The sequence below is a fragment of the Rhizomicrobium sp. genome (assembly GCA_037200985.1).
Lineage (GTDB): Bacteria > Pseudomonadota > Alphaproteobacteria > Micropepsales > Micropepsaceae > Rhizomicrobium.
On sequence record JBBCGJ010000001.1, the window covers coordinates 2,313,218 to 3,210,933 of the forward strand.

Sequence of the window (897,716 nt, forward strand, 5' to 3'; positions counted from 1 at the left end):
CGACCAGGCGCTTCGATCCTGGTGCGCGAGGTGAAACACCTCGTCGGCGATGGCGGCCGGCTTGATGAAGAAATCGTCGGGCCTGTCCTTGAAGCGCTCCCGCGTCCAGGAAACGTCGATCACCGCGTCGATCACGACATAAGCGACATGCACGCCCTTAGGGCCGGCATCGCGCGCGATCGACTCTGCCAGGATGCGCTGCGCCGCCTTGGTCGGCGCAAAGCCCGCGAAAGCGGCGCGGCCGCGCTGGGCCGCGGTGTTGCCGGTCGCGATCAGGGCGCCCTCCCCCTTCGCGATCATCGCCGGCACGAAGGCGCGGGCGAGATAGAGAAGACCCATCGCGTTCACCTGGAAGTTGCGGTTGAGGACCTCCGGCTCGATGTCGAGGAAGCCGCCGAAGGCGCCGCCGACCGCGTTGTGGATCACGACCGAGGGTTCGCCCAGATCGCGCCGGATGGCATCGGCGGCGTCCGCAACCTGTTCGGGCACGGAGACATCGCAGGGAAAGGCCTTGGCGCCCGCGACCTCTTTCTCCAGCGCGGCGAGGCGTTCGGCGTTGCGCGCCAGCATCGCGACGCGGTAGCCGCCGGCGGCGAAGCGCCGGGTCAGCGCCGCGCCCGTGCCCGGGCCGACGCCGGTGACGACGCAGATTTTGGAGGACATTCCGTTTGCTCCTTGCGTGGCGGTCCCGGCGGAACGGCTGCTCGGCCCGAAAAATCGCTGCGCGATTTTTCGACCTCCCCGCGCGCGGGGAGGTGATAGGTTACGCCATGTCGCGAGCGCTTCCCATCATCGACGTTTCGCCCCTGTTCGGCACCGATGCCGCCGCGCGCGGCGCGGTCGCCGATGCCATCGGACGGGCGTGCCGCGACAACGGCTTCTTCTATGCGACCGGACATGGCGTCGACCCCGCGAGCCTCGACCGCCTGGCGCGCGAGTTCTTCGCGCTGCCCGAGGACGAGAAGCTCAGGATCGCCATGGCGCGCGGCGGGCGGGCCTGGCGCGGGTTCTTTCCCGTGGGCGGCGAACTGACCTCGGGCAAGCCCGACCGCAAGGAAGGAATCTATTTCGGCAGCGAATTGCCGGAGCACGACAGCCGCATACGGGCCGGCGTGCCAATGCACGGCGCAAACCAATTTCCGGCGCGGCCCTCCGGGATGCGCGCGGCGGTGCTCGATTATCTCGACGCCAATACGCGCGCTGCGCATGCGATCCTGGAAGGGATCGCGCTCAGCCTCGGGCTGGGTGCGCAATATTTCCGCGACCATTACACCGCCGATCCGACCGTGCTGTTCCGCATCTTCCACTATCCGCCGGACGCGCCGGGATCGCTGCAATGGGGCGTCGGCGAGCACACGGACTACGGCCTGCTCACCCTCCTGGCGCAGGACGATTGCGGCGGCCTCCAGGTGCGCGCGCCCGGGGGCTGGATCGAGGCGCCGCCGATCGCGGGCACGCTGGTGTGCAATATCGGCGACATGCTCGACCGGCTGACCGGCGGGCTCTACCGCTCGACGCCGCATCGGGCGAAGAACACCAGCGGACGCGGCAGGCTATCGTTCCCGTTCTTCTTCGATCCGGCGTTCGAGGCGGAGATCCTGCCGCTGCCGGCGCACGCGGTCGCCGCCGACGACCGCGAGACGCGCTGGGACAAGGAAAGCGTGCACGAATTCACGGGGACCTATGGCGCGTATCTCCTCGGCAAGGTCGGCAAGGTGTTTCCGGACTTGAAGAAGGACGTGATCGCTTCGTAGCGGCGCCGTTCGCGGGCCGCGATGCAAGATGCAATTGTCGGGATGTGTGAGATTTGGTGCGTGGACCGACTCGGTTCAAGACGCGCGAGAAAATTTTTCCCGATGCCGCTTTCAAGGCGGTTATCCAACAGGGGATTCACGCGGAGCCGCGGAAGATGCGGAGATTTTCAATTTGCTGCGTGGATCGATTTTCCTGCCGCGTTGCGGTGGACGATATTTTCTTTCGCTAAATTTATTTCGATGCGTCGCCACCATCCCGTTTGTCATGCCCGCGCAGCCGGGCATCCAGAGTCGCTTGCGGCCACTGGATTCCCGCCTATGCGGGAATGACGGTCTGGAATGATTTCATAGAGCGGCCTCGCCTCACGTCGTCCAGCCGCCGTCGAGCACCAGGGTCTGGCCGGTGAGGAAGCCGGCCTCGTCGCTCGCCAGATAGACGGCCGCCGCCGCCACTTCCTCGGCCCGGCCGAAGCGGCCCATGGGCTGGCGGGCGAGGAAGGCCGTCAGCGCCGCGTCCGGATCGGGCTGCGCCGCGATGCGGCCGCGCAGCGACGGCGTATCCACCGTGCCGGGACAGATCGCGTTGCAGCGGATGCCGCGCCCGACGAAATCGGCGGCGACCGATTTGGTGAGGCCGATCACGGCGGCCTTGGTCGTGCCATAGGCGCTGCGGTTGGGAACGCCGGTGATGCTGGAGGCGACCGAGGCGACGTTGACGATCGCGCCGCCGCCCCGTGCCAGCATGCCGGGCAGCGCGGCGCGCAGGGTGCGCACCATCGAGAGCACGTTGAGGTCGAAAGCGGCGGCGAAGGTCGCTGGCTGCGAGTCGAGCACCGTACCGTCCGGCACCATGCCGGCGCAGTTGAACAGCACGTCGCAGCGCGGGAGCCTTTCGAAGAAGGCATCCACCGCCGCGTCGTCGCGCACGTCCAGCCGCGCGACGCGGACGGTTCCGGACGCCAGCGTTTCGAGCGCCGCCGTGTCGATATCCGTCGCCCAGACCGTCGCACCTTCCGCGGCGAAAGCCAGCGCGGTGGCGCGGCCGATGCCGGCGCCCGCCGCGGTGACGACGGCGGTCTTGTCCTTCAGACGCAAGGCGGCACCTCTCCTGTTCGGGAAAAGAGTCGGCGGGAAGGCCGGACGAGAGTCAACCGGCCCGCGCGGAAATCAGCCGCGGTTGGCCATCATGAACTGGGCGAGCTTGAAGCGAAGCTCCTTGCGCCCGTAGTCGATGGTGACGGACGAGGTTTGGCGCAGGAAGTTCATGCCGATGAACAGGGCCGGCTTGTCGGCCAGATTCCAGACGTCGAACACCGGAAGATCGGCGATCAGGAGCACGCTGTTGACGAAGCTGACCGGGCCGAGCTTGATCCGGTCGACGAAGGTCAGGCGCCCCGCGACCGAGCCGCCGGTGACGCCGAGGAGCTGCACGACCTCCTCGTTCATGTATTTGGCGCCGTTGCGCTGCAGCGCCTGGAACAGCCGGTTGTTGCCGATGGAAATCTCCGCGCCGGAATCCACGAAGGCGAAGGCCTGGCTGCCGTCGACGGTGCAATTGACCGCGGTCAGCTTGCCGTTGGAGCCGTTGACGCGCACCAGCGTCTGGCCGCTCGGCAGCCAGTCGCTGATGAGGTCGGACGGCCGGATCAGCAGCTTGTGGTTCTGGAAATCGAAGGTGACGGCCTGGCGGTCGATCACGTCGAGGCCGAGATAGCCGTCGGCGGCGAGCCAGCTGCGCGGCAGCACGGGCACGGGGAGCGTCTGGATCCCGACGCGGCCGACGCGGAGATTGTCGAGCCGCACCGACGGCGCCAGCAGCGCGCGGGCGATGCCCTGGACGTTGACGTCGCTGCCGATGCGAAGGCCGAGCTTCTGGGCGAGCTCGTCGGCGATGACGCTGCGGTCGGCGCCGGTGTCGACCACGAAGGCGAAGGGACCCTCGCCGTTGACGAAGGTGTCGACCGTCAGGCGGTTCTGCGCGTCGGGGGCGCCCTGGATGTTCTGGGTCTGGGGGACGGGCTCCGGCGCGAGGCGCGTGCCGGTGGCGGCGCGGGCCAGGGAGGGCGCGAGCGCGAAAGCGGCACCCTGGCCGAGAAGACCTCTGCGCGAAAAGCCGGACATGGGCGCCCCCCGTGCCGGACGTCCTGCTTGGGACGACCGTCTCGTTATTCTGCCACCGCGCGCGGGCGGCGGCCGATCACACTCGCGTCAATTAGCGTCCGCAATAAGGGCCGAATCGCGGCGAAGGCCGGATTTTCGGGCGCGAATATGCGGTCCGACTGGGCTAGGCTCGGCGCAAAAGACATCCGGAGGAACAGAATGCGCCTGACCACGCCCCGCATCGCGCCGCTCGCCGACGCGGACTTGGACGACGAGCAGAAGGCGGTGCTGAAGCCGTTCGGCAGCCCGGTGTTCAACATCTTCCGCACGCTGGCGCGGGCGCCCAAGGCGCTCGACCGCTTCAACCAATGGGGCGGCTATGTGCTGTCGCGGCGCAACGACCTGTCGCCTCGCGAGCGGGAGATCGTGATCCTGCGCACCGGGTTCCTGTGCAAGTCCGGCTATGAGTGGGCCCAGCATGTGCGCATCGGCAAGCGCGAGGGGCTGAGCGACGACGAGGTCGCGCGCATCAAGCAGGGCGCGGGCGCCGGCTGGGGCGCGGCCGACGCAGCGCTGATCCGCGCGAGCGACGAGCTGCACGCCGACCAGTTCATCGGCGATGCGACGTGGAAGGCGCTCGGCGAACACTTCAGCCAGAAGCAGTGCATGGACGTGGTGTTCACAGCGGCGCAGTACACCCAGGTCTCCATGCTGCTGAACACGTTCGGCGTGCAGCTCGATGCCGGGCTGACGCTCGATCCCGATCTCAAGGCCTTCTGATGCGGCTCGCGGGCAAGACGGCGGTGGTGGTGGGGGCCGGGCAGACGCCGGGCACGACCATCGGCAATGGCCGCGCCATGGCCGTGCTGTTCGCGCGGCAAGGCGCCGACGTGCTCTGCGTCGACCGCGACGGGGCGCGCGCCGAGGACACCGCGGCGGCCATCCGCGGCGAAGGCGGGATCGCCGGCGCGATGGCGGCGGACATCGCCCGGCCCGGCGCGGCCGATGCCATCGTCGCGGCGGCCCTGGCGCGCTTCGGGCGGATCGACATCCTGGTCAACAATGTCGGGATCGGCGGCGGCGGCGATGCACCGGCGCACAGGCTCGAGGAAGCGGCCTTCGACCGCATCATGGCGGTGAACCTGAAGGCGATGTGGCTGACCGTCAAGGCCGCCCTCCCGGCGATGCGCGCGGCCGGAAAGGGCGCGATCGTCAACATCTCCTCCCTCGCCTCGATCGCGGGCGGCAATATGCTGGCCTATGAGCTTTCCAAGGCCGGCGTGAACCGGCTGACCGCGCATGTCGCGCAGTCGAACGCGCGCCACGGCATCCGCTGCAACGCGGTGCTGCCCGGCCTGATGGACACGCCGATGGCGGTCGCCGGCGTCGCGATGGAGCGCGGCACCGACGAAGCCGCGGTGCGCGCGGCGCGCGACGCGCGCGTGCCGCTGGGGGCCAAGATGGGCACGGCCTGGGACACCGCCCATGCCGCGCTGTTCCTGGCGAGCGACGAGGCAAGGTTCATCACCGGCGTGCTGCTGCCGGTCGACGGCGGCATGTCGAGCCGGATCGGCTGACGGACCTCGAGCGGTTCCGGACGGCGCATATCGGGCAGTAGCGGAAGGTTCGCGGACGTTGCGGCGCCTTCGCGCGGCGGCCTAGCATGGCGCCATCCAGAGGGATCGACGTCATGGATTTCGAGCTTTCCGAAGAACACCGCATGCTGAAGGACCTGGTGCATCGCTTCGTCGCGGACGAGCTGATGCCGCTGGAGGCCGGCGTGCTGGAGCGCGAGGCGAAGGGCCAGGGGCTTTCCATCGGGGCGAAGGAGACGGCGCGGATCGACAAGGTGTCGAAAGAACTGGGGCTGTGGGGCCTGGACGCGCCGGAGGACATCGGCGGCTCCGACCTGCCGGCCGTGGCGCTGATCGGCGTCAACGAGGAGCTGGGGCGGACCGTGACGCCCTATACGCTGCCGCCGGACTCGCCGAATCTGCGCATGCTGATGGCGACGGTGACGCCGCGCCAGCGCGAGGCCTATCTGGCGCCCTATGTGCGCGGCGAGACGGTGTCGGCCATCGGCATCTCCGAGCCCGGCGCCGGCGCCGATCCGGCGGGGATGATCACCCGCGCGGTGCGCGACGGCGAGGACTGGGTGCTGAACGGTCGGAAGATCTGGATCTCCCGCGCCGACCACGCCGACTTCACCATCGTGATGGCGGTGACCGACAGGCAAAAGGGCGCGCGCGGCGGCATTTCCGCCTTTCTCGTGGACAAGGGAACGCCGGGCTTCAATGTGCTCAGGCGCATCCCGATGATCGGCGGCGCGGCGACCTACGAGATCGCGCTGGAGGATTGCCGGGTCGAGGGCTGGAAGCTGCTCGGCGCCGAGGGCGCGGGCTTCGCGCCGATGCAGATCAGGCTCGGCACAAGGCGGCTGGAGATGGCGGCGTGGTCGATCGGCATGGCGCAGCGCGCCCTCGACATGATCTGCGCCTTCGCGCCGACGCGGGTGACCTTCGGCCAGCCCCTGTCGGAGCGCCAGGCGATCCAATGGTGGGTGGCGGACGCGGCCACCAAGATTCATGCGGCGCGGCTGATGACCTATGATTGCGCCTGGAAGCTGGACCAGGGCCGCGACGTCAGGCTCGAAATCTCCATGATCAAGGCCTTCGCGACCGAGATGGCCTACGAGATCGTCGACCGCGCGATGCAGGCGCATGGCGCGATGGGCATGACCAAGGAATTGCCGCTGCAGTTGATGCAGGCCAAGCTGCGCACCATGCGCATCTATGACGGGCCGACCGAGGTGCACAAATGGGTCGTCGCGCGCAACCTTCTGGGGGCGAAACGATGAAGGACCGCTATGGCGAGATCGCGGTGGCGCGCGACTTGACCGATGCCGCGCATCCGCGCGGGGGGCACGTCGCGGTGCTCACCATCGACCGGCCGCCGCACAATCACGTCACGGTGGACCTGATGCGCGACCTGGCCGACGCGCTCGACCATATCGACGCGGAGCCGGAGCTGCGGGCCAGCGTGCTGACCTCGGCGGGCAAGAGCTTCTGCGCCGGCGCCGATCTGGTTTCGCCGTCCGGCCTCGCCAATCCCAACGCCAAGCAGGGCATCAACGCCTTGTATGTCGAGGCGGTCCGGCTGTTCTCGGTGCGCAAGCCCATCGTGGCCGCGGTGCAGGGCGCGGCGGTGGGCGCCGGGCTGGGGCTCGCCCTGGTCGCCGATTTCCGCGTCGCGGCGCCGGAGGCGCGGTTCAGCGCGAATTTCGTCAAGCTCGGCTTTCATCCCGGCTTCGGCATCACGCATACCCTGCCGCGCATCGTCGGGGCGCAGCGTGCCGCGCTGATGTGCCTGACGGGGCGGCGGATCAAGGCGGAAGAGGCGCTCGCCTGGGGCCTCGTGGACGAGGTCGTGCCGCTGGATGAGCTGCGCGCGGCGGCGCTCCGGCTGGCGCGCGAGATCGCGGAGGCGGCGCCGCTGGCGGTGCAGGCGACGCGCGCGACGCTGCGCCGCGAACTGGCGGAGCATGTGAAGGCGCAGACCGACCACGAATTCGCCGAGCAATCGGTGCTGCGCAGGACCGCCGACTTCGCCGAAGGGGTGCGCGCGGTGGCGGAGCGGCGGGCGGGGCGGTTCACGGGGACGTAGACAAACAGCGATGCAACTCGGCTATGGTCTTGTCATGCCCGCGAAGGCGGGCATCCAGCGACCGGGCGCGTTGCCAAACCTGGATTCCCGCTTCCGCGGGAATGACAGTCTGGAATTATACCGCCCTTATTCGGTGCAGCGATGAGCGAAACGGACGTCATCGTCGTCGGCGGCGGGCATAATGGGCTGGTGTGCGCCTTCTATCTCGCGCGGGCCGGGCTCAAGGTCACGGTGCTGGAGCGGCGCGGCGTCGTCGGCGGCGCCGCGGTCACGGAGGAATTCTTCCCCGGCTTCCGCAATTCGGTCGCGAGCTACACGGTCTCGCTGCTCAATCCCAAGGTCGTGCGCGACCTGGAGCTGGCGCGCCACGGATTGAGGATCGTCAACCGGCAGGTCTCCAATTTCCTGCCCGTGAACGACCGCGACTATCTCGCGGGCACGGGCGCGGCGGAGATCGCCAAGTTCTCGGCCAAGGATGCGGAGCGGTTCGGCGCTTACAGCGCGCGGCTGGAGGCCATCGCCGACATATTGCGCGAACTGGTGCTGACGACGCCGCCCAACCTGACCGCGGACGGATGGACGGCGGCGCTGCCGGAGCTTTTGAAGAGCGCCAGCCTCGGGCGGCGGCTCACCCGTCTCGACCTGACGGGGCGGCGCGACCTGCTGTCGCTGTTCACGCAGTCCGGCGGCGACTGGCTCGACGGCTGGTTCGAGAGCGATCCGATCAAGGCGGTGCTCGGCTTCGATGCCATCGTCGGCAATTATGCCAGCCCCTATACGCCGGGCTCGGCCTATGTGCTGCTGCACCATGTGTTCGGCGAAGTGAACGGCATCAAGGGCGCCTGGGGCCATGCGGTCGGCGGCATGGGCGCCATCACCCAGGCGATGGCGGCGGCCTGCCGCGAACAGGGCGTCGATCTCCGCGTCGATTGCGCGGTGCGCGAGATCGTCGTGAAGGCCGGACGCGCCGCCGGCGTGGTGACGGAGAACGGCGAGACGCTGGGCGCGGCGCGGATCGTGTCCAACCTCAACCCCAAGCTCCTGTTCGGCAAGATGATCGATCCGGCGGTCCTGCCGGCGGATTTCCGCGAACGGATCGGACGCTATCGCAACGGCTCGGGGACCTTCCGCATGAATGTCGCGCTGGCGGGACTGCCGCGCTTTACCTGCCTGCCGGAGAACGGGCCGCATCTGACGGCGGGGATCATCATGGCGCCGAGCCTCGGCTATATGGACCGGGCCTATGCGGATGCGCGGGCTTTCGGATGGTCGAAGGCGCCCATCGTCGAGATGCTGATCCCGTCGGTGGTGGACGACAGCCTCGCGCCGCCGGGGCGGCATGTCGCGAGCCTGTTCTGCCAGCATGTCGCGCCGGAGGTGCCCGGCGGCTGGGACGCCCAGCGCGACGCGGTCGCCAAGCTGATGATCGATACGGTCGACGGTTATGCGCCGGGTTTCGCGAATTCGGTTCTCGGTTTTTCGGCGCTGAGCCCGCTCGATCTCGAACGCGTTTTCGGGCTCGTCGGCGGCGATATCATGCATGGCAGGCTCGAACTCGATCAGATGTTCTCGGCGCGGCCGGTGCTGGGGCACGGCAATTATCGGAGCCCGGTTGGCGGGCTCTATATGTGCGGCTCCGGCACGCATCCGGGCGGCGGCGTGACCGGCGCGCCGGGACACAACGCGGCGCGGGAGATCCTGAAGGATATGGGCAAGCGCCGCTAGAATCCGGGCCGCATTGGAATTCAAAAAAAAATATTGTCATGGCCCGCGAATGCGGCCACCCAGCTGAAACACACACCATCGCGATAATTCTTGAGAGCCCTCAATCGGCGGGCTCGCGCCGTCGTCACCTGGATGGCTCGCATTCGCGGGCCATGACACCTATTTCAATTTATCGAGCACAGCCTAAACCGCGACGGAATGCATGCCGGCCTTGCCCAGATAGGCATCGAACGCGGCGCAGACGATGCGGATGGCGGCCGCGTCCGGCACGCGGACATGCCAGCCCTCGACCGTCACCAGACCGTCGCGGGCGAGATTTTGCAGCTCGGCCAGCGTATCGGCGAACAGCGCGGGGGCGCGGCCGTGGCGGCGCGCGATGGCCGCGAGGTCGGCTTCGAGATCGCACATCAGCCGCTCGATCGCCTCGCGGCGGATGCGGTCGTCGTCGGTCAGCGCGATGCCGCGCGCAGCGGGAAGCGCGCCCGTCAGGAGCGCGGCGCGCCAGGCGGGCACCTCGGCGTGGTTCTGGACATAGCCCTGGGGCAGCGAGCCGATGGCGGAGGCGCCGAAGCCGATCAGGGCCGGCGCGGTGTCGGTGGTGTAGCCCTGGAAATTGCGCGCCAGCGTGCCCTGGGCCTTGGCGATCGCCATCGGATCGCCGGGCTTGGCGAAATGGTCGAGGCCGATCGCGGCATAGCCGGCGGCGAGCAATTGCGCACGTGCGGCCGCCGCCTGCGCGAAGCGTTCGTCCAGGCCGGGCAGCGCGGATTGCGGGATCAGCGCCTGATGCTTCTTGAAGCCGGGCACATGGGCATAGCCGAAGATCGCCAGCCTTCCGGGATCGAGCGCGAGCACCTGGTCTATCGTGTTCGACAGGCCTTCGACCGTCTGGTGCGGCAGACCGTAGATCAGATCGACGCTGAGCTCTTCGATGCCGTCGCGGCGCAGCAGGCGCACGCATTCGGCGGTGGTGTCGAAATCCTGCAGGCGGTTGATGGCGCGCTGCACGGCCGGATCGAAATCCTGCACGCCGACGCTGGCACGCGTGACGCCGATCTCGGCCAGGGTGCGCGAGAGCTCCGGCGTGAAGCCGCGCGGGTCGATCTCGATGGCGAATTCGGCGCCGGGCACGATATCGAAACGCGCGCGCAAGGCGGCGGCCAGGCGGCGCATGTCGCCGGGGCGAAGCATGGTCGGCGAGCCGCCGCCCCAATGGATATGCGTGGCGCGGCGTCGCGGGCCCAGGACGTCCGAGACGAGATCGATCTCGCGCAGCAGCAGATCGAGATAGCCGGCCAGCGGCGAATAGGCGTTCACCACCTTGGTATGGCAGCCGCAGAACCAGCACAGCGTGTCGCAGAACGGGATGTGGACATAGAGCGACAGCGGCGCGTCCGGATCGAGCGCCCGAAGCCAGCCGCGATAGACCGCGGCGTCGATGCCGGCATGGAAATGCGGCGCGGTGGGATAGCTCGTGTAGCGCGGCACGCGGGCGGCGAAAATCTCTTCGGCGTTCCTCATGGGGCCGACTGTGGCCCGGCGCGCCGCGGCGACCTTGATCGAGCGCAACCGCGACATCGCGCCCCATCCACAATGTGCCCGCCGTGCAACGCGGCGATGCGAAGCGGTGCGAAGGCGCGCGCCTATTGATCGCGATCAACCGGGCGCGGGCGCCGGCGCCTACCAACGAGGCCGCTGTATCAAGGAGCTGTCCTCATGCGTATCACCCTCCGCCTCGCCGCGGCCCTGCTGGCCTGCGCCGCCGCCGTTTCGCCCGCCCTCGCCGACGACGATCTCGGCGTCGCCGGTCATTTCCAGGTCCGCCTGCGCGGCCTCGCCGTCCTTCCCGATGCGAGCGCCAAGGTCACGGTCGGCGGCGTGCCGCTCGCCAGCAAGACCGACGTCACCGATTCGTTCATCCCCGAGATCGACGGCACCTATTTCATCACCGATCACATCGGCGTCGAGCTGATCGCGGGGACGACCAAGCATTCCGTGCACAATTCGGTCGCGGGCAATGTCGGCAGCGTGTGGCTGCTGCCGCCGACGCTGACCGTGCAATATCACTTCGACCCGACGGGTCCGATCCGCCTCTATGTCGGGGCCGGCGTGAACTACACGTTCTTCTATTCGGCGCACAGCGCGGGCTTTCCGCCGATCAGCTTCTCCAACAATGCGGGCTTCGCGCTGCAGGCCGGCGTCGACGTGCCGATCGGCGACGGGCCGTATTTCGTGAATTTCGACGCCAAGAAGCTGTTCCTCTCGACGACCATGAAGGCCGCGGGCGGCGCGATCCGCGCCAGCGCGGACCTCGATCCGTGGATCGTGGGTACGGGAATCGGCATCCGCTTCTGATAGGATCGCCCGGCCATGCCCTGCTGCACGCTCATCGCCTTCGTCTTGAGCCAGTGCGGCATGGCGGCCGGCGCGGTGCGGACGAGACTGTTCGGCTGGACCGCGCCCATGGCGTCGGCCGGTCTCGCGCGATTCCGCTGGCCCATACTCGCAGTTGCGCTCGTCTTCGAGATGACGATCGGCGCCGCGGCGGCGCCCTACATCTTCACCGGTTCCGGCCGGGCGGAAGCCGCGCGCTCCATCGGCGCGACCTGGCATATCTGCAAGGCGATAATCGGCGCCGGCTAGCCCAGGGCGAAGCGGGCGGCGCCCACCGCCGCCCATACCGTGCTGCCGGTGACGGCGAGCGAGGCGATGCCGGATACCGCCGCGAGGGCGAGCAGGATGCCGCTGGTCTCCAGATAGGACACCGCGATCATCGCGATGGCGAGCGCCGGCGGCACGTTGCTGAACGGCAGCGGCACCAGGAGCGTGACGGCCAGGACGACGATGAGCAGCGCGCCCAAGGGACGGCTGAGGCCGACCAGACGCTGCGCGACAGGATGGATCATCCGCTCCTGCCAGCGCAGGACGGGAAGCACGCGCTCGACCAGGCGCACGAGGTGCGGCAGCGAGATCGAGCGCGCCGCGACGTAGCGCGGCAGCCAGACGCCTTCCTGGGCGAACAGCATGGGGACGGCGAGCAGGATGAGCATCAAGCCGGCCGGCAGCGAGGCCCCGGGGATGAGCGCCGTGAGGGCCAGCATCAGCATCAGCGTCTCGCGCGCCGCGACGGGGGATTGCTTGAGCAGCCATTCGACGGTGACGACCTCGTCCGTGCCGCCGCGCACGACGCCTTCGATGATGGCCGAGGCGGGCATTCTGCCCGCAGCGGCTTGGCGTATGGAGATCTGCGTCATGATGCGGAGCCTAGGCGGGGGGCGTTAGTGGAGCGTTGCGCAGTGTCAAGAAGTTCCATGCGTATCTTTACGGATGCCGAGAGCGGCCCGGGCGCGGTTTAACCATCGCGGCGGCGATAACACGCCGACAATCCGGGCTTTCCGGGACGGCGGTTCATCGTAAACGACCGGCCCCGCGCCGGCGTTGAATCTCGCTCCCGGCTCCCATAGGTTCCCGCGCGATGCGCGCGCCCGAACCCGACCACCGCTTCTGCGTGGCACCCCTGATGGAGTGCACGGACACGCATTGCCGCGTGCTCCACCGGACGCTGTCGAAGAGCGCCCTGCTCTATACCGAGATGGTGACGGCCGAGGCCGTGCTGCGCGGCAAGCGCGAGCGGCTTTTGGGCTTCGATCCGGCCGAGCATCCCGTCGCGCTGCAGCTCGGCGGGGCGGAGCCGGCGCGGCTGGCCGAAGCGGCGCGGATCGGCGCCGAGTTCGAGTATGACGAGATCAACCTCAATGTCGGCTGCCCGTCGGACCGCGTGCAGTCGGGGCGCTTCGGCGCCTGCCTGATGCGCGAGCCGGCGCTGGTGGGCGACTGCGTCGCGGCGATGCGCGCCGCCGTGGACGTTCCGGTGACGGTCAAGTGCCGCATCGGGGTCGACGAGCAGGAGCCGGAAGAGTCGCTGCGCGCGACCGTCGCGGCCTGCGCGGCGGCGGGCGTGACGACCTTCGCGGTACATGCGCGCAAGGCGTGGCTCGAAGGGCTGTCGCCGAAGGAGAACCGCGAGGTGCCGCCGCTCGACTACGATCTCGTCTACTGCGTGAAGCGGGAGAATCCGCACCTGACCATCGTCCTCAATGGCGGGATCGGGACGCTGGACGAGGCGGAGGCGCATCTGGCGCATGTCGACGGCGTGATGCTGGGGCGCGCGGCCTATCACGCGCCGGCGATCCTGGCCGAGGCCGATGCGCGACTGTTCGGCGGCGCGCCGCGCGATGTCGATGCCGCGGTCGAGGCCTATGTCGCCTATGTGGAGCGCAAGCTCGGCGAGGGCGTGCCGCTCAACGCCATGACGCGGCACATGCTGGGGCTGTTCCATGGCCGGCCCGGGGCGCGGCTGTTCCGCCGCCACTTGAGCGAGAACGCGACGAAGAAAGGCGCCGGGGTGCAGACGCTCCGCGATGCGCTGGGCTTCCTCGGCCGCGCCGAGCGGGTGGCGGCGTAACTTGCGCGCGCCGGCGAATGCCGGTTCACTCGCGCGAGACATCGGGGACAGCATGGATTTCTTCGTGGCCGCTTCGGGCGGCGAAGTGGGCACTTTCGCGCTCGGGCTGGTGATCGCGGGCGTGGTGGGCGGACTGCTCGCCGGCCTGCTCGGCGTCGGCGGCGGCATCGTGATCGTGCCGGTGCTCTATCACGTCCTGGACCTGATGGGCGTCGATCCCGATGTGCGGATGCACATCGCGGTCGGCACCTCGCTCGCCACCATCATCCCGACCTCGCTGTCCTCGCTGCGCTCGCACAACAAGAGGGGCGCGGTGGACTGGGCCTTGCTGCGCCGCTGGGTCGTGCCGATGCTGGCGGGCGTGGTGATCGGCAGCGTGCTCGCCGGCTGGGCCAAAGGCCAGTGGCTGGCGCTGTTCTTCGCCGCCGTCGCCCTGCCGGTCGCGGTGCATATGGCATTCTGGGGCGAGACGCGGAAGATCGCCGACGGGCTGCCGGCCGGGATCGGCGGATTCCTGCTGCCCGCCGGCATATCCGGCGTCTCCACCATGATGGGGATCGGCGGCGGCACGGTCGGCGTGCCGGCGATGACGCTGTTCGGCGTGCCGATCCACCGCGCGGTGGGGACCGCGAGCGCCTTCGGCGGGATCATCTCCATTCCCGGCACCATCGGCGCGATCATCGCGGGATGGGCCGCGCCGCACCTGCCGCCCTATTCGCTGGGCTATGTGAACCTTCTGGGCTTCATCCTGATCGCGCCGGCGAGCTATCTCGTGGCGCCGCTCGGCGCGCAGCTCGCGCATACGACCGACAAGCGCAGCCTGCGCATGGTGTTCGCGTTCTTCATCGCGATTACGGCGGCGCGCATGCTGTACGACGCGCTGGGGCTGCGCTGGATTTAGTCCAGTCGAAAACCGCCAGCATCGGGCTTGGACATACCGCCTGGGTCCCCTTCCCTTCGCGATGCTGACGCATCGCTCAGCCGGGGATGACAGGCGGGGTTCAGATCTTCTGATCGTATTCGCCGACTTCGGGGTGCTTCTTCAGGCGCGCGTCGATGTCGGCGAACATGCCGCGCATGTTGGCTTCCGACTTCGGGCTCTCCACCACCACCACGAGGCTCGGCTTGTTGGACGAGGCGCGGACCAGGCCCCAGGTGCCGTCCTCCAGCGTCACGCGCACGCCGTTCACCGTCACGAGCTTGGCGATCTTCTGGCCGAGGATCGTCTCGCCCTTCTCCTTCGCCGCCTCATACTCCTTCACCATCGCGTCGACGATGCCGTATTTCTTGTCGTCGGGGCAGAACGGGGCCATGGTCGGCGAGCCCCAGGTCACGGGCAGCGAGTGCACGAGGTCCGACATCTTCTTGCCCTTGGCGCGGTCGAGCATCTCCAGCACCGCGATGCCGGCGACGATGCCGTCGTCATAGCCGCGGCCGTAAGGCGCGCAGAGATAGTAGTGGCCGCTCTTCTCGAAGCCGGCCAGCGCGCCGATCTGCTGGCAGCGGCGCTTCATGTAGGAATGGCCGGTGATCCAGTAATCGGCGGTGGCGCCGTTCGCCTTCAGCACCGGATCGATGTCGAAGATGCCCGTCGACTTCACGTCGACGACGAATTTTGCGTTCTTGTGGGCCGAAGACATGTCGCGCGCGAGCAGGACGCCGATCTTGTCGGCGAAGGTCTCCTCGCCCTTGTCGTCCACCACGCCGCAGCGGTCGCCGTCGGCGTCGAAGCCGAGCGCGATCTCCGAGCCGTTCTCCTTCAGCGCCTTGGCCATGGCGTCCAGCATGTGGAGGTCTTCGGTGTTGGGATTGTAGTTGGGGAAATTGTAGTCGGGATCGCACTGCGCCTCGGTCACCTCGGCACCGATGCGGCGGAAGGCTTCCGGCGCGAACAGGCCGGCGGTGCCGTTGCCGCAGGCGATGGTCACCTTGATCGGGCGCGACAGCTTATGGCCCTTGGTCAGTTCGTCGAGATAGACGGCGCCGAAATTCTCCACCGCGCGGTAGCTGCCGCCGGGGCGCGGCTTGAATTCCTCGCCGAGCACGATGGCCTTCAGCCGGTTGATCTCGTCGGGGCCGAAGGTCAGCGGCCTCTGGGCGCCCATCTTCACGCCGGTCCAGCCGTTCTCGTTGTGGCTCGCCGTCACCATGGCCAGGCCCGGGCAATCCAGCGCGAACTGCGCGAAATAGCCCATCGGCGTGGTGCCCAGGCCGATGTCGACGACCTCGCACCCGGCCTGCATCAGGCCGATGATCAGCGCCTGCTTGATCGACATTTCATAGGAGCGGTAGTCGTGCCCGGTCACGACCTTGGGCTTTATGCCGACCTCGTGGAAATAGGTGCCGAGCCCCAGGCCGACCGCCTGCACGCCGAGCAGGTTGAGCTCCTTCCCGAACAGCCAGCGCGCGTCGTATTCGCGGAAGCCGTTGGGCGTGATCAGCCGCTGCATCTCGTATTCGAAGGTGTTGGGCTTGAGGTCGGTGCGGATGGTCATGGCTGCTCGCGGGGGCTGGACGTGGACGGGGCGGCGGAGGGCTTCGCGGTCAGGTGCCGTCCGGCTCCGGCTCGTGCGGGCCGAGGGTGCCGTCCTTGCGCTCGAAGCGCGGATTGGCGATGTCGAAAGTGTCGAAGCCGCAATGGGGGCAGAGGCCGAAAACGTCGTCGCGCACGAAATGCGTGGTCTTGTGGCAGCGCTCGCAGCGATAGTCGCCGTCGGCGCGCACGATTTCTCCGACTTTTTCGGTCATGGCCGGCCTTCCGTTGGGAGTTGCATGTCTAACGCCCTCTGGCGATAGGACGTTGCGTGACCGTTCGGCAATAGAATTGTTCCCGGCGCGACCGTGTGACTTGCGTCACGCCCGTCCTACTTATTTCCAGGAATGCACTGTGATAGGATAATTATTACAGAATTGTGATGTGAAATGCCGAGCCCGAAAGCCCTGCACAGCGAGACGACCGCCCTGGCGGCGGCGCTGAACCTGCCCCGGTTCGAGCGTGGCTGGGTGTGGCTGGCCGGCGCGGGGCCGGGCGATCCGGGGCTGGTCACGGTGCTGGGCGCCCATGCGATCCAGAGCGCCGACGTCATTCTTTATGACGCGCTGATCGACCAGGCGCTGCTCAAGCTGGCGCGGCCGGGCGCGGAGCTGGTCTATGCCGGCAAGCGGGCCGGGGTGAAGTCGTGCCGCCAGTCCGACATCTCGCGCACGCTGGTCAGCCTCGCGAAGAAGGCCAAGCGGGTGCTCCGCCTGAAAGGCGGCGATCCCTTCGTGTTCGGGCGCGGCGGCGAAGAAGCGCTGGCGCTGGTGCGGGCGGGCGTGCCGTTCCGTATCGTGCCGGGCGTGACGGCGGGGATCGGCGGGCTGGCCTATGCCGGCATTCCCGTGACCCACCGCGACACCAACCATGCGGTGACCTTCCTCACCGGGCATGGCGCGGACGGACGGCTTCCGAAGCACGACTGGGCGGCGCTGGCCAAGGGCTCGCCGACATTGGTCCTGTTCATGGCGCGCAAACATGCGGGCGCGATCGCGGATCGGCTGATCGCGGCGGGGCGGGCGGCGGACGAGCCGGCGGCGCTGGTGAGCGATGCGGCGCGGGACGGCCAGGCCGTCGCGGTCACGACGCTGGCTGGCCTCGGCGCCGCGGCGGCGGGCGGCACGGCGCCGGCGATCATCGTGATCGGCGAGAATGTGCGGCTGCGGGACGGCCTGGACTGGATCGGCGCCTTGGCCGGAAGGCGGCTCGAACCCTGGCCGCTGGGCCGCGCGGCGCTGCGCGACGCCGGTTAAGCATAGCGTGCGGTAGCCAAGCCGGAACGCGGGGTCCAGACTTGGCCGCGCGAGGGGGCGGCCATGAACATCGTCGAGGCGACGAAGCGCTACGAGGCGTGGCTCGAAGAGGCCGTGCCGCTGGTGCCGCGCGACCTGAAGCTCAAGCACGAGACGATGCGGGGGAGCGCGTTCGGATTTCTCCGCGCCACGTATTACCGCTGGGCGCAGCAATTCGCGGGCGTGTGTCCCGCGGCGGCCAAGGCGCCGTCGATCCTGATCATCGGCGACCTGCATCTGGAGAATTTCGGCACCTGGCGCGACGGCGAGGCGCGACTTTGCTGGGGCATCAACGATTTCGACGAGGCGCATCGCGGGCCTTACGCCAACGACCTGGTGCGGCTGGCCGCGAGCGCGCTGATCGCCATCGAGGAGGGCAAGCTCTATATCGGCGCGGAACGCGCGGCGGCGGAGATCCTGACCGGCTATGCGCAGGCGATGGCGCAGAAGCTCGCGCGGCCCTTCGTGCTCGAGGAGGACAACACCGCGCTGCGGGCGCTGGCGATGAGCGATGCGCGCAGCCCGAAGAAATTCTGGAAGAAGATCCTGGCCGAGAAGGACGCCGCGCCGCCCGCGGACGCCAAAGCGCTGCTGGAGGCGCATCTGCCCCAGGGCGAGCCGGACACCGTCTTCAAGCGGCGCACCGCCGGCGCCGGGAGCCTCGGCCTGCCGCGCTTCGTCGCGATCAGGCTGGCGAATGGCGGCCATGTGGCGCGCGAGGCCAAGGCGCGGGCGCCCTCGGCCCAGGCATGGGCGAGCGGCGGCGGCCACGATCCCAGCCATACGCCGGCGCTGCTGGCGCGTGCGATCCGGCCGCAGGATCCGTTCCTGCATGTCGGCGACGGATGGATCGTGCGCCGGCTGGCGCCGCATTGCGAGACCATCGCGCTTGCCGACATCGCCGACGCGGCGGAGCGGCGCGCGGTGCTGAACGCGATGGGCCGAGAGACGGCGAACATCCATCGCGGCACGCCGGGGGCGCGGGCGCGGATATTGAAGCATCTCGACAAGCAGAAGGACGGCTGGCTCTACGACGCGGCCGCCGCGATGGCGGAGAGCGTACGCAAGGATTGGAAGGTGTGGAAGAAGCGGGGATAGAGTTCGACCTGCTTCGATGGAAATCCACCTGTCATGCCCGCGCAGGCGGGCATCCAGAGCACCAGGCACCATGCCGTTTGCCCTGGATTCCCGCCTACGCGGGAATGACAGTCCGGAATTGTGGTCGCTACGACCAGCCGCTCTCTAAACCGCCGGCTTCGGCGGCACGATGCCCTTGACCTTCATCCGCTCCGGCAGCGTCGCCATGATGGCGAGGCGCTCCTCTTCGCTCAGCCGGCCCCACTTTGCGATCTCGGGCAGCGTGCGGCCGCAGCCGAAGCAGATGTCGGTGGCGCCATCGACGACGCAGACCTTGAGGCAGGGGGAAGATGTCATGGGGACGCGCTGCTCCTTACCTCTCCCGCTTGCGGGAGAAGTCGGCGAGCGACGCGAGCCGGGTGAGGGACCGGCCGCCGGCGGGCGGCCCCTCACCCGAAATGTCCTCGCTGCGCTCGAACATTTCGACCTCTCCCGCAAGCGGGAGAGGTTGTCTTCTACCGCCCCGTCGGGATCTTGTTGAAGGGGACGTCCTTGTCGACGCGGATGTCGCCGGGGAGGCCCAGGACGCGCTCGGCGATGATGTTGCGCAAAATCTCGTCCGTGCCGCCCGCGATGCGCAGGCCCGGCGCGGAGAGCCAGCCGCCCTGGAACAGGCCGTGCATCGGCGCCGCGGCGCCCTGCAGGACGCCCGCCTCGCCTTCGAGCTCCATCGCGAAGGCCGAAAGGTCCTGGAGCTTGGTGGCGACGACGATCTTGGCGATCGAGGCCTCCGGCCCCGGCTGCTTGCCCTGGCTGAGCGCCGTCATGGTGCGGAAGGTCGTGTAGCGCAGGCCGGCGGAGCGGACATACCAGTCGGCGATCTTCTCGCGCACCGCGGCGTTCCTGATCGCCGGGCCGTCCTCCAGCTCGAGCTCGCGCGCAAGCTGCATGAGCTGCGGCACGTCGAGGCCGCCGCCGGCGCCGCCGCCGACCGCGAGACGCTCATGCATCAGCGTGGTCAGCGCCACCGTCCAGCCCTGGCCGACCTCGCCCAGGCGCTGGCTGTCCTTCACCTTCACGTCGGTGAAGAAAATCTCGTTGAAGCCCGCCCCGCCGCTCGCCTGCTTGATCGGGCGGATGTCGACGCCGGGGTCCTTCATGTCGATGTAGAACATCGTCAGGCCCTTGTGCTTGGGCACGCCCGGATCGGTGCGGGTCAGGATTATTCCGTAGTCGGAGAATTGCGCGCCGGTGGTCCAGATCTTCGAGCCGTTGATCGTCCATGTGTCGCCGTCCTTCTCCGCCTTGGTGCGCAGGTTCGCGACGTCGGAGCCGCCGGCCGGCTCGGAGAAGAGCTGGCACCAGATCTCGTCGCCCTGCACCGCGGGCCACACGAAGCGCTTCTTGGCCGCCTCGTCGCCATAGGCCATCAGGGTCGGGATGCACATGCCGAGGCCGATGGCGAAGGGCGCGCCGCTCGCGACATCGTATTTGGATTCCTCCTGGCCGAAGATGATCGACTGCATCGGCGTGCCGCCGATGCCGCCCATGCCCTTGGGCCAGGTGATGCGGGCATAGCCGGCTTTCGCCTTGGTCTTCTGCCAGGCTTTCGACGCGACCATCTCGCCTTCGGCGCCGTTCTCCATGTCCTCGGCGCTGATCTCGCGCTTGCCGGCGCGCTTTTTCGCATTGGCGTCGAGCCAGGCGCGCACTTCGGTGCGGAACGCGGCTTCTTCGGGGCTGTCTTCGAAGTCCATTGTGTTCTCCCAGTTCTGTTGTGCGTCTATCCGTTCTTTCTTCTGTCATCCCCGCGAAGGCGGGGATCCAGTGCCGCTTGCTCTGGATGCCCGCCTCCGCGGGCATGACAATGGAGCGGACTTAAGCGTTCGAGGTTTCGAGTTCGGTGACGAGCTTGTCCTTCCAGGCGCGCTGGGGGCCGAGCACCAGGCCGGTCTCCTTCGCGCGCTTGTAATAGAAGTGGCAATCCATCGCCCAGGTGAAGCCGATACCGCCATGGGTCTGGATGTTCTCCTTCGACGCATAGTCGAAGGCTTGCGTCGCGGAAACACGGGCGGCGGCGGCGGCCAAGGGAAGCTCGCGCGCGCCGGTCGAGAGCGCCCAGGCGCCGTAATAGGCGTTGGAGCGGGCGAGCTCGTTGTTGACGTACATGTCGGCGAGCTTGTGCTTGATCGCCTGGAAGGAGGCGATGGGACGACCGAAGGCGTAACGGCCCAGCGCATAGTCCTTCGCCTGCGCGAGGCAGACATCGGCGCCGCCCACCTGCTCGAAGGCCAGCAGGATCGCTGCGCGGTCGAGCACGCGGCTCGCGTCGCTCCAGCCTTCGCCGATCTTGCCGAGCGGTTCGGCGCTCGCGTTCTCGAACACGATATCGGAATGGCCGCGGCTGGCGTCGAGCGTCTCGCAGGTCTTGCGCTTGACGCCCGCGCCCTTGAGATCGACCAGCGCAAGCTGAAGCCCGCGCTCGCCGGAGCCTTCGGATGTCTGCGCCAGCACGACGGCGTAGTCGGCGATCGGCCCGTCGATCACGGCGATCTTCTTGCCGTTCAGCTTGCCGCCCTTGAGCGTGGCGCGGATGTTCTTCGGCAGGACCGCGCCCGGGCCTTCGGCGCGCGCGAAGGTTCCGACGATCTCGCCGGACGCCACCTTCGGCAGCAGGCGCTTCTTCTGCTCGTCGGTTCCCGCGATCAGCAGCGCCTCGGCGAAGAGATAGACGGTCGAGGAGAACGGCACCGGCGCGAGCGCGCGGCCCAATTCCTCGGCGATGACGCAGAGTTCCAGATAGCCGAGGCCGAGGCCGCCGAATTCCTCGGGGATCGCGGTGCCGGTCCAGCCCATCTCCGCGACCTGCTTCCACAGCGCGGCGTCGTGATGCGCATCGCCTTCGAACACGGCGCGCACGGTTTTCGTCGTGCATTTCTCGGACAGGAACTTCCGCGCCTGGTCCTTCAGCATCTTCTGGTCGTCTGAGAAATCGAAATTCATTTTGTCCTGCAGGCTCCCTGCCTCGTTGTCACGTCGCGTTAACCGACGATAGAACACGGCGCGTACTCAAAGCGAGTCCATCGTCTTAACGTCGGTTTAATCGCGATGTGTCAGCCTTACCTTGGGTAAGCGCGGATCGATCATGGCAAAGGCACAATTTCACAAGAGCCAACGAGTCTATGTGAAGCCGGTCGGCACATGGGCGCTTATCGAACATGTCGTGCCGCATTGGGCGAAGGGGCTCGATGAGCCGATCCGCGTGCACTACGACGTCGGCCTCGGGCGCGAGTTCACCGCCGACGAATTGCAGGCCGAAGAGCCGGTGACCGGCCAGAAGAAGGCCGAAGGCGATTTCTGGCGCGTCGTGCGCGCGCGCAACAAGTGGCAGCCGTCGGAAGACTGCGCCCGCCATCCGGTGCCGGGCACCTATCCGGTGGTCGTGACCGGCCAGGCGGAATGGGGCGGCTGGCGCGTGCCGGGCGCCGAATACGATCTCGACCCCGCCCGCATCGAGCGCCAGGCGCGGATGATCGCGCTCTCGCCCAAGCTGATGTCCTTCGCGGAAGGGCTGATCGACTGGGCGCGCAAGTCCGGCGAGGACATGCCGAACGCGCTGGTGGAACTGGCGCATGAGGCGCAGGACGTGCTGGCGTCCATCGAAGGCCAGAATTAACGACGTTCCCTAACCTTGCTTCCAGAGCGGCGGTGGAAACCGCCGCACAACCCCCGCATAGTGCCGCCGAGTGGGGGAGCAAAGGCGATGTCGGATCTGCCCGCGCAGCCGGACGGCGCGCCGACAATCCATACTGTCGAATTTCGCGGCCGGGGCGGAGAGTATTTCCGCATCTGGATCGTGAACATCGCGCTGTCGGTGCTGACGCTCGGCATCTATACCGCCTGGGCGAAGGTGCGCACGCAGCGCTATTTCTACGGCAACACCTATCTCGCCGGACAGTCCTTCGAATACCACGCCAGCGCCTGGCGCATCCTGGTCGGACGCGCCATCGCGCTCGTCCTGTTCCTCGGCTATTCGCTGAGCGTGGTGTTCCTGCCGCTGACCTTCGGCATCTGGTTCCTGATCCTGGGCGCGGCGCTGCCCTGGCTCGCCAACGCCTCGATCCGCTTCAACGCGCGCAACACCTCGTGGCGCAATGTGCGGTTCAACTTCAACGCCACCTATTTCGAGGCCTTCATCGCCTATGTGGTGTGGAGCGCGGCGGCGCTCGCCTTCTTTCCGCTGATCCCCTATGCGCGGCGGGTCCACGACTATTTCTACATCAACCATCACCGCTTCGGCGGGCGCGGCTTTCAGACCGCGTTCCCGGCGCGGTGCATCTATTTCGTCTATCTCTCCGGTTTCGTGCTGATCGTCGTCCTTCTGCTCGGCGTGATCGCCATCGCCGGCGCGGCGGTCGAGATCGCGACCCATGCCCGCAACGTGTTCGGCAAATTCGCCATCCCGCTGGGGCCGGAGAATTTCTCCCTGATCGTGTTCGTGCTGTTCGGCATCGGGGCCGCGTTCGTCGCGAGCTTCGTCACCACGAAAGTGACCAATCTGTCGATCGGCAACACGACGCTGGAGGGCGGCTTCCGGTTGTCGTCCAAGGCCTCGGGCCTGCGCGTCGCCTGGATCGTGGTGACGAACGCGCTGCTGACCCTGGTCACGCTGGGCCTCTTCTATCCCTTCGGCCGCATAAGGCTGGCGCGCTACCGCATGCGCAAATACGCGCTGATCGCGGGCGGCGACCTCGACGACTTCACCTCCGAGGCGCTGGAGGCGCAGAGCGCCATCGGCCAGGAGATCGCCGGCTTCTTCGATTTCGGGTTCGGCCTATGAACTGGACGATCGAGGGGCGCTATTTCTATCCCGGCGCGGCGCGCCATGTGCCGGCGCGGGCCAGCGCGGAAGCGGACCGCACGCTGCGCATCGCCGACGAGGAGGGCCAGGTGCTGGCGGAGGCGCCGGCCAGGCGCGTCACGGTGACGTCGCGGCTGGCGCGGCTGATGCGCCGCTTCGACCTGCCCGACGGATCGCGCTTCGAGACCGACGACAATGACGGCGCCGACGCGCTGCTGCGGAGCCTGCGCAAGCGCCGCCGGGGCCGCTTCACCGACCGGCTGGAGCGCGCCTGGCCGGCGGTCGGCGTCTCGCTGATCGTGTCGCTGCTGTTCGGCTATTATGTCGTGGTGCAGGCGGTGCCCGTCGCGGCGGAATGGCTGGCGCTGAAGGCGCTGCCGACGGTCGGCCATGCGATGACCGAGCAGACCCTGCTGGCGCTCGACCGCTTCGCGCTGACGCCGAGCAAGCTGGCGCCGGCCGACCGGGCGAAGGCGACGGCGCTGTTCCACCGGGTCGCGGCGCATGCCAGGGGCGGAGCCAGCGGCTACCGCCTGATCTTCCGCGGCGGCGGCAGGATCGGTCCCAACGCCTTCGCCCTGCCCGACGGCACCATCGTGATGACCGATCCGCTCTGGGCGCTGGTCAAACAGGACGCGGAGATCGAGGGCGTGTTCGCGCATGAGATGAGCCATGTCGACCATGCCCATCAGCTCCAGCGCGTCTTCGAGGCCTCGCTCATCCCGGCGACGCTCGCGATCTTCACCGGCGACATGAGCCAGATGAGCCAGATCTCGGCGATCCTGCCCGGCATCGTCGTGCAGTCGGCCTATTCGCGCGGCTTCGAGAGCCAAGCCGACGACGACGGCGCGGCGACGCTGCGCCGCATGGGGGAGAAGCCGTCGCGCATGGCCGACCTGCTGGAGCGGATGGACAAGAAGCTGTGCGGCAAGCAGGGCTGCCCGCCGAGCTGGATCGGGGATCATCCCAACACCGCGATCCGCGCCGCGCGGCTCAGGGCCGAGGACAAGGGGCCGATCGCGGCGGCGCAAGATTGCCTGAGACCGTGGCAGAGCGGAATTTCGTTGCGCTGTCTGGGGTGGGATTGAACCAAGCACGGTGTCATGGCCCGCGAATGCGGGCCACCCAGTTGGTGCGCCACCGAAATCGCAGAACAATCCGCGCTCAAATCTTCGCGACAATGCCGTCGTCACCTGTCATGGCCCGCATTCGCGGGCCATGACAGGTGTGTTTGTGGTGGGTAAGGTGCCCTGCCCCTGTCAAGGAAACGTCATGCGCACCGAGGAACCGCGCGCGATCCGTCTCAAGGATTATCGCGCGCCGGACTATCACATCGCCGAGATTTCGCTCGACTTCCAGCTCGATCCGCCGGCGACGCGGGTGACCGCGACATCGAAAGTGACGCGCACCGGTACGGCCGGTGCGCCGCTGATGCTGGACGGCGAGGAATTGAAGCTGCTCTCGGTCGCGATCGACGGGCGCAAGCTCGGGGCGGACGAATATGTGCTGGGCGAGACGTCGCTGACGCTGTCGAAATTGCCCGACGCCTTCACGCTGGAGATCGTCACGGAGATTTCGCCGGAGCACAACACGACGCTGAACGGGCTTTATACGTCGAAGGGCATGTTCTGCACGCAATGCGAGGCGGAGGGCTTCCGCCGCATCACCTATTTCCTCGACCGGCCGGACAACCTCGCCGTCTATACGACGCGGATCGAGGCCGACAAGGCGGCTTATCCGATCCTTCTGTCGAACGGCAATCCGATCGGAAGCGGCGATCTTCCCGGCGGGCGGCACTTCGCGGTGTGGAACGATCCCTTCCCCAAGCCCTGCTATCTCTTCGCGCTGGTGGCGGGCGATCTGGGCGTCCTGAAGGACAGCTATACGCGCGGCTCGGGCAAGCCGGTCGATCTGCGCATCTATTGCGAGCACGGCAACGAGGACAAGGTCGCCTACGCGATGGACTCGCTCAAGCGCGCGATGCGCTGGGACGAGGAGAAATACGGCTGCGAATACGATCTCGACATCTTCATGATCGTCGCCGTCAGCGCCTTCAATTTCGGCGCGATGGAGAACAAGGGCCTCAACATCTTCAACGACAAGCTGCTGCTGGCCTCGCCGGAAACGGCGACCGACGACGATTATGCGCGGATCGAGAGCGTTGTCGCGCACGAGTATTTCCACAACTGGACCGGCGACCGCATCACCTGCCGCGACTGGTTCCAGCTTTCGCTGAAGGAGGGCCTGACCGTCTTCCGCGATCAGAGCTTCTCGGGCGACATGCGGTCCCACGGCGTGTGCCGCATCAACGACGTGAAGGCGCTGCGCATGCGCCAATTCGTGGAGGATGCCGGGCCGCTGGCCCATCCGGTGCAGCCGCAGAGCTACATCACCATCGACAATTTCTATACCGCGACGGTCTATGAGAAGGGCAGCGAGGTCATCCGCATGCTCCAGACGCTGGTCGGGCCGGAGGGCTATCGCAAGGCGACCGACCTTTATTTCAAGCGGCATGACGGGCAGGCGGCGACGGTCGAGGACTGGGTCAAGTGCTTCGAGGATTCGAGCGGCCGCGACCTGACGCAATTCCGCCGCTGGTACCGCCAGGCGGGCACGCCGACGATCACGACCGAGGGCGTCTATGACGCCGCGAAGAAGACCTTCGCGCTGACGCTGACGCAAGCGCTCGCGCCGACGCCCGGGCAACCGACCAAGGAGCCGATGCATATTCCGGTGCGGCTGGGCTTCATCGGCCAGAACGGCAATCCGATGCCGCTGACGCTGGAAGGCGAGAAGACCACCGGACCCGACGAGCGCGTGGTCGAATTGATGACGGCCGCGCATACGTTCCATTTCGTCGACGTGGCGCAGAAGCCGCTGGTGTCGGTCGGGCGGCACTTCTCGGCGCCGGCCAATTTCGTCACCGGCTATTCGGCGGACGAACTCGCCTTCCAGATGAAGGCCGATGCGGACGATTTCAACCGCTGGGAAGCGGCGCAGAAGCTGGCGACGCAGATCCTGCTGGCCGCGGCCGCGAAGGGCGGCGTGCTGGCGAACGAAAAGCCCTATGTCGACGCCATCGGCGCGGTGCTGGCGGATGCGGAGGCCGATCCGGCCTATGCCGCCTTCATGATGCTGCCGCCGCTCGACACCGAGCTGGCGCAGGCGATGAAGACGCCCGATCCCGACGGCATCTTCGCGGCGCGCGTGGCGATGGTGCGCGCGGTGGCGGCGGCGCATGGCGGGCGCATAAAGGCGCTCTACGACAAGATGACGACGCCCGGCGCCTTCGATCCCGGCGCGGGACCGGCCGGCCGGCGCGCGCTGCGCAATGCCTGCCTGCGCTACCTGACGGCGGCGGACGACGAGGCGGCGGCGGCGCTGGCCGAAGCGCATTACCGCGCCGCGACCAACATGACCGACATGATCGCCGGGCTCGGCGCCCTGACGCGGATGGAGTCGCCGCGGCGCGACGCGGCCTTCGCGCATTTCCACGACCGCTTCAAAGCCGACCCGCTGGTGCTCGACAAATGGATGAGCCTGCAGGCCGGCTCCTGCCTGCCGGGCACGGCCGACGCGGTGCGCCGGCTGATGACGAACCCGGCTTTCGACATCAAGAATCCCAACCGCGTGCGCTCCCTCGTCGGCGCCTTCGCCGGCAATCATCTGCGCTTCCATGCCAAGGACGGCGGCGGCTATCGCCTGGTCGGCGAGACCATCGCCACGCTGGACCGGATCAATCCGCAGGTCGCGGCGCGGATGGCCGGCGCGTTCGAGGCCTGGCGGCGCTACGATGCGGCGCGGCAGGGATTGATGAAGGCGCAGCTCCAGGCGCTGACCAAGCTGGACGGGCTGTCGGCCAACCTGTTCGAGGTCGCCACGAAGATGCTCGAGTAACCACTCGTTAACTTTCGTGACAGCGAGTCCCCGATTCGCATAATGACTTGAAGGCAAGTGATTCGCCTTCAGGGGTTCGCCATCCGATGGCGCAAGCGCGTACAGCCGAACATGTACCGTTGACGGTGGGCTTCGCCCGGTTGACCGGGAAGAACATCCGCGTGACGGTGCTCGTCTGCGTGGCGCTGATCTGCGGCTCCTTCGCGGCGGCCGCCGTGCTTCAAATGCGCAACGACCGCGTCCATGCCCTGGCGCAGGCACGCGTGTTCGAGGCCGAGCGCGCCGCCGACATCGCCGCGACCGCCGCCGCGACACTCGACCGGCTGGCGGCGGAAGGCCGCGCCTTCGCCGACGGCAAGCCGGTCGACGGCGCGGCGAACGGCATCGGCAACATCACCGTGTTCGACGCGAGCGGCCTGGCGCTGGCGACGCGGGACAGTCTCGCCGACCAGGCGCTGCCGGCCGACACCGTCACCGCCGGCGTGCCGCGCGTGCTGGCGCCGGGCACGCTGATCTTCCCCTATGGCATCAAGACCGTGGCGCTGAGCTTCGATCCCCATGTGCTGGTGCCGGCGCGGCTGCTGGCGCGCGCGGCGATCGTTTTGAAAGATGGAAAGGTGCTGCTGCGCGATGCGGCCTGGTCCGGCGGCGGGCCGGCGACCGCCATTGCCGGCTGGCCCGTGACGGTGCGCGCCTCGGTCGACGAGGACGCGGCGCTGGCGGCGTGGCAGGGATCGCTGCCGCTCTATCTGTTCGTGATCCTGGGGCCGGCGCTGGCGGGCGCCGCGCTGGCCGCGGTGTTCGTGCGGGAGTTCGAGCGCCGGGCGCGGGCATCGGAGGCGATCCGCACGCTGCGCGCGATGCGGCCGGTGGAGGCCAAGCTGCTCGTCCGCCTGGCGACGGCCGAGCGCGAGGCGGCGGAGGACGCGCGGGCCAAGTCGGAATTCATCGCCCATATGAGCCACGAGCTGCGCACGCCGCTGAACGCGATCATCGGTTTCTCGGAAGTCATCGAGCGCGGCTTCTACGGCACGGTCGGCCACGCGAAATATGTCGAATACGCGCACGACATCAACGAGGCGGGCCGCGCGCTGCACAACAAGATCGGCGACATATTGGAGTTCGCCAATGTCGAGGCCGGGCGCTATCCGATAAAGCTGCAAGGCGTCGATGCCTGCGCCGCCGCCAACGATTGCGTGAACGAGCATGCGGGGCGCGCCTTCTCGCGGCGCATCGCACTGGAGATAGGCTTCGCCCATGCGGCGCAGGCGCTGGCCGATCCCCTGGCGGTGAGCCGCATCCTGACCAGCCTGATCGGCAACGCGCTCGCCTATACGCAGGAGGGCGGCCTGGTGCGCGTCGACGTGCGCGACGAGGAGGCCGCGGTGGTGGTCCGCGTCATCGACAACGGCCATGGCTTCACGCGGGACGAGGTGGCGAAGGCGGGTGTGCCGTTCCGCCGCTTCGACCGGCCGGGCGCGGCGACCGGCGCGGGCATGGGGCTCGCCATCGCGATGTCGCTGGCGCGGCGGATGGGCGGCGCGATCCGCCTGGACGGCACGCCGGGCGGCGGCAGCGTGGCGGAGCTGCGGCTGCCGAAGGCGTGACGACCTCTCCCGCTCGCGGGAGAGGAAATTAACCCTTCGTTAACCTCGGTTAACCGACGATTAACCGACTGCTTCGGGTTGGGGACATGGTGGCGCTGGCGCCGCGGAAAATGGGTCGTTGGGCCGCGCTCGCGGCCGCAATCCTGTTTGGCGCCGGCGCGGCCCTCGCGCAGGACGCGCCGCCCGCAGGCTCCTCGCTCACCGTCGTGTCGCAAGGGCCCGAAGCGGAATTCCGCATCCGCGGCGTGTCGGTGAAATCGGTGCGCGCCGACGACGCGCAGAACACCGTCGCCTTCGACTTCAACGGGCCGGTGAGCGACGAGGCGTTCGCGCAGCTCGAGGCCGAACTGCCCGACTGGATCGAGATGGCCTATGCCGGCTACGACAACGCGGTGATCCGCGCCAGGCGGCCGGTCTCCTTCCTGACCAAGATCGAGAGCGACGGATTCTCGATGAAGATGGTGCCGCGCGACGCGGGCGAGAGCGCGCCGCTGCGCGGGCCGGACGATACGGACGCAGCGCCGCCGCAACCCGAGCCCTTCCGTTCGAACCGCGGCTGGCACGCCGTCGCCCCGGCCTATGGGCGCGCCGCCGCCGAGCGGCCGTTCGACGTCGCGCTGCGCGCCGGCTACGACACGCTGAGGCTGGGCGGCGCCAATGTCGTCATCGTCGCCGGCGACTGGCGGCACACCAAGGACGCCACGCTCTATGCCGCGAACGGCCATGCCGATGCCCAGGTCGCCGAGAACATCCGGCTGCTCGCCGATGTGCGCGACGTGGTGGTGAACGGCAAGGCGGTGCGGCTGCTCGGCGGCGCGGTGGCGCCGTTCAACGTCAACGACGTGTCGGGCTCGGCGGGGCTGAGCGTCGCGTTCGACGCGGCGAAGATTTCGTTCGAAGGGCTCTATGGCCGCTCCGGCTTCGGCGGGCGCGTCGGCGTCGCGGCGGATGCGGGCGACTGGCAGTTCGGCATGCGCGCCGCGTGGCACGAGCCTTATACCGATACGGCGGAGGCGATCGCGCTGAAGGGCTCGCGGGATTATTCCGCGCTGTTCGCGGCGGGGCAGATCTTCGACGGGCTGTGGGCGACCGGCGAGGCCTACGCCGCGCGCTACGGCATCAAGGGCGACCAGAACGTCGCGCGCACGGCGGGCTGGCATGCCGGGCTGCGCTACGACATCGACGGCTGGCCGCTCAGCATCAATTACGACGGCGACGGCGAGTACATCATCGATGCGCGCAAGGTGCCGGGGCCGGCGCCCTCGCCTTTCATTCCGCTGTCGATCCGCACGCGCGAGCTGCACCAGTTCGGCGGATCGTTCAGCGACGATCTCTCGCCGTCGCTGTGGTTCGATCTCTATGGCGGCTATGCGATCGACCGGTATGGCAAGGACGGGCCCTATGGCGGGGCGGCGCTGCGCTATGAGCCGGCGCCGGGATGGGATCTCGCGCTCGACGGGCGCTATTCGACGGCGGCGGAGCGGCAGGGCGAGACGGGCAATGTGCTGAGCGCGGGATTCCGGCTGACCTATGCCTGGGGCGCGGCGGACGCGCCGATATTCAAGAGCTTATAAGTCTATCCATTGCGCGAAGCGCTGTATGACTCACGCGGAGCCGCGGCTCCGCGTGAATCTATTTGCGCTTCGCGCGATGGGATGGGCGGGGTCGCAGCGACAGCGTCGCGACGCCCGCCCATGACGGGCGAGAGAGCGTCACAAATACCAGTCGTATTCCGCGGCGGAGACGATCTTGCGGAAGCGCTCGGCTTCCAGGCGCTTGGTCTCGCCGTAGAGCGCCACCGTCTCCTCGCCCAGATAGTTCGAGATCGTGATGCCGTCCTTCAGCCGCGCCAGCGCGTCGTCCAGCGTGAAGGGCAGCGCGCGGTCCGGCTCGCGCGAGACGTTGCGGGTGGCCGGCGGGCCGGGATCGAGCTTGCGTTCCAGTCCGTAGTGCAAGCCCGCCAGCACGGCGGCGGCGGCGAAATAGGGATTGGCGTCGGCGCCCGATGCGCGATGCTCGACCCGGCGCCCCGAACCCGGACCCACGGGAACGCGCAAGCCCGCCGAGCGGTTGTTGACGCCCCAGCGGCGGTTCACCGGCGCGAACATGTCGGGCTCGAAGCGGCGGTAGGAATTGATCGCGGGCGCGAACAGCGCCATCGATTCCGGCATCAGCGCCTGCAGGCCCGCGATGGCGTGACGCAGGCGCTCCGAGCCTTCGGCGCTGCCGTCGTCGAAAATGTTGCGGCCGTCGGCGTCCAGGACGCTGGCATGGATGTGCAGGCCGCTGCCGATGCGGTCGGGATAGGGCTTGGCCATGAAGGTGGCCTCGAAGCCGCTGGCGCGGGCGGCGGCCTTCACGATCTGCTTCAGGAACACCGCATGATCGGCGGCGCGGCGGGCATCGGCCTGGTGATGCAGGTTGATCTCGAACTGCCCGGGCGCGTATTCGGAACTGGCACCGCTGACGGGGATGCCCTGCAGCCGCGCCGCTTCGCCCAGCGCGGTGTGGAAGGCGGCATAGCGGTCGAGATCGTCGATCGAATAGACCGCGTTGTCCTTCTCGCGCCGGCCGCTGCGCGGGCAGAGCGGCGGCAGGGGTGCGCCGCTCGCGTCGCGGGCGCGGTCGATCAGGTAGAATTCGAGCTCGAGCGCGATCACCGGCGTCAGATGACGGTCGGCGAACTGCTCGAGCACGCGCTCCAGCGCGGCGCGCGGCTCGCCGCCGGTCGGCGCGCCGTCCTCGTTGCGCATGGTGGCGAGCAATTGAAGCCGCCTGGCGCCTTCGCCCCAGACGCGGGAGAGCGTGCCGGGCACCGGCCAGGCGGTGCCGTCCGGATCGCCGTCGCCGACGCCGCGGTCGAAGGGGTTCACCATCTCGCCCTTCACGTCCATCAGATAGACCGAGCGCGGGAGCTGCATGCCGGTGTCGAACAGCCGCGCGGCCTCGGCCAGGGGCAGGCGCTTGCCGCGCATCGTGCCGGCGATGTCGACCACCACGGCGTCGACGCATTCGATGTCCGGATGGGCGGCCACCGCCGCCGCGAATTCCGCCTTTGCGGGATCGACGAAGGCCGGCCGCGCGAAGGCGGGAAGGGGCGTTGCCTTGTTCATAGGCACATCATAGGCCGGCCCGGCGCGGCGACCAACTGACACGACCGCGCCTCACGTGATTGCGCGGAAGGGCCCGCCGCCCTAGCTTTCCTGTCGGCTTTACGGGGGGAGGGGACAATGAAATTTCCGGTCACGTTGGCGATCGCGGCGGCGCTGGCGCTGAGCGTCGCGGCGTGCGGCCCGAGCGGGAACAAGGGCGCCGGCGCCCCTTCGGGCAAGCCGGTGTCGCTGTTCCAGTGGGAAGACTACATGGACGCGCCGTTCCTCGCCGACTACCAGAAGACGTATAACGAGAAGCCGAACATCACGATCTTCGCCGACGAGGACGAGGCATTCGCCAAGATGCGCGCCGGCTACAAGCCGGACGTGATGGGGCCCTGCTATTACGAATTCCCGCGCTGGCAGGAAGCGGGGCTGCTGCAGCCGATCGACACGACCAAGCTCAAGAACTGGAACAAGATCTCGCCGACCCTGCGCGACCTGCCGGGCATCTGGGCGGACAAGACCCATGTCTGGTTCGTGCCGCACTATTGGGGCAACACCTCGATCACCTTCCGCACCGACCTCGCGCCGGAATACGTCAAGTCGCAGAGCTGGGACATCCTGTTCGATCCCAAATACAAGGGCCGCGTCTCGGTGCTCGACGGCGTGGACGACACCGTGCCGTTCATCGCCCATATGATCGGCGTCGACGCCTACAACATGACGCCGGCGCAGTACGAGCAGGTGAAGGCCAAGCTGCGCGCGCTGATCAAGCAGACGCGCGTCGTGTCGAGCGACAACACCACGCTGACGCAGGGGCTGGGCTCGGGCGAGCTCGTGGCGGCGATGTCGTGGCGCATCATCTACAAGACGCTGCACGACGAGGGTAAGCCGGTCGAATACATGAACCCGCCGGGCGGCATGTTCACCTATGTCTGCGGGCTGACGATGCACAAGGATCCGTCGGACGAGGCCAAGGCGCTGGCGCTGATCGATTCCTCGCTGTCGGACGGCGCGGCCGCCTACACGATCGAGAAGATCGGCGACGAGCCCGCGAACGAGGAGGCGCTGAAGAACGTGTCGAACGAGACCTTCGCCAAGCTCGGGCTGACGCGCGACGTGGAGACGTTCCTCAAGAGCGGCATCTTCCAGCGGCGGCTGAAGAACAAGGACCAGATCGTCAACGACTGGACGGAGATCCGCGCGGGGCTCTGATGAACGACCCTCCCTCAAGGGGAGGGCAGGACCTATCGTGCGCCTCGTCGGAACAGGCGGAAGAACCAGGAATGGCTGCGGGTCTCGATGCGGGCGACCAGCGCCTGGCGCTGGGCCGGCGACAGCGTCGCGAGACTCTCCGCCGCGAGATCGACCGCTTCGCGTTCGACGGCGGCGTCCGCCGCGGCGACGGATTGCAGGGCGGCCGCCGTCTTCTGCGGCGTGGCGTCCGGCGCGCCGAATTCGCGGAAGGCCGCGAGGCGGGCCTGCGCGGCATCGCGGCGCAGGGCGACGATGCGGCCGCGATGCGCCTCGACGATCGCCCGGATGGCGTCCCGGCGGTCGGGGAATTGCGCCATGACGGCGCGTGGCGACATCGGGCCGCCGCTTCCCACCGCGATGTCGAACTGGGCGATGCGCCAGGCGACGACGGCGACGCCGGCGATCAGCGCCACGTTCAGGCACAGCGACGCGATGAGCAGCCAGTTGCGGCGGGGCCGAGTCTCGTCCATCTCAGACGCCTGGCGCGCCGTCGATGTCGATGCCGGCGTCGAAGGTGAAGAGGCCGTCGTCCGGAGACGGTCCGAGCGGCGCGAAGGCGGCGACGCCGAGGCCGATCATCAGCGAGACGGCGAAGGCCATGGCCGGCTGCCACACCGGCGCGCCGGGCCACACCAGATCGGCGGCGCGGCGCAATGCCGTCGCGACACGCCCGCGCGCCGCGAGGCGGTCGAAATCGTCGAGGATGCGCCGCTCCAGCGCGGCGGGCACCGCCGGTGCCGGCACCATCGCCAGCAGCCGGTCGAGCCTGGCATCGTCCGCATCGTCTTCCATCTTCGTCATGCCGGAGCCGTCCTAATCGTCCTTCAAGTGTCCGAGCGTCGCGCGGAGCGCGCGGCGCCCGCGCGCCAGCAGCGATTCCAGGGCTTCAACGCTGATGCCGAGAATATCCGCCGCTTCAATATTGCCGCAGCCCTCGAAATGGCAAAGCTGGATGGCGGCGCGCTGGCGCTCCGGCAGGGCGGCCAGCGCCGCCTCGATCTGCACGGCAACCGCCGCGTTCTGCAGGCTGGCCTCGGGGCCGGGCGCCGGATCGACGACCTCCGCCGCCGCTTCCAGCCGCACCGTCGGGCGGCGGCGCAGCCGGTCGTAGCACTTGTTCAACGTCACCCGGTAAAGCCAGGTGCCGATCTTGGCGCGGCCGGGCTCCCAGCGCGACGCGTGGGTCCAGAGCTGGATGAAGGCATCCTGCACCGCGTCCTCGGCCTCGATGGGATCGGAGAGCATGCGGCGCGAGAGCGCCAGCATGCGAGGCAGATGCCGCGCCATCAGGACCGCAGCCGCGGCGCGATCGCCCCGGCCGACGCGGGCAACAAGGTCGGCGTCCGGATCGATCGTCATGCCGGAGCGGACTGTCGCGAACGCATGCACCGGTTTCAACGGGGCCTGGGCGGTTTTCCGTCGGCGAGTGCCTGGGCGGTCCGGCGGAGGATCGCCCTGTGCTGGGTTTTCGTCAGGGCCGGCAGGCGCTCGAAATCCTCGCCGAGGCCGATATCGGCATAGAGCTCGCCGTCGCCATGCTCGTGAAAGTGCAGGAAGCCCTTGCCGCCCAGATAGAAGCAGCCGCGCGATTTCTCCTTCAGCGCGCCGTGGCGGCGGAGCTGTTCGAGCAGGGGCTCGAGCCGGTCGAGCGCCAGGGGTCCGGCATGCTTCATGGCGCGATGGGATCGGGCGGCGCCAGGAAAGGCAAGTCCGCGATGCGCGCTGCTGCCACGGTTGGCAGGAGGAGGCGCGAAGCGGGCAGCATGACCTCGACGGCGGTGCCGGGCGCGGCGTGGGCTTCCTCGATCTGCGCGAGCGCGATGGCGCGGCGCAGCAGCGGCGAATAGCACGAGGACAAGGTGCGGCCGATCGCCTTGCCGCCGGCGATCACCGGCGTGAACGGCGCGGGCACGGCGCTGTCGATGACAAGACCGGTGAGAGTGAGCCGCGGCTTGGCCGCGAGCGCGCCCTTGGCGCCGTTGAAGCCGGCATGTCCGGCGTCGATCAGCTTGGCGAGGCGGAGCTCGCCGGCCAGCGGCTCGGCCGCGCTGGGGTCGGTCGCGCCGTCATAATCGCGGCCGGGCCGGGGCACGCCGCTTTCAATGTCGAGCACATCCATCGCGTCCAGGCCGGCGGGCAGGATCGCGAAGGGCTCGCCGGCGCGCGCGACGCGGTCCCAGACCAGCGGCGCATCCTCGGCGGCGCACCAGATCTCGTAGCCGCCCAATTCGCCGAAGCGCGACAGGGTGATGTCGAGGCCCTTCCAGGTCTCCTTGCGGAAGGCCGACAGGTCGAGCACGGGATCGAGGCCGAGCGCGGCGACCAGCCTGGCGGCATAGGGACCGGCGATGGCGAGACCGCCCTCCTCTTCCGTCACATCGCGGAACGCGACGCCGAAGCGCGCAGCGGCGTCGGCGATCCAGTCGGCGTCCTGCGCCGCGGAGACGAGAAGGTAGGACTGGCGGCCCTGGCGGGCGACGACGCCCGCGCCGCGCACGCCGCCGCCGTCGCTCAGCCACAGCGCCTTCAGCGCCTGGCCGGGTGCGAGGCCGGACGGATCGCGGGTGAAGAGCCGCTGCACCAGCTCGCGCGCCCGCGCGCCTTCGAGCAGCACGCGCCAGCGCCAGGAGATATCGGCCATCGCGACGCCGACGCGCGCGGCTGCGGCTTCGGCGTCGGCGCCCGAATAGGCCGCAGCGAGCGTGAAGCCGCCCCGCGGCATCCACAGATTGCCGGTGTTGGCGTCGGCGGCGCGGGCATGGAAGGGCGTGGCGCGGACGGGGCTCATGCGAGGCGCGCCCTGATGTGCCGTGCGACGGCCATGCCGGCCGCCTGGCGCGCGGCGCGGCCGGACAGCGCATGCGCGGGCTCGGCATCGATGCCGCAGAGCAGAAGGCCGCGCACCGGCGTCTCGATCCGCTCCGCCGCGCCGGCGAACAGGCGCGCGACGGCGAAGGGCTCGCCGTCCGGCGGCTCCAGCACATCGGTATTCGTTATCGCCTGGGCAAAGCCGGCCGCGTGGCGCTCGATCATCGCCGTCACCGTTCGCACCAAAGCGTTACGGTCGTAAGACGGCGCGACGGGCCAGGCGCGCACGGTGAGGGTGCGTCCGGCTGGAAACATCACGAGCTCCAGCACCGGTTCGCGCGGGACGAGGCCGAGGCGGATGGCGGCGAGCGCGGTCTCGTAGGTCTCGAGCCGCTCGGCGATGACCATGCGCGTGCCGGCGGCGAGGCCGGTGTCGAAGCCGGGCGACAGCGCGAAGACGAGCGTCGCCGCGCCGAAGGCTTCCGTCGGACGGCCGAGCGCGCGCGCCGCGCCGAGGCCGACCTCGCCCGACGGCAACAGGTCGAGCAGGGTGCGGCGGCGCGACAGCGCGGACAGCACCAGCGGCGCCGTCACGATCTCTCCGGTCGCCAGTTCGACACCGGTCGCCGCGCCGCCGGCAACCGTGAGGCGCGCGACGGCGGCGCCGGTGCGGATCGCCGCGCCCGAGGCCTGCGCCGCCTCGGACAGGGCGCGCAGCAGGCCGACCACGCCGCCCTCCGGGATGGCGACCGCGCCTTGCAGGCCGCTCATCTCCTGCGACGCGGCCCAGAGCAGCGCCAGCGCCGAGCCGGCTTCCGGCGGCGCGGCGCCGCAATCGGCCGCGGCGAAGACGAGCGCGCCACGCAGGGCATCCGACTCGAACGCGGCGGCGACGAAAGCGCAGGCGCTGGAGACGCTGAGGCGTTCGAACAGAGCGCGCGGACGCGGCTTGAGGCCGGCGAGCGTGTCCGCCACCGGCCTGTCCTCCCACCAGGAGGGGCGCAGCGCGCGGGCGAGCGCGAAGAGATCGCGGCGGAAGCCGGCATAGGCGAGCGCATCGGCCGGCGAGAGGGCGGCGAGGCTTCTGGCGGTGGCGTGGCGGTCGCGGCCGATCACCGCATTGGCGCCGCCCTGGCGCAGCGCGGTGAGGCTGAGATCGCGCATCGCGAACTTCAAGCCGTGCCGGGCGAGCCTGAGCTCCCGGACGACGAGCGGATCGAGCGCGCTCAGCGTCGCGGCGCCGGCATGGCCGTAGAGGATCGCGGAGCGCTCCAGCAATTGCGCGCGCAGGCCCGCCTTGGCGAGGAGCGAGACGGCGATCAGCCCCTCGACCCCGCCGCCGACCACCAGTGCGTCGAATTCCTCGCTCATGCGAGCCTGCCCGCGCGCAGATCGGCGATCAGGGCCGCGGCGGCGATGGCGCCGGCGCTGCCGGTCGCCAGCGGGCCGGCGGCGGAAGACGGACCGGCGAGATAGAGCCCGTCGACCGGCGTGTACGGACAGCCGCGCTCGAAGCCGGGCCGGAAGGCGAACATCTGGTCGGGCGCGATCTCGCCGCCCAAGGGATCGCCCGCGGTGGCGCTCAGCGCTTCTTCCAGGTCGGGCGGGACCAGCAGCTCGAATCCCAGGACGCTTTTCTGGACGCCGGGCAGGACCTCCTCGATGGCGGCGAAGACGCGCCTGGCGAGCAGGTCGCGCTTCTCCCGCGTCCAGGCGCCGTCGAACGGCGTAAAGGGGACGCAGCCGATCGTCGCCGTCAGCGTCGCCGCGCCGATCGGCGCCAGCGCCGGATCGGACGCCGAGCAGACGCGCAGCGTCGCCGGCAGGCGCTCCGCCAACACGCCGCCGCGCCAGGCGGCGTGTGCTTCGACCAGGCCGCGGATGTCCGGCGTGACGTGCACCGGACCGCGCGGCAGGCGCTCCGGCCGCTCGCCGAGCGCCAGGAGCAGGCGCGCGGTGGAGCCGGCGGTGCGGAAATGCGCGATCCGGCCGATCGCCGGCTTGGGCAGTTCGTTCCACGGAAACATGGAGAGGAAGGTGCGCTTGAGATCGAGGGTGGAGATCACCGCGCGGGCCGCGACCTCGCTGCCGTCGGCATGGCCGACGCCGGCGACGCGGCCCTTGTGACAGCGGATATCGCTGACCTCCAAGCCGCAGGCGATCTCGGCCCCCGCCTCGCGCGCCGCCGCCGCGAAGGCCGTGCCGAGCCCGCCGAGCGCGCCGCGCCACACGCCGCCCGCCGGGCGGACGAGCAGATGGAGCGCCGTGCCGGCGGCGAGCGGATCGGCGGCGCGGCCCTCCAGCGCGCCGGCGGCGGCGAGCGCCGCCTGCTCTTCGCTGGGCGCGAATTCGGACAGGAGATCGGCGAGCGCGCGATGGTTCCAGCTTTCGGCCGGCCAGTCCGCCCGCGCCTCTTTCGCGAACGGATTCCAGCGCGACGACGGCGGCGGCGCGGGCAGCCGCGCCCGCGCCAGCGCCGCGGCGCGGCGCGCGCCGACGGCGGCGTCCAGCTCCCGCAGCGGCACGGCGATCGCCCTCTTGTCCGGCCAGACCGCCATCGCCGGCGCGGGCGGCGTCGCCCAGGCGCCGTGGCGCGCCAGATCGAGCGACCAGAACAGCCCATCGTCGATCGGCGCGACGTCGTCGGCGAAGGGCGCGGCGAAGAAGCCGGGATGGAATTGCCGCGTGGCGAGCAGCCCGCCGGGATGCGGCTGGCGCTCGAGCACGACGGCGCGCAGGCCGGCGCGGCCGAGCAAGGCGGCCGCCGCCAGCCCATCCGCGCCGGCGCCGATGATCGCCGCGTCATACCGCTCCGCCACTCGCCACTCCCACGAGGGGCCCTTTGGGCCCCACGGATAGTAACCCTGAAACGGAACAATATCGGCGCAATGACAAAGGGCGGAAACAGATGTTTCCGCCCTTTGGTTAACGATATTCCGCGAAGCTTAGACGACGCCGCGCTTATGTTCGCCGATCACGATACGGCCGGGATTGAACGCCCGCTTGAAAACGCCCATCGCCTTGCGAGGCTCGGCGTCGCCGCACATGAATACGTCGAAGGCCGCATAACCCTTCTCCGGCCAGGTATGGACGGAGATGTGGCTTTCGGCCAGCACCGCGACGCCGGAGATCCCGCCGCCATCGGTGAAGGTGTGCAGGTGAATATGAAGCAGGGTTGCGCCCGCTTCCTTCACCGCGTCGATCAGCGCCTGTTCGATACGGTCGCGGTCGCCGAGGCCTTCCGCTTCCCACAGGTCGATGATCAGGTGCGAGCCCGCATAGGTCAGCCCATTGCGGGTAATGAAGTGATCCTTCTGCTGATCGTCGTTGTCCGCGACGGGCACAACGGGAGCAACATGGGGACGAACGGTCTTCGCGGAAGTGCGGACTCGGGGAGCCCTGGCTTCTTTGGTCGCCGCAACAAGTTCGAGTCTAGCCATTTCGGGCACCTACCCAGTTAAGAGTTGACACCTGCGCCTTGGCCTTACGGACTTCCGGACGCGTCTCAAGAAGAAAGCGGCGGACGGTAACGCCGTCGCGCCGCTTCAGTCCCCTTTCGGAGACTGAGGGGGAATATAGGTACGCCGTCCCCGCATGCAAGAACTTTTGTCACTCAAGTGTAAAGTTTTTGCCGGCGCGTGGCGCGCGCGACGCGCGGCGACGCGCTCTCGACTCCGTTTCCGGCGCGCCTTAGAAGGCACTCTCCTTCCCGTCACGCTGTCACATTTCCCGCGGAGCAGAGTCATGGCGAACAGTTTCAAGGAGCGTCTCCACAAGGGTTACGCGCAGTCCATCGAGCTGGCGGGCAAGCCGCTCGTCGAGGAAAAGAGCCAGTTCCAGCGCATCCGCATCTTCGACAGCGTCGCCAACGGACGCGTCATGACGCTCGACGACATCGTCCAGATCACCACGCGCGACGAAAGCGCCTACGCAGAAATGCTTACGCATCTGCCGATCTTCGAGCACGGCAAAGTCGAGCGGGTGATGATCGTGGGCGGCGGCGACCTCTCCATCGCCGACGAGGCGCTGAAGCACAAATCCGTGAAAGAGGTCGTTCTCGTGGACATCGACGGGCGCGTGGTGGAGCTCTGCCGGGAACATTTTGCGCAGATCAACGCTAAAGCGTTCAAGGACAGGCGGCTCAAGATCGAGATCGCCGACGCGTTCGAATATCTGGGGCGGCCTTCGAGCAAGGGCCGCTTCGACCTCGTCGTCGCCGACCGGCCCGATCCGGTCGGTCCCGGCAAGGCGCTGTTCGGCGAGACCTTCTACGACCGCGTGCTGGGCGCCCTGAAGCGGAACGGCTTCGCGACGTTCCAGACCGGCGTGCCGTTCTACCAGCCCTGGGAGATCACCGAGGCGCTGGAGGAGCTCGCCGAATTCTTTCCACAGTCGGGTCTCTATCTCAGCGTCGTGCCGACCTATATCGGCGGCTTCATGGCGCTCAGCTGGGCGTGCAAGGGCGCCAAGCGGCTCGGAACGCCCACCGGCATCCGCAAAGCGGCAGCCGCGTACAAGAAATCACGCATCAAGACGGACTATTACAACGATGCCATCCATGCCGCGTCCTTCGCGCTGCCGGAATGGATCCGGCGGCTGGTGCCGTGACTTACCCTCCCCTTGGGGGCGGGAAAGAAGACGCAAATGAGCGGACTACCATCACCCGACGAACGCGAGGCGGCGCTCTATGCGCGCTTCGAAGGCCTCGGCATCGCGTGGACGACTTACGCGCACGCGCCGGTGTTCACCGTCGAGGACGCGGCCGCGCTGTACGACAGCCAGCCGGGCGGGCACACCAAGAACCTGTTCCTCAAGGACAAGAAGGACGGGCTGTGGCTCGTAACGCTGCGCGACGATCTCAAGGTCGACCTCAACGCACTGGCGAAGGCGCTGGCGAGCCCGCGCTTCTCGTTCGGTTCGCCCGACCTTCTGATCGCGACGCTCGGGATCGAGCCCGGATCGGTGACTCCCTTCGCGGTGATGAACGATGCGCAAGGCAAAGTCCGGCTGGTGCTGGATGCGGGGATGCTGGCGCTCGCGCCCTTGAACTTCCATCCCCTGCGCAACGACCGCACGACGGCGGTGACGGCGGAGGATCTGCTGAAATTCGCGCGCGCGACGGGACACGCGCCGACGATCGTCGAGATACCGGTAAGAGCCTGACGACGTTCCGCGCCTGAACGACGAAGGGGGAGGTCCGTTGCAGCGGACGTCCCCCCTCGCGTCGCTTCGCGCCACCTTCCCCGCTTTGCGGGGAGGAAAACTAGTTCAGGTGCCCGGTCAGCTCGACGCCGATCACGCGGGGATCGTTGACGAAGCCGGTCAGGTTGTCGAAGTCGATGCCGCCCTGCAGGTTCGCCTTGTCGGTGATGTTGCGGGCGTAGACCGCGACCTCCCATTGCTTGTTCGGCTCGATATAGCCGATGCGCAGGCCGCCTTCGTAATTGCCGTTCGATTTGAACTCGGCCGAGCGGTACAGGAACAGGTTCGTGTAGCCCTGCAGGTACCAGTCGGTGAAGGCGTAGATCTGCGCGCCGCTGTCGAGCGGATAGGTGTAGCGCGCCGTCATGCTGCCGAAGAATTCCGGCGCGTTCGGGAACGGGTTGCCGTTGATGAAGGCGTTGCCGAGGCCGCTCATCGGATTGAGGATGGTGCACGCCGCGCAGACCCCGACGGTCAGCGACGGATCGTGGATCTCGGTGTGGTTCCAGCTTGCGCCGGCGGTGAACGCCCAGTTCTCGGTCGGGGTGTATTCGGCGTCCGCCTCGATGCCGTAGGCGAGACCGCCATGGGCGTTGAGCAGGATGGCCGAGTTGGACGCGCCGCCGATCGCGGTGAGCTGCATATGGGCGATCCAGTAGGTGAAGCCGTCGACGTTCAGCCGGAGCCGGTTGTCGTCCAGCACCGTTTTGACGCCGGCCTCGTAGGACGTGATCGTCTCGGACCGCGCCGTCGAGAAGCCCGTGCCGAAGGCCAGGTTGCGGCCCTGGATCGAGGGCGCCCGGAAGCCGGTGGCGATGCGGGCATAGAGATTGGTCGTGTCGGTCAGCTTGTAGAGGCCGCTGACGTCCCAGCTCACATTGCTGCCCGAGAGCTGCACCGGCGTCACGATCGGCGCGGTGAGCGGGCCGTTGGCGGTGAGGCCCTTGGAGTCCGAAGTCCAGCGCACGCCGGCGGTCAGCTTGAAGTCGTCGGTAATCTCGTAGCTCGACTGGCCGAACACCGCCCAGGAGGTGTTGGACTGGCGCACGAAGGTGGTCGGCACGAAGAACGGGTTGGTCGCGTCCTCGTACTTGGTGGAGAAGTAGAAGGCGCCGACCTGCCAGAACAGGGGACCGGAATCGGCGGTCGCCAGATGCAGCTCCTGGGTGAACTGGTGCAGATAGGTCAGGCCGTCCTGGGTGTCGGACTGGAACGGGATGAAGCCCGGGCCGCCGGGATTGCCGCCGTCGATGTCGCCGCGGCTGAAGCCGTGGGTCGATTCATAGGCGGTCGTGGAGGTCAGCTTCATGTCGTAGAAGTCGTATTCGATGTCGGTGCTGGCGCCGATGCCGTCGTATTTCTGCGGGTTCTCGTTCTTCGGATCGACGAAGCCGCCGTCGAAGAACACCGTGTCGGGGATGTAGTTGGCGTTCAGGTGGTCGCTGCCCTTGGTCAGGATATTGGCGCGGAACACCGCCGCCGTGCCGTCGAGCGAGCGGCCATGGACGTTGACCAGGATGGTCAGATCGTCGGTCGGCTTCCACAGCGCCTGGATGCGGCCGGCGCGTTCGTCATAGCCGCCGAGCGCGTCGTTGACGTGCAGGAAGGCGTTGCTGATGTAGTCGTCGCGATGCTGGTAGAGGCCGCTGGCGCGCACCGAGAAAGTGTCGGTGATGCCGCCGCCGATCGCCGCCTCGACATTGGCGGTGCCGAGCTCGCCATAGGAGGCCGAGGCGTCGGCGGTGAATTCGTCGGTCGGCTTGTTGGTCGTGAACTTCACGATGCCGGCCGTCGTGTTGCGGCCGAACAGCGTGCCCTGCGGGCCGCGGTCGACTTCGACGCTGGCGATGTCGTAGAGCGGCTGGCTCTTCAGCACGACGTTCTCTTCCACCACATTGTCCTCGATGATCGAGACGGGCTGCGAGGCGGCGAGATCGAAATCGGCATTGCCGAGGCCGCGGATGTAGAAGCGCGGCGCGACGCGGCCGTTCGAGGATTCGGCGTAGAGGCTCGGCACGCGGCCCGCGATGGCGCGGATGTCGGCGCCCGCCTCGAACAGCGAATGGAGCTGATCCTGCGGAATGGTCGCGACCGATTCGGGAACGTCCTGGAGGTTTTCGGCGTGGCGCTCGACCGTCACCACGACGGTCTCGATCTGCTGGGCGGCGGCGGGCACGGCGGCGGAACTGGCAAAGACAAGGGCGCCGATGGCGCTGGAGGCGCGGCAAACGGACTTCAGGCGAGTCGAAATCATGGATATTCCCCTTAGACGGCCAGAATCCCGGTGGCCGCAAACATGTTGCAAGCCCCCCGGTTGTTCCGTCCCAATGTTATTGTATTTGTCGCCATCGTGACGGCCCTGCGAAATTATTGTCAATAAGTTCACCGCGGAATGCCTGAGGATTAGTCAGGCCTGTGGTGCGCGGGTCACGCAAATTGTCACAAATCGTCGCGGACGCAGGGCTGGCATTCGCGCGCCGCGCTACCCCGCGCGGCGCGCGGCGGCGAGCATGACGCCTCGCCAATGACCGGAGAATCACCGTGCCAAGAGTCGAACCACTGGGCGGCGCCACGCTGACGGGACGCTTCATCGCGCTCGAGCCGCTGGGCGAGCGCCATCATGCGGGTTTGATCGCGGCGGCGGGCGCGCCGGACATCTTCACCTACATGCCGTTGGACACGCGCGGCGGGCTCGCCTCGCGGCTGCCGGGGGTCGCGGCGGAGAATGCGAGCGGCGCGATGATCAGCTATGCCGTGCGGCGCCTGGCCGACGACGCGATCGTCGGCTCGACGTCGTATCTGGCGATCGTGCCGGAGCACGCGCGGGTCGAGATCGGCTGGACCTGGTATGCGCCCGCGGCGCAGGCGAGCGCGGTCAACCCGGAAGCGAAATACCTGCTGCTGCAAAACGCCTTCGCGAAGGGATGGAACCGGGTCGAGTTCAAGACGGATTCCAGAAACGCACGATCGCGTGCGGCGCTGAAGAAGCTGGGCGCGGCGGAGGAAGGCATCTTCCGCGGACATATGTGGATGCCGCAAGGCTATTGGCGGGATTCAGTGTACTTCTCGATCCTGGCGAGCGACTGGCCGAGGGTGAAGGCAGGGCTGGAGGAGCGGCTGGCGGGCTTCGCGTAAATTAAATATTGCCATCCGCGGCGAGGCGCGCGTAAGCGCGCCGAGGTGGAAAATGCGCGCGCGATGTCGCCGGATTGGCGACGGTGCAAGATGCCGAGACCATACGCGATGCGGCGCCTGGGTCCCCTTCCCTCGCGCGCGCTGCGCGCGCGAGGGAAGGGGATGACAGCGGGGCTTAACTTCGCAACCACCCCGGCTTCTTCAATCCGAAATGCCTTTGCAGCATCGTCTCGGCGCGTTCCAGCGCGCCTTCGACCCAGCCTTGCGCCAGGGAATATGCCTCGCCGCAGACATAGAGTTCGCTGCCCGGCAGCGGCTTCAGCATCGCGGCGGAATCGGCCAGGCTGTCATGGCCGACCGCAAAATAATGCCAGCCGCCGCCATAGGGATCGACGCTCCAGTCCTGGAACACCGCGGCGAGCGGCAGCGCATCGGTCTTGCCGAGCACCAGCGCGGCCTCGCGGTGGACTTCGCGCGCCAGGGCGGCGTCGCCGGCGAGCTTGGTGAAGCCCGACGGATCGGGCCTGGCCACGAGATGGCGCCAGGTCGCGACATTGTGCATGTCGCTATAGGCCATCAGCACGCCATAGCCGTTGGTGTCCTCGCCCGGCAGCCGGGTCGTCTCGGAGCCCAGGCAGTAGAATTGCCGCGCCGGCATGTCGGTGATCGAGCGGCCTTCGACGATGCCGTGGTCGCGCCACCAGGGATGCTTGTAAAGCAGGAGACTCTTGCAGGCGGGGATCGGCGTCACCGCGGCGATGAGATCGGCGAAACGGCGGTCGGACCGCGCCTGCGGGAAATCCTCGATGCGCTCCAGCGCGCGGCGCGGCAGGGCGAGGATCACGCGGGCGGCGGTGAGCGCGGTCTGCCGGCCCGCGGCGTCGCGCAGCGTGAGGCGGTAGCGTCCGCCTTCCGGCGCAAGGCCGACGAGACGCGTCTTCGTCGCGATGCCGGCGCCGGCTTTCGCCGCCTGCTCGGCCAGCGTCAGCGGCAGGCGCTGATAGCCGCCGGCGACGGTGCGGTAGGGCTTGCTCTCGTCGTCATGGACGAAAAAATAATCGAGCTCGTCGAGCCCGCTCTCGCCGCTGGTCCAATCGTCATAGCCGGACCGATCGGTCGCGAGCGCCAGCTCCTCTGCTGTCATGCCCTGCAGCAGCAGGTCCCTGCCCCGCCAGTCGCGCAGCAGCCGGTTCTTGTAGCGAAAGCCGCCACGCAGCTTCCGCCACTCGGCCGGCGTCATGTGCGTCGCGTTCGGCACCACCTTGGCGATGGCGCGCGCGAAATAGTCGGCATGCGGCCCCTGGTCGGCGTCCGGCACGCGGTAGGCAAAGCGCGCGCGGCCGGCGGCGACCTCGGAGAGAGGAACGTTCTTGCCGCGCAGCATCATGCGGTTTGCCGGTTCGTCGATCGGATAACCGCGCGACGGCAGGCCGAGAGCGGCGACGAGTCCGACGACATGGGCATGCGCTTCGAGGAAGCGCATGCCGCCGGCCTCGGCGACGAGATGCGGCGCCTGCGGGAAGGCGACGGAGTGCAGGCGCCCACCGATGCGTTCCGATGCCTCGAACAGGCGGAGGCTGAGATGCGGGCGCTCCCGCCGCAGCCGCCAGGCGGCATAGGCGCCGGCCGCGCCGCCGCCGACGATGGCGACGTCGAGATCGGGCGCCGGCGCGGCGCGGGCCGCGAGCGGCGCGGCGGTGAGCGCGGCGGCGCCGCCCAGAATATCGCGGCGGGAAAGATGCATCAGCCGGGTGCCTTGTTCAGCGCGACCAGACGGCCGCGATAGAGCTTCGTCAGGCAGGGCACGAGAGCCCCGCCGGTGCAGAGCTTGCCGCGCGCGGCGAGCCAATCGCGCTGGTCCTGGCGCAGCCGGTCGTTGGCGCCGGCGTCCGAAGACGCATGCTTGCTGCGATAGAGATCCGCGACATCGCGGTCGAGCCGCGACAGGGCGAGGTCGGAACACAGCGCGTGCTCGACCGGCGTCGCCGCCTTCTTGCAGTCGAACGAGGGCTGCGGCGCGCGCCAGTCGGGGCGGATATAGCCCTTGAGCGCCGCGAGCGGGATCGAGACCTCCTGCGGGCCGGCGGCATAGGCCGCGACCTGATAGGGCGGGAAGTGGATGTGCAGCGCGGTCGGCAGCCACAGGAAATATTTCAGGCTGAGCGCGTCGGGGCCGGCGCCGCTTGCGATGTCCTCTTTCGTCGTGAGCGAATCCGGACCGCCGATGGTCCGGACGAGCTCGGCGATGGCGAGGTCGCTGACGCGCTTGAGGCCGCGCGCGCCGTCCACGATCTCCGGCAGGAAGACCTGCTCGCCCGACGGCAGCAGGAAGTCGAAGGCGGCGAAATCGGTGTTGGGATGCGCCCCGCCGGTATCGGCGAATTCGGTGAACAGGACGCCGAACATCGTCCTGTCATTGCGTTCGACGTCATAGGTGATGTCGAGCGTGAACGGGTGCTCGCCGGCGACGAGATCGGGCTCGAATTTCTTGAAGTCCGCAACCTGCGCGCGGGCATAGTCGGCCAGCACGGCATCGAGGGCCTTGTTGCCGGTTTGCGGATATTGCACCGAAATGTCGAGCGCCTTGCTCCGGAAGGCGAGGGTTTTCTTGGCCAGCGGCAGGCCGGCGGCCGAGGCGGCGCCCGCCGCCAGCGCCAGGCAGGCGGCAAGGTAAAGAGATATAAAGCGAATCGGCATCCGACGCTCCCTCGACGGTGCGATGGTGGAACCGGGACGCGACGGCTTCAAGGCGGCGCAGGGGCCTTTTCTTTCCCCACCCGAGCGCCCATCTTGAGCGGGACAGAGCGAGAAAGTCAGCATCATGGCATTGATCGGACCGAGCGGCAGGCCCGTGACCTCGGTGAAGCCCGCCAGCGCGGCGCCTTCGCCGGCAAGCCCCCATATCAAGGACAGCGGGCTCGAGACCTTCGCGGCCGACGTGATCGCGGCGAGCCGCGAAGTGCCGGTGATCGTCGATTTCTGGGCGCCGTGGTGCGGGCCGTGCAAGACGCTCGGCCCGATCCTGGAAAAGGTCGTCGCCGAGGCCAATGGCGCGGTGAAGCTCGTCAAGGTGAACATCGACGAGAACCAGGAGATCGCGCGGCAGCTTCGGATTCAGTCCATTCCAGCAGTCTTCGCGTTCAAGGACGGACAGCCGGTCGACGGCTTCATGGGCGCCATTCCCGAAAGCCAGGTGCGCCAGTTCATCGCCGGCCTCGCCGGCGACGGCCATGGCGGCCACGATCATGCCGAGGAAGTCCTCGCCATGGCGGAGGAAGCCTTCGCGGCGGGCGATGTCGGCCAGGCGGCGCAGGCTTACGCCCATGTGCTGCAGGACGAGCCGGGACATCCCAAGGCGGTGGCGGGGCTCGCGCGCTGCTATCTGAAAAGCGGCGATCTGGAGCGGGCGAAGCAGACCCTGCAGCTCGTGCGGCCCGACGGCACCGGCGACGAGGCGGTGCGCGCGGTCGAGGCCGAGCTCAAGCTGCGCGAGCAGGCGGCGGCCGCGGCCAGCGGCCTCGAAGCCGCCAAGGCGAAGATCGAGGCGGATCCCAAGGACCATCAGGCGCGCTTCGACTATGCGCTGGCGCTCGACGGCGCGGGCGACCGCGAGGGCGCGATCGACCAGCTTCTCGACATCGTGCGGCGCGACCGCAAATGGAACGAGGATGGGGCGCGCAAGCACCTCGTGACGCTGTTCGAGGCGATGGGCCCGACCGATCCGCGCACCATCGACGCGCGGCGCCGGCTTTCCTCCATTCTCTTCTCGTGAGGCCGACATGGCTGGGCGCTATCATTCGACCGACGACCTGCCGCGCACGCTGGGCATCTTTCCGCTGACCGGCGTGCTGCTTCTGCCGCGCGGGCATCTGCCGCTCAACGTATTCGAGCCGCGCTACCTGGCGCTGGTGGAATCGGCGATCTCGGGCAGCCGGCTGATCGGCCTGATCCAGCCGACCGAGCACGAGGACAAGGCACTGAAGCCCGCGCTGACGCAGATCGGCTGCGCCGGGCGCATCACCGCCTATCGCGAGACCGAGGACGGGCGCTATCTCATCACCCTGACCGGCATCTGCCGCTTCCGCGTGGCGGAGGAGCTGGACACGCCGGCCTCGTTCCGCGCCGTGAAGCCCGACTTCGCGCCCTTCGCCGGCGACCTTGCCGAGCGCGACGACCAGGACTTCCCGCGCGAGCGCCTGCTGGCGGCGCTCAACGAATATCTGTCGCGCCGCGAGCTGAAGGCGGATTGGAAAAGCGTGATGAACGCGCCGGCGGAAACGCTGGTCAACGCGCTCGCCATGCTCTGCCCGTTCGAGCCGAACGAGAAGCAGGCGCTGCTGGAAGCGCCGGAATGGACCGACCGGGTCAGCACGCTCCTGGCGCTGCTCGAAATGGCGGGGACCTCGACCGGTTCGAACACGGTCAATTGAGGCGATGCAGACCGATCCCAAGCTGCTCGAAATCCTGGTCTGTCCGGTGACCAAGGGGCCGCTAACCTATGACCGCGAACGCCAAGAGCTGGTGAGCCGGCAGGCGGGCCTCGCCTATCCGATCCGCGCGGGGGTGCCGATCATGCTGGCCTCCGAGGCGCGCGAGCTTTCCGACGCCGAGCGCGACGCGCGATGACGGCGGCGGCGACCAGGCCCTGGCCGGTCGAGCTTCGGCTCAATCCGGCGAAGACCCAGCTCACAGTCGAGTTCGACACCGGCGAGCGCTTCGTGCTGCCGGCGGAATATCTGCGGGTGGAATCGCCCAGCGCCGAGGTGCAGGGCCATGGCCAGGGGCAGAAGCAGATCGTGACCGGCAAGGCCGGCGTGACGATCCGGGCGCTGGAGCCGGTCGGCAATTACGCGGTGCGGATCGTGTTCGACGACGGCCACGACACCGGGCTGTTCTCCTGGGACTACCTGCACGAGCTGGGACGCGAGCAGCGCGCCAAATGGGTGGCGTATCTGAAGGCGAGCGGCAGGGCGTAGAGGCTTGCTCGCGCCTGGCGAGCCGGGTGTCCGCCAAGCCGGTACCCCTCACCTAGCAAAATCCAAGCGCTTAGCTTCGCTGTGCTACGCTAAGCGCAGGATTTTGCGTCCTCTCCCGCTCGCGGGAGAGGAAAACTCATCGTACCCGCGCGCCGGCTTTCGGGTCCCAGTGGAGCGGATGCGCGGATTTCGGCAGCGGTGCGTCGCCTCGTCCCGGCGTGTCGCCGTATTTCCACGAACTCGGACAGATCGCGATGTAGCGGGCGTAGCCGCCGGTGCCGCCCTTCAGCTTCGGAAAACCGAAGGCGAGGAGACAACCCGTCGCCGCCACCTTGTCGAGATTGGCCACGCCCTCCGCCTGCGCGTAGCCGTGATGCATCAGCCAGGATTCGCCTTCCAGCGTCGGCGTCGTGTCGGTGTCGAGCGCCTCATGGCCGTGGAACAGGATGTGCCGCTGCAGATGCAGGAACTGAAGCGCCGCCAGCGTCACGCCGGGGAATTGCGTCTCGGCGGCGAGCTTGGGGTCCGGCCAGCGCTTCGACCAGTCGGAGCGGATGAAGACCACCGAGCCGGCGGGAATGCGGCCATGCATCTTCTCCCAGGCCAGGACGTCGCCGACCTGCATCTGATAGCCGAAATTCTTCTTCACCTGCGGCACGATGGAGATCACGACCAGAGGGCGCAGCGAATAGCTCGCGGGCAATTCGTCGATCGCGGGATATTCCGGCGCCCAATGCGCCGGCGGATCGAGCTGGGTGCCGAGCTGGTCGGTCTGCAGATCGTAGTGCGAGGCCTCGAAGCCGTCCGCCTTGTAGGTGTAGGGCTTGCCGGTCAGGGGATCGACCGTCGGCGCGAAGGCCGAAGGCGCGAAACCGTGCCACACCGGAATGCCCGGCGCGATGGTATGGGTGAGATCGATGTATTTCGCGTGCGCGAAATTTTTCTCGTAAATGTCCCAGAGCCCCTCGGCGCGGGCGGAACCCGCCAGCAGGAGCAGGGTTGTTGCCGTCAGGACGGTAAACCGCATATCTCTCCCTCCAGGAACGGTTCAGCGTATGCCACAGGAACGGGCCGTAGCGTGAGCATAGAACGCGAAAATCCCGACGGCGGCGCGGGCGAGCCGATCGCGCCGTCGCGCTGGGCGCCCAACCTGATGTTCGCCCCGCCGGGCGCGCGCGTCGCCATCGTGAAGGGCCAGGACCATACGCGGTGGAAGGATTTCTACCACACGGCGCTGACCGCGCCGTGGTGGCTGTTCTTCCTGGGCCTGTTCGCGTTCTTCGTCGCCGTCACCGCGTTCTTCGCCCTGCTCTATCTCGCCGATCCGACGCCGCTGGCGCATGCCCGCCACGGCAATTTCTGGGACGTCTATCTGTTCGCGATCGAGACCATCACCTCGATCAACTATTCCGGCTTCGCGCCGCAGACCACCTATGCCCGGATCGTGGTGAGCGTGGAGGGTTTCTTCGGCCTGCTCATGACGGCGCTGTTCACCGGCTCGATGTTCGCGCGGTTCTCGCGGCCCTTCGCGCGGATCGTGTTCTCGCGCTGCGCCGTGGTCATGCCCTATGACGGCGTGCCGACGCTGATGTTCCGCGCCGCCAACCAGCGCGGCAATTCCATCGTCGACGCCGAGATCCGCGTGACGCTGGCGCGCCAGCAGGCGTCGCGCGAGGGGATCGTGATGCGGCGGTTCGAGGACCTGCGCCCGGCGCGGCCGCGCAGCTCGCTGTTCGCGCTGTCCTGGACCATCATGCACCGGGTGGACCGCCACAGCCCGCTCTACGGCGTCACGCGGGAGACGATGATCGAGCAGGACATGGAGATCATCGTGATGCTGAGCGGGCTGGACGAGGCGCTGGCCGACCGGGTCTATGCCCGCCATTCCTATTCCGCCATCGACATCGTGTGGGGGCACAAATTCGTCGACGTGCTGTCGTCGGACAAGCACGGCCGCCGGGTGGTGGACCTGACGCGGTTCCACGATACGCAGCCGGTGTAGAGCGCCGGAGTCAAATGCAAAGAAAAAGTCGTCATCGCCCGCTTTATGCGGGCGACCCAATTTTTCTTCATGCGGCCAAAATGGGTTGCCCGGACAAGCCGGGCAATGACGAATTTGGGGATAGTGGGCGAGTCCTGATCTAACTTCGCCCCATCGCCCGCTTCTCCATCGCGATGATCGGGCCGTCGGTGAAGAGGTATTCGCGCAGCTCCTTGTCGAAGCGCGCGTCGGCGCGGCGCAGCCATTCCAGGATCATCGAGGCGTGCTCGATCTCCTCGTCCGCGTTGTGCAGGAGGATCGCCTTCAACTCCTCGTCGTCGGTGTCCTCGGCGCGCTGGCGGTACCAGTCGACCGCCTCCAGCTCCTCGCGGATCGAGTTGATCGCGTAGTGCATGTGCAGCGTCTTCTGCGACAGCTTGGCGCGCGGGATGTGGAGGTCCCCGCCGCTCAGGGGCGGCGGCGCGGGCGGCGCGGGGGCGGGCTTGGGCGGCTCGGGCGCCGGAGCGGCTTCGATTTTCGGCGGTGCCGCAGCCTGACGCCTGCCACGCAAGAACCCGAACATGCCACCACCCCATCACTGCCCCGAGGTCAAGCCTAGCGCGTCGGCGGGCGGATTGGAACAATTCCAGCTTGAGGGCATGTGGTCGCATCGCTATGGTCGCGCCGCCATGGAACCATTCAAGAAACTCGAAGGCGTCGCGGCGCCCCTGCCGATGATCAATGTCGACACCGACATGATCATCCCCAAGCAATTCCTGAAAACCATCAAGCGCACCGGCCTCGGCTCGGCGCTGTTCCACGAAATGCGCACGCGTCCCGACGGGAGCCTGAACCCCGACTTCGTGCTGAACAAGCCGGCCAACAAGAAGGCGCAGATCCTCGTCACGGGCGAGAATTTCGGCTGCGGCTCGAGCCGCGAGCACGCGCCCTGGGCACTGCTCGACTACGGCATACGCTGCGTGCTGGCGCCGAGCTTCGCGGACATCTTCTACAACAACTGCTTCAAGAACGGCATCCTGCCGATCGCGCTGCCGCAAGCGGAGATCGACAAGCTGATGGACGACGCCGAGCGCGGCGCCAATGCGGTGCTCTCCATCGACCTGGAGAAACAGGAAATCCGCGGGCCGGACGGCGGCTGCATCAAATTCGACATCGACCCGTTCCGCAAGCAATGCCTGCTGAACGGCTGGGACGATATCGGGCTGACGCTGCGCGCCGAGCAGAAGATCTCCGACTTCGAGGCCAAGCGCGCCCGCGACATGCCGTGGGCGTGAGACCATGACCTATAAACTGCTGCTGACCCCCGGCGACGGCATCGGGCCGGAAGTGATCGCCGATACGCGCCGCGTGCTCGGCTGGTTCGAGCGGAACCGCAACGTCGCCTTCGAGACCGAAGAGGCGCCGATCGGCGGCATCGCCTATGAGACGCTGGGCACGCCGGAGCCGGACGCGACCATCGCGAAGGCGAAGGCGGCGGACGCCGTGCTGTTCGGCGCGGTCGGCGGACCCAAATGGGACACGCTGCCCTTCGACAAGAAGCCGGAGCGCGGGCTGCTCAGGCTGCGCAAGGATCTCGGCCTGTTCGCCAATCTGCGGCCGGCGATTTGCTTCGATGCGCTCAAGGATGCCTCGAGCCTGAAGCCCGAGCTTGTTGCCGGGCTCGATATTCTCATCGTGCGCGAGTTGACGGGCGGGGTCTATTTCGGCGAGCCGAAAGAGATCACGACGCTGCCGGACGGCCAGCAGCGCGCGGTGGATACGCAGGTCTACACCACGCACGAGATCGAGCGCATCGCACGGGTGGCGTTCGAGCTGGCGCGGCTGCGGGGCGGCAAGGTGTGCTCCGCCGAGAAGAACAATGTGATGGTGTCGGGCGTGCTGTGGAAGCAGGTCGTGCAGAAGGTGCATGACGCGGAATTCCCCGACGTGGCGTTGTCGCACATGCTGGCGGACGCGATGGCGATGCAACTGGTGCGCAATCCCAAGCAGTTCGACGTGATCGTGACCGACAATCTGTTCGGCGATATTCTTTCGGACGAGGCGGCGCAGCTCACCGGCTCGCTCGGCATGCTGCCGTCGGCCTCGCTGGGCGCGAAGGACGCGAACGGCAGGCAGCTCGCGCTCTACGAGCCGATCCACGGCAGCGCGCCGGACATCGCCGGCAAGGGCGTGGCCAATCCGATCGCCTGCATTTTGTCGTTCGCGATGGCGCTGCGCTATTCCTTCGGGCGCGGCGAGGACGCAACGCTGCTGGAGAAGGCGGTGGAGCGCGCGCTGGCGGAGGGCTACCGCACGCCGGATATCCTGCAGCCGGGCATGACCAAGGTCGGCACGAGCGAAATGACCGCGGCGATCCTGAAGGCGCTGGACAAGCTGGCGGGTTGAGCTTCCGTTCCAGAAATTGGAAGATGTGCTTCCATTTTTGGGAAATTCGGTCTATCTTGCTGTGACATGATCGGCGTCGGCACCGATCTGGTGGAGCGGTATTTCGCGAAGCGCGCGGGAAGCCGCGGCATCAAAGCGGCGCGCGCACAATATGATGCATGGCTGAGCATCGCGCGGGCCGCGGACTGGAAATTGCCCGCCGATGTGAAGGCGTCTCACCCGAAGGCGAGCATTCTCAAGGGCGGGCGCGTGGTGTTCAACATCAAGGCCAACGATTTTCGCCTGATCGCATTGGTTCAATACCGGGACGGCGTGCTGATGACCCGGTTTTTCGGAACGCATGCGGAGTATGACGAGATCGACGCGGAGACCGTGTGATGAAAGCGACATTGATCATCGTTCAGAACGATGCCGACCACCGCGAAGCGCTTGGCTTGATCGAGAAGCTGATGGCGTCGGACGATCCGGCCGATCGCGCCCGGATGGCGGCGCAGGCGCGGCTGGTCGAAGCCTATGAAAAATCGCGTTGGCCGCGCCGGGACGCGCGCTTGCCCGAACTCCTGACCTATCTGATGGACCAGCACGGCTTAACGCGCGCCGATCTGGTGCCGCTGCTCGGGACGCCCAGCCGCGTCAGCGAAGTCCTGGCCGGCAAGCGCGAGTTGAGCATGACGATGGTCAAGCGGCTGCGGGATCGGTTTCACGTACCGGCTGATCTGTTCATCTCAATCGGAACGCCTTCGGTCGCGGCGTAGTCGCGTGCGGCCGCGTTCCGTGACAGCGACATCGAGGGCACGCGACAAGCTGGCCACGGCCTGACCGAGGCCATAAGCTCGCGGGAACGCAACCGCGCGGGGCCCGTTGGCACGGCATGAATTGGGCGAACCTCGTAAACCCGTTCGACGGACAGCTCGTGCTGCGGCTGCTGGTCGCCGCCCTGCTGGGCAGCGTGATCGGCGCGGATCGCGAGCGCCTGGTCTGGGCCGCCGGCCTACGCACGCACATGCTGGTCTGCGTCGGCGCCTGCCTGTTCATGATCGTGTCGGCCTTCGGCTTCGCCGACATCCTGGGCACGCAGCACGTCATCCTCGATCCCTCGCGCATCGCGGCGCAGGTCGTGTCGGGCATCGGCTTTCTCGGGGCCGGCTCGATCCTCCTGCGCGGCGACGTCATCCGGGGCCTCACCACCGCGGCAAGCCTGTGGAGCGTCGCGGCCATCGGGCTGGCGGTCGGCGGCGGCCTCTATGTCGAGGCCGTGGCGGCCACGATCGTGATCCTGATCATCCTGACGGGGATCAAGCCGCTGGAGGAAAGGCTGCAGCGCCGCAATCGCAGCCACGAAATCCGCTTCACGGCCGAAGAAGGCACGATGTCGATGGCGGCGCTGGAGGCGGCGCTCGGCTATCGCGCGCGGCGCATTGCGCGCTATGTCGCGACGCCCGGCGACGAGCCCGGCAGCGAGAGCGTGACGATCACACTGATCCGGCTGACAGCGGACGACGTCGACGAGATCGTCCGCCAACTCGGCGCCCTGCCGCACATCAAGGACGTAAGCCGAAGGGGATGACAGTGGGGGTTACTGTTCGACCACGAGCTGTCCGAAGTGCTGGACGAAGCGGCGCTTGATGCGGCGGATCCAGCGGATCTCGTCTTCGGGGTCCTCGTAGCCGTCGGCCTTGAGCACGTCGAGCGCGAATTGCCTGGCGTCGATCCGCTTGGCCGTCACGATGGCGCGGACCTTGGCGTCCGAGAGATTGAACCCCCAGTCGTCGCACAGGCTGCGCAGCAGGAGCTCGAGCTGCGCCTCCACCGTCTCTTCCTGTTTCCAGCGCGCCATCTAGGGTTCGATCACCACTTTGCCGATCACGCTGCGGTCCTGGAGCGTGCGCATCGCATCGACGGCCTGCGCGAGCGGAAACCGCGCATGGATGTGCGGACGGATTTTCTTTTCGGCCAGAAGTTTCGTGATCGCGAACATGTTCTGGCGGCCCTTCTCGGGGAATTTGCGGCCGTATTCGCCGGCGCGCACGCCCAGGATCGAATAGCCCTTGATCAGCGGCATGTTCACGCCGATGGAGGGGATGCGGCCGCTGGTGAAGCCGATGATCAGGATACGGCCGTCGAAGGCGATGCAGCGCGTGCTCTCGTCGAACACGTCGCCGCCGACGGGATCGTAGATCACATTGGCGCCCTCGCCGCCGGTCAGCGCCTTCACCTGCTCGCGGAAGCCGGATGAGGGAAAGACATGGTCGGCGCCGTAGTCCTTGAGGAAGGCCCGCTTGGTCCCGGTCGAGGCGGTGGCGATGACCTTGGCGCCCAGATGCTTGCCGAGATCGACCGCCGCGAGGCCGACGCCGCCGGCGGCGCCGTGCACCAGAAGCCATTCGCCGGCCTCCAGCCGGGCGCGGCGGACCAGCGCGACGTAAGCCGTGAGATAGGCGACGGTGAAGCTCGCCGCCTCGGCATAGGCGATGCCCTTGGGGATCGGACGCAGGCCCACCGCCGGGACCTGGATCTCCTCGGCGTAGCAGCCGAGACCGCCGACGATCACGCGGTCACCGATCCCGACATTCGACACGCCCTCGCTCACCGCGACGACGTCGCCGGCGGCTTCGGTGCCGGGGATGAAGGGCAGGTCCGGCTTGTGCTGGTACTTGCCCTGGACGGTCAGGATATCGGGGAAGTTCACCGCCGCGGCGCGGATGCGCACCCGCGCCTGGCCCGGCCCAGAGGGCGGCAGGTCGACGTCTTCGAGCGTCAACGCGCCGATGTCGTCGCCGAGCGCGCGGCAGAGGATGGCCTTCACGCCGTGCCCGTCTCGGTCGCCGGGCGATCGGCGTTGGGCAGGGTGCGGATGCCGCCGATGAACAGCGCGGTGGCGAAATTGGCGGCCGCCACGGGATCGCGCTTCTCGCGCTGGACCATGCGCTCGCCGACCTCGAAGGCGACGCCGACGATGGCGGCCATCAGGTAGTCGGCGTCGATCGGCGGGAACAGGCCCTCCTGGATCGCCTTCTCGATGTCCTCGCGCAGCTCCTCGAAGCCGGCGACGATCTCGGGCGTGTGGACGCGGAACCTCGTGGTGTCGGCGCTGTGGCGGATGGTGCGGACGGCCATGTGGTCTTCGGCCATGAACTCCAGGAAGGTGCGGAAGGTCGAGGAGATGAACTCCTCCACCGTCCTGGCCTTGCGGCGCTCGTCGCGCAGGCGCGGCCGGATCGTCAGCGCCAGCTCGTCCTGGATCGCCTGGAACACTTCCTCCTTGGATTTGAAGTAGTTGTAGAAGGTCCCCGAGGCGAGCGGGGTGGCGCGGATGATGTCGCGCACCGTGGTGGCGCCGAAGCCGAGCTCGGCGAAGACCTTGCGGGCGGCGTCCAGGATCAGCTCCCGGTTCTGCACCTTGGTCTGCTCGCGCTTGCCGAGCGGCTCGGGACGGAGGACGGGCTTCAGGAGTGACGAATCCATGACGGTCTCGCTAAGTGACCGGCGGATTCTAACGATTAGTGACACCTCGTCAATTTTTCCGCGGAGGCGCCTGCCAGGGAACCACAAGATGTAGTAGGTTGAGCAGCCCGGACCACATCGTACTGTTTTCGCGATCTCGTGAGCGGATCCTTCCGCCCATTTGAACCGCGGAAATCCGAGGGGTACCCCCTCTCGGCCTCCCCGGCTTTGCACGACGGGGCCATCCGGCGAATCTAAGTTGGGGGCTTTCCGAAGGGTTGCAAGGCCGCGCGGTCGGACTTTCCCCCCAGTCGCTGGATGCCCGCCCGCGCGGGCATGACATAGTGGGATCGGTGATAGACGATCCGGGCATGAGCGATACCCCCAGCGAGCGGTTCCAGCAGGCGATCTCCGCGCAGGGCGGGACGGCTTTCCTGAACGCGCTGGGCGCGATCGTGGTCGAGGCGGTGCCGGGCCGCAGCGTCATGCGCCTGCCCTATGCGCCGCACCTTGTCGGCAATCCGGAGACCGGCGTGGTCCATGGCGGGGCGATCACCGGCCTGCTCGACCAGGCCTGCGGCATGGCGGTCGGCTCGGCGCTCAGCCTGCGCCCGCCGGAGGATGGCGGGATGCGGAGCATCGCGACGCTCGATCTTCGGATCGACTACCTCAAGGCGGCAAAGCCCGGCGCCGACATCACGGTGGAGGCCGAATGCGTGAAGATCACGCGCCAGATCGTGTTCGCGCGCGGCCGCGCCTTCCAGGAAAGCGAAGGCGAGCCCATCGCGCTCGCCACCGCGGCCTTCATGATCACCGACCTCAAGCCGGGCTGACGACGATGGAGCTTCTCGCCAAAGCGGCGCGCGAAGGCGTCGCCCCCGATGTGAGCGCCCTGATCGCGGCGGTGCCCTATTGCGCCTTCCTCGGCCTGGCCGCGCGACTCGACGGGACGCGGGTGATCCTGGAAATGCCGTTCGACGAGAAGCTGATCGGCAATCCGGTGCTGCCGGCGATCCATGGCGGGGTGATCGGCTCGCTCCTGGAGACCGCGGCCATCGTGCAGACGGTGTGGGCGACCAAGAGCGCGGCGCTGCCCAAGCCGGTGGACATCACCATCGACTATCTGCGGACCGGCCGGCCGGTCGCGAGCCATGCGAGCGCGACGCTGGCGCGCCAGGGGCGCCGCGTGGTGAACGTCCACGCCACGATGTGGCAGGAGGACGAGGCGAAGCCCATCGCGGGACTGCGGGGGCATTTCTTGCTGAAATGAGGACCTCCCCTCGAGGGCACGAAAAATCGCAGCGACGCGTCGCGACAGCGCATGTGCGCGCGCTTTTTCGGGGAGAGGTTGGCCGATCCGCCGGCCCCCTCCCCGAAATTCGCTTCGCGAATTTCGACCCTCTCGCAAGGGGAGGGTGGATTCTCAGTTCCAGTTGCCGCCGATGTTCAGGCCGATCCGGCCGGCACCGAGCAGCGCGACCGACAGGCCGCCGAGCAGGTAGAAGGTCTCCAGCTCCAGCGCATAGCCGCCATAGGCGTTGAGCTGAAAGAGCATCGCGGTGCCGGCCAGGACGATGGCGACGATCATGTTGGCCGTGATGAGCAGGCCGCCCAGCCGCGCGAACAGGCCGAGGATCACCAGGATCGGGCCGACGATCTCGCCCGCATAGACGCCATAGGCGACCGCGTCGGGCAGATGGTGCGCCACCACCATCGTCTTGATGTCCGCGATGCCGGTCAGAAGCTTGTGAATGCCGTGAAACAAAAGCAGCCCGCCGACGCCGAGCCGGACCACCAGTTTGCCGATGTCTTCCTGCATGCCGTTCCCCCTCAAGGTGCGTGGCGGGAACTATACGCCTTCATGTTGCAGGACGGTGTCTGCCGAAAAATGGGGCATTTCGCCGGCCGAAGCGAAGTCGAGCATCGGATGACGCCGGATTGTGGGGCGCGGACTGCGGAATTGGCGGGCCGCCACGGTTAACGGCTTGCGTTTTCGCGCGCTGGTTGCTGCGGCACGCGGGACACTGCGGACGGAAAAAGCGCGCGTGGCCGGCGCGTCCGCCGCGGCGGCGGGCGCGGCAAGCGCCACCGGCTCGTTCTTGACCGGCGCCGGGACCGGCGGCGCGCGATGGGCGCGCCAGATCGCGGCGAGGCTGGTGCGCAGGCCCTCCACCGCCATCACGGCGATAAAAACCACGCCTGTCGCGCACATGATCTGAACGAAGGGCGGCTGGCGCGACATGATCGCGACCACCAAATGCCACACATCCACCCACCCGGCCTTGTTCATCCGCCGTCTGCCCCAACACCACCCCTGTGGACCATTGTGCATGAAATGCGTCGCCTTTCCATGCGGCGATGACGGCGCGACGATGCGCCTTGGCGAACTGGTTGATGCACAGGGCGTAAGCAGCGCGGGCGGATTTTGTGCGTTCGACATGCCGCGGGCAATTGCGCGCCAATTCTGGCAACCTCGCGCCATGCACATCGTCGCGCATCTCTTCGGCCTGCTCGTCCTGCTCGCGGTTTTCCTCGGCGGGTTCGCGCTGTTCTGGATTGCCCGGCAGGACGACAGCCGCGCCGGACGGCTGATCGGCCTCATCGCCATGGCGGCGAGCGCGTTTACCATCGCCTGGCTCGGCCACCGCCTGTTCTGAGGTTGCCGGCGCGGCGTTTCCCTCTTGTCCTGCCAGTTAGCGCTCACATGGGCGGGAGGCCGTGATGGCGAAAGGCTATATTCTACTGCTCGCGCTGTTCGCGACCGCCGCCGTCGCGGCGCCGGTGCCCATCACGGCGGTGCCGTCGGCTATATCGTGCACGACCGCGACAGGGAGGATGCGTTCTATCGCACGCTGCTCGGCTTCCGGCCCTATTGGTGGGGCGGCGCGGAGGGCAAGGGCGCGGAGTGGATCTCGCTGCTGGTGCCGGACGGCACCGACTGGCTCGAATACATGGTGCAGCAGGGCCCGCCCGACCATGGCATCCCGGACGCGATGAGTGGGACGATCGCCGGCGTACTCGATCACTTCTCGCTCGGCGTGGCGAATATCCGCGATGCGGTGACGCTGCTGACGGCGACGGAGCGTCCGGGCCGGAATGACGGGCCGAAGACCGGGCGCGACGGCACGTGGCAATACAACCTCTACGACCCGGACGGCACCCGCGCCGAGATCATGGAGTTCCATGCGGTGGCCAAGCCGTGCTGCTCGCCGTTCACGGCGGGGGACCCGTAACGCCGGCGCGTTCGCGCCGATGATTCACGCGGAGCCGCGGCGTTCTCCGCGGCTCCGCGTGCGAATATGGGATGGCCGCCCAAGGGGCGGCCGGCAAGATGTTGGGAGTTGCGCGGTTTCGCCGTCCCGCCAGGGGTGAAATCGCCGCCCACAAGTTCTACATTGGTTCATGCTCTCAGAATCGCGTGCGACGCCATGAGCGGTTTCGGCAACCGCTACAACGATCCCCTGGACGACGCTTTCGGCGGCGACGACGACCGCGCGCCCGAAACCCAGCCGGTTCCGCGCGAGCCGCCTTATTTCGCGGGTCTCAACAAGGAACAGCGCGAAGCCGTCGAGGCGATCGACGGACCCGTGCTGGTGCTGGCCGGCGCCGGCACCGGCAAGACCCGGGTCCTGACCACGCGCCTCGCCCATATCCTCGCGACGCGCAAGGCATGGCCGGGGCAGATCCTCAGCGTGACCTTCACCAACAAGGCGGCGCGCGAGATGAAGGAGCGCATCGGTACCCTCATCGGCGGCGTGGTCGAGGGCATGCAATGGCTCGGCACCTTCCATTCCATCGGGGCGCGGATGCTGCGGCGGCATGCCGAGCTCGTGGGGCTCAAGTCCAACTTCACCATCCTCGACACCGACGACCAGCTCCGCCTGATGAAGCAGCTCATCGAGGCCGTCGGCATCGACGAGAAGCGCTGGCCGGCGCGGACGCTCGCCTCGACCATCGACGACTGGAAGAACCGCGGCCTGTCGCCCGGCGACGTGCCGGAGGGCGAAGGGCACGGCTATGCCTTCGGCAAGGGGCGCGAGCTCTATGCGCAATACCAGCAGCGGCTGAAGGACCTGAACGCGGCGGATTTCGGCGACCTCTTGCTGCACACGCTGAACATCCTGAAGGGCCATGCGGACATCCTGGCCGATTATCGCGAGCGCTTCCGCTACATGCTGGTCGACGAGTACCAGGACACCAACGCGGTGCAGTATCTTTGGCTGAAGATCCTCGCGACCGCGTCCGGCAATGTCTGCGTCGTGGGCGACGACGACCAGTCGATCTATGGCTGGCGCGGCGCGGAGGTCGAGAACATCCTGCGCTTCGAGCGCGACTTTCCGGGCGCGAAAGTGATCCGGCTGGAGCGCAATTACCGCTCGACCCCGGCGATCCTGGGCGCCGCCTCGGGGCTGATCGCGGCGAACAAGGGACGGCTCGGCAAGACGCTGTGGACCGAGGGCGATGCCGGGGAGAAGATCAAGGTCCAGGGCGTGTGGGACGCCGAGGAAGAGGCGCGGACCATCGCGAGCGACGCGGAGGACCTGCACCGCCAGGGCCAGGCCTTCGGGCAGATGGCCATCCTGGTGCGCGCCTCGTTCCAGATGCGCGAATTCGAGGACCGCTTCATCGCGCTCGGCCTGCCCTATCGGGTGATCGGCGGCCCGCGCTTCTATGAGCGCGCGGAAATCCGCGACGCGATGGCTTATCTGCGGCTGATCGCGCAGGGCGACGACGATCTCGCCTTCGAGCGCATCGTCAACAAGCCCAAGCGCGGCATCGGCGACGCCTCGGTGCAGGCGCTGCACACCTATGCGCGGGCGCGGGCGATGCCGCTGCTGTCGGCGGCGCGCGAGATCGCCGGCACCGACGAGCTGCCGCCCAAGGCACGCAAGGCGCTCGGCGAGCTGGCGGCGAATTTTTCGCGCTGGACCGACACGGCGCGGGTCATTCCGCATACGGAGCTTGCCGAGATGGTGCTCGACGAGTCGGGCTATACCGACATGCTGAAGGCCGACAAGTCGGCGGAGGCGCCGGGGCGGCTGGAGAATCTGAAGGAATTCGTCCGCTCGATGGAGAGTTTCGAGTCGCTGGCGGCGTTCCTGGAGCATGTCTCGCTGGTGATGGAGATCGCGCAGGACGAGACCGGCGACCGCATCAACCTGATGACGCTGCATGCGGCGAAGGGGCTGGAGTTCAACACCGTGTTCCTGCCGGGCTGGGAGGAAGGGCTGTTCCCTTCGCAGCGGACCATGGACGAGAACGGGCTGGCGGGGCTGGAGGAGGAGCGGCGGCTCGCCTATGTCGGGCTGACGCGGGCGCGCCAGCGCATCCGGGTGTCGTTCGCGGCGAACCGTCGGGTGCATGGGAGCTGGCAGAGCGCCCTGCCCTCGCGCTTCATCACCGAGCTGCCGGAGGAGCATGTCGAGACCACGGTGGACGAAGGTTTTTACGGCGGCAGCGTGGGCTTCCGCGACAACATGAATGCCGGCGGCTTCGCCTCGACCTATGACAGCCCGGGGTGGAAGCGGGCGCAGGCCAATCGCGCCGCGAGCGGCGGGGCGCGGACGCGGCCGCCGCTGATCGAGGCGCAGGCGCACACGATCCAGACCTCCGATCCGGAGTCGTCGCACTACGCGCGCGGCGACCGCATCTTCCACCAGAAATTCGGGTACGGCATCGTGAACGCGGTGGAAGGCAACAAGCTCACGGTGGATTTCGACAAGGCCGGCGAGAAGAAGGTGATCGATACGTTTGTGACAAGGGGATAGTGCGCCGCTCTTCCAACCAACAGGTGTCATCCGCCGCGAATGCGGCGGACCCAGGTAATACCGGTACGCGCTGGCAGTGCTACGAGAATGGGTTTGCAAAGTTGTAGGTTGCGTTCAGAACCCAACTGGGTCCGCCTTTCATACGCTGTCGCTACGAACTCGCGGCGGATGACAGTGGGGCTTATTAGAACAGCGTCTCGTATAGATCACACCACTCGACATTGCCTTGCTGGATCAGATTTATCTTCCATTCGCGCTTGTATCTCTTGAGACGCTTCTCGCGCGCGATCGCCTGAGCGATGTCGCCGTGCATTTCGAAGTAGACCAGCGTCTTCACGCCGTACGTCTTCGTAAACCCATCAACCAAACCTTCGCGGTGTTCCCAGACGCGGCGAACGAGATCGTTCGTCACGCCGACATAGAGCGTGCCGTTGCGCTGGCTCGCCAGGATGTAGATGTAATAGGTCTTCGACATCACGCAGGCGTCACCTGGGTCCGCCTCAGTCGCGGCGGATGACACCTCCTTTTTGCGCAATACTGCAGTGCATGTCGCCCCCACGAATGAGGGGACATGACAGCGCGCCCGCGCCGAGCCGGATAAATGCTGCTGCTGCGATAGCCGCAGCTTTCGCCGAGCGTGACTATTGTCCTCGACAGCGCCAGACCCGCCTGCTTTTAGCGGGAAGAGTGTCGCTATTTCGGCATCGCCAGTTCGCGCGGCCAGAAGCGCAGTTTGCGGCAGGCGTCCACGAACGACGCCGCGTCCTTCGGCTTGGCGAGCGGGATGCAGCCCTCGTCCAGCGCGGCGGCGATGCCGGCCTTCTCCAGCAGGGGGCCGGTGGCGGTGCCATAGGCGATGAATTTGCAATGCGCGAAGGCGTCCGCCACGAAATCGCGGGCCGGCGGCAGCGCCGCGAGCGCGGCGACGCCGTCTTCCGACGGCAACAGGACAACCGCATCGAACACCACGGAGGGGCCGCCGTCGATCTTCTCGTCGGCCGGCACGAGCTCGCCGGCGCTGTCGGTCACGCCGCCGATCTTGGGCGCCACGATCTTGAGCAGCGCGCCTTCCTTCTTCAAGACCACGCGCAGCGCCTTGAGCAGGCCGGCATCGACGCCATCGGTGACGAGCGCGCCGACCTTGCGGCCCTTGAAGGAGGGCGCACCGCGCTTGACGATGCTGAGCGCGTCGGAGGGTTCGAGATCGTCACGCGGCGCGACGGCGGCATCGGCGGCGTCGGGCAATTCGGCGAGGCCGAGGCCGTCCGCCACCGTCTGCGCCAGGCCTTCGTCGATATTGAGGAGATGCGCCACCATCCGCGCGCGGATCTCGACGCGGTCGACCTTGGACAGCTCGAACACCAGCGCCTTGCCGATATGGACCTGCTCGATCTCCGTCTGGCTGGCATAGAACTGGCGCGCCTGGCTGTAATGGTCGGCGAAGCTTTCGCTGCGCAGACGCTCCTTGGATCCGGTCATGGGTTCGCTCACGGTGCGAAAGCCGGTGGCGGGCGCTTCGCGCGGGCCGGCGCCCCAGGAATTCGGCTCATAGTTCACGCGGCCCACCGGATTGCGCATCGCCATGTGTCCGTCCTGCTGGAAATTGGCGAAGGGGCATTTGGGCGCGTTGATGGGCAGGTGGGTGAAGTTGGGGCTGCCCAGGCGCTTTATCTGGGTGTCGAGATAGGAGAAGTTGCGCCCCTGCAGCAGCGGATCGTTCGAGAAATCGACGCCCGGCACAATGTTCTGGGTGCAGAACGCGACCTGCTCGGTCTCGGCGAAGAAATTGTCGACGCAGCGGTTGAGCACGAGGCGGCCGACGATGCGCACCGGCACCTCCTCCTCCGGGATGAGCTTGGTGGCGTCGAGCACGTCGAAGCCGAATTTGTCCGTGAAATCCTCGTCGAACAGCTGCAGGCCGAGCTCCCATTCGGGGAAGTCGCGCATCTGGATCGCGTCCCACATGTCGCGGCGGTGGAAATCGGGATCGGCGCCGTTGATCTTGACCGCCTCGTTCCACACCACCGATTGCAGGCCGAGCTTCGGCTTCCAGTGGAATTTCACGAAGGTGGATTTTCCATCGGCGTCGACCAGCCGGAAAGTGTGCACGCCGAAGCCTTCCATGAAGCGGAAGGCGCGCGGGATGGTGCGGTCCGACATGATCCACATGACCATGTGCATGGACTCGGGGGATAGCGAGATAAAATCCCAGAAATTGTCATGCGCGGTCTGCGCCTGCGGGAAGCCGCGATCCGGCTCATCCTTGGCGGCGTGGATCAGGTCGGGGAATTTCATCGCGTCCTGGATGAAGAACACCGGGATGTTGTTGCCGACGATGTCCCAGTTTCCCTCCTTGGTGTAGAGCTTCACCGCGAAGCCGCGTACGTCGCGCGCCAGATCGGCCGAGCCCTTGTTGCCGGCGACAGTGGAGAAGCGCACAAAGGCCGGGGTCTTCTCGCCGGCGCGCTGGAAGATGTCGGCGCGGGTGATGTCGGCGAGCGATTCATAAGTCTCGAAGAAGCCATGGGCGCCGAAGCCGCGCGCGTGCACCACGCGCTCCGGAATGCGTTCGTGATCGAAATGGAATACTTTCTCGCGCAGGACGAAATCTTCGAGCAGCGCCGGGCCGCGCAAGCCGGCTTTCAGCGAATTCTGGTCGTCGGAGATCGGCGCGCCCTGCGCCGTGGTCAGGACCTCCCCGTCCTCGCCCGCCGTCTGGTGCGTCTCGCCGCCGGCGCCGCGTGCGACCTCGATCTCGCCATAGCGGGCCGTTCCGCCTGTCGCCTTCACTTTGGCCGTGCGCTTGGACGCCTTCGCCATGATCCGCTCCTGTCATTGAAACAGGCGCGAAAACGCGCGCCGTCAGCGTTGATGACGTGCGGGGTTCGGAATCGTTCCACGCAATGGCCAGCGGCGGACCGCAATAAATATTTCGGGTACGCTATCCCACCGGCGTCCGCTATACCGCCCGGATGAGCAATCCCCCGCTTTGGAAGGCCAGCGTCACGCTGGCGAAGGAATTGGCCGGCGACGTCTGCGCGGCGCTCGAACTCAGCCCGCCGACGCCGCAGGCGGTGCTGATCGCCGAAGAGCCTTTCGCGGCGGATGCCACGGTGGAGGCGCTCTATACCGAGGCGCCGGACGCGGCGCTGCTCTCGGCCATCACCGGCCACACGATCGCGGTGGCGCCGCTGCCGGACCAGGACTGGATCCGGCTGAGCCAGGAGGGCCTGCCGCCGGTCCGGGCGGGGCGGTTCTTCGTCTATGGCGCGCATGATGCGGGGACGGTGCCGCCGGGAGTCGTGGCGCTGAAGATCGAGGCCGGGATGGCGTTCGGCACCGGCCATCACGAGACCACGGCGCTGTGCCTCGCGGCGCTCAGCGATCTGGCCAAGCGGCGCCGGTTTGCGCGGGTGCTCGACCTCGGCTGCGGCACGGGGCTGCTCGCCATCGCGGCGGCCAAGTTGTGGCGGCGACGGGTGCTGGCGACCGATATCGATCCGGACGCCATCGCGGTGACGCGGGAGAATGCGGCGGCCAATGGCGCGGCACCGCTGGTCCGCGCGGCGCTGGCCGACGGACTGACCAATCCCACCATCGCGGCAGGGGCGCCTTACGACCTGATCGTCGCCAATATCCTGGCGAGCCCGCTGACCCAGCTCGCGCCCTCCATCGCCCGGGCGCTGGGCAAGGGCGGAACGCTGGTGCTGTCCGGATTGCTGAAATGGCAGGAGAATCTTGTGGTCTCGTTCTACCTGCCCCATGGCCTGGTCTTGCGCGCACGCCATCGCGACGGGCCGTGGAGCGCGCTGGTTTTGGAGCGGCCGCGCGCTTAATGTTCGGGGGCTAGCAGAGGCCGCCCCATGGACAAGACCGGACCCTTCCAGACTTACGAGAACGAAACCGATGCCGCGACCGTCGCGCCGCGGCTGGCCGCGCTGCGCGCCGAATTGAAGCGGCGCGGGCTGGACGGCTTCATCGTGCCGCGCTCCGATGCGCATCAGGGCGAATACGTTCCGAAGCGGGATGAAAGACTCGCCTGGCTGACCGCCTTCACCGGCTCGGCCGGCGCGGCGGTCGCGTTGGCGGACAAGGCGGCGGTGTTCGTCGACGGACGCTACACGCTGCAGATCCGCCAGCAGACGGACACCTCGCTGTTCGAGCCGCGCGATCTCGTGGAGGAAGGCCCCGCCGCCTGGATCGCCGCCAATCTGCCGAAAGGCGCCAGGCTCGGCTACGATCCGTGGCTGCACACCGCCGCCGCCGTGCAGGCGCTGCGCGCCGCCGCCGAGAAGGCCGGCGGCGCGCTGGTCGCGGTCGACGGCAATCCCATCGACGCGGTGTGGGAGGGCCAGCCCGAAGCGCCGACCGCCAAGGCCACCATCCAGGACATGAATCTCGCCGGCGAGGCCGCCGAGTCCAAGCGCATGCGCATCGCCGAGGACGTGAAGGCGCTGGGCGCCGACGCGGCGGTGATCACCATGCCGGATTCGATCTGCTGGCTGCTCAACATCCGCGGCGGCGACGTCCCCCATACGCCGTTTGCGCTGAGCTTCGCGATCCAGAACGCCGATGGCTCGACCGACCTGTTCATGGATGCGCGCAAATCCTCTCCCGAGCTGGAAAAGCATCTCGGCAATGCGGTGCGGCTGCGGCCGCCGTCGGAGTTCGCGCCGGCGCTGGACGCGCTGAAGGGCAAGACCGTGGTCGCCGACCCGATGACGGCGTCGGCGGCGATCTTCGACCGGCTGAACGCGGCGGGCGCCAAGATCCGCAACGCGGCCGATCCGGTGCAGCTGCCCAAGGCGTGCAAGAACCCGGTGGAGATCGAGGGCACGCGCAAGGCGCATATCCGCGACGGCGCGGCGCTGTCGAACTTCCTCGCCTGGCTGGCGCGCGAGGCGCCGGACGGCCACCTGACCGAGATCGATGCCTCCAAGGCGCTGGAGGGCTACCGCGCCCGCACCGGCTCGCTGCGCGACCTGTCGTTCGATTCGATCTCCGGCGCCGGCGCGAACGGCGCGGTGGTGCATTATCGCGTGACGCAATCGACCAACCGGCCGATCGCCAAGAACGAGATCTTCCTGATCGATTCCGGCGGGCAATATCCCGACGGCACGACCGACGTGACGCGCACCGTGATCGTCGGCGCCGCGACGGGCGAGATGAAGGACCGCTTCACCCGCGTGCTGAAGGGCCATATCGCGCTCGCCACGGCGCGGTTTCCGGCCGGCACGCCCGGCGCGGCGCTCGACGCCTTCGCGCGGCGCGCGCTGTGGGATGCGGGGCTGGATTACGATCACGGCACCGGGCACGGCGTCGGCAGCTTCCTGTCGGTGCATGAGGGACCGCAGAGCATCTCCAAGCGCTACACCGTCACCCAGCCGCTGATGCCGGGGATGATCTGCTCCAACGAGCCGGGCTACTACAAGGCCGGCGAGTACGGCATCCGCATCGAGAACCTGGTCGTGGTGAGCGACGCCGCGCCGGTGCCGGGCGGCGATCCGCAGCGAAAGTTCATGAGTTTCGAGACCATCACGCTGGCGCCGATCGACCTCGGACTGGTCGAGCCTTCGCTGCTGAACGCGGAGGAACGGGCGTGGCTCAACGCCTATCACACGCGTGTGCTCCAGACGGTCGGGCCGCTGGTCGACGAGGAGACCCGGCCCTGGCTGGAGACCGCGACCAGGGCGATCTGACCACCTTGTCATCCCCGGCCGAACATCGCGCAAGCGATGCGAGGGGAAGGGGACCCAGGCGGCGCAGCGCCACGGATGTTGGACCGCCTGGGTCCCCTTCCCTCCGCGATGCTTCGCATCGCTCAGCCGGGGATGACAGTTATTTTTGGATGAGATGACATGCGCAAAGACCCCAACACCCCGGCCGGGACGATCCATCGCCTGCATCTCGACAGCGCGGTCCTGAAGGACAACCTGCTCGGCGATCCGACGCTGCGCGAGATCGATGTCTATGTACCGCATGGGCATGACGGGCGCGGGCTGCCGCTGCTGGTCGACGTCGTCGGCTTCACCGCGGGCGGGCCGGTGCATGTGAACTGGAAGAATTTCGGCGAGAATGTGCCGGAGCGGCTGGACCGGCTGATCGCGAGCGGCGCGATGCCGCCGGTGGTGGTGGCGTTTCCCGATTGCTTCACGCGGCTGGGCGGCAACCAGTATGTGAACTCGGTCGCGATGGGGCGCTGGGACGATTTCCTGCGCGACGAGGCGGTGCCGTTCGTCGAGGCGAAATTCGGCTGCGGCGGCGCAGGGCGGCGCGGCATCTTCGGCAAGTCGAGCGGCGGCTACGGCGCGATGGTGCATGCCCTGCTGCATCCCGATTTCTGGTCGGCGGCGGCGGTGCATTCGGGCGACATGGGGATGGAACTGATGTACCGGCACGAATTCGTGCCCGTGCTGCGGGCGCTGGCGAAGCAGCCCGACATCGGCAAATGGGTCGACGATTTCTGGGCGGCGAAGAAGCCGAAGGACAGCGACGTCCATATCATCATGATCCTGGCGCAGGCGGCGAGCTTCGATCCCGACCCGGGCGCGCCTTACGGCGTGCGCCTGCCGGTGACGCTCGACACCTGCGAGATCATTCCGGAGCGCTGGGCCAACTGGATCAAATGGGATCCGCTGACGCTGGTGGAAGAATACGGGCCGGGGATGAAGCGGCTGAAGGCGCTGTACATCGATTGCGGCGACGTCGACCAGTACAATCTGGTCTATGGCGCGCGGCGGATGCACAAGCGCCTGACCGCGATGGAGGTGCCGCACATCTATGAGGAGTTTCCCGACAACCACTCGTCGGTGGACTACCGGATGGATGTGAGCTTGCCGGTGCTGGCGACGGCGTTGACGAGCTGATCAGGGCGTCAGCGGCTTGACGACGGCGTCAAACGCGGTGCCGCGTGTCTTCGCGAACAAGCGGCGGTCGGCGGTGACGAGCGGAACGCCTTCCCGCTCGGCGAGCGCGATGTAGAAACAGCCATAGGCGGGGTGATCGAGCGCAATGGCGATCTCGCCTGCACGCGCGGCGAGGTCGAGCATCGGCACGAACTGCGCAAATAGAATCGGCAATCTGGCGGCAACGACGGGCATGAAAGACGCCGCGACCCTTCCCGTCCGAACATTGCGCCAAATGGCGTTGATGACCTCTGGTACAATCAGTTCGGGCGCGATCAGGTCGTCTCGATGTTGCAGCGCCATACCGCTGCACGATCCGGCTCAACGAGAAACCATTTGGCCGCGACGCTGGCGTCTACGACCAGCATCAGCGCGCGTCGCGGTCTTCACGAATGAAATCTTCGCTGAAGGGCGGTTCGGTAATCGGAGGATTCATGGCCGCGATGCGATTGAGGTCGGCAATGATCTCGTCTCTCGACGGGCGCAAGGCATCGATCAGAAAACGCCGCGCCGACTCCTCGGGAGACAATCCCTGCTGCTGCGCACACTGCTTCAAACGCGAGACGAATACATCGTCCAGATTCTTGATGAGAATATCACCCATGGCATACTCCTATCCGGTTGGAGCATAGCACACGCCAAACGGGCGTCTAAAGCCCTTCGATCATCTTGAGCCAGGCGTCTTCGTCGATCACTTGGACATTGTGCTTCTGCGCGTCGGCGAGTTTTGAGCCGGCGCCGGGGCCGGCCACGACGAGATCGGTCTTCGCCGAAGCCGAGCCGGACACTTTGGCGCCCAGCGATTCCGCGCGGGCTTTCGCCTCTTGCCGCGTCATCTTTTCGAGCGTGCCGGTGAAGACCACCGTCTTGCCGGCGACGGGCGAACCCTCGACCTTGCGCGCCTCCAGCGGCACGACCGTCACCTCATCCAGGAGGTGATCGACCACCTTCCTGTTGTGCGGCTCGTCGAAGAAATCCTTGATCGCCTGCGCCAGGACCTCGCCGATGCCTTGGATCTCGTCCAGCTCGGCGACGGCGCCCTCGCCTTCCATCGCCGCGACGAACGCCTCGATGCTCGGATAGTTGCGGGCGATCAGCCGCGCGTTGGTTTCGCCGACATGGCGGATGCCGAGCGCGTTCAGGAAACGGTCCATCGCGATCGTCCGCCGCGCATCGATCGCGCCGACGAGGTTCTCGACCAGCTTGCTTTCCTCATCGTCGTCCTTTTTGGACTTCTTGACATCCTCCTTGCCTTCCTTGGCGCGGCGTTCGGCGGAGAGTTCGGCGCGGCGCTCGGCCAGGGCGCGGTTCAGCACGTCCGGTTTTCTGGCGAGGCGGAAGATGTCGGCCGGCTCTTTCAGCAGGCCCTTCTCGAACAGGGTTTCGATATAGATGCCGCCGAAGCCTTCGATGTCGAAGGCCTGGCGCGAGACGAAATGGCGGAGGCGCTCCACCGCCTGGGCCGGGCAGATCAGGCCGCCGGTGCAGCGGCGGTCGACGTCTTCCTTGCCGGTCTTCTCGTCCACCTCGCGCACCGCGTGGCTGCCGCAGGCCGGGCAGATGTGCGGGAATTCGTATTTCCTCGCGCCGCGCTTGCGCTTCTCCAGGACGACACGCACGATCTGCGGGATGACGTCGCCGGCGCGCTGGATCACCACCGTGTCGCCGATCCGCACATCGAGGCGGGCGATCTCGTCCTCGTTGTGCAGCGTCGCGTTCTGCACCACGACGCCGCCCACCGTGATCGGCCTCAGCCGCGCCACCGGCGCGAGCTTGCCGGTGCGGCCGACCTGGATGTCGATGCCTTCGAGGATGGTCTCGGCCTGCTCGGCGGGGAATTTGTGCGCGATGGCCCAGCGCGGGCTGCGCGAAACAAATCCGAGACGCTCCTGCAGGTCGAGGCGGTCGACCTTGTAGACCACGCCGTCGATGTCGTAGCCGAGCGCGGCGCGTTTCTCTTCGATGGTGCGGTAGAATTTGAGCACCGCGTCGACGGTCTGGACGCGCCTGGTGAGCTTGTTGATCTTGAAGCCATAGGCTTCGAACGCCTGCAGCATGCCCCATTGGGTGTCGGCGGGCAGCGCGCTGACCTCGCCCCAGGCATAGGCGAAGAAATTGAGCGCGCGCGACGCGGTGATGGCGGGATCGAGCTGGCGCACCGAGCCCGCGGCGGAGTTGCGCGGATTGGCGTAGGTGGGCTTGCCCTCCTTCTCCTGGCGCTTGTTCAACGCGGCGAACTCGCGGTGGCTCATATAGACCTCGCCGCGCACCTCGAACACTTTCGGCGCCTTGCCGTGCAAGCGCAGCGGAATGTCCTTGATGGTCTTGAGGTTGGCGGTGATGTCCTCGCCTTCGGTGCCGTCGCCGCGCGTCGCGCCCTGGACGAAGACGCCGTTCTCGTAGCGCAACGCGGCGGAGAGGCCGTCGATCTTCGGCTCGGCGGTGAAGGCGAGCGGGTCCTCCTCTTTCAGGCCGAGGAAGCGGCGGACGCGGACGGCGAACTCATGGACGTCCTCGTCGCCGAAGGCGTTGTCGAGCGACAGCATCGGCCTGGCGTGGACGACCTTGGCGAATTTCGCCGAGACGGCGGCGCCGACGCGGTGCGACGGCGAGTCGGCGCGCACCAGGAGGGGGAAGCGTTTCTCGATCGCGTCGTTGCGGCGGCGGAGCGCGTCGTAGTCGGCGTCGGATATCGTCGGCGCGTCCTCGGCGTGATAGCGCCGGTCGTTCTCGGCGATCGCTTCGGCGAGGCGGTCGAGTTCCTTTTCGGCCTCGGTCGAGGTGAGCTTTTCCACCGGCTTTTTCGGGAGGGCCGTGGTCACGGACGGACGATCCTTTCCTCCCCCGCTGTTGCGGGGGAGGTGCCGAGCAACGCGAGGCGGAGGGGGCTTGCGACGCAGCGGCGGGCCCCCTCCGTCACGCCTTCGCTTCGCTTCGGCGTGCCACCTCCCCCGCAACAGCGGGGGAGGAGAAGTGTAGCGCTCTCGCTCATGCGCGTTTGCGCTTCTTCGGCGGGGAGACACGCGCCTCGTCGAGCAGGCGGCGGGCGGCGGCGCGGGCTTCCTCGGTCACGGTCGCGCCGGAGAGCATCCGGGCCACTTCCTCCAGCCGCGCCGCGTCGTCCAGCAGCACCACCCTGGTCTTGTCGCCGGTTCGGACAATGCGGAAATGCCGTTCGGCGCGCGCGGCGACCTGCGGCGCGTGGGTCACGAGCAGGACCTGCGTGGTCTGGGCCAGGCGCTGGAGACGCTCGCCGACCGCGTCGGCCACGGCGCCGCCGACGCCGCGGTCGACTTCGTCGAACACCAGAGCGGCGGGCGGCGCGGCTTCGGCCAGCGCGACCTTCAGCGCCAGCGAGAACCGGGCGAGCTCGCCGCCGGATGCGATCTTCGCGAGCGAGCCGAACGCCGCGCCTTCGACGGTGGCGACTTCCAGCGCGACGCGTTCCAGGCCGTGGCCGCCGGCGGCGTCTTCGTCCAGGGTTTCGAGCGCGACGCGGAATTTCGCATGTCCCAGCTTCAGCGGCGCCAGTTCGCCGGCGACGGCGGTTTCGAGGCGGCGGGCGGCGTCGCTGCGCGATTTGGAGAGGGACTTCGCGGCGGTCCGATAGGCGGCGCGGGCGGCGGCGAGCGCGGCCTCCGCCGTCTTGATCCGGTTGCCGCCGCCGCCCAGCGCATCGCGCTTGAAGCGGAAATCGGCGGCGAGCTTGCCCAGCGCGTCGGTCGAGACGCCGTATTTGCGGGCGGCGGCGCGCAGATCGTGGATGCGATCCTCGACCTTTTCGAGCTGGCCGGGCTCGATATCGAGGCGGCTTTGCAGCGTTTCGAGCTCGCGGCGCGCGTCTTCCACCGCGTTGTAGGCCTGATCGAGCGCGGTCTCGGCCGACTGGGCGGCCTTGCGCGCCTCCTCGTTCATGCGCGACAGGCGCTTCAGAGCGCCGGAAATCGCGTTGGCGGCGCCGCGGTCGCCGGCCAGAAGGTCGGCGGCGGCGTTGACGTCCTCCGCGATGCGGGTCGCGTTCGTGAGAAGCGCGCGTTCGGAGGCCAGGCGCGGTTCCTCGCCCTCTTCGGGCGCGAGCGCGGTCAATTCCTCGGCGGCGTGGCGGATGAAATCGGCGTCGGCGGCGGCCGCGGCTGCTTCCGCCTTCAGGTCGGCGAGCGCCTTGCGGGCGCCGTCGAAGCCGGCGAAGGCGAGCGCGGTTTCGCGCAAGAGCCCGTCATGGCCGGCGAAGCCGTCGAGCAGGCCGCGATGGGTCGCGATGTCGAACAAGCCGCGGTCGTCGGCCTGGCCGTGCACTTCCAGGAGCGCGGCCCCGACGTCGCGCAGCAGCGCCACACCGACCGGCTCGTCATTGACGAAGGCGCGGGTGCGGCCGTCCTGCGACAGGGTCCGGCGCAGCACGATCTCGGTCTCGGCGGGGATGGCCTGCTCGGCGAGGAGCGCGAAGGCGGGATTGGATTTGGGCGGCTCGAACACCGCGGTGGCGGAGCCCTGGCCCGCGCCCGGGCGCACGCCGGCCCTGCCGCCGCCGCGTCCGCCGGCGGCGAGGCCCAAGGCATCGAGCAGGATGGATTTGCCCGCGCCGGTCTCGCCGGTGAGCACGTTGAGGCCCGGCGCGAATTCGAGCGCCGCGGTTTCGATCAGCACGATGTCCCGCACGGTGAGCGCCGCGAGCATCGCCGTCCTTTCAGAGAATCCGCCCGAAAGTCTTGCTCAACCAGGAGCGGTCGTCCACCTGCGGCCGCATGCCGTGCTCGGTCAGGAGCTTATAGGCGTCCTGGTACCACGGGCTGCCGGGATAGTTGGCGCCCAGCACGGCGGCGGCGTTCTGCGCCTCATTGTAGATGCCGAGCGCGTAATAGGCCTCGGTCAGGCGTTCCAGCGCCTCGGCGATCTGCGAGGTCTTCTGGTACTGCCCGACCACGACCTTGAAGCGGTTGATGGCGCCGATGTAGTCCTGCTGGCGCAGATAGTAGCGGCCGACCGCCATTTCCTTGCCGGCGAGATGGTCGAGGGTCAGGTCGATCTTCAGCGTGGCGTCGCGGGCATATTCGGTGTCGGGGAAGCGCTGGACGACGTCCTGCAGCGCGGTCAGCGCGTCTTCCGTGTTGGACTGGTCGCGGCCGACATCGACGATCTGCTCGTAGAGCGAGACCGCCTTCAGATAGAAGGCATAGGCGACTTCCCGGCTGCCGGGATGGAGCTGGATGTAGCTGTCGGCGGCGGCGATCGCGTCGGTGTAGTGGTTGGCCTTGTAGTAGCAATAGGCCGACATCAGCATCGCGCGGCGCGCCCAGATCGAATAGGGATGCTGGCGCTCGACCTCGTCGAACTGCTTGGCGGCGCCGACGAAATCGTCCTGGTTGATCTTCTTCCAGGCGTCGGCATAGATCTGGTCGACCGGGCGATCGACATATTCGACCGGCTTGTCGGCGTCGCGCCCCTTGCCCCCGATCAGATCGTTCAGCGACTCGCAGCCGGCGAGGCCCAAGCCGGCCACCAGAACGACCGCCGCCAGGCGCGCCGCGCGGGAAGGGTTCACAAATCCAAGCGCCATGAAAGCGTTCCGTGCCTGTCTGTTTTTCGTGTGGGGCCAAGCCCTTATGCCATCCCCGTCCCAGCCGGGTCCAGCCTATTCCGGGCCAAAGTTAAGGCCCGGAGCGGGCGTTTATAGCATGGCCGGCGGGCGATCAGCCTAAATCGATTGTCACGTAATTGGCGGGGTCGGCGAAGAGGGCGCGGAGCACGGCGTTGTTGGTTCCGTGGCCGGATTTGACGCCCTCGAACCGGGCGATCAGGGGAGCCCCCGCCAGCGCCATGTCGCCGATGGCGTCGAGGATCTTGTGGCGCACGAACTCGTCGGGGAAGCGCATCAGGTCCTTGTTGAGCACCTCGTCGCCCTGGATCGCCAGGGTGTTCTCCAGCGAGGCGCCATGGCCGCGGTCGATGCTTTTGAGATAGTCGAGCTCGTGGACGAAGCCGAAGGTGCGGGCCGGCGCGATCTCGCGCGCGAAGGCCTCGCGGGTCAGCGCCACGCGGTAGAACTGTTTGCCGATGGCCTTGGTGTTGGAATAGTCGAGCGCGTAGGAATAGTCCGGCGCGTCGGACGGGCTGAGCGTGACGCGGGCGTCCTTGATCGCGATTTCGACCGGGCGAGTCACCTTGATCGCGTGCTTCGCGCCCGGCTGCGTCGCCGTGCCGGCGGCGTCCAGCAGCCTCAGATAGCCGAGCGCGTCGCCGTCCAGGATCGGCGGCTCGCCGCCGTCCAGCGTGGCCAGCATGTCGTCGATGCCGGCGCCGGCCACGGCGGCCATCAGGTGCTCGATGACGCCGATCGTCACCCCGTTCGCGGCGATCACGGTGCCCAGATTGGTCTCGGCGACGGCGTCGTAGCGCGCCGGAACCTCGGCATTGTCCCGGTCGGAGCGGCGGAAGACGACGCCGCGGCCGGACGGCGCCGGCGACAGGGTCATGTGGACCTCGGCGCCGGAGTGCAGCGCGATGCCTTCGGCCCGGATTTCGCGGGCCAGCGTGGTGCGAGTGCTCATGGACGGCAATATAGAGCCTTCATGCCCAAATTGAATGCGCGGTTTTCCGCGCTTCCCATGGTCAACAAAAGGTTGCGTGGAACGCACACGGAATTTCGCACGTTCACATGCGCATGGGACGCCATGACACATCGAAGGCTGGGGAAATAAGGCTTCTGGCGGAGCGGCTGCGCCGCCGCGCCCGCGAAATGAAGCTGCCCAACTATGTCGAGATGATGGAGCGCGCCGCGCAGGACCTGGACGCCGAGGCGCGGAGCCTCGAGGAAGCCGGCCAGCAGCGGCCGCGGCTGGGGCGGCACCTGGACATCATCGTTTAGCGGCGAGCGCGGCCTTCTGCGGGACGGTGAGGCCGGCACAGATGAGGTTGTAGGACTGCTTCGCCAGCCGCGCGACGTCGCGGGCCGGCACATCGGAATCGAGCGCGACGGCGATCCAGTGGCGCGGATCGAGATGCGAGCGGTGGCCGATGCCGTCGCAGCGCTCGCGCAGCAGGGGCACGCGATCGGGATCGGCTTTCAGGATCACGAACGCGTCGGCGCGGACGGAGAGGATCGCGAAGGTCTTGTTCATCACCTTATAGATGAGGACGAGCGGCGTGGTGCCGCGCGACGCGGCCATCGGGCCGGCGACCGCGCCGGGAAAGGCGTCGAGGCGGGTTTTCAGCGCGGCGGTTTTCTTGGGCAGAGTCGGCGTGGGTGCGCGCGGCATGGCACGACGGCTCTGCTTCGCCGCACCGGATTGGGGCACGCGGCCCGAGCGAACGTTCACCACGGAACGATCTGCCCTTCCCGATCCAGATATTGCAGACCGGGCTTTCCCTGCTGCGCGAGAAGCACATTCACGACCTTCGGGATGGCATCCTCCAGGCTGGCCGGCGCGTTGGGGCCGCCCAACTCGGTGCGGATCCAGCCGGGAGCCATCAACACCAATGCGCGGGCCTCCCCCGCATGACGGGCGGCGTAGCTTCGCATGTACATATTCAGGGCGGCTTTGGAGCCGCGATAGACGTCGTGGCGTCCGTTCGTGTTGTTGCTCACGCTGCCCTGTCCCGACGACATGACACCGATCAAGCCTGTCGGCGATACGAGGTCCCGCAACCCTTCAATCACGCGCATCGGGCTCAGCGCATTGGTGACCATCACGCGTACGAACTCCTCCGTCGATACCTCCCCGGCGGGCTCGTCTTGGGCGTTGGCGGTGCCCGCGTTCACGAACAGAATATCGAAGCCGCGGCCGGAGAGGCGGCCGTGCAGCGCCGCGATCCGATCCGGTTCGGTTATGTCGAGGGACTCGATCTCGACACGGCCGCCATATTCGTCCGCCAGGTCGTGCAGCCCGGTTCGGGCGGTGCCGCGCACCGTGCCGACAACGCTCCATCCCCTCTTCAGGAACTCGGCGGCCATGGCGAGGCCAAGACCGCGCGATGCGCCGACGAGAAGCAGATTCTTGCCAGTCATGGAACGCTCCCTTCGCCCCGCGCGGGCACGAAACAGCGGAGCCATGAAGCACCCGCCCGCGAACAGACTACAGCAATTGTTCGCGGCCGGGCCCGCTGGGCGCGGAGGCGCCCCAGAAACAAAAGAGCCCCGCCGGGGGCGAGGCTCTTTGATGTCCAGCAAGGGGGGATTCCCGGAACCAGCGAGGCTCGATCCCGCGGCCCCCCTCCACCATTCGCGGGTTCGCTGTCGCTCGCCCGGCCTTTGTACGCTGCCGTTACAAAGCCCCCGCAACAGCGGGAGGGAAACCGCGCCTCAGTTCGACTGGCGCCTCAGGAACGCCGGGATCTCGAACTGCTCGTCGCGCTTGTGGTCCGGGAACAGATCGTCGGCCAGCGTCGTCGGCTTGGGGGGCTCGGCGGCCGGCTGCCGCGCGATCGGCTGCGCCGTCGCGCGCGGCGCCGGACGCTGCTGCACCGGCTCGATGCGCGGCTCGTCCTTCTTCTTCGCACGCCCCAGGAAGCCCCAGCCGCGACGCTCTTCCCTCGGCGCCGCGGGCGGCGCGCGCAGCGGCTCGATCCGCTGCACCGGCGGAGCGGCCGGCGCGATGTTGCGCAGCGAGGCCGGCATCGGCGGGATGTCGTCGTCCTCCGCGACGATCGGCGCATCGGCGCCGCCGAGGATCATCTCCTCGGCCGGCGAGGCGACGCGCGCCGCCATCTGGGCGCCGAGCTCGTCCGCCAGCGCTTCGTGCTGGCGGTGCACGGCGTTGGTGACGCCCATGGCGACGGCCGGACGCAGCGGCTCGACCTTCGGCTCGGGCCGGGCCGGATCGGCCTTCACCACCATCGGCTTGATGCCCGGGCGGATCGGCTGGACCTTGGGCTCGGGCATGCGCAGCTGCTCGGCGTCGATGCCGGTCGCCACCACGCTGACGCGGATGCGGCCTTCCATGTTGTCGAGGATGGTGTTGCCGAAGATGATGTTGGCGTCGGGATCGACCTCGGCGCGGATGCGGTTGGCCGCCTGCTCCACCTCGAACAGCATCAGGTCGGGGCCGCCGGTGATGTTGATGAGCACGCCGCGGGCGCCCTTCATCGACACGTCGTCGAGCAAGGGGTTGGAGATCGCCATGTCGGCGGCCTTGGCGGCGCGGTCCTCGCCCTCCGCCTCGCCGGTGCCCATCATCGCCTTGCCCATCTCGGTGATCACCGACTTGATGTCGGCGAAGTCGAGATTGATCAGGCCCGGCATCACGATCAGGTCGGTGACGCCGCGCACGCCGGCATGCAGCACCTCGTCCGCCATGGCGAAGGCCTGGGCGAAGGTGGTGCGGTCGTTGGCGACGCGGAACAGGTTCTGGTTCGGGATGACGATCAGCGTGTGGACGTATTGCTGAAGCTCCACGATGCCGCGCTCGGCGGCGCGCATGCGCTTGTCACCCTCGAAGGCGAAGGGCTTGGTGACGACGCCGACGGTCAGGATGCCCATCTCGCGCACCGCGCGGGCGATGACCGGCGCGGCGCCGGTGCCGGTGCCGCCGCCCATGCCGGCGGTGATGAACACCATGTGGGAGCCGGCAAGCTCTTCCATGACGCGGTCGAGCGTATCTTCGGCGCAGGTCTTGCCGACATCGGGCATGGCGCCGGCGCCATGGCCCTGCTCGCCGAGCTGGATGCGCCGCTCCGCCCTGGACTGCGCCAGCGCCTGGGCGTCGGTGTTGGCCACGACGAATTCGACGCCTTCGAGCTTGGCGGCGATCATGTTGTTGACCGCGTTGCCGCCGGCGCCGCCGACGCCGAGCACGGTGATTCGCGGACGCAACACCGTCAGTTCGGGTGCCTTGAGGTTGATCGCCATATTTATTCTCCTTGGCCTTTTTCCTTCATCACCATGTCACCCACGCAAGCCCAACTGATTCGTGTTGTTATTGTTGAATCACTCGAACAGCCCGGCGGTCAACCGGGCGAGCCATCCTTTGCCCTGTCCCGACGGCGCTTCGCGGCCGATTTCGGGATTGAGAACCTCGGGCGGCAGGGTCGCGCCGGCCATCAGAAGGCCGATGGCCGTCGCGTAGTCCGGGCCCGTCGACGCGGCGGGAAGACCCGGGAAGCTTTGCGGGCGGCCGATGCGCACCTGCTTGTTGAGGACGCGGCCGGCGAGCTCGCGCACCCCGGCGAGCTGGCAGGCGCCGCCGGTGAGCACCGCGCGGCGGCCCGCCGCCACGTCGAAGCCGCTCGCGCGCAGCCGCGACTGGACGAGGCCGAAAGTCTCCTCCAGCCGGGCCTGGATGATGCGGGTGAGCATGGAGCGCGGCACGCGGATGGATGCGTCCTCGCCCTCCTCGCCCATCTGGGCGAGCGGGATGACGTCGGCGCCGGCCTCCATGTCGCCCAGGGCGGCGCCATACAAGGTCTTGGCGCGCTCGGCGGCCGAGATCGGCGCCGCCAGCATGCGGGCGAGGTCGGTGGTGACGTGCTGGCCGCCCATCGGCACGACATCGGCATGCACCAGATGGCCTTCCAGGAAGACCGCGATGGAGGTGACGCCGCCGCCCATGTCGATGACGGTGACGCCGAGCTGCTTCTCGTCGTCGGTCAGGGTGGCAAGGCCGCTGGCATAGGGGGCGAACTGGGTGCCGACGACGTTCAGGTGGCAGCGCTCGACCGCGAGCTTGAGATTGTTGAGCGGCGACGGCTTGACCGCGACGGCGTGCATGGCGACGCCGATGCGCTGGCAGAACATGCCGAGCGGATTGCGCACGCCCCGCGCCTCGTCCACGACATAGGTGGTGGGGGCGCTCTGGATCAGCTCATGGCCTTCGGCCACGCAGCGCGAGCGGCCGTCCTGCAGCAGGGCGCGCAGATGGGCGTCGCTGACGAGGGCGCCGTCCAGCGCCATGGCGGCGCGGCTGGTGACGCTGACGGGCTGGCCGCAATTGACCGAGATGATGACGTTCTGGATGCGCAGATCGGCGTGGTTCTCGGCCGCGGCGACGGCGTCGCGGATGGATTCCTCGGCATGCTCCATGCCGACCACGGTGCCGGCGCGGATGCCCTGGCTCTCGCGCAGCGCGGCGCCGACGACGCGCAAGCTGCCCGGCTCGGCGCGGCCGATCAGGCACACCGTCTTCGACGAGCCGACGTCGAGGACGGCGACGAGGCCCGCGCGGTAGGCCGGCATTTCGTTGCCCGTTCGCAATTTCACGGTCTCACCCATCAGGCGGCGTTCCCCCTCGTCTCGGTCTTCTTCTCGCCGCTCTTCAGCACGAAGAAGTATTGCGTCGGCGAGCGCAGATCGATCTCGACCAGGTCGCGCTCCAGGATGCCCTTGTCGATGATAAGGTGCTCGAGGGCGTCGAGTTCCTTCGGCCAGCCGAGCTCGGGCAGCTTGACCGTCACGCCGTCGTCCAGGATCAGATTCCAGCGGCGCTGCGAGACGCGCTGATAGGCGCGGACGCGGGCGGAGATCGCGCGGTGCTGCGAGACCGCGTCGACGACGTCGGAGGCGGCCGCGCCGCCGGCGCCGGCGAGCAGCGGCAGGCCGCGGAATTGCTCGATGCCGTCGGTGGTGATGAGGCCGCCGTCGCGCTCGACCACCCAGAGCTTGCCGTCGTCGGCCTGCCACAGCGCGAAGGGCAGCTTCTCCACGATGCGGACCGAGATGTCGTCGGGATAGCGGCGGCGGACATCGGCCTCGGCGACCCAGTCGAGCTTCTTGAGCTTGAGGCGCGCGGTGGCGATGTCGGCGCCGAAGATCGACTGGCCGGGCGCGAAGCCCAGCGCGGCGACGATCTGCTCGCCGGGGGTGCGGGCATTGCCGGTGATGTGGACCTGGGAGATGCCGAAGCCGGCGTCGTCGAGGGTCGCCGCGGTGGCGGTGTCGATCGCCTGGACGCTGCGCGAGACATAGCCGCCGGCGAACAGGGCGCCGATGAAGGCGAGGCCGAGCAGGACCGCGGCAAGCGTCAGCATCGGGCGGCGGAAGGCGATGAAGCCGGTGACGGCGCGCCAGGCGCGGGCGATGGCGTTCGGCTGCTTGCGGCGGCCGAAGGGCTTGGCCGCCGCCGGGGCGCCGCGCGGCGCGCGCGCCGAGCCGCGCCCTTTGCGCGGACGCGGCTGCGAGGCCTTGCGGTCGATCTTCACCTGTCGCAAGACGCGTCCTCCACGATCCAGCGGCAGAGCTTGGGATAGGACATGCCGTTGAAGGCCGCCTGTTCGGGCACCAGCGAGGTCGGCGTCATGCCGGGCTGGGTGTTGGTCTCCAGCAGCACGAGACGGTGCCTGCCCTTGGCCGTGTCGTCGTAGCGGATGTCGGTGCGCGACACGCCGCGGCAGCCCAGCGCCGCATGGGCGCGCTCGGCCAGCGCGAGGGCTTCCTTCGCGACCGCGTCGGGGATCTTGGCCGGCAGGACGTGGAGCGAGCCGCCTTCGGAATATTTCGCCTCGAAATCGTAGAATTCGAGAGCGGTCGTGATCTCGGTGACGCCGAGGCCCTTGCCGCCCATCACCGCGACGGTGAGCTCGCGGCCGGGGACGAACTCCTCGACCATCATCTCGCTGGAGAGAGTCCAGGTGTCGCTGCCGAGCGCTTCCGGCGGGCGGTTGTCGCCCTTCCTGATGATGAAGACGCCGACGGAGGAGCCTTCGTTGACCGGTTTCACCACATAAGGCGGCTCCATCAAATGCCGCTCGGCCGCTTCGCGGCGGTCGACCACGAGGGAGTTCACCACGGGAAGGCCGGCGGCGCGGTAGACGTCTTTGGTGCGCTGCTTGTGCATGGCGAGCGCCGAGGCGAGCACGCCGGAATGGGTGTAGGGGATGCCGTAGAGCTCCAGCAGGCCCTGGACCGTGCCGTCCTCGCCGAAGCGGCCGTGCAGCGCGTTGAACACCGCGTCGGGCTTGGCGCCCAGAAGCTGGCGCGCCAGGTCTTCGCCGGGATCGATCTCGACGACGTCGAAACCCTCCTCGCGCAAGGCGGCGGCGCAGCCCTTGCCGGACGAGAGGCTCACAGGGCGTTCGGCGGAACGCCCGCCGAGCAGGACGGCCACTCTCTTATATGCGGTCATGCGATGCCCACCCGCTTGATTTCCCATTCGAGTTCGATGCCGGAGGTCTGCTTGACGCGGGCGCGGACCTCTTCGCCAAGTGCTTCGATATCCGCGGCGGTTGCGTCGCCGGTATTGATCAGGAAGTTGCAATGGAGCGGGCTGACCTGCGCCGGGCCGTGCATCAGGCCGCGGCAGCCGGCCTCGTCGATCAGCCTCCAGGCGTTCTTGCCGGGCGGGTTCTTGAAGGTCGAGCCGCCGGTCCTGGTCTTCACGGGCTGCGACGCTTCGCGGTCGGCCATCAGCTTGTCCATGCGGGCGCGGACGGCGGCGGGATCGTCGGCCAGGCCTTCGAAGACGGCGGACACGAAGATCAGATCGTCGGGCGCGGCGGTGTGGCGATAGGTGAAGCCCATGTCGGCGGGCGAGAGCCGGATGACATGGCCTCGCGCATCGATGGCGGTGGCTTCGACGAGGATGTCCTTGATCTCGCGGCCGTAGCAGCCGGCGTTCATGCGCAGGGCACCGCCGACCGTGCCCGGGATACCGCGCAGGAATTCGAGGCCGGCGATGCCGGCATCGGCGGCGGTCTTGGCGACATTGGCATCCAGCGCCGCGGCCCCGGCGGTGAGGCGGGTGCCGTCGACCGTCACCTTGCCCATCGTGCCGGGCAGCCGCACGACGACTCCGGGGATGCCGCCGTCGCGGATGAGGAGATTCGAGCCGACGCCGATCACGCTGACACGGGTGTCGGCGGGCTTGGCGGCGAGGAAGGTCGCGAGGTCGTCGGCATCGGCGGGGCGGAACAGGATCTCCGCCGGGCCACCGGCGCGGAACCAGACGAGGTCCTTCAGCGGGGCACCCATCGTATAGGTGCCGCGCACGGGAGGAAGGGCGTCGCAGGGACGGGTCATCATCACGTTCGACCCTCCGTCGCTTCCATCACGACTTCGAGACCGTTCGCCCATTGCGTGATCGAGCCGGCGCCGAGGAAAACGATGGCGCCGTTCTCCAGCGTGCTTTCGAGCGAGCGCAACATCGCCGGCAGATCCTCGGCGCCGTCAATCACGCGGACGTCGCGATGGCCGTGGGCGCGCAGGGCCTCGGCGTAGGAGTCGCGGCTGATGCCTTCGATAGGCTGTTCGCCGGCGGCGTAGACCGGCGCGACGATGGCGACGTCCGCGTCGTTCAGGCATTTGGCGAACTGCTCGAAGGTGTCGCGCAGGCGGGTGTAGCGGTGCGGCTGGACGATGGCGATCACCGGGCCGGCATAGGCCTGGCGCGCGGCCTTGAGCGCGGCGGCGATCTTGAAGGGGTTGTGGGCGTAGTCGTCGATGATCGCGGCGCCGGCCCATTCGCCGACCTTGGTGAAACGGCGTCCGACGCCGCCGAACTTCGCCAGCGCGGTGCGGATCGTGTCGTCGGCGACGCCGAGCTCGCGCGCCACGGTGATCGCGGCCAGGGCGTTCTGGACGTTGTGCTCGCCCGGCATGGGCAGGCACATATCCTCGAGCCGGATCTGGCCGCTGGTGCGGCGGTCGGTGATGACGACGTCGAAATGCGACACACCCTTCTCGAAGCGCACGCCGGTGGCGCGGACATCGGCCTGGGGGCTGAAGCCATAGGTGATGAGGCGGCGGTCCTCGATCCGGCCGACCATGGCCTGGACCTCGGGATGATCGAGACAGAGCACGGCGAAACCGTAGAACGGAATGTTCTCGATGAAGCGCTGGAACGCATCGCGCATCCTGTCGAAGGTGCCGTAGAAATCGAGATGATCGGGATCGGCGTTGGTGACGACGGCGACGGTGGCGGGGAGCTTCAGGAAGGTGCCGTCGCTCTCGTCGGCCTCGACCACGACCCATTCGCCGGCGCCGAGCCGCGCATTGGTGCCATAGGCGTTGATGATGCCGCCGTTGACCACGGTGGGGTCGAGCCCGCCGGCGTCGAGCAGGGCGGCGATCATCGTCGTGGTCGTGGTCTTGCCGTTGGTGCCGGCGACGGCGACGCAGGAGCGCAGGCGCATGATCTCGGCCAGCATCTCGGCGCGGCGGACGAGCGGCAGGCTCTGGGCGCGGGCGGCGTCGAACTCCGGATTGCCGGGCTTGACGGCGGAGGAATAGACCACGGCGTGGGCGTCGGCCAGGTTCGCCGGATCGTGGCCGAGCATCACGGGGATGCCCATCTTCTTCAGGCGCCGGACATTGGCGTTGTCGGCGACGTCGCTGCCCTGAACCTTGTAACCCAGATTGTGCATGATCTCGGCGATGCCGCTCATGCCGATACCGCCGATCCCGATGAAATGGATGGTGCCGACGTCGAGGGGGACGCGGGTGTGCGCGGGGACGCTCATGCGGCCCTCGCGATTTTGAGAACCGCGTCGGCGAAGCGCTGGGTGCCGTCGGATTTGGCGATGGCGCGGGCGGCCGCGGCACGCTGGGCGAGATCGCCCGGCGTCGCGAACGCCTCGGTCAGCATGTCGGCGAGTTTCTTCGGCGTGAGTTCGGACTGGCGCACCCGCCAGCCGCCGCCGGCCTTGGCCAGCGCGTCGGCATTGGGCGTCTGGTTGTCGTCGAGGGCGTGCGGCAGCGGGACCATGATGGCGGGGCGGCCGATGACGGCGAGCTCGCTGACCGTGCCGGCGCCGGAGCGGCAGATGACGAGATGGGCGGCGGCCATGCGCTGCGGCAGATCGCCGAAGAACGGCGCAAGCTCGGCCTTCACGCCGGCCTTGGCGTAGACGGCTTTGACGCCGTCGAGGTCTTCAGGGCGGCATTGCTGCACGATGTCGAGACGGGTGCGGAGCGCGTCGGGCAGGAGCGTGACGGCGGCGGGGACAATCTCGCTGAAGACGCGGGCGCCCTGGCTGCCGCCGAAGACCAGCAGCTTGAGCGGGCCGGCCGCGCTCGGCGTTTCATAGGTCGCGCCGGCCAGCGCCACGACTTCGGGGCGCAGCGTGTTGCCGGTGTAGACGACCTTGGCCATGTCCTTCGGGACGAAGCGCACCAGCGGGAAATTCGCGGCGATCAGGTTCACGCTGTTCATCACGAGGCGGTTGGCGCGGCCCATCAGGGCGTCCGGCGTGAGGATGGCGGTGGGCACGCGCGTGACGATGGCGGCCAGCATCACCGGCACGCTCGGATAGCCGCCGAAGCCGACCACGGCCGCGGGCCGAAGGCGCGCCAGCTTGATCAGCGACATCACGATGCCGCCGACGATCTCGAAGGGCGATGCCATCAGGCCCAGGATCGAGCGGTCGGAGAAGGCGGCCGAGGGCACGGTCTCGATCCGGGCGCCGGGGAAGGCGGTGGCGTAGTTCTTGAAGCGGGCATCGGTCATCACGACGATGGCATTGCCGCGCTTCTGGAGCTCGCCGGCGAGCGCCTGCGCCGGGAAAAGATGGCCGCCGGTACCGCCGGCCGAGAGCACGATCAGGCTCATGCGCGCGCCCCGAACAGTTCGAACAGCGAGGGATCGCGGGTGGGAAGCTGCGGGCGCTGGCGCGTCACCGCGAGCGCGAAGCCCATGGTCAGCGCCACCGCGAACAGCGAGGAGCCGCCATAGGAGATGAACGGCAGCGTCATGCCCTTGGCCGGCAACAGGCTGACCGCGACGCCCATGTTGATGAAGGCCTGGAGCGCCGTGACGGTGGCGAGCGCGGCGCCGGCGAGCTGGGAGAAGCGGTCGCGCTGGTCGGCGGAGCGGAGCAGGAGACGCACCGTCAACAGGCAGAACAGGAGCGCGATGACGCCGCAGAGGATCAGGCCGAACTCCTCCCCCGCGACGGCGAAGACGAAATCGGAATGGGCCTCGGGGATGCGGTATTTCACCGTGCCGGCGCCGGGGCCGACGCCGGTGAGCCCGCCATGCGCGAAGGCCTTGAGCGCGAGGCCGGTCTGGTAGCCCTGCTCCGTCGGATCGAAATACTGGTCGATACGGTGATGCACATGCGGGAAGAGCAGATAGGCCATGAGGCCGAGCACCACGCCACCGCCGGCCAGGCCGCCCATCCATTTCAGCGGCGCGCCCGAGAAGAACAGCAGCGCCGCCCACAGCGCGATCAGGAGCGTGGTCTGGCCGACATCGGGCTGCTTCAGGAGAAGGCCGATGGCGGGCAGGATCAGCAGCAGGGTGATGAGCGGCTTGGGCAGCGGCATGGGCTGGCGGTCGGCGATGATCGCGGCGGCGAGCACCGCGAAGCCGGGCTTGAGGAATTCCGAAGGCTGGAGCGAGAAGAAGCCGAACTCGATGGAACGTTTGGCGCCCAGCACGTCGGAGCCGATGACGAGGACGAGCGCGGTGGCGATCAGCGCGCCGGCGAAGACGATGGCGGCGACGACCTTGACCTGCTGCAGCGACAAGAGCGAGGCGCCGGCCAGGATGCCGAAGGCGATGGCGGCGAACAGGATCTGCTTGGCGGTGTAGCGGAAATCGCCGGCGGTCAGCGGCCCGCCGGTCGCGGCGGGGCTGGCGGCGAAGGCCAGCATCAGGCCGATGGTGATGAGCATCAGCATGAGGATCAGCGCGGGGCGGTCGATGGTCCACCACCAGGTCGCGTAGGAGCTGCGGTCGGCGCGGGAGTTCATGACGCCTCCCGGACGGGATGGGTGCGAAGATCCGCGACCAGGGCGCGGAAGGCATCGCCGCGCTGCTCGAAGTCCCGGAACTGGTCGAAGGAGGCGCAGGCGGGCGAGAGCAGAACCACCGGCGACGGCACGCCCGATTGCGCGGCGGCGGAGGCGGCGGCGCGGGTCGCGGCGTCCAGCGTGCCACACATTTCATAAGCGACCTTACCGTCCAGCGTGGCGGCGAAGGTGGGCGCGGCGTCGCCGATCAGGAAGGCCTTGCGGATGCGCGGGAAGAAGGCGCCGAGACTTTCGATGCCGCCGTCCTTCGCCTTGCCGCCGGCGATCCAGAAGATGTCGGGATAGCAGGCGAGCGCGCGGGCGGCGGCGTCGGCATTGGTCGCCTTGGAATCGTTGACGAAGCGAACGGCGCCGATGCGGCCGACGTCTTCCATGCGATGGCTGAGGCCGGGGAAGTCGGCGATGGCCTGCGCAATGGCGCGGCTGTCCTTCGCATAGGGCTTGGCCGCGGCATAGGCGAGCGCCGCGTTCTGCCAATTGTGCGCGCCGGGAAGATGCGCCGCGGAGGCGAGGTCCATCACTTTCGTCGCGCGCTGGCCCTGGGCGTCGTAGAGCGCGCCGTCGACCACGAAGACGCCGCGGCCGAGCACCTTGCCGACCGAGACCGGCACGGCCGGCGGGCCGCCATTCGAGGCATGGCGCGTGAAGATCGCGGAGGCGTAGGGGTCGTCGACGCCGATCACGATCTGGCCGGCCTTGGAGGTCTGCTTCAAGAGGCGCGCCTTTACTGCGGCGTAGTGCTCGAAACTGCCATGGCGGTCGATGTGGTCCGGCGTGATGTTGGAGAGGACGCTGACGTCCGGCACCAGGCCGGGCGCGAGATCGATCTGGTAGGACGAGAGCTCCAGCACATAGATCGTCTTCGCGGCCGGCGGGTCGAGGTCGAGCACCGCCTTGCCGATATTGCCGCCGACCTGCGCGTCGTAACCCGACGCCGCGAGGATGTGGCCGATCAGGGCGGTGGTGGTGGACTTGCCGTTGGTGCCGGTGATCGCGATCACGGGGGCGCGGCCGGGCACGGCGGGATCGGCCGCCATCTCGCGCGCGAACAGCTCCATGTCGCCGATCACTTCGACATCGGCGGCGCGGGCGCGTTCGACGACGGCGTGGGGCTTGGGATGGGTCAGCGGCACGCCGGGCGACAGCACCAGCGCCTTCAGCCTGTCCCACGGCCAGTCGGCGAAGGGCACGATGACGGCGCCGAGGCGGGCGGCTTCGCGGCGGGTCTCGTCCCTGTCGTCCCAGGCATAGACCTGCGCGCCGCCGGCCTTGAGCGAGGCGATCGACGCCATGCCGCTGCGCGCCAGCCCGAAGACGCCGACATCCTGCTTTGCGAAGGAGCGCGCCGCGATCATCGCTACCGCAGCTTCAGGGTTGCGAGGCCGACCAGGGCGAGAACCACCGCGACGATCCAGAAGCGGATGACGATGGTGGGCTCCTTCCAGCCGAGCTGTTCGTAGTGATGGTGGATCGGCGCCATGCGGAAGACGCGCTTGCCGGTCAGCTTGAACGAGGCGACCTGGACCATCACCGAGATGGTCTCGAACACGAAGAGCCCGCCGACGATGGCGAGCACGATTTCGTGCTTGACGGCGACCGCCACCGCGCCGAGCGCGCCGCCCAGCGGCAGCGAGCCGGTGTCGCCCATGAACACCATGGCGGGCGGGGCGTTGTACCAGAGGAAGCCGAGCCCGGCGCCGACCAGGGCGGCGAGGAACACCGCGAGCTCGCCGGTGCCGGCGACGTAGATCAGCTCGAGATATTTGGCGAAATTCACATTGCCGACGAGATAGGCGATCAGGATGAAGGTCGACGCGGCGATCATCACCGGCACGATGGCGAGGCCGTCGAGACCGTCGGTGAAGTTCACCGCATTGGCGGCGCCGGCGATCACGATGCCGCCGACCACGACGAAGCCGATGCCGAACGGGATGACGAAGGATTTGAAGAACGGCACCGCCAGCGTGCCCTGCAGCGGCGCCTCCTCGAGCTGCATCAGCGCCCAGGTGGCGATGAAGGCGACGCCGAACTCGACGCCGAGCCGGACATAGCCGCTGACGCCGCCGGAGCTGCGCTTGGTGACCTTCTGGTAGTCGTCGGCGAAGCCGAGCGCGCCATAGGCGACCGTGACGAAGAGGACGATCCAGACATATTCGTTGGCGAGATTGGCCCAGAGCAGCGTGGCGATCACCCAGGGCAGCAGGATCAGAAGCCCGCCCATGGTCGGCGTGCCGGCCTTCTCGACGATATGGCGCTGCGGCCCGTCGCTGCGGATCGGCTGGCCCTTGCCCTGTTTCAGCTTCAGCCAGCGGATCAGCGAGCCGTTGACGATGAAGGCGAAGATCAGCGCCGTGATCACCGCGCCGCCGGAGCGGAAGGTGAGATATTTGAACAGCCGGAAGAAGGCGAGCTGGTCGGTGTGGGTGAGGAGCGAGAGATAATAGAGCATCGTTACGCAACCCTCGCTTTCAACGCATCGATGACGACGGACATCTTGCTGCCGTTCGAGCCTTTGACCAGGACCGTGTCACCGGCCTGGAGCGCGGCGGTCAGCGGCGCGACGAGCTCGGCGGAAGTTTCGGCCCAGGCGCCGCGGCGCGCGGCCGGCAGGACGTCCCACAGCGCCTTCATCTGCGGCCCGCAGAGGAAGACGAGATCGGTGCGCGCGGTCTCGATGGGCGCGGCGAGGCCGGCGTGATGCGCGGCGCCGTCCGGACCCATCTCCAGCATGTCGCCGAGCACGGCGATGCGGCGGCCCCCGGCGCCGGCGAGCAGCGCGAGCGCGGCGGCCATCGAGGCGGTGTTGGCGTTGTAGCTCTCGTCGATGACGTCGATGCCGGCGGCGGCGAAGCGGGCGCCCCTGCCCTTCAGCGCGACGAAGCCCTTCAGCGCGGCAGCGGCGTTGAGCACGTCGCCGTCGAGCAGCGCGACGGCGAGGAGCGCCGCGACCGCGTTGCCGGCGATATGCCGGCCCGGCGCGCCGAGGCGGAATTCGACCGGCGTGCCGAAGATGTCGGCCTTCACGCTCGCGCCCTCGGCGGTTTCGGCATAGGCGAGAAGGCGCGCGTCGCTGCCGGCTTTCTCGCCGAAGGAGAGAATGCGCGCGACATGGGCCTGCCGGGCGCGGGCCTTGAGGCGGTCGGCATAAGGGCTGTCGGCGGGGAGGATCGCGGCGCCGCCGGGCGCTAGGCCTTCGAAGATCTCCGACTTGGCGTCGGCGATGGCGTCGCAATTGCCGAAGAATTCCAGATGCGCCGGCGCGATGGTGGTGACCAGCGCGACATGCGGCTGCACGAAGCTGACGAGGTTCCGAATCTCGCCGAAATGGTTCATGCCGATCTCGAACACGCCATATTGCGCGTCGCGCGGCAGCGAGGCGAGGCTGAGCGGCACGCCCCAATGGTTGTTGTAGGACGCGGCCGAGCAATGCGTGCTTCCGAGGGCGCCGAGCGCCAAGCGCAGCAATTCCTTCGTCGTGGTCTTGCCGGCGCTGCCGGTGACGCCGAGGATTTTCGCGGACGACCGCGCGCGCGCGGCACGGGCGAGGTCTTCGAGGCCGCGCTGGGTGTGGGCGACGGTGAGCAGCGCCGAGCCGGGCGCAAGGCCGGGCGGCTCGCGACTGACCAGCGCGGCGCCGGCTTTCGCCTCGAACGCCGCCTGCACGAAATCATGGCCGTCGCGGCTGTCGCCTTTCAGCGCGACGAAGAGATCGCCGGGCTTCAACGTGCGGGTGTCGATGGAAAGACCGTTGACCTCGAACGGGCGGCCGGGGATGGCAAGGGTCGCACCTTGCGCTTCCTCGGAGGTCCAGAGCGGCATGGTCATGCGGCGCACCCTCCGAGCGAGAGGGCGGCGGCGATGGCGACGGCGCGGTCGGAGAAGGGCAGTGTCTGGGTACCGACGATCTGGCCGGTCTCGTGGCCCTTGCCGGCGATGACGAGGATGTCGCCGGAGCCGAGCGCGGCGATGCCTTCGCGGATGGCGGTGGCGCGGTCGCCGATCTCGCGCGCGCCCGGCGCGCCGGCGAGGGCTTGCCTGCGGATCGTGGCGGCGTCTTCGGTGCGGGGGTTGTCGTCGGTGACGATGACGGCATCGGCGTTGCGGGTCGCGGCTTCGCCCATCAGCGGGCGCTTGCCCTTGTCGCGGTCGCCGCCGCAGCCGAACACGACATGCAGCCGGCCGGCGACGTGCGGGCGGATTGCGGCCAGGACCTTCTCCAGCGAATCCGGGGTGTGGGCGTAATCGACATAGATCAGCGCGCCGGAGGCGGCGATAGCGACCTTCTCCAGGCGCCCGGGTGCGCCCTTCAGATGTTCGAGCGCGGCGAAGACCTTCGCGGGATCGTCGCCCAGGCCGATCACCAGCGCGGCGGCGACGAGGGCGTTGGACGCCTGGAAGCTGCCGGCGAGCGGGAGCGAGACCGTGTAATCGCGCCCGTCATAGCGGAGCGTCAGCGTCTGGCCGTCGAGACGGCCTTCGCGCGACAGCAGCCGGATCGCTTCGCCATGTTCGCCGACCGCCATGATGGCGAGGCCGCGCTTGCGCGCGGCGGCGATGAAACGGTCGGCGTATTCGGCGTCGGCATTGACCACGGCGAGGGCGTCGTCGCGCGCGACTTCGGTGAAGAGGCGCAGCTTGGCGTGGAGATAGTTCTCGACCGAGCCGTGATAGTCGAAATGGTCGCGGCTGAGATTGGTGAAGGCGCAGGCGGCGATCTCGACTCCATCCAGGCGGAATTGATCGAGCCCGTGGCTGGAAGCTTCCAGCGCGAGATGGTCGATGCCATCCGTCTTCAGCTGCGCCAGCAGGCGGTGGATCTCGATCGGGTCGGGCGTGGTGTGCTTGAGCGGAAATTCGCCCTTGGGCGTGACGACGCCGACGGTACCGAGGCTGGCGGCCGGCTTGCCCAGCGCGGTCCAGATCTCGCGCACGAAGGCGACGATGGAGGATTTGCCCTTGGTGCCGGTGACGGCGGCGACGGTCTTCGGCTGGGCGCCGAAGAAGCGCGCGGCGAGACGCGCGAGGCCGAGGCGGGGATTGTCGTCGGAAATGAAACGCACGCCGAGCGCCGCGGCGGCGGGCGCGATCTCGGGGCGGCCGAGCACGGCTATGGCGCCGCGTGCCACGGCATCCTTCACGAATTCCGCGCCGTCGGCCTTGGTGCCGGGCAGCGCCGCGAACAGATAGCCGGGCTTGACCGCGCGGCTGTCGCTCGCGAGCCCGGTGAAATCTCCGGCGATGGAATCCGGGGGCGCCTTCATGGCGTCCATACCCACTCTACCCGACGTGATACTGGCTCCCCATTGTGGTCCCATTATGTGTTCCCACGCGGGGCGGGCCTCTGCGGCACGCCCAGGATCGGCGCGATGCGCGAGATCACGCGGCCCGCGAGCGGCGCCGCCGTCGCACCGGCGAGCGCGATGCCGCCCGTTTCCTTGGTCCCGTGCGGCGTGTCCAGGAGAACGAAGACAATGTAGCGCGGATTGTCGACCGGGAAAACGGCGAGGAAGGAGGTCACCAGCACATGGGACTGGTAACCATGGCCGTTCGGGATCGGCTTTTCCGCCGAGCCGGTCTTGCCGCCGACGTCATAGCCCGGGATATCGGCCTTGCGGCCGGTGCCGCTGGTGACGACATAGCGCAGCAATTCGCGCATTTTCAGGCTGGTTTCGGGCTTGAGCACCTGCTCGCCGCGCCCATCGGCTGCATGCTTCAGGAAGGTCGGGGTCACCTTGCGCCCGCCGTTCACGACGATCGCCGCGGCGGCGACATAGGACAGCGGCGCCACCGAGATGCCGTGGCCGAAGCCGATGGTCGCGGTCTCGATCGTTCCCCAGTTATTCGCCGCGGGATAGAGCGGGCGGGCGAACTCCGACAGTTCCGTGTGAAGGATGTGCAACATCCCCATGCTGTCGAGGAACTGGCGCTGGCGCACGCCGCCGGAGCGCAGCGCGATCTGGGCCGTGCCGATATTGGAGGAGTGGGCGAGAATGTCGCGCGCCGCATAGGTGGCCGGCATGTGCTCGGCCTCGTGGATCGTGTACTTGCCGATCTTCAGGCCGTTGCCGATGGGGAAGACCTCGTCGGGCGTGGTGGTGTGATCCTCCATCGCCAGCGCGAAGGACAGCACCTTGAACACCGAGCCGAGCTCGTAGCGGTCGGCGGCCATGATGTTGTGGTCGGAATCGCCGCCGGCGAGATGGCGCCAGTTCGGATCGAAATCCGGCATCGAGACCATGGCGAGCACCTCGCCGGTGTTCACGTCCATCACCACGCCGCCGGCGGCCAGCGCCCGGAAGGTCTTGCGCGCCGCCTCGACCTCGTTGGCGAGGATGTATTGCACGCGCATGTCGACGGAGAGCTGGACGGGAATGGTGGGCGCGGTGCGGAGCTGGACGTCGAGCCCGCCTTCCAGGCCCGACTGGCCGTTGCCGTCGGGATCGGTGACGCCCAGGAGCTGCGCCGTGGCGCGGCCGTCGGGATAGTAGCGCTTGGTGTTGGGCTCGAATTCCAGGCCCGGAAGGCCGAGCCGCATCGCCTTGTCCTGGAGATCGGGCGTGAGCTGGCGGGCGACGAGGACGTAAGGGCTCCTGGTCTTGTCGAAGGCGAGGCGGAGCCGGCGGGCATCGGTGCCGGCGATCGCGGCGAGATCGCGCGCCGCCTGGTCCTTGTCGTAGAGCGCGTGCGGGCGGACATAGAGGTCCATCACGGGAAGATCGCGCGCCAGGAGCTCGCCATTGCGGTCGACGATGTCGGCGCGGGCGAACAGGCCGTCGCCGGCGGCCGTCGCGGCCTGGCCGTGGCGGAACAGGGTGACGTCGACCAGCCGCACGCCGACCAGCACGAAGGCCGCGACGCACAGGGCCGCGCCGATCACGATGCGCCGCTGATAGATCGTGGGGCCCTGGTTTTTCATCGGTCGCAATACGACCAAATTGTCATTCCCGCGAAAGCGGGAATCCAGGGCAAGCGGCACAGCGCCCAGTCCTCTGGATGCCCGCCTTCGCGGGCATGACAATTGTATTTTTGGAAAAGAGAACGCATCGCCTGTCCCTATTCCGCCGGCCGCTGGACGCTGGCCTGGCGGATCGGCGTGTCGCTGAGCGGGGCTTCCTCGCCGCGGCGCGGCAGGGCCTCGAAGGAGGAGAGCTGCACCGTCGGCGCGCCGCTGAGGCCGAGACTGGTCTGCGCCAGCGCCTGGATCTTGGCGGGACCGGCGACGCGCTCCCATTCGGTTTCGAGCACGCTCATGCTCGCCTGCTCGCGGGCGATCTCGCGGTTGACGTTCGAAAGCTCGACGCCGGCGACACGGGTCTTCTCCGACACGTGGTAGAGCGCGAGGATGGCGAGGCCCATCAGGGCGACGCAGAAGGTGTTGAAGACGCGCACCATGGTTTGCTCCTAAGCCGCCAAACGTTCAGCCGCGCGCAGGCGGGCGGAGCGCGCGCGAGGGTTGCCTTCGACTTCGGTCGCGCCCGGCATGAGCGGGCGGTGGGTGAGGAGCCGGAACGCGGCCGGCTGGGCGCGGCGCGCCACGGGCGCGTGGCGCGAGCCGAGCGGCGCGATGGTCGCGCGCGCGGTCAGGAAGCGCTTCACGATGCGGTCCTCAAGCGAATGGAAGGAGACGACGACCAGGCGCCCGAGCGGCGCCAGCGCGCCGGCGGCGGCTTCGAGGCCGCGTTCCAGCTCGCCGAGCTCGTCGTTCACATGGATGCGCAGCGCCTGGAAGGTGCGCGTCGCGGGATGGATGGCGAGGCGCGCGGCGGCGGGGCCCTGCGCGTCCTTCACGATCTGCGCGAGTTCGCCCGTGGTCGCGACCGGACGGCGGGCGACGATGGCGCGGGCGATGCGGTGGGCATTGTGCTCCTCGCCGAGCTGGGCGATGACGCGGGCGATATCGCGCGCGTCGGCGCTGTTCACGAAATCGGCGGCGGAGGGACCTTGCCGGCTCATGCGCATGTCGAGCGGGCCGCTGTCGCGGAACGAGAAGCCGCGCGCCGGCTCGTCGAATTGGAAAGACGATGCGCCAAGATCGAGCACGACGCCGTCGGTCTGCGCGCCGTCGAGATAGGTCTCGAGATTGGAGAACTCGCCATGGACCAGGGTGAGGCGGCCGGCGAAATGGCGGACCAGCTCCTGGCCGCGCGCGATGGCGTCGGGATCGCGGTCGATGCCGAGGACGCGGCAGTCGGCGGCCTCCAGGATGGCGCGGGTGTAGCCGCCGCCGCCGAACGTGCCGTCGACATAGTGCTCGCCGTCCTTAGGGCTGAGCATCCGCAGCACTTCGGCGAGCATCACGGGAAGATGGCCGCTCATGCGCCGCCCTCCTTCGCCGCTTCGAACTTCTTGGCGTCGAATTGGGCCTTCATGCGCGCGACGCTTTCGGCCTCGACAGCGGCATAAGCGGTCGCGTCCCAGATCTTGAACTTCTGGCCCATGCCGACGAAGGCGACTTTGTCCTTGAGGCCGGCATGCGCGATCATCGCGTCGGGCAGGCGCACGCGGCCGCCATCGTCGGCGGGCAGGAGCTGGATGCGCGCCATGATCGCGGTGGCCATGTCGTCATGGGCGGGCGAGAGAAACGGATCGAGCGCGGCGAGACGCGCGGTCAGCCCGTCGACCGCCTCCTGGCCGAAGCCTTCGAGCGAAGCGTCGACGAAGGAGGGATAGACGTAGACGCCGGCCGTGTTCTGGGCGGCGAGGACCTGCCGGAAGCTCGCGGGGATGCAGACGCGCCCCTTGCTATCGAGCGACCCCGTCACCGTCGAAAGGAACGGCAGGCTGGTCATCGGTCGGCGGTTCCCCCTCGGGTCCGAGGGGCTGGCCTGCCGCGGGAGGGCTCTGGATCAAAGTCCCTGGGACAGTCTGGGATAGCATGGGACAGAGCTTAAGGTCAATCAAAAAGCCAGTGTTTTGAGGGGCTTGGTACATCTACCTATGGAATCGACTCATCTACCCGTGGTGGTCGCGGAACAAACACGAAACACATAAATATTGCAGTTACCCAGGTAAACGCCAGGTTAACCGAGGTTCCGCGGTTTTCAGTCCTATTGGCGAAAATAGGATTATCCACCCATGCGATTCGGGCATGGCCGGCGATGAAGGGCGACGCCGATATGGCGAAGTCGCCCGCGACAGGGCATGAGCGGCGCGCAATCCCGACGCGGCGTCCCCATGCGCGACGCAATCGTCCTCACACCCATCGGCTTGGTGCGCGGCGGGCGGAGCGAACCGATCGACGACGCCTGGGACGCGGTCGAGGCAACCGTCGAACTCGACGCCGCGCAGTTCACGCCGGACGCCGCCGCGAGCCTGGGCGATTTTTCGCATATCGAGGTCGTGTTCCACTTCAACCGCGTGCCGGACGACGAGGTGAGCGCCGGCGCGCGCCATCCGCGCGGGCGCAGGGACTGGCCGCTGGTCGGCATCTTCGCGCGAGCCACGGCAAGGGGCGGCCGAACCGCATCGGCGTGACGGCGTGCCGGCTGCTGTCCGTCGACGGCTTGACGCTTCGTGTGCGCGGGCTCGACGCCATCGACGGAACGCCGGTGCTCGACATCAAGCCGGTCATGACCGGCTTCCTGCCGCGCGGCGCGGTCAGGGAACCGGACTGGGCGCGCGCGCTGATGGCCGGATATTGGTGAGGACCCGCCTCGGCGTCGGCGGAAATCTGCGACGCGCGAACGCGCGCGGGATTGCCGCAGAATCCTGGCGTCCCGCCCGCGCGTTTCTATGTCTCCCGTGGAACTCTCCGGAGAAGCGGACATGGATCGCGCGACGTCATCGGATGCGGCGATGGAATTCGCCGAGATCGAGGGCACCGGCATCGCGATGTCGCGCATCGGCCTGGGCACCTGGGCCATCGGCGGCTGGATGTGGGGCGGCAGCGACGAGGCGGAGGCGATCCGCACCATCCGCGGCGCCTTCGAGCGCGGCATCGACCTGATCGACACGGCGCCGGTCTATGGCTTCGGGCGCTCCGAGGAGATCGTCGGCAAGGCGCTGCTGGGCCTGCGGCCGCGCGCGGTGATCGCGACCAAGGTCGGGCTCGACTGGAAGGACGGCAAGCCGTTCCGTCATGCGAGCCGCGCGCGCATCCGCCAGGAGTGCGAGGATTCGCTGCGCCGGCTCCAGACCGACCATATCGACATCTACCAAGTGCACTGGCCGGATCCGAAGACGCCGATCGCGGAAACCGCTGAGGCGATGCGTTCGCTTTACGAGGACGGAAAGATCGCCGCCATCGGCGTCTCCAACTTTTCCGTGGCGCAGATGGAGGAATTCCGCCGCCACGCGCCGCTGCATGTGCTGCAGCCGCCCTACAATCTGTTCGAGCGCGCGATCGAGGACGAGATCCTGCCCTATGCGCGGGCGAACGGCATCGCGACGCTGGGCTATGGCGTGCTGTGCCGCGGTCTGCTGTCGGGCACGATGCGCGCGGACGCGAAATTCGAAGGCGACGACCTGCGCCGCACCGATCCGAAATTCCGCCAGCCGCGCCTTGGGCAATATCTCGCGGCGGTGGCGCGGCTCGACAAGCTCGCCCGCGCGCGGTTCGGCCGCACGGTGATCGACCTGGCGGTGCGCTTCAGCCTCGACAGGGGCATAAGCGCGGCGCTGTGGGGGGCGCGGCGGCCGGACCAGCTTGCGCCCGTCGCCGGCGCGACCGGCTGGACGCTGGACGACGCGGCGATGGCCGAGATCGGGACCATCCTGCGCGACGAGGTGACCGATCCGGTCGGGCCGGACTTCATGGCGCCGCCGGCGGGCGTGAAGTGGTCCGCCCGGGCGCTGGATGCCCGCCTTCGCGGGCATGACAAATGGGTTTACATCTGAGCGGCCGCGCGCATCGGAGAGAGACCATGAAGATCGGATTCATCGGATTGGGCGCGATGGGATCGGGCATCGCGGCAAGCCTGCTGCGCGCCGGGCACGACGTGACCGTGTGGAACCGCTCGCCCGAGCCGGTGGCGGCGCTCGTCGCGCAGGGCGCGCACGCCGCGAAGACGCCGGCCGAGACGCTGACGGGCGAGGTGCTGTTCTCGATGCTCGCCAACGACGCGGCGCTGCACGATGTCGGGCTCGACGGGCACGCGCTCGACGGCGCGGCCAAGGGCCTCGTCCACTGCAACATGGCGACGGTGTCGCTCGATACGGCGCGCGCGCTGGCGGCGGCGCATGCGGCGCGCGGGCTCGGCTATGTCGCGGCGCCGGTGTTCGGGCGGCCGAATGTGGCGGCCGAGGGCCATCTGCTCGTCGTCGCCGCCGGCGCGGCGGATGCCCTGGACAAGATCAAGCCGCTGCTGGGCGCAGTGGGGCGGCGCGTCGAGATCGTCGGCGACAGGCCGGAGCAGGCCAACCTGTTCAAGATCGCCGGCAATTTCATGATCGTGTCGGTGGTGGAGACGCTGGGCGAGGCCTTCGCGCTTCTGCGCAAGGGCGGCGTCGATCACGGGCGCTTCCAGGAGATCATGGCCTCCACCCTGTTCGCAGCCCCGCTCTATCAGGGCTACGGCAAGCTGATCGTGGAGGAGGCGTTCGATCCGCCGGGGTTCCGGCTGGTGCTGGGCCTGAAGGACGTGAACCTGGCGCGCGGCGCGGCGGCGGGGCTCGGCAGCTTCCTGCCGCTCGGCGATCTGATGCGGGACACGCTCGAAGCCGCGATCGCGGGCGGACTGGGCGAGAAGGACCTGACGGCGGCAACCGCGCTGATCGCCCGGAAATCGGGGCTTTAGCGCCGGGCTTGCGGAATCTACCTAGGCAGGAACTTCGTCGGCGTAAACCCGCGGTTAGCCTGTGTTGCCTAGAACGGTCGCGTTGCGAGGATCAACGTGAACGGCTTCGACAGGCAGGCGGCGGAACGGACGATCGGGGCGCTGCATCTCGCGCGCTCGAACGACGGATTGGCCGCGCGCTGGCTGGCGCTGTGGCAGGGCGATGCGCTGCCGCCGCGCGCGGCGTTCCGGCCGGCGCATTTCAAATCCTTTCTTCCGACCATCGTCCTCTTCAACGTCGTTGCGGGGGAGAGCGTGACCGTCCGGCTCGCCGGCACGCGCTATGCGCACATCCTGGGCCAGGAGATGACCGGCATGGACTGGGTCGCGGCGGCGCCGCCGGGCCATCGCGCCACGCGGCTGGGCCTTTATTCGCAGATCGCGCGCGGCGCGATCCTGGTGGGCCATCGCCGCCTCGCCACCACGGACGGCGAGGATTATGTCTGCGAGGAGATCGTGCTGCCCTTCGCGCCCGACGCGAACGGCGTGACGCCGGTCCTGGCGCATGCGCATCTGCCGGTCGACCGCTATCTGAAGATCAAATCGGTCGCCCAGACGCTGGGCGAGCCGCTCGACTATGCGGTGATCGCGCTGGAGCGGGTGGAAAACCTGGACGCGTCCGAAGACGTCAAAGTGGCTTGAGCGGCAGCAGCGGGACGCTCGCACCGCCTGGGTCCCGGCTCTGCGCTCGCTGTGCTCGCTTGGCCGGGATGACAGAGTTTACGGTGCGTCAGATGGCCTGTAAGCCGGGTTCTGTCTCTCGTTGCCGAGAGGATGGCCATTCCTCTGGGATGCGCATTGCTGCACACCTCGCGCGACCTACCCGGACGGCGATCCGGAAACGGATCAGGTGCCGTCCCTATTTGGTCTTGCTCCCGGTGGGGCTTGCCTTGCCGCTCCTGTCGCCAGGACCGCGGTGCGCTCTTACCGCACCATTTCAACCTTGCGGCTCCCTACGCGGGAGGTTCGCGGTGTCATTTCTGTGGCGCTGTCCCTGGGGTCGCCCCCGCCGGCCGTTAGCCGGCACCGTGTCTCCGTGGAGCCCGGACTTTCCTCTCCTCTCCTTGCGGAGAAGAGCGGCCATCCGGCCATCTGACGCGGGCGGAACCTACGCCGTCGCGCGCGCGCGGTCGAGTCGGCGGCCACCGAAGGCGATTGCCGGCGCGGCGGGCGGCGGCGATACTCGCCGCCATGACGCTGACAATCCGCCCTGCCCGGCCGGACGAAGCCGAGGCGCTGAGCGCCTTGTGCAAGCGCGCCAAGGCGCATTGGGGCTATGACGCGCAGTTCATGCGCCTGTCGGACGCCGCGCTGACCATCGCGCCGGCGCTGATCGAGACCGGGCGCGTGCTGGTGGCGGAAGACGACGGCGGCGGGCTGGCGGGCATGACCTCGCTCGCGCCGCTGCACGGCGATGTGTGGGACCTGCTGCACATGTTCGTGGAACCGGCGGCGATCGGGACCGGCGCGGGACGGCTCCTGTTCGGCGCGATCGCCAAGAAGGCGCGCGGTTTCGGCGGAACCGTGCTGTCGATCCAATCCGATCCGCATGCGGAGGGTTTCTACCTGCGCCTCGGCGCGCGGCGCTGCGGCGAGGCGCCGTCCGAGTCCGTTCCGGGACGCATGCTGCCGATGCTGGAATACGACCTGCGGCGCGACTAGCGCAGTTTTACGGGAACGCTTTGCCGTCCGTTAACGCAGTATCGCGAGGACGCGGAGTTCCACGGAACGTGTCGGGTAGTTCCGCACTCTCAGAAACAAGAAACTGGGAGCAACAGAACATGGCATCCATCCACCGCATCGCCGACAAGAGCCACCCCTCGCCCGTGACGATGGCGGCGTTCGAGCTGCCGGAACCCAGAACCAAGCGCTGGGTGCCGCGGCGCAAGGCGCAGGTCGTGGCCGCGGTGCAGGGCGGCGCGCTCAGCCTCGACGAAGCATGCAGCCGCTACGCCCTGACGGTGGAGGAATTCCTGTCCTGGCAGCGCGCGATCGACAAATTCGGCCTCGCCGGCCTGCGCGCGACGCATGCGCAGGATTACCGCTCCGGCGGGCGCTAGGCGAGCGCGCGGTCGACCGCCGCCATGGCGTGCAGCGTCGTGGTGTCGAACAGCGGAACGGCGGAATCCTCCGGCAGGACGAGCATCGGCAGCTCGGTGCAGCCCAGGATCACGCCTTCCGCGCCCCGCGCCACCAGCCGCGCGATGATTTCACGGTATGTCGCGCGCGATGCTTCCAGAAAACGGCCGCGTACGAGCTCGTCATAGATCACGCGGCTGACTTCGGCGGCGTCTTCGCCTTCGGGCACGATGACGTCGAGGCCGTAGCGGCCCTTCAGGCGCCCGAGCAGGATGCCGTCCTGCTCCATCGTATGGCTGGAACCCAGAAGCGCGACGCGGCGCATGCGGGCGCGGTCGATCGCGGCGCCGAGCGGATCGGCGATGTGCAGGAAGGGAACGCGGACCACCCGTTCGATGGCGTCCGTGGCACAGTGCATGGTGTTGCAGCACATGATGACGAAGTCGGCGCCGGCGCGCTCGAGCCCCTGCGCGGCCTCCGCCATGCGCCGGTTGGCGTCGTCCCAGGCGCCGGTCCGCTGCAGGACGGCGATCTCGCCGAAATCGAAGGAGTGCAGGATGGTCTTCGCGGAGGCGACGCCGCCGACGCGGGCCTGCACTTCGCGGTTGAGGAGCCGGTAGTAGACGGCGGAGGACTCCCAGCTCATCCCGCCGAGCATGCCGATGGTTTTCATGGGGCAAGGCTAGCAGGCGCAGGAGCGCGGGGAAGCGCCGCTTTTTGCATGGCAGTTAACCTCTCCCGCTTGCGGGAGAGGTCGCGAGCGAAGCGAGGGCCCACGCGTGGCCCTACCCCTCACCTAGCAAAATCCAAGCACTTAGCTCCGCTGATGGGGTGGACGGCCCCTCCTTACGACATCGATGTGCCAAGGTGTGGCCGTTTCAGGACCCACACGGGAAGGAGCCGCCCCATGCAAGTTAGCACGATCGGATTGGATATTGCGAAGTCGGTGTTTCAGGTACACGGCGTTGATGGCGCCGGCGCCGTGGTCGTTCGTCAGCGCCTGGCGCGCAGCCGGGTTCTCGCGTTCTTCGAGCGGCTCCCGCCCTGCCTGATAGGGATCGAAGCGTGCGGCACGGCCCACCATTGGGCACGGCAGCTCACGGCGCTGGGCCACGAGGTGCGGCTGATGCCGGCGCACTATGTGAAGCCTTATGTGAAGCGGCAGAAGAACGACGCCGCCGATGCCGAGGCGATCTGCGAGGCGGTGACGCGGCCGACCATGCGGTTCGTGCCGATCAAGACGCCGCAGGCCCAGGCTTTGGCATTGGTCCATCGGGTCCGCACCCAGCTGGTGGGCCAGCGTACCGCCATGCTCAATGCCCTTCGAGCCGGTCTGGCCGAGTTCGGCATCGTGTCCGCGCAAGGGCAACGCGGCGCCAACGAGATCCTCAAGATCGCCCAGGCCGGCGACGCCCGCATTCCGGAGCTTGCGCGCGATGTCTACGCCATGATGGCCGCTGCCATCCGAGCCGTCGAGGCGCGCCTCGTCGGCCTCGACCGCAAGATCGCCGCCGACACCGAGACGAACGAAGCCTGCAAACGCTTGCGCACGATCCCGGGCGTCGGACCGATCACCGCCAGCACGGTCACGGCGTTGGCAGGCGATGTCTCGCGCTTCGCCTCGGGCCGCGATTTCGCCGCCTGGGTCGGGTTGACGCCCAAACAGGACTCCTCCGGCGGAAAGACCAGGCTCGGCCGCATCACCAAGGCCGGCGACCGGACCTTGAGGACCCTCTTCGTGATGGGTGCCTTTGCCATGATCCGGCGCGCACGGACCGATCCCGAAAAGGCCTCGCCCTGGCTGCTCTCGCTGCTCGGCCGCAGGCCGGCACTCGTCGCCGCCGTCGCCCTCGCCAACAAAATGGCCCGTATCGTCTGGGCGATCCTGGTCAAAGGCGGAACCTACCGCAGGCCCCTCACCGCATAGGGCACACGCAATTCCCGGGGCGCAAACCGCTCCGGGAAGGCAGGGAAATGCTTGAGCCATGACGACGAACCGGTCGAGCCGGGGACCGCTCAATTCGCAAAGCGCAAGGAGCCTTCGAGCCCGCTTCGCTGATGGAATGGCGCGTCCGCGGATTTCATCAGGGCCAGCGGTCCGCGTACCGCACCAAAAGGCCGTACACATGACCGCATCCACCGCTCCCGTCACAGCCCAAAATCTCCTTGCCAAACCGGGGCCGTCCACACATGCGCTACGGCGTGCCACCTCCCCCGCAAATGCGGGGGAGGAAAGGACTTTCGAAAAATTCGAAAACCGGTTTGTGGTGTCGGATGCGGACTGATAATCTGTCAGTGAGAGCCTGAACGGCCGCGTGGAGGGACCATGGATCGCCTGAAAGACAAGATCGCCATCGTCACCGGCGCCGCCTCCGGCATCGGGCGCGGGACCGTCGAGCTGTTCGTCGCCGAAGGCGCCCGCGTGCTCGCCGCCGACATTTCGGACGAGCAGGGCCGCGAACTGGAGCGCCGCTTCAACGGCCAAGTGAAGTTCCACCATTGCGACGTCACCAGCGAGGACGACATCAAGTCGACCATGCAGGCGGCCAAGGACCATTTCGGCGGCATCGACATCCTGTTCAACAATGCCGGCGCGGGCGGCAGTCCCAACACCATCGAGGACATGACGGGCGAGGCCTGGGACCGCTCGATGAACCTTCTGCTGCGCTCGGTCGCGCTCGGCACCCGCTATGCCATCCCGTTCCTCAAAGCGCGCGGCGGCGGATCGGTCATCAACACCGCCTCGGTCGCGGCGCTCCAGGCCGGATACGGGCCGCTGGCCTATTCCGTCGCCAAGGCGGGCGTCATCCATCTCACCACGGTGAGCGCGGCGCAGCTCGGGCGCGCCAAGATCCGCGTCAACGCGATCTGTCCGGGGCTGATCCTGACCGGCATCTTCAGCGCCGGTGCCCGTGCGATGGGCGCCGACGAGCAGGCGGTCGCGGCGATCAACGAAGGCCTGAAGGCACAGGCACCCGACACGCAGCCAATCCCGAAGGCCGGCCTTCCCGCCGACATCGCGAGGGCCTGCCTCTATTTCGCGTCGGACGATTCCGAATTCGTCACCGGCACGCATATCGTGGTCGATGGCGGGCTGACGACCGGGCCGCGCCAGGCCTGGGACCCGGAGGAACAGGCGCGGCGGATGGCGCAGCGCGCCGCGTCGCAGAAGGCGAATTAGAACGAGACTGTCCTTCCCGCGAAAGCGGGAAGCCAGGTCTGGCAATACGCCCAGTCCGCCGGATGCCCGCCTTCGCGCGCATGACAGGGCCTTTTTTTTGCAGATGACGTTTGGTTTGCAAGGAGGCCACCATGCGGTTCGGCATCTTCTACGAACATCAATTGCCGCGGCCCTGAAAGGACGGCGACGAGTTGAAGCTGTTCCAGGACGCGCTCGACCAGGTCGAACTCGCGGGCAGGCTCGGCATCACGCTGATGCCGCCGAATGGGCCAAGGAGCAGGCCAAGATCGAGGCGGGGGGAGACGCGGTAGCGCGGCGCCATCTCCGGGGGCCACGGCGGTGCCGACGTTTTGCGGCGCGCCCCGCCATTGATTTACCACGTCCGCAGGCGCCTATGGGCGCTCGCGGCGGACTTGTACTATCGACCGTCGGGATTTGGGAGGGCCGCGATGCTCTGGATATTGCTGGTCTATGTCGTCGCCTCGAACGGCTATTCCGGCGCCCCGGCGCTGGCGTCGAGCTATCGCGGCGCGACCTTCGCGACCAAGGAAGAATGCGTCGCCGCGGCGCGCCAGGTCGTATCTTTCGTGTCGCCGGGCACCGACGACGTCGCCAAGACCGGCCTGGTCATGGTCTGCGCCCCGACGCAGCCGCCGCCGCCCGAGCCCCCGCCACCTGTCGAGGTGATCGCGCCGGTGCCGCCGCCGGCGCCGCAGCCGGCCTTTCCGCCCTATCCGCCGCCGCCCAAGCGCCCCCGTCACTGAGGCCTCGCACCAGGATTGTCGCGGCGGGGGCAATGCTGCGACAATCGCCGGCTTGGGGATACAGCGCATCGGCACCCGAAGATGATGTCGTTTGGAGACCTGCGAGCGTTCGGCAGCGGCGCCGCCCCCCGCCTTGCGGCGGTCGTGCTGGCGGCCGCCGCCTCGTCGTCGTCGATCGGCGGCGACGGACGATCACCGCCGCGCGCGCCCGTCGCGCCCCTTCGCGTCGTGCTCCAGGCCAAGCCTGCCGGACCCGCCAAGCCCGTCGCGCCGGCACGCCCGCCCTCGGCTTTCGCGCGAGAATCCGCGCTGAGCTACAAGGAGCTGATGGACCGCTGGGATCCGGACATCCGGCGCGCTTCGCGGCGCTTTGCCGTTCCCGACCTCTGGATCCGGGCCGTGATGACGATCGAGAGCGGCGGCCGCACCATGATGGCCGAGAATGCCCCGATCACGTCGAGCGCCGGCGCCATGGGCCTGATGCAGATCATGCCCAAGACCTGGCATCGGATGCGGCGCCAATACGGCCTGGGCAACGATCCCTACGACCCGCACGACAACATCATGGCCGGCGCGGCCTATCTGCACGAGCTCGACGAGATCTACGGCTATCCGGGGCTGTTCGCGGCCTATAATGACGGGCCGGGCATGCTGGAGGCGCATCGCCGGCTGCGCCAGATGATGCCGGAGGAAACGACGGCCTATGTCTGGAACATCGCGAGCATCCTCAGCACGGGCGCGCGGTTGCCGCCGCGCAGGGCGGAGGACGCGGTCGATCCTGCGCCCGCCGACCCCGCGCCCGGCCCGGTCGCCTCGATCCGGATAAAGCGGCAGCGCCCCCCGGCGGACGAGAACGACGAGGATTATGACGAGCATTAGGCTCTAGCGGTCGCCGCGCCAATCGGCGCGCTGCTGCTTGGTCCGGCCGCGGTGCTTCTTCGATTCGATGCGGCGTTCCTTGGCGGCGCGGCTGGGCTTGGTGGGCTTGCGCTTCTTCGGCACGACGGTGGCGCGGCGGATCAGTTCGGCGAGGCGCTGCCGCGCGATCTCGCGGTTGCGGATTTGGTCGCGGGATTCGCGCGCGGTGACGATCAGCACGCCGTCCTTGGTCAGCCGATGGCCGGCGAGCTTCAAGAGGCGCACGCGCACATCGTCGGGCAGGCTCGGGCTGTGGAGCGCGTCGAAGCGGAGCTGCACGGCGCTCGCCACCTTGTTGACGTTCTGCCCGCCCGCGCCGGAGGACAGGATGAATTGCTCCTCCAGTTCGGATTCGGGGATCGCGATCGCGCCGGTGACTTTGAGTTCGGTGGCCATGGGTTCACGCGGAGCCGCGGAGACGCGGAGGAAAAGTTCGGCAGCGATCTTTACATCAAAAAAGCTGTCATGGCCCGCGAATGCTCGTCGCGAACCCGCTAGCAAGGCGCAGAACCCAACTGGATGGCCCGCAGTCGCGGGCCATGACAGCAGATGGGTTTGGTAGAGCGAGAAGAGAACTCCGCGTTCTCCGCGGCTCCGCGTGAGACCTATTTCCTCGCCATGCGCACCCTATTGCGGGTTGGCGAAGATCTTCTTGAGCTCGGTCTTCAGGATTTTGCCGTTGGCGTTGCGCGGCAGGGTTTCGGGCCAGAACACCACCTTCACCGGCACCTTGAACGCCGCGAGCTTGCCGGCGACGAACTGGCGAAGCTCCTCCTCCGTCGTGTGCATGCCGGGCTTCAGATGCACCACCGCGCCGGGCTCCTCGCCGAGCTGCTTGTGCGGCACCGGCACCAGCGCCGCGTCCATCACGGCGGGATGGTCGTAGAGCACGTTCTCGACCTCGATGCAGTAGATGTTCTCGCCGCCGCGGATCAGCATGTCCTTGGCGCGGTCGATGATGTAGCAGAAGCCTTCCTCGTCGAGGCGCGCCAGATCGCCGGTCTTTACCCAGCCGTCGACGAAGGTCGCCGCCGTCGCTTCCGGCTTGTTCCAGTAGCACTTCACGATGTTGGGGCCGCGCGCCCACAATTCGCCGACCTCGCCGGCCGGCAGGTCCTCGGTGCCTTCGACGTTCATGATCTTGAGATCGCACACCGCGACCGGCGGGCCGCAGGAGGTCGGGCGGTTCTCGTAATCCTCGCCCGAATGGGTGGTGCAGGTGGCCGAGGTCTCGGTCATGCCCCAGCCATTGCCGGCCGCCGATTTCGGCCAGTTCTGCTTGATCTGTTTCACCAACTCGGGCGCCGAGGGCGCGCCGCCATAGGCCATCGCCTCCAGCGAGGAGAGATCGTATTTGTGCCGGTTGGGGTGTTCGAGAATCTGCCAGGCGATGGTCGGCACGCCGCCGGCGCTGTTGATCTTCTCCTTCTCGATCAGCGCCATCGCCTTCTCGGCGTCGAAGCGGCGCATCAGCACGATCTTGCCGCCGCTGACCACCGTCGGTCCGAGCACGGCGAAGCAGCCCGTCGCGTGGAAGAACGGCACGGAGAGCAGCGTGGCGCGCTGCGGCGCGTCAAGCGGGTTGGCGAACACCGGCGGCGCCTCGCCCCGGCGCAGGAAGCTGCGCGCGGCGGCGAAGCCGGCCGCCATGATGTTGGAGCACATGTTGCGATGGGTGCCGAGCGCGCCCTTCGGGCGCCCCGTGGTGCCCGAAGTGTAGAGGATCGTCGCGTCGTCGTCGGGATGAAGCTCGACCTTGGGCATTTCGCCGGGCGGCAGGCTGCCCCAGTCGTTGACGCGGCCGATCGTGTCTTCCAGGCGCACGACGATGGTGTGCGGCAGGTCGTCGGCATAGCGGCTGACATAGATCTTCTTGAGGTCCGGGCAGTTCACCAGATGCTCGGAGATGCGCTCGAGGCGCTCGGCGTCGACGAAGGCGATCTTCGTTCCGGAATCGACCAGGCCGTATTCCAGCTCGGGTCCGGTCCACCACGCGTTGAGCGGCGTGACGATCGCGCCGACCAGCTCGGCGGCGTAGAACGCGACCGTCCATTCGGGCAGGTTGCGCATGATGATGGCGACGCGGTCGCCCTTCTTGACGCCGTCCTTCTCGAGCTGCGCCGCCAGCGCCAGCGCGGCGCGCGCGAAGGTCTCGTAGGTGCAGCGGTCGTCTTCGTAAATGAGGAATTCGCGGTCGCCATACATCCGGCCGGCGAGGAAGACCTCCTTGTTGGTCGGCGGGCAGTTCTTCCATACGCGGGTGGGAATGCCGCGGATGGTGACGGTGTCCATCTCGAAGCGGGCGCCCGGCGCGGTGAGCGCGGCGGTGGCGTCCTTGAGGGACATGGCGGGCCAGTTGGGCGGAAGGGTCATGAAAGGATTCCCGGGCTATCGAGCCATGGGCGGGTTTCCCGTCTCCATGGCGTGTTCAACGTCGACCGCACTGACAACATGTCAGTCGCGGCGCCCGACCTTATATAAAGCCCGGCGGCGACGGCAAGCGGCGTTCGCGTCGCTAACGCGGCAGGCGGCGGGCTTCGCGGAAGGTGATCAGCCGCTGCTGGCAATCGTCCCACAGCGCAAGCCGGGCGCAGCGCACGCTCTCCAGGAGCGAGACCCGGCTGACCTCGGCCAGCCTTATCTGGTCGCGCAGCACCTGCGGCAACCGGTAGAACGGGATGCGCGCGTAGAGATGGTGCACGTGGTGGATGCCGATATTCGCCGTGAACCAGTTCAGCACACGCGGCAGCACATAGTAGGAACTGCCGCGCAGCGCCGCCTCGTGCACGTTCCACCGGCCGTTTTCGGCCCACACCGTGTCGTCGAACTGGTGCTGGATGAAAAACAGCCAGATGCCGATGGAGCCGGCGATCAGGGTGATGGGGACCTGGGTCAGGAGGAAGGTCTTCCAGCCGACCAGCCACATCGCGCCGACCACCACCGCGGCGATGCCGAGATTGGTCGCCATCGGGCTGATCCAGCCGCGCCAATTGGCGAGCTTGGTGCCGATCGGGAAACGATGGCGCCAGCCGAACATGTAGATCGGGCCGAAGCCGAACAGGATGACGGGGTTGCGGTAGAGCCGGTAGCCGAGCCGGCGGAACGGCGTCAGGGCGCGGTATTCGCCGACCGTCAGCGTCTGCAGGTCGCCGATGCCGCGCTTGTCGAGATTGCCCGAGGTGCCGTGATGGATCGAATGCGAGCGCTTCCAGGCGTCGTAGGGCGTCAGCGTGAGCACGCCGATGACGCGCCCGACCCAATCATTGGCGAGCCGGTGACGGAAGAAAGCGCCATGGCCGCAATCGTGCTGGATCATGAACAGCCGCACCAGGAAGGCGGCGGTCGGCACGGCGAGCAGGAGCGAAACGAAGCCGAAACCGTATTCCCAGGCGGCCCAGGCCAGCGCCCACAACGCCACGAAGGGCACGGCGGTGACGATCAATTCGAAGGTGCTGCGCAGGCCGTTGGGCTCGCGATAGCGCGCGAGGATGCAAATCCATTCCGCCGCGGCCGGCTCGGCAGCGGGATTTTCGGTGTCTGACAAGAAGCAGCGCCCTTACGCAAGGTTATGATCGCGGGACCTATACCCCAATTCGGGCGAAAAAGGGATGGGACGGCGAAATCGCGGTTGCCGCCGACAACCCGCATCGTCCCGTCTAGGCCGCGCGCGCGGCCTCTGACATGCTGGGACCAGCCAGAAACGGGAGAAGCACATGGCCAAACCGGAAAGCGTGGGACTGTCGTCGAAGCGGCTCGAGACGCTGCACAGCCGCATGAAGGAAATCTATGTCGACACCGGCCTCTTGTCCGGTTTCCAGACGCAGATCTGGCGGCGCGGCACGCTGGCGCATGAAAGCGTGGCCGGATCGATGGATCTGGAGCGGAACAAGCCGTGGCGCGAGGACGCCATCGTGCGCATCTATTCCATGACCAAGCCGATCACCGCCGTGGCGCTGATGATGCTGGTCGAGGAGGGGCGCATCGGCCTGGACGACGCGGTGCACACGCACATCCCGTCCTGGAAGAACCTGCGCGTCTATGCGAGCGGCATTCCGAGCCTGGTCGCCGACACTTCGGGCCAGTTCATCACCCTGCCCTGCGAGCGGCCGATGAAGGTGGTGGACCTCGTCACCCACACCTCGGGGCTGACCTACGGCTTCATGTCGCGCACCGCGGTGGACGCGGAATACCGCCGCCAGAGGATCGGCGATCCGAAGACGCCGGGCGGGCTCGACGGCTTCATCGAGCAGCTTTCCAAGATCCCGCTCGATTTCTCGCCCGGCAAGGCCTGGAACTATTCCGTGGCGATCGACGTCATGGGCTATCTGGTCCAGAAGCTGTCGGGCGTGACGTTCGGGGAATTTCTCCGTACACGGATTTTTGAGCCGCTCGGGATGCACGACACCGCGTTCTCGGTGCCGGGCGCCAAGATCGACCGCTTCGCGTCCTGCTACATGCCCAAACAGGGCGGCGGCCTGCGCCTGCAGGACGATGCCGGCAAATCGACCTATGCCGAGCCGCCCAAATTCGAAGGCGGCGGCGGCGGCCTCGTCTCCACGGCGCACGACTACATGCGTTTCTGCCGCATGATGCTGGGCGGCGGCACGCTGGACGGCGTGCAGATTCTTTCCCCAAAGACGGTCGAGATGTTCTCGCTCAATCTTCTGCCGGGCGGCAAGCAGCTGACCGACCTCGCGGCGGGCGAAGGCCTCTTCACCGAGGCCGGCTATAACGGCATCGGCTTCTCCATCGGCTGCGGCGTGACGCTGAACCCGGCGCTGACCCGCATCCCCGGCTCGGTCGGCGAATATTTCTGGGGCGGCGCCGCCTCGACCGCGTTCTGGATCGATCCCAAGGAGGACCTTGCGGTTGTGTTCATGACCCAGGTGATGGGCACCGACGCGCGGCTGACGCTCAGGCGGGACCTTCGGACGCTGGCCTATTCGGCGATGACGGAGCGCAGTGCCTAGCCGTCCTTGACCGGACCGGGCCGTCTGCTATGACCGGGCGGACGCCATAAAATGGCGCGCCTGGAAGAGGAAACGGCCGAAAGATGCCCGCGAAAAAGCCGCTCGTCATCGTCACGCGCAAGCTGCCCGACGCGATCGAGACGCGCATGCGCGAGCTGTTCGACGCGCGGCTGAACCTCGACGACAAGCCGATGGGCCAGGCCGAGCTGATCGAGGCGGTGCAGAAGGCCGACGTGCTGGTGCCGACCGTCACCGACCGGATCGATTCCAAGGTCATCGTGCGGGCCGGCCCCAATCTGAAGCTGATCGCCAATTTCGGCACCGGCGTCGACAATATCGACGTCAAGACCGCGCTCGACAAAGGCATCGTCGTCACCAACACGCCGGGCGTGCTGACCGAAGATACCGCCGACATGACCATGGCGCTGATCCTCGCCGTGCCGCGCCGGCTGGTGGAGGGCGTCAAGGAGCTGGAGGACGACCACTTCAAGGGCTGGTCGCCGAACTGGATGCTCGGCCACCGCATCTACGGCAAAAGGCTGGGCATCGTCGGCATGGGGCGGATCGGCCAGGCGGTGGCGCGGCGGGCGCGCGCCTTCGGGCTGCAGATCCATTATCACAACCGCAAGCCCGTTCATCCCGACATCGAGCACGAGCTGGAGGCGACCTATTGGGAGAGCCTCGACCAGATGCTGGCGCGGATGGACATCGTGTCGATCAACTGCCCGCACACGCCGGCGACCTATCACCTCCTGAGCGCGCGGCGGCTGAAGCTGATGAAGCCGCAGGCCTATATCGTCAACACCGCGCGCGGCGAGGTGATCGACGAGAACACGCTGGCGCGGATGCTGGAGGCGGGGCAGCTCTCCGGCGCCGGCCTCGACGTGTTCGAGCACGAGCCGGCGGTGAACCCGAAGCTGCTCAAGCTGAAGAACGTGGTGCTCCTGCCGCATATGGGCTCGGCGACGATGGAGGGCCGCATCGACATGGGCGAGAAGGTCATCATCAACATCAAGACCTTCGTCGACGGGCACAAGCCGCCGGACCGCGTGATCCCGGCGATGCTGTAGCGCCGTTCGGCCCGGCGGAGATCGTTCCGGTCGGGAACCTTTCCTTTCGATTGTAAAAGCCGCGCCGCGCGTCAAGATGACGGCGGGGGCGTGGCTTATGAATTTGGCGACCGGGATGTTCGCGGGCAAGTCGCTGCCGCGCAATGCGCGCGCGGTGCTGCGCGCCGACGACGACTTCCTGAGCCGCAAGATGGACTTCGTCTGCGGCCGCATCATGGGCGGCGATTTCCGGCGCGCCTTCATCTGGAACACGATCTGCGTGCTGAACGTCCGCCACCTGACGCAGGGCGCCGACACCGCCCGATACGCCGCGCTGTTCGATTTTCCGCCCGACGAGGAGCGCATTCCCGTCAATATCCGCAAGCTCGCACAGGCGCTGCTCCTGCCCTACGAGACGGTGCGCCGCCAGGTCCTGCTGCTGGAGCGCGACGGGCTCTGCGTCCGCGTCCCCGGCAAGGGGATTTTCGTCCCGACCCGAATCTTCCGCCATCCGGACCATGTCGAGGGCACCAAGCTGGTCATCGCGGCCGTGCAGCGGCTGATCGCCGACCTGAAGCGCGCCGGCTTCGATTTCTCGCAGATCGCGCGCTCGCCCCGCGCCGGACTGGCCGATCCGACGCCCATCGCGCGCGCCGTGGTGCGGCTGGACGCCGGCTATACGCTCGACGTGATCGCGATCATCCGCGCGCCGCATGACGACGATCCCGTCGAAGCCGTCATCTTCACGGCCATCGCGACCGAGAACACGCGCCATCTGTCGCCCGCCGATCACGCCGCGGCCGACGCGCCGGCGCCCGATGCGTTGCGCCGGCCAGTCTCGGTGCTCGCCGTCGCGACATCGCTCAACATCCCCTATGAAACGCTGCGGCGCATGTTCGCCCGCATGGTCCGCTCCGGGCGGCTGGCGCGGGTCAAGGACGGCTTCATCGTCCCGCAGGCGGCACAGCGGCGCATCGAGACCGACGACGTCCTGCGGCGGCGCCATGCGCGGCTGGTGCGCTTCCTCGCCGACCTGCAATATACCGGCATGGCGATGCCGGCGTGACGTCCCAACCGTCCTCTAATCGCTGCGCCGAAGGCGATAGGTCAGTGCCATGGCGATGCAATCCGCCAGAGGCGCTCGCGGCAATCTGCCGGAGACAGGAAGGACGATAGCCCTGTTCTTCTCGAACGCGAACGCATCGGGAAACCGCGCGCGAAACGTCTCGACCAGACTGGTCCGGCAATGGAAGAGAACGGCGCAAGATTCGTCCGACGATCCGAACCGTCCCAGCCTGACGGTGCTTCCGCTTGCCGTGGCCAGCGTGAGATAGGCGGGCTCGCCCCATTTCAGGGTTTCCGTCAGCGGAACGACACCGTCGAGACCCGCGGCCGTTTCGAAGATCAGCCGCCGCACGGCCAGCAGCCGCCGACGGACCGCCCCGGGAAATGCATCGAAGGCGCGGGCGACGTCCGCGGGCATCGCGGGCGGTCCGGGCCGGCGGCGCTTCGCGGCCGTCAAGGCAGCTCGTAGGTCACCGCGTTCCAGTATTTCACGCGGTGGGCGCCCGAGCGGCGGAAGCCGCGATGGCGCAGTTCGCGGCCGATCATCAGGTTGAAATAGCCGTGCGCCACCAGCGCCGTCCGGCCCTCGGCCCCGGCGCGCTTCATCAGGATATCGGCGGCCTCGGCGGCGCGGTGCTTGGCCTTGCGGTAGTTCTCGATCTCCGGGTGATAGCCGGCATGCCACAGGATGCGCGCCATCACCGCCCAGGTCGGCACCCGCATGCGCAGGAGCGGGATGCGCGGGCTGGCCAGCGGCGCCTCGGCGAAGAGCGGGTCGGCGATCAACTCGGCGTTCGGCGCCAGCGCCTTGGCGCTGCCGGTCGAGCGCGGCCGGTCGGAGGTGAAGATCGCGCCGATCTCCTTCAAGAGGTCCTGCAATTCCTCCGGCGGCGCGCTGGCGGGATCCAGGCCCGCCGCCTCGTAGTCGTCGATATAGGAACGGAATTCGGCGTGGGAGGCGCGCGGGTTGGTCGCGATGGCGGGCCGGCCGTGGCGGATGAGCACGATGCGCATCGGCGTGGCGACATGGGCGTGACGGCGCGCGCGGCGCGGCAGGGCTGGCGCGATCTCGGGCATCACGTCGGCGGAGGTGGTAATGGCAGCTCCTTGGCGCGATAGCGGCGCCAGCTTACGATCCGGCGCAGTTCAGCACCACAACATGACGGGGAAATGGCACATGGAACAAGGCGATCTTCTGGGCAAAGTCGCAATTGTCACAGGTTCCGCGACCGGAATCGGGGCCGCGGCGGCGGAAGGCCTGGCCCGGCGGGGCGCCAATGTGGTGGTCAACTACACCAAGAGCGAGGCGGAGGCCCGCCAGACGGCCGCCGCGGTGGAGAAGGCCGGCGCCCAGGTCCGGCTCGTCCAGGGCGACGTGGCGCAGGACGAGGATTGCCGGAAGCTCGCCCAGGCCGCGACCGAGGCCTGGGGCCGCATCGACATCCTGGTCAACAATGCCGGGACGACGAAATTCGTCATCAACCACGCCGATCTCGATTCGCTGAGCGCCGAGGATTTCCAGCGCCTCTATGCAGTCAACGTCATCGGCCCGTTCCAGATGATCCGCGCCTGCCTGCCCGGCTTGCGCGCCCATGGCTCGGGTTCGGTGGTCAACATCTCGTCCATCGCCGGCGTCGCGGGAATCGGCTCCTCCGTCGCCTATGCCGCGTCGAAGGGCGCGCTCAACACGATGACGATCTCGCTGGCGCGCGCGCTGGCGCCGCAGGTCCGCGTCAATGCGGTGTGTCCGGGCCATGTCGACACCAACTGGTTCGTCAAGCAGTTCGGCAAGGAAACCGCGGATCGGATCGCGGAAGCCGAAGGCAAGCGCAATCCCCTCCAGCGCGTCGCGGACGGGGCGGAAATCGCCAAGACGGTGCTGTTCTTCGCCGGCCCCGAGTCGGGGAACATCACCGGCGAGACGCTGCTCACCGATGGCGGCCTCCATCTGGCGATGGCGGGTGCCCGCCGATAGCGTGAAAGCCCAATTGGGCGGCTTTCTGCTTAGCTTTCGTGCACTTATGTGTTGCGCCGCAACAACGGGCCCCCGAAACCGGCGATTCAACGCACGAAACGTGCGTAGATGTCCTCACTTCGTATTGAGTTTTTACGCGCCGGTCACAAAAGTCGGTTTCGGCGCGGCGTGTGGCGTTGCGTGCGCGGGATTTGCCGTAAACGAGAGGGCTGACTATGAAAAATCTTTCCACGAAACTGATGCTGGGCGCCGTGAGCCTGGCGGGCCTTGCCGCGACGACCGCGCCGGCCTTCGCCGACGACACGGACTGGGGCACGGTGTCGGCCTATGTCGACGTGCAGAGCGACTACCGCTTCCGCGGCATCAGCCAGAACAACCGCGATTTCGCGCCGCAGGCCTCGATCAATTGGAGCGGCCCGGACGGTTTCTATGCCGGCGTCTGGGCATCGAAGATCGACTGGCTGGGCGCATCGCCCTTCGGCGGCACGCCCTCGCTAGAGACAGACTTTTACGGCGGCAAGCATTTCGATCTCGGCGGCACCGACCTGAACGTCGAGGCTTATTATTACGGCTATCCGGAGTTCAACAAGGCCAAGTTCGGCGCCCTCACGGGCGTCTTCGGCGAGGCGAGCTTCCTGGAAGGCATCGTCCAGCTCTCGCACAGCTTCGGCGACCTGGCGGTCACGGCCACCGGCGCGTTTTCGCCGCAATTCACCCTGAGCGGCGGCGTCAGCGAATATGTCGAGGGCTCGGCGTCCTATCCGCTTCTCGACTGGCTGTCGATCAGCGCCAATGTCGGCCACCAATGGGTCGACGCGGCGACGAGCGACTACACCCATTTCGACATCGGCCTTACCGCGACCTGGCATAGCTGGGCCCTCGACGTCCGCGCCAACGGCACCGACCTGAACACGGCCAATTGCGGCTTCTACATGGTGACGAAGAACGCCTGCACGACCGGCGTGGTCGCGACGCTGACCTACAACATCGCCGACGTTCTCAAGTAAGCGTTCGGATTTTTCGAAACGAAAGAAGCCCGCGGGGGAAACCCTGCGGGCTTCTTCTTTGCCCCGACGGCGAAGCGATCGGCCGCTCAGCCGGCGTCGGGCTTCTTCGCGAACACCGCGCGCAGCTTGTTGTCCTGGATCAGGCTGGAGAAGCCGGAAATCGTGTCGAAGCCCAGGCCGCGCGGCAGGCCGGTTTCGGGATCGGGCTCGACGGCGCCATAGGCGACGCTCTTGATCTTCTCCCATTTGCCGGCGGGCTTCTTGATCTCGAGCTGGACCACCGTGCCCTTGAGCACCAGCCGCACGATCGCCTCCGACGGCCGGGAGGGCTTGGTCAGGCTGAGATGGCCGGCGAGCGTCTGCCAGCCATTGGCGAGCGCCCAGGCGCTCAATTCGTCCTTGGTCATGGGGCCTTGTCCTCGGCTGCCGGCCGGTTCTACACGCTTTCCAGCGCACGCTTGAGGGCGCCGAGGTCGAAGGGCTTGGTGAGGATGACGGCGCCGGCGGGATTACCCTCGGTCTCGGTTTCGGTCGAATAGCCGCTGGCGATGACGATCCTGAGGTCGGGGCGCAGGCGCCGGGCCGTCGCCATCAACTCGTGGCCGCTCATGCCGGGAAGGCCGAGATCGGTCAGCAGGATTTCGATCGACGGGTCGCTGCGCAGCACCTCCAGCGCCTGGGGACCGTCGCCGGCCTCGGCGGTGTCGAAGCCGAGCTCCTGCGCCATGTCGACCGTCGTCATCCGGATCAGGCCGACATCCTCGACCACGAGCACACGGCGCCGTTGCGGGGACGCAGCGGCGGCGGGATCGGCGGCGGGCGGCGACGCCTCGTCGAGCAGGCTGCGGACCTTCCGGGCCAGATCGTCCTTGCGGTAGGGCTTGGACAAAAGGTGCGCGTCGTCGTCGAGGCGGCCGTTATGGACGATGGCGTTCTGCGTGTAGCCGGAAGTATAGAGCACTTTGAGGCCGGGGCGCAGCTCCTGCGCGCGGCGGGCGAATTCGCGGGTATTGAGCGGGCCGGGCATCACCACATCGGTGAAGAGCAGGTCGACGCGAGCACCGCTCGAGATCACCGCCAGACCCTGCTCGGCGCTTTCGGCCTTGAGCACCGCGTAACCGAGATCGCTCAGGATATCGACGACGGCGGCGCGCACGCCGGCATCGTCCTCCACCACAAGGATGGTCTCGTCGCCGCCCGCGGTCTGCGCGGTCGATACCGGATCGAGGCCTTCCTGCGGCTTTCGCGTGCGCGGCAGGTAGATCTTGACCGTCGTGCCCTGCCCCGGCTCGCTGTAGATCTTCACATGGCCGCCGGACTGCTTGACGAAGCCGTAGACCTGGCTGAGGCCGAGGCCCGTGCCCTTGCCTTCCGGCTTGGTGGTGAAGAAGGGGTCGAACACCCGCGCCACGACCTCCGGCGGCATGCCGGTGCCGGTGTCGCTGACGCCGAGCATGACGTATTGGCCGGCCGTGACCTCGGCGTGCTGGGCGGCATAGCTGTCGTCGAGATAGGCGTTGGCGAGCTCGATGGTGAGCTTGCCGCCGTCGGGCATCGCGTCGCGCGCGTTGATCGAGAGGTTGAGGATCGCGTTCTCCACCTGGCTGGGATCGACCAGGGTGTTCCAGAGGCCGCCCGAGACGATCGACTCGATCTCGACGCGCTCGCCCAGCGTGCGGCGGAGCAGGTCCGTCATGTCGTTGAGCAGCCGCCCCAGATTGGTCGAGCGCGGATCGAGCGCCTGGCGCCGCGCGAAGGCGAGGAGCTGGGCGGTCAGGCGCGAGCCGCGCTCGACGGCGGAGATCGCGTTCTGCAGCCGCTCGGCGGTCTTGGGATTGGCGCGCGCGTCGGCCGCGGCGAGGTCGAGATTGGCGCTGATGATCTGCAGGAGATTGTTGAAATCGTGCGCCACACCGCCGGTGAGCTGGCCCACGGCCTCCATCTTCTGCGATTGGCGCACGGCGGCTTCAGCGCGGACGCGGGCGGTGACGTCGGCCGCAGCGACCAGGAAGCCGGCGCCCGGAACGACGGCGCGATAGACGTCGAGCTCGCGCTCGGCGCGCGCAAAGCGCTCATAGCGGCTCTCGCCGCCGCCGGTGACCGCGACATCGGAGAAGGCGCGCCGCGATTGGCCGGCATCGAACTGCTTGAAGGTGTCGAGCGTGGCGCCGATGGCGGCGAGGCGCTCGGGAAAGTCCATCAGGCGGAAGAACACGTTGTTGAAGGCGGCGACCCGGTCGGCCTCGTCGAACACCAGGATGCCGTCGCGGATGTTGTCGAGGGTCGCCTGCAGGATGCTGGCCTGGCGGCGACGGATCGCCTCGCTGACCGCCAGCCGCGCATTGTTGCGCACGAGCATCCCGGCGGCCGCCAGGAGCCCGACGAGCGCCAGGATGCCCGCGAGAACGGCGCTCGCGATCTCGGCCCGCTCGACGTCGCGCCGCGTCTGGATGCGCTGGGCGAGCAGGCGGTCTTCCTCGGCAAGGCCGGCGGAAATGACGAGGCGCACCGCATCCATCGTGGCTTTGCCCCGGTCCATCAGCGCCATCAGGGCGGGCGACACCGCCTCGGTGGCATTGAGGGCGATCACGCGGTCGAGCAGGCGCAGCCGCCCCAGGACAAGGCCGCGCAGGGTGCGGGCGCGCGCCTGCTGATCGGGATTGTCGCGCGTCAGCGCCTCGAAGCGGTCCAGGTCGCGCGCGGTCCGCAATTTGGCGGCGCGGAACGGCAGGAGATAACTCGCTTTGTGGGTCAGCAGATAGCCGCGCTCGCCAGTCTCGGCATCGGCGGCGTCGGCGAGGACGGCGCGCAGCGAATCGATCGCCTGATAGGTGTGGACGATCCAGCCCTGCTCCTGCCGCTCGTTTTCGGCAAAGGCGGCGGTCAGATAGACGACGCCGGCGAGCACCAGAAACAATGGCACTGCCGCCAACAAAACCCACCGATTGGCGGCCACACCTTCCCCCAAGCCCATCACGCCGCTAGCACAACGCCGGTGAACTTAATCGGTTCCAAGATCGCTTCTCCGGTCTTGCTCGGCCACAATCCTACGAATTGGGGTGGCTTGCCAACCGGAGCCGCGCGGGACTGTACAGGCCCTCCTTCGCGAACGCTTCGGAGGGCAACCAACCTCCGCTGCGCGGCGAAGGCGGATGGTCGGAGAGAGAGGATTCGAACCTCCGGCCCCTAGCTCCCGAAGCTAGTGCTCTACCAGGCTGAGCTACTCTCCGATGCCGAACAGGCGCCGGGCAGCGCCTCTATCGTCCGCCGGCCCCAGGGGGCCCGGCGCGGGAGGCGACCTTATATAGAGGGCATTTGGGCGCCGCAACCGGCCTTCCAATCCGGCCGGAAGGTCTATTTGCCGGTCACCCGCCAGATCGTGTCGCCGACATCGTCGGCCACCAGAAGCGCGCCGGATTTGTCGATGACGACGCCGACCGGCCGCCCCTGGGCCTCGCCGCCCGGCGACAGGAAGCCGGTCAGGACCTCCTTCGGCTCGCCGCTCGGCTTGTCGCCCGCGAAGGGCACGAAGATCACGCGGTAGCCGGCGCGGGGGTTCCTGTTCCACGAGCCGTGCTGGCCGATGAAGATGCCGTGGGCGTAGTCCGGCCCGAGCTTCGCCGGATCGGAGAAGACCAGGCCCAGCGACGCCGTGTGGGCGCCCAGCGCGTAGTCGGGCGCGGTCGCCTTCGCCACCAGGTCGGGGCGCTGGGGCTGCATCCGCACGTCGACATGCTGGCCGTAATAGCTGTAGGGCCAGCCATAGAAGCCGCCGTCCTTCACGCTCGTCATGTAGTCGGGGACGAGGTCACTGCCGATCTCGTCGCGCTCATTGACCGTCACCCACAGCGTGTCGGTGCCGGGCAGCCAGTCCATGCCGTTGGGATTGCGGATGCCGGAGGCGAAGATGCGGTGCCGGCCGGTCTTGAGGTCGATCTCCCAGATCGCGGCGCGGCCGGCCTCGGCTGCGATGCCGTTTTCTCCGACATTGGAGTTCGAGCCGACCGTGACATAGAGCCTGGTGCCGTCGCGGCCGGCGATGACGTTCTTGGTCCAGTGATGGTTGATCGTGCCGGCCGGCAAATCGACGATCCTGGTGCCCGCGCCGGAAATCGACGTCTCGCCGTCGTGATAGGCAAAGCGCAGCACGGCATCGGTGTCGGCGACATAGAAATCGTTGCCGACCAGCGTCATTCCGAAGGGCGAGTTGAGGCCGGAGAGGAAGACGAAGCGCTTGTCGGCGACGCCGTCGCCGTCGGTGTCGCGCAGCAGGAGGATGCGGTTGGGGCTATCGGTGGACGCGCCGGCGCCGCCCATGATGATGCCGGCGACAAAGCCGCGGATGCCTTTCATGTCGTCCGGCTTGGGCGGGGAATTGGTCTCGGCCACCAGCACGTCGCCGTTCGGCAGCACATAGAGCCAGCGCGGATGGGTGAGCTTGTCGGCGAAGGCGGCGACGGCAAGGCCTGTGGCGGGTGTGGGCTTGGTGCCCGCCGGCCAGCCGACGCCCTTGGCCTGGTTGATGGTGGGGATGAGCGTCGGGTTGGGCGCGGGAAGCTCGGGCCGGGGGCCGTAGCCGGCCAGGGCGGGCAGCTTCGCCGTGTCGCCGGCCGTCCACAGCAGCGCGGCGCCGGCCGCGACGGCGACGACCGCGAGAATTCCGATCCATTTCAGGATGCGCATGTCTTCACCGTTCGTTGCGCCGCTCCGGGCGGGAACGTGAGCCTATACCTTTCGTTCCGGCTCAGACACGGGCGCGCCGGGCCGCGGCGTCGATCGCATCGACGATGGCCGGGAAGAGCGGCGCCGGCAGGTCGTGGCCCATGCCCGGAATCTCGCGCAGCTCCGCGCCCGCGATACTGGCGGCGGTGTCGCGGCCGCCCTCCACCGGCACCAGCGGATCGTCGGTGCCGTGCACGACGACGGTCGGCGCCGCGATGTTCTTCAGCGCGGCGCGGCGATCGCCGCAGGCGACCACCGCCGCCATCTGGCGCGTGATGCCGACGGGATAGATCGCGCGGTTGAGATCGGCCTTGATCTGGTGCTTCAGCATGCCCTCGTCCGGCGGATAGCCGGGGCTGGCGATCAGCGTCTGGGTCTTGAGCGTGTGTTCGAGCAGCGTCTTGAAATCATCGCCCTGCGGCACCGACATCAGCGCGGCCAGGATCTCGGGCTTGGCGGGCGGCAGGCCGGGATTGCCGGTCGAGGACATGATCGAGGTCAGCGACAGAACGCGGTCCGGATGATTGGCGGCGACGAGCTGCGCTATCATGCCGCCCATCGAGGCGCCGACGATATGGGCGCGTTGGACCTTCAGCGCGTCGAGCAGGCCGACGGCATCGTCCGCCATGTCGTCCAGCGTGTAGGCGGCGTCCGGCTTCCTGCCGGCCATCATGGCGGCGACGATGGCCTGGAGATCGGCGGGCCCGGCCGCGTCGAATTTCTCGCTGAGGCCGACGTCGCGATTGTCGAACGTCACCACGCGATAGCCCTTGGCGACCAGCAGCTGGATGAAGGCGAGCGGCCAACGCGTCATCTGCGCGCCCAGCCCCATGATCAGAAGGACGGTCTGCGCACTTTCCGGCCCGTAGGAGAGATATTCGATCCGGATACCGTTGGCGGTGGTCTGCGGCATGGCGATCCTCGCGCTGGGACGGGCAATTCGAACCAAGCCCGCGCCCTAGGTCAAGCAAGGGCGCGAAAACGGTTGGGTTTGCGCGGACCTTGGGGCAAAAGGGGCCCGGCAACCAGAACCGGGTCCGTCATGCGCGAACTCTTCGTCATCTTCTCGACCGTCTTCCTGGCGGAGCTCGGCGACAAGACGCAGCTCGCGACGCTGCTGTTCGCCAGCGACGAGAAGAACTCCGCCTGGCCGGTGTTCTTCGCGGCGGCGGCGGCGCTGGTGCTCTCAACCGCCATCGCGGTGGTGCTGGGCACGATGGCGGAGCGCTATCTGACGTTCGTTCCCTTAAAGCTGATCGCCGGCCTCGGCTTCATCGCCATCGGCGTGTGGACGGTGGCGTCGCACTTCCGCGGGGCGTGATCACTCCGCCGCAGCCGGCAGGCGGCGCAGCGGCCTGATCCGCGCCACATCGGCGGCGATCCGCCGCTTGGCCTCCATCGTGTCGTAGGCATTCTGGAGGCGGAGGAAAAAACCCTCCGAAAGGCCGAAGAACCGAGAGAGCCTGAGATCGGTGTCGGCGGTGACGGCGCGCGATCCCTTGACGATGGCGTGGATGCGGTTCGCCGGTACGCGGATGGACGACGCCAGCGCGTTCTGGCTGAGGCCGGTTTCGTCGAGGAATTCGGTCTTCAAAATCTCGCCGGGATGCGGATTGCGCAGCAATTTCATCTTCGCCTCAATGATAGTCCACGATCTCGACGTCATGCGCGTCGCCGTCCTGCCAGCGAAAGCAGATGCGCCATTGGTCGTTGATCCGCACGCTGTACTGGCCTCGCCGGTCGCCGCGTAACGCCTCCAGCCGGTTGCCCGGCGGATTGCGCAGGTCAGTCACCGTGGCGGCCGCGTCGATCAGGCGGAGCTTGACCAGCGCCCGCTGCTGAATGTCGGGCGGAAACCGTCCCGCCGGCCGACCCGACCAAATCCGCTCGGTATGCCTGCAGCGGAAAGACCGGATCATGCCGGCATGCTATCCCGGTACGCGGTACGTATCAAGGATAAGCGGGGGCTATTTGTAGATCAGGCTGATCGTCTCGGCGATGCAGGCGGGGCGGGTCTGGCCTTCGATCTCGATCGTCACCTCGTTCGTGAGCTGCATGCCGCCGGCCTTGGGCTCGGCACCGAGCAGCTTCTGGCGGGCGCGGACCTTCGAGCCCACCGGCACCATGTTGGTGAAGCGCACCTTGTTGGAGCCGTAATTGATGCCGCGCGTCACCCCGTCGATGCGCAGCATGCCGCCGGTCAGCCACGGGATCAGCGACAGCGTCAGATAGCCGTGCGCGATGGTCTTGCCGCCGGGCATGAACTGCTTGGCGCGCTCGACATCGACATGGATCCATTGATGGTCGCCGGTCGCGTCGGCGAAGGCGTTGATGCGCTCCTGGGTGATCTCCACCCAGTCGGACACGCCGATCTCCCGGCCGGCGAGCGCGGCGACGGTTTCGAAGGTTGCGGTTTGCATGGTTCTGTCTCCTATGGAAATTGAATTTTCCCGACTGTCATTCCCGCGTAGGCGGGAATCCAGTCTTGGCCATCCGCCCAGTCGCTGGATGCCCGCCTTCGCGGGCATGACAAACCCGGATCATGGATCGAGCTCTCCGGCGATTTCGCGCACGCGGGCTTCGAGGCTCCTGATCGGGCCGTCTTCGATCCCGCGTTCGGCCAGGTGCCGCGCCGTGCGGTAGAGATAGGCGCGGTTGGTGCCGAGCGGACCTTGCGCCTTCGCGATGCGCCACGCCGCGACGTCCTGCGCCAGCGCGCCCTCATAGCGCGGATGATAGCGGTTGACGACGAAGGTCAAGGCGCGCGTGCGGCCCTCGCCCTCGATGTCGGCACCGACCCAGCGCGGCTCGTAGACGCCGGACAGCATCTCGCGCATCCACAGGATCGACAGCTCGCTCTCGACGTCGGAAGCGGCGATGCGATGGGCGATGCCGGTCACCGAGCCGCCGCGGTCGATGCCGAGCAGCAGGCCGGGCCGCTCCATCGTGCCGCGCCCGACGCGCTGGGCGATGCAGAACAGACGGTGATAGCCGCGCACATGCGCCTTGGCGCTTTGCGCGACCTTGATCGCCGGATTCCACATCAGCGAGCCATAGCCGAACACCCAGGCGTCGCCGCCTTCCGGCACGCTGCGGCGGATGAGGCTCAGCGAGGCGCGGCGCGCCTCCTCCGACATCAGGGGAATGCCGCCGCGCGCGATGGCGGCGTCGGCGATGCGGCGCACGCGCTCGGGCGTGAAGTCCTCGCGCCTGAGTTCGCGGCCGAGCGGCTGGAACGGGTCTTCGGGTTTCTGCTCTTCGTCAGACAATGCGCGACTCGCGTTTTCCCCAATAGCGGTCCCGGATCAGCCTCTTGTAGAGCTTGCCGGTCGGATGGCGCGGCAGCTCCGGGTCGAAATCGACGGACCTCGGACATTTGATCGGGGAAAGCCGCTCGCGGCAATAGGCGATGAGCTCCTGCGCGAATTCCGGCGTCGCGTCCTTCCAGTCGAGCGGCTGGACCACGGCCTTAACCTCCTCGCCGAAATCCTCGTTCGGCACGCCGATCACCGCGACGTCGGCGACCCTGGGATGGGTGATCAGGAGATTCTCCGCTTCCTGCGGATAGATGTTGACGCCGCCGGAAATGATCATGAACGCCTTGCGGTCGGTCAGATAGAGATAGCCGTCGGCGTCGAGCTTGCCGACATCGCCCAGCGTCGACCAGTCGGGATGCAGCGGATGGCGGCTCTCGGCCGTCTTCTTCGGATCGTTGTGATAGCTGAACTGCGCGGCGGAGGCGAAATAGATCGTGCCTTCCTCGCCGGCGGCAAGCTCGTTGCCGTCCTCGTCGCAGATATGGACCGGCGCGAGCAACGGCTTGCCGACGGTGCCGGGATGGGTGAGCCAGTCGGCGGAGTTGACGTAGCACATGCCGTTGCCCTCGGTACCGGCATAGTATTCGTGCAGCACCGGTCCCCACCAGTCGATCATCCTGCGCTTGACCTCGATCGGGATGGGAGCCGCGGCATGGATCGCCGACTTCATCGAGGAGACGTCGTATTTGAGGCGCTGCTCGTCGGGCATCTTCAGCATACGGACGAACATGGTCGGCACCCACTGGCTGGCGGAGGCCTTGTAGCGCGCGATGGCGGCGAGCGCGGCCTCGGCGTCGAAATGCTCCATCACCACGACGGTGGCGCCGAGGCGCTGCACCGCCATCGAATAGTGCAAGGGGGCGGCGTGATAGAGCGGCGCGGGCGACAGATAGATCGAATTCTCGTCGATGCCGTAGAGCATCGTGACGAGGCCGACCAGCGGCGCCGGCGTATCGATGGGAAGACCCGACAGCGGCTGGCGCACGCCCTTCGGCCGTCCCGTGGTGCCGGAGGAGTAGAGCATCGCGGCGCCGGCGGTCTCGTCGGCGATGCGCGCGGCCGGCATCTTCGCGGTCTCGTCCTCATACGAGGCGTAGCCGTGGATCGTGCCGCCGACCATCAGCAGCGTCACGCCGGGGATCAGCGGGGCGACTTCGGCGGCGACCTTGGCGAGGCTGTGGCCGGCGATGAGGACCGTCGCATTCGCGTCCTTGACGATGTACTCGACCTCGCCGGCGGTGAGGCGCGAGGATATCGCGGTGAAATAGAGGCCGGCGCGCTGGGCGGCCCAGCAGAGCTCGTGATAGCGGGCATTGTTCTCCATGAAGATGCAGACGCCGTCGCCGGCTTTCAGGCCGAGGGCGCGGAAAAGCTGCGCGCCGCGGTTGGAGCGCTCCTCGAGCTCGCGATAGGTAACGGTCTCGCCCGTCGCGGCCATGATGACGGCGGGCTTGTCGGGCGTCTTCTGGGCGGCAATCGTCGGATGCATGCGCGTTTCCCGGTGATTTCTGAATATCGTTGCGAGATTTGTAGGGCGCGGCGGGCGGGCGCGTAAAGGACACTGACGCAGCCGTCAGGTTGACAGGCGCCGCCGCGCCCGCCACATCGGGGCATGTCCGAATTCGTGCGCAAGAAAATGGCGCTCGCCGATGGCGAGGTCTCGTATCTGGACGGCGCGGCCGACGCGCCGCTGCTGCACTTCGCGCATGCGACGGGGTTCAATGCCGAGACCTGTCGAGGCTTGTTGACGCCGCTGCAGGGCCGCTTTCGCGTCGCCGCCGCCGATCTGCGCGGACATGGATTTACGACGTTGCCGGCGCCACCGGGGCCGCTGGCCGGCTGGTTCACCTTCGGGAACGATCTGGCCGCCATCCTCGATGTGCTCGCGGCCGGTCCGGCGGTGCTCGCCGGTCATTCCATGGGCGCGATCACCAGCCTGATGGTCGCTGCGGCGCGGCCGGACCTGGTGCGCGGTCTTGTCCTCGTGGAGCCGGTGCTGGTGCCGCGCTTCAGCCGGCAGATCGCCGCCGCGATGCGCCTGCTCGGGCGGACGCCGCCCGCCAACACGAACCTCGCGGCGCTGGCGGCGAAGCGGCGCGCGATCTTTCCGTCGTTCGAAGCGGCGCTGTCGGCCTATCGCAGCCGGGGGGCGTTCAAGACCTGGCCGGACGAGACGCTCGCCGATTATCTGCGCGGGGGGCTTCTCCCGACCGGCAACGGGACGGAGATGCGGCTCGCCTGCGAGCCGGCATGGGAGTCGTCGGTGTTCCAGCACGCGCCGCCGGGCATCGCGCGGCTGGCGCGACAGGTGCGCTGTCCGCTGACGCTGCTCTATGCGGGAGACGGCACGGCGCGCGAGCACGAGGTGCGGATGGTGGCGCGGCTTCACGGCGATGCGCGGACGATCAAGGTGCCGGGCACGACGCATTTCCTGCCGATGGAACGGCCCGACGTGGTGCAGGACGAGATCGCGCGCATGGGGCGGATAACGGGATAGATCGCGCGAAGCGCAAACAAAGAGGATTCACGCGGAGCCGCGGAGTCGCGGAGGTCTTCATGAGCCTCCGCGACTCCGCGGCTCCGCGTGAATCTTTATATTGGCGCGCAAGCGCGCCGAGCAGTCTCGTGCGCCCGCAGATGCGGGCGCGATGGGTCCCGGGCCTCGCTACGCTCGCCCGGGATGACATTTCTTTCTTATGGATCGACGAGGGTTCAACCCGCCACGTCGCTCATCGTCGGCGCAACGTTTGCTTTCGGATCGAGAGGCTGCGGGCGGAAGGCCTCGGCGGCCTTCTGCGCCGCCGCCTTGTCGTCCGGCGAAAGCTGCGAACCCAGCGCGTCGATGCGCGAACGGGACTCGGCGTCGCCGCTCGCCGCCGCGATCGCGTACCACTTGTAGGCGTCGAGCAGGCTCTGCGGCACGCCCATGCCGCGCTCGTAGAGGACAGCGAGGTTGAACTCCGAATCGGCGAGGCCGAGCGCCGCGGCCTTGGAGAACCAGCGCGCCGCCTCGGCGAGGTTCTTCGCCGTGCCCGTGCCGGAGGAATAGGCGACGGCGAGGTTGTGCATCGCCTTGCGGTTGCCCGCCTGCGCGGCAAGCTGATACCAGTGCACCGCGCGCGCCGGATCGGCCTTCACGCCGCGGCCGCGCTCATACATCGTGCCCAGGCGATATTGCGCGACCGCCAGGCCCTGTTCGGCGGCGCGCTCCAGCCATTTGGCGGCGTCGGGCTCGCTCACCGCGACGCCGTCGCCGTCGAGATATTTGAGGCCGACGATCAATTCCGCCCGGCCGTTGCCGGCATTCGCCTGCGCGGTCAGATTGTCGAGCGGCGTCAGGGCAGCGGCTTGTGCCGGCTTGGGCAAGGTCGCGGCGGGAGCGGGCGCCGGGGCGGCCGGGGCCGGCGCGGCGGGAACGGCCCGGACCGGCGCCGGCTTGACCGTCTGGGGCGGGGCAAGCGGCTTGACCGTCGCGGCCGCGACATCACCGCCATCGGCCAGGGGAGTCGTATCGCTGGTGGCACGGATCGGCGCGTCGGCCTTCGGGAAGAGCATGCTGACGCTGTGCGAGGAATTCGAGGACAGTTTCTGGCTGAGGAGCGCGCCGGCGGCGATGGCGATCACCGCCAGCAACACGATGAGCGCGATCCAGACGAGGGTCTTGCGCGAGCCGGCCTTGGCCGGCGCGGGCGACGCGGCCGCAGCCCCCCAGGAGAAGCCGCTCATGCGGCCGCCGCGTTCGGTCTCGGCCTGGGCGGCGGCGGCGCGCGCCGAGCGGCGCGCGGCGGACAGATAGTTCGCGGGATCCTCGGCCACCGGCGGAGGCGGCGCGGCGGAGAACGGATCGGCGCCGAAGCCGCCGCCGAAGCTCGCATCGGCCGTGCCGAAGGCGGCGGCCGTGGCGGTCTGCTCGAAGCCCTGCGGCGCGAAGGGGTCGGCGCCGGCCTGGAAGGGATGGGCGGCGTCGGCGAAGGGCGGCGCCTCGAAGTTCTGCTGCGGGGCGAAGGCCGGCGGCGGCGCGAAAGCGGGCTGCGGTGCCGCGAAGGGATGCGCCGTCTCGGCCGGGGCGAAGGGGCTGGGCTTGTCGATCGCAGCGCGCAGTTCGGCGACCTGGTCGCGCTGACGGGCCTCGGTCGCATCGATGCGCTGGGCGAGGCGCTTGAGATTGTCCTCGAGCGCGTCGTTGTGCGACGGCGATTCGAAGCGGCTGACGATGTCGGACAGGCTGCGCTCGATGCTCGACAGCCGGCGGTCGATCGCGGGATCCGGTCCGCGCGCTTCGACGCGCGCGAAATTGTCTTCGAGGCGGGCAATGGCGCTCGCGGTCTCGCTGTCGCGGCGCAGCGCGGCGGCTTCCTCGTCCTTGCGCGCCTCGATGCTCTGCACGGCATGGGCGAGGACGTCGTTGCTGGCCTGGGCGGCGCGTTCGACCGCGCGCAGGCGCTCGTCGATCGCCGACACATGGGACACGCGCTGGTCGATCTGCGCGACCTTGTAGTCGATCTGCCCGACGCGTTCGTCGATGCCGCGCGTCGCCTGCTCGCTCTCCTGGCGGGCCTGGGCGAGGCGGGCGGCGAGCGCTTCGAGATTGGTCGCGAGCGCGCCGATCTGCGTGGCGGACTGGTTGGCGGTGGCGGAGATCTGGTCGGCGAGGCGGGAGAGGCCCTGGTGCAGGCCCTTGATCGCGTCGCGGGTGCCTTCGCTGGCATTGGCGCGCTCGACGCGTTCCATGCGGTCGGCCAGGCCCATGACGCTGCCGCCGAGCTGGTCGAAGGCCTGGGCCTGCTCGCGCGCGGCGACGTTGATCTCGGCCGCGGCCTTGCTCATGGCGCGGTTGTTTTCGGTCTGGTTGCGCTCGGCGGATTCGAGGCGGCGCGCGACGCTGCGCAACTGCTCCTCGATGCGGCGATAGACGTCGTTGCTCTCGGTCTCGCTGCGCGCGACGCGAGCCAGCATGTCCTCGGTATCGCGGCGCTGCGCGCTGACGCGCGGCTCCGGCGCGATGGCGTAGCCGCCATTGCTCGGCGGGGCGACATAGCAGCCGCCATTGGAGGACCATTGTTCGCGGGCTGGGGTCATATCGTCCGGTGTGTCGGAAAAGCTGCGGAGGATTCTCCGGGTCATCCATTCGCCGACGGACAGGCCTTCCCGGCGCGCTGCGGCTCTCGCGGCTTCGCGGGCCTCGGACGGTATGCCCGCCACGTTCCAGGGTATGTCAGGCCGCATGTCGACTCACTTAGCACCGCACCCACGACAATAAGTACCGGTGTCAAGATGTGGTGTAAAGAATGGTTAGTCACCCGATTTGCAGAGGTCACTCCGATGGACCGATGCAAAACGGACAATCCGCTATCAGCGTTAATGTGAAGTTAGCGACCTACGCCCGCCCGGTGCAGCTCATCCTCGAGATGACCGGTGGCCCAGAGCCAGGCCATGCGGAAATCCGAGACCAGCGACCACAAGGGATAGGTGAAGGTCGCGGGGCGGTTCTTCTCCACGAAGAAATGGGCGACCCATGCCGGGCCGTAGCCGGCCAGGAGCGCGACGAGGCCGAGCCAGGACTTGCCGGACGCCAGCGCCGCAAAGAGGCAAGCCAGCGCGAGGCCGGTGCCGAGGAAATGCAGGTTGCGGGTCGCGGGCCTGGCGTGTTCCTGAAGATAGTAGGGCCAGAAATCGCGATAGGTCGAGATCGGACGGTTGGTGATGGCCGACATCAATGTCCTCCTTCGCTGCCGCGCAAGGCGGCCGCCGGCGGCTTGGGCGGCGCCAAGGAGTCCTTGCCGGCCTTCGCGTCCGGCATCGGCGTCACGACGGGCGGCGGCGCGCCGTCCTCGTGCGGGCCGAGGCCGAGATCGGTCGAGAAGAGCTGCGTAACATAGATCGTGTCGCCGTTCACCGCCGCGCCGACGCCGGTGCGGTTGTAGTCGGCGAAGGAGAGGTTCTCCTTGTGCGGCTTGCTGGCGAGCCAGCTATCGACGAAGCGCTGCGCCATCGCGTTCACGTCGATCGCGACCGCCGGCGTGTAGTGCTGCGCCGCCATGTTTTCCCCGAGAAGCCCCTGGAAACGCGCATCTTCCGCCATCAGCAGGCTGGCCGAGGTGTCGCCGTTGGGCGCGGTGTGCGCGAAATAATTCTTCGTCGCCATATCGGCGGCGCGCTTGCGCGCGATGTCCGACAATTCGGGATCGATCATCAGCGAGCGGGCGTTGGGATCGATGCGCGAGCGCTGATCGGCGACGAGAATGGCGATGCGCTCCTCGAGCGCCGGCATCAGCGTCTTGGGATCGGGCGGCGGCGGCACCACCGCGGTCTCGAAGGTCGAACATCCCGCGAGCAACAGCAGCAGGAACGCGGGAGCAAGCCGGCGCATGCCTATTGCAGGATCTCGAACAGCCCGGCCGCGCCCATGCCGCCGCCGATGCACATGGTGACGACGCCGAGCTTGGCCTTGCGTCGCCGCCCTTCGAGCAGAAGATGGCCCGTCATGCGCGCGCCCGACATGCCGTAGGGATGGCCGATGGAGATCGCGCCGCCGTCGACATTGCACTTCTCGTGCGGAATGCCGAGCACGTCCATGCAGTAGACGGTCTGGCTGGCGAAGGCCTCGTTGAGCTCCCACAGGTCGATGTCCGCGACGGTGAGGCCGTGGCGCTTGAGCAGGCGCGGCACGGCATAGATCGGGCCGACGCCCATCTCGTCCGGCTCGCAGCCGGCGATCGCGAACCCCCGGAAAATACCTAGCGGTGCGATGCCGCGCCTGGACGCCTCGGCGCCGTCCATCACGACCACGGCGGCCGCGCCGTCGGCGAACTGGGAGGCGTTGCCGGCGGTGATGTATTTGCCCTGGGCGACCTGCCGGCCGCCGCTGAACACCGGCTTGAGGGCTTTCAGGCCTTCGAGCGTGGTATCGGGGCGGTTGCCCTCGTCGCGGTCGACGGTGACGTCGACGATGCTTTCCGTGCCGGTCGCCCGGTCGACCTTCTTCATCTTGGTCTTCAGGGGGACGATCTCGTCCTTGAACTTGCCGGCCTGCTGGGCGGCGGCGGTGCGGCGCTGGCTTTCCAGGGAATATTCGTCCTGGCGGTCGCGGGAAATCTTATAGCGCTCGGCGACGATCTCGGCGGTCTCGATCATCGACATCCACAGCGCCGGCTTCACCTGCATCAGGTGTTCCTCGGTGAAATGGTTGAGGTTCATGCTGCCGCCCATCTGGACCAGCGAGATCGATTCGACGCCCGAGCCGATGGCGACCGCCGTGCCCTCGGTCATGATCTGCTGCGCCGCCATGGCGATGGCGTTGAGGCCGGAAGAACAGAAGCGGTTGATCGTGACGCCCGCCGTGGTGACCGGGCAGCCGGCCCAGATCGCGCTGGCGCGGGCGATGTTGTTGCCGGTGGCGCCCTCGGGCAGGGCGCAGCCCATATAGACGTCCTCGACCTCCGCCGGGTCGATCTTCGCGTTGGCGATGGCGCTCTTGATCGCGTGGCCGCCCATGGTGGCGCCATGGGTGATGTTGAAGCCGCCGCGCACGGATTTGGCGAGACCGGTGCGCGCGGTCGAAACGATGACGGCGTCTTTCATGGGAGGCTCCGAAGGGGGCGGGCGGAAACTAGCCCACCGCGCCGCCCGGAGCAAAGATACTAAGGCGTCGCCTGCCGGTCCGGGTCCCGCCGCCAATAGACATAGGACATCGCGACCGCGACCACGCTGCTTCCCAAGATCGAGCCGATCAGAACGAAGAACGCCAGTCGCGCCGGGAGCGCTAAGAGCGCCGCGAGCGAGGCCGCGCCGCTCGCCATGAAGAGGCGGCCGGCGAGGCGGTTGGCGTGCTCCCAGGCATATTCGCTCGACAGCGTCCAAGGGGTGCGGATGCCGGCGAAGAAGTTCGAACGGCTCTTGCCGATGAAGTTGCCCAGCACGATGAAAAGGATCGCGACCGCGGCGAGAATGACCGCCCCGACATCGAAGACCGCGTGCAAAGCCGTGGCCACGATGGCGCCATGCGCCACGGCCAGGACGGCAATCCCGCCGGTCCAGGCCACGGCGAAGAACTTCGCGCTGGCCGCAAGGTTGGACAGGCGCGGCTCGATCAGCGTGACGACCGCGAGCACAAGGCTCAGCCCGATCGCGAAGACGGGCCCCCACAGGAGCGCGAAGGGCTTGTGCGCGAAGCCGTCGGCATGGCCGTCCACGCCCCAATGCACGGCGATCCGCGCGTCGGCCGGGAGCACCGTCCAGGCATAGGCGCTGGCGGCCAGCATCGCGAGAACAAGCAGAAGCGAAATGAAGAGCGGTGTGCGGACGGTCATGGCTTCGGCTCCTTTGCGCCCTTGATTCCGGCGAGGTCCATGAGCGCGGCGGTGGCCTCTTCCAGCACGCTCATATTGACACGGTAGATGATGGTGGTGCCCCGGCGCTCGGTGGTGACGAGATCGGCGGCCTTCAGCACGGCGAAATGGCCCGACAGCGTGGGCTTGGCGAGATCGAAATGGTCGGCCAGTTCGCCCGCACTGGTGGCGCGGCGCCGCAGCAATTTGAGGATTTTCCGTCGCACGGGATGGGCCAGCGCATCGAACACATCTCCCATATTCGGTATTTAGGAAAATACCGAAATATAGTCAAGCGTTGCGTGGGGCCGCGGGCGCGGCGACTCAGCCGGCCGAGGAAAGCCCCGGCGCCGCGGCCATCTTGGCCCGGATGTTGCGGCCGATCAGGATGCGGAAGACGGCGTATTGCACGGCGAAGGCGCCGATCTGCACCACGGCCGGCACCACCGCGGTATAGGCGGTCCATACCGCGAGGCTGAACATCAGTGCGACGACGGCGTTGACGACGGCCAGGCCCAGGACCAGCACGCCCCAGCCGAGGCTGGCCCAGCGGATGACTTTCGCGTCGAGGTTTTCGGTGACGATGGGCGGCAGGTAGGGCGCCATCCAGTTGGTCGTCAGCATCACGGCCGCGACCGCCGCGGCGACCAGCGAGGACTTGATCTGCATGAAATGCGGATCGCTGGTATAGATCGTGGCGGCGCCGCTGACGATCACGAGGACGACGCTGACATATTGCAGCGGCCCGACGGGTTGGCCCTTCAGCTTCATCCAGGCGAACCGCGCCAGGCCCGCGACGACGCCGACGACGGTCGCCAGGACGATATCGTTCGCGGCCCACAGGATGGCGACGAAGACGATGGTGGCGAGAAGATCGAGCGCGATCGGCCTGAAAGCCCGGAAGAATCCCATCGTCCCGCCCTCCTACTCCGCCGCCGCGCCGCCCTCGCCGCGCAGATAGGCCGGATATCTGAGGCTGAACGTAAGCGCCAAAGCGAGCGCTACAAGGCCCGCCACCGCGGCGTCCGCCAGCGAAACCGTTGGGACCAGCAGCGCCGCCGCGTCGGCCGCGGTCATGATCAGGAGCGCCGCCGTCCACACCGCGCTGACGACATAATTGGCGCGCAGGAAGGAAGGCGCCTCCCACTGCTCGGGCGCCACCTGTTCACGGGCATATTGCAGGGTGAACGGCTCATGCAGCACGAGCGAGAGCACCACGATGGCGAGCAGGCCGCCGTCGACGACGACGAGCACCGTGCCGTAGGCGAGACCCGGCTGGATGAAGCCCTTGTAGAGCGCGAGCACGCCGAACAGCGCGGTGTTGCCGGCGTCCAGCGTCTTGAGCACGCGGGTGTCGAGGAAGGAGCGCATGCCCAGCGTGAAGGCGACCGCGAAGGCCGCCCACAGCGCCAGATCGGCCGACAGACGCATCAGCACGTCGAACAGGATGAACGGCAGGAAGCCGAGCACCAGATTCATGCCGTCCTCCGGCGGCCGGGCCGGCGCGAGGCCGCCCCGGCCGGTCGCATTACGGCGTGGCCGTCGAAGCCGTCGCGTATTTGCTGTTGGCGTAGAGCAGCCACAGATGCTGCGCCTTGGCATAGCCCGGCGAGGGGTTCGACACGGCGTTGAACGCCGCGACCGCGTCGGCGACCTTGCCCTGCTTGATCAGCGATTCGCCGATCAGCATGTTCGCCTCGGCGACGTCCAGCTTGGGGCCGCCCTTGGCGAGCGCGGCCCGCGCCGTGGCCTCGGCATCGGCGTAGCGGCCATAGCCGTAATAGGTCTCGGCCAGCTTGAGCAGGATGTCCGCGCCGCTCTTCTTGGCCAAGGTCTCGAAGGCGGGAAGCACGGCGCGGTCGCGCGCCGCCGCGGCCTGGGCCTTCGCGAGATCCGCGCCGCCGACATGGCCGGCGTCGAGGAACGCGACCGCTTCGGCCGGCATGCTCACGCTCGGCGCCAGGCACAGATTGGCGGGCAGCGTGTAGTCGGAGGGCTGGCCGCTCGCATGCACGACCAGACGCAGGCGATAGATATGGAGGGCCTCCATGTCCTTGATGCCCTTCACGGCGAAGCTGGTGTCGATGATCTGGCCCCAGTCGTCGGGATCGTTGTAGTAGGTGACGACGGTCTCCAGCGTCGCGACCGCCTCGGCCTCTCTCTTGGCCTTGATCAGCGCGCCGAGCTTGATCTCCAACGCGCCGCGGTTCGGCGGTTGGCCGGGGGGCGTCGCGTCGAGCGACTTCTGCGCGAAGGCCGCCGCGTTGGTGAAATCGTTGGCGAAGTAATAGGCCTGGGCCAGCGTGCCGATGACGGTCGGATCCGGCGCGCCGCCGAGCGCCAGATAAGCGGTGCCGTATTTGATCGCCTTGTCGTAGTGCTTGGCCTGGGTCGCGAGCAGCATCGCATTGTGAAGCGTGGCCTGCTTCTCGGCATCGGGCATCGCCGGCGAATCCGCCATCGCTTCATAGGCGGTGTCGGCGGTGTCGTAGTCGGCGGCGCCGATCGCGGCGCTGGCGAGGAAATTGTTGACCGTGTACTTGTCGAATTCGGTCAGGTCGGGCAGCGCCTGAGCCTGCTTGATCAGCTCCATCGCGCCCTTGTAGTCCTTGGCCTCGAGCAGCTTCTGCGCCGGCTGGAGCAGCTTGGCGACGGGCGCGCTGACGGACGGGCCGCTGGCCTTCGCGGCGAAGGCGGGCGCGGTCGATGCAGTCAGCACGAAGGCCGAGGCCGTTCCCATCAGGCAGGCGAACAAGGCGGCGCGGGCGAAACGCATGGTCATCAAATATCCTCACTTGGGCTGGAGCGACGTGCGCTTTAGCGACCCCTCGCATCGCGCATCTTGATTGGGTTTGCAACTTTAGTGTGGCGGGCGGATGAATCCAATGTGGCGACGGCAGTAATATTGCGGTGCAGCGAAAAACCGCCTATCCCGGTCGCCCCATGAGCCAGGTTCCAGACGGATTGCCGGCGACGGCTGAAAACATTTCGCGCGGCGGCTTCAACCTGCACGCGGGACCGATCTGGCGCCTGCCCGCGGAGGGCGAGGCGCGGCGTTTCGCTTTGCCGGTGGCCGACAAGCACATGAACAGCGCGGGCAGCGTGCATGGCGGGCTGCTGATGACCTTTGCCGATATCGCGATGAGCCAGACCGCGCGCGCCGTGTCGGGCGCGCCGGCGTGCAGCACCGTATCGCTGACCTGCGATTTCGTCGGGCCGGGCAAGCCGGGCGACATTCTGGAAGCGCGCGTGCGGGTGACGCGCCAGACGCGGACCATGGTGTTCCTGTCCGCCGATATCGTGGCCGGCGACCGCACCGTCGCGGTCGCCACCGGTCTGTGGAAGATCGCGTGAGCGCGCCGCCGGGGTTCACGGAGACGCGGCTGATCGATCCGTTCGAACTCCATATCGGGCCGGTCTATGAGCAGGGCGAGAAGGGCGCCAAGCGCTTCGGCTTCCGCGTCGACAAGCACCACGTCAACATGAACGGCGTCGTCCATGGCGGCATGCTGATGACCTTCGCCGATGCCGCGTTCGGCCAGGCGGCGTGGGATGCCACCGATCGCGCCTCTTGCGTGACGCTGAACATGCAGAGCCAGTTCCTCGGCCCGGCGCGGGAAGGCGACTGGATCGAGGTCGCGCCGGTGCTGACGCGGCGGACGCGCTCGCTGCTCTTCCTGCGCGGCGATTTCACGGTCGACGGCGCGGCGGTCTATTCGGTGTCGAGCGTGTGGAAGATATTGGGCATCGACTGACATCCACCGGGAGAGGCGTTCGGGCACTTGAACCACCCATTAACGCTCTGTTCACGCTAACGCCACGTTTACCCATCTAGCCTAGGTTCCCTGCATCTGGGGACGGAGGCTTTGCATGGGCCGGCATGACGCCGCCCTTTCTTCGACGTTCGACGGGCCGCGCCTCGACGGACGCGTCGCGTTCTTATCGGCGGCGCCGGGACATCTCGGCAGCGCGATGGCGCGCGCGCTTTGCTGCGCCGGCGCGCATGTGATCATCAATGCGCGCGACGATGCGAAGCTCGCCGACTTCGAAGCCGCGCTTCTGGGCGAAGGCCATTCGGTCGAACGCGCCGCATTCGACGTCGCCGATATCGCCCGCGTGAAGGATTTCTTCGCGTCGCTGCCCAGGCTCGACATCCTCGTCAACAATGCCATCGCGATGACGCCGAAACCCTTCGCCGCACTCGATGCGTCCGACTTCGCGTCGACCTATGCCTCGAGCGTGACCGCCAGCTTCGAGGCGGTGCGCGCCGCCCTCCCCGCCCTGCGCGGCGCCGCGTCGGCGTGCGGCGGGGCGAGCGTGATCAATGTCGCCTCGATGTACGGAATTGTCGCGCCGGATGCGCGGCTCTACGACGAGCCTGGCCAGCAGAGCCCGTTCCACTACGGTCCCGCCAAGGCCGCGCTGCTCCAGCTTACCCGCCACCTTGCTGCCGGGCTGGGCCCCGAAAACATTCGCGTGAACGCGCTGGTCCCCGGCCCCTTCCCGCGCGAGGCCGTCCAGGCCGTGAACCCCGCTTTCGCCGCCCGGCTGGCCGCCAAGACCATGCTGGGCCGCCTCGGCAAGGCCGGGGAGATCGCCGGACCCCTGCTCTTCCTGGCTTCCCCGGCGTCGTCCTTCATGACCGGCCAGGCGCTGACCGTCGATGGCGGTTGGACCGCCTGGTGAGATAGAAGGAAGGAGCAACCCAAGCCGATGAATATGGCGTTCCTCTCCTCCTTCAAATCCGGGCCGGACACGGTGTATCCCGAGGCGCTGCGCCAGCGCCTCAGGAATTTCCCGCTGCTGGAGGATGTGAGCGACGCGGCGCTGAAGAAGCTTCTGTCGGAGGCCAACTGGTTCGGCTTGCCGGGCGGCATGCTGCTCAAGCGCGACGGCGAGAACGACCACGCCGTGTTCCTCGTCATCACCGGCAGCCTCGGCGTCTTCGCCGAGGACGAGCACGGCAAACGCCGCTTCGTGGCGCATGTCCCGGCCGGCGAGACGGTCGGCGAGATGTCGCTGATCTCGGGCAGCACGGAGCACTCCGCCCAGCTCGTGGCGATGCGCGACAGCGAGCTCCTGCGCGTGCCGCCGGCCGCCTTCGACGCGCTGATCGGGCGCCATCCGCGCGTCATGCTCAACATGATGCGCATCCTGGTGAAGCGGCTTCAGGACACCACGAAGAGTTCGAGCGACACGGCGCGGCCCAAGACCTTCGCCATCGTGCCGCTGCAGCCGGGCCTCGACCAGTCGCCGATCGCCCATCGCATCGCCGGCGCGCTGGTGAACATGGGCTCGAAGGCGGCGGTGCTCGATTCGTCCTGCGCCGACCAGTCGGGCGAGTGGTTCGCCAATTTCGAGGCCGGGCACGACATCGTGTTCTATCGCGGCGACGCGCCGGACAGCGCCTGGACGCATCAATGCCTGCGCCAGGCCGACCGCATCTTCCTCCTGGCGCGCATCGACCAGCCCTTGCCGGATCACGCGATGGACGTGCCGGCGTTCAAGGAACGCGCCGCCGGACTGCCGCAGCTCCTGCTGCTGCATCCTACCGACAAGAACGAAAACATGCCCGAGCACCTGGCGGTGCGCGCCGGGCTGTTCGAGTCGCACCATCACGTGCGCACCGGCCGGCCCGACGACATCAAGCGGCTGGCGCGGTTCATCTCCGGCCGCGCGGTCGGCATCGTGCTGGCCGGCGGCGGGGCGCGCGGCTTCGCCCATATCGGGGTGGTGAAGGCGCTGGTCGAAGCGGGCGTCCCGTTCGACAATATCGGCGGCACCTCGATGGGGGCGCTGATCGCGGCGGGGCTGGCCTGCGAATGGGGCATCGAGGAACTGACCGACCGGATGCGCGCGGCCTTCGTCGACGGCAATCCGCTCAACGACTACACGATACCGCTGATCGCGCTGGTGCGCGGGCGCAAGGTTTCCGACCTGCTCAAGCGCAACTACGGCGATCTGCGGATCGAGGAACTGGCCAAGCCGTTCTTCTGCGTCTCCTCCGACCTGACGACGGGGCGGGTGCACATCCACCGCGCCGGCACGCTGTGGCGGGCGCTGCGCGCCAGCGTCGCGCTGCCGGGCATCCTGCCGCCGGTGACGCATAACGGGCACCTCCTGGTCGACGGCGGGCTGATGAACAACCTGCCGGTCGACGTGATGGCGGAGCGCGCGAGCGGGCCGATCATCGCCTCCGACGTCACCGGCGAGATCGACCTCAAGGCGCGCGACAGCCAGTACGGCGAGCGGCCCTGGTGGTGGCTGATCGCCCAGCGCATGGCGGGGACGCCGTCCATCGTGTCGATCCTGATGCGCTCGGGCACGGTGGGCTCGGAGGCGCAGCGAAGGCTGGCGCGCGAGCAGGCGAACTACATGTTCGAGCCGCCGCTGAACGGCGTGGGCCTGCGCGACTGGCGCGCCTTCGACCGCTGCATCGCGGAAGGCTATGAGCACGCGCTGCGCATGATCGAGATGCACGGCGTGCCGCTGACCGAGGTGTGGAGCGAGGGACCGGCGGTCGCCATCGAGCACCACGTGCACGCGGCGGAGTGATGGATTTTCCTCCCCCGCTGTCGCGGGGAGGGAAAGCGGGGCAGCTATTCCCCGCTCAGCGCCCGCCGCCGGATCGGCAGCAGATCGTCGAACTTGCCGGCGCGCTTCTCGTTCCTGGCTTGGAACGCCTCCATCATGTCGGCCTCGGGGTGGTACATGCCGGCCTGCCAGGTCGCGATGTAGTCCAGCCCGTCGGCGATCGTGTGGTCGCGCGCGTAGTTGATCATCACCTTGGAGCCGTAGACCGCCAGCGGCGATTTCTCCGCGATGTCCTTGGCGATGCCCATGACATGCTCCAGCATCGCCTCCTGCGTCGGGAAGACCGCGTTGACGAGGCCGAGCTCCGCCGCCTTCTTCGCCGGCAGGCGGCGACCCGCATAAGCGAGCTCGCGCACCATGCCCTCGGGCATCAGCTTGCACAGGCGCGGGAAGGTGCCGACATCGGCGGTCATGCCGATATTGATCTCCTGGATGACGAAGAACGCGTCCTCGGTCGCGTAGCGGCAGTCGCACGCGCTCGCCATGTCGACCGCGCCGCCGACGCAGCCGCCCTGGATCGCGATCAGGATCGGCATGCGCGCCTTTTCGAGGCAGTTGAACGTCTCCTGGATGTCGAGCACGGAGAGGCGCAGGCTCGCGCGGGTGCGGCCGCGCTCGGTCTGCGCCCGCGCCGCCGCGGTGCCGGCGGAGCCGCCGCCGGTAAACACCGCCAGGTCCATGCCGCCGGAAAAATGCTTGCCTGTCGACGAGATCACGATGACGCGCGCTTTCGCCTGGTCGTCGATGTCCTTCACGATGGACGGCAGCTCGGTCCAGAACTCGGGCACCATGGTGTTGAGCTCGGCGGGGCGCTTGAGCTGGATATGCGCGATGCCGTTCGCGATTTCGACGGCGAAGCAACGATAGGTCATGCGCGGTTTCCTCTAGATCGAATTGTTCGGCGTTTGCGGCGGTCCGTTCAGGTCGTAGCGCCGGCCGCTCGGCCCGGTGAGGACCAGCGACGTCACATGGCTCACATTGTCGTGCGTGACGACGCTGGCTTCCAGCGTGCCTTCGGCCCTGCTGCCCTTCAGATGCACGATGTAGCTCGCCGTGGTGCCGGAGCCCGCGACGGTCGAGACGGTCGTGCTTGACACGCCCGTGACCTCGATATTGTCGCCGAGCATGGAACGGGCGAACTGATTCTCGTTCACCGCGGCGACCACGACTTTGAGCGTCGCGTCGTTCTTGAAGCCGTTGGTGAGATACCAGCCGAAATAGCTGAACGTGCCGACGAGCGCGACGACGGCGATGAGCGCCGCGGTCAGGCAGCCCCAGAGGCAACCATGGCCCGAGCGGGCCGGCGGCGGCGGGAGCGGTCCTGGTGTCGCAACGTCGGTCAAACTGCCCTCAAGGCAACATTGCAGAGGCGGCAAGCAAATCACACGCGCGCTGTTGGCGCAAAGCGGCCGGCTAACCTATTGTCGCCGTCGGGAAGAACGGACGAGGAAACGGCCATGCCGATCGACTATGACGAGATGATGCAATCCAAATCGGTCGGGCTCGAGGCGAGCTATGGCGACCGCGAGGTGATGCTCTATGCGCTCGGCGTCGGCTTCCAGCGCGATCCGATGAACGAGGCGGAGCTGCCCTTCACCTATGAGAACGACCTGCAGGTCGTGCCGACCTTCGCCACCGTCATCCCGCGCGGCCGGCCACGCCCCGGCGGCAGCGAAGGCACGATGCTGTCCGGCATCAATTACCTGATGGTGGTGCATGGCGAGCAGCGCCTGACCATCCACAAGCCCTTGCCGCCGGCCGCCCAGGTGACGAGCGACGAGCGCATCCTCGGCGTCTATGACAAGGGCAAGGACAAGGGCGCCATCATCCTGGTCGAGCGGGTCGTGTCGAACAAGGAAAACGGCGACAAGCTGGCGACGCTGGTCTCCACCATTTTCGCGCGCGGCGACGGCGGGTTCGGCGGACCGAAGGAGGGCGCGCCCGAGCCGCATGCGCTGCCGACGCGCGCGCCCGATCTCGTGCAGGAATGCGACACGCGGCCGGACCAGGCGTTCCTCTATGCGCTGTCGGGCGACCGCAATCCGCTGCACCGCGACCCCAAGGTCGCGAAGATGGCGGGCTTCCCGCGCCCCATCCTGCACGGGCTGTGCTCCTACGGCACGGCGTGCCGCGCGGTGATCACGACGCTGGCGAAATACGATCCCAAGCGGATCGCGAGCTTCGACGTGCGGTTCTCCGCCCCGGTGTTCCCAGGCGAGACCATCGTCACCGAGATGTGGGTCGACGGCGGCACGGTCTCCTTCCGCTCCAAGCTGAAGGAGCGCGACGTCGTGGTGCTCAACAACGGCAAATGCACGCTTGCAGCCTGACGGCGACCCGCTCGAATACGCCGAGGGCCTGATCCGCGGCGGACGGGCAGGCGAGGCCGCCCGGTTCCTGCGCGACCGCATCGCTTCGGGGCGCGGCGGCGTCTTGGCTCGCACGCTGCTGGTCGAGGCCGCATTGGCCTACGGCGACACCGAGGCCGCGCTGGCGGCGGCGCGCGAAGCGGCGGCGCTCAATCCCAACGTGCCGCAGACGCTGATCGCGCTCGGCGACGCGCTGCGCGCGGCGGGGCATCTGCCGGCGGCGATTTCGGAATTGCACCGGGCGCTGCGCCTCGATCCCGCTTCGGTCGCGGCGCGGTTCAAGCTCGGCCTGGCCTGGCTCGAAGCCGGCGAGGCGGAGAAGGCGCTGGAGCAGTTCGGCGCACTCGAAGCCGCGGACGTTCCCGAACTCGCCGCGCAGATCGCCCGCGCCGAGGCGATCCGCGCGCAGCCGCGCTCGGACGCCGGCTATGTGCGCCACCTGTTCGACCAGTTCTCGTCCGACTACGACGCGCGGATGCGCGGGCAGCTTTCCTATCAGGCACCGGAGATCCTGCGGGCGCTGGCGGACCTCGTGATGCCGGGCGCACACGATCTCGAGATTCTCGATCTGGGTTGCGGCACAGGTCTCGCGGGCGCGGCCTTCGCCGATCTCGCCGCGGCGCTGGACGGCATCGACCTCAGCCCGGCGATGATCGCCAAGGCGGGCGCGCGCAAGCTCTACCGCGCGCTCGCCGTCGGCGACATCGAGACGGCGCCGGGCGGCGAAGTCTACGATCTGGTGCTGGCCGCCGACACGCTGGTCTATCTCGGCGATCTTCGTGCCGTGTTTCGCGCCACGGCAGAGCGCCTAAAGCCGGGCGGCTTCTTTCTGTTCACCGTCGAGCGTACGGAAAGAGACGGTTTCGACCTCGGTCCCAAGCGCCGCTGGCGGCATTCCGAAACGTACTTAAGAGAAGCCGCGTCCGAATCGGGCTTCGACGTGGCGGGACTTGTGGCCGCTTCGCCACGCGCCGAAGCAAACGTGCCGGTCGAGGGCCTTGCGGTGGCGCTGACGAAGCCTGCCTAGGCACGATTTGTACATTCCTGCGTTCTCTTGGTGCACCGCAACCGGCTCTCCCATGATCGCCCTCGAAAATACGCTCGCCGCTCCGCAGCTCCGGGACGACGCCATTCCCCATGCCGGGCAGATCGTCCTGTTCTCCGTTCTGATCTCGGCGCTGATCGCCGCTGCGTCCCTGACCCTGGGCGCGGGCGACGGCAATCTCTGGCCGCTGGCAGCCGAAATGGTTGCGCGCTTCTCCCTGCTGATCTTCGTCGCCGCGATGATCGTCGAGCCGATGGCGCGGCTGATCCCGAGCGGCGCGACGCGGGCGGCGGGGCGCGAGCGCACCAGCCTGATCCTCGGCTTCGTCGCGGCGTCGGCGATCTCGCTGGCCTGCGTCGCGGCGCCGTCGCAGCTCGGCGGCGAGCCCATGACGCTTCCGGCCATCGCCTATTGCCTGCTGACCGGCGCGATCCTGGTGGTGATGCTGTTCAGCGCCCATCCGGCCACCATCCGCTTCCTCGGCGCCCCGGCCTGGCGCTCGCTCCAGCGCATCGCCACCGCCTATTTCTGGCTCTCCTTCGCGCTCATCGGCATCAGCCATCTCATCGGGCCGCATCGCCCGGACAATTGGCACGGCTTTTCGCTGCTGCTGCTGCTGGCCGCGCTGATGATCCGCTTCGCCGACACCCTGGTGGCGCATTATCGCGGCACGCCAATGGCGGAAAAAGTGGGCTGATTGTCGTTTCCGCCAGGCCCCGCCCGCGGCTAGTCTCGCGGGCATGGCCCGGACTTCTCCCCGACGGATCGTGATGCTGGCGTTCGAGGACGCGCAGATCCTCGACATCACCGGACCGTTGCAAATTCTCGGCGCCGCCAATCGCGGGCCGCGCCGCGTCTACGACATCGCGCTGGGGGCGAAACGGCCCGGCCCGTTCCGCACCAGCGAGGGTCTCAGCCTCGTCGCCGATGCCCGCTTCGACGCGGCGCTGCTGAAAGACGTGGACACGCTGATGATCGCCGGCGGCGAAGGCATCGACCGGGTGCGGCACGACAAGGCGCTCGTCCGCCTCGTCGCGGAGGGCGCAAGGCGGGCGCGGCGTGTCGTATCGGTGTGCTCCGGCGCGTTCCTTTTGGGCGAGGCCGGGCTGCTGGACGGCCGGCGCGCCACGACGCATTGGAGCCGCGCGGGGCAATTGGCGCGCGAATTCCCCAAGGTGACGCTGGAGCCCGACGCGATCTTCGTGCGCGACGGGCGCGTCTGGACCTCGGCCGGCGTCACCGCCGGCATGGACCTGGCCCTGGCCCTGGTGCGCGAGGATTTGGGCGACGAGGCCGCGCTCGCCATCGCGCGCCAGCATGTGATCTTCCTGATGCGCCCCGGCGGGCAATCGCAGTTCAGCGCCCATCTGGCGCCCGAGGCCTATCCGAAGGGCAAGCTTGCGGGATTGTTGCGCTGGATTCCGGAGCACGCCGGCGAGGACCTCGACGTCGCGGGCCTGGCGGCGAAGGCCAACATGTCCGAGCGCAGCTTCGCGCGGAATTTCCGGCGCGAGACCGGCGAGACGCCGGCCCGCTATCTCGAACGCGCGCGCATCGACGCGGCGCGGCGGCTGCTGACGGCGTCCGACCTGCCGGTCGGCAGCGTCGCCATGCGCGCCGGCTTCGGCTCGGAGGAGCGCATGCGGCGCGCCTTCCAGCGCCGGCTCAAGACCAGCCCCGGCGCCTTCCGCGCCCGCTTCCAAGCCCAAGGAGACGCGTCATGAAGCTTCGCATCGGGATCCTCATCTTCGACGACGCGGAGGAACTGGATTTCGTCGGACCCTATGAGGTCTTCACCATGGCGAAGTCGATAAAGCCCGACGAGATCGAGGTGCTTCTGGTGGCCGAGCGCGACGCGCCCATCCGCTGCGCCAAGGCGATGCGCGTGCTGCCCGATGCGACGATCGCGACCTGCGGGGTGCTCGACGTGCTGCTGGTGCCGGGCGGCCAGGGAACCCGCCGCGAGGTCGACAACAAGCCCCTGCTGGACTGGATCGCGGGCGTCGCCGGGACCGCGCGCTGGACGACCAGCGTTTGTACCGGCGCGATGCTGCTGACGGCGGCGGGACCGGCGCGCGGCAAGCGCGTCACCACGCACTGGGCCTTCATCGAGGCGTTGCGCGCGCGCGGCGAGGCGCCGGAAGTCCTCGAAAATTATCGTTATGTCCAGGACGGCAATGTTGTCACCTCGGCCGGCGTTTCGGCCGGGATCGACATGGCGCTCTGGCTGGTCGGACAATTATACGGCGTTCCGTTCGCGCGCGAGGTGCAGAAGCGCATGGAATACGATCCCGCGCCGCCCTATGCCGCGCTTGTCGGATGACCCTACGCCCTTCCGTCCGCCCCGGTTGATGTGCTTGTATCGCCCCGGTTTTGCGAGGGGTCGCAACCGCAAGGGGAGTAGGAATTCCATGATGTTGAAGACTTTGGTACTGGCCGCGGCTCTGGCCATCGGCACGGCGGCGCCGGCGCTGGCCGAGAGCGCCTGCCAGGAACCGATCGCCCCCGCGGCGGTGGACGGCAACACGGCGACCTCGGCGCAATTGCACGCCGCGGTGGTCGACGTGAAGACCTTCATCAAGCAGTCCGACGATTATCAGGAATGCCTCTATCGCGACCTGAAGGCCCAGGCGGACCAGGCCAAGAAGGACAAGAAGGACCTCGACCCGTCGGTCGCGGCGGATGTCGACGCCAAGGTCAAGGCGAACCAGGCGCTCAAGGAGCGCGTCGGCGCGGAATACAACGCCGCCGCCCTCGCCTATAAGGCCAAGCATCCCGGCGAGTGACGGGCAGCGCCGAAACGGAAGACGGGGGCCGCGCGCGTCGCGGCCCTTTTTCGTTGCGCGAATCGCGTATCCTGCCGTCATGATTCGAGCGGCCCTTGCCGAACAACGGACGCTGCGGCGGGCGCAGGCGCATGCCGCGACGCGCGGCGCGATCCTGGACGCGGCGCGGCGCGTGGCGGTGCGCGACGGCGAGCTTTCGCTGCGCGGCGTCGCGGCCGAGGCGGGCTTCGCGCCGGCCGCGCTCTACGGCTATTTCTCGGGCAAGGACGACCTTCTGCTGGCGCTGGCGGCGGAAGACCTCGCGCAACTGGCGCGCGCCATGCGCGAGGCGGCGGCGCATGAGACCGGACCCGGACGGCTGGCGGCGGCGGCGAAGGCCGCGCTGTCGCAACTGAGCGAGACCGACTCGCTCGGCGCCGCGCTGACGGCCTTGCCCGCGCAACCCGGCGCGCGCGACGCGGAGCGGCTGTTCAACGGACGGCTGATCGCGGCGCTGAAAGTGCTGTCCGAGGCCTCGGGCAAGCCGGCCGCGACGCGTGACGATCAATGCGACATCGTCCTTCTGGCCGCGGCGGTCGGCGGGCTCGCGCTGCTCGCGCGCTCGGGGCGTCTCGATGCCCTGGGCTTCTCGCACGACGAAGTCCTCGCGCGGCTCGCGGCGCATTTCGCGGCGTAGGACAAGCATAAAGTCTCACGAAGGTTGACCCCACCGCTTCGCGCGAGCACATTCGCCCGCAGTTCGGGGCTGGCCGATTCGCGAGTCCCTTCGCCTCCTTTCTGCGATCAAACGCGTTCGATGGAAATCTATCTCCCCATCGCCGAGATGTCGGTCCATTGGCTGATCGTGCTCGGCATGGGAGGGGCGATCGGTTTCCTCTCGGGCCTGTTCGGCGTCGGCGGCGGCTTCCTGCTCACGCCGCTCCTCATCTTCTACGGCATCCCGGCCGAGGTCGCGGTGGCGACGACGTCGAGCCACATCACGGCCTCGTCGATCTCGGGCGCGCTGGCGCAATGGCGCCGCCGCGCCGTCGACCTGAAAATGGGCGCGGTGATGGCGGCGGGCGGCCTGGTCGGCACGAGCTTCGGCGTCTGGCTGTTCACCGTGATGCGCCGCTACGGCCAGATGGATCTGCTGGTCTCGGCGAGCTATGTGATCCTGCTCGGCACGGTCGGCGCGCTCATGCTGAACGAGAGCCTGGGCGCGCTGCGCGCGTCGCGCGGCGGGGCGCCTCCGGCGCGGCGGGCGCCGCATCTGTGGATGCACGGCCTGCCGTTCAAGATGCGCTTCCGCGAGTCGCGGCTCTATATCAGTGTCATCCCGCCCGTGGTGATCGGCTTCTTCGTCGGCGTGCTGTCGGCGATCATGGGCGTCGGCGGCGGCTTCGTCATCGTGCCGGCGATGATCTATCTCCTGCGCATGCCGACCAACGTCGTGATGGGCACGTCTCTGTTCCAGATCATCATCGTCACGGCGGCGACCACGATCCTGCAATCCACCTCCAACTACTCGGTCGACATCGTGCTCGCCCTGTTCCTGATCCTGGGCGGGGTGATCGGCGCGCAGCTCGGCGTGCGGGCGGGCGAGCGGCTGCGCGGCGAGCAGCTTCGGCTTCTCCTCGCGCTGCTGGTGCTGGCGGTGGCGCTCCGGCTGTTTATCGGCCTCGTCGTCAAGCCGGACGATCTGTTCTCCGTCTCGATCGGCGCGCCATGAGAGGCCGGGCGCTCGCCGTTTGCCTGCTGCTCGCCGCGACGCCCGCGGGGGCGAGCGAGGACCTCGTCTCGGGCCTGTCGCAGGACACGGTCGAGATCACCTCCAACTACACCGGCACCGACATCGTGGTGTTCGGCGCGATCGAGCATCCGGAGGAAACGGGCGTCAACGACGTGGTCGTGGTGGTGCGCGGACCGGGCGCCAACATGACGGTGCGCGAGAAGCAATGGGTGGGCGGCATCTGGATCAACCGCGACCAGGCGAAGCTGCTCGCCATGCCGACCTATTACTTCCTCGCGAGCACGCGGCCGGTCGACCGGATCGCGCCGGCCTTCACGCTGGAGCGCTATGCCATCGGGCTCGCCAATGTCGTGCCGGCGCGGATCGTCAGCCATCACGATCCCGAACCGTTCCGCCAGGCGCTGATCCGCCACCGCCAGGCGGACGGGCTCTATGGCGAGGAGCCGAGCGGCGTGATCTTCAACAGCCCGACGCTGTTTCATGCCCGCGTCCCGATTCCGGCGACGGTCACGCGCGGGCTTTTCAACGTCGAGGTCTATCTGTTCCGCGACGGTACGGTGATAGCCGCGCAATCGACGCCGCTGTTCATCGACCAGACGGGGCTGGAGCGGCGGCTGTTCAACTTCGCCCATGACGAGCCGTTCTCCTACGGCGTGGTGACGGTGGTGATGGCGAGCCTGCTGGGATGGCTGAGCTCGGTGCTGTTCCGGCGGAACGAATGACACCCTCTTACCCTTCCCTTGAGGGAGGGTAAATACGGAACTTATATAGATGAGTCCCTTTAACCTTTGGAAGGTGATCCTCCACCAAAAGCTCAACAAAAACCACCGCTGGCGAGCAGCCAAGATGGCGATTTGGCTGCTGTGGGAAGCTATTTGCCCATGGTCTTTAGAAATGTCTGAATCTGAGATGAAAGCTCGACGACAGATTCCATGGTCAAATGAATCTCCAATATGGCTTCAGATGGAGGTTTTGCGAGGGCGCGTTCTAAGTCTGGCGGACTTGCAAAGACTAAAGAGAGCTTGGCAGGTGATGTGCTGCCGGGAATGCAGGAAACCTCCGGACGTACCCCCAACATAGAATACACGTCATGAAATACATCGTTTGTCATTTTCGTCTCCGGTTAGAGAATTAGTCAGTGTACTGATTATTCAATGAACCTCGTGATAGTTGGGATCGGCACATTTCGCCCATAGCTGCCAAGCGAAATCTTCTCCTATTCCTCGCGCAACGGCGCGGCCGACGCAACGCTGCACGCGAACGGTTTTCAAGTCTGGCGTGAAGAGCGGCGTCGGTACGCGGCGATCATTGTCGGCGAGATTGGACGCGATCTCGGCGTCCGATATCCATTGCACTTGAATCGGCGCGTAGTCGCCGGGGTTAGAAACACTCAGGACTCCGGCGTCAGCGGTATTGTCCTCAAAGACGACCGTCGCTTGGCAAGAAACGGAACCGGCATCTGACGGCAGTCGAATGCTGACGCTGGAAAGCGCGACCGGATCAGCGGAGGACAGATCGTAGATAGCGCGTGCTCTTTTAGGAATGCCATTGGTCTTTCCAACAGACGCGTTCAACCATTGAAGCGCGCCGGCACTCGTCATTTCTACTCGTTGGCATGGATCATTCGGCGTCGTTGAAAAGAACTGCCCGGGTTCGTAATGGCGACCAGGGCCGGCGCACGCCATCAAAAGAAAATAGACTGCGACTAACAAGACCGAGCGCATTCAACCCCTCCATTGATCGGGGAGTTGATAAGGCCTCGTCTAAAAGGTCCGCACCGGCCTTTAGGCTTTCGCCCTGAACATGCGCCGGTGCCTCCTCGACCATAAGGTGAGGAGTGCGGATCACGGACGCACAACGCCGTTAGACGAAGGAGTTATCAAGCTCCGGGAGCGACTGCGCCGCTCTTGCCGAAGTTATAGCAAAGACCATTGATTCGCGCGAGATGTTCACGTACACATTCGATCCGCCTTCGCTTCGGAAACGGAGCATGCAGGCGAGATAACCGGAGACGATAAAAAGCAAACAGGCCCCAGCGCAAACTGGAGCCTGTCTTTCGTCAACCTGTTCCGGCTAGACCCGGAGACTGGAGGTGCTCAATGCGTTTCGTCGAACGCGTGATAATACTACTAAGTCTTTGTTCGGATGGGAAGTTTTTTCTTCTTGGGTTTTCGCCCGGGTTTTTCCTTCGCGACGGCCTTCTTCGAGCGGCCGTATGCAAGAACCTTGTCGAGGATGCCTTCTATCGCCTTCAAAAGATCAGCTCCTCGTAAGTCAGGCGCTTGCCGACCGCCGCGTCGAACAGGCTGTCGAGGCGATCCATCGTGTGGCGCTTAACGTCGCCATCGTTGAGCCTGAACGCGAACTCGTCGACGTAGCGATGCAAATGCTTTGCGCTGGTGTGATGGTAAACCCCGTAAATACCGCGCTTCAAGACCGCCCATGCGCTCTCGACGCCATTGGTCGTCACGCCGTCGCGAACGTATTCGTTCGCGCTGTGGTTGACCGTCTCGTGCTTGTAGTCGGGACGAAGCCCGATGTAGCTGCTGAATTCGTCCGTGTGGATCGTCGAGCCGACCTCGATGTTGTTTCGGATAGCGCGCTGGAGCGCGAACGCCGTCGTCTTGCCGACGGGAAGCGCTTTCATCCTTCCGCCGCGTTCCCTTATTCCGATCACGGCGACCTTGCCGCCGGCGCCGTTCGCACCAAGCTTCTTGTGCTGGTGACGGTTCTTTTCCTTGCCGCCGACGTAGGTCTCGTCGACCTCGACGATCCCGCGAAGCATCGTCAGATCGTTGCCACAGGCTTCGCGCAAGCGACCGAGAACGAACCAGGCGGTCTTCTGCGTCACGCCGATCTGCTTAGCGAGTTGGACGCTGGAGATGCCCTTGCGCGCGGTCACGAGCATGTACATCGCGTACAGCCACTTATGCAGGGGGACGTGGCTGCGCTCGAAGACAGTGCCGGTCCGAACCGTGAAGTCCGTCTTGCAGGCGTTGCAGCGGTAAAAGCCGTTCTTGCGCGCGGTGATCCGGCTCGCCTCCCGGCACTCTGGGCACTTCGCGCCGCTAGGCCAGCGCCGGGCCTCTATGTAAGCTCGGGCGGCGGCTTCGTCGGGGAACCGTTGGAAAAGCTCGAAGGTCGAAATGGTCGAACGGGACATCGGTCTTATCTCGAAATGACTTCTATCCTATAGCGGACAAGATCGAGGGAGTCAAGTATATAAGTCCCGTAAATACACGCCCGCGTGCTAAGCCCGCAGCGCCACTCTCGGCTTGCCGCGTGCCGCCACCGCGTACACCCGCCGTCCGCCCAGCATGTAGGCCGCGAAGGCGCCTTCGAAGAGCGTCGCGATCGCCGCGTCCCGCACATCGAGTCCGCCGGCATAGGCGCCGAAGGCCGGCATTACGAGACGCGTGCCGTCCGACGCGAAGCAGCGGCGGCGCAGGCTCTTGCCGCGCAACGTGACGGTGGCGCAGGGATGCAGATGGCCGGCGATCTCGCCCGGCTGCGGCTCGGCCGAGGGCTCATGGCGGAAGACGAGGCCGCCGATGGCGATCTCTTCGGCGATCGCGCCGCCGAGCCAGGCGGGCGGCTCGGGATCGTGGTTGCCCTCGATCCAGATCCAGTCGCGGCCGCCGACGAAGGCGGCGAGGAGGGCGCGCTCTTCCGCGTCGAGACGGTCGGCGGCGTCGCGGTCGTGGAAGGAATCGCCCAGCGCGATCACCCGCAGCGGCGCATAGCGCGCGATCAGCGCCGCCATGCGCTTCAAGGCCGTGCGCGTGTCATAGGGCGGCAGGAACTGGCCGCGCCGCGCGAAGGACGAGCCTTTTTCGAGATGGATGTCGGAGAAGACCAGCGTGCGCTCCGCCGGCCACCAGGCCGCGCCGGCGCAATCGAGCACCAGGTGCTCGCCGTTCACTTCGGCGTAGAGTTCGTCGGACATGTCTCTCACGTATAACCCTCCCGTTCACGGGAGGGTCGAAAAATTCGAAGCGCAGCGAAGAATTTTTCGGGGGAGGCTACGCAGTCCGTTCTCCATCTGAGAGACTTTCCCCTCCCCGAAATCTGCTTCGCAGATTTCGACCCTCCCGTGAACGGGAGGATAGTTTCACATTCGCATCGCATCCTCGATCAGGCGTTCCTCGGCTTCGTGCAGGATGTCCTCGTGCGCTTCGCCGGCCACCATCTCCTTGGATATCTCCAGGAGCGCCGGCACAGCCAGCGGTGAGACGCGTTCGAGGCGCCGCACGATTATTCGATTCCGGATGCGCTTCAGCATATCGGCCAGACGCGCGATGTCGAGCAGGCCGCTGCCGGCATCCTCATATGTCGCACGCAGCAGGACATGATCGGGCTCGTGCTCGCGCAGCACGTCGTAGATCAGGTCGGAAGAGAAGGTCACCTGCCGGCCCGTCTTCTCGCCGCGCGGATGGCGCCGCTCGATCAGGCCAGAGATGATCGCGCAGTTGCGGAAGGTACGCTTGTAGAGGCTCGATTCCGCCAGCCAGGCGTCGAGATCGTCGCCCAGCATGTCTTCGCTGAACAGCGCGTCCATGTCGGCGCCCCCCATATCGCGCAAGGCCCAGACGGCAAGTGCGTATTCGTTGGCGACGAAACCCAGCGGGCGCAGACGCAGGCGTTCGAGCCGGCGCGTGAGCAGCATGCCGAGCGTTTGATGCGCCAGGCGCCCCTCGAACGGATAGCAGACAAGGTACTCTTTCGAACCGCGCGGGAAGGTTTCCACGAGAAGCTGGCCGGGCTGCGGCACGACGGAACGGAACTCCTGCATGCGAAGCCACTCGCCGACCGGATCGGGCAGATGCGCCCAGCTCTCGGGCCGCGACACCATCTCGCGCACGCGTTGCGCGAGGAACGTCGAGAGCGGGAACTTGCCGCCGTTGTAGGAGGGGATCTGCGCCTCGGCTTCCTGGGTGCGGCTGACATAGGCGCCGTCCTCGCGCATGCCTTCGAAGCGCAGGACATGGCCCGAGAAGATGAAGGTGTCGCCGGAGGTGAGCTGCTCGACGAAATATTCCTCGAGCTGGCCGAGCACGCGGCCGCCGGCGCCGGTCGGCTTGCCGCGCGCCTGGAGGCGGATGTCGACCATCGGCTCCTCCACGATGACGCCGGCATTCATCCGGTAATGCTGGGCGAGACGCGGATGGGAGAGCCGCCACAAGCCTTCCGGCGTTCGGCGGAGCCGGGCATAACGGTCGTAGCGCTTGAGGGCGTAGCCGCCGGTGGCGACGAAATCGACCACCTTGTCGAAATCCTCGCGGGTCAGATGCGCATAGGGCGAGGCGGAACGGACTTCGGCATAGAGCGCCCCGGCATCGAACGGTTTCGAACAGGCGATACAGAGCACGTGCTGCGCGAGCACGTCGAGGCCGCCGCGCTTGAGGCGCTCGCCGTCGAGCTCGCCCGCCAGCACTGCGTCGCGCGCCGCGTTGCATTCGAGCACTTCGAAACGGTTGGCGGGCACGAGCAGCGCCTGGCTCGGCTCGTCCAGCCGGTGATTGGCGCGGCCGATGCGCTGCACCAGCCGCGCGGCGCCTTTCGGTGCGCCGATGCAGATCACCTTGTCCACCGCGCCCCAGTCGATGCCGAGATCCAGCGTCGAGGTGCAGACCACGGCGCGCAAGTCGCCGCGCATCATTGCGGCCTCTACCTTGCGGCGCTGCTGCGGCGCGAGGCTGCCGTGATGCAGCGCGATGGCGAGGTTGTCGGCGTTGATGCGCCACAGTTCCTGGAACGTCCGCTCCGCCTGGCTGCGGGTGTTGACGAAGACGAGCGCGGTCTTCGCCTCCTTGATCGCCGTCATCACGTCGGCCATGGCGTGGCGCGCCAGATGGCCGGCCCAGGGGACATAGGAATCCGAGGCGCTGATCGAAATCTCAGGCTTCGCGCCTGGCCGGCCCAGCACCAGTGCCGATCTCGCCTCGCCTTCGGCGGGCTGCGGCATCAGATAGCGCTGCAGAGGCGCGGGGTCCGCGACGGTCGCGGAGAGCCCGACGCGGCGATGGCCCGGCGCCAGCGTGCGCAGCCGCGCGAGGCCGAGCGCGAGCAGATCGCCGCGCTTGGAATTGTGCATGGCGTGAAGCTCATCGAGCACCACGGCCTTCAGGTCCGCGAACATCAGGCCGGCGCCGGGATTGGACAGCAGCAGCGCGAGCTGCTCCGGCGTGGTGAGCAGGATGTCGGGCGGACGATGGCGCTGGCGCTGGCGCTTGGAGACCGAGGTGTCGCCGGTGCGGGTTTCGACCCGGATGGGCAGGCCCATCTCGGCGACCGGCGCTTCGAGATTGCGCGCCACGTCGACGGCGAGGGCCTTCAGCGGCGAGATATAGAGCGTGTGCAGGCGAGCGGCGCGCCGGGCAGGGAGTTTCGCGAGGTCGATCAGGCTGGGCAGGAAGCCGGCCAGCGTCTTGCCGCCACCGGTCGGCGCGACCAGCAGCACGGATTCGCCGCGCGACGCGTGCGCGATCAGCGCGGACTGGTGCGGACGGATCGACCAGCCGCGCGACGCGAACCAGGCGGAAAAGGTGGCGGGGAGTGCGAGAGCGTTTTCCTCCCCCGCGTTTGCGGGGGAGGGGGACCGCGAAGCGGTGGAGGGGGCCGACTGGGCGGGCCCCCTCCGGCTCGCTACGCTCGCCACCTCCCCCGCAACAGCGGGGGAGGAAACTAATGTGCCGTCATTTTTGCCTGTCGCCGTCATCGCTCCTACTGTGCCCCAAAGAGCCGCGGAGGAACAGATCATGTACAACTTGATGCTCAAGGATGGCATTCTCAAGGGCAAGCGCATCCTGGTGACGGGCGGCGGTACGGGCCTCGGCGAGGTCATGACCGAGGCCTATGCCCAGCTCGGCGCCACGGTCTACATCTGCGGCCGGCGCAAGCCCGTCCTCGACGAGACGGCCAAGAAGATTTCCGACGACACCGGTTCCACGGTCAAAGGCATCGCCTGCGACATCCGTGTGGCCGAAGCGGTCGACGACATGATCGCGCAGATCTGGGCCGATGGCGGGGCACTCACCGGTCTGGTCAACAATGCGGCGGGCAATTTCATCTCGCGGACCAAGGACCTCAGCCCGCGCGGCTTCAACGCCATCGCCGACATCGTGTTCCGCGGCTCGTTCTACGTCACCCTGGCCTGCGGCAAGCGCTGGATCGAAGAGGAAAAGAAGGCGAGCGTGATCTCCATCCTCACGACCTGGATCTGGAACGGCGGGCCATTCACCGTGCCGAGCGCGATGAGCAAGGCCGGCCTCAACATCATGACCAAATCGCTGGCGCAGGAATGGGGGCCGAACGGCATCCGCCTCAACGCCATCGCGCCGGGTCCCTTCCCGACCAAGGGCGCGTGGGAGCGGCTGAACCCGGCGGCGAGCGGCAACACCGAAGCCTCGGCGCGGCAGACCGCCGGCATGGCGCGCAACGGCGAGATGGTGGAACTGGCGAACCTCGCCTCGTTCCTGATGGCGGACGGCTGCGAATATCTCACGGGCCAGACGCTGGCGATCGACGGTGCGCTGCACCTGGCGAGCGGCGGGAACTTCGCGCGGCTGGCGGCGCTGGGCGACGCGGAATGGGAGGCGATCCGCGGCCAGATCCGCTCGGCCAACGACAAGGACAAGGCGCAACGCAGCGTCTAGCGAAGCGTTCCGGTTTCCATCCGTATACGGACCGATTCTTCGCTGTTGACACGCAATCGTCACGGGCGGAGGATTTCGCGTGGCCTCCGAGACGGGCGTCACCGCGCGCAAGGGCGCAGAGATTGCGGTCAGGACCGGCAATCCAGCGGAACCCGCCGAGAGAGACCGTGGAACCGCTGCCAAAGGGAGATTCCGCATGGAAGAAACTCCACCGGGCATAGAACCGGGGCTCCGCCCAGCGCGGAGCCACGACCGGCCGAGGCGAAACGCCGGTCGCCGCCCAAAATCGACGTGGACGTCGCGAGCTTAGGCTCGCCTGCAAAGGCCGCTTTTGCGGCAATGGGAAAGCTCCGGACACGCTCCGGAGCTTTTCGTTTTTCCTCTACCGCGGTTGCGGGAAGGTGCCGAACGGAGTGAGGCGGAAGGGGGGCAGCGCCGAAACGATCGGCCCAGTCCGGCCCCCTCCGTCACGGCTACGCTACGCTTCGCCATGCCGCCTCCCCCGCAACAGCGGGGGCGGAAATTAGGTGCGCCATGCCACACGCTTGCCCGGTTCATACGCCGGCAGATCAAATTTCGGTTCGGCCGGGTCGTTCTTGAACTTGATCGCCGGGCCGATATGCGGATTGCCGGCCGCGTCGCGCAGCAGCAGGCCGCGCGCCGCCGCGTTCGCGTCGCCGAACGCGTCCTTCAGCGTGCGCACCGGCGCCCAGCAAAGATCGATCGGTTCCAGGAACGCTTCCCATTCGGCGCGCGTCTTCGTCGCGAAGAGCGCGGTGAAGAAATCGGTCAGCGGCTTCTGCGACGGCCCGGGCTCGCCCTTCGCGATATCGAGGAAATCGAGACGGCCGAGCGCCCGCAGCAGGTTCTCGCAGAATTTCGGCTCCGAGCCCGCGAGCACGATGAAGCCGCCGTCCTTCGTCTCGTAAATCCGGTTCATCGCCTGGCCGCCGTAATTGCGCATGGCGAGCGGCTGCGGCGCCCTGCCCTCGCCAAGCACCGTGCCGGTGATGTTCGGCGTCCAGGCGAGCAGCGCGTCGTACATCGCGATGTCGATATGGTCGCCCAGGCCCGTCTTCTCGCGCGCCAGGAGCGCCATCAGGATTGCCGACAGCGCGGTCAGCGACGAGGCCATGTCGGCCGCGACCAGGTTCGGCATGTTGGGCTTGCCGTCCGAAAATCCGCGCGACAGTTCCAGCGTGCCCGCCAGCGCCTGGACGCCGAGATCGTGCGACGGCTTCTGCGCCCAAGGCCCCGCCTGCCCGAAGGCGCTGATCGAGCAATAGACGATGCGCGGATTGCGCGCCGCGACCGCGCCGTAGCCGATGCCGAGCCGCTGCACGACGCCGGGGCGGAACGCCTCGACGATCACATCGGCATCGGCGGCCAGATCGAGGAACGCCGCGCGGTCGGACGCGTCCTTGAGGTCGAGCGCCAGCGCGCGTTTGCCGCGCGCGATGTTGCGGAACCACGCCGCCATGCCGTCGGGCGCCCGCGTGCCCATCGCCCGCACCGGCTCGCCGACGCCGTTCTTCGGCTCGACCATGATCACGTCGGCGCCGTGATCGGCCATGGTCATGGTCAGGTGCGGCCCGGGAAGATATTGGGACAGATCCAGGACGCGCACGCCGCCAAGCTTCATTGCCGTATCCGTTCGAAAAGTGCTTCTATCGGCGCCCGCCGCCCACTCCCCGAGGATATCCCATGTCCAGCGAAAATCTTCACGCCCCCCGCGAACGCCTGTCCAAGGAGACGCTCGCGATGCATCAGGCCATCGTTTCGCTGATGGAGGAGCTCGAGGCCGCGGACTGGTATCGCCAGCGGGCCGACGATTGCGACGCGCCCTCGCTCAAGGAGATCCTGCTGCACAACATGCGCGAGGAGATCGAGCATGCCGCGATGATCATCGAATGGCTCAGGCGCAACAATCCGCATTTCGCCAAGGAGCTGAAGGAATATCTCTTCACCGAGAAGGACATCATCGAGGTCGAGCACGAGGCGGAGAAGCCGTAGGGCTTTCCTCCCCGCTGTTGCGGGGCTTTGTAGCGACAGCGAACCCGGCAGGGTGGCATGCCGCAGCGAAGCGGAGGCATGACGGAGGGGGACCGCCCCGCGCCGCCGTTCAAACACTTCCCCCTCCGCCGCGCTCGCTTCGCGCGTGCGGCACCTCCCCCGCTTTGCGGGGGAGAAAAATTCAACTGAACGCCTGAATCCCGGTCTGCGCCCGTCCCAGGATCAGGGCGTGGACGTCGTGCGTGCCTTCATAGGTGTTCACCGCTTCCAGATTCAGCACATGGCGGATCACCGGATATTCGTCGGACACGCCGTTGCCGCCGTGCATGTCGCGGGCCTCGCGCGCGATGGCGAGCGCCTTGCCGCAATTGTTGCGCTTCATCAGCGAGACCGCCGGCGCCGCCGCGTCGCCTGAATCGATCAGCCGGCCCAGGCGCAGCGCGCCCAGAAGGCCGAGCGTGATCTCGGTCTGCATGTCGGCGAGCTTCTTCTGAACGAGCTGCGTCGCGGCCAGCGGGCGGCCGAACTGTTTGCGGTCGAGCGTATACTGCCGCGCCGCGTGCCAGCAGGCTTCCGCAGCGCCCATCGCGCCCCAGGCGATGCCGTAACGCGCGCGGTTGAGGCAGCCGAACGGCCCGCCCAGTCCCTTCGCGTTCGGCAGCAGATTGGCTTCGGGCACCAGCACGTCCTCCAGCACGATCTCGCCGGTCACGCTGGCGCGCAGCGAGAACTTGCCTTCGATCTTCGGCGTCGAGAACCCCTTCATGCCGCGCTCGACCACGAAGCCGCGGATAACGTCGTCGAGCTTGGCCCACACCACCGCGACGTCGGCGATCGGCGCATTGGTGATCCACATCTTGGCGCCGTTGAGGCGATAGCCGTTCGCTTCCTTTACCGCGCGGGTCGTCATGCCGCCGGGATCGGAGCCGTGATCGGGCTCGGTCAGGCCGAAGCAGCCGACGAACTCCCCGCTCGCGAGCTTGGGCAGGTATTTGCGCCGCGTCTCTTCCGAGCCATAGGCGTAGATCGGATGCATGACGAGCGAGGATTGCACGCTCATCGCCGAGCGATAGCCGCTGTCGACCCGCTCGACCTCGCGCGCCACGAGGCCGTAGCAGACATAGTTGAGGCCGGCGCAGCCATACTCTTCGGGAAGGGTGCTGCCGAGCAGGCCGAGCGCGCCCATCTCGGTCATGATGGCGCGGTCGAAGGTCTCGTTGCGGAAGGCGAGCTTCACGCGGCTCGCCAGCCTGTCCTGGCAGTAGGCGCGCGCGCTGTCGCGCACCATGCGCTCTTCGGACGACAAGTCCTGCTCGATCAGCAGCGGATCGGCCCAGTCGAACGCATTGCGGTCGAGCCGGGCGGACGGCTTGTGGGATTTGTCTTCCGGAATGGCCATGCGAAGGCGCTCCGTCGTTGCGGGCGCCTTCTACTCCGGCATGCGCGTGCCTGTCACGAGGCCGGGTGCGGGGCGTTGGCCGGCGCCGGCGAAGGCGATCCGGCCGTGATGTAGATCTTCTTTTCGGCGTAGGCGATGTAGACGTGCAGGTGGCGCAGGATATCCATGCCGATCCGCAGGGCCTGATCGGTCTCGTCGATCCGCTTGTCGGAGAGGCGCGTCCCGAGCGGCGGCGCCCCGGCCTTGGCGCGCATGTTGCGCGTAACGTCGGGGACGATGAGCAGGCCGGGATTGGCGATGACGACGCCGCCGATGTCCAGCGTCTTGAAGACATGCCGGTACTGCGGCGGGTTGCCCGCGGCGGGCGTGGCGGCGTCGCCGACCTCGACGCTGAAATCGCGCGACGCGACCCCGCGTGTCAGGGTGGTGGCGCGGGCGCCGGTATCCAGGTCGGCGACGACCGCCTTGCCGTCCAACTGGACCGGGAATTGGATATGTCCGGTCGGCATTTTCTCGAACGGCACGATCGCGACCGCATCGGCGTTCCAATAGACGACCTTGCCTTCGCAATGGTCCTGCGACAGCAGGTTGAGCTTGCGGGCGCCGAAATCCATCTCGACATCGTAATTGCCGAGGACGTCCGGCGCGATCAGGCCCGCGACGGTTGCGTCGTCGGCCGGCAGGTCGTCGTCCGACGTGACGCGGAATTCCATGTTCCGGGCGACGAGATTGCCGAGCTTCATCGATGCGTGCACGAGCACGGTCGGCGCATCGTGCACGATATTGGCGGCCTCGTACGTCCTCCACCTGACGCTATGCGCGTCCGCCCCATGGCCCGGCTTCAGGCCGAGCGCGTCGGCAACCGAGGGGAGCATTTCGGTCAGGGTGCCGCCGGTATCGACCAGCATCGTCTTGCGCGTATCGCCGAAGGTCACGGGAACGAAGGGCCGGATGTCCGCCGTCGGCGCCAGATCGACGGACGCGACGATCGAGAGCGGCTTGCAGTCGGCAAAGGCCGGACCGGCCAGCAGGCAGGATGCGGCGAGCAAGGCGGCGCTGGTAAGCTTCGACGACATGTTCCCCCCGGTCGGTGTATCTCGAAATGTCGGGCTGCAACTTATCATATTGGCGCCGGTCCCGGAATGGGGACCTGCACCCGTCGGTCACGGCGTCGCGTGCGGAGACGGGGCGGCCGGCGGCGGTCCGGCCGCCGTGATGTAGATTTTCTGTTCGTTGTAGGCGATGTAAATATGAAGGTGGCGCAGGATATTCATGCCGAGCAGCATGGCCTGGTCGGCTTCGTCGCCGCGCTTGTCCGAAAGACGATATCCGACCGGAGGCGCCGCCGCCCTGCGGCGCACGGTGCGCGTCATATCGGGAATGATGACGACATTGAGATTGGAGACGGCGACGCCGCCGAGGTCCAGGCTCTTGAACACATGCGTGTAGACGGCCGCGTCGGCGCTGTCGGTGAGACTGCCGACCCGGGGCGTGTCAGCGCCGCCGACCGTGATCCCTAAATCGTCCACCGCGACGGACCGGGTCAAGGTCGTGACGTAGGCGCCGGTGTCGAAATCGGCGACGACGTCCTTGCCGTCCAGCATCACCTTGAACTGGATGTGCCCCGAATTCATCTTCAGGAAGGGTATGATCGCCACGAACTCGGTCGGCCAATAGACCACCTTGCCCTCGCAATGGTCCTGCGAAAGCAGATTGAACTTGCGGCTGCCGAAATCGATCTCGACGTCGTAGTTGCTGAGAACGTCCGGCGCGATGATGCCCGCGGTGTTCGGTTCGTCGATGGCGTGATCGTCCGGCAGGACGTAGAAGGACATGTTCTGCGCGCTGAGCCGGCCCAGCGTCAGAGGGCTGTGCACCAGCTTGCTCGTTTTCCTGCCGGCGATGTCCGACAGTTCGAGCATTCCCTGCGTCGGCTTGAGGCCGAGTTCGTCGGCCGCCTGCTGAGTCAACACGGTCGCGACGCCGCCGGTATCGATCAGCATCAGTTTCGGCCTGCCGGACAGCGTCACGGGCACGAAGGGGCGCAGGTCGTCCGTCGGCGCCAGGTCCACGGACGCGACCAGCGACAGCGGCTTGCAATCGGCGACGGCCGGACCGGCCGCAAGCCACAACGCGGCGAACGCAAAAACGCCCAGCAATTTCGACGACATGTTTCCCCCGTATTCGTCGGCCCATCCCCGGCCCGATGCGACCCGCTACGCGGTCAGAAACGCGATGACGGCATCCTTGTAGACTTTATCGCCCACCGCCGTCATGTGGTCGCGGTTGGGAACGACCGCGGCGCGGCCGTCGGCGAAGGCCTGCGCGAGCGGCCCGGGCGATCCGGCCTGGATGTCCTTGGCGCCGTCGACCACCAGCACCGGCACGGTGCAGGTCCCAAGCTGCTCGCGCGTGTACAGCGTCCGGTCGGCCCCCATGCAGGCGGCGAGCGCCTCCCTGTCCTTGCCGGGCTGCGAGGCGAAGGCGCGGAACGCCTTCTGGATCGGATCGGCGATCGTGGAGGGATCGGCGGCGCGCAGCGCCTTCGCGATGCCCGGACGGTGGGAATCGCGGTTGAAATAGGTCTCGCCGACGCCGGCGCAGACCGCGCGCCGGATCCGCTCCGGCCGCGTCATCAGGAGGCCGATGGTCAGGAAGGCGCCCATCGAATAGCCCATCACATCGGCGCGCGGCACCTCGGCGGCATCCATCACCGTCAGGATGTCGCCCACCATCTTGTCGCCATACGAGATCTCGTCATGCGGCTTGTCGCTCAGGCCGTGGCCGCGGCAGTCCATCGCCACGATGCGGCGGCCGGCGCCGGTCAGCGTTTCGTACCAGCCGACATTCTTCCAGTTCTGCGCCCGGTCCGACGCGAAGCCATGGACCAGGACGATGGGCTCGCCCTCGCCGACGGTTTCATAGGCGAGCCGGATACCGTCCGGCGCGGTTGCAAAGCGTGTCATGCGGCGACCTTCGCAAAGCGGCGCGGGACTGTCTATGATGACCCTGTCGTTGCGAAAGCCTGCGCTATGTCTTTGGAAAAGTTGAAGAAAGATGTCTGCGCGGCGGTCGACGGGCTGGCCGGGGAACTGCTCGCGCTGAGCCATGCGATCCATGGCGAGCCGGAGCTCGCGCTGGAGGAATTCAAGGCGGCGAAGCGGCTGACCGACGCGGTCGAGAGCCACGGCATCCCGGTCCAGCGCGAGGCCTTCGGCCTCGCGACCGGCTATGCCGCGCAGTTCGGCCGGGACGGCGGACCGAACATCGCGATCCTGTCGGAATACGACGCGCTGCCGGGCATCGGCCATGCCTGCGGCCACAACATCATCGCGGCCAGCGGCTATGGCGCGGCGATCGCGCTGTCGAAGCTGAACGGGCGGCTGCCCGGGCGCGTGCGCTATCTGGGCACGCCGGCGGAGGAACGGTTCGGCGGCAAGGAGATCATGGCGCGCGAGGGCGCCTTCGACGGCACCGACGCGGCGATGATGATCCATCCCTCCAACCAGAACCTCGTCACCATGCCCTGCATCGCCATCTCGGAGGTCGAGGCGATCTTCCACGGCCGCTCGGCGCACGCCTCGGCCATACCCTATCGCGGGCTGAACGCGCTCGACGCCGTGGTGACCGCCTATCAGGCCATCGCGCAGCTTCGCCAGCACATCCGCAACACCGACCGCATCCACGGCATCATCACCGAGGGGGGCCTCGCGCCCAACATCGTGCCGGAGCGGGCGGCATGCTGCTTTTATGTCCGCGCGGCCGACGTGCATGAGCTCGTGCCGCTGAAAGCCCGTGTGCAGAAATGCTTCGAGGCCGGCGCGCTCGCCACCGGCTGCACGCTGGAGGCGCATTGGGGCGACACCGACTATCTCGACCTCAAGACCAACTGGCCGATGGCGGAGATGTACGAGAAGAACGCGATCCGGCTGGGGCGCGAATTCTCCCCCGTGAAGGACCTGCCGCCGGGCTATGCCGGCTCGACCGACATGGGCAATGTCAGCCATCGCGTGCCCTCGATCCATCCGATGCTGGGCGTCGCGCCCGGCAACGTCATCATCCACAACCAGGAATTCGCCCGCTATGCCGCGTCGCCGGCGGGCGACGCGGCGGTGATCGACGGCGCCAAATCGCTCGCCATGACGGCGCTCGACCTGATGGCGGATGCCGGACAGCTCGCGGCGGCGCGCGCGGATTTCGCGGCGACGGCGGAGCTTTCGCATGCCGCAATCGCCAGGTCGCGCGAGCCCATGACGCACAGCCATCACGGCGGCTGCGGCTGCGCATGAGCGGCTGGCTTGTCGTCGCGGCAATCAACGGGGCGCTTGCCGTAGCGTTCGGCGCTTTCGCGGCGCATGGGCTGCAGGGCCGGCTGGACGCGCATGCGATGCAGATCTTCGAGACGGCGGCGCGCTATCACATGTATCACGCGCTGGCGATCGGGCTGGCGGCCTTCGCGATACGTGACGCAGCGGCAGGCGCGTCTGCAACAGCCTGCGCATTTTTCCTCGGCGGGATATTGCTCTTCAGCGGTTCGCTCTATCTTCTGGCCCTGACGGGCGCGCGGCTTTTCGCGTTCGTTACGCCGTTCGGCGGCCTTGGTTTCATCATCGGATGGTGCGCGCTGGCACTCGCCGCCACGCGGTTGCCAAAGTGATCGAAAGAGTGTGATGGGTAAGGACGAGCATATCCTGGTCGCCGGCAGCGGCATCGCCGGGCTCGGCGCCGCGCTGGCCTTCGGCGGCGGCGCGCGCCGCATCACCATCCTCGACCGCGATCCGCCGCCGCCCGCCGGCTCGGCGGAGGAGGCATTCTACGAATGGGAGCGGCGCGGCGCGACGCAGCTTCGTCATAGCCATGCCTTCCTCGGACGGCTGACCTCGCTGATCCGCGACCGCTATCCCGAGCTGATGGCCGAACTGCTGGCCGAAGGCACCCGCCTGTTCGGCTTCGAGGACGGACTGCCGCCCGCGCTCGCGAAGGATTACCGCCCGGCGAAGGGCGACGAGGACCTGAAGCTGCTGTTCAGCCGGCGCACGACGCTGGAACTGATCCTGCGGCGCTATGCGGCCAGGCTGCCCGGCGTGTCGTTCATTCCCGATGCCGGCGTGCGCGGCCTCCTCACGCGGCGCGAGAACGGGCGCGTCGTGGTCGAGGGCCTGAAGGTCGAGCGCAACGGCGCCGTGGAGGAGATGCGCGCCGCCATCGTGGTCGATGCGTCGGGCCGCAACACGCTGTTTCCCGAATGGCTGCGCGCCGAAGGCGCGACGGTGCGCGAGGAATCGAGCCCCTGCGGCATCCTCTATTACACGCGGCATTACAAGCTGCGCGACGGCCAGGACGAGCCGCCGCGCGATCCCAAGGCCGCTGCCGGCGGCGCCGATCTCGGCTACATCAAGTTCGGCGTGTTCATCGCCGACAATCGCCACTTCTCCGTCACGCTGGCGGTGCCGGAAATCGAAAGCCATCTGCGCACCGCGGTGATGAAGCCGGAGACCTTCGACGCCGCCTGCCTGGCGATGCCGGGCGCGGCGCGCTGGATCGATCCGGCGCGGGCCGAACCGGTCAGCCGGGTGTTCTCGATGGGCGAACTGCACAATGTCTGGCGCCACTACATGAAGGACGGCGAGCCGCAGGTGCTGAACTTCTTCGCGCTGGGCGACGCGGCGATCCGCACCAATCCGCTCTACGGGCGCGGCTGTTCCTCCGGCGTGGTCGAGGCGCATCTGTTGCGCGCGGCGCTGGACGCCGGCACCGATCCGGTGGAGCGCGCCAGGAAATACGAGCGCGACCTCGTGACCGCCATCCGGCCGTTCTTCGATTCCATGGTCGACCTCGACCTCAACGCGATCCGCCGCGCCCAGCATGAGCGCGATCCCGACTATCGCCCGGGCTATCGCGCGCGGCTCGCCAAGAGCTTCACCGAGGACGGGTTGATGCCGGCCCAGCGCGGCGACGTGGAGGTGAGCCGCGCGCTCTCCCGCGTCTTCCACATGCTCGACGAGCCGACCGCGTTCATGAAACGCCCGGCGATCATGGCGCGCATCCTGAGCCATTGGGCGATGTCGAAGGCGGAGAAGGAACGGCGCGGTCTCTATCCGCCCAAGGCCGGACCGGATCGCGCGGGGATGCTGAAGCTGTTGAACATCGCGGCGTAACAACAATTGTCATGCCCGCGCAGGCGGGCATCCAGCACGGTGACGGCAGACCTGGATGCCCGCCTGCGCGGGCATCACAAAAAAAGAATGGAGGAACGCATGGCATCCTTTCCCGAGCCCACCATGGTCAAGACCAACGGCATCGACATGGCGGTCTACGAGGCCGGGCCGAAGGACGGCGTGCCGGTCGTGCTGTGCCACGGCTTTCCCGAACTCGCCTATTCCTGGCGGCATCAATTGCCGGCGCTCGCGGCGGCGGGCTTTCGCGCCATCGCGCCCGACCAGCGCGGCTATGGCCGCACCTCCCGCCCCGAGGCCGTCGCCGACTACGACATGGAGCACCTGACCGGCGATCTGGCCGGCATGCTCGATGCGCTCGGCCTGAAGGACGCGGTGTTCTGCGGCCATGACTGGGGCGGGATGGTGGTGTGGAACATGCCGTTGCTGCACCCCAGCCGCGTGCGCGGCGTCATCGGCGTGAACACGCCGTTCCTGCCGCGCGGGCCGATGGACCCGATCGCGATGATGCGCGCGGTGTTCGGCGAGGACATGTACATCGTCTATTTCCAGAAGCCGGGCCTCGCCGACGCGGCACTGGCCAAGGATGTCGGCAAGTCGATGCGCTTCTTCATGCGCAAATCGGGGATGAAGGCGGCGGACTACGCCAAGCTGCCGGCCGGGCAGCGCAACCTCGCCCTCGTCAAGGCGCTGGAGGCCGACGAGACGAGCTGGGCGGGCGCCGGCACGCAGCTCCTCAACCCGGAGGAGCTGAAATATTTCGTCGACACCTTCACCCGGACCGGCTTCACCGGCGGCATCAACTGGTACCGCAATTTCACCCGCAACTGGGAGCGCAGCGCGGACCTCGTGCAGAAGGTGCCGATGCCGAGCCTGATGATCATGGCGGAGGACGACATCGTGCTCTCGCCGGCCATGGCCGAGGGCATGGAGCAGTTCGTGCCGGACCTCGAGAAGGCGCTGATCAAGGATTGCGGCCACTGGACCCAGCAGGAACACCCCGACCAGGTGAACGCGATCATGGTGGACTGGTTGAAGCGGCGGTTCGGGTAGGGCCGCTTCCGGCATATGGCTCGCCGCGGTGCGGCGAAACCGTGGCGCCGCCGCCCCAAATCCGCCCGTTTGAGGCTGTGGCTTGCGTCCGCCGCCCGTGACAAAATCCCGCCATGGCTGAATCGACCGCCGACATCGATACCTTCTCCTATGCCGATCCGGCCGACCCGCGGCTGAAGCGCTTCTTCATCCGGCTGGTGGAGCGCATCACCGGCCAGCCCTATCTGAAATGGCTCTATGAGGAGAACCGCGCCCATCCGGTGCCGGGCGAGGATTTCTGGGACGCGGCGATCCGCAAGCTGGAGCTCAAGGTCCGGATCAACGAGGAGGCGCTGGCGCAATGGCCGCGCACCGGGCCGCTGGTGGTGGTCGCCAACCATCCCTTCGGGGTGCTGGACGGGCTCATCATCTGCCACATCATCTCGAAGGTGCGGAAGGATTTCCGCGTGCTGACCAATGCGGTGCTGCTGCGCGCGGAAGAGGTGAAGACCTTCCTGCTGCCGGTCGATTTCGCGGAGACCGAGGAGGCGCTGAAGACCAATCTGCGCACCCGTGCCGAGGCCAAGAACCATCTGATGAAGGGCGGCTGCCTGGTGGTGTTCCCGGCCGGCGGCGTCTCCACCACGCCGACCATCTGGCACAAGCGGGCCGTCGACACCGAATGGAAGAACCTGACGGCGCGGCTGATCGCGCAGTCCAAGGCGGCGGTAGCGCCGGTCTATTTCGCGGGCCAGAACAGCCGGCTGTTCCAGGTGGCGAGCCATATCAGCGTGACGCTGCGCCTGTCGCTGCTGTTCAAGGAGGTGCACGACCGCATCGGCAGCGAGGTCTATGTGCGGCTCGGCGACGTGCTGCCTTATGAGCGCATCGCCGGCATCAACGACCGGCAATCGGTAATGGATCGGCTGAAGGAGATCACCTATTCGCTGGGCGAGACGATGCCGCAGAAACTGCCGCGGACGCGCGTGAAACGCCCCAAGCGGGCGCCCGGTGCATGAGCACGGCAGCGCGGCCCCGGGTCGGGCTTTTCGTCACCTGCCTCGTCGACCTGGTGCGGCCGCAAATCGGCTTCGCGGCGGTCAAGCTCTTGGAGCAGGCCGGGTGCGACGTCGAGGTGCCGGCGGCGCAGACCTGCTGCGGCCAGCCGGCCTGGAACGCCGGCGCCGACCGCGACGCCAAGGACATCGCGCGAAACGTCATAATGGCGTTCGAGGGCTTCGACCATGTCGTGGCGCCGTCCGGCTCCTGCGGCGGGATGATCAAGCGGCACTATCCCGAAATATTCGAGAAGGATGCCGAATGGCTGCCGCGCGCCCGGGCGCTGGCGGCGAAGACGCATGAGCTGCTGTCGTTCCTGGCCAGGGTGCGCGGGATGACGGGCGTGACGGCGGCCTTCGCCAAGCGCGTCTGCTATCACGATTCCTGTTCCTCGCTGCGCGAGATGGGCGTGAAGGCGGAGCCGCGCGCGCTGCTGTCGACGGTGACGGGCCTTTCGATAAACGAATTGACCGATCCGCAGGTGTGCTGCGGCTTCGGCGGATTGTTCAGCGTGAAATATCCCGACATCTCCGAGCGCATGGCGGACGACAAGATCGCCGATGCCTGCGCTACCGGCGCCGACGCGCTTCTGGGCGGCGATCTCGGCTGCCTCTTGCATCTGAAGGGCCGCATGGCGCGGCAGGGCAAGAGAATCGACGTGCGCCACGTCGCCGAAGTGCTGGCCGGCATGGGCGGCGGCAAGGCGCTGGGCGAGCCGTGAACGCCGATCCCAAAGAGTTCATCGCGAATGCGCGGGCGGCGCTGGGCGATCCCAAGCTGCGGCCGGCGCTCGGCCGCCTCAAGACGCATTTCGGTGCCGGCCGCGCCATTGCCGTGCAGCGCTATGGCGATTTCGAGGGCCTGCGCGAAGCCGGCAAGGCGATCCGCAACCATGCGGTGACGCATCTGGACGAATTGCTCGTGCAATTCGAGGCCAGCGTCGCGGCGCGCGGCGGCACGGTGCGTTGGGCGCGCGATGCGGGCGAGGCGCGGCGCGTTATCCTCTCCATCCTGCAGGATGTGGGCGCCAAGACCGTCACCAAGGGCAAGTCCATGGTGACGGAGGAGATCCTGCTCAACCCGTTCCTCGAAGCCAACGGCATCGAGCCGGTCGAGACCGATCTGGGCGAATACATCATCCAGCTTCGCCATGAGCCGCCGAGCCATATCATCGCGCCGGCCTTCCATCTCTCCAAGGAACAGGTGGCCGAGACGTTCTTTGCCGCGCACACGGAGCTCGATCCTAAGCGCTCGCTGGAAGAGCGCAATTCCCTGGTGCAGGAGGCGCGCGCCATCCTGCGCCGCCGGTTCGAGGCCGCCGACGCCGGCATCACCGGCGCCAATTTCCTGAGCGCCAAGGACGGCGCGGCGGTGATCGTCACCAATGAGGGCAATGGCGATCTCACGCGGCTTCTGCCCAGGACCCATATCGTCGTCACCGGCATCGAGAAGGTCGTCGCCGATATGAACGACGTGGCGGTGCTGCTGCGCCTTTTGACGCGCTCGGCGACTGGCCAGCCGATCTCGACCTATGTCAGCGTCATGGCGGGGCCGCGCGGGCCGGACGAGACCGACGGGCCCGAGAATTTCCATGTCGTGCTGATCGACAACGGACGCTCCAGGCTGATCGGCACCGAGGCGCAGGACGTGCTGCGCTGCATCCGCTGCAGCGCCTGCATCAATCATTGCCCGATCTATGGCGCGGTCGGCGGCCATGCCTATGGCGCGACCTATATGGGGCCGATCGGCGCGGCGCTGAACCCCGCCACGATGGGGGTGGAGAACGCGGCCCATCACGCCAACGCCTCGACCTTTTGCGGCCGCTGTGCGGAGGTCTGCCCGGTGATGATCCCGCTGCCCAAGATCATGCGGCATTGGCGCGCCATCGAATACGGCCAGGGCCTGGCGCCGAAAGCGATCACGCGCGGGCTGACGCTGTGGGCCTTCGCGGCGAAGCGGCCGGCGCTCTATCGGCTGGGGGCGAGCATCGCGGCGCGGGTGCTGAAGATGCTTGGCCGCCGCGGCACTATTCACGCGGTGCCATTCAAGAATGGCTGGTTCGCGGTGCGCGATTTTCCGGTGCCGGAAGGGCAGACGTTCCAGCAGCAATGGCGGGCACGCAAATGAACGACGCGGCCGAGCGAATTGGGTTGGCGGGCGGCAATTCGCGAGGCCGCCATCAAAAATGAGCGCGCGGGACGAAATCCTTGAGTCGATCCGCGCACGGCAGCTCACGCGGACGCCGAAGCCTGCCGTCTATCGCGCGCCGGCGAGCGAGGGCGATCTCATCGAGGCCTTCGCGAAAAAGCTTTCGGCGCAATACGCGGACGTTCGCATGCTGGACGGCATGGCCGACGTGCCGGCCGCCATCGCCGACATTCTGCGCGGCCGCAACATGGCGCCGATGGTGCACATCGCGCCGGACAGCGAATTGACGCTCGACCTGCCGAATGTCGAGATCCTGCGCGAGCCGCCCGGCCAGTTCGACGCCGCGGTGACCGTGGCACCGTTCGCCATCGCGGAGACCGGCACGCTGGCTTATCCCTCCGCGAAGGGGGCGCCGGCCTCGTGGCATTTCCGTCCCGTGCTGGAGATCGCCATCGTGCGCGCGGCGTCGGTGGTCGCCGGACTGGAGGACGTATTGGCGGCGCTGCCGGACGGGTTGCCGTCGACGCTCAATCTCGTCAGCGGTCCCTCGCGCACCGGCGACATCGAGCAGACCATGGAGCTGGGCGCGCACGGCCCGAAAGCTCTGGCGGTGCTGGTAATACCAACGGCCTCAGTGGTTGACACATTTGGCCCATGATCTTTGGGTTATCGAGGCGATATTGTCTGGGTTTCTGAGGAAGCTTCGCCAAGCGTCGCAACAAGCATCGAGGATGGCGTCGTAGTCTTTGAAGACGCGGTTTGCGAGATGGTTCTGGCGCAGGAACTGCCAGACATTCTCGACCGGGTTGAGTTCGGGGGCGTATGCCGGCAACGTCAGCAGCGAGATGTTGGACGGCAGGTGGGTGATGGCTTTCTCGTGATAGCCAGCGCCGTCCATGACCAGGACAGCATGGGCGCCTGGCCTGACGGCCCGGCTGATCTCCTTGAGGTGCGCCGTCATCGCCCTGGTATTGGCGCAAGGAAGAACCAGACCGGCGGCACAGGCGCGCTCGGGACAGACCGCGCCGAAGAGGTAGGCCCACTTGTAGCGCTGATCGCGCGGCGCGGTGGGGCGTGTCCCGCGCCGCGCCCACATTCTGGTCAAGCTTCCCTTCTGGCCGATCCGGGCTTCATCCTGGAACCAGATCTCGACCGGCTTGGTTTTGGCGGCATCCGGCAAGGCGCGATCGACAAGCTGCGCGAAGTTTTTTTGAACGCCTCTTGGGCATCGGCGTCTGCTTTGGGATGGCGCGGGCGAACCGACATATGGCTGAAGTTGAGACGATCCAGCACCTTGCCCACGGTGCGCTCGTGAAGCGCAACGCCAAAGCGCGCGGCGATCACGTCGCGAAGATCGACGCGGCGCCAGCGCACCATACCGTCGTTCGCAAGATCGGGACCTTGCTCCACAATCTGGACAAGTTCAGCCTCCTGCTGCTCCGTCAGCCGGGGCGTTGGGCCTGGAGCCTTGCGGTCGACAAGACCATCGATGCCTGACGCATTATAGCGATGCACCCAGTCGCGCAGCGTCTGGCGATCCATGCCGCACGCCGTTGCCGCGTCCGTGCGAGACGTGCCTTCCAGCACCAGTGCCAGCGCCAGCAACCGGCGAGCCTGATCGGCGTGCCGCGTCTTGGCCGCCTCCCGCCGCAAATCCGAAGCACTGTGTTCCGAACGCAAAATCTTGATCGCCATCGCCGATCCCCTTCGCGAATCACCTCGCAAAGCGAATCACAGACAGCGGCCGCGTTGAATCCTCACGAGTCAGAAACTAAGGCCGTTGGTATAATAAGGACATGATTTCTTCCCCCGCTGTTGCGGGGGAGGAAAACTAAGATGCGATCCCCAATTCCCGCCGTGCGAACTCGGCCGCGCTCTTGTAATCCGCCTTGCCGTTCGGCGCGCGGAGCGGCACGCCGGCGAGGATCACGCGCTTGGGCGTCTTGTAGCCGGCGAGCGAGGCGCGGACATGGGCGCGCAGGCCCGCCTCGTCGAAATCCCCGCCCGGCGCGAGCTTCACCAGACCGGTTACCGCTTGGCCCCATTGCTCGTCGGGCACGCCCAGCACCAGCGCGTCCTCGATGGACGGATGGGTCTTCAGCGTCTCCTCGACTTCCTCGGGAAACACCTTCTCGCCGGCCGTGTTGATGCAGTTGCTGCCGCGGCCGAGCAGTGTGATGCGGCCATCGGCCTCCACGATCGCGTAGTCGCCGGGGATCGAGAAGCGGCGGCCGTCGATGACCTTGAACAGCCGGTCGGTTTTCTCCGCGTCCTTGTAATAGCCGACGGGCAGCACGCCGCCGACGGCGAGGCGGCCCGTCCTGCCGCTGCCCGGCACGATGGGGCGGTCCTCGTCGTCCAGCACCATGGCGTTCGGGCCCATCAGGAAGCCGGCGGTGCGCGTCTCCCCGCCGCGCTGCGCCACCGACACGCCCATGCCGAGCGCCTCGGTCGAGGAGAAGGCATCCGTCAGCGCGGCCTGTAGCGGCAGGTGCTCCAGCAGGCCCTGCTTCACCTCGGCGCTCCACATCGCGCCGGACGAGCCGATCCCGACGATGGACGACAGATCGTATCTCGCCGGATTCTCGTCGAGGGCGCGCAGCAGCGGCTTGGCGAAGGGATCGCCGACGATCGCCATGTTGGTGACGCGGTGCGTCTCCACCGCGCCCCAGATCGCGTGCGGATCGAGCGAGGCATTGTCCACCGTCACGACGCAGCCCCCGGTCAGGAGCGAGGTCATCGTGCCGAAGAAGCCTGTGCCGTGCATCTGCGGACAGGCCGGAAGGTAGCGGGTATTCGCCGCGCCCAGCGGCTTCACGAACGCCACGACCTCCTCCACGGTTTCCGGCAGCTTGCCGGTGGCGATCAGGACGCGCGCGAGGAGCGTGTTGGCAAGATCGCCCTGCGCGTACATCACGCCCTTGGGCATGCCGGTGGTGCCGCCGGTGTAGACCATGACGAGGTCCGTGGGCGAACGGTCGATGCCGAGCCTGGCGCCGCTGCCGCGCGTCGCCAGCGCCTCGTAGGGCGTGGCGAAGGATGCGACGTCGGACGGGCCGACCTCGACGAACACCTTCACCTTGTCGAGCTGGTTGTGGATTTGCGCCACCGCGTCGCGGAACTCGCGGGCGTAGCACACGACTGCCGCGTCGGAATTGTCGACGATGTAGCGTACCTCGTCGGGCTTGTAGCGGTAGTTGACGTTCACATGGGTGAGGCGTCCGACGAAGCAGGCGCCGGTCAGCTCGCCGTATTCGATGCCGTTGCGCATGTAGAAGGCGACCTTGTCGCCGGGCGCCACGCCGTTGGCGTGGAGGTTGCGCGCGATGTTGTTCATGCGCCGCGCCGCCTCGCTCCAGGGGATCGTGCGTTCGCCGTGCACGAAGGCGGGCGAATCCGGCGGAACGACCGCGCTCACCGCGTCGATGATGTCGCCGAAATTCAGCGCCGTGCTCGGCGGAGGCGGTTCTGTCGTCAGCATGTCCCACCCTTGATGGATTTCAATTCGTTCTTTCGACCGCCGGGATACGGCTGACCGAGATGTTGTCCGCCCAGTGCGAATGCTCGCGACGGCGGAAATGGCCGGGCCGGTCCGTCAGATGGCGCGTCGCCAGCCACAGCCGCTTCAGATGGCGCCTGAAGCCGTTCGCCGGATCGTCGCGATATTCCTGGCGGCCGTGCAGCACATGGTAGTTGTTGATGAACTGCATCTCGCCCGGCGCCAGGTCCATATAGACGTTGTAGCGCGGGTCGCGCGCCATCTCGGTGACGGTCTTGAGCGCCTCCTGCGCGATGGGCGACAGGCGCGGCGCCTCGGCGTGCTTCTGCGAGGCCAGCACATATTGCGGGATGAAGCGGGTGAAGAGCCGCCCGCCATGCTCGGTGAAAACCGGCATCAGGTAATAGGGCTTCTGCCCTTTGGCCTGCTCCTGCCGCGCGTCGAAGGGCAAGGGTTCGTGGAGCGCGGCGACGAGGTCGGGCCGCGTCTTCACCAATTCGTTGTAGATCGCCACGACGTTCGCGACGCAGGAGAGCCCGCCCTCCCGCGCCTTGCGCAGGCACATCAGGCCGATGATGTCGGCGCCGTCGGTGTGGTAGTCGAGCCCGACCTGGCCGATCTCGTTGCCGCGCAGGGTCGGATCGTCGAGCCGCTTGCCCTGGTCGGTCACGTCGCCCATCACATGGCCGTAATGGTTCTGCGGCCAGGGATCGCCCAGATGGATGCCGATGCCCCAATATAGCATGGTCAGGTCGTCGTCAGAGTATTTCGCCGTGTCGAGGGTGCGGATGCGCACGAAGCCGCGGGGACCGTCGATCAGGTCGCGCGCGATGGCTTCGAGCTTGCGACCGAGACCGTCGAGCGGAAATTGCGCAAGGCCGATATCGAGCAGGCTGTCCGAATGGGCCTTGGCGACGCCGAGCGCGGCATCGAGTTCGCGGCGGTCGGTCTCGCTCAGCTCGACCGTCCAGGCGGCTTCGTCGGCGACGTCTTCGTGCCGCCAGTCGACATGGGTCTCGAGCGGTCGCGGGAATGGACTCATGCTCATGACAAACCTGCCACTCTTCTTGCGGTGATTTGGTCAAAGAAAAGATTGTCACCCCCGGCCGAGCGCCCGAAGGGCGCGAGGGAAAGGGGACCCAGGCGGTTCCGTGCCGCACCTGTTGCCGAATGCAAAGAATGTCGGCGAGACCGTCCGAACGGCAGCGCCTGGGTCCCCTTACCCTCGCTTCGCTCGGCCGGGGATGACAATCGTGTTTGGTTCGTCGGCATCGCGCGCGTCTAGTTGCGCGCGGCTTGCGGGCCGCGGACGAGCCTGCCGGGCAGGGCTCCGGTGGGTTCGCCGTGACGGTAGATCACCCGGCCGGAGACGATGGTCGCGTCATAGCCGCGCGCGCCCTGCAGCAGGCGCTTGCCGCCGGCCGGCAGGTCGTAGGCCATGCTGGGCGCCTCGACCGCCAGCCTATCCATGTCGATGACGTTGAGATCGGCCTTCAGGCCCGGCGCGATCGCGCCGCGATCGTTCAGCCCCACGGCGCGCGCGGTGTCGAGGGTCTGGCGCTTGACCAGATAGCCGAGATCGAACCGGCCCTTGGCGCGGTCGCGGCCCCAATGGGTGAGCAGATAGGTCGCGAAGCTCGCGTCGGAGATGATGCCGACATGGGCGCCGCCGTCGCCCAGGCCCATGACGCAATCCTTGTGCGCGATCATCTCGCCGCAGCAATCCAGATTGTAGTCGGCGTAGTTGGCGAAGGGCGAGAACAGGAAGGCGCGGCCTTCGTCCTCCAGCAGAAGATCGTAGGCGATGTCGGCGGCCGCGCGATTGGAGCGGTCCGCCATGGCCTGGATCGAGGTCTCTCGCGGCGGCTCGTAGTCCGGCGGATCGCCGAGCAGGAACATACGCTCGAATGCCATGATGCCGCGCGCCAGCGGATGGGCCTTTTCGCGCGCGGCGCTCTCTTCGATCACCCTGGCGCGGAAGGACGGATCGCGCATCGCGGCGACGCGCTCGGCGAGCGGCCTGTCCTTGATCGCCTGATAGGCCGCATGGCCGATGAACGGGTTGATCGTGCCTTGCAGGCCGAGCAGCACGCCGATGGGGCGCGGCGCCACCTGCGCCTTGACCGGCAGGCCGGCGTCGGAGGCGCTTTCGATCAGCTCCAATATCCGCCGCCAGCCTTCGGCATGGGAATGGCCCTGGGCGAGCGACAGCGTCAGCGGGCGGCCCGACGTCTCCACAACGCGCCGGATCATGGCGAATTCGGTCGCGAGATCGGGCTGGTTGAAGTCCGAGATCATCTCGATGACGCCGCTGCCGGCATCCTTCAGGCCGAGCGCGATACCGGTGAGCTCGGCTTCGGTGGCGCGCAGGCTGGGCGTCGGATCGCCTTTCACCGTCTTGTGGTTCAGCGTGCGCGAGGTGGAAAAGCCGAGCGCGCCCGCACGCATCGCCTCCGCCGCGAGACGGCGCATCCGCGCGATGTCGTCATCCGTCGCCGCATCGAGATTGGCGCCGCGCGCGCCCATCACATAGACCCGGAGCGCGCCGTGCGGGAGCTGGGCGCCGATGTCGATATCGTGCGGCGTGCTTTCCACCGCGTTGAGATATTCGGCAAAACTTTCCCAATTCCATTTGAGCCCTTCGTGCAGGGCGACGCCGGGGATATCCTCGACGCCCTCCATCAGCTCGATCAGCCGGTCGTGGTCGGCGGCGCGCACCGGGGCGAAGCCGACGCCGCAATTTCCCATCACCACCGTGGTCACGCCATGCCAGCTCGACGGCGCGAGTCGCGCGTCCCAGGTCGCCTGGCCGTCGTAATGGGTGTGGATGTCGACGAATCCGGGCGTGACGAGCCGGGATTTCGCATCGATTTCCGTGATGCCGCGTCCCAGACCCGGCGCCGCCGCCGCGATGGTACCGTTTCGTACACCGACATCGGCATCGCGCAAGGCGCCGCCGAATCCGTCCGCGACCGTGCCGCCCCTGATGACAAGATCGTATTCGGCTTCCATGGCGTTCCCCGGATCGATTGTCTGTTTTGCCAAACGGTTTGCCTCCACTGACATAAAGTCAAGTTGGGGAACCCGCCTGCTCCTAAGTTTCCAAGGCTTGCTTAAGGACGCCGGGATTACGCTATCATCCGACCTCCGGGGGCGGCATCGTGCGCTCTCGCGGTGCGTGGCGCGTCGCCAGTTCCAAGAACGCAGTTGGGCCGGGGATTTTTGCGCGTGCAAACGATGCTTCGACGAGCCTGGACAGGGCTGCGCGATCGCTTTTCCGCGAACGTGCTGGGGACGACGTCGTCCTCGGTTCCGCGCCTCGACGGCGGGTTGTCGCGCCAAGTGCGCCTCCTGATCACCGCGGTCTTCCTGGCGCTCGCGATGCTCGCGGCCTGGCTCGCAGGCGGGCCCTGGGGCGCGCAGTTCTTCTTCCCGGCGCTGATGATCGCCGGCATTTTCGGCGGCGTGGAGCTGGCGGCCCTCGCCTATGCTGCCAGCCTGCTCGCCGCCGCGCGACTCGATTCCGGGACCGATCTGTGGCTGTTCGCCGGCGCTGCCGCGGTGCAAACGGCGGTCGCGCTGATCCTGCGGCAGTTCTTCCGCGAAAGCCGGCGCTGGGGCGTGCGCTATCGCCGGCTGCTTTCGGCTACATCCGCGGCGGTCACGGTGTCGGACGATCGCGGGCGCATCGAGCGGCCGCACCCCGATCTCGAAAGGCTGATCGGCATGACATGGCCGAGCTATGCGGGCACCAGCTGGCTCGCCTCGGTCCATCCGGACGATCACGCCAAGCTGTGGCCGGCGGGACCCTACAAGGACGTGACGGCGCACCGCGCCGAGATACGGCTCAAGGATCCGGCCAGCGGCGACTGGCGCTGGCATGCGATGCGCGCCGTGCCGCTGCCGGGCGAGAGCGGCGAGGTCGAGGAATGGATTTCCACCCTCACCGACGTGCATGAGCGCAAGCTGAGCGGCGAGCAGCAGGACATGATGGTGGGCGAGGCGCGCCACCGGCTGAAGAACCTGATGACGATCATCGATTCGCTGGTGAAGAGCTCGCGGCCGCGCGGCGCCGACGCCAATGTCGACGCCTACCAGAAGAAGCTGGTCGGCCGGCTGCATGCCTTGAGCGCGGCCGGAGACCTGGCGCTGGCGGGCAACTACACGACGATGAACGCCAAGGAGATCGTCGCGGCCACACTGGCGCCGTTCCTGGAGACCGAGTCCGACCGGCTGTTCTTCGAGGGGCCCGATCTCGAACTCAGCCAGGCGACGGGCGGAAGCCTTGCGCTCGGGGTGCACGAGCTCACCACCAATGCGATCAAGCACGGCGCGCTGTCCGTGCCGGAGGGACGCGTCGAATTCCACTGGTGGGTGGCGCCGAACGGCAATGGCAGCCGGGTCGAGATGCTGTGGAAGGAATCCGGCGGCCCGCCGCCCAAAAAGCCTGAACGCGACGGTTACGGGGCGCGGGTGATCGCGTTTATTCCGTCGCGCGAGAAGAACGGCCAGGTGACGATGGACTATCCGCCGGACGGCTATGTCTGCCGCATCGCGTTCACGCTTGCGGCCGAGACGCGCGTGGCGGAGGAGATCACGTAGAGCCTGAGGCGATCCGGCCGATTGCCTGCACGACCCGATCGGTCTTTTCCAGCGTCACCATGTGGCCGGCCTCCGGGATCGAAACCAACTCCGCGCCCGCGATGCCCTTCTTGAAGCCGTGCGCATAGGCCGGCGGGATCAGCCTGTCGCTGTCGCCCCAGATCAGCACCGTCTTCGCCTTGATGCGGTAGAGGCGCGTCGAGAGCCCGCGCTCCGGAATCGGAAACAGGATCTTGCCCGCCATGCCGAGCTGGCGCGCATTGGTGACGAGATAGGTCTGCAGGAATTTCGGATCGCCGAAGGAAAGGCCCGCCGTCAGCAGCTTGGTCCCCGCCTCCACATCGTGGAACAGGAGCGCGGGCATCTCGAAGGGCAGCGTCGCGAAGATGTCGGGGATCGGATAGGCGTCGAGCCACAGGCCCGCCGGACAGATCAGCGCCAGCCGCGTCACGTCGTGCGGCGCCACCGCCGCCATCTCGGCGGCGATCATGCCGCCCATCGAATGGCCGACCAGGATCGGGTCTTTGAGGCCGAGTGCTTCGACCACGTCCCAGCTGTGGAGGGTGAAGTCGAGCATGTCGCGCAGCTCGGGACATTCCTCGCTGTCGCCATAGCCGGGCAGCAGCGGCGCGTAGACGTGGTACTTCTCCGCGAGCCGGTTCAGGAACGCGTCGTTCGCCAGCGCGCCGCCGGCGCCGTGCAGGAAGACGAGCGGCGCGCCGGAGCCGCCTTCGAGATAGCGGACGGGAACGTGCGGCGTGGCGACGGTTTTGAGGTCCAGAGGCATATTGATCGTTCCTTTCGTCTACCCTCCCTCAAGGGAAGGGTGGAGTCTCACCTTGCGGCGCCCACGGCCTCCATCGCTTTCGCTTCGCTCGGCAGGCTGCCGGGCTTCACCTGTTTGATCGGGTGGCACCAGAAGCGGTCGTCGTCCGCGTATTCCGGGAAGACGTTGCGCAGTTTGGGCATCACCTTCTCGGCGAACAGCTTGGTCGAGTACATGCACTTCTCCTTCGGCATGTTTCCGACATGGAGCAGGCAGAACAGATTGCCGACATGGAGCGACTTGGCGAGCTCCTCCAGCCGCTGGCGCACCGTCTCGGGCGAGCCGGCGATGACATGGCCCTGCTCGGTCAGATCCTTCCAGGTCAGCTTCGAGAAGCCGACCGGCGGAGCGTATTGCGACAGGGCGCCGGTCTGGATCGTCCGAATCGTGCGGTAGCCCGGCGCGTCGGCAAAGCCGCCATAGACATGCAGGCAGCGATTGTAGAAATAGTCGATATGCTCCTTGTACAGACGTTCCGCCTCGGCGTCGGTGTCGGCGACGCAGATGGTCTGGGCGAAGCCGGCGCGGTAGGGCGATTTGTCGGGCGCGCCGCGCTCCTCCACCCGGCGCCAATAGCCGTCGAGCAGCGCCTTGCCGCGGATATAGCCGCTGAACGACAGGTAGGAATAGGAGTAGGTGTTGTCGATGCAGAAATCATAGGTCTCGACGCTGCCGCCGCCCGGGATGTGGATCGGCGGATGCGGCTGCTGGATCGGGCGCGGCCAGATGTTGACGTGCCGCAGCTTGTTGTAGCGGCCGTTGAAGGCGAAGGGATCGCGCGTCGTCCAGGCCTTGATGATGAGGTCGTGCGCCTCCTGGTATTTCTCGCGGGTCAGCGCCGGGATCTGGCCATAGCAGAAATTCGTGTCCATCGAGGTGCCGACCGGGAAACCCGCGATGAGGCGGCCGCCCGAGATGCAGTCGAGCATCGCGAATTCCTCCGCGACCCGGACCGGCGGATTGTAGAGCGCGATGGAATTGCCCAGCACGACGAGCGCGACGTCCTTCGTGCGCCGCGCCAGCGCCGCGGCGATGATGTTCGGCGACGGCATGATGCCGTAGCCGTTCTGGTGATGCTCGTTGCAGCCGATCGCGTCGAAGCCGCAATCGGCGGCGTATTCGAGCAGGTCGAGATAGGTATTGTAGACCTCGTGGCTCTTCACCGGGTCGAACAGGCGCTGGTCGATGTCGACCCAGACCGAGCGGTTCTTCTCCCGGAAATCGTCCGGCAGGTACGGCCACGGCATGAGGTTGAACCAGGTGAATTTCATGAGCGTCTCCCGGTTTATCGTTGTTGCCGGCAATCCTGACGAAATGTCAGGAGCTTGGCAATTCGGGCTGAGACCCGGTCTGGCACGGGCGCGGACGCGCTCTACCGGGCCGCCTGCCAAACCTGCCGCCGACCGTAATCGATCGCGAATGGCCGAGTCCCGATCCAATCCATTCCGACGATCGCAAGGGCCTCGTTTGCGCCACCCAGCCGTCCGAACACGGGGAGGTTCGCGACATTCGCCGTCGGATGCACGAAGCGCCATCTGCCGATCGTCGCCTCGGGCAAGACGAATGCGGATAGCGCGGTCTCGCGGCCATCGACGCCGGTAACGGTTCCGCCGCCGCCGCCATCGCGAAGCCCTGCCAGGCGCGCGAAGGCCGGAGACAGTATCGTCCGCTGCGAACCCGTATCCAGAAGTCCCCAGCCCGCCGCCCGTCCGATGCGGACGGGGACCAGGATTTTCCATGGCTTGAGCCATCGGGATTCGATGCGCCGCCAACCCCGGCCGCCGGGGCGGGCGCCGCTCGGCCGTACCTGCACACAACCCCGCTCCAAGCGCCATACCGCCAACCGGCTGCCGAACAGATCGACACCGCCAAGGCCGGCGATGTCGCGACCCTCGATCTGCGGCGCGGCGACGCCCGGCACATCGAGATCGCGGACGACCAGCGATCCGGTGGCGACGCTGTGCAAGCGAAAGACGCGAACGTCTACGGCGCCGCCCATACCCTGGCCCTGCTCCGGCGCCGGGTTGGGCACGAGCCCGAGTTGCTTTGTCCGAAGCTCGTCGAGGGTCGTGCTGCTCGATCCGGTGTCGAGGACAAACCCAAACGGACCCCGGCCGTTTACCCGGGCCGCGATGATGGGGCTGCCGCCCTCGGCGGCCTCGACCACAATGCAAGCAGACGGCAACCGACCTTCGGCGGATGCCGCGTACGGCAAAACGGATATGCCGACCATCGCCGCGAACAGCGGCGGAAGGCGACGACGGAGAATGGATGGAGACATGCACGTTTGCCTAGCACACGACGCCGTCGCGGCATCGGCAAAATACACGGCATCGCGCACGACCGTGTAACGACAGGGTTCCTTTCCGTGCAACCGAGGGGCCGGTCGCCCAAACCGTCAGCCGATCTTAAAGCCGTGCGCCGGCGCCGGCGGGAGCGGTGCGGACAACGTCAGCAGCAGACCGCCTTCGACGCGGCGTGCCGTAGCGGCAACGCCGGTCGCCAGATGGACGGCGACGGTCGCGTCCGGCAGATCGTCGCCCGCGATCAGGACGTCGGTTCCCGGCGGCGTGCCGAGAAGATGGACGAAGAGGTTCCCGTCCGCCTGCGCGAAGCGGACCTGCGTGCCGTCCGCCGTCCGGCCGTCGAAGCGCGTCCAGGGGCGCGTGCCGTAGATGCCTTCGCCATTGGCGCGCAGCCAGGCGCCGAAGCCTTTCAGGCGCGCAAGCTGCTCGCGCGGAATCTGCGCGTCCACGCCGCGCGGCCCGACATTGAGCAGCAAGTTTCCGTTCTTCGCCACCGCGTCGATGAAGCTCGTCACCAGCGACTCGATGCTTTCATAGTCCGCATCCGTGTCGTTGCGGTTGTAGCCGAAGGAATGGCTCATGCCGCGCGTCGCTTCCCATTTCTTTTCGGAGATCGCGTCGAAGGCGGCGTATTCCGGCGTGCGGAAATCGCAATGCGGCGGCAATTGGGGGATGACGCCCTTGGTCGTTTCCCTGGCCATGCGCTCCTTAAGCATCGCATCGAGCCCGCGGCGAACCTGCGGATCGCGCAGGGCCGCGCGTTCCGGCGTCATGGGCAGCCAGCGGTCGTTTACCACGCCCTCCGGAACGGCGTTGTAATAGTCGGCGAACAGCTTCAGCTCATCGTCGAGCGGCGTCGGCCAGGAAATGTCGTTCCACAGGATGGACGGCCGATAGCGCTCGATCAGTTCGCGGGTCTGCGCATCGGCATAGGCGGGATAGTCGCCGCCCGGCGTCGAGCCGACGAAATCGCCCAGCGTGCGCAAGGGCTCGCGGTTGAACGTCCAGTCGATGCCACCGGAATAGTAGACGCCGAAGCGAAGGCCTTTGGCGCGGACCGCATCCGCCAGCACGCCGACGATATCGCGCGGGCTGGTCCAGTCCTTCTGGTGCGGATTGGCGACCGAAGACGGCCACAGGCAGAAGCCGTCGTGATGCTTTGTGACGAGGACGACATAGCGGGCGCCCGCATCGGCAAACGCGCCGGCCCAATCGGCCGGGTCCCATTTTTCGAGCCCCTCCAGGAACGCGGCGCGGAAGTTTTCGTAAGGCGCGTTGTTGTAGGTCGCGGCGTGGAATTTCGCGCTGTCGCTCTCCGGCACCTTGATCGCGTTCCAGTACCATTCGCAGTACGGCGTCTGGGCGACGGCGATGTCGTATTGGTTGCGGAAGGATTCCGCGATCGATCCGGATTTCGCCGCGAAGGCGGGGATCGAGAACAGCCCCCAATGGATGAAGATGCCGAATTTGGCGTCCTCGAACCATTGCGGCACGGCGTGGGCATTGAGCGAGTCGAGCGTCGGTTCGTAGGTCATGCCCGACCTTACCAGCCGGGCCGCGCCGCTCAACGGTGCCGCACGGGAACGTTCAGCGGGCGACCGCCGCGATCACCTGCACCAGGATCAGCCCCGCGGCCATGACGGCCGGAAAGACGCCGAAGAACACGATGGTACTGGCGAGCGCCATGTCGGTGCCGGCGCGGTGCGCGGCGGGCCGTGCGGCGCGCTTGGCGTTCAGTCTCTGTTGGCGAAGCATGAAAGTCCTCCCTCATTCGATGAGAGGAGCTTGCGCCCGCGCCCTTCAACCGGCCCTGAAGGGCGCGTTCATCCGCCGTTCACCCGTGCGGCGCCGCGCATGCTTGACCGAAAACGCGCGGACCCGCGATAACTGCCGCGGAGGGTCCCATGCGCCTGCCGTTGTCCCGCTCGGCCGCCATCAGCCTCGCGCTCTGCGCGATGGTGCTGCGCGCGCTTCTGCCGGACGGTTGGATGCCGGCCGCGGCCGGTTCGCCCTTCGTCATCTGCTCGGTGGACGGCACCCATACCGGCGGCAAGGCACCCGCCGCGCCGGCGCGCGAGCACAGCCACGCGCCCTGCGCCTTCGCCGCCGCGGCCCCGCTGGCGCCGCCGCAAATCACGGCTTTCGCCGGGCCGATCGTCTCAAAGGCCCCAACCCTCGCCTTTGCCGGGCGTGCCGAACCCTTCGATTCGCGCGCCTTCCATCGACCCAATGCGCCCCGCGCACCGCCGTCCTTCTCCTGAGTGATGCGTAAGCCGCGTCCGCGCTGCCGCGCGGGCGTCCCTTTCCGTTCATTCGAGAGACATTCCATGACAATCGCATCCGCGAGACTTCGCGCCGCTGGCTTCGCCGCCGGCTTTCTGCTCTTCCCGCAACTCGTCCACGCCCATGGCGTGGTCGGAGACCGCTTCTTTCCCGCCAGCATCGCGAGCGACGATCCCTTCGCTGCCGACGAGCTGGCCTTGCCAACGATCTCGCTCGGCAATCACGAGGAGGACTACGATTTCGAATACACCAAGACGATCCTGCCGCATGTCTCGCTGTCGCTGGAAGGCGGCTATGTCGACGCGCATCCCCCCGGCGGCGGCGCATCGGGCTGGGACAATTTCGAGATCACGCCGACCTGGCAGTTCCTGACCGATCCGAAAGCCGAGTTCGTGATGTCGGCCGCAATGAGCTTCGAGATCGGCGGCAGCGGATCGAAATCGGTGGCCGACACCTTCACGACCTACACGCCGAAACTCCTGTTCGGCAAGGGCTTCGGCGACCTGCCGGACTCGATGGCGCTGCTGAGGCCCCTCGCGGTGACGGGAGTGGTGGGCTATGCGATCCCCGGCACCAGCGGCGAGTCGAAGGCGATCGAATGGAGCGGCGCGGTGGAATACAGCCTGCTCTATCTGCAGAACGACGTCCGCGACCAGGGGTTCTCGAAATTCGTCGCGCATCTGACGCCGCTGGTCGAGTTCGCGATGACCTCGTCGACCGATGCGGGCGGCGGCGGCACGACGGGGACGATCAATCCGGGTATCCTGTGGTCCGGCCAGTACACCCAGCTCGGCATCGAGGCGGTGATCCCGGTCAACCATGCGTCGGGCGACACGGTCGGGGCGCTCTTGCAGCTTCACTTCTATGTGGACGATATCTTCCCCCACTCCCTGGGCACACCGATCTTCGGAGGCAACAAGTGAGACATGTGATCCTCGTCGCGTTCGCCGTCGCCGGGCTTTGCGGTCCGGCGATGGCGCACGCCTTTCTCGATGCGGCGGCCCCGGCCGCCGGCGAAAACCTCAAATCGCCGCCGCGCGCGGTCGATCTGCATTTCACCGAAGCGCTCGAACCGGCCTTCAGCGGAATCGGCGTCACCGACGAAGCGGGCCGGGATGTCACGGCGGGGGCCGTCGCGGCCGACGGCGCGGAAATGAAGGTCGCGCTCAAGCCTCTCGCGCCCGGCCGCTATCGCGTAAGCTGGCATGCCGTGTCGGTCGACACCCACCGGACCGACGGCCGCTACAATTTCCTGGTGCTGCCATGACGAAACCCTTTCTCGCGGCCCTGGCGCTGGTTCTCGCCGCCGGCACCGCCGAGGCCGAGCCGCTGACGGTCACGGACGCCTGGATCCGGGCGCTGCCGGGCGGGCTTCCGGCCGCCGGTTATTTCACGCTGCACAATGCGACGGCGAAGACCGTGGTCCTGACCGGCGCCGGCGCGGCCGATTGCGCGGAGTTCATGCTGCATCGTTCGGACACATCGAACGGCATGGCGATGATGGAGGATACGACCGCCATTCCGGTGCCGCCGGGAAAAGGCATTGCCTTCGCGCCGGGCGGCTACCACCTCATGTGCCTGACGCCGTCGGCGCGGGTGAAGGCCGGGGGACACATTCCGGTCACGCTGTATTTCGCCGGCGGCGCCAGGCTGGAGACCGTCTTCGCGGTGCGCGGGGCGACCGGGCGGTGACGGCGCTGTTCGCGATCGTGCGGGCGCTCCACTTCGCCTGCCTGATGAGCGTGTTCGGCGCGAGCGCGCTGCAGGCACAAGCCGCGCGGCTTGGCCTGTCGCGCGCGCCGTTGCGGCAGCCGCTCGCTTTCGCGGCGTTCGGCGCGCTCGCGACCGCGATCCTGTCGGTGGGCTTCGTCGGCGGCGAGATGGCCGGCGATCCCGTCCAGGGCTTTCGCCCCGACGTGTTCGCCGCCGTCGCCGCCGATACGCAATACGGCCACGTCTTCCTCGTTCGCCTCATCCTGCTGCTAGGTCTAAGCCTGCTCTGCGCCGCCGGCGGCGAGGCGCGGTTCGTCGCCCTGACCGCCGGCGCGGCGCTGGCGCTGGTCTCGCTCACCAGTCATGCCGCGGCGGCCCGCACGCCGTCCCTCGCCGGCGCGGCGAGCGACGCGCTGCACCTGCTCACGGCGGGATTTTGGCTGGGTGGTCTGGTCGCCCTGCTGCCCGAGATCGTGCCGCGCATCCGCGACACGGCGCGGCTCGTGGCGCTGCTCACGCTGTTCTCCCGCTGGGGCGCGATCTCGGTCGCGGTGCTGATCGCGGCGGGAACGGCCAATGCCGTCTTCATCCTCGACATGCCGGGCATGGCGTGGTCGACGGCCTATGCGACATGGCTCGCGGTCAAGATCGTGCTGGCGGGGCTGATGGTGGCGCTGGCGCTGACCAACCGCTTCGGCGTGCTGCCGGCGCTGGCGCGCGGCGACAAGGAGGCGCAGGACACGATCCCGCTCACCGTGCTCGCGGAACTGGGCGCCGGCTTGGCGATCCTGCTGATCGTAGGCATTCTCGGCCTGACGGCACCGATGCGGATGTGAGGACTCGCAATTAGTTTCATTTGAAACTATATTCCGCTCGCACCCTTTGGATCGTGGAGACGGCCATGCCCGCGCTATGGGACAACCCGATGGGGACCGACGGCTTCGAGTTCGTCGAATACACCGCGCCCGATGTGAGCCAGCTTTACGCCCTGTTCGCATGCATGGGCTTTCGCGCCGTGGCGCGGCATCGTTCCAAGGACGTCACGCTGTTCCGCCAGGGCAATGTGAACTTCGTCGTCAATGCCGAGCCGGGCAGCCACGGCGCGCGTTTCGCGCTGGAGCACGGGCCGTCGGCCTGCGCCATGGCGTTCCGCGTGCACGACGCGGCCAAGGCCTATGCGAAGCTGATCGCGCTGGGCGCCACGCCGTTCCACAACCCGGTGGGGCCGATGGAGCTGAACATCCCGGCGATCGAGGGGATCGGCGGCAGCGTGATCTATCTCGTCGACCGCTACGGCGACCGCACGATCTACGACGTCGATTTCATACCGACCGACGCGAAACTGGGCTGGGAACATGCCGGCGCCGGCCTGACCGAGATCGACCACGTCACCCATAACGTCTTCCGCGGCAACATGGACAAATGGGCCGGCTTCTATGAGCGCTTCTTCAACTTCCGCGAGGTGCGCTATTTCGACATCGAGGGCAAGCTGACGGGGCTGAAAAGCCGCGCGATGACGAGCCCGGACGGGCAGATCCGCATCCCGATCAACGAATCCTCCGACGACAAATCGCAGATCGAGGAATATCTCCACGCCTATCACGGCGAGGGCATCCAGCACATCGCGCTCGGCACCGACGACATCTATGCGAGCGTCGAGACGCTGAAGGCGCGGGGCGCCGCGTTCCAGGAGACGCCCGAGACCTATTACGAGCGGCTCGACAACCGTATCAAGGGCCATGGCGAGGACGTGCCGCGGCTGAAGAAGAACAGCATCCTGATGGACGGCGAGCGCAACTCCGAGGTCGGCCTGCTGCTGCAGATCTTCACCCAGAACGCCATCGGCCCGATCTTCTTCGAACTTATCCAGCGCAAGGGCAATCAGGGCTTCGGCGAGGGCAATTTCCGCGCCCTGTTCGAATCCATCGAGGCCGACCAGGTCCGCCGCGGCGTCCTCAAGGACACGACCGCATGAGCAGCCGCAACTGGATCGAATTCCCGCGCATCGAGGGAGAGACCTCGAAACAGGCGCATGCCGACCTGCCCGCCGGCACCTATGAGCGCGAGATCGGGCGGGACGGCTTCTTCGGGCCGGCGACGCACATCTATCACCGGCACCCGCCGACCGGTTGGTCGTCGTTCGAGGGACCGCTGCGGCCCCGCGCCTTCGATGCGGTGAAGGCCGCGGCGAAGCCCGCTGCCGAACCTTACAAGGGCGCCCTGCTGCTGTCGAACGCCCATTGTCGGATCGCGCTGTGGCGCGTGGCCGAGCCGATGCCGCGCCTGCAGCGCAATGCCGATGGCGACGTGCTGCTGTTCATCCACCAGGGCGCGGGCGATCTGTTCTGCGATTTCGGCCATCTCGCCTATGGCGAAGGCGATTATCTTCTCCTGCCGCGCGGCACGATGTGGCGGCTGGAGCCGCTCGCGCCCACCGCCGCCCTGCTGATCGAGGCGACAAACGGCAGCTACAGGCTGCCGGATCGCGGCATCCTCGGGCCGCATGCGATCTTCGATCCCGCCGCGCTCGACACGCCCAAGCTCGACGCGGCGTTCAAGGCGCAGCGCGACGGCGAATGGACGGTCGAGGTCAAGCGCCGCGCCGCCATCTCCACCATCACCTATCCGTTCAACCCGCTGGACGCGGTGGGCTGGAAGGGCAACCTGTCGGTCGTGAAGCTGAACTGGCGCGACATCCGCCCGGTGGTGAGCCACCGCTATCATATCCCGCCATCCGTGCATTCGACCTTCGTCGCCGACCGTTTCGTGGTCTGCACCTTCGTGCCGCGCCCGATCGAGAGCGATCCCGGCGCGCTCAAAGTCCCGTTCTTCCACTCCAACGACGATTTCGACGAGGTGATCTTCTATCACGCCGGCGAGTTCTTCAGCCGCGACAACATCCATCCCGGCATGGTGACCTGGCATCCCAACGGCTTCACCCATGGGCCGCATCCCAAGGCCTTCGCGGCGGGCGCCAAGGCGGCCAAGACGATGACCGACGAGGTCGCGGTGATGATCGACGCACGCGATCCCTTGGATATGGCGCCGGCCGCGGAGGCAACCGAAGACCGCGGCTATGCCGATAGCTGGAAGACCGGATGAAGCTCGCCTCGCTCCGCCACGGCCGCGACGGCCGCCTCGCCGTCGTCTCGCGCGACCTGAAGACCTGCGTCGCCGTTCCCGGCATCGCGCCGACGCTGCAAGCGGCGCTGGATGGCTGGAGCGAGATCGCGCCGCAGCTCGAAGAGGTCTATGCGCTGCTGAACAGCCGCGAAGCGGACGGCAGTCATCCGTTCGAGGCAAAGAACTGCGTGTCGCCCCTGCCGCGGGCCTATCAATGGGCCGACGGCTCGGCCTATGTCACCCATGTCGAGCTGGTGCGAAAGGCGCGCGGCGCGCAGATGCCGCCCTCTTTCTGGACCGATCCCCTGATGTATCAGGGCGGCTCGGATTCTTTCATCGCGCCGACCGATCCGATCCTCGCCGCCGACGAGGCCTGGGGCATCGATTTCGAGGCCGAGGTCGCGGTCGTCACGGACGACGTGCCCTACGGCACCGGCGCGGCGGAGGCGGCGGGACACATCAAGCTCCTGATGCTGGTGAATGACGTTTCGCTGCGCAATCTCATCCCCGGCGAGCTCGCGAAGAATTTCGGTTTCTTCCAGTCCAAGCCGGCCAGCGCGTTCTCGCCCGTGGCGGTGACGCCGGACGAGATCGGCGCGGCGTGGAAGGACGCCAAGGTCCATCTGCCGCTGCATGTGTGGCTCAATGGCGAGACGTTCGGTGCGCCCAATGCCGGCATCGACATGACGTTCAGCTTCGTCGATCTCATCGCCCATGCCGCCAGGACGCGGGCGCTTGGCGCCGGCTCCATCGTCGGCTCGGGCACGGTGTCGAACAAATCCGGCGATGCCGGTTCCTGCTGCATCGCGGAGCGCCGCACGCTGGAGACCCTCGCCGGCGGCGAGCCCGTCACGCCCTTCCTGAAATTCGGCGACCGCGTCCGCATCGAGATGTTCGGCGCCGACGGACATTCCCTTTTCGGAGCGATCGACCAGCATGTCGTCCCACACGCAAAGTGACTTCGCGCTCTACGGCTATTTCCGCTCCTCCGCCGCGTTCCGCGCGCGCATCGCGCTGAACCTGAAAGGCATCGTGCCGGAGCTGCGCTTCGTCCACCTGCTGCGCAATGGCGGCGAGCAGCACACGCCCGAATACAAGGCGGTCAACCCGCAGGCGCTGATCCCGGCGCTGGCGCATGACGGGCATCTGATCACCCAGTCGCTGGCGATCATCGAATATCTCGACGAACTGGTGCCGGAGCCGCCGCTGCTGCCGAAGGATCCGTACGGCCGCGCCCGCGCCCGCGAGATCGCCTATGTCGTCGCCTGCGACATCCATCCGGTGAACAATCTGCGCGTCGGGCGCCATCTGAAGCACAAGCTGAACATCTCCGACGACGACATCGTGCGCTGGCAGCGCCACTGGATCCGCGTCGGGTTCGACGCGCTGGAGATCATGCTGGCGACCAGCGGCGACACCGGTGCCTATTGTCACGGCGATGCGCCGACCATCGCCGATATCTGCCTGATCCCGCAGGTCGCCAATGCGCGGCGCGTCAAGCTCGAGCTCGATCCGTGGCCGACGATCGCGCGGATCGAGGCGCAGGCGCTGACGCATCCGGCCTTCGACGCGGCGCTGCCCAAGAACCAGCCCGATGCCGAGTAGCGACGCCGCCAAGATCCGGCTCGATCTCGAGCGTTTCCTGCCCTACCGGCTGTCGGTCCTGTCGAACCGCGTGTCGGACGCGATCGCGCGGCAATATTCCGACCGCTTCGGGCTTTCGATTCCGGAATGGCGCGCCATGGCGGTGCTGGGCGGAGCGCCGGGACTCTCGGCGCGCGAGGTCGCCGAGCGCACCGCGATGGACAAGGTCCAGGTCTCCCGCGCCATCGAGAGCCTGGTACGGGCGCGCCGCGTCGCCCGCGTAGCCGACGCCGAAGACGGCCGCATCCTGCGCCTGTCGCTGACGCCAAAGGGGCGCGCGATCTATGACGAGGTCGTGCCGCTGGCGCTGCACCTGGAAGAAATCTTTCTCTCCGCGCTCGATCCGCAAGAGCGCCGCCAGTTCGACATGCTGATGGCGAAGCTGGCGCGCCAGGCGCATCTGTTGGGCGGCGGCGGCAAATAGGGCAGACTGCGTCTCGCAATTCTCGGGGCACGGCATGGCCATTCGCATCGGCATTCTGGGCGCGGCGCGGATCGCGCCGCCCGTCGTCATCCTTCCCTCGCGCGACAATCCCGATTTCGAAGTGGTCGCGGTGGCGGCGCGCGACGGCGACCGCGCCCGGGCTTACGCCGCGGAACACAAGATCCCGCTCGTGCTGAAGGACTACGATGCTCTGGTGCGCCACGCGGATGTCGATCTCGTCTACAACGCCCTGCCGCCGTCGGGGCATGCGCACTGGACCATCGCCGCGCTGGAAGCCGGCAAGGACGTGCTGTGCGAGAAGCCCTTCGCGATGAACGCGACCCAGGTGCGCCGGATGAACGACGCCGCGGTGCGGACGGGCAAGCGCCTGGTGGAGGCCTTCCATTATCGCCACCATGTCGTCATGCAGCGCGCCGTCGCCATCGCGCGCGCGGGCGAGCTCGGCGGGCTTGTCCGCGCGGAAGCGTTCTTCGAGGTGCCGATTCCATACCGCGAAGGCGAATTGCGCTGGACCCGCGGACAGGGCGGCGGCGCGCTGATGGATCTGGGCTGCTATCCGGTGCATGCGCTGCGTTCGGTTTTGGGGAGCGAGCCTGAAGTCCTTTCGGCAAGCTGCGTCCTGGAACATGAGGTCGATGTCTCGACCAGGACATCGCTCGAATTCGCCGGCGTGCCGGCGACGTTCTCCTGCTCGATGAAGCCGGATCGGTTCGGCGCGACGCTGCGCCTGGCCGGCGACAAGGGCTCGCTCGAAATCCTGAATTTCGTCGCGCCGCAACTCGGCTGCCGCTTCACCATGACGGTCGGCGGCACGACGCGAGAGGAACCGACGGCGGGACCCGCGACCTATGTCGCCCAGCTCGCCGAACTCGGCGATGTGCTGCTCCGGGGCAAGGCGCCGCTGATCACGAATGCGGATTCGCTCGCGAACATGGCGGCAATCGACGCGATCTACGCCAAGGCGGGCGTCGACCGGACGTTTGCGTGAACGGTCAGATCAGCGCCGTCGCCAGGATCGTGCCGACGCAGATCGCCGCCGCGTAGCCGCTGAGCTCTCCCCACGGACGAATCGGCTTCAGCCGGCGCCCCCAAGGCGTATCGCGCATTGTGTGGGATTGGGTGCGCGCAAAAACGAAATCCGTCCTGCGGTAGTCCGCGTGCGCGCTGATAATGTGTCTCTGTGCCGCAAATTTGGGCCCTTGGGCCAGTCCTGCTGCCGACATTGGTTTGCTTCCGTTCTTAACCACCCTCCAGACGAGCGCAAACGCGCGAAGAATTCCGCCGGTTCCTTTGCCCGTTGACGCAGGGCCACAGCTGTTGCGCCAAAGCCGCGCGCGCGGCGAACAAGTCGGCAGCCAGGGTTAACGGCGTGTTGTTGGCGCTTCGTCCGCCATCGTCCTAAAGTGGCACGTGACGGATCACAGAAGGTGAACCCATGCGCAGAACGCGCTTCGTTGTCTTGGCACTCCTCGCACTCTGCGGAGCCGCATCAGCGCATGAGCGCTGCGACTGCGATCGGCCGCTCGTTCTCAACGGCAGACTGAGCACCGGCGATTTCGACGGCGGAGTGGGCGATCGGTTCGGCGACGGCGGAACGGCGTATGGCGGTGGATACGCTATCGCCTATGGCGGTGCAGGCGCCTTCGCCGGCGGCGCGGCGAGCGCCGGCGCGTCGGCACGGGCCTCGGCATCGGTGTCGATCTCGACGCATTTCGGCGGGTCGTTCCACGGCGGCGGCCATGGCATGCATGGCGGTGGAATGCACGGCGGCTTTGGCGGTCATCACTGACCGCCTGCCGCGTCCGATGCGAAGTTTGGATGGTAGGCCGGGAGGGGATCGAACCCACGACCATTCGATTAAGAGTCGAACGCTCTACCAACTGAGCTACCGGCCCATCCAGGAAGGGGCGGGGCTATAGCAGAGCGGTTTTGGCCTGTCCAGCAGGCGTGCCCAACCGCGACCCTCACGCGAAAAGCGCGGCAATTCGGCGGTCTTTCACCAGCGCGAATAGCGGTGCCCGTTGCGATAATAATAGCGGCTGCGCTCATAGCGGGCCCGATGATAGCGATGATCGCAATCGGCGCCGCGCGACACCGCGTTGCCGGCCAAGCCGCCGAGCACCGCGCCGCCAAGCACGCCGACGATGCTGCCGTGACTGACCGCGCTGCCGATCGCCCCGCCGCCGACGGCGCCCAGCACCGTCCCGGTGGTGTGGCGATGGCCGCTGCAGGCGTCGGCCAGCGCGCCGGTGGTTCCCGCGCCCAGCGCGAGCGCCGCGGCGGCGAATATGCGTGTGGTGCGCGTGAGCATCGTCGTCTCCGTTTGAAATCCCTCGGCCGCGCGTCGCGGCATGAGAAGAAAACGGAGGCGCGGACGGATCGTTCCGGCGGGTTCCCGATGCTCAGATGATGCCGCCGGAGTGGCGCGGGATTTCGACCTGGCGATGGACATGCACGCTCATCAGAAGGCCGAAGCCGAACATCACCGAGAACATCGCCGAACCGCCATAGGAGATCAGCGGCATCGGAATGCCGACCACCGGGATGAGGCCCATGACCATCGAGGCGTTGATCATGATGTAGAAGAAGAAGTTGAGCGTCAGGCCCATGGCGAGGAGGCGGCCGAACTGGCTGCGCGCGCTGCCGGCGATCTGCACGCCATAGCCGATGATCACCGCGAAGAGGATCAGCAGCGCCACCGAGCCGACGAAGCCGAACTCCTCCGCGAAATTCGTGAAGATGAAATCGGTGTGCTTCTCGGGCAGGAAGTTCAGCTTGCTCTGCGTGCCGCCGAGGAAGCCCTTGCCGGTGGCGCCGCCCGAGCCGATCGCGATCTTGGCCTGGGTGATGTTCCAGCCGGCGCCCAGCGCGTCGGATGCCGGATCGAGGAAGGTCAGCACGCGGCGCTTCTGGTAATCGTGCAGCACGAACTGCCAGGCGGTCGGCACCGCGACCGCGACCGCGGAGAGCGCCGGCAGGATCCACCACCAGGACAGCCCCGCCAGGAACAGCAGCGACGCGCCGTCGGCTAGGATGATCAGCGTGGTGCCGAGATTGGGCTGCAGCACCACGAACACCGCCGGGATGCCGATCATCGCCAGCGCCAGGGCGAGATTGGCGGGCTTGGAGATATCCTCCACGCTCTTGCCGTGCAGGAAACGCGCCAGCGCCAGCACCAGCGAGATCTTCATGAGCTCCGACGGCTGCAATCCCAGGGGGCCAAGCGTGATCCAGCGTTCGGCGCCCTTGCCGACATGGCCCGCGATCACGACGCCGATCAAAAGCACGAGGGAGACGCCATAGGCCGGATAGGCGAGGCTCAGCCAGGTGCGGATGTCGACCACCGACACCGCGACCAGGATCGCGAAGCCGGCGAGGAAGCGGATGATCTGCGTCGTCGCCCAGGGAGAGAAATTGCCGCCCGCCACCGAATAGAGCATAGCGAAGCCGATGCAGGCGACGATGGTGATCAGGAGCACCATGCCCCAGTTCACTTCGTAGAGCTTGTCGACGACGCTGAGCGTGCGCCGCATCGCGGCATAGGGGCGGGTGGTCATCCGTGCCCTCCCAGCGGCACCGGCGGCGTCGCCAGCGCGGCATTGGTCGGATAGGCGGTGCGCATCCCGAGCGGATTGCGCTTCTGCGCGAACAGCAGCACGTCGTGCGCGATCTGCACCTGGGGATGGCCGAGCGCGCCGTGCTCCACGATGCAGGCCAGCGCATAGCGCGGCGCCGCGACGGGCGCGAAGGCGATGAACAGGCCGTGGTCGCGCATCTTCCAGGGCAGCGCGGTGTCGTTGAGCACGCCGGTGGAGCGCTCCTGCTTGGTGATGACGCGGACCTGCGCGGTGCCGGTCTTGCCCGCCATCTCCATGCCCGGCTCGGCGATGCGCCAGCGGCTGGCCGTGCCCCCCTCATTGCACACCGCGTTCATGCCGTCGCGGATCGCGGCGAACGCCTCGTCGGTGAAGGGCAGCGGATCGGCCAGCGGCCTGGGCTGCGCGATGGTGCCCACGGTATGGGCGATGCGCGGCACCACGGCGCGGCCGCTCGCGATGCGCGCGGCGAGCGTCGCGAGCTGGAGCGGCGTCGCCAGCACATAGCCCTGGCCGATGCCGGTGTTCAGCGTCTCGCCCATCTGCCAGGGGATGCCGAAGCGGGCTTCCTTCCAGGCGGCGCTGGGGATGAAGCCGGAATTCTCGCCGGGGATCTCGATGCCGCTGGTGGCGCCCATCCCCATGGCGCGGGCGGCGGCCTCCATCTTGTCGATGCCGAGGCGGCGGGCGACTTCGTAGAAGAACACATCGCAGGATTGCGCGATGCCGCGCTTGAGGTCGACGCCGCCATGGCCGCCGCGCTTCCAGCAATGGAATTGGTGGTTGCCCAGCGTGACCGCGCCGGTGCAGTTGACGTGCAGGTCCTTCAGACCGTTCTGCACCGCCGCCAGCGCCATCGCCGGCTTGAAGGTGGAACCGGGCGGATAGGCGCCGCTGAGCGCCTTGTTGACCAGCGGCTTGTGATCGTCGGTGATGAGGCCTTTCCACTGGTCGGGCGTGATGCCCACATTGAAGAGGTTCGGGTCGTAGCCGGGCGTCGAGGCCAGCGCGAGCACGTCGCCGGTCTGGCAATCGAGCACGACGCAGGCGGCGCTCTCCGCGCCCATGCGTTGGGCGGTGAAGGTCTGCAGCTCCTTGTCGATGGTGAGCCAGATGTCCTGGCCGGGCACGCCGGGATCGCGACTGAGCTCGCGGATGACGCGGCCATAGGCGTTGACCTCCACCCGGCTGGCGCCGGCGGTGCCGCGCACCTCCGAATCGAACGCCTTCTCGATGCCACGCTTGCCGATGCGGAAGCCCGGCAGGGAAAGCAGCGGATCGTCGGCGTCCTTCTTGTCGTCCGGGCTGACCGAGGCGACATAGCCCAGCACGGGCGACAGCTCGACACCGAAAGGATAGTCGCGGGTCTGCCCGACATCGGGCTGCACGCCCGCCAGATAGGGCAAATGCATGTTGATGCGCGCGAACTCTTCCCAGGTGAGATTCTCCGCCACCGGCACGGGGACGAATTTCTTGTTCATCTGGATGTCGTGCAGCACGCGCTTCTTCTGCGCATCGGTGAGCTCGATGACCTTGCCGATCGTGTCGAGCGCCGCCTCGACGCCCTCGGTCGCCTGTTCGGAGACCAGGAGGACGCGGTAGTTGCGCCGGTTGTTGGCGAGCTCGACGCCGAAGCGGTCGAGGACGCGTCCGCGCGGCGGCGCCAGGAGGCGCTGGTTGACGCGGTTCTCCTCGGCTTCCGTCATGTACTGGTTGCCGTTGCGGATCTGCAATTGGTAGAGCCGCCCGCCCAGCACCGCGAACACCGCCGCCATGCCGGCGCTCATGCCCAGCGAGCGGCGGGTGAAGCTGGCGTAACGGCTCTTGTCCTTGCGGTCGAACAGCGGCATCAGAACTCGCTCCGGAGCGGTCCGACGACGCGGCGATGGATGGCGCCGAGCACGAAGACGGCGGCGGTGTATTCGATGACGGTGATGGCGAGCTCCGCCATCGAGGGCGCCAGCGGCTGAAGCCGCCAATGATAGATATCGACGATCACATAGGCGCTGGCGCAGGCCGTCAGCGCCGCCACGCCGAAACCGACCAGGGCGCCGACGCCGGAAAGCCCCGCCAGCATATCGCGCTGGTTGTCCACGAAGGCATAAGCCGCAAGATAGGACGCCGCCCACACGCCGGGCGGTCCGCCCGACAGGAAATCCTCCAGCAGCCCCAGCATGAAGGCCCAGAAGGGCGTCATCAGGTCGGGCCGCACGATCGCCCAGAAATAGAGCGGCATGAAGGAGAGCAGCGGTGGCGGCACGAGGTTGCCGAGGAACGAGACCGGGAAATTCGCGATCAGCGCGCCCAGGATTCCGAGCACGACCGGGATCGTCGAGGAGAATATCCGTCCGCTCATCAGGCTGCCCATGCGCTCCATGGGGTCACTCGTTCCCGCTGTCGGCCGCGGCCGGCGGCACGATATCGGGTTTGGCGGCGGAAGGTTTGGCGACAGCGGGCGCAGCCTGCGTCAAGGCCGGCGCGGTCGCGGGTGTCGGTCCCGGCGTCGCGCCGGGGACGGGCAGCGGCGGGGGCGGCGGCGCGGGCGGCAGGCCGGCGGCGGTGGCCGGCAGGTCGGACGGCGAGACGGAGGGCGGAAGCTCCGCCTTCTGCTTGAAGTCGACGATATTCACGTCCTCGCTGGACGACGGATCGGCCAGGAGCACGACGCGCGAGCCGCCGGCCGGGTCGGCGATCACGGAGCCGATGGCGAGGCCCGGCGGCAGCAAGCCGCCGTCGCCGGAGCTGACGACCTGCATGCCGGGGCGCAGGACCACGTTCTGCGACAGAAGGTCGATCTGCGGCGCGGCGGAATTGTCGCCGGCCATGATCGCCTGGATGTTGCCCGGCTCGATCACCACCGGGATGCGGCTGTTCAGGTCGGTGAGCAGGATGACCCAGGAAGTATGGTCGCCGGCCAGGAAGATGCGGCCGATCATGCCGCGGGCGTCGATCACGCCCTGCCCCGGCTTGACGCCCTGGGCCTTGCCGGCGTCGAGGATCATGGTCTGCAGGAACGGCCGGTTGGCGCGACCGATGACGCGCGCCATCACCGAGGACAGGCTCGGATCGGGCACCGCGTGGAGCAGCAGCTGGTAGCGTTTGACGCGGGTGTCGAGCACCACCGCCGCGTTCTGCCATTGGCGCAGCCGCGCGTTCTCTTCCTTGAGCTTGAGGTTTTCCCTGTAGACCTGGAAGACCTCGCCGATGGAACCGATCCAGCGGTCGATCCCGCTCAACGGCGTCTGCACGACCTGGATCGCCGGGGCGGCCCAGTCCGTCACATTGGCGCGCGCCCGGTCGAACAGGTTCGACTGCGCCTTGCCGATCAGGATGAGGGCGATGGCGAGAGCGGCGAGCAGCGCCAGAGGGAGCTGTGCCCCGCTCCTGCTACGCGCAATCTTCCACCCGCCGTTCGCCATGACCTGTCGTTCCGGCTCCTAGCGCCGGTCCACGTTAGAACGCCGTCGAAAGAACGTGCCGCATGCCCTTCGTGTTCTCCAGGACCCGCCCGGTGCCGAGCGCGACGCAGGAGAGCGGATCGTCGGCGATCGAGACCGGCAGGCCGGTTTCCTCGCGCAGCACCTGGTCGAGATTGGCGAGCAGCGAGCCGCCGCCCGTCAGCACGATGCCCTTGTCCACGATGTCGGCCGCGAGTTCCGGCGGCGTCGCTTCCAGCGCGACCTTGACCGCCTCGACGATGGCGCCGACCGGTTCGGCCAGGGCTTCGGCGATGTGGCGCTGGGTGATCGTGATCTCCTTGGGCACGCCGTTCAAAAGGTCGCGGCCCTTGATGTCCATCGTGACGCCGTTCCCGTCCGAGGGCGGTGCCGCCGACCCGATCTCCTTCTTGATGCGTTCCGAGCTGGCTTCACCGATCAGCAGGTTCTGGTGACGGCGGATGAAGGCGATGATCGCCTCGTCCATCTTGTCGCCGCCGACCCGCACCGAGCGCGAATAGACGATGCCGCCCAGGCTGAGCACGGCCACCTCGGTCGTGCCGCCGCCGATATCGACCACCATGGAGCCGGTCGGCTCGGAGACCGGAAGGCCGGCGCCGATCGCCGCCGCCATGGGTTCCTCGATCAGGTAGACCCGGCGGGCGCCGGCGGAGAGCGCCGATTCCTGGATGGCGCGCCGCTCGACCGCGGTGGAGCCCGAGGGCACGCAGACGATGATCATCGGATTGGCGAAGGAACGGCGGTTATGCACCTTGCGGATGAAATGCTTGATCATCTCCTCCGCGATCTCGAAATCGGCGATGACGCCATCGCGCATCGGGCGGATCGCCTCGATGTTGCCGGGGGTCCGGCCCAGCATCATCTTGGCGTCGTTGCCGACGGCCCGGACCTGCTTCTTGCCGCCGCGATTGATCGTGGCCACGACCGACGGCTCGTTCAGCACGATGCCGCGACCCTTCACGTACACAAGGGTATTGGCCGTGCCGAGGTCGATCGCCATGTCGCTGGAAAGGGCGCCGAGAAGACTGCCGAACATACTAAACCTGTCCCATTCCTGGTTATGGGCAGACCTCCCTTGCAACCTTTATTCCCGAGAAGGACCGCCCCGGCGGGGTTAAACGCCGGGGCTATTGTCTCATCGCGCGACGGTCAAGGCCTCTGGCGCCTGCTTTTTGCGTTTCACCAACAGCTTGTTGAGCGCATTGACATAGGCATAGGCCGCGGCCACCAGCGTATCGGTGTCCGAACCCTTGCCCGTGACGGTGCGCCCGTTTTCCTCGAGCCGCACGCTGACCGTGGCCTGCGCATCCGTGCCTTCCGTGACCGCGTTGATCTGGAAGAGCTGCAGGGTGGCCGTGTGCGGATAAAGCTCATGAATGGCCTTGAAGATGGCGTCGACGGCGCCGTCGCCGCCGGTGCTCGCCGTCTTCTCCTCGCCGTCGATGACGAGCGTCAGTCGGCAGGCGGGCGGAACACCAAGACCGGTCTCGACGCGAAGGGCCCGCACCGCGACACTGTCATGGCCGCGCACGATCTCGTCGTCCACCAGGGCGACGATGTCCTCGTCGAAGACGTGCTTCTTCTTGTCGGCCAGTTCCTTGAAGCGCTTGAAGGCCTCGGCGAAGGCGTCCGCCTCCAGCTGATAGCCCATGGCCTCCAGCTTGTCGCGGAAGGCGTGGCGGCCGGACAGCTTGCCCAGGACGAGCGAAGTCTCCTTCACCCCGACATCCTCGGGCCGCATGATCTCGTAGGTTTCCACGTTCTTCAGCATGCCGTCCTGGTGGATGCCCGATTCATGGCTGAAGGCATTCTTGCCGACGATCGCCTTGTTGTACTGGACCGGGAAACCCGTGACGTTGGAGACGAGCTTGGAGGCGCGGGCCAGCATCGGGGTCTTCACCCGCGTCTCATAGGGCATCAGGTCCTTACGAACCTTGAGCGCCATGACGATTTCTTCCAGCGCGGCGTTGCCCGCCCGCTCGCCGATGCCGTTGACGGTGCATTCGACCTGCCGCGCCCCCGCCAGCACGCCGGCCAGCGAGTTGGCCACCGCCAGGCCGAGATCGTTGTGGCAGTGGGTGGAGAAGACGACCTTGTCCGCATTGGGCACGCGGTCGCGCAGCATCTTGATGATCTCGAAATATTCCTGGGGCGTCGAGTATCCCACAGTATCGGGCACATTTATGACCGTGGCGCCGGAATGAATCGCGACTTCGACGGTTTTGCACAGGAAGTCGGGCACGGTGCGCGTCGCGTCTTCCGCCGACCACTGAACGTCGTCGGTGAAGTTGCGCGCCCGCGTGACCGAGGCGCCGACGGCCTCCAGGACCGCGTTCTCGCCCATCTGGAGCTTGTGCTTCATGTGGACGGGGCTGGTGGAGATGAAGGTGTGGATGCGCGGCCGTTTGGCGCCCTTGAGCGCCTCGCCCGCCGCGTCGATGTCCTTGATGCCGGCGCGCGCCAGGCCGCAAACGGCCGCATTCTTGACGATCTTGGTGATCTCTTTCACGGCCTCGAAGTCGCCGGGCGAGGAGATCGGGAAGCCGGCCTCGATGATGTCGACGCCCATCTCGTCGAGGAACTCGGCGATCTGGATCTTTTCTTCCAGGGTCATGGCGGCACCGGGCGACTGCTCGCCGTCGCGCAGCGTGGTGTCGAAGATGTTGATCTTCGCAGGCTTGGCCGTCTGGGATTGGGTACTCATGGCAGTATAGTCCTTCCGTTCGCCGCAACAGCGGCTTCTGATTTCTCCTTTCGCTTTCATCCCCTAAGAGCCGCGCGCGAGATGACCTCGCGCCGTCAGCGCCTAGGGGCAGCTAAGAAGAAGCAGAAGCGCCTGCGACGAACCGAGGGAAGGACGGGGCTTGCGCAGGGTGCACGCACGGACGCCGGCGGAGAATCCGCCCTTCGCGTCGTTGTGCGCCACCTTTGTCATCGCCTGTTCGCCGTTCCGCCCGCCGTGTTTACGGTTCGATAACTTTGCCCGAATCGTGGTTAAGCGCTGGTAAAAGCTCTATTTTCGACACCGGACGAGCCGTTTTACGCTGAATGTTGCCGCGCACGCAAGGGTCGGTGTGCAATCGCAGGGGAACCCCCGTTGATAGAATTGCAAGAGATTTCAAAAGCTTACGGAGCAACCTCGGCGCCGTCGGTTCGCGCGCTGAGCTTTGCCGTCGCGAGCGGAGAATTTCTCGTCCTGATCGGCGAATCCGGCTCGGGCAAGACCACGACCCTCAACATGATCAACCGGCTGATCGAGCCCACGGGGGGCCGCATCCTGGTCGACGGCGAAGACGTCCTGGCGCTCGACGCCGTGACCCTGCGCCGGCGCATGGGTTATGTCTTTCAAGGCGCGGGGCTCTTTCCCCACCTGACGGTGGCGGAGAACATCGCCGTGACGCCCCGCCTTTTGGGCTGGCCGCGCGAGGCGATGGCCGCGCGCGTCGACGAACTGCTCCAACTCATGCGGCTGGCGCCGGGCGAATATCGGGACCGCTTCCCGAGCGAACTCTCCGGCGGACAGCGGCAGCGCATCGCGCTGGCGCGCGCGCTTGCCGCCAAGCCGAAGATCATGCTGATGGACGAGCCGTTCGGCGCCCTCGATCCCCTGATCCGCGACGATCTCGCCGAGGATTATCGCCAGATCCATGCGGCGCTCGGCCTGACCACGATCTTCGTGACCCACGACATGACCGAGGCGATGATGCTGGGCGACCGCATCGCGGTGATGCGCGAGGGCGCGCTGGTGCAGATCGGCACGCCGAACGAATTGCTCTCCGCCCCGGCGGACGATTTCGTCCGCTCGCTGGTCGAGACGCCAAAGAAGCGGGCGCGGCGCCTCGCCGACGTGCTGAAGGCCGCGTCGTGAGCGAAATGGCCGAGGCCTGGTCGTATCTCCCGGGCTATCTGAGCGCCCATGTCCTGCTCAGCATGAGCGCGCTCCTGCTCGGACTTGCGATCAGCCTGCCGCTGGCGGTGCTGGCGGCACGGTCGCGCTGGCTGGGCGGCGTCCTGCTCGGCTTCGCCGGCATCGTGCAGACGATCCCGAGCCTGGCGCTGCTGGCGCTGTTCTATCCGCTGCTTCTGGCGCTGTCGCATTTCACCAGTGAGACGTTCGGATTCGGATTTCGCGCCCTCGGCTTCCTCCCGGCGCTGCTGGCGCTGACGCTGTATTCGATGCTGCCGGTGCTCCGGAACACCGTCACCGCGCTCGCCACCATGGACGCCGGCGTCAAGATGGCGGCGCGGGGCGTGGGCATGACGCCGTGGCAGTCGCTCACCCTGGTCGAACTGCCTTTGGCGGCGCCCGTCATCATGGCCGGCATCCGTACCGCCGCGGTATGGGTGATCGGCACCGCGACGCTGGCGACGCCCGTGGGCCAGACCAGCCTCGGCAACTACATCTTCACCGGCCTGCAGATCGAGAACTGGGTGTTCGTCACCTTCGGCGTGGTCGCCGCGGCCGGACTGGCGTTCGCCGTCGACCGCCTGCTGGCGCTGGCGGAGAGTGGGCTGGCGCTGCGGTCGCGCCCGCGCATCGTCGCGGCGGCGATCGGGCTGGCGCTCGTGGTGGGCGCGAGCGTCTATCCCGCGGTCGCCAGCGGTGGCGGCGGCAAGATCGTCATCGGCGCCAAGAATTTCGACGAACAGTACATCCTGGGGGCGCTGATCTCCGACAAGCTCGCTTCCGCCGGCATCGCCTCGACCGAGCGCGACGATCTGGGCTCCAGCGTGATCTTCCGCGCGCTCGCGGCCGGCGACGTCGACGTCTATGTCGATTATTCCGGCACGATCTGGACCGGCGCGATGAAGCGCACCGACATGCCTGGCCGCCAGGCCGTGCTCGACGGCATCGCGTCCTGGGCGGGCAAGACCCATGGCATCAAATATCTGGGACCGCTCGGCTTCGAGAACGCCTATGCGCTGGCGATGCGGCGGGACAAGGCCGAGGCCCTGCACATCAAGACCCTGGCCGATCTCGCCGCCCATGCGCGCGAGATGAAGATCGGCGGCGACTTCGAGATCTTCTCGCGGCCAGAATGGCGCGCGGTCGTGCAGGCCTATGGCATGAAATTCGCGGCACGGCGCCAGTACCAGCCCAATCTGATGTTCCGCGCCCTGGTCTCCGGCGATGTCGACGTGATCACGGCCTTTTCGACCGACGGCCGCATCGCGCAATACGGTCTCACCGTGCTTCGCGATCCCAAGGGCGCGCTGCCGCCCTATGATGCGATCCTGCTGGTCTCGCCGGCGCATGCCAATGACACGGCGCTGCTGGACGCGCTGAAGCCGCTGGTCGGCGCGATTGACCTGACGACCATGCAGCAGGCCAATTTGATGGTCGATCGCCCCGACGACAAGCGATCGCCGCAGCAGGCGGCGCGCTGGCTGGAGGGGCGGCTGCGGCGCTGACCGCTACGGCGATACCCTCCGGTCCGGGCCGAGGTCGTTCTCCGCCTTCACCTGCGTCCGCCGCGCCGGCGTGACGCAGACGACGTCGCCGCCGAACGCCTCGCGCCAGACGAAGCCCGGCACGCAGGTGTTGGGACCGTAGGCCCCGCCGGCCGCGCGGCGCGAATCCGCCAGCGCATTCTCGTTCGCCGCCATGGCGCGGTGCGACGGCGGCACGCAGACATGGTCATTGGGCGCCGCATCGCGCCAGACGAAGCCGGACTTGCAGGTGTCGGGTCCATAGGCGAGCGCGCGATGGCTCGGCCCCGCCGCGTTCTGCACCTTGGCCTCGGTGCGCTCCGCCGGCGTCACGCAGACGACGTCGCCGCCGAAGGCTTCGCGCCAGACAAAGCCCGGCAGGCAGGTGTTGGGGCCGTAGGCGCCGCCGGTCGGGCTCAGATGGCTCGGCCCCGCCGCGTTCTCCGCCGCCGCATGTTCGCGGCCGGCCGGCGAGACGCAGACATGATCGTTGGGCGCGGCGTCGCGCCAAACATAGCCGGAGGCGCAGGTATCGGGTCCATAGGGCAGCGGATCGGCTTTCGCCAAGCCGCCAAGCATCAGGCCGGCCGCGAGCATCGCGGCGGCCGCAAGAATCGATTTCATGGCAATCCCCCCAAGAGATCGCGGAAAGTTTACTCTCGTATCTGGGGACCCGCAATCGGCGTGGACCGTCCAGGCCACGAATCCCGCAACCATCGCTGCGTCATTCGCTCCGCCGAAGCCGCCACTTTCCGCTTTCCCGCGCGCGGGCAAAGTGGTTGTGTGCCGCCGTGCCCCGCCTGGCGGAGCGCTCGCCCGCGTTACCGACGCTCAACCAGCTTCGAGGCCTGCCGGATATGAAAATCCTGCCGCCCGTCTCGATCGAGGCACGCCGCCTCGTGCCCAGCAAATGGGATGTGCTGGCGGCGATCCTCGTGCTCGGCTTTATCGTCCTCTTCGCCGATGCGAGCCGCGCCCTGGTCGAACCGCTGGCTTCGCTGGGCAGCAAGCCCTTGTCGCTCGATCCGTGGAATCTGCCCGGATACGCGCTGCGAACGGCGCTGCGCATGCTGATCGCGCTCGCCGTGTCGCTCGTCTTCACGCTGACCTATGCGACCTGGGCGGCGAAAAGCCCGCGCGCCGGCAGTCTTCTGGTGCCGCTGCTCGACATCCTGCAATCGGTGCCGATCCTGGGTTTCATTTCGGTGACGGTGGTGTTCTTCCTGAGTCTCGCGCCCGGCCGCATCTTCGGCGCCGAGCTGGCGGCGGTGTTCGCGATCTTCACCAGCCAAGCCTGGAACATGGCGTTCAGCTTCTATCAATCGCTGCGCACCGTGCCGGAGGAGATGACCGAGGCGGGCCGCATGTTCGGGCTCAACGGCTGGGCCCGGTTCTGGCGTATCGAAGTGCCGTTCGGCCTGCCGCCGCTGATCTGGAACATGATGATGTCGATGTCGGGCGGCTGGTTCTTCGTCGTCGCGGCGGAGGCGATCAGCGTCGGCCACACCACCTTCATCCTGCCCGGCATCGGCTCCTATATCGCCAGCGCCATCGCGCAGCAGAACCTGACGGCGATCGCCTGGGCGATCGGCGCGATGCTGGTGGTGATCCTGATCTACGATCAGCTCCTGTTCCGCCCGCTGGTCGCCTGGGCCGACAAATTCCGCATCGACAACGAGGACAGCGAGGACTTCCCGGAATCCTGGGTGCTCGACGTCATCCGCCGCTCCGATTTCATGGACTGGGTCGCGGCGCCGTTTCACGCCTTCATGGCCTGGACCTACCGGCTGACGCCGCCCGCGCGCGGCCGCGCCGGCATCCTGCGCGACGCGGTGCCGTCGCGCGCCGGCGACATCGTGTGGTGGGTGTTCCTGTCCCTGCTGGCCGCCTATGCGCTGTGGCACATCTGGCGTCTCCTCGGCGGCGGGCTGAGCTGGGGCGACGTCGCCCTCTCTTTCGAGCTCGGCGCCATCACCATGGTGCGCGTCGTCGTCCTGATCGCGCTGGCGAGCGCGATCTGGACGCCGATCGGGGTCTATGTCGGGCTTCGGCCGCATCTGGCACGCGTCATCCAGCCGGTGGCGCAATTCCTCGCCGCGTTCCCGGCGAACCTGGTCTTTCCGGTCGCGGTGTTCGTCATCGTGCGCTATTCGCTCAACCCGGACATCGCGCTGTCGCCGCTGATGGTGCTGGGCACGCAGTGGTACATCCTGTTCAACGTCATCGCCGGCGCCTCGGCCATTCCGCGCGAGCTGCGCGATGCCGGCACGAACCTGCAGGTGAAGGGCTGGTTGTGGTGGCGCAAGGTCGCTCTGCCCGGCGTGTTCCCCTACTACGTGACCGGCGCGATCACCGCCTCGGGCGGTTCGTGGAACGCGGCCATCGTCGCGGAGGTCGCGAGCTGGGGCAGCCACACGGTGCGCGCCCACGGGCTCGGCACCTATATCGCCGACGCGACCCAGGCGGGGGATTTCCATCGCATCGTTCTGGGCATCGCGACGATGAGCTTCTATGTCGTGGTGGTGAACCGGCTGTTCTGGCGCCCGCTCTACTGGTTCGCCGAGCGCCGCTATCGCATGACGTGAGGTGGTTGCAGTGCCCCATCGTTTGACCACGTCCTATTGTCATGCCCGCGCAGGCGGGCATCCAGAGTCGCTTGCGAAATGGATGCCCGCCTGCGCGGGCATGACATTCGTGGGCTTGAAAGATCGCGCACAAGGATGACTGCGATGACCGACGAACTTCTCCTCGACGTGCATGCCGTGCGCCGCTCCTTTCCCAAGCCGGGCGGCGGCGAGTTGCTGGTGCTCGACGGCGTCGAGCTTTCGCTCAAGCAGGGCGAGATCGTCGGCCTGCTCGGCCGTTCCGGCTCGGGCAAATCGACCTTCCTGCGCCTCATCGCGGGGCTGGCGCAGCCGCAGGGCGGCACGCTGACCTATCTCGGCCATCCGATCGACGGGCCGGCGAACGGCATCGCCATGGTGTTCCAAAGCTTCGCGCTGTTTCCCTGGCTGACGGTGCTCGAGAACGTGCAGCTCGGCCTCGAGGCGCTGCGCCTGCCGGCGGGCGAAATCCGCACCCGCGCGCTGGCCGCCATCGACCTGATCGGCCTCGACGGCTACGAGAACGCCTATCCGCGCGAGCTCAGCGGCGGGATGCGCCAGCGCGTCGGCTTCGCCCGCGCCATGGTCGTGCATCCCAACATCCTCCTGCTGGACGAGCCGTTCAGCGCCCTCGACGTGCTGACCGCGGAGAACCTGCGCACCGACCTTTTGGAGCTGTGGGGCGAGGGCCGCCTGCCGATCAAGGGCATGATCCTCGTCACCCATAATATCGAGGAGGCGGTCCTGATGTGCGACCGCGTGCTCCTGTTCTCGACCAATCCGGGGCGCATCGCCGGCGAGATCAAGATCGACATCCCGCGGCCGCGCGACCGCACCGATACGCGCTTCGAGAACTACGTCGACCAGATCTACACCGAGATGACGGCGCGGCAGCGCAGCTCCCGCTCCGGCGCGGGGCTGGCCACGCTGATGACGCATGTCTCGCCGAACCTAATATCGGGCCTGATCGAGGCGGTGGCGGCGGCGCCCTATAACGGCAAGGCCGACCTGCCCGAGATCGCCTCCGACCTCCAATTGGAGATCGACGAGCTGTTCCCCATCGCCGAGGCGCTGCAATTGCTGCGGCTGGGCGAGATGGAGGGCGGCGAATTGAAGCTCACCCATATGGGCAAGCGCTTCGCGGATGCCGGCCTCAACGAGCGCAAGGAGATCTTCGCGCGCGCGCTGATGAGCCAGGTACCGCTCGCGTCCCTGATCCGCCGGGTGCTGGACGAGCGCGCCAGCCACACCGCGCCCCGGCGCCGCTTCGTCGACGAGCTGGAAGACCACATGACGGAAGAGGCGGCGGAGGAGACGCTGCGCACCGTGGTGAGCTGGGCCCGTTTCGGCGAGCTCTTCTCCTATGACGACGAAAGCGAAATGTTCGGCTTGGAGAACCCGACATAGGGGCTAGAGCGGGATGACATCAGGCTGAGTCGGATTTGGGATTCCCACGGGGTCGCGAGTCTGATTCAAGATGCTGGCTGGGAAGGAGGCCGGCATGGATGGGCAAGCCTTATTCGATGGATCTTCGCGAACGGGTTGTTGCGGCGGTTGAGCGCGAGGGACTTTCGCGGCGCCAGGCCGCGGCGCGCTTTGGCGTCAGCTACAGTGCCGTGATCGCCTGGCTGAAGCGGGTTGATGCCACGGGCAGCTTCGCTCCCGGTCAGATGGGCGGCCACAAGCCAAAGACGCTTTCCGGTGCTTGGCGGGACTGGCTTGTACAGCGCTGCCGGTCTGGCGACTTCACGCTGCGCGGGCTGGTGGCGGAACTGGGCGAGCGCGGCCTGAAGGTGGACTATCGCTCGGTGTGGGCGTTCGTCCACGCCGAGAAGCTCAGTCACAAAAAAAGACGCTGATCGCCGCCGAGCAGGATCGCCCGGACGTGGCGCGCCGGCGTACCCAGTGGGCGAAGTACCGCGGCTGGGTCGATCCCTCCCGTCTGGTGTTCATCGACGAGACTTGGACCAAGACCAATATGGCGCCGTTGCGGGGCTGGGCGCCGGTCGGCGAAAGGCTGCGCGCCAAGGTTCCGCACAAGCGCTGGAAGACCATGACCTTCCTCGCCGCCTTGCGCCAGGATCGCCTCGATGCGCCCTGGCTCATCGACGGGCCGATCAACGGCGTGCGCTTCCTGCTTTATGTCGAGAAGGTGCTCGTCCCCACTCTCAAGCCCGGCGATATCGTCGTCATGGACAATCTCGGATCACACCGAAGCAAAGCCGTACGCGCCGCCATCCGAGCGGCAGGCGCAAAGCTCTTCTTCCTGCCCAAATACTCCCCCGATCTGAACCCCATCGAGCAGTTCTTCTCAAAGCTCAAGCACTGGTTGCGAAAGGCCGCGCGCCGTTCTCAAGATGCCGTCTGCAACGCCATCGGCCACGTCCTCGACACCGTCACGCCGACAGAATGCAAAAACTACTTCGAGAACTCGGGGTATGAGTAACCTAACTTCATCACGCTCTAGAGCCTTCCGACAGCCGCCAGCCGGATGCCGATCAGGGTGAAGACCAGCGAGCCGCCGGCGATTCCGGCGCCGAGAAGGTGCGGAGGGATGCCGACGCCGCACAGGCCCAACGCCCCGTCAAGCAGGGCGACCGCGCCCGCCGCGACGGCAAGGAGCGCGAGAAGGCGGCCGAGGCCATGCGTCCGGCTTGTCGCCAGGGCGAGCACCGCCCCCAACCCGAAGGTCGCCGTGCCGAGCAGGAACAGCGCGTCGAACAGGTTTTTGGTCGCCGGAAAGGCTGCGGGCGCCTGACGCGCCGACTGCGAGAGCGCATATCCGACAATGGAGTCCACGACCGCGAAGAGCACGGTCGAAATCGCGATCAGGAACCAGCCCATTGCGGCGATGCCCCTGCCGCGCGCGACTTCGTGCTGGCCGAACAGCAATGCCGCGGCCGCGACCAGGACGTCGCCGAAGACGCCGATAAGGCCGGCCAAATGCATCGTCGTGGCGCCGCGGATCGCGCCGGCGAGCGCGGCGGCTAGATCGGCGGGGACAAGCGGCATGGCCGCCGCGGGCGGCGAGACGCCGTAGAGCACACTGGTGGCAACAACGCCGGCGGCCCCCAGCGCCAGCACGACGCCACCGGCACGGATCGCGCCGCGCTGGTCCGATACGAGGCCGGCTTGCGGCTGGTCCATGACGGTCATCCTGGCCTCCCTCTTGCGCAACGCTGCATATGGTTGCAGAGTGCAACTATAATGCGATAGTTTCGGAATGCAACCATGGCCGGAAAGACCGATCTCTCGAAGCTGAATTGCTCGCTTGCGCGCGCGTTGGCCGCCGCGGGCGACTGGTGGACGCTGCTGATCGTGCGCGACGCCTTCGCCGGACTCTCGCGCTTCGGCGAATTCCAGACGAGCCTCGGCATAGCGCGCAACATCCTGGCCGACCGCCTGGCGGCGCTGACCGCGGAAGGAATCCTCGCGCGCGAAGGCACCGCCGCGCGTCCGCGCTACGTCTTGACCAGGAAGGGCCGCGAATTGATGCCGGCGCTTGTCGCGCTGATGCAATGGGGCGACAAGTGGCAAAGCGCGAACCGCCCGCCCGTGCTGCTTTCCACCGACGGAGGCGAAGCGCTGGCCCCGGTGCAGGTGGTCACGCGCGCCGGCAAAGCGGTAAATGACGTTCGCTTCAGCCCCGGCCCCGGCGCCAACGGAAGAACCCGCCGCTTCTTCGAAGGGCGGGCCAAAGGCGATCAGTCGAGGCTTTCATAGGCCCGAAGCGTCCGCAGCGCGTCGATGGTTCGGATGCCCCGCCACTCGAGTTCGACGCCCGGGCTGATCGGGTCCCAGGAGATCGGCCAGCCGCCGTCGTCCTTCTGCTTCGCCGCCAGGGCCTTCAAATGCCTGTCGATCACGGCATCGGAGAACAGCTTACGGCACGGGCTTTGCGGAGACGGCGCCCATTCGAGCGGCAAGTGCACATAGCCGACCGCGTCGGGATCGTGCTCGACCACGCCCGGCGCCGCGACGCGATCCAAGACGTCGCGCATCGCGGTATCCGCCCGCGCGCGATCCGGCACGTGCTCGAGGAAGGCCAGCACCGGCATCAATTCGTGGAATTCGGTTCGGTGGATTTTCGCGATCGACTTCCAGCAGAAGGCGCTCGCCGGCACGATCCAGTGATGCTCGACGCGATGCTTGAGCAGAACGCCGAGAATGGCGGCCGTCGGATTCACATTCGCCGGCGGATCGGCTTCGCACTCCCACCAGGGCGCGTGCGGAAATTCGTTCACCGAGGGCAGCACGAAGGGCACGCCGCCTTCATGCGTCGATATCTTCGCCAGAAAATCGCACGCGCCGAGCGCCAGTTGCCGGTCGAACGCGCCGACCGCATCCATCGTTTCGAGCGCGAATTGCACGTCGACCGGCTGGCTCGCGGGATCGCGCTTGTCCGGCTCCAGCGCCTGACCGAAGCCGCCATCCGTGTTGCGATAGGCGGCCAGCGCGGTGACGACCGCCGATGCCGGCCCGCCATCGAATTCCGCTTCGAAGCGCCGCCGCTCCAACAGCCGCGCGTTGCGCAGGACGAAATCCCGGGCCTTCGCGAGCACATTTGCCTCCATCGCCAAAAGAACGAATAGAGAACAAATGCCGCCGAGTCAAGCCGGCCGATAAGGCGACAGGTCCATCTCGGGATAACGCGCCTGCACGTCGGCGAGCGTCTGCGCGTTCCAGTAGTCGCTGCCGGCGGGCGGCCAGCCGAACAGGTCGCGCTGGCGCGGCGTCATTCTGGTCATCGCCTCGTCCCACGCCTTCTTCTCCGAATGGTCCGGCCAAGCGAGCTTGCCCTGCCAGCGCCATTCGCGCGTCTTGAAATCGGTGAGGATCGCGAAGCGCGCACGGTTCTCCGCCGTGAAGTTCGAGCCGCGATGGAAGACGTCGGTCTTGTAGACCATCAGGCTGCCGGCCGGCCCCTCGATCGAGACCTCCTTGTCGAAATATTCCCCGAACGTCGTCCGCGCCTTGCCGATCGGCACGTCGCGGGTTTCGGACAGCGGCACGACCTTGGTCGGGCCGTCCTTCGACGTCACGTCCGACAGGAGGATGAACGTCGTCATCTGCGCGTTGCGGCCGTCGGCGCGCGGCACGACGATGGTGTGGTTGCGATAGTCGCGGTGGTGAAACTGGTCGTAGTTCACCGCGCCGGAATATTTCGCCCACAATTCGCTCTTGTAGAGATCGATCTCCTTGATGCCGTGAAAACGCTCCGCCGCGTCGATCAGGTCGGGATAGACCGCGAGCCGGCTCAGTTCCCAGCGGTCGAAGGGAAAGAGCTGGATGCCGGAGAATTGCGACTTGCCGTATTTCGGATATTTCGACGGATCGGCGAAATAGTCCTCGGGCTTGGGATGGATGGTCCACAGCGCCTCGCGCGCCTCCGCGAGCGCGTCCTTGTCGATGAAATTCTCCACCACGGTGAAGCCGCGATCCCAGATCTCGGCGAGCTTTGCGTCCGATACGCGCATGATCCTAGCCTTCGTGCAGGTTCCACATCGCTGTGGCGTTCCGGTTCCCAAGAAATATATCAATCATATCCGCCCGATTTTGAACACATCAAGTTCCGCTTCGCGCCGCAAACGATGCGTTGTCATGGGGTCGAACGGGGCATCCACCAATACAGCACGGAGGATGCCAATGCCCGACTATGAGATTCGCCTGTTTCATTCCGACGGCTCGCTTGCCCTCGTCCATGTCTGCCATCACGACGGCGACGACGCCGCCCACGAGCATGCCAGGCGGCTGTTGCACGACCTGTCGCGCTATGAAATTCGCCGCGCCGGCGAGCCGGCCGTCGACAGATGACGGCACACGCACGCGCCAGGCGGCGAAGACGGATATTCGCCGGCCTCACGGCCAAGATGCGATCACGCCGCTTCGCCGTGGCGGAATTTATCCAGGCGGTGCTCCTGCGCGATATAGGCCTGCGCCGCGTCGGTGTGGAACAGCTCGCGCTCTTCCTCCTCGTCGGTCACGGGCGTCAGCGCGAGGTCGGTGTATTCGAGCTTTTTGGGGTCGTGCTTGACCTTGAGATATTCGCGCCGCAGCCGCAGATAGAGCGAGCCCCATTTGAACAGCTTGGCGAGGGTCTCGGCGTAGTAGGCCGGATAGAAGGCGAGCGGCGATACGATGGGAAAGCCCGGCCGGCGCGCGGTGCGGAATTTGCGGCGCAGGAAGCCGCTTTCCAGCGGATGGATATGCTCGATTCTGATGCTCCCTGAGAACCAGGTGGCGAGGAACAGCGCGTTGCTGGCATTGGCCTTCATCGCCGCGGCGCGCCTGATCACCGTCACGATGTGCTCGTCGGTGTAATAGTTCTCCCAGGCCTGGTCGTAGGCCGCCTTCCAGTCCGCCTGGCTCATCCGGGAATGCGCCGTGGTCAGGTGATTGAGGTCGTATTTGTTGAGGTCGGGGTCCATCGCCACGCCGGCGCGGGACAGCTTCTGGTGATCCTCCGAGCCCGGCAGCGGCGTCAGGAAGAAGAACTCCAGCAGATCGACGGGAAGCTCGCGCTTTATCACCTCGATGTCGTTCATCACCGATTCCAGCGTGTCGTTGGGAAAGCCGATGATATAGCCGGCATAGGTGAGGACGCGCGCGTTCTTCCAGGCGAGCAGCATCTTCCTGTATTCGGTGATCTTGTTCTGCCGCTTCTTGGCCCCCATCAGGTTCGCGGGATTGATGTTCTCCAGCCCGATGAAGACGCGCTTGACGCCGGCGCGCGCCGCCTTCTCCACGAAGTTCGGCAGCTTGTGGCACAGCGTATCGACCTGGATGATGATGCCGATCGGCATCTTCTCCACCTCACGCAGATGGATCAGCCGGTCGAGGATCGGCTCCCAGTCCTTGTTGCGCGCGAAATTGTCGTCGGTGATGAAGAAGCTGCGCGCGCCCTGGGCGACGTTGGCGCGCACGATGCGCTCGACGTCGTCGGGCGAGCGCCGCCGCGACTTGCGACCCTGCACGTTGATGATGGTGCAGAACGAGCATTGATAGGGGCAGCCGCGCCCGGCGTCGAAGCTGGTGACGCCGCCGGCGGTGCGCACGACCTTGTCGGAATGCAGGAAAGGGATCGGTGTGCCCTCGATCGCGGGCAGGTCGTCCATGAAATTGTAAAGCGGCTTCAGCGCGTGGGCGGCCGCGTCGCGCAGCACCATCTCCATCCGTCCCTCGGACTCGCCGGCGAACAGCGACAGGCCCATGGCGCGCGCCGCGTCGAGATGGGCGTCCTTGCCGGCCAGCATGCTGAGCACGCCGGAAACGTGGAAGCCGCCGATCGCGACCTGGATGCCGCGCGCCTTGAGGGGGCGGGCGATATCGAGCGCGCGGGGAAACTGGTTCGACTGCACGCCCACCAGCATCACCATGCCGTCGCCGGCCCGTTCGATGCGCCGGGCGATCTCGTCCGGCTTGATCAGCGTGTTGCATTCGTCATGCGCGTGGATTTCGATCCCGACACCGTCGCCCAGCACATGCCGCTCGGCGCAGTCCATCGCGAGGCCGTGCAGCGACGCCAGCGTGTTCGAGGGGATGGCGGAGCGGTACCACTGGATGACGTAACCGTCATCGTCGTAATGCGACGGCTTGACCAGGACCAGGCAGAATTTGCGCGAAACCATGCCGTAAGCCCCCCAAGGAAGATTACGTATAGTTCATGTTGCTAGGCAGGCAAAGGCACCCACCCACACGTTCATCGGCCGATGAATTCGCTTTGGCGGTCTATTGCGGCGGCACGATCGCGGCCAGCGCCAATACGACCGCATTGAACCGCCACACATAGCGGAAGAACCGGTTGTCGTCCTGCACGGGCCGCGCCCCGCCCGACGCGGCCCAGTCTCGCGCCGAAGCGCGCTCGGTCAATTCTTCGCCTGGTCCACCAGCTTGTTCTTGGCGATCCAGGGCATCATGGCGCGCAGCTTGGCGCCGACGTCCTCGATCGGATGCGCCGCGCCGCGGGCGCGGGTCGCCTTGAAGCTCGCCTGGCCGGCCTTGTTCTCGAGCACCCAGTCGCGGGCGAATTTGCCGGTCTGGATGTCGTCCAGTACGCGCTTCATCTCCTTCTTGGTCTCCGCCGTGATGATGCGCGGCCCTGTGACGTATTCGCCGTACTCGGCGGTGTTGGAGATCGAATAGTTCATGTTGGCGATGCCGCCCTCATAGATCAGGTCGACGATCAGCTTCACCTCGTGCAGGCATTCGAAATAGGCCATCTCCGGCGCATAGCCCGCCTCGACCAGCGTCTCGAAGCCGGCGCGGATCAGCTCGACCAGGCCGCCGCACAGCACCGACTGCTCGCCGAACAGGTCGGTCTCGCATTCCTCGCGGAAGCTGGTCTCGATCACGCCGGCGCGGCCGCCGCCGATGGCGCTGGCATAGGCGAGGCCGAGATCGTGCGCGTTGCCGGATGCATCCTGGTGGATCGCGATCAGGCAGGGCACGCCGCCGCCCTTCTGGTATTCGCTGCGCACCGTGTGGCCCGGGCCCTTGGGCGCCACCATCAGCACGTCGAGATCGGCGCGCGGCTCGATCAGGCGGAAATGGACGTTGAAGCCGTGCGCGAACAGCAGCGCCGCGCCGTGCTTCATGTTCTTTTCGAGGTCGTGCTTGTAGATGTCGGCCTGAAGCTCGTCGGGCGTGACCATCATCATCACATCGGCCCATTTGGCGGCGTCGGCAACGGTCATCGTCTTGAAGCCGGCGGCTTCCGCCTTCTTCGCGCTGGCGCCGGGGCGCGCGGCGATCACGACATCCTTGACGCCCGAGTCGCGCATGTTGAGCGCATGGGCATGGCCCTGGCTGCCGAAGCCGATGACGGCGACCTTCTTGTTCTTGATGAAGTTCAGATCGGCATCCCGATCGTAATAGACGCGCATGACGTGTTCCTCTGGTTCAATCGAGTGATTGTTCGAGCCCTTGCTTCAGTTCGGGCACTTTTTCGCCGGCGATGTTCAGGTAGGCGTCGGCGAGATCGCGCAGCGGCTTCAGCGCCACGCAATGCGAGACGGCGAATTTGACCACCGTGTTCAGATTGGTCTCGGCGACGATGTAATTCGGCGTGCGGCAGGCCGCGAAGGTCGGCGCGTCGGCGTTCGGCCCGAGACTTCCCCACACGGCCGCGCCGGCGTCGCGCAGCGTGGCGCGTTCGGCGTCGGAGAGATCGACGACACGGTCGATATCGATCTTGCCGTTCGTCAGGCGGCGCACGGTCAGCTTGCCGCCGATGGCGCGGAGCGACAGCGCCGGCTGGCCCGCCGGGATCAGGATCACCCGCGCCACCGGCCCGCCGGTGCTGCCCCAGGCGTCCGGAAGCTCGCTTTCGTTCAGCGCGGCGCGCGTGTCGCAAATCGCCTTGCGATCGGATATCGGCGAATCCGTGCCGCACAGCGTGACCACTTTCGGCTGCGGCGCCGGTAGCGGTGCAGGCGGCGACGTGTGCGAACAGGCGGCGAGCGCCGCAAGGAGCCCTAGGGCCGCGATGCGTCTCACATCGCCTCCGGGCCGCGGCTGATGGCGGCGACGCCGGTGCGGCTGACGTCGATCAGGCCCAGGGGCCGCATCAGGTCGATGAACTGGTCGATCTTGAACGGCGCGCCGGTGATCTCGAACACGAAGCTCGAATGCGTCGTGTCCACGACATGGGCGCGGAAGATCTCGCCGATGCGCATCGCCTCGACCCGGCGCTCGCCCGTTCCCGCGACCTTCACCAGCGCCATCTCGCGCTCGATCCCCGGCGCCGAGGTCGTCCAGTTGACGACGCGGTGCACCGGAACGAGACGGCGCAGTTGCGCCTCGATCTGCTCGATCACCTCGGGCGTGCCGGAGGTCACGACCGTGATGCGCGAGGTATGCGCGGCGTGATCGACCTCGGCGACGGTCAGCGATTCGATGTTGTAGCCGCGGCCGGAGAACAGCCCGACCACGCGCGCGAGCACGCCCGCTTCGTTGTCGACAAGCACGGCGATGGTGTGGCGCTCGATCTTCGGCACTTTCACGGCAACGCTCACACCAGCATCTTTCCTTCGTCGGAGACCTTGGTCCCCTCCTCTTCCGAGTCGCACAGGATCATCGCGTTGTGCGCGGCGCCGGATGGGATCATCGGATAGCAGTTCTCCTTCGGGTCCACCCGAACGTCGAACAGCACCGGCCGGCGCACGTCGATCATCTCCAGGATCTTGGCGTCGAGTTCGGCCGGCGTGTCGGCGCGCAGGCCGACGCCGCCATAAGCCTCCGCCAGCTTCACGAAATCGGGCAGCGCCTCGGAATAGGAATGCGAATAGCGCCCGCCATGCAGCAATTGCTGCCACTGGCGCACCATGCCCATGTATTCGTTGTTCAGGATGAATATCTTGATCGGCAGGTCGTACTGCACCGCCGTCGACATCTCCTGCATCGTCATCTGCACGCTGGCCTCGCCGGCGATGTCGATCACGAGCGCGTCCGGATGGGCCATCTGCACGCCGACCGCGGCGGGAAGGCCATAGCCCATCGTGCCGAGGCCGCCGGACGTCATCCAGCGGTTCGGCTCCTCGAACTTGAAGCGCTGCGCCGCCCACATCTGGTGCTGACCGACCTCGGTCGTGACATAGACGTCGCGCCCGCGCGTCAGCGCATAGAGCCGGTCGATGGCGTATTGCGGCTTGATCAGCGTATCGGAGTTCTTGAAGTCGAGCGATTTCGTCTCGCGCCAGTGGTCGATCTCGGCCCACCACGCCTTGAGCGCGGCGCGGTCCACCTTCTTCTTCTGCGTCTTCCAGAAATGCAGCATCTCGCGCAGCGCCTTGGTGGCATCGGCCACGATGGGCACGTCAACGCGGACGTTCTTGTTGATCTGCGCCGCGTCGATATCGAGATGGATCTTCTTGGACTCCGGCGAGAACAGGTCGATCTTGCCGGTGACGCGGTCGTCGAAGCGCGCGCCCAGGCAGATCATCACGTCGCAATCGTGCATCGCGTTGTTGGACTCGTAGGTCCCGTGCATGCCGACGAGGCCCAGCCATTGCGGATCGGTCGCGGGAAAGGCGCCCAGCCCCATCAGCGTCGAGGTGATCGGAAAGCCCGTGAGCCTGACCAGCTCGCGCAGCAGCTTCGAAGCCTCGGGCCCGGAATTGACGATGCCGCCGCCGGTGTAGAACAAGGGCTTCTTCGCATTCGCCATCAGCTCGATCGCTTTCACGATCGCCGACAATTCGGGCTCGGTGCGCGGCTTGTAGGTGCGGTGGCGCACCGACTCCGGCGAGAGATAAGGCCCCTTCCTGAATTGCACGTCCTTGGGGATGTCGACCACGACCGGCCCGGGCCGCCCCGTGGTGGCGATCTGGAAGGCCTCGTGCATGACGCGGGAGAGATCGTTCACGTCCTTCACCAGCCAATTGTGCTTGGTGCAGGCCCGGGTGATGCCGACCGTGTCGGCCTCCTGGAAGGCGTCGGTGCCGATGAGATGCGTCGCGACCTGGCCGGTCAGGACGACGAGCGGGATGGAATCCATCAGCGCGTCGGTCAGGCCCGTCACCGCGTTGGTCGCGCCCGGACCGCTGGTCACCAGCACCACGCCGGGCTTGCCGGTGGAGCGGGCATAGCCTTCCGCCGCATGCACCGCACCCTGCTCGTGCCGCACCAGGACATGGGTGACGCCTTCCGCCGCGAACAGCGCGTCGTAGATCGGCAGCACCGCGCCGCCGGGATAGCCGAAGATGTGCTTGACGCCCTGATCCTTCAGCGCGCGGATCACCATCTCGGCGCCCGAAAGCTCGATCGCGCCCGTGGGGGCTCCCGAGTATTTTTCCAACCCGCTGGCGGGGGCGTTTGCGTCTTTGTCCATCGTCGTCGTCTTCAAGGTGAGGTGGGCCACAAAAGATTAAGGGGCGTTTCCGCCCCTTCGAACACAGCCGCGTACCGGAGAAACGGGGCTATCCCCGTCCGGTCGGCGGCTGTCCAATAAGTACGAGCGTCTGCGTCACGGGCTGTCCCATTTGGTGCGGCGCAAACTACGGAAAGCCCGACTCGGCGTCAAGCAATTTCCTCATAGGGATTTTTGCATTTCAGTAACAATATTGCTGCATCCGTCGATCCGAATCCAGTCCGGAAGCTGATTGCGGAACCAGGTGTCCTGCCGTTTGGCGTATTGGCGGGTGGCGATCACCGCCCGCTCGACGGCCGCGTCCTCGCCCAGCGCGCCGTCATGCAGCGCCAGCAATTCGCGCCGGCCGATGATCCGCGCCGCGGGCAGCGTCGGGTCGAGATCCTCCAGCGCCAGCGCCTCCTCCATGGCGCCCGCGGCCAGCATGGCGCGGAAGCGGCCTTCGATCCGCGCGCGCAAAATCTCGCGCGGCACCTCGATGACGAAGCGCGCCAGCGTCAGGCCGTCGAGCACCGCCTGCCGCTCGTTCTTCTGCCAGAAGGCAAGGCTCCTGCCGGTCGCTTCGAGCACTTCATGGGCGCGCAGCATGCGCTGTCCGTCGCCGGGGTTGAGCTGCGCCGCCATCTGCGGATCGCGCGCCGCGAGTTCGGCATGGAAGGCGTCGTTGCCGATCTCTTGCAGCCGCGCACGCGCGGCCGCGCGCACGCCGGCCGGAACGGTCGGCATGTCTGCCAGGCCGTTGGTCAGCGCGCGGAAATAAAGCCCCGTGCCGCCGACGAAGATCGGCGTGCGATGCGCCTTGCGCACTTCGGCCAGCGCATGGCCCGCGTCGCTCTGATAGCGCCCGGTGGAATAGGGCTCGCGCGCCGGAACATGGCCGTAGAGCAGATGCGGCACGCGCGCCATGTCGGAATCCGACGGACGCGCGGTGAGGATGCGCGGCTCGCGATAGACCTGCATGGAATCGGCGTTCACGATCACCCCGCCGAGGATGCGACCGAGTTCCAACGCCGCTTGCGACTTGCCGCTCGCGGTGGGGCCTGCGATAAGGATGGCATCGGCGGACAAGGCGGGACTCGCGTGAGCGACACCTCGGAGATAACGCGCTTCGTGGCGCTGGCGGAAGAGGCGATGAGCGCCATCTATGACGCACGCGACACCGATGTGCGCGCCGCGCTGGAAGACGCCCGCTACAATCTCGACCGCGCCATGGACATCGCCCATATGCGGGGCATGGCCAAGGAGGTCGAGCGCCTGACCAAGCGGATCGCGCGCGTCCAGGCCGTCTACGACGCCCGCTTCAAGAAGAAGCGCCCGACCGCCACGTGAGCACCCTTCCCTACGTCCTCAACATCGTCGGCGCCTCCGGCTTTGCCGTGAAGATGCCGCTGTTTCCGGACGTGGCGCATGCGCGCTGGCTGTCGCCGGGGCGCGCGCTGGACATCTATTTCGATCATCAGCCGGCGCAGGTGCTGGAACGGGCGCGGCATCATTTCGGCAACCAGCCGGTCGACGTGAACGTCGTGCCGACCGCGAACCGGCGCAAGAAACTGCTCATCGCCGACATGGATTCGACGATCATCGACGTCGAATGCCTGGACGAACTCGCGGACATGGCGGGGCTGAAGCCGGTGATCGCGGCGATCACCGAGCGCGCCATGCGCGGCGAACTCGATTTCGAGAGCGCGCTGCGCGAGCGTGTCGCGATGCTGAAAGGGCTTGAAATCGCGGCCCTGTCGCGGGTCTATGACGAGCGCATCAAGCTGAACCCCGGCGCCAAGACGCTGCTCGCCACCATGCGCGGCCATGGCGCGCACACGCTTCTGGTGTCGGGCGGCTTCCGCTATTTCACGTCCCGCGTCGCCGAGGCGGCGGGCTTCCACCGCGAGCAGGCGAACGAGTTGCTGCATGACGGCGCCGTGCTGACCGGCGAGGTCGCCGATCCGATCCTGGGCCGCGAGGCCAAGCTGGCGGCGCTGGAGGCGGCGGTCGCCGATCTGGGCATCACCGCGGCGGACGCGCTGGCGGTCGGCGACGGCGCCAACGATCTGGCGATGATCCAGCGGGCGGGCTTGGGCGTGGCGTATTACGCCAAGCCGGTGGTCGCGGCCGCCGCCGCGGCCAGCATCGCGCATGGCGATCTGACGGGGCTGCTGTACCTGCAGGGCTACAGCGACGAGGAGTTTGTGCGGGCGGAATAATTTTCCTCCCCCGCGTTTGCGGGGGAGGTGGCGCGGAGCGAAGCGACGCGACGGAGGGGGGAAGCGTTTGAACCGTTGAGCGGGGCGGCTGCCCCCTCCGCCTCGCTGCGCTCGGCACCTCCCCCATAACAATGGGAATTATATACTTGACTCCCTCGATTTTCCGGGGTACTTTTTCCCCATGAAGTGAGGGTTCTGGCATGTCGAAAAGCACGATTTCCACCTTTGAACTGTTCGCGATGTTCCCAGACCAAGAGACGGCGCGGACCTATCTGGAAGGCCGCCTTTGGCCGAACGGCCCCAAGTGTCCTTGCTGTGGGATGGGCGAGCGCATCACGGCTCGCGCTGGTGGGTACTACCGATGCAACCAGTGCAAAGAGGACTTCACAGTCCGTACCGGCACGATTTTCGAGCGGTCGCACGTTCCGCTGCACAAGTGGCTGTACGCGATGTACCTGCTGGTCACGGCGCGGAAGGGCATTTCCTCCATGCAACTCGCCAAGGAAATCGGAATCACACAGAAGTCGGCCTGGTTCGTCCTTGGCAGACTTCGCGAAGCATGCGGTGACGATCTCGCCAAGCTTCAAGGCATCGTCGAGATTGACGAGACTTACTTCGGTGGAAAAGAGAAGAACAAGCACGAGTCCAAGAAGCTCAAGGCCGGTCGCGGTACGGTCGGGAAGATCGCGGTCCTTGGAATGCGTGAGCGCGGCGGACGCACGAAAGCGCGGCCGGTCGCACATACTGACGGCCTCAGTCTGCAACCCGAAATCCGCGAAAGTGTCGCGCTCGGTTCCATGATCCACACGGACGAGCATGGCGCATATCGCGGACTGAGCCCTGACTACGGCCATGAGACGGTCGATCATGGAGCAAAGGAATACGTTCGCGATGGCGTGACCACGAACAGTATCGAAAGCGTTTGGGCCGTCATGAAGCGCGGGATGCACGGCGTCTACCATCACGCCAGCGAAAAGCACCTTCACCGCTACGTCGATGAATTCACTTTCCGCCTCAACGAAGGTGACGTGAAGCGCCACACCATGGATCGGCTGGACAGCTTGGTCGGAAAGACCTCCGGCAAGCGCCCCACCTACAAGGGGCTTATCCAATGAGTGACACAAAACCCCCGCCGATATTGGACGCAATTGTTGACGTTGTGCTGGCATATAAGCCGAGCGCGAAAACCGATAGCGCGAAGAAACGGAAGCGCAAAATAAAAAAGCTGATAAAGAAGGCGAGCAAACTCCCATCTGTTGAGCCGGAGCGGCATTAATTCTCGATTCGGTTGAAGTTTTCATTTGCGAAAGATCACATAAAGAAACGCGATAAGCGCGAGGACTAATATGATTTCGCAAATCATCGCGACAATAGGCACGTTCTTTTCTGATCCATTATCCGCCTCGTTGCTGCTTGGTGACGTTATTGCGACGTTGGCGGTCGGCATAGGGATCGTTCTGGAAACACCAGAAAATCCTACGTTTCGCCAAAAGTCCGCAATGGCACTTGTCGTTATCGGCGTGATCGCAGAAACCATTTGCAGCGTCTGGCTGTTTGGGCATGACGCTGCAATAATTTCTAAACAGCAAACGACAATCATCGAGTTAGAAACTCGATTGGCGGGAAGAGTGCTTACCAAGCCAGAATATGATGCCATCCAGACGCTTCGTGGTAAAATTCCTGGCGTACTGTTGGTCGTGGAGCCGCACTGTCCCGAGTGTCTAAATTTTTCGAGCCAAATAGCTACCGCGTTCGACCATGCAGGAATAAAGGTGTTCGCCAATTTTCCAGAGACAATGGAAGGCGGTGGCGGCGGTTGCGTGTATAAATCGCCGTACTCCGATCTTACGTATGCGACCCTTAGTAGGGGTGGATTCTCGTTCCATTCGTGCGGAGACGAAGCGCTCAAAATATGGCGGATAAACTCCCCCCTTCCAGTCATTGGAGTAGCGGGAGATGATGCGCTCCCATACCCTGTTAAGCCGTATCTCGGGCCATCGGGGCAAACCGTCCCTTGAGCAGCGGCGCTAAAGATTAAGAGAATAAATGCGGCATGCCCCATTCGCTTTAGCCATCGACGGACTAATCCGGTAAGGGAGTCATATATATAATTCCCATAACAATGGGGGAGGAAATCTACTTCACCCTCACCGCCACATAGGTCATCTCGCCCGCGCGGCTCAGCAGCATCGCGACCACGGCCTTGCCCGCCTTGCGCACCGCGTCGATCTGCTTGGTCACGTCGGCCGGCGCGCGCACGGGCACGTCCTGCACCTGCACGATGACATCGCCGGGACGGATGTTCTTGTCGCCCGCCGGACTGTCGGCCGCGACGCCGGTGACGAGCACGCCCTGCACGCTTGCCGCGATGTGGAACTGGCCGCGCGCATTGCCGTCGAGCACGCCCAGCGAGAGGCCGAGTGTCGTCGCCTTGGCCGGCGGCGGACCTTGCGGCGGCTTGGGCGGCGGACCCGGCGTGCGTTCGGCCAGCCGCAGCACCGTCACGCGCACATACATCTTCTTGCCCTTGCGCCACAGCTCCACCGGGACCGTCTTGTTGATCGGCGTGTCGGCGACGAGGCGGCTCAGCGAGCGGCTGTCGGTCACCGGCTTGCTGTCGAAGCCCGTGATGAAATCGCCGAACTGCACGCCGCCCTTGGCGGCCGGGCCGCCCGGCGTCACGTCGGCGATCAGGGCGCCGGCGACGGAGGGAAGCCCGCGCGCCTCGGCGATGTCTTCGGTGGGCTGCTGGATGCGCACGCCGATCCAGCCGCGCCGCGCCTGGCCGAACTGGCGCAGCTGGTCGGTGACCGCGCGCGCCAGGTTCGAGGGGATCGAGAAGGCGATGCCGACCGAGCCGCCGCTCGGCGAATAGATCGCCGAGTTCACGCCGACGACGTTGCCGTTCATGTCGAACAAGGGGCCGCCGGAATTGCCGCGGTTGATCGGCGCGTCGGTCTGGATGAAATCGTCGTAAGGCCCCGCCTCGATGTCGCGATTGCGCGCCGAGACGATGCCGGCCGTGACCGTCGAACCGAGGCCGAAGGGATTGCCGATCGCGATCACCCAGTCGCCGATGCGCGCGCCGTCGGAATCGCCGAAATGCGCCGAGGGCAGCGGCTTGCGCGGCGTGACCTTGAGCAGCGCGAGATCGGTCTTCTCGTCGCGGCCGATCAGCTTGGCGAGCAGCGTCGTGCCGTCGTTGAGCGTGACGGAGATCTGGTCGGCGCCCTCGATCACATGGTTGTTGGTCACGATGTAGCCGGAAGGATCGATGATGAAGCCCGAGCCGAGCGAGGTCACGTGGCGCGGCAGGCTGGGACCCTGGCCGAGGAAGTTCTTGAACAGGTCGGCGAGCGGCGAGCCCGGCGCGATGTTCGGCAGGCCCGGCTCCGACGCCAGCGGCTTCAGCGTCTGGGTCGTCGCGATATTGACCACCATGGGAAGGAGCCGCGCCGCGAGGTCGGCGAAACTCGCCGGCGCGCCGCGGACGGGCACGATGACCGGCGCCGGCTTGGCAGGTCCGGGTTTCGACGGCGGCGCGGCATCTGTACCGGCGACCAGGAGCAGCGACAGGCAAAGGACGGGGAACCAGCGGATACGCATCGAAAGGAGAACCTCGGCACGCGGGTGGTTTGCCTAATCCTATGCGAACGGAATGTGAAGCGAATAAGGCGCGGATACATGCGGGATTGTTCCGGTGTCCTCTCCCACGAGCGGGAGAGGTTTATCCACGCGCTATTTCCCGCCCGGGCCCTTGCCGAAATATTTGAGGAAATCGCTGTCGGGCGACAGCACCACCGTCGTTTTCCCGTCGCCCAGCGAGTCCTGATAGGCCTGCATGGTGCGCCAGAAGGCGAAGAAATCCGGGTCCTGGCTGAACGCCTGGCCGAGGATGCGGGTCTTTTCGGCGTCGCCCTCGCCGCGCAGGATTTCCGATTCGCGGGTGGCCTCGGCGGTCAGCACGGTCACTTCGCGCTGGGCCCGCGCCTTGATGCGCTGGGCGGTCTCGCTGCCCTCGGCGCGGTATTCCGCCGCCTCGCGCTCGCGTTCCTTCTGCATGCGCTGATAGATCGCCAGGCTGTTGGCCTGGGGCAGGTCGGCATGGCGGATGCGCACGTCGACGATCTCGATGCCGAAGCTGGAGACCGCGCGGTTCATCTCGTTCTTGATGTCGATCATGAGCTGGGCGCGTTTGCCCGAAAGCATCGCGGCGAAGCTTTCCTTGCCGAGCACCCCGCGCACATTCGAAGACAGCACCGGCGAAAGCTGGCTGAGCGCGTTCTCCTTGTCGCTCAGCGTCTGGTAGAATTTCAACGGATCGGTGATGCGCCAGCGCGCGAAGGCGTCCACCATCATGCGCTTCTTGTCGGAGGCGATGACTTCCTCGGTCGGCGCGTCGAGCAGCAGCACGCGCTTGTCGAAGAACACCACGCTCTGGGTCAGCGGCGTCTTGAAATGGATGCCGGGCTCGGTGATCACCGCCTGCGGCGCGCCGAACTGGAGCACCAGCGCCTCTTCGGTCTGGTTCACGAAATAGAAGCTCGAGAACAGCGCGATCAGGAGCGTGAGGCCGAGCAGGCCGGCGATGACGAGGACGGCGCGCGTCATTGCGATCCCCCGCTCTGCGTGCCGCTCTGGCCGGCCGGCGGCGTCGCGCCCGCGCCGACCATGTTCGGCAGCTGGAAATAGGGCACGACGCCCTTTGCCGAATTGTCGACGATCACCTTGTTCATGTTGCCCAGGATGCCGCTCATCGTCTCGATATAGATGCGCCGGCGCGTGACGTCGGGCGCGGTGCGGTATTGCGCGAGCACCGAGAGGAAGCGCTTGGCCTGGCCGGACGCCTCCGCGATCGCCTTCTGGCGATAGGCCTCGGCGTCCTGGACGATACGGGCCGCGTTGCCGCGCGCCTCGGGGATCACCTTGTTGGCGAAGCCTTCGGCCTCGTTGCGCGCCCGCTCCTGGTCGGCACGGGCGGCCTGAACATCGCGGTAAGCGTCGATCACCTCGCTCGGCGGATCGACCTTCTGCATCGTGACGTTCACGATGTTGACGCCCGCGCCGTACATGTCGAGCGTCTTCTGCATCAGCTCGCGGACCTGGATCTGGATCGATTCGCGATCCTGGGTGAGGATGTTCTCGAACTGGCTGCGGCCCACCACCTCGCGCATCGCGCTTTCGGCCACCGCCTTGATGGTCTGGTTGGACGAATCGGCCGGATCGGACGGGCTCTCGACGTTGAACAGGAAGGCGCCCGCGTCCTTCACCACCCAATAGACGGTGAAATTGATGTCGATGATGTTCTCGTCGCCGGTCAGCATCTCGGCCTCGGCCGCGATGTCCTCGGAGGAGCCGCCGTTTTCGTCGTCGGTCGCCTTGTAGCCGATGTTGATCTGGCGCTGATGCGTCACGTCGAGCGTATAGGCGGTCTCGATCGGCCAGGGCAGGTGATAGTTCATGCCCGGCGGCGTGCGCGCGACATAGCGCCCGAAGCGCAGCACGATGCCCTGCTCATAGGCGCCGACGAAATAGATTCCGGTGGCGAACCACACGATGATCACGGCGAGCAGCACCACGATCAGGCCGCCGGTGGTGAACCCGCCGCCCGGCAGGAAGCGCCGGATGCTGTCCTGGCCGCGCCGGAGCATGTCCTCGAAATCGGGGGGACGCATCCCGCCGCCGCTGCCGCCGGGCGACGCGGGCCCGCGACCCCAAGGGCCCTTGGGCCCTCCGGTTCCGTTGCCGTCCGACGAATTGGTCCAAGGCATGAGGCCCCTCTTCCTTGGTTTCCCAAGGTTCGGCGGTTATATGTGCATCGCCGCCGGGGCGCAAACGCCCTTCCTCTAGATGGCAGCGCGGCGCAAGGGTTCAAGGACATCGTTTCGACATGGCGCACGCGACACGCGACGAGGTGCTGAGAGCGCTCGACCAGGTGATCGACCCGGTCAGCGGACGCAGCGTCGTGCAGGAAGACATCATCCAGGGACTTGTGGTGCGCGACGGCAATGTCGGCTTCGCGGTCGAGGTCGATCCGGCGCGCGGGCGCGGCGCGGAGCCGCTGCGCAAAACCTGCGAGGATGCGGTCGCCAAGCTTCCCGGCGTGCATTCCGTCACCGCCGTGCTCACCGCGCATCAGGGCGCGCCCGCCCGCCAGGCGCCGCCGCGTGCCGCACCGCACCGGGCCGAACCGCCGGCGCCGGCCGGCATTCCGGGCGTCGCGGCCATCGTCGCGGTGGCGAGCGGCAAGGGCGGCGTCGGCAAATCCACCGTCGCGGCCAATCTCGCCATCGCGCTCGGCCGGCAGGGCCTCAAGGTGGGACTGATGGACGCCGATATCTACGGGCCTTCGGTGCCGCGCCTGTTCGACATCCGCGAGAAGCCGCGCGCCGAAGGCAAGAAGATCGTGCCGATCGAGAAATACGGCATCAAGATCATGTCGCTGGGCCTGCTCATCCGCGAGGACGAGGCGGTGGTGTGGCGCGGCCCGATGGTGCAGAGCGCGCTGACCCAGATGCTGAACGACACGCTATGGGCGCCGCTCGACATCCTGATCCTCGACATGCCGCCGGGCACCGGCGATGCGCAGCTCACCATCTCGCAGCGCGCGCCCTTGCGCGGCGCTGTGATCGTGTCGACGCCGCAGGACATCGCGCTGATCGACGCGCGCAAGGGCATCGCGATGTTCGAGAAGACCAAGGTGCCGGTGCTCGGCATCGTGGAGAACATGTCGACTTTCATATGCCCCAATTGCGGCCATGAGAGCCATATCTTCGGCCATGGCGGGGCGCGCGCCGAGGCCAGGCGCATGGGCGTGCCGTTCCTGGGCGAGATCCCGCTGGTGCCGGTCATCCGCGAGACCTCGGATTCGGGGCGGCCCATCGTCGCGACCGCGCCGGACTCAGCAGAGGCGGCGGCTTTCCTCGCCGTCGCCAAAGAAGTCGCGGCGGGTGTTGCGGGCGCGCAACGCGCCGCGCCGCGAATTGTGCTGGAATAGGGCATGGCCGCCAGCAAGCCGCAGATTCGAAGCCTCTTCGCGACACCCGTCTCGATCCACTTCCTTCCCGTGGCGCATGACGTCAACGCCGCCTTGCGTCCGGCGATCGTCGAGCGCGCGGCGCCGGGCGCGCATGGCCAGGGCTGGCGCTCCGAACCCGATTTCGTGAGCTGGGCGGGCGATTCCGCGCAGACGCTGTTCCGCGTGGTGCGCGACATGGCGGACGGGCTGACCGCGACGCGCACCGGCGGCCGCGTCACGCTCGACTGGAAGATCGAAGCCAGCGCGTGTCTGCGCCAGAAAGGCGAGTACCGCGAATCGGCGGCGCGGCCGGGCGCGGTGTGGTCCGGCGTCTATTACGTCGATGACGGCTACGCCAAATCCGACGATGCGGGCCTGGGCGGCGAGTGCGAGCTGGCCGATCCGCGCGGGCCGCTGCCCGCGATGGTGGCGCCGCAATTCGCCTTTCGCATCCCCGGCGGACTGACCGCGGGTGCGAGCGAGATCATCCGGCCGCAGACCGGGATGATCGTGCTGCACCCGTCCTGGCTGGCCCGCGCCGAGCGCCGCTATGACGGCGAACATCAGCGCGTCGCGGTGGAATTCGATCTGACGGCTTAATTTCCTCCCCCGCTGTTGCGGGGGAGGTGCCGAGCAAAGCGAGGCGGAGGGGGCCAGTGCGGAAAGCGTCCGCCCGTCGGCCCCCTCCACCGCTTCGCGGTCCCCCTCCCCCGCAACAGCGGGGGAGGAAATCTGTTTACGACCGGCCCGGCGTGATGGTCATGGTGATCGTCGTCTTACCGTCGCGCGAGGTCTCGGTCCAGGTGTCGCCGACCTTGTGATCGCCCTTGATCTCGTTGCAGAACGTCGCCTGGGACGGATCGGCCGGGGCGGGATCGGTCACGGTGAAGCAGACATTCGTGGCGTCCTTCCAGGCATAGGTGCCCTTCGTGGTCTTGCCGCCCGCCGTCTGCTGCCAGGTCTTGTCGGGGTTGACGTAGATGACCAGTTTCGTGCCGTCCGGCAGCGTCTGCGTGACCGTGTTGCCATAGGCGACGGCGAACGGATCGTCGGCCAGCGCGGCCGTCGAGAACAGGGCCGTGGCGGCCGCCGCAAGAATGATGCGCTTGATCATGGTGGATTCCCCTCTTTGGACGTCAACCATATTGGAATGCGATGACAATCGTGCAAGCGGTGCACGCCGGTTTTGCGCACGGCGCCGCGCCTCCGGCCGCTTACTGAACGCCCGCCTTCAGCGTCATATTGCGGGTCTGGCTGCCCATGGTCATGGTCCAGCTGTCGCCGACCTTGTGCGCTTCCCACGGCGTGCAGAACGGATTGCCCGGCAGGCCGGGCGGTTGTTCGCCGACATAGGTGCGGCAGAGCTGGCCGTCCTTGATCTCCCAGGTACCGGAGAAGGTCTTGCTCATGCCCATCATCGAGCCAACGAGGTCGAAGGTGTGATCGGCCTTGTAGTGGGTATGCGATTCGGTCATCCCGCCGGTCGAGACGACCGTGTTGCCCAGATAATTGGTCATCAGGTCGTCTGCGGCCAGGGCCGGCGACGCGGCGAGCAGCATTGCGGCCGTCGCGGCCAGAAAAATCGGCTTCATGATGGTCTCCCGGGTTTGAAGTTCACAGAATGCCTTGGACGAGAGCTCCGCTGCTGCCGTCCATTCCCGTCCAGCTCTGGCCCACGGTCAGCGGCCCGACGGGGTTGCATTTCGGATTGGAGATGCCGGGCAGCGGCGGATCGAAGGTGTGGCAGAGCTGCCCGCCCTTGATCTCCCATGTGCCCTTGTAGTGATAGTCGCCGGCGATCGCGACGCCGTCGAAGGTGTGATCGGCATTGTAGTGCGTGTGCGTGACCGCGCCCTTGGCATCGACCACGATCACCGTATTGCCGTAGTAGTTCGTCATCGGATCGGCGGCGAAGGCCGGTACGCTCGCGGCGAACGCCAGTGCCGCGCCCAAGACGATTGCCCGCATGACGTCGCTCCGTTTTCGGCAGATTAGCGCAAATCCTCACGCGTTATAAGCCAGCCTAAGGCCGGGCGAGCGCCATCGGCACTTCGCCAGCCTTCCGGTCGACGACAGCGTGATGTAGGCCGTCTTCATGTCCTTGCCGCCCCAGCAGATATTGGTGCAGATCAGGTCGGGCAGCGGCGTATGACCGAAGGTCGGCGGCGTGGTGTCGGGCCAGAAGGTCGAGATGCCGCCGGCAAGGATCGTAGCGACGCAGATGCCGCCGTCTTCCTGCACGCCGAGGCTGTCGAAATAGGCGAGGCCCGGATAGGCGCCGACGAAATTGGCCGGCGTGAAGCCGCCGGGGACCGCGGCCACGCCCGGCGCGGTCAGCGGCAAGTCCCACAGCCGGCCCGGAAAGGTTTCGGCGTAGTAGACATGGCGGCCGTCCGGCGACAGACCGACGCCGTTGGGCGAGGTCAGCTCGCGCAGCACGCGCGTGATCTTCGAACCGTCGGCCCGCGCATAGTAGAGCGCGCCGGTCAGCCGGCGCTCGCCGTCATGGCTGGCATAGTCGGTGAACCAGAAGCCGCCGGTCGCGTCGAACACGAGATCGTTCGGCGCCATCAGCCGCTTGCCGTCGCATTCCGTGTAGAGCACCTCGACCTTGCCGGTCGCGATGTCGATGCGCTCGATGCGGCCCCCCTGGTGACCGGGCGGCGTGTGGCCCGGGATCACCAGATCGTTGACCGTGCTGTATTCGAAATTGCCGCCATTGTTGCAGCAATAGAGATGCCCGTCGGGACCGATGGCGAGGCCGTTGGGGCCGCCGCCCGGCGTGGCGATGTTTTGGAGCGTGCCGTCCGGCTTGACCCGCGTGACGCTGCCGGCGGCGATCTCCACCACAATGACCGAGCCGTCGTCCATCGCGACGGGGCCTTCGGGAAATTTCAGACCGCTCGCGAGTTCCTGGAATTCCATGCCCGTCTCCCCGATGTCGTTTTGCCGCGAGGCTAGCGCGCGGCCGGCACCGGCGCAAAGCGCCCGCAGGGGAAGTTACCGGCCGGCGGAAGGCCGCAAGAGCGTCACATAGGAATAGCGCAAGCCCTCTGCCGTCGCGTGTTCCTCGCGCGCGGTTTCGCGCCAGCCTTCGCCGAAGGACGGCAGATGCGCGTCGCCCGGCACCTGCATGTGCACTTCGGTGAGCTCGATGCGCGTGGCGAGCGGCAGCGCAGCGCGATAGATCTCGGTGCCGCCGCCGATGACGATTTCGCTCGGATTCTCGGCACGCGCCCGCGCCAATGCCTCGTCGAGCCCATGCACGACCACGGCGCCGTCGGCGCGATAGGCCCCGTCGCGAGTGATCACGATGTTCGTCCGGCCGGGCAGCGGCCGTTTCGGAAAACTCTCCCAGGTCTTGCGGCCGACGATCATCGGCTTGCCGATCGTCAGCGCCTTGAAGCGTTTCATGTCTTCGGGGATGCGCCACGGAATGCGCCCGGAATCGCCGATCACGCCGTTGTCGGCGCGCGCCAGCACGAAGACGACCGGAATGCTCATCCGCCGCCCAGCTTCGCCAGCGCTTCGCCTTCCAGGCGATAGACCAGCCAGCCGTCGTTGGGCTTCGCGCCGAGGCTGTCGTAGAAGTCGATCGACGGCTTGTTCCAGTCGAGCACCGACCAGTCGACGCGCACCGCGCCGGCCGCCACCGCGGTCCTGGCGAGATGGGCGAGCAGCGCCTTGCCGTGGCCGCGGCCACGATGGGACGGGCGCACATAGATATCTTCGAGATAGATCGCGCGCCTGGCCACGAAGCTCGAATAAATCCAGTACCAGGTGGCGAGCCCCGCCGGCTCGCCGCCATCGAACAGCAGATCGCAATGCAGCAGCGGCGAGTCGCAGAGATAATCGCGCCGGATCACGTCCGGCGTGACGTGGAAGACGTGCATCAGCTTTTCGTATTCGGCGAGCTCGCGCAGCAGCGTGAAGACGATGTCCTCCTCGCCTGCCCGCGCGCGCCTGATCTTGAAGCCCGTCATCCGCCATCCCGCCGAATTTCTGTCACGACACGTTACCACGGGAACCAATGGTGGTATTAAAGGTTTGCAACAAAGGCGGCGCATACCATGCGCGGGCGCGAAGCTTGCGCCGCATCAACGACACTTCCGGCCCGCATCCTAGATTTGAATCGCCCAACGAAGGGATCAATCGATATGAAAAAACTACTTCTCGCCTCGGTCGCGGCGTTCGCCCTGGCCGCAACGCCGGTCCTGGCGCAACGTCATGAAGGTGGCGGCGGTCATCCTGGAGGCGGTGGCGCCGGTGGCGGCGGCGGTGGTCAGCATGGCGGCGGGGGCGGCGGCGGTCAGCATGGCGGCGGAGCAGGCGGCGCCCATGGCGGCAGCGGCGCAAATCCCCTGATCGGCGGCGGCGGCAATCCTGGCGGTGGTGGCAACCCAGGCGGCGGCAACCCAGGCGGCGGCAATGGCGGCGGCGGCCAGCATGGCGGCGGCAATCCGGGTGGCGGCCAGCACGGCGGCGGTCAGCATGGCGGCGGTCGCGGCGGCGGCCACGGCGCAAACCCGGCGAATATCTTTGGTAATGGCGGTCACGGTTTCCGAAACGGCAACAATTTCGGGCACGGCCACAACAACGCATTCAATTCGCTGCGCCGCGCCTTCAACGCGCCGCGCCGTTTCCGGGCCGGCAGCTATCACCGCCCGAGCGGCTATTACTATCGCCGGTGGAATTACGGCGACTACCTGCCGGCGCTGTTCTTCGCGCAGAGCTTTTGGCTGCAGGACTACGACGACTACGACCTGTCCTATCCGCCGCCCGGCACGGTGTGGGTGCGCTATGGCAACGACGCGCTGCTGGTCGACCAGGACAGCGGCGAAGTCATCCAGGTGGTCTACGGGATCTTCTACTGAACCAGTGCCGCCCTCTCCCCTTTCCGGGGAGAGGGCCCTTGGCTACACGGCGATCTCGGCCTTGATCGTCGGATGCGCCCGATAGTTCTCGAGCGTGAAATTTTCGTATTTGAAATCGAACAGATCCGTCACCGCCGGATTGAGGCGCATCGTCGGCAGCGGATAGGGCTTGCGCGTGAGCTGCTCGCGCGCCTGGTCGATGTGGTTCAGATAAAGATGCGCATCGCCCAGCGTGTGCACGAATTCGCCGGGCTTCAGCCCCGTCACCTGCGCGATCATCATCGTCAACAGCGCATAGGATGCGATGTTGAACGGCACGCCCAGGAAAATGTCCGCGGAACGCTGATAGAGCTGGCACGACAGCCTGCCGTTCGCGACATAGAACTGGAACAGGCAATGGCACGGCGGCAAGGCCATCTTCGGCACATCCGCCGGATTCCACGCCGAGACGATGAGCCGGCGCGAGTCCGGATTGGCCTTGATGTCGCGCACGACATTGGCGATCTGGTCGATCGTACCGCCGTCCGGCCCATCCTCGTTATTGTTAGATGGCCAGCTTCGCCACTGATGGCCGTAGACCGGGCCGAGTTCGCCATCCGCGTCCGCCCATTCGTCCCAGATCGTGACCCCGCGTTCCTGCAACCAGCGCACATTGGTGTCGCCGCGCAGGAACCAGAGGAGTTCGAGCACGATGGCTTTCGTGAACAGCTTCTTGGTCGTCAGCAGCGGGAAGCCGGCGCCGAGGTCATAGCGGGCCTGGTGGCCGAACACGGACAGCGTGCCGGTGCCGGTACGGTCGTGCTTCTCCACGCCCGTCTTGAGGACCAGTTCCAGGAGGTCGTGATATTGGCGCATGACGGGTCCGGGCGATTCCGAGACGCCAGTCTAGCGGTCGGCGCACCGACCCGCAGGGTTTTTTCGCTCTCCATAACCGCCTGGAAAATATATGCTTTTCATGCCTTCAATTCTTAACCTGCACTCCCTATATTGAGCGTGCTGGCTTGCCAGCTATGGCGATAAACGGCTTCGTAATAAGCGGCCCGGACCCGGGGGCGGTACCCGGCGCCTCCACCATAAGCCCACTTTTCCAAGTGGTCTTCTGCTGGGGGCGAAACAGGATCGACGGACGTGTAAAGGCAGTTCTTTCGCTCGGTATGGTATCCGCCGTTATCGGGCTACTCGTACAGGTGCCAACGATAATGAAATGGCCCTCGCTGCCTAACTTCGGTTAGCCAAGCGCGGTTCAGGGGGGCACCGGGCAACAGAAGCCCCCCACTTTTACAAATTTCCCTCTTCGTCCTCGCGGGTCGCGAGCGATGTGGTCATCGTTTCGGCCTGCGCGGCCGCTTTTTCCGCTTCGAGCTGCAGGCGCTTCTTGCGCGGCTCCTCGACCAGCGCGACGAGCAGCACCAGCGCGATGGCCTCGCACGCGATCGCCACCCAGAACACCGCGAAATAGCCGAAGCTCGCCGCGATCACGCCGCCGAGCAAGGGGCCGGCGGCGCTCATCACGCTCTCGGCCGTGTTGGAGAAGGCGAGCCGCATCGCCATGTCGTCGCGGTGGCCGAACTCGAAGACGATGTTCTGCGCGCTCATCTGATAGCCGGAATTGCCGGCGCCCAGCCCGAAGAAGGCGATGAAAAGCCACAGGGGCGAACTCACACACATCAGGAGGACGGTCGAGCCGATCCAGAACACCAGCGCGATGATGAAATTGGAGCGAAAGCCGAAACGGTCGGCGAGATAGCCCCAGCCCAGGCTCATCACCGTGTCGGCGCCGAGGAAGGCGAGCGACATCGCGCCGATGGTCTCGCCCGAAAGCCCGATCTTATGCGCGACATAGATGATATAGAAGGGCTGCGCCACGCGGCTGGCGATCGCGAATGTCCGCGCGATCATGAAATAGAGAAAGCCCGGATCGGACCGCAGCATCGGGATCAACTCTCGCATGCGATCAGCCATCGCGGTGCGCGGGCGCACGGTCGGCGGCTCGGGCTCGCGCACCAGGAAGCGGAAGGCGGTGAGGCCGAGGCTGGTCAGGATGAAGGCGAGCGCGAAGGTGGTGGAATAGCCGTTGCCGAGCACATTGCCGCCGACGAGATATTTGCCGGCGAAATAGCTGAGCGCCGCCGCCACGATGCCGCCGGAGAGATTGCGCCAGCCCTGCAGCCGCCCGCGCCGCTCGATCGGGATCATCTTGGCGAGCAGGAACTGGAATGCGACGCCCTGCGGCCCGCTGAACAGGCCCAGCAGGAAGAGGAACACCAGCACGCTCACCAGGAGCGGCGTGCCGCCGAGGAACCATCCCGCCAGCGCAATGCCGAGAATCTGCACCCGCATCATGGTGCCGAGGAACATCGAGACGGGAAGGATCTTCTTGCGGTGCTCGATCTGAGCCGCGCCCACGATGGGCGAGACCACGCCGCCGAGCTGCTGCAGGCTGGCCCCGAGGCTCACGATCAGATCCGAGCCGGAGAGAAAATGCAGATAGGCCGGGATGAAGGTCGGCGCGTTGACGAGCCGAAAGCCCGTCATCCCCAGCATGCCGTGGATGTAGTGGCCGGCATAGTTGCGGCGCAGGTTCCGCCAAACGAACCCTTCGTAGGCGGCTTCGCGCTCCTGCTCGCTCTCGATGCCGGCGTAGATGTCGCTCATTCGGCCGGCGTGTGCTGGATGACGAAGCCGCCGGTCCGCCGGTCCGCATAGGCCACGACCGAGCCGGCGATCACCACGGCGCCGCCGATGCTGATCGCCTCCGTCACGCCGAGGCTGTGCGCCAGGGCGCCGAGCAGGAGCGCGCCCCAGGGGATCATGCCCATGAAGCTCTGCGTGTAGTGCGAGATCACCCGGCCGCGGAAATGCTCATGCGCCACGATCTGGACGATCGTGTTCGTCGTGCCGCCGAGCAGCATCAGGCTGGCCGAGGTCGGCAGCAGAAGCGCGACGGAGAGCCACAGCGAATGCGAATGGGAGAAGCCGATCAGGCCGATCCCGAAGGCGAGCCCCGACAGGATCGGCGCATAGACGAGCTGTTTCTCGGTGATCCGCGACAGCGCGAAGGCGCCGACCAGCGCGCCGGCGCCCACGGCCGACAGCAGCGTACCCTGGGTCGTCGAATCGCCGTGGATCAGGTCGCGCGCCACCGCCGGCATCATCGTCACGAAGGCGGCGCCGAACAGCGACGACACCGCCACCAGCATCAGCGAGACGCGGATTTGCGGGTTCGAGAAACTGTAGCGATAGCCCTCGAACACCTCGCGCAGCGCGTTCTGGTTGATGCGCGGCGGCCGCTCGGCCAGCCGCATCAGCAGAAGGCTCACCAGCACGGCGCCGAACGAGACGGCGTTGAGCGCGAAGCAGATGCCTTCCCCCACGGCGGCGATCAGCAGGCCTGCGACCGTCGGCCCGACGATGCGCGCGCCGTTGAACATCATCGAATTGAGCGAGATGGCGTGGCGCAGATCCTCCCGCCCCACCATGTCGAGCGTCATCGACTGCCGCGACGGGATGTCGAAGGAATTGATCAGCCCCATGGTCAGCGCCAGGCAGATGATCTCCCACACCCGGACATAGCCGCTCAGCGTCAGCACGGCGAGAACCGCCGCCTGGAGCATCGCCGCGCTCTGGGTGATCAGCAGGAATTTCCGCCGGTCGACCCGGTCGGCGACCATGCCGCCGAAGGGCGTCAGGAAGAACACCGGAACGGTCGAGCAGAACGAGGTGACGCCGAGCAGGAGCGGCGAATGCGTCAGGCTGTAGACCAGCCAGGGCTGCGCGGTGTTCTGCATCCACGAGCCCATCAGCGAGACGAACTGGCCGGCGAAGAACAGGCGGTAATTGCGGTGGCGGAAGACGGCGAGCAGGCCGGCGGGCTTTCGGATGTCGGGCGCGATTTCCTGCTCGGCGGGCGGCTCTTCCGGCGGGGTCCCGAGGTTGACATCGGGGTCGCCGCCCGAAGCGGCCTCGTCCCCTTCGGCCGCGCCCTGCGCGCCCCCTGTCCCGATACCCGTCATGGCCGCACGGGAGTTACTCCGCAGAGCCGTCAGGCTCAAGGCTTTATTGGCCAACGCGGCGCCATGGCCCGACGGTCGCTCGTCCAAGGTTCCGTCGACGTAATGATCGCGGGCCGCCGCGCCTTGTCAGGGCGCCGCCCGCCGTGCTGACCTTCGGGCAACCGCTATCCCGAAGGAATATCCATGTCCGGCACCGACGTACTGTTCCGCCCGTTCCAGCTCAAATCGCTGTCGCTTCCCAACCGCATCGTCATGGCGCCGATGACGCGCTCCAAATCGCCGGAGCAGATCCCGAACGATACCGTCGCCGCCTATTACAAGGCCCGCGCTGCCGGCGGCACCGGCCTGATCCTGACCGAGGGCACCGCGCCCGAGCACAAATCGGCCACCAACGACGTGAACGTCCCGCATTTCCACGGCGCCGCGTCCCTCGAAGGCTGGGGCAAGGTGGTCAAAGCGGTGAAATCCGTCGGTGGCCATATCATGCCGCAGCTTTGGCACCTCGGCGTCGTGCGCCATCCCGGCACCGGCCCCTATCCCGAGCAGCCCAGCATGAGTCCCTCCGGCCTCGCCAAGAAGGACAAGAAGGTCGCCGAGCCGATGAGCGACGGCGACGTCGCCGACGTGATCGCCGGCTTCGCCAAATCCGCCACCTACGCCAAGGACCTCGGCTTCGACGGCGTCGAGCTGCACGGCGCGCACGGCTATCTGATCGACCAGTTCTTCTGGGAGGGCACCAACCAGCGCGGCGACAAATACGGCGGCAGCCTCGAGGCCCGCTCCCATTTCGCCGCCGACATCGCGCGCGCCGTGCGCGCCGCGGTGGGACCGGATTTCCCGATCCTGCTGCGCTTCTCGCAATGGAAGCAGCAGGACTTCGCCGCCCGCCTGGCGCACACGCCGGGCGAACTCGAAACCTTCCTCAAGCCGCTGATCGACGCCGGCGTCGACATCTTCCATTGCTCGACGCGCCGCTTCTGGGAGCCGGAATTCGAAGGCTCCGACCTGAACCTCGCCGGCTGGACCAAGAAGCTTTCGGGCAAGCCCACGATCTCGGTCGGTTCGGTCAGCCTCAGCAACGACTTCATCACCGCCTTCCGCCAGGCGGGCGCGGAGATCTCCGGCATCGACCGGCTGATCGAGATGATGGAGCGCGGCGACTTCGACCTCATCGCGGTCGGCCGCGCCCTGATCGTCAACCCCGACTGGGCGAACAAGGTGCGCGTCGGCAAGCTGGACGCGCTCGTGCCCTACAGCCCGGAGGCCCTGGCGACGCTGGTCTAGGCATTCGGCGCGCCGCCGCGATAGACAGCGCATTCGCGAAGCCGTCAAAATTTGCGGCAGGTCGGAGCAGCGGGAGAATTGGGCGTAGGGCATTTCACCTTGACCGCGACGGACATCGCCGTGATCGGCTACGGCTCGGCCGCGCTCGGCGTGCTCATGCTGATCATGCACACGATGATCCCGTTGCGGATCACCGGCGTCGCCCACAATGTGGCGCAGATCTGTTTCGGCCTGCTCACCGGCATCTATCCGATCGTCGTCCAGCACGCGATCCTGCTGCCGATCAATGTGCGCCGGCTCAGCCAGATGACCGGCCTCATCAATCAGGTGAAGCATGCCGCGAACAGCGGCTCGCAGTCCCTGGAATGGCTCAAGCCGTTCATGGATCGCGTCTCGGTGCGCAAAGGGGACGTCCTGTTCCGCAAGGGTGACAAGGCCGACCGCATGTATTATGTCCTGAGCGGACGGCTCGGCGTCGCCGATGTCGGGGTCGAGATCGCGGAAGGCGGGGTCGTGGGCGAGCTCGGCATGCTGTCGCCCGGTCAGACGCGCACGCACACGGTCTCCTGCACCGAGGACGCGAACCTCCTGGTCATGCCGTACAGACGGATCGAGCAGCTCTATTACCAGAACCCGACCTTCGGATTCTATTTTCTCAAACTGTCGAGCGCGCGCCTGTTCGAGAACATCGCCCAGCTCGAACGCCATCTCGCCGAGAGCAACCGGGAAATCGACCGGCTCCGCGCGCAGCGGGCGGCCTGAATCGGGCCGGCGTCAGCCTTCCGCCGCAAGCCGCGCCTCGGCGGCGGCGATCATGGCCTGGAAGCGGGGATCGTCGCGCAGCGAATCGAAGTCCGGATCGGCCTTGGCGTGGTTCAGGAAATCGATCGACATCGTCGCCAGTACCGGTCCGAGAAGCTCCAGCGCGCGATCCTTGTCCCCCATCTGGGCCGCCATGTCGCAGGCGAAGTTGTAGCGCATGTTCATGTTGTCGGGATCGATGAGAAGGCCGCGGGCCATCCATTCCTTGGCGCGCTCGGCCTCGCCCAGCACCATCAGCGCCGAGACGCCGAGCCCGATCGCGGCGCCGTTGTTGCGGTCGAGCGCGATGACCTTTTCGACCCGGGCCAGGGTCATCTCCGCGGCGCGGCGCTGGCCCTTGGCGTCGCCGGTCGCGGTGTAGCAGGTGATCAGCATGGCCGACGAACTGAAATCCGCTTCCAAAATGGCGGCGGACTTCTCGAAATGGGCGATAGCGTCGACGATCCGGCGCCGGCGGAAATGCGAATAGGCCGCCGCGCGGTTGACCTCGTGCGAGTCCGGATCCATGCGCAGCGCGGTCGCCAGCTCGGCCAGCGCCTCGTCATGGCGCCCGCTCTCGTGCAGCAGCAGGGCCAGGACGGCGTGCGCCTCGGCCAGGTTGGCGTCGAGCGCCAGCGCTCGTTCGACCGAGGCCTGGCCGCCATCGCCGTCCCTGGCGAACTGGTAGCGCAGCGAGTTCTGCGCCATGGCCAGCAGCGCCCAGGCGCGCGCATAGGACGGATCGATCTCGGTCGCGCGCGTGCAGAGGCGGATGACCGTCTCGTCCCGCCGCACGTCGCCGAAATTGCCGGTGGTGAAGTTCTGCCGTGCCATCAGATAGAGATTGTAGGCCTCGACATTCTCGGTGCCGCGGCGCTCGATCGCCTTCTTCTCCTCGGGCAGCAGCACGAGCCTGAGGGCACCGACGATGGCTTGGCTGATCTCGTCCTGCAGCGCGAAGATGTCGTCGAGATTGCGGTCGTAGCGTTCCGCCCAGACATGGTCGCCCGCGGCCCCGTCGATGAGCTGCGCGGTGATGCGCACCCGCCCGCCCGATTTGCGGACGCTGCCTTCCAGCACATGGCTGACGGAGAGCTCGCGCGCGACCTGCGGGATCTTCAGGCTCTTGCCCTTGAAGGTGAAGGCGGTGTTGCGCGCCACCACCGACAAGGCCGAGACCTTGGAGAGATCGGTGATGATGTCTTCGCTGATGCCGTCGCTGAAATACTCCTGCTCCGTGTCGCCGCTCATGTTCGAGAAGGGCAGGACGCAGATGGAGAGCTTGTGCGCCGGTTCGGGCTTCGGCCGCTCCGCCTCGTCCGTCGCGCGCGCCGGGCGGACCGAGAACACGTGCACCGGCGTCTCGATGTTCTTGACCGTGTGCTCCCCAAGGTCGTCGAACGTGCAGGAGATCTTGCCCCTGGCGTTGTCGTGCACGGTGCGCGAGACGGCGACGCCGCCGACGGGCGCCAGCGCCTGGAGCCGGGCCGCGACATTGACCCCGTCGCCATAGATATCGTCGTCCTCGACGATCACCTCGCCCAGATTGATGCCGATGCGGTAGCGGATGCGGCTGGCGCCGGCGGCCTTCTCGGTCGCGGCCTGGATCGCGAGCGCGCATTCGACGGCCGAGATGACGCTGGGAAATTCCGCCAGCGCGCCGTCGCCGATCAGCTTGAAGATGCGGCCGCCATGGATCGCGACCTGGGGATCGAAAATCCGCGTCCGGTTGGCCTTCAGCCGCTCCAGCGTCCCGGTCTCGTCGGCTTCCATCAATCCGCTATAGCCGACCACGTCGGCGGACAGGATGGCGGTGAGCTTGCGCTGCATCAGCCGGATCCCGTTTCGCCGTCCGCCGCCACCCGCGCTTCCGCCGCCGCCAGCATGGCCTTGAAACGCGGATCGTCCCGGATGCGGTCGAGGTCCGGATCGACTTTGGCGTGCTTGAGGAAGCCGACGTTCCACCGGGCGAAGACGGGTCCCAGCATGTCGAGCGCGGCGTCGAAATCCTGCAATTGCGTCACCAGCGTGCAGGCAAAATTATAGCGCATGTTCATGTTGTCGGGATCGATCAGCAGCGCGCGGGTGATCCAGTCGCTCGCCCGTTCCTTCTCGCCCAGGGCCGCGAGCGCGTCGGCGCCGCTGGCCACGGCCGCGCCGTTGTTCTGGTCCTGCGTCAGGGTCTTTTCCGCGCGCGCCAGCGCAACCCGCGCGACGCGCACCATGTCGCCGGTATTCCCCAGTGCCCGATAACAGGTCATCAGCATCAGCGGCGAATTGAAGTCCGTTTCCATCAGCGCCGTGGCTTTCTCGAAATAGCGGGCGGCGTCCTCGACGGCGCGCTGCCGGAAGCTCAATCGCGCCGCCGATTTGTTGACCTCGTAGGACTCCGGGTCCAGCTTCAGGGCCACGGCGATTTCGGCGCAGGCCTCGTCCGTGCGGCCCTGGTCGGACAGGATTCGCGCCTTGATCGCGTGGGCTTCCGCCAGATTGGCGTCCAGCGCCAGCGCGCGTTCCACCGCGGTCAGGCCGTCGTCGGTTTTGACGCCATGGGTGAAGTACAAAATCATCTGCCCCAGCGCCATCAGCGCCCAGCCTTGCGCGTAGTTCGGATCGATTTCGGTGGCCCGCCGGCACAGCCGCACGATGGCCTCCGCGCGGTTCGAATAGCCCTCGTTTCCGATCACGTAATTCTGCCGCGCCATCAGATAGAGATTATAGGCCTCGGCATTGGTGGTGCCGCGCCGCTCGATGGCCTTCTTCTCCTCCGGAAGAAGCTTCAGCCTGAGCGCCTTGACGATGGCCTCGGAGATCTCGTCCTGCAGCGCGAAGATGTCGCTGAGATCGCGGTCGTAGCGCTCGGCCCAGACATGCTCGCCGGTGGCGCCGTCGATCAGCTGCGCGGTGATGCGCAGGCGGCTGCCCGCCTTGCGCACGCTGCCTTCGAGGATGTGGCTGACCTTCAGCTGTCGCGCGATCTGCGGAATGTCGACGCTCTTGCCCTTGAACTGGAACGCGGTGTTGCGGGCGATGACGCCCAGCGCCGAGACCTTGCTCAGATCGGTGATGATGTCTTCGCTGATGCCGTCGCTGAAATATTCCTGCTGCGGATCGTCGCTCATATTGGCGAACGGCAGCACGCAGATCGACAGCTTTTGCGACGCCTCGGCGGCCGGCGGAACGGCCTCTGGCGGCGCGGCGGCGCGAACCGAGAATGCCTGGACCGGGCGCTCGTGATTCTTCACCTGGTGTTCGCCCATGTCCTCGAAGGCGCAGGCGAGCTTGCCTTCGATATTGTCGCGCACGGTCCTCGACACGGCGATGCCGCCGACCGGCGCCAGCGCCTGCAACCGCGCGGCGACATTGACGCCCTCGCCATAGATGTCGTCCCCCTCGACGATCACCTCGCCCAGATTGATCCCGATGCGATAGCGGATGCGGCTGGCGCCGGCGGCCTTCTCGGTCGCGGCCTGGATCGCGAGCGCGCATTCGGCCGCGGCGATGACGCTGGGGAATTCCGCCAGAGCCCCGTCGCCGATCAGCTTGAAGACCCGCCCGCCATGGATGGCGACCTGAGGGTCGAAGATGCGGGCCCGGTTGGCCTTCAGCCGTTCCAGCGTGCCGGCCTCGTCGGCCTGCATCAGGCCGCTATAGCCGACCACGTCGGCGGACAGAATCGCGGTCAATTTTCGTTGCATCGAAAACGGGCGGCCGTGGTGAACCCGGAGATACCCTAACGGCTCGGCCGGGCGCCGTCAGCCCCGCACGATGTCACCGTCTCGACAGCACCATCTTCAGCCCGAATTGCGGCCGGAGCGTCAGCCGCGCCAGCGGCACCACGGGATGGCCGGGCACGAGGTCCAGCTTGAACCGCTTGAGGATCTGGCCCAGCACGATCATCGCCTCCTGCATCGCGAAGCCCATGCCGATGCAGATGCGCGGCCCGGCGCCGAACGGGATATAGGCGAAGCGGGGAATGACCTCGCGCCGGCCCGGCGCGAAACGGTCGGGATCGAAATAATCGGGCGCCTCCCACAGCGTGCGATGGCGCTGGATCAGCCAGGGCGAGATCAGGACCGAGGTGCCGCCGCGGATATCGATCGGCCCGATCCGGTCCGGCCCGATGGAATCGCGGCTGATGAAGGGCGCCGGCGGATAGAGGCGGAGCGACTCCTCCAGCACCTGGCGCGTATAGGGCATGCGGGCCGGATCGCCGTCCGCCGCGCGCACCTCCGCCGCCACCCGCGCCTCGATGCCGGGAAATTGCGACAGCAGATAGAGCGTCCAGGCAAGCGCGTTGGCGGTCGTCTCATGGCCCGCGAAAATGAAGGTCATCGCATTGTCGTAGACCTCGGCCTCGCCGAACAGCGCGCCGCCTTCGGGATCGCGGGTGGTCAGCAGCAGGGTGAGCAGGTCCTTCGGCGCGGCGGCCGGATCGCGCGCGATCTGTTCCTTGCGCCGGGCGATCAGGGCGCCGATCTCGCGGCGGAAGAAGCGCACCGCGGCGCGGGCCTTCAGCCTTTTGGGCGTCGGCGCCCAGGCCGGCACGCCCAGCGTGGTCAGAAGGTCGATCCGTCCCAGCGTGTCGATATAGGTGACGAAGTGCCCGGCCAGCGCCGCATAGTCGATCCGCACGTCGTCGGAGAACATCGTGTGGGTGATAATGGCGTAGGTGATCCGCATCATCTCCTCGGCCGCGTCGATCGTGGCGCCGGGCGCCAGATCGTCCCAGCGCTTCAGCGCCGCCTCGGTCACTGTCGCCATGGGCGCCGCGAAATCGGCGACATGGCGCATGGAAAAGGTCGGCGCGGTGGTTCGGCGCTGGAATTTCCAGCTTTCGCCATCGGCGTTGAACAGGCCGTTGCCCAGCGCCGGCCCCGTCGTGCGCTGCACCTGCCGGCTCTTTTTGTAATTCGCGACATTGTCGAGCAGGACATGCTTCACGCCGTCCGGATCGTTGAGCAGCAGGAAGTCCTGGATCCAGTTTCGGTCATAGACGTAAGGCACGCGATAGGCGCGTTCGCCCCAGGCCGCCACCGCGTTGCGCCCGATCTCCCGCACCGCCTGGATGCGGCTGATCACGCGATCCTTGGGAATCGGCGCCGCCGGCCTCAATGCTGATTCTCGCGGTTCCGCCAGCGCCTCGCTCATGGCGGGACACTAGCATCGCCTTCTACGCCTTACACCTTCGCTCTTCGCATTGACTTAGGAATGGGCGCGCTTAGTCTCCCGTCTTCAGCACCGGACCCGCGCATGGCAAAGGACTTCATCGGCTATCAGGCATTGACCGACGCGGCGCTGCGCGGCGTCGTGCGCGATGCCTTGCGCCGGATCGAGAAGCAGGGGCTGATTGGCTCGCACCATTTCTACCTGACCTTCAAGACGAAATTTCCCGGCGTCGACATTCCCGATTTCCTGCGCGAGCAATATCCCGACGAGATGACCATCATCCTCCAGCACCAGTTCTGGGGCCTGAAGGTCACCGAGGACCGCTTCGAGGTCACGCTCACCTTCAAGAAGCTGCCGGCGACGCTCGTCATCCCGTTTCCTGCGCTTACCGCCTTCTTCGATCCGGGCGTGCAGTTCGGCCTGCAGTTCCGCGGCCAGGAGGGCGACGCCAAGGGCGCGTCCTCGCCCACCATGCTGCCGCAGCCCGCCGTGGAGCAGAACCGCGAGAAAACCTCCGAGCCCGCGAAAGCCGCCGAGCCGGCCGACAAACCCGCCGCGCCCGGCGAAGTGGTGAGTTTGGATTCGTTTCGGAAGAAGTAACTCCGCCCTGCGCACGGAAAAATTGGATTGCAATCATTGCAATCAATGAGTACATTGCTTGCATGGCAAGCATCACCGTCCGGAATCTCGACGACCGCGTGAAACAGCGGCTGCGCATGCGCGCTGCCGGCAATGGTCACTCACTCGAAGCCGAAGTTCGCGACATCCTTACCAGAAGTGTGCAAGCACCCTCCGCGCCTCATCCGACGAGAGGGCTCGATCTCTTCAAGCCTATCCGAGACGTCGTCGAAGAATATGGCGGTGTTGATCTGGATATCCCGCCGAGAACCGCCATGAGAGAAATCGAATTGGACGGCGTCTCGTCCCCGAAGCGGGCGCACCGCTCGAAGAACACGGACACCGCGAAGAAGAGTGATACGAGTGTTGACGCCTTGCGCAACACCTACGGCGATGCGGTTGCGGCAGGCGTGCGCGGGGACACGAAATTCGAGAACCTGGTGCGCGACGTCGCGTCGGATTTCCGTCGGACACCCGACGCGGAGCGGTCCACGCGTCGAAGAAAATGATCATTCTGGACACCAATGTGATTTCGGAATTCGCAAAGCCGTTGACGTCCGAGCGCGTCGCCGGGTGGCTACGAGCGCAAAGCTCCATGGAGCTTTCGACGACGACAATCACCGAAGCGGAGCTTTTTGCCGGCGTTGCCGCCCTGCCCGAGGGCAAGCGTCGGACCAGCATGGCGCGGGCCTATGGTGAAATTTTAGATTCGCTCGGCAATCGGATATTTTTGTTCGATCGACAAGCGGCAAGAGAGTTTTCGCTGGTTGTTACGCTGCGGCGCCAGGCGGGCTTGAAGACCGCCACTGCCGACGGCCAGATTGCGGCCATTGCACGCCTGCATGGGGCTGCCGTGGCAACGAGGAACGTCGACGACTTCGGGGCCTGCGGCGTACAAGTCATCAACCCTTGGATCGACGGACCATGACCAAACCCACCCGCACCGAAACCGACACTTTCGGACCCGTCGAGGTCGATGCCTCGAAATACTGGGGCGCGCAGGCCGAGCGCTCGCTGCACAATTTCAAGATCGGCTGGGAGAAGCAGCCCGCCGCCATCGTGCGCGCGCTGGGCGTCGTCAAGCGCGCCGCGGCGGAGACCAACATGGCGCTCGGCCATCTCGACCCCAAGCTCGGCGAGACCATCGTCAAGGCGGCGCAGGAGGTGATCGAGGGCAAGCTCGACGCGCATTTCCCGCTCTCCGTCTGGCAGACCGGCTCGGGCACCCAGTCCAACATGAACGCCAACGAGGTGATCTCCAACCGCGCGATCCAGATGCTGGGCGGCGAGATGGGCTCCAAGAAGCCGGTCCATCCCAACGACCACGTCAATATGAGCCAGTCGTCGAACGACACCTATCCGACGGCCATGCACATCGCCTGCGCGGAGGAGATCCACCACGCCCTGCTGCCCGCCCTGCGCACGCTGCGCAACGCGCTGAACGACAAGGCGCAGGCCTGGAAAGCGATCATCAAGATCGGCCGCACGCACACGCAGGACGCTACGCCGCTCACCCTGGGCCAGGAATTCTCCGGCTACACCCAGCAGGTCGAGAACGGCATCGCGCGCATCGAATCGACGCTGCCGCTGCTGATGCAGCTCGCCCAGGGCGGCACCGCCGTCGGCACCGGCCTCAACGCGCCCGTGGGTTTCGACACGATGGTGGCCGACCGCATCGCCGCCATCACCGGGCTTGCCTTCACCTCCGCGCCCAACAAGTTCGAGGCGCTGGCGGCGCATGACGCCATGGTGTTCAGCCATGGCGCGATCAACACGGTCGCGGCGTCGCTGTTCAAGATCGCCAACGACATCCGCCTTTTGGGAAGCGGCCCGCGCTCCGGCCTCGGCGAGCTGGCGCTGCCGGAGAACGAGCCCGGCTCCTCCATCATGCCCGGCAAGGTCAACCCGACGCAGTGCGAGGCGTTGACCCAGGTCTGCACCCGCATCTTCGGCAACCACGCGACCATCACCTTCGCCGACAGCCAGGGCCATTTCGAGCTCAACGTCTACAACCCCGTCATGGCCTACAGCTTCCTGCAGAGCGTGCGGCTGATGGCCGACGCGGCGAACTCCTTCACCAAGCACTGCGTCGTCGGCATCGAGCCCAGGCTCGACAATATCCGCCACGGGCTGGAGCGCTCGCTGATGCTGGTGACGGCGCTGGCGCCCAAGATCGGCTACGACGCGGCGGCCAAGATCGCCAAGACCGCGCACAAGAACGGCACGACGCTGAAGGAAGAGGCCCTCAAGACCGGCCTCGTCACGGCCGAGGAATTCGATGCGATCGTGCGGCCGGAAGACATGATCGGGCCGAAATAGACTTGACCTCCCCCTTGTGGCAGGGGAATCGCATATGGGTGCCATGCCACGTCCCTCTTTCGTCCTCGAACAGAACAACGCCACGGGCACCGTCTCCTATTGGGAGGCCGGGGAGAACCAGAGCGTCGCGGACGCCGCCGGCGTCAGCCTCGCCGACTACGTCCACGCGATGTACTTCTTCATCCGCAAGGCCGGGGCGCGGCGGGTGCTGATGATCGGCTGCGGCGGCGGCACGCTCGCCACCATGCTCCATCGCACCGGCGCGGAGGTGACCGTGGTCGATGTCAGCGCCCGCGCCTTCGAGATCGCGCGGCGCTATTTCGCGCTGCCCGCCGCCATCGCCTGCCATGTCGCCGACGGCCGCGCTTTCCTCGCGCGCAGCCCGGTCCGCTACGATGCCATCGCGCTCGACGCCTATGACGGCGACACGATCCCGCGGCAGTTCCTTAAGCCCGATTTCTTCGCGCTGGCCAGATCGCGGCTGCGCCCGCGCGGCATCTTCGCGATGAACATCATCGTCGCGGACGACCGCGACCGCACGCCAGACCGCATCGGCCGCGCCGCGCAGCGAAGCTTCCGCCATGTCCGCCTGCTCGACAGCGACGGCTGGATCGACCGCAACGCGGTGCTGATCGCCGGCGCGGTTGCGGGCCTGACGCGGCCGCGCCTTCTGCTGAAGCCGAAGCGCCGCGCCCGCCGGCTTGCCCGCGAGATTCGGGACCTGGACTTCCGGCCCCTGCGGGACTAGAGGCCGCGATGCCTTTGAAAAAACGCTCCTTCTCGCTCGCCGGCCACCGCACTTCGGTGGCGCTGGAGGCCGAGTTCTGGGCGGTGCTGGAGGTTGAGGCGAAGCGGACCGGCCCGAGCCTCGCGGCCCTCGTCGCCCGCATCGATGCGGCAAGGGGCGGGCGGCCCCTCGCAAGCGCCCTGCGACTGCACGCGCTTGCCGCGGTCCGGGACGGTGGCTAGCGTTCGCTGCTGACAGGCCCGTGCCGGCCGAAGGATTATAGAGAGCGCTGTCATGCGCTTGTCGCAAATTGGCAATCATTCTAGCCTCCGCAGACGAAAGGCTCCTCTTCGATGATCACTCTGTTTCATGCTCCGCGCTCGCGTTCCTCGCGCATCATCTGGCTGCTGGAGGAACTGGGGGTCGACTACAAGATCGAGCTGGTGCCGATCGCGCGCGCCGACGGCTCGGGCGCGCCGGCGCCGGACACCTATCGCGAGGTGAATCCGTTCAAGAAGGTGCCGACACTCAAGATCTTCGGCGAAGTGGTCTACGAATCCGGCGCCATCTGCCTGTACATGACCGACAGCCATCAGAAGCATAAGATCGGCCCCTTGCCGGGCGAGAACACCCGCGCGGAATATGTCCGCTGGCTGTTCCTCTATGCCGGCGTGCTGGAGCCCGCCGCCACGGCGCGCTTCCAGGGCTGGGACAAGGAAAAGCCCACCGGCTTCGGCGCGTTGGAGGACCTCGAGGCGCTGGTCTCCGCGCAGCTCGAAACCACGCCCTATCTGCTGGGCGACGAGTTCTCCGCCGCCGACATCCTGTACGGCTCTGCTCTCCAATATTTCAAAGGCACGCTGTTTCCGGCGCGCAAGCATTACGACGACTATGTCGCCCGCGTCACGGCGCGTCCCGCCTATCTGCGCGCCCAGGCGAAGGACAACGGATAGCGGCAATGGCGGCGGAAATCGTCAATCTCCGCCGCGCCCGCAAGGCCAAGGCGCGCGACGCCAAGGCCGCCGAGGCCGACGCCAACCGGACGAAGCACGGCATCGCCAAGCCGGTCCGCGACCTCGCCAAGGCCCGCGCAGAGAAGGACAAGCGCGCGGCGGACGCGCACAAGCTGGACAAGGAATAGCAAAACTGTCATCCCCGGCCGAGCATCGCGCAAGCGATGCGAGGGGAAGGGGACCCAGGCGGATAGACCGGGCCCGATCCATCCACCTGGGTCCCCTTCCCTCGCGCTCACTTCGTTCGCACTCGCCGGGGATGACAATTGGAATGACACTTTCCACCGGCCCCCTCTCCGGCATCCTCGTCATCGACCTCACCCGCGTGCTCGCCGGCCCCTTCGCCGCGCTCATGCTCAACGAGTTCGGGGCCCGCGTCATCAAAGTCGAACCGCCGAAGACCGGCGACGACAGCCGCCATATCGGCCCCTTCGTGACGACGCCGTCGGGCAAGGTGAAGTCCGGCTATTTCATGAGCGTCAACCGCGCCAAGGAATCCATCGCGCTCGACCTCAAGGCGCAAGGCGACCGCGCCATCTTCGAGGCCCTGCTCGCCCGCGCCGATGTGCTGATCGAGAACTACCGCGGCGGCACGATGGAGAAGCTCGGCTATGGCTATGAAGCGCTGAAGGACAAATATCCGAAGCTGATCTATTGCGGCGTCTCCGGCTTCGGCCACACCGGGCCTTACGCCGGGCGCCCCGCCTACGACATGGTCGTGCAGGCGATGGGCGGGGTGATGAGCCTGACCGGCCATCCGGACAGCCCGCCGACCCGCGTCGGTACCTCGACCGGCGATCTTTCCGCCGGGCTGTTCGCGACCATCGGCATCGTCACCGCGCTCTACGACCGCCGGAACACCGGCAAGGGTCAGAAGGTCGACATCTCCATGCTCGACAGCCAGGTCGCGCTTCTGGAGAACGCGATCTCGCGCTATGTCGCGACCGGCGAGCCGCCGGGCCGGCTCGGCAGCCGCCATCCCTCCATCGCGCCCTTCGCCGCCTTCGCGACGCGCGACGGCCACATCGCCATCGCCGCCGGCAATGACGAGCTGTTCGCCCGCGTCGCCCGCGTGCTCGGCCGCGACGACCTCGCCGCCGACGAACGCTTCGTGTCGAATCCCAAGCGGGTGCAGAACCACGAGGCGCTGCACGAGGCGATGGAGATCGCGCTCTCCGCCCATCCCTCGCAGCATTGGCTGGACGCGCTCGACGCGGCCGGCGTGCCTTGCGGCCCGCTCAACAATGTGGCGCAGGTCATGGCCGATCCCCAAGTGCTGTCGCGCAACATGATCGTCGAGACGCTCGACCCCGACCTCGGGCCGATCCGCATGCAGGGCAATCCGGTGAAGCTTTCCGGCCACGCGGATCCGAAAACGCGCGCCCATGCCCCCGAACTGGACGAGCACCGGCTGGCAATCCTGAAGGAGCTTGGGCTGGAGTGATCTCTCAGGCGCTGGGCTCGCCCCATCGGGTCTGCTTTGCATCGTCGGGATCCGGCGCCGGACAACTCTCCGTCGGCAGCGCCGTTTTGTGGTCGACAGCACAGCTGCATAGCCCGCATACATGACCCTCCCGGCCGGCCGAGAGCGCCAAAAGAAGATGCGAGCCGGGCTGCGTAAGATGCGGACAGCGCCGACAGGCGGCGCGCCGCCGTTCTCGTGAGGCGGCGTCGACCTCTCCAAACCCGGCCGCGGCCCAACGCGCGAGCGCCGTGGCTGCGCGAGCGATTAGCGTCGCGTTCGCCGGCGGTGCCCATTTCGGAAGCGGTCCTCGGCCTGCGGCGATCAGGTCGGTCAATCCCTCGGCATCGTCGCGCCGCCCAACGAGCGTGTGCAGGTAGAGCGAATCGGCGGCCGCGCGTTCGACGACCTGGGCCGGCAGCGGCGTCACGCCGAGCGCCCGCGAAATGTCCGCGGCCAGCTCGGCGAGCGCCGCGTCGCGCCTCGCCGTCAGGCCGTCACCATGTCGGTCATCGTGATCTGATATTGTTTGAGGCACCCTTCGACGAGGTCGTTGATCCGATTGTTGATCGCCGAGCACGGCACATACCAGGGGCTCTTGGTGCACTGGATGGACAAGGTCTGAGCGGCAGGAACGTAGTTCCACTTGATGGCGAAGCCGTCCTTCGACGCCGTCCCCGAATTGCTGTCGATGACGATGCCGTACTGCCGCTTCACCTCTTCCGTGCCGCACTCCCAGGCCTGCTGGGTCACGCCGTTAAACTTAAGCATCGCGCATGCAGACATGTGATCCTCCCCTTTCGCCTACCATGAATAGTACTGTAGATATTGAATTATATACTTCGGCTATCTTTAGTCAACTTTCTATTTTGAATCTATACTTGGAGGCGATGCCTATCGGGCGACGATTGCGCGGCCAGCGTTCGGCGCTATCTTGGCGCGGCAATCGACCGGAGCGATGCATGCTCGAACTGCGCCCCAATTGCGAATGCTGCGACAAGGATTTGCCGCCCGACGCGATGGACGCCCGCATCTGCACCTTCGAGTGCCGCGATGCTGGCAAAATATCCGCCTCGACCCGGCGCGTGCTGAAGCCGGAAGGCTGCACAAGGGCGGCGTGAGCGTTCAGCCTTTCATATCGGCGCCGACCGCGTCGGCGATCGTCGCCAGGCCGTCGCGTTCCAGGCACGCCAGCAATTCGCGCTTGATGCGCGCCACGAGTCCCGGCCCCCGATAGGCGAGCGCGGTGTAAAGCTGCACCAGGCTCGCGCCGGCGCGGATCTTGGCATAGGCCTCGGCGCCGCTCGAAACCCCGCCGGCACCGATCAGGGCGATCTTCGTCCGCCGCCGCATCTCGCGCAGGATGCGCGTCGAGGGCTCGAACAGCGGCGCGCCGGAAAGGCCGCCCTGCTCCTTCGCATGCGCGCTCTTCAGCGTCGCCGGCCGCGCGATGGTGGTGTTGGAGACGATCAGGCCTTCGATCGCCGCCTCGCCGATCACGGCCGCGATGTCGTCGAGCGCGGGATCGTCGAGGTCGGGCGCGATCTTGAGCAGGATCGGCTTGCGCAGCGACAGGCGCGTGCGCTCGCCGGTCAGGATGCCCAGCAGCCTTCCGAGCTCCTCGCGGTTCTGCAGGCCGCGCAGGCCCGGCGTGTTGGGCGAGGAGACGTTGACGGTGACGTAGTCCGCGAGCGGCGCCAGCGTCTCGAACGCGGCGCGATAATCCGCGATGCGGTCCGCCGAATCCTTGTTGGCGCCGATATTGATGCCGACGACGCCGCGCCCTGCCCGCGCGCCGAGCCGCGCCGCCGCCGCTTCCATGCCGGCATTGTTGAAACCCATGCGGTTGATGACGGCGCGATCCTCGGCCAGGCGAAACAGGCGCGGCCGCGGATTGCCCGTCTGCGGCCGGGGCGTGACGGTGCCGCATTCGACGAAGCCGAAACCGAACGTCGCCATCGCGTCGGGAACTTCGGCATCCTTGTCGAAGCCGGCCGCCAGGCCGATGGGATTGGCGAAGGCCAGGCCCAGCGCGGTCACGCGCAGACGCGGATCGTCGGGCGGCGCCGGCGGCAGCAGGGGAGCGAAAATTTTTGCCGCCGCGACGGTGGCGCGGTGCGCGGATTCCGGCGGGAAAGCCCGCAAAATCGCTGCCGCGGCGTCGAAGATCATCGTCCTTGCCCTCTAGACCGGACCGTGCTGGGAGTGGTAATTCCTACCATTAACTTATTTCTAGGAACAATTACCCGGTTTGCGGGACCAGCTTCTTACGGACGACCCCGATGCTGACCCATCATCAAATCTGGCACGCGATCGATGCGCTCGCCGCGCGCCACGGACTTTCGGCGTCGGGGCTGGCGAAGCTCGCCGGTCTCGATCCCACGACATTTAACAAGAGCAAGCGCGGCGGCGCCAACGGAAAGCTGCGCTGGCCGTCGACCGAGAGCGTGTCCAAGATTTTGAACGCGACCAGCGCCTCGCTCGAGGAGTTCGTGTCGCTGGTCAGCCAGGACGGCGCCTTGCGCCGCTCCTTCAGCCGCGCGGTCCCCCTGATCGGCCTCGCCCAGGCGGGCGCGCAGGGCTATTTCGACGACGCCGGGTTCCCGGTCGGCGCCGGCTGGGACGAGATCCCCTTTCCCGAGGTCGCCGACGAGCATGCCTATGCGCTGGAGATCACCGGCGAGTCGATGCAGCCCGTCTATCGCGACGGCGACCGCATCATCGTCTCGCCGGCGGCGAACGTCCGGCGCGGCGACCGCGTGGTGGTGCGCACCCATGCGGGCGAGGTGATGGCCAAGCAGCTCGCGCGGCATACCGCGCAGCGGATCGAGCTGCGCTCCTTCAACGCGGCGTTCGAGGATCGCAGCTTCGCGATCTCCGAGATCGCGTTCATGCACCGGATCATCTGGGCGAGCCAGTAACGGTTCAAAGCTGTCATGGCCGCTATAGCAGGCCATGCGGGCGATACGAGCGCGATGTCGAAATCCGAGGCTGGACGCTTTCCGCCCACCCGTCACGGATATCCCTGATACAGCCTTACTTTCGCGTTGAAGGTGCCGCGGTCGCCCTTGGCGAGGAGCCCGGCCAGTTCGGCGGCGCGGGCGCGGGCGAGGGTCTCGTAGGCCGTCGCGGGCTTCGTCTTCGCGACCCGCGCCAGGGCATCCTTGACCTCGCGGCTGAAGCGGTCGGCATCGTAGCCGGCGAGCGACAGCGCATATTGATAGCGCACCGAGAGATTGTCCGGCGCCGCCTTGAATGCCGCGGCGAAAGCGGCCAGCCCGTTGTCGATCGTCGCGCCATAGAGCCAGTTCGCGAGATAGTCGCCGCCGGTGCGCACGATCTCCACATTCCAGCCGCCGAGCGCCCCGAGCGCCCAGGGATTTTTCGCATCCAGAGCCAACGCCGCGTCGAGCTCCTCCTTGGCATGGCCGGGGTAGTTGTGCGCGCGCGCCCAGACCGGGCCGACGACCCGCGCTTCATAGCCCATCGCCACGGCGAGATAGACATGGGCGTCGGCGAGCTTGGGATCGGCGGCGGTCGCCTTGCGCGCCAGCGCTTCGGCGCGGCGCAGGCAATCGATGCAGGGCGCCGGCCGCGTCGTCGCGTCGGCGAGCGCGGCGCGGGCGGCCGCGAGAAAACCCTGCGCGGTGGCGGCGGCGGTACCGGTCTTTATCGCCTCGGCATAGTGCCCGGCGACGTAGAGGTCCCAAGGCGTCGGCGCCGCGTTGGCCGCCCGAGCCGGCAGCGCGACAAGCAGAAGCAGCGCGAATGCCAGCCTCTTCATGCCGCCTTCGAGAACTCCCCCGCCAATGCGCGGCGGATCAGGCCCGCGGTCTCGGCGCAGCCGAACAAGGCGGCAAAGGAGCCGAAGCGGGGGCCGGCGGACTGGCCGAACAAGACCTCGTAAAGCGCCTTGAACCAGTCGCGCAGCGGCTCGAACCGGTGCGCCTTGCCGATCTCGTAGACCACGTCCTGCACCTTGGCGCCGTCACGCTCGCCCGCCATCGCGTCGAAGCGCGCGGCGAGTTCGGTCATCGCGGCGCGCTCCTTGTCGGTCGGGGCGCGGTACTGCTTGGTCGGCTTGACGAAATCCTCGTAATAGCGGATCGCGAAATCGGCGAGATGGGCAAGGCCCGGATTGGCCTCGGGCGAGGCGTGCGGCGCATAGGCGCGGATGAAGCCCCACAGCACCTCGTGATTGTGGGCGTTCGACGCCGTCACCAGGGTGAGCAGAAGCGCGAAGGACACCGGATAGCGCTCCGCCGGCGGATGGCCGTTGTGGATGTGCCAGACGGGATTCTCCAGGCGCTCGGCCTCGCTGGTCTCGTTGGAGTGATATTTCTCCAGGAGGTCGATGTAATCGTCGACCGCCCTGGGGATCACGTCGAACGAGAGCCGCTTGGCGACGCGCGGCTTCTGGAACATGTAGAGCGCCAGGCTCTCGCGCGGCGCATAGGTCAGCCATTCGTCGATGGTCAGGCCGTTGCCTTTCGATTTGGCGATCTTCTGGCCTTTCTCGTCCAGGAACAGCTCGAACACGAAATGCTCGGGCGGGCGCGCGCCGGCGATGCGGCATATTTCGTCATAGAGCGGCTGCGACGGCAGGTGGTCCTTGCCGTACATCTCGTAATCGACATGCAGCGCGGCCCAGCGCATGCCGAAATCCGGCTTCCATTGCAGCTTGCAATGCCCGCCGGTGACCGGGACGGTCATTTCCGATCCGTCTTCCTCGATATAGGTGATGGTGCCCTTCGGCACGTCGCGCGCCACGACCTTGGCCAGGAGCACCTTGCCGGAGACCGGCGAAATGGGGAGGAACGGCGAATAGGTCTGCTGGCGCTCCTCGCCCAGCGTCGGCAGCATGACCTCCATCACGCGGTCGTAGTTCGCCAGCACGCGCAGCAGCGCGGCGTCATAGATGCCGGACTTGTACATCTCGGTGGCGCTGCGGAAATCGTAGTCGAAGCCGAAAGTGTCGAGGAACGCGCGCAACCGCGCGTTCATGTTGTGGCCATAGCTGTCATGCGTGCCGAACGGGTCGGGGATCGCGGTCAGCGGCTTGCCCAGATTGGCGGCCAGCATTTCGCGGTTCGGCAGATTGTCGGGAACCTTGCGCAGCCCGTCCATGTCGTCCGAGATCGCGATTAACCGGGTCTTAAGATCGCTCATCGTGTTGAAGGCATGGCGCACCCAGGTGGTGCGCGCGACCTCGCCGAAGGTTCCGATATGCGGCAGTCCGCTCGGGCCGTAGCCGGTCTCGAAGACGATCTCGTCGACCTTTTCCCCCGCGGCGCGGCGCTTTTCCACCCGCGCCACGAGCTTGCGCGCCTCTTCGAACGGCCAGGCGCGCGCGGCGGCGCCCAAATCGGGTCGAAATGGCACGGAGAGGCCGGAAGGCATTGAAATCGCTCACGCTTAATCGTTGGGAAAGGCCGAGGAAGCTAGGCTCCCCCCGGGAAGGCGTCAATGACCGGGGAACCACAGCCGGTGCGAGACAAGGGCGCGGTCTTCGCGGGCCGCATCGATATTCTCTTCGCACTCGGCCGACATTATCTGTCGCTGCCTTTCGCGGCGCTCTGCATACCCGCGACGCTGTTCGCGGGGCGCGAGCCCGGCTGGCTGCCGCTGATGCCGCTGGTGCTGCAGATCACCGTCGCGATCGCCGCCGAACAGCTCACCACCGCCTATCAGAAACGCGACCGGGGCGACGATCCGCATTTCTGGGCCTGGCGCTACACCTTCGTGTCGGCGATCGCCGGCGCGACCTGGGGCGTGGGCGTGCTGTTCTGGTTCGTGCCCAATTCGTTTCCGGCCGAGGCCTATCTCAGCCTCGCCTTCCTCGGCATGACGGCGACCGAATTCATCGCCCGTTCCGCCTATCGCCCCGCCTATTTCGCGCACGCGCTGTTCTCGCTCGGGCCGCTGGTCGTGGTGCTGTTCCTGGCGGGCGGGCTCTACCAGATCATGACCGGCGTGCTGGTGACGCTGTTCGGCGCGGTGCTGTTCACCTATTGCAACGGCATGGCGCGGCTGCTCGACGAGAGCATCTTCCTCAAGCTGGAAAACCTCGGCCTGGTAACGACTCTCTCCAACGAGAAGCAGGCGGCGGAGGCCGCGCGCGACGCGGCGCAGGCGAGCGGCCGGGTGAAGACCTCGTTCATCGCCAATATCAGCCACGAATTGCGCACGCCGCTGAACGCGCTGCTCGGCATGGCGCAGCTTCTCGACCGCGCCGAGCTCGACCGGCCGCATCGCGACCATGTGAAGGTCATGCTGGAGGCCGGCAAGGGGCTCCAGATGCTGCTCGACGACGTCATCGCCCTGTCGCGCGACGACAGCGAGGAGATGCCGGAGGAGGACAGCGATCCGGTGCAGGCGGCGCGCACCGTCGGACGGCTGCTCCAGCCGCGCGCCTGGGAGAAGCGGCTGCGGCTTACCGTTACCGCTCCTTCGAGTCTGCCGCATGTCGCGATCGACGGGCGGCGGCTGCGCCAGGCGCTGCTCAAGCTGGTCGACAATGCGCTGAAATTCACCGAGCGCGGCGGCGTCGAGATCCGCGCCGAGGCCGACGGCGAGGCAGTGCGCTTCTCAGTCATGGACACCGGCCAGGGCATCCCGCGAGAGGTGGGGCTGTCGCTGTTCAAGCCGTTCTCGCCCGGTGACGTCTCTTATGCACGGCGCCAGCAGGGCATGGGGCTGGGGCTCGCGGTGGTCAAGCGCGTGGTCGAATCCGCGCATGGCACGGTCGGCTTCGACAGCGTGCCGGGCGAAGGCGCGACCTTCTGGTTCTCGATTCCGGTCTCCGGCTCGGGCGGCTATGCCCATGACGGACGCTATGGCGACAATGCGGTGGCGCCGTCCAAGCATTCCTTTCTGGTCTTCACGCGCGACGCGGCGGTCGACACCAGGATCGCGCGCCAGCTCGAGCCCTTCGGCAACCAGGTGCAGTTCGCCGACAGCCTCGCCGACGCCATCGCGCAATCGGGGCGCGGCACGTTCGACGCGATCATCGTGAGCGCCACCGATGCCGACAATTGGGCCGCCGCGCCCGGCGTCAGCGCGCCGGTTCTGGCGCTTCTGTCGCGCGGCGAGCGCGCGCCTGCGACGGCGGCCGAGGTCCTGCGCTGGCCGGCGAGCCCGCAGGAGCTGTTCGCCGTGCTGGCGGCGCTCGACGAGCGCAGCCGGAAGGACAGCGACGCGAAGGCCGAGCCGGAGCCCGAGGAATTGGCACCGATCGACGCCGACGCCTTCGCCGCGCTGGAAAAATCGGTCGGCGTGAAATCGCTTCTGGAAATCCTGCAATCCTATATCGAGAATGCCGAGCTTCTGTGCAACGGCCTGTCCGAGGCGTGTGCCGCGGAGCGCTGGGAGGATGCCGGCCGGCTGGCGCAGGACATCGCGGGCGCGGCCGGCGGGCTCGGACTGATCGCGGTGACCGCGGCGGCGCGCGGCTTCACCCAGAAGAGCCGCAATGGCGAGAACGCTCCCGAACTGTTGAGCGCCGCGCAGGCGGTCGTCGGCGAGCAGATGCGCGCCAAGCAGGCGCTGAGCAGCCTCTATCCGGATCTGGTGGCCTGAATAACCTGCCCCTCTGTGGGGAGGTCGAAAAACATCGAGCGAAGCGATGATGTTTTTCGGATGGGGGACGGTGCTGGGTGCCCCGCACCGTCCCCCGCCCGAAAAATCGCTACGCGATTTTTCGACCTCCCCGCAGAGGGGAGGTTAGAGTGCGTTCATGTCGACCTCCCCGATTCCCGCGCGCGAATGGCGCCGCCTCCCCGCGCTTGTGCCCGCGCCGGGCGGGGCGGTCGTCTGCGACGCCGACGGCGACTGCAAGCGCGTCTCGCTGGACGAAGCGCGGCGGCTGTTCCGCTCGGGCAATGCGCTGATCGCACACGCCGCCTTCGTGTCCGGACGGCTGAAGACCCCGCCGGCGGCGGCGCTCTACGACGTGCTGGAACTGTTCGCCTTCGTACGGCCGGGCGCGCCTTTCATTCCGAGCGCGCTGGGGCTGGCGCGCGCCATGGGCCTTCTCATCCCGCACGGGCCTGACGAACAGGCGAGCGCGCTGCGCGAGACCGCGACCGGCCTGATCGATCTCTTGCATCACGCGCCGGAGCCGGCGCGCGTGAACATGCGCGCCCTCGCCGGAACGATGGAGCGCGCCGGCTGGCGCTGGGCGCGGCCGATCCTCGACGTGCTGGGCGAGCCGGAGGGCAAGCCGGCACCCATCGCGGGCATGGAGACGTGGCGCGGCCTTCCCGAATGGGAAGACAGCGCTGCGCCCGACAAGCCGGGCTCCCTGCCGGTGACGCCGGACGAGGCGCGCCATCGCCTCGCGCAACTCGTGGGCCGCATGGGCGAGCTCCGCCCCGAACAGGAGGCCTATACCGACGCCGCGTCCTACGCCTTCGGGCCGCGCGAGACGGCTGGGTCGCCCAAGATCGCTCTCGTCGAGGCGGGCACGGGAATCGGCAAGACGCTGGGCTATCTCGCGCCGGCCAGCGTGTGGTCGGAGAAGAACGGGCCTGGCCTTTGGATCTCGACCTATACCCGCAACCTCCAGCGCCAGATCGTGCAGGAGATCGGCCATCTCTATCCCGATCCCGAGGAGCGCGCCGAGAAGGCCGTGGTGCGCAAGGGCCGGGAGAATTATCTCTGCCTCCTGAACTTCGAGGAAGCGGCCAAGCGGACCGCGCTGGCGCCGGGACAGCGCAGCGTGGCGCTCGGGCTGATCGCCCGCTGGGTCGGCGTGACGCCGGACGGCGACGTGTCGGGCGCGGGGTTTCCCGCCTTCCTCGGCGCGTCCTTGCCGCTCAGCGAAGTCACCGACCGGCGCGGCGAATGCGTCTATGCCGCCTGCCCGCATTACCGCACCTGCTTCATCGAGCGCGCCATCCGCCGCGCGCGCCACGCGCCGATCGTGGTCGCGAACCATGCGCTCGTCATCGCGCAGGCCTCGCAGGACTGGCTCGCGACCGACGAGACGACCGATACGCCACCCGAGCGCCGCGTGCGCTATGTGTTCGACGAGGGCCATCACCTGTTCGACGCGGCCGACAGCGGCTTCGCGCCGCTGGTCTCCGGCATGGAGATGCAGGACTTGAGGCGCTGGATCCGCGGCCCGGAGGGCCGCGCGCGATCGCGCATGCGCGGCCTTCAGGAACGCCTGCGCGATCTCACCCAGGACGATCCCGCGGCGCAGAGCGCGCTCGACGAGTGCATCAGCGCCTCCGGCGTGCTGGCGGGCGAAGGCTGGATGTCGCGGCTGCATGGCGGCGGGCCGCGCGGCCCGGGCGAGACGTTCCTCGCCGCCGCCTATCAGCATGTGCGGGCGCGCAGCGCCGACGCCGACAGCTTCTACACGCTGGAGGCCGATACGCAGCCGCTCGGTGACGAGCTCATCGCCGCGGCGCGCGAGCTGTCGCGCGGGCTCAAGCGGCTGGCGGCGCCCTTGATCCGCCTGGCGGCGCTCCTGAAAAAGCAGATAGACGCGCTGAGCGAGGATCTGGAGACCTATTCGCGCGCCCGCATCGAGGCGGCGGCGCGCGGGCTGGTGTGGCGCGGCAAGTTCGTCGTGCCGACATGGATCGCGATGCTCGACGCGCTCGAGGGCGAGCGCGGCGCCGAATTCGTCGACTGGTTCGAGATCGCGCGCGAGGACGGGCGCGACTTCGACGTCGGGCTGGAACGGCACTGGATCGACCCGACCATTCCGCTCGCGAACCATGTGCTGGCGCCGGCGCATGGCGCGCTGATCACCTCGGCCACCTTGCGCGACATCGGCGAAGGCGTGGACGATTGGCAGAGCGCCGAAGTGCGCACCGGCGCCGGCCATCTGCCCGAGCCGCCCAGGCGCGCCAGCTTCGGCTCGCCGTTCAAATACGCGCAGCAGGCGCGCATCTTCGTGGTGAAGGACGTCAACCGGCGCGACGCCGACCAGGTCGCGGCCGCGTTCCGCGAGCTGTTCCTGGCCGCCGGCGGCGGGGCGCTCGGCCTCTTCACCGCGGTTCGTACGCTGCGCGCGGTGGAGCAGCGGATCGCCGCGCCGCTGGCGGATGCGGGCGTGACGCTCTATGCCCAGCATGTCGACAAGCTCGACACCGGTGCGCTGGTCGATCTGTTCCGTGCCGAGGAGAACGCCTGCCTGCTCGGCACCGATGCGTTGCGCGACGGCGTCGACGTGCCGGGGCGCTCGCTGCGCCTGGCGGTGTTCGACAAGGTGCCGTGGCCCAAGCCGACCATCCTGCACAAGGCGCGGCGGGCGCGCTTCGGCAAGGGCTATGACGACCTTCTGACCCGCTTCCGGCTGAAGCAGGCCTTCGGCCGGCTGATCCGCGGCGAGGGCGACAAGGGCTGTTTCGTGATCCTGGAAGGCGCGACGCCGACGCGGCTCCTGAGCGCCTTCCCGCCCGACGCGCCGGTCAAGCGCTGCGGTCTGGCCGAAGCGATTGGGGATATAAGGGCGTTTCTGGGCGAGGAGAAGTGATTGCCGGCGATTGTCCGCTATAGTTCGCATATGTCGAACCAAGCACATTCGTTTCCTCCCCCGCTGTTGCGGGGGAGGTGGCACGCCGTAGCGCAGCGGAGGCGTGACGGAGGGGGCCCCCTCCGCCTCGCTCCGCTCGGCACCTCCCCCGCAACGGCGGGGGAGGAAAGGACGTCTCCATGACCCAGCCCGACGACAGCCTGTTCGGCGATACCGAAACCGACTCCTATGGCCGCCACTCCACCGGCATCCTGCCGAGCCATGTGCTGCGCCGGCTGATCCGGGCGCGCCGCGAGATCATCGCGACCGAGGACATCGAAGAAAGCCAGATCCAGCCGGCCAGCATCGACCTGCGGCTCGGGCCGGTGGCGTGGCGGGTCCGCGCCAGCTTCCTGCCCGGCCCGCACGCGACGGTGCAGGACAAGCTCGCCTCGGTCTTCATGCACGAGATCGACCTCAGCAGGGGCGCGGTGCTGGAGACCGGCTGCGTCTACATCGTGCCGCTGCTCGAAGTCGCCGATTTTTCCGCCCGCGTCTCGGGCACCGCCAATCCGAAGAGCTCGACCGGCCGCATCGACGTCTTCACGCGGCTGATCACCGACCGCGCCCAGGCCTTCGACCGCATCGAGCCGGGCTATCGCGGCCCGCTCTTCGCCGAGATCAGCCCGCGCACCTTCCCCGTCCTGGTGCGCAAGGGATCGAAGCTGAACCAGCTGCGCATCCGCCGCGGTACGCCGCAATTCACCGACACGCAGCTGCGCCGTCTCAACGCCGAGAGCCCGCTGGTCAGCGGCGCGGCCGACATCGACAACGGGCTGGCGCTCTCCATCGATCTGAAGGGCGAAGCCGGCCCGCGCATCGGCTGGCGGGCCAAGCGGCATACCGGCGTGATCGACGTCGACAAGCGCGCCGCGCTCGCCGCCCACGAGTTCTGGGATTCGATCGAGGCCAACGAGGCCGGCAACCTCGTCCTCGATCCCGACGAGTTCTACATCCTGGTCAGCCGCGAGGCGGTCGCCATCCCGCCGGACTACGCCGCCGAGATGGTGCCGTTCAATCCGCTGGTGGGCGAGTTCCGCGTCCACTATGCCGGCTTCTTCGATCCCGGCTTCGGCTATGAGCCCGGGCGGCCGCCCTCGGCGCGCGGCGTGCTGGAGGTGCGCTCGCGCGAGGTTCCGTTCATCCTGGAGCACGGGCAGGTCATCGGCAGGCTGGTGTTCGAGCGGCTGACCGACCCGCCGCCCGAAATGTACGGTGCCGGACTGGGCTCGCACTACCAGGGCCAAGGCCTCAAGTTGTCGAAGCATTTCCGCCAACCGTGAGCGGAACTTTGTGACTGCTCCGTCACCGAGATTGTTGCTGCAAATCAACAGCCGGACTTTATGCGCATGACAGCCATGCGCGCCCGTTGCGTCGGACACCGCTCCCGGCACAGTTAGCACGCCGCGGGTCCGAACGGCTTGGGGGTCAAGCCTCGCGGTTGACTAGGGTCCGCATTGAAGGGGGCAGCGTGAGGCGGTTACGGCGCGGAAGTGCCGGCCGCCTCATGATTTTCCAGGCCCACGCATTCCCGCCACGATCCCGGCTAGAATGGGCGCGAGACCCGCTCGAGATCCATCCGTATGCGCATCGTCCTGACAGCCTTGTTCCTGTGCCTGGCGTGGCCGGCGCTGGCCGAGACAGCCCCGCTTAACCCATATTGGGGCGTGATCTTCCCTGCGGAGCAGGCGCCGGCGCTGGCGCGGCAATGCTCGCGCGCCACGCCGCGGGCGGAAGGCGCCTGGCAGCCCCTGCCGTCCGACATTGCCAAGCTGGAGCCCGGGCTGACGCGCATCCTGGTGGACGCGAAGGTCCAGCCGGGCGCCTATTATCGCCAATATGGCGGGCTGACCGTAGGCGGGCGCCACATCGTCTATGTGAACGGCGCCCGCAACGCGATCGTGCATGGCGACTGGCGGACGAACGCGATCTCGATCTGCGACGGCGGGGCGCTGGCCTTCGGCGTGGAATACGATCCGGCGACGGGCGCCTTCTCGCATTTCGCGTTCAACGGCCAGCTATAGCCGGCCGCCTAGTCGTCGCTGTCGTCGTCGCCGTTGCGATCGTCCTGGTGCAGCGGCCGGGGCGGGCCGTTTTGGTTGTCATAGGCGCCGGAGCGATCGTCGTTCCGATAGCCGTCGCGGTCGCGATAGGAATCGTCCCGGTCGCGATAATAGTCGTCGCGGTCGCGGTGGTTGTCGCTCGTCGCGGCGATGATGCCGAGCGCGAGGAAGCCGAGCCCCACGCCAAGCGCGACGTCGCCGCCGCCGCCATGGTGATGGTATCCGCGGCCGTGCCAGCTGCCGCCGCCATGCCAGCCGCGCGCCTCGGCCGCGGTCGAGCCCAGAAGAGTGAGCGCCAGGGCGGCGCAGATGATCCGTTTCATGGTTTTCCAGCCCGTCTATGGCGCGTCATTGCGCCTTCGGAGCGGACCATGACGCGCGACGGATGAACCCAAGCTGAACCGAATGTGCGGCGATTGCGGCCGGTCATCCGCCGGGAAAACGCCAAAGAAAAAGGCCCGGCAGCGGCCCGAGGCCGCCGCCGGCGCCCATCAATCTTCTTCCCACGTCAGTCGGACGGATTGAGGTTCCAGACATAGACGGGGCTGCCGTCGGACCTGAAGGTCGTGAAGTCCGCCGGCTCGCCTTCCGGGCACGTCGTGTCCTTCGAGCCGGTGAAGAAATCATAGGGACCGGGATATTCGACGCACTGCTTGATGTCGCTGCCCCAATAGGATTCCGAATCGCCCTTCACCTCGGCGCGCGCATAGAAGGTGTAATTGTTGGTCCGGAAGATATCCTCGCACTGGCCGGCACGGACCTGGGTCCATCCCTTGTTGCGCCAGTCGGCGCCGCCGATCGGAATGAAGCTGGAAGCGACCATCACGGTCGTGTCGGTATGGTTGCAGGCGCGAAGCGTGACGGTGCGGGCCGCGGCGGGCGAGGCCATCGCCATAGCGGCCAGTCCGGCGATCACGAGCGCGATCGCCATGCCAAATTTCCTTGCGAACATCGATTACCCCTTACTGTGGCGGTCCCGGAGGTCGATTCCCGGGACATGACAAAAAGTTTAGAACATCGACGCCAGTCAGGCTAGATGGGTTTTGCGGCTGGAATTTGACTGACATGGCCGACGTCGCGTTGACGGTGCGTGCGACGACGCCTTCGCAACTGCAGCGCATGCAAGACCGTCTATGGCGACGTCAGATCAGTCCGCCATGGCTGCGCAGGACGGCCGTGGCGCGGGCCGCGGTCTCGCGCACGCCCTGGCGCAGGCGGCCGATCGTAATCACCGATTGTACGGTCGGGGCGTACTCGCCCGGAAGCGCGGCGCGGATCGCGACCACCGCGCCGGCGTCGATCATCACGGTCGAGCCGTCCGGCCGCGTCAGCGGCGCGAGCGCGTGGCGCGAGCCGGCGCGATAGCGCACGCCGGTGCCCAGAATGCTGGCGATGTCGCGGACGTAATTCGCGGTCTCGTCCGGTACGGGCTCGTGCAGGGCCGCGTGCGCGGCGAGCATGCCGGGCCCGTCATTGTAAGCCGCGAACATGGTGGGATAGCCGTACTGGCGATAGAGCGCGCTCAGATAGGCGGCGCCGGCGAGCACATTGTCGCGCGGATCGAACGGATCCTTGCCCAGGCGGTTCGCGGCGCGCATCTCGGTCCAGGTCTGCGGCATCAGCTGCATCAGCCCCATAGCGCCGGCGCTGGAGACGATCGGCTTGTTCTCGCCGAGCATGGTGCGCCCGCCGCTCTCGATCAGCATCACGGCGCGGATCCATTGCCCGTTGACGTCGAAGCGGCGCGAGGCTTCGCGGATATAGGGCGTCCAGCGGTCCATGAGCTGGCGCGACGACATCGCCTGTTCGAGCGCAAAGGCCGATGGCGGCGCCGGCTTGGCAGGCATGGGCTTGGCAGGCATGGGCTTGGCAGGCATGGGCCCGGCGGCGGATGACGGGCGCGCGGCGAGGCGCTTGACCGGCGCGGCGCGGTGCAGGGCGGGCTTCGCAGCGATGTGCGGCGCGGCTGCCCGGTGGTCGAGAATCAATCCGGCGGCAAGAGCGGCGGCGAGGACGGCAACCGCAAGGAGGGTCGGCGGGACGGCGGCCGCGCGTTCGCTCCAGCTCCGCAGGCTCGCATCGCGAAATGCCATGGCGCTTTCAATCCGAGATGCCGCGCGAACGCCCGGGCGCAAAGGTAGTCATGCGGGCCCGCCGGTTCAAGCAAGCCGGATGAGCGTCAGAAATTGGTTTCCGCGATCAGCCGGTTCAGGTCGTCGGTCTCGAAATCGATCGGGACAGCGCCGTAGCGGCCCTTGATGTTGTTGACGAGATAGTCGGTGAGATGCGGATTGACGTAGTTCGCCGTGGTGGAGGGCGCGCTGCCAGCGCCGTTGCCGCTGCCGTAATTGGCGTAGAAATAGCGCGTGTTCTTCTTCTTGGCCTCGTCGAGCAGCGCCTTCATGGCGTTCCACTTGTTGCCGCGAGCGAATACCGTCGCGACCTTCCACTGGTCCTGGATCTTGAGCGGCACGGTCGCGTCGATGGTGAAGGTCTTGTCGTCCTCGTAGGGATGCGCCTTGAGGCCCGGCACCGCGCCCTTGGTATCGGTGTCGAAGCGGCGATAGAGGACGATCTTGCCCCGCACGTCCTTCATCTTCGGCATCGTGTCGTTCAGCCACCAGCGCGCCCGGCAATCGTAGCGGTCGAGGGTCGGCGAGAGGAAACTGGCCGCCCCTTGCCCAGGGGCCGGCGTTCCGAAGATATTCACTCACTCGCTAGTAAATATTGACGGGCCCGCCGGTTCGGCCTCATATTGCGGAAAAATCGACGTCCACGCCGACGTCGAAGGGAGGTATCCGGTGGCAGGCAAGACCGTCGCGCTCGCACTCAGGCGGGCTTCGCTTCGCGCCGCCGCCGCAGACCGAGCCTCTGAGTGGTGACCACAGACAAATCCCCGACCTTGGCGGCCAGCCAGGCCGACATCGCGCCGGCGCCGGCCGCCATCCCCGGCGCCCGCGCCTGGGTCGTGCTCGGCATGCTGTGCTTCGTCTATGTCCTGAACTTCCTGGACCGGTCGCTGCTGTCGATCCTCGCCAAGCCCATCCAGGACACGCTGCATGTCTCCGACGGACAGCTCGGCCTGATCGGCGGCCTCTATTTCGCGCTGTTCTACTGCTTCATCTCGATTCCCGTCGGCTGGATCGCCGACCGGACCAACCGGGTCTGGATCCTCGCGCTGGCCTGCGCGCTGTGGAGCGCGGCGACGATGGCCTGCGGCCTCGCCGCGAACTACGCGCAGCTCGTGGCGGCGCGGATGACGGTCGGCATCGGCGAAGCCGGCGGCGTGCCGCCCTCCTACGCCGTCGTCTCGGACTATTTCCCGCCGGGCCGCCGCGGCACGGCGCTCGCCATCTACAATCTCGGCCCGCCCATCGGCGCTGCCCTGGGCGTCGCCTTCGGCGCGTCCATCGCCGCGGCCTATAGCTGGCGCGACGCCTTCATCGTGCTGGGATCGGTCGGCCTCTTCGCCGCGCTGCTCGTCCTGCTGATCGTGCGCGAGCCGCCGCGCGGCGGCCTCGACAAGCCCGCCGTCGCCGGCGAGCCGGGTTTCGGCGCCGCGGCGTCCACCTTCCGGCAGACGATCGCGATGTTCTTCTCGAAGAAGGCGCTGGTGCTGGCCGCGCTCGGCAGCGGCGCCACGCAGATCATCACCTACGGCTCGGGCAATTTCTCGACGCTCCTGCTCATGCGCGAAAAGGGGATGACGCTCGCCGAAGTCGCCCTCTATTCCGCGCTGGTCGTGGGCATCGCGATGAGCGCCGGCATATTCGTCTCGGGCCGCGTCATCGACCGCTTCACGGGGCGCTCGAAGCAGGCCTATGCCCTGGTTCCCGCGGCGTCGCTGGCACTGGCCGTGCCGTTCTATCTCGGCTTCGTATGGGCGCCCACCTGGCAGGTGGCGCTTCTCTTCCAGATCGGCCCGACCTTCTTCAACTTCTTCTATCTCTCCTCCTCGGTCACGCTCGTGCAGGAAGAGGTGCGTCCGGATCAGCGCGTTCTTTCCGGCGCTCTGCTGCTCCTGATCATGAACCTGATCGGCATGGGCGTCGGCCCGGCCTATGTCGGCGCGATGAGCGATTTCCTCCATGCCGGTCATCCGCAGCATTCGCTGCAGCTCGCCTTCTATACGCTGGTGCCGTTCTACGCCCTGGCGATCGGGCTGTTCCTGTGGCTGGCGCAGGTGCTTCGCCAAGAGGCCCGGACAAGCGGAACGGAGCGCCCATGATCGGCTTGCGTCGTATCGTCCTTTGCGTCGCCGCGATGGCCGGCCTTGCCGCATCTTCTCCCTCGCGCGCCGAGGATGCGCTGGTCGTCGACGCACCCGCCGGTCAATTGCAGGGCCGGATCGAAGGCGCGCTGCACGTGTTCAAAGGCATACCCTTTGCGCTGCCGCCGGTGGGATCGCTGCGCTGGAAACCGCCGGCGCCGATGGAACGCTGGAACGGCGTACGGAGCGCGACGGCCTATGGTCCCGAATGCGTCCAGCCGCAATCCGCGCTTTCGACCATCTACACCGAAGACCCCGCGCCGATGAGCGAGGATTGCCTGACGCTCAATATCTGGGCGCCCGCCGACGCGCGCAACGCGCCGGTCTTCTTCTGGATCTATGGCGGCGCCCTCTGGGGCGGGGCGAGCCGCCAGGTGATGTATGACGGCGCCCGGCTGGCGGCGCGCGGCGTCGTCGTGGTCACGATCAACTACCGGCTCGGAGTTCTGGGCTGGCTGGCGCATCCGGAGCTGAGCGCCGAATCGCCTCTCGGCCTGTCGGGCAATTACGGCCTCTTAGACCAGATCGCGGCGCTGCGCTGGGTCAAAACCAATATCGGCGCCTTCGGCGGCGATCCTTTGAACGTGACCATCGCCGGCGAGTCGGCCGGCGGCCTCAGCGTCATGTACCTCATGGCTTCGACCGAAGCGCGCGGCCTCTTCGCGAAGGCGATCGCGCAGAGCGCGTATATGGTCTCCACGCCCGAGCTGCGACAGAGCCGGTATGGCTGGCCGGCCGCCGAACAGAGCGGTTTGGCTCTCGCATCCGCGGTCCACGCGCCGAACATCGCCGCGCTGCGTGCGATGAGCGCGGAGGCGCTGACCGCGGGCGCCGCGGCGGCCGGGTTCGCGCCGTTCGGCGCGGTCGACGGACATGTCCTGCCGGCGCAGCTCGTCGATGTCTTCGACAGGGGCGAGCAGGCCCATGTGCCGATCCTGGCGGGATTCAATGCCGGCGAAATCCGCTCCCTGACCGTCCTGGCGCCGCCGACGCCCGCGAGCCCGGCGGACTACGAGAAGACCATTCGGGAGCGCTATGGCGACCTGGCGGACGCCTTCCTGAAGCTCTATCCGAGCTCCGACATGCATGAGAGCATCCTGGCGACGACCCGCGACGCCCTCTATGGCTGGACCGCCGAGCGGCTTGTCCGCAAGCAGGCCGCGCTCGGCCTGCCCTCCTATCTCTACTTCTTCGACCACGGCTATCCGGCGGCCGATAACGCCGGCCTGCACGCGTTCCACGCCAGCGAACTGCCCTATATGTTCGGCGCGCTCGACCGCACGCCGGCGCGCTGGCCGAAGATGCCGGCGACGGCGGCGGAGGCCGGCCTCTCCGACGCGATGGTCGGCTATTGGACGAGCTTCGCCCGCGCCGCAAAGCCCGAGGCCGCGGGCGCGCCGGCCTGGCGGCCTTACGACTCGGCGGGCGCCTATATGGATTTCACCGACGCCCCGCACCCGTCGGATCGTCTGCTGCCCGGAATGTACGCGCTGAACGAAGAGGTCGTCTGCCGGCGCCACGCCGCCGGCAATCTCGGGTGGCACTGGAACGTCGGTCTGGCCGCGCCACCGCTCCCCGAACCGAAGGCCGGCTGCCGGGAGTAGCCCCATGAATATCTCCGAATTCAAACTGGCCGCCGCAGACTTCGGAATATTCGGCCGGGGATTGCAGCGCCCGGAATGCGTCTGGGTCGGCGCCGACGGCGTCTGGGCGTCCGACGCGCGCGGCGGCGTATCCCGCGCGAGAGACCATGGCGATCCCGAACTGCTCGGCTCGGGAATCGCCGAGCCCAACGGCTTCAGCCGCAGGGCCGACGGCAGCTTCGTCGTCGCGGGGCTGGGCGACGGCGGGCTGCACCGGATCGCGCCCGGCGGCGAGACGCGCAAATTGCTCGACGGCTTCGACGGCAAGCCGCTCGGCACCGTCAACTATGCCTGGGCGGACGGGCCGGACCGTATCTGGCTTTCGATGATGACGCGCGCCCCGCGATGGGATGCCGCGCTCACCACGCCGGTTCGCGACGGCTATATCCTGCGCGTCGAGGGCGACGGCGCGCGCTGCGAGATCGTCGCCGACGGGCTGGATCTCACCAACGAGGTCAAGGTCTCGCCCGACGGACGCCATCTGTATGCGGCCGAAACGCTCGGATGCCGGATCGCGCGCTTCCCGATTCGTTCCGACGGCACGCTGGGCGACAAGGAGATCGTGGGCCCGCCGAGCCTCGGCCGCGGCGCGTTCCCGGACGGCTTTGCCTTCGATCCCTTCGGCAATGTCTGGGTGACGCTGATCGGCCAGAACGGGTTGTGCGCGATCGACCGTCGGGGCGACCTGCATCTCGTCTTTCGCGACATGAACGCGGCGGCGGTCGAGGCCATGGCCGCCGGCGTCGAGCAGCGCAACGGCACCGTCGATCATCTCGTGGCCTGCGCGCCGGAAAGCGGCCCCTTGCGGCTGCCGACCAGCCTGGCCTTCGGCGGACACGACGGCCGCACGGCCTATGTCGGCTCGCTGCTCATGCCGCATCTGGCGACGTTCCGGCTGCCCGAGAGCCTCGAATAGCGGGCCTATCGGTCCTTCAGCGCCAGAAAGCCGGCGGCCATGAAATCCGCCATGCGTGCCTTCACCGCTTCGAAATCGTCGGAGCGGCACACGCCGTTCGAGAGGCGGTCGAGCCGGCCGCTGCGCGCCAGGGAATGCATCAGGCTGCCGGTCACGAAGTGATAGCCCCAGAAGATGTCCTTCTTGGACACGCCGGGCAGCGCCTTCTTGAGGATTTCGATCAGGCGGAGCACGACGGGATCGAAATGCTCGTCGAACAGGCTGGCGCCTTCCGGCGTGTTGGCGAGCTGGGCGCAGAACGCGGCGTAATTCCGCCAGCCTTCGCCGCCCTCGATATACAAGTCGAAATCGGTATCCAGGAACACGTGGAGCGCGCCTTCCACTGTCGGCTTGCCCGCCGCGCGCTTTTCGTATTCGTCCAGCGCCTTCATGCGGCGGTCGCTCGTGATCCCGGCGCGCCGGGCGAAGACGGCCTTGAACAGCGCCAGCTTGTCCTCGAAATAATAGTGCATCAGCGAGGTGTGGACGCCGACCTTCAGGGCCACGTCGCGCAGCGTCACGACGTGCAGGCCATGCTTCGAGAACAGAAGCTCGGCCGCATCCATGATCTGCTCCAGCGTCTCGGCGCGCTGCTCGGCCTTCGTCCGGGGCGCCTTCCTGGACGTTCTTTCTCGCGGAAGCTTCGCCAAGGGTTTCGTCATCGCTCCGGCCATCATTGCGTGCGTCGGACGACACATGCCAGCCCGGCCGGATGGCCCATACCGCCCGCCTAGGCCCTAGCGTATTCCGCGCGAAGACGATTCTTGTCAATTTTTCCGGTGGCCGCCAGTGGCATATGCGCCACCTGAATCACCCGATCGGGTATCCACCAGTCGGCGACGTTGCCGCGAAGCGCGTCGAGCAGCGATGTGTCGTCGATGGTCTGGTTCTGCTGGAGTTCGACCACCAGGACCGGACGCTCGCCCCATTTCGGGTCGGCCTCGCCGATGACGGCGACGAGGCCCACGCCGGGCAGCCGCCCGACGATGGTCTCGATCTCCGCCGGATTGATCCACTCGCCGCCCGACTTGATCAGGTCCTTGGAGCGGCCCGAGATCGTCAGATTGCCGGCATCGTCGATGCTGGCGAGGTCGCCGGTGTCGAAATAGCCCTCGGCGTCGAGCGCGTCCGCCTCGGCCTCGAAGTAGCGGTCGACGACGCTGGCGCCCTTCGCCTTCAGATGTCCGGTGACGTTCCGCTGCCGCGGCAGGGTCGCGCCGGCGGCATCGGTAAGCTTCAGGTCGAGCCCGACCGGCGGGCGGCCGGCGCCCACGGCCCGCGTTTTCGCGCGCGCGGGCGCGATCGTGCCGAGCGGCGACAGCTCCGTCATGCCCCAGCTGGTCTGCACGCGCGCGCCGAGCCGTTCCTCCATCCGCCGGATCAACGCGTCCGGACAGGCGGAGCCGCCGATCAGCACGCGCTCCAGCGTGGGAACGTCGCCGCCGGTCGCGTCGAGATGGTCCAGCAGGCCCTGCCACACCGTCTGCACGCCGGCCGCGACCGTCACCCCTTCGTCGCGGATAAGCTTCGCCAGATGCGCCCCGTCGGCCTGGCGGCCGGGCAGGACGAGCTTGGCGCCGGCCGCCGGCGCGGCGAAGGGAAAGCCCCAGGCATTCGCATGGAACATCGGCACGGCGACGAGAACGGAGTCGGCCGCGGTCAGCGCGAAGGCGTCGGCCTGCAAGGCGCGCAGCGTATGCAGGTAGTTGGAGCGATGCGTATAGAGCACGCCCTTGGGCGCGCCCGTCGTTCCGGAGGTGTAACAAAGCCCCGCGGCCGTCTCTTCGCCGAAATCGCCCCAGCGCGCCTCCGCGCCCAGCTCGGCAAGCAACGTCTCGAACGCAAAGGTGCGGCGGCCCGCGATGGCGCGCGGTCCGGCCGGCGCGCCGTCCAGATACACGACGGCCTCGATGCCCGGACAATGGAATGCCAGTTCGAGCGCCAGATCCGTGAGCCCGGCGCCGACGGCGAGCACGCGGTCCTGCGCCTCGTTCGCCATCGCGGCCAGATGCGCGACGGTCAAACGCGGGTTGAGCGTGTGGCACACCAGCCCCGCGCCCATGACGGCATAATAGGTTTCGAGATGGTGCTGGGTGTTCCAGGCAAGCGTCGCGACCCGGTCGCCGGCCCGCAACCCAAGGGCGGCCAACGCGCCCGACAAGCGGTTGCTGCGGGCTCTCAGCGCGGCATAGCCGATCCGGCCGGTTCCGGCGGTGACGACCTGCGCGTCTCCCGACCACTTGGCGGCGTGGTCGAGGAATTTGTCCAGCGTGAGCGCGTAAGCTTGCATGAGCCTGAATGGGACCGAAAAAGCGCGGCCGCCGGCTGGCCCCAACAGCCGGCGGCCGCCGCGAATGCCGCGTCAGAACACCTTCATGACGCGAATGCCGAACTGGCGCGGCGAGCCGGCGAAGCGCAGCGGATAGAGAAGCGCCGCTTCGTAATGCTGGTCGGTCAGGTTGGTGCCGTAGAGCGTCACGACGTAGTCGTTGTGCGCCCATTCGAGCTGGGCGCCCAGAAGATCGCGCGGCGAAAGCTTGTCGCCCAGCGAGGCCACGTCGAAGATCGTCGCCCACTGTCCGGACACGTGTCCGAAATTGGCCCGCGGCGTCAGCTTGTCGCCGTTCTCGAGGTCGAACTGGTACTGGAGGTTGACGTCGAACGAGACGCTGGGCGCGTAGCTCAGCGGCTTGTCCTTCAGGTTGACGCAATTGGGCGTCGCGGGGCCGGTCGCCGGATCGCACACCGCGCCGCTGCCGCCGGGCCGCGAGTCCACGGCATAGAAAGTGCCGAGCGATGAGTGGTTCAGGCCGAGGCCCAGGCCGAACGACAATTTGTCGAACACCGCCTCGATCTCGCCTTCCAGGCCGTAGACCTTGGTCGTGTTCGGATCGTTGACCTCGGTCAGGAAGCCGGAGACCGGCAAGGTGAGGGCCGGATAGGAGACCGTCACGATGAAGTCCTTGTAGTCGTTGTAATAGGCGTCGAGCGTCGAGCGCACATGGCCGCCGAACAGGGTGGCCTTCCAGCCGCCCTCGTACTCCGTCACCTTCTCGGGCCCGAACGGTTCGGGCTGGGCGACGGTGTAGATCGGCGGGTTCAGGCCGCCGGGCTTGTAGCCGGTCGCGACGAAGGCATAGAGGAAGTTGTTGTCGTTGACCTGCCAGTTGATCGAGCCCTTGTAGGTGAAGGCATAGGACTTGGCGAAGGCGTGCTGGTTGATGACCGTGCCGTACTGGTTCCACGTCACGTCGTTGGTGGTGCGGTTATAGGAATAGCGCGCGCCGAACTGGATCTGCAGGTTGTCCAGGATCTTGTAGCCGACCTGTCCGAAGCCGGCGAAGGACATCTGCGGGTTCTTGCCGAACAGCGTCGAATCCAGCACGCCGTGCGGCACGCCGGTATAGAACTTGCCCGGCGGGAAATTGTAGATGTCGGACTGCCCGAACGCACCCAGGATCCAGTTGAAGCGTCCCTCGTCGGGCGAGATCAGGTTGATCTCTTCGGAATAGATCGTCTCGTCGACATGGTCGAAGAACGTCCAGTTGTTCGGGAACGGCGGGGCGTAGTTGATCGCGCCGTAATCCGTGCCGTCGAGATCGGTCAGCCAGTTGGTGTTGCCGAACTGGTAGCCGGACACCGAGCGCAGCGTGATGCCGCCCGGCAGGACGTAATCGACTTTCAGGATCGCGCGGCTGAACCGGTCGGTCGCCGACATCGGCGCGTTGGCCGAGATGTGATAGATGTCGGAATAGAGCGGGTTGGGCGTCGCGCTGCCGAAGGGAAGCGTCTTGAACCCCTCGTAGAACGGGCTCGCCGGATAGGCGCCGTTGTCGAGATAATCCGCGTCGTATTTGAACGACACCGTCAGCGCGTCGCTGGGCTTCCACAGCACGCTGACGCGCCCGGCGCCCCAGCGCTCGTCGCCCGGATTGTAGCCCGCCTTGCAGCCCGCGTATTTCTGGCCCGGGCAGTTGTCGGCCGGATCGGCATCGCGGATGCTGAAGAAGCTGCCCCGCGCCTCGCCGAAGGCGGCGACGCGGACCGCAAGCGTATCGTCGATCGGGATGTTGACCGCGCCCTGAAGCTGGCCGTCGGAATAGTTGCCGAAGCTGCCCATGACATAGCCGTCATAGCCGCCGCCGATGACGGGATCGTTCGAAGTGACGAACACCGCGCCGCCGGTCGCGTTCTGGCCCACGAAGGTGCCCTGCGGGCCGCGCAGCACCTGGACGCTGGAGATATCGTAATAGGGTTCTTCCTGCATGTAGCCGGGGAAGGTCGGCACCGCGTCGCGATAGGTGATCACGCCGGTCAGGGTCTGGGTGTTGTGCTCGCCCTTGCCGATGCCGCGGATGTTGAAGTCGATGCCCTGGCCGAAATTGTTGATCACCACGCTGGGCGAAACGAATTGCAGGTCGTCGACCTTCAGGACGCCCTTGTTCGCGATGTCGCTCCCGGTCAGCACGTCGGCCGAGATCGGCGTCGTCATCAGGTTTTCCGACCGGCGCTCCGCCGTCACGACCACCGTCTCGATGGTGCCGCTCGACGCGCTGTCGGACGAGTCGGCCGCCGCCGCCGGCGCGTGGACCGCACCGCAGCAAACAAGCGCCAGAATGGACGTGGAAAGGCTTAACGCGCGCCTCATGGTGTTGTCTCCCCTTGCGCCCGCAGGCGGTCACACGTGCTCTTCGGCACGTCGCGGCAAGCTGTCAGGAACCTGCCGACCCGTCAATATTCATTCACATGTGAATGAATATCTTGGCGGCGGTGATGCTTTTGCGTCACGGGTGCCGCGCCGCCCCGTCCCCTCTTCAAGCCATCCGGGGATGTGCTATCCCTTCCGGATCGCGGGCGTAGTTCAATGGTAGAACGGAAGCTTCCCAAGCTTCATACGAGGGTTCGATTCCCTTCGCCCGCTCCATCTCCCGGCGCAGCCGACGGCCTGCTTCGAACGACGCGCCGTCGCGATCAGCCGTCGCGGCGAAACATCCGCGTCGCGACGAGACCGACGACAAATCCGATCGCCGCCGCGATCAGCGCGACCTTGAGCACCAGGCCCAGGATCTTCAGCACGACGAAGATGAGGACGGCCACGACGAGCGCGGCAATGAGTTCGAGGGCCCGCATGTCGAGTCCGCTCCCGAAGGTTGCGTGTCGGAAACCCATTCGCCGCCGCTTCGATCCCAGAACTATGCGTCCCGGAGCGCCGGCACGCGCATCCGGTCGGCGATGTACCAGGGACTATACAGCACCAGCGTGGCGAGGATGCCGATCGCGATCGCTTCGGGGATGTACCAGGGCCAGGCCGGCATGAGGTCGAACACGGTTGCGTGGCCGGGCTTGGCGCGGAAGAAGCCGTAGTTCACGCCGAGAATCCAGTCGGTCGTCGCGGCGGCGGCGGCATAGGCGAAGATCCAGGCCACGACGCGCGGGATCGAGGCGGGCACCGGGCGCAGGCCGGTGCCGAGCACGAGATAAAGCACCGCGGCGACGATCGCGCCGTGGCCGAGCAGGAAAACGACGAATTGCGCCTCGGGAAAGGCGTAGTTCACATCCGGCGTGACCAGCCCCTGCGTGGTGCCGGCGAGCGCCCAGAAATAGGCGAGTTCGAACGTCTTCTGCCCCGGCGCAAGCAGCGCCGCGATCAGCGCGATGGATGCCCAGTCGCACAAATTCATCGGAAGTTCGTTACCGGGGCCGAGCCAGCCGCGGGCGATGAAGAGTCCGTACCAGGCGATCCAGGTGCCGATCAAAAGAGCGGCGAGCCCCTTGCGGACGATGGCGTCGGCGCGCGGCCCGCGCCGGCGGGCGATGCCGGCGAGGATCGTGGGGACCGCGAGCGTGAGCGCGATCGCCACGAGATGCTGGGTCCCGAACAGGACGAATGGCTGGTGCAAGAGTGCCCCTCTTCGCCGACGCGCAGCCGAGGGAACCGCGCGAGCATGGCGGATTGTGGGCGCAATGACGGCCGGTTCGCGCCGTGTCCGCATTGCCCCTCGCGCGAAGGACGGCACACCCCGGCCGGCAGACCCGAATACCGCGCCGGCGGGACCCGGTTCCGGCGCGGAATGGCCGAACGTCGCAGCGCCGCAATTGGGTTCGCGCGCCGCGGCCGGCGCGCTATAAGTGGTCACCGTGCCCGGCGAATCCCTTGCCGGGAGACTCGTTTCATCCGGGTACGGTTCATGTCCAATGTCGCGGTGATCGGCGCCCAATGGGGCGACGAGGGAAAAGGCAAGATCATCGACTGGCTCGCGAACCGGGCCGAGATGGTGGTGCGCTTCCAGGGCGGCAACAACGCCGGCCATACGATCGTGGTCGGCACCAAGACCTACAAGCTCTCCCTGCTGCCGTCCGGCGTGATCCAGGGCAAGCGCTCGATCATCGGCAACGGCGTGGTGGTCGATCCGTGGTCGCTGTTGGAGGAGATCGCGCGCGTCGGCGCGGCCGGCGTGGCGGTGACGCCGCAGACGCTGGTGCTCGCCGAGAACGCGGTTCTGGTGCTGCCGATCCACAAGGAGCTGGACGCGGTGCGCGAGTCGTCCAATTCGCTGCAGCGGCTGGGCACCACCAAGCGCGGCATCGGCCCTGCCTATGAGGACAAGGTCGGCCGCCGCGCCATCCGCGTCATCGACCTGAAGGACCTCGCGGGCCTGCCCGCCAAGATCGACCGGCTGCTGGCGCATCACAACGCGCTGCGCCGGGGCGCCGGCGCCGAAGAGATCGATGCCGGCGCGCTGCTGGCCGCGCTGACCGAGATCGCGCCGAAGATCCTGCCCTTCGTCGGGTCGAGCTGGCGCGAGCTCGACGCCGCGCGCCGCGCCGGCAAGCGCGTGCTGTTCGAGGGCGCGCAGGCCGTGCTGCTCGACATCGACCACGGCACCTATCCCTATGTGACGTCGTCCAACACGGTGGCGGGCCAGGCGGCGGCCGGCGCGGGGATCGGACCGCGCCAGATCGGCTATGTGCTGGGCATCACCAAGAGCTACACGACGCGGGTCGGCGAGGGGCCGTTCCCCACCGAGCAGCAGAACGCCGTCGGCGACATGCTGGGCGAGCGCGGCAACGAGTTCGGCACGGTGACGGGGCGCAAGCGCCGCTGCGGCTGGTTCGATTCGGTGCTGGTGCGCCAGACCGCGATCACCGGCGGGATCGACGGCATCGCGCTGACCAAGCTCGACATCCTGGATACGTTCGAGACCATCGAAGTCTGCACCGGCTATCGCCTGGGCGACCAGCTGCTCGACTATCTGCCGGCCGACGCCAACGAGCAGGCCCGGCTCGTGCCGGTCTACGAGACGATGGAAGGCTGGCGAAGCTCGACGCGCGGGGCGCGGAGCTGGGCGGAGCTGCCCGCCAACGCGATCAAATATGTCCGGCGGATCGAGGAGCTGATCGGCGCGCCGGTCGCGCTCCTCTCCACCAGCCCGGACCGGGACGACACGATCATGGTCAAGGACCCGTTCCTCGGTTGATCACCCTCCCCTTGAGGAAGGGTCGAGATCTGCGAAGCAGATTTCGGGGAGGGGTCCGGCGGCAGGGCTCCACCCCTCTCCGAAAATCTCGCGCGCGCGCTGTCGCTACGCGCCGCTTCGATTTTTCGGCCCTCTCTCAAGGGGAGGGCGGGCTTCCCTAACGGCACCGCCTCTTTCGCGGCGTCACAAAACGCGGCACCCTTCGCGGCAGAGATAACGCGAAGGGAAACGCTCCATGATCAAGACCCGGTTCACCGAGATGTTCGGCGTCGAAACGCCGATCACGATGGGCGGCATGACGCGCGTCGGCAAGGCCGGGCTCGTCGCCGCCGTCGCCAATGCCGGCGCCCTGCCCTTCCTCACCGCCCTGACGCCGGGCTCGCCGGACCTGCTGGCGAAGGAGATCAAGAACACCTTCCAGATGACGAACAAGCCGTTCGGCATCAACCTCACCATCCTGCCGACGATCAATCCGGTGCCGTACGACGAATACCGCCAGGTGATCGTCGAGAGCGGCGTCAAGGTGGTGGAGACCGCGGGCAACAATCCGCAGCCGCACCTGCCGGCCTTCCGCGCCGCCGGCATCAAGGTGATCCACAAATGCACCAGCGTGCGCCATGCGGTGAAGGCGCAGTCGGTCGGCGTCGACTGCGTCTCCATCGACGGCCTGGAATGCGCCGGCCATCCCGGCGAGGACGATGTCGGCGGCCTGATCCTCTTTCCGGCGACGGCCGACAAGCTCACCATCCCGATCATCGCGAGCGGCGGCATCGCGGATGCGCGCGGGCTGATCGCGGCGCTGGCGCTCGGCTGCGACGGCGTGAACATGGGCACGCGCTTCATGGCGACGGTCGAGGCCGACATTCACGAGAACGTCAAGAAGCAGATCGTGGCGAATGACGAGCGCGGCACCAACCTGATCTTCCGCACCATGCACAACACCGCGCGCGTCGCGAAGAACGCGATTTCCGACCAGGTCGTCGCCATCGAAAAGAAAGGCGGCGCCAAGTTCGAGGATGTGCGCGATCTCGTCGCCGGCACGCGCGGCGCCGGCGTGCTCGACAGGGGCGAGATGGATGCCGGCATCTGGTCGGCCGGCCAGACGCAAGGCCTCATCCACGACATCCCGACCTGCAAAGACCTGGTCGGGCGCATCATGCATGAAGCGCACGCCATCGTGCGCGAGCGGCTGGACCGGATGGTGGCGTAGCGCCGTCCGCCGCTTCGCGGGGCCAAATCACGGGGCAATGCGCCGGAGTTAGCTCTGGCCTGCCCCTTGATTTGCCGTTACTTTACGGCGTCTGTCGGGCTGTGGGGGCCGTTTGCACCGTTTACTTGCGGCGCTGTTCGTTCTGGTCGCCGCTGTGCTGGAAGCGTCGGCTGCCTTCGCCGCGCCCGTGACCCCGCCCTTCGAAGTCGTCAAGAACCATGTCGAGATCGAGGTCCAGCCCGACGGCGCCTATGTCGAATCGCGCGAAGTGGTGTACCGCCTTCTGACCGAGCAGGGCGCGCGGGCGCTGCGCGAAATGCAGCTCGGCTTCACCCGCAGCTATCAGTCCTACATGATACCGGCGGCCTATACGCTGAAGAAGGACGGGACGCGCATCGACGTGCCGCGCGACAGCATGCTGCTCGGCTACGGCGCATCGAACTCGCCGGGCTTCCAGGACACCCAGACCCTGACGGTCGTCTTTCCCAATGCCGAGGTCGGCGACGAGGTCGCGATCACGACCCTGTTCCGCCAGATCAGGCCGTGGTTCGGCCAGTCCTACACCGAGGAATTTCTCTACAGCAGCGAGATCCCCGCGCATGACGTCGTGGTCGCCCTGACGGCGCCGGCCGACATGACGTTCCAGATCGACGCGGCGGGGCTGACCGCCCTGCCCGACGAGACTCTGGGCGGCAAGACCCGCCGCGTCTGGCATTTCCGGAACGACACGCCGACCGCGCCGGAAAGCGAGGCGGTGGACGCCTATGACCGCAGCACCAAGCTCGTCATCAGCACGTTCAAGGACTACCGCGCCTTCGCCGGAACCTATTCCGAGATGCTCAAGGACCGCGCCGAGGTCACGCCGGAAATCCGGACGCTGGCCGACACGCTGACGCAAGGCCTCAAGGGGGATCGCGAACAGGCGCGCGCGCTTTACGAATGGGTGGCGCTGCACATCGCCTATGTGAACATCGTGCTCGGGGCGGGCGGCTTCGTTCCGCACCGGGCCGCCGACGTCCTCGAAAACAAATACGGCGACTGCAAGGACCACGTCATCCTGCTGGAGGCCCTGCTGGCCGCCAAGGGGATCGACAGCACGCCGGTGCTGATCAGCGCCGAGGACCGTTTCACGCTGTCGCCCTCGCCGTCGCCCTATGTCTTCAATCACATGATCACCTATGTGCCGGAGCTCCATCTCTACCTGGACTCGACCGCGCGCTATGCGCCGTTCGGCGTGCTGCCCTTCTCGGACGCGGGAAAGCCGGTGATCCACGTCGACGGCGGCGAGACCGCGCGCACGCCGCCGGCCGGCGCCGCCAACGCATCGATCCGCTCGGTCGAGACCATCGCCATTGCCTCCGACGGCAGCGTGAGCGGCGAGACGCGGGTCACCGCGACGGGCGCGCCGGCGGTCGACCTGCGCGGGCTGGTGGACTCGATCAAGACCACCGGCGAGGTCAATTATTTCCGCCAGATTATGGGACCGGGCGTCGACGCCACGCTCGACGCCGGCAATGTCGGCGGTCTCGACCCGGTCTACAGGTTCTCGGCGCATTACCAGGAGGCCGGCGCGCTGAATATTCCCGGCCCCGGCACGATCCCGTACCACGTCGTCTACAAGCCCTTCGCCTTCACCAGCCTGATCGCCGGCGGGCTGCCGCCGACCCGAACCCAGCCCTATATCTGCATGTCGATGGCGGCGGAGGAGGACCTCACCATCCGGCTTCCGCCGGAAGTCCATATCCTGGCGCTGCCGCATAGCGAGACGCTGTCGGCCGAGGGCGTCGACCTGGCGATGACCTTCTCCCATCCGGACCCGGCGACCATCCGTGCCGAATTGCGGGCGCGCATCGACCATCCGACGAGCAGCTGCACGCCTGCCTATTACGCGCGGGTGCGCGGCGCGCTGGCCCGGATGACATCGGCGCTGCGCTCAGAAATCCTCTACAACTAGGCCCGCGATGCAGCGCCCGATCCTCGCCGCCCTGTTCGCCCTCGCGATGCCGGCGACGGCGCACGCGCAGGCGCCCGTCCTGTGCGACCGGCTCGGCGCGAACGCGCCGGTGGCGCTGACCTCGCACCTGCCGCCGCCCGAACTCTATCCGCCGCTGTCGGCGATGATGGGCGAAACCGGCATGACGATGGTGCGCTATTCGGTCGAAGCGAGCGGCGATGTCGGCGAGGCCGGCGTCGCGCGCTCGAGCGGCTCGCTGCGCCTGGACGATGCGGCGATCGCCTTCGTGAAAGGCTTCAAGTTCAAGCCCGCGACGGTCGACGGCAAACCCGCGGCCTGCGTCCGGCAGATCGGCGTGCAATGGGCGCTCCACGAGGATACCTCGCAGACGGCGGCGCATATCGGCGGACCGGCCCTCTATCCCGCGGCCGGGGACTTCCCGTCCGGCGCGTTGGCCGCGCACGAGGAGGGGACCGTCGACTTGATAGTCATGGTCGACGAGAAAGGCACCATCAACCTCATTCTGCCGATGACAAAGACGCGGTTCCCCGACCTCAACGCCGCCACGGTCGCCTATCTGGGCCGGCAGAAGATCGTTGGACCGACCATCGACGGCAGCCCGGTTCGCGCGGCGATCATCGTGCGGGTGGTGTGGTCGCCGACCGGAAAGCCGCCGGAGGCCACAGCCTCCGCCCCGCCCGCGCCGCCGCCAGCCGGCGAGGATGCCCGGGCACAGCATCCTTGAGCGCCGTCAGGCGTCCCTGATCCCAAACCGCAACAGATCGAGCGGGCCGCGGCCCGCGCCGAAGCCGGGTGCATTCGCGATGGCGGCCTGCACGAAGGCGTGCCCGCGCGCGACGGCGCCGGCGAGCGCCAGGCCCTGCCCCAACCCGCACGCGATGGCGGTCGACAGCGCGCAGCCGGTGCCGTGCGTGTGCCGGGTCTCGATGCGCGCGGCGGTGAAGGCGCGCGGCGGATCGTCGGGCGTGAACAGCATGTCCGTCAGCACGCCGCCTTCGCCATGGCCGCCCTTGATCAGCACCGCTTCGGGGCCGAGCGACAGCAGCGTCTCGCCGGCGCGCGCGATATCGCCGGACATCGCCGGCGCAAAGCCGCACAGGCGCCGGGCCTCCGGCAGGTTGGGCGTGATCAGCGCGGCGCGGGGAAAGAGTTCGGCCTTCAGCACCTCGACCACGGCCTGGTCCGCCAATGCGGTGCCGCTCGTCGCCGCCATGACCGGATCGACCACCAGCGGAATGCCCCTGGCATGGGCGGCGAGGCTCGCGGCGACCGCGCGCGCGATCTCGGCCGAGCCCAGCATGCCGATCTTGATCGCGTCGGCGCCGATGTCGGACAGGCAACGCTCGATCTGCTCGCGCACCATGGCGGGCGCCATGAGCTGGATCGCGCCGATGCCGGTCGTGTCCTGCGCCGTCACCGCGGTGACCGCGGTCATCGCATAGACGCCGAGGGCGGACGCCGTCTTGATGTCCGCCTGGATGCCCGCCCCGCCGGAGGAATCCGAGCCGGCGACGGCGAGAAGCCGCGCGGGCTTCGTCAAGCCGCGACTTCCTGGATCGCGCTCACGATGTCGTTCACCACCGAACGAACCAACGCCTCGTCGTCGCCTTCGGCCATCACGCGGATCACCGGCTCGGTGCCCGACTTGCGCACCAGCAGGCGCCCGGTGCCGTTGAGCCGCGCCTCGCCGTCCTTGATGCACTCGGCGACGCGGGCATTGCCGAGCGGCGAGCCCTTCTGATAGCGCACGCTTTCGAGCACCTGGGGCAGCGCATCGTAGAGATGCGCCGCCTGGCTCGCCGGCTTTCCGTCCGTCGCGAGCACCGCCAGCACCTGAAGGGCCGCTATCAGCCCGTCGCCGGTGGGCCCGATGTCGTTGAGCACGATATGGCCGGACTGCTCGCCGCCGACATTGTAGCCGCCCTTCTGCATCTGCTCGATCACATAGCGGTCGCCGACCGGGGCGCGCGCCAGGTTGAGATTCATGCCTTTCAGGTAGCGCTCGAGCCCGGCATTCGACATCACCGTGCCGACCACGCCGCCCCCCTTGAGCCTTCCCTTCGCCGACCAGGATGTCGCCAGCAGGGCGAGCACCTGGTCGCCGTCGATGATGCGGCCGCGCTCGTCGCACATCACGACGCGGTCGGCGTCGCCGTCCAGAGCGATGCCGAAATTGGCGCGCATCTCGCGCACCTTGGCCGACATGGCCTCCGGCGAGGTCGAGCCGCAATCCGAATTGATGTTGAAGCCGTTGGGCGCAACGCCGATGGCGACCACCTCGGCGCCGAGTTCCCACAGCACCTCGGGCGCGACCTTGTAGGCGGCGCCGTTGGCGCAATCGATCACGATGCGCAGGCCCTCCAGAGTGAGGTCGGTGGGGAAGGTGCGCTTGGCGAATTCGATGTAGCGCGCCTGGGAATCGTCGATGCGCTTGGCGCGGCCGAGCTTGGGCGCGGTGGCGAGGCCGGATTCGAGTCCGTTGTCCATCAGCGATTCGATCGCCGCTTCGTGCTCGTCGGACAGCTTGCAGCCGTCCGGGCCGAAGAACTTGATGCCGTTGTCCTGGTACTGGTTGTGCGAGGCGGTGATCATCACGCCCATGTCGGCGCGCAGGCTGCGCGTCAGCATGGAGACGGCCGGCGTCGGCAGGGGCCCGAACAGGAAGACGTCCATGCCGACCGCGGTGAAACCGGCGGTCAGCGCGTTCTCCAGCATATAGCCCGACAGGCGGGTGTCCTTGCCGATCACGACGCGATGGCGATGTTCGCCGCGCGTGAAGATGCGGCCGGCCGCCATGCCGGCGCGCATCGCGACGGCCGGCGTCATGGAACCTGAATTGGCGCGGCCACGGATGCCGTCGGTGCCGAAGTACTTCCGGCTCATGCGCTGTCGATCCCCTGGGTGCGGTGCGGATTTAACAGCATTTTGACAGCGAGAGGCGCAACAATTGTTAACGGATGCGACAGCGCCTAGCCGCCGTCCAGGGCTTTTTCCAGCAAAAGCGCGTCCTTCAGTTGCCCCGGCGCGTGGGTCCGGATGAAATCCGCCCCCCGGCGAACGGCGTGGAGCTCGGCCGCCAGGCTCGCCGGTCCGGCCTCGGCGGCGTTCTTGCCGGTGATCCGGCGCAGGAAGGATTTCCGGGAGACCGAGACCAGAAGGGGAAGGCCGTAGCGCGCCTTGAGATCGGGAAGTTGCCGCAGGACGGTGAAGGAGGCTTGCGGGTCGGAGCCCAGGAAGAAGCCCATGCCGGGATCGAGGATCAGCCGCTCGCGCGCGACGCCGGCCTTTTCAAGCACCGCGAGCCGCGTGTCGAAGAAGCGGATGACGCGGTCCATGATCTCGCCCGCGGGAATGTGCACGCGCGTGGCCGGGCCGCGCTGCTGCACCGAATGCATGACGATGAGCTTCGACCGCGCGGCCGCGAGATCGGGGTAGAGCGCCGGATCGGCGAAGCCTTCGATGTCGTTGAGATAGGCGACGCCCTCAGCCAGGGCCCAGCGCTGCACCGGCGGCGAAAACGTGTCGATGGAGAGCGGCACGCCGGCGAGTGCCGGCAGCACCGAAGCCAGCCGCGCGATCTCGACCTCCGGCGCGACGCCGCGCGAATTGGGATTGGAAGAGGCCGCCCCGATATCGAGTACATCCGCGCCCTGCGCCGCCAGCGCCTTGCCTTGCGCAATCGCCGCCTCCGGATCGAGATACTTGCCCCCGTCCGAGAAGGAATCGTCGGTGATGTTGAGGATGCCGAGGATGACCGTCATGGCCTGCGGCGGCCGAAAGGCGTGAAACGCGACGGCGCCGCGCCGTCCGGACTCCAGCCGATCCACACCGGTCGCGCGGTATCGCCGCCCTCGAACAGGACCCACACCGTCGCGCCGGGCGGCGGCGATGCGGTCGCCCGCGGATCGGCCGTGAAGGGCACGCTGGCGCTTGCCCATTCGGTGAGGCCGTCGAGATCGGGGATGCGCACAAGCAGGCGAAAGGCGCGCTGCGGATCGGCCGACGATTCGACGGTGGCGCGGTGAAGCGCGAAATCGGCGGCCTGTGCCGGCGCCGCGGCAATCAGAGCGGCGACCGCCGCCGGAACCGTCAGACGCATTCCTTCCCCCGTCGGATTGACGGAGGAAGGATAGCATCGATTGGACGAAATGAGAGGTTCAGCGTCCCGGCGAAGGCTCGGGCGCGATGGGCCCGATGCCGCCGCGCGGGCGGCCGGCGGCGGGGACGGACGGTCCCGGACCGCGCTCGGGCGTCGGCTCTTCGTACGGCGTGCGGACCGGCTTGACGCCCTTCATCAGGCCGACGATCTCGTCGCCCGTCAGGGTCTCGTATTCCAGCAGGCCCTTGGCGACCGTGTGCAGGTCGGCGAGCTGCTTGGTCAGGATGCCATAGGCGCGCTGATAGCATTCGTCGATGATGCGGCGGATTTCGCTGTCGATCTTCTGCGCCGTCGACTCGGAGATGTTCTGCGTCCGCGACACGGAATGGCCGAGGAAGACCTCTTCCTGGTTCTCCGCGTAAGCGAGCGGGCCCAGCGCGTCGGACATGCCGTAGCGCGTGACCATGGCGCGCGCCATGCGGGTCGCGACCTCGATGTCGTTGGAGGCGCCGGTCGTCACCTTCTCATGGCCGAAGATCAGCTCCTCGGCGATGCGGCCGCCGAAGAAGATCGTGATGTCGGCCAGCATCTTCTGCCGCGTCAGCGACAGCCGGTCGCGTTCCGGCAATTGCATCACCATGCCGAGCGCGCGGCCGCGCGGGATGATGGTCGCCTTGTGGATCGGATCGGAGCCTTCGACCGCGATGGCGACGATGGCGTGGCCGGCCTCGTGATAGGCGGTGAGCTTCTTCTCGTCCTCCGACATGACCATGGAGCGGCGTTCGGCGCCCATCATGACCTTGTCCTTGGCGTCTTCGAGCTCGGCCATGGTCACGACACGCTTGCCGCGGCGTGCCGCAAGCAGGGCCGCCTCGTTGACGAGGTTGGCGAGATCGGCGCCGGAGAAGCCCGGCGTGCCGCGCGCGATGGTGCGCGGCTCGACATCGGGCGCCAGCGGGACTTTGCGCAGGTGGACGCGCAGGATTTTTTCCCGTCCGCCGAGGTCGGGATTGGCGACGACGACATGGCGGTCGAAGCGGCCCGGACGCAGCAGAGCCGGGTCGAGCACGTCGGGACGGTTGGTGGCGGCGATCAGGATCACGCCTTCGGTGGATTCGAAGCCGTCCATCTCGACCAGGAGCTGGTTCAGCGTCTGCTCGCGCTCGTCGTTTCCGCCGCCGAGGCCGGCGCCGCGATGGCGGCCGACCGCGTCGATTTCATCGATGAACACGATGCAGGGCGCGTTCTTCTTCGCCTGCTCGAACATGTCGCGGACGCGCGACGCGCCGACGCCGACGAACATCTCGACGAAGTCCGAACCCGAGATCGTGAAGAACGGCACATTCGCCTCGCCGGCGATGGCGCGGGCGAGCAAGGTCTTGCCGGTGCCCGGCGGGCCGACCAGGAGCACGCCCTTGGGGATGCGGCCGCCCAGGCGCTGGAATTTCTGCGGATCCTTGAGGAAGTCGACGATCTCTTTCAGGTCGTCCTTGGCCTCGTCCACGCCGGCGACGTCCTCGAAGGTCACGCGGCCCGTCCGCTCGGTCAGCATCTTGGCGCGGGACTTTCCGAAGCCCATCGCTTTGCCGCCGCCGGCCTGGAGCTGGCGCATGAAGAAGATCCACACCGCGATCAGGAGCAGCATGGGCAGCGCGTTGAGCAGCACCGCCATCAGATTGAACCCGTCATCCGGCGGCGACACGGTCACGTCGACATTGTGCTGGTTCATCAGCGGAATGATCGAGGTGTCGCTGGCGGGAACGACGGTGGTGAAGGGCTGGTTGTTGCCGAAGACGCCCTTGATGCTGTCGCCGGACACGGTGACCGACTTCACGTCATTGGTGAGGACTTCCTGGCGGAATTTCGTGTAGTTGATGGCGGTTGAGTTGGCCTGCTTGGCGGTTCCCTGGAACAGGTTGAACAGGAACACCAGCAGCAGGGCGACGACGATCCAGAGCGCCAGATTGCGAAGATTGTTCAAAGGGCCGTCCTTTCGAGCGGGGGCCAGGGCCTAAGGCACGACATGCGACCTGACAGATAGGTCGCTTTTAGCCGATTGCCAGCCTGCAAAACGTTAAGAGTTTTGCACCGGCACCGCAATGACAATGCCGAAAGCCGATTAACACAGTCTGATCGAGATCAGCCTACGGCGCCGGCCCCGAAACGGATCATTTGCCGCGGGAGCGGGCAGTTTCCCTGGCGATCGTCACGGTTTCCGCGCCAAAAGCCCCACTGCGGCCGGGGGCAAAGAACACACGGCAGCCATGCAGCGTCGCGCCGCCGCCCAGCGTGCCGTCGCGGAGCCGGTCGAACAGGCGCTCCAGCCGCTCGAACCGCGGGCGATAGGCTTGGCCCGAAACGGCCATCAGGAGTTGCGCCAGGGCGCGCAAGCCCACTTCGCGCGGCGCCGCGGCCAGGCCGGACGCATCGACATCGAGGCCGTCCTCGCATGGGCGGACCACGCGCGCCAGCACCGCGGCGGTGACGGCATCGAGCGCCTCGCGGGCCCGCGACAGATGCGCCGCCGCGGCCGCGATGCGCTGGCGCGACAGCCCCGCCTCCTCCAGTGCCGGAATGAGCTTGCGCAGGCGGACGCGGGCGAAGCGGTCTTCGTCGTTCATCGGATCGTCGAGCCAGGGAAGCTTCTTCGCCGTCAGATGGGCGCGGACCGCATCGCGCTCCAGCGCGAGCAGCGGCCGAACGATGCCGAGTTCGCGAAAGCCCGGCAGGGGAAAGGGCGCGATGGCGCGCATCGCGGCCAGCCCGTCGATGCCGCTGCCGCGCATCAGCCGCAGCAGGAAGGTCTCGGCCTGGTCGTCGCGCGTATGCGCGACATAGAGCGCGGCGATGCCGTTCCGCTTCGCCCAATCGCCCATCAGCCGATAGCGCGCCTCGCGCGCCTTCGCCTCGATATCCGCCGTCGGGCGCGGCCCGGTCCAGCGCAGCGTCTTGGGCTTCAAGCCCGCTTCGCGCGCCCAGCGCATGACCTTGCGGGCGTCGGCACCGGAGTCCGCTCTGAGGTCATGATCCACCGTGACCACGATGGGCGGCGGGCGGCGCTTTTTTTTCGCCCAGCCCGCGAGCAGATGCATCAGCGCAATCGAATCGCCGCCGCCCGAAACGGCCACGGCACCCGGCCAGGGCGCGCCGGCGGCGAGAAGCTCCGCCATCGCGGCGGCGAAACGGTCCTCAAGCCTCGGCGCGGCAGGCGGCGGCTTTGCGCGCGTCGGAGCCTTGGGCGAGGAGGCTCTTGCTGGCCTTGGGGTATTTGGCCGGGAGCGCGGCAAGGGCGGTGCAACCTTCCTTCTTCTGCCCGGCGGCGATCAGCGCCTGGCCGAGCTTGAGCATGCTATCGGGCGCGCGGACCGAGGTGGGATATTTCTTGATCACCTCGGCGAAGGCGCGCGTCGCATTGTCGTAGTCCTTCTGCACATAGGCGATGTCGCCGACCCAATAGACGGCCTGCGGCGTCAGATCGCTCTGCGGATTGGCGTCGGCGAAGGCGCGGAAGGCGGCGCGCGCGTCGTCGTAGCGCGCTTTCGCCAGGAGGTTCATCGCCGACGAGAACTGATCGCGGGCCGCATCGTCGCCCGGACCGGGCCCCGGCGCCGCGGCCGCGCTGCCGGCCGGCAAGGTTCCGAGCACGCCCGGCGGTGGCGCAAGGTGGCTGTCGCCGCGCGGCGCCACGGTCATCGGGGCGGACATCGCCGGGGCCGGCGCGCCGGGTGCCATGCTCAGGGCGGGACCGGCCGCGGGACCCGAGCCCGGGCAGGGAATGGCGTTGGGATCGCCCTGGCCCGTCGCGGTGCCGAGCTGCTGCGCGGCCAGGGCGCAGAGGCGGTATTCGAAATCCTTCTGCTGGCGGTCGATCTTGTCGTTCAGCTCGGTGACGCGGTGCGACAATTCCTCGTTCTGTCCGGTCAGGGTGCGCACGCTGTCTTCCAGGTCGCGCACCTTGTCGCTCAGCGAACGGATCTGGCTGTCCTGGCCGTCCTCGTGCTGCTGGCGCGCCGCCTTCTCCTCGTCGCTTTCGCCGAACAGGTCGGCGACGCGGACATAGCCGGCCGGGCTAGGGGCGGGCGCGGCATAGTGCGGAACCGGCGGCGCGACGTTGGAGGCGCCCACCGTGATCGCCAGAAGCAGCGCGACGACGGAACTCGCGCCGACGATCCCCAGTCTCGATCCGGTCATGGTCGCCTCCTTCTGCGAAGCTCGCCGAACACTTAGCCGAAAATGGGGCTTGGCGGAATTTGTGCCGAATTTACCCTCCCCTTGAGGGAGGGTCGAAATCTGCGAAGCAGATTTCGGGGAGGGGTCGGGCCGCGTGGCTGAACCCCTCCCCGAAAAATTCTTCGCTCCGCTTCGAATTTTTCGACCCTCCCTCGAGGGGAGGGTCAAACGAAAAAGGCGCCCGACGTATCGAGCGCCTCTTCCAATCGGTGGAACTACGCTTACGAGTTCGCGCCGGAGGTCACCGACGTCACGCCGCGGCGGTTCTGCGCCCAGCAATCTTCCGTCGATTCCGAGCAGATCGGATGTTCCTTGCCGTAGGAGATCGTGTCGACCCGCGACGACGAAACGCCGAGGCTGACCAGATATTCCTTCACCGCATTGGCGCGCCGGGCGCCGAGCGCGAGATTGTATTCGCGCGTGCCGCGCTCGTCGCAATCGCCTTCGACCGTGACGCGCACGCTGGGGTATTTCTGCAGCCAGGTCGCCTGGCGCTGCAGCGTCGCCCTGTCGTTGTCCTCGATATTGTACTGGTTGTAGGCGAAGTGGACCGTGTCGCCGACATTGACGCGCAGATCCTCGGCGCTGCCGGGAACGATCGTCGAGGTCGGGGCTGAATTGCTCGGCGCGCTCGCCATCGGCGGCGGCGCGTCATTCGTGGGCTTCGGCGTCGAGCACCCGGCCAACAACAGTGCAACCGACAGCACGGCCAAACCTGCGGAAATCTTCGTCATCGAATTCGGACTCCTCCAAATGTTGGCCAGGACGTCTCGCCATCGTGCGATGGCCGGCCACGGAACTTACGATCTAACGCATTCGTGGCCAAAAAGAGCCAAAAAACGCTAGCGGGGATAAGTTTACGGACGTAACTCCTATTGGATCAAGGGCGACCAGGCCGGATCGGAGGCGTCGCCGGGCGTCGGCACGCGCCTTTCGTTGCGTCCCGAGACGTCGATCGACCAGATTTGCGAGCCGCGCCCGCCCTGGACCGTGCGGCCGAACATGATGACACGGCCGTTCGGCGCCCAGGTCGGACCTTCATCCTCCCAGCCATTTGTGATGATTCGCGCACCCGAGCCGTCGGTTTTCATCACGCCGACATGGAATCCGCCGCTTTGATTGGTAAATGCGATCAGGTCGCCGCGCGGACTCCACACCGGCGTGCCGTTACGGCCCGACGAGAACGAGATGCGGCGCGGGCTCGAACCGTCGGCGTTCATAACATAAATCTGTTGGCTGCCGCCGCGGTCGGATTCGAAGGCAATCTGGGTTCCGTCCGGCGAAAAGGACGGCGAGGTGTCGATGCCCGGATCGGTCGTTAACCGCGTTATCGCCCGAGTTCGCAGATCCATCACATAAATGTCGGAATTGCCGCCGGATTCCAGCGACATGGCGACCTTGTTGCCGTCCGGCGAGAAGCGTGGCGAAAAGGTCATATTCGGGAAATTTCCGAGCATCTCCTGCCGGCCGCTCTCCAGATCGAACAGATAGACCCGCGGCTTGGTGCCGATATACGACATATACGCGATCATCTGCGCCGTCGGATTGAAGCGCGGCGTCAGCACCAGATAGTCGCCGCGGGTGAGGAAGATCGGATTGGCGCCGTCCTGGTCCATCACCGCCAGCCGCTTCTTGCGGGCGAGGGCCGGCCCGGACTCGGAGATGAACACGACGCGGGTGTCGAAATAGCCCTTTTCACCGGTGATGCGCTGGTAGATCGCATCCGCGATGATGTGCGCGATGCGGCGCCAATTGTCGGGGGTGGTGAAATATTGCTGCCCGATCATCTGGCTTTCGCCATAGACGTCCCACAGCCGGAAATCGACGCGCAGTCTGCCGTCGGGCTGGCTCTGCACCTGGCCGGCGACGAGGGCCTGGGCGCTCAGCGCGCGCCAGCTCGCGAATTGCGGCGCGGTGTTGATGTTGGTGATCTTCTCGATGAAGGCCTTGGGGTCCAGCTGACGGAACAGGCCCGAGCGGTCGAGATCGGCGCGGATCACCTTGGCGATGTTCTGGCCCGCGACCGTGTCGCCGGCGGTCGGCGCCGCGAAATCGGGAATGGCGATCGGCATGGGCTGCACGTTCGCCTGGTCGACGGTCACATGCAGTTCGGCGCGCGCGGGCGCGGCCAGAATCGTCAGCGCGAGGCCCAAGGCTGCGGCCAGTCGGATCAGGCGGCTGTCGGTCATTCTTAGGTCTCCCGTCACTGGCTCAATTGGCGCGGATCGAAGTTGATCGTGATGTCGTGCCAGGTGCTGTACTTGTCGGCCGGCAGTTTATAGGGCGCGCAGGTGTAGATCGCACGCCGCGCCGCTTCGGCGGCCGCGCGCATGAACGGATCGGACGCCGCGACCGCCGCCGAGTCTGCCGACAATTGTGGCGGCTGTGCGACGCTGCCGTCGGGATTGAGGAAAAGCTGGAACACCGGGATCAGCCGCTCGGGATGCGGCGCGCCGACCGGCGGGTTCCAGCATTGCGCGATCTGGTTCTTCAAGGCATCGACCAGGTCCATGGTCATCGCGTTCATCGCGCCGATGCCCTTCACCGTGCGGTCGGCGACATGCGCATTGCGCGGCGTCGCGGCCGGCTTGGTGAGCTTGTTGAGCAGATCGGCGAAGTCGTCCGCTTTGGGCTTCGGCGGCGCCGGAGTCGGGGCCGGCGCGGCCGGCACGGGCTTCACCTGCGGCTTGGGCGGCGGCGGCGAAGGCTTGGGGACCGGCGGCGCAGGCGCCGGCTCGGGCGCGGCTTCGGCCACCGGCGGCGGCTCGGGCGTCGGCGTCGGCGGCGGCGGCACCGGTTGCGGCGGCGGCTGCGGTTCTTCCTCCGCCGGCTTGGGCTGCACGCGCTGCACCGTCGGCGCGATGTTCGTCTTGTCGGCGACCGTCACCAGATCGACCGGGATCGGCGGCGGCGATTCGTCGGCGATCTCGAGCTTGTGCTGCCAGCTGAACAGCGTCGCCGCCACGATGGCGGCGTGCAGAAGCAGCGCCACCACGATACCGACGCGCGGTCCGCGCGCGGTGGTCGGGACCCGCCTAGTGGTCTTGAGGGTTAGGCTTTGCGACATCGGTCACCAGCCCAATGTGGGTGAAGCCTGCGGCGGAAAGAAGGCCCATAACTTCCATGATGCGGCCGTAGTCGACCGCCTTGTCGCCGCGCACGAAGATGCGCTGGTCGTAGCCGTTGGCGGCGATGGCCGTGAGCTTTGCGACCAGTTCCTCCTCCGCGATCGGCGTGTTCTGCAGATAGATGCCGCCGTCGCGCTTGACCGTGACCGAGAGCGGCTCGTTGTCCTGGCCGAGCGTCTGGGCGCGGGTCTTGGGCAGGTCGACCGGCACGCCGACGGTGAGCAGCGGCGCCGTCACCATGAAGACGATGAGCAGCACCAGCATCACGTCGACGAAGGGCGTGACGTTGATCTCCGCCATCGCGCGTCGCCGCGCGCCGCGCCTTCCCTGGCTGCGAGACTGGAGCGCGCCCGCCATCAGGGCCGCGCCTTCTCGTCGAGCTGGCGCGACAGGATGGCGGAGAACTCGTCGGCGAAGGCGTCGAGCCGCGTGGAATAGCGGCCGATCTCGTTGATGAAGCGGTTGTAGAAGATGACCGCCGGAATCGCGGCCAGAAGGCCCATGGCGGTGGCGAACAGCGCCTCGGCGATGCCGGGCGCCACCACGGCGAGCGTCGTATTGTGTTGCGCGGCGATCGCGGTGAAGGAATTCATGATGCCCCACACCGTGCCGAACAGGCCGATGAACGGCGCGGTGGAGCCGACCGTGGCGAGGAAGCCGAGCTGGCGCTCCAGCCCGTCGGTCTCGCGCATGATGGTGACGCTCATCGCCTTCTCGATGCGGTCGCGGATGCCGGGCACCAGCGCCTCGCGCGGGGCGCCGCCCTCGAAGGCGCGGCGCCATTCGCGCAGCGCGGAGACGAAAGTCACCGCCAGCGGATGATCGGCCTTGGGCGCGAATTGCTGGTAGAGCTCGTCGAGCGATTGGCCGGACCAGAAGCTTTTCTCGAACTTCGCGGCGCGGCGCTTCAGCGTGCCGAAGGCGAGCCATTTGTTGATGATGATCGTCCACGACCACAGCGAGGCGATCAGAAGGATCACCATCACCGTCTTGACGATGGGATCGGCGCGCAGGAAGACCGAAACCACCGACAGCCCGCCCGGGGTATCGAAACCGGTGCCGCCCGAAGGCGCGATGTCGACATTGGTCGGCGCGGCAAGATCGTGCGTTTCGGCCGGGGCGCCGGTCGGCGCCGCGTCCGGCGCACGCTGCGCGAAAGCGGGCGCCGCGAACATCAGCGTAAGGGCCGCGAGCGCCGCGACGATGGTGCGGTGAAAGCTCATTCCGAATCCTTTTCCTTCCGGGCGCGATCCCGCTTTCATCCTCGCAAATTCGCAGAGGTCATTCAAAGGTGGCCGAATTTGGGCGCCAAAGGTTAAACGCCTGTTTCCAAAAGGTAAGGAAGCAGTTTCTCGCGAACGGTTTGCGGAATGCGACGCGGCTTTCCGCTCAGCGTCATCATACAGGCCTCGACCCTTCCATGCACCAGCAGCGTATCGCCACACATGATCTTCTGATCCGCCCGCATGCGCGCGCCGGTGAGGCCCGAACAGACGCTCCGCACTTCGATCTGATCTTCGAGCCGCGCGGGACGATGGAATTCCAGGCTGGCATGGCGCAGCGTCCAGGCCGTCGGCTGCTCGTCTGCGAGGGCGGCCAGTGCGATGCCGGCGAGGCGGAAGAATTCGGTGCGGCCGCGCTCCATGAAGCGCAGGTAATTGGCGTGATAGACGACGCCGGAGAGGTCGGTGTCCTCGTAATAGACCCGGAGCGGCAGGATGTGGGTCTTGCCCACGAAGCGGCCCAGGCCGGCAGGCCCGTCAGACATCGTCGTCGTCGCTTATCGGCAGCGTCATCTGCTGAGGATCGCGCGGCGGGGCGGGCAAGCCAAGATGCCCATACGCCGCGCTGCTCAGCACCCGGCCGCGCGGCGTCCGCTGCACGAAACCCTGCTGCAGCAGGAAGGGCTCGACCACGTCCTCCAGCGCGTCGCGGGATTCGCCCAGCGCCGCGGCGATGGTCTCGATCCCGACCGGCCCGCCGCCGAAGGCCTCGGCGAGCAGCTTCAGATAGCGGCGGTCGAAGGCGTCCAGACCGCGCTTATCGACTTCCAGGCGATTGAGCGCCGCATCGGCGATCGCGGCATCGACCGTCTTGTGACCCGCCACGGCGGCGACGTCGCGCACGCGCTTGAGCAGGCGGCCGGCGATGCGCGGCGTGCCGCGGGCGCGGCCCGCGATCTCGCGCGCGCCGTCGGAGGTAAGGGAAAGGCCGAGCACCCGGGCGCCGCGTTCGACGATGGCGAAGAGTTCCGCCGCGGAATAGAAATTGAGCCGCACCGGAATGCCGAAGCGGTCGCGCAAGGGCGTGGTGATGAGGCCCGAGCGCGTCGTCGCGCCGACCAGCGTGAAGGGATTGAGCGTGATCTTGACCGAGCGCGCCGACGGCCCCTCGCCGATCACAAGGTCGAGCTCGTAATCCTCCATCGCCGGGTAAAGGATTTCCTCGACCGCCGGCGACAGACGATGGATCTCGTCGATGAAGAGCACGTCGCGCGGCTCCAGATTGGTCAGGATCGCGGCAAGATCGCCGGCCTTCGCCAGCACCGGCCCCGAGGTCGAGCGGAAATTCACCCCGAGCTCGCGCGCCACGATCTGGGCCAGCGTGGTCTTGCCGAGCCCCGGCGGGCCGGAGAACAGGACATGATCCAGCGCCTCGCCGCGATCCTTCGCCGCCTGGATGAAGATCGACAGATTCTCCCGCGCCTGCGCCTGGCCGACGAATTCGGCCAGCCGCTTGGGACGCAGGGAGGATTCGAGCGTGTCTTCCTCGGAACGCTCGGGCGTCACGAGGCGGTCGGTGTCGGGTTTTGGTTTCCCAGCCATCAGGCTTCCCATGGGTTGACGACGGCGAGGCCATTGAACCGGAAATGCCGCACGTGGCGCGTCGCGAAAGTGAAGCCATGCGCCAACGCAGTCGCGGCAAGTTGTGCATCGACCGTCTGCGTCTGGGGATAGAATGCGCGAAGATAACCCCACTGTCTCGCGATAACGTCGTCGAGCACGACAATGCGATTTGCAAAAAGCCGCTCGACATCGCCGATCCAAACGTTGTGCTCGCGCTTCCTGGCGACAGCCTTCGACTTTGCGGCACCGCAATGAAGCTCGCCAAGAGAAATGACGCTGATGAAAAGCGACGTAGGATCCTGAAACTTCAACCAGGCAAGATAGGCCGGAGCGGGCTTCGGCTTCACGCTCTCCGACACGACGCAGGTATCGAGCAGGATCATCAGAACACTTTGCGCATTTTTTCGCGCCGGCGCGGCGGCAATTTGAAATCCGGGTCCTTGGGCGCGGAAAGTATCCAGTCGACCAGCGTCTTGGGTTTCGGCTTGCCGGAACGCTTCTCCTTGATGAGCCGAACCTCGAATTTCGGCTTGCCGCGATAGGTGATGATCTGCGGCGTGGTCTCAGCCTCGCGGAGGAATTCCGAAAAGCGCGCCTTGGCGTCCTGCACCGGCCATCCCTTGTCCATGTCCACCTCCTGACTAGTCTGACTAGTCAGATAGTAACTCACCGTCCCATTGCCCGCAAACTCTCGCGGATCAGCGCGTCCACCGGCGCGGCCGGTCCCAGATCGTTCGCGGCGCGCGCCACGGATTCGGCCGCCACGCCCTGGCTGTAGCCGAGCTTCACCAGCGCGGCGACGGCGTCGGCCTCCGGTCCGCGCGGCGCGATGGCGATGGCGGCCGCGCCGTCCTCGCCGTGGCCGCGCAGCATCATCGCGGGCGCCTTGTCCTTCAGCTCGGTCACGATGCGCAGCGCAAGCTTCGGTCCCACGCCCTGCGCCTTGCCGATCATCGACTTGTCCGACAGCGCCAGCGCGCGTTCGAGTTCGCGCGAGGACAGCGCCGAGAGCACGTTCAGCGCCACACGGGCGCCGACATTCTGCACGGTCTGGAGCAGCCGGAACCATTCGCGCTCCTCCGCGGAATGAAATCCGTAGAGACGGATCGCGTCGTCCGACACCTTGGTCTCGATCATCAGCGACGCATGCGCCCCGGCCGACAGCTTCGCCAGCGTCGAGGACGGGCACTGCACCAGATAGCCGACGCCGCCGACATCGAGGATGCAGTGATCCTCCGCGACGCTGTCGACGAGGCCGGTCAGCTTGCCGATCATGCGAGCGCCACCAGCATCCGCGCCCTTGTGCCGGCGAGATGGGCATGCGCGATGGCGCAGGCGAGCGCATCGGCGGCGTCCGCCTGCTCGACGCGGCAGGTGGGCAGCAGCCGCCGCACCATCGCCTGCACCTGCTCCTTCTGCGCATGGCCGACCCCGACCACGGATTTCTTGATGTGGTTGGGGGCGTATTCGGCGATCTCCAGCCCCGCCTGCGCGGCGGCGAGCAGCGCGACGGCGCGGGCATGGCCTATCTTGAGCGCGGCGGAGGGATCCTTGGCGACGAAGGCCTGCTCCACGGCGATGGCCGTCGGCCGCTGCGCCGCGATGATTTCGCCGAGCGCGCCGTGCAGGGCCAGGAGGCGCCGGGCAAGGCCCTCGGCCGTACGGGTGACGATCACGCCATGCGCGACATGGTCGAGGCGCGAGCCCGTCACCGCGATCACGCCCCATCCCATCCGGGCAAGGCCGGGATCGAGTCCGAGAATGCGAATCGGGACGGTCATCGCGACTTTGTACCCTTTCTGTTCGGTTGTTTCCTAGTGCGAGCCCCGGCAACAATCGCGGCGTCGGGGGAAATTCGCATGCGCCATCTCATCCTTGCCGCGATCGCGTTCCTGGCGCTGGCCGCGCCGGCCGCCGCGCTGTCGATCCGCGATTGCGCCGACGATCAGGCGACCGCGAGCGCCTGGAACATCGCCGAGCCGTGGGAAAAGAACACCAAGGTGTTCTCCAATGGCAATGTGCGGGTGGCGCTGATCGATACCGGCGGCGAGCCGGTCTGCTGTTCGATGCATCTTCTGGTCCTGAGCCCCAATACCGACGAACAGGCCGAGGACCGTTCTTGCCATCTGATCAACGATCACGAAGGCCTGGGCTTCGTCGGCATCGACTTCGCCCGCCTCTCCGCGAGCTACGACCCGAAGAAGGGATTGCTGATCAGCTTTCCCTATGCGCTCTACAACGACGAAGGCGGACCGCAGAAACAGGGCCTCGCCAAGCTTCGCATCAACAGCGCGAACGGAACCGTGACGGCGGAGCGGTAGCGCTCAGAACAGCGCGTTGAACGCCTGCACGGCGGCGGCGGGTCCTTGCGCGTGGTCCCACACGCCGCTCGACACGGCTAGGAAATCGGCGCCGGCCTCGACAAGCGGGGCCGCGTTGCCGACCGTGATGCCGCCGATGGCGACGCAAGGCACCACCATCATCTCGGCCCACCAGCGCAGGGTCTCGATCTCGGCGCGGGCCTTCGCCTCCTTGGTCGCGGTCGGGAAGAAGGCGCCGAAGGCGACATAATCCGCGCCGGCCTCCGCCGCCTCCATCGCCAGATGGCGGGAGTCGTGGCAGGTCACGCCGACGATGGCGGTCTTGCCCACGATGAGGCGCGCCTCGGCATAGCCGGCGTCCTCCTGGCCGACATGCACGCCGTCGCAGCCCAGCGCGCGCGCGAGGTCGGGCCGGTCGTTGAGGATGAACGCCACGTCGCGCTTTTGCGCGATCGGCATGAGGATTTCGGCGGCGCGCCGGATCTCGTCGTCGGAAACGGCCTTCAGCCGCAATTGCAGCGACGCGACGTCGCCGGCATCCAGCGTGCGCTTCAAGGTCTCGGCGAAAGCCTTCGCCTCCAGCTTGGGCGGCGTGATGAGATAGAGCCGGCAGCGTTCGCTCATGAGCGAATGTCGAACAAAATGTATGCGAGAAACTTATTCCGTTCTTGGTCGCCAGCCGAGTTCAAATCCGCCATGGCTTTGCTTGCATCATCAATGCATTGCTGCGCCAGCGCCTTGGTCAGTCTATAGTCGGGATCGTAGTCGGACTGGTGTCGCAGTTCTTGGAGCTGGACAAAGGTATTTGCGAAGTCACGCAGCTCTTGGCCAAAGGCTTGTGCTTCGAAGAATATCTTTTCTTTGTTAGGCAGTGGTTTCTGACCCAATTTCTTGCACCGATCCTTCGTCTTGCCATGGTCCAGGGATCGGTAAAACAGCACTCGGGACTTCCAGACTCCCGCCGACACGAACGTCTCGGCAATCGTTCCGCAGGGCACGTGAAAGACCGCGTAATAGGCCGTCGATACCGCGCGCCGTAGAACGACCTGCCGAGGAGCGCCTACGCCTCGGGCATTGACCAGAGTCTGAGCAAGCTCGATTAGGTGGTCGGCATCGAGCATCTAGGCTTGGCTCGACAGTTCTTTCTCGTCTTTTTCTGTCAAGAACGAAAAATAGGGAAAGCGGTCGTCCCCTTCCATGGCCAACCACGTGCGCAGGTCGTCGACAAGCCGATGTCGTTCATATCGCATTTCGTCCTTGGCGGGACCGTTTCGAAACACGATTCTCACGTCGATGCTGGGCTGTCCGTCCGAGTCCGCCCCTTCCACGACCTCGATGTGCGAAAGCCGGGACTTCCGAAATCTCGTTTCCAGAAGTCTCATCACTTCAGCTTTGGTATTTTCGGCCGTGACCACGTTGCAACACCAATAACGACCACCAAAGCTTAGCAGAACTTGGCTTCAATTTCACGCCGCCTTCTTCTCCTCGGCCGGCGACCATTTGCCGAGCGCGGCGAGGCTGTTCATCCGGGCGCGGTGCAGGAAGGCGGCCTGGGCGGCCGCGACATTCTCCTTCTTGCCCGACCACGCCTTCTGCGGCGCCGCCTGCAGCGCGCGTCCGTAGGAGAAGGTCAGGTGCCAGGGCAGCTTGTGCCGCGCGTTCATCGCGGAGAGATGCGCCGTCGCGTCCTCGTCCGACTGGCCGCCGGAGAGAAAGGCGACGCCAGGCACGGCGGTCGGCACGCAGCGCTTGAGCACTTCGACCGTGCGGTCCGCGACCTCGTCCACGCTCGCCTGCCTGGCGCATTTCATGCCCGGCACGACCATGTTCGGCTTCAGCACGATGCCTTCGAGCGCGACATTGGCGTAGTAGAGCTGCTGGAAGACCTCCTTCAGCACCCACTCGGTCACCGCCGCGCAGGTGTCGATATCGTTGTCGTAGTCCATCAGGACTTCCGGCTCCACGATGGGAACGATGCCGTTCTCCTGCGCCAGCGCCGCGTAGCGCGCGAGCGCATGCGCGTTGGCGGCGACGGAATTGTAGGTCACTTTCGCCGGATTGTAGGTCGCGCGCCATTTGGCGAAGCGGGCGCCGAGCTTGTGGTATTCGACGAAGCGCTCGCGCAGTCCGTCGAGACCCTCGGTGATCGTCTGCTCGGGATCGAGCGCCATCGGCTTGGCGCCGGCATCGACCTTGATGCCCGGCACCGCGCCAGACTTCTCGATCAACTCCACCAGCGGCGTGCCGTCGCCGTCGGCGGATTTCTGGCGGATCGTCTCGTCGAACAGGATGACGCCGCCGATATAATTCTTCATCGCGGCGTCGGTGCGGAACAGGAGCTCGCGATAGTCGCGGCGGTTCTCCTCGACATTGGCGACGCCGATCTTGTCGAAACGCTTCTTGATGGTGGACGTGCTCTCGTCCGCCGCCAGGATGCCCTTGCCGCCGGCCGTCATCTTCAAGGCGATCGCGTTCAAATCCGCGAGATTCATGTCAGATCCCCCAAGGCGCGCCTCGCGCGTCGTTCAGCCATTGCTCAGGGCCGCCACGCCGGGCAGCTCCCGTCCTTCGAGCCATTCTAGGAATGCGCCGCCCGCTGTCGAGACATAGGTGAAGTCGTCTGCCGCCCCTGCGGCATTCAGCGCCGCCACCGTGTCGCCGCCGCCCGCGACCGAGAGCAGGTCGCCGGCCTTGGTCGCGTCCGCCACCATCCGCGCCGCGGCCACGGTTCCGACATCGAACGGCCTGGTCTCGAAGGCGCCGAGCGGGCCGTTCCACACCAGCGTGCGGGTTCCCGCCAGACGCTGGCGGAAGGCTTCGAGGCTTTTGGCGCCGACGTCCAGGATCATCTCGGTTTTGCCGACATGGCGGATGTCGACGGTGCGGTGCGGCGCATTCATTTTGAATTCATGGGCGACGACGACATCGACCGGCAGCATCAGCGCGCAGCCGCTGTCGCCCGCGAGGTGCACGACGCGCAGCGCGGTCTCGATATGGTCGCGCTCGACCAGCGATTTGCCGACCTCGAAGCCCTCGGCGGCGAGGAAGGTGTTGGCCATCGCCCCGCCGATCACCAGCGTCTCGACGCGCTGCACGAGGTTTTCCAGCAGCGCGATCTTGGTCGACACCTTGGCACCGCCGATCACCGCCATCACCGGCCGCTCGGGATCGCTGAGCGCCTTGTCCAGATGCTTGAGCTCCTGCTCCATCGAGCGGCCGGCGGCATGCGGCAGCAGATGCGCCAGCGCCTCCGTCGTCGCATGCGCCCGATGGGCGGCGGAGAAGGCGTCGTTGACGTAGATATCGCCGAGGCTCGCGATCTGTCTGGCGAAATCGAGGTCGTTCTTCTCTTCGCCGGCGTGGAAGCGCGTGTTTTCGAGCAGCAGCACGTCGCCGTCTTTCAGCTTCGCCACGGTGGCCTTCGCGGCGTCGCCGATGCAGTCGTCGGCGAAGGCGACCGGCTTGCCGAGCGCTCGCGACAGCGGCCCCGCGACGGGCTTCAACGACATCGCCGGCACGACCTCGCCCTTCGGCCGGTCGAAATGGGAGAGCACGATGACGCGCGCGCCCTTCTCCGCGAGTTCGCGGATCGTCGGCGCCTGCCGCTCGATGCGCGAGGCATCGGTGACATGGCCGTCCTTCATCGGCACGTTCAGGTCGGCGCGGACGAGCACCCGCTTGCCGCGGACATCGAGGTCGTCGAGGGTCTTGAACGCCGGCATTTTCCACCCTTCATGCGGCTGTCATTCCCGCGCAAGCGGGATTCCAGGGCCGCGAGTCTGGATGCCCGCCTTCGCGGGCATGACAATCCGATCTAGATCAGCTTCCCCATCACCACCGCGATGTCGGCCATGCGGTTGGAGAAGCCCCATTCGTTGTCGTACCAGGCCAGGACGCCGGCGAGATTGCCGCCGATCACCTTGGTCTCTGGCAGCGCCACAGAGGCCGACGCCGGATTGTGGTTGAAATCGCTAGAGACCAGCGGCGCCTCGACGATGTCGAGGATGCCCTTGAGCGATCCGGCGGCCGCGGCCTTCATCGCTGCGTTGATTTCCTCCACCGTGGTGTCGCGCTTGGCGACGATCTTGAGATCGACCAGCGAGACGTTGGGCGTGGGCACGCGCACGGAAATGCCGTCGAGCTTGCCCTTGAGCTCCGGCAGCACCAGGCCGATCGCCTTGGCGGCGCCGGTCGAGGTCGGGATCTGCGACAGCGCGGCGGCGCGGGCGCGATAAAGATCCTTGTGCAGCGTGTCCAGCGTCGGCTGGTCGCCGGTGTAGGAATGGATCGTTGTCATGAAACCCTTCTCGATCCCGATCGTGTCGTTCAGGACCTTGGCCACGGGCGCCAGGCAGTTCGTCGTGCACGAGCCGTTCGAGACGACGATGTGATCCTTGGTCAGCTTCTCATGGTTGACGCCATAGACCACCGTCAGGTCGACACCGTCGGCAGGGGCGGAGACCAGCACCCGCTTGGCGCCCGCCTTCAGATGCGCCGACGCCTTGTCCTTGGAGGTGAACAGGCCGGTGCACTCCAGCGCGATGTCGACGTCCAGCGCCTTGTGCGGCAGCTCCGCCGGGTCGCGCACCGCGGTGACCTTCACCTTGTGACCGGCCGCGACGATGTAATCGCCGTCGACCGTCACATTGGCGGGAAAGCGCCCATGCACCGAGTCGTAGCGCAGCAGATGCGCGTTGGTCTCGACGGGCCCGAGATCGTTGGCCGCGACGACCTCGATGTCGCGCCGCCCGCTCTCGACGATGGCGCGGAACACAAGGCGCCCGATGCGGCCGAAGCCGTTGATTGCGACGCGGATAGCCATGCTCTTTTCTCCCAACAGACATCTGCCGCCCCAACCCCGGGGAGGTCGATCAGTGCTTCGCCTTCAGCGCCTCTTTCGCGGCATCCGCCACGGCTTCAGGCGTCAGGCCGAAATGCTTGTACACGTCTTTATACGGCCCGCTTGCGCCAAAACCATGCATTCCGACAAAGCGGCCATGCGGCCCGATATAGCGGTCCCAGCCTTCGCGCACCCCGGCCTCGACGGCGATCCGGACCGTATGCTTGCCGAGAACGGCGTCGCGCTCCGTTTCGGGCTGCTGCTCGAACAGGCTCCAGCTCGGCAGCGACACGACGCGGGCCGCGATCCCATCCTTGCCCAACAAGTCCCGCGCCTGCATCGCCAGGCCCACTTCGGAGCCCGTCGCGAGCAGGGTCACCTTGGCGCCCTCGGCCGCGGCGATCTCGTAACCGCCCTTCGCGGTCAGGTTCTGTCCCACCGTGTCGGCGGTGCGAAGCGTCGGAACGTCCTGGCGGGAGAACACCAGGAGACTGGGGCCGGTTGTGTGATTCAGCGCAATGTCCCAGGCCTCGACCGTTTCCACCGCATCGGCGGGGCGGATGACGGTGAGGTTCGGGATCGCGCGCAGCGCCGCCAGATGCTCGACCGGCTGGTGCGTCGGCCCATCCTCGCCCACGCCGATGGAATCGTGGGTCATCACGAAGACCACGCGGATGCCCATCAGCGCCGCGAGCCGGATCGACGGGCGGCAATAATCGGAGAACACCAGGAAGGTGCCGCCATACGGGATGATGCCGCCATGCAGCGCCATGCCGTTCATCGCCGCCGCCATGCCGTGCTCGCGGATGCCGTAATGGATATAGCGGCCGTCGAAATGGTCCGGCTTGATCTCGGTGATGTTCTTGGTCTTGGTGTTGTTGGACGGCGTCAGGTCGGCCGAGCCGCCGACCGTCGTCGTCAGCGTGCCGTTGACGACTTCGAGCACCTTCTCCGAGGTGCGCCGCGTGCCGGCATTGGGCTTCTCCGCCGCCAGCTTCGCCTTCAATTCGCCCAGCGCCTTGCCGAGTTCCGCCGGGATCGCGCCGCTCATCGTCGCGTCGAAATCCTTCGCCTTGTCGGATTTCGCCTTGCGCCCGTTCCAGGCCTCGCGCGCGGCCGCGCTGCGCGTGCCGATCTTGCGCCACGCCTCGAGCACGCCGTCTTCCAGCGCGAAGGCGTCCCCCGGCAGGCCGAGCGCCTTCTTGGCGCCCGCGATCTCTTCGGCGCCCGGCGCGTCGGAATGGGCCTTCTGCGTGCCGGCGCGGGTGGGAAAGCCGAAGCCGATGACCGTCTTGCAGGCGATCAGGACCGGTTGCTCGCTTTCCTGCGCGTCGTGGAGCGCGCGATAGACTTCCTGCGCCGAATGGCCGTCGCAGACCGTCGTCCGCCACCCCGCCGCCTCGAAGCGCTCGATCATGTTGCCGGTCTCGGACAGCGACAGCGCCCCGTCGATCGTGATGTTGTTGTTGTCCCAGAGGACGACGAGGTTCTTGAGCTTCAGATGGCCCGCGAGATGGATCGCCTCATGGCTGATGCCTTCCATCAGATCGCCGTCGCTGGCGATGACATAGGTCTTGTGGTTGACGAGGTCGTCGCCGAAGCGGGCGTTCAGGATGCGCTCGGCCAGCGCCATGCCGACCGCATTGGCGATGCCCTGCCCCAAGGGACCGGTCGTGGTCTCGATGCCGGGGATGTGGCCGTGCTCGGGATGGCCGGCGCAAGGGCTGTCGACCTGGCGGAAGCGCTTGATGGCGTCGAGGCTGATGCCCGGATAGCCCGTCAGCCAGAGCAGGGAATAAAGCAGCATCGAGCCGTGGCCGGCGGAGAGCACGAAACGGTCGCGGTCCGGCCAGGCCGGATCGGCCGGGTCGTATTTCAAAAAGCGGGAAAAGAGGACGGTAGCCGCATCGGCCATGCCCATGGGAAGGCCCGGATGGCCGGATTTCGCCTGTTCCACCGCGTCCATGGCGAGGCCGCGGATGGCGTTGGCGAGGCGCCTGATTTCGGCCTGCTCCGGCGGAGCCTTGTCCTGATCCATGTAAACTTCTCCGCAACGGGACTTGGCCTTAGCGAGCGCCCTCGGTCCCCGTCAAGGGCGCGCAACGACGCCTGTGAACCGGCGCCTTCCGACAATTTCCGACAGGCACAATCGCTCCCGTGGAACCTGCGGCTTTTGTGCGTTGCCGCACGGCACCCACAAGCCTAAGGTCCGCTCGGCTTGTACAGATGACTCGCGAAGAGGAGGAGCGCGCATGACGAGGCTCGAAACCGCTCGGCAGCGCTTCGATGCGGCGCTCGGCGCCCTGGAAGACAAGGCGGCGCACATCCCCGCCCTCAGGGCCTCCGCTGCCGATCTGCGCGCCAAGGTCGCCGAACTCGGCGAGGAGCGCGAAAGGCTGCTTGCGCGCATTGCCGAGCTCGAAGAAGAAAACCGCGCCCTGGCCGGCATCACCGAGGACGTCGAAGACCGTCTCGACGGCGCGATCGGCGAAATCCGAAGCGCCCTCGGCCGCTGAAGGAGACGCCGATGCCGCTCGTCAATGTCATGGTCAATGCCCGTGCCTACACCATCGCCTGCGACGACGGCGAGGAGGATCATCTGCGCGAGCTCGCGGGCCATGTCGACGCGAAGGTGAAGGAGCTGCTCGCCAGCGTCGGACAGGTGGGCGAGACGCGCCTGCTGCTGATGGCGGCGCTGCTGATCGCCGACGAGCACCACGAAACGGCATCGCAGCTGCATCTGCGCACCGAGGAACTCGCGGGCTTGCGCGACACGCATGACGATGTGAGCGGCAGGCTCGATCGGGCCGAAGCCGCCGCCGCCGACGCGTTCGAGGCGGCCGGCAAGCGCATGGAAGAGCTTTCGGCAAAACTCGGCGTGGCGTAGCGCAGACAGGCCGCTCGGACCGCCGCCGTTTCATTCTCCCCACCGCTGACCTATATAGGAGGCGGACGGACACTGCCCCGCGCGTCAGGTTAGCGATGCCCAGGGGCCTTAATGGTACTCACCGGGAGCTGTCCCTGGCCAGGATCGTGGTCTTGGTCATATGGCGCCCACCTGCACTTGCAGGCCCGTGAGGATCCAAACACCAACGGCGATGGCGGTTCCGTCCGCTATCTCTCGCAGCTTCCCGCGCCTCTACCCTCCCCTTGAGGGGTTCCCACGCTGGCGCTAGGAACCCCTCAAGGGGAGGGTAGGATAGAGTTGATGTCCAAACCCGACCTCCGCGCCGCCGCCCGCCGCCATCGCACCACGCTGACGCGCGCCGACTTCACGGAGACCATCGCGCGCTTCGCCGGCGATATCGCCGTCGCGCCCGGCGCCGTCGTCGCCGGCTATTTTCCGTTCCGCGACGAGGCCGATCCGCGCGCGCTGATGGCGGCGCTGGCCGCGAAGGGCCATCGGCTCGCCCTGCCCTCGGTCGAACCCGGCCGGCCGCTCACCTTCCGCGCCTGGAAAATGGGCGATGCGATGCATGCCTCGGCCTTCGGTATTCCCGAGCCGCTGCCGAGCGCGCCCGAGGCCGTTCCCGACCTCGTCCTCGTGCCGCTGCTGGCCTTCGACACAACCGGCCACAGACTCGGCTATGGCGGCGGCTTCTACGACAGGACGCTGGCCGCGCTGAAGGACGTCACCGCCATCGGCGTCGCCTATGCCGGACAGGAAGTGGCTGCCCTGCCGCGCGAGGCGCACGACCATCCGCTCGACGCCGTGATCACTGAAAACGGCCTGCGCCGCTTTCACCGGACATAGGGCGCCGGCGGCGCGGGCGCAAAAAGTTTCGCCACATGCATGTAGTGGAAACATTACACGGCATGTTGTCTGTGCTAAGCTTCCCCTGGGGGATCGAGACAACCGACAGAGTTGAGCGGGCTCCCATGGCGTAGTTGGGGGGTGACCATGCGTTTTATCGGAGCAGTCTTTGCGGCCGTCCTGGTTCTTTTCACCGCCGCGCCGGCCGCGGCGCAGACCTTTCCGCCGCAGGGCGAGTTCTACCGCGATTTCGAGTCCAACTTCTTCACCCGCTGCGACGGCGGCTTCATGGTCGGCATCCATGCGCGCACCGGCGCGTGGTTCAATTCGATCGGCGCGCTCTGCGCGACCTACGATCCGGCCTCGCATCAATTGGTGCCCAGCGCGCCCGCCCAGATCATGGGCTTCAACGGCGGCGGCGTGGTCCAGGAAAAGCGTTGCCCGCCGGGCCAGGCGATCGAATACATCGCCTTCTCCGAATTCGAGCAGAAGGACACGACGCTCGGCGTGCCGGGCGATCCGTTCACCATGCTCGACGAGATCGTGTTCCGCTGCCGCGGGATCGTCACCCAGGCGGAATCGGTAAACGATCCGGTCATCGGCATGACCAGCGACGATCCGCTGGAAATCGCCGACATGAACACGACCAAGCCCTATCCGTCGGGGCCGGCCGTCAATCCCGGCTTCACCCACAAGGAGCGCTGCGTCGACGGCAGGCTCGCGCAAGGCCTGTCGGTCGGGGTGCCCGGCGCGTTCGAGCAGGCGCCGCGTTTCCAGATCGACGGCGTGCACGGCATCGGCCTGCAATGCGTCGTGCAGCCCCCCGTGCCGCCGCCCTTCGGCGGCGGTTCGCCGCCGCCGCCGCCGCCGCCTCCGCCCCAGCCGATCGACACCGCCGGCGGCGCCTCCTTCCCGCTCGGCCGCCAGGGCGGCGGCCGGCAGATCGACATCGTCTGCCCGACGGGCAAGGCGATGATCGGCCTCTACGGTTCGGGCAAGGCGGGCAACCTGGACCGCCTCGACGTGCAATGCGCGGTCTATGCGGGGCGCACCTGGTCGGGCCTGCCGCAGCAGGGCGGCACGCTCGGCAGCGGCGCGTTCCCGTCCGGTAGGATGCTCAAATGTACGCCGCCCTATGCGGTCACGGCGCTGGACGGCGATGTCTCGTCCTATGGCGGCATCGCGCGGCTGCGCCTGCGCTGCGGGTCGCAGGCCACGGACTATATGGGCCGCGGCGCGCCGAACAATCTCGAGAACTGGACGCACGGCACCATCACCTGCGGGCCGAACAATGTCGCGACGGGAATCTATGGCTGGCTCGATGCGTCGGGCGCGGTGCAGAGCTTCGGCCTGCACTGCCTGCCGGCGAACGCGTTCTCCGGCGGTCCGTCCGGCGGCGGTGGCATGGGCAGTGCGAGCGGCGGCGGTGCGGGCGGCACGCCATCCGGCGGCAGCAGCACGGCCTCGCTCAACGATTTCGCGGGCACCTGGCACGTCATGGTGAACAGCGGCTACAGCTACACGATGACCCTGTTCGTTTCCGGCGGCGCGATCCGCGGCACCTATGACGTCGGCCGCGCCAACGGGCAGGTGAACAACGGCTTGCTGAGCGCCGGCACGCTGACGATGGACCTGTCGCAGACCTCCGTCATCGTCGGCTCCGGCAAGGGGACGTTCAAATTCGTCGATCCCGTGACCTTGAAGGGGACCTGGTCGATCGGCCCGTTCAGCGGAACCTGGACGGCGACGCGCTGATAGGCGCCCTTCGCCTTCGGCCGCTCCTTTGTGATAAGGAGCGGCCATGCGCATCCTGTTCATCGGCGACATCATCGGAAAACCCGGCCGCGACGTCGTGGCGGCGGAGCTGCCGCGGCTCCGCCAATCGCTCGGGCTCGACCTCGTGATCGCGAACGGCGAGAACGCGGCGGGCGGCTTCGGCCTGACCCAGGCCATCGCGCGCGAGTTCTTCGCCACCGGCATCGACGTGATCTCTACCGGCAATCACTGGGCCGACCAGAAGGAGATCCTGTCCTTCATCGGCGACGAGGATCGCATCCTGCGCCCGCTGAACTACCCGAAGGGCACGCCGGGGCGCGGCGCCAATCTCTACCAGACGGCCAAGGGCGAACGCGTGCTGGTGATCAACGCGATGGGCCGGGTGTTCATGGATGCGCTGGACGATCCCTTCGCCGCCGTCGAGGCCGAGCTCTCCGCCTGCCCGCTCGGCGAGGCGGCGGACGCCATCGTCGTCGACATGCACGCCGAGGCGACGTCGGAGAAGATGGCGATGGGCCAGTTCTGCGACGGCCGCGCCAGTCTGGTCGTCGGCAGCCACAGCCATATCCCGACGGCGGACGCGCAGATCTTTCCCGGCGGCACCGCCTACCAGACCGATGCCGGCGCCTGCGCCGATTACGACAGCGTGATCGGCATGGAGAAATACCAGCCGGTGCAGCGCTTCGTGACCAAGATGTCGAGCGGCCGCTTCACGCCCGCGACCGGCCCCGCGACCTTGTGCGCGGTGTTCGCGGAGACGAACGCCAGGGGCCTCGCGACGCGCATCGAACCCGTGCGCCTCGGCGGACGGCTGAAGCCGGCGCTGCCGACAGGCTGACCGCCGCGCCGGATTGTGCTAAAATGCCGCCATGTCGATGACCCTCGAAAAGGCCCTGGATATCTTGCGCGCCAATCAGGCGATGCTGCGCGCCCGCGGCGTCAGGCATGCCGCCATTTTCGGCTCGGTCGCGCGCGGCGACGCGCGGGAGGACAGCGACGTGGACGTCCTGGTCGATCTCGAGCGCGAGAGGCCATCGGGGATATACGAATACGTCCGGCTTCAAACCGACATTGCGGCCTTGATCGGTCGCAGGATCGATCTCGTCGAACGCAAGGCCGTCAAACCGCATATGCAGAGCGCGTTGAAAGACGCCGTGGATGCCTTCTGATTCCGAACGTCGCCGTCTCGAACATATCTGTCAGAACATCGCTTACATTCGCGAGTTCATTGCGGGACGTTCCTTCGACGCGTTCGCCGCCGATCGCCTGACCTTTTACGCGGTCATGCGCGCCCTCGCGATTATTTCGGAAGCCTCCCGTCATCTCGGCGCCGACATCCAGGCCCGCCATAGGCATATCGACTGGATCGCGGTGAGGGACGCCGGAAATGTCTATCGACACGGCTATGACGTCATTACCGAAGAGCGCGTGTGGGACACGGTGACCAAGCATTTGCCGATCTTGGAGCAGGCCGCGGTGAGCGAATTATCAGGCTGATCCGCGTCCGCCGGGCTTTCGGCATTATCCGCACTGTCGTCACGGTTGAAAGACATCTGGCATCGCACGATCTTTTGCCCGACAGCCATCCGCAAAGGAATCCACACATGGAATACCGTCAATTGGGGCGTTCCGGTTTCAACGTCCCCGTTCTCAGCTTCGGCACCGGCACGTTCGGCGGCAAGGGAGAGCTGTTCAAGGCCTGGGGCGGCCTGGACGATAAGGAGGCCACGCGCCTCGTCGACATCTGCCTCGACCACGGCCTGACCATGTTCGACTCGGCCGACATCTATTCCGCCGGCGAATCCGAGAAAGTCCTGGGCGCCGCGATCAAGGGCCGCCGCGACAAGGTCCTGATCTCCACCAAGGCGACGTTCCGCGCCGGCGAGGGCGCCAACGATCTGGGCTCCTCGCGCTTCCACCTGACCCGCGCCGTCGAGGGTTCTCTGAAGCGGCTCGGCACCGATCATATCGATCTCTTCCAGTTGCACGGCTACGACGCCAAGACGCCGCCCGAGGAAGTGCTCTCGACGCTCGACACGCTGATCCGCGCCGGCAAGATCGGCTATATCGGCGTCTCCAATTTCTCCGGCTGGCATCTGATGAAGGCGCTGGCGACGGCCGACAAATACGGCCTGCCGCGCTATGTCGCGAACCAGACCTATTACTCGCTGATCGGCCGCGACTATGAGTGGGAGCTTCTGCCGCTCGGCCTCGACCAGGGCCTGGGCGCGGTGGTGTGGTCGCCGCTCGGCTGGGGCCGTCTCACCGGCAAGATCCGCCGCGGCCAGCCGCTGCCCGAGACCAGCCGCCTGCACAAGACCGCCGAGATGGGCCCGCCGGTGCCCGACGAGCATCTCTACAAGGTGGTCGACGCGCTGGACGTGGTGGCGAAGGAGGTCGGCAAGACCGTGCCGCAGGTCGCGCTCAACTGGCTGCTGCAGCGCCCGACCGTGTCGACCGTGGTGATCGGCGCACGCAACGAGCAGCAGCTCAAGGACAATCTCGGCGCCATCGGCTGGAACCTGACGCCCGAGCAGGTGAAGGTGCTGGATCACGCGAGCGCGGTGACGCCGCCCTATCCCTATTGGCACCAGAAGCAGTTCAAGGAGCGCAACCCCTTCCCGACGCGGGTGTGATGCTGCCGTCCCTCTTCGTCTCCCATGGCGCGCCGACGCTGCCCTTCGATGCGGTGCCGGCGCGCGAATTCCTTTTGGGCCTCGGCGCGTCGCTGCCGCGCCCCAAGGGCATCGTGATCGCGACGGCGCATTGGGAGACGGAGGCACCCGAGGTGAACCGCGCCGCGGTCAACGGCACGATCCACGACTTCTACGGTTTCCCCGAAGCGCTCTATCGCCTCGCCTATCCCGCGCCCGGCGACGCGGCACTCAGCGACCGGGTGGCCGCGCTGCTCGGTGCCGAAATCGAGGACGGCCGGGGCCTGGATCACGGCGCCTGGGTGCCGCTTCTGCTGATGTATCCCGCGCACGATATCCCCGTGGTGCAGATCGCGGTGCAGCCGCATCTGGGCGTGGCGCACCACATCGCGCTCGGCCGCGCCCTGGCGCCGCTGCGCGACGAGGGCGTGCTGGTGATCGGCTCGGGCAGCTTCGTGCACAATCTGCGCCTGCTCGACCGGCGCGGCGTGGACGCGCCGGAGCCCGAATGGTCGAAACTGTTCGCGGCTTGGATGGACGACGCGCTGCGGGCGCGCGACGACGCGGCGCTGATCGACTATCGCGGCCGGGCGCCCTATGCCGTGCAGGCGCATCCGGAGGAGGAGCATCTGCTGCCGCTGTTCGTCGCCTATGGCGCGGGCGGCAAGGCGGAATGCATCCATGCCAGCGCGACCTTCGGCCCGCTGCGCATGGATGCCTATTCCTTCGCTTAAGCCGCCTGCGCCAGCGTCGCGGCGCCGGCATCGACGCCGTCCAGCGTCACCGCTACGGCGTGGACGACGCTGGCGATGCGGACCGCGGCCTGGATCGCCTCGGTGGTCGCACCGTGCTCCCGCAGGACCTTCTCATGGCTGTCGATGCACATGCCGCAGCCATTGATCGCCGACACCGCCAGCGACCACAGCTCGAAATCGGCCTTCTCGACGCCGGGCTTGGCCATCGCGTTCATCCGCAGCCTTGCCGGCATGGTCTTGTAGTCCGGCGCGGAGGCGAGATGCGTGAAGCGGTAATAGATGTTGTTCATCGCCATGATCGCGGCCGAGGCCTGCGCCGCGGCCAGCGCCTCGGGCGAGAGCTTCGGCCCGAATTCGGCGAGGACCGCCGCAGTCGTTTCGGCGTTGCGCGCAGCCAGCGCCGAGACGATGAAGGTGCCGGCCTTCTGCTGTTCCGTGAGCACGCTCTCCGCCGCCAGCGACGACAGGTTGAGCTTCAGGTCCTTGGCGTAGTCGGGAAGACGCGACTTCAGATGTTCGAGGGACATGGGATTTCCTTTGCGGTGTCTACCGCGTTAAAGGCCCGCCTCCCCCGCGCATGCGAAGCACGCCGGCGGGGTGCCCGTAGCACCGTCAGGCGCGAAGGGCGGAGGGGGCCAAGTTAAGCTGCTTTCAGCACCTCATCGCCCTTCTGCCAGTTGCAGGGGCAGAGCTCGTCGGTCTGCAGCGCGTCGAGGACGCGCAGGACCTCCTGCGGATTGCGGCCGACATCCAGATCGGTGACGTAGACGAAGCGGATGATGCCTTCCGGATCGACGATGAAGGTCGCGCGCTGCGCGACACCGGCCTTCTGGTCGATGATCCCGAGCGCGCCGGTCAGCTCGCGCTTGACGTCGGCCAGCATCGGGAACGGCAGCGACTTCAGGTCGGCATGGTTCTGCCGCCAGGCAAGATGCACGAACTCGCTGTCGATCGACGCGCCATAGACCACCGCGTCGCGATCGTTGAACTCGCCGTTCAGCTTGCCGAAGGCGGCGATCTCGGTCGGACACACGAACGTGAAGTCCTTGGGCCAGAAGAACACGACCTTCCATTTGCCGGCGTCGCTCGCCTGCGTGAAGTCTGCGAAGGCAGTCTTCGGGTCGGTGGAAACGACGCCGGTCAAGGCAAAGTCCGGGAATTTATCGCCGATACGCAGCATGAAAGGCTCCTCAAAAGCTCGGGTTTCGTTGCGATTGATACTTAGAACTATTCTAATATTTGTCAAGCGCGTCGTCCTGCGACGTGCTGCCGGAAGGTGCGTCGAATGGTTCGGCTGACACGAGAAACAGAATCTTCGCGCGCGCCGTTCTGCAAGCGACCAACCCAAAGGAGTGTGTCATGTCGTTTTTCTCCCCTTCGTTTTTCACCCGTTCGCTTCTCTTCGGAGCGGCATCGCTCGCCTTGCTCGCCGCCGTGCCGGCGCGCGCGCAGGAAGCGGGCAGCACCAGCTATGTCGAAGACAGCAGCGGCATACCGGAACGCGTCGTCGTCACCATGGTGCCCAACAAGCGCAGCGCGATCGGCGCCCCGATCGAACTTCGCTCGATCTCGCGCGCGGTGCGCTTCGACGATCTCGATCTCACGACGCATGCCGGCCGGCGCGAGCTGCGCATGCGCGTGCGCGAGACGGCGCGGAATCTGTGCGACGATCCCAACCTCTACTTCACGCTGCGGACGGCGGGCAGCCCGCCCTGCTATCGCACGGCCGTCGCCAACGCGATGATGCAGGTCAAGGCGGCGATCACGAAAGCCGACCACGGTTGAATGCGAAAATGGCCGCCGGTGGGGAGCCGGTGGCCGTTTCGCCTTGTCGCCGGACGGTCACGCCGACCGGACACTCCATGCGATCACGAATAGGGCCGACGTCCCACCAGCGTCGCGCCGATCCAGGCGCAAGGCAGGGAGATCGCGGCGAGCGTAAACGGATACCAGTGCGCGCCGGCCTTCCACTCGACAATCGCACCCACGATGTTCAGCACCGCGCCGATGGCGCCGAAGACGAGCGCGTGCGTCATCGGCCGCGACGGCGCCAGCCAGGCGACGGCCGCGCTCGAAACGACCGCCCATGCCGCGCGATGCGCGGTGGCGATCAGGAGCAAGGGCGTCGCGAAGGCCGCGCCGGCGAAGGGCGGGAAGATGCCGAGGGCCTGAAGCGCGACATCCGTCGCCGTCGATCCGATGCCGATGATCAGGATGCCCGCGACCACCGCGCCGATGCTTTTGAGCCAGTACATGCGTCCCCCAAAATCCCGCGCGGTCCGGTTTGCTTGCGGCCCGGGCGAAATCTGATACCATGTTCCCCCTTTGTTCAAGAGATGGATTGTGCGCTTCGACGATCTCTCAAGACCGTGTCCCGCAGCCTCCCGATGGAGGTTGTCCCTGCCGTTTTCCCTGGCGACTCAGTCGCTTAACCCAGTTTCGGCCGATTGGAACGGCAAAATCGTTTCGAAGGGTCCTTTCGCCGGCGTGCCGGAGCCGATCGCGCGCGACATGCCCTTGAATCCTTCGCCCGCCCCCGGCTATCTCACCCGCCGCATCCACGAGACAGCCATGGCCGGTCATTCCCAGTTCAAGAACATCATGTTCCGCAAGGGCAAGCAGGATAAGGAGCGCTCCAAGCTCTTCTCCAAGCTCAGCCGCGAGATCACCGTCGCGTCCAAATCGGGCCTGCCCGATCCCAACCACAATCCGCGCCTGCGCACCGCGATCATCGCCGCCAAGGCGGAGTCGATGCCCAAGGACAATATCGAGCGCGCGATCAAGAAGGGCCAGGGCGGCGACGCGGAGAACTACGACGAGGTCCGCTATGAGGGCCGCGGTCCCGGCGGCGTGGCCCTGATCGTCGAGGCGCTGACCGACAACCGCAACCGCACATCCGCCGATGTGCGCTCGACCTTCTCGAAGTTCGGCGGGGAGATGGTGGCGAACAACTCGGTCGCCTTCCTGTTCAACCATGTCGGCCAGGTCGTCTATCCCAAGGACAAGGGCAGCGACGACGCGATGCTCGAACTCGCCATCGAGACCGGCGCCGACGAGGTGGTCTCCACGGAGGAGGCGCACGAATTCCTGACCGGCCTCGACCAGTTCATCGCGGTGCGGGACGCGCTGGAAGCCAAGCTCGGCGCCCCCTCCTCCGCCGGCTTCGTGTGGCGCCCTCAGAATACGGTCGCGGTCAAGGACGACGCGGGCGAAAGCCTCGTCAAGCTGATCGAGACGCTCGACGACCACGACGACGTGCAGAACGTCTACGGCAATTACGAATTGTCCGACGCGCTGATGGCGAAGCTATCGTCGTAATTTACGGGCCGGGTGACATCGGGGCCTTCGCCTGCTATCACCCGCGCGCTCTTTGTCCGTTTGAACCTGGGAACGCGCCCTAAACCGGCGCCGCATGCGACTATGGCCAAGATCACCGGCAACGAAATCTCGCCCGGCACGCTGATCGAATACGACGGCGGGCTGTGGGTCGCGGTCAAGACCCAGAAGGTCAAGCCCGGCAAGGGCGGCGCCTACAACCAGGTCGAACTCAAGCACATCATCCAGGGCACCAAGCTGAACCAGCGCTTCCGCTCCGACGAGGCGGTGGACGAAATCTATCTCGACAAGAAGGACTTCAGCTTCCTCTACGCCGCGGGCGACATGCTGACCTTCATGGATGTCGAGACCTACGACCAGATCGAGCTCCAGGCCGACTGGGTCGGCGACCAGGCGCAGTTCCTCGTCGACGGCATGAAGGTCATGCTCCAGCTCTACGAAGGCAAGCCGATCTCCATCAAGCTGCCGGCGCAGGTGACGCTGGAAGTGGTCGAGGCCGATCCGGTGATGAAGGGCGGCACCGCCGCGCCGTCCTACAAGGGCGCCAAGCTCGAGAACGGCATGATGGTCCAGGTCCCGCCCTTCATCGATGCCGGCACCCGAATCGTGGTCTCCACCGAGGACGGTTCCTACGTCCGGCGGGCCGAGTAATGCCCTATCTGTCCCCGGCCCTGAACGTCATGGTCGCCGCCGCGCGCAAGGTCGGCCGCGGCCTCATCCGCGACTTCGGCGAGATCGAAAACCTCCAGGTGTCGATGAAGGGACCGGCCGATTTCGTCTCCACCGCCGACAAGCGCACCGAGACCAAGCTGATCGAAGAGCTGACCAAGGCGCGGCCCGGCTACTGCTTCCTCACCGAGGAGACCGGCGTCATCGACGGCCCCGACAAGTCGCACCGCTTCATCATCGATCCGATCGACGGCACCACGAATTTCCTGCACGGCATCCCGCATTTCGCGATCTCCGTCGGGCTGGAGCGCGATGGGGCGCTGGTGTCCGGCGTCATCTTCAATCCCGTGACCGACGAGATGTATGTCGCCGAGAAGGGCCATGGCGCCTATCTCAACGACAAGCGCCTGCGCGTCGCGGCGCGCAAGAAGCTGAACGAGGTCATCCTGGCCACCGGCATCCCGTTCCTCGGCCGCCCGGGACATGAGACGTTCGAGCATGAGCTCGCCGCGGTCATGGCGGTGACGGCCGGCGTGCGGCGCTTCGGCGCGGCGAGCCTGGATCTCGCCTATGTCGCGGCGGGGCGTTTCGACGGCTATTGGGAACGCGGCATCAATGCCTGGGACGTTGCGGCAGGTATCCTGCTGGTCAAGGAAGCGGGCGGCGTGGTCACCGATCTCGCCGGCGGGCCGGACGCCCTGAACGGCGGCCAGATCCTGGCCAGCAACGAGTATCTGCACGCACCCGTCCTGAAACTTTTGAAAGACGCAGGGCGCGCGGCCAAAGGTTGAGGCGCGGAGCATAGGACATTATGGTCCGCACGCGAATAATGGGCTGAACCGGCGAATGAAACGCGCTTTCGCGCTCGGCGCGACGATCTTGCTCTTCTGCACGGCGCCGGCGGCGAGCCAGGTGTATCCGGGCGAAGAGGTGACGGTGAACCCGTCCGCGCTGGGCCATGGCTATCTGCTCTATCCGGGCGGCAAATACGGCCGGCATATCGGCAACCTGCTGCAGCCGGGCGAGCGGCAGGGTCCCATTCGCCTGCACATGCCGGTCAAGCGTCCCCGTGTCGCGCGCCGGGCCGCACGCGCCGCGCCGCCGGTCGCCACGGCGCCGGCCGCCCGCGATGCCGGCCTCGCGACCTCGCCGGACCAGTTCGCCAGCGCGCCGGACATGAACACACCGTCGCCGGCCCCGACGCCTTCCCGGCGCGTCGCGCGCCAGGCGCCGCCGCCGGCCGCCAGACCCGCGCCGCATTCCTCCGATCCCGGATCCATGCCGGAAGACAGCGCCTCGCGCCTTGTCGGACCCATGGCCGACCCCGGCCCGATGCCCGCGCCGCCCAAGCCGCGCGCCGCTGCGGCGACGCCGCCCAAACCCGCGGCGTCCGAGCCCGATACCGTCTTCAGGGTGCGCCAGGTGGCCGGCCCGCCGCCGCGCCGCGTCGCCAGCGCGACGCCGCCGCCCGCCAACACGACACCGCCGCCAAGCGTCGCCGCCGGCCTGCGCAAGCAGAGCTCGATCCCCTTCGCGCCCGGCGCGAGCAGCCCGGCCGGCCCGGACGTGAATGCGGTGCATACCCTGGCGACCGCGCTGAACGCGGCGATCAATTCCGGCGCCCAGCACGTGCAGCTCAACGCCTATGGCGGGCCGCGCGGCGACAAGTCGTCGGACGCGCACAGGCTCGCGCTCAAGCGTGCCCTGGTGATCCGCGAATTGCTCATCGAGGACGGCGTGCCGGCCGAGAAGATCGACGTGCGCGCGCTCGGCGGCGCCGACGACAGCGGACCGGCCGACCGGGTCGACGTCTTCGTCGGGGCCTAAGCCGGCTTCGCGTCCAACCGGATGTCGCGCGCCTCGCGGCCGAACGCGGTCAGGATCGCGATGGCGACGGCGGCCGCCACCGCAACGCCGAACAGCGCCAGCGAATAGTTCTCGCCATGGCTGTCCGCGATCCTGGTCTGAAGCACCAGATTGTAGGACGCGATGAAATTGCCGAGCTGGTAGACCGTTCCCGGGAACGTGCCGCGCGCATCGGCCGGCGACAGCTCGTTCAGATGCGCCGGGATCACGCCCCAGGCGCCCTGCACGAAGAACTGCATCAGGAAAGCGCCCAGGGCGAGCATCGCGGCGGTCTCGGAATAGGCCCACAGCCAGGCGACGGGAATCGACAGAAGCGACGCGACGATGATCGTGCGCCGCCGCCCGAAGCTCTGGCTCCACAGCCCGAATGTCCAGCCGCCGAGGATCGCGCCGATATTGTAGAGGATCGCGATATTGCCGGTCGTGTGGGTATCGAATTTGTGCTGCACCTGGAGGAAGGTCGGGTAGGCGTCCTGCGTGCCGTGACTGTAGAAGTTGAACGCGGTCATCAGGACGATGGCGTAGAGCGCCAGCTTCCAGTGCCGGCTGAGAACGCTGAGCACCGTTCCGGTCCGCGCATGGTCGCGCGACCAGCCCGGCGATTCCGGGACGTGGCGGCGGATGTAAAGGATCAACAGCGCCGGCACGATGCCGATCAGGAACATGCCGCGCCAATGCAGCACGTCGTAGAAGTTGCGATAGACGATGCTGGCCAGCAGGTATCCCGTCGGATAGCCCGATTGCAGCAGGCCCGAGACGAGGCCCCGCGCTTCCGGCTTGACTGTCTCCATGGTGAGCGAGGCGCCGGTACCCCATTCGCCGCCCATCGCGACGCCGAACAGGGCGCGGATGACGAGGAAGACAATGAGGTTCGGCGAGAAGGCGGTCGCGAAGCCGAGCACCGAATAGAGCGCGACGTCCGCCATCAGGACGGGCCGCCGGCCGAAGCGGTCGGCGAGGCGCCCGAAGATGAATGCGCCCAGCGGTCGCAGGGCGAGGGTCAGCGTCGTCGCCCAGGCGATGTCCGCCTTGCCGGCGCCGAACTCATGCGCCACGTCCTTGATGACGAAGACCATGAGGAAGAAATCGAAGGCATCCAGCGTCCAGCCGAGATAGCTGGCCGCGACGACGTGCTTCTGCGTCGAGGTCCAGCCCTTCAGTGCATCCAATGCCATCGGTACGCATCCCGCTTGTTCCCGCCGGGTTCATATTGCACGAGATTGCCGGCGCTCGCGCCTGTTCTGTGAAGCAATATGTCCGTGTCCGCACCGTATTTTTCTGTTGCCGACGACGGGCGGGCTTTCACGGAAACGCGGCGAACCCGGTCACGCACGGGATTGCACCCCCATGTGCGACGACGCGTCAGGTGACCGGCGATTTCGCCGCGTCGGCGAGCCGGTCGATCTTCCGCAGCGGCGGGAAAAGCGCCATCCACGCCCCGACCACGGCCAGCGTGCCGATGCCGCCGATCACGACGGAGAGGATCGTGCCGAACCAGTCGGCGGTGATGCCGGATTCGAACTCGCCGAGCTCGTTGGAGGCGCCGATGAAGAGCATGCTGACGGCGCTGACGCGGCCGCGCATCTCGTCGGGCGTGGCGTATTGGATGAGGGCCGAGCGCACGAAGACGCTGATCATGTCCGAGGCGCCGAGCACGGCCAGCGCCGCGAGCGAGACGAAGAAATTGGTCGACAGGCCGAACACGATGGTGGCGACGCCGAAGATCGCGACGGCGATGAACATGATCATGCCGGTGCGACGCTGGATCGGCCAGCGCGCCAGGCTGAACGCCGTCAGCGCGGCACCGACCGCCGGACCGCTGCGCAGCACGCCCAGCCCGATGGGCCCGACATGCAGGATGTCCTTCGCATAGACCGGCAGCAGCGCGGTGGCGCCGCCGAGCAGCACGGCGAAGAGATCGAGCGAAATCGCCCCCAGCACGACGGGACGACGGCGCACGAAATCGATGCCCTCGCGCACGCGCTCGATCCCCGAGGCGCCCGTATCGACATGGGGCGGGCGCTGCCGCCCCCCGAGCGAAGCGGTGAGCAGCGAGGCGATCACCATCAATACGAGGCTGACCGAGAAGGTCGCCGTCGGACCCAGCGCGAACAGGATACCGCCCAGCGCCGGACCGGCGATGGTCGCGGTGGTGAATACCGAGGACGACAGCGCGATGGCTCGCGGCAGCTTCTCCGGCGGGACGAGAAAGGGCAGCAGCGACTGCGATGCCGGGCCGTAGAAGCCGCGCGTCGCGCCGAACAGGATCAGTACGGCGTAATAGGGCCATGCGACCTGCGGCGCGAACAGGACGAGGATGAGGAACAGGCCGGAACAGATGCTCTGCATCGCCTGCGTCGCGCTCAGCACCTTGCGCTGGTCGAAACGGTCGGCGATGTCGCCGGCCGGCAGCGTGAGGAGAAACATCGGGCCGAACTGGCACAGTCCGACGAGCCCGAGCGCGAAGGTCGAGTGCGTGATGTCGTAGACCTGCCAGCCGATCGCGACCGACTGTATCTGGAAGGCGATCGTCACGATGAACCGGACGGCGGCGAAGACATAGAAGTCGCGGTCGCGATAGACCGTGGGCGGGACGTCCGTCATGCCGGCCATGGAGCGCGATTGGGCGCGCGGGTCAAGCGACGGCGCGTCGCCGCTGCCATTCGCCGCGCGCGATGCTCCAGATGTCGACCTCGAAATCCTTGCCGCCGGTGCGCAGCGTGCGCCGTTCGCCCTTCGTCTCGCCGATGCGCTGCGCGACCGCCTGCGAGCCCTTATTGTCGGGATCGATGCAGGAGATCATGCGGTCGACCGGCTGCGTCAGAAAGGCATAGTCCAACGCCGCGGCGGCCGCCTCGCTGGCATAGCCCTGGCCCCAATGGGGACGCCCCAGCGTCCAGCCCAGTTCCAGCGACGGCCAGCCTTCGGGATTGATGAGCCCGACGCGACCGAGGAGGACGCCGTCCGATTTGCGCTCCACCGCCCAGGTGCCGTAACCGCGCAAAGTCCAATGGCCCATCGTGCCGGCGAGCGCGCGCCAGGCGTCGTTGCGTTCCATCACGCCGCCGAGAAATTTCATCACCTCCGCGTCGGCATAGAACTGCGCGAGTGCGTCGAAGTCCTCGGCCCGCCATTCGCGCAGCGCGAGCCGCCCGGTCTCGAGGCGCGGAATCATGTTCATCCTCCATTCACGGTGTTCGCATTTTCAGCGGCAACATCGGATTGCGCGACAGTCAGCGACAAAGATCGCGGAAACTGTACGCCCTGTCGAGCAGTTCATGCTTGCGCAAGGCGAGGGACAGATACGATTTCTTTGAATGGGCGCTGCCCGTAACCGATGGAGACGACCATGATGATCAAAACCAAATTACTCGCGACCGCCCTTGCGCTGTCGCTTGCCGCGCCGCTGGCGCTGATGCCCGCGGAAGCCGCGCCCCCGCGCGGCGGTGCGATGATGTCCGGCCATCACGATGTCTTCCACGACCGCAACCACCGGCCGCCCAATCGTTTCGAGCGCCGCACGCCCCAGCCGCGCGGCCATTATCGCTGGCGCGCCGGCGCCTGGAACTGGCGCAACGGCGTCTGGGTGTGGGCACCGGGCATCTGGATCCGATTCTGACTTCCGTACCCGCGAATCGCGCAATAGCAGATCGGGCCGCCGCGTCCAGTCGTGCTAATGCGGATAGAAGAACACGGAGCAGAATGAGAGATTCGCACCGTCGCGGGTGATTCCGTGATTTCGGGCCGCCTGCCGAGGCACTGCTTCAGGCATGGCGGCCCATTTCTTTGGGCGGCATCCGCTATCGCAGATGGACGGTGATGGTGTTGGCGCCCGGCCGCAATTCGAACTTGGTGGCGTCGAAAGGCGGCTCGCTGAGGGTGGGCGACGCGTCGTTCGAAAAACCGTATTTCTCGAGCGGCAGGCCGATCCAGTTCATGTCGAACTCGCCGTTGCGGTTGAAGTCCTGGAACAGCTTGACGGCATAGATGCCGGGCTTGACCGGCTTCAGCACGACGATCGTCTCGCCGGGCTTGGCCGGGACGATCGCGTCGATCGTGGCGTCGGCATCGCCCGAATAATTGTCCCTTGTGTAAAGCGCGACACGGACGTCGCCGCCGCGCGGGCTCACCTTTTCGACCTTGATCGTCAGCGTCGCGAGCGGGACGGGGACGGCCGCGAGCGCGAGTACGCCCGCAAGGAGGAGTCGAAGCACCTGTCCGTCCTTTCCCCCGGGCGCTATGCCAGCCTGGGATCCAGCTTCTTGCAGGCGTCGATCAGGCCCTTTACCGAATCGGCGGACTTGGCGAGCTGTTCCTTCTCGGACGCCGTGAGCTCGAGTTCCACGATGCGCTCGATGCCGCCCTCGCCGATCACCGCCGGCACGCCGACATAGAGATCCTTGATGCCGTAAGCACCGTTGACATAGCAGGCGCAGGGCAGCACGCGCTTTTTGTCCTTAAGATAACTCTCCGCCATGGCGATGGCCGAGGTCGCGGGCGCGTAGTAGGCGGAACCGGTCTTCAGGAGGCCCACGATCTCCGCGCCGCCGTCGCGCGTGCGCTGGGTGATGGCGTCGAGCCGGTCCTGCTTGATCCAGCCCATCTTGACGAGCTCGGGCAGGGAAATGCCGGCCACGGTCGAGAAGCGCGGCATCGGCACCATGGTGTCGCCATGGCCGCCGAGCACGAAGGCGCTGACGTCCTCGACGCTGACATCCATCTCCTCGGCCAGGAAGTGGCGGAAGCGCGCCGAGTCGAGCACGCCGGCCATGCCGACGACCTTTTCGTGCGGCAGGCCGGAGAACTGGCGCAGCGCCCACACCATGGCGTCGAGCGGATTGGTGATGCAGACCACGAAGGCGTTCGGGGCGTTGGCCTTGATGCCCTCGCCCACCGCCGACATGACCTTGAGATTGATGCCGAGCAGGTCGTCGCGGCTCATGCCGGGCTTGCGCGGCACGCCGGCGGTGACGATCACGACATCGGCGTCCTTGATGTCGGAATAGGAGTTGGTGCCCTTGAGCTTCGCGTTGAAGCCCTCGACCGGGCCGGCCTGGGCGAGGTCGAGCGACTTGCCCTGCGGCAGGCCTTCCACCACGTCGAACAGCACCACGTCGCCGAGTTCCTTCAGGGCCACGAGATGGGCGAGCGTGCCGCCGATTTGTCCGCCACCGATGAGCGCGATCTTCTTGCGGGCCATGGGAAGTCCTTTCCGGGAGATTTGCCGGGGGGCTAAGTAGCGTGGGCCGGGCCCGGCGGCAAGGAAACAGCGCGCGGCGCCCGATCACGGAATTTGTGCCGCCGTTTCAACGGCTTTCGGCGCGGCCAAGCGGTTGAACAGGCGCTGGCCCGGCCGCTCTATATGGCGCCAGGTGAAGGCGGCCAACGCAACGACCGCGGCAAGCACCGCCAGCATCGCGAAATCGTCGCCCCGGCCCAGCGCCAGGATGGCGTTGCCGTCCGGTGTCTGGACCAGCCAGGTGCGTTGAAAGACAGGCTCCGCCATGTGAACCGCGGAGAACAGGAGCGCGAGCACCAGCGTGTGGACCATATAGATGGAATAAGACCAGCGTCCGAGCGCCGCCGCGGGCGGCGTCGTCAGCGCGCGGGAGACGATCCCGCCCTCGCCGGCGAAGACCAGGACCGCGAGCGCGAAGAGGGGCGTCGCCAGGAATTCGCCGGCGCGGTCGCCGGGCACGAGGGTGAGAAAGCCGATGACGGCGGCAACCGCAACGAGTTCGGCAATCGTCCCCTTCAACCATCTTGCAACGCCTTGCCGCCAGGCCTCGTACGCCAGGACGCCCGTGAAGAAGCCGAAGAGGCAGCGGAAGAAGCCCCAACCGAAGGTCTCGCGCATGCCGTAGCGCGAGAAACGCGCCAGCACGACGGCGCCGCCGGCCGCGAGCAGCAACGAAAGCGCGAAGCGGACCGTTCGTCCGCGCGCCGCGAAGCAGACCGCCGCGAAGACAAGATAGGTGTAGAATTCCGTGCTGATCGACCAGGCCGGACCGTTCCAGGTCTCGTAAGGATACAGGCCGAGCGATTGCACCAGGAACAGGTTCGTCAGGATCGCATAGGGCGAACGATCCGCGGTGAAGGCAGCGCGGTCTCCGGCCAGCGGATGTCCCTGCGCGATCGCGAGATGGCTCAGTTCCAGCGCGACCAGCGCGGCCAGCATCGCAACATGAAGCGGCCAGAGACGGCCGATGCGGCGGATGGCGAAGGTCCTGATCTGCGGTCCCGAGGCCAGCGCGTCGCCATAGGCATGCGCGATCACGAAACCGGACAGCACGAAGAAAAAGTCGACGAACAGCCAGGCGTTGCGGATCAAGGGCTGCCAATAGAGAAAACCCCGCGCCTCGATGTGGTGGGCGGCGACCAGGAGGGCGCAGATCCCGCGCCAGCCGTCCAGCGCGCGGAACCGCGCCGTCACATGAGCAGCCCCCGACATGCCTCCAGGCTATTCCGCAATCGCGCGGAGGAACACCATGGCGCCGTGCGGCGAGCCGCCATAGGACGGCACGCCCGACGGCACGAAGTCGAAGCTGTAGGAACCGCCGATGCCGAGTTTGAAATGATCGGCGACGCGCCAGTCGCGGATGACGCCGAGCGTGGCTTCGCCGGCCGTCCGGATCGCCGGCCCGGCGAACAATTCGCCGCTCTCGATGGATTCGGCGCGGACGAACAGCGTCCACAGATCGGCGGGCTTGTATTCCGCTTCGGCGAGGAAGCCGTTCTCTCCCACCCCGCCGGTCAGTTGCTTGCGCCCGAAGGCCAGCGTCGCGGCGACGGAGGACTCGTCGCCCAGCGGCGTCACATAGGTCGCGCTGGCCGTGTATCGCGTTTCGTTCGCCGTGGGTTCGAGCTGTTCGGGACTCTTGAGGAAACCCCAGGAGACCTGCAGCGACCAGTTCGCCGTCGGGTTCCAGCTCAGCCGCGCCGAGGTGCTGTCGAAGCGCGCGGAATCGAAATTGAAGCGGAACTGGTCCGGCTCGCGGCCGGTGAACTGCGAGACCTCCAGCTTCCAGTCGTCATGGACATAGCCGGCCGTCACCACGCCGAAGGTGATATGCGTGGAGTCGAGCCAGTGATGCGCGATGGGCGCCTGCGGAATGTCCTCGCTCGACGCGCGGTGCATGAAGGCGGCCGGCCCCAGCGCCGGCTCGCCGGGATAGCCGGCATAGACGAAGAGGCTGTCGGCATCGGTCAGCCGGTGGCTGTAGGAAGCCGAAAGCTCCATGAACAGGTCGTGCGGGTGCTGGCGGTCGACCAGCGGCGTCGTGCCGTTCGCCGTCTCTCCGGTTGCGAGCAGGAGGGGATAGCCGCTGCGCCCCAGGAACGGATCGGGGCTCAGCATGGCGCGCAGGTTCAGCGTGTCGCCGCTCGCGAAATCGCGCCGCGCTGCGGCCATGAACATGCCGGTGAGGAACGTCTGGTCGTCGCCCCGCGGCCCGCTCTGGGTGTCGTAGACGCCGATCAGCCGCGCGTGGAGCATGATCGCCCAGTCGTCGGCCATCAGGTGGATGCCGGCATGGCTCGCCGCATCCGGTTGCCAGCTCGTGCCGGAGGCATCGCGCGTCATCGGGTAGTTCCCGAGCGTGCCGGTCATCGCCATCCCGGGCATCTCCATGCCGGGCATCTCCATGCCGGGCATGTCCATTCCGGCCATGGAATTGTCCTGCGCGGCCGCCGGCGTGACGGCGCAGAGGGCTGACGCAAAAACAAAACGGCGCATTTGAAATCTCCAGACCGGGCGGCTTGCGATTGTGAGCGCCGGACCCTATTATACCCCTATGGGGTATGCAAGATGACGACGAAGAAAACCAAGCACGATCCGGCGCTGGCGGCCCGCCTCGCCCGTATCGAGGGCCAGGTGCGCGGCATCGCGCGCATGGTCGAGGAAGAACGCTACTGCATCGACATCCTGACCCAGATGCAGGCGGTCAAGTCGGCGCTGAAGCGCGTCGAGGAGCACATCCTGAAGGAGCATGCGGCGCATTGCGTGGCGCATGCGATCAAAAGCGGCGACGCCGAGGACCAGACGAAGAAGTTCAACGAACTCGTGGAGCTGTTCAGCAGATATGGCGGATAACGAAATGCCTGTGCGCGATCCGGTCTGCGGCATGACCGTCGATCCGAAAACGGCCAAACACCGCGCGGACCATCAGGGCCAGGAATACGTGTTCTGCAGCGCGGGCTGCCGCGACAAATTCGTGGCCGATCCGGAGAAATATCTTGCGCCGAAGAGTACGGCGGCATCGCACGATCATGCCGCGAAGGAAGGCACGATCTACACCTGCCCGATGCATCCGCAGATCAGGCAAGTCGGTCCGGGCTTCTGCCCGATCTGCGGCATGGCGCTGGAGCCGGTCAAGGTCACGGCAGACGACACGTCTCATCCCGAGCTGGACGACATGTGGCGGCGGTTCTGGATCGGCGGCGTGCTGACGGCGCCGGTGTTCGCATTGGCGATGGCCGAGGACCTCACCGATCTCGGCCGGTTCGTGTCGCCGCAGGCTTCGCAATGGATACAGTTCGCGCTGAGCACGCCGGTCGTGCTGTGGGCGGGCTGGCCGTTCTTCGTGCGCGGCTGGGCCTCGCTGGTCAACCGCTCGCTCAACATGTTTACGCTGATCGCGCTGGGCGTCGCCGCGGCCTATGGCTACAGTCTTGTCGGATTTCTGGCGCCCGGCCTCTTCCCCGACGCGGTGAAGATGGACGGCATCGTGCCGGTCTATTTCGAAGCGGCGGCGGTCATCACCGTTCTGGTCCTGCTCGGCCAGGTGCTCGAATTGCGCGCCCGGGCGCAGACCGGCGGCGCCATCCGCGCCCTGCTGAAGCTGACGCCGACCCACGCCAGGCGCCTGACCGCCACCGGCGAAGAGGACATCCCGCTCGCCGATGTGCGCGAGGGCGACCGCCTGCGCGTGCGGCCGGGCGAGCGCGTGCCGGTGGACGGCGCGGTGCTGGACGGCGCGAGCGCGGTCGACGAATCCATGGTCACGGGAGAATCCGTTCCGGTCGAGAAACAGACCGGCGCCAAGCTGATCGGCGGCACGGTCAACGGCACAGGCACGCTCGTCATGCGCGCCGACAAGGTCGGCGCCGACACCGTTCTGGCGCGCATCGTCGCCATGGTGTCCGAGGCACAGCGCAGCCGCGCGCCGATCCAGCGCCTGGCGGACCAGGTCTCGGCGATCTTCGTGCCCGCGGTTCTGGCCGTCGCGGCGGCGGCGTTCGTCATATGGCTCGTCTTCGGACCGCAGCCGGCCTTCGCCCATGCGCTGATCGCGGCCGTGTCCGTTCTGATCATCGCCTGCCCCTGCGCACTCGGCCTGGCGACGCCGATGTCGATCATGGTGGGCGTCGGCAAGGGCGCTGCGGCCGGCGTCCTGATCCGTAACGCCGAGGCGCTGGAACGCTTCGAGCGCGTCGACGTCCTGGTCGTGGACAAGACCGGCACGCTCACGGAAGGACACCCGCGGCTGATCGGCCTCGTGGCGGCCGACGGCTTCGACGAACAGGCGATGCTGGCCATCGCCGCCGCGTTGGAAAAGGCGAGCGAACATCCGCTCGCCGCGGCAATCCTGGCCGGCGCCTCGGCGCGCGGCATCGTTCCCAAGACGGCGGAGAATTTCCGCGCCGTCACCGGCAAGGGCGTGTCCGGCACGCTCGACGGCGCGGATGCCCTGGTCGGCACCGCCGATTTCCTCGCCGAGCGCGGCATCGATTGCGCCGGCCTCGCGGCCAAGGCGGAAGACTTCCGCCGCGACGGCGCCACGGCGATGTTCGTCGCCAGTGGCGGGCACGTCGCGGGACTGCTCGCCATCGCCGATCCGGTGAAGGCAACGACGCCGGCGGCGCTGGCCGCGCTGCGCGACGAGAACATCCGCGTGGTGATGGTCACCGGCGACAACCGCACGACGGCGATGGCGGTGGCGGGCAAGCTCGGCATCGCCGATGTCGAGGCCGGGGTCCTGCCTGAGAAGAAGGGCGAGATCGTGCGCCGCCTGCGCGGCGAGGGCCATGTCGTCGCCATGGCGGGCGACGGCGTCAACGACGCGCCGGCGCTGGCGGCGGCCGATATCGGCGTCGCGATGGGCACCGGCACCGACGTCGCCATGCAGAGCGCCGGGATGACCCTGGTCAAGGGCGATCTCGCGGGCCTGGTGCGGGCGCGGCGGCTGAGCCGGGCGACGCTGCGCAACATCCGCCAGAATCTGGGGCTTGCCTTCGTCTACAACGTCATCGGGGTGCCGGTGGCGGCGGGGGTGCTCTATCCGTCCTATGGACTCCTGCTCAGCCCGATGATCGCGGCGGCGGCGATGAGCCTGAGCTCGGTATCGGTGATCGCCAACGCGCTACGCCTGCGGCGGGTCGTTCTCTAGGATTCAAGCCTCCCGGATCGATTCAATTCCAGACTGTCCCGCGAAAGCGGGAATCCCGTCTTGGCGGACCGCCCGGCCGCTGGATGCCCGCCTGTCCGGGCATGACAGTCGTTTTTGAACGACGCGACGGGCACATTCACTGCACAAAGAAAAAGCCGGCCCATGCCTTGCGCATCGGCCGGCTTGATCTCTTTTTTCCGAAGAAACCGATCAGATCGATTCCTTCAGCTCCTTCGCGGCGCGGAAAGCGACCTTCTTCGAAGCCTTGATCTTGATCGCTTCGCCGGTCGCCGGATTGCGGCCCATGCGGGCGGCGCGCTTGCGCACGACCAGGATACCGAGACCGTTCAGGCGGACGCGGGCGCCCTTCTTCAGGTGCTTGGTGATCAGCGCGATCGAGTCGTCCAGGATCGCGAGCGCGGCCTTGTTCGACATGTCATGCTTCTCGGCCAGCGAGGCGCCAAGCTGGCGGGTGCTCACCGTTTCGACCTTCGCCTTGGCGGCCTTCGGGGCGCCAGTTCCAGCTATTGCCATTGTTTTTGCTCCTTGTTGCGAATCAAACGAATGCCCGATTTTACTGCACTTCCGAGACCAGAAGCACGTGCCGCAAGCGGAAAAGTGCGATAAATCGGGCATTATATGCACTATTGCGGCGGTTCGGACCCGCCGACGCGCGAAAGGCCCGATTTATGGGCCTTTCACGCCGCGTCGATGAAGCCGCCCATCTGGCGGTTCCAGAGCCTGGAATAAGGCCCCTTGTTCGCCAGCAGCACGCGATGCGGCCCGTCTTCCAGGATCCGGCCCCGGTCGAGATAGACCACGCGGTCCATGCCGGCGATGGTCGAGAGCCGGTGCGCGATGGCGATCACCGTGCGGCCCTGGACCAGCGTCCACAGCGCTGACTGGATGAGGTGCTCGCTTTCGGAATCGAGCGATGAGGTCGCCTCGTCCAGCACCAGGATGCGGGCATCCTTGATCAGGGCGCGGGCGATGGCGACGCGCTGCCGCTCGCCGCCGGAGAGCTTGATGCCCTGCTCGCCGACGATCATGTCATAGCCTTCGTCGCGCTCGGCGATGAAGTCGTGCGCATGGGCCTGGCGCGCCGCGCTTTCCACTTCCTCGGCTTCGGCGAGCGGCCGCGCGTAGCGGATATTGTCGCGGACATTGCGGTGGAAGACGCCCGGCATCTGCGGCACCTCGGCGATCGCCTCGTTGAGAGAGTCCCAGGTGACATGCGCGATGTCCTGGCCGTCGATGGTGATGCGGCCCGACTGCGGCTCGAACTGGCGGCGCAGGAGACGCACCAGCGTCGACTTGCCGGCGCCGGAGGGGCCGACGAGCCCGACACGCTCGCCCGGCTGGATGTCGAGGTTCAGATTCTCGAACACCGAAAAGCCGTTGGGGTGGCGGAACGAGACATTCTCGAAGCGGATATGGCCGCGGGCGACCGCGAGCGGACGGGCGCCCGGCGCATCGACGATCTCGTGCGGGGCGCTGACCAAGTCGAGCGCCTCGGCCAGCGTGCCGAGCTGCTCGAAATAGTCGAGCATGCGGAAGGAAAGCTCCTGCACGCCGCGTGCGATCTGGTTGGCGAGCAAGTAGATCATCGTGAAGGCGCCGAGCGAGATCGCGCCGGCGACGATGTCGCGCGCCGTCACGAAGACCAGGGCCACCAGCAGCAGCAGCGTCGCGGACTGCATGAACATGCGCATGGTGATGAGGAACCAGCGCAGCCGGCGCGAGGCGTTCATCTCGTCGGCCAGGAAATAGGAGATGAATTTGCGCTCATAGGCCGCCTTGGCAAAGGCGCGCACGAGATCGGCGTTGGATACCGCATCGATCAGCCGCCCGGTCGAGGTCGAGACCTCGTCGGACAAGGCCTTGGACAAGACGACGCACCGCCGGGCGAGCGCTAAGACGACGCCGAGATAGAGCACCGTCCACACGCCCAGGATGATCGCATAGGCCGGCGCCTGCAGCGCCATCAGCACCGCGCCGATGACCACGAGACCGAACACGCGCACCGCGTCCATGCACACGATGCCGAGGATGCCGATGGCCGCCTGGCCGGCCTGCTTGACCTTCTGGCCGAGCTTGCCGGCGAAATTGTCCTGGAAATAGCGCGGCGAATGGCCGAGCAGGTAGACGAAGAGATATTTCTGCGCCAAGCCGCGCATCCGCGGGCCGGTGTTGACGTCCACCATCTCATAGGCGCGATAGGCCAGCGCGCCGCCGAACCAGATGCCCGCCAGCCATACGATCCACGGCCATACCGTGGCGAAGCCGGCATGGCTCTTCACCGCTGCCGTGATCGCATTGACCAGATGGGAAAAGACGAGCGGCGTGAACGCCTCGATCGAGGTCGCAAGCAGGGCGAAGCCCGCCATCGCCGCCACGCGCCCGGGAAAGTGCGTCGCGATCAGGAACCAGATGAAGGCGAACGGCGTGCCCGGGACATGCGCCAGCTTGACCGTCTCGTCGAGCGGTTCGGCGTCCTTGACGACGGCTTCTGTTGCGATCACGCGCGGCACGACTCGACGCCCGGCTGAAATTGGGGCGCGGAGAATAGTCCCGGCAAATGCGTTGGGAAGAGGGCGAAACGGAATGATTTTGCGTGTGGCGCGAAAGCCGCGTCACCACGGCCAATGGCGCAAGGCGGCCTCGAGCGCCCGCCCCACACGCGCCGCGCCGGCGGGCGACAGATGGTGATCGTCCCAGTAGAGCAACTGGCCGTCGGCGAGCGCATGGCAACCGGCTGCGTCGCACAGCGCCCGGTTGGGCAGATAGGTGCGGACGGCGGGGCGGTGCTCGGCCAGCGCAGCGATCAGCCGGTCCGCGGCGGCCGTCCGGGGCAGGGCCGCGGCGAGCGGCAGATTCATGCAAGGCGACGGGTCGCGTCCGGCGATCCGTTCGCGGCCGTAGCAATGCGCCGGGTTTTCCGGAAACGGCACCACGGCGCCGATCACCAGGACGGCGACTCCGCGCCGGTTCAGCTTGTCGATCAGGGCTTCCAGCGCGGCCGCGATCGCGGCTTGGCCGCCGGCGACATAGCCGCTCCCGTCGTTGACATAAAGTTCCCAACGCGCCTCCAGGATCACCAGCCGCACGGCATGCGACGCGAGCACCAGGTCCGCCGCGGCCTCGGCGAATTCGGCACAGGGCCGGAAATTCCGATCCGGCCGCGTGATCCGGATTCCGGGCAGCGGCAGGCAGCCGGGACGTGTCGTCTCGCGCAGCCGCAAATGCCGCTCGGCGGCGAAACGCTTCAACACAGGCGAGAGGACGCGCGCATGGGAGTCGCCGATCAGGACGGCCTCGCCCACGAAGGCCGCGTTGCCGCTCACGCAATTGTCCTGCGGCCTGCACCAGCGGCCGGGCATCGGGCGCTGGATCACCGCGTCGAGGGCACGGATATCGGGCGGCATGCGCCAAGGCAATCCGTGAAACCACATGAAGACGACGGCCGTCACGGCGAAAAATCCGATTCCGATACCGGCGGCGGCGAAGCTGAACGGACGGCCTCGCCAAACCGCGCGCCGGCGCCGGATCGGCTGCTCGACATAGCGCCACGACAGGATCGAGGCCGCGAACACCGCGGCCAGGATCGCGGCCGCCTCGGCAAAGGTTGGCTCGCGATGGAGATAAAGCCGCGCATAGACGAGCGCCGGCCAATGCCAGAGATAAAGCGAATAGGAGATCCGCCCGACAAAGACGGGCAGGCGCGTGGCGAGCGCATCGCCCACGATATTGCCGCCGCCTTCGGACGCGAAGAGGAGGACCGCCGTGCCCAGCGTCGCGACGAAGCTGTGCAGGAGTTGCGAAGATGCGTCCGCGCCCGGAAGAAGCACGGCGGCGAGGATGAGGGCAAAGCCCGCAGCCGCGGCGCCATGGCGCGCCGCGGCGGAGCGGAGCGGCGCAGCTACGCCGGTCGACAGAAACGCCCCGGCCAGCAATTCCCAGGCGCGCGGCGGCAGAAGATAGAACGCCGCGCGCGGATCGTTCTGCGTGACATGCAGAATGAGCGCGAGCGCCAGAGACGCGGCGGCAGCCACGAGGATGACGGCGGGAAGCGACTTGCGAAAGCGGGCAAGAAGGATCAGCAGAGGCGGCCAGACCAGATAGAACTGTTCTTCCACCGCCAGCGACCAGACGTGCAGCAGCGGATTCTCGCCGGCTTGCGGCGCGAAATATTGCGCGCCGTCCTGCCAGTCGCGAATATTGGCGTAGAACAGCGCGCTGGCCATCAGGTTGCGCCCGAACTCCCGGAGTTCGTCGGGGAGAAGGACGATCAGCGCCACGATCGTCGATGCGAAAAGGACGACGCCGAGCGCCGGCAGGATGCGGCGGATGCGCCGGTCGTAGAAATCGGCAAGCGAAAAGCCGGCGCCATCCTGCTCGCGCAGGATCAGCCCGGTGATGAGATAGCCCGAGATGACGAAGAAGACATCGACGCCGACATAGCCGCTCGCGAACGGCCAGATATTCGCGTGATAGAAGAGGACCGGCAGGATCGCGAGGGCGCGCAGGCCGTCGATATCATTGCGATGTCCGCGAACCATCACGCCCCCCGCTTAGCCCTCCCGTTCACGGGAGGGTCGAAAAATTCGGAGCGGCGCGTAGCGACAGCGTGCGCGAGAATTTTTCGGGGAGGGGACAGCGGCGCAGACGGAACTCTTCCGGAGAGGCTGTCCCCTCCCCGAAATTTGCCTCGCTTCGCGATGCAAATTTCGACCCTCCCGTGAACGGGAGGGTGTCCATTACGACTCGGCGGTCTCGACCGGCGCGGCGACGTCCGCGTCCTGGCGCTCGGCGATGCGGGCGGACTTGCCGCGGCGGCCGCGCAGGTAATAGAGCTTGGCGCGGCGCACCCGGCCCTTGCGCACGACCGTCACGCTGTCGACCAGCGGCGAGTAGATCGGGAACACGCGCTCCACGCCCTCGCCATACGAGATCTTGCGCACGGTGAAGGCCTCATTGAGGCCGGCGCCCTGGCGCGCGATGCAGACGCCTTCGAAGGCCTGGAGGCGCTCGCGGCGCTTCTCCGCCTTGGCCTTCTCGTCATAGGAGACTTCGACGACCTTGACGTTCACCTTCAGCGTGTCGCCGGCGCGGAATTCCGGGAGGGGCTTGGCCCGGACGGCCTTCATCTGCTCGGCTTCGAGCGTCTGCAACAGGTTCATGGCGGTGATCTCCGGGCGGCGATGGTCGGCAAAAGAGCGGGGCGTATAGCCTAGGATTTTTTCTTTTCATAGAGGGTCCAGAGGTCGGGGCGCCGCGCCTTGGTCAATTCCTCCGCCCGGGCCTTGCGCCATTTGGCGATTTCCCTGTGATTTCCGTTGTTTAGGACCTCCGGAATAGGCCGGTCCTCGACCGTCTGCGGCCTGGTATATTGCGGATATTCCAGCAGGCCGGCCGAGAAGCTCTCCTCATCCGGCGATTGGGCGTCGCCCAGCACGCCCGGGATCAGCCGGACGCACGCCTCGATCAGCGCCATGGCGGCGATCTCCCCGCCCGCCAGCACGAAATCGCCGAGGCTGATCTCCTCGATTTCGCGGGCGTCGATGGCGCGCTGGTCCAGTCCCTCGAACCGGCCGCACAACAGGATGGCGCCCGGGCCGGCGGCGAGTTCGCCCACCCGCTTTTGAGTCAGCGGCAGGCCCCGCGGCGAGAGATAGATCAAGGGCCGGTCGCGGCGCTCGACGGCGTCGATGGCCGCCAGTGCCACGTCGGCGCGCATCACCATGCCGGGCCCGCCGCCGGCCGGCGTGTCGTCGACCTTGGCGTGGCGGCCGATGCCGTGATCGCGGATATCGCGCACGTCCAGCGACCAGAGCTCTTTCTGTAGCGCCTTGCCGAGCAGCGAGATGCCGAGCGGCCCCGGAAACATCTCGGGGAACAGCGTCAGGACCGTCGCGGACCAGTTCATTCCACGCCGTGCTCGCGCTCCGCGTCGTCGTCGCGCGGCACCGCGACGACGATGCGGCCCTTGTCGATCTCGATCGAGGGCACCGTCTCTTTGGTGAAGGCGAGCAGCACCGTGTCGCCGCCCGGCTGCTCGATCTCGATCACGTCGCCGGCGCCGTAATTGTGGATCGCCTTGACGATCCCGATGACGCGGTCCCCGACATCCTCGGCGCGCAGGCCGATGAGATCGGCGTGGTAGAACTCGTCATCTGCCGTCGCCGGCAGGACGTCGCGCGAGACATAGAGCTCGGTGCCCTTGAGGCCCTCCGCCGTCGTGCGGTCGGTCACTTCGGCGAGCGTGAGCACCGCCTCGCTGGGCTTGGTGGCGCGCGCCGCCGTCACGGTGAAACGGCGGCCGTCTTGCGCGTGCAGGCCGCGATAGCGCGCCAGCGCCTCGGGATGCTCGGTGAAGGTCTTCACCCTCACCTCGCCCTTCAGGCCCTGCGCGCCGATGACGGCGGCCAGCAGCACGTCGCGGGACGGCCCCGCCATGGCCTTAAGCCTCGGCGGAAGCGGCTTCGGCGGCCTTGGCGTTCGCCGCGGCGCGCTCCTGCGCCTTCTTCTTGGGCTTGGCCTTTTGCGGATTGTTCTTCGCCAGCGGCTTCACGAGGCCGGCATTGGCGAGGAAGCGGTGGACGCGGTCGGACGCGGTGGCGCCCTTCTTGATCCACTCGCCGGCCTTTTCCGTGTCGAGCTTCACGCGATCGGCATGGTCCTTCGGCAGGAGCGGATTATAGAAGCCGATCTTCTCGATGAAGCGGCCGTCGCGCGGGCTACGCGAATCCGCAATGACGATCGCATAATGCGGGCGCTTCTTGGTGCCGCCGCGGGCCAGTCTGATCTTGAGAGACATTTATTTCTTCCTTCCGTTGTTCGTTCGAAACCGTCTGAATCACGCGGAGGCGCGGAGCACGCGGAGTTCTTTCCGCGCCTCCGCGTCTCCGCGCGAGATTTATCTTCGCCCGCCGGGCATTCCCGGCGGCATGCCGCCGCCTCCGCCGAACAGGGCGCTCAGTCCCTGCATGGCGCGGCCGCCCTTGCCCATCTTCTTCATCACATCCGACATCTGCCGGTGCATCTTGAGGAGCTTGTTCACTTCGCTGACCTCGACGCCCGAGCCCTGCGCGATGCGCTTTCTCCGCGAACCGTTGATCACGTCGGGATTGGCGCGCTCCTTCTTGGTCATCGACTGGATGATCGCTTCCTGGCGGGTGAGCACCTTGTCGTCCATGCCGGCCTGGGCGAGCTGGTCCTTCACCTTGCCGACGCCGGGCAGCATGCCGAGCACGCCTTGCATGCCGCCGAGCTTCTTCATCTGATTGAGCTGTTCGGCGAGATCGTTCATGTCGAACTCGCCCTTCTTCATCTTCTTGGCGAGCTTCTCGGCCTTTTCCTTGTCGATGGTCTCGGCCGCCTTCTCGACCAGGGAGACGACGTCGCCCATGTCGAGGATGCGGCTCGCCAGCCGCGCCGGATGGAAGGCCTCGAGCGCATCCATCTTCTCGCCGGTGCCGAGGAACTTGATCGGCGCGCCGGTGACGGCGCGCATCGAGAGCGCCGCGCCGCCGCGCGCGTCGCCGTCGGCGCGGGTCAGGATGATGCCGGAGAGCTTGACGCGTTCGTTGAAGGTCCGGGCGATGTTGACCGCGTCCTGGCCGGTCAGCGAATCCGCGACCAAGAGCGTCTCATGCGGCTTCACCTGGTCGCGGATCGCCGCGACTTCGAGCATCAGCTGCTCGTCGATATGCTGGCGGCCGGCGGTGTCGAGGATCAGCACGTCATAGCCGCCGACCTTCGCCGAGGCCATGGCGCGGCGCGCAATGTCGACCGGGCCCTGACCCAAGACGATCGGCAGCGTCGGCACGCCCGTCTGCTCGCCGAGAATGCGGAGCTGCTCCATGGCGGCCGGACGCGACACGTCGAGCGAGGCCATCAGCACGCGCTTCTTCTCGCGGGTCTGCAGCATCAGGCCGATCTTGGCCGAGGTCGTGGTCTTGCCCGACCCCTGCAGGCCGACCATCAGGATCGGCGCGGGCGGGCTGCCGAGAGACAGCGAGGCGTTTTCCACGCCGAGCGTTTCAACAAGCACGTCATGGACGATCTTGACGACCTGCTGGCCCGGCGTGACCGAGCGGATGACGTCCTCGCCGATGGCGCGGGGGCGGACCTTGTCGATGAAATCCTTGACGACGGGGAGCGCGACATCGGCTTCGATCAGCGCGGTGCGGACCTCGCCCAAGGCCTCGTCCACGTCGCGCTCGGTGAGCGCGCCGCGGCCCCTGAGCCGGTCGAACACGCCGCCGAGGCGGGTTTGCAGACTGTCGAACATTCTTCCCTATTCACCGCTCTTCCGTCATCGCCCGGCTTGTCCGGGCGACCCATTTTCCAGCGGCGGCGCTGGAAGATGGATCACCCGCATATGCGGGTGATGACGGGTAAGTATTACCCAAAGCATTGCGGCCCCAGGGGGCGCGCCTGCGCTGCCTGGGGGCGATCCCAGGCCCAGCCTGGGACCGGAAAGTCCTAAGGGCTTTCCGGAAGCGGGCGGGTTTTAGGCTCAGAAGATCGCGCCGTCAATCGCGGACGCGAGCAAGTCGCGTCGGCTATTCATAAGGGTTTGGCGAGAACTGCAAGGTCCGGAACATCGTCTTCACCGTGGCCTCGGCGGCGGCATCGCGCGCGGTCCCGGAGATCTGCAACGCGTCCCAGTCGCAGCGGATACCTATGATCAACCGCCCGCAATGCACATTCGGAACATAGAGCATAATCCCGATCTCGCCGCTCGCCGTAAGGCCGCTGCGGATCACCGCCGGATGCCGGTCCGCAACAAAGCGCTCCTCGCGGACGCCTGGAGCGGGCGGGCGCTGGTCCGGTCCGCCCGAGAAAAGGCCATAGTCGAAGGTCAGCTTGAAATCCGCGCCGATAATGTCGCCGACATAGGAGTCCGTGCCGCGTTCGGGGTGGTGATACGCGGCCGGCGGTGCGTAGAGGCTGAAGCGGCCATCCATGTCGAGCATTGTCCAGCCCTTCGGTGGCGAAGCCACAGGATGCGGCGGCAATGGCGGGATGATCGGATCGCGGATCATGATCGCTCCTGGCGCATCGACCGATCGGGCAAGCCAATAGCCGAGCACGGCGAAGACGCAAAGCGTGAGCAGGACTGCGACAGCTCGTGATGCCGTGCCGGACATGCGTTCCCTCCCACGCGGAGACTGGAACCGGATTGGGGCAATTGCCGGGCAAATCTCAGGGGAGATGCAATTTCTGCTTCAGATAGACGTAACTCAGCGCCCACATCTCCGCCTGCGCCGCGTTGGTGGCGCCGGGGCCGTGGCCGCCTTCGGCGCTTTCGTTGAACAGCACATCGTGGCCCTGCGCTTCCATCTTGGCCGCCATCATCCGCGCCCAGATCGGCGTAACGCGATCGTCACTGGTCTCGGTGATGAACAGGATCGACGGATAGCGCATACCCGGTTTCACGTTCTGATAGGCCGAATATTTCGCGATATAGGCGCGGTCGGCCGGTTTGTCGGGATCGCCATATTCGCCGATCCAGGAGGCACCGGCGCCGAACCGCGTGTAGCGCAGCATGTCGACCAGCGGGCGCTGGCTGACCACGGCGGCGAGCAGTTCGGGATGCTGGGTCATCGTCACGGTGGTGAGCACACCGCCATTCGAGGCCCCGACGATGCCGAGCTGGCGCGGCGTGGTGAGCCCCCGCCTTTCCAGATCGCGCGCCACCGCGGCGAAATCGTCGAACGCCTTCTGCCGGTTCTGCTTCAGCGCTGCCTGGTGCCAGGCTGGGCCGAACTCCCCGCCGCCGCGGATATTGGCGACCGCGACCGCCCCGCCCTTGGTGAGCCAAACCTGCCCGGCGTCGAGCGGGCGATGGCCGTCATTCCAGTACCAGGGCATCAGCGACAGTTCGAAACCGCCATAGGAATAGAGAATGGTCGGAACCGGACCCTTCTGGTCCTTCGCGTGGATCAAGAAATACGGCACGCGTGTGCCGTCCGTCGACGTCACCCAGAATTGCTCGGCCGTGAGGCCGGAGGCGTCGAATAAGGGCGCCTGCGACTTGATCGCGGCCGGCGGCGCGGTGCCGTCGGTCGCGTAGAGCGTCGGTGGCGTGAGAAAGCTCTCATAGGTGAACTGCGCGTCGCCGGTCCAATCGTCGGTCGAGACCACGTCGGTCGAGCCGCCGGGCGGCAGATCGAGCTTGGCGTCGTCCCAGACCAGGTCGTGGCGGGTGAATTTGTGCACCGCGCCGGTGACGTCGTGGTAGATCGCGGCATAGACCGCGTCGCGGCCGGCCGAGACGGTTTCGACCGTGCTGTGCGCGTCCGGCTGGAACAGGACCGCGAGCGGATGCCGCTCGGGGCGCGCGCCCCTTCGCGGCAGGACGTAGGAGAGCAGCGATCCGCGCGGGACGGTCGCTGTCCGGCCGGCGATGGCAGTCTTCCAAGGCTCGCGCAGCGTGAAAATCAAGCGCCCGTCGGTGACGCCGTGGACGTTCACCGATGTCGGCAGCGGAATCTTGTGCGTCGTCCCGTTCGCATCCAGCAGATGCAATTCGCTCGTGAAGAATGTCAGTTGGCGTTCGATCAAGGCGACGGTGCCGTAAGGGCCCCGGTAGACTTCGGGTCGCGCCGAGATGTCGTTCATGCCGGCTTCGAAAACCGTCTTCGCCGCCGACAACGGCGCGCCGCGCCGCCAGAGCTTGACGACGCGCGGATAGCTCGACGTGGTCATGGTGCCCGGGCCGAAATCGGTGGCGAACAGGATCGTGTCCTTGTCGATATAGCTCGCGCTGAGCTTGGCCAGCGGCAACGCAAAGCCGCCCGTCACGAAGCTCTTCGTCTTCAGGTCGAACTCGCGAACGGTGGCGGCGTCGCCGCCGCCGGGTGACAATCGCACGAGACAAAGATCGCTGTCCGGCGCGCAATCGGCGCCCTGCCAGACCCATTGCGTCTGCTCGTCCGCGTCGAGCTTGTCGAGATCGAGCAGCGTTTCCCAATGCGGCGCGGCGGCGGCGTAGTCGGCGGCGGTGGTGCGCCGCCAAAGCCCGCGCACATGGCCGGCGTCCTGCCAGAAATCGTAGACCAATCCGTGGTCGAGCTCGCCGAGCGGGATGCGGTCCGGCACGTCGAGCGATTTGAGGATCGCCGCATAGTCCGCGGCATAGCGCGGATCGGATTTCAGCGCCGCGTCGCTGCGCACGTTCTGCTCCTTCACCCAGGCGAGCGCCTTCTCGCCGTGAATGTCGGAGAGCCAGAGATTGGGATCGCTGTCGACCGGCGCGGCTGCGGCGAAGGCGGCCGCGAGCATTGCAACGAAAAAGTTCCGCACGCGCAAGAGCGACTCCGTCGATCGAGTTTCCTCCCCCGCGTTTGCGGGGAGGAAAACTACTTCAGCCCCAGCTTCTGTTTTAGGTACACGAAGGACAGCCCCCACATCTCGGCCGCAAGCTTGTGGTTGGCGCCGGCCGAATGGCCGCCATCGGTGTTCTCGAAGAACAGCACGTCGTCGCCGAACGCCTCCATCTTCGCGGCCATCTTGCGCGCATGCACCGGCGTCACGCGGTCGTCGCTGGTCGCGGTGGTGAAGAGGATCGGCGGATATTTCACCCCCGGCTTCACGTTCTGATAGGGCGAGTATTTCTCGATATAGGCGCGCGCCTTGGGGTCCGCCGGATCGCCGTACTCGTCGGCCCAGGACTGGCCGGCGCCGATCTGGGTGTAGCGGAGCATGTCGATCAGCGGCACCTGGCAGATCACCGCGCCGAACAGGTCTGGATGCTCGACCATCGAGGCCGAGACCAGGAGCCCGCCATTCGAGCCGCCGACGATGCCGAGCTGCTTGGGGGTGGTGAAGCCGCGCTTGACCAGATCGCGCGCCACCGCGGCGAAATCGTCGAACGCGTTCTGGTGGTTCTCGAAGCGTGCCGCCTCGTGCCAGGCCGGCCCGAACTCGCCGCCGCCGCGGATGTTCGCCACGACATAGATGCCGCCATGGGTCAGCCACAGCAGGCCGAAATTCGCCGAATAGCCGGGCGTCAGCGAGATCTCGAAACCGCCATAGCCGTAGAGCACGGTCGGCGCCGGTCCGCTCAGCGTCTTCGGCCGCGTCACGAAATAGGGGATCATCGTGCCGTCGGTCGAGGCGACCTGGAACTGCTCGGTGACAAGGTCCGAGGAATCGAACCGTGGCGGCAGCGCCTTGATCTCCACCGGCTTGCCGTCGCCCTTGTCGAGATAGAGCGTCGAGGGCTTCAGATAGCTCTCGAAGGTGAACATCGCCTCGGGTCCGAAATCATTGGCCGCGACGACATGGGTCGAGCCGTTGGCCGGCAGGTCGAGCTTGACATCGTTCCAGGCGCCGCTCGGCAGGCGGCGGAAGGTATGGATCGAGCCCGTCACATTGTCGAAGATCGAGGCGTAGATCGCGTCGCGCCCCGTCGCCACCTCCTCGATCGTGCTGCGCGGGCCGGGCGCATAGAGCACCTCGACGTCGCTGCCGTCGGTCTTCATCGTGAGCAGCGCGCCCTGCGGATAGGTCTTGGCCCGCGTGTTCCAGTCCTTGCGCAGCGTGAAGACGAGGCGATCGCCGACCATGCCCTGGATGACGGCGGAGAGCGGCAGGTCGATCCCGGTCAGCGTGCCGTCGGCCGCGACGTGGTGGTATTCGTTCTCGAAGAAGCTGACGCCGCGCACGACCATGGCATAGGTGCCGCCGGCGCCGTGCAGCGTCTGGGTCTGGACCGCGATGTCCTCGGGCTTGCCCTCCAGCAGGGTCTTCGCCGCATCGACGGCCTCGCCGCGATGCCAGATTTTCACGATGCGCGGATAGCCGGATTTGGTCAGCGTGCCGGGACCGAAATCGGTGGCGAACAAAACCGTGTCGTCGTCCAGCCAGCTCGCGTCCGACTTGGCATGGGGCAGCGCGAAGCCGTCCTTCACGAAGGCCTTGGCGCCGAGATCGTATTCGCGGATCACATGGGCGTCGCCGCCGTCGCGCGACAGGAGCACCAAGCAGCGCTTGAGGTCGTCGGTGCAGTTCGCACCCTCCCAGATCCAGTTCTCATGCTCGTCGGCGGCGAGCTTGTCGACGTCGATGATGGTTTCCCAATGCGGGCTCGGGCTCGCATAGTCTGCAAGCGTGGTGCGGCGCCATACGCCTTTCGGATTGGCGGCGTCCTGCCAGAAGTTGAAGACGGTGTCATGGACGATGCTGCCATAGGGGATGCGATCCGTGGCGTCGAGCACCTTGAGCACCGCATCGTGGTCCTGGGCATAGCGCGGGTCGGCCTGGAGCACGGCGCGGGTGCGCGCGTTCTGCTCCGCCACCCAGGCGAGCGGCTTGGCGCCGTGGATGTCCTCCAGCCAGAGATAGGGGTCTTCCACGCTCACCGCTCCCTTCGCCGCCACCGCCAGCAATAAACCCGCGGCCACCAGCCATGTTCCACGCTTCATAGAGTCGCTCCGCTCGTGCCCGGACTGTATGGAAAGCGCCGGCCGCAAGGTCAATCCGCCACTGGCCCCCGGCGGCGCCCGCGCCTATATACCGCCCCATGACGCCGTTCCTGAAAATGCACGGGCTGGGCAACGATTTCGTGGTCTTCGACGCGCGAAAGCAAGCACTTGCGCTGGACGAGGCGGCTGCCCGCGCGGTCGCCGACCGTCGCCGCGGCATCGGCTGCGATCAGGTGATCGTGATCCGTCCCGGCACGGGCGGCGCCGACGCGACGATGGAGATCCGCAATCCCGACGGCAGCGAGGCGGAACAATGCGGCAATGCCACGCGCTGCGTCGCGCGGCTGTTGATGGCGGAAACCGGGAAGGCGGAGCTGCGGATCGACACGCGCGGCGGGCCGCTCGTCTGCACGGATGCCGGCAGCGGAATGGTGACTGTGGATTTCGGCGCGGCGAAGCACGACTGGGCCGACGTCCCTCTGGCCAAGCCTATGAACACCGAAGCGCTGACCCTCGTCCTGCACGATGCGGAGCATCGCGGCACCGAAGTGTCGGGCATGGCGCTATCGATGGGCAATCCGCACTTCGTGTCGTTCGTTCCGAATGCCGAGGTCGCACCGGTGATCGAGCTTGGTTCGGCCATCGAACGCCATCCCTTCTTCCCGAAGCGGACCAATGTCGAATTCGTGAGCGTTCTGGCGCCCGGCCGGTTGCGCATGCGGGTATGGGAACGCGGCGCCGGGGTCACGCTGGCCTGCGGCAGCGGCGCCTGCGCAGCGGCCGCCGCCGCTTATCGGCGCGGCCTGGTCGGACGCGAGATGGACATCCAGCTGGACGGCGGCGTCCTGCATTTCCAGATACGCGAAGGCGACGAGCACATCCTGATGACCGGCCCTTCCGCCTTCGTGTTCCAGGGCGAGATCGATCTGAAGGCGCTGGCCGCGTGAGCAACGAGATCATCACCTTCGGCTGCCGCCTGAACGCCTATGAGTCCGAGGCGATCCGCGCCCGCGCGGCCGAGGCCGGGCTCGACGGCGCGGTGATCCTGAACACCTGCGCGGTCACGGCCGAAGCCGTGCGCCAGTCGCGCCAGACGATCCGCCGGGTCCGCCGCGAGCGGCCGGACGCGCGGATCATCGTCACCGGCTGCGCGGCGCAGAGCGAGCCGCAGACCTATTCGTCGATGTCCGAAGTCGACCTCGTGCTCGGCAATGCCGAGAAGCTCCAGGCGCGCATCTATCGCGAGCCCGACGCGGAGCGCGTGCGCGTTAACGACATCTTCTCGGTGCGAGAAACCGCCGGCCAGATGATCGACTGCTTCGAGGGCCACACCCGCGCCTTCCTGCAGGTGCAGAACGGCTGCGACCACCGCTGCACCTTCTGCATCATCCCGTTCGGGCGCGGCAATTCCCGCAGCGTGCCGATGGGCGCGCTGATCGCCGAGGCACGGCGGCTGACCGAGGCGGGCTATCCCGAACTGGTGCTGACAGGTGTCGATCTCACCGCCTATGGCGCCGACCTGCCGGGTGCGCCGACGCTGGGCGGCCTCGTGCGCAAGATCCTGAAGCTTGTGCCTGAGGTAAGGCGGCTGCGCCTCTCCTCCATCGACAGCATCGAGGCCGACGAAGAATTGCTGCGCGCCATCGCAGAAGAAGAAAGGCTGATGCCGCATTTCCACCTCTCCGTGCAGTCGGGCGACGACATGATCCTCAAGCGCATGAAGCGCCGCCATGGCCGCGCCGACACGATCGCGTTCTGCGACACCGTGCGGCGGCTACGGCCAGACGCTGCCTTCGGCGCCGATCTCATCGCCGGCTTCCCGACCGAGACCGAAGACATGTTCCGGCGCACGATGGACCTTGTCGACGAGGCCGGCCTGTCGAACCTGCACGTCTTCCGCTTCAGCGCGCGGGCCGGAACGCCCGCCGCGCGTATGCCGCAGCTCGATCGCCAGACGATCAAGGACCGCGCCGCTCTGTTGCGCGCCAAGGGCGAGACGGCCGCCGCGGCGCGCCATCTGACATTGGTCGGCACGACGCGGACCCTTCTGGTCGAGCGCGGCGGCATCGGCCGCACGCCCTGCTTCGCGCCGGTGCGGATCGAGGGCTGCTCCCATGGCAGCTTCGTCTCCGCGCACATCGCCGGCCTGGTCGACGGCAAGCTTTCGGGAGTGCTCGCGGCATGAGGGATTTCGGCGAAGCGCCTCCGCCGCCCACCTTCTTCGAGCGGCTGAAGGCCGGCCTGTCGCGCTCGACGGCCGGGCTGTCGGACAGCATCGCGGGCATCGTGACCAGGCGGAAGCTCGACGCGGTCAGCATCGGCGAGCTGGAAGAGGCGCTGATCAAGGCCGATCTCGGCCCGGCGCTGGCGGCCCGGCTGGCGCAGGCGGTGAGCGACAAGGGCTTCGGCCTCGACGTCAGCGACTATGACATCCGCGAGACCTTGCGCAGCGAATTGCTGAAGGTCCTGCAACCTATCGAGAAGCCGCTGGTTGTAGATGGCGCCATCAAGCCGTTCGTCATCCTGGTCGCGGGCGTGAACGGGACCGGCAAGACCACGACCATCGGCAAGCTCGCCAAGCGCTTCGCCGCCAATGGCGCGAAAGTCGTGCTCGCGGCGGGCGACACCTTCCGCGCCGCCGCCATCGAGCAGCTCGGCATCTGGGCCGTGCGGACGGGCGCGGAGATGGTGGCCAAGGGCGCCGGCGCGGACGCCGCGGGCCTGGCCTTCGAGGCGCTGGAACGGGCACGCGCGAGCGGCGCCGACGTTCTGTTGATCGATACCGCCGGCCGGCTGCAGAACAAGGCCGGTCTGATGGCCGAGTTGGAGAAGATCGTGCGCGTCATCAAGAAGCTCGACCCGACCGCGCCGCATGCGACGCTCCTGGTGCTCGACGCCACCACCGGCCAGAACGCGATCAACCAGGTCGAGGGCTTCAAGAACACGGTACCGCTAACCGGGCTGGTGATGACGCGGCTCGACGGCACGGCGAAGGGCGGCATCCTGGCCGCGCTTGCGCAGAAATATGCCTTGCCCGTCCATTACATAGGGGTCGGCGAGGGCGTGGACGACCTGCAGCCCTTCAACGCCGCCAATTTCGCCAAGGCACTGACGGGGGCAAGATGAGCGTGCAATTGCGGCGGATGCTGCTGGACTTGGGTCCGCTCGTCGCCTTCTTCCTGGCGTTCCAGTTCTTCGGCATCTATGCCGCGACCGGCACATTTATGGTGCTGGTGCTGGTCTCGCTGGCGACGGGCTATTGGCTGGAAAAGAAACTGTCCGTCATCGCGCTGTTCAGTGCCGTGATCGTGCTCGTGTTCGGCGGCCTGACGCTCTGGCTGAAGAACGACACCTTCCTGAAGATCAAGCCGACGATCATCTATGCGACGTTCTGCGCCGTGCTGCTCGGCGGCCTCGCCTTCAATCGGCTTTTCATAAAATACGCGCTGTCCTTCGAGTTCGAGATGCCCGAAAGCGCGTGGCGGACGCTGACCTGGCGCTGGGGCGTGTTCTTCGCCGTCCTCGCCGTGCTGAACGAGATCGTGTGGCGCAATTTTTCCACCGGGCAGTGGGTGACGTTCAAGGTCTGGATCACCATGCCGCTGGTGTTCGCCTTCGGCCTGCTCCAGGCGCCGGTACTCTTGAAGCACATGCCGCAGGACAAGCAGGGCGGCTGAGGTTCAGCGCGCCGGCGGAAAATTTCCGTTCTCTCCCGGCGGATTGGAGAACGGCGCGAAGATGGCCGCATCCTTGCTTTCGCGCCAATGGTGCAGCGCCCAGCGCACGCTGGGGAATGCAATCTCCGTCCACGGAATATCGTCCCACGAGAACAGTTTCACATCGAGACTTTCCGCACCTGCGCCAAATTGCTCCGTATCGAGGCGCGCGCGATACATCAGTTGCACCTGGCTGAGCCTTGTGACGGAATAGACGGCGAGAAGACCTTCCAGCACGATCTCGCACAACGCTTCCTCGCGCGCCTCGCGCCTGGCGCCGTCCTCCGGCGTCTCGTTCTCTTCGAGATAGCCCGCGGGCAAGGTCCAGAACCCTTTGCGCGGTTCGATCGCGCGGCGGCACATCAGGATGCGTTCGCCGAACCTAACGACCGAGCCCACAACGATTTTCGGATTTGTGTAATAGATATGGCCGCAATCGCCGCAGACATAACGTTCCGTTGTGTCTCCCTCCGGCACAACGCGGACGAAGCGCGGATTGGGCGGGAAGGATCGTTCGTCGTCGGCCATGCGTTGGATATTCTGGCTCATGCGCGCGCGAAACAAAATGGCAATTCGAATCTTTGCGTTGCAAACGGCGCATCAAACGCGTTAGAGACTGTTGTGACGGGGCTTGGGGACGTCTAATCTTTTCATCGAGCATGCGACCCGGGTAACGGGTGCCTGACAATCGCGACATGGCGGACAACGTCGGCGGATTGTTCTGCAGGGGTTTTGAATGACGAAAGGCCAGCGCAAGACGAATGGCGGCTTCGCATTGTCGGAGTCGCCCTCTCATCTTCTCAAGCGCTGCGCGCAATTCTTCGGCGATCTTTACGCGCACGAGTCCGGCTCCGCCGAACTCACCAAGCAACAGTTCACGCTGCTCGCCGCGCTCGAGCACAACGAAGGCGTGAGCCAGACCGCGCTCGTCGAGATCACCGGCATCGACCGCTCGACGCTCGCGGAGATGGTGCGCCGCATGCTGGAGAAGGGATTACTCTCGCGCGAACGCACCGAGGAAGACCAGCGCGCGAACTCCGTCGCCATCAGCCAGGTCGGGCGCAAGGCGCTGCGCGCCGCGCGCACCGCATCCGACCGGGCGGAGAAGGCGCTGCTCGATCCGCTGCCGCCGACCGAGCGGCAGAAATTCGTCAAGCTGCTGGCATTGGTCGCCTCGGCCGGCGAGGCCTATGCCGAGAACGGCCATGCCGCGCCCAAGGGCCGCGGCCGCCGCCGCCGGGCGTAAGACTTTCCAATTAAACGCGAATATCGAGGTTGGCGCCTGGCCGGCCCGAGCTGTTGTAGCCGCCCGCAGCCCCCTGGGCGGGCGCGGAGGGCGCCGCCTTGGCGGGCGCCGTCTGCTTGAAGTCCATGGGCGCGAAATCGGCGGCTTCGGCGCCGTTCTCGTGCGCCAGCGCGGAGGCGAATTTCGCCTGCGCCTCGGGCGCCACGCGCTGCGCGCCGCGCGCGATCTGCTGCGAGGCGATGAGAAGATTGGCGGCACTGAGCTGCATCGCCGCACTCTCGCAAATCATGGTTGCCGAAGTCTTAAATCAATACGTGGAGGCGCGGGCGATCGCGGGAAGGATGTCGACCACAAGACCGTCCGGCGACAGCGGCCCGAAGCGGCCGCGCACGATGCCGTGACGGTCGAGCACGAAGGTCTCCGGCACGCCGGAGATGCCCCATTCGATTCCGGCGCGGCCTTCCGCGTCGAGGCCGATGCGCTCGAACGGATTGCCGTACTCGTTCAGAAACGCGCGCGCCGCATCCGGCTTGTCCTTGTAGGCGATGCCGATCAGGCGCACGCCGCGGGCGCGCGCGAGCTGGGCGAGCTGGGCCGCCTCCTCCCGGCAGGGCACGCACCAGGACGCGAAGAGGTTGACCAGCGTGACCCGGCCCTCGGCCGCAAGGTCCTTCGGCCCGAAGCCCTGGGCCTGGGCGTCCAGCGCCGGCAGCGTCAACGCCGGCGCCGGCTTGCCGAGCAGGGCCGACGTCATCGCGGCGGGCGGCGGCGGACGCAGGCTCGCATAGAGGAACCAGCCGAGACCCAGGAACGCGACGACGGGCAGGATGTAGAAGAGGCGCTTCACGGCTTCTCCAAAAGGGCGAGCCTGGCCTTGACGCGGCCATAGGCGCGCAGCGTCAGGACGACGGCGCCGCCCAGCAGCAGCACCGACACCCCATAGGCCGGCCAGACATAGGCGGCATATCCGCCCATCGCGAGGATGCCGTTCATGCCGCGCCCTCCAGCAGCAGGGAGCGCACGCGGCGCTCCAGGATCTCCGTCCGTATGCGGATCGTCCACAGGGTCACGAACAGAAGCGTGTAGCCGAGCCCCATCAGCGCGAGCGGCCAGAGGAAGACCCCCGCGATCTTCGGGCCTCCGGCGCGGAAGATGCTCTCGCCCTGGTGCAGCGTCGTCCACCAGTCGACGGAGAATTCGATGATCGGCAGGTTCACCGCGCCGACCAGCGCCAGGATCGCGGCGGCGCGCGCCGCGCGCACCTCGTCCTCGAACGCGTTCCACAGCGCGATATAGCCGAGATAGAGGAACAGCAGCAGAAGGAACGACGTCAGCCGGCCGTCCCACACCCACCAGGCGCCCCACATCGGCTTGCCCCAGAGCGAGCCGGTGACGAGGCCGAGCAGCGTGAACACCGCGCCCAGCGGCGCCGCCGCCTTCGCCGCGACGTCGGAGAGCGGATGGCGCCACACCAGTCCGAACAGCGAAGCGAGCGCCAGCAGCCCGTAGCCCATCATCGCCGTCCAGGCCGCCGGCACGTGCAGGAACATGAGCTTGACCGTGTCGCCCTGCTGGTAGTCGGGGGGCGCGAGAAAGCCGAGCACCAGCCCCGTGCCCAGCGTCAGGACGGTCGCGCCCGCGAGCCAGGGGAGCAGCGCCGCGCTCGCATCCATGAACCGCTTAGGATTGGCGAAGGTGAAGAGGCTTGCCATGGCTGCGATCTAGGCCGTTGCCGCTGGGGCCGCAAGCATGGCGCTCATCCTGCGAGGTTGAGCCGCACGGCGGCCGCGGCCGCGAAGGGCGACAGCAAGGTGGCGGCGATGGAAAAGGCGGCGAGCAGCAAAAGCGCGCCGCTGGGCAGATGGTCGAGGACCCCTTGCACCGCGCCGGCGCCGAAGATCACGGCGGGCGCCAGCAGCGGCAGCACCAGCAGCGGCAGGATCAATCCGCCGCGGCGGATCGCGAGCGTCAGCCCGGCGCCGATCGCGCCCAGCGCGCTGACCGACGGCGTGCCGATCAGCAGCGACAGCGTCAGCATCGCGATCGCCGGCGCCGGCAGGCCGAACATCAATCCGAGCAGCGGCGACAGCAGCGTCAGCGGCAGTCCCGTGGTCAGCCAGTGCGCCGCGATCTTCGCGACCGCGACGGCTTCCAGCGACAGCGGCGACAGCGCGATGAGGTCGAGGCTGCCGTCCTCGAAATCGGACTGGAACAGCCGATCGAGCGAGAGCAGCGCCGCCAGCACCGCCGCGACCCAGAGCACGCCGGCGGCGACACGCGCCAGCAGCTTCAGATCCGCGCCGACGCCGAGCGGTACCAGCGTCGCCACCGCCGCGAAGAATCCCAGCGCCAGCGCCGCGCTGCCACCCGCCCGCGTCGCAAGGCGCATATCGCGCAACAGAACGGCGGCGAACGGGCTCACGCCGCCGCTCCCAGCGTGAGCCGTTCGCAGGCGATCCCCAGCGGCTCATGCGTCGCCGCGACGGCGATGCCGCCGGCGAGGCAATGCGTCCGGATCAGGCCGGCGGCGCGGCCCTTGCCGTCGGCGTCGAGCGCCGCGAGCGGCTCGTCGAGCAACCAGACGGGACGGCGCGAAAGCCTGAGCCGCGCCAGCGCGAGGCGCTTCTTCTGGCCGGCGGAGAGATACTGGCAGGGTAGATCGGCCAGCGGCGCCAATCCGACTTCGCCCAGCGCGGCGGCGACGTCGCTATCGGTCCGATAGAGTCGCGCGAAGAAGCCGAGCACCTCGCGCGGCGTGAGCTGCGGCTTGGCGGCGTCGTGATGGCCGAGCCAGCCGACCCGCCGGCCCCGCTCCTCCGCATCCGCGACCGCGCCCAGCGCGATCGTGCCCGCGGCCGGCGCGAGGAAGCCCGCGATCATCCGCAGCAGCGAGGTCTTGCCCGCGCCATTGGCGCCTTCGAGGCTGAGCACTTGGCCGGGTTCGACGCGAAAGCTCAAATCGCGGAACAGCAGGCGCTGGCCGCGGATGCCGGTGAGCCTGTCGGCCGTCAGTGCGTCGACCATGACGGGCCCGAACCGCTTTCAGCCCGCAATGTATTGCGCGCCGTTGACCGTCATCGTGGCGCCGGTGATGAAGGCGGCGTCGTCGGACGCCAGGAAGCAGGTCATCTTGGCGATCTCGTCCGCCTTGCCTAGCCGGCCGACGGGAATCGTCGCGATGATGCCGGCGAGCACCTTCTCCGGCACCGCCTGGACCATCTCGGTATCGATATAGCCCGGGCAGATCACGTTGACGGTGATGCCCTTCTTGGCGGTCTCCTGCGCCAGCGCCTTGGTGAAGCCGATGATGCCGGCCTTGGCGGCGGAGTAGTTGGTCTGGCCCATCTGGCCCTTCTGGCCGTTGATCGACGAAATGTTGACGATGCGGCCGAAATTGCGCTCGCGCATGCCGTCGATCAGCGGGCGGCACATGTAGAACATCGAGCCCAGATCGATGCGGATGACGTCGTCCCACTGCTCGGCGGTCATCTTGTGCAGCATGGCGTCCTTGGTGACGCCGGCATTGTTGACGAGGATGTCGATGGGCCCGAGCGCGCCTTCGACATCCTTGATGCCGGCGGCGCAGGCGGCCGCGTTGCCGACGTCCCATTTGAACACCGGAATGCCGGTCTCGGCCTTGAACTTCGCCGCCGCTTCGTCGTTGCCGCAGTAATTCGCCGCGACGCGATGGCCGCAATTCTTCAGGCCGATCGAAATGGCGGCGCCGATTCCGCGCGTCCCGCCCGTCACCAATGCAACCCGAGTCATGTCCTGGTCCCCGTAACCCTGCTGGATTTTCTAGTTGTCTAGCACATAGCCCGGTGGTACGCGCCCGCGCAATATTATTCTCCCGCGACACATCGCCTTGATATTTTCAAGCAGCGTGACGGCGATCACGGACGCATCGCGGCCGGCGCATGCAGGGTCGCGGCGTGGTGATCGGAAGGCGCATCCGTTGCGGAAAAGTGTCGGCTATCTTTGCCTTGCCGCTCTTTCGGTGGTGCTGGGCGCCGGCGCGGGCGCGCTGAACGTGTCCGCCTCGCGGCAGGCGTCGAGCGTCGGCCATGGTCGCGCGAAACCGATCCTGGTCTTCTATTTGACCGATGGAGCGGGCCACGCGCCGGGCCCTGCGGTGAACCTCGGGACAACGCCGGCGCCGATTGCCGAGCGGGTCGCGCCGACGAAGAGAGACGGCGGATCGCGCCGCCTCTTTCCGCTTTCGCGTCGCTAGAAGCCGCGCGCGTTCCTACCGCTCCACGCACATCGCGATGCCCATGCCGCCGCCGATGCAGAGCGTGGCGAGGCCCTTATGCACGTCGCGGCGCTGCATCTCGTGCAGCAGGGTGACGAGGACGCGGGCGCCCGAGGCGCCGATCGGATGGCCGATGGCGATGGCGCCGCCGTTCACGTTCACCTTGGCGGTGTCCCAGCCCATGTCCTTGTTCACCGCGCAGGCCTGTGCCGCGAAGGCTTCGTTCGCCTCGATCAGGTCGAGATCGGAGGCCTTCCAGCCCGCCTTCTCGAGCGCCTTGCGCGAGGCGGGGATAGGCCCGGAGCCCATCACCTTGGGATCCACACCGGCCTGGGCCCAGGACTTGATCGTCGCCAGCGGCTTCAGCCCACGCTTCTTCGCTTCGCTCGCGCTCATCAGAACCAGCGCTGCCGCGCCGTCATTGATGCCCGAGGCGTTGGCGGCCGTGACCGTGCCGTCCTTCTGGAAGGCGGGCCGCAAGGCCGCCATCGCCTCCAGCGTCGCGCCGTCGCGGATATATTCGTCGGTGTCGACGATCTTCTCGCCCTTGCGTTCCTTGATCGTCACCGGCGCGATCTCGTCCTTGAAGCGGCCGGCCTTCTTGGCCGCTTCCGCCTTGTGCTGCGAGGCGACGGCGAACTGGTCCTGCTGCTCGCGCGTGATCTGCCATTCGCGCGCCACGTTCTCCGCCGTGACGCCCATGTGGTAGCCGTTGAAGGCGTCCCACAGCCCGTCCTTGATCATGGTGTCGATGAATTCGAGATTGCCCATCTTCTGGCCGGCGCGCAGATAGGCGCCGTGGACCGACTGGCTCATCGATTCCTGGCCGCCGGCGACGACGATCGCCGAGTCGCCCTGGGCGATGGCCTGGGCCCCGAGCGCGACCGCGCGCAGGCCCGAGCCGCACACCATGTTCACTTCCCAGGCCGGGACTTCGACCGGCACGCCGGCATGGATCGAAGCCTGCCGCGCCGGGTTCTGGCCCTGCGCCGCGGTGAGCACCTGGCCGAGGATGACCTCGGAGACGTCTTCCGGCTTGACGCCGGCGCGCTCCAGCGCCGCCTTGATCGCGACCTTGCCGAGCTCATGGGCGGGAACGCTCGCGAAAGAGCCGTTGAACGCGCCGACGGGCGTGCGCGCGCCCGATACGATGACCACTTCTTCCACCAGAACCTCCCGGAAATCCGCCTTGATGCGGATTCCCTGCAAAATGCCGCGAATGCGAGCAGCGGTAAACTGGGCCAAATCGCCCTATGCTTTCAGATAGTTAGTGCTTGGCCGATCCACAACCCCATGTTGCGCCTGCGCAAGCGGCCCTTTACACGGAGATTTGCGTGTAGTTGTTTTAACCTCCATCGAGCGTCCGGCAGAGGCGCGAAACGCCCACAAATCAACGCAAAACAAAAGAGAAGAGCGCGTGTCGGAAGAAAGCACCAAGGCTCAAGAGCCTGTCGTCATCAAGAAATACGCAAACCGCCGGCTCTACAACACGCAGACGTCGAGCTATGTCACGCTCGATCATCTGGCGTCGATGGTGAAGGAGGGGACCGAGTTCGAGGTGCGCGACGCGCGCACCGGCGAGGACATCACCCGCTCGGTCCTGACTCAGATCATCTTCGAGGAAGAGGCCAAGGGCCAGAGCCTGTTGCCGATCAAGTTCCTGCGCCAGCTCATCCGCTTCTACGGCGATTCCTTGCAGAGCTTCGTGCCGGGCTATCTCGACATGAGCATGGAAGGCTTCGCCAAGAACCAGGAAGCGATGCGCAACCGCCTTGCCGAGGCGTTCGGCGGCTCCGGCCAAGTGATCGAGAACCTGACGCGCCAGAACATGGCGATGTTCGAGCGCGCCATGTCGATGTTCTCGCCCTTCGCCGCGACGCGCCGCGCCGCGACCGAGGAGGAGACCAAGGCGAACGGCTCCGCCGAGCCGAAGCCCAAGCCGTCGGAAGAGATCAGCGAGCTCAAGAGCGAGATCGAGGCGATGCGCCGCCAGCTCGCGGAGCTGAGTCAGCGGAAATGATTCCACCCTCCCCTTGAGGGAGGGTAGGAGTCACGTCTTCAACCACGCCGGTTCGATCTGCGGCTCGCCGAAGAAGAAGCCCTGGAAATAGTCGACGCCCATCGCTTCGAGCAGCTTGGCGTCCTCCTCCGATTCCACCCACTCGGCCACGACCTTCAGGTTGAAGCTCTTGGCCAGGCCGACCAGCGTGCGTACGAAGATCTGGTTCTCCGGCGAGGCCGACAGGCCCTTGATATAGGCGCCGTCGATCTTGACCATGTCGATGTGCAGCATCTGCAGATTGCGGAACGAGGTATAGCCCGCGCCGAAATCGTCGATCGCCACGGTGCAGCCGAGCTCGCGCAGATGGCTGACGAACTGCGCGTTCTCCTCGAAGTGATGCAGCGCCGCCGTCTCGGTGAGCTCGATGTTGAGGCGCGGCGCGACCTCGGCATTGGCGCGGATATAGTCGACGAAGCTGTTCAGCCAGGACGGATTGCCGGCCGCCGTGCCCGACACGTTGACGCCGAGCTGGACGCCGGGATTGGCGCGCAGCGTGGCGATGGCGATCTCCAGCGCGCGGCGGTCGATCAGGCCGACGATGCCGAGCTGCTCGGCCGCCGGCACGAACTGCCCCGCGGTCGCCAGCGAGCCGTCGTTGCGCCGCATGCGCAGCAGGCTTTCATATTTGAAGACGGTGCGGTCCTTGGCGTGGATGATCGGCTGGTAGGCGAGCAGGAGGCGGTTGTCGTTCAGCGCCGCCACGACCTCGTCGGCGATCGCCATCAGGCGCAGCCGCGCGCCCTCGCGCAGCGGCGATTTCTCGTAGGAGTGGAAGCCGTCGCGCCCGGCGCTGCGCGCGCGGTCGAGCGATTCCTCGGCCCGCAGCATCGCCTCCTGGCTCGACGCCGCGCCGCCCGGCAGCCACACCGCGCCGACCGAAGTGGTGGCGGAGACCTGGCCGCAGCGGGTATCGATCACGCGGTTGCGCACCGCGGCCCGCAGCCGTTCCGCCACGACCGCGATCTCGCGCTCGCTGCAATTCTTCAGGATGACGCCGAACTTGTTGCCGGCGGTGCGGCCGATGATGTCGCTCGAGCGCAGCGTGCGCGACAGCCGCTCGCCCACCGCGACGATCACCTCGTCGCCGGCGTCGAAGCCGTAGCCGTCGTTGATCATCGCCAGCCGGTCGATCGAGGCGACGATGAAGGCGCAGTGCCGCTCCTCGGCGCGCGCCTTGTCGATCGCCTGGGTGAGTTCGGCGCGCAGTGAATTGCGGTTCAGATGGCCGGTGAGCTCGTCGCGCGTCGCCAGATAATTCAGACGCTGCATCTCGCGCTGCTTCTCGGTGGTCACGCGCAAGAGGCCGGTCAGTCTTTCGCTGCGCCCGTCGGGCCGCGCGCTGCGCAGGCCCACCATGGTCAGCCAGATCGAGCCCATCGCCGAAGAAGCCTCGAGCGACAGGTCGAATTGCGTGTCCTGCGGCGTGCGCGTGTCGATCAGGGCGGCGAGGCGGCCGCGCGAGTCCGGGCTCAGCCAGCTCATGAAGGCGGTGCCGCGCGCAAGCCGCTGCGGATCGGCGTGATAGGGCACGATGTCCAGCGCACCGTCCCAGACGATGCGGTCGTCGGCGACGGTCCAATCGAACCCCGCGACGCCGGAGCCCAAAAGGGCCAAGCGCAGCCTCTCGATCTGTTCGGCCGCTGTTAGCGCCTCCAAACCGTCGGCTGGCTTCTTCTGAAGCGGCTGACTCACATCCACCATCCCTGGCCGCTTTGCGGCCTTATGGACCCCGATCATGGCGGCAGGGGCTTAAAAAACTGGTAATTGCCGGCGCAATGCCGGGAACGGTCGGGCGCGGCGCGGGGTTTGCCTTAAGGACCGGTTATGAGCCTCTTGCCGACATCAAGCCCGACGATCAGCGCGCCCGTTCTGCGCGCACGATTGGCGTCGCGCGGCTTGGCGGAGTCCAATCATTCCAGCGCCTTGGGCAGCGAAGGTCCGGCCGAAGAGCGGCGCAGCCCCATCCCCGAGCGCCGCCGCGACCCCGGCAGGCTGTCCCAATCCGGCACACCGGCACGCGAGCCGCTTTGGAACGGTCCGCGTCTCAACTCCGCTTTCGTCGCCCAGGTCATGGGCCAGGTTCTGATGGAACGGCGCGAACCTCACTCAATCCGGACGACGGCGGCCTATCGCGAAGCCGCGCAGATCGCGCCCGGTTCGTTCTTCGACCGCGGCACCTGAGCGCGACAGCGCCAGCGCGAGGCCGAGAAGACCCGCGGCACAGAACAGCGTCAGTTCCGGTCCCGCATCCGCCAGCGCGAAAGCCGACGCCGCGCCGAGGAAACAGAACGCCGCCGCCACACCTTGAACGACGGCTAGCCGATCCCCGCTCCTGGCGCCCAGCACGCCGATCGCGACGGCGCCAAGCGCCGACGGCCCGAGCGACAAGGCCGCCATGCCCGTGACCGCCGCCGCCAGCGCGGCGAGACTGACCGCCGCCAGCAGCGACGCGGCCAGCGTCGGCTCCAGCGGCTTTGCCCGCGCCGCGGCGGCGCCCAGCACGAGCACGCTGAGGCCGATCGGCAGGACGAGCAGCGCGATCGCCGGCGCCGCGGGCTGGGCCGCCAGCGACGCGACGCCCAGCGCGGCGAACAGGATCGCCGCGAAGCGGATATGCACCCGCGCGGGCGGCCGCGCACCGGCCGCGACCAGCCACGCCGCCAGGGTCGATGCAAGCAACAGCAAAGAAGCGGCGCGCGCGATCACGGCTGCTTGGCGACCAGCGCGACGATCAGCGACCGGATCTCGGCGAGAGCGTCTTCGACGCGCGCCAGCCGCTCGCCCAGTTCGCGCAACGCGCCGGCATCGCCGGGCGCCTCCTTCGGCACGGGCGTCGATATCCCCGCGCGGTCGGCGATCTCCGCCGCCGGGGCGGCGAGGAGCGCCGACAGCACGCGGACATCCTTCGCCGAAAGCTCGCGCTGGTCCTTCCACAGCTCCGCGATCTGCTCTTCGGTAAGGCCGAGCGCCGCAGCAACGGTCGCGCGCGTCAGGCCCGCGGAAGCGAGCCGCGCATCGAACCAGGCCGAATCGAAGAACAGCGCCATGGCGCGGATTCTAGAGCTTATTGCTCGGCGTAGTAATCCGGCCGGCTGATCATGGCCGCGCCCAGCACATGACCATAGCCGCCCTGCTGCACGATGACGGCGACGCCGTCATGCGGGACGCCGCCCGCCTTCGGCAGGGTGAGCGACAGCGCCTTGCCCCTGTAGACGCCCACCGCGCGCGGATCGCTCGCGACGTTGCGATAGGTGATGGTGCGCCCCGCATTCTCGCCGCTCGGGATCGCCACGCTCACCGCGGAGCGCAGCTGGAACATCCACACCGTCGCGTTCTGCGGACCCGGCACCGCGCCGATGTCGATGTGCATGTCCTGCGGCGTCTCGCGCAGCGAGACCGGCACGACGGGTTCGACCGGCGGCATCGGCGGCACGACCGGCATCGGCATGGCCGCCGGCACGGCGCGCGCCGCATCCGCCGCGCGTGCGGCATCGATTTCGACGCGGGCGGCGGCCTGCGCGCGCACCGCATTGCCCCGCGCCAGAACCATCGCCTGGGCCGCTGCGAGTTCGGCGCGGCGGTCCGCGATCGCGGCCTCGACCGCCCCGGCGCGGCTGCCGACCACATCGATCACGCCGTCGACGATGATCTGCGGCGTATAGACCCCGCCATGGCCCATGGCGGCGGCATAGGCCTTTTGCCGGCGCGTATTGGCCTCGCTCGCCAGCGTGTCCTTCCAGCCCAGCATGTCCCAATAGGTGATCGGCAGGCTGATCGCGATCACGCCCGGGCGCTGCGCGAGGCGGCCCAGCAGGACATCCGCCGGCGGACAGGAACTGCAGCCCTGGCTCGTATAGAGCTCCACCACGATCGGACGCGGCCCGGCCTGCGCCGCGCCGGCGCAAAGCAGCACGGCGAAAGCGAAGGCGACGATGCGGCGCGGCGATCTCATGACGGGGACCATAGGATCAGACGCGACGCGCCTCCAGTCACTTAGACTTGAAAGGCTTTTTCACGGCCGCCCGGAACCGAAATGGCTTTTGCTTCAAGACGTCTTCGGAAAATACGTCAGTCCTTACGCAATCGGCGACGGCGTGGCGCGGGCGTCGCACCGGTCCGCAATCGGCGGCCGGAACGGCCGGATGCGATTGACCGCCGGCCAAGACGCTCCATATGTTCCACGTCCAATTTGGCGTGTCGAAACGGTGGCGGGATTTCCCGTCCGCCGCGGACGGCGTTTGGGGGAACGCGAACGATGGCCCAGATAAAGGTCGAGAATCTCGGCAAAATCTATCGTGTCGCGGCCCGCGATCCGGGGCTCGTGGGCGCCTTCCGCGGCCTGTTCCGGCGGCGGTACAAAGAGGTCGTGGCGCTCGATTCGGTGAGCTTCGCGCTCGAAGAAGGCGAACTCCTCGGTTTCATCGGACCCAACGGCGCCGGCAAGTCGACCACGATCAAGATCCTGTCGGGCATCCTGCGTCCGACCTCGGGACGCTGCGACGTCGGCGGCCTGATGCCGTGGGAAAGCCGCATCGCCCATGTCGCGCGCATCGGGGTCGTGTTCGGCCAGCGCACGCAATTGTGGTGGGACCTGCCGGTGATCGAGAGCTTCGAACTCCTGCGCGACATCTACCGCGTCGCGCCGGCGAAATTCGCCGCGACCTGCGAACGCCTGGTCGAGATGCTGAAGATCGGCCCGATCCTGGACACGCCGCTGCGCCAGCTTTCGCTCGGTCAGCGCATGCGCTGCGAGATCGCGGCCGCGCTGCTGCACAGCCCGCGCATCCTCTTCCTCGACGAGCCGACCATCGGGCTCGACGCGATGTCGAAGCTGGCGCTGCGCGATTTCGTGAAGACGCTGAACCGCGAGGAGGGCGTGACCGTCCTTCTCACCACCCACGACATGCACGACATCGAGGCGCTGGCGCGGCGCGTCATCATCATCGGCAACGGCCGGCTGTTGCGCGATTCCAGCTTCGACTCCATGCGCACCGATGTGCTCGGCGAGCGGCGCCTGATCGTGGATTTCGCGGGCGATGCGGACGGCATCGCGGTCGAGGGTGCGACGGTGCGCCGCCGCGACGGCCGCACCGTCGAATTCGCCTTCGATCCGGCGCGGACGCCGGCGCACGTCCTGATCGCGCGCGTCGCGGCGGCGCACGAGATCGCCGACATGCGGGTCGAGGATCCGGGGATCGAGGAAGTGATCGCGCTGTTCTACGCGTTGCACGGCGCGGTGGACGCATGAGCGCCGCCGCCGCCCTGCCCTATCTCTCGATCCTGCACGCGCGCTTTTCGCTGATGCTGCAATACCGCACCGCCGCCTGGGCCGGCGTGGCGACGCAGTTCTGGTTCGGCGCCATCCGCGTGATGACCCTCGTCGCCTTCTATGACGGCAGCGGCGGCGGCCAGCCGCTCAACCTGGCGCAGGTCGTGACCTATATCTGGCTCGGCCAGGCCTTCCTCGCCATGCTGCCCTGGGCGGCCGATGCCGAGATCGCCGCCGCGGTCGAAAGCGGCAATGTCGGTTACGAGCGGCTGCGCCCGATCGACACTTATCTGTTGTGGTTCGCCCGCGCGCTGGCCTGGCGGGTCGCCAATACGAGCCTGCGCGCCGGACCGGTGTTCGTCCTGGCGGCGCTCCTCCTGCCGCTGACCGACATGCGCGATTGGGCATGGCGCCTGCCGGCGAGCGGCGTCTCGGCGCTGCTCTTCGTCCTGTCCATCGCGCTGACCGCGCTTCTGTCGTCGGCCATCACGGTCCTGCTGAACATCGTCGTCACCGCATTGAAGACGCAGCGCGTGGTCGGGTTCTCGATGGGGCTCGTCAATCTCTTTTCGGGCTTGGTGATCCCGCTGGCGCTGTTTCCCGCCTGGGCGCAAACGCCGCTTCTGTGGCAGCCCTTCGCGGGCCTCGCCGACATCCCCTATCGCATCTATTTCGGCGCGCTCGCCGGCCCCATGGCCGTGCAGGGACTGGCCGCGCAGGCGCTGTGGATCGTGCTGCTCGTCCTGGCGGGCCGCTGGTGGCTGAACCGCGTGATGGCGCGCATCGACATGCAGGGGAGCTGAGCATGAATGGTTTTGCGATCTATTGGCGCTATGTCGGCGTGAGCCTGCGCGGCCAGATGCTGTATCCGACCGCATTCCTGCTCAGGCTAGCATCGCAATTCCTCGTCACCATCGTCGAGTTCGCCGGCGTGTGGGTGCTGTTCCAGCGCTTCCATCATGTGCGCGGCTGGAGCTTTTCGCAGGTCGCGCTGTTCTACGCCATCACCAGCATCGCCTTCGCGCTGGCCGACGGGCTGTCGCGCGGTTTCGACGGCGTCGGGCCGCTCTATGTGAAGACGGGAAATTTCGACCGCCTCCTGCTGCGTCCGCGCAGCACAGCCTTGCAGATCACGGCGCAGGATTTCTGGCTCAGTTCGATCGGGCGGGTCGCGCAGGGCCTGGTCGCGCTGGCGGTGGCGGTTTGGCTGCTGAAGCCGGATTGGGGCGTGGGTACCGTCTTGCTGCTGACATGGTCGGTCGCGGGCGGGACCAGCCTGTTCTTCGCACTCAAGACGCTGGAGGGCACGCTGTCCTTCTGGACGACGGAAGGCCTCGAAGTCGCCAACACGCTGACCTATGGCGGCGAGGCGGCGGCGCAGTTTCCGCTCGACATCTATGCCGCCTGGTTCCGCAAATTCCTCACCTATTTCGTGCCCATCGGCTGTTCGCTTTATTTCCCGGTTGCGCTGGTGCTCGGCCGCGATGCCGGCGTGCCCGCCTGGGTCGCGGTGCTGTCTCCGGCGACGGGGTTCGCGTTCCTTGGCCTCGCCTTGGCGGTCTGGGGTGTCGGCATCCGCCACTACACGAGTACGGGAAGCTGAGCGTGGTGCTATACGTTTGCGTATGGCCGAGCCGAAATGGGAAACCTACCGCTCCTTCCTCGCGGTGATGACGGAGGGGAGCCTGTCGGCGGCGGCGCGCAAGCTGTCGCTGACCCAGCCGACGCTCGGGCGGCATGTCGGCCAGTTCGAGGCCGATCTCGGCCTGCCGCTGTTCCTCCGCTCGCAGACCGGGCTCATTCCCACCCAAGCGGCGCGCGAATTGCTGCCGCACGCCCAGGCAATGGCGAGCGCCGCCGAAGCGCTGGTGGCGAAGAAGCTCGGACGCATCGGCTTCGGCCTGTTCGCCCATCGCCGCTACCTGGAAAAGCACGGCACGCCGAAGAGCCTGGACGACATGCGCGGCCACGCCATCATCGGCTTCGACAAGGAGACGCCGTTCATCCAGGCGCTGCGCAAGGCCGGCCTGCCCCTGTCGCGCGAGATGTTCGCGCTGCGTACCGATGCCGATCTGGCGCAGCTCGCGGCGCTGCGGGCCGGCTTCGGCATCGGCGTGACGCAATTGGGCATCGGCCGGCGCGAGCCCGATCTGGTGCCTCTGCTTCCCGGCGCGCTGAAATTCGAGCTCGAGATGTGGCTTGCGATGCATGGGGATTTGCGCGGGACCAGGCGCATGCGTCTGCTGTTCGACTGTCTGGCGGAGAACCTCGCCGCCTATGCCGCGACGTCGCGGGCGGGCTGACCATGGCGGACGAATTCCTCATCGCCGCCCTGAACGCCGATGCGACGGATAAGGTCGTGGCGCTCTATCGCGCGGCGGCGGGCGGCGGCGGACTCGCCCGCGCGCCGGACGAGATCGACGAGGCCTATGTCGGCAAATTCCTCGAAGCCGCGTCGCGCGACGGCATCGGCCGCGCGGTCTTCGCCCGCGACGGCACACTGATCGGCGAGATCCACGCGCAGCGCATGACGCCGCGCCAGTTCCGGCACGTGCTGACGGACCTGACCGTCGCGGTGCATCCCGACTGGCAGGGCAAAGGCCTGGGTTCGTTGCTCTTCGCCCAACTGATCGCGGCGGCGCGCGAAACCGTGCCGCCCATCACCCGCATCGAACTCTTCGCCCGCGAAGGCAACATGGGCGCGATCCGCCCTCTATCGGCGCATGGGCTTCAAGATCGAGGGCCGGTTCGAGGGGCGCGTCCGATTGCCGGACGGCAGGATCGAGGACGACATCGCGATGGCTTTGATATTACAGCGGAATTATAGCAGAAATATGTAATTTGCATATTTAACGTATTTCTCGTATTATATGTTTATGGCAAAGACAAAACACACGACGACGGCCGGCGAACTGGTTCGCCAATTCTCGCATTACAGCGATCTCGCGCTGTCCGAGCCGGTGATCGTCACCAAGAACGGCCGCCCGCGGAACGTACTCCTGTCGGTCGAGGAATATGAGCGGCTGAAGCTGCGCGATCGGCAGGTGGTGAAAATCGAAGACTTGCCGGAAGAATTCATTCCGCAGCTTGAGGCCATCGCACGCGGCGAGATTCCGTGAATCCAGCCGAGCCGCCCGCGCCCGGAACGATCTTTCGCTATGCCTATCTTTGGTCTCACGAACAGCAACGCGGCCAAGAAGAAGGCCTGAAGGATAGACCGGCCCTCGTTTTGGCGGTCGCCGTCAGCGCATCAAAAGTCGCCGCGTTGGCTATCACGCACTCGCCGCCGCAAAACCAAGACGAAGCGATTGCACTCCCGCGGTCCGTGAAGAAAGCGCTCGGTCTGGACAATCAAGATTCGTGGGTCGTGTTGACGGAAGCCAATGTCTTTACCTGGCCGGGCCCGGATTTACGCAACATACCCGGCGCCGAGCCACCGACGGCGATCTATGGACGTATCCCATCAGACCTGATGCAGGTCATAGCCCAGCGCACATTGGACATGCGCAACCGACGACGCATGCGATTCATCTCTCGGACCGAATAATAAGGCTCAGGCCGCCACCAGATTGCGCAGCACGTACTGCAATATCCCGCCGTTCTTGTAGTAGGACACCTCGTCCGCCGTCAGGATCATCAGGAAGAGCGGCATCGCCGCCGTCCGCCCGTCAGGATAGTGCACCGTCGCCGTCACCTTCATCTGCGGCTTGATCTCGCCCGACAGGCCCGGGATGTCGATCGCCTCGCGGCCCGTGAGCGCGTAGTCGCGCCGCGTCTTGCCTTCCGCGAACACGAAGGGCGCCACCCCCATGCCGATCAGGTTGGAGCGGTGGATGCGCTCGAAGCTCTCGGTGATCACCGCGCGGATGCCGAGCAGCTTCGGCCCCTTGGCCGCCCAGTCGCGCGACGAGCCGGTACCATATTCCTTGCCGCCGATCACCACGGTATCGATGCCGTCGGCCTTGTATTTCGCCGCCGCGTCGAAGATCGACATCGCCTCGCCCGACGGCGCGCTTTCGGAGAAGTACAGCGTGTTGCCGCCCTCCTTGCCGCCCATCATCTCGTTGCGGATGCGGATGTTCGCGAAGGTGCCGCGCTCCATCAGCTCGAAATTGCCGCGCCGCGCGCCATAGGAGTTGAAGTCCTCTTGCCGCACCTGGTGCTCCTGCAGATAGATGCCGGCGGGAGACGCCGTCTTGATGTTGCCGGCCGGCGAGATGTGGTCGGTGGTGATGGAATCGCCGAACAGCGCCAGGATGCGCGCCTTCTCGATGTCCTTCACCGGCTGCGGCTCGATCGTCATCCCCTCGAAGAAGGGCGGGTTCTTCACATAGGTCGACGCCATCGGCCATTGATAGGTCTGCGTCTTGGGCGCCTTGACCTTGCGCCAATTGGCGTCGCCGAGGAACACGTCGCCGTAGCGCGACTTGAAGCTGGAGGTCTTGATGCCCTTGCGCATCGCGTCCGCGATCTCCTTCGGGCTCGGCCAGATGTCCTTCAGGTAAACCGGCTCGTTCTCCTTGTCGTAGCCGACCGGCTCCTTGGTCAGGTCGATATTGATCGAGCCGGCCAGCGCATAGGCGACGACCAGCATCGGCGAGGCCAGGTAATTGGCGCGCACCAAAGGATGCACGCGGCCCTCGAAATTGCGGTTGCCCGAAAGCACCGCCGCGGTCACGAGGTCGGCCGAGGTGATCGCCTCGGTCACGTTGTCCGGCAGCGGGCCGGAATTGCCGATGCAGGTGGTGCAACCATAACCGACCAGCTGGAAGCCCAGCTTGTCGAGGAATTTGTTGAGGCCGGCCTTCTCCAGATAATCGGTCACGATCTGGCTGCCCGGCGCCAGCGAGGTCTTGACCCAGGGGCGCACCTTCAATCCGTGCTCCACCGCCTTTTTGGCGACGAGGCCGGCGCCGATCATCACGCTGGGATTCGAGGTGTTGGTGCAGGAGGTGATCGCGGCGATCACGACGTCGCCATGGCCGATGGAATGCTCGGTGCCGGCGAGCTTGGCGCGGCGGTTGGCGTCGTCTTCCTTCTTGTAGGTGTTCATCAGGGCGACGGCGAATTCGTGCGCCGCGCTGCCCAGCGGCACGCGGTCCTGCGGCCGCGCCGGGCCCGCGAGGCTCGGCTCGACGGTGTCGAGGTCGAGCGACAGCGTGTCGGTGAACTCCGGATCGGCGCTCTTGGCGGTGCGGAACAGGCCCTGCGCCTTGGCGTATTTCTCCACCAGCGCGACGCGGGCGGGCTTGCGCGCGGTGGCCTTCAGATAGCGCAGCGTCTCCACATCGACCGGGAAGAAGCCGCAGGTCGCGCCGTATTCCGGCGCCATGTTGGCGATCGTCGCGCGATCTTCGAGCGACATGTCGTCGAGGCCGGGGCCGTAATATTCCACGAACTTGCCGACCACGCCCTTCTTGCGCAGCATCTGGGTGACGGTGAGCACCAGGTCGGTCGCGGTCACGCCTTCGCGCAGCTTGCCGGTCAGGCGGAAGCCGATAACTTCGGGAATGAGCATGGAGATCGGCTGGCCGAGCATCGCGGCCTCCGCCTCGATGCCGCCGACGCCCCAGCCCAGCACCGAGAGGCCGTTGACCATCGTGGTGTGGCTGTCGGTGCCGACCAGCGTGTCGGGGAAGGCGTATTCGACGGCCTTCGCGCCGTCCTTTTCCTTGCGGGTCCACACCGTCTGCGCGAGATATTCGAGGTTCACTTGGTGGCAGATGCCGGTGCCCGGCGGCACGACGCGGAAATTCGCGAAGGCCTGCTGGCCCCAGCGCAGGAACTGATAGCGCTCCGAATTGCGCTCATACTCGACGACGACGTTCTTCCTGAACGAATCGCGCGCCCCGAAATTGTCGACCATCACCGAGTGATCGATGACGAGGTCGACCTCGGCCAAGGGATTGATCTTCTCCGGATCGCCGCCGAGGTTCTTCATCGCGTCGCGCATCGCCGCCAGATCGACCACGGCGGGCACGCCGGTCAGGTCCTGCATCAGCACGCGCGCCGGGCGGAAGGCGATCTCGCGATCGGAGCTCTTCTTGTCCAGCCAGCCGACCACGGCCCTGATGTCGTCGGCGGTCACGGTCTTGCCGTCCTCGTAGCGCAGCAGATTCTCCAGCAGCACCTTCAGCGAATAGGGCAGCCGGGACGCGCCCTTAAGGCCGTTCTTCTCGGCGGCGGCGAGGCTGAAATAGGCATAGGTCTTGCCGCCCACCGTCATCGTCCGGCGGGATTTGAAGGAGTTGAGACTGGTCACGGGAGCGTCCTTCGCGAGGGGGATGGGCGCGGTATTAGTCCCGTTTTCCCGGAAATCCAAGGTCCCGCAACGTCACGGTGGCCCACCGCGACGCCTCGTGACAAAATGCGAATAAAGAGGGGGAAAACATCATGGGCGCGGAGCACGTCCGGGTCGAGCGCAAGGGCGAGATCACCACCGTCATCATCGACCGGCCTGAGGCGCGCAATGCGGTCGACCGGCCGACCGCCGACGCCCTCGTGAACGCCTTCCTCGCTTTCGAGCACGACAACGACCAGAAGGTCGCGGTGCTGTGGGGCGCGGGCGGCACGTTCTGCGCCGGCGCCGATCTCAAGGGCCTGAGCGAGGGCCGCGGCAACCGGCTGACCGCGCCCAGCCAGCATTTCGATCCCCATTCCGGCGACGCGCCGATGGGGCCGACGCGCATGCGCCTCCTGAAGCCGGTGATCGCGGCGATTGCGGGCCATGCGGTGGCGGGCGGACTCGAACTCGCCTGCTGGTGCGACCTTCGCGTGGCGGAGGAGGATGCGGTGTTCGGCGTGTTCTGCCGCCGCTGGGGCGTGCCCCTGATCGACGGCGGCACGGTGCGCTTGCCGCGCCTCATCGGCCAATCGCGTGCGCTCGACATGATCCTCACCGGCCGGGCGGTCGGCGCGGAGGAGGCCCATGCCTGGGGCCTCGCGAACCGGATCGTGGCGAAGGGCGACGGCCGCCGCGCCGCGGAAGACCTTGCGCTCGAGATCTCGCGCTTCCCGGAAATCTGCATGAAGGGCGACCGCGCCTCGGTCTACGACCAATGGGACTTCGACCATCACCATGCGATGATGCACGAGTTCAAATTCGGCACATCGACCTTGCAGACCGGCGAGTCGCGCGCCGGCGCCGCGCGCTTCGCCGGCGGCAAGGGCCGCGGCGGCCGCTTCGACGACCTTTAGGTCCCGGTCCCAAATTCGCCCCATTCCCTTGTTAGCAGGACCCTGGGGGTCGTGCCGGCGAAGAATCGGCGCGCCGTGAGCGGCTGCAGACAAGAAGGCTCGAATGCCCAGACGTGGGATCCTGTTCGCGGCGATCGCGATGCTGGCGTCCGTCGGCATGGTCCACGGCCAGGAAGGCCTGGGCGACCGCATGCTGATCGACCGGCTGGGCGACATCCAGACCGGCACCTACACCGCGAGCAGCGGCACGACGTTCACGCTCAACGCCTATGCCGACAATTATGTGCTGCGCTTCGCCGGCAATCCCGAGATCTTCGTCCTGTACGTCAATCATGCCTCGCTCGGCGGCCGCGTGCTGAAATACGATTCGGGCGAGACCGCGCTCGCCGTCTCCGGCTGGGGCGCGCTCACGATCTATACCGATGCGCAGCCCGGCGGGCTTCCCGCCGAACGCACAGGCAACAGCGCGGCCCCGAGCCTGCCGCCGCTCTCGCTCGCCGACATGCAGAAGGCGGCGGCCGACGAGTCCGCGCATCTGGCCTATGCGCGCGGCCTGCGCATAGCCTTCGTGGCCGACTGGGCGGCGCTGGCGGAGGATTCGGGCCTGCGGGCGCTCACCTTCGACGCGATGCAGAACGCGGCGCGCGGTCTCGACCGCTTCACCGCCAACCCCGCTGCGCGCGCGCTCCTGGGCGCGAAAATGGACACGGTGCACATGGCGACCGGCGGCAAGCCGACCATCGGGCTGCGCGGTCGCACGCTGGTCGTGACCTTCGTGCCGTCGCACGGCCTGGTGGGACGCGCCTCTTCTCACGGCATCGCGCGCGCGCTCGGCCGGCTGTTCGACCTGCCGACTGCGGGCTAACCCGGCTCGAAGCCGTCCGGCGCGAGCTCGAAGGTCGCGAAATCGAATCCCGGCGCGACCGTGCAGCCGACCAGCGTATAGGCGCCCGAGGATCGAGCGCTCTGCCAGCCGCGGGCGGGGACAATGACCTGCGGCCGCTGGCCCTTGGCGATGTCGTTGCCGAGCACATGCGTCACCGCCGGGCCGCGCAGCGGCGCGATCGACAGTTCGAGCGGGCTGCCGCGATAGAAGTGCCAGACCTCCGCCGCGTCGATGCGGTGCCAGCGCGAGACCTCGCCCTTGCGCAGCAGGAAATAGATCGCGGTGGAATGGGCGCGGCCGCGCCCGCCGGCGCGGTTGTCGCGAAAGGCTTCGCGATAATGCCCGCCCTCGGGATGGGGCCGCATCTCAAGCAGGCGAATGAGATCGTCGGCCTCGCTTACGCTTGTCCGGCTCACGCACTACGCTCGATGGACACGTGCTGCGGATAGAAAGCGAGATGGTCCTTGATCGCGGTCATCGCCGGATAGGGCGTCTCGTAGCTCCACACCGCATTGGCCGCCTGGGCGCCGCCGGCGCCGAGGTCGAAATAGCTCGCATCGCCCTTGTAGGGGCAATGCGTCGAATGCGCGGTGCGCGCGAAATGCGTCATGTCCGCGTCGCCGCGCGGAATGTAGAGCACGGCCGGATAGGTGGACTCGCGCAGCTCGAGCGCGTGGCGCGTATCGGCGACGATTTCGCCGCCGAAGCGCACGACGATGCGGCCCTTGGCGGGCTCGATCGTGATCGGATGGTCTGGGCCTGGCAGCTTCATGCCGCGGTTTTAGCAGCCACGACGCCTTCGGCAAACAGGCTTCGCGCGCCGCGCGCGACGAGCACCCTCATCCCCGCCGCGACCGAGAGGCTGTCAGCCAGCGCATTGTGCGCCCGTCCCTCGAAAGGCACGCCGAGCTTCGGCCCGATATCGCAGGAATGCAGCCCGCTCGTGTCCAGGCCGTTGGCGCGGAACCAGGGGCGCAGGTCGCGGAACTCGGGCGTCCGCGCCGGCGGCGTCATCCCGTAGAGACGCATGTTCTCGTCGAACACCAGCTCGTCGCGGCCGAAGGCGGCGCACACCCCGCCATCGGCGAAGGCGAGGAAGGCCGCATAGGCCTCGGCAAAATCGCGTCCCTGCTCGCGCAGGATCTGGGAGGTGATGCCGGTCAGCCTTTCCAGATAGGGCGAGATGCCGGAGTTGATCCGTGGACGGACAAAAACCGAGAACGTCTCGCGCACCGCAAGGCTCAAGGGATCGACCTTCACCGCCCCGATCTGGACGATCTCCTTGAACTCGCCCGGCCTCAGCCAGCGGTGGCGCATCGAGCCTTCCCAGGCGGTGAATTCCAGGTCGTAGATGACGGCGATGGACACTTGAGCGTGCGTTCCGCGAATCGGTGGCGACTACTTATACGTGCAAACCCGAATCAAACCTGGACCATAATTAATGCATTATTAAGACCCTCGGCAGACCTTAGGGGTCTGTTCGTCTCCCGATCGGAGGCCCCATGGCCGCGCGCGCAAATCCGCTTTTCGACATCGCCTCGCCCGCACCGGCGCAAGCCGAGGCGCCGTTGCCGAACGCCTTGTCCCGGCTGGCGCAAATCCATGCCGACGCGGTGGAAACCGCGCGGCTCGCCAATCTCCTGGGGCGCTCGCTCCATGCGACGATCGCGATCGCGGCGCTCGCCGCGCTGGCCCTGGCGCTGGGCGGAGGTGCCGGTCTCTCGCGGACGGTCGCGTGGACGGTCCTCCTCGCGGTCGGCCTTCTCGCCATGCTGCGCGCCTATGCTTACGCCATGCGCCAGCCCTTCGAGCGCGCCGGCCTTCACGCCTTCGCGCAGGACATCCATGCCTGCCTTCTCTATGCGGGATTTGCATGGGGGGCCGGCGCGTTCCTGGCCCTGCCCGCAGCCGCGCCCGGCGGTGCCGCGCTTCTGTTCGCAGCCGCACCCGCCATTGCCGTCGCCGCGTTGTTGCGCGAGCGGCAGGCGCTGCTTCTGTTTCTTGCGCCGGTCGCGGGCCTGACGTCATTGGCTTGCGTCATACGGCCTTTCGCGGGCGGCGCGCTGGCGGCGGGTCTTGTGCTGATGGCCTGCGCCGCGGTCGCCATCGCGATGCAATTCGTTGCGCGCGCCGGCGAGGCGCGGCCCGGCGCGGTGCTGCCGCACGGCCTCACCGCCTCGTAAATATCACAATCGCAAGGGTTTTCCGGCGCGGGGCGAGAGGATAGTCTCCGCCCCGAAACGAGAAAGCGTCCGCGCGCCGCCGCCGGAAAGCTTCCGAGGCCTCCATGTCGCTTGCCCCGTCCGACGATTCCGCCCACGTCACGCGCCGGAACGAGGCCGATGCGGCGGAGCGATTGGCGGCGGGCGCAAGGCTCCTGGACGATCCGGCGGAACGCTCCTTCTACGACGCCTTGTTCGGCAACGCCCCGCCCGACGATGTGAACCGCTATGCCCCGGAAGGATTGGCCGCACTCGCCCGCCTGGTACGCAAGCGCGCCCTGGCGCATCGGCCGGGCGGCAGCGACGTGTTCCTCTTCTGCGCCCGCGACGAGGACAAGGACTATGCAGAGAACGACACGGTCCTCGTCGCGGTCAACGACGACAAGCCGTTCCTGTTCGACTCGCTGATCGCCGACGTGACGGCGGGCGGCGGGCGGCTGCGCGCGGTCTTCCACCCCATCGTGCAGCAGAACGGCCAGGCGGTGAGCGTGATCGTGCTGGCGCTGGAGCCGATCCTGAACGAGGTGCGCCGCGCCGCGATCCTGCACAGCGCCAAGGCGACCTTCGCCCAGGTTGCGGTCGCGGTCCGCGACTGGCGCGCGATGACGGCGCGCCTGCGCGAGTCGATCGACGGGCTGAAGGCCAATCCGCCCAAGGTCACAAAGGAGGAATTCGACGAAAGCGTTGCGCTCCTCGAATGGCTCGGCGACAACCATTTCACCTTCCTAGGCTCGCGCGACTACGATTTCGATCCGGCGGGCGACGGCGCATTGGTGCCGGTGGCGCATAGCGGCCTGGGCGTGCTCAGCGATCCCGACGCGCGCGTCATCCGCCGCGGTCCCGACCGCGCCGCGCTGACGCCCCAGGTGCGCGCCTTCCTCACGCAGCCCTCGCCGCTCATCATCACCAAGTCGAACGAGCGCAGCCTGGTGCATCGCCGCGTCCATATGGACTATGTCGGCGTGAAGACCTTCGGGGCGGACGGCAAGCTGACCGGCGAGCGGCGCTTCGTCGGCCTCTTCACCTCCGGCGCCTACAGCCGAAGGCCCAGCGACATCCCGCTCCTGCGCCGCAAGGTCGCCGACGTTCTGGCCCATGCCGGCCTGCCGCCCGCCAGCCATGACGGCAAGGCTCTCGCCCATATCCTCGACACCTATCCGCGCGACGAGCTGTTCCAGATCTCGGAAGAAGACCTGTTCGCGATCGCGCAGGGCATCCTCAGGCTCGGCGAGCGCCCCACGGTCCGCGTCTTCCTGCGCTTCGACCGCTTCGACCGCTTCGTCTCCGCCCTCGTCTTCGTGCCGCGCGACCGCTACGACACCCATGCGCGCGAACGCATCCACGAGATCCTCGCCAAGGCGCTGAACGGTCGGCTCTCCTCCGCGACGCCGACCATCGACGATTCCGTGCTGGCGCGGGTGCATTACATCATCGACCGCAACGAAGGCGCGCGGCCGCGGGTCAGCGTCCACCAGCTCGAGGAGCAGATTCGCGGCGCCATCCGCACCTGGGACGACGGCTTCGCCCAGGCGATGGAAGCGGTACATGGCGAGACCGAGGGCATGCGGCTGACCCAGGAGCGACAGGCGCATTTCTCGCCCGGCTATCGCGGCTCCTTCACGCCGATGGAGGCGGTGCACGACCTGGACGAGATCGCGGGGCTCGCGAAGCTCGAGGCCGGCTTCAAGATCAAGGCGCGGGTCTATCGCCGCCACGCCGACGCGCATGATGCGCTGCGGCTCAAGCTCTACATCCTGGGCGAGGTGATGCCTTTGTCGGCCTCGCTGCCGATCTTCGAGAATCTCGGCCTGAAAGTGATCGCGGAGGATTCCTTTCCCGTCACGCTCAAGACCGGCGACGGCTGGACGCACGAAGCCAGCGTTCTCGACTTCGCGATGGAGCGCGCCGACCAGGTCGCCGCCGATCTCGCCGTCATCAAGCAGCCGCTGGAAGACGCGTTCCATGCCATCGTCGAAGGGCGGGCCGAGAGCGACGGCTTCAACCGCCTGGTTCTGAGCGCCGGCCTTGCCTGGCGCGACGTCACCATCCTGCGCACGGTCGCGAAATTCCTGCGCCAGGCGGGCTTCGCCTTCAGCCAGGACTATGTCGAGCACACGCTGGCGCGCAATCCCGACCTCGCGGCCTTGCTGGTCGCGCTGTTCCACGCCAGGAACGATCCGGCCAACGCGGAAGATCGCGACGGCGCCGCGGCGGCGGTCGCCAAACGGATCGACGGCGCGATGGGCGACGTGCAGAGCCTGGACGACGACCGCATCATCCGCCGGCTGCGCAATGTCGTGGACAATGTGCTCCGGACGAATTTCTACCAGCGCGACGAACCGGGTGCATTTAAGTCCTATGTCGCGATCAAGCTCGACTCGCAGAAGCTCGACGAACTGCCGCTTCCCCGCCCGCATGTCGAGATCTTCGTCTATGCCCCCGAGGTCGAAGGCGTGCATCTGCGCTTCGGCAAGGTGGCGCGCGGCGGCATCCGCTGGTCGGACCGGCGCGAGGACTTCCGCACCGAGATCCTGGGCCTGGTGAAGGCGCAGCAGGTCAAGAACGCCGTGATCGTGCCGGTCGGCGCCAAGGGCGGCTTCTATCCCAAGACGATGCCGGCGAACCCGACGCGCGACCAGAGCCAGGCCATCGGCATCGCCGCCTACAAGGTGTTGATCGAAGCCTTGCTCGACGTCACCGACAATCTCCACGCCGACGGCTCGGTCGTGCCGCCGAAGGACGTCGTGCGCCATGACGGCGACGATCCCTATCTCGTGGTCGCGGCCGACAAGGGCACCGCCACCTTCTCCGACATCGCCAACGGCATCGCGGAAGCGCGCGGCTTCTGGCTCGGCGACGCCTTTGCCAGCGGCGGCAGCCATGGCTACGACCACAAGAAGATGGCGATCACCGCGCGCGGCGCCTGGGAAGCGGTCAAGCGCCACTTCCGCGAGCTCGACGGCCGCGACATCCAGACTCAGCCCTTCACCTGCGTCGGCGTCGGCGACATGTCGGGCGATGTGTTTGGCAACGGCATGCTGCTGAGCCAGCAGACGCGCCTGCTGGCGGCGTTCGACCACCGCCACATCTTCCTCGATCCGGATCCCGATCCGCAGGCGAGCTGGATCGAGCGCAAGCGGCTGTTCGACCTGGCCCGGTCGAGCTGGGCCGACTACGACAAGGCGCTGATCTCTCCGGGGGGCGGCGTGTTCGCGCGCACGCTCAAGGAAATCCCGCTGACGCCGCAGATGAAAGCGGTCGCGAGCGTGACGGTCGACAAGCTGTCGCCGGGCGAACTGATCAAGGCGCTGCTCAAGGCTGAAATCGATCTTCTGTTCTTCGGCGGCATCGGGACCTTCATCAAGGCGTCGACCCAGAACAATCTGGAGGCCGGCGACCGCGCCAACGACGCGGTGCGCGTCAACGGCGCGGAAGTTCGCGCCAAGGTGATCGGCGAGGGCGCCAATCTGGGCGTCACGCAGCAGGGGCGTATCGAATATGCCCGCGCCGGCGGGCGCATCAACACCGATGCGATCGACAATTCGGCCGGCGTCGACACCTCCGATCATGAGGTCAATCTGAAGATCCTGCTCGGCGGCCCGCAGCGGCGTGGCGAGCTGACGCCCGCGGCGCGCGACGAGCTCCTGAACGCGATGACCGACGACGTCGCGGCGCATGTGCTGAAAGACAATTACGATCAGACGCTGGCGCTCACCGTCGCGCAGGGCCGCGCCGTGCGCGACCTCGACGCCCATGGCCGCTACATGCGCGACCTGGAACGCCGCGGGCGGCTCGACCGCGCGGTGGAATTCCTGCCGGGCGACAGCGAACTGCAGAAGCTCGAGAACGAGACCAAGGGCCTGACCCGGCCCGAGCTCGCCGTGCTGCTCGCCTATGCCAAGCTCGACCTCGACGCGGAGATCGTGACGAGCGACCTGCCCGACGATCCGGCCTTCGCCGCCGTGCTCGCGGGCTATTTCCCGCCCGCCGCGGTAAAGCAATTCCCCGGCGCGCTCGAACAGCATCGCCTGCGCCGCGAGATCATCTCGACCGCGCTCGCCAACCGCCTCGTCAACCTCGCCGGTCCCGTCTTCGTCTCGCGCATGATGGAGATGTCCGGCGCGCCCGGCGCCCATGTCGCGCGCGCCTTCGTGGTGGCGGAGGGCGCCTTCGGCCTCGCCGCGCTCAAGGCCCGCATCGATGCCCTTGACGACAAGGTCGACGCAGCGGTGCAGACCGCGATGTACACCGACATCTCGGAAATCCTGCGCCGACTGGGCCTGTGGTTCATCACCAATGTGCCGGCCAATGCCGACCTCGCCTCGACCGTCGCGCTCTACCGGGCCGGCGTCGAAAGCCTGCGCGGCACCTTCAACACCCTCGTCTCGCCTTATGACGCCAGCGACACCGAAGGCCATATCAAGCGCCTCACCGACGCGGGCGTGCCGCTCGACGTCGCGGAGGACGTCGCCGTGCTGCCGCTGATGAGCGGCGCGCCGGAGATCGCCCAGCTCGCGCGCAACCGTTCGCTCAGCCTCGACCTCGTCGCCGGCGCCTATTTCGCGATGGGGGCGATCATCGGCGTCGACCGGCTGCGCGGCCTCGCGGCCCGCATCTCCGCGACCGAGCATTGGGACCGTCTCGCGATCCGCCGCATCGTCGACGATCTCTTCGCCGGCCAGCGCGCGCTGACCGCCGAGGCGCTGGAAGGCGCCGCCGCGCAAGGCGGCCGCGCCGACGGATCGGACGCGGTCAAGGCCTGGGCGCAGGCGCGCGGCGAGACGCTGGAGCGCGCCAGGAGCTTCCTCGACGCGCTTGAGCGCAGCGGCGATCTCTCCATCGCCAAGCTGACCCTGGCGAACAGCCAGATCCGCGAGCTCGCGGCGCGCTGATCCGGGATACGATCGGGTCGGCAGTCACCTGTTCGTGAAGTCGGCGACTTCGCCGAGTGCCTCGGCGGCCTCGGGCAGATGTGCAAGGAAGGCGTGCCAAATGTGCGGCAGATCCGGCCAGAGGCTGAGATTCACCCTGACGCGAGCCCTTTCCAGCCGGTCGGCGAACGTCTTGCTGTCATGGAGAAGCGCTTCGCTCGTGCTCACCTGGATCAGGGTCGGAGGGAATTTGCCGAGTATCGCCATGGGTGCAAATACGGGCGACACCAGCGGATCCGCCGCGCTCTGCGATGACGATAGATAGGAGCTGACGGAGAAGGACAGGACTTCCGGCGTGCAGACCGGATCATCGAGGCCGATCCGCTCCGACATCGATACGTTGTCGAGCGTGCCGGCAATGAGCACGAGCCGATCCGGCATGCGGGCTCCTCTTTCGGCGAGCCTGACGCACAATGCCGCCGAGAGATTTCCACCGGCAGAATCGCCGGCCACGCTGATCCGCTCCGCGGGATCGCGGCCGGCCAGGCCCGCTTTCCCGCTCGCCGGCCCGTTGGCCAAGGCCCAATCGAACGCCTTGACGCAATCTTCGAGTCCGGCCGGAAACGGATGCTCCGGTGCGAGCCTGTAGTCGACCATCAGGATGCTCGCGCCCGAGAGCCGTGCGAGGGTTGCCGAGAGGGGACGGTAGTCAAGAGGCGAGCCGCCGGACCACCCGCCGCCATGGATGTATACGATCCTGCGTGCCTGGCTTGCGCCTTCGGCCGTGACCCACTCGGCGGCAACGCCGTTCGCGACGACCGGCGCGAAAGTGATGCCCTCCAGGCTGACCGCTGGGCCGACATCGCCATAGCGCGACAGCGTCGCGCGCATCGCGGTCAGCCATTGCCGTTGCGGGTCGCCGATCCCCGACAGATCGACGCCGGCGGCAAGGCCGGCGAGGTGTTGGAACACCCGATCGAGTTCCGGGCGGCGCGGGCGGGAGCTTTGTTCCGGCATGTTCACTCCATGAGGTTGGCCGGCACGCCTAGTTCGGCAGGAGGCCGAGCGTCCTGCCGATGATCCGGTCCACCGTCCGTTTGGGAAGGACCGTCATCATCCATTCCTGCATCGGCGTGGGGGTCGCCACATAGCGCGCCTTGGGCTTTGCGATGGTCAGGGCCTTGGCCACGGCCTTGCCCAGGACTTCGGGCCGGAGCGCGCTCTTCTCCTGTCCCAGCATGTAGGCGCGCACCTTCTCCAGAGCCGGACCGAACGGGGTGGAAAGATAAGGCGTCATGTTGACCTCTTCGGCCTTGCTCCAGACCGCGGTTTTCACCGGCCCCGGCGCGACCACCACCACGTCGATCCCATGGAGCAGAAGCTCGCGCCGCAGGGCCTCCGACAGGCCCTCGAGCCCGAATTTGGAGGTGCAGTAGGGGGCTATGAAGGGACTGCCGGTCGTGCCCGATACGGAGGAGATCATGACGATCCGTCCCTTCGGTCCCTTCAGCTCCGGATCGGCGCCCAGGAGCGGCGCAAACGCCTGGGTGGCGATCACCACGCCCGTCAGATTGACCTCAAGCTGGGTACGGAACTCCGCCACCGGCAGGTGCAGCAGCGGTCCCGAGACCACGATCCCCGCATTGTTCACGAGGCCGGCCAGGGTTTGGCCGTTCAGCGTCCGGCGCACCGTGCCGGCCGCCGCTGTCACCGCCTCGGAATCGGTGACATCGAACAGCAGCGGCGTGAAACGGTCGCCGAATTCCTTGGCCAGCGGCTCGCCATGGGCCGGCTTCCTAACGCTCCCAAAGACGTGAAAACCCTTTCTCGCCATGGCCCTGGCGGTCGCCAGACCGATGCCGGACGAAACGCCCGTGACGACGATGCTACGCATCGCCGTTTGCCGGGGCGAAACCGTCGATCGCGTTGATCATCGAAGCGCCCTGCTGTTGCGTGAATGGCGCCGGAAAAGTATGCGTCGGATACCTAGGGGTCAATTACGCACTTAAACCATCCCAGGGATGCAGGAGGATATCGATGAGCTACGGTTTCGACCTGGATTTCAGCGTGGACTGCCCAAGCAGGAAGATTCTCGACCAGATCGCCGACAAGTGGTCGATGATGGCCCTGTTCGTCCTGAAGGAGCCCAAGCGCTTCAACGCAATCAAGCGGCGGTTGAGCGGCATCACGCAACGCGTGCTGACGCAGACGCTCCGCAAGCTGGAGCGCAACGGCATGGTGTCGCGCCGGATAATCTCCGGTCCGACGCTCGGGGTCGAATACGCCTTGACACCCTTGGGCCGGTCTTTGGAGGAGCCGTTTACGGCGCTGTATCTTTGGACCATCGCAAATATGGGCGCGATCGCGGACGCTCAGTCGCGCTACGATCTGAACCACTGACTCCGACGGCTCCGAAAGATCTGCCTCCGCGAGTTCGCGGCGCGCTGATCCCGCTCGGACGAGCCGTTTCGACAGGACGCGGAATCGGCTAAGCTCCTCGCCGATCGCTCGTGGCGTGATTGCGATTTCCTTGTCGGAGGAGACAATCATGCACCGTCTGAGCGGGCTGCTGCCCCTGTTTGCCGCCCTCGCCTGCGCCGCCCTGATCGGCGCCGCGCCGGCGCCATCGACCTATGTCCCGCAAGCGCAGTTCTGCCATCGGCCCGCGACGACGCATGGCCCCGTCATCAACGGCCTGTGTCCGACGATTCCGGGCAATATCGGTCCCGATCCGCTGCTCGACCAGAAGATCGCCTATAACGGCATCGTCGGCGCCCACCCGGCCTCGCCCGCCACCGACGTCCAGACTCCCTTCGACAATCTCTCCTGGCAGACTTTCGTCGCGCTCAACTGGACCAGGGGCAAGGAGAACCGTCCCGCCCGGGAGGGCTTGAACGGCAAGGGCGAACGGGTCTGGCAAGGCTTCCCGCGCGTCTCCCAGGTCTTCGGCAACAGCAAGGTGCAGGCAAACTGCAACGTGCCGCCGGGCTATGAGGTGTTCTCCATCGCCTCTCAGGGCGACGGCCAGCCGGCGACGCGCAACGAGGAATACATCCAGGCCGCGACCGGCGATCCCGCGATCGACGTCAACGGCAACTGGACGCTCTATGAGCGGCGCGTCAACGGCATCGAGATCGCCTATCTGAAGGCGCCCGACGGCAAGAGGAATTGGAATCTGACGACGCTGGCCGGCCAGTTCGCCTTCGCGGAGAACAATGCCGCGGTCAACTTCCCCGCCGCCGGCGGCGGCCGGCCCAACGGCGCCATGGAGATCAAGGCGGCGTGGCGCATCCTCGATCCGGCGCGACATGTGGCGAACCAGAAACGCTTCTACGTCATCCGCGCGATCATCGCGGTGGCGCCCGACCTCGTCTTCCGCGGCGCCAAACGGCCGGCGCCGATCTGCGCCCCGGTCGATCTCGGCCTCGTCGCGATGCACATCATCCAGAAGAATCCGACCACCACCAACGACCTCAAGCCGGAATGGTTCTGGTCCACCTTCGAGCAGGTCGACAACGCGCCGCTGGCCGCCGACGCCTGCGATCCGGCCTCGCCGTCGACTTGCGGCACGCTGGGCAAGCTGGCCTGCCCCGCCGGGCCGCCGCTGCTCGGCGCGCCGGATTATTCCTATTTCAATGCCCGATACCCGAACCTGCCGACCAACCAGCCGCCGCAACTTCTGCTGGGCGGCAAGGCCTTCCTGTGGAATCCGGTGCAGCCCTACGCTTTCAGCTATCTGACGCCGGCCGGCGGCGGCGCCAAGGCGGGCACCCAGATCGCGCGCTGCTGGAAGATCTACGCCATGACGGAGGCGCTCAACACGCAATGGCGCGCCGAACTGCGCAAGGTGGGTTCGGTGTTCGCGAACTACATGCTGGTCGGCACGCAATGGGGTGCCAGCACGACCGCGACGCCCAACCGGCAGATCCCGACCGGCGGCGTTCCGAACTTCCTCTCGAACAGCGTGGTGGAAACCTATCTGCAGACCCTGGCCGATCCGAACAATCCGTTCGGCAACGGCTCGTGCATTTCCTGCCACTCGGCCGCGACGCTGCTCAACAACACGACGCCGGCCAATCTGAGCTTCCTGCCGGACCTGGTGAACCTGCTGCAGGTGCGCCGCCCGGCGCTGCCGCCGCATCCTTGAAGCGGCTCAGGATCCGCCGCCGGAATCCCGCTGCCGGCGGCGCGGGATTTCGACGGCAAACACCCAGGCATTGCCGATCGACAGATAGAGGCAGCAGATCGCCGTCGGCATCAGGAGGTAGAGGCCGACGGAACGGCCCGCGACGAGCGAGAGGCCCGCGACGACCGGCAACAGGGTGCCGCCGACCGCCAGCGCGCGGCGCACCATGCGGGGGCCGAGCGAGCCCAGCACCGCCGTCCCGTCTTCGGGGAAATGCCAGGAGAACACCGCGATGCCGGCGGCGAAGGCCGCGCCGGTGACGACGAATTCCAGTCCGAGCGCCAAGCCGTTCTGCGCCGGCAACAGGCCCCACAACCCGATCACCAGCATCTCGAATTGCAGGAACAGCGCCGCGAAGGCGCGGCTCATATAGCCGCTGACGCCCAGGACATGCGGCAGCGAGATCGTCAGGCCGACGAAGAGCAGGCCGGCCAGCGTCGCGCCGACCTGCGTCATGGTGACGAAGAAGTCGTGCCAGGCGAGGATCGCATCGGCCGTCATGGCCGAGACGATACCACCTCTTACGGTTGCAGAAGAGGCAATCCCTATCGCGGCGCCATTCTGATCGCGCCGTCGAGACGGACGCATTCGCCGTTGAAATAGGGGTTCGACAGCATCTCCAGCGCCAGCGAGGCATATTCCGGCGGATTGCCGAGACGCGGCGGGAACGGAACCTGCGCCCCGAGCGCGGCCTTCACCTGCTCCGGCGCGGCGCCGAGCAGCGGCGTGTTGAACAGGCCCGGCATGATGGTGTTGCAGCGGATGCCTTCCTGCGCCAGGTCGCGCGCGACCACCAGCGTAACGCCGTTGATCCCCGCCTTGGACGCCGTATAGGCCGCCTGGCCGATCTGGCCGTCCTGGGCCGCCACCGACGCGGTGTTGACGATCGCGCCGCGCTCGCCGCCCGGCAGCGGATCGAGCGAGAGCATGCCCTGCGCCGAGATCGCGATGCAGCGGAAGGTGCCCACGAGATTGATCTGGATGATGAAGTTGAAGGCGTCGGTCGGGAAGCGGCGCGTCTCGCCTGTCTTCTTGTCGCGGCTCGCGGTCTTGATCGCGTTGCCGGTGCCGGCGCAGTTGACGAGGACGCGCTCCTGCCCGTTGGCGGCGCGCGCCTTCTCGAAGGCGGCGAGCACGCTCTCTTCGCTGGTGACGTTCGCCTCGCAGAAGATCGCACCGATCTCGGCTGCCAGCGCCTCGCCCTTGGTCTTGTTCATGTCGAGCAGCGCGACCTTGACGCCCTTCGTGCGCAATGCGCGGGCGGTGGCTTCGCCGAGACCCGAGGCGCCGCCGGTGACGACCGCCGAAATCGATGAATTCAGTTCCATGTGAATGCCCTTCCTGTTGGCCGGCCGGACTCTTAGACCGGGGCGCGGGTGCGCGCCAAGTCTGCCGCTAGGGCAGCAAAATCATCTGCGTCTGCGTCACGATCGCGACCAGCTTGCCGTCCTCACGCGCGATGCGCGTGGTCCACACCGAGGTCCGCTTGCCGACATGGACCGGCGTCGACTCGCCGGTGACCGTCGTTCCTTCCTTCGCCGCGCCGATGAAGTTGGTCTTGCTCTCGATGGTCGTGGTGTTGGCGCCGCGCGGCATGTTGAGCACCGCCCCGATGGCGCCCAGCGCATCGGCGAAGGCCATGATCGCGCCGCCATGCATGATGTGGCCGGCGGTGCAGAGATCCGGCCTGACGACAAGCCGGGCGACGACCTTGTCGGGTTCCGCACGGACGACCTCGACGCCCATCAGGGTCGGAAAAGGCTGGTTCGCCAGGATCCGCTTGCCGATGTCCATGACATTCCTTTTTCCGCCATCATTCGATGGCGTTATACTGGCACGATGACCAGCGACACGCCCACCGTCCGGCTTCCCGTGCCGATGAAGCGCGACGAGAAGATCGTCGACCGCGGCTTCTGGAACAAGCTGCTGGCCGTGGCCGGCCGCATTCCCTTCGCGGAGGACGCGGCGGCCGCCTATTTCTGCGCCGTCGATCCCGCCACGCCGGCGAGGGTCAAGGCGATCCTGTTCGCGGCGCTCGCCTATTTCGTGATGCCGTTCGACGTCGTGCCGGATTTCCTCGCCGGCATCGGCTTCACCGACGACGCCGCCGTGATCGCCATGGCGCTGAGCGTCGTCGCCGGCAATATCAAGGAGCCGCACCGCGTCCGCGCCCGCGCCGCGCTCCACATCGCCGAGCCCCCCGCCTCGGCATGAACTATCGCGACGTCGAGCGGTTCTGCCTCGCACTTTCCGGCGCGACGCGCGACGAACCCTGGAGCGACACAACGGTGTTCAAGGTCGGCGGCAAGATGTTCGCGGTCATCGTGCATGACGACCGCCACAAGCCGGTCGGGCTGTGGTTCAAGGCCGGCGAAGGCAGTTATGAAATCCTGACGGAGATCGAAGGCATCGGCCCCTGCCCCTATTTCTGGCGCGCGAAATGGGTCGAGACTAAAGGCCTGAAGCCGCTGAAGCCCGCCGAACTGCGCGGCTATCTCGCACGCTCGCACGCGCTGGTCGCCGCGCGGCTGTCGCGCAAGACGCGCGCCGCGCTCGGGATCGCTGTCGAACCGCATTAGCGGGTAAGCCGCTGTCGCAGCAGCGTGCTCATGTCGCGCCGGCCGTCCAGCACGGCAACGACTTCGACGACGGAAACCGAGACCTTGTAGAATATGCGATAGGGCTTGAAATGAAGCTCGCGGAAATCCTTGCGCCCGGTCGCCGCCAGTTCCTTGGGCACATTGCCGCGACGGGGCAGGACCGCCAGCGTCGCGATGCGCTTTTCCAGGGCATCGATCACCCGATCCGCCGCGATGGCACCGGTGTTCTGCGAGATAAAGACATGGATATCGTCGATGTCGTGAACCGCGGAGGCCGCGACAATGACACGGAAGGCCAAAGCCTACCGCCGACGCCTGGCGTTGCGCCTTACCGCCACGAAGGCCTCGCGCAAGGGCAGTGCCTTTCCGCCGCGGATATCCGCCTCGCCAATCGAAAGAATCTGGAGCAGCGCCAGCGTATCCTGCGTTTCCTCATAGCTCGCGATGTCCTGCAAAACCGCTTTCGCTTCGCCGTTCACCGTGATGACCATCGGACTGCGGCTCTCGGCGATGTCTTCGAGAACGGCGGGCGCGTTTGCCTTCAGATAGGAGATCGGCTTTACGCGATTGGTGAGTTTCATGGCGAACCTCTCGGACCGAGTTTAGTCCGAATTAGGTCCAAAGGCCAGCAGTTCAGCGCGGCGCCGCGATGGAGGCGTGGAGCTGGTCGGTGGTCGTCTTTTCCGAAGTCAGGCCGACGAACTGGATGCCGATGCCGTCGGCATGATGGCGCGCGACGCGGCCCGCGAGCTGGCCGATCAGCACGAACTCGCCGATATGCGGACGGATCGCGGTCCGGACCGAAACGCCGGTCGGCGACAGGTCGATCACCTCGCATTTCTCGATCGTGCCGTCGGTGCGGGTGAACTGCGCGACGCCCTTGGTCGGCGTGCGGTCATGGGTCCGCATGTCGCCGTCGTCGATCAGCGATTTGTTGAGGAACAGCGTAAGCTGCTCGGCGATCTTCTCGCGCTTGAGCTGGGTCGCGTTGAACCGCATGCCGAAGCCGAAGCCGTCGCGGCGCGCCACCGCGCCCTCGAAACGGCCGAAGCCGTCGACATAGAGCACGATATGGGTGCCGGCATCGGGGATGTAATCGCTCTCGATCGAGGCGCCGCCGGGCGACAGGTCGACCACCTTGCACGGCGATTCCTGGGCGATGTCGGGCACGAAGAGGCGGCCGGCAAGATCGACCCGCACGCGGCGGAAGCGCCGGCGCTCGGCGCGCGCCTTCGCGACGACGGGATCCTCGATTCTCTTCAACAGGGGCTGTCCCATGGACCGCCACTCCGGGCTTTGAAATCCGCCACAGCTTCCTCCCGGGAGGATCAACAGAAGGTTACCGCCGGCGCAACTTGGTGAGGACAAGGGACGGTTTCTTGTCCGGCGCGCTTAACCTTCCGGGCCCCGCGCGCTATACGAAATTCAGAACCATCGGGTGCCGGCCGCGCGGTTGCGGCCAGCCCGTGCGGGGGGACACATGCAGCTTGGGCATCGATTCGTTAACCAGTGCGCCACCGGCCTGGCGTTTGCCCTGGCGGTTTTCGCGCTGGCGGGCTGCGCCGGCACCTCCTCGCTCGACCAGCTCGCGGGCACGACGCCGACCGGTTCGGCCTTCACCCAGCAATTGTTCAAGAACTATTCCTACCTCGCCAATTCCTTCGGCGCCGGCGGCAGCTTCGACAGCGAGGGCGTCGTCTCGGCCTTCGGCGGCGACACCGATACGCTCGCCGAGGCCTTCGCCACCAAGGCCCTGATCGCCGCGCGCGGCAGCGAACCGGAACCCGAGCCCAGCATCGACGGCGACTCCGCCGCGGCGCGCGCGCGGCTGGTCCGCGCGCTTGCCGTGGGCAAGGATCGTTTCCCCGTCGACGCGGCCCGGGCGCAGACCGATTTCGATTGCTGGATGCTGAACAGCGCGGTCGAATCCCAGGCCGGCGCGGCGGCGCAGTGCCGGTCCTCCTTCGACAATTCGATCGCCAGGCTCGAACGCGGCCGCCAGCCCGTCGCATCCGCGCCCGTGCCCGCGCCGGCGCCCATGTCGGACTTCACGGTCTATTTCGACTTCGATTCCTGGTCGCTGTCGGGCGAACAGCTCGGGGTGCTGCAGAAGGCCATCGCCACCGCCCGCGCCGGCGGCCAGTCGCGCATCGCGGTGGTCGGCCACACCGATACGTCGGGATCGGCCGCCTATAACCAGGCGCTGTCGGTGAAGCGCGCCAATGTCGTGGAGGAAACGCTCGTCGACATGGGCGCAAGGCGCGACGCGATCCAGGTCTCCGGCGTGGGCGAGGCGGACCTCGCGGTTCCGACCGCCGACGGCGTGCGCGAGGCCAAGAACCGCCGCGCCGTGATAACGCTGTCGCCGTAATTCACGCGCCCTCAAGGGAAAGTAGACCGGACAGAAACAATTCGATCTCGCCACGATCTGCCAGCCGCACCACCGGCACATCCGGTCCGTGCTTCATCCGAAAACTCTCGATCAGCGGCCGGTTGATGCGGTCGAAATTGCGGATGTAGCGCAGAACCTGCGGCAGTTTGCGCAGGCGATGGACGCGGTCGCCGCCGAGTGCCCGCCGCGTCGCGCGCCAGACGCAAAGCCGGCGCGGGCATTCCAGCCAGACGATATGCGTGGCGCGCGGCAGGCGGATGTCGAAGCTGACGGCGGCGAAATTCCCGTCGCTGACCCAGGCGTCGCCCGCATGCAGCCGCTTCAGCGTCTCGCGGAAGGCCGGCGTCATGCCGTTGTCCCAATTGGGCTGCCAGATCTCGTCCAGCGAGATGACGTCCAGCCCGCCCCGCGCGCCGATCCGCCGGGCGAGGCGCGACTTGCCGCTTCCCGCACATCCCAGAACGACGATCCGCGCCACGCAGAGGCCCCGACAAGACGCGCCAAATTGACGTTGCGTCGGGTCGCGGTCAAAGGCGACACAGGCGTCATCTTTGGCTATGGTCCGTGTCAAGAACACAGGGCGGAAACGACATGAAAGCCTATGACTACGTCATCATCGGCGCCGGCAGCGCGGGCTGCGTGCTGGCCAACCGGCTGTCCACCGATCCCACCGTCGAGGTGCTGCTGATCGAGGCGGGCGGGCGCGACAAGTCGATGATGATCCACATGCCCGCCGGCATCCCGGCCCTGCTCGGCAAGCCCAACCCGTTCAACTGGTACTACCAGACCGAGGGCCAGCAGCACCTGAACGGCCGCAGCCTGTACTGGCCGCGCGGTCGCGGCTGGGGCGGCTCGTCCTCGATCAACGGCATGATCTATATCCGCGGCCATGCCCGCGACTACGATTCCTGGCGCCAGCTCGGCCTCGAAGGCTGGTCCTTCGCCGACGTGCTGCCCTATTTCAAGCGCGCCGAGTGCAACGAGAACGGCACCGACGACTTCCACGGCCAGGAAGGGCCGCTGAAGGTCTCGAACGGCCGCTCGGCCAATCCCTTGTTCCGCGCTTTCGTGCAGGCCGGCGTCGAGGCCGGCTTCAAGCAGACGCCCGATTTCAACGGCTACCAGCAGGAAGGCTTCGGCCCCTACCAGCTCACCATCCATGAGGGGGCGCGCTGGAGCGCCGCCAAGGCCTATCTGACGCCGGTCCTCGGCCGCAAGAATCTCACCGTGGAGAGCCACGCGCATGTCAGCCGCATCCTGTTCGACGGCGCCCGCGTCACCGGCGTCGAGTTCATCCAGAACAAGCAGCCCGTGCGCGTCACGGTCACGCGCGAATGCCTGCTGTCGGGCGGCGCGGTGAACTCGCCGCAGACGCTGCTGCTGTCCGGCATCGGCGATCCGGCGCTTCTGAAGCGCTTCGACATCCCCGTCGTCGCCGACCTCAAAGGCGTCGGCAAGAACCTGCAGGATCATCTCGACGCCTCGATCCAATACGAATCGAGCCAGCCGATCACGCTCTACAGCCAGGCCAAGCCGCTCGCCGCGCTGAAGACCGGCCTCAACTACATGCTGTTCAAGAAGGGCCTGGCGACCGGCCAGGGCCTGGAGAGCGGCGCCTTCCTGAAGAGCCGTCCGGACCTCGAACATCCCGACCTGCAATACCATTTCATCGCCGCGCTGATGACCGACCACACCCGCAAGAAGGCCGACCGCCATGGCTTCATGGCGCATGTCTGCCAGCTCCGCCCGCAGAGCCGCGGCTATATCTCGATCAAGTCGAACGATCCCCTGGCGGCGCCGATCATCCAGCCGAACTACCTCGAAGCCGAGGAAGACCGCCGCGCCATGCGCGAGGGCACCAAGATCGCGCGCGACATCTTCGCCCAGGAAGCCTTCGACCCCTATCGCGGCCCCGAACTATGGCCCGGCGCCCATGTGCGCACCGACGACCAGATCGATGCCTGGATCAGGAAGACCGCCGAAACGATCTACCACCCGGTGGGAAGTGCCAAGATGGGCAAGGACTCCGAAAGCGTGGTCGATGCCGAGCTCAAGGTCTACGGCATCGAAGGCCTGCGCGTCGTCGACGCCTCGGTCATGCCGACCCTGGTCAGCGGCAACACCAACGCACCGACCATCATGATCGCGGAAAAGGCCGCCGACATGATCCTGGGCCGCCCAGCCCTGGCGCCCATGCCGGTGCCCGTCGCCGAAGACCGCGCCGCCGCCGCGGAATAATCCCGCGCCGTCGTTGATCGTCCGCAACAACGCCGCCATGCCGGTCCGGCATGCTGGACGCTCTTGCGTTCGGACAAATACGACACACTTTTGTCCTATCTTTGCGACGGTGGGCGCTGGCACGCTGTCCGGGCGTTATAGCGGGAGTATCTTGCGGATATGAGCGGCATGAAACGGATTCTGATCCCGGCGGCGGCGGTCGTGCTGCTGTCCTGGGTGCCGGCGGGCGCGCAAAGCGGCCGCTACCCCGTCCGCACGATCAATTTCGACCTGTGGTGCCAGGAGACCCAGCACCTGGCGCCAGACCGTTGCGACAAGCGCACGCCGCAGGACGAGGCCGACTACGAGGCCTATCGCGCCAAGGTCGAGAAATACGAGATCCCCTATCTCCAGGGCCAGGAGACCGGCGCCCAGCTCGACCGGACGATCCTGCACAACGATCCGATCGACAACCCGATCGACAAGAACCCCTCCGCCGCCCAGCAGCAGGCGGTCTCCCCCAGCAACCCGCCGAAGCCGCAGTAAGCGGGCAGCCCCTCCTCCTTTTCCTCCCCCGCATTTGCGGGGGAGGTGGCACGCCGTAGCGCATGTGTGGACGGCCCCGGTTTGGCAAGGAGATTTTGGGCTGTGACGGGAGCGGTGGATGCGGTCATGTGTACGGCCTTTTGGTGCGGTACGCGGACCGCTGGCCCTGATGAAATCCGCGGACGCGCCATTCCATCAGCGAAGCGGGCTCGAAGGCTCCTTGCGCTTTGCGAATTGAGCGGTCCCCGGCTCGACCGGTTCGTCGTCATGGCTCAAGCATTTCCCTGCCTTCCCGGAGCGGTTTGCGCCCCGGGAATTGCGTGTGCCCTATGCGGTGAGGGGCCTGCGGTAGGTTCCGCCTTTGACCAGGATCGCCCAGACGATACGGGCCATTTTGTTGGCGAGGGCGACGGCGGCGACGAGTGCCGGCCTGCGGCCGAGCAGCGAGAGCAGCCAGGGCGAGGCCTTTTCGGGATCGGTCCGTGCGCGCCGGATCATGGCAAAGGCACCCATCACGAAGAGGGTCCTCAAGGTCCGGTCGCCGGCCTTGGTGATGCGGCCGAGCCTGGTCTTTCCGCCGGAGGAGTCCTGTTTGGGCGTCAACCCGACCCAGGCGGCGAAATCGCGGCCCGAGGCGAAGCGCGAGACATCGCCTGCCAACGCCGTGACCGTGCTGGCGGTGATCGGTCCGACGCCCGGGATCGTGCGCAAGCGTTTGCAGGCTTCGTTCGTCTCGGTGTCGGCGGCGATCTTGCGGTCGAGGCCGACGAGGCGCGCCTCGACGGCTCGGATGGCAGCGGCCATCATGGCGTAGACATCGCGCGCAAGCTCCGGAATGCGGGCGTCGCCGGCCTGGGCGATCTTGAGGATCTCGTTGGCGCCGCGTTGCCCTTGCGCGGACACGATGCCGAACTCGGCCAGACCGGCTCGAAGGGCATTGAGCATGGCGGTACGCTGGCCCACCAGCTGGGTGCGGACCCGATGGACCAATGCCAAAGCCTGGGCCTGCGGCGTCTTGATCGGCACGAACCGCATGGTCGGCCGCGTCACCGCCTCGCAGATCGCCTCGGCATCGGCGGCGTCGTTCTTCTGCCGCTTCACATAAGGCTTCACATAGTGCGCCGGCATCAGCCGCACCTCGTGGCCCAGCGCCGTGAGCTGCCGTGCCCAATGGTGGGCCGTGCCGCACGCTTCGATCCCTATCAGGCAGGGCGGGAGCCGCTCGAAGAACGCGAGAACCCGGCTGCGCGCCAGGCGCTGACGAACGACCACGGCGCCGGCGCCATCAACGCCGTGTACCTGAAACACCGACTTCGCAATATCCAATCCGATCGTGCTAACTTGCATGGGGCGGCTCCTTCCCGTGTGGGTCCTGAAACGGCCACACCTTGGCACATCGATGTCGTAAGGAGGGGCCGTCCACCCCATCAGCGGAGGCGTGACGGAGGGGGCCACCCCCATCCAAACACTTACCCCCTCCGTCGCGTCGCTACGCTCCGCGCCACCTCCCCGCTATCGCGGGGAGGAAATGACCCTTGAACTCTGCCCCACAGAGCGTATAACTCTGTATCACAGAGTTCTCGGTAAAGCAGCATGACCATGGATCCCAACGAAGCCGATGCCCTGCTCAAGGGCGTCGAAGGCGCCGAGAAGCGCACACGCGAATTCCTCGTCTATGCCCGCGCCGGCGACTACATGATCCTGTGGGGCGTCTTGTGGGCGGTCGGCTTCGGCCTGGGCGAGCATCTGTGGCCCTACACGCGCGCCTTCTGGCTGGTTCTCGAAGCGATCGGCATCGCCGGCACGGCGGTCATCACCTGGCGCGCCGCGAGCTGCGTCGAACCCGGCCGGCGCCGCTTCGTCTATGTCCGCCCCGTGGTCGCGGTGCTCGTGATGATCGGTTTCGGCACCTTGTGGGTCTGGCTGGCCCATTTCGGCGGCCGCGAGCAGTCCGCCTTCTGGCCGACGCTGTGCGGCGCGCTCCTGTTCTGTTTCGGCCTGTGGGCGGGACGCACGCTGTCCGTCGCCGCGGCGGTCGTCGTGGCGCTGACGATGGCGGGCTATTTCTGGTCCGGTCCCTGGTTCGACCTGTGGATCGCGGTCACCTGCGGCGGCGCGCTGATCCTCGGCGGCCTGTGGCTGAGGCGCTGACATGGCCGACGAGATCATCCACCAGTCGATGCGGCTGAAGATCATGTCGTCGCTCAACGTCCTGGGGCGCGCCGACTGGCTCGAATTCACGCGGCTGAAAGCCATCCTTCAGACCACCGACGGCAATCTCGGCACCCATCTCGAGACCCTCGCCAAGGCCGGCTACATCCAGATCGACAAGCGCTTCGAGGGCAAGCGGCCGCAGACCCGCGTCAGGGCGACCGCGGCGGGGCGGCGCGCCTTCGCCGATCACGTCGCCTATCTGCGCGGCATCCTCGATTCCAACTGACCGGAGCCCGTCATGTCCAACCTGTTCGCCGCCATGAAGCCGCTGCTCAGCGACCTCGCCTCGACGATCTTCTTCGCGGCCCTGATCGCGATCACCGGCAATGTCTATTGGGCGACGGGCATCGGCATCGCGATCGGCGTCGGCCAGGTCGCGGTCCAGAAGCTGCTCGGGCGCGAGATCGCCCTGATGCAATGGGCCAGCCTCGCCATGGTGATCGTGTTCGGCACGCTGACGCTCTATTTTCACGATCCGCGCTTCGTGATCGTGAAATTCACCATCGGCAAGCTCGCCATCGGCGCCGCGATGCTCAAGCCCAACTGGATGAGCCGCTACCTGCCCCGGATCGTCACCGACACGCTGTCGGCGACCGAGCTGACGATCTACAGCGCGATGTGGCCCGTGATGATGTTCGGCCTGGCCGCGGCCAATCTTTATATCGGCCTGACCATGAGCCCGCGGGTCTGGGCCTGGTTCCTCGGCACCGTGCCCGTGGCGGCCCCCTGGGTGCTGTTCGCCGTCCAGTATCTCGCGATCCGCGTCCACGTGACGGGCATCCTGCGCCGCCGCACGGCGGTGGCGGCGGAATGATCGCGGATGTGGATCAGACCGGCTCCAGCCGGCCCAATCCCCTGCCGAGCGTCCGGATCAGGTCGAGCGCGGCCTCGTCGGCGAAATGCACCGTGGCGGGGCGGCTCTGCGACACGACGAGACGCAGATGCGGCGCGCGCGGATGGTTGCGCAGGGACATCGGACCCGGCGGCGGGGGGGGCGGAAGATTGTCGTAGGAGGGAAGCGGATCGTCCTCGCGGATGAGCTGCGAGGCGGCGAGGCGCTGGAAGGCGATGGGCTTGCCGGCGAGCGCTGAGGAGTCGCTCAGGATCTGGATCATGCCGATGAAGCGCGTCGGCTGGCCGCCGTTGAAGCTGATGGGCGCGAGCACGGTCTCGATCTCGACCATGCCGCAATCGGACGTCGCGCCGATGGAGGACAGGCACACGGGCTGCTTGAGCGTCATCGCCTGGCGCAGCAGCGCGCCGAGCGCGAGGCTGGACTGCGTCTCCCAATGGGCGAGGAACCCGGTGCCCTTGAGCTCGAAGCCGAAGCGCTCGCAAAGGCCCGTGCCCGCGAGGCGGTAGATCGGGCGCTGCGGATTCTCGACATCGAGGATGAAGACCTGGGACAGCATGCGCTTGATGGCGCGCGGATCGATATCCGTCTGGTCGGGCACGTCGCGGCCCTTGCGCAGGCGGCTCCAGTAACCCACCAGCAAATGGCTGTTCTTGTGCTTCATAACCCCATCACCCCGTTGCTCGGGACGTTCCCGTTTCGGAACGCCGGTTTGCTCTTGGGTGGGGAGGAGAGCGAGGACCGTGCCAGCGGCGGAACTACCGGCTCCAGGGTCCGCGGACATCGAACGGACCGAAATAGGCCACGTCGCGCGATTTGAGCAGCGGGGTGAGGATCAGGCCGGCCGCGAAGCCGCCGACATGCGCCCACCAGGCGGTGCCGGGCTCCGACGCCGGCGTGAGCGCCGCCGTCACGAGCTGCAGCGCGAACCAGAAGCCGATCACCCACACGGCGCGGATCCAGACCGGATAGAGGAAGATGCCCAGCGTCAGCAGCGTGTGCACGCGCGCACGGGGATACAGAAGCATATAGGCCGCCAGCACGCCCGAGATCGCGCCCGACGCGCCGACCACGGGCGTGGTCGAATTGGGATCGATCGCGAACAGCGTCAGGCAAGCGACCGTGCCGCAGACGAGGTAGAAGACGGTAAACTTCACATGCCCCATGGCGTCTTCGATGTTGTTCCCGAAGATCCAGAGATAGAGCATGTTGCCGCCGATATGCAGCCAGCCGGCGTGCAGGAACATCGACGTCAGGATCGTCGTCCAGACCGGCAGGCCGAGGCCCATATATCGCGCGCCTTCCGGATGCGAGAACGCATGGGGTGTGAAGCCGAACGCCGTGAGCGCCTCGTCGGTCCGCGGCCCGAGCGCCAGCTCCCAGAGGAAGGCCAGCACGCACAAGACGATGATCGCCACCGTGACGTAAGGCCTGGTCCTTGCCGGGTTCTCGTCCGAGAAAGGGATCATGTGCCGTTTGCCGCGAAAATCCGGGCTCCGGCTGTGCCAAATCGGGCCGGCGGGCCCGCGCCGGGGCGCCCCCGCGCTGGCACAAATCGTGAAGCGGAAGGCTCCGACATTAAAGCTTTGTCCGATATCCGGCGACGGGCCGGGGGATGAGGCTAGTGGGATCGAAGGAGCATAGCATGCCGCGCCAGACCAGCAGTCTCATCGCCGCGTTCGCCAGCGTCGCACTGACGCTCGCCCCGCTTTCGCCCGCGGTCGCCGGCAATATGGGCGGCGGCGGCCACGGCTCGACCCCGAACTGCCCCGACATGGGCGGCCATGGCGGCGGTCACGGCGGCGGCTCGAACCTCAACATCAACAAGAACATCAATATCTTCAAGCCGATCAACATCAACAAGAACATCAACATCAACAAGAACGTGATCATCAACAAGAACATCGTGATCAACAAGGTCAACGCGATCGCCACCGCGCAGGCCTCGGCCTTCGCGACGGCCGCCGGCGCGGCGCAGGCCGGCGCCGCGGCGCAGACCATCGTCTATTCGGGCAGCTACCAGATCATCAATTACAGCAACCGCGGCGGCGGCGGCGCGATCGCCATCGCGGCGGTGCATGGCGGCGGCACCTGCCACATGCAGGAAGCCACCGTCGTCAAGTCGATCCACGCCGTCTGCGTGTCCTTCGAGGGGCGCGAATACGCCGCCTCGCACATGGTCGGCGATACCTGGATCGATTCGGGCTATGAAGGCGAGATCGCCCGCTGCATTCCCGGCTCGCACCTGAAGGTGATCATCGGCGAGGTGCTGCAATCCGACCAGGGTCTCGCGGGAACCTATGAGCATGGCCAGGTCCTGATGTGCGGCGAGCACGAGGCGCTGCGCCATTTCAAGGACGGCATGGTCAAATGCGCGCCGGCGATCCCGGTTCCGGACTGCACCGAGCGCACCAATCTGCGCCGCTGGGGCACGGGCGATTTCTTCTTCTCCTTCCGCGCCCAGGTCTGCGTCTCCTCGACCACCACCGCGGACGCGGCGACCGAGTCCGCCGAAGTGGGCGGCATGACGCTCGACGGCGGCGTCGGCGAGACGTCGGGATACTGATCGTTCGGCCGGCCCTCGAGGGCGGGTAGACATTCGTTAAGCCAAAAGAAGGACCATGCGCGGGATTTCCGCGCATGGTTTCTTCGTGACGGCACGCCTGCAACTTGTCCTTTTCGCCATCGTCGCGGCCGTCGGCACCGTCGACATCGTCTGGGCGCAGGCCGGGCATTTCGACCTCGATGCGCGCGCCTATGGCCTGCTCGCGCTGCTGGCTGCGGCGCTGGCCGGTGGCGGGCTCTACTACACCCATATCCGCAAGGACGAGCGCCTGGCCGCGATGCTGGTCGCGACCGCGTTCCTGATCGGCATGTCGGCGAGCTTCAGCGTGCTCAACTATCTGCTGCTGACCGTCGCGGGCCCGCGCATCGACATGGCTCTCGCCGCCCTCGATCGCGCCATCGGCGTCGACTGGCCGGCCATGATGGCCTGGGCCGCGCGTCATCCGGTGACCGACATGGTATTGCAATTCGTCTACGTCTCGGTCCTGCCGCAGATCGCGGTGCTGGTGCTCTGCCTGGGATTCTTTGGAAAGCCCGAGCAGATCTACCGGCTGTGCGTCGCGGTGGCCGCCGGCGCCGCCATCTCCATGGCGGTCTGGACCATGGCGCCGTCCTTCGGCGCCTTCAGCGTCTACGACCTGCCGCCGAACGTCGCGAGCCATCTCGCGCTCGCGCTCGACGGCCGCTATGCCCATGAACTGGTCGGCCTCCTGGTCCATGGGCCGGGACATATCTCGCCGGCCGCCGCGAAGGGCCTGATCGGCTTTCCCTCCTACCACGCCGTGCTGGCGCTACTGGTGGTGTGGTACGCGCGCACGCTTCCCGTCGCACGCTGGATCGCGCTCGGAATCAACTCGGCCGTCCTTGTCGCGACGCCGATCCAGGGCGGCCATCACGTCGTCGACGTGCTGGCCGGCTTCGCGGTCGCGGCGATGGCGATCCGCGCCGCCGATGTGGCCGCCGGATTCGCCGGTCGCCCCGCTGCGGCAGCCCTTCGAACCGAGCCCGCCGGCCTCTAATTCCCCTGCGTCAAACGCGGCGTCCCGCGCACTTGAACCCCTCCTTGCGCGCAAGGGACCCCCTGCTATTGTGCCGCCCATCCCGCCATTTCCAGCGCAAGGTCTCTCCATGAACATCCACGAATACCAGGCCAAGGAGGTTCTCCGCGGCTTCGGGACCCCCGTGCCGCGCGGCAAGCCGGCCTTCACGGTCGCGGAAGCGGTCGCCGCCGCCAAAGAACTGGGCGGACCGGTCTGGGTGGTGAAGGCGCAGATCCATGCCGGCGGGCGCGGCAAGGGCGGCGGCGTCAAGGTGGTCAAGTCCATCGAGGACGTTGAGAAAGAGGCCAAGCGCATGCTCGGCATGACGCTGGTGACGCACCAGACGGGCCCGCATGGCCGCGTCGTGAAGCGGCTCTATATCGAGGACGGCTCGGCGATCGACCGCGAGCTTTATCTCTCGGCGCTGGTGGATCGCGGCACCAGCCGCGTCGCCTTCATCGCCTCGACCGAAGGCGGCATGGACATCGAAGAGGTGGCGCACAAGACGCCGGAGAAGATCAAGACCTTCCAGATCGAGCCCGCCGTCGGCTATTCGCCCTATGTCGGGCTGGAGATCGCGACCGCGCTGAAGCTGAAAGGCGATGCGGCCAAGCAGGTCGGCGGCGTGATCAAATCGCTCTACGACGCGGTGATCGCCAAGGACATGAGCCTTCTGGAGATCAATCCGCTGGTCCTGACCAAGGACGGCAAGGTGATCTGCCTCGACGCCAAGATCAATTTCGACGACAACGCGCTCTGGCGCCACAAGGACATCCAGGCGCTGCGCGACCTCGACGAGGAAGACCCCATGGAGGTCGAGGCGTCGAAATACGATCTCTCCTACATCAAGCTCGACGGCGAGATCGGCTGCATGGTGAACGGCGCGGGCCTCGCCATGGCGACCATGGACATCATAAAGCTCTATGGCAGCGAGCCGGCCAATTTCCTCGACGTCGGCGGCGGCGCCTCCAAGGAGAAGGTGACGGCAGCGTTCAAGATCATCGTCTCCGATCCGAACGTGAAGGGCATCCTGGTCAACATCTTCGGCGGCATCATGAAATGCGACATCATCGCGGAAGGCATCATCGCCGCCGCGAAGGAAGTGTCGCTGAAGGTGCCGCTGGTGGTGCGGCTCGAAGGCACCAATGTCGAGCTCGGCAAGAAGATCCTGGCCGAGAGCGGCCTTCCCATCGTCTCCGCCAACGACCTCGCCGACGCGGCGCAGAAGATCGTCAAGGCCGTGAAGGGTTCCAAGTAATGTCCATCCTCGTCGACAAGAACACCAAGGTCATCACCCAGGGCTTCACCGGCAACCAGGGCACATTCCATTCCGAGCAGGCCATCGCCTATGGCACCAGGATGGTCGGCGGCACCTCGCCGGGCAAAGGCGGCACGACCCATCTGGGCCTTCCCGTGTTCGACACGGTGCGCGAGGCCAGGGAGGCGACCGGCGCCACGGCGAGCGCGATCTATGTCCCGCCGCCCTTCGCCGCCGACGCGATCCTGGAAGCCATCGACGCGGAAATCCCGCTGATCGTCTGCATCACCGAAGGCATCCCGGTGCTCGACATGGTCAAGGTCAAGCGCGCCCTGTCGGGCTCCAAGTCGCGGCTGATCGGACCCAACTGCCCCGGCGTGATCACGCCCGGCGAGTGCAAGATCGGCATCATGCCCGGCCACATCCATCGCCGCGGCACGGTCGGCATCGTGTCGCGCTCCGGCACGCTGACCTATGAGGCGGTGGCGCAGACCACGGCGGTCGGCCTCGGCCAGACCACCTGCGTCGGCATCGGCGGCGACCCGGTGAAAGGCACCGAGCACATCGAAGTGCTGGAGATGCTGCTGGCGGACCCCGAAACCCAGAGCATCATCATGATCGGGGAGATCGGCGGCAGCGCCGAGGAAGACGCCGCCGACTTCGTCAAGCACAGCAAGGTCAAGAAGCCGATGGTCGGCTTCATCGCCGGCGTCACCGCCCCGCCCGGCCGCCGCATGGGCCATGCCGGCGCGATCATCTCCGGCGGCAAGGGCGACGCCAATTCCAAGATCGAGGCGATGAAGAGCGCCGGCATCCGCGTCTCGCCCAATCCGGCGGCGCTGGGCACGACGCTGGTCGAACTGCTCGCCGGAAAATAGCGGCCGGGGCCGATGCGCCGCGCGCATCGGGGGCCTGCGCAATCTCGGGGGGACGCGGCCGCATCGCGCGGCTAGCGTCCTTCTGCGATGGAAACGGATTCATCCCTCGGTTTCGCGGGCCTGGGCGTCATGGGCGAAGCCATGGCGCGGAACCTCCTTCGGATGCATCCGGACCTCGTCGTCTGGAACCGCTCGGCGGACAAGGCCGAAGCCTTGCGCGCCGCGGGCGCCCAGGTGGCGGCGAGCCCCGCCGATTTCTTCCGCCGCACGCGCATCGCGATCCTGATGCTGGCGGACGGTGCGGCGATCGACGCGGTCCTCGCCCGCGCCACGCCGGCTTTCGCCGCCAACGTCGCCGGACATGTCGTCGTCCAGATGGGAACGGTGTCGCCGGACTATTCGCGCGCGCTGGAAGCCGATATCCGCGCCGCTTGCGGCGCCTATGTCGAAGCGCCGGTCTCCGGCTCGCGCGGACCTGCGCAAGCCGGCGAACTCGTCGCCATGCTGGCCGGCGATCCGGCCGCCGTCGCGCAAGTGCGGCCGCTGCTGGCGCCGATGTGCCGCGAGACGGTGCTGTGCGGCGCGGCGCCCAATGCGCTGACCATGAAGCTCGCGGTCAATCTCTATCTCCTGACGATGGTCGCAGGCCTCGCCGAGGCGGTGCATTTCGCGGAAGCGCACGGCCTCGACATGGCGCGCTTCCTGGCCGTGCTCGACGCCGGACCGATGGCGAGCGCGGTGTCGCGCGCCAAGGGCGCCAAGCTCGCGGCCCGCGATTTCGCGGTGCAGGCGGCGGCGCGCGATGTCCTCAAGAACAGCCGGCTGGTCGCCGCGGCGGGGCGCGCCGCCGGCATCGCCACGCCGCTGCTCGATGCCGCCGATGCGCTCTACGGCGAAACCGTGGCGCTGGGCCTGGGCGAGGCCGACATGGCGGCGGTCATCCGCGCCATCGAGGCACGGAGCGGAACCGGTCAGCCGCGTTTCACCACGGCCGGCTTGGCGTAGAACGCGTTGCGCAGGAAGGCCTGCATCGGCCGCTCGAAGAAATGGTACGACAGCGTGCCCAAGCCGATCAGCACGGCATAGAACGCCGCCAGCACCCAGCCTTGCATGAAGAATTGCGGCTCGAGATCGTAGCGGTTCGCGAGCAGCGCCAGCGCGAGCTGCATGGGAAAATGGATCAGATAGGTCGCGTAGCTGATGTCGCCGAGGAAGCCGAGCCAGGGCCGCCGCTGCCCGCGCTCGCGCATCGCCAGCGACAGCACGGTCAGCGGACCCAGCAAAAGATCGAACACCAGCAGGAATTTCACATTGCCCTCGCCGCCGGCGAGCAGCGGGCTGCCGAGATAGAGCAGCGCGAACAGCGTCGCCCAGCCGGCGACGGCCGCCGCGGTCAGGCCGCGCGAGATTGCCCGCGCCCGCGGGTGTCCGCGCAAGCTCCGCCAGCAGGAAACCATGACGCCGCCCATGAAGAATCCCATGATGCCGCGCGCGATATGTTCGTCGACCCAAAGCACGACGCCGCCGGCGAGCGCGATCATCAGGCAGTGCAGGCCCCGCGGCAGGCCGGCGCGGCAGGCGAGGAAGAACAGCAGGTACAGCAGAACCTCGATCGAGACCGACCAGCTCGGCCCGTCGAAACTCTGGGCGCTGAGCGGCCACCAGTTCTGCGCCAGGAAAAGCTGCGCCGCGAAATGCGGTGCGTCGTTCGCCTGATAGACGAAGAACTGTCCGTTCTGCTGCCAGAACGCATATTGCATCGCCGCCACGAGGATCAGGAGCACGAAGTGCAGCGGATAGAGCCGCGAGAAGCGCAGCAGCGCGAAGCGCCAGGCGCCGACCCGGCGCTCGCGGATCGCCTCGCCGTAGAGCCAGAAGAACACGAAACCGGAGAGCACGAAGAACAGGTCGACCGCCGCCCAGCCCTGGAGGTAGAGCGGCTTGAACAGCCAGAACAGGGGCTGCTGGTCCCGGCTCCAGCCTTCCATCCAGTCGCCGTCGATGGCGAAGAAATGCTGCCAGTGCCAGAACACGATCGACAGCGCGGCGATGCCGCGCAACGCGTCCAGCGAGGTCAGCCGCCGAGGTTCCATGTGCCGTCTTACCCTTCGGCGTGACGGATATCGAAATGAATTCGCAGCGACATTGATCCGGCGCAGGCCGTCGCAGGCCTGTCGCAATTCGGCCGTGTCACACCCATATTTAACCTCGAGAAGCGTTGAATTGACGCCCTATCGGCGCTACCACGCGTCCCCACGGTTCATGCCCCAACGGAAAAGCGGCCGGACCCAAGAAGTCCTGCCCTAACATCCTGAAATGACAGACCAATCCTCGCCCACCCGCCTCGCCCGCAGCTCCAATGACCTGCTCGAGGCGACCTCCTTCCTGTCCGGCACCAATGCCGCTTTCGTCGAATCCCTGTATGGGCAGTATCTTGAGAACCCCGACGCGGTCGACCCCAGCTGGCGTGCCTATTTTTCGGGCCTCGGCCAGACCGCGCTCGACCCGGCCCAGCTCGGCCGCGGCCCGGAATGGCGGCGCGACCAGAAACCCCGATTGGAGAATGGCGATCTCGTCGGCGCCCTGACCGGCCAATGGCCGGCCCGCAAGGGCGTCGCGAGCGAGGCCGACCTGCACAAGGCGGCGCAGGATTCGATCCGCGCCATCCAGCTGGTGCGCGCCTATCGCGTCATCGGCCATCTCGAGGCCGATCTCGACCCCCTGAACATCACGCCCAGGCAGCCGCATCCCCAGCTCGATCCCAATTTCTACGGCTTCCACACCGAAGACCTCGACCGCCCGATCTTCCTCGACGGCGTCATGGGCTTGTCGACCAGCACGCCGCGCCAGGTGACCGACATCCTCAAGCGCACCTATTGCGGCCGCATCGGCTACGAGTTCATGCACATCAACGACGCCGAGCAGAAGGACTGGCTGCAGCGCCGCATCGAAGGGCCGGACAAGGAGATCGTGTTCTCGCCCGAAGGCAAGAAGGCGATCCTGAACAAGCTGGTCGAGGCCGAAGGCTTCGAGAAATTCGCCTCGCTGCGCTTCCTCGGCACCAAGCGCTTCGGGCTCGACGGCGGCGAAGCCATGATTCCGGCGTTGGAGCAGATCATCAAGCGCGGCGGCCAGCTCGGCGTGAAGGAGATCGTCATCGGCATGGCCCATCGCGGCCGGCTGAACGTGCTCGCCAACGTGATGAGCAAGCCCTATCGCCAGCTGTTCCACGAATTCTCCGGCGGCAGCGCGAACCCGGAAGAGGTCCAGGGTTCGGGCGACGTGAAATACCATCTCGGCGCCTCGTCCGACCGCCAGTTCGACAACCACAACGTCCATCTCTCACTGACCGCCAACCCGTCGCATCTGGAGGCGTCCGATCCCGTCGTGCTGGGCAAGGCGCGCGCCAAGCAGCAGCAGCGCGACGACACGGCCGAGCGCACCAGCGTCCTGCCGCTCCTCCTGCACGGCGACGCGGCCTTTGCCGGCCAGGGCGTGGTCGCGGAATGCTTCGCGATGAGCGGGACCAAGGGCTTCCGCATCGGCGGCACCATCCATTTCATCATCAACAACCAGATCGGCTTCACGACGTCGCCGGCCTATTCGCGCTCCTCGCCCTATTGCACCGACATCGCGCTGATGGTGCAGGCGCCGATCTTCCATGTGAACGGCGACGATCCGGAGGCCGTGGTGCATTGCGCGCGCATCGCCACCGAATTCCGCCAGCTGTTCCACAAGGACGTGGTGATCGACATGGTGTGCTACCGCCGCTTCGGCCACAACGAGACGCTGGAGCCGACCTTCAGCCAGCCCCTGATGTACAAGGCGATCAAGGACCATCCGACCACCCTGCAGCTCTATGCGAAGAAGCTGGTCGACGAAGGCACGCTGACCCAGGCCGAGGCCGATGCGATGAGCAAGGCCTTCGTCGCCCGCCTCGACGAGGAGCTGGCCGCGTCCAAGACCCACAAGCCCGAGCAGGCCGATTGGCTCGACGGCCGCTGGTCGGGTCTCGGCGTCGCGCCCAAGGGCGACCGCCGCGGCGACACCGCGGTGCCGCTCGACGTCGTGCGCGAGGTCGGCGCCGCGCTGACCCGCCTGCCGGAAGGCTTCAGCCTGCACAAGACCGTGGCGCGCAGCCTGGAAGCCAAGGACGCGATGTTCGCCTCCGGCGAGGGCTTCGACTGGGCGACGGCCGAGGCGCTGGCCTTCGGCACGCTGATGCTCGAAGGCATGCCGATCCGCTTCTCCGGCCAGGATTCCACTGAAGGCACCTTCTCGCAGCGCCATGCCGCGCTGGTCGATCAGCAGACCGAGAAGCGCTACTACCCGCTGGCGAACATCCGCGAAGGCCAGGCGAATTTCGAGATCATCGACTCGCTTCTGTCGGAAGAGGCCGTGCTCGGCTTCGAATACGGCTACTCCTCCGCCGAGCCCAAGGCGCTGACACTGTGGGAAGCGCAGTTCGGCGACTTCGCCAACGGCGCGCAGGTGATCATCGACCAGTTCATCGCCTCGGGCGAGACCAAGTGGCTGCGCATGTGCGGCCTCGTGATGCTCCTGCCGCATGGCTACGAAGGCCAGGGCCCGGAGCATTCTTCGGCGCGGCTCGAGCGCTATCTGCAGCTCTGCGCCCAGGACAACATCCAGGTCGCCTATTGCACGACGCCGGCGAACTATTTCCACGTCCTGCGCCGCCAGATGCACCGGCCGTTCCGCAAGCCGCTGATCCTGATGACGCCCAAATCGCTGCTGCGCCACAAGAAGTGCACGTCGTTCCTGGCCGATTTCGGCCCCGGCTCGTCCTTCCATCGCGTGCTGCGCGACCAGGCGGAATCGGTGCCGGGTGCCTGGACGACCAGGCTGGCCGAGGACCGCGATATCAAGCGGGTGATCCTGTGCTCCGGCAAGGTCTATTTCGACCTGATGGAAGCGCGCGACAAGCTGAACGAAAGCGGCGTGTACATCCTGCGGCTGGAGCAGCTCTATCCCTTCCCGGAAGGCCCTTTGGCGCTGGAGCTGAACCGCTTCCCCAAGGCCGATATCGTCTGGTGCCAGGAAGAGCCGCAGAACCAGGGCGCCTGGACCTTCGTGCGCCCCCGCATCGAGCAGACCATCGCCCAACTGGGCGGCACGGCCAGCCCGCGCTATGTCGGGCGGTCCGAATACGCCTCGACCGCGGCCGGCCTGATGAGCCAGCACAACGCCGAACTGAAGGCTTTCCTCGCCGAAGCACTGACTTTGTAAGCGACCGTCATCGCCCGGTCCGGAGCGCAGCGAAGGATCCGGGCGACCCATTTTTTCTCAAGGCGAAACAAAAATGGGTCCCATAGACAAGCCGGGTGACGGCGAACTGGGCTATAAGACGACCGTTCCTACCGAATTCCGCGTTCTCCGCGGCGGACCCTCTTGGTGAGAAACCTCCGATGAGCATCGAAATCAAAGTCCCCGCCATGGGCGAGTCCGTCACCGAAGCCACGGTGGCGCGCTGGTTCAAGAAGGAAGGCGAAGCCGTCGCCCGCGACGAGCCGCTGCTCGAACTGGAGACCGACAAGGTCACGGTCGAGGTGCCCTCGCCGGCCGACGGCTCGCTCGAATCCATCTCGGTCAAGGAGGGCGACACCGTCCAGGTCGGCGCCCTGCTCGGCGCCATCGCCGAAGGCGCCAAGGGCAAGGCCTCGGCCACGCCCGCCAAGAACCCGCAGGCCGCCGCGCCCAAGCCGGCGCCCGCTCCGGCCCCTGCTCCCAAGCCGGCGCCCGCGCCGAAGGTCGAGCCGCCGAAGCCGGCACCCGTCGCCGCGGCGCCGGTCGCTGCCGCCGCGCCCGTCATGCCCGCCACGCGCCGCATCGCGGAAGAGAGCGGCGTCGATTTGTCGACCCTCGCCGGCAGCGGCCGCGACGGCCGCGTCCTGAAAGGCGACGTGCTCGAGGCGCTCGAAGCCCGCGCCGCCGAGCGCAGCGCCCCGCGCCCCGCGCCCGCGCCGGTCCATGCCGGCCCACGCCCGCGCGCCGATCGCGAGGAGCGCGTCACGATGAGCCGGCTGCGCAAGACCATCGCGCTGCGCCTCAAGGAATCGCAGAACACCGCCGCCCAGCTCACGACCTTCAACGAGGTCGACATGAGCCACGTCATGGCGCTGCGCGCCGAATACAAAGACAGTTTCGAGAAGAAGCACGGCGTACGCCTGGGTTTCATGGGCTTCTTCGTCAAGGCCTGCATCGCGGCGCTCAAGGAGCTGCCCAACGTCAATGCCGAGCTCGAAGGCGACGACATCGTCTACAAGAACTACTACGACATCGGCGTGGCGGTCTCGACCGAGCGCGGCCTGGTCGTGCCGGTGGTGCGCGACGCCGACCTGCTCTCGCTTGCCGGCATCGAGGCGAAGATCCACGATTACGGCCTGCGCGCCCGCGACAACAAGCTGAAGCTCGACGAGCTCCAGGGCGGCACCTTCACCATCACCAATGGCGGGGTGTTCGGCTCGTTGATGTCGACGCCGATCCTGAACACGCCGCAATCGGGCATCCTCGGCATGCACAAGATCCAGCCGCGCCCGGTGGCGGAGGACGACAAGGTCGTCATCAAGCCGATGATGTATCTGGCGCTCAGCTACGACCACCGCCTGGTCGACGGCCGTGAGGCGGTGACCTTCCTGGTGCGCGTGAAGGAAAACCTGGAAGACCCGCAGCGCTTGCTGCTGGATATCTAAGCCCCGCTGTCGCGGCGTCGCGCAACCCTCCCGTTCACGGGAGGGTTGGGTTTCTCAGGCGACCCGTTTGTCCATCATCTCGAGCTTGGCGATCTCGACATGGGCGCGCAGCTCGATCTCGTCGAGCACGCTCTGCAGTTTGGGATCGTTGAACTGGTCGTGGCGGCGGGTCACCGCGTTGGCGAGCCGGTTGAGCGTCGTGCGCGGCACGCCGCCGGCGAGCAGTCCGTCGCGGATCTCGTCGAGCATGTCGAGCAGCTTCTCGCCATGCGCCGCGGCCTTGGACTTGCCGTCGGTGGAATCGTCCATGCCCTGCAGCATCAGGATGGAATCGAGCGCCCCGATCGGGCCCGGCCCGCTGACCACCGCGCCGCGGACTTCGCCCGGATCGGAGACCTGGAACGACGACGACGAACCGGACGCGCCCTTGCCGACGCGGCGCACCGTGCTCGTTTCGATCCGTCTGGGTCCGTTGATCTCCATGGGCCCCTCGTCCCATTGCGACACACCACAATCGCAGAGCGTGGTTAAGGAAGGGATAACTACCCTCCCCTTGCGGGAGGGTGAAACTAAGCCCGATGATACGGATGCCCGGCCAATATCGTCAGCGCCCGATAGACCTGCTCCGCCAGCATCGCGCGCACCATCAGATGCGGCCAGGTCTGCGGACCGAAGGCGAGGCTGCGGCCGGCCTTGCGGCCCGGCAGCGGCGCCAGGCCGTCCGGCCCGCCGATCACGAAGACCAGGTCGCGCGTGCCCGCATCGCGCAGCGCTCCCAGCATCTCGGCGAAATCCTCCGATGTCATGCCCTTGCCCTTGGCATCCAGCAGCACGACATGCGCGCCCTCGGGCACGCGCCGCGCGAGCCGCTCGGCCTCGTCGGCCATGCGCTTGGGCGTCTCGCGCTCCTTGGAGACCGGGATTTCCTCGCAGGTGACGGCGGTGAAGCCCATGCGGCGGCCCATCGCCAGCGCCCGGCCGACGAAGTCGTCCGTCAGCGCGCCTTCCTGCGTGCCGCGCGCGAACCCGACGCTAAGGATGTGCAGGCGCATGGCGGATCAGGCCCGGCTGCGCCGGGGCTCTTCGACCGACCACATGCTTTCGAGATTGTAGTAGTCGCGCACCTCGGGCCGGAAGATGTGGACGATCACGTCGCCGGCGTCGACCAGCACCCAGTCGCCCTGTTGCGCGCCGTTGACCGGCCGCGTGCCGTAGCCGGCGTCCTTCAGGCGCCGCGCCAGATGCTCCGCGATCGCCGCGACATGGCGCGACGAGCGCCCGCTCGCCACCACGATGGCGTCCGCGAGAGACGAGCGCCCGCCCATGTCGATGGTCACGATGTCCTCGGCCTTGTCGTCCTCCAGCGAGGCGCGGATGCGCTCGAGCAACGCCGGATCGGCGGCCTCGGCCGTGCTCACGGCGCTCGGCGCCTCGGGCGCGGCCTTCTTGGTCTTTTTGACGGCGGGCTTCTTCGCCACGGCTTTGCGCTTGGGCGCGGGCTTCTTGGCGGCCTTAACGGTCTTGGCGGTCAGTGGTCTTTCTCCATCGCGAGACCCAGCCTATCACGCGGGCAATACGCCGACAAAGCCTTCCGAATAGAGCTGCGATGCGCGGATCGCGGTCGCGCTCTGCGCGTTGCGCTTGCCTTCGAGGATGACGATGGCCGGCGCCCGCTGCTGGCACAGAAGCCGCTCGTGCCGGGCCTGGCCGAAGCGCTGGATCGGCTTGGCGGCAAGCATCGCCATCACGGTTCCCGGCCGCTGGATGACCGCGATGGGCACGCGCCGGGCGAAATCGGCCCAGCGGTGCCAGCGCCGGAAGATCTGCAGATTGTCGCTGCCCATCAGCCAGGTGAATTTCACCTGCGGAAACCGCTTCTGCAGCGCCCGCAGCGTGTCGAACGAATAATGCGTGCGGAAATCGTGCTCAATGTCCATCACCACGATGCGCGGATGGCGCGCCACGATCCGCGCGCTCTTCACCCGCTCGGCGAGCGGCGCCATGCCGCGGGTCGGCTTGAGCGGATTCTGCGGCGTGACCAGCCACCAGACATAGTCGAGACCGAGCCGCTTCAGCGCCACCTCGCTGACATGAAGATGTCCCTCATGCGCCGGATTGAACGAGCCGCCGAGCAGCCCGATGCGCAGCCCCGGCGCCACCGGCCCCGGCGGGCGCACCCAATTGGCGTGCGGACGTTGGAGCCTGGTCTTCACGGCCGGATCTGTCCCGTTCCGCGCACGATGTATTTGAACGTGGTGAGCTGCTCGACCCCGACGGGGCCGCGCGCGTGCAGCTTGCCTGTCCCGATGCCGATTTCCGCCCCCATCCCGAACTCCGCGCCGTCGGCGAATTGCGTCGAGGCGTTCCACAGCACGATGGCCGAGTCGAGCGCGGAAAGGAACCGTTCCGCCGCCGCACTGTCTTCGGTGACGATGCTTTCGGTGTGGTGCGAGCCGTAGCGGTCGATATGCGCGATAGCCGCCTCGACGCCGTCCACGACCTTCGCCGCGATCACCGCATCGAGATATTCCATGGACCAGTCTTCGTCGTTCGCCGCCTTGGCGTCGGGAAATGCCGCGCGCACCGCCGCATCGCCACGGATTTCGCAGCCGGCACTTGCGAGATCGTTCAGCACCGCGACGCCCAGTGTGGCCAGGATCGCGCGGTCGATCAGCAGGGTCTCCGCCGCACCGCAGACCGAGGTCCGCCGCATCTTGGCGTTCACCGCGATGGCCCGCGCCTTTGCCGGATCGGCGGCGGCGTGGATATAGACGTGGCAGACGCCTTCCAGATGCGCCAGCACCGGCACCCGCGCCTCGGCCATCACCCGTCCCGTCAGGCCCTTGCCGCCGCGCGGGATGATGAGATCGATGGCGCCGCCGAGGCCTTCGAGCATCATCCCGACCGCCGCGCGATCCGTCGTCGGCACCCGCGTGATCGCGGCTTCGGGCAATCCCGCGGCACGCAGGCCTTCGACCATCGCCGCATGGATCGCGGTGGAGGAATGAACCGAATCCGACCCGCCGCGCAGGATGCAGACATTGCCCGACTTCAGGCACAGCGCGCCGGCATCCGCCGTCACGTTCGGCCGGCTCTCATAGATCATCCCGATCACGCCGATGGGCGTGGCGACGCGCGCGATATCGAGCCCGCTCGGCACCGTCCAGCGCGCCAGCGCGCGCCCGACCGGATCGGGCAGCGCGGCCACGTCCTCGACTCCTTTGGCCATTGCCGCGATGCGATCCGCCGTCAGCGTCAGCCGGTCGCGCAGCGCGGGTGAGAGGCCCTGTGCCGCCTCCAGATCGCGCAGATTCGCCTCGAGGATATTCACGGTCTGCGCCCGGATTTCCTCGGCCGCAGCCAGAAGAGCATCGTTCTTCGTCTCTGTCGAAGCCTCGCGCATGGCTTTCGCCGCCGCGCGCGCTGCCGTTCCGATGCCGAGCATTTCTTCGCGCAGACTCACGATACGCTCGCCGTCAGCGCGAGGTCGTCGCGGTGGATCATCTCGTCGCGACCGCGATAGCCGAGGATCGCCTCGATCTCGGCGGTGCGCTTGCCGGCGATGCGCTCGGCATCGGCCGCGCCATAGGCCGCCAGGCCCCGCGCGATCTCGCGCCCCTGCTGGTCCTTCACCAGCACCGCGTCGCCGCGCTGGAAGCGGCCGTCGATCTGGCGGATGCCGGCGGGCAACAGGCTCTTGCCGTCGGCCAGCGCCCGTGCCGCGCCGGCGTCGATGATCAGACTGCCTTCGGGCTTGAGCACGCCCGCGATCCAGCGCTTGCGCGCCGCCGCCGGCGTTCCGCTCGCGGCGAAACGCGTGCAGCGCTCGCCGGCGCGGATCGCGGCGACGGGATGGTTGGTTTTGCCCTTGGCGATGATCACTTCGCAGCCGGCTGCGGTCGCGATCTTCGCGGCGGCGAGCTTGGACGCCATGCCGCCGCGCCCCAGCCCCGATACGGACTCGCCCGCCATGCTCTCGATCTGCGGCGTGATCGCAGGCACGTCGGGAATGTGCCGCGCCCCGGCATTGCGCGTCGGATCGGCGCTGTAGAGCCCGTCGACGTCGGACAAAAGTATGAGCCGGTCCGCCTCCATCATGCTGGCGACGCGCGCCGCCAGCCGGTCGTTGTCGCCATAGCGAATCTCCGCCGTCGCCACCGTGTCGTTCTCGTTGATCACCGCGACGCTGCCGAGCTCGATCAGCGTCTTCAGCGTGGCGCGCGCATTCAGGTATCGGTTGCGCTGCTCGGTATCGCCGAGCGTCAGCAGCACCTGCGCCGCGACGATCCCCTCGCCCGCCAGGATGTCGGCATAGGCTTCCGCCAGCCGCACCTGGCCCGCCGCCGCCGCGGCCTGGCTTTCCTCGAGCCGGAGCGGCCCGGTCTTCAATTTCAGCGCGCGCCGCCCCAGCGCGATGGCGCCGGAGGACACCAGCAGCACGTTCTTCCCCGCGCGCTTCAACTCGGAGACGTCGGCGCACAGCGATTTCAGCCAATAGCGGCGCAATTCGCCGCTCTCCGCGTCGACCAGCAGGGCGGAGCCGACCTTCACGACGATGAGTTTTGCGGCCGCGAACGGATCGGTCACGGCGACCATGCCTGCTTCGGCGCCTTCGCGGCGGGCTTCTTCGGATCGCGGCGCTTGACGATCTCCTTCGCCACGGCACGCAGCACCGCGTCGATGCCTTCGCCGGTCACGCCGGAGATCACGAACACCTTGTGGCCGCACGCCTTCTCCAGCGCGGCACGTTTCTTGGCAAGGCCGGCCTTGGGGATCGCGTCGACCTTGTTGAGCGCCACGATCTCGGGCTTGTCCTCCAGCCCATGGCCATAGGCTTCGAGCTCGGCGCGGATGGTTTTATAAGTCTTGGCGATCGCACTCTCGGTGCCGTCGATCAGGTGCAGGATCACGTTGCAGCGTTCGGCATGGCCGAGGAATTTGTCGCCCAGCCCGATGCCGTCATGCGCGCCCTCGATCAGGCCGGGCAAATCGGCCAGCACGAAATCGGTGGAATCGATCTTCACCACGCCGAGCTGCGGCTCCAGCGTGGTGAACGGATAGTCGGCGATCTTCGGCCGCGCTGCTGACACGCGCGACAGAAACGTCGACTTTCCGGCGTTCGGCATGCCGATCAACCCCGCATCGGCGATCAGCTTGAGCTTGAGGATGACGATCTTCTCTTCGCCCGGCTGGCCGGGATTGGCATGGCGCGGCGCCTGGTTGGTCGAGCTCTTGAAATGTGCGTTGCCGAAGCCGCCATTGCCGCCGCGCAGCAGCTTCACGCGCTGGCCGACCGTCGCCAGATCGGCGATCAATGTCTCGCCGTCCTCTTCATAGACTTGGGTGCCGGGCGGCACCTTCATCAGCGCGTCGTCGCCGTGCCCGCCGGTCATCTCCTTGCCGAGGCCGGGAAAGCCGTTCTTGGCGCGGACGTGCTGCTGGAAGCGGTAGTCGATCAGCGTGTTGAGGTTCTCGACCGCCTCGATCCACACATCGCCGCCCTTGCCGCCATTGCCGCCCCAGGGCCCGCCATATTCGATGTACTTCTCGCGGCGGAACGCGACGCAGCCGTTCCCGCCATGGCCGGACTGGATATAGACCTTCGCCACGTCGAGGAATTTCATTTGCCGCTCCATTCCTCTCCCGCGAGCGGGAGAGGACGCAAAATCCTGCACTTAGCGGAGCGCAGCGCAGCTAAGTGCTTGGATTTTGCTAGGTGAGGGGAAGGCCGCGCGACGGCCCTCGTCCGGCTCGCTGCGCTCGTTTGTACGCTGTCGCTACAAACCCTCTCCCGCGAGCGGGAGAGGTTATCGGCGCAGGCATGATCGACCTCGTAATTCATGCCGCCTTCTTTCGCGCAAATCGCTCGCGCGTCAACTGCACCCGGTTGGAGAGCACTTCGTCGGCCCGCGCCAGGCAGCGGACCCGCGCGACGCCGGTGACCGCGAAGCCCAGCTTGTGCAGCACCGCGCCCGAGGCCGGATTGTCGTCATACCAGCCGGCCGTCAGCCGCTCCGCCCCCTTGTCCTCGAAGGCGAACCGCATCACCGGCCAGGCCGCTTCCGTGGCGTAGCCCTGGCCCCAATAGGGCCGGCCGTACCAATAGCCGAACTCCCAGGCGCCGTTCGGGCCGCGGTCGGCCGCGCACAGCCCGATCAGCGCGCCGTCCATCGCGCGCGTGACCGCGAAACTGTAGCCGGTACCGTCCTGCCGCTCCCGGTCGATGCGCACCAGCGCCTCGCGGAACAGCGTTTCGGTGAACGGATGCGCCACCATGCGCAGGTTCTTGTCGACGTCGTAGTCGTTCAGCATGCGCACGAACGCCGGCATGTCGGTCAAGGTCGGCGGCCGCAGGATCAGCCGCTGCGTCGTCGGATGGAAGCTCATGCCGCCCTCCGGACCAGGAAGGTTTCGCGGCTCAGCGTCACCTCGTTGCAGCCGATCTCCATGCCGCGCGCCAGGCAGTGGCGCTTTGTGAAGCCCCTCGGCACGCAGCCGAGCTTGGCCAGCACATTGCCGGAGCGGGGATTGTCGTGGAACCAGCCGGCCCACACCATGTCGGCATTGAGCTCGTCGAAAGCGAAGGCGATCAGCCGCCGCGCCGCCTCGGTCGCATAGCCTTGGCGCCAATAGGGCTTGCCGAGCCAGTAGCCGAATTCGTAGCCATCGTTCCGCCGATGCAGCCCGATGCTGCCCATGTAGACGGAGTCCGAATTCCGCGTGATCGCGAATACGAAGTCCGTGTCCCGCTTCTCGTCCAGGCCCGCCAGGAAAGCCTCACCGTCTGCCGCGGTGTAGGGATGGGGCATGGTGGCGAGATTCTTGGCGACTTCGAAGTCGTTCGCCAGCGGCACGATCGCGGGAATGTCGCGCCGCTCGGGTGGGCGTAACAGCAGTCTCTCGGATTCCAGCAGGCACATGGCACGTCCCTCCGTGGAGGGACGAAAAAGGGAGCTGGGCGGACCAACTCCCTCCTGATATTGGGCCGCCGATTTCTCGGGCGGCCTATGTCTTCAGCCGCCTATTCCGCTGCGCTCTTCGTCGCCGGATTCTGCGCGTTAATCACCGATACATAGGTGCGGCGCTTGAAGCCCTGGCGGAACGCGACCTGGCCGTCGGTAAGCGCGAAGAGCGAATGGTCCTTGCCCATGCCGACGCCTTCGCCGGCCCAGAACTTGGTGCCGCGCTGGCGCACGATGATGTTGCCGCCGGAGACCTTCTCGCCGCCGAACAGCTTCACGCCGAGCATCTTGGGGTTCGAGTCGCGACCGTTGCGCGAGGAACCGCCTGCTTTCTTGTGTGCCATGCCCTTAGTCCTTCGAACCGTTCGTTACGCCGCGGAAATCCCAGTCACCTTCACCTTGGTGAAGGGCTGGCGATGACCGCGCTTGCGATGGGTGTTCTTGCGCCGCTTCTTCTTGAAGGCGACGACCTTGGGGCCCTTGCCCTGTTCGAGAATCTCGCAGGCGACCGAGGCGCCGGCCACCAGGGGCGCGCCGTGGCTAAGCGTGTCGCCGCCGAGCATCAGGACCTCGCCGATGGTCAGCGTGGAGCCGACGTCGCCGCCGACCTTCTCGATGGTCAGGACGTCGTCCTTGGCCACTTTGTACTGCTTGCCGCCGGTGCGGATAACCGCGAACATGACCTAAGTCCTTGAATATATGTGTTTTCCCGCCGAACGGAGGTTCTTCGGGAGCCGCGCAATATACTGAGGGGCGTTCCCGGGTCAAGGACCGGGGTGAAATATCCCCACAAGCCGCGCCGCGACACGAAACCGGGGAAGACACCATACGTTGTGCATTGCAGTGAGGGGCTGATCTGCATGCATAAAAATCTGTTCGCCGCCGCCGGGCTGGTGGCGCTGTCCTTGTCGAGTCCGGCCGCCGCCGCGCCGGCCGCGGACACCCGGTCCGGGGCACTGTCGATCCAGTTCGAGAACGACATCTTCTTCAACACCGACCAGCACTACAGCAACGGCATCGCGCTCAACTACACGACCGCGCCCCAGGACACGCCGCGCTGGCTGGAGAATTTCGCGCACCACCTGCCGTTCTTCGGACGGACCGGCGAAGTGCGGACGAGCTACGCCCTCGGCCAGGACATCTTCACGCCGCGGCGGACCGGGCTTGCGGTGCCCGACCCCACCGACCGTCCCTATGCGGGCTATCTCTATGTCGGCCTCGGCATCCTGTCGAAATCGGACACCCATCTCGACCAGGCCGAGCTCCAGCTCGGCGTCGTCGGCCCTGCGTCGCTCGGCGAGGACGCGCAGAACTGGGTGCACACCGTCATCGGCGATCGCAAGGCCAATGGCTGGCACTATCAGCTCCGCGACGAGCCGGTCGCGAACATCTTCTACGAAAGAAGCTGGAAGCTCATTCCGCCCAAATCGATCCTCGGCCTGTTCGTCGACGTCGAGCCGCATGCCGGTTTCGCGGTGGGCAACGCCTATGACTATGCCGATGCCGGCGCAATGGCGCGGCTGGGCATCAACCTGCCCGACGATTTCGGGCCGCCGCGGCTCCAGCCCAGCCTGCCGGGCAGCAGCTTCTTCGAGCCGAACGGCGCGATCAGCGCCTATGCCTTCGCCGGCGTCGACGGACGCGCGGTGGGCCGCAACATCTTCCTGGACGGCAACAGCTTCGAGGCGAGCCGCAGCGTCGAGAAGCGGCTCCTGGTCGGCGATGTCCAGATCGGCGCGGTCGTGCAGCTCGGCGGGGCGCGGCTCTCCTTCACCCATGTCTTTCGGACCAAGGAATTCGCCACCCAGGCCTCCGCCGACCAGTTCGGCTCGGTCGACCTGACCTTCCGGCTTTAGGCCGCGCTGGCGGGCCCGGCGTTCACCGCGCAAGATGGCGGCATGACGACGGGACTCACGCACCGGCTGGCGCAGCCGGACGATATCGCAGTGCTGAAGCCGCTGATGAACCGCGCCATCGGCGAACTCCTCAAGCCCTTCCTGCCGCCGGACGCCGTGGCGGCTTCGTTCTCCGTCATGGGGCTCGACACCCAGTTGATCGCGGACGGGACCTATTTCGTCGTCGCCTGCGACGGCGCCGTCGCCGGCTGCGGCGGCTGGAGCCGGCGCGCCACGCTGTTCGGCGGCGATCACAGCGCCGGCCGCGACGCCGCCCTGCTCGATCCCAGCAAAGACGCGGCCCGGGTACGCGCGATGTACACCGATCCCGCCTTCGCGCGGCGCGGCATCGGAAGGCTGATCCTTCAACTGTGCGAGCAGGCGGCGGCACGCGAAGGCTTCGCGCGCGTCGAACTCGCCGCGACACTGGCGGGCGAGCCGCTCTACCGCGCCTGCGGCTTCAGCGACATCGAAGCCTTCGAGACCGACACGCCCTCCGGCGTTCGCGTGCCCCTGATCCGCATGGGAAAGATCATCCTACCCTCCCTCACGGGGAGGGTGTGTCTTCCTTCTTCGGCCGCCTGAGCGTCATCACGCCCACGATCCCCGCGACGAGCAGGGCGAGGCCGACATAGAAGCAGGTCATCTTCACATTGGTGGCGAGATAGGCGGCATAGGCCGTCGAATCCGTCGCCCCGCCCAGCAGCATGGAATATTCCAGCGCGTTCTCCACCGCGTCGGCCAGAGCGCCGATCAGCGGCACGAAGCCGAGATAGTCGATGGCGCGGCGGGCGAGGCCGCGCTTGGGCGCAAAAGCCTCGCGCGCCAGGATCGCCGAGAAGTAGAACGACATCGCGTAGAGCGGCATGAAAAGATAGTCGAAGCCGAGCCCGAAGCCGGCCGCCGCGGCATGCGGCCGCGCGATCCAGGCCGCGAAGATCCGCTTGAAACCCAGCGCGTCCCACGCGCTCTGCAGGTCGACCGTGCCGAAACCGGTCGCGGCCTTCAGCTTGCTGTCGGCGATGGCGAGGATCCCGAAGGCGACGAGCGCCAGAAGCGTCGTCCACACCCACAGCCTGATCAAGGAACTGAGCCGCATCCCGCCATCCTTCCCGTGTTTGCGGATGATAGCGTGCGCCGCTACACATCCGCCATGCGGACCCTGCGCGACGTCCTGTACAATTTCCACTGGGTCGTGCCGGGCGAGGCGGCCCGCGCGGCGCAGGCCTGGGCCGGATCGCTGGGGCCGTTCCTGACCCGCAACGGCATCCGCGCGATGATCAATCTGCGCGGCCCCAACCCGAAATATGGCTGGTGGCGCAGCGAGAAGCGCGTGACCGAGGCGCGCGGCATCGCCCATCTCGACACGACGCTGGATTCGCGGCACCTGCCGACGCGGGCGATGCTGGTCGCGCTCATCGAGGCCTTCGACGCCGCGCCCAAGCCGTTCCTCGTCAAATGCTCCGGCGGACAGGACCGCACCAGCCTGGCGGCGGCGCTCTATATCCTGCACCGCAAGGGTTGGGCGGCGATGCCCGAGGCGCGGGCGCAATTCGCCCGCTGGCCCTATCTGCATTTCCCCAAAGCCGAGCAGCGCTGGCTGCGCCATTTCATCGAATTCGCGCAGGAAGACGCCGAGGGTATGCCCGTCGCGGACTGGATCCGCTCCGCCTACACACCGGAGCGCCTGCGGGACTGGCTGGCGGCGCATGGAAGGGGCGACACCTTCAAGGCGATCTTCGAGAAGCCCGCGCCCGCCAATCGCTGGCAATGGTGAAGCCGCTCGCGCTGGCGCCCGGCGTGGCCCTGTGGCGCGAATATTTTTCCCGCGAGGCGCAGAGGGCGCTGCTCGCGGACGTGCTGGCGCGCTTCGAAGAGGCGCCGTTCTACAAGCCGGTCATGCCGAAATCGGGCAAGCCGTTCTCGGTCGAGGAGACCAATTTCGGTCCGCTCGGCTGGATCTCCGACCGGAGCGGCTACCGCTACGCGCCGCTTCATCCGTACACGGAAAAGCCTTGGCCGGACATCCCGCCCGCGCTGCCGGCGCTGTGGGACGCGGTCGCGGATTATCCCGCGCCGCCGGAGTGCTGCCTGGTCAATCTTTATCGCGGCCGGGCGAAGATGGGCGCGCACCAGGATCGCGACGAGCAGGCGACCGAGGCGCCGGTGGTCTCCGTCTCGCTCGGCGACGACGCGCTGTTCCGCTTCGGCGGCACGACCCGCAAAGGTCCGACGCAAGGCATCACGCTGTCGTCCGGCGACGTGCTGGTCTTCGGCGGACCGGCCAGGCTGATGTTCCACGGCATAGACCGCGTGATTGCCGGGAGCTCGCAGCTTGTGCCAGGCGGCGGGCGCCTGAACCTCACCCTCAGGCGTATCGCCCAGATAAAATGACGCCCGGTTGGGGGGCCAACCGGGCGCCGGATGCGCTTTTATGCGCTGGTGCCGGGAGGGGATGACCGGCACCGTTGAAGGATGTCACCCGGCTTGCGAGCGGGGGGGCAGTGCTTGCCAGGCGATGTTTCATCCTTCGATAGAGAACCTATGCACCGAAGCCACACATTGCAAGATTTTTTTCGGCCAAAGCCAAAAGTGCATTATTTTTAATGACAGCAGCAAATCTGCAACAACATTTTACGCCGCTATCCGCTGCGGAATCCGGGGAATTTCTCCGCCTCTCCGCGACGACCCACGCGGTTCCCGCGATCCTCACGCAGCCGTGATCCTGCCGCAATCGCGCGCCGTGCGATCGACCGCGCGTTTCAGTTTCGCGACGATCTCCTCGATCTCGCTTTCGGAGACCACCAGCGGCGGCGCCAGCACCATCGTGTCGCGGATCGCGCGGCAGATGAGGCCGTCCTCGAAGCAATAATTGCGGCAGAGCGTTCCGATGTTTCCCGGGTCGGGAAAGAATGTGCGCTCCGCCTTGTCGCGCACGAGTTCCACGGCGGCGAGCAGTCCCTGCCCGCGCACTTCGCCGACGATGGGATGACCCTCGAAGGTCTCGGCCAGCCGCCGCTGCAAGTACGGGCCGATGGAGGTTTTCACACGCGGCACCAGTCCGGCCGTATCGATCACCTCGAGATTCTTGAGCGCCACCGCGCAGGCCACGGGATGGCCGGAATATGTGAAGCCATGCACCATCTCCTCATTGGCGTTGAGGATCGTGCCGGCCATGCGCTCGCCGAGCGAGATCGCCGAGATCGGCTGGTAGCCGGAGGACAGCCCCTTGGCCATCGTCATGATGTCGGGCGCGATGCGGTAGGTCTGCGCCCCGAACCATTCGCCGGTGCGCCCGAAGCCGGTGATGACCTCGTCGAGATGCAGGAGCACGTCGTAGCGGGCGCAGATGCGCTGCACCTCGTGCCAATAGGTCGCCGGCGGAAAGATCAGCCCGCCGGCGCCCTGCACCGGCTCCGCCGAGAAGGAGGCGACGCGGTCGGGCCCCAATTCCAGGATCTTCTCTTCCAGCTTGCTGGCGATCAGAAGGCCGAATTCGTCCGGAGCGATGTCGCCATGGCCCGCCGCCTTCGCGCCGTACCAATAAGGCGCCGGCACCTTCTCGAAGCCGGGCAGCGGCAGGTCCCATTGCGGATGCATCGGCGTCAGCCCCGATAGCGAGGCCGCGGCGAAGGTCACCCCGTGATAGGCGTAGTCGCGCGACAGGTGGATCTTCTTCTCGGGCCTGCCCTTCAGGTTCCAGTAGTAGCGGATGAGCTTGAGCGCGCTGTCGTTCGCCTCCGAGCCCGAATTGGCGAACAGGATGCGCTCATGGCCGTCCGGCAGCAGCGTCGCGAGCTTGGCCGCCAGCTCGATGGTCCAGGGATTCGAGGTCTTGAAGAAGTGGTTGTAGTAGGGAAGCGTCTTCAGCGCCTCGCAGCCCGCCTCCGCCAGTTCCGCGTTGCCGTAGCCGACCTGCACGCACCACAGGCCCGACATGCCGTCGATGATTTTCTTGCCCTCGCTGTCCCACAGATAGACGCCCTGGCCGCGCGTGATGACGCGCACGCCCTCCTTGTTGAGCGCCGCGGTATCGGAGAAGGGATGGACGTGGTGGGCGGCGTCGAGCGCCTGCCAATGCCTGGTCTGGTTGCTGCCGTGCGAGGCCATGATGCGCGCACTCCTGAAAGGGGATCGGGTCGACGGAACGGACGCGCGGGCGCGCGCCGCGGACCTCTAGGGATTGAACCCGATCCGCGCGCAGAGGATCAGCAGGGCGCGCTTTGTATTCATGGGGGCAGAGTAGCAGGGAGGACGCGAACGGTCACGCGAGCAACCTTTCCTCCCCCGCTGTTGCGGGGGAGGTGGCACGCCGCAGCGAAGCGAAGGCGTGACGGAGGGGGCCTGCGCCGGTGCTGGCCCCCTCGCGCGCACGCTGTCGCTACGCGCCGCTGCGCTCGGCACCTCCCCCGCAACAGCGGGGGAGGAAAATATCCTCTGCCGCGAATTACGGCGCGCCGGTCTCGATATATTTTTTCAGCCGCCCCATCTGCTGCGCCAGCATGGCGTCGGCGCGCGCCGGCCAGTCGCCGAAGCCGCCCTTCATATAGCCTCCGATATTGTTCGACAGCATCAGCGCGGTGCCGTCGCCCTCGGCCTTCAGGCCGAAGGTGAGCGCGCCGTCCACACCCTGGCCCTGGAACGGCCCGAGCGGCCCGCGCAGGCGCAGCGTCTCGCCCGGCGCGGCGACCACGATCTGGCCGTGCTGCACCGAACCGCCATTGGCCAGCGCCTCGCAGAAGCAGCCGCCGGCATGCGGCTCGATCGACATATTCGCCGCGCTTCCCGAGAAGGTATGGCTCGAATCCCACCATTGGGCGGGATGCACGAGCGCGTCATAGACCTTGGCCGGCGGCGCCGCGATATGGACGGCCTGCTCGATGGCGAAACCGTTCGCCGTGGCCTCGACCACCGCGGCATGCACCGGACACACGAGAGCAAAGGCGACGATCAATCCGATGGCGGCATGGCAGATGCGCTGCATGACAACTCCCCCGTTGCGGTTCAGGCCGCTTCCGCGTCCTTGCGATAAAGTTCGAGTATCGAATTCCAGCCGCCGTCGCCGCCGACGCCGTCGCGCATCTTGTTGCCGGCCTCCTCGCCCATCCGCTCGAAATTGCGATGTTCGAGCTCGACGCGCGTGCGATCCGGGCCTTCGGCGATGAAGCGCACTTCGACTTCCGAGCCGGCCGTCGCGTCCGGCTGCCACTGCGCGTTGATGTCCCAGCTATGGACGATGCGGTGCGGCGGGTCCCACACCTTCACGATGCCGGTGACGCATTCGCTGCCGTCGGCATGGATGGTGTACCAGCGCCCGCCCGGCCGCGGCTCGATCACCGATTTGACCAGCGGCGACGGGCTGAGGCTGTGGCTCCTCGGCCACCAGCGGTCGATGCCGCCGGTGAACACCGCGAAGGCATGCACCTGCGCGGCGTTGACGGTGAGCGTCTTCCGCACCGGCGCGATCGTGAACGGCTTGGTCATGGCGTGCCCCCTTCTGCCTTCTTCTCGACCTCCGCCTTGAAGGCGTCGAGGGCGCTCTCCCAGAATTGATCGAGCCAGGCGCGCAGCGGCCCCAGCCCCTGCGGATCGATGCGATAGATGCGGCGCGCCCCGTCCTGCTCTTCGCGGACGAGCCCCGCGTCTTTCAGCACTTTGAGATGCTGCGACACCGCCGGCCGGCTGACCGGCAGCCCTTGCGCCAGCCGCCCGACAGCCGAGGGCCCGGCCCGCAGACGTTCGAACACCCGCCGCCGCGTCGGGTCCGCCAAAGCATCGAGGGCGTCATTGTAAGCCATGACTTACGGTAAGTCTTAACTTACATATCGTCAAGCGAAAATCGCTGGCCCGCGACCGGGACGGCCTAACCCCAGCTTTCCTGGACGCCCTTGCGCTTGGCCGCGATCGTGACCTGCGGCGCCGGGATTTCGGCCGCGGCCTTACCATAGAAGTAGCCCTGGCCGAGGTCGAAGCCCATCGCCTTGGCCGCCGCGCCCTGCTCGGCCGACTCGATCTTCTCGGCGACGGTGGCCACGCCGAGCTCGCGGCAGAGCTTCACCATGCCCGCCAGCAGCACGTCGTCGCGCTTGGACCGGCCGAGCTTGGCGATCAGCGAACCGTCGAACTTCACGAAGTCGACCGGCATGGCGTGCAGATAGGTCAGCGATGCGGCGCCCGCGCCGAAATCGTCGATCCCCACGCGATAGCCGAGCGCGCGCAGCGCGGCGACGCCCTTGGCGGCGTCGTCGAGACTTGCGATCTGCGCGCTTTCGGTGATTTCGACGAGCAGCTTGCCGGCCAGCGCCCGCTTGCGCGCCAGAAGCCCGGCGAGAAGCCCGAAATTGGACGGCGAGCAGATCGTCTTGCCCGAGATGTTGAAGGCGATGCTCTGTCCGTGGGCGGCGCGCGACTCCGCCACCGCCAGCACCTTGACCGCGACCGCCAGGTCGAAGGCATCGGAGACGCCCAGCGCCTCCATCATGCCGATCGTGTCCTCGGTCATGGCGCCGGAGAAGCGCGCCAGCGCCTCGAAATGCACCGCCTCGCCGGTCTTCAGATCCACGATCGGCTGGAACGACATCGCGAAGGCGCCGTCGGCGACGGTCTCCGTCAGCCGGCGCAGCTTCTGCTGCGTCTCCTCCATCATCAGGCCGAACTGGGTGGCGGCGTCCGACGCCGCCTCGCCCTGCCACTGGCCGCTGGCGAATTTGTCGACCACATAGCGCAGCACCAGATCGCGCTGCGCGTCGCTGATGTCCTTGCCTTTGAGCGAGATCAGCGTTTCCTCGATCCCGAGCTTGGCCGCGCCGGTCTCGTTCAGCGCGGCGCGGATCTTCTGGCCGAGCTTGGCGGTGCCGCCGACCGCGTCGGCGATGATGCCGAAACCCGACGGCGATATCCGTCCGGCGGCCTTGGCGCCGGCCTTGCCGAAGGCGGCGCCGATGCTGCCGAGCAGGGTGCTGGATTCCTCCTCGCTCATCGCCGCGACCATCTTGGGCAGGCCGGGAAGGTCCACCAGTGCCAAGGCGTCGTCCTGGCAGGCGAGCTGCGAGGCCGCGGCGAGGAAGCCGTCGCGGTTGGCAAGGCCGTTCTTGGCCGCGCCTATGTTGCGGACGCCCGGCTTGGACAGCGTGCAGGAAATCTGGCTGCCGTTCTGCGGCAGGCGGAACATGGCGACGGCCGCTTCCTTGCCGCCGGCCAGCTTCAGGCGGAACGGACCGGCGCGGTCGCCCTTGCCGAGAGAGTGCGTCAGCGTCGCGAATTTCGCCGCTTCCGAGATCGTGAAGAGGCGCGCCGCGGACTTTCCGACGATGTCGCCCTGGACGAGATCGGTCGCCGCGCCGGTCGCGAACACGACGGTGCCGTTCCCATCCACTTCGAACAGGAAATCGGCGTTGGCGAAGGCAAAGCCCAGGAGGCGGGCGGCTTCGATCATGGAATAATGACCCCGGCAGCAGGTCACTGTCGCACGACAACCCCTAGGAATGTGTAAAGCCGGAACTCAACGCGGCGGTGCGCGCAGCGCGTTGCCGAAGGCCGCGAAGATCGCGCGCGAGACCGGATTGTCCGACCAGGCCCATTCCGGGTGCCACTGCACGCCGAGCACGAAGCCTTTCGCGCCCGGCATCGACACCGCCTCGATCTGCCCGTCGGGCGCGAGCGCTTCGGCAAAAAGGCCGGGCGCTAGGCGGTCGATGCCCTGGGAATGCAGCGAGTTCACCCTGAACGTCCGTTCACGGATCAATTCCGCGAGCCGCCCCCCGGGCGCGACCTCGACCGGATGGGCCGGCCCGTATTGCTCGTCCAGCGGCGCGTCCTTCTTCTCGCGGTGATCGGCGCGGCCGGGGACTTCCTGGACGTGCTGGTGCAGCGTGCCGCCGAAGGCGACGTTGAGCTCCTGGAAGCCGCGGCAGATGGCGAGCACCGGCTTGCCCGCGGCGATGGCGGCGCGCAGCAGCGGCAGCGCGGTGGCGTCGCGATGCTCGTCCTGCAGCACGCCGGGCCTGGGCGCCGGGCCGCCATAGTGCCTGGGCGCGACGTTCGACGGCGAGCCGGTGAACAGGAGCCCGTCGATGCCGGCGAGGAAATCCTCCGCCGCGACCGGCGGATCGAGCACCGGCAGCAGCACGGGGATCGCATCGGCGCCCTCGCGCACCGCCGCGATGTATTTCTCGCCGACGACGTGGAACGGATGCGCCCCCAGCATGCGCCGGTCGCAAGGAAAGCCGACAATGGGACGGCGCGGGGTCATCTCGATGGCCTCATGACGGGCGGCCGTAGCACGCGGGAGCGCGGCGGGACAAGAAATGCCTGTTTGACGATGGCACCATAATGGTGCCATACTGATCCGGTGGAAAAGCGCAAGCCGAGCTTCGATCTGGCGCGGTTCAAGGCGGTGTGCGGCGATCCGCGACGCCTCGCGATCACGGGTACCGCGCTGCGGACCGCGGCGGAAATCGGCTTCGGGCGGAGCGAGATCGCGCAGGCCGTCCGCGCGATGAAGACGGCGCAGTTCCACAAGTCGATGACCAGCCATGCCGATCATCGCCGGTGGCAGGACGTCTATCACGTTCCGTTCGAGGGGATGGTCCTCTACGTGAAATTCACCGACGACGCCGTAACGGAGTTCACGCTGTTGTCGTTCAAGGAGCGTTGAGATGAGCGATACACGGATCCATCCCACGACCGGGGCCAAGCTGAAACGCGACACGCGGGCCTTCACGGTGCGCTACCGGGATCGCGAGCGCGTCGTTCAACTGCCGGGCTGGTATCCCGCGAAGCGCGGCGGCGAAAGTCTCCATGTCGGCGGCGACATGGCCGTCGTGGACAAGGCGCTGGCCGAGCTGAAGGCGGAGAGCCAGGGCGTGCTGAAGCCGGACGAAGTCCGCGCCATCCGCCTGCGCCTGAAATTGTCCCAGCGCAAGGCGAGCGAACTGCTCGGCGGCGGGCCGCGCGCGTTTCAGAAATACGAATCCGGCGAGGTGCTGGTGAGCCGGCCGATGACCCAGCTATTGCGGCTTTTGGAGCGCGATCCGCGGCGCCTCGAAGAGCTCACGCGGCGCGCGGCCGCGTAGCCGCGCCCTTCAATTCCCCCGGCGGGGCGCGAAGGGGTTCTTGTCCGGAAGCACGAAGAGCGCCGGCGGCAGAACCGCGCCCGGCTGGAGGTCGCGCAGCGCCACGGTGGTCGACAGCCCCTGGTCGTCGATCACCGTCCATTGCCGCAATTCGTGATCGGGCTCGGAGAACACCAGCGAAATGTTCGCCTTGGTGCGGTTCTGGCTGGTGCGCATGTTGACCACGAAGACGCCCTGCCCGTGCTCGATGCCGACCAGCTGCGGATTGCGCCGGATGTCGATGTCGTTGCCGAGGATCACGCCCAGCGGCGTGTCCGACAGCGGATAGCGATCGACCGTGTTCAGCCGCCGGTTGGCGACGGCGACCGTATGGCCGTCGGAGACGATCAGCGACGGCACGGGCGGGTCGTATTCGAAGCGCATCTTGCCGGGCTTGGCGATGTAGACCCGGCCCTGGTCGACGCCGCCATTGGGATCGACCTGCACGAAGCCGCCCTTGAGCGTCGTCACGGCGTTCAAGCTGGCGCTGATCGCATCCAGTTCCGCGCGGTCGTCGCTGCTGAGATCGAGATGGCGCGGCGGTGCGGGCTGGCCGGCCCCCATGAGGAGCGGCGAGGACAGGGCGACGAGCAGGGCAAGGGCGAAGCGGCGCATGCCGTCTCTTAAGATGCCTTTGTGTCGGGAGCTAGGCGTCGGCCTACTCCGCGGCCTGCTCGGCGCGCTGCCGGTATTCGGCGATGTGCGGGCAAAGGCCGTGGATCAGGAGCGTCATCACGCCTTCCAGCTCGCGCTCGAGCTTGGGCAGCGTCAGCTTCGACCACAATTGCGGATAGCGGAACTTCATCGTCGCGGCCTGCACCATCTCGGCGGTGAACTGCTTGTCGTCGACGGAGAATTCGCCGCGGCGCTCGGCCTCGTCGAGCAGCTCGATCAGGATCTTGCGCTCGTTTTCCAGCATCCAATTGGCGAAGCTCGGCCGTTCCTGGCTGATCACCCGCGCCATCTCGACGACGCGCGGATCCTTTTCGAGCTTGTGATAGGTGCGGCGCAATTCCTCGAACAGAAGATCGTGCAGCCGCTCGCGGGCGTCCTTGCCCGGCTGGATGGCGAGCTTGCGCAGATGCTCGAGATGCTTGCTGTAGTCCTCGGTCGCGATCGCCTCGGCGATGTCGAGCTTGCCCTGGAAAAAGCGGTAGAGATTGCCCGGCGACATCTCGCAGTCGCCCGCCACCTCGGCCATGGTCGTCTTGGCATAGCCGAAATGCGAAAATCGCTTCTTGGCGGCGCCGATGATGCAATCGCGTATGGTGTCTTTTTCGGCCATAGGATGTTCCTACCCAAGCACGTTTGTTGTTCTGCCCCTGAAGATAGCTACGATTTCTGAATAATCAACAAATCGTTCAATCTTCCAGTCGGGAATAGCGGCTCCGAAAATGTCAGAAAGTGTAAAAAACATAATCCCTTACGACAAAATCGGGGTCGTCGGGGGCGGTGCCTGGGGAACCGCCCTGGCGCTGGTGGCAGCGCTGGCGGGACGCCGGACCCTGCTTTGGGCCCGGGAAGCCGCGGTCGTCGATTCCGTCAACCGTTCCCATGAGAACGCGCAATTCCTCGCCGGCGTCGCATTGCCCGAGACGATCCGCGCCACCGCGGCGCTGGCGGAGACCGCGGCATCCGACGCGCTGCTGATCGTAGCCCCGGCCCAGCATCTGCGCGAGACCCTGGCCGCGCTCGCCCCGCATCTGCGGGATGCGACGCCCCTGATGCTCTGCGCCAAGGGGATCGAGCGCGGCAGCGGCTTGCTGCTGACCGAGGTGCTGCGCGAGGCAGCGCCTCGGGCCGAGCCCGCGATCCTCTCCGGCCCCTCCTTCGCGCGGGACGTCGGCAAGGGTCTGCCGACGGCCGTCACCATCGCCGCCCGCCTCGACATCGCCGAGCGGCTGCAGGCCAGCCTCGCCCACGCCCAGTTCCGCCCCTATGCCAGCGACGATCTCACCGGGGTGGCGCTCGGCGGCGCGGCGAAGAACGTCTACGCCATCGGCTGCGGCATCGCCGACGGCCTGGGCCTGGGCGAAAGCGCCCGCGCCGCGCTCCTGGCGCGCAGCTTCGCGGAGCTGAGCCGGCTGGGCGAGGCGCTGGGCGCGCGGGCCGAAACGCTGATGGGCCTTTCGGGCCTCGGCGATCTGGTGCTCACCGCCGCCAGCCCGTCGTCGCGCAATTTCGCCTTCGGCCAGAGGCTGGGCCAGGGCACCGGCCTCGCCGAGCTGGAATCGCCCGGCAAGCCGCTGGCGGAAGGCGTCGACACCGCGCCGGCGCTGGTGGCGCGGGCGCGCCGCCACGGCGTCGAGCTTCCGATCGCGGAAACCATCGCGGCGGTTCTCGCTTCCGACTTGCCCGCCGCCGCGGCATTGGAAAGACTGATGCGCCGGCCCTTGAAGCCGGAATAGCGCGGGGGCGTGGGGCATGTGGGGGCGGGGGCTGCTGGTCGCGGCGATGGCGGCCTTGTGCGCGCTGCCGGCCCAGGCGCGCGAGAAACCGGACAGCTACGATCCCGACATCGTCGAAGGCGACTGGATCCGCCCCGCCGACGTCCTGCTGATCGGCGATTCCCAGAGCCTCGGCTATTTCGGCGCCCAGCTCTACCGCTCGCTCTCGACCGAGCCCGATCCCAGAACCGGCAAGCCGCTGACCGTGTGGAGCTTCTGGACCTGCGGCTCCGACGTCGCGACATGGATGCGCGGCGGCGTCTCCTATTGCGGCATCCGCACCTGCAACGGCGCCGGCGACTGCGCCCGCGATCACGGCCCCCTGGACCGGCCCGGACGGGTGAGATACCGCGCGCTGCGCGACTATGTCGCCCGCATCCGCCCGCGCATCACCATCGTGTCGCTCGGCTCCAACATGCTGACGACGCGGCCCGCGACCTTCCGCGCCTATTACGCCACCTATCTGGCGGCGGTCGGCGCGCTCGCGGGCGAGATCGCGCGCGGCAACAGCCAATGCGTCTGGATCGGCCCGCCGCAGGCCGCCGTCTCGGTCAAGCCGGTGCAGGACTATGAGCGGTTCGTCGGCGATGTCGGGCGCGCCGCGAAGGCCGCGGGCTGCGCCTATATCGACAGCAACCCGCTCAGCGACCGCGCCTTCGTGCTGCACGGCGATCCCGAGGGCATCCACTACCAGGGCGCCGGCGAGCGCGCTTGGGAGACGAAAGTCTGGGGCGTGCTCGAGCCGGTATTGCACGCCCGGCTGGCGCGCTGAATAAGCCCACCCTGCCCTTGAGGGAGGGTCGACAAAATTCGGAGCGCAGCGGAGAATTTTTCGGGGAGGGGTCCTGCGCCGGTGCTAAACCCCTCCCCGAAATCTGCTCCGCAGATTTCGACCCTCAAGGGGAGGGTAGAATGTAGAGGGAGCCCAGCATGCTGTTCGTCGTCACCGCCATCGACAAGGAGAATTCGCTGGCCCTGCGCCTGGCGACGCGCGAGGCGCATTTCGCCTATGCGCGCGAGACCGGCGTCATCCGGCTCGGCGGTCCCTTCCTCGACGCGAAGGGCGAGATGGCCGGCAGCCTGATCGTCTTCGAGGCGGCCGATCTCGAAGCGGCCGAGGCCTGGCACGCCGGCGATCCCTACGTGAAGGCCGGCCTCTTCGCGCGGTCCGAGGTCCGGCCGTGGAAGATGACGTTCAACGAATGCGGCGCGAAGCTCTGAGGGGATCGTCATGGCCTATTGGCTGTTCAAGACCGAACCCGAAACCTTCTCCTGGGACCAGCAGAAGGCGCGCGGCGCCAAGGGCGAGCCGTGGAGCGGCGTGCGCAACCATCAGGCCAAGCTCAACATGATGAAGATGAAGAAGGGCGATCGCGGCTTCTTCTATCATTCGGGCGACGCGCGCGAGATCGTCGGCATCGTCGAGGTCATCGCCGAATACAAGCCAGACCCGACCGACGAGACCGGCAAGTTCGGCCTCGTCGACGTCAAGGCGGTGGCCGACCTGCCCAAGCCCGTGACGCTGGCCATGGCCAAGGCCGATCCCAGGCTCGCCGACATGGTGCTGGTGAAATTCTCGCGCCTCTCGGTCCAGCCGGTGACCGACGCGGAGTGGAAGCATGTCTGCAAGCTCGGCGGCCTGAAATAGCCGGCCTCATTTGCGCCGATAGATGCTCGCCCCGTTCAGCGTCACCTCGGACGGCACGACGCAGGCGCTGGCGGCGTCCAGCCGCGTACAGGCGAGGTCGAAGGTGATGGCGTAGCGCGCCGCGTCGGTCTTCGCGCCGCAGATATAACGTCCCTCGATCCCGCCGGGCCGGGTCGCATCGCCGTCGCGCGCCGCGAAGGACGGCACCACGCCGAGCCCTTGCGCCGCGGCCAGGGCGGCATCGCACAGCGCGATGTCCTCCTGCCGCCGGGCCGCCGCCAGGGCCTGCGGCGGCACCGCTGCGGATGGCGGCGACGGGGGCGGCCGCGAAACGAGATTGAGCGTCGCCAGGCCCAGCACGGCCAGGATCAGAACCAGCCCGGCCGCGCCGACGATTCGCGCGCCGAGCCAGTCGCGTTTCAGTCCCGTCACATTCGGTTGGTGCTCGATCCGCATCGCTCGCTCTGCTGGCGCGTCCGGCCTCGATTAGCGGTGTTTGGGGGCGCCGCCAAATCGCGCGTGTTTACAGGCGCACTCCCGCCGAAATAGGCACCCCGACATTTTCTTAATGTCCCGTCATGCGGCGAGACACAATATTTCATATCGGGACCTATGAGCCTGAGATTGCAAGTACTTTTAGGTGAATTATTTTTGATAGCGGTGCTCACGCAACAGTGAATTTTGTTACGTTTCCCCCAAGGCGGCTGGGGCCGCATCCAAAGGGGACATCATGACAGACATGTTTCGACGCCGCGCGCTGCTCAAGACCGCCTCGGTGGCGGCCATCTTGAGCCTTTCCGCCTTTGCCGACGCGGCGGCGGCTCCGCTCTTTCCGATCGACGCAAGCAATCTGACCCCATACGGCGCGCCGAGCACGCCCATCCAGGGGAAGCCGGAAACCAAAATCGAAGTGCGCGACGACATCGATCCCTTCGCGCCGCCGGTCGAGGATGCGACGAACACCCAGTCGAATGTCGTGCTGCTCGAGATGCTTGTTCCCAATTCGAACAGCGCCCTGATCTGCACCGGAACGCTCATCAATTCGCGCACGGTCCTGACGGCCGGACATTGCGTCCATCAATTGGGCGAGTCCCTGGGCGATCCGACGATCCCGGACAGCGTCTTTGCGCCGGTCGTCATCTTCGGACCGGACGCGACCAACGTCGCGACCCGCACCGTCGACCGGGGAACCAGCACGGTCGTCAATCCCGGTTTCGATCTCGACACCTTCTATCTCGGCGACGATGTCGGCCTGGTCTCCCTGTCGAAGCCGGTCTACAGCTCGGGACCGCAGCGTCCCGGCGTTCTCACGAATATCCCCTTCTCGGTGCTCGCCACCGAGGATCCGACGCCCGGCACGCTCCTGACGCTGGTCGGCTACGGCGACGCGGGCACGGGCTCCAACCCGGAGCAGGTGTTCGACTTCAAGCGCCGCATCGCCCACAACGTCGTGCAGTATGTCGGTCCGATCGACGACGTATTCGGCGTCGGCCCCGGCGAGCATGGCCTGGTCAATCAGATCTTCACCTTCTTCGACGACCCGCTGAACCCGATGGACGTTTTCGGCAACGGCTTTCCCATTCCCGCCGACGAAGGCACCAGCGACCACGGCGATTCCGGCGGTCCGATCTTCGTCTCGGACGGCCATGGCGGCCAGATCCAGGTGGGCATCACCAGCGGCGGCCTCTCGCTCGGGCCGCTCGAAGGCGGCTATGGCGACGTGGCGTTCTGGAATTCGGTGGCCGACCTGAACGGCTGGATCACCGACAACAGCTTCCTGCATCTCGCGACCGAGGGATTCTCCGACGGCCTGTGGAGCGATCCCGCCCATTGGCTGACGGGCGTCGTGCCGGACAATTTCGACACGCCGACCAACCAGATCGCCGACTTCACCGATCCCGCGAGCTACTACACGGTGAATCTCAGCACGCCGGGCGTCACCACGACGCTGGACGACGCGCGGGAGATCGACAGCCTCGCCGTCCTCGACGGCGCGCGGCTGAACATCGCACAGGACGGCGACCTCTTTGTGTGGAGCAACGCCGTGGTCGTCGACCCGGATAGCTGGCTGAACGTCGACGGCGTCCTCGACACGAACCAGCTCTTGACCGGTCCGGGCACGATACTCACCGGCAACGGCACCGTCATGAGCGTCTATCCGGTCTCCGTGGGCGGCACGGTGTCGCCCGGCAGGGTCGGAACGATCGGACAATTGTCGGTCACCGGCGGGCTTGTGTTCGCGAGCACCGCGAACTTCGTGGTCGACTTCTCGCATGACGCGATCGATCTTCTGAACGTGTCGGGTCCTGTCCAGCTCGGCGGAACGGTGGCCTTCAATCCGCTGGTCGCACCGCATTGGCACGATACGGGCGTGTTCCTGACGGCGCCCGAGATCGACGGTTCGTTCGATGCGATGCCCGACACGATCGCCGGCATCCTGAAGCCGGTCGTCACCACGGTCACGACTCCCGGCGGCCAGGAGGAAGTGCTCACGGTCGAAGCCGATTCCTATGCGGCGCTCCTGGCGGGATCGGGCACGCCCGATCAGCTCCAGATCGCGACCGCTCTCGATGCGGAGCGCGATTCGCACTACGGCGACCTCGCCCCGCTCTATCAGGCGATCGATCCGCTCAGCGGCGCGGCGCTCGACCAGGCGCTCGAAAACATTGCGCCGGACGCCGAGCGTGTCGCCACGCTGGTCGGCGACATGGCGACGACCAACATGGACGGCATGATCTGGCAGCATCTGGGCGAGGCGGGCGCCGCGTCCTCCGAGACCCGGACCGCCGGCCTCATGATCGACGGCGAAGGCCTGAAGATGGCGCTGGCTTCGGCCGGCGGCAGCTCGCCGCAGTCGCAGCAGCTCGTCGCCCTGGGCATGGGCCTCGCGACCAATCCGGGCGGCGGCAACGATCCGGCGCCGGTCGGCGCCCCGGCCGCCCCGCAAAAGGCGGATGCCTCCTGGATGGAGCTTCCCAACGGCGCGGGCGGCTATGTCTCGGGCAGCTCGCTCAGCGGCTCCGTGGCGGTCGGCGGCGGCGGCGGCCGCGCCGATGTGCGCGGCCTGGTCGTCGGCGCCGGCTTCGACCTGCCGGTCGACGAAGGCTTCACGCTGGGCTTCTCGGTCGGCTATTCGGACGCTTCGGCGACGCTGCGCTCGACGCCTTCGGTGCTGCAGAGCGACGCCCTCCAGGGCGCGATCTATGCCCGCTACGACTTCGGCGACCACTACATCGCGGAAGCCTTCGGCTCGTACGGCCACCAGACCATCTCCACGCATCGCGCGGTGGTGATCGGTGCATCGACCTTCCTGATCGAGGGCCATAGCGGCGGCGACGCGCCGTCGGGCGGCATCTATTTCGGACGTTCGTTCGAGATCGGCGCGACGAATGGCGGGACGGTGTTCGTCATACCCTCGGCCAGCCTGCAATACATCGGATCGGAGATCGATCCGTTCACCGAGACGGGCGGCGCTCCGGCGCTGGCCTTCGCGGGCTACAGCGAATCGTCGGCCCTGAGCCGGCTGGGCTTCGATGCGAACATGCCGCTCACCCTCTTCGACGCCAAGATCACGCCGAGCGTGCACGCCTTCTGGGTCGACAATTTCGAGGGCAATAACGGCTCGATCCAGGCGGCCTTCGCGGCGGCCCCGAGTTCGATCATGACCTTCGGCATGCCGTCGCGCGATCGCAACTATGCCGAGCTGGGCTTCGGCGTCGGTATCGACCTGGGCGACGTCCTCGGCCACCCGGCGACGCTGACGGGCCGTTACGACGGCACCACCCGCCGCGACGTGCAGTACGACGCGTGGACGGGCCGCCTTTCGATCAAGTTCTGATCGAAAGGCCCAAAGCCGAACGGAAAAGGCCGCGGAGCGATCCGCGGCCTTTTTGTTCGAGTCAGGACAGCTTCTTGCGCAGCTCCAGCGCGTAATCCGCGTAGCCGGCCCCGGCATAGACCGCATGGGCGGCGCGGTTGCCGGCCAGGACGCCGATCATCACGACGCCGATGCCCCGGGCCCGCGCCCAGTCCTCGCACGCCGCGATCAGGGCGCGCCCGCCGCCCCGGCCCCGCGCCGCTTCGACGAGATAGAGTTCGGCGATATAGGCGACGCGCCGCTCCGCGGCGACGACGAAGCCCGGCCGCAGGTTCTCATGCACCACGGCCCAGCCGACCGCCGCGCCGTCCGGCCCCTCCGCGACGAAGATCGCACCGCCCTTTTCGGCGATCTCGTGTTCGAGCCTGGCGAAATGCTCCGCCGCCACGGTGGCGTCGAGGCGCCGGTCCGGCTCGAACCCATGCTCGAATGCCTGCAAGCCGTCGATGAAGGCGAGGAAGGCCGGCTTGTCGTCCGGCAGGCGGGGCGGGCGGATGGTCGTCATGGCCGCAATCTGTCACAGCCGGCCAAACGGGGCAAAATGCGGCGGCGCGTTCAGCCCAGCGCCTTGACGATCTCTTCGGTCATCTTCTTGGCGTCGCCGAACAGCATCATCGTGTTGTCGCGGAAGAACAGCTCGTTCTCCACGCCGGCATAACCCGATCCCATTCCCCTCTTGACGAAAAGAACCGTCTTGGCCTTCTCCACGTCCAGGATCGGCATGCCGAAGATCGGCGATTTCGGATCGGTCTTGGCCGCGGGATTGGTCACGTCGTTGGCGCCGATGACATAGGCGACGTCCGTGTTGGCGAACTGCGAGTTGATGTCTTCCAGCTCGAACACCTCGTCATACGGCACATTGGCCTCGGCCAGGAGCACGTTCATGTGCCCCGGCATGCGGCCCGCCACCGGATGGATTGCGTAGGAGACCTTGACGCCTTCCTTCTTCAGGATGTCGGCCATCTCGCGCACCGCGTGCTGCGCCTGCGCCACCGCCATGCCGTAGCCCGGCACGATGATCACGCTGCCGGCGTTCTTCATGATGAAGGCCGCGTCGTCGGCCGAGCCTTGCTTGACCGGCCGGGTCTCGACATGCGCCGCGGCGCCGGCGGTCTCGCCGCCGAAGCCGCCCAGGATCACCGAGACGAAGCTGCGGTTCATCCCCTTGCACATGATGTAGGAGAGGATCGCGCCCGAGGAGCCGACCAGGGCGCCGGTGATGATCAGCGCCGAATTCTCCAGCGTGAAGCCGATGCCCGCCGCCGCCCAGCCCGAATAGGAATTGAGCATCGAGACCACGACCGGCATGTCGGCGCCGCCGATGGGGATGATGAGCGTGATGCCGAACACGAAGCTGAGCACGGCGATGGCCCAGAACGCCCAGATCGGCTGATACAGCGCGAACCAGACGATCAGCGCGACGATGGCGGCGAAGATCAGGAGATTGATGACGTGGCGGCCCGGCAGCAGGATCGAGGCGCCCGACATGTTGCCGTTGAGCTTGGCGAAGGCGATCAGCGAGCCGGCGAAGGTCATGGCGCCGATGGCGACGCCCAGGCTCATCTCGATCAGGCTCTGCAGCCGGATCGCGCCTTCCGCGCCGATGCCGTAAGCCTCCGGCGAATAAAGTGCCGCGCCGGCCACCAGCACGGCGGCGAGACCGACGAGCGAATGGAACGCCGCGACCAGCTGCGGCATCGCCGTCATGGCGATGCGCCGCGCGACCACCGCGCCGATGCCGCCGCCGATGGCGACGCCCGCGACGATCATGCCCCAGGTCACCGCGTCGACGACCTCGGAGACCCACAGCGTGGTGGCGACCGCGATCGCCATGCCGATCATGCCGTTGCGGTTGCCGCCGCGGCTCGTCGCCGGCGACGACAGGCCTTTCAGGGCCAGGATGAACAGCACGCCCGAAACGAGATAGGCGAGGGCCGCGATATCGGCTTTCAGTTCCCCGCTCATTGGAAGTGCCCTGTCGCTTCGCTGTTCGAGGGCATCACTTGGCGCCCTTCTTCTTGTACATCGCGAGCATGCGCGAGGTGACGAGGAAGCCGCCGAAGATGTTCACACAGGCGAGGATCAGCGCGAAGAAGCCGAGGATCTTCGACGTCCAGGACGCGGCCCCGATGCTCGTCACCGACACCGCGATCAAGGCGCCGACCACGATCACCGAGGAGATGGCGTTGGTCACGCTCATCAGCGGCGTGTGCAGCGCCGGCGTGACGCCCCACACCACGAAATAGCCGACGAAGATCGCCAGCACGAAGATCGTCAGGCGGAACACGATGGGATCGACTGCGAAGGCTTCCATGCCGCTAGCCCTTCAAGCTCGGATGCACGACCGCGCCGTCGCGCGTCAGCCCCGCGCCCTTGACGATCTCGTCGTCCCAGTTCAGCGCCAGCGCCCCGGTCTTCTTGTCCACGATCAGCGAGACGAAATTGAACAGGTTGCGGGCATAGAGCGACGACGCATCCACCGCCAGCCGCCCCGCCAGGTTGGTGTAGCCCATGATCGTGACGCCATGGATCTCGTAGACCTCGTTCGGCTTCGTGAGCGGCGTGTTGCCGCCCTGCTCCGCCGCCAGGTCGACGATCACCGAGCCCGGCTTCATCGTCTTGATCATCTCCTCGGTCACCAGCACCGGCGCCTTGCGGCCCGGGATCAGCGCCGTGGTGATCACGATGTCCTGCTTGCGAATCGTCTCGGCGATCAGCGCCGCCTGCTTGACCTGGTATTCCGGCGACATCGGCTTGGCATAGCCGGCCGCGGTCTGCGCGTTCTTGAACTCGTCATCCATCACCGCGACGAAGGTCGCGCCGAGCGATTCCACCTGTTCTTTCGTCGCCGGCCGCACATCGGTCGCGGACACGATGGCGCCGAGCCGCCGCGCCGTGGCGATGGCCTGAAGCCCCGCCACGCCCACGCCCATCACCAGCACCCGCGCCGGCGCGATGGTGCCCGCCGCCGTCATCATCATCGGCATAGCCCGGCCAAAGGTCGCCGCCGCGTCGATCACCGCCTTGTAGCCGGCGAGATTGGCCTGGGAGGACAGCACGTCCATGGACTGGGCGCGCGATATGCGCGGCAGAAATTCCATCGCGAAACCGTCGACGCCCCGCGCCGCCAGCGCCGCCGGCGTGTCCTTGTCCGTGTACGGAGCAAGAAGGGCGGCCAGCACCGCCCCCTTCTTCATCTGCGCGATCTCGCCCGCGTCGGGCGCCCGCACGGAAAGAACGATATCGGCCCCCGCGAGCGCCGCCGCCGTATCCGGCGCGATGCTCGCGCCCGCCGCCTGGAAATCCGCGTCCGACACCCTGGCCGCGGCGCCGGCGCCGGCTTCCACCGCCACGTCGAGTCCGAGGCCCTTGAACTTCTTGACCGTGTCGGCCGAGGCCGCGACGCGCGTCTCGCCGTCGCGGCGTTCCTTGAGGACGGCGAGCTTCATCCTGTTGCCGGCGTCAGCCGTGGGTCCGGAACAGGGCCAGGAACACCATGATCGCCACGATGCCGATGACCGACCATTTCACGAAGACCGTGAAGCCGGCCCAGGTCTTGACCTGGGCGGAGATGTCCATCGAACCGGGCGTGTAGTCACCGTGAGAATCGCCGTGCGCGGCCATGAAATACCCCATCGGCGCAACATCGGTTGCGCGCAAATCAAGATGTTCGAACCGGCGGGACTATAGCAAGCGAGGCCCCGGACACAATGTACAAAACGGCCATTTTTAGAAGGGTTTCCGTGTCGCCGTGGAGTGCTCCCAATCGGCCAGGAGGGCCCGGAGCGCCGCCACCAGCGCCAGCGGCTGGTCGAGCATGATGTGGTGCTGCGCCTGCGGGATCTCGACCACCGGCGCCTGGCGGCCGAGCAGGTTGAACATGTAGGCCCCGATCGAGGGCGGCAGCAGCACCGAATGCTCGCCGCGGAAGACGCCGATGCGGCAGCGCGTCGCCTTCAGCCGCTCCGCCGTGTCGCCGATGGAGAAGCGCTGCCAGATCGCGGGATCGAATTTCCAGGTGAAGCCGGTGCCGCCGCCCGGCGCCGGCACCTCCTTCAGCGAGTACCGGGCGACGTGGTCGACGAGATAGAGGTTCTCGCAGGTCTGCGGCGGCATCAGGCGGAAGCGCGCCATGGCGGCGGCCAGCGTCGGGTAGATGTTGTGCGGCCGCATCGGCCGGTCCGGCGGCCCGCCCGGCCGGTCCGGCGGATTGACCGGCGAATCGACGATCACCACGCCCGCGAGCCGGTCGCCATAGAGGCCGCCGGTCAGCATGGTGACGAAGCCGCCGAAACTGTGCGCCACGATCACCGGGGGCTCGTCCAGCTTGAACATGCCTGCGTCCTCGCAGACCGCGATCTGCTCGCGCGCGAACACCTCCATGGCATAGCCGCCGGGCCGCCAGTCGCTGTCGCCCATGCCGGACAGATCCATGGCGGCGACGTTGTAGTCGCGGGCGAGGAACGGCGCGATGAAGTCCCACCAATGGGCATGCGCCGCATTGCCATGCACCAGGAGGAGCCCCGGCCGGCCGCGGTCGCCCCAGCGCAGGTAATGGATCTTGGCGCCCGCCACGTCGACGAAGCGGCTTTCCGGCGTCACCGCCACCGCGTCCTCGAACCATTTGGGCCCCGGCGGCGGCGCACCGTCGAAGCCCGCGAGCGGCCCTTGCGTCGCCGAGACCGAGAACATCTGCCGCTCGGCGTCGGGCGTCAGGCCCGGCACGGGCGGCAGGATCGGCGTATCGCTCATGGCTTTTGCCCTGAAGATCGGGGCTCCGCGCGCGGACCCAAGAGCTTGAACACGCCGGTGCCGGTCATGACCGTGCGCGCGCCCGTCCAGATGCGGCCCTTGACGGTGTAGAAGCCGTCGTCGTCGCCCACCAGCTCGCTCGTCCCCTCGACCCAGTCGCCGAGCTTGGCCGACGCCACGAAATCGGTCGTCATCCGCGCCGTGACCCAGTAATGCGTGCGGCGGTTGGAGATCGAATGGCCCCACACCATGTCGGCGAAGGCCATCAGCATGCCGCCATGGCAATTGCCCATGCCGTTGATATGGTGCTCGCCGACCTGGAAGGCGCGGACGAAGCCGCCATCGGGACTGGATTTCTCGTAGAACGGCCCGACCTGCCGCCCGAAGCCGCGCGACCAGTTCATGGCCTGAAAGCCGGGCGGGATTTGGGTGGTCTCGGATTCGAAGAGGTCGTCGGACATCGGGGATATTGTGACGCCCACAAACACCCCTGTCATCCCCGGCCGAGCACGAGCGAAGCGAGTGCGAGGGGACCCAGGTGCCAACCACCGTGACGGTGTTTCCCACCTGGGTCCCCTTCCCCTCATGCCGCTGCGCGGCGTTCGGCCGGGGATGACAGTGGAATGCGGAAGCGCAATTCAAACCCACTCAAGCCACGTCCCATGCGGGTGACAACTTGCCAGCCTGGTCTCCGTCCGCGCGCCGTCGGCATAGCGGACCGCCGCCAGTGCATAGAGCGCGCCGTCGAACTCGAACGACAACCGCCAGACCGGCCGGCGCAGCCCGGCGATCACCAGCATGTTCTCCAGCGCCTCGCGCATGTCGCGGCTGAACTGATAGACCGCGATGGTGTGATAGACGACCGGCGCCAGCCCGCGCGGCACCTCCGCGAGCACGTCCGGCAGCAGCGCCAGCGCGTCGCCCGCGAGGATCGGCGGCGTCTCCGCGCGGAACAAATCCACGGCGCGGTCCAGCCGCGCCAGCCGCGATACCTGGTCCGGCCAGATCAGCGCCCGCAGCCAGTCGCGGTCGTCCGCGTTCGCCAGATCGACCGGATGGAGTTCCAGCCCGACCCGCCCTGCGACGCGCGGCGTCGGGCCGGCCGGCGGAACGCGCTCCCCGCGCAGCGCGCAATCGATCACCAGCGGCGCCTCCGCGTTCACCGCCGCCGCGACGCGGCCGTCCTTGCCGTAGCGCACGCCATAGCGGTCCCAGATCAGATTGAGCCCCGCGCTCGGCCCGATCTCGATCAGCGACAGGGGCGCGTCGGTCTGCGCCGCGATGGCGCGGAAGCCCGGATGCAGCAGCGCGCTGCGACCGACCTCGTTGGTGTTCGTCACCCGCGTCGCGATCAACGGCTCGATCTCGGCGAGATGCGCCCGCACGAAGTCGCGGAAGTCCGGCATCGGATCCTCGCCCTCGGCTGACGCCGTCCCGCCGGCCGTCGGATAGAACCGCGTCAGCGGATGCTTCGCCCCGCGCAGGATCAGGAAATGCACCGCCCCCAGGATCAGGTTGGCGTGCGGCTGTCCCGCCTTCGCCCGCGCCGCCAGCGCCTTCAGCCCGGCATCCGCGCCGATGCCCGCGGCCAGCCGCCCGTAGAGCGCGCTTCCTGTGCGCTTCGCGTCCTCCGCGAAGAACCGCCAATAGTCGGCCGCCTCGCCGATCATCTTCACCCTCCCGGCAGCAGGTCGCGCAGGCGCAGCGTCGCCTGCCCCGCCCTTCCGCCGCGCAGATAGTCGATCAGCACCGGCTCGTTATAACCGGGATCGCGCAGCTTCTCGCGGATCGCGAACAGGTCGAGCGTCTCGACCTTGCTGCGGTCGATCTCGGTGACGATGTCGCCCTTGCGCAGGCCCGCGATGTCGGCCGGCCCGCCGGCGATCACATCGAACGCCTCGAACCGCGCCCCGTGCCGCCCGAGCCACAGTCCCGCGCGGTCGAAGCGGTCGGGCTCGGCCTTCAGCGGCACCAGCAGGAAGCGGCCATGCGGATAGTCGATCACGGTGCGGAAATGCTTGAGCACGCCGGTGCCGATGCTGCCGGCGATTTTCGGATCGGCGAAGCCGCCCGATTTCTGCAGCGACAGCCGCGCCACGATGCCCTTCGCGTTCGCCTTGCCGAAGCCGAAGGCCGGCACCCGAACGACGATGCCCTTGATCGGTCCGCCGACGCCATAGCCGGTCAAGGCCTCCACCCCCGGCCCCAGCTTGTCGTCGAGCTGATGCGCCTGCCAGAACGGGCCGAACAGCGTCAGCGAGGAGCGGTCTCCGGTATCGACGACGAATCGGCCGCGCACGCCCGCGATGGTGCCGCGCACCAGCGGCATGAAGCCCTCGTAATAGGTGAACGGGATCGCGATGGCGCCGGCCGGCGGGCGGAACGATTTCGGCTCGATCAGCCTGAGATGCCGGCGCGCGAAATCGATGTCGACGACATAGCGCCGGAACACGGCCTGCCCGGCGATGCCGTCGAAGCGCTCAAAACCGATCACCTCGTTCAGCGCCCCGAAGGTCTGCGCGATCGCCGGCAGGTTGCGCCATTCGGCGCGCCCGATGCGCAGCGATCCGATATGCGTCTTGAAGACGACGTCCTTGCCCTCGCCGGCGCCGCCGGCCCGCAGCCGTCCTTCCGCCCGGGCGCCGATCTCCTCCATCACGGCGAGCGACACGCCGCCGGTGTCGGCGCCGGTATCGAGCAGCATCTGGTAGGGGCCGCGCCCGTTGAGCATCGCCGGCACGAAGATTCGGTTGTCGGTCAGCGTGAAGCGCACATCGGCGACGGCCGTTTCGGCATGCGCCGGGGCCGGCACGAGGCCAAGGCCCAGCAGCGCAACCCCCGCAACCCACCGCTTTGCGGCCGCCACGTCCACGATCATCGCGGTCTTTACCGATCCTTCACCACGTTGCGGCCGGAAACCGGCGAAAAGCCTCATGTCCCGCGCCTAAACGTGCCGTTTACCCCTCTTCGCCACAATGGCCGCTGTTCCGTTTCGAGGCACACCGTTCATGGCGCAGACCATTCTTGTTGTCGACGACGATCCCGTCCAGCGCCGGCTGCTGGAAGCGGCGATCACGCGCTCGGGCATGCATGTCGTCACCGCGCCCGGCGGCGGGCCGGCGCTCGACCTCATCGGCGGACCCCGGGGCGAGCAGATCAATCTCGTGCTGCTCGACCTCGTCATGCCCGACATGGGCGGCCTCGAAGTCCTCGGCAAATTGCGTCCCGCCCATCCCGAGCTTCCCGTCATCGTGCTGACCGCCAAGGGCGGCATCGATTCGGCGGTCGAGGCGATGCGCGCCGGCGCCAACGATTTCCTGGTCAAGCCCGCCTCGCCCGAGCGCATCGCGATCTCGATCCGCAATCAGCTCAAGATCGGCACGCTGACCGGCGAGGTAAAGCAGCTCAAGAAGAAGACCGAGAACCGCCTCACCTTCGACGACCTCATCGCCACCTCGCCCGAGATGCGCCAGGTCTTCCGGCTCGGCACCCGCGCGGCGCAGTCCAACATCCCGATCCTGATCGAGGGCGAGAGCGGCGCCGGCAAGGAGCTGATCGCCCGCGCCATCCAGGGCTCCTCCGAGCGCGCCGGCAAGCCGTTCATCACCGTGAACTGCGGCGCCATCCCCGAGAACCTGATCGAATCGATCCTGTTCGGCCACGAGAAGGGCTCCTTCACCGGCGCCAGCGACAAGCATCTGGGCAAGTTCCAGGAAGCCGATGGCGGCACGCTGTTTTTGGATGAAATCGGAGAACTCCGCCTCGACATGCAGGTCAAGCTCTTGCGCGCGCTGCAGGAAGGCGAGGTCGATCCCGTCGGCTCCAAGCGTCCCGTCAAGGTCGATGTCCGCATCATCTCGGCCACCAACCGCGATCTCGCCGCGCTCGCCCGCGACGGCCAGTTCCGCGAGGACCTGTTCTACCGCCTCAACGTCTTTCCGATCTTCGTGCCGAGCCTGCGCGAGCGCCGCGACGACATCCCCGCCCTGGCGCGCCACTTCATCACCCGCTTCGCGGCCGAGGAGAACAAGCCGGTCGCCGGCCTGACGCCGGAAGCCGCCGCGCTGCTGGAGGCCTTCAACTGGCCTGGCAATGTCCGCCAGCTCGAGAACACGATCTTCCGCGCCGTGGTGTTGTGCGACGGCTCGCTGCTCGACGTCGCCGATTTCCCGCAGATCGCCGCCGCGCTGGGCGTCGACGCCCGCGTCGCCCGACCCCCGGCCTCGCCCGCGATGTCGTCGGCCCACGCGCCGACGCCAAGCTACGCGCCCGCGCCGGCGGCGCATGTCTCGCCCTATGCGGTCAGCGGCACGGATCCGGCGGGTCACATGCGCAAGCTCGAGGACATCGAGTCTGAGGTCATCCGCATGGCGATCAGCCGCTATGACGGCCACATGTCCGAAGTCGCCCGCCGCCTCGGCATCGGCCGCTCGACGCTCTATCGCAAGCTGAAGGAGCTGGGCCTCGACCCGGACCAGCCGCAGGCCGCGGCGGCGAACGCGGAAGCGCCGCTTTCGACCCCGCACCAAGCCGCCGGATAGCTTTGTCCTCTTTCCTCCCCCGCCGTTGCGGGGGAGGTGGCACGCCGAAGCGAAGCGGAGGCGTGACGGTGGGGGCCAGTGCAGGCCCCCTCCGCCTCGCTGCGCTCGGCACCTCCCCCGCAAACGCGGGGGAGGAAACTCAATGCTTCATCCCCAGCGCGCTCAGATACAGATCGAGCATCGCTTCCTGTTCCTGCCGGTCGGCGCTTTCCATTTTGCGCAGGCGGATCACCTGGCGCATCACCTTGGTGTCGAAGCCGGTGCCCTTGGCCTCGGAATAGACCTCGCGGATGTCGTCGGCGAGCGCCTTCTTCTCTTCCTCGAGCCGCTCGATGCGCTCGATGAACGAGCGCAGATGTTCCTTCGCGAAGCCGGACTTGGCCACTCTGCTATCTCCACCGCACCGTTGTCATGGCCCGCGAATGCGGGCCACCCAGCTGACGGCGGCACGCTATCGGCAGCCGAGGCGCACCAACCGGTTGGCCCGCATTCGCGGGCCATGACACTTAGGGTTTGAGGATCAGCGGCGCAACCGCGCCGCCCGCTTTAGCTGTGAGTCTTCTGCGTCATTTCTTGTGGCCTGACGCTTCGCCGCTCGAGGCCTTGGCGAACGCCGCCTGCTGCTCCGGCGACGCGTCTTTCTGATAGCGCTTCTTCCACTCCGAAGGCGGCATGCCGTAAACGATCTCGCGCGCTTCGTCCTTCTGAAGCACGATCCCCTTCTCCGCCGCGGCCTCGCGGTACCAGTCGCCCAGGCAGTTGCGGCAGAAGCCGGCGAGATTCATCAGGTCGATGTTCTGCACGTCGGTGCGGCCGCGCAGATGCGCGACCAGCCGGCGGAACGCGGCGGCTTCGAGTTCGAGGCGGGTCTTCTCGTCCATCTTGGTTCCCTCAAGGCCCAGCGGCCGGGTGAAGTGTAGCGCGGGCGGCCCCAGCGCGGCCAGCGCGCGTTCCAGGATCGGCTTCAGCCGCATCGCCAAACCGCGCGCCGCGTCCGGCGTGGCGATCAGGTCCTGGCGGATCTCGATCAGCACATGCGGCAGGCCGCGCATCGTGCCGTGGCGATAGAGACAGTCGTTCTCCAGCTCGCCGTCATAGGGCTCGTTGTCGCCGACCGCGAATCCGGCGCGCGCGCATTCCGCGATCAGCGGCTTCGCCAGCCTTCCGTCGCGGTCCCACAGGACGCCGATCTCCCAGGGCCGCGGCCAGCCCTTCCACACCGGCGTGAAGCTGTGGATCGAGACCAGCACCGGCAGGTCCATGGCATCGATCTGCCCGGCGATCGCCGCATGATAGGGCGCGTGGAACGCGGCGATGCGCCGGGCGGTCTCGGCCTCGTCGATTCGCGCATTGCCGGGAATGAGACTGCCGTCCGACAGTTTCATGACGAGTGTCGGATCGTCCTCGCCGCGGTTGAGGTCGACCAGCAGCCGCGACCACCGCGCCAGCACGGCCGGCGCTCCGAACGAAGCGGCCAGCGTCCGCGTCACCTCGGCCGCGCCGATGTCGGAGGCGATATGGGTCGCGAACAGCGCCGCATCCAGCCCCAGCGTGCCATAGGCGGGCGGCAGCGCATGGGAGGCGTGGTCGCACAGGAACAGCAGCGTCCCCGGCGCGCCCGCCGGCCGGTGCAACTCGAAGGGAGGATCCGTCATGCCGATGCGATCATCGTGCGCTCCCAGGGCCGCGGCAAGTGCGTTGACAGCGCGGGTCATCCTGCGCGACACCGGACGCCCCAACAGCAAGCGACAGGCCCCAATCCTCGTCCATGCGATTTGCCCTCGCCCTCGTCTTCCTCCTTGCCGCCGCCGGTCCCGCCGACGCGGCGCTGGGCGTGTGCAACAAGGGCGGCCGCGCCGTGAAGGTCGCGGTCGGCCTCTTCAACGGCACGCGCTGGACGAGCCAAGGCTGGTGGCGCGTGGAACCGCGCAAATGCGCCGCGCTGGTGCCCGGAAAGCTTCTCGCGCGCTACTATTACCTGTACGCCTCCGACGGCGCCGTGGGGGTCTGGGACGGCGGCAAGAGCTTCTGCGTCGGCACGACGGACAAATTCGCCATTATCGGCCGGGGCCGCTGCACCGAGCGCGGCTTTGACCGCCGCGGCTTCTTCGAGATCGACACCGGCAACCGCCTCGACTTCACCCAAACGCTTTCGGATTGACGCATGAGACGCCGCCGCAAGACCAAGATCGTCGCGACCCTCGGACCGGCCTCGTCGAGCCCGGAGAAGGTCCGCGCCCTGTTCGACGCCGGCGTCGACGTCTTCCGCATCAATATGAGCCACACCTCGCATGCGATGCTGGCCGACCTGCACCGCGCGATCCGCGCCCAGGAGGTCGAGGCGGGACGGCCGATCGGCATCCTGGTCGATCTCCAGGGTCCCAAGATCCGCCTCGGCGTCCTGCCCGGCGGCTCGCGCATCCTGAAGGACGGCGAGCAGGTCCGCTTCGTGCGCAAGGTCGAGGCCGACGATCCCAAGGACATCCCGATCCCGCATCCCGAAGTCTTCGCCGCGATGAAGATGCGCCACACGCTCCTGATCGACGACGGCCGCGTGCGCCTGCGCCTTTTGACCGTGAAGGACTACTATGCCGACGCGATGGTGGTGGTCGGCGGCGAGATCAGGGACCGCAAGGGCGTCAACCTGCCCGACACGCTGCTCCCCGTCTCGGCGATGACGCCGAAGGACCGCACCGATCTCGACGCCGCGCTCAATCTGGGCGTCGACTGGATCGCGCTCTCCTTCGTGCAGCGCGCCGACGACGTCGCCGAGCTCAAGAAGGTCGTGGCGGGCCGCGCCGCCGTGCTCGCCAAGATCGAGAAGCCCAAGGCGCTCGAAGGCCTCGCCGACATCCTCGACATCTCCGACGCGCTGATGGTCGCCCGCGGCGACCTCGGCGTGGAGCTGCCGCTCGAAGCGGTGCCCGGCCGCCAGAAGCAGATCGTGCGCGCCGCCCGCAAGGCGGGCAAGCCTGTCGTGGTCGCGACCCAGATGCTGGAATCGATGATCGCCTCGGCGGTGCCGACCCGCGCCGAGGTCAGCGACGTGGCGACCGCGGTGTTCGAAGGCGCCGACGCCGTGATGCTTTCGGCCGAGACCGCCTCGGGCACTCATCCGGTCGAGGCGGTGCAGATGATGGACCGCATCGCGCAATCGGTCGAGAACGATCCGCTTTACGCCTCCGTGCTGGAGGCCCAGCGCAACGCGCCGGAGGAGACCACCGGCGACGCCATCATGGCGGCCGTCCAGCAGGTGACGCACACCATCCACGCCCGCGCCGTGGTGTGCTGGACCAAGTCCGGCTCGACGGGCCTGCGCGCCTCGCGCGAGCGCCCCGAGGCGCCGGTCATCGTGCTGACGCCGCTGATCGATACCGCGCGCCGGCTCACGCTGGGCTGGGGCCTGCATTGCGTGCTGACGGAGGACGCCCACGACCTCGACGACGTCACCGACCGCGCCGCGCGCATCGCCCAGCAGGAAGGTTTCGCCCGCGCCGGCGACCGCGTGGTGATCACCGCCGGCATCCCGCTGGGCACGCCGGGCTCGACCAACCTGTTGCGCGTGGCCTTCGTAGGCCCGAAGGCGGGATGACGGCCGCCGCCTTCGTCTCTTCGCGCCTCACCACGGGATCGTTTCGTTCTCCCAGCGCGTGAATTTGGCCGTCGGGCCGTCCCGGCCGAGCAGCGCGACGCGCACCGCCTCGCGGGCGCCCTCTTCGACCGTCTCCGTTCCCGCATAGCCGTTGAGATTCGTCTTGGTGAAGCCCGGCGAGACGGCGTTGACCCGGATCCCCTCCGGCTCCAGCTCGATCGCCATGGCGAGCGTCACGGCGTTGAGCGCCGTCTTGGACGCCGGATAGACGGGACCGAAGATCGCGCGCCAGGCAAAAGCCGGGTCCGCGTTCTGCGTCAGCGAGCCGACGCCGCTCGACACATTGACGATGCGGGCGCCCGGCGTCTCGCGCAGGAGCGGCAGCATCGCCTGGTAGACGGCAAGCACGCCGAACACGTTGGTCTCCCACACCGCGCGCACCTCATCGAGCGACACATTGCTCGGGCGGGTCGCCCGGGCATGCTCCTCGACGGTCGTGCCCTCGATCCGTCCCGCATGCGAGATCGCCGCGTTCTGCACCAGCACGTCGAGGCGGCCGAGCTCCCAGCGGATACGCTTCGCCGCGGCGTCGATGGACGCCGAGTCCGTCACGTCGAGCTGGAGGGCGCGGGCGTCTCCGACGATGGTCTTCGCCGCGGCCTCACCGCGCGCCGTATCGCGCGACCCGACCAGCACGATGAAGCCATGACCGGCGAGGTCCCGCGCGATCTGAAGACCGATCCCCTGATTGGCCCCGGTGACCAGGGCGACGGGTTTGTCCTGCATGGCAATCTCCTTGTGCATGGATGTTGGCCGAAGCCTCTCGGCGCGCTATATCCTAAGCGGAACAGCCTTCCGTATTATACGGAACAATGTTCCGTTTTGCAAGCGGGATGTGGTGAGCGACAAACCGGAAGACCAGGACGGCGGCGTGGAGTCCCGCGGCCGCACGGACCGGCCGATGCGCGCCGACGCGCAGCGCAATACCGGCGCCTTGCTGGAAGCGGCGGTGGCGGTGTTCGCGACCTCGGGCGTGGACGCGCCGGTGCGCGAGATCGCGGCCAAGGCGGGCGTCGGCGTCGGCACCGTCTATCGCCATTTCCCGCAGCGCGCCGACCTCGTCGCCGCCGTCTTCCGCCGCGAGGTCGATGCCTGCGCCGACGCCGCGCCGGTCCTGGCGGCGGCGCATGCGCCGGGCGAGGCCTTGGCGCGCTGGATGCAGCGCTATGCGGCCTTCATCGCGACCAAGCGCGGCCTTGCGACCGCCCTGCATTCGGGAGACCCGACCTTCGACAGCCTGCCGGCCTATTTCAGCGGCCGGCTGCGGCCCGCGCTTCGGACCTTGCTCGACGCCGCAGCCGCATCGGGCGAGGTGCGCGCCGATATCGAGCCGGACGAATTGCTGAGCGCGGTCGCGAGCCTTTGCATGCAGGCCCCGGGCGAGAAGCCCGACCACGCCCGGCGCATGGTGGCCCTTCTGGTCGACGGCCTGCGCTATGGCGCGGGCCAGCGGTGAAAATATTTCCGCGAAACAAAATATCGTCCGCCGCGCCGGCCCCGAAAACTTATCCACGCGGCATCGACAAGAACTCCGCGTTCCTCGCGGCTCCGCGTGAATCGTCCGTCGGATAAGTCCGTCTACGGATTTATTTCCGCGATCCTCTTGAACCGAGTCGGTCCACGCACCAAATCACACAAATCCCGACAACTCCGTTCGTGTCCAAGGCGCGGCTCACCGCCAGCGGTCGCCGGCCGCCTTCACATAGTTCGCGAACACATAGGGCCAGGGAATGACGATCGGGCACAGCACGACGCCCATCAGGCAGGCCTTCACGGACTCCATCGTGTCCGCGTCGATCTGGCCGGCGCGCCACAGCGGCAGCGCGATGGCGATCAGCCAGGTCGATTTCCAGAACAATTCGAACAGAAGCAGGGGCAGCATGCGCAGCGGATAGCGCAGTCCCACCACCGCCATCGCGGACACGCCGGCCAGAAGGCTCGACGTGGCGCGGTGCATCGACAGGGGATGGTCGAAGATCTGCGGCCAGATCTCCGAACCGAGCCCGACCGCGATCAAGAGATAGGCCGCGCGCAGCACGTAGAGACGAAGCAGCGACACCTCGTTCGAGGACCGCGCCGATGACGACAGCAGCGGAGACGATTGCGCGATCATGGACATCAGCCGACCTCCTTCAGGATTTTCTCGACCGCCGCCATGCGGGCCTTGATCTCGGCGAGATCGGCCTTCATCGCGGACAGGGAAGCGGCGCTGTCGCTCTGCGCGGCGGCCGCCTTTTCGGCGACGGCGCGATAGGCGCCCTCGGCCAGGATGCGCGCCTGCGCCTGGCGCGCGGAGGCGAGGTATTTCATGGCGAAGACCGCCAGGATCGTTCCGAAGAACACGCCCAGGGTGAGCAGATAGATGGTTGGCGACATGGGGAGCCCTTTCATGACTCGGATTTGGTGGACGATGCGGTGAGCGTCTTGGCGGCCGCGACGATGGCGGCCGGCGTGAGTTCGACGGCGAAATCGGCGACCTCGAAATAGTTGAGCGCCTTGCCGTCGGCGGAGAGCTCCAGCTTGCTCGTGACGAGGCCGGCCTCTTCCAGCTTCTGGAGATGCAGGTGCAGCAAGGGCCGGCTGATGCCGACCTCGCGCGCGAGCTGGCTGACATAGTTGCGCCCGTCCGCCGTCAGCGCCGCGACGATCCGCAGCCGGTGCGGATTGGCGAGCGCCGCGAGGACGGTCAGCAACTGGTCGCCGGTGATCGGCAATTGGAGGTACCTCTTTCATATGTAAGAAATAACTTACATATGAAAGATAGAAAATCAAGACCTTTGCGCGCGCGACGGCCAAGAAAAAGCGCTGTCATGCCCGCGCAGGCGGGCATCCAGGGGACTGGGAGGACGGCAAGGGTGGGATTGCCGCTTTCGCGAAAAAGACACTCTGGAATGATCGCCGAAAAACCGGCCGGCCGCCTAAATCCCCTGCCCCTCGACATCGCGGCCGAGCGCGTCGACATGGCGTTGCGCGCCTTCGAGCTGCGGGTCCAGCGCCAGCGCCTTGCGGTAGAGCTTCAGCGCGCCTTCCTTGTTGCCGTAGTCCTCGAGGATGTTGCCGAGCTCGTACATCGCCGCGAACTGCCGCGGATTGAGCAGGATGGTGTGCTCCAGGGAGACGATGGCGCCGGAATCGTCGCCATTGGCGCGCTGCAGATTGGCGCGGGCGTGCCAGCCCTCGGCATAGTTGGGCGCCACGCCGGTGATCGCGTCGAACAATTGCTTGGCGGTGTCCTTGTCGCCGGCGCCGAGCGCGGCCTGGGCGCGGGTCATCAGCAGTTCGACGCTGGCGCTGCCCGATTGCAGGAAGACGCCGCCGATCTTGTCCTCGATCGGCTTGGCCTCTTCGGGCGAGCCGGCCTTCTTGAGGTCGGCGAACAGCCGCTCCAGCGGCGGCGTCGCCGGCGCGGCCGACGCCGTCGCGGGCAACAGACACAGGAGAAGAACGCCAAGCTTGCGCATGATGCGATTTTACCCCGCGCGCGCCGCCAGCGCCACCGGCACCGGCCCGCCTTCCGCCCAATCCACCAGCTCGGCGGCATGCACGAAGGGCGGTCCGTCCGCGCCGGACAGATGGTTGAGGCAAGGGAAATTCGTGCTCGCCACGATGTCGGGCTCGGTGGCGGCGATGTTGTCCAGCTTGCGGGCGCGCAGGGCCTGGGAGATCTCGGGCTGCAACACCGAATAGGTCCCGGCCGAACCGCAGCACAGATGGCCCTCCGGCACGGACGCGACCTCGAACCCCGCGGCGGCGAGCAGCGCCTCGCCCCGGCCGGCCAGCTTCAGCCCGTTCTGCAGCGAACAGGCCGCGTGCCAGGCGACGCGCAGCGACCGCGGCTCGGCCGCGGCGCGCGGCGTCGCCAGATCGAGGAAGTCGCGCGACGCGGCCGCGAAGGCCCGCGCGCGCGGCAGCCAGAGCGGATCGTCCAGGAACAGATGCTCCAGGTCCTTCAGATGCGCCGAGCAGCCCGTCGCGGTGATCAGGACGCTTTCGAACGCGTCGGCGCCGCCGGCGCGCTCATAGGCCTCGATGGCGCGGCGCGCCCAGTTCTTGGCGTCCTCGCTGCGGCCCAGATGGTGCACCATCGAGCCGCAGCAGCCCGCGCCCTCCAGCGGCACGAGTTCGAAGCCGCGCCGCGCCAGCACGCGTGCCACGGCGGCGTCGATCCCGGGCGCCATCGCGCCCTGCACGCAGCCGGGCATCAGCGCGATGCGCCTGGCATTGGGCAGGATCGCGCGCGGCAGCGGCGCCGGCCCGGCGATCCGCACCGCGAGGCCCATGCGCGCCATGCCCTTGAGCCGTCCGGGAAGCAGCGATACCAGCGGTCCGGCGACGTGCGCCGCGAACAGGCCGAAGCGCGTCAGCGACGGCCGCGTCATCACCGTGGCGATCAGCCAGCGCAGCAGCCGGTCGCCCCAGGGGCGGCGGTAATGGGTCTGGATATGCACCCGCGACGCGTCGACCAGCCGCGCATAATCGACGCTGGACGGGCACGCCGTGCGGCAGGCGAGGCACGACAGGCAGCGGTCGACATGCAGCACCGTCTCCGCATCGGGAACGCCGCCCTTCTGCAGCATGTTCTGCATCATCACGATGCGCCCGCGCGGCCCGTCGCGCTCGTCGCCGAGCAGCACATAGGTCGGGCAGGTCGCGGTGCAGATGCCGCAATGGACGCAGGCCCGCAGGTTCTTCTCGGCCTCCGCGATATGCGGATCGGTCAGCTGGGTGGGCGTGAACTGGGTGCGCATTCTCTCAGGACCACCGATCAAACCCAACAAAAAAGCCCGACAAAAAAAAGAATGTCATGGCCCGCGAATGCGGGCCACCCAGGTGACATCTTGTAGAGCAGGCATCACCTGGGTCCGCCGCAGTCGCGGCGGATGACAATGTTTTTGTTTGAAGCCGTGAACCCACTACACCCCGTCCCACATCCGGCCGGGATTGAACAGGCCAAGCGGGTCGAACGCGGCCTTGATGCTCTTCGTCATCGCCATTCGAACCGCACTTTGCGGTTCGAATACGTCGAGCCGCTCGCGCGTCTCCTCGCCCGCGCGCAGCAGGACGGCATGACCGCCCACCCGGTTGACCGCGGCGCGCACCGTATCGCTGCCCGGCAGCGTGCCGAGCCACAGCAAGCCGCCGGCCCAGTCGCCGAGCCACAACGGCGCCTCGATCTCGGCGGCGACTTGCGCGGCGGCCGCCGGCGGCACGAAGGCACGCCAGACGTCGTAAGGCGTGTCGGCGAAAACCTCGCCATTGCCGATGGCGCGGAAGGCGATCTCGCCCTCCGGCACCTCTTGTGCTTCGCGGCCGTCCAGCAGCGTGCGCAGCATCGCGCATTTCTCGGCCAGCGGCGCCTTCTCGCCTTCGAGGCGGACAAGGACGCGGCCTTGGCTATAGGCAAGCCCCGTCGCGTCCAGCGGCGAGGACCACACTTTGCGCAGCAATGCGAAGCCGTCTTCCGGCGACAGGTCGCGCAGCGCCAGAACCGTCGACAGCGGCGGCCTGGGGAACACGCGCAACGTCACTTCGGTAAGGACACACAGCGTCCCCATCGCGCCGCACATCAATTTGGGAACATCGAAGCCCGTGACGTTCTTGACCACCTTGCCGCCGGCCTTGAAGGCCTCGCCGAAGCCATTGACGCCGCGAAAGCCGAGCAGCTGGTCGCGCGCCGCGCCCAGCCGCACGCGCGCCGGCCCGTTCGCGTCGGTGCTGATCGCGCCGCCGATCGTGCCGAGCCCGGGCGCCGCGCCGAGCAGCGGCCCCCAGTCCGGCGGATCGAAGCCGAGCCGCTGGCCCTTCTCGGCGAGCACCGCGTCGATCTCCGCGACCGGCGTGCCGGGCGCCGCCGTCAGGATCAGCTCGTTGGGCTCGTACGAAAGAATGCCGCGCAGGCCCGAAACATCGAGCACCGATCCCATCGTCACCACGGCGCGGCCGAAGCTCTGCTTCGTGCCCGCGCCCACGATCTCGAGCGGCGACCGCCATTCGCGCGCCGTCATCACGGCCTCGACGATCTCGTCCTCGGTGGAAGCGCTATGGGTCGGCATCAGAACCAACTTGTCATGGCCCGCGAATGCGGGCCATCCAGTTGAAGCGCGATGCGGCGGTGCAAGGTTGGGGAACACCAATAGTTGCGGGATTCGTCGACGTCACCTGGATGGCCCGCATTCGCGGGCCATGACACCGTCGGGGTTGAATGCGATCCGCACATCTCAGAAACGCGGCAGGTTCGGGAACGGCACGCGGCCGTCCTTCACATGCATATGCCCGCCCTCGACGCAGGCCGACAGCGTCGGAAACACCTTGCCGGGATTGAGCAGCCCGCCGGCATCGAAGGCGCATTTGAGCCGCTGCTGCTGGGCGAGGTCGGCCTCGGAGAACATCGTCGGCATCAGGTCGCGCTTCTCGACGCCGACGCCGTGCTCGCCGGTGAGCACGCCGCCGACCTCGACGCAAAGTTTGAGGATGTCGGCGCCGAAGGCTTCCGCGCGGTCGTGCTCGCCCGGCTTCATCGTGTCGAAGATGATCAGGGGATGCAGATTGCCGTCGCCGGCATGGAACACGTTGCAGAAGCCGAGGCGGTATTCCTCCGACATCCGCGCCATCCGCGCCAGCACGAGCGGCAGCTTGTGGCGCGGGATCGTGCCGTCCATGCACAGCATGTCGGGCGCCAGCCGCCCCATGGCCGGGAACGCCGCCTTGCGCCCGGCCCAGAGCCGGCCGCGCTCGGCCTCGTCCCGTGCCTCGCGCACCTCCGCGCCATTGGCCCGCGCGATGCCGCCGATGCGGGCGATGGCATGATCGACCTCGGCGCCGATGCCGTCGGCATCGATGATCAGCACGCCCTCGCAGGCCGGATAGCCGGGCGCCGAATAGGCCTCCACCGCCGCGATGCAGCGCCGGTCCATGAACTCCATCGCCGCCGGCACGATCCCCGCCGCGATGATGTCGGCGACGCATTGCCCGGCATCCGGCACGGAGGAGAACGCCGCCAGCAGCGTGCGCGTCGCCGGCGGCTTGGGCAGGATGCGCACCGTCGCCTCGACCACGACACCGAGCAGCCCCTCGGAGCCGCACACCACGCCCAGGAGGTCGAGACCGCCGGCGCCCGGCGCCCTGCCGCCCAGCCGTATCCGCTCGCCGCTCATCAGGACAAACTCGACGCCGAGCAGGTTGTTGGTCGTCAGCCCGTATTTCAGGCAGTGCAGCCCGCCGGAATTCTCCGCCACATTGCCGCCGATGGTGCAGGCGATCTGGCTCGACGGATCGGGCCCGTAATAGAAGCCGCGCCCCTCGACCGCGCGGGTGATCGCCAGATTGGTCACGCCGGGCTCTACGACGACGCAGCGATTCTCGAGATCGATGTCCAGGATCCGGCTCATCCGCGCCAGGCCGAGCAGGATGCCGTCGGCGCGCGGCAGCGCCCCGCCCGACAGCGAGGTCCCCGCCCCGCGCGGCACGACCGGCACGCCGTGCTCGCTGGCATAGGCCAGGATGGCCGCGACCTGCTCGGCGTCGCGCGGCAGCACCGTGACGAGCGGCTTCTGGCGGTAGGCGGTCAGCGCATCGCCGTCGAACGCGGCAAGGCTTGCGGAATCGGACACCACCCCGTCGGGCACGATGGCACGGAGCGCCGCGACGATGTCGGGCCCGTGGGCGATGATGTCGGAATCGGGAGCGGAAAAATCCACGCGCGCGCCTCTCAGCTACGCACGAACGCTAGCACGGCGCGGGCTTAGCCTTGGCGCGCCTTGAAACGCGGGTTCTTCTTGTTGATGACATAGACGCGGCCCTTGCGGCGGACGACGCGGCAGTCCTTGTCGCGCTTCTTGAGCGAGCGGAGGGAATTGCGAACTTTCATGGTCTTATGGCCTTAAGAACGGGCCACAGGGCCCCGCAAAGAGGCGCGGAAGCTATGCGGCCCCCCTTTTCCTGTCAACCGGGAGAAAACCCAGGGATTCCGCCACATTCCGGCCTTTCCACCACGATCTACTATGGTATTCCGCCCGCTTCGGGCGAATGGGGATGCAGCGTGTGATGAGAACCGGTGTCCAATTGGGTCTGGCGGCGCTTTTGAGCCTGGTCGGGGCCTGCGCCACGGTCGAGCCGGTCGACGCTCATCGCGCCGGCCACCGTGCCGAGGCTCCGCCCAAGCCGTCGCCCCAGGACGTCAAATTCGCCCAATTCGTCGTCGACTTCCGCGCCACCGCGCTCGCCGCCGGGATCGCGCCCGCGACCTATGACGCGGCGATGGGCGGCATCAAGCGCAACGACAAGATCGAGACCCTGACGGAGGCGCAGCCGGAATTCGTCAAGCAGGTCTGGACCTATCTCGACACCGCCGCCTCGCCCCGCCGCGTCGCCGACGGACGGGCCGCGCTGGCAGCGCAGGCCGCGGCGCTCGCGACCGTCGAAGCGAAATACGGCGTGCCGAAGGAGATTCTCGTCTCGCTCTGGGGCAACGAGACCGATTTCGGCGGCGCGCTCGGCAGCTTCAACATCTTCGAGGCGCTGGCGACGCTGGCCTATGACGGGCCGCGCAGCGATTTCGGCAAGACCCAGCTCCTCGCCGCGCTGAAGATGATGCAGCAGGAAAAGCTCGACCCGGGTCAGATGGTGTCGTCCTGGGCCGGCGCCTTCGGCCAGCTCCAGATGCTTCCCACGACCTTCCTCAAAAGCGCGGTGGATGGCGACGGCGACGGCAAGCGCGACCTGTGGCACTCCTCGGCCGACGCGCTCGCGAGCGCGGCCGTCGAAGTGTCGACCGATGGCTGGCAGCGCGGCCGCATCTGGGGCTATGAGGTCCGCCTGCCCGCGGCCTTCGCCTATGAACTGGCGGACGGCGATACGACCAAGCCGGTTGCCGATTGGACCAAGCTCGGCGTGACCACCGCGACCGGCACGGCCTTGCCGGCCAACACGGACGCCGGCGCGATCTATCTGCCCGCCGGCGCGCGCGGGCCGGCCTTCATGACCTTCGGCAATTTCAAGGTGATCCTGAAATACAACAACGCCGCGTCCTATGCGCTGGCGGTATGCTATCTCGCCGACCTGATCGCCGGCCGGCCCGCCATCGTCGCGACCTGGCCGCGCGACGAGGAGCCCCTGTCGCATGACGAGCGCATCGCGCTGCAGAACGGCCTGACCACGCTCGGCTACAATCCCGGCAAGATCGATGGTATCATCGGGCACGACGGCAAGGCGGCGCTGCGGCTCTGGCAGAAGGCGCACAGCCTCCCCGCCGACGGTTTCCCGACCATGGCGGTGCTGGCGCAGGTGCTGACGGAGGCGAAACAAAAGGGACTTTGATCCCGGCGACGCGCCGAGCTCGAAAACAATTATATTGCCGAAAGTTCGTTAAGTCGTTGTTTTTATTTACGCATTCGCCACCGGCGTCTCGATATCCTCCTCGATGATCTCGACATCCGGCGGCACGATCCCGGCATTGCGCAGCGCCGGCGACAGCCATTGATAGGCGAACAGACCGACCAGCAGCGCCGCCGCGAAAGCATAAGGCACGTAAGGCGACCATTCGTACATCCAGCCGATAAGCGGCCCGGCGATGAAGCCCATGGCGCTGGCGCCGCCGATGATGCCGGCGACTGCGCCCTGCTCATGCGGCGCCACAGACAGCGAGGCGCCTGAGGTGAATCCCGGCCGCGCCATGCCGAAGCCGAGGCCCGACAGCGCCAGCCCGACCACCAGGACGAGGAAATTGCCGAATACCAGGAAGACGAGGGTCGAGACCAGGGCCGCGCCCAGTCCCCAATTGGTCAGCACCCGCGCCGAAAGCCGCACATACTGCACCACCACGAGCTGGGCGAAGAGCGCCGCCAGCGAGGTCGCGAGCTGGCCGATCATGTTGTATTGCGCGGCATGCTCCGGCGCGACGTGCAGCACGTCCATGAAGAAGAAGCCCATGGTCTGGATCGGCACCGTGCTCGCGGTCGAAAGCCCGATGGCGAAGATCGCGAAGGGCCGCACGCGGCGGTCGTGCCATTTGAAGGGTGTGCTCTCCACCCGCCGCGCCTTGGGCAGTGTGCGCTCCGGCAGCAGGAACCAGATGGTGGCGGCGCTGGCGAGCGCGAGGCCCGAGATGAAATAGAAGGGCACCAGAAGTCCGAACGGCGTGAACAGGCTGGCGATGGCCGGCCCCGCGACGGTGCCGAGCCCGAAGGCCGAGCCGATGGTCGCCACGCCCTTCAGCCGCTCCTGCGGCGTGGTGCGGTCGGCGACATAGGCCTGGCTCGCCGGCTGGGTGCCCGAGCCGAAGGTGCCGTAAATCGACCGCGTGAGGATCATCAGCGGAAAGATCGCGACGGCCGGCAACCAGCTCTTCAGCCCGGCCAGCATCACGCTGGCGAACAGCGCGAAAGACGCTGCGAAGGCGAGCAGGCCCAAGAGCATCACGGGCTTGCGCCCCCAATGATCGCTCTTCTTGCCCCAATAGGTCGCGGTGACCACCCAGATCGCCGCCGAGATCGCGAAGACGCTGGTCGTCTGGACGGCGCTCAGGTGAAGCTGCCGCGACAGTGGCGGCAGGATATTGAACAGCACGGTCTGGCCCGCGCCCATGCAGAGCAGGCTGACGAACAGGATGGCGAAAGCGCGCCGCCGCTCGGCATGCGTGGTTATATGGACGACACTATGTCGGCCTACCGCTTCGCTGCTTGAGGCCGTGGGGTGTTCATCGGGCATAGCGGCGCTAAGCACCGCAATTGCGCGGCGGGGTCAAGGCGGCGCGGCGCAAGGTAGCAATGTGTTTTCCTCCCCCCGCTGTTGCGGGGGAGGTGGCACGCCGTAGCGAAGCGAAGGCGTGACGGAGGGGGCCTGCCGCCCCGCACAACCCCCCTCCGCCTCGCTGCGCTCGGCACCTCCCCCGCAAACGCGGGGGAGGAAAGGCGCCCTCAGCTCTTCGCCTTCTTGAACCTGACCTGCGCGGTGTCGCTCCGCCCCTGCGCATCGACCACCGTGATGCGCGCCAGGCCCTCGCCGTCGGGCGTGAACAGCACCGGCTGGAACCGCGTGTAGTTGCCGATCAACTGGCCGTTCACTAGCCAGGTCAGCGGCTCCTTGCCGCCATCGGCCTTGAGCACCACGCTCTTGTCCTTCGCGTCGTCGGGCGGCAGCGGCACCACCGTGCCGTTGGGCGGAAAGGCAATGGTCGGCGGCGGCACATTGGTCTCGCGCGCCGGCGCCGGCGCGCTCTCGCGGCGGAAGAAGCGCATCGACGGCGGCAATCGGTCGTTCGCTGTGGTGAGCACGGCACCGGACGGCGGCGGATCGTCGGCATGGCGGTCGGCCGGCAGAAGCTCGAAGGCCTTGAGCAGGATGGGCGCGGCGGATTCGCGTCCGACATGGCCGGCGCGCGGCGACCCGTCGGCGCGGCCGACCCACACGCCCACCGTATAGTCGTTGGAGAATCCGACCGACCAGGCGTCGCGATAGCCATAGGAGGTCCCCGTCTTGAAAGCGATGCGGCGCGCGCGGTCGATCCCCTGCCCCATCGCCCAGCCATCGGGCAGCGATACGCCGCGCAGGATCTGCTTGAGATAGAACGCCGCCACCGGCCCGAACAGGCGGTGATCCGGCGCATCCGGCGCGCCGGCAACGTAGCGTAACCCGCGCGCCTCGCCGCCGTCGGCGATGCCAGAATAAAGCATGGTGATGTCGGCCAGGCTGATTCCCAGGCCACCAAGGGCGACGGGAAGGCTCGGCGCCTCGCCGCCGGCCGGGAAGGCGAGGCGCGCGCCGGCATTCTCCAGCGTTGTGGTGAAGGCGAGCGGTCCGACGCGGTCGAGCACCATCACCGCAGGCACGTTGAGCGACATGCGCAGCGCCTCGGTCGCGGACACCGCGCCTTGGAAGCTGCCCTCGAAATCCTTGGGTGCGTAGTCGCCGAACATGGTCGGCGCGTCGGTCATCAGCGAGGCGGGATGCAGGATCAGATTGTCGAAGGCGATGCCGTAGATGAAGGGCTTGAGCGCCGAACCCGGCGAGCGCCAGCGCTGCGCCAGGTCGATCTGCCCCGACGGCCCCCAATAGTTCACGCCGCCCAGATAGGCGAGGACGTCGCGCGTCCGGTTGTCGACGACGACGATGGAGAGCGCCGTGCCTTCCCCGAAATAGGGCTGCTCGTTCGCCGCCATGCGCTCGACCGCGCCCTGCAGGTCGGCGTCCAGCGTCGTGACGATGCGGGTGGCATGGGGATCGCGAAGCTTGAGCCGAACCGCGAGATGCGGCGCCGTCAGCGGCATCGCCTGGCGCGCGAAGGGCACGCCCTCGCGCCGCGCCACATCGGCGTCGCCCTGGGTCACGACCCCTTCGCGCACCATGCGGGCGAGCACCTTGTCGCGGCCCTTGGCGGCGCGGATGGCGTGGCGGTCCGGCCGCTGCTTCACCGGCGATTGCGGCAGGGCGACGAGCAGCGCCGCCTCGGAGAGATCGATCCGCGCCGGGTCCTTGCCGAAATAGGACAGCGAGGCGGCGCGCACGCCTTCGAGATTGCCGCCGAACGGCGCCAGCGTCAGGTAGAAGGAGAGGATCTCGTCCTTGGAATAGCGCTCCTCCAATTGGAGCGCGCGCATCATCTGGAACAGCTTGGTGAAAATGCCGCGCGATTTCGGCGGCTCCAGGATTCGCGCGACCTGCATGGTCAGCGTCGAGCCGCCCGAAACGATGTGCCCGGCGCCGGCGAATTGCAGCCCGGCCCGCAGGACCGCCATCGGATCGACGCCGGCATGATCGTAGAACCGCTTGTCCTCGTAGGCCATCAGCATGGCGAGATAGCGGGGCGAAACGTCCCGCACGTCGGTCTTCATCCGCCAATAGCCGTCGTCGGTCAGGAAGGCGCGCAGCGGCACGCCACGCCGATCGACGACCTCCGGAGAGACCCGGATCGCGCGCGTCATGTCCGGCGGATTGGCGACATCGGCGGTCGCGACGGCGCAGGCAATGCCGAAGACGGCGAAGAGGGCGGTTAAAAAGCTATGTTGAAGACTCGATTTCATTGTCAGCTCTTTCCTCCCCCGCGTTTGCGGGGGAGGGGGACCGCGAAGCGGTGGAGGGGGCCGACGGGGCGGATGCTATCAGCGCCGACCCCCTCCGCCTCGCTTCGCTCGGCACCTCCCCCGCAACAGCGGCGGAGGAAATCAAGGCGCGATCGTCACGCTTCCCATCGTCGTGCGGCCGTGGATCGTCGGCGCGTACATGTCCATCACCGCCGCCGCCGGCAGGACGAAGGTCCCCGTCGTCACCGCCCGCGCGACATAGGCGATGCGGAAGATCGGCTGCGGCTCCGGCTTCTTCTTGTCCTCGTCGCTGACATAGGACGAGCCGATGGTGAAGGCGGCGACGAACCGGTCGTCGCGCGCATCCGCCATCGTCGTGTCGTAGAGCGTGTCGAGGAAGGCGTAGGGCTTGCCGTCCTCGGAACCCAGCGGCATCTCGATCTCCAGCCCCGCCGGCAGCAGATCGATCACGCCCATCTGGCGATAGGTGTTGTGCTGCATCTGGCCGGTGACCTCCACGATCACGCGGTCGTTCTGGTGCAGATGTGCCAGGTCGGCCGGCGTGCCGCCCATCGTCCAATAGGTCTTGCTGAGGGTGAACCCGCTCGCCTCCGCCGGCAGCGGCGCCGCCGGCGTGCCCTGCACCGAGGTCGTGCGCCACACCCCGGCATCGCCGCGATTGAGGAAGGTGATGCCGGAGCTGAGCTGCGCCGGCGAAGGCGACAGGCGGATCGCGCCGGCCCGCGGCACGCCCGGCTGGCCGTTGACCAGGATGTTCAGCGGCACGGTCTGGCGCGTCAGCGCATAGGCGGCGCGCAGCATCCACGCCTTTTCCTGCGTGGTCGTGTCGTTGAGCGAGGAGTCGAGCTCGGCGCTTTTCTTCAGGAGGGCCGGGATGAGGTCCGGCTGCCCGTTCTCCGCCGCAAGCGCCGTCGAACCCGCCACATCGCGCAGCAGCGAGCCGTAGTCGCCGACCGGATAGGTGAAGGGCTGGCCCTTCAGCGCGATGTCGCGCGCCCGGTTGAAGCCGTAGGTCGCGCGCGCCCGGTCGCCGGCCTGCGCCGCCGCCGAGGCCGACAGCGCCTCCGCGATGGCGGTGTTCATCTCCGGCCCGCGCGTGTCGATGAAGTAGCGCAGGTCGGACAGGTTCACCTGGCCCGACCGCGCCAGGAGATAGAACGCATAGGCGCGGGTGTTGTCGGAGTTGGAATCGCTCGCCGCCGTGCCGCGCAGCCAGCTCGAGCCGCGCTTCAAGGCGTCGTTGGGCACGACATAGCCCTTCTCCTTGGCCTGGGTCAGGAAGTCGAGCGCGAAGACGCTGATCCACGGATCGGCGTCCGAGCCCGGCGCCCACATCCCGAAATTGCCCGCATAGTTCTGCATGTCGAGCACCGCGTCGACCGCATCCTGCACCCGCGGCCGAAGCGCCTGGTCGCGCGGCAGGCCGGCGAGGTCGGACAGGTCGTTGAACACCAGGAGCGGCATGGCGCGGCTCGTCGTCTGCTCGATGCAGCCATAGGGATATTTGTCGAGCCATTTCAGCAGGCCCGGCACGTCGCTGTAGCCATGCGCCGCCGCGACCGTCAGCCCGACCGTCGAGGTGCCGCGGATCAGGTCGGCGACCAGCTGCCCGTTGGCGGTATAGGTCGCCTTGGGCGCGAAGGGCACCGTCTCGTCGCGGGCGACGTCAAGCTGCGGCGCGCGCGATTCGATCTGCCAGGAATGATTCACCGCGAACCCGCCCGGGCCTTTCACATTGAGCGCGATGGTCGCGATGCCGATCCCCGTGCCGTCGAGCTGCATCGGCACCAGCACGCGCTGGCCGAGGCGCAGCGTCTGCGTCACCACCGTCTGATGCGCCCCATTGGGCAGGCCGACCGGTCCCGACGCGGTCAGCGTCGCGACATAGGTGCCGGGCCGGCCCTCGACATTGTTCATGTTGAGCGCGGCGGCGGCATGGTCGCCGGGCGCCAGGAAGCGGGGGAACACGATGTCCGCCACCACGGGATCGCGCACCGTCAGCGGCCGGTCGGCATGGCCGAGCTTGGTGTCGGTCATCGCCACCGCCATCAGGCGCAATTCGCCGTTGAAGTCTGGGATATCGAGCGCGATCGAGGCGTTGCCGTCCGCACCCACCTTCACCAGGCCGGAGAACAGCGCCACCGTCCGGGTCGGCACCACGGCCAGTGGCCGTCCGCCGAAGCTGTCGCCGCCCTCGCGCATCGCGCCGACCGCGCCCTTCTCGGATTTGATGAGCCTTCCATAGTCGTCGCGCATCGTCACGCCGAGCTGGCGCTTGGCGAAATAATAGTCGTTGGGATTGGGCGACACGAAATCGGTGAGCTGGAGGATGCCCTCGTCCACCGCCGCCAGCGTGAGATAGGCCTGCTCGCCGCTCGCGAGCCCCGCGATCGCCACCGGAATGACGATCTTCTGGCGCGGCGTCACTTTCTGCGGCCCGCCGATATTCACCGCCAGCGTCCGGTCCTTGTTGTCGACCTGCAGCCAGGCAAGGCCGATGGCGCGCACCGGCTCATGCCCCGTCGCCTCGTTCAGCGGCCGGTAGTCGGTCACGAGCACATAGGCGCCCGGTCCCCAATCGGCCGAGACCTTCACGTCCACGCTGGCGCCGGTCGCCGGCGCGTCGATCACCTGGGAGGAGAACACCTTGTCGCCGGCCACCACGACCAGCGCCTTGCCGTTCGCCGTCGGCTTGATCTGCACATGCGCCGTCTCGCCGGCGCGATAGGAGGGCTTGTCGGCCGCGACCGGGATGCGGTCCGGCCGGTCGCCGGCGGAGCTCGCCGCCCAGCCCGAATAGAAGCGATAGGACGACGCCGTGCCGGACTTCGGATCGGTGATCGTCAGGCGGTAGGAGCCATAGGGGAAGTTCTGGGCGAGCTTCACCGGCGCGCCGGCGCCGACGTCGATCTTGCCGCTGGTCATCAGCCGGTCGCGGGTGATCGCCTCGTATTTCCACGAGCCATCTTTCTGATACCACTGATAGGTCGTGTCCTCGCGCACCCAGGAATAGGTGAGGCCCGACAGCGCGACGCGCTTGCCGTCGCCGTCGACCGCGATGGCCTCGAAGCCGGCGCGGGCGTTCTCCGCCACCGAACCGTCGTCGAAATCGGGACGCAGCCCGATCATCGCGTCATGGGTGCGCACCGGGATCTCGACATTCTTGTCGGTGGTGCGCCCGCCCGGCTCGTGGATCGAGATCGTCACGCTCGCTTTCAGCGGCAGCGTCGTGTCGGCGAGATCGCCGATCGTGCCGGTCGCCTCGGTCGAGCCGTTGGCGTCGGTCTCGGGCACCGTCATCTGCACGTCGACGGCGGCGAACGTGTCGTCGACGCGGCCGAACTGATATTGCTTGTATTCGGGGAACGGCGTGCCGTCGGCCTCGATCTTGGCCGTGCCCTCGCCCGTCAGGCCGGAGGCCGGCGCGCCATAGAGGAAGCGGCTGTCGGTACGGACCTTGATGTCTTCGCCGGGCTTCACGACCTTGGTCTCGGGCGTCAGCGTCACCTTCAGGCGCTGCGGCACGAAATCGGCCACGTCGAACTGCACCCGTCCGACCGGCGCGGCCTTGGGATCGATATAGGCCGCGATCTGCCAGCGTCCATGCGGCGCGCGATTGCCGAGCTTGAGCGGCCAGGTCGTGGCGCCCGCCTGCAACGCGGCGGCGGGAACCGTGGTGCGCGCGACCTCCAGCCCGTCGGGCCTTGTCGCGATCAGGGTCAGGACCGAGCTGATCGCCGCCCCGATGCGGTCGCGCAGCATGGTGGTGGACTGCACCGTCTCGCCGGGGCGGTAGACGCCGCGCTCGGTATAGACGAAGGCATCGATCGGGCCGGGCGCCTCGCGCCCGCTGACGCCGCGATCGGTCAGGTCGAAGCCGGATCGGCGCAGGTCGAGGAAGCTGAAATCGCCGCCCGCGCCATAGGCCATCACCACGACGGGCGCATCGCCGCCGGTGGCGCGGAGAAGGCCGGCCGCGAAATCGGCGCGGCCGTCGCCATTGGTCGTCACGGTGGCGAGGACGTTGTTGTCCTTGGCGACGAGGTTCAGCTTGACCCCGCTCAGCGGCTTGGCGCTGGCATAGGAGCGGGCGAAGACGGTGAGCCCGCCGGCGCCCTGGAAGCTGGTGACGGCGATATCGGAATCGACCACCCATTGGGCGGCGATGGTGCCTTCGTCGTAATAGTCCTTGGTCTCGTCCTGCGCCGCGTCCATGGCGATCAGCACATAGGCGCCGGGCGGCTTGCCCTTCAGGATGTCGCGGATCGGGACCAGGGTGGTGACGGAATCGTTCTTGACGTTGGCGACGTCCATCGTGCCCTGCCAGACCAGCGCGCCCTGGCTGTTCTCCAGGTCGGTGTCCTTCCAGGAATAGAGCGTGGTCTGGTCGACCGTGCCGCTTTCGATCTGCGACAGCAGCCGGTCGCCGACCCGGATGATCTTGAGGCGGAGCTTGGCGATGTTGACCGTCGTGACCGGCACGCCGTCGGCGTTCTCGCGCGGCAGCACGATGCCGCCGGAGAACCGCACCAGCGAGGGCTTGTCGCGCAGTTCGACCGGGACGGTTTCGTCCTCGCTCAGCTTCTCGCCGGTCGCGGCCGGCAGGCCGCTCTTGAGCGTCACCTGATAGGATTTGTTGAAGTCCAGGCCCGCGATGCACAGCCGGTCGCCGACGACATGGCTCGCGACCTTGGTCGACGGATCGACGGAGAAATAGTCCTCATAGTGCGTCCGGCCCGAGGCATCGAGGCTGCGGGTGAAGACCAGGCAGGCCTCGGCCTGCGGTTTGGTGGTGTCGACTTCCAGCCGGCGGAAGGCGAAGAACGGCGCCTCGGCCATCTGCGCCGGCGTCACGCTGCTGGTGACCGAGGAAAGCCCGCCCGCGATGCGGGAGAAGAAGCCGCTGCCCAGCGGCGTGTTCTTGCCGCCGAGGAAATAAAGCACGCCGGTCACCACCGCGACGACGGCGAGGATACCGCCGCCGATCATCACAAAACGCTTATTGTCCACTGGTTTCCCCCGGAACTGACAACGTATGGCGAACCCTATCACGGGCGCGATGCGACGATGCAAACATTCGGCGCCGAAAAAGGCGGGATGTTGTCGAATTGGGCGATGGCGCGAAAATGTTTTGCGAACGCGTCAGCGCGGGCTCGGACAGAACACGCTGCGGTTCTGATAGGCGCATTGCTTGATCGGATGTCCTTCCGAATCGTAGAGCTCGATCGTCCAGCCTTCGTTGCCCGTCATGCGCGTCAGCATCATGAAGCCGAAGCCGCGCACCGAGAACCCGGTCTTCACATGCACGCCCGAGTCGCCCTGGAATATCGTGCCGCGCAGGTCCAGCGGCGTGACGTCCAGATTGTCGCCGCCATTGCCGGCGACGATCTGGGGCGGAACCTTCGCCCTGTAGTTGATCGCCTCGAAGCTGTGGATGTGCCCCGAGAGCATCAGCGAGATCGCGGCGAAGGCGGAAAGATCGCCCGCCGCCTTGATCATGGTGGCGTTGCCGCCCGCCGGCAGGCCCATGAAGGTGATCGCGGCCCAGAGCGGGCGGTGCGTTCCCAGCCACAACTCGCGCCCCGCGCCGACATTGGCCATCGCCTTCAGCGCCTCGAAGTCCTTCTCGAACAGCGGCACCTGCTGCGGATCGACCGACGTGTCGGGCGCGCTGGCGCTGTCCATGATCGCGATGGTCTGGCTGCCGGCCTGCACCGCATAGGGATCGAGATGGCCGTTGCACGGCGCCGCAGGATCGTAGGCGGTCGGACCCAGCAGCCGGAGGAAGCCGGGACCGGCGCGGAAGCAGTCCTCGTGATTGCCGCGGATGACGATCCAGGGCGCCGCGGCGAGCAGCGGCGCGCCCGGCGTGAAGAAATCGGCGTCCCAGGCCGCCCAGTTGTCGCCCCAGGGCGAGCCGGCGCAGCCGGGAAAGGTCTCCGGGCACGGCGACTCCCGGTAGAGGTAGTCGCCCAGATGGAGGACGAGGTCGGGATGCTGCGCCGCGGCGGCCTTCGCCAGGGTCGCGAAGGGCCAGGCCTTGGGATCGTTGCAGGCCTGCAGCGCCGTGCCCTTGATGCGGCAGCCGGTATCGCCCAGCACCAGGATGCGCTGCGGGTTGTCGACCGGCACGCCCAGCGCCTGGCCGCCGACCGAAAGCGACCGCGCCTGCGCCGGCAGCAGCGCCGCGCAGATGGCCGGGAAGTCCTTGCTCGCTGCGGCGCGCAAAGCCAACGCCAGCGGCTGTCCGTCGACGGTCGCCGCCGGACAGCCCTTGCCGCCAAGATCGAGCGCCCGCACCTCCGCACCGCCGCCCGGCGCGTACTGGACCCACGCGGTCGCCCCGCCGCCCGGCGCCGGCGCGGGCCCCGAAACGGCCGTCGGCGGCGGCTCGGTGTTCACCGACCGCACGCACCCGGCAAGCAATGCCGCAAGTGCGAGAACGACAAAATGTTTCATCGGCGGATTATGCAGCAATTCCCCCTGCATCCAAACCGGCCGCTGCAAGCATCTCGTCCGTGAAACCCTGATCTTGCAGGCTCCACTATGTTTCACGTCGACTGGTTCTGGCTTTTCATCCTCGGCGTCAGCGTCGCCGGTGTCGTATCGGGCATCATTCGGTCCGCCGATCGCGAAAAGACGATCCGGGCCGCGATCGACAAAGGGGTCGCACTCGATCCCGCCACGCTCGAAGCGCTGCGCAATGCGGCGGCGAACCCGCCGTCCAATCCCCGTTTCGGCCTGCTCGTGGGTTCCATCATGACCTTCGCGGTCGGCTGCGGGCTGATGCTTCTGGGCTATTTCATCGGCATGGACGAGACGACCTCCAACTCGCTGCACCCGCTGCTCGGCGTCGGCGCCTTGCTATGGTGCATCAGCCTCGGCCTGTTCGTCGCATCGCGCTTTGCGCCTGCGCCGCGCACGCCATAATCGCGTCCCAAGGGGGCGCGGGATGTGAGCAGACGCTATGGCGATCTTGCGGAGGCGCATGTGGTGACGCTGGCGGCGCTGGGCGACGCGCGCGCCTTCGCCGAGCTGGTAGGCCGGCGCCAGGGGACCGTGCGCGGCCTCCTGCGCCGGCTCAGCGGCGATGCGGCGCTGGCCGACGACCTGGCGCAGGAGGCCTTCGTCCGGGCATGGCGCGCGCTGTCCCAGCTGCGCAACGCGGCGGCGTTCGGCGGCTGGCTCAAGCAGGTCGCGATACGCGTCTGGCTGCAGCACGCCCGCCGCGCCAAGCTGGCGCTCGAACCGCTGGACGATGTCGATGAGACGGATCAGGCCGCGCCGCCCGCGGCCGAACGCATCGATCTCGACCGCGCCCTCGCCAGGCTCAGCCCGGCGCAACGGCTCTGCGTGACGCTGTCCTATGGCGAGGGTCTCAGCCATGGCGAGATCGCGGACGCCACCGGCTGGCCGCTCGGCACCGTCAAATCGCATGTTGCGCGCGGCGGCGCGCGGCTGCGAGAATGGCTCGGCCCATGAGCGACGACAGCGACCTCGTCCGCCTGTTCGCGGAGCAGCCCGACCTTCCCGCCGACGATGCCTTCGTCGCCGGCGTCACGGCGCGCCTCGCGCGGCGCCGGCGGCTCGCCGTGGCCGCGCCGTTCGCCGTCGTCGCGGCGCTGCTCCTGGCGGTCTGGGCGAGCTGGCCGGCGACGAGGGATTTGATCGCCGAGTCGGTGTCCGGCATCGCGCTGCTCGCCGGCGGCGTCGGTAGCTTCTTCAACTCGGCCATCGGCGTCGTCACCGCCGCCGCGTTGCTGCTCGCGGCGGCGCTGTCGCTATGGGCATCCGGACGCAGAGCGCTGCGTTAGGCCGGCCGCCAGTTCCCGTGGAAGCCGAACGGCACGCGGCGCGGCAGTTTCGCCGTGCCGATGGGACCCTTGGCGACATCCGTCGCGTCGTAGACGACGAAGTCGGTGCGGTCCTCGGCGCCGCGATAGACGAGCGCGACCAGCCAGCCTTCGCCTTCCGCCGCGTTCTCGCTCTTCGGGACAAAGATCGGCTCGCCCGGCGAATCGCCGTCCGCCATCTGGTGCGCGGCGCGCTTGCCGGTCTTGAAGTCGATATGGGCGATGGCATTGAACAGGATCTTGCCGCTGTCGCGCGTGTCGGCAGCGAAATAGCCGTGGCGGTAGGAGAGCCCGGCACGGCGCTCGTCCATGCGCGGGAATTCGCCCGCGAGATCGTCGAGCCTGGTCTGCTTCACGGTATGGGTCTTGCCCGAAAGATCGACCTCCCAGCGCACCAGATAAGCCGAGCACGGCTTGCCCGGCGAGCCGTCGGCATTGGGGAACAGCGGCGCCTGCGCATATTGCATGACGTCGGCGTAAAGCTTGTCGCCTTCTTCCCAGGCGTTCATCGGATGGAAGACATAGCAAGGATCGGTATCGAGCCAGCGGATCGTCTCGATGCCTTTATCGCGGGCCATCAGGCCGATGCGGCCGCCCAGCTCCGGCTCCCAGCCGAAAGCGGGCTTGCCGCTCATCGCGCGCGGCAGGCTGGCGGACAGCGGCAGGACCGGGAACAGGACATGGCGGTCGGTGACGCAGAAATCGTGCACCATGCTGGCATAGGGCGCGTCGAAGGTGTCCAGCCGCGTGACCTTCCCGGCCTTGTCGACGACGCCATAGGCCATGCCGGCCGACAGCGGCATCGGGCCCACGCCATAGCCGAAGAACACCATCTCGCCGGTCTTCGGATCGATCTTGGGATGCGCCGTGAAGCATTTGGCCGCGCCCGCATAGTCGATAGAGCCACGCGTCGCGAGCGACAGCGGATCGACTTCCAGCGGCTGGTGGGCCTCTTCGAGCGCGAGCAGCTTGCCCGCGTGCCACACGACATTCGTATTGGCGACGCCGGACTCCTTGCCGATCACGGATGGATCGCTCGTCAGCGGATTGCCGAAGGAGCCGAACAGCGACTTGCCCGCGGCATGCTCCAGCTCCCATTTCGGCGTGCGGATGTAGCGGTTCTTGTAGGAGACCTTGCCGTCCGCGACGAAGAAGGCGTGCAGCATGCCGTCGCCGACGAACCAGTGGTGATTGGGATCGCGCGGCGTGAACTGCGGATTGGGACCGTTGCGGTAGAACGCGCCGCGCAGCGCGGCGGGGATCTCCCCGGTGACCGCAAGATCGATGAAGTCGTCCTCGCTCGGGACGGGCGCGAAGTTGCCGGCAAGGTAGGGATTGAGACGGACGGGAGCGTTCATGGGTCGGCCTCTCAAAAAAGTGAAATCATTTACTTCGTAAATTTATAGCATATACCTATCTCGGTAGGCAAGTTTAGAATCATTCAAAAGGTATCCTGATGCCGCGCATCCTCAGCCAAACCGACGTTGCCGATTTCCGCGAACGGCTCTGCGAAGCCGCGACCCGGCTGTTCGATGCCAAGGGCCGCGAGGGCTTCACCATGCGGGAACTGGCGAGCCAGATCGGCGTCAGCGCGATGACGCCCTACCGCTATTTCAAGGACAAGGACGACATCCTGGCGGCGGTGCGCGCCCGCGCCTTCAACCGCTTCGCCGACTCCCTCGAAGCCGCGTTCCGGAACGCCGCCACCGCGCCGGAGAAGTCCGGCGCCGTGTACCGCGCCTATGTCGATTTCGCCTTCGGCGAACCGGCCGCCTACCGGCTGATGTTCGACCTCTCGCAGCCCGACGAGACGGCCTATCCCGAACTGGTCGAGGCCAACACCCGCGCCCGCGCGACGATGACGGCCTATGTCCGCGCCCTGGTGCAGGACGGAATCCTGCAAGGCGATCCCGATCTGATCGGCCATGTCTTCTGGGCCTCGCTGCACGGCGCGGTGGTGCTCCGGCTGGCGGGCAAGCTGGGCACCGAATACGACTTCGACCGGATCAGCGGCGAATCGTTCCGCGTGCTGTTCGAGGGCTATCGGACGAAGAAGGCTTGAGCCCTATTGGCCCGCGCCGAGCGGCACGGTCTGCGGCGCGCCCAGCGCCGGCTCCGAGCCAGAGAGGCTTTCCGCCACGCCGGCCGCTCCCGCCAGGGCTTGCGCCTCGATCTCCGCCGCGCGCGTCGCGAGATCGGCGCGGATGACGTCGTGCCGTTCGGCGTCGAGCTTGTAGCCCCACAGCGCCAGGGCGCCGACGAACATGGTCAGCACGGGCACGATGACATAGCAGGCCTCCAGCGCGTCCAGCGCGATGCCGGTGTTCACGACGCCTTCCTTGGGATCGAAGCCGAAGGCCTGGATAAGCGGGAAAGTGATGATGACGGCGAGCGCCGAGCCGATCTTGGAGGTCGCGACGATCAGCCCGTAGAGCAGCGCCGAACGGTCCTTGCCGATGTCGAGCCGCACCTCGTCGCTAACGTCGGCGATCATCGAGCGGATCTGGAAGGTGAAGCAGCTCACCACGAAGCCGGCGAACATCATTCCCGGCACCATGAACGCCATCGAGCCGTGGGGAAGCACGAACACCGTCGCCTGCGCCAGGCCGTAGAGCACGCAGGCCGACATCACCGTCTTGTGCTTGCCGATGCGGTTCGAGACCAGCGACCAGCAGGGCGCCCCGAACAGGCCCGCCGCGATATAGATCAGCAGCAGCGAATTGGTCTGGGTCCGCGTGAAGCCCAGCGCCTGGGTGAAGAAGAAGAGATAGAGCACCGCCGTGATCGCGGGGCCCAGGGCCAGAAACAGGTCCGCCGCCAGGACGCGCAGCAGCGAAGGCCGCGCGATCATCGTCCAATAGTCCTTCAGCGTGATGCGGTTGGCGGTTTCCACCTGGCGCGGCTCGCCGACCGCGGCGATGCAGAGCAGCACGGTGAGCGGCGTGACGGCCAGTAGGAACCAACCCATGGCCTGCACGCCCTGGGCGTCGGTCATGTGCCAGCCGAGCTTGAGCACGACGGGAAGCGCCAGGATGACGACGATGGCGATCACGCCGACCGTCTGCATCCAGCTATAGATGCGGCTTCGCTGGTGGTATTCCGGCACGAGCGCCGCGGCCCAGGCGGCGTGGCCCAGCGTGATCATGGAATAGCCGGCATAGAGGACCAGCAGCCAGACGACCAGGTACAGCCGGCTGGAGCCCGGCTCGGCCATGAAGATCATGTAGGACGCCAGCATCAGCAGCGGCACGCTGGCGATCATCCAGGGCCTAAAGCGCCCGAAACGCGTGTCGGTCGCGTTCACCGCGATGCCGATCATGGGATCGAAGAAGATGTCGGTCAGGCGAACCACGCCGAAGGCGGCGCTGACCGCCGCGAGCGTGAGGCCGATATGGCTGGCATAGTAATTCGGCAGATAGACCGTGAGCGGAATTCCCAGCGCGGAGTAAGGCATCGCCGCGCTGGAAAACGGCGCCAGCAGCCATGCCGGCAGCCTCTTCGCGGGCGGCGAACTCGACGTCGGGTTGCTCATGCGTCAGATCTCCCAGATCGGCCTCTTAGGGGCCTTTCGTGACATTCATTTCATATGAGGACTTCACACGGGTTTCGCCCGGCCGCGCAACCAAAATCCGCGCGAGCACGGCCCGGGCCCGCGAAACCCGGCAAATGGCGGTCAGTCGCGGTCGCGATCCGTTCCCGCGACGGCCTTTGCAAAGGTTCGCCGACAACTTCGTGTCGGGATCGTTGCACACCGTCATGGTTCCGCTACAGTCGATTGTCGCATGACGGGACATGGCGTGAGCACAATCGGGCTTAAGAATACCCATCCCGTCGTCTTTCTGTTGCTTTGCACGCCGTTCGGCGCGTCCAACGGCTATCTGGTCGTGACGCTGGGCTTCCTGCTGTCGCAAGCCGGCGTCAGCGTCGGCGCGATCGCCGGACTGATCGCGCTCAGCCTCGTGCCGCAGACCTGGAAGTTCTTCTGGGCGCCCATCGTCGATACGACCCTGAACAGCAAGACCTGGTATTTCCTCGCCGCCGTGGTCTGCGCCGTCACGCTGGGCGCCATCGGCTTCTTCCCGATCACCAAGGCGGGTCTTTTCGCCATCACCGTGCTCGTCGTCGCGAACAGCACCGCCACGACATTCCTCGCCATGGCGGCCGAGAACCTGATGGCGCATGCCACCTCGGAAGACCAGAAAGGCCGCGCCGCCGGCTGGTACCAGGCGGGCAATCTCGGCGGCTCGGGCATCGGCGGCGGCGGCGCGCTGTGGCTGGCGCAGCATTTTTCCTATGCGTGGCTGCCCGGCGCCGCCATGGCCGCGCTGTTCCTGGCCTGCTGCATCGCTTTGCTGTTCATCGCCGAACCGCCGACCGATCACCGGCACGCCTCCTATTTCCGCAGCCTGGCGGGCGTCGCGCAGGACGTCTGGAACACGGCGAAGTCCCGCGCCGGCTATCTGGCGCTGCTGATCTGCTTCCTGCCGATCGGCTCGGGCGCGGCATCCAACCTCTGGGCGTCCGTCGCGGGCGACTGGCATGCCAACGCCGACACCGTCGCGCTCGTCAACGGCGTCTTGGGCGGCATCGTATCGGCCATAGGCTGCGTGGTGGGCGGCTATCTCTGCGACCGGATGGACCGCAAATTCGCCTATGCCCTGTTCGGCGTGTTTCTTGCCGCGGTCGCGCTGGCAATGGCCGCGGCGGCACGCTCGGCGCAGATGTTCGTCACCTTCACTCTGCTCTACGCCTTCATCCAGGGCTTCAACTACGCCTCGTTCAGCGCCGTGGTCCTGGAAGCCATCGGACGCGGCGCGGCGGCGACGAAGTACAACATCTACGCAGCGCTTTCGAACGTGCCGATCATGTACATGACCACTGTCGAAGGCATCGCCTTCGGCCGCTGGCACGCCGAGGGCCTGCTGCTCGCCGATGCCTTGTCGGGACTGGCGGCCATCCTCTTCTTCTTCGCGGTCGCGGCCGGGACGCGTCCGCGCGCCGCCGTCGCCGCCTGAATCAGGTGCCGCAGAAGGTCTGCAGCACGAGTTCGTCCGGCTTGGGCGCCGCCCTATAGGCGGCAAATTCCGGCTGGTCGTCATAGGGCTTCGACAGGACCGTCAGCAGTTCCTCGAACGGCGCATAGTCGTCCTTGTCCTGGGCCGCGACGATGGCCGCCTCGACGCGATGGTTGCGCGGAATGAAGGCCGGATTGACGGCACGCATGGCGGCCGCCCGCTCCGCCGGCGCGACATGCTCCAGCGCCAGCCGCGCCCGCCATTTGTCGAGCCAGACGTCGAGCGCCGCGGCATTGTCGAACAGCGCGCGCAAATCCTCGACCGCGCCCGCATCGCCCGCGCTATCGCCGAGCCGGCGGAAGGTCAGCGTGAAATCGGCGCGGCCGTCCGCCATGTGGCGGAGGAATTCGCCGATCAGCGGCAGGTCGTCGTCATAGGCCTGGCCGAATCCGAACTTCGCCCGCAGGCCTTCGTAATAGGCCGCCTCGAACCGCGCCGGATAGGCATCGATCGCCGCTTGCGCCGTCTTGATCGCGCCGTCCTCGTCTTCGCCCAGCAATGGCAGCAGGGCCTGCGCGAAGCGCACCAGGTTCCACTGGGCGATGCGCGGCTGGTTGCCGAAGGCATAGCGGCCGCCCTGGTCGATGGAGCTGAACACCTTCGCCGGGTCGTAGGCGTCCAGGAAGGCACAGGGGCCGTAATCGATCGTCTCGCCCGCGATGGAGGTATTGTCCGTGTTCATCACGCCATGGATGAAGCCGACAAGCTGCCAGCGCGCCACCAGGCTCGCCGTCCGCGCGATGACCGCGTCCAGCAGCGCGCGATAGTCGCCCCGCGCCACCTCGGGATAGAGCCGCGCGATCACATAGTCCGCGAGCGCGCGCACGCCTTCCGTATCGCCGCGATTGCCGAAATATTCGAACGTGCCGACCCGCACATGGCTGCGCGATACCCGTGTCAGCACCGCGCCGGGCAGCATGCCCTCCTGGCGGAGCATGCGTTCGCCCGTCGTCACCGCCGCCAGCGTGCGCGTCGTGGGAATGCCGAGCGCCGCCATCGCCTCGCTGACGATGTATTCGCGCAGCACCGGCCCCAAAGCGGCGCGGCCGTCGCCGTTGCGCGAGAACGGCGTCGGACCGGAGCCCTTGAGCTGAATGTCGTAGCGGATGCCGTCGCGCCCCACGACCTCGCCCAGCAGGACGGCGCGGCCGTCGCCCAGGCGCGGCACCCAATTGCCGAATTGATGGCCGGCATAGGCCATGGCGATCGGCTCGGCGCCCGCGGGAACGCGGTTGCCGGCCAGCGCCGCGACGCCCTCCGCCGAGGCGAGACGCGCGGGATCGATCCCAAGCCGCCGCGCGAGTTCGGCGTTGACGCGGATCAGGCGCGGCGCGGCGACCGGCGTCGGCGCCTGCCGCGCATAGAACCGCTCCGGCAGCCGCGCATAGCTGTTGTCGAACGCAAAGACCGGCGGCGCGACGCGATCGGCCTCTGCAACGGAAAGCTCGCTCATGCGCGGCACTATATCAGCACCGCGATGCCGCGCGCGACCGAATTGCCGGGTTCCCAACCTTGCGAGAGGCGGACGGCCCGCCCTAGCCTTTCGCGCTCTTGCCAGTCGGGACGTCCATGCTCAGCCGCCGCGAATTCCTCGCCTCGACCGCCGCCGGCGCGCTCGCCGCGCAACCGATACCGCTCCAGGCCGCGTCCGGCGAGGCGGCCAGGCTCGATGCGCTGCTCGATGCCATCTTCCAGGAGACGCTGCGGCAGAACCCGGAGGGCGCGACGCAGCTCGGCTTCGACAAGGGACCGAACGCCGACCTCAAGAGCAGGCTGCGCGATGAATCGCCCGCCGGCATCGCCGCCGCGAAGGCGCGGACCGCCGACCAGCTCCGCCGCCTCAGGCAGATCGACGCGACCGCGCTGACCGGCCTGGACCGGGTGAACTACGATACCCTTCTTTACACACGGGAGTCGGCGGCCGCGATCAACGCTTTCGATTTCGGCGGCACGTCCTACGGCCCCTCGCCCTATGTGGTGAGCCAGCTCACCGGCGCCTACCAGTCGGTGCCCGATTTCCTCGACACCAAGCACCGTATCGACGTCGCGTCCGATGCCGACGCCTATCTCGCGCGGCTGGGCGCCTTCGCCGGTCAGATCGCCGGCAACACCGAGCGCATGCGGCACGACGCGGCGCAAGGCGTCGTGCCGCCGGACTTCCTGCTCGACCGCGCGCTGGAGCAGATGACCGCGACGCGCACCACCGCCGACAAGTCGCTTCTCGTCACGTCCATCGCGCGCCGCGCGAAGGAGAAAGGCCTTGGCGACGACTATCCGGCGAAGGCCGCCGCGATCTACGACGCGCAGATCGGCCCGGCGCTGGACGGGCTGATCGCGGAGACCAAGATGCTGCGCGCCGCCGCCGTGCACGATGCGGGCCTGTGGCGGTTCGCCCAGGGCGAGGCGTTCTACGCCGCGGCGCTGCGTTCCACGACGACGACCGGCCTTTCGCCCGACGCGATCCATCGGCTCGGCCTCGACCAGGGCAAGGAGATCGCGGCGCGGATCGACACGCTCCTGCAAAAGCAGGGCATGACGCAGGGCACGGTCGGCGAGCGCATCCTCGCGCTCTATCAGCAGGAGGTCTATCCCAACACCGACGACGGCAAGGCGCAGTGCATCGCCTATTGCAACCAGCGGCTGGCCGAGATCCGCCCGCACCTGCCGAGCGTCTTCCGGCGCCTGCCGGATTACAAATTCGAAGTCCGCCGCGTGCCGCTGCAGACCGAACCCGGTGCGGCCTCGGCCTTCTCGCAGGCGCCGACGCTCGACGGCACGCGCCCCGGCATCGTCTATTTCAATCTGCACGACAGCGCCGAATGGCCCAAATGGTGCCTCTCCACGACGGTCTTCCACGAGGGCCTGCCCGGCCATCAGCTCGAGGGCGGGCTCGCGCTTGCCAATACGAACCTGCCGCTGATTCGCAAGATCACCGGCTTCTCGGGCTATGCCGAAGGCTGGGCGCTCTACGCCGAACAGCTCGCCGACGAGATCGGCATGTATGACGACGATCCCCTGGGCCGCATCGGCTATCTGAAATTCCAGCTCTTCCGCGCCAACCGCTGCGTCGTTGACACCGGCGTCCATCACCTGAAATGGAGCCGCGAACAGGCGGTCCGCTATTTCGTCGAGCATGGCGGCGACGCACCCGGTTTCGCCGCGCGCGAGGTCGAGCGCTATTGCGCCACGCCCGGACAGGCGTGCAGCTACAAGCTCGGCCACACCGTATGGACGAAGGCACGCGAGCGCGCGCGCACCGCGCTCGGCGCGAAATACGACATCAAGGACTTCCACGAAGCCGGCCTCGACTGCGGCCGGGTGCCGCTCGACGTGCTCGACGGCGTGATCGACCGCTATATCGCGGCGAAGGCCGCGGGCTGAGCGGCGGCCTTACGGCTTGAACTTCTTCGGGATGGCGGCGGCCTCGGCCGAGGTGAGCGGCGTCATCGTCTTGACGATGCAGGCGGACTGGATGCCGCCCGGGCTCTGCGCCACCTTGATGTCCCAGTCGATCGCGGAACACACCGAGTTGGTGCCGTGCCATTCGGTGATGAGATAGGCGGACGGCCACAGCAGCGCCGGGCAGGACGCGGCCAGATCCAGGCGATAATATTGGTGCAGGTTCACCCGGACATTGATCGTCTTGGCGTCCGCGGCCTTCCAATTCTCGAAATTGCTGACCAGGAAACAGGCCGGAGCCTTCGTCGGTGCCGGCGGCTCGTCGGCGCGGGCGGCGGCCCCCGTCAGCGCCAGACCGAGAGCAGAAGCGAAGATGAAAATCGGTAGCTTCATGATACGATAAACTCCACGAAAGGCCCTCGGTCAGTATATCGAACCTCGGCCCTCGTGGATCAATATTCTAGGTCTCGAATATCGCAAATTTTATAATCGTATCATTTCGTCCGTAAATCAGCGCCGCTTCGCCTTGTCGTAAGGGGCGAGGCCCGGCTTGTAGGTCTTGTCGTCGATGAATTGCCTTATGCCTTCCTTGCGGCCGACATCGTCGAAGCTGTTGGCCGCTTCCTGGGCGCGGATCAGATAGTCTTCGGCGTTTTCATAGGTCATCTCGCGCACGCGCCGCACCGCATCCTTGGCAGCCTTCAGGGTCACGGGATTCTTCTGCAGCAGAACCTGCGCCACCTCGCGCACCCGCGCCTCGAGCTTGGCCAGCGGCACCGCCTCGTTGACGAGGCGCCACTCGGCCGCTTTCCTGCCGTCGATCATCTCGCCGGTAAGCGCATGATACATCGCATCGCGCATCGGCATCAGCTCGGTGGCGACCTTGGTCGCGCCGCCGCCGGGCAGGATGCCCCAATTGATCTCGCTGAGGCCGAACTTCGCCTCCTCCGCCGCGAAGGCGAGGTCGCAGGCGAAAAGCGGACCGTAGCCGCCGCCGAAGCACCAGCCATTGACCATCGCGATGGTCGGCTTCTGGTACCAGCGCAGCTGGCGCCACCAGGTATAGGCCGCGCGCTGGGCGCGCCGCGTACCGGAGAGGCCCTGCGCCTCGGTCTCGCGGAAATATTCCTTGAGGTCCATGCCGGCGGACCAGGCCTCGCCCTCGCCGGTCAGCACCAGCACGCCGACATCGTCGCGGAATTCGAGATGGTCGAGCGCCAAGGCCATCTCGCGGTTGAGGGTCGGGCTCATCGCGTTGCGCTTGGCCGGGCGGGCGAAGCGCAGCCAGCCGATGCCGCTGTCGATGGAATAGGAGACGGTGGTGAAGGTGGGTTCGGACACGGGCTTTCTCTCTTAGCCGAAGGAACGGACGGGGTTGGTGCCATCCCAGGTCAACGCGGCGCCATAGAAGCCGCCGAAGGCGCGCTCCATGCCGGGGCTGGTTTCGATCAACTCGACGAAGCCCGGCAGCGCACCCTTGGTTTCGAGATACGCCACCTCGCCGCCGGTCGGCACGCCGAGGCGGAACGCGACCTCCATGCCCATCGCCTCGTAGCGCGCCAGGTCGCCGGCGAAATCGGCGCTCGCGATGCCCCAATGGTGGAAGCCGTGGCCGCTTCTGTCGATCAGCTCCTTGTAGACGGACGGATGATCGTCATTGGGCTGGATCAGCTCGATGTTCATGTGCCCGGCGAACGACATCGCCAGGGTGATATCGGCCTTGGACGGCTTGCCGCGATAGACCGGATCGACGCCGGTGAAATGATCGAGCACGAACCACGGCCCGACGTTCAGGCGCTTGACCCATTCGTCGATCGCCGCGCGCAGGTCCTTCACGACATAGGCCATCTGCATGATGCCCTTGTCGGGCTGGCCGAAATTCAGATGCGCCATGCGCGCTCCCCCTGTCCCGTTATTTGTAAGCAACACACACGATGTTAGCGCAAGCCATATCCGCCTTGCAAACAAGGCGGCTGGGCCGTCCTGACCGATTGATGCGTTGCGGCGGCGGGCCTATTCCGCGGCGGCCACGGGTGCGGCGATCTGCCGGCTCTCGCTGCTGTGCTTGCGATAGGCGTCCTGCCATTCGGTCGGGCCGTTGGACGGCGCAACCTGGACCGCGGTCACCTTGTATTCCGGGCAGTTGGTCGCCCAGTCGGAATACTCGGTCGTCACGACATTGGCCTGGGTGCCGGGATGGTGGAACGTCGTGTAGACGACGCCCGGCGCCATGCGGTCCGAGACCAGGGCGCGCAGCGCGGTCGAGCCCGCACGGCTCTGCAGCTTGACCCAGTCGCCGTCGCGGATGCCGCGCTCCTCGGCATCGTGCGGATGGATCTCCAGCCGGTCTTCCTGATGCCATGCCACATTGGCGGTGCGGCGCGTCTGGGCGCCGACATTATATTGGCTGAGGATACGTCCGGTGGTGAGCAGCAGCGGGAAGCGCGGACCGACCTTCTCGTCCGTCGCGACATATTCCGTCAGCACGAAATTGCCCTTGCCGCGCACGAAATTGCCGATATGCATCACCGGCGTTCCTTCCGGTGCCCTGTCGTTGCACGGCCACTGGATAGACCCCATTTCCTCCAGCTTCTCGTAGCTGACGCCCGTGAAGGTCGGCGTGAGGCGCGCGATCTCGTCCATGATCTGCGACGGATGATCGTAAGGCATGGGAATGCCCATCGCCTCCGCCAGCCTTAGCGTGACTTCCCAGTCGGCGAGGCCGGCCTTCGGCGCCATCACCTTGCGCACGCGCTGGATACGCCGTTCGGCATTGGTGAAGGTGCCGTCCTTCTCCAGGAAGGTCGAGCCCGGCAGGAAGACATGCGCATAGTCGGCGGTCTCGTTGAGGAACAGGTCGTGCACCACGACGCATTCCATCGCCGCGAGGCCGGCCATGACGTGCTTGGTGTTGGGATCGGATTGCAGGATGTCCTCGCCCTGGATGTAGATGCCCTTGAAGCGGCCCTCGACGGCCGCATCGAGCATGTTGGGGATACGCAGCCCAGGCTCGTGGTCGAGCGCGCCGCCCCAGACGGATTCGAACAAGGCGCGCGCCGCCTCGTCCGAGACATGGCGGTAGCCGGAGAGCTCATGCGGAAACGAGCCCATGTCGCACGCGCCCTGGACATTGTTCTGGCCGCGCAGCGGATTCACGCCGACGCCCTCTCGGCCGATATTGCCGGTCGCCATGGCGAGATTGGCGATGGCCATGACGGTCGTGCTGCCCTGGCTGTGCTCGGTCACGCCGAGCCCGTAATAGATCGCGGAGTTGGGCCCTTTCGCGTAGAGCCGCGCGGCGCCGCGCACCAGATCCGCCGGCACGCCGGTGAAGATTTCCGTCGCTTCCGGGCTGCGCGACGGATCGGCGACGAAGGCCGACCATTCGGCAAAGGACTCGGCATCGCCGCGCTCGCGCACGAAATCCTTGGCGACCAGCCCTTCGGTCACGATGACATGCGCCAGCGCGGTCAGCATCGCGACATTGGTGCCGGGCTTCAGCGGCAGGTGATAGTCGGCGGCGACATGCGGCGTGTGCACCAGGTCGATGCGGCGCGGATCGATCACGATCAGCTTGGCGCCCTCGCGCAGCCGCTTCTTCATGCGCGAGGCGAAGACGGGATGGCCGTCGGTCGGGTTGGCGCCGATGACCAGGATGACGTCCGCCTGCTCGACGGAATCGAAATCCTGCGTCCCGGCCGAGGTTCCGAACGCCGTCTTGAGGCCGTAGCCGGTGGGCGAGTGGCAGACGCGGGCGCAGGTGTCGACATTGTTGTTGCCGAAGACGTGGCGCACCAGCTTCTGGACGAGATAGGCCTCTTCGTTGGTGCAGCGCGACGACGTGATGCCGCCGAGCGCGTTCCGGCCATATTTCGCCTGGATGCGCTTGAATTCCGACGCCGTATGGGCGAACGCCTCGTCCCAGCTTACCTCGCGCCACGGATCGGCGATGTTCGCGCGGATCATGGGCTTCAGGATGCGGTCCTTGTGCTGGGCATAGCCCCAGGCGAAGCGGCCCTTGACGCAGGAATGGCCGTGATTGGCCTTGCCGTCCTTGTGCGGCACCATGCGCACGACTTCCTCGCCGCGCATCTCCGCCTTGAAGGTGCAGCCGACGCCGCAATAAGCGCAGGTCGTGACCGCGGAATGCTCCGGCTGGCCGATGGCGATGACGGATTTCTCGATCAGCGTCGCGGTCGGGCAGGCCTGCACGCAGGCGCCGCAGGAGACGCATTCGGAATCGAAGAAGTCTTCGGCCGCGCCGGCCGTGACGCGCGATTCAAAGCCGCGCGCCCCGATGGTCAGCGCGAAAGTGCCCTGCACTTCCTCGCAGGCCCGCACGCAACGCGAGCAGACGATGCATTTCGACGGGTCATAGGTAAAATACGGGTTGGACTCGTCCTTCGTGTCTTCCAGATGATTGTCGCCGGTATAGCCGTAGCGGATCTCGCGCAGGCCGACCGCGCTCGCCATGTCCTGCAATTCGCAGTCGCCATTGGCGGCGCAGGTCAGGCAATCCAGCGGATGGTCGGAGATATAGAGCTCCATCACGCCGCGGCGCAGCTTCTTCAGCCGCTCCGACTGCGTGCGCACTTTCATGCCCCCGGCCACCGGCGTCGTGCAGGAGGCCGGCGTGCCCGGCCGGCCGTCGATCTCGACGAGGCAGAGCCGGCAGGAGCCGAAGGCCTTGACGTTGTCGGTCGCGCAGAGCTTGGGGACGGCGACGCCGGCCTCCATCGCCGCGCGCATGATCGAGGTGCCTTCGGGCACGTCGAGCGTCTTGCCGTCGATGGAAACGCGCACGCGCTTGCCCGCCTTGGAGGCGGGGGTTCCGTAGTCGATGTCCTCGATCAGACTCATCGCGCGACAAAATCCTCCGGAAAATGATCGATGGCGCTGAGGACCGGATAGGGCACGAAGCCGCCCAGCGCACAGAGCGATCCGGACTTCATAGTATCGCACAAATCGCGCAGCAGCGCCATTTGCGCGGCCTTGTCCGGTCCCTTGAGAAGGCGGTCGATGGTCTCCGTCCCCCGCACCGAGCCGATGCGGCAGGGCGTGCATTTCCCGCAACTCTCGACGGCGCAGAATTCCATCGCGAAGCGTGCCTGGTGCGCCATGTCCACGGTGTCGTTGAAGACCACGATCCCGCCATGGCCGATCAGGCCGCCCTTCGCGGTGAACGCCTCATAGTCGAAGGGCGTATCGAACAGCGAAGGTGGGAAATAGGCGCCCAGCGGCCCGCCGACCTGCACGGCCCGGATGGGACGGCCGCTCGCCGTGCCGCCGCCGATGTCGTTTACCAATTCGCCCAGCGTGACGCCGAACGGCGTCTCGAACAGCCCGCCATGTTTGATGTCGCCGGCAAGCTGGATCGGCATGGTGCCGCGCGACCGGCCGACGCCGAGATCGCGATAGAAGCCGGCGCCCTGGGTCAGGACGGTCGGCGCGGCGGCGAAGGTCAGCACGTTGTTGATGACCGTCGGCTTGCCGAACAGGCCGGCATGCACCGGCAGCGGCGGCTTGGCGCGCACCTGGCCGCGCCGCCCCTCGATGCTTTCGAGCAGCGCTGTTTCCTCGCCGCAGACATAAGACCCCGCGCCGACGCGGACTTCGAGATCGAAGGCAAAGGCGCTGCCGAGGATGCTCGCGCCGAGCAATCCCGTGTCCTCCGCCACCGCGATGGCGCGCCGCATCGCGGCGATGGCGAGCGGATATTCCGAACGGATATAGATGAATCCCCTGGTCGACCCCGTCGCGACCGCGGCGATGGCCATGCCCTCGATCAGCAGGAAGGGATCGCCTTCCATCAGCATGCGGTCGGCGTAGGTGCCGGAATCGCCTTCGTCGGCATTGCACACGACGTATTTGACGTCACCCGGCGCCTCCGCCGCGCCGTTCCATTTGATTCCGGCCGGAAAACCCGCGCCGCCCCGGCCACGAAGGCCGGACGCCAAAATCTCCTCGCGGATTGCCTTGGGCCCGATCTCGATGGCGCGCTTCAACCCCGCCAACCCGCCTGCCGTCTCGTAGTCCTGAAGCGATGCCGGATCGACCGAGCCGCAGCGCGCGAAGGTCAGCCGCATCTGCGCCTCGAGGAAGGGATGATCCTCGATCCGGCCCGGCGACAGGGGATGCGTGCCCGCAACACGCACGGCCTCGAGAATGCCCGGAACGTCCGTCGCCGCGACCGGCCCGAAGGCCCGCCAGCCCGACGCCGTCTGCACTTCGAGAAAGGGTTCGAGCCAGAACATTCCGCGCGAACCCACCGGCACGATCTCGACCCCGGCCTCGCGCAGCGCGCGCGCCACCGCCTTGCCGCCAAGCGCGACGGAGGCCGTGTCGTGCGAGAGGCGGGCGCGGATCGTCACGGCGCGGCCTGCGCGATCAATTCGGCGAGTTTCACCTCGTCGAGACGCCCAACCGGTTCGCCGTCCAGCATGGCCGAAGGTCCGCTGGCGCAAAGGCCCAGGCAGTAGATCGGCTCCAGCGTCCACGCACCGTCGGAACTGGTTTCGCTCCAGCCGAGCTTGAGCGTGGCGTGCGCCGCCGCCGCGACGCGTTCGGCGCCGACCGCCTGGCAGGCTTCGGCGCGGCACAGCTTGAGCACATGCCGGCCGGCCGGACCGTCGAGGCGGAAGTCGTGATAGAAGCTCGCGACTCCGAACACTTCGGCGCGGCTCAGATTGAAGGCATGTGCCAGGAGGGCGATGGCCGGCTTCGGGACGAAGCCGAATTCGGCCTGTAACGCGTGCAGCGCCGGCAGCAATCCGCCCGGCGCGGCAGCGTGCGGCGCGATCGCCGCGCGGGCGCGATCCTCGCTCCAGGCGCTGCCCGCCATATTGACCGCGCTGCTCACGTCACCGGCTTTCATCGCCAACGCATAGAACAGCGGCGCCGCCTTGCAAAGCACAAGACGCCGGCACTGCGCGCAAAGTCGATTATTGCTTCCTCGGCGTCGGGGTGCTGGAAATCCTACGCAACGGCGCTCAGCGCATCCTGGCGATCACGCGCGGGATGGCGGGCTCGTTGAGCGGCGCCATGATGTGCGCCCCGGCGACGCCGGCGATCTCCTTCATTTCGCGGAGCAGCTCGACGCAGATCGCCTCGCCTTCCGCCTTCGGATCGGCCGCCTTTTCCAGCCGCTCGACGATCCAGTCAGGCACGATCGAGCCCGGCAGGTTGTTGCGGATCCACAGCGCCGACTTGGCCGAGGCGAGCGGCGCGACGCCGACGATCATGTAGACCTTCTCGAGCAGACCTTGCTGCGCCAGCCGCGCCACATAGCGCCTGAGCACGCCGGTATCCATGCAGAACTGGGTCTGGGTGAACTGCGCCCCGGCCTTCAGCTTCTTCTCCAGGCTCGCCGGCACCCAGTTCTCCGGCGGATCGACCGGCGCGTCGGCCGCGCCGATGAAATAGCTCGGCGTGCCCGCCACGGCGCGGCCGTGCGGCAATTGATGCTTGTCGCGGATCGAGGCCGCGGTGGCGATCAGCCCCGCCGAATCCAGGTCGAAGACCGGCTTGGCGTCGGGCTGGTCGCCGGCCTTGGGATTGTCGCCCGTCAGCGACAGGACGTTGACGATGCCGAGCGCCGCGGCGCCGACGAGCTGGCTCTGCAACGCGATGCGGTTGCGGTCGCGGCAGGTGAGCTGGAGGATCGGCTCGATCCCGCTCTGCAGCAGCAGATGCGCCGCGATGGTGGATTCAAGATGCGCCCGCGCGCTCGCCCCGTCCGTGACGTTGACCGCGTCCGCCAGGCCCTTGAGCGGCGCGCCGCGCTCGATCAGGTCGTGCGGATTGGCCGACAGGGGCGGCGTGATCTCCGCGGTCAGGACGAAGGTCCCGGCTTCGAGCTTCTGCTGCAGGCCCGATTTCGACATGCGATCACCTCCGATGACGTCTGCGGATCATCATGCAGAAAGGCCGGGGCCTGTCCATCGATGGCGACGCCTAGAACATTCCGTTGCTGTTGGCCGCCTTTTCCGGAACCGGCTGCACCACGTCCCAATGCTCCAGGATGTGCCCATTGCCCACGCGGAAAATGTCGATGGCCGCCATGCCGCGATCCTGCGCATTCACCTTGAAGCGATAGTGCACCGCGACCAGATCGCCGTCGGCCAGGACATGGCTGATCTCGATCGTGGCCGTGGGATTGTCGATGTAGAACTTCTTGAAGAAGCCGCGCATCGGCGCCGCGCCGGTCGGCACCATGGGATTGTGCTGGATGTAGTTGGGATCGAAATAGGTGTCGACCGCCTGGTCGACCTTGTGATCGATGAACAGCATCGTCACCGCATCGGTCACCAGCTTCTTGTTCGCGTCGCTCTCCGGCGACGCCAGCGCCGCCGATGCGAAGCACAGCGAAGCGACGGCAGACAAAAGGATCCTCGAATGCATGAACTATCCTCCCCGTTATATCCCAGGCGATCTTCGCGCCGGCGTTGCGACAAAATAGTACGCCGGGCCGCGATTGGATAGCGTGCGGCGGCGGCCTAACGCTGCCCCTCCGCCCGGAAGGCGTTGCGCAGTTCGTCCTTCTTGACCTTGCCCGATCCGGTGCGCGGCAGCGTCTCCACGAAGGCGACATGCTTGGGCATCTTGTAGCGCGCGATCCGCCCCGCCAGATGGCCGAGCACGTCCGCCGCGTCGATCTTCGACGCCGCCACGACATAGATCGCGCCGCTCTCGCCCCATTGCGGATCGGGCACGCCGATGACGGCGGCCTCCGCGATGGCGGGATGTTCGGCGAGCAGGCTTTCGATCTCGGCGGGATACACGTTCTCGCCGCCGCTGATGTACATGTCCTTCCAGCGGTCCACGATCTGGTAGAACCCGTCGGCGTCGCGCCGCGCCGCGTCGCCGGTCTTGAACCAGCCGTCGGAAAAGGCCTTGGCCGTTATTTCGGGCTGGTTCCAATAGCCTGGCGTGACGCTCGGGCCTTTGAGCCAGATCTCGCCCACTTCGCCCTCCCCGGCCTCGCGCCCCTCGGCGGTGACCAGCCGGATGTCGATCATCGGCGCGGCGACGCCGGACGTGCCGGCCTTGCGCAGCACGGTGTCGGGATCGAGCGGAACGGCGAGCACCGTGCCGCCCTCGCTGAGGCCATAGCCTTCGACCGGCATCACGCCGCCCGCGACCAGGCGCTCGACCACCGATTTGGGCAGCGGCGCGCCGCCGATGACGAGCCCCTTGAGCCGCGAAAGATCGGAGGATTCGAAGGACGGATCGTTCAGCATCGACGCCGCCATCTGCGGCACGGCGAAATAATGCGTCACGCCCAGATCGGGGTCGGACATCCGCGCCAGCGCCACGGACGGCACGAAGCGGTCGGAGATCAGCACCGTGCCGCCCATGAACAGCGCCGCGCGCGCCACGCCGAACAGGCCGGCGACGTGGAACAGCGGCATGTCGCATAGCAGCACGTCGCGCGGCGCGACCTCATTCGCCATCGCGAAGTTGAACGCCGTCGCCCAGGCATTGCGCCGCGTGACGATCACGCCCTTGGGCTTGCCCGTCGTCCCAGAGGTGTAGAGCAAGGTGATCGGCGCATCGGCGCCGAAATCGCCGCCCGGATGCGGCGCCTGCGCTGCAATGGCCGCCGCGAAACGGTTATCGCCGGGCGCGCAACGGATGACGTCCCGGACGTCCTGCGCCGCGAGCGCTTCCCGCGCCGCCTCCTCGAACTCGCTTTGATAGATCAGCACCTCCGGTCCCGCATCGGCGAGCAGGACGCCGAGCTCGCGGCCCGACAGGCGCCAGTTCAGCGGCTGGAAGATCATGCCGGCCCGCACGCAGGCGAAATGCAGCACCAGCGCATCCGGGCTGTTGCGGGCCAGCAGCGCCACCCGCGCGCCGGATTCGAGCAGCCCGGCCAGCCAGCCCGTGCACCGCGCGACCAGTCCGTCGAGTTCGCGATAAGTCAGGCTTCGGTTCTCTTGCAGATCGACACAGGCGATGCGTGCGCCGTTGGCCCGCGCGTGATAGGCAAGGAAATCGATGTCGCTCTGAACCGGATCGCCGACGGATGCCGCGAAGCTGCTGGAATTCGGCATTTACGCTCCCAAACGCCGCAAAGCCCCGTCGTTTCGCTGGGGTCCGGCGATTGGTATGTCCCGCACACAAATCTGTCAACGCGCGGAAATTTCCATGATCCTGCGGTCGCTCCGGCAATTGTGGGTTCAGGTCCTGGTCGCGACGCTGCTCGGCATCGCCGTCGGCTGGACCTATCCCGCGCTCGGCACAGCCCTGAAGCCGTTGGGCGACGGCTTCATCGCCCTGATCCGCATGATGATCGCGCCCGTCATCTTCGTGACCGTGGTGCACGGCATCGGCGGCATGAACGACATGCGGCGCGCCGGCCGGCTGGCTCTCAAGGCTTTGATCTATTTTGAGGCGGTCACGACGCTGGCGATGATCGTGGCCATCGCGGCCGTCGACCTCTGGCAGCCCGGCAAGGGCATGAACATCGACCCGCATAGCCTCGACGCCAGGCTGGTCCATTCCATCGCCGCGCAGGCGGGCGCCCAATCGGTGCAGCAATATATCCTCGACATCGTTCCGGGGACTTTCGCCGGCGCGTTCACCCAGCCCAACGTGCTGCAGGTGCTGCTCGTGTCGGTGTTGTTCGGCTTCGGCGTCGCGGCGGCGGGCGAACGCGGCCGGCCCGTCTTCGCGCTGATCGGCAGCCTGTCGGAGATCGTGTTCCGCATCGTCGGATTCGTCATGTGGCTCGCGCCGCTGGGCGCATTCGGCGCCATCGCCTTCACCGTCGCGGCCTTCGGAGCACATTCCCTGCTGGCGCTGGGCAACCTGCTGCTCGAATTTTATGTCGTGAGCGCGGTTTTCACGGTCGTGGCGTTCGGCGCCATCCTGCGGGCGCTGGGGCTGAGCCTGCGCCGGCTGGTGTCCTATATCGGCGACGAATTGCTGATCGTGGCGGCGACCACCTCGACCGAAGCGGTGCTGCCGCGCCTGGTGCAGAAGATGCGCGACGCCGGCTGCGACGAGGCGGTGGTCGGCATCGTGGTGCCGGCCGGCTATTCCTTCAACCTGGACGGAACCTGCCTGTACCTGGCGACGGTGAGCCTGTTCCTGGCGCAGGCGACGAACATCCACCTGTCGCTCGGCCAGCAGATCGGCCTTGTGCTGATCCTGCTGCTGACGTCCAAAGGCGCCGCGGGCGTCGCCGGCGCCGCCCTGATGGCGCTGGCGGCCACGCTGGGCGCCTCGGCCATCGTGCCGGTCGCCGGCATCGCCCTGATCCTGGGCATCCACCGCCTGCTGGCCGAGGCGCTCACCTTCGTGAACGCCGTCGGCAACTGCGTCGCCACGCTGGTGGTCGCGAAATGGGAACGGGCGGTCGACGAAGACACGCTGAATAGAGCGCTTGGGCGCTTACGCTAAGTCTGTCATCTCGGACGCGTAGCGAAGCGGAGCGATCCGGGACCCATCGCGCAGACGACACAATGGGTCCCGGCTCTGCGCGATGCTGACGCAGCATCGCTTGGCCGGGATGACAATTGCGGTCAGGCCTTGCCGGTGCGCCAGCCCTGGGCGTAGGTCTCGCGCGCGTCGCGGGCGTAAGGCACCGGCGACACCTTCACGCGAACCTCGAGTTGCTTGTGGCGCTCGACCGTCGCCTTCTTCGAGCCGCCGCCGGCTTCGGGCTCGCCCCAGAGGAGCGTCAGCACGTCGCCTTCCTGGATGTCCGGATCGACCACGCCGAGCGACAGCGCCTGGCGCTCGTTGGCCGAATAGCCCGAGAACATCGACAGGCCGACGACCTTGCCGTTCTTCAGCACGGAGTCGAAGCTCGACGAGCCGTAATTGCCGATCGGGATCTCGAAATACTTGTAGATGTCGCGGCCCGGCTCGAACAGGCAGTCATAGGCCTTGGAGATGTCCTCGCCGTTCCAGGCAAAGGTCACCTTGCGGCGGTGCGGCTTGCCTTCCATCGCCTTCACGGCCTCGGCGCCGATGAAATCGTGGTCGAACTTGATGAACGGGCCGTAGCCCAGCTCATAGGGGTTCGTGTAGTAGTCCTCGATCTTGTCCGACACAAAGCTGCCGGCGATGGAGCCGGTCGCTTCATAGCCGCCGGCCGGCAGCCATTCGCGATAGGACTTCATGCGCTCGTCGGAATAGACCGCGGGCAGCGGCGACGGAATCCAGCCGGATTCCAGCGTGTTGGACGCATAGGCGCGGCTGCCCACCGCGGTCAGGCCGAACTCCTTGCCCGCCTCCAGGATGATCTCGCGGATTTCGAGATATTGCTCATAGGGGCCCCAGACTTCGAGGCCCGGCTCGCCGGCCATGCCGTGGCGCAGCGCGCGCACCTTGCGGCCGCCGATATTGATCTCGTCCATGAAGAAGAACTTGATGTCCGGGATCGGCCCGCCGTTCAGCTTGGCGATCACGTCCTTGGCCTTGGGGCCCTGGATCTGGAAGCGGTAGTGATTGCGCTTCACCGCGCGCCCCATCGGGGCGGAAGGCGAGCGGTCGTCGCGGGTGATCTTCACGTCCCATTTGCCGGTCTTGGCCTGGAATTCGATCCAGTTCACCGTCGGGGCGCGGCCGACGAAATCGTAGAGGTTCTCGGCCAGGTGGAAGAGGATGCCGTCGCCGATGACGTGGCCGCTATGCGACAGCGGCACCATCTGCTTGGCCCGGTTCACCGGGAAATTCTTGAAGGTGTTGATCGTGAGATAGGACAGGAACTTCGCGGCGTCCGGACCCTCGACCATCATCTCGGCCATGTGGTGGGACTGGTCGAACAGCACCGCGCTGTTGCGCCAGGCGATCTGCTCGTCGCGCCAGTTCGAGAATTCCGACGGAACGACCGGATAGACATAGGCGCCGATCTGCGAATTCCGCAGCATGTTCACGGGGTTGCCGGCGGCCTTCAGCACGCCTTCCAAATTGTTCGCTGTCATGTCCTTATCGTCCTCCTGCCGCCAATTTGTATGCCTTTTCGGGTTCCGGGGCGTCTGTTCCAGAAGAGAACCGAAATCGGTGGGAAATGGGATGGACCGGCCGCGTCAGGTGAACACCACCGTGCGCCGACCGTTCATCAGCACGCGGTGCTCGGCATGCCATTTGACCGCTCGGGCGAGGACCCGGCTTTCGATGTCCCGGCCGACCGCGGCATATTCCTCCGCCGACTGGGCGTGGCTCACGCGCTCCACCTCCTGCTCGATGATCGGGCCCTCGTCGAGATCCTCGGTGACGTAGTGGCCCGTCGCGCCGATCAGCTTGACGCCGCGCTCATGCGCCTGGTGATAGGGCCGCGCGCCCTTGAAGCTCGGCAGGAAGGAATGATGGATGTTGATGATCTGCCCCGACCACCGGCGGCAGAACTCCTTCGACATCACCTGCATGTAGCGCGCGAGCACGACGAGATCGATGCGCTTGCTTTCGATGATCTCGTTGAGCGCGGCTTCTTGCTCGGCCTTGTTGTCGGGCGTCACCGGCATGTAGCGGAACGGGATGCCGCTGGCGGCCGCCACGTCCGCGAAGTCGCGGTGGTTGGAGACGATCAGGGGCACGTCGATCGGCAGCGCCCCGATGCGGATGCGATAGAGCAGGTCGACCAGGCAATGGCCGAACTTCGACACCATGATGATGGTCCGCGTCTTCTTGGCCGTGTCGTAAAAATGCGCGTCCATCTCGAATTCCTGCGCGAGCGGCGCGAAGGCCTTTTCGAGATCCTCGATCGGCGTTCCGGATTCGGATTCGAAATAGATGCGCAGGAAAAAGCGGCCATTTCCGCGATCGCCGAATTGCGAGCTGTCGATGATGTTGCAGCCGGCGTCGAACAGGAAGCGCGACACGCGGGCCACGATACCCCTGCGGTCGGGACAGGCGATCGTCAGCACGCCAAGAGGATGGTCGGTCTTCGGAGGATTGCTCATGTCTATTGTCCAGCGATCCGTCGCGGCGCGTTTTCCGCTTCGGCCCGCGCGCCGTTAAGCCACTGCGCTGTCTTGCGCACCCCGCCGAACATGTAAAGATGGATTCCGGCGATCGGCCCGAAATTGCCGGCCCGCAGCGTCTTCGCCAGATCGCCCAGAAGGGCGTCTGGCGTCGTGTCGCCCATCAGCTTGCCGATAGCGCTGCCCCGCTGGCGAAGCGCGCGCAGCGAATTGCCGACGCCGCAGCGCATGGCGAATTTCAGGAGCGACGCCGTGCCCGCCGGGCCCGCGACCCCGATCCGGACCGGCGCGTCGATGCCCATGGAACGCAGACGCGCGAGCCAGCGCGCGATCGGCTCGGCCTCGAAGCAGAACTGGGTGACGATCTCGGGCTCGAGGCCGTGCGCCCGCACCGCCGCGACCTTCTCCAGCAGCGCTGCATCGAGGACATCGCCGGCGACGGCGGGGTGGCCCTCGGGATGGCCGGCGATCAGGACCGTGCGCAGGCCGTTGCGCTCCAGAAGTCCGGTCGCGATCACTTCGATACTGGAGGTGAACGTGCCGCGCGGACGATCGACATCGCCCGCGATGACGAGGGCGCGGGTGACGCGCGCCTTGTCGCTCAGGCGCGAGAGCTGGCGTTCGAGAAAATCGCGGTCGGGGAAATTGCGCGCGGTGAGATGCGGGATCGGATTGAAGCCGGCATGCCGGAGCCGCACGCAGGTCTCCGCCGCCTTGTCCGGACTGTCGTCGGGCAGGAAGGTGACGTGCACATCGGTGCCGGGCGCGAAATGCCCGCGCAGCGTCTCCGCCACGCCGGGCTCGCGCGGCGTGACCTCGATCGAGGCGCTGGCCAGCAGCCCCGCACTCGCGCTCGTCGCGGTCTCTACCGCCATGCGTTCCGTCCCGACGTCAGATTGTTGTTGTCGCGTACAAAGGTTTTTCCGCCCGCCGCGACGCCGTCAATGGGTATTATTTCTACCCGCCGCGCGGCCGACACCCCGTGAGCGATTTCACTTCTCCGGCGGTGCAACACGGACGGTAAACGGCCAATTGGCCGCATCTGGCGCGGCATCCCACTCGTTGGGATGCGCCCATCCGCAGGCGTGGGCCCGTACACTCAGAGCTTGAACAGGCGCTCGGCGTTGGTCTGGAAGAACATCTTCTTGTGCTCGGCGCCGATGGATATGTCGTCCTGCATGGTCACTTCCTCGCCGACATACTGATAGGGATAGTCCATCGCATAGAGCACATGCTCCATGCCGAGGACTTCCTGGCAGAGCTTGATCGACGGTTCATAGGGCATGCCGCTGGTGGTGACGTAGAGGTTCTCGCGCATGACCTCGGGGATCCAGCGCTGCAGCGGCTTGATGCTGTCATAGCGTTTCGCGGCGACGCCCGCGCGGTGCATGAAGTTCAGGCGGAAGATCCAGAACGGCAGCGCCTCGCCCAGATGGCCCAGCACCAGCTTGAGCCTGGGAAAGCGGTCGAACAGGCCCGACACGATCAGGCGCAGCGCGTGCAGCCCGGTGTCGACGCCGAAGCCGAAGACGGCGCCGTCGAGGCCGCGTTCGAGGAACGGCTTGATGAGGTCGGGATGCGGGCCTGTCGGATGCAGATAGATCGGAACGTCCAGCGCCTCGCATGCCTCGAAGATCGCCCAGTATTTCGGATCGTCCAGCCATTGGCCGCGGGTGTGGCCGTTGAAGATCGCGCCCTTGAGGCCGAGCTTGCGCACGCCGCGCTCGATTTCCTTCGCCGCGTGCGCCGGATCCTGCGGCGCGAATGCCGCGAGGCCGGCAAAGCGCGTCGGATGACGGGCTATGGCCGCGGCCAGCGCGTCGTTCGCCGACACCGATACGGCGCGCGCGACATCCGCCTCGAACATGTTCACGCCGGGCGCGGTCAGCGAGAGGAGCTGCACGTCGATGCCCGTGGCATCCATGTCGGCGAGGCGGCGGGCGTCCAGATCGAGCAGGCGGGCGCGGATCAGCACCGGCCGTTCCGCTTCGCTGCGCAGATAGAAGCCCCACAGGCTCTCGAAGCCCGGATCGCGGAAGCCGCTGTCGAGCAGCTTGCCGAACTGGTCGAACAATTCCTGGGTCGCGAAGGCCTCTTCCGTCGCGATGCGCTTGTAGGGCACTTTTGCCGGCATGGTTCAGGCCTCGCTGACGAATTTGGTGACGAGGCAGGCCTCGAGTCCCTCGATGCCCTCCTCCGAACCGTGGCCGCTTTCCTTGATGCCGCCGAACGGCGAGTCGGGCACCGAGATGCGGAAGGTGTTGACGCCGACCATGCCGGCCTCCAGCGCGTCGCCGAGCCGGTTGGCGACACCGAGGTTCTGCGTGAAGGCGAAGGCGGCGAGGCCGTAAGGCAGGCGGTTGGCCTCGCGGATCACCGCATCGGTGTCGGAAAAGGCATTCACGATGGCGATGGGGCCGAACGGCTCCTCGCGCATCACGCGCGCCCCGTCGGGCACGTTGGCAAGCACGGTCGGCTGGAAGAACCAGCCCGGCTGGTTGAGGCGGCGCCCGCCGGCGAGCACGGCGGCGCCATGGCTCTCGGCGTCGCGGACCAGCGCATCGATCGCCTCGCGGCGGCGGGCATGGATCAGCGGGCCCATCTGCGTGCCGTCGGCAAGGCCGTCGCCGACCCGCCAGGCGCGGGCGCGCGCGGCGAACCCTTCGGCGAAACGCGCATGGATGCTGTCATGCACATAGAAGCGTGTCGGCGACACGCAGACTTGGCCGGCGTTGCGGAACTTGGCGGCGGCAGCCTCGTCCAGAACCTTCTCGACGTCCACGTCGCCGAACACCAGAACCGGCGCATGGCCGCCCAGCTCCATGGTGGTGCGCTTCATGCCCTCGGCGGCGAGCTTCATCAGGTGCTTACCCACCGCGACCGAGCCGGTGAAGGAGAGCTTGCGGATGATCGGCGAGGCAAGGAGATGCCGCGAGATCGCATCGGGCACGCCGAACACGACGGAGAGCACGCCCTTGGGCAGGCCGGCGTCGATCAGCGCCTGCGCGACGCCCAGGCCCGAGGCCGGCGTCTCTTCCGCGGGCTTCAGGATGCATGAGCAGCCGGCGGCCAGCGCGGCGCCCAGCTTGCGGGCCGGATTGCCGAGCGGGAAATTCCACGGTGCGAAGGCGGCGACCGGGCCGACCGGCTCCTTGCGCACGGTCATGCGCGTGCCCGGCGCGCGCGTCGTGAGCAGGCGGCCATAGGCGCGGCGGCCTTCTTCCGCGTACCACTCGATGATGTCGGCCGACATCTGCACTTCGATGCGGGTCTCGCCGAGCGGCTTGCCGGATTCGAGCGTGGCGGTGCGGGCGAGGCCCGGCGCCCGCTCGCGCATCAGGTCGGCGGCCTTCTTCAGGATGCGGCCACGCTCCTGCGCCGGCACGGCGCGCCACAGCGCGAACCCCGCCTCCGCGGCGGCGAGCGCGTCGTCGAGGTCCTGCGATGTTGCAAACGGAAGACGGCCGAGCGCCGCCTCGGTCGCGGGATTGACGACATCGGCCTCGACGCGGCCGGCGCCGCCGCGGCGTTCGCCGCCGATCAGAAGCCCGAGCTCGGGATAATCGCCCGCCACCTAGAGCGCCTCGCCCGGAACCCAGAAGCCATGGACCTGGCCGACGATCTTGTGCGGCATCTTCACGGTCGCGACCGGCCCCGCAGCCAGATCGCGCGTGTCGACGAGGACGAGGTCGGAGCGGCCGCGCTCGGCCGTGCGCGTCACCACGCCGACGAGATAGCCGTCGCCTTCTCCTGCATCCCGATTGCGCGGCACGAAGCACATCTCGTTCACCAGCGCGTCCGGGCCCGGCGACCAGGTCGAGACCTTGCCCGTCCTATGGTCAACCATGTGCCAGGCGATGCCGCCGCCCATCGCCGAACTGCCCAGCAGGAACCCGTAGCGATAGGGCCGCGTGTGATAGCGGTCATCCTGGCGCGCGAGGAACCCGACGACCTCGGGATAGAGGACGTCCATCTTGAAGCTGTTCGTCGTGGCGTCGGCGAGATCGACGGAAAACCGCCGGATGCGGCCCATGGCCTTCACCGGGTCCCAGGGCTCGTGCTTGTTCGGGAAGAACGGGAACTGGTTGCCGTCGCCGCCGTCCATGTCGACGAACACCTTCTCGCCGTCGGACCACGCGCCCATCGTGTGGGTGCACATCGTGGTCGGGCCGGAATACCAGCGCACGTCCGCGCCGTCGCCGCCGCGCTTGAGCACGCCGAACCAGGTCGGCAGCGTCGAATCCCAGGAGTAATGCAGCCCGCCGGCCTTGATCTGCTCCATGTCGACGGCGAGCGGAACCACCAGGAAGGCGACATGGCTCGCCGTCACCGCGAAGTCGTGGATCATCCCGGCATAGGGCACCTTCATCCAGGTGTGCCAGGTCCGCTTCCCATCGCGGTCGACCGCGAGGATTTCCACATCGGTCGTCGCCAGCCCCTTGGACTCGTAACCGAAGCCGATGAGCTCGCCGGTATCGGAATCGATCTTGGGATGGGCGGTGAAGGTCTCGCCCTCCAGCGCGCCGCCGAAGGTGTAATAGTCGTCGAGCGTCTCCAGCGTGCGCGGATCGAGCACCACGGGCGGGCTGTCTTCCTTGAACGCCATCAGCTTGCCGTGATGGAAGAACACCTGGGTGTTCGCGGTGCCGCGGCTCAGCCCCTTGACCGACGGATCGTCCGTGAACGGATTGCGATACATCCCGAACAGCGAGCGCCGCGCCGCGTGCTGCGCCTTCCAGCGCTGCGTGCGCACCCAGCGGCTCTTGAAATCGACATGCCCGTCCTTGAAGCGGAACATGCTCGCATGGCCTTCGGCGTCGAAGCCGATGTCGTGGACGTATCGCGGCTGCTTCGGATATTGCGGATCGGGACCGACGCGATAGAACGCGCCGTCCAGATCGGCTGGCAGCGCGCCTTCGACCTCACAATCGAACAGTTCCATCTCGGCGCGGTTGACCGCGCCGCCCGCGCTGCCGCCGCCGCCGAAGGTCACCATCGGCTGGGACGGGAAATGCACGCCGGTCCCGACGCTGTCGCTCATCGCTGCGCCTCCTGTCGGAGCATCGTCGGCGCCGCTATTTCGCGCGCCACTGTTCGGGCTGTTGCGCCACCATCGGCTTTCCCGTCACCGGATGCGGATAGTGGAACGGCACGACCGGCGTTTCGGGCCACAGGCGGCGATGCGGCTCCGGCGCGATGATGTCGGGCCCAAGCGGGTCTTCCGGATAGGTCTTGCTCGCGAAGGGATAGGCGTTGGGCGGGGTGTGCGCCCAGCCCTTGTCGAAATTGCCGTGCCAGAGCGGATTGTAGTCCAGCACCTTGATCTTCCAGACGCCGTCGTCCTTGACGTATTCGTTCTCGTAGATGCCGCCTTCCCACCACTGGCGCGGCAGCGTGCCGGCTTCGACGATGCTCTCGTGACGGCCGGCCTGCATCATGCTGCGGCCGCGGACCTTCGCCGTCTTGCCGTCGGGCGCGACGTCGATGACCATCTGCATCTGCGGATGATCGAGCAGGAAGCCGTAGACCGGACCGTTGTAGTCGTTGGTGAAGTTCTTGCGGAAGCGGCCGACATACAAGCGGCGCACGCCCTCCTTGCCCTTGTAGATGCCGCCCATGAAGCGGACCTCGCCGTCCTTCGCGAACAGATCGACGGCTTCGTCGTACAGGCATTTGTCGATCAGGTAGCCGTATGTGTATTGCAGGCGCCTTACGGCGCTTTCGTCTTCGAGGACACCGACGCGGCTCGCGAGCTTGCCGACGGTCGCTTCCAGTTCCTGGACTTGTTGTTCTGTGGTCATTTGGTGCGTTTCCCTGAGCGCGATGCGCGTCGTCATCTTGTCTTTGGTACGTGTCGAAAACAATCGGGGCGCAGGTCGCATTTGCATGCGTTCTGCGCCCCGAGAGAAGGACTTCTCAACTAGATCAGAACGCCTTGCGAAGCGTGATCATCCACTCGCGCGGCGGTGCGGGCTGCGCCTCCACCGTGCCTTCGCCGAAGATCGCGAAGTTCTCCATGTCGAGGAAGTATCTCTCGTCCGTCAGATTGTAGACGGACGCCGAGATCTGCCAGCCGCCGGCCGACGGTTCCCATGTCAGGCGGGCATCGAGGGTGCCGATCGACGGGATGGCGGTGAACGGATTGTTGTTGGCGTCCTGGTAGACCGTCGACTTCCAGGAGTAATCGAGCCGCGGCGTCAGCGAGCCGGAGCCGTTGCCGAGATCGACCGTGTACTGAATGTCGAAATGCGCCTGCTCCTTCGGGACCAGGATCGACTGCGTTCCGACCCGCACCGTGCCCGGAGCGATCATGGGGCAGATTCCCGATGCCGCGGCGGCCGCCGAGCAACCGTTCACCCAGCCCGCCGGCGCACCCGGCAGCGGGTCCGCCGAGAAGTCGACATAGGAGAACGACGCGTCCATCACGAGGTTGTCGATAGGCGCGGCCGTGGCCTCCAGCTCGACGCCCTGATTGGTCGAGGTCCCGAGATTCACATACTTCACATAGGGAAGCGGGAAACCGAGGCTGAGATCGGTCTGGGCCAGCGGCGTGATCGTGTCGCTGTAGTCCGACATATAGGCGGCCACGTTGAATCGCAGGCGGTGATCGAACCATTCGGTCTTGGCGCCGATTTCGTAGCTCTTGATCTGTTCCGGGCCGTAGCTGTCCAGCTGGTCCGGCGCGAACGGACGCGAATTGGTGCCGCCCGTGCGATAGCCCGTCGAGAACTGGAAGTAGGTCATGATGTCGTCGGTGACGTGATAGTCGATACCGGCGCGCCAGTCGGGACGATTGGTGCGCGAGGTATGCGGCGTCAGCGCCGGATGGATCGTGTGATCGCAGGCATGGCCGGCGAACAGGTTGCAGTCCAGCGTCGGATCGATGGTGGCACGGAAGAACCCGCCCAGCGGATAGCCCGGCACCACACCCGAATGATCGAAGTAGTAGGTCTTCTGTTCGCTGGTGTAGCGCGCGCCGCCGAACACCTCGAGGTCGTCGAAGATGTGATAGATCGCGTGGACATAGGCCGAGCGGTTGACCGTGGTGTACAGGTCGTTCTGCTCGAACACCAGGAACGTCGAGCCCTCGTCGTAGTCGGCGTCGAGAATGACGGGACCATGGGCGTGGTTCGTGCGGTCGTAGTAGAAGAAGCCCGCCGTCCATTCGAGGTGATCGTCGAGCAGCGTTCCCGTGAAGCGCTCTTCCTGCTGGAATTCGCGGTTCGTGGGATAGGTCGTCGTGAGCTGGAACGACATCGGCGACACGTCGGAGTCGTTCGAGTACGCGCCGTCATAATAGCGATAGCCCGTGATCGACTTGAAATGCACCTGCGGGATGATCTGCCAGTCGAAGACGTTGGTCAGGCTGTAGGCGTGCATCTGCGCGCCTTCCTTGTAGTCGAGCCCCGCCTGGCTGCGATAGGTGCCGTAGGTCGTCGTGTAGGGATTGGCGGGGATGAACCGCTGATCCCATGGGATGCCGTAAGCGGCGATCGGCCCGGGCGGGAAGGGCGGGGTATTCGCGTTGTTCCAGGTCGGAATGCCGGTCGTGGCCTGCACGGCGCCGTCCGAGTTCACGCCGATGAACGTGGCGCGCGGAACCGAAACCAGGCCGTTGCCGCGATTGAAGAAGACATCGCCGGTCGTACCGCTCGGATCCGCCGCGGTGCCCGGATCGGCCGCATACAGCACGTCCGGCTGCGATTCGGAATTGTCTCTGATCACGTCGACCGAGAAATTGTCCTCGATGTCCGGCGTGAAGAGCGCGCGCAGCGCGAAGCGGGCGCCCGCGACATCCGTGCCGCCCTGGGTGCCGGCCTTGCAATCCGCCCGCGTCGTCGTCGGCGCGAGCGTGCCCGCCGTCCCCGGATGCGCGCACGCATAGTCGATCACGGTCACATAGCCGTTCTGCTGCCGCGACGTGGCGGAGACGCGCGCGAACAGATGGTCGGGGATGAGCGTGAAGTCCACCGCGCCCTTGATGTTGATCTCGTTGAACGAACCGTAGTTCACCTCGAGATAGCCGGCGTTGTCGTCCTGCGGCTTCTGCGTGATCATGCGGATCGCACCGCCGATGTCGTTCTTGCCGCCGAGCACGCCCTGCGGACCTTTCAGGACTTCGATGCGATTCAGGTCCATCAGGTCGAACACCGAGCCTGACATCGTGCCGTAATAGATGTCGTCGATGTAGAAGCCGACGCCCGGCTCGCTGGCGAACGCCGTGTCGTACTGGCCGACGCCGCGGATATAGGTCTGCACGCCATTGCCGAACGCCGCCGGAGCCTTGGTCAGCGACAGGCCGGGGATGGAGGTGCCCAGCTGCGACAGGTCGTTGATGCCGCGCCGCTCCAGATCGTCGCCGGTGACGGCCGAGATGGCGAGCGGCGTGGCCTGGATGTTTTGCTCCGTATACTGAGCGGTGACCGTGATCGTTTCGATTCCGCCGCTGGTGGCGTCCGCCGCGACGGACGGCGTCGCAAGACCGGCGACGATTGCGAGAGACGACGCGCCAATGAACAGGCCGCTCAGAACGCGCGAGCGGGTACGATTCCTCATTTGATGAATTACAGGCATAAGCCCCTCCCTGGTAGCGGCCCTGGCCGCCGTGATCGGTACACGCTTGGCGCACCTGACTCTTTGTTGCGGCAAAATAGCATAAGCGCGGTCTACGCAAACAGTCCGTATGCCGTGCATACGAAGGAAAGGGGTTGAACTCAGCGCCGAGTATTAACGACAGGTGCTGGAAATACTGCCCTGAGTTCTCCGGCGGAAGATTCGCCGTTCGCCCTAGGAACGGGCTGCTGGGTGCACTGCACCACACAGCGCCGGTGGTTGCGGAAAAGTCGCGCTCTGCGAATTTGTATTTTGGGACCCGACGTTTGTGTCTTCGCGCTTGACGCTTCCGAATTAGCGGGTTCGCCCTTCAGTGTGAGCGAAGCGTCGCCGAGGTTGGCGCGCAAAGATTCTCGAAGACGGCGCGCGCCCGCGTGCGACACCCAAGGCCCGAATAGATGCTGACACTTTATCACTGGGAGCCGAACGCCAATTCCGGCAAGCCCATGCTGACGCTGCAGGAGAAGGGGGTCGCGTTCGAGAGTCACTATCTGGATCTTCTCAACTTCGATCAGCACAAGCCCGAATATCTCGCGGTCAATCCGAACGGCACGATTCCGGCGATGGTGCATGGCGACATGGTGCTGACCGAATCGACCGCGATCATGGAATATGTCGACGAGGCGTTTCCGGGTCCGTCGCTGCGGCCTTCGGCACCGGAAGAGCGCTGGCGCATGCGCTGGTGGATGCGCTTCTTCGACCAGTATTTCGCGCCCTCCGTGAGCATGATCGGCTGGAGCGTCTTCGTCGGCCCGTCGGTGCGCAGCCGCGATCCGGACGAGCTCAAGGCCGCGATCGACCGCATCCCGCTGAAGGAACGCCGCATCGCCTGGTCGAAGGCGATCTACAACACCTTCTCGGAAACCGAGCTGGCCGAATCGCGCCGCCGTTCGGGCATCGGCATTCGATGTCTCGAAGACGCGCTGGCGAGCCGGCCCTGGCTGGCCGGCGATACCTATTCGCTCGCCGACATCAACGGATTCAATCTCGGCTATGCGCTGCCGCTGGCGCAGCCGCAGGCCTGCAATGACGAGAAGACGCCGCATATCATGGCGTGGCTGCGGAAGATCTATGCGCGGCCGGCGACCAAGGCGACCTGGGCCATGGGCCGCACCCAGATGGCCAGCCGCGTAACCTATCTGAACGGCTGAAAGGCTTGGCCATGCTCGAACTCTATCACTGGGAGCCCAACACCTTCTCGCTGAAGGTGCTGATCGCGCTCAACGAGAAGAACATTCCCTTCACCGGTCGCTACGTCGACTTCCTGAAATTCGAACAATACGCCCTGCCCTTCGCCGGCCGGACGGAGGTCGCCTACAATCCCGAACTCGACGGCCCCATCCTGGTGAGCGACGGTACGGTGATGACCGAATCCTTCTTCATCGCCCTGTTCCTCGACGAGACGGCACCCGGCACGCCGCTCCGTCCGGCCGGCGCCTATGGCCGCTGGGAAGTGTTGTCCTGGGCGCGCTTCCTGAACGAGACCATCGCCCCCGCCGTGAGCACGCTCGGCGCCAAGAAGTATCTCGTGCCCGCCCTGGCCGCTCGCAACCGCGCCGAAATCGAAAAGGCGCTCTCCGAAATGCCGACCGAGGAACAGCGGGCCGGCTGGCGCATGGCGCTGGACGATTCCTACTCCCAGGAGCTGCTCGAAGATTGCCGGCGCAAAGCCGGGATCGGCGTCGCCAAAATCGAAAGCGGACTGGCGAAATCCGACTGGCTCGTCGGCGCGGCCTATTCGCTGGCCGACATCGACGCGTTCAGCCTGGTCGATCCGTTGCGCGACCTGGCGCCCGATCTGCTGAACGACGCGCCCCGTACGCGGTCCTGGCTGCGCCGGATCGGCCTCAGGCCCGCCGTCAAGGCGGCGCTCGGCGCCGGCAGGACCGGACGGCCGCGCCAGGCCTACACGCCGGGACCCGAACACAGCCGCTGGGGTTAGACACCGCATATGAGAGCAATCGATTATTTCGACCGCGGCGTGGACATCGATCCCGAGCGGCTGGCGCTCGTCGAGGGCGACAAGAAGCTGACCTTTCGCGAGCTTCAGGACCTGACGTTCAAATTCGCCTCGGCGTTGCGCGTCAACGGCGTCAAGCGCCAGGAACCCATCGCCATCTACGGCCCCAATCATTGGGGCGTGCTGGTCTGCCTGCTCGGCCTGTGGCGCGCCGGCGAAAAATGGATTCCGGTCAACGCCCGCAACGGGCTGAGCGAGAACATCCAGTACATGAACTATGTCCGCGTCTCCTGGCTGTTCTACCATTCGCAATATCGCGACGAAGCCCGCGAGTTGGCCGCGAAGGTGCCCTCGATCCGCGGCATCGTCTGCATCGACGGGAACGACGATGGCCATCCCTCGCTCGAGGCCTTCCTGAAGGAAGGCGAGGCAAGCGCCTTCGTCGATGAGTGCGACGCCTTCTGCAATCTCGACGAGGTCGTCGGCATCTTCCCGACCGGCGGCACCACCGGTCCGTCCAAGGGCGTCAACGTCACCAATCTCGGCTGGGGCACGATGCAGGAGATGTGCGCCAATTTCTGGCGCCGCGACACGGCCGATCCGGTCTGCCTCGTCACCGCGCCGCTGACCCATGCGGCCGGCCCCGTGAGCAGCGCCTGCCTGAGCTTCGGCGCAACCATCGTCGTAATGCCGGGCTTCGACGCGGCGGACGTGCTGGAGAACATCCAGAAATACAAGGCGACGCATCTCTATCTGCCGCCGACCGCGCTCTATGCGCTGCTCGATCATCCGGGGCGCCACGACCACGACTATTCGAGTCTCAAGATCTTCCTGCTCGTCGGCTCGCCGGTCAGCCATGAGAAGCTGAAGCAGGCGGTCGAGACCTTCGGCGACTGCATGTGCCAGTGCTATGGCCAGGTGGAAAGCCCGCTGATCACGACCTGGCTGCCGCCCGAGATCGTCGCGGCCGCCGCGCGCGGCGATCATCCCGAGCGGCTCAAAAGCGCCGGCAAGCCGACCTATCCGGTGAGGGTCGGAATCATGGACGACGACGGCAATCTGCTGCCGCCGGGCGAGACCGGCGAGATCGTGGTGCGCGGCGCGCTCGTCAGCCATTCCTATTTCGAGCTGCCGGAGGCCACGGCCGAGGTGCGCCGCTTCGGCTGGCACCACACCGGCGACGTCGCCTATCGCGACAGGCACGGGTACGTCTTCATCGTCGACCGCAAGAAGGACATGGTCGTCACCGGCGGCTTCAACGTCTATTCGACCGAGGTCGAGGGCTGCGTGATGGAGATGAACTCCGTCGCGCAATGCGCCGTGATCGGCGTGCCGCATGAGAAATGGGGCGAGGCGATCAAGGCCGTCGTGGTGCGGGCGCAGGGCTCGAACGTCACCGAGGATGAGATCATCGCGCATTGCAAGGCGCGGCTGGGCGGCGTGAAGGCGCCGAAATCGGTCGACTTCTGGGACGACATCCCGAAGACCGCGAACAACAAGATGGACAAGAAGACGATCCGCTCGAAATACTGGGCGGGCGCGGAGCGAAACGTGCACTGACGTCGGTGGAGGACGCCGCCATGGCCATGGCTGTCAATCCGTTGCATCCCATCTTCGCCGCCGAGATCGTCGGCGCCGATCTGACCGCGCCGCCGGACGACGCACTCGTCCGCACCGTGGAAGACGCGATGGCGCGATACGCCGTCACGGTCATGCGCACCGACGGCATCTCCGACGACGACCACATCCGCTTCAGCCGCGCCTTCGGGCCGCTCGAACTGCCGCCCCGGCTAGGCCGCTTCAACGCCGCGCGGCGCCTGCGCGGCGAATTGTTCGACGCCTCCAATCTCGACGCGAAAGGCGAGATCATCCCCTACATGTCGGACGCCCGGAAGCTCGCCAAGGGCGCCGAGAAATTCCACAGCGACAGCTCCTTCAACAAGCTGCCGACCAAATGGTCGCTGCTGCTCGGCCATATCGTGCCGCCCGAAGGCGGCGACACCCATTTCATCGACACCCGTGCGGTCTACGACGCCCTGCCCGAGGCGACGCGCGACCGCATCGACGGGCTGACCGCGGTCCACGATTTCTGGCGCGGCCGCGAGCGCACCGGCCTGACCGGCGTCACGGAGGCGCAGCGCGCCGGCATGCCCTCCGTCATGCATCCGCTGGTGCGCACCATGCCCTATGGCCGCAAGGCGCTCTATGTCGGCGGCCATGCCGTCGGCCTCGTCGGCTGGCCCGACGACGAAGCCCTGGCGCTGATCGACGAGCTCTACGCCTTCGCCACCCAGGACAGATTCATTTATGTCCACAAATGGCGCCAGGGCGACCTGGTGATCTGGGACAATCGCTGCACCCTGCACCGCGCGACGCCGCTCGAATCCGACACATACAAGCGCGACGTGCGGCGCACGACCGTCAACGAATACGGCCCGGAAACCTCGGCGGACGCCGCCGCCTGAGCGCGCAAGGAGTGGGCATGGAAAACCTCGAAGGGAAATGCGCCTTCGTCACCGGCGGCGCGAGCGGGCTCGGCCTCGGCATCGCCTGGGCGCTGCTCGAAGCCGGAATGAAGGTTGCGATCGCCGATTTCCGGAAAGACCATATCGAGACCGCGCTGGCGTTCTTCGAATCGATCCAGCGGGGCCGCGACGTCGTCGCGGTCGAGCTGGACGTCACCGACCGCCCTCAATTCGCGCGCGCCGCCGATCAGGCCTTCGCCGCGCTCGGCAAGGTGCATGTGCTGGTGAACAATGCCGGTGTCGGCATTCTCGGGCCGGTCACGACCGCGACCTTCGCCGATTGGGATTTCGGCATCGACGTCAATCTCGGCGGCGTCGTCAACGGCATCGCCACCTTCCTGCCGCGCATGATCGCCCAGGGCGAGGGCGGCCACATCGTCACCACCTCCTCGATCTCGGCGCTGACGCCCTCGCCGCGCGATTCGGTGATATACGCCACGACCAAGGCCGCAACCCTCGCGATGGGCGAGGCGATGCGCGACGAGCTGGCCGATCACAAGATCGGCGTGTCTGTGCTGATGCCCGGTCCGTTCAAGACCAATATCCGCGAAGCCGGAAAGAACCGGCCGGCGCGCTATCAGACCGGCTCCGGCTATGGCGCGGTCGAGGAGCGGCTTTCCAGGCGCGAGGACGCGCCGGACTGGCTGGAGCCCATCGAGGCCGGCCGCATGGTGGTCGCCGCGATCCGCGAGGATCGCCTCTATGTGATCACCCATGGCGAGTTCAAAGGCTGGACGGAGTCGAAGTTCGAGGACATCCTCGCCGCCTTCCCGCCGCCGCGCGATCCCGAGCGCGCCAAGGCGATGGGCCGCCGCCGGCCCGTGCGGCCGGCGTGATGCTGGAGCTTTATCACGCCGAACCCGCGTCCAACAGTTTGAAGGTCCTCATCTGCCTGAAGGAGAAGGGCCTCGATTTCGTCAGCCACCTGATGGACATCCAGGCCTTCGAACAGCATGAGCCGGCGTTCCTCAAGATCAATCCCGACGGCCAGGTGCCGGTGCTGGTGCATGACGGAACGGTGGTCACCGAATCGACGGTGATCAACGAATATCTCGATCAGGTTTTCCCATCGCCGCCGCTGCGGCCCGAGAGCGCCATCGAAGCGGCGCGCATGCGCGCCTTCACCAAATATGTCGACGAGTATTTCCGCCCCGCCCTCAGCCAGATCGGCTGGCAGCTCATGATCCACGCCATCACCGACAAGCTCAGCCCCGAAGACTTCGAGGCCAGGCTCGCCCGCATCCCGCGCGAGGAGAAGCGCGAGAAGTGGCGCACCGCCGCGGCGCAGGGCTACACGCCGGAACAGATGGCGGCCTGGCGGCGCACGCTGGCGGAGGGCATCGGCAAGGCCGAAGCGGCGCTGAGGACGTCGCCCTGGCTCGCCGGTCCGCATTATTCGCTCGCCGACATCGCGATGTTTGCCATGGCCGCTCACATGCCGGCGCGTTTTTCCGACATTATGAGCGACACGGTGTCGCCCCGTTTCACGGAATGGCACGCGCGCATGAACGCGCGTCCCGCCGTGATCGCCGCGCTCGCGATGCCGACGCCGGTGCGTGGACGTTAAGATGGCGTCGCGCCGCGCGAGGCACTAACCTGCGGACCGAACAAACGCGCCGTGAAGGCGTTCAAAGGGGGCGGGATGACCGAGGATGTGCGCGCGCTGGTGCGCGAAGGGGCGATGACCCGTTTTCAGATCGTCGCCGTGGCGGTGTGCATGGCGATCAACGCACTCGACGGTTTCGACGTGCTGTCCATCGCCTTCACCGGCCCGCAGATCGCCAAGGAATGGCTGCTGCCGCCGACCGAGCTCGGCCTGCTCTTCAGTTCGGGCCTCGCCGGCATGATGGTCGGATCGCTCGTCCTGTCGCCCTTCGCCGACATCCTCGGCCGGCGCATCGTCGTGCTGGGCGGCCTCGCCATGATCACGGTCGGCATGCTGTTCTCCGGGCTGGCGCATAGCCTCACGGAGCTGGCGCTGCTGCGCGTCTTCACCGGGCTCGGCCTCGGCGCGCTGTTCTCCAGCATCAACACCATCGTGACGGAATACGCTTCCGACAAGCGCAAGAGCCTGGCGATCTCCATCATGGCGGTCGGCTATCCTATCGGCGCCACCATCGGCGGCACCATCGCGGTGTTCCTCATCGCCTATCACGGCTGGCGTTCGGTGTTCTTCTTCGGCGCGTCGATCTCCGCTTTGCTCATCCCCATCGCCTTCATCACGCTGCCGGAATCGCTCGAATTCCTGCTCGCCCGGCGGCCGCGCAACGCGCTGGCCCGGCTCAATCTCCTGCTGCGCCGGATGGGGCATCCCGCGCTGGCCGTCTTGCCGCAAGTCGCGACGGTCGAGGCCGAAAGCGTGTTCGCGGTGTTCGATCGCGCCTTCCTCTCGCGCACGGTTCTGATCGTCTCGGCCTATTTCCTCGCCATGCTGCCGTTCTATTTCATGCTGAACTGGACGCCGAAGGTGCTGGTCGACCAGGGCCTGTCGGTCTCGACCGGAATCTCCGGCGCGGTGGTGATGAACGGCGTCGGCGTCTTCGGCGGGCTGTTGTTCGGCATCATCGCCAACCTGGTCGGGCTGCGGCAGCTCACCTCGATCAGCATGGTGCTGTTCTTCGTCGCCATCGCCGGCTTCGGCGCGGTGGGCACGAACCTGACTCTGCTGCTGATCCTGGCGGCGGCGGTCGGCTTCTTCATGATCTCGATGATCAGCGGCCTCTACGCCATCGTCGGCGTGATGTATCCGGTGCGGGTGCGCAACACCGGCACCGGCCTGGTGCTCGGCATCGGCAGGCTCGGCGCGGTGACCGGGCCCTATCTCGGCGGCATGATGATCGCCGCGGGATGGTCGCGGCCGGTCTATTGTGCCGTGCTGGCCGCGCCGCTGCTGCTGTCGGCGATCCTCGTCCGCCGCGTACCGCTGCTCACAGACCCATCCTAGAAATCCGCGAAGCCGCCCTTCGCGATGCCGGCATTGCGGAACGCCGCGACCACGCGCGGCGCGACCAGCGCTGCCAGTTCGTCGGCATAGCGATAGCCGGGCGCCGAGCCGGGATAGGGTCCTGTCGCGGGATGCAGATAAAGCTCGCTCAGGCCTTCGGGCAGGTTCTCGATCAGCCCCAGCACCCGCGCCGGCGTCATCGCGCCGGACCAGGCAAGCCCGAACACCTGATCCGGCACGCGCATCCCCGCCGCGCGCAGCCGCGCCCGCGCCAGCATCGCCCAGGGCGCGGTGGCGAGCGCCGAAGGCAGCTTCGCTTTCGGATCGGCCTTGCGCAGCACGGCGTTGGGCTCCAGCGGCACGCGCATCGCGCGCAGGCCATGGGCCTTGCCGGCGCGCAGGATCGCCGAGGCGATCGTCGGATGCAGATGGAAATGCTTGTGTGTGTTGACGTGGTCGAGGGCGAGCCCGGTTGCGCGGAACGCATCGAACTGCGCCTCGATCTCGGCCAGGAGCTGGCGACGGACTTTCGGGCGGAAGAACATGTTCGCGGCCGATGCGGCCATGTCGCCGCGGAAATTTCCCGACGCGTCGACCAGGTCGGGCACCGCCGAGGCCGGCAGCGTCGGCCGGCCTTCGACCAGGACGACATGCAGCCCGACGCGCAGCCGCGGCAACGCCCGCGCCCGCTGGACCGCGTCGCCGGCCGCCGGCGCCGAGACCATCAGGCTCGCGGCGGTGAGGATGCCGTTGGCATGCGCCTCCTCGACCGCGTCGTTGACCTGGGCGGCGGCGCCGAAATCGTCGGCCGTGACGATGAGAGCCTTCAGGATACGATCATGTCTTCGCGGTTGCGCAGGAACTGGAAGAACTCCATGCCTTCGCGCAAGCGCCGCACCAGCATGTCGCGGCTGGTCAGCATCTCCTTGACGATCTCGATGATCTTGGACGGGCGGAAATAGAACTTCTTGTAGAAGTCCTCCACCGAATCGAAGATCTCGGTATGGCCGAGATGCGGATAGTTCAAGGGCGCGATCTGCGTGCCGTCGTCGGTCAGAAGGTCGACGTCCGACGCGAACCAGCCGTTCTCCTTGGCTTGGCGGTAGAGGAACGTCCCCGGATAGGGCGCCGCCAGCGACACCTGGATGGTGTGCGGGTTCACTTCCTTGGCGAACGCGAGCGTCTCCTGGATCGTCTCGCGGGTCTCGCCCGGCAGACCGAGGATGAAGGTGCCGTGCACCACGATGCCGAGCTCGTGGCAGTCCTTGGAGAAGCGCTTGGCGACGGGAACGAGCAGGCCCTTCTTGATGTTGTGCAGGATCTGCTGATTGCCGGATTCGTAGCCGACGAGAAGAAGCCTGAGCCCGTTCGCCTTCATCACCTCCAGCGTCTTGCGCGGCACGTTCGCCTTGGCGTTGCACGACCACACCACGTTCAGCGGTCCGAGAGCGCGGGCGAGCTGCTCCACGCGGTCGTGGTTGTCGGTCAGGGTGTCGTCGTCGAAGAATATCTCCTTCACCTCGGGGAAGTTCTCCTTGACGTACTTCACGTCCTGGACCACGCGGTCGATCGACATGAAGCGATATTTGTGCCCGCCGATGGTCTGCGGCCACAGGCAGAAGGTGCAGCGCGATTTGCAGCCGCGCCCGGTGTACCACGACATGTAGGGATGCAGCAGGTAGCCGCCGAAATACTGCTTCACGTCGAGCTGCTTGTAGAGCGGCAGCACCGACGGCAGCTTGTCCATGTCGACCAGGATCTCGCGCTCCGGATTGGAGACGATCTTGCGGTCGGCGTCGCGGTAGGTGAGGCCCGTGATGGTGGACCAGTCGGCGCCTTCGGCCAGCTCCTGGATCGTGAAGTCGTATTCGTTGCGCGCGACGAAATCGAGCGCGGCGCAGGCTTCCATGCTCTCGACCGGCTCGACCGCGACCTTGGCGCCGATGAAACCGATCTTGGCGGTGGGATTGATGGCGCGGATCATCGTCGCCGTCTTGCAGTCCGACTTGAAGCTGGGCGTTGACGTGTGGATCACGATCAGCTCATGCGTCTTCAGGTCCTCCTCGATGTCCTTGAAGGACAGGTTGTGCGGCGGCGCGTCGATGAGCTTTGAGCCCGGCACCATGGCGGCGGCCTGCGCCAGCCAGGTCGGGAACCAGAACGACTTCACCTCGCGCTTCATCTGGTAGCGCGCGCCGGCGCCGCCGTCATAGCCGTCGAAGGAGGGAGCCTGAAGAAAGAGCGCTTTCATACCAACCTCTACAATTGCGACATGGCACCGGAAGGTTCGACCTTCAAGCGGGTGCCGCGCCAGGCCACCTTCTGACCGAAAAACGAGGCCATGAAAACAGCCGCAGAGAGGGTGTCGCGGATCGGCAACAGCCAGTATGGCCCCGAAGCCGCGCCGAAGGCCTTTTCCACACGGCGCTTAAGGATAAAACGGGCGAACAAAGCCGCCGAGACCGCGGCGATTCCGGGGATACCCAGAACCGCCAGCGCCGCGAGCGCCACCGGTAGCGGAAAAGTCACGATAGTTCCCAGATGCGAGACCGGCCGCAGGATCCGCACCGTGCGGCTCCAGCGCAGCTCGTGGTGGAACAGGTCGCGCAGCGTCTCCTCGGTGCAGCGATGCGTCACCGCCATGGGCAGCACCCGCACGCGCATCCCGCGATGGCGGATGGCGCGGCCCATCTCATAGTCGTCCGCCAGGTAGTTCGAGAACGCGTCGAAGCCGCCGATCAGGTCGAGCGTGGTCTTGCGCAGCGCGATGGTCGAGCCGAGGCAGGCATCGGCGACGCCCCACCAGGTGCCGAAAATCATGTTCGGCAGGAATTCGTAGGACGTGCCCATCGCCGCCAGCGTCGACCAGGCGCTGGCGCCGGCGCGGCCGGTATAGGGACAGGTCACCGCGCCGATGCCGGGCTGCTGCAGCGCGCCGACCACGCGGCGCAGATAGTCGCGCGGCACCGCGATGTCGCTGTCGCTCAGCACCAGCGCGCCGTGCCTGGCGTGCTCCATCATGTTGATCAGGTTGCACACCTTGGCGTTGGAGCCGTAGCGGCGCGGATCGATCACCAATTCGATGTCGATGCCCGGGTGGCGCGCTTTCAGGTGATTGACCACGGCGATGGCCGGGTCGGCCGCGTCCTGCACGCCGAAGACGATCTGGATCGGCGCGGGATAGTCCTGCGCGAGGAAGGTATCGAGGTCCTCTTCGAGCCCGACCGAGTCGAAATGCAGCGGCTTGAGCAGCGTAACGGCCGGGAATTCGCCGGCCGAAGGTACCCGAACGGCGGCGAACCGCCCGACGATGCTGGCGGCCAGCAGCGTGTAGAGCGCGCCCGCCAGCGACAGCGCAACGAACAGCCAGCCCAGGCTATGCAACACGACATGCATGCGAACGCGCTCCGGCGACCCCGGCCCCCACCGAGATCGTGGCTACATTCGCATTTTCAAGGCGCTTAGTGAATTCTCCGCCATGGACCGGGGTTAATGCTGTCCCGGCAGAGAAAAGTCCGGAGCGGACCGACGCCGCTCCGGACTCGCGGACCACGACAGGCCGGCGGTCCCGCCGTTTCACAGGCCGGGACAACCGCGCGGCGCCGTTAGTCGTCCCCGGCGGGCGGCGGCGGCACCGCCGGCACGCTCTGCCAGGGATGCGTGCACGTCGCGACATACGGGTAGAACCCGGCCGGACTGTCGCAGCGATACCAATAGCCCGGCACGGCCGCCGGCGGCGGGACGCCGGCCGACGCGTCCGCGGGCGGCGCGTCGTCGTCGGGATAGTCTTCATAGTCGTCGTAATAGTACGGCGCGTAGGGATAGCCGTAGTACAAGGCGCCCAGACCGAGGCCGAATCCGAGGCCATAGCCGAAGCCGCCATAGCCATAATGGCCGCCGTAATGGCCACCGCCATGACCGCCGTAATGGCCTCCCCCATGGCCGCCGGAATGACCGCCGCCAAAATGTCCGCCACCGCCGAAATGCCCGCCGCCGAAGTGGCCGCCACCGCCACCACCGCCGCCGTGACCGCCGGCGGCCTGCGCAGCCCCGGCAAGTCCCGAAACGGACAAACCGACGGCAAACAGAATTGCTGTGAGCTTTCTCATCTTGCGGCCTCTCTAGCCAATGCAATCCCTCACCGCCGAGAGCTATGCAGGCATGGGCGTCCGTTCAACGCATGGCGACAGTCTGCGACACGCGTTTTGACGCGGCGAGCCGCTTTTTGGCGCCTTACATCGTACCGGGTCGATCTTTGGTGTCACCAGGTCATCCCTAGGATCGGCGCGGCGAAACCCAAGGATTGCCGCACTGCGGCATGTCCTTATGAGACTTATATTTGCCGCCGGCCGCGACATGCACTATTTCCAATCGCTGTCGGGCGCGCGAAAGGGGCGGGGAATGAGCCAGGACACGGCCCTGGCCTTGTGGGCGCTTCTGGCGCTGCAGGCCAAGCATTTCCTGTGCGATTTCGTGCTGCAGACCGAGTATCAGGTTCGCACCAAGGCGATCTACGGCCATCCCGGCGGCTTCGTCCATTCCGGCCTGCACATCCTGGGAACGATCCCGGCGCTGGTCATCCTGGGCGCGACGCTGCAGACCGCGGCGCTGGTCCTGATCGTGGAATTCGCCATCCACTATCACTGCGACTGGACGAAGGCTTTCGTCGACCGCGTCTATCGCTGGGGGCCGGCGGATCAGCGCTACTGGATCCTGTTCGGCACCGACCAATTCGTGCACCAGCTCACCTATCTCGGCATCGTCTATGTGCTGATCGCGGGCGTGGCGGGATGATCCCGGTCAAAGGGTGTGCGGTCCCGTCTCGGACCACAGCACGCGGCTGAAGAAGGTCTTCATCCGGGCCATCAGGTCCTTCTCGACGGCCGCCACATGGATGGTCTTCTGCGCGATCGCCGCGCGCTCCTGCTCGCGCCGCGCCAGCACATGGCTGAAGCGTTCCAGCAGGTTCGGCGACTTCTTGAGCAGTGCTTCTACCGGGTCCTTGGTGATCTCCAGCGCCCGCATCCGGGTCAGCGCCGTCACCGTCGCGTTGCGCGGCGCGCCCGTCATCAGCGACATCTCACCGACCACGTCGCCGGTCGCCAGCACCGCGACCTCGCGCGGATCGTTGTTCTGGCCGAGCACGCTGACCCGCGCCGCGCCCTCCAGGATGATGAACATCGACGAGGCGGCGTCGCCCTGCACCATCAGGTTCGCGCCGCGCGCGAACTCCACCGGGCGGCACAGCCGCGCGAGCTCGTGCGACTGCTCCTCGTCCAGCACCTTGCTGAACAGGCTGGCATGCTCCAGCGCGGCACGCATCTCGTTCTCGTCGATGACGAGATCGATGACCGGCTCCTTCACGATCTCGATCTGGGTGACCGGCATGGGCATGCGGTTCTGCAGGATGACGTCCTGCAGCGCCGCGATCATGATCGACTTGGCGGAGCCCGGCTCGATCTGGTCGGGAAAGAAATAGAACCGCACGTCGTAGAACATCGCGTCGTCGCCGAGCTTGGTCATGATGACGCTCGGCTCGGGCGTGCGCGCCAGGCCGGGGCGGCGCACCGCCTTGAACGCCTCGCCCAGGAGCATGTCGATCACCCGGTCCGAGGGCATGCGGTTGTCGATCGAGATGTCGACCGACAGGCGCTTGGCGTCCGCCGGCCGGCTGTGGTTCATCACCGCGTTGCTCGTCGCGATGTGATTGGGGACCATGAGGCGCCGCCCGTCGTCCAGCGCCAGGAAGGTCGAGCGCCAGGTCATGTGCGTGACGCGGCCGTAAACCGGCTCGGGAAGCTGGTCGGAATAGATCGTCAGCCAGTCGCCCAGCGAATAGGAACCGTCGAGATTGATCGCGAGGCCGGAGAACAGGTCCTGGATCGCGGTCTGCAGCGCGATGCCGAGCACGATGGCGGTCGCGCCGGACGCGGTGATGAAGCCGGTGAAGGAGAATCCCTCCTGCCACCACAGGCCCAGCGACAGACCGAGCAGGAACAGGGCGACCGTCAGGATGTCCTGGATGAGCGCCGGCGTCTCGCGATTGAGCCGGCGCTGCAGATAGCGCAGCCAGTAGAAATGCCGGATCAGCCCGTCGAGCAGGAGCGTGACGCCGACGATGATGGCGACGGCGAGGCCGCGCGCGATCTCGTCGATCACGTCCGGCGGAAGCTGGCCGCCCAGCAGCGACACGCCCCAGAAGCGGGCGATGAGGAGCACCACCAGGGCGATGACGGACCAGAAGATCATTTTTCGGTCATCTTGATCTTGATGCCGGTCTCGCCCTGCGCCAGCCGCTCGCGATAGAAATGCGCCAGCGGATCGTCGGGCCGCTCCTGGACAAGCGCGGCGAACAGGGACAGCGCGTCGGCATGGCCCTCGTGCGCCGCGTCATAGGCGCGCTGGTAGCGGCCGAGATAGCCCTCGCTATACGCGCCATCGTGCAACGGTTCCCACACGTCGAGCGCCTCCGTCTTGCCCTTGAGGATGACCGATCCGATCGGGCGGAACGCGATTCCCTCACATAGCATACGGGTGGCGCCGCTGACACAGAGCCGCGTGCCGAAGGTCTTGTTGAGGCCCTCCAGCCGCGAGGCGGCGTTCACCGCGTCGCCGGACGCGGTGTAGCTGAACTTGTCGCGCGAGCCGAAATTGCCGACCGACGGCGTGCCGGTATGGACGCCGATCCGCGTGATGCCGAGCGGAACGTTCTCCGCGTTCACCTTCGCGCGGAAACGCTCGGTGAAATCGTCCATCTCCAGCATGCAGCGGACGCATTTCGCGGCGTGTTCGTCGATGTCGACCGGGGCGTTGAAGATCGCGAACACCGCGTCGCCGATGAACTTGTCGACATAGCCCTGATGCGTCTTGATCGCCGCCGTCATGCCGTCGAGATAGTCGTTGAGCAGGCGCCCGACCTGCTGCGAATCGAGGCCCTCCGACATCGTGGTGAAGCCCTGGATGTCGCTGAACAGAAGGCTGACCTCGCGGCGCTCGCCGCCCAGCTTCAGCTTGGAGGGATCGTCCTCCAGTTCCTGCACCAGTTCGGGCGCCAGGTAGAGCGAAAAGGTGTTGTGGATGAAGGCGCGCTGGCGCCGCGCCGCCAGGCCGGTGATCGAATCGACCACCGCGAAGGACGCCGCCAGCGACAGCGTCGGCGCGATCAGCCCGATCAGCACGCCCGCCTTCTCGTAGAGCACGAAGACGCCGACATACCAGAGCGCGGCGATGAGCAGGGCGACCGCGCCGCCGCGCAGCCATAGCGACAGGTCGAGCAGCCCGAGCGCCGCCCCGACGCCGGCCAGGGCAAGCGTGATGAGGAAATCCTGCCACCAGGACAATTGCGGCGGATCGCGATGCTCGAGGAACTGCGCGATGCCGTAGGCGAGGATCTGGATGCCCGGCATGGTGGCGCGGGTGTCGGTGGGATCGGTGGCGAAGGGCGTGCGGTGCTGGTCCACCAGGCTCAGATTGGAGCCGATCAGCACGACCCGGCTGGCGAACATCGCGGCCGGCAGGATCTTGGGCGCCGGAATGCAGGCGGCTCCGACGCAGGCGGGAATTTCCGAGAACACCGGCTGGTTCTTGCCCGGCGGCGCGCGCCAGACGATCGGCACCTCCCTGTCCGGCGTTTCGACCCCGACGAGCTGCGCCGCGCGGCGCTGCACGCTCAGCAGGTATTCGCCCGACGAGGTCCTGCCGCCCGGCTCGATCCAGCGCGCGGTGTCGGTCTGGTCGGTGCCGAGGTTCGGCAGGGCGCGGACCCTGGGCGGCAGGAACGCGTTCATGTACGCGGTCTGCGCGTCGCTCACCTTGGTCCCGGCTTCGAAATAGCTGACGACGATGGGCGTCTTGATGCGGCGCAGCGCGGCGCGCAGCGCGTCGTCCTTGTCCGTCTCCGTCGGCTGGTCGAACAGATAGTCGAGCACGATGGCGCGGGGATGCCTGGCGTCGAGCGCCGTCAGCAGTTCGGCGAGGAAGCCGCGATTCATCGGCGAGCGGTAGGGAAAGTGCTGCATCACGCCCTCGTCCACCGCCAGGATGAGGATGTTGGGATCCTGCGGCTCGGGCGGCGACTGGAAGGCGATCTGCCAGTCCTGCACGAAGCGGTCGGCGCTGGTCAGGAACGAGATGTTGCCCACCATGAAGGCCGCCAGCAACGCGACCAGGATCGCGCTGGCGGCCGCGGTGAAGGCGTTGACGGCTTTCTTGTTGCGGGCAAGCGCCCTCAGGCGCTGGAACCGGGCATTCATTTCTTGGGACGGAGCAGTGCCTCTGCCTGGGCCTCGCAGCCCTTTTGCAGCATCCAGGCGGCGCGCATCTCGTCATTGGCGAGGCTGGACGGCACCGTGTTCATCGCCAGCGCGTATTCCGTGCCGGCATAGTTCACCACATAGGCCGCGCCGCCATGCACCGGCACGTCGGTCGTCACCTTGAGGCGGTCGAGCCCGACGGGCCAATCGGCCTTGGACTTCCAGCTCCGGTCCACCGGCATGACGGCGAGCGCGGTGGCCGTCTTGGCGTCCGGCCGCCAGAAGATGGGATCCTTGTTCTCCTGGATGCAGACATTGCCGCTGCGCGTGACGTCGACCAGCCAGGGTTCGGGCAGCGTGTTGGCCGCGCCGCCGCGCGTGACGCCGGCCTCGCCGGTGCGCGCGCTGCGCTCGGTGCCCAGCGCCGCCAGCGTGGCGCCCAGGCTCTTGCCGCCGCCGCCGGCCGAGGGCGGCTGGTTGTACGGTCCGTCGATGGAAAGCGTCGCGCCGCTGTCGGAGATCAGCGTGACGTGCTGGCCCTGCTTGAGCACCAGGGGCTTGGTCGAATCGATCGTGCTGCCCGGCGCCAGGCCGATGCCGCGCGCCTCGACGACGGTGAGATTGGCCGCCTGCGCCCCGCCCGCCGCCAGCGCCAGCACGGCGCCCAGAAGAATCCTCCGCCTCATGGTCACTCTCCGCTCCTCGAAGCCATTGCGGTGCGCGTGGCCGTCCCGCTGTCCCCGATCAGCGTGAACGCGGCCCAGTCGAAGGGATGCGCCCCGGTCGCGATCGCCGCGAGCTGCGCCTGGCGCAGATCCTCGGCAAGGTCGCGCGAGGGATCCTTCGCATAGCGCGCGAAGACGCCGGTCATGAGCTTTTCGGTCGCTGCCGAGGGCACTTCCCAATGGCTCGCCAGGACCGCGCGGGCGCCGGCATTGAAGAAGGCATCGGCGAGGCCCTGGAGCGCGCCGCCGCCGAATTTCGTGCCGCCTTCGGCGGCCGTGTTGCACGCCGAGAGCACGACGAGGTCGGCGTTCAGCTTCAGTCCCGCAATCTCGCTGGCGCTCAGCATTCCGTCCGACGCGGCGGAGGCCGCGGCGGCGGGCGGCGGCGAAAGCACCAGCCCGGGCTCGGCCTGGCAATGCAGCTCGCCCGGCAGCATGCCATGGGTCGCGAAATAGAGGACGGCGTACTGGTCCAGGCCCGCGCCGCGCACCGCAGCTTCGCTGGCGCCGGATCCGGTGAGGATGGAGCCCGGCTGGGCGCCGAGCGTGCGGCCGACGGCTTGGACCTCGCCGGCGGTTTCGGGCAAAGGCGCCAGGGCGCGCAGCAGGGCAGGGTCCGCGCCGGCGCCGTTCTGGCAGGTCGAGGCCAGGGCGGAAAGCGCCTTGGGGCCGCTGGCGCCGGTGAAGCTGGGATTGCCGACGCCGAAGAACGGGCGCGGCGCGCGGGCGAGGCGCGTTCCGCGCAAGGCGGCCAGGGCGCGCGGCGACGGCACTTCGCTGATGGCGAGGCGGCGCACCAGCCAGGCGGCATTGGCATAGCCGCCGCCGGCGGGCTCGGCGGTCACGAGCAGCGACAGCGGCAGGCTGTCGAGCGCCCCGCCGGGCGCCACGATCAGGTGGTTCGCATGGGCGAGCGCCGGCTCCACCGGCGCCAGGAGCTGGCGATAAAGCGCATAGGAGGATTTGAGGCTGAACTCGGGAAGCCGGCCGAGCTTGGGCTCGAACGCCGCACGCAGACCGGCGACGTCGTCGGCGATGCTCTGCGTCGTCGCCGTGAGCGGCGCGGCGGCGAGCCCGCTCGGCGTCACCACCAGCGCGTAGCTCCCCTTGGCGCCGATCACGAAGGTCAGGAACGCCTCGCCCGGCGCGAGCAGCGTCTGGAAGTCGGCCAGCTCGACCGGACCCGGATCGGCGAGGCGGGCATAGGCCGGGTAGGTCTTGGCGACCTGCGCCGCCAGCGCATCGGCATTCGCCGCGGCGGCCCGGAAATCGGCGTCGTATTTCGCGGCAAGCGCCGCGTTGCGCTCGTCATTGGCCTTGGCGTTCTCGGCCACGAGTTCGAGCCGGGCATTGTCCCGCGCCGCCTGGGCCTGCTCGAGCTGGCGCACCAGGGCGGAGAGCTGCGCGTCGCCCGCCGCCTGGCGCGCCGCGACGCGCGCGATGGTGCGGTCGGCGAGATCGGAGGTCACGAGCTGCGCGGCGCGGAACATGTCGGCGTCGAGCGCCGCTTTCTGCGACGCGTCCTGCGCGCCCAGCGCGGACGCCGCGGCCAGGAACGGCACGATCTGGTCGGAGACGATCTGGGAACGCGCGGTCGGGTCCTTCGCCAGGATCGCGAAGGCGGCCCGGAAGGACGCGACCGACGCCGGATAAAGCTGCTGCTCGGCATAGAAGCGCCCGAGCCGGAGCTGCGCCCGCGCGGTCGGCGCGGTATCGCCGAACAGCTTCTTGTCCATTCCCAGGGCATCGGTGAAGTCGCGCTCGGCGACGACGACGCGGCCCTGCACGGCATTCACTTCGCCCATCAGGGAAATCATCTCGGGGCGCCACCACAGCGGCAGGCCCGGCTCCTCGGTGATGATCCAGAGCGCTTCCTCGGCGGCCGCCTGGCCGCTCGCATTGTCGCCCAGCCGGAGCGCCATCTCCGCCTCGATGCGCAGCGAATGCGCGAGTTCGCCTTCGACCGCCACCGGCGCGACATATTCGCCGCCGTTCGCGGCCGCCACGGCGGCGGCACGCGCCGCATCGACCTCGCCGCGGCGCAGCGCGGTGGCGGCACGGGCGTATTTCAGCGCGTCGTCATATTTGCGCTGATTGGCAGCATCGAGCGCCTGATAGGACGCGAAGCGCGCCCGCGCCGAGGCGCTGGCCGCACCTTCGACGATCGGCGCAGCGCGGCGGAACAGCGCCGCGGCTTCGTCGAACCGGCCCTGGTTGGAGACCTGCAGGGCGAGCTCCGCCAGCGTCTCGCCCACGGCCACCGAATCGGCGCCGAACTGCTTGGTCTGGATGTCGAGGATGTGGCGATAGGCGTCCTCCGCCCCGGCGTAATTGTCGGCGCCGCTATAGAGCCGCGCCGACTCGACATAGGCCTTCAGCGCATCGGGCTCGTTCGACGTCGCCTCGCCATAGGCCGCGACGCCGCAGAGGAGCGCCGCCGCGCAGACCAGCAGAATGCTCGATCGCCGCTGGGTCATTGCCACAGAGCCTCGTTGCCCCAGCTGGAGAAGTCCTGGTCCGCGGGCGGGATGCCGTGGACGGTGCGACCCGCGCCGGCGGGATTCATCTGGCTCAGCATGCCCGCGAGGATCGACTGCGTCGCGCCCGCCCGCTTCGCGCCGTCCAGCGAGTCGGCGATGACCACCGTCGCGCCGTCCGAGGCGTTGGCGCCGCTTTCGGCATTCTTGTCGTCGAGCGACGCCAGCGGGCCGGGCGGCGGCGGCGGGGTGGGCTCGAGATGGGCCACGAGGGCCGCCGAGCCGCCATTCGGGTCCTGCTCCGTAATCACCACGGTGTTGATCGTCGTGATCGGGTTGTCGCCGTTCGGCCTGTTGTTGGCGGTGGTCGTCACGACGACGCCGATCGTGCTCGGATCGTTGGTGATCTCCGAGGGCGGGCTGGCGCCGGCGATCGAGCCGCCGGCCGTGCCCGTGCCCGTGAAATTGCCGATCGTCGCCGGCGAATGGATGCCGGTGCCTTGCGTGTAGGTGATCAGGCCGTTGGCGTCGATCACGATATTGCCGCTGACATTGCCGTAGGAATTGCGCGAGGCGTCGCCATTGCCGATCTGCGCGAAGCCGTTGTCGCCGCTGCCCGTCAGCGCCAAGTCGGTGACGGCGATGTCGCCGGTCACCGTGAAGTTCGCGGCCGTCGCATTGGGTCCGGAATTGACCGCGTAGCCGCCATTGCCGATCTGGGCATAGGCGTTGGGACCGGCGCCGGCGGTGAGCGTGACCGCGCCGCCGGGCCCGTTCGGCGCCGAGACCACGATGACGCCCGAATCCGTTCCCCCGGCCGCCGCCGCGGCGTTCAGGTTGCTCTGGCTGCCGCCATTGCCGATCTGGGCGTAGGCGTCGACGCCCTTGCCGGTCAGGCTCACCTGGTGCGCGACCGTCACGGAGACGTTTCCGCTGTTGATCGCCTGGCCGCCGGCCAGGCCGAGGCCGCTCTTGAAGCCGCCCTGGCCGATCTGGGCATAGGCGGCCGCGCCCGTGCCGGCCGTCACCGTGAGGTTCGCGGCGGTCAGGCCGATCGCGCCGGTGTTGCTGTAGCCGCTGGCGTCGGTGTTGGACTCCGCGCCGCCATGGCCGATCTGGACATAGGCCTCGCCGCCCGCGCCGGCCGCCAGCACGATGTCGCCGCCGGCGACGATCAGGATGTCGCCGCTGTTGCTGCCGCTCGTCTTCAGCCCGCCATTGCCGATCTGGGCGAAGGCGCCGCCGGCACCGCCGCCCGTCAGCGTGACGGCGCCGGTCGTGGTCACGGCGATCGCGCCGGAGCCATGGCCGTTGAAGCCGAGCTGGGCATAGCCGTTGATCGCCGAAAGCGCGAGGCTCGCGCCATAGACCGAGACCGTGCCGCTCGCGCTGCCGACCGCGACGCCGCCGCCCGCAAGCGCACCGCCGATGATTACGCCCTTGCCGTTGTTGCCGAACGCGCCGGACTGACCGAAGGAGGCGGGCGCCAGCGTGTGGCCGTCCCAGCCGGCGACGACATTGATCGCGCCCGAGCCGGCATTCTGGATCGAGCCGGCGAAGACGACGTTTCCGGCGGCGAGCAGGTTGAAGGTGTGGCTCGAATTGTAGCCGTAGTTCGTGCTCGGCCCCAGATCCTCGGTGCCGGTGAGGCCGAGCGTGACGTCGCCGCCGACGATCGCGGCCGTGACGATGTCGCCGATGCGGCCGTCGTCGCTGCCGTCGATGCCGTTGGCGACGAGGACGAGGTTGCCGGTCTCGCTGCCCGCATGGGCGACATTGCCGAGCCAGGCGATCGCGTTGCCCGCGTCGGTGAAGACCACGTCGCCGCCGAGCCGCACATCGATGTCGCCGGTGACGTTGCCGGCAACGTCGTCGCCGGCCGAGCCGTTGCCGACCAGCGCGCTGCCCGCGCCCGCGGTGACGTTCAGGTCGTGCAGCGCGACGATCCGGATCGCTCCGCCGCCCGCGCCGTGATAGCCGAGCTGCGCCCCGCCATTGGCGCCCAGGACATTGACGTTCGACGCGTAGATGGTCGTCGCGCCGCTTTTGGAGCCGACGTCGACGTCGCCCGCCGCGCCGGTGCCGCCGATGAACACCGATCCGTTGCCGTTGCCGTAGACCCCGCTATTGCCGAATTGGGCGGCATTCGTCGTGACGCCGTCCCAGCCGGCGACGACGACGATCGCGCCGCTGTCGCTCTGGACCGAGCGTCGGAAGCCGACATTGCCCTTCGACAGGAGCGTGAGATCGCCGCCGACCGATGCGCCGCCGACCGACAGGTCGAGCGTGTCGGTGAAGCTCGCCGCGCCGGGCGTGCTGAACTGCACGATGCCCGAGACCGCGTTCGCCAGATCGGTCAGCGCGATGCCGCCCGACGTGGTGGAGACGTTCAATCCGGCGCTGTGCAGCGCGCCCGATTGGGCGACGGCGCCGCCGGCCGTCAATGCCAGCGTGCCGCCGACATTCGAAGCGCCGAGCGTCACGCCGGTCGCGTCCGTCACCGTCGCGTCGCTGCCGGTCGAAACCGCCAGCGTTCCGAAGGCGTTGCCGCTATTCGTCAGGACGATGGCGCCGTCCTTCGCCGTCGCGGACAGCCCGCCGGCGAGGATCGCGCCCGATTGGGTGATGCCGCCGCCCGAAACGAGGGCGAGCGACCCGCCGACCGTCGTCGCGCCGACATCGACCGAGGTGGTGTCGGTGAAGCTCGCAGCGCCGGGCGTCGCGAACGCCACCGCGCCGGACACCGCGTTCGCCGCATCGGTCAGCACGATATCGCCGGACGTCGTCGTCACGGCCAGGCCGGCGCTCTGCAGCGCGCCGCTCTGTCCGACCGCGCCGCCCGCCGTCAGCGTCAGCTTGCCGCCGACGCTCGATGCGCCCAGCGTCACGCCGGTCGAGTCCACGATCGTCGAGGCGCCCGTGGAGGAAAGCGTCAGAGCGGCGAAGCTGTTGCCGCTGTTCGTCAGGACGATGCTGCCGTCCTTCGCCGTGGCGGACAGGCCGCCGGCCAGGACCGCGCCGGACTGCGTGATGCCGCCGCCCGAAACCAGCGTCAGCAGGCCGCCAACCGACGTCGTGCCGACATTGACCGAGGTCGTGTCGGTGAAGTTCGCCGCGCCGGGCGTGTGGAAGGCGGCCGTGCCCGACACCGCGTTGGCCGCGTTGGTCAGGACGATATTGCCCGAACTGGTCGCGACCGAGAGGCCGCCGGTCCGCAGCGCACCGCTCTGGCCGACCGCGCCGCCCGCCGACAGCGTCAGCGTGCCGCCGACGCTCGAAGCGCCGAGCGTCACGCCGGTCGAATCCGTCGCCGTCGCGTCGCTGCCGGTCGAAAGGACGAGCGTCGCGAACGCATTGCCGGCATTGTTCAAGACGATGGCGCCGCCATTGGCGGTCGCGTTCAGGCCGCCGGCCAGGATCGCGCCGGACTGCGAGATACCGCCGCCCGAAACCAGCGTCAGCAATCCGCCGACGGACGACGCGCCCACGGCCAGGGATGGCAGATCGGTGAACGACGCCGCGCCGGGCGTCGAGAAGCTCGCCGCGCCCGACACCGAATTTCCGGCATTCGTCAGGACGATGTCGCCGGCGCTCGTCGTCACCGAGAGGCCGCCGCTCTGCAGCGCGCCGCTCTGGGCGACCGCGCCGCCCACCGACAGCGTCAGCGTGCCGCCGACGCTCGAAGCGCCGAGCGTCACGCCGGTCGAATCCGTCACCGTCGCGTCGCTGCCGGTCGAAACCACCAGCGTTCCGAAGGCGTTGCCGCTGTTCGTCAGCACGATGCTGCCGCCATTGGCCGTCGCGTCCAGGCCGCCGGCCAGGATCGCACCGGTCTGCGAGATGCCGCCGCCCGAAACCAGCGTCAGCAATCCGCCGACGGACGACGCGCCCACCGTCAGGGACGACAGATCGGTGAAGCTCGCCGCGCCAGGCGTGTGGAACGATGCGGTGCCCGAAACCGAATTTCCGGCATTCGCCAGGACGATGTCGCCGGCGCTCGTCGTCACGCTGAGGCCGCCCGCCTGGATCGCGCCGCTCTGTCCGACCGCGCCGCCCGCCGTCAGCGTCAGCTTGCCGCCGACCGTGGAGGCGCCGAACGTCACGCCCGTCGAGTCGACGACCGTCGCGTCCTGGCCCGCCGCCGTGGAAAGCGTCAGGACCGCAAAGCTGTTGCCGCTATTCGTCAGGACGATGCCGCCGCCATTGACGGTCGCGTTCAGGCTCGCGGCATGGATCGCGCCGCTCTGCGCGATGCTTGCGGCATCGACCAGCGTCAGCGCACCACCGACATTCGCGCCGGAAATCGTGACGGCCGCCGAGTCCGTCACGCTCGCCTTGCCGGAGGCCGAAAGCCCCAGCGTCGCGAAGGCGTTGCCGGCATCGTTCAGGACGATGTCGCCGCCATTGGCGGTGGCGGAGAGGCCGCCCGCCTGGATCGCGCCGCTCTGGGAGATGCCGCCGGCCGAAACCAGCGTCAGCAATCCGCCCACCGACGAGGCGCCGACGCCGATCGCTTGCGTGTCGGTGAAGCGCGCCGCGCCGGGCGTGTGGAACGTCACCGTGCCCGCGACCGCGTTGCCCGCATTGTCGAGAGCGATATCGCCCGACGTGGTCGAAACCGCGAGGCCCGCGCTGTGCAGGGCGCCGGACTGGCCGATGGCGCCGCCCGCGGCAAGCGTCAGCCTGCCGCCGACCGTCGATGCGGCCAGCGTGACGCCGGTCGAATCCGTCACCGTCGCGTCGTTGCCGCCCGTCGTCGACAGCGCGAGCGTCGCAAAGGCGTTTCCGGCATCGGTCAGGACGATGGTGCCGTTCTTCGCGGTCGCGTTCAGTCCCGCCGCATGGATCGCGCCGGTCTGGGCGATCGCGGTTCCCGCGGTCAGCGTCAGCGTGCCGCCGACATTGGCGCTCGCCACCGTCAGCAGCGAGGCATGCGCGAAGGAGGCGTTGTCGCTTCCCGTGGTCGAGACCGTCAGCCCGCCGAACGCATTGCCGATATCGGTCAGGGTGATGGCGCCGGACGTCGTCGAGACGTTCAGGGCGCCGCTGGTGATCGCGCCGGTCTGCGTGATCGCGCCGCCGGCCAAAAGGGTGAGCGCGCCGGAGACGTTCGCGCCGCCGATCGAGACCGCCGTCGAATCCGTCACCGACGCGTCGTTGCCGCCGGCGGTGGAGAGAACGAGCGTCGCGAAACTGTTGCCCGTATCGGTCAGGACGATGGCGCCGCCATTCGCGGCCGCGTCCAGCCCGCCGGCCTGGATCGCGCCCGACTGCGTGATGCCGCCGCCGGACACCAGCGTGAGCAGGCCTCCCACCGTGGTCGCGCCGAGACCGAAGGACGACGTGTCGGTGAACGACGCGGCGCCGGGCGTGTTGAAGCTCACCGTTCCGGTGACGGCGTTCCCGGCATCGGTCAGGACGATGTTGCCCGCGGTGGTGGTGACGCCGAGCCCCGCGCTGTGCAGCGCGCCCGACTGACCCACGGCACCGCCGGCAACCAGCGTCAGCTTACCGCCGACAGTCGAGGCGCCGAGCGTGACGCCCGTCGAATCCGTGACCGTCGCATCGCCCGTGGCGGAGAGCGTCAGCGCCGCGAAACTGTTGCCGATATTCGTCAGGGCGATGCTGCCGTCATTGGCCGTCGCGTCCAGCCCCGCCGCCTGGATCGCGCCCGACTGCGTGATGCCGCCGCCGGAGACGAGCGTCAGCAGGCCGCCGACCGACGACGCGCCGACATCGAAGGACAGCGTGTCGGTGAAGCGCGCCGCCCCCGGCGTCGCGAACGTCACCGTTCCCGAGACCGCATTGCCGACATTGGCAAGGACGATATCGCCCGCCGTCGTCGAGGCCGCGAGGCCTGCGCTGTGCAGCGCCCCGCTCTGCGCGATGGTACCGCCCGCGGCGAGCGTCAGCTTGCCGCCGACGCCGGACGCCCCGAGCGTCACGCCCGTCGAATCCGTCACCGTCGCGTTGGCCCCCGTCGAAACGACGAGCGTGGCGAAGGAATTGCCGCTATCCGTCAGCACGATGCCGCCGCCATTGGCCGCGGCGGAGAGGCCGCCGGCGTGGATCGCGCCGGACTGCCCGATGCCGCCGCCGGAGACCAGGGTGAAGAGGCCGCCGACCGAGGAGGCGCCGACGGTCGCCGACAGCGAATCGGTGAAGCGCGCGGCGCCGGGGGTGTGGAACGCCGAGATGCCGGACACCGCGTTCGCCGCGTCGGTCAGGACGATGTCGCCGGACGTCGTCGTCACCGAAAGGCCGCCGCTCTGCAGCGCCCCGCTCTGCGCCACCGCGCCGCCGGCCGACAGGGTCAGCACCCCGCCGACGCTCGACGCGCCGAGCGTCACGCCCGTCGAGTCCGTCACCGTCGCGTTGCCGCCGGATGCCGTGGAGAGCGTGAGCGCGGCGAAGCTGTTGCCGCTGTTCGTCAGGACGATGCCGCCGCCCTGGGCCGTCGCGTTCAGCGATGCCGCCTGGATCGCGCCGCTCTGCGCGATGCCGACCGCGTCGACCAGCGTCAGGGCGCCGCCGACCGTCGCGCCGGCGATCGTCACCGCGGCCGAATCCGTCACGCTGGCGGCGCCGCCGGCCGAAAGGCTCAGAGTCGCGAAGGCGTTCCCGGTATTCGTCAGCACGATGTCGCCGGCATCGGCGGTCGCATTCAGGCTCGCGGCATGGATCGCGCCGCTCTGCGTGATGCCCAGGCTGTCGATCAGCGTCAGGGCGCCGCCGACGGTCGCGCCGGCGATCGTCACCGCGGTCGAATCCGTCACGCCGGCGGCGCCGCTGGCCGAAAGGCTCAACGTCGCGAAGGCGTTGCCGGTGTTGTTCAGGACGATGTCGCCGCCATTGGCGGTGGCGGAAACGCCGCCCGCATGGATCGCGCCGCTCTGCCCGATGCCGCCGCCCGAGACCAGGGTCAGCAGCCCGCCGGACGTGGTGGCGCCGAGCGAGATGGATACCGTGTCGGTGAAGCTCACCGCGCCGGGCGCGCTGAACGTCGCCGTTCCCGCGACCGCATTGCCCGCCTGGGTGAGGGCGATGCCGCCCGCCGTCGTCGAAACCGCGAGGCTGGCGCTGTGCAGCGCGCCGCTCTGCGCGACGGCGCCGCCCGCGGAAAGCGTCAGCTTGCCGCCGACCGTCGAGGCGGCGAGCGTGACGGCGGTGGAATCCGTCACCGTCGCGTCATGACTGCCCGCGGTCGAAACGGCCAGCGTCGAGAACGCGTTGCCCGCATTCGTCAGCACGACCGTGCCGTTGTTCGCGGTGGCGTTCAGGCCCGCGGCATGGATCGCGCCGCCCTGGCCGATGCCCGTGCCCGCGACCAGCGTCAGCGTGCCGCCGACATTCGCGCTCGCGACCGACAGCCGCGCCGAATTCGTGACGGCGGCGTTGTCGCCGCCTTGCGTCGCGACCGTCAGTCCGGTGAAGACGTTGCCGGTGTCGGCCAGCGCGATGGCGCCCGACGTCGTCGAGACGTCGAGGGCGCCGACGAAGATCGCGCCGCTCTGCGTGATCGCGCCGCCCGCGGCAAGCGTGAGGTTGCCGCCCGAAAGCGCGGCGCCCGCGAGAGAGATGCTCTGGGGCGTCGTAAGATAGGCGCTGCCGCCGCTCGTCTGGAGCGTCAGCGAATTGACCGCCACCTGCAGCGGGGTGTTCGAATTGCCGATGCCGCCCGCCGTGGCGGTCAGCGAAAGATCGTCCGCGACGACCGCCGCGACGCCGGTGCTGCCGACCGAGGCGGCCGAGACGGTCGCGTCGCCCGATGTCGTATTGGCCTCGAAGACGGACCCCGAACCGATCTGCGCGAATTGCGCGGGATTGGCGCCGCCGTTCAGCGCGACCGCGCCGAGCGCATGGACGTTCACCGGGCCGCCGCCGCTGCCGTGATAGCCGAGCTGGGCGTACCCATTGATGCCGGACAGGGTGAGACCGCCGGTGTAGACGTTGAGCGCACCGCCATGGCTGCCGACCGCGACATTGCCGCCCGCGGAGGCTCCGCCGACCGTGACCGCGCCGCCGCCATTGCCGTAGACGCCGGCGTCGCCGAAATGCGCCGCTTCGAGCGTGTGCCCGTCCCAGCCCGCGACCAGGTCGATCGCGCCGCTGCCGGCGTTCTGCACCGAGGACGCGAAGACGATATTGCCCTTGGCCAGGATGTCGAGCGTGTGGCCGCCGGTGTAGCTCACCGGCGCGCCGATGGTGAACGGACCCGTTCCCAGAATCTCGATCAGCGCGTCGCCGCCGCCCAGCACGCTGGACAGCGACGCTTCGACGCCCGTAAGGCTCTGCGCCACGATCGTGAGATCGCCGGACTCGCCGCCCGATCCGCTCGCGCTGTTGCCGGCATAGGCCAGGTTCGGTCCGTTCGACACGAATTGCAGGCCGCCGTCGACCGTGATGGCGATGTCGCCGCCGACGACGGCGTCCGCCGCGGCGCCGACGCCATTGCCGATACGCGCGACGCCGGTCCCCGAATTGGTCACCGCCATGCTGGCGCCATGCGTGGCGCCGCCGAGCACGGTCACGGCGATGTCGCCGGTCTGGCTGATGCCGCCGGTCGCCGTCGAGCCGGCGCCGGACTGGTAGCCGCCATTGCCGATATAGACGTCCGAACTCCCGCCCTCGCTCATCGTCAGCGTTCCGGCATGGCCGGTCGTGCCGACATTGACCGCGATGTCGCCGGAATAGGCGAGCGCGCCGGAGACCGTCAGGCCCATGGCGCTGCCGTCGCCGCCGTTTCCGATCCAGGCGCCCGCATTCGCATGCGCCGTGGTCAGGGACAGCGAATTGCCGGCATTGACCGTGATGTCGCCGCCGAACAGGACCGATCCCGCGATCGGGCCGTCCACGAAGGTGCTGCCGCCATTGCCGATCTGGGTGGAACTGGAGTCCCAGCTCGACAGGAGGCTGACATCGGTCGCGTCGACCAGGATGTCGCTTGTGATCCGGGCGCTGCCGCTGCCGCCGATCATCGCCGAGCTGTTCGAAGCGCCGGTGGCGAGGCTGACGGTGTTGCCGCTGACGGTGATGCTGCCGCCCACGTCGCTCTGCGTGCCGAAGCCGTTGCCGATCTGCGCCCGCGTCGTGTCCGCTCCGGTCGACAAGACGACGTCTCCGGCCAGCGCGGTGACCGTGATGTCGCCGTCGACCGTCCCCAGCGCATTGAGCTGGCCGTTGCCGATCTTGGCCGCGGTGTTGGCGCCGGCGGCCGTGACGAAGACGCTGTGCCCGGCCGTGACCGCGATGTCGCCGGTGCTGCTGGTGGTTGCCGCGCCATAGCCGCCATTGCCGATGAGGGCGAAGACGAGCGAACCCGACGTCGTGACGGAGATGTCGTGCGCCGCCAGCGCCACGATGTCGCCGCCGCCATTGCCGGCATAGCCGAGCTGCGCGAAGCCGTTCGCGGCATTGACGTCGAGATCGTAGCCGAGCGCCGTCGTGGTGCCGCCGGCGCTGCCGAGCGCGGCCGTCCCGGCCGCGCCGCTGCCGCCGATGGTGAGCGTGCCGCCATGGTTGCCGTAGACGCCGTCGTCGGTGAAATGCGCCGCGTCGAAAGTGCTGCCGTCCCAGCCCGCGACCGCGTTGATCGCGCCCGATCCCGAATTCTGGACGGCGCCCGTGATCGTCAGGTCGCCGGTGCCGAGCAGGTTGAAGGTGTGCGCGCTGCTGTAGAGATACTGACCCGACAGCACGGTCGCCGCGCCGCTGTCGGTGACGGCGAGGGTGACGTCGCCGCCCACCAGATCGTGGGACAGCATGGCGTCGAGCGGCCCCTGATTGCCCAGATCGCCCGTGACGATCGTGACATTGCCGGTATTCGCGCCGCTGGCGAAATTGCCGATCCAGACGTTCTGCAGACCGTTGCCCGGCACGAAGGACGTCGTGCCCGCGACCTGCACATCGATATTGCCGGTCGCGGTCCCGCTGACGTCGCCGTTCAGCGAGCCGTTGCCGATCAGGGCGTATTGCGTCGAGGCGCTGCCGCCGGTCAGCGTCAGGTCGCCGGTCGCGACGACCTGGATGTCACCGCCGCCGGTGCCGTGCCAGCCGAGCTGTGCATAGCCCGATCCGCCGCTCAGCACGATATCGTGGGAGAGCGCCGCGGTGAGGCCGCCGGCGCTGCCGGCCGCCACGTCGTCGCCGTCGATCGTCAGGACTGCACCGTGCAATCCATAGGCGTTGGCCGCGAGCAGCGCGGCGGCGTCGCCGAAGGTCTGCTCGTCCCAGCCGGCGACCATGACGACCTCGCCGGTGCCGGCGTTCTGGATCGAACCGTTGATGAGCAGATCGGTCGGCGAGGCGATGGTGAAATTGTGCGGGCTGTTGTAGCTCATCCCGCCGAACGACACGCGGCCGTCATCGGGGTCGGAATAGCCGAAGAAGACGTCGCCGCCGGTGTCGGCGCTGGTGCCGAGGTCGGCGATCAGGATGTCGCTCGGCACGAAACCGAAATCGGTGACGACCGCGACGTCGCCGCTCGCCTTGCCGGTGCCGCCGGTGGCGTTGCCGAGCCAGGCGCGCGCGCCGTCTTCGCCGTCGAGGAATTCGGTCGTGCCGGACCTGACCTCGACGTCGATCTTGCCGCCGACGTCGCCGGTGACGTCGCCGTTGCGCGAGCCGTTGCCGATCATCGCATAGCCGGTCGCGCCGCTGCCGGCGTGCAGCGTCAGATTGCCGGAGGCGAACACGTCGATTTCGCCGCCGCCCGTGCCGTGATAGCCGATCTGCGCGTAGTATCCGTCCGACGGCGCGATCGTCACGTCGTGGCTGAGGATCGTGGTGAGGCCGCCGGCCGAACCGACCGAGACGTCCTCGAAATAGGGGGATTGCGCGCCGACCGTCAGGACCGCGCCGTTCAGGCCATAGGCGCCGGCCGCCTTCAGATCGGCCGCGCTGCCGATCGTCTCGCCGTCCCAGCCCGCGACCAGCGTGACCGCGCCCGTGCCGCTGTTCTTTATGTCGGCGACGACGTTCACGCTGCCGGCGCCTGCGAAGGTGAAGCTGTTGGCGCTGTTGTAGTCGAGCCCGCCTATCGTCAGCGTGCCGACGGTTGGATCGGTGAAGCCGATGAAGACATTGCCGCCGGTGCCCGGCGCGGTGCCGAGATCGGCCGCGAGGAAGTTCGCGCCGAAGAAGCCGTCCCGCGTCACCGCCGTGACGTCGCCGGTCTCGTTATAGCCCTCGCCCGCGACATTGCCGAGCCAGGCCACGCCGCCGGTGACTTCGTCTTCGCTGTCGAAGCCGTCGAGGAAGAGCGTGTTGCCGCCGGCCTTCAGCGAGATGTTGCCGGTGACGTCGCCCTCGCCGGACGGGCCGCCATTTCCGATCAGCGCGTAGTTTTCGAAGCTTGAGCCGCCATAGGCGATGATGTCGCCCGTCATGGTCGCGAAGATGTTTCCGCCGCCGACGCCGTCATAGCCGAGCTGCGCCACGCCGCTGCCGGCATTGAGCGTGAGATTGGCGCCGTAGACCTTGAGATCGCCCTGTGCCGTGCCCACGCCGGAATAATGGCCGCCTTCGCCGCCGCCGATGGTAATCGTGCCGCCGTTGAAGCCGAAGGTGCCGGTCGCGCCGATCGTGTTCGGATCGTAGATGCCGTCCCAGCCGGCGACCAGCGTGATCGCGCCGCTGCCGCTGTTCTCGATGCCGGCCTGGATGTCGAGGCCGCCGGTGGCGAGCAGCGTGAGGTTGTGCTCGCTGCCATAGCTGAGATCGTCGTAGAAGGTCGCGGTGACCTCGGAATCGGTTTCGCCCAGCGTCACGTCGCCATTCGCGAGATCGGCGGTGATGATGCGCCCGATGCCGCCATTGGAATCGTCGATGTCGTCGACGCCGGCCGTCAGCACGACGAGATTGCCGCTCACCCCGCCGCTGCCCGTGGCGGTCGAATTTCCGATGAAGACGGTGGAGGAATTGCCCGCGTCGCCCTCGCACTCGCACTCCCCGCCGTTCCAGGTCGCGAGCGTGAGCGTGCCGCCGATGGAGAGGAAGATATTTCCGCCGACGCTGCCGCTGACCGAATTGTCGAGCGCGCCGTTGCCGATCGTGGCGGCGAACCCGCCGGACGGATCGCCGCCGAAGAGGTTGACGTCGTGCACCGCGGTGACGGAGATGTCGCCGCCGCCGGCGCCGCGATAGCCGAGCTGGGCGTTGCCCCATTCGGCGTCGACGTCGAGATAATCGGTGAGCACGGTGAGCGCGCCGCTCTTGCTACCGATGAAGACGTCGCCATAGGCGTCCTCGCCGCCGATGGTCACCTCGCCGTCGTTGAGGCCGAAGGCGCCTTCCTGCTTCAGGTCGTCGAGATTGAGGGTATGGCCGTCCCAGCCCGCGACCAGCGTGATCGCGCCGCTGCCCGCGTTCGAGATCGTGCTGGAGATGACGATGTCGCCGGTCGACAGCAGCGTGAAATTGTGCGGGCTGTCGTATTGTATCGTGTCCGGCTCGAAGAAGCCGCCGGTGGTGCCGAGCGTGAAGTCGCCGCCGGCCAGATCGGTCGCGATCATGCCGCCGAAATCGACGTTCACGAAGCCGCCGCTGGAGACGATCGTGACGTTGCCCTGCTCGGAGAAGCCCGTGCCCGCCGTGTTGCCGACCCAGGCGGTGCTGTCTGGGCCGCCGAACAACACGAAATTGTCGCCGACCTGGATGTCGATGTTACCGGTGACGTTGCCGGCCGTGCCGCCGCCGAAAACGCCGTTGCCGACCACCGCGTTGTAGCCCGCCGAGCCGTCGAGATCGATGTCCTGCTTTGCGCGCACGACGATGTCGCCGCCGCCCGCGCCCAGATAGCCGATCTGCGACGGCGCGTAGTCGGCGAACACGCCGACGACGCTGCCCGCGATGGTCGTGGTGCCGCCGGCGCTGCCGATGGCCACGGAATGGATCTTGTCCGGCCCCGGCTCGGGATCGAAGTCATAGTCGGAGGTCACGAAGACGCCGCCTTCGCCATTGGCGTAGACGCCGGACTGCGTGAACAGCGACGGATCGACCGTCGTCTTGTCCCAGCCCGCGATCACGTTGATCGCGCCGGTGCCGGCGTTCTGCACATCCGCGGCGATATAGATGTCGCCGCCGGCGAGCAGGCTCAGCGCGTGGCCGCTGCTGTAGTTCACCGCGTCATGGACCGTGATGTCGTATTCCGCTTCCAGCGTGACGTCGGTGGTCGCGAGCGCGTTGATGATGGTCTGCGGCGCGATTGTGTCGTTCTCGCCGGGTGCCTGGTCGCGCGGCAGCACCCCGCTGGTCAGCGTCGCGTCGCCGTCGGTCTGGATGTCGATGGAGTCCGGATCGAGCAGCCAACTGCCGGTCAGGCCCTTGGGCGCGCGGGTGTCGATCGTGACCGTCGGCGCCACATGCAGCGAATGGCCGGAGGTCTCCACCAGCCCGCCATTGCCGCCAGCCGCGCCGCCCTTGGCGCTGACGCTGCCGGAGAAGTCGGTCGTGCCGTCGGACCATACGACGACCGTGCCGCCATTGCCCTTGCGCGTCGCATCCGCCTTGATCGCGGCATTGCCGACCGTGACGTTCGCCGCGTTCGGCGTCGGCCCCGCGCCGTGCAGATCCCCGCCGATCCGGACCGTGCCGCCGCCGGCATCGCCGGAGGCGTCGATCGTCGTATTGTCGGCCACCGTGATGTTGCGGCCGGTGACGGTGACGTCGCCGCCGGTCGTGCCGGAGGCCGTGCCCGTCGCCTGGACCGTGCCGGCGACGTTCACGTCGCCGTCGCCGCCGTCGAGGATGACCTCGCCGTTCTGCACCCGCGCGCTCGAGGCCGAGATCATGCCGGTGTTGTTGACCACCGCGCCCTGGACGTCCGCCGCGGCCCTGGCCGTCATCACCACGCGGCCCGCGGTGATCGTGCCCGAGTTTGAGGCGCCGGCCGGACCGCTGGCCGGCGCAACGCCCGGCGTCGTCACCGCATAGCGCAGCAATCCGTCGCCCTGGAAATCGACCGTGAAGGCCGAGGCGCCGCCGATCACGACGGTGCCGGTATTGGCGGCGATCAGCCCGCGATTGGACGCGCTGGCGCCCGACAGCACGGCATAGCCGCCGCGCCCCGCGCGGATCGTGCCCTGGTTGACCACCGAGGCGCCGGTGCCGCCGGAGAAACTGTAATTGCCCGCCGCGAAATCGGCGTCGCGCAGGTCGGAGGTCGTGGCGATCAGGCCGCCGACATTGATGCGCGAGCCCTGCCCGAACATCACGCCATTGCCGTTGACGATCCACACCTGGCCGTTGGCGAGCAGGTTGCCGTAGATCGCGGTCGGGTCGGCGCCGAGGATGCGGTTGAGCGCGATCGACGAGGAGCCCGGCTGCTTGAACTGCACCGTGCCGCCGGCCGCGATGTTGAAGCTGTCCCAGTTGATGACGAGCTTGCCGGTCTTCTGGTCGATGATCGTCGAATTGGCGCCTTGATTGCTGATCGTCGCGCTGCCGAGCGCGACGCTGCCGCCCGTCGGCTGGGCCCGCGCCGCGTCGACCGCGAACACGCTGAGGCAGCTCGTTCCCAGGAGGAGCGTCCGGACGATGGCGGCGTTGGTCTTGTTCATCGTGCGTGTCCCACTAGAACCTGACGGCCAGATCGAGAAGCAGCTTGGTCGATTCCTTGCCCGCGTCGCTGCCCGGCACCGCGTGCGTCGTGTGGGCGCCCTCGATCGCCCCGGCGACATTATAAGGCAGCCAGAACCGGACGCCGCCGCCCACCGACAGGATATTCTGGTTGGGCAGCGACAGGGTGTGGTTCATGTACCAGGTCTCCGCCGCGTCGGCGTAGACATAGGGCTGCAACCCCTGGATGAAGGAATCGGCGAAGCGGACGTCGTAGCGCAGCTCCGCCGAGCCGCCCAGGCCGTGATCGCCGGTGATCGCGCCGGGATCGTAGCCGCGGCCGATCTGGGTGCCGCCGAAGGCGACCTGTTCGCCGGTGATGAGCCGGTCGAACGCGACCTGGCCCTGCGCATTCAGCGCGGCGCTGAGGGAGGCGAAGAGCGGCAGGAGCAGCCGCGTCGTGCCCGTGATCTTGGTGAAATCGGTGTGGCCGCCCAGCCGCGACAGCGTCGGCGCGCCATTGGCGGTGGCGCCCAGGATCGGCAGTCCCTGCGCGACGTCGAAGGTCGAGGTCCACACCCCGTCGCCGAAGAGGCCGGTGCGCTGATAGCTGCCGCCGAGGTCGATCACGCGCCACTGGTCGTGGCTGATCGGACCCGCGACGTCCACCCGTGCGTCCTGCGCGGTGAAGCCGCCGTCCAGGATCAGCGTCTCGGCCCGGCTGCGGATCAGGGGATAGGTGAGGCGCCCGCCCGCCGCCCAGCTGTCGGTCAGCACGTTGAAGGCCGACAGGGTCGAGCCCGGCTCGCCATGGGTGACCGTGCCGACCAGCGTGCCCACCAGGCCGTCATCGCCGATCGCGCTGCGATAGCGCAGGGTGCCGGCGATCTGCTCCAGCGAACTCGGCGAGGAGGTGACGGTCGCGGCGAGCTGGTCGGCGCCGAAGATCGAGTTGAACTCGACATCGCCCTGCACCGTCCAGATGCCCGAGAAGCGCGAGCCGCGGTCGTCGACCGAGATGCCGCCGGTGACCGGCGGCTGCGCGATGTCGATCACCAGGTCGGACGCGCCCGGCTTGTCCGGCGACGGCTTCAGGACGCCCGTGGCGCTGACGCCGGGGATGTCGTTGGTGAGCAGCAGGCCGCGCTCCACCGTCGAAAGCCGCGGCGGGCGCGACAGCATCGCCGGCTTCAGATAGCCGTCGATGTTGCGCCGGACGCTGCGGTCGCCGCCCTGCACCGTGACGGCGCCGAGATAGCCTTCGACCACATTGATGGTGAACACGCCGTCGCGCACGCGCTGCGGCGGCACATAGGCGCGCACCAGCAGGTAGCCCTTGTCGCGATAGGCTTTCTCGATCCCGTCGGCGACGTCGATGATGTCGCCGAGCGTGACGTCCTTGCCGATCAGCCCGGCATAGAGCGCGCGGAATTGCTCCGGCGGAATCTTGACGGAGCCCAGGATCTTGATGTCGGAGAGCTTGAAGCGGACCTCGTCGACCGCGCGCGGCACGGCCGAGCGGTGCGGCGTGACGATGCTGAAATCGAAATCGGGCTGCGGCGGTGCGACGGGCCCCTGCCGGTCGCGGCCGGGCTGCACCGCGCCGGGGAGCACCTGCGCCGCCGCGGGAGCCGCAAGCAACAATGCGACGGCCCCGAACGCCACGCCGGCATGGCCGGCGCGCGACGGCGCGAAGAAATCCCTGCGAAAGCCCACCACCCCTGTCCCCACTTACGCAAACGACGTCTTACAGACCGGTCGCCCCGCCGGCGCAATCCGGGCGGCATAAAAATCTCGTAAGTATTCCAATCTGCCCGGTTTTTGGCGCGGCAACAATTACAAGGTAAGAGAAATGCGCAGGATTTGGGCCGATTGGCTCGGAAACTCGCGAAAAGGCTTACCAAGCGCCAAAGTTCTGCGTTTTACTCCTTCGTGCCCGACCCATGCTCCCCGGTTCGTGAACGGCCTCCTGTCCCCCGACCCTGACCGTTGGTTTCTGCTGCCTACAAAATAGACCTGTCTAATATTTCATCTTTCGGTCGCATCGGACCCTCTAGGCGTGCCCGCCCGGCGCACGACAAAATCTCGGCGCGGCAGCGTTTGCCGTGGCCAAGAACGGGAGAGGGAACTTGAAGGCGAAAGTGAAAACGGGATTGGGCGTTGCGGCCTTGGCGGCAACGCTGACGGCGGGCGTGTTCATCGGTCAGGCCCTGGCGGCCCAGCCGCACATGCACGCGGCGCTCGATTATCTGCGGTCCGCGAAGGCGGAGCTGGAGGCGGCGGAGCACAACAAGATGGGCCATCGTGCCGAAGCGCTGCGCCTGACCGATGAGGCGATCCGCGAGACCGAACAGGGCATCGCCGACGCCTACTGACAGGAAGAGCGTCCTTTCTGAACGGCGCCTCCGGGCGCCGTTCATTTTTTCTTAGGCATGGCAATTGCGCCGCGCCCGCCATGAACGGCGCATCCCCGCCTCAATTGCCCCCGACCGGGACGATCCGGCAGCCGGCCGTGCTTCTGGCCGTGCGCCGCCACACCCTGGCGGCCCTGGGCCCTTTTGCCATAGCGGGCGCGCATGTCCTGGCGTCGATCCTGTTCCTCAAGACGACGGCGCCGGCCGAATTCGGCCTCTTCGCCTTCGTCCTGGTGGCTGTCCCATTCTGGCTCGGGCTCTCGGTCGCGCTCCTCGGCGCGCCGCTCGCCACCACGCGCCCGCAGGGCGCGGACGCGTGGCGCGAATTGCCGACGCTGCTGAAGGCCAATCTCGTCTTCTCCCTGACCGCGACCGTCGCGGTGGCGACCCTGACGGCGGCAAGCGGCGCCGGCTGGGCAGGCGCGGCCTTGTTCGGACTCTATGGCGGCGTGATGTGCCTGCGCTGGTTCGCGCGCTGGCTGGCCTATGCCGACCACCGCCCGGTGCGCGCCATCCTGTCGGACATCGCCTATGGCCTGCTGCTGGTGGCCGGCCTGGCGATCCTCATGGCCGTGCACGGCCTCGGCATCGCGAGCGCGGCGGGCGTGCTCTGCTTCAGCGCCGCCGGAGGCCTCGCGGTCTTCGGCCGCGACTTCCTGATGATGCAATGGAGTGCCCTGCGCGGCGGCTCGCTTGGCGCCTATGCACCGATCTGGCGCGACCTGACGCAATGGGCGCTGCTCGGCGTCGTGACCTCCGAACTGTCGCTCAACGCGCACGCCTATCTCGTGACCTTCTTCGCCGGCCCCAAGGCCTTCGCGCTGATCGCGGCGGGCTCGCTGTTCATGCGGCCGGTATCGCTCTGCCTGACCGCCCTGCCCGACCGCGAGCGCCCGCTGATGGTCCGTACCCTGATGAACGGCGACCGCGAAGGGACCGAGCGCTGCGTGCGCGAATTCCGCGCCGCCGCCGCCGCGATCTGGGTCCTGACGCTTGCCCTGTCGGCGGCGGCGCTCGCCTGGTTCCCGCACGCGATCCTGAAGGCGGATTACGGCTTGCGCGACGTCCTCGCCGTCGTCCTGCTATGGGCCGCGATCATGGCGGTGCGCACCTGGCGCACGCCCGAAGCGGTGCTGCTGCAGGCCGCCCGTGAATTCCGCCCGCTCGCCGGCGCCAGCGTGATCTCGAGCGTCGTGGCGCTCGGCACGACGGCTGCGCTGCTCCTCCTCTTCGGACCGGTGGCGTCGCTCCTGGGCGTCCTGATCGGCGATCTGGTCCTGACCGAACGCGTCTTCGCGCTGACGCGGCGCTGGAAACGCGACCGCGGCTGGCGTCTCGCCATCGCACGCATCTAGCGCCTCGGAAAATAATTTTCACGGCAAGAAAATATCGTTCGCCGCATCGCACCCGAAAACTTATCCCCGCGGCACTTCAAAAATCTCGGCGTTCTCCGCGGCCATGCGCGACTCGATCGTCGGACAACCGCGACAAAACCGATGCCGAACGAAATTTTCCGGTGCCTCTTGAACCGAGTCGGTCTACGCACCAAATCAGCCACATCCCCACAAGTCCGAGCTGACCCAAACGGCGCCGCCGCGCCATGGAACGACCGCGAATGATTCAGACCGCCACGACGTCCGACAGCGCCGCCGCGAGATGCACCGCGTTCTCGCCCCGGACCATCGAGCGATGATCGCCCGGCACGCGGCTCACCGTCAGCGCGGCGCAGCGGTCGCGCCACAGCCGCGCCGGATCGGGGCGTTGCGGATCGCGGATCTCCGGCACGACGAGATGCACAACTCCGTTGTAGAAGCCGGGCGCATAATGCGCCACGGCGGCGGTCGTCGCATCGGCGACGGCCTGCAATGCGGAAGGAATGCGGGGATTCGGGGCTTCCACGGCCGGCACCTTCTCCAGCCCGAGCCGCAGCAGGAGCTTGTGCCCGAAGGACAGGATCGCCGTGCCCGCATAATGCAGGCGCTCGCCCATCGGCATCGCGCGCAGGGCACGCGCGTGAAATCGGGCGCGCTGCGCCACCATCCCGAGCCAGATCGCGAACGGCCACTGCCCGGCGCTGCTCTGCGCGTCGATCAGCGTCAATGACGCGGGCGGCTCGCCCGCTTCGTACAGCAGCCGCGCCATCTCGAACGCGATGAGCCCGCCCGAGGAATAGCCGGCAAGATGGAACGCGCCATGCGGATAACGCTTGAGAATCTCGGCGATGTAGTCGTCGGCCATCGCGGCGATGGAGGTCGCGGGCGCCGCGCGGCCGTCCAGCCCGCGCGCCTGGATGGCGTAGACCGGTCCGTCGCCCGCGACCCGCCGGCCCACCGGGAACAGCTCCATCACATTGCCGCCGAGCCCATGCACGATGAAAAGCGGCGTTCCCACGCCGTCCTTGATCGGCACCAGCGGCGAAAATTCCGCCGGCCGGCGATCGTCGATCGCGGCCGCGAGGCTGGCGATGGTCGGCGTCGCGAAGATCGCCGTCACCGGCAGTTCGACGGCGAGCGCATCCTCGATGCCGAACATGATTTCGAGGGTGGAAAGCGAATCCCCGCCGCAATCGAAGAAATCCGCGTTGCGTCCGATGCGCTCGCGCTTCAGCACGCGCCGCCAGATCGCGGCGACGATCTCCTCGGTCTTGCCGGCCGGCGCGGCCGTGTCGGGCGCCGGCAGTTCGACCTCGCGCCGCTGCCAGTCCTCGTCCAGCGCGGCCAGCGCCGCCATGTCGAGCTTGGCGCTGGCCAGTCGCGGAACGGCATCGATGCTGTGGATGCGCTGCGGCTGCAGCGCGGCCGGCAGCGAGTCGCGCAGCGCCGCCTTCAGCCCGGCGCAGGGACCGACGATATAGGCGATGAGCCACCAGTGCTGGCCGACGCGGCGCGGGAACACTGCGGCGTCGCGGATGCCGGGGCGGCGGCGGATCGCGGCTTCGAGCTCGGCCGGCTCGACGCGCTGCCCGCGGATCTTGATCTGGCGGTCCTTGCGGCCCACCAGGTCGATCAATCCGTCGGCGCGCAGCCGCACCAGATCGCCGGTGCGATGGATGCGGCAGGACGGATCCTTCGGATCGGCGGGAAAATCGCCGGCGTCGACCTTGCCGTCGACCCAGCGTCCGAGCGCGACATAGGGGCTGCGCAGCACCAGTTCGCCGGCCTCGCCCGGCGTCGCGGCCTCGCCGTTCTCGCCGACCACCGCCAGCGCATTGCCGGCGAGCGGATAGCCGAGCGGCACGCGGTCGCCTTCGCGCGGGAAATCCGCCGGCACGAACCATTGCATGATCGGCGCCTCGGTCGAGGAATATCCGAGCTCGATGCGGCAATCGGGCGGCAGCCAGGCCCGGAGCGCATCGATGTCGCTCCACAACACCGCCTCGCCGCCGACGCGCAGGACCCGCAGCGAAGGCGGCGCCGCGCCGAGCGGCATCAGCGCGCGCAGCAGCGCCGGCACGGCATAGACGACGGTGACGCCCGCGAGCCGGTCCAGGATCGCGCGCGCGCCGTTGCGCTGCACATCGATGAGACGAAGCGTGGCGCCGCTCAGGAGCGCGGCGAAGCGCTCGCGCAGGCCGGCGATGGTGCATTCGGAGCTCAGCGGCAGGAAGCGGTCGGTCTCGTCGATATGCGCGGCCTCGGCATATTGCGCGACGCGGCGCAGCAGGGCGCGCTGGCTGTTGACGATGCCCTTGGGCTTGCCGGTGCTGCCGGAGGTGAAGAGAACGAAGGCCGGCGCGTCGGGGCCCGCCGGCGCGAGCGGCGCGGCGGACACTGGCCCGGTTTCGCCCAGAGCGATGCGCCGCACCCCGGGCGGCACGAGGCCGTCGATTTCGGCGTCCCCGGAAAAGCCGATGACTACCGCCATGCCGCAATCCTGCACGACGCCGCCGAGCCAGGCCTGCGGATAATGGGAATCGAGCGGAACGAAGAGCCGTCCCGCCGCGAGGCAGGCCAGCATCGCGACGGTGAAGTCGCAGCACGACGGCAGCAGGATGCCGACGAGGTCGTCCGGCGCCGTCTCCCGGGCGAGCCGCCGCGCCAATGCGCGGGCGGCCGCCAGGGTCTCGGCATAGCTGAGCGACCGCGCACCGTCGTCGAGCGCGATGCGATCGGGATGGCGCAACGCCGTCTCGGCGAAGAGTTCGAAGATCGGGCGGGTAAGATCGATTTCGGCCGCTGCGGCGCGCGCGACCGGGCCGTTCCAGTCCAACGGGTAGTTGGAACGGTCGAGCCAAGGCGCGGTAAGACGGTCGAGCACGATGTTTTCGCGTCCGTTTGCGGACCGAATCTAGCCGCGCCGGGAAAAACAAATCCTGAATCCGGACGCCAAGTCCCGAAACGGCACAGGCACGATCCCTGCAGAGATGTCGCATGCAGGTTTCAGTCCCGGTTGTCTGGCGCGATCTTCGTGCCGATCCGGTGCAACAGGAGAACGAGATGCTCCACGTTGATACAGCCAAGCTTCTTCCCGCCAATGACAGCGAACCCGCGCCGCTGCCCCGTCTCACTCCGGCCGAGCAGCCCTTCCCCAAGCTGATCGGGCTCGAGATCACCGAGGCGACGCCCAAGCGCGTCCGCGCCACCCTCGCCGCCCGCAACGAGCTGTGCCGCTCCGGCGGCACGCTCCACGGCGGCGCCCTGATGTCGCTCGCCGACATCGTCGCCTCCTGCGGCGCCTTCCTCAATCTGCCAGAAGGCGCGGCCACCACGACGATCGAGAGCAAGACGAACTTCATCGGCGCGGCCAAGGCCGGCGAGCCGGTGTTCGCGGAAAGCGTCGCGCTGCATGTCGGCCGGCGCAGCTCGGTCTGGCAGACCACCATCACCCGCGCCGACGGCAAGCTGGTCGCGATGGTGATCCAGACCCAGATGGTGATCTGAAATCTACCCTCCCCTTGAGGGAGGGTCGAAAAATCGAAGCGGCGCGTAGCGACAGTGTACGCGCGAGATATTTCGGGGAGGGGGCCGGCGCCGCGGCTAGACCCCTCCCCGAAATTTGCTGCGCAAATTTCGACCCTCCCTCAAGGGGAGGGTAGGAAACCGCGCAACCTCGCCCTACGCTCGCCCAGCACGATCCGAGGCGCCCCATGTCATCCCTCCAGGCCGATCCCTATGCCCGCGCGGCGGCGAAGTTCGCGCTGTCCTGCAAGCTCGCCAGCATCGAGGCGCTGATCGACTGGGACGCGCAGACCAACATGCCCAAGGGCGGGAGCTGGGCCCGCGGCGAACAGCGCGGCGCCTTGGCCGAGATCACCACCGACCTGACCGGCTCGCCCGAGATCGGCGCCCTGCTCGACGAAGCGCAAGGCTACGCCGATGCACTCGACGACGCCGACCGCGCCAATCTCGCCGAGATGCGCCGGCTCTTCGTGCATCGCGCCGCGGTGCCCAAGGACCTCGTCGTCGAGCGCGCGCGCGTGAGCCAGGCGCTGCAGGCGGCGTGGCTGGAAGCCAAGGCGACCGGCGATTTCTCCTTGTTCGCGCCGGGATTCAAGAAACTGATGGCGATCCACAAGGAGGTGGCGGCCGCCAAGGGCGCGGCGCTGGGTCTTGCCCCCTATGACGCGATGATGGACGAGATGGACCCGGGCCTGACCTCCGCCGTCATCGATCCGATCTTCGACGATCTGGCGGCGAGCCTGCCCGGCATCCTCGCGGACGTCCGCGAACGTCAGAAATCATGGCCCGACGTGTTGGAATTCCACGGCGATTTTTCCGTCGCGAGACAGAAGGCGCTGTCGCAGCGCCTCGCCGCGGTCGTCGGCCATTCGCCGGAGAACAGCCGGATCGACGAGGCGCCGCATCCCTTCTCGATGCCGCATTCGCCCGGCGATGTGCGGTTCACCACACGTTTCAGCGAAGACAAGTTCCGCTATGCGGTGATGGCGACGATGCACGAGGCCGGCCATTCGATGTACGAGCTGAACCTGCCGCGCCGCCTCGCCTTCTCGCCCGTCGGCTTCGCGCGCGGCGCGTCGGCGCATGAGAGCCAGTCGCTGATGCTGGAGATGATGGCGGGCCGATCCAGGGAGTTCCTGGCGTTCCTGGGTCCCCTGCTGCACGAATATCTGGGCGGCGATCCGGCTCCGTGGGCACCGCGCAACCTGCTCAACTTCGTCCGCCGCGTCGACGACGATTTCATCCGCGTCAACGCCGACGAGATTTCCTATCCGCTGCACGTGATCCTGCGCTACCGCCTCGAACGGGCGCTGCTGTCGGGCGATCTCGGCGTGGACGACATCCCCGGCGCCTGGAACGAGATGTTCGGCAAGCTGTTCGGCCGCATGCCGCCCGATCACGCCAAGGGCTGCCTGCAGGACATCCATTGGGCGGCGGCGCTGTTCGGCTATTTCCCGAACTACGCACTCGGCGAAGCCCTGGCGGCGCAATTGTTCGAGACCGCCTGCTCCGAGGATTTGCAGATACTACCCGCGCTCGGTCGCGGCGACTTCAAGCCCTATTTCGCCTGGGTGCGGCCGCGCATCCACGAACAGGCGAGCCTGAAAAGCTTCGACGACCTCGTCGTGGCGGCGACCGGAGCGAAACTGTCCGGCGAAGCCCTCAAGCGCCATCTGCGCCGGCGCTATCTGGAAGAGACGCTGGACTGATCGCGGCTCAGAACTTCTGGCTGAATCTGAGCCCGATCTGCCGCGGCGTGTTCGTCGCGACATAGGGCTCGGCGCCGCAGATCTGCACGGTGCACTCGGCGTAGCGGTAGAGATCGTCGCGCTGGTCGAAGGCATTCAGGACCGACAGCTCGAGCGCCCATTTGTCGGTGTCGACGCCCACCGTGAAGTCGACATTGGTGAAGGCCCGCTGGCGGCCGAGCGCGGCGCGGATCGGCACGTCGACCCCGGTGACGGGATTGGGCGCCATGACGCGCAGGTCCGGCCAGCTCGCCCCCTGGTAGATCACGCTGGTCTGGACATGGCCGAGGAAGTCGTCGACCAGCGGGAATTCGTAGCGCGCTGTCCAGTTGGTCTTGAACTTCGGCGTCGGTAGCGGCGTGCCGGCCGGTGCATCCGCGGTGCCCGGGCAGATCGTGACGCCCACGGGGCCGCAATAGTCCTTGGTCAGGTGCGAGTCGTTGTAGGCGCCCGAGCCGCTGATGGTGAGGCCCGTCACCGGCATCCAGGTCACGTCGCTTTCGATGCCGTAAATCTTGGCCTGGCCGGCATTGTGGATCTCGGTGAAGGAGTTGAGGCCCAGGAAGGAGAACTGGAAATGGTTCCAATTCTCGATATAGGCGGCGCCGTTGAAGATGAGGGTGTGGTCGAGCCAGGCGGTCTTCCAGCCGATCTCGTAATTCGTGAGGCGGTCCGGCTGATAGGGCGGGATGGTGCCGCGGCGGTTGACGCCGCCCGGACGGAATCCGGTCGACCAGGTCGCGTAGACGAGGCTGTCGTCGTCAATCTTGTAGTTCATGTTGAACTTATGCGTGAAGCCGGACTCGTAGACGCTCTTGTCGAGATTGGTGCAGGGGCCGTTGTCGACGCTGGTGGGCGCGAAGCACTGCGACACGCCGGTATGCGAACTATAGGCGTCGGAGAAGCCGAAAAAGCCCTTCAGCGAATTGGCGGCATAGAAGACGCGCCCGCCGAGCGTGAGCGTGACCTTCTTGGTCAGGTCGTAGCTGACCTCGCCGAACGCGGCATAGTCGTTGTCGTAGCGCTGCTGGTCGGTCAGCCACAGCGTGCCCGGCCAGTTGGGCACCGAAAGCTGGCCGACGCCCGGATCGGCGTTCGTGTCGGACAGATTGGCGATCTGGTAGTTTTGCAGGATGTAATGGCCCTGCCGCTCGAAGAACAGCCCGCCGACGAACCGCAGTGGCTCGTCCGCCGGCGTCGAGACGCGCAGCTCCTGGCTGATCTTCGTGAAATGATCCTTCTCGAAGATGTACTGCCGGGGATCGATGAAATTGCCGTGATTGTCGTAGATGTAGGCGCCGTAGCCGTACAGGTTGTCGTAGAAGAACGAATAGTCGGTGTAGTCCGACGCGGCGTTGATCTGACGATCCATGTAGCCGCCGGAATAGTTGATATCGAGATTGGCGATCTTGCCGTGGATTGCCAGCCCCGCCTGCACCCAGGTGTCGTGCGCGTATTCCGGGAAGAAATGCTGCACCTTCAGATCGCCGACGCTGGGATCGTAGGCGAAGATGCCGCTGGTCTGGGTGTGCTGCGCCACGACGGTGGGCGTGATCGTCCAATTGTCGTCGAGATCGAATTCCAGCGCGGCGCGGCCGCCGAACGTGTCGACGCTGTTGAAATTGTTCTTGGCGATGGCGGCGTTGCTCACCGTGACGCCCGATGTCGGGAAGAAGCGGGTGCCGGGCACGTTGTCGATGAAACCGGAGTCGTGCTCGGAATAGCCGACCAGTCGGATGGCGAGATCGTCGGCCAGCGGAATATTGACGAAGCCCTCGCCGCCATAGCCGATGCTGCCATGGTCCACCGTGTTCACGCTGACGTCATAGGCGGCGGAGAAGGCGCTCGGATCGGGCCGGTTGGTGATGATGCGGATCGTGCCGGCTTCCGAGCTCGCGCCATAGAGCGTGCCTTGCGGGCCCGACAGCGATTCGACGCGCGCGATGTCGTAGACATGCACGTCGAGCGCGCCGCCGATCGTGGTGATCGGCTGCTCGTCGAGATAGATGCCGACGGTGGGAAGAGAGCCGGAATGGTTGCCGTCATTGCCGCTCGACACGCCGCGCATCGAGACATTGGCGAAGCCCGGCCCGCCATTGCCGGCGCCGGCGCCGCCCACCGTATAGGTCACGCTCGGCAGGAACTTCACATAGTCGGCGAAGTTCGTCACATGCAGCTGCTCGAGCTTCTCGGTCGGCAAGGCCTGGATGCTGAGCGGCGCGCGCTGGATGTCCTCGGAGCGCTTTTCGGCGGTGACCACCACCGTCTCGATGCCGGCCGGCCTGTCGGCATCGGCGGCGAACGCGGGCCCCGTCAACATCGTGGAGGTCAGCAGCACCTGCCAAAGCGCCGGCCGCACGCGGCCGCCCGTCGAAATCCCCCACATGCCAAGTCCCCCGGAAAAGTGGCCGCCGCCCACGTACGCAAATTCACGGTCTCGCAAGTGTCACAAGTTGAAACCCCGGCAAAAGGGGCCGTCAATGCCGCGCAGGCGGTGGGACTGCGGAAAAATGCTGCACTGCGTTAAAAGAGGCAGCTAAGTGTAATCCTGCAACACTGGGCCCAGCGCGGCCTTGAGAGGCCGCAGCCAGGGATCGAAGTTTTGCCAGTGGTCGACGCCGTCGCGGAAGATCGGGCGGCGCACCTGTTCGGAACTCGCGGTGCGCACGGCGCGGTCGTTTCGATGGAATTGCAGGCAGCCTTCCTCGAAGGGCAGACCGCAATAGTCGAGCAGGCGGCGCACCTCGGCTTCCGGGTCGTCGACCATGCGTTCGTAGATCGCCCGATGGATACGGCCCGGCAAGGCGTCGTCCATGTGGCGCATAAGCTCGACATAGTCGGCATAGTAGCGGCCGAGTTCGGTGAGGTCGTAGCTGAACGCCTGGCCGCGCGCGAAATGCTGCTTAAAGGCCGAGAAGCAGCAGCCCAGCGGATGGCGCCGCGCGTCGACGATTTTGGCGTTGGGCAGGATCAGATGGATCAGTCCTGCGTGGGCGAAATTGTTCGGCATCTTGTCGATGAAGAACGGCCGGCCGAGCTTGCGCTGCACGCGGGTGCGTTCGAGATATTCGGCGCCGAGCTCGTGCAGGTCGTCACGCGAAAGGTTCGCGAGCATCTCGGGATAGTTGGACGCCTGGCTGCGCGCCTTGCGGCCGGAGAGGCGCCGCGCGATGGCGATGATGTCGGGCAGCTCCATCGTGCCTTCGACTTGGCTGTGCGTCGCCAGGATCTGTTCCAGCAGCGTCGACCCGGCGCGCGGCAGCCCGACGATGAAGATCGGATCGGGCGCCGGATGACCCCATCCGGCCCGCGCCGCAAAGAGATAGGGCGTGAAGACGAGCTTGGAACGGCGGACATGATCGGAGGTCTCGACCGCGTCATAGACGACGGTTTTTCGGCGCAGCGCATTGCCTTGGCGATACTGTTCGAACGCGTCTGCATAGCCGTGCGCGTCTTCCAGTGCCTTGCCCAGCGCGAAATGCAGGTGATAGCGGTCCTCGCCGTCGAGATCGGTCCGCGCCAGCCCGGCCCGCATCGCCTCGATATCGGACGCCGCGAAGGCGACGGTCTTGAGATTGGCGAGGCTCCACCATGCTTCGCCCAGGGCCGGCGCCAGCGACAGCGATTTGCGGTAGGCGGCGACGGAATCCGCCTGCCGGCCCACCGCCTTCAGCGCATGGCCATAGCTCATCCACGCCTTGGGCTGGTTGGGGAACGCCTTGAGCACGTCCTCGTAGCAGGCGATGGCCTTGGCGTATTCGCCGATCTGGCCATAGGCCGCGCCTTTCAAGGCGCGATAGGCGGGATTGCGTGCGTCTTCCCGCTGAAGGATTTCGATCTGCGCGATGGCGTCTTCGGATTTGTTCTGGCGATGAAGCACGATGGCGTAGTTGTGCCGCGCGGCCGCGAAGGTGGGCGCCAGTTCCAGGCAGCGCGCCAGCAGGATTTCCGCGTCGCCATAGCGTCCCAGCCGCGCGCCGATTTCCGCCAGCATGCGAAGCGCCGCGATGTTCGACGGGTCGGTCTTGAGAAACGTCCGCAACAGCCGCTCCGCGACCGCAAGCTTGTTGTCGCACAGCGCCAGGGCGGCTTCGATCAGCCTGGGATCTCGGGTCGCGAGACGAAGCTGCTGCGCCGTGGCATCGGCCGCCCGCGCGTCGTCGCCGATGAGCCCATATTGTTCGCCGAGCGCGGCCCAGGCGTCGCCGAAATCGGGATTGAGGCGGGTCGCCTTCCGCAGCGCGTCGATCGCGGCCTGCGTCTCGCCCTGCGCGGCGCGGGTGCGGCCGAGTTCGAACCAGACGGACGGCGCCCTCGGCTGCTCTCCGGCCAGGGCCTCCAGCGTGTCGCGCGACGCGGGCAGATCGCCCTGCCGCCGTTGCGCCGAACCGAGGCATAATCGCGCCTGCGGATGGCCGGGGACGGCATCGAGAATGGCGCGCGCCTGCGCCGCCGCCGCCGACGGGTCGCTGTCGAGCAGCCGCGCGGCATGCGCGAGCGCCGTCTGCAGCGATGCGGTGGCCTGGCTCATGCCGCCCGATCAGAGGGACAGGCGCACGAACCTGTCAACCGCGTGCGCAAACCGCGGGAATTGCCGTAAAGTGACCGCCATGACCCACGACACATCGCAACGCGGCGAATTCCAGCGCGTCCGCGGCCGCTATCCCGGTTACACCCGCACGCGGCTGACGCAGTTCGCGCGGCGGCTGAAGCGCGCCATCTATCCCGACCGCGCCGCCGTCGAGCGGATCGAACTGGCCGGACCGACCGATCGCATCGCGTTCGAACAGGCCAAAACGCTGGACTACCGCGAGGCCGCCATCGGCGCGCCGCTCGGCCCGCTCTGGGCGACGTATTGGGCGCGCGTGACGGTGCGGATTCCGGAAGATTGGCGCGGATCGCGCGTCGACCTCCATTGGGATTCCCGGTCGGAGGCCCTGCTCTGGATGAACGGCCGCTCGACCCAGGGCCTCAACAGCGGCCGCCACACCGCGCCGGTGGCGCGGGCCGCCAAAGGCGGCGAGACCGTCACTTTATATATCGAGATCGCATGCAATCGCGCCTTCGGTGCCGCCGAAGCCGGACACCCGCCGGCCGAGCCCTACCAGCTTGCAGCCTGCGATATCCGCCGCTTCGATCCCGAGGCCTGGTCGCTGTTCCATGATTTCGACGTGCTGCGCCAGCTCGAGGCCGACCGCGAGCCGCCGCAGACACCGCGCTCGACCGGCGGCGTCGCCCCCAAACTGGTGCGGCCAGCGCTCGACACGACCTGGGCCGGAAAGCTGCTCCACGATTTGAACCGCGTCTGCAATCTGCTCGATCCCGACGACCGGACGACCTGGGATGCGGGCCGGGCGATCCTTGCCGGGCTATTTTCGGCGAAGAACGGCACCGTGGCGCACGAACTCACCGCCATCGGGCACGCCCATATCGACACCGCCTGGCTCTGGCCGATCGAGGAGACGCGGCGCAAATGCCAGCGCAGCTTCGCCAACGTCCTCGCCCTGATGGACGACTATCCCGAATTCAAATTCGCCTGCTCCCAGGCGGCGCAATATGTGATGATGGAGCAGGCCGATCCCGATCTCTTCGCCCGCATCCGCGCCAAGGTCGCGGGCGGGCAATGGATTCCCATCGGCGGAAGCTGGGTCGAGCCGGACTGCAACCTGCCGAGCGGCGAGTCGATGTGCCGCCAATTCCTCTACGGTCAGCGCTATTTCGAGAGGACCTTCGGCGCGCGCTCCCGCATCTTCTGGAATCCGGACGTGTTCGGCTATGCCGGGCAATTGCCGCAGTTGATGCGCGAAGCCGGCATGGACCGTTTCCTGACCCAGAAGCTTTCCTGGAACCGCTTCACCGTGCCGCCGCATCACAGCTTCCGCTGGCGCGGCATCGACGGCAGCGAAGTGCTCACGCATTTCCCGCCGTCGGACACCTACAACAGCATGTGCTCGATCGAAGAGATGCGCTACCACGCGGCCAACTACAAGGACGCCGACCGCTCAGCGGAGGCGCTCTATCTGTTCGGCTATGGCGACGGCGGCGGCGGGCCCGACGCCGTCATGATCGAATCGCTGCGCCGGACCGGCGATCTGCTCGGCGTGCCGAGAGCCGCGACGCGCGATCCCAATGACTTCTACGACCGGCTGGAACGCGAGGCGGACGATTTCGCGACGATAGAGGGTGAGCTTTATTTCGAATACCATCGCGGCACCTACACCAGCCAGGCGGAGGTCAAACGGCTCAACCGCCTGATCGAAGGCCGGCTTCAGACGCTCGACCTGCTCTGCACCGCGAGCCTCGTGGTCGGCAAACCGGCACCGTCGCGACCGGAGGTCGAAGCATTGTGGCGCGTGCTCCTGGTCAACCAGTTCCACGACATCCTGCCGGGCAGCAGCATCGGCGAAGTCTACGTCCGCGCACGCAAGGAATTGGCCGAACTCGCGGAACGGACCGAGGCTCTTTCGCAAAAGCTGCTCGACGGATTGTCGCGCGGCAGCGACGCGATGCCGTTCAACCCCACCGGCTTCGCGCGGGACGAGATCGCCGCCGGGCCGCACGGGCGTTTGCAGCGCGTCGTCGCCGCGCCGTTCTCGGCCGGCCGCATCGAAGACGCGCCCCAGGGCGTGCGCGTCGAAGATGCCGGCGACATCGTCCTCGACAATGGGCGGCTTCGCGCCGTTCTGAACCGGGGCGGAGCCGTTCTGTCCCTGACGCATCTTGCGAGCGGCCGCGAAGCCCTCGCCGGCAAGGCCAATCGCTTCGTCTTGTTCGACGACCGTCCGACGGAATACGAGGCCTGGGATATCGATCCCTTCGCGCTGGAGACCGGCCGGGAATGCGCCCCCGCCGGACGCTGCGAAATCGTCGCGCGCGGCCCGCTGCGCGCTGAAGTGCGCTTCGAACACCCTATCGGCGGGAAGAGCCGCCTGACGCAGACCGTCCGCCTGGACGCCAGCGCCGACCAACTCGAATTCGACACCGAGATCGACTGGCATGAGCGCCGCACCCTGCTGAAGGCCGCCTTCCCGCTCGCCGCCAAGGCGCCCCGCGCGACTTATGAGACGATGTATGGCGCGGTCGAGCGCCCGACCCACGCCAACACCGATGCCGATCTTGCACAATACGAAGTGCCCGGCCATCGCTGGGCCGATCTGTCCGAGCCCGGTTTCGGCGTCTCGCTCCTGACCGATTCCCGCTACGGCTATTCGACGTTGGGCAATGTCATGAGCCTCAGCCTGCTGCGCGGCACGGAGTCGCCAGACCGCACCGCCGACATCGGTATCCATCGCCTGCGCTACGCGCTCTATCCCCATGCCGGCGATTGGCGCGCGGCGGCCACGGTCGCCCGTGCCGCCTGCTTCAACCGTCCGCTGCTATGGGCGAAGGGCATGCCGGCTGCGATCCTGTCGGAGCCGCTGGTTTCGGCCGAGCCCGCCAATGTCGTGATCGATACGATCAAACCGGCGGAAGACGGCAAGGGCTGGATCGTGCGGCTCTATGAAAGCAGCGGCGCCTCGACACAGGCCCGGCTGGCATTCGGCACGGCCGTGCACGGCGTCGAGCGCAGCAACACGCTCGAGGACGAAGGCGAGGCGATCCCGCCGGCGGACGGCGCCCGCACGCTCGCCCTTCGGCCGTTCCAGATCGCGACGCTCAGAGTCCGGTAGCGTTTCCAGCCGCCCGACGAACGCTGTCTTTGGAGCGACCCCACGCCGGGTTTTCACGCTCCCCGTAACCGTCCGTCCACCCGCGCAAAAAGCGCCGTTTCTTTTTTCCGGGGAACCAACGTTCCCCTGAAAGGCTTAGATATCACCGGTAGGCGGGGAAGGAGTTCCGATTTGCGCGACCGCAATCATCTTCTCGCATCGCTCGGCGACGCCGATTGGGAACGTGTCGCGCCGGAACTCCAGCCGGTGAAGCTTGCCGCGGACAAGGAGCTGGAAACGCGCGGCCGCGACGTGGATTGGATTTATTTTCCGCAGAGCGGCATCGCCTCCGTCATCGCCGAAAGCTCGGGCGGCAGCCGGGTCGAGACCGGGGTGATCGGCTATGAGGGCATGACCGGTACCGGCGTCGTTCTGGGCGATAGCCGCGCGGCGCAGCTGATCGTCATGCAGATTGCAGGCGAGGGTCATCGGATCGCCGCATCCCGATTGCGCGAATTGCTGGCGGAGAGCACGACCCTGCGCGACCACCTCTTGCTGTTCGCGCGCGCCTTCGCGATCCAGGTGGCCCATACCGCACTCGCCAACGGCGCGGGACTTCTGGAACAGCGCCTCGCCCGCTGGCTCCTGACGCTGCACGACCGGGTGGAGGGCGACACGCTGGCGATCACCCATGACTATATCGCGACGATGCTGTCGGTGCGGCGGCCCGGCGTCTCGGTCGCGCTGAAGGTTCTGGAAGAACAGGGACTGACGCGGGTGACCCGCGGACTGATCGCGATCGTCGACCGCCAGGGGCTGCTGGAGAAGTCCGGCGGGCTCTACGGCGGCACCGAGGAGGAATACCGGCGTCTGCTGAACTGGACGCCGCAGCGCGGCTAGCTCAAGCGTCTTTGTCGTCGTCCAGCAATATCCGATTGGCGTCGCCCTCCGGATCGTCGTACTGGCCGCTGTTCAACGACCACAACAGAAGTCCGAGCGCGGTCAATCCGAAAGCGAGCGCCGCGGCGATGATGACGGCGATGCCGTTCACGGCGCCCTCGCGAGCCGCAAGGCGTTCAGCGTGACGATCAATGAGGACCCCGCCATGGCGCCGGCGGCGATCAGCGGGGTCATGAGGCCGAACGCGGCGAGCGGAATGGCCGCGAGATTGTAGAGCGCGGCGAAGGCGAAGTTTTGCACCACAAGGCGGCGCGCCCGGCGCGCGATATCGACCGCCTCGACGATCGGCGCGATGGAATCGCCGCGCAGCACCAGATCGGCGGCGCGCTGGCTGACATCGGCCGCGCTGCCGGGTGCGATGGAGACATGTGCCAATGCCAGAGCCCCCGCATCGTTCAGCCCATCGCCGATCATGAGCACGCGTTCGCCCCGCGCCCGCAAGGCCTGCATGTACGCCGCCTTCTCGGCGGGGCCGATGGCGGCCCGCCAGGAGTCGATGCCGGCTTCGCTCGCGATCTGCATCGCCGGCTCGGCGCGGTCGCCGGTCAGCATCTCGACCGCGATGCCGCGCGCTTTCAGGTCGGCGATCGCCTGTTTGGTGTCGGGCCGTATCTTGTCTTGGAATGCGAACCGCACGGGCGCAGCGTTTCCGGCGCGGTACCACAATTCGCTGCCATGGGAGGTTGAGCCGGCACCGCACCACGGCGCGCTTCCGAGGCGGTGCTCTTCGCCGTCGACCGCAGCAGAAAGTCCGGCGCCGGCGATCTCGGAGACTCCAGCGGCGACCGGACCCGTGCCGGCGGCCTCGGCGACGGCGCGCGCCAGCGGATGGCGGCTGGCGCGGGCGAGTCGCGCGGCGGCTTGCAGTGTGGCGCGGGGAATTTCCGCGGCATTCCGCAATTGCGGCGTACCCAGGGTCAGCGTGCCGGTCTTGTCGAATACGGCGCGGTCGATTTCCGCGAGGCGTTCCAGCGCATCGCCGGACTTCACGAAGACGCCGCGATTGAACAGACGGCCGGTGGCGACGATCTGCACCGCGGGCACCGCGAGGCCGAGCGCGCAGGGACAGGTGATGATCAGGACGGCAATGGCGTTGGTCAGCGCGACGGGCAGCGCCGCGCCGACGGCGAACCAGCCCGTGAACACCAGGAGCGACGCGATGGCGACGAAGGGCACATAAGCGCGCGCGGCGCGGTCGGCCAGGCGGACATGGAGGCTGCGCGTCTGCTGCCCTGCTTCGAGCAGCCGCGCCAGATCGGCGACGAGGCTGTCGTCCACGCCGACGGTCGCGCGCAACACGACGGGACGGCCGACGATGATGGTGCCCGCGCGCAGGGAGTCGCCGCGCCGGACCGCCACGGGCGCGCTCTCGCCGGTGACGAGCGAGATGTCGGCATCGCTGTCGTCCTCCGCGACGCCGTCGGCCGGAACGCGCTCGCCGCTGGCGAGCAAGATGCGGTCGCCGGCGCCGAGTTCGCGCGCGGCCACCGTTTCCATCTCGCCGCCCGGCTTAAGGCGGCGCGCCGTCGCCGCCTGGAGCGCGACCAGATGCTGCGCCGCGCCGCGTGCACGGTCGCGCAAAAGGTAGTCGAGATAGCGGCCGATCAGGAGGAGGAATGCCAGCATCACCGCGGCGTCGAAATAGGTATGCGCACCGTGCCGGACGGTCTCATAAAGGCTGAGCGCGAGCGACAGGAGGATGGCGAGGCTGATCGGCACATCCATGTTGGTCTGGCGCTTGGCGAGGCTCCGGAAGGCGGACTGGAAGAAGGGCTGCGCCGCGAAAAGCGACACGGGAACGGATATGGCGGCGGCGAGCCAGAAAAAGAGCTGGCGGGTCGCCGGGCTCATATCGCTCGCGCCATACCAGACCGCGTCCGTCAAACCGACGACGAAGACCGTACCGAAGCCGGCAATGGCCAGGCATCGCAGCAGCCGCCTGCCCTCTTCCTGGCCGTCATCGAGCGATTGCGCCGCGTCGTAAGGCGCCGCGTCGTAGCCCAGCGTCTGTACGCGATCGATCACCGCTGCCGGCGCGACGGCATCGCCCCGCCAGGCGACGTGCAGCTTTCCGGTGGAGAGATTGAGGCGGGCCTCGGTCACGCCGGAGATGCCGCGCACGCCGCCTTCGATCTTGGCAAGACAATTGGCGCAACGCGCGCCGCGCACGGCGAGGTCCATCGCGGAGACGCCATCGCGCTCCGCCCGCACGAAGGCGGAATAACTGTCCGCCGCGCTCACGGTACCCACAGCCGCGCCGTCGCCTCGAACGGGGCGCGCCGGTCGGCATTCGACAGGAGGATATCCCATGCGCCGGACGCGACATCGCCGGCATCGGCCCAGTAGCGGCCGCCGCCGGCGGCCACGATGCGCAGGGCGCGGTCGCGATTCTCGTCGGCGGGATGGCGAAGCTCTGCCGCCAGCACCGCATCGCCCGGCGCACGACCGGCCGCATCTTTCAAGCCGATCTCGATGCGCACATGGCCGTCCTTCAGCCGCCGGACCGCGACATCGGCCTTCCAGCCCAGCCGCGCCTGCGCGGCGCGGCGTTCGAGCGTCGTATTGTACTCGATGCCCTGGAGATAGGGCTTCTGCTCGTCCTCGCCGCGGAAAGTATCGATGGAGATCACGATGAAATAGACGTTCACCGCGATGATGCAGGCGAAGAACCCGCCGAGCCAGACGAGTACGCCACGGCCGGTCAACGGACGGATCATCGCTGTTCTCCCGACACGAAGACGGCGCCGGCGTCGCGGCTTTCGCCGCTTTTGGCGTCGCGCAGCGCGAATTCGATGTCCTGCGAACCGCTTTGCAGATCGGGCCGCGCGACCGTCACCAGGACGCGCACGGCGCGCACCTTGTCCGGATCGACGGAGAGCCTGACCGGAAGCGAAACGACGCCGAGGCCGATGACGTTGACCTTCACGGGCCTGATGCCCCCGATCGACAGATAGAAGTCGCGCGCGGTGTCGGCGCGGTTCATCAATTTGAGCGTATAGCCGTTGCGCACCGAGCCGTCCGCCAGGGCGACGAAGTTCGGGTTACGGTCGCGGATCACGTCGATGCCGATCGTGTGGCGGGTGAGCAGGCTGAGCAGCATGACGCCCGAAACGATCGCGAGAACGGCGCCGTAGAGCACGGTGCGCGGGCGAACGAACCGGAAGCGCGCCTTTTCGCCTCGGCTGCGGCGCATGACATTCGCGTCGGTGTCGTATGCGATAAGGCCTTTCGGCAGGCCGACGCGCGCCATCACATCGTCGCACGCATCGATGCACAAGCCGCAATTGATGCATTCGAGCTGGGTCCCGTCGCGGATATCGATGCCCATCGGGCAGGCCGCCACGCACTGGTTGCAGTCGACGCAGGCGCCGCGCCCGTCCCAGGGCTGGCCCTTCTTATGCGCGCCGCGCGGCTCGCCGCGGTCGGAACGACAGGTGACGGACAGCGCTTCGTCGTCGATCATGGCGCCCTGGATGCGCGGCCAGGGACACATATAGGTGCAGACTTGTTCGCGCATCAACCCGCCCAGCGTGTAGGTGGTGAACGCCAGAATGGCGATCGCGCCATAGACGATCATGCACGCCGAGCCGGCGATCAGCGCCTGCGCGAGCGCCGGCGCGTCCGTGAAATAGAATACCCAGGCGCCGCCCGTTGCGACGGCGATTGCGATCCAGATGGCATGCTTTGAGACGCGCTTTGCGACCTTGCCCACGGTCCAAGGCGCGGCGGAGAGGCGGATGCGGGCCGAGCGATCCCCCTCGATCAGGTTCTCGACATAAATAAAGAGGTCGGTCCACACCGTCTGCGGGCAGGTGTATCCGCACCACAGCCGGCCGAACAGCGCGGTGACGAGAAACAGCGCGACCGCGGCCAGGATGAGCAGGCCGGTGATGTAATAGACTTCCTGCGGCCAGATCTCGATGAAGAAGAAATAGAAGCGCTCATGCGCGAGATCGACGAGGACGGCTTGGCTGGGCGCGGACGGCCCGCGATCCCAACGAATCCACGGCACGAGATAGTAGATCGCAAGCGTGATCGCCATGACCGCCCATTTGACCTTGCGATAGGTGCCGTGGACCAGCTTGGGATAGATCGGTACGCGCGCCTTGTAGAACTGGCGGTTGGCCGCGCTGTTGCTCGCCTGGGCATCCGAGCGCTCCACGCCTTCGGCCGCGTGGCCGGCGACGGGCGTTGCATTCCGCATCGTGATGACAGTGCACGCGGTCATCGTTGGCGCCTACTCTCCGCCGCCGAGGCTGTGGACGTACACCGCAAGCGCCTTGATCTCTTCCGGCGACAGCCGTCCACCCCAGGTCGGCATCACGCCGCCATGGCCGTTCCAGATCTGGTCGCGGATATCCTCGCGCTTCGGACCGTACAGCCATTCGTTGTCGGTCAGGTTCGGCGCGCCCATCTCGCGATTGCCTTTGCCGGCCGGCCCATGGCACATCGCGCAATTGTCGGCGAACAGTTTCGCCCCGCGCCCGACCGCATGCGCGTCGGCGGCGCGGCCCGAAAGGTGCACGACGTACTCGGTCAGATCGTCGATCTGTTCGGGCTTCAGCATGCCGTCGCGGCCGAAGGCCGGCATCTGCGACTGGCGGGTATCCGGACTGGTCGAGCGCACGCCGACCGTGATCGTATGCTGGAGGTCGGCGAGCCTGCCGCCCCACAGCCAGGCGTCGTCGTTGAGGTTCGGATAGCCATGCGCGCCCTGTCCCCCGCTGCCATGGCAGGCAGCGCAATTGTCGCCGAAGGTCGCGCGGCCCTCGGCCAGCGCGAATTGCAGCAAGTCCGGATTGGCCTGGATCTGCGCCAAGCTCGCATGCGCCAGTTCGCGATCCTTGGCGAGACGCGCCGCCTTGAGCGCCGCGACTTCGCCGGTGACGACGTCGCGCTGCGAGCGGTTGAGGACGCCATGGGTGTAGCCATAGATGCCCGGCCAAGCCGGCATGAAAATCCAGTAGACTACCGCCCAGGCGATGCAGACGAAAAACAAGCCCAGCCACCAGCGCGGCAGCGGGGTGTTGAGCTCCTTGATCCCGTCCCATTCGTGGCCGGTGGTCTCGGTGCCGGAGACCTGATCGACCTCCTTGTCGTGGTCCGACATCAAATCTCTCCCTCTTCGAAGGGAATTCGCGCCGCTTCCTCGAACCGTTTTTTGTTCGACGGCCAAAGCGCGTAAGTGAAAGCGACCGCGAACATGACGATGAAATAGACGGCGCCCCAGCTCTGGGCGAAGGCCAGCACGTCTTCGTAAGCCCAGCGTTCCATGGCTATCTCCGGTTCTCGGGCGCGTTGGCGTGGTAGGTCTTGAAGTCCACCAGTGTGCCGAGCATCTGCAGATAGGCGATCAGGGCGTCGGCTTCGGTTATGTCCTTCGGATTGCCGTCGAAGTCGCGTGCCGCGGCCTCGGGATAGCGTTTCTTGAACGCGTCCACGCCGTCGCTGTCCGGATTGGCCTGCGCCTCGAGATCGGCCGCGGCATTGGCAATTTCGGCGTCGGTATAGGGCACGCCCACCGTACGGTTCGCGCGCATCACATCGGCGATGTCGCGATAGTTGAGCGGCGTCTTTTCGAGAAAGACATAGGGCGGCATGACCGATTCCGGGACGACCGAGCGCGGATCGGCGAGATGGGCGCGCTGCCATTCGTCGGAATATTTGCCGCCGACGCGCGCCAAATCCGGGCCGGTCCGCTCCGAGCCCCATTGGAACGGATGATCGTACATGCTCTCGGCCGCCAGGCTGTAATGGCCGTAGCGTTCGACCTCGTCGCGCAGCGAGCGGATCATCTGGCTATGGCAGACATAGCACCCCTCGCGGATATAGATGTCGCGGCCGGCGAGTTCGAGCGGCGTGTAAGGGCGCATGCCGTCGACCTTCTCGACGGTGCCGTTCACCCAGAACAGCGGGGCGATCTCGACCGCGCCGCCGATGGCGACGACGATGAGGATGCCGATCAGCAAGAGGATCGAGTTCTTTTCGAAGATCTGATGGTTCACGACACGGCCTCCGCGGCAGCTAGAGGCGCGGCAGCGGCGCTTGGTGCGGGTGCGCCGCTCTTGACTGTGCGCCAGAGATTGTAGGCCATGATCAGGACGCCACCCAGATACATCGCCCCGCCGAGCGCGCGGATGATGTAGTAGGGATGCATCGCCTGGACGCCCTCGACGAAGGAATATTCGAGGAAGCCGAAATCGTTATAGGCGCGCCACATCAGGCCCTGCATGATGCCGGCGACCCACATCGACGTGATGTAAAGCACGATGCCGAGCGTCGAGATCCAGAAATGCCACTCGACCAGCGCGTTGGAATAGAGCGCCTTCTTCTTCCACAGCCACGGCACCAGGCAATAGAGCGCGCCGAAGCTGATATAGCCGACCCAGCCGAGCGCCCCCGAATGGACATGGCCGATCGTCCAGTTGGTGTAGTGCGACAGGGCGTTGACCGTGCGCACGCTCATCACCGGACCTTCGAAGGTCGACATGCCGTAGAACGCGACTGAGACAACCAGCATGCGCAGGACAGGATCGGTGCGCAGCTTGTCCCATGCGCCGGACAGCGTCATCAGGCCGTTGATCATGCCGCCCCAGCTCGGCATCCACAGGATGATCGAGAAGGTCATGCCCAGCGTCTGCGCCCAGTCGGGCAACGCGGTGTAGAGCAGATGATGCGGACCGGCCCAGATGTAGATGAAGATCAGCGTCCAGAAATGGACGATGGAGAGGCGGTAGGAATAGATCGGCCGCTCGGCGCGCTTCGGGATGAAATAGTACATGATTCCGAGGAAGCCGGCGGTGAGGAAGAATCCCACCGCATTGTGGCCGTACCACCACTGTGTCAGCGCGTCCTGCACGCCGGAAAACGCCGAGACGCTCTTCGTCGACAGCAGCGAGACCGGCAGCGACAGGTTGTTGACGATATGCAGGATCGCGATGGTGGCGATGAAGGCGAGATAGAACCAGTTCGCGACGTAGATATGCGGCTCTTTGCGCTTGATGATCGTGCCGAGGAAGGTCAGCAGGTAGCAGACCCACACGACGGTCAGCCACAGATCGGCGTACCATTCCGGCTCGGCATATTCGCGGCCCTCCGTGACGCCCAGCAGATAGCCGGTGCCCGCGAGCACGATGAAGGTGTTGTAGCCCCAGAACACGAACCAGGGCAGCGAGCCGCCGAACAGCGCGGCCCTGGTCGTGCGCTGCACGACGTAGAACGACGTCGCGATCAGCACATTGCCGCCGAACGCGAAGATCACCGCCGAGGTATGCAGCGGGCGCAGGCGGCCGAAATTCGTCCACGGCCAATCGGGAAAATAGAACAGGCTCGGAAAGGAAAGCTGCAGCGCGATGATCAGGCCGACCAGCATGCCGGCGATGCCCCAGATCATCGAGGCGACGACGCCCGCCTTGACGACGTTGTTGCGGTAGCCGGAGCTCTCCTCCGCCGGCACGCCGCCGCCATAGTTGACGAGATAGAAGATGCCGATACCCAGCATGCAGGCCGCGAAGGTCCAGGCCTGGATGACCATGGCCGGATCGGGCGAACGCGCCGCCTCCACGATCGCGGCGATGAAGCCGCCGCCGGCGATGAGCGGCAGGACGGCCAGGTCGACGCGGAAGGGGCGATCAACGGCAGACGGCATCTGGAGCCTCTTGGCTGGATGATGCTTCGACGGGTTCGACAGGGACTGAGGCGCTCTGACCGGCGAGCGCGCGGGCCGCGGCGCAATAGGCTTCCCAACCCGCGGTGGATTGCTGTGACTCTGGCGGCATGCAGGGCTCCCCGATGGCGCCTTTGCCTTCGCCCGGAATGCCCGGGGTTTGCTTGATCGGAATCAATGGTCGGGGAAATGCGCGTGCAGCGATCCGTCGCGACGGTCAGGTTGTCGCGCCGCTCGGCTCGCGACGCGACGGCATGGCGCAACGCGGCCCGCGAAAAGACCGGGCGCGGAGACCATAACACGAGGTCCACCGCGCCCGACTTGATGCTCTCGCCGGAGGGAGATCGCGGAAGCCTGGAGAGTATGGCGCTCGACCTTGCCGCGCGCCATTCGGAGAGAATGCCTACGAAACTTTACATAGGCGCGGCGAGTGCGGTTTCGATCAGGTTGATAAGGACTTCGTCGTCCGGCGGCTTGGCGAGCATCGTCGCGCCCAGGCGCTGGGCCGCTTGCACCATTGTGTGATCGCTCCGTCCGGACATGACCACGACCGGTGTGGCGACGCCCCGGCGGCGCAACTCGTCGAGCAGCTCGATGCCGCTCGTCTCGGGCATGTGCACATCCAGGATCAGGCAGCCGGCGCGCCCCAGATCAACCCCGGCAAGAAAATCGCGCGCGGAGGCAAAGGCCTGGGCCGCGATGCCTTCGGCGTCGAGCAGGACGAGGATCGATTCGCGCACGGCCTCGTCGTCGTCCACGACGAAGACCAGGCGGTTGCTTGGGGAACTCAATTCGGCACCTGCGCGATGGCGAACTAAGATGTTAATTGACCTGCCATTTCGGGTTCCATACGCAATAACCCCTAGGCACCGCCCTCCGGCGAACGACCGGCCGCCAGCGAGATTCGCACGAGATCCGACAGGCTCCGGGCATTCATCTTGTCCATGATGTGGGCGCGGTGGATTTCGATGGTTCGCGGGGAGATGCCGAGTTCGTAGGCGGCCACCTTGTTGGAGCGTCCGACGACGAGTTGATCGAGGACGTTGCGCTCGCGCGGCGTCAGAAGCGCGAGCAGCCTTTCCGCGGCCGCGGCCTCGGCGGCCCGGCTGCGCGTCTTGCTGCCGATCTCGAGCGCGCGGCGGATGCTGCCCAGCAACATCTCGTCGTCGAACGGCTTCTCGATGAAGTCCACCGCGCCCGCCTTCATCGCGCGAACCGCCAGCGGCACGTCGCCATGACCGGTGATGATCACCACCGGAAGGCCGAGCTTGCGCTTGACGACCTCTTCCTGGAGTTCAAGTCCGTCCATCTCCGGCATGCGGATATCGGCGATCAAACAATGTCCCGCGCTTGCCTTGTCCGCCAGGAAGTCCCGGGCGGAGCCGAAATCCTTCACCGCGTAGTTCGCCGATTCCAGGAGTATCCGTATCGAATCGCGAACGTCGTGATCGTCATCGACCACGAAAATCAACGTATCGGTCGTCATGCTGCTTCCCTCTGTCCGACAAACGGGACACGGAAACGGAACGTGGCGCCTGGCCGATGGTCAGGCAGGGCCACGATGTTTCCCCCGTGCGCTTCCAAAATCGATTGGCAAATCGTCAATCCGATTCCCATTCCCTTTTCCTTGGTGGTGACGAATGGCTGAAACAGGCGCTTCAGTACGGCCTCCGACAGGCCCGGCCCGCTATCATGGACCGTAACCCGTGCGAAGTCCTTGTTGTCGATCGCGGTCTCGATGGTGAGTTCGCGTATGTCGACAACCTGCATGGCTTCGAGGCCGTTGCGGATGAGATTTATCAAAACCTGCTGAATTTGCACTTTATCGATCAGCACCGGGGGGAGCTTCGGTTCCAATTGAAGACACAACCGTACATTCACGTGGGCCGTCCCCACCAAGCCTAGCGCGATTGCCTCCTCCACGACGTTGTTGAGGTCTTCGGGCGATCGGTTGCTGTCCCGCTTCTCGATGAAGTCGCGCAGGTTCCGGATGATGGCGCCGGCTCGCAGTATCTGGGCGCCCGCCTTGTCCATGGCGTCCTTGGCACGATCGACGCTTGCGGGCTCGGCCCGATCGAGAGTCCGCCGCGCCGCTTTCACATAGTTGGCAATGGCCGTCAGCGGCTGGTTGAGTTCGTGGGCGATCGCCGACGACATCTGCCCCATCGAACTGAGCCGATTTATATGGGCGATCTCCGACTGGAGCGTCTGCATGCGAAGCTCCGACCGCTTCTTTTCGCTGACGTCGCGGACGATCTTGGACGCGCCGACGATATCGCCGGCCCCGTCGCGCAAGGGCGAGATCGTGATGGAGACATGGATGTCGCTGCCGTTCTTGTGGCGGCGAACCGTCTCGAAGTGCTCGACGTCCCGTCCGGCTCGGATCTGGTCGATGATATCCTGCTCTTCCGCAAGGCGGTCCTGCGGGATCAGCATCGCTATGTTGGCCCCGATCACCTCGCCGGCCGCATATCCGAAGATCCGCTCGGCGGAGGCGTTCCAGCTCGTAATCGTGCCGGCCAGCGTCTTGCTGAGAATCGCGTCGTCGGACGACTGGACGATCTGGGCCAACAGGCTGTCGAGGTCCATGCGCCTGGCTACTTCGGCTTTCAGGGGCGTCAGGTCGTGGATGACGCCGACGAAGATGCGATTCCCGCCGACCTCGCCTTCCCCGACCGAGAGATACATCGGGAAAGTCGAGCCGTCTTTCCGGCGCCCGACGACCTCACGACCGCTGCCGATAATTCGTTTTTCGCCGGTCCGCAGATAGCTGGAAATGTATGCGTCGTGCTCGCCATGATACGGTTCCGGCATGAGCATTCTGACGTTCCGCCCCGCAACCTCGTCTGGACGGTAGCCGAAAAGTCTCCCGCAGGCTTCGCTGCAGACTTGGACAATGCCCCGCGTGTCGATGACGACGATGCCATCGACGGCGGTATCCATCAGCGCTTTGAATAGCGCATCATCATCATGAGGCATCGGGGCATTTCTATTGTGCGACGCAATACATTCTGTTGACTAAACTCGAACCGTCCTTCCACCTTCCGAGACTTGCACACTTTGCGCGCAATACAATTAATAATAACAATTAATTCACTGACCGGCAAATCAAAGTTGCATCTATCGTTAAATAGCGCGGCTTCGAAACTTCAAGCCTAGGTAAGACTCCTTACAGGAATTACCGAGCTCCCGCTACGCCTGACGGTCGGCCAGTCTTGACGGTCTGACGCAGCAATGGAGCGCGATGTGCACCAAGACTCGATCTCGTCATCTACCGCGAAACCGATAGGCGACATTGCGCGCGACCTGCGCGTCTATGCCAGCGCCGTGCCGAACGGTCCTGTCGCCGCGAAGCTTCTGGCCGCGGCCGCCGAACTCGATGCGCGGGACGCCGCTCGACACAGTTCGAACGACGGCGAATAAACATCCTTCAGCGCGACAGTCATGCCACCGAAGCCGCAGAGGGATTTTCGCGGAGCACCGCATCGAAGCGTTCGATGTCCGTCAAATCCTCGAAGACCACGAGCGTCGCGCCGAGCGGCAGCCGTGTGAGGGAGACGGACAATATCCGTCCGTCCGCGCGAACGAGCCGGCCCCAATCGCCGTAGCGCGAAGGTTCGCCCGCGGTGACGCCGGCGGACACCATGCTCCAGATATTGTCGCGTCCGATCCTGGAAATGCTGGTGGCCGCGATCCGGCTCAAATGCGGTTCCGCCGACAACTCACCTTCTTCGAATTGCCAAAGGTCGGCGAACGCCGAATTGTGCATCTTCAGCCGGCCGTCCGGGCCGAACACGGCCATGCCATCGTCTATCGTGTCCAGCATCGCGCGCTGTGTCTGGCTCAGCATGTGAAGGGAGGTGTTGAGGCGCAGCGACTCGCTGATGTCCTCGAACACGTAGTACACGCCGCCGAGCAGATAGGGATAGGCCATCACGCGCACGCTGCTGCCGCCGGCGATGTGCCAGGTCTGGTCGATCTCGCCGTCGTCGGCATCGAACAGGCGCATATGTTCGCGTTTCCACGCCTGGAAGTCGCGCTGTTCCGGCAGGCGACGAGTCTCGCGCAGGCGATCGAAGATGTCGTCCAACGACGGATGGGATTCGAGCCACGCTTCGGACAGGTCCCACATCCGGGCGAACCGCTTGTTGGAGACGGCCAGCCGGCGGTCGGTGCCGAAAACGGCGATGGCCGTATCGACCCGGTCCAGCATGTCGGCATAGGCGTCGGCGGCGAGCTTGAGCTGCGCCTCGGCGTGGGCTGAGTCGGTCACGTCGAGCGCGACGCCGGCGACGCAGGCGCTGGGCAGGCGGAACAGGTCGACCGAGAGTGCGCGCCGGCGGCCCTCGATCACGGTGTAGCGCCGCTCATTGAGGACGTCGTTGCCTTCCAGAACGGCGCCGGTGAGATCGCGCTCCGCGCGGACGAGGCGCGGGTCGGTCTTCAGCGCATTTTCCAGCGTGCCGGAACCCGTGGCGGTCACGAAAGCGCGATTTGCCCAGGTCAGGGCGAGCTTGCGGTTGCGGATCCAGACCGGGACGGGCAAGGCCTCGATGACGGATTTCAGGTCGCGTTCGAGCTCGGTGACGCCTTCCGCCACGCGCAGGAACAATGCGGCCCGGCTGCCGATGACGCAGCCCTTCACCGAAATGCCGGGATGGCGCGCCGTGCGCACCGTCACCGCGAAGGGCGTGCCGCCCTGCAGCAGCGCTTCGAGCTTCGCGGCAAGGTGCGCCGAGTCTGCGCCCGACAGGCAGGCCTGCAGCAGGGCACTGCCGCCGCGATAGCTGAGCGGTGAAGCCAGGTCGGAGCCCATGATCACGATCGCTTCGGGCGAGGCCTGGATCATGGCCTCGCGGAAGCGGATTTCCGATTGGGCCCGCGCGAGGTTTCCGCCCATGACGTAGCGCGTCGTCGCGGTGCGCGCGCGTTCGACGAACGCCCAGACGCATCCGAACAGGCCGATCAGCAGCGACGCGATCACGATGGACGCCATGGCAAGCTCGCCGGGCTGTGTCGCACGGTGCCCCAGTCCGGCCATCAGATCGGCGAGCGCCGACGTCCAATCGATCAGACGAAGATAGGCTGTGAACAGCATGTCGAATACGGCGTGCATGATCGGGCGTCCCGTGTCGCTTACCGGTGATGTCGGATTGTGGCTGTGAGGTTCAGGCCGTCGCGCCGCCGTCTGCCAGTTCGCAGAGGGCCTCGACATTCCTGAGAACGATCTGATGGGTGGTCGGCACGGCAATGAGCTTCTCGTTCTTGAGCGCCGTCACCGCCCGGCAGATCGTTTCGATCGTCAGGCCGAGATGGTCGGCGATGTCCTGGCGCCCCATCGTGAGTTCGAGGCGACCGGTGTCCATCGCGCCGGTGCGCTCGGCAAAGCGCAGGAAGAAGGAGGCCAGCCGCTCCTTGGCGCTCTGGCAGCCGAGGACGAAGGTGTGGAGTTGCGCGGTCATGAGCGTGGTCGACAGATGGCGCAGGATATTGGCGCGAAAGCGCGGCTCGCGTTCGGAGATCCGATCGAACTGCGTACGCGGATAGGCGACGACCGTGACGTCAGTCACCGCTTCCGCCGTGAAGGCCTGGTCCACGCCGCCGAAGACGCCGAACAGATCGCCCGGCAGGACGAACTCTGCGATATGGCGGCGGCCATCCGGCGTGTGGCGGCACAGCCGGATCGTGCCGCTGACGATGCGATAGATGTTCTGTGCGCGGTCGCCTTCTTGGAAGACCGTTTCATTGCGCGCGAAGCGCAAGTTGCTGCCATATTCGCGCAGCACGCTCAAATGCTCCTGCAGGCTTTCCGGGGCGCGCGCGGCCGGCGCTTCCATGAAAGGAAACGGAACCGCGTTTCTGAAAGTCGCGTCTTTCTGAGCGACGTTGAGTGTCATTGCTGTGTGCTCCACTTGAGCACCGCGACATCCGCGGTGTGGTAAGAGCATCGTTAAGATCGGATCGAATCAATAGCTGGGAAATCCGCGTACGGAGATTCGCTAGGGGAAAAGTCGGGACTTGTCCGTAGGCAGAGCGACTCGCGGATCGATTCACAGGTCCGGCTGGGTGATTCTGCGTATGCTGACGGGTATCAACATGCCATTCGATGCCCTTCTCCGCTGTCACGGTTAAGCAATCCGCGCCAAGAGAGACGGATCATGGTTGCGGTATTTCGACGTCCGGTCCCACAAAAGACCGCACAGGTCGTTCACCCGCCGCGGCGCGGCGTCGGCCGGGGAGCGCGCGTGAATGCCCGGCACCATCGACGTCGCGCCCAGGCGCTTTGCGGCGGTGCCGAGCTGCGACTTCATCGCAAAATTCCGGGCGGCGCGACGGACGACGACAAGACGAGGCCGCGCCCTTGATGTCCGTGTGGGATCTGAGGGTTCAACCGGCGCGGAAGCGGATGGGGCGGCCGGACGAAGCGGCTTCGACCGCGCGCATGATGCGCTCTGCGTCGAAACCGAAATGGCGATAGAGATCGGCGACCGTCCCGGTCTGGCCGAAAGCATCGACGCCGAGGCTCTCGACGCGATGGCCATGGACGCCGCCCAGCCAGGATAGCGTGGCGGGATGACCGTCGATGATCGTCACGATCGCCGCGTCGCGCGGAACATGCGCCAGCAGGCGCTCGATATGGGACGGTTGCGCCAGGCGGCCCGCTTGGCGATGCTTGCGCCCGCGGCGCCACTCCGAATAAAGCCGGTCGGCCGAAGTGATGGCGAGAACGCCGACACCGGAACGATCCTCTGCCATGAGCCCCGCCGCCGCGACGACCTCCGGCGACACCGCGCCCTGATAGGCGAGGATCACGCCCGGGCTTCCGACCGGTTCCGACAGCCAATATCCACCGGCAACGATGTCGCGCTTCAGATCGGACGACATGCTCCGCAACGGCTGTTCGAGTGCACGGGTGGATAGACGAAGATAGACCGAGCCGCCCTGCTCCTCGTTCGGCGCCGCGCCATCGCTCTGAATGTGCTCGAAGGCCCAGCGCAAGATGACCGCGAGTTCGTCGGCATAGGCCGGCTCGTAGGAGGTGAGGCCGGGCTGCGCCATGCCGATCAGCGGCGTTCCGATCGATTGATGCGCGCCACCTTCCGGCGCCAGCGCCACGCCGCTCGGCGTCGCCACAAGGATGAAACGCGCGTCCTGGTAGCAGGCGTAGTTCAAGGCATCGAGACCACGGGCGATGAAGGGATCGTAGAGCGTTCCGACCGGCAGCAGGCGCGCGCCGAACAGGCTGTTCGAAAGCCCCATCGCGCCCAGCAGAAGAAACAGGTTCATCTCCGCAATGCCCAGTTCCATGTGCTGGCCGGTCGATGCCATTTCCCAGCGCTGCGCCGACGGTATCTTGTGCTCGCGGAACAGATCGCTCTTCGCGTCCCGCGCGAACAGGCCGCGCCGGTTGACCCAGGCGCCCAGATTGGTCGAGACGGTCACGTCCGGCGAGGTCGTCACGATATGCGCCGCCAGATCGGACTGGCTGCGCGCGATCTCGTTGAGGACATTGCCGAAGGCCGCTTGCGTCGAGGTCACGCGCTGCGGCGGCAGAACGAGCTCATCCGGCACCGCGATGCGCGGCGCCGACAGCCGGCGCTCGCCGCCTTGCGCAAAGGGAACGTCGCCGAGGAATCGCGCCAATTCGTCAGGCGGCAGCGAGAGGCCCTCGAAAGGCTCCCATTCGCGGCCGTCGCCGATGGCCATCGCGGCGCGCAACTTCGCGATCTGGGCTTCGTTCATGAGGCCGGCGTGGTTGTCCTTATGGCCGGCGAGCGGCAGTCCGAAGCCTTTCACCGTGTAACAGAGAAAGCAGACGGGCCGGTCGTGATCGACGCTCTCGAAAGCCTCGAGGATGCTCGGCAGATCGTGACCGCCGAGATTGGACATCAGGGCCGCCAGTTCTTCGTCGTTGCGCCTTTCAATGAGTCGCGAGACATCGCCCTGGTCGCCCAGATCGTCGAGCAGGCGCCGGCGCCACGCGCCGCCGCCCTGAAAGGTTAGCGCTGCGTAGAGCTCGTTGGGAGCACCATCGATCCAACGCTTCAGAGCGTCGCCGCCGGACTCCGCAAACGCGGCCTGCTGCAGCCTTCCGTATTTGAGGACCTTGAGCTCCCATCCCATGGCCTGGAACAGCTGCTCGAAGCGCGTGTGCAGGTCTTCGTGCACCACGGCATCCAGGCTCTGGCGGTTGTAATCGATCACCCACCAGGTGTTGCGCAATCCGAACTTCCAGCCTTCGAGCAGCGCTTCGTAGATATTGCCTTCGTCGAGCTCGGCGTCGCCGACCAGCGCGATCATGCGGCCCTTGGGGCGCTCCTGGGACCAGCCATGTTCGTGCACATAGTCCTGGACCATGCTCGCGAAGGCGGTAATCGCGACTCCGAGGCCCACCGAACCGGTCGAGAAATCGACATCGTCGCCGTCCTTGGTGCGCGACGGATAGGACTGCGCTCCGCCGAAGCCGCGGAAGTTCTCCAGCTTCTCGCGGGTCTGCTTGCCGAGAAGATATTGGATGGCGTGAAAGACCGGGCTGGCGTGCGGCTTCACCGCCACGCGGTCTTCCGGCTTGAGGATCGCGAAATAGAGCGCCGTCATGATCGTCGCCAGCGATGCGCTGGAGGCCTGATGCCCGCCGACCTTCATCCCGTCGGCGTTGTCGCGAAGATGGTTCGCGTTGTGTACCGTCCAGCTCGCGAGCCACAGAACCTTGCGCTCGAGTTCGGCCAGGATTTTCAGCCGGTCTGTCGGCATCTCACGACTCAAAATGAATGCGGGAGGCCATTATAGCCAAACCGTCGCCGCCAGCGCGAGGCCGTATGTGCGCGGCGCGTCAAGCCGCCCGCGAAGACGCCTTTTCGAGTGAGAGGACGACGTCCGCGGCGGTCGCGTGGACCAGGCCGCCGTCGAGAACCCGGCCGGACGCCAGCCGAATGCCCGCACGGCGAACAATGCCAAGCGCCAATGCGCTGTGAACGTTCTGGGCATAGGCGCAAGCATGCTGCGCCTGCGCCGCCCGAATAAGAGACTGGGAGAGAGCCGCCATCGCGGCCGGCGCGGCCTCGTCGGGGAACTTCGCGAACAGCCCGGTGGCCCCGAGGCGCCCGCCCTCCCTCAGCCGCGCGTCGGCGTCGGGAAGCTGGACGAAGACCCGCCGCGCATGGCCGCGCACCGCGGCGACGATCTCGGCGAGACGGGCCGCCGGCGTGCCAGGCGGGACATCCTCGATCTTGACGACCAGGAACGGATTGTCGGCGGCATCGGCGCTGCGCAGCGCGAGCTGATAGAGGCGGCGACCGCGCGACGATGCCAGCGTTTCGAAGCCGACAGGCGCTGCCGCGGCGGCCGTCAGGCGCCGGCCGGATATCTCGCGCGTGAGAAGCAGGCACTGCTTCAGCATCGCCTCGTCGAGAGAAAGCCGGGCGCGCGGATCGATGCCGTCGCGTTGCCCGACCGGCGCGACGCTCATCGGCGTGCAAAGGAAGGTCGACGCCGTGCCGCGCCGCAGATCGTAAACCGGAAGAAAGCCCAAGCTCGTGCCGTCACATGCGGGGTGGCCGCCGGCGAGGCGCGCAAGAGGATCGACATCGGCCGAGGCGCCGGTGTCCGTGGCGAGCTTGGGTGCCGGCGCCGCCGGCGCGTCGGCGTCCGCGCCGCGCCCGATCTCCGCCACCTCCGCCACGCGGAACAGGGGCGCGATCTTTTCGGCCGCATCGGTTCCGAAAAACAGCTTGAGCAACGCCCTATTGACCGTCTGCGCGACCGACAGCGCCGATTCGGCGGCGCAACTGCGCACCACCAGGAAGAAACCGGCGGGCTGGAACAGGACGAATTCGTCCGGCACGAGGCGCATCACATGCTGTTCGCACATGAGCCTCAGACGGGCCGGGCGGCCGCGGCCGCAGCGATGCAGAACGGGACCGAGATCGAACCAATAGGCCGCCTTGCCCATGAGCGCGGCGGCATCGAACACCCCATCGACGACACAGACGTTTTCGGCCGAGTTCTGCATGGCGGCGCCCTTTCAGCGCGAAGACGAAGGCGGGACCGCCGGACCGTCGCCCATAGATTTGCTTGCGAGGACCGAAGACCTGCGACTGGATTCCAGATCGGCCTTGACGGTGCGCAACTTGTCGAACACCAGCGACTGCAGGTCGCCGGCACCCGAACCGACGGCCGCCTGCGCCATCGTGGACCGACAGTCGGATTCGCTACCGCCCAGCGCGCGGCAAGCTTGCACGGCACCGCTCTGGTCCAGGCCGGGGACGGCGCCGGGGTGGCCGAAGCCGAGATCGGGCTCGTGCGGCAGCAGCACCGCGATGACGGCGAGCGCGAGGGTGGCCCGTGCGAACATCACGCGCTCCGCAGCGAGGCTTGCGCCGGGATCGGCGCGTTTTCGACGATCTCGCCGAGCACCAGATCATAGACGCGGCGGTCCATCGCCAGGCGCAGTTCGCGCGTCATGTCGGGCGATGCGACAATCACGAGACCTTCGTAGCAACCGTGGATCGCGCCTTCGATCAGGTGCGACATGATCTGCCGCGCCAGCGTGGCGCCCGGACGGCGCGCATGAAGCAGATTGACGATCTTGGCGCCCCTGGCCGCCGCCGAACGGGGCGGCATTGCGAGGGTTTGAAGAACGCGGGACGTTCCATCCGCGTTGGCGAGGATTCTGGCGCCGTTGGCGTCGGTTGCGACCACTACCCAGATTTCGTTGTTCGACATGGCCGATGCTCTCGATCAGTTTCGTCCTGATCATGATCGCGACCGGCGCAATAAAATATTCGGATCGTTTGCGTACGCAGAAAGTGCGTATGACCGTTTAGACGGCCTGCTGCATCGCTTTTTCGATGAGATCGGCGAGCTCCAAACCGTCGATCGGCTTGTGGAGCATGCGAACGCCGCCAGCCGCCAGCACGCGCTGCTCCAGGGTGGCATCGCCCCGTCCCGTGATGATGATGACCGGAAGCCGGCTGCCGCGGCGACGCAGCGTCTCGAGCAATTCCAGGCCGGTCATTCCCGGCATGTCATAGTCCGCGACGATGCAGCCGGACTGGTCAGGCTGGAATGTTTCCAGGAATTCCAAAGCGGACTCGTAAGTCCGCACGGCCAATCCCATCGCTTCCAGGAACGCCCCGGTCGAATCGCGCACCGACTTGTTGTCGTCGACGAGCCATGTGGTGCGGACACCCGGCTTGAACACGAAAATACGCCTCCGATACGCACCGAACGGCCGTCACGTTAGCTGCGGCAACAATACGGGAATATGCGTAGTTTCTACTTACGGAGGGCCGGCTGGGCGCTTTCGGCGGCGCGAGCGATGCGCACGAGGTCCGCCAGACTGGCGATCCGCATCTTGTCCTGGATGCGCGAGCGGTGGACCTCCACCGTGCGGGGCGAGATGCCCAGGGCATGCGCCACGAGCTTGTTGGAGCGGCCGGTCGCGAGCTGATGAAATATCTCCTGCTCACGCTCGGTCAGAAGTGCGATCAGCGCCTCGGCTTCCCTGGCCGACGTCGCCTGCTCCTGGGCCTGTCGCCCGTTTTCCAGCGCGCGCGATACGGCGCCGAGCAGGGCTTCGTCGTCGAACGGCTTCTCGATGAGGTCGGCGGCCCCGGCCTTCAGCGCCTTGACGGCAAGCGGCACGTCGGCATGGCCGGTCACGATAATCACAGCGACGCGGATTCCGCGCCGGGAGAGCTCCTCCTGCAATTCGAGACCGCTCATCTGGGGCATGCGTACATCGGCGACGACGCAGTCGCTCGGCTGAGGCCGGGCTCGGTCCAGAAATTCCAGGGCGGACGGAAAATCCTCGACCTTCAGACCGGCGGACTCCAGCAGCGCGCGGATCGAGCCGCGCACGCGATCATGATCGTCGACGACGAAAACAGTCGGTTCAGGCTGCATTCTGCTTCTCGATCGGATCGGCGATGGGCAGGCGGAAGCGGAAAGTCGCACCGCCGCCGTCATTGGTTTCGCCCCAAATCTTACCGTCATGGGCTTCGACGATCGACTGGCAGATCGTCAGACCGACGCCCATGCCGTTCTCCTTCGTCGTGACGAAGGGCTGGAACAGCTTGGCCATCACGTCGGGCGCGATGCCGGGTCCGGTATCCGACACGGTCACGCAAACATGGCCGGGCTCGTCCATTCCGGTCGCGACGATCAGCTCGCGTCGCTCGCTGTTGGACATCGCGTCGACGGCGTTGCGCACCAGGTTGAGGATCACCTGCTGAATCTGGATCTTGTCCACGAAGATCGCGGGCAGATCGCCACGCAATTGCGTCCGCAGCATCGCCTTGACGTCGGCGCTTCCCGCGGCACCGAGCACGACGGTCTCTTCCACGATTTTGTTCAAATCGTCGATCGCGCGGTTCGTCTTCCGCTTTTCGATGAACTCGCGCAACGTGCGCATGATCCCGCCGGCCAGCTTGGTCTCGTTCGCGGCCTTGTCGAGGAAGTCCCGCGCACGCAGAGCCTCGGGCTGATCGAGCGCGCCAAGCGTGCGATGTGCCGCGCGGATATAGTTCATGGCGGCAGTGAGCGGCTGGCTGAGTTCGTGGGCTATGGTGGAGGCCAGCATGCCCATCGTGTTCCAGCGCGACAGATGAATCAGCTCTTCCTGGAGTCCGAGCAGCTTCTTCTGCGTGCTTTTCTGCTCGGTGATGTCGCGCACGATCTGCGAAGCGCCGATGATTTCGTGACGCTCGTCGCGGATCGGCGAGAGCGTCAGTGCCACGCTGACATCCGTGCCGTCCTTGGCGCGGCGCAACGTCTCGAAATCGTGGATCTTCTCTCCGGCGCGCAGCCGCGCCCACAGCGCATCCTGCTCGCTCTTCAACTCGGGCGGCAGAATCACGTCGACATGATGATTGACGACTTCGTCCTTGTCGTAGCCGAACATGTCCTGCGCGGCCTTGTTCCAGGACTTGACCTCGCCATCCATGAGAAAGGTGATGATCGGATCGATCGAATTCTCGACAAGCAGCGCGAAGAAATAGGTGTAGCGGCGCAGCGCCTTGATCTGCTCCATCTGGTCAGCGAGTTCGGCATTGGCGTCGCGCAGGCGATCGATGACGAGCTGCTGCTCGCGCGCCAACTCGACATGGGTCGCCTCCGATTTGCGCATACGAACCAGTTCGGTGACGTCCTCGACGCAATGCAGGATCGACCGGACACCGCCATCGGCGTCCAGGACGGGCGTGTTGATCGGATTCCAGTAGCGCTCCTCGAATCCGCCACCTTCGGAATCGGGTTTGCGGATGTCGTATTTCTGGATGCTCATCATGTCCGGCCGGCGCAGATCCAGAACACGCAGAAGCGAGTTGCGCAGCTTGGCGACGCCGTCCGCGGCCGGATCGTCCGGATTGTCCGGGAAGACTTCAAAAATGTTTCGACCGACGATGTCCTCGCGCCGGGTCTTCGTGGCACGGCAATAGGCGTCGTTCACGGCACGAATCGTGAGAGCCGGGTCGAGAACAAGATAAAGCCCCGGCGTTTGGGCGAAGAGAGCACCGAAATCCTGCTGCCCTGCGGCCGCAAAATCCCCAGCCCCGCTCGATATTTGAGTCATGCGCGAGTATCGGCATTGATTCGAAGGGAATATTAGCCCGATTCATTAAACGATGATTAAGTTTTGGCTGTAGGTTGTGTCTACATTAGAGGGCTTCGCGGAGTCCCTCGCCGCGTTTATCCGGACGGGGTTGTGATGATGGGCCCGCAACTACCACGCGAATCCTATCTGCGCGTGAGACTGTTGCCGTGTGCATTCGTCAGCCGCGTCTGCTGCGTCTGCTAAGCCGAAGCGCTTCTTTCGAACGCCGCAAGGCTGTCGGAATTGTGCGTTCGCGCCCGTGGCGGCGCGCACCGGTGCGCAATGCCCGAATCGCACCGCTGAGTCCGCCGCCAGGCGGCGGGGCTCGTCTCGACATATTGGGAAAACGCGCGGGTGAGATGGCTCTGATCCGAAAAACCGGTTTCGATCGCGATCTCACACAGGGATTTGTCGGAGGCAACCATCAGGTGCATTGCCCGCTCCAGCCTTTGCAGCAGCAGCCACCGATGGGGAGGGCAGCCCACGCTTTGCCGGAAAGCCAGGCTGAAATGGCCCCGCGACAGACCGCAGGCCAGCGCGAGCTCCGCGAGCGTCACGGTGCGGGCCAAATCCGCGACCATCAGCGTCTTGGCGCGCCTCTCCTGCCAGGGTGCGAGCCCGCCGCTATCACGAACGGGAATTTCCGCGAGGCAATTGCCGTACCGATTCAAAGCGCGCTCCATGAAATGTTTCGCACGCCATGTTGCGGAGTGGCGCCATTAAACAAATCCCTGCCGGTGTGACACGCCTCTCACCCCATCGGGTGGCCGGCGTTACCGTTCGAGCCGGATGATCCGCCGACCGAACAGGCGCCCATCGACCGAATAGGCTCCGCCGCCGAGCATCGCGAGCGCCGCCGCGGTCGCCGCGTGGAAGCCGACCACGAATCCAAGCCGGCCACCGATATCCACTGCGACCGTGGCCATAACGGCCGCGCAAAACGCCGCGGCGATCTTCGTGCAAAATCCAATGCCTAAGGTAAATGCGAGGGCTGCAAATCCAAGCCGCGTCCACGCCGGAAACGTATCGAGATACGCCGACCCGGCAAGCAGCAGCAGCGCATTCGACAGGCGCAGAACCAGCAACCCTACGCCGGCGGCATTCGCTGGAAAGACCGAAGAGTTGCTTTTCACGCATGAGGATTAGCGAATGCTGGCGGTGGCCTCCATCGCGCATCGGAGCTACGATGCAATCACTCTTTCGGGTGACGACCCGATGGCAAAGCATGCGAACCTGCCGCGGAGTATAGGTTAGGGGGTCAATGCGAAATCTGCGCGCGCCGGCCCGGATCATGGCCTGCTCCATCGCCGTCGCGCTCGGCGTGATCTTGATCTCGCCGCGTGCCGCGGCGGCCGACGCAAACCGCACCATCAGGGGATATGTCCACACAGCCTGGACGCTCGCCGACGGCGCGCCGCCCGATGTCTGGGCGCTCGCCCAATCGCCCGACGGCTATCTGTGGCTCGGCACCGGCGCCGGACTGTTCCGTTTCGACGGCATCCGCTTCGAGCGCGTCAAGCCGACCGCGGGCGACGCGTTTCCGTCGACGGACGTGACGAACCTGCTCGCCACGCCCACCGGGGATATCTGGATCGGATATCAAAACGGCGGCGTGTCCCTTCTCAGGAACGGCCGGCTGAAGAATTTTTTCGACGGCCCATTGTCACAATCGCCGAACGATTTTGCGCTGGATGCGGACAATGTGCTTTGGGTGGCAACGAACGCCGGATTGGCGCGCTTCGTCAACGGTCGCTGGCAGACCGTCGGAGCGGACTGGTCGCTTCCGCCCGGATCGGTATGGACCGTGTCGGTTGCGCGCGACGGAACGTTGTGGACGATGACCGGTCCGTTTTCCGGGGCCACAAAAGGCTCCAGGCTGCTCTATCTGCGTCGCGGATCGAAGGACTTCGAGGAGGAGAGGGGTACTGCATCGGTCGCCTGGATCGGAACTACGGCCGTCAATGGGCTGCGACAGGCTGCGGACGGCCGACTGTGGATCTCGGCAAACAACGCCTCCCTGTTCGCGCCGCTGGAGCCGCCGTCACGCGACGGCCGGAACGACGGAGGAAAAGCCCTCACGGGACCGATCCTGCCGCAGGCTTCGAAGTTCATCCTGTTCGATCATGAGGGCAACCTGTGGGGCAGGCTGTCGCGCGGGGGGATTTTCCGATCTTCGCCCCAAGAGCAGGCGGCCGCTGTCGGTCGATTCGACAATCGGCACATTGTGGACCTGTTCAGTTCCAAGGACGGACTGACGTCCGACATAGATAGGTCGTTTCTGGAGGACAAGGAAGGAAACATCTGGGTCGGCACCAATCTTGGGCTCGATCGATTCCGCCCCGCCAATGTCGTTACCGCGGCAGGAATTCCGGTGACCGCGCCGCTCGGCTATCGGGCGGCCGTGGACGAGGCCGGAACGGTCTATATCGCGGAAGACCGGACGCTGTATCGCATTCGATCGGGGAAGCCGGCGGAGATCATCTATCATTCGCCGTCGCGTATCGATTTCCTCCACGGCGTCAAGGACGGTTCGGTCTTGCTGGGCATGAGAGGAAGCCTGGAGAAATTGGCGCGAAGCGGAATTACGAAAATAGAGCTGCCGGCAGCCTTCCGCACGTTCAATGCGGATACATGGGAGATAGACCGCAACGGCGTACCATGGGTCTCCGCTTGGGACAGGGGGATATACCGCCTTGACGGCAACAAGTGGCGGCGATTTGTCGTCGGCCCGGCGCTGTCCGGCGCAGGGCCGCGGATACACAAGGCCGACAATCAGGGACGGATGTGGCTCCACTACTTCCGTCGGCCGCTCATTCTCGTCGACGGAGCCAACATAAGATCGTTTTCGGAGAAGGACGGTCCCCGGATCGGCGACATCGAAACGATTTATCCGCGGGCCCGCGACGTCCTGTTCGCGGGCGATCAGGGCATTGCGCGCTTCGATGGACACCGTTTTCAAACCCTGCGGTCGGCGCGGTTTCCCGTGCTCAATCGCGTCGCCGGCATCGTCCAGACGGAGCGCGGCGAGACCTGGCTCAACACCATCGCCGGACTCGTCCGATTTTCCACGAAGGATATGGAGAGGGCCTTCGATCGTCCGGGCTATCCCCTGCACTATCAGCTCCTGGATTTCCGCGACGGCCTTCCCGGACTGGCGCAGCAGGATTCCTACCAGCAAACCGCGCTCGAGGGAGCCAATGGCCGGCTGTGGTTCATCACCAATCACGGCGTCGCCTGGGTCGACCCGGAGCACCTTGTGCGGAATCCGCTGCCGCCGCCCGTCTCGATCCGGTCCCTGACCGCGAACGGCAACGAATATCCGTTTTCCGCGGCTCTGACGCTGCCCATGGGGGTCTCGAACCTCCGCATCGACTACGACGCGCTCAGTCTCTCGGTCCCAGAGCGCGTCCGTTTCCGCTACCGGCTGGACGGCGTGGACAATGGATGGGTCGACCCCGGCGACCGCCGGCAGGCCTTCTATACCAAGCTCGGGCCGGGCGATTATCGCTTTCAGGTCATTGCCGCGAACAATGACGGCGTGTGGAATACCACCGGCGCGACCCTCAGATTCACCATCCCGCCGACCTTCCTCCAGTCCCGATGGTTCTTGTTGCTCTGCCTCCTCGCGGCAGTGGCCGTCCTCTGGCTGCTGTATTCCCTCAGGGTGAGACAGGTGTCCGCGCGCATACGCGATCGCCTGGAGGAACGTCTCAGTGAGCGCGAACGAATCGCGCGCGAGTTGCACGACACGCTGCTCCAGGGCTTCCAGGGGCTCGTCCTCCGCTTCCAGTCGGTCGCGGACCGCATGCCGGCAGGAGAACCGACGCGGCAATTGATGAACGACGTGCTGGACCGCGCCGATACCGTCATCATCGAGGGCCGCGACCGCGTCCGCGACTTGCGCAGCTCCGCGGGGCATGATGACCTGTCGCTCGTGGTCGCGACGGCGATCGACAATCTGATGCCGGATTCGTCCATCGCCATCCGCATGATCTCCGAAGGCGCGCCGCGCCCCGTGCATGCCGTCGTACAGGATGAGATTTCCCGGATCGTGCGCGAGGCCGTGTTCAATGTCATCCGTCACGCCCAGGCGAAAAACCTCGAAATCTGCATTGCATACAAAAGACGCGAACTAAGCGTGCATGTTCGCGATGACGGCAAGGGCATCGACCCGGATACATTGAGCCGCGGCGGCCGCGAGGGACACTACGGCCTGACCGGAATGCGGGAGCGTGCACAGAGTATCCGTGCGGAATTCGTCCTTTCGAGCGGACCGGGCGCCGGCACCGAGATCGAGCTGACCATTCCGGCCGCCGCCGCCTACACAGACAATTGGGGGCCTTGGCATTTCTGGCGCCGCCTTGCGACCGTCGAGGGCTGACAGATGAACCCGGACAAAACCAGCAAGCCGATCCGCATCCTTTCGGTGGACGACCACGCGATGCTGCGCGAGGGCATCGCGTCCATCGTGCAGCCGCAACCCGATATGATCCTGGTCGGGGAGGCGGCGAACGGCGCCGAGGCGATCGAGGCGTATCGCGACCTCAAGCCCGATGTGACGCTGATGGACCTGCAGATGCCGGGCGTCGGCGGTCTCGATGCGATCGCGGCAATCCGCGGCGAGTTCCCCGGCGCCAGGATGATCGTGCTGACGACCTATTCGGGGGACGTGCAGGCGCTCCGCGCCTTGAAGGCCGGCGCCGTCGGCTACCTGCTGAAGAGCGCGTTGCGCAAGGAGCTGCTCGACACCATACGCGCCGTTCATGCCGGACGCCGATATGTGCCGTCTCAGATCGCCAACGAAATCGCCCTGCATGCGGCTGACGACGCGCTCAGCGAGCGTGAAATTGCGATCCTGCGCCTTGTCGCGGCCGGCCAGGCCAACAAGGAGATCGCGAGACGCTTGTCGATTTCCGAAGACACGGTGAAGGCCCATATGAAGAACATCTTTGCCAAGCTCGGCGTGTCGGATCGCACGCAGGCCGTCACGGTGTCCGCCAAGCGCGGAATCATAGAGATCTAGCGCCGCGTTCGACGTCGCCGAAGAGCCGCTCGCGACCGCCCGGCCGATGCGATTAGATGTGGTGGTGCACCAGCTCCGTGCCCGTGACGCGCTTCTCCAGCGTCCTGAGCAGGACGTAGAACACCGGCGTCAGGAACAGGCCGAAGAACGTAACGCCGAGCATGCCGAAGAACACCGCTACACCCATCGCGTGGCGCATCTCGGCGCCGGCGCCCGACGACAGCACCAGCGGAATGACGCCCATGATGAAGGCGAAGCTCGTCATCAGGATCGGGCGCAGGCGCAGGCGAGCGGCCTCGATGGCTGCGGCGACGGTCGCCGTACCCCGAATCTCGAGATCGCGCGCGAATTCCACGATCAAGATAGCATTCTTACAAGCCAGCCCGACCAGCACGAACAGCCCGATCTGGGTGAAGATGTTGTTGTCGCCGCCTGTGATCCACACGCCCGCGATGGCCGAGAACAGGCACAAGGGCACGATCAGGATGATGGCGAGCGGCAGGAACAGGCTCTCATATTGCGCCGACAGCACCAGGAAGACGAGCAGCACGCAGAGCGGGAAGATGAGCAACGTGGTGCTGCCGGCCAGGATCTGCTGATAGGTGAGATCGGTCCACTCAAAAGCCATACCCTTGGGCAGGGTCTGGTTCAATATCTTGGTGATCGCGGCCTGCGCCTGACCGGAGGAAAACCCAGGCGCCGCGGCGCCGTTGAGATCGGCGGAGCGGAAGCCGTTGTATTTGAGCGCGCTGTCCGGCCCCGTCGTCTCGTTGACGCTGATCACCGAACCGAGCGGCACCATCTGGCCTTCGATGTTGCGCACCTTGAGGCGCAGGATATCGTCCGCCCGGGAGCGGAACGGCGTGTCGGCCTGCGCGATCACCTGATAGGTGCGGCCGAAGCGGTTGAAATCGTCGACATAGATCGAGCCAAGATAGGTCTGCATCGCGTCGAACACGTCCTGCACGTTGACGCCCAGTTGCTGCGCCTTGGTGCGGTCGAGGTCGGCATAGAGCTGCGGCACACCGATGTTGAAATTGGAGAACACGCCGACGAGCGCCGGATCGGCATGTGCCTTGGCCTCGATGTCCTGCATCGTCTTCGACAGCACCGCGTCGCCCAGATCGGTGCGGTCCTCGACCATCAGCTTGAAGCCGCCGATGGTGCCCAACCCCTGGACGGGCGGCGGCGGGAAGATCGCGATCATCGCGTTCTGGATACCGGCGTATTTCTGCTGCAGCTTCTGCGCGATCGCCATGCCGGAGAGATCGGACGAGGTGCGCTGGTCGAACGGCTTCAGCGTCACGAACACGATGCCGGCCGACGGGCTGTTGATGAACCCGTTGATCGAAAGTCCGGGGAACGAGACGGCATTTGCAACGCCCGGCTCCGCGAGCGCGATAGCCGACATCTTGCGGATCACGGCCTCCGTCCGGTCGAGCGTAGCGCCTTCCGGCAATTGCGCGAAGCTGACGAGATATTGCTTGTCCTGCACCGGCACGAACCCCGGCGGCACCGCCTGGAAACCGACATAGGTGAGGCCGATGAGAACAGCGTAGACGATGAGCGCCCGCGACTTGCGGGCCAGAAGCCCGGTGACGCCGCTGCCGTAGCGCTCCGAGCCAGAGTGGAACAGGTTGTTGAAGCGGCGGAAGAAGCCGCCGAACACGCGGTCCATGCCGCGCGACAGCCCGTCCTTCGGCGCATCGTGCGCCTTGAGAAGCGTCGCGGCGAGCGCCGGCGACAGGGTCAGCGAGTTGAACGCCGAGATGACGGTCGAGAACGCGATGGTGAGCGCGAACTGGCGATAGAACTCGCCGGTCAGCCCGCTGATGAAGGCGATGGGAATGAACACCGCGCACAGCACCAGCGCGATGGCGACGATGGGGCCGGTTACTTCCGACATCGCCTTCAGCGTCGCGACGCGGGGGCTCAGGCCCGCTTCGATGTTGCGCTCGACGTTCTCGACCACGACGATCGCGTCGTCGACCACGATGCCGATGGCGAGCACCAGGCCGAACAGCGACAGCGCATTGATCGAGAAGCCGAAGGCGAACAGGAAGGCGAAGGTGCCGACGATGGAGACCGGCACGGCGAGCAGCGGAATGATGGAGGCGCGCCAGGTCTGCAGGAACAGGATCACCACCAGCACGACCAGCGCCACCGCTTCGAGCAGGGTGTGGATCACCGCCGCGATGGAATCGCGGACGAAGACGGTCGGGTCATAGACGATCGAATAATCGAGCCCTTGCGGGAAGCTCTTCTTCAGTTCCTCCATTGTGGCGCGCACCTGCTGCGAGATCGCGATGGCGTTGGAGCCCGGCGCCTGGAAGATCGGCACTGCCACCGCCTGCTTGTTGTCGAGCAGCGAGCGCAGGCCGTATTCCGAGGCGTCGATCTCGATCCGGGCCACATCGCCGAGCCGCGTGATCACGCCGGCGGCGTCGCGCTTGATGACGATGTTCTTGAACTGCTCCGGGTCGGAGAGGCGACCCTGCACATTGATCGGAAGCTGCAGGCGGCCATTGGCACCGTAGGGCGGGCCGTTGATCACGCCGGCGGCGACCTGGACGTTCTGCTGGCGGATGGCACTGACGACGTCGCCCGCCGTAAGATTGCGCTCGGCGATCTTCTCGGGATTGAGCCAGATGCGCATGGCGTAGTCGCCGGAGCCGAAGAGCTGCACGCTGCCGACGCCTTCGATCTTCGCCAGCCGGTCCTTGACGTTCAGCACCGCGTAATTGCGCAGATAGAGCATGTCATAGCGGCCGTCCGGCGACGTCAGATGCACCAGCATGGTGAGGTCGGGCGAGGACTTGGTCGTGGTGACGCCCAGATTGCGCGTGACGTCGGGTAGGCGCGGCAGCGCCTGGTTCACGCGGTTCTGGACCAATTGCTGCGCGAGGTTCGGATCGGTGCCGAGCTTGAAGGTCACGGTCAGCGTCAGCGTGCCGTCCGATGCAGCCTGCGACGACATGTAAAGCATGCCCTCGACGCCGCTGATCTGCTCCTCCAGCGGCGTCGCCACCGTGTCGGCGATGGTGTTGGGATTGGCGCCGGGGAACATCGCTTTCACGACCACCGAGGGCGGCACGACCTCGGGATATTCCGAGATCGGCAGCTGGGTCAGCGCGATCAGGCCCGCCAGGAAGATGACGACCGAGATCACGCCGGCGAAGATCGGCCGGTCGATGAAGAATTTGGACAGGTTCACGGGCGTTTCCCCCCTTTTTTTATTATATTTTATTATATGGTTATAGCCCGGTTGGAGACGGCGCGCTCAGCGCACCGCCACCTGACGACGGGCATCGACCAGGGCGCCCGGCTGCACGCGCTGGACCCCGTCGACGATGATGCGGTCCCCGGCACGAAGTCCAGCGGTGACGATGCGGCGGCCGTCGACCGCCTGGCCCAGCCGGATTTCCCGGAACATCGCCTTGCCGTCATTTCCGACGACATAGACGAAGCGCTTGGACTGGTCGTTCTGGACGGCGTCCTCCGGCACCAGCAGCACCTTGCTGTTCGCCGCATCGCCCATCCGGACGGTGACGAACATGCCGGGCACCAGCGCGCCGTCAGTGTTGGCGAAGCGGGCGCGGGCGCGGATCGTGCCGGTGGAGACGTCGATCTTGTTGTCGAAGCTCTCGATATTGCCGGTGTAGACGTGGTCGTCGCCCGGCAGCGTGAGCTGCACCGGAATGCGCTGCTCCTGCCCCGCCGTCACGGCGCGGTTGTGGATCGAGCGCAGATAGGTCTGCTCGTCCACTTCGAAATCGGCATAGATGCCGTCATTCGAGACGATGCTGGTCAGCACCGGCGCGTTCGCGCCCGCCTGCACCAGATTGCCGACGGTGATCTCGGCGCGGCTGACCCGGCCGTCGATCGGCGCCTTTACGAAGGCATGGTCAACGTCGAGCTGCGCCTGCGCCAGGGCGGCTTGTGCCGACTTGATCGTGGCGGACGATACGCCCGCCGCGTTGTTGCGCTGGTCGTAGAAGTCCCGCGCGACCGCGTTTGCATCGATCAGGCGCTGGGCGCGCTGGAGTTCCACCGTGGCCAGATGGGCATTGCTGTTTGCACTGGCGAGGTCGGCCTGCGCCTTCTGCACCGCGGCTTCATAGGGACGCGGGTCGATGACCATCAGGATGTCGCCCTTGTGAACCAGCTGCCCGTCCGTGAAGCGGATTTCGGTGATGCGGCCGCTGACTTCCGGCCGGATATCGGCGGCGTTCACCGCCGTCATGCGGCCCGAAAAGTCGGACCAGACCCGCACGCTCTGCGGCTGGATCGCGGCCACGGTGACGACCGGCGGGGGCGGAGCTGCCGCCGGAGCCCGGCTGTTTTCGCTCGCCATGGCCGCGGCGCCCAGCAGCAGGGCGACTGTCAGACCGACCAGGACGGGGTATTTCTTCAAGAAAGACAGCGACTTAGACGAGACGGAGGCGGCGGCGAACTGCTCGTTTCGGACGAGATCGGCAATATGGGACATAGGACCCTCCAATTCTGTAACGCCCGATACAGATATGGACTGGAAGTCCCCGTTCAAGGTACTTATGTAGTGAGCGGTACAAAAAAATGCTCATGGGAGGCAAAAAAATGAAGACCGGCCGCCCGCGCAGCTTTTGCGTGGAGGATGCGCTTGACCGCGCGATGGGTGTGTTCTGGCGCAAAGGCTACCAGGCCGCGTCGCTCAGCGACCTGACCGAAGCGATGGGCATCAGCGCTCCCAGTCTCTACGCCTGTTTCGAGAACAAGGAAGGCCTGTTCCGCGCCGTGCTCGACCGCTACGAGGATGCAGGCAAAGGTTTCCTGCAAGAAGTGCTGGACGCGCCGACCTCGCGCGCCTCGGCGGAACTTTTTCTCAAAGGCGTCGCCGCCCGGGCGGTCGATCCTGACAATCACCCGCCCGGATGCCTCTTGCTGCAAAGCGGCCTCGCCGGCGAGGACCAGCGGATCCCCAATGAACTGGCGCGCCACCGCGCCGAGAAAGAATTGGCGCTGCGCGAGCGCTTCGAATACGCGAAGCGCCAAGGCGATCTTCCCGCGAGCGCGGACGCGGCGGCGCTCGCGCGCTATCTCGTGACGGTCGCGAACGGCATGTGCGTCCAGGCTTCGGCCGGCGCCCTGGCGGAAGACCTGCAGATGGTCGCGACGCTCGCGCTCGCGGCCTGGCCGACGAGCGACACCGTCGAGCGCGGCGAGGCCAAACGCAAGGTACCAGCCGAAGCCTAGGGCGGCCGCGGCGTGGCCCCGCGCCGCGGACGCCACGACAAACAATCCCCATCTTCGCAAAGATCTCACTAGGTTTTGTCGCGCGAGCCGCGATCATGCGCCCGATGCTTTTTACTCGGGAGCTGGCCGATGACCGACGATGCGCGGCAGGCGGGACGCCTGTCCGGAAAGGCCGCGATCGTCACGGGTGCCGCGCGCGGCATAGGCCGCACGACCGCGGTCGCCTTTGCTCGCGAAGGCGCCGACGTCATGGGCATCGACATCGCGGGGCCCGTCAGCGCGACGCTGGAAGTAACGCCGGCTACGGAAGACGAATTGGCGGAAACCGGCCGCCGCGTCGTGGCGGCAGGCGGGCGCTGGTGCCAGGCCCGCCTCGATCAGCGCGATCTTCCGGCGCTGCGCGCTGCGACGCAGACCGCCTTCGACACGTTCGGTAGGATCGACATCCTGTTCGCCAATGCCGGCATCCAGATGTTCAAGCCGATATTGGATTGGGAGGACGCGGACTGGCACGACACGATCGACGTGAACCTCACCGGCACCTGCAACGCGATCCGCGCCGTGGCGCCCTATCTCGTGCGCAATGGCGGCGGCCGCATCATCGTCACGTCCTCCACCCAGGGCCGGCACGGCACAAAATACGGCGCCGCCTACAGCGCGTCCAAATGGGGAATCATCGGATTGATGAAATCGGCGGCGCTGGAGCTCGGCGAGCATCGCATCACCGTCAACGCCGTCATTCCCGGGCTCATCGACACCGCCCTGACGCGGCACAGGCAGCGCTATGCGCAAGCCGTCGACGACCTCACATCCCGGAAGACCACAGCCGAACTGGAGCAGGATGCCGCGAAGCGGCTCGTCGCGCGGACGCCGCTGGGCGTGCCCTGGATCGAGCCGGAATCCGTCGCGCCGGTGGTCGTGTTTCTCGCCTCCGACGAAGCGGCGATGGTCAGCGGCGCGACCTATGACGTGACCGGCGGCGACAGCGCCAACAACGCTTCGTGAGCAGGTCGTGCGCGATGCGTACCAGGCGCGCACATTTCCGACAAACATTCGCGCCCTCAGGTGCTCCACGCGCGGCCGTGCGCGGCGTAGCGTTTGTGGGCATGACGACCAACGATGTTCACCCGCATGGGCCTGCCGTTCGCCTGGCTCCTCCGGCACCGGAACCGCGCTTGGTCAACCGATTGGAGACGAAAAATGTCGGATGACGAGAAATTCCGCCAGCGCCGGCTTTTTCTGAAGGGTGCGCTGGGCGCCGTCCCGGCGGGCGCGTTGCTCGGCGCCGGCCTAGGAACGGCAGCGCAATCCTCCGCGCCCGCATACAAGCCGACCTATTTCACGCCCGCGGAATGGAAGTTCATCAACGCAGCCGCGGACCGGCTGATCCCGTCCGACCAGGACGGGCCCGGCGCGATCGAACTGCATGTGCCGGAATTCATCGATCGCCAGATGGAGACCGAGTACGGCCATGGCGGCCTTTGGTATCTCCAGGGACCCTTTCATCCCGAGGTCGACTTCACGCTGGGCTACCAGCTCAAATATTCGCCACGCGATCTTTATCGCGTGGCGATCGCAGATGTGAACGGCTGGTGCCGGCAGACGCATGGAGCGGATTTCGCGGATCTCTCGCCCGACCAGCGCGACCAGGCGCTTGCCCTTCTGGAAAAGGGAGAAGTCGGGCTGCCCAACGTCAAGGCCAATGAGTTTTTCATCCAGCTTCTTGCGAATGTGAAGGAAGGCTATTTCGCCGATCCGATGTATGGCGGCAACCGCCATATGGGGAGCTGGAAGATGATCGGCTTCCCCGGTGCCCGCGCCGACTTCAAGGACTGGGTCGCGCAGCCCGGCCGGGTCTATCCGCTCGGCCCCGTTTCCATTCTCGGCGAGAAGGGCTGACGCGATGCGCAGGATGAAGCCGGTCGACGCGGTGGTGATCGGTCTCGGCTGGACCGGATCCATTCTCAGCATGGAGCTGGCGAAGGAAGGCCTGAACGTCGTGGCGCTGGAGCGCGGCAAGAACCGGGACACCTCGCCCGACTTCACCTATCCGAAGGCCGTCGACGAACTGAAATACGGCATCCGCGGCGAACTGTTCCGCAAGCTGGCGCTGGAGACGGTCAGCATACGCCACAAGCCGGATGACGTGGCCGTACCCTATCGCCAGTACAACGTATTCCTGCTGCCGGACCATGTGGGCGGCGCTGGCGTGCACTGGAACGGCCAGCTCTATCGTCCGTCGCCGGAAGACCTGAAATTCCGCAGCCGGATCGCTGAGCGTTACGGCGAGAAATTCATCCCGGAGGGGATGACGATCCAGGACTACGACGTCTCCTATGACGAGCTCGAGCCTTATTTCGACCAGTTCGAATACCTCAACGGCGCATCGGGCCGGGCCGGCAATCTCAAGGGCCAGATCGTCGCGGGCGGCAATCCGTTCGAGGGCCAGCGCTCGCGGCCCTATCCCACGCCGCCGGTCGCAGACGTATACGCGGCGCAATTGTTCGCCAAAGCGGCGAAGGAGAGGGGGTACCATCCCTTCCCGCAGCCTTCGGCGAACAGCTCGGAGCCTTATACCAACGCCTATGGCGTGCGTTTGGGACCGTGCAATCTTTGCGGCTTCTGCGAACGGTTCGGATGCTATCTCTATTCGAAGGGCTCGCCGCAGACCACGATCCTGCCCGCCCTGTTCCGCCTGCCGAATTTCGAGCTCCGGACGCAAAGTCATGTCGTCAAGATCGAACTCGACTCGGCGCGCAAGCGCGCGACCGGTGTCACCTATATCGACGGCGCGGGCACGGAGGTCTTCCAGCCCGCCGACCTGGTGATCCTGTCGTCCTTTCAGATCAACAATGTCCGTCTGATGCTGCTGTCCGGCATCGGCACGCCCTATGATCCGAAGACCGGCACCGGCGTGATCGGCAAAAACTTCGCCTATCAGATGATGAGCTCGACGTCGGTGTTCTACGACAAGGACGTCGCCATCAATCCCTTCATCGGCGCCGGTTCGGGCGGATCGCAGCTCATAGACGAATTCAATTCCGATCACTTCGATCACGGGCCGCACAATTTCGTCGGCGGCGCCTATATCATCGGCGGGCAGACCGGCGGGCGTCCGATCCAGCAATTGGCGGTGCCGCCCGGAACGCCGAATTGGGGCACGTCGTGGAAGAAAGCGGCAAAGGATAGTTATCTGCACACGACCAGCGTCGTGACGCATGGCGCCGTGATGTCCTATCGCGACGCCTATCTCGATCTCGATCCGACCTATCGCGACAGCCTCGGCAATCCGCTGCTGCGCTTGACCTTCGACTGGCACGACAACGAGTACAGGCTGACGCGCTTCGTCACGGACCGTGCGCTGGAGATCGTCGCCGGGATGAAGCCGAAAGCGCATTCGACCCTGATCCGCCAGCCCGGCGATCATTTCAACGTGCGCCAATATCAGACCACGCATACGACCGGCGGCGTCATCACCGGGGCGAACCCGCAGAGCAGCGCCCTCAATCGCTATCTGCAAAGCTGGGACGTGCCGAACCTTTTCGTCACCGGCGCGTCGGCCTTTCCGCAGAACATCGGTTACAACCCGACCGGGCTCGTCGGTGCGCTGACCTACTACGCGGCGCACGCGATCAGAACGCAATATCTCAAGCAGCCCGGCCCTCTGGTGCAGGCGTAAGGGGGCAAGCCATGACTCGCGCGAGAAACATCATCGTAGGCCTCATCGGCCTTGGCGTGCTGGGCGCCGTGGGCGCATGGCTTGCCGCGCTCTTGTTCGGAAGCATCGGCGGAGACCGGTCCGCAACGCTCGGCATGCAGATTGATCGCCAGTTGATCGCGCGCGGCGCCTATCTCGCCATTGCCGGAGACTGCACCGCCTGCCATACCGCGCCGAACGGGCGCCCCTTCGCCGGCGGCTTGCCGATCGCGACGCCGATCGGCGCGGTCTATTCGTCCAACATCACGCCCGACAAGACCTACGGCATCGGCAATTACAGCTATGGCGATTTCGAGCGCGCCGTCCGCCGCGGCGTCACGCCCCAAGGGTACACGCTCTATCCGGCGATGCCCTACCCTTCCTTTGCCCGTATGACCGATGCCGACCTGCGCGCGCTCTACGCGTATGTCGAGCACGGCGTGCAGCCTGCCGCACAGCCCACCAAAGCGCCCGATATCGCCTGGCCGCTCTCGATGCGGTGGCCCCTGACCTATTGGCGCTGGCTGTTCGCGCCGCGCGTGTCCGTGGCCGCGGAATCGTCCGGCGACGCGTTGCGGGACCGTGGTGCCTATCTCGTCGAGGGCCTGGGACATTGCGGGGCCTGCCATACGCCGCGCGGCATCGGACTGGAGGAGAAGGCGCTGACGGAGCGCGACGGGGCGCTTTATCTTTCAGGCGGGGAGGTGGATCACTACATCGCAAGCAATTTGCGCGGCGATCTGCTCACCGGCCTGGGCACCTGGAGCGAAGGCGACATCGTGCAATTCCTGAAGACAGGTCGCACCGCGAATTCAGCCGCATTCGGCGGCATGAGCGATGTCGTCACGCACAGCACGCAGGCCATGACCGACGCGGACCTGCACGCTATTGCCCACTATCTTAAATCGCTGCCGGCCGCCGGCTCCGAAGCGCCCTTCGCGTACGAAACCAAAATCGCGAGCCAGCTCGCATCGGGCAACGTCGCCGCGCCCGGATCCCTCGACTACCTGAACAACTGCGCGGCCTGTCACCGCTCGACCGGCAGGGGCTATTCCGAGACCTTTCCCGCGCTCGCGGGCAATCCGGTCGTCAACGCAGCCGACCCCTCGTCGCTCATCAACATCGTGCTGAATGGCGGCACCGTGCCGCCCACGGCCGAGGCGCCGACGCACTACACGATGCCGGCATTCGCCGGACGGCTTACGGATCGGCAAGCCGCCGAGGTGATCTCGTTCATCCGGTCGAGTTGGGGCAATCGCGCCTCTCCGGTCAGCGCGGCGCAGGTCGAACGGATACGTGCCGCCACCCATGCCGCGAAACCGTCGATCGGCGGCGAATAAGACCATCATGTCGCCACGGCCGACGCTCTTTGCAACGGATGACTCCGAAGAGCGACCAATTTCGGCTGCGCTACAGAAAATCTAAACCGCCGTCGACCGCGAGTGTCTGACCGGTCACGAAGGCCGAGAGATCGCTGGCGAGATAAACGATTGTACCGGTGATGTCGTCCATCGCGGCGCTGCGTTGGAAGCATTGCTGGGACGTCGCGCGTTTGCTCGTTATCTCGAAGCCCTTGCGGCCGATGGAGGCTTCGTTGGCGATAAGCGTCGGCGAGACTGCGTTGACGCGCACCTGCGAGTCGCCGAGTTCGCGCGCGAGCGCGCGGGTCAATCCGACCACCGCGGCCTTCGACGTCACATAATGCGCCATGCCCAGCGCACCGGTGCGCGCCGTGGAGCTTGAGATATTGACGATGGAGCCGCCCCGCCGCGCCCGCATGGCGGGGCCCACCGCGCGGCACATATTCCAAACGCCGGTGACGTTCACCGTCATCACGGCATCCCAAATCTTTTCGTCGATGGCATCGAAATCCTGCCGCTCCAGATCGGCATAGAGGGCCGCGTTGTTGACGAGAATATCGACGGAACCCAAAGCTTTCTCGACCTCCATGACGGAACTCCGGCATTGCCGGAAATCGGCGATATCGCAGCGCAGGAATATCGCCCGGCCGCCCGCGTCCTGTATCTTCGAAACGGTGGCCGCGCCGTCCGAGACGTCGAAGACGCCGATCGCAGCACCCGCTTGCGCGAGCGCCAGCGCGATGGCCTCGCCAAGCCCTCGCGCGGCGCCGGTGACGATGGCGGTGCTGTTCTTGAGATCGACTGTAGGGGGCATCGTTTCTTCCCATGCTGGCAGCTACGGCAACCGGATGATGGCATAGGAGAGGATTCAAGTCCGAAAACCGCTGTCGTGATGAGGAGCGGCCGCAGGCCGCGCGTCGAACCGTGCGTTGGCGTTGATGGCGTCGGGCAGCTCCGCACACCGCGGATCGGCCGGGATGCTGCGGTGGCCGAGCGCCCGGGGCCTGGACTCGGCGCCGCCCGAGACGTACTGCCTGATGTCGCGGGCGGCGGGTCGGGCTGGCCAGGAGCCGGGCCTCTGCCCATGCCGCTGCATCTCTTCGTGACCGACGATCCCAACCACGACCCGAACCGGCCGGACCTCGACCGGGGCAGGCGATGCGAGCGCGGGATCCGCGCGCCGACCGACGGAACCGTCGAGGTCACCCTGCTGCAACCGGCGATTTGCGCGCCCGGCGCCGTGACGGCATAAGGACAGCGAGCGCGGAGCATGTCGTGAATGAACTGGTGACAAGGGCTGTCGAGCCGCTGGAGACGGCATTCGACGACGGCGTGATGTTGTGCGATGTAAAAAGCGGCGGCACGCTCGCCCTGAACGTCACGGCTGCGGCCATCTGGGAAGCGGTCGCCCGGCCCGCTACCGTCGCCGACATTCGCCGGACCCTGCAACAGCGCTTCGAGGTCGACGACGCCACCTGCGCACAGGCCGTCGCCGCGACGCTCGCCGATCTCCAGAAATACGGCTTCGTCCGGCTCGACCGGCAGGAGCCTTGACGACCCATAGCGGCGTGTTGGTGCCGAACCAAATGTTGTTGGCACAAGCGTCATCCGCACCGATAATTTGGCCGAACGCCCTCGAACGGGAGTTTGCCGGCGGCCAAAATCGTTGATTTGACTTATTTCGGCATCGGAAAATTTTGGCGAACGTCGGCAGACCGGTGGACCCGGCAGCAGAGAATTTTTTGAGAACTGATGTCCTGTGCCAACGCTCGTGCCAACAGGCCATGGCATGTGCTTACGATCTATCAACACACGCTTTCAGACAGGAAACACATTTCGCCGAGATCAACTAAAAGGCGCGACGGCCAAGGCAATTGGATCGCATCTCGACCGGTTGAGCCGCAACAGAAAGCTTGACTTCGCCGCTGGACCAGCGGCCAACGAGATCGCTAGGGTCCAGACTCATAAAGTCCACCACACGATAGCAGCGACGAGGCATACGGAGGCTAGGAAGTTTCTGGCGAGCCTGTCGTAGCGTGTGGCGATGCGCCTGAAGTCCTTGAGGCGGCAGAAGGCGTTCTCGATCTTGTGTCGCTGCTTGTAGGATTTTCTGTCGAAGCTGAAGGGCTGCTTGCGGTTCGATCTGTTGGGCACGACGGGCTTGGTGCCGCGCGCCGTCAGCCATAATCGCAGTTCTTCGCTGTCGTAGGCTTTGTCGCCGAGCAGCTTCTTGGCGATCTTGCTTCGGCGGATGAGACGCTGGGCCGGCGGGCAATCGTGCGCCTGGCCGCCGGTCAGGAGGATGGAAAGAAGACGGCCCTTAGCATCTGCGATTGCGTGGATTTTCGTGTTTCGCCCGCCGCGCGAGCGGCCGATCGCCTGCTTAAGCTCCCCCTTTTTGCGCCCGATGCCGAGCGGTGGGCTTTGACATGCGTCGAGTCGATCATCTGGGTATCGGTGGATCGTCCGCGCTCCGCCAATTTGCGGAACAGCCGCTCCCAGATGCCGCGCTCGGCCCAGCGCACGAAGCGATTGTAGATTGTCGTATGGGGGCCGTATTCCGGCGGGCAGTCGCACCACCGGCAGCCGCTCTTCAAGACATGTAGGATGCCGCTGATTACGCGACGGTCGTCCACACGATCTTTGCCGCGCACGTCCGTCGGCAAGTGCGGCTCGATCCGAAGCCATTGCTCGTCGCTCAGCCAAAACAGGTTGTTCCGCATCCCAATGCCTCCGAATCACGAAGCAACGGAATCATCAACCGATTCAACCGACAATGACTTTTTTGGGTTTCGGCCCTAGTTCGCCGCGACGCGGAACCAGATGGCGTAGAGCGCCGGCAGGAACAGCAAGGTCAGCAGCGTGCCCGCCGCGGTGCCGCCAATCAGCACGAAGGCCATCGGTCCCCAGAAGCTGGATGTCGTCAGCGGGATGAAGGCGAGCACGGCCGCGAGCGCGGTCAGCAACACCGGCCGCGCCCGCTGCACCGTCGCCTCGACGATGGCATCATGGGTGGAAAGCCCGGCGTTCAGATTGTCGTGGATCTGGCCGATCAGGATCAGCGTGTTGCGCATCAGGATGCCGCCCAATCCGATGATGCCGAGGATCGCGTTGAACCCGAAGGGCTGGTGGAAGAGCAGCAGCGCCGGGACGGCGCCGACCAGCCCGAGCGGCGCGGTCAGGAATACCATCGCCGTCGCCGCGAAAGAGCGGACCTGCAGCATGATCACCGTCAGCATCAGCACGATCATCGTCGGGAAGACCGCCGCCAGCGCCACATTGGCCTTGGCGGATTCCTCCGCCGCGCCGCCGGTGTCGATGCTGTAGCCCTCCGGCAGCGACGCGCGGATCGGCGCCAGGGCCGCTTCGATCTGCGCGCTGACTTCCGCGGGCTGGAGGCTTTCGTCAATGTCGCCGCGCACGGTGATGGGGAACGCGGTCGCGCCGCTTGAGGATCGGATCCTCCGGCCGGTATTCAATGCGGCCGATCTGGTCGAGCGGCACGCTGTGCCCGTCCGAGGTCGCGAGCGACAGATCGGCGAGCCGCGCGGGATCGAGGCGCTGCGCGCCGCCGGCGCGGGCGTCGATCTCCACCGTGCGGATGTCCTCGCGCACCTGCGTCACCGGCACGCCGATCAGCAGCAGCTGGAGCTGCTGCGCCGCCGTTTGCGGGTCGAGGCCGATCGCGCGCAGCCGCGCCTGGTCGAGAATGAAATGCACGGTCGGCACGCGATTGCCCCAATCGGTGTTGACCTGGCGCATATGCGGGTTGGCACGCATGACGGCAGCGACCTGATCGGCGATCGCGCGCAGGCGACCGAGATCGGGACCGCCGACGCGGAACGCCATCGGATAGGGCACCGGCGGCCCGAACAGGAGCTGCGTCACGCGCAGGCGCGCTTCCGGCGCCAGGCCGGCGGCGATGCGCGCGCGCAGCCGCGCCTTCAGCGCATCGCGCGCCTTGGCGTCGGGCGTGAGCGCGATGATCTTGGCGAAGGCCGGGTCCGGCAGCTCGGGGCTGAGGGAGAGGAAGAAGCGCGGCGCGCCCTGCCCCACATAGCTCGTCACCACGTTCGCCTCGGGCTGGGCGCGCAGCCATTGCTCGACCTTGCGCGCGGCGGCCGCGGTCGCCTCGATGCTGCTGCCTTCGGGCAGGTAGATTTCGGTGATCAGCTCGGGCCGTTCGGAGATCGGGAAGAATTGCTGCTTCACCAGCCCCATGCCCAGCACCGAGAGCAGGAAGGCCACGACCACGGCGCCCGCCGCGATCCATTTGCCGGCGATGGCACGGCGGATGAGGGCGCGGAAGTGCTCATAGCGCGGCGTCGCATAGATCGCCTAGTGGCCGCCCGGCACCGGCGGGATATTCGGGAGCAATTGCACGCCGAGATAGGGCGTGAACGTCACCGCCACGATCCAGGACACGATCAGCGCGAAGCCCACCACCCAGAAGATATTGCCGGCATATTCGCCCGAGCTCGACTTGGCGAATCCGACGGGCATCAGCCCGATGATCGTCACCAGCGTGCCGGCGAGCATCGGCGAAGCGGTGGAGGTCCAGGCGAAGGCCGCGGCTTTGGTGCGCTCCCACCCCTCCTCCATCTTCACCATCATCATTTCGATGGAGATGATCGCATCGTCGACGAGCAATCCGAGCGCGAGGATCAGCGCGCCGAGCGTGATGCGGTCGAACACGCGGCCGGTCGCTTCCATCACCACGAACACCGCGGCGAGCGTGATCGGCACTGCGGCGGCGACGACGATGCCGACGCGCCAGCCGAGGCTGAGCAGGCTGACCACCATCACCACCGCGAGGGCCACGAAGAATTTCAGCATGAACTCGCCGACCGCTTCGTCGATGTCCACGGCCTGGTCGGAGACCTTGCTGAGCTGCAGCCCCAGCGGCAGGTCGCGGGTGATCGCCTGCTCTTCCGCCGCGCCAGCCGAGGCTGAGCAGGCTGACCACCATCACCACGCCAAGCGCCACGAAGAATTTCAGCATGAACTCGCCGACCGCTTCATCGATGTCCACGGCTTGGTCGGAGCCCTTGCTGAGCTGGAGCCCCAGCGGCAGATCGCGCGTGATCGCCTGCTCTTCCGCCTCCAATCGCGCGCGCGAGATCGACGACCGAGGTGCGGCGATAGCCGACCTGGTGGATGTGCTGCTCGGCCGCGCGGATAATCTGTTCGCGCCGCTGATGCCCGACGGGTCCGCGCTGCCCGGTCCGCTTGGTGTCAGTGACCATGCTTCTTTTCCGTAAGCGTCCGGTGATCTACGCGGCTTTGGCGAGCGGAATGGCGGCCCAGTTCCAGGGGAGGATTTCGGTGATGCGGTTGATGGGATGGTCGGCGATTCGGGCGGTCACGTCGCGCAGCCAGGCTTCGGGATCGAGGCCGTTGAGCTTGGCGGTCTCGATGAGGGAGTAGATGGCGGCGGCACGTTCGCCGCCAGCGTCGGAACCGGCGAAGAGGTAGTTCTTGCGGCCGAGGGCGAGCGGGCGGATGGATCGCTCGGCGGCATTGTTGTCGATCTCCAGCCGGCCGTCGTCGAGGTATCGCGCGAGCGCCGTCCATCGCCCGAGCGCATAGCGGATTGCCGCGGCAAGATCGGTCTTTGGCGACAGCTTTTGCTTCGTCGCGGCAAGCCAGGCATGGAGCGCGTCGAGCAACGGCTTGGCCTTTTCCCGCCGCACTCTTTGCCGTTCGTCGGGCGGTCTGCCGCGGGCTTCTTCTTCGACGCGATAGAGCGCGCCGATGCGGCCAAGCGCTTCCTTGGCGATGGGCGAGCCATTCGCGGCATGCACGTCGAAGAACTTGCGCCGGACATGCGCCCAGCAGGCGGCTTCGGCGATTTGGCCCTTCTCGAAGATGGCATTGAAGCCGGCATAGCCGTCGGCATGCAGCACCCCCTTAAAAGCCTTTAGATGCAAGGCCGGATGCTCACCCTTGCGGTCGGGCGAGTAGAAGTAGACGGCTGCCGGTGCGAGCTTGCCGTTATGAGGCCGCTCATCACGCACATAGGTCCACAGCCGCCCGGTTTTGGCCTTTCCGGTTCCCGGCGCCAGCACCGGCACCGGCGTGTCGTCACCGAAGAGAACATCGGATGCCATCACGTCTTTGCGCAGGGCATCGACCAAAGGCGCAAGCAGCGCGCTCGCACGTCCCACCCAGTCCGCCAAGGTCGAGCGTTCCAGATCGATGCCGCGGCGTTCGTAAATCCCGCTCTGGCGATAGAGCGGCAAGTGATCGGCGTATTTGGCAACCAGCACATGGGCGAGCAGGCCAGGCCCTGGGCGGCCGCGTTCGATCGGCAGCGACGGCAACGGCGCCTGGGTGATCGCCTCGCACCTGCGGCACGAGAACTTCGGCCGCACATGCCGGATGACCTTGAACGACGACGGCACATACTCCAGCAGCTCGGTGACGTCTTCGCCCAGACGGCGCAAGTCGCCGCCGCAACGGGGACAGGCGCATTGCGTAGCATGCAGGATCGTCTCGCGGGGCAGATGATCCGGCAACGGCCGCCGCACGGGCTTTTGCAGCGTGTCCGGCGAGGCTGGCGAAGGCGCGGCCGGGGCGGCGGCACTGCTTTCCTGCAGATCGTCCAGCAGCAACTCGAGCTGCTCGATCTGCTGGTCGAGCTTTTCCGACGAACGGCCGAACTGCATGCGCTTGAGCCGATGCAGTTGCGCCAAAACCTGTTCGATGCGCAAATCCTTCGCGCGCAACTCGGCGTCCTTGGCTTCGATCAGCGCCGCCTGCTCGCGCACCAGCGCCTTCAGGGCCTGGGGATCGTCGGGCAGCGAATCGGGAGCAACCGTCATGGCGCAATGCCACCACAGCAAGCTTCCCAAGGCGATTGCTGCGCACTTCCCACGAGTCAGCGTGCCGCACGGGAGCCGTGGATATCTCTATCCGGCAAGTTCCGGACGATACGTCCGCTGCGGCGCACGCCAGTCGATGCCTTCGAGCAGATAGCCAAGTTGTGCCGACGAGATGGTTACCGCCTCGCCGGCCGTTGCCGGCCAAATGAAGCGACCGCGCTCCAGCCGTTTGGCGAACAGGCACAGGCCCTGGCCGTCATGCCACAGCAGCTTGATGAGGTCGCCCCGCTTGCCGCGGAACACGAACAGGTGCCCGCCATGCGGATCGTGCTTGAGGACTTCCTGCACCCGCAGCGCCAGACCGTTGAAGCCCTTGCGCATGTCGGTGTGGCCCGCGCAAAGCCATACCTGCGTGCCGGCCGGAACCGGGATCAAGACTCAAGCGCCTCGATCACCCGCCGCAGCGCGACCGCATCGACATCTCCGTTCACCACCACGCGGCGGCCCGAGCCCAGCACGATCTCGATGCTGCCAGGGCCGGATTTTACCGGCGCCACAGCGGGCGCCGCCAGCCCAACGCGGACAAAGCCCTCACCGCTCGGCGGTTGCACAGGCGGGCGTCCGGACCAGATACCTTGCTGCTTGCGCCAGCGGAACAGCAGGCTCGTCGCCACCCCGTGCTTCTTCGCCACCCGCGCCACCGGGCTCGTCTTGCTCTCCTCGATAATCGCCTGCTTCTCTTCATCGCCCCAACGCCGACGCGCATCCGCAACGAACACCCTGGTCATCTGTCCAGACATAGGGACGGTCCCGGTGACTTGAGCCGCTCAATCAGCGACTCTCCAATGACCTATCCTCAAGTCACCGCAACAACGCGCAAGGCGTGCCAGGCCGGACGCTTACGTTACAACGCCAAAAAGACCGCCGATGCCGTCGCCGCCACCGGAACCTGGGTCATCGAGATCGTCAAGCGCAGCGATGCCCACCGCTTCGTGGTCATGCCAAAACGCTGGATCGTTGAACGCACCCTGGCCTGGATCAGCCGCAACCGACGCCTGGCGCGCGACTTCGAGCGCTACGCCACAACCGTCGCAGCCTTCATCCGCCTCGCCATGATCCGCATCATACTCAGGCGACTGGCCCCAATTCCCTCAAACTGATTCAATTCTTTCCGGATCGGCTCTTACGGCTCGTGAAAAAGCTCCAGCAATTCTTCAAATGTAGTCGCGTTCATCACACGACTTTTCCAGGTGTCTAAATCGTCGGATGCCTCCCAGAGATGAGGAAGTTTTTCAAATTGGGCGATAACTAGTTGCTTTATCGCCTCTAACGTCAAAACACCTTGGGGACTTATAGAAAGTCTCACGTGAATGAGACGAGAAAAAAATGGCAATCGCCAGCCCCAGAGTCCCCCTACATTACCAATCTTGACAGCATCTATCACAGTCCACTTTTTTTTTGATGAGTCAATAAGCGTCAAATTAGAATAATACCCATTGCTTAGTCCATTTGAGGTGCAAGTCTCCAAATCATCCTTAGTTCGTTGGACGAGAACCGTTCCTTTTATGTCCAGACAAAGGATAGGAAATCCGATTGCATGTTCCATCAGTGTCCCCTTTCATTATTTGCATCAATAATATGTCCCGTTGTGGAAATTAGAACCGTTTTTGCGGCACGCGGTGTACCGTAAAAGAGTCTTTCTAATAGATTGTAGGCATTAGGGCCCTGGCCGTGGACGCTCAAGTGCGTAGGATCATCTAGCGACAGAATATTCCAAGGTTGGTTCTTTAGCCAATTTGGCCACGCTTTTCCCCAGCCGTTTTGAGGAATCAGCCAATGGTGGCCTTCGTCCCAGACTTCGCCGACTTTTTGGATATATCCCGTATTTCGTAACCAAGTCCGCGTCGTAGACCAACTGTGACCACCGAACTTCCAAGCTCCCTTGGCAATTCCAGTGCCGATATCCTTCACGAGAAAGCCATCGGAAATAGCTAATCCTATGTTTAGCCCAGCGCCCGCATAATTTTGATCTTGGTAATCGGCGATTGCCTCCCGAGTTGAACCCCATACGGGGATAAAGGACTCGGCGGTGCCCGGGTGACCGATCGAATAGCTTGGAAAGCTGATGCTTGAAATGCCGTCGGCAAGCGCAAACGCATTTCCTGCCAGAGGTGTCACAGCGCCCATGAACTGCTGTTTCGTCGCATCGAAAAAAACGTCATAGATATTGCCTGTCTTCGCATCGTCAATTTCGCGCCAGCCGATCTCGTCTCCCGTCGATGTCTCAAAGGTGGCGGGCGGACCGATCTCTCCCGTGTAGTTGGGCGTTCCATCGGCGTTGACGCCATTGGCAGTACGTTGTTCGTCCCAGGTGTAGTAGTAATTTCCGTCCATCCTCTGGGATGTCGGCAAATAGTTAAATCCGTCGGGCAAGCGACTGCCACTAGGTGTCGTATCGCTTCCATCGGATCCCAAGACGAAATTCCCCGGAAGAGTGATGCTGGAACCATCTTCCGATATTGCATAGGTGGGTGGCGGCAGATCGCTGACCTCAACCGGCGTATCATGGATAGTCGCACCAGTCGTACCTTCGGTCGTCCAATCCCCGTTATTGAGGTCAAGCAAGCTCTTCGGCTGGCTTGCCTGCTGTACTCCTCCCGCCATCGCATTCCCAATGGTCTGCCCGATGACATCCGGCAGCGCCGCGACGATGTTGTCCCCGAAGTCGGACCCGTCGATCAGGGTTCGCGTCGCGGCGTTGGCGATGTCGCCGGCCATGCCGGAGACGAATCGCAGGCCGCCTGCACCCAGATCGCCCAGGCCGAGATCGGCGGCGTTGGCCGTGACGGCGCTGAAGACGCCGCCGCCGATGCCCGCCGCCGCGACGCCGGCCCAGTCGAAGCTCTTCTGCAGGCCCGTGGCCACCCCGATGCCCTGGGTGACGATGCCGCCGGTCACGCCGCGCAGGACCCCGGCGCCGAAGGAACCCACGCTCTTGCCCAGACTGCCGAACGCGTTGATGCCGTCCGGCCCCAGCGCGCCGCCGACGGCGCCGCCGATCGCCGCCAGCGCAAGGCCGCCCCAATCGAAGCTCTTCTGGATGCCGGTGGCCAGGCCGATGCCCTGGCTCGCCACGCTGCCGGCCGCGCCGGCCAGCGCGCCGCCCACCACGACCGAGCCCAGGCTGCCGGCGCCCAGGCCCAACGTGCCGGCGGCGAACCCGACCGCCGCGCCATAGGTCACCACCGTCACCGCGATCGCGATGACCGCGAGCAATATCTGCCCGAACACGCCGCAGGCGCCGCCGTGCCTGGCGGCGGGCTTGGGCACGGTGGGGCTGTTGTTGCCCTGGGCCTCGTTGGGATCGTAGACCCGGTAGGTCGAACTGTTGTTGTGGCTGTTGGCCACCTTGTCGGGGACGATCAGGCTCATCCCCGCCTGAAGATCGGCGTCGGAGATCAGCCCGTTGGCGTCGGCGAGCAGGTACCAGTAGGACGCATCGCCCCAGACCTGGTAGGCGATCGCTTCCAGCGTGTCGCCCTGCTGCACCGTGATGCGCGACGGCGCCGTGCCGACGTTCAGCCCGTTGATCGGATCGTAGCTCTGGTCGAAATCCGCATAGGACGTCGCCGCCGTCGCGCCGCCGCGGAACGCGCCCGTCCCCGGCACCGCGATGTGCTGCGCGATCGACTGGGCATAGTCGACATTGGACGTGCCGTTGTTGGAGATCGCACCCACCGCGATGCCGCCGAAGTAATAGTGCCGCTCATGCGGATCGCCGGCGGCGGTGTTGTTGTCGGCCTCGTTGCGCGCCAGGACCTCGCCGGCGAGGTTGGTCACGAAGCTCACCGTCCGCGGACGCCCGTCGCCGACGACCACGCTCTCCAGCAGCCCGCCCTGGCCGTAGGTGTAGCTGTTGTAGTTGGGCTGCGGCCCGCCCGCCGCCCGGTTGGGCGTGTAGCTCTCGCTGGCCTCCAGCGCCCCGTCGCGCCACACATAGTAGAAGGCCGCCTCCGTCGTCGGCTGCGCCACCCCGTTCTTGGTCACGGTGGCGATCTCGTCCGTCACCTGGCCCAGATACCGGTCGGTATGGTCGCCATAGACCCCGTCGAAGTCGCTGTCGGCGATGTAGGAATAGGCCGTCGACGTCACCCAGGTCCCGTCGCTGCGCACGCTCGTCACCTGGTCCGAGGTCACCTGCGAGCGGGTGTTGTAGACCGCGGTGCGCTCGTAGACCACGCTGGTCCCGGCCGCGTTGTACTCCTTCTGGTCGGTGACCCGGCCCATCGCGTCCAGCGCATAGCTCGCCCGCACCACGCCGCCCACCGTCACCTGCGCCAGATAGCCGTCGGCCGTATAGGTGTAGGCCTCGCTCGTCCCGTTCGCGGCGTTGACCGCGCTCGCGCGCGAGCCGTCGGAATTGTAGGCGACGGTCTTGCCCGTCGTGCCGGCGACGATGGCGCCGCCGCTGAGCGTGCCCATGGTCACGGCGAAACAGCCGTCGCGTCCAGGCTCTCGATGTGGTAGAAATCGCCTATGGCTACGTCCTATCGCGACATCATCACCCAGGAGCCCAACAAGCGCGGCGGGCGGCCTTGCATCCGCGGCATGCGTATCGCGGTCTCGGACATTCTGGGCTGGCTTGCGGCCGGCATGTCGCATGCGGAAATCCTCGCCGATTATCCGGAACTGACGGAAGACGATATTCGCGCCGCGCTGGCCTATGCCGCCGATCGCGAACGCCGCATCGTGACCGTGTGAGGCTCCTGTTCGATCAGAATCTGAGCCATCGGCTCTGCCAGTCGCTGGCCGACCTGTTTCCCGGCTCGCAGCCGGTGCGCCGTGCCGGCCTCGATCGTGCGACGGACGACGCGATATGGATGGTTGCGCGTCGCGAAGGCTTCACCATCGTGACCCTCGATGCCGACTTCGCCGATATCGCGGCCTTGCGAGGCGCGCCGCCGAAGATCGTCTGGCTGCGCTGCGGCAACCAGCCCACGGCTTTTGTCGAGCGTCTCTTGCGCGAGCATGCGTCGCCGATCGCAGCCTTCATCGAGGCCGATGACACAGCCTGCCTCGAACTCTACTGACACGACATCCCGGCGCCGTGCAGACGTGCTTATTGGCGCTCATCCCGATACGCGGGGCGAGACGGCGGTTACGCCTCAAATGTCGAGGGCATCGCGTGTCGGCGACGCAGAACAAGCGATGCAAAGCACCGCTGGGGAATCAATGAAATGGGAACGGCGCAGAGCGACGTCAAGGGGTGGGACGTGGGAATTTTTGGGTGCGCCGTGCCGGCCGCTCAGAGCCGCCAACGGAGCGGTTATACCAACGGCCTTAGTTTCTGACTCGTGAGGATTCAACGCGGCCGCTGTCTGTGATTCGCTTTGCGAGGTGATTCGCGAAGGGGATCGGCGATGGCGATCAAGATTTTGCGTTCGGAACACAGTGCTTCGGATTTGCGGCGGGAGGCGGCCAAGACGCGGCACGCCGATCAGGCTCGCCGGTTGCTGGCGCTGGCACTGGTGCTGGAAGGCACGTCTCGCACGGACGCGGCAACGGCGTGCGGCATGGATCGCCAGACGCTGCGCGACTGGGTGCATCGCTATAATGCGTCAGGCATCGATGGTCTTGTCGACCGCAAGGCTCCAGGCCCAACGCCCCGGCTGACGGAGCAGCAGGAGGCTGAACTTGTCCAGATTGTGGAGCAAGGTCCCGATCTTGCGAACGACGGTATGGTGCGCTGGCGCCGCGTCGATCTTCGCGACGTGATCGCCGCGCGCTTTGGCGTTGCGCTTCACGAGCGCACCGTGGGCAAGGTGCTGGATCGTCTCAACTTCAGCCATATGTCGGTTCGCCCGCGCCATCCCAAAGCAGACGCCGATGCCCAAGAGGCGTTCAAAAAAACTTCGCGCAGCTTGTCGATCGCGCCTTGCCGGATGCCGCCAAAACCAAGCCGGTCGAGATCTGGTTCCAGGATGAAGCCCGGATCGGCCAGAAGGGAAGCTTGACCAGAATGTGGGCGCGGCGCGGGACACGCCCCACCGCGCCGCGCGATCAGCGCTACAAGTGGGCCTACCTCTTCGGCGCGGTCTGTCCCGAGCGCGCCTGTGCCGCCGGTCTGGTTCTTCCTTGCGCCAATACCAGGGCGATGACGGCGCACCTCAAGGAGATCAGCCGGGCCGTCAGGCCAGGCGCCCATGCTGTCCTGGTCATGGACGGCGCTGGCTATCACGAGAAAGCCATCACCCACCTGCCGTCCAACATCTCGCTGCTGACGTTGCCGGCATACGCCCCCGAACTCAACCCGGTCGAGAATGTCTGGCAGTTCCTGCGCCAGAACCATCTCGCAAACCGCGTCTTCAAAGACTACGACGCCATCCTCGATGCTTGTTGCGACGCTTGGCGAAGCTTCCTCAGAAACCCAGACAATATCGCCTCGATAACCCAAAGATCATGGGCCAAATGTGTCAACCACTGAGGCCGTTGGTATTATATCTCGTGATGTGACCGGCGGACTGAACCGTCGCTATGGCCGAAAACCGTCCGGATGAGCTTTTCGGAAGGGACAGAGCCTAAGAGCTTTAGCTTTGCAGTCCCGATGCACAGCTTCGAAATCGATGCCGCCAGAGGAAACCGAATTTCCATAATCGTCGCGTCCGACGATCTTATAAACACCCGCCGAAACTTCGCCAACCTCAAAACTCCGACTAGGTAGAAGTGTAAAGTATTGTGTCCCCAGAATTCAAACATCAGCAGGACGAAAAACAGGCTATGCGCCAAACCAACGCAAAATCGACAACCGGCAATAACGCCGCGATTCCGATCAGTGCGACCGTTCTTAGGGGTGTCTTTACAATCGCAAAGAGTCCGAATAGCCAAGCAAGCATAATATTAAGAGCTATCGGCAAAACAAAAGCAAAGACCAAATCTGCCGCTTGCCGATTGCCAAACATAGACGTCAGCAACAATTCGTGATGATTACGCTGCAAAAATATCAACGCGGCCCATGCCATACAAGTCAGGACCACAGATGCAACCATCCAAAGAAGTAGCCGCCACATCGGTTCGGCAACGAACTACAACATCGATATCGACCCTAGTCGTGGGTGGAATTTTCGGTAGGCACAGGTTTTTCAGCCTATTCAAATTTAGCCTTTCCTTTCATAAAGGCCATCGCTGCTTCTATATTTTTAACAATCCGCTTTCTGTGCTCTTCGGAGATTGCCTCGTTCTCATGAGGAGGCTCCCACTTTGCGTTGCGCCATCCCGGATAGAAGCCAAAACCGAACAGGGCTGTCCCCAAATTGGCAAACAACGATTCCCCACCAAGGCGCATTGTCTTGCTGCCTTCGCGATATTCGAAGGCAAAGCGGCTGATACTTTGGAGAGCGAAACCGTCTTCGCTTTCGACACCCTGCTTGTTTAGCCAAGTAAATCCCATGATCACACCTCAGCGTCAGTGATGATTGCCTGTGGACACGTACAAATCGGGGATCGTCATTTCCCTCAGATTCACGTTCGTATTGTTAGCCAGTATCGGACGCTCCACGGAAAGATAGATGCGGTCGGGATTCGGATTGTTCAGAACGGCCAGGACATCACCCGATGCACCATTCGCATAGCGGCTGGAGGCATATGCCCAAACTTGGTCCGCCTCTGCACGAGAGAGCGGGGAATCCGACCCAAACAGGTCGAGCGATTCCAAGTACGATCCTCCCGGCGTATGTGAGATGGTCGTTAGCCCCTGCTCAGCGGCGAGCGTTTCGGCGGCGTCGTAAGTGCCAGTTCCGGAGTAGAAGATCGTCCGGTTGGGCACGCTCGAAAAATCCGCCGTTCGCACGTTGGCCATGATTTCTTCGAAGGGGCTGGCGCCCTCTGCGGCAAGAATCCTGGGGGCGGTAAGCGCTTCAGCGGAGAGCGTGGAGACCGCGGGAAGTACTGTCGTCGCGACGGTAACGGCGTTGCTGATAACCTCGCCATTGCTCATCGCCCTTGGCCTGGCTGTCTCCGGAAACGCCTCGATGGTATTCGCCATCGTGATCGGGTCCCCACCCGACAATGGCAACGCATCGATCATCTTGAACCGTGACGGCGCTTGCCAGTAGCTTCCTATGCTCCGTGCGAGAGCTATCTGCCCATTGCCCTGCTCTATCTGGCTTTTGCCTTCGAGCGTGAAGCCCTCGGTGATAGAATTTATAAGCCCGCTGATCCAGGACGCCGAAGATGGACTCGATTGCCGAGCGACTGGGTTCTCGCGCGTTCCCAGGACGACGACGGTCTCGAGATCTTCGTTCGACAGATTGACGGCGCTGGAATCGTCGAGGGACAGGCCTTGGATCGTCGCGGTCGGGTTGATCACCAGATCGCCAAATGGTCCTGCGTTCTGCGGCAGGCTTATGTTTCCGAGCGCCGCCACCCGAACCACGCCGCGCATATCCGACGAATCCATAGCGCCCTTCAGGCTGCTGCGGACGATGTCGAACGTGTCGCCGTCGGAGTTCGTATCCAACGGCGATGGCCTGCTCGCACTGTTGTTGTTGTTGTCCCCCATCATCGCATTCCCAATGGTCTGCCCGATGACATCCGGCAGCGCCGCGATGATGTTGTCTCCGAAGTCGGACCCGTCGATCAGGGTTCGCGTGGCGGCGTTGGCGATGTCGCCGGCCATGCCGGAGACGAGACCGCGCGCGCCCTGGTTCAGCAGGCCGTTCGCCGCGCCGAAAGGTTGCCAGCCCGCGATCTGCCCGCCGACATAACCGCCGATCCCCGCGCCCACGCCCGCCGCCGCGACACCGGCCCAGTCGAACGTCTTCTGCAATCCCGTCGCCACCGCGATGCCCTGCGTGGCGGCGTTGCCGAGCGCGCCTTGCGCGAACATCTCCGGAATGCCGTCGCCGCCGATCCCGAGCGCGTCGAACGCGCCCGACGCGCCCAGGCCTCTGGTGACGCCGGCGGAAAGCGCCGCCAGGCCCACCGCGTCCCAGTCGAAGCTCTTCTGGATGCCGAGCGCCAGCCCGACGCCCTGGCTCACGATGCTGCCGGCCGCGGCCGAGACCGCGGCACCCGCAACGCCGCCGATGATCCCCGCCGTCGTCGCGCCGACGCCGATGCTTTCCAGCCCGCCCGCGATCACGCCGCCGACGGGAGGCAGGAACACCGCCACCACGACCGCGATGACCGCGAGCAGGATCTGCCCGAACACGCCGCAGGCGCCGCCGTGCCTGGCGGCGGGCTTGGGCACGGTGGGGCTGTTGTTGCCCTGGGCCTCGTTGGGATCGTAGACCCGGTAGGTCGAACTGTTGTTGTGGCTGTTGGCCACCTTGTCGGGGACGATCAGGCTCATCCCCGCCTGAAGATCGGCGTCGGAGATCAGCCCGTTGGCGTCGGCGAGCAGGTACCAGTAGGACGCATCGCCCCAGACCTGATAGGCGATCGCTTCCAGCGTGTCGCCCTGCTGCACCGTGATGCGCGACGGCGCCGTGCCGACGTTCAGCCCGTTGATCGGATCGTAGCTCTGGTCGAAATCCGCATAGGACGTCGCCGCCGTGGCGCCGCCGCGGAACGCGCCCGTCCCCGGCACCGCGATGTGCTGCGCGATCGACTGGGCGTAGTCGACATTGGACGTGCCGTTGTTGGAGATCGCACCCACCGCGATGCCGCCGAAGTAATAGTGCCGCTCATGCGGATCGCCGGCGGCGGTGTTGTTGTCGGCCTCGTTGCGCGCCAGGACCTCGCCGGCGAGGTTGGTCACGAAGCTCACCGTGCGCGGACGCCCGTCGGCGATGTCGACCTCCTCCAGCAATTGGCGGATTGCGTCTTCAATACCGACGAATCTAGTAGCGGATCGAGTTTTTGGTGGACATAGGTATCGCAACGCCCTGTTGCTTCAACATCTCAAGAACCTTAGCGCGTTCGGCCGCAATCTCAGTGGCTCGTGATCCGCCAAACGGCTGCGAAGCCACCATCTCGGCGAGTTGAGGTAGGTTGCGGCTGTAACCATGACCCAACAGTTCGGCCACAGCACCGTACTCTCGGCCAAGCGCCGCGTAGAAAGCAACCGAACGGCCTGTAGAACCAACTTGATTCACATTCGCGCCAGCCGCCAGAAGAGCGTGGAAATTATCCCAACCATATCCGTTCTCGATAAGAATCTCGGCTCGAAACAGCGCCGAGTTTCCGGGATCATCCTTAGCATAAGCATTGGGGTCGCCTCCGTACTTTAGTAGCAGCTTTAGAAGAGCTGGATCGTGGCTTGTAGCTGCCGCATAGGTGGCGGAGTTCTGGTGAGGGACTACGTAGTTTGGATTACCGCCGTTCTTCAGCAGCCCCTCAACGCCAGCCAAGTTGCCGCACCACACAGCCCATATCAGCGCAGTTTCTCCTTGGCGACCTCTGCTATTCGGAGACACTCCCGAATGTATTAACCGGTCCACTCCAGAGATGTCGCCGGCACAAGCGGCCTCCGCCAAAGCTGCGACCTGTGGGTCATTGAACTGCTCGGAGGCGGATCGCCCGGCGACCAAATGCTCTGCGCCCATTGCTGGGGAAAATAGCAAGATCAGCGATACCGCTGCCCAATAAATTGGAAGCCTCGTCATTCTACTACCTCTGCTTCATAGCCTAATACGGCCAAATATGATGTTGTACCAAATACTGTATTCCATAGATGTCGTATTCCACCCCATGAGAATTCGGGTTGAAGTTCAAGCCGTTGGTCGAAACTTTCGATCCATTGATCGTGGGCGGATTAACATCTGGAAGCGGACGAGTGGCTCCAAAAGACGACTTTATTATGCCAGCAGCTTGCGCATCGCCGAGCCATTCTCCCACGACGTCGTAATTTGTTATTAGGTTCTGCTTCAAGAGAATGTTTTTCATTGGCACGCCGTAAACGGCCAAATCTATACCACTCGGCCCAGGCGCATTGAAGACAACTGCCGGCCGCCCGACGGCAAGCGCTCCAGCTTCCGCCAATCCACCTCCAAGTGACTGCCCAGTGAATGCTGTGCGGGCTGCAATGCTAGGCAGAAGGTCTTGGGCAGCAGCGACTGCATATTCGTATTGCTTAGTCGGTATGTCGAAATTGTTTTGTGCATTTGTGAACAAATCTGCCGCGCTGCTAAAGTCGGTTCCTCGATAGGCAAAAACATATGATGCGTCGCTGCTACCAATCGTGCCGCTTACATAGATCGCCGAGTAAAGTCCCGAACCATCGTCGACAAGCACAGGAGATGTACCACCCTGAAATAATTGGCCTTGCTGGCTAGCCATTACGCGAGAAAAACCGGTTCCAGAAAGGAGTTCGGGTATGCTTTGATTGAAGCTTACATCGGCCGACAAAAGTCCCATGTTGAACGCATGCATTGCAGAATCAGAAATTGTTTCTGTATTCGCTTGGAACCATTCCTTGATTGCAACTATACTCGCAAATCTTGAAGCTTCACCAATCTTACCAGAACCCCACTGACTAAGAACCGCATTGTAGGTGTCCTGCTGCGCTTTATCCTGCGGAATATAGGTATTTTTCTGACCGTCACCGTAGAGTTGCGAGCCGAGGTCAAGCATATTTTGGCCGCCGTCTAGTCCGAGAAATTGATATATCTGACCAAGCAAGTCCGAACTCATGCCGCTGTCTATGGCTTGATTGTATGCATCCATACGCGCGTGATAGTCTGCCGATCCGGGCTGAGGTGTCTGGCTGGTTTGCGTGACAGACCCCTGAATCACTCCCGCAATCGCATTTCCCACCGTCTGTCCGATGGTATCGGGCAGCGCGGCGATGACGTTGTCTCCGAAGTCGGACCCGTCGATCAGGGTTCGCGTGGCGGCGTTGGCGATGTCGCCGGCCATGCCGGAGACGAGACCGCGCGCGCCCTGGTTCAGCAAACCGTTCGCCGCGCCGAAGGGCTGCCAGCCGGCGATCTGCCCGCCGACATAGGTGCCGACACCCGCGCCCACACCCGCCGCCGCGACGCCCGCCCAGTCGAAGCTCTTCTGTAAGCCGGTGGCGACCCCGATGCCCTGCGACAGGACATTGCTCGTCACGCCTTCCACCGCCGCCGCCACGACCGGATCGACCCCGCCGAGCGCCGGCCCAAGCTCCGCCGCGACGCCGGCCCCGATGCCGCCGCCGATCGCCGCTTCCGCGACGCCGGTCCAGCTGAACTTGTTCTGGATGCCGAGCGCCAGACCAACGCCCTGGCTCACGATGCTGCCCGCCGCGCCCGCGGCCACACCGATGCCGATGGCGCCGCCCACGCCCACAACACTGGCAGCGCTGCCCGACAGTACGGTGCCGATCCCGCCGCCGAGGGTCATGCCCGCCGGTCCAAGCGCCGCGACGGCCGCGCCCGCCGTGACCACCGCCACCGCGATCGCGATCACCGCGAGCAATATCTGCCCGAACACGCCGCAGGCGCCGCCGTGCCTGGCGGCGGGCTTGGGCACGGTGGGGCTGTTGTTGCCCTGGGCCTCGTTGGGATCGTAGACCCGGTAGGTCGAACTGTTGTTGTGGCTGTTGGCCACCTTGTCGGGGACGATCAGGCTCATCCCCGCCTGAAGGCCGGCGTCGGAGATCAGCCCGTTGGCGTCGGCGAGCAGGTACCAGTAGGACGCATCGCCCCAGACCTGGTAGGCGATCCCTTCCAGCGTGTCGCCGTCCTGCGCCGTATAGCGGCCGGCGGTGGCGGCGACGTTCAGCCCGTTGATCGGATCGTAGCTCTGGTCGAAATCCGCATAGGACGTCGCCGCCGTGGCGCCGCCGCGGAACGCGCCCGTCCCCGGCACCGCGATGTGCTGCGCGATCGACTGGGCATAGTCGACGCGCGACGTGCCGTTGTTGGAGATCGCACCCACCTCGATGCCGCCGAAGTAGTAGTGCCGCTCATGCGGATCGCCGGCGGCGGTGTTGTTGTCGGCCTCGTTGCGCGCCAGGACCTCGCCGGCGAGGTTGGTCACGAAGCTCACCGTGCGCGGGCGCCCGTCGCCGACGACCACGCTCTCCAGCAGCCCGCCCTGGCCGTAGGTGTAGCTGTTGTAGTTGGGCTGCGGCCCGCCCGCCGCCCGGTTGGGCGTGTAGCTCTCGCTGGCCTCCAGCGCCCCGTCGCGCCACACATAGTAGAAGGCCGCCTCCGTCGTCGGCTGCGCCACCCCGTTCTTGGTCACGGTGGCGATCTCGTCCGTCACCTGGCCCAGATACCGGTCGCTATGGTCGCCATAGACCCCGTCGAAGTCGCTGTCGGCGATGTAGGAATAGGCCGTCGACGTCACCCAGGTCCCGTCGCTGCGCACGCTCGTCACCTGGTCCGAGGTCACCTGCGAGCGGGTGTTGTAGACCGCGGTGCGCTCGTAGACCACGCTCGTCCCGGCCGCGTTGTACTCCTTCTGGTCGGTGACCCGGCCCATCGCGTCCAGCGCATAGCTCGCCCGCACCACGCCGCCCACCGTCACCTGGGCCAGATAGCCGTCGGCCGTGTAGGCGTAGGCCTCGCTCGTCCCGTCCGCGGCGTTGACCGCGCTCGCGCGCGAGCCGTCGGAATTGTAGGCGACGGTCTTGCCCGTCGTGCCGGCGACGATGGCGCCCGAGCCCCGCGTCCCGCTGAACGCGCCTTGCGTCAGCGTGAAGCGGTTCATCGCGTCGTATTTGTACCAGTAGTCCTGCGTCACGCTGGTCGCCGAGGCCGCGCCCTGCGCGTCCAGCGTCCGGTAGCTCGACACCATCCGGCGGATGTCGCCCCCGAGGTCGTATTCCCAGGCGACGCTCGCCGGCAGCAGGCCGTTGGCCGCGCCGGTGTCGGAATAGCTCGCCATCCGCGTGTCGGCGTCCCAGGTGACGGTCGCGTCCTCCTGGGTCGTGGCGTGCAGGCCCGGCTGGTATTTGGGCGGGCCCGCCTCACCGCTGTCGTTCTGGATGTTGTGGTAGGTCGTCACCGTCTCGCGCACGCGGTTGCCCGCCGCGTCGGTGGCGTAGGCCTCCGCCGTCCAGTCGGTGAAGTAGACATAGTAGCCCGGATCGCCGCTGATCCCGTTCACCCAGACGAAGCTGTGATCGGCCGCCGAGACCGCCGTCGCCAGCGCCCCGGTGTTGTAATAGGTGAAGGCCGGCGCGTACTCCGCCAGGCCTTCCGACACAACCCAGCCCGCGCTGTTGTAGGTGTAGGTCAGCGTGTCCGGGCTGCCGCCGAAGTCGGTCTTGGTCACGACATGGCCGAAGCTGTCGTCCTGCTCGGTCGCGGTGAGGCCGGCGGCGTTGACCGTGGTCCTGGTCCAGCCGCCGAAAGTGCCCAGCCCCGCCGTCGCGATGGCGGACGACCACGCATAGGCGTAGGTCGTCGTGTTGCCGCCCATGTCGACGGCCTTCACCACCCGGCCCGCGGCATCGTAATCGGTGGTGTCGAGCACCGTGGCGCCGAGCTGGCTGTTCCAATGCTTGATGCGCTGGCCGAGGCCGTCATAGGCGTAGCTGTCGGTGAGCTGGACGGTCGCCCCGGTGGGATTGCCCGGGCTGCCCGCCGGGCGCGCCTGGTGCACCTGGGTGATCAGCCGGTCCATCGCGTCATAGGCGTAGGTCTCGACCTTGCCGACCTCGTTGGTGTTCTGGCGCAGGTCGCCGAAGACGTCGTAGCCATTGGCGACGACGCCGCTGTCGGCGTGGAACTCCTTCAGCACCGAGGCATCGGCGCCGCCATAGCCGCTGTCGGCGAGAAGCGTGCGCGTGTTGAGATTGTTGTTGGCGTCGCGAACGCCCACCACGCGGCCGGAGAGATCGTAATAATTGGTGACGGTCGGCCGGCCCGTGGCGATGGTCCCGTTCTCGGACGTCCAGCTGACGGACGGGCTCTGCTGCAGGATGACCTTGCCCATGGTGTTGTAGGTGAAATCGGTGACGTAGCCGCGCGCGTCGGTCTGGCGGGCGATCTCGCCGAAGGCGTTGTAGGCATTCGCGGTGGCGACGGCGGCGGTGGTCGTGGTGCTGAGCTGGCGCAGCGGCGCCACGCTCTGGGTGGCCAGGCCCCGCTTGTCGTATCCGGTGATGGTGACGACCATGCCGGCGACCGCGACGGTGCCGATGGCGGAGGCGCCGTTGTTGGTGAGCAGGCCCACGGCCTGATCGACCGTCAGGCTCGACCAGGCATAGCCGGCCGGCAGGGCGTTGCCGTCGGAGGCGATCTCGAGCGTCTGCTTGCCGTCGGCATTGTAGAGATAGAGCTTGACGGTGCCGTCGCCGGCGGTGCTGCGGATCATCCGCCCGCCGCCATCGTAGGAGGCGGTCTCCTGCGTCACCCCGTTGATCCCGCGCGACACCACCTCGCCATAGGCGTTGTAGCCCATCTGGTACTGGTCGCCGAAGCTCCAGCTCGTGCCGTTGTAGGTCGCGACCGACTGGAAGGTGACGCGGCCGAGCGCGTCGTAGCGCGTGGCCGAGGCTTCGGTGACGCTGGTGCCGTCGGACCTGGCGCGGGCATAGCTCACCTTCAGCGTGCGTCCGTCGGCATCGTAGAAATAGCTGCGCGCGAAGCCCGAAGCGTCGGTCATGGTCGCCAGCCGCCCGCCGGCCCCGTAGGCGTAGGTGGTGACGTGGGCGCTGTTCTCCACCGTGCGCGTGAGGTCGTTGAGCCCGTCGTAATACTCATTGGTGAGTTGCTGGACGTTTGCGCCGGCGTAGTCGGTGAAAGCCGTGCCGGCGACGGAGGTCTGGCGGCCCTCGCTGTCATAGGTATAGGCGGTATAGTCGCCGGTCGCCTCGGTCTTGCGCGTGACCTCGCCCAGGCCGTTATAGGTGTAGGTGACCGTCGAACTGGTGGCGGCGGCCGTCAGCGCGCCGTTGGTGCCGTTGACCGTCCAGGCGACGACGCCGGTGCGGGTCTCCGTCAGGCGGCGGCCGTTGCGGTCGTAGGTGAAGGTGGTGACGCGGTCATTGGTGGCGTCGATGGCGACGCTGGGGATGGCGGCGGCGGTCGGCGTGCCGGTGAACCGCGTCGCATAGCGCCGCTCGGTCGTGACGTTGCCGTCGGCGTCGAGCGCATAGGTCGTCAGATAGCCTTCCTGGTCGAGCTGCGCGACCTTGCGGTTCATCTTGTCGTAGTAGAACCAGGAGGTGTTGCCGCCGCTGCCGTTGACGATGCCGTCGGTCTGGCACACGACATTGCCGTTCTTGTCGTAGACATTGGCGATGCTGACGGTAGCGCCGGCGCCGACGGCCTGGGTGGAATAGGCCGAGCCGTTCCACGATCCGGTGCGCAGGCTGGCGACCGAGGTCGTGAGCAGCTCGTTGGCGCGGTCATAGGTGTAATCGGTCTCGCGCCAGGTGTCGCCGCCCGCCGGCGAAGGCGGCGTGCCGCCCGGAGTGGTGGGGATCGCGATGGCGGTGGCGTAGACACGCTGAGCGACCACGTTGCCGTTGGCGTCGTAGGTCCAGTTCGACAGCACGCCCAGCGCATTGACCGCTGCGATCCGGCGGTTGAGGTGATCGTAATATGTGAGGGCGCGCGCGCCGTTGGCGTCGTCCTGCTCGATGAGATTTCCGCGCGAATCGTATTTGTAGGTCGTGGTCGGCGTGACGTTGGTGAGCGTCTTCAGGTCGGTCGGCGAGACGACGGAGATGATCTCGGTCGTCGTGTTGCCGAGCACCTGCGTCAGCACCCGGTTCATCTTGTCGTAGGTGTAGGTGGTGGTGCGCTGTTCCGTCAGGCCGGAGGCCTCGATGCGCGTCAGCAGGTTGCCGCGCGCGTCGTAGGTATAGGCGTTGGTGACGCTGGAGGCCTCGACGGAGCCGTCCGCCCGGGTCGAACTGATCGGCAGGACCTCGGTCTTGAGCAGGCCGCGGCGGTCGAAGGTGTTGGTGGTGACGCCGCCCAGCTTGTTGCGCACCGTCAGCCGGTCGCCGAACGCGTCCAGCGTGTATTGCTCGTAATAGCCCTCCGCGTCCGTCACCTTCGTGACGCGGTCGAGCTTGTCGCGGGTGAAGGTGGTGGTGGCGTCCTCGGTCGCGCTGGTCGTGACGGTCGGCGGCGTGCCGACGACGATGGTGCCGGTGACGGCGGTGGCGTAGTGCGTGGCCGAGACGACCGCGTTGCCGACGGTATAAATTGTAGCGGTTGCATAGCCGTTGGCGTCGACAGCGAGCGTCTGGCGATTCAAGCCGTCGTAATAGAAGTAGCTGCTGTTGCCGAGGGCATCGATGGACTTCGCCACGTTGCCGAACGCGTCGTACTGATAGGTCGTGACGGCGCTGTTGGATGCGTCGATCGGGACCGTCTTGGTAAGCACCTGGCCCAGGGCGTCATAGGTGTAGGTCGTGGTGTAGCCGCGGCCGTCGAGCACCGTCAGGACATGGCCCAGGCCGTCATAGGTGTAGGCGATAGTCGCAGACTCCGCCGCGCCATAGCCCACTGTCGTGTTCGCGACGCGTCCGGCCGCATCGTAGACCACATGCGCGGTCGCGGCATCCCCGGTGCCGTAGGCGACTGTCGTGTCGGTGACGCGGCCCAGCGCGTCGTAGACGATGTGCGTGCGCACGCCCATGCCGTCATAACTGTCGACGATGCGGCCGTCGACGTCATACGCCACGCTGGTCTGAACCGCCGTCGCGGGGATCGTGCCGATCTGGGTCGCCAGGCTCGCCTGGGTCACCGCATCGGTAACGGTGTAGGAGGCGGCGAGACGGATCGTGCCGGTCTGGCGGCCGGCTGTGTCATACAGGATCTGGGTGACATAACCTTCGGCGTCGACGGTGTAGACCACCTCGCCCTTGACGTCATAGACCATGCGGCTGATGCGGTTGGCCGTATTGGACGCCTGGCCGGCTGCCCAGCTGTCCATTGTCGCCTGACTGGCGTCGGCGCCGAGCGGCTGGAGCGTGGCGTATTGCACCTGCTTCACCAGATGGCCGACGGCGTCGTAGTTGAAGCCCGTCACGCCGCCCAGCGCGTCTACCGAATAGGCAAGATTGCCGGTCGTGGCGTTGTAGACCGACCAACTCGTGCGCGTATCGGCGTTGGCGGCGAGGTTCAGCGTGGTGATCTGGCCGGCGACATAGCTCAGCGTGTAGCTGGACGTCGAGCCGATCGACGCGCCGTATTGCGTGGTGTGAATGAGCTTGCCGGTCGCGTTGTAGACATACTCGGTTGGCCGCAGATTGTCGTCGAGCGTGTAGCGCAGAACGCCTTCGTCGTCGTAGAAATAACGATTGTGGATGTCGGCGGCGACGGTGCCGACGCTGGTCTGCAGCTGCGCGAAGGTCCCCGTGGCCCTCAGTCCAGACGCCGCGGCTGTGGCATAGGAAATGGTATCGATCGTCTCGCCGGCCGTATTGTAGGTGATCTGGCTCAGATAGCCGTCGGCGTTCAGCGATCCGATCAGCCGGCCGTCCGTGTCGCAAAAGTTGCGGGTAACCTGATCCTTGGCTGCGTTGGCGGTGGGCAGCTGCAGCGTCGTCGGTGCCGTGGTCTTGAAGCCGGTGACCGTCGCCGCCGCGATGACGTTGGCGTAGGATGTCGTCGACACGACATTGCCCATGCCGTCATAGGCGATGACCGTCGCGTCGCCATCCTGGTCGATCGATTCGATCAACCGGTCGGCGTGGTCGTAGATCCGCCAGCCCCACACGTCGCCCGCATTCGGCGCCGGCCGGATCGTGCTGAGGGCGATGTTGGCCGGGTTGCCGCTGCCGTCGACCAGCGAAGACAGATTGGCCGAGGTGAGTCTCGTCGCATAGCCGATGCTCGCCACCAGCCGGTCGCTCTGGTCGTAGCGATACTCCGTTATCGAGCCGTCGGCCGCGATGTCGGCGACCTTGCGGCCCACCGCATCGTAGAGATAGTAAGTCTTGTTGCCGGTCGCGTCGCTGACCATGCGCAGATTGCCCAGCGTATCGTAGGCGTAGGCGGTCGTGCCGGTGGCGACGCCCGTGCCCGATTGCACGGAGCTTACGAGCTGGCCCGCGAGATTGTAGGTCGAGGTATCGACCAGGCCGTTGGCCAGGGTCACCACGGTCTTGTTCAGGCTGTCGGTGAAGGCGATGGCGGTGGTGGCGCCGTTGAGGTCGGTCGAGCCGACGACACGGCCCAGGCCGTCATAGACGAAGACCTGGGCGTTCGAGACCCCGCTTGTCGCGGTGTTCAAGAGGTTGCCGAACTGATCGTAGGTATAGGACGTGACCGTATAACGCTGGGTGGTTAGTCCGGTGCCGTCCGCCGCCGCCGCGCTGTAGGTCTTCACGGAGCTCACGTTGCCGCGGAAGTCATAGGCCGTGTCGGCGCGCTCGCTGGTGCTCTTGTCCGCAATGGCGGCGACCCAACTCGTCAAGGCGCTTTCCGCGATCGAGGTGGTCGTGCCCAGCCCGGTCACATTGTAGGTATTGTCGCGATAGGCGATCGCCGAGCTCTGCTGGCCGGCGGCGTTGTAGCGGTACTCGGTCACCTCACCCTGCGCGCTCACCACATAGCGCAGGTGGCCTTCGGCATCGTAAGCGTAGCGCGTCGTGCTGGGTTGGCTCGGCTGGCCCGCGCCGGCGCCGTCCGGATCGGGCACAAAATAGGCCGTCGCCGTCAGGAGCCTGTTGAGCAGCGCCGTATTGGTGTTCGTCGTATCGTAAAAATAGCTGATTGTGTTGCCGGCCGCATCGCGCTGCAGCGTCATGTTGCCGTTGGTGTCGTATTGGTAGGTCACGACATCGCCGCCACCGTCCGTCGCAGACGTGACGTTGCCGTTGGCGTCATAGGCATAATAGATGTTCTGCGCCGTCGCTCCCGACTGCGCGGGAGGCAGCATAATCCGGGTCAACTGGTTGGCGGCGTCGTAGTAGAGCTTGGTCGCGTTGCCCAGATTGTCGGTGACGGTGGTGATCTTGTTGACGGTATCGTAGCCGATCGTCGTCGTGCTGGTGACGCCGCTGGCCTGTGTCTGGGCAAGGGTCGCGACGCGGAAACTGGCGTCGTAGGTGATCGCCAGATGAGCCCCGCCGGTCTGGCTGATCGAGGCGACGCGCTTGGAGGTGCCGTCATAGGTATAGGTGGTGACGACCGTCTTTCCGTCGGCGATCGCATTGTCCTCCGGCGAAAGGTCCGTCGTTACCGTCGAGAGCCGGTTCGACGCATCGTAGGTGTAGCGCGTGCGCGTCAGCGTCGCTCCGCCGGACAGCGTCGTCGCGATCTGCGTCAGATTGTTGCCCGACCAGGTCAGGTCGGTGTGCTCGCCGTCCTGGGTGGTGACCCGGGTCAAGAGACTCCCGGTATAGGCATAGGTAAGCTGGTTGCCGTCGACGTCCCGGGTCGCCGTGATCCGGCCGCCATTGGAGGCATCGTAGGTGTCGACGTGGCGGGAACTCCCGTCGGTCCAGGTCCAGACGTTCGCCGCGAAGCTCAGCGTGTCGTAGGCGCCGCTCCCCTGATAGCAGACATAGGCGCCGAGCGTGGCGTTGTAGGTGTAGATCTCGTCCGAGCCGTCCCAGTCGGTGCGGGTCACCGTGCTGCCGGCCGTGTTCACCGTGCCGGTAAGGTTGGTCACCTGGCGCTGTGCGTTGAGGCGCCAATTGTCGCCATTGTCGTCGTTGAGCGCCCCAAGGCTGTTATAGGCCCGCGAGACCGCGCTGTCGGGACCCTGCCCAATCAGGATCTCGTCCGTCCGGTCAATCATCAGATTGCCGGTCGCGCCGTTCACAGTGACGTTCTCGCCATACCGGCCAAACGACGAGCTGCCCAACTGGCCCCGCGAACCCAGCACCCAGCCCGAACTGCGCTCGAGCCCCAGGCCCATTCCCGTGACAATCGCAACCATCGCCCACCCCTCCAAGCGGAGACCGGCCGCAACACGGACAGAGCCCCTATTACCTGATCGGTAGGACGACAAATCCGTTTAGGGATTATTTTGCGGACAGCCGGCGGATAACATCCGTCGATCCAACACCCTAATATGTCTCGCAAAATGCCGTTTGGGTTGCGCCGGGTTCTGCCTGTCGATACGTTGGAAGCTGGTCTCGAACGCCAGACGGTGCGCCATGCCGGCAGAGGCAACGACCCTTCCCCACACGCGCCTGGATCGGCTATCGCGCTTTCTCGAACGCGATCCGGCGAATCCGGCGCTCCTGGCCGATGCCGCCCATGCTGCCTACGACGCGCAGGATTTCGAGCGCGCCGCCGCGCTGCTCAAACGGTATCGCGCGCTGCAGGCGCTGCCGCCCGAGCTTGCGAATTTGGACGGGATGACCGCTCTCGCCAGCGGGCGCTTCGCCGACGCGGCGGCGGCATTCCAAAGCTTGCGGGACGCAGGGGCCGACGCGCCCGTCTTGCGCTTCAACCTGGCCTGGACGAAGGCGATGCAGGATCGGCATCGGGAGGCGCTCGATCTGCTGGACGAGGCAACCCTGGACGTCTCGCCGCGTGCGCCGGCTCTCAAAGTCGAAATGTTGCATCACCTCGGCAAGTTCGAGGACGCGCTGGCTCTCGGGCAGGATCTGGCGCAACGCTATCCCGGCAACGAACGCCTCATGGGCGCACTTGCCAGCCTCGCGATGGACGCCGAAAGGGCCGATCTCGCCTTGCTCTACGCCGAGCGGGCCGGCGACGATCCCGTGGGCCGCGCGACGCTGGGCATGCTGACGCTCGGCGATCATGACGCCAGCCGGGCCCTTGCGATGTTCGAGGCGTCGATTGCCGCGCAACCGTCCAATGGACGCGCCTGGATCGGCAAGGGCCTGAGCCTTCTCGCCAGCGGCGACGCGGCGGCGGCGGCCCAGGCCATGGACCGCGGCGCGGACATCTTCAAGGATCACCTCGGCTCCTGGGTGGCGTCCGGCTGGGCCTATTTCCTGGCCGGGGACAATGCCAAAGCTCGGGCGCGCTTCGAGCAGGCGCTCGCCGTCGATCCCAATTTCGCGGAGATCCACGGCGGCTTGGCGGTTCTGGACGTTCTCGCCGGCGACGAATCGGGCGCGCGGCGGCGCCGCGAGACCGCGCTTCGGCTCGACCGCAAATGTTTCGGCGCGGCGCTCGCGCAGTCCCTGCTGCTGGAGCGAAGCGGCCGCATCCAGATGGCGCAGCGCGTGCGCGACATGGCGATGTCGCAGCCGATCGGCCCCAAAGGCGAGACGCTGGCCCAGGCGCTCGCAGCGCTATCGATGAGCCGCCGCAAATAGACCTTAGGTCGATTTGAGATCGGCGATCAGGCGCGACAACAGCCGCGCTGCCGCCTCGTCCGCATTGATGGCCTCGGTGACGCGTGAGACGATCTGCTGGAACTGCGCGTCGTTGAGAAGCGCCGGCCCGAGCTGATCGGCCAGGAGATTCTGGATCAGAGTGCGGCGCAGGTGATGCTCGTCGGCGCCGTCGATTGCGGCCAGCGCCTGCAGGCCGGCCGGTTCGTCCGGCGCCTGAACGCCGCTGCGCGCGCGCACTCCGGCACCGCCTCGCGCCTTGGCGCGCTCCTGAAGCTTTTGCCGAAGCAAGTGGACGAGCCGGTCGGCATTCGAGATCGGTTCCATCCGCGTTCCTCCACCGTTCCTCAGTGCCTGGTGGATTTGAGCGCAGCCTGCCGCAGGAGGATATCGACCGATGAAAAGGCGACGTCGCCCTCCGCCCGGCGACGCCGAATTTCGTCGATCACCAGCTGCATGTCGTTGTTCATGGGCACGTTCTCGCGATTGAGCGAAATCCCACGTTCGAGTTCGCGGACGGCGTCGTCGAAACGATCGCCGATGAGATGGGTCAGCCCGCCGGCGAATATCCGCAGCGGATTTTCGGTGGCCAGGCCGTGGAGCGGGCCCCATGCTTCCTGCGCCGCATAGGGCTCGCCGCTCGACAGCAGGAGCAGGCCAAGCTGAAATCGCGCCACCGCGTAGTCGGGCGCGAGATCGACGGCGTGGCGCATCGCGACGCAGGCGGCCGCATAGTCCTGACCCGCCGCCAGCATGGAGCCTTTCAAGAAATGCAGCCTCGGATCGCCGGGATAGCTCGACAAGGTCCTGTCCAACTCGCGCTGGGCGCTGCCCCGATCGACGCCGAGCGACGCAACCAGGTCGGCCAATGTGCTGTCCGGGCAGAGCCCGGTACTGCCGCGTTCCGCCACCTCATCCTCCCAACCGAAAATGTCCGCGCGCGGACATCCGTTTTCGCACCAGCGCGAGGGCCGCGCGATGCATCTGCGAAATGCGGCCTTTGCTGAGCGACAGCAGAGACGCAATCTGATCGAAATCTACGCCATTCATATAGTGCTGTCTCAGGATCGTTTGCTCACGCTCGGGAAGCGCGGAGAGCTCGGCGTGAACCTGTGCGACGACCTCCTTCCAAGCCAGGCTGTCATATGCCGTCGCGGACGGCAACGGAACCGGGCCCTCGTCGGATTCCTGCGCGAACAGGCCCGTACCCTCGAGTATAAAGCCTAACGCCAATCCCACGGCGACTTGCGCCAGCTTCTCCATGGCGTCCGCGGTCGTCAACCCGTTATCGCCGCTGTCGGAAAGCGATTGCAGCCTTTCGCGGTTCACGCGCCGTCGCCAGGTAATCTGCTCGTGCACCTCGCTCAAGCGCGCGATGCCGTCGCTGATGCTGCCAGAGATGCGATGGGCCGCGTAAGCGCGGAACGGGATGCCGCGCTCCGAATCGTAGCGGTCGACCGCCTCCAGCAGTCCAACATAGGCCAGCTGCTGCAGATCGGCGATCTCGATATCGCCGCGCGAGCGCTCGCGATAATGGCGGTAGGCGATGTTTCGCGCGAAGGAAGCATGCCAGGCGAACAGCCGTTCACGCGCTGCACGCGAGCCGCCATGTTTGTACGCCCGCCACAGCCGCGCCTCGTCTGCTTCGTCCGGCTCATCGCTGTCGGCGGCCGCGCGCATACCTCACCGAAAACTGCCGAGAACGCCGTGCAACACGAGACTCCAGCCGTCGATCAGGACGAACATGAGAACCTTGATCGGCAGCGACAGAGTCGCGGGAGGCACCATGAGCATGCCAAGCGCAAGAAGGACGCTGGAGACCACGATATCGATCAGCAGGAAGGGCAGCAGGACCACGAAGCCGATGCGGAACGCCACGCGCAACTCGTTGAGCATGAAGGCGGGGACGAGCTGCATCAGCTCGACGTCGGCGGCCCGCGCCGGCAGCGGCTTGCGCGAGAGATCGTACATCGTCTGAATATCCCGGTCGCGCACCTGTCTGAGCATGAAATCGCGCGCCGGGCCGCTGCCGCTGTCGATCGCTTGCGCGACCGTCACTCGGCCGTCGAGAAACGGTTCCACCGCCTGCCTGTCGATCGCCGAGAAAGTCGGAAGCATCGAAAACGCGGTGAGGAATATCGCAAGGCTGATCAGCACCATGTTGGGCGGGGTCTCCGGCATGCCGAAGGCGTGCCGAATCATCGCCAGAACCACGACAATGCGCACAAAGGACGTCGTGCAGACCAGGATCGCCGGCAGTAGCGCCATCAAAGTCAAGATCAGCGCGATGCGGACCACGTCGGACGTCTTGGTCTCGTCGTTCAGCGACAAATTCGCGACAGGCCCGGCGGCGACCGCCGCGGGCGGCGGGACATGCGGCGGTATCGGTCGCGCAAGCGCCGCCGATGGCGACAGGATCAGGACGGCGGCGACAAGGGCAAGAATAGCGGCGCGCATCATGTCGGCGGTTCCGCACCGCTTCCGTCACCTGCGGGCGGCAGCCATTGCAGGAGTTGGACACCCTGCGTATGCGCGGCGACGAGGATCTCGCGGCCGTCGCATGCCACGATGCACAGATCGACCTGATGACTGAGGCGCAGCGATTCCAGGATCGTGAGACGGCGACTTCGCGCCCCCGGCATCCGTGGAAACGACCAACGGCCGCCGCCGGCTTTGAGCGCGAAGACCATTCCGACCGCCAGCACAAGACAAACGAGGAGAGCCGCCGAGACACGCCATAAAGAAATATCGTCGGGCGGACCGTGCCCGAGAGTCTGTGCGTCGGCCGAGATTAGCCCGGCCCAGACCGCGGCCGCACCGGCGGCTGACCGCAAGCCCCGTGCCCGTGGCAGCCTCGCATTCATGGCTTTTGAGAAATTTCGACGATCCGAACGCCGAACTTATCCCCGACGGCCACGATCTCGCCACGGGCGACCAGCGCGTCGTTCAGGAACAGTTCGACGCGATCGGCGAGGCTCGCCTCGAGCGTCACCACGCTGCCCTGCTTGAGCGCCATCAACTGTTCCACCGTCATCTTTGCCTCGCCAAGACGCGCCTCGAGCGATATGCGGAGGCCGCGCAGCAATTCGCTGTTGATGCGCACGGAACTCGCGGGTGGCGCGAGAGAAACAGGCTCGTCGTTCTTCTTTGTAGAATCCACTGGATTACTCTGTTGTTATACATGCCGCGGCTAGAGTTGGATCGCGGCGCATCCATCCTTTTGCGACAGCCGCCCGCGCACCAGCGCCCGGTCGCCATCCATCAGCCGAAGCTCGACCGGCTCGCGCACGGAGCGATCGAGGACCAGCACATCTCCAACCCCGATGCCGTCGAGGTCGCTCACCGCCAGATCGGCGCTTCCCAACACGCCCACCAGAACCACCGGCGTGGCCTTCACCGCCTCCGAGCGGGCACCGACGCCGGGGAGCGCGAAGCGCGCGCTCGGAACCGTCCGCTTGATCAACGCGGCCATTGGCGCCGCCGCAAGCGACAATGTCATCGTCTGGCGATCGTCGAGTTCGATGGCGAGGGGCACGCGCCTTGCCCCCACATCATCGCCGCCGTCCGACAGCGCCGTGTCGAGCGCCGCGATCAGATCGTTGACGATCTCCCGGACAAAACCGTCCAAGACCGCGCGGTCATCCGCATTCGCTTCGCGTTGCGACGGATCGATCGCCAGCGCGGCACGCAACAGGTGGCGGACGCCGTCCTCCCGAAGCTCTGCGCCGGCGAACGAACCCGCAAGCGATATCATCGCCGGCGCGGCGCCCGCATCCGATTCGAGAGAGGCCAGCGACGCGACCGTCCCGCGCACGAACCAGCGCTCCCGCCAGCGCGCCAGCGGCTCGGACAGGATTGCCCTCAACCGCTCGTCGGTGAAGGCATCCCGCGGCAACCACTCTTCAACGCCTTGCGTCACCCTTGTCCTCGGATACCGAACAACTGCTGGATCATGTCATTGGAAATGCTGAGCACCTGCGAACAGGCCTGGAACCCGCGCTGCACGAGAATAAGATCGCCGAATTCCTTCGAAAGATCGACGTTCGAGGCCTCGATCTGTTGCGAGACCAGCGTGCCGACACCGTTGGCGCCGCTCGGCAACACGCGAAACTCTCCGGCACCGGTCGGCTGGAACAAGCCGTTGCTCAATTGCGTCAGGCCCTGGGGGTTGCGGAAATCGGCGATCGCGACGGCGCCTTCCTGCACCGTCTTCTTATTCGAGTAGGTGAGCAGGACTTGGCCGGTATCGTCGATCGTGACCGTACTAAGATCGCCTTCCGCGTTGCCGTCCGCGGCGGACGTCTGAATCGTCGAGGTCGTTCCGGACGAAAACGAGGTCACACCCGAAAAATCGAGAACGACCGAAAGCGCGCCCGCGCCCGCCGGCGAGTTCGTGACCGTCATGGTGTCAGCGGTCGGATCGGGAACGCTGCCGTTGAACTTCAAGGTTCCGGACCCGATAGCGTTGCCGTTGGCGTCGGTGATGCTTGCATCCCATTGATCGAGGCCGGCACCGGCGGCGGTCGATTTCTCGAACTTGACGGTCCAGACCTGCTTGCCGCCGCGATCGTCATACACGTCGATGCTGGATACCGTGGCCTCGGTCCCGCTCGAAGACAGATTTTGCGAAAAAGCGATCCTTGTCGTCGCCGCCGGCGCACTGGTGCGCTTGTCGTCGACATTCAGCGGCACAGCCTTTCCGGTGGAGTCCAGCACGCCTAGATGGTAGCCGCTGCCCTGCTGTGAAATGTAGCCGTCATTGTCGACGGCGAAGCTGCCGGTCCGCGCATAGTAGGTCTGACCATTGTTCAGCAGTACCAGGAAGCCGGTTCCTTGGATCGCGAGATCGAGGGGGTTGCCGGTCTGCTGGAGCGTGCCTTCTTTGAAGTCGGTTCGGGAGCCGTCGACCTGCACGCCGTTCCCGGTGGTGCCGAGGAAACTGCTACCGAGGAAGGTCAACCCACCGCTGCCGGCGTTGTCGAATAGATCGCTGAACTGCACGGTCTTCGCTTTGAAGCCCGGCGTGTTCAGATTGGCCACGTTGTTGCTGATCACTTGGAGGCCGGTCGAATAGGCGTCCATTCCACTCAGTCCAATATATATTGCATTAAGCATCGTGTTTCTCCGGGCGGTTAGCGAACTTGCGAAACGTCTGCGATGGAAATTCCTCCGATGGTCTGGCCGTCCGCGGTCTTGATCGTGAGCACCGGCGTGCCAGACGAGAATGCGACCGCCGTGACCTCTCCCGACGACGTCGTGCCGTCGGTCGCGGAATTGATGTCGACGGTTCTTCCCAGAAGACCGGTCGCCTGTGTGGCCGCCTGGGAGGAAAGCATGTTGGTCATGAGATCGTTAAGCGACTGCGTCTGCTGCAGCTGCGCGAACTGGCCGAGCTGCGATACGAACTCGAAATTGTCGACCGGCTTCAGCGGGTCCTGATAGGTCAACTGCGTCAGGATGATGCTGAGCAGGGACTGGAAATCGAGTCCGAAGGCGGCTTGCGCCGAACCCGGTGCGACAGGGCTAACGGGTGCGGTGGCCATGGGTGCCTCCCAGGTTGGCGACGGACGGCGCCACGGCGGCGCCGTTGAGTTGGAATTCCGAGACGCTCATGCCGAACTCCGCGGCCGTGCGCTCCAGCATCCGGCGAAGATCCGCGGTTTCGGCTTCGGAAGCGAACGTGCTGCGCGCCACGATAGTGAGCGCGGTGCCGGTCGTGGCCACCGCGAGTTCCGACGGCGAAGGCGGCGCCGCGGACGACGCAGCGAGGCGCTCGCGCGCGGCCGGACCCGCCGAACCGACCGCTTCAAGGGGATCGGAAATTCCCGGCGCGACAGGGGTTCGGATCGAGATCTGCGCCGAAATCGGTTCGTTCGCGATTGCCGCGAGATGCCCAAGAGGATTCGCCGACACCGCTCCGCCAGCCGCCGGCGGAACCCCGAATTCCAATTCCATGGAGCCCGTCGAGCCGCCGGCCTGCTTCGCTTGGCTCAGCGAATCGCAGGGCACCGAAGACATGAGCCAGGATCTGCCGGGCACCGGTAGATCCCGCGGCCCAGGGTCTGGGAGCGCGACCCGCCAATTCGATGCCCCATAACGACCGAACACGCCAAGCTCGGCGAATCCAAACGTCCGCGGCGATTCCACGCGATAACAATCTACCCTCGTAGCGCCGCCCATCGGCATTGTGTCCAGCGCGACGCCAGGCGGTTGCGGCGAAGCGATCACGCCCGAAGCAGGGACGCCCAAATGGATTTTCCCGCTTGCTTCCGAACCACCGGATGCCGCGGACGCGCCGCGTCCATCGGGTAAGGCCGCCGGGTTCTGCTCGGCAGCCGACGCGGTCGTCACGGGCGGAGAAATGGGACTGCCGAGATCGGACGCCGGCATCGCCCCACCGGCCCGGGACGGCGCCAGGCTCTTCGTAGGCTGGTATGGCGCAGGCGCAGCGGTCTGATCGGTCAACATGTCGGCGAATCTCGTGGCCGATGCGGCACCTCGAAGCGCCACCGACATGCCCATCACTTGAGCGGAGTCCCTCGCGAGTCCGAGATTTCCGATCGCCGTCATCGCCGCATCCACCGTTGCAGGATCAGATCCGAACCGTCCTGCAGCGCCTCTTCCTCGCCGCGACGCGCCCGCCGCCGCTCCATCTTCCGAACCAAATCTTGAGCAGCGTCGTGACGATGAATCGCCGTCCGCCACAATTCCGCGCGGTGCATTAGAATCGACGACGCGTTGTCGACATCGGCGGCCGCGCGACGGACCTGATCGTCGCCGCGAATCAACGCGCCGCGAAACATCGCCATCGTCTCGAAGCGCAGGCGCGGCGCGGCAAGGAAGGCGTGCCAATCCGCCTCGGCAGCCCGGCAGGCCCGCTCCTGTTCGATCTTCGCCGCCTGCTTCTCGCGAAGGACCTGGCCCGCATGTGCGGCAGCAGCTTCGGCGGCCGTGCGCTGCAGATCGCGAATGCGCGCGGCCTCCCGCAAGCGTTCCATGTCGTGCTTGCGTCCCATGCCTACGCAGCTCCGCCGGTAAGGAGCGAGAGGCCGGCGGCGGTGGTCGCCAGATCGATGCGCTCGCCGCCATCCTGGCGCAGGAATCGCAGGATCTCGGGCTGTCGTTCGACGGCGCGGTCGATTCCGGCATTGCTGCCCTTGGCGTACAAACCCGTCTCGATCAGCGTGCGCGCCGCTTCGTGGACGCTGAGCCATTCGAGCACTTGCGCGGCCTGTCGACGCTGCGCGTCCGGCACCAAGCCGCCCGCCTGTCGGCTGATGCTGCGCGCGCAATCGATCGCTGGATAGTGGCCGCGCTCCGCCAACGACCGTGACAGGATGATATGGCCGTCGAGCAGCGACTTCATCAATTCGCAAATGGGGTCGTCCACTTCGTCATTTTCGCTTAAGACCGTCATCACCGCGGTGATAGCGCCGCCCGCGCGCACCGCGCCGCAGCGCTCGACCAATTTGGGGATCGCGGCGAAGACGTTGGGCGTGTAAGCGCGCACGGTCGGTGGCTCGCCGGCAGCCAGGCCGATCTCGCGCATTGCCATGGCAAGCCTCGTTACGGAATCGAGCACGAACAGAACGTGCTTTCCCTCGCCGCGCCAATGTTCGGCGAGTGCCAGCGCGTAGTGGGCGGCGCGTACGCGCATCGCGGCCGACTGGTCGGATGTCGCGGCCACCAGCACGGACCGGGCGCGCACCGACGCGCTCAGGCTATGGCTCCAGATCGCCTCAACCTCGCGGCCGCGCTCGCCGACGAGACAGAGGACGGTCGCATCTGCCTTCGCCTGACGCGCGATTTGAGTCATGAGAGATGTCTTGCCAACGCCGCTGGCGGCGAAGATCCCGATGCGCTGGCCCCGCCCGACCGTCAGCAATCCATCGATCGCGCGCAGGCCGGTTTCCAGCGTCATGGCAGGGGAAGCGCGCTCAAGCGGCGAGACGGTCTCGCCCCGCAGCGGATGATATGCGGCATCGTGCAACGGACCCAGACCGTCGACCGGCCGCGCCAGTGCGTCGACGGCACGGCCCAGAAGCGCTGCGCCGACCGGGACCGCGCTCGTATCGGCGCAGGCGGTCACGAGGGCGCCGGCAAAGGTAGGAACACCCTCCTCCAGCGGCGACAAAATGATGCTGTCGCGGTCCACCTGAATCACTTCCGCGCGTATGCTGTCGAGACCGGCGGCGGAGCGCGCTTCGATTGCGCAGAGCGCGCCGATCGGCACATTGGGACCGTCAGCCTCGATGTGCGTGGGCATGATCTTGCGCACCCGGCCGGTCCGGAGCACCGGATCCAGCGAACGCAGGCGGCTGCGCAGCGGATGCAAGGTCATGTCGCCTCCGCCGATTGCGTCATGTCGACGAGCAGTTCGCGCAGCCTGCCCCATTGCCGGTCGATTCCCACATCCATGCGGCCTAGCCGCAAGCCGATCAGGCAATGGCCCGAGGCCGCCTGCGCGAGCGTCACCATGGCCGCTGGAACGCCAAGCCGTTCGGCCAAGAGACCCGCGGAGGCAAAATCCTCGGCGGAGACCTCGATCGTAAGCACTAGATCCTTGTCCAGCTTCGCGACCTGGGCGCGGATCGCGTCCGCCACCAATTCGCCGCGTTCGCCGGCATTGGCGAATACGATCTCCAAACCGTCATGCGCGAGCGATACCGCCAGGCTCTCGATCGCCTGCAGCCTGTCCGACAACTCTCTCCGGGCGGCGCTGACGGCGCCGGCGAGAATCTCCAGCCGCTCGTTCTGGCGGTCCTGCGCGTCGGCGAGGCCTTCTTCGCGGCCTATGATCCTGCCGCGCCGCTCGGCGCCGTCGACGTTGCGGCGCAACTCGGCGATGGCGCCGTCCCGCTGCCGCAGCTCGCCTTCCAACTCCGCCAGCCGGCGCTTCAGGCGTTCGCGCTCCACATCGACGACGGCCGCGGGCGGCGCGATCGGAAACGTCACGATCGCGCGGACCGAAGTGCTTTCGTCGGCACTCCCGGATTTGATGATCCCGCTCATGACACCACCCGCGTGGAGGCGCGGCCCCTACCGGCGCGCCGCGGCGCTTTATGCCCGAACGATGCAGGCGCGACTCGCGCGGCGCACGCGACGAGCGTCCGCCGCGCATGTGGCGTCATATCGCCGGCACGCGACAGGCGCTCGGTCAGCCAGGCCGAAAAGCGCGACGCGTCGAAGGTCGTTTCCGCCTCGGGTGCCGGTACGGCAGCGCCGGCGAGCACCCCCTCGAAATCCCGCAATAGCGTCTCGACGGTCTGGCGTTCGGCGGCGCCGAGCTCGGCGAGAATGGCCGCCACGTCATCGCCATGCAGCCCGGAGAGCTCGGCGACGATACGGCGCAGGCCGCGATCAGGAGCCGGTTGCGGCATGCGCGCCTCCCGAATCGAGGGCGGCCCGCAGGCGCAGCACAAGCGCCGAGCGCTGCTGCGCGTTGAGCCGGCGTGGCTTGCGCGCCTGTCGCAGCACAATGAAAACCGCGGCCAGAATGGCCACAAGCAGAATGACCGTCACCGCGGACTCCGCCAGCCAGCCATATCCATCCTCGGCGAGCGGCACGACAAGCGCCGCGACAGGTTTGGCCGGCGGCAACGGCGAAGACGCGGCCGGTATCTGCGTCTGCGGCGCCGTGATCGCGAAATCGACTGCGTCTTCGGTCAGAGTTGCCGGACCCGTGACAGATGCGACGAGACCGCGCACCGTCGCCTGCGCGGTGGCATCGAGCGGCCGCATCGACGATAGCGTCACCCGAAGCGGAAACTGGCGCGCACCGGGCGACCAGGCGGCAAGCGCTGCCGCCGGCGCGTCGCCACCGGCGGTCATCGGGATCAAAGTTTCGACGTCCACGCCGACGGACGTCGGAAGGCGAGCCTCCACGAGCGCCGCGCGAATGCGGGCCTCGTAGTATTGCGCGATGGCGTTCTCTTCTTGCACGGCAGGGGCGGGCGCTTCCACGGCCGATGCGGCGGGCGGCGGCGGTGAACCGACGACATCGCCCCTTTCGTCCAGGATCACGACATTCGCAATATCGAGTTTCGGCACGGCGGCCGCCACGAGGCGCCGCACGCCCTGCGCCGCGTTGGGCGACAGGACAGCGCCCTTTCGCATGCGCACCGTCACTGACGCTTTGGGCGGTACCTGATCGTCGCGGAAGATGCGATCCTCGCCCATCGACAGATGCACCCGCGTGGCATCAACGCCGTCGAGCGTCATGATGGTACGCTCGAGTTCGCCCTGAAGCGCGCGCTGGTAGTTGATCTTCTGCGCGAAATCGGTGAGCCCCATATCCGACTTGTCGAACAACTCCAGCCCCACGGTGCCCTTGAGCGGCAGATCCTCGCTCATGACAGTGAGCCGGGTCGAGTCCACCACGTCGGCCGGAACCAGGATCGCGGTGCTGCCCTCGGCAAGGCGGTAGGGGATCTTGCGGCGGTCGAGTTCGGCGACGATGGTCGCGGCGTCGGCCACGCGCAAGCCGCTGAACAGCGTCTGATAGGGCATATAGAGGAATCCGTACCAGGCCCCGGCGAGAAGGCCGCCGATCAGCAGCACGCCCGCCGCGATCAGGAGGATCTGGCGGTTGACGGGTTCGGCGCGAAATCGATCGAACACGCGGAGGGCTCTCTACAATTGCATGTTGGAAAGCTGCTGATAGGCGTCGAGCACGCGGCTGCGTATCTGCAGCATCAGATCGAGCGACAGCTGCGCTTGCGATAGTGCAAACGTCACCTGATGCACCGGCACCGAGTCGTCCAGAACGAAGGCGCGCACCATTTGATCGGCGCGCATCGTGTCGGCATTTACCCGGTCGACGCCCGCGGCGAGCATCTGCGCGAAGGACACCGGTGCCTGCGACGGCGTTGGGGGCGGCAGCGGCGGCACGGCGAGCTGCGCGAGGGCGGCAGCCTGTCCGATCGGCGCGGCAGGATTGACGATCATGAGCGTTTCCCGAGTTCAAGCGCCTTCGCATACATCTGCCGCGCGGCGTTCATGGCGACGATATTTGCCTCGTAGGCGCGCGTGGTCTTGACCATCAGCGTCATCTGCTCGGCGTGATCGATGTTCGGATAGGCGACCAAGCCTTCCGCGTCGGCGTCGGGATTGCCCGGCTCGCGCACCATGCGCGGCGGCGCCCGATCCACTTCGATGCCGTAGACCATCACGCCGCCGATCTCGTCGGGCTCGATGGCGCCCGCGACGGCTGCCGGGGCTGCCGTCGCATTGCCCGAGCGATGCAGATAGGCGTCGAAGCCGACCCGGGGCCCGGACACCAGATGCCGCGCCCGATAGGGTCCACCGGCACCGGCCCGTGTCGTATTCATGTTGGCGAGGTTCTCGGTGATGATCTCAAGCCGGCGCCATTCGACATCCAGGCCCGTCAGACTGATTTGTGCGGCGCGCATGTCAGCCGTTCCCCGTGATCGCGAGCGCTTCAATTTGCAGCTGGCGGGTCAGCACATCCACCAGCGCCGCGTAGCGACCCGCCGTCGCGGACGCCGTCGCCATTTCGAGATCGGCGCGCATCTCGCCATTGCCCGTGCCCGTCACGCTCCGCTCGACCGTCGGCTGAAGCTGCCGCACCGCGGCATCTCCCTCCGTCGCGGCTACTTTCAGAGCGTCCTCGAAGCTGAGATGCAGCGGCCGATAGCCGGGCGTTCCCGCGTTGGCGAGGTTCTCGGCCGTGACTTCGGCGCGCCGGCCCAACATATCCAGCGCCTTGATCGCCAATACTGCTGTGCTGCCGTCCATTCTCCGCTCCTATTGCACGACGATTTCGGCGTGCAGTGCGCCGGCCGCCTTGATGGCCTGCAGAATTGCGATCATGTCGCGCGTCGCGACCCGTGCCCGAGCCAAGCCGCGGACGAGATCGGCGACCGTGGTGTTGGGAAAGCGCGCGACCACGTCGTCGGACGCGTCCGATACTTCGAGCTTGGTATTGGTGACGACAAGGTCGCGGGATCTTGAGGCGTAGCCGTCGTACAGATAGGGCTGGACCGCCTGGTTATCGACGCTGACCGACACCTTGATGTCGCCCTGCGCGATGACGACGCTGGATATCTTGACGGCGCCGCCGGCAACCACGGTGCCGGACCGTTCGTTGATCACCACCCGCGCGATCTGGTCGGGACTGACCATCACCTCTTCGATCGCCACTATGAGACGGTTGACATCGCCGACCGCCGCGTCGATCACGACCGCCTCGGCGTTTTTCACCCGTGCGAAATGCCCGGGCAACGCCGCGTTCACCGCATCGGCGATGCGCGCGGCGGTAGTGAAATCCGGATCGCGCAGCACAAAGGTCAGCTGGCCGTCCTTGTTCAGCAGGTTCGCGTCGACCGCCGTTTCGACCGTGGCGCCTTCGCTTACCACGGCGCTGGCGGGATAGTTCTTCTGGCGAAGATTTGCGTTGTCGCGGAAATTGTAACCGCCGGCCACCAGCGAGCCCTGCGCCAGCGCATAGTCGCGGCGGTCCGGCCCCAGCAGCGGCGTCATCAGCAGCGTGCCGCCGGCCAAGCTGCGCGCGTCGCCGATCGAGGTGACTGTCACGTCGATCCGGTCGCCCACGTTGGCGGACGGCGGCAACGTCGCGGTTACCACGACGGCGGCGACATTGCGGCTCTGCAGGTCGTCGGGCGCGACATTGGCGCCGAGCCGGCTCAAGGCGTTGCTCAACGCCTGGCGCGTGGCGACGCTGCGCGGCGAGTCGCCCGAACCCGCGAGGCCGGTGACGATGCCGTAGCCGATGAGCGCGTTGTCCCGCCAGCCGAGAAACCGCCCGATATCTTTCAGGCGGACGGTCTCGACCGGCGGCGCGCTTGCGCTCCCGGGCGCGGCGAAGATCAGCGCGGCGGTGATCGCTCCGGCAAGAAGGAAGACGCGCCTCATGGGATGCCCAGCCAATTGAAGACGCGCGTGACCAGGCCCACCTGCGAACTGCGCGTCACGAAGCCGGAGCCATCATACGCGATGGCGGCATCGGCCAACCGGCTCGACAGGACGGTGTTGGACGGCGAGATGTCGGCGAGGCGGACGCGTCCCTTGACCTGTATCTTGGTCTCTTCCCCATTGATGTTCATGACCTGCGCGCCCTCGACCAGCAGGTCGCCGTTTGGAAAAACGCTTTCCACCGTCGCGCTGATCTGCGCGACCATGCCGCCGCTTCGACCTATCGTGCCGGTATCGCCCGAACCGCCGTCGAGACTTAGACTTGCCGACTTGTCGAAGGTGGTTCCCACCGAAAGATTGCCGCCGATCCTGCTGTCTCGGCTCGAGCCGCTGCTCGCCGTGTCGGTGGCGGCCGAGCTTTCGAACACCAGCACCATAAGCACGTCACCGGGCTTGTGCGCCGTACGGTCGGTCGCGAGCGCGGGCCAGCCGCCATGATCGTACAGATCCGCTGCGGCGGCGGTCGCTCCGGGCGAAACCACCAGCACCAGCGACAATCCCAACATGGCGTGGGTTCGTGTCATGGCGCGGCCTTTTCATAACGCACCGAGAGGATCGTGCCGTCCGCGCTTCGGACGAAGAGGCGATGGCCGAGCCGAGCGCCCTGCATCGCCTGAACCTCGCGTTCGATGCGCGCCGCGCCATAGCTCACCACCAGTCGCAAGGTCTGGCCCGGTTCGATCATTTCGGCGTCGAAATCGACATAAGATCTTACGATCTGGTCGCGTGCGACCGCGGTGGCAACGAACGTTGCCTTGCGCTGCCGGTCGTAACGAAAGACGACGGGAACAGGCGTCTGGGGACATGACGCGGGAGCGAAGCCCGCCGAATCGGCGAGGCCGCCGGCGGCCTGTGGCGTGAGCGCCCTCAGGCAATGTGTCGCCGCCCTCTCGGACGCGGATGCCGGCCAGACGAAGCCGCACAGCGTGCAGAGCGCACTGACGATGACCACGCCCCGAATCATGCCCCAAACCCAAACTGACTAGTGTCTCAACCCATTCACGATAGACATCAATTGATCGCCGGCCTGCACGACTTCCGCATTGGCCGCATAGGCGCGCTGAACCAGCAGGAGCGACGTCATCTCATCGGACAACTGCACGTTGGAGGCCTCGAGGGAGCCCTGGATCAACATCCCGCTCCCTTCCTCGCCGGGCCGCACCGACGTCACGTTCGAGGAATCGGTCGCTTCGTAGTAGCCGCTGCCGTCATCGACCAAATCGTTCGGCGATTTGGCCATCGCCAAGTCGATCTGGCCGAGCTTCTGGCTCGCGCCGTCCACCGTGGCCGTGACCGTTCCGTCCTTCGCGATGGTCAGGCCGGTCGCGGCTTGCGGCACCGAGATCATCGCGCGCAATGGCACGCCCTCGGCGGTGGTAAGCGTGCCGTCGGCGCCGACCGCCAGCGTTCCGCCCCGCCACAACAAAGAATGCCCGGTCGGTCCGAGCACCTCGATGAATCCGTCGCCGTCGATCGCCACATCCAGCGATTGGCCGGTCTGACGCAAAGCGCCGATCGTCCAGACGTGACCCGTCGTATCCGCAACGGCGCCGCCCAGTGCCGCGATCGAATCGCGCGGAAGCACCGGCATGTCGGCACCGTCGCGCATCGGCGCGACCAACTCGGAGAACTGCACGGCCGAACGCTTAAAAGCCGTCGTGTTCATGTTGGCGATATTGTTGGCTACGACGTCTAGCGCGCGCTGCTGTGCATCAAGACCCACCGCGCCGATGTAGAATGCCCCATTCATCCCCAGTCTCCAGCACCAAACCCTGTTTCCGCGTCATGACGCCTGCCCGAACGCCGACGCGGCACGGTCTATCAACTCGTCATAGACCTGCACCATCTGTTGTCCCGATTGCGCGCCGCGCAACGCGCCCATGATCGAAATCATCTCGTCGGCGGCCGAGACGTTCGACGCCTCCAGCATCCCTTGACGGATCACGGGACTTGCGACCTCCTCCGGAGCGGCCGTCGCAGCGAACAAGCCGCCGCCGATCGGTTCCAGCACAGACGGGTCGGCGAAGCTTGCGATGGTCAGCCGCGCGACGGGCTCCCCCCGGTCCAGAATCGTACCGTCCTGCAGCACGGTCGCACCCGCACCGACGGTCACGTCGCCGGCGGTGGATTGCAGCGCCAGTCCGCCGGCTGCGACCAAGCGGCCTTCCGAATCGCGATCGAACTGACCATCACGCGTATAAAATGTCCCGGAGGCTGATTTCACGACGAAGAAGCCCCGCCCTCCGATCGCCAGATCGAGCGGATTGCCCGTGTTGCGCAGTTTGCCGGGCGCGAAATCGATGGATTGCGAATTGGCTGGTCGCCGCTCGGCGTCGTCCGAACGCAATTGACCGCCCGCCAATAATTCGCAGAAGGCTCGCCTTGTCTTGTATCCGGGCGTGGTCAGGTTGGCTAAATTCTGGGAAGCAACGTCAAGCCGCTGCATTGCAGTAGAAATTATTAAGCCCGCACCATCAATCCCGCCCATGTCGAACACATTACTGTCATCGTGAAAGATTGGCAATGGCGATATCGCTCGGTGCTTCATCAATGCGATCACAAATTCAGTCTACCTTGATAACCGAAAAAGAGCTGATGTCGACAGTGTGCGGCACTTCATTGATCGAAATAACCGAGAGGCGCGGAACACTGCGGCGCGTGAACGTCTTCAAGTGACGGCGAAGCTCCGGACTGCACAATAGAACCGGCGCGAAGCTCTGCCGCATCATATTCTCGACGGCGGGAATCAGTTTACGGATCAATTTCTCGGCGAGGCGCGGGTCCAGTACAAAACCCTTGGACGGATCGTTGCGCCGTATGCTGTCGGATATCTGCGCTTCCAGCCTCGGATCCAGGCTCATGACCGACAGTTGATCATGGCTGCCGCGCAGGGCGTGACAAATTCCGTAACTAAGGCGCTGACGCACGGCCTCGGTCAGCTCGGTTGGGTCCTTGATCGACCGCCCCTGATCGACGAGCGTCTCGCAGATCTGGTCTAGGTTTCGGATCGATACGCCTTCCGAAAGCAGGTTCTGCAGCACCCGCTGGATATCCGACACCGTCATGGTCGCGGGAATGAGTTCCTCGATCAGGCCCGGCTGGCGCGCGCGGACGCCCTCCAGCAGGGTCACGACGTCGGCGCGAGAGAGAAGCAATGCGGCTTCGCGACGCAGCAATTCGCCCAAATGCGTCATCAGCACAGTGATGGGATCGACCAGCGTATAACCGGCTTCCCGCGCGCGGTCCGCCGTCTCCGCATCGATCCAGATCGCGGGTAGTCCGAATGCCGGATCGCGGGTCTGCAATCCCGGCAGGGTTTCGCCGCCTTCCGCCGCGCGCACGGCAAGGTTTTTTTCGGGATAGATCTGCGCAAGCCCGTGGCGTGCGCCATAAAACAGCACTTCGTAGTCGTTGGAGCCAAGCTGGCTGCCGTCGAGCAACACGATCTGCGGAATCACGAAGCCGGTCGTCTTTTCCCGCTCCTCGCGCAGGACCGCGATGCGTTCGCTCAGCAGCGGTTTGATCGCCATCCACTGCCGCCCCAATTCGGCACCCAGCAGGATCTCGACGGGAGGCGCCGCGCGGCCAATCGCCTGCTGCGCCCGGTCGGCCTCCGGCTGGTCGAACTGGCTCTGGATTTCGTCGGTCGCCTTGCGGCGTCGTGAAGCGAAATAGGAAGCTCCGGCGATCATGACAAGCAACGCAATCGGCCATTTCGGCATTCCCGGCAGCAGAAGGAGCAGCAGCAGCGTTCCGAGGACGATCAGCGGAATTTTCGGCACCGAGGAAAGCTGGCTGAAGACCTCGGTGCTGAGTTGGCGGTCGGCGGAGGAGCGCGTGATGATGATGCCGGTCGCCACCGATATGATGAGGGCGGGGACCTGGGTGACGATTCCATCGCCGATGGTGAGCAGCGTGAAGGTCGCGAGCGCGTCATTCCAAGGCATGCCCATCTGGGCCACGCCGACGATCCAGCCGGCGACGATGTCGATCAAAAGTATGATGATGCCCGCGACCGCATCGCCTTTCACGAACTTGCTGGCGCCGTCCATGGCGCCGTAGAAGGCCGCCTCCTTCTCGAGAAGGCGCCGCCGCCGCTTGGCCTCGTTCTGGTCTATCAGGCCCATGTTCAGGTCGGCGTCGATGCTCATCTGCTGGCCGGGGACCGAATCCAAAACGAAGCGCGCCGCCACTTCGGACACGCGTTGCGCGCCAGAGGTCACCACGACGTATTGCACGACCACCAGGATGAAAAAGACGACCAGGCCGATCACGAAATTGCCCTGCACCGCGAACGTGCCGATCGAACCGATCACCTCTCCGGCGTTGGCATGGGTAAGGATCAGCCTGGTGGCCGCCACATTCAGCGACAGCCGGAACAAGGTCGCGATCAACAGCAGCGAGGGAAAGGTCGAGAACTCGACCGGCCGCGCCACATAGAAGGTGAGCAGCAGGATCGTCAGTCCGAACGCGAAGTTCAGGATGATCAGAAGGTCGATCAAGGTCGGAGGAATGGGCGCGAAAAGGACCAGAAGGATCGCGATGACGCTGAAAACCAGGACGAGATCGCGGTTGCGGCCGAAGAATGCCCCGGCGAGGCTAACCATGGCTGCCTCCGGCCGCCCGCTTGGCGCGCAGCGCGTTGTAGATGTTGGCGACGGGCCGGAAACAACGGTCGGGGATGGGCCGGTTCAGCGCCCCGCGCCGCAAGAGTTCGCGGGCAAGCGCCTTGTCCTCGATGACGGGAACACCGTAAATGAACGCTAGGCGCTTGAGCCTGAGCGCGAAGCGATTCGTCCCGACCGACACGATCACGGGCGCCGCCATCGTGCGGCGATCGTAGCGCAGAGCCAACGCGATATGCAGCGGGTTCGCGATCAGGACATCTGCGCCGCGCATGTTGCGCAAGCTCTGGCTGGCTTTCACGAATTCGGCGTGCATTTGCTTGCGCTTGCGCTTCAAAAGCGGTTCGCCTTCGCGTTCGCGCATCTCGCGGCGCATCTCGCGCCGGCTCATGCGCATCCGCTTCAGATAATCCCGCCGCACGATGAGCTGATCGAGGACGGTGAACAGGAATCCCACCGCCAGCGCGGCCGCCAGCAGGCGGAAGGCGCTGCGGGTCATGAGCTCTGCGAGGCTGCGACCGTCCACCAAAGAGGCGACGCTGCTGTCCAGCACCGTGCGAATTGCGAGATAGCCGACGGTGACATAGGCCAGGAGCTTCAGAACGTTCTTGAGCGTCTCGATCAGCATCCTGACGGTAAACAGACGTTTCAGGCCCCGCGAAGGGTTGAGACGCGTGAAGTCCGGCTTGAGCGGTTCCGACGAAAATACCACGCCGGTCTGCAGCATCTCGAACAGAAGCACGACGGCGAAGATCAATGCCCCCAGCAGCGCGAGTGGCGCCAAGATCGGCTTAAACAGGAACGAGGCCGCCGCAATCACGGCATGGCGACTGTCCGGCACCGTACTGGCGCCGAGCAGCGCATTGTGTGTCGCCTGCGCGATGATTCCCCCAAAATGGGGCCCTAGAATCCAGGCATAGCCGGCAAAAGCCGAAAGACCGGTGAGAAAACCGAGATCGACGCCGCGCGCCACGGTTCCCTTGCGCCGCGCGCGATCCAACTTGAACGGAGTCGGCTGCTCCGTCCTATCCTGTTCCGTATCGTCCATTACCCAGGCCCCAGCTGCGATTACTTTGTACGTCTGCGCCGGACTTGGGAAGCGGGAAACGTCACGAAGTCGAATTGTCGCGCGAAAACTCTCGCAAAGGACCGACCGACGGGAGGGTCAGAGTATTCGCGGCAGGTTTTCCAGGGTGGCCGCCATCAGGCGCAGGAGCAACGCGCCGGCAAGACCGAAGGAGACCGGCAGCACGAGCAGAAAGGCGATCGTTTTCACCTGGAAGCCAAGGATGAGAACGTTCATTTGCGGCACGGTCCGCGACAACAGTGCGATCGTCACGTCTATGAGAAACAGGACAAGCATGGTCGCCCCCGCCACACCGAGTGCGTCGGTGAACATCAGCGCCATGAAGGCGGCAACCCGCGCGATCGAGTCGGGCATGCTCCAGGTACCAAGAGGAACGGCGTGCAGCGAGGCTCCGAACACGCGCAGCAACTCGATATGGCCATCGACCGCGAAGAAGACGGCACCTGCCGCATAGGCGAAGAGCATTCCGGCCAGCGGCGTCTGGCCCTGGGTCGCAGGGTCGATCAGAAGCGCGATGCCGAAACCCGCCTGGATATCGAGAGTGCGTCCGGCGAAATAAAGCGCGCCGAATGCGATTTGAAAGGCGAGGACAAACATTGTGCCCAGCAGCAATTCCCGGACGGCGGCGAACACCAAACCATGGAGGCTCAAATCGGTTAGATCGGTCGCTTCCGGAAAAGCGGAAACCAGGCATATCGATAGTCCGAGCCCGAAGAGTACCCGGAACAGGCGGGGAATGCGGACGAGATCGAAGGGCGGCGCGAAGGTGAAAACAGGGGCCACGCGCAATCCCAGCAACAGGCTTGCGATGATCCAGTGGGTCAGAGCCGCCTGCGTCATAGACGTCAATTCAAGCTGGGGATGAGGGCGACCATCTCGATCGCGAATTGCGTGATGCGATGCATCATCCAGGCGCCCAGCAACAGAAGCACGGTTGCGGAAACGAACAATTTCGGCACGTAGCTGAGGGTCATTTCCTGCAGCTGGGTTGCGACTTGGAGGACACTGATGAGAAGGCCAGTGGCGAGCGCGGCGAGCAGGACCGGCCCCGCCACGACCATGACGTTCCACAGCATCTCATTCATAAGCCGAAGAGCCCAATCGCCTTCCATCTTCATCCCCCAACGGACCTGTTGCAACACTGTGATGACCCAGCGGCCAAAGAGCAAAGGGATTTGCTGCGCCGCTTCCCGGATAAGCCGTCGAAGGCCCGCTCACTATATAGCCGATTCCAGCCCGTCAGAGACGGAGCCGGATGGCCAGCCGCTTATTGTGACCCGTGTGAAGCGCGTCGCCGTCTCCAAGCACAGCGTGTCCATCGAGTTCGAGTGTCCCAGCCTCGAACTGGCATCGGAACCAATCGCGGCGCGGCTCTATGTCAACAATCGCAAACCCCGCCGCGAAATCATCAGGACAGGCGAGTCCAATGATCCGATCAGCATGCGCTCTGACAGCAGGTGGACACTATTACTTGGCGTAGCGAAGGCTCGCGTCTGAGCAGAGGAACTGGCCGACGGCCACATCTCAGGGACAGAGGCTATCGCTCAGCGCGAAGGTTGCAGCGCGCGGTATGTGCGCGTCACGCTGCCGCTCGCCTTTCTCGCTCCAGACATCATCGCGGCAATCATCGGGAATGCGGTCCGTCCAGACCTGAGCATATCGCGTCTGACGGCGGATCTGCCTCACTCATGGAAGCAGCAACGCCAAATCCTCGGCTTGTAGATCCCGATCCGCCGAGCGTCGCTCCCCATTGCAGATGCCCGCGGATGCTAACCGGTCTCACCGCTCCGGCGTCGGCCGGCGATGGTTCTTCCGAATGGACGCTGAACGGAAGAGCGAATTTGTCGGCAGAGAATTTGGCGTCGTTTTCTCATGGACAGCCAAACTGGCGGGCGAATTCGGCCCGTGTTGTGCTGCACAATCCCGCTAAGCGCCCGGAATGTCGGACACTTCCGATGCCGGCCGAAGAGAGCCGGTTAGTATGAGAATGGGTGGTGGGCCCGGCAGGACTCGAACCTGCGACCAGACCGTTATGAGCGCAAAGAATCTAACCAAAAAACCAAGGAAAACCTGACTTCCTCGTTCAATCGCGTTGAATATCATTCAGAACAATATCAACGACTTAATTTCTTACCGTACCTACTCGTACCTCTCAGATATAGCTAGGCCGTATTGCAATCTCACCGGAAGGCCACGTTGGCATTCGAATCCGTTAGCACGACCATTTTTCATGACGCCGACGCCGGAGCCAGCCACCCGCAAATTCGTCACATGAAATTCCGGAAGTCGAAGACATTATCGACGATCTCCGGATTTTGCTGAATAATGTCGGCGAAAGCTTTCGAATAGACAAGCGTTACCGGCAGCTTCTTATAGAGGGTATTGTTGTTCCAATCCATTCTAGTGAGCCCAATGATGCCGGAACAGGTGTCGTGCCAACCGCCGGACCCGGTAAACCGGCGAACGAGAATGGGCGACGGGGTGGGCTTTAAGCCGCCCTCTTTATAGACGTCATAGTTGTCGCTTTTGAGATTGACTCCTTTCACCGATCCTTGAGTCCAAAGCAGCGCCTCATTCGCATCAATTGGCAAGTATGTTCCCCGCGTAACGGGATACCCAAAAGGCTCGTTGCCCTTATAACGAACGCCCTTCCAGCTGACACTTTTGACAAGTTGGACGAGCTCGACCTCGGTGCCGTCTCGCACACTGTCCAATGCCCCCAAGATTTCCTCTTCCCGGAACGGTGTATTTTTATGAACCGTAACCTTTCGCGGTAGCTTTCCTGAATATCCCCGTTGGTAGATTTCCAAGCTCCGCGAAAGAACCGATTGCATTTCGTAATAGGAGAGGTAGGGGTTTTTCGCCTTATCCTGAGTAAACTCACGCGCGTCATATGCGACGAAGCGAAATCCGGTGCCATCGGGATCGAACACTTGGCTACAGCACGTGCTGTATTCCATCCCTGTAGAGAGGCGTTTCATCGCATAACTGATGCCGATGAACGCTTCGTCCCGGTTGAGCCCGGTGAGCTTCCAAGGAATGCCGCCCGCTTTCGCATATAGCGCCACGCTCAGTCCCCACATAACGTTGGACCGGCATTTGCGATCAAAGCTGCTTTGTCTGAGCAATTGAACCGAAATCATCGAAGGCGCACAAAACGCCTTCAGATAATCGTGAAAATCAAATCCCGTGTCCTCGAAACAAGCGGCCCAAGAAGGCGGAAGATAGATTAGCGCCACATCGAACGAATGAAGCACGGCCGATAATTTCGAGATGCACTGGAAAAGAGCTTGCGCCAGTTTAAGTTTATCTTGCGCTGCTGCGAACTGATCCAGCTCTGCCGGAAATGCGAACGTGAGGGCAGGATCCAGCGGCGCCACCGGAATGCGAAACACCGCTTCAAATCCAGGATAATCGGGATAGTATGCTGGTACCTCGACTGTTTTAGCAGGCGACGCAAGCTCCAAGACCAGTCGCTGGACCTGTCGCACATTTGCGCTGGGCGCTAGAACCGCCATCCGTAAGCGTGATGGAGAACCATATTTGAGACTGAACGGTCCGTATTTGATAAGCCCGCGTAGCGGATGCCTATCGCGCCCGTTTTGAGCAAACAAAAGCTCTGGCTCTGGAATGGCCGAGTAGCCTGGAAACTCACTGACGGTCATCCGGCTCGCCTCCGGGTTTGGGTCTCTCCAAGGCCGATGCGGAACACGGGATTCTCCGCCGCGCTGCCCCTGCCAAATGGGGTGATGGCAATCTCGCTTTTGTTGGTTTCATCCCCCTTGATTATGCCCACCCACGCATCTAGCAGAGCTGCGTAGAGCTTATTGAAGCGATTCGCACGCCGCTTATCGAGAAATTCGGTCGCTTGCCGCTTGGCCCATGGCGGCCAAATCCAGATGTCAGGATCAAGGACAAGCCAAGCTTGCCCAGCTACAACGTCCGCACTGATACGAACTGACTCGGCATAATGTACTTCTTTGGGTTCTGGATGTTGCTCGTCGATAGGCGTCATCAAACCGACGATGCGGCCAAAGACCTTGCCAGTTTGTTCATGCAACGCCGTGAACGCACCCTGATTTGTGTGGTGCGCATCAGCGACTAGACTGGAGCCAGACTTCGTCGTTCTTGCGATCAAAGGTCGATCTTGAGCGAGCGCACGGGTGAGCGCTTCTTCAAGAAATCCCTTTACCTGAAGATTATTGTCTAGGTCCGCTATGCGTGGACCAAGATCATATTCTTCAATACTGACAACATCAGAGAAATGTTCACGTACTGTAGAGGCCGCTCCCCAACAAAGCACCGTATCCGTTTTCGTAAATATCAAAGCGCCTTCCGCCGCGATGCTGGCCGCACGCAAATCCGACCATTCCTTTTGGCCCGAAAATTCGACGGCAAGACAGGTCTTTGGCAGTTCCAAGATTGGCAGTGCGTTTAATCGCACAATCTCGCCTTTGCCAGGAGGAGGAAGCGGAATGGACACCGACGCCTGCCCTGTCTTCCGTACCTTCGCGTCGTACTCCGGGATTTTATTGTCCAGATTTCGCCAGAGGCGCAACATGAGGGCATCGAAGGTATCGACTTCGACGTACTCAGCCTCGATCCCCTTTGCTTGGGCTTGCTGGATCAATTCAAGCACGCCCGGCAGCACAGTGGATCCTTTTCGCCCCGTCCAAAAAAGACCATGAGGAAATGGGTTCGCGCCGGCCAAAGCCTGCTGAAACAATTTCATCACGCTCTCATCACGGCCACTGTATCCTGCAATCACAAAACCGAAACGGTTTGCGGCGTTTGTTAGAGTCTTACCAAGCTCAACATTTTGGAAGCTTAGGTCCGCTGCCAAATTTTTTATGCTGTCGAAGCGGAAATCGCCGTGGAGCTTGCAATAGAGGGGAAATTCCTCGTTGTTTAGTGCTTGATTGGCGTTTGCGCTCCCTTCCAAATGGTATGCACTGATGGATTGCCCGCTGATTTCTGCATAGGCGCGCTCTACAACTGAATCGAAGTTCGTGGTGAACGTTGCGCGGGCAAAGCCGCTGGCCATCATTCCTGCAAGAACACGGTTCCCAACAGACAGCGTCACTTTTTTCTCAGAGAGGAACGCCATCAGATATTGGCGCTGCCTCTCTTTGTCGTCACCAAAGATCAATTCGAAATACCGGCAATATTCGGATGGATCTCCGATAGGTGGAAAGCCGCGAGACTCCATAAACGCTTGCACACGTTCCTGGATAGCCGGGACCTGCATGTCGGAGACCTGCAGATCTTGATTTTCTTCACGACCGTAGAACCTCCGCTTCAGATCCCAAATCACATCGGTCGCCGTCGGTAATCCTGCGACGGCCGATGTGCCCGCGCCTAGAAACCAAGCGAACTGCTGGGGCCTAGGGCAAAATTTTGTGACGAGCTGAAATTGGTCAGTCATTTCCAAGACTCAAGTCGCGGCAAGATCGCGATTATCTTATATCAGCGGGGCAAGCCCGCAGGGGTTGTATGAGCGACCTTGACGGGTGCCGTGTCCGAGCGCTCCCTAATGGGCATATTAACCCACTGGAATATTGTAAGGATTTCGATATGTCCTGGCTCGATGGCCTCGTAATTGGTTCACAGCCTTATCAGATCGCTGGTTCGCCGAACGGCAGAGTCCGGGTTGTGGCCGGACCCGGCACGGGCAAGTCCTTCGCCATGAAAAGGCGAGTCGCTAGGCTGTTGGAGGAAGGGGTAGCCCCCGCCCGGATACTACCCGTGACATTCACAAGAATCGCGGCGGAAGATCTTCATCGCGAACTTGTCGGTATGGGCGCGCCCGGCTGCGACCAACTGAATGGTGTCACGCTGCACAGCCTCGCCCTAAAGATGTTGATGCGAAATCACGTTCTTGCGGCCACCGGCCGGATCGCAAGGCCACTCAATGAGTTTGAATTAGAACCGCTCATAAGCGATTTGATGGCGGGTCACGGCGGAAAACGTGAAATAAAGAAGAAGAAGCAGGCGTACGAGGCCGCTTGGTCTCGCCTGCAACACGAAGATCCGGGGTTTGTCATGACCCCGGATGACATTGCTTTCGCGGCGTCAATCGTGGCGTGGTTGCGCTTCCACCATGCGATGTTGATCGGCGAGGTCATCCCGCAACTTTACCAGTATCTGCGATCGAATCCTGGCGCGGCCGAGCGTTCCGAATTCTTGCATATCATCGTCGATGAATTTCAAGACCTGAATCGTGCCGAACAGGGGGTTGTTGAGCTTCTGTCGGACAACGCGGCCGTGTGCATAGTGGGCGATGATGATCAGTCCATCTACAGCTTCAAACACGCCCACCCGGAAGGCATCCGCGAGTGGCTGGTAACGCACGCCGGAGCCTCGGACTTAAACTTGAGTGAATGCCGTCGGTGCCCAACACGCGTCGTTGCTCTGGCGAATAGTCTGATTCAGCACAACGTAGGCCGTGCCCAGCGCACGCTAGTCCCGCTCGCCGCTAATGGACAAGGCGACGTCAGAATTATTCAATATCAAACGCTGGATGCCGAAGTCGCGGGCGTCGCTACCCTGGTCCGTGATTTGGTCGCTGCGGGCACGTTGGCCGGCGATATTTTGATCTTGGCTCAACGCAGCGTTATTGGAACGCCCATTTATGAAGCCCTTTTGGCCATGGGTGTTCCGGTGCGGTCTCATTATGCGGAGGCTGAACTTGATGACATCGAGGCTCAGCGGCGCTTTTCATTGCTCAAGCTGTTCGTGGATCGCACCGACCGGGTTGCCTTGCGTTGGCTCGTCGGGCTTCCTGGAAACAACTGGAATGCAGCGGGTTATCGGCGCGTTCGCGATTACTGCGAAGCTAACGGTGCCACACCTTGGGATGTGTTGATGCAGCTCAGTCAGGGACAGCTCAATCTTCCATACACTGGGGGGATCATCACCGCGTTCGACGCTCTGTTGGCTGAGCTGGCGCAACTTGAAGCGCTCGGCAGTCTTCTGGAAGTTGTCGATGCGCTGTTTCCAGCCGGAAATGACGCATTTCGCGATATCAGAAGTTTGAGCCTGCTCGCATTGGATGACATTGATGAAGGAGATCGGGCGGGCCTTTTGTCGTCGCTTATCGAGGCGATTACTCAGCCCGAAATTCCGACGGAAATTACCGACGTTCGCGTTATGAGCTTGCACAAAAGCAAAGGCCTTAGCGCACCTGTCACTATTATAGCGGGTTGTGTAGAGGGTCTTTTACCTAAGCAGCCAGAGCCAGGCACACCGCACGCCGATGCCTTGGCGGCTATCGAGGAACAGAGGCGTCTATTTTTCGTCGGTATCTCTCGAGTCAAAGCCGTGCCGGCTGATGGCAAACCCGGTAGACTTATACTGACATACTGCCGGCAGATGCCCATGGCCTCGGCCATGGGCGCGGGTATCGTTCCAGCCGGAAATAACTATGGCGTATCCGTATTGCACGCGAGCCGATTTATTCAAGAATTGGGTCCGCAAGCACCTGCACCTGTGGCAGGGTGACGGGTGAGCCCACGCCAATCCGCGTGCACCTCCCGGCTGGCCGCCGCCCCAGCGCAATGCTCGCTGCAACTCGCTACGATCCTGAAGACTGTGAACATACGTAGCGCGACAGAAGGCTTCGCCTCATGCCCGTCAATCGACCAACTTGGCATCGCCTGACCTCACGAGCGGATCTCCCTGGGCTTCCGTGCCCTTGCTGCATGACTGGCAAGCTTAAGCTGGTGGCGGACGGGCTCGCTATTTTGGAGCCGAAATACTCGTCCGACTATCGGGCCACCGACGATTGGGAACCTGACAACACTGTCGAGCGCTGGTCAGCGACACTACGTTGTGACGAAACTGCATGCGGTGAAATCGTCCACATGATCGGCGATACCGAAACTGTGGAAGCTGAAATCGCATTGCCCGGCGGACGCGTTGAGCACGGGCTAGAAGACGTGCTGCACATCCAAGCGGTCTTCCCGGCGCCACCCCTTTTTCGCGTCTCCGACAAAGTGCCTCGCAAGGTGAGCGAGCAACTTAAACTCGCCTTCCGCATGTACTGGACGGATGTGTCCGCGTGTGTCGCCAGATTGCGCACTAGTGTTGAAGCTCTTCTCGATAACCAAAAAGTTCCGAAGGAACGCAAGTTGAAAAATGGCGATATGCACCGCATGAACCTAAAGGAGCGGATCGACGTCTTCACTGCCGGCGCTCCTCACAAGGAGCAGTTGCAGGGTCTACGCAACATCGGAAATCTCGGTACTCACGGCACAGACGACGTGACCGACGAAGACCTGTTCGACGCCATAGATGTGCTGGAGTTTGTGCTGACGGGTATTTTTGACACCCAGACGATTGCCGCAAAGGCTAAGAAATTGGCGGAAAAAAAGGCGGCCACGTGACATCCGGCTGCCGTCGGTCATCTTCCGGCTGGTGATGTCACGATTGCGTGGCTCCGCGCTTTGCCGCGCTCGCTCTCCTGCCTTTCCGCCGTCGATCCGAATGCCGGGCATCTCCCTTTCTTCGAACACTTCCGGCGTCTATCCCACGGACCTCGACTTGGATAAAGCCTGCGCTATTTGACGTGAGCGCTAGCGCGTCTGCTTTGAGAATGCCAAGGACTTCGTCAAACCGAAGTCTCTGCGATTTGTCCTCACTCTTCCAAAACCGTGTCAGGCGATGATTCGTGATAACGAACAAGCCGCGGCGACGCGATAAAGGCAGGAGGTAATCCTCTGCAAGCTGGCTACTGAGCGCTTCACGGAGATCTCGTAGTGTCCAATTCATTTCGCCGTGTTTTATTTCGATGGCGACCTCGCGTCCGCTAACAGCGGCGGTTAGTGCAATATCCGGACGCTTATCGCTTTTCACCTGCTTTTCACGGGCGGTCGTGAATCTCCCGTTCGCCGACCTGTTGTACTCATAGGCCAACCAGTTCTGTAAAGCGAATTCATCTGCCGCGCTTTCCAAAAGCGGCTGAATGGAAAAATCCCCGAAACGAATATCGCTGTTGATGTGATCGATCAGCTCACAGGCCAGATTCAGCAACTCTTCGCCAGTCCGAACCGGGCCTTGCAGGGCTTCTTCAAAAGCAACTACATCCGCCTCCGTCCAAGCTGGTTTCTCTGAAGCCCTTTCGGCCATTCCCCGCGCCAACTGACGGAATCGAAGTCCCCTGCCGCCGATCGCAGGATCGCTCGCCAGTTCCGAAATCAAGCGGCACGCATCTTCTGACTCATTCCGGTACAAAGCATTCAATATTCGACCTCGACCTTCCTGCGCCTCATCGCGAGTGTCCGACGAATAGATGCCCTCATGGGTCCGGTCGTGAACTGGCGAGACGCTCCGATACGCGAGCCGCAACAACTTCGCGAGTGTCGCAGGCTTCGACGTTTCCAATCCGGCGACTTTGCCGCTGGCCATCCCAAAAAAGCTTGCAAACAAACCCTCCGTGCGTTCCTTCCGAAGCTCCGGTGGCAGCTTGTCCAAAACCTCCCGGAGAACATCGACCGCTTTCTCAACATCAAGTTCGAAGAGCAAGGCCAAGTACGCGGCACTCCACTCCCAAGCGTCTGTAGACCGCTCCTGGCCAATCCGAGAGCAGACCAATGTCGTCAACCGCTTTACCTTACGATCATCGAGCTTGAGGCGGCGTATGATCCGGGTCACCCCTGTGACCCGAGCCGGATCGGCCACTTCCTCGCCAATCACCAGGCGCCAAAGCCCCGCCTTCAATTCGTCGGTAAGCTGTAAGCTGTGCTCACACCGCGATAGGTATGTCGTGGGCACGCTATGCGGCTTGTGCCACTCGGCCCGAAGCTCCGACATAATCAATGGGGAGATGATCGAGGGGGCCGACAGCAAGACCTGTGAAAGCCATTCGGGAACGTCACGGTCAGCAAAGATCGCGTGCCGCGCCGCGCACTTTGCCTCGTCTGGACCAATGCCGCTGGTCCAATTCGCATCCGCGGACTCAAGGTACAAGCCGCCGATTGAGAGGATTGACGTTTTCATCTCCGTGAACTGTCCATCAGCGGTGTAAATCGGCCGCCGCGGCTTCGTAACCCGCCACATGGTCTTCATACCTGCTGCGTATGCGTCACGGACTGCGGGACCAAAGGCGGCACCCAACTTTGCGTATTCGGCCGGCGCGCGACGAAGGTCGGTTCCGGTTTTCATCGCCAGCCAACGTGTCAACGTGTAAAGATCGCTTGGCCCGGGCCATTTCTTCAGACGCTCGGCGTCTGTCAGCACTGTCGTGTCCTTCTGCAGCTTCGCGCGATATGCCTTCCTTTCTAAGGAATTTTTGGCGAATTCCGCAGCTCGCGCCGCCTCGACCGCCGCGTTGCGGATGCGATGTCGCCTTTCCCATTCGTTCTCCGTCTTGGGCGCTCGAAACTCCCGAAGATCGGCCATAAGAGCCGCGTCTTTGGCAAACTTGCTTGCAAGCTGATCGAGATTCAGCATGCTGTCAGGCCGCGCGGAAACGATGGAGTAGAGCGCGCTAAACGCCATGCGCCGTTCGGCAAAGTCCGACCGTTGCCAAGCGTCTCTTTCCAACCAAGACAGATCAGACAGATCAAGCGACCATAGCCGTCGTCCATGCGTGATCAACCACCAAACACGCGGTTGCGCGCGATCCTCTTCACGATATTTGAACGACACACGCACATCCTGCCAAAACAGCAAGCGCTTCAGTGCTGGCCGTGCGTTGACGAGGTCCATGACGCGCGAGGCGGAGTCTCGGTCCTCTTCAAAATCACTCCGACCGCCGATCGCCAACAGCTTTACCAATGGCTCGCTAATGCCGTCGGCATCGCTTGCAGCGATCGCCAAAGAAAGCAGCGGACCGAACCGCTTCAACAGCTCAGCGTGCCTTACCGACGTATGATGGAATTCGTCGAGAGGTTCTGCCTCTCCGATCCCGACAAGGCCAGCTAAAAGCCCTTTCCGCTCTGTCGCCGTCCGGCAAGACGCAAACAGCTTATCGAGAGAATAGCCAAATCCTTCTACCTGGAATCTCTCTCCCGGGGGGCTCGCTTCGACGATGCGAATGAGCTTCGGCACAGATAGATATTCCGGAAAGACGCTGACTGCGAGTTCAGCCGTCAACCGCGGACTATATTTTGCGGCGTTAGCAAGGAGGTCTTTGACAAGCGCTCGCTGACCTCTCCTATCGCCCACGGCGTGCATCGCCCGAGCCGCCAGAATGCGATTGTGCGATACAGCGCTGTGATCGAGCGCTTCGCGGGAAACCAAGTCTTCGCAGCCACCGATTTCACCAAGCTCGATCAGACGAAGCAGTTCGAAATGAAAATTCGGCTCGCTGTTGACAGCCCAAGCCTTGCGGAGCGCGGTCGTCAGCCGTTTGTCGGCAAACATCCATAGCGCTTGGGCGTCGATCAGATGATCACCGACATCGCCGTCGCGACCCTTCACTGCCAGCTCGGTCAGAACAGCTTCGCGGACGGCCAACGAAAAGCTGCCTGGATCTCCGAACGAGAGTAAAGTCAGCGGCTCGTTCTCAATAGCGTAGCGCCGAAGCATCGGAAATGAATGTGCCAGCCACGCGGCGGCCGGCCGATACGAAGGTGGGATCGTTGAAACGCCGAATGCGGTCGAGCCAAAAATTTCTAGTATCTTCAGGTTTGGCTCGTGCGGCCCCTTTAAGAGCTGCTCAAACCAGCACGCCGTTAGGTATTCCACGACAGAGCGATGGTGGAACCGCACGTGCCCATACGATGCTGGCGCAAAAATGCCTCTCCTAAGAAGTGCCTTTCGCTCCTGGGCCGTCCAGTCCGGGAGCACCGCTGCGGGCTCGATCGCGTCGTCTCCAGCGTCCTCGATCCTGCCAACGAGCAGAGTCAACCGCCGTCCGAGCGTGAGCGCCGCTGCCAGTCTTTCGGCGCCCCGGCGGGCCTTGTTCGGAGTCAGATGGGCGGAATCGGGGCGACTGTCTCGTTCTGAGAGTCGGACCTTCACGCTGAACTCGGTCATTTCTTTTAGGGAGCCGAAACGGCCATGTTTTTTCCAGTAGCCAACCATAAGGGCGAGATCGCCCGGCCTTTCTGCCATTGGCGTCAGGCCTTGGCGAAACAACGCCAACTCGAACTTCGGAATGTCGGTCAGCTTTCGAGCTCGAAGATAAGTTGCGCGCTGCGCCTTGGAGAGCCGCGCCATGGCGACAACCACGATTGCAGGCCTGTCAGCACTCGGCTTTTTCTTCTCTTGGCGATTCTCACGAATCAACGCGGAAGTCAGGGCTTGATCTTCATCAAGCTCTTCAGGCGCGGGTGACGCAGCAGGCGGCATGAACTGAAGAATGCGCTGAAGGTCTTCCTCGCCGTCCCAATCGGTGCCCCGGCTCGATACCACTAAGTAGGCCCGGTCGAGAGCTTCGCCGATCGCTTCTGTCAGCTCGTTGAGTGCGGTTTCCAGGCTGAAATGATTGAGCTTCGCTTCGTCCAGCGAATCCAAAAAAAACCACGCTGGAACGGCTCGCGCTTTCCACTCTTGGAAGCGCGGCCTTTCCGCGTGCCCGATCAACGTCGTGAATTTCTTCCGCGCCAGTTCCTCGATAGCGGTAAAAAATGCGAAACCGTTTGTCTGGTTTATGCGTGCGACTTGGTTGCGGAACTCCTCGGTTTTTCCGCTGCTGGCTTCAGCAAGTACGACGACACGCTGGCTGTTGAGCAATTCCTTCCAAGTCTGAGTGCCATACAGACGGCCCCAGGCTTCAATTTCGTCCGCGTTCGCGGTCTTCTTCCCGTCAATCGGAAAGAATGTTCGGTCCAAATCCACGAACGAGGGTGACGGCTGGATGCTCAACGATTGATCCACTCAGTTCGGATGACATCGTGCTTTGCGTTGTCGGAGAAACACGAACTCGGCATCTCCGCAATCATAGCTCACAGGCACGCTCGCGATGTCCTCCGGTCGCGGCTAGCGGCGTTGAGGGACACATTTGTGATCACGCAGCCTTCACCGCGTGCGCTCGAATATCCACCCCAAGACGCTTGCGGACCACGCCGAAAATAGCTGCTAGGTTATCCATGCTAGGGTTGCCGCGCTCGGACAACATGCGATGCAGACTCTTGCTCGGCGTCTTGGTCTCAGCTGCCAGCACCTCGAACCCGACGGAGGCATTCACCAGATCGCGCAGGATCAAGCGGGCAGCATGCGGATCGCCATTAAGAAAGAGGGTTGCCGCTTCATCGAGCAACGCCTTCGCAAAAGCGGGATCGCGCGCCACGCGCGCGCTGACCGTTTCTGTGAAATCCCGTGTCAGTGCCATCTTGCTATCTCCTGCTCTTTGGCCCGGCTGCTGCCGCCTTTCGGGCTTTGTACTCGGCGAACAACACTTTCGCCTTTTCGATATCGGCCTGTTGCCGCCGTTTTGTGCCACCCACCAGCAGAATGATCAGCGCCTCGCCATCGCGGCCCAGATAGAGCCGATACCCTGGCCCCCAATTGATGCGGTACTCTCCGATCGTTCCAATCCATTTTACGTTCGAGGTATTGCCCATCTCCAATCGGAACGTCGCTGTGGCGACCTTGGCAGCAGCCTGCGCATTCAGATCGTCAAACCACGCCTTGAACGGGTTCGAGCCATCCGAGCGGAGATACTCAACGACCTTGATTACACTCATATAGTAACCTATATGTTACTCTCAATGCAAGGCGATTGTTGATGGACGCTCGCCTAAGCCGTCTACACTGTCCGACACGCAGGAACGCCAGACATGTCCGAGATTCGGACACCAGATCGCTACTTTTATCACAGCTTCCCCCGCCGGCCGCAGACCGAAGGCCATCGTCACGGCCTGACAATCCTCGAGCTGATCCGCGATTTTGGGCTTTTGATGACCCCGGAAATCGCACGCTGGCAATACAGCCATGCCGACGGCACCCCGCCGCGCCGCCAATCGATGGTCCAGCGGCGGATCAGCTTCACCGAATTGGCACCGAGCGAACTGGCCGGACACGCGAAGGATTTTGGACCCTTCGCTTTGGAGTTCGACATCGACACCCTCAAGCGGCTCGGCGCCATCCCCGTCTTCTATGTGCCGCAGGCGGGCGAAGGCCGCGACGCCGGCGGCCTTGGCGGCACCTTGATGAACCATCTGATCGATGCGATGCGGCTGACCGATCGTATCGCGCAGATGGAAGCAATCCTCAGGAGCGCACCACCGGACAGAGACCGTCAGGGGATCACGATCCCAGCCGACGCCGGACCCATCCTGTTCGATCTCGATGTGAAGGAAGCGCGCGAAACCTTGCGGGCGCTCTCCCTCGGACTCGCGCCGGCGCAACAGCTTGCGGCCTTTCTAGAAGGTGCCCTCAACTATTTCTATCCCGCGGACGGCCGCGACAATGCCGCCCTCCAATATTACCGCCAGCGCGAATGGCGGATCGCCGGCAATGTCGCGGTTCGTGACGAAGAGATGATGCGGACACCATCGGTGGCTATTGTGGACAGATTGCTGGCGCTGGACCCGAACTTTTTTGGCCGGCAGTTTCCGCCAGCCGATGAAGTTGTCTCCAACACCTCCCTTCACGGCCAGCCGCCGCAACGCCTTGTTGATTGGTGCTGGGTGTTTCAGGAATTCGACGGCAAGCGCGCCCTCCGATGGGTACGGCGCATCATTGCACCTGCGGACGCGTTGGAGGCTGCCACCGCGTTGCTTAAGCCGTTGGCCGACGCGCCGCCCGTGGCGTCGCTCGAAAGCCTCGCCGATGAGGTCAGACTATGACGGTCTCCCCTTCGCTCGTGTTTGTCGTCGGCGCCGGCGCCAGCAAGGCGATGAGTCCCAACATGCCGGTGGGAACAGAGCTGGCGGAGCGCATTGCGATCGCGCTTGCCGAAGAATTCGGCGGCGATCAGCCGACCATGTCGGGCGCCATCAGCCAAGCGCTAGAAAAGCTGCAAGACGGCTTGGATGACAAACGCATTCGGGCCGCCAATCAAATCCGCTATGCCATCACGCGAAAGGATTCCATCGACGATCTGCTGGACGAATGGAGTGACCAGCCGGAAATGCTGGAAGTCGCCAAGATCGCAATCACCCACATCATTCTCAAATCAGAGGTCGAGAGCCACTTGGCGCGCAAATCGACGAACGATGATGCGTTTCTCTCGACTATCGGCGAACTACACCGCACATGGCTGGCCCGCATTGCCCGCCACGTCGGGCCAAGACTGCCGCGCCGCGCCCTCGCCGAGGCGCTCCGAGACGTCGGCTTCGTCATTTTCAATTATGACCGTTACGTTGAGCAGATGCTGTTCGGCGAACTGCGCTGTCAAGGCATGGAGCGGAGTGCCGCCTATTACGCGGTCGAACATCTTCCGATCGTTCACGTCTACGGCAGCATCTGCCCGTTCGGCGCGACGGCCGTCGCGCCGTTTGGCAAGGAGTCGGCGTTTCTGACGCCGCTCTACCAGGGCATCCGCACCTACACCGAGCGGTCCTACAATGGACCCGAGTTGGCCAAAATGCGCGACATGCTCGCTGGCGCCAAGAAAACTGTGTTCCTCGGTTTCGGGTTTCATCCGACGAACATGGCGCATCTCACAAGTTATGGACTCAACACGCAGGGCCAAATTTATGGAGCCTGTCCCCATCCGAACACGGCGCGGTTCGAGACCGCCAAACGGCAGCTCTATCCCGGCACGCGTGAAGCTCAGGCGGAACGCCTCACCGAACTGGATTGCGCCGAATTTATCGATATCTATCGCGCCGAACTCTTCGGCACATGAGCTCCGTCGCCCCGAGCGCAGCCTCTGTCGCCTATCCGCCGCGCATTCGAGCGTTCCGCGACGAGATTATCCGGATCACCCCCCGCGTGCCCAACAACAAACTCACGTTGCAGACCATGCAAGCGATGCCCACCCATCGCCTCATCTTGGCATTCATCACATGGCGGATGCGGCATATTCCTGCAAAGCCGCGGCGCGTTAGCGCGTGGTCGGGCGGGGTCTCGCGTGTCGATCTCCAGCTTGCTGAGCGTGCCTTGCGTCCACTCCTCCAGAAAGTGAAGGAGGGCAAGGATCTCATGCCGCATCTGTCCGATCTCGCCAAGACCGCCGGCATCGTCATGCCAGGGGCACGCGCCTCCGCAAAACGCAAAGACATCGATGCCGTGTTGATCCGCGATGGACTGTATCACTTTCACCTTGGCGTCGCCGGACCCGGCAATCCCAAGGGACGCAGTGGCATCCTCGTCTTCGCCGAGGTTCTGGAAGACGAATTCCGGATTGTCGCCTTGTCCGACCATTCCGCGTTTCGGTTCGGAACGCCGGAACACATGCGGGTGTCGCGCATCGCGCGCACCTACATCGCAAAAGACATCCCCGCCGGCCAGGCGTTCATGGCCAATCCGGTGATGACCTCGGGCCATTCGATGATCGCCACCATGTTTGCGGATCGTTGCGATGACTACATGCGCACCGTCGATCCGTCGCTGGACGATTCAGCATTTATCGACAAGCTTTATTCTGACGACCCACCGCGTCGCGGCGGGCAACTCATCGTCAGGCCGCGAAATCCAAAGCTGCAATGGTTCTTCAATGATCTGGTGTTTGGCATCCTGGACGAAACGACGATGGTGTTCTTTCGCGTCTATCCGTTTTTTGATCGCTAGTGCGTGATAATCTCGAGCGGAAACGCGTCCTCGAGCATTGGAACCGGCAAGCAGTCAAACCGGGAATGGCGACCACAAGCCGACACGGCTGCGCAAGCTGTGGCGTCGCCCTTCGGGCCGGGCCGTCGGCTGCGCGCGCGCCCCGTACCGGGTCTCGCCCCTGGCGGGCTTCCGTCCCTGACGCGATCCTGACATTCGCGCGTAACAAATGCGCGCGTGGCATCGGCAAAGGAAGAGATTTGACGCCGCGTTCCGCGACGGGTTGGAGGTCGAGAGAGAGTCTTTCGGCCGCCCGTCTCGGAGAAATCGTCATGACGAAACCAAAGCCCAAGCTCGTGCTGAGCAACACGCGGCTCATTCCCTTCAATAAGCTCGTTCTGTCTCAGGCCAATGTCCGCCGCGTGAGCAACGGTGTCTCGATCGAAGATCTGGCCGACGACATCGCCCACCGCGGACTACTTCACAATCTCAACGTCCGGCCGGTGTTGGATGACGCCGGCGCCGAAACGGACATGTTCGACATTCCGGCCGGCGGACGGCGATATCGCGCGCTGGAAATTCTCGTCAAGCAGAAGCGCCTGCCGAAGACCGCCGAGATCCCCTGCAACGTCAAGAGCGCCGACGATCCGATTTCGGCGGAGGAGGATTCGCTCGCCGAAAACACCTTCCGCGAAGCGCTGCATCCGCTCGACGAATTCCGCGCCATCCAGGAGCTTTCGGCGAAGGGCCTCGGCGATGAGACCATTGCGGGTCGGCTCAAGATCACGCCCGCGGTCGTCAAGCAGCGCAAGCGCCTGGCGAGCGTGTCGGAAAAGCTGCTCGCGATCTATGGCGCGGACGGCATGACGCTGGAGCAGCTCATGGCCTTCACCGTCAGCGAAGACCATGCACGGCAGGAGCATGTCTGGGACTGCATCGCGGACCAAATCTACGAAGCGGACCCTTATAACATTCGAGCCATGCTGACCGAGGATACCGTGGAGTCCTCCGACAGGCGCGCGCGTTTCGTGGGTGTCGAAGCCTATGAAGCCGCCGGCGGCATCGTCATGCGCGATCTGTTCGACGAGCACGACGGCGGCTGGCTGCAGGATCCTGGACTGCTGGACCGGCTCGTCACCGAGAAGCTGAAAGCCGCGGCCACCGAAATCGCAGCCGAAGGCTGGAAGTGGATCAACGTCGCGGTCAACTTCCCGTATGGCTACGACAGTGGCATGCAACGCATCGCTGGCACGGCTCCGGACCTGAGTGAAGACGACTATCGCCGCCGTGAGGCTCTGCGCACCGAGCACGAGCAGATCGAGGAGCAATACGCCCAGGCCGAAGAGCTTCCAGACGACGTCGATCGTCACCTTGGAGAGATCGAAGCCGAGCTCGAAGCGTTCGAGAACCAACCGCTGCTTTACAACCCGGAAGACAAGGCACGCGCTGGCGTTTTCATCAGCCTGACCAACGACGGCGGCCTGCGCGTCGAACGCGGATTTGTCCGACGCGAGGATGAAGTGCCAGACGAGGTCAACGAGAACGAGGCCGAAGCAGACGAGACGCAAGGCACGCCAGATTCCTCGTCCCATAACACCGTCATCACCGTCGGCGCCGGCGAGGAAGAGGACACCGAAGAAGAAGACGGTGCGAAGCCGTTGCCCGACCGGCTTGTCAGCGAACTCACCGCCCACCGCACCCTAGCGCTGCAGGATGCTGTCGCCTGCCATCCTCGTGTCGCCATGACGGCGCTTTTGTACAAGCTGTGTCTCGACAGCTTCTACCACGGAAGCTACGGCGCCTGTCTGGAGGCATCGGTTCGGCATGTCTATCTGCCCATCCAGGCGCCGGATCTGAAGGACAGCGCATCGGCGCGTGCCATAGCCGCGCGACAGGAGTGCTGGAAGGCTCAATTGCCAGACGGCGATGACGCGCTGTGGGACCATATCGTCAGTCTCGACGACGAGAAGCGCGCCGCGTTGCTTGCCCATTGCGTGTCGCTTGGCATCACGGCGCTGCATGAGCGTGCCGATCGCCCGGGTGGGTCCGGTCCGTCACGCGGCACGATCGAGCGGCGCATCGGACAAGCCGACCGGCTTGCCGATGCTGTCGGGCTCGACATGGTGGCAGTCGGCTGGAAGCCCACGGTCGAGAACTATCTTGGCCGTGTGACCAAGCCGCGCATTCTTGAAGCGGTGCGGGAAGCCAAGGGCGAGCAATCGGCCCAGCTGATCGATCACCTCAAGAAGGGCGAGATGGCCAAGGAAGCCGAGCGGCTACTCGACGGCACCGGCTGGCTACCAGAACCGCTTCGGCTTCTCGATCCTGTGGCCCAAACGAGCGAGCCCGAAGCCTTGCCCGCCTTCCTCGCCGACGAGCCCGTGGCCGAAGCCGCCGAATAGCGCCTTCACCAATCCCGACTACCTCGAGCCCGGCCATCGTGCCGGGCTCTTTTTCTTTGGAGAACACCATGACAGACGCCTTCGACTTCCGAACGGCCGTCGCCTATGACGACATCCGCAAGCGTGAATTCCATCGCCTCGCGCGCCGCCAACTCGGGCTTCTCGCCAAGGCCCTCGATCTGCCATCCGGCAGCTACGATCTGCGCTCGAACATGGCGGGCATCGCCGTCTCCGGCGAGATCACCCTCCATGCCGAGCGTATCTATGTCCAGACAAGCCAACCCTTTGGCGGCTTCGACTCCGGAATCCTCATCCGAACCTGCAATGGCCGCAAAGACTATGTCGGCGGTCCGAACAACTTCGCCTCGCTCGACCTTCTGCATGAGCCTGAGAAGCTCGCGCGCATGGTGAAGCAGGTCATGGTCGGAGACAGGCCATGAAAAACTCCGAGCTGCTGACGACGACGCGCCGAGATCTCGATCCGATCGAGAAACAGCGCCGCTACATCCTGCGCTGCCTGGTCCAGAACAATGCCTGTCCCAACTGCGGGCACCAGCTGAACTTCTTCGAAGGCTCCGGCATCGCCATCGATGATTGGAAGGATAAGGCGGGCGGCACGCACTGCCGGTGCGCGGCCTGCCACCGCGAGCTCCGCTATGTCGTCCCCTTTCTGGTTCTGGGCGGCAATGGCGGTTGGCATTGGCATCTTTTGCCGATCGACCCGCAAAAGTGAGAGGACGGCCGGAACGGGTTTGAACCGGGCAGGCTCAAGAGAGCGCCTCCCGGTTCGCCCATCTCCGCTCTCCTGAAGGCCTTCCCCATGAACACCATGATTCCTGCGGCTGCGCTCGCGGCCGCAATGCCCAAGCCTGATGCGTTTCCCATCATCCGCGACGCTGCCGAGCAATTGCTCGGCACAGTCTCGCGCGGCGAGGCGATTTCCTCCGACGGATTGCGCACTGCGATGACTGCGGCCTTCGGCGGCACCGACGCCGAAGGCCTGTGGGACTGGAAGTCTGCTTACGACGTCTGCGAGGTCGTACAGATCCTGTTCCTGCGCAAATTCGGCAGCGCCATTCGCGCGCGCGCGGCGTCTCCCGCCGCCGAACTCGCGATGCACACACGCATCGCCTCGCTCTTTCCCACGCATACGCGCCGCTCCGAAGAGAGCCAGGCGTGGCAGCAGTTCTCGACGCCGCTGCCACTGGCGTTTGTCGCCGCGCAAGCCGCAGCGATCACGCCCACCGACCTCGTCCTCGAACCCTCCGCCGGCACGGGCTTGCTCGCGATCTATGCCGAACTTTTCGGCGCGGATCTCGCGCTCAACGAGTTCGCGGACAATCGCATCGCGCTGCTGCGCGGCCTATTCCGGGCCGCAGCAACCAGTCAGCACGACGCGGCGCACATCCACGATTTCCTCGACGCGTCCGTGCAGCCGAGCGTGGTGCTGATGAACCCACCTTTCTCGGCCGCGGCCCATGTCGATGGGCGCGTTGCCGACGCTGCGATGCGTCACATCGCTTCTGCGCTTGCGCGTCTCGCCGATGGCGGGCGCCTCGTTGCCATCACGGGGGCTGGTCTCGCGCCCGACAGCCTTGCCTGGCGCAACGCGTTCTTGCGGCTGCAAGAGCGCGCCCGCGTGGTGTTCTCGGCCGCCATCGACGGACGTGTCTATGCGCGCCATGGCACGACGACTGACACGCGCCTTACCGTGATCGACAAGGTCAAGGCGGTTGACCCGCAAGCGATTCCGCCTTCGCGCGGCATGGCTCCTGACGCCACGACGCTGCTCGGCTGGATTGCCGAGCTTCCAGCGCGCACGCCCGTCGCAGTCTCGCAACACGCCGCGCAGTCCGCCGCGCGCGGCGCGGTGCGTCGGCCTGCGGCCCGCACCGCGGTTTCGCAATCGCCGATCGAAATCACCGGCGTCGAGCTCGCTTATGAGACTGCCGACTGGACCGCAGCCGATCACGGCCACCTCGGGGAGTCGATATATGAGAGCTACGCGCTCCAGTCCATTCGCATTCCGGGCGCGACGCCGCATCCGACGAAGCTCGTGCAATCGGCGGCGATGGCATCCGTCGCGCCACCGAAGCCCACCTATCGCCCGCGACTGCCGTCCATCGTCACCGAACGCGGCCTTCTTTCCGACGCCCAGCTCGAAAGCATCATCTATGCGGGCGACGCGCAAACCGCGTTTCTGGCGGGCGCGTGGACCGTGGACGAGACTTTCGATGTCGTCTCGGCGGCACCCGATGACGCCGAAGCATCAGTCCGTTTTCGCCACGGCTGGATGTTGGGCGATGGCACCGGTGCCGGCAAAGGCCGCCAGGTCGCGGGCATCCTGCTCGACAATTGGTGTCAGGGCCGTACCCGCGCGGTGTGGATCTCCAAATCCGACAAGCTGATCGAGGACGCGCAACGCGACTGGTCGGCGCTCGGACAGGAGCGTTTGCTGGTCACGCCGCTGTCGCGCTTTCGCCAAGGCACGGCGATCCGTTTGGCGCAGGGCATCCTATTCACCACCTATGCCACGCTGCGCTCCGACGCCAAGGAGGACAAGGCTTCCCGCGTGCAACAGATCGTGGATTGGTTGGGGTGTGATTTCGACGGCGTGATCGTGTTTGATGAATCTCATGCCATGGCCAATGCCGCGGGCTCGACCTCTGAGCGCGGCGACAGCGCGCCCTCCCAACAGGGACGCGCGGGCCTGCGCCTGCAACATGCGTTGCCGAATGCCCGCATCGTCTATGTCTCGGCGACGGGCGCCACCACGGTTCACAATCTCGCTTATGCCCAGCGTCTCGGGCTGTGGGGCGGCACGGATTTTCCCTTCGCGACGCGATCGGAGTTCGTCGAAGCCATCGAAGCCGGCGGCGTCGCCGCCATGGAAGTCCTGGCGCGCGATCTGAAGGCGCTCGGACTCTACATGGCCCGCTCGCTTTCCTATGAGGGCGTCGAATACGAGCTTGTCGAACACAAGCTCACACCTGAGCAGACCCGCATCTATGACGCCTACGCGGCGGCCTTCCAGGTCATTCATAATAATCTCGACGCCGCGCTGCAGGCCACCAACGTCACCAGCGATAGCGGCACCTTGAACGGCCAAGCCAAGTCCGCGGCGCGCTCGGCCTTCGAATCCGCCAAGCAGCGCTTCTTCAATCATCTGATCACGTCGATGAAGACACCGACTCTTATCAAGTCCGTCGAGCGCGATCTGGAGTGCGGTCATGCCGCTGTGATCCAGATCGTCTCGACCGGCGAAGCGCTGATGGAACGCCGGCTGGCCGAGATTCCGACCGCCCAAGGAGCGAAACTCATCGGCCAGTACGACGCACAGATCACCTTCGGCCAGTCCCGTGCGCTTCTCGTCTGGAATCGCCTCATCCTGCCGAACGGAAAGTCCATCGTACTTGAGCGCCAGCCAGCCACCGACAAGGAAGGTTATGCCGGCCTCGAAGACGAGGTGGACAATCACTGGGGCACGTTATTCGAGGCGGCGATTCTGTCAACAGTTCTTAGCGTCGGATCGGAAGCCGGAACGAGCGATAGCGAAAACAATCTCGCCCAGGCGATCCGGCAGGGCGCGTCGCAGAGCTTAAATCAAACCGGAGAGCAGATCGTGGGTCGATCTCTCAACATACAGCCCACAATCACCATCCGACCCGGATTTCCGGTCAACGTACTGGTCACACACGACCTAGTGCTGGAGCCTTATAACAACTGACGGAGCGCCCAATGGCCAATCTCAGGATAGGACCAATCGAAAGCGACAAGCCGGTGCGCGTCACTATAGAACTTCCCGCCGCTGTCCATCGCAATCTGCTTGCCTATGCCGACGCACACGCAAAGGAAACCGGGCAGCAGCCGTTGGAACCCACAAAACTGATCGGGCCAATGCTGGAACGATTCATGGCAACGGATCGCGGGTTTGCCAAAGCGCGACGAACGCGGAAAACTTCAAGCAAATCCTCTGGCGCGTGACTCGTCACGCATGAACGCCACAAAGCGACCCGCAACTGGATTTTCGCTTTCAGGCAACCACACTAAGTCAAATTCGAGCCAAGCATTGGGCTCCTCTACGGGTCTAAATTCGATGCCCGGAGCCTGGCCCTCGACTTGACTCTCCGTGGCGAGCGTGACTCCAAAGCCCGCCCGTACGAGTGCTAGAATTGTTTGTTTGCTTGCTTGGTGAACTTCGAAATGCGCAGCGTTGCTGACAAGCGTTGCGTAGTACTCTCGTTGAGTTTGATTCTCAGGCCAGCCTTGGACGAGAATGGTCTCACGGCTGACATCCTCCCAGCTCACCGAAACTTGCCCGACGAGACGATGTTGGCCTGGAATGACAACGATGAGTTTCTCTCGGAATAGCGGACACGCGGCAACGTGCGGCCATATTGTGTGACCACCAACCAAGGCAACATCAAGACGCCGCTCTGCAAGTCCCAGCGCAATATCCCGTTCGTTACCATCCATTATCTTCAGGCTGACGTCCGGAAAGGCCGAGCGCCAAGAACTCAGAAGCGCCTGTGCAGCCCCTCCAATCGGTGGAACACGAACCCCAAGAATTATCTGACCTTCCGCGCCACCCGCATGCTTTCGACTGGTTCGCACAAGCGCTTCCACGTCCGCAAGAATGCGGCGCGCTTTTTCAACTGCTATCTTGCCGCCTCGGGTAAGCCGGATGCCGCTATGGTTCCGCTCGAACAATGTCAAACCGAGTTCATCTTCCAGTTTGCTGATACGGCGACTTACTGTCGAAATCTCGACATCGAGGAACTTGGCAGCACGCGAGAGAGCACCCGAATCCGCGCACGCAACCAAACAGCGCAAATCTGCTACGCTGGCGACTTCGTCACCAAGAGATTCGAAGACATCGAGCGGGTTAGATACTCTCGTTACTGGCTCCTGTGATAGAATCGCTCAGTTGTCGAGCGCTCCCTGTGGAGGTCAAGCCGAACGCAAAAGCGCTTTGCCGTTCTTAATGACTGTTGCTCCACGTTCCTTCACTCGAGCTTCGAAAGACACCGTGGTGTCGTCCTTCCACAGATCGACAGTAACCGTGTCACCAGGGAATACCGGCGCCGAAAAGCGGGCCTGATGGCTTGCTATCCGGTCCGAGTCATATCCTACGATTGTCTGCAACACGGCTCGACATGTCAGGCCATATGTACACAAACCGTGAAGGATGGGGCGGGGAAAACCCGACCGCTTGGCGCTGTCCGGATCGGAGTGGAGGGGATTACGGTCGCCGTTCAGCCGGTAGAGCAGCGCTTGGTCGGGTCGTGTTTCATAGTCGATGGATATGTCCGGCTTTCGAGACGGGATCTCATGGGGTTCCGGCTGGCCCTCCGACGGACCGCCAAACCCACCATCGCCGCGGCAAAAACTAGAGCTCGTTAGCTTAGCAATCTCGGCTCCAGTCTCGTCTGTCCAGATCGTCTGGCCGACCAGAACGGCGCCCTTGTCCTTGCCTTTGTCGAAGGCGCCGATCGTCCGGCTTTGAATTGTAAATGTGCCGGTCGGTGGGAGCGGCTTGTGCAACTCGACCTTTTGTTCGCCGTGGACGAGCATCAGGAAGTTCGGCGCACTCTCCCGATGCCCTTCCCTGCGTGGCAATGGTTCGCCGCGCCCCGCGCCCGAGGCTAGAACGGTTGCCACGGTGGGCACGACCTTCAGGCCTTTCTCATAGACGAAGGCCAGCTCGTCTCGATTCAGAGGATCTCGGCCCATGCCAATGCCAAGGGCGTACAGCATGACGTCCTTGTCCGTATAGGTGAACGGACGCGGCTTGGTGCCCTGATCGAGGATGTCGGGGTAGTAGATCGGCATGTTTACTTCTCCACTGTCGCGTCGTTGAACCGTCGGCAAGCGCCGTCGGCGAGAGCGCTCTCAAGGATGCCGGCAATCTCAGCGACAGCCGAAAAAACAGCCGGCGAAATGTCGGCCATGACGAAGAAGTCGTGCGGCAAACTCTGATACTCGATGTGCTGGACCGCGACCCCTGCTTCGCGCAGCCGCACGGCATAGTCGCGCCCCTCGTCTTTCAGAGGATCGAAACCGGCGGTCACGATCAAGCCGGGAGGAGCGCCGATGACGTCCGCCCGCTCGAGGTTTAGCCTGTGAACTTGGGGGTGCCCCTGCGCCTTGAGGCACTGGTCGAACCAAGCCAGTCCCGCACGGGTTAGTACGGGGCCATCCAACTCCCGCCGCGACGTCGTCTCCTCCTCCGGCCAAAGGCCGGGATAGAGCAAAAGCTGGAACGCCAATCGGCGGCTTGGATCTCCGATCAGGCCGACCGCAACAGAGGCGGCCAGATTGCCGCCCGCCGAATCTCCTCCCACAGCAATTCGCCCGGGATCAATCTCCAGTTCGGCGGCATGATCGAATGCCCAGCGTGTGGCCCATACCGCATCGTCGTGGGCCGCTGGGAACGGGTGCTCCGGCGCTAAGCGGTAGTCCACTGCGAGGACTTTGCAGCCCGCCGCACTTGCCAACCTTCGACAATGGGCATCGTGCGATTCCAGATCGCCGATGACGAACCCTCCACCATGAAAATATACGAGCAGGCCGGACAGGACTCGCACACCAGGATCGTAGAGACGGACGACAAGCTGTCCGGCGTCTCGGGATATCACTAGGTCGCGCACGGAGATACCGGCCGGAGGGTTCGCATTGAGGCCTTGCCGCTGCGCACGATACCCCGCGCGCACCGCGCTCAGCGGCAGCGAGCCTGGCGCCGGACGCACAGTAGCGGCTTGGCGCTGAAAGAAGGCTTGGAAAGCGGGATCAAGCTCTCGCACAGCGCGCTCCATGCCCGAGTTGGGCTACCGACTGCCTGACAGCTGCCGACCTCGGACGGCGTTGCTCGCGCCAGCCCCGCCGGCGTAAGACCTAGTATCCCAGCAGCGTGGCATAGCGGTCCCGGTGATAGGATTGGTTGCCGAAAGTCGCCTCCTGCGCGCGGGCGCGCTTGAGATAGAAACCGGCCTCGTGCGCATCGGTCATGCCAATGCCGCCATGCATCTGCACCATCTCGTTGGAGACGAGATGCACCAGGTCGCCCACCTTTGCCTTGGCGAGTGAGGCGAGCTGCGCCACATCGTTCGCGTCGCGGTCGATTGCCGCCAACGCGCCTTCGACACAGGAGCGTCCGAGCTCCAGGTCGGTGAACATCTTCGCGGCGCGATGCTGGAGCGCCTGGAAGGTTCCGATCTTTTGGCCAAACTGCTCGCGGGTCTTGAGATATTCAAGCGTGACATCGAAGGATTGCGCCGCGTGGCCGAGCATCTCGGCTGCGAGGCCTGCGCGGGCACGATCGAGCGTCGTTTCGAGGACGCCCTGGCCCTGGTCGAATGCGCCAAGTACTTCGCCCTCGACATCCTTGAACGTCAGGTTGGCGTAGCCGCGAGAGTCTACCGTCTTCAGCGCCTCGCGCGAAAGGCCGGGCGCCTTGCCATCCACCAACGCCAGCGTAATACCGCCTTTGTCACCTGGTTTGCCAGAGGTGCGCGCCGCGACGATGATAAGATCGGCCACGCTGCCATCAAGCACGAAGGTCTTCTTGCCGTTCAGCTTGATACCCGATCCCGCCTTCTCGCCTTTGAGCGCGATTTTCTCTGGAGCGTGATGCGGACCTTCATCAACCGCCAAGGTGGCAACCAACTCGCCCGCCGCAATCGCAGACAGATACTTTCCCTTCTGCGCCTCGGAGCCCGCCAGCAACAGGGCCGTCGTGGCCGTGAGCGCCGTTGAAATCAGGGGCGAGGCCGTGAGCGTGCGGCCGGTCTCTTCGAGCACCAGGCCAAGCGTGACATAGCCCAGACCGGTGCCGCCGAATTCTTCCGGAATCAGTATGCCGGCCCACCCCATTTCCGCCATCTCGGCCCACACCGCGCGGTCGAATCCGTCCGGGTTGCCGCTGTCGCGCAGCTTGCGAAAGGCGGTGACGGGCGATTTCTCCTGTACCCACGACTTCGCGCCGTCGCGGATCATCGATTGTTCTTCTGTCAAGACTGCCATTGGATTTCCATCCGAGTGTGTTGGTTATTGATGGTCGAGGAGGCCAAGGATGCGCTTGGCGATGATGTTGTTCTGGATTTCGTGGGAGCCGCCAAAGATCGTCGTTGCCTTGCCGCCGAGCCAGCCGCGAACAGTCTCGAGCTCGTCCCTGGCAAAGCCGCTGCCCTCCCAGCCGAGACCCTGATGGCCCATGATTTCGATCAACAACTCGGCGCGCTCCTGACCGATCCGCGAGCCGGCGTTCTTCATGATCGAGGTTGTGTTGGAGGGGGAGGCATTTCCCTTTGCTTCCGCCATCGCGCGCTGGATCGTGAGCATGAACGCGCGCTGATCCATCATGTGGTTGGTGATGCGCGCCCGTAGGTCGCCATCGGACAGCCGGCCGTTGTCTTCTGCGCCCACATAGATTTTTGCCACCACGTCGAGCGATCTGTTCTCGCCGCCGCGCGCGGCGCCACCGCCTGCTCCCGCGCTCAAACCCTGGCGTTCGAACTGGAGAAGCCGCTTGCCGATGGTCCAGCCGCCGTTCAGCGGTCCCATCAGGTTCTCCTTGGGCACCTTTACGTCGGTGAAGAAGGTCTCGCAGAACGGCGAGTTGCCGGAGATTAGCTTGATCGGGCGAACCTCGATGCCCGGCGACTTCATGTCGATCAGCAGAAAGGATATGCCCTCGTGCTTGCGCGTGTTGTCGGTGCGCACGAGGCAGAAGCACCAATCCGCATATTGCGCGCCAGACGTCCAGACTTTCTGGCCGTTGACGAGGAAGTGGTCGCCCTTGTCGACCGCCTGGGTCCGCAAGCTCGCCAGATCGGAGCCTGCGCCAGGCTCCGAATAGCCTTGGCACCACCACACCGTGCCCTTCACGATCCCAGGGACATGCGTCGCCTTTTGTGCCTCATTGCCGTATTCGAGAAGCGTCGGGCCGAACATCATCACGCCCATCCCGCCAATCGGATTGAACGCGCCGGCGCGGGTCAGTTCCTGTTGCAGCACGCGCGCCTGCGCCGTTGACAATCCGCCACCGCCATATTGCTTAGGGTAAGTTGGCGTGCCCCACCCCTTATCCCCCATCACCTTCTTCCACTTCGCGAAATCCTCGCCGCCGGCGGCCCCGCCTTCGGTCATCATCATGCCGCCCTTGTGCTTGAGCGACGGTGGAAAGTTCTGCTCGATCCACTGGCGCGCTTCGGCGCGGAAGGCTTCGAGATCGGTATCGATTTTCTCTGCAGCGCTCATCGGTGTTCTCCAACCTCTACTGGTGATCGAGCAAGCCAAGAATCCGCTTGGCAATGATGTTGTTCTGAATTTCGTTCGAGCCGCCATAGATCGACTGGGCCTTGCCCGAAAGCCAGGTGCGCGTCGCATCGATCTCGTTCTTCGAGTAGCTGTCGCCTTCCCATCCGAGACCCTGGAATCCCATGATCTCGACCATCAGCTCGGCGCGATCCTGGTTGTTGCGCACATTGGCATTCTTCAAGATCGAGGTGACCGCGGACGGCCCCTGATTGGACCGGGCGTCGTCAGCCATACGCTGAAGCGTCAGCCGCATCGCCGCGACGTTCATGCCATGGTCCGCAATGCGAACGCGCAAATCGGCATCTGCAATGCGGCCGCTGGCGTCCGCGCCGACATAAGCCTTGGCGATCTCGTCGACGGAGCGCGTGTCGCCGCCGCGAAGGGAAGCTCCACGCGTATTGCCACCCTGGCCGTCGCGCTCGAACTGAAGAAGCCGCTTGCCGATGGTCCAGCCGCCGTTGAGCGGGCCTAGCAGATTCCCCTTCGGCACCTTTACGTCGGTGAAGAAAGTCTCACAGAACGGCGAATGACCGGAAATCAACCGGATCGGGCGCGCGGCGACACCCGGCGTGCGCATATCGATCATGAGGAAGCTGATGCCTTCATGCTTCCGCGTGTTGTCGGTGCGGACAAGGCAGAAACACCAATCGGCATAGTGGGCGCCGCTGGTCCAGATCTTCTGGCCGTTGACGAGGAAGTGGTCGCCCTTATCGATCGCCTGCGTCCGCAAACTCGCGAGATCAGAGCCCGCGCCGGGCTCGGAATAGCCCTGGCACCAGCGCCGTTCGCCGCGCGTAATATATGGAATGTGTTCCGCCTTTTGCTTCTCGTTGCCGTATTCCAGAAGCGTTGGGCCGAACATCGAGATGCCCATTCCACCGATCGGATTCCACGCGCCGATACGGCTCATCTCCTGCAGGAGAATCCGCGCCTTCTCGCGCGAGAGGCCACCGCCGCCAAATTGCGCGGGCCAGGTCGGCGCGCCCCAGCCTTTCTCCGCCACCGCTGCCTTCCAGCCCAGATAGTCGGGATCGGTAGGTCCCCGGCCCTCGACCAGCATCATCGCTCCTCTGTTCTTGAGCGATTGAGGGAAGTTCGCCGACAACCAGTCATGCGCCTCGGCACGAAAGACTTCCAATTCAGTGTCATCGATGTCCGTCATATTGGATCTCCCAAGTCGCGGTGTTTCCGGACAAGTCCGATGTGGCCGGCTTCATATCTGACGCTCCCGGCCCGCCCAGTAAGGTGCGCGGACCTTGTTGCGCTGGATCTTGCCGGCCTCAGAACGCGGCAGTTCCGTCACGAAGTCGACCTTCTTCGGCACCTTGAAGCCCGGGAGCCTGCTGCGGGCATAATTCAGGATGTCCTGCGCCAACTCGTCGGAGGGCACATAACCCGGCTTCAGCATGATGACGGCACGAACCTGCTCGCCCCATTCGGGATCCGGAACACCGACTGTCGACGAGTCGGCCACCGCCTCGTGCTTAATCAGCTCATTGTCGATCTCCTGCGGATAAATATTGACGCCGCCCGAGATGATAGTCTCCGCATTGCGGCCCGTGAGGAACAGATAGTCCTCGTCGTCGAAATAGCCGACGTCGCCCATCGTGAAGAAATCGTCCACCCGGGCTGCTTGGGTCTTCTTTTCATCCTTGTAATAGGTAAACCCGCCGCCCGGCGGCAGTTGTTGATAGATCATGCCGGGCTGTCCGTTCGGAAGATCCCGCCCCGCTTCGTCGAGGATTCGGACCTTGAGCACCTCGGGGCGCTTCCCGACGCTGCCGGGCTTTCGCAGCCATTCCTCCGCCGAGATGGTGAAGCCGGCACCGCCTTCCGACCCGGCATAATATTCGCTGAGGACGGGGCCGAACCACTCGATCATCGCGTATTTGACGTCGGGCGGGCATGGAGCGGCGCCGTGAACGATATATTTGACGTGGCCGACGTCGTACTTCGCTTTGACATGGTCCGGCAACGCGAGCAGCCGCTGAAACATGATCGGCACCAGATGGAGGTGCGTCACCTTCTTCTCAGCAATGGTCTTCAACACGCGCTCGGAGTCCCACTTGTCCATGAAGATCAGCGGAACGCCGGCGCCCATGGCTGCACGAACGTCAAATGCGAGCGGCGCTGCATGGTATGCAGGCCCGGCACAAAGCTGAACCGATGTCGCGGGATCATAGCCCTTCAGTGCGTAGGAACTCGGAGGTACGATCGCCTGTGCAGGACGAAAAACGCCTTTCGGACGCCCCGTCGTGCCGGACGTGTACATCATGGCGTTGCCGAGAACCGGATCGTGAATGTCTCTGTCGTCGTACGGCGCAAGGGCGTCGTCATACGATTCGAACCCCTCGATTTCGTCTCCCACCGCGAGCTTGAGCAGAACGTCCGGGCAGGCCGCCGCAGCCTCGGCCATGGCGGCTACGCGCGCATCGCCGACGATGGCTTTCGCATCACAATCGCGGATAATGTAAGCGATCTCGTCCGCGGTCAGATGCCAGTTGACTGGCGTCAATCGGATGCCGGTGCGAAGCGTGGCGGCCAGGACCTCGACAAATTCCGCACGGTTCGAGCACACGAGCGCTAGCGAGTCGCCCGGCTTAAGGCCCCGGCTGCGCAGCAGTCGCGCGAGGCGATTGGCGTTGGCGTTCACCTTTGCGAAGGAGTGAAGCCGCCCTGACGGATCGTGAACAGCAATGCGGTCGGGCTGCGTGTCAGCCCACACGGCAAGCGTCATGCCGACGCGAGCGGCGTCGTCGAGACGAGCGTACAGATTTGTGCGAGCGGCAATGTCATTCATAAGCATTGCTCGGCGCGTGCTGAACTTGAGACTGCGTTCTAAACGACTCTTCACCCACGGCGCTGCGCGAGCAGGGTACGCCGACAATGTCATTACTCACCGATGCCTCCCAAAGCCGCTTATGTCTGCAGCCCAACCCCAAAAAGAGCCATTCGAACGGCGTTCCACAATGCCAAGATCAAACTCGCCTTGACGACCGCCGGGGCGCGGTTCTCGGCTGATCCGAGTGATTGATCAGATAGTTCGCTCCGGCCGCGATCTGATCGGCCAGTTCCCGCGGGAGCCGACGGTCCGGCTGGGATGAGATCATCGCCGCGATCCCACGCCCCAGTGCCCATAATGCGACGGCCACATTTGCCTGCTGCGCCGCCGGAAAGCGGCCGTCTTCCTTGACGGCCGCCTGATAGGCCAGGAACGTCTTATGTTCGGCTTCCCGAAGCGACTCGTGTCGCGCCATCAAGCGTTCGCTGAACATCAGCGAGAACAAGGCGGGCCGCGCCTGGGCAAACCCGAAATAAGCTCGCGCGCCGGCCGCGACAGGCGTAGGAAATTCGCGTCGCTCTTGAAACCGTATGATGTCGCGCCGTAGATCCTCATATCCCATGACGGCGAGACTGAGGAGAAGTTCCTCCTTGTTCGAGAAGTAGTGGTAGATGGAGGCGAGGCCTATTCCCGCTTTTTCAGCAATTGCCCGCAGATTGAGATTGTCGACGCCTTGGGTTGCGAGGATATCCGTGGCGGCGGAGAGCGCTTTGGCCCTGACACTGCCGATGTGATGCGCCGGGTGCTTGAAATCGTATTTCACGGCATCAGTTCACGGAACCGCCGTTCGATCCACAATTCGGTGTCCCGATAGCGCGCTCCAAGCTCCAAGGAAGCGATACAGGACAATCATACTGTTTTTGTACCCGGCCGCATACCCATCTTTTTCGGCCCCTTCCGGAACCGGTAGCCGGTCTAGGTCCGCGCAAGCACGCGCTCGTTGGAAGCCGCAAAGAACACGGCATCGGCATGTTCCGCCACGTCCTGAGCCGTGTAGGGATGGCCGGGACGAAAGCCTTCCGCCTGGAGCATTTTGATCTCCGCCACACCACGCGCGGAAACGGCAAGGACCTTGCCGGTGTGATCGGCGGCCAGGTCGGATGCCATGAACAGCACACCAGGCGCGATGTTTTCCGGAAAGCTCATCGGATCCGGCTCGCGCCCCTGGCGGCCGGGCAAGTCCGAGGTCATGCGGGTAAACGCCCCGGGAGCAAGTCCCATCACGCGAATATCGTACTTGCGTCCCTCTATCGAGAGCACGCGCATGAAGCCGTAGATGCCGGCCTTGGCGGCTCCGTAGTTCGACTGCCCGAAATTGCCGTACAGGCCGGAGGTCGACGAGGTCATAATGATCACGCCCGGCTTTCCATTGGCCCGCAGCCATTTCCAAACCGGCATGGTGCAGCAATAGGTCCCTTTGAGGTGCACCTTGACCACAAGGTCCCAGTCCTCCTCCGTCATATTGGAGAAGGTGCGGTCGCGTAGAATGCCGGCATTGCAGACGAGGATGTCGACCTGGCCGAAGGCTTCCAAAGCGCTCTTCAGGATGTTCTCGCCGCCGGCGATGGTGGAGACATCGTCGGCGTTCGCGACCGCGCGGCCGCCCGCGGCCGTAATGTCGGCCACCACCTTATTGGCAGCAGCGCTCGAGCCTGAACCCGAGCCGTCGCGGGCACCGCCCAAATCGTTGACGACGACCGCGGCGCCTTCCTTCGCAAACAACTTCGCATAGGCTTCGCCGAGCCCACCGCCCGCCCCTGTGATGATCGCGACCTTACCGTCCAAGAGCCCCATGGTTGTCCTCCCGTTGTTTGAAGCTGCGCCATTCGTTCAGGAGAAGACGATGACCGACCGCGCGAGTTCGCCTGTCTTCATGTCCGCAAAGCCTTCGTTCACCTGATCGAGCCGGATGCGTCGCGAGATGAGCTTGTCGAGCTTGAGCTGGCCTGACAGGTAGAAGTCAACCAGTCGCGGCATATCGATGGGAAAGCGATTCGAGCCCATCATCGAACCCTGGATGCGTTTCTCTCCCAGGAAGGCGGCGCCCATCAGCGAGACCATTTGGCCCGGCGGTATCATACCGATGACATTGGCTGTACCCCCGCGACGCAGCATGTTGAATGCCTGCTCGGCCGTCTTCGCAAGCCCGATAGCTTCGAACGAGTGGTGTACGCCGCCCTTGGTCAATTCCAGAACCTCCTTGACGGCGTCCGTTCGCGACGCGTCGATGAAGTCGGTCGCGCCAAATTCGCGTGCCAAGGACTCCTTAGAGGTAACCGCGTCGATTGCAATGATGCGACCAGCCCCGGCGATTGCCGCCCCGTTGATCGCGGAGAGACCGACGCCGCCGCAACCGATGACGGCCACGGTATCACCTGGACGAACATTGGAGGTGTGAATTGCAGCCCCGACGCCCGTCATCACCGAGCAGCCGATCAGTGCTGCGCGATCGAGTGGCATGTCCTTGCGGATCGCAACGCAGGAGTGCTCGTGGACGAGCATTTGCTCGGCGAACGACGAAAGATTGAAGAAGTGCGGCAGCGGGGCTCCCGCGAGGGTGAGCCGTGACGGCTCGTCCTTGCCGCGCTTGGTCTCGGGCGATTGGCATCTGCTCATATGGCCGCCGAGGCAGTGCTCGCAGTGACCGCAGAACGCTGAAAGACAGGTGATGACGTGGTCTCCAGGCCGAACGGTGCGAACTTCCGAGCCAACGGCCTCGACCACACCGGCACTCTCATGCCCCAGCACCGCGGGCAGAGGGTACGGATAGATGCCTTCGATGAAATGGAGATCGGAATGGCAAAGCCCGGCGGCAGAGGTGCGGATGAGCACCTCGTGCGCTCCCGGCTTCGAAATCTCGACGTCTTCTATCTGCAAGGGTTTACGCGGTTCGCGCAGCACGGCGGCCTTCATGGTTCAGTCCCTTTATTTTGTGTATGGTCAGGCGGCCTGTTTGGGCGTGTAGCCAAGGATCGCCTTGGTCTCCAGGAATTCCTGAAAGCCGTAGTCGCCCCACTCGCGTCCGTTGCCGCTCATTTTATAGCCGCCGAAGGGGGCCGTTATGTCGCCCCCGCCGTTGATCGAAACCTGGCCGGCGCGCAGCTTCGAAGCCACGGCACGCGCCTTCTGAAGGTCGGCGGACTGCACATAGGCGGCCAGCCCGTATTCGGTGTCGTTGCCGATCTGGATCGCCTCGCCGAGCGACGCGTAGCCCAGGATCGACAGCACAGGCCCAAAAATCTCCTCCCGGGCGATGGTCATGTCGTTCTCGACATGGGCAAAGACCGTGGGCTTCACGTAGTAGCCGCTTGTCAGGCCGTCCGGCCTTCCAATACCGCCCGTGACCAGGGTGGCGCCCTCATCAATACCTGACTGAATCAGCAGCTGAATCTTGTCGAACTGCGTTTTCGAGACCACCGGGCCGAGATGGCTGTTGCCGTTCGGATCGCCGACAATGAGCTTCTCCGCCGTCTCTTTGGCCACAGCGATAGCCTCGCCCATCCGCGCGGACGGGACCAGCATCCGAGTCGGCGCGTTGCAGCTCTGACCGGAATTGTTCATCACCGAAGCGACTCCCCGCGCCACGCCTGCGGCAAAAGCCTCGTCGTCCAGAATGATGTTCGGGCTCTTGCCGCCCAACTCTTGCGCGACGCGCTTGACCGTCGGAGCGGCCGCCTTCGCCACCTCGATGCCGGCGCGCGTCGAGCCGGTGAAGGAAACCATGTCGACTTCCGGATGGGAGGCGATTGCCGCTCCGACCGTGGGACCGTCGCCATGCACGAGGTTGAACACGCCGGCCGGAACGCCAGCCGCGTGCATAATCTCGGCGAAGATCTGCCCGGAAAAGGGCGCCAATTCCGAAGGCTTCAGCACCATCGTGCAGCCCGCCGCGATCGCCGGCGCCACCTTGCAGACGATCTGGTTCAACGGCCAGTTCCAAGGCGTGATGAAGCCGCACACGCCGATCGGTTCCTTGACGACCACGGTCGGGCCGCGATCTTCCTCGAACTTGAAGTTCTTGAGGACTTCGATTGCGGCGGCCAGATGCCCCAATCCGACCGGCACCTGGGCGCGCTGGGCCAACGACGCTGGAGCGCCCATCTCCTCGGTGACGGCCTTGGCGAGATCGCCGAACCGCTTCTGGTATTCGGACCGGATGTTTTGCAAGAGCTCCAGCCGCTGTTCTCGTGTGGACTGGCTCCAGCCGTCGAACGCCTTCCGCGCCGCCTGCGCCGCACGATCGACATCCGCCCCAGAGCCGAGCGCGATCCGTCCCGCAATCGTCTGGGTTGCCGGGTTCTCCACATCGAGAAACTCTAGCGTCTCGAGCGGATCGACCCAGGCGCCGTCGATGTAGAATTTGAAATATTCCCGCATAGTTGACTCCGATAGGAACAGGTGGCGCACTGAAGGCGCGCGGTGGTTAGGGGGCCTCGTTGGAAAAGATGATCGTGCCGGAGGCGGCAAACATACCGCCGACGCCATGTGCGACGCTGATCTTCGCGCCAGGCACCTGCGCCGGCGCAATGCCGCGCAACTGTCGCACGCTCTCCTGCAGCGCATACATGCCGTACATGCCCGAGTGCATGTAGGAGAGCCCGCCGCCGTTCGTATTAAGCGGCAGCTTCCCGATCGGCTTGCCGTCCTTCGCGGGCGCCGTGTTGCGCTCGCGGATGAACGCCGCCGCTTCACCCTCCTTGCAGAAGCCCAGATCTTCCAGGCCGTAGAGCGGCAAATGCGCGAAGGCATCGTAGATCATCAAATGGTCGACGTCGGCATGTGTAATGCCGGCCTCCTCGAACGCCTTCTTGCCACTGATGCGAAAGGCCGTCGAATGGGTAAAGTCATACATCTGGCTGACCATCGGCGTTTCCACGCTCTCCCCCGTGCCCAGGACATAAACTGGCTTGCGCGGGAAGTCCTTTGCGCGGTCGGCGGAGGTGAGAATCAGTGCCCCTCCACCATCTGTCACCAAGCAACACATTAGCTTTGTGAAGGGCCACGCGATGATTTCGGCATTCATCACATCGGCGACTGAGATTGGCTCCTTGTAGCTGGCGCGCGGATTTTGGGCTGCCCACTCCCGCTGGATCACAGCAACATGCGCCAAGTCCTCAACCGAATAGTTTCGAACCTGCAGATATCGCAGAACCGGCACCGTAAACATGGTGGGCGGACCCATCGGCCCGAAAGGCATCTCGAACTGACCCATCAGACTCGATGGCGCACGTCCAAAACCGCCCGCCCCCACGCGAGAGCGACCGCTCTCGCCATGCGTGATCAGGATGGTTTTCGCAAAGCCCTCATTGATCGCCGCCGCGGCGTGGCGGACGTGCAGCATGAAAGAGCATCCGCCGACACTTGTGCCGTCCGCATATGTTGGCTTGATGCCGAGATAATGGGCGAGCTCGACCGGACTGATCCCGGCCGTGGCCACACCATCGATGTCGGACGGCTTGAGGCCTGCGTCGGCCAGCGCATTCAGCGCCGCGTCGGCGTGCAGGCCGATCACGGACACATCCGGGATGCGGCCCATCTTGGTGGTTTCTGCGGCGCCGACGACTGCAACGGTTTTCTGTTTCATCGTATTACGCCCCAACGGCGGCGAAAAACGGAAGCGAGATCGCATCGCTCTGCGCTGAAAACGTAACCTTTAGCGGCATATCGAGCCGCAACGCCTCAGGGGTTTGGGGGCAGCCAACGATATTGGTCATCATGGTCGGTCCCTCGGCCAGTTTGACCACGGCAATCGCGTATGGGTCAGTTCCCATATCGGGTCGCGGGCGCATATTGATTACGTATGACCACAAGACGGCCTCGCCCGAGGCCCTGAAGATCTCTACATTCCGGCTGCCGCACTTCGGGCAAAACGGACGCGGGGGGAAATACGCGCCACCGTCGCATTCGGTGCACCGTTGCAGGCGAAGCTCGCCCGCTTTGCAGCCCTCCCAGAAGTGGCGCGTCTCTGGAGTCGGCTCAGGTAACATTCGCGGTGGCATTTGGTCCTCGATGTGGCGGATTTGATCCGTGCAGAAATTAATGTTGGCTTTTTGGAAGGTCGACCACCAAGCCGTCGAGCTGCGCCTCGACCTTGATCTGACAACCGAGTCGTGAGTTCGCGCGCTCTCCCTCGACGAACTCCAACATGTTGAGCTCCATTTCAGCCTTCGGCAGAAGGCGGCCCAACCAATCTTCCGAGACGTAAACATGACATGTGCCGCAAGCCGCGGCACCGCCGCAATCACCATCGATGCCCGGAACGCTGTTGCGAACAGCGCCCTCCATCACGGTCGTTCCAACGGGTGCTTCGACTTCGTACACATCACCAGCATGGGTACGGTACACAATCCGTGGCATGGACCCTCTCCGACAGCCTCAAGGCGCAACAGCTATGTGCATGTGAAACGCTGTTCGACAAGCCGTTTTATTCGGCCCGCATCTGTCGGCCACCTGATCGATCCTGCATGCTGGATTTCCGCCAGTTCCATTCGCACACTGTGCTTGACCTTTTTCTTTAACGGCGTCGCGTAACAAGCAGGATATCCGGTACGTGCGTTGACGTCCGAGGCAGAGTTGTTACCGTATGAACGCAAAGCTCACGCTGAAGCCGGCGGGCCGCCAACGCATTCGAGGCGGACACATGCTTGGTCAGACATCGGAGGGAGGAGATCTCAATGTCGGCAACGCTCAATCCGAACGGAACCCTAAAGGGCAAGGTGGCACTTGTGACCGGGGCCAGTCGTGGGATCGGTGAAGCGATCAGTGTTCGCCTGGCGATGGAGGGGGCGAGGGTCGTCGCCTCTGCGCGCACGGCCGCCGAGCGCGAGAGCAAATTGCCAGGCACACTGACCGAGACTGTTGAGCGCATAACCAAGGCCGGCGGCGAGTCAATGTTCGTCAAGGCCGATCTCTCGCATCCAGAAGACCGCGAGCGGTTGGTTGATGCTGCCGTGAACGCCTATGGGCCGATCGATATCCTCGTGAACAACGCCGCGATCACCTATTTCATTCCCGTTACGGATTTTCCGGAGAAGCGCTTCAAGCTGATGATGGAGGTGCAGGTCTACGCCCCCTTCCACCTTTCCCAGCTCGTCCTGCCGGCCATGAAGGAGCGGAAAAGCGGCTCCATCATCAACATCTCCTCGCCGGCCGGCATCGATCCGAAGCCGCCCTACACACGTGCGGGCGGCGGAACGGTATATGGCATGTGCAAGGCCGCGCTCGAGCGCTTCTCAACTGGGCTCGCATCGGAGGTCTATGAGTACGGGATCGCCGTGAATGCGGTATCGCCTGGCCTGGTGGATACGCCCGGCGTCGCTGTTCACGGCCTGATCAACGAGCGCACCAAAGATCGAGTCCAGCCGATCGAGTTCATTGCCGAGGCGGTCTATCAGTTCGCGACCGGCGATCCGAAGACCCTTACTGGCCGCATAGCATACGCGGCACCGCTGCTCGAGGAATTGGCGGTCGCGCCGAGAGCGCTCATCTGAACGGACTTTCGGCGTATAGCCGGCCGACCGATAGGTCGTGTAATCACTGTGCAGGAGACGTTCATGGATTTGGCTCCAAGCGAAGCGGGATTCGATCCGGCCCGGCTTGCACGCATCACCGGACATCTGGAGCGGCACTACATCGAGCCTGAGAAGATCGCGGGTTGCCAAGTGGCCGTCGTCCGCAAGGGGCATGTCGCCTATTGGAAGAGCTTCGGTCGCATGGACCGCGAACGCGACAAGCCGATGCGGGACGACGCGATCTTCCGCATCTATTCCATGACGAAGCCGATAACTTCCGTGGCACTGATGACCCTCTACGAGCAGGGTGCCTTCCAACTCGATGATCCGGTTAGCCGCTTCGTACCGAGCTGGCGGGGGCCACAAGTGTATGAGTCCGGCGACTGTGGGGCGATGAAGACCCGCGCCCCAAAGCGGCCGGCCTCGATGCGCGATATGCTGTGTCACACAGGCGGCCTGACGTATGGAAACATGCTTGCTGCACTCGGTGCGCCGAACAGCGCGCACCCGGTTGACCAGGCCTATGCGGCACAGAAGATCCGTCGCGATCCCAGGGAGACGCTTTCGGATTTTCTGGAGAAGCTCGCGGAGATACCCCTGTTTTATGAGCCGGGCGAACGGTGGATGTATTCGCTCTCGACCGATGTGTGCGGCGCGCTTGCAGAGCGGATTTCGGGGATGCGGTTCGACAAATTTCTCGAGGCGACGATCTTTGGGCCGCTCGGCATGAAGGACACGGCGTTCTTCGTCCCGCCGGACAAGCTTTCCCGTTTTTGCGCCAACTACCGGCGCCGCATCGCCGACAAGACGCTGCAACTTATCGACGATCCCGAGACGAGCCTGTACCGCGAAGAGCCTTCATTCTTTTCCGGCGGCGGGGGACTGACGAGCACGTTGTCGGATTACCTGCGCTTCGCCGAGATGCTCCGCCGCGGCGGCGAACTGGACGGCGCGCGCATTATCGGTCCTCGCACGCTGGAGTTGATGCATCAGAACCATTTGAAAGATGGCAGGGATCTGGCGGCCATGGCGCTCAGTGCGCTCTCCGAGACCGCGAACGAAGGCGTGGGCTTCGGCCTCGGGTTCGCCTCCACGATCGACCAGGTCAAGGCGGGCACTCTGGGCGTCGGAGACTACTATTGGGGGGGTGCAGCCTCGACGATCTTCTGGGTAGACCCGAAGGAGGATATGAGCGTGGTGTTCATGACCCAGTTCATGCCGTCGGCAACGTTCGGTTTCCGGGCGCAATTAAAGAACATCATCTACTCGGCGATCATTGACTAGGCGCCATTCGAAATAGGCGCAGAGCGAGGTGTGTGTGCCGGAAATCACGCTTGCAAATCGTCCCGAGGGTCCGCCAAGGCGCTGGCCCGACGGATTTTTCACCGTCAAAGATGGTACCAGGCTGCATTATGTCGAGGCAGGCGCTGGCTGGCCGGTTGTTCTCATTCACGGAGCGCGAGGCAGCGCCATCGGAAATTGGTTTTCCAACGGAATTGCGCCGAAGCTGGCACAAACCAACAAGGTCTACGCGCTCGACATGCGCGACCACGGCCTGAGCGATGCGCAGAAGCCCCTTGATCATGATGCGATGGCGGAAGACATTCTGGAGTTCATGGACCAGAAAGGCATCGAGAAGGCCCATATGGGCGGCTTTTCGATGGGTGCGTTCCTTCTCGTTCGGTTGATGATACGAGCGCCGGAGCGCTTCATCACATGCTGCTTCCAGGGCGGCGGGCTTCGCGAGACGCCGGAGTGGCTCACGCGGATTCCGCCGGACAAGGAGGGACGAGACCCGGATCAAGACAGGGCCGAAGCGCTGGTGCGTCAGCGGCGTCGGGCGAAGGGCGCAGAGATCGGCAACAATTTCTCGGATCGGCCGCCAGACGGCGACGGCGCAAACCGCTTCCCACCAGACCTACAAGAGCGATTTCGCAAGCGGGACGCAGAGTTTGCGGCCTTCGATTTGTCATCCATCAAATTTCCGGTCATGGCGATCAACGGCGAGTTCGACCGTCCCCGGGCAATGACCCATCGCCTGTGGCGCGAGCTGGACGACTTCACGAATGTGGTGCTGCCCGGCAAAGGTCATCTGACCTCGATGATGGCCGGATTCATTCCGCAGACCTACATCGATCGGTATGCGTCTTTCGTCGTGAGCCACAATCCGGCACCTTGACGGCACGACGTGCGGACCGAGCTTCTAGCGTCGGCCTGAGTGCGGCGGTGCGGACCCGCTTCAACCGCCCATACACTTTCATTGGTAAGTTGCCACCATATTCGCACGGCCGCTTTTGGTCGCGGGTTTCTGCGTCGACATGAGAATCCAACCACAACGCGCGTGAGTGCTGCGGAACCGATTTCCGGTGCCGCACGTATTCTGACTGGTTATAAGGTCAATAGTGAAATCGATCATGCGCTCGCGCCTCATAGGACGCGTGTGAACGACGCCTGCGAGGGTTGAATGCGGTTCCGGCGCGGCTTGAGCATCATTCTGGCAGTAGTGGCAACCGGTTGCGAACCGGAAGCTCAGGGATTTTACGAATCGGGCGGGAACGAGATCGGATTGCCGCGCAACGAACCGACAAACGACCGCCTCGCCCGGAAAGGCGCAACGCGAATGATCATCGCCGGACGAAAGGTCGACGTTTGGCGGCCAGTCGCCGGCGACCGGCCTGCGCCGCTGATATTGTTTTCGCACGGGTTCAGCGGCTGCGGCGCTCAATCCAGTTTCCTCATGCGCGCGCTCGCCAATGCAGGCTATCTCGTCGTCGCGCCCAATCACAAGGACGCGCGCTGTGCCGACGGCAACTGGACGCTTTTCGGCGACCTGCCCGACCCGTCATTCCTTTCTTACCGACGTTGGAACGCGGATTCCTACAGCGGTCGGCGAGATGACATGTGGGCGGTCATGGAAGCAGTGCTGACCGACCCTGCCTTTCATGCGGACCCCGACCGGATCGGGCTCGTCGGCCATTCGCTTGGCGGCTATACCGTCCTCGGCCTTGCCGGTGCTTGGCCGGCTTGGCGCACGCCAGGTATCAAGGCGGTGGTCGCGTTGTCGCCCTGGTGCGCTCCCTTTGTCGCCGCCCATACACTGAACGGTGTATCCGTGCCCACGGAGTACCAGGGCGGCACCCTTGATCTGGGCCTCACACCCACGGTGAAGCGCAAAGACGGCTGCTACGAGAGCACGCCCGCGCCAGCAGCTTTTGTCGAATTTTCGGGCGCGGGCCACTTGGCTTGGACCGATCTCATTTCCCGGTACCAGCAGCAAGCGATCCGCTATACGCTTGCGTGGCTTGACCACTATGTGCGGGACGCACCGGCCGCTGCGATTCCGACAGCGGGCGCGAGAGTAAGGGATCAACGCGTAAAATAAGATCGCTGCTCGCGGGCTACGAGCCCGAATTATGCGCAGTTTCGCATCGGCTTGGTTCTAATTTGTTCGCTAGGATCAGATGCCAGAAGCGGCGTCAGGCCCAGCCATAGGACTGGGTTGACCTTTTGTTCCATGCTAAACAGGACAGTCTGGCAACTAGCCCAGCTGTTGCGTGCAGTTGCTACATGCCATTCGGGACCTTCGCGGCGACGTCTTCCGCTTCGACGTCTTTTTTGAATTATCCCTTGAATCCAAATCAGGAGACAGGCCAAACCACTCAATGGAGCAGATGTTTTCGATCACTCAAAAGCGTAGACGATTGCCGCCGGAGCTTCGGCGCCAGGAGATGATCGACGCCGCAGCGGCACTCCTACTGAAGCGGGGTACGCTGCCTTTACCATCAGATGATCTTCGGCGCGCTGCAGGCATAAGTAAGGCGCTCATCTATGCCTACTTTCCGACCCAGCATGATTTGCTCAATACGCTGCTGAAGCGCGAGCTTCAGGCGCTGGTCGCGATGGGCATCTGCGATGCCGTGCGCAAGATGCCCCTTCACGAAGCAGCACTTTTGTCGGCGCTCATCTACTTCGACCGAATTGCCGACGTCGGCCCGCTCGCGCACATCATCCTGCGCGAACGCTATATGACCGGCCATGTGAGCGAAGAAAACCGGCATATGCGAGATCGAATCGTCCTAGCGCTCGTCCGTGCCGGCCGACGTGAGTTGATGTTGACAGCAAAGGAAAACATCGCGGCCTTCAACCTCGTGATTGCGATACCGGAAGAGGCAGGGCGGCTCGCCTTTGTGGGTGATATGGAGCGGAGCGGGGCACGAGACCTATGCGCTCGCCTCGTTGAGAGCAGCCTTGCCGCGCTGGCCCCCGCGATCAAGTAGGGCGGAAGCTGGCGAACCAAGGACTACGTCTTCGATTACGGCGTCGAAGCGTCCAAGAAGGCATTGCCCAATCGCGCATCAATTTCGGCGACTCCGTTACGCGCGACTGACTGCTCGGAAAGCATTGCTACGACCTCAGCTTGTGGCGGATTTGCAACAAGAGCACTGCATCACACTATTGACCAACGCACAATTCTATTGACCATCTCTGCCTTCTCACAGCATTCTTGTCGGTAAGTTCGGCAGTTTGACGGTTCAAACGGCACGAACGCAAATTGACTCTCGGCACCAATCCGGCAAACCCCGATTGATGGACGAGGGCATCGGGGAGGCCAAAGTGAACATCAGGAACGCGTTATTGCTCACGGCTGCCGGAATGCTCGGCCAGATCGCGCCAGTGTTGGCTCAAAGTGCCGGCGGAGGAATCGAAACAGTCGTGGTCACGGCAGAGCGGCGCTCGGAGGATCTGCAGAACACTCCCGTGGCCGTCAGCGCATTTACGTCCAGTGACCTAGGCGCGCAACGCATCGTCACGGGCGTCGACTTAGCGACTGTCGTTCCCAACATGAGTTTTCAGACCGGACTATTCGGCAAGCCGAACTTCGCAATCCGGGGTATCGGCTACCAGCTAATTACGGCGACGGGTGAGCCCGGTGTGGCCATCCACGAAAACGGCGCCCCCGTTTCCGACTCTCGCCTCGCCGAGGCGGACTTTTACGATGTCGAACGTGTTGAGGTTCTGCGCGGCCCGCAGGGTACGCTGTATGGACGCAATGCGACAGGCGGCGTCGTCAACGTCATCACCGCCAAGCCCACGATGGATGAGTTCTCTGCAGAAGCGACTGTGGAGGGAGGCAGTTACGACACCTTCAAGACCAAGGGCTACGTTAATCTCCCGCTCGGCGACATGTTCGCACTGCGAGTTGCTGGCGATTTCACTCGGCATGACGGCTATCAATACAACGTCTTCAACGGTCACGACGTGAATGGAATCAATCTTTGGTCCGGAAGGGCGACGCTTTCCTTCGAGCCGAGCGACAAATTCCATGCTTCGGTGATGTTCGAAGAATTCGCAGAAGACGACAGCAGCAGCGGCGACGCTGGCAACATCACCAATGCGTGTCACACCGACCCCGGCCCCACTATGGTGGGTGGCGTGAGTCTGACGGACGGCAATCCAAATAACACTCTCATTCGAAATTATCTGAGCTTCGGATGTACGACACTTCAGAGCGGTCACGCATCAATCTACGACCCTGGAGTGATCGGCGGCATACTGAACGGCGTGGGAACGTTCGGTAACCGCATTGGCGTGGTCGCCGGCTTTGCGCCAGGAAACCTGTTCGCACTCAATCCTGGATTGAAGAGCCATTATGACGTGAATTTCGATCCGATCATACCCGCAATCAGCTCATTCAAGCGAACGTGGAATGGAACATCACAAACGACCTTCAAGTCGTTTCGTTGACAACCTATGATCGCGATCATTCCCAAAACGGCGGTGGCGGTGGGCAGATATCGCCTCGCGCGAATATCCCCTTCCTGCCTTATCCCGGAATGCCTTTCAGCGTGCCGCAAATTGCGAATGGTGCGCCGCTTTCGTATTATACGGAGGGCAACTACGACAATCTGTCGTCACAGGAGATCAGTGAGGAACTCCGGCTCGTATCGTCTTTCGCCGGACCCGTAAACTTCAGTGTTGGGGGAATCTATCTCCACAACCGGCGCCAAGACAATGTCTTCATCTTCGACAACGCAGACGCCTTCTACGGGACGAGCCCGCTCTTTGGGTTGAATCTGCCGATCGACAACAATCCGCCCTCTCGTTCAGATGGCGGGCACTACTACTATCAAAGCGTCAATCCTGTGACGCTGGACTCGACCGCCGCGTTCGGCGAGGTCTATTGGGACGCGACCGATAATATCCGGTTGACCGGCGGACTGCGCTACACAGATGACCGGAAAAACTTCGCCAACAATGACAGCGCCGCCAACCTGCTCTCGCCGACCGGCGGCACCAGCTACGGTCAGGGTTACGTATTCAACCCACCGGGTGGGCAGGTTGCCGACTACAGAGCATTGACGGGTCGCTTTAATGTCGACTGGCGTCCCACAGTCGATTTCACCGACGCCACACTGCTCTACGCCTCCTACTCACGAGGCTATAAGTCGGGAGGCTTCAATCCGCCGAATATCGTGCCCGAGAGCCCCTACGCTCCGGAATATGTGGATGCCTACGAGATCGGTACGAAGAACGAACTTCTCGACCACACTCTTATCCTCAATCTCACAGGATTCTTCTATAACTACAAAGGTTACCAATTCACGCAGGCTGCTGGATTCGGGACCGTCACCTCGAACGTCGATGCTCACATCTTCGGCACCGAGTTCGAAAGCAAATGGAGCCCAGTTACCGATCTCTTGTTCAACGCTCAGATTGGTTACCTGAACACTGAGATTCAAAACGGCCCAAATGCGAACTCGATCGATTCCTACAATCCCACTCAGGGCATCCCCAACTTCTACGCAGTCAAGTCGCTATCCGGCATGTGCGTCGTCAATGCGACAAACTTCGGTGGCGTTCTCAATTTGGTCAAAGCCGGCGTCCTTCCATCCTCGGCGCTGTTCGATGTTTGCGATACGCCAGCGTTAACGACCGGTTTCGGACTCTTCAACGGTGTTCCAGCTGCCGATCAGGGCGGCGTTCCGGTCAGCATTGCGGGCAATCGCTTGCCGAACGTGCCGGATTTGACCGTCGCGTTGGGTGCTCAATATACGTTCCATTTCGATGGTTCGTGGGACTTGACGCCACGCGCCGACTATCGCTACCGGGGCGGCATTTACACAGACCTTTTCAACAACAAGGATCTGCGCGTGAGGCCCTACGACACCGTCAACCTGACGCTGTCGCTGGACAAGCCCGACTGGGGATTCAGCATGATGGTCTACGCCCAAAACCTCGGAGTGAACGGCACGATCGTCGGCTTGCGATCGGCCGGAGGCGCGATCACGGGCAGCGAGAATTACGCGTACATCAGCGATCCGCCGCTCTATGGCGTCACACTCACCAAGCACTTCTGAGCGGCTCCCGAAAGAAGCGGCTCACCACGGCCTCCGCGCCCACCCATTGGCGCGGGGGCCGATTCCTCCGAGCAAGGCGTTTAGGATTGGGCCCGCAACCGGCCGGCAACGCTACGGTTGCCGGCAGTGATGATGGCAACGCTGAGCCACTCGGCCAAATCGAGTGGGATTTTCCCCTCAGCGAGCAACCTGCCGGCTCGTCGCGATACAGCAAAGAGAATCCTCGTAGTGCCATGCGCGACGTCCCGTGGCACGCCGTATCGCTCTTCCATGATCCCTGACAACCTCTCGCTTTCGCTGGAGGACCGTGCCTCGCGATCGCTTCGGAGGCCAGCACGGACACCGGGATCGTTCAAAAGGATCTGCATCAAAACACCGCGGTTCGAAACCTGCCGCAAATAGGCGACCGTAGACAACGTCACGCGCGTGAGTCGATCATGAGCACGCTCCAGCACGGATTGCTGGGCAGCGTCCATCGCGGCGAACTCCCGCTTGGCAACCGCGAGTAACAAGTCGTCTCGGCGGCTAAAATAATTGTGTGCTTGGGCCTCGCTGATCCCCACCTCACGCGCCAAGCGCTTCATGGAGGCCGCATGCAAGCCCTCACGGGCAATGATCTGTCCCGCGACGTCGATCAACTGGTTCCGTCGTACTTCACGCGACAGCGGGGCACTGCGGCGGCGCGAATGTGCCTGGCCCGGCGCGATGGTGATGATCTCCTCCACGCCGGAGGGCGCCAGCGGCATAGGCGGCCGCTTCTCCTTGCGTGCCAATGCTCGCTGTGCCCAATATCCCCGCCCTGGATACGGTATGAGGAGCCGATCGCAGATCTTTGCGACTCCGTTGCGACTAATTCCGAAGTCGGCGGCGACATTGCTAAGCGGTTTGGACCATACAAGCTTATAGAGTTCGCGGCGCGTGATTGCGCTTGAACGCCTTGTGCTCCTTCTCCCTTGTTGCGCGGATGGGTTTTGACTTGTCATGATCCGTATTGGTTGCAGTCGCGGGAACTCTTCGCACCCGACCGAACTTAGGATCATCCGACAAGACCAAATCGGTCAAGCTCTACAGCTTGCCGCCGAGACATGACGCCGGCCTATATGGCGCCATCGCGCGGTTCCGAGCGTCTTTTGCCTGCTTCAGTTATAGGCTTCGAACAGTCCCGCCGCGCCCTGGCCTGAGCCGATGCACATCGTGACCACTCCATATCTTGCGTTGCCGCGGCGGCGCGCTTCCTGAAGGATATGGCCGGTCAGCCGGGCGCCCGTCATACCGAAGGGATGGCCGATTGCGATGGAGCCGCCGTTGACGTTGTACTTCTCAGGGTCGATGCCCAGCCTGTCCCGGCAATAGAGGCATTGCGACGCAAAGGCTTCGTTCAGCTCCCATAAGTCGATATCGCCGACTTTCAGGCCGTGCCGTTCCAAGAGCCGCGGCACCGCAAAGACCGGGCCGATTCCCATCTCGTCCGGCTCGCAGCCAGCAACCACGAAGCCGCGGAATGCGCCCAGCGGCTGAAATCCACGTCGCTCGGCTTCCTTGGCCTCCATAAGGACGACGGCTGCGGCGCCGTCGGAGAGTTGGCTGGCATTTCCGGCAGTGATGAATTTTCCGGCGCCGCGCACAGGCTCCAGCTTGGCAAGGCCATCGAACGTCGTGTCGGAACGGTTGCATTCATCACGGTCCACTGTGTAGTCGACGACAATCTCTTCGCCGCTCTCCTTATTGACCTTCCGCATTTTGGTCTTGAGCGGAACGATCTCATCCTTGAACTTTTCTGCCTTTTGTGCGGCGGCCATTCGCATCTGGGATTCATAAGAATACCGATCTTGGTATTCGCGGCTGATCTTGTATCGCTCGGCAACCACATCAGCCGTGTCGATCATCGGCATATGAAAGGCGGGATACATTTGCGTCAGCTTTGCGTCCTCGTTTCGCGGCTCGCTCGATTTCCTGTCGCCCGACGGCGGCGCGGCAGGTCGGAAGCTGAGCGACTCGGTGCCGCCGGCGACCACGCAATTGGCGCCGCCTTCCACGATGTACTGCGCAGCCATCGCGATCGCCTGGAGCCCGGACGAGCAGAACCGATTGACGGTAACGCCACCCGTGCTCACCGGCAGCCCAGCAAGCAGCGCTACCGCTCGGCCGAGAGCGCCACTGGCAGAGGCCACATTGCCCATGAAGCAATCCTCGATCTCACCCTTTTCCACGCCGGCCCGGTCTACGGCATGACGCACGGCATGCGCGCCTGTCGTCATGGTAGGTGTGATATTGAAACCTCCGCGGCCCGATTTGGCGAGCCCGCTACGAGCATATGAAACGATCACGGCTTCACGCATGACTTCTCTCCCCTGTCATGATGTTCTTGGTTTCCGCGCAACGGCTGAACCTTGTGGCGCTGACTAACGCCGGCTTCGAGGCGCGACATGCTCCAAACCGTCCATCCGGTCTTGTTGATCATGTCACTATTCACCTTGGCAGCCACTCCTGACGTGCTAGACTTGAGCCGCCTCCGGAAGCGGTCCTGAAATCGCCTCGAGAGCGGCTGCGGTGTCACGCTCCTCGAGCGCCAGCCGGATCTCGTCATGCCGCTTGGAGTCGAGCCTGTATCCGAAGAATACCGTCGCGCCGACAAGGACCAGAACGATGGGCGCAAACAGATAGCACATCTGCAGAGCAAAAATGGCGTGCGGCGTGTTCACGGCATTTTCGCGTCCGTCATAGCCTGCCAGCTGCAGAATCGGGAAAATGATCGCAACAGCGATGGCCGCCCCGGTCTTCTCGATCGTGGTGACGACGGCGTAGAGCTGGCTCGTGAGATCCTGTCCCGTCGCAAGGCGAACCTCATCGACTACGTCGGCCACCATCGCGCGCATCAGGAGCAGAAAGGAGCTGGAGGCGAAGCCCACGGCGAACATTGCTGCCGCGGTGGGCAGGGCTGCCGCCAGCGTGTGGCCCGGCCAAACCCGGGGCAGGATCATGAGGATCGCCTGCGAGATGGCGTATGCGACACATGCGGCCTGAAGCGCCTGGTGCTTGCCGAAGCGCCGCGCGAGGCGTCCCCAGAATGGAGCGCCGAAGAATCCTGCACCGACGTAAAAAATGAGCAGGAAGCTCGTGTCCGCAATAGTAAAGCCCTTAACGTCCTTGAAAAAGTAGATGTAGATCGGGCCCGTCGCGGCCGCGCCAAGGCTAATCAGGATGTTGGAGATCGCAATGCGCGCCATAGAGGGACGAAAAACGGCCGCGCGATAATCGGCCAGCCGAAAACGGGGCCTCTCCTTCGCGGGGGCTATACGCTCAGGCACCACGGCCAAGCAGAGCGCAACGACCACCGGGATCGAAACGATCATGATCCAGCCGATAACCGGCATGCTGGCCACTTTTCCCGGCACGACGACGCCATGCGTAAATGCCGGAAGAAGCAGAAGGAGGACCGTTCCCAGCACGGCCATACTCTGGGTCAATCCGTAAAGCCTCGATCTCTCGTGATACGACAGTGCGAGCACAGCACCCCAGGCAGCCGAACCCAGCATGAGCACCGAGAACCCCGCATAGCTCACCAGCAGCCAGAGCATCAGATAGCTCATGCTGATCGACGCCTGCGGCATCGTCAGCATGAATATTCCGATCATCAGAACCGGCGTCGCGGCGAGCAGCCATGGCCGATACCGCCCCATGCTCGTACGGGTTTGATCCATGAAATAGCCGATTATCGGATCGACGCCGATATCCAACAAGCGCACCATTGCGATCGCGCCTCCGACCGTCGCGAAGGGCAGTCCAAGCGCGACGAAATATCTTGGCAGATAGACGCCGAATACGATGAGGAAAGCCGCCAGTGGCAAGCCCACGCTTCCGAACGAGGCGATGATGTGAGCAGGCAATCGTTCTTCTTGCTTGTCCGTGCCGCCTTCAATCCTTGCCATTCCTGCCTCCCGGCGCTGACGACAAGATCGGGAGCGCGCCCAACCGGGTGGCTCTGAATTCCGATGATGCAATCGACCCGTCTTGCGAGCGTAGGAAAGCCGCCGCAGGCGTTTTTGAAAGGACGCCTGCCCAACCGCTTCCGCCGTTCACCATCCCTGTGCTTCCGCCTTAAGGCTGTTTGGATGAGACGATAGCAAGTCTGGTGCAGGCGTCAACGATTTACAGACCGGATGTCCGTCCCGGAAGTTCGCCAACAATGGAGTCGTGCCGATCACGTTGGACTCAATTCCGTGTCCGTGACCGTCGGATTCCGTGATGGAGAGGATCTGCGTCGATCTGGATCATACCCTACGCAAGAAGGTCGCTGATCAGACCTTCTTTGTAGCGTTTCAGCAGGCTAATGGCTTGCTGCACGGTCGCGTCGTCCCGCGTGATCATTTGCTCGATTGCAAGCCCCCTCATGGCCGCAACATGCAAAGTGACCATGGCATCGATCTTCTTCTTGTCCCGGATGCCGGCAGCCTTTGCGATAGCCCAGACATAGGCGCGCCGCCTCTGCTCGATCCTCACGTACAGTTCGGGAAGTTTGGCAGCCAAGGTCCTGTCGCTACGCGCCGCGATGACGATTTCCAGTTTCGCCATGGAGGCTGGCAGCGTAATAGCCCGCCACACATCGTCCGTCAGCCGCATGAGGACACGGCGCGGGTCGGCAATCGTTTCCACTACGTCGGGCTGCGATTGTTCGCCGGCGCCGCTCGCGAACGCGACGACCGCCAGCATGATATCCACTTTGGTCGGGAACTGATGGAGCATGCCGCCCCGGCTGACGCCCGATTCCTTCGAGACCATGGCAACTGTCGTCGCAGCATAACCATATTTGTTGAGGCAGCGGATCGCACCTTCGATGACCTTGGTCCGCGTGGTCGCACTACGCTCGGCCTGGCTGAAACGCCTTCGGGATCCCTTTTGCGGACGCGATATCCGCAACAAACCCAGACGTTTCGACGGCCGGTCGCTGCGTTCGCCAGCGGCAAGCTTCATTGATTGCACCCCAAATCCGACTTCTGCCCGGAGTGTAAGTTACATGTGCCGTCGCGCCTAGGGATGGTAGTGGATTTTGCGCGCTCAGTGGGCCTCCTAACCACAGCACTAGTCGGGCACGTGGCGGGGCCATGCCGACCTTGATCCGTGCACGTCGCATCACAAGATTCGCCAAACCGATTTGGACGGGAGGCGCGCAATCTATGCATGCCAGCACTTGCGATCCGGACCTACGTTATGACGACGCTGCCGGCCCACGTTCAATTGTGGAAATGATTCGCTTGCCTGGCCGGGCATGCCGGCGATAGCTGGGACTGCAGACTGAAGTTCCCGCAACCGTGGGGTGATTCGGCCGTTTCCGTCGCCGCTTGTGGAACGATGTTCGAACGTCCAGCTTCTCCGTCTTGCCTGTCTCAGTAGTGGGTGCCGGCTTGGACGGCTTCCCGACGCTGCGATGGGCAAGGCAAGGAAACAATCGAGGCCAAACTCACCGGACGCGTGCAGGTCAGCAGTGATGGGTTCTCTTCGAGAGAACGCCCGGTCCGCCAACCCAGGGAAATCCACCATGAACATCGCCGTCAAAGCCGACACCTACGCGAAGGAAAGCGACGTGCAGAATATCCCGCTTGCCGAGATCAATCCCGGCAAGACGGACCGTTTTCAGGACGATACGATTTGGCCGATGTTCGAGCGGGTGCGGCGCGAGGATCCGGTGCACTTCACGCCCGACAGCGAATACGGACCCTATTGGTCGATCACACGCTGGGACGACATCATGACGGTCGACACCAACCACGAGGCTTTCTCCTCGGCGGGGGGCATTACTCTCGTTAACAAAAAGGCCATGGAGGCGCAGGAAGCCGCGCTCAAGGCATTGGGCGTGGAGCCCCGCCGCCGCGCCGGGGCGGGCTTCATCACCATGGACGAGCCCGAACACAGTGTGCACCGGAAGGCCGTGAGCCCGACCGTCGCGCCGCCGAACATCGCGAAGATGTCGGCCACAGTTCGCGAACGCGCGGGCCAGATCCTTGATACGCTTCCCATCGGCCAGCCATTCGACTGGGTCGACCTCGTCTCGAAGGAGCTGACGGCGATGACGCTGGCGACGCTCTTCGACTTTCCTTTCGAAGAGAGGCGGAAGCTGCCCTACTGGTCCGACATGATGATGAACCAACCCGGTCACGGCCCGGTCGAGAGCTGGATGCAGAAGGCCCAGGTCATGATGGAGTGCTTCGGCAAGTTCGATTCGCTCTGGGACGAGCGGTTGAACGCCGAACCGGGCATCGATCTGATCTCCATGCTGATCCATCATCCCGAGACCCGGGCGATGTCACGTGAGCAATACCACGGCACGGTGGTACTCCTGATCGTCGGGGGCAACGACACGACCCGCAACACGATTTCGGGCAGCGTCTATGCGCTTAACAAGTTCCCATCTGAATATGACAAGCTGCGCGCCAATCCCGGCCTGATTCCGTCGATGGTCTCGGAAACCATCCGGTTTCAGACGCCGCTTGCCCACATGGCACGAGTCGCAACCCGCGATTTCGAGCTCGGCGGAAAGACGATCAAGGCGGGCGAGCGGGTCGTCATGTGGTACATCTCGGGCAATCGCGACGAGGCGATGGTCGAGAACCCGAACGCCTACATCGTCGATCGCGAGCGGCCGCGGCAACATCTTTCCTTCGGATTCGGCGTTCACCGCTGCGTGGGCAATCGCGTCGCCGAGATGCAGCTCACGATCATCTGGGAAGAGATTCTGAAGCGCTTCCCCAAGATCGAGCTTGCAGGCGAACCGGTGCGCAGCTTTTCCTCCTTTGTGCATGGGTTCGAGAGCATGCCAGTCGTCATTCCGGCCCGGGTCTGACCCGCAAATCGGACACAAACGAGCAAACCGGCCATGAAAGCTTGGATCGCGCTCGCCGCTACCATCCTCCTACTGGCCTCGCCCGCCCTAGGTGCCGACATAACGGGCCGTTGGACGGCCAAGGTCGTGCTCGGGAACGGGCGGAGCGGCGCGCCGGCATTCGTCTTCAAGCAGGACGGTGCCGCGCTCACAGGGACCTATAGCGGCGTCCTTGGCGATTCCGCCCTCACGGGAACGGTAAAGGGCAGCGACGTTGATTTCCATTTCGAGGTCTTCGGCCGGGCCATTCGCTATATGGGAAAGGTCAACGCCCCAGGCAACGCGATCGAGGGAACGGTAGATTATGCCGGGGAGTCGAAGGGCACCTTCAGCGCTACGCGAAAGTGATCGCGCCGCGTTGACGCCCTCCTTCCATCGCGGCACGATCACGCGAACCGATAGGTCATCCCCGCGACATCGAGACGAACTTCTGGCTCATGGCCGGCAGCGCCTCGGTCAGAATGCTGCTCACCGTCCAGCCCGTGTCGCTTGTCAGCGTCTCGATCGGGCGCGGCTGGCTGTAAAGCATCAGCCTCTCGCCCGCTGCGCCAAATATCTGGCCGGAGACACCTTTCGCCGCGCCGCTTGCGAGAGCGACCGCCAGACGCGCGGGCTGGTCGGCGCGGATGGTCTGTGCCATCTGTTGTCGCCGCGCCGCCTGAGCGTCGTCCTTCACCGGGACCGACTGTGTCATGCGCGTCCAGGCAACCGGCGCAATGCAGTTGCAGCGCACGTTTCGGCTCGCGCCCTCCAGCGCCAGAATGCGCGAAAATCCGGCGATGCCCATCTTGGCTGCGCCATAGTTCGCCTGGCCGATATTGCCGATCAGCCCCGATGTCGAAGTGAACAGCACATAAGCGCCGTCCTGCTGATCGCGGAAATGCTCAATTGTGGCGCGGCAGACGTTGAACGAACCCCTGAGATGGACATCGATCACACGGTCCCAGTCCTCCTCCCCCATCTTGTGAAACATGCCGTCGCGCAAAATGCCCGCAGGATTGATCACGGCGTGCAGCCCGCCAAGGGTATCGAGCGCCTGCTCCATCATGTCGCGAACCGCAGAAAGCGAGGTTACGCTTTCGGTATTGAACGCGGCCTCTCCGCCGGCCTTTCGGATCTCCTCGCACACCGAGGCGGCCGGCCCAATGGAGCCCTCGTCTCCTCCCGCAAGGCCACCGCCCAAATCATTGACCAGAACCTTCGCACCCTCGCGTGCCGCAATCAGCGCGCACTCGCGCCCAATGCCATTGCCGCCGCCCGTGACAATCACCACCTTGCCGTCCAGCGCGCCCATCTTATCCTCCCTGTATCGCTGCCGGATTTATCCTCCGGCTTGTTCATACATCGAGCAAACCACTACATCCACGATAGCACAATGGCCGTTCAATATACATACCGGACAACCGGCTTGTTGTATGAAAGAGCTTACCGCCGATCGGCGGCCTCGCGCATTCGCAGCAGCCCTTCTTGGGCCACTGTCGCGACATGATCCCCGTTCGCCGCATAGACCGCCCCCCGGACGAAGCATCTGCCACCGTGCGCCGTCGGGCTGTCCTGGACGAACAAAAGCCACTGAGAGAAGTCGAACGGCCGATGAAACCAAACAGCGTGGTCCAAACTGGTTGCAAGCAGACCCTCGGTCGACCAAAACAGGCCATGGGGACGCATGGCGGTCTCGAGGAGGTTCATGTCCGAGGCGAAGGCAAGCGCGACATGGTGACGGTCCAACTGTGCACCCATACAATCGCCCGCGCGGATCCAAACGCTCTTTCGCGGAGGCATGACCGATCGCGGATCCGGCCGCGGATCGACCTGCAGCATGTCAACGATCGCGGCGGGCCCCGAAGCTGGGCTTCTTGGGACATGAAGCAGAAGGATCTCACTCGGCGGCGGCGCATCGGGCATCGGTTCCTGATGAGATGGACCGCTCTCGACCCCGTGGAAAGAGGCGAGAAGAACGAAAATTTCCTTTTCTTCCTGGCGGGCTGTCACGCGCCGCGTGGCAAAACTCCCGCCGTCACGAATGCGCTCGACCTCGAAGCGCAAGGGACGCGCAGGATCCCCCGCGCGCACAAAATAGCCGTGCAACGAATGGCAGACCCGATCCTCGACCGTGGAATAGGCTGCGTCCAGCGACTGCGCGACAACCTGGCCGCCGAATAGTCGCGTGCCGATCATGACGGGTATCGGCGGCGCTTCGAACCGATCGACGTCAAGGCGTCTGGTTTGAAGGCGAGTGAGGACAGGCTGCATGTGAACTCCGAGAAGCGATAGGAACGGGCAGGTTACGGGACAATCATCCTGTTTATGTTGACATTCTCATCGCGTGTTCGGCAATATCACCGGTGTTTGGGCGCCGGCATTGGATGGGGCATCGGCCGGTGGCATGGCGCCGCGCCCTCGAAACGGAAGCGCGGCGTGGAAGACATCTATGATGGGTTGGAGGGTTCAGCGCGCGAAGAAGCGTATGAGCGCTTTGTCCGCGCCAATCTGAAGCGAAATTACCTTGGTCACTTCCTGCATGGTGTGCTGGGTATGACCGGCTTCCGCCTAGTCAACGCCCCGACTTTCGTTCCCGCCTATCTGCACATGCTTTCTGGGTCCGATGCGATCGTCGGACTGGGGCTGTCATTGCAGCAGCTCGGCGGGACAATCTCGCCAATCATCGGGGCGGTGCACATCGAGCACCGCAGCCATGTCCTGCGTCTTTCCATGGCGCTGGGGACCATGATGCGCATTCCGATCCTGGGGCTCGCCCTGGCTGGATGGTTTTTGGGCGGCCGCAGCCTGCTCATAACGGTCGCGATCCTGCTTTTCCTACTTGGACTTTTTTCGGGTCCGCAAGGTGTGGCGTTTCAGTTCCTCTTGGCAAAAATGATTCCCATTCGTTTGCGCGGGCGGCTGCAGGGTTGGCGCAATGTAACCGGGGGACTGGTAGCAGCCGGGTTGTCCTATCTGGCTGGAAAATATCTTATCGGCGATAACGTGCTGGGTAATGGCTATGGCACGACGTTTCTTACCGCATTTGTGCTGACGAGCCTTGGGCTCACCGCGTTCTCGCTAATCGTCCGGGAACCGGTGCTACCAAGCCTAAAGGAGAAATCACGCGTTCATGACCGCCTGCGCCAGTTTCCCGCAATGCTGCGCGACAATCCGGCTTTCCGACACTTCATGATTGCCCGCAGCTTTGCGGGCGGCAATCGCGTAGCCGCACCTTTCTACATCATCTACGCAAGTCAGCATGTCGCGTTGTCCGGCAGCACCGTGGGAGCACTGTCTTTTGCCTACCTGATCGCGGATACCATCGCCAATCTCGTGTGGGGATATCTGTCGGACCACTCGGGCTTTCGGTCGACCTTCCTAGCAGCACTGGTTCTGTGGATAGGTTCAACAGCATTGCTGATGTCGGTCGACAGCATGTCGCTGATTCTACTAGCGTTCTTTGGCCTTGGCGCCGCCAATTCCGGCTACCTGATGAGCGCCCAGAACATCGTTTTTGAGCTGGGGCATCGCGACGACATGGCTATGCGAATGGCGCTCTCCACGACGGCAGAGAGCGTGATCGCCGCCTTTTGCCCGCTTGCAGGCGGCCTGATCGCGACACAACTCGGCTATCACGCAGTTTTCGGCATTGCCATTGCCTGTGAGGCAATTTCACTTGCCATCATAGTGGCACTAGTCAAAGAGCCGCGTAGACACGGGGATCGGCAAACGCCCGGCATCGGTTTGCAGCAATGGCAGTCCAGCCGTCCGGCGGCCCCCGAAAGCGATAAGACGTCAAAGCAATAGCCATTTGCCGCAGTTGGCGCTGCGCGCCTTGTGAAACGCTGTTCGAACGCGTCGGATCGCAGCGCGGATCGAAAAGCAAAGACGCGACATGAATCAAATGCCAGTGCGACAAGCGGATGACGCCGCTGAAGTGCACCATTTCGACGTCATTATCGTCGGAGCCGGCATCGCAGGCATCGGATCGGCTTATCATTTGAAGACGCAGGCGCCGGAGAAGAGCTTTGTCGTCCTTGAGACTAAAGAAGGCTATGGCGGCACCTGGCATACGCATCGGTATCCCGGTGTTCGGTCGGATAGCGATCTGCACACCTTCGGCTACCGCTTCAAGGCGTGGCGGGGCACACCGATCGCGACCGCATCTGAGATATTGAACTACATGGGCGAGGTGATAACCGAGTTCGATCTCGACCGGCACATTCGCTACAATACCCAAGTCCTGTCAGCGCGGTGGTCGAACGCGGATAATCTCTGGACCGTTGAAACCGTCGATGTCTCGAGCGGCGCGCGTCAAATCTTCACGACCGGATTTCTCTGGATGTGTCAGGGCTACTATCGTCATGCCGAGGGCTATACACCAACCTGGCCGCATATGGCCACCTTCGAAGGCCGGATCGTTCACCCGCAGTCTTGGCCGGAGGATCTCGACTACGAAGGCAAGCGCGTCGTCGTGATCGGTTCCGGCGCGACAGCGGCGACGCTGATTCCGGCGATAGCCGGCAAAGTGGAGCATGTGACCATGCTACAGCGCTCGCCGACCTACTTCACGCCGGGCCGAAACAGAAATGACCTTGCCGAAACGCTTCGCGAACTCGACATCGATCCTGCCTGGACGCATGAGATCGTGCGTCGCAGCATCCTCAGCAACGGCGCCAAGATGACTCGCCGGACACTCGCAAAGCCCGATGTCGTTCGCGAGGAGCTGCTCGGCGTCATCCGCAACATCCTCGGCGAGGAGTACGTCGCAAAACACTTCACGCCGAGCTATGCCCCTTGGCGGCAGCGCATTTGCTTCGTGCCGAACGGCGACTTCTTCGAGGCGATCAAGGCAGGCAAGGCCGACGTGGTCACGGATGAAATCGAGTGCTTCACGCCGAGGGGCATCCTCCTGAAGTCTGGGCAGTCGCTTGCAGCCGACATCGTCATCACCGCAACAGGCTTCGAACTGAGCGTTCTGGGCGATATCGACTTCTCAATCGACAACGAACCGGTCGATTTCTCGAAGACCGTGACCTATCGCGGCATGATGTTCACCGGCGTTCCGAACCTAATCTGGGTGTTCGGCTATTTCCGCGCGAGTTGGACCTTGCGCGCCGATCTGATCGGCGATTTCATGGCGCGCCTCCTTCGCCATATGGACGACCGGGGCGTGAAGCGCGTCACGCCGGCGCTTCGGCAGGAGGACATAGATATGGCGCTCGGACCTTGGATGGACCCCGAAAATTTCAACCCCGGCTATCTGACGCGCAGCATGCATTTGATGCCGAAAAGCGGAACTAAGCCCGAGTGGCGACACACCCAGGATTACGCTTTGGAAAAGGACACTTTTCCAAACATAGATCTTAACGATTCGGCGCTTGTTTATGAATAGTAGCCCCGGCCTGCGTAGCAGGCGCATCGGCGGCACCGCAATCAGGATCGGCAAAACACGCTGGGATCACCGGAAATGTTGTCGGCCCCTGATCCCCTAGCACGTGCGACAGACATGGAAAGCTGCGCAGCAGCGTGCTGTGCGAAGTGCGACCGTGCCGCCTACCTTCGTCTTGCCCTCAGCTGGCGCAGGGTCGCTCAATTGGCACAGTTTCAGGACGATCGGCATGCCCCCCCAACGGCTTTGCGAAGTGGACACACCTGCGCCGCGATTTTCGCAATGAAGGCAGTAAAACGAAAAAGGAAGGCGAAGCCGTCACGCTTTGATGGCATGACATTGAACAGATAGTCGAAGCGGTTAACCGATTGTGCGCCTCTGTTATTGCGGCGAGGTCCAAATTGGAATGTTCGGTCATTGTTGCTGCCTTCCGAACGTATCTGATGATGGGCCGCTACCTGCTGCATCCTCGGCAGTGTGCTAAGTCTCACAGCTGAGCTAATGCCGTGGAAAGTCCAGATAAACCGCTCTGCGCCGACATCTTTTGTCGGCTCTATTCCGGATTTTGTGTTTGTCAGGTGCCTTTTGAATCGGCCGTCAATTCGAATTCCGTAACAAGCCTTGATGATGGCTCAGTGTAAGAGAGCAAATTGGAATTGGCTGGCTTTCCTAGAGGTAAAGAGTGATGGCACCGCCAAATCCTTCTCTTTCCCCGCTCAGATACGAGCGCGGAGCGGTATTCATTGACTACGTCCTCTTCGGCCAGATGATGCGGCATCCACGCGTCATCGCTGTGCCATGCCCAAAAGTTCGACAGATCCAATATCTAGTGGGAAATCTCCCAATCTTCGCTCAAACCAGCTTGGACTGCCCGAGTTGCTAACCGCTCAGCAGGCAGCCGAGCTTCTAAACGTCAAAGCTTGCACAGTCCGCAACGAACGGCTTCGCGGCAAGCTGGGGTTTGTCAACGTCGGCGTCCGAATTTTCTACACAACGCAACACATCGCAGAGTATCTTCAACGCCAGCAGGTAACGCCATGCGCCGAAAATCAAACAAGACCAGACTTGGCCAGTTCGGAGACTACTGGCTCAGCAAGAATCCAGCTCGCAACAAGGCGACCGATTCATGGTGCCGGACCTGGTACGATCCCCGAAGCCAGCAAAGCCGCCGCGAGAGCCTTGGTACGGCGGATTTTCGAGAAGCCTCCGCCCTCCTCGCCAAATGGGTCACGGAAAACGACGAGCCGGAAGCTGATACCCGACCCGACAGAGTCCTGATCAACGTGGTCATTGCCAGCTACTGGAATGAGCACGCCGAAAAGCTGCCGAGCGCCCGAACAATCTGGAACAGCTTGCGCTACTGGAAAGATTTTTGGGGTGACGACACTGTCGCCGACATCAAGCCAAAAAAGCAGCTGAAGTTTCGTGAATTCTTGACGGCAAAGGGTCTTGGAGCTGGTGGCATGGACCGCGTCTTGTCAGATGGCCGCGCTGCTCTCAGACACGCAGTCAAATGGCAGGAACTCGATTCCGCTCCAACTATTTTCGGCCTGCTGACGCTTCAAGAAAAGCGCTCCCGCGAGCCGATGGGGCGTCCGATCGTTCCTGCCGAAATGGCTCTGCTGATGGACTCGGCGAAGTCACGACACGCGCTTGTGTTCATTCTCATCGCCTGCAACACGCTGGCGCGCCCTGGCGCGATCATGGACATGAGGGGCGCGCAATTTGACAAGCAGCATGAGCTTATCAATCTCAATCCGCCTGGGCGGCAGCAGACCAAGAAATTCCGGCCCCTGTTGAAAGCCACGCCAACATTGCTCCCGTGGCTCGGAGCCGTGACTGATCCTCGGCAGTATTATGTGTCCTATTCCGGCAAACGAGTCGGCTCGGTAAAGACGGCTTGGAACAACCTTTGCGAAGATGCGGGGCTCGATGACCGCGTGACGCCCTATTCAATTCGCCACGGCATGGCGCGCGAAATGCGCAAGCGCAAAGTGCCGACCGAGCAGATCAGCATCTTCCTCGGTCACCTACCCAAAGACTCCGACGCCACCACATCAATCTACGCGCCATATGAGCCCGATTACTGCACGGAGGCCGTTGCTGCCATCGAGGCCGTGATGACGGAAATCCGCTCACATCTTAAGCGCGCCAATATCGATCAGCCTGTCCTCGACATCGAAATGCTGTCGAAGACGATCCCAAGCAAGACCAAGGCCGGCATCGGCGACGCCAAGCGAGAAGAGCTCCGCTTTTTGATTCTTTCGGGCCTGCCGCACAAGGAAATCATGAAGCGTAGCGGCGTGTCCGCTGGAACGGTGAGCCTCATCCGGCAAGAGGTTCGCGCTGCAGTGCCGCTCTATCGCAACTCCAACTCTGGTCTTCTCGTACCTTTCTCGTACCTCTCGCACATGAGTTCGGATGAAGGCGCAGACCAACCCATTGAAAGGATTGGTGGGCCCGGCTGGATTCGAACCAGCGACCAGACCGTTATGAGCGGTCAGCTCTAACCACCTGAGCTACAGGCCCTCCGCGCGCCCCATAGCAGGATTTGCCAAGGGCCGAAACCGGCCTCCTCGCGGCTTTGTGTGAGACCGCCTATGATCGGCCCTCGGGGCGCCCCAGAAATGCCGCGCGGGCCGGAAACACTCGGCGCACGCGTTTTGAAAGGACAAGAGGAAATGAAATTCGCTGGATTGACCGGCCTGGCCGTCGGTGCCGCCCTTGGCCTGCTCGCGCTGGCGGCCCCCGCTGCCGCCGCCGACATATCGCGCACGATCACGGTCAGCGGCCAAGGCGAAGCGCGGGGCGTTCCCGATCAGGCGGAATTGAGCGCCGGAGTCGCGACCGTGGCCGTTACGGCCGACGCCGCGCTGGCGGCAAATGCCCGCAAGATGACGGGGGTGTTCGACGCGCTGAAGCACCTGGGCGTGCCCGAACGCGCGATCCAGACCTCCAACTTCTCTGTCCAGCCGCAATATGCGCAGAACGCCGGCGCGGCCCCGGAGCGCATCACCGGCTACCAGGTGTCGAACCAGGTCGACGTGACCCTCGATGATACGAAGAAGTTGGGGCCGGCGCTGGATGCACTGGTCGGCGCGGGAGCCAACCAGATCAACTCGGTCGGCTACGACATCCGCGATCCCGGCACGCTCCAGACGACGGCGCGCGAGGCCGCCATAGCAGACGCGCTGAAGCGGGCGCAGACCTATGCCAAGGCGGCCGGCGCGACGGTCGGCGCCGTCCTGTCGATCCAAGAGAACGGTACCGAGTCGCCGCGCCCGATGTTCCGGGTCAGGGCTCTTGCCGGTCTCGCCGCGGCGGCGCCGACGCCGACCGCAGCGGGCGAGCTGAGCGTCACCGCCAATGTGACCGTGGTGTTCGAGCTGAAATGAGCCAAGATCGTTACGGTCGTTTCGCCTCGATCGCGTCGATCTGGTCCATGGTGCGGTTCATGCGCGCGAGCAGCGCCTCATAGGGCGCCGGAGTCGCCATATCGAGGCCGGCCTTCTTGTAGATGTTGTACGGATAATCCGAGCCGCCGGCCTTCAGGAGCGCGATGAAGCGGTCTTGCGCGGGCTTGCCCTCGTGTTCGATCGCATCGGCAAAGCTGGCGGCGCCGGCCATCGAGGTGGCGTACTGCCAGACATAGAAGCCGTAGTAAAAATGCGGGATGAACTCCCATTCGGTGCAATAGGCCGGATCGATCTTCATCACGCCCTGGGCATCGCCGTGGTACTTCTTGAGCAGACCGCAATAGATTTCCGACATGCGTGCGCCGGACAGGGCGCGGCCGGCCTCGACCTCCTCGTGCAGCGCGAGCTGGAATTCGGCGAACATGGTCTGGCGGAAGAAGGTGGCGCGCTCCAGTTCGAGCGCCTGGCCGAGATAGAAGAGCTTCTCGGCATCGTTTTTCGCATGCGCGACCATGTAGTCGCTGAGCAGCATCTCGTTCGTGATCGAGGCCGTCTCGGCGGTGAAGGTCGAATAGTTCGAGTTCTCGAAGGGCTGGTTGTCGTGCGTGAACAGCGTGTGGACCGCGTGACCCCATTCGTGGACGAAGGTCGACAGCGCCTCATAGTCGTAGTTGTGGTTGAAGTGCAGATAGGGATGCACATCGTAAGCCGAGCCCTGCATATAGGCGCCGCCGGCCTTGCCGGGGCGGGGCAGGACGTCCATCCAGCGGCCCGCGAAACCCTTCTTCAGCTCGGCGACATATTCGGGGCCGTATGCCGCGGTGACGTCGAGCGCGATGCGTTCGGAATCCGCGACGGTGAAATGCTGCGGCTGGTCGAGTTTGAACATCGAGGGATAGATGTCGTAATAGGCGAGCTCGTCCTTGATGCCGAGCAACTGCTTGCGCAGCTTCAGATAGCGATACATCGTCGGCAGCCCGGCATTGGCCTGCGCCACGAGCTGGCGATAGACCGCCTCCGGCATGTTGTCGGCGAAGACTGCGGCGGCCAGCGCGTTCGGATAGTGCCGCACCTTGGCGTTGAACACCTCGCCCATCACCTGGGTCGTCAGCGTTGCACCCAACGTACCTTCGTACTTCTTCCACATGCCCCAGAAGGCGTCGAACACCCTCTTGCGGTCGGCGCGGAGCGGCGACTGGCGGTATTTCGAATAGCTGCCCTGGTCGATGGTCACGGTGCTGCCGTCCGACAGCTTCACCGAGGGAAACGGCGCTTCCGCATTGGCGAGCACGCTGTAGATCGCATTCGGCTGCCCAAGGACGTCGCCGGCCGAGGCGAGCACGGATTCGGATTCCAGCGACAGCGTATGCGGCGCCTGGCGCAGGACGTTGTCGAGATAGAAGCCGAAACGGCGCGCGAGTTCTGGCTCGGCCGCTTCGAAGGCGTGCACCTTGTCGGCGCCGATGCCGAGAATTTCCGGCGTCACCCAGGCTGTCTTCTCGTTGTAGAGGGTGCCCAGCGAGGCGGCGAGTTGCTGGCGCTCCTGGTTCGCCGCGATGCGGACGTCCTCGTCGGCCTTGAGGTTGGCATAGGCCGCAAGACGCATTCCGGCGCGCTGGGCGTCGCTGAAGGCGCTGAGCGCAGCCAGCAAGTCCTTCGCGCTCTTGCCGAGCGTGCCCTTGTACCTATCGAAACCCTCGGTCGTCGCCTTCACGCGGTCGCGCTCCGCCGTCCAGGCTTCCGCCGAAGGGTAGAGATCGGAAAGTTCCCACATGTAAGCCGGGTCGACCGGCGTCGCGGCGACGGCCGGCGCCGGTTTCGCGGCGGGCCTGGCGACCGCGACCACGCCACCAATTGCCGCGGCCATCAGAATCAACCCAACGATACGCGTCGTTCTCATCGAAAGCCCCGTGCAACCTGCGCGAATTCCCTAGCACATCGCGCGGACATATCCAGCGCCCACACGCAGGCGTGAAGGTTGCCGGGACCGGTTCACTTGCTAGGATGGCCCGCCCCAACCAAGCGCCGCGATGACATCCAACCCCTTCTTCGAGCCCTGGACCGCACCCTTCGAGGCGCCGCCCTTCGACCGTATCGAGCCAGGCCATTTCCCCCCTGCCTACGACCGTGCGCTCGCCGAGCACGCGGCCGAGATCGCGGGAATCGCCGGCGGGCGGGCGGAGCCCAGCTTCGCCAACACCATCGAGGCGCTGGAAAATTCGGGGCAGTTGCTGCGCAAGGTGGAGGCGGTGTTCGGCAACCTGGCGGCCTCCCACACCAACGACGCGCTGCAGGAGATCGAGCGCGACATGGCGCCCGTGCTCGCCAAGCACTGGAACGACGTCTACCTCGACGCGGTGCTGTTCGCGCGGATCGACGCCCTTCACGCCGGGCGCGGGACGCTCGGCCTGGACGCCGAGGCGTTGCGCGTGCTGGAGCGCTATCACCTCGACTTCGTGCGGGCCGGCGCGAAGCTCAAAGGCAAGGACAGGCAGCGGCTGGCGGCCATTGTCGAAGAGCTGGCCGGCCTCGGCACCAGCTTCGGACAGAACGTGTTGGCGGACGAGCAGGCCTTTGTCCTGCCGCTGCAGGAAGCGGACATGGCAGGCGTGCCGGACTTCGCCCGCGAGGCGGCCGCCGAGACGGCGAAGGAGCGCGGCCTGGGCGCGCCCTATGCCGTGACGACCTCGCGCTCCAGCGTCGAACCGTTTCTGAGCTTCGCGGAAAACCGCGACCTGCGCGAGAAGATCCTCAAGGCCTGGATATCGCGCGGCGGAAACGCCAACGCGCACAACAATGCGAAGATCATCCGCGAGATGGTGGCGCTGCGGGCGGAGCGCGCCAGGCTGCTCGGCTATCCGACTTTCGCAGACTACAAGCTGGCCGACACGATGGCGAAAACGCCCGGGACGGCACGCCACCTGCTCGAACAGGTGTGGAAGCCGGCGCGACGCCGCGCCCTGGAAGAACGCGATGCGCTGCAGGCGATCGTCACGCGCGAAGGCGGGAATTTCGCGCTCGCGGCCTGGGACTGGCGCTACTACGCCGAGAAGCTGCGCAAGGAACGCTATGAGCTCGACGAGGCCGAGCTGATGCCCTACTTCCAACTCGACAAGATGATCGCCGCGGCGTTCCACACTGCATACCGCCTGTTCGGTCTGGAATTTCATCCGCGCAGCGATATTCCCGTCTATCATCCAGACGTGCGGGTGTGGGAAGTGACACGCGGCGGCGCGCATGTCGGGCTGTTCTACGGCGACTATTTCGCGCGCGCCTCGAAACGCGGCGGCGCTTGGATGAGTGCGTTCCGCGACCAGGAGAACATGGGCAAGCCCGTGACGCCGCTGATCGTCAACAATTGCAATTTTCCCAGAGCCGAGCCGGCACTGCTGTCCTTCGACGAGGCGAAGACGCTGTTCCACGAGTTCGGCCATGCGCTGCACGGACTGCTGAGCCAGGTGCGCTATCCGCGCCTGGCGGGAACGAATGTGGCGCAGGATTTCGTCGAACTGCCGTCGCAGATCTTCGAGCACTGGCTGGAGGTGCCCGAGACGCTGGAACGCTTCGCAGTGCATGCCGAGACGGGCGAGCCGATTCCGAAGGCTTTGCTGCAGAAGCTGACCGCCGCGCGGAATTTCAACAGGGGCTTCGCGACGGTCGAATTCCTCGCCTCGGCCTTCGTCGATCTCGACTATCATGCGCTTACCGATCCGGGCGACCTCGATGCCGCCGCGTTCGAGGCCAAGGCGCTGGAGCGCATCGGCATGCCCAAGGAGATCGTCATGCGGCACGCGAGTCCGCATTTCCTGCACATCTTCACCGGCGACGGCTATTCGGCCGGCTACTACTCCTACATGTGGTCCGAAGTGCTGGATGCCGATGGCTTCCAGGCATTCCAGGAAAAGAACGACGCCTTCGATCCGGCGACGGCCAGGCGCCTGTACGACTACATCTATTCCGCCGGCGGCACACGCGACTTCGCCACCGCCTATCGCCTGTTCCGGGGCCGCGATCCGAAGATCGACGCTCTGCTCGAAGGACGAGGATTGGCCGCATGATACGCTTCGCGATCATTCTCGCTGCGGCGCTGTGCGCCGCAGCCGCCGCGCCGGCGCCGAAGGTCGCGCTCGCAAGCCTCGCCGATCTGCCGGTGGTCGAGCGCATTCCCTATGACGAGACGGCGAATGCGGACGCCGATGTGGCCGCGGCTTTCGCGCGGGCGCGCAAGAGCGGCAAGCACGTGTTCATCGATCTGGGCGGAAACTGGTGCGGCGACTGCGTCGTGCTGGCGAACATCATGCAGCTTCCGGAGGTCAAGCCCTTCATCGCGGCGCACTATGAAGTCGTGAGCGTGGATGTCGGACGCATGACCAGAAACCTGCAGATCCCGGCGCGGTTCGGCGTCGATCTGAAGGGCGGCGTGCCGACCGTCCTGATCGTGACGCCGGACGGCAAGACGCTGGTCGATGCCGGCCATATCGCGGCGCTCGAAGATGCGCGGCACATGACCCCGCAAGGAATAGCCGACTGGCTGGCGCAGTGGGCCAAGTGAGCCTGATCCATTTTTCCGCGCCGGCCGGCCATGTGGCTTTGCTGGAGATCGACAATCCGCCGATGAACGCGCTGGGGCGCGGGCCGCGCGCGGAACTGCTGGCGCGGCTGGACGAGATCGATGCCGACAAGAGCGTCCGCGCCGTGGTGCTCACGGGTCGCGGCGGGGCGTTTTGCAGCGGCGACGATCTGAAGGAACAGACGGAAGCCAACAAAGCCGGGAGCCGCGCGCATTTCGGCGAGTTCGGCCGCGTGTTGGAGCGCATCGAGACATTCCGCCTGCCGGTGATCGCGGCGGTGAACGGCCATTGCCTGGGCGGCGGGCTGGAACTCGCCAGCGTCTGCGATATCCGCGTGGCCTCCACGGCGGCGCGATTCGTATGCGCCGGCGTCAATGTCGGGCTGATGGCCTCGACCTATCGCCTGCCGCGGCTCATCGGCGTGGCGCGCGCCAAGCACATGCTGCTGACCGGCCTGCCGCACGATGCGGAGACGGCGGAGAAATTCGGGCTCGTTACCGCGGTTCATGCGCCGGACGCGCTGATGGGAGAAGCGATCAAGCTCGCGCAGCGCATCGCAAGCCGTGCGCCCTTGTCGGTCGAAGCGGTCAAACGCAACGCGTCGCTGGCGCCGAACCTGTCGCCGGAGGAAGCGGCAGAATTGAATGCCAAGGAATTGGCGGTGCTCAGCAGCAGCGCCGATCACCGCGAAGCGCTCGCCGCCTTCGCGGAGAAGCGCGAGCCGAAATTCAGGCGCGAATAAGCCCGTCCTGCGGCTTGATCGGCATCGCGGACGGAAACACCGCCGCGAGTTGCGCCCCTGACAGCCCCATGTGATCGCGCAGCACCCCCGTCGCGATGCCGCGGAAATCGGTGGTCGGCTTCAAGTCGCGGTCCTGATAGAGCGCGCCCGCCTTCAGGCCTGGCCAGTCGGCAAGAACGCGCCCGCCCTTGACTGCGCCGCCCGCCACGAACACGGCGCCGGCCGTGCCGTGGTCGGTGCCCTGTGTGCCGTTCATCGCGACCGTGCGCCCGAACTCGCTCACAATGACGACGGCGGTTTGCTTCCATGCCGGACCGAGCCCGGTCTTCAGCGCGGCCAAGCCGCGATCGAGCGTGAGCAGGTTGGTGGAGAGCGGGCTGAACGCGCCGTCCTGGTTCACATGGCTGTCCCAGCCGCCGATCTCGACCATCGCGATACGCTCGCCGTCCGACGCGCTCAGAAATTTCGCCGCGGCCGTCATCAGGCCAACGAAGGCCTGATAGCCGCCGCCAGCGCCTTCCCCCATCGCCACGCCATTTGCGCTCCGCGCATTTGCGAAGTTCTTCGCGAGCAGCGGATCGGTCTCGCCGTACAGCGCGGCGAGCCGCTGTATCGTGTCGCCGTCGGGCTGCGCCATGAGCGATGGCGCCCAGGAAGTCATCGCCGCCGGACCGCGCATCATCAATGGCATGTGCGAATTGAGCGCGACGCCAAGCGGCTTGCCGGTGCCCGGCATCTGCGAGAGCGCCCGATTGAGCCAGCCGGTGTCGAGGCCGTAAGGCCGCTCCGCGCCGTTCTCCAGCAGGTTCTGGCCGTCAAAATGCGAGCGGTCGCGATAGGGCGTGGCCGCGGCATGGACGAGGATCAATTCGCCGGAATCGTAGAGCGCCTTCATGCCCGGCAGATTGGGATGCAGTGCGAACATGGCATCGAGCTTCAGCGCGCCGCCTCTTTCGTCCGGCGAGGCAATGGCAAGCCCGTTGCGGGCGCGCTCGTAGTCCGGGTCGCCATAGGCCGGCGCGGCCGAGAGACCATCCATCGCGCCACGCAGCAGCACAACGACGAGCCGCCTGTCGGTCTCGACCGCGGCGAGCGCGGCACGGGGCAGGCCGGCAGCGAGAAGGCCGCCACCGACGAGGGCGAGGCTTTGTCGGCGTGTGATCATGGTCATCTCCTCTGGAATTCGGCCGACGCGAGCAGCAGCGTCAGGCCCTGTGCCGGGCTTTGCGCACGCGCAATGGCCTGGGCGGTCGATTGCGTGAGCATCGATCCCAGCACGTCCCTGGCGAGATCGGATGGATTCATGGACGTGGTCGCAACGCTCTGGGCCGCCTGGTTCGCCCATTCGAAGCGCTTCCAGATCGAATCCGCGCCCAGCCATTCGGCCTCGACATCGGGCCAGCCGTTCGGCCCCGGCGGATTGTACGGCGTCTGGCCCATGCTGCCATAGGCGCGCAGCAGCGAGCCGGCATCGGATTGCAGCGCTGGCAGCGCCCGGGCGGCCGAGATGACGTAGTCCTCCGGCGGCTTGAATTTGTGCGGCACGGGATCGAACGCCTCGGGACTGTTCACCAGCGCGGTGCAGACGGCCCCGAGGTCGCCGTCGCTATCGAGATAGATCGTCGTCAGGCGATCGACCACGGCGCGCGGCGGATCGTCGGAGATGAAATGGCGCGCGAGCTTGCTCGCAATAAAGTGGGCCGTGGCGGGATGACGCGCCAGATCGTTCAGCACCGCTTCGCCCTGGTCGACGCCGGCCTGGGCATAGACCTTACCCATGATCGTCTGCGGACCGGGCTCATGCTCCTCGTCGTCGAACTCGAACAGGCCTTTCGCATCGAGCCGGCGTTGCAGCACAAGCTGATACACCGGCACACGGGGCGGACCGGCGATGGTCCATCCGGTGATGACGCGCGCGAAGCTGGTCACGTCGGCCTGGGTGTAGCCGCTGCGGACGCCAAGCGTCTGCAATTCCATGATCTCGCGAGCGAGGTTCTCGTTCAGCCCTGCCGTCTGCGGGATGGAGAAGGCCTGCGGCTCCTTCGGCGCACGCAGGAATGGATCCTTGCCGACCTTCGAGTGCGGGCCGATAGAATGGTAGTTGTCGAGATAGAACAGCATCGCCGGATGCTTGGACGAAGCCATCAGCATGTCGGCAAAGCGGCCGGTGACATGCGGCCTGATTGCGTCGCGCTCGAAAGACGGCGGCATGGTGATCGCACCGGGCTTGGCGCCGGAGACGACGAAATGGTTGGTCCAGAAATGGACCAGCCGTTCGAAAAACGGCCGATCGGTCGCAACCGCGACGTCGTAGCGCGCCTTCACGGCGACGGCATAGCGCGGCAGGAAGGCCTTCACATATTCGCGCTCGATGCTGAAGCCGTTATCGCCGCCGTTGCCCGTCATGCCCCCGCCGGCCATCGCGGCCCCCGGCGCGCCCTGCGGCCTCAGGTGGTAGGGATCCATGCCGTGTTCCTTGGCCTCGGCGGCGATCTGGCGGATCCATTTGAAGAAGGCGCTCATGTCGTCGACCGTCGAGGGCAGCGACATGAGCGGCCGGGGGAGGTCCCGTTCCGGCGTCAGTTGCGCCAGCAGCCAGCCCTTGGGGTCGGCGGACACGGCCGCGACCTCGCCGGGCCGGGCGCCGAGGCCGAAGCGGTTGGCGGCAATGACACCCTGGTTGGACATGAAAATTGCTCGGATGGACGCCGGATTCAACGCCCGGCAGGTGGGTCTCCGTTGCTCGCAGGCCGCGCGACACCGCTCCCGCCGTCCGGGCGCTGGGAACCCGGCAATCTCTCCCATTGGAATGCGGCTTGAATCGGGGCCGGGGTTGCGCCATAACCGCCGCCCAACTTGGATTGCGGGCGTAGCTCAGGGGTAGAGCATAACCTTGCCAAGGTTAGGGTCGGGCGTTCGATTCGCCTCGCCCGCTCCAGGTTTTTCAAGGGCTTGTGTCGTTCTTCTGTCGGTACATGGCCCTCCCATTTGCCGTTTTAGCGGCTGCAATCGCCCATTGGTATCCACAAACACTCAATGTGCCATCACTGATGGAGCTCGCGGTATAAGCGCGAGAGACATATGTTCGGCTTGAAACACGTCGATTTCTATTCTCGCGACGTGACTCTGATCTCGTCGCATCTGGTGCACTTACAAAGTGTTCGCGCCCACTGACTCGGGTCGTCCGCAAGCATATCTGTTCGTCAGGCCACAACCGCGGCAACCAAGCGGGTGCTCAGAGCAGGAACTTAGGCTGTACCGGGCAAAGTTCCCTCCGCACAGCCCATCGCCGATCGATTAACTACCAGCTCTTGTCTCGATTGCGAGGCCTTTCGAAATTTCATACCGATAGATTTGGACGTTATGCTTTTTCTTACGCTTCTTCTTGTTGCGGTGCACAAAATTTGCTTACACTGTATGAGCGGTGAAGCGTAGTTCCGACCGGTTTTCAAATCGGATTTTGGTTTGAATTGTAGAATGGGGAACGGGTGGCGTTGACGTCCGCCGCGGGTTTGGTGTGGGGCCAATGAACGTTAGCGGCGGTGCTTTTCCTAGGGACGCAAGAGCCATTGGCATGCCCCAGACTTGGCGGGCCGACGTTCCAGCCGATCAGGCTGCATCGCCGCTCGCGCTGGCGAGCGACGCCGTGGTCATCGTCGGTCTTAGCATCGTTACCGGGGTTTTCTTTCACCTCGTGACGCGAGATATCCTTGGAGACATACCGGCGTTTACGGCAACCGGCATCATCGTAGCCGTTCTGTTCTGCGGCATGGCGCGGCTGCAGGCCACCCGCGACAAGCGCGCCAGTACGACACGCTTGGGACGCGCGCGCATGGCGGCGCTCGCATGGTGCAGTACATTTCTCTTCCTCCTGACTCTGGCCTTCTCGATGAAGATCAGTTCAGAATTCTCGCGGGGGGCAATTTTCTTTTTCTTTCTGGCCGGTTTCGCCGGCAGCATCGCCTCGCGCGTGCTTACGCCACGCCTGCTGGCACGCTGGATGACGACCAACGCTTATCGCGGCCTGGAAGTACTCATCATCGCGCCGCACCGGTCGGGGAGCACAGCGGCTCTATTCGCCGAACTTGCGCAACGCGGCTGCATGAATATCCGCGCCATTGAATTCGACGACGCCTGCACAGGTGCACCCTGGGCTGGCGAGCGCCGGCGCCTATTGCAGAAGGTATTCGAGGTCGCCCGTTCGGCCGCACCGGGGGAGATCTATGTGGTTGCTGGCCGTCTGCCTTTCGATGCCGCGGCGAGCTTGATGTCGGGACTTCGTCTTTTACCGCGCGCAGTGTATTTCGTGCCGGACGAACAAATCTCGGCCCTCCTGCAGAATTCGGTAAATGGCCTCGGTGGCATCGTTACGCTGGAGATGCAAAAGTCGCCGCTGACAAAGACGGAACGCGGCATCAAGCGCGCCATGGACGTGACGATTGCAGCGATAGCGTTGCTGTTCACAGCCCCACTTCTTGCGGCCGCTGCGGTCGCGATCAAGTCAGACTCAGTTGGCCCTATGATCTTTCGCCAAACGCGCCTTGGCTATCGCGGGCAGCCATTTCAGATCCTCAAATTCCGCACGATGACGGTGCAAGAAGACGGTGCCGTCGTCACGCAGGCGTCACGTAACGATCAACGGGTCACCCGCATCGGAAAATGGCTGCGCAAATCCAGCATCGACGAGTTGCCACAGCTATGGAATGTGCTGAAAGGCGAGATGTCCATCATCGGGCCACGGCCGCATGCATCGGCGCACGACGCCTATTTCGCGAAGCTCATCGAGAACTACGAGGTACGCCAGCACGTGAAGCCCGGTCTCACCGGCTGGGCCCAAGTTAACGGCTTGCGCGGCGAAACGCCGAACTTGGATCTCATGTATCGTCGGATCGAAGCAGATCTGTGGTACGCGAGCAACTGTAGCCTGGGTCTTGACTTCCAAATTCTGATCAAAACTTTTGCCACTGTGGTTGGACAAGAGAACGCGTTTTGATTGCCGCCCATTTGTTGGTTGCCGCGCGATAACAACGGTTATCGCGCTTTTTAAATCGAACCCCATGAAGGCAGCTGTCAAGGGGGGATTTAGCGGCGGTTTCCGGGATTACGCGGGATTTGCCGGGATATAGTGAGATACCGCGAGATGCGGTGATCGCACGTTCGAATATTTCCCGTCCTACAAAGAACAGGCGACCATGTGAGCGTAGATAACTTTCGTCTTTCGTGACCTTACAAAACCTGACATTATGAGGAAAGGTCATAATGAGCTGGCTTTTCTAATAAATCATACCAACGGCCTTAGTTTCTGACTCGTGAGGATTCAACGCGGCCGCTGTCTGTGATTCGCTTTGCGAGGTGATTCGCGAAGGGGATCGGCGATGGCGATCAAGATTTTGCGTTCGGAACACAGTGCTTCGGATTTGCGGCGGGAGGCGGCCAAGACGCGGCACGCCGATCAGGCTCGCCGGTTGCTGGCGCTGGCACTGGTGCTGGAAGGCACGTCTCGCACGGACGCGGCAACGGCGTGCGGCATGGATCGCCAGACGCTGCGCGACTGGGTGCATCGCTATAATGCGTCAGGCATCGATGGTCTTGTCGACCGCAAGGCTCCAGGCCCAACGCCCCGGCTGACGGAGCAGCAGGAGGCTGAACTTGTCCAGATTGTGGAGCAAGGTCCCGATCTTGCGAACGACGGTATGGTGCGCTGGCGCCGCGTCGATCTTCGCGACGTGATCGCCGCGCGCTTTGGCGTTGCGCTTCACGAGCGCACCGTGGGCAAGGTGCTGGATCGTCTCAACTTCAGCCATATGTCGGTTCGCCCGCGCCATCCCAAAGCAGACGCCGATGCCCAAGAGGCGTTCAAAAAAACTTCGCGCAGCTTGTCGATCGCGCCTTGCCGGATGCCGCCAAAACCAAGCCGGTCGAGATCTGGTTCCAGGATGAAGCCCGGATCGGCCAGAAGGGAAGCTTGACCAGAATGTGGGCGCGGCGCGGGACACGCCCCACCGCGCCGCGCGATCAGCGCTACAAGTGGGCCTACCTCTTCGGCGCGGTCTGTCCCGAGCGCGCCTGTGCCGCCGGTCTGGTTCTTCCTTGCGCCAATACCAGGGCGATGACGGCGCACCTCAAGGAGATCAGCCGGGCCGTCAGGCCAGGCGCCCATGCTGTCCTGGTCATGGACGGCGCTGGCTATCACGAGAAAGCCATCACCCACCTGCCGTCCAACATCTCGCTGCTGACGTTGCCGGCATACGCCCCCGAACTCAACCCGGTCGAGAATGTCTGGCAGTTCCTGCGCCAGAACCATCTCGCAAACCGCGTCTTCAAAGACTACGACGCCATCCTCGATGCTTGTTGCGACGCTTGGCGAAGCTTCCTCAGAAACCCAGACAATATCGCCTCGATAACCCAAAGATCATGGGCCAAATGTGTCAACCACTGAGGCCGTTGGTATCATTTAGAAACAACGAGTTAGCTATGAACGATCCTACCAAGCTGACACCGAAACAACAATGCTTCGTCGACGAATACCTTGTCAGTTTCAATGGCACCCAGGCAGCGATCAAAGCCGGCTACAGCGTGAAGACCGCGCGCGCCATCGCGAGCGAAAATTCGCGAAAGCCGGCCATTGCAGCCGCCATCGCCCGGCGCTCGCAAGCGCTGAGCAACCGCGCCGCAAGATACCGAGAACAATTCGTGGCAGAGGCAGCTCGTATCGCCTTCGCAGACCCCAGCGGGATCCGAGGCCCAGACGGGGAGATTCGAAATCCTGACGACTGGCCGGCAGAGACTTGGGACGCAATTCAGTCCGTCCGCTACAGCGAAAAACTGTCTTCGGGATGCAAGCCTAAAAGAGTCAGCTACCGCGCCGATATCCGGATGAAGGACAAGCTCAAAGCCTTAGACATCCTGGCGCGCTATTTGGGGATGTATGAAACGAAAGGCAGATAGCGCGATTAAACCTTCGGACGTCGGGTCAAGCGGACGCCCGGCTTATCCTCAGGACTGCCGATGAACTCGATACCGGCGGATTCAAAGGCATTTTGTAGTGCTAATAGCGTCTGACTACGACTTTTCGGGACGCCCTCCATCTGCTCCAAACGCTTCACCGTGGGCAAACTCACGCCCGATCTCACAGACACCTCCTGCCCCGACCAACGGAGGATGGCGCGCGCCGCTCTGATTTGAGCAGCGGTAATCATTCTTTGGTATTGATTATGATACCAAAGGTATCATATGATGTCTCTGAGATCATTCTTATTGGGCTGGAAGTGTCTCTGCGAACCATTACAAAACGATTTGGTCCCGACGGCAAGGGCAGATTGCCGACCATCGGCAAGTTGCCTGACTGCGACTGGTCAGACGCGCTGGTGCGTATGGACGGCGCCTATTCAGCGAATACAATCCGCTCCTATCGTGCCGATTTCTCCATCTTCGAAGCTTGGTGCCGGCAAGAATACCGGTGCGCCCTCCCCGCTGCGCCGGCGACGGTAGCGGACTTCGTGATTGCCCAAAGCAAAAGCGCGGCGCCAGCCACTGTGAGCCGACGCCGCGCTTCCATCGCCAAAATTCACAAGCTGCTGAAACTCGAAAGCCCTGTCGGCAGCGAAGAAGTAAATCTCGCCACCCGCACGGTCTTCCGTCAGAAAGGCCGCCGGCAGGACCAGGCGCTCGGCCTCTCCGCTCCACTCAAGCACAAGCTCATCGCCGCATGCCCGAACGACCTGAGAGGCCTCCGCGACCGCGCCCTCATCGCCACCGGCTACGACACCCTCTGCCGCCGCGCCGAGCTCGTACAGCTGCAGACCGACGACCTGTCCATCCGGCCCGACAATTCCGGCACCATCCTGATCCGCAAATCCAAGACCGACCAACGCGGCGACGGCCGCCTGGCCTACCTATCGGCAGAAGCCATCCAGCATCTTCGGCGCTGGCTCGACGCGACCAGCCTGACATCCGGTCCGATCTTCCGAAACGTCCGCAATGCACACGCCGCCCAAGCCGCACTTCATCCCTACGCCGTCGTCCGCATCCTGAAAACCCGCGCCCAAGATGCGAACCTCGACAAGACTACCGTCGCCAAACTTTCCGGCCACTCGATGCGCGTCGGAGCCGCCCAAGACATGGCCGCCGCCGGCATCGACCTCGGCGCCATCATGCACGCGGGAGGATGGAAATCGGCGGATATGGTGATGCGGTATATTGAGCATATGGATGTGCAGAAGTCGGGAATGGCGAGGCTGTATTCCAGATACTGACCTGAGCTCCATCCTTCATCCAGTTGGAAGTAGAGCCTGACCTTCATTTGAGCCTTGCTGGCTCGGTGATGCAACGGGACGGGGCGCGGAGCCCCACAACGGTTCAAGCGACCCGTCCCCGTTGCATCGCGGGATCGCTGAGTTTGGCGTAGACCGCAGGCGGCACGTTGCCGATGGCACTGTGCGGCCGGACGGTGTTGTAGTCGTCCTTCCAATCGGCAAGGGCTTCACGCGCGTGATGGAGTGAGGTGAACAATGTCTCGTTCAGCAGCTCGTCACGAAGCCGGCCATTGAAGCTCTCAATGAGGGCATTCTGGGTCGGTTTGCCGGGCGCGATGTAATGCCACTCGATCTGGGTCTCTTGCGACCATCGCAACGTCGCCATGTTGGTAAACTCGGTCCCGTTGTCGCTGACAATGGTCTTGGGCCTGCCGCGGCGTGCGATGACCGTGTCGAGTTCACGCACCACGCGCAGTCCTGAGAGCGATGTATCGGCGACCAGCGCGACGCATTCGCGCGTGAAGTCGTCAACGACGGTGAGCATGCGGAAGCGCCGGCTGTCGGTCAGCGTGTCACTGATGAAGTCCAGCGACCAGCGTTGGTTCGGTCCCTGTGGCAATGCCAGCGGAGCCCTTGTTCCAAGCGCTCTTTTGCGTCCACCCCGTCGGCGCACCTGAAGGCGTTCCTCGCGATAGAGCCGCCTCAGCTTCTTGTGGTTCACGCGCGTGCCCTCGCGGTGTAGCAGGAGTTGCAGGCGCCGATAGCCAAACCGGCGCCGGACAGCGGCAAACTCGCGCAACCGAGCGCGCAGGACTGCATCGTCAGGCCGCACGCTGCGATAGCGCATGGACGTTCGATCGCCACGATCACCTGACACGCCCGGCGCTGGCTCACCTCGAACACCTGGGCGAGATGAGCCATAGCTTGCCGCTTCACGACGGGCGTCACCATTTTTTTAGTTCAGTTCCTTCAGCATGGCGATATCGAGCATCGTCTCGGCCAACAGCTTCTTCAGCTTGCGGTTCTCTTCTTCCAGAACCTTCAACCGCCGGGCGTCCGACACGTCTATGCCGCCATACTTCGACTTCCATTTGAAAAATGTCGCGCTGCTGATCCGTGCTTGCGGCAAAAATCCGCCGTCTTCACCCCAGTGTCGTGCTCCCGCAGCACCCCAATGATCTGTTCTTCCGTGAACCGTGATCGCTTCATCGTCCGTCTCCTTCCAGAGACCGGCCTCCACTCAAATCTGGAGGAAGTTCAGGGGCTCAGGTCACAAGGTAAGAACCATCGGGCGCATTAATAATCCTGGGTTCAAAACTTGGCGTGGCAATCGAATCCCGCATTTCAGTGATTTGTCGACGCGGAACCGAATCGGTTTCCGGTTGTAGTCATTTTGACCGCCGTTCCTCCTTTTAGAAGAGAAATCCCTCCCGGCGACTGATCTGTCCAGATGTCGTCTGTAGCGATCAGCCTGTCCCATCTGCCTGCATTTTGAAAAAAGTACCCGTCAAACCCAATATAGAGGGTTGCTTGGTCGCTCGTCGCACCCTTCCAATCATCGGTTAGGTTCAACACATAACCAGATTCAGCAACGCTGTTTTCCTCCTGCAGATAGACATTGCAAGGGGCTGCTGTCGTGCATGACGCACCATCGACTATCTGAGCGCCAACGCCGTCCCACTTTCCGCTGTCATCGAAGGTGCCGCGAGTGGAATCTACAAGTTTGACGATCGAAGAGCCTTGCGTAACCTGAACCTTGAAAGGGACCTGTTTCCCGTGAGCATACAAACGGCTCGCGACAACGGAGATCGCACCCAATGCATCATCACTGCGAATGAGCGATTTGCCATAGCCCGGAGCAGCGATCATGTCCCCGATGAAATAAAGCTCCCCCGACGTCAGCACATGAATGCTGTCGAAGGGCGCGGGAATGCTAACCATCTTGGGGTGGTGAGAACCTCCCTCAATTTGAAAATTATTGGTGAACGATATTAACCGGGGCCCTCGCCCTTTTGCGATATGTCTCGCGTTATACGTTCCGATTGTGACCCCCTCGCCGTAGTTAAAAACGGCGGCACCGTTAGAAAAAGTAAGCTGATTGTCCTCATCAGCGTTGGGATCCGTCTGTTGCGGGGGCGTCATTATTTCCAGAGTAGATTGCCCTGTCTGGCCATCTCCGCAGTCGCGCAAATGTATGTTGGAAAATTCCGCCTCTCGCACCGAAAAGTTCGTACCGAGGGCTTGGCCATTTCCACCGATTATCAAAGCGGAGCCTGAAAGATTTTCGACTGTTATGTCTTGTGCTTTGAAGCGATCCCATCCCGAAATTTGTATTCCCTGCGCGCCTGGCAGTGTCCGCCCGATTCCGAGACTCTGTGTCTGAACATCCGCGATCCAAACACCGTACATCGAGCCGCCAATATTTTGTCCCTCAATATTTCGTATCGCGGAATCGTTCTTTTTCCATAACATAATTGGAGTCACCGCCACTGCGACCAACTCCGCCTGCCACGAGCCTATTACGTCAAGCGCAACTGGCACCTCACCCCCCTTGAGGGGCGGGTTCTGCAAAGTGATGCACTGCTTGCGTACATCAACAGAAGTTATGGTGAGCGGCGAAGGGTTTCCCTGAATTGCCACGGACTGCCCAACGGATATGCCGCGCAGCGAACTGACTCCGCATAAAATTCTATCTCCAGCTGCAACAATTCCGTTAGGAACCAACATCGGGCGCAGTGCTAACGTGGCAGTGCGTCTTGCGTGGTCAATCGCAACAATATAATTTGCGCCGGGAATGCCCAACCCGCCAATAGCCATTCCCACTTGCAATCCAGAGGTGCTTTTCAGCTGGATGACGTTGCTTTGAGCGGTGAGGGTCGCACCAACCTTAATTGGCAGCGACTTGAATGCATCGGTTGGAAGTAGCCGCGTGCCATACATCCAAAGGCTAACAGGACGGTCGATCACGATCTGCGTGCTGACCCGGTGATCACCCGGCTTGCAAGCTCGCAATAATGACGGCTCATCGAGCTTTTGTGCCGCAACGGCGGAATTGATCGCCTTGCCGTAGTCCTCCAGCATGTCCGGGCGCATCCAATTTTCGATACATGAATCGGAAAATTGAACGGTCGAGGCCCTTGCGATCGGATGGACAACCGGAATTACAAATATGAAGGCGATAATCGCTATCAAACGAAAATGGAAATTTCGACCGCGGTTGACCAACCTCATCCCAAGCGCCTCATTACAATTGATGCGATCCCAGAGGGGGCCGATTGGTCACCTCAATCTTTCCCGTCATGGCATATACTCTCAACCACAGCATCAGGAGCTGCGTGACAATTAAAGTTATGCCCACTGCTTCCAGGTTCCAAATTTTCAACGACGCCACAACAAACACTAGCGTCAGTAGGACCGCTAATATGTTAACGAGTGCCCAACTCGTGTCATAGTTACGTGCAAAAAGTCCATAATTCAGCACGTCAGACATCGAACGTATCAGCATCGCGACCAACATAGCCGGCAGAAGCCAGGGATAGAGAAGTAACGCAGGTCGCGAAATGTGGGGCAGTATCAGTTGAATACAACCGTAGACAGCGATTGCGACGACCGAATATACGGCCACCACTTTGAGCACTTCCTGGCGTATGATGCAGATTAATACCGATGGATCTGCGTGGCGCGCGCCCTCAATCAACTTGGGCATAGCGACTTGAACAACGCCTGCATAAACCAGCTGTTGTAGGCCGTTTGCGATATTTAGAAAAAATATGTAGACGCCCGTTTCCCCCAAGCCAAGTACGAAATCGACGGCAAAGCGATCCAGAAAAGCAGTGCCGGTCAGGCTCAAATCACTGACGTAAATCAGCCTAGATCGCCTCAGATGGGCGATTAGCCAAGGAAAATCTACCGGCGCGGATAATATCTGCTTCCAAGGCCAGTGTCTTAGCCCGAAAAACATCACGGAAAACGTAACGAAGAGGCCGCCGAGCCAGAAGAGTAATAAAACGAAAAAATCACGAAATCCATGATCCACAAAACCTATCGCCATGAACGGAATAGCCCACGCGATACGGAAAAAGAGTAGAAGGTTTGCAAACCACGACTTTCGCAAGCTGATTAGAAAAATGTGCATGTCAAAGGCGACAGACTCGAGCAGGCCAATCACCAGAACGACGCCCAAATGAGGCAACGGATGGAAAATTCCCGCCTGAACGGCGGTGAGTGCACAGAGCGCCGCTGACACGTAAAGTGTTGCGTTCACAGCTAGTCGGTCGCGGACACGCAATGCTGCAGCCTCTTCCGGCATTCCAACAATCTCGCGGGATACCCTGAAGTCGAGCCCAAACCCAAGTGCCGCGGGTGCGATGATTGTAAGAGCATAAATGAGCCCATACGCACCGACGGCGGCAAGGTCGAGATATTTGGCGATGTAAAGCGTGATCGCGAAGCGAGATATAAGAGCGCCCGCGCGCAAAACGATATTTGTTAAACTTAGCAAGTAGCTCATTTTGGAAACTTGTCATAGCAGTTCGCACTGCTAGCCGCTGAAATTTGAACGCGAAGGTTCGCCCAAGTCTGACAAACCAAGGTTTGTTGCGTGCAGGATGGTCTAAAGAAGGTCAAACGTGGGCCAGCTTTATTGCGCCGACATATGAGGCGACGATTTCAGCGTCGGATAGGGGCGAAGCAATTTTGCGTCCGAATATGAAGGTACAGGACGCGCCGTCCATTGCCGCAGGATTTCTCCGAACCACGTAATCCAGATATTTAAGCCAAAAAAAACAAACTCTCACTGCGAACGTTGCTGCTTTGCGAAATGCATTTCTTCCGAAGAAAGAAGTTGCGAATGCCTCAAGAGACCAAGCCAAGGCAGTTGCCGGGCCAGACACCAATCCGGAGTCAATGGCTTCAAATTGCCGGAATAACCCACGATGCCCAGAAAGCGTATAGCGTGTGAAGTCATATGCTCCTTCGTGGACTTGCTGCATAAACGGCAGCTCAGAATAAAGCAGCCCATCAATCTTGACGACCCGATAAATTTCCTCCGCGACCCGCATTGGAGTTATGACGTGTTCTAGCACCGCTGTGGTGATAACCGCGTCGAAAGAATTGTCGGCAAACGGTAGGTCATGTGCGTCACAAAAGATATCCACGTCGGCACTCACGTCTACATCGCAAAAAATAAGTAGATGCTTTTTTCCCGTCAGCAAAACGCGGGAAAGATCGGTACGTTGCCCTCCACTGCCGACCACCAAGATCTTGGCGCTCCCCATCTCGTCCAACCTCGCCCGCATGGCCGACAAAATGCGTTCTCGGCACATGTTGGTACTTCGCTTAGGTACGAGCCATCCCAACGATCTCTTGCGCTGGCCGAGCGCAGGGCCGGCTTGCAAGTAAGCATCGGCTTGAAATGCAGAATTGTCGCTGCGAAATAAAACTGGCGTTTCATTCAAAGCGGGATAGCTCGCGCAACAGTTCTCGCACTTAAGGTAATACCGTCCATCGCTGCAGAGTTGCAGCGGACCTCTGCACATGGGACAACAGAGCAAGCTTGTAACGCGCATATCCATTGATGCACCAATTCCATCTGTCACGGGATTTCTCACTTAGCGACACCAGGCTGGCAGACCTCTGAAGTTCGCAACGTCCTCACATCGGCCCGCTCCACCAGACATCGATAAAGCGCAATCAATTCATTGTTCATTCGCTCAGCAGTAAATAAATCCCTGTATCTTTTGAAGCCATTAGCGCCCCATATCGCAAGGGTTTCCCGATCCAGAGCCGCCAACGTTTCCGCGAGGCACTCCGCATTGTTGTATGGGTAAACCAAGCCTGTTTCATTCGTGGAAACCACTTCGGGCAGCGCGCCCGCCGTGCTGGCAATGACAGCTACGCTGTTACGCATCGCTTCCAGCGCTGTCAGACCAAACGCCTCCCACCTTGACGGCATCACGATTGCGTCAACCGCGTTATAATAGCTGTCCAATTCGTCGCGGGGAAGCCAGCCCAAAAACGTTACGTTGGAATTTGATTCATATTCGACCTTCTCGAGTACCGACGCGCCGATGACATAGAGATGACAAGGTAGCGCAGTCAGCTTCTTCATCGCTTCAAACAAAATGTCGAATCCCTTTTGCGTATCAAACCGGCCGACGAATAAGAGATTCAAACGGTCCGTTGGAAAACCCAATTTCTTGAGTTCACCACGCCGCTCGCCAATTCCGTGATAAATCAGTAGAGATTTTTCCTGCGAGATTCCTGCGGCTGCCGATTTTCGCAATTCATTTTTTGATGGATTGATAAAGACGTCCGTGTAATGGCCTAGAATGCTTTCAATGTTCGCATATAGCGTCTTTTTCCAAGAAGCGGTGTTTTGCAAAAACGCCCATCCGTGAGCACAATATACTAACCGGACATGTCTTTTTCCGCCAAACAGGAGGCGGCTAGCAAGTCCCGCAAATGTGCTGTGCGCATGAATAATATCTGGATTTTCTGCCTTGACTATATTGAAGACTTGGTATGCGTAGTGGATGAAGCTGAATATTCCGCGGCGGCGGCGGGTAAATGGCATTATCGTGCAGTGAGGAACTCTTTTTAGCTCCCCTGCGCTTCCTTCAGGAACGACAAATCTTATATTTGAGATACCAAACTCTTGCACTTGGCGTTCGACTATTTCATCAAGATAGCTAGCGATTCCGCCAGTTACAGTTTCGGTTATGTGCATTATTTTCATGACTTCGCTTCACACCTCGAGAAACTTTCACATGTGAGTTTGGTCCGTTGACAACATTGGGAGCAACAAAGCCCTGCAGGCCACGTCAGACGCGGCAGTCTCAAGATGCAACGGAAGGGAAGGCCGAGGAGACTCCATCAGGCGAATCGGTGCGCGCGACGTGTCCAGTGACCTGAGCCCCATCTTTCATCCAGTTGAAAGTAGAGCCTGACCTTCATTTGAGCCTTGCTGGCTCGGTGATGCACCGGGACGGGGCGTGTAGCCGCAAAGCTCAGCGACCCGTCTCATTGCATCGCGGGACCGCTGAGTTTGGCGTAGACCGCAGGCGGCACGTTGCCGATGGCACTGTGCGGCCTGACGGTGTTGTAGTCCTCCATCCAGTCTGTCAGTGCCACGCGAGCGTCAGCGAGCGATGCGAAGAGTGTCTTGTTGAGCAGTTCATCGCGCAGACGACCGTTGAAGCTCTCGATGAAGGCGTTCTGGGTCGGCTTGCCGGGCGCGATGTAATGCCACGCGACGCGGGTCTCCTGCGATCAGCTTAGGATCGCCGCGCTGGTGAACTCCGTACCGTTTTCGCTGACGATCGACAATGGCTTGCCGCGCCGGGCGGTGATGGCGTCGAGTTCGCGGCCGACACGCAGGCCCGAGAGCGAGGTGTCCGTGACCAGGGCCAAGCACTCCCGGGGGAAGTCGTCCACAGCCGCGAGGATGCGGAAGCGGCAGCTGTCGTTGAGCTGGTCGCTCAGGAAGTCCAGCGACCAGCGTTGGTTCGGTCCCTGCGGGATTGCCATCGGAGCCCCTGTTCCCAGCACTCTTTTGCGCCCGCCGCGCCGGCGGACCTGGAGCCGTTCGTCGCGATAGAGGCGTCGCAGCTTCTTGTGGTTCACATGTATCCCCTCGCGGCGGATCAGGATCAGCAGACGCCGGTAGCCGAACCGGCGGCGGATGGCGGCAAGCTCGCGCAGGCGGGCGCGCAGCATGACATCGTCGGGCCGCACGCTGCGATACCGCATCGAGGTCCGATCCGCTGCCATCACCTGACACGCCCGGCGCTCGCTCACCTCATAGGATTGGCAGAGATGGCCACAGCTTGCCGCTTCACGACGGGCGTCACCATTTTTTTGAATTGAGATCCTTCAGCATCGCGACGTCGAGCATCGTCTCAGCCAGCAGCTTCTTCAGCTTGCGATTCTCGTCTTCGAGCGCCTTAAACTTCCGGGCGTCCGACACGTCCATCCCGCCGAACTTCGCCTTCCACTTGAAGAACGTCGCGCTGCTGACGCCGTGCTTGCGGCAAAGATCGGCCGTCTTCATCCCGGCCTCATGCGCGCGCAGAATCCCAATGATCTGCTCTTCCGTAAACCTCGAACGCTTCATCGTCCGTACCCTTCCAGAGGCCGGTCTCTACTCAAATCTGGAGGAAGTTCCGGGGTTCAGGTCACCAGGTCAGATTGCAACGGCGCGGTTCGTCGCGGTTCAGACTTCGCCGGAAGCGATGCCGTGAGAGTTTAATAACTTTTGCCAAAAGGCGCTTCTCCTGGAGTTTAATACTTCTGCCACATAATCACCGGCGCGACTGTAATTTTCATTTGCCAGTGTTTTGCGAACTTCCTTGCTTCTAAGCGCCAATATTTGCTCTGCCAGTTTTTTAAAATCGCCGCGGTTGTGTATCCAACTCGGCGCAATTAGCTCGGGAGTTCCACCGGCGTTCGACGCGAGAGCCGGCGTAGCGCGGCTCATCGCTTCAATCAAAGCGCGCGGCAAGCCTTCTTGAAAACTGGTCTGCAAGTAAATGTCAATTCCGTCCAGCCAGCCAGCGATCCGCTCATGAGCGAATGCGCCCAGGAAGTGCACTCGATCCTCGACTCCCAATTGCTTCGCAAGCGCCATGAGATCGGTCGAATCTCCGAAACCTACGACCTCAAGACGCAAATTCTTTGCCGACTTAGAGGCGAAAGCAAGCGCGCGAATGGCAACATCGACTCTTTTCGATTTATGAAAAAGAGCGGCAATCATCCCCAGCGTCAGCGTGCCTTCATCACCGCGCATGGCCTTCAATCGAGCATCAAGAATGCCGGGTTCATACACCGGTATTTGAACGTTCGATACGCAGACTTTTTCCCCATAGCTGGGATAACGGTGCTGTAAAAATTCCCGGCTCACGTAAAGTGTCCATTCGCTCCGCGAAATTTCACGGCGCATTCGCCAATAAGCTATAGGCGCATAAATGCTGGCGACGATAGATCCATGATGTGCAAGGCCATCCCAGACGCATGCGACGACTTCGATAATCAAGGGCTTACCCATTCGACGAGCAATCTTTGCTGCCAACATCCCAATCTCGCTTGGCAAGCGCGCGACGACTACGTCAGTTGCGCGAATTGCAGCCTCAAGCTCCCTGGCAGCCGACCCGTTACCAAACAGCAGCGTAAAAATATTTGATAAATCGGGGAGCGCTACGAAGCGCTTTCGATCCGAAAGGAGGAGGTTAAGTCGGTCATGCATTTCCGGGCGATAATTTTGTTGACGACCAGCGATATGCATCTCGTCGAAAGCAGACTCGTAGCGTCTAACTATTTCTTCGCTGAACTCGCCCGTCGAATATACTTTTCCCGAAGGATCGACGACGAAGCGATTATCGTGGCAAAACAGGAAGCGCATTTGAAATTGATCCCCAAAATTGCAAATTTTAATTTGAGTCGCAAAAACGGAGTCAGGAGTCCAGTTGAAAAGATGGGTTTTCGCCGAGCTTTCCAAGTTCCCCATCCGAAATGGCCTGACATATGAGAAGAAAGTTCCCGGGCTTGAGCGCGAACAAGGTTATAAAAAAAGCAATCGATATATATATATATTTATTCAGAGTATAAAATGAATTGCTGGTTGCGTCACTTTTGTTGAGCCATACGTGATTGCGGAATGTGTAGTACAAACGAACTTTACTTGTAGTCGTAATAATGTTCCTGAATGAAATTTTCTCGCCAACTCCAGCCTGCCACATGGTCCCTACGTCTTTGATTATCGCGTTCGTGACAAGGCGAATAGCACCGCCGGCTTTTGTTAGTCTTCGGGTGTATTCCCAGTCGTCTGCATACAAAACGAAATCTTGTCTTGGCAGCCCTAGGACTTCAAAAGCCTCACGGTGAGCCATGAACCCGCCATAAGGGGAATACGGTATGCTGATGGTGGGTGGCATCAATGCTTTGCAAAACCCCAATCGCGTTTTGAAAGCGCGATATAGCTTCGCGAATACAACTCGTGCGTCAAATCCCATAAAGTTTGAGTTGGGCGCATAAGCATATTCCATTAATGCGGCGCTCGCAGCCCTAGCTATGCGCAAGCCAAGCGTGGCCGCCTTTTCACGCCCCACCTCTGAACTCAATTGGCCAAGCTCGTCGAGTAAGCGGTGCAGAGTACCTGGGAGCGGCACGTTGTCGTCATCCATAAGCCATATAACATTCGAATTAATAGATATGGCTTCCTTTATGCCGGCGGCGTACCCGACCGCAGAACCGGCGTTCCCCCCCAAGTCGACAACACGCAGTTTCGCGCGCCATTTAGCCTGAATTGCTGAAAGATTTTCTTGCAATCCATTGTTCACGACAACGACATTTTCAATGCAGTCTTCCTCAAGAGCGTAATCCAAAAGTTGAGAAAGAAGATTGAGACGCCGTCCATAGGTCACAGTTACCAGCGTTACGGCGAATTCGTCTGTCACACTTCTAACCTTTCAGCATGATCTGCAGCGAAAGCGGTTCGCATTAATAACGATGTGGCCGCCGCCTTTTTTGGCAGACTCGAAATCCGGATTCGCTTTTCATCACGAGAAATCACAACGAACGACGAACTTGGCAAAAGAGTTGATGTGCGTTGAAGTCGATCGAAGTCATGGCTTGAGAATAAAACCCGCGCTATTAACTCGATAACTCCCCAGCGCGCACTTTCTCAAACTTAGCTCCCCGAAAACGTATTTCTCTTCGAGAGGCGTCAGTTGACCGCTTCGCGGGAAAACACTCCTCCAACATCCACACAAAAATCGCGCACAGTAATATGGTCGCCAGTTGAGGCTTCGAAAACGCGTTAAAGCCAAACCAACAAAGGACCGACGAAGCAAAGAACGGATAGGTTATAATGCCATAAGCACGCTTCTTCAGAAAGGAATTCCAAGCGCCCCCGACGATGGCCCCCATTACAAAGAGGTAGAGATACACCCAGTTTCCCAAATCAGCGTAATAATAACCAAAGGCGGTGACCCAGTTGAAAGAAGAATTTAGGCCAGCTCTATGCGTCGCCAAAAACTCGGAAAGATAGACATCCGCATATGAGGGTAAGCCCATCAAATCTTTTGGATCGATAAAGTGATGAAGATATGGGAACTGCAGAAGGAAAGTGAAGGTGTAGCCACCGTTTCCCGCATATGGAAACTTTAAGGCGCCCTCTAGCAAAGCGCCGAGATGGTTGAAGCAGGCCGGCCCATATCCCATCACCGCATACAATAACAAATCAGTGCTACCCCTACCCCGAAGAACAGAGAACAGAACAAATATTCCGGTCAGAATTGCACCTAACTTTGCCAGAAGAGTTAGAGCAGTCCAGATAGAGGCGTCGCCGCGTTTTTCATTGAAATAGCCGAATATCACGGCGAAACCAATCACTAAGGGAATCGCCTCATATCTGGCGACCTTTGCGACAGCGATGGAAATTGACAATAAGAACGAAGCTATAATCTCATACTTCACGAACCGAAGGACCGCAGTCGACTTGTAATACTTTCCATGCTGCATATACCGAAAGAGTGCCCAAAGGTTGACAGCGATGAGGAGGGGCTGAGCGCCAGAGAACGTATTCTCAGCATTCATGCCCAATTTCACTAGATCTCCATTTCCGCTCATCAAATTATCGATCATGCCAGTAGAATTTTTTAGAATAGAGAAAATCGAAAAAATATTGAGCAAATCGACCGCGCCTAAGAAGTAAGCGAGAGCCTTAAAATTATATGCTTCTGGCATTGCTCGCTCGCGGCGGTAGCTTCCCGCCGCCGACTGTGAATTCAGCGCTATGGAAATTACCCCCAAGACAAACGAACTGACACAAAGGGTAAAAAAGATAGGCATAAATGGTGTAGACCACACATAGTCTTTCTCATGCAAGACGCTCTCGTAGAATCCGCTCGGCACGAGGTAAGCAAAAATCAAAGGGATAAAAGAAAAAAGGGCGAGACCTATCGGCGAAATGAGAAACAACGGCGACATATTTCTTTGAACGGGACGGCCGCGTAACATGCCTAGATAAACTCCATCGTGACGTGAGCCAGAGCGGACAATTCATTCAAGTTACAGTTTCTAACACGTACCATCATAGCGAAGACCTCCATCTGACGGTCGTGACCTGAGCCCCTGAACTTCCTCCAGATTTGAGTGGAGGCCGGTCTCTGGAAGGAGACGGACGATGAAGCGATCACGGTTCACGGAAGAACAGATCATTGGGGTGCTGCGGGAGCACGACACTGGGGTGAAGACGGCGGATTTTTGCCGCAAGCACGGATCAGCAGCGCGACATTTTTCAAATGGAAGTCGAAGTATGGCGGCATAGACGTGTCGGACGCCCGGCGGTTGAAGGTTCTGGAAGAAGAGAACCGCAAGCTGAAGAAGCTGTTGGCCGAGACGATGCTCGATATCGCCATGCTGAAGGAACTGAACTAAAAAAATGGTGACGCCCGTCGTGAAGCGGCAAGCTATGGCTCATCTCGCCCAGGTGTTCGAGGTGAGCCAGCGCCGGGCGTGTCAGGTGATCGTGGCGATCGAACGTCCATGCGCTATCGCAGCGTGCGGCCTGACGATGCAGTCCTGCGCGCTCGGTTGCGCGAGTTTGCCGCTGTCCGGCGCCGGTTTGGCTATCGGCGCCTGCAACTCCTGCTACACCGCGAGGGCACGCGCGTGAACCACAAGAAGCTGAGGCGGCTCTATCGCGAGGAACGCCTTCAGGTGCGCCGACGGGGTGGACGCAAAAGAGCGCTTGGAACAAGGGCTCCGCTGGCATTGCCACAGGGACCGAACCAACGCTGGTCGCTGGACTTCATCAGTGACACGCTGACCGACAGCCGGCGCTTCCGCATGCTCACCGTCGTTGACGACTTCACGCGCGAATGCGTCGCGCTGGTCGCCGATACATCGCTCTCAGGACTGCGCGTGGTGCGTGAACTCGACACGGTCATCGCGATGAAAGAACTTCCTCCCGAATGCAGAAGCTCCGTATCAATCAACCGCCGCGACAGTTGCGGCGACTTCAAATCGTCAGAATCAGCTAGAGAAGACTTCCGCATCCACTAGGCGTTGCCCTAATTCATCTTTTTTCGCCAATTGTGGAGGCATGCTGACCGGCCACGCTATACCGATCTCCGGATCGTTCCACAACAGACTGCGCTCATATTCCGGATGCCAATAGTCGGTGGTCTTGTACAAAAAATCTGCGGTATCGCTTGTCACAAGAAAGCCGTGCGCGAAGCCTTCAGGTATCAAAAGCTGCTTTTTATTTTCGGCCGAGAGCGTAACGCCGATCCATTTGCCGAAATTCTGCGAGTTGCGGCGCAAATCCACCGCGACATCAAAGACCTCGCCGTGAGTCACACGCACAAGCTTCCCTTGCGGATGTTCGATTTGATAGTGCAGACCGCGCAGTACGCCCCCTGTCGAGCGGCTGTGATTGTCCTGGACGAAGTCGCGCTTCAGGCCGGTGGCGGCTTCGAATTCTCGGGCGTTGAAGCTTTCGAAGAAGAAGCCACGGTCGTCACCGAAGACTTTGGGTTGCAGCAACAGGACTTCGGGAAGCGATGTGGGGGTGACGGTGTAGGGCATGAGTTATTGGTGGATAAGCTTGAGGAGATATTGGCCGTAGCTATTTTTGCGCAACGGCTTGGCGAGCGCTTCGACTCTGGCGGCGTCGATCCAGTTGTGCGCCAGTGCGATTTCTTCTGGGCAGGCAATCATCAGGCCCTGGCGCCTTTGTAGCGTGGCGATGAAGCTGGCGGCTTCGAGTAGGCTGTCATGCGTACCGGTGTCGAGCCAGGCAAAGCCGCGGCCCATGGTTTCTACGTGCAGCGTCCCCATTTCGAGGTAGCAGCGGTTGAGATCGGTGATTTCGAGTTCGCCGCGGGCGGATGGCTTGATGCTGGCCGCGAGGTCACAGACTTGGCGGTCGTAGAAATAGAGGCCTGTCACTGCGTAGTTGGATTTTGGCGCCGCCGGCTTTTCGTCAATGCTGATGGCGCGTTGGTGTTCGTCGAATTCGACGACACCGTAACGCTCGGGATCGTGGACGTGATATGCGAAGACGCTGGCGCCCGTCTGGCGCGCGTCGGCCGCTTGCAGAAGCTTCACCATGTCGTGGCCGTAATAGATATTGTCGCCTAGGACCAACGCGCTCGGCGAATTCCCCACGAATTCGCGGCCGATGATAAAGGCTTGCGCGAGACCATCCGGTGAGGGCTGGACGGCGTATTGGATGTTGATGCCCCACTGGCTGCCATCGCCGAGCAATTCTGCGAAACGCGGCGTGTCGTGCGGCGTCGAGATCACCAGAATGTCGCGGATGCCGCTCAGCATCAGGGTGGTGAGCGGATAGTAGATCATCGGCTTGTCGTAAACCGGCATCAATTGCTTCGAGACCGATTGCGTAATCGGATAGAGCCGGGTGCCGGAGCCGCCGGCCAGGACGATGCCCTTTCGTGCCGGCGTATTTCTTTGTGGCGCGATCATGTCGCCGTCGCGGGCAAAAGCTGGTCGAGTACGGCGTCGACGTCGTCGGTCCAATCCGGCAGCGTGAGGTTGAACGCCGCCCGAAGCTTGGATGTATCGAGACGCGAATTCTTTGGCCGCATTGCCGGCGTTGGGTATTCCGCGGTCGTTATCGGCATGACGGATTGCGGCTCGGCCTTGAGAGCAATGCCCGTTTGGCGGGCTCGCGCGATAACATGTTTGGCAAGCCCGTGCCAGCTGGTCTCGCCGCCCGCCACTGTGTGATAAAGTCCCCAGCGGCTGTCGCCGGCCTTTGCCGCGGCAAGCTGTGAAAGAGTCTTAGCGGTGATGTCGGCGAGCAAGGCGGCGGAGGTCGGCGCGCCGAACTGATCGGCTACCACGCGCAACACGTCGCGCTCGCCGGCCAGGCGCAACATGGTCTTGATGAAATTCTGGCCGTGGGCGCTGACGACCCAGCTGGTGCGAAAAATCAGATGCTTTCGGCAGGTCCGCACGGCAAGCTCGCCCTCCAGCTTGCTGCTGCCATAGACCGACAACGGTCCCGTCGCGTCTGTTTCGACATACGGTGAAGACTTACTCCCGTCGAACACATAGTCCGTCGAATAGTGAACCAAGCAAGCCCCGAGCGTTTCCGCTTCTTCGGCAAGGACAGCCGGCGCCGTCGCGTTAATCGCGAAAGCACGATCCGGCTCGCTTTCGGCCTTGTCGACGGCTGTGTAGGCAGCCGCGTTGAGGATGATGCTGGGTTCATGCCGGCGCACAACTGCGCGCAAAGACTCAGGATTGGCAAGATCGATATCAGGTCTGGCGAGCGCGATGACCGGACCCAGCGCAGCTAGCGTATGGCGCAATTCCTGGCCGACCTGGCCGTTGGCGCCGAGCAGCAGGATGGAGCGCTGCGTCACGTTAGGTGCCGTATTGCCGGTCGATCCATTGGCGATAGCCGCCGCTGGTCACGCCCTCGACCCAGGCTTGATTGTCGAGATACCACTGCACGGTCTTGCGGATTCCGGTATCGAAGGTTTCCTGCGGCTTCCAGCCAAGCTCGCGCTCGATCTTGCCGGCGTCGATGGCGTAGCGCCGGTCGTGACCGGGACGGTCTTTCACATAGGTGACCTGATCGGCGTAGGATTTTCCGTCGGCTTTGGGTCGCAGCTCGCCGAGGATGGCGCAGACTGTTTTGACGACATCCAGGTTGGCCATCTCGTTCCAGCCGCCGATATTGTAGGTCTCGCCGACGCGCCCAGCCTGCAACACCCGAATGATGGCGCGGCAATGGTCTTCGACATAGAGCCAATCGCGAACCTGCAATCCGTCGCCATAAATCGGCAGCGGCTTGCCCGCGAGTGCGTTTAGGATGATCAGCGGGATGAGCTTTTCTGGGAAGTGATAGGGTCCGTAATTGTTGCTGCAGTTGGTCGTCAGAACCGGCAGGCCGTAGGTATGATGCCAGGCACGCACCAGATGATCGCTGGCGGCCTTGCTTGCGGAATAGGGCGAGTTCGGTTCGTAGGTGTCGCTCTCCTTGAACGGAGCCTCATCTGCATCGAGCGTTCCATACACCTCGTCGGTCGAAACGTGCAGGAAGCGAAACGCGTCTTTCTGCTCGGGCGGCAGATCACTCCAATAGCCGCGCACGGCTTCGAGCAGATTGAAGGTGCCGACCACATTGGTCTGGATGAAGTCTCCCGGGCCATGGATCGAGCGATCGACATGCGACTCGGCAGCGAAATTGATCACCGCGCGCGGACGATGCTCGCTCAGCAATCGTCCGACCAGCGCACTGTCGCCGATGCTGCCGCGGACGAATACGTGCCGCTGATCGCCGCGCAAAGGCGCGAGGTTGGCGAGATTGCCGGCATAGGTCAGGCAATCCAGGTTGATCACAGCCTCGTCCGCCTGGGCCAGCCAGGTGTGGACGAAATTGCTGCCGATGAAACCGGCGCAGCCCGTGGTGAGGATGGTCACGCGAACAATGCTTTCGTTGTGATCCGGATTGCGGCGGATTCTTCAAGCTACCGCCGTTCGGGTGAAACGTGTTTCACCCGTGCGGTTGTGCTTCGTGCAGCGCTTCACGCCGCCGGCGCGAGCGCTTCCTGGCGCAAGGCCACCGAGACGGCGCGGCCCAACAGATCGAGCAGCACGCGGACGCGGCCGGAGGCGTCGAGTTGTTCGAGCGTACCGATCAGATCCGTGAAGGGGCCCTCCGTGATGCGGATGGCCTGGCCGATCTTGAAGCTCGGTGCCCAGTTCATCGCGCCGTCGCCGCCCATGCGGGACTGCAGGGCTTCGACGATGCCGTGCGGAACGGGCTGTGGCGCTTCGCCTTGGGTGATCAGGCGCATGACGCCGAACGTGCCGTTGACGCTGCGCCAGGACTCGATCGCGATGTCGCGTTCCAGAAACACATAGCCGGGGAACAGCGGCGAGAAAACCTGCTTCACCGCGCGGGCATGGCGGACAGTTTTGCGGATGCGGGGGCAGAAGACGTGGAAGCCCTGGCGCTCCAGATTGGCGATGGCGCGGTTTTCGGCGTGGGGCTGGGTTTGGAGGACGTACCAGCGCGCTCCGGTCGCGATGACCTTGTCCATGGAAACCGATCCGCCCCATTGCAGGCCCCCGCCTGCGCTAACACGCGATAACGCCGCTTATCATGCCTTCGGCCACGCTGCCGCCGTTCGGGTGAAACGAGATTTCACCCCGAGCATACTTGGCCGTCTCCCGCTTGCTCGAAGTCAGGCGGCGGACACCAGCACCTCGGTGCGCAACGTCACCGACACGGAGCGTCCGAGAAGATCCAGCAGCACGCGCACCCGGCCCGGTGCATCAAGCTTTTCGAGTTTTCCCACCAGATCGGCGAATGGGCCGTCGACGATGCGTACAGCCTGGCCGATCTCGAATGCCGTGTGGCGCGCGACCGCGCCGTCTTCGTCGAGTTGCGCACGAAGCGCCTCGACCACGCCGATCGGCACCGGCTGCGGCGTATCGCCGTGCGCGATGAGGCGCGCAACGCCGGTCGTACCGTTCACGGCGCGCCATTGCTCATGCGCAATATCGAGGTTTAGAAAGAGATAGCCGGGAAACAGCGGCACAAGCGTGCGCGTTACCTTGCGGGCGTGGCGTATCGTCCGGTGGATGCGCGGGCAGAAAAGGCGATAACCCTGCCGCTCGAGATGGAAGCCCGCACGGTTCTCCGCATGCGGCTGGACTTGGACAACGTACCAGCGGGAGACATACAAATCCGCGGCGCGCATCGCTTGCGCGCCCGGAACCGACTGTATGGCGCGCACGGACGGCGCGGGCGCCGGGCCCGAGGGCGTGTCTTGCGGATTTGCAGCCGCTCTCATTGCCCGACAAAAGCCCCACGACGCATTGCAGCAAAAGCCCCAAAACTTGATGAGATGTGCTAGGCTGACATGTGGATCAATCTTGCCATCCCATTCCATCGAAACACTAAATCAGTCTTTCTGCACTGCACAAGTCCAATCGCGGCGCTGCGGCGATTATCTTTCATGCCGGTTAATCGGACGCGCGATCGGACCGTCAATCTCACGCAGGACTCGCGCCCGGCTGGGCGCGGCTGCGTTGTGCTTGCGCGACGCCCAAGCCGAGCATGGCCGCATAAAAAGTTCCCACGGCCGGAAGCTGCAGGCTGAAGTCCACAGCTGAGTGTACGGCCACGAGAATCGTAGCGCAGAAGCCTAGCAGGGCAAAATGGCGGTTGCGCCGGCGGGCGAAGACCCCGCGGGCACACAGGATAGCAAGCCAAACGAGGGCGGTCCACCAGGCGATCCCCGCAGGCAAACCGACGCCGGCCGCGAATTCGAGATAGTCGCAATGAGCCTTGTCCATGACGAAAGGAAGGGCCTGCCGCGCGTAGAGCGGATAGGCGTCCTGAAAGGTCCCAAGGCCCAAGCCACGCCACGGTGCGTCGCCAATCATGCGCCACGTCGCGTCCCAAAGGGCGAGGCGGATCTGATCGGCCTCCCCGGCGTCTGCAAGTCTGGCCAGCCGATCGCCCAACGTATCGCCGTTGAGCATGATGACCGTAAAGATTGCAACGAGCGATGCGATCGCAGCCGCTGCCGTCCATCCGCGTACCTGCGAGCGTCGCGCGAGAAATGCAGCTACGATGGCCATGGCGAGCAAAGCTGTCGCAGTTGCCACAAATCCAGCCCGCGAGGCCGACGCTATGACGGCGGAAAACGACAATAACGCGGCGATGAGAGTCGGCGCGCCGCGTCCGAATGAGAATTGCAGCGCGGAATGAAACAGCGGACGCAGGCCGCGATGGGTTACGACATTCTCGCGCCCGAGATCGAAAAGCCGAAGGATGGCGGCGAGCGTACCCAGTCCTTCGAACGTCGCGAACGAGTTATGCAGCATGAACGGGCCCGAAATGAAGGACCGCTGAAACGGGATGGCGTAGATCAGTCCGGCCTGCGCGATATCGAGAATGGCGAGCACGAAGCCGTACGCAGCGTACAGCGCGGCGATGGCGACGATGGCATTCAGCAAAGTCTTCGCCATTTCGGAACGTCGGGCCATGACGAAGGCGAGCCAGAAGGCGGCGGCGTAGCTGACGAGCTTGAGCGTCTCCGCATGGGTGCGCCAAGGATCGATCGACACGACACCGCGGATGGGCCGTCCCAGGGAATGCGCGGTCATGGCCCAGATCGGATGCGCCCAGTTTTCCGGAACAATCGGGAGTGTCTGAACGACCGTCCAAGCCAATACGATCAAGGCGATGGCCGCGGGCGCGGCGATGGGTCGGAGCCGCGCGGTGTCTTCGGGCGTATCACCGACCGTCGAGATCGCCCAGAGAACCCAGGAAGACGCGATCATCAGTTCGAGCAGCGGCGCGCCCCAACTAACGGCGCTGCCCAACGGAAACGGCGCCCAAGCCAGAGCCGCGATCAGTAGCCAAAAGGCGCCGGCGCGAAGCCACCCGGCGAAAGCGAAAGGTTTCGTCTCATGGCCTTTTGGCGCCCCTGCTGGGATCATCGTCCCACCCGCTCCTCGGTCGCGGCTCGGCGGCGTTCCTGAGAGAGCCAGCGGTTGAAGGCACGAAAATCGTCAGGACGACTTGCAAACGCACGGATCACCAGCGCGACACCGGCCGGCGTCGAGAGAAGCGGGGGGAGGTATCGTCGTAGCGGCTCCTGCTCCCAAAGAAGTTGAACTTGGCGCAACGCCATCGTTCGCGTTTCGCCATCCAATGCGTCCCACTGTGCGGCTGCGTCGCGGGCCCGCTCGCCAGCCAGCCAGAAGTCGTAAGGCGCCAATACAAGGGCCTGCGAAAGCGCCTCAGCGGCTCGCCGGCGGTCGCTGGAAGCGAGCATTTCCGACAACAATAGCCAGCCGCGCGGCACGGCCGGCGCATCTTCTATGCCATGTTCGAGACGGACAATCTCTGCCGGTCCGCCTTGGCCGCCGCGTATTGCCGCCTCCGCTGCCGCGATCTGCGCTTCTCCATCGGCCCGAGAGGCGCGCGATAGGGCTTTAAAAGCATTGCGATAGGCGACCGGCGGCATGGAAACTTGTCGGATCATGTAAATCGGCACAGGTATAGCCGCGTCGCGCGCCAGGCCGTCCTCAAAATGAGGAAAAGCCAACAGGGCGAAGGTAATTCCGGAGATGGCCGCTAAGACGGCGAAAGGGATTCGTGCCGGCGTTGCCATCGGCATTCCAGGTAACCCCCAATGACTCAGCTATAGTACTTATTATAATTGTAATAATTTTGGTAGCCGTAGCTGTAGTAACGGAAACGTTCGCTATCAGCGCGCGTCAATGCGATACCGGAAACCGGCGCGTGCACGTCGGCCAGCGAGCGCAGTGCGTTTACAACAGCTTCGCGGGGCGTTTTCTCCCAGCGCACGACGAATAGAATGGCATCCGCCATTCGGCTCAGGATTTTCGTGTCGTTCACCGGAAGCATCGGCGCGGAGTCGATGATCACCAAATCGAACGCCTTGGAGAGGCTGGTCACGAGCTGATGCATCGCTTGCGAGTTCAACATATCGGCCGGATTCGCCGGCGTCTTCAGGCACGGCAAAACGACCGCATCGGACTTTGGATCTTTCGTTACGCACTGATCGAGCGGGAACTGGCCCAGGAGAACTTCAATCAAGCCGCTGGTGAAGTTCTCTTTACCGAATGACTTCGCAACATTCGGCCTGCGCAGGTCGCCGTCTATTACGATTGTCTTTAGGCCACCACGAGCGGCGATGCGAGCGAGGCTTATGGCAACGGTGGTCTTGCCCTCGCCAGGAACCGATGATGTAACGACGATGATCTTGGGTTGGCGATCCACATTCGAGAGTGAGAGGCCAAGCTGCAAGCCGCGCACGGCTTCGGCAAAAGACGACAGGGGCTTGTCCACCACATAATCTGCGGCTTCGTAACCTTTCTTGCCCAATCCCACGATTTCCGGAACGGTCGACAAAACCGGCAGACCGAGCACGCTTTCGACATGCTGCGTCGTGCGAAAGCCGGAGTCGAGGCGCTCCAATGCGAAGGCAAGCATCAACCCGAGGACGATGCCGGCGGGTATCGCAAGCCCGATCGTCAGACCTTTTTTCGGAAAACTGGGGGATGTCGGCGTTTCCGCATTGGAGATCACACGCGAATCCGGAGTCAGGATGCCCTCTTGCCCCTGCGTTTGATTCAACCGGCCAAGAAAAGCTTCATACATCGAACGCGCCGACGTAGCAGCGGACTGAAGCGCGGTCAGCTGAACTGCATCCTGGTTTTGCGTCGCGCCCTGGTTCTCCAGCGTGCTCAAACTGCCTTGCAGCGAGCCGACATGTGCGGCAGCGATCGAGACATCGTTTCGCGCCGAATCGACAATGCGTTGAACCTCTTCGTCGATCTTCGCCTTTATATTGGCCTTTTGCGCCTCGAGATCGAGAATCTTGGGATGTCCGGGAAGATATTTGGTCGACAGGTCAGCCAGTTGCCGGGCGATATCGGACTCTTGTGCTCGCAGCGCGCTGATGACAGGCGATGCCATCGCAGCAGCAGAGTCGGCGGCCCGTCCAGCACGGGCAAGTGCCAACAAGCCCGAATAAGCGGCTTGCTTTTCGGCCAATACCGTCTTTGACATGACAAGCTGGCTGTTGATGTCGGACGTCTGCTGCTCGACCACCGACACGCCGTTTCCTGTCGTGGTTATATTGTGTTCGGCCTTGTAGCGCTGAACCGCGGCGTCCGCTTCTTCGGCTTTGCGCGATAGCTCACCGATACGGCCAGAGAGCCATTGCGTGGCCTTTTGCGTCGCGTCGAACTTGGCCTCCAACTGATCCTCGACATAGGCGTTGGCTATGGCATTTGTAATCTTCGATGCCTTCGCGGGATCTTCCGACTCGAACGAGACGGTCATAGCCGTGGACAACCCGATCGGGGACACCGTCAACCGCGACAGGTATTTGCGAATGACGGCGTTGCGGGCTAGGTCTTGTCCCTGTGCTGCAGCCTGTGTGTCAGCGTCTCCGGGAAACCAAGTGAATGGATTGAGGTAGGCTAGAAAAGCCAGCCATCCCGCGCCTTGCGGATTGAACTCCGGATCCTGATCGAGTTTCAGCTTGTCGACGACCCGGCTTGCGAGTTCTAGGGACGTCAGAATTTGGACTTGGTTCTGGATTGTCGCTTGATCGCTGCCGAGACCCGACAGGATCGCGCTGGCGCTTTCCACACTATTCTTTTGCTGATCTAGCATCACGATCGCGCTCGCCGAATATAGCGGTGTCATAAGCACGACGAAGGCAACCGCAAGAGCAGTAACCACGACCGTCGCCCCAGCGATCACTTTCCACCGGACGCGGACGATACGGAGAAAATCGACCAGCGAAAACCCGGAGTCCTCGGGCACGAAAGACTCGGCCTCGTGGCCTTCGTGCTCGTCATCGGCGATACGTTTTTGCATGTTCATTTCGGTGTTGCGCCAGCGGTTCTCACCGCAACTCTACAGGCTCTTCCGGCACGACTAACCTGTTTTTTCAATGACTGACTAACGACACAGCCTACTCCACTGTCGCCAGCTGTGCGTCTCTTCCGTCATGCCCGATCACAACACCGCCAAACCGACTACTCATCAGATATGCAGAGAGAGGCCGAGGCTGATCGTGTTGTCCGTATAGTCAATGCCGGGGAAGTTCGACGAACGCTCACTGTAGTTGTATCGCACGTTTGCGCTCATATACCGGGTCATCAAGTACTTAACGCCGATGCCGGCGCCAGGATAGTTGTCCGTTCGCGTCGTGCCAACCAGTTCGCTATCTGTATAGGAGAAGTAGCCCTGAACAATGATGTTCCTCCGGAACTCATAGTCCGCGCTCAGTTTGATAAGCTTGTCGTCGCTAGCCGAGACTCCGCCAATCGTCACATCATTGATCTGATGCTCGCCATTCAGGTGCACGGTCAAAACCGGCAAAGCGAACCAGTCGAGGCTGACACCATAGTCGACACCCGAAATGTTCTTCAGCGGCGCCGCGAAGTCCTGATTGAGATAACCAACATAGACATCGCCCGCCAACAGATGCGTAAGCTGCAATGTCAAGCCGGCGTCAAAACGATAACCGTTCGATGCGCGATGTACGCCGGTGCGGTCAAAGAACAAGTCGAACTGGCGCGAGTCGTATAGGGCCTTCACATAGCCCGAATAGCCGGGCGAGAAATCGTAGTTGACCTTGGCGAAGCCCTGAAACTCGTCTTCATTGCGGTCCGTGTTGAACAGCAGGCCACCGCCGATCTTTGGCGTATTCAGCCAATCGTAACGATCATAGCCACCGCCGATACTGAAGCCGAGACGATTGGGCTGATAGCGGCCGGTCGTGTCGACATGGGTCTTATTATAGCGGTTCGGCGAGGACTGAAAACCCACAGTGTTCGGCGAACTCAAGGCTTCATGATATTCGCCATAGGAGGCGTTGGCCGACCAGTCGGCGGCGCGTGAAATGTCAAAGCGGCCGTCGCTGCCGACGTTCCAGTCCGTCAAGTTGAGCCGGCTGAAGCTCGCATAATTGTAGTTATCGGCACCACCGTAGACCTCAAAGAAATGACGACCCCACTGTGAGATCAGCCGAAGAGATGGCGCTTCCTCGAAATACCAATCCGAACTCGCGGCAGGAATCCGGAGGACATTGTCATCATAGTTCGCACTGACGTCGAGCGACGGGAAGAGACGAAAACCGCCGAGTGGAACGCCCTTCGCATCATATTCCGGCCGCGGGCGCTCCAGAACACCAACATCCTGCGGTGTCATGCCGATATAAGTCGGCGATGTTGCGTCGTCGGCGATCGCCGGTACGGCAAAGCCCGTGATGCTCGCACCGGCCGCGGAGAAACCAATAACCATGGCAGCGCGGCGCAGGGCTTTCTGCACAAGGTTGTATCTGTACATATGCTGCGCCGTCGCAGTTGCATATCGCGGCTGCTGCGCACCGGCTTCGAGCATAACGAATACCGCCGAAAGCTCCTCAAGTGCCGCGTCTATGCGCTGAAGGCCCCCAGCACGAGAGTCATTCGCCGCGATGCGCTGCGCAAGCGTTGCACGCAGCAGACGCAGTTCGATCAGGGCGCCTTCAAATTTGTCCGAAAGAGCGCGGCCATCCAGATCGGCCTCGCCCGCCAAACGCTGCGCGAGAAGCGACAGGCACTCGGCGATCCGCCCAAGCGTGTCTGCTCGCGAACCATTACCGTTACCAGGAGCAGACGTTTCGAACATGCCCCATTGCGGACGAACGCCCATCAAAACACACCCCACCATTATCGAATGCGCTACTATCGAATATCGATGTCTTTTTTAGAGACTGGTGCAGGACGGGTTCAGACAGCCACCGCCGCTGGGAGTGCCACCCGCCAGATTTCTGCCGCCACTGATGCCGTTGAGGTTCCCGCCCGTCTCACTAGTCGAAGGCGTTTTGCCGGCAACCGACGCGAGATTGGAATAACCGAGCGACGTCGTGGTTGATTGGTAACTCGCCACTTCGTCGGTCTTGCCTTCATTCGCCAGCGTCGACGCGATCGCCGAAGCGGCGGTTGTGCTGGTCGGGGCAATCGCTGCGGAGGCCTGCCCCAAGCCGGCTCCGATCTCGGAGGCTGTGGCGCCGGCGCTTTCGGCGATCGTCAGCACTGCCGACGTGATCGACGCTGCGGCGTCGGTGCCGTAGGTTGCGATGGCATCCTGCACGGACTTCGAAATGGCCGCTTCGATAGCTGCCGGATCGCCGTTCGCAGCTTGGATGGCTGCGGTCAACGACGTCTGGAGCGAAGAGGTCTGCTCGACCGTCAGCGAGACCGCCGCAAAGGCAGGCGTCATCATCGCAAATTCGGCCACGCCGACCGAGGAACTCACCAATGCCGCGCTGAGCGCCAGCGACGCCGCGCCGGTCCGCAACGACTTTAGGAAAGCCTTCTTCATGGGAACCCCCTTACCAGATACGTACGAACCCAGCAGCCAGACAATCTAAAGTTGCGACCCTCGCAACTGCAGCAATACACTAGCCTAAAAAGTACAAACGCTCAATGCACTGCAAGCCTCTCTTTGATATAAGGCTTAAGTGATGTGCTTAAGAAAGCGTATAATTTTTCGACTGTCGCTTTCCTGCAACCCAGAATTTGTGCAGCCAGCCTGGAGAAGGGCTTCCACCTACCCAGATCGGGATGGCGCGCTGGCGTCTTCAGCTTAGAAAATCCGTTCGCCGATCCGAACGATGTCGCCGGGATAGATGCGAGTCGACGCGTTCGCAGGGAACATCTCTTCCTTCATCATCCCGTTCCGGCGGATATAGACGTCGGTATCGTCGGCCCGATAGGTATAACCACCCGCCAGCGCCACGGCGCCCAGGATGTTGAGGCTGTTTTCGTAGGGATATTCGCCCGGTTTGTTCACTTCGCCGATGATGTAAAACGGCCGATAGTTCTCGATTTGTGCGCTGACTTTTGGGTCGCGGAGATATTTGGAGCTGAGCATCGTCTGAACTTCACTGACGAACTCATGGATGGTGAGGCCGGCCGCCTTCACCTGGCCGACGAGCGGCAATTGGACTTGCCCGGACCCGTCGACGAAGAACTCGCCGCTCAGATCGTCTTCGCCATAGACCGTGACTTTAACCTTGTCGCCCGTACCCAGCCGATAATTCTCGTCGACGAACACCGGTCCGGTGCTCGGCAGGGTTGCCGGCGGAGCCACCTCGGTCGGCGGCGGTGCGGCCACCCCGGCACTGGGACCCGGCAAGGTGGACTGGGCCACAGCCGGCCCGCCCAGCGCCAGAGACAAAAGGAGTGTCATGGAGATCGCCGCGGCAAACGCGCAAATTTCAAGGCATATGCGGTTCATATTCGTCATTTCCCAATCTCGAACAGGCGCCCCCCGAGCCAAGCAAGGGATGTTCCTTACGACAGAGCTGCGTCCATCTTGGCCGGTGCCGTCGCCAGGAACGTGCAATCCTCCCCCTCCAAAACGGCGGCTGTAAGGCAACCCGTCGCGTGAGCCCCGGTATCGATACCGATCCGGTTTCGCCGCCTCACCGGCGTAGGTGTCGGCGTGTGACCATGGACCACAACCTTATCGAACAGGCGACTGGAAAGCAGAAAATCGTCGCGGATCCAAAGCAAATCTTCCTGCATCTGCTTGTCGAGCGGAATGCCCGGCCGGATGCCTGCGTGCACGAACAGATAATCGCCTTCCTCGTGCGTTAACGCCAAATCGGCGAGAAACCGCAAATGCGACTGGGGGCACTTCTCGGCCAGTTCGTCCCGTGCCTTGGAGAAGGCTTTTTCGTCGTCGAACCGCGGCGGCATCACGCCATAGCTGAGAAGCGTCTCCGGCGCACCGAAATTGCGCCAAGCCCGGTAGAAATTCGGATCGCCGAGGAAATCCAGGAATGCCTGATCGTGATTGCCGCGCAGAAAGGTCGTTTCCCACCCCGGCAGACGAAGACCGATGAGGTATTCGATGACATCCTTCGACCGCGGGCCGCGATCGATATAGTCCCCCAACAGCACCAGCGAATTCACCGCCGGCTCGCCCCTGACGGCGTAGTCGCGAAGCTGCCCTATCAATCGCTCCAGAAGATCGAGACGTCCGTGGACGTCGCCCACCGCGAACACGCGCCGGCCGGCGGGCACGGCAGGCGCCTTCGCATTCTGGCCCAAAAGGCGGGCAAGCCAACCACCGCGCTCGTTAATCACTGCCGCTTTTGCCGTCATGGTATCTCACTTAACGCCTATTTTAGGTTCTTCTAGTTCGCGGCCGCAACAAGCGTCTAAGCGATTGAAAACAAGCTTCTAACACACGTGCCGCGACGCGCATCGGCATCAATAAATTCGTTCGAATTTTAATCGAATGATCCAAAAATACGTATTAAATACTGATACTTAGCTTAAGCCGACCGAAATTGGCCCCCGCCTAGTCTCGCCCGCGAATTCAAGGGTAGAGACCGGTGAACCAGACGCTTTCCAGATTAATGGCAGTTGTCGTTCTCGCGGTCGCGGTGTCGGGATGCGCGACATCAGACTTGCCGGTCGCCTCCATCCCATCGGCGCCGATACTGGCCACGCCGCCGGCCCTTTCGCCCCTTGCCGCCCCTATAGCGAAACCCATGCCGGTGTCGGCCGACGCGGCCGTCACCCCTGGTGGTTATGTCAGCTTTTGCCTGCGGTTCCCCGACCAGTGCCAGACCACGCCCAACGCACCAGCCTCCGTCATACTGACGTCCCAGGCCTGGGCGACGCTCGCCAAGGTCAATTCCGACGTCAATGCCGCGATCTGGCCGGAAGACGATAGCCGGCACTATGGCCGGGTCGAATACTGGACGATTCCGACGGACGGCTATGGCGACTGTGAAGACTACGCCCTGACCAAACGCAAGACACTGGCAGCTTTGGGCCTGCCGCTCTCCGCCTTGCGGATAGCCGTTGTTGTCACGCCCAATGAGGTCCGACATGCCGTCCTGACGATCGTGACGGACAAGGGTGACTTTGTACTGGACAATCTCACCAACGACATTCTGCCTTGGGATCGAACCGGCTTCACTTGGGTCGAACAGCAGGCGCCGGGGAATGCAATGGCCTGGGTGTCCATGAGGCCCGCGGATCGGATGCTGGCCTCAACTGGCGACAGCATAGTCACCGGCGGCACGCATTAAGCGCACCGGAGACCGTCCCTGCGCTTGAGCACCGAGCGAGTTAAAGGACCGACGGCCATAGTCTTCGATTGCCGGCTTTATCGGCGAGCTTTTGCGGAAGGTGTAAGAGACGCCGGCAGATTTCTGCGACACCGACTCATCGTATTCGGTATTCGGCCCGGAAATCAGCGCAGTGCAACAACAACGGCCGCAGCAGCCAGCCAGAAGAACCCGCAGCTCATCGCAACGAAGCGGAGCGTCATTCCCAATTCCCACCTGTCCGTGTCAGCGAATGATTGTTCGTCGCCGAACATGAGCGCGAGCTCGGACAACGCCCGGTTGGCCGGGCCGCCACCGGGCTGGTCGATGGACGGAGCAGCGACGCTTTCGTCGAGGATCGGAGCGGCTATCGAACCGACGAAGGAGGCACGTCGTGCCATCGGCGCTCTTTCGATCAAGGGAATTTCGGGCTTTCAGCTTCGCAGCAAGTTGTTAATCGGTAGTAAAACGGCGGGCTCAGACATTGTTTCCATAGACCGGCAACCTTCTTGGATCAGGCTCGCCTGTGTTCGCTATCCGTTCTCTCGAGGTTTTGTCGGTCGATAGTGAGAAAGCCTGGATTTATGTGATTTCCTGAAGAGTTCGAATACGTCGCCAAGGTTTGGGTCGCGCGTCCGATTTGGCTCGTGCACCCTAGTTCCCCATAAGATTCAGATCGTTATACAACCGGGAGGTTTGGGAAGCGCCAAAGCCTGCTCATCTCGCCGTGGGAAAGAGGTGCGGACATGACAAACCTGCTTGCGCGGATCGGGTTCGAACTGCCGATCATCCAGGCGCCGATGGCCGGGACCTCGACGCCGGCCATGGCGGCGGCGGTGACGAACGCTGGTGCGCTCGGCTCTATCGGCGTCGGTGCCGCCGATGCGAGGGGCGCCCGCGCCATGATCGAAGCACTGCGAAAAGCGACTTCGGGGCCGTTCAACGTCAACGTCTTCTGTCATAGGCCCGCCATCGCAGATGCCGAGCGCGAACGGACATGGCTGGAAGCCCTGAAGCCGGTCTTCGCGCGCTATGGCGCCGAACCGCCTGAGACCATCCACGAGATATACACCAGCTTTGTCGCCGACGCGGCGATGCTGGACCTTTTCGTCGAGGCCCGGCCCGCGGTCGTCAGTTTCCATTTCGGGCTGCCCTCCCCCGAAACCATCGCGAGGCTCAAAGCGGCTGGCATCGTCCTGTTCTCCACGGCGACCAATCTTGCGGAAGCCAAGGCGGCGGCTGCGGCGGGTGTCGATGCCATTGTTGCCCAAGGCTACGAGGCCGGCGGGCATCGCGGCATGTTCGACCCGTCCGCACCGGACAGCCAACTGGGCGTCCTCGCCCTGATCCGCCTGCTGGTCCACGCGATCGACCTACCGGTGATCGCGGCCGGCGGGATCATGGACGGCGCCGGGATAGCGGCCGCCCTCGACCTCGGCGCCGTAGCGGCGCAGTTGGGAACGGCCTTCATCGCCTGCCCGGAATCCAGCGCCGATCGCTATCACCGCGAGGCGCTGTTCGGGCCGGTCGCGGCCATGACCGAGATGACCGCGCTGATCTCGGGCCGGCCGGCACGCTGCCTGCCGAACAGGTTCACCGCGCTGAAGGACGCGGAACTCAAGGACCGCACCGGCCCTGACTATCCGATCGCCTACGATGCCGCCAAAGCCCTGGCGACTGCCGCGCGGGCGAAAGGCGAAGGCGGCTTCGGCGCGCAATGGGCCGGCCAGGGCGCACCGCTGGTGCGGCCGATGCCGGCGACCGAGCTCGTCCGCGTGCTGCGCGACGAGCTCGATGCCGCGCGGCGATCCCTTTAAGCCACCAGCGTCGCGTCGAGCGTGATGTCGGCCTTGAGGAGCTTAGAGACGGGACAGCCCGCCTTCGCCGCCGCAGCGAGTTTCTCGAACGTCTCCTGGTCGGCGCCCGGTATCTTCGCCGTCAGCATCAGATGAACGGCCGTGATCGCATAGCCGCCCGGAACCTGCTCCAGTGTCACCTGGGCCGACGTCTCCATGTGCTCGGCGACGAGCTTCGCCTCGCCCAGGATCAGCGAGAGCGCCATGGTGAAGCAGCCTGCATGCGCGGCCCCGATCAGCTCTTCCGGGTTGGTGCCCGGCTTTCCTTCGAAGCGGCTGGAGAACCCATAAGGATAGGAACTGAGCGCGCCGCTTTGCGTCGAGATCGCACCCTTGCCGTCCTTGATGCCGCCTTCCCAGACGGCGGAGCCTTTGCGATTGATCTTCATTTTGTTCTCCTTGGTGTCGGTCCGTCGCGGTGCGGGAACGCCGTCAATTCTCCTGGCGCAGCCTGGCCACGTCTTTCGCGGTAAGGCCGGACGGCTCGGTGCCGAAGCGCGCGGTGACGTAGTTCGCGACTGCCGCGATCTCCTGGTTCGTATAGGCGCTGCCGAACGCCGGCATGAAGATCTGGCCGTGCGGCGTCTCGCGCGACGTGCCGTTCAGCACGATCTGCGCGACATTGACCGCGGTGCGGTCGTTGACGGCACGCGCGCCGGTCAAGGTGGCGAAGCGAGTGAGCGAACTCACGCCCGTCCAGTCATGGCAGCTCGCGCAGGCGCCTTCGTAAATCTTCTTGCCTTGCGGATCGAACGCCGCGACCAGGCCTTGCTTGTGGGACGCTGGCGCGGGTGTCGTTTTCGGAGCAGGAAGATCGGACGAGGCGACGGCCGGCACGCTGCGCAGATAGGCCACGATGGTGGCGATGTCGCTGGGCGCCAGATGGCTCAAGCTATGGTCAACAGCTTCGCCCATTGGGCCGCCCGCCGTGCCATGTCCCTCGGCGTGACCGGCCGACAGATAGTCCGCCAGCGCGGCATCGCTCCAGGCACCGACGCCGCTCGCGGCATCGGAGGTGATGTTGTAGGCGCGCCATCCCGCCTGCGTGGCGCCGGCGAATTTCCGGCGGTTGTCGAGCGACTGGAACAGCGTGCGGGGCGTGTGGCACTCGCCGCAATGTTCGAGATTCTCGGTCAGATAGGCGCCGCGATTCCATTCCAGGGTGCGCGCCGTATCCGGTTCGAACCGCTTGCCCGGGTTGAACAGGAACGACCAGACGCCCATCAGCCAGCGCTGGTTGAATGGGAACACCAAGTTGTTCGCCGGCGCGATGGCATGCACCGGTCGCAGACTGAACAGATAGGCCTTGATCGCCAGCGCGTCCGCGTCGGTCATGCCGGTGTAGGAGACATAGGGCATGGCGGGATAGAGATGCCGGCCCTTGTCGTCGATGCCCTTGCGGAGCGCGTTCAGGAAGGCGGCGTCGCTCCAGCTTCCGATTCCGGTATCCTTGTCAGGCGTGATGTTCGAGGAATAGAGCGTGCCGAACGGGAGCACGAAGGAAAAGCCGCCGGCGAACGGTGCGCCGCCCTTGACCGTATGGCAGGCTTCGCAATCGGCGGCGCGTGCGAGATATTGGCCGCGCGCAACGAGGCTGGCGCGGCGCAGTTCGGCCGGAACGCCGGTCGGATCGCCGCCGTGATAGTCGGCAAGCGCGACGCGGTCGCCGCCGGCGAAGTCGGTTGGTCCCGGACCGAGCACGATCCAGGCGAAGCCGATCAGCAGGACTACTGCGACCGCGGCGACTCCCAAGATCGCATAGCGCCAAGCAGGGTTCAGCTTGAGGAAGGCATTCATGCCGGCTTCCTCGCCGCCAGGACGTCGCGATCGAAGGGCAGCCGCCTGAGCGCGATGCCCGTCGCGGCGAAGATCGCATTGCGGATGGCCGGCGGCGCCGCCGTCGTGCCCGTCTCGCCGATGCCGCCGGGCGCCTCGCCGCTGCGGATCAGATGGACGTCGATGACCGGCGTCTGGTCGATGCGCAGCATCCGGTAGTCGTTGAAATTGCTCTGCTGCACGCGGCCCTTGTCGATGGTGATCTCGCCGTAGAGCGCGGCCGTGGTCCCGAAGATCAGGCCGCCCTGCAATTGCGCTATGACGGTGTCCGGGTTCACGGCGATGCCGGTATCGACCGCGCTTGTGATGCGGCGGACATGGACTTCGCCGTCCCGATCGACCTCGACTTCGGCGATGGTGGCGATGAAGCTTGCGAACGCGACCTGCACCGCGACGCCACGGCCGGTGCGCGGCGGCAGCGCCGTGCCCCAGCCGGCCTTGCGGGCGGCCAATTGCAGCGCCGCTTTCAGGCGAGGGGTTTTCTTCTCGAGCATCGCGATGCGGAAATCGACCGGATCCTGACCGGCCCTTTTCGCCAATTCGTCGATGAAGCTTTCGATGGCGAAGACGTTGTTGTTCGGGCCCACGCCGCGCCAGAAGCCGGTCGGCACGGCGGGCGGTTCGTGCTGCAGGAATTCCACCCGCATATTGGGGATGTCGTAAGGCTCGTCGACCGCGCTGTCGACGCCGTCGCCGTCGACGCCATGCTGGAAGCCCAGGGGAAACCAGCGCGCCATGACCGACGATCCGGTGACGCGATGCTTCCAGCCATGAATGCGGCCGTCCTTCAGCGTCGCGGTGAGGCGGTCGTAGTACAGCGGCCGATAGAAATCGTGCTGGATGTCTTCCTCGCGCGTCCGCACCAGCTTGACCGGCCCGTCGACCTTTTGCGCCACGCGCACGGCCTGCTCGATGCCGTCGATATCCAGCCGGCGTCCGAAACCGCCGCCGAGAAGCTGGTTGTGCACCGTGACCTTGTCGAGCGGCAGCCCGGTGACCTTGGCGGCGATGGCCTGGGTGCGGGCGGCAACCTGCGTTCCGACCCACACTTCACAACTATCGGGGCGGACATGCGCGGTGCAGTTGATCGGCTCCATGGGCGCATGGGCGAGGAAGGGGACTTCGTAATGCGCTTCGAGCGGATCGCCCTCTTTCAAAGCTTTCGCCGCATCGCCGAGCGATTTTGCGACGGCGCCGTCATGCGCGCTGGCAGCCTGGATGTCCTTGCGGATCAGCGCCGAGTCGACATGGGCGTTGGCGCCCTCGTTCCAGCGGATGACGAGCGCCTGCAGGCCCTTCTGGGCCGCCCACATATGATCGCCCACGACCGCGACGAGATCGTCCAGCACGACGATCTGGCGCACGCCGGGAACCGCTTTGGCGGCGCGGTCGTCGATATGCGCGACCTTGCCGCCGAATACCGGGCAGGCCGCGAGCGTCGCGAACTTCACGCCCGGCGGCAGCATGTCGATGCCGTAGAGCGCTTTGCCGTTGACCTTGTCGGGCGTGTCGAGCCGCCGGAGGGGCCTTCCGATCAGCTTGAATTGCTTGGGGTCTTTGAGCGGCGGGCTGGCCGGCGGCTTGAGCTTCGCCGCGGCATCGGCCAGCGCGCCATAGGCGAGCTTTCGCCCGGTCGCCGTGTGGATCACTTCGCTGTTCGCCGCCGTGCAGCTTGCGGGATCGACCTTCCACTGCGCAGCCGCTGCCTGTACCAGCATGGCGCGCGCCGCGGCGCCGGCGGTCCGCAGCTTCGTCCAGAAGGCGCGGATGGAATTGGAATTGCCCGTCGCCTGGATGCCGAAGACGGGATTGGCATAAAGCGCGTCGCTCGGCGGCGCCGCTTCGAGCACGACGCGGTCGAACGCGGCATCGAGTTCTTCGGCGAGGATCATGGACAGCGAGGTGTAGACGCCCTGCCCCATCTCGACCTGCGGCATGACCAGCGTGACCTTGCCGGCGCGATCGATGCGGATGAAGGCGTCGGGCGCGAAGGGGCCGTCGTTCGACGCCGCGCCGCCGGTATTGACCGGTGCGGCGGCCGCGAAGCCGGTGTAGAGGCCGAGCAGCAAGCCGCCGCCGGCGGCCGCGCCGACGCGCAGGACGGTCCGGCGGGACAGGACGTCTTTCGGACGGGGGATCGTATGGATCGTCATGGCCAGATGCCCTTTCCGCTCAAACCTGTTCCGCGCCGGCCGCTTTCTTGATCGCGGCCCGGATGCGCACATAGGTCCCGCAGCGGCAGATGTTGCCCGCCATGGCGGCATCGATGTCGGAGTCGTCCGGGCGCGGCGTGGTCGCGAGCAGCGCGGCGGCGGACATGATCTGCCCGGACTGGCAATAGCCGCACTGCACGACTTCCAGGTCGAGCCAGGCCTTCTGGACCTTGGCGCCGGCGGGCGTTTCACCGACCGCCTCGATGGTGGTGATCGCCTTGTTGCCGATCGAGCCGACCGGGAGCATGCAGGAGCGGACCGCCTTGCCGCCGACATGGACGGTGCAGGCACCGCACTGCGCAATGCCGCAGCCGAATTTCGTGCCGGTCATCCCCAGAATGTCGCGCAAGACCCACAGCAGCGGCATCTCGGCCGGGGCGTCGACCTCGCGAAACTGACCGTTGATGCGCAAACGTGTCATACTGGATGCTCCCGCGCCGGCCGCAAACGACCGCATTCCTCAAAGAAAGACAAAAGTCCGGCGCCCGCAGAGAAGCCGATATTCTCGGAATCCGGGACGATGCCCATTACTCTACCAGATCGGAACCGATGCTATTGGACAAAAGTATCGCGAATTGTGCGGCAGCCTCTGTGGACGCAAAAAATGGATCGTCACATGCAAAACGCCGCTGGAACGTAACTATATAGGCCCAACGTCGGACATGTGCCTTGCGCGGCTAAGGCGGGCCCTGGCGACATCGTCTTGAGGATCGGTCATGACAGACATTTATTTGGCACCTGGGCTTCGCACACCTTTCACAAAGGCCGGCGGCCTCTATGCCAAGCACTCCGCGCTCGCGCTGTCGTCGGCCGTGGCCTCTGCCATGGCGGCGAAGGCGCGGCCGGATTTCCTCACCTGGGGTCAGGTCATTCCCGATCCCACCGTGTCGAACATCGCGCGCGAGCTCGTATTCGAAGCCGGGCTCGACCCGAGCATACCGGCATTTTCCACCATCCTGGCCTGCTCGACCAGTTTCATGGCGGCCATCGAAGCCGCCGGCCTGATCGGCCGCGGCGGCACGCATCTGGCGCTGATCGGCGGGGTGGAGACGATGAGCCATGTGCCCATCGCGCTCACCATGGCCAAGGCGGATGCCGTCCTGGCGACGTTCCGCACGGACCCTGCGGCCGCGGCCGCCATGCTGTCCCAACTCACGCCCGGCGATTTCGACCTGCCGATCCATGGCTGGGCCAACAAGCAGAGCGGCCGCAGCCAGGGCGAGCACACCGAGGATACGGCAAGGTATTTCAACATCGCGCGCGCGGATCAGGACGATCGTGCGTTAAAAAGCCATCAAGGCGCGATCGCCGGGATGGATAGCGGCTTCTTCGACGATCTGATCGTGCCGTTCGGCGGCGTCTCGGCCGATACGATTCCTCGGCGCGACACCTCCGTGGAGGCTCTCGCAAAGCTCAGGCCGGCCTTTGCCGCGGACGGCACGCTGACGGCGGGCAATTCCTCGCCGCTGACGGACGGCGCTGCGTCGCTGTGGGTCGGCGACCGCGAAGGCGTCGAACGGCTTGGCAGCGCGGCCAGCGTGAAGCTGGTCGATTGGGAATTGGCGGCAATGGACTTCCGCAAGGAGCCCGAAGGCATTCTCATGTCGCCGGCGCGCGCCATTCCGCGGCTGCTGGCGCGGCACCGCCTGACCTTCAGGGATATCGGCTCGTGGAACATCCACGAGGCGTTCGCGGCGCAGGTGATCGCCAATATCCGCGCCGCCTCCGATCCGCAATACCGCAAGGCGAAGGCCGGCGTCGATGCGGACCTGGGCGATTTTCCCTGGGAGCGCGTCAATCCGCATGGCGGTTCTCTGGCGCTCGGCCATCCTTTCGCGGCGACCGGCGCGCGCGTCCTGAGTCAGGCGGCGAAGGAATTGGCGGCGATGCCCGTCGGCACGCGCGGCATCGTCTCGGTCTGCGCCGATGGCGGCCAGGGTACGGTGGCGCTGCTCGAACGCGTGTGATGAGGCCCTATTTGACCCCGCGATAGACGGCGAATTCCGTGTCCTGTGCGACCGTCGTCACCGCGGCGATGGCGTCGCGTAGCGCCGGCGCATAGCTGAGATGGCGGTTCGCGACCAGCCAGAGCTCGCCGCCCTTGCGCAACGCGCCGGACGCGGCCCGCGCCACGGCCAGGCCAAGCGCACGGTTCTCCGCGCCACCCTCGTGAAAGGGCGGGTTGGTCACGACGAAATCGAGGCCGGTTGCGATCGCGACGGTGGCATCCGTCCATTGAAAGCCGGCGCGGGGATCGACGACGTTGCGCCGAGCGGCTTCGATGGCACGGCGGTCGATATCGGCGAGGAGGATCGACTCGACGTCTTTCGATTCCAGGATGCGGCGTGCGAGATAGCCGGCGCCGCAGCCGAGATCGGCGCCGTGTCCGCGGAAGGAGGGCAGATGCCCGGCGAGCAGCCGGCTTCCGGCATCGATCCGATCCCAGCCGAAGATGCCGGGCTGCGACCACAAACCGGTCGCCGCGACATATTGAAGAGCACCGGAGGCAATCGCCCCGGCGATGCCCGCCGGCTGCTTGGGCCGCATGCCTTCACAAAGACGAAAATGCGCGCGGGCGGTCTCCGCCGCCGCGATGCCGAATTCCGTCAACTCGCCGCGCAGGCGCGTGCCGCCCCGGTTGCGCGGCGCGAGCGCGACGAGCCTGCCGCCGATCTGGAGCGAACGGAGCGACAGGGCCAGGACATAGCGGCGCTCCAGCGTTCCGGGCGGCGCGAGCACGGTAATCGACGCCAAGCTTTCTTCGACGACCGTCTCCAAGGATAGCGAGCCGGGGACCAGCGGCGAGAACTGTTCGGCACCGGGCGGCACATCTGCCAGCCCCGCCGGGATGGCGCCGTAGACGCCGTGCCGCTCTCTCACTGTCGATTCCGCGCCGCTCAAACCGCCGCGACGATACCAGCTTGCCGGGCAAGTTCGAAAAGGCCCCGCGCGGCGAGCGGTTCGGGATCGACCGTCGAGAACGCTCGGCCACCCAGTGCAAGCGCCGCGGCATAGGATTCCGCGATCGCGCCGCGCGCGGCGAGGACAACCTCGGACGCCGTCTCGCGCGCGACTTCCTCTCCGATCAGGACGCCATCGACGAAGGCGGCGGCGTGTTCGGGCGCAAGCGTTCCCAGAAGCCGCCGGGCACGGGCCTGGAACAGGGCGCGGGTGACACCGAGCACGGCGGCGCGCACGCCTTGCGCGAAGGCATCGGCCGAGGGCTGCTGTGCGACGCCGGTGGCGAGCGCGCCGTGTTCAAGCAGCGCAGACCGCAATTCGCCCGTCACATAGGTGCGGAAGCCGACGATGCGGCCATCCGCGATGTCGGCCCATTTGCTATGGGTGCCGGGCAGGCAGACCGTGGCGCGCTGGGGCTGAAGCCCAACGATGAGCGCCTCCTCGCCGCGCATGACTTCCCGGCCGTCGCCATCGGCGAAGGATACGCCGGGCACGATCCAGGCGGGCCGTTCGAACGGCGTGCGGACCATCGCCCGCGCGAGATCGGCGGCGCCCGCCGGCGCCGGAACGTACGGCGCGTGCAGCCATCCGCGGTCGCTGCCGACCATGCCGCAGAGGAGGATCGGAACGCCGTCCCCGAGCCAGTCGCCCAGCACAGCGCGAAGGCGGGCGTCGAACGATCCCTTACCGGTGAAGACGCCGTCGGCGGAGCGGCGGACGTCGAGGATCGAACCATCGGCGGCGATACGAAAAGCCCGCAGGCTCGATGAGCCCCAGTCGACGCCAAGCAACGCTGTATCCGTCATGGCCGGGCCATCTCGACGCACGCCGCGGGCGGCCGGGTTATCTTGTTGCTCATCAGAATCTTATAGCAAGTTGCCGCCGGTGTCGCGCGGCGGCCGCATGGTACGTCCGTTCGCTGGGAGCAAGGCACATGCCGGAAGATGACGATGACAATCGCCATGGCGCGAACATGGCAGTGCTCGGGGCTGTGGCAATCCTGGTGATCCTGGGTGTCCTTGTGATGACCTGGATTTCAGGCAGCCTCAAGATGGAGCGCTGCCTGGAGGAACGCCGGCGCGGCTGCGATGCGAGCGCGACGCAAAGTCCCTGATCCCTTCGGTCAGGCCGGACGCCCGACCTGGCGTTCGTCGAGCCGGCTGATGATCATGATCTTCTGCCAGATCTTGCGTCCCAGATCGGACGTCAGCTCCTCGACCTCGTTCACCGCGGCGATCACCGCCGCGTCCTGCACCGAACCGGAATAGAGCGCCGCGAGCTTGGCGATCAGCGCCAGCGCCTCGGCGCAGTAGTCGAGATAACGGGACAGTTCGAACTCGCTCATCCGGCGCTGCGGCGATGACGCGGTCGGCGGCCCGGCGGAGAGGATCACGGTCGGGTCCTTGGTCAACTGGTGCATGTCGACGACATGGGCGAAGGACCGGAGCTCGAACAGCCGGCGCAGCACGGCGCGGCGTTTCAGCCGGCGCTCCAGGGTCAGCACGAACCAGATCGCGCCGAACGCCAAAAGCAGCAGATTGACCACCGAATCCAGGCCTTGCGTGATTCCGACCGCGTCGGAGCGGCGGATGACGGCCGCCCAATCGATCAGCCGGGCGACATAGACCTGCGCCGCGAGGCCGGCGATCACGGCCAGGACCGCGAGGGATCGCAAGGCGAGATTCGGCCGGCCCAACTCGTCCACGCGCGATGCCGTGGCCTGCGCGGTTTGGGCGAGACCGGCGGCGACGGACGCAAGACCGGAGCCGGGGAAGCGTTCCTCGATCCGCGCGCGCAGGCGCGCGACGGTTTCGACGATTTTTCGGGCATCCAGGACCGGCACATCCGATCCGTTCGGCAAAAGCGGCATCCTCGCTCCGTCCGGCGCGCCCAAAATCCTATACCGCAAACCGCGCGAGGGTTCACGCAAGGCTGTTGCCGCCGCCGCCGGCTTGCTAGAAAACCGGTCGGGATCGGAGGCGGCGATGACTGGCGTGGAAGTCGGATCGGTGGGACGGCTTGCCCGCTTCTACCGCCGCTCGGAAGCCGCGCGTGGGCTTTTGCTGCTTTCGCCGACCATGGCGATCATGCTGGCGGCGCTGGCGGCGCCCATGATCCTGCTGGCGCTCTACAGTTTCTGGACCCAGGACGGCTATGCGGTGAACACCCAGCCGACACTGGCGCAATACGCGACCAGCCTGGGCCGGCCGACCTATCGCGCGCTGTTCTACCGCTCGATCGAGATTTCCGCCGCGGTGACATTGATCACCGTGTTGCTCGCCTATCCCATGGCCTATTTCGTCGCCTTCCGCGTGGATAAGACCAAATTCGTCTGGCTGATCCTTCTGACCATCCCGTTCTGGACGAGCTACCTGCTGCGCGTCTTCGCCTGGAAGCTGATCCTCGGCTACAACGGCGTCATCAATTCGGGGCTGATGAGCCTGGGGCTGATCCACCAGCCGCTCGAATTCCTGCTCTACAATCCGACCGCGGTCGTGGTGACGCTGGCGCATGCCTGGGCGCCTTTCGCAATCCTGCCGATCTATGTGAGCCTGGAGAAGATCGACCGGTCGCTGCTGGACGCGGCGGCCGATCTGGGCGACGGGGCGGTGCGGCGCTTCCTGCGCGTGACGCTGCCGCTGTCGCTGCCCGGCGTGATCGGCGCGGCGGTGCTGATTTTCGTGCCGACGACGGGCGACTATGTCACGCCGACGCTGGTCGGTGGATCGGGCGGCGTAATGATCGCCAATGTGATCGAGGAGCAGTTCGACAAGGTCGGCAACTGGCCGCTGGGCGCGGCGCTGGCCATGGCGAGCATGGCCGCCGTCGCCGTGGCGACGCTCCTGTTCGTGGCGGCCCTGCGCGCCGCGGCGGCGAGGATCCGCTGATGGCGAAAAAAAGCGGCGGATTGGGTCTTTTCCTCTATGCGGTGTTCTACCTGGCATTCCTCTATGTGCCGGTGCTGTTCCTGCCGCTGTTCTCGTTCAACAATTCGACCTTCATCGCCTTTCCGCTGAGCGGATTCACCACGCAGTGGTATCAGCAGATGTTCGCCGACGAGGCGGTGCAGCAGGCACTGTTCAACAGCCTGCGGGTGGGCGCCATCGCGGCAGTCGCGGCCACGACGCTGGCCCTGCCCGCCGCCAAGGCGCTTACGCGCTACCGCGTGCCGGGCGGGAGCGCCGTGCTCGGTCTCGCCAATCTTTCGCTGTTCATCCCGGAGATCGTGCTCGGCATCTCGCTTCTCATATTGCTGAGCGTCCTGGGCATTCCCCTGTCGCTGTGGACGGTCACGCTCGGCCATGTCGTCATCTGCGTACCCTTCGCGATCACGGTCTTGATGTCGCGGATGGAGGGGTTCGACGAGAGTCTCGAAGAAGCCTCGCTCGACCTCGGCGAGAGCGGCTGGATGACGTTCTGGCGCGTGACCTTCCCCTTGATCCTGCCCGGTGTGATATCGAGCCTGCTCCTCAGCTTCATGGTGTCGTTCGACGATTTCCTGATCGCCTATTTTCTCGTGGGCAACGACGCGACCCTGCCGATCTACATCTGGGGACAGCTCCGCTTTCCCTACAAACTGCCCTCCGTCCTGGCGCTGGGCGCGATGATTCTCGTGGCATCGACCATATTGGTCGTCATCGCCGAGGTCGTAAGAAGCTATGGCCTGAAGGACCGTCACAAGATGGTGGGCGCATGAGCATGGCCGAAGAGCGCGGGCGCAACGCGAGCGAAGAAACGTTTCTGCACATCGCGGGCGTCACCAAGCGCTTCGGCGGCATGACGGCGGTCGACGCGGTGGACGTGACGGTCCGGCGCGGCGAGTTCTTCTCGCTGCTCGGGCCTTCGGGCTGCGGGAAGACGACGCTGCTGCGGATGATCGCCGGTTTCGAATATCCGGACAGCGGTGACATCTTCGTCGAAGGCCAGCGCATCACCGATACGCCGCCCAATCTGCGCCCGTCGAACATGGTGTTCCAGTCCTATGCGATCTTTCCGCATCTGAACGTCTCCGACAACATCGCCTATGGGCTGAGGAAGGACCGGCTGAGGCGCGGCGAACTGAACCGGCGCGTCAAGGAAGCGCTCGCAATGATCAAGCTCGAAGGCTTCGGCGCGCGGCGGGCCGACGAATTGTCGGGCGGGCAGCGGCAGCGTGTAGCGCTGGCACGCGCGCTGATCCGCCGGCCGAAGGTGCTGCTGCTCGACGAGCCGCTTGGGGCGCTCGACAAGAGGTTGCGCGAGGCGATGCAGATCGAGCTGCGGCAATTGCAGAAGAGTGTCGGCATCACCTTCGTATTCGTGACCCACGACCAGGAAGAAGCGCTGTCGATGTCCGACCGGATCGCTGTGATGTCCGGCGGCAAGGTGTTGCAAATCGCCTCCCCGCGCGAACTCTATGAGGCGCCCAATTGCCGCGAGGTTGCCGATTTTATCGGCGAGATCAATTTCTTCGACGGCGTCGTGACGGGGCGCGATGGCGAGATGGCGCTGATCGATGCGCAACCACTCGGCCGGATAGCGGCGAAAGCGGCCCAGGCTGCCGGCACGAAGGTTCTGGTCGCGCTCCGGCCGGAGAAGATCGCGCTGGCGGCCGAAGGCGTGGCGGGCAGGATCGCGGCGGCCGCCTATCTGGGCGAGCGCAGTCACTACGCCGTGACGGTGGAGGGGCGCGCCGATCCGATCGCGGTCGCGGCGCAGAACGTGGCGAAGGCGGCGGCGCGGGGCCTCGCCCCGGGGGACGCCGTGCATCTGAGCTGGGCGCCGGAAGCCGTGGTCGTGCTGCCGCTGGAGTAGCGGCTGGGTCGTAGAGTATTTCCCTATTCCAGATTGTCATTCCCGCGAAAGTGGGAATCCATCCCCGCTTTCCGCCAAGCCGCTGGATGGCCGCCTGCGCGGGCACGACAGACTAACGAAGAACGGCGTTCAGGATATCGCGCACCTCCGCCTGCGCTCGGATCAATCGCGCTTCCAGTTCCTCAAAACTCTCATACCCCGTCGCGCGCACAAGCAGCGCCCTCAGACCCGGCGTGGCGTGTTCGGGTTCCAGCGTGCCGTCGAGCGCGATGCGCAGGACCTGGGTCAGGGCATGTTCCAGCTCGGCTGCTGCAATGAGCGTCTGTGCTTTCTCGGACCGCAGCGCGCCGACGGTTTCGAGCTTCTTCAGGGCTTCGATCGTGTTGGCGTCGAGAACTTCGGGTCGCATGGGCGCGGCGCAGAGCTGCAAGGTCTGCGCGATAAATTCGATGTCGACGAGGCCTCCGGGCGCGAATTTCAGATCCCAGCGGTTCTTGCCGGGAAATTGTGCGGCGAGCTTGTCACGCATGTCGCGGGCGTCGGCTTTGATCTTGCCGGGATCGGCACCGGCAGTCAGCGTCGTTCGGATCGCGGCTTCGACCTGCGCGGCGAAATCGGGCGCCGCATGAACGACGCGGGCACGGGTCAGCGCCAAGCGCTCCCAGGTCCAGGATTCCTCGGCGTGGTAGCGCCGGAACGACGCGAGACTGACTGCAACCGGGCCCTTGTTGCCGGTCGGGCGCAGGCGCATGTCGACCTCATAGAGCCCGCCGGCGGCCGTGAGCGCCGTCAGCGCCGAGATGAAACGCTGCGCCAGGCGCGCGTAATAGACGATCGCCGGCAGCGGCTTGGGGCCGTCGCTCGCCTCGACGTCCGGCGGCACGTCGTAGACGAAGATGAGGTCGAGGTCGGAGCCCGCGGTCATCTCGCGACCGCCGAGTTTTCCCATGGCGACGACGGCAAAACGGCCGCCCGGCATGCGACCGGCGGTCTCGGCGAGTTCGTCTTCGACCGCCGGCAACAGCCCGGCGATGACCGCTTCGGCGATGTTCGCAAGCGCGGGACCCGCCTGGTCCGGCTTGGCGGTGCTTTCGATGATCTGCACGCCGACGCGGAACATCTGTTCCTTGGCGAAGCGGCGCGCGGCGTCGAGCGCCGCTTCGTAGTCCGCCGCGCGCGCGAGCTGGTCGGCCAGCGCCGCATCGAGCGCCCCGCGCGACGGCAGGGTGTGCAGGAAGTCGGCATCGATCAGTGCGTCGAGCGTGGCCGGCGCGCGGCTTAGATGCTCGGCGAGGCGCGGCGCCGAGCCGACGATGGTGGCGATCAGGCGCAGGAAATCGGGACGGGCGAGGAATTGCGAGAAGAGTTGCACGCCGGCCGGCAGGTTGGTGAGGAAACGGTCGAATTGCGTGAAAGCGGCATCGGGATCGGCGGTCGCGGCGAGCGCCGGCAGCAGCACCGGCACGAGCTTGGTCAAAAGCTCGCGGGCGCGCGCGCTGCGCGTGGCGCGGATACGGCCGTGATGCCAGCCGCGGATCGCGGCGGAAACATGCGCCGCGTCGCGGAAGCCGAGCTTCTGCAACGTTTTGATGGTCTCGGGGTCTTCCTCCACGCCGGTGAAGACGAGGTTGCCTTCCGAGGCAGTCAGATCCTGCTCTCGCTCGAACAGCCGCGCATAGTGGCCCTGCACCGTCTCGAGCTGTCCGATCAGCGCCTCGCCGAATGAGTCCGCGTCGGGATAGCCCATGAAGCAGGCGATGTGTGCAATACCTTCCGGCGACTTCGGGATCGAATGGGTCTGCTCGTCCTCGATCATCTGAAGGCGGTGTTCCAGCGTGCGCAGGAAACGATAAGCGGTCTTGAGGTCTTCGGTCGTCGACGGCGCGACGAGGCCGCGACCGCACAGCGCGTCGAGCGCATCCACGGTGCGGCTCTGGCGCAGCGCCGGCATGCGGCCGCCCAGAATGAGCTGCTGCGTCTGGGCGAAGAACTCGATCTCGCGGATGCCGCCGCGGCCGAGCTTGATGTTGTGACCGGCGACCGCGATGGCGCCGTGGCCGCCATGGGCGTGGATCTGGCGCTTGATGGAGTGGATGTCCTCGATCGCCGCGAAGTCGAGATGCCGGCGCCAGATGAAGGGTTCGAGCGATTTGAGGAATTGTTCGCCGGTCTTAGGATCGCCCGCGCAGGCACGGGCCTTGATGAAGGCGGCCCGCTCCCAGTTCTGCCCCATGCCTTCGTAGTAGGATTCCGCCGCATCGGTGGAGATCGCGACCTGAGTGGCGCCGGCATCGGGACGCAGGCGCAGGTCGACGCGGAAGACATAGCCGTCCGCGGTGATCTCGGTCAGCAGCTTCACGATGCCGCGCACCAGATCGACGGCGGCGCCGCGCGCGTCGTCGCGCTTGCGGAAGGGAAAGCGGGCAGGATCGTAGAACACGACGAGATCGATATCCGACGAGTAGTTGAGCTCATAGGCGCCGTACTTGCCCATGGCGAGGATGGTTAGGCCGGTCGTCTCCTCCAGGATGGCACCGTCGCGTTCGGCCATCTCGGCACGTTCGGCGGCGGCACACAGCATGAAGCGCAGCGCGCCCTTGACGCAGGCATCGGCGAACTCGGTGAGGGCGCGCGTGACGCGTTCGAGCGGCCAATGGCCGGCGATGTCGGCGAGCGCGATGGCGAGCGCGGCGCGGCGCTTGGCGACGCGCAGGCGCGCCATGGCTTCCGCCTCGGTCGCGGCGTCCGCGGCCGAGAGCGCGAGCAGGATGGCATCGGCGATCGCGGGATCGGAGCCGTCGGCGAGCAGCGACGGCAGCCTCGCATGCTCCCGTAACGCAAGGCGGGCGAGGAAGGGGCTGTTGCCGAATACGGCGGCAAGGACGGAGCGGTCCGCCTCGTCGGGCACGACGCCGTGTTCCGCCAGCGCATCGAAGGTGCGCGCTCCGCGCGCGGGATCGAAGGGCCGCGGCAAATCGAGCGGAACGGCGTCGAAGCTCATTTCCAAAGAATGCCATGGCCCGCAATCGCGGGCCATGGCACCCGAGCGATCTCGCACGTCTATCGCGCCCTTGGCGCGGGCCGCGGGAAGCGGATGACGGCGCGCAGGCCGGGGGCGTTGTCTTCGAGGATCAGACGCGCGTCGTGCAGCCTGGCCACGGCAGCGACCAGGCTGAGGCCAAGGCCGGTGCCTGGGGAGTTGCGGCTGGCTTCCAGGCGGACGAAGCGTTCGACGACGCGCGGGCGTTCCTCCGGCGGGATGCCGGGGCCGCTGTCGGCGACTCGGAGCTCCACGCCAAGCGGCGTGTCCAGCGCGGTGACGGAGACGTGGCCGCCGGCCGGGGTGTATTTGATCGCGTTGTCGACCAGGTTTGCGAGGGCCTGGCTGATGAGACTCCGGTTGCCTTCGATCATGGTGGCGCCGGCCGGATCGATCTTGAGGACGACGCCCTTCTCCTCGGCCAGCGGCGCGTAGAGTTCGGCCATGTCTTCGGCGATGGGCGCCAGGTCGATCGGTGCCATCTTGCCCCGCCCCACGCCGGCATCGGCCTCGGCGATCAGGAGCAGCGCGTTGAAGGTGGCGATGAGCTGGTCGGTCTCGGCGACCGCGGCCTCGATCTCGGGCGCCTGGTTGCTGGCGGGGTCGATGTGGCGCAGCACAGCTTCCAGCCGGTTGCGCAGGCGGTTGAGCGGCGTGCGCAGGTCGTGGGCGACGGAATCGGTCACTTCGCGTACGCCCTTCATCAGCCGCTCGATCCGGTCGAGCATGGCGTTCAGGTTCTCGGCCAGCGCGTCGAACTCATCATGCGCATCGCTCATGGGCACGCGGCGGGACAGGTCGCCTTCGATGATCTCGGCGCTGGTGCGGTTGATCTGGTCGAGCCGTGCCAGCATGTTGCGGCTCATCAGCGCCCCGCCGATGAGGCCCAGCAGCAGCACAAGGCCGACGGTCCACGGCAACGTGGTGGTGAAGAGCCGCTCGGTCAGGTAGCGCTCATGGACGTCCTGCGCCACCAGCAGGTTGAAGCCGCCGGCCAGCGCGAAGACGCGGCCCCGCGCCTCGCGCGTCTCGAACTGGTTCTCGACGCGGCGCTGGTAGTCGAAATCGACGAAGCTGTTGGGCTTCTGGCCGTTGCCGGGCCAGGCGTCGAGGTTGCCGACGATGGGCTGCTTGTAGCGGTTGGCGAGCAGATAGAGGCCTGGGCCGCCATGCGCGGAGCGGCTGATCACCACATCGGCAAGGCCGCGCAGGCCGAGCTGCTGGTATTGCTCGGACAGGCCCGCGATCTCTGCCGCGATGATCTGATCGGTCTGCGCGTCGAGCGCGCGCTTGGTGTTCCAATAGGTGAAGGCGATCAGCGCCGTCACCGAGACGGCGAAGACCGCGACATAGACGAGGACGATCCGGTACGCCTGCGTCCGAAGGATGCCGGGCGCGCGCACCGATCAGGCAGCCGGGCGCGCCGCGCGTATCATGTAGCCGGCGCCGCGCACCGTGTGCAGCAGCGCGGTGTCGAAGCCCTTGTCGATCTTCGCGCGCAGCCGTGAGATGTGCACGTCGATCACGTTGGTCTGCGGATCGAAATGATATTCCCATACGCTTTCGAGCAGCATGGTGCGGGTCACCACCTGGCTGGCATGGCGCATGAGATATTCGAGGAGGCGGAATTCGCGCGGCTGAAGGTCGATCGCGGCGCCGGCACGCTGCGCCGTGCGGGTGAGCAGGTCGAGCTCCAGATCGCCGACCTGAAGCTTGGTCTTGACCGCCTGGGGCGAGCGGCGGCGCATCAAGGCGTCGATCCGCGCCAGCAATTCAACGAAGGCATAAGGCTTGGTGAGATAGTCGTCGCCGCCGGCCTTCAGCCCCTTCACGCGGTCGTCGACTTCCGAGAGCGCGCTCAGGAACAGGACCGGCGTCGTGTTCGAATGCTCGCGCATGTCGGCGACGACCTTCAGGCCGTCGAGCTTGGGCAGCATGCGATCGATGATCGCGACGTCGTAGGGCCGCGACAGCGCCAGCGTGAGGCCCGTTTCGCCATCGGCGGCGTCGTCGACGACATGGCCCGCCTCCTTCAGCCCGTTGACGAGGTAGCGCTGGGCTTCCAGGTCGTCTTCCACCACGAGAATGCGCAAGCGGGTCCCTCCACTCTCAATTCGGGTCCGCGCCGGCGGCAGCAACGGGGGGGATGGGGCCACCACCACCGGCGCGGGGGCCGGGCCCACGGCTTGCGCCACAGGCCCGGTACACGTGAAATCCGAAGCCAAGCCTCGGATAATTGGTTCGTCTCGCCCTCTTAGGCCTGACCGATATCGACGGCGACGAAGCGGGTACCGCCCTGGGTCGCGACCAGGAGCAGGACCGATTTGTGGCCGGCCGAACGCGCGGCCGCGATCTCGGCCAGCACGTCGCGCGGATTGCGCACCGGCTTGTTGGCGACCGAGAGCACGACGTCACCCGGCTGGATTCCCTTGTCGCCGGCGTCGCTGTTGGGATCGACGCGGGTAACGAGCACGCCGTCGATGGCCGCGTCGATATTGAAGTTGCGGCGCGCCTCCGGCGTCACGGAGGCGAGACCCAGGCCCATCGCCTGCGCCTGGTTGCCGCCCATCGTCTGGGCGCCGTCATGATTGTCGCCGTCGTCATTGGCGGCGATGCGCTGGTCGGGGCGCGCGCCGATCTTGGCAGTGATTTTCTTCTGCTCGCCGCCGCGCAGCACGGTGAAGATCGCCGAGGCGCCGGCCGGCAGCGAGGCGATGTGACGCGTCAGGTCGCGCGAATCCTCGACATTGCGGCCGTTGAGCGCGACGACGACGTCGCCCTGCAGGAAGCCGGCCTGGGCGGCCGGACCACCCGGAACGACCTGGGCGACGATGGCGCCCTTCGGGTTTCCGATGCCGAGCGAGGCGGCGATGTCGGGCGTCAGGCTCTGGATGTTCACGCCCAGATAGCCGCGGTCGACATGACCGTGCGCCTGAAGCTGCGCGATCACGTCGTGGATGGTGGACGCGGGAATGGCGAAGCCGATGCCGACGCTGCCCCCCGAGGGCGAGAAGATCATCGAGTTCATGCCGATGACCTGGCCGCGCAGGTCGAAGGTCGGCCCTCCGGAATTGCCGCGGTTGATCGGCGCGTCGATCTGGATGAAGTCCGTATACGGACCGTTTCCGATGTCGCGGCCGAGCGAAGAGACGATGCCGGCGGTGACGGAGTTGGAGAGGCCGAAGGGATTGCCGACCGCGACCACCCAGTCTCCGACGCGGACCTGGCGGTCATCGCCGAACTCGACGGTGGGCAGCGGCTTGTCGCTCTTGATCTTGAGCAGGGCGACATCGGTCAGCGCATCGGTGCCGATCAGCTTGGCCTCGAAGCTGCGCCCGTCCGGCAGCTTGACGGTGATCTTGCGGGCATTGTCGATGACGTGGTTGTTGGTGACGACGAGGCCGTTCCTGTCGATGATGAAGCCCGAGCCGGCCGAGAGCGCCTTGCGCGGCGTGGCCGAGCGGCCCTGACCCTGGCCGTACTGGTTGAAGAAGTCGCGGAACGGCGCCGGCAGATCGTCGGTGGCGACGGGGCCGGTCTCGACGGTCTCGGCGGTGATGGTGACGACGGCCGGGCTGACGCGCTCGACGAGGTCGGCGAAGCTGAACGGCGCGCCGTTTTCCAACATGCGCGGCGGGCCGCTATGGACCGGTACGGCCGCGGCGAGCTGGCGCGGGGCATTGTCGTTGACCGGGCGGACGCCGGGAACCAGCGCGAAGGCGCTCAGACCGACCAGGACGATCGCGGCAGCCGAGCCCATGGCGATGGCATGGCGGTGGCGTTTGATGGGATGGGGCTTGGGGTCGTTCATCTATGTCTCCTGAGCCGGCAATGGCGGCTCCGCTCTGCCAAGTATATCAACAACATTGCTAAATCCATTCCCGGTCATTAACTATCTGTAATGAACCGCAACGGCCCCGGACTCTCGCGCTTTCGTGACTGGAGGCTGGTTCAGGCCACGCCTTTTCGGCCGGCCAGGACAACAACCCAAATGGCGACGCCCGCGGCCACTATCAAGACCAGAAAAGGTGTCAGCCATAAGGCGTAGGTATTAGCGTCGAACGGCGGCCGCATGAGAATGACATCGCCGTAGCGCGCGACGAGGAACTGCTTGATGTCGTCGTCGCTCTCGCCCGCCTTGATGTGGGCGCGGATCAGGGCGCGCAGGTCGGCGGCGAGCGGCGCGTTGGATTCGTCGATCGACTCGCCCTGGCAGACCATGCAGCGCAGTTCCTTCTGCAGGGCGCGGGCGCGCGCTTCCTGTGACGGATCGTCCAGTGTTCCCGGCGCCGGCGCGGCGTACGCCGCGGCCGAAACCAGAAACAGCAGCGCGGCGAGCCACGTCCTCATTCCGCGGCGACCGCGGCAGCATCGGGAACGCCGCGCCTGCCGCGCAGCCGGCCCGCGAGCGAGGCAAAGCCGCCGAGCGCCATCACCACCGCGCCGAGCCAGATGAAGGGCGCCAGCGGATTGACGTAGGCGCGCAGGGTCCAGTGCGTATCGTCGCGCCGGTCGCCGAGCGCGAGGTAGAGATCGGCCAGGATCGTGGTGCGGATCGCGGTCTGCACGGTCTCCTGCCGCTCGGCGGGAAAGATGCGGCGCTCCGGATGCATGACCGCGACGATTCGATCGTCCGACAGCACCGTCACATCGGCATGCGCCGCCTGGTAGTTCGGACCTTGCACGCCGCGCACGCCGTCGAGCCTGAGCGTGTAGCCGCCGACATTCATGCTTTCGCCGAACTTCAGGACCTCGAGGCCCTCGCTCTTCCACAGCGTGGTGCCGGCGACGCCGATGAGCGTCACGGCGAGGCCGGCATGGGCGAGCGCCGATGCGAACGCGCCGATGCGCGCCGCACGCCAGTTGAGCTTCGAAAGATCGATGGCGCTCGATGCGATCAGCCAGGCGGCGAGGCCGAACATCGCGGCGCCGCTAAGCGTATGCGGCGACGTGAAGGCGAGTATCGAAATCGCGGCGACGACCGCGATGCCGAAGGCGGGCGACAGCGTCCGCAAAGCCTGCCCGAGATCGCCCTTCTGCCAGCCGAGCCGGGGCCCGAAGGGAACAAGAAGAAGAAGCAGGCCGAAGATCGGCGCGAAGGTGATCGCGAAATAGGGCGGTCCGACCGAGAGCTTGGTGCCGGTCAGCGAGTCCAGCACCAGCGGATAGAGCGTGCCGACAAAAACGGTGGCGGCCGCGGCGGTCAGGAAGACGTTGTTGATCAGCAGCGTCGTCTCGCGGCTGACGACCGCGAAATGCGTCCCCTCCTCCAACTTGGGCGCGCGCAAGGCGAACAGCGCGAGCGCGCCGCCGATCGCAGTGACGATCAGCGCGAGGATATAGAGCCCGCGCGTCGGGTCCTTGGCGAAGGAATGCACAGAGGAGAGCACGCCGGAGCGCACCAGGAAGGTGCCGATCAGGCTCAAGGAAAAGCCGGCGATGGCAAGCAGCAGCGACCAGGAACGGAAGGCGCCGGTCCGCTCCGTCGCCAGCGCCGAATGGAGGAGCGCCGTGGCGATCAACCAGGGCATCAGCGAGGCGTTCTCCACCGGGTCCCAGAACCAGAATCCGCCCCAGCCGAGATCGTAATAGGCCCACCAGCTCCCCAGCGCGATGCCCAGCGTCAGCGCGATCCAGGCCGCCAGCATGAAGGGCCGCGCGGCGCGCGCCCAATCCCGCTCCTGCGCGATCAACGCGCTGGCCGCGAAGGAAAATGCCGCCGAAAGGCCGACATAGCCGATGTAGAGCATGGGCGGATGGAGCGCGAGGCCGGGGTCCTGCAACAGCGGATTGAGGCCCGCGCCCTCGAACGGCGCGGGATCGAGACGCAGGAATGGGTTGGACGTGAACAGGATGAAGAGGATGAAGGCGGCCGCGATCAGGCCCTGGACACCGAGCGCGCCGCTGATCAGTCTTTCGCTGCCGCGGCGGCCGAGCGCGACGGCACCGGAATAGATCGCCAGCACCAGCACCCACAGCATCATGGAGCCTTCGTGGTTTCCCCATACGCCGGAAATCTTGTAGATCAAGGGTTTCAGCGTGTGAGAATTCTGCGCCACGTTGAGGATCGAGAAATCGTCGGTCACCGAGGCATAGGTCAGCGTGCCGAAGGACAGCGCGATGAAGACCAGCAGGCCGAGCGAAGCGGTCGACGCGACCCGGCGCGCGAGTTCGGATCGCGGCCGCGTACCGGCAAGCCCGGTCATCGCCTGGACCAAAGCGAGCGCCAGCGCGAGGCAGAGCGCGAGAAGCCCGATCTCGCCGGTCATTGTCCTTCTTTCCAGCGTCCCGCTTTCTTGAGCGCCGCAACGACCTCGGGCGGCATGTAGCGCTCGTCGTGCTTGGCGAGCACCTCGCTGGCGTCGAAGGTGCCGCTTCCATCGATGGCGCCGAGCGCGACGACGCCCTGTCCTTCCCGGAACAGAGCCGGCAGCACGCCGTGGAAGCGCACCGGCACATTCGCCTTGCCGTCGGTGACGGCGAAGCGCACATCGGCGCCCGGGCCGCGGTTGACGCTGTGCTCCACGACGAGGCCGCCGATGCGGAAATTGACGCCGGCCTGGACGTGCTTCGCGAAGACGTCGCTCGGGCTGTAGAAGTAGAGGACATTGTCCTTGAGCGCGAAGACGACGAGCACGGCCGCGACCGCGCCGGCGGCCACAAGGGTCGCGGCGAAGGCAAGACGGCGGCGCTGCTTCGGATTCATTCGACTGATCGCTTTTTCGGCGCGCGGACTATACTGAGCCGACGCGGGCATACCAAATATCTGCCGTGCTTCCGCCCAATTTGCCGCGCAGGGTTTGCGCGACCCAGGGGATCGTTCCATGACCAGGATCAAAATCGCGCTTGCGCTTGCCGCGACGCTGGTGGTTACGGCCTGCTATCCCCCGACAACCAGCCATCCGGTCGGGACGACCGCGGGCCTCAAGCCCGACCCCGTCCTCACCGGCACCTGGAAAGGCACGAATTCGGACGGCAAGCCCTTCTATCTCCATTTCCTCCAGCAGAGCGACGGAACGCTTTCGGCAGTGATCGTCGAGTCCGGGCCGAAGGCCGAGGATTGGAACGTCGTGACCGCGACGACCGCGACGCTGGCCGGCAACCACTACATGAACGCGCGGCTGCTGTGGACCAACGGCAAGCCGGAGGAAGCGCCGGCGGGCACGGTACCCGTCCTCTATCGACTGGATGCCAAAGGCGTGCTGACCTTTTCGCTCTTGGACGAGGGCGCGGTGAAGGCGGCGATCACGTCTGGGAAGATCAAAGGCACCGTCGAGAAGGCCGAGCTTGGCGACGCCACGATCACTGCAGGCCCGAAGGCGCTCGATGCTTATTTCGCTGCACCGGGCACCGCCAAGCTGTTCTCGAATACGCTTTTCGCCGTGCACAAGGTGGACTAAGGCGGCTCTAATGCCCGCTCTTGTGCAGGATTTCGCCCGCCATGCCGGTGTCGTAGGCAAGGCCTTCGGCCGTGAGAACCATTTCGCGCGGATAGTCGGCGCGGGCGAGGCCCTTGCGGGTCAGCGCGTTCCACACCGCCTCGTTGTAGAGTCCGGTCGCGTCCTTGCCGGCCACTACGGCATCGCCGAGATGGAAGTGATCGCCATGCGCGTTGGGGAATTGCGCAATGCGGACCTCGCCATTGGGGAGCACACCGGCGGCTCCGGGGATCGCGGCAATGGCCTGCAACAGGGTCAGGGTGCGAAGCTGCAGCGGGTTCAGTTTCAGCGGATTGTGTTTCGGCGGCATGGCGGTTCCTGGCGGCGTCTCCGATCCTTTGGCATGGAAGGCGGCGCCATGCAATTTCCGCAAGCGGCGCTATAGTCCCGCCGCATTTCAAAAGGGTTGGTACCGTGGCCGCGTATTCCCCCGGACCGTTCGATGGTCTTCGCGTCGTCGATTTCGGCCGCTACATCGCCGGGCCTTATTGCGCCGCGCTGCTGGGCGATCTCGGCGCCGACGTAATCCGGGTGGAGAAGCGCGAGGGCCGCGAGGACCGCACCCTGGTTTCCCTCGCCCAGAACGACGACGGCACGCCGCGCGAGGGCGCGATGTTCCTGCAGATGAACCGCAACAAGCGCAGCCTGACCTGCGATCCGATGAACGAGGCCGGACGCGAGGTCGTGCGCCGGCTGGTGAAAAGCGCCGACGTGGTGGTGGCGAACCTGCCGGCGGAAACGCTGAAGGCCATGGGGCTCGACTGGACAAGCGTCAGCGCGCTCAATCCGCGCGTCATCCTGGCCGTCGGCACGGCGTTCGGGCTCGAAGGACCCTATGCGGGACGCGTCGGCTTCGACGGCGTGGCGCAGGCGATGTCGGGCGCGACCTGGTTCTCCGGCACCGAGGACCAGCCGGTGCGGTGCAGCGCGCCTTACGTCGATTTCGGCACCGCCTCGCTGCTTGCGCTCGGCGTCGCCGCGGCGCTCCGCGCGCGCGAGGCAAGCGGCAAGGGGCAGATGGTCGAGGGCGCGCTGCTGCGTACCGCGCTGACCTTCTTCGCGCCGACGCTGATCGAGGAGGACGCGCTGAAGCTGGACCGCCGCCCGACGCTGAACCGCAGCCAGACGGCGGGTCCGTCGGACATCTACCGGGCCAAGGACGGCTGGATCACCGTGGCGGTGAACGGCGATCCCCTGTTCCGCCGCGCCGCCAGGCTGATCGGCGCGACCGAATGGCTCGACGATTCGCGCTTTTCCTCCGACAAGGCGCGCGGCGATCACGGCGCCGTCATCTCCGCGCGCGTCGGCGAATGGGTCGCGCAACGCACGAGCGCCGAAGCGATCGCCGCGTTCGAGGGTGCGCGGGTGCCGGCCGGGCCGGTGCTGCGCCCGCGCGAGACGCTGGACGACCCCCATGTCGCCGGCGGCGATTTCTTCGCCGAGATCGACTTTCCCGGCATCGGCGCGGCCAAGGTCGCGGCCACGCCGGTCAAGCTGCACGGCACGCCGGGCACGGTGCGCACGCGTCCCCCGCTGCTGGGCGAACACACCGACGAGGTGCTGCGCGAACTCGGCTTCAGCGGAATCGAGATCGCCGCGCTCAAGCAGGAAGGCGCGGTATGAGCCGCGCTTCAAAGATACCGGTCGAAGTCCATGCTTTGATGCAGGACACGGACGACGTAAATGCCTGCATCTGTTTTTCGATAGAACACGATATGCGAACCGGCCGCGATACGGCGAAATCCCGGGCGGATATCATTGCAAGCATGACCCGAGGTTGGCCGCCGCGTCGCTTTTTCGAACACGGCGTCGATCAGGCGGATATAGCGGGCTGCTTGGCTTTGACCCCATCGCCCGTTGCTATACGACCAGATGTCGATCAGGTCGGCTCGCGCCAGCGGAGAAAGCTCATAGGACGGGATCACCGCCGCTTGGCAGTCTTGCGTTTATTCCGTGTGCGCCCTTCATGACGTTCGGCGAGGAACTGCTCGATATCGAAAGGCTGCGGCGGGCCGCTGTTCTCGCCCGCGATCAGGGCGTCGCGAAGCGCCTTCAGTTTGGCTTCCCGCTCCTCCAGTAGACGCAAACTGGCGCGCACGACGTCGCTCGCCGAGCCGTAACGGCCCTGCGACACCTGTTCGTCGATAAAGGCGGCGAAGTGATCGCCAAGGCTGACGGACGTGTTCCGGCTCATGGCTGTCTCCCAAGATGGGATATACCAATTCTTGGTACAGGTGTCTACGCTGCGGCGGCAGCCTGGATCGCGGCTTTGCCGCGGCGACGCAGGAGATCGGCTTCCTCTTCGCTGAAGAGGATCGCGGTCAGGGCGGAGACGACCTCGAACTGGCTTTCCACAACGGCGCGTCGTGCGCCGTCGGCGGTGCGCAGCTCCTTCACCACGTCCTCGTTGTAGGTGCGCAGGAGCTGGCACATCTCCTCGTCCGCCTTCTTCTGCGTCGCGCCGAAGGACGCCGCGGCGGCGAACGTCTTGCAGCCGGCGACGAGCCTGGCATAGCGCAGCGCGCGCTCGCTCTTCTCGGAGTCGATCGGCTTGGTGAAGTCCGGATATTTCGGGCCGCCGCCGAAACTGCCGCTCTTCTGCAAGGGCAGCGCCGCGGACATCTCCTTGGGCGCGCGCTCCATGAAGCCGTCCATCACTTCGGCGAGCGCCGCGCGGTCCTTCATCAGGCGCTGGCCCCATTTGCCGTCGCGGCGCATGTCGATGCCCTTGACGATGCCCGAGGACAGCATGGTGAAACGCGTCAGGCTGTCGAGCAACTGGACCGCGTCGAAATTCGGCGGCTTGACCGCCCGCACGGCGTTGCCGTGGTTCTCGATCTCGCCGAACAGGATCTCGCCGACGAGGCCCATGTCGGTGGAGCTGATCAGCGTATCCTGCGTCTGGCGCGAGACCAGGAGCGGCAGCTTCAGCGCCTCCCACGGCCGCGCCAGCCGATGCATCGCGATGACCGCGACGTAAGGCGCCGCATCGGGCGTATTCGCGGCCAGCCGGTCGTAGATTTTGCGCAGCGACCACAGCAGTTCGTCCGTCAGCGACGGCACGAGCCTGGGCAGAAGATTCTGGATATCGACGACGTCGGGGCCGACGCCGAGCAGAAGCGCCATCTCCGCCGCGTCCGCGACGACGAGTTCGGAGCCGAGCGCGACGCGCGACTTCCTGACGTCGGCGACGGCGCTGCCCAGCGCGGCTGCGGCGACGGGCCAAAAGGCAGCCGCGCGGGCGCGGGCCTCGGCCTGCCGGCCGGCCAGCACCAGGGCCCGGAAATCGCGGATGAAGTCCTTGCTCTGCTCGACGAGCAGCGTCTGACTGATGAACGCCCATATCGGCGTGACGCTGCCGCGCGCGATCGAGCCTTTTTGCTTGGTCTTGCGCGGCAGAAGCGTGAAGAGATCCTCGAACGGCAGGCAGAAGGCGCGCAGCGGCGTCGGTGTTCGGTCGGCGCCTGCGGTACGGCGCAAGGCCGGCCGCAAGCCTTCGAGAATCATTTCATGGGGCAGCGACTTGCCGTCGACCAGCCGGTCGGCTTCCACCGCCTGCGCGAGGCGCGCGGCGATCTGCTCGGGCAGGCCGCCCAAGAATGATTTCAGAAGTCCGGTGCGTTCCGGCGTAAGCATACTATCCCCAGGGTCGCTTGCGCATCGCGTCTCATTGCGACCATACCCGCCAGATATAGGCGACGGACGGTTAATGCGATGTTTCGCCGGGCAACAGACTTGTCACAATCGGCCTAGACAATCGCCGGTAGCGTCAATTTTGCCGACAAACCGCCCAGATCCGAGGCCCCGAGGTCGATCGCACCGCCATAGAGCTTGGCGATGTCGCGCACGATGGCAAGGCCCAGGCCGGTGCCCGGCACGCTCTCGTCGAGCCTTTCGCCGCGCTCGCCGACCTGCTCGCGCTCCTCCGGCGTCAGGCCGGGTCCGTCATCCTCCACCAGGAGCGCGAACTGCGCGCCGGCGGGCGCCGCCGTCACCCGCACCCGGGACGATGCCCATTTGCACGCATTGTCGATCAGATTGCCGGCCATCTCCTCCAGATCCTGCCGCTCGCCGCGAAACGCCAGCCCGGACGGACAGGCGACGTCGATCATGATGTTGCGGTCGCGATGGATGCGCCGCAGCGTACGGGCCAGATCGTCGAGCACCTGCGCGACGGAGGTGCGGTTGCCCAGCACGTCGAGGGCGCCGGCGGCGCGGGCGCGGGCAAGATAGTGATCGACCTGCCGGCGCATGGTCAGAACCTGACGGTTGACGGCATCGGCCAAGGGACCGGGCTGCGCTTCGGCCTCGCTGGTCAAGACCGTCAGCGGCGTCTTCAGGAAATGGGCGAGATTGGAGACATAGGAACGGGCACGGCCGACGACCTCGGCCGAATGCTCGATCAGGCTGTTGAGTTCGGATGCGAGCGGCTCGATCTCGGAGGGAAAGCGGCCGTCGAGGCGCCGCGCGCTGCCGTCGCGGATGCGGTGCAGCGCCAGCGTCACCCGGCGCAACGGCTGAAGTCCGATGCGGACCTGGAGAAACACGGCGGCGACAAGGCCCAGGCCCAGGATCACGAAGGACCAGGTCAGCGTGCCGTTGAAGGTGGCGATGCGGTCGTTCATCTCCTTCATGTCGGCTGCGACGGTGAACATATAGGCGCGGCTGTCGTCAGGCTTGGCGGTGGCGGCGATCGGAAATTCGATGCGGCGCGCCAGGATGCGCAGATACTGTCCGTCGGGTCCTTCGCCATGGCCGAAGACGAAACCATCGCGCGTGGTCTGCGAATCGGCGAAGACGAGCGAATGATCGAGCAGCGAATGGGAGATCATCGTCTCGTCCTTCTTGCCGACGGGCTCTATCTGCCAGTAGTCGCCGGAATAGGCGCGCTGGAAGCGTGAACTCAGATAGTGCTGGTCGAGCTGGATCGCGCCGTTGCGGTCATAGCCGGCCGCGGCAACGAGAGAGTCGAGTTCGGAGCGCAGCTCGGAGTCAAAATCGTTCTGCACGGAGGTGCGGAAGGCGCTGGAGAGGATGAGCCCGCCCGCCACCAGCGCGAACAGCGTCCATACCGCCGCCGCCGCGATAAGACGGAAGGCAAGCGAGTTGAAGCGGAAGCGGGCGGCGACGTTCATGGCGCGCCGAAAACAACAAAACCGATCACGGCCGGCCCCGCGCCGGCCATCCCTGAACATATCGCTTCGGAGTTCGTCATTGGCGCTTCCGCTTGTGAAGAGAATCGCGCTCGTACTTACGGCATGCGGGATTGCAGGCGACCGTACGAGGCGGCGATGATGAAATGTCTAGCGCGAATCCGACTGTTTCGCGTCCAGGCAGTAGCCGAGGCCGCGAACGGTCTGGATCAGGTCGGTGTCGAGCTTCTTGCGCAGCCGGCCGACGAACACCTCGATCGTGTTCGAATCGCGGTCGAAATCCTGGTCGTAGAGATGCTCGACCAGTTCGGTTCGGCTCACCACCTTGCCCTTGTGATGGGCGAGATAGGACAAGAGGCGGTATTCGAGGCTCGTCAACTTGACCGGATTGCCGTTCACCGTGACCCGGCTGGCGCGGGTATCGATGCGTAGCGGGCCGATCTCGATCTCGCTGGTGGCGAGGCCGGCGGCGCGGCGCAGGAGCGCGCGGACGCGGGCGAGCAATTCCTCGGTCACGAAGGGTTTGGCGAGATAATCGTCGGCGCCGGCATCGAAGCCCGCGACCTTGTCGCTCCAGCGGTCGCGCGCGGTCAGGATCAAGACCGGCATGGTCTTGCCGTCCTTGCGCCATTTCTCGAGCACGCGCACGCCGTCGAGCTTGGGCAGGCCGAGATCGAGGATCACCGCATCATAGGGTTCGGTATCGCCGAGGAAGTGGCCTTCCTCGCCATCGGCCGCCGTGTCGACCACATAGCCGGAATCGCCCAACGCCTTCTTCAAGAGGCGCTGGAGGTCTTTGTCGTCTTCAACAAGCAGAAGTCTCATTGCGGTCTGCCGTGGTGATGCCGGCCCCCATTATCGCCCCCATTTCCGCCGCCGCGCCAGTCGCCGCCGCCCCAATTGCCGCCGCGATGCCAGCTTCCGCCGTCCCGGCCATGGCCGTGCCAGTCGCCGCCGCCGGAATTGTCGCGTCCGCGCCAATCGCCGCCGCCCTGCCAGTTTCCCCTGCCACCGCCGCGCGAATCGCCGTCGCCGTCGCTGTCGCCCGGTTCGGTGTTCCAGCGACCGCGGCGGCCGTGGTCCTCGCCGTCGCCGCGCGAGCGCCGCCAGCCATTGCCTTGGTCGCCGCCGGAATTGGAGTAGCGCCCGGTATTCGCGTCGGCGTCGAAATAGAGGACACGGCCCTCGGGCGTCATCCACTTGATCCGGTAATGCCGATTGCCTTCGCCATCGGTCCAGGGCTCGGCGTCGGAGAGCCGACCGGGATGCTGGGCGCGGATATGCGGCAGGATGCTGTCGAGTGTGCTGCGCGCGCAGGCCGGTGTGGCCAGCAGCAACAGAAAAAATGCGAGGAAAAATCGCGAGCGCATGGCCGTTTCTAAGGTCCGCGACATGAACCGCGAATGAACATTGCGTCCAGAGTTGGTTCAGCCGGAGGGGAGCATCTTACGCGACATCGAAACGGGGTCCAGCCGGACCCGAAGCCAAGGCCGAGGCGGCCGCGGCTTCTTAACCAAGGCCCCGACGGGCGAGATGGAGACGAAGATGCAGATCAAGAAAATCCTCACGGCCGCCGCCGCGGTCCTCACGCTGGGCCTGGCGGCCGCGCCCGCGGCGCAAGCCGATGTGTGGGGTCATGCGGGCCACCGCGGCGTCGACCGCCGCGCCAGCTTCGACCGCCGCGTCGTGGTTGATCACCGCGTCGTGTTCAACACCCTGCGCGCCCATCGCATCCGCTATACCGGGACGCCCTATTTCGTGCGCGGCCACTATGTCGTGCGCAGCTTCGACCGGTTCGGCCGTGCGAGCTTCGTCGAGGTCAATCCCTATACCGGCGCGTTCATCGGTTTCATCCGGCTCTGACCGGATGACGCGAACTTGAGGGCCGGTTCCGCAGCAAGCCCCTCCCTGTAGGGACCGATCTTTCAAGCGAGAGCCCGCGTCGGCGAAAGCCGGCGCGGGTTTCTCATATCCGCCTCCCGGTAAACGCGGAGCCGCGTCGCCGGCGACGGCGCGACCGCTGCCGTGACCTGCCCCGGCAGCCCGTGATAATGGCCAGGACGGATCGACACCGGGTCCTGGCATGTCCTCGCGCAAACCCCTGCCCAAGAACTTCTTCGCCCGCGACGCCGACATCGTCGCCCGGGCGCTGATCGGCGCGACCCTGACGTTCGGCGGCGTCGGCGGCATCATCGTCGAGACCGAGAGCTATGACACCGCCGATCCGGCCTCGCACGCCTTCCTGCGGCGGCAGACCAAGCGCAACGCGGTGATATTCGGCCCACCGGGGCATGCCTATGTCTATCGCATCTACGGCATGCATTGGTGCCTGAACTTCGTGTGCAGCGACGCCAGCGCCCTGCTGGTCCGCGCCCTCGAACCGCAGGTCGGTATCGCCAAGATGCAGGCGCGGCGCGGGACCGACGTCGCGGCCCTTCTGTGCAGCGGGCCGGGACGGCTGTGCCAGGCCCTGGCCATCGGCGGCGCGCAGAACGGCCTGTCGCTGTACGCCCCGCCCTTCCTGCTGTATCGCGCCGCGGACCCGGCCGAGTTGTCTGTCGGACCGCGCATCGGCATCACCAAGGGCATCCTGGCGCAACGCCGGTTCGGGCTCGCGCGTTCGCGCTTCGTGAGCCGACGCTTTCCGGACCCCTGACATGCGCCAACCCGATCTGTTCGCCGCCGCGCCGGAAGGCTTCGCCTATCGCGACGGACTGCTTTCGCCGGGCGACGAGGCCGAACTCGTCCGCCACATCGAGACATTGCCGTTCCAGCCTTTCGCGTTCCACGGCTATCTGGGCAAGCGCCGCATCGTGTCGTTCGGCTGGCGCTACGACTATTCGGGACGCGCCCTGCGCGAGAGCGCGGCGCCGCCCGGCTTCCTGCTGCCGCTGCGGGACAAGGCGGCCGCCTTCGCCGGCGTCGCCGCGGACGACCTGCGGCAAGCCCTGGTGACGGAATACGCGCCCGGCGCCGGCATCGGCTGGCATCGCGACAAGCCGATGTTCGAAGACGTCGTCGCCATCTCGCTGCTCGCTCCCTGCACGCTGCGCTTCCGCCGCGCTCGGGCCAAGGGATGGGAGCGCAATTCGGTTTTCGTCGCGCCGCGCTCGGCCTATCTGCTGCGCGGACCGGCGCGGACCGTGTGGGAGCACAGCGTGCCGCCGGTCGAGGCGCTGCGCTATTCCATCACCTTTCGCAACTTCGTGGCCGTCAAGGCGCCCTAGCGGCGGGCCTCACGCGGTCTCGCGGATCACGGCCCATTCCGACAGCGGCGCGCGTTCGGAGACGAGGCTGTTGATCGGCGCGGCATCGTCGGCATAGCCGATCGCCATGCCGCAGAAGATCATCTCTTCCGGCGGGATCTTCAGATAGTCGCGGATCACTTCGTGGAACGGCGCCCAGGCTTCCTGGGCGCAACTCGAGAGGCCGTATTCCCGCGCGAGCAGCATGATCGATTGCAGGAAGCCGCCGAGATCGGACCACTGGCCCTGCTGCATCTGGCGGTCGAAGGAAAAAATGAGCCCGACCGGCGCCCCGAAGAATTCCCAATTGCGTACGAACTGCGCCAGGCGGCCGAGCTTGTCCTCGCGGGGGATGTTCATGGTTGCATACATCGCCTCGCCGATGCGGAAGCGCCGCGTCTTGTAGGGCTCGGTCAAATCGGGCGGATAGATGTGATATTCGGGCACGCCGCCCCGCGGGTTGGCCGCCATGCGTTCCTTGGTGCGCCGCACCAACTCGTCGCGCGCCGCGCCCAGGAGAACATGCACCTTCCAGGGCTGAAGATTGCCGCCGGACGGCGCGCGGGCGGCCTTGAGCAGGATCTCTTCGACCAGCGCGCGCGGTACCGGATCGGGCTTGAAGGCGCGGATGGATTTGCGCGTGGCGAGCGCTTCGCTGACGTTCATGGTCGGGTACTCGAATAACAAGCGGCGATGATGCGCCGGCGCCGCGCATAGACGCAAGCTTTCGCAGCGTAACGGTTCAGGCGGCGCGCGGCCGCAGCAGCTTCGTGGTCGTGGTGCCGCCGGCCTGGGTGACGGACATCGTGTCTTCCACCACCATCGTCTTTCCGATCCGCGTCCAGGCGGCGCGGGTGCGGCCGTCGTTGAACATCGACGCGATGATGCGCCCGTTCGGCGCGAGATTGCGCGCATAGCGCGCCAGGACGGCGTCGGGATCGGGAATGTAGCCCAGAACCTGGCAGAAGATGATGACGTCGAAGCGCCGGTCGACGTGGAAGTCGCAGGCGTCCGCGACCGCGAAGGCGGTGCGGGCATCGGCGACCGGCGCGGCCTGCGCGATCGCTTCCGCGGACAGGTCGACGCCGAGATAGGATCGGTAGGGCAGAACCTTCAGCTTCCTGGCGAGAAGCCCCGCGCCGCAGCCGACGTCGAGGATCGCCGCCGGCTCGAGGAACTGGCAATAGGCGAGCACGCTGGCGAGGCCGCCCAGATTGTCGAGCGTGCCCAGATAATCCCAGCGCCCGGCCTTGTATTCGCGGTCCCAGACCGGGGCGGCGACCGGCGAGGGGCGAAAGCCGATCATCTGGAAGACGGCGTAGCTCGCGATTCTCCTGACGATGTCCATGAACGGCACAGTTCCGCTGCAAACCCGGACGGCGCTGCAAGTCCCGTGCAGGAACCGCCGTCGCAGTCCGGCACGGCTCGCGCGTGCCCGAGCGGACCGACGTTTCAAATCGGGCCGGCGCGCGCCGGCGCCGCGCAAGGTCAATGCGCGTCCGTCGCCACGCCATGACGCAGGGTCACGGCGAGGATCGCGGGCACGGCGAGGTTGAGGGCCGCGGCCGGCGTCAGGTCGCCCGTCAGCCAGCCGCCGAGCGCACCGAGCACGGCAAGCGCGCCGGCGATGTAGGTCTTGTATCCGTTGAGCATGGGGTCTCCTTTCCGGGAGGGTTGGAGGCTGCCGGATGGGCGGCCTTGGGTCGAAACGGGATCGGACGATCTGGCTTCCAGCGCGGCGAGGCGCGCGGCGAGGCCGGCCAGCGTGAACTGCGCGAGTTCGTCGTAGCGCAGGCCGAGCGTCCAGGCCGGCGCGCCGGCCGCGTCGGTGCCCCGATCGCGGCAGACGATGCCGTACCGCATCGGATCGAGGCCCTCGGCCGCGAAGGCGGCGGCGACGTCCTCGAAGATCGCGCCGCAATGCCACCGCGCGGCATCCGCGCCCTTGCCGGCGACGGCGTCCGCGAACCGAAAGAGCCGCACATTCGCGGCGAGCGCCCTGGCGACCGCGATCTCCGCCGCCGCCGGCGGGCGGATATCGGTCTTGGTGGCGGCGCCCGAGGTGTTGATCGTGCCGGTTCCGGCATAGACGGTGCGGAAGCGGAACGAGGCCGAGCCGAGATCGTATGTATTGTCCGCGTGGGGGAAAATGCTGCCGGCCACGTCGAGCGATGCGTTCGGGCTCGTCGTGCCGATTCCCACCCTGCCGGATGCCTTCAGCGTCAAGGCGGCGATGGCGGCGGTGCTCGGCGAAAACGCCATGTCGCTGGTGCCGCTCGAGCTGCCGAACAGCAGGTTCTTGGTCGCGAGGCCGCCAACGGTGTTCGCGTTGGCGACGATACCGAACGAGACCGCATTCGCGCTGGTCTCGTTGATGGTGAGGCCGCTGGCGTCGGCGGTCAGCAATATGGTCGTCGGGCCCAAGGTCTTGTTGGTGAGCGTCTCCGCGCCGCTTCTTGTCGCGGCATCGCCGGGATCGCGGTCAGCGCGGAAATAGGCGAGCTCGCGCCAATTGCCGCTGGCGTCCGAGGCGTAGAGGCCGACATCGTTGGCGGCGGTCGTCCGGCTCGCGCCGCCGAGCAGTCTCAGCGCGGTCGCGTTATGCGTCAGCGTCAGCGCAGCGGAGAAGCGCACGAAGCGCAGCGCATTCGCGGCCGTGCCGAAAGACGTTATCGCCGTCGTGCCCGTGACATTCGCCTTGAGCGAGGAAGCGGTCCCCAGATCGGTCGTCGCGGCGCTGGCGAGGACGGTCTCGCTGGCGAGGAAGTCAACCGAACCGTCTGTCCGGTTGATGTCGAACCCGTCGAACCATGTGGCGCCGTCGGGCGAGACCTTGAAGTGGAAGTCGTCGTCGCCGCACAGGCCGAGCTCGGCGCGGCCGGAATAATTGGTCTGGTAGAGCAGCGAGGCGGTGTCGCCGCCGGCATGCTTGTTGAACTTGGCCTGCACGCCATTGCCGACATTATCGAACAGTAGGGCGGCGGATTTGACCGCGAGCTTGTTTGTGGCGTCGGCGGCGGCGTTGACGCCGAGCAGCTGCACGTTCTGCAGCGCGAGGATGCTCGCATAATCGACCCAGGCGGCGCCGGTGAAGACGACGAGCCGGGATTCATCGACGACGAAGGCGACAAGGCCGGCAAACGGCGCGGCGAACCGCCAGGCGCCGTCGACGGCATAGGCGATCTGTCCGTCCTCGCCCGTCCAGTCGCCGGTCGCGGTGGCATGGACGAGATAGGTGTCGCCGTCGGCGGGAGACGCCGGCGGCGCGGTCAGGTCGCGGTCGATAAAGCGGGCGAAGAGCAGCGCGTCGAGTCGCAGCAGGGCTTCGTTGTGCGTGACGTGCTTCTGCGCCTGGGCGGCGGCGAGCAGCGGGAGCGCGGTGCGGGGCGTGGTGTCGGACATGGGTGAATCCTCGTTTCACCTCCCGCGCGGGGAGGCGGATATGCGTGTCAGAGGCGTGTGCCGACTCCGCGGCCGAAAGCGGCGCTGAGCTGGTAGACGGCGAAGCGGAACGGCCTGGGAAGGCCGGACGGGAAATCGGCGGCGATCTGGGCGGCGGTGTAGGCATAGCTCGCGGCGGGATTGGCCGGGACCGTTCGGATGACGTGGCCGCCGCCATCGAGAATCTCGATGTCGTAGCGCTCGCTCTCCTCGGCGAGGGGAACGTCGGTCTGGTCCCAATTGTCGCCGCCCAGCCGCGTGCGGCGGATCCAGGACAGGACGAGATTGCCCGAACTCCAATGCGTGGCGAGGTGGACGGGCGACAGCGGGCGCAGGCCGACGCCTTCGAACTGCATCTGCGCCATCTGCCAGGAGGGATCGGACAGCGGCTTTCCCGGCGGACCCCAGGCATAGAAGAAGGGCAGCGTCGCCTCGTTCTGCGCCAGGTCGAGCTGCTGCGTCGCGCCGTCCAGGAGGACGACGCGCGCCCCGGCGGCGACCGGGTCGCGCATCGCGCTTTCCGTTCCGGCCTGGCCGCGGAGCAGGCGCGTCAGCGTCCATTCGTTCGGCGCGGTGAGTTGGGCGGCGGCGAATTGCACGATCTCCCATTGGCCGTCCGCGTTCTGGACGGCGAGCGCGTTGGCGCCGCCGAGCACGGCGAGATCGTCCTGGGCGGCAAGCGTGCCGGCGGCGAGGCGGACGCGCAGCGCGTTCACCCGGTCCCAGCGCCACACAGGCCCGGAATGGAAATCGGCGGTGGTGCGGCCGAGGGTGGCGGCCCTGGCCAGCACGCGGCTGAGCGTGAAATTCGCATCGCTCACGCTTTTGAGGATCTGGATGGCGCCCGGCCAGGGCGCGGCGAAGGCGGCTACGGTCGGCGCGTGCGGTATTTCCTTGCCGGTGAGCAGCGGCAGGTCGAGGAAGACCGCGAGCGCGCGGCCGGGCTGGGCAAGGCTCTGCGCCGCGAGCGGGCCGCGCGACGGACCGGTCAGCGCTTCGTAGAGCGAGGGATCGGTCGCCACCGCCTCGATGGCGCGCGAGGCCGCGTCGTCGATCTGGGTGAGGCGCAGGCGATGGGCGCGGCCGCCGGCGGTGAAGACGATCTCGTCCGTCGGATCGAGCGCGAGACGCGAGGGCGGCAGCGCCAGCGTCGCGCTTTCGCGCATCGTCCAGGCATCCTGCAACAGACGCTCGCCGATGCCGATGGCCTGGCCCTGGTCCATCACGAGGGGCAGGCGCGAACTCGCCACGCGGTCGGAGCGGGTGACGAGGCGGCGCGCTTCGACGCTGGCCTGGCGGTAATCGGCGTCGGCGTCGATATAGGCGATGCGCGAGACGTTCGGCAGGTCGGTCTCCTGGGCGCGGACCAGGGAGAAGCCGAGCCCGTCGGCATCGTCGGGGAGCGCCAGATCGTCTTCGACGACGGATGGCGCCGTGGGGCGGCCGCGCATCGCGAAACGGATCCAGCCCTCGCTCTCGGCGGCGTCGAAATGAAAGGCGGCGGCGAGCGGGTCCAGCGCGTCGCGCGCGCTCATCGTGTCGGTGACGGCGAAGCCGGTCACGAGGCCGTCGAGGCCCGAGGTGTCGGTTCCGGAGAAGTTCGCCGCGGCGCAGACATCGGCGACGATGGCGCCGAGCGGCACGGCGCCGAGCCGCCCATTCAGCCAATGGCCCAGCCGCCAGTTCGCGGCATCGCCCCACACGGTGGAGAGCGCGGGGAAGAACGGATAGGGCCGCGCGTCCCAGCACCACACATATATGTTGGACGTGTCCACCATGCGGCCGGCATAGTGCGACGAGGCGGGGTTGTTCGCGGGCGCGTTCCAGAACGCGAAATGCGCTTCCAGGAAGCGGCGCTGGACCAGGTCGTCGCGCGCGCCGGTCGAGAAGTAAGGCAGCGCGCTTTCCGCCGATTTGGGATCGAAGAACACGTTGGGCTGATTGGCGCCCTTGTCGATGGCGGGGCATCCGAGCTCGGTGAACCAGATCGGCTTGCCCTGCGGCGTCCAGGCGGTGGGCGACGCGGCTTCGGCGCCCGTCGGGCGGTCGTAATGCGCGCTGCCCCACCAGTTCCACAGATCCTTCGCGCGCCACACAAAGGGCTTGCCGAGACCGTCGGCGATCGGCGTGCGGGTCTGCGCCGCGCGGTCGGCGTCGGAGGCGTAGTACCAGTCGTAGTCCTCGCCGCCGCGGATATTGGCGGCGAGATAGGCGGGGTCGGTGATCGCGGTGGGGCCATCGGGATCGTAGTCGAGATGCGCGGTGCCGTCGCGCCAATCGGCGAGGGGCAGGTAATTGTCGATACCGACGAAATCGATGTTGGGGTCCGACCACAAAGGATCGAGGTTGAACAGCAGCGCGCCGCCACCCGTCTGGTGATTGTTGTATTCGCTCCAATCGGCGGCATAGCCGAGCTTGGCCGCGGGCAGGATCGCGCGCACGTCGGCGGCAAGCGTCTTCAGCGCCGCGACGGCGGGATAATGCGTGGCGCTGTCGCGCACGCGGGTAAGGCCGCGCAATTCGCTGCCGATCAGGAAGGCGTCGACGCCGCCGGCCGCGGCGGCAAGCTTGGCGTAGTGCAGGATCATCCGGCGCAAGCCCCAATCGGCGCCGCCGGTCCAGGCGACCGTGGTGCCGCTTACCGCGAAGTTCGCGGCCGTCGCTGTGCCGAAGAAAGCGCTCACCTGCGTCGCGGCGGCGGCGGTCCGGTCGGGCGAACCCGCCACGCCCGGCGCCGGCGCGCAGGTGATGCGGCCGCGCCAGGGGAAAGCCGGCTGGCCGGCTGCGCCGGTATAGGGATCGGTCAGCGTGTTGCCCGGCGCGATGTCCATGAACAGGAAGGGACACAGCATGACGCGAAGCCCGCGCGCTTTCAGATTCTGGATGGCGCTGACAATGGAGCCGTCGGACGGCGTGCCGCCATAGGCGGGAACGCCGCCGAGCTGGCTCACCACATGCGCGGCGCCGCGCGCGATGCCGTTCACGCTCCAGGTCTCGGGATAGGTGGTCTTCGCCGCGGTCTCGACGCCCGGCCTGATCGTGCAGGTGCCGGCGCGCAAATCGCTCGCGAACCAGCCGGTGACGAGCGACACCGCGCCGAGATTGGGCGCCAACGCGGTCAATTCGTCGAGCGAGGCGTCGATGTCGGCGGTGCCGGCGGAATTGTGCGCGTTCTGCGCCACGGTGGAGCCTTCGCCGTCGTCCTCGCTGACGATCGTGGCGTCATAGGCGAACTCGCCGGCGCCAGGGATCAGCGCGACTCCGGTCAGCCCGCTCTCGAGCGCGCCCGGGTCGCCCAGCGTGCGGAAGACCTCGAAGGAAAGCTGCGGGATGCGGTTGCCGAAATCGGCGAGGGCAAAATCCTCGAACACGACATAGGCGAGATCGCGGAAGGCCGGCGCGTTGCCGGCACCCTCGATGTCGGCGATCGAGGGATCGGCCACCTGCGCCGCGTCGCCGGAATGAAAGCGCAGCATGACCTTCGACAGATCGAGCAGATTGCCGTCGGCCCACACCCGGCCGATGCGGGTCGCGCCGGCGCACAGCCCGACCGCGAAGGAGATGGAATAGGTGTAGTCCGTCGTGGCTACCGAGGGCGCGCCGATGCCCTTGCCGCCGCCGCTCGACGTGGTGGTCGCGGTTTCCTTGTAGCGGCTGGCCCAGATCACCTGCCCCGCCAGCCGCACGCGGCCATAGAGGCGCGGGATCGGCGCGCCCTCGGTCGAGGCTTGCAGCGAGGTGTCGGCGAGGCGCGGGCCGTTGGTGTGGCGGCCGGGCGCCAGCGCGGCGTCGATCTCGCTGCCGGCGAGCGCGCCCAACGCGCCGCCGAGCTGCGCGCCCGTCACGCCGAGAAAGCTGAGGCCGCCGAACAGCGACCCGCCCAGCGCCGAGCCGGCGATTCCCAGAACGAGAGAGGCCATCAGGATCGATCCTCCCTCTCCCGCGAAGGTAGAGGGTTCTTTGAATTACAGTCGAAAGGCATAGGCGAGTTTGGCGCGCCAGAAGGACGAGAACGGTTCTTCGCTCACGCGCCGGTTCTGGCGGGCATGGATCAGGGTCGGCGCGCCGTCGCGTTCGCCGACGATCCCGCAATGTTTCGCCGGGCCGCGGCGCGCCATGCGGAACAGGGCGACGTCGCCCGGCGCCAGCGCGGCGCGGTCGATCTCGGTCAGGTGGCGGGCGAGCGCCGTATATAAGGTCTCGCGGCCGGTGGCTTCGGCCCAGTCGGGCGAATAGGGCGGCGGATCCTCGGGCTCTTCGCCGTGCAGCTCGCGCCACACCCCGCGCAGCAGGCCGAGGCAATCGCAGCCCGCGCCCTTGGCGCTCGCCTGGTGCACATAGGGCGTGCCGATCCAGGCGCGGGCGACGGAGACGACGTCAGTTGCCATAGCGGCTGCCTCCATCGAGCGGTTGCGACTGGGTGGGCGGCGCCAGGGCGGCGTCGTTGCCGGGCATGAAGGGGAAGCCGCGGAAATTGACGCCGTTGGCGAATTTCGCCTTGCAGGTCGAAAACTGCTTGTCGCAGCCGGCGCTCAGCGTGAAGCCGTCGCCGGGCGCGATGGCCTCGCTCATCGCCTGCCAGAGCTCGATCGAGCCGGCCGCGTGGCGCTTTATCTCCATCGCGCGGCCGTCATTGGCGCCCGAGGTGAAGGCAAGCCTGCCGCCGCTGAACCAGCCGGCGGCATAGGCGCCAAGGCCCGCCGTGGTGAAACGGCGATTGTCGATGACGGCGAGCACCGTGGCCGAGGCGGTGAACGCCGTGCCCGAGATGTCTTTGCCGCAGCGCGTGTCGCCGAGGTCGGCGTCGCAGGAATAGCCGTAGACGCGGCCCACCGGCTGGTTCAGCCGATGCGCCAGGCCGCGCACCTCGCAGGAGAAAGCGGTCTTGCCGCGCTTGACCTCGCCCAGGCTGCCCTTGCGCATCAGGACGCGCTGCTCCGGCGCGGCCCAGTTGACGCGCCAGACCTCGATGTCCGCATCGTCGTAGAGGCCCGCGGCGAGGTCCGTCTCGTTCAGCGTTGCCGAACTCAGTGCTCCGGCGACGGTGAGGTTGTCGACGGCGAGGCCAAGCGTCGACTGCACGTCGCTGGCGGTGAAGCCGGCGACGGCCTGGTAGACGACGGCATCGAAGGTCACGGGCAGGTCGTGGTCGGTGAAGCCGAGCACGGCGCCGTCGCGGCGGACGATCTTCCAGCACCAGCACAGAGTCGTGGCGCCCGAGGAGAGATGGGATTGGAGGGCGGGGGAGAGAGTCTTCATGTGTCTCAGTCATGCGTTTCCTCCCCCGCAACAGCGGGGGAGGAAGTTCAGATCCTTATCTCCACCAGCGGAATGCTCGGGATCTCGCCGGCGGCGAAGCTGGAGAGGTTGATCGACAATCGGTCGGTGTCGAAGCGCACCGGTACGTCGAACTCGAAGCCGGCGGTCAGCGTGCCGGTCGGCGCCGCCGCGAAGGTGACGAGGCCGGTCGTCGTGTCGACCGTGAAGCCGCTCATCCGTTCGACGCCGGCGACCGCGACGCGGACGGTGCCGGCGACGGGCTTGGCGATGACGCGGGTCCAGCTCGCCGGACCCGAGGGATAGGCCTTGGCGAGCTGGAAGACGGTCGCATGCCCGTCGCCGGTCCCGAGCGCCTGGTCGAACGGGGACGCGGACCCGTCCGGCGCGCAGGATTTGAAGTCGCTCCCATCCTTGAAGCGGAAGCCATAGAGCCGGCCCTGGCGCGCCTCGAAGAAGGCGATGACGGCGTGCAGGTCGCCCAGCGAGCGCACGCCGTAGCCGGCGTCGTAGCGGCGGCGCGAATTGGCCCACACCGCATTGCGCTCCTCGAAGCCGGAGCCGAGCGTGACGATCTCGGTCTTGCGCTCCGGCCCGCCCGTCGAATGGAAGGCGAGCGCGGTGGGGAAGCGGATTTCGTGGAAGGTCATTTATCTCCCCCTCCGCCCTTCGCACCTCGCGGTGCTACGGGCACCCTGCCGCAAACGCGGCCTTCATACGCTGTCGCTACGAAGCCCCCGCCAGCGCTACGCGCGCGGGGGAGGCGGGCTTTTGCTTGGTCGTCCATCAAAGATTCCGCTGCCCGCGCGCCAGGGCGCGGCTCAGCATCGCGGCGACCTGGGATTCCGATTTCAGGAAGCTTCCCGCATCCGGGGTCTGTACGTTGAGCGTGATGGCGCGTGGGCCGAGCGCGGCGTTCGGCGCGATGGCGCCCGACGCGCCCGGCACGAACAGCTCCGGTCCCTGCTCGCCGACGAGATAGGGCGTGCCGGCATCGACCGGCCCGCCCGCCGCGCGCGCGCCGCCGATGGGCAAGAGCGAGCCGGCGATCGAGCTCAGGACGTTCTCGATCGGCTTGACGATGAATTGCGTCGTGGCGATGCGGTCGAAGCCGGCGAGGATCGAAGTGACGAGACTGTCCATCGAGGTCTTGCCGGAGATCACGGCGCGGGCGATCGTGTTCTCCACCGAGGAGAAGCTGCGCGTCACCGCGGTTTCGATGGCGCCCGTCGCGCTCTGCACCGGCCCGCCCACGAAAGCGCTGAGCGCCTGCCCCGCGGCTGCGAGGGATTGGTCGATGGGTGTTTCTGCCATGGGGTCGGTCTTTCATGTCGCGGTGACGTTGATTCACGCGGAGGCGCGGAGGTGTCTCCGCGTTCTCCGCGGCTCCGCGTGAGATTTTTTGCTCGCGCTTCGCGCGATGACGGAAATTTCAATCCGGATGCTGAGACATCAGGCGTTCGAACTCTGCGCGTGCGAGCGGTTGCTCGCCCGGTGGCTGCGCGGTCAACGCGCGCCATTCGGGGAGCGACAGGCGCCAGAAGGTTTCGGGCGACAGGCGGAGGCGGCCGAGGCCAAGGCTCAGCCAGTCGCGCCAGAGAAAGGGTGGGCGGTGTCTCCCGTGTCGCGCGACGGCGCGAGACCGGCGGCGTCGAAGGCGGCGGTGACGGCTACGACGAGCGTGCCGAGATCGCAGGGCAGCCGCAGGACGTCGGCTGCTTCGAACTCATGTCCGCCGCCGCGCAGGAGTGCCGCCGCGACCACGGCGAGATCGGCCGCCCGCACCGTTTTCAACCGCGACGCGACATCGGAAAGGTCGGCGAGGCCGAGGCCGTCCTCGATCTCGGCCAGCGCGCCGAGCGTAAGCAGCAGGCGATACGTCTTCCCATCGGCGGCCAGTGCGGCTTCGCCGCGGATGCGGTTGGGCATGGGATATCCTTTCCGCCCCCTTCGGGGCGACGATCAAATCGCCGCGAACGCCAGCGCGCCGGCGGATGCGAGCGAAAGCGAGATCTTCAATTCGCCGTCGTAAGGCCCGTCATATTGCAGCGAGGCGATCTTGAACGGGCCGGTGACGATGCCGAAGCTCGGGATGGTGAGCTGGAAATTGCCGATGGCCTGGTTGAAGAACGCCGTGCGCAGCGCGGCGTCCGACGCCGCGTCCTTGAATACGCCCGAGCCGGTGACGGATGCGGTCTTGACCCCGCCGCCCGCGAGCAGCTCGCGCCACTGATCGGCGGAATCGGCATTGGTGATGTCGACCGTCGTGGCGTTGAAGGTAAGCTGGGTGGCGCGCAGTCCGGCGACGGTCGTGAAGCCTTCCGGCGACCCGCCGTCGCCGATCTTGATGAGCAGGTCTTTGCCTTTTTGGGCGGACATGGCGGTCTCCTTTACCCTCCCCCTGAGGGAGCGTCGAAAAATCGAAGCGAAGCGAAGATTTTTCGGGGAGGGGTCCGGCCGTGCAGCCGGCCCCCCTCCCCGAAATTTGCTTCGCAAATTTCGACCCTCCCTCAAGGGCAGGGCTATCGCATATGTCTGATGAGGTCGAAGAGGAAGTTGTCGTCCCATCCTGCGCGGAGGATTTTGCGGCGCAGGGAAGTCTTTGTATTGGGATGTGCTCTTGCGATGTTGAGTGCGGTTCGTCTGAGGACGGCGAGGTTTTGCGGCGCGTTGTCTTTTCGGCTGCGCGCCAGATCCTCGTCGAGGACGACGTCGAGGGCCCAGTGGAGCTGGTTTTCGATACCCCAATGGGCCCGCACGATGCGCAGCAGTTCGGCACCGGTGCAGGAGCGCGACAGCAGGAAGTAGCGCTCGACGGGCTTGTCCGTGCCGCGGCGGCAGACGATCCTGGCCACCGCCTTCAAGCCCGGGAAGGCGTGCTTGTCGGCCATGCCTGGGGCCGAGGTGACCAGGGCGGCGCGGCTTTCGGTGCGGCCGTGATGGCCGTCCCGGCTCCTGGCCGGTTCGGTGTCCTTGGGCAGCACCGCCAGGGCTGCCTTGGCATCGGCCAACAATCCCGGCTGGTTGTCCTTGACCGCCAGCACATAGTCGCCGCCGCGGTTCACGATCGTCCGGGCCATCTTGCGATGGCAGTGCAGCGCGTCGGCGGTGACGATGCAGCCCTTCAGCGCCACCAGTTCGAGCAGCTTCAGCGCCGTGCCGGCCTCGTCGTTGTCCGGCGCCAGCATGTTGGCCAGGGCCATGCGGGTCTGGGCGCCCCATGCCGTCACCATCAGCCGCGGCATGTGGCTTTGGCCCGCCTCGTAGGCGCGGCGCAGCGACTTGCCGTCCACCGCCACGACGCCCTTGGTCTTGCCCAGCTTCGCCGCCGCCCCAAAGGCCGCCATGAACGTCCGGAAGGCCGCCTCGAACGCCTGCGGATCGAGCATCCGGAACACCCGGCTGAAGGTGTCGTGGCTCGGAATGCCATGCTCCAGCACCAGGATTTGCCGAAGAAGCGGTTCCTTCGACAGTCCGAACTCTTCCATGTCGCTGCACGACGTGGCCCCGCACAGCGTCCCAACCAGGGCGATGAAAAGGACTTCCACAAGATCGTGGCGCGCATTGTCCGCGCGCGGATCGGGCAAGTCCCCAAATACCTCGTGGAAGCTGTCCATTCCCGTCTCCTGAAGAATCAGAAGACACCTTCAGAAGCCACAAAGACCAAGCCCGCAACCGCCAAAATCCCATATGCGATTCCCCTGCCCTCAAGGGGAGGGTAAGACTCACGCCGGTTCCGTCACCGCGCGGAATCTGAGCTGCGCATGCACCGTCTCGCCGTCGCTCTCGCGGGTGCTTTCGCTTTCGAGCCAGCGCAGGTCGATCAGCGACTGGCCGGCGAGCGCGAGTTCGGCGCCGTTCAGCGCGGCGATCACCGCCTCGGCGGCCAGCCGCGTCTCGCGGCGGCCCGCGGCGCGCGACCAGACATGGATCGTGAGCGCATGGACGCTGCCGGGTTCGGTCGCGGTCGACCAGTCGCTTTCCTTGTCGTCGCCGATGACGATGTAGGGATAGGCGCTGCCGCGCGGCACCGCGTCGAAGATGCGATCGCCCACCGCGTCCGTCACGCCGCTGTCGGACGACAGCGTGGCGAAGATCGCCTGTTGCAGGGCCCAGCTCGCGGCGCTCATGACGGATCTCCGGGAAGTTCTTCGCAGGCCAGCGTGACGGCGGCGGCGCGCGGGCCTTCGTCGATCACGGCGTGCACGCGGAACAGCCGCGCGCCGACCTGCACGCGCTGGCCGGCGGCGAGGTCGGTGCGGCGGCGCAAGGTGATGCGGTGGCGGACGCGCGATTGCAGATGGTCGGCGCCGACCGTGTCGGCCGCGCCGAGCGGTTCGAGCGCGATCCACACCGCGGCGAACGCCTCCCAGGCTTGGCCGAAGCCGCCGCCGCCATCGGGCGTGAGCGTGCAGGCGAGCAGCGCCGCCCGCTGAGTCAGGGTGGAGAGCATGGCTGTTCCCTAAAGCTTCAGCACACGGAACGGCGCCAGCAGCGCCAGCGCCGCGGGCGGCAGTTCGGCCGGGGCCTCGCCGCGGTTCTCATAGAGAAAGGCGGTGAGTTCGAGGATCGCTTCCTTCAATAGGCCCGGCACATCCGATGCGGCGCCGCCATAGCCGGCGGTGAAGGCGATGGCGAGCGCGTTGACGCGGCGCAAATCCGCCGGCGGCGGCACACCGGTCTTGAGCGCGAGACGCGCCGGCGCGGATGCCGCGTCGACGGTGTAGAGCGTGGCGCTCAGGACCGTCGCGACGTCGTCGCGGCCATAGGTCGTGACCGATGTCACGCTTTGCAGCGGCGGCAGCGGTATCTCGACGATGCCGCTCTGAGGCCAGCAATCCAGATGCAGCGTCCAGCCCTGGGTGATCAGGGCGCGGCCGGTGTGCCATTCGGCGCGGGCCCGCGCGGCGGTGATCATCGCCGCGATCAGCGCGTCGTCGTCGGTCGTGTCGACCTTCAGATGCGCCTTGGCATCGGCGAGGGTGACGGGCTCGAGCGCGGGCGGCGTGGTGAGGGTGAGGGGCATGGTAACTCCTAACCCCTCCCGCGACGCGGGAGAGGTCGATTTGGAGCGCAGCGACAAATCGGGTGAGGGCCTGTGCGGGGCGATAGCCCTCACCAGCAAAAGCTAAGCACTTAGCTGCGCTTCGCTCCGCTAAGTGCAAGCTTTTGCGTCCTCTCCCGCAAGCGGGAGAGGTTGTTACGACACGCTGAACTTCATCAGCTTGATCGCCTCGTAGTTCTGCACGGCGCCGCCGACGCGCTTGGTCGTGTAGAACAGCACATAGGGCTTGGCCGAATAGGGATCGCGCAGGGTGCGGATGCCGATGCGGTCGACCACCAGATAGCCGCGCGCGAAATCGCCGAACGCGATGGCGTAGCTCGCCGAGGCGATGTCGGGCATGTCCTCCGCTTCCGCCACCGGATAGCCCATCAGCGTCGGCGGCTGGCCGGCGGCGGCGCCGGGCTGCCAGATGTAGTTGCCCGTCGAGTCCTTGAACTTGCGGATCACGCTCTCGGTCTTGCGGTTCATCACCCAGGTGCCGTTGGCGCGATAGGCCTGCTTGGGCGCATAGGCGAGATTGACCAGCGTGTCGGTCGGGTTCGAGGCGGCGAAGGCGCCGTCCGCGCCCGACGCGACATAGCCGAGCTTGGTCCAGGCCCAGCTCGCATCGGCAACGATGGTCTCCGACAGGAAGCCCTTGGGCTGCGTCGTGCCGTTGCCGCCGACGAAGGCGGCGCCTTCCTGCTGCGCGAAGACGAGCTGCACCTCCGAGGCGAGCCATTGCTCGATATCCACGGCGGAATCGTCGAGCAGATGCGGCGTCGCGGCCGGCATGGCGTAGAGCTCCATGGTCGGGAAATCGATCACCGCCAGGGTCGGCGTGTCGGTCTGCGGCCGCGCCGCCGTCTCCGCCACCCAGCCGGTGGCGGGACCGTTGGTGGCGATCGGCTTGCGATAGGTGGTGCCGCCGATCTGGCGGACGGTCGCGATGGCGCGGATCGGCGACGCCTTGATCAGGACCGAATCGATGGCGGTCTCGATCTCCAGCGGCACGGTGTAGCCGCCGTCGGCGTTGGAGCCGGCGGAGAAGGACGATTTCAGCTCCAGCGCGTCCAGGCCGTTCGCGTCGCCCTTGCGGACATAGCGGTCGAAGGCGGATTTGCGTTCGAGGACGTCGCGATCGGTCTGCGATTTGCGCTCGGCGCCCAGCGCGGGGCGGCCGGCCTCCAGCGTCAGCGTGTCGAGCAGGCGCTTCTGCTCGTCCAGCGCCTTGTTGATGCGGTCGACCTTCTCTTCGGTGACGACATCGGCCGAGCGGCGTTCGAGCGCGGCCAGGCGTTCGTCGTTGGCGTCCTTGAATTGCGCGAAGGCCTGCAGGAAATCGTCGAAGGCGTCCTTGACCTCCGGCGTCGCGGCTTTGGTTTCATAGTTCATGTCATGTCTCCTTGGGGGTGATTTTGAGGTTTCCTCCCCCGCTGTTGCGGGGGAGGTGCCGAGCGGAGCGAGGCGGAGGGGGGCCGCTCAGCCGGTCCCCCTCCACCGCAAACGGGGGGGAGGAAAGAGGAGTGCTGCGCAACAGATGCGCGGCGCGCTTGAGCAGCTCGGCTTCGCGGGCCTTGGCGCCGATGGCGGTGACTTCGCTGCCGGGGAGCAGCGGGAAGGTGACGACGGAGATCTCCCACAGGTCGATCTCGTTGAGCAGGCGCTGACCCGTCGCGCGGTCGCGCCGGGCGCGGATGGCGCGGAAGCCGATGGAAAGCCCGTTCAGCGCGCCCTGCGCGATCAGCGAGCCGACGTCGCGGGCGCGCTCGACATCCAGGTTGAGGCGGCCGCGGACATAAAGGCCCTTGCCGTCCTCGGCGATGGTCTCCCACACGCCGAGTGGCTCGTCGGCGTGGTGCTGATAGAGCATGCGCACGCGGTCGGGGCCGCGGCGCTTGAGCGACCGCGCGAAGGCGCCGGGCGCGACGACGTCGCCGGCACCGTCCGCGACGGAGAACAGCGAGGCGTAGCCTTCGAATTCGCCGTGACCGAGCGCTTCGATCAGCGCGGGCGTGTTCTGCCGCGCGAGGCGGGGCCTCACGCGTTGGACGATGGGCATGTGGGTGGTCCTTCGGACGCGGGTAGCGAATAGGGAATGAGAAGGTGTTTCCCTACTCGCTACTCGCTATTCGCTACTCGCTATTCGCTACTCGCTATTTCGCTTTATCCAGCTTGGTCTCGATGCGCCCCAGCGCGGCGCGGATGTCGGAGAGCTGCGCCTCCAGGACCGCGACACGCTCGATCGCCGCCTGGTCGTGCGCCAGCGTGCGTTCGAGATCGGCGATGCGCTCGGCGGCGGAGCCAGCCCAGAACAGCGCGCCCGCCGTCTGCAACAAAAAAGCCGCCACAAGGGCGGCGGGGAGCTTCTTCTCCAGCACCGGCTGGAAGGCTTCGGCAAGGGCCATGAGGCTGATCTTTCCCTTCTCCCGGAACCGACGGGACGGGTTAAAGCGACGTTTACGTCTTTCGGAACCGGCCGCGGCTTTACGCCCGGTCAATGGTCTTGGCGCAGGATCGCGCCATGGTGAAATGCCGGATCGAGGACTTCAATGCGTGGGCCGAACGCGACGGCTGGGAAACCCGCGTCGACGGCACGCTGAACTTCCGCTCGCCCAAGCTGAAAGAGTGCCTGGCGGTGTGGACGCGCGCCGCCGCCGGCAAGCCGCTTCCGATGCGCGCCGACCTGACGCCGCGGGCGATGAAGACCTTCCTGTCCAGCGTCATCGTCTGGGACGTGCTCGGCGGTGAAAGCGCAAACCGCTTCCGCCTGCGCGTGATGGGCAGCCAGCCGCAGCGCATCTGGGGCGGCAAGGCCGGCGACTTCATCGACGAAGTGGTGCCCGAGCCGTTCCGCGCCCGCTGGCACCGCATCGCCCAGCTGTGCCTGGACCTGCGCGCGCCGCTGCGCAGCCATGGAATCGTGCAATTCGCCAACCGGACCTATTTCCAGTCCGAAACCTTCCAAGCCCCGCTCGCCGGTGAAGGCGACGCGCCGGATGCGATCCTGTTCGTGCATATCGTCGAACCCAAAGCCTATCTGCCCGCGGCGCCGACGGGGGCGGGCATGCCATCGCATCACGCCCGCGGCAGCGGGCCGTAACCGGCCGCCGCGCGTTTTTCGTCCTCGGTCAGGAAGGTCGCGGCGTTGAGACGGTCCCACACGCTTTCGCGTTCGATCGCCAGCGCGTCTACCGCGTCGGGATCGTAGCCGATGCGCAGACCCTCGCCGAAGCGGGGGCCGAGCCAGCGCGACAGCGCCGCGGCCGTGCGCGCCACCAAGGGCAGGATCGTCTGGCGCCAGAAACTCAGATTCGCCTCGCGATAGTTCGAATAGGTGTTGTCGCCGGGAATGCCCAGCAGCATCGGCGGCACGCCGAAGGCGAGCGCGATCTCGCGCGCCGCGACGTCGCGGGTGTTCGAGAAATCCATGTCGGCGGGCGTGTGGCTCATGGCCTTCCAGTCGAGGCCGCCTTCGAGGACCATCGGGCGGCCGGCATTGCCGGCGCCCTGATAGGCGTCTTCCAATTCTCGTTTGAGCCGCGCGAACTGATCGTCGGTGAGGCCGCTCTGGCCGTCGGGGCCGCGATAGACCAGCGCGCCGGAGGGCCTGGCCGCATTGTCGAGCAGCGCCTTGGTCCAGGCCGCGCCGGCATTGTGCACCTCGATGGCGCGCGCCGCCGCCTCGACCGGCGAGAGGCCGTAATAGTCGTCGAGCGGATGGAACAGCGTGGTGTGCAGCACGGGCAGGAAGCCGTCGGCGCCGCGCGCGATGCGCGTGGTCCTGCCGTCGACCGTGTAGTCATAGGCCTGCGGCCAGCCGCGCGGACCGGGCACCACGGCCATGCGGTCGGGGCGCAGCGTGTAGAGCGCCTTCACCGCGCCGCCGGCCGCCACCGCCTCGACATAAGCGTTGCCGGCGCATTGCAGGAACGAATACCAGCGCGCGAAGAACGCCGTGCCGTCTTCTTCCGGGTTGGGATGCGTCAGGAGCGCAAGCAGCGGGTGCGCGTCGAGCTCGGCGGCGCCGTCATAGAGCAGGAACGGCACCGAGGCGGCGCCTTCGGCGATCATCCGAACGCAGCGATAGACGATGGCGTTGGCGAGCACGCCTTCGCGGGCGAGGCTGGCGTAGTTGCGCGGCGCCCAGCGCGCCGTGCCGGCGAGCGAGAGCGCGACGAGCGGCGCGGATTTGCGTTCCGGCGCGCGCGGCGCGCGACGGTTGAGGAATTCGAACATGGGTTGAGCTTTCGATTGCGCGATTCCTCCCCCGCTGTTGCGGGGGAGGCGGCACGCCGTAGCGAAGCGTCGGCGTGACGGAGGGGGGCCATCTAGGCGAGCCCCCCGCCTCGCTTCGCTCGGCACCTCCCCCGCAACAGCGGGGGAGGAAGGCTTCTTCAGATCTTCCTGACCTTGGGACTTGCCCGCCGTTCCATCGGGAACAGGTGCGAGAGCGCCCAGACCAGCGCATCCATGCGGTCGGGGCTTTTGCCCGTGCCGTCATATTGGCACATCTGGTCCTCCAGCGCGGCAAAGACGCCGACGTGATGCACCCGGCCCTGCTCGTAGAGCGCGGCGACCGGCATGGCGCGGGTCTTCTTCGACCGCGTCGCATGCACCAGCCGGACCGGCAGGTCGGGAAACTGTTCGGTGAGCACGGCGCGCACCATGTCGCCGCCCTGGTTCGCTTCGGCGATCACCAGGTCGGCGTCGAAATCCATGAAGACACCGTTCACCCCGCGCCGACCACTCGCCGGGCGTCAGGCCGTCCGACGAGACGTCGGCCAGCACGTAACCGTCGCCGTCGTTCTCGACCCGACCCGCCACGACGATGCCGCAGGCGTCGCCGCCGGCGCTGGCCGGCGGATCGACCGCGACGACGACCCGGCCCAGCGCCGGCGCCGTCCGCACCCGCGCGAGATCGATCCAGGCGCGGCGCCACAGCGCGACATCGTTGTCCTCGATGATCTCGGCATCGAGCTCCTGGCGGCCGAGGCGCGAGCCGGCATAGCGGCGCCGCATCGTTTCGAGAAAGCCGGGCGCGAGATTGGCCGCGTTGTCGGCAGTGACGCCCCGCGTGACCGCCACATCGGGCGAGGCCAGGAGATTCTTGAGCGCCGCGATGGCGCGCGGCGTGGTGGTGATCGCCATGCGCGGATCCTTGCCGATGCGAAGGCTCATCAAGGCCATGTCGAGGGCTTCCTGCGGCTCGGCCCATTTGGCGAATTCGTCGGCCCAGATGGCGTCGAACTGGTGGCCGCGGATGCCGTCGGGCTCGTCGGCACTGAGCACGGTGGCGATCGCGCCGTTCGGCCATCTGACGCGGCGGAGCGAAGGCTCGAAATCCGCGCCCGCGCTGACCGCCTTCAATCCCGCGACGCCTTCGATCATGACCGCCCGCGCGTCGTTGTATGTGGCGCCGATGAGGCCGATGCGTTGCATGGCGCCGCCGTCGACGCCTTCCGCGATCCATTCGGCGCCGCTACGCGTTTTTCCGGTGCCGCGTCCACCGAGGAAGAGCCAGATTCGCCAGTCGCCTTGCGGCGGAACCTGTTCGGGGCGCGCCCGGACGAGCCAGTCGTCCCGGAGGAATGCGAGTTGATCGTCATCGAGACTCTCCAGTGCCGTCCGAAGCTCGTCCGGCGTGAACTGCCGCCAGAACGTCGCGTTGTAGGCGGGCACGGGTTTCGGTGCGGGTTCCGGTCTTCTTGGTGGCACGCAGTGAGGCACGCTCCATCTCCATCCGGGTCAGGCGTTCGAGCTGGTTCTGCAGGCGGCCGAGCGTGCGGGCGGCTTTCTCGCGCGCATCCGGCTTGTCGTCGTACTCGCCGTTCGCGTTCTTCTTGTCGGATTCCTGCTCGCTGATCCGCTCGACGCGGATCATCTGGCGGTTCAGTTCGTCGAAGAGGCGCTTGACCATGTCGTCTATCCATCCTGGCGGAATGTCTTCGGCGGTGACGCCGATCCAATGCTTGGCATTCGTGCGCGGCAGCGCGCGGCGCGCCGCTTCCGGGTCCGTTTCCATCTTGGCTACACTTGTGGGGATATGGGAGATTTGGTGCGTAGACCGACTCGGTTCAAGGGGCGCGCGAAAATTTTTCGAAGCGGCCTTCGAACGGCACTTATCCAACAGAGGGCTTCGCGCGGAGCCGCGAAGAGCGCGGAGGAATCGAAATTGCTGCGTGGATAGAGTTTTTGGGTGCGCTGCGGCGAACGATATTTTGTTTCGCGAAAATATTTCGAATCCTTCGCACGGCATGCCGTTTTCAACGTCCGGACGGATTCCAGATCGTCATTCCCGCGAAAGCGGGATCGAGGTTTGGCAGCGCGCCTGGTCGTTCGATGCCCGCCTGCGCGGGCATGACGGCTTGCATGAAGACGCGCCGGACGGCGTCACTTCCCGCTGAACACCGGCTTGCGCTTTTCGAAGAAGGCCTTGCGGGCCTCCTTGGCGTCCTCGCTGCCGAACGCCATGCGGATGTTGGAGAGCTCGTAGCGGAGCTGCTGCTCCATGTCGGTCGACTCCATCGATTTGACCATGCCGCGCTTCAAGAGGCGCAGCGTGATCGGCGACCATTCGCAAAGCTGGGCGCAATAGGCGGCGGTCCGATCCGCGAGCCTGTCGTCGTCCACCACCTCGCCGGCCATGCCGAGCGCCACCGCCTCCTCGCCCTGGACGGTGCGGTTCTCCATCATGAAGCGCAGGGCGCGCTCGTAACCCATCGCCTGGGGCAGCGTGATCGTGAGCCCGGCATCGGGCGAGCCGCCGATCCGGGTGTAGCCGGCCATCAGCCGCGCGCCGCGCGCGACGATGCGCACATCGGTCGCCATGGCGAGGCCGAGCCCGGCGCCCACCGCGACGCCGTTGATCGCGCCGACCACCGGCTTGTCGCAGCGCTTGCGGATGGCGAGCAGGAAATTGCTGACCCAGCCCAGATCGTCGAGCTGCGCGGTCTGCGGCGAGGCCGGATGGAAGCGCTCGCCGCCCGTGAGGTCGAGGCCGGCGCAGAACGAGTCGCCGCTGCCGGTCAGCGCGACGACCCAGATGTCATCGTCCTTCGCAGCGTCGTCGATCGCGGCCACGACGCCCCAGGCCAGCGCGTTCGAGAGCGCGTTCTTCTTCTCCGGCCGATTGAGGACGATGGTGCGCACATGGCCGTGGTCGCTGACCTTGATGACGTCCGACATGTCGAATTCCTCCCATGCGGCTGGTTTGCCCCGCTCGGCCGCATTGTTCGTCGCCAGGGAGGCGGACGCAAATGCGAAGTTGGGGGCTTTGGAGTTGCCCGACGCAAGCTTGCCATGCGTTGCACAAATTCCAGATTCCCGCGCAGGCGGGGAATCACTCTTGGCGGATCGCCCTGTCGCTGGATGCCCGCCCTCGCGGGCATGACAGGCGTGATTTGCAGGGAAGCGGCAATTGCCCCTGCGGCATCTGCCGGATACGCTTCGCGCATCGTTCGCTCGCGACGGGTTGCCCGTGCTTCAGCCCACCCGATCCCTTGCCATGGGTCTGTCCCTCGCCGCGCTGGCGGCGCTTGCCGCCGTGCCCGCACGCGGCGCCGACGATGGAGGCCGTGCGCGCATGGCGGCGTGCCAGGATTCCTGGTTCGACTGGCAGAAGAGCGATCCCCCGAAGCTGAAAGCCTTCGCCGACCGCTTTCACGCGGCCTTCATCCGCAAAGGCGACGACCCCTATGTCGTGCCGAAGGCGGCGACCTCGGTCGACGGCCTCAAGATCGTCGAAGCGTTTCCCGGCAGCGTCGGCATGGGCGTGGGCTTCTCGCTCCTGGTCGACGCGAAATTCGACGCGGCGAAGCAGATGCTGGCGCATCGCGTCGGCAAGCCGCTCGGCCATTGCGAGACCGGCGACAGCATGCGGAGCTGCGAATTGCAGATCGCCGAACAGCGCACGCTGACGGTGATGGCGCAGGACGACCCGAAGACCGCGCAGACCCTGATCGGCTGCTATTACTTCTACGAGAAGTGAGCGGCACATCCCACTTGTCATGGCCCGCGAATGCGCGCCGCCCAGGTGACGCCTTGCGGAGCAGGCGTCACCTGGGTCCGCCCGTGAGGATGTTAATGCCCGCCCGCCTTGCCGATGGCGTCCAGCCTGGCGAGCACGTCCTCGGACAACACGATATCCGCCGCCGCCAGGTTCTCCCGCAGATGGCCCACCGACGACGTGCCGGGAATGAGCAGGATGTTCGGCGAGCGGTGCAGCAGCCAGGCGAGCGCGACCTGCATCGGCGTGGCGCCGAGCCCCGCCGCGACCTCGGACAGGATCGTCGACTGCAAGGGCGAGAAGCCGCCGAGCGGGAAGAACGGAACATAGGCGATGCCCAGCCCCGCCAGTTCGTCGACGAATGCGTCGTCGGCGCGCTGGGCGAGATTGTAGAGATTCTGCACGCAGACGACCGGCGCGATGCCGCGCGCTTCCTTCAATTGCATGCTCGTCACATTGCTCAGGCCGAGATGGCGGACGAGGCCCTGCTCGCGGAGCCCGGCCAGCACCGAGAACTGCTCCGCGATCGAGCCTTCGGCGGGCTCGTGCAAGGCGCCGGGGACGCGCAGATTGACGACGTCCAGCGCGTCGAGCCCAAGACGGCGCAGATTGTCGTGCACCGCGCCGGTCAGCTCGGCCGGCGTCTGCGCCGGAAGCCACGAGCCGTCTTCGCCCCGCCGCGCGCCGACCTTGGTCACGATGACAAGATCCTTCGGATAGGGATGCAGCGCCTCGCGGATCAGAAGATTGGTGACATGCGGGCCGTAGAAATCGCTGGTGTCGATGTGGTCGACGCCGCCGGCGATCGCCTCGCGCAGGACGGCCAGGGCGGCGGCCTTGTCTTTCGGCGGGCCGAACACGCCGGGGCCGGCAAGCTGCATCGCGCCATAGCCCATGCGGTTCACGGCGCGGTCGCCGAGGGTGAAGGTGTCGGTCATGTCGGGGTCTCCTGAAAGGTACAGGCGGAATATGGCGTGCTTGGCATCGCGCGATAATCCTGCATAATCGGCACGGGTTGTGCGGAATTTCGGACAGTGGACCTGAACGACCTCGCCGCCTTCATGACCGTCGTACGGGCGGGCGGATTCCGCGACGGGGCGCGGCTGACCGGGCAATCGCCGTCCGGCCTGAGCGAGGCGGTGCGCCGGCTGGAGGCCAGACTGGGCGCGCGGCTGATCAACCGCACGACGCGCAGCATCGCGCCGACCGAGGCGGGGACGCGGCTGTTCGAGCGGCTGGCGCCGGCGCTCGGCGAGGTCGAGGCGGCGCTCGATGTCGTGAATGCTTTCCGCGAGCGGCCGACGGGCACGCTGAAGCTCAACGTGCCGGGCGTCGTCGCGCTTCTGGTTCTTCCCGCGATCGTGCCCGACTTCCTCAAGGCCTATCCCGACATCCGGCTGGAGGTCGTGGTCGAGGAAGGCTTCGTCGACGTGCTGGCGGCCGGCTGCGACGCCGGCGTGCGTTACGACGAGCGGCTCGAGCAGGACATGATCGCCGTGCCGATCGGGCCGCGCATGCAGCGCTACGCCACCGCGGCGGCGCCCGCCTATCTCGCGGCGCGCGGCCGGCCCGAGCATCCGCGCGATCTGCTGCGCCATGCCTGCCTCCGGGGGCGCTTCGCCAGCGGCGCCTCGCCGCCCTGGGAATACGAACGCGACGGCGAGGTGGTGAAGATCGATCCGACCGGCCCGCTTGTCGTGCGCCTGGGCGGCGCGGCCAATCTTCTGGTCGACGCCGCCGTCGCGGGCGTCGGCGTTATTCAAAGCTTCGAAGAATGGCTGCGCCCGGCGCTCGACAGCGGCACGCTGGTGCCGGTGCTGGAGCCGTGGTGGCAGGAATTTTCGGGACCGTTCCTCTACTATCCCGGCCGCCGCCATCTGCCGGCGCCGCTGCGGGCCTTCGTGGATTTCATCAAGAGTCGCTGACAACTCCCGGCAAAGCGCGGGCCGCGCGCACATTACAATCGCGTTAAGGCCTAAAGCCTTGATTGCGCCGCAAATATGGGCGACGTACGCGGCCCATGGCTGGCAACGAACCCCTTGAGGTCATTTCGCAGAACGTCCAGGCGCTCGCGGATTTCTTCGTCAGGCGCAAGCGGTTCTTCGCGCCGCTGCTCGCCATCCTGACGGCGGCGATCGCGGTTCCGCTGGCGAGCCTGCTGCTCCTGCCGACGATCCTGTCCTGGTTCGCCTCGCCGCTGGACATGTCGAAGGACCTTTACGCCGTCAACCGGCCGATCGCCTTCACCTTTCTGGACGCCGACGGCAACGAGGTCGGCCACAGAGGCGCGATCATCGGCAAGCGCTTGACGCTGGAGCAGATGCCCGCCTATGTGCCGGCCGCCTTCATCGCCATGGAGGACCGCGACTTCTATTCGCATGGCGGCTTCTCGGTGCGCGGGCTGACGCGCGCGCTGTGGACCAATTGGCGCGCCGGCCACACGGTGCAGGGCGGCTCCACCATCACGCAGCAGACGGTGAAGATCGTGTTCCTCTCCCAGGAACGCACGATGAGCCGCAAGATGGAGGAGCTGGTCGACGCGGCCAAGCTCGAGAAATCGCTCTCCAAGAAACAGATCCTGGAGCTCTACCTCAACCGCATCTATCTCGGCTCCGGCGCCTATGGCGTCGACGGCGCGGCGCATGTCTATTTCAACAAATCGGCGAGCGAGCTGACCCTGCCCGAGGCCGCGATGCTGGCGACGCTGACCCGCGCGCCGAGCGCGTTCTCGCCGCGCCGCGATCTGGTGCGGGCGCAGGCGCGCGCCGCCGTCGTGCTGCGCGCCATGGTCGAGACCGGCGCGATCACGCAAGCGCAAGCTGACGCGGCCAAGGCGAGCCCCGCCGTGGTCTCCGAGCGCGAGGGGCGCGACACGCAGAACTACTATTTCGACACCGCCGCCGACGAGGCGATGCGGCTGGCGGCCCGCGACGGCATGGCGCCGAACGAAGATCTCATCGTGCACACGACGCTGGAGCCCAAGATCCAGAACGCCGCGCGCGCCGCGGCGCAGAAGGTGATCGCCAAGAGCGGACCCAAGGCGCATGCGAGCCAGGCGGCCGTGGTGGTGATGAAGCCGGACGGCGCGGTGGTCGCCCTGGTCGGCGGCACCGACTACGACGAGAGCACCTTCAACCGCGCCACCCAGGCGCATCGCCAGCCCGGCTCGGCCTTCAAGCCTTTCGTCTATCTCGCGGCGCTGGAAAGCGGTCTCACGCCCTGGGACCAGAGAGAGGATCAGCCGGTCGATATCGGCGGCTGGACGCCGACCAATTTCGGCGGACGCTCCTACGGCACGATCACGCTGGCCGACGCGCTGGCGCATTCGGTGAACACGATCACCGCCAACCTCGCCCAGGAAGTGGGCGTCGACAATGTCGTGCTGGCGGCGCAGCGGCTGGGCATCCAGTCCAAGCTGACGCAGAACGCCTCGCTGGCGCTCGGCACCTCCGAGGTCACGCCGCTGGAACTGACGCGCGCCTATGCGGTGTTCGCCAATGGCGGCCTCAAGGTCTATCCCTATTTCGTCACCCAGATCGACGATCACGGCGGCAACGTCCTTTATCGCCGGAAGCCGGCCGAGCAGCCCGAGCGCATCGTGGCGAGCCACGTCAACCGCGACCTCGTCGCGATGCTGAACGGCGTGGTGCTGCACGGCACCGGCATGTCGGCGGCGCTGGCCGGGCACGACGCGGGCGGCAAGACCGGCACGACGCAGGATTTCCACGACGCGTGGTTCGCGGGCTTCACCCACGACTATGTCGCGGCGGTGTGGGTCGGCAACGACGATTCGACGCCGATGAAGGGCGTGACCGGCGGCTCGCTGCCGGCGCAGATCTGGAAGGCGACGATGACGGTGGCGGAGAAGGGGCTGGCCTCGACGCCGCTCGACAAGTCCGACGTGCAGCCGCCGGCCGACACCTCGACCATCTTCGGCGACAGCGCAGACGCCTACACGCCGACGACGGGCGACGACGAGTCGGGCAACGGTACCTTCTATGCCGGCGGACGCGGCTCACATGGCGACGACGACGCGCCGCCGCCGGATGCCAGCGGCAATCGCGGCAATTTCTGGGACTGGCTGTTCAACCGCCGCGGCCGCGACTCGCGGGGCCGCCCGTCCGAGCAACAGCAGCAGGACGGCACGCCGCAAGACGGCGACAGCCAGAGCTCGGGCAGCAGCCAGGAATCGAATTAAAGGACCGCCGTCTCACCGGCCCATCACGCAATCGAGGACGTGGTTGTCCAGCGGGGAGCCGATCAGCATGCGGGTGCCGCTCACCGCGGCGACGCTGGAGCCGCCGATCTGCGTGCCCATGTCGCTGTAGACCACCTGCGCCGATTGCGGGATGTCGTTCGCGAGCGTGACCTTGAAGATCTCCGACGGCGCCGGCCTCGAGGGATCGCTCCGGAACGCGTTCATCGCGATGTTCTTGGGATGACTGCCGACCCAGAGCTGGCCCTTGGCATCGAAGCGCAGATTGTCGACGCCCGAAGGAATGTCGAGCGTGCCGGCCTGGTCGAGCGATCCCGACACGGGCTGGCGCGCGAAGGTGTCGATGCGGCGGGCATTGATCTCGGTCGCGTAGAGGTAGCGGCCATCGGGCGACAGCGCGAGACCGGCGGGATAGGCCAGGTGCTGCGCCACCACACGAAACACCATGCCGTCGAAATAGAGGAGATTGGCGCGCGGCAGCACGAGAAGGTCCTCCAGCCAGCGGCCGAAGGCGGTCGTGCTGCCGTGATCGTTGACGACGTAGAAACGCTCGCGGTCGACCGCCGCGATGGCGTTGGGGCTCGACAATTCGCGGCTCTCGACATCGCCGATATGGATCAGCCGGACGGGACCGCCGGACGGCGCCGAGACGTCGAATATCTCGATGCCGCTCGTGCCGTCCGTGTGATGGCTGATGACCTGCAGCACCAACCCGCCCGCGTCGCGCAGCAGGCTGATGCCGTGGGGATGAAAATCCGCCGGCGCACCGGCGAGCTTGGTCAGATGCGCCGGGCCGTCCAGCGGCAGGACATAGATACCGTCCTGCGGCGACGGCTTGCCCTTCGCCATGGCGTAGCGGTCGAGCGCCGAGACGAAGGCGAGCCGTGTTTTCTCGTCGATCGCGATGTCTTCCGGGCCCACGACGCCCCGGATCGCCGTGCACTGCCCGGCGAAGGCCGGCGTCACATCGGTGAATACGCCATAGACGTTGAGCGTGCGCACCGCCACGCCGACCGCGACCGCCGCCAGCACGGCTCCGGCGGTCAGTGCGGCGCGGAGGTACGGACGCATCGTCAGCTCGCCAGGGCCAGGGCGCTGCTGAATTGCAGATCGGCGAGGCGCGCATAGAGCCCGCCATGGGCGACCAGCTCGGCATGGCTGCCCTCGCCCACCACGCGGCCCTGGTCCATCACCACGATGCGCTTGAGGCGCTGGATGGTGGCGAGGCGGTGCGCGATGACGATGGTGGTGCGCCCCGCCATCAGATTCTCCAGGCCGATCTGGACCAGGCGCTCATTCTCGGCGTCGAGCGCGCTGGTCGCCTCGTCGAGCAGGAGCAGCGGCGCGTCGCGCAGGATGGCACGGGCGATGGCGACGCGCTGGCGCTGGCCGCCCGACAGCGTCACGCCGCGCTCCCCCACCAGGGTTTCGTAGCCGTTCGGCAATCTCTCGATGAACTCGTCGGCCGCGGCGGCCGTGGCGGCGCGGCGGACATCGGCGTCGGAGGCGTCGGGCCGGCCGTAGCGGATATTGTCCGCCAGCGTACCGGAGAAGATCACGCTGTCCTGCGCCACCACGGCGATGTTGGAGCGCAGATCCGTCGGGTCGAGCCCGGAAAGATCGACGCCGTCGAAGGTGATGGCGCCCGCTTGCGGCGCGAAGAAGCGCAGCAGGAGCTGGAACACGGTGGACTTGCCGGCGCCCGAGGGGCCGACCAGCGCCACCGCCTCGCCGGGGCGGATGTCGAGCGAGAAGCCGTTCAGCGCCTTGAAGTCGGGGCGCGACGGATAGCGGAAGCTCACATCGCGGAAGGAGACCGCACCCTTCGCGGGCTTGGGCAGCGGCTTGGGCGCCGGCGGCGCCGCGATCTCGGGCTCGGTGTGCAGCAATTCCATCAGCCGCTCCGACGCGCCGGCGGCGCGCTGAAGATCGCCCCAGGTCTCGCTCATCGCGCCCATGCCGGTGACGAAGATGATCGCATAGCCGGCGAACTGGGTGAGGATGCCGACCGACATGCGGTCCGCCACCACGTCGTGCGCACCGACCCAGAACACGCCGACGATGCAGGCCGCCACCGCCGCCATCACCACCGCCGTCATGATCGCGCGCGCCCGGGTGCGCAGGATGGCGACCGCGAAGGAGCTTTCGACCGCGGCGCCGAACAGCTTGCGTTCGGTGGCCTCGCGGGTGAAGGCCTGCACGGTCTGCACCGCGTTCAGCGTCTCGCTGGCGCGGGCCGAGGTGTCGGCGACCTTATCCTGGCTGCGGCGGCTCAAGGTGCGCACCCAGCGGCCGAACAGGATCAGCGGCAACAGCACCAGCACCACGATGCCGATCACCAGCAGGGTCAGCTTGACCGAGGTGACGAACAGAAGCACCAGCGCGCCGATCAGCATGACGAGATTGCGCGCCGCGACCGACGCGGACGAGCCGACTACGGTCTGGATCAGCGTGGCGTCGGCGGTCAGGCGCGACAGCACCTCGCCGGTGCGCGTCACCTCGAAGAAGGCGGGCGTCAGGCCGAGGATGTGGTCGAACACGGCCTTGCGGATGTCGGCGATCACCCGCTCCCCCAGCCAGGTGACGAAGTAGAAGCGGATCGCGGTCGCCACCGCGAGCGCGCAGGCGATGCCGATCAGCGGGAAGAAATAGCGGTCGATCTGCGACGCCATCGCCTCGCTGAAGCCGTTCTGCACCAGACGGCCGAGCGCCGGCGGGATCAGGAGGCTCGCGGTCGAGGAACAGACCAGGGCGACGAAGGCCACCGCGATGGCGGTCCGATAGGGCTTCAGGAAGGGGACAAGCTGGCGCAGCGGCGCGAGGGAGCGCGCCTTGGGCCGGGCGGCGGCCACGAATTCCAGCTGCTCGGCGTATTCTTCCCCGGTCTGCGCCACGGTCCTGCCAATCCTGGTCTGCCCGCGACATATATAGGAGGGAAAGGGAGCGGCATAAGGGGCCCATCGCCGCGCGGCTTTTGCTAGAAATGCGCCGGGGAGGCCGAATATGACGAAACCGCTGGACGGACAGGTGGCGCTGGTGGCGGGCGCGACGCGGGGCGCGGGCCGGGGCATCGCGCGCGAATTGGCGGCGGCGGGCGCCAGGGTCTATTGCACCGGGCGCAGCACGCGCGGCCATGCCGCGACGCCGGGCCGGCCGGAGACCATCGAAGAGACCGCCGACATCATCGCGGCCGACGGCGGCAGCGCCGTCGCCATCCGCGTCGATCACACGGTGGAGGACGAGGTCATCGCCCTTGCCGAACGGCTGCGCGCCGAGGAAGGCCGGCTCGACGTGCTGGTCAACGATATCTGGGGCGGCGACGACCGGATCGACTGGGGCGCCAAGTTCTGGACCCAGGACATCGCCAAGGCGCGGGCGCTGACCGATCAGGCGGTGTTCAGCCATCTGATCACCGCGCGCCATCTCGCGCCGCCGATGATCGAAGCCGGGCGCGGGCTGATCGTGGAGATCACCGACGGCGAGATGCCGGGCTATCGCGGAAACCTGCTCTACGATTACATCAAATCGTCGGTCGTCCGGCTCGCCTATGCGATGGCGTGGGATCTTCACGGCACCGGCGTGACCGCGCTGGCGCTGTCGCCGGGCTTCCTGCGTTCGGAAGCGATGCTCGATCTATTCAAGGTGACCGAGGCCGATTGGCGCGACGGCGCCAAACGCGATCCCGCCTTCATCTGGTCGGAGACGCCGCGCTATGTCGGACGCGCCGTGGCGGCCCTCGCCGCCGATCCCGATGTCGGCGCCAAATCGGGCCTGGTGCTGTGGGGCGCCGACCTGGCGCGCGCATACGGCTTTACGGACATCGACGACAGCCAACCCGACTTCTGGCGGAACGTCGAAGCCTGGCTGGACGGCGAATGCGCCAAGCCCGGGCCGCTCGGCGACGAGGCCCGGTTCATCGCGCTGTCGCGCTATGGCCACATCCATGCCGACCCGGCGCGGGCCGCGCGGGCCGGGACTTACGCGGAAAAGCTGGGGTTTTCGGGCGCCGGCGCGGGATTAAGACCCCATGGACGCTGAGATTGCGCCTTGCACCGCCCGCGCCCTGCCCCTATAAGGCGCGGCTTCGAATTCGCGTCAAAGGGCCAAAGGCCATGAAAAAAGGCATCCACCCCAACTACCATTTCGTCGAGGTCCGGCTGAACGACGGTTCGACCTACAAGACTCGCACGACCTGGGGCGAGGCCGGCCAGCAGCTCACGCTCGACATCGATCCTACGACGCATCCGGCCTGGACCGGCGGCCAGCAGCAGCTCATGGACCGCGGCGGCCGCCTGACGCGCTTCAACAAGAAGTTCGCCGGCTTCGTGAAGTCGTAAAGACCAGAATGTCACGGCCCGCGAATGCGGGCCGCCCAGGTGACGCCTGCACCAGACTTCATTTTTTATATTTTTGAAAAATAGAAGCGAACCGAACCGGGTGGCCCGCATTCGCCGGCCGTGACAGCGCCGGTTCTACTCTTCCGCGCCGAACGCCTGCTCCAGGCGGTTCATCTGCGCCTGGACGCCGCCGGATTGGCCTTTGAGGCCGTCCTCGAACAGCACGCCGTCGAGCCGCGCGATGCGGCGGTAGAGGTTGTCGCTGCGCGAGAGCAGATCCTGCAGCGTCGCGGGCAGCAGGTCGACGCCGGCCGCCCCGCCGCCGAGGCAGATATCCTTCGAGCCCAGGCGATAGCGCTCGTCGCGCGCATCCTCCGGCGCCATGTCGCCCTCGTGCACCGCGCGCTGCACCAGGAGCCAGCTCGCCGCCTGCATCAGGCGCGTGGTCACGCGCATGCTTTCGCCGGCATAGAGCAAAGCGGTCTTGCGCGGCAGGTCGCGCGCTTCCTGGCGGCCGCGGCCGTCGAGATATTTCGCCGTCTCCTCGACCAGCGACATGCCTTCGTCGAAGGTGCGGTCGAACAGCGCCGAGCCGGTGAAGCTGTGAATGGATTCGCCGCGCAGAAATTCGTCGTCGGCTATGCTGGTGCCCATATCGATATGCCGCCCGCGTCGTGCAGGGCGCAAGCTATCAACTCGTGCGTCGCGCGCAATACATATCACTCGGCTTTCGCGGCATAAACCAAAGGAATGGTTGCATGCGCGCAACGAATGGCTGTGCGTATTAATCTTGATCGGGAACTCGCGCCGCGATTAACGCTTAAAGAATGCGTCCGCCGCCGATTTCGTGCGCGCGCGGTCGGCGATGGCGTCGCGGCAGCGCGCGATCTCGGACTCCAATGCTGCGATGCGGCGCTCGAGTTCGTGCGCCGACATCGCGGAGATGTCCTCGCCGAGCACGATGCCGGCCGCCTTCTTGCGCGGTTCTTCGGGTTCGATCGCCATTTCCGCCTCCGCGGGTTCGCCTGCTATCTTCCCCTTTCGACATCTCCCTTGCCAAGCGAAAGAGACGCCATGAAGGCCATCGACGTTGCAAATCCGGGACAGGCTTACGCGCTCGCGGTCGCGGACATCCCCAAGCCCGTCGCGGGCGCCGGCGAGGTGCTGATCAAGGTCGCCGCCGCCGGACTCAACCGCGCCGATCTGGCACAGGCGATGGGCGGCTATCCGCCGCCGCCCGGTGCGTCGGCGACGCTGGGCATGGAGGTCTCCGGCACGATCGAAAGCGTTGGCGCGAAGGTGACGCAATGGAAGGCGGGCGATGCGGTCTGCGCGCTGATCCCCGGCGGCGGCTATGCCGAATACGCGGTCGCGTCGGAAAAATCCGTGCTGCCGGTGCCGAAGGGCGTGAGCCTCGTCGAGGCGGCGGCGCTGCCCGAGGTGCATTTCACCGTGTGGACGAACCTGATGGACTCGGCGCGGCTGAAGCCGGGCGAGAGCGTCCTGATCCACGGCGGATCGAGCGGCATCGGCACGGCGGCGATCCAGTTCTGCGCCGCGCGCGGGCACAAGGTGTTCTCGACCGCGGCCAATGCGGAGAAATGCGCGGCGATCGCGGCGCTGGGGGCAGAGGCGATCAACTACAAGGAGCAGGATTTCGTCGCGGTGGTGAAGGACGCCACCGGCGGACGCGGCGTCGACGTGATCCTCGACATGGTCGGCGGCGATTACATCCAGCGCAATATGAGCGCGGCGGCGCTGTGGGGCCGCATCGTCAACATCGCCTATCAGAGCGGCATGAGCGCGACGGTGAACTTCGCGCCCATGCTGATGAAGCGGCTGAGCCTGTTGGCGACGACGCTGCGCGTGCGGAGCAATGACGAGAAGGGCGCGATCCGCGACGCCGTGTTGCGCGAGGTGTGGCCGCTGATCGGCGCGGGCAAGATCAGGCCGGTGGTGGACCGGACCTATCCGCTGGCCGAAGCCGCCGCCGCGCACAAGCGGATGGCCGGGAGCGAGCACATCGGGAAGATTTTGCTGACGCTTTGATGTGCTCAGCGCACGAAGTGCACGCCGAGCACGGTTTCGCCGTCAGCCGAAAGCTCGACCTCAAATGCGGGAATTTTGCCGCTGTTTCCAAGAAAGCCGGGCCTGGGATCTTCGTCGCTGAAGATGACCACGACACTGTTTCCGTGAAGGGAGAGGCGCGACTTCCGATATTTCAATCCACGTCCGACGCAAACGGCCTGCGCGCTCTCCTTCGCGCGATGCGCGACGTCCGGGGAGATTTCAACAGGCATGGCCTTAACGATCACCGTCACCCGACATGCGGCTTCCCCCTTCGGAAAAAGCCGCGCCGAGGCGGGCAATATGCCAATCCGGGCCGGGCTTGTTAACGATTATTGCCTCGAAAATCTGTTCTTTCTTTTCGATCCCCCACCCGCTAAAACCCCTGCCATTCCTCGAAAGGTGCAGCCTGGAGAGGTCGGTGGGTCCGGTGAACGGGCCCCCGGCAAGGGAGAAGATTTATGGCCGTCGATACCAAGCCCCTCATGCCCAAGGCGACCGCCGTCTGGCTGGTCGACAACACCTCGCTCACCTTCGAGCAGATCGCCGATTTCTGCGGCCTGCACCCGCTCGAGGTGAAGGGCATCGCCGACGAGGACGTCGCCAAGGGCATCAAGGGCCAGGACCCGGTCTCCTCCGGCCAGCTCACGCGCGAAATGATCGAGGCCGCGGAGGCCAATCCCAAGCTGCGCCTCAAGATGGCGCCGCCCAAGCACAAGATGCCGAGCGTCAAGCAGAAGAAGGCGCCGCGCTATACCCCCGTCTCCAAGCGCCAGGACAAGCCCGACGCGGTCTACTGGATCCTGCGCAACCACCCCGAATTCGCGGACGCGGACATCATCCGGCTGATCGGCACCACCAAGGCGACGATCCAGAAGATCCGCGAGCGCAGCCACTGGAACGCGACCAACATCAAGGCGGTCGATCCGGTGACGCTGGGGCTTTGCTCGCAGCTCGAGCTCGACCTCGCGGTCTCCCGCGCCGGCGCCAAGCGCGACCGGGCCGAGAAGCGCGCGGTCAAGCGCGGCGACACGCTGAAGCCGATCTCCGAGACGGCGTCGGTCGATTCCGCGCCGGCGCCCGATCCGGACCCGCTGGAATTCCCGGCCGAGGACGACAGCCCGGGCTGATACCGGCGCCTATGCCGCCGCCTGCTCGTCGCCGCCGCGCGGATCGAGCGCCGCTTCGGCCTGCGTCGCTTGCGGCGGCATCGGCTCGAACCGTTCGCGCGACGTGGGCGAGGCGGCCTCCTTCATCGTGATGCGCATGATCGTGAACGCCGCCATCGCGAGATGGATCGCCGCGGTATAGAAGAACAGCGCGCTGGTTCCGAACCGGCCCATCGCCAGCGCCGCCAGCGTCGGCCCGCTGACCGAGGCGAGCGAGTTGATCATCAGGAGCGTCGCGGAGGTCTCCACGAACTCGTCGCGCGCGATGCGGTCATTGGTGTGGGCGACCGACAGGCCGTAGAGCGGCAGCGCCACCAGGCCGAACAATCCGATCAGGGGCAGGATCGTCCAGCGATGCGCGCCGCCGAAGGTCGCGAGCGCGACGCCGAGCGCCGCCGCCGCGAAGCAGACGAAGGCGATGATGTAGCGCCGGTCCATCCGGTCGGAGATGCGCCCGAGCGGCGGCTGCACGAGGGCGCCGCCCAGGGTGAAGACGCTCATGAACACCGCGATCCAGCCCTTGGCGAGGCCGTGGGCGTCGGCATAGACCGGCGCCAGCGTCCACACCGCGCTGTTGGCGAAACCGACCGCGATGCAGCCCATCACGCCGACCGGCGAGATGCGATAGAGGCGGAGCGGCCGCGGGACCGGCGCCGCCGCGGCATTGGGCTGCGGCAGCCGCGTCAGGCCCATCGGGATCAGGCAGAGGGCGTAGAACACCGCCGTCAGGCTGAAGAGCGTGGCGCCCGAGGGTTTCGAGGTGCCGAACAGCATCTGGCCGACGATGAGGGCGGAGAAATTGACGGTGAGATAGGCGGAGAAGATGCGGCCGCGATTCTCGTTGGCGGCGCGGTCGTTCAGCCAGCTCTCGATCACCATGTACATGCACGCCGCCGCGACGCCGAAGCCGGTGCGCAGCAGGATCCAGAGCGGCACCGAGACGAACATCGATTGCAGCAGCACCGTCGCCGCCGACAGGCCGGCGCCGATGCCGAAGGTGCGGCTGTGGCCCGACCGCGCCAGCAGGCGCGGGCCAAGGAAGCAGCCGAGCACGAAACCCGCGAAATAGAACGAGCCGATCACGCCCAGCGCGAGGTTGGAGAAGCCCGCCTGATGGCCGCGCACCGGAATGAGCACGCCGATCAGGCCGTTGCCCATGATGTAGAGCGCGGTGGAGAAGAGGATGGCGCCGACGGCCAGGATCTGCTTGCGCATGGGGCTCTCGCGAAGCCAAGCGGTATGACGCGCGATTGTGGCCAAGTCAAAGCGGAGCTGTATTGCAAAAACGCAAGGCGCGACGGCCGGATCGCAGGACGGGATGCTCCACCCTCCCGCAAGGGGAGGGTGGATTCTCACAAGTATTTCAGCGCCACGAAGCCCAGCACGACCAGGACCAGGAAGGCGATCAGTACCGCTTCCATGTAACGCTCGAGGAAGGCTTGGGCCTTGTCGCCGAAGATATAGACCAGGAGCCCCTCCAGCACGATGAAGCGCAGGCTGCGCGTGATGGCGGAATAGAGCATGAACGCCGCGAAGGGCACGTTGGCGAGGCCGGCCGAGATCGTGACCAGCTTGTAAGGCACCGGCGTCAGGCCCTGGACCACGATCAGATAGGCGTGCTCGCTGTATTTCAGCCGCAACGCCTCGACCTCGGCCAGCGGGATGTGCAGCAGCCCGATCAGCCATAGCCCGGCGGTGTCCCAGAACAGGGCGCCGATCGCATAGCCGAGCATGCCGCCCATCACCGACCAGAAGGTGCACCACGCCGCCAGCGCCAGGGCGCGCTCGCGATGCGCCAGCATCATCGGCAGAAGCATGACGTCGGGCGGGATCGGGAAAAATGACGCTTCCGCGAAGGCGAAGGCCGCGAGCGCCGCCCAGGCATGGCGGCCGCGAGCGTTCTCCATCATCCAGGCATAGAGCCGGCGAAGGCCGCGCGGCGCGGGTTGGACCTGTTCGGACATCGCTGTTCTTCTGGAGACGCCCCTTCCTAGCAACGCCGCCGCCGTCCGTCCATCGCCCGCGCTTGCTGGTTAATGCGGCATTCTTTAGCGTTTCGCGCGACTGTGGACATTCCGGGCGTTCGATAATGGCAAAGACCAAAAAGAAGAAGAAATCCGTCAAAGCCGCCAAGGCCAAAGCGGTGAAAAAGCGGAGCGCAAAGACCGCCGCGCAGAAGAAGCCGGTCAAGGCCGCGAAAAAGACCGTCGCGAAGCCCGGGCCGCAGACGGCCCGCCTGCCCGCGGCCAAGCCCGGCATGCAGCGGCGGCCGAAATCGCTTGTCCGCCGCGCCGTCGAAGGGGCGATGCGCGCCATGCCGCGGCTCGCGCCGCGCCGCGCCGGCAAGTACGACACCGATCTCGACCGCAATCCGGCGAACTACCAGCCGCTGACGCCGCTGTCCTTCCTGGAGCGCGCCGCCTATGTCTTTCCCAACCGCACCGCGATCATCCACGGGCGGCAGACCGTCACCTATGCCGAATATTATGCGCGGTCGCGCCGGCTCGGCTCCGCGCTCGCCAGGGCGGGCGTGAAGAAGGGCGACACGGTCGCCGTCATGCTCGCCAACACGCCGCCCATGCTGGAGGCCCACTATGGCGTGCCGATGGCCGGCGGCGTGCTGAACGCGCTGAACACCAGGCTCGACCCCGCGGGGCTGGCCTTCATCCTCGACCATGGCGAGGCCAAGGTGCTGATCACCGACCGCGAATTCGCCGGCACGATGGCCGAGACGCTGAAGCTCGCCAAGGTGAAGCCCATCGTCATCGACTACGACGATCCGGAATTCCCGCAGACCGGCGAAAGGCTGGGTCATATCGACTACGAGGCCTTCGTCGCCGACGGCGATCCGGAGTTCGCCTGGTCTTATCCGGGGGACGAGTGGGACGCGATCGCGCTCAACTACACCTCGGGCACGACGGGCAATCCGAAGGGCGTGGTGTTCCACCATCGCGGCGCGGCGCTGATGGGTTACGGCAACATCCTGGCGGCGCGGATGCCGTACCATCCGATCTATCTGTGGACGTTGCCGATGTTCCACTGCAATGGCTGGTGCTTTCCCTGGTCGCTGTCGGTGGTGGCGGGAACGCATGTCTGCCTTCGCTGGGTGCGCGCCAAGGCGATGTTCGACGCCATCGCCGATCACAAGGTCACCCATCTGTGCGGCGCGCCGATCGTGATGTCGGCCTTCATCAACGCCAAGCCGGAAGAGCGCCGGGCGCTGCCGCATACCGTCGAGTTCATCACCGCCGCCGCGCCGCCGCCCGAATCGGTGCTCGCCGCGATGAGCGATGCGGGGTTCAACGTCACCCATGTCTACGGCCTGACCGAGACCTACGGCCCCGCCGTGGTGAACGAGTGGAGCCTGGAATGGGACGCGCTCGACAAGGGCCACCGCGCGGCGAAGAAGGCGCGCCAGGGCGTGCGCTATCACGCGCTCGACGCGCTGACCGTGATGGACCCCGAAACGATGGAGCCGGTGCCGGCCGACGGGACGACGCTGGGCGAGGTGATGTTTCGCGGCAATGTCGTGATGAAGGGTTACCTCAAGAACCCGACCGCGACCAGGGAAGCCTTCGCCGGCGGCTGGTTCCATTCGGGCGATCTGGGCGTGATGTATCCGGACGGCTATGTGCAGCTGAAGGACCGCTCCAAGGACATCATCATCTCGGGCGGCGAGAACATCTCCTCCATCGAGGTCGAGGATGTGCTGAACAAGCATCCGGCCGTGATGTTCGTCGCGGTGGTCGCCAAGGAGGACGAGAAATGGGGCGAGACGCCCGTCGCCTTCGTCGAGCTGAAGGCCGGCCATGAGAATGTGACGGCGGAGGAGCTGATCGAATATTGCCGCGCCCATCTCGCGCGCTACAAATGCCCGCGCCACATCGTCTTCGTCGAGCTGCCCAAGACCTCGACCGGCAAGATCCAGAAATTCAAGCTGCGCGAGATGACGAAAGACGTGGTCTGACGGCGATGCGCCGGCGGGAGCGCGAAAGGCCACCTCGCGCGAAGCGGCGCTCGCGCTGGCGAAAGAGCAGTACGTCTATTGCAGCGACCTCATCGAACGGGGCGTGGACACCTTTAACGCGCTCGCCGCCGCCTTGATGACGGACGATTTGTGGTTCTTCCGGTGGGGTTGACGGCGCGCGCGCCAAAATCCGGGCACAACCTCTCAAGAAATACAGGTTGCAATTCACAACTCCGAGGCCGGGCATGAAGTACCCCCGATTCAGAGGGGTGGTTCGCGCACCGGTGGTGGCCGATCCTCCCGCTTATAGTGCTTGCGGGAGTGTGCATGTCATCGAGTGCCGTATCCAAGACCGCCCTGCGCGGCGACGATCTGCTGCAGCGCCTGCAGGACATGCTCTACGAATATCACGCGCTGGGCCGCTTCGATGAAGCACGGCCGCATATCCTCTGGCTGATGGAAATCGCCGAGAAGGAAGAGGCGGCGGCGCTCGGCCGTCCCGTCTGAAGAGGCGTCCCTTGCCTTCGCGTGCTTGACTCCGGGCCGTCTCGGAACAAACATAGAACGAGCGTTGGCGCAGCGGGTTGCGACGGTGACCGCGGCCCCGCGGGATTCTAGGGTGCGTGGGCAGGGGAGGCGCATGACCGACGACACACGGCCATTGGCCAGCCGATACGCGCTGGCCTTCATCTTCGCGACCATGCTGATCGACACGATCGGGCTGGGCATCATCCTGCCGGTGACGCCGGCGATCATCAAGCAACTCACCGGCGAGGATTTGAGCGGCGCCGCCGGCTGGGGCGGCTGGCTGATGTTCGTCTACGCGCTGATGCAGTTCCTCTGCGCGCCGGCGATCGGCAATCTGAGCGACCGGTTCGGGCGCAGGCCGGTGCTGATCGTCTCGCTGGTCGCGCTGGCGGTCGACTATGCGATCACCGGCTGGGCGCCGACCATCGCCTGGCTGTTCGTCGGCCGCTTCCTGTCGGGGATCGCGGGCGCCGCCTATCCCACCGTCAACGCCTATATCGCCGACGTCTCGCCGCCGGAAAAGCGCGCGGCGAATTTCGGGTTGACCGGCGCCGCCTTCGGCATCGGCTTCGTGGTCGGCCCCGCGATCGGCGGGATCATCGGCGACCATTGGGGGGCGCGGGCGCCGTTCTTCGTTGCCGCGGGTTTCGCGCTGGCCAACGCGCTGTTCGGCCTCGTCGTGCTGAAGGAATCGCTGCCCGTCGAGCACCGGCGCAAATTCGAGATCCGGTGCGCCCACCCGGCCGGCGCGCTGCGTGCCCTGCGCCGCTTTCCCATGATCGTCGGACTTCTCGGCGTGACGGTGCTGATGCGGCTGGCGCATGACGCCCTGCCGTCGACCTGGACTTTCTACACGATGCTGCGCTTCCACTGGACGGCCGCTGAGGTCGGCTATTCGCTGATGGCGGTGGGCGCGCTGACCGCGTTCTCCTTCGGCGTGCTGCCCCGGCTGATCGTGCCGCGCATCGGCGAGACGCGCGCGGTCTATGTCGGGCTGTTCTTCACGGGCCTCGGCTATGCCGGCTATGCGGTCTCGAGCCAGCCCTGGATGATCTATGCCTGGATGGCGGTGTGGGCGCTGGGCGGCGTCGGCGGGCCGGCGCTGAATGCGATCATGTCGCGGAGCGTGCCGGCGAACGAGCAGGGCGAATTGATGGGCGCACTGGCGAGCGCGGGCAGCATCACCTCCATCGTCGCGCCGCTGCTGCTGACGAACCTGTTCGGCTGGTTCACCAGCGGCCGCGCGCCGGTTTATTTCCCGGGCGCGTCCTTCGCCGCCGCGGCGCTGTTCGAGCTCGGCGCGCTGGCCGTGTTCGCGGCGATGCAGCCCCGCCTTGTGGCGCGGCCGGTCGCGGCGGGTCGGACGTGAGACGTGAGGGTCTTAGTGAACGCTGTTTCGGAGGCGTTCGAGCTCGTCTTTTATTCGGAGCTTTTCTTTCTTGAGCGCCGCGACCGCGACCTGGTCCCAGTCGGGATGGGCCATCTCGTCGTGGATGCGTTCTTCGAGTCGCTTATGTTTTTCGGACAATTCCTGGATATGCCCTTGCAGTGCCATGCGTGCACCTCTCTCTTAGGCTTCGGAAGTAGATCACTGTCGGCCAGGGCTGTCACGCCCTCTTCCGCCCACGACCCACTTTCTGTAAACCGACCCCCATGGCCAAGGTTGCGGAAACCCTGAAAAAAGAAAGACTTGTGGTCGGCATCAGCGGCGCCTCCGGCGTCGCCTATGGCATCCGGCTGCTGGACGCGCTGGCGGAACTGAAGATCGAGTCCCACCTCGTCGTCACCAAGGCGGCCGCGCTGACGATCGCGCTGGAGACCGGGCTGAAGCCCAAGGCGGTCGCTGCCAAGGCCACCCATGCCTATGCGCCCGGCGATATCGGCGCGCCGATCGCGTCGGGCACCTTCAAGACCAGGGGGATGATCGTGGCGCCCTGCTCCGTCCGCAGCTGGTCGGAGATCGCCACCGGCGTGACGACCGGCCTTCTGACGCGCGCCGCCGACGTCACGCTGAAGGAGCGCCGGCCGCTGATCCTGATGGTGCGCGAGACGCCGCTGCATGCGGGACATCTGCGGACGCTGGCGCAGCTCGCCGAGATGGGCGCCATCGTGCTGCCGCCGGTGCCGGCCTTCTATGACGAGCCGCACCGGATTTCGGATTTCGTCGACCAGATCGTCGGCCGCGCTCTCGACCTCCTGGGCTATGATTGGCCGGCGCATAAGCGCTGGAACGGGGCGCCGAAGACGCGATGAACAACCAGGTCACACGACCCGACGAAGTCGCGCTCAGGGCCAAGCTGGCGGAGCTCAGCCAGGAGCACCGCGATCTCGACAACGCCATCGCCGCGCTGTCCGAGGCCGGCGGGCGCGACCAGCTTCAATTGACGCGGCTGAAGAAGCGCAAGCTTCAGCTCAAGGACGAGATCGCGAAGATCAACGACCGGCTGCTGCCTGACATCATCGCGTAGGGCCGCCGCCGTTCCGGTTGGGGAAGATCGAATCGGGAGGAGGCATCGTGAGCGGCCAAAGAGACTTCAAGCGCATCGCCACCGAGGAAGCCTGGAGCATTCCGGAGATTCCCAAGGCCCAGCTCGAATTGCTGCACGGCCCCTGCCCGCCCGACGATCCGTCGCTGCGCATGGGTGCGATGTTCGCCTCTTTCCCGGCGCTGCAGGAGCAGCTCTGCGATATCGGCGAAGGCCGCATCCGGCGCATGGACGAACTGGGCATCGACCGCCAGCTTCTGCTCCTGACCGCGCCGGGCGTGCAGGTGCTGAACCCGCGCGAAGGCACCGAACTGGCCGCCCTGTCGAACGACCGGCTGGCGGACGCCTGCCGGAAATATCCCGACCGGTTCTCGGGCCTCGCCGCCTTCGCAGCCCAGGATGTCAAAGGCGCGGTCGCTGAGATCGAGCGCGGCATGACCCGGCTCGCCCTCAACGGCGCGGTGCTCAATTCGCACACCCAAGGCCATTATCTCGACGAGCCGGCCTTCGAACCGATCCTCGAAGCGCTGGAGCATTTCGATGCCGCGCTCTACATCCACCCGACCAGCCCGCCGGCCAAGTGGGTGCATCCGTACGAATTCCGCAGCTTCACCGGCGCCCTCGCGGGCTTTTCCCACGAGGTGTGGATGCACACGATGGGGCTGATCTTCTCCGGCGCCTTCGACCGCCATCCCAAGCTCAGGCTGGTGATCGGCCATGCGGGCGAGGCGATGCCGCTTTTGCTCTATCGCTTCGACTGGATGCAATCCAATGCCGATGGGCGGCCGGGCCTGCGCGGCGGGCAGCCGACGGTGAAGCTGAAGCACAAGGTCTCGCACTATTTCCGCAACAATATCTGGATCACCACCAGCGGCGTCGCCTGGGCGCCGGCGATCAAGTTCTGCCAGGAGGTGCTGGGTCCCGACCGCGTTCTCTATGCGATGGATTATCCCTATCAGGTGTCGGCGGAGGAGGTCGCGACCTATGACGCGCTCGACATATCGGCCGAGCACAAGCGCATGCTGATGCAGACCAACGCCGAGCACGTCTTCCGCCTGCCGCCGCTGGGGTGACGGGACGATCGGCAGCGCTCGTCGCGAAGTGGAAATCCATCCCACCTTTTCATCCGCCGCGAATGCCGCGGCCCAGGTGACGCTTGAGCGGCGCAGGCGTCATCTGGGTGGCCCGCATTCGTGGGCCATGACAACCTTATTTTGGCTTGGGCATTAACAACGACTGATCAGCGCGCGCTTCTCTTATGCGCGTACATCGCCTCGTCGGCGCGGGCCATGGCCATGTCGGCGTCGTCGCCGGCTTTCAGCTCGAAGGCGCCATAGGCGAAGCTGATCGGGATCGACTGGCCGTTCCACTTGGTCGGCGATGCCCGCAGCCGCTCCGCCAGGATGTCGGCCTTCTTGTGCGCCTGCTCCTGGTCGGCATGGCTGAGCAGCACGCCGAACTCGTCGCCACCGAGACGGCCGACGCAGTCGCTGTCGCGGACATTGCCGGCGAGCACGGAAGCGAAATTCTTGAGCACCGCGTCGCCGCCGGCATGGCCGTTCGAATCGTTGATCGCCTTGAAGCCGTTCAGGTCGAAATAGATCAGGCTTGCCGACGTGCCGTAGCGGCCGGCGAAGGCGATGTAGCGCGTCAGCTCGCGCACGAAGGCGCGGCGGTTGAGCAGCGGCGGCACCAGATGGTCCTGGTCGGCGTTCTTCTCCGCCTCGTCGAGGCGGGCCATGGTCGCGGCGAGCTCGCGGCGCAGATTGTCGACCTCGCCCATCAGCGTGACGATGGCGTCGCGCACGCGCGGGGTGAATTCGCTCTCCGGAATGCCGAGCACACTGGCGGTTGCGCCGATGGTGGCGGCGCTTACCGGCTCGGCGACGGCGGCCTGGCGCGCATAGGCTGCGGCGCCGACAGACCGCGCACTCCTGGTTGATCCCGTCCGCTCGATCTTCATGATCGACCCCATTCGGCCATTCTGGCGGCAAAAACAATACTAAGATGGCTTTAACAATTCCTTTATGAACCCGACCAAAAGGTAAACGACTGGCAAACGGCCTCTTTTCCTGAAGGTTTCCCGCCCTATACTCCGCCGCTTCCCGGTGATTTGCCGGTCCACGCCGCAAGGGAAGCATGCCCCGGACAACCAAACCGCGAAGCCCGAACCCTCTGGTGGGCCTGATCATGGGAAGCCAGTCGGACTGGCCGACGCTGAAACCCGCATCCGAGATCCTGACCGGCCTGGGCGTGGCGCATGAGAGCCGGATCGTCTCGGCCCACCGCACGCCGGACCGGATGAGCGCCTATGCCAAGCGGGCGGCGGGGCGCGGCCTGAAAGTCATCATCGCCGGCGCCGGCGGGGCGGCGCATCTGCCGGGCATGACGGCCTCCATGACGACGCTTCCGGTTCTGGGCGTGCCGGTCGAGTCCCGGGCGCTGAAAGGTTTGGACAGCCTTCTCTCCATCGTCCAGATGCCGGGCGGCGTGCCGGTCGCAACCTTCGCCATCGGCGAAGCGGGCGCGAAGAACGCCGCGCTGCACGCCGCGGCGATCCTGGCGCTGTCGGACAAGACGTTGGCCAAGCGCCTCGCCGCCTGGCGGGCGAAGCAGACCCATGCGGTCGCGAAAGCGCCCTCCGACAAATGAGCGCGATCCGGACATTGAAAGCGCCCGTTCCTCCGGGCGGCACGGTCGGGATTCTCGGCGGCGGGCAGCTCGGCCGGATGCTGGCGCTGGCGGCGGCGCGGCTGGGGCTGCGAACGCATGTGTTCTGCGACGACCCGAAATCGCCGGCCTCGCAGGTGTGCGACGCGCATAGGGTGGGGAAATTCGAGGACCTCGAAGCGGTCGCGGATTTCGCCTCCGCCTGCGACGCCGTCACCTTCGAGTTCGAGAACGTGCCGGCGGCGACCATCGATCGCATCGCGGCCGTCGTGCCGGCCAGCCCGAATGCGCGCGCCCTTCGCCTGACCCAGGACCGCTTCGAGGAGAAGAGCTTCATCCAGGCACTCGGCCTTTCCACGGCGCGCTTCGCGGCGGTGAACTCCGCCGGTGACGCCCGCGACCTGTTCGGCGCGTTCGGCGCGCGCGCCGTGCTGAAGACGCGCCGCTTCGGCTATGACGGCAAGGGCCAGGCCAAGCCCGGCAAGGCCGACGACGCGGCGGCCGCCTTCGCCGATTTCAAGAACGCGCCGTCGATCATGGAGGCGTTCATCGACTTCGCCTTCGAAGCTTCGGTCGTGGCGGCGCGGGGACGGGACGGCGCCTTCGCCGCCTACGATCCGCCGGAGAACCTGCACGAGCACCACATCCTCAGGCGGTCGACGGTGCCGGGGCGGCTGAGCGCGGACCAGGGCGAGGCGGCGAAGGCCATCGCGCGGAAGATCGCCGATGCGCTCGACTATATCGGCGTGCTGGCGGTGGAATTGTTCGTGCTGAAGGACGGATCGCTGCTGGTCAACGAGATCGCGCCCCGGGTGCACAATTCCGGACACTGGACCATCGAGGCCTGCGCCGTCAGCCAGTTCGAGCAGCATATCCGCGCCGTCTGCGGCTGGCCGCTGGGCGATCCGGCCCGTCACGCCGATGCGGTGATGGAGAACATCATCGGCGCCGAGGCCGACGCCTGGGAGAGCTATGCCCGGCGGGCCGGCGCGCTGCACCTCTACGGCAAGGGCGAGGCGCGACCGGGGCGCAAGATGGGGCACTTCACCGCGCTCCGCCCGTTGACGAAGCGCTGAACGCCCCATAGGGTCCGCCGCCATGAAAACGACGCCGAAGCGCGAGACGAAGACGACGAAGCCGGCAACGGCTTCGGAGCTTGCGCGCGCGTAACGTCCCCACGCATCGCCTGATCCGGAGCCCCGCCGAAAGCGGGGCTTTTTGTTTGGAGAGACTAGGGTCCAGACTCATAAAGTCCACCACACGATAGCAGCGACGAGGCATACGGAGGCTAGGAAGTTTCTGGCGAGCCTGTCGTAGCGTGTGGCGATGCGCCTGAAGTCCTTGAGGCGGCAGAAGGCGTTCTCGATCTTGTGTCGCTGCTTGTAGGATTTTCTGTCGAAGCTGAAGGGCTGCTTGCGGTTCGATCTGTTGGGCACGACGGGCTTGGTGCCGCGCGCCGTCAGCCATAATCGCAGTTCTTCGCTGTCGTAGGCTTTGTCGCCGAGCAGCTTCTTGGCGATCTTGCTTCGGCGGATGAGACGCTGGGCCGGCGGGCAATCGTGCGCCTGGCCGCCGGTCAGGAGGATGGAAAGAAGACGGCCCTTAGCATCTGCGATTGCGTGGATTTTCGTGTTTCGCCCGCCGCGCGAGCGGCCGATCGCCTGCTTAAGCTCCCCCTTTTTGCGCCCGATGCCGAGCGGTGGGCTTTGACATGCGTCGAGTCGATCATCTGGGTATCGGTGGATCGTCCGCGCTCCGCCAATTTGCGGAACAGCCGCTCCCAGATGCCGCGCTCGGCCCAGCGCACGAAGCGATTGTAGATTGTCGTATGGGGGCCGTATTCCGGCGGGCAGTCGCACCACCGGCAGCCGCTCTTCAAGACATGTAGGATGCCGCTGATTACGCGACGGTCGTCCACACGATCTTTGCCGCGCACGTCCGTCGGCAAGTGCGGCTCGATCCGAAGCCATTGCTCGTCGCTCAGCCAAAACAGGTTGTTCCGCATCCCAATGCCTCCGAATCACGAAGCAACGGAATCATCAACCGATTCAACCGACAATGACTTTTTTGGGTTTCGGCCCTAATGAAGAAGAATCCCACCGTTGCCATCGTCGGCGCCACCGGCGCGGTCGGCGCCGAATTCGTCGGCTGCCTTCAGGCGCGCAACTTCCCGGTGGGGAGGCTGAAGGCGCTGGCCAGCGCGCGGTCGGCGGGCAGGACGCTCGACGTCCGCGGCGAGACGATCGTCGTGGAAGAGCTGACGGAGACTTCGTTCGAGGGCGTCGACATCGCCCTGTTCTCGGCCGGCGGCGGCATCTCGCGCAAATACGCGCCGGTGGCGGTGAAGGCCGGCGCGGTGGTGGTCGACAATTCCTCGGCCTTCCGGATGGACCCGGACGTGCCGCTGGTGATCCCGGAGATCAATGCCCGCCGCATCGCGGAGCACAAGGGCATCATCGCCAATCCGAACTGCTCGGCGATCACCGCGCTGGTGCCGCTGTGGCCGATCCATCGCAAGAACCGCATCAAGCGCATGATCCTGTCGACCTATCAGGCGGCGAGCGGCGCCGGCGCCGCGGCAATGCAGGAGCTGGTGGATTCGACCCGCGCCTATCTGGACGGCAAGCCCTTCGCGCCCAACGTGCTGCCGCATCCCTATGCCTTCAACGTGTTCAACCACAACACGGCGATCGATCCCGACACCGGCTACAACGACGAAGAGACCAAGGTCATCAAAGAGACGAAGAAGATCTTCGAGGACGATCGCATCGCCATCGGCGTGACCTGCGTGCGCGTACCGGTGTTGCGCGCCCACAGCGAAGCCATCACCTTCGAATGCGAGAACCCGATCAGCGAGGACGCGGTGCGGGCGATCCTGTCGGACGCGCCGGGCGTGCGGATCGTCGATGACCGGGCGAAGAATTATTTCCCGATGCCGATCGACGCTTCCGGCCAGGGCGACATCCTGGTCGGACGCATCCGCACGGATCTGAGCGATCCTACGGGGCATTCCATCGCGATGTTCGTCGCCGGCGACCAGCTTCTCAAAGGCGCGGCGCTGAACGCGGTGCAGATCGCGGAGTATTTGATTTGACCGACCCTCCCTCAAGGGGAGGGTAGATTCAACGCCGGGCGTTCAGGCCGCCCAAAATATCCGCAAGCGAGGGAAGCCGGCTCAGGGCGTCTTTCGCCTGCGCCTTGAATTTCTCGAAGGCCATCACGTTCTCGATGCGGTCGGCGAGGAATTTCGCGGTCTCGCTCTCGTCGGCGCTGGTGTCGGTGAACCAGCGCATCATGGTCGCGGTGTAGACCCCGGCCAGGATGGTGCGCTTGGTATAGAAGTTGAAATCCGTCGACCTGTCGCCGGCGGCGCGCCACATCGCATCCGCCGTGCGCCAGACCAGATTCGCGCCCAGCGCCGCGTGCGGCGGCAGCGTCAGGAAGGCGGCGGCGCGCCGCGCGGCTTCCTTGTGGGGGCGCACCGCCTCGATCCTGGCCATCACGGCGGCGGCGATGCGGGCGCGGATCTTCATCGCCGTCGGATCCATCGCGGCGAGATGTTTTTCCATCGCGGCATCGGCGCTTTGCGAGAACGCCTCGACCAGGCTGAGCGGGCCTTGGGGGAAAAGCTGCGCCAGCTTGTCCTTCGCGACGCCCGCCTCCTTCGCCGCGCGCCCCAGCGCCGTGTCGGAGAAGCCGTCGAACACGACATGCGGCAGCGCCGCGTCCAGCACCTTGGCCTTCAGGGCGGCATCGTCGAGCGGCTTCTTGCGCGGCGCCATGGCGGCCTTCGAAAAAAGGGCGCCGTGAGTATCGGCGCCTCGCGGGCAAAAGTCAGCAGCGGCGTCAGCCGCCCGACGCCCAATGTTTCGCTTCGCTCTCGAAGATCAGCTTGCCCAGATCGGTCATGCGGCTGGGATAGAGCCGCCCGTCGAGATGATCGCATTCGTGCTGGACGACGCGGGCGTGGAAGCCCTTGGCGGTGCGCGACACCACGCGGCCCTCGAGATCGAAGCCGCGATAGCGGATGTGGAACGGCCGCTCGACATAGCCGCGCAGGCCCGGGACGGAGAGGCAGCCTTCCCAGCCGCCCTCGACCTCCGCCCCCACGATCTCGATCTGGGGATTGATCAGCACGGTCAGGGGCGCGGTGTGGTCGAAGCGCTCGGCTTCCGAGAGGCCCGGATCGCTGCGTCCGTCGGGCGCCTGGAACACCACCACGCGCAGGGGCACATGCACCTGGGGCGCGGCGAGGCCGGCGCCGTTGGCGTCGATCATGGTCTCGATCATGTCGGCGACCAGGCGGCGGATTTCCGGCGCGCCGGGGTTGGCGACCGGCTGGGCGATCTGGGCGAGGACGGGATGGCCCATGCGGGCGATCTTCAGGATTGCCATTATATTTCAATCACTTACATTTTCCGGCATTCGAACCTCAAAAAAATCGAGGGGGGGGTCCCCCTCCCCCGCCGCCTTCCGTCTGGAGAGGTTCGAAGCGCGGGCGGCCGGGCCGGCGGGCCGATCCGACACCCGTGGAACATATAGGAATTGGCGCAAAGTCGCGCAAGCGCGGTGGACAGGCCTGGGGCCTTCTGATATCACCCGCGCCTCCCAAAACGGGCCTTAAGGAGCGGAATTTGCAGATCATCGTTCGCGACAACAACATCGACCAGGCGCTGAAGGCGCTGAAGAAGAAGATGCAGCGCGAGGGCATCTTCCGCGAGATGAAGCTTCGGGGCCATTACGAGAAGCCGAGCGAGAAGCGTGCCCGCGAGCGGGCCGAGGCGATCCGCCGCTATCGCAAGCTGCAGCGCAAGCGCCTGCAGCGCGAGGGCCTTCTGCCGCGCTGAGCCGCGTCCGGGAGACGAATTGGAAAAAGCCGCCGGTTCCGTCCGGCGGCTTTTTTGTCGGCTCTCCCAAATCCGTCATCGCCCGCGAAGGCGGGCGACCCATTTTTTTCAACAACGAAGAAAATGGATTGCCCGGACAAGCCGGGCAATGACGATAGTGGGTACGTCAAAGCACGGAATGGGACCATGACCGATATTTCCGACCGCGTCCGCATCGAGGACGTTACGGTCCTCTCCGACAATTGGTACGTCCTGCGCAAGGTCACCTTTTCGCTGCGGCGCGCCGATGGCACCTGGCAGCGCAGCACGCGCGAGGCCTATGACCGCGGCAACGGCGCCACGATCCTGCTCCACGACAAGGCGCGGCGGACGGTGGTGCTGACGCGCCAGTTCCGCCTGCCGGCCTTCCTGAACGGCTATCGCGAGATGATGATCGAGGCGGCCGCCGGCCTTCTGGACGACGCCTCGCCGGAAGACCGCATCCGCGCCGAGACCGAGGAGGAGACCGGCTATCGCGTGCGCGACGTGGAGAAGGTGTTCGAGCTGTTCATGAGCCCCGGCTCGGTGACGGAGAAGCTGTATTTCTTCGCCGCCGCCTATGACGCGAAAGCCAAGGCGGGCGCGGGCGGCGGCATCGCGGAGGAAGGCGAGGACATCGAGGTGCTCGAGCTGCCGTTCGACGAGGCGATGGCGATGGTGGCGGACGGCCGCATCTGCGATGCCAAGACGGTGCTGCTGCTGCAATGGGCGGAGAAGACGGTGTTCGGATAGGGCGCCGATTTCCGGCCCGTCACGCCTTTCCGAAACCGAACCAGCGGCGGCGCGCGGCGGGCAGGTCTTCGCGGGCGAGGCCGACACCGGCAAGGAAAGCCTCGAGCGCGTCCATATGGTCCGAAGAGACGATGGCGCCGATATAGCCGTCCGGCCGCACCAGCACCCAATCGCCTGGCGCGACGCCGTAAGCCGCGCGGAACTGGTCCCGGTCGTCGGCGATGTCGCCGCGCGGGCCGACCGCGTGGATGCGCAGGCCGCGACGCGGGCTGATGGCGGAGAGGCGCTCCACGCCGTAGCCGAGCAGCGTCCAGTGCGGGCCGCGGAACAGTTCGAACAGGCGCACGGGCAATCCCGCGGCGCCGCGCATCTGCGCGTCGGGCGCCCGGTCGCCGGCAAGCACGCCGCCTTGGCGCGCCGGCTTCTCCAGCACAAGGGACGATTGCGGATAGCCGATGTCGAGCTGGTGGACTTCGCGGCCGCGCCGCATCGAGCCCTGCTTGGCCGCTTCGAGCAATCCGGTCGCCAGGCCGAGCATCTGCGCCGCGACGGGCCGGCGCTCTTCCTCATAGCTGTCCAGCAGCGCGTCCGGCGCGCCGCGCAGCACCGCGCCGAGCTTCCAGCCGAGATTGTAGGCGTCCTGCACGCTGGTGTTCAGCCCCTGCCCGCCCGTCGGCGGATGGATATGCGCGGCGTCGCCCGCCAGGAAGACGCGACCGGCGCGGTAGCGGGCGGCCAGGCGTGCATTCATCGCGAAGGCCGAAGCCCACGACACCGCGCGGACGACGAGATCGCTGCGTCCGGTGCGCCGGGCGAGCAGCGCGGTCAGGCCCTGCGCGGTGAGATCGATATCGCCTTCGAGCGGAATGGGTCCCTGGAGCTGGAACATGTCCGTTCCCGCAAGCGGACACAGGGAGATCTGGTCCTGCGAGCCCTCGCCCCAGCGATGCCAGGCGTCCCGGCCGAGGCCATCGATATGAATGTCCGCCACGATGGCGCGGACGCCGAGCGTCTGGCCGGGAAAGTCGATGCCCAGGGCATGGCGGACGAAACTGCGCCCGCCGTCGGCGCCGACGAGATAACGCGTGCGGACCGTCCGTTTTCCTTTTCCGCCGGACAGCGTGGCCGTAACGGCATCGCCGTCCGGCTTGAAGGCGACGAGTTCGGTTCCGAATTCCACGCGATGGCCCAGCTCCGCCAGGCGCTCGCGCAGCACGGCCTCGGTCAGGAATTGCGGCACCATCAGCGGAATCTGATAAGGCTCGGCCGGCGTGGGCTCGCCGAGCTCGACCACCACCGAATCCTCGAAACTGCCGTCGGGACGATAGGCGCGCTGCGGCGGATAGAAGCCGCCCGCGGCGACGATGCGGTCGACGATGCCGAGATCCTCGAACACCTCCTGGCTGCGCGGCTGGATGCCCTTGCCGCGCGAGCCCGCGAAGGGCGCGGCCGACTTCTCGATCAGGCGGAACGCGATGCCGCGACGCGCCAGATCGACGGCCAGCGTGAGGCCGGCGGCGCCGGCGCCGCAGATCAGGACTTCGGTCGAAACGTCCTTGGCCATGGCGACCTCCGATTGTGTGTATTATGCACATAATGCGGCGGCGGCGGCGCGGGGTCAAGGAGTATGTGCAAAATGCACGGAATAGGATAAGGGTCCAGCGCAGCCCCGGGCGGACACCGCCATGCCGAAAGACCGCAAGGCGTCGCAGATCCGCGATCTGCACGCCGCCATGATCGACCTCGTCGCCCTGATGAACGAGCCGCAGCGCGACGAATTCCTGCTGAAGGAGGCCGGCCTTTCGCTCGACCGCGCGCTCTTTCCGCTGCTCTCGGCCATCGAGCGGTTCGGGCCGATCGGCGTGGTCGACCTGGCCGATCGGGCGGGGCGCGATCACACCACGGTCAGCCGTCAGGTCGCCAAGCTGGTCGCGCTGGGCCTGGTCGAGCGGCGCGCCGCCAAGGACGACGCCCGCGTGCACGCGGCCGTGCTCACCCGGCACGGCCGGAAGATGACGGATGCACTGGCCGCCGCGCGCCAGCGCGTCGCCGCGCCGGTGCTGGCGCGCTGGAGCGCGCGGGACTTCGACAGCCTCGTGCGGCTGATGCGCCGCTTCGTCGACGACCTGGCGGGCTTGGGAAACAAGGACGCTGCGCCGGACTAGCCGGCAGTCCGCTGCCCGGCGAACCAGCGCGCGGTCGCGGGCACGCCGACCGCGTAGGGCGTCACGTCCGACCAGAAGCGCGTCTTGAACTTCGTCGCATCGACCGCATAGGGGCGGTCCCAGGTGAAGCCGACATCCGCGACCTCGCGCAGGAATTTGGAGAAAAGGCCCAGCACCGGCCACAGGCGTTGCGGAATCGCCCGCAGCCGCAGCTTCACCCCGAGCGTATCGGCGCCGAGCTGCAGGATCGCGCGCGGCGTGGTGGTCGGTGCGCAGGGCATGTTCCAGACCTGTCCGTAGGCATCGTCCGGCGCGTCCAGCAGCGTGACGATGGCGCGCGCGATGTCGGGCACATAGGCGAAGTCGTGCGGCGTGTCCGGTGGCGCCAGCAGGAAGGCCGGCCGGCCCTGGGCGAGCGCGCCCAGGCCGTTCGCGCCGACATGCGACACCGGCACGCCGGGGCCATAGAAATCCGTGGCGCGCAGGGCGGCGAGGCGGACGCGCCCCGACACCGACGCCGCCGCCCAGATCCGCGTCACCTCGGAGAGGATCGCGGGCTTGGCGCCCTGCGCCGTCAGCGGCATGTCCTCGCGGCGCGGCGCGGTCTGCGGCCCCAACTGATAGAGATTGTCGAGGAAGACGACGCGCGCGCCGGTCGCGGCGCAGGCGTCGACGACGTTGGTCATCGTCTTCGGCCAGACCTTGCGCCACAGCTTCGAGTCGTAGGCGAAGCCGACGCAGAGCACGACCCGGTCGGCGCCCTCGACCGCGCGGCGGACCGAGCCCGCATCGAGCACGTCGCAGGCGCGGAACGTCGCGTCCGGCGGAAGATCGGCGGGCCGCTTGCGCTGCGCGATGCAGACGGCGTCGCCGCGTGCCAGAAGCGCCTCGGTCACGGCGCGGCCCACGGCGCCGAAGCCCAGTACGATTGTCGAATGCGTCATTGGCGTTCTCCTTTGCCCGGCAAGCTAGGAGCGCATTTGGCATATCACAAATGCATGTTTATGATCGTCACCATGCGTGAAGTGAATATTGCAGGGCTCGATCTCAACCTGGTGCCGGCGCTCGACGCGCTCTTGCGCCACCGCAACGTCACGCGCGCCGCGGCGGAGGCGGGCTTGAGCCAGCCGGCGATGAGCCGCGCCCTGTCGCGCCTGCGCGACCTGCACGGCGATCCCTTGCTGGTGCGCACGCGCAGCGGCTATGTGCTGACGCCGCGGGCGAAGGAGATCCAGCCGGTCCTGGCCGAGGCCATCGCGCATCTGCGCGGCGTGTATCGCAAGAAGACCTTCGATCCGGGCGTCGAACGGCGGACGGTGAGGCTGGCCGCCGCGGATTCGCATACGATCCTGATCCTGCCCGGGGTGATGGCGCGGCTCGCGGCCGAGGCGCCCGGCGTCGACCTGCGGGTCGAGCCCTATCGGCCCGGCGTCTACGACCGGCTCGACACCGGCGCGCTGGATTTCGCCTTCGCCCTGTCCTCCACGCCGCTGCCGCCCGGCATCTCCAGCGAGACGATCGCGGAGGACAAGGTGGTGCTGGTGATGCGGCGGGGCCATCCCGCCGCGAAGCGCAGATGGTCGATTCGCGACTATGCGAAGTACAAGCATGTCGGCGTCGCGCTGGTCGGCGACGGCCAGTCGGAGATCGACGCGCTGCTGGCGGCGGCGGGCGTCTCGCGGCACATCGCGCTGGTGACGCCGCATTTCATCGGCGCGCTGGCGGCGGTGGCGGCGACGGACATGGTGACGACCCTTTCGGCCGCGCTGGCGCGGCGCTTCGCCGCCAGCCTCGGCCTGGTGCTGCGCGACGCACCGCTGGGCGAGACGCGGATCGAGACGACGCTGGTCTGCTCGCATATCCGCGGCGCGGATTCGTTCTACGCCTGGTTCCGCGCCCTGGTGCGCGACGTCGCGTCGGCGGCCATGAAACGCTAAGCCGTCGCGGCTTTGGGGGGTGGGGCGAGGTTCTCGCGCTGGGCCTTGGCGAACATCTCCTTCGCGGCGGGCCGCGCGTTGATGCGGGCGAGCCAGTCCATCAGATGCGGCGTCGCCTTCGGGTTCACGATGTCGGCGAAGCCGCGCTCCATGCCGTTGGCGATGGCGAAGTTGCAGATGTCGGCCAGCGTGTAGTCGGGGCCGGCCAGCCAGGGGCTCTCGCTCAGGCGTTCCTCCAGCCGCGCGATGGAGACGCGGATCTTGCGCATCTCCTCCTCCAGCACCTCCTTGGGGAAGCCGGCGCGGGCGTTGCGCCATTTGGTCTGCTGCTCGGGGATCGGGATGCGCCGGACCTTCGCCTCGAACTCCTCGTCGGAGAGGGCGCGCGCCATGCCGCTGACCATCCGCTCCCAGCCGATGGTCGAGACGCACCAGCAGAAATATTCGTCGACCCATTTGGTCCAGATGCGCATCTGCGCGACGACGTAGGGGTCCTTCGGGCGCAGCGGCTTGTCGTTCGGGAAGACGTCTTCGAGATATTCGCAGATCACCGTCGACTCGGTGACGATCTTGCCGTCGTGGTCGAGCGCGGGCACCTGGCCGCGCGGATTGATCTTTTTGTACCAGTCCTCGTGATGCTCGAACGCCGCCGGATTGAGGAAGCGCGGCGTGAACGGCAGGCCCTTCTCGTAGAGCGCCAGCATGGGCTTCAGGGAATTGGCGCCGGGGCCGAAGCTGTAAAGCGTGAGCATGGGTGGTCTCCTGTATGGTCTTGCGGCGGGATCAGAAATCCTCGGCCGGGACCTTGGTCTGGGTGTCGTAGATCGGGTTGTACATCAGCGAGCCGAACTGCTTGACCAGCGCGGCGCGGGCGACGTTGGGTGTCTCGTCCGGTATGGCGCGCAGGAGCGCCTCGTTGCGCGCGACGATGCCGCCCTTGAATTCCGGATGGCTCATGATGAAGAGATCGTTCCGCAGGATGCCGCGCAGCACGCGCTTGCCGACTTCCTCCGTCGTCATGAACAGGCTGGTGTCGTAGCCGGGACCGGGGCGGGGATCGCGCTGGCCGGGGATGTTCGTCGCGACGGCTTCGTTCTGCAGATGGGCCGGCCGCACTTCATGCGTCGTCATGCCGAGGCTGGTCTGCACCGGACCCGGAAAGAACACCGAGGCGCCGATCTTCGTGCCCTTCAGGTCGGTGGCGAGCGATTCCATCATGCCGGCCACCGCGAACTTGGACGTGCAGTAGAGCCCCGCCCCGCCGACCGCGGAGAAACCGCCGGTAGAGGAGGTCGTAACAACATGGCCTTCCTCGCCATGCGCCAGCATGCGCGGCAGGAAGGTGACGAGGCCGTTGGCCACGCCGCCGATATTGACCGAGAGGTTGAAGTCCCAATCCTTGTAGGTCGCCGCCTGCATCGGGCCGAGCACGCCGACGCCGGCATTGAGCGTCAGCACATGGACCTTGCCGAAATGCCGCTCGGCTTCGTCGGCGGCCGCGACCCAGCGGGCGCGGTCGGTGACGTCGAGCAGGACCGGCTGCACCGCGAGGTTGGTGTTGTCGAATGTCTTCATCGCCTCGGCGAGGGCGGCCTCGCGCACGTCGGCGATCACGACTTTCATCCCGGCCTTTGCGAACACCGTCGCCATGCCGAGGCCCATGCCGCTCGCGCCGCCGGTGATGAAGGCGGTCTTGCCGCTGACGTCTTTCATGACTTGCCCTGCTCCTTGTTGAACACCCGCGCGCGGTCGGCGGCCCAGGCCTGCAGCGCCGCGACGCGCTTTTTCGCGCCTTCGGGATCGGCCTCCATCGGCAGCACCGAGTCGAGGATGGCGTCGAAATGCTTCTTCAGGCCCTCCTTCGCCTCCGGATAGGGAATGATGTAGAGCCGGTTCGCCTCGATGGCGCGCTTGACGTGGCCGGCGAGCTCGACCGGCTCCATGCCGTGGATGTAGATCGAGTGCAGCGAGGCGATCGATTCCTCGTCCTCGACATAGCCGGACTTGGCGTATTTGGCCGGTCGGATGCGCACAGCCTCGGCGATGTTCGACTTGATGTTGGCCGGGCACAGCACCGAGACGCCGATGCCGTATTTCTCCAGCGACATGCGGTAGCCTTCCATCAGGTTGATCACCGCCGCCTTGGCCGCGGAATAGGGCGCCGCCAGCGCGCTGCCCTGCAATCCGCCGAGGGACGAGACGGTCACGATATGCGCCGGCTTGCCGGCCTTGATCATGCGCGGCACGAAGGTGACCATGCCGTTGATCACGCCGCCGAGATTGACGCCGATCAGCCAGTCGAAATCGTCATAGGTCGAATTCTCGACCGGCCCGAAGCTGTTCACGCCGGCGGTGTTGAAGAGCAGCGTCGGCGGGCCGCCGAACACCTTCTCGACTTCGTCGGCGGCCTTCGCATAGGCGGCGCGGTCGGTGATGTCGAGCACGATGCCGTGCGCCGCGACGCCGTCCGCCTTGAGATCGGCCAGCGCCTTCTCGACCGCCGGCGCGCGCACATCGGCGATCACGATCCTCGCGCCGGCGCGGCCGAACACCGTCGCCTGGCCGAAGCCGGCGCCCGAGGCGCCGCCGGTGATGAAGGCGATCTGATCCTTGAAGTCCTTCACTTCCGTCTCCCCGAATGTTCTCGGGCGCGATCCTGCAAGATCGCGTCGGGGGCCGCCATCGCCGGGGCGAACCAGTTATGTCCGATAGGCGAACTCGCGGTCAGGTGCGCCGCAACAAGCCGCGCAGCAGCGCGCCGAGCGCCGGCGGCCGCTCCGTCGTGAGCACGTGCGTGGCAAAGACCCGGCCGGTCCACAGCACCATCAGCACGGTGGTCGCGAGGGCCAGCGCCACCGCGCCCCAGAGCTGCCAGGCCGGCGGGTGCGAGGCGATGCGCAGCATCATGAAGAACGGCGTGTAGATCGGTATCCAGGTCAGCGCCGTCGCGAAGGCGCCGTTGGGATCGTGCATGACGCCCGCGATCATCACATTGGGCAGCATCAGGATCAGCATGGCGGGCCCGAGCAGGGACTGCGCGTCGGCCAGGCTCGACGCCATGGAGCCGATGGCAAGGAACAGCGAGCCGTAGATCAGAAGCCCGCAGAGGAAGAAGACCAGCAGGAAGGGCAGCGTGTCGATTCCGGCGATCGCCTTCAGCGAGGCGAGGACCGTCGTCACCGTGCCGTGGCTCGCCAGCGCCATCAGCGCGAACAGGACCAGGGCCCATATCAGGAGCGTCGTCAGCGCGACCGCGATGACGCCGATCAGCTTGCCGGAGGTGATCTCGCGCGGCGTGGCGCAGGACAGCAGCACCTCGATCATGCGGGTCGATTTCTCCTCGACCACGCCCTGCAGCAGGACCGAGGAATTCATCACCGAGACGACGAACAGGATGATGGCGAGCGCGATAGGGACAGACGAGGCGACGATGGAATCCACCGGCGCCGCGCGCTCCGGATTTCGCGACTGCAAATCGACCGAAACATCGAGGATCGCGGGATCGTTCAATTGCGGCGCCAGGCGGTGGATTGCCTCGATCTGCAATTGCGCGGTCAAGGCGCCGGTCAGGAAGGCGCGGAAGCGGCCGTTCTGGCCGTCGTCCCGCGTCCAAATCTGGGCGTGGTCATCCCGGCCGAAATCCGCCGGCACCAGGAGGACGGTGTCGACCCGCGCGCCCCGGTCCCTCGCCTCGTCGCCGAACAGCGCGCGCACCGCATGCGCGAAATGCGTATCGCTTGCCGTGCGCAGATAGTCCGGTGCCGGCGTGTAGACCCAGGCCGGCCCGTGCGCCTTGTTCCAGCGCGCCAGCGCCGCGACGACGGCATCGCGATAGGTGCCGCCCGTGCGGTCGACGACCGTGAAGGTGTGCGGCGCGGGGCCGGAGGCGCCCCCGCCCGTCAGTTGCGGCACGAAGATCACCACCATGATCCACAGCGGGAACATCAGGATCGAGATGAGGAAGCCGCGCCGCGTGACGTATTTGACGAATTCCTGGCGGGCGATGAGGAAGGTGTGCCTCATGCCGCCTCGCTCTGCGGATGCGGACCGACGAGGCTGACGAAGACCTCGTGCAGGCCGGGCGGCGCGACGTCGAAATGGGTCAGCGGCACGGCGCGCGCGAAACAGGCGGCGAGCAGGGCGCGGCCGTCATCGCCCTCCTTGAGGTCGAGCGTCCACCAGGGCTGGCCCGGCGACGGCGGCGTCGCGCGTTCGACGCCGGGCACCGCGCTCAGAAAGCTGAGATCGGCATCGGCGCCGATGCGGGCGCGGCGGGGCAGGAGGCCGCGCGCCTCGTCCAGCGTGCCCTCGAAGACCTTGCGGCCCTTGGCGAGCACGATCAGCCGGTCGCACAGCCGCTCGGCATGCTGCATCGTATGCGTCGAGAACAGGATCGTCTTGCCCTCGCCCGCGAGGCGGCGGATGAAGGCTTCGAGCTCGCTCTGGTTGACGGGATCGAGGCCGCTGAACGGCTCGTCCAGGATGACGAATTCGGGATCGTGCGCGATCGCGGCCAGGACCTGGACCTTCTGCGCCATGCCCTTGGACAGGCCCTCGATCCGCACCTGGGCGAAATCGCCCAGGCCGAAATCGGCGAGCAGCGCGCGGGCGCGGGCGAGCGCGGCGGCGCCGGTCATGCCCTTCAGCGTCGCGATATAGGCGATGGCGGCGTCGGCGCGCATGCGCCGGTAGAGGCCGCGCTCTTCGGGGAGATAGCCGATGCGCTCGCGCACCAGCGCGACGTCCTGGCCGAGCACCCGGACGGTTCCCTCGTCCGCCGGGAAGATGCCCAGCATCATCCGCAGCGTCGTCGTCTTGCCCGCGCCGTTGGGGCCGAGGAAGCCCAGGATCGAGCCCTTGGCGAGGCTGAACGACAGATCGCGCACGGCGGTGAAGTCGCCGAAGCGCTTGGTGACGTGGGAAAGCTCGACGATGGGCGCGGTCATGCCCCCGGACATTAGGCGATCCTCCCGCTGCAAGGGAGGGGGAAACCTGCAGCGGGAGGGAAAGGCGTCTAGCGCAGACCGCCGGACGCCTGCAACCGTTCGCCGGTGAGCCAGCCGGATTCGTCGGAGGCGAGGAACACCGCGACGGCCGCGATGTCGCGCGCCTGGCCGACGCGGCCGAGCGGGGTCCTGGCCACGGCCGCCTTCTCGAAATCGCTGCCCGCGAACCCGGCGGTGTTGAAGCCTTCGGTGTCGACCGGGCCCGGCGCGATGGCGTTGACGCGGATGCCGCGCGGGCCGAGCTCGGCGGCGAGGCTCAGCGTGACGTTGTCGACCGCGGCCTTGGTCGCCGAATAGATCGTGCTGCCGGGCGGCGGATTGACCGATACGACGGAGCTCAGATTGATGATGCTGCCGCCCTTGTTGCCGAAATTCTTGGCGGCTTCCTGGCTCGCGAGCACCGTGCCCAGGACGTTGACGTTGAACTGGCGGTGGAACTCGTCTTCCGTGAGGTCCTCGAGCGGCATGAATCTGAAGATGCCGGCATTGTTGACCAGGATGTCCGGCGCGCCGAACGCCTGGCGCGTCTCGCGGAAGAGACGCTTCACATCCGATGCGACGGCGACGTCGCCCTGCACCACGATCGCCTTGCCGCCCTTCGCCACGATATCGGCGGCGACCTTGTCGGCCCCAACGCGGTCGCCGGCATAGTTGACGACGACGGACGCGCCTTCGGCGGCCAGCGCCCGGGCGATGCCGGCGCCGATGCCCTTGGAGGCGCCGGTCACGACGGCGGTTTTACCTTGCAATCTGCTCATGGGGGTCACCCTCTGGTTTCGCTTCGACAGTTAGATAATTGTCGAACTGTCGAAATCAAGAGCGCGCCCGGCGCGGGGCGGCCCGTCAGATTCCGCCGAGCTGGCCCAGATAGGCGGAAAGAACGCCGCGGTTGAGCGAGAGATTCATGAACTTGCCGTCGCGCGCGGTGTCCACCAGGCCGGCGGTCTCCAGTTCCTTGATGTGGTGCGACAGCGTGGCGGCGCTGATCTTGTGGCGCGCCCGCAGCTCGGCGCAGGTGTAAGGCGTCTTGGACGCGCCGATCTCCTTGAGGATCTGGTAACGGCGCGGTTCGGCGAGCGCGCGGGCGATGCGCGCGACGTCCTTGTCGGTGAGCTTGATGTCCTTGGCCATGACACGAAGGTAATGGGACGGCGCCCGGACTTAAAGAGGCGTCACCCGGTAGGCGCAGCGGCCGGCCCCGGCGAGGATGTGGGAAAGGCGCTCGATCCTGACGCCCTTGCCGAGCACCCGGTGGAACAGCGCCAGCTCCTCGCGGCAAAGGCCCGTGCAGAGCCGGGCGGCGGCGCAGACCGGGCAATGGTTCTCCACGAACAGCCACTCGCCGGTTTCCGTCTCGCGGCGGACCTCGGCCATATAGCCTTCGGCGCTGCGCAGCTTCGCCAGCGCGTCGAGCTTGGCCTTCAGAGTTGTCGCCCTGTCGGTCCTGGCGCGATAGGCCTTTTCCAGGTCGGCGTTGCGCAGCTTGAGCAGGCGGTCCAGCCCCTCCTCCCCGAATGCCTTGCGCACCTGCACGATCAGGTCGGCGGCGAGGCCGGCATGGCTGTCCGCGAAATGGCTGTCGGCGGCAGCGGTGGCGCGCCACAGCTTCACCGGACGGCCGCGCGGGCGGGCCTGTTCGTCGAACGCGGCCTTGCCCGCCCCAGCCAGGGCATAGAGATGCTGGCGCACCGCCATCGCGGTGATGTCCAGCCGATCGGCCAGCGAGTCCGCCGAAATCGGGCCTTCGCGCTTCAGCAGATCGAGCACGGCGGCGCGGCCGGTCGCGGGCAGGGTTGCGGAATCGCGCGGGGCGGGCATGCGTTATTTTCTAAAGTCAGGACTTGCGTAAATCAAGGTCCTGGATATCCTAAAGTCGTGGCTTTGGAAAAGAGGGCGGCCATGTTCATCGCGACGGGATTGGACGAGGCCGCGCTGGCGGCGGCGGGCCGCAAGGTGTTCCGCCGGGACGGCAAGCAGGTCCTGCTGATCGCGAGCGGCGGACGCGTCTTCGCCATCGCCAATCGCTGCCCGCATGAGGGCTATCCCCTGAGCGAGGGCAGCCTCGGCGCCGACTGCGCGCTGACCTGCAACTGGCACAATTGGAAATTCGACCTGAAGACCGGCGCGGCGCTGGCCGGGCGCGATCCGGTGCGTACCTATGATGTCGAAATCCGCGGCGGCGAGATCTTCGTCGACCTCGCCGATCCGCCGGCGGACGCGCAGAGGGACCGCGCGCTGAAGGGCCTCGCCGACGCGGTCGGCGACAACGACCGCCCACGCATGGCGCGCGAGGTGGCGCGGCTGGAGCGCGCGGGTTTCGACGCGCGGCTGGCGCTGACCCATGCCATCGCGGCGCGCAATGCGCATCTGGAATACGGCACGACGCACGCCCATGCCGCGGCGGCGGACTGGTTGAAACTCGCCGCGCGGGCGAAGAACGAGGACGCGCGGTTGGCCGCCACGCTCGAACCCATCGCGCATCTGGCCTGGGATACGCCGGGGGCGGACCGCTTTCCCTATGCGGAAGACGCGCGCGACTGGAACGCGGCGGCGTTCGTCGCGGCGATCGAGGCGGAGAACGAAGCCGAAGCGGTGGCGCTGATGCGCGGGGCGCTCTGGCTTGGCGTGGCGAAGCGCGACATCGGTGCGGCGCTGGGCCGCGCGGCGCTGGCGCATTACGCCGATTTCGGGCACAGCGCGATCTATGTGCGCAAGACGGCGGAGCTGATCGACCTACTGGGACCCGATAGCGAGGCTGCAATCCTGCTGGCGCTGGTGCGTTCGCTGGTGACGGCGACGCGCGAGGAACGGCTGCCGGAATTCCGCGGTTACGCCAAGGCGCTGGCGGAATGGGACGGCAGGGGCGATGCGCCGGCGCGCGCCGAGGATTTCCTCGGCCTTTCGGTCGAGGGCGCGCTGCGCCGGACGCTGGCTTCGTCGGGTCGGCCGGTGCGGGAAATCTACGACGCGCTGCTGGGCGCCGCCGCCTGGAACCTGCTGCATTTCGACCTCGCGCATGACCGCGCGACGGACAACGCCATCGCCGACAATGTGAGCTGGCTCGACTTCACGCATGCGCTCACCTTCGCCAATGCCGCGCGGTCCATCTGCGACGGCGCGCCGTCGCTGTGGCCCAAGGCGCTGCTGCAGCTCGCGCTCTTCGTCGGGCGCAACAAGGCCTATGTGACGGCGCAGCAGGAGGTCGATGGCTGGCGCGTCGGCGACACGCAGCGCTTTATCGCCGACGAGATGGCGGGCCTCTACGATCACGGCATCGTCGAGCCGATCATCGCCTGTCACCGGGTAAAGATGCTGTTCGCGTTCGAGGACGAACTGGCCGCGGCGCCGGGTGCGCCCTGGGCCGACGCGATGGCGGCGGCGATGAACCGCTGGCTGCATACGCCGCAGAAGCGGCATCACGGCCTGCGCTTCGCCGCCCAGGCCCGCGACTTCGTCGCGAAGGAGGGATGAGATGCGCAAAGGGGCGGCCATCGTTGCGGGCGTCGTCGTGCTGGCCGTGCTGGCCGCATGGCTGATCTATCTTCCCTCCGTCGTCGTGCATGCGGTGCGCATCCCGGCGGACACGACGCCGGCGGCGTTCGACATCGGCTTTTCCGATGTGAGCTTTCCCACGCGGGGCGGCGGGCCGACGCTGCGCGGCTGGTGGATGGAGGCGCGCGATCCGAAGGGCGTCGTCATTTTCGTGCATGGCGGCAACGGCAATCGCCGCGATATCTATGCCGGCGGGCTGGAGATGCAGGCCTTCCTCGTCGGCCAGGGCTATTCGGTGCTCGCCTTCGACCAGCGCAACCATGGCCGCTCCGACGCGACGGCAGACGGGCAGATCACGCTCGGCATCGAGGAATCGCGCGACGCGCTGGGCGCCGTCGACTACGTCGCGAAGCGGGCGCCGGGCCGGAAGATCACCCTGCTCGCCGATTCCATGGGCGGCGCCACCGCGATCTATGCCGCGACGAAGGACCGGCGCATCGCCGGCCTCATGCTGATCGATCCGGCGCTCGACGCGGACAGCGTGGAGCTCGGCGCGCTCTACGCCAATATCGGCCTGCCGCAGATCCTGCTGCCGCCGATCGCCTGGAGCGCCAAGACGTTCTTCGCCCATCCGACCGAGGCGCGCGATGCGCTGAAAGAGGGCGAGCGGCTCGCCGTTCCGATCCTGCTGATCCAGGACGACCGCGATCCGGTCTGCCGGCCGGAATTCTCGCGTGCCCTCGCGGCGGCGAACCGGCACGTCACGCTGTGGATCTCGCGCGATCCCGACGCGCCGGCGGGGCGCTGGGGCTATCACACCGGCGCCTGGAAGCTGCATCGCGCCGAGGTCGCGCAGCAGATGCTGCGCTTCCTGGCCGGCGGAGGCTGAGAGGAATGGATTCTGCGCCGCGGCGAGGATCGAGACGATCTACGGCGCGCCGCAATCGGCGCAGACCGCGACCTCGACCGTGACGTGACTTAAGTCGGGGAAGTGGCGGCGCAGGCCGGTCTTGATCGCTTCCGAATCCGTAGGCGCCGGGCTGACCAGCGAGACGATCAATCCGCGATGGCCGGGGCCGAGCCGCCACAGATGCAGGTCGCAGACCCGCGTGCCCTCCGCCTGCTCCAGATGGCCGCGGATCTCGGCCGCCAGATGCGGGCTGTCTTCGGCGTCGAGCAGGACCAGCGCGCTGTCGCGGATCAGGCCATAGGACCATGAGGCGATGACGAAGGCGCCGATCACGCCCACCAGGGGATCGAGGAAGGCGACGCCGAAGAACAGCCCCGCCGCCAGCGCGACGATGGCGAGCACCGAGGTCGCGGCGTCCGCCAAGACGTGGATATAGGCCGCGCGCATGTTGTTGTCGGCATGGTCCTGATGGTGATGGGCATGGCCGTGCTCATGGGCGTGTTCGTCGTCCTTCAGGATGAAGGCGCTGACGATGTTGACCAGCAGGCCCAGCGTGGCGACGACCAGCGCGTCGCCATAGCTCACCGGCACGGGAGACGCGAGACGCGCCACGGATTCGAACGCCACGCCCAGCGCGATCAGGCCGAGCACGATGGCGCTGGCGAAGGCCGCGAGGTCGCCGAACTTGCCCGAGCCGAAGGTGAAGCGGGTGTCCTTGGCATGACGCCGTGCCAGCCAATAGGCGCCGGCCGCGAGCCCGAGCGCGCCGACATGGGTCGCCATGTGGAAGCCGTCGGCGAGGAGCGCCATGGAACCGAAGAGAAGGCCGCAGACGATCTCGACCGCCATGAAGGCGGCGGTGATCAGCGTGGCGAGCCGGGCACGCCGCTCCGCCCGCGCATGGCCCGCGCCCAGGAAGACGTGGTCATGCGTCCAGATGCCGTGCTCGTGATGGTCGTGGACCGCCATGGCCCAAGGATACGCCTTCGCGCGGCCAAAAGAAAAAGGGCCGCACTGGGTATGCGGCCCCCTTTCCCAACGGAGAAGGATGAAACTTCGTTTAGTGGCTGAGGACCACTTTGCGCTGGTCGGCGAAGGTCTGGCCTTCGAGCGACTCGCCATGCGGCTTCAGCACCGCATAGGTCTCGCCCGAGGCGGAGATGAGCTGATAGCCCGAGCCGGTCGGCGCCCATTTGGTGAGCGTCGTGCCGGTGGCGCAATCGGCCGCCGGCGTGATGGCGCCGTCGGCGGTGATGGTCAGGTCGCAGGGCGCCTTGGCGCCGACGGCGAGCTTGTAGGTACCGGCCGCCAGCGCGGGCGCCTGGGCGTAGGCCGAGCTGAAGCCGGAGATCGCGAGGACGAAGGAAAGGGTCAGGAGGCGGGACGTGTTCATGTGAATAATTCCTTCAAGGTTCAACATTCAGAAGATTAGTATCAGGCGATCCAATTTCAAGGATATTTTCTTCGCAGATGCAACAATTCGTATTGCGAAAAGTGCAAACATGGAAAATCCGTATATTGTTCAATATGTTATACGATGAAAAATTTTTATGAACGGCGCGGATTTCCTGCATGCGAGGCGCGCATGGCTGCGGCGCACAACGGCATTATCGCGGCCAGTCTTGTTCCCATCGGGAGAGGTGCCGAGACAAACAGGCCGCGGTGGGACGGTGCGACCGGTCGCGAAAAAGGCTCGCCCACGCGGGGATTGGGCGCCGAGATCGGATGGATGATGGCGGTGTCACCTCTCTCCCGGTGGAGAGAGGGGGACCGGTCCGCCGCTATTTCGGCTGGGGCACGATGCGCAGATAGGGGCGCGGGGCCTTCCAGCCGCCGGGATAGAGCTTCTCGGCTTCCTCATTGGTGACGGTGCCGGCGATGATGACGTCCTCGCCCGGCTTCCAGTTCGCCGGCGTCGCCACCCGGTGCCTGGCGCCGAGCTGCAGCGAGTCGATGACGCGCAGCACCTCGTCGAAATTGCGGCCCACCGTCATCGGATAGACCAGGATGAGCTTGATCTTCTTGTCCGGGCCGATGATGAAGACGTTGCGCACCGTCTGGTTGTCGGCCGGCGTGCGCTTGAGCGGATCGCCCGAAATCTCCGCCGGCAGCATGTTGTAGAGCTTGGAGACGTTGAAATCGGTGTCGCCGATCATCGGATAATTGGGCGCGGTGCCCTGGGTATCGGCGATGTCCTGGGCCCATTGCGCGTGGCGGTCGACCGGATCGACCGACAGGCCGATGATCTTGACGTTGCGCTTGTCGAATTCCGGCTTGAGCTTGGCCATGGTGCCGAGCTCGGTCGTGCACACCGGCGTGAAATCCTTCGGGTGCGAGAACAGCACGCCCCAGGAATCCCCGAGCCAGGTGTGGAAGTTGATCCGGCCTTCGGTGGTGTCGGCGTCGAAATCGGGCGCGGTATCGCCGATGCGCAGGGACATGGGAGCCTCCGTCTAGTGTTCCACTATACAACGGCGACGAGCTTAGCCAAATTTTGTGTCACGCGTGAGGGCTGGCTTTCGGACCTGCGAAAAGCCAGACCGAGACGAAGGTCGCCGCCAGCGCGCCCGCGATTTCCGCGACGACGAAGGCGGGCGCGTCGGCCGGGCGGATGCCGGAAAAGGTCGGCGTCAGGGCGCGCGCCACGGTGACGGCGGGATTGGCGAAGGCGGTCGACGCGGTGAACCAATAGGCCGCCGCGATATAGAGGCCGACGGCGAAGGCGACGACGCGCTCACCCCGCATGGCGAAGATCGCCAGCAGCAGGCCGAAGGTCGCCACGAACTCCGACAGCCAGATCGGCGGACCGCTGCGCGCGGCGATGCCCGGGGCGAGAACGGGCAAGGCGAACATCGCATGCGCGAGCCAGGTGCCGGCAATGCCGCCGGCGAACTGAGCGACCATGTAAGCCGCAGCGTTTCTCCAGGCGAATTCGCCGCGCACCGCGAAGGCCAGCGTCACCGCCGGATTGAAATGGGCGCCGGATACCGGCGCCAGCGCCAGGATCAGCACGACGAGCAATGCCGCCGTCGCCGCGGTGTTGCAGAGCAGCGCCAGGGCGGCATCCCGGGTCAGCGTCTCGGCCATGATCCCCGAGCCGACGACTCCCGCAGCCAGCAGGCAGGTCCCGAGCGCCTCGGCAAAGCAGGCCCGGCGAAGATCAGCCACGGCCGATCGCGTCCACATGCGTCTTCGCGGCAAGGCGGTCGAGCTTCGCGATCGGCAGCGCCGTGAAAACGCGGATGCGGTTGGTCAGCAGGCGCAGCGTGGCGCGGAAGGCCTGCGCCTTCCGTGCGTCGCTGCCCTCCACTGCCGCCGGATCGGGCATCCCCCAATGGGCGGTGACGGGATGGCCGGGCCATACCGGACAGACTTCGCCGGCCGCGTCGTCGCAGACGGTGAACACGAAATCCATCACCGGCGCGTCGGACGCGGCGAACTCGTCCCAGCTCTTGGAGCGATAGCCTTCGGCGGCGAGCCCGGCCTGTTTCAGCATGGCGAGCGCGAAGGGATTGACCGTTCCCTTCGGGAAACTGCCCGCCGAGAAGGCGCGGAAGCGGCCTCTGCTTTCCGCGTTCAGGATCGCTTCGGCGAGGATCGAGCGGGCCGAGTTGCCGGTGCAGAGGAAAAGCACGTTGTAGACTTGCCCGCTCATGCGCCGCACCGGGTCGACGCAGCGTCCGGCACGATGTTGCATATCTCGGGACGGCCGCCGCAGCAATCCTCCATCAGGAAGGCCAGCAGCGAACGCATGCCGTCGAAATGCGCGGTGTAGATCAGGCTGCGGCTCTCGCGCCGCTGGACGATGAGGCCGGCGCGTTCCAGCTCCTTCAGGTGGAAGGACAGCGTCGGCGCGGGCGTGGACAGCGCCTCGGCGATGGCGCCGGCGCTTTCGCCCGCCGGACCGGCGCGGACGAGCCGGCGGAAGATCGCCAGGCGGGTGTCCTGCGCAAGGGCGGATAGTTTGGCGAGGGCGTCGTCCGATTCCATATTTCTAGAATAATGAAATCATTGGGGCGGTCAAGGCTCGCACCAAAAAAGGCGGCCCGAGAGCCGCGATCCACGCACTGCGCGTCGCGTCGACGGGCGGCGCGGCGCGGCGCTCGGGATGAACTTCGCGCGCGCGCCAGACGCCGCACCTGCAAAGGCGCTTACATCGTTGACTATATCGATTTACTAGAGTTTAAAGGCATACCGGGCTTGCCCGGTGGTTCCTCCCTGAACTTGGCAGCGGGCCGGAGGGACGAACGCGGCGCGGCGCAAGTCCCCTTTTGCGCCGCCTCACCGGCCGTCTTAAGCTCCGGCCCGCACTTTTTGCCTTGACGGAGTTCACCCGTGTCCAAGATCGCCACCCGCACCCTGACGCCCACCATCGGCGCGGTCGTCGAAGGCGTCGACTTGTCGAAGCGGCTGGACGATGCGGAGATCGCCGCCGTCCGCGCGGCCCTGCTCAAGCACAAGGTGATCTTCTTCGAGGACCAGCACATCACGCCGGTGCAGCATCGCGACTTCGCGGCGCGCTTCGGCATGCTGCACACCCATCCGCTCTATCCCGGCGTGCCCGAGGCGCCGGAGATGTTCATCCTGGACAACCACGCGAACAATCCGACCGACAACGACGCCTGGCACACCGATGTGACGTTCATCGAGACGCCGCCCCTGGGCGCGATCCTCTATGCCAAGCTGCTGCCGCCGAAGGGCGGCGACACGGTGTGGGCCAACATGCAGGCGGCGTATGAAGGGCTATCGAAGCCGCTGCAGCGATTCCTGAGCGAGCTCGACGCGGTCCATGATTTCGCGCGCGGCTTCCCGGCGCGCGGCACGGTCGCGGGCCAGGCCGGCGCGGAGAAACACGCGAAGGCGGTGGCGGAGCATCCGCCGGTGATCCACCCCGTGGTGCGCACCCATCCGGAGACCGGCGCCGACGGGCTGTTCGTGAATTACGGCTTTACGGATCGCATCAAGGGCCTGCGCCGCGAGGAGAGCGCCGCCCTCCTGAACATGCTGTTCGTGCACGTCCAGAAGCCGGAATACCAGGTGCGCTGGAAGTGGAAGGAGAATTCGATCGCCTTCTGGGACAACCGCATAACGCAGCACTACGCGGTGAACGACTACCTGCCCCACCGCCGCATCATGAACCGCGCGACGATCCTGGGGGACCGCCCCTTCAACAAGGCGCGCCGGCCGGCGGATGTGCGCCAGGCGGCGGAATGAATAAAAGGCCAAGGCTTCTCACACGTCTACTACGATCAAAGACGACCCCCATTTGACAAGGGTTCCGCGCGCGCCGTTTAATGAGGCAACTCCACTTCAATCTAGCATTATCTGGTCAACAAACTCATTTTTTGCCACGACGCGATTTTCGTCCGTGGTTTGAGCTGGCTCAAACCGAGATCGAAGCCACCTCTCAACAAGTTGGTCGTGCCTTGTGCGTAGCGTTTCGTAATCGCGCTCAATCTCTTGGATGGTTTTCTTGTCTGGGATCATGCCGGCCATAACCATCCTCCATTCGACGAGACAGAATCAGTAACACCATTCGCATGCGCTGGGAATCCCGTGAATACACTCATACCCAGGATTGAGTTTCCGGAACTCGTATTCGGTTTCGTTGCGCCAATCGGCGCCGACTACAATCGGCCGCTGCAGGCCGCGAAAGCATTCTTCCGAGCGCAACGATATGACGTGATAGACATCAAAGTCACAGACGTATTTCAGGTCTTAAAACAGCATGTCGAACCTATCGACACACTTGAGACATTTCCACCTCAGTCCCGCTACAAATCCTACATCAAGTACGGAGACCAGCTCCGGAAACATTTCGTAGACGACTCGTTTCTGGCAGCCACCACTATCGCCCGCGTCGTGCGGAAGAGAGCTGCGCAACCTCGCCCGCCGGAGCAGAAATTTAGCCGAACAGTCTACCTTCTTCACCAGTTCAAGAGGCGTGAGGAGATAGATCTACTTCGATCCGTATACGGAGATATCTTCTTCCAGATTTCGATCTACTCGCGCCGAGGTGCGCGCGTAGATCATATGGCCAGGAAATTTGCGTCTGGCCATGATTCATTCAACTTTAATAACTTTCGTGCGTTCGCGGAAGAACTCGTTCAGATCGATGAAAATGAGCAAGATGATCACGGGCAACAAGTCGGAAAAATATTTCATGATGCAGACTTCATCGTAAATCTCGACGAGCATTCACCTAGCGCAGAAGACCAAACTAGTCGTTTCTGCGAATTGTTGTTTTCCTCAAATTCGATTTCCCCAACCAAGCTTGAGCACGGAATGTTCCTTGCGAAGGGCGCTGCCCTAAGGAGCCTCGACCTTTCGCGGCAGGTCGGCGCATGCATTCTCGATGGTCAGGGCCAAATTATCTCGCTGGGTGCCAACGAAGTACCCAAAGCGGAAGGAGGAACGTATTGGGCAGATGGCGAGTTCGACGATCGGGATTTCAAACGCGGCGAAGATTCGAACGAAATCAGAAAAAGAGAAATTCTTTCCGAAATTCTCCGTGCCGTTGGCAATCCGAAAAGCGTCGATGAAATACTAAGAGACAAAGGTGTACGAGATTCACAGCTGATGGACGCGCTGGAATATGCCCGAGTTATTCATGGCGAAATGAATGCCATCTGTGACGCCGCGCGACTAGGTAGAGCTCTGCAAGGGGCAGTTCTTTATTGCACAACATTTCCCTGCCACATTTGCGCCAAACACATAATCGCTGCCGGCATTTCAAAAGTAGTATTTTTGGAACCGTATCCCAAAAGCCTGACTGCTCAGCTACATAGTGATTCTGCGCAAATTGAAGGGCATGACCGCGGCCAATATACCCGTTTTCCGGCCATTGAATTTCACCATTTCTATGGAGTTACACCGCGCCGCTATCAAGAGCTCTTTCAACGCGGACGGCGCAAAAATAGAGACGCCCGGTTCGAGGCGTATCGGGACGACCGAAAGCAGCCGTTGGTTGACATTAAATCTCCTGCATACAGCCAACCGGAGGGCGTCGTGCTCAAAAGTTTACAGCGGAATTATCGGACCCGGCTGGGCGCCACGGCGGATCAAATGCAAAGGCAGCTTGACGAAGAAAAATAGTTATGTCGGCGGCGGGGCGTGGAGGTAGCTCTCCACCAGGCTGCCCGCGACCAGGCGCCAGCCGTCCACCAGCACGAAGAAGATCAGCTTGAACGGCAGCGAAATGATCACCGGCGGCAGCATCATCATGCCCATGCTCATCAGGATCGAGGCCACCGCCATGTCGATGATCAGGAACGGCACGAAGATCAGGAACCCGATCTCGAAGGCGCGCTTGAGCTCGCTCAGCATGAAGGCCGGGGCGATGGTGGTGACCGCCACGTCCTGCGGCTTGGCCGGCGCCTTGGCGTTGCTCATGTCGAGGAACAGCTTCAGGTCCGCGGCGCGGACGTGACCCAGCATGAATTTCTTCATCGGCGTCGCGGCGCGGTCGAACGCCTGCTCGGTGGTGATCTGGTTGTTCACCAGGGGAACGATGCCCTGGTTGTAGGCGTCCTTCAGGGTCGGCGTCATCACGAACAGCGTCAGGAACAGCGACAGCGAGACGATCACGCTGTTGGGCGGGCTCTGCTGCAGGCCCATCGCGGTGCGCAGCAGCGACAGCACCACGACGATGCGCACGAAGCTCGTCATCATGATCAGGATCGAGGGCGCGATCGACAGGACCGTGATCAGCGCGATGATCTGCATGATCTTGTCGGTGAAGAGCCCGCCGCCCGACAGATCGATGTTGAGGCCGCCGGCGGCCGTCGACGTCGCGCCCGTCGTCGCCGCGGCGATCGCATGCGCGGCCGGCGACGCGGCCTCAGCGGCGTGCGGCAGCGCGAGCGCGGCCAGCGCGACGGCGGCGAAAAGGAGCCCCGTGCGCTTCACGAATGCGCCTCGGCGGTCATGAGCGCGGCGGTGATCGGCATCGCCTGCGCCGGGATGCCGGATTCGATGACGCTGGCGCCGTCGGGACCCGACAGCACGACGTGCTCGACATTGTCGCGGCGCACGATCATCAGGCGCTGGCGCGGGCCGATCGTCAGCGTCTCGACCACGGCGAGGCGGCGCGTCGCCGACGGCTTGACGAGCGAGCCGAGGCCGAAGCGCCGCGCCGCGAGGCCGGCGGCCCCGACGAGGCCCAGCACCAGAAGAAGGGCGCCGATATAGCGCGCGAAATCCATCAGTTCCATGCGCGCATCAAACTTCGTCAACCTTAATCGCGCGTTAAAAACGGGACGAATTTGCCGGGCAGGTATTTCCACCAGCGTTAAGCGACGCTTAATCGATCGGCGGCATGCTGGGTGCGGTTAAGGCTAATTTTCCGTATACGGAGAACAACGATGGCTCTCAACGTATCCGACATGCCGCTGATGGCGATGCTGAAGGAGCGCATGAGCTGGCTCAGCGCGCGGCAGAACGTGCTGGCGCAGAACGTCGCCAATGTCGACACGCCCGGCTACAGCGCCAAGGACCTCAAGCCCGTCGATTTCGCCGACATCCTGAAGGATTCCACCGCGCCGTCGCAGTTCCAGGGCGGCATGGCGACCACCGATCCGCGCCACATCTCGCTCAGCCATTCCGGCGGCGCCGACTATACCGACTTCAACTCGCCCGACGCCGAAGCCAATCCGTCGGGCAACACGGTGTCGCTGGAGCAGGAGATGATCCGCGTCTCCGACACCCAGGCGGAATTCCAGGCCGCGAGCAATCTCTACGCCAAGGCGATCGACATGATGAAGACCGCGATCGGCCACGGCGGCTGAAGGAGACCAAGATGGATTTCACCACCTCCCTCATCGTCGCCGCGTCGGGCATGCGGGCGCAGTCCGACCGCATGCGCGTCATCGCGGAGAACATCGCCAACGCCAATTCGACCTCGGCGGCGCCGGGCGGCGATCCCTATCGCCGCAAGATCGCGACGGTGAAGAGCGAATTCGACCGCGAGCTGAACGCGACTCTCGTGACCCCGGGAAAACCGATGGCCGACATGTCCGACTTCACCACGCGCTACGATCCGGGCAATCCGAACGCCGACGCCAAGGGCTATGTCAAGCTGCCCAACGTCAACGCGCTGGTCGAAATCATGGACATGCGCGAGGCGCAGCGGTCCTACGAGGCCGACCTGACAGTGATGGACGCGTCCAAGACCATGCTGTCGCGCACCGTCGACCTGTTGAGAAAGTGACGCGCAGCGTCATCCCGCGGAAGCGGGGATCCCGTCAAAGGAGTAAACCATGGCCGTCCTTCCCGCCGCCGCCGCCGCGGCCTATCAGGCGATCTCCAATATCGGCGGCGCCGGCGCGGCCGGCGGCGCGGCCTCGCCCGGCGCGCTCGGCGCGGGCGCCAGCGATTTCACCAGCTTCCTGCAGGGCGCGCTCAAGGACGGCATGGGCACGATGAAGCAGGGCGAGACCATGGCGGCGCGCCAGGTCGCGGGCCAGGCCAACATCGTCGACGTCGTGAACGCGGTGAACCAGGCGGAGATCACGCTCGATACCGTGGTGGCGGTGCGCGACAAGGTCGTCGCCGCCTATCAGTCCATCATGAACATGCCGATCTGAAGACGGCGCGCGGGGGCGAGACTATGACAGCAGCGGATTCCATCGACTTTGCGCGTTCTTCCATCCTCGTCCTCCTGGAGGTCATCACGCCCTCCATGCTGACGGCCCTGGTGGTCGGCCTCGCCATCGGCCTGCTCCAGGCGCTGACGCAGATCCAGGAAATGACGCTGGTCTTCGTGCCCAAGATCGTGGCGATCTTCGTGGTCCTGCTGATCACCCTGCCCTTCGCCGGCTCGGCGATGAACGGATTGATGGTCGACATCGCGCAGCGCATCGCGGCGTATTGACGATGGATGACGCTGCTTCTTCTTTCCTCCCCCGCCGTTGCGGGCTCGTAGCGACAGCGTATCGAGGGGGCCCGCCTGGCGGCCCCCCTCCGCCTCGCTCCGCTCGGCACCTCCCCCGCAAACGCGGGGGAGGAAAGGCTTAGCGCCATGCATATCCATCTGCCCGCTCTCTCGGGAATGCTGCTCACCTATCTGCTCGTCTTCGCGCGGACCGGCTCGCTCATGATGCTGCTGCCGGCGCTGGGCGAAGGCGGAATCCCCGCGCGGGTGCGGCTGGTGCTGGCGCTGGCGGTGACGGTGGCGCTGACGCCGGTGGTGCAGAGCCATTATCCGGCGGCGGCGCCGTCCAACGTGCTGCAGCTCGCGCTGCTCGTCGCGCAGGAGGCGACCGCCGGCATCCTGATCGGCGCGATGTCGCGCATCATCATGAGCGCGCTGCAGACCGCGGGCCTCTTGATCGCGACGCAGACCGGCCTTGCCTATGCCCAGACCGTCGATCCGACGCAGCACGAGCAGGGCGCCGCCATCGGAAATTTCTTCTCGCTGCTGGGCGCGGTGCTGATCTTCTCGACCGACCTGCACCATGTCGCGATCGGCGCCATCGCCGGCAGCTACAAGATGATCCCGCCGGGCGCAGCCCTTCCCACCGGCGACATGGCGGAGCTGACCGTTCGCCTCGTCAGCGCGTCCTTCGTGCTCGGCTTCCAGCTCTCCGCGCCGTTCCTGGTGTTCGGCTTCGCGCTTTATGCCGCGCTGGGCATCCTGGCGCGGCTGATGCCGCAGCTCCAGGTGTTCTTCGTCGCCATGCCGATCAACATCATGTTCGGCTTCGTGCTGCTGGCGCTCCTGCTCGGCTCGATGATGACGCTGTTCCTGAATTTCTACGCGGCGCAGATGGGACAGTTCCTGTGAGTGCGTGCGGTCCCATTCTCCATTGTCATGCCCGCGAAGGCGGGCATCCAGGGTTTCGGGCGACGCGCCGGCGGCTCTGGATCCCCGCCTGCGCGGGGATGACAGGGACGGAAAGGGCAGCGGCTTAAGCCATGGCCGACGATCGCGACGAATCGCAACAGACCGAACAGCCGACGCAGAAGCGGCTCGACGAAGCGCAGGCGCATGGCGACGTCGTCAAGAGCCCGGAAGTCTCGGCCTTCGTTCTGCTGCTCGGCGGCACGATGGCGATCATGATGTTCGGCGCCTCCACCGCCAAGTCGCTGGCGACCGCGATGCGCATGTTCCTGGAGCAGCCCGACCAGATCGGCGTTTCGACCTCGGCCGACATCATGGCGCTGATGCGGCAGGTGACGACCACGCTGGGGGGCATCCTGGCGCCGATCTTCGCAGTGATGATCGTCGCGGCGCTGGCCGGGCACGTACTGCAGGCGCGGCCGAGCATCACGCTGGAGAAGATCAAGCCCGATTTCTCCAAGCTCAACATCTTCGCCGGCCTCAAGAAGATGTTCGGCTTCGACGGCCTGATGAATCTCGTCAAGGGCCTACTCAAGATCGGCGTGGTCGGCTTCGCGGTGTGGACCCAGATCTGGCCCGAGCGGACCATGCTGCAATCGGTGCTCGACCAATCGGCTTTCGCGGTGGCGGGCGACATGACCCGTCTGCTCTACAAGGTGCTCTACGCGGCGCTGGGCGCTCTCGCCGCCATCGCCGCCATCGATTACATCCTGCAGCGCTATCAGTTCATGAAGCGCAACAAGATGTCACGCCAGGAGATCAAGGAGGAATACCGCCAGAACGAAGGCGACCCGCAGATCAAGGCGAAGATCCGCCAGATCCGCATCGAACGCGCCAAGAAGCGCATGATCGCGGCGGTGCCCGAGGCGACGGTGATCATCACCAATCCGACGCATTACGCGGTCGCGCTGAAATACGAGCAGGGCAAGATGGCGGCGCCGATCTGCGTCGCCAAGGGCATCGATGCGCTGGCGCTCAAGATCCGCGAAGTGGCGAAGGAGCACAATGTGCCGATCGTCGAGAACCCGCCGCTCGCCCGCGCGCTGCACGCAACCGTCGAGGTCGACGAGGTCGTGCCGCAGGAGCACTTCAAGGCGGTGGCGCAGGTGATCGGCTATGTCTACCGCCTCACCGGCAAGATCAAGGCGCGGTAGAGCAAAACATCTGCTGGAATGGAATTGCTTCCAGAGTGTCATTCCCGCGCAGGCGGGAATCCAGACTCAGCGTGCCGTCCAGTCCACTGCATGCCCGCCTGCGCGGGCATGACAAATCTTTTCAACCAAACATGGTCATGCGGTAGCGAAGCGGTCCAGCGCGGCGACGATGCTTTCGCGCATGCCGGGCGTCCGCATCTCGTGGCCGGCGTCGTGGATGACGACGAGTTCGCTGCCGGGCCAGGCGCGCGACAACGCCCAGGCGGTGTCGATCGGCGAGCCGAGATCGAGGCGGCCATGGATCAGCACGCCGGGAATGCCGACAAGCTTGTAGGCGCCCCGGATCAGCGCGCCCTCCTCCAGCCAGGCGCCGCGCCGGAAGTAATGCGTGACGATGCGCGCGAACGCCATGCGGAAGCGCGGATCGGCATAGCGCGGGTGTGGCTTGCGGCCCGGCGCGGTGGAGACCACGGCGTCTTCCCAGTCGCACCAGTCGCGCGCCGCTTTCTCGCGCACCGCCGGATCGGAATCGTTTAGCAGACGCGCATAGGCTTCGACCAGATCGTCGCCCGCCGCCCCGGCGCGGAAGCGTGCCCACGCCTCGGGGAAATAGCGGCCCGCGTCGTGATAGAGCCAATGGATTTCCGATCGCCGCGTGGTCGTCACGCTCGACAGCACCATGGCGCGCACGCGCCCCGGATGCGCCTGCGCATAGGCCAGCGCCAGCGTCGTGCCCCAGGAACTGCCGAACAGGAGCCAGTGCTCGATGCCGAGATGCGCACGGAGCTTTTCAAGATCGGCGATCAGATGCGCCGTCGTATTGGTGGAAAGGTCGGTCGCGACATCGCCCGCATGCGGCGTGCTGCGGCCGGCATTGCGCTGATCGAACAGCACGACGCGATAGCGCGCGGGATCGAAGAAGCGCCGGACATCCGGCATGCAGCCCGAACCCGGCCCGCCATGCAGGACGACGGCCGGCGTGCCGGAGGGATTGCCGCACACTTCCCAATAGAGGCGATGACCCTCCCCCACATCGAGCATGCCGCTGTCGAAGGGCTCGATCTTCGGGTAGAGGTCCGGCATCAGCGGACGATAGCAATGGCACCCAACGGTGTCATCCGCCGTGAGTTCGTAGCGACAGCGTGCGAACGGCGGGCCCAGGTGACATCTGCTCTACAAGATGTCACCTGGGCGGCCCGCATTCGCGGGCCATGACAGTTTTTTTGAAATGGCAGACTTCCGTTGAACCCGCGGCCTGCCGGTCAGCACTACTTGCACAGCGTGTCGAAGGGCAACACCTTGACGTTGCGCGGGATGAAGCTCACGCCACGGGCAAGCAGCGCCTGTTCGAGATTCGCCGGCGTCGGCGGCAGGCGCGGATCGAGCTGCGCCGCGTAGAACGGATCGCGCTCGGCCTCTTCCAGCGGCAGATAGCTCACGCCCCGGGTCTTATAGAGGTCCAGCAGGCGCGGCATCATACGGGCGTCGAAGGCGCCCAGATGCATCAGGAGCACATAGGCGATGTCGCGGCCGAACAGCTGCATCGACAGATTGTGGTAATAGGCCAGACTCGCATCCGCGGCCGTCAGGAAGGCGGCTTCCATCGTCGCGACGGTCGCGTCGTCCTTCTTGGCGACGCAGCGCGCATAGGCGTCGTTCCACTGATAGTCGTCGAAGCTCATCGTCACCGCGGCGATGCGGTAGCCGTGCATCGCCAGGAAGGCGCGCGCCTCCAGGTGCTTGGCCAGCGTGTCGCCCTCGGCGAGATAGGGATAGCGCAGCCAGTGCCAGTCCTGGCCCGTCATCAGCGGCGCGATCGCGGCTTCGCCCTTCAGCGTGTCGGCGCTCCATTCCGCCGTCGTGTGCGCGTTCAGGCTCATATGCGAATAGGTGTGGTTGGCGAGCGGAAAGCCGGCGTCGCGCCAGAGCCTGAGCACCGGCGCGGAGGGCGGATCGTCCGTCAGCCTGAGCCCGTTGACGAAGCCGTAGACCGGCCCGGTATTAGCCGCCTTGAGCGCGGCGAGGATCTTCGCCGCGATCTCGACCCGTGTCGTGCCCTCGGGGAGCATGGCGTGCGAGGGCAGGTCGTCGAAGGTGATGGCGATCTTCATCTCGGCCGCCGCCGGAGCGGCGAACAGGCAAAGGGCGGCGGCCAGGAACAGCTTTTTCATTTCCGTTTTCCGGGATGGGCGGGACGATGGACGACGGGCGGGGGCGCGAAGAAGCCGAGCGGGATCAGCTCCGCCATCGCCTTGTAGCCTTCGACCGAGGGATGGATGTGGTCGCCGCTGTCGAAGGCCGGCAGGAGGTGATCGGGCGCGGCCGGATCGCGCAGCGCCGCGTCGAAATCGGCCACGGCGTCGACATTGCCGGTGCCGCGGATCCAGGCGTTGAGCGCCTGTCGGTCGGCCTCGTTCGCCGGCGTCGGGTGGTAATAGGTGAAGCTCATGAAGGGCGGCAGCGTGCCGGCCATCACCTTGATGCCGTGGTCGTGCGCCCGCTGCACGATCTGGCGATAGGCCGCGATGGTGCGCGCCACCAGCGCCTCGTGATCCGGCGCCGCCGCCGCCGCGTCGCGCGTCAGCATCCCCAGGTCGTTGATGCCTTCGAGCAGGATCAGCCAGCGCACGCCGCCCTGGGCGAGCACGTCGCGGTCGAAGCGCGCCAGCGCGTTGGGGCCGAGCCCGTCCAGCAAAACCCGGTTGCCGCCGATTCCCATGTTGAGCACGCCGATGCCGCGCGTCGCGGGATTGGCGGCGAGCCTGCGCGCGAGATCGTCGGGCCAGCGATTGTTCGCATTGGGAATCGAGCCGCGCCCGTCGGTGATCGAATCCCCGAGCGCGACGACCGCGCTCCGCGCGCCCGGGCCCCGGACCTCGACCGCCTCGATCAGATACCAATGCTCGAGCATCGTGTAGGGCGACGGCGTCGCCGCCGCGAGCTGGTCGCCCGGCGCCAGGAACGCCGCGGCGCGCGCGCCGGGATGGCCGGTCGGCTGGAAATCGAGCTGGTCGTAATGGAGCGTGATCGTCAGGTCGGACAGCGGCGCCACCGGAAACGCCAGCGGATCGGAGAGGAAATCGGCGCCGGCGGGGATGGTTACGTCGCTCCGTCCCGCGAAGGACAGGGCGGCATCGGTCTCAGGCACGATGACCCCGAGCAGGCCGGGCATCGGCCGGGCGACATGCACCGCCGTCAGATGCAGGGGCGCGGCGCCATAGGCGTTGGAAATCCGCACACGGATCGTCTGGCCGCCGACCGAGAGATGCATGGTCTGGCGCAAAGTGGTGTCGCGCAGCGCCTCGGCCGGGAGCTGGTTCGCCGGCTCGGGCAATTGCTGCGCCGCCGACCAGGTACCGATCCATCTCAGTTCTCCCACTGCCCCTTTGGGGGGCAAGGCGGGTGGTGCCGCGCGCGCGGATTTCGGCGATCGATGGGTTGGATGGGCAGCGCGCAGAACATGATGGACCGACGGATGGCTTTGCCGCCCCCCGGCCCTCTGCCCCTGCGGGGGCGAGGGAGACGATGACGCCGCGTATGCGCTCACGAAGGCGGCGAACAGCGCTGCCGCGATCCCTAACCCTCTCAACGCTTCCGCCCGCTTGTTCTTGGTACCGATACCAGAAGGCTATCCATTGGCATTTATCAATGCAATGCGACGACCCCTTAACGAACGGTGCCGATTAGGCCCGGGGCACAAAAGAGCCTACCTTGGGAGGGTACGAATCATGATGGCAACCCGCGTTTTCAGCAGCAGTCTGGGCATACCGGCCGGCGCCTGGCGCTGGGCGGCGCTGGGTTTCGTCTTCCTGGCGCTGGGCTCGGCGGGATTGGCGGTGGCGACGCCCCATGCGGTCGGCTGGGCCGGGGTCATGCTGCTGGCGGCGATCGGCGCGGTCGCGAGCCTCTTCCTCTTTGCGGTATGGCCGAAGGACAAGGTCTCCGCCGCCGACGCCAGGCGCGTTGCCGAGGCCGCGGCGCGGGCCAATATCGCCTGGGCGATCACCGCCACGGACGGCGCCGTGGTCGACTGCAACGACGTCTATCGCCGCATGTCGGGCGCCAAGGAGGGCGAGTCCGCCCCGCCGCCGGAACTGGCGCTGGCGGGCGAGCCGTCCGCCGCCGTGCTCTATCGCCTGACGCGCGGCGCCGCCGACGGCGTGCCGCGCGAGGAATCCTTCGCGGTCGGTCCGGGCATCGAACTCGTCGCCGCCGTCCGGCCGCTGTCGGGCGGGCAGACCGCCTGGTGGTTCACGCCGCGCCTGTCGAGCCCTTCGGTGCAGGCCGCGCCCGCCAAGCCGGTCGCCGCGCCCGCACCGGTGACCGCGCCGGCCGCCATCGGCGACATCTTCCGCGACGCGCCGGTCGGCGTCGCTTTCGCCGGCAGCGACGGCAAGATCGCCGACGCCAATCCGGCCTTCGCGAAATTCTTCGGCGTGACGGGCGCGCTGGCGGGGCGGCCGTTCGGCGAACTGGTCGAGGGCGCCGACCGCGCCCGTGTGGTGGAGCTCATCGCGCAGGCGGCGCAGGGCGCGCACAACGTCGCCAGCGCCGAATTGCGCGCCGCGGGGATCGACGAGCGCACGGCGGAATTGTTCGCCTCGCCGATCAGCGGCGGCCGCGCCATCCTCTATCTCGTCGACGTGTCCGAGCAGAAGGCGCTGGAGACCAAATTCGCCCAGAGCCAGAAGATGCAGGCGGTCGGCCAGCTTGCCGGCGGCGTGGCGCACGACTTCAACAACCTGCTCACGGTCATCATCGGCAATTCCGAATTCCTCCTGATGCGGCACCAGGCGGGCGATCCGTCGTTCAAGGAGATCAACGAGATCCACCAGAACGCGCTGCGCGCCGCGACGCTGGTGGGCCAGCTTCTCGCCTTTTCGCGCAAGCAGACCATGCAGCCCAAGGTGCTGGCGGTGCGCGACGTGGTCGGCGAGCTGGCGCTCATGCTGCGCCGGCTGCTGCGCGAGGGCGTCGATCTCAAGCTCGAGCACGGGCCGGACGTCTGGCCGATCCATGCCGACGAGGCGCAGCTGTCCAACGCGATCATCAACCTGGTGGTCAATGCCCGCGATGCGATGCCCAAGGGCGGCACGGTGACGATCCGCACCGCGAACGAGGCGGTGACCGCGCCGGTCGCCTTCGGCACCGGTGTGATGCCGGCCGGCGACTATGTCCGCCTGGACGTGTCCGACACCGGCACCGGCATCGCCAAGGAGCATCTGGGCAAGATCTTCGATCCCTTCTTCACGACCAAGCCCGTGGGCCAGGGCACGGGGCTTGGGCTCGCGACCGTCTACGGCATCGTCAAGCAGACCGGCGGCTTCATCATGGTCGACTCGGAGATCGGCAAGGGCACGACCTTCCGCATCTACCTGCCGCGCCACCGCATCGACGCCAACGCCGCCGTCACCGCCGAGCCGGAACGCGCCGGGCCGCGCGACGTGACGGGCCAGGACACGATCCTGCTGGTGGAGGACGAAGAGGCGGTGCGCAGCTTCGCGGCCCGCGCCCTCAAGATGCGCGGCTACAGCGTGCTGGAGGCGAGCGGCGGCGAGGAAGCGCTGGAGATCGTGAAGAACGCCAAGGCGCCCATCGACCTGCTTATTACGGATGTCGTGATGCCGAACATGGACGGCCCGACGCTGGTGCGCGCCGTCAAGCGGATCAAGCCCGAGATGGCGGTGATCTTCATGAGCGGCTACGCCGAGGAAGCCTTCCGCCGCAACGACGAGAAGGCCGAGGACCTGCACTTCCTGCCCAAGCCGTTCGGGCTGAAACAGCTCGCGGCCAAGGTGAAGGAAGTGCTGAGCGGCGCGCCGGCGCCGAAGCGCGTGGTGGGCGAATAGCGCCTTGAATATCCCCGTCATCGACATCGCGCCGTTTTCTTCGAGCGACGGCCGCGCGGCCGTCGCGGCGCAGTGGAACGCGGCGATGCGGGGGACCGGGTTCGCGCTGATCGGCGGTCATGGCATAGACAGCGCATTAATCGATGGCATCTATGCGCATGCGCAGGCGTTCTTCGCGCGGCCGCTCGCGGAGAAGACGAAGCTCACTTTTCCGGACAAGGGACGCGGCCAGGGCTATCTGCCGTTGCGGAGCGAAATCGTCGGCAGCGGGCGCGATCCGCAGGCGCGGCCCGATCTCTGCGAGTCCCTCACCTTCGCCAATCCGCGCTTCGACCGCGCCGCGCCGGACACTGCGCTGGACGCACGGCTCTATCGCGCCAATCTGTGGCCGCACGACATGCCGGGCTTCCGCGAGACGGTGGAGGCCTATATTGCGGCGGGGCAGCGCCTCGCGCTGGACCTGATGCGGCTGAGCGCGGTGGCGCTCGATCTGCCGGAGGACTATTTCGCGCCGTTCTTCGACAAGATGGAATTGAATCTGCGCTGCGTGCTCTATCCCGACCAGCCCGAGGCGCCGGGCGCACATGAATTGCGCTATGGCCCGCACACCGATTTCTCCGGCTTCACGATCCTGCGCCAGGACGCGGCGCCGGGCGGGCTCCAGGTGAAGAGCGGCGCCGACTGGATCGACGTGCCGGCGGTGCCGGGCACCCTCGTCATCAACGCGGGCGACCTGATCCAGCGCTGGACCAACGACCGCTGGGTGTCGAACGTGCACCGCGTCGTCAATCCGCCGCGCGATGTGAAGACGGGGACGCGGCGGCTTTCCATCGTGCTGTTCACCGGACCGAACAGCGACGCGCGGATCGAGTGCCTGCCGGGTTGCGGAGAGGCCAAATATCCGCCCATTCTCGCCGGACTTCATTCCGAAGAGAGGATGCGGCAGACCTATGGAACGGCTTCTTCCTAAGACTGTCATGCCCGCGCAGGCGGGCATCCAGGGACGCAAGCGACTCTGGATGCCCGCCTGCGTGGGCATGACGATTTTGCTTGCGGCGCTGGCAGCGCACGCCGCACCGCCGTCGCGCGAGGCTCGCGTCGCCGCCGTGATCGCGCACGCCGCCGCCTCGCCTCCCGCCTTGCGCGTCCTGCTGCAGCCCATGCCGAAGGGCGGCGACCTGCACAACCATCTCGACGGCTCGGTCTATGCCGAGGATTATCTCCAATGGGCGAGCGACGACGGCGACTGCATCGCGCGCGCCACGCGGGCGATCACGCCGCCGCCCTGCGCGGCCGACGCCGTGCCGGCCAAGGACTTGGTCTCGCGCGATCCGAAGTTCTACCAGGAGACCATCGACGCGCTGTCGATGCGCAACTGGTTTCCCGGCAGCGGCACCGGCGAGGCCTCGGGCCACGACCACACTTTCGCGACGTTCGGGCGGTTCATCCCGGCCGGGGCGGGGCATCTGAGCGACATGCTGGTGGCGACGCGGCGGATCGCGGCGGCCGATCATGTGACCTATATCGAGCAGATGACCGATCCCGCGGCTGCGTTCGCGCCCGCGCTGTTCGGCGACGACGTCGCGTTCGACGCCGCCGATCTGTCCCGGAGCTTCGACGCGGTGGCTCCGAAACTTCCGGCCCCGGCCGCCGCGGCGCGCGCCGAATACGACGCGGCCGAGGCGAAGATGCGCGCGGCGCTGGCCTGCGGCACGCCGAGGGCCGACGCCGCCTGCGACGTGGCGGTGCATTATCTCTTCTATGCCGTGCGCACGCTGCCGCCCAAACAGGTGTTCGCGCAGATCGCGCTGGGCTTCACGCTGGCCGCGACCGATCCGCGCTTCGTCGGCGTCGATCTCGTGGCGCCGGAGGACGATCCCGTCAGCCTGCGCGATTTCGAGCTGCAGATGCGGATGTTCCGCTTCTTCAAGACCTGCTTTCCCGGGGTGAACCTGTCGCTGCATGCCGGCGAGCTGGCGCTGGGCCTGGTGCCGCCGACGGAGCTCGGCTTCCACATCCGCGACACGGTCGAGATCGCGGGAGCGCGGCGGATCGGGCACGGCTATTCGATTCCTTATGAGCGCGACGCCGCCGGTCTGCTGGCGGAGATGGCGGCGAAGAAGATCGCGGTCGAGATCAACCTCACCAGCAACGACATCACGCCGGGGATCAAGGGCGCGGAGCATCCGCTGGCGCTCTACCGCCGCGCCGGCGTGCCGGTGACGCTTTCGGCCGACGACGAGGGCGTGTTCCGCATCGATCTCACCCACGAATATGTCCGCGCCGCGACGGAGCAGAATCTCGGCTATCTCGATCTCAAGAAACTCGCGCGCAACGGCCTGGAATACAGCTTCCTGCCGGGCCAAAGCCTTTGGCAGAGCGGCGACTACGCCAAGCCGGCACCCGCCTGCGCCGGCAATCCGCCGGGCGCCGCGACGCCGAGCGCGCCTTGCGCCGCCTTCCTGGCGGAAAACGAGAAGGCCGCTATTCAATGGCGGTTCGAGCGCGAGATCGCGGCCTATGAGGATGCGGTCCTGGCCGGCCTTTTCGCGAAACACTGAACCCGTCACACGAATGTGTAGACCGGCGGCGCCCGCGATCCCCTAATCTGCCGGCCGTGCTCTTCCCCGGGGGATAGGATGAGACGTCTCGCTCCGATCGCTTTGCCGGTTCTTCTTTTCTGCGGCGTCGCCCGGGCGGTCGAGCCGCCGGCCTATGTCGCCCAGGCGGTCGTCGATCCGACGCGGCCCAAGGACGACCGCGATGCCGACGCGCTGCGCGATCCCGGCGACACCATCGTCCTCGCCGGCGTGAAGCCCGGCATGATCGTCGGCGAGCTTTATCCCTGCGGCGGCTATTTCTCGCGGATGCTGAGCGACGTGGTGGGCGCGAAGGGCAAGGTCTATGGGCTGGAGACCATGCGCTGGAAGGATTGCCTGCCCACCGACGAGAAGATGGTCGCGAGCCTGCCGCTGAAGAACATGACGGTCGCCGGCGCGGCGTTCGGCGAATTCACCCTGCCGGAAAAGGTCGATCTGTTCTGGATCACGCAGAATTATCACGACCTGCACATCAAGGAGTATGGCGACGTCGACATGGCGGCGTTCAACCGGCATGTCTTCGACTCGCTGAAGCCGGGCGGCATCTATTTCATCCTCGACCATCAGGCGGCCGGCGCGCTGAGCGACGACGACATCGCCAAGCTCCATCGCATCTGGCGCGACCAGATCGTGCGCGAGGTGACGGCGGCGGGCTTCAGGCTGGCCGACGAGGGAAGCTTCCTGCGCCGGCCGGGCGACGACCACACCAGGTCGATCTTCGATCCGGCGATCCGCGGCCACACGGATCAATACGCGTTGAAATTCGTGAAGCCTTAGGGACGGCGCAACGCCTGCGCCCGGGCGACGAGGTTGGCGGTCGGCAGTTCCTTTTTCATGACGCCCTCGATGAAGTCGACGCCGGAATAGCCCGCCGCTATCAGGCCGAGGATCGTCTTCGGGTCGGGCGCGGGGGGACCCTTGCTGCCGAGCTCCAACACCACCGCCGCGAGCGCGCCGGCGACGGCGCCATAGAGCAGGCTGAGCAGGACGTCCGACCACTTGAACGCCGCGTCGAACACCTGGCTGCTGTCCGCGCCCGCCAGCACGGCCGCCGCGGCGGATGCGTTGTTCAGTTTCTTTATACCGATGGCGACCCGTATGCCCTGGCCGACAACGCCGCACAAGCAGCCCAGCAGCAGAAGCTGGATCCAATCCGTTACCGTCATGACGCCTATCTCCTCGATGCGGCGTCAAAACTAGGCGCATCGTCGGCGCGCCGCCGTGACGACCGTCACGCCGCGACGGCGATATACATGTCGACATGGGAGCCCTTGCGCATCGGCTCGAAGTCGGAGGGATAGAGTTCGAAGTCCGGCGCGGGCACGGTCTTGAAGCCGGAGCGCGGCAGAAGCTCGCCCCATATCTTTCCCATCGCGGCCTGCATCTGCGGATGCAGGGGCGTTCCGTCCAGCGTCAGGCGGAAGACGGCGTAGCTGTGCGCGTCGAGGCCGATGCGCTCGAACCCGTCCGGCAGCGGCGCGTCGCCCGCCACCTCCACGCCCGCGATGTATCTGAGGATGCCTTCCGCCTTGTCCTCCATCCTGCACACGCCATAGGTGCGCGCATCGGCCTGGCCGGGAAGCGGCAGGACGCGGATGAGGCGCGGCCAGAGGCCGGGGATGCCGCTCTTGTTCTCGTCGGTGAACAGCGCGCCGACCCCGGCGACGGCGAAGGCGCCGCGCGGCACGAGATCCGGGAGCATTTCGACCTTTGCGGCGGCGGACATGACGGTCTCCTTTTTCGGTTGCCTGAGGGCGTCGCGCTTGAACTGGCCGGGCGGCACGCCATAGCGGCGGCGGAAGGCGCGGGTGAAGGCTTCCTGGCTCTCGAAGCCGCAATCGAAGGCGAGCGCGGCCAGCGGCGGCGGCGCGTCGCCGGTCAGGCGCAGCGCCGCAGCCTGGAGCCGGCAGAGCCGGACATAGCCCATCACGCTTTCCCCGAAGCGCGCGGTGAACAGGCGCGAGAAATGGTAGGGCGAGAAGCCGGCGACGGCCGCCAGCTCCGCCACCGTCAGGGGCTCGTCGCGATGGGCCTCGATATAGGCGAGGACTTCGGCCAGGAAGTCGGGTTCGGACATGGAGGGATCATGGCAGGTGCCCCGGGCGCCGTCCTGACCGGGCTTGCGGCCACCCTTTGCCGCCCGGTACGTTTCCTTTCGGACGCGCAGCCAGGAGACCCCGATGGCAGAGCCCAACGAGTCCAATTCCGCCCAGCAGAACCAGGACCGGCAAAAACCGGGGCCGGTGAAGCTCGATCCCCTGGCCAACCGCACGGTTCCGGCGGCCGACGGCGCGGTTCATGGCGGCGAGGTGACCAAGCCCGGCCAGATGGACGGCGACGAGGACGTCTCGCCCAGCGCGCCGCAAAGCGAGGTCGAGAAGGCCGTGCGCGGCCGAAGTTGAGAGACGTAGAATGTTGTAGCAAGTTATATGTGGTTATAGCATTCAATCTCGTCTCGACGTCTTGGCCTTAACTGCCGGCTGAGCCCTCTTCATGAACTGGTCGAAGAGGGGCACGGTGAAATCGATCTCGCCATAGCGCGGACTGTAAATCATGCCCTTTTTGATCAATGAATCTCGAACCGGGCCGAACGATGCCCCCTTCTTCTTGAAGAAGGCGGCGATATCGGCAGTTTTGTAAGGACCTGAGCCAAGTTCGGCCATTGCGCGAAGATAGCGTTTCTCGGAATCGGTAACGCGATCGAGTCTCACGCGGAAGAAGCTTTCGTCGAGTTTTCGTGTCGCTTCGGCACTTGCGTTTTTCACGTCGTCCAGAGTTATGGGCGATTGAGGTGCAAGGTCCCAGACGACCGATCCCCACGCCTGTACAAAATAGGGATAGCCCGCCGTCGTGCGAACGATCTCTTCCAGGGCATCGTCCGTATATTCGACATTCAGATCCCGGGCGGGCTCGGTGATTGCGCGACGCGCGTCTCTGGCCTCCAGCGCGCCGATGATCGGATAGGTGAATAGCCGTTCGGCATAGGATTTCGCGTCACCCGATAATGCGGGAAGGAGCGGTAGACCGGCCCCGATCACGATTATCGGAAGGTTTCTCTGCGCGACTCGATGTGTCGCGACGATGAGCGCTGCCAAATCGGTCTGGGAAAGATATTGGATTTCATCAATCAGAAGGGCAATGCCGGTTCCGTTTGCTTTTGCGGCCTCTCCCGCCGCCAGGAAAAGGTCGGGAAGGTCTCGCTCCAGATCGCCGCTGTCGGCGGTGCCAATGACAGCCTTGTTGCTGAGCGCGACCTGCACCTCTCCGATCTTCATCGATAGAGTGAAGCTTTTGAGGACGCCCAACGCACGATCGGCAACGTCCTTGGCCTTCTCCAATACGCTGATTTTTAGGAGCGCCTGCCGCAGGCTTGGGGCCAGCAGTTCTGCCAAGGCACGGTTTTCCGGAGCTTCGATGAAGTCGACAACGTATCCTTCTTTTTGCGCAATTCGCAGGAACTCATTCAGAAGGACGGTCTTGCCCACACCCCGAAGGCCGGTGAGAAACATTCCCTGGCTTGGGCGACCCGCTATGACGCGCGCCAAGGCAACTTCGACGTCGTCGAGAATCTTGTCGCGCCCTGTCAATTCGGGCGGCGGCGTGCCGGCCCCAGGAGCATACGGATTCTTCTTGCGGTCCATATAACTGCCTATTTCTTGTTATAACTATCTAAGATTCCCTAAAATTTGCAACTTCGACGTGCGGGCACGAAGTCTACGCCGACGTTCAGGCGCCGCGAACACATACCGAACGATATTTCATATTCAACAATAATACCATTGCCTTAGGGTGCATCTTGCAAACAAGAACAAATCATGTACTTTGGCGTCTTCGTGGCGGTGGCTTGGGTTTTCCTTGCCGCTCTGAAATAAGGAGGCGGATCTCATGTCACAGGCGGCTTTGCGGGTAGTGGCCAAGGACGATAAGGAAAATGCCGATCGCAAGCGTGCGCTGGACGCGGCGCTGAGCCAGATCGACCGCGCCTTCGGCAAGGGCTCCGTCATGAAGATGGGCGCCCGGGACCTGGGGGTCGCGACCGACGCGGTCTCCACCGGCTCGCTCGGGCTCGATATCGCGCTGGGCATCGGCGGGCTGCCGCGCGGCCGGGTGATCGAGGTCTATGGCCCGGAAAGTTCGGGCAAAACGACGCTGGCGCTGCATGTCGTGGCGGAGATCCAGAAGAAGGGCGGCATCGCCGCTTATATCGATGCCGAACATGCGATGGACCCCGGCTATGCCAAGAAGCTGGGCGTCGATATCGACGAGATGCTGATCTCCCAGCCCGATACCGGCGAGCAGGCGCTGGAGATCACCGATACGCTGGTGCGCTCGGGCGGCGTCGACATCGTGGTGATCGATTCGGTCGCGGCGCTGACGCCCAAGGCCGAGCTTGAGGGCGAGATGGGCGATTCGCTGCCCGGCCTGCAGGCGCGGCTGATGAGCCAGGCGCTGCGCAAGCTCACCGCCTCGATCTCCAAATCCAACACCATCGTGCTCTTCATCAACCAGATCCGCATGAAGATCGGCGTGATGTTCGGCAATCCCGAAACGACGACCGGTGGCAATGCGCTGAAATTCTACGCTTCGGTGCGGCTCGACATTCGCCGCATCGGCGCGATCAAGGACCGCGACGAGGTGATCGGCAACCAGACGCGCGTGAAGGTGGTCAAGAACAAGGTCGCGCCGCCCTTCAAGCAGGTCGAGTTCGACATCATGTACGGCCAGGGCATTTCCAAGACGGGCGAACTGCTCGATCTGGGCGTCAAGGCAGGCGTGGTGGAGAAATCCGGCTCCTGGTTCTCCCATGACGGCGACCGCATCGGCCAGGGCCGCGAGCAGGCCAAGACCTTCCTTTCCGCCCATCCCGACATCGCCGACAGGATAGAGGCCGCGATCCGCGGCAATGCCGGGCTGATCGCCCAGAACCTGGCGTTGGGCGGCTCGGACAAGGACGCGGACGAAGACGAGGAATAGGCCGGCCCGGCCCAACGACCGGCAAGGCCGGCTTGTTGATTATCGCGCAGCTGACGCTGCGCTTTGTGTTCGTTCCTTTATTGGCATGAGGGAACGACTCCGGCGAAGGGGCGCCCCGCCACGGGCGCCCCTTCGTTTTTCCCCACCGTCCCCTTGAGGGAGGGTCGATATCCGTCGGGAAGAACCGCCATTCCACGCCTGGGGATGACAGAAAATGGCGCGGCGGCTACATAGGCCCCATGACAAGCCTCGCAGACGTCCGCACCTCGTTCACCGATTTCTTCCGGGACCGCCAGCATGCGGTGGTGCCCTCCTCCCCGCTCGTGCCGCGCAACGACCCGACCCTGATGTTCACCAATGCGGGCATGGTGCAGTTCAAGAACGTGTTCACCGGGGCGGAGAAGCGGCCCTATACCCGCGCCACCTCGGTGCAGAAATGCGTGCGGGCCGGCGGCAAGCACAACGACCTCGACAATGTCGGCTATACCGCGCGCCACCACACCTTCTTCGAGATGCTGGGCAATTTCTCGTTCGGCGACTACTTCAAGGAAGTCGCGATCGCCAATGCCTGGGACTACATCTCGGGCACGCTGGCGCTGCCCAAAGACAAGCTGTGGGTGACGGTCTATCCGACCGACGAGGTCGCGCGCGGGCTGTGGAAGAAGATCGCCGGCCTTCCCGACGACCGCATCGTCGGCCATGAGAGCAATCTGTGGGCGATGGGGCCGGTCGGTCCTTGCGGCTATTGCTCGGAGATCTTCTACGACCAGGGCGACAGCGTCGCGGGCGGCCCGCCCGGTTCCCCGGAGGAGGACGGCGACCGCTTCCTGGAATTCTGGAACCTCGTCTTCATGCAGTTCGAGCAGGTCGACGCGGACACCCGCATCGACCTGCCGCGCCCCTCGATCGACACCGGCATGGGGCTGGAGCGCATCACCGCCATCCTGCAGGGCGTCACCAACAATTACGACGTCGACCTGTTCCGCCACCTGATCGCCGCCTCGGTCGACCTCTCCGGCGCCAGGGCGGAAGGCGACGCGGTGTTCAGCCACCGGGTCATCGCCGACCATCTGCGCTCGACCTCCTTCCTGATCGCCGACGGCGTCCTGCCCTCGAACGAGGGCCGCGGCTATGTGCTGCGCCGCATCATGCGCCGCGCCATGCGCCATGCGCATTTGATCGGCTCGAAGGACCCCCTGATGCACCGGCTGGTGCCGGCGCTGGTCGCCGAGATGGGCCAGGCCTATCCCGAGCTCAAGCGCGCCGAGACGCTGATCGGCGAGACACTGAAGCTGGAGGAGATCCGCTTCCGCGAGACCCTGGCGCGCGGCCTCAAGCTGCTCGACGAGGCCGCGGCCGGCATCCCGGCCGGCGGCAAGCTGGCGGGCGACGTCGCCTTCAAGCTCTACGACACGTTCGGCTTCCCGCTCGACCTGACGCAGGACGCGCTGAAGGCCAAGAATATCGACGTCGACACCGAGGGCTTCGACGCCGCCATGGCGCGGCAAAAGGCCGAGGCGCGCAAGGCCTGGGCCGGCACCGGCGAGGCCACCACCGACGCGCAATGGTTCGCGCTGAAGGACGAACTGGGCTCGACAGAGTTCCTCGGCTACGACACCGAACATGCCGAAGGCACCATCCTCGCCGTCCTGAAGGACGGCGACCGGCTGGCCGCCGCCGCCAAGGGCGAGACCGTGCTGATCGTGACCAACCAGACGCCGTTCTACGCCGAATCCGGCGGCCAGGTCGGCGACCAGGGCACGATGACCTCGCCCAAGGGCGCCGGCCGCGTGATCGACACCGAGAAGAAGCTCGGCAGCCTGCATGTCCATGTCGTGACCGTGGAGCATGGCGCGCTGTCCGTGGGCGAGACCGTCGACCTCAAGGTCGACGGCGAGCGCCGCCGCGCCACGCGGGCCAACCATTCGGCGACGCATCTTCTGCATGCCGCGCTGAAGCGCGTGCTGGGCGGCCATGTGCAGCAGAAGGGCTCGCTGGTCGCGCCCGAGCGGCTGCGCTTCGATTTCAGCCATCCCAAGCCGGTGACGCATGACGAGCTCGAACGCATCGAGCAGATGGTCAATGACGTGATCCGGCAGAATTCCGACGTCACCACGCGGCTGATGGCGACCGAAAAGGCCATCGACGCCGGCGCCGAGGCGCTGTTCGGCGAGAAATACGGCGACGAGGTGCGCGTCCTCTCCATGGGCACCGACATCGACGCGGCCCAGGATTATTCGGTCGAGCTGTGCGGCGGCACCCATGTCCACCGGCTGGGCGATATCGGGCTGTTCACGATCCTGAGCGAGAGCGCGGTCGGCGCCGGCGTGCGGCGCATCGAGGCGCTGACATCCGAGGGCGCGCGCAAATATCTCTCCGGCCAGGCCGAGATCGCGCGCGAGGCCGCGGCGGCGCTGAAGACGACGGCGCCCGAATTGCCGGCGCGCGTGGCGCAGCTTTCCGAAGAGCGGCGCAAGCTGGAGCGCGAGCTGGTCGAGGCGCGCAAGCAGCTTGCGCTCGGCCGGACCGCCGCGGCGCCGGCGGCGCGCGCGGAGGCCAAAGCCGGGGACGGCCCCGCCGTCGATGCGCGGATCGTCGAGGGCGTCGCGCCCAAGGATTTGAAATCGCTGGTCGACGGCGCCAAGGCGCAGATCGGCTCGGGCGTCGTCGCCTTCGTGGCGGTGGCGGAGGGACGAGCCTCGCTGGTCGTCGGCGTGACCGACGACCTGACGGCGCGGGTGAGCGCGGTCGACCTCGTCAAGCTCGGCGCCGAGGCGCTGGGCGGCAAGGGCGGCGGCGGGCGGCCCGACATGGCCCAGGCCGGCGGCCCGGACGGCGCCAAGGCACAGAGCGCGCTCGACGCGATCGCCGACCGCGTGAAAGCGCTCCCGCCGGCGGCATGAAGAGCGCGGCCGGCGAACCCTTGCGCCGGCGCGCCTATCTCGCGCTCGAAGGCGGCCGTCTGGGCGGACCCCTGGGCGCGGCCGTCGAGGGCACGCTGATCGCGCTGATCGTGCTCAACGTCGCCGCCTATACGATGCAGAGCGTGCCGGCCTTCGAGGCGGCGCACCGCCACACGCTCCACTGGTTCGAGCTCGTCTCCGTCGTGGTGTTCGCGGTTGAATATGCGACGCGGATCTGGACGGCGCCGGAAGACCCGATCGCGAGCGAGCGCGGACCGCTCCTCGGGCGGCTCTATTTCGCCAGCCGGCCGGTGATGATCATCGATTTCCTGGCGATCGCGCCCGCCATGGCGGCGCTGTTCCTGCCCGTCGCCGACCTGCGCGTGCTGCGCCTGTTCCGGCTGCTGCGGCTTCTGAAGATCGCGCGCTATTCGCCCGCCCTGTCGGCGCTGTCGCGCGTGCTGGTGGAGGAGCGGCGCGCGCTCTACGGCAGCCTGCTGCTGTTCCTCTGCGCCATGCTGCTGTTCGCCGCCGCGATGCACGCGATCGAGGCCGAGACCCAGCCGGAGGCCTTCGGCACGATCCCGCGCGCGATGTGGTGGGCGGTGACGACGCTGACGACGGTCGGCTATGGCGATGCGGTGCCGCACACGCCGCTCGGGCGCCTGCTGGCCGGCGTCGCGATGATCGTCGGCCTCGGCCTCGCCGCGCTGCCCGTCGGCATCGTGGCGACGGGCTTCGCCAACTCCATCCACCGCCGCGATTTCGTGGTGACCTTCGGCATGCTCGCGCGCGTGCCGCTGTTCCAGGGCTTCGACGCGCGCACCGTGAGCGAGATCATGGACCTGTTGCGCGCCAACACGGTCAGCGCCGGCGACATCATCTCGCCGGCGGGCGAGCACGCCGCGGCGATGTATTTCGTGGTGGCGGGCGAGGTGGAGGCGCAGATGCCCGGCGCGAGGCTGCGCTTTTCGGCGGGCGATTTCTTCGGCGAGCTCGGCCTCGTCGAGCACAGCATGCGCGACGCGACGATCGTGGCGGTGCAGACCTCGCGGCTGCTCGAATTGTCGGCGGCGGATTTCGAGGCCCTGCTGCAGAAGCGGCCGGGACTGCGCGAGACGATCGGGAAGATGACGCCCAAATCCGCGCTCGACCCCTGGCTGGCGGAGCCGGAAGTGGAAAAGGCGCACGCCGTCCAGCCGCCGGACCGAACGCGGTAGCGGGCCGCCGGCGCGTTCGGCCGTCCGCATCCCCTATGGCGCGAAATACACCGCGATCTTGTTGCCGGTCGGATCGCGCAGATAGGCGCCGTACCAGCTTCTCTTCTCCGGCGGGCGATAGCCCGGCGCGCCTTCATCCGTGCCGCCATTGGCGAGACCGCCGCTGTAAGCGGCGTTCACCGCCGCTTCCGAATAGGCCTTGAAGGCGATCATCATGCCGTTGCCAGGACGGGCCGGCTCCTTGTTGTAGGGCGGGCAGAGATAGACGCAGTGCGAATCCTTGCCCTTCGGGCCGTAGCCGACCCAGCCGCTGTCATCGAATTTCCGTTCATTGCCGCAGGCACCCAGAACGGCGTCGTAAAAGCGGCCCGACGCCTCGCAGCTCAAGGCGCCGATCGTGACATAGCCAATCATCGTCCCTTCTCCACCAAACTGGCGGATCAGCCTAAGACAAGAATTCGGAACGCATCAAGAACGATTGTTCGGGCGCGGGCCTGAAAAACGCAATGCCTGCCGCTGCAGGGATCGGGCGGTCAGGACGATTTCGCAGCCGCCCGATCGAGCGCGAGCGTGACGGAGACCACGGTCCCCGTGGGCGTGTTGGGCGAGACCCACATCGTGCCTTTATGGCCGCTGACGATCTGGCGGCTGATCGGCAGGCCGAGGCCCATGCTCATCAGCTTGGTGCTCGCGAAGGGTTCGAACAGCCGCTTGCCCACATCCTCCGGCAGGCCCGGACCGGTGTCGGCGACGTCGAAGCGCAGCGCATCCTCGTCCAGGCGGACCGTCAGCGCGATCTCCCGAAGCGGTTGGCCGGCGACGGCCTCGGCCGCATTGGTCACGAGGTTGACCAGGACCTGCTGGATCTGGACGCGATCCATCTGCACCGGCGGCAGGCCGGGCGCGACGGCGATGACGAGTTTGGCATCGGCGCGCCGGACGACCGATTCGAGCAACCGCGCCGCGTCCGCCACCACCGACGCGACGTCTTCGAGACGATGCGCCGTGGTCGCGGCCGACATGTAGCCGCGCAGCGTCTTGACGATGTCGCTGGCGCGGTCGATCTGCTGCGCGAGCTTGCCGATCAGCTCCTCCGATTTGGCATCCGAGACCGCGCCGCCGCGCTTCAAGGCGCTCAGATAATTCTTCGCCGCCGTCAGGGGCTGGGAGACGTCGTGCGCCAGGGCCGACGCCATCATCGCCATCGTGTTGAGCCGCGACATCTGGAGCAGGCCGCTGCGCAGGGCGTCGATCTGCGCCAGTTCCTCGTTGCTCCTCTGCAGCTCCAGGATGAGCCGCTCCTGATTCCGGGCGAGGCGCCGCCGCGCTTCGTCGGATTCCGGATCGGTAACGGCCGACGTCACGTCATAGACGCGATGCACGATCCAGCGGATTTCGCCCGCATCGTCGAGGATCGGCACGTTGCGCGGGCTCCAATACCGTTCCGCCAGGCCGCCGCCCTCGCTTTGCGGCAGGCGGACGTCGTAGCGGCTGATCGGCATGGATTCGGGGCGGCGCAGGCGGAACACCCGCTCGATCGAGGCGCGGAATTCCGCCGCCGCATTCGCGTCCTCGCGGTCGGGATTTTCCGGAAACACATCGAAGATGTTGAGCCCCAGAACCGCCTCGCGGTCGATCCGCATCGCCTGGCAATACGAGTCGCTCGCCGCGACGATGCGAAGCTCAGGATCGAGGACGAGATAAAGGCCGGGCGACTTCTCGAACAGAGCCTTGAAATCGACAGGCGCGGGTGGGCTCTGCGCCATGAAACCTGCTCGCTACGAAACGCCAAAACCGACCACGCCGCTCCGTGCGGTGCGATACGGAATTGTACGTACCGCAGAGCATCTTATGTCGGATGCCCGGCAATGGCCAGTCGGACGGCGCGCGCCGGCTAGGCCATCGCCGCCTTGAGGTTCTCGTCGACCTTGTCGAGGAAGCCTTCGGTGGTGAGCCATTTCTGGTCCGGGCCGACGAGCAGCGCGAGGTCCTTGGTCATGAAACCGGCCTCGACCGTCTCGACGCAGACCTTTTCCAGCGTGTGCGCGAACTTGTCGAGCGCGGCGTTGCCGTCGAGCTTGGCCCTGTGGCTAAGCCCGCGCGTCCAGGCGAAGATCGAGGCGATGGAATTGGTCGAGGTCGAGCGGCCCTTCTGGTATTCGCGGTAATGGCGCGTGACCGTGCCGTGCGCGGCTTCGGCTTCCACCGTCTTGCCGTCGGGCGTGAGCAGCACGCTGGTCATCAGGCCGAGGCTGCCGAAGCCTTGCGCCACCGTGTCGGACTGCACGTCGCCGTCGTAGTTCTTGCAGGCCCAGACATAGCCGCCGCTCCATTTCAGCGCGGCCGCCACCATGTCGTCGATCAGGCGGTGCTCATAGGTGATGCCGGCGGCCTTGTACTTGTCGGCGAATTCGGCGTCGAACACCTCCTGGAACAGATCCTTGAAGCGGCCGTCATAGGCCTTGAGGATGGTGTTCTTGGTCGAGAGATAGAGCGGATATTTGCGCGCCAGCGCGTAGTTCATCGAGGCGCGCGCGAAATCGATGATCGACCGGTCGAGATTGTACATCGCCATGGTGACGCCCGATCCCGGCGCCTGGAACACCTCGTGCTCGATCACCTTGCCGTCCTCGCCGACGAATTTGATCGAGAGCGTGCCCTTGCCCGGGAAGCGGAAATCGGTGGCGCGGTACTGGTCGCCATAGGCGTGGCGGCCGATCACGATGGGCTGGGTCCAGCCCGGCACCAGGCGCGGCACGTTCCTGCAGATGATCGGCTCGCGGAAGATCGTCCCCCCGAGAATATTTCGAATCGTGCCGTTGGGCGACTTCCACATCTTCTTGAGCTTGAACTCGGCGACGCGCGCCTCGTCCGGCGTGATGGTGGCGCATTTGACGCCGACGCCGTGCCGGGCGATGGCGTGGGCGGCGTCGATGGTGACCTGGTCGTCGGTGGCGTCGCGATGCTCGACGCCGAGGTCGTAATATTCGAGGTCGATGTCGAGATAGGGCAGGATCAGCTTTTTCTTGATGAGGTCCCAGATGATGCGGGTCATCTCGTCGCCGTCGAGCTCGACGACCGGGTTGGCGACTTTGATCTTGTCCATGGGGGCCTCGAAAGTGCTGCTGGCGCGGGGTATAGCGGGGGCCCATAGACCCGTCAAAGCCGCAAATGACCGCCCCCGCCATCATCCTCAGCCATCCCCAGCTCGGCGAGAATATCGGCGCGGCGGTGCGGGCGATGAAGAATTTCGGCCTTTCGGACCTGCGGCTGGTCCGCCCACGCGACGGCTGGCCCAACGAGAAGGCGCGCCATATGGCGGCCGGCGCCGCCGACCTGCTCGACAAGGTGCGGTTGTACGACACGGCCGCCGCGGCGCTGGGCGACCTGCAGCTCGTCTTCGCGACCACGGCGCGCGAGCGCGGCGTCGCCAAGCCGGTCGTCACCCCGCCGGAAGCGGCGCGGCAGCTCCATGCGGCGGCGGCGCGGGGAACGCGCTGCGGCGTGCTGTTCGGCGGCGAGCGGGCGGGCCTGGACAATGACGAGGTGTCGCTGGCGACCTCGATCGTCACCATCCCGACGGTGGAGTTCTCCTCCCTCAATCTCGCGCAGTCGGTGATGCTGATCTGCTATGAGTGGTTCCGCGCCATGGACGAGAGCCCGCGCACGCGCATCGACCACGGACCCATCGCCAAAAAGGCGACGCGCGAGGAGATGTTCCAGCTCTTCGAGCATCTGGAGGGCGAGTTGCTGGCGAACGGCTTCCTCTATCCGCCCAGCAAGGAGACGCCGATGATCCGCCACATGCGGGCGCTCCTGAACCGCGCCGACCTGACCGACCAGGAGGTGCGCACCATCCGCGGCATGATCGTGGCGCTCGCCAAGGGCAAGTTCCGCCGCCCGCCGCCGGAGGGGGCATGACCGCCCTCGCCTTCGCCATCTTCGCCGTCGTCGCGCTGGTCGCGGCGGCGTTCGTCGTCGGGCCGGTGCTGCTGCGTCTCAGGAACCGCCAGGGCCTGGTGCTGGGAGCGGCGGCCGTGCTGTTCGTGTTCGGCATCGGCGGGGCGCTCTATCTCACGCTCGGCCATCCGGCGCTGGCGGTGCGCACGCTGAAAGGCAAGGACGACCATGGCACCAATGCCCTGATCGGCCGGCTCGCCGCCGCGGTGAAGAGGCAGCCCCGCGATCCGCGCGGCTGGGCCCTGCTGGGCCAGTATTACTTCTCGGCGAACGACCCGTCCGATGCGGCGAGCGCCTTCTCGCGCGCCATCGACGCGGCGACGGCCCAGGGCCAGCGCTATTCCTTCCTCTATTCGGCCTATGGCGAGGCGTTGACCCAGGCCGCCATGGGCGCGGTGACGCCGGAGGCGGAAACGGCCTTCACCCAGGCGCTGGCGGTCGATCCCAAGGACAGGTCGGCGCGCTATTTCCTCGGCCTCGCATCGGCGGCGCGCGGCAATGCGCCGATGGCGTTGCAATACTGGAACGGCCTGCTCGCCGACACGCCGGCGAAGTCGGAGCTGCATGCCGACCTTGTCGATCGGATCGCGGCGCTGACAGCGCGCAGCGGCGGCGCCGCGCCCAATATCGCCGCGATGGTCGCTGGCCTCGCGGCGCGGCTCAAAGCCAATCCCGACGATGCCGAGGGCTGGCAGCGGCTGATCCGCGCCTATGCCGTGCTCGGCGATCAGGAGAAGGCGCGCGCCGCCCTGGCCGACGCGCGCAAGGCGTTCGCCGGCAACAGGGACGCGCTCACCGCCTTCGAGGCGGAGCGGAAGTCGCTGGGACTCTAGGTGTCCGCGGCGTGGGCGCGCAGCTTGGACCAATCGTCCTCGGTGTCCTCGACCACGATGGTGATGTAGCAATAGTTCATCACATATTTGAACAGGCGCGAGCGGACCTTGCCCTTCAGCGGCACGTTGCGCATGCCCGGATCGTCGCCCGGGATATCGACATAGTCGCCGACATTGGGGATCAGCGCGAACTGGTCATGGTCGACTTCGACATCCACCGGCTGGGTATTGTCCACCGGCAGAGCGCCGCCTTTGGGCAGGTAGCGATAGTCGATTCCGTATTTCACTGGGATGTCTCCATGCGACGGGAAAGGCGGTAAGCCGCATACTTACCGCGACTTGGCCCAAGTCAAGCGGCCAGGACGGGCGACAGCAAAAAGGCGACCCTTGGGCCGCCTTTTTCGCATAGAGAGCGCAATTTCGAGGGGGCGTTCAGCCCGAGATCCGGCCCTGCCAGACCGGCCAGCAATTGGTCTTCCCGGCGCGCTTTTCGGAATTGTAGAGCTTCATCTGGGCATCGGCGGCGCTGACGCCGGCCTGGAGCGCCGTGAAGTCCGTCCCACCCGCGCACCAGACGTAGAACTGATGCCGCCCGGCGGCGAAGAAATCGGCCTGCTTGGAGGAGGTGAGATTTGCCGCGAGCGCCACGCCCGCTACCGCCACCACGATGCCGCCAACGGCCGCGCCCAGAACCCGCTTCATCGTCATATGCGCCCACTCCAAAGATCGATCGCTTACGGGCCCTTGCCACGGGGCCCAAATCCTTTCGTCGGGCTTGCGCCCCTTTGTCGTCTTGTTTCCCGCCCCAGCGGGGCGTGCCGTGCTTCGCGGCATGCCTCTGTCCAGCGCGGGAAGGCTACACAAGGCACCTCGCCTTGTCATGCTTAATGTCGGGCCCGAGGAACCTCCATCCGGGAAATAAACTTATGAGGTTACCCTTGTGGCCTCGGCCCCGAGATCGGCCAGCATGCGCTCGATTTCGGCCGCGGCGGTCTCGACTTCGGCGGCGTCGCGCCCGCGCGCGACAAGCTGAACGCCGGAGCCATCCTCGCGATAGAAGGGATAGCTGCCGATTGCGACATCTTTATGAGATTTCTGGATGGCCTCGAGGCCCGCGGCGAGACGGCCTTCGGGAACCTTCGTCTGCACCGTCGCGGCGTGCACGACCGCGCCGCGCTGAAGCAAGGGCTCGATCGCATCGAGCATGGCGCGCATGATCATCGGCACGCCGGCCATCACGAAGACATTGCCGATATGCACGCCCGGCGCGGTGGAGACGCTGTTGCGCACCAGCTCGGCGCCGACCGGCACCAGCGCCATGCGCTTGCGCGCTTCGTTGAACTCACCCGGCTTGTAACGCGCCGCCATCATCGCCATCGCCTCGGGGTGATAGTGCACGTCGACGCCGAAGGCCGCGGCGATGGCTTCGAAGGTGATGTCGTCATGCGTCGGGCCGATGCCGCCGGTCGTGAAGACGTAAGTGTAGCGGGCGCGCAGCGCGTTCACCGCGGCCACGATCTCCGCCGTCACATCGGGCACGACACGGGCCTCGCGCAGGTCGATGCCGAGCGCGGCCAGGAATTTCGCGATATAGGCGGTGTTGGTGTCCTGGGTGCGGCCCGACAGGATCTCGTCGCCGATGACGAGGATGGCGGCGGTCACGGGCGCGGGCTGGCTCATGGGGCGAAGCCGGTGTAAGACGTTGTTGCGTTCGACGCGCCTAGAAAACAGGGGATTTGCCCCTACATCAAGCGACCCAAATCGACGGAATTGCCGCAATGTCCTTCATGCCCGACGCCGAAGCCTTCGAAGCCACCCGCCGCGCCCATTTCGCGGTGACGCTGCACAACCCGTCCGATTTCGAGGGCATGCGCCGCGCCGGACGGCTGGCGGCGGAGGTGCTCGACCTCATGGTTCCCGCGGTGAAGCCGGGCGTCACGACGGAATATCTCGACAAGCTGGCTTACGATTACGTCGTCAGCCACGGCGCCATCCCGGCCTGCCTGGGCTATCGCGGCTATCGCCACACGCTGTGCACCTCGATCAACCACGTCGTCTGCCACGGCATCCCGAACGACAAGCCGCTGCGCGACGGCGATATCGTCAACATCGACGTGACGGTGATCGTGGACGGCTGGCACGGCGACACCAGCCGCATGTATCTGGTCGGCGACGTGAAGCTGAAGGCCAAGAGGCTGGTCGACATCACCTATGAGTCGATGCTGCGCGGCATCGCCGCGGTCACGCCGGGCAACACGACGGGCGACATCGGCCATGCCATCCAGTCCTATGCCGAGGGCCAGGAGCGCTGCGCCGTGGTGCGCGATTTCTGCGGCCATGGCGTCGGCCGCATCTTCCACGCCCTGCCCAACATCGTGCACTACGGAAAGCCCGGCCACGGCATCGGTCTGAAGCCCGGCATGTTCTTCACCATCGAGCCGATGATCAATCTGGGCGGCTATGGCGTGAAGGTCCTGAACGACGGCTGGACCGCGGTGACGCGCGACCGCTCGCTGTCGGCCCAGTTCGAACATTCCGTGGGCGTCACCGAGGATGGCGTCGAGATCTTCACGAAATCGCCCAAGGGCTGGGACAAGCCGCCCTACGGGATCTGATTTACGCCCGTCAATTTTGACGCCGCCCGCTTCGTGCGCGACGGGACGCCTGATAAGCTCGGGTCCGCGGACGGGGCGAGCGATGGCGCGCAAGAACACCAAGCCTGCGGAAGACACGATGCGGGGCGCCGCCGACATGGGCCTGCCCTTTCGCGACCCCGAGCCGGAGGCGCACCAGATCGGCCATCGCGAACGCCTGCGCGAGCGCTTCCTGGAAGGCGGCGCCGGCGCCATGCCGGACTATGAATTGATGGAGCTCGTGCTGTTCGCCGCGATCCCGCGCCGCGATACGAAACCGCTCGCCAAGCAGCTCATCGCCCATTTCGGAAGTTTCGCCGAGGCCATCGCGGCGCCCCGCGCCCGGCTGCTCGAAGTGGACGGGGTCGGGGACGCGGTCGTCGCGCAGCTCAAGATCGTGGAGGCCGCGGCGCTCCGGCTTTCGCGCAATGCCATGCTGAACAAGCCGGCGCTGTCGTCCTGGGCGGCGCTGATCGACTATTGCACGGCGGCGATGGCGCGCAGCCCGAACGAGGAATTCCGCATCCTGTTCCTGGACCGCAAGAACATCCTGATCGCCGACGAGGTGCAGACCCGCGGCACCGTCGACCATGCGCCGGTCTATCCGCGCGAGATCGTCAAGCGGGCGCTGGAGCTGGGCGCGAGCGCGGTGATCCTGGTGCACAACCATCCGAGCGGCGATCCGACGCCGAGCCGCGCCGACATCGAGATGACCCGCGACGTGGCGGCGGCGGCCAAGGCCCTGAACATCGCGGTGCACGACCATCTGGTGATCGGCCGCAGCGGCCATGCCAGCTTCAAGGCGCTGGGACTGTTGTAGATAGGTGTTGCCGGCCTTTCGCGCGGCGCTGCTATAGTCGCGGTCAAATCGGGGAAATCATGCTGCGTTTCGTGCTGCGCGAGGCCGGGAGGACGGGGCTGGGCCTGGCGGGCGCCGTGCTGCTCGCCGCCGCCATTTCCGCGCTCGCGACGCCGGGCGCCGGCGACGGGATCTGGCATTTCCTGGTCGCCTGGGGACGCGCCCTGGACGCCTTCGCCCATTTCGATTTCGGCCATAGCGCCATGACCGGCGCGTCCGCGCGCGCGGAACTCGCCGACCGCTTGCCGCTGACGCTGGGCCTGGTGCTGGAAGGCTTCGTGATCGCTCTGATCGTAGGAATCCCGGTCGGGTTCCTGTTCGGCGCCGGGCCGGCGCGGCGCGCGGCGGCGCCCCTCGTCCAGGTTCTTTCGGCGGCGCCGATCTTCTGCGCCGGCCTGGCGCTCGCCTTCGTCGCGGCCAACCTGCTGCACTGGCCGGTGCCGCGCGGCACCGGCGTCGCGGCCGGGCTGGCGCTCGTGCCCAGGGACGCGCGTGGGCTCGAAACGCTTCTGCTTCCCGTCCTGACCGTCGGACTGTCCGGCGCCGCGGCGGCGCAACTTGCGCTGCGGCGGGCCGGCGCCGAATCGGCGCGCCAGCCCTGGCGGACGCAGCTTCGCCGCATGGGCCTGCCGGCCTGGGAGATCGAAACCGTCTACGGCGTGCCCCAGATTTTCGCCGGCCTCCTGACCGATCTGGGCGAGGTGATGCTGGCGCTGTTCTCGGCCGCCGCGGTGGCGGAATGGGTGTTCAACTATGCGGGCGCGGCCGATCTGTTCGTCAAATCGGTGGCGCTGCACGACTGGGCGATCGTGTCGCCCATCCTTCTGAGCTTCGCCGGGCTGACGATGATCGCCGATCTCATCGGCCGCTGCGCCGCCTATCCGCTGGTCGCGACGGGGGCCGCGCCATGACCCTCGCGGCGACCGCGCAGGCGCCGTCGGGCGCGACCTCGCTGCACGCCATGCTCAGGATCGTGGGATGGATCGGGCTCGGCCTGATCGCGGTCGCGGTGAGCCTGTCGGACTTCCTCGCCGGCGCGCCGGCGAATGCGACCGGCATCGGGCCGCTGCTCGCGCCGCCCTCGGCGGACTTCCGCTTCGGGACCGACATCCTGGGCCGCGACATGCTGAGCGAGACGCTGCACGCGCTGAGCGCCACGGTGCGCAGCGCCCTGCCCGCCACCGTCGTGACTCTGATCGCCGGCGCCCTGTTCGGCTTCGTGGCGGCCAGGCTGCCGCGTTCGCTCGCACTGGCGGTCCGCAGCCTCGTGGGAATTCTCGCCTCGCTGCCGGCGCTGCTGCTGGCGGTGCTGGTGATCGGGCTTTCGACGCGCGACTGGGCGGCGGTGGCGGCGGGATTGTCGGCCGCGCCCTTCACCTTCGTGCGTGCCTTCGACCGGGCGCGGATCGAGGAGCGCGCGACCCATTCCGAGTATGCGCGGGCGACCGGCATTTCCGCCTCCACGCTGCTCCGGCGCGACCTCGTCTACGAATTCAGCGACACGATCCTCTCCAGCGCGGCGCGCGCGCTGGCGGCGGTGACGCTGGTCCTGTCGACCGTGAGCTTCTTGGGCTTCGGCGCGGTGCCGCCGCACCGCGACCTCGGCCTGATGATCGCGGCGGCCAAGCCCTATTTTCTGCACGCCTGGTGGACGGCGGCGTTTCCCGCCCTGGCGCTGACCCTCTTGATCCTGTTCGCACGGCTGGCGGCCGGGCTCGACGAAGGCGAACGGGCATGAGCGACGGCCGGCCCGTCGTCGAGGTGCGGGACCTCGGCGTCATCCATGACGGCGCCGTGGCGCTGGAAAAGCTGTCCTTCAAGCTCGACGGCGGCGAGACGCTGGTGCTGCTCGGCGATGCGGCGAGCGGCAAGGACGCGCTGCTGCGGGTGCTCGGCGGCTATGGCGGGCGCGGCGACGAATGTTCCGGAACGATCGCGTTCGGCGACGGAATGCCGGTGCCGGCGGGCAAGCGCGGCAAGCCCAATCCGCGGATCGTTTATCTGGCGGCCGCCGCCGACGCGCCGCTCAATCCGCATGCCAGCGTGGCGTCGCAGCTTTCGCGCGTGATCGCGCGCCGGCATGGCGGCCCCCGCGCCAGCGCCCGCGAGGAGCTGCGCATCGCGTTGGAGCGCTTTCCCGCGGGACCGCCCTTCGCGGACTTGAAGAAGCGGCCGGGCGAACTGGACGCGATGGCGCTGTCCTGGGCGCTGCTCGCCGCCGCCATGGCGCAAGCGCCGCAGCTTCTGATCGCCGATCACGCCTTCGGCGACCTGACGCCGCGCTCCATCCGCGCCATCGTCGCCGCGCTCATGGCCGAGCAGAAGCGGCTCGGCTTCGCGCTGCTCTACGCCGCGCGCGGCCTGAAGGCGGCGTCGCAATTGCAAAGCCGCGTGATCGTGCTGCGCCAGGGCAAGGTGATCGAGGAAGGCGCCTTCGCCAAGCTCGCGAGCGGGCAGAGCCACGCCTACACCCGCACCCTGTTCAAGGCGTTGCCCAGGCCCCTGGGCCTGCCGCCGGGGCGCAACGCGACGCGCGGCGAGCCGCTGCTGCAGGTGCAGGGGCTCGATCTCGCGGGGACCAAGGGCAAGACGGGGCGCGGGCGCGACGGCATCACCTTCGAGCTGCGCCGCGGCGCCGCCCTGGCGCTGATCGGCGAGGAAGGCTCGGGGCGGCGCGCGCTGGTGCGGGCGCTGCTCGGGCTCGATCACGTCGCGAGCGGCCGCGTGGTGCTCGACCAGGTCGACATGAGCATCCTGTCGGCGCCCATGACCTCGCGCCTGCGCCGGCGCATCGCCTTCATCACCGGCGCCGACGACGCGCTCGATCCGCGCATGACGCTGTGGGACACGGTGGACGAGCCCTTGCGCGCCCATCTGCGCCTGTCGCGCGAGATGGTGGCGGGGCACCGCGAAACCGCGCTGAAGCGCGTCGGGCTCGCGAGCTATGACGGGCGGCGGTCCGTCGCCACGCTGTCGCCCTTCGACAAAAGGCGCCTGCAAGTCGCCCGCGCCATCGTGAGCGCCCCCTTCCTGGCGGTGATCGACGAGCCCTTGCGCGGCCTCGACGCCTTCGCGCAGTCGATCCTGACCGAGCTCCTGGAGGATTTCCGCCGCCAGGAGGGGCCGGCCTTCCTGGTGATCACCGCCGATGTCGGCGTCGCCCAGGCGCTGGCCGAGGACGCCATGTTCTTCAAGGACCGCAAGATCGTCGAGCGCGGGCCGCTCAGGGACATCCTGAAAAACCCGAAGGACGAGGAAACCCGCCTTCTGATCGAGGCCGCGATCCCGCCAAGCCTGTGACAGATTTGGCGCCGGCGTGGATTTGACGGCGGGTTGGACCTATAAGGCCCCGTAACGAACCGGTTCCTTCGATGATTCCCCGCTACGCGCGCGCCGAGATGGTTTCGCTCTGGTCGGACGAAACCAAATACCGCATCCATTTCGAGATCGAGGCTTACGCCGCCGAGGCGATGGCGGAGCTCGGCGTCATCCCGAAAGAAGCCGCCGCCACGATCCGGGAGAAGGGCCGCGACGCGAAAATCGACGTCGCGCGAATCGAGGAGATCGAGAAGGAGACGCGGCACGAGACCATCGCCTTCACCACCCATCTGGCGGAGCTGATCGGCCCCGCGGCGCGCTTCGTGCACCAGGGCATGACCTCGTCCGACGTGCTGGACACCACGCTGTCCGTGCAGCTCGCGCGCGCCACCGACATCCTGGTCGCCGATGTCGATCTGCTGCTGGCGGCGCTCAAGAAACGCGCCTTCGAGCACAAATACACCGTCACCATCGGCCGCAGCCACGGCATCCATGGCGAGCCGACCACATTCGGCCTGAAGCTCGCGGGTTTCTATGCCGAGTTCGTGCGCGCCAAGGCGCGGCTGATCGCGGCGAAGGCGGAGATCGCGACCTGCGCCATCTCTGGCGCGATGGGGACCTTCGCCAATGTCGATCCGCGCGTGGAAGAGCACGTCGCGAAGATGCTCGGCCTGACGGTCGAACCGGTATCGACCCAGGTGATCCCGCGCGACCGGCACGCGGCCTATTTCGCGGCGCTGGGCGTGGTGGCGAGCTCGATCGAGCGGCTGGCGACGGAGATCCGCCATCTGCAGCGCACCGAGGTGCTGGAGGCGCAGGAATTCTTCGCCGAGGGGCAGAAGGGCTCCTCCGCCATGCCGCACAAGAGAAATCCCGTGCTGAGCGAGAACCTGACAGGCCTGGCGCGCATGGTGCGGGCCTATGTCATGCCGGCGATGGAGAACGTCGCCCTGTGGCACGAGCGGGACATCTCGCATTCCTCGGTCGAGCGTTTCATCGGGCCGGACGCGACCATCACGCTGGACTTCGCGCTGGCGCGCGCCGCGGGCGTGGTCGACAAGCTCCTGGTGCGCGCCGACCGGATGAAGAAGAACCTGGAGTCGACGCAAGGCATCATCCATTCGCAGCGCGCCCTGCTGGCGCTGACCCAGGCGGGGATCGAGCGCGAGGCGGCCTACAAACTGGTGCAGAAGAACGCGATGCGCGCCTGGGCCGGCGAGGGCACGCTGCTGGACTTGCTGAAGGCCGATCCGGAGGTCTCCAAATCGGTGCCGGCCAAAGCGCTCGAGGCGATGTTCGACGTCGAGTACCACACCAAGGAAGTCGACACGATCTTCAAGCGGGTGTTCGGAGAAAAATAAGTGGGACATCCACGCCATCGGCCGGAATGTCGCTCGACTCTTTTCAAGTCGAAATGTCCCGATTGTTCCGCGACGATTTGGCAATTTAGGTGCACGTGTCACAGTGCAGCGATGCTGAATCTCAACGTTCCACCATGGGACAGGCACGACTGCTGGGGACTTCTAGTAGCTGGGTATCGCGATGAGACATACTCAGGCTCTCGGCTTATCAGCGCTACAGAGAAACGTCTCCGGCGCGCAAAAAAAGAAGCCATTCAAAAAAAACTTGGTCCCTTCGCCCAAATGCGCCGAATCAAGTCGACGAAGGGAAAGAGGCGATGATCTCCGCCAAACTCGCCTATCGCATCAGCCTGGGCGGCGCAGCCGTCATCCTGCTGCTCGTGCTCGCCGGCCTGTTCCAGCCGGCGCCGGCCGCCTGCGGCGGTCTGGCGGCGAACTATCCGGCGGTCATCGCGGAAGAACTGGCGCGCAGCGTCGCCGACCTGCAGGCGATCTTCGGCGCCGCGCCCAGCGCCTGCCGCACCGCGCTGGCGGCGAAACTGAACCTCGTCACCCTGATCGACAGCCTGGTCTTCATTCCGGCCTATGGCGCCTTCCTGCTGTTCTTCTTCCTCGCGATGGTGCCGCGCGACGAGCATGCGGCGTTCCTCGGCTTCGTGCTGTCGGCGGTCGCGGCGGTCGCGGACTATCTGGAGAATGTCTGCCTGTTCCAGGTCACGGCGGCGCCGGACACCCTCACCTCCTGGCTCGTCGTGCTGCCCTGGGCGACGGGGGTGAAGTGGACCGGGCTGGGGCTCGCCGCGGCGGTCGCCGGCACGATCCTGATCAAATCGGGGCGGGTGAACTATCCGGCGGCGGCGGCCTGCGGACTGGCCTTGCTCGGCACCGCGATCGGCATCGCCAATCCGCACCTGTTCGGGCCCTATATCTCGAATGCGGTGACGCTGTCCTGGATCGTGTTCCTGATCGTCGATATCCGCGGCGCGTTCTTCGCCGACGCCTCAGCCATGCCGCAGCTTGAAGTAGAGGATGGTGCCGGTTAGCACGACGGTCGTGCCGTTGGCGGCGATCAGCGGCGCATCGCCGATGAAGAGGCCGTAGACCAGCCACAGCGCCACGCCCGTCGTCATCACCAGGAACATCGGCAGCGACAGGTCGCCGGTCGAGCGCGTGCGCCAGGTGTGGATGACCTGCGGCAGATAGGCGATGGTCGTGCAGAAGGCGGCCGCGAGGCCGATCAGTGTGATCATTCCGCCCGGAGCTTGTAGCGCACCGGCAATGTTTTCAAGCCGCTCACGAAGGTCGCCTGCACGCGCTTGGATTCGCCGGTCATCTCGATCGATTCGAGACGGCCGAGCAGCTCCTTGAAAAAGGCGCGGATCTCCATCTTGGCGAGATGCTGGCCGAGGCACAGATGCGCGCCATAGCCGAAGGCGACATGGCGGTTGTTCTCGCGGTCGACGCGGAAGTCGAAGGCGTCGGGCCACACCTCCTCGTCGCGGTTGGCGGAGATGTAGAGAAGCTGCACCGCCTCCCCGGTCCGGATCGTCTTGCCGCGCAGGACGTAGTCGTCGCCGACATTGGTGCGCATGAAATGCTGCACCGGCGTCGACCAGCGGATCATCTCGTCCACCGCGGTGCCGAGAAGCTCGGGATTGGCCTGAAGCTTCTTCAATTGGTCTGGATGCTCGATCAGCGCGCGCAGGCCGCCGGCGATGGACGAGCTGGTCGTGTCATGGCCCGCCGTCGCCACGATGACGTAATACGACCCGGTCTCGATCGGCCCGAGCGGCGCGCCGTTCACCTTGCCGTTGGCGATGACGGAGGCCAGATCCTCGCCCGGATGGGCCCGGCGTTCCTCCGTCATCTTGTTGAAGTACATGAAGAAGTCGGCGATGACATTGGTGTTCGGATCGCGGTCCTTGCGCTGCATGTCGGGATCGCCGCCGCCGAACAATTCCTGCGTCAGCTTCAGCATCAGGGGCTCGTCGCTCTCCGGCACGCCCAGGATCGACATGATGACATGCAGCGGATAGTAGACCGCGATGTCCTTGGCGAAGTCGCATTCCGGCCCCAGCTCCATCATGCGGTCGACATAGCGCTTGGCGAGTTCGTGCGTGCGCGCCTCGAGATTCTTGCGCAAATTCGGCGGCATGAACCAGGATTGCGCCAGCCCGCGATAGGCGCGGTGGTCGGCGCCGTCCATGTCGATCAGGGTGCGGAAAGGCGAGACCCGGCCGGTCTTCGGATCGGGCCCGCCCCACATCGCCGCCATGTCGTGCTCGGCCTGTTTGCTGGCAAGCACCGAGCGCGGCTCGTTGTGGAACTGGTCGTTCAGCTTCTCGATCTCGAGAATGTCGGCGTGCTTGGTGAGCGCCCAGAACGGCCGAAAGCCGTCCGGCTCGGTCCAGTGCACCGGATCGTTCCTGCGCAGATCGGCCAGCAGCGCATGGATCTTCTTGTCGTCGCCGAAGACGACGTTGGAGACGAGATCGTTGTCGAGAGCGGTCGCCATCGGAGAGGCCTTCACGAAAAGGAGCGCGACTAACTGCGCCGATTTCCGCGAGGGAAGTCAATTCCGTCCGCATGTGTCACGGCCCGCAGTCGCGGGCCATGACAAATGCGGCAAGTCAATTCGGCAGCGCAAAGGCCAATACCTGATCGCCGCGCTTGGTGTTGAGCTTCGAATGGCCGCCCGCCGCGATCACGACATATTGGCGGCCCTTCCAGATATAGGTCATCGGCGTCGCCTGGCCGCCGGCCGGCAGGCGGCCGCGCCACAGTTCCGCGCCGTTCTTCGCGTCGAAGGCGCGCAGGTAATTGTCCATCGCGGCGCCGATGAAGACCAGACCTCCTGCGGTCACCATGGGCCCGCCGAGATTGGGCGTGCCGGTCTTTCCCAGCAGATATTCGCTGAACGGCGCCATGTCCTCCGTCGTGCCGAGCGGCACCGACCAGAGGATGCGGCCGCTGTGCATGTCGATCGCGTGAAGCTGGCCCCAGGGCGGCGGGTTGCACGGCATGCCGATGGGCGACAGCAGCGTCTCGCGCATCATGCCGAAGGGCGCGCCGTCATTGGGCGAGACCTCCTTGTCGAAGAAGCGCTCGCGGACCTCCTGGAACTGCTTCTGCCGGATCAGCGTCACCAGATGCATCGCGCTCGACGTGTTGACATAGACGATGTCGTGCGCCGCATCGAAGGCGAGGCCGCCCCAATTCGTGCCGCCGCCGGTGAAGGGATAGAGGATCGTGCCCTGCGTCGAGGGCGGCGTGTAAAGCCCGTCATGGCGCGCGGTGGCGATCTTGTCGCGGCACGCGCCGCGATCCCAGAAGGTCAGGCCGAAGGCATCGTCCGGCGCGATTCGGCTGGGCGCCAGCGGCGCGGGCGCGATCGGGAAAGGCTGCGTCGGCGACAGGTGCTCTCCCGGCACGCCGCCTTGCGGCACGGCGCGCTCCACGACCGGAATGACGGCTAGGCCGGTGTCGCGGTTCACGGTGAACAGCAATCCCTGCTTGGTCGGCTGCAGCACGGCGGCGACCGTCTTTCCGTTGTAGGTAACGGTGCCGAGCGTCGGCTGGGCGGGGATGTCGTAGTCCCACACGTCGTGATGCGTGGTCTGGAACGACCAGGCGACGCTGCCGTCCGCGACATGCAGCGCGACGATGGAGTTCGCATACTTGCCCGCGCCCACGCGCAGCCCGCCGAAGAAGTCGGGGCTGGCGCTCGACACCGGCAGGATGACGAGGCCGCGTGCCTCGTCGACGCTCATCGGCGCCCAGACATTCGCCGACCCGGCGCGGAAGGGCGGCGCCTGATCGGCGAGCGGATCGAAGCTCCATTTGAGCGCGCCGGTGACGGCGTCGAAGGCATGCACCGTGCCGCGCAATTCGTCGACCTTCTGATTGTCGTCGATCGCCGAGCCGACGATGACCAGGCCGTGACTCACCACCGGCGCCGAGGTCGTGTGGATGCGGCCGAAGCGCCTGGTCCTGCCTTCGCGCTGCTCGCCGGGCGGGATCACGACGGTTCCCCCGCCGCCGAAGCCGGCACAGGGCCTGCCGCTGGCCGCGTCCAGCGCGATCAGGCGGCGGTCGGCGGTGTTGAGGTAGATGCGCGCAGCGCAGGCGCCGCCCGGCGCGCCCAGATGGCTCGCATAGGCGACGCCCCGGCAGATGTAGTCGTTGGGATAGCGGATGTCGTCGTTCAGATGGGGGTCGAAGCGCCAGAGCTCCTTGCCCGTGCCGGGGTCGAGGGCGCTGACCTCGTTGAAGGGCGAGCAGACATAGAGCCGGCCGTCGGCCAGGATCGGCGTGTTCTCGAACGAGGCCCGCTTCATCGCGCCGGCACGGCGCACCATATCGCCGGTCGAATAGCGCCAGGCGACCGACAGGGTCGCGACATTGGCCGGCGTGATCTGGCGCGCCGCCGAATAGCGCTGGCCGCCCGGATCGCCGCCATAGGCCGGCCAGCCAGGCTCGCCGCCCCGGGCCAGGCCGGGCAGAACGGCCAAGGCCGCGACCGCCGCACCGATGAGGACACTGCGCATGTTCGGCTCTCCCCGTCCGACCGTCCGGCGCCCTATAGTGGCGCCATGTCAGGTCCCGATGTCCGTCAATCTGGTGCGCCGCTCCGCCCCGCGAAAGGGCTCGGGGGCGGGATGCGCCGGATCGGTGATATCTGGCAAGGGCTTGGGATGAGCGGCGACAAATCCGGGACCGATGGCTGGCGGGCCTTCCTCTACGGCCTCGCCTTCACCGCGGCCGTGGTCGCCGCAGTCAACATCGTCAATGTCATCACCATCGGCCATGAGCAGCCGCGTTTCGGCCTGGCCGGACCCATCGTGTGGGAGGGATCGAGCTGGATCACCTTCAACCTGTTCGCGTGGATTGCTTGGCTGGCGCTGCGGCTGGTGCCGCTGGACAGCCGGCCGCGCTGGCGCGTGCCGCTGGTCCATGCCGCGGCGGCCGTGGCGTTCTCGTTCTGCCACGTCGCCGGCTTCGTGCTCTTGCGAGAGATCGCCTATGCGGCGATGGGCCGGCGCTACGAATTCGGGCCGTTCGGCCTGCACTTCACCTACGAACTCGGCAAGGACGTGTTCGGCTATGCGCTGGCGATCGCGAGCTTCGCGATCGCGCGGTTCATCGTGGACCATTCGGCGCCAAGCCCGGCGACCGGCAGCGACGCGGCCTATTCCATCCGCGACGGCGCGCGCATCCTGCGCGTTCCCATCGGCGATATCCTGGCGATCGGTTCGGCGGGGAACTATGTCGAGTTCGTGCTGCGCGACGGCCGCAAGCCCCTGATGCGCGCGGCGCTGGGCAGCCTCGAATCGGAGTTCGCGCCGCACGGCTTCGTGCGGGTGCACCGCTCCTGGCTGGTCAATCCGGCGCGCATGACGGCGCTGAGGCCCGAAGGCTCGGGCGACTACACGGTCGAACTGGGCGAACTCAGCGTGCCGCTGTCGCGGCGGTTCCCCGAAGCGCTCGCGCGCTTGCGCGCGGCTTAGTCATCCGAAGCCGCGCGCGGCATAGCTCAGGATTCCTTCAGGATCTGCTCGGCGGCGGCATCGAGCAGCTCGGCCATCTTGTGGCGGATGGTGTGTTCGGAGACTTTCGCGGCATCGAGATCGCCGCGCACCTTGCGGTAGACGTCTTCCTCGCCCGGCTCGTCGAAATCGGCGATCACGACCTCCTTGGCATAGGCCTCGGCGTCCGCGCCGGTCTTGCCGAGCTCGCCGGCCGCCCACAGGCCCAGCAGCTTGTTGCGGCGGGCGATGATCTTGAACTGCTTCTCGGCGTCATGGGCCCATTTGCCCTCAAAACCCTTGCGGCGATCCTCGAACGATCCGCTCATGTCTTAACCCCTTGAATTACATAGAATTACCAGGCGCGCGCCGGCGTCCCGCCCGCACTCTAGCGCAAGCTTGTGGACAGCGCAGAGATAGGGGCGTATGCGCGCTTTCGCAACGTTGCCGCAGCCGGACGCGGTGGGTATTTTGCCGCTCCGATGGGGGCAGCCCCCGTTTCGCGTCATCGGCGGAATAAGGACACAACATGAAACGCCGGCGCATGATCTATGAGGGCAAGGCCAAGATCCTCTACGAAGGCCCCGAGCCCGGCACGCTGATCCAGTATTTCAAGGACGACACCACGGCGTTCGACGCCACCAAGAAGGCGGTCTTGGACGGCAAGGGCATCCTCAACAACCGCATCAGCGAATATCTGATGACGCAGCTCAACGCGATCGGCGTGCCGACGCATTTTGTGAAGCGCCTCAACATGCGCGAGCAGCTCATCAAGGAAGTCGAGATCATCCCGCTCGAGGTCATCGTGCGCAATGTGGCGGCGGGCTCGCTGTCCAAGCGGCTGGGCATCGAGGAGGGCACGGTGCTGCCGCGCTCCATCATCGAATATTGCTACAAGAACGACGCGCTGCATGATCCCCTGGTCAGCGAGGAGCACATCACGGCGTTCGGCTGGGCGTCGCCGCAAGACTTGGACGACATCGTCAACCTCACCATCCGCATCAACGATTTCCTCTCCGGCCTGTTCCTCGGCGTCGGCATCAAGCTGGTCGACTTCAAGGTCGAGTTCGGGCGGCTGTGGGAGAATGACTATATGCGCATCGTTCTGGCGGACGAGATCAGCCCCGATTCCTGCCGGCTGTGGGACGTGACCAGCAACGAGAAGATGGACAAGGACCGTTTCCGCCGCGACCTCGGCGGCGTGGTCGAAGCCTATTCCGAAGTCGCCCGCCGCCTCGGCATCATGCCGGACCAGGTGCAGGGCGAGAGCAAGGGGCCACAGCTTGTTCGTTAGGGGAAGCGATTGGCGATGAAGGCACGCGTATTCGTCACCCTGAAGAACGGCGTCCTCGATCCGCAGGGAAAAGCGATCGGCCACGCGCTGAATGGGCTTGGCTTCGGCGCGGTCGGCGAGGTGCGCCAGGGCAAGGTGATCGACCTCGAACTGGCGGAGCAGGACGAGGCGAAAGCCGCGGCCGACCTGAAAGCGATGTGCGAGAAGCTGCTCGCCAACACCGTGATCGAGAAATACGAGATCGAGCTGAAGGGATGAAATCTCACACTTGTCATGGCCCGCGACTGCGGGCCACCCAGGTGACGACGACAGAACGCATGGCCTTCCGGCGAAATCTCCTTCGCGCGCTTACCGATGTGCAGAACCCAACTGGGTGGCCCGCAGTCGCGGGCCATGACAGCTTTTGTGTGGAGGCGTCGAAGTGAAATCCGCCGTGGTCGTCTTTCCCGCCTCGAACTGCGACCGCGATGCGCAGGTCGCGCTCAAGCAGATGACGGGCAAGGACCCGCACATGGTCTGGCACCAGGACAGCGAGCTGCCCGAGGTCGACCTCGTCGTGCTGCCGGGCGGGTTCTCCTACGGTGATTATCTTCGTTGCGGTGCGATGGCGAGCCAGTCGGCGGTGATGCGCGCGGTCAAGGCGCATGCCGAAAAGGGCGGCGCGGTGCTCGGCATCTGCAACGGCTTCCAGGTGCTGACCGAGAGCCATCTTCTGCCCGGCGCGCTGATGCGCAATGCCGGCCTGAAATTCGTCTGCCGCCCGGTGGCGCTGGAGGTCGACGAGACCCAGTCGGCGTTCACGCGCAAATACGAGAAGGGCCAGCGCGTCAGCTTTCCCGTCGCGCATGGCGAGGGCAATTATTTCGCCGACGAGGAGACGCTGGACCGCCTCGAAGGCGACGGCCGCGTCGTGTTCCGCTATGCCGAGGGCGACAACCCCAACGGCTCCTCGCGCAACATCGCCGGCATCCTTTCCGAGAAGCGCAACGTGCTCGGCCTGATGCCGCATCCCGAGCGCACGGTCGATCCCCTGCTCGGCGGCACCGACGGGCGTACGCTGTTCGAGAGCCTGATCGAGACCTTGTCGTGACGGAGATCCCCCCCAACGTCGTCCGCGAGCACGGCCTCACGGACGAGGAATACGCCCATATCAAGCGGCTCTTGAATCGCGATCCCAATCTCGTCGAGCTCGGCATCTTCTCGGTGATGTGGAGCGAGCATTGCTCCTACAAATCCACCCGCGTGCATCTCGCGCGCCTTCCGACCAAGGCGCCCTGGGTGATCCAGGGGCCGGGCGAAAATGCCGGCGTGATCGACATCGGCGACGGCGATGCCTGCATCTTCAAGATGGAAAGCCACAACCACCCCTCCTTCATCGAGCCCTATCAGGGCGCGGCGACCGGCGTCGGCGGTATCATGCGCGACGTCTTCACCATGGGCGCGCGGCCCATCGCGATGATGAACGCACTGCGCTTCGGCGAGCCTTCGCACCCCAAGACCCGGCATCTCGTTTCGGGCGTGGTCAGCGGCATCGGCGGCTATGGCAATTGCATGGGCGTGCCGACGGTCGGCGGCGAGGTGAATTTCCACCGCTCCTACAACGGCAACATCCTGGTCAACGCGATGTGCGTCGGCCTGGCGCGCACCGACAAGATTTTCCTCTCGGCGGCGAAGGGCGCCGGCAATCCCGTCGTCTATATCGGCTCGAAGACCGGGCGCGACGGCATCCATGGCGCCACCATGGCAAGCGCCGAGTTCAGCGAGGACTCCGAAGAGAAGCGCCCCACGGTGCAGGTCGGCGATCCCTTCACCGAGAAGCTGCTGCTCGAAGCCTGCCTCGAACTGATGGCGACGGATGCGATCATCGCGATCCAGGACATGGGGGCGGCGGGGCTCACCTCGTCGTCCGCCGAGATGGCGGACAAGGGCGGCAGCGGCATCGAGCTCGATCTCGATCATGTGCCGCAGCGCGAAGCCAACATGACCGCCTACGACATGATGCTGTCGGAAAGCCAGGAGCGCATGCTGGCGGTCCTGAAGCCCGGGCGCGAGGCGGAAGCCGAACGCATCTTCAAGAAATGGGAACTGGATTTCGCGGTGATCGGCGTCACCACCGACACGCACCGGCTGATCGTCAAGCACAAGGGCGAGATCGTCGCCGATATGCCGGTCACGGCGCTGTCGGACGAGGCGCCGAAATATCAAAGGCCGTTCGAGCTGGCCGAACCGGCGCGCGGCACGCCGGCCTATGACGCTTCGCGGCCGGTCATCGCGTCGCTGAAGACGATCCTGGCCGCGCCCGACATGTGCTCGCGGCGCTGGGTGTGGGAGCAGTACGACCACACCGTGATGGCCGACACGGTGCAGCGCCCCGGCGGCGATGCCGCCGTGGTGCGCGTCCACGGCACGAAGAAGGGCCTCGCGATCACCACCGACGTGACGCCGCGCTATTGCCTGGCCGATCCGTTCGAGGGCGCCAAGCAGGCGGTGGCGGAAGCCTGGCGCAACCTCACCGCGGTCGGCGCCAAGCCGTTGGCGGTGACCGACAACCTCAATTTCGGCAATCCGCAGAAGCCCGAAATCATGGGCCAGATCGTGCGCGGCATCGACGGCATCGGCGAGGCCTGCCGCGCCCTCGACTTCCCGGTGATCGGCGGCAATTGCTCGCTCTACAACGAGACGAATGGCGAAGGCATCCTGCCGACCCCGGCCATCGGTGCCGTCGGCCTGATGAAGGACGTCGCCAAGATGGCGACCATCGGCTTCAAGCGGAACGTCGACGTGATCATGCTGATCGGCGAGAATGCGAACCGCCTTGGGGGCCACCTCGGCCAGTCGATCTATCTGCGCGAGATCGAAGGCAAGGAAGAAGGCGCCGCCCCACCCGTCGACCTGGCGGCCGAACGGCGCAACGGCGATTTCGTGCGCCTCTTGATCGAGGCCGGCGGCATCGACACGGTGCACGACCTCTCGGACGGCGGCCTTGCCGTCGCGCTGGCGGAGATGTGCCTGGCCGGCGGCATGGGCGCGAACATCCGCCTGCCCGAGGGCGCCGATCCGATCCCCTTCCTGTACGGCGAGGACCAGGCCCGCTATGTCGTCGCCTTCCCCTCGGCACTGACGATGCGCGTGTCGGAAACGGCGCGCAATCACGGCGTGCCGCACGTCCTGATCGGCTGCACCGCGCCGGACAAGCTCCTGATCGAGGGCGTCGGCGAGATCGCGGTCGCCGCGCTGAAAGCGGCGCATGAAGACTGGTTTCCGCGCTATATGAGCGGCGAAGAGATTCCGCCGACCAACTAGGATGTCGCCATGGGCATGAAAGCCGCCGAAATCGAGATGTTCATCAAGGACGCATTTCCCGACGCCGAAGTGGCGATCACCGACCTCGCCGGCGACGACAATCACTGGGCCGCGGTCGTGGCGTCCGCCGCCTTCAAGGGCAAGACCCGCGTGCAGCAGCACCAGATGGTCTATGCCGCGCTCAAAGGGAACATGGGCGGCGTCCTCCACGCTTTGCAATTGACGACGCAGGCGAAAGACTGAACGTCAGACGACGTCGCCCCACTCCGCCTTTCGCACGCGACGAAAGGCGTCTGCGTCGCGCTTGGCGATGAAGCGGTTCTCCAGACCGGAAGGCGTGCAAAGTTTGAGTTCGATCCCCGGCTTCGTTTCCTTCGGCGGCGCCAGCACGCGGGCCTTTCCCTCGAAAGCCGAACCGCGCGCGCGGCTGACGGCGAGCCAGGCATAGCGCTCATCCTCGTACGGCACCGACGCGCCCTTCACGTGCATGTGGTCGCGCGAGCGCGGCAGGCGCTGCGAGAAATGGCACCAGTCCGGCGCGACGATGGGACAGGACTGGGCATGGGTGCAGGGACCGAGCACGCCGGCACCGCTCGCGATCAACGTGTCACGGGCGGCGCGGATGCGGGCGAACCCGTCCGGCGTGCCGGGCTCGACCAGGACCAGCACATCGGTCGCGGCGGCGTACAGGCGCTCGACGACGCCGCGCCGCGCGGCGGCGGGGATTTCCGCCAGCACGAAACCGGCGATGACGAGGTCGGCCTGCGGAAGACCGTCGCGAGACAAGTCCGCGGAGAGAAAATTCGCGTCCGCCGCGGGCGAGAGCTTTCGCGCCAGGCCGAGAAAGTGCGGATTGGAATCGGTGAGCGTCAGCCGCGCGATATCCGGCCAGACCTCGCGCGCCGCCCAGCTCGCGGTCGCCGGCCCCGCGCCCGCGTCCAAGAGGGAACGCGGCGCGAAGTCCGGCACGGACCCGCGCGCCTGTTCGAGAACGGCAAGCGCGACGGCATAGGTCGCCGGCAACCGCGCAACCACATAAGCGAGCGTGTCCAATTCGTCCGTGACGGCCAAAGCCGAACCGGAACCGCCGCGATAAAGCTTCGAAATCGCCTGCGCGCGCGCCGCCAGGTCCTTGCGCGAAACGCCTTCGAGCAGGCCGTCCAAGGCGATGCGCAAGCGCGCTGGAAGGGCCGGATTCACGCGCGTTTCCGCGCGCCGGATGGCGCGAACCTTGACGCATTGCGGCATCGGGCATACATGGGAAGCGATCGATCGAACCGAGGGCGCCTTCCGGCGCAGCACCAGATGAGCGACATCCGCCAGCGTATCGACGCCGAGGTCAAAGCCAATCCCGTCGTCCTCTTCATGAAGGGCACGCCCGTTTTTCCGCAATGCGGATTTTCGGCCGCGACGGTGCAGATTCTCTCGCATCTCGGCGTGAAGTTCAAAGCGATCGACGTCCTCAAGGATCCGGAAATCCGCCAGGGCATCAAGGACTATTCCGACTGGCCGACGATCCCGCAACTCTATGTGAAGGGCCAGTTCGTCGGCGGCGCCGATATCGTGCGCGAGATGTTCGAGAACGAAGAGCTCGGCGCCTTCTTCGCCGAGCAGGGCATCGCGCTCGAGAACGCCTAGGCCAGGCCCGAGATTTTCATCGCATCGTTCAAGGGCCGGCGCGGCGATGGCGGCGCCGGCTTTTCCGCATGGCCGAGACGGAAGACGAAGGTCGGCTGCCAGTCCGGCGCTTTCGCCATTGCCGCCAGCGCGCGCTGATAGGTGTCGACGCGGCCCAGCGTCTCGTTGCGGTCGATGCATTCCACCGGCTGGTTCAGCGGCTGCGCGACGAGGCCCGCATCCGTGAGCGCGAGATGGATGCGTTGCCAGGCGCGGCCGGCGGCGATGGCCTGCGCCATGTCGAGCCGGTCCTTCACCAGGATCGCGCCCAGCACCGGCGCGTGGATTTGGACGTCGCGCGTGTTGGCAAGCCAATACCGGTCCTGCGACGCCGGGCTCAGATCGGGAAGCAGCTTGGCCATCATCACGGTGGCGCGCGCCATGCCCCCGGTATCGACGGTGACGCCGTCGCGATGCGCCTCGACCTCGCGCCTTCCGGTGCGGATCCAGCGGGCGCTGTCGGCGGACATCTGCGGATCGGCGACGATGCGCTCGGTGGCGGCGACGATCAGATCGGCCATGTCCTTGCGCGCCTTGGCGTCGTCGAGGAACGCGAGCCGGACATCCAGATCCGAAGCGAGCGCCGCCAGACCGGCCAGGAACGCCTTCGCCACTGGCTTGTCGAGATAGCGGCCGCGATGGGTGTGCCGGCCGGGGATGGCCTCGTAGAGCGGATCGCGGCCCGGCGCGCCCGGGTCCATCGTGACATGCGCCACCGCCTTGGGCTCGTCGGGCAGTGCATTCGTCAGCCTTCCGCCCACGGGGCGCACATAGGCGGTGTAGCCGTAGACGCCGGCGGCGCGCGCCAGATTCTCGATCGCGGCGCCCAGGCCCAGATGCATCTCGCGCCGGAAGGGATCGAAGCTGCCGAGATTGCGCGCCCGGTCGGCGTAGACGGTGATCGTCTCGTCGCCGAGCTGGAACAGCCAGGGCTGCGTATCGTGCGGATTGGCGGCGAGGATGGCGGCCGAGAGGGGACGGGCGATGCCGTCCATCACGCTGCCGCGCCATTGCGCCCAGGGCGCATAGGGCGCGCCGTCCGGCCCGGCGAAGACGCCGCGATCCCAGGCGCGATAGCCGAGCCCCGCGACAACAACGGCGCCCGCGCCGCCCGCAATCATCATCCGCCGCGAAACCATCCGGCCCTCCTATCGCCCGCTGACGAGATAGTAGCGCTCCGGCGCGACCGAAGTGGGGCGGGCGCAACGAATTCGCAGGGATAATCGAGAAAATGCACCGGGCCGTCGTCACGGCGGTGATTTCAGCGTTCCCTCGTCTGTCATGCCCGCGAAGGCGGGCATTCCGCGATCAGGAACAGCCAGGCCGGATGCCCGCTTTCGCGGGACAATCCGGAATCGGATCGATCGAGCGTAGACCCTATCCGCCGAAATGGCGGTGCCAGACCGGCGCGATCGCCGGCCGTTCCGACAGGCTCGACGCCAGCGCGGTGAGCTTGGGGATATGGCCTTGGGCCAGCCACTCGCGCCCAATGCTGCCGCGCCAGCGCGTGAACATCGAGGCGTAGATGTCCAGGATCGAGAAGCCGGACGGCAAGAGCCACGGCCCGGCCGCGAAGCGTTCGACGATCAGGAGCCTTTCGCGAATGCGCTCGCGGGCCTTGGCGCGGAGGCTTTCGGCGCTCTCGCCGTCGCGCGCGAAGCGCTCGGGATAATCGGAGATTTCGACCATCGGATAGATCTCCGACGCCATGAAGGCGAGCCAGCGATAGGCCTGCGCCCGCGCCGGGCCGGCCTGCGGCGGCAGCAGCCGCGCATTGGGGAAGTGATCGGCGATGGTGAGCAGGATGGCGGCGGATTCGGTGATGACCTCGCCCTCGGGCAGGCGCAGGGCGGGGATCTTGCCGCTCGGATTGATGCTCAGGAATTCCGGCTTCTTCTGCTCGTTCTTCTCCAGCGAGACCGAATAGAACTCGTAGGGCGCGCCGGCCTCGGCGAGCACCGCCTCGGCGGAGAACGCGCCCGAACCCTTGTCGCCGAAGACGGTGTAGGTCATCGATTTCCGCTCAAAGCCCGCCCCGCAAAGCTAGGACGGATGGCCGTGAATACAATGCAAAAGGCCGCAGGGCTGCCCTGCGGCCTTTCACGAATTGCCTGCGCCTGTCGCAAGGACCGGCCCTGCGCCCTCAGCGCGAATAGAATTCGACGATGAGGTGCGGCTGCATCTGCGAGGCGTAAGGCACGTCCGACAGCTTGGGCGTGCGCAAGAGCTTGGCCGTCATCTTGTCGTGGTCGACGTTCACATAGTCCGGCGTGTCGCGCTCGGCGCTCTTGGTGGCTTCGAGCACCAGCGCCATCTGCTTGGCCTTGTCCGACAGTTCGATCTGGTCCTTGTCGCCCACCTGGTAGGAGGCGATGGTGACGCGGCGGCCGTTGACCTTCACATGGCCGTGGCTGACGAGCTGGCGGGCGGCGAAGGGCGTGGGCACGAACTTGGCGCGATAGACGACGGCGTCGAGGCGGCGCTCGAGCAGTCCGATCATGTTCTCGCCGGTATCGCCCTGGCGGCGCGAGGCCTCCTGGTAGTATTTGCGGAACTGGCGCTCGGTGATGTTGCCGTAATAACCCTTGAGCTTCTGCTTGGCCTGGAGCTGCGTGCCGTAATCCGACAGCTTCTTGGCGCGACGCTGGCCGTGCTGGCCGGGGCCGTAGGAGCGCTTGTTGACGGGGCTCTTGGGACGGCCCCACACGCTCTCGCCCATGCGGCGGTCCAGCTTGTATTTCGAATTGGCGCGCTTGGTCATGCTTCTTCCGGTCGTAGTAGGCGGATAGTCCGCGAGGTTTGGCGCGGACCGGGGTCCGCGAAGGCGGCGCACTATAGTCAGGCGCGTTGCCAAGTCAACGCCTGCGGATTCGGCCTTAAGCCTTGGAAAGGCTTGGATTTCTTCTCGGTACTCAACCCTGGATTGAGTACCCGGGCCGCTATTTTCCGCGCCGGTAGGACAGGACCTGGAGGACGAAGGCGAGGACGGCGACCACGAGTCCGGCCAGCGCGATGGTGGAGCCATGACCGTGCATGACGGTTCTCCCGCTCGACGATGGACTTTAGCGGCGAAGCGGCGGCCCCGGCAAGCCGGCGCGGACGTCTCTTACAAGAGCCGCCCGCTGCGCTATAGAACCCAAGGCGCGCCAGCGGGCGTGGCGGAATGGTAGACGCACCGGACTTAAAATCCGTAGGACCGAAAGGTCCGTGCCGGTTCAAGTCCGGCCGCCCGCACCACCGGCAGGACCTTCGCTCGCACCGGGCCGCTAATGCGCCGCGGCGGCCGCCGCCGCGGCCGCGACATGGGGCGCGCTGCGGCCGTGATGCCAGCGCCACAGCAGATAGCCGAAGACGGCCGCGAGCACGAGGATGCCGCCGCCGATCAGCGGGCGGAAGGCGAGCCAGGCCAGCGCGATGGTGATCAGCGCGACGGGAATCGTCAGGACGAAGGCGAAGAAGCTCGTCGCGCCCCGCACGATCGTGCCCAGGAAGGGCAGGACCGACGCCAGCGTCGCGATCGGCCCGAAGAACATCGCGAAGCCGGCGAACATCACGACGAAGCCGACGGCCCGCAGGATCCAGGTCAGGAACGCCTCGGCCTGCTGCTGCTCCTTGATCATCTCGCTGGCTTGCGCGTTGCCGGCGCGCGCGAGATGGATGGTGTAGCCGTTGGTCGTCGTATAGGGCGCGAAGCCGTTATGCGATTGCGCCGCCAGCACCGACACCGTCGTACCGGACGACATGCCGGTATAGTGCACGCGCACATCGCCGACGGCGGGCTTGGCGGGATTCTCGCCCTTGTAGAGATTGCCGGCGCTCCGCGCCCAGCCATCGGGTGCGTCGGGCTTGAGCGGCGTCGGCGCGTCGATCATGCCGACCGTGGTCTCGTCCAGCGTGAAGCCGCCCAGATGCGCGTCGCTCGCCGAATATTTGTGCGAGGCGAAAGGCAGTTGCGGATTCTCGTGCCCTTCCGGATGGGCGAAGCCGCTCGAATCGGCGGGCGATTCCGTCCAGGCCTTGCTGTAGGTGTAGGTCGTCGTGGTGGTCTGGCTGCCGCCGGTATTGTCCTGCGTCTTCTCTTCCTTCTTCTCGGTCCAGGCATACATCTCGACGGTGCGGTCGACCGCGACCTGGTTGTCGAAACTCAGGCTGAGATCGGAATCCTGGATCGGCGCGGCGGCTTCCGCCTTGCCGACGACATGGACGAGCTTGCCCTCATTGGCGGGCGCCACCGCATCGGCGGACGTCTCCACGACCACGCCGGAGGCTTCCGCCAGGCCCCGGATCGCCTGCACCGCGCGGCCCTCGTTCCACGACAACAGGACGATGGCGGCAATGACGAGGACCGGCCCCAGCAGGATGCCGACGAAGGAGCCCAGGAAACGCGAGAAGAACCCCTGCGTCGAAGTCGTGGTGAAGCTATCCGGCATGACGTATTCCCCCCTGTCGCCAGAATCGAAGCTAGCGTACTCGCCCTGTGCAAGCCACTGCGCCGGCGCGCGGGCGCGTCCGCTTGCGCCCAAATTTAATGTGGATTCACCACACCCGCACGCGGTTCGCAGGTGCGAGATAGTATTTCTCGTCCGGCAAAATTTGGAACGCGTCGTACCAGCCGTCGATATTGCGCACCGCCTGCGCGCGATACATCGCCGGCGCGTGGCCGTCGGTCAGGATCTGCTGGCGCAGCGCCGCGTCGCGCGTCGCCTGCTGGCGCGTCTGGGCATAGGCGAGGAAGAAGCGCTGCGCGCCGCTGAGGCCGTCGATCGCCGGCGCGTCATGGCCGCCCAGCGAGGCACGCCAGCCGTCGAACGCGGCGGAGAGCCCCGCCACATCGGCGATGTTCTCGCTCAGCGTCTGCTGGCCGTTCACGAAGAGGCCCGGCGACGGGCTGTATTGCGCATACTGCTCGGCGAGCTTGAGCGCGGCATCGTGGAAATGGGCGAAGTCGGCCTTGCTCCACCAGTCGATGAGCCGGCCGTCGGCGTCGAACCGGCTGCCCTGATCGTCGAAGCTGTGACTGATCTCGTGCCCGATGATCGAGCCCATCGCGCCGTAATTGAACGCCGGATCGGCCTTGGCGTCGAAGAAGGGCGGATCGAGGATCGCGGCGGGAAAGTTGAGCGCGTTCTGCAGCGGCAGGTTCACCGCGTTCACCGTCTGCGGCGTCATGCACCAGGTGCCGCGGTCGACCGCGGTTCCCAGGAGCGCGATGTTGCGGCGGTATTCGAAGTCCTCGGCGCGGGCGAGATTGCCGAAGGCGTCGCCGCGCATGACGTCGAGCGCGGCGTAGGAAATCCATCGATCGGGATAGCCGATGCCGACATAGAGCGTGATGAGCTTGTCCTTCGCCCTGGCCTTGGTGGCCGGGCTCATCCAGTCGAGCGCGTCGATGCGCCGGCCGAACGCCGCCTTGATGTTGTCGACCATGGCCTGGGCCTCGGCCCTGTAGGCCGGTGGGAAGTAGCGGGCGGCATAGAGCCGGCCGACCGCCCAGCCGAGCGCATGGTTGGTCAGGGACACCGCGCGCTTCCAGCGCGCCTGCTGCTGCGGCGTGCCCGAGAGGGTCGCGCCATAAAAAGCGAAGCGCTCGTCCGCGAAGGCTTTGGGCAGGACGGACGAATAGTGATTGAGCAGATGGAGGGCGAGATAATCCTTCCATACGGCAAGCGGCGTGTCGGCGACCGCACCGGCCACGCCGGGAATGACGCTGGGCTGCCAGACCACGATCTGGTCCTGGCCGTCGAGTGCGGCACTCTGGAAGAAAGCGTTCCAGTCCAGGCCGGGCGCCTTGGCGGCGAAATCGGCGCGCGCCCAGTAATTGTCGGCCTTCAGCACGTCCTCGCTGTCGGCCCGCGTGGCTTGCGCCCGCGCCAGGCGCGTCTCCAGCGCGACGACCGCCTTGGCGCGGACGTCGGAATCGGCGAAGCCCGCGAGCGCGAAGAGCTTGGCGACATGGGCTTCATAGGCCGACAGGATCTGGAGCGCGGCCGGATCGGCACCGACATAATAGGAGCGGTCCGGCAGGCCCAGTCCGCCCTGCAGCAGATAGGCCCGGTAGCGGTGGGGATCGTCGAGGCCCGGCGCGACCCACAGGCCGAAAATGTTCTCGGTATAGAAATTCGTGTTGTTGAGCGCGTCGACGTCGGCGCGCACCGAACGCCCCAGCGCGTGCGCCAGCGCTTCCTTGTCGGCGATCGCCGCAACGGCATCGAGCCGGGCCTTCAGCGGCGCGAGGCCCTTGGCCTCGATCCCCGCCGCGTCCATGAAGCTCGCATAGAAGTCGCCGATCTTGCGTTCGTCGGAGCCGGGCGGCGACTGGATCTTGGCGATGTCACCGATCAGGTCGGCGGTGCGCCGTGCCGCCTTGTCGCGCAGGGTGGAGAACGAGCCCCAGCTGGCCTGGTCGGGCGGAATGACGGCGGTCTTCAGCCAATTGCCGTTGGCGTAGAGGTTGAAGTCGTCGCCGGGCCGCACGCTGGTGTCCATGTTGGCGCGCTGCACGCCATGGACCGCGGCGGGCACGTCCGCCGCCGCGGCGGTAGCGGCGAGCGCGAGCACGACAAGCGCGGAGCGAAGACGCATCGGGTTTCCTTCCATATCCGTCTGGCGCGGATCGTCCGCGATCCTGGCACAAAGCCCCGCGACGCACGATCACGACCGCGTGGCGCAAAACCGGGAAGCGGAAAACAAAGAAGGGCTGCCCTGTTCGGACAGCCCTTCCATTGTCTTACTGCGGTCCGCTAGGGCACGCGCAGGCGTCGCTTACGCGGCGCGGACCTCACCAGAGGCGAGGATCCAGGTCGCGGCCTTCGACGTCCGCAGGTAATGACAATGAGACACTGGATCACCTCCTTTCAAAGTTGTTGCGTCGCCACATATAGGCGAATTCGGGCCGCTTGATAAGAGGCGCCGGCGACACAGGGCGGAGAAATTCTCCCCTAGCGGAACCGGGCCGCGAGCGCGGCGCCGGCGGAGAGCAGCGCCTCGTCCGAGGTGACGACGACGAGGTCGAAGCCCTTGGCGATCATCGCCTGGGCGTAGTCCACCGACTTGCAATAGATCGCCGCGCGCTTGCCGGCCGCTTTCGCGGCGCCCAGGATGTCGTCGATCGCCTGCACGACGATGGGGTCGGTCTGGTCCGCCCTGGGCTCGCGCCCCAGCGACAGGCCGAGATCGGTCGGCCCGATGAACACGACATCGAGTTCCTTCACCGCCGCGATGGCCTCGACATTGATCAGCGCCTTGGCCGATTCGACCTGCGCCATGGTGAGGATCGTCTCGTTGGCCTTGGCGAGATAGTCGCCGCCGCCATAGAGCACGGCGCGCTTGGGTCCGACGCTGCGCGTGCCCCGGGGCGCGTAGCGGCAGGCGGAGACGAAATGCTCGCATTGATCCGGCGTGTCGATGTTGGGACAGATGATGCCGAGCGCGCCGGCATCGAGGGCGCGGTTCACGTCGCCCGGATTGTTCCACGGCACCCGCACCAGGGGCACCGTGTCGGTGGTGGAGATCGCGGTCAGCATCGCCACCATACCGGCGAAATCCGCCTGGCCGTGCTGCATGTCGACGGTGAGGCTGTCCCAGCCCTGATGGCTGAGGATCTCCGCGCCGACCGAGCCGTTCAGGCTGAGCCAGCAATTGGTCGCGGCGCGTCCTTGCGCCCAGATCTCTCGCAGGCGATTGGCGCGCATTCGAGGCAAGCTCCGGCGGTGTCGCGCCGAACCTAGCGCAGGCTTTTGTCCTTGGCGATGCTTGAGCGTCCCGCGCCGTCCGCCTAGCGTGCCCCGGTGGACAAGCTCACGACCCATTGCGTGATCGCCGGCGGCGGACCCGCCGGCATGATGTGCGGCCTGTTGCTCGCGCGCGCCGGCGTCGACGTCTGGGTACTGGAGAAGCACAAGGATTTCCTGCGCGATTTCCGCGGCGACACGGTGCATCCCTCGACGCTGCAGATCATGGACGAGCTGGGGCTCTTGGAAAAATTCCTGATGCTCCCGCACCAGGAAGCGAGCGAGATCACCGCCGAGATCGGCAAGGAGCGCTTCAAGGTCGCCGACATGTCGCGCCTGCCGACACGGGCGAAGTTCGTCGCGCTGATGCCGCAATGGGATTTCCTCGAATTCCTCGCGGGCGAGGCGAGGCGCTATCCCAATTTCCATCTCGCGATGGAGACGGAGGTCGTCGAGCTCCTCTCCCGGCGCCGGCGCATCGTGGGCGTCAGGGTCAGGACGCCGGAGGGAACCGGCGACCTGCTGGCGCGGCTGGTCATCGGCGCCGACGGCCGCCATTCGAAGGTGCGCGAGAAGGCGCGGCTGAAGGTGCGCGATCTGGGCGCGCCGTTCGACGTGCTGTGGCTGCGGCTGCCCACCGCGCCGGACGATCCCAAAGAGCCGGTGGGGCGCTTCGTCGGCGGCAATCTGTTCGTGATGCTCTATCGCGGCGATTATTGGCAATGCGCCCTGGCGATTCCCAAGGGCGGCCTGGCCGAGCTGAAGAAGGAAGGTCTCTCGGCGTTCCTGGCGCGGCTGCGCACCGCCGCCGGCTTCGCGCGCGACCGCGTGGAGACGATCAAGAGCTTCGACGATGTGAGCCTGTTGACGGTGCGGGTCGACCGGCTGACGCGCTGGGCCCGGCCCGGCCTACTGTGCATCGGCGACGCGGCGCATGCCATGAGCCCGATCGGCGGCGTCGGCATCAACCTGGCGATCCAGGACGCGGTGGCGACCGCCAATGCGCTGGCCTCCGTCCTCGCCACGCGGCGGCCGCGCCTGTCCGAACTGCAACGCGTGCAGCGCCGCCGCGAATGGCCGACAAGCGTGGTGCAGCGTTTCCAGGTGCTGGTGCAGAACACCGTGCTGGCGCGGACCATCCGCAGCCAGGTGACGCCAAGGCCGCCCTGGCCGCTTTATGTCCTCGACCGCTGGACGTGGGCGCGCCAATGGCCGGCGCGTTTCATCGGCCTCGGCGTGCGGCCGGAGCATGTGAAGAGCAAAGCGGTCACGCCAGCCGATAGCGCGCCCAGGTGATGCCGGCGTCGTCGACGCCCTGGTCGTCGAGCCCGGTCATGCGTTCCCAGCCCGTCGCCTCGTAGAACGCGATCGCCTTGCGGTTGGGGACGTCGAGCTTGAGCGTCAGCGGCCCGCCGACGACGCGGCGGACGTGTTCGACCAGCGCGCGGCCGACGCCGAGGCGCTGCGCGTCGGGATCGACATAGAGGCAGTGGACGAAATTCTCCTCGCGATAGATCGAGAGGATGCCGACCGTCGCCTCGCCCATCCGCGCCAGCCAGACCTCCTCGTCCAGCGCGAACATTCGGAAATCCTCGGCGCGGAAATGGTCGTCGGGCCGCCAGGTGAAGGCCGCCCGCCCGCTGCGGACATAGAGCGCGGCGGCTTCGTCGATCTCCGCCGCGTCGCACGCGGTGCGGATCGTGAGACTGAGGGCGGAGCAGATGGATCGTGACATTTCATCGTCATCCTGCTCGCGTCATGCTGAGGTGCGAGCGAAGCGAGCCTCGAAGCACGCGAGCGGGCCTCGAAGGATCACATCTGCATCGTCCAGCCCTCGACACCTTCCGCCGCCTGGCGGACGGCCTCGCTCAGCGTCGGATGCGGATGGCTGGTGCGCGCGATGTCTTCCGACGAGGCGCCGAACTCGATGGCAAGGGCCGCTTCGGAGATCATCTCGCCGGCATTGGCGCCCAGGATGTGCACGCCCAGCACCCGGTCGGTCTTGGCGTCGGCGATGATCTTGGCGAAGCCGTCGGTCGCAGCGATGGTCTTGGCGCGGGCATTCGCGGTGAAGGGGAATTTGCCGACCTTGTAGGCGATGCCGGCGGACTTCAGTTCCTCTTCCGTCTTGCCGACGCTCGCGACTTCCGGCGCGGTGTAGACCACGGCGGGGATCGCGTCGTAGTTCACATGCCCCGCCTTGCCGGCGATGCGCTCGGCGCAGGCAACCGCTTCGTCTTCCGCCTTGTGCGCCAGCATCGGGCCTTCCCGACAATCGCCGATCGCCCAGATGCCCGCGACATTGGTGGCGTAATGCGCATCGGTGACGACGCGGCCGCGCGGATCGAGCTTCACGCCCACTTTCTCGAGGCCGAGATTGTCGACGAAAGGCCGCCGCCCGATGGAGACCAGCATGATGTCGGTCTCGATGGTCTGCTTGTCGCCGCCGGCCGCGGGCTCGACCGTGACGAGAAGCGCCCCGCCCGTTTTCTCGACGCCCACGACCTTGGTCGAAAGCTGGAATTTCATGCCCTGCCGCGAAAGGATGCGCTGGAACTGCTTGCCGACCTCGCCGTCGAGGCCCGGCGTGATGCGGTCGAGGAATTCGACCACCGTCACCTCGGCGCCGAGCCGGCGCCACACCGAGCCGAGCTCCAAGCCGATATAGCCGCCGCCGACCACGAGCAGGCGCTTGGGCACCTCTTTCAGAGACAGTGCGCCGGTGGACGACACGATCTGCGTCTCGTCGATGGTCACGCCGGGAAGGAAGGCGACCTCGGAGCCTGTCGCGACGACGATGTGCCTGGTCTCCAGCATGCGGACTGCGCCGTCCTTGCCCGTCACCTCGACCTTGCCGGGCGCCGCGATGCGCGCCTCGCCGACGATCGCCTCGGACTTGGCCTTACGCAGGAGGAATTCGACGCCCTTGGTAAGCTCGCCGACAACCTTGGTCTTGTGCGCCATCATGAGGCCGAGATCGAGCTCGGGCGCGACCTTGATGCCGAGCTTCGGCAGATGGTTCTTCGCCTCGTCGAACAATTCGCTGGTGTGCAGCAGCGCCTTGGACGGGATGCAGCCGATGTTGAGGCAGGTGCCGCCGAAGGTGCCGCGCTTGTCGATACAGGCCGTCTTCAGTCCCAGCTGGCCGAGCCGGATCGCGGCGTTATAGCCGCCGGGGCCGCCGCCGATGACGACCGCGTCGAAAGTATCCGCCATAAATCGCCGTCCTCGAAATACGAAGGCAGCGTTATGCGCCGGTGCGCCGCGCGAGACAATTGCCGAAGAGACGCGGCCTATCCCCGCAAAAAAGACCGGCCCCGCGAGGGGCCGGTCCCTTGGTCGCGCCGCGTCTAGTGGCGGCTCATCCGGTCGTTTTCGGACGCCTGGCGGCCGTCCTGATCGGCCTGGTCCTGCCGGCCCTGCTTGTCCCGCTTCTTCGCGCTCTTGTCGGCGGCCTGCTCCTGCTGCGGAGGCTGGCGGCGGATGTCCTGATCGCGGGTGCGGGTATTGTCCTGATTGCCCATTCTTCGTCTCCCTTTGCTGAGGGGCGCGTCGCTGCGCGCCCGCCTCTGTAACGGAACAGGGCAAATCACGTTTCGGCGGTTCCGGCGGAAACCTCGTTCGGCGCGCATGCCGGATCGCGGAAGATGACCTCCACCATGGTTCCCTTTCCGGGCTCCGAATGGAGCGCCGAGACGCCGCCGATCTGCGCGCCGAAAGTTCGGATCAGCCGCGTGCCCATGCCGGTCTTGCCGCCACGGTCGGTGAAGCCCGCACCGTCGTCGCTGATCGCGAGCCTGAGCTTGCCGCCAGCGATCGGGGCCAATTCGATCCGCACCAGGCCCTGCTGGCCCGGCGGGAAGGCGTATTTGAAGATGTTGGTCAGCGCCTCGACCGCGAACAGCGCGAGCGGCACGGCGACTTCGCCCGAGACGTCGCGGTCCACCAGATTCTCCTCGACCCGCACGCCGACATTCTCGCCGCGCATGCCCTCGGTGATCTGGTGCGCGAGTTCGTGGAGCAGGCGCTTCAGGTCGATGGTCGTCTGGTCCTCGATCTCGTGCAGGATGCGGTGGACCAGCGCCAGGGCGTTGATGCGCACCTGCGCCTGCATCAGCGCGTCTCGCGCCGCCGGATCGCGGAGCTGGCTGGCCTGGAGGCTGAGCAGGCTCATCACGATCTGCAGATTGTTCTTCACGCGGTGATGGATCTCGCGGATGAGAAGCGATTTCTGGGTGAGCGCGTCGCGCAGCTTGCGGTCGCGGTCCTGGATCGAATCGGCCATCGCCGACATGCCGTCGCCCAGGCTGCGGAATTCGCGCGGCGCATCCTCGAGCTGCGGGCGGATCGCGTAATGGCCCGACCGGTAGGCGGCGGAGATGCGCCGCAGATAGGCGATCCATTGCGTCACCTGCCGCTCGGTCGCGAACCAGATGCCGGCCCAGGCGAGCCCGATCATCAGGATGGGCATCAGGAAATCCGCCCCGACATGCAGATAGGTATCGCTGAACAGCCGGCTCTCGCGCATGGCGAAGGCCACGTTGATCACGCCGCCGCGCAGCGGCGAGGTCGCAAAGGTCCAGTTGTTGCCGCGCGCGTCGTCGGCGGAATGCACGTCGCGCTCGCTCGCGAACCGCCGGGCGGTGCCGACGAGGGCGCGGGCGACGCCGGCGTCGTTCGAGGCCAGGATGTTGCCGTCGCGATCGTAGATGAACACGACCGCGCCCTTCTGCAATCCGTTGCCGCGCACCATGAAATCGAGCCAATGGAGCTGGAGCACGACCGACAGCGCGCCGTCGAAGCGGCCCTCGGAATCGCGCAGCGGCAGCATGCCGATGATCACCGGCTGCTTGAGGACCTGGCTTATCATCTGGCCGCTCACGACGAAGGATTTGGAGGCGCGCGCGCGTTCGAAGATCGGCAGGCCGGCGGCGCTGTTGCCCCTGGCGCGCGGCAGGGCCGAACAGACATCGGTGCCGTCGGCCCCGAGGCGGGAGAGATTGGCGAAATATTTCACCCCGATCAGCGCGTCGCCCAGCACCGCATCGCAATCGCGCGAGACATTGCGCACATCGCTGAGATTGGCGAGGGCGCGGGCGATCTGCTCCGCCGAGGAAAGGAGATTCTCCTCGTCCTTCGCCGCGCCGTTGGCGGACTGGATAAGGCGGTCGTGCACGCGCGCCACGTCGGCTCCGGCACGGTCGATGCCCTGCAGGATGCTGACGACGGCGATCGGCAGAAGTGCGACGGTTACCGCGATGAGGAGCGTGATGCGGAGCGGCCAGCCCCGCTCACTCGTCTGTTCCCTTGCGTCGTCTGCGGGCTGCATCGGGACCGTCTTGCGGCGCGAGGCGATCCAATTGCGCCATGATTTCACGGGCAGCTTCCCCTTCGGGCGGTCGGTCCGACTGCGGCAACGCCTCATCGCCGTCGAGGATTGCAATAAGAGCCTTGCGTGCGCGCGCAACCCTGCTTTTCACCGTGCCCACGGCGCAATTGCAGATTTCCGCGGCGTCCTCATACGAAAATCCGCCGGCGCCGACCAGGATCAGCGCTTCGCGCTGTTCGTCGGTCAGGGCGCGGAGGGCGCGCGCCGTGTCGGACAATTCGGCCGACCAGCCCTGGTCCTGGCCGCCGCCGGGAATCTTCTCGGCGGCTTCCTGATCCCACGGCGCCTGACGCCAGGCGCGGCGGCGGTCGGAATAGAACTGGTTGCGAAGGATGGTGAAGAGCCATGCCTTCAGGTTCGTGCCGGGCACGAAGGAATCGCGCGACTGCCAGGCCTTGACCAGGGCTTCCTGGGCGAGGTCGTCGGCGCCTTCATGGCTGCCGCAGAGCGAGCGCGCGAAGGCACGCAGGAACGGGACGAGTCCCAGGAGCTCCGTCTTGAAGTCGTCCGGTTCGGACGCGGGAGCGCTGTGCGGGGCGGGGGCGGTGTGGGGGGCGGTCATGACGACTTCTTCCCCGACTCGTCCTTCGCATCGATCCGACGCAACAGGTCCATGAATTCGTCCGGCACGGGCTCTTGCGAGACCGCATCGTAGATGCGCCGCAGCTCCCGTCCGATCACCCGCTGCCGCGCGCGGATGGCGCGCGCTTTTTCGCGGTTAGGGTTCTGTTCCTTAGACAAATTCCAATTCCGCTGTTGCGGTGCGCCTGACAAAGCCGTTCTCCGATCGGGGCTGATTACACAGATAAATCAGCCCCTTAATTTGACTCATCCGCCCACCAACTCCCTCCAGGGAAGCCAACGCCTGCCGCCCGCCAATGGTTCCCCCCGCTTATGGAACTTTTCGTCTCAAGGAGCATTCCCCTTTGAGAACGACGATGATAGCGCCGTCGAAGGAGCCCGTTTTTCATGAGCATGTCCCAGACCCTTGCCCCGCATCTTCCCTATCTGCGCCGCTATGCCCGCGCGCTGTGCGGCTCCCAGTCCAGCGGCGACACCTATGTCCGCGCCGCCCTGTCCGCGCTGCTGGCTGGCGACCAGACGCTGGTCGAGGGCGTGGCGCCCCGCGTCGGCCTGTACCGCGTCTTCCACGCCATCTGGCAATCGGCCTCGGGCCGCATCGACGAGAACACGACGCGGATCGCCGAGACCAAGCCGTCGCCGGAGACGCGCCTGAGCGCGCTCGATTCGAACAAGCGCGCCGCACTGCTCCTGACCGCCGTGGAGGCCTTCAGCCTCGAAGAGGCCGCCTTCATCCTGGACGAGACCGCCGAGGAAGTGGAGCGCGCCATCGTCGACGCGCAGCAGACCATCGACCGCCAGCTCGCCAGCCGCGTCCTCATCATCGAGGACGAGCCGATCATCGCGCTCGACCTGGAGAACCTCGTCACCGAGCTCGGCCACAAGGTCGTCGCGACGGCCGCGACCCGGGCCGAGGCGGTCGCCAAGGCCCATTCGGAGCGGCCCGGCCTGGTGCTGGCCGACATCAATCTGGGCGAAGGCGGCTCGGGCATCGACGCGGTGGCCGAGATCCTGAACAGCTTCGACATTCCGGTGATCTTCATCACCGCCTATCCCGAGAAGCTGCTGACCGGCGAGCGGCCGGAGCCGACCTATCTGATCGCCAAGCCCTTCCTGCCCGAGACGGTGCAGGCGACGGTCGGCCAGGCGCTTTTCTTCCATTCGGCGGCCAAAAAAGCCGCGTAATTCCAAAGTTCCCTAACACGGAACTTTGAGGCATGGTGGGGCCATTCCCCCAAAGTTCTGGGATATTCGGAGAGAACGATGAGCGCCGCCGGCAACACCGAAATCGACGCGAGACTGTCCGCCTTGCGGACCGATCTGGAGACATTGCAGAAGGATCTGAGGGCCTTGGCCGGCGACGTCGGCGACGTCGCCTCGCACCAGGCCAGGGACGCCCTCAAGAAGGCCGAAGCGGTCGCCGAGCGGGCCTATGCGCTGGCCGAGGATGCCGCCTCCCAGGCCAGCAAGACCGCGTTCGACGCCGCCGAAGACGTCGAGGAATGGGCGAGCGAGAACGCCGAGAGCCTGCGCACCACGGTGCGCGAGCAGCCGCTGACCTCGCTCGCCATCGCCGCCGGCGTCGGCGCGTTCCTGGCCCTGCTTCTTCGCCGCTGACGGGATCCGTCATGGGGGCGAAAATCGCCGCGGCGTCGGTGCTTGCGGTCATCGGATTGCTGCTCGTCGTGTTCGGCGTGGGCTTTCTCAGCTATGCGCTGGTGCTGGCCCTCACGCCGCTTCTGGGCGCGGCCGGCGGCGCGGCGGTGACCGGCGCGGTCTTCGTCGGTCCGCCGGTGCTGTGGGCCGGCATCGTCCTCATGCGCGGGCCGCCCAAGCCGAAGCCGACGGCGCTGCCGTCCAGCCTGTGGATGGCGCTGTTCGCGGCGATCGCCAAGGAGACGCCGTGGATCGCGATCGTCGGCGCCATCGTCGTCGCCGGCGCCGAGATGTTCTTCGGCGGCCGGACGCGGAAATAACCGGAACTCCCGCTTTTCCCTGACGTTTCCTCTGCAAGCAGCAGAGGACGATCGTCATGCTCGGATATGCGGTTCTGTTTTTGATCCTGGCGCTCGTCGCCGGCTATCTGGGCTTCTTCGGATTGGCGGGCCTTGCGGCCAGCATCGCCAAGATCCTCTTGATCGTCTTCGTCGTGCTCCTGATCGTGAGCGCCTTTTCCGGCGCGCTGCGCGGCCGCCCGCCGATCTAAAGTCGGTTTGCCCTGAAACTATCCACAGTCGTCATTGCCCGGCTTGGCCGGGCAATCCGTTTTTCGCCGCCAAATTGGGTCGCCCGCATGGTCCGAGCGCCATGTGTGGACGGCGATGACGATTGTTCTTGGGGCCCGTCGGCGGCGGCGCCGTTCGCGCGAAAAAAATCAAGTCGATCAAGCGGCTGCGATAGGCGCCGGGACGGGTTATGCATCCCGCAAATTATTTTCTGAAACCCGGCAACCCAAATTAACCCCGTGCATTCTCTTCTCCGAGCGGACGTCCGGTCCGGAACGCCCCAGCCCCTTCGACAGCCCGCATCGGGTGTCCGCTCGTCTTCCTCCCCCTCGAAAATCCGGAAGCGCTTACGGCAAGCGCCCGAAGCGCGTGCCGCGCCAATCGCCCAGCAGATAGGCGACGTAGTGCGCGATCGGCACGCCATGGCGCAGCCGGTCGAAGCGCGCCACTTCACGCACCTGGCCGAAGCGGCCGGCCAGTTCGGCGTGCTTGTCCAATCTCTGCTCCACCACATAGAGCACCGGCTTCGCCAGAAGCCCGGCATCCGGCACCGGCGCGTCGAGGTAGCGATCGTCCTCGTTCGCCTGGATCACCGGCGGGTGGTCCGGCAGGTAGAACGCGAACCAGGACGTCGACGCATAGTCCGTCGTCACGATGGCGGCGGCGTTGTTGCTCCGCCGCAAGGTTTCGATGTTCGCCGCCACGCCGTCGAAGCCGACGGCCAGGAGCCGCGCCAGGGGATCGCTCCTGCCGAAGGGGATGACGCCGAACAGCGCCTGGGCATAGACCGCCAGCAGCAGGACCGCCGCGACCGGCGTCGCCGCGGGACGCGCCACGCGCCAGACCGCCTTCATCCATCCCGTCCAGTCGCTTTGCACCCAGGCCTGCGCCGCCGCCACGCCAAGGGCGGGAAACAGGAAGGACGGCCAATTGCCCTGGATGCGGTCGTGCAGCGAATGGATGAGAAAGTAGAGCGCCGAAGGAAAGACGAGGGCCGCCAGCAGGAATTCCGCGCTGTCGCTGTCGCGCGCGCGGAAGGCCAGCGCCAGCGTCGCCAGCACGAAGATGAAGGGCGAGGCCAGCACGAGCTGGGCGCCGAGGAATTCGAGCAGGAAGCGCAGCGTGAAATGCCCTCCGGCGATGCGGCCGAACTGGAAGGCGAAGGTCGCCCAGCCATGCGCGTCGTTCCACAAAAGGTTGGGCAGGAAGACGATGAGCGCGACCGCGCCGCCGGCCCAGGGCCAGGGCGTGACGAGCCAGCGCCGCGCCTTGGGCGACAGCAGCAGCCACACCGCCATGCCGGCGCCCAGGAAGAAGATCGTGTATTTCGACAGCAGGCCCAATCCCGCGGCGAGGCCGACGCCCAGCCACCACGCGCCGTTTCCGGACTCCCGCACCTTGGCCAGCGCATAGAGCACCGCCGCCGCGGCCGCGACCGACGGCCCGTCCGGCGTCGCCGCCAGCGTCTCGACCGAGATCATCAGGGTCAGGTTGAAGAACAGGCAGGCGCGCGCCCCCGCATCCGCGTCGCGCAGCAGCGCGGCGCCGGCACGCCAGACGAAAAAGCTCGCCAGGATCGAAAGGACGATGCCTCCGGCGCGCACGCCGAGCGCGGTGTCGCCGAAGAGCAGCGTGCCGGCGCGGATGACATAGGCGATGGCGGGCGGATGATCGAAATAACCGGCGCCGAGATGGCGCGACCACAGCCAGTAATAGGCCTCGTCGGCCGAGAGCGGCAGGACGGCCGCGGCCACCGCGCGCAGCACCGTCAGGCCGAGGATCGCGAGAAGGATATGCCGGCGCGTCATCTGGTGCGCCACACGAACAGGCTCGACATCGCGTAGTTCCAGAACAGCCCCATCGCCGCGCCGGCGGCGCCGGCCACCCACCACACCTTCTCTTCCGCATAGAGCCAATTGGCGATGCCGACATTCGTGAAGGCGCCGATCGAGCAGAACAGGCAGAAGACGACGAAGCCCCAGAACATCGAGGCGCCCTTGAGGCGCCGGTCGCGATAGGTCAGCTCGTTGTTGAGGAAGAAATTGCTGGTCAGCGCGACGAAGGTGGCGATCGCCTGGGCGGTGTAGAAGTCCCGCGCGCCCGCCAGCAGCGCCGACTTCAGCGCGATCAGATGGACCACGAGGCCGAGCGCGCCGACCAGCGCGAAGAACAGAAAGCGCGGCTCGACCACGTCGCCGGTCAGCTTGGCGAAGATGAGGCCCAGGAATTCGACGCCGATCTGGACGTTGAACTTGCTTTCGCCCTGCTCGCGCCTGCCGAACACATAGGACTGCTCCGCCACCCGCAGCGAAGGCCCGGCGGTGGCGACGATGTCGAGCAGGATCTTGAAGCCGGCCGGCGACAGCCGCTCCGCGATCGCGTCGAACCGGTCGCGCCGCAGCATGAAGAAGCCGCTCATCGGATCGGACAGCGGCACGTCGAGGATCTTGCGCGTGATGTTCGTGGCGAGAAGGCTCAGCCGGCCGCGCGCCGCATCGAACGATTCGGCGCTGCCGCCCGCGATATAGCGGCTGGCGGCGACGAGGTCGGCCGTGCCGCCGCGCAGCTTATCGAGCATCGCCACCAGGGCGTGCTCGTCATGCTGGAGGTCGGCGTCCATCACCGCGACGAACGGCGCGCTGGAAGCCAGCATGCCCTCGATGCAGGCGCCGGCAAGCCCGCGCCGGCCGACGCGGCGCAGGCAGCGCACGCGCGGATCGCGCGCCGCGATCGCCTTGGCGGTCTCGGCGGTGCCGTCCGGCGAATCGTCGTCGACGAAGATCGCCTCCCAGGCGATGCCGGCCAGCGCCGCATCCAGCCGCCGCACCAGCTCGGCGACATTGTCCCGTTCCTTGAAGGTGGGAAGGACGATGGAAAGCTCGACAGCGGACACGCAAATCTCCTGGCGCCGCCTTGGTGGCAACAGGCCAGGACGGCGTCAAGGGATGCCCGCTAGAGGAAGTAGACCGACCAGAGGACGACGCCGGCCACCACCGCCAGCGCCAGGCTGACGCGCAGGACCCAGCGGACATGGCCCGAGGTCTCGCCCTGGCGGGCGTCCTCGGTCGATACGACCTGTTTGGGGGTCGAATTGTCGGTCATGGGTGTCGCCATGTCACGCTCCCTGTGGGGCGGCGGGATGGATGCGCCGTTCGAGCTCCGCGCGGGCATCGTTGACGAGCTGCAGGCGCTGGGTTTCGCCCTCGCCGTCCTGCTCGCGAATCCGCCGCTCCCAGGCGCTCAGGATCTCGAGCCGCTCCTCGTCGTTGAATCGCCGGTCGCGCATCACGTCCAGCGGGGCGCGATGGAAGCGGAGCGGCTCCTGCACGATGTCTTCGATGAGCTTCTTCTTGGTCATCAGCGGGACAATCGGATCAGAACCGCCCCAGAAGCACGAGCACCAGCACGATGATGAGAACCAGGCCCAACCCGCCGCTCGGGTAGTAGCCCCAATTGCGGCTGTGCGGCCAGGACGGCCACGCGCCGAACAAAAGAAGCAGAAGGACGATGATGAGAATTGTGCCGAGCATCTGGACTTACCTCGCAAGAACCTTGTGTTGGGAACACCAAGGTCACGGCAGAGTTCCGCCGCCGGTTCAGCGTCCGCGCCGTTTGCGCGTCGCGGCGGCCTTCTTCGCGGACGCCGAACGCTGCGCCGCGGTGCGGCCGGCCGCGGCGGCGCCGCCGAGGCGTCCGCCCTTGCGCGACGGCGCACGGTCCTCGCTGCGCCCGCGGCCCGAGCCGCTCTTCTTGCCGCCATGGGTCTCGGCGTTCACCGTCGCCCAAGCGCGCCGTTCGGCTTCCTTCTTCGCCGTTCCGTGTTTCTCGTAGCCTTCCTCGATATGTTCGGCCTGACGCTTCTGTTTGCCGGTGTAACTCGACTTGTCGCCGCGCGGCATGGCTGTCTCCCTTTCGGGTGCAAACGGCTCGGCGCCGAAACGGGTTCCCCTGCGGCGTTATCCCGGCGGGTTCCCGGAACGGCCGGCGCGCCCCGGCGTTCAAACGCGGGACGGGCGCGCCTCACAGGAGAACAACCATGACGATTCACAAATTCGCATTGGGCGGTGCCGCCGTTTTCGCGCTGGTGACACTGGCCGCACCGGCCTTTGCGTTTACGCACCATCCGGCCACGCCGGCCGAAAACGCGCAGACCGACGAGTTGAACGCGCAGGCGTTGGCCAATGCGCAGGGCGGAACGGCCCCGGCCGGCGCGACCAATGCCGGAGCGAACAGCAACACGTTGAACAATGGCGGCATGATCACCGGCTCGGGCATGAATGCCGGCGGCATCGACGAGAACGGGAACGCCGCGCCGCCGCCCAAGCCGACCCAGCCGACGCCGGACAAGCCGTCGGACGATTCGACGCCCAACAACGGACAGTAACGCGGCGTAATCGCGGTGTGCGAGAGGGCCGGCGCCCAGGCGCCGGCCTTTTCTTTTCGGACGCGCGGCAAGCGCTCGAGCCTGCCGCGCGCGATTGCCTGACCCGGCACGATAGCCCATCATCGCGCCATGACCGACGACGCCGAACCCGCGTCCGGACGCGGGCGAGCGGCGTTCGGTTTCATTTTCGCGAGCGCGGTGGCGTGCGCGGTGACGATCGGCATCATGATTCCGGTCCTGCCGAACCTGCTCAAGCAGTTCAACGGCGGCGACACCGCCGCGGCCGCCGACTGGAATGTCGCCTTCGCCGTGTTCGGCGGGGCGATGAGCTTCCTCGCGGGGCCCGTGCTGGGCCTGTTGTCGGACCGGCTCGGACGCCGGCCGGTGCTTCTTCTGTGCATCGGCGGCCTCGGCCTCGACTTCCTGTTCATGGCCTTCGCGCCGAGCCTCGCCTGGCTGTTCGTCGGTCGGCTGATCAGCGGCGCGACCTCCGGCGTATTCTCCACGGCGAATGCCTATGTCGCGGACGTGACGCCGCCCGAGGAGCGCGCCCAGGCCTTCGGCTGGATGGGCGCCGCGTTCAGCGTCGGCTTTCTCGCGGGGCCTGCGATCGGCGGCTATCTCGGCGACATCAATCTGCGCCTGCCCTTCCTCGTGGCGGCGGCGCTCACGCTCGTCAACGCGCTCTACGGCTTCTTCGTGGTCCCGGAATCGCTGCCGCCGTCCAGGCGCACGGCGGCCTTCCATTGGCGGCGCGCCAATCCCTTGGGATCGCTGAAGCTGCTGCGCTCGCATCATGAGTTGCTGCCGCTGGCGACCGTCGGCTTCCTCAACCAGCTCGCCAACATGGTGTGGCCGAGCGTGTTCGTTCTCTATGCCGGCTATCGCTTCCACTGGACGGCCGGCACGACCGGCCTGTTCATGGCGGCCTTCAGCTGCGTCGGCGTCTCGGTGCAGAGCTTCATCGTCGGACCTTTCGTCAGGCGGTTCGGCGAGCGCGCCTGCCTGATCGCCGGCGCGGCCTTTCCCATTCTCGGCCTGGCGTGGATCTCCTGGGCGCCGACGGTGTGGCTCTATCTGCTGGCCGTGCCGTTCAACGCGCTGTGGCAATTGCTCGTGCCGGGCCTGCAGGGATTGATGACGCGGCGCGTCGGGCCTTCCGAACAGGGACAATTGCAGGGCGCCAATCAGAGCCTGGCCGGTGTCGCCTCGGTCGCCGGGCCGCTCGTCTACGGCCTGTCCTTCGCCTGGGCGGTGCGCCATCCGCAGTGGAATATTCCCGGCCTGCCCTTTCTTCTGGCGTCGCTCACCATGATGCTGTGCCTCGCCATCGCGATCCGCTCGGGCCGCATGGCGCGCGCCGCCGAAGCGGCGGCCTAAGCGACTTCCGGTCCCATCGCCGAGCGGCGGATGTGGCGCATGAAGGGCAGCACCAGAAGCGACAGCGCGAAGAACAGGCCGATCGCGATCCACGCCTCGTTGAACGACTGCACCAGCGCGGCCTTTTGGATCAGCGGCTCGGCGAAGGCGCGCATGGTCTCGTCGACCGGTCCCATGTCGCGGCCGTGGAAGTATTGCGCCGGCAGGCCGACGAGACGCGCCGCGTCGGCGTCGCCGGCCTGGAGCCGTTGCGCCAGCGCCCGGGCGTGCGTCGGCGTGCGCTGATAGAGGATCGTGTCGACCAGCGCGATGCCGATGGCGCCGCCCAGATTGCGCATCAGGTTGAACAGCGCGCTGCCGTCCGCGACCTGGCCCGGCATCAGCGTGTCGAGCGCCAGCCGCGTCGCCGGCAGGATGCAGAGCATGACGCTGGCGCCGCGCATCACCTGCGGCCAGAACAGGCCGTCATAATCCGTCGCCGCCGTCTCGTAGCCGTTGGCGATCAGGCCGGCGGCGAACAGGCTGTAGCCGAAGCCGGTCAGGATGCGCGGATCGACCTTGCTTTCGAGCCAGGCGGCGACGGGCGCGGTCGCAAGCTGGGCCGCGCCGGAGACGATCATGATCGTGCCGATCTCCCATGGCGAATGCTCGCGCACCAGGCCGAGGAACAGGGCGAGCAGGTAGACCGAGCCGTAAAGACCCAGCCCCAGCACGAAGCTCAG

868 protein-coding genes, 6 tRNA genes, 3 other RNA genes and 5 pseudogenes (2 of these 882 running past the window's edge) are annotated in these 897,716 nt (G+C 66.0%); 350 read left to right on the top strand and 532 right to left on the bottom strand.

Annotation, left to right across the window (positions count from 1 at the left end; translation table 11 throughout):
- A protein-coding gene (locus WDN01_11280) for an SDR family NAD(P)-dependent oxidoreductase (protein ID MEJ0026599.1) crosses the window boundary here: on the bottom strand, positions 1–663 show its 5' portion. Its footprint begins 39 nt before the window's first position; only the first 663 of its 702 coding nucleotides appear in the window; it begins with the start codon at positions 661–663; its stop codon lies beyond the left edge, outside the window.
- Between the two features lie 107 nt (positions 664–770).
- Between WDN01_11280 and WDN01_11285 the strand changes: the two genes are divergently transcribed.
- Entirely contained in the window at positions 771–1,754 is a 984-nt protein-coding gene (locus tag WDN01_11285; protein ID MEJ0026600.1) for a 2-oxoglutarate and iron-dependent oxygenase domain-containing protein, read from the top strand.
- A gap of 363 nt (positions 1,755–2,117) precedes the next feature.
- Here WDN01_11285 and WDN01_11290 read toward each other — a convergent pair whose 3' ends face one another.
- Positions 2,118–2,849 (bottom strand): SDR family oxidoreductase, encoded by a 732-nt coding sequence (locus WDN01_11290; protein ID MEJ0026601.1) that lies wholly within the window; start codon positions 2,847–2,849, stop codon positions 2,118–2,120.
- Between the two features lie 72 nt (positions 2,850–2,921).
- Positions 2,922–3,875: an aspartyl protease family protein gene (locus WDN01_11295; GenBank protein ID MEJ0026602.1), complete on the bottom strand. Its 954-nt coding sequence runs from the start codon at positions 3,873–3,875 to the stop codon at positions 2,922–2,924.
- 198 nt (positions 3,876–4,073) lie between these two features.
- Between WDN01_11295 and WDN01_11300 the strand changes: the two genes are divergently transcribed.
- The 5 genes from WDN01_11300 (at position 4,074) to WDN01_11320 (ending at position 9,242) form a co-directional block, all read left to right on the top strand.
- Positions 4,074–4,634 carry a carboxymuconolactone decarboxylase family protein gene (locus tag WDN01_11300; GenBank protein ID MEJ0026603.1) on the top strand — a complete coding sequence of 187 codons (561 nt, stop codon included), beginning with the start codon at positions 4,074–4,076 and terminating at the stop codon, positions 4,632–4,634.
- Positions 4,634–5,431, top strand: a complete 798-nt coding sequence (locus WDN01_11305; protein MEJ0026604.1) for an SDR family NAD(P)-dependent oxidoreductase — start codon at positions 4,634–4,636, stop codon at positions 5,429–5,431. Before WDN01_11300 ends, WDN01_11305 begins: the two co-directional genes overlap by 1 nt.
- Before the next feature lie 86 nt (positions 5,432–5,517).
- On the top strand, positions 5,518–6,711 hold the full coding sequence (locus tag WDN01_11310) for an acyl-CoA dehydrogenase family protein (protein ID MEJ0026605.1): 1,194 nt from the start codon (positions 5,518–5,520) through the stop codon (positions 6,709–6,711).
- Positions 6,708–7,517 carry an enoyl-CoA hydratase/isomerase family protein gene (locus tag WDN01_11315; GenBank protein ID MEJ0026606.1) on the top strand — a complete coding sequence of 270 codons (810 nt, stop codon included), beginning with the start codon at positions 6,708–6,710 and terminating at the stop codon, positions 7,515–7,517. The genes WDN01_11310 and WDN01_11315 overlap by 4 nt, the downstream gene beginning before the upstream one ends.
- 141 nt (positions 7,518–7,658) lie before the next feature.
- A complete protein-coding gene (locus tag WDN01_11320; GenBank protein ID MEJ0026607.1) occupies positions 7,659–9,242 on the top strand; it encodes an NAD(P)/FAD-dependent oxidoreductase in 1,584 nt (527 codons plus the stop codon).
- Between the two features lie 183 nt (positions 9,243–9,425).
- On the opposite strand, the gene hemN is transcribed toward WDN01_11320, so the two are convergent.
- On the bottom strand, positions 9,426–10,763 hold the full coding sequence (gene hemN, locus WDN01_11325) for an oxygen-independent coproporphyrinogen III oxidase (GenBank protein ID MEJ0026608.1): 1,338 nt from the start codon (positions 10,761–10,763) through the stop codon (positions 9,426–9,428).
- 195 nt (positions 10,764–10,958) lie between these two features.
- Between hemN and WDN01_11330 the strand changes: the two genes are divergently transcribed.
- Both WDN01_11330 and WDN01_11335 read left to right on the top strand, forming a co-directional pair.
- A complete protein-coding gene (locus WDN01_11330; protein MEJ0026609.1) occupies positions 10,959–11,597 on the top strand; it encodes an OmpW family outer membrane protein in 639 nt (212 codons plus the stop codon).
- A 15-nt stretch (positions 11,598–11,612) separates the two neighbouring features.
- Positions 11,613–11,885 (top strand): hypothetical protein, encoded by a 273-nt coding sequence (locus WDN01_11335; protein MEJ0026610.1) that lies wholly within the window; start codon positions 11,613–11,615, stop codon positions 11,883–11,885.
- On the opposite strand, the gene WDN01_11340 is transcribed toward WDN01_11335, so the two are convergent.
- Positions 11,882–12,457 (bottom strand): exopolysaccharide biosynthesis protein, encoded by a 576-nt coding sequence (locus WDN01_11340; protein MEJ0026611.1) that lies wholly within the window; start codon positions 12,455–12,457, stop codon positions 11,882–11,884. The two genes, WDN01_11335 and WDN01_11340, sit on opposite strands and share 4 nt — an antisense overlap.
- Positions 12,458–12,717: 260 nt before the next feature.
- Between WDN01_11340 and dusA the strand changes: the two genes are divergently transcribed.
- Positions 12,718–13,707: a tRNA dihydrouridine(20/20a) synthase DusA gene (gene dusA / locus WDN01_11345; GenBank protein ID MEJ0026612.1), complete on the top strand. Its 990-nt coding sequence runs from the start codon at positions 12,718–12,720 to the stop codon at positions 13,705–13,707.
- A gap of 52 nt (positions 13,708–13,759) precedes the next feature.
- The gene (locus tag WDN01_11350) at positions 13,760–14,608 is read left to right on the top strand and encodes a sulfite exporter TauE/SafE family protein (protein ID MEJ0026613.1); all 849 of its coding nucleotides are present in this window, start codon (positions 13,760–13,762) and stop codon (positions 14,606–14,608) included.
- A gap of 100 nt (positions 14,609–14,708) precedes the next feature.
- Here WDN01_11350 and WDN01_11355 read toward each other — a convergent pair whose 3' ends face one another.
- Both WDN01_11355 and WDN01_11360 read right to left on the bottom strand, forming a co-directional pair.
- Positions 14,709–16,202, bottom strand: a complete 1,494-nt coding sequence (locus WDN01_11355) for a phosphomannomutase/phosphoglucomutase (protein ID MEJ0026614.1) — start codon at positions 16,200–16,202, stop codon at positions 14,709–14,711.
- Positions 16,203–16,251: 49 nt separating this feature from the next.
- A complete protein-coding gene (locus WDN01_11360) occupies positions 16,252–16,455 on the bottom strand; it encodes a hypothetical protein (GenBank protein MEJ0026615.1) in 204 nt (67 codons plus the stop codon).
- A gap of 174 nt (positions 16,456–16,629) precedes the next feature.
- Between WDN01_11360 and cobA the strand changes: the two genes are divergently transcribed.
- Together cobA and WDN01_11370 are read left to right on the top strand one after the other, a co-directional pair.
- The gene (gene cobA / locus WDN01_11365; GenBank protein MEJ0026616.1) at positions 16,630–17,496 is read left to right on the top strand and encodes a uroporphyrinogen-III C-methyltransferase; all 867 of its coding nucleotides are present in this window, start codon (positions 16,630–16,632) and stop codon (positions 17,494–17,496) included.
- A 63-nt stretch (positions 17,497–17,559) separates the two neighbouring features.
- Entirely contained in the window at positions 17,560–18,633 is a 1,074-nt protein-coding gene (locus WDN01_11370; protein MEJ0026617.1) for a DUF2252 family protein, read from the top strand.
- Positions 18,634–18,777: 144 nt separating this feature from the next.
- Here the strand turns inward: WDN01_11370 and WDN01_11375 are convergent, their stop codons facing one another.
- The 3 genes from WDN01_11375 to WDN01_11385 form a co-directional block, all read right to left on the bottom strand.
- On the bottom strand, positions 18,778–18,969 hold the full coding sequence (locus tag WDN01_11375) for a DUF1289 domain-containing protein (protein ID MEJ0026618.1): 192 nt from the start codon (positions 18,967–18,969) through the stop codon (positions 18,778–18,780).
- A 158-nt stretch (positions 18,970–19,127) separates the two neighbouring features.
- Entirely contained in the window at positions 19,128–20,369 is a 1,242-nt protein-coding gene (locus WDN01_11380) for an acyl-CoA dehydrogenase family protein (GenBank protein ID MEJ0026619.1), read from the bottom strand.
- A gap of 121 nt (positions 20,370–20,490) precedes the next feature.
- Positions 20,491–21,615, bottom strand: a complete 1,125-nt coding sequence (locus WDN01_11385) for an acyl-CoA dehydrogenase family protein (GenBank protein MEJ0026620.1) — start codon at positions 21,613–21,615, stop codon at positions 20,491–20,493.
- Positions 21,616–21,757: 142 nt separating this feature from the next.
- On the opposite strand from WDN01_11385, the gene WDN01_11390 reads away from it, so the two are divergent.
- From WDN01_11390 to WDN01_11415, 6 genes are all read left to right on the top strand, one after another.
- Positions 21,758–22,288: a hypothetical protein gene (locus tag WDN01_11390; protein MEJ0026621.1), complete on the top strand. Its 531-nt coding sequence runs from the start codon at positions 21,758–21,760 to the stop codon at positions 22,286–22,288.
- Positions 22,289–22,375: 87 nt separating this feature from the next.
- Positions 22,376–23,452, top strand: a complete 1,077-nt coding sequence (locus WDN01_11395) for a YjgN family protein (protein ID MEJ0026622.1) — start codon at positions 22,376–22,378, stop codon at positions 23,450–23,452.
- Positions 23,449–24,561, top strand: coding sequence for a M48 family metallopeptidase (locus WDN01_11400; GenBank protein ID MEJ0026623.1), 1,113 nt, complete (start codon positions 23,449–23,451; stop codon positions 24,559–24,561). Before WDN01_11395 ends, WDN01_11400 begins: the two co-directional genes overlap by 4 nt.
- A 184-nt stretch (positions 24,562–24,745) precedes the next feature.
- Complete coding sequence (gene pepN / locus WDN01_11405; GenBank protein ID MEJ0026624.1) at positions 24,746–27,370, top strand: aminopeptidase N; 2,625 nt, start codon at positions 24,746–24,748, stop codon at positions 27,368–27,370.
- Between the two features lie 140 nt (positions 27,371–27,510).
- A complete protein-coding gene (locus WDN01_11410; protein ID MEJ0026625.1) occupies positions 27,511–28,977 on the top strand; it encodes a HAMP domain-containing sensor histidine kinase in 1,467 nt (488 codons plus the stop codon).
- Between the two features lie 110 nt (positions 28,978–29,087).
- Entirely contained in the window at positions 29,088–30,551 is a 1,464-nt protein-coding gene (locus WDN01_11415; GenBank protein ID MEJ0026626.1) for a hypothetical protein, read from the top strand.
- 138 nt (positions 30,552–30,689) lie between these two features.
- Here WDN01_11415 and WDN01_11420 read toward each other — a convergent pair whose 3' ends face one another.
- Positions 30,690–32,090 (bottom strand): glutamine synthetase family protein, encoded by a 1,401-nt coding sequence (locus tag WDN01_11420; protein MEJ0026627.1) that lies wholly within the window; start codon positions 32,088–32,090, stop codon positions 30,690–30,692.
- Between the two features lie 117 nt (positions 32,091–32,207).
- Here WDN01_11420 and WDN01_11425 point away from each other — a divergent pair, with 117 nt between their 5' ends.
- Positions 32,208–33,287 carry an extracellular solute-binding protein gene (locus WDN01_11425; protein MEJ0026628.1) on the top strand — a complete coding sequence of 360 codons (1,080 nt, stop codon included), beginning with the start codon at positions 32,208–32,210 and terminating at the stop codon, positions 33,285–33,287.
- Positions 33,288–33,319: 32 nt separating this feature from the next.
- Here WDN01_11425 and WDN01_11430 read toward each other — a convergent pair whose 3' ends face one another.
- From WDN01_11430 to speD, 8 genes are all read right to left on the bottom strand, one after another.
- Positions 33,320–33,799, bottom strand: a complete 480-nt coding sequence (locus tag WDN01_11430; GenBank protein ID MEJ0026629.1) for a periplasmic heavy metal sensor — start codon at positions 33,797–33,799, stop codon at positions 33,320–33,322.
- Between the two features lies 1 nt (position 33,800).
- Positions 33,801–34,130: a hypothetical protein gene (locus WDN01_11435; GenBank protein ID MEJ0026630.1), complete on the bottom strand. Its 330-nt coding sequence runs from the start codon at positions 34,128–34,130 to the stop codon at positions 33,801–33,803.
- 12 nt (positions 34,131–34,142) lie between these two features.
- Complete coding sequence (locus tag WDN01_11440; protein MEJ0026631.1) at positions 34,143–34,718, bottom strand: RNA polymerase sigma factor; 576 nt, start codon at positions 34,716–34,718, stop codon at positions 34,143–34,145.
- Between the two features lie 5 nt (positions 34,719–34,723).
- Positions 34,724–35,002, bottom strand: coding sequence for a hypothetical protein (locus tag WDN01_11445; GenBank protein MEJ0026632.1), 279 nt, complete (start codon positions 35,000–35,002; stop codon positions 34,724–34,726).
- A complete protein-coding gene (locus WDN01_11450; GenBank protein MEJ0026633.1) occupies positions 34,999–36,117 on the bottom strand; it encodes a glycine cleavage T C-terminal barrel domain-containing protein in 1,119 nt (372 codons plus the stop codon). The genes WDN01_11445 and WDN01_11450 overlap by 4 nt, the downstream gene beginning before the upstream one ends.
- Positions 36,114–37,508, bottom strand: coding sequence for an NAD(P)/FAD-dependent oxidoreductase (locus WDN01_11455; GenBank protein MEJ0026634.1), 1,395 nt, complete (start codon positions 37,506–37,508; stop codon positions 36,114–36,116). The genes WDN01_11450 and WDN01_11455 overlap by 4 nt, the downstream gene beginning before the upstream one ends.
- Entirely contained in the window at positions 37,505–38,956 is a 1,452-nt protein-coding gene (locus tag WDN01_11460; protein MEJ0026635.1) for an FAD-dependent oxidoreductase, read from the bottom strand. Before WDN01_11460 ends, WDN01_11455 begins: the two co-directional genes overlap by 4 nt.
- Before the next feature lie 126 nt (positions 38,957–39,082).
- On the bottom strand, positions 39,083–39,577 hold the full coding sequence (gene speD, locus WDN01_11465) for an adenosylmethionine decarboxylase (GenBank protein ID MEJ0026636.1): 495 nt from the start codon (positions 39,575–39,577) through the stop codon (positions 39,083–39,085).
- A 304-nt stretch (positions 39,578–39,881) separates the two neighbouring features.
- Here speD and speE point away from each other — a divergent pair, with 304 nt between their 5' ends.
- Entirely contained in the window at positions 39,882–40,745 is an 864-nt protein-coding gene (gene speE, locus WDN01_11470) for a polyamine aminopropyltransferase (GenBank protein MEJ0026637.1), read from the top strand.
- 36 nt (positions 40,746–40,781) lie between these two features.
- The gene (locus WDN01_11475; GenBank protein MEJ0026638.1) at positions 40,782–41,300 is read left to right on the top strand and encodes a prolyl-tRNA synthetase associated domain-containing protein; all 519 of its coding nucleotides are present in this window, start codon (positions 40,782–40,784) and stop codon (positions 41,298–41,300) included.
- A 100-nt stretch (positions 41,301–41,400) separates the two neighbouring features.
- Here WDN01_11475 and WDN01_11480 read toward each other — a convergent pair whose 3' ends face one another.
- Positions 41,401–43,593 (bottom strand): TonB-dependent receptor, encoded by a 2,193-nt coding sequence (locus WDN01_11480; protein MEJ0026639.1) that lies wholly within the window; start codon positions 43,591–43,593, stop codon positions 41,401–41,403.
- A 287-nt stretch (positions 43,594–43,880) separates the two neighbouring features.
- Between WDN01_11480 and WDN01_11485 the strand changes: the two genes are divergently transcribed.
- Complete coding sequence (locus WDN01_11485) at positions 43,881–44,474, top strand: GNAT family protein (GenBank protein ID MEJ0026640.1); 594 nt, start codon at positions 43,881–43,883, stop codon at positions 44,472–44,474.
- A gap of 175 nt (positions 44,475–44,649) precedes the next feature.
- Here WDN01_11485 and WDN01_11490 read toward each other — a convergent pair whose 3' ends face one another.
- Both WDN01_11490 and WDN01_11495 read right to left on the bottom strand, forming a co-directional pair.
- Positions 44,650–46,218, bottom strand: a complete 1,569-nt coding sequence (locus tag WDN01_11490) for an FAD-dependent oxidoreductase (protein MEJ0026641.1) — start codon at positions 46,216–46,218, stop codon at positions 44,650–44,652.
- On the bottom strand, positions 46,218–47,171 hold the full coding sequence (locus tag WDN01_11495) for a DUF3298 domain-containing protein (protein MEJ0026642.1): 954 nt from the start codon (positions 47,169–47,171) through the stop codon (positions 46,218–46,220). The genes WDN01_11490 and WDN01_11495 overlap by 1 nt, the downstream gene beginning before the upstream one ends.
- A 124-nt stretch (positions 47,172–47,295) precedes the next feature.
- On the opposite strand from WDN01_11495, the gene trxA reads away from it, so the two are divergent.
- From trxA to WDN01_11515, 4 genes are read left to right on the top strand one after another with little or no spacing between them, the layout of a single operon-like run.
- Positions 47,296–48,246, top strand: a complete 951-nt coding sequence (trxA, locus tag WDN01_11500) for a thioredoxin (GenBank protein MEJ0026643.1) — start codon at positions 47,296–47,298, stop codon at positions 48,244–48,246.
- A gap of 7 nt (positions 48,247–48,253) precedes the next feature.
- Entirely contained in the window at positions 48,254–48,904 is a 651-nt protein-coding gene (locus WDN01_11505; protein ID MEJ0026644.1) for an LON peptidase substrate-binding domain-containing protein, read from the top strand.
- Positions 48,905–48,908: 4 nt separating this feature from the next.
- Complete coding sequence (locus WDN01_11510; protein ID MEJ0026645.1) at positions 48,909–49,100, top strand: Trm112 family protein; 192 nt, start codon at positions 48,909–48,911, stop codon at positions 49,098–49,100.
- Positions 49,097–49,450, top strand: coding sequence for a DUF971 domain-containing protein (locus WDN01_11515; GenBank protein ID MEJ0026646.1), 354 nt, complete (start codon positions 49,097–49,099; stop codon positions 49,448–49,450). The genes WDN01_11510 and WDN01_11515 overlap by 4 nt, the downstream gene beginning before the upstream one ends.
- A 136-nt stretch (positions 49,451–49,586) precedes the next feature.
- Here WDN01_11515 and WDN01_11520 read toward each other — a convergent pair whose 3' ends face one another.
- On the bottom strand, positions 49,587–50,477 hold the full coding sequence (locus tag WDN01_11520) for a cyclase family protein (protein MEJ0026647.1): 891 nt from the start codon (positions 50,475–50,477) through the stop codon (positions 49,587–49,589).
- A gap of 51 nt (positions 50,478–50,528) precedes the next feature.
- On the opposite strand from WDN01_11520, the gene WDN01_11525 reads away from it, so the two are divergent.
- The gene (locus tag WDN01_11525) at positions 50,529–51,452 is read left to right on the top strand and encodes an ion channel (protein ID MEJ0026648.1); all 924 of its coding nucleotides are present in this window, start codon (positions 50,529–50,531) and stop codon (positions 51,450–51,452) included.
- Positions 51,453–51,591: 139 nt separating this feature from the next.
- On the opposite strand, the gene WDN01_11530 is transcribed toward WDN01_11525, so the two are convergent.
- Entirely contained in the window at positions 51,592–52,014 is a 423-nt protein-coding gene (locus WDN01_11530; protein MEJ0026649.1) for a hypothetical protein, read from the bottom strand.
- Between WDN01_11530 and leuD the strand changes: the two genes are divergently transcribed.
- The 5 genes from leuD (at position 52,013) to WDN01_11555 (ending at position 55,404) form a co-directional block, all read left to right on the top strand.
- Positions 52,013–52,726 carry a 3-isopropylmalate dehydratase small subunit gene (gene leuD / locus WDN01_11535; GenBank protein ID MEJ0026650.1) on the top strand — a complete coding sequence of 238 codons (714 nt, stop codon included), beginning with the start codon at positions 52,013–52,015 and terminating at the stop codon, positions 52,724–52,726. The two genes, WDN01_11530 and leuD, sit on opposite strands and share 2 nt — an antisense overlap.
- Before the next feature lie 4 nt (positions 52,727–52,730).
- Positions 52,731–53,837 (top strand): 3-isopropylmalate dehydrogenase, encoded by a 1,107-nt coding sequence (leuB, locus tag WDN01_11540; GenBank protein MEJ0026651.1) that lies wholly within the window; start codon positions 52,731–52,733, stop codon positions 53,835–53,837.
- 66 nt (positions 53,838–53,903) lie between these two features.
- A complete protein-coding gene (locus WDN01_11545; GenBank protein ID MEJ0026652.1) occupies positions 53,904–54,215 on the top strand; it encodes a type II toxin-antitoxin system HigB family toxin in 312 nt (103 codons plus the stop codon).
- Positions 54,215–54,592 carry a hypothetical protein gene (locus WDN01_11550; GenBank protein ID MEJ0026653.1) on the top strand — a complete coding sequence of 126 codons (378 nt, stop codon included), beginning with the start codon at positions 54,215–54,217 and terminating at the stop codon, positions 54,590–54,592. The genes WDN01_11545 and WDN01_11550 overlap by 1 nt, the downstream gene beginning before the upstream one ends.
- Positions 54,593–54,708: 116 nt before the next feature.
- Entirely contained in the window at positions 54,709–55,404 is a 696-nt protein-coding gene (locus tag WDN01_11555) for an MgtC/SapB family protein (protein ID MEJ0026654.1), read from the top strand.
- A 9-nt stretch (positions 55,405–55,413) separates the two neighbouring features.
- Here the strand turns inward: WDN01_11555 and WDN01_11560 are convergent, their stop codons facing one another.
- Genes WDN01_11560 through WDN01_11570 form a run of 3 tightly spaced genes read right to left on the bottom strand, consistent with a single transcriptional unit; the run spans position 55,414 to position 57,302 of the window.
- Positions 55,414–55,674, bottom strand: a complete 261-nt coding sequence (locus tag WDN01_11560; GenBank protein ID MEJ0026655.1) for a hypothetical protein — start codon at positions 55,672–55,674, stop codon at positions 55,414–55,416.
- The gene (locus tag WDN01_11565) at positions 55,675–56,643 is read right to left on the bottom strand and encodes an NADPH:quinone oxidoreductase family protein (GenBank protein MEJ0026656.1); all 969 of its coding nucleotides are present in this window, start codon (positions 56,641–56,643) and stop codon (positions 55,675–55,677) included.
- Positions 56,640–57,302, bottom strand: coding sequence for a TetR/AcrR family transcriptional regulator (locus WDN01_11570; protein ID MEJ0026657.1), 663 nt, complete (start codon positions 57,300–57,302; stop codon positions 56,640–56,642). The genes WDN01_11565 and WDN01_11570 overlap by 4 nt, the downstream gene beginning before the upstream one ends.
- A gap of 350 nt (positions 57,303–57,652) precedes the next feature.
- Here WDN01_11570 and WDN01_11575 point away from each other — a divergent pair, with 350 nt between their 5' ends.
- Together WDN01_11575 and WDN01_11580 are read left to right on the top strand one after the other, a co-directional pair.
- On the top strand, positions 57,653–58,114 hold the full coding sequence (locus WDN01_11575; GenBank protein MEJ0026658.1) for a PaaI family thioesterase: 462 nt from the start codon (positions 57,653–57,655) through the stop codon (positions 58,112–58,114).
- Positions 58,115–58,119: 5 nt separating this feature from the next.
- Positions 58,120–58,551 carry a PaaI family thioesterase gene (locus WDN01_11580; protein ID MEJ0026659.1) on the top strand — a complete coding sequence of 144 codons (432 nt, stop codon included), beginning with the start codon at positions 58,120–58,122 and terminating at the stop codon, positions 58,549–58,551.
- Between the two features lie 153 nt (positions 58,552–58,704).
- On the opposite strand, the gene WDN01_11585 is transcribed toward WDN01_11580, so the two are convergent.
- Entirely contained in the window at positions 58,705–59,100 is a 396-nt protein-coding gene (locus tag WDN01_11585) for a DoxX family protein (protein ID MEJ0026660.1), read from the bottom strand.
- Between the two features lie 30 nt (positions 59,101–59,130).
- Complete coding sequence (locus WDN01_11590; GenBank protein ID MEJ0026661.1) at positions 59,131–59,571, bottom strand: hypothetical protein; 441 nt, start codon at positions 59,569–59,571, stop codon at positions 59,131–59,133.
- A 40-nt stretch (positions 59,572–59,611) separates the two neighbouring features.
- On the opposite strand from WDN01_11590, the gene WDN01_11595 reads away from it, so the two are divergent.
- The 3 genes from WDN01_11595 to WDN01_11605 all read left to right on the top strand — a co-directional run bounded on the left by WDN01_11595 (position 59,612) and on the right by WDN01_11605 (position 63,049).
- Positions 59,612–59,938, top strand: a complete 327-nt coding sequence (locus tag WDN01_11595; protein ID MEJ0026662.1) for a hypothetical protein — start codon at positions 59,612–59,614, stop codon at positions 59,936–59,938.
- Positions 59,939–60,094: 156 nt separating this feature from the next.
- On the top strand, positions 60,095–60,514 hold the full coding sequence (locus WDN01_11600) for a VOC family protein (protein ID MEJ0026663.1): 420 nt from the start codon (positions 60,095–60,097) through the stop codon (positions 60,512–60,514).
- A 195-nt stretch (positions 60,515–60,709) separates the two neighbouring features.
- A complete protein-coding gene (locus WDN01_11605; protein ID MEJ0026664.1) occupies positions 60,710–63,049 on the top strand; it encodes a UvrD-helicase domain-containing protein in 2,340 nt (779 codons plus the stop codon).
- Between the two features lie 184 nt (positions 63,050–63,233).
- Here WDN01_11605 and WDN01_11610 read toward each other — a convergent pair whose 3' ends face one another.
- Both WDN01_11610 and WDN01_11615 read right to left on the bottom strand, forming a co-directional pair.
- Positions 63,234–63,524 (bottom strand): GIY-YIG nuclease family protein, encoded by a 291-nt coding sequence (locus tag WDN01_11610; protein MEJ0026665.1) that lies wholly within the window; start codon positions 63,522–63,524, stop codon positions 63,234–63,236.
- Positions 63,525–63,742: 218 nt separating this feature from the next.
- Positions 63,743–65,869, bottom strand: coding sequence for a catalase (locus WDN01_11615; protein MEJ0026666.1), 2,127 nt, complete (start codon positions 65,867–65,869; stop codon positions 63,743–63,745).
- A 152-nt stretch (positions 65,870–66,021) separates the two neighbouring features.
- Between WDN01_11615 and WDN01_11620 the strand changes: the two genes are divergently transcribed.
- The 3 genes from WDN01_11620 (at position 66,022) to WDN01_11630 (ending at position 69,915) form a co-directional block, all read left to right on the top strand.
- The gene (locus tag WDN01_11620; protein ID MEJ0026667.1) at positions 66,022–66,885 is read left to right on the top strand and encodes a 50S ribosomal protein L11 methyltransferase; all 864 of its coding nucleotides are present in this window, start codon (positions 66,022–66,024) and stop codon (positions 66,883–66,885) included.
- 27 nt (positions 66,886–66,912) lie between these two features.
- Complete coding sequence (locus tag WDN01_11625; GenBank protein ID MEJ0026668.1) at positions 66,913–68,748, top strand: aminopeptidase P family protein; 1,836 nt, start codon at positions 66,913–66,915, stop codon at positions 68,746–68,748.
- Between the two features lie 159 nt (positions 68,749–68,907).
- Complete coding sequence (locus WDN01_11630) at positions 68,908–69,915, top strand: alpha/beta hydrolase-fold protein (protein ID MEJ0026669.1); 1,008 nt, start codon at positions 68,908–68,910, stop codon at positions 69,913–69,915.
- Here WDN01_11630 and WDN01_11635 read toward each other — a convergent pair whose 3' ends face one another.
- From WDN01_11635 to lpxC, 6 genes are all read right to left on the bottom strand, one after another.
- Positions 69,916–70,257 (bottom strand): type II toxin-antitoxin system VapC family toxin, encoded by a 342-nt coding sequence (locus WDN01_11635; GenBank protein MEJ0026670.1) that lies wholly within the window; start codon positions 70,255–70,257, stop codon positions 69,916–69,918.
- Positions 70,258–70,321: 64 nt separating this feature from the next.
- A complete protein-coding gene (locus tag WDN01_11640) occupies positions 70,322–70,558 on the bottom strand; it encodes a hypothetical protein (protein MEJ0026671.1) in 237 nt (78 codons plus the stop codon).
- Positions 70,559–70,604: 46 nt separating this feature from the next.
- Complete coding sequence (gene ligA, locus WDN01_11645) at positions 70,605–72,776, bottom strand: NAD-dependent DNA ligase LigA (protein ID MEJ0026672.1); 2,172 nt, start codon at positions 72,774–72,776, stop codon at positions 70,605–70,607.
- A 166-nt stretch (positions 72,777–72,942) separates the two neighbouring features.
- The gene (locus WDN01_11650; GenBank protein ID MEJ0026673.1) at positions 72,943–74,631 is read right to left on the bottom strand and encodes a DNA repair protein RecN; all 1,689 of its coding nucleotides are present in this window, start codon (positions 74,629–74,631) and stop codon (positions 72,943–72,945) included.
- A 10-nt stretch (positions 74,632–74,641) separates the two neighbouring features.
- Positions 74,642–75,511 carry an outer membrane protein assembly factor BamD gene (locus WDN01_11655; GenBank protein ID MEJ0026674.1) on the bottom strand — a complete coding sequence of 290 codons (870 nt, stop codon included), beginning with the start codon at positions 75,509–75,511 and terminating at the stop codon, positions 74,642–74,644.
- 133 nt (positions 75,512–75,644) lie between these two features.
- Positions 75,645–76,502: a UDP-3-O-acyl-N-acetylglucosamine deacetylase gene (lpxC, locus tag WDN01_11660; GenBank protein MEJ0026675.1), complete on the bottom strand. Its 858-nt coding sequence runs from the start codon at positions 76,500–76,502 to the stop codon at positions 75,645–75,647.
- A gap of 113 nt (positions 76,503–76,615) precedes the next feature.
- Between lpxC and WDN01_11665 the strand changes: the two genes are divergently transcribed.
- Complete coding sequence (locus tag WDN01_11665; protein MEJ0026676.1) at positions 76,616–76,819, top strand: hypothetical protein; 204 nt, start codon at positions 76,616–76,618, stop codon at positions 76,817–76,819.
- Here WDN01_11665 and WDN01_11670 read toward each other — a convergent pair.
- The 18 genes from WDN01_11670 to WDN01_11755 all read right to left on the bottom strand — a co-directional run bounded on the left by WDN01_11670 (position 76,809) and on the right by WDN01_11755 (position 96,420).
- Complete coding sequence (locus tag WDN01_11670; GenBank protein ID MEJ0026677.1) at positions 76,809–77,210, bottom strand: MmcQ/YjbR family DNA-binding protein; 402 nt, start codon at positions 77,208–77,210, stop codon at positions 76,809–76,811. The genes WDN01_11665 and WDN01_11670 overlap by 11 nt on opposite strands.
- 56 nt (positions 77,211–77,266) lie before the next feature.
- On the bottom strand, positions 77,267–77,959 hold the full coding sequence (locus tag WDN01_11675) for an SDR family oxidoreductase (GenBank protein ID MEJ0026678.1): 693 nt from the start codon (positions 77,957–77,959) through the stop codon (positions 77,267–77,269).
- 294 nt (positions 77,960–78,253) lie between these two features.
- A complete protein-coding gene (gene ftsZ / locus WDN01_11680; GenBank protein ID MEJ0026679.1) occupies positions 78,254–79,798 on the bottom strand; it encodes a cell division protein FtsZ in 1,545 nt (514 codons plus the stop codon).
- Between the two features lie 78 nt (positions 79,799–79,876).
- Positions 79,877–81,145 (bottom strand): cell division protein FtsA, encoded by a 1,269-nt coding sequence (gene ftsA / locus WDN01_11685; protein ID MEJ0026680.1) that lies wholly within the window; start codon positions 81,143–81,145, stop codon positions 79,877–79,879.
- A gap of 11 nt (positions 81,146–81,156) precedes the next feature.
- Positions 81,157–82,083 (bottom strand): FtsQ-type POTRA domain-containing protein, encoded by a 927-nt coding sequence (locus WDN01_11690; GenBank protein MEJ0026681.1) that lies wholly within the window; start codon positions 82,081–82,083, stop codon positions 81,157–81,159.
- Positions 82,080–83,006, bottom strand: coding sequence for a D-alanine--D-alanine ligase (locus WDN01_11695; protein ID MEJ0026682.1), 927 nt, complete (start codon positions 83,004–83,006; stop codon positions 82,080–82,082). The genes WDN01_11690 and WDN01_11695 overlap by 4 nt, the downstream gene beginning before the upstream one ends.
- Positions 83,003–83,902, bottom strand: coding sequence for a UDP-N-acetylmuramate dehydrogenase (murB, locus tag WDN01_11700; GenBank protein MEJ0026683.1), 900 nt, complete (start codon positions 83,900–83,902; stop codon positions 83,003–83,005). The genes WDN01_11695 and murB overlap by 4 nt, the downstream gene beginning before the upstream one ends.
- On the bottom strand, positions 83,902–85,338 hold the full coding sequence (gene murC / locus WDN01_11705; GenBank protein ID MEJ0026684.1) for a UDP-N-acetylmuramate--L-alanine ligase: 1,437 nt from the start codon (positions 85,336–85,338) through the stop codon (positions 83,902–83,904). Before murC ends, murB begins: the two co-directional genes overlap by 1 nt.
- A complete protein-coding gene (gene murG, locus WDN01_11710) occupies positions 85,335–86,426 on the bottom strand; it encodes an undecaprenyldiphospho-muramoylpentapeptide beta-N-acetylglucosaminyltransferase (GenBank protein ID MEJ0026685.1) in 1,092 nt (363 codons plus the stop codon). Before murG ends, murC begins: the two co-directional genes overlap by 4 nt.
- Positions 86,423–87,571, bottom strand: coding sequence for a putative peptidoglycan glycosyltransferase FtsW (locus WDN01_11715; GenBank protein ID MEJ0026686.1), 1,149 nt, complete (start codon positions 87,569–87,571; stop codon positions 86,423–86,425). The genes murG and WDN01_11715 overlap by 4 nt, the downstream gene beginning before the upstream one ends.
- Positions 87,568–88,986, bottom strand: coding sequence for a UDP-N-acetylmuramoyl-L-alanine--D-glutamate ligase (gene murD / locus WDN01_11720; protein MEJ0026687.1), 1,419 nt, complete (start codon positions 88,984–88,986; stop codon positions 87,568–87,570). The genes WDN01_11715 and murD overlap by 4 nt, the downstream gene beginning before the upstream one ends.
- A gap of 2 nt (positions 88,987–88,988) precedes the next feature.
- Entirely contained in the window at positions 88,989–90,080 is a 1,092-nt protein-coding gene (gene mraY / locus WDN01_11725) for a phospho-N-acetylmuramoyl-pentapeptide-transferase (protein ID MEJ0026688.1), read from the bottom strand.
- A 2-nt stretch (positions 90,081–90,082) separates the two neighbouring features.
- Positions 90,083–91,456, bottom strand: coding sequence for a UDP-N-acetylmuramoylalanyl-D-glutamyl-2,6-diaminopimelate--D-alanyl-D-alanine ligase (locus tag WDN01_11730; GenBank protein MEJ0026689.1), 1,374 nt, complete (start codon positions 91,454–91,456; stop codon positions 90,083–90,085).
- A complete protein-coding gene (locus WDN01_11735) occupies positions 91,453–92,892 on the bottom strand; it encodes a UDP-N-acetylmuramoyl-L-alanyl-D-glutamate--2,6-diaminopimelate ligase (protein MEJ0026690.1) in 1,440 nt (479 codons plus the stop codon). Before WDN01_11735 ends, WDN01_11730 begins: the two co-directional genes overlap by 4 nt.
- Before the next feature lie 53 nt (positions 92,893–92,945).
- Positions 92,946–94,547, bottom strand: a complete 1,602-nt coding sequence (locus WDN01_11740) for a penicillin-binding protein 2 (protein MEJ0026691.1) — start codon at positions 94,545–94,547, stop codon at positions 92,946–92,948.
- A 137-nt stretch (positions 94,548–94,684) separates the two neighbouring features.
- The gene (locus tag WDN01_11745) at positions 94,685–95,023 is read right to left on the bottom strand and encodes a hypothetical protein (protein ID MEJ0026692.1); all 339 of its coding nucleotides are present in this window, start codon (positions 95,021–95,023) and stop codon (positions 94,685–94,687) included.
- A 9-nt stretch (positions 95,024–95,032) separates the two neighbouring features.
- Positions 95,033–95,947: a 16S rRNA (cytosine(1402)-N(4))-methyltransferase RsmH gene (rsmH, locus tag WDN01_11750; protein ID MEJ0026693.1), complete on the bottom strand. Its 915-nt coding sequence runs from the start codon at positions 95,945–95,947 to the stop codon at positions 95,033–95,035.
- Positions 95,944–96,420 carry a hypothetical protein gene (locus tag WDN01_11755; GenBank protein ID MEJ0026694.1) on the bottom strand — a complete coding sequence of 159 codons (477 nt, stop codon included), beginning with the start codon at positions 96,418–96,420 and terminating at the stop codon, positions 95,944–95,946. The genes rsmH and WDN01_11755 overlap by 4 nt, the downstream gene beginning before the upstream one ends.
- A 385-nt stretch (positions 96,421–96,805) precedes the next feature.
- Between WDN01_11755 and WDN01_11760 the strand changes: the two genes are divergently transcribed.
- From WDN01_11760 to WDN01_11780, 5 genes are all read left to right on the top strand, one after another.
- Positions 96,806–97,105, top strand: a complete 300-nt coding sequence (locus WDN01_11760; protein MEJ0026695.1) for a hypothetical protein — start codon at positions 96,806–96,808, stop codon at positions 97,103–97,105.
- Complete coding sequence (locus WDN01_11765) at positions 97,102–97,275, top strand: TrmO family methyltransferase (GenBank protein ID MEJ0026696.1); 174 nt, start codon at positions 97,102–97,104, stop codon at positions 97,273–97,275. Before WDN01_11760 ends, WDN01_11765 begins: the two co-directional genes overlap by 4 nt.
- 121 nt (positions 97,276–97,396) lie before the next feature.
- On the top strand, positions 97,397–98,467 hold the full coding sequence (locus tag WDN01_11770) for an aldo/keto reductase (protein MEJ0026697.1): 1,071 nt from the start codon (positions 97,397–97,399) through the stop codon (positions 98,465–98,467).
- Positions 98,468–98,493: 26 nt separating this feature from the next.
- Positions 98,494–99,366 carry an NAD(P)-dependent oxidoreductase gene (locus WDN01_11775; protein MEJ0026698.1) on the top strand — a complete coding sequence of 291 codons (873 nt, stop codon included), beginning with the start codon at positions 98,494–98,496 and terminating at the stop codon, positions 99,364–99,366.
- A gap of 96 nt (positions 99,367–99,462) precedes the next feature.
- Positions 99,463–100,047 carry a PAS domain-containing protein gene (locus WDN01_11780; protein ID MEJ0026699.1) on the top strand — a complete coding sequence of 195 codons (585 nt, stop codon included), beginning with the start codon at positions 99,463–99,465 and terminating at the stop codon, positions 100,045–100,047.
- A gap of 84 nt (positions 100,048–100,131) precedes the next feature.
- Here the strand turns inward: WDN01_11780 and rnpB are convergent.
- Positions 100,132–100,501: RNase P RNA component class A (rnpB, locus tag WDN01_11785), an RNA gene on the bottom strand.
- 95 nt (positions 100,502–100,596) lie between these two features.
- Here rnpB and WDN01_11790 point away from each other — a divergent pair.
- Both WDN01_11790 and WDN01_11795 read left to right on the top strand, forming a co-directional pair.
- Positions 100,597–101,067: a GNAT family N-acetyltransferase gene (locus WDN01_11790; GenBank protein ID MEJ0026700.1), complete on the top strand. Its 471-nt coding sequence runs from the start codon at positions 100,597–100,599 to the stop codon at positions 101,065–101,067.
- Positions 101,068–101,186: 119 nt separating this feature from the next.
- Positions 101,187–101,465, top strand: coding sequence for a DUF1153 domain-containing protein (locus WDN01_11795; protein ID MEJ0026701.1), 279 nt, complete (start codon positions 101,187–101,189; stop codon positions 101,463–101,465).
- On the opposite strand, the gene WDN01_11800 is transcribed toward WDN01_11795, so the two are convergent.
- Positions 101,462–102,157, bottom strand: coding sequence for an aspartate/glutamate racemase family protein (locus WDN01_11800; protein MEJ0026702.1), 696 nt, complete (start codon positions 102,155–102,157; stop codon positions 101,462–101,464). The genes WDN01_11795 and WDN01_11800 overlap by 4 nt on opposite strands.
- A gap of 234 nt (positions 102,158–102,391) precedes the next feature.
- Here WDN01_11800 and WDN01_11805 point away from each other — a divergent pair, with 234 nt between their 5' ends.
- Both WDN01_11805 and WDN01_11810 read left to right on the top strand, forming a co-directional pair.
- The gene (locus tag WDN01_11805; GenBank protein ID MEJ0026703.1) at positions 102,392–103,411 is read left to right on the top strand and encodes an IS110 family transposase; all 1,020 of its coding nucleotides are present in this window, start codon (positions 102,392–102,394) and stop codon (positions 103,409–103,411) included.
- Between the two features lie 399 nt (positions 103,412–103,810).
- Positions 103,811–104,665, top strand: coding sequence for an SDR family oxidoreductase (locus WDN01_11810; protein ID MEJ0026704.1), 855 nt, complete (start codon positions 103,811–103,813; stop codon positions 104,663–104,665).
- 157 nt (positions 104,666–104,822) lie between these two features.
- On the opposite strand, the gene WDN01_11815 is transcribed toward WDN01_11810, so the two are convergent.
- Positions 104,823–104,987 (bottom strand): hypothetical protein, encoded by a 165-nt coding sequence (locus WDN01_11815; protein ID MEJ0026705.1) that lies wholly within the window; start codon positions 104,985–104,987, stop codon positions 104,823–104,825.
- 127 nt (positions 104,988–105,114) lie between these two features.
- On the opposite strand from WDN01_11815, the gene WDN01_11820 reads away from it, so the two are divergent.
- Together WDN01_11820 and WDN01_11825 are read left to right on the top strand one after the other, a co-directional pair.
- Positions 105,115–105,429 (top strand): hypothetical protein, encoded by a 315-nt coding sequence (locus tag WDN01_11820; GenBank protein MEJ0026706.1) that lies wholly within the window; start codon positions 105,115–105,117, stop codon positions 105,427–105,429.
- An 84-nt stretch (positions 105,430–105,513) separates the two neighbouring features.
- Complete coding sequence (locus tag WDN01_11825; protein ID MEJ0026707.1) at positions 105,514–106,308, top strand: lytic transglycosylase domain-containing protein; 795 nt, start codon at positions 105,514–105,516, stop codon at positions 106,306–106,308.
- Positions 106,309–106,311: 3 nt separating this feature from the next.
- On the opposite strand, the gene arfB is transcribed toward WDN01_11825, so the two are convergent.
- The 3 genes from arfB to WDN01_11840 all read right to left on the bottom strand — a co-directional run bounded on the left by arfB (position 106,312) and on the right by WDN01_11840 (position 109,891).
- Positions 106,312–106,743: an alternative ribosome rescue aminoacyl-tRNA hydrolase ArfB gene (gene arfB, locus WDN01_11830; protein ID MEJ0026708.1), complete on the bottom strand. Its 432-nt coding sequence runs from the start codon at positions 106,741–106,743 to the stop codon at positions 106,312–106,314.
- A gap of 231 nt (positions 106,744–106,974) precedes the next feature.
- Positions 106,975–108,720 carry a class I adenylate-forming enzyme family protein gene (locus WDN01_11835; GenBank protein ID MEJ0026709.1) on the bottom strand — a complete coding sequence of 582 codons (1,746 nt, stop codon included), beginning with the start codon at positions 108,718–108,720 and terminating at the stop codon, positions 106,975–106,977.
- A 142-nt stretch (positions 108,721–108,862) separates the two neighbouring features.
- Positions 108,863–109,891 carry a fatty acid desaturase gene (locus WDN01_11840; protein ID MEJ0026710.1) on the bottom strand — a complete coding sequence of 343 codons (1,029 nt, stop codon included), beginning with the start codon at positions 109,889–109,891 and terminating at the stop codon, positions 108,863–108,865.
- A gap of 169 nt (positions 109,892–110,060) precedes the next feature.
- On the opposite strand from WDN01_11840, the gene WDN01_11845 reads away from it, so the two are divergent.
- The 3 genes from WDN01_11845 to WDN01_11855 all read left to right on the top strand — a co-directional run bounded on the left by WDN01_11845 (position 110,061) and on the right by WDN01_11855 (position 113,432).
- On the top strand, positions 110,061–111,317 hold the full coding sequence (locus tag WDN01_11845) for a serine hydrolase domain-containing protein (protein MEJ0026711.1): 1,257 nt from the start codon (positions 110,061–110,063) through the stop codon (positions 111,315–111,317).
- A gap of 83 nt (positions 111,318–111,400) precedes the next feature.
- A complete protein-coding gene (locus WDN01_11850) occupies positions 111,401–112,387 on the top strand; it encodes a D-glycerate dehydrogenase (protein MEJ0026712.1) in 987 nt (328 codons plus the stop codon).
- Positions 112,388–112,484: 97 nt separating this feature from the next.
- Positions 112,485–113,432: a hypothetical protein gene (locus WDN01_11855; protein ID MEJ0026713.1), complete on the top strand. Its 948-nt coding sequence runs from the start codon at positions 112,485–112,487 to the stop codon at positions 113,430–113,432.
- A gap of 15 nt (positions 113,433–113,447) precedes the next feature.
- On the opposite strand, the gene WDN01_11860 is transcribed toward WDN01_11855, so the two are convergent.
- Together WDN01_11860 and WDN01_11865 are read right to left on the bottom strand one after the other, a co-directional pair.
- On the bottom strand, positions 113,448–113,849 hold the full coding sequence (locus WDN01_11860) for a DUF1801 domain-containing protein (protein ID MEJ0026714.1): 402 nt from the start codon (positions 113,847–113,849) through the stop codon (positions 113,448–113,450).
- 35 nt (positions 113,850–113,884) lie between these two features.
- The gene (locus WDN01_11865; protein ID MEJ0026715.1) at positions 113,885–114,508 is read right to left on the bottom strand and encodes a histidine phosphatase family protein; all 624 of its coding nucleotides are present in this window, start codon (positions 114,506–114,508) and stop codon (positions 113,885–113,887) included.
- A gap of 100 nt (positions 114,509–114,608) precedes the next feature.
- Here WDN01_11865 and WDN01_11870 point away from each other — a divergent pair, with 100 nt between their 5' ends.
- Together WDN01_11870 and WDN01_11875 are read left to right on the top strand one after the other, a co-directional pair.
- The gene (locus tag WDN01_11870; GenBank protein MEJ0026716.1) at positions 114,609–115,406 is read left to right on the top strand and encodes a glucose 1-dehydrogenase; all 798 of its coding nucleotides are present in this window, start codon (positions 114,609–114,611) and stop codon (positions 115,404–115,406) included.
- A gap of 215 nt (positions 115,407–115,621) precedes the next feature.
- Positions 115,622–116,413, top strand: a complete 792-nt coding sequence (locus tag WDN01_11875) for a TorF family putative porin (GenBank protein MEJ0026717.1) — start codon at positions 115,622–115,624, stop codon at positions 116,411–116,413.
- Positions 116,414–116,499: 86 nt separating this feature from the next.
- On the opposite strand, the gene WDN01_11880 is transcribed toward WDN01_11875, so the two are convergent.
- The 5 genes from WDN01_11880 to WDN01_11900 form a co-directional block, all read right to left on the bottom strand.
- On the bottom strand, positions 116,500–116,820 hold the full coding sequence (locus WDN01_11880) for a hypothetical protein (GenBank protein ID MEJ0026718.1): 321 nt from the start codon (positions 116,818–116,820) through the stop codon (positions 116,500–116,502).
- 29 nt (positions 116,821–116,849) lie between these two features.
- Positions 116,850–119,336 (bottom strand): CHASE3 domain-containing protein, encoded by a 2,487-nt coding sequence (locus WDN01_11885; protein MEJ0026719.1) that lies wholly within the window; start codon positions 119,334–119,336, stop codon positions 116,850–116,852.
- 230 nt (positions 119,337–119,566) lie between these two features.
- A tRNA-Pro gene (locus WDN01_11890) sits at positions 119,567–119,643 on the bottom strand.
- Positions 119,644–119,767: 124 nt separating this feature from the next.
- Positions 119,768–121,096: a sorbosone dehydrogenase family protein gene (locus WDN01_11895; protein ID MEJ0026720.1), complete on the bottom strand. Its 1,329-nt coding sequence runs from the start codon at positions 121,094–121,096 to the stop codon at positions 119,768–119,770.
- A 61-nt stretch (positions 121,097–121,157) separates the two neighbouring features.
- A complete protein-coding gene (locus WDN01_11900) occupies positions 121,158–122,048 on the bottom strand; it encodes an alpha/beta hydrolase (GenBank protein MEJ0026721.1) in 891 nt (296 codons plus the stop codon).
- Positions 122,049–122,177: 129 nt separating this feature from the next.
- On the opposite strand from WDN01_11900, the gene WDN01_11905 reads away from it, so the two are divergent.
- Positions 122,178–122,456 (top strand): TMEM165/GDT1 family protein, encoded by a 279-nt coding sequence (locus WDN01_11905; protein ID MEJ0026722.1) that lies wholly within the window; start codon positions 122,178–122,180, stop codon positions 122,454–122,456.
- Here the strand turns inward: WDN01_11905 and WDN01_11910 are convergent, their stop codons facing one another.
- The 5 genes from WDN01_11910 to WDN01_11930 all read right to left on the bottom strand — a co-directional run bounded on the left by WDN01_11910 (position 122,457) and on the right by WDN01_11930 (position 125,941).
- Positions 122,457–122,765, bottom strand: coding sequence for a HigA family addiction module antitoxin (locus WDN01_11910; protein ID MEJ0026723.1), 309 nt, complete (start codon positions 122,763–122,765; stop codon positions 122,457–122,459). It abuts the gene before it with no gap.
- 7 nt (positions 122,766–122,772) lie between these two features.
- Positions 122,773–123,054 (bottom strand): type II toxin-antitoxin system RelE/ParE family toxin, encoded by a 282-nt coding sequence (locus tag WDN01_11915; GenBank protein MEJ0026724.1) that lies wholly within the window; start codon positions 123,052–123,054, stop codon positions 122,773–122,775.
- Positions 123,055–123,102: 48 nt separating this feature from the next.
- A complete protein-coding gene (locus WDN01_11920; protein ID MEJ0026725.1) occupies positions 123,103–123,555 on the bottom strand; it encodes a MaoC family dehydratase in 453 nt (150 codons plus the stop codon).
- Between the two features lie 120 nt (positions 123,556–123,675).
- Positions 123,676–124,404, bottom strand: coding sequence for a gamma-glutamylcyclotransferase (locus WDN01_11925; GenBank protein MEJ0026726.1), 729 nt, complete (start codon positions 124,402–124,404; stop codon positions 123,676–123,678).
- Positions 124,397–125,941, bottom strand: coding sequence for an AMP-binding protein (locus WDN01_11930; protein MEJ0026727.1), 1,545 nt, complete (start codon positions 125,939–125,941; stop codon positions 124,397–124,399). Before WDN01_11930 ends, WDN01_11925 begins: the two co-directional genes overlap by 8 nt.
- 123 nt (positions 125,942–126,064) lie before the next feature.
- Between WDN01_11930 and WDN01_11935 the strand changes: the two genes are divergently transcribed.
- Positions 126,065–126,949 (top strand): alpha/beta hydrolase, encoded by an 885-nt coding sequence (locus tag WDN01_11935; GenBank protein ID MEJ0026728.1) that lies wholly within the window; start codon positions 126,065–126,067, stop codon positions 126,947–126,949.
- Between the two features lie 215 nt (positions 126,950–127,164).
- Here WDN01_11935 and WDN01_11940 read toward each other — a convergent pair whose 3' ends face one another.
- From WDN01_11940 to WDN01_11980, 9 genes are all read right to left on the bottom strand, one after another.
- Positions 127,165–129,531 (bottom strand): hypothetical protein, encoded by a 2,367-nt coding sequence (locus WDN01_11940; protein MEJ0026729.1) that lies wholly within the window; start codon positions 129,529–129,531, stop codon positions 127,165–127,167.
- A 290-nt stretch (positions 129,532–129,821) separates the two neighbouring features.
- Positions 129,822–130,166, bottom strand: coding sequence for a DUF962 domain-containing protein (locus WDN01_11945; protein MEJ0026730.1), 345 nt, complete (start codon positions 130,164–130,166; stop codon positions 129,822–129,824).
- On the bottom strand, positions 130,166–130,822 hold the full coding sequence (locus WDN01_11950; protein ID MEJ0026731.1) for a CAP domain-containing protein: 657 nt from the start codon (positions 130,820–130,822) through the stop codon (positions 130,166–130,168). Before WDN01_11950 ends, WDN01_11945 begins: the two co-directional genes overlap by 1 nt.
- A 2-nt stretch (positions 130,823–130,824) precedes the next feature.
- A complete protein-coding gene (locus WDN01_11955; protein ID MEJ0026732.1) occupies positions 130,825–132,033 on the bottom strand; it encodes an acetyl-CoA C-acyltransferase in 1,209 nt (402 codons plus the stop codon).
- A gap of 59 nt (positions 132,034–132,092) precedes the next feature.
- The gene (locus WDN01_11960; protein MEJ0026733.1) at positions 132,093–132,761 is read right to left on the bottom strand and encodes an SdpI family protein; all 669 of its coding nucleotides are present in this window, start codon (positions 132,759–132,761) and stop codon (positions 132,093–132,095) included.
- Positions 132,758–133,039, bottom strand: coding sequence for an autorepressor SdpR family transcription factor (locus WDN01_11965; GenBank protein ID MEJ0026734.1), 282 nt, complete (start codon positions 133,037–133,039; stop codon positions 132,758–132,760). The genes WDN01_11960 and WDN01_11965 overlap by 4 nt, the downstream gene beginning before the upstream one ends.
- 64 nt (positions 133,040–133,103) lie before the next feature.
- On the bottom strand, positions 133,104–133,691 hold the full coding sequence (locus WDN01_11970) for a septation protein IspZ (GenBank protein ID MEJ0026735.1): 588 nt from the start codon (positions 133,689–133,691) through the stop codon (positions 133,104–133,106).
- A 12-nt stretch (positions 133,692–133,703) separates the two neighbouring features.
- The gene (locus WDN01_11975) at positions 133,704–134,258 is read right to left on the bottom strand and encodes a hypothetical protein (GenBank protein ID MEJ0026736.1); all 555 of its coding nucleotides are present in this window, start codon (positions 134,256–134,258) and stop codon (positions 133,704–133,706) included.
- A 49-nt stretch (positions 134,259–134,307) separates the two neighbouring features.
- Positions 134,308–135,561, bottom strand: coding sequence for a tetratricopeptide repeat protein (locus WDN01_11980; GenBank protein ID MEJ0026737.1), 1,254 nt, complete (start codon positions 135,559–135,561; stop codon positions 134,308–134,310).
- A 161-nt stretch (positions 135,562–135,722) separates the two neighbouring features.
- Here WDN01_11980 and WDN01_11985 point away from each other — a divergent pair, with 161 nt between their 5' ends.
- The 4 genes from WDN01_11985 (at position 135,723) to WDN01_12000 (ending at position 139,334) form a co-directional block, all read left to right on the top strand.
- A complete protein-coding gene (locus tag WDN01_11985; GenBank protein MEJ0026738.1) occupies positions 135,723–136,133 on the top strand; it encodes a PaaI family thioesterase in 411 nt (136 codons plus the stop codon).
- On the top strand, positions 136,130–136,534 hold the full coding sequence (locus WDN01_11990; GenBank protein ID MEJ0026739.1) for a PaaI family thioesterase: 405 nt from the start codon (positions 136,130–136,132) through the stop codon (positions 136,532–136,534). Before WDN01_11985 ends, WDN01_11990 begins: the two co-directional genes overlap by 4 nt.
- 115 nt (positions 136,535–136,649) lie before the next feature.
- On the top strand, positions 136,650–137,465 hold the full coding sequence (locus WDN01_11995) for an SDR family oxidoreductase (GenBank protein MEJ0026740.1): 816 nt from the start codon (positions 136,650–136,652) through the stop codon (positions 137,463–137,465).
- A gap of 27 nt (positions 137,466–137,492) precedes the next feature.
- A complete protein-coding gene (locus WDN01_12000; protein MEJ0026741.1) occupies positions 137,493–139,334 on the top strand; it encodes a patatin-like phospholipase family protein in 1,842 nt (613 codons plus the stop codon).
- Positions 139,335–139,378: 44 nt separating this feature from the next.
- Here WDN01_12000 and WDN01_12005 read toward each other — a convergent pair whose 3' ends face one another.
- Both WDN01_12005 and WDN01_12010 read right to left on the bottom strand, forming a co-directional pair.
- Positions 139,379–140,245, bottom strand: a complete 867-nt coding sequence (locus WDN01_12005; GenBank protein ID MEJ0026742.1) for a crotonase/enoyl-CoA hydratase family protein — start codon at positions 140,243–140,245, stop codon at positions 139,379–139,381.
- A 12-nt stretch (positions 140,246–140,257) separates the two neighbouring features.
- Positions 140,258–140,716 carry a cytochrome c oxidase assembly factor Coa1 family protein gene (locus WDN01_12010; GenBank protein ID MEJ0026743.1) on the bottom strand — a complete coding sequence of 153 codons (459 nt, stop codon included), beginning with the start codon at positions 140,714–140,716 and terminating at the stop codon, positions 140,258–140,260.
- Between the two features lie 114 nt (positions 140,717–140,830).
- Between WDN01_12010 and WDN01_12015 the strand changes: the two genes are divergently transcribed.
- The 9 genes from WDN01_12015 (at position 140,831) to WDN01_12055 (ending at position 148,027) form a co-directional block, all read left to right on the top strand.
- Entirely contained in the window at positions 140,831–141,703 is an 873-nt protein-coding gene (locus WDN01_12015) for a MaoC/PaaZ C-terminal domain-containing protein (GenBank protein MEJ0026744.1), read from the top strand.
- On the top strand, positions 141,693–142,769 hold the full coding sequence (locus tag WDN01_12020) for a methyltransferase (protein MEJ0026745.1): 1,077 nt from the start codon (positions 141,693–141,695) through the stop codon (positions 142,767–142,769). Before WDN01_12015 ends, WDN01_12020 begins: the two co-directional genes overlap by 11 nt.
- 52 nt (positions 142,770–142,821) lie before the next feature.
- Positions 142,822–143,484 carry a hypothetical protein gene (locus tag WDN01_12025; protein MEJ0026746.1) on the top strand — a complete coding sequence of 221 codons (663 nt, stop codon included), beginning with the start codon at positions 142,822–142,824 and terminating at the stop codon, positions 143,482–143,484.
- A gap of 73 nt (positions 143,485–143,557) precedes the next feature.
- On the top strand, positions 143,558–144,511 hold the full coding sequence (locus WDN01_12030; GenBank protein ID MEJ0026747.1) for a GlxA family transcriptional regulator: 954 nt from the start codon (positions 143,558–143,560) through the stop codon (positions 144,509–144,511).
- Entirely contained in the window at positions 144,508–145,110 is a 603-nt protein-coding gene (locus WDN01_12035) for a DJ-1/PfpI family protein (protein ID MEJ0026748.1), read from the top strand. Before WDN01_12030 ends, WDN01_12035 begins: the two co-directional genes overlap by 4 nt.
- A 91-nt stretch (positions 145,111–145,201) precedes the next feature.
- Positions 145,202–145,573: a hypothetical protein gene (locus tag WDN01_12040; GenBank protein MEJ0026749.1), complete on the top strand. Its 372-nt coding sequence runs from the start codon at positions 145,202–145,204 to the stop codon at positions 145,571–145,573.
- Between the two features lie 79 nt (positions 145,574–145,652).
- The gene (locus tag WDN01_12045) at positions 145,653–146,249 is read left to right on the top strand and encodes a TetR family transcriptional regulator (protein ID MEJ0026750.1); all 597 of its coding nucleotides are present in this window, start codon (positions 145,653–145,655) and stop codon (positions 146,247–146,249) included.
- A gap of 120 nt (positions 146,250–146,369) precedes the next feature.
- A complete protein-coding gene (locus tag WDN01_12050) occupies positions 146,370–147,284 on the top strand; it encodes a sulfite exporter TauE/SafE family protein (GenBank protein MEJ0026751.1) in 915 nt (304 codons plus the stop codon).
- Positions 147,281–148,027, top strand: a complete 747-nt coding sequence (locus WDN01_12055; GenBank protein MEJ0026752.1) for a TIGR02186 family protein — start codon at positions 147,281–147,283, stop codon at positions 148,025–148,027. Before WDN01_12050 ends, WDN01_12055 begins: the two co-directional genes overlap by 4 nt.
- Before the next feature lie 149 nt (positions 148,028–148,176).
- Here WDN01_12055 and WDN01_12060 read toward each other — a convergent pair whose 3' ends face one another.
- The 5 genes from WDN01_12060 to WDN01_12080 all read right to left on the bottom strand — a co-directional run bounded on the left by WDN01_12060 (position 148,177) and on the right by WDN01_12080 (position 154,149).
- On the bottom strand, positions 148,177–148,416 hold the full coding sequence (locus WDN01_12060) for a hypothetical protein (protein MEJ0026753.1): 240 nt from the start codon (positions 148,414–148,416) through the stop codon (positions 148,177–148,179).
- Between the two features lie 40 nt (positions 148,417–148,456).
- Positions 148,457–149,029: a hypothetical protein gene (locus tag WDN01_12065; GenBank protein MEJ0026754.1), complete on the bottom strand. Its 573-nt coding sequence runs from the start codon at positions 149,027–149,029 to the stop codon at positions 148,457–148,459.
- Positions 149,030–149,556: 527 nt separating this feature from the next.
- Complete coding sequence (locus WDN01_12070; GenBank protein MEJ0026755.1) at positions 149,557–150,468, bottom strand: IS1595 family transposase; 912 nt, start codon at positions 150,466–150,468, stop codon at positions 149,557–149,559.
- 87 nt (positions 150,469–150,555) lie between these two features.
- The gene (pdeM, locus tag WDN01_12075; GenBank protein ID MEJ0026756.1) at positions 150,556–151,251 is read right to left on the bottom strand and encodes a ligase-associated DNA damage response endonuclease PdeM; all 696 of its coding nucleotides are present in this window, start codon (positions 151,249–151,251) and stop codon (positions 150,556–150,558) included.
- A 165-nt stretch (positions 151,252–151,416) separates the two neighbouring features.
- Positions 151,417–154,149 (bottom strand): ligase-associated DNA damage response DEXH box helicase, encoded by a 2,733-nt coding sequence (locus WDN01_12080; protein ID MEJ0026757.1) that lies wholly within the window; start codon positions 154,147–154,149, stop codon positions 151,417–151,419.
- On the opposite strand from WDN01_12080, the gene WDN01_12085 reads away from it, so the two are divergent.
- Positions 154,064–154,960 (top strand): SDR family oxidoreductase, encoded by an 897-nt coding sequence (locus tag WDN01_12085; GenBank protein MEJ0026758.1) that lies wholly within the window; start codon positions 154,064–154,066, stop codon positions 154,958–154,960. The genes WDN01_12080 and WDN01_12085 overlap by 86 nt on opposite strands.
- Before the next feature lie 523 nt (positions 154,961–155,483).
- Here the strand turns inward: WDN01_12085 and WDN01_12090 are convergent.
- Positions 155,484–156,602 (bottom strand): CoA transferase, encoded by a 1,119-nt coding sequence (locus tag WDN01_12090; protein MEJ0026759.1) that lies wholly within the window; start codon positions 156,600–156,602, stop codon positions 155,484–155,486.
- Between the two features lie 62 nt (positions 156,603–156,664).
- On the opposite strand from WDN01_12090, the gene WDN01_12095 reads away from it, so the two are divergent.
- Complete coding sequence (locus WDN01_12095; protein ID MEJ0026760.1) at positions 156,665–156,973, top strand: hypothetical protein; 309 nt, start codon at positions 156,665–156,667, stop codon at positions 156,971–156,973.
- 181 nt (positions 156,974–157,154) lie between these two features.
- Here WDN01_12095 and WDN01_12100 read toward each other — a convergent pair whose 3' ends face one another.
- From WDN01_12100 to WDN01_12115, 4 genes are all read right to left on the bottom strand, one after another.
- On the bottom strand, positions 157,155–158,372 hold the full coding sequence (locus tag WDN01_12100; GenBank protein ID MEJ0026761.1) for an acyl-CoA dehydrogenase: 1,218 nt from the start codon (positions 158,370–158,372) through the stop codon (positions 157,155–157,157).
- A 53-nt stretch (positions 158,373–158,425) separates the two neighbouring features.
- Positions 158,426–159,448: a pepsin/retropepsin-like aspartic protease family protein gene (locus WDN01_12105; GenBank protein ID MEJ0026762.1), complete on the bottom strand. Its 1,023-nt coding sequence runs from the start codon at positions 159,446–159,448 to the stop codon at positions 158,426–158,428.
- Between the two features lie 87 nt (positions 159,449–159,535).
- Positions 159,536–160,543: a retroviral-like aspartic protease family protein gene (locus WDN01_12110; GenBank protein ID MEJ0026763.1), complete on the bottom strand. Its 1,008-nt coding sequence runs from the start codon at positions 160,541–160,543 to the stop codon at positions 159,536–159,538.
- Between the two features lie 45 nt (positions 160,544–160,588).
- Positions 160,589–161,338 carry an alpha/beta hydrolase gene (locus WDN01_12115; protein ID MEJ0026764.1) on the bottom strand — a complete coding sequence of 250 codons (750 nt, stop codon included), beginning with the start codon at positions 161,336–161,338 and terminating at the stop codon, positions 160,589–160,591.
- Between the two features lie 66 nt (positions 161,339–161,404).
- On the opposite strand from WDN01_12115, the gene WDN01_12120 reads away from it, so the two are divergent.
- The 8 genes from WDN01_12120 to WDN01_12155 all read left to right on the top strand — a co-directional run bounded on the left by WDN01_12120 (position 161,405) and on the right by WDN01_12155 (position 169,445).
- Positions 161,405–162,661 (top strand): M20 family metallopeptidase, encoded by a 1,257-nt coding sequence (locus tag WDN01_12120; protein ID MEJ0026765.1) that lies wholly within the window; start codon positions 161,405–161,407, stop codon positions 162,659–162,661.
- Positions 162,658–163,029 (top strand): DUF423 domain-containing protein, encoded by a 372-nt coding sequence (locus WDN01_12125; GenBank protein MEJ0026766.1) that lies wholly within the window; start codon positions 162,658–162,660, stop codon positions 163,027–163,029. Before WDN01_12120 ends, WDN01_12125 begins: the two co-directional genes overlap by 4 nt.
- Positions 163,030–163,042: 13 nt before the next feature.
- The gene (locus WDN01_12130) at positions 163,043–164,530 is read left to right on the top strand and encodes a hypothetical protein (GenBank protein ID MEJ0026767.1); all 1,488 of its coding nucleotides are present in this window, start codon (positions 163,043–163,045) and stop codon (positions 164,528–164,530) included.
- A 99-nt stretch (positions 164,531–164,629) separates the two neighbouring features.
- Positions 164,630–165,601: an alpha/beta hydrolase gene (locus WDN01_12135; protein ID MEJ0026768.1), complete on the top strand. Its 972-nt coding sequence runs from the start codon at positions 164,630–164,632 to the stop codon at positions 165,599–165,601.
- 113 nt (positions 165,602–165,714) lie between these two features.
- On the top strand, positions 165,715–166,599 hold the full coding sequence (locus tag WDN01_12140) for a lysophospholipid acyltransferase family protein (protein ID MEJ0026769.1): 885 nt from the start codon (positions 165,715–165,717) through the stop codon (positions 166,597–166,599).
- Entirely contained in the window at positions 166,596–167,360 is a 765-nt protein-coding gene (locus WDN01_12145) for a (Fe-S)-binding protein (GenBank protein MEJ0026770.1), read from the top strand. The genes WDN01_12140 and WDN01_12145 overlap by 4 nt, the downstream gene beginning before the upstream one ends.
- Entirely contained in the window at positions 167,357–168,766 is a 1,410-nt protein-coding gene (locus WDN01_12150) for a lactate utilization protein B (protein MEJ0026771.1), read from the top strand. The genes WDN01_12145 and WDN01_12150 overlap by 4 nt, the downstream gene beginning before the upstream one ends.
- Positions 168,767–168,824: 58 nt before the next feature.
- Positions 168,825–169,445 carry an LUD domain-containing protein gene (locus WDN01_12155; protein MEJ0026772.1) on the top strand — a complete coding sequence of 207 codons (621 nt, stop codon included), beginning with the start codon at positions 168,825–168,827 and terminating at the stop codon, positions 169,443–169,445.
- Here the strand turns inward: WDN01_12155 and WDN01_12160 are convergent.
- The 4 genes from WDN01_12160 to WDN01_12175 all read right to left on the bottom strand — a co-directional run bounded on the left by WDN01_12160 (position 169,419) and on the right by WDN01_12175 (position 175,298).
- Positions 169,419–170,482 (bottom strand): IS630 family transposase gene (locus WDN01_12160; GenBank protein ID MEJ0026773.1). Its coding sequence is split into 2 segments (ribosomal slippage): positions 169,419–170,002 and positions 170,002–170,482, totalling 1,065 coding nucleotides; the frame shifts between segments, so codons are not numbered across the junction. The two genes, WDN01_12155 and WDN01_12160, sit on opposite strands and share 27 nt — an antisense overlap.
- Positions 170,483–170,618: 136 nt before the next feature.
- Positions 170,619–172,268 (bottom strand): acyl-CoA synthetase, encoded by a 1,650-nt coding sequence (locus tag WDN01_12165; GenBank protein MEJ0026774.1) that lies wholly within the window; start codon positions 172,266–172,268, stop codon positions 170,619–170,621.
- A gap of 19 nt (positions 172,269–172,287) precedes the next feature.
- Positions 172,288–173,334, bottom strand: coding sequence for a TauD/TfdA family dioxygenase (locus tag WDN01_12170; protein MEJ0026775.1), 1,047 nt, complete (start codon positions 173,332–173,334; stop codon positions 172,288–172,290).
- Between the two features lie 233 nt (positions 173,335–173,567).
- Positions 173,568–175,298: an amidohydrolase family protein gene (locus tag WDN01_12175; GenBank protein ID MEJ0026776.1), complete on the bottom strand. Its 1,731-nt coding sequence runs from the start codon at positions 175,296–175,298 to the stop codon at positions 173,568–173,570.
- A 225-nt stretch (positions 175,299–175,523) separates the two neighbouring features.
- On the opposite strand from WDN01_12175, the gene WDN01_12180 reads away from it, so the two are divergent.
- Entirely contained in the window at positions 175,524–176,888 is a 1,365-nt protein-coding gene (locus WDN01_12180) for an HWE histidine kinase domain-containing protein (GenBank protein ID MEJ0026777.1), read from the top strand.
- On the opposite strand, the gene WDN01_12185 is transcribed toward WDN01_12180, so the two are convergent.
- The 5 genes from WDN01_12185 to WDN01_12205 all read right to left on the bottom strand — a co-directional run bounded on the left by WDN01_12185 (position 176,881) and on the right by WDN01_12205 (position 181,775).
- Complete coding sequence (locus WDN01_12185) at positions 176,881–177,675, bottom strand: alpha/beta fold hydrolase (GenBank protein ID MEJ0026778.1); 795 nt, start codon at positions 177,673–177,675, stop codon at positions 176,881–176,883. The two genes, WDN01_12180 and WDN01_12185, sit on opposite strands and share 8 nt — an antisense overlap.
- A gap of 47 nt (positions 177,676–177,722) precedes the next feature.
- Positions 177,723–178,985: an LLM class flavin-dependent oxidoreductase gene (locus WDN01_12190; protein MEJ0026779.1), complete on the bottom strand. Its 1,263-nt coding sequence runs from the start codon at positions 178,983–178,985 to the stop codon at positions 177,723–177,725.
- A gap of 101 nt (positions 178,986–179,086) precedes the next feature.
- Positions 179,087–179,995 (bottom strand): aspartyl protease family protein, encoded by a 909-nt coding sequence (locus WDN01_12195; protein MEJ0026780.1) that lies wholly within the window; start codon positions 179,993–179,995, stop codon positions 179,087–179,089.
- Positions 179,996–180,112: 117 nt separating this feature from the next.
- Positions 180,113–181,555 carry an alpha-L-fucosidase gene (locus WDN01_12200; GenBank protein ID MEJ0026781.1) on the bottom strand — a complete coding sequence of 481 codons (1,443 nt, stop codon included), beginning with the start codon at positions 181,553–181,555 and terminating at the stop codon, positions 180,113–180,115.
- Between the two features lie 52 nt (positions 181,556–181,607).
- Positions 181,608–181,775 carry a hypothetical protein gene (locus WDN01_12205; protein ID MEJ0026782.1) on the bottom strand — a complete coding sequence of 56 codons (168 nt, stop codon included), beginning with the start codon at positions 181,773–181,775 and terminating at the stop codon, positions 181,608–181,610.
- A gap of 149 nt (positions 181,776–181,924) precedes the next feature.
- Between WDN01_12205 and WDN01_12210 the strand changes: the two genes are divergently transcribed.
- The 12 genes from WDN01_12210 to WDN01_12265 all read left to right on the top strand — a co-directional run bounded on the left by WDN01_12210 (position 181,925) and on the right by WDN01_12265 (position 191,017).
- Entirely contained in the window at positions 181,925–182,281 is a 357-nt protein-coding gene (locus WDN01_12210; protein MEJ0026783.1) for a hypothetical protein, read from the top strand.
- Positions 182,282–182,347: 66 nt separating this feature from the next.
- Positions 182,348–183,226, top strand: a complete 879-nt coding sequence (locus WDN01_12215) for a hypothetical protein (protein MEJ0026784.1) — start codon at positions 182,348–182,350, stop codon at positions 183,224–183,226.
- The gene (locus WDN01_12220; protein ID MEJ0026785.1) at positions 183,223–183,570 is read left to right on the top strand and encodes a copper resistance protein CopC; all 348 of its coding nucleotides are present in this window, start codon (positions 183,223–183,225) and stop codon (positions 183,568–183,570) included. Before WDN01_12215 ends, WDN01_12220 begins: the two co-directional genes overlap by 4 nt.
- Positions 183,567–183,995 carry a copper chaperone PCu(A)C gene (locus tag WDN01_12225; GenBank protein ID MEJ0026786.1) on the top strand — a complete coding sequence of 143 codons (429 nt, stop codon included), beginning with the start codon at positions 183,567–183,569 and terminating at the stop codon, positions 183,993–183,995. The genes WDN01_12220 and WDN01_12225 overlap by 4 nt, the downstream gene beginning before the upstream one ends.
- Positions 183,992–184,852 carry a CopD family protein gene (locus WDN01_12230; GenBank protein ID MEJ0026787.1) on the top strand — a complete coding sequence of 287 codons (861 nt, stop codon included), beginning with the start codon at positions 183,992–183,994 and terminating at the stop codon, positions 184,850–184,852. Before WDN01_12225 ends, WDN01_12230 begins: the two co-directional genes overlap by 4 nt.
- 65 nt (positions 184,853–184,917) lie before the next feature.
- Positions 184,918–185,991 (top strand): 4-hydroxyphenylpyruvate dioxygenase, encoded by a 1,074-nt coding sequence (hppD, locus tag WDN01_12235; GenBank protein MEJ0026788.1) that lies wholly within the window; start codon positions 184,918–184,920, stop codon positions 185,989–185,991.
- Positions 185,988–187,118, top strand: coding sequence for a homogentisate 1,2-dioxygenase (locus tag WDN01_12240; protein ID MEJ0026789.1), 1,131 nt, complete (start codon positions 185,988–185,990; stop codon positions 187,116–187,118). The genes hppD and WDN01_12240 overlap by 4 nt, the downstream gene beginning before the upstream one ends.
- Entirely contained in the window at positions 187,115–188,098 is a 984-nt protein-coding gene (locus WDN01_12245; GenBank protein MEJ0026790.1) for a fumarylacetoacetate hydrolase family protein, read from the top strand. The genes WDN01_12240 and WDN01_12245 overlap by 4 nt, the downstream gene beginning before the upstream one ends.
- On the top strand, positions 188,076–188,744 hold the full coding sequence (gene maiA, locus WDN01_12250; GenBank protein ID MEJ0026791.1) for a maleylacetoacetate isomerase: 669 nt from the start codon (positions 188,076–188,078) through the stop codon (positions 188,742–188,744). The genes WDN01_12245 and maiA overlap by 23 nt, the downstream gene beginning before the upstream one ends.
- Positions 188,734–189,207 (top strand): MarR family winged helix-turn-helix transcriptional regulator, encoded by a 474-nt coding sequence (locus WDN01_12255; GenBank protein ID MEJ0026792.1) that lies wholly within the window; start codon positions 188,734–188,736, stop codon positions 189,205–189,207. Before maiA ends, WDN01_12255 begins: the two co-directional genes overlap by 11 nt.
- 34 nt (positions 189,208–189,241) lie before the next feature.
- On the top strand, positions 189,242–190,216 hold the full coding sequence (locus WDN01_12260; GenBank protein MEJ0026793.1) for a Gfo/Idh/MocA family oxidoreductase: 975 nt from the start codon (positions 189,242–189,244) through the stop codon (positions 190,214–190,216).
- Positions 190,217–190,663: 447 nt separating this feature from the next.
- Complete coding sequence (locus WDN01_12265) at positions 190,664–191,017, top strand: hypothetical protein (protein ID MEJ0026794.1); 354 nt, start codon at positions 190,664–190,666, stop codon at positions 191,015–191,017.
- Positions 191,018–191,047: 30 nt separating this feature from the next.
- Here the strand turns inward: WDN01_12265 and WDN01_12270 are convergent.
- The 8 genes from WDN01_12270 to WDN01_12305 form a co-directional block, all read right to left on the bottom strand.
- A tRNA-Lys gene (locus tag WDN01_12270) sits at positions 191,048–191,123 on the bottom strand.
- Positions 191,124–191,224: 101 nt separating this feature from the next.
- Positions 191,225–191,539, bottom strand: coding sequence for a glycine zipper 2TM domain-containing protein (locus WDN01_12275; GenBank protein ID MEJ0026795.1), 315 nt, complete (start codon positions 191,537–191,539; stop codon positions 191,225–191,227).
- 91 nt (positions 191,540–191,630) lie between these two features.
- Positions 191,631–192,785, bottom strand: a complete 1,155-nt coding sequence (rodA, locus tag WDN01_12280) for a rod shape-determining protein RodA (protein ID MEJ0026796.1) — start codon at positions 192,783–192,785, stop codon at positions 191,631–191,633.
- Positions 192,782–194,674: a penicillin-binding protein 2 gene (gene mrdA, locus WDN01_12285; GenBank protein MEJ0026797.1), complete on the bottom strand. Its 1,893-nt coding sequence runs from the start codon at positions 194,672–194,674 to the stop codon at positions 192,782–192,784. Before mrdA ends, rodA begins: the two co-directional genes overlap by 4 nt.
- Complete coding sequence (locus tag WDN01_12290; GenBank protein ID MEJ0026798.1) at positions 194,674–195,201, bottom strand: hypothetical protein; 528 nt, start codon at positions 195,199–195,201, stop codon at positions 194,674–194,676. Before WDN01_12290 ends, mrdA begins: the two co-directional genes overlap by 1 nt.
- Positions 195,202–195,205: 4 nt before the next feature.
- The gene (gene mreC, locus WDN01_12295; GenBank protein MEJ0026799.1) at positions 195,206–196,243 is read right to left on the bottom strand and encodes a rod shape-determining protein MreC; all 1,038 of its coding nucleotides are present in this window, start codon (positions 196,241–196,243) and stop codon (positions 195,206–195,208) included.
- 34 nt (positions 196,244–196,277) lie between these two features.
- The gene (locus tag WDN01_12300; protein MEJ0026800.1) at positions 196,278–197,318 is read right to left on the bottom strand and encodes a rod shape-determining protein; all 1,041 of its coding nucleotides are present in this window, start codon (positions 197,316–197,318) and stop codon (positions 196,278–196,280) included.
- Positions 197,319–197,417: 99 nt separating this feature from the next.
- Positions 197,418–198,986 carry a 2-isopropylmalate synthase gene (locus tag WDN01_12305; protein MEJ0026801.1) on the bottom strand — a complete coding sequence of 523 codons (1,569 nt, stop codon included), beginning with the start codon at positions 198,984–198,986 and terminating at the stop codon, positions 197,418–197,420.
- 393 nt (positions 198,987–199,379) lie between these two features.
- On the opposite strand from WDN01_12305, the gene WDN01_12310 reads away from it, so the two are divergent.
- The gene (locus tag WDN01_12310; GenBank protein ID MEJ0026802.1) at positions 199,380–200,150 is read left to right on the top strand and encodes an ABC transporter ATP-binding protein; all 771 of its coding nucleotides are present in this window, start codon (positions 199,380–199,382) and stop codon (positions 200,148–200,150) included.
- A gap of 5 nt (positions 200,151–200,155) precedes the next feature.
- A complete protein-coding gene (locus WDN01_12315) occupies positions 200,156–201,694 on the top strand; it encodes an ABC transporter permease/substrate-binding protein (GenBank protein MEJ0026803.1) in 1,539 nt (512 codons plus the stop codon).
- A 3-nt stretch (positions 201,695–201,697) separates the two neighbouring features.
- Here WDN01_12315 and WDN01_12320 read toward each other — a convergent pair whose 3' ends face one another.
- Positions 201,698–202,336, bottom strand: coding sequence for a hypothetical protein (locus WDN01_12320; GenBank protein ID MEJ0026804.1), 639 nt, complete (start codon positions 202,334–202,336; stop codon positions 201,698–201,700).
- A 233-nt stretch (positions 202,337–202,569) separates the two neighbouring features.
- Here WDN01_12320 and WDN01_12325 point away from each other — a divergent pair, with 233 nt between their 5' ends.
- The 3 genes from WDN01_12325 (at position 202,570) to WDN01_12335 (ending at position 206,761) form a co-directional block, all read left to right on the top strand.
- Positions 202,570–204,297 (top strand): ABC transporter permease subunit, encoded by a 1,728-nt coding sequence (locus tag WDN01_12325; GenBank protein MEJ0026805.1) that lies wholly within the window; start codon positions 202,570–202,572, stop codon positions 204,295–204,297.
- Between the two features lie 144 nt (positions 204,298–204,441).
- Positions 204,442–205,722: a nitrate/sulfonate/bicarbonate ABC transporter ATP-binding protein gene (locus WDN01_12330; GenBank protein ID MEJ0026806.1), complete on the top strand. Its 1,281-nt coding sequence runs from the start codon at positions 204,442–204,444 to the stop codon at positions 205,720–205,722.
- Positions 205,723–205,820: 98 nt separating this feature from the next.
- A protein-coding gene (locus tag WDN01_12335; protein ID MEJ0026807.1) for an IS630 family transposase occupies positions 205,821–206,761 on the top strand; the annotation gives its coding sequence in 2 pieces (ribosomal slippage) (positions 205,821–206,160 and positions 206,160–206,761; 942 coding nt in all).
- 17 nt (positions 206,762–206,778) lie between these two features.
- Here WDN01_12335 and WDN01_12340 read toward each other — a convergent pair.
- Entirely contained in the window at positions 206,779–207,471 is a 693-nt protein-coding gene (locus tag WDN01_12340) for a hypothetical protein (protein ID MEJ0026808.1), read from the bottom strand.
- A 126-nt stretch (positions 207,472–207,597) separates the two neighbouring features.
- On the opposite strand from WDN01_12340, the gene WDN01_12345 reads away from it, so the two are divergent.
- Entirely contained in the window at positions 207,598–208,038 is a 441-nt protein-coding gene (locus tag WDN01_12345; protein MEJ0026809.1) for a helix-turn-helix domain-containing protein, read from the top strand.
- Here WDN01_12345 and WDN01_12350 read toward each other — a convergent pair.
- Positions 208,020–208,877: a hypothetical protein gene (locus tag WDN01_12350; GenBank protein MEJ0026810.1), complete on the bottom strand. Its 858-nt coding sequence runs from the start codon at positions 208,875–208,877 to the stop codon at positions 208,020–208,022. The genes WDN01_12345 and WDN01_12350 overlap by 19 nt on opposite strands.
- A 48-nt stretch (positions 208,878–208,925) precedes the next feature.
- Positions 208,926–209,792, bottom strand: a complete 867-nt coding sequence (locus WDN01_12355; GenBank protein ID MEJ0026811.1) for a phytanoyl-CoA dioxygenase family protein — start codon at positions 209,790–209,792, stop codon at positions 208,926–208,928.
- Between the two features lie 169 nt (positions 209,793–209,961).
- On the opposite strand from WDN01_12355, the gene WDN01_12360 reads away from it, so the two are divergent.
- On the top strand, positions 209,962–210,129 hold the full coding sequence (locus WDN01_12360) for a hypothetical protein (GenBank protein ID MEJ0026812.1): 168 nt from the start codon (positions 209,962–209,964) through the stop codon (positions 210,127–210,129).
- 62 nt (positions 210,130–210,191) lie between these two features.
- Here WDN01_12360 and WDN01_12365 read toward each other — a convergent pair whose 3' ends face one another.
- The 7 genes from WDN01_12365 to miaA all read right to left on the bottom strand — a co-directional run bounded on the left by WDN01_12365 (position 210,192) and on the right by miaA (position 217,249).
- Positions 210,192–211,943 (bottom strand): radical SAM protein, encoded by a 1,752-nt coding sequence (locus tag WDN01_12365; protein ID MEJ0026813.1) that lies wholly within the window; start codon positions 211,941–211,943, stop codon positions 210,192–210,194.
- A 100-nt stretch (positions 211,944–212,043) separates the two neighbouring features.
- A complete protein-coding gene (locus tag WDN01_12370; protein ID MEJ0026814.1) occupies positions 212,044–212,184 on the bottom strand; it encodes a hypothetical protein in 141 nt (46 codons plus the stop codon).
- Positions 212,181–213,197: a ketol-acid reductoisomerase gene (gene ilvC, locus WDN01_12375; GenBank protein MEJ0026815.1), complete on the bottom strand. Its 1,017-nt coding sequence runs from the start codon at positions 213,195–213,197 to the stop codon at positions 212,181–212,183. The genes WDN01_12370 and ilvC overlap by 4 nt, the downstream gene beginning before the upstream one ends.
- Positions 213,198–213,213: 16 nt before the next feature.
- Positions 213,214–213,810 (bottom strand): hypothetical protein, encoded by a 597-nt coding sequence (locus WDN01_12380; GenBank protein MEJ0026816.1) that lies wholly within the window; start codon positions 213,808–213,810, stop codon positions 213,214–213,216.
- Complete coding sequence (ilvN, locus tag WDN01_12385) at positions 213,807–214,328, bottom strand: acetolactate synthase small subunit (protein MEJ0026817.1); 522 nt, start codon at positions 214,326–214,328, stop codon at positions 213,807–213,809. Before ilvN ends, WDN01_12380 begins: the two co-directional genes overlap by 4 nt.
- Positions 214,325–216,142 carry an acetolactate synthase 3 large subunit gene (locus WDN01_12390; protein MEJ0026818.1) on the bottom strand — a complete coding sequence of 606 codons (1,818 nt, stop codon included), beginning with the start codon at positions 216,140–216,142 and terminating at the stop codon, positions 214,325–214,327. The genes ilvN and WDN01_12390 overlap by 4 nt, the downstream gene beginning before the upstream one ends.
- Before the next feature lie 201 nt (positions 216,143–216,343).
- Complete coding sequence (gene miaA / locus WDN01_12395) at positions 216,344–217,249, bottom strand: tRNA (adenosine(37)-N6)-dimethylallyltransferase MiaA (GenBank protein ID MEJ0026819.1); 906 nt, start codon at positions 217,247–217,249, stop codon at positions 216,344–216,346.
- A 12-nt stretch (positions 217,250–217,261) separates the two neighbouring features.
- Between miaA and WDN01_12400 the strand changes: the two genes are divergently transcribed.
- The 4 genes from WDN01_12400 to WDN01_12415 all read left to right on the top strand — a co-directional run bounded on the left by WDN01_12400 (position 217,262) and on the right by WDN01_12415 (position 220,400).
- A complete protein-coding gene (locus tag WDN01_12400) occupies positions 217,262–217,510 on the top strand; it encodes a hypothetical protein (protein ID MEJ0026820.1) in 249 nt (82 codons plus the stop codon).
- Positions 217,507–218,382: a phosphoserine phosphatase SerB gene (serB, locus tag WDN01_12405; GenBank protein MEJ0026821.1), complete on the top strand. Its 876-nt coding sequence runs from the start codon at positions 217,507–217,509 to the stop codon at positions 218,380–218,382. Before WDN01_12400 ends, serB begins: the two co-directional genes overlap by 4 nt.
- A gap of 200 nt (positions 218,383–218,582) precedes the next feature.
- Entirely contained in the window at positions 218,583–219,497 is a 915-nt protein-coding gene (locus WDN01_12410) for an IS1595 family transposase (protein MEJ0026822.1), read from the top strand.
- Positions 219,498–219,728: 231 nt separating this feature from the next.
- Positions 219,729–220,400, top strand: a complete 672-nt coding sequence (locus tag WDN01_12415) for a hypothetical protein (GenBank protein ID MEJ0026823.1) — start codon at positions 219,729–219,731, stop codon at positions 220,398–220,400.
- 118 nt (positions 220,401–220,518) lie between these two features.
- On the opposite strand, the gene WDN01_12420 is transcribed toward WDN01_12415, so the two are convergent.
- The 3 genes from WDN01_12420 to hflK all read right to left on the bottom strand — a co-directional run bounded on the left by WDN01_12420 (position 220,519) and on the right by hflK (position 224,153).
- Complete coding sequence (locus WDN01_12420) at positions 220,519–221,988, bottom strand: DegQ family serine endoprotease (GenBank protein MEJ0026824.1); 1,470 nt, start codon at positions 221,986–221,988, stop codon at positions 220,519–220,521.
- Between the two features lie 132 nt (positions 221,989–222,120).
- Entirely contained in the window at positions 222,121–222,993 is an 873-nt protein-coding gene (gene hflC / locus WDN01_12425; GenBank protein ID MEJ0026825.1) for a protease modulator HflC, read from the bottom strand.
- Complete coding sequence (hflK, locus tag WDN01_12430; protein ID MEJ0026826.1) at positions 222,990–224,153, bottom strand: FtsH protease activity modulator HflK; 1,164 nt, start codon at positions 224,151–224,153, stop codon at positions 222,990–222,992. Before hflK ends, hflC begins: the two co-directional genes overlap by 4 nt.
- 119 nt (positions 224,154–224,272) lie before the next feature.
- Here hflK and WDN01_12435 point away from each other — a divergent pair, with 119 nt between their 5' ends.
- Both WDN01_12435 and WDN01_12440 read left to right on the top strand, forming a co-directional pair.
- Positions 224,273–225,379 carry an Mrp/NBP35 family ATP-binding protein gene (locus WDN01_12435; GenBank protein MEJ0026827.1) on the top strand — a complete coding sequence of 369 codons (1,107 nt, stop codon included), beginning with the start codon at positions 224,273–224,275 and terminating at the stop codon, positions 225,377–225,379.
- 3 nt (positions 225,380–225,382) lie between these two features.
- A complete protein-coding gene (locus WDN01_12440) occupies positions 225,383–226,000 on the top strand; it encodes a putative 2OG-Fe(II) oxygenase (protein ID MEJ0026828.1) in 618 nt (205 codons plus the stop codon).
- Positions 226,001–226,136: 136 nt separating this feature from the next.
- Here WDN01_12440 and WDN01_12445 read toward each other — a convergent pair whose 3' ends face one another.
- The 6 genes from WDN01_12445 to WDN01_12470 form a co-directional block, all read right to left on the bottom strand.
- Positions 226,137–226,514, bottom strand: coding sequence for a hypothetical protein (locus tag WDN01_12445; protein ID MEJ0026829.1), 378 nt, complete (start codon positions 226,512–226,514; stop codon positions 226,137–226,139).
- A gap of 100 nt (positions 226,515–226,614) precedes the next feature.
- On the bottom strand, positions 226,615–226,992 hold the full coding sequence (locus tag WDN01_12450; protein MEJ0026830.1) for a hypothetical protein: 378 nt from the start codon (positions 226,990–226,992) through the stop codon (positions 226,615–226,617).
- A 22-nt stretch (positions 226,993–227,014) separates the two neighbouring features.
- Positions 227,015–227,368, bottom strand: a complete 354-nt coding sequence (locus WDN01_12455) for a hypothetical protein (protein ID MEJ0026831.1) — start codon at positions 227,366–227,368, stop codon at positions 227,015–227,017.
- A gap of 36 nt (positions 227,369–227,404) precedes the next feature.
- Positions 227,405–228,325 (bottom strand): SMP-30/gluconolactonase/LRE family protein, encoded by a 921-nt coding sequence (locus tag WDN01_12460; GenBank protein ID MEJ0026832.1) that lies wholly within the window; start codon positions 228,323–228,325, stop codon positions 227,405–227,407.
- 75 nt (positions 228,326–228,400) lie between these two features.
- Positions 228,401–228,904: a dihydrofolate reductase gene (locus tag WDN01_12465; GenBank protein ID MEJ0026833.1), complete on the bottom strand. Its 504-nt coding sequence runs from the start codon at positions 228,902–228,904 to the stop codon at positions 228,401–228,403.
- Positions 228,901–229,383 (bottom strand): GNAT family N-acetyltransferase, encoded by a 483-nt coding sequence (locus tag WDN01_12470; protein MEJ0026834.1) that lies wholly within the window; start codon positions 229,381–229,383, stop codon positions 228,901–228,903. Before WDN01_12470 ends, WDN01_12465 begins: the two co-directional genes overlap by 4 nt.
- A gap of 174 nt (positions 229,384–229,557) precedes the next feature.
- On the opposite strand from WDN01_12470, the gene WDN01_12475 reads away from it, so the two are divergent.
- Entirely contained in the window at positions 229,558–230,274 is a 717-nt protein-coding gene (locus tag WDN01_12475) for an RcnB family protein (GenBank protein MEJ0026835.1), read from the top strand.
- Between the two features lie 42 nt (positions 230,275–230,316).
- Here the strand turns inward: WDN01_12475 and WDN01_12480 are convergent, their stop codons facing one another.
- Complete coding sequence (locus WDN01_12480) at positions 230,317–231,129, bottom strand: thymidylate synthase (protein ID MEJ0026836.1); 813 nt, start codon at positions 231,127–231,129, stop codon at positions 230,317–230,319.
- Between the two features lie 101 nt (positions 231,130–231,230).
- Here WDN01_12480 and ssrA point away from each other — a divergent pair.
- Positions 231,231–231,551: a transfer-messenger RNA gene (gene ssrA / locus WDN01_12485) on the top strand.
- Position 231,552: 1 nt separating this feature from the next.
- Here the strand turns inward: ssrA and WDN01_12490 are convergent.
- Together WDN01_12490 and WDN01_12495 are read right to left on the bottom strand one after the other, a co-directional pair.
- Entirely contained in the window at positions 231,553–232,929 is a 1,377-nt protein-coding gene (locus WDN01_12490) for an MFS transporter (protein MEJ0026837.1), read from the bottom strand.
- The gene (locus WDN01_12495) at positions 232,926–234,287 is read right to left on the bottom strand and encodes an MFS transporter (protein MEJ0026838.1); all 1,362 of its coding nucleotides are present in this window, start codon (positions 234,285–234,287) and stop codon (positions 232,926–232,928) included. Before WDN01_12495 ends, WDN01_12490 begins: the two co-directional genes overlap by 4 nt.
- Positions 234,288–234,470: 183 nt before the next feature.
- On the opposite strand from WDN01_12495, the gene WDN01_12500 reads away from it, so the two are divergent.
- Complete coding sequence (locus tag WDN01_12500; protein ID MEJ0026839.1) at positions 234,471–235,571, top strand: NADH:flavin oxidoreductase; 1,101 nt, start codon at positions 234,471–234,473, stop codon at positions 235,569–235,571.
- Between the two features lie 99 nt (positions 235,572–235,670).
- Entirely contained in the window at positions 235,671–236,333 is a 663-nt protein-coding gene (locus tag WDN01_12505) for a cyclic nucleotide-binding domain-containing protein (protein MEJ0026840.1), read from the top strand.
- 12 nt (positions 236,334–236,345) lie between these two features.
- Here WDN01_12505 and WDN01_12510 read toward each other — a convergent pair whose 3' ends face one another.
- The 3 genes from WDN01_12510 to WDN01_12520 form a co-directional block, all read right to left on the bottom strand.
- Positions 236,346–238,202, bottom strand: coding sequence for an adenylate/guanylate cyclase domain-containing protein (locus WDN01_12510; GenBank protein MEJ0026841.1), 1,857 nt, complete (start codon positions 238,200–238,202; stop codon positions 236,346–236,348).
- Entirely contained in the window at positions 238,202–240,058 is a 1,857-nt protein-coding gene (locus WDN01_12515; GenBank protein ID MEJ0026842.1) for an adenylate/guanylate cyclase domain-containing protein, read from the bottom strand. The genes WDN01_12510 and WDN01_12515 overlap by 1 nt, the downstream gene beginning before the upstream one ends.
- 85 nt (positions 240,059–240,143) lie before the next feature.
- Complete coding sequence (locus WDN01_12520) at positions 240,144–241,454, bottom strand: cytochrome P450 (GenBank protein MEJ0026843.1); 1,311 nt, start codon at positions 241,452–241,454, stop codon at positions 240,144–240,146.
- A 171-nt stretch (positions 241,455–241,625) separates the two neighbouring features.
- Here WDN01_12520 and WDN01_12525 point away from each other — a divergent pair, with 171 nt between their 5' ends.
- From WDN01_12525 to WDN01_12565, 9 genes are all read left to right on the top strand, one after another.
- Complete coding sequence (locus tag WDN01_12525; protein ID MEJ0026844.1) at positions 241,626–242,141, top strand: ClpXP protease specificity-enhancing factor SspB; 516 nt, start codon at positions 241,626–241,628, stop codon at positions 242,139–242,141.
- A 62-nt stretch (positions 242,142–242,203) separates the two neighbouring features.
- A complete protein-coding gene (locus WDN01_12530; GenBank protein ID MEJ0026845.1) occupies positions 242,204–242,668 on the top strand; it encodes a hypothetical protein in 465 nt (154 codons plus the stop codon).
- Entirely contained in the window at positions 242,665–243,087 is a 423-nt protein-coding gene (locus WDN01_12535; protein ID MEJ0026846.1) for a type II toxin-antitoxin system VapC family toxin, read from the top strand. The genes WDN01_12530 and WDN01_12535 overlap by 4 nt, the downstream gene beginning before the upstream one ends.
- Entirely contained in the window at positions 243,084–244,478 is a 1,395-nt protein-coding gene (fumC, locus tag WDN01_12540; protein ID MEJ0026847.1) for a class II fumarate hydratase, read from the top strand. Before WDN01_12535 ends, fumC begins: the two co-directional genes overlap by 4 nt.
- 34 nt (positions 244,479–244,512) lie before the next feature.
- Positions 244,513–245,226, top strand: a complete 714-nt coding sequence (locus tag WDN01_12545) for a fused MFS/spermidine synthase (GenBank protein MEJ0026848.1) — start codon at positions 244,513–244,515, stop codon at positions 245,224–245,226.
- 8 nt (positions 245,227–245,234) lie between these two features.
- The gene (locus tag WDN01_12550; GenBank protein ID MEJ0026849.1) at positions 245,235–245,447 is read left to right on the top strand and encodes a ribbon-helix-helix domain-containing protein; all 213 of its coding nucleotides are present in this window, start codon (positions 245,235–245,237) and stop codon (positions 245,445–245,447) included.
- 111 nt (positions 245,448–245,558) lie between these two features.
- Positions 245,559–246,158, top strand: a complete 600-nt coding sequence (locus WDN01_12555) for a glutathione S-transferase family protein (protein MEJ0026850.1) — start codon at positions 245,559–245,561, stop codon at positions 246,156–246,158.
- A 5-nt stretch (positions 246,159–246,163) separates the two neighbouring features.
- Positions 246,164–246,346: a DUF4169 family protein gene (locus WDN01_12560; GenBank protein MEJ0026851.1), complete on the top strand. Its 183-nt coding sequence runs from the start codon at positions 246,164–246,166 to the stop codon at positions 246,344–246,346.
- A gap of 143 nt (positions 246,347–246,489) precedes the next feature.
- On the top strand, positions 246,490–247,662 hold the full coding sequence (locus WDN01_12565) for a CoA transferase (protein MEJ0026852.1): 1,173 nt from the start codon (positions 246,490–246,492) through the stop codon (positions 247,660–247,662).
- A 507-nt stretch (positions 247,663–248,169) separates the two neighbouring features.
- On the opposite strand, the gene WDN01_12570 is transcribed toward WDN01_12565, so the two are convergent.
- Entirely contained in the window at positions 248,170–248,466 is a 297-nt protein-coding gene (locus tag WDN01_12570) for a hypothetical protein (protein ID MEJ0026853.1), read from the bottom strand.
- A gap of 176 nt (positions 248,467–248,642) precedes the next feature.
- Here WDN01_12570 and WDN01_12575 point away from each other — a divergent pair, with 176 nt between their 5' ends.
- Positions 248,643–248,801: a DUF1272 domain-containing protein gene (locus WDN01_12575; GenBank protein MEJ0026854.1), complete on the top strand. Its 159-nt coding sequence runs from the start codon at positions 248,643–248,645 to the stop codon at positions 248,799–248,801.
- A 4-nt stretch (positions 248,802–248,805) separates the two neighbouring features.
- Here the strand turns inward: WDN01_12575 and WDN01_12580 are convergent, their stop codons facing one another.
- Positions 248,806–249,852 (bottom strand): quinone-dependent dihydroorotate dehydrogenase, encoded by a 1,047-nt coding sequence (locus WDN01_12580; protein MEJ0026855.1) that lies wholly within the window; start codon positions 249,850–249,852, stop codon positions 248,806–248,808.
- Positions 249,853–249,962: 110 nt separating this feature from the next.
- Here WDN01_12580 and WDN01_12585 point away from each other — a divergent pair, with 110 nt between their 5' ends.
- Positions 249,963–250,601, top strand: a complete 639-nt coding sequence (locus WDN01_12585) for a helix-turn-helix transcriptional regulator (protein ID MEJ0026856.1) — start codon at positions 249,963–249,965, stop codon at positions 250,599–250,601.
- A 92-nt stretch (positions 250,602–250,693) separates the two neighbouring features.
- Here WDN01_12585 and WDN01_12590 read toward each other — a convergent pair whose 3' ends face one another.
- Both WDN01_12590 and WDN01_12595 read right to left on the bottom strand, forming a co-directional pair.
- The gene (locus tag WDN01_12590) at positions 250,694–251,464 is read right to left on the bottom strand and encodes a hypothetical protein (protein MEJ0026857.1); all 771 of its coding nucleotides are present in this window, start codon (positions 251,462–251,464) and stop codon (positions 250,694–250,696) included.
- Entirely contained in the window at positions 251,461–253,062 is a 1,602-nt protein-coding gene (locus WDN01_12595; GenBank protein ID MEJ0026858.1) for a lysine--tRNA ligase, read from the bottom strand. Before WDN01_12595 ends, WDN01_12590 begins: the two co-directional genes overlap by 4 nt.
- 84 nt (positions 253,063–253,146) lie before the next feature.
- Between WDN01_12595 and WDN01_12600 the strand changes: the two genes are divergently transcribed.
- The 4 genes from WDN01_12600 (at position 253,147) to WDN01_12615 (ending at position 260,232) form a co-directional block, all read left to right on the top strand.
- The gene (locus tag WDN01_12600; GenBank protein ID MEJ0026859.1) at positions 253,147–255,258 is read left to right on the top strand and encodes an ATP-binding protein; all 2,112 of its coding nucleotides are present in this window, start codon (positions 253,147–253,149) and stop codon (positions 255,256–255,258) included.
- A 157-nt stretch (positions 255,259–255,415) separates the two neighbouring features.
- A complete protein-coding gene (locus tag WDN01_12605; GenBank protein MEJ0026860.1) occupies positions 255,416–258,169 on the top strand; it encodes an ATP-dependent DNA helicase in 2,754 nt (917 codons plus the stop codon).
- A gap of 179 nt (positions 258,170–258,348) precedes the next feature.
- A complete protein-coding gene (locus WDN01_12610; protein ID MEJ0026861.1) occupies positions 258,349–259,491 on the top strand; it encodes a 2'-deoxycytidine 5'-triphosphate deaminase in 1,143 nt (380 codons plus the stop codon).
- A gap of 300 nt (positions 259,492–259,791) precedes the next feature.
- A complete protein-coding gene (locus WDN01_12615) occupies positions 259,792–260,232 on the top strand; it encodes a hypothetical protein (protein MEJ0026862.1) in 441 nt (146 codons plus the stop codon).
- A gap of 8 nt (positions 260,233–260,240) precedes the next feature.
- Here WDN01_12615 and WDN01_12620 read toward each other — a convergent pair whose 3' ends face one another.
- The 4 genes from WDN01_12620 to WDN01_12635 form a co-directional block, all read right to left on the bottom strand.
- A complete protein-coding gene (locus tag WDN01_12620) occupies positions 260,241–260,594 on the bottom strand; it encodes a hypothetical protein (protein MEJ0026863.1) in 354 nt (117 codons plus the stop codon).
- A gap of 185 nt (positions 260,595–260,779) precedes the next feature.
- Positions 260,780–261,202, bottom strand: a complete 423-nt coding sequence (locus WDN01_12625; GenBank protein ID MEJ0026864.1) for a DUF1036 domain-containing protein — start codon at positions 261,200–261,202, stop codon at positions 260,780–260,782.
- Between the two features lie 211 nt (positions 261,203–261,413).
- Complete coding sequence (locus tag WDN01_12630) at positions 261,414–262,364, bottom strand: lytic transglycosylase domain-containing protein (GenBank protein ID MEJ0026865.1); 951 nt, start codon at positions 262,362–262,364, stop codon at positions 261,414–261,416.
- 86 nt (positions 262,365–262,450) lie between these two features.
- Positions 262,451–262,981, bottom strand: a complete 531-nt coding sequence (locus WDN01_12635; GenBank protein ID MEJ0026866.1) for a hypothetical protein — start codon at positions 262,979–262,981, stop codon at positions 262,451–262,453.
- A gap of 165 nt (positions 262,982–263,146) precedes the next feature.
- Here WDN01_12635 and WDN01_12640 point away from each other — a divergent pair, with 165 nt between their 5' ends.
- From WDN01_12640 to WDN01_12650, 3 genes are read left to right on the top strand one after another with little or no spacing between them, the layout of a single operon-like run.
- Positions 263,147–264,499, top strand: coding sequence for an MFS transporter (locus WDN01_12640; protein ID MEJ0026867.1), 1,353 nt, complete (start codon positions 263,147–263,149; stop codon positions 264,497–264,499).
- A complete protein-coding gene (locus WDN01_12645; GenBank protein MEJ0026868.1) occupies positions 264,496–266,145 on the top strand; it encodes a carboxylesterase family protein in 1,650 nt (549 codons plus the stop codon). Before WDN01_12640 ends, WDN01_12645 begins: the two co-directional genes overlap by 4 nt.
- Before the next feature lie 4 nt (positions 266,146–266,149).
- Positions 266,150–267,100 (top strand): SMP-30/gluconolactonase/LRE family protein, encoded by a 951-nt coding sequence (locus WDN01_12650; protein MEJ0026869.1) that lies wholly within the window; start codon positions 266,150–266,152, stop codon positions 267,098–267,100.
- A 5-nt stretch (positions 267,101–267,105) separates the two neighbouring features.
- Here WDN01_12650 and WDN01_12655 read toward each other — a convergent pair whose 3' ends face one another.
- The 3 genes from WDN01_12655 to WDN01_12665 all read right to left on the bottom strand — a co-directional run bounded on the left by WDN01_12655 (position 267,106) and on the right by WDN01_12665 (position 271,787).
- Positions 267,106–267,801, bottom strand: coding sequence for a TetR/AcrR family transcriptional regulator (locus tag WDN01_12655; protein MEJ0026870.1), 696 nt, complete (start codon positions 267,799–267,801; stop codon positions 267,106–267,108).
- Between the two features lie 68 nt (positions 267,802–267,869).
- The gene (locus WDN01_12660; GenBank protein MEJ0026871.1) at positions 267,870–269,429 is read right to left on the bottom strand and encodes an AMP-binding protein; all 1,560 of its coding nucleotides are present in this window, start codon (positions 269,427–269,429) and stop codon (positions 267,870–267,872) included.
- 72 nt (positions 269,430–269,501) lie between these two features.
- The gene (locus WDN01_12665) at positions 269,502–271,787 is read right to left on the bottom strand and encodes a TonB-dependent receptor (protein MEJ0026872.1); all 2,286 of its coding nucleotides are present in this window, start codon (positions 271,785–271,787) and stop codon (positions 269,502–269,504) included.
- A 202-nt stretch (positions 271,788–271,989) separates the two neighbouring features.
- On the opposite strand from WDN01_12665, the gene WDN01_12670 reads away from it, so the two are divergent.
- A tRNA-Gly gene (locus WDN01_12670) sits at positions 271,990–272,063 on the top strand.
- A 47-nt stretch (positions 272,064–272,110) separates the two neighbouring features.
- On the opposite strand, the gene WDN01_12675 is transcribed toward WDN01_12670, so the two are convergent.
- Both WDN01_12675 and WDN01_12680 read right to left on the bottom strand, forming a co-directional pair.
- Complete coding sequence (locus WDN01_12675) at positions 272,111–272,269, bottom strand: hypothetical protein (GenBank protein ID MEJ0026873.1); 159 nt, start codon at positions 272,267–272,269, stop codon at positions 272,111–272,113.
- 62 nt (positions 272,270–272,331) lie between these two features.
- The gene (locus tag WDN01_12680; protein MEJ0026874.1) at positions 272,332–273,039 is read right to left on the bottom strand and encodes a TIGR02206 family membrane protein; all 708 of its coding nucleotides are present in this window, start codon (positions 273,037–273,039) and stop codon (positions 272,332–272,334) included.
- 288 nt (positions 273,040–273,327) lie between these two features.
- Between WDN01_12680 and WDN01_12685 the strand changes: the two genes are divergently transcribed.
- The 4 genes from WDN01_12685 (at position 273,328) to WDN01_12700 (ending at position 278,526) form a co-directional block, all read left to right on the top strand.
- Positions 273,328–274,617 (top strand): adenylosuccinate synthase, encoded by a 1,290-nt coding sequence (locus WDN01_12685; GenBank protein ID MEJ0026875.1) that lies wholly within the window; start codon positions 273,328–273,330, stop codon positions 274,615–274,617.
- A gap of 235 nt (positions 274,618–274,852) precedes the next feature.
- A complete protein-coding gene (locus tag WDN01_12690; GenBank protein ID MEJ0026876.1) occupies positions 274,853–275,827 on the top strand; it encodes a nitronate monooxygenase in 975 nt (324 codons plus the stop codon).
- A gap of 112 nt (positions 275,828–275,939) precedes the next feature.
- Positions 275,940–277,781, top strand: coding sequence for a DUF3857 and transglutaminase domain-containing protein (locus WDN01_12695; GenBank protein MEJ0026877.1), 1,842 nt, complete (start codon positions 275,940–275,942; stop codon positions 277,779–277,781).
- 7 nt (positions 277,782–277,788) lie between these two features.
- Positions 277,789–278,526, top strand: coding sequence for a TonB family protein (locus tag WDN01_12700; protein ID MEJ0026878.1), 738 nt, complete (start codon positions 277,789–277,791; stop codon positions 278,524–278,526).
- Positions 278,527–278,532: 6 nt separating this feature from the next.
- Here WDN01_12700 and thiD read toward each other — a convergent pair whose 3' ends face one another.
- The 18 genes from thiD to ruvC form a co-directional block, all read right to left on the bottom strand.
- The gene (gene thiD / locus WDN01_12705; GenBank protein ID MEJ0026879.1) at positions 278,533–279,342 is read right to left on the bottom strand and encodes a bifunctional hydroxymethylpyrimidine kinase/phosphomethylpyrimidine kinase; all 810 of its coding nucleotides are present in this window, start codon (positions 279,340–279,342) and stop codon (positions 278,533–278,535) included.
- Positions 279,339–280,685, bottom strand: coding sequence for a phosphoglucosamine mutase (glmM, locus tag WDN01_12710; GenBank protein ID MEJ0026880.1), 1,347 nt, complete (start codon positions 280,683–280,685; stop codon positions 279,339–279,341). Before glmM ends, thiD begins: the two co-directional genes overlap by 4 nt.
- An 86-nt stretch (positions 280,686–280,771) precedes the next feature.
- Entirely contained in the window at positions 280,772–281,563 is a 792-nt protein-coding gene (folP, locus tag WDN01_12715; GenBank protein MEJ0026881.1) for a dihydropteroate synthase, read from the bottom strand.
- Positions 281,560–281,901 carry a phage baseplate assembly protein V gene (locus WDN01_12720; protein ID MEJ0026882.1) on the bottom strand — a complete coding sequence of 114 codons (342 nt, stop codon included), beginning with the start codon at positions 281,899–281,901 and terminating at the stop codon, positions 281,560–281,562. The genes folP and WDN01_12720 overlap by 4 nt, the downstream gene beginning before the upstream one ends.
- A gap of 58 nt (positions 281,902–281,959) precedes the next feature.
- Positions 281,960–283,882, bottom strand: coding sequence for an ATP-dependent zinc metalloprotease FtsH (gene ftsH / locus WDN01_12725; protein MEJ0026883.1), 1,923 nt, complete (start codon positions 283,880–283,882; stop codon positions 281,960–281,962).
- 187 nt (positions 283,883–284,069) lie between these two features.
- Positions 284,070–285,071, bottom strand: a complete 1,002-nt coding sequence (gene tilS / locus WDN01_12730; GenBank protein MEJ0026884.1) for a tRNA lysidine(34) synthetase TilS — start codon at positions 285,069–285,071, stop codon at positions 284,070–284,072.
- A 19-nt stretch (positions 285,072–285,090) separates the two neighbouring features.
- A complete protein-coding gene (gene ybgF / locus WDN01_12735; protein ID MEJ0026885.1) occupies positions 285,091–286,092 on the bottom strand; it encodes a tol-pal system protein YbgF in 1,002 nt (333 codons plus the stop codon).
- A gap of 260 nt (positions 286,093–286,352) precedes the next feature.
- Positions 286,353–286,865: a peptidoglycan-associated lipoprotein Pal gene (gene pal, locus WDN01_12740; GenBank protein ID MEJ0026886.1), complete on the bottom strand. Its 513-nt coding sequence runs from the start codon at positions 286,863–286,865 to the stop codon at positions 286,353–286,355.
- Between the two features lie 138 nt (positions 286,866–287,003).
- Positions 287,004–288,320: a Tol-Pal system beta propeller repeat protein TolB gene (tolB, locus tag WDN01_12745; protein MEJ0026887.1), complete on the bottom strand. Its 1,317-nt coding sequence runs from the start codon at positions 288,318–288,320 to the stop codon at positions 287,004–287,006.
- Between the two features lie 14 nt (positions 288,321–288,334).
- Entirely contained in the window at positions 288,335–289,198 is an 864-nt protein-coding gene (locus tag WDN01_12750) for a hypothetical protein (GenBank protein MEJ0026888.1), read from the bottom strand.
- Entirely contained in the window at positions 289,167–289,616 is a 450-nt protein-coding gene (gene tolR, locus WDN01_12755; GenBank protein MEJ0026889.1) for a protein TolR, read from the bottom strand. Before tolR ends, WDN01_12750 begins: the two co-directional genes overlap by 32 nt.
- A complete protein-coding gene (gene tolQ / locus WDN01_12760) occupies positions 289,616–290,482 on the bottom strand; it encodes a protein TolQ (protein ID MEJ0026890.1) in 867 nt (288 codons plus the stop codon). Before tolQ ends, tolR begins: the two co-directional genes overlap by 1 nt.
- Positions 290,483–290,574: 92 nt before the next feature.
- Positions 290,575–291,027 (bottom strand): YbgC/FadM family acyl-CoA thioesterase, encoded by a 453-nt coding sequence (locus WDN01_12765; GenBank protein MEJ0026891.1) that lies wholly within the window; start codon positions 291,025–291,027, stop codon positions 290,575–290,577.
- A complete protein-coding gene (gene ruvB, locus WDN01_12770) occupies positions 291,020–292,084 on the bottom strand; it encodes a Holliday junction branch migration DNA helicase RuvB (GenBank protein ID MEJ0026892.1) in 1,065 nt (354 codons plus the stop codon). The genes WDN01_12765 and ruvB overlap by 8 nt, the downstream gene beginning before the upstream one ends.
- A complete protein-coding gene (locus tag WDN01_12775; protein MEJ0026893.1) occupies positions 292,084–292,488 on the bottom strand; it encodes a type II toxin-antitoxin system VapC family toxin in 405 nt (134 codons plus the stop codon). The genes ruvB and WDN01_12775 overlap by 1 nt, the downstream gene beginning before the upstream one ends.
- Positions 292,488–292,733, bottom strand: a complete 246-nt coding sequence (locus WDN01_12780) for a type II toxin-antitoxin system Phd/YefM family antitoxin (GenBank protein MEJ0026894.1) — start codon at positions 292,731–292,733, stop codon at positions 292,488–292,490. Before WDN01_12780 ends, WDN01_12775 begins: the two co-directional genes overlap by 1 nt.
- A gap of 38 nt (positions 292,734–292,771) precedes the next feature.
- On the bottom strand, positions 292,772–293,380 hold the full coding sequence (ruvA, locus tag WDN01_12785; GenBank protein MEJ0026895.1) for a Holliday junction branch migration protein RuvA: 609 nt from the start codon (positions 293,378–293,380) through the stop codon (positions 292,772–292,774).
- On the bottom strand, positions 293,377–293,886 hold the full coding sequence (gene ruvC / locus WDN01_12790; protein ID MEJ0026896.1) for a crossover junction endodeoxyribonuclease RuvC: 510 nt from the start codon (positions 293,884–293,886) through the stop codon (positions 293,377–293,379). Before ruvC ends, ruvA begins: the two co-directional genes overlap by 4 nt.
- 78 nt (positions 293,887–293,964) lie before the next feature.
- Here ruvC and WDN01_12795 point away from each other — a divergent pair, with 78 nt between their 5' ends.
- Positions 293,965–294,426, top strand: a complete 462-nt coding sequence (locus WDN01_12795) for a hypothetical protein (protein ID MEJ0026897.1) — start codon at positions 293,965–293,967, stop codon at positions 294,424–294,426.
- Positions 294,427–294,429: 3 nt separating this feature from the next.
- Here WDN01_12795 and thiE read toward each other — a convergent pair whose 3' ends face one another.
- The 7 genes from thiE to tkt form a co-directional block, all read right to left on the bottom strand.
- Positions 294,430–295,050, bottom strand: coding sequence for a thiamine phosphate synthase (thiE, locus tag WDN01_12800; protein ID MEJ0026898.1), 621 nt, complete (start codon positions 295,048–295,050; stop codon positions 294,430–294,432).
- A complete protein-coding gene (locus WDN01_12805) occupies positions 295,047–295,547 on the bottom strand; it encodes a hypothetical protein (GenBank protein ID MEJ0026899.1) in 501 nt (166 codons plus the stop codon). The genes thiE and WDN01_12805 overlap by 4 nt, the downstream gene beginning before the upstream one ends.
- Complete coding sequence (locus tag WDN01_12810; GenBank protein ID MEJ0026900.1) at positions 295,548–295,841, bottom strand: hypothetical protein; 294 nt, start codon at positions 295,839–295,841, stop codon at positions 295,548–295,550.
- Positions 295,842–295,892: 51 nt separating this feature from the next.
- Positions 295,893–296,918 carry a class I fructose-bisphosphate aldolase gene (locus WDN01_12815; protein MEJ0026901.1) on the bottom strand — a complete coding sequence of 342 codons (1,026 nt, stop codon included), beginning with the start codon at positions 296,916–296,918 and terminating at the stop codon, positions 295,893–295,895.
- Positions 296,919–296,951: 33 nt separating this feature from the next.
- Positions 296,952–298,148 carry a phosphoglycerate kinase gene (locus WDN01_12820; protein ID MEJ0026902.1) on the bottom strand — a complete coding sequence of 399 codons (1,197 nt, stop codon included), beginning with the start codon at positions 298,146–298,148 and terminating at the stop codon, positions 296,952–296,954.
- A 92-nt stretch (positions 298,149–298,240) separates the two neighbouring features.
- The gene (gap, locus tag WDN01_12825; protein MEJ0026903.1) at positions 298,241–299,248 is read right to left on the bottom strand and encodes a type I glyceraldehyde-3-phosphate dehydrogenase; all 1,008 of its coding nucleotides are present in this window, start codon (positions 299,246–299,248) and stop codon (positions 298,241–298,243) included.
- A gap of 49 nt (positions 299,249–299,297) precedes the next feature.
- Complete coding sequence (tkt, locus tag WDN01_12830) at positions 299,298–301,304, bottom strand: transketolase (GenBank protein ID MEJ0026904.1); 2,007 nt, start codon at positions 301,302–301,304, stop codon at positions 299,298–299,300.
- A gap of 214 nt (positions 301,305–301,518) precedes the next feature.
- Here tkt and WDN01_12835 point away from each other — a divergent pair, with 214 nt between their 5' ends.
- From WDN01_12835 to WDN01_12880, 10 genes are all read left to right on the top strand, one after another.
- Positions 301,519–301,782 carry a DUF4164 family protein gene (locus WDN01_12835; GenBank protein ID MEJ0026905.1) on the top strand — a complete coding sequence of 88 codons (264 nt, stop codon included), beginning with the start codon at positions 301,519–301,521 and terminating at the stop codon, positions 301,780–301,782.
- An 11-nt stretch (positions 301,783–301,793) separates the two neighbouring features.
- A complete protein-coding gene (zapA, locus tag WDN01_12840) occupies positions 301,794–302,153 on the top strand; it encodes a cell division protein ZapA (protein ID MEJ0026906.1) in 360 nt (119 codons plus the stop codon).
- Positions 302,154–302,219: 66 nt separating this feature from the next.
- Positions 302,220–302,377, top strand: a non-coding RNA gene (gene ssrS / locus WDN01_12845) — 6S RNA.
- A 97-nt stretch (positions 302,378–302,474) separates the two neighbouring features.
- Positions 302,475–303,020 (top strand): 5-formyltetrahydrofolate cyclo-ligase, encoded by a 546-nt coding sequence (locus WDN01_12850; protein MEJ0026907.1) that lies wholly within the window; start codon positions 302,475–302,477, stop codon positions 303,018–303,020.
- 147 nt (positions 303,021–303,167) lie between these two features.
- Positions 303,168–304,775, top strand: coding sequence for a hypothetical protein (locus WDN01_12855; GenBank protein ID MEJ0026908.1), 1,608 nt, complete (start codon positions 303,168–303,170; stop codon positions 304,773–304,775).
- A 46-nt stretch (positions 304,776–304,821) separates the two neighbouring features.
- Complete coding sequence (locus WDN01_12860) at positions 304,822–305,634, top strand: TIGR00282 family metallophosphoesterase (protein ID MEJ0026909.1); 813 nt, start codon at positions 304,822–304,824, stop codon at positions 305,632–305,634.
- Positions 305,635–305,665: 31 nt separating this feature from the next.
- A complete protein-coding gene (locus WDN01_12865) occupies positions 305,666–305,965 on the top strand; it encodes a nucleotidyltransferase domain-containing protein (protein MEJ0026910.1) in 300 nt (99 codons plus the stop codon).
- Positions 305,955–306,293, top strand: coding sequence for a HepT-like ribonuclease domain-containing protein (locus WDN01_12870; protein MEJ0026911.1), 339 nt, complete (start codon positions 305,955–305,957; stop codon positions 306,291–306,293). Before WDN01_12865 ends, WDN01_12870 begins: the two co-directional genes overlap by 11 nt.
- 107 nt (positions 306,294–306,400) lie before the next feature.
- A complete protein-coding gene (locus WDN01_12875; protein ID MEJ0026912.1) occupies positions 306,401–307,432 on the top strand; it encodes an aldo/keto reductase in 1,032 nt (343 codons plus the stop codon).
- Positions 307,432–308,184 carry a class III extradiol ring-cleavage dioxygenase gene (locus WDN01_12880; GenBank protein MEJ0026913.1) on the top strand — a complete coding sequence of 251 codons (753 nt, stop codon included), beginning with the start codon at positions 307,432–307,434 and terminating at the stop codon, positions 308,182–308,184. The genes WDN01_12875 and WDN01_12880 overlap by 1 nt, the downstream gene beginning before the upstream one ends.
- Here the strand turns inward: WDN01_12880 and WDN01_12885 are convergent.
- On the bottom strand, positions 308,181–308,732 hold the full coding sequence (locus WDN01_12885; protein MEJ0026914.1) for a carboxymuconolactone decarboxylase family protein: 552 nt from the start codon (positions 308,730–308,732) through the stop codon (positions 308,181–308,183). The two genes, WDN01_12880 and WDN01_12885, sit on opposite strands and share 4 nt — an antisense overlap.
- 113 nt (positions 308,733–308,845) lie before the next feature.
- Positions 308,846–309,385 (bottom strand): peroxiredoxin, encoded by a 540-nt coding sequence (locus tag WDN01_12890; protein ID MEJ0026915.1) that lies wholly within the window; start codon positions 309,383–309,385, stop codon positions 308,846–308,848.
- 179 nt (positions 309,386–309,564) lie between these two features.
- Between WDN01_12890 and WDN01_12895 the strand changes: the two genes are divergently transcribed.
- Positions 309,565–309,990: a UrcA family protein gene (locus WDN01_12895; protein ID MEJ0026916.1), complete on the top strand. Its 426-nt coding sequence runs from the start codon at positions 309,565–309,567 to the stop codon at positions 309,988–309,990.
- Positions 309,991–310,073: 83 nt separating this feature from the next.
- Here WDN01_12895 and WDN01_12900 read toward each other — a convergent pair whose 3' ends face one another.
- Complete coding sequence (locus WDN01_12900; GenBank protein MEJ0026917.1) at positions 310,074–310,460, bottom strand: hypothetical protein; 387 nt, start codon at positions 310,458–310,460, stop codon at positions 310,074–310,076.
- Between the two features lie 316 nt (positions 310,461–310,776).
- Between WDN01_12900 and WDN01_12905 the strand changes: the two genes are divergently transcribed.
- The 4 genes from WDN01_12905 (at position 310,777) to WDN01_12920 (ending at position 314,037) form a co-directional block, all read left to right on the top strand.
- Positions 310,777–311,523 (top strand): YebC/PmpR family DNA-binding transcriptional regulator, encoded by a 747-nt coding sequence (locus WDN01_12905; protein ID MEJ0026918.1) that lies wholly within the window; start codon positions 310,777–310,779, stop codon positions 311,521–311,523.
- Between the two features lie 102 nt (positions 311,524–311,625).
- A complete protein-coding gene (gene efp / locus WDN01_12910) occupies positions 311,626–312,192 on the top strand; it encodes an elongation factor P (protein ID MEJ0026919.1) in 567 nt (188 codons plus the stop codon).
- Positions 312,192–313,001, top strand: a complete 810-nt coding sequence (locus tag WDN01_12915) for an inositol monophosphatase family protein (protein ID MEJ0026920.1) — start codon at positions 312,192–312,194, stop codon at positions 312,999–313,001. The genes efp and WDN01_12915 overlap by 1 nt, the downstream gene beginning before the upstream one ends.
- A 55-nt stretch (positions 313,002–313,056) precedes the next feature.
- Entirely contained in the window at positions 313,057–314,037 is a 981-nt protein-coding gene (locus tag WDN01_12920; protein MEJ0026921.1) for a hypothetical protein, read from the top strand.
- Here WDN01_12920 and WDN01_12925 read toward each other — a convergent pair.
- The 3 genes from WDN01_12925 to WDN01_12935 form a co-directional block, all read right to left on the bottom strand.
- Positions 314,034–315,251, bottom strand: a complete 1,218-nt coding sequence (locus tag WDN01_12925; protein ID MEJ0026922.1) for an MFS transporter — start codon at positions 315,249–315,251, stop codon at positions 314,034–314,036. The two genes, WDN01_12920 and WDN01_12925, sit on opposite strands and share 4 nt — an antisense overlap.
- A gap of 187 nt (positions 315,252–315,438) precedes the next feature.
- On the bottom strand, positions 315,439–316,689 hold the full coding sequence (locus WDN01_12930; GenBank protein ID MEJ0026923.1) for an MFS transporter: 1,251 nt from the start codon (positions 316,687–316,689) through the stop codon (positions 315,439–315,441).
- A gap of 22 nt (positions 316,690–316,711) precedes the next feature.
- A complete protein-coding gene (locus tag WDN01_12935; GenBank protein MEJ0026924.1) occupies positions 316,712–317,251 on the bottom strand; it encodes a GNAT family N-acetyltransferase in 540 nt (179 codons plus the stop codon).
- A 174-nt stretch (positions 317,252–317,425) separates the two neighbouring features.
- Between WDN01_12935 and WDN01_12940 the strand changes: the two genes are divergently transcribed.
- Positions 317,426–317,695 (top strand): hypothetical protein, encoded by a 270-nt coding sequence (locus WDN01_12940; protein MEJ0026925.1) that lies wholly within the window; start codon positions 317,426–317,428, stop codon positions 317,693–317,695.
- A 181-nt stretch (positions 317,696–317,876) separates the two neighbouring features.
- Here the strand turns inward: WDN01_12940 and WDN01_12945 are convergent, their stop codons facing one another.
- The 4 genes from WDN01_12945 to WDN01_12960 all read right to left on the bottom strand — a co-directional run bounded on the left by WDN01_12945 (position 317,877) and on the right by WDN01_12960 (position 321,811).
- Positions 317,877–318,290, bottom strand: a complete 414-nt coding sequence (locus tag WDN01_12945) for a DUF2141 domain-containing protein (GenBank protein MEJ0026926.1) — start codon at positions 318,288–318,290, stop codon at positions 317,877–317,879.
- A gap of 23 nt (positions 318,291–318,313) precedes the next feature.
- On the bottom strand, positions 318,314–319,276 hold the full coding sequence (mdh, locus tag WDN01_12950) for a malate dehydrogenase (protein ID MEJ0026927.1): 963 nt from the start codon (positions 319,274–319,276) through the stop codon (positions 318,314–318,316).
- 84 nt (positions 319,277–319,360) lie between these two features.
- The gene (locus WDN01_12955; GenBank protein ID MEJ0026928.1) at positions 319,361–320,527 is read right to left on the bottom strand and encodes an acyltransferase; all 1,167 of its coding nucleotides are present in this window, start codon (positions 320,525–320,527) and stop codon (positions 319,361–319,363) included.
- Between the two features lie 9 nt (positions 320,528–320,536).
- On the bottom strand, positions 320,537–321,811 hold the full coding sequence (locus WDN01_12960) for a hypothetical protein (protein ID MEJ0026929.1): 1,275 nt from the start codon (positions 321,809–321,811) through the stop codon (positions 320,537–320,539).
- A gap of 72 nt (positions 321,812–321,883) precedes the next feature.
- Here WDN01_12960 and WDN01_12965 point away from each other — a divergent pair, with 72 nt between their 5' ends.
- Complete coding sequence (locus WDN01_12965) at positions 321,884–322,168, top strand: metal-sensitive transcriptional regulator (GenBank protein MEJ0026930.1); 285 nt, start codon at positions 321,884–321,886, stop codon at positions 322,166–322,168.
- Positions 322,158–324,464 carry a heavy metal translocating P-type ATPase gene (locus WDN01_12970; GenBank protein ID MEJ0026931.1) on the top strand — a complete coding sequence of 769 codons (2,307 nt, stop codon included), beginning with the start codon at positions 322,158–322,160 and terminating at the stop codon, positions 324,462–324,464. Before WDN01_12965 ends, WDN01_12970 begins: the two co-directional genes overlap by 11 nt.
- A 210-nt stretch (positions 324,465–324,674) precedes the next feature.
- Here the strand turns inward: WDN01_12970 and WDN01_12975 are convergent, their stop codons facing one another.
- The 11 genes from WDN01_12975 to WDN01_13025 form a co-directional block, all read right to left on the bottom strand.
- Positions 324,675–324,998: an HU family DNA-binding protein gene (locus WDN01_12975; protein ID MEJ0026932.1), complete on the bottom strand. Its 324-nt coding sequence runs from the start codon at positions 324,996–324,998 to the stop codon at positions 324,675–324,677.
- A 164-nt stretch (positions 324,999–325,162) separates the two neighbouring features.
- Positions 325,163–326,986, bottom strand: coding sequence for an ABC transporter ATP-binding protein (locus WDN01_12980; protein ID MEJ0026933.1), 1,824 nt, complete (start codon positions 326,984–326,986; stop codon positions 325,163–325,165).
- A 111-nt stretch (positions 326,987–327,097) separates the two neighbouring features.
- Positions 327,098–329,023, bottom strand: a complete 1,926-nt coding sequence (locus WDN01_12985) for an acyltransferase family protein (protein MEJ0026934.1) — start codon at positions 329,021–329,023, stop codon at positions 327,098–327,100.
- Positions 329,024–329,221: 198 nt separating this feature from the next.
- Positions 329,222–329,644 carry a 50S ribosomal protein L19 gene (gene rplS / locus WDN01_12990; GenBank protein ID MEJ0026935.1) on the bottom strand — a complete coding sequence of 141 codons (423 nt, stop codon included), beginning with the start codon at positions 329,642–329,644 and terminating at the stop codon, positions 329,222–329,224.
- A gap of 50 nt (positions 329,645–329,694) precedes the next feature.
- The gene (gene trmD, locus WDN01_12995; GenBank protein ID MEJ0026936.1) at positions 329,695–330,390 is read right to left on the bottom strand and encodes a tRNA (guanosine(37)-N1)-methyltransferase TrmD; all 696 of its coding nucleotides are present in this window, start codon (positions 330,388–330,390) and stop codon (positions 329,695–329,697) included.
- Positions 330,387–330,920 carry a ribosome maturation factor RimM gene (rimM, locus tag WDN01_13000; GenBank protein MEJ0026937.1) on the bottom strand — a complete coding sequence of 178 codons (534 nt, stop codon included), beginning with the start codon at positions 330,918–330,920 and terminating at the stop codon, positions 330,387–330,389. The genes trmD and rimM overlap by 4 nt, the downstream gene beginning before the upstream one ends.
- 4 nt (positions 330,921–330,924) lie before the next feature.
- A complete protein-coding gene (rpsP, locus tag WDN01_13005) occupies positions 330,925–331,281 on the bottom strand; it encodes a 30S ribosomal protein S16 (GenBank protein MEJ0026938.1) in 357 nt (118 codons plus the stop codon).
- A 99-nt stretch (positions 331,282–331,380) separates the two neighbouring features.
- Positions 331,381–332,757 carry a signal recognition particle protein gene (gene ffh / locus WDN01_13010; protein ID MEJ0026939.1) on the bottom strand — a complete coding sequence of 459 codons (1,377 nt, stop codon included), beginning with the start codon at positions 332,755–332,757 and terminating at the stop codon, positions 331,381–331,383.
- Positions 332,758–333,031: 274 nt separating this feature from the next.
- A complete protein-coding gene (locus tag WDN01_13015) occupies positions 333,032–333,619 on the bottom strand; it encodes a hypothetical protein (protein ID MEJ0026940.1) in 588 nt (195 codons plus the stop codon).
- Positions 333,620–333,674: 55 nt separating this feature from the next.
- Positions 333,675–335,777 carry a prolyl oligopeptidase family serine peptidase gene (locus tag WDN01_13020; protein ID MEJ0026941.1) on the bottom strand — a complete coding sequence of 701 codons (2,103 nt, stop codon included), beginning with the start codon at positions 335,775–335,777 and terminating at the stop codon, positions 333,675–333,677.
- 56 nt (positions 335,778–335,833) lie between these two features.
- Positions 335,834–337,900 carry a prolyl oligopeptidase family serine peptidase gene (locus WDN01_13025; protein ID MEJ0026942.1) on the bottom strand — a complete coding sequence of 689 codons (2,067 nt, stop codon included), beginning with the start codon at positions 337,898–337,900 and terminating at the stop codon, positions 335,834–335,836.
- 98 nt (positions 337,901–337,998) lie between these two features.
- Here WDN01_13025 and dapF point away from each other — a divergent pair, with 98 nt between their 5' ends.
- From dapF to WDN01_13045, 4 genes are read left to right on the top strand one after another with little or no spacing between them, the layout of a single operon-like run.
- Positions 337,999–338,847: a diaminopimelate epimerase gene (gene dapF / locus WDN01_13030; GenBank protein MEJ0026943.1), complete on the top strand. Its 849-nt coding sequence runs from the start codon at positions 337,999–338,001 to the stop codon at positions 338,845–338,847.
- A complete protein-coding gene (gene mtaB, locus WDN01_13035; protein ID MEJ0026944.1) occupies positions 338,844–340,085 on the top strand; it encodes a tRNA (N(6)-L-threonylcarbamoyladenosine(37)-C(2))-methylthiotransferase MtaB in 1,242 nt (413 codons plus the stop codon). The genes dapF and mtaB overlap by 4 nt, the downstream gene beginning before the upstream one ends.
- Positions 340,082–341,026: a signal recognition particle-docking protein FtsY gene (gene ftsY / locus WDN01_13040; GenBank protein ID MEJ0026945.1), complete on the top strand. Its 945-nt coding sequence runs from the start codon at positions 340,082–340,084 to the stop codon at positions 341,024–341,026. Before mtaB ends, ftsY begins: the two co-directional genes overlap by 4 nt.
- Complete coding sequence (locus WDN01_13045; protein ID MEJ0026946.1) at positions 341,023–341,577, top strand: septation protein A; 555 nt, start codon at positions 341,023–341,025, stop codon at positions 341,575–341,577. Before ftsY ends, WDN01_13045 begins: the two co-directional genes overlap by 4 nt.
- Before the next feature lie 3 nt (positions 341,578–341,580).
- Here WDN01_13045 and WDN01_13050 read toward each other — a convergent pair whose 3' ends face one another.
- Positions 341,581–342,144 carry an NUDIX hydrolase gene (locus tag WDN01_13050; GenBank protein ID MEJ0026947.1) on the bottom strand — a complete coding sequence of 188 codons (564 nt, stop codon included), beginning with the start codon at positions 342,142–342,144 and terminating at the stop codon, positions 341,581–341,583.
- Positions 342,145–342,352: 208 nt separating this feature from the next.
- Here WDN01_13050 and WDN01_13055 point away from each other — a divergent pair, with 208 nt between their 5' ends.
- Positions 342,353–342,862, top strand: a complete 510-nt coding sequence (locus tag WDN01_13055) for a MarR family winged helix-turn-helix transcriptional regulator (protein MEJ0026948.1) — start codon at positions 342,353–342,355, stop codon at positions 342,860–342,862.
- A 10-nt stretch (positions 342,863–342,872) separates the two neighbouring features.
- Here the strand turns inward: WDN01_13055 and WDN01_13060 are convergent, their stop codons facing one another.
- The 7 genes from WDN01_13060 to phbB are packed head-to-tail and all read right to left on the bottom strand — an operon-like array spanning position 342,873 to position 346,630.
- Positions 342,873–343,130 carry a hypothetical protein gene (locus WDN01_13060; GenBank protein ID MEJ0026949.1) on the bottom strand — a complete coding sequence of 86 codons (258 nt, stop codon included), beginning with the start codon at positions 343,128–343,130 and terminating at the stop codon, positions 342,873–342,875.
- 39 nt (positions 343,131–343,169) lie between these two features.
- On the bottom strand, positions 343,170–343,709 hold the full coding sequence (locus WDN01_13065; GenBank protein ID MEJ0026950.1) for a DsbE family thiol:disulfide interchange protein: 540 nt from the start codon (positions 343,707–343,709) through the stop codon (positions 343,170–343,172).
- Complete coding sequence (gene ccmD / locus WDN01_13070) at positions 343,706–343,855, bottom strand: heme exporter protein CcmD (protein ID MEJ0026951.1); 150 nt, start codon at positions 343,853–343,855, stop codon at positions 343,706–343,708. The genes WDN01_13065 and ccmD overlap by 4 nt, the downstream gene beginning before the upstream one ends.
- Positions 343,852–344,574, bottom strand: a complete 723-nt coding sequence (ccmC, locus tag WDN01_13075) for a heme ABC transporter permease CcmC (protein ID MEJ0026952.1) — start codon at positions 344,572–344,574, stop codon at positions 343,852–343,854. The genes ccmD and ccmC overlap by 4 nt, the downstream gene beginning before the upstream one ends.
- A 44-nt stretch (positions 344,575–344,618) precedes the next feature.
- Positions 344,619–345,284: a heme exporter protein CcmB gene (gene ccmB / locus WDN01_13080; GenBank protein MEJ0026953.1), complete on the bottom strand. Its 666-nt coding sequence runs from the start codon at positions 345,282–345,284 to the stop codon at positions 344,619–344,621.
- Positions 345,281–345,886, bottom strand: a complete 606-nt coding sequence (gene ccmA / locus WDN01_13085; protein ID MEJ0026954.1) for a heme ABC exporter ATP-binding protein CcmA — start codon at positions 345,884–345,886, stop codon at positions 345,281–345,283. The genes ccmB and ccmA overlap by 4 nt, the downstream gene beginning before the upstream one ends.
- 18 nt (positions 345,887–345,904) lie before the next feature.
- On the bottom strand, positions 345,905–346,630 hold the full coding sequence (phbB, locus tag WDN01_13090; GenBank protein ID MEJ0026955.1) for an acetoacetyl-CoA reductase: 726 nt from the start codon (positions 346,628–346,630) through the stop codon (positions 345,905–345,907).
- A 115-nt stretch (positions 346,631–346,745) separates the two neighbouring features.
- Between phbB and WDN01_13095 the strand changes: the two genes are divergently transcribed.
- Positions 346,746–347,093: a hypothetical protein gene (locus tag WDN01_13095; protein MEJ0026956.1), complete on the top strand. Its 348-nt coding sequence runs from the start codon at positions 346,746–346,748 to the stop codon at positions 347,091–347,093.
- 15 nt (positions 347,094–347,108) lie between these two features.
- Here WDN01_13095 and WDN01_13100 read toward each other — a convergent pair whose 3' ends face one another.
- The gene (locus tag WDN01_13100) at positions 347,109–348,281 is read right to left on the bottom strand and encodes an acetyl-CoA C-acetyltransferase (GenBank protein ID MEJ0026957.1); all 1,173 of its coding nucleotides are present in this window, start codon (positions 348,279–348,281) and stop codon (positions 347,109–347,111) included.
- Between the two features lie 250 nt (positions 348,282–348,531).
- On the opposite strand from WDN01_13100, the gene phaR reads away from it, so the two are divergent.
- Positions 348,532–349,134, top strand: a complete 603-nt coding sequence (phaR, locus tag WDN01_13105) for a polyhydroxyalkanoate synthesis repressor PhaR (GenBank protein MEJ0026958.1) — start codon at positions 348,532–348,534, stop codon at positions 349,132–349,134.
- A gap of 30 nt (positions 349,135–349,164) precedes the next feature.
- Here the strand turns inward: phaR and WDN01_13110 are convergent, their stop codons facing one another.
- From WDN01_13110 to WDN01_13125, 4 genes are all read right to left on the bottom strand, one after another.
- Positions 349,165–350,868 (bottom strand): bifunctional diguanylate cyclase/phosphodiesterase, encoded by a 1,704-nt coding sequence (locus WDN01_13110; GenBank protein ID MEJ0026959.1) that lies wholly within the window; start codon positions 350,866–350,868, stop codon positions 349,165–349,167.
- Positions 350,869–351,282: 414 nt separating this feature from the next.
- The gene (locus WDN01_13115) at positions 351,283–351,861 is read right to left on the bottom strand and encodes a hypothetical protein (protein MEJ0026960.1); all 579 of its coding nucleotides are present in this window, start codon (positions 351,859–351,861) and stop codon (positions 351,283–351,285) included.
- A 17-nt stretch (positions 351,862–351,878) separates the two neighbouring features.
- Positions 351,879–352,223 (bottom strand): hypothetical protein, encoded by a 345-nt coding sequence (locus WDN01_13120; GenBank protein ID MEJ0026961.1) that lies wholly within the window; start codon positions 352,221–352,223, stop codon positions 351,879–351,881.
- A gap of 17 nt (positions 352,224–352,240) precedes the next feature.
- A complete protein-coding gene (locus tag WDN01_13125) occupies positions 352,241–353,128 on the bottom strand; it encodes a DUF1223 domain-containing protein (protein MEJ0026962.1) in 888 nt (295 codons plus the stop codon).
- A 303-nt stretch (positions 353,129–353,431) separates the two neighbouring features.
- Between WDN01_13125 and WDN01_13130 the strand changes: the two genes are divergently transcribed.
- Genes WDN01_13130 through WDN01_13160 form a run of 7 tightly spaced genes read left to right on the top strand, consistent with a single transcriptional unit; the run spans position 353,432 to position 357,992 of the window.
- On the top strand, positions 353,432–354,424 hold the full coding sequence (locus WDN01_13130; protein ID MEJ0026963.1) for an ABC transporter ATP-binding protein: 993 nt from the start codon (positions 353,432–353,434) through the stop codon (positions 354,422–354,424).
- Positions 354,421–355,248, top strand: coding sequence for a hypothetical protein (locus WDN01_13135; GenBank protein ID MEJ0026964.1), 828 nt, complete (start codon positions 354,421–354,423; stop codon positions 355,246–355,248). The genes WDN01_13130 and WDN01_13135 overlap by 4 nt, the downstream gene beginning before the upstream one ends.
- A gap of 2 nt (positions 355,249–355,250) precedes the next feature.
- Entirely contained in the window at positions 355,251–356,048 is a 798-nt protein-coding gene (locus WDN01_13140) for an ABC-2 family transporter protein (GenBank protein MEJ0026965.1), read from the top strand.
- A 22-nt stretch (positions 356,049–356,070) separates the two neighbouring features.
- Positions 356,071–356,748 carry a LysR family transcriptional regulator gene (locus WDN01_13145; GenBank protein ID MEJ0026966.1) on the top strand — a complete coding sequence of 226 codons (678 nt, stop codon included), beginning with the start codon at positions 356,071–356,073 and terminating at the stop codon, positions 356,746–356,748.
- A gap of 2 nt (positions 356,749–356,750) precedes the next feature.
- Positions 356,751–357,272, top strand: a complete 522-nt coding sequence (locus tag WDN01_13150) for a GNAT family N-acetyltransferase (GenBank protein ID MEJ0026967.1) — start codon at positions 356,751–356,753, stop codon at positions 357,270–357,272.
- Positions 357,273–357,321: 49 nt separating this feature from the next.
- Positions 357,322–357,564, top strand: a complete 243-nt coding sequence (locus WDN01_13155) for a type II toxin-antitoxin system prevent-host-death family antitoxin (protein MEJ0026968.1) — start codon at positions 357,322–357,324, stop codon at positions 357,562–357,564.
- A complete protein-coding gene (locus WDN01_13160; GenBank protein MEJ0026969.1) occupies positions 357,561–357,992 on the top strand; it encodes a hypothetical protein in 432 nt (143 codons plus the stop codon). Before WDN01_13155 ends, WDN01_13160 begins: the two co-directional genes overlap by 4 nt.
- A 6-nt stretch (positions 357,993–357,998) precedes the next feature.
- Here the strand turns inward: WDN01_13160 and acnA are convergent, their stop codons facing one another.
- Positions 357,999–360,707, bottom strand: a complete 2,709-nt coding sequence (acnA, locus tag WDN01_13165; GenBank protein ID MEJ0026970.1) for an aconitate hydratase AcnA — start codon at positions 360,705–360,707, stop codon at positions 357,999–358,001.
- 131 nt (positions 360,708–360,838) lie between these two features.
- Between acnA and WDN01_13170 the strand changes: the two genes are divergently transcribed.
- Both WDN01_13170 and WDN01_13175 read left to right on the top strand, forming a co-directional pair.
- Positions 360,839–361,642 carry a crotonase/enoyl-CoA hydratase family protein gene (locus WDN01_13170; GenBank protein MEJ0026971.1) on the top strand — a complete coding sequence of 268 codons (804 nt, stop codon included), beginning with the start codon at positions 360,839–360,841 and terminating at the stop codon, positions 361,640–361,642.
- Between the two features lie 103 nt (positions 361,643–361,745).
- On the top strand, positions 361,746–362,507 hold the full coding sequence (locus tag WDN01_13175; protein ID MEJ0026972.1) for a DUF4908 domain-containing protein: 762 nt from the start codon (positions 361,746–361,748) through the stop codon (positions 362,505–362,507).
- Here the strand turns inward: WDN01_13175 and WDN01_13180 are convergent.
- Genes WDN01_13180 through WDN01_13190 form a run of 3 tightly spaced genes read right to left on the bottom strand, consistent with a single transcriptional unit; the run spans position 362,504 to position 363,896 of the window.
- A complete protein-coding gene (locus WDN01_13180; GenBank protein MEJ0026973.1) occupies positions 362,504–362,944 on the bottom strand; it encodes a cupin domain-containing protein in 441 nt (146 codons plus the stop codon). The genes WDN01_13175 and WDN01_13180 overlap by 4 nt on opposite strands.
- Complete coding sequence (locus WDN01_13185; protein MEJ0026974.1) at positions 362,941–363,300, bottom strand: DUF427 domain-containing protein; 360 nt, start codon at positions 363,298–363,300, stop codon at positions 362,941–362,943. The genes WDN01_13180 and WDN01_13185 overlap by 4 nt, the downstream gene beginning before the upstream one ends.
- Positions 363,297–363,896 (bottom strand): 3'-5' exonuclease, encoded by a 600-nt coding sequence (locus WDN01_13190; protein ID MEJ0026975.1) that lies wholly within the window; start codon positions 363,894–363,896, stop codon positions 363,297–363,299. The genes WDN01_13185 and WDN01_13190 overlap by 4 nt, the downstream gene beginning before the upstream one ends.
- A gap of 134 nt (positions 363,897–364,030) precedes the next feature.
- Here WDN01_13190 and WDN01_13195 point away from each other — a divergent pair, with 134 nt between their 5' ends.
- Both WDN01_13195 and WDN01_13200 read left to right on the top strand, forming a co-directional pair.
- Positions 364,031–364,711, top strand: a complete 681-nt coding sequence (locus WDN01_13195; GenBank protein ID MEJ0026976.1) for a hypothetical protein — start codon at positions 364,031–364,033, stop codon at positions 364,709–364,711.
- 104 nt (positions 364,712–364,815) lie between these two features.
- Complete coding sequence (locus tag WDN01_13200; GenBank protein ID MEJ0026977.1) at positions 364,816–369,642, top strand: NAD-glutamate dehydrogenase; 4,827 nt, start codon at positions 364,816–364,818, stop codon at positions 369,640–369,642.
- Positions 369,643–369,666: 24 nt separating this feature from the next.
- Here the strand turns inward: WDN01_13200 and WDN01_13205 are convergent, their stop codons facing one another.
- Both WDN01_13205 and WDN01_13210 read right to left on the bottom strand, forming a co-directional pair.
- Complete coding sequence (locus WDN01_13205) at positions 369,667–370,638, bottom strand: alpha/beta hydrolase (protein MEJ0026978.1); 972 nt, start codon at positions 370,636–370,638, stop codon at positions 369,667–369,669.
- 28 nt (positions 370,639–370,666) lie between these two features.
- Positions 370,667–371,515 carry an SDR family NAD(P)-dependent oxidoreductase gene (locus WDN01_13210; protein ID MEJ0026979.1) on the bottom strand — a complete coding sequence of 283 codons (849 nt, stop codon included), beginning with the start codon at positions 371,513–371,515 and terminating at the stop codon, positions 370,667–370,669.
- 143 nt (positions 371,516–371,658) lie between these two features.
- On the opposite strand from WDN01_13210, the gene WDN01_13215 reads away from it, so the two are divergent.
- Both WDN01_13215 and WDN01_13220 read left to right on the top strand, forming a co-directional pair.
- A complete protein-coding gene (locus WDN01_13215) occupies positions 371,659–372,021 on the top strand; it encodes a helix-turn-helix domain-containing protein (GenBank protein MEJ0026980.1) in 363 nt (120 codons plus the stop codon).
- A 148-nt stretch (positions 372,022–372,169) separates the two neighbouring features.
- On the top strand, positions 372,170–373,768 hold the full coding sequence (locus tag WDN01_13220; GenBank protein ID MEJ0026981.1) for a hypothetical protein: 1,599 nt from the start codon (positions 372,170–372,172) through the stop codon (positions 373,766–373,768).
- 6 nt (positions 373,769–373,774) lie between these two features.
- Here WDN01_13220 and WDN01_13225 read toward each other — a convergent pair whose 3' ends face one another.
- From WDN01_13225 to WDN01_13235, 3 genes are all read right to left on the bottom strand, one after another.
- Entirely contained in the window at positions 373,775–374,308 is a 534-nt protein-coding gene (locus WDN01_13225; GenBank protein MEJ0026982.1) for a hypothetical protein, read from the bottom strand.
- Between the two features lie 44 nt (positions 374,309–374,352).
- The gene (locus WDN01_13230) at positions 374,353–375,135 is read right to left on the bottom strand and encodes an SDR family NAD(P)-dependent oxidoreductase (GenBank protein ID MEJ0026983.1); all 783 of its coding nucleotides are present in this window, start codon (positions 375,133–375,135) and stop codon (positions 374,353–374,355) included.
- 67 nt (positions 375,136–375,202) lie between these two features.
- The gene (locus tag WDN01_13235; protein MEJ0026984.1) at positions 375,203–375,601 is read right to left on the bottom strand and encodes a PaaI family thioesterase; all 399 of its coding nucleotides are present in this window, start codon (positions 375,599–375,601) and stop codon (positions 375,203–375,205) included.
- Positions 375,602–375,646: 45 nt separating this feature from the next.
- On the opposite strand from WDN01_13235, the gene WDN01_13240 reads away from it, so the two are divergent.
- Together WDN01_13240 and WDN01_13245 are read left to right on the top strand one after the other, a co-directional pair.
- Positions 375,647–376,021 (top strand): YkvA family protein, encoded by a 375-nt coding sequence (locus tag WDN01_13240; GenBank protein ID MEJ0026985.1) that lies wholly within the window; start codon positions 375,647–375,649, stop codon positions 376,019–376,021.
- Positions 376,018–376,386, top strand: a complete 369-nt coding sequence (locus WDN01_13245) for an MmcQ/YjbR family DNA-binding protein (GenBank protein MEJ0026986.1) — start codon at positions 376,018–376,020, stop codon at positions 376,384–376,386. Before WDN01_13240 ends, WDN01_13245 begins: the two co-directional genes overlap by 4 nt.
- On the opposite strand, the gene WDN01_13250 is transcribed toward WDN01_13245, so the two are convergent.
- From WDN01_13250 to WDN01_13260, 3 genes are read right to left on the bottom strand one after another with little or no spacing between them, the layout of a single operon-like run.
- Entirely contained in the window at positions 376,383–376,706 is a 324-nt protein-coding gene (locus WDN01_13250; GenBank protein MEJ0026987.1) for a type II toxin-antitoxin system RelE/ParE family toxin, read from the bottom strand. The genes WDN01_13245 and WDN01_13250 overlap by 4 nt on opposite strands.
- Before the next feature lie 3 nt (positions 376,707–376,709).
- Entirely contained in the window at positions 376,710–376,988 is a 279-nt protein-coding gene (locus WDN01_13255; protein MEJ0026988.1) for a type II toxin-antitoxin system Phd/YefM family antitoxin, read from the bottom strand.
- 52 nt (positions 376,989–377,040) lie between these two features.
- Complete coding sequence (locus WDN01_13260) at positions 377,041–377,685, bottom strand: PilZ domain-containing protein (protein MEJ0026989.1); 645 nt, start codon at positions 377,683–377,685, stop codon at positions 377,041–377,043.
- 202 nt (positions 377,686–377,887) lie between these two features.
- On the opposite strand from WDN01_13260, the gene WDN01_13265 reads away from it, so the two are divergent.
- Positions 377,888–378,778, top strand: a complete 891-nt coding sequence (locus WDN01_13265) for an OmpA family protein (GenBank protein MEJ0026990.1) — start codon at positions 377,888–377,890, stop codon at positions 378,776–378,778.
- A gap of 1 nt (position 378,779) precedes the next feature.
- Here the strand turns inward: WDN01_13265 and WDN01_13270 are convergent, their stop codons facing one another.
- Positions 378,780–379,277, bottom strand: coding sequence for a hypothetical protein (locus WDN01_13270; GenBank protein ID MEJ0026991.1), 498 nt, complete (start codon positions 379,275–379,277; stop codon positions 378,780–378,782).
- A gap of 113 nt (positions 379,278–379,390) precedes the next feature.
- Between WDN01_13270 and WDN01_13275 the strand changes: the two genes are divergently transcribed.
- Together WDN01_13275 and WDN01_13280 are read left to right on the top strand one after the other, a co-directional pair.
- Entirely contained in the window at positions 379,391–381,037 is a 1,647-nt protein-coding gene (locus tag WDN01_13275; protein MEJ0026992.1) for a choline dehydrogenase, read from the top strand.
- 168 nt (positions 381,038–381,205) lie between these two features.
- Positions 381,206–381,562, top strand: a complete 357-nt coding sequence (locus WDN01_13280) for a hypothetical protein (GenBank protein ID MEJ0026993.1) — start codon at positions 381,206–381,208, stop codon at positions 381,560–381,562.
- Between the two features lie 327 nt (positions 381,563–381,889).
- Here the strand turns inward: WDN01_13280 and WDN01_13285 are convergent, their stop codons facing one another.
- The gene (locus tag WDN01_13285) at positions 381,890–382,909 is read right to left on the bottom strand and encodes an IS110 family transposase (protein ID MEJ0026994.1); all 1,020 of its coding nucleotides are present in this window, start codon (positions 382,907–382,909) and stop codon (positions 381,890–381,892) included.
- Positions 382,910–383,155: 246 nt separating this feature from the next.
- On the opposite strand from WDN01_13285, the gene WDN01_13290 reads away from it, so the two are divergent.
- From WDN01_13290 to WDN01_13300, 3 genes are read left to right on the top strand one after another with little or no spacing between them, the layout of a single operon-like run.
- Positions 383,156–383,713, top strand: a complete 558-nt coding sequence (locus tag WDN01_13290; protein ID MEJ0026995.1) for a hypothetical protein — start codon at positions 383,156–383,158, stop codon at positions 383,711–383,713.
- Between the two features lies 1 nt (position 383,714).
- The gene (locus tag WDN01_13295) at positions 383,715–384,002 is read left to right on the top strand and encodes a transcriptional regulator (protein ID MEJ0026996.1); all 288 of its coding nucleotides are present in this window, start codon (positions 383,715–383,717) and stop codon (positions 384,000–384,002) included.
- Between the two features lie 12 nt (positions 384,003–384,014).
- Positions 384,015–384,590 (top strand): septation protein IspZ, encoded by a 576-nt coding sequence (locus tag WDN01_13300; GenBank protein MEJ0026997.1) that lies wholly within the window; start codon positions 384,015–384,017, stop codon positions 384,588–384,590.
- A gap of 13 nt (positions 384,591–384,603) precedes the next feature.
- On the opposite strand, the gene WDN01_13305 is transcribed toward WDN01_13300, so the two are convergent.
- Positions 384,604–385,293 carry a PAS domain-containing protein gene (locus WDN01_13305; GenBank protein MEJ0026998.1) on the bottom strand — a complete coding sequence of 230 codons (690 nt, stop codon included), beginning with the start codon at positions 385,291–385,293 and terminating at the stop codon, positions 384,604–384,606.
- Positions 385,294–385,387: 94 nt separating this feature from the next.
- Entirely contained in the window at positions 385,388–386,098 is a 711-nt protein-coding gene (locus WDN01_13310; GenBank protein MEJ0026999.1) for a rhomboid family intramembrane serine protease, read from the bottom strand.
- Between the two features lie 176 nt (positions 386,099–386,274).
- On the opposite strand from WDN01_13310, the gene WDN01_13315 reads away from it, so the two are divergent.
- The 5 genes from WDN01_13315 (at position 386,275) to WDN01_13335 (ending at position 391,375) form a co-directional block, all read left to right on the top strand.
- Entirely contained in the window at positions 386,275–387,195 is a 921-nt protein-coding gene (locus WDN01_13315) for a hypothetical protein (GenBank protein MEJ0027000.1), read from the top strand.
- Positions 387,196–387,250: 55 nt separating this feature from the next.
- The gene (locus WDN01_13320; protein ID MEJ0027001.1) at positions 387,251–388,213 is read left to right on the top strand and encodes a phosphatase PAP2 family protein; all 963 of its coding nucleotides are present in this window, start codon (positions 387,251–387,253) and stop codon (positions 388,211–388,213) included.
- A gap of 109 nt (positions 388,214–388,322) precedes the next feature.
- Positions 388,323–389,492: an ADP-forming succinate--CoA ligase subunit beta gene (gene sucC / locus WDN01_13325; protein MEJ0027002.1), complete on the top strand. Its 1,170-nt coding sequence runs from the start codon at positions 388,323–388,325 to the stop codon at positions 389,490–389,492.
- Positions 389,492–390,370, top strand: a complete 879-nt coding sequence (sucD, locus tag WDN01_13330) for a succinate--CoA ligase subunit alpha (protein ID MEJ0027003.1) — start codon at positions 389,492–389,494, stop codon at positions 390,368–390,370. Before sucC ends, sucD begins: the two co-directional genes overlap by 1 nt.
- A gap of 87 nt (positions 390,371–390,457) precedes the next feature.
- A complete protein-coding gene (locus tag WDN01_13335; GenBank protein ID MEJ0027004.1) occupies positions 390,458–391,375 on the top strand; it encodes an NAD(P)-dependent oxidoreductase in 918 nt (305 codons plus the stop codon).
- On the opposite strand, the gene WDN01_13340 is transcribed toward WDN01_13335, so the two are convergent.
- Positions 391,342–392,463, bottom strand: a complete 1,122-nt coding sequence (locus WDN01_13340) for an acyltransferase (protein MEJ0027005.1) — start codon at positions 392,461–392,463, stop codon at positions 391,342–391,344. The genes WDN01_13335 and WDN01_13340 overlap by 34 nt on opposite strands.
- A 223-nt stretch (positions 392,464–392,686) precedes the next feature.
- On the opposite strand from WDN01_13340, the gene WDN01_13345 reads away from it, so the two are divergent.
- Positions 392,687–395,617 (top strand): 2-oxoglutarate dehydrogenase E1 component, encoded by a 2,931-nt coding sequence (locus WDN01_13345; GenBank protein ID MEJ0027006.1) that lies wholly within the window; start codon positions 392,687–392,689, stop codon positions 395,615–395,617.
- Between the two features lie 179 nt (positions 395,618–395,796).
- Positions 395,797–397,080 (top strand): 2-oxoglutarate dehydrogenase complex dihydrolipoyllysine-residue succinyltransferase, encoded by a 1,284-nt coding sequence (gene odhB, locus WDN01_13350; GenBank protein ID MEJ0027007.1) that lies wholly within the window; start codon positions 395,797–395,799, stop codon positions 397,078–397,080.
- Between the two features lie 54 nt (positions 397,081–397,134).
- On the opposite strand, the gene WDN01_13355 is transcribed toward odhB, so the two are convergent.
- The 11 genes from WDN01_13355 to rplU all read right to left on the bottom strand — a co-directional run bounded on the left by WDN01_13355 (position 397,135) and on the right by rplU (position 404,722).
- Positions 397,135–397,563, bottom strand: a complete 429-nt coding sequence (locus tag WDN01_13355) for a flagellar assembly protein FliX (GenBank protein ID MEJ0027008.1) — start codon at positions 397,561–397,563, stop codon at positions 397,135–397,137.
- 86 nt (positions 397,564–397,649) lie between these two features.
- Positions 397,650–398,132 (bottom strand): 23S rRNA (pseudouridine(1915)-N(3))-methyltransferase RlmH, encoded by a 483-nt coding sequence (gene rlmH, locus WDN01_13360; protein ID MEJ0027009.1) that lies wholly within the window; start codon positions 398,130–398,132, stop codon positions 397,650–397,652.
- A gap of 6 nt (positions 398,133–398,138) precedes the next feature.
- Positions 398,139–398,558, bottom strand: a complete 420-nt coding sequence (rsfS, locus tag WDN01_13365; GenBank protein ID MEJ0027010.1) for a ribosome silencing factor — start codon at positions 398,556–398,558, stop codon at positions 398,139–398,141.
- 84 nt (positions 398,559–398,642) lie between these two features.
- Positions 398,643–399,293, bottom strand: coding sequence for a nicotinate-nucleotide adenylyltransferase (locus tag WDN01_13370; protein MEJ0027011.1), 651 nt, complete (start codon positions 399,291–399,293; stop codon positions 398,643–398,645).
- The gene (locus tag WDN01_13375) at positions 399,290–400,543 is read right to left on the bottom strand and encodes a glutamate-5-semialdehyde dehydrogenase (protein ID MEJ0027012.1); all 1,254 of its coding nucleotides are present in this window, start codon (positions 400,541–400,543) and stop codon (positions 399,290–399,292) included. The genes WDN01_13370 and WDN01_13375 overlap by 4 nt, the downstream gene beginning before the upstream one ends.
- Positions 400,540–401,676, bottom strand: a complete 1,137-nt coding sequence (proB, locus tag WDN01_13380; protein MEJ0027013.1) for a glutamate 5-kinase — start codon at positions 401,674–401,676, stop codon at positions 400,540–400,542. Before proB ends, WDN01_13375 begins: the two co-directional genes overlap by 4 nt.
- The gene (gene obgE / locus WDN01_13385; GenBank protein MEJ0027014.1) at positions 401,664–402,704 is read right to left on the bottom strand and encodes a GTPase ObgE; all 1,041 of its coding nucleotides are present in this window, start codon (positions 402,702–402,704) and stop codon (positions 401,664–401,666) included. Before obgE ends, proB begins: the two co-directional genes overlap by 13 nt.
- 214 nt (positions 402,705–402,918) lie before the next feature.
- Positions 402,919–403,467 carry a GNAT family N-acetyltransferase gene (locus tag WDN01_13390; protein MEJ0027015.1) on the bottom strand — a complete coding sequence of 183 codons (549 nt, stop codon included), beginning with the start codon at positions 403,465–403,467 and terminating at the stop codon, positions 402,919–402,921.
- Entirely contained in the window at positions 403,464–404,000 is a 537-nt protein-coding gene (locus WDN01_13395; protein ID MEJ0027016.1) for a GNAT family N-acetyltransferase, read from the bottom strand. Before WDN01_13395 ends, WDN01_13390 begins: the two co-directional genes overlap by 4 nt.
- Positions 404,001–404,101: 101 nt before the next feature.
- On the bottom strand, positions 404,102–404,386 hold the full coding sequence (gene rpmA, locus WDN01_13400) for a 50S ribosomal protein L27 (protein ID MEJ0027017.1): 285 nt from the start codon (positions 404,384–404,386) through the stop codon (positions 404,102–404,104).
- Between the two features lie 24 nt (positions 404,387–404,410).
- Entirely contained in the window at positions 404,411–404,722 is a 312-nt protein-coding gene (rplU, locus tag WDN01_13405; GenBank protein MEJ0027018.1) for a 50S ribosomal protein L21, read from the bottom strand.
- Between the two features lie 180 nt (positions 404,723–404,902).
- Between rplU and WDN01_13410 the strand changes: the two genes are divergently transcribed.
- Complete coding sequence (locus WDN01_13410) at positions 404,903–405,898, top strand: lipid A deacylase LpxR family protein (protein MEJ0027019.1); 996 nt, start codon at positions 404,903–404,905, stop codon at positions 405,896–405,898.
- A 42-nt stretch (positions 405,899–405,940) separates the two neighbouring features.
- The gene (locus WDN01_13415; GenBank protein MEJ0027020.1) at positions 405,941–406,522 is read left to right on the top strand and encodes a GNAT family N-acetyltransferase; all 582 of its coding nucleotides are present in this window, start codon (positions 405,941–405,943) and stop codon (positions 406,520–406,522) included.
- On the opposite strand, the gene WDN01_13420 is transcribed toward WDN01_13415, so the two are convergent.
- Positions 406,485–407,036 carry a hypothetical protein gene (locus tag WDN01_13420; protein MEJ0027021.1) on the bottom strand — a complete coding sequence of 184 codons (552 nt, stop codon included), beginning with the start codon at positions 407,034–407,036 and terminating at the stop codon, positions 406,485–406,487. The genes WDN01_13415 and WDN01_13420 overlap by 38 nt on opposite strands.
- 33 nt (positions 407,037–407,069) lie before the next feature.
- On the opposite strand from WDN01_13420, the gene WDN01_13425 reads away from it, so the two are divergent.
- Both WDN01_13425 and WDN01_13430 read left to right on the top strand, forming a co-directional pair.
- On the top strand, positions 407,070–407,714 hold the full coding sequence (locus WDN01_13425; protein MEJ0027022.1) for a hypothetical protein: 645 nt from the start codon (positions 407,070–407,072) through the stop codon (positions 407,712–407,714).
- Positions 407,708–408,331: an alpha-ketoglutarate-dependent dioxygenase AlkB gene (locus WDN01_13430; protein MEJ0027023.1), complete on the top strand. Its 624-nt coding sequence runs from the start codon at positions 407,708–407,710 to the stop codon at positions 408,329–408,331. The genes WDN01_13425 and WDN01_13430 overlap by 7 nt, the downstream gene beginning before the upstream one ends.
- Positions 408,332–408,646: 315 nt before the next feature.
- Here WDN01_13430 and WDN01_13435 read toward each other — a convergent pair whose 3' ends face one another.
- The 6 genes from WDN01_13435 to WDN01_13460 all read right to left on the bottom strand — a co-directional run bounded on the left by WDN01_13435 (position 408,647) and on the right by WDN01_13460 (position 414,188).
- Complete coding sequence (locus WDN01_13435; GenBank protein MEJ0027024.1) at positions 408,647–410,047, bottom strand: aminotransferase; 1,401 nt, start codon at positions 410,045–410,047, stop codon at positions 408,647–408,649.
- Between the two features lie 337 nt (positions 410,048–410,384).
- Positions 410,385–410,921, bottom strand: a complete 537-nt coding sequence (locus WDN01_13440) for an SRPBCC domain-containing protein (protein ID MEJ0027025.1) — start codon at positions 410,919–410,921, stop codon at positions 410,385–410,387.
- 20 nt (positions 410,922–410,941) lie between these two features.
- Positions 410,942–411,421, bottom strand: a complete 480-nt coding sequence (locus tag WDN01_13445) for an SRPBCC family protein (GenBank protein ID MEJ0027026.1) — start codon at positions 411,419–411,421, stop codon at positions 410,942–410,944.
- Positions 411,418–411,735, bottom strand: a complete 318-nt coding sequence (locus WDN01_13450) for a metalloregulator ArsR/SmtB family transcription factor (protein ID MEJ0027027.1) — start codon at positions 411,733–411,735, stop codon at positions 411,418–411,420. Before WDN01_13450 ends, WDN01_13445 begins: the two co-directional genes overlap by 4 nt.
- 65 nt (positions 411,736–411,800) lie before the next feature.
- The gene (locus WDN01_13455) at positions 411,801–413,372 is read right to left on the bottom strand and encodes an EAL domain-containing protein (protein ID MEJ0027028.1); all 1,572 of its coding nucleotides are present in this window, start codon (positions 413,370–413,372) and stop codon (positions 411,801–411,803) included.
- A 66-nt stretch (positions 413,373–413,438) separates the two neighbouring features.
- A complete protein-coding gene (locus tag WDN01_13460) occupies positions 413,439–414,188 on the bottom strand; it encodes a gamma-glutamyl-gamma-aminobutyrate hydrolase family protein (GenBank protein ID MEJ0027029.1) in 750 nt (249 codons plus the stop codon).
- A gap of 99 nt (positions 414,189–414,287) precedes the next feature.
- On the opposite strand from WDN01_13460, the gene WDN01_13465 reads away from it, so the two are divergent.
- Positions 414,288–414,593, top strand: a complete 306-nt coding sequence (locus WDN01_13465; GenBank protein MEJ0027030.1) for a type II toxin-antitoxin system MqsR family toxin — start codon at positions 414,288–414,290, stop codon at positions 414,591–414,593.
- A 1-nt stretch (position 414,594) separates the two neighbouring features.
- Positions 414,595–415,011 carry a type II toxin-antitoxin system MqsA family antitoxin gene (locus WDN01_13470; protein MEJ0027031.1) on the top strand — a complete coding sequence of 139 codons (417 nt, stop codon included), beginning with the start codon at positions 414,595–414,597 and terminating at the stop codon, positions 415,009–415,011.
- Between the two features lie 9 nt (positions 415,012–415,020).
- Here WDN01_13470 and WDN01_13475 read toward each other — a convergent pair whose 3' ends face one another.
- Both WDN01_13475 and WDN01_13480 read right to left on the bottom strand, forming a co-directional pair.
- Entirely contained in the window at positions 415,021–415,665 is a 645-nt protein-coding gene (locus WDN01_13475) for an outer-membrane lipoprotein carrier protein LolA (protein ID MEJ0027032.1), read from the bottom strand.
- Positions 415,666–415,708: 43 nt separating this feature from the next.
- Positions 415,709–416,335, bottom strand: a complete 627-nt coding sequence (locus tag WDN01_13480; GenBank protein MEJ0027033.1) for a TetR/AcrR family transcriptional regulator — start codon at positions 416,333–416,335, stop codon at positions 415,709–415,711.
- A gap of 109 nt (positions 416,336–416,444) precedes the next feature.
- On the opposite strand from WDN01_13480, the gene WDN01_13485 reads away from it, so the two are divergent.
- The 4 genes from WDN01_13485 (at position 416,445) to WDN01_13500 (ending at position 419,145) form a co-directional block, all read left to right on the top strand.
- A complete protein-coding gene (locus WDN01_13485; GenBank protein MEJ0027034.1) occupies positions 416,445–417,458 on the top strand; it encodes an NAD(P)H-dependent glycerol-3-phosphate dehydrogenase in 1,014 nt (337 codons plus the stop codon).
- Positions 417,459–417,474: 16 nt separating this feature from the next.
- A complete protein-coding gene (locus WDN01_13490; protein ID MEJ0027035.1) occupies positions 417,475–418,269 on the top strand; it encodes an SGNH/GDSL hydrolase family protein in 795 nt (264 codons plus the stop codon).
- A gap of 158 nt (positions 418,270–418,427) precedes the next feature.
- Positions 418,428–418,718: a YciI family protein gene (locus WDN01_13495; protein MEJ0027036.1), complete on the top strand. Its 291-nt coding sequence runs from the start codon at positions 418,428–418,430 to the stop codon at positions 418,716–418,718.
- A 10-nt stretch (positions 418,719–418,728) separates the two neighbouring features.
- Complete coding sequence (locus WDN01_13500) at positions 418,729–419,145, top strand: EVE domain-containing protein (GenBank protein MEJ0027037.1); 417 nt, start codon at positions 418,729–418,731, stop codon at positions 419,143–419,145.
- 6 nt (positions 419,146–419,151) lie between these two features.
- Here the strand turns inward: WDN01_13500 and WDN01_13505 are convergent, their stop codons facing one another.
- The gene (locus tag WDN01_13505) at positions 419,152–419,601 is read right to left on the bottom strand and encodes a hypothetical protein (GenBank protein ID MEJ0027038.1); all 450 of its coding nucleotides are present in this window, start codon (positions 419,599–419,601) and stop codon (positions 419,152–419,154) included.
- A gap of 274 nt (positions 419,602–419,875) precedes the next feature.
- Between WDN01_13505 and WDN01_13510 the strand changes: the two genes are divergently transcribed.
- Positions 419,876–422,983, top strand: a complete 3,108-nt coding sequence (locus tag WDN01_13510) for an autotransporter domain-containing protein (protein MEJ0027039.1) — start codon at positions 419,876–419,878, stop codon at positions 422,981–422,983.
- A 61-nt stretch (positions 422,984–423,044) separates the two neighbouring features.
- Here WDN01_13510 and WDN01_13515 read toward each other — a convergent pair whose 3' ends face one another.
- The 9 genes from WDN01_13515 to WDN01_13555 all read right to left on the bottom strand — a co-directional run bounded on the left by WDN01_13515 (position 423,045) and on the right by WDN01_13555 (position 430,652).
- A complete protein-coding gene (locus tag WDN01_13515; GenBank protein MEJ0027040.1) occupies positions 423,045–423,527 on the bottom strand; it encodes a GNAT family N-acetyltransferase in 483 nt (160 codons plus the stop codon).
- A gap of 50 nt (positions 423,528–423,577) precedes the next feature.
- Positions 423,578–424,987: an NAD(P)(+) transhydrogenase (Re/Si-specific) subunit beta gene (locus tag WDN01_13520; GenBank protein ID MEJ0027041.1), complete on the bottom strand. Its 1,410-nt coding sequence runs from the start codon at positions 424,985–424,987 to the stop codon at positions 423,578–423,580.
- Positions 424,988–425,021: 34 nt separating this feature from the next.
- Complete coding sequence (locus WDN01_13525; protein ID MEJ0027042.1) at positions 425,022–425,312, bottom strand: proton-translocating transhydrogenase family protein; 291 nt, start codon at positions 425,310–425,312, stop codon at positions 425,022–425,024.
- Between the two features lie 28 nt (positions 425,313–425,340).
- Entirely contained in the window at positions 425,341–426,471 is a 1,131-nt protein-coding gene (locus WDN01_13530; GenBank protein ID MEJ0027043.1) for a Re/Si-specific NAD(P)(+) transhydrogenase subunit alpha, read from the bottom strand.
- A gap of 13 nt (positions 426,472–426,484) precedes the next feature.
- A complete protein-coding gene (locus WDN01_13535; protein ID MEJ0027044.1) occupies positions 426,485–426,658 on the bottom strand; it encodes an aa3-type cytochrome c oxidase subunit IV in 174 nt (57 codons plus the stop codon).
- Positions 426,659–426,751: 93 nt separating this feature from the next.
- The gene (locus WDN01_13540) at positions 426,752–427,774 is read right to left on the bottom strand and encodes an alpha/beta hydrolase (protein ID MEJ0027045.1); all 1,023 of its coding nucleotides are present in this window, start codon (positions 427,772–427,774) and stop codon (positions 426,752–426,754) included.
- On the bottom strand, positions 427,771–428,235 hold the full coding sequence (locus tag WDN01_13545; GenBank protein MEJ0027046.1) for a PaaI family thioesterase: 465 nt from the start codon (positions 428,233–428,235) through the stop codon (positions 427,771–427,773). Before WDN01_13545 ends, WDN01_13540 begins: the two co-directional genes overlap by 4 nt.
- 177 nt (positions 428,236–428,412) lie before the next feature.
- Complete coding sequence (locus WDN01_13550) at positions 428,413–429,444, bottom strand: DUF2332 domain-containing protein (GenBank protein MEJ0027047.1); 1,032 nt, start codon at positions 429,442–429,444, stop codon at positions 428,413–428,415.
- Between the two features lie 2 nt (positions 429,445–429,446).
- Positions 429,447–430,652, bottom strand: a complete 1,206-nt coding sequence (locus WDN01_13555) for an aspartyl protease family protein (GenBank protein MEJ0027048.1) — start codon at positions 430,650–430,652, stop codon at positions 429,447–429,449.
- A 130-nt stretch (positions 430,653–430,782) separates the two neighbouring features.
- On the opposite strand from WDN01_13555, the gene WDN01_13560 reads away from it, so the two are divergent.
- Positions 430,783–432,315, top strand: a complete 1,533-nt coding sequence (locus WDN01_13560) for a sigma-54 dependent transcriptional regulator (protein MEJ0027049.1) — start codon at positions 430,783–430,785, stop codon at positions 432,313–432,315.
- Positions 432,316–432,454: 139 nt separating this feature from the next.
- Here WDN01_13560 and WDN01_13565 read toward each other — a convergent pair whose 3' ends face one another.
- Together WDN01_13565 and WDN01_13570 are read right to left on the bottom strand one after the other, a co-directional pair.
- Positions 432,455–432,700, bottom strand: a complete 246-nt coding sequence (locus WDN01_13565) for a DUF2312 domain-containing protein (GenBank protein MEJ0027050.1) — start codon at positions 432,698–432,700, stop codon at positions 432,455–432,457.
- Between the two features lie 181 nt (positions 432,701–432,881).
- A complete protein-coding gene (locus WDN01_13570; protein MEJ0027051.1) occupies positions 432,882–433,970 on the bottom strand; it encodes a DUF1244 domain-containing protein in 1,089 nt (362 codons plus the stop codon).
- Positions 433,971–434,083: 113 nt separating this feature from the next.
- Between WDN01_13570 and WDN01_13575 the strand changes: the two genes are divergently transcribed.
- On the top strand, positions 434,084–434,476 hold the full coding sequence (locus WDN01_13575) for a DUF1036 domain-containing protein (GenBank protein ID MEJ0027052.1): 393 nt from the start codon (positions 434,084–434,086) through the stop codon (positions 434,474–434,476).
- A 3-nt stretch (positions 434,477–434,479) separates the two neighbouring features.
- The gene (gene pyk / locus WDN01_13580; GenBank protein MEJ0027053.1) at positions 434,480–435,907 is read left to right on the top strand and encodes a pyruvate kinase; all 1,428 of its coding nucleotides are present in this window, start codon (positions 434,480–434,482) and stop codon (positions 435,905–435,907) included.
- Positions 435,908–435,934: 27 nt separating this feature from the next.
- Here pyk and WDN01_13585 read toward each other — a convergent pair whose 3' ends face one another.
- Positions 435,935–436,693 carry an SDR family NAD(P)-dependent oxidoreductase gene (locus WDN01_13585; GenBank protein ID MEJ0027054.1) on the bottom strand — a complete coding sequence of 253 codons (759 nt, stop codon included), beginning with the start codon at positions 436,691–436,693 and terminating at the stop codon, positions 435,935–435,937.
- A 112-nt stretch (positions 436,694–436,805) separates the two neighbouring features.
- On the opposite strand from WDN01_13585, the gene WDN01_13590 reads away from it, so the two are divergent.
- Positions 436,806–437,423, top strand: a complete 618-nt coding sequence (locus WDN01_13590) for a helix-turn-helix domain-containing protein (protein MEJ0027055.1) — start codon at positions 436,806–436,808, stop codon at positions 437,421–437,423.
- A 216-nt stretch (positions 437,424–437,639) separates the two neighbouring features.
- Here the strand turns inward: WDN01_13590 and WDN01_13595 are convergent, their stop codons facing one another.
- From WDN01_13595 to ykgO, 8 genes are all read right to left on the bottom strand, one after another.
- Positions 437,640–438,086, bottom strand: coding sequence for a hypothetical protein (locus WDN01_13595; protein ID MEJ0027056.1), 447 nt, complete (start codon positions 438,084–438,086; stop codon positions 437,640–437,642).
- A complete protein-coding gene (locus WDN01_13600) occupies positions 438,086–438,343 on the bottom strand; it encodes a hypothetical protein (protein ID MEJ0027057.1) in 258 nt (85 codons plus the stop codon). The genes WDN01_13595 and WDN01_13600 overlap by 1 nt, the downstream gene beginning before the upstream one ends.
- 11 nt (positions 438,344–438,354) lie before the next feature.
- Positions 438,355–438,681, bottom strand: a complete 327-nt coding sequence (locus WDN01_13605) for a helix-turn-helix domain-containing protein (GenBank protein ID MEJ0027058.1) — start codon at positions 438,679–438,681, stop codon at positions 438,355–438,357.
- Positions 438,682–438,885: 204 nt separating this feature from the next.
- Positions 438,886–439,428, bottom strand: coding sequence for a tetratricopeptide repeat protein (locus WDN01_13610; GenBank protein ID MEJ0027059.1), 543 nt, complete (start codon positions 439,426–439,428; stop codon positions 438,886–438,888).
- 9 nt (positions 439,429–439,437) lie between these two features.
- Positions 439,438–440,715 (bottom strand): glycolate oxidase subunit GlcF, encoded by a 1,278-nt coding sequence (gene glcF / locus WDN01_13615; GenBank protein ID MEJ0027060.1) that lies wholly within the window; start codon positions 440,713–440,715, stop codon positions 439,438–439,440.
- Between the two features lie 165 nt (positions 440,716–440,880).
- Positions 440,881–442,020 (bottom strand): glycolate oxidase subunit GlcE, encoded by a 1,140-nt coding sequence (glcE, locus tag WDN01_13620; protein ID MEJ0027061.1) that lies wholly within the window; start codon positions 442,018–442,020, stop codon positions 440,881–440,883.
- 165 nt (positions 442,021–442,185) lie between these two features.
- Positions 442,186–443,664 (bottom strand): FAD-linked oxidase C-terminal domain-containing protein, encoded by a 1,479-nt coding sequence (locus WDN01_13625; GenBank protein ID MEJ0027062.1) that lies wholly within the window; start codon positions 443,662–443,664, stop codon positions 442,186–442,188.
- 44 nt (positions 443,665–443,708) lie between these two features.
- Positions 443,709–443,834: a type B 50S ribosomal protein L36 gene (ykgO, locus tag WDN01_13630; protein ID MEJ0027063.1), complete on the bottom strand. Its 126-nt coding sequence runs from the start codon at positions 443,832–443,834 to the stop codon at positions 443,709–443,711.
- A gap of 176 nt (positions 443,835–444,010) precedes the next feature.
- Here ykgO and WDN01_13635 point away from each other — a divergent pair, with 176 nt between their 5' ends.
- A complete protein-coding gene (locus WDN01_13635) occupies positions 444,011–445,282 on the top strand; it encodes a lytic murein transglycosylase (protein MEJ0027064.1) in 1,272 nt (423 codons plus the stop codon).
- Between the two features lie 66 nt (positions 445,283–445,348).
- On the opposite strand, the gene WDN01_13640 is transcribed toward WDN01_13635, so the two are convergent.
- The 4 genes from WDN01_13640 to WDN01_13655 form a co-directional block, all read right to left on the bottom strand.
- A complete protein-coding gene (locus tag WDN01_13640) occupies positions 445,349–446,671 on the bottom strand; it encodes an MFS transporter (protein ID MEJ0027065.1) in 1,323 nt (440 codons plus the stop codon).
- Between the two features lie 209 nt (positions 446,672–446,880).
- The gene (pbpC, locus tag WDN01_13645) at positions 446,881–448,983 is read right to left on the bottom strand and encodes a penicillin-binding protein 1C (GenBank protein ID MEJ0027066.1); all 2,103 of its coding nucleotides are present in this window, start codon (positions 448,981–448,983) and stop codon (positions 446,881–446,883) included.
- A gap of 141 nt (positions 448,984–449,124) precedes the next feature.
- A complete protein-coding gene (locus tag WDN01_13650) occupies positions 449,125–454,014 on the bottom strand; it encodes an alpha-2-macroglobulin (GenBank protein MEJ0027067.1) in 4,890 nt (1,629 codons plus the stop codon).
- 132 nt (positions 454,015–454,146) lie between these two features.
- Positions 454,147–455,463 (bottom strand): metallophosphoesterase, encoded by a 1,317-nt coding sequence (locus tag WDN01_13655; protein ID MEJ0027068.1) that lies wholly within the window; start codon positions 455,461–455,463, stop codon positions 454,147–454,149.
- A gap of 87 nt (positions 455,464–455,550) precedes the next feature.
- On the opposite strand from WDN01_13655, the gene WDN01_13660 reads away from it, so the two are divergent.
- The 3 genes from WDN01_13660 to WDN01_13670 are packed head-to-tail and all read left to right on the top strand — an operon-like array spanning position 455,551 to position 456,818.
- A complete protein-coding gene (locus WDN01_13660; GenBank protein MEJ0027069.1) occupies positions 455,551–455,934 on the top strand; it encodes a hypothetical protein in 384 nt (127 codons plus the stop codon).
- A gap of 24 nt (positions 455,935–455,958) precedes the next feature.
- Positions 455,959–456,486, top strand: a complete 528-nt coding sequence (locus tag WDN01_13665) for a sigma-70 family RNA polymerase sigma factor (protein ID MEJ0027070.1) — start codon at positions 455,959–455,961, stop codon at positions 456,484–456,486.
- A complete protein-coding gene (locus tag WDN01_13670) occupies positions 456,483–456,818 on the top strand; it encodes a hypothetical protein (protein ID MEJ0027071.1) in 336 nt (111 codons plus the stop codon). Before WDN01_13665 ends, WDN01_13670 begins: the two co-directional genes overlap by 4 nt.
- Here the strand turns inward: WDN01_13670 and WDN01_13675 are convergent.
- Positions 456,815–458,215: a carotenoid oxygenase family protein gene (locus tag WDN01_13675; protein ID MEJ0027072.1), complete on the bottom strand. Its 1,401-nt coding sequence runs from the start codon at positions 458,213–458,215 to the stop codon at positions 456,815–456,817. The two genes, WDN01_13670 and WDN01_13675, sit on opposite strands and share 4 nt — an antisense overlap.
- A gap of 98 nt (positions 458,216–458,313) precedes the next feature.
- On the opposite strand from WDN01_13675, the gene WDN01_13680 reads away from it, so the two are divergent.
- The gene (locus WDN01_13680) at positions 458,314–458,919 is read left to right on the top strand and encodes a TetR/AcrR family transcriptional regulator (protein MEJ0027073.1); all 606 of its coding nucleotides are present in this window, start codon (positions 458,314–458,316) and stop codon (positions 458,917–458,919) included.
- A 3-nt stretch (positions 458,920–458,922) separates the two neighbouring features.
- On the opposite strand, the gene WDN01_13685 is transcribed toward WDN01_13680, so the two are convergent.
- The gene (locus WDN01_13685; GenBank protein MEJ0027074.1) at positions 458,923–460,389 is read right to left on the bottom strand and encodes an MFS transporter; all 1,467 of its coding nucleotides are present in this window, start codon (positions 460,387–460,389) and stop codon (positions 458,923–458,925) included.
- A 265-nt stretch (positions 460,390–460,654) separates the two neighbouring features.
- On the opposite strand from WDN01_13685, the gene WDN01_13690 reads away from it, so the two are divergent.
- Entirely contained in the window at positions 460,655–461,872 is a 1,218-nt protein-coding gene (locus WDN01_13690; protein MEJ0027075.1) for an MFS transporter, read from the top strand.
- A gap of 1 nt (position 461,873) precedes the next feature.
- On the opposite strand, the gene WDN01_13695 is transcribed toward WDN01_13690, so the two are convergent.
- Positions 461,874–463,385 carry a YdiU family protein gene (locus WDN01_13695; protein MEJ0027076.1) on the bottom strand — a complete coding sequence of 504 codons (1,512 nt, stop codon included), beginning with the start codon at positions 463,383–463,385 and terminating at the stop codon, positions 461,874–461,876.
- Between the two features lie 116 nt (positions 463,386–463,501).
- On the opposite strand from WDN01_13695, the gene WDN01_13700 reads away from it, so the two are divergent.
- Positions 463,502–465,313 carry a DUF885 family protein gene (locus WDN01_13700; GenBank protein ID MEJ0027077.1) on the top strand — a complete coding sequence of 604 codons (1,812 nt, stop codon included), beginning with the start codon at positions 463,502–463,504 and terminating at the stop codon, positions 465,311–465,313.
- Between the two features lie 9 nt (positions 465,314–465,322).
- Here WDN01_13700 and WDN01_13705 read toward each other — a convergent pair whose 3' ends face one another.
- The 9 genes from WDN01_13705 to WDN01_13745 all read right to left on the bottom strand — a co-directional run bounded on the left by WDN01_13705 (position 465,323) and on the right by WDN01_13745 (position 475,386).
- Positions 465,323–465,724: a DUF6491 family protein gene (locus WDN01_13705; protein ID MEJ0027078.1), complete on the bottom strand. Its 402-nt coding sequence runs from the start codon at positions 465,722–465,724 to the stop codon at positions 465,323–465,325.
- A 117-nt stretch (positions 465,725–465,841) separates the two neighbouring features.
- A complete protein-coding gene (locus WDN01_13710) occupies positions 465,842–466,672 on the bottom strand; it encodes a p-hydroxycinnamoyl CoA hydratase/lyase (GenBank protein MEJ0027079.1) in 831 nt (276 codons plus the stop codon).
- 12 nt (positions 466,673–466,684) lie between these two features.
- On the bottom strand, positions 466,685–467,224 hold the full coding sequence (locus WDN01_13715; GenBank protein ID MEJ0027080.1) for a VOC family protein: 540 nt from the start codon (positions 467,222–467,224) through the stop codon (positions 466,685–466,687).
- A gap of 120 nt (positions 467,225–467,344) precedes the next feature.
- Positions 467,345–470,191: a formate dehydrogenase subunit alpha gene (gene fdhF / locus WDN01_13720; GenBank protein ID MEJ0027081.1), complete on the bottom strand. Its 2,847-nt coding sequence runs from the start codon at positions 470,189–470,191 to the stop codon at positions 467,345–467,347.
- The gene (locus WDN01_13725; protein ID MEJ0027082.1) at positions 470,188–471,702 is read right to left on the bottom strand and encodes an NADH-ubiquinone oxidoreductase-F iron-sulfur binding region domain-containing protein; all 1,515 of its coding nucleotides are present in this window, start codon (positions 471,700–471,702) and stop codon (positions 470,188–470,190) included. Before WDN01_13725 ends, fdhF begins: the two co-directional genes overlap by 4 nt.
- Positions 471,699–472,190, bottom strand: a complete 492-nt coding sequence (locus WDN01_13730) for a formate dehydrogenase subunit gamma (GenBank protein MEJ0027083.1) — start codon at positions 472,188–472,190, stop codon at positions 471,699–471,701. Before WDN01_13730 ends, WDN01_13725 begins: the two co-directional genes overlap by 4 nt.
- Before the next feature lie 130 nt (positions 472,191–472,320).
- Positions 472,321–473,214, bottom strand: coding sequence for a methylenetetrahydrofolate reductase (locus WDN01_13735; protein MEJ0027084.1), 894 nt, complete (start codon positions 473,212–473,214; stop codon positions 472,321–472,323).
- A 70-nt stretch (positions 473,215–473,284) separates the two neighbouring features.
- Positions 473,285–473,731 carry a nuclear transport factor 2 family protein gene (locus WDN01_13740; protein MEJ0027085.1) on the bottom strand — a complete coding sequence of 149 codons (447 nt, stop codon included), beginning with the start codon at positions 473,729–473,731 and terminating at the stop codon, positions 473,285–473,287.
- A gap of 95 nt (positions 473,732–473,826) precedes the next feature.
- Positions 473,827–475,386 (bottom strand): AMP-binding protein, encoded by a 1,560-nt coding sequence (locus WDN01_13745; GenBank protein ID MEJ0027086.1) that lies wholly within the window; start codon positions 475,384–475,386, stop codon positions 473,827–473,829.
- A gap of 94 nt (positions 475,387–475,480) precedes the next feature.
- Between WDN01_13745 and dctA the strand changes: the two genes are divergently transcribed.
- Positions 475,481–476,737 carry a C4-dicarboxylate transporter DctA gene (dctA, locus tag WDN01_13750; GenBank protein MEJ0027087.1) on the top strand — a complete coding sequence of 419 codons (1,257 nt, stop codon included), beginning with the start codon at positions 475,481–475,483 and terminating at the stop codon, positions 476,735–476,737.
- Positions 476,738–476,859: 122 nt separating this feature from the next.
- Here dctA and WDN01_13755 read toward each other — a convergent pair whose 3' ends face one another.
- From WDN01_13755 to WDN01_13790, 8 genes are all read right to left on the bottom strand, one after another.
- Positions 476,860–478,266, bottom strand: coding sequence for an aminomethyltransferase family protein (locus tag WDN01_13755; protein MEJ0027088.1), 1,407 nt, complete (start codon positions 478,264–478,266; stop codon positions 476,860–476,862).
- 105 nt (positions 478,267–478,371) lie between these two features.
- The gene (gene purU / locus WDN01_13760) at positions 478,372–479,244 is read right to left on the bottom strand and encodes a formyltetrahydrofolate deformylase (protein MEJ0027089.1); all 873 of its coding nucleotides are present in this window, start codon (positions 479,242–479,244) and stop codon (positions 478,372–478,374) included.
- A 2-nt stretch (positions 479,245–479,246) separates the two neighbouring features.
- A complete protein-coding gene (locus tag WDN01_13765; GenBank protein MEJ0027090.1) occupies positions 479,247–480,140 on the bottom strand; it encodes a hypothetical protein in 894 nt (297 codons plus the stop codon).
- A gap of 224 nt (positions 480,141–480,364) precedes the next feature.
- Entirely contained in the window at positions 480,365–481,399 is a 1,035-nt protein-coding gene (locus tag WDN01_13770; GenBank protein ID MEJ0027091.1) for an amidohydrolase family protein, read from the bottom strand.
- Between the two features lie 3 nt (positions 481,400–481,402).
- Entirely contained in the window at positions 481,403–482,839 is a 1,437-nt protein-coding gene (locus tag WDN01_13775) for an NAD-dependent succinate-semialdehyde dehydrogenase (GenBank protein ID MEJ0027092.1), read from the bottom strand.
- Complete coding sequence (locus WDN01_13780) at positions 482,840–484,306, bottom strand: carotenoid oxygenase family protein (GenBank protein ID MEJ0027093.1); 1,467 nt, start codon at positions 484,304–484,306, stop codon at positions 482,840–482,842.
- 34 nt (positions 484,307–484,340) lie between these two features.
- The gene (locus tag WDN01_13785; GenBank protein MEJ0027094.1) at positions 484,341–485,066 is read right to left on the bottom strand and encodes a nuclear transport factor 2 family protein; all 726 of its coding nucleotides are present in this window, start codon (positions 485,064–485,066) and stop codon (positions 484,341–484,343) included.
- A 124-nt stretch (positions 485,067–485,190) separates the two neighbouring features.
- Entirely contained in the window at positions 485,191–487,821 is a 2,631-nt protein-coding gene (locus WDN01_13790; protein ID MEJ0027095.1) for a TonB-dependent receptor, read from the bottom strand.
- A 455-nt stretch (positions 487,822–488,276) separates the two neighbouring features.
- Between WDN01_13790 and WDN01_13795 the strand changes: the two genes are divergently transcribed.
- The 7 genes from WDN01_13795 (at position 488,277) to WDN01_13825 (ending at position 495,307) form a co-directional block, all read left to right on the top strand.
- Positions 488,277–489,029: a glutathione S-transferase family protein gene (locus WDN01_13795; GenBank protein ID MEJ0027096.1), complete on the top strand. Its 753-nt coding sequence runs from the start codon at positions 488,277–488,279 to the stop codon at positions 489,027–489,029.
- Between the two features lie 11 nt (positions 489,030–489,040).
- The gene (locus WDN01_13800; GenBank protein MEJ0027097.1) at positions 489,041–489,820 is read left to right on the top strand and encodes a glutathione S-transferase family protein; all 780 of its coding nucleotides are present in this window, start codon (positions 489,041–489,043) and stop codon (positions 489,818–489,820) included.
- Positions 489,821–489,829: 9 nt separating this feature from the next.
- Entirely contained in the window at positions 489,830–491,398 is a 1,569-nt protein-coding gene (locus WDN01_13805) for an AMP-binding protein (protein MEJ0027098.1), read from the top strand.
- 20 nt (positions 491,399–491,418) lie between these two features.
- Complete coding sequence (locus WDN01_13810) at positions 491,419–492,303, top strand: TauD/TfdA family dioxygenase (protein ID MEJ0027099.1); 885 nt, start codon at positions 491,419–491,421, stop codon at positions 492,301–492,303.
- A gap of 17 nt (positions 492,304–492,320) precedes the next feature.
- Complete coding sequence (locus WDN01_13815; GenBank protein MEJ0027100.1) at positions 492,321–493,199, top strand: SDR family NAD(P)-dependent oxidoreductase; 879 nt, start codon at positions 492,321–492,323, stop codon at positions 493,197–493,199.
- Positions 493,199–493,930 (top strand): glutathione S-transferase family protein, encoded by a 732-nt coding sequence (locus tag WDN01_13820; GenBank protein ID MEJ0027101.1) that lies wholly within the window; start codon positions 493,199–493,201, stop codon positions 493,928–493,930. The genes WDN01_13815 and WDN01_13820 overlap by 1 nt, the downstream gene beginning before the upstream one ends.
- Before the next feature lie 75 nt (positions 493,931–494,005).
- Positions 494,006–495,307: an MFS transporter gene (locus tag WDN01_13825; protein MEJ0027102.1), complete on the top strand. Its 1,302-nt coding sequence runs from the start codon at positions 494,006–494,008 to the stop codon at positions 495,305–495,307.
- On the opposite strand, the gene hpnK is transcribed toward WDN01_13825, so the two are convergent.
- The 4 genes from hpnK to WDN01_13845 all read right to left on the bottom strand — a co-directional run bounded on the left by hpnK (position 495,304) and on the right by WDN01_13845 (position 499,416).
- The gene (gene hpnK, locus WDN01_13830) at positions 495,304–496,140 is read right to left on the bottom strand and encodes a hopanoid biosynthesis-associated protein HpnK (GenBank protein ID MEJ0027103.1); all 837 of its coding nucleotides are present in this window, start codon (positions 496,138–496,140) and stop codon (positions 495,304–495,306) included. The two genes, WDN01_13825 and hpnK, sit on opposite strands and share 4 nt — an antisense overlap.
- The gene (gene hpnJ / locus WDN01_13835) at positions 496,134–497,558 is read right to left on the bottom strand and encodes a hopanoid biosynthesis associated radical SAM protein HpnJ (protein MEJ0027104.1); all 1,425 of its coding nucleotides are present in this window, start codon (positions 497,556–497,558) and stop codon (positions 496,134–496,136) included. The genes hpnK and hpnJ overlap by 7 nt, the downstream gene beginning before the upstream one ends.
- An 8-nt stretch (positions 497,559–497,566) precedes the next feature.
- A complete protein-coding gene (gene hpnI, locus WDN01_13840) occupies positions 497,567–498,703 on the bottom strand; it encodes a bacteriohopanetetrol glucosamine biosynthesis glycosyltransferase HpnI (GenBank protein MEJ0027105.1) in 1,137 nt (378 codons plus the stop codon).
- Positions 498,704–498,912: 209 nt separating this feature from the next.
- On the bottom strand, positions 498,913–499,416 hold the full coding sequence (locus tag WDN01_13845; protein MEJ0027106.1) for a hypothetical protein: 504 nt from the start codon (positions 499,414–499,416) through the stop codon (positions 498,913–498,915).
- A 292-nt stretch (positions 499,417–499,708) separates the two neighbouring features.
- Here WDN01_13845 and WDN01_13850 point away from each other — a divergent pair, with 292 nt between their 5' ends.
- Positions 499,709–500,101, top strand: coding sequence for a DUF3307 domain-containing protein (locus WDN01_13850; protein MEJ0027107.1), 393 nt, complete (start codon positions 499,709–499,711; stop codon positions 500,099–500,101).
- 6 nt (positions 500,102–500,107) lie between these two features.
- Here WDN01_13850 and WDN01_13855 read toward each other — a convergent pair whose 3' ends face one another.
- Genes WDN01_13855 through WDN01_13880 form a run of 6 tightly spaced genes read right to left on the bottom strand, consistent with a single transcriptional unit; the run spans position 500,108 to position 523,033 of the window.
- Positions 500,108–501,556 (bottom strand): mechanosensitive ion channel family protein, encoded by a 1,449-nt coding sequence (locus tag WDN01_13855; protein MEJ0027108.1) that lies wholly within the window; start codon positions 501,554–501,556, stop codon positions 500,108–500,110.
- The gene (locus WDN01_13860) at positions 501,553–503,559 is read right to left on the bottom strand and encodes an adenylate/guanylate cyclase domain-containing protein (protein ID MEJ0027109.1); all 2,007 of its coding nucleotides are present in this window, start codon (positions 503,557–503,559) and stop codon (positions 501,553–501,555) included. Before WDN01_13860 ends, WDN01_13855 begins: the two co-directional genes overlap by 4 nt.
- Positions 503,556–504,245, bottom strand: coding sequence for a hypothetical protein (locus WDN01_13865; GenBank protein ID MEJ0027110.1), 690 nt, complete (start codon positions 504,243–504,245; stop codon positions 503,556–503,558). The genes WDN01_13860 and WDN01_13865 overlap by 4 nt, the downstream gene beginning before the upstream one ends.
- 2 nt (positions 504,246–504,247) lie before the next feature.
- Positions 504,248–506,761, bottom strand: coding sequence for a CHAT domain-containing tetratricopeptide repeat protein (locus tag WDN01_13870; protein MEJ0027111.1), 2,514 nt, complete (start codon positions 506,759–506,761; stop codon positions 504,248–504,250).
- Positions 506,758–521,319, bottom strand: a complete 14,562-nt coding sequence (locus tag WDN01_13875; protein ID MEJ0027112.1) for a filamentous hemagglutinin N-terminal domain-containing protein — start codon at positions 521,317–521,319, stop codon at positions 506,758–506,760. The genes WDN01_13870 and WDN01_13875 overlap by 4 nt, the downstream gene beginning before the upstream one ends.
- 13 nt (positions 521,320–521,332) lie before the next feature.
- On the bottom strand, positions 521,333–523,033 hold the full coding sequence (locus tag WDN01_13880; GenBank protein ID MEJ0027113.1) for a POTRA domain-containing protein: 1,701 nt from the start codon (positions 523,031–523,033) through the stop codon (positions 521,333–521,335).
- A gap of 425 nt (positions 523,034–523,458) precedes the next feature.
- Here WDN01_13880 and WDN01_13885 point away from each other — a divergent pair, with 425 nt between their 5' ends.
- Entirely contained in the window at positions 523,459–523,692 is a 234-nt protein-coding gene (locus WDN01_13885; GenBank protein ID MEJ0027114.1) for a hypothetical protein, read from the top strand.
- Positions 523,693–523,772: 80 nt separating this feature from the next.
- Positions 523,773–525,086, top strand: a complete 1,314-nt coding sequence (locus WDN01_13890; GenBank protein MEJ0027115.1) for a hypothetical protein — start codon at positions 523,773–523,775, stop codon at positions 525,084–525,086.
- Positions 525,087–525,351: 265 nt separating this feature from the next.
- On the opposite strand, the gene WDN01_13895 is transcribed toward WDN01_13890, so the two are convergent.
- Positions 525,352–527,988, bottom strand: a complete 2,637-nt coding sequence (locus tag WDN01_13895; GenBank protein ID MEJ0027116.1) for an AMP-binding protein — start codon at positions 527,986–527,988, stop codon at positions 525,352–525,354.
- A 113-nt stretch (positions 527,989–528,101) separates the two neighbouring features.
- On the opposite strand from WDN01_13895, the gene WDN01_13900 reads away from it, so the two are divergent.
- Positions 528,102–528,611, top strand: a complete 510-nt coding sequence (locus WDN01_13900) for a PaaI family thioesterase (GenBank protein MEJ0027117.1) — start codon at positions 528,102–528,104, stop codon at positions 528,609–528,611.
- A gap of 206 nt (positions 528,612–528,817) precedes the next feature.
- A complete protein-coding gene (locus tag WDN01_13905) occupies positions 528,818–530,338 on the top strand; it encodes a carboxypeptidase M32 (GenBank protein MEJ0027118.1) in 1,521 nt (506 codons plus the stop codon).
- A gap of 7 nt (positions 530,339–530,345) precedes the next feature.
- Here the strand turns inward: WDN01_13905 and WDN01_13910 are convergent, their stop codons facing one another.
- The gene (locus WDN01_13910) at positions 530,346–532,763 is read right to left on the bottom strand and encodes a TonB-dependent receptor (GenBank protein MEJ0027119.1); all 2,418 of its coding nucleotides are present in this window, start codon (positions 532,761–532,763) and stop codon (positions 530,346–530,348) included.
- A gap of 150 nt (positions 532,764–532,913) precedes the next feature.
- A complete protein-coding gene (locus WDN01_13915) occupies positions 532,914–534,908 on the bottom strand; it encodes a sulfotransferase (GenBank protein ID MEJ0027120.1) in 1,995 nt (664 codons plus the stop codon).
- A gap of 79 nt (positions 534,909–534,987) precedes the next feature.
- On the opposite strand from WDN01_13915, the gene WDN01_13920 reads away from it, so the two are divergent.
- Both WDN01_13920 and WDN01_13925 read left to right on the top strand, forming a co-directional pair.
- On the top strand, positions 534,988–538,047 hold the full coding sequence (locus WDN01_13920) for an alpha-mannosidase (GenBank protein MEJ0027121.1): 3,060 nt from the start codon (positions 534,988–534,990) through the stop codon (positions 538,045–538,047).
- Positions 538,048–538,218: 171 nt separating this feature from the next.
- On the top strand, positions 538,219–538,926 hold the full coding sequence (locus WDN01_13925; GenBank protein ID MEJ0027122.1) for a Crp/Fnr family transcriptional regulator: 708 nt from the start codon (positions 538,219–538,221) through the stop codon (positions 538,924–538,926).
- A 1-nt stretch (position 538,927) separates the two neighbouring features.
- Here the strand turns inward: WDN01_13925 and ccoS are convergent, their stop codons facing one another.
- The 11 genes from ccoS to WDN01_13980 all read right to left on the bottom strand — a co-directional run bounded on the left by ccoS (position 538,928) and on the right by WDN01_13980 (position 549,631).
- Positions 538,928–539,077 (bottom strand): cbb3-type cytochrome oxidase assembly protein CcoS, encoded by a 150-nt coding sequence (ccoS, locus tag WDN01_13930; protein MEJ0027123.1) that lies wholly within the window; start codon positions 539,075–539,077, stop codon positions 538,928–538,930.
- Complete coding sequence (locus WDN01_13935) at positions 539,074–541,227, bottom strand: heavy metal translocating P-type ATPase (GenBank protein ID MEJ0027124.1); 2,154 nt, start codon at positions 541,225–541,227, stop codon at positions 539,074–539,076. Before WDN01_13935 ends, ccoS begins: the two co-directional genes overlap by 4 nt.
- Positions 541,224–541,703, bottom strand: coding sequence for a FixH family protein (locus WDN01_13940; protein MEJ0027125.1), 480 nt, complete (start codon positions 541,701–541,703; stop codon positions 541,224–541,226). The genes WDN01_13935 and WDN01_13940 overlap by 4 nt, the downstream gene beginning before the upstream one ends.
- A complete protein-coding gene (gene ccoG / locus WDN01_13945; protein ID MEJ0027126.1) occupies positions 541,700–543,214 on the bottom strand; it encodes a cytochrome c oxidase accessory protein CcoG in 1,515 nt (504 codons plus the stop codon). The genes WDN01_13940 and ccoG overlap by 4 nt, the downstream gene beginning before the upstream one ends.
- Positions 543,215–543,223: 9 nt before the next feature.
- Positions 543,224–544,096 carry a cytochrome-c oxidase, cbb3-type subunit III gene (gene ccoP, locus WDN01_13950; GenBank protein ID MEJ0027127.1) on the bottom strand — a complete coding sequence of 291 codons (873 nt, stop codon included), beginning with the start codon at positions 544,094–544,096 and terminating at the stop codon, positions 543,224–543,226.
- Positions 544,096–544,260, bottom strand: coding sequence for a cbb3-type cytochrome c oxidase subunit 3 (locus WDN01_13955; protein MEJ0027128.1), 165 nt, complete (start codon positions 544,258–544,260; stop codon positions 544,096–544,098). The genes ccoP and WDN01_13955 overlap by 1 nt, the downstream gene beginning before the upstream one ends.
- Before the next feature lie 2 nt (positions 544,261–544,262).
- Positions 544,263–544,991 carry a cytochrome-c oxidase, cbb3-type subunit II gene (gene ccoO / locus WDN01_13960; GenBank protein MEJ0027129.1) on the bottom strand — a complete coding sequence of 243 codons (729 nt, stop codon included), beginning with the start codon at positions 544,989–544,991 and terminating at the stop codon, positions 544,263–544,265.
- On the bottom strand, positions 544,988–546,634 hold the full coding sequence (ccoN, locus tag WDN01_13965; protein MEJ0027130.1) for a cytochrome-c oxidase, cbb3-type subunit I: 1,647 nt from the start codon (positions 546,632–546,634) through the stop codon (positions 544,988–544,990). The genes ccoO and ccoN overlap by 4 nt, the downstream gene beginning before the upstream one ends.
- A gap of 431 nt (positions 546,635–547,065) precedes the next feature.
- Positions 547,066–547,410, bottom strand: coding sequence for a response regulator (locus WDN01_13970; GenBank protein MEJ0027131.1), 345 nt, complete (start codon positions 547,408–547,410; stop codon positions 547,066–547,068).
- Positions 547,411–547,514: 104 nt separating this feature from the next.
- Complete coding sequence (fixJ, locus tag WDN01_13975; GenBank protein ID MEJ0027132.1) at positions 547,515–548,138, bottom strand: response regulator FixJ; 624 nt, start codon at positions 548,136–548,138, stop codon at positions 547,515–547,517.
- The gene (locus tag WDN01_13980; protein ID MEJ0027133.1) at positions 548,135–549,631 is read right to left on the bottom strand and encodes a PAS domain S-box protein; all 1,497 of its coding nucleotides are present in this window, start codon (positions 549,629–549,631) and stop codon (positions 548,135–548,137) included. Before WDN01_13980 ends, fixJ begins: the two co-directional genes overlap by 4 nt.
- Before the next feature lie 255 nt (positions 549,632–549,886).
- Between WDN01_13980 and WDN01_13985 the strand changes: the two genes are divergently transcribed.
- Positions 549,887–550,075 (top strand): hypothetical protein, encoded by a 189-nt coding sequence (locus WDN01_13985; protein ID MEJ0027134.1) that lies wholly within the window; start codon positions 549,887–549,889, stop codon positions 550,073–550,075.
- Between the two features lie 19 nt (positions 550,076–550,094).
- Here WDN01_13985 and WDN01_13990 read toward each other — a convergent pair whose 3' ends face one another.
- From WDN01_13990 to WDN01_14045, 12 genes are all read right to left on the bottom strand, one after another.
- Positions 550,095–551,768: a PAS-domain containing protein gene (locus WDN01_13990; GenBank protein MEJ0027135.1), complete on the bottom strand. Its 1,674-nt coding sequence runs from the start codon at positions 551,766–551,768 to the stop codon at positions 550,095–550,097.
- Between the two features lie 52 nt (positions 551,769–551,820).
- Entirely contained in the window at positions 551,821–552,489 is a 669-nt protein-coding gene (locus WDN01_13995; protein ID MEJ0027136.1) for a cyclic nucleotide-binding domain-containing protein, read from the bottom strand.
- 291 nt (positions 552,490–552,780) lie between these two features.
- The gene (locus WDN01_14000) at positions 552,781–552,963 is read right to left on the bottom strand and encodes a hypothetical protein (GenBank protein ID MEJ0027137.1); all 183 of its coding nucleotides are present in this window, start codon (positions 552,961–552,963) and stop codon (positions 552,781–552,783) included.
- A gap of 76 nt (positions 552,964–553,039) precedes the next feature.
- Positions 553,040–555,406 carry a hypothetical protein gene (locus WDN01_14005; GenBank protein MEJ0027138.1) on the bottom strand — a complete coding sequence of 789 codons (2,367 nt, stop codon included), beginning with the start codon at positions 555,404–555,406 and terminating at the stop codon, positions 553,040–553,042.
- Positions 555,407–555,485: 79 nt separating this feature from the next.
- A complete protein-coding gene (locus WDN01_14010; GenBank protein MEJ0027139.1) occupies positions 555,486–556,664 on the bottom strand; it encodes a hypothetical protein in 1,179 nt (392 codons plus the stop codon).
- Between the two features lie 12 nt (positions 556,665–556,676).
- Positions 556,677–557,006 (bottom strand): hypothetical protein, encoded by a 330-nt coding sequence (locus WDN01_14015; protein ID MEJ0027140.1) that lies wholly within the window; start codon positions 557,004–557,006, stop codon positions 556,677–556,679.
- On the bottom strand, positions 557,006–557,377 hold the full coding sequence (locus WDN01_14020; GenBank protein ID MEJ0027141.1) for a host attachment protein: 372 nt from the start codon (positions 557,375–557,377) through the stop codon (positions 557,006–557,008). The genes WDN01_14015 and WDN01_14020 overlap by 1 nt, the downstream gene beginning before the upstream one ends.
- A gap of 97 nt (positions 557,378–557,474) precedes the next feature.
- Positions 557,475–557,855, bottom strand: a complete 381-nt coding sequence (locus WDN01_14025) for a response regulator (protein ID MEJ0027142.1) — start codon at positions 557,853–557,855, stop codon at positions 557,475–557,477.
- A gap of 74 nt (positions 557,856–557,929) precedes the next feature.
- Positions 557,930–558,559 (bottom strand): response regulator, encoded by a 630-nt coding sequence (locus WDN01_14030; protein ID MEJ0027143.1) that lies wholly within the window; start codon positions 558,557–558,559, stop codon positions 557,930–557,932.
- Complete coding sequence (locus WDN01_14035; GenBank protein ID MEJ0027144.1) at positions 558,549–560,225, bottom strand: PAS domain S-box protein; 1,677 nt, start codon at positions 560,223–560,225, stop codon at positions 558,549–558,551. The genes WDN01_14030 and WDN01_14035 overlap by 11 nt, the downstream gene beginning before the upstream one ends.
- A 221-nt stretch (positions 560,226–560,446) precedes the next feature.
- Entirely contained in the window at positions 560,447–560,929 is a 483-nt protein-coding gene (locus WDN01_14040) for an AraC family transcriptional regulator (protein ID MEJ0027145.1), read from the bottom strand.
- A 90-nt stretch (positions 560,930–561,019) separates the two neighbouring features.
- Positions 561,020–561,379 carry a hypothetical protein gene (locus WDN01_14045; GenBank protein ID MEJ0027146.1) on the bottom strand — a complete coding sequence of 120 codons (360 nt, stop codon included), beginning with the start codon at positions 561,377–561,379 and terminating at the stop codon, positions 561,020–561,022.
- Positions 561,380–561,507: 128 nt separating this feature from the next.
- On the opposite strand from WDN01_14045, the gene WDN01_14050 reads away from it, so the two are divergent.
- Together WDN01_14050 and WDN01_14055 are read left to right on the top strand one after the other, a co-directional pair.
- Complete coding sequence (locus WDN01_14050; protein MEJ0027147.1) at positions 561,508–564,627, top strand: two-component regulator propeller domain-containing protein; 3,120 nt, start codon at positions 561,508–561,510, stop codon at positions 564,625–564,627.
- A gap of 3 nt (positions 564,628–564,630) precedes the next feature.
- Positions 564,631–565,269, top strand: a complete 639-nt coding sequence (locus WDN01_14055) for a response regulator transcription factor (protein ID MEJ0027148.1) — start codon at positions 564,631–564,633, stop codon at positions 565,267–565,269.
- Between the two features lie 52 nt (positions 565,270–565,321).
- Here the strand turns inward: WDN01_14055 and WDN01_14060 are convergent, their stop codons facing one another.
- Positions 565,322–568,483, bottom strand: a complete 3,162-nt coding sequence (locus WDN01_14060; GenBank protein MEJ0027149.1) for a multidrug efflux RND transporter permease subunit — start codon at positions 568,481–568,483, stop codon at positions 565,322–565,324.
- 66 nt (positions 568,484–568,549) lie between these two features.
- On the bottom strand, positions 568,550–569,758 hold the full coding sequence (locus WDN01_14065) for an efflux RND transporter periplasmic adaptor subunit (GenBank protein ID MEJ0027150.1): 1,209 nt from the start codon (positions 569,756–569,758) through the stop codon (positions 568,550–568,552).
- 107 nt (positions 569,759–569,865) lie between these two features.
- On the opposite strand from WDN01_14065, the gene WDN01_14070 reads away from it, so the two are divergent.
- The 5 genes from WDN01_14070 (at position 569,866) to WDN01_14090 (ending at position 575,538) form a co-directional block, all read left to right on the top strand.
- Positions 569,866–570,501 carry a TetR/AcrR family transcriptional regulator gene (locus WDN01_14070; GenBank protein MEJ0027151.1) on the top strand — a complete coding sequence of 212 codons (636 nt, stop codon included), beginning with the start codon at positions 569,866–569,868 and terminating at the stop codon, positions 570,499–570,501.
- A 129-nt stretch (positions 570,502–570,630) separates the two neighbouring features.
- Positions 570,631–571,506: an SDR family NAD(P)-dependent oxidoreductase gene (locus WDN01_14075; GenBank protein MEJ0027152.1), complete on the top strand. Its 876-nt coding sequence runs from the start codon at positions 570,631–570,633 to the stop codon at positions 571,504–571,506.
- A gap of 195 nt (positions 571,507–571,701) precedes the next feature.
- Positions 571,702–572,400 carry a gluconate 2-dehydrogenase subunit 3 family protein gene (locus tag WDN01_14080; protein MEJ0027153.1) on the top strand — a complete coding sequence of 233 codons (699 nt, stop codon included), beginning with the start codon at positions 571,702–571,704 and terminating at the stop codon, positions 572,398–572,400.
- A gap of 4 nt (positions 572,401–572,404) precedes the next feature.
- Positions 572,405–574,180, top strand: coding sequence for a GMC family oxidoreductase (locus WDN01_14085; GenBank protein MEJ0027154.1), 1,776 nt, complete (start codon positions 572,405–572,407; stop codon positions 574,178–574,180).
- Positions 574,181–574,236: 56 nt separating this feature from the next.
- On the top strand, positions 574,237–575,538 hold the full coding sequence (locus WDN01_14090) for a cytochrome c (GenBank protein MEJ0027155.1): 1,302 nt from the start codon (positions 574,237–574,239) through the stop codon (positions 575,536–575,538).
- Positions 575,539–575,608: 70 nt separating this feature from the next.
- Here the strand turns inward: WDN01_14090 and WDN01_14095 are convergent, their stop codons facing one another.
- Entirely contained in the window at positions 575,609–576,373 is a 765-nt protein-coding gene (locus WDN01_14095; protein ID MEJ0027156.1) for an SDR family oxidoreductase, read from the bottom strand.
- 270 nt (positions 576,374–576,643) lie between these two features.
- Between WDN01_14095 and WDN01_14100 the strand changes: the two genes are divergently transcribed.
- Positions 576,644–576,811 carry a hypothetical protein gene (locus tag WDN01_14100; protein ID MEJ0027157.1) on the top strand — a complete coding sequence of 56 codons (168 nt, stop codon included), beginning with the start codon at positions 576,644–576,646 and terminating at the stop codon, positions 576,809–576,811.
- A 23-nt stretch (positions 576,812–576,834) separates the two neighbouring features.
- Positions 576,835–577,113: a PqqD family protein gene (locus WDN01_14105; protein MEJ0027158.1), complete on the top strand. Its 279-nt coding sequence runs from the start codon at positions 576,835–576,837 to the stop codon at positions 577,111–577,113.
- A gap of 408 nt (positions 577,114–577,521) precedes the next feature.
- Here WDN01_14105 and WDN01_14110 read toward each other — a convergent pair.
- The 3 genes and pseudogenes from WDN01_14110 to WDN01_14120 all read right to left on the bottom strand — a co-directional run bounded on the left by WDN01_14110 (position 577,522) and on the right by WDN01_14120 (position 580,479).
- Positions 577,522–578,282 (bottom strand): IS5 family transposase gene (locus WDN01_14110; protein ID MEJ0027159.1). Its coding sequence is split into 2 segments (ribosomal slippage): positions 577,522–577,955 and positions 577,955–578,282, totalling 762 coding nucleotides; the frame shifts between segments, so codons are not numbered across the junction.
- A 75-nt stretch (positions 578,283–578,357) separates the two neighbouring features.
- Complete coding sequence (locus tag WDN01_14115; GenBank protein ID MEJ0027160.1) at positions 578,358–578,981, bottom strand: efflux RND transporter permease subunit; 624 nt, start codon at positions 578,979–578,981, stop codon at positions 578,358–578,360.
- Positions 578,965–580,479: pseudogene (locus WDN01_14120) on the bottom strand (efflux RND transporter permease subunit). Before WDN01_14120 ends, WDN01_14115 begins: the two are co-directional and overlap by 17 nt.
- Before the next feature lie 80 nt (positions 580,480–580,559).
- Between WDN01_14120 and WDN01_14125 the strand changes: the two are divergent.
- Complete coding sequence (locus WDN01_14125) at positions 580,560–580,820, top strand: hypothetical protein (protein ID MEJ0027161.1); 261 nt, start codon at positions 580,560–580,562, stop codon at positions 580,818–580,820.
- 12 nt (positions 580,821–580,832) lie between these two features.
- On the opposite strand, the gene WDN01_14130 is transcribed toward WDN01_14125, so the two are convergent.
- The 3 genes from WDN01_14130 to WDN01_14140 form a co-directional block, all read right to left on the bottom strand.
- Positions 580,833–582,383, bottom strand: coding sequence for an IS66 family transposase (locus WDN01_14130; protein MEJ0027162.1), 1,551 nt, complete (start codon positions 582,381–582,383; stop codon positions 580,833–580,835).
- 87 nt (positions 582,384–582,470) lie between these two features.
- Positions 582,471–582,818 (bottom strand): IS66 family insertion sequence element accessory protein TnpB, encoded by a 348-nt coding sequence (gene tnpB / locus WDN01_14135; GenBank protein MEJ0027163.1) that lies wholly within the window; start codon positions 582,816–582,818, stop codon positions 582,471–582,473.
- The gene (locus WDN01_14140) at positions 582,815–583,171 is read right to left on the bottom strand and encodes a transposase (GenBank protein ID MEJ0027164.1); all 357 of its coding nucleotides are present in this window, start codon (positions 583,169–583,171) and stop codon (positions 582,815–582,817) included. The genes tnpB and WDN01_14140 overlap by 4 nt, the downstream gene beginning before the upstream one ends.
- A 57-nt stretch (positions 583,172–583,228) precedes the next feature.
- On the opposite strand from WDN01_14140, the gene WDN01_14145 reads away from it, so the two are divergent.
- Positions 583,229–583,543 carry a transposase gene (locus tag WDN01_14145; protein ID MEJ0027165.1) on the top strand — a complete coding sequence of 105 codons (315 nt, stop codon included), beginning with the start codon at positions 583,229–583,231 and terminating at the stop codon, positions 583,541–583,543.
- Positions 583,544–583,566: 23 nt separating this feature from the next.
- Here WDN01_14145 and WDN01_14150 read toward each other — a convergent pair whose 3' ends face one another.
- The gene (locus WDN01_14150; GenBank protein MEJ0027166.1) at positions 583,567–583,989 is read right to left on the bottom strand and encodes a hypothetical protein; all 423 of its coding nucleotides are present in this window, start codon (positions 583,987–583,989) and stop codon (positions 583,567–583,569) included.
- The gene (locus tag WDN01_14155) at positions 583,989–586,865 is read right to left on the bottom strand and encodes a LysM peptidoglycan-binding domain-containing protein (protein ID MEJ0027167.1); all 2,877 of its coding nucleotides are present in this window, start codon (positions 586,863–586,865) and stop codon (positions 583,989–583,991) included. Before WDN01_14155 ends, WDN01_14150 begins: the two co-directional genes overlap by 1 nt.
- A gap of 54 nt (positions 586,866–586,919) precedes the next feature.
- Here WDN01_14155 and WDN01_14160 point away from each other — a divergent pair, with 54 nt between their 5' ends.
- The 3 genes from WDN01_14160 (at position 586,920) to WDN01_14170 (ending at position 588,867) form a co-directional block, all read left to right on the top strand.
- Entirely contained in the window at positions 586,920–587,144 is a 225-nt protein-coding gene (locus WDN01_14160; GenBank protein ID MEJ0027168.1) for a DUF433 domain-containing protein, read from the top strand.
- A complete protein-coding gene (locus tag WDN01_14165) occupies positions 587,141–587,473 on the top strand; it encodes a DUF5615 family PIN-like protein (protein ID MEJ0027169.1) in 333 nt (110 codons plus the stop codon). The genes WDN01_14160 and WDN01_14165 overlap by 4 nt, the downstream gene beginning before the upstream one ends.
- A 330-nt stretch (positions 587,474–587,803) precedes the next feature.
- Positions 587,804–588,867 (top strand): IS630 family transposase gene (locus WDN01_14170; protein ID MEJ0027170.1). Its coding sequence is split into 2 segments (ribosomal slippage): positions 587,804–588,284 and positions 588,284–588,867, totalling 1,065 coding nucleotides; the frame shifts between segments, so codons are not numbered across the junction.
- Positions 588,868–589,527: 660 nt separating this feature from the next.
- Here the strand turns inward: WDN01_14170 and WDN01_14175 are convergent.
- The 4 genes from WDN01_14175 to WDN01_14190 are packed head-to-tail and all read right to left on the bottom strand — an operon-like array spanning position 589,528 to position 603,164.
- Positions 589,528–589,830: an Imm74 family immunity protein gene (locus WDN01_14175; GenBank protein ID MEJ0027171.1), complete on the bottom strand. Its 303-nt coding sequence runs from the start codon at positions 589,828–589,830 to the stop codon at positions 589,528–589,530.
- Positions 589,831–589,845: 15 nt separating this feature from the next.
- Positions 589,846–592,191, bottom strand: a complete 2,346-nt coding sequence (locus tag WDN01_14180; protein ID MEJ0027172.1) for a LysM peptidoglycan-binding domain-containing protein — start codon at positions 592,189–592,191, stop codon at positions 589,846–589,848.
- 31 nt (positions 592,192–592,222) lie between these two features.
- Positions 592,223–592,987 (bottom strand): ankyrin repeat domain-containing protein, encoded by a 765-nt coding sequence (locus WDN01_14185; protein MEJ0027173.1) that lies wholly within the window; start codon positions 592,985–592,987, stop codon positions 592,223–592,225.
- Positions 592,988–593,009: 22 nt separating this feature from the next.
- Complete coding sequence (locus WDN01_14190; GenBank protein ID MEJ0027174.1) at positions 593,010–603,164, bottom strand: LysM peptidoglycan-binding domain-containing protein; 10,155 nt, start codon at positions 603,162–603,164, stop codon at positions 593,010–593,012.
- A 220-nt stretch (positions 603,165–603,384) separates the two neighbouring features.
- Here WDN01_14190 and WDN01_14195 point away from each other — a divergent pair, with 220 nt between their 5' ends.
- The gene (locus WDN01_14195) at positions 603,385–604,521 is read left to right on the top strand and encodes a tetratricopeptide repeat protein (GenBank protein ID MEJ0027175.1); all 1,137 of its coding nucleotides are present in this window, start codon (positions 603,385–603,387) and stop codon (positions 604,519–604,521) included.
- 3 nt (positions 604,522–604,524) lie between these two features.
- Here the strand turns inward: WDN01_14195 and WDN01_14200 are convergent, their stop codons facing one another.
- The 29 genes from WDN01_14200 to WDN01_14340 form a co-directional block, all read right to left on the bottom strand.
- Positions 604,525–604,866: a hypothetical protein gene (locus WDN01_14200; protein MEJ0027176.1), complete on the bottom strand. Its 342-nt coding sequence runs from the start codon at positions 604,864–604,866 to the stop codon at positions 604,525–604,527.
- 20 nt (positions 604,867–604,886) lie between these two features.
- Positions 604,887–605,450 (bottom strand): hypothetical protein, encoded by a 564-nt coding sequence (locus tag WDN01_14205; GenBank protein MEJ0027177.1) that lies wholly within the window; start codon positions 605,448–605,450, stop codon positions 604,887–604,889.
- A 1-nt stretch (position 605,451) separates the two neighbouring features.
- Complete coding sequence (locus tag WDN01_14210) at positions 605,452–606,219, bottom strand: sigma-70 family RNA polymerase sigma factor (GenBank protein ID MEJ0027178.1); 768 nt, start codon at positions 606,217–606,219, stop codon at positions 605,452–605,454.
- Positions 606,220–606,222: 3 nt separating this feature from the next.
- Positions 606,223–606,999 carry a flagellar type III secretion system pore protein FliP gene (gene fliP / locus WDN01_14215; protein MEJ0027179.1) on the bottom strand — a complete coding sequence of 259 codons (777 nt, stop codon included), beginning with the start codon at positions 606,997–606,999 and terminating at the stop codon, positions 606,223–606,225.
- On the bottom strand, positions 606,996–607,229 hold the full coding sequence (locus WDN01_14220) for a flagellar biosynthetic protein FliO (protein MEJ0027180.1): 234 nt from the start codon (positions 607,227–607,229) through the stop codon (positions 606,996–606,998). The genes fliP (WDN01_14215) and WDN01_14220 overlap by 4 nt, the downstream gene beginning before the upstream one ends.
- Positions 607,230–607,399: 170 nt before the next feature.
- Positions 607,400–607,642: a FliM/FliN family flagellar motor switch protein gene (locus WDN01_14225; protein MEJ0027181.1), complete on the bottom strand. Its 243-nt coding sequence runs from the start codon at positions 607,640–607,642 to the stop codon at positions 607,400–607,402.
- A gap of 87 nt (positions 607,643–607,729) precedes the next feature.
- Positions 607,730–608,458 carry a FliM/FliN family flagellar motor C-terminal domain-containing protein gene (locus WDN01_14230; protein MEJ0027182.1) on the bottom strand — a complete coding sequence of 243 codons (729 nt, stop codon included), beginning with the start codon at positions 608,456–608,458 and terminating at the stop codon, positions 607,730–607,732.
- Complete coding sequence (gene flgF, locus WDN01_14235) at positions 608,455–609,654, bottom strand: flagellar basal-body rod protein FlgF (protein MEJ0027183.1); 1,200 nt, start codon at positions 609,652–609,654, stop codon at positions 608,455–608,457. Before flgF ends, WDN01_14230 begins: the two co-directional genes overlap by 4 nt.
- A gap of 17 nt (positions 609,655–609,671) precedes the next feature.
- Positions 609,672–610,082, bottom strand: a complete 411-nt coding sequence (locus WDN01_14240; protein MEJ0027184.1) for a flagellar hook capping FlgD N-terminal domain-containing protein — start codon at positions 610,080–610,082, stop codon at positions 609,672–609,674.
- Complete coding sequence (locus WDN01_14245) at positions 610,063–610,494, bottom strand: hypothetical protein (GenBank protein ID MEJ0027185.1); 432 nt, start codon at positions 610,492–610,494, stop codon at positions 610,063–610,065. Before WDN01_14245 ends, WDN01_14240 begins: the two co-directional genes overlap by 20 nt.
- Before the next feature lie 611 nt (positions 610,495–611,105).
- Positions 611,106–611,555, bottom strand: a complete 450-nt coding sequence (locus WDN01_14250) for a hypothetical protein (GenBank protein MEJ0027186.1) — start codon at positions 611,553–611,555, stop codon at positions 611,106–611,108.
- Between the two features lie 2 nt (positions 611,556–611,557).
- Complete coding sequence (locus tag WDN01_14255) at positions 611,558–612,880, bottom strand: FliI/YscN family ATPase (protein ID MEJ0027187.1); 1,323 nt, start codon at positions 612,878–612,880, stop codon at positions 611,558–611,560.
- On the bottom strand, positions 612,877–613,551 hold the full coding sequence (locus tag WDN01_14260; GenBank protein MEJ0027188.1) for a hypothetical protein: 675 nt from the start codon (positions 613,549–613,551) through the stop codon (positions 612,877–612,879). The genes WDN01_14255 and WDN01_14260 overlap by 4 nt, the downstream gene beginning before the upstream one ends.
- Positions 613,548–613,919 carry a hypothetical protein gene (locus WDN01_14265; GenBank protein ID MEJ0027189.1) on the bottom strand — a complete coding sequence of 124 codons (372 nt, stop codon included), beginning with the start codon at positions 613,917–613,919 and terminating at the stop codon, positions 613,548–613,550. The genes WDN01_14260 and WDN01_14265 overlap by 4 nt, the downstream gene beginning before the upstream one ends.
- The gene (gene fliF, locus WDN01_14270) at positions 613,900–615,159 is read right to left on the bottom strand and encodes a flagellar basal-body MS-ring/collar protein FliF (protein MEJ0027190.1); all 1,260 of its coding nucleotides are present in this window, start codon (positions 615,157–615,159) and stop codon (positions 613,900–613,902) included. Before fliF ends, WDN01_14265 begins: the two co-directional genes overlap by 20 nt.
- A gap of 12 nt (positions 615,160–615,171) precedes the next feature.
- Positions 615,172–615,486: a flagellar hook-basal body complex protein FliE gene (gene fliE / locus WDN01_14275; GenBank protein MEJ0027191.1), complete on the bottom strand. Its 315-nt coding sequence runs from the start codon at positions 615,484–615,486 to the stop codon at positions 615,172–615,174.
- Positions 615,483–615,950 carry a flagellar basal body rod protein FlgC gene (gene flgC / locus WDN01_14280; protein ID MEJ0027192.1) on the bottom strand — a complete coding sequence of 156 codons (468 nt, stop codon included), beginning with the start codon at positions 615,948–615,950 and terminating at the stop codon, positions 615,483–615,485. Before flgC (WDN01_14280) ends, fliE begins: the two co-directional genes overlap by 4 nt.
- Position 615,951: 1 nt before the next feature.
- The gene (locus tag WDN01_14285) at positions 615,952–616,296 is read right to left on the bottom strand and encodes a hypothetical protein (protein MEJ0027193.1); all 345 of its coding nucleotides are present in this window, start codon (positions 616,294–616,296) and stop codon (positions 615,952–615,954) included.
- Between the two features lie 9 nt (positions 616,297–616,305).
- Positions 616,306–617,433, bottom strand: coding sequence for a flagellar basal body P-ring protein FlgI (locus WDN01_14290; protein ID MEJ0027194.1), 1,128 nt, complete (start codon positions 617,431–617,433; stop codon positions 616,306–616,308).
- Entirely contained in the window at positions 617,430–618,017 is a 588-nt protein-coding gene (locus WDN01_14295; protein ID MEJ0027195.1) for a flagellar basal body L-ring protein FlgH, read from the bottom strand. The genes WDN01_14290 and WDN01_14295 overlap by 4 nt, the downstream gene beginning before the upstream one ends.
- A complete protein-coding gene (locus WDN01_14300; protein MEJ0027196.1) occupies positions 618,014–618,457 on the bottom strand; it encodes a hypothetical protein in 444 nt (147 codons plus the stop codon). The genes WDN01_14295 and WDN01_14300 overlap by 4 nt, the downstream gene beginning before the upstream one ends.
- Positions 618,458–618,475: 18 nt before the next feature.
- Entirely contained in the window at positions 618,476–619,243 is a 768-nt protein-coding gene (locus WDN01_14305) for a flagellar hook-basal body protein (protein MEJ0027197.1), read from the bottom strand.
- A 33-nt stretch (positions 619,244–619,276) separates the two neighbouring features.
- Positions 619,277–619,981: a flagellar hook basal-body protein gene (locus tag WDN01_14310; GenBank protein ID MEJ0027198.1), complete on the bottom strand. Its 705-nt coding sequence runs from the start codon at positions 619,979–619,981 to the stop codon at positions 619,277–619,279.
- Positions 619,982–620,057: 76 nt separating this feature from the next.
- The gene (locus tag WDN01_14315) at positions 620,058–622,100 is read right to left on the bottom strand and encodes a flagellar biosynthesis protein FlhA (protein MEJ0027199.1); all 2,043 of its coding nucleotides are present in this window, start codon (positions 622,098–622,100) and stop codon (positions 620,058–620,060) included.
- The gene (locus tag WDN01_14320; protein MEJ0027200.1) at positions 622,093–623,166 is read right to left on the bottom strand and encodes an EscU/YscU/HrcU family type III secretion system export apparatus switch protein; all 1,074 of its coding nucleotides are present in this window, start codon (positions 623,164–623,166) and stop codon (positions 622,093–622,095) included. Before WDN01_14320 ends, WDN01_14315 begins: the two co-directional genes overlap by 8 nt.
- 117 nt (positions 623,167–623,283) lie before the next feature.
- Entirely contained in the window at positions 623,284–624,045 is a 762-nt protein-coding gene (locus WDN01_14325; GenBank protein ID MEJ0027201.1) for a flagellar biosynthetic protein FliR, read from the bottom strand.
- 5 nt (positions 624,046–624,050) lie between these two features.
- A complete protein-coding gene (locus WDN01_14330) occupies positions 624,051–624,317 on the bottom strand; it encodes a flagellar biosynthetic protein FliQ (GenBank protein ID MEJ0027202.1) in 267 nt (88 codons plus the stop codon).
- Positions 624,318–625,472: 1,155 nt separating this feature from the next.
- Positions 625,473–626,870, bottom strand: coding sequence for a hypothetical protein (locus WDN01_14335; GenBank protein ID MEJ0027203.1), 1,398 nt, complete (start codon positions 626,868–626,870; stop codon positions 625,473–625,475).
- Positions 626,867–628,630: an SIR2 family protein gene (locus WDN01_14340; protein MEJ0027204.1), complete on the bottom strand. Its 1,764-nt coding sequence runs from the start codon at positions 628,628–628,630 to the stop codon at positions 626,867–626,869. Before WDN01_14340 ends, WDN01_14335 begins: the two co-directional genes overlap by 4 nt.
- Positions 628,631–628,779: 149 nt before the next feature.
- Between WDN01_14340 and WDN01_14345 the strand changes: the two genes are divergently transcribed.
- Positions 628,780–630,705 (top strand): ATP-dependent helicase, encoded by a 1,926-nt coding sequence (locus WDN01_14345; protein ID MEJ0027205.1) that lies wholly within the window; start codon positions 628,780–628,782, stop codon positions 630,703–630,705.
- 200 nt (positions 630,706–630,905) lie between these two features.
- Positions 630,906–631,589, top strand: a complete 684-nt coding sequence (locus WDN01_14350) for a DUF4145 domain-containing protein (protein ID MEJ0027206.1) — start codon at positions 630,906–630,908, stop codon at positions 631,587–631,589.
- Positions 631,590–631,626: 37 nt separating this feature from the next.
- On the opposite strand, the gene WDN01_14355 is transcribed toward WDN01_14350, so the two are convergent.
- From WDN01_14355 to WDN01_14365, 3 genes are all read right to left on the bottom strand, one after another.
- Positions 631,627–636,015: a hypothetical protein gene (locus tag WDN01_14355; GenBank protein MEJ0027207.1), complete on the bottom strand. Its 4,389-nt coding sequence runs from the start codon at positions 636,013–636,015 to the stop codon at positions 631,627–631,629.
- A 142-nt stretch (positions 636,016–636,157) separates the two neighbouring features.
- Entirely contained in the window at positions 636,158–636,481 is a 324-nt protein-coding gene (locus WDN01_14360) for a transcriptional regulator (protein MEJ0027208.1), read from the bottom strand.
- Positions 636,482–636,485: 4 nt separating this feature from the next.
- Complete coding sequence (locus tag WDN01_14365; GenBank protein ID MEJ0027209.1) at positions 636,486–636,836, bottom strand: type II toxin-antitoxin system RelE/ParE family toxin; 351 nt, start codon at positions 636,834–636,836, stop codon at positions 636,486–636,488.
- Positions 636,837–636,929: 93 nt separating this feature from the next.
- On the opposite strand from WDN01_14365, the gene WDN01_14370 reads away from it, so the two are divergent.
- The 9 genes from WDN01_14370 to WDN01_14410 all read left to right on the top strand — a co-directional run bounded on the left by WDN01_14370 (position 636,930) and on the right by WDN01_14410 (position 647,123).
- Positions 636,930–637,940 carry a hypothetical protein gene (locus WDN01_14370; protein MEJ0027210.1) on the top strand — a complete coding sequence of 337 codons (1,011 nt, stop codon included), beginning with the start codon at positions 636,930–636,932 and terminating at the stop codon, positions 637,938–637,940.
- Entirely contained in the window at positions 637,937–638,944 is a 1,008-nt protein-coding gene (locus WDN01_14375) for a hypothetical protein (GenBank protein MEJ0027211.1), read from the top strand. Before WDN01_14370 ends, WDN01_14375 begins: the two co-directional genes overlap by 4 nt.
- Positions 638,941–639,828 (top strand): hypothetical protein, encoded by an 888-nt coding sequence (locus WDN01_14380; protein ID MEJ0027212.1) that lies wholly within the window; start codon positions 638,941–638,943, stop codon positions 639,826–639,828. The genes WDN01_14375 and WDN01_14380 overlap by 4 nt, the downstream gene beginning before the upstream one ends.
- A gap of 311 nt (positions 639,829–640,139) precedes the next feature.
- A complete protein-coding gene (locus tag WDN01_14385; protein ID MEJ0027213.1) occupies positions 640,140–642,209 on the top strand; it encodes a ParB/RepB/Spo0J family partition protein in 2,070 nt (689 codons plus the stop codon).
- Positions 642,210–642,277: 68 nt separating this feature from the next.
- The gene (locus tag WDN01_14390) at positions 642,278–642,649 is read left to right on the top strand and encodes a hypothetical protein (protein ID MEJ0027214.1); all 372 of its coding nucleotides are present in this window, start codon (positions 642,278–642,280) and stop codon (positions 642,647–642,649) included.
- Entirely contained in the window at positions 642,646–642,942 is a 297-nt protein-coding gene (locus tag WDN01_14395) for a hypothetical protein (protein MEJ0027215.1), read from the top strand. The genes WDN01_14390 and WDN01_14395 overlap by 4 nt, the downstream gene beginning before the upstream one ends.
- An 87-nt stretch (positions 642,943–643,029) precedes the next feature.
- Positions 643,030–645,936, top strand: a complete 2,907-nt coding sequence (locus WDN01_14400) for a strawberry notch family protein (GenBank protein MEJ0027216.1) — start codon at positions 643,030–643,032, stop codon at positions 645,934–645,936.
- Positions 645,937–645,947: 11 nt separating this feature from the next.
- Positions 645,948–646,193: a DUF2274 domain-containing protein gene (locus WDN01_14405; protein MEJ0027217.1), complete on the top strand. Its 246-nt coding sequence runs from the start codon at positions 645,948–645,950 to the stop codon at positions 646,191–646,193.
- A gap of 417 nt (positions 646,194–646,610) precedes the next feature.
- Positions 646,611–647,123, top strand: a complete 513-nt coding sequence (locus tag WDN01_14410) for a hypothetical protein (GenBank protein MEJ0027218.1) — start codon at positions 646,611–646,613, stop codon at positions 647,121–647,123.
- Positions 647,124–647,159: 36 nt separating this feature from the next.
- On the opposite strand, the gene WDN01_14415 is transcribed toward WDN01_14410, so the two are convergent.
- The 12 genes from WDN01_14415 to WDN01_14470 form a co-directional block, all read right to left on the bottom strand.
- Complete coding sequence (locus WDN01_14415) at positions 647,160–648,041, bottom strand: MaoC/PaaZ C-terminal domain-containing protein (GenBank protein MEJ0027219.1); 882 nt, start codon at positions 648,039–648,041, stop codon at positions 647,160–647,162.
- Positions 648,042–648,043: 2 nt separating this feature from the next.
- Positions 648,044–649,024, bottom strand: a complete 981-nt coding sequence (locus WDN01_14420) for an alpha/beta hydrolase (GenBank protein ID MEJ0027220.1) — start codon at positions 649,022–649,024, stop codon at positions 648,044–648,046.
- 79 nt (positions 649,025–649,103) lie between these two features.
- Positions 649,104–650,231: an acyl-CoA dehydrogenase family protein gene (locus tag WDN01_14425; protein MEJ0027221.1), complete on the bottom strand. Its 1,128-nt coding sequence runs from the start codon at positions 650,229–650,231 to the stop codon at positions 649,104–649,106.
- Positions 650,232–650,255: 24 nt separating this feature from the next.
- Positions 650,256–651,467: an acyl-CoA dehydrogenase family protein gene (locus WDN01_14430; protein ID MEJ0027222.1), complete on the bottom strand. Its 1,212-nt coding sequence runs from the start codon at positions 651,465–651,467 to the stop codon at positions 650,256–650,258.
- A gap of 16 nt (positions 651,468–651,483) precedes the next feature.
- Positions 651,484–652,689 (bottom strand): acyl-CoA dehydrogenase family protein, encoded by a 1,206-nt coding sequence (locus WDN01_14435; GenBank protein ID MEJ0027223.1) that lies wholly within the window; start codon positions 652,687–652,689, stop codon positions 651,484–651,486.
- Positions 652,690–652,740: 51 nt separating this feature from the next.
- Positions 652,741–654,327, bottom strand: a complete 1,587-nt coding sequence (locus tag WDN01_14440; protein MEJ0027224.1) for an AMP-binding protein — start codon at positions 654,325–654,327, stop codon at positions 652,741–652,743.
- A 178-nt stretch (positions 654,328–654,505) separates the two neighbouring features.
- Positions 654,506–655,132 carry a TetR/AcrR family transcriptional regulator gene (locus tag WDN01_14445; protein ID MEJ0027225.1) on the bottom strand — a complete coding sequence of 209 codons (627 nt, stop codon included), beginning with the start codon at positions 655,130–655,132 and terminating at the stop codon, positions 654,506–654,508.
- A 152-nt stretch (positions 655,133–655,284) separates the two neighbouring features.
- Positions 655,285–656,163, bottom strand: a complete 879-nt coding sequence (locus WDN01_14450; GenBank protein ID MEJ0027226.1) for an SDR family NAD(P)-dependent oxidoreductase — start codon at positions 656,161–656,163, stop codon at positions 655,285–655,287.
- Positions 656,164–656,199: 36 nt separating this feature from the next.
- A complete protein-coding gene (locus WDN01_14455; GenBank protein ID MEJ0027227.1) occupies positions 656,200–657,282 on the bottom strand; it encodes a Zn-dependent alcohol dehydrogenase in 1,083 nt (360 codons plus the stop codon).
- Positions 657,283–657,309: 27 nt separating this feature from the next.
- Positions 657,310–658,746 (bottom strand): aldehyde dehydrogenase family protein, encoded by a 1,437-nt coding sequence (locus WDN01_14460; protein ID MEJ0027228.1) that lies wholly within the window; start codon positions 658,744–658,746, stop codon positions 657,310–657,312.
- A gap of 46 nt (positions 658,747–658,792) precedes the next feature.
- Positions 658,793–659,953 (bottom strand): hypothetical protein, encoded by a 1,161-nt coding sequence (locus WDN01_14465; GenBank protein MEJ0027229.1) that lies wholly within the window; start codon positions 659,951–659,953, stop codon positions 658,793–658,795.
- A gap of 452 nt (positions 659,954–660,405) precedes the next feature.
- On the bottom strand, positions 660,406–660,726 hold the full coding sequence (locus WDN01_14470; protein MEJ0027230.1) for a 2Fe-2S iron-sulfur cluster-binding protein: 321 nt from the start codon (positions 660,724–660,726) through the stop codon (positions 660,406–660,408).
- Between the two features lie 317 nt (positions 660,727–661,043).
- Between WDN01_14470 and WDN01_14475 the strand changes: the two genes are divergently transcribed.
- The 7 genes from WDN01_14475 (at position 661,044) to WDN01_14505 (ending at position 669,238) form a co-directional block, all read left to right on the top strand.
- Positions 661,044–661,859: an SDR family NAD(P)-dependent oxidoreductase gene (locus WDN01_14475; GenBank protein ID MEJ0027231.1), complete on the top strand. Its 816-nt coding sequence runs from the start codon at positions 661,044–661,046 to the stop codon at positions 661,857–661,859.
- Positions 661,860–661,922: 63 nt separating this feature from the next.
- Entirely contained in the window at positions 661,923–663,164 is a 1,242-nt protein-coding gene (locus WDN01_14480; protein MEJ0027232.1) for a serine hydrolase domain-containing protein, read from the top strand.
- A gap of 34 nt (positions 663,165–663,198) precedes the next feature.
- Positions 663,199–664,059, top strand: coding sequence for an alpha/beta hydrolase (locus tag WDN01_14485; GenBank protein ID MEJ0027233.1), 861 nt, complete (start codon positions 663,199–663,201; stop codon positions 664,057–664,059).
- 303 nt (positions 664,060–664,362) lie between these two features.
- Positions 664,363–665,262, top strand: coding sequence for an alpha/beta fold hydrolase (locus tag WDN01_14490; GenBank protein ID MEJ0027234.1), 900 nt, complete (start codon positions 664,363–664,365; stop codon positions 665,260–665,262).
- Positions 665,263–665,434: 172 nt separating this feature from the next.
- Positions 665,435–666,157, top strand: coding sequence for a TetR/AcrR family transcriptional regulator (locus WDN01_14495; GenBank protein ID MEJ0027235.1), 723 nt, complete (start codon positions 665,435–665,437; stop codon positions 666,155–666,157).
- A gap of 310 nt (positions 666,158–666,467) precedes the next feature.
- Positions 666,468–667,625 carry a TonB-dependent receptor gene (locus WDN01_14500; GenBank protein MEJ0027236.1) on the top strand — a complete coding sequence of 386 codons (1,158 nt, stop codon included), beginning with the start codon at positions 666,468–666,470 and terminating at the stop codon, positions 667,623–667,625.
- On the top strand, positions 667,583–669,238 hold the full coding sequence (locus WDN01_14505) for a TonB-dependent receptor (GenBank protein MEJ0027237.1): 1,656 nt from the start codon (positions 667,583–667,585) through the stop codon (positions 669,236–669,238). The genes WDN01_14500 and WDN01_14505 overlap by 43 nt, the downstream gene beginning before the upstream one ends.
- 80 nt (positions 669,239–669,318) lie before the next feature.
- On the opposite strand, the gene WDN01_14510 is transcribed toward WDN01_14505, so the two are convergent.
- From WDN01_14510 to WDN01_14530, 5 genes are all read right to left on the bottom strand, one after another.
- The gene (locus tag WDN01_14510) at positions 669,319–669,984 is read right to left on the bottom strand and encodes a TetR/AcrR family transcriptional regulator (protein MEJ0027238.1); all 666 of its coding nucleotides are present in this window, start codon (positions 669,982–669,984) and stop codon (positions 669,319–669,321) included.
- 393 nt (positions 669,985–670,377) lie between these two features.
- The gene (locus WDN01_14515; protein MEJ0027239.1) at positions 670,378–671,577 is read right to left on the bottom strand and encodes an acetyl-CoA C-acyltransferase; all 1,200 of its coding nucleotides are present in this window, start codon (positions 671,575–671,577) and stop codon (positions 670,378–670,380) included.
- Positions 671,562–671,699, bottom strand: coding sequence for a hypothetical protein (locus WDN01_14520; GenBank protein ID MEJ0027240.1), 138 nt, complete (start codon positions 671,697–671,699; stop codon positions 671,562–671,564). The genes WDN01_14515 and WDN01_14520 overlap by 16 nt, the downstream gene beginning before the upstream one ends.
- Before the next feature lie 34 nt (positions 671,700–671,733).
- Entirely contained in the window at positions 671,734–673,167 is a 1,434-nt protein-coding gene (locus tag WDN01_14525) for an MFS transporter (GenBank protein MEJ0027241.1), read from the bottom strand.
- A gap of 349 nt (positions 673,168–673,516) precedes the next feature.
- Positions 673,517–674,209 carry a helix-turn-helix domain-containing protein gene (locus tag WDN01_14530; GenBank protein MEJ0027242.1) on the bottom strand — a complete coding sequence of 231 codons (693 nt, stop codon included), beginning with the start codon at positions 674,207–674,209 and terminating at the stop codon, positions 673,517–673,519.
- Positions 674,210–674,774: 565 nt separating this feature from the next.
- On the opposite strand from WDN01_14530, the gene WDN01_14535 reads away from it, so the two are divergent.
- Positions 674,775–676,076, top strand: coding sequence for a cytochrome P450 (locus tag WDN01_14535; protein ID MEJ0027243.1), 1,302 nt, complete (start codon positions 674,775–674,777; stop codon positions 676,074–676,076).
- A gap of 33 nt (positions 676,077–676,109) precedes the next feature.
- Positions 676,110–676,463 carry a hypothetical protein gene (locus WDN01_14540; GenBank protein MEJ0027244.1) on the top strand — a complete coding sequence of 118 codons (354 nt, stop codon included), beginning with the start codon at positions 676,110–676,112 and terminating at the stop codon, positions 676,461–676,463.
- A gap of 55 nt (positions 676,464–676,518) precedes the next feature.
- On the opposite strand, the gene WDN01_14545 is transcribed toward WDN01_14540, so the two are convergent.
- The gene (locus WDN01_14545) at positions 676,519–677,409 is read right to left on the bottom strand and encodes an SDR family NAD(P)-dependent oxidoreductase (GenBank protein ID MEJ0027245.1); all 891 of its coding nucleotides are present in this window, start codon (positions 677,407–677,409) and stop codon (positions 676,519–676,521) included.
- Positions 677,410–677,540: 131 nt separating this feature from the next.
- Positions 677,541–678,368, bottom strand: coding sequence for an acyl-CoA thioesterase II (locus WDN01_14550; GenBank protein MEJ0027246.1), 828 nt, complete (start codon positions 678,366–678,368; stop codon positions 677,541–677,543).
- Positions 678,369–678,533: 165 nt separating this feature from the next.
- Between WDN01_14550 and WDN01_14555 the strand changes: the two genes are divergently transcribed.
- On the top strand, positions 678,534–679,904 hold the full coding sequence (locus tag WDN01_14555; GenBank protein ID MEJ0027247.1) for an MFS transporter: 1,371 nt from the start codon (positions 678,534–678,536) through the stop codon (positions 679,902–679,904).
- A gap of 88 nt (positions 679,905–679,992) precedes the next feature.
- The gene (locus WDN01_14560) at positions 679,993–681,492 is read left to right on the top strand and encodes an NAD(P)/FAD-dependent oxidoreductase (protein MEJ0027248.1); all 1,500 of its coding nucleotides are present in this window, start codon (positions 679,993–679,995) and stop codon (positions 681,490–681,492) included.
- A gap of 2,132 nt (positions 681,493–683,624) precedes the next feature.
- Here the strand turns inward: WDN01_14560 and WDN01_14565 are convergent.
- Together WDN01_14565 and WDN01_14570 are read right to left on the bottom strand one after the other, a co-directional pair.
- Positions 683,625–683,825 carry a hypothetical protein gene (locus WDN01_14565; protein ID MEJ0027249.1) on the bottom strand — a complete coding sequence of 67 codons (201 nt, stop codon included), beginning with the start codon at positions 683,823–683,825 and terminating at the stop codon, positions 683,625–683,627.
- Positions 683,826–683,941: 116 nt separating this feature from the next.
- Positions 683,942–684,018: transfer RNA gene (locus WDN01_14570), tRNA-Ile, on the bottom strand.
- A 152-nt stretch (positions 684,019–684,170) separates the two neighbouring features.
- On the opposite strand from WDN01_14570, the gene WDN01_14575 reads away from it, so the two are divergent.
- Complete coding sequence (locus WDN01_14575; protein MEJ0027250.1) at positions 684,171–684,884, top strand: SIMPL domain-containing protein; 714 nt, start codon at positions 684,171–684,173, stop codon at positions 684,882–684,884.
- A gap of 10 nt (positions 684,885–684,894) precedes the next feature.
- Here WDN01_14575 and WDN01_14580 read toward each other — a convergent pair whose 3' ends face one another.
- Entirely contained in the window at positions 684,895–686,772 is a 1,878-nt protein-coding gene (locus WDN01_14580; protein ID MEJ0027251.1) for a M3 family oligoendopeptidase, read from the bottom strand.
- A 163-nt stretch (positions 686,773–686,935) separates the two neighbouring features.
- Between WDN01_14580 and WDN01_14585 the strand changes: the two genes are divergently transcribed.
- Genes WDN01_14585 through WDN01_14595 form a run of 3 tightly spaced genes read left to right on the top strand, consistent with a single transcriptional unit; the run spans position 686,936 to position 690,218 of the window.
- Positions 686,936–688,963 carry a M3 family metallopeptidase gene (locus tag WDN01_14585; protein ID MEJ0027252.1) on the top strand — a complete coding sequence of 676 codons (2,028 nt, stop codon included), beginning with the start codon at positions 686,936–686,938 and terminating at the stop codon, positions 688,961–688,963.
- Entirely contained in the window at positions 688,960–689,457 is a 498-nt protein-coding gene (locus WDN01_14590; protein MEJ0027253.1) for a thioredoxin family protein, read from the top strand. Before WDN01_14585 ends, WDN01_14590 begins: the two co-directional genes overlap by 4 nt.
- A complete protein-coding gene (locus tag WDN01_14595) occupies positions 689,454–690,218 on the top strand; it encodes an enoyl-CoA hydratase/isomerase family protein (protein MEJ0027254.1) in 765 nt (254 codons plus the stop codon). The genes WDN01_14590 and WDN01_14595 overlap by 4 nt, the downstream gene beginning before the upstream one ends.
- On the opposite strand, the gene WDN01_14600 is transcribed toward WDN01_14595, so the two are convergent.
- Together WDN01_14600 and WDN01_14605 are read right to left on the bottom strand one after the other, a co-directional pair.
- Positions 690,205–691,383 carry a DUF1501 domain-containing protein gene (locus tag WDN01_14600; protein MEJ0027255.1) on the bottom strand — a complete coding sequence of 393 codons (1,179 nt, stop codon included), beginning with the start codon at positions 691,381–691,383 and terminating at the stop codon, positions 690,205–690,207. The genes WDN01_14595 and WDN01_14600 overlap by 14 nt on opposite strands.
- A gap of 2 nt (positions 691,384–691,385) precedes the next feature.
- Positions 691,386–692,906, bottom strand: coding sequence for a DUF1800 domain-containing protein (locus WDN01_14605; protein MEJ0027256.1), 1,521 nt, complete (start codon positions 692,904–692,906; stop codon positions 691,386–691,388).
- A gap of 175 nt (positions 692,907–693,081) precedes the next feature.
- Here WDN01_14605 and WDN01_14610 point away from each other — a divergent pair.
- From WDN01_14610 to WDN01_14630, 5 genes are all read left to right on the top strand, one after another.
- Positions 693,082–693,156: transfer RNA gene (locus WDN01_14610), tRNA-Gly, on the top strand.
- Positions 693,157–693,792: 636 nt separating this feature from the next.
- Positions 693,793–695,211 carry an exopolysaccharide biosynthesis polyprenyl glycosylphosphotransferase gene (locus tag WDN01_14615; GenBank protein ID MEJ0027257.1) on the top strand — a complete coding sequence of 473 codons (1,419 nt, stop codon included), beginning with the start codon at positions 693,793–693,795 and terminating at the stop codon, positions 695,209–695,211.
- 382 nt (positions 695,212–695,593) lie between these two features.
- Positions 695,594–696,657, top strand: a protein-coding gene (locus tag WDN01_14620; GenBank protein ID MEJ0027258.1) for an IS630 family transposase whose coding sequence is annotated in 2 segments (ribosomal slippage) — positions 695,594–696,074 and positions 696,074–696,657 — 1,065 coding nt in all. Because the reading frame shifts where the segments join, the coding sequence is not laid out codon by codon here.
- A 35-nt stretch (positions 696,658–696,692) separates the two neighbouring features.
- Entirely contained in the window at positions 696,693–697,166 is a 474-nt protein-coding gene (locus tag WDN01_14625; protein MEJ0027259.1) for a terminase small subunit, read from the top strand.
- A gap of 371 nt (positions 697,167–697,537) precedes the next feature.
- Positions 697,538–698,473 (top strand): site-specific integrase, encoded by a 936-nt coding sequence (locus WDN01_14630; protein ID MEJ0027260.1) that lies wholly within the window; start codon positions 697,538–697,540, stop codon positions 698,471–698,473.
- A 15-nt stretch (positions 698,474–698,488) separates the two neighbouring features.
- On the opposite strand, the pseudogene WDN01_14635 reads toward WDN01_14630, so the two are convergent.
- From WDN01_14635 to WDN01_14675, 9 genes and pseudogenes are all read right to left on the bottom strand, one after another.
- Positions 698,489–699,682: pseudogene (locus WDN01_14635) on the bottom strand (IS3 family transposase).
- Positions 699,683–699,817: 135 nt separating this feature from the next.
- The gene (locus WDN01_14640) at positions 699,818–701,704 is read right to left on the bottom strand and encodes a hypothetical protein (GenBank protein ID MEJ0027261.1); all 1,887 of its coding nucleotides are present in this window, start codon (positions 701,702–701,704) and stop codon (positions 699,818–699,820) included.
- A gap of 13 nt (positions 701,705–701,717) precedes the next feature.
- On the bottom strand, positions 701,718–702,983 hold the full coding sequence (locus WDN01_14645; protein ID MEJ0027262.1) for a hypothetical protein: 1,266 nt from the start codon (positions 702,981–702,983) through the stop codon (positions 701,718–701,720).
- Positions 702,984–703,095: 112 nt separating this feature from the next.
- Complete coding sequence (locus WDN01_14650; protein ID MEJ0027263.1) at positions 703,096–704,070, bottom strand: methyltransferase domain-containing protein; 975 nt, start codon at positions 704,068–704,070, stop codon at positions 703,096–703,098.
- Between the two features lie 8 nt (positions 704,071–704,078).
- On the bottom strand, positions 704,079–705,209 hold the full coding sequence (locus WDN01_14655) for a glycosyltransferase family 4 protein (protein ID MEJ0027264.1): 1,131 nt from the start codon (positions 705,207–705,209) through the stop codon (positions 704,079–704,081).
- Positions 705,210–705,493: 284 nt separating this feature from the next.
- Positions 705,494–706,586: pseudogene (locus tag WDN01_14660) on the bottom strand (IS3 family transposase).
- A 99-nt stretch (positions 706,587–706,685) separates the two neighbouring features.
- Positions 706,686–707,966 carry a glycosyltransferase family 4 protein gene (locus tag WDN01_14665; GenBank protein MEJ0027265.1) on the bottom strand — a complete coding sequence of 427 codons (1,281 nt, stop codon included), beginning with the start codon at positions 707,964–707,966 and terminating at the stop codon, positions 706,686–706,688.
- Positions 707,923–708,924 carry a glycosyltransferase gene (locus WDN01_14670; GenBank protein ID MEJ0027266.1) on the bottom strand — a complete coding sequence of 334 codons (1,002 nt, stop codon included), beginning with the start codon at positions 708,922–708,924 and terminating at the stop codon, positions 707,923–707,925. Before WDN01_14670 ends, WDN01_14665 begins: the two co-directional genes overlap by 44 nt.
- 196 nt (positions 708,925–709,120) lie before the next feature.
- The gene (locus WDN01_14675; protein MEJ0027267.1) at positions 709,121–710,488 is read right to left on the bottom strand and encodes a hypothetical protein; all 1,368 of its coding nucleotides are present in this window, start codon (positions 710,486–710,488) and stop codon (positions 709,121–709,123) included.
- A gap of 166 nt (positions 710,489–710,654) precedes the next feature.
- Here WDN01_14675 and WDN01_14680 point away from each other — a divergent pair.
- Positions 710,655–711,424, top strand: a pseudogene (locus WDN01_14680) (transposase).
- Positions 711,425–711,505: 81 nt separating this feature from the next.
- Here WDN01_14680 and rfbC read toward each other — a convergent pair.
- The 13 genes from rfbC to WDN01_14745 all read right to left on the bottom strand — a co-directional run bounded on the left by rfbC (position 711,506) and on the right by WDN01_14745 (position 725,170).
- Entirely contained in the window at positions 711,506–712,060 is a 555-nt protein-coding gene (gene rfbC / locus WDN01_14685) for a dTDP-4-dehydrorhamnose 3,5-epimerase (protein ID MEJ0027268.1), read from the bottom strand.
- Between the two features lie 3 nt (positions 712,061–712,063).
- The gene (rfbA, locus tag WDN01_14690; protein MEJ0027269.1) at positions 712,064–712,960 is read right to left on the bottom strand and encodes a glucose-1-phosphate thymidylyltransferase RfbA; all 897 of its coding nucleotides are present in this window, start codon (positions 712,958–712,960) and stop codon (positions 712,064–712,066) included.
- Positions 712,957–713,865 carry a dTDP-4-dehydrorhamnose reductase gene (rfbD, locus tag WDN01_14695; protein ID MEJ0027270.1) on the bottom strand — a complete coding sequence of 303 codons (909 nt, stop codon included), beginning with the start codon at positions 713,863–713,865 and terminating at the stop codon, positions 712,957–712,959. Before rfbD ends, rfbA begins: the two co-directional genes overlap by 4 nt.
- Before the next feature lies 1 nt (position 713,866).
- Positions 713,867–714,928, bottom strand: a complete 1,062-nt coding sequence (gene rfbB, locus WDN01_14700) for a dTDP-glucose 4,6-dehydratase (protein ID MEJ0027271.1) — start codon at positions 714,926–714,928, stop codon at positions 713,867–713,869.
- A 104-nt stretch (positions 714,929–715,032) separates the two neighbouring features.
- A complete protein-coding gene (locus WDN01_14705) occupies positions 715,033–715,551 on the bottom strand; it encodes a transcriptional activator RfaH (GenBank protein ID MEJ0027272.1) in 519 nt (172 codons plus the stop codon).
- A 144-nt stretch (positions 715,552–715,695) separates the two neighbouring features.
- Complete coding sequence (locus WDN01_14710) at positions 715,696–716,406, bottom strand: transcriptional activator RfaH (GenBank protein ID MEJ0027273.1); 711 nt, start codon at positions 716,404–716,406, stop codon at positions 715,696–715,698.
- 103 nt (positions 716,407–716,509) lie between these two features.
- Positions 716,510–717,964 (bottom strand): O-antigen ligase family protein, encoded by a 1,455-nt coding sequence (locus tag WDN01_14715; GenBank protein MEJ0027274.1) that lies wholly within the window; start codon positions 717,962–717,964, stop codon positions 716,510–716,512.
- Positions 717,961–718,647 (bottom strand): hypothetical protein, encoded by a 687-nt coding sequence (locus WDN01_14720; GenBank protein MEJ0027275.1) that lies wholly within the window; start codon positions 718,645–718,647, stop codon positions 717,961–717,963. Before WDN01_14720 ends, WDN01_14715 begins: the two co-directional genes overlap by 4 nt.
- Positions 718,648–718,667: 20 nt before the next feature.
- Positions 718,668–720,884: a polysaccharide biosynthesis tyrosine autokinase gene (locus tag WDN01_14725; protein MEJ0027276.1), complete on the bottom strand. Its 2,217-nt coding sequence runs from the start codon at positions 720,882–720,884 to the stop codon at positions 718,668–718,670.
- 168 nt (positions 720,885–721,052) lie between these two features.
- The gene (locus WDN01_14730) at positions 721,053–722,708 is read right to left on the bottom strand and encodes an outer membrane beta-barrel protein (GenBank protein ID MEJ0027277.1); all 1,656 of its coding nucleotides are present in this window, start codon (positions 722,706–722,708) and stop codon (positions 721,053–721,055) included.
- 54 nt (positions 722,709–722,762) lie between these two features.
- Entirely contained in the window at positions 722,763–723,380 is a 618-nt protein-coding gene (locus WDN01_14735; protein ID MEJ0027278.1) for a hypothetical protein, read from the bottom strand.
- Positions 723,381–723,644: 264 nt separating this feature from the next.
- Complete coding sequence (locus tag WDN01_14740; protein ID MEJ0027279.1) at positions 723,645–724,307, bottom strand: polysaccharide biosynthesis/export family protein; 663 nt, start codon at positions 724,305–724,307, stop codon at positions 723,645–723,647.
- A gap of 47 nt (positions 724,308–724,354) precedes the next feature.
- On the bottom strand, positions 724,355–725,170 hold the full coding sequence (locus WDN01_14745) for a metallophosphoesterase family protein (protein ID MEJ0027280.1): 816 nt from the start codon (positions 725,168–725,170) through the stop codon (positions 724,355–724,357).
- Positions 725,171–725,403: 233 nt separating this feature from the next.
- Between WDN01_14745 and WDN01_14750 the strand changes: the two genes are divergently transcribed.
- The gene (locus tag WDN01_14750; GenBank protein ID MEJ0027281.1) at positions 725,404–726,108 is read left to right on the top strand and encodes a transglutaminase-like cysteine peptidase; all 705 of its coding nucleotides are present in this window, start codon (positions 725,404–725,406) and stop codon (positions 726,106–726,108) included.
- A 164-nt stretch (positions 726,109–726,272) separates the two neighbouring features.
- Here the strand turns inward: WDN01_14750 and WDN01_14755 are convergent, their stop codons facing one another.
- A complete protein-coding gene (locus tag WDN01_14755; protein MEJ0027282.1) occupies positions 726,273–726,527 on the bottom strand; it encodes a hypothetical protein in 255 nt (84 codons plus the stop codon).
- Positions 726,528–726,872: 345 nt separating this feature from the next.
- On the opposite strand from WDN01_14755, the gene WDN01_14760 reads away from it, so the two are divergent.
- Positions 726,873–727,943: a nitronate monooxygenase gene (locus WDN01_14760; protein MEJ0027283.1), complete on the top strand. Its 1,071-nt coding sequence runs from the start codon at positions 726,873–726,875 to the stop codon at positions 727,941–727,943.
- Here the strand turns inward: WDN01_14760 and WDN01_14765 are convergent.
- The 4 genes from WDN01_14765 to WDN01_14780 are packed head-to-tail and all read right to left on the bottom strand — an operon-like array spanning position 727,940 to position 732,452.
- The gene (locus WDN01_14765) at positions 727,940–728,371 is read right to left on the bottom strand and encodes an OsmC family protein (protein ID MEJ0027284.1); all 432 of its coding nucleotides are present in this window, start codon (positions 728,369–728,371) and stop codon (positions 727,940–727,942) included. The two genes, WDN01_14760 and WDN01_14765, sit on opposite strands and share 4 nt — an antisense overlap.
- A 43-nt stretch (positions 728,372–728,414) precedes the next feature.
- Positions 728,415–729,779 (bottom strand): cytochrome c, encoded by a 1,365-nt coding sequence (locus WDN01_14770; protein ID MEJ0027285.1) that lies wholly within the window; start codon positions 729,777–729,779, stop codon positions 728,415–728,417.
- Positions 729,776–731,971 carry a xanthine dehydrogenase family protein molybdopterin-binding subunit gene (locus WDN01_14775; protein MEJ0027286.1) on the bottom strand — a complete coding sequence of 732 codons (2,196 nt, stop codon included), beginning with the start codon at positions 731,969–731,971 and terminating at the stop codon, positions 729,776–729,778. Before WDN01_14775 ends, WDN01_14770 begins: the two co-directional genes overlap by 4 nt.
- A gap of 19 nt (positions 731,972–731,990) precedes the next feature.
- Positions 731,991–732,452 (bottom strand): (2Fe-2S)-binding protein, encoded by a 462-nt coding sequence (locus WDN01_14780; GenBank protein MEJ0027287.1) that lies wholly within the window; start codon positions 732,450–732,452, stop codon positions 731,991–731,993.
- Between the two features lie 295 nt (positions 732,453–732,747).
- Between WDN01_14780 and WDN01_14785 the strand changes: the two genes are divergently transcribed.
- Complete coding sequence (locus WDN01_14785) at positions 732,748–733,998, top strand: acetyl-CoA C-acyltransferase (GenBank protein MEJ0027288.1); 1,251 nt, start codon at positions 732,748–732,750, stop codon at positions 733,996–733,998.
- Positions 733,999–734,005: 7 nt separating this feature from the next.
- Here WDN01_14785 and WDN01_14790 read toward each other — a convergent pair whose 3' ends face one another.
- Positions 734,006–734,911 (bottom strand): methyltransferase, encoded by a 906-nt coding sequence (locus WDN01_14790; protein ID MEJ0027289.1) that lies wholly within the window; start codon positions 734,909–734,911, stop codon positions 734,006–734,008.
- Positions 734,912–734,928: 17 nt separating this feature from the next.
- Positions 734,929–735,798 carry a 2-dehydro-3-deoxygalactonokinase gene (locus tag WDN01_14795; GenBank protein ID MEJ0027290.1) on the bottom strand — a complete coding sequence of 290 codons (870 nt, stop codon included), beginning with the start codon at positions 735,796–735,798 and terminating at the stop codon, positions 734,929–734,931.
- A 128-nt stretch (positions 735,799–735,926) separates the two neighbouring features.
- Between WDN01_14795 and WDN01_14800 the strand changes: the two genes are divergently transcribed.
- Positions 735,927–736,106, top strand: coding sequence for a hypothetical protein (locus WDN01_14800; GenBank protein ID MEJ0027291.1), 180 nt, complete (start codon positions 735,927–735,929; stop codon positions 736,104–736,106).
- A gap of 9 nt (positions 736,107–736,115) precedes the next feature.
- Here WDN01_14800 and WDN01_14805 read toward each other — a convergent pair whose 3' ends face one another.
- A complete protein-coding gene (locus WDN01_14805; GenBank protein MEJ0027292.1) occupies positions 736,116–736,862 on the bottom strand; it encodes a hypothetical protein in 747 nt (248 codons plus the stop codon).
- Between the two features lie 115 nt (positions 736,863–736,977).
- On the opposite strand from WDN01_14805, the gene WDN01_14810 reads away from it, so the two are divergent.
- Genes WDN01_14810 through WDN01_14820 form a run of 3 tightly spaced genes read left to right on the top strand, consistent with a single transcriptional unit; the run spans position 736,978 to position 739,786 of the window.
- Positions 736,978–737,880 (top strand): ABC transporter permease, encoded by a 903-nt coding sequence (locus WDN01_14810; protein ID MEJ0027293.1) that lies wholly within the window; start codon positions 736,978–736,980, stop codon positions 737,878–737,880.
- Positions 737,880–738,689, top strand: coding sequence for an ABC transporter permease (locus tag WDN01_14815; GenBank protein MEJ0027294.1), 810 nt, complete (start codon positions 737,880–737,882; stop codon positions 738,687–738,689). The genes WDN01_14810 and WDN01_14815 overlap by 1 nt, the downstream gene beginning before the upstream one ends.
- Positions 738,686–739,786 carry an ABC transporter ATP-binding protein gene (locus WDN01_14820; GenBank protein ID MEJ0027295.1) on the top strand — a complete coding sequence of 367 codons (1,101 nt, stop codon included), beginning with the start codon at positions 738,686–738,688 and terminating at the stop codon, positions 739,784–739,786. Before WDN01_14815 ends, WDN01_14820 begins: the two co-directional genes overlap by 4 nt.
- Positions 739,787–739,898: 112 nt before the next feature.
- On the opposite strand, the gene WDN01_14825 is transcribed toward WDN01_14820, so the two are convergent.
- The 7 genes from WDN01_14825 to ccmE all read right to left on the bottom strand — a co-directional run bounded on the left by WDN01_14825 (position 739,899) and on the right by ccmE (position 749,532).
- Positions 739,899–742,787 carry a bifunctional [glutamine synthetase] adenylyltransferase/[glutamine synthetase]-adenylyl-L-tyrosine phosphorylase gene (locus WDN01_14825; GenBank protein ID MEJ0027296.1) on the bottom strand — a complete coding sequence of 963 codons (2,889 nt, stop codon included), beginning with the start codon at positions 742,785–742,787 and terminating at the stop codon, positions 739,899–739,901.
- 59 nt (positions 742,788–742,846) lie between these two features.
- On the bottom strand, positions 742,847–744,229 hold the full coding sequence (locus WDN01_14830; protein ID MEJ0027297.1) for a HAMP domain-containing sensor histidine kinase: 1,383 nt from the start codon (positions 744,227–744,229) through the stop codon (positions 742,847–742,849).
- 3 nt (positions 744,230–744,232) lie between these two features.
- On the bottom strand, positions 744,233–744,919 hold the full coding sequence (locus WDN01_14835) for a response regulator transcription factor (protein ID MEJ0027298.1): 687 nt from the start codon (positions 744,917–744,919) through the stop codon (positions 744,233–744,235).
- Between the two features lie 161 nt (positions 744,920–745,080).
- Positions 745,081–746,637, bottom strand: coding sequence for a DegQ family serine endoprotease (locus tag WDN01_14840; GenBank protein ID MEJ0027299.1), 1,557 nt, complete (start codon positions 746,635–746,637; stop codon positions 745,081–745,083).
- 140 nt (positions 746,638–746,777) lie between these two features.
- A complete protein-coding gene (locus WDN01_14845) occupies positions 746,778–747,176 on the bottom strand; it encodes a cytochrome c-type biogenesis protein (GenBank protein ID MEJ0027300.1) in 399 nt (132 codons plus the stop codon).
- Positions 747,173–749,095, bottom strand: a complete 1,923-nt coding sequence (locus tag WDN01_14850) for a heme lyase CcmF/NrfE family subunit (protein MEJ0027301.1) — start codon at positions 749,093–749,095, stop codon at positions 747,173–747,175. The genes WDN01_14845 and WDN01_14850 overlap by 4 nt, the downstream gene beginning before the upstream one ends.
- Positions 749,092–749,532 (bottom strand): cytochrome c maturation protein CcmE, encoded by a 441-nt coding sequence (gene ccmE, locus WDN01_14855; GenBank protein ID MEJ0027302.1) that lies wholly within the window; start codon positions 749,530–749,532, stop codon positions 749,092–749,094. The genes WDN01_14850 and ccmE overlap by 4 nt, the downstream gene beginning before the upstream one ends.
- Before the next feature lie 118 nt (positions 749,533–749,650).
- Here ccmE and WDN01_14860 point away from each other — a divergent pair, with 118 nt between their 5' ends.
- Complete coding sequence (locus WDN01_14860; GenBank protein MEJ0027303.1) at positions 749,651–750,226, top strand: hypothetical protein; 576 nt, start codon at positions 749,651–749,653, stop codon at positions 750,224–750,226.
- A 7-nt stretch (positions 750,227–750,233) separates the two neighbouring features.
- Here the strand turns inward: WDN01_14860 and WDN01_14865 are convergent, their stop codons facing one another.
- Positions 750,234–750,575: a hypothetical protein gene (locus WDN01_14865; GenBank protein MEJ0027304.1), complete on the bottom strand. Its 342-nt coding sequence runs from the start codon at positions 750,573–750,575 to the stop codon at positions 750,234–750,236.
- Positions 750,576–750,679: 104 nt separating this feature from the next.
- Between WDN01_14865 and WDN01_14870 the strand changes: the two genes are divergently transcribed.
- On the top strand, positions 750,680–751,888 hold the full coding sequence (locus WDN01_14870; GenBank protein ID MEJ0027305.1) for a CoA transferase: 1,209 nt from the start codon (positions 750,680–750,682) through the stop codon (positions 751,886–751,888).
- Positions 751,889–751,896: 8 nt separating this feature from the next.
- Here the strand turns inward: WDN01_14870 and WDN01_14875 are convergent, their stop codons facing one another.
- The 6 genes from WDN01_14875 to WDN01_14900 form a co-directional block, all read right to left on the bottom strand.
- Positions 751,897–752,190 (bottom strand): type II toxin-antitoxin system RelE/ParE family toxin, encoded by a 294-nt coding sequence (locus WDN01_14875; protein ID MEJ0027306.1) that lies wholly within the window; start codon positions 752,188–752,190, stop codon positions 751,897–751,899.
- Positions 752,187–752,459, bottom strand: a complete 273-nt coding sequence (locus tag WDN01_14880) for a type II toxin-antitoxin system ParD family antitoxin (protein ID MEJ0027307.1) — start codon at positions 752,457–752,459, stop codon at positions 752,187–752,189. Before WDN01_14880 ends, WDN01_14875 begins: the two co-directional genes overlap by 4 nt.
- Before the next feature lie 44 nt (positions 752,460–752,503).
- On the bottom strand, positions 752,504–753,901 hold the full coding sequence (locus WDN01_14885; protein ID MEJ0027308.1) for a hypothetical protein: 1,398 nt from the start codon (positions 753,899–753,901) through the stop codon (positions 752,504–752,506).
- A gap of 113 nt (positions 753,902–754,014) precedes the next feature.
- Positions 754,015–755,400, bottom strand: coding sequence for a sensor histidine kinase (locus tag WDN01_14890; GenBank protein MEJ0027309.1), 1,386 nt, complete (start codon positions 755,398–755,400; stop codon positions 754,015–754,017).
- Between the two features lie 168 nt (positions 755,401–755,568).
- Positions 755,569–756,243 carry a response regulator transcription factor gene (locus WDN01_14895; protein ID MEJ0027310.1) on the bottom strand — a complete coding sequence of 225 codons (675 nt, stop codon included), beginning with the start codon at positions 756,241–756,243 and terminating at the stop codon, positions 755,569–755,571.
- Complete coding sequence (locus WDN01_14900; protein ID MEJ0027311.1) at positions 756,240–756,788, bottom strand: hypothetical protein; 549 nt, start codon at positions 756,786–756,788, stop codon at positions 756,240–756,242. Before WDN01_14900 ends, WDN01_14895 begins: the two co-directional genes overlap by 4 nt.
- 175 nt (positions 756,789–756,963) lie before the next feature.
- On the opposite strand from WDN01_14900, the gene WDN01_14905 reads away from it, so the two are divergent.
- The 3 genes from WDN01_14905 (at position 756,964) to WDN01_14915 (ending at position 758,645) form a co-directional block, all read left to right on the top strand.
- Positions 756,964–757,281, top strand: a complete 318-nt coding sequence (locus tag WDN01_14905; GenBank protein MEJ0027312.1) for a hypothetical protein — start codon at positions 756,964–756,966, stop codon at positions 757,279–757,281.
- 220 nt (positions 757,282–757,501) lie between these two features.
- A complete protein-coding gene (locus tag WDN01_14910; GenBank protein MEJ0027313.1) occupies positions 757,502–758,074 on the top strand; it encodes a DNA-3-methyladenine glycosylase in 573 nt (190 codons plus the stop codon).
- Between the two features lies 1 nt (position 758,075).
- The gene (locus WDN01_14915; protein MEJ0027314.1) at positions 758,076–758,645 is read left to right on the top strand and encodes an alpha-ketoglutarate-dependent dioxygenase AlkB; all 570 of its coding nucleotides are present in this window, start codon (positions 758,076–758,078) and stop codon (positions 758,643–758,645) included.
- Between the two features lie 9 nt (positions 758,646–758,654).
- On the opposite strand, the gene WDN01_14920 is transcribed toward WDN01_14915, so the two are convergent.
- From WDN01_14920 to WDN01_15000, 17 genes are all read right to left on the bottom strand, one after another.
- On the bottom strand, positions 758,655–759,329 hold the full coding sequence (locus WDN01_14920; GenBank protein MEJ0027315.1) for a nitroreductase: 675 nt from the start codon (positions 759,327–759,329) through the stop codon (positions 758,655–758,657).
- 76 nt (positions 759,330–759,405) lie between these two features.
- Positions 759,406–760,011, bottom strand: coding sequence for a class I SAM-dependent methyltransferase (locus tag WDN01_14925; protein MEJ0027316.1), 606 nt, complete (start codon positions 760,009–760,011; stop codon positions 759,406–759,408).
- A gap of 140 nt (positions 760,012–760,151) precedes the next feature.
- Positions 760,152–762,065 (bottom strand): DUF2793 domain-containing protein, encoded by a 1,914-nt coding sequence (locus tag WDN01_14930; protein MEJ0027317.1) that lies wholly within the window; start codon positions 762,063–762,065, stop codon positions 760,152–760,154.
- A 47-nt stretch (positions 762,066–762,112) separates the two neighbouring features.
- Entirely contained in the window at positions 762,113–766,024 is a 3,912-nt protein-coding gene (locus tag WDN01_14935) for a glycoside hydrolase/phage tail family protein (GenBank protein ID MEJ0027318.1), read from the bottom strand.
- Positions 766,025–766,069: 45 nt separating this feature from the next.
- Positions 766,070–766,492, bottom strand: a complete 423-nt coding sequence (locus WDN01_14940; protein ID MEJ0027319.1) for a hypothetical protein — start codon at positions 766,490–766,492, stop codon at positions 766,070–766,072.
- Positions 766,482–767,363 (bottom strand): DUF2163 domain-containing protein, encoded by an 882-nt coding sequence (locus WDN01_14945; protein ID MEJ0027320.1) that lies wholly within the window; start codon positions 767,361–767,363, stop codon positions 766,482–766,484. Before WDN01_14945 ends, WDN01_14940 begins: the two co-directional genes overlap by 11 nt.
- A gap of 47 nt (positions 767,364–767,410) precedes the next feature.
- Complete coding sequence (locus WDN01_14950; GenBank protein MEJ0027321.1) at positions 767,411–768,031, bottom strand: DUF2460 domain-containing protein; 621 nt, start codon at positions 768,029–768,031, stop codon at positions 767,411–767,413.
- A 136-nt stretch (positions 768,032–768,167) separates the two neighbouring features.
- On the bottom strand, positions 768,168–768,695 hold the full coding sequence (locus tag WDN01_14955; GenBank protein MEJ0027322.1) for a phage tail tape measure C-terminal domain-containing protein: 528 nt from the start codon (positions 768,693–768,695) through the stop codon (positions 768,168–768,170).
- 267 nt (positions 768,696–768,962) lie between these two features.
- Positions 768,963–769,310, bottom strand: coding sequence for a GTA-gp10 family protein (locus WDN01_14960; protein MEJ0027323.1), 348 nt, complete (start codon positions 769,308–769,310; stop codon positions 768,963–768,965).
- A 33-nt stretch (positions 769,311–769,343) separates the two neighbouring features.
- Positions 769,344–769,760 (bottom strand): phage major tail protein, TP901-1 family, encoded by a 417-nt coding sequence (locus tag WDN01_14965; protein ID MEJ0027324.1) that lies wholly within the window; start codon positions 769,758–769,760, stop codon positions 769,344–769,346.
- A 143-nt stretch (positions 769,761–769,903) separates the two neighbouring features.
- The gene (locus WDN01_14970) at positions 769,904–770,998 is read right to left on the bottom strand and encodes an ISAs1 family transposase (GenBank protein MEJ0027325.1); all 1,095 of its coding nucleotides are present in this window, start codon (positions 770,996–770,998) and stop codon (positions 769,904–769,906) included.
- 108 nt (positions 770,999–771,106) lie between these two features.
- Positions 771,107–771,511 (bottom strand): DUF3168 domain-containing protein, encoded by a 405-nt coding sequence (locus WDN01_14975; protein MEJ0027326.1) that lies wholly within the window; start codon positions 771,509–771,511, stop codon positions 771,107–771,109.
- Positions 771,508–771,834: a phage head closure protein gene (locus WDN01_14980; GenBank protein MEJ0027327.1), complete on the bottom strand. Its 327-nt coding sequence runs from the start codon at positions 771,832–771,834 to the stop codon at positions 771,508–771,510. The genes WDN01_14975 and WDN01_14980 overlap by 4 nt, the downstream gene beginning before the upstream one ends.
- 9 nt (positions 771,835–771,843) lie before the next feature.
- On the bottom strand, positions 771,844–772,407 hold the full coding sequence (locus WDN01_14985) for a head-tail connector protein (protein ID MEJ0027328.1): 564 nt from the start codon (positions 772,405–772,407) through the stop codon (positions 771,844–771,846).
- Positions 772,408–772,581: 174 nt separating this feature from the next.
- Positions 772,582–773,820, bottom strand: coding sequence for a phage major capsid protein (locus WDN01_14990; protein MEJ0027329.1), 1,239 nt, complete (start codon positions 773,818–773,820; stop codon positions 772,582–772,584).
- A 1-nt stretch (position 773,821) separates the two neighbouring features.
- Positions 773,822–774,487, bottom strand: a complete 666-nt coding sequence (locus tag WDN01_14995) for an HK97 family phage prohead protease (GenBank protein ID MEJ0027330.1) — start codon at positions 774,485–774,487, stop codon at positions 773,822–773,824.
- A gap of 94 nt (positions 774,488–774,581) precedes the next feature.
- Positions 774,582–774,833 carry a hypothetical protein gene (locus WDN01_15000; protein MEJ0027331.1) on the bottom strand — a complete coding sequence of 84 codons (252 nt, stop codon included), beginning with the start codon at positions 774,831–774,833 and terminating at the stop codon, positions 774,582–774,584.
- A gap of 116 nt (positions 774,834–774,949) precedes the next feature.
- Between WDN01_15000 and WDN01_15005 the strand changes: the two genes are divergently transcribed.
- Positions 774,950–775,528, top strand: a complete 579-nt coding sequence (locus WDN01_15005) for a PAS domain-containing protein (GenBank protein ID MEJ0027332.1) — start codon at positions 774,950–774,952, stop codon at positions 775,526–775,528.
- On the opposite strand, the gene WDN01_15010 is transcribed toward WDN01_15005, so the two are convergent.
- From WDN01_15010 to WDN01_15025, 4 genes and pseudogenes are all read right to left on the bottom strand, one after another.
- The gene (locus WDN01_15010) at positions 775,504–776,664 is read right to left on the bottom strand and encodes a phage portal protein (GenBank protein ID MEJ0027333.1); all 1,161 of its coding nucleotides are present in this window, start codon (positions 776,662–776,664) and stop codon (positions 775,504–775,506) included. The two genes, WDN01_15005 and WDN01_15010, sit on opposite strands and share 25 nt — an antisense overlap.
- A 158-nt stretch (positions 776,665–776,822) precedes the next feature.
- Entirely contained in the window at positions 776,823–777,146 is a 324-nt protein-coding gene (locus WDN01_15015) for a hypothetical protein (protein MEJ0027334.1), read from the bottom strand.
- Between the two features lie 214 nt (positions 777,147–777,360).
- Positions 777,361–778,143, bottom strand: a pseudogene (locus WDN01_15020) (terminase family protein).
- Positions 778,031–778,450: a hypothetical protein gene (locus tag WDN01_15025; protein ID MEJ0027335.1), complete on the bottom strand. Its 420-nt coding sequence runs from the start codon at positions 778,448–778,450 to the stop codon at positions 778,031–778,033. Before WDN01_15025 ends, WDN01_15020 begins: the two are co-directional and overlap by 113 nt.
- Before the next feature lie 157 nt (positions 778,451–778,607).
- Here WDN01_15025 and WDN01_15030 point away from each other — a divergent pair, with 157 nt between their 5' ends.
- On the top strand, positions 778,608–778,832 hold the full coding sequence (locus tag WDN01_15030) for a hypothetical protein (protein MEJ0027336.1): 225 nt from the start codon (positions 778,608–778,610) through the stop codon (positions 778,830–778,832).
- Here WDN01_15030 and WDN01_15035 read toward each other — a convergent pair.
- Complete coding sequence (locus WDN01_15035) at positions 778,819–779,613, bottom strand: enoyl-CoA hydratase/isomerase family protein (GenBank protein ID MEJ0027337.1); 795 nt, start codon at positions 779,611–779,613, stop codon at positions 778,819–778,821. The two genes, WDN01_15030 and WDN01_15035, sit on opposite strands and share 14 nt — an antisense overlap.
- A 319-nt stretch (positions 779,614–779,932) precedes the next feature.
- Here WDN01_15035 and WDN01_15040 point away from each other — a divergent pair, with 319 nt between their 5' ends.
- Positions 779,933–780,415, top strand: a complete 483-nt coding sequence (locus tag WDN01_15040; GenBank protein MEJ0027338.1) for a hypothetical protein — start codon at positions 779,933–779,935, stop codon at positions 780,413–780,415.
- 92 nt (positions 780,416–780,507) lie between these two features.
- On the opposite strand, the gene WDN01_15045 is transcribed toward WDN01_15040, so the two are convergent.
- Positions 780,508–781,371 carry an aldo/keto reductase family oxidoreductase gene (locus WDN01_15045; GenBank protein ID MEJ0027339.1) on the bottom strand — a complete coding sequence of 288 codons (864 nt, stop codon included), beginning with the start codon at positions 781,369–781,371 and terminating at the stop codon, positions 780,508–780,510.
- A gap of 96 nt (positions 781,372–781,467) precedes the next feature.
- Between WDN01_15045 and WDN01_15050 the strand changes: the two genes are divergently transcribed.
- Together WDN01_15050 and WDN01_15055 are read left to right on the top strand one after the other, a co-directional pair.
- Positions 781,468–782,358 carry a LysR family transcriptional regulator gene (locus WDN01_15050; protein ID MEJ0027340.1) on the top strand — a complete coding sequence of 297 codons (891 nt, stop codon included), beginning with the start codon at positions 781,468–781,470 and terminating at the stop codon, positions 782,356–782,358.
- Between the two features lie 95 nt (positions 782,359–782,453).
- Positions 782,454–784,631 carry a PBP1A family penicillin-binding protein gene (locus WDN01_15055; protein MEJ0027341.1) on the top strand — a complete coding sequence of 726 codons (2,178 nt, stop codon included), beginning with the start codon at positions 782,454–782,456 and terminating at the stop codon, positions 784,629–784,631.
- Between the two features lie 12 nt (positions 784,632–784,643).
- Here the strand turns inward: WDN01_15055 and WDN01_15060 are convergent, their stop codons facing one another.
- Complete coding sequence (locus tag WDN01_15060; protein MEJ0027342.1) at positions 784,644–785,720, bottom strand: SMP-30/gluconolactonase/LRE family protein; 1,077 nt, start codon at positions 785,718–785,720, stop codon at positions 784,644–784,646.
- Positions 785,721–785,722: 2 nt separating this feature from the next.
- Complete coding sequence (locus WDN01_15065; GenBank protein MEJ0027343.1) at positions 785,723–787,543, bottom strand: ABC transporter transmembrane domain-containing protein; 1,821 nt, start codon at positions 787,541–787,543, stop codon at positions 785,723–785,725.
- A gap of 109 nt (positions 787,544–787,652) precedes the next feature.
- Here WDN01_15065 and WDN01_15070 point away from each other — a divergent pair, with 109 nt between their 5' ends.
- On the top strand, positions 787,653–788,687 hold the full coding sequence (locus WDN01_15070) for an SDR family oxidoreductase (GenBank protein ID MEJ0027344.1): 1,035 nt from the start codon (positions 787,653–787,655) through the stop codon (positions 788,685–788,687).
- Positions 788,688–788,761: 74 nt separating this feature from the next.
- Positions 788,762–788,986, top strand: a complete 225-nt coding sequence (gene rpmE / locus WDN01_15075; protein ID MEJ0027345.1) for a 50S ribosomal protein L31 — start codon at positions 788,762–788,764, stop codon at positions 788,984–788,986.
- A 135-nt stretch (positions 788,987–789,121) separates the two neighbouring features.
- Here the strand turns inward: rpmE and WDN01_15080 are convergent, their stop codons facing one another.
- Positions 789,122–789,640 (bottom strand): DUF1465 family protein, encoded by a 519-nt coding sequence (locus tag WDN01_15080; protein MEJ0027346.1) that lies wholly within the window; start codon positions 789,638–789,640, stop codon positions 789,122–789,124.
- Between the two features lie 159 nt (positions 789,641–789,799).
- Positions 789,800–789,991 (bottom strand): DUF1192 domain-containing protein, encoded by a 192-nt coding sequence (locus tag WDN01_15085; protein ID MEJ0027347.1) that lies wholly within the window; start codon positions 789,989–789,991, stop codon positions 789,800–789,802.
- Between the two features lie 69 nt (positions 789,992–790,060).
- On the opposite strand from WDN01_15085, the gene WDN01_15090 reads away from it, so the two are divergent.
- Complete coding sequence (locus WDN01_15090) at positions 790,061–791,035, top strand: NAD(P)H-quinone oxidoreductase (GenBank protein ID MEJ0027348.1); 975 nt, start codon at positions 790,061–790,063, stop codon at positions 791,033–791,035.
- Positions 791,036–791,040: 5 nt separating this feature from the next.
- Here the strand turns inward: WDN01_15090 and WDN01_15095 are convergent, their stop codons facing one another.
- The gene (locus WDN01_15095) at positions 791,041–791,307 is read right to left on the bottom strand and encodes a hypothetical protein (GenBank protein MEJ0027349.1); all 267 of its coding nucleotides are present in this window, start codon (positions 791,305–791,307) and stop codon (positions 791,041–791,043) included.
- A 207-nt stretch (positions 791,308–791,514) separates the two neighbouring features.
- Between WDN01_15095 and WDN01_15100 the strand changes: the two genes are divergently transcribed.
- Positions 791,515–792,183, top strand: a complete 669-nt coding sequence (locus WDN01_15100) for a cell cycle transcriptional regulator TrcR (GenBank protein ID MEJ0027350.1) — start codon at positions 791,515–791,517, stop codon at positions 792,181–792,183.
- A gap of 9 nt (positions 792,184–792,192) precedes the next feature.
- On the opposite strand, the gene WDN01_15105 is transcribed toward WDN01_15100, so the two are convergent.
- Together WDN01_15105 and WDN01_15110 are read right to left on the bottom strand one after the other, a co-directional pair.
- A complete protein-coding gene (locus WDN01_15105) occupies positions 792,193–793,437 on the bottom strand; it encodes an MFS transporter (protein MEJ0027351.1) in 1,245 nt (414 codons plus the stop codon).
- Between the two features lie 137 nt (positions 793,438–793,574).
- Positions 793,575–794,186, bottom strand: coding sequence for a hypothetical protein (locus tag WDN01_15110; GenBank protein ID MEJ0027352.1), 612 nt, complete (start codon positions 794,184–794,186; stop codon positions 793,575–793,577).
- A 125-nt stretch (positions 794,187–794,311) separates the two neighbouring features.
- Between WDN01_15110 and WDN01_15115 the strand changes: the two genes are divergently transcribed.
- From WDN01_15115 to WDN01_15125, 3 genes are all read left to right on the top strand, one after another.
- Positions 794,312–796,189 carry an acyl-CoA synthetase gene (locus tag WDN01_15115; protein MEJ0027353.1) on the top strand — a complete coding sequence of 626 codons (1,878 nt, stop codon included), beginning with the start codon at positions 794,312–794,314 and terminating at the stop codon, positions 796,187–796,189.
- Positions 796,190–796,516: 327 nt separating this feature from the next.
- Positions 796,517–796,696 (top strand): hypothetical protein, encoded by a 180-nt coding sequence (locus WDN01_15120; GenBank protein MEJ0027354.1) that lies wholly within the window; start codon positions 796,517–796,519, stop codon positions 796,694–796,696.
- A gap of 133 nt (positions 796,697–796,829) precedes the next feature.
- On the top strand, positions 796,830–798,086 hold the full coding sequence (locus WDN01_15125) for a TCR/Tet family MFS transporter (GenBank protein MEJ0027355.1): 1,257 nt from the start codon (positions 796,830–796,832) through the stop codon (positions 798,084–798,086).
- A 12-nt stretch (positions 798,087–798,098) separates the two neighbouring features.
- Here the strand turns inward: WDN01_15125 and WDN01_15130 are convergent, their stop codons facing one another.
- Positions 798,099–798,272 (bottom strand): DUF465 domain-containing protein, encoded by a 174-nt coding sequence (locus tag WDN01_15130; GenBank protein ID MEJ0027356.1) that lies wholly within the window; start codon positions 798,270–798,272, stop codon positions 798,099–798,101.
- A 98-nt stretch (positions 798,273–798,370) separates the two neighbouring features.
- Between WDN01_15130 and WDN01_15135 the strand changes: the two genes are divergently transcribed.
- The 3 genes from WDN01_15135 to WDN01_15145 are packed head-to-tail and all read left to right on the top strand — an operon-like array spanning position 798,371 to position 800,276.
- Positions 798,371–798,970, top strand: coding sequence for a UbiX family flavin prenyltransferase (locus WDN01_15135; GenBank protein MEJ0027357.1), 600 nt, complete (start codon positions 798,371–798,373; stop codon positions 798,968–798,970).
- Positions 798,967–799,185: a DUF465 domain-containing protein gene (locus tag WDN01_15140; protein ID MEJ0027358.1), complete on the top strand. Its 219-nt coding sequence runs from the start codon at positions 798,967–798,969 to the stop codon at positions 799,183–799,185. Before WDN01_15135 ends, WDN01_15140 begins: the two co-directional genes overlap by 4 nt.
- A 47-nt stretch (positions 799,186–799,232) precedes the next feature.
- Complete coding sequence (locus tag WDN01_15145; GenBank protein MEJ0027359.1) at positions 799,233–800,276, top strand: amidohydrolase family protein; 1,044 nt, start codon at positions 799,233–799,235, stop codon at positions 800,274–800,276.
- Positions 800,277–800,443: 167 nt separating this feature from the next.
- Here the strand turns inward: WDN01_15145 and WDN01_15150 are convergent, their stop codons facing one another.
- Positions 800,444–801,166: a GGDEF domain-containing protein gene (locus tag WDN01_15150; protein MEJ0027360.1), complete on the bottom strand. Its 723-nt coding sequence runs from the start codon at positions 801,164–801,166 to the stop codon at positions 800,444–800,446.
- Positions 801,167–801,342: 176 nt separating this feature from the next.
- Here WDN01_15150 and purE point away from each other — a divergent pair, with 176 nt between their 5' ends.
- Together purE and WDN01_15160 are read left to right on the top strand one after the other, a co-directional pair.
- A complete protein-coding gene (purE, locus tag WDN01_15155; GenBank protein MEJ0027361.1) occupies positions 801,343–801,855 on the top strand; it encodes a 5-(carboxyamino)imidazole ribonucleotide mutase in 513 nt (170 codons plus the stop codon).
- Between the two features lie 14 nt (positions 801,856–801,869).
- On the top strand, positions 801,870–802,949 hold the full coding sequence (locus tag WDN01_15160) for a 5-(carboxyamino)imidazole ribonucleotide synthase (protein MEJ0027362.1): 1,080 nt from the start codon (positions 801,870–801,872) through the stop codon (positions 802,947–802,949).
- Between the two features lie 168 nt (positions 802,950–803,117).
- Here WDN01_15160 and WDN01_15165 read toward each other — a convergent pair.
- Positions 803,118–803,878, bottom strand: a protein-coding gene (locus WDN01_15165) for an IS5 family transposase (GenBank protein MEJ0027363.1) whose coding sequence is annotated in 2 segments (ribosomal slippage) — positions 803,118–803,551 and positions 803,551–803,878 — 762 coding nt in all. Because the reading frame shifts where the segments join, the coding sequence is not laid out codon by codon here.
- 78 nt (positions 803,879–803,956) lie between these two features.
- On the opposite strand from WDN01_15165, the gene WDN01_15170 reads away from it, so the two are divergent.
- Positions 803,957–804,967, top strand: coding sequence for an aspartate-semialdehyde dehydrogenase (locus tag WDN01_15170; protein ID MEJ0027364.1), 1,011 nt, complete (start codon positions 803,957–803,959; stop codon positions 804,965–804,967).
- A 28-nt stretch (positions 804,968–804,995) separates the two neighbouring features.
- On the opposite strand, the gene WDN01_15175 is transcribed toward WDN01_15170, so the two are convergent.
- Entirely contained in the window at positions 804,996–805,655 is a 660-nt protein-coding gene (locus WDN01_15175) for a COQ9 family protein (GenBank protein ID MEJ0027365.1), read from the bottom strand.
- 64 nt (positions 805,656–805,719) lie between these two features.
- Positions 805,720–806,268 carry a peptide deformylase gene (gene def / locus WDN01_15180; GenBank protein MEJ0027366.1) on the bottom strand — a complete coding sequence of 183 codons (549 nt, stop codon included), beginning with the start codon at positions 806,266–806,268 and terminating at the stop codon, positions 805,720–805,722.
- A 239-nt stretch (positions 806,269–806,507) separates the two neighbouring features.
- Here def and rpsU point away from each other — a divergent pair, with 239 nt between their 5' ends.
- Both rpsU and WDN01_15190 read left to right on the top strand, forming a co-directional pair.
- Positions 806,508–806,720 (top strand): 30S ribosomal protein S21, encoded by a 213-nt coding sequence (gene rpsU / locus WDN01_15185; GenBank protein MEJ0027367.1) that lies wholly within the window; start codon positions 806,508–806,510, stop codon positions 806,718–806,720.
- A gap of 186 nt (positions 806,721–806,906) precedes the next feature.
- Positions 806,907–807,491, top strand: coding sequence for an NUDIX domain-containing protein (locus WDN01_15190; protein ID MEJ0027368.1), 585 nt, complete (start codon positions 806,907–806,909; stop codon positions 807,489–807,491).
- Positions 807,492–807,510: 19 nt separating this feature from the next.
- Here WDN01_15190 and WDN01_15195 read toward each other — a convergent pair whose 3' ends face one another.
- Positions 807,511–809,055 (bottom strand): FAD-dependent oxidoreductase, encoded by a 1,545-nt coding sequence (locus WDN01_15195; protein MEJ0027369.1) that lies wholly within the window; start codon positions 809,053–809,055, stop codon positions 807,511–807,513.
- A gap of 121 nt (positions 809,056–809,176) precedes the next feature.
- On the opposite strand from WDN01_15195, the gene WDN01_15200 reads away from it, so the two are divergent.
- Positions 809,177–809,656, top strand: a complete 480-nt coding sequence (locus WDN01_15200; GenBank protein ID MEJ0027370.1) for a MarR family winged helix-turn-helix transcriptional regulator — start codon at positions 809,177–809,179, stop codon at positions 809,654–809,656.
- On the opposite strand, the gene WDN01_15205 is transcribed toward WDN01_15200, so the two are convergent.
- The gene (locus WDN01_15205) at positions 809,653–810,600 is read right to left on the bottom strand and encodes an NAD-dependent epimerase/dehydratase family protein (protein ID MEJ0027371.1); all 948 of its coding nucleotides are present in this window, start codon (positions 810,598–810,600) and stop codon (positions 809,653–809,655) included. The two genes, WDN01_15200 and WDN01_15205, sit on opposite strands and share 4 nt — an antisense overlap.
- Positions 810,601–810,672: 72 nt before the next feature.
- Between WDN01_15205 and WDN01_15210 the strand changes: the two genes are divergently transcribed.
- Positions 810,673–811,593 carry a LysR family transcriptional regulator gene (locus WDN01_15210; protein MEJ0027372.1) on the top strand — a complete coding sequence of 307 codons (921 nt, stop codon included), beginning with the start codon at positions 810,673–810,675 and terminating at the stop codon, positions 811,591–811,593.
- Here the strand turns inward: WDN01_15210 and WDN01_15215 are convergent.
- From WDN01_15215 to WDN01_15250, 8 genes are all read right to left on the bottom strand, one after another.
- A complete protein-coding gene (locus tag WDN01_15215; GenBank protein ID MEJ0027373.1) occupies positions 811,590–812,345 on the bottom strand; it encodes a glutathione S-transferase family protein in 756 nt (251 codons plus the stop codon). The genes WDN01_15210 and WDN01_15215 overlap by 4 nt on opposite strands.
- A 31-nt stretch (positions 812,346–812,376) precedes the next feature.
- Positions 812,377–813,306, bottom strand: coding sequence for an SDR family NAD(P)-dependent oxidoreductase (locus WDN01_15220; protein MEJ0027374.1), 930 nt, complete (start codon positions 813,304–813,306; stop codon positions 812,377–812,379).
- The gene (locus WDN01_15225) at positions 813,303–814,217 is read right to left on the bottom strand and encodes an SDR family NAD(P)-dependent oxidoreductase (GenBank protein MEJ0027375.1); all 915 of its coding nucleotides are present in this window, start codon (positions 814,215–814,217) and stop codon (positions 813,303–813,305) included. Before WDN01_15225 ends, WDN01_15220 begins: the two co-directional genes overlap by 4 nt.
- Positions 814,218–814,317: 100 nt before the next feature.
- Positions 814,318–815,616: an ABC transporter permease gene (locus WDN01_15230; GenBank protein ID MEJ0027376.1), complete on the bottom strand. Its 1,299-nt coding sequence runs from the start codon at positions 815,614–815,616 to the stop codon at positions 814,318–814,320.
- Positions 815,613–816,551, bottom strand: coding sequence for an ATP-binding cassette domain-containing protein (locus WDN01_15235; protein ID MEJ0027377.1), 939 nt, complete (start codon positions 816,549–816,551; stop codon positions 815,613–815,615). The genes WDN01_15230 and WDN01_15235 overlap by 4 nt, the downstream gene beginning before the upstream one ends.
- 56 nt (positions 816,552–816,607) lie before the next feature.
- Positions 816,608–817,357: a glucose 1-dehydrogenase gene (locus tag WDN01_15240; GenBank protein MEJ0027378.1), complete on the bottom strand. Its 750-nt coding sequence runs from the start codon at positions 817,355–817,357 to the stop codon at positions 816,608–816,610.
- An 85-nt stretch (positions 817,358–817,442) separates the two neighbouring features.
- Positions 817,443–817,730 (bottom strand): helix-turn-helix domain-containing protein, encoded by a 288-nt coding sequence (locus tag WDN01_15245; GenBank protein ID MEJ0027379.1) that lies wholly within the window; start codon positions 817,728–817,730, stop codon positions 817,443–817,445.
- A 30-nt stretch (positions 817,731–817,760) separates the two neighbouring features.
- A complete protein-coding gene (locus WDN01_15250) occupies positions 817,761–818,417 on the bottom strand; it encodes a metalloregulator ArsR/SmtB family transcription factor (protein MEJ0027380.1) in 657 nt (218 codons plus the stop codon).
- Between the two features lie 81 nt (positions 818,418–818,498).
- Between WDN01_15250 and WDN01_15255 the strand changes: the two genes are divergently transcribed.
- Entirely contained in the window at positions 818,499–820,070 is a 1,572-nt protein-coding gene (locus WDN01_15255; protein ID MEJ0027381.1) for a Rieske (2Fe-2S) protein, read from the top strand.
- A 1-nt stretch (position 820,071) separates the two neighbouring features.
- On the top strand, positions 820,072–820,980 hold the full coding sequence (locus WDN01_15260; GenBank protein MEJ0027382.1) for an alpha/beta hydrolase: 909 nt from the start codon (positions 820,072–820,074) through the stop codon (positions 820,978–820,980).
- A gap of 39 nt (positions 820,981–821,019) precedes the next feature.
- Here the strand turns inward: WDN01_15260 and dmeF are convergent, their stop codons facing one another.
- The 6 genes from dmeF to WDN01_15290 form a co-directional block, all read right to left on the bottom strand.
- On the bottom strand, positions 821,020–821,970 hold the full coding sequence (gene dmeF, locus WDN01_15265; GenBank protein MEJ0027383.1) for a CDF family Co(II)/Ni(II) efflux transporter DmeF: 951 nt from the start codon (positions 821,968–821,970) through the stop codon (positions 821,020–821,022).
- 91 nt (positions 821,971–822,061) lie between these two features.
- Positions 822,062–822,394: a hypothetical protein gene (locus WDN01_15270; GenBank protein MEJ0027384.1), complete on the bottom strand. Its 333-nt coding sequence runs from the start codon at positions 822,392–822,394 to the stop codon at positions 822,062–822,064.
- 388 nt (positions 822,395–822,782) lie between these two features.
- The gene (locus WDN01_15275; GenBank protein ID MEJ0027385.1) at positions 822,783–823,442 is read right to left on the bottom strand and encodes a peroxiredoxin; all 660 of its coding nucleotides are present in this window, start codon (positions 823,440–823,442) and stop codon (positions 822,783–822,785) included.
- A 58-nt stretch (positions 823,443–823,500) separates the two neighbouring features.
- Entirely contained in the window at positions 823,501–824,169 is a 669-nt protein-coding gene (locus tag WDN01_15280) for an MIP/aquaporin family protein (protein ID MEJ0027386.1), read from the bottom strand.
- Positions 824,162–824,656 carry an arsenate reductase ArsC gene (locus WDN01_15285; GenBank protein ID MEJ0027387.1) on the bottom strand — a complete coding sequence of 165 codons (495 nt, stop codon included), beginning with the start codon at positions 824,654–824,656 and terminating at the stop codon, positions 824,162–824,164. Before WDN01_15285 ends, WDN01_15280 begins: the two co-directional genes overlap by 8 nt.
- Positions 824,653–824,991, bottom strand: coding sequence for a helix-turn-helix domain-containing protein (locus WDN01_15290; protein ID MEJ0027388.1), 339 nt, complete (start codon positions 824,989–824,991; stop codon positions 824,653–824,655). The genes WDN01_15285 and WDN01_15290 overlap by 4 nt, the downstream gene beginning before the upstream one ends.
- A gap of 345 nt (positions 824,992–825,336) precedes the next feature.
- Here WDN01_15290 and tauD point away from each other — a divergent pair, with 345 nt between their 5' ends.
- Positions 825,337–826,215: a taurine dioxygenase gene (tauD, locus tag WDN01_15295; protein ID MEJ0027389.1), complete on the top strand. Its 879-nt coding sequence runs from the start codon at positions 825,337–825,339 to the stop codon at positions 826,213–826,215.
- Between the two features lie 96 nt (positions 826,216–826,311).
- Here the strand turns inward: tauD and WDN01_15300 are convergent, their stop codons facing one another.
- Positions 826,312–826,497 (bottom strand): hypothetical protein, encoded by a 186-nt coding sequence (locus WDN01_15300; protein MEJ0027390.1) that lies wholly within the window; start codon positions 826,495–826,497, stop codon positions 826,312–826,314.
- 60 nt (positions 826,498–826,557) lie between these two features.
- On the opposite strand from WDN01_15300, the gene WDN01_15305 reads away from it, so the two are divergent.
- On the top strand, positions 826,558–828,096 hold the full coding sequence (locus WDN01_15305; GenBank protein MEJ0027391.1) for an anti-phage dCTP deaminase: 1,539 nt from the start codon (positions 826,558–826,560) through the stop codon (positions 828,094–828,096).
- Here the strand turns inward: WDN01_15305 and fliP (WDN01_15310) are convergent, their stop codons facing one another.
- Both fliP (WDN01_15310) and WDN01_15315 read right to left on the bottom strand, forming a co-directional pair.
- Positions 828,097–828,909: a flagellar type III secretion system pore protein FliP gene (gene fliP, locus WDN01_15310; GenBank protein ID MEJ0027392.1), complete on the bottom strand. Its 813-nt coding sequence runs from the start codon at positions 828,907–828,909 to the stop codon at positions 828,097–828,099.
- The gene (locus WDN01_15315) at positions 828,906–829,214 is read right to left on the bottom strand and encodes a flagellar biosynthetic protein FliO (protein MEJ0027393.1); all 309 of its coding nucleotides are present in this window, start codon (positions 829,212–829,214) and stop codon (positions 828,906–828,908) included. The genes fliP (WDN01_15310) and WDN01_15315 overlap by 4 nt, the downstream gene beginning before the upstream one ends.
- A gap of 150 nt (positions 829,215–829,364) precedes the next feature.
- Between WDN01_15315 and flgB the strand changes: the two genes are divergently transcribed.
- From flgB to flhB, 6 genes are all read left to right on the top strand, one after another.
- On the top strand, positions 829,365–829,787 hold the full coding sequence (gene flgB, locus WDN01_15320; protein ID MEJ0027394.1) for a flagellar basal body rod protein FlgB: 423 nt from the start codon (positions 829,365–829,367) through the stop codon (positions 829,785–829,787).
- An 11-nt stretch (positions 829,788–829,798) separates the two neighbouring features.
- Positions 829,799–830,209, top strand: a complete 411-nt coding sequence (gene flgC / locus WDN01_15325) for a flagellar basal body rod protein FlgC (GenBank protein MEJ0027395.1) — start codon at positions 829,799–829,801, stop codon at positions 830,207–830,209.
- A 49-nt stretch (positions 830,210–830,258) separates the two neighbouring features.
- Complete coding sequence (locus WDN01_15330) at positions 830,259–830,585, top strand: flagellar hook-basal body complex protein FliE (GenBank protein ID MEJ0027396.1); 327 nt, start codon at positions 830,259–830,261, stop codon at positions 830,583–830,585.
- A 23-nt stretch (positions 830,586–830,608) separates the two neighbouring features.
- Positions 830,609–830,872 carry a flagellar biosynthetic protein FliQ gene (locus WDN01_15335; protein MEJ0027397.1) on the top strand — a complete coding sequence of 88 codons (264 nt, stop codon included), beginning with the start codon at positions 830,609–830,611 and terminating at the stop codon, positions 830,870–830,872.
- 147 nt (positions 830,873–831,019) lie between these two features.
- Positions 831,020–831,784 carry a flagellar biosynthetic protein FliR gene (gene fliR / locus WDN01_15340; GenBank protein MEJ0027398.1) on the top strand — a complete coding sequence of 255 codons (765 nt, stop codon included), beginning with the start codon at positions 831,020–831,022 and terminating at the stop codon, positions 831,782–831,784.
- 131 nt (positions 831,785–831,915) lie between these two features.
- On the top strand, positions 831,916–832,995 hold the full coding sequence (gene flhB / locus WDN01_15345; protein ID MEJ0027399.1) for a flagellar biosynthesis protein FlhB: 1,080 nt from the start codon (positions 831,916–831,918) through the stop codon (positions 832,993–832,995).
- A gap of 135 nt (positions 832,996–833,130) precedes the next feature.
- On the opposite strand, the gene pip is transcribed toward flhB, so the two are convergent.
- The 3 genes from pip to WDN01_15360 form a co-directional block, all read right to left on the bottom strand.
- A complete protein-coding gene (pip, locus tag WDN01_15350) occupies positions 833,131–834,078 on the bottom strand; it encodes a prolyl aminopeptidase (protein ID MEJ0027400.1) in 948 nt (315 codons plus the stop codon).
- A gap of 185 nt (positions 834,079–834,263) precedes the next feature.
- On the bottom strand, positions 834,264–835,166 hold the full coding sequence (locus tag WDN01_15355) for a polysaccharide deacetylase family protein (GenBank protein ID MEJ0027401.1): 903 nt from the start codon (positions 835,164–835,166) through the stop codon (positions 834,264–834,266).
- Positions 835,163–836,374, bottom strand: a complete 1,212-nt coding sequence (locus tag WDN01_15360; GenBank protein ID MEJ0027402.1) for an SGNH/GDSL hydrolase family protein — start codon at positions 836,372–836,374, stop codon at positions 835,163–835,165. Before WDN01_15360 ends, WDN01_15355 begins: the two co-directional genes overlap by 4 nt.
- Before the next feature lie 352 nt (positions 836,375–836,726).
- Here WDN01_15360 and WDN01_15365 point away from each other — a divergent pair, with 352 nt between their 5' ends.
- The 4 genes from WDN01_15365 (at position 836,727) to WDN01_15380 (ending at position 842,221) form a co-directional block, all read left to right on the top strand.
- On the top strand, positions 836,727–838,844 hold the full coding sequence (locus WDN01_15365) for an ATP-binding protein (protein ID MEJ0027403.1): 2,118 nt from the start codon (positions 836,727–836,729) through the stop codon (positions 838,842–838,844).
- A 4-nt stretch (positions 838,845–838,848) separates the two neighbouring features.
- Entirely contained in the window at positions 838,849–839,814 is a 966-nt protein-coding gene (locus WDN01_15370) for a 2OG-Fe(II) oxygenase family protein (GenBank protein MEJ0027404.1), read from the top strand.
- Positions 839,815–839,821: 7 nt separating this feature from the next.
- Positions 839,822–841,405, top strand: coding sequence for a hypothetical protein (locus WDN01_15375; GenBank protein ID MEJ0027405.1), 1,584 nt, complete (start codon positions 839,822–839,824; stop codon positions 841,403–841,405).
- Positions 841,406–841,483: 78 nt separating this feature from the next.
- Positions 841,484–842,221, top strand: a complete 738-nt coding sequence (locus WDN01_15380) for a hypothetical protein (protein MEJ0027406.1) — start codon at positions 841,484–841,486, stop codon at positions 842,219–842,221.
- On the opposite strand, the gene WDN01_15385 is transcribed toward WDN01_15380, so the two are convergent.
- Both WDN01_15385 and WDN01_15390 read right to left on the bottom strand, forming a co-directional pair.
- Positions 842,218–842,610 (bottom strand): hypothetical protein, encoded by a 393-nt coding sequence (locus tag WDN01_15385; GenBank protein MEJ0027407.1) that lies wholly within the window; start codon positions 842,608–842,610, stop codon positions 842,218–842,220. The genes WDN01_15380 and WDN01_15385 overlap by 4 nt on opposite strands.
- A 65-nt stretch (positions 842,611–842,675) precedes the next feature.
- Positions 842,676–843,521, bottom strand: a complete 846-nt coding sequence (locus tag WDN01_15390; GenBank protein MEJ0027408.1) for an AraC family transcriptional regulator — start codon at positions 843,519–843,521, stop codon at positions 842,676–842,678.
- Positions 843,522–843,624: 103 nt separating this feature from the next.
- Between WDN01_15390 and WDN01_15395 the strand changes: the two genes are divergently transcribed.
- Positions 843,625–843,846, top strand: a complete 222-nt coding sequence (locus tag WDN01_15395) for a hypothetical protein (GenBank protein MEJ0027409.1) — start codon at positions 843,625–843,627, stop codon at positions 843,844–843,846.
- 42 nt (positions 843,847–843,888) lie between these two features.
- On the opposite strand, the gene WDN01_15400 is transcribed toward WDN01_15395, so the two are convergent.
- A complete protein-coding gene (locus WDN01_15400) occupies positions 843,889–845,085 on the bottom strand; it encodes an ATP-binding protein (protein MEJ0027410.1) in 1,197 nt (398 codons plus the stop codon).
- Between the two features lie 244 nt (positions 845,086–845,329).
- Here WDN01_15400 and recA point away from each other — a divergent pair, with 244 nt between their 5' ends.
- The 3 genes from recA to WDN01_15415 all read left to right on the top strand — a co-directional run bounded on the left by recA (position 845,330) and on the right by WDN01_15415 (position 850,541).
- Positions 845,330–846,418, top strand: a complete 1,089-nt coding sequence (gene recA / locus WDN01_15405) for a recombinase RecA (GenBank protein MEJ0027411.1) — start codon at positions 845,330–845,332, stop codon at positions 846,416–846,418.
- 239 nt (positions 846,419–846,657) lie between these two features.
- Complete coding sequence (gene alaS / locus WDN01_15410; protein MEJ0027412.1) at positions 846,658–849,321, top strand: alanine--tRNA ligase; 2,664 nt, start codon at positions 846,658–846,660, stop codon at positions 849,319–849,321.
- Positions 849,318–850,541, top strand: coding sequence for a cyclic nucleotide-gated ion channel (locus tag WDN01_15415; GenBank protein MEJ0027413.1), 1,224 nt, complete (start codon positions 849,318–849,320; stop codon positions 850,539–850,541). Before alaS ends, WDN01_15415 begins: the two co-directional genes overlap by 4 nt.
- Before the next feature lie 33 nt (positions 850,542–850,574).
- Here WDN01_15415 and WDN01_15420 read toward each other — a convergent pair whose 3' ends face one another.
- The 3 genes from WDN01_15420 to WDN01_15430 all read right to left on the bottom strand — a co-directional run bounded on the left by WDN01_15420 (position 850,575) and on the right by WDN01_15430 (position 853,647).
- Positions 850,575–850,955 (bottom strand): VOC family protein, encoded by a 381-nt coding sequence (locus WDN01_15420; protein MEJ0027414.1) that lies wholly within the window; start codon positions 850,953–850,955, stop codon positions 850,575–850,577.
- A gap of 119 nt (positions 850,956–851,074) precedes the next feature.
- Positions 851,075–852,307, bottom strand: a complete 1,233-nt coding sequence (locus WDN01_15425; GenBank protein ID MEJ0027415.1) for an ATP-binding protein — start codon at positions 852,305–852,307, stop codon at positions 851,075–851,077.
- A 128-nt stretch (positions 852,308–852,435) separates the two neighbouring features.
- Positions 852,436–853,647, bottom strand: coding sequence for an NADP-dependent isocitrate dehydrogenase (locus tag WDN01_15430; protein MEJ0027416.1), 1,212 nt, complete (start codon positions 853,645–853,647; stop codon positions 852,436–852,438).
- 65 nt (positions 853,648–853,712) lie between these two features.
- Here WDN01_15430 and WDN01_15435 point away from each other — a divergent pair, with 65 nt between their 5' ends.
- Complete coding sequence (locus WDN01_15435) at positions 853,713–854,462, top strand: RNA methyltransferase (GenBank protein ID MEJ0027417.1); 750 nt, start codon at positions 853,713–853,715, stop codon at positions 854,460–854,462.
- Positions 854,459–855,334, top strand: coding sequence for a tetratricopeptide repeat protein (locus WDN01_15440; protein MEJ0027418.1), 876 nt, complete (start codon positions 854,459–854,461; stop codon positions 855,332–855,334). Before WDN01_15435 ends, WDN01_15440 begins: the two co-directional genes overlap by 4 nt.
- Here the strand turns inward: WDN01_15440 and WDN01_15445 are convergent.
- The 3 genes from WDN01_15445 to WDN01_15455 form a co-directional block, all read right to left on the bottom strand.
- Positions 855,331–855,621 carry a hypothetical protein gene (locus tag WDN01_15445; GenBank protein MEJ0027419.1) on the bottom strand — a complete coding sequence of 97 codons (291 nt, stop codon included), beginning with the start codon at positions 855,619–855,621 and terminating at the stop codon, positions 855,331–855,333. The two genes, WDN01_15440 and WDN01_15445, sit on opposite strands and share 4 nt — an antisense overlap.
- A gap of 145 nt (positions 855,622–855,766) precedes the next feature.
- Positions 855,767–856,042 carry a hypothetical protein gene (locus WDN01_15450; GenBank protein MEJ0027420.1) on the bottom strand — a complete coding sequence of 92 codons (276 nt, stop codon included), beginning with the start codon at positions 856,040–856,042 and terminating at the stop codon, positions 855,767–855,769.
- A 216-nt stretch (positions 856,043–856,258) separates the two neighbouring features.
- Positions 856,259–857,014, bottom strand: coding sequence for a molybdopterin-binding protein (locus WDN01_15455; GenBank protein MEJ0027421.1), 756 nt, complete (start codon positions 857,012–857,014; stop codon positions 856,259–856,261).
- Between the two features lie 98 nt (positions 857,015–857,112).
- Between WDN01_15455 and map the strand changes: the two genes are divergently transcribed.
- From map to WDN01_15490, 7 genes are all read left to right on the top strand, one after another.
- Positions 857,113–857,949: a type I methionyl aminopeptidase gene (gene map, locus WDN01_15460; GenBank protein ID MEJ0027422.1), complete on the top strand. Its 837-nt coding sequence runs from the start codon at positions 857,113–857,115 to the stop codon at positions 857,947–857,949.
- An 82-nt stretch (positions 857,950–858,031) separates the two neighbouring features.
- Positions 858,032–858,787 carry a DNA repair protein RadC gene (radC, locus tag WDN01_15465; protein MEJ0027423.1) on the top strand — a complete coding sequence of 252 codons (756 nt, stop codon included), beginning with the start codon at positions 858,032–858,034 and terminating at the stop codon, positions 858,785–858,787.
- 59 nt (positions 858,788–858,846) lie between these two features.
- On the top strand, positions 858,847–859,737 hold the full coding sequence (locus WDN01_15470) for an ABC transporter permease subunit (GenBank protein MEJ0027424.1): 891 nt from the start codon (positions 858,847–858,849) through the stop codon (positions 859,735–859,737).
- Positions 859,734–860,564 carry an ABC transporter permease subunit gene (locus WDN01_15475; GenBank protein ID MEJ0027425.1) on the top strand — a complete coding sequence of 277 codons (831 nt, stop codon included), beginning with the start codon at positions 859,734–859,736 and terminating at the stop codon, positions 860,562–860,564. Before WDN01_15470 ends, WDN01_15475 begins: the two co-directional genes overlap by 4 nt.
- Positions 860,561–862,126, top strand: coding sequence for an ATP-binding cassette domain-containing protein (locus tag WDN01_15480; GenBank protein MEJ0027426.1), 1,566 nt, complete (start codon positions 860,561–860,563; stop codon positions 862,124–862,126). The genes WDN01_15475 and WDN01_15480 overlap by 4 nt, the downstream gene beginning before the upstream one ends.
- A 71-nt stretch (positions 862,127–862,197) precedes the next feature.
- Positions 862,198–863,505, top strand: coding sequence for an adenylosuccinate lyase (gene purB, locus WDN01_15485; GenBank protein MEJ0027427.1), 1,308 nt, complete (start codon positions 862,198–862,200; stop codon positions 863,503–863,505).
- Positions 863,506–863,822: 317 nt separating this feature from the next.
- Positions 863,823–864,548: a hypothetical protein gene (locus WDN01_15490; GenBank protein ID MEJ0027428.1), complete on the top strand. Its 726-nt coding sequence runs from the start codon at positions 863,823–863,825 to the stop codon at positions 864,546–864,548.
- Here the strand turns inward: WDN01_15490 and WDN01_15495 are convergent.
- The 3 genes from WDN01_15495 to WDN01_15505 all read right to left on the bottom strand — a co-directional run bounded on the left by WDN01_15495 (position 864,507) and on the right by WDN01_15505 (position 868,052).
- Positions 864,507–864,755 carry a SemiSWEET transporter gene (locus WDN01_15495; protein ID MEJ0027429.1) on the bottom strand — a complete coding sequence of 83 codons (249 nt, stop codon included), beginning with the start codon at positions 864,753–864,755 and terminating at the stop codon, positions 864,507–864,509. The genes WDN01_15490 and WDN01_15495 overlap by 42 nt on opposite strands.
- Entirely contained in the window at positions 864,752–866,020 is a 1,269-nt protein-coding gene (locus WDN01_15500) for a cytochrome P450 (protein ID MEJ0027430.1), read from the bottom strand. Before WDN01_15500 ends, WDN01_15495 begins: the two co-directional genes overlap by 4 nt.
- A 115-nt stretch (positions 866,021–866,135) precedes the next feature.
- Positions 866,136–868,052 carry a pyrroloquinoline quinone-dependent dehydrogenase gene (locus WDN01_15505; GenBank protein ID MEJ0027431.1) on the bottom strand — a complete coding sequence of 639 codons (1,917 nt, stop codon included), beginning with the start codon at positions 868,050–868,052 and terminating at the stop codon, positions 866,136–866,138.
- A gap of 147 nt (positions 868,053–868,199) precedes the next feature.
- On the opposite strand from WDN01_15505, the gene WDN01_15510 reads away from it, so the two are divergent.
- Positions 868,200–869,012: a LytTR family DNA-binding domain-containing protein gene (locus WDN01_15510; GenBank protein MEJ0027432.1), complete on the top strand. Its 813-nt coding sequence runs from the start codon at positions 868,200–868,202 to the stop codon at positions 869,010–869,012.
- A gap of 26 nt (positions 869,013–869,038) precedes the next feature.
- Here WDN01_15510 and WDN01_15515 read toward each other — a convergent pair whose 3' ends face one another.
- A complete protein-coding gene (locus WDN01_15515) occupies positions 869,039–869,359 on the bottom strand; it encodes a DUF1476 domain-containing protein (protein MEJ0027433.1) in 321 nt (106 codons plus the stop codon).
- Positions 869,360–869,559: 200 nt separating this feature from the next.
- Here WDN01_15515 and purC point away from each other — a divergent pair, with 200 nt between their 5' ends.
- The 5 genes from purC (at position 869,560) to WDN01_15540 (ending at position 873,870) form a co-directional block, all read left to right on the top strand.
- Complete coding sequence (gene purC, locus WDN01_15520) at positions 869,560–870,324, top strand: phosphoribosylaminoimidazolesuccinocarboxamide synthase (protein ID MEJ0027434.1); 765 nt, start codon at positions 869,560–869,562, stop codon at positions 870,322–870,324.
- 15 nt (positions 870,325–870,339) lie between these two features.
- Positions 870,340–870,582: a phosphoribosylformylglycinamidine synthase subunit PurS gene (gene purS / locus WDN01_15525; GenBank protein ID MEJ0027435.1), complete on the top strand. Its 243-nt coding sequence runs from the start codon at positions 870,340–870,342 to the stop codon at positions 870,580–870,582.
- A 163-nt stretch (positions 870,583–870,745) separates the two neighbouring features.
- The gene (gene purQ, locus WDN01_15530; GenBank protein MEJ0027436.1) at positions 870,746–871,414 is read left to right on the top strand and encodes a phosphoribosylformylglycinamidine synthase subunit PurQ; all 669 of its coding nucleotides are present in this window, start codon (positions 870,746–870,748) and stop codon (positions 871,412–871,414) included.
- Positions 871,411–873,627, top strand: a complete 2,217-nt coding sequence (gene purL / locus WDN01_15535; protein ID MEJ0027437.1) for a phosphoribosylformylglycinamidine synthase subunit PurL — start codon at positions 871,411–871,413, stop codon at positions 873,625–873,627. Before purQ ends, purL begins: the two co-directional genes overlap by 4 nt.
- Positions 873,628–873,636: 9 nt before the next feature.
- Positions 873,637–873,870, top strand: a complete 234-nt coding sequence (locus WDN01_15540) for a BolA family transcriptional regulator (GenBank protein MEJ0027438.1) — start codon at positions 873,637–873,639, stop codon at positions 873,868–873,870.
- A 3-nt stretch (positions 873,871–873,873) separates the two neighbouring features.
- On the opposite strand, the gene WDN01_15545 is transcribed toward WDN01_15540, so the two are convergent.
- A complete protein-coding gene (locus WDN01_15545) occupies positions 873,874–874,827 on the bottom strand; it encodes a small ribosomal subunit Rsm22 family protein (protein ID MEJ0027439.1) in 954 nt (317 codons plus the stop codon).
- A gap of 105 nt (positions 874,828–874,932) precedes the next feature.
- Here WDN01_15545 and grxD point away from each other — a divergent pair, with 105 nt between their 5' ends.
- Positions 874,933–875,265, top strand: coding sequence for a Grx4 family monothiol glutaredoxin (gene grxD, locus WDN01_15550; protein MEJ0027440.1), 333 nt, complete (start codon positions 874,933–874,935; stop codon positions 875,263–875,265).
- On the opposite strand, the gene WDN01_15555 is transcribed toward grxD, so the two are convergent.
- The 3 genes from WDN01_15555 to rpsD all read right to left on the bottom strand — a co-directional run bounded on the left by WDN01_15555 (position 875,262) and on the right by rpsD (position 878,065).
- Positions 875,262–876,443, bottom strand: a complete 1,182-nt coding sequence (locus WDN01_15555) for a hypothetical protein (protein ID MEJ0027441.1) — start codon at positions 876,441–876,443, stop codon at positions 875,262–875,264. The genes grxD and WDN01_15555 overlap by 4 nt on opposite strands.
- 238 nt (positions 876,444–876,681) lie before the next feature.
- Entirely contained in the window at positions 876,682–877,317 is a 636-nt protein-coding gene (locus tag WDN01_15560; GenBank protein ID MEJ0027442.1) for a glutathione S-transferase family protein, read from the bottom strand.
- Between the two features lie 130 nt (positions 877,318–877,447).
- Entirely contained in the window at positions 877,448–878,065 is a 618-nt protein-coding gene (rpsD, locus tag WDN01_15565; protein ID MEJ0027443.1) for a 30S ribosomal protein S4, read from the bottom strand.
- Between the two features lie 388 nt (positions 878,066–878,453).
- Between rpsD and WDN01_15570 the strand changes: the two genes are divergently transcribed.
- Positions 878,454–878,541: transfer RNA gene (locus WDN01_15570), tRNA-Leu, on the top strand.
- 29 nt (positions 878,542–878,570) lie between these two features.
- Here WDN01_15570 and WDN01_15575 read toward each other — a convergent pair.
- From WDN01_15575 to WDN01_15585, 3 genes are all read right to left on the bottom strand, one after another.
- The gene (locus tag WDN01_15575; protein MEJ0027444.1) at positions 878,571–879,734 is read right to left on the bottom strand and encodes a TMEM43 family protein; all 1,164 of its coding nucleotides are present in this window, start codon (positions 879,732–879,734) and stop codon (positions 878,571–878,573) included.
- A 106-nt stretch (positions 879,735–879,840) separates the two neighbouring features.
- Entirely contained in the window at positions 879,841–881,886 is a 2,046-nt protein-coding gene (locus WDN01_15580; GenBank protein MEJ0027445.1) for a M13 family metallopeptidase, read from the bottom strand.
- A 356-nt stretch (positions 881,887–882,242) separates the two neighbouring features.
- Positions 882,243–882,995 (bottom strand): aldolase/citrate lyase family protein, encoded by a 753-nt coding sequence (locus tag WDN01_15585; GenBank protein ID MEJ0027446.1) that lies wholly within the window; start codon positions 882,993–882,995, stop codon positions 882,243–882,245.
- Positions 882,996–883,091: 96 nt separating this feature from the next.
- On the opposite strand from WDN01_15585, the gene WDN01_15590 reads away from it, so the two are divergent.
- Positions 883,092–884,330, top strand: coding sequence for an FAD-dependent oxidoreductase (locus WDN01_15590; protein ID MEJ0027447.1), 1,239 nt, complete (start codon positions 883,092–883,094; stop codon positions 884,328–884,330).
- Here WDN01_15590 and WDN01_15595 read toward each other — a convergent pair.
- The 6 genes from WDN01_15595 to WDN01_15620 form a co-directional block, all read right to left on the bottom strand.
- Complete coding sequence (locus tag WDN01_15595) at positions 884,302–884,769, bottom strand: GNAT family N-acetyltransferase (protein ID MEJ0027448.1); 468 nt, start codon at positions 884,767–884,769, stop codon at positions 884,302–884,304. The two genes, WDN01_15590 and WDN01_15595, sit on opposite strands and share 29 nt — an antisense overlap.
- A gap of 77 nt (positions 884,770–884,846) precedes the next feature.
- Positions 884,847–886,250: a dihydrolipoyl dehydrogenase gene (gene lpdA, locus WDN01_15600; GenBank protein MEJ0027449.1), complete on the bottom strand. Its 1,404-nt coding sequence runs from the start codon at positions 886,248–886,250 to the stop codon at positions 884,847–884,849.
- A gap of 134 nt (positions 886,251–886,384) precedes the next feature.
- Positions 886,385–886,558, bottom strand: coding sequence for a hypothetical protein (locus WDN01_15605; GenBank protein MEJ0027450.1), 174 nt, complete (start codon positions 886,556–886,558; stop codon positions 886,385–886,387).
- A gap of 65 nt (positions 886,559–886,623) precedes the next feature.
- The gene (locus WDN01_15610; protein MEJ0027451.1) at positions 886,624–888,363 is read right to left on the bottom strand and encodes a sensor histidine kinase; all 1,740 of its coding nucleotides are present in this window, start codon (positions 888,361–888,363) and stop codon (positions 886,624–886,626) included.
- Positions 888,326–888,985: a sigma-70 family RNA polymerase sigma factor gene (locus WDN01_15615; protein MEJ0027452.1), complete on the bottom strand. Its 660-nt coding sequence runs from the start codon at positions 888,983–888,985 to the stop codon at positions 888,326–888,328. Before WDN01_15615 ends, WDN01_15610 begins: the two co-directional genes overlap by 38 nt.
- Complete coding sequence (locus WDN01_15620; GenBank protein MEJ0027453.1) at positions 888,982–889,164, bottom strand: NepR family anti-sigma factor; 183 nt, start codon at positions 889,162–889,164, stop codon at positions 888,982–888,984. Before WDN01_15620 ends, WDN01_15615 begins: the two co-directional genes overlap by 4 nt.
- Positions 889,165–889,392: 228 nt before the next feature.
- Here WDN01_15620 and WDN01_15625 point away from each other — a divergent pair, with 228 nt between their 5' ends.
- The 4 genes from WDN01_15625 (at position 889,393) to WDN01_15640 (ending at position 891,211) form a co-directional block, all read left to right on the top strand.
- Positions 889,393–890,190 carry a response regulator gene (locus WDN01_15625; GenBank protein ID MEJ0027454.1) on the top strand — a complete coding sequence of 266 codons (798 nt, stop codon included), beginning with the start codon at positions 889,393–889,395 and terminating at the stop codon, positions 890,188–890,190.
- A 78-nt stretch (positions 890,191–890,268) separates the two neighbouring features.
- Positions 890,269–890,622, top strand: a complete 354-nt coding sequence (locus WDN01_15630) for a hypothetical protein (GenBank protein ID MEJ0027455.1) — start codon at positions 890,269–890,271, stop codon at positions 890,620–890,622.
- Between the two features lie 11 nt (positions 890,623–890,633).
- A complete protein-coding gene (locus WDN01_15635; protein ID MEJ0027456.1) occupies positions 890,634–890,981 on the top strand; it encodes a hypothetical protein in 348 nt (115 codons plus the stop codon).
- Between the two features lie 56 nt (positions 890,982–891,037).
- Complete coding sequence (locus tag WDN01_15640) at positions 891,038–891,211, top strand: DUF1328 domain-containing protein (protein MEJ0027457.1); 174 nt, start codon at positions 891,038–891,040, stop codon at positions 891,209–891,211.
- A gap of 366 nt (positions 891,212–891,577) precedes the next feature.
- On the opposite strand, the gene WDN01_15645 is transcribed toward WDN01_15640, so the two are convergent.
- From WDN01_15645 to WDN01_15670, 6 genes are all read right to left on the bottom strand, one after another.
- Positions 891,578–893,038: a glycosyltransferase family 39 protein gene (locus WDN01_15645; GenBank protein ID MEJ0027458.1), complete on the bottom strand. Its 1,461-nt coding sequence runs from the start codon at positions 893,036–893,038 to the stop codon at positions 891,578–891,580.
- Entirely contained in the window at positions 893,035–894,123 is a 1,089-nt protein-coding gene (locus WDN01_15650) for a glycosyltransferase family 2 protein (GenBank protein MEJ0027459.1), read from the bottom strand. The genes WDN01_15645 and WDN01_15650 overlap by 4 nt, the downstream gene beginning before the upstream one ends.
- A gap of 59 nt (positions 894,124–894,182) precedes the next feature.
- On the bottom strand, positions 894,183–894,344 hold the full coding sequence (locus WDN01_15655) for a hypothetical protein (GenBank protein ID MEJ0027460.1): 162 nt from the start codon (positions 894,342–894,344) through the stop codon (positions 894,183–894,185).
- Position 894,345: 1 nt separating this feature from the next.
- The gene (locus WDN01_15660) at positions 894,346–894,588 is read right to left on the bottom strand and encodes a hypothetical protein (GenBank protein MEJ0027461.1); all 243 of its coding nucleotides are present in this window, start codon (positions 894,586–894,588) and stop codon (positions 894,346–894,348) included.
- Positions 894,589–894,604: 16 nt separating this feature from the next.
- Positions 894,605–894,760: a DUF3309 family protein gene (locus tag WDN01_15665; GenBank protein MEJ0027462.1), complete on the bottom strand. Its 156-nt coding sequence runs from the start codon at positions 894,758–894,760 to the stop codon at positions 894,605–894,607.
- A 66-nt stretch (positions 894,761–894,826) separates the two neighbouring features.
- A complete protein-coding gene (locus WDN01_15670) occupies positions 894,827–895,129 on the bottom strand; it encodes a hypothetical protein (GenBank protein ID MEJ0027463.1) in 303 nt (100 codons plus the stop codon).
- 137 nt (positions 895,130–895,266) lie between these two features.
- Between WDN01_15670 and WDN01_15675 the strand changes: the two genes are divergently transcribed.
- Both WDN01_15675 and WDN01_15680 read left to right on the top strand, forming a co-directional pair.
- Positions 895,267–895,614 carry a hypothetical protein gene (locus tag WDN01_15675; GenBank protein MEJ0027464.1) on the top strand — a complete coding sequence of 116 codons (348 nt, stop codon included), beginning with the start codon at positions 895,267–895,269 and terminating at the stop codon, positions 895,612–895,614.
- Positions 895,615–895,743: 129 nt separating this feature from the next.
- A complete protein-coding gene (locus tag WDN01_15680; GenBank protein ID MEJ0027465.1) occupies positions 895,744–896,994 on the top strand; it encodes a TCR/Tet family MFS transporter in 1,251 nt (416 codons plus the stop codon).
- Here WDN01_15680 and WDN01_15685 read toward each other — a convergent pair.
- Positions 896,991–897,716, bottom strand: partial view of a DHA2 family efflux MFS transporter permease subunit gene (locus WDN01_15685; protein ID MEJ0027466.1) — the final stretch only. The gene runs 810 nt beyond the window's last position; only the last 726 of its 1,536 coding nucleotides appear in the window; the start codon falls outside the window, past its right edge — the gene reads right to left on this strand; it ends in the stop codon at positions 896,991–896,993. The two genes, WDN01_15680 and WDN01_15685, sit on opposite strands and share 4 nt — an antisense overlap.

What these genes read in the sequence shown, in the direction of transcription:
- WDN01_11285 (MEJ0026600.1), top strand. Translation starts at nt 771, where the DNA reads ATGTCGCGAGCGCTTCCCATCATCGACGTTTCGCCCCTGTTCGGCACC.
- WDN01_11295 (MEJ0026602.1), bottom strand. Translation starts at nt 3,875, where the DNA reads ATGTCCGGCTTTTCGCGCAGAGGTCTTCTCGGCCAGGGTGCCGCTTTC.
- WDN01_11300 (MEJ0026603.1), top strand. Translation starts at nt 4,074, where the DNA reads ATGCGCCTGACCACGCCCCGCATCGCGCCGCTCGCCGACGCGGACTTG.
- WDN01_11305 (MEJ0026604.1), top strand. Translation starts at nt 4,634, where the DNA reads ATGCGGCTCGCGGGCAAGACGGCGGTGGTGGTGGGGGCCGGGCAGACG.
- WDN01_11310 (MEJ0026605.1), top strand. Translation starts at nt 5,518, where the DNA reads ATGGCGCCATCCAGAGGGATCGACGTCATGGATTTCGAGCTTTCCGAA.
- WDN01_11315 (MEJ0026606.1), top strand. Translation starts at nt 6,708, where the DNA reads ATGAAGGACCGCTATGGCGAGATCGCGGTGGCGCGCGACTTGACCGAT.
- WDN01_11320 (MEJ0026607.1), top strand. Translation starts at nt 7,659, where the DNA reads ATGAGCGAAACGGACGTCATCGTCGTCGGCGGCGGGCATAATGGGCTG.
- hemN (MEJ0026608.1), bottom strand. Translation starts at nt 10,763, where the DNA reads ATGAGGAACGCCGAAGAGATTTTCGCCGCCCGCGTGCCGCGCTACACG.
- WDN01_11330 (MEJ0026609.1), top strand. Translation starts at nt 10,959, where the DNA reads ATGCGTATCACCCTCCGCCTCGCCGCGGCCCTGCTGGCCTGCGCCGCC.
- WDN01_11335 (MEJ0026610.1), top strand. Translation starts at nt 11,613, where the DNA reads ATGCCCTGCTGCACGCTCATCGCCTTCGTCTTGAGCCAGTGCGGCATG.
- WDN01_11340 (MEJ0026611.1), bottom strand. Translation starts at nt 12,457, where the DNA reads ATGCCCGCCTCGGCCATCATCGAAGGCGTCGTGCGCGGCGGCACGGAC.
- dusA (MEJ0026612.1), top strand. Translation starts at nt 12,718, where the DNA reads ATGCGCGCGCCCGAACCCGACCACCGCTTCTGCGTGGCACCCCTGATG.
- WDN01_11350 (MEJ0026613.1), top strand. Translation starts at nt 13,760, where the DNA reads ATGGATTTCTTCGTGGCCGCTTCGGGCGGCGAAGTGGGCACTTTCGCG.
- WDN01_11355 (MEJ0026614.1), bottom strand. Translation starts at nt 16,202, where the DNA reads ATGACCATCCGCACCGACCTCAAGCCCAACACCTTCGAATACGAGATG.
- WDN01_11360 (MEJ0026615.1), bottom strand. Translation starts at nt 16,455, where the DNA reads ATGACCGAAAAAGTCGGAGAAATCGTGCGCGCCGACGGCGACTATCGC.
- cobA (MEJ0026616.1), top strand. Translation starts at nt 16,630, where the DNA reads ATGCCGAGCCCGAAAGCCCTGCACAGCGAGACGACCGCCCTGGCGGCG.
- WDN01_11370 (MEJ0026617.1), top strand. Translation starts at nt 17,560, where the DNA reads ATGAACATCGTCGAGGCGACGAAGCGCTACGAGGCGTGGCTCGAAGAG.
- WDN01_11375 (MEJ0026618.1), bottom strand. Translation starts at nt 18,969, where the DNA reads ATGACATCTTCCCCCTGCCTCAAGGTCTGCGTCGTCGATGGCGCCACC.
- WDN01_11380 (MEJ0026619.1), bottom strand. Translation starts at nt 20,369, where the DNA reads ATGGACTTCGAAGACAGCCCCGAAGAAGCCGCGTTCCGCACCGAAGTG.
- WDN01_11385 (MEJ0026620.1), bottom strand. Translation starts at nt 21,615, where the DNA reads ATGAATTTCGATTTCTCAGACGACCAGAAGATGCTGAAGGACCAGGCG.
- WDN01_11390 (MEJ0026621.1), top strand. Translation starts at nt 21,758, where the DNA reads ATGGCAAAGGCACAATTTCACAAGAGCCAACGAGTCTATGTGAAGCCG.
- WDN01_11395 (MEJ0026622.1), top strand. Translation starts at nt 22,376, where the DNA reads ATGTCGGATCTGCCCGCGCAGCCGGACGGCGCGCCGACAATCCATACT.
- WDN01_11400 (MEJ0026623.1), top strand. Translation starts at nt 23,449, where the DNA reads ATGAACTGGACGATCGAGGGGCGCTATTTCTATCCCGGCGCGGCGCGC.
- pepN (MEJ0026624.1), top strand. Translation starts at nt 24,746, where the DNA reads ATGCGCACCGAGGAACCGCGCGCGATCCGTCTCAAGGATTATCGCGCG.
- WDN01_11415 (MEJ0026626.1), top strand. Translation starts at nt 29,088, where the DNA reads ATGGGTCGTTGGGCCGCGCTCGCGGCCGCAATCCTGTTTGGCGCCGGC.
- WDN01_11420 (MEJ0026627.1), bottom strand. Translation starts at nt 32,090, where the DNA reads ATGAACAAGGCAACGCCCCTTCCCGCCTTCGCGCGGCCGGCCTTCGTC.
- WDN01_11425 (MEJ0026628.1), top strand. Translation starts at nt 32,208, where the DNA reads ATGAAATTTCCGGTCACGTTGGCGATCGCGGCGGCGCTGGCGCTGAGC.
- WDN01_11430 (MEJ0026629.1), bottom strand. Translation starts at nt 33,799, where the DNA reads ATGGACGAGACTCGGCCCCGCCGCAACTGGCTGCTCATCGCGTCGCTG.
- WDN01_11435 (MEJ0026630.1), bottom strand. Translation starts at nt 34,130, where the DNA reads ATGACGAAGATGGAAGACGATGCGGACGATGCCAGGCTCGACCGGCTG.
- WDN01_11445 (MEJ0026632.1), bottom strand. Translation starts at nt 35,002, where the DNA reads ATGAAGCATGCCGGACCCCTGGCGCTCGACCGGCTCGAGCCCCTGCTC.
- WDN01_11450 (MEJ0026633.1), bottom strand. Translation starts at nt 36,117, where the DNA reads ATGAGCCCCGTCCGCGCCACGCCCTTCCATGCCCGCGCCGCCGACGCC.
- WDN01_11455 (MEJ0026634.1), bottom strand. Translation starts at nt 37,508, where the DNA reads ATGAGCGAGGAATTCGACGCACTGGTGGTCGGCGGCGGGGTCGAGGGG.
- speD (MEJ0026636.1), bottom strand. Translation starts at nt 39,577, where the DNA reads ATGGCTAGACTCGAACTTGTTGCGGCGACCAAAGAAGCCAGGGCTCCC.
- speE (MEJ0026637.1), top strand. Translation starts at nt 39,882, where the DNA reads ATGGCGAACAGTTTCAAGGAGCGTCTCCACAAGGGTTACGCGCAGTCC.
- WDN01_11475 (MEJ0026638.1), top strand. Translation starts at nt 40,782, where the DNA reads ATGAGCGGACTACCATCACCCGACGAACGCGAGGCGGCGCTCTATGCG.
- WDN01_11480 (MEJ0026639.1), bottom strand. Translation starts at nt 43,593, where the DNA reads ATGATTTCGACTCGCCTGAAGTCCGTTTGCCGCGCCTCCAGCGCCATC.
- WDN01_11490 (MEJ0026641.1), bottom strand. Translation starts at nt 46,218, where the DNA reads ATGCATCTTTCCCGCCGCGATATTCTGGGCGGCGCCGCCGCGCTCACC.
- WDN01_11495 (MEJ0026642.1), bottom strand. Translation starts at nt 47,171, where the DNA reads ATGCCGATTCGCTTTATATCTCTTTACCTTGCCGCCTGCCTGGCGCTG.
- trxA (MEJ0026643.1), top strand. Translation starts at nt 47,296, where the DNA reads ATGGCATTGATCGGACCGAGCGGCAGGCCCGTGACCTCGGTGAAGCCC.
- WDN01_11505 (MEJ0026644.1), top strand. Translation starts at nt 48,254, where the DNA reads ATGGCTGGGCGCTATCATTCGACCGACGACCTGCCGCGCACGCTGGGC.
- WDN01_11510 (MEJ0026645.1), top strand. Translation starts at nt 48,909, where the DNA reads ATGCAGACCGATCCCAAGCTGCTCGAAATCCTGGTCTGTCCGGTGACC.
- WDN01_11515 (MEJ0026646.1), top strand. Translation starts at nt 49,097, where the DNA reads ATGACGGCGGCGGCGACCAGGCCCTGGCCGGTCGAGCTTCGGCTCAAT.
- WDN01_11520 (MEJ0026647.1), bottom strand. Translation starts at nt 50,477, where the DNA reads ATGCGGTTTACCGTCCTGACGGCAACAACCCTGCTCCTGCTGGCGGGT.
- leuD (MEJ0026650.1), top strand. Translation starts at nt 52,013, where the DNA reads ATGCCACCACCCCATCACTGCCCCGAGGTCAAGCCTAGCGCGTCGGCG.
- WDN01_11530 (MEJ0026649.1), bottom strand. Translation starts at nt 52,014, where the DNA reads ATGTTCGGGTTCTTGCGTGGCAGGCGTCAGGCTGCGGCACCGCCGAAA.
- leuB (MEJ0026651.1), top strand. Translation starts at nt 52,731, where the DNA reads ATGACCTATAAACTGCTGCTGACCCCCGGCGACGGCATCGGGCCGGAA.
- WDN01_11545 (MEJ0026652.1), top strand. Translation starts at nt 53,904, where the DNA reads ATGATCGGCGTCGGCACCGATCTGGTGGAGCGGTATTTCGCGAAGCGC.
- WDN01_11550 (MEJ0026653.1), top strand. Translation starts at nt 54,215, where the DNA reads ATGAAAGCGACATTGATCATCGTTCAGAACGATGCCGACCACCGCGAA.
- WDN01_11555 (MEJ0026654.1), top strand. Translation starts at nt 54,709, where the DNA reads ATGAATTGGGCGAACCTCGTAAACCCGTTCGACGGACAGCTCGTGCTG.
- WDN01_11560 (MEJ0026655.1), bottom strand. Translation starts at nt 55,674, where the DNA reads ATGGCGCGCTGGAAACAGGAAGAGACGGTGGAGGCGCAGCTCGAGCTC.
- WDN01_11570 (MEJ0026657.1), bottom strand. Translation starts at nt 57,302, where the DNA reads ATGGATTCGTCACTCCTGAAGCCCGTCCTCCGTCCCGAGCCGCTCGGC.
- WDN01_11575 (MEJ0026658.1), top strand. Translation starts at nt 57,653, where the DNA reads ATGAGCGATACCCCCAGCGAGCGGTTCCAGCAGGCGATCTCCGCGCAG.
- WDN01_11580 (MEJ0026659.1), top strand. Translation starts at nt 58,120, where the DNA reads ATGGAGCTTCTCGCCAAAGCGGCGCGCGAAGGCGTCGCCCCCGATGTG.
- WDN01_11585 (MEJ0026660.1), bottom strand. Translation starts at nt 59,100, where the DNA reads ATGCAGGAAGACATCGGCAAACTGGTGGTCCGGCTCGGCGTCGGCGGG.
- WDN01_11590 (MEJ0026661.1), bottom strand. Translation starts at nt 59,571, where the DNA reads ATGAACAAGGCCGGGTGGGTGGATGTGTGGCATTTGGTGGTCGCGATC.
- WDN01_11595 (MEJ0026662.1), top strand. Translation starts at nt 59,612, where the DNA reads ATGAAATGCGTCGCCTTTCCATGCGGCGATGACGGCGCGACGATGCGC.
- WDN01_11605 (MEJ0026664.1), top strand. Translation starts at nt 60,710, where the DNA reads ATGAGCGGTTTCGGCAACCGCTACAACGATCCCCTGGACGACGCTTTC.
- WDN01_11610 (MEJ0026665.1), bottom strand. Translation starts at nt 63,524, where the DNA reads ATGTCGAAGACCTATTACATCTACATCCTGGCGAGCCAGCGCAACGGC.
- WDN01_11615 (MEJ0026666.1), bottom strand. Translation starts at nt 65,869, where the DNA reads ATGGCGAAGGCGTCCAAGCGCACGGCCAAAGTGAAGGCGACAGGCGGA.
- WDN01_11620 (MEJ0026667.1), top strand. Translation starts at nt 66,022, where the DNA reads ATGAGCAATCCCCCGCTTTGGAAGGCCAGCGTCACGCTGGCGAAGGAA.
- WDN01_11625 (MEJ0026668.1), top strand. Translation starts at nt 66,913, where the DNA reads ATGGACAAGACCGGACCCTTCCAGACTTACGAGAACGAAACCGATGCC.
- WDN01_11630 (MEJ0026669.1), top strand. Translation starts at nt 68,908, where the DNA reads ATGCGCAAAGACCCCAACACCCCGGCCGGGACGATCCATCGCCTGCAT.
- WDN01_11635 (MEJ0026670.1), bottom strand. Translation starts at nt 70,257, where the DNA reads ATGGCGCTGCAACATCGAGACGACCTGATCGCGCCCGAACTGATTGTA.
- WDN01_11640 (MEJ0026671.1), bottom strand. Translation starts at nt 70,558, where the DNA reads ATGGGTGATATTCTCATCAAGAATCTGGACGATGTATTCGTCTCGCGT.
- WDN01_11650 (MEJ0026673.1), bottom strand. Translation starts at nt 74,631, where the DNA reads ATGCTCGCGGCGCTCACCGTGCGGGACATCGTGCTGATCGAAACCGCG.
- WDN01_11655 (MEJ0026674.1), bottom strand. Translation starts at nt 75,511, where the DNA reads ATGGCGCTTGGATTTGTGAACCCTTCCCGCGCGGCGCGCCTGGCGGCG.
- lpxC (MEJ0026675.1), bottom strand. Translation starts at nt 76,502, where the DNA reads ATGAGCACTCGCACCACGCTGGCCCGCGAAATCCGGGCCGAAGGCATC.
- WDN01_11665 (MEJ0026676.1), top strand. Translation starts at nt 76,616, where the DNA reads ATGGGACGCCATGACACATCGAAGGCTGGGGAAATAAGGCTTCTGGCG.
- WDN01_11670 (MEJ0026677.1), bottom strand. Translation starts at nt 77,210, where the DNA reads ATGCCGCGCGCACCCACGCCGACTCTGCCCAAGAAAACCGCCGCGCTG.
- WDN01_11675 (MEJ0026678.1), bottom strand. Translation starts at nt 77,959, where the DNA reads ATGACTGGCAAGAATCTGCTTCTCGTCGGCGCATCGCGCGGTCTTGGC.
- ftsZ (MEJ0026679.1), bottom strand. Translation starts at nt 79,798, where the DNA reads ATGGCGATCAACCTCAAGGCACCCGAACTGACGGTGTTGCGTCCGCGA.
- WDN01_11695 (MEJ0026682.1), bottom strand. Translation starts at nt 83,006, where the DNA reads ATGACCGCATATAAGAGAGTGGCCGTCCTGCTCGGCGGGCGTTCCGCC.
- murB (MEJ0026683.1), bottom strand. Translation starts at nt 83,902, where the DNA reads ATGATGACCCGTCCCTGCGACGCCCTTCCTCCCGTGCGCGGCACCTAT.
- murC (MEJ0026684.1), bottom strand. Translation starts at nt 85,338, where the DNA reads ATGAGCGTCCCCGCGCACACCCGCGTCCCCCTCGACGTCGGCACCATC.
- murG (MEJ0026685.1), bottom strand. Translation starts at nt 86,426, where the DNA reads ATGAGCCTGATCGTGCTCTCGGCCGGCGGTACCGGCGGCCATCTTTTC.
- WDN01_11715 (MEJ0026686.1), bottom strand. Translation starts at nt 87,571, where the DNA reads ATGAACTCCCGCGCCGACCGCAGCTCCTACGCGACCTGGTGGTGGACC.
- murD (MEJ0026687.1), bottom strand. Translation starts at nt 88,986, where the DNA reads ATGATCGCGGCGCGCTCCTTCGCAAAGCAGGATGTCGGCGTCTTCGGG.
- mraY (MEJ0026688.1), bottom strand. Translation starts at nt 90,080, where the DNA reads ATGCTCTATTATCTCTCGCTCCTCACCCACACCGACCAGCTCGCCTTC.
- WDN01_11730 (MEJ0026689.1), bottom strand. Translation starts at nt 91,456, where the DNA reads ATGACCATGCCGCTCTGGACCTCCGAGGAAGCGCAAGGTGCGACCCTT.
- WDN01_11735 (MEJ0026690.1), bottom strand. Translation starts at nt 92,892, where the DNA reads ATGAAGGCGCCCCCGGATTCCATCGCCGGAGATTTCACCGGGCTCGCG.
- WDN01_11740 (MEJ0026691.1), bottom strand. Translation starts at nt 94,547, where the DNA reads ATGAAAAACCAGGGCCCCACGATCTATCAGCGGCGCATCGTGATCGGC.
- WDN01_11745 (MEJ0026692.1), bottom strand. Translation starts at nt 95,023, where the DNA reads ATGGTGCGCGTCTTCAACACCTTCTGCGTCGCCCTGATGGGCCTCGCC.
- rsmH (MEJ0026693.1), bottom strand. Translation starts at nt 95,947, where the DNA reads ATGAGCGGCCATCTTCCCGTGATGCTCGCCGAAGTGCTGCGGATGCTC.
- WDN01_11755 (MEJ0026694.1), bottom strand. Translation starts at nt 96,420, where the DNA reads ATGACCAGCCTGCCGTTCCTTTCGACGGTGACGGGGTCGCTCGATAGC.
- WDN01_11760 (MEJ0026695.1), top strand. Translation starts at nt 96,806, where the DNA reads ATGCGCGACGCAATCGTCCTCACACCCATCGGCTTGGTGCGCGGCGGG.
- WDN01_11770 (MEJ0026697.1), top strand. Translation starts at nt 97,397, where the DNA reads ATGGATCGCGCGACGTCATCGGATGCGGCGATGGAATTCGCCGAGATC.
- WDN01_11775 (MEJ0026698.1), top strand. Translation starts at nt 98,494, where the DNA reads ATGAAGATCGGATTCATCGGATTGGGCGCGATGGGATCGGGCATCGCG.
- WDN01_11790 (MEJ0026700.1), top strand. Translation starts at nt 100,597, where the DNA reads ATGACGCTGACAATCCGCCCTGCCCGGCCGGACGAAGCCGAGGCGCTG.
- WDN01_11795 (MEJ0026701.1), top strand. Translation starts at nt 101,187, where the DNA reads ATGGCATCCATCCACCGCATCGCCGACAAGAGCCACCCCTCGCCCGTG.
- WDN01_11800 (MEJ0026702.1), bottom strand. Translation starts at nt 102,157, where the DNA reads ATGAAAACCATCGGCATGCTCGGCGGGATGAGCTGGGAGTCCTCCGCC.
- WDN01_11805 (MEJ0026703.1), top strand. Translation starts at nt 102,392, where the DNA reads ATGCAAGTTAGCACGATCGGATTGGATATTGCGAAGTCGGTGTTTCAG.
- WDN01_11810 (MEJ0026704.1), top strand. Translation starts at nt 103,811, where the DNA reads ATGGATCGCCTGAAAGACAAGATCGCCATCGTCACCGGCGCCGCCTCC.
- WDN01_11815 (MEJ0026705.1), bottom strand. Translation starts at nt 104,987, where the DNA reads ATGGCGCCGCGCTACCGCGTCTCCCCCCGCCTCGATCTTGGCCTGCTC.
- WDN01_11820 (MEJ0026706.1), top strand. Translation starts at nt 105,115, where the DNA reads ATGCTCTGGATATTGCTGGTCTATGTCGTCGCCTCGAACGGCTATTCC.
- WDN01_11825 (MEJ0026707.1), top strand. Translation starts at nt 105,514, where the DNA reads ATGTCGTTTGGAGACCTGCGAGCGTTCGGCAGCGGCGCCGCCCCCCGC.
- arfB (MEJ0026708.1), bottom strand. Translation starts at nt 106,743, where the DNA reads ATGGCCACCGAACTCAAAGTCACCGGCGCGATCGCGATCCCCGAATCC.
- WDN01_11835 (MEJ0026709.1), bottom strand. Translation starts at nt 108,720, where the DNA reads ATGACCCTTCCGCCCAACTGGCCCGCCATGTCCCTCAAGGACGCCACC.
- WDN01_11845 (MEJ0026711.1), top strand. Translation starts at nt 110,061, where the DNA reads ATGGCCAAACCGGAAAGCGTGGGACTGTCGTCGAAGCGGCTCGAGACG.
- WDN01_11850 (MEJ0026712.1), top strand. Translation starts at nt 111,401, where the DNA reads ATGCCCGCGAAAAAGCCGCTCGTCATCGTCACGCGCAAGCTGCCCGAC.
- WDN01_11855 (MEJ0026713.1), top strand. Translation starts at nt 112,485, where the DNA reads ATGAATTTGGCGACCGGGATGTTCGCGGGCAAGTCGCTGCCGCGCAAT.
- WDN01_11860 (MEJ0026714.1), bottom strand. Translation starts at nt 113,849, where the DNA reads ATGCCCGCGGACGTCGCCCGCGCCTTCGATGCATTTCCCGGGGCGGTC.
- WDN01_11865 (MEJ0026715.1), bottom strand. Translation starts at nt 114,508, where the DNA reads ATGCCCGAGATCGCGCCAGCCCTGCCGCGCCGCGCGCGCCGTCACGCC.
- WDN01_11870 (MEJ0026716.1), top strand. Translation starts at nt 114,609, where the DNA reads ATGGAACAAGGCGATCTTCTGGGCAAAGTCGCAATTGTCACAGGTTCC.
- WDN01_11875 (MEJ0026717.1), top strand. Translation starts at nt 115,622, where the DNA reads ATGAAAAATCTTTCCACGAAACTGATGCTGGGCGCCGTGAGCCTGGCG.
- WDN01_11880 (MEJ0026718.1), bottom strand. Translation starts at nt 116,820, where the DNA reads ATGACCAAGGACGAATTGAGCGCCTGGGCGCTCGCCAATGGCTGGCAG.
- WDN01_11895 (MEJ0026720.1), bottom strand. Translation starts at nt 121,096, where the DNA reads ATGCGCATCCTGAAATGGATCGGAATTCTCGCGGTCGTCGCCGTCGCG.
- WDN01_11900 (MEJ0026721.1), bottom strand. Translation starts at nt 122,048, where the DNA reads ATGCCGCAGACCACCGCCAACGGTATCCGGATCGAATATCTCTCCTAC.
- WDN01_11905 (MEJ0026722.1), top strand. Translation starts at nt 122,178, where the DNA reads ATGCGCGAACTCTTCGTCATCTTCTCGACCGTCTTCCTGGCGGAGCTC.
- WDN01_11910 (MEJ0026723.1), bottom strand. Translation starts at nt 122,765, where the DNA reads ATGAAATTGCTGCGCAATCCGCATCCCGGCGAGATTTTGAAGACCGAA.
- WDN01_11915 (MEJ0026724.1), bottom strand. Translation starts at nt 123,054, where the DNA reads ATGATCCGGTCTTTCCGCTGCAGGCATACCGAGCGGATTTGGTCGGGT.
- WDN01_11920 (MEJ0026725.1), bottom strand. Translation starts at nt 123,555, where the DNA reads ATGCAAACCGCAACCTTCGAAACCGTCGCCGCGCTCGCCGGCCGGGAG.
- WDN01_11930 (MEJ0026727.1), bottom strand. Translation starts at nt 125,941, where the DNA reads ATGCATCCGACGATTGCCGCCCAGAAGACGCCCGACAAGCCCGCCGTC.
- WDN01_11935 (MEJ0026728.1), top strand. Translation starts at nt 126,065, where the DNA reads ATGTCCGAATTCGTGCGCAAGAAAATGGCGCTCGCCGATGGCGAGGTC.
- WDN01_11940 (MEJ0026729.1), bottom strand. Translation starts at nt 129,531, where the DNA reads ATGACCCCAGCCCGCGAACAATGGTCCTCCAATGGCGGCTGCTATGTC.
- WDN01_11945 (MEJ0026730.1), bottom strand. Translation starts at nt 130,166, where the DNA reads ATGTCGGCCATCACCAACCGTCCGATCTCGACCTATCGCGATTTCTGG.
- WDN01_11950 (MEJ0026731.1), bottom strand. Translation starts at nt 130,822, where the DNA reads ATGCGCCGGCTTGCTCCCGCGTTCCTGCTGCTGTTGCTCGCGGGATGT.
- WDN01_11955 (MEJ0026732.1), bottom strand. Translation starts at nt 132,033, where the DNA reads ATGAAAGACGCCGTCATCGTTTCGACCGCGCGCACCGGTCTCGCCAAA.
- WDN01_11960 (MEJ0026733.1), bottom strand. Translation starts at nt 132,761, where the DNA reads ATGACCGTCCGCACACCGCTCTTCATTTCGCTTCTGCTTGTTCTCGCG.
- WDN01_11965 (MEJ0026734.1), bottom strand. Translation starts at nt 133,039, where the DNA reads ATGGGAGATGTGTTCGATGCGCTGGCCCATCCCGTGCGACGGAAAATC.
- WDN01_11970 (MEJ0026735.1), bottom strand. Translation starts at nt 133,691, where the DNA reads ATGGGATTCTTCCGGGCTTTCAGGCCGATCGCGCTCGATCTTCTCGCC.
- WDN01_11975 (MEJ0026736.1), bottom strand. Translation starts at nt 134,258, where the DNA reads ATGAATCTGGTGCTCGGCTTCCTGCCGTTCATCCTGTTCGACGTGCTG.
- WDN01_11980 (MEJ0026737.1), bottom strand. Translation starts at nt 135,561, where the DNA reads ATGACCATGCGTTTCGCCCGCGCCGCCTTGTTCGCCTGCCTGATGGGA.
- WDN01_11985 (MEJ0026738.1), top strand. Translation starts at nt 135,723, where the DNA reads ATGAGCCAGGTTCCAGACGGATTGCCGGCGACGGCTGAAAACATTTCG.
- WDN01_11995 (MEJ0026740.1), top strand. Translation starts at nt 136,650, where the DNA reads ATGGGCCGGCATGACGCCGCCCTTTCTTCGACGTTCGACGGGCCGCGC.
- WDN01_12000 (MEJ0026741.1), top strand. Translation starts at nt 137,493, where the DNA reads ATGAATATGGCGTTCCTCTCCTCCTTCAAATCCGGGCCGGACACGGTG.
- WDN01_12005 (MEJ0026742.1), bottom strand. Translation starts at nt 140,245, where the DNA reads ATGACCTATCGTTGCTTCGCCGTCGAAATCGCGAACGGCATCGCGCAT.
- WDN01_12015 (MEJ0026744.1), top strand. Translation starts at nt 140,831, where the DNA reads ATGCCGATCGACTATGACGAGATGATGCAATCCAAATCGGTCGGGCTC.
- WDN01_12025 (MEJ0026746.1), top strand. Translation starts at nt 142,822, where the DNA reads ATGATCGCCCTCGAAAATACGCTCGCCGCTCCGCAGCTCCGGGACGAC.
- WDN01_12030 (MEJ0026747.1), top strand. Translation starts at nt 143,558, where the DNA reads ATGCTGGCGTTCGAGGACGCGCAGATCCTCGACATCACCGGACCGTTG.
- WDN01_12035 (MEJ0026748.1), top strand. Translation starts at nt 144,508, where the DNA reads ATGAAGCTTCGCATCGGGATCCTCATCTTCGACGACGCGGAGGAACTG.
- WDN01_12040 (MEJ0026749.1), top strand. Translation starts at nt 145,202, where the DNA reads ATGTTGAAGACTTTGGTACTGGCCGCGGCTCTGGCCATCGGCACGGCG.
- WDN01_12045 (MEJ0026750.1), top strand. Translation starts at nt 145,653, where the DNA reads ATGATTCGAGCGGCCCTTGCCGAACAACGGACGCTGCGGCGGGCGCAG.
- WDN01_12050 (MEJ0026751.1), top strand. Translation starts at nt 146,370, where the DNA reads ATGGAAATCTATCTCCCCATCGCCGAGATGTCGGTCCATTGGCTGATC.
- WDN01_12055 (MEJ0026752.1), top strand. Translation starts at nt 147,281, where the DNA reads ATGAGAGGCCGGGCGCTCGCCGTTTGCCTGCTGCTCGCCGCGACGCCC.
- WDN01_12060 (MEJ0026753.1), bottom strand. Translation starts at nt 148,416, where the DNA reads ATGACAAACGATGTATTTCATGACGTGTATTCTATGTTGGGGGTACGT.
- WDN01_12065 (MEJ0026754.1), bottom strand. Translation starts at nt 149,029, where the DNA reads ATGCGCTCGGTCTTGTTAGTCGCAGTCTATTTTCTTTTGATGGCGTGC.
- WDN01_12070 (MEJ0026755.1), bottom strand. Translation starts at nt 150,468, where the DNA reads ATGTCCCGTTCGACCATTTCGACCTTCGAGCTTTTCCAACGGTTCCCC.
- pdeM (MEJ0026756.1), bottom strand. Translation starts at nt 151,251, where the DNA reads ATGTCCGACGAACTCTACGCCGAAGTGAACGGCGAGCACCTGGTGCTC.
- WDN01_12085 (MEJ0026758.1), top strand. Translation starts at nt 154,064, where the DNA reads ATGTACAACTTGATGCTCAAGGATGGCATTCTCAAGGGCAAGCGCATC.
- WDN01_12080 (MEJ0026757.1), bottom strand. Translation starts at nt 154,149, where the DNA reads ATGACCTCGCCGAGGCCCGTACCGCCGCCCGTCACCAGGATGCGCTTG.
- WDN01_12090 (MEJ0026759.1), bottom strand. Translation starts at nt 156,602, where the DNA reads ATGAAGCTTGGCGGCGTGCGCGTCCTGGATCTGTCCCAATATCTTCCC.
- WDN01_12095 (MEJ0026760.1), top strand. Translation starts at nt 156,665, where the DNA reads ATGTCCAGCGAAAATCTTCACGCCCCCCGCGAACGCCTGTCCAAGGAG.
- WDN01_12100 (MEJ0026761.1), bottom strand. Translation starts at nt 158,372, where the DNA reads ATGGCCATTCCGGAAGACAAATCCCACAAGCCGTCCGCCCGGCTCGAC.
- WDN01_12105 (MEJ0026762.1), bottom strand. Translation starts at nt 159,448, where the DNA reads ATGTCGTCGAAGCTTACCAGCGCCGCCTTGCTCGCCGCATCCTGCCTG.
- WDN01_12110 (MEJ0026763.1), bottom strand. Translation starts at nt 160,543, where the DNA reads ATGTCGTCGAAATTGCTGGGCGTTTTTGCGTTCGCCGCGTTGTGGCTT.
- WDN01_12115 (MEJ0026764.1), bottom strand. Translation starts at nt 161,338, where the DNA reads ATGACACGCTTTGCAACCGCGCCGGACGGTATCCGGCTCGCCTATGAA.
- WDN01_12120 (MEJ0026765.1), top strand. Translation starts at nt 161,405, where the DNA reads ATGTCTTTGGAAAAGTTGAAGAAAGATGTCTGCGCGGCGGTCGACGGG.
- WDN01_12125 (MEJ0026766.1), top strand. Translation starts at nt 162,658, where the DNA reads ATGAGCGGCTGGCTTGTCGTCGCGGCAATCAACGGGGCGCTTGCCGTA.
- WDN01_12130 (MEJ0026767.1), top strand. Translation starts at nt 163,043, where the DNA reads ATGGGTAAGGACGAGCATATCCTGGTCGCCGGCAGCGGCATCGCCGGG.
- WDN01_12135 (MEJ0026768.1), top strand. Translation starts at nt 164,630, where the DNA reads ATGGCATCCTTTCCCGAGCCCACCATGGTCAAGACCAACGGCATCGAC.
- WDN01_12140 (MEJ0026769.1), top strand. Translation starts at nt 165,715, where the DNA reads ATGGCTGAATCGACCGCCGACATCGATACCTTCTCCTATGCCGATCCG.
- WDN01_12145 (MEJ0026770.1), top strand. Translation starts at nt 166,596, where the DNA reads ATGAGCACGGCAGCGCGGCCCCGGGTCGGGCTTTTCGTCACCTGCCTC.
- WDN01_12155 (MEJ0026772.1), top strand. Translation starts at nt 168,825, where the DNA reads ATGAGCGCGCGGGACGAAATCCTTGAGTCGATCCGCGCACGGCAGCTC.
- WDN01_12165 (MEJ0026774.1), bottom strand. Translation starts at nt 172,268, where the DNA reads ATGCTGACGACAGAACCGCCTCCGCCGAGCACGGCGCTGAATTTCGGC.
- WDN01_12170 (MEJ0026775.1), bottom strand. Translation starts at nt 173,334, where the DNA reads ATGAGCATGAGTCCATTCCCGCGACCGCTCGAGACCCATGTCGACTGG.
- WDN01_12175 (MEJ0026776.1), bottom strand. Translation starts at nt 175,298, where the DNA reads ATGGAAGCCGAATACGATCTTGTCATCAGGGGCGGCACGGTCGCGGAC.
- WDN01_12180 (MEJ0026777.1), top strand. Translation starts at nt 175,524, where the DNA reads ATGCTTCGACGAGCCTGGACAGGGCTGCGCGATCGCTTTTCCGCGAAC.
- WDN01_12185 (MEJ0026778.1), bottom strand. Translation starts at nt 177,675, where the DNA reads ATGCCTCTGGACCTCAAAACCGTCGCCACGCCGCACGTTCCCGTCCGC.
- WDN01_12190 (MEJ0026779.1), bottom strand. Translation starts at nt 178,985, where the DNA reads ATGAAATTCACCTGGTTCAACCTCATGCCGTGGCCGTACCTGCCGGAC.
- WDN01_12195 (MEJ0026780.1), bottom strand. Translation starts at nt 179,995, where the DNA reads ATGTCTCCATCCATTCTCCGTCGTCGCCTTCCGCCGCTGTTCGCGGCG.
- WDN01_12200 (MEJ0026781.1), bottom strand. Translation starts at nt 181,555, where the DNA reads ATGACCTACGAACCGACGCTCGACTCGCTCAATGCCCACGCCGTGCCG.
- WDN01_12205 (MEJ0026782.1), bottom strand. Translation starts at nt 181,775, where the DNA reads ATGCTTCGCCAACAGAGACTGAACGCCAAGCGCGCCGCACGGCCCGCC.
- WDN01_12210 (MEJ0026783.1), top strand. Translation starts at nt 181,925, where the DNA reads ATGCGCCTGCCGTTGTCCCGCTCGGCCGCCATCAGCCTCGCGCTCTGC.
- WDN01_12215 (MEJ0026784.1), top strand. Translation starts at nt 182,348, where the DNA reads ATGACAATCGCATCCGCGAGACTTCGCGCCGCTGGCTTCGCCGCCGGC.
- WDN01_12225 (MEJ0026786.1), top strand. Translation starts at nt 183,567, where the DNA reads ATGACGAAACCCTTTCTCGCGGCCCTGGCGCTGGTTCTCGCCGCCGGC.
- hppD (MEJ0026788.1), top strand. Translation starts at nt 184,918, where the DNA reads ATGCCCGCGCTATGGGACAACCCGATGGGGACCGACGGCTTCGAGTTC.
- WDN01_12240 (MEJ0026789.1), top strand. Translation starts at nt 185,988, where the DNA reads ATGAGCAGCCGCAACTGGATCGAATTCCCGCGCATCGAGGGAGAGACC.
- WDN01_12245 (MEJ0026790.1), top strand. Translation starts at nt 187,115, where the DNA reads ATGAAGCTCGCCTCGCTCCGCCACGGCCGCGACGGCCGCCTCGCCGTC.
- maiA (MEJ0026791.1), top strand. Translation starts at nt 188,076, where the DNA reads ATGTCGTCCCACACGCAAAGTGACTTCGCGCTCTACGGCTATTTCCGC.
- WDN01_12255 (MEJ0026792.1), top strand. Translation starts at nt 188,734, where the DNA reads ATGCCGAGTAGCGACGCCGCCAAGATCCGGCTCGATCTCGAGCGTTTC.
- WDN01_12260 (MEJ0026793.1), top strand. Translation starts at nt 189,242, where the DNA reads ATGGCCATTCGCATCGGCATTCTGGGCGCGGCGCGGATCGCGCCGCCC.
- WDN01_12265 (MEJ0026794.1), top strand. Translation starts at nt 190,664, where the DNA reads ATGCGCAGAACGCGCTTCGTTGTCTTGGCACTCCTCGCACTCTGCGGA.
- WDN01_12275 (MEJ0026795.1), bottom strand. Translation starts at nt 191,539, where the DNA reads ATGCTCACGCGCACCACACGCATATTCGCCGCCGCGGCGCTCGCGCTG.
- rodA (MEJ0026796.1), bottom strand. Translation starts at nt 192,785, where the DNA reads ATGACCACCCGCCCCTATGCCGCGATGCGGCGCACGCTCAGCGTCGTC.
- mrdA (MEJ0026797.1), bottom strand. Translation starts at nt 194,674, where the DNA reads ATGCCGCTGTTCGACCGCAAGGACAAGAGCCGTTACGCCAGCTTCACC.
- WDN01_12290 (MEJ0026798.1), bottom strand. Translation starts at nt 195,201, where the DNA reads ATGGAGCGCATGGGCAGCCTGATGAGCGGACGGATATTCTCCTCGACG.
- mreC (MEJ0026799.1), bottom strand. Translation starts at nt 196,243, where the DNA reads ATGGCGAACGGCGGGTGGAAGATTGCGCGTAGCAGGAGCGGGGCACAG.
- WDN01_12300 (MEJ0026800.1), bottom strand. Translation starts at nt 197,318, where the DNA reads ATGTTCGGCAGTCTTCTCGGCGCCCTTTCCAGCGACATGGCGATCGAC.
- WDN01_12305 (MEJ0026801.1), bottom strand. Translation starts at nt 198,986, where the DNA reads ATGAGTACCCAATCCCAGACGGCCAAGCCTGCGAAGATCAACATCTTC.
- WDN01_12315 (MEJ0026803.1), top strand. Translation starts at nt 200,156, where the DNA reads ATGGCCGAGGCCTGGTCGTATCTCCCGGGCTATCTGAGCGCCCATGTC.
- WDN01_12320 (MEJ0026804.1), bottom strand. Translation starts at nt 202,336, where the DNA reads ATGAAATCGATTCTTGCGGCCGCCGCGATGCTCGCGGCCGGCCTGATG.
- WDN01_12325 (MEJ0026805.1), top strand. Translation starts at nt 202,570, where the DNA reads ATGAAAATCCTGCCGCCCGTCTCGATCGAGGCACGCCGCCTCGTGCCC.
- WDN01_12330 (MEJ0026806.1), top strand. Translation starts at nt 204,442, where the DNA reads ATGACCGACGAACTTCTCCTCGACGTGCATGCCGTGCGCCGCTCCTTT.
- WDN01_12340 (MEJ0026808.1), bottom strand. Translation starts at nt 207,471, where the DNA reads ATGACCGTCATGGACCAGCCGCAAGCCGGCCTCGTATCGGACCAGCGC.
- WDN01_12355 (MEJ0026811.1), bottom strand. Translation starts at nt 209,792, where the DNA reads ATGCGCGTATCGGACGCAAAGCTCGCCGAGATCTGGGATCGCGGCTTC.
- WDN01_12360 (MEJ0026812.1), top strand. Translation starts at nt 209,962, where the DNA reads ATGCCCGACTATGAGATTCGCCTGTTTCATTCCGACGGCTCGCTTGCC.
- WDN01_12365 (MEJ0026813.1), bottom strand. Translation starts at nt 211,943, where the DNA reads ATGGTTTCGCGCAAATTCTGCCTGGTCCTGGTCAAGCCGTCGCATTAC.
- ilvC (MEJ0026815.1), bottom strand. Translation starts at nt 213,197, where the DNA reads ATGCGCGTCTATTACGATCGGGATGCCGATCTGAACTTCATCAAGAAC.
- WDN01_12390 (MEJ0026818.1), bottom strand. Translation starts at nt 216,142, where the DNA reads ATGGACAAAGACGCAAACGCCCCCGCCAGCGGGTTGGAAAAATACTCG.
- WDN01_12410 (MEJ0026822.1), top strand. Translation starts at nt 218,583, where the DNA reads ATGTCGAAAAGCACGATTTCCACCTTTGAACTGTTCGCGATGTTCCCA.
- WDN01_12415 (MEJ0026823.1), top strand. Translation starts at nt 219,729, where the DNA reads ATGATTTCGCAAATCATCGCGACAATAGGCACGTTCTTTTCTGATCCA.
- WDN01_12420 (MEJ0026824.1), bottom strand. Translation starts at nt 221,988, where the DNA reads ATGCGTATCCGCTGGTTCCCCGTCCTTTGCCTGTCGCTGCTCCTGGTC.
- hflC (MEJ0026825.1), bottom strand. Translation starts at nt 222,993, where the DNA reads ATGACGCGCGCCGTCCTCGTCATCGCCGGCCTGCTCGGCCTCACGCTC.
- hflK (MEJ0026826.1), bottom strand. Translation starts at nt 224,153, where the DNA reads ATGCCTTGGACCAATTCGTCGGACGGCAACGGAACCGGAGGGCCCAAG.
- WDN01_12435 (MEJ0026827.1), top strand. Translation starts at nt 224,273, where the DNA reads ATGGCGCACGCGACACGCGACGAGGTGCTGAGAGCGCTCGACCAGGTG.
- WDN01_12440 (MEJ0026828.1), top strand. Translation starts at nt 225,383, where the DNA reads ATGGCCGCCAGCAAGCCGCAGATTCGAAGCCTCTTCGCGACACCCGTC.
- WDN01_12445 (MEJ0026829.1), bottom strand. Translation starts at nt 226,514, where the DNA reads ATGATCAAGCGCATCATTCTTGCGGCGGCCGCCACGGCCCTGTTCTCG.
- WDN01_12450 (MEJ0026830.1), bottom strand. Translation starts at nt 226,992, where the DNA reads ATGAAGCCGATTTTTCTGGCCGCGACGGCCGCAATGCTGCTCGCCGCG.
- WDN01_12455 (MEJ0026831.1), bottom strand. Translation starts at nt 227,368, where the DNA reads ATGCGGGCAATCGTCTTGGGCGCGGCACTGGCGTTCGCCGCGAGCGTA.
- WDN01_12460 (MEJ0026832.1), bottom strand. Translation starts at nt 228,325, where the DNA reads ATGGAATTCCAGGAACTCGCGAGCGGTCTGAAATTTCCCGAAGGCCCC.
- WDN01_12465 (MEJ0026833.1), bottom strand. Translation starts at nt 228,904, where the DNA reads ATGAGCATTCCGGTCGTCTTCGTGCTGGCGCGCGCCGACAACGGCGTG.
- WDN01_12470 (MEJ0026834.1), bottom strand. Translation starts at nt 229,383, where the DNA reads ATGACGGGCTTCAAGATCAGGCGCGCGCGGGCAGGCGAGGAGGACATC.
- WDN01_12475 (MEJ0026835.1), top strand. Translation starts at nt 229,558, where the DNA reads ATGAAAAAACTACTTCTCGCCTCGGTCGCGGCGTTCGCCCTGGCCGCA.
- WDN01_12480 (MEJ0026836.1), bottom strand. Translation starts at nt 231,129, where the DNA reads ATGCGCCAATATCACGACCTCCTGGAACTGGTCCTCAAGACGGGCGTG.
- WDN01_12490 (MEJ0026837.1), bottom strand. Translation starts at nt 232,929, where the DNA reads ATGAGCGACATCTACGCCGGCATCGAGAGCGAGCAGGAGCGCGAAGCC.
- WDN01_12495 (MEJ0026838.1), bottom strand. Translation starts at nt 234,287, where the DNA reads ATGACGGGTATCGGGACAGGGGGCGCGCAGGGCGCGGCCGAAGGGGAC.
- WDN01_12500 (MEJ0026839.1), top strand. Translation starts at nt 234,471, where the DNA reads ATGTCCGGCACCGACGTACTGTTCCGCCCGTTCCAGCTCAAATCGCTG.
- WDN01_12510 (MEJ0026841.1), bottom strand. Translation starts at nt 238,202, where the DNA reads ATGCAGCGCAAGCTCACCGCCATCCTGTCCGCCGACGTGGTCGGCTAT.
- WDN01_12525 (MEJ0026844.1), top strand. Translation starts at nt 241,626, where the DNA reads ATGGCAAAGGACTTCATCGGCTATCAGGCATTGACCGACGCGGCGCTG.
- WDN01_12530 (MEJ0026845.1), top strand. Translation starts at nt 242,204, where the DNA reads ATGGCAAGCATCACCGTCCGGAATCTCGACGACCGCGTGAAACAGCGG.
- WDN01_12535 (MEJ0026846.1), top strand. Translation starts at nt 242,665, where the DNA reads ATGATCATTCTGGACACCAATGTGATTTCGGAATTCGCAAAGCCGTTG.
- fumC (MEJ0026847.1), top strand. Translation starts at nt 243,084, where the DNA reads ATGACCAAACCCACCCGCACCGAAACCGACACTTTCGGACCCGTCGAG.
- WDN01_12545 (MEJ0026848.1), top strand. Translation starts at nt 244,513, where the DNA reads ATGGGTGCCATGCCACGTCCCTCTTTCGTCCTCGAACAGAACAACGCC.
- WDN01_12550 (MEJ0026849.1), top strand. Translation starts at nt 245,235, where the DNA reads ATGCCTTTGAAAAAACGCTCCTTCTCGCTCGCCGGCCACCGCACTTCG.
- WDN01_12555 (MEJ0026850.1), top strand. Translation starts at nt 245,559, where the DNA reads ATGATCACTCTGTTTCATGCTCCGCGCTCGCGTTCCTCGCGCATCATC.
- WDN01_12560 (MEJ0026851.1), top strand. Translation starts at nt 246,164, where the DNA reads ATGGCGGCGGAAATCGTCAATCTCCGCCGCGCCCGCAAGGCCAAGGCG.
- WDN01_12565 (MEJ0026852.1), top strand. Translation starts at nt 246,490, where the DNA reads ATGACACTTTCCACCGGCCCCCTCTCCGGCATCCTCGTCATCGACCTC.
- WDN01_12570 (MEJ0026853.1), bottom strand. Translation starts at nt 248,466, where the DNA reads ATGTCTGCATGCGCGATGCTTAAGTTTAACGGCGTGACCCAGCAGGCC.
- WDN01_12575 (MEJ0026854.1), top strand. Translation starts at nt 248,643, where the DNA reads ATGCTCGAACTGCGCCCCAATTGCGAATGCTGCGACAAGGATTTGCCG.
- WDN01_12580 (MEJ0026855.1), bottom strand. Translation starts at nt 249,852, where the DNA reads ATGATCTTCGACGCCGCGGCAGCGATTTTGCGGGCTTTCCCGCCGGAA.
- WDN01_12585 (MEJ0026856.1), top strand. Translation starts at nt 249,963, where the DNA reads ATGCTGACCCATCATCAAATCTGGCACGCGATCGATGCGCTCGCCGCG.
- WDN01_12590 (MEJ0026857.1), bottom strand. Translation starts at nt 251,464, where the DNA reads ATGAAGAGGCTGGCATTCGCGCTGCTTCTGCTTGTCGCGCTGCCGGCT.
- WDN01_12600 (MEJ0026859.1), top strand. Translation starts at nt 253,147, where the DNA reads ATGACCGGGGAACCACAGCCGGTGCGAGACAAGGGCGCGGTCTTCGCG.
- WDN01_12605 (MEJ0026860.1), top strand. Translation starts at nt 255,416, where the DNA reads ATGTCGACCTCCCCGATTCCCGCGCGCGAATGGCGCCGCCTCCCCGCG.
- WDN01_12610 (MEJ0026861.1), top strand. Translation starts at nt 258,349, where the DNA reads ATGACCCAGCCCGACGACAGCCTGTTCGGCGATACCGAAACCGACTCC.
- WDN01_12615 (MEJ0026862.1), top strand. Translation starts at nt 259,792, where the DNA reads ATGCGCATCGTCCTGACAGCCTTGTTCCTGTGCCTGGCGTGGCCGGCG.
- WDN01_12620 (MEJ0026863.1), bottom strand. Translation starts at nt 260,594, where the DNA reads ATGAAACGGATCATCTGCGCCGCCCTGGCGCTCACTCTTCTGGGCTCG.
- WDN01_12625 (MEJ0026864.1), bottom strand. Translation starts at nt 261,202, where the DNA reads ATGGCGATCGCGCTCGTGATCGCCGGACTGGCCGCTATGGCGATGGCC.
- WDN01_12630 (MEJ0026865.1), bottom strand. Translation starts at nt 262,364, where the DNA reads ATGGCATTTCGCGATGCGAGCCTGCGGAGCTGGAGCGAACGCGCGGCC.
- WDN01_12645 (MEJ0026868.1), top strand. Translation starts at nt 264,496, where the DNA reads ATGATCGGCTTGCGTCGTATCGTCCTTTGCGTCGCCGCGATGGCCGGC.
- WDN01_12650 (MEJ0026869.1), top strand. Translation starts at nt 266,150, where the DNA reads ATGAATATCTCCGAATTCAAACTGGCCGCCGCAGACTTCGGAATATTC.
- WDN01_12655 (MEJ0026870.1), bottom strand. Translation starts at nt 267,801, where the DNA reads ATGACGAAACCCTTGGCGAAGCTTCCGCGAGAAAGAACGTCCAGGAAG.
- WDN01_12660 (MEJ0026871.1), bottom strand. Translation starts at nt 269,429, where the DNA reads ATGCAAGCTTACGCGCTCACGCTGGACAAATTCCTCGACCACGCCGCC.
- WDN01_12665 (MEJ0026872.1), bottom strand. Translation starts at nt 271,787, where the DNA reads ATGAGGCGCGCGTTAAGCCTTTCCACGTCCATTCTGGCGCTTGTTTGC.
- WDN01_12675 (MEJ0026873.1), bottom strand. Translation starts at nt 272,269, where the DNA reads ATGCGGGCCCTCGAACTCATTGCCGCGCTCGTCGTGGCCGTCCTCATC.
- WDN01_12685 (MEJ0026875.1), top strand. Translation starts at nt 273,328, where the DNA reads ATGTCCAATGTCGCGGTGATCGGCGCCCAATGGGGCGACGAGGGAAAA.
- WDN01_12690 (MEJ0026876.1), top strand. Translation starts at nt 274,853, where the DNA reads ATGATCAAGACCCGGTTCACCGAGATGTTCGGCGTCGAAACGCCGATC.
- WDN01_12700 (MEJ0026878.1), top strand. Translation starts at nt 277,789, where the DNA reads ATGCAGCGCCCGATCCTCGCCGCCCTGTTCGCCCTCGCGATGCCGGCG.
- glmM (MEJ0026880.1), bottom strand. Translation starts at nt 280,685, where the DNA reads ATGAGCCGGAAGTACTTCGGCACCGACGGCATCCGTGGCCGCGCCAAT.
- folP (MEJ0026881.1), bottom strand. Translation starts at nt 281,563, where the DNA reads ATGACGGTCATCCTCGGCATCCTCAACATCACCGACGATTCCTTCTCG.
- WDN01_12720 (MEJ0026882.1), bottom strand. Translation starts at nt 281,901, where the DNA reads ATGCGTCTGACGGTTCCGGCGGCGGTCGCCGCTCTGATTGCCGCGGCG.
- tilS (MEJ0026884.1), bottom strand. Translation starts at nt 285,071, where the DNA reads ATGGCGGAGCTTCTCGCCGCCGGCGCGCCCTGGCCGGGTGCCGTGGCC.
- ybgF (MEJ0026885.1), bottom strand. Translation starts at nt 286,092, where the DNA reads ATGACCGGATCGAGACTGGGGATCGTCGGCGCGAGTTCCGTCGTCGCG.
- pal (MEJ0026886.1), bottom strand. Translation starts at nt 286,865, where the DNA reads ATGACGAAGATTTCCGCAGGTTTGGCCGTGCTGTCGGTTGCACTGTTG.
- tolB (MEJ0026887.1), bottom strand. Translation starts at nt 288,320, where the DNA reads ATGACCGACAGCCGCCTGATCCGACTGGCCGCAGCCTTGGGCCTCGCG.
- WDN01_12750 (MEJ0026888.1), bottom strand. Translation starts at nt 289,198, where the DNA reads ATGTCGCAAAGCCTAACCCTCAAGACCACTAGGCGGGTCCCGACCACC.
- tolR (MEJ0026889.1), bottom strand. Translation starts at nt 289,616, where the DNA reads ATGGCGGGCGCGCTCCAGTCTCGCAGCCAGGGAAGGCGCGGCGCGCGG.
- tolQ (MEJ0026890.1), bottom strand. Translation starts at nt 290,482, where the DNA reads ATGAGCTTTCACCGCACCATCGTCGCGGCGCTCGCGGCCCTTACGCTG.
- WDN01_12765 (MEJ0026891.1), bottom strand. Translation starts at nt 291,027, where the DNA reads ATGTCTGACGGGCCTGCCGGCCTGGGCCGCTTCGTGGGCAAGACCCAC.
- ruvB (MEJ0026892.1), bottom strand. Translation starts at nt 292,084, where the DNA reads ATGGCTGGGAAACCAAAACCCGACACCGACCGCCTCGTGACGCCCGAG.
- WDN01_12775 (MEJ0026893.1), bottom strand. Translation starts at nt 292,488, where the DNA reads ATGATCCTGCTCGATACCTGCGTCGTGTCGGAGAGCGTGAAGCCGAAG.
- WDN01_12780 (MEJ0026894.1), bottom strand. Translation starts at nt 292,733, where the DNA reads ATGGACAAGGGATGGCCGGTGCAGGACGCCAAGGCGCGCTTTTCGGAA.
- ruvA (MEJ0026895.1), bottom strand. Translation starts at nt 293,380, where the DNA reads ATGATCGGCAAGCTGACCGGCCTCGTCGACAGCGTCGCGGAGGATCAC.
- ruvC (MEJ0026896.1), bottom strand. Translation starts at nt 293,886, where the DNA reads ATGACCGTCCCGATTCGCATTCTCGGACTCGATCCCGGCCTTGCCCGG.
- WDN01_12795 (MEJ0026897.1), top strand. Translation starts at nt 293,965, where the DNA reads ATGCGCCATCTCATCCTTGCCGCGATCGCGTTCCTGGCGCTGGCCGCG.
- thiE (MEJ0026898.1), bottom strand. Translation starts at nt 295,050, where the DNA reads ATGAGCGAACGCTGCCGGCTCTATCTCATCACGCCGCCCAAGCTGGAG.
- WDN01_12805 (MEJ0026899.1), bottom strand. Translation starts at nt 295,547, where the DNA reads ATGCTCGATGCCGACCACCTAATCGAGCTTGCTCAGACTCTGGTCAAT.
- WDN01_12815 (MEJ0026901.1), bottom strand. Translation starts at nt 296,918, where the DNA reads ATGAATCTCGCGGATTTGAACGCGATCGCCTTGAAGATGACGGCCGGC.
- WDN01_12820 (MEJ0026902.1), bottom strand. Translation starts at nt 298,148, where the DNA reads ATGCCGGCGTTCAAGACCCTCGACGACCTCGATGTCCGCGGCAAGCGG.
- gap (MEJ0026903.1), bottom strand. Translation starts at nt 299,248, where the DNA reads ATGGCTATCCGCGTCGCAATCAACGGCTTCGGCCGCATCGGGCGCCTT.
- tkt (MEJ0026904.1), bottom strand. Translation starts at nt 301,304, where the DNA reads ATGGATCAGGACAAGGCTCCGCCGGAGCAGGCCGAAATCAGGCGCCTC.
- WDN01_12835 (MEJ0026905.1), top strand. Translation starts at nt 301,519, where the DNA reads ATGACGAGGCTCGAAACCGCTCGGCAGCGCTTCGATGCGGCGCTCGGC.
- zapA (MEJ0026906.1), top strand. Translation starts at nt 301,794, where the DNA reads ATGCCGCTCGTCAATGTCATGGTCAATGCCCGTGCCTACACCATCGCC.
- WDN01_12850 (MEJ0026907.1), top strand. Translation starts at nt 302,475, where the DNA reads ATGTCCAAACCCGACCTCCGCGCCGCCGCCCGCCGCCATCGCACCACG.
- WDN01_12855 (MEJ0026908.1), top strand. Translation starts at nt 303,168, where the DNA reads ATGCGTTTTATCGGAGCAGTCTTTGCGGCCGTCCTGGTTCTTTTCACC.
- WDN01_12860 (MEJ0026909.1), top strand. Translation starts at nt 304,822, where the DNA reads ATGCGCATCCTGTTCATCGGCGACATCATCGGAAAACCCGGCCGCGAC.
- WDN01_12865 (MEJ0026910.1), top strand. Translation starts at nt 305,666, where the DNA reads ATGTCGATGACCCTCGAAAAGGCCCTGGATATCTTGCGCGCCAATCAG.
- WDN01_12870 (MEJ0026911.1), top strand. Translation starts at nt 305,955, where the DNA reads ATGCCTTCTGATTCCGAACGTCGCCGTCTCGAACATATCTGTCAGAAC.
- WDN01_12875 (MEJ0026912.1), top strand. Translation starts at nt 306,401, where the DNA reads ATGGAATACCGTCAATTGGGGCGTTCCGGTTTCAACGTCCCCGTTCTC.
- WDN01_12880 (MEJ0026913.1), top strand. Translation starts at nt 307,432, where the DNA reads ATGCTGCCGTCCCTCTTCGTCTCCCATGGCGCGCCGACGCTGCCCTTC.
- WDN01_12885 (MEJ0026914.1), bottom strand. Translation starts at nt 308,732, where the DNA reads ATGTCCCTCGAACATCTGAAGTCGCGTCTTCCCGACTACGCCAAGGAC.
- WDN01_12890 (MEJ0026915.1), bottom strand. Translation starts at nt 309,385, where the DNA reads ATGCTGCGTATCGGCGATAAATTCCCGGACTTTGCCTTGACCGGCGTC.
- WDN01_12895 (MEJ0026916.1), top strand. Translation starts at nt 309,565, where the DNA reads ATGTCGTTTTTCTCCCCTTCGTTTTTCACCCGTTCGCTTCTCTTCGGA.
- WDN01_12900 (MEJ0026917.1), bottom strand. Translation starts at nt 310,460, where the DNA reads ATGTACTGGCTCAAAAGCATCGGCGCGGTGGTCGCGGGCATCCTGATC.
- WDN01_12905 (MEJ0026918.1), top strand. Translation starts at nt 310,777, where the DNA reads ATGGCCGGTCATTCCCAGTTCAAGAACATCATGTTCCGCAAGGGCAAG.
- efp (MEJ0026919.1), top strand. Translation starts at nt 311,626, where the DNA reads ATGGCCAAGATCACCGGCAACGAAATCTCGCCCGGCACGCTGATCGAA.
- WDN01_12915 (MEJ0026920.1), top strand. Translation starts at nt 312,192, where the DNA reads ATGCCCTATCTGTCCCCGGCCCTGAACGTCATGGTCGCCGCCGCGCGC.
- WDN01_12920 (MEJ0026921.1), top strand. Translation starts at nt 313,057, where the DNA reads ATGAAACGCGCTTTCGCGCTCGGCGCGACGATCTTGCTCTTCTGCACG.
- WDN01_12925 (MEJ0026922.1), bottom strand. Translation starts at nt 315,251, where the DNA reads ATGGCATTGGATGCACTGAAGGGCTGGACCTCGACGCAGAAGCACGTC.
- WDN01_12930 (MEJ0026923.1), bottom strand. Translation starts at nt 316,689, where the DNA reads ATGGCCGGCATGACGGACGTCCCGCCCACGGTCTATCGCGACCGCGAC.
- WDN01_12935 (MEJ0026924.1), bottom strand. Translation starts at nt 317,251, where the DNA reads ATGATTCCGCGCCTCGAGACCGGGCGGCTCGCGCTGCGCGAATGGCGG.
- WDN01_12940 (MEJ0026925.1), top strand. Translation starts at nt 317,426, where the DNA reads ATGATGATCAAAACCAAATTACTCGCGACCGCCCTTGCGCTGTCGCTT.
- mdh (MEJ0026927.1), bottom strand. Translation starts at nt 319,276, where the DNA reads ATGGCCCGCAAGAAGATCGCGCTCATCGGTGGCGGACAAATCGGCGGC.
- WDN01_12955 (MEJ0026928.1), bottom strand. Translation starts at nt 320,527, where the DNA reads ATGTCGGGGGCTGCTCATGTGACGGCGCGGTTCCGCGCGCTGGACGGC.
- WDN01_12960 (MEJ0026929.1), bottom strand. Translation starts at nt 321,811, where the DNA reads ATGCGCCGTTTTGTTTTTGCGTCAGCCCTCTGCGCCGTCACGCCGGCG.
- WDN01_12965 (MEJ0026930.1), top strand. Translation starts at nt 321,884, where the DNA reads ATGACGACGAAGAAAACCAAGCACGATCCGGCGCTGGCGGCCCGCCTC.
- WDN01_12970 (MEJ0026931.1), top strand. Translation starts at nt 322,158, where the DNA reads ATGGCGGATAACGAAATGCCTGTGCGCGATCCGGTCTGCGGCATGACC.
- WDN01_12975 (MEJ0026932.1), bottom strand. Translation starts at nt 324,998, where the DNA reads ATGGCAATAGCTGGAACTGGCGCCCCGAAGGCCGCCAAGGCGAAGGTC.
- WDN01_12985 (MEJ0026934.1), bottom strand. Translation starts at nt 329,023, where the DNA reads ATGGTTCGCGGACATCGCAATGATATCGACGGCCTGCGCGCCCTCGCG.
- rplS (MEJ0026935.1), bottom strand. Translation starts at nt 329,644, where the DNA reads ATGAACCTGTTGCAGACGCTCGAAGCCGAGCAGATGAAGGCCGTCCGG.
- trmD (MEJ0026936.1), bottom strand. Translation starts at nt 330,390, where the DNA reads ATGAACTGGTCCGCGACGGTCCTGACGCTGTTCCCCGAGATGTTTCCG.
- rimM (MEJ0026937.1), bottom strand. Translation starts at nt 330,920, where the DNA reads ATGGCGGGGCCGTCCCGCGACGTGCTGCTGGCCGCCGTCATCGGCGCG.
- rpsP (MEJ0026938.1), bottom strand. Translation starts at nt 331,281, where the DNA reads ATGTCTCTCAAGATCAGACTGGCCCGCGGCGGCACCAAGAAGCGCCCG.
- ffh (MEJ0026939.1), bottom strand. Translation starts at nt 332,757, where the DNA reads ATGTTCGACAGTCTGCAAACCCGCCTCGGCGGCGTGTTCGACCGGCTC.
- WDN01_13015 (MEJ0026940.1), bottom strand. Translation starts at nt 333,619, where the DNA reads ATGTCCGGCACGGCATCACGAGCTGTCGCAGTCCTGCTCACGCTTTGC.
- WDN01_13025 (MEJ0026942.1), bottom strand. Translation starts at nt 337,900, where the DNA reads ATGAAGCGTGGAACATGGCTGGTGGCCGCGGGTTTATTGCTGGCGGTG.
- dapF (MEJ0026943.1), top strand. Translation starts at nt 337,999, where the DNA reads ATGACGCCGTTCCTGAAAATGCACGGGCTGGGCAACGATTTCGTGGTC.
- ftsY (MEJ0026945.1), top strand. Translation starts at nt 340,082, where the DNA reads ATGAGGGATTTCGGCGAAGCGCCTCCGCCGCCCACCTTCTTCGAGCGG.
- WDN01_13045 (MEJ0026946.1), top strand. Translation starts at nt 341,023, where the DNA reads ATGAGCGTGCAATTGCGGCGGATGCTGCTGGACTTGGGTCCGCTCGTC.
- WDN01_13050 (MEJ0026947.1), bottom strand. Translation starts at nt 342,144, where the DNA reads ATGGCCGACGACGAACGATCCTTCCCGCCCAATCCGCGCTTCGTCCGC.
- WDN01_13055 (MEJ0026948.1), top strand. Translation starts at nt 342,353, where the DNA reads ATGACGAAAGGCCAGCGCAAGACGAATGGCGGCTTCGCATTGTCGGAG.
- WDN01_13060 (MEJ0026949.1), bottom strand. Translation starts at nt 343,130, where the DNA reads ATGCAGCTCAGTGCCGCCAATCTTCTCATCGCCTCGCAGCAGATCGCG.
- ccmD (MEJ0026951.1), bottom strand. Translation starts at nt 343,855, where the DNA reads ATGAACGGCATCCTCGCGATGGGCGGATATGCCGCCTATGTCTGGCCG.
- ccmC (MEJ0026952.1), bottom strand. Translation starts at nt 344,574, where the DNA reads ATGGCAAGCCTCTTCACCTTCGCCAATCCTAAGCGGTTCATGGATGCG.
- ccmA (MEJ0026954.1), bottom strand. Translation starts at nt 345,886, where the DNA reads ATGGTCGACGCACTGACGGCCGACAGGCTCACCGGCATCCGCGGCCAG.
- phbB (MEJ0026955.1), bottom strand. Translation starts at nt 346,630, where the DNA reads ATGACTCGGGTTGCATTGGTGACGGGCGGGACGCGCGGAATCGGCGCC.
- WDN01_13120 (MEJ0026961.1), bottom strand. Translation starts at nt 352,223, where the DNA reads ATGGCGCTGTTCTTCGATTCGGCCTGGTTCGATGCGCGGCTCGCTTCC.
- WDN01_13125 (MEJ0026962.1), bottom strand. Translation starts at nt 353,128, where the DNA reads ATGAGATCGCCGCGCCGCATCGTCGCCTTCGCTTTCGCCGTGCTGCTT.
- WDN01_13130 (MEJ0026963.1), top strand. Translation starts at nt 353,432, where the DNA reads ATGGCCCAGATAAAGGTCGAGAATCTCGGCAAAATCTATCGTGTCGCG.
- WDN01_13135 (MEJ0026964.1), top strand. Translation starts at nt 354,421, where the DNA reads ATGAGCGCCGCCGCCGCCCTGCCCTATCTCTCGATCCTGCACGCGCGC.
- WDN01_13140 (MEJ0026965.1), top strand. Translation starts at nt 355,251, where the DNA reads ATGAATGGTTTTGCGATCTATTGGCGCTATGTCGGCGTGAGCCTGCGC.
- WDN01_13145 (MEJ0026966.1), top strand. Translation starts at nt 356,071, where the DNA reads ATGGCCGAGCCGAAATGGGAAACCTACCGCTCCTTCCTCGCGGTGATG.
- WDN01_13150 (MEJ0026967.1), top strand. Translation starts at nt 356,751, where the DNA reads ATGGCGGACGAATTCCTCATCGCCGCCCTGAACGCCGATGCGACGGAT.
- WDN01_13155 (MEJ0026968.1), top strand. Translation starts at nt 357,322, where the DNA reads ATGGCAAAGACAAAACACACGACGACGGCCGGCGAACTGGTTCGCCAA.
- WDN01_13170 (MEJ0026971.1), top strand. Translation starts at nt 360,839, where the DNA reads ATGGGCGCGGAGCACGTCCGGGTCGAGCGCAAGGGCGAGATCACCACC.
- WDN01_13175 (MEJ0026972.1), top strand. Translation starts at nt 361,746, where the DNA reads ATGCCCAGACGTGGGATCCTGTTCGCGGCGATCGCGATGCTGGCGTCC.
- WDN01_13185 (MEJ0026974.1), bottom strand. Translation starts at nt 363,300, where the DNA reads ATGAAGCTGCCAGGCCCAGACCATCCGATCACGATCGAGCCCGCCAAG.
- WDN01_13195 (MEJ0026976.1), top strand. Translation starts at nt 364,031, where the DNA reads ATGGCCGCGCGCGCAAATCCGCTTTTCGACATCGCCTCGCCCGCACCG.
- WDN01_13200 (MEJ0026977.1), top strand. Translation starts at nt 364,816, where the DNA reads ATGTCGCTTGCCCCGTCCGACGATTCCGCCCACGTCACGCGCCGGAAC.
- WDN01_13205 (MEJ0026978.1), bottom strand. Translation starts at nt 370,638, where the DNA reads ATGCCGGAACAAAGCTCCCGCCCGCGCCGCCCGGAACTCGATCGGGTG.
- WDN01_13210 (MEJ0026979.1), bottom strand. Translation starts at nt 371,515, where the DNA reads ATGCGTAGCATCGTCGTCACGGGCGTTTCGTCCGGCATCGGTCTGGCG.
- WDN01_13215 (MEJ0026980.1), top strand. Translation starts at nt 371,659, where the DNA reads ATGAGCTACGGTTTCGACCTGGATTTCAGCGTGGACTGCCCAAGCAGG.
- WDN01_13220 (MEJ0026981.1), top strand. Translation starts at nt 372,170, where the DNA reads ATGCACCGTCTGAGCGGGCTGCTGCCCCTGTTTGCCGCCCTCGCCTGC.
- WDN01_13225 (MEJ0026982.1), bottom strand. Translation starts at nt 374,308, where the DNA reads ATGACGGCCGATGCGATCCTCGCCTGGCACGACTTCTTCGTCACCATG.
- WDN01_13230 (MEJ0026983.1), bottom strand. Translation starts at nt 375,135, where the DNA reads ATGGAACTGAATTCATCGATTTCGGCGGTCGTCACCGGCGGCGCCTCG.
- WDN01_13235 (MEJ0026984.1), bottom strand. Translation starts at nt 375,601, where the DNA reads ATGGACATCGGCAAGCGGATCCTGGCGAACCAGCCTTTTCCGACCCTG.
- WDN01_13240 (MEJ0026985.1), top strand. Translation starts at nt 375,647, where the DNA reads ATGACCAGCGACACGCCCACCGTCCGGCTTCCCGTGCCGATGAAGCGC.
- WDN01_13245 (MEJ0026986.1), top strand. Translation starts at nt 376,018, where the DNA reads ATGAACTATCGCGACGTCGAGCGGTTCTGCCTCGCACTTTCCGGCGCG.
- WDN01_13255 (MEJ0026988.1), bottom strand. Translation starts at nt 376,988, where the DNA reads ATGAAACTCACCAATCGCGTAAAGCCGATCTCCTATCTGAAGGCAAAC.
- WDN01_13260 (MEJ0026989.1), bottom strand. Translation starts at nt 377,685, where the DNA reads ATGGGACAGCCCCTGTTGAAGAGAATCGAGGATCCCGTCGTCGCGAAG.
- WDN01_13265 (MEJ0026990.1), top strand. Translation starts at nt 377,888, where the DNA reads ATGCAGCTTGGGCATCGATTCGTTAACCAGTGCGCCACCGGCCTGGCG.
- WDN01_13275 (MEJ0026992.1), top strand. Translation starts at nt 379,391, where the DNA reads ATGAAAGCCTATGACTACGTCATCATCGGCGCCGGCAGCGCGGGCTGC.
- WDN01_13280 (MEJ0026993.1), top strand. Translation starts at nt 381,206, where the DNA reads ATGAAACGGATTCTGATCCCGGCGGCGGCGGTCGTGCTGCTGTCCTGG.
- WDN01_13285 (MEJ0026994.1), bottom strand. Translation starts at nt 382,909, where the DNA reads ATGCAAGTTAGCACGATCGGATTGGATATTGCGAAGTCGGTGTTTCAG.
- WDN01_13290 (MEJ0026995.1), top strand. Translation starts at nt 383,156, where the DNA reads ATGACCATGGATCCCAACGAAGCCGATGCCCTGCTCAAGGGCGTCGAA.
- WDN01_13295 (MEJ0026996.1), top strand. Translation starts at nt 383,715, where the DNA reads ATGGCCGACGAGATCATCCACCAGTCGATGCGGCTGAAGATCATGTCG.
- WDN01_13300 (MEJ0026997.1), top strand. Translation starts at nt 384,015, where the DNA reads ATGTCCAACCTGTTCGCCGCCATGAAGCCGCTGCTCAGCGACCTCGCC.
- WDN01_13305 (MEJ0026998.1), bottom strand. Translation starts at nt 385,293, where the DNA reads ATGAAGCACAAGAACAGCCATTTGCTGGTGGGTTACTGGAGCCGCCTG.
- WDN01_13310 (MEJ0026999.1), bottom strand. Translation starts at nt 386,098, where the DNA reads ATGATCCCTTTCTCGGACGAGAACCCGGCAAGGACCAGGCCTTACGTC.
- WDN01_13315 (MEJ0027000.1), top strand. Translation starts at nt 386,275, where the DNA reads ATGCCGCGCCAGACCAGCAGTCTCATCGCCGCGTTCGCCAGCGTCGCA.
- WDN01_13320 (MEJ0027001.1), top strand. Translation starts at nt 387,251, where the DNA reads ATGCGCGGGATTTCCGCGCATGGTTTCTTCGTGACGGCACGCCTGCAA.
- sucC (MEJ0027002.1), top strand. Translation starts at nt 388,323, where the DNA reads ATGAACATCCACGAATACCAGGCCAAGGAGGTTCTCCGCGGCTTCGGG.
- sucD (MEJ0027003.1), top strand. Translation starts at nt 389,492, where the DNA reads ATGTCCATCCTCGTCGACAAGAACACCAAGGTCATCACCCAGGGCTTC.
- WDN01_13335 (MEJ0027004.1), top strand. Translation starts at nt 390,458, where the DNA reads ATGGAAACGGATTCATCCCTCGGTTTCGCGGGCCTGGGCGTCATGGGC.
- WDN01_13340 (MEJ0027005.1), bottom strand. Translation starts at nt 392,463, where the DNA reads ATGGAACCTCGGCGGCTGACCTCGCTGGACGCGTTGCGCGGCATCGCC.
- WDN01_13345 (MEJ0027006.1), top strand. Translation starts at nt 392,687, where the DNA reads ATGACAGACCAATCCTCGCCCACCCGCCTCGCCCGCAGCTCCAATGAC.
- odhB (MEJ0027007.1), top strand. Translation starts at nt 395,797, where the DNA reads ATGAGCATCGAAATCAAAGTCCCCGCCATGGGCGAGTCCGTCACCGAA.
- WDN01_13355 (MEJ0027008.1), bottom strand. Translation starts at nt 397,563, where the DNA reads ATGGAGATCAACGGACCCAGACGGATCGAAACGAGCACGGTGCGCCGC.
- rlmH (MEJ0027009.1), bottom strand. Translation starts at nt 398,132, where the DNA reads ATGCGCCTGCACATCCTTAGCGTCGGGTTCGCGCGCGGCACGCAGGAA.
- proB (MEJ0027013.1), bottom strand. Translation starts at nt 401,676, where the DNA reads ATGGTCGCCGTGACCGATCCGTTCGCGGCCGCAAAACTCATCGTCGTG.
- obgE (MEJ0027014.1), bottom strand. Translation starts at nt 402,704, where the DNA reads ATGAAATTCCTCGACGTGGCGAAGGTCTATATCCAGTCCGGCCATGGC.
- WDN01_13390 (MEJ0027015.1), bottom strand. Translation starts at nt 403,467, where the DNA reads ATGAGCTTCCATCCGACGACGCAGCGGCTGATCCTGCGGCCGCCGACC.
- WDN01_13395 (MEJ0027016.1), bottom strand. Translation starts at nt 404,000, where the DNA reads ATGTGCCTGCTGGAATCCGAGAGACTGCTGTTACGCCCACCCGAGCGG.
- rpmA (MEJ0027017.1), bottom strand. Translation starts at nt 404,386, where the DNA reads ATGGCACACAAGAAAGCAGGCGGTTCCTCGCGCAACGGTCGCGACTCG.
- rplU (MEJ0027018.1), bottom strand. Translation starts at nt 404,722, where the DNA reads ATGTTCGCGGTTATCCGCACCGGCGGCAAGCAGTACAAAGTGGCCAAG.
- WDN01_13410 (MEJ0027019.1), top strand. Translation starts at nt 404,903, where the DNA reads ATGCATAAAAATCTGTTCGCCGCCGCCGGGCTGGTGGCGCTGTCCTTG.
- WDN01_13415 (MEJ0027020.1), top strand. Translation starts at nt 405,941, where the DNA reads ATGACGACGGGACTCACGCACCGGCTGGCGCAGCCGGACGATATCGCA.
- WDN01_13420 (MEJ0027021.1), bottom strand. Translation starts at nt 407,036, where the DNA reads ATGCGGCTCAGTTCCTTGATCAGGCTGTGGGTGTGGACGACGCTTCTG.
- WDN01_13430 (MEJ0027023.1), top strand. Translation starts at nt 407,708, where the DNA reads ATGGTGAAGCCGCTCGCGCTGGCGCCCGGCGTGGCCCTGTGGCGCGAA.
- WDN01_13435 (MEJ0027024.1), bottom strand. Translation starts at nt 410,047, where the DNA reads ATGGCCTCGCACGGCAGCAACCAGACCAGGCATTGGCAGGCGCTCGAC.
- WDN01_13440 (MEJ0027025.1), bottom strand. Translation starts at nt 410,921, where the DNA reads ATGCAGCGCATCTGCCATGCCGCCATCGGATTGATCGTCGCCTTTGCT.
- WDN01_13445 (MEJ0027026.1), bottom strand. Translation starts at nt 411,421, where the DNA reads ATGACCAAGCCGTTCACGATCGCGCCGGTGCGGAAGACGCTCACCGTC.
- WDN01_13450 (MEJ0027027.1), bottom strand. Translation starts at nt 411,735, where the DNA reads ATGGCTTACAATGACGCCCTCGATGCTTTGGCGGACCCGACGCGGCGG.
- WDN01_13455 (MEJ0027028.1), bottom strand. Translation starts at nt 413,372, where the DNA reads ATGATCGAAGCCGCCCGCCTCCTGGGCTTTGCCTTCGCCAACGCCGAT.
- WDN01_13460 (MEJ0027029.1), bottom strand. Translation starts at nt 414,188, where the DNA reads ATGACCCCGCGCCGTCCCATTGTCGGCTTTCCTTGCGACCGGCGCATG.
- WDN01_13470 (MEJ0027031.1), top strand. Translation starts at nt 414,595, where the DNA reads ATGAGCGATACACGGATCCATCCCACGACCGGGGCCAAGCTGAAACGC.
- WDN01_13475 (MEJ0027032.1), bottom strand. Translation starts at nt 415,665, where the DNA reads ATGCGCCGCTTCGCCCTTGCCCTGCTCGTCGCCCTGTCCTCGCCGCTC.
- WDN01_13480 (MEJ0027033.1), bottom strand. Translation starts at nt 416,335, where the DNA reads ATGGCCGAAAAAGACACCATACGCGATTGCATCATCGGCGCCGCCAAG.
- WDN01_13485 (MEJ0027034.1), top strand. Translation starts at nt 416,445, where the DNA reads ATGTCAGAAAGTGTAAAAAACATAATCCCTTACGACAAAATCGGGGTC.
- WDN01_13490 (MEJ0027035.1), top strand. Translation starts at nt 417,475, where the DNA reads ATGTGGGGGCGGGGGCTGCTGGTCGCGGCGATGGCGGCCTTGTGCGCG.
- WDN01_13495 (MEJ0027036.1), top strand. Translation starts at nt 418,428, where the DNA reads ATGCTGTTCGTCGTCACCGCCATCGACAAGGAGAATTCGCTGGCCCTG.
- WDN01_13500 (MEJ0027037.1), top strand. Translation starts at nt 418,729, where the DNA reads ATGGCCTATTGGCTGTTCAAGACCGAACCCGAAACCTTCTCCTGGGAC.
- WDN01_13505 (MEJ0027038.1), bottom strand. Translation starts at nt 419,601, where the DNA reads ATGCGGATCGAGCACCAACCGAATGTGACGGGACTGAAACGCGACTGG.
- WDN01_13510 (MEJ0027039.1), top strand. Translation starts at nt 419,876, where the DNA reads ATGACAGACATGTTTCGACGCCGCGCGCTGCTCAAGACCGCCTCGGTG.
- WDN01_13515 (MEJ0027040.1), bottom strand. Translation starts at nt 423,527, where the DNA reads ATGACGACCATCCGCCCGCCCCGCCTGCCGGACGACAAGCCGGCCTTC.
- WDN01_13520 (MEJ0027041.1), bottom strand. Translation starts at nt 424,987, where the DNA reads ATGAGCGGGGAACTGAAAGCCGATATCGCGGCCCTCGCCTATCTCGTT.
- WDN01_13530 (MEJ0027043.1), bottom strand. Translation starts at nt 426,471, where the DNA reads ATGAAGCTCGCCGTCCTCAAGGAACGCCGCGACGGCGAGACGCGCGTC.
- WDN01_13535 (MEJ0027044.1), bottom strand. Translation starts at nt 426,658, where the DNA reads ATGGGGTATTTCATGGCCGCGCACGGCGATTCTCACGGTGACTACACG.
- WDN01_13540 (MEJ0027045.1), bottom strand. Translation starts at nt 427,774, where the DNA reads ATGAGCGATACGCCGATCCTGCCGCCCGTGCCGGGCCTGACGCCCGAC.
- WDN01_13545 (MEJ0027046.1), bottom strand. Translation starts at nt 428,235, where the DNA reads ATGTCCGACGACCTCTTCGAATCCGAGACCACCCAAATCCCGCCCGGC.
- WDN01_13550 (MEJ0027047.1), bottom strand. Translation starts at nt 429,444, where the DNA reads ATGATCGGCGAGGCGGCCGACTATTGGCGGTTCTTCGCGGAGGACGCG.
- WDN01_13555 (MEJ0027048.1), bottom strand. Translation starts at nt 430,652, where the DNA reads ATGATCGTGGACGTGGCGGCCGCAAAGCGGTGGGTTGCGGGGGTTGCG.
- WDN01_13560 (MEJ0027049.1), top strand. Translation starts at nt 430,783, where the DNA reads ATGGCGCAGACCATTCTTGTTGTCGACGACGATCCCGTCCAGCGCCGG.
- WDN01_13570 (MEJ0027051.1), bottom strand. Translation starts at nt 433,970, where the DNA reads ATGACGGATCCTCCCTTCGAGTTGCACCGGCCGGCGGGCGCGCCGGGG.
- WDN01_13575 (MEJ0027052.1), top strand. Translation starts at nt 434,084, where the DNA reads ATGCGATTTGCCCTCGCCCTCGTCTTCCTCCTTGCCGCCGCCGGTCCC.
- pyk (MEJ0027053.1), top strand. Translation starts at nt 434,480, where the DNA reads ATGAGACGCCGCCGCAAGACCAAGATCGTCGCGACCCTCGGACCGGCC.
- WDN01_13585 (MEJ0027054.1), bottom strand. Translation starts at nt 436,693, where the DNA reads ATGCAGGACAAACCCGTCGCCCTGGTCACCGGGGCCAATCAGGGGATC.
- WDN01_13595 (MEJ0027056.1), bottom strand. Translation starts at nt 438,086, where the DNA reads ATGTCCATGATCGCGCAATCGTCTCCGCTGCTGTCGTCATCGGCGCGG.
- WDN01_13600 (MEJ0027057.1), bottom strand. Translation starts at nt 438,343, where the DNA reads ATGTCGCCAACCATCTATCTGCTCACCCTGGGCGTGTTCTTCGGAACG.
- WDN01_13610 (MEJ0027059.1), bottom strand. Translation starts at nt 439,428, where the DNA reads ATGCGCAAGCTTGGCGTTCTTCTCCTGTGTCTGTTGCCCGCGACGGCG.
- glcF (MEJ0027060.1), bottom strand. Translation starts at nt 440,715, where the DNA reads ATGCGCACCCAGTTCACGCCCACCCAGCTGACCGATCCGCATATCGCG.
- glcE (MEJ0027061.1), bottom strand. Translation starts at nt 442,020, where the DNA reads ATGCCGACCCATAGCGCTTCCACCGAGGACGAGATCGTCGAGGCCGTG.
- ykgO (MEJ0027063.1), bottom strand. Translation starts at nt 443,834, where the DNA reads ATGAAAGTTCGCAATTCCCTCCGCTCGCTCAAGAAGCGCGACAAGGAC.
- WDN01_13635 (MEJ0027064.1), top strand. Translation starts at nt 444,011, where the DNA reads ATGAGAACCGGTGTCCAATTGGGTCTGGCGGCGCTTTTGAGCCTGGTC.
- WDN01_13640 (MEJ0027065.1), bottom strand. Translation starts at nt 446,671, where the DNA reads ATGCCCGATGAACACCCCACGGCCTCAAGCAGCGAAGCGGTAGGCCGA.
- pbpC (MEJ0027066.1), bottom strand. Translation starts at nt 448,983, where the DNA reads ATGAAATCGAGTCTTCAACATAGCTTTTTAACCGCCCTCTTCGCCGTC.
- WDN01_13655 (MEJ0027068.1), bottom strand. Translation starts at nt 455,463, where the DNA reads ATGAAACATTTTGTCGTTCTCGCACTTGCGGCATTGCTTGCCGGGTGC.
- WDN01_13660 (MEJ0027069.1), top strand. Translation starts at nt 455,551, where the DNA reads ATGTTTCACGTCGACTGGTTCTGGCTTTTCATCCTCGGCGTCAGCGTC.
- WDN01_13670 (MEJ0027071.1), top strand. Translation starts at nt 456,483, where the DNA reads ATGAGCGACGACAGCGACCTCGTCCGCCTGTTCGCGGAGCAGCCCGAC.
- WDN01_13675 (MEJ0027072.1), bottom strand. Translation starts at nt 458,215, where the DNA reads ATGAACGCTCCCGTCCGTCTCAATCCCTACCTTGCCGGCAACTTCGCG.
- WDN01_13680 (MEJ0027073.1), top strand. Translation starts at nt 458,314, where the DNA reads ATGCCGCGCATCCTCAGCCAAACCGACGTTGCCGATTTCCGCGAACGG.
- WDN01_13685 (MEJ0027074.1), bottom strand. Translation starts at nt 460,389, where the DNA reads ATGAGCAACCCGACGTCGAGTTCGCCGCCCGCGAAGAGGCTGCCGGCA.
- WDN01_13695 (MEJ0027076.1), bottom strand. Translation starts at nt 463,385, where the DNA reads ATGAGCGAGCTTTCCGTTGCAGAGGCCGATCGCGTCGCGCCGCCGGTC.
- WDN01_13700 (MEJ0027077.1), top strand. Translation starts at nt 463,502, where the DNA reads ATGCTCAGCCGCCGCGAATTCCTCGCCTCGACCGCCGCCGGCGCGCTC.
- WDN01_13705 (MEJ0027078.1), bottom strand. Translation starts at nt 465,724, where the DNA reads ATGAAGCTACCGATTTTCATCTTCGCTTCTGCTCTCGGTCTGGCGCTG.
- WDN01_13715 (MEJ0027080.1), bottom strand. Translation starts at nt 467,224, where the DNA reads ATGGCGCATCTGAATTTCGGCCAGCCCGACAAGGGCATCATGCAGATG.
- fdhF (MEJ0027081.1), bottom strand. Translation starts at nt 470,191, where the DNA reads ATGAGTCTGATCGAGGACATCGACTACGGAACCCCCGCCTCCAAGGCG.
- WDN01_13735 (MEJ0027084.1), bottom strand. Translation starts at nt 473,214, where the DNA reads ATGTCGAAATCGGGCCTGCAGCAGAAGCTCGAAGCCGGGACCTTCGTC.
- WDN01_13740 (MEJ0027085.1), bottom strand. Translation starts at nt 473,731, where the DNA reads ATGCATTCGAGGATCCTTTTGTCTGCCGTCGCTTCGCTGTGCTTCGCA.
- WDN01_13745 (MEJ0027086.1), bottom strand. Translation starts at nt 475,386, where the DNA reads ATGCCGAATTCCAGCAGCTTCGCGGCATCCGTCGGCGATCCGGTTCAG.
- dctA (MEJ0027087.1), top strand. Translation starts at nt 475,481, where the DNA reads ATGATCCTGCGGTCGCTCCGGCAATTGTGGGTTCAGGTCCTGGTCGCG.
- WDN01_13755 (MEJ0027088.1), bottom strand. Translation starts at nt 478,266, where the DNA reads ATGACAGCGAACAATTTGGAAGGCGTGCTGAAGGCCGCCGGCAACCCC.
- purU (MEJ0027089.1), bottom strand. Translation starts at nt 479,244, where the DNA reads ATGAGCAATCCTCCGAAGACCGACCATCCTCTTGGCGTGCTGACGATC.
- WDN01_13765 (MEJ0027090.1), bottom strand. Translation starts at nt 480,140, where the DNA reads ATGGCGGTAGAGACCGCGACGAGCGCGAGTGCGGGGCTGCTGGCCAGC.
- WDN01_13770 (MEJ0027091.1), bottom strand. Translation starts at nt 481,399, where the DNA reads ATGCCGGCAAAAGTGCCCTACAAGCGCATCGCGACGGAAGAGGCCTTC.
- WDN01_13780 (MEJ0027093.1), bottom strand. Translation starts at nt 484,306, where the DNA reads ATGAGCGACAGCGTCGGGACCGGCGTGCATTTCCCGTCCCAGCCGATG.
- WDN01_13785 (MEJ0027094.1), bottom strand. Translation starts at nt 485,066, where the DNA reads ATGACCACAGAACAACAAGTCCAGGAACTGGAAGCGACCGTCGGCAAG.
- WDN01_13790 (MEJ0027095.1), bottom strand. Translation starts at nt 487,821, where the DNA reads ATGAGGAATCGTACCCGCTCGCGCGTTCTGAGCGGCCTGTTCATTGGC.
- WDN01_13795 (MEJ0027096.1), top strand. Translation starts at nt 488,277, where the DNA reads ATGCTGACACTTTATCACTGGGAGCCGAACGCCAATTCCGGCAAGCCC.
- WDN01_13800 (MEJ0027097.1), top strand. Translation starts at nt 489,041, where the DNA reads ATGCTCGAACTCTATCACTGGGAGCCCAACACCTTCTCGCTGAAGGTG.
- WDN01_13805 (MEJ0027098.1), top strand. Translation starts at nt 489,830, where the DNA reads ATGAGAGCAATCGATTATTTCGACCGCGGCGTGGACATCGATCCCGAG.
- WDN01_13810 (MEJ0027099.1), top strand. Translation starts at nt 491,419, where the DNA reads ATGGCCATGGCTGTCAATCCGTTGCATCCCATCTTCGCCGCCGAGATC.
- WDN01_13815 (MEJ0027100.1), top strand. Translation starts at nt 492,321, where the DNA reads ATGGAAAACCTCGAAGGGAAATGCGCCTTCGTCACCGGCGGCGCGAGC.
- WDN01_13820 (MEJ0027101.1), top strand. Translation starts at nt 493,199, where the DNA reads ATGCTGGAGCTTTATCACGCCGAACCCGCGTCCAACAGTTTGAAGGTC.
- WDN01_13825 (MEJ0027102.1), top strand. Translation starts at nt 494,006, where the DNA reads ATGACCGAGGATGTGCGCGCGCTGGTGCGCGAAGGGGCGATGACCCGT.
- hpnJ (MEJ0027104.1), bottom strand. Translation starts at nt 497,558, where the DNA reads ATGAAAGCGCTCTTTCTTCAGGCTCCCTCCTTCGACGGCTATGACGGC.
- hpnI (MEJ0027105.1), bottom strand. Translation starts at nt 498,703, where the DNA reads ATGCATGTCGTGTTGCATAGCCTGGGCTGGCTGTTCGTTGCGCTGTCG.
- WDN01_13845 (MEJ0027106.1), bottom strand. Translation starts at nt 499,416, where the DNA reads ATGAGAAAGCTCACAGCAATTCTGTTTGCCGTCGGTTTGTCCGTTTCG.
- WDN01_13850 (MEJ0027107.1), top strand. Translation starts at nt 499,709, where the DNA reads ATGAGCCAGGACACGGCCCTGGCCTTGTGGGCGCTTCTGGCGCTGCAG.
- WDN01_13855 (MEJ0027108.1), bottom strand. Translation starts at nt 501,556, where the DNA reads ATGATCTTCTGGTCCGTCATCGCCCTGGTGGTGCTCCTCATCGCCCGC.
- WDN01_13860 (MEJ0027109.1), bottom strand. Translation starts at nt 503,559, where the DNA reads ATGAATGCCCGGTTCCAGCGCCTGAGGGCGCTTGCCCGCAACAAGAAA.
- WDN01_13865 (MEJ0027110.1), bottom strand. Translation starts at nt 504,245, where the DNA reads ATGAGGCGGAGGATTCTTCTGGGCGCCGTGCTGGCGCTGGCGGCGGGC.
- WDN01_13870 (MEJ0027111.1), bottom strand. Translation starts at nt 506,761, where the DNA reads ATGACCCAGCGGCGATCGAGCATTCTGCTGGTCTGCGCGGCGGCGCTC.
- WDN01_13875 (MEJ0027112.1), bottom strand. Translation starts at nt 521,319, where the DNA reads ATGAACAAGACCAACGCCGCCATCGTCCGGACGCTCCTCCTGGGAACG.
- WDN01_13890 (MEJ0027115.1), top strand. Translation starts at nt 523,773, where the DNA reads ATGAACGGCGCATCCCCGCCTCAATTGCCCCCGACCGGGACGATCCGG.
- WDN01_13900 (MEJ0027117.1), top strand. Translation starts at nt 528,102, where the DNA reads ATGCAGGTTTCAGTCCCGGTTGTCTGGCGCGATCTTCGTGCCGATCCG.
- WDN01_13905 (MEJ0027118.1), top strand. Translation starts at nt 528,818, where the DNA reads ATGTCATCCCTCCAGGCCGATCCCTATGCCCGCGCGGCGGCGAAGTTC.
- WDN01_13910 (MEJ0027119.1), bottom strand. Translation starts at nt 532,763, where the DNA reads ATGTGGGGGATTTCGACGGGCGGCCGCGTGCGGCCGGCGCTTTGGCAG.
- WDN01_13915 (MEJ0027120.1), bottom strand. Translation starts at nt 534,908, where the DNA reads ATGAGCCAGGCCACCGCATCGCTGCAGACGGCGCTCGCGCATGCCGCG.
- WDN01_13920 (MEJ0027121.1), top strand. Translation starts at nt 534,988, where the DNA reads ATGACCCACGACACATCGCAACGCGGCGAATTCCAGCGCGTCCGCGGC.
- WDN01_13940 (MEJ0027125.1), bottom strand. Translation starts at nt 541,703, where the DNA reads ATGATCCGTCCGTTGACCGGCCGTGGCGTACTCGTCTGGCTCGGCGGG.
- ccoG (MEJ0027126.1), bottom strand. Translation starts at nt 543,214, where the DNA reads ATGACCGCGTGCACTGTCATCACGATGCGGAATGCAACGCCCGTCGCC.
- ccoP (MEJ0027127.1), bottom strand. Translation starts at nt 544,096, where the DNA reads ATGTCGGACCACGACAAGGAGGTCGATCAGGTCTCCGGCACCGAGACC.
- WDN01_13955 (MEJ0027128.1), bottom strand. Translation starts at nt 544,260, where the DNA reads ATGGAACGCTGGGCTTACGAAGACGTGCTGGCCTTCGCCCAGAGCTGG.
- ccoN (MEJ0027130.1), bottom strand. Translation starts at nt 546,634, where the DNA reads ATGCCGTCTGCCGTTGATCGCCCCTTCCGCGTCGACCTGGCCGTCCTG.
- fixJ (MEJ0027132.1), bottom strand. Translation starts at nt 548,138, where the DNA reads ATGACGACCGATACGTTGATTTTCGTGGTCGATGACGATCACGACGTT.
- WDN01_13980 (MEJ0027133.1), bottom strand. Translation starts at nt 549,631, where the DNA reads ATGCCTCATGATGATGATGCGCTATTCAAAGCGCTGATGGATACCGCC.
- WDN01_13985 (MEJ0027134.1), top strand. Translation starts at nt 549,887, where the DNA reads ATGGAGCGCGATGTGCACCAAGACTCGATCTCGTCATCTACCGCGAAA.
- WDN01_13990 (MEJ0027135.1), bottom strand. Translation starts at nt 551,768, where the DNA reads ATGCACGCCGTATTCGACATGCTGTTCACAGCCTATCTTCGTCTGATC.
- WDN01_13995 (MEJ0027136.1), bottom strand. Translation starts at nt 552,489, where the DNA reads ATGGAAGCGCCGGCCGCGCGCGCCCCGGAAAGCCTGCAGGAGCATTTG.
- WDN01_14000 (MEJ0027137.1), bottom strand. Translation starts at nt 552,963, where the DNA reads ATGAAGTCGCAGCTCGGCACCGCCGCAAAGCGCCTGGGCGCGACGTCG.
- WDN01_14005 (MEJ0027138.1), bottom strand. Translation starts at nt 555,406, where the DNA reads ATGCCGACAGACCGGCTGAAAATCCTGGCCGAACTCGAGCGCAAGGTT.
- WDN01_14010 (MEJ0027139.1), bottom strand. Translation starts at nt 556,664, where the DNA reads ATGCAGAACTCGGCCGAAAACGTCTGTGTCGTCGATGGGGTGTTCGAT.
- WDN01_14015 (MEJ0027140.1), bottom strand. Translation starts at nt 557,006, where the DNA reads ATGTTCGCACGGGCCACCCTCGCGCTCGCCGTCATCGCGGTGCTGCTG.
- WDN01_14020 (MEJ0027141.1), bottom strand. Translation starts at nt 557,377, where the DNA reads ATGTCGAACAACGAAATCTGGGTAGTGGTCGCAACCGACGCCAACGGC.
- WDN01_14030 (MEJ0027143.1), bottom strand. Translation starts at nt 558,559, where the DNA reads ATGCAGCCTGAACCGACTGTTTTCGTCGTCGACGATCATGATCGCGTG.
- WDN01_14035 (MEJ0027144.1), bottom strand. Translation starts at nt 560,225, where the DNA reads ATGACTCAAATATCGAGCGGGGCTGGGGATTTTGCGGCCGCAGGGCAG.
- WDN01_14040 (MEJ0027145.1), bottom strand. Translation starts at nt 560,929, where the DNA reads ATGGAGCGCGCTTTGAATCGGTACGGCAATTGCCTCGCGGAAATTCCC.
- WDN01_14050 (MEJ0027147.1), top strand. Translation starts at nt 561,508, where the DNA reads ATGCGAAATCTGCGCGCGCCGGCCCGGATCATGGCCTGCTCCATCGCC.
- WDN01_14055 (MEJ0027148.1), top strand. Translation starts at nt 564,631, where the DNA reads ATGAACCCGGACAAAACCAGCAAGCCGATCCGCATCCTTTCGGTGGAC.
- WDN01_14065 (MEJ0027150.1), bottom strand. Translation starts at nt 569,758, where the DNA reads ATGTCCCATATTGCCGATCTCGTCCGAAACGAGCAGTTCGCCGCCGCC.
- WDN01_14070 (MEJ0027151.1), top strand. Translation starts at nt 569,866, where the DNA reads ATGAAGACCGGCCGCCCGCGCAGCTTTTGCGTGGAGGATGCGCTTGAC.
- WDN01_14075 (MEJ0027152.1), top strand. Translation starts at nt 570,631, where the DNA reads ATGACCGACGATGCGCGGCAGGCGGGACGCCTGTCCGGAAAGGCCGCG.
- WDN01_14080 (MEJ0027153.1), top strand. Translation starts at nt 571,702, where the DNA reads ATGTCGGATGACGAGAAATTCCGCCAGCGCCGGCTTTTTCTGAAGGGT.
- WDN01_14085 (MEJ0027154.1), top strand. Translation starts at nt 572,405, where the DNA reads ATGCGCAGGATGAAGCCGGTCGACGCGGTGGTGATCGGTCTCGGCTGG.
- WDN01_14095 (MEJ0027156.1), bottom strand. Translation starts at nt 576,373, where the DNA reads ATGCCCCCTACAGTCGATCTCAAGAACAGCACCGCCATCGTCACCGGC.
- WDN01_14100 (MEJ0027157.1), top strand. Translation starts at nt 576,644, where the DNA reads ATGCCGCTGCATCTCTTCGTGACCGACGATCCCAACCACGACCCGAAC.
- WDN01_14125 (MEJ0027161.1), top strand. Translation starts at nt 580,560, where the DNA reads ATGAACTCGCCGACCGCTTCATCGATGTCCACGGCTTGGTCGGAGCCC.
- WDN01_14130 (MEJ0027162.1), bottom strand. Translation starts at nt 582,383, where the DNA reads ATGACGGTTGCTCCCGATTCGCTGCCCGACGATCCCCAGGCCCTGAAG.
- WDN01_14140 (MEJ0027164.1), bottom strand. Translation starts at nt 583,171, where the DNA reads ATGACCAGGGTGTTCGTTGCGGATGCGCGTCGGCGTTGGGGCGATGAA.
- WDN01_14145 (MEJ0027165.1), top strand. Translation starts at nt 583,229, where the DNA reads ATGACCTATCCTCAAGTCACCGCAACAACGCGCAAGGCGTGCCAGGCC.
- WDN01_14150 (MEJ0027166.1), bottom strand. Translation starts at nt 583,989, where the DNA reads ATGGAACATGCAATCGGATTTCCTATCCTTTGTCTGGACATAAAAGGA.
- WDN01_14155 (MEJ0027167.1), bottom strand. Translation starts at nt 586,865, where the DNA reads ATGGGCACGCTCAGCGGCGGCGCCATCGTCGCCGGCACGACGGGCAAG.
- WDN01_14160 (MEJ0027168.1), top strand. Translation starts at nt 586,920, where the DNA reads ATGGCTACGTCCTATCGCGACATCATCACCCAGGAGCCCAACAAGCGC.
- WDN01_14175 (MEJ0027171.1), bottom strand. Translation starts at nt 589,830, where the DNA reads ATGGGATTTACTTGGCTAAACAAGCAGGGTGTCGAAAGCGAAGACGGT.
- WDN01_14185 (MEJ0027173.1), bottom strand. Translation starts at nt 592,987, where the DNA reads ATGACGAGGCTTCCAATTTATTGGGCAGCGGTATCGCTGATCTTGCTA.
- WDN01_14190 (MEJ0027174.1), bottom strand. Translation starts at nt 603,164, where the DNA reads ATGGTTGCGATTGTCACGGGAATGGGCCTGGGGCTCGAGCGCAGTTCG.
- WDN01_14195 (MEJ0027175.1), top strand. Translation starts at nt 603,385, where the DNA reads ATGCCGGCAGAGGCAACGACCCTTCCCCACACGCGCCTGGATCGGCTA.
- WDN01_14200 (MEJ0027176.1), bottom strand. Translation starts at nt 604,866, where the DNA reads ATGGAACCGATCTCGAATGCCGACCGGCTCGTCCACTTGCTTCGGCAA.
- WDN01_14210 (MEJ0027178.1), bottom strand. Translation starts at nt 606,219, where the DNA reads ATGCGCGCGGCCGCCGACAGCGATGAGCCGGACGAAGCAGACGAGGCG.
- fliP (MEJ0027179.1), bottom strand. Translation starts at nt 606,999, where the DNA reads ATGATGCGCGCCGCTATTCTTGCCCTTGTCGCCGCCGTCCTGATCCTG.
- WDN01_14220 (MEJ0027180.1), bottom strand. Translation starts at nt 607,229, where the DNA reads ATGGTCTTCGCGCTCAAAGCCGGCGGCGGCCGTTGGTCGTTTCCACGG.
- flgF (MEJ0027183.1), bottom strand. Translation starts at nt 609,654, where the DNA reads ATGCTTAATGCAATATATATTGGACTGAGTGGAATGGACGCCTATTCG.
- WDN01_14240 (MEJ0027184.1), bottom strand. Translation starts at nt 610,082, where the DNA reads ATGGCCACCGCACCCGTTAGCCCTGTCGCACCGGGTTCGGCGCAAGCC.
- WDN01_14245 (MEJ0027185.1), bottom strand. Translation starts at nt 610,494, where the DNA reads ATGGAATTGGAATTCGGGGTTCCGCCGGCGGCTGGCGGAGCGGTGTCG.
- WDN01_14250 (MEJ0027186.1), bottom strand. Translation starts at nt 611,555, where the DNA reads ATGGGACGCAAGCACGACATGGAACGCTTGCGGGAGGCCGCGCGCATT.
- WDN01_14255 (MEJ0027187.1), bottom strand. Translation starts at nt 612,880, where the DNA reads ATGACCTTGCATCCGCTGCGCAGCCGCCTGCGTTCGCTGGATCCGGTG.
- WDN01_14260 (MEJ0027188.1), bottom strand. Translation starts at nt 613,551, where the DNA reads ATGAGCGGGATCATCAAATCCGGGAGTGCCGACGAAAGCACTTCGGTC.
- WDN01_14265 (MEJ0027189.1), bottom strand. Translation starts at nt 613,919, where the DNA reads ATGCCGCAACCGGCTCCTGATCGCGGCCTGCGCCGTATCGTCGCCGAG.
- fliE (MEJ0027191.1), bottom strand. Translation starts at nt 615,486, where the DNA reads ATGATCGTCAATCCTGCCGCGCCGATCGGACAGGCTGCCGCCCTCGCG.
- flgC (MEJ0027192.1), bottom strand. Translation starts at nt 615,950, where the DNA reads ATGCGCGCCGCACAAATCAGTCTGACGGGCCTGGATGTCGAATGGCGC.
- WDN01_14285 (MEJ0027193.1), bottom strand. Translation starts at nt 616,296, where the DNA reads ATGGACGGCAGCACAGCAGTATTGGCGATCAAGGCGCTGGATATGTTG.
- WDN01_14290 (MEJ0027194.1), bottom strand. Translation starts at nt 617,433, where the DNA reads ATGAGGCGCGTCTTCCTTCTTGCCGGAGCGATCACCGCCGCGCTGATC.
- WDN01_14295 (MEJ0027195.1), bottom strand. Translation starts at nt 618,017, where the DNA reads ATGACACGAACCCACGCCATGTTGGGATTGTCGCTGGTGCTGGTGGTT.
- WDN01_14300 (MEJ0027196.1), bottom strand. Translation starts at nt 618,457, where the DNA reads ATGATTCGGGGCGTGGTCATCGTCAGTGCGCTCTGCACGCTGTGCGGC.
- WDN01_14305 (MEJ0027197.1), bottom strand. Translation starts at nt 619,243, where the DNA reads ATGAATGGGGCATTCTACATCGGCGCGGTGGGTCTTGATGCACAGCAG.
- WDN01_14310 (MEJ0027198.1), bottom strand. Translation starts at nt 619,981, where the DNA reads ATGGGCGGGATTGATGGTGCGGGCTTAATAATTTCTACTGCAATGCAG.
- WDN01_14315 (MEJ0027199.1), bottom strand. Translation starts at nt 622,100, where the DNA reads ATGGTTAGCCTCGCCGGGGCATTCTTCGGCCGCAACCGCGATCTCGTC.
- WDN01_14320 (MEJ0027200.1), bottom strand. Translation starts at nt 623,166, where the DNA reads ATGGACGATACGGAACAGGATAGGACGGAGCAGCCGACTCCGTTCAAG.
- WDN01_14325 (MEJ0027201.1), bottom strand. Translation starts at nt 624,045, where the DNA reads ATGACGCAGGCGGCTCTGACCCACTGGATCATCGCAAGCCTGTTGCTG.
- WDN01_14330 (MEJ0027202.1), bottom strand. Translation starts at nt 624,317, where the DNA reads ATGGAAGGCGATTGGGCTCTTCGGCTTATGAATGAGATGCTGTGGAAC.
- WDN01_14335 (MEJ0027203.1), bottom strand. Translation starts at nt 626,870, where the DNA reads ATGACCGTCAGTGAGTTTCCAGGCTACTCGGCCATTCCAGAGCCAGAG.
- WDN01_14340 (MEJ0027204.1), bottom strand. Translation starts at nt 628,630, where the DNA reads ATGACTGACCAATTTCAGCTCGTCACAAAATTTTGCCCTAGGCCCCAG.
- WDN01_14345 (MEJ0027205.1), top strand. Translation starts at nt 628,780, where the DNA reads ATGTCCTGGCTCGATGGCCTCGTAATTGGTTCACAGCCTTATCAGATC.
- WDN01_14350 (MEJ0027206.1), top strand. Translation starts at nt 630,906, where the DNA reads ATGACTGGCAAGCTTAAGCTGGTGGCGGACGGGCTCGCTATTTTGGAG.
- WDN01_14360 (MEJ0027208.1), bottom strand. Translation starts at nt 636,481, where the DNA reads ATGGCACTGACACGGGATTTCACAGAAACGGTCAGCGCGCGCGTGGCG.
- WDN01_14365 (MEJ0027209.1), bottom strand. Translation starts at nt 636,836, where the DNA reads ATGAGTGTAATCAAGGTCGTTGAGTATCTCCGCTCGGATGGCTCGAAC.
- WDN01_14370 (MEJ0027210.1), top strand. Translation starts at nt 636,930, where the DNA reads ATGTCCGAGATTCGGACACCAGATCGCTACTTTTATCACAGCTTCCCC.
- WDN01_14375 (MEJ0027211.1), top strand. Translation starts at nt 637,937, where the DNA reads ATGACGGTCTCCCCTTCGCTCGTGTTTGTCGTCGGCGCCGGCGCCAGC.
- WDN01_14380 (MEJ0027212.1), top strand. Translation starts at nt 638,941, where the DNA reads ATGAGCTCCGTCGCCCCGAGCGCAGCCTCTGTCGCCTATCCGCCGCGC.
- WDN01_14385 (MEJ0027213.1), top strand. Translation starts at nt 640,140, where the DNA reads ATGACGAAACCAAAGCCCAAGCTCGTGCTGAGCAACACGCGGCTCATT.
- WDN01_14390 (MEJ0027214.1), top strand. Translation starts at nt 642,278, where the DNA reads ATGACAGACGCCTTCGACTTCCGAACGGCCGTCGCCTATGACGACATC.
- WDN01_14395 (MEJ0027215.1), top strand. Translation starts at nt 642,646, where the DNA reads ATGAAAAACTCCGAGCTGCTGACGACGACGCGCCGAGATCTCGATCCG.
- WDN01_14400 (MEJ0027216.1), top strand. Translation starts at nt 643,030, where the DNA reads ATGAACACCATGATTCCTGCGGCTGCGCTCGCGGCCGCAATGCCCAAG.
- WDN01_14405 (MEJ0027217.1), top strand. Translation starts at nt 645,948, where the DNA reads ATGGCCAATCTCAGGATAGGACCAATCGAAAGCGACAAGCCGGTGCGC.
- WDN01_14415 (MEJ0027219.1), bottom strand. Translation starts at nt 648,041, where the DNA reads ATGCCGATCTACTACCCCGACATCCTCGATCAGGGCACCAAGCCGCGT.
- WDN01_14420 (MEJ0027220.1), bottom strand. Translation starts at nt 649,024, where the DNA reads ATGGAGCGCGCTGTGCGAGAGCTTGATCCCGCTTTCCAAGCCTTCTTT.
- WDN01_14425 (MEJ0027221.1), bottom strand. Translation starts at nt 650,231, where the DNA reads ATGGCAGTCTTGACAGAAGAACAATCGATGATCCGCGACGGCGCGAAG.
- WDN01_14430 (MEJ0027222.1), bottom strand. Translation starts at nt 651,467, where the DNA reads ATGAGCGCTGCAGAGAAAATCGATACCGATCTCGAAGCCTTCCGCGCC.
- WDN01_14435 (MEJ0027223.1), bottom strand. Translation starts at nt 652,689, where the DNA reads ATGACGGACATCGATGACACTGAATTGGAAGTCTTTCGTGCCGAGGCG.
- WDN01_14440 (MEJ0027224.1), bottom strand. Translation starts at nt 654,327, where the DNA reads ATGAATGACATTGCCGCTCGCACAAATCTGTACGCTCGTCTCGACGAC.
- WDN01_14450 (MEJ0027226.1), bottom strand. Translation starts at nt 656,163, where the DNA reads ATGGGGCTCTTGGACGGTAAGGTCGCGATCATCACAGGGGCGGGCGGT.
- WDN01_14455 (MEJ0027227.1), bottom strand. Translation starts at nt 657,282, where the DNA reads ATGAAGGCCGCCGTGCTGCGCGAACCGCGTAAACCCTTGCAGATAGAA.
- WDN01_14460 (MEJ0027228.1), bottom strand. Translation starts at nt 658,746, where the DNA reads ATGCGGGAATATTTCAAATTCTACATCGACGGCGCCTGGGTCGATCCG.
- WDN01_14465 (MEJ0027229.1), bottom strand. Translation starts at nt 659,953, where the DNA reads ATGAAACAGAAAACCGTTGCAGTCGTCGGCGCCGCAGAAACCACCAAG.
- WDN01_14470 (MEJ0027230.1), bottom strand. Translation starts at nt 660,726, where the DNA reads ATGCCACGGATTGTGTACCGTACCCATGCTGGTGATGTGTACGAAGTC.
- WDN01_14475 (MEJ0027231.1), top strand. Translation starts at nt 661,044, where the DNA reads ATGTCGGCAACGCTCAATCCGAACGGAACCCTAAAGGGCAAGGTGGCA.
- WDN01_14480 (MEJ0027232.1), top strand. Translation starts at nt 661,923, where the DNA reads ATGGATTTGGCTCCAAGCGAAGCGGGATTCGATCCGGCCCGGCTTGCA.
- WDN01_14500 (MEJ0027236.1), top strand. Translation starts at nt 666,468, where the DNA reads ATGGACGAGGGCATCGGGGAGGCCAAAGTGAACATCAGGAACGCGTTA.
- WDN01_14510 (MEJ0027238.1), bottom strand. Translation starts at nt 669,984, where the DNA reads ATGCCGCTGGCGCCCTCCGGCGTGGAGGAGATCATCACCATCGCGCCG.
- WDN01_14515 (MEJ0027239.1), bottom strand. Translation starts at nt 671,577, where the DNA reads ATGCGTGAAGCCGTGATCGTTTCATATGCTCGTAGCGGGCTCGCCAAA.
- WDN01_14520 (MEJ0027240.1), bottom strand. Translation starts at nt 671,699, where the DNA reads ATGATCAACAAGACCGGATGGACGGTTTGGAGCATGTCGCGCCTCGAA.
- WDN01_14525 (MEJ0027241.1), bottom strand. Translation starts at nt 673,167, where the DNA reads ATGGCAAGGATTGAAGGCGGCACGGACAAGCAAGAAGAACGATTGCCT.
- WDN01_14530 (MEJ0027242.1), bottom strand. Translation starts at nt 674,209, where the DNA reads ATGAAGCTTGCCGCTGGCGAACGCAGCGACCGGCCGTCGAAACGTCTG.
- WDN01_14535 (MEJ0027243.1), top strand. Translation starts at nt 674,775, where the DNA reads ATGAACATCGCCGTCAAAGCCGACACCTACGCGAAGGAAAGCGACGTG.
- WDN01_14540 (MEJ0027244.1), top strand. Translation starts at nt 676,110, where the DNA reads ATGAAAGCTTGGATCGCGCTCGCCGCTACCATCCTCCTACTGGCCTCG.
- WDN01_14545 (MEJ0027245.1), bottom strand. Translation starts at nt 677,409, where the DNA reads ATGGGCGCGCTGGACGGCAAGGTGGTGATTGTCACGGGCGGCGGCAAT.
- WDN01_14550 (MEJ0027246.1), bottom strand. Translation starts at nt 678,368, where the DNA reads ATGCAGCCTGTCCTCACTCGCCTTCAAACCAGACGCCTTGACGTCGAT.
- WDN01_14560 (MEJ0027248.1), top strand. Translation starts at nt 679,993, where the DNA reads ATGAATCAAATGCCAGTGCGACAAGCGGATGACGCCGCTGAAGTGCAC.
- WDN01_14575 (MEJ0027250.1), top strand. Translation starts at nt 684,171, where the DNA reads ATGAAATTCGCTGGATTGACCGGCCTGGCCGTCGGTGCCGCCCTTGGC.
- WDN01_14580 (MEJ0027251.1), bottom strand. Translation starts at nt 686,772, where the DNA reads ATGGCCGCGGCAATTGGTGGCGTGGTCGCGGTCGCCAGGCCCGCCGCG.
- WDN01_14585 (MEJ0027252.1), top strand. Translation starts at nt 686,936, where the DNA reads ATGACATCCAACCCCTTCTTCGAGCCCTGGACCGCACCCTTCGAGGCG.
- WDN01_14590 (MEJ0027253.1), top strand. Translation starts at nt 688,960, where the DNA reads ATGATACGCTTCGCGATCATTCTCGCTGCGGCGCTGTGCGCCGCAGCC.
- WDN01_14600 (MEJ0027255.1), bottom strand. Translation starts at nt 691,383, where the DNA reads ATGATCACACGCCGACAAAGCCTCGCCCTCGTCGGTGGCGGCCTTCTC.
- WDN01_14605 (MEJ0027256.1), bottom strand. Translation starts at nt 692,906, where the DNA reads ATGTCCAACCAGGGTGTCATTGCCGCCAACCGCTTCGGCCTCGGCGCC.
- WDN01_14615 (MEJ0027257.1), top strand. Translation starts at nt 693,793, where the DNA reads ATGCCCCAGACTTGGCGGGCCGACGTTCCAGCCGATCAGGCTGCATCG.
- WDN01_14625 (MEJ0027259.1), top strand. Translation starts at nt 696,693, where the DNA reads ATGAACGATCCTACCAAGCTGACACCGAAACAACAATGCTTCGTCGAC.
- WDN01_14640 (MEJ0027261.1), bottom strand. Translation starts at nt 701,704, where the DNA reads ATGAGGTTGGTCAACCGCGGTCGAAATTTCCATTTTCGTTTGATAGCG.
- WDN01_14645 (MEJ0027262.1), bottom strand. Translation starts at nt 702,983, where the DNA reads ATGAGCTACTTGCTAAGTTTAACAAATATCGTTTTGCGCGCGGGCGCT.
- WDN01_14655 (MEJ0027264.1), bottom strand. Translation starts at nt 705,209, where the DNA reads ATGAAAATAATGCACATAACCGAAACTGTAACTGGCGGAATCGCTAGC.
- WDN01_14675 (MEJ0027267.1), bottom strand. Translation starts at nt 710,488, where the DNA reads ATGTTACGCGGCCGTCCCGTTCAAAGAAATATGTCGCCGTTGTTTCTC.
- rfbC (MEJ0027268.1), bottom strand. Translation starts at nt 712,060, where the DNA reads ATGCCCTACACCGTCACCCCCACATCGCTTCCCGAAGTCCTGTTGCTG.
- rfbA (MEJ0027269.1), bottom strand. Translation starts at nt 712,960, where the DNA reads ATGATCGCGCCACAAAGAAATACGCCGGCACGAAAGGGCATCGTCCTG.
- WDN01_14705 (MEJ0027272.1), bottom strand. Translation starts at nt 715,551, where the DNA reads ATGGACAAGGTCATCGCGACCGGAGCGCGCTGGTACGTCCTCCAAACC.
- WDN01_14710 (MEJ0027273.1), bottom strand. Translation starts at nt 716,406, where the DNA reads ATGGAATGGGATGGCAAGATTGATCCACATGTCAGCCTAGCACATCTC.
- WDN01_14715 (MEJ0027274.1), bottom strand. Translation starts at nt 717,964, where the DNA reads ATGATCCCAGCAGGGGCGCCAAAAGGCCATGAGACGAAACCTTTCGCT.
- WDN01_14720 (MEJ0027275.1), bottom strand. Translation starts at nt 718,647, where the DNA reads ATGCCGATGGCAACGCCGGCACGAATCCCTTTCGCCGTCTTAGCGGCC.
- WDN01_14725 (MEJ0027276.1), bottom strand. Translation starts at nt 720,884, where the DNA reads ATGCAAAAACGTATCGCCGATGACGAGCACGAAGGCCACGAGGCCGAG.
- WDN01_14730 (MEJ0027277.1), bottom strand. Translation starts at nt 722,708, where the DNA reads ATGGGCGTTCGTCCGCAATGGGGCATGTTCGAAACGTCTGCTCCTGGT.
- WDN01_14735 (MEJ0027278.1), bottom strand. Translation starts at nt 723,380, where the DNA reads ATGAAGAAGGCTTTCCTAAAGTCGTTGCGGACCGGCGCGGCGTCGCTG.
- WDN01_14740 (MEJ0027279.1), bottom strand. Translation starts at nt 724,307, where the DNA reads ATGACGAATATGAACCGCATATGCCTTGAAATTTGCGCGTTTGCCGCG.
- WDN01_14745 (MEJ0027280.1), bottom strand. Translation starts at nt 725,170, where the DNA reads ATGACGGCAAAAGCGGCAGTGATTAACGAGCGCGGTGGTTGGCTTGCC.
- WDN01_14755 (MEJ0027282.1), bottom strand. Translation starts at nt 726,527, where the DNA reads ATGGCACGACGTGCCTCCTTCGTCGGTTCGATAGCCGCTCCGATCCTC.
- WDN01_14760 (MEJ0027283.1), top strand. Translation starts at nt 726,873, where the DNA reads ATGACAAACCTGCTTGCGCGGATCGGGTTCGAACTGCCGATCATCCAG.
- WDN01_14765 (MEJ0027284.1), bottom strand. Translation starts at nt 728,371, where the DNA reads ATGAAGATCAATCGCAAAGGCTCCGCCGTCTGGGAAGGCGGCATCAAG.
- WDN01_14770 (MEJ0027285.1), bottom strand. Translation starts at nt 729,779, where the DNA reads ATGAATGCCTTCCTCAAGCTGAACCCTGCTTGGCGCTATGCGATCTTG.
- WDN01_14775 (MEJ0027286.1), bottom strand. Translation starts at nt 731,971, where the DNA reads ATGACGATCCATACGATCCCCCGTCCGAAAGACGTCCTGTCCCGCCGG.
- WDN01_14780 (MEJ0027287.1), bottom strand. Translation starts at nt 732,452, where the DNA reads ATGACACGTTTGCGCATCAACGGTCAGTTTCGCGAGGTCGACGCCCCG.
- WDN01_14785 (MEJ0027288.1), top strand. Translation starts at nt 732,748, where the DNA reads ATGACAGACATTTATTTGGCACCTGGGCTTCGCACACCTTTCACAAAG.
- WDN01_14795 (MEJ0027290.1), bottom strand. Translation starts at nt 735,798, where the DNA reads ATGACGGATACAGCGTTGCTTGGCGTCGACTGGGGCTCATCGAGCCTG.
- WDN01_14800 (MEJ0027291.1), top strand. Translation starts at nt 735,927, where the DNA reads ATGCCGGAAGATGACGATGACAATCGCCATGGCGCGAACATGGCAGTG.
- WDN01_14805 (MEJ0027292.1), bottom strand. Translation starts at nt 736,862, where the DNA reads ATGCCGCTTTTGCCGAACGGATCGGATGTGCCGGTCCTGGATGCCCGA.
- WDN01_14810 (MEJ0027293.1), top strand. Translation starts at nt 736,978, where the DNA reads ATGACTGGCGTGGAAGTCGGATCGGTGGGACGGCTTGCCCGCTTCTAC.
- WDN01_14815 (MEJ0027294.1), top strand. Translation starts at nt 737,880, where the DNA reads ATGGCGAAAAAAAGCGGCGGATTGGGTCTTTTCCTCTATGCGGTGTTC.
- WDN01_14820 (MEJ0027295.1), top strand. Translation starts at nt 738,686, where the DNA reads ATGAGCATGGCCGAAGAGCGCGGGCGCAACGCGAGCGAAGAAACGTTT.
- WDN01_14825 (MEJ0027296.1), bottom strand. Translation starts at nt 742,787, where the DNA reads ATGAGCTTCGACGCCGTTCCGCTCGATTTGCCGCGGCCCTTCGATCCC.
- WDN01_14840 (MEJ0027299.1), bottom strand. Translation starts at nt 746,637, where the DNA reads ATGAACGACCCCAAGCCCCATCCCATCAAACGCCACCGCCATGCCATC.
- WDN01_14845 (MEJ0027300.1), bottom strand. Translation starts at nt 747,176, where the DNA reads ATGAGGACGTGGCTCGCCGCGCTGCTGTTTCTGGTTTCGGCCGCGGCG.
- WDN01_14850 (MEJ0027301.1), bottom strand. Translation starts at nt 749,095, where the DNA reads ATGACCGGCGAGATCGGGCTTCTCGCGCTCTGCCTCGCGCTGGCGCTC.
- ccmE (MEJ0027302.1), bottom strand. Translation starts at nt 749,532, where the DNA reads ATGAATCCGAAGCAGCGCCGCCGTCTTGCCTTCGCCGCGACCCTTGTG.
- WDN01_14860 (MEJ0027303.1), top strand. Translation starts at nt 749,651, where the DNA reads ATGACCAGGATCAAAATCGCGCTTGCGCTTGCCGCGACGCTGGTGGTT.
- WDN01_14865 (MEJ0027304.1), bottom strand. Translation starts at nt 750,575, where the DNA reads ATGCCGCCGAAACACAATCCGCTGAAACTGAACCCGCTGCAGCTTCGC.
- WDN01_14880 (MEJ0027307.1), bottom strand. Translation starts at nt 752,459, where the DNA reads ATGAGCCGGAACACGTCCGTCAGCCTTGGCGATCACTTCGCCGCCTTT.
- WDN01_14885 (MEJ0027308.1), bottom strand. Translation starts at nt 753,901, where the DNA reads ATGCTTACGCCGGAACGCACCGGACTTCTGAAATCATTCTTGGGCGGC.
- WDN01_14890 (MEJ0027309.1), bottom strand. Translation starts at nt 755,400, where the DNA reads ATGAACGTCGCCGCCCGCTTCCGCTTCAACTCGCTTGCCTTCCGTCTT.
- WDN01_14895 (MEJ0027310.1), bottom strand. Translation starts at nt 756,243, where the DNA reads ATGAGACTTCTGCTTGTTGAAGACGACAAAGACCTCCAGCGCCTCTTG.
- WDN01_14900 (MEJ0027311.1), bottom strand. Translation starts at nt 756,788, where the DNA reads ATGCGCTCGCGATTTTTCCTCGCATTTTTTCTGTTGCTGCTGGCCACA.
- WDN01_14905 (MEJ0027312.1), top strand. Translation starts at nt 756,964, where the DNA reads ATGCAGATCAAGAAAATCCTCACGGCCGCCGCCGCGGTCCTCACGCTG.
- WDN01_14910 (MEJ0027313.1), top strand. Translation starts at nt 757,502, where the DNA reads ATGTCCTCGCGCAAACCCCTGCCCAAGAACTTCTTCGCCCGCGACGCC.
- WDN01_14915 (MEJ0027314.1), top strand. Translation starts at nt 758,076, where the DNA reads ATGCGCCAACCCGATCTGTTCGCCGCCGCGCCGGAAGGCTTCGCCTAT.
- WDN01_14920 (MEJ0027315.1), bottom strand. Translation starts at nt 759,329, where the DNA reads ATGAACGTCAGCGAAGCGCTCGCCACGCGCAAATCCATCCGCGCCTTC.
- WDN01_14925 (MEJ0027316.1), bottom strand. Translation starts at nt 760,011, where the DNA reads ATGGACATCGTCAGGAGAATCGCGAGCTACGCCGTCTTCCAGATGATC.
- WDN01_14930 (MEJ0027317.1), bottom strand. Translation starts at nt 762,065, where the DNA reads ATGTCCGACACCACGCCCCGCACCGCGCTCCCGCTGCTCGCCGCCGCC.
- WDN01_14935 (MEJ0027318.1), bottom strand. Translation starts at nt 766,024, where the DNA reads ATGGCCTCTCTCGTTCTGGGAATCGCCGGCTCGGCGCTGGGCGGGTCG.
- WDN01_14940 (MEJ0027319.1), bottom strand. Translation starts at nt 766,492, where the DNA reads ATGGCAACTGACGTCGTCTCCGTCGCCCGCGCCTGGATCGGCACGCCC.
- WDN01_14945 (MEJ0027320.1), bottom strand. Translation starts at nt 767,363, where the DNA reads ATGAAGACTCTCTCCCCCGCCCTCCAATCCCATCTCTCCTCGGGCGCC.
- WDN01_14950 (MEJ0027321.1), bottom strand. Translation starts at nt 768,031, where the DNA reads ATGACCTTCCACGAAATCCGCTTCCCCACCGCGCTCGCCTTCCATTCG.
- WDN01_14955 (MEJ0027322.1), bottom strand. Translation starts at nt 768,695, where the DNA reads ATGGCAGAAACACCCATCGACCAATCCCTCGCAGCCGCGGGGCAGGCG.
- WDN01_14960 (MEJ0027323.1), bottom strand. Translation starts at nt 769,310, where the DNA reads ATGCCCAACCGCATCCGCGGCGAAGCCGCACTGGCCGCCGATGGGAAG.
- WDN01_14965 (MEJ0027324.1), bottom strand. Translation starts at nt 769,760, where the DNA reads ATGTCCGCCCAAAAAGGCAAAGACCTGCTCATCAAGATCGGCGACGGC.
- WDN01_14970 (MEJ0027325.1), bottom strand. Translation starts at nt 770,998, where the DNA reads ATGGACAGCTTCCACGAGGTATTTGGGGACTTGCCCGATCCGCGCGCG.
- WDN01_14975 (MEJ0027326.1), bottom strand. Translation starts at nt 771,511, where the DNA reads ATGAGCGCCGCGAGCTGGGCCCTGCAACAGGCGATCTTCGCCACGCTG.
- WDN01_14980 (MEJ0027327.1), bottom strand. Translation starts at nt 771,834, where the DNA reads ATGCTCTCCACCCTGACTCAGCGGGCGGCGCTGCTCGCCTGCACGCTC.
- WDN01_14985 (MEJ0027328.1), bottom strand. Translation starts at nt 772,407, where the DNA reads ATGCCCCTCACCCTCACCACGCCGCCCGCGCTCGAGCCCGTCACCCTC.
- WDN01_14990 (MEJ0027329.1), bottom strand. Translation starts at nt 773,820, where the DNA reads ATGAACTATGAAACCAAAGCCGCGACGCCGGAGGTCAAGGACGCCTTC.
- WDN01_14995 (MEJ0027330.1), bottom strand. Translation starts at nt 774,487, where the DNA reads ATGCCCATCGTCCAACGCGTGAGGCCCCGCCTCGCGCGGCAGAACACG.
- WDN01_15000 (MEJ0027331.1), bottom strand. Translation starts at nt 774,833, where the DNA reads ATGGCCCTTGCCGAAGCCTTCCAGCCGGTGCTGGAGAAGAAGCTCCCC.
- WDN01_15005 (MEJ0027332.1), top strand. Translation starts at nt 774,950, where the DNA reads ATGGTGAAATGCCGGATCGAGGACTTCAATGCGTGGGCCGAACGCGAC.
- WDN01_15010 (MEJ0027333.1), bottom strand. Translation starts at nt 776,664, where the DNA reads ATGTTCGAATTCCTCAACCGTCGCGCGCCGCGCGCGCCGGAACGCAAA.
- WDN01_15015 (MEJ0027334.1), bottom strand. Translation starts at nt 777,146, where the DNA reads ATGGATTTCGACGCCGACCTGGTGATCGCCGAAGCGAACCAGGGCGGC.
- WDN01_15025 (MEJ0027335.1), bottom strand. Translation starts at nt 778,450, where the DNA reads ATGGAAACGGACCCGGAAGCGGCGCGCCGCGCGCTGCCGCGCACGAAT.
- WDN01_15035 (MEJ0027337.1), bottom strand. Translation starts at nt 779,613, where the DNA reads ATGTCGGACGTCATCAAGGTCAGCGACCACGGCCATGTGCGCACCATC.
- WDN01_15040 (MEJ0027338.1), top strand. Translation starts at nt 779,933, where the DNA reads ATGGGTCTGTCCCTCGCCGCGCTGGCGGCGCTTGCCGCCGTGCCCGCA.
- WDN01_15045 (MEJ0027339.1), bottom strand. Translation starts at nt 781,371, where the DNA reads ATGACCGACACCTTCACCCTCGGCGACCGCGCCGTGAACCGCATGGGC.
- WDN01_15055 (MEJ0027341.1), top strand. Translation starts at nt 782,454, where the DNA reads ATGGCTGGCAACGAACCCCTTGAGGTCATTTCGCAGAACGTCCAGGCG.
- WDN01_15060 (MEJ0027342.1), bottom strand. Translation starts at nt 785,720, where the DNA reads ATGCGTCCGTACCTCCGCGCCGCACTGACCGCCGGAGCCGTGCTGGCG.
- WDN01_15070 (MEJ0027344.1), top strand. Translation starts at nt 787,653, where the DNA reads ATGACGAAACCGCTGGACGGACAGGTGGCGCTGGTGGCGGGCGCGACG.
- rpmE (MEJ0027345.1), top strand. Translation starts at nt 788,762, where the DNA reads ATGAAAAAAGGCATCCACCCCAACTACCATTTCGTCGAGGTCCGGCTG.
- WDN01_15080 (MEJ0027346.1), bottom strand. Translation starts at nt 789,640, where the DNA reads ATGGGCACCAGCATAGCCGACGACGAATTTCTGCGCGGCGAATCCATT.
- WDN01_15085 (MEJ0027347.1), bottom strand. Translation starts at nt 789,991, where the DNA reads ATGGCGATCGAACCCGAAGAACCGCGCAAGAAGGCGGCCGGCATCGTG.
- WDN01_15090 (MEJ0027348.1), top strand. Translation starts at nt 790,061, where the DNA reads ATGAAGGCCATCGACGTTGCAAATCCGGGACAGGCTTACGCGCTCGCG.
- WDN01_15100 (MEJ0027350.1), top strand. Translation starts at nt 791,515, where the DNA reads ATGGCCGTCGATACCAAGCCCCTCATGCCCAAGGCGACCGCCGTCTGG.
- WDN01_15105 (MEJ0027351.1), bottom strand. Translation starts at nt 793,437, where the DNA reads ATGCGCAAGCAGATCCTGGCCGTCGGCGCCATCCTCTTCTCCACCGCG.
- WDN01_15110 (MEJ0027352.1), bottom strand. Translation starts at nt 794,186, where the DNA reads ATGTCCGAACAGGTCCAACCCGCGCCGCGCGGCCTTCGCCGGCTCTAT.
- WDN01_15115 (MEJ0027353.1), top strand. Translation starts at nt 794,312, where the DNA reads ATGGCAAAGACCAAAAAGAAGAAGAAATCCGTCAAAGCCGCCAAGGCC.
- WDN01_15120 (MEJ0027354.1), top strand. Translation starts at nt 796,517, where the DNA reads ATGTCATCGAGTGCCGTATCCAAGACCGCCCTGCGCGGCGACGATCTG.
- WDN01_15125 (MEJ0027355.1), top strand. Translation starts at nt 796,830, where the DNA reads ATGACCGACGACACACGGCCATTGGCCAGCCGATACGCGCTGGCCTTC.
- WDN01_15130 (MEJ0027356.1), bottom strand. Translation starts at nt 798,272, where the DNA reads ATGGCACTGCAAGGGCATATCCAGGAATTGTCCGAAAAACATAAGCGA.
- WDN01_15135 (MEJ0027357.1), top strand. Translation starts at nt 798,371, where the DNA reads ATGGCCAAGGTTGCGGAAACCCTGAAAAAAGAAAGACTTGTGGTCGGC.
- WDN01_15140 (MEJ0027358.1), top strand. Translation starts at nt 798,967, where the DNA reads ATGAACAACCAGGTCACACGACCCGACGAAGTCGCGCTCAGGGCCAAG.
- WDN01_15150 (MEJ0027360.1), bottom strand. Translation starts at nt 801,166, where the DNA reads ATGAAGATCGAGCGGACGGGATCAACCAGGAGTGCGCGGTCTGTCGGC.
- purE (MEJ0027361.1), top strand. Translation starts at nt 801,343, where the DNA reads ATGCCCCGGACAACCAAACCGCGAAGCCCGAACCCTCTGGTGGGCCTG.
- WDN01_15170 (MEJ0027364.1), top strand. Translation starts at nt 803,957, where the DNA reads ATGAAGAAGAATCCCACCGTTGCCATCGTCGGCGCCACCGGCGCGGTC.
- WDN01_15175 (MEJ0027365.1), bottom strand. Translation starts at nt 805,655, where the DNA reads ATGGCGCCGCGCAAGAAGCCGCTCGACGATGCCGCCCTGAAGGCCAAG.
- def (MEJ0027366.1), bottom strand. Translation starts at nt 806,268, where the DNA reads ATGGCAATCCTGAAGATCGCCCGCATGGGCCATCCCGTCCTCGCCCAG.
- WDN01_15190 (MEJ0027368.1), top strand. Translation starts at nt 806,907, where the DNA reads ATGACCGATATTTCCGACCGCGTCCGCATCGAGGACGTTACGGTCCTC.
- WDN01_15195 (MEJ0027369.1), bottom strand. Translation starts at nt 809,055, where the DNA reads ATGGCCAAGGACGTTTCGACCGAAGTCCTGATCTGCGGCGCCGGCGCC.
- WDN01_15200 (MEJ0027370.1), top strand. Translation starts at nt 809,177, where the DNA reads ATGCCGAAAGACCGCAAGGCGTCGCAGATCCGCGATCTGCACGCCGCC.
- WDN01_15205 (MEJ0027371.1), bottom strand. Translation starts at nt 810,600, where the DNA reads ATGACGCATTCGACAATCGTACTGGGCTTCGGCGCCGTGGGCCGCGCC.
- WDN01_15210 (MEJ0027372.1), top strand. Translation starts at nt 810,673, where the DNA reads ATGCGTGAAGTGAATATTGCAGGGCTCGATCTCAACCTGGTGCCGGCG.
- WDN01_15215 (MEJ0027373.1), bottom strand. Translation starts at nt 812,345, where the DNA reads ATGCTCACGCTTTACAGCTTCGGCCCCGGCGCCAATTCCCTGAAGCCC.
- WDN01_15220 (MEJ0027374.1), bottom strand. Translation starts at nt 813,306, where the DNA reads ATGAAAGACGTCAGCGGCAAGACCGCCTTCATCACCGGCGGCGCGAGC.
- WDN01_15230 (MEJ0027376.1), bottom strand. Translation starts at nt 815,616, where the DNA reads ATGAGGCACACCTTCCTCATCGCCCGCCAGGAATTCGTCAAATACGTC.
- WDN01_15235 (MEJ0027377.1), bottom strand. Translation starts at nt 816,551, where the DNA reads ATGTCCGGGGGCATGACCGCGCCCATCGTCGAGCTTTCCCACGTCACC.
- WDN01_15240 (MEJ0027378.1), bottom strand. Translation starts at nt 817,357, where the DNA reads ATGAGCAGATTGCAAGGTAAAACCGCCGTCGTGACCGGCGCCTCCAAG.
- WDN01_15245 (MEJ0027379.1), bottom strand. Translation starts at nt 817,730, where the DNA reads ATGGCCAAGGACATCAAGCTCACCGACAAGGACGTCGCGCGCATCGCC.
- WDN01_15250 (MEJ0027380.1), bottom strand. Translation starts at nt 818,417, where the DNA reads ATGCCCGCCCCGCGCGATTCCGCAACCCTGCCCGCGACCGGCCGCGCC.
- WDN01_15255 (MEJ0027381.1), top strand. Translation starts at nt 818,499, where the DNA reads ATGTTCATCGCGACGGGATTGGACGAGGCCGCGCTGGCGGCGGCGGGC.
- WDN01_15260 (MEJ0027382.1), top strand. Translation starts at nt 820,072, where the DNA reads ATGCGCAAAGGGGCGGCCATCGTTGCGGGCGTCGTCGTGCTGGCCGTG.
- dmeF (MEJ0027383.1), bottom strand. Translation starts at nt 821,970, where the DNA reads ATGGCGGTCCACGACCATCACGAGCACGGCATCTGGACGCATGACCAC.
- WDN01_15270 (MEJ0027384.1), bottom strand. Translation starts at nt 822,394, where the DNA reads ATGAACACGTCCCGCCTCCTGACCCTTTCCTTCGTCCTCGCGATCTCC.
- WDN01_15275 (MEJ0027385.1), bottom strand. Translation starts at nt 823,442, where the DNA reads ATGTCCCTGCGCATCGGCGATACCGCGCCCGATTTCGACGCCGACACC.
- WDN01_15285 (MEJ0027387.1), bottom strand. Translation starts at nt 824,656, where the DNA reads ATGAGCGGGCAAGTCTACAACGTGCTTTTCCTCTGCACCGGCAACTCG.
- WDN01_15290 (MEJ0027388.1), bottom strand. Translation starts at nt 824,991, where the DNA reads ATGGAATCGGACGACGCCCTCGCCAAACTATCCGCCCTTGCGCAGGAC.
- WDN01_15300 (MEJ0027390.1), bottom strand. Translation starts at nt 826,497, where the DNA reads ATGGCCGGCATGATCCCAGACAAGAAAACCATCCAAGAGATTGAGCGC.
- WDN01_15315 (MEJ0027393.1), bottom strand. Translation starts at nt 829,214, where the DNA reads ATGGAACTGATGGATTTCGCGCGCTATATCGGCGCCCTTCTTCTGGTG.
- flgB (MEJ0027394.1), top strand. Translation starts at nt 829,365, where the DNA reads ATGGCTCTCAACGTATCCGACATGCCGCTGATGGCGATGCTGAAGGAG.
- flgC (MEJ0027395.1), top strand. Translation starts at nt 829,799, where the DNA reads ATGGATTTCACCACCTCCCTCATCGTCGCCGCGTCGGGCATGCGGGCG.
- WDN01_15330 (MEJ0027396.1), top strand. Translation starts at nt 830,259, where the DNA reads ATGGCCGTCCTTCCCGCCGCCGCCGCCGCGGCCTATCAGGCGATCTCC.
- WDN01_15335 (MEJ0027397.1), top strand. Translation starts at nt 830,609, where the DNA reads ATGACAGCAGCGGATTCCATCGACTTTGCGCGTTCTTCCATCCTCGTC.
- fliR (MEJ0027398.1), top strand. Translation starts at nt 831,020, where the DNA reads ATGCATATCCATCTGCCCGCTCTCTCGGGAATGCTGCTCACCTATCTG.
- flhB (MEJ0027399.1), top strand. Translation starts at nt 831,916, where the DNA reads ATGGCCGACGATCGCGACGAATCGCAACAGACCGAACAGCCGACGCAG.
- pip (MEJ0027400.1), bottom strand. Translation starts at nt 834,078, where the DNA reads ATGCCGGACCTCTACCCGAAGATCGAGCCCTTCGACAGCGGCATGCTC.
- WDN01_15355 (MEJ0027401.1), bottom strand. Translation starts at nt 835,166, where the DNA reads ATGAAAAAGCTGTTCCTGGCCGCCGCCCTTTGCCTGTTCGCCGCTCCG.
- WDN01_15365 (MEJ0027403.1), top strand. Translation starts at nt 836,727, where the DNA reads ATGGCAACCCGCGTTTTCAGCAGCAGTCTGGGCATACCGGCCGGCGCC.
- WDN01_15375 (MEJ0027405.1), top strand. Translation starts at nt 839,822, where the DNA reads ATGCCCGCGCAGGCGGGCATCCAGGGACGCAAGCGACTCTGGATGCCC.
- WDN01_15380 (MEJ0027406.1), top strand. Translation starts at nt 841,484, where the DNA reads ATGAGACGTCTCGCTCCGATCGCTTTGCCGGTTCTTCTTTTCTGCGGC.
- WDN01_15385 (MEJ0027407.1), bottom strand. Translation starts at nt 842,610, where the DNA reads ATGACGGTAACGGATTGGATCCAGCTTCTGCTGCTGGGCTGCTTGTGC.
- WDN01_15390 (MEJ0027408.1), bottom strand. Translation starts at nt 843,521, where the DNA reads ATGTCCGAACCCGACTTCCTGGCCGAAGTCCTCGCCTATATCGAGGCC.
- WDN01_15395 (MEJ0027409.1), top strand. Translation starts at nt 843,625, where the DNA reads ATGGCAGAGCCCAACGAGTCCAATTCCGCCCAGCAGAACCAGGACCGG.
- WDN01_15400 (MEJ0027410.1), bottom strand. Translation starts at nt 845,085, where the DNA reads ATGGACCGCAAGAAGAATCCGTATGCTCCTGGGGCCGGCACGCCGCCG.
- recA (MEJ0027411.1), top strand. Translation starts at nt 845,330, where the DNA reads ATGTCACAGGCGGCTTTGCGGGTAGTGGCCAAGGACGATAAGGAAAAT.
- alaS (MEJ0027412.1), top strand. Translation starts at nt 846,658, where the DNA reads ATGACAAGCCTCGCAGACGTCCGCACCTCGTTCACCGATTTCTTCCGG.
- WDN01_15415 (MEJ0027413.1), top strand. Translation starts at nt 849,318, where the DNA reads ATGAAGAGCGCGGCCGGCGAACCCTTGCGCCGGCGCGCCTATCTCGCG.
- WDN01_15420 (MEJ0027414.1), bottom strand. Translation starts at nt 850,955, where the DNA reads ATGATTGGCTATGTCACGATCGGCGCCTTGAGCTGCGAGGCGTCGGGC.
- WDN01_15425 (MEJ0027415.1), bottom strand. Translation starts at nt 852,307, where the DNA reads ATGGCGCAGAGCCCACCCGCGCCTGTCGATTTCAAGGCTCTGTTCGAG.
- WDN01_15430 (MEJ0027416.1), bottom strand. Translation starts at nt 853,647, where the DNA reads ATGGACAAGATCAAAGTCGCCAACCCGGTCGTCGAGCTCGACGGCGAC.
- WDN01_15435 (MEJ0027417.1), top strand. Translation starts at nt 853,713, where the DNA reads ATGACCGCCCCCGCCATCATCCTCAGCCATCCCCAGCTCGGCGAGAAT.
- WDN01_15440 (MEJ0027418.1), top strand. Translation starts at nt 854,459, where the DNA reads ATGACCGCCCTCGCCTTCGCCATCTTCGCCGTCGTCGCGCTGGTCGCG.
- WDN01_15450 (MEJ0027420.1), bottom strand. Translation starts at nt 856,042, where the DNA reads ATGACGATGAAGCGGGTTCTGGGCGCGGCCGTTGGCGGCATCGTGGTG.
- WDN01_15455 (MEJ0027421.1), bottom strand. Translation starts at nt 857,014, where the DNA reads ATGAGCCAGCCCGCGCCCGTGACCGCCGCCATCCTCGTCATCGGCGAC.
- map (MEJ0027422.1), top strand. Translation starts at nt 857,113, where the DNA reads ATGTCCTTCATGCCCGACGCCGAAGCCTTCGAAGCCACCCGCCGCGCC.
- radC (MEJ0027423.1), top strand. Translation starts at nt 858,032, where the DNA reads ATGGCGCGCAAGAACACCAAGCCTGCGGAAGACACGATGCGGGGCGCC.
- WDN01_15470 (MEJ0027424.1), top strand. Translation starts at nt 858,847, where the DNA reads ATGCTGCGTTTCGTGCTGCGCGAGGCCGGGAGGACGGGGCTGGGCCTG.
- WDN01_15475 (MEJ0027425.1), top strand. Translation starts at nt 859,734, where the DNA reads ATGACCCTCGCGGCGACCGCGCAGGCGCCGTCGGGCGCGACCTCGCTG.
- WDN01_15480 (MEJ0027426.1), top strand. Translation starts at nt 860,561, where the DNA reads ATGAGCGACGGCCGGCCCGTCGTCGAGGTGCGGGACCTCGGCGTCATC.
- purB (MEJ0027427.1), top strand. Translation starts at nt 862,198, where the DNA reads ATGATTCCCCGCTACGCGCGCGCCGAGATGGTTTCGCTCTGGTCGGAC.
- WDN01_15490 (MEJ0027428.1), top strand. Translation starts at nt 863,823, where the DNA reads ATGATCTCCGCCAAACTCGCCTATCGCATCAGCCTGGGCGGCGCAGCC.
- WDN01_15495 (MEJ0027429.1), bottom strand. Translation starts at nt 864,755, where the DNA reads ATGATCACACTGATCGGCCTCGCGGCCGCCTTCTGCACGACCATCGCC.
- WDN01_15500 (MEJ0027430.1), bottom strand. Translation starts at nt 866,020, where the DNA reads ATGGCGACCGCTCTCGACAACGATCTCGTCTCCAACGTCGTCTTCGGC.
- WDN01_15505 (MEJ0027431.1), bottom strand. Translation starts at nt 868,052, where the DNA reads ATGCGCAGTGTCCTCATCGGTGCGGCGGTCGCGGCCTTGGCCGTTCTG.
- WDN01_15510 (MEJ0027432.1), top strand. Translation starts at nt 868,200, where the DNA reads ATGAGCGGCGACAAATCCGGGACCGATGGCTGGCGGGCCTTCCTCTAC.
- WDN01_15515 (MEJ0027433.1), bottom strand. Translation starts at nt 869,359, where the DNA reads ATGAGCGGATCGTTCGAGGATCGCCGCAAGGGTTTTGAGGGCAAATGG.
- purC (MEJ0027434.1), top strand. Translation starts at nt 869,560, where the DNA reads ATGAAACGCCGGCGCATGATCTATGAGGGCAAGGCCAAGATCCTCTAC.
- purS (MEJ0027435.1), top strand. Translation starts at nt 870,340, where the DNA reads ATGAAGGCACGCGTATTCGTCACCCTGAAGAACGGCGTCCTCGATCCG.
- WDN01_15540 (MEJ0027438.1), top strand. Translation starts at nt 873,637, where the DNA reads ATGGGCATGAAAGCCGCCGAAATCGAGATGTTCATCAAGGACGCATTT.
- grxD (MEJ0027440.1), top strand. Translation starts at nt 874,933, where the DNA reads ATGAGCGACATCCGCCAGCGTATCGACGCCGAGGTCAAAGCCAATCCC.
- WDN01_15555 (MEJ0027441.1), bottom strand. Translation starts at nt 876,443, where the DNA reads ATGGTTTCGCGGCGGATGATGATTGCGGGCGGCGCGGGCGCCGTTGTT.
- WDN01_15560 (MEJ0027442.1), bottom strand. Translation starts at nt 877,317, where the DNA reads ATGACCTACACCGTCTTCGGCGACAAGGGTTCGGGCGCGTTCTCCGCC.
- rpsD (MEJ0027443.1), bottom strand. Translation starts at nt 878,065, where the DNA reads ATGACCAAGCGCGCCAATTCGAAATACAAGCTGGACCGCCGCATGGGC.
- WDN01_15575 (MEJ0027444.1), bottom strand. Translation starts at nt 879,734, where the DNA reads ATGCCGGATAGCTTCACCACGACTTCGACGCAGGGGTTCTTCTCGCGT.
- WDN01_15580 (MEJ0027445.1), bottom strand. Translation starts at nt 881,886, where the DNA reads ATGCGTCTTCGCTCCGCGCTTGTCGTGCTCGCGCTCGCCGCTACCGCC.
- WDN01_15585 (MEJ0027446.1), bottom strand. Translation starts at nt 882,995, where the DNA reads ATGCGCGCCAATCGCCTGCGAGAGATCTGGGCGCAAGGACGCGCCGCG.
- WDN01_15595 (MEJ0027448.1), bottom strand. Translation starts at nt 884,769, where the DNA reads ATGTCACGATCCATCTGCTCCGCCCTCAGTCTCACGATCCGCACCGCG.
- lpdA (MEJ0027449.1), bottom strand. Translation starts at nt 886,250, where the DNA reads ATGGCGGATACTTTCGACGCGGTCGTCATCGGCGGCGGCCCCGGCGGC.
- WDN01_15605 (MEJ0027450.1), bottom strand. Translation starts at nt 886,558, where the DNA reads ATGGGCAATCAGGACAATACCCGCACCCGCGATCAGGACATCCGCCGC.
- WDN01_15610 (MEJ0027451.1), bottom strand. Translation starts at nt 888,363, where the DNA reads ATGCAGCCCGCAGACGACGCAAGGGAACAGACGAGTGAGCGGGGCTGG.
- WDN01_15615 (MEJ0027452.1), bottom strand. Translation starts at nt 888,985, where the DNA reads ATGACCGCCCCCCACACCGCCCCCGCCCCGCACAGCGCTCCCGCGTCC.
- WDN01_15625 (MEJ0027454.1), top strand. Translation starts at nt 889,393, where the DNA reads ATGAGCATGTCCCAGACCCTTGCCCCGCATCTTCCCTATCTGCGCCGC.
- WDN01_15630 (MEJ0027455.1), top strand. Translation starts at nt 890,269, where the DNA reads ATGAGCGCCGCCGGCAACACCGAAATCGACGCGAGACTGTCCGCCTTG.
- WDN01_15635 (MEJ0027456.1), top strand. Translation starts at nt 890,634, where the DNA reads ATGGGGGCGAAAATCGCCGCGGCGTCGGTGCTTGCGGTCATCGGATTG.
- WDN01_15640 (MEJ0027457.1), top strand. Translation starts at nt 891,038, where the DNA reads ATGCTCGGATATGCGGTTCTGTTTTTGATCCTGGCGCTCGTCGCCGGC.
- WDN01_15645 (MEJ0027458.1), bottom strand. Translation starts at nt 893,038, where the DNA reads ATGACGCGCCGGCATATCCTTCTCGCGATCCTCGGCCTGACGGTGCTG.
- WDN01_15655 (MEJ0027460.1), bottom strand. Translation starts at nt 894,344, where the DNA reads ATGGCGACACCCATGACCGACAATTCGACCCCCAAACAGGTCGTATCG.
- WDN01_15660 (MEJ0027461.1), bottom strand. Translation starts at nt 894,588, where the DNA reads ATGACCAAGAAGAAGCTCATCGAAGACATCGTGCAGGAGCCGCTCCGC.
- WDN01_15665 (MEJ0027462.1), bottom strand. Translation starts at nt 894,760, where the DNA reads ATGCTCGGCACAATTCTCATCATCGTCCTTCTGCTTCTTTTGTTCGGC.
- WDN01_15670 (MEJ0027463.1), bottom strand. Translation starts at nt 895,129, where the DNA reads ATGCCGCGCGGCGACAAGTCGAGTTACACCGGCAAACAGAAGCGTCAG.
- WDN01_15675 (MEJ0027464.1), top strand. Translation starts at nt 895,267, where the DNA reads ATGACGATTCACAAATTCGCATTGGGCGGTGCCGCCGTTTTCGCGCTG.
- WDN01_15680 (MEJ0027465.1), top strand. Translation starts at nt 895,744, where the DNA reads ATGACCGACGACGCCGAACCCGCGTCCGGACGCGGGCGAGCGGCGTTC.